This is a genomic window from Peribacillus sp. R9-11 (assembly GCF_031345095.1).
Classification (GTDB): domain Bacteria; phylum Bacillota; class Bacilli; order Bacillales; family DSM-1321; genus Peribacillus; species Peribacillus butanolivorans.
In genome coordinates this window covers 551,029-1,473,774 of record NZ_CP133763.1, presented here as the reverse complement: position 1 = coordinate 1,473,774, position 922,746 = coordinate 551,029, and the positions used below count along the sequence as shown (strand labels likewise).

Sequence of the window (922,746 nt, the reverse complement as noted above, 5' to 3'; positions counted from 1 at the left end):
ACTCTTTTGACTCATTTCAAACCTCTCCGCTTGATATTCGAATTCATCTATTACTTTCATATGATTTGCAAAAACATTTTCACATTACTATATAAACCGTATTTAACATTCAATATTTCTCAAATCTATTAAGGCGCACAAAAAAAACGCCCAAGGCCAAAAATCGGCTGAGGCGTTTTTTTACATTAATTACTTGGATACTTCTTTAAGAATAGATAAGTCAACCATACCCTTAATATCACTGCTAGGAACATATCCCGCTTCTTTGCTTATATCAGCCATTTCCTGAATAACTTGTTCATTAACTTCCGTCGTTACTTCTAAGCGTGAAAACGCAGAGGTAACTTCTTCTTTGCTTAATTCTTTTCCAGTTAGTTTCTTTAAATGCTTAATAACTAATTCTTGGCTTTCTTCAGGATTGTTTTGGATAAAATCCACTGCTTTTTTGTGAGCTTTCAAATAAGATGCGGCGAGCCCCTTTTTATCCAAGAACTTCTGACTTGCAGCCACTACCGTGTTTGGTGAATCTTTTCCCCATGCAAACTGATCCCAGTCAAGCACTAACTTTCCCTTTGCCTGGTTTTCCAATACGTATCCCCATGGTTCCTGGGTAGCTGCAGCATCGACTGATTTTTGGACAAAAAGTGCTGTTGTGTCAGCGGGTGCTGCCGCATATAACTCAACTGTTCCTCCGTTAGTAGTCGGTTTTAAGTCAACGTCTTGAAGCGCTTTTCTAAGCATGACATCCTGTGTGCTCCCTATAACAGGAATCGCTACTTTTTTACCGTCTAAATCTTTTAAATCCGTTACCTTGCTGCCCTCACTAGCCACAAGAACGGCCCCGCCATTAACAGCTCCAGAAATCAGGTGGTATTCCGGGTTTTTAACGTAAAAGTTAAGTAATGGACCAGGCCCAACTGTTCCGACATCAATAGCGTTTGTAGCCATTGCTTCCATAAATAGCCCACCATTGGCCACTGTTTTGGTTTCAATCTTAACATCTTCACCGAACTCTTCTTCAAAAAAGCCTTTTTCAAGTGCAATAATCGTTGCACTGTGAGTTAAGTTAGGAAAATATCCAATTTTCACAGTTTGTTTCCCAGTGCCTTTTCCCTCTTCTTTACTTGTGGATTGTGTGCATCCGCTTACTATTCCGATTAACAATACAGACATAATAAGGGCAAAAAATGATTTTTTCAGCATATTTCCCTCTCCTTTTAAAATATAATCTTATTAAACTACCGTTGATTTACTCCCCATTTCAGTTGAACATTTCGTTCTAGACGTGAGAAGACAACATTATCCACGATTGTTCCGATAATTGCGATAATGATCATTACGGAGATGACCAAATCCATTTGTCCGAGCGATCTACCCATTTCTAGCAATTGTCCAAGACCGCCGCCACCGCCAAGTAATTCACCTGCCATCAATGCACGCCAAGAAAATGCCCATGCAATTCGCAGCCCGGATATTATTTGTGGAACAGATGCTGGTAAAATCACGGTACGTAGAAAATGAAACCCGGTCGATCCATATGTTTTGGCAACCCGTTGATACAGCTGGGGCACATTCCGGAATCCACTGGTTGCATTAACTGTCATCGTCCAAGTTGCGCCGATAGTGACGATAAAGAGAATCGAAAAATCATTCAATCCAAACCAAATTATTGCTAAAGGGAACCAAACGATACTCGGTATGGACTGTAAAGCCGTCACGACGAATCCAAGCGTATCTTCAACCAGTTTAAAGCGCCAAATGAAATATCCTAATATCAGACCTATTATAATGGCAATCGTGAAGCCGATCAGGATACGGCCAAGGCTTTTTCCGATAGCATCGGTTATTTGTCCGCTAACTAGTCCATTAAACAGAGTTTCCAACACTTGAGTCAGGCTCGGAAACATGAAATCTGGAAGACTGGAAAGTCTAGATGTGACTTCCCATATCCCCGCTATCATCGCGATGAATATGATTCGTCTTAAAGCTGTAATCATTCCCCATTTCCTCCTTCAACACTTTTTCAATTTCCTCCTGCAAGATCGATAGAACCCTTTGTTCAGTGTTCAAAGTTACACTATCTGGCATAACTCCATCTTTCATGGATGGGACGGAAATCGTCTCTTTAATTTTCCCGGGACGGGTTGCAAAGACGATAATTTTTTCAGAAAGCTGAACAGCCTCACGAATATTATGGGTAACAAAAAAGATTGTCACTTTTGTTTTTCTCCAGATTTCGAGCAGCTCTTTATGCAAGACCATCCTCGTTTGCTCATCAAGCGCAGAAAATGGCTCATCCATCAACAGAATATCCGGTTCCATAACCAGCGCTCTTGCAATGGCTACCCTCTGTTTCATGCCCCCTGAGAGCTGATGTGGATAGGAATCCACATAGCGGCTGAGGTGAACCATTTTTAAAATGTCTAATGCCTTCGATTTCGCCTCTTCTTTGGGCATTTTCTTTAACTTCAATCCGTATGTAACATTTTCAAGTACCGTTAACCAAGGAAATAACCCTGCCTCTTGAAACACTACGACTCGTTCCGGTCCTGGCTTCATCACCTTTTTTCCAGCTACACGGATCTCCCCTTTATCAGCCTTATCCAGACCAGCAATTAGATACAGGAGTGTCGATTTACCGCAGCCTGATGGCCCAACAATCGAAACGAAGCTTCCTTTCTCCACCTCTATGTTAATCTCATCGAGCACCTTTATGCTTTCTTTCTTTTCATTCAAAAAACTTTTTTCAATTCCATCTATTGTTAAATACATAAAGTCACCCCACTTTTAAATCGCATTGATTTACTAAACATTATTTCTTAATAATGATTAATCCAATGGTTTTTGTCAACTATAAAAATGCAAAAATTCTAATTTATCGGTATTTTTCAATCAACTCTTTTTATTGTATAAATAAAACAATACTACTTAATTTCGTAAGAAACATTATTCTAGTTCCAACCCATAAATAGACAAATAGCCTGAGACCCTTAATAAAACAAAGATCCAGACTATTCTGCAATGATTATTTTTGTAAACGCGCAAACCTTTCACATTTAAGAAAAGTAGTTGGACCAATTTCTAGCGCAAACATACTTGACAGACTTCAAAGACTACCCTACCTATTTGACGAACTGGAGACATACATATATTCTCGTTTCTATTTTAAAAAATTCTGCTTCCATATAATTTATCCTTCATTTTTTGCGTTCTAGCATGCAATGGTTTCTTCAGAACGATACCTAAGATGAGAGTGATTATTAAAAAGAGAAATAAGACAAAAATATCCTTGCCAGCGACACTCCAGGTTATTCCCCCAACCGATTCACGAAGTAAACCAACTGCATAGGTGAATGGCAAGAAGGGATTGATATGTTGAAAAAATGGTGGTGTCACTTGAATAGGGAAGGTCCCGCCTGAACTTGATATTTGGAGGACCATTAAGACAACACTTATTCCCTTTCCCACATTTCCAAGAACTGAAACAAAGGTGTAGACAATGAGTGTAAATACTGTACTAATCAAGACAGAAAACACGATGTACTCAAATTTATCAGCTACATATACATCAATTAGGATAATATTGCCTATAGAAACACTGAGTGCCTGCATTAACCCAATGATGAAGAATATTAGGTACCGCCCAATATATATTTGATACGGGCTGTAAACTTTATGAGAAACATCCACGCTTAGCATGGAAATTAATATTGTGCCACCCACCCAAAGTGAAAGTGCGGTGAAGAATGGGGACATGGCTGATCCATAGTTTGGAATCGGAAATAAACTGTGTTTATTGAGTAGCACTGGTTCTGAAAAGAAGTCGCTTTCTTGCTCGATGTCATTTTTTAAGAAAGCAATCACTTCTTCCATGTTATAAGACTTATCGATTTCTCTCATTTTAGCCGCTAGAGCCTTTATTTTCGTTTCGATTTCTGGAAACTTATTCTGTAACTTATCGATTTCTCCTGTGCGAGTTTCCAACGTTCGATTGGTCTCATTTAACAGTGTCCTTACTTCGGGAAGAACCTGGCTACCCTCTTCCATTGTGAGCTGAACTTTTTTCAATATGGAATCCGTTTCATTCCAAATTTCATTGAATTTTGGTCCTGTTTCCTTTGAATAGTTATCCTGGAAGCTTGCCAAGACTTTATCATTGTTCTCACCAAGATCTATAAGTGAGCCAAAGGAACGGTTATTCAGCGCTTGAAGTTGATTCGAAGCATTATCCCGCAGATTATCCATTAGCTTTATTTCTGGTTGAAGCCAGTTATTCTCACTAAATTGATTGACTCTCACCAATAAATTATACATACTGTCCAACAGGTACAACTCTTTTTTTATCCTCGTTATCCCTTGTTCAACTATCTGATCCACTTCATCGCTAGGCAACTCCTGATTCGTTAACCGGTTTGCTAGCACTAAAATAGATTCATTATCGCTTCTTACATTTGCAAGATCATTTTCTAATAGTGGATTGATCCCCTCGAATGCCTGCCTTGTTGAATCTACATAACTAGAAACGTCTGACACTAATTTGTCTTTTTGTGACGTTATTCCTTCAATTGAATCCAGACCATCATTAACCATCTTAATGATGTCTTCAGCCCTTTTTACATGTGTTTGGACCGTTTTGATATTTTGCTCAAGCTCAGGCAGTTTCTCCTCTAATAAATACACCATATTCTTCATTTTTTGAATGGTCGGTAACTCATTTTGCAACGTGATTCCCAGTTCATTAAAGATTGAAAGGATACTCCCGCTAGCTGTTTTAATAAAGCTTTTGCTCACATTGTCCACAATACTATTAGCCCCTGCAGCAGTCATTTTAGGAGCAATGGAATTGATTTTTTCATTAACATAGTAATCAATCTCCGCTTTAATGGGGTCATCTGTCATGATGGTCGCAATATGTTCTGAAAAATCAGCTGGAATGATGATAGATGCGTAATAATCTCCCTTTTTCACCTTTGCAATGGCATCTTTTTCTGTTGTGAATCTCCAGCCTAAATCTGAATTCCCCTTTAGCCCCTCTATAACTTCATTGCCTAAGTTCACGGCTTTACCATTTAACTCTGTACCTTTATCATTATTGGAAACACCGACAAGGATTCCTTCCGTATTTGCATAAGGGTCCCAAGAAGCAACAATGTTAAACCAAGCATAAATAGACGGGATAAACATTAGAAAAACAACAACGATACAGACAAACAAATTCCTATAAATACTTTTTAAATCGTCAATGAAAATTTCTCGAATATTTTTCAAACCTTACCCCCGCGCAAATAGTTTTTTGTTACTATTATTCGAAAAATAGTCTCGATCAATACTAAGTAAACATATCCATAGTCTTTCCCCATATTGAAAAGAAGCCGGTGTCGATAACGACACCCGCTTCTTAGAGTTTTGACTTATTTCTTTTTTTTGACTTATTTCTTTTAATAAAGAATTGCTAGTTGGTACGAATACTTTTTATCCTCTTCTGATTTTTACCTTACCTTCAAACATCTCAATAACACTTCCCAACCAGTGCCCAAGGCCCTTGTTTACTGTATCCTGAATTTTACTGTATAGTCGGTTACAATTTTGAGACCATAATTACTAACATTTCGGGTTCGTTCTTTATTATATTTTCTAAAAATTAATCAGAAATTCATTGATAAAAAAGTGATTTCTCCATGAGGAAAAACCACTTTTTTTTGTCATATTATGTTTTAACGTTTTTCAATTACTTTTATCAATTCTCTTAAATAATCTGGAAGATCTGGAGGACGTCTGCTGGATACAAGATGTCCGTCTACTACAACAGCCTTATCTATCCATGTTGCCCCGGCATTCTCCATATCATCTCTAATACCAGGTGTACTCGTAACATTCTTCCCCTGCAAAATTTTAGCAGAGATTAAGACCCATCCTGCATGACAGATTTGTCCGATTGGCTTTTTACTTTCTTCCATGTTCTGGATAAGTGTAATCACTTCAGGAAAACGACGAATTTTATCAGGGGCCCAACCTCCTGGGACAAGGATGGCATCATATTCATCCGCTTTAATACTACTATATGCAAAATCTGATACAGCAGGCACACCATATTTTCCAATATATGTTTCATTTGCCTTTTCTCCAGCGAGGTGAACAATCGCTCCCTCTTCTTTTAAACGCAAGATTGGATACCAGAGCTCTAAATCTTCGAAATCATGGTGCACAAGACTGATAATTTTCTTTCCTACTAATCGCATGTAATCTCTCCTTCTTTATTAAAATACATGGTTCCCCTTCACTTTACTATCCTTCCACATATATTGCCCTTTCCTGCTACCAGCTAACCTTTTAATATAACAATGAAAGTATCTATTTTTGCTACTCTATTCCCACAGTTATTTTACCATTTAATTACCTTTTTAATATTTTCCTTGCAATTGAATTTTTAGTCTTTCATGATTTTTTCTCCGAAACTAGCATTTCCTCCTACAGAAATTTACATTTTCAAATATCTATTATCGACACTGTTCCATTCTATTCTATTGACATAGAAAACCCCCGAACAAGATATTCGAGGGTAAGGTTTATACGTAACGATCTTCTTTGTATAGTAAAATGATAAAATAAAAAACGGCAAAAACATTGCTTAACAATGCTTCCGCCGTTCGGATGACCTGTGAGGGATTCGAACCCACGACCCCTTCCCTGTCAAGGAAGTGCTCTCCCACTGAGCTAACAAGTCGTATGTATTATTTAGCTTGTTCTACTACTTAAGTACATAATTTATTATAAGTTTTTTTAATAAAAAGTCAACGAATTATTTCAAAAAAATTTTATGTTTATCTTTAAAGGAATTTCTCTACCAAAAATACGAACTAGCGTTCTTTTTTATTTGCATAAAAAACATACGTTCGCATATAATAAAAGTAAGCTAAGGAGTGATAAAAAATGAAATATATTCTTCGTAAACATATGGAGGGAAATATTCCCTTAGAGATTATTTATCTTTCCGAACAAGGGAAGATTACCCAGCGGAAAATTCAGGTGCTTGAAATAAATCCAGGACATATTCGTGCCTATTGTTTTCTAAGGCAGACAAAACGAACATTTAAAATGGACAATATTCTTTCTGCCCGCCTTATTAAACCTAGGTATGATAGATCCGGATGAAAAATATGGTATTATTTCGTAAAAATTTAACCGATTAATTCTTCCTCTTCCTGAATGTTCTTTTCTTTCTCAGTTAATGATTCTTCTTCATCTCTTAGACGATGTGCTAATCTTGAAGCGGCACTCGCAGCAATACTTGCAACGATATCATCCAGGAATGTATGAACGACTCCTTCTTGCTTCTTATCCAGTTCGTGAATGACACCTATTTTATTTTTATCTAAATGTCCAAAGGTTGTTACAGCAATGCTTCCGTAGCCTAGAACTGCACCAAAGGCAATGGTTTCATCCACTCCGAACAAGCCTTCATCCGATTCAACAATTGATTGCAGCGGTTCTGATAACTTCTTTTGCTCAGCAAGTTTATCAAGCTCCACACCGACTAAAATAGCATGTTGAATTTCCCTTTTTAAAAGAACGCGCTCTACGCTGCGAATGCATTCCTCCAATTTCAAATCAGCTTTGTAAGGGAACTGCAATTCATATACAATTTCTGCAATGGCTTCCACACTGACACCACGTTCTATTAATGTTTGCTTGGCCGCTCTTGTTACTTCCCTGCTGTGTACGTGTACATCTGTCATTTCTCTGCCACCTCTTTTTTTGTAATATTTTTCTATATCCTTTCATTATAGCATCTTATATTTCAAATTTTCAGAAAATAAAATGAAATTTTTCTATTTGAAATTCTTGTCACGAGAAAAAGATGCGAAGCTGTGATAAAATAGCCAAGTAAGTGGTTTTTCATTATTAATTATAGAGGTGCGGAAGAATGAGTTTACGTAAAGGCACGATAAAAGAGTACATGTTTAAAAGTGAAGCTTTAGCAGAAGAATTGGAGCTACTTGTTTACTTGCCTGCTAATTTTTCTCCACTATATAAATATTCGCTTGTCATTGCTCAGGATGGCCGTGATTACTTTCAGATGGGACGGATTGGTCGCGTAGCCGATGAACTATTAGGGAACGATGAAATTGAGAATATCATCGTCGTCGGTATTCCTTATAAAGATCGATTTGACCGCAGACGTAAATATCATCCAGATGGGGAACAGCACGTTGAATACATACGTTTTCTCGCCCATGAACTTGTTCCGTTTTTAGATGATGAATTTCCAACCTATCAAATGGGGCATGGTCGTGCTTTAATCGGTGACTCTCTTGGTGGCACTGTTTCTTTATTGGCTGCTCTTCAATATCCTCATACATTTGGGAAGTGCATCATGCAATCTCCTCTTGCAAATGAAGCAGTATTGGATGCCGTCCGTAATTTTGAGAATCCGCATCTCCTAGAACTTTATCATGTAATTGGGACCGAGGAAACCGATGTTCCCACGACAGATGGAAATCGGGCTAACTTTATAGAACCTAACCGGGAATTGCATAAATTATTAAACCAAAAAGGATTTCCTTGCTTCTATGAAGAATTTGAAGGTAATCATACCTGGAAGTATTGGCAGGCAGATTTAAAAAGAGCACTATTGGAAATGTTCTAACAAAACTAGAAACCCTTCTTTTAAGAAAGGTTTCTATAAAACATATCCAAATACAATATTACAACTATTAAAAATTTCAGGAGGTTTCAATTATGAAATATGGTGTTGCAATTTTCCCTTCAAAAAAACTTCAAGATTTAGCTAACTCCTATCGAAAACGTTATGATACGAAGTACGCTTTCATTCCACCACATATTACACTTAAACAAACGTTTGAAGCTACGGATATGGAAATTTCTACAGTTGCAGATCGATTAAAAGACATTGCAAAAAAATTCCAGCCTTTTAAGTTAAATGTAACGAAAGCGAAGTCTTTCCAACCCGTGAGCAATACAATTTATTTTAAAGTCGAATTATCCGAGGAACTTCAAGAGCTGCATGTAGCACTTCACGATGAGAAATTTTGTAAAAGTGAAAGTGAACATGCCTTTGTTCCGCATATTACGATTGCTCAGGATTTATCCGATAATGAGCACTCTGATGTTTTAGGCCAACTTAGTATGCTAGATGTTAGCCAGGAAGAAGAAGTAAAGCGAATCCACTTATTGTACCAGCTTGAAGATGGGGCATGGACTGTATATGAAACATTTAGATTAGGAGCTGAATAATTTCGTGTTTGTAAAAATTGCCGAGAACACCCAAGAGCGTGAGTATGCTTATATGATTAGAAAAAAAGTATTCGTCGATGAACAAAATGTCCCAATTGAAGAAGAGATTGATCAATACGAAGAAGACTCCACTCACTTCGTTTTATATAATGAACAAGAACAGCCGGTTGGGGCCGGGCGATTCAGGGTCATTGACGGCGTTGGTAAGGTCCAGCGCATATGTGTACTTTCAACAGAACGAAAAAATGGAGCTGGTGCTATGATTATGAGTGCTATTGGGGAATTTGCCGAACAAAATAAAATTCCTCAATTAAAGCTTGATGCTCAGCTACACGCGATTCCTTTTTATTCGAAACTAGGTTATCAGATTGTTTCCGATGAATTTATGGACGCTGGCATACCCCATAAAACGATGAAGAAAAACATTTAATAATACAAAACGCTGTCCATCCATTTTTCTGGATGGGCAGCGTTTTTTTTTGTTTTCACGAGTTAATTTTTAAATCTTTTAAAAAAACCGTTTCCGTTCAATGGCAATCTTCGCAAATATACATAGTCTATATATAGAAAGCAAGAAGGAGGGAAAATTTTATGAGTAACAATGAATTTAACCTGGAGGAGTCTCAAAAAAGACTAATGGAACTGCTGGTTTCACGGACTTTGAGAAAAAATGGTTTCAAAAAAGAGAAAGTTGATTTGTCTGAAAAAGAGAGAAACAACTTAAAAGAAACCATCCGCTATTTACAGGAACAATCACAAATTCTCATAAACCAAGAAAAGAAAATCACGGAAAATGATGTTAACCCAGTAACAAATTCTTATCAAACCAAATATAGGGATTCGAAAGATAAATAACTTCACCATTATTTATCTAAAGAAACCTTACTTGCTGGAGAATTAAGTAAAACTAGACCTAGCAACACTTACATTTCATTCCTAAAGTTCCAGCTTCGTTATAATTTCATCCCCGTCTCACTAATAATTTTCTTAAGTATTAAAAAATAGACGAATGAATTGATTTATTCGTCCAACCAGATTAACCATCCAAGCATATTTTAATAGGGAATAAAACCTAAGGAGGAAAAAACGACATGAACCAAAATGTATTTCGTAGCAACTGTAACACTCATGAAGACTCTGACAGATCATGGTCGGCTCTAGATTCCGCTTCACGCCATCCCTTAACAGGATTCTGCAACGAAGAAAACCAGATTGAACAAGAGGCAAGACAGGAGAATTCTCAACTTCAACTTTCTGAAGAACTAATTTACATTAAAGATTCTTGTAATGTAAATGTTACTTCTACAGATGTTAAAGCGGCACTTTCATTACAAGCGGCTCTACAAGCAGCAATTGCGGTCATCGTAAGTATTTCCATTGCAGATTCTGAAAATGCTGATCGAATTACCCAAGAGTTAATTCAATCTTCTAATGTAAGACAAATTACACGCCAAAAAACGATTGTTGAAAACAGCCGTGATATCGATATTACAACAACTGATGCAGATATCGCTATTAACATCCAACTTTTACTGCAATTGTTGTTAGCTTTAATTGTAGAAATAGACATTCTTTAAGAAAGAACAAAAAGGACACTTACGTGTCCTCTTTTGTTTTTATTAAAGATTTACACTACTTCGTTAAAATCCCCCCTATTCCTGTTATTTCAGCCGTTAGTACTTCTTTCTTCCTCATCCCGATTTGAATCTTATAAGTTCCTGTTTCATTTGTTATTTCCTGGTTTTGGTAATAAATTTGGTATTTTTTTCAAAATGATCCGTTGCGTCTTCCATAACTTGATTATAACGGATAGGTTGAATGGGTGCTGTTTCTTTCACATTTCTTACATTCTCTGCAGCCTTGACTATCCGGTTGGCGTATTGAATATAATCAAATTGTGTTACAGGTGCTATGTATCCCATCGTTATCCCTTTCCATTATAAATAGAAATAATGTTATTTAATTTACTTACCCATCTGGGATGATATTGAAACATCATTTTCACATTCTTATTTTACTAATCTTCTGGTATGATGAATATTGCCGATATTTTTAATAGATTAGAGGTATCCATTTATATGAATCAAGCAAAATCTGGCAATGAAATCGTACATTTACATACTGTTTCAGCTGGTGAGCTGCAGACACTTTTTGAAAAAGGAAAACGTGACCAGCTTTCTTGTATCATTTGTCATAAACCATTAAAATTATTTATCGGGATCCATGAGACACCCTATTTTTATCATAGTGACCCTTCACGGTCAGACTGTGAAGTGCCAAATTTGGAACCAATAAATGAGGATAAACCATTAGAATATATGGAACAGAATGGGTTTAAGATTCCTAAATCACGGACCATTACTGAAACGAAAACAATTACTGAACCTTACCTAAAAAGCCGAACGATTACAGGTAACCCGCCTTTTACAGATAAACCTTCTATCCTAGAACAACTAGAAGTCCCTTACTTTCAAGAATTATCCGCACGAGGAGTAGTACTCGATTCGGAGCAATTAAAAGCAGTAATGACGATTGATGGACCACTTCTTGTCCTATCAGGAGCCGGCAGCGGAAAAACTCGGGTATTAACTGTTCGGACTGCTTATATGCTAACGGTAAAAAAGATCAATCCAAAAAGTATCATGCTTGTAACCTTTACGGCGAAATCCGCCAAGGAAATGCAACAGCGCCTGCTAAGCTACCCTTATATGACTCCTTCCCTTGTTTCTCAAATCGTTAGTGGTACCTTCCATAGTATCTTTTATAAAATACTGATTTTCCATGAGCCAACCAAATGGCAACGGGATTTACTATTAAAGTGGGATTGGGAGAAAGAAAAAATATTGAAACAGGCTGGTCGAGAATTGGAACTCGATGATAAGGAATTTGCATATGATCAAGCTCTTCAGCAAATTGGTCTTTGGAAAAACTCATTGGTTTTTCCAGACGATATCAAACCGAATGACGAATGGGAAAAATCCTGTCTATTTTTATATAAGAATTATGAAGAATATAAAGAGCAAACAGGAAAATACGATTTTGATGATATGCTTGTCGGCTGTTATACATTTTTTAAAAATCACCCAGAATTTTTAAAAAAGTATCAGCAAAGGTTTCACTATTTTTTAGTTGATGAGTTTCAGGATATAAATAAAGTTCAATATGAACTGATAAAACTTCTTTCGGCTGAATCAAAAAATGTTTGCGCCGTCGGAGATGACGATCAAGCCATCTATTCATTCCGTGGGAGTGATCCGAAATATATTCTAAATTTCAATTACGATTTCCCCGGTTCTCAAGTTGTAAAACTAACCGAAAATTACCGGTCTTCACATGAAATTGTCGCTACAGCCAACCGGATGATTAAGCGCAATCAGCACAGAATGGAAAAAAAGATGCGTGCACAGCATAATCATGGCAATCCTCCTGTGTTATTTTATCCTCATGATGAGGAATTAGAGGCCACGATGATTGTATCCGATATCCAGGAAAAAATCGCCAAAGGAGCAAACCCTGGTGACTTTGCAGTTTTGTACAGAACACATACAATGTCGCGGGCCATTTTTGAAAGACTAGCAGCTTCAAATCTGCCCTTTGTAATTGAAAAAGATGCGGATTCGTTTTATCAGCGCCGAGTGATTCGAGGTATGCTTGCCTTCATGCGTTTGAGTCTATTTCCTCAGGATAGCAAGGCAGCATCGGATGTCCTTTCTTCATTATTTTTAAAGCAAAGTATACTACAGGAATTAAAGGCACAGACGATACTTCAGGATTGTGATTTTATTGATGCATTTGCTTTTGTTAAAACGGGACATGCTTTTCAGGAACGGAAATTAAAGACGATTCCGACACAAATCCGTGCTATAAAAAGTATGTCACCGCTCGTAGCTTTAGAAATCATCGAGAAAGATTTAGGGTATCAAGAATATGTAAAAAAACGCGGAAATGAAGCCAATCTCGAAAAAGGTTCTGATGATATCCGCGACCTAAAAGTGGCTGCAAACCGTTTTCCAACCGTCGCCTCCTTCCTAGACCATGTCGACCATATGACAGCCATGGTCCAGGAGGTTAAACAGCTGTCAAAACATTTTAAAGATGCCATACAACTAACGACCATACACCGTTCCAAAGGGCTTGAATATCAATCTGTTTACGTTCTTGCTGCTGTCGATGGCAGCATTCCGCATGACTTTGCGCTTGAATCATACCGGAAAGGGGAACTTGCACCTCTTGAAGAGGAAAGACGCTTGCTCTACGTAGCAGCAACCCGGGCGAAGAAGGATCTTTACCTTTCCGTCCTGCAAACTAGACGCGGACGAACCGCCCACCCTTCACGATTCTTAAAGTTTTGACCCAAGGTTAACCTGTAACTAGATATTAAAACAGGGGGCTGCATCTACCGCAGGCCCCTGTTTTTGATTATTTTTTATTTATCATATTAGAAATCGTCCCGAAATCCAGTTTATTCCCTTCAGCTACGATGGAGTGAACAATTTTATCCTCCATTTCCTTAGTAACAGGTTTATTAGCTATTTTCGAAACACGTTTAATAACGCTCCTTACAGTAGATTCATCTTTAAAATTGGCACCCTGTAGAGAGTTTGCCAACTCTAATACATCTTTCATATTTACGCCCGTTTTACCTTCTATGTTTTTAAAAAAGTTATTATCCATGCCTAAGCCCCTCCTTTTCTGTACCTATCCTATGGAAGTATCAGAAAAATGGTGCAAGGATTATGTAAATATAAATAAAAAGAAATGGAATAGGCTTCTTCTGCCTATTCCATTTCTTTTAGCAGAAGGAAGCCCCTACAATGATCAATAGGATAAACAAAACAACAATTACAACGAACGTAGATCCACCGCTGAAACCGCCGCCATATCCATAACCGCCACCGCCACAACATCCGCCGTAGCCGCCGCCGTAGCCACCGAAACCAAACATACTCATTCACCTCGCTCTCGCTTAGCTTACTGATAACATATGTAGGTCAGGACAAATATGTATAGGCCATGTCCTAGTCCAGGCTGCCTATTCTACTGAAACTTTATCCTTTAGGTCTAAAGACTAAGGCACCGATAAATCCAAAGATGATGGCTGCCGAGATACCGGAACTCGTGATTTCAAACATACCGGTAAGTACGCCAACGAGTCCATGTTTATCCGCTTCTAGCATGGCACCGCCTACAAGCGAATTCCCAAACGATACGATTGGTATGGTAGCTCCTGCCCCGGCAAAATCAACAAGCGGTTCATATAATTCAAACCCTCCAAGTACAGCTCCAATTACAACGAACAGGCTTAAGGTATGTGCTGGTGTCAGCTTAGCCACATCGAAAAGAAGCTGGCCGACTACACAAATCAAGCCCCCGATGACAAAGGCCCAAAAAAACATTGCTAACATCCAAATCTCTCCTTTTTCACGAATTCATCCCATACTCAATGGCCACCGCATGGGCAATACATGGAATTGAATTTTTTTGTTGAACAGATAGCGGTGATAATAATGCTCCTGTTGCAACAAGCAGGATTTTTTTATATTTACCTTGAATCATTTCATTAAGTATATGGCCATATAAAACCACTGCTGAACATCCCGCGCCACTACCGCCTGCCATAACAGGCTGGTCCTTTTTAAATATCATCAAACCGCAATCTTTGAATTTTTCCTGATTGATCTTGCAGCCTTTCTGCTTTAATAGATCCATTGCCGTTTCTCTGCCTATTTGTCCTAAATCACCTGTAATGATCAAATCATAATCATCTGGGGTCAGACCCGTATCGTTGAAATGTGCTAAAATCGTATCGACAGCCGCTGGGGCCATTGCTCCTCCCATATTGAAAGGATCTTTCAATCCCATGTCAATGACCTTACCGATAGTGGCTGAAACAATATGGGGAAATACTCCCTGCTTGCTACCGTTTGGAGCAACCAGCGCTACCCCTGCCCCTGTTATCGTCCACTGAGCTGTGGGTGGTTTTTGCCCGCCATACTCAGTCGGATAACGGAATTGCTTTTCAACAGCTGCATTATGGCTTGAAGCCCCCGTTAACACATAGTTCGCTCCTCCATAATTGGTTATGAAGGCCGATAGTGCAAGCCCCTCCATTGAAGTAGAGCAGGCACCAAACAGACCGAAATATGGAATACCATTTGTTCTAGCCGCAAAACTTGTGGGTGTAATCTGATTGATTAAATCACCCGCCAAGAAAAATTGTACCTTTTCCTTGTCTATCTTACCTTTCTCCAATGCAAGCTCCACCGCTTTCTCCATCAAATGACGATGAGCCTTCTCATACGAATCCTGCTCCATCCATAAATCACTGTACAGGATATCGAAATCTCCGGCGATTTCTCCATTTGCCTCAAAAGGCCCACCGGTTACCCCTGTTTCCAAAATGACCGGTTTATTGGCGAACGTCCATGTTTGTTTTCCCTTTAACACCGCTTAGCCCCCAATCATTTGATAAATCGTTTTAATCAACGCCACGACAAAGGCTGAAAATACACCAAATAGAATCACCGATCCGGCCAATTTAAACATATTGGAACCAACACCAAGAACAAATCCTTCCGTCCGGTGTTCGATTGCTGCTGAAATAACTGCGTTACCGAATCCCGTTACTGGGACAGCACTCCCTGCTCCCCCAAACTGTCCGATGCGGTCGTAAAATCCGAAGCCAGTCATTAAAAGTGCGAGAAACACCATGGTCGCAGTCGTTGGGCTTCCGGCTGTCTGTTCCGTAAAGTTGAAAAAATAAATATAAAAGTAAGAAATAGCTTGTCCTACTAAACAGAAAATACCGCCTACTAAAAAGGCTTTTATACAATTCTTCAGGATTGGCCTTTTTATTTCATGCTTCTCTTGAAGCTCTTTATACGCATCCTGCTGGGGGGTTGTGTTCTCCTTGCTGCTCATATTGAGAAACCTCTCTTTCTATATTAATTCTTTTTGAAGTTCTTCAATTTCCTTGAACTTCTTTATTGCCTTTTTCTCAGGAACCTCTTTTTCCTTAAGAAACTCATTCAATCTTAAAGATTCCAAAAAGATTTTATAATCGCTCGAAACGATAAAATCATACTTTGGAAACTTTTCTTCCAACTTGCCAGTCACGTTCTTTTCAATTTTTTTCATATGAAAACGTTTCAAGTGCTTAACTTTATAGGCGACGATAATCTTTTTTCCATTTTTCACCACGATTACATCATAGATGGTGTCTTCGTTGGCTACTGTCTCCTTGACCTTTGAAATGAGTCCTTTTTCATCCTTTTCATCCATTCCATTAATGATATCCATCGGTTCAGGATTCGTGCGCTTAATTAACGCTAAGTTTTCTGTTTTTCCGTCTCCTTTACTGCTACAGGCTGTTAGCAAACACACAACTACTGCAAAAACCATCCAGATAACATATAAATAACTTCCTCGTCTGAACATAGAATCACATCCTAATTTATTGTTCTATTTTTATTTTCTTGTTTAACTGTTTTTTTATGAATGGTAGGATTAGGAAATAAAAAAACCTTCCCAATTCTGAAAGGTTTCAAACTGTAGACAAACTCGATGAAAATCGAGTTTGTCTACAGTTTTTTTGAGGGGGTGTAAAAATTCGAACGTTGATTTCCACTCCAGGCACTCGCTTTCCGCGGGCGGTCAGGGAGCCTCCTCGGCGCCTTTGCGCCTGTGGGGTCTCCCTTGGACACGCTTTTCCCGCAGGAGTCTCGCACCTTCCGTTCCAATCAACTTTGTTTTAACAATTAGAAATAAACACTTTTTCCTACAGTCTTTTTTGTTTTAATATAGGAGTATTAAAACTTGTGGTGATGACGATGCTTTCGAAACATAATTCTATTCAGCGAGATCAACTTGAAATGATTACTTTGGATCAGCTGGTGCCAGCGAACCATTTGGTTCGTAAAATTGAGGGGGCCATTGACTTCACTTTCATTTATGACTTGGTGAAAGAGATGTATTCAGAGATAGGCCGCCCAAGTATTGATCCAGTTATTTTAGTTAAATTGACATTCATTCAATATACCTTCGGTATTCGTTCGATGCGTAAAACGATTGAAGAAGTTGAAACGAATATGGCTTACCGTTGGTTTTTAGGTTACGGTTTCCATGATAAAGTACCTCACTTCTCAACGTTCGGGAAAAATTATGAGCTTCGCTTTAAAGATACAGACCTGTTTGAACAGATTTTTTATCGTATCTTAATGACAGCCTCAGAAAGAAAGTTAATTAGTGCAGAGCACGTATTCGTTGATTCAACACATGTGAAAGCCAGTGCGAATAAGCGGAAATTCGAAAAGAAAATCGTTCGTAAGGAAACACGAGCATATCAAGGACGCCTTCAAGAAGAAATAAATCAAGATCGTGAAAACAATGGAAAGAAGCCTTTTCCACCGGATAAATTTGATAAAGAAGAAACCAAAGAAATTAAAGAAAGTTCAACTGACCCTGAGAGTGGCTACTATGTAAAAGATGAACGAACAAAACAGTTTGCCTATTCATTTCATGCGGCTGCAGACCGCAACGGTTTTGTGCTGGGGACGATTGTAACACCAGGAAATACGCATGATAGTCATATCTTAGAGCCTCTTGTTGAACAAGTGATTGAGAAAGTTGGAAAACCTGAAGCTGTTGCCGCAGATGCAGCTTACAAAACACCAGCCATTACAAGCTACCTTTTTGGGAAAGAAATCACACCAGCTTTACCCTATACACGTCCACGAACAAAAGAAGGGTTCTTTCGCAAGCATGACTATGTTTACGATGAACATTTTAATTGTTATCTCTGCCCATCGGGCGAGATTTTAAAGTACTCAACAACAAATAAAGAGGGCTATCGCGAGTACAAATCACCCAAACACACTTGACATGCTCATTTTTATCACAGTGTACAGTAAGCAAAGACCATCAAAAAGTGGTGACACGCCATATCTGGCAAAATTATATGGAAGAAGCAGATCATCTGCGTCACCACAAGGATGTAAAACCTATATATGCGAAACGCAAAGAAACAATAGAGCGTGTATTCGCAGATGCAAAAGAAAAGCATGGTATGCGTTGGACTACTTTAAGGGGACTTAAAAAATTGTCGATGCAGGCGATGCTTACATTCGCTGCCATGAATTTAAAGAAGATTGCCAATTGGACATGGCAAGGTCCAATAATGGCTTAATAAAGTGGGCGTGGGCTCGTAGAGGCCCAATCTCTTAATCTTGATCAAAATTCAAAGGGAATTTCAAAAGGGGTCCAGAATTAAAACATTCTGGACCCCTTTTGTCTACAAACTGAAACCTTCCCAATTCGGAAAGGTTTTTTTTTCATTCAATAGCCCTTATTTTTATTATTATTATTGCAGCCACAGTCTTTTTTTATTTTGACCGGTTGTTCCTTTTTCACCGGTTTTGCATACGTCCATGGACTTTGCTTGTTATTCAATTGTGACTCCCCCTTTTCCCTCTATACCATACTATATGATTGAAGAGACAAGTTGTTTCCAATCAAATGTCCAAAATTCTGCTGATTATAACCTCTAAGATTGACCCTACTGCGGCAACTGCGAGGATTAAAATCAGCACTTCCCCTATAAATAACTGTTGTAGATAAAGCAAAACCAGAAATAGACTGACCCAGATACCCACACACCAAAAACAGCTTAGCAATTGTCCAAACCAGCCAAGCAAACCCTTTTCCTTAGGAATTAAATAAATCTCCACATCACCCTTTTCATTCTTTTCTTCTATCTCTTTAAAAAAAGGACGGCGCAAAGGTTCCATAATTTTATCGAAAACAATTAAGCGTGTCAGCCTAAATGAAGCTAAACCTAATAGAAGTATTAAGGTGAACTCATGCTGTGAGAGAAACATTCAATTCTGCTCCTTCACTTGGATTCTTCAATAATTTTGGCATCAATAATATTCGGGAGACCGACGAAGCGAATATGATTTCCTCTTTTAATTTTCACTGATTCCCCCCTCATTCCCAATACCTGAAACTTAAGCGTTTCTCCGTTAATAACCGCCTCACATACCGGCTTTGGATAACCTTGATGCTTGGATAGACGAGTTATGATTTCACTTGAGGATTCCTTTTTCTCCACCTTATCCTCCACCTTTTTCTCCACCTTTTTCTTTTTCTTCTTTACAACCTTTTCCTTTTCTTCTTGTACAGGAAGTTCAGTTTGCTCAACTGATGGCTGCTCTGGAACATATTGATCAGTAATTTTTTTAATAGCCGTAATTTCTGATTCAATTTCTTTCATAGCATCAAATACTCCAAATTCCCGCTTGATTTTTTCTATTTTCTCTTCTCCCTGCTCCGTTTCCACAGATTCATGCTCTACCGTTTCCTGATGTGTACCTTTTTTCGTTCGGTAATCACTTTGCATATTCCCTCGTTGATCCGATATCTTAGCCTGATTGACATATAAAAGGGGTTTGGAGTCCTTATCGCTTTTATTCTCTGACATGCAAATCCTCCTTAATATTTCAGAATATCCACAGACTGCAGCTGCTCTATATGGTATTGAACAACCTTTTTACCAAATTTATGCCTAATAAAAAGACTGGATTCTTTTTTATGTTCCAACTTACCAAACATTGTACGACCATTGATGATGAACTTACAAACTGGTTTAGGTGCAAAGGCTGGAAGTCGGGACAATAACTCCACCATTTCTTCGGTACTAAACGAAGTGGTGAAGTTTTCTCTATTCAAATTTATTTGGCTCTTCGGAGTATTGTGTACTGTTTGCTTACCAACAGTACAAGGCAGACGATCCTTTTTCACGTCCATGATGTCCTCCTCCTTTTCTCATCGACCCAATAAGGTAGAAAACAGGATTCTGCTGATTTTCCCCAAACAATGAATATCTGCTCTATGTATCAACTATATGAAATTCACCCTTTTTTATGCTGGTGTTGTGCCCTTCTCCTAAAAAAGGGACACTCATTAAAACTTGGATAAGCTGGGGGTTAATGGAGTAACCTAAAAAAATAATGGTTATTAAAGGAGTATATTATAGATGGTTAAAAATGGTAAAATTTCAATCGTACAACTATCTTTAATCGTAATGACTGCGATCGGACTGAAAAACCATGTAACGATTCTTCCTCATTTGTTACCGGCTGCCAAAAGGGATGCCTGGATTTCTGTTCTATTTGCTTTTGGCCTGATATTGATTTGGTGTCTGCTCTTATTCTATATCCATAAAGCCACAGGTCAGGCAAATATATTTGTATGGGTGGAAAAAAATATCGGGAAGGTACCAGGCAGGATTTTATCCATTACTGTGAGTCTCTTTTTCACTTCATTAGCTGCGGTTTCATTGAAAGAGATGGTTGTTTGGACAAAGGTATCCTACTTGCCCGTAACTCCACCGATTTTTGAAATAATCCTATTTACAGGTTTATGCCTTTTCCTTGCCTCAACAAACATACAAACGATTGCTATTGTCAATACGTTCGTATTATCGGCGGTAATCTTGTTTGGTTTTTTTGTAGCAATCACAAATATTCAATTTAAAAATTATTCACTTTTGCAACCAATTCTTGAACATGGCTGGTCTCCTGTTTTTGCAGGTATTATTTATCCTTTGTCTGGGCTTATTGAATTGATCGTGTTTCTCTGTTTGCAACAAAAAGTTCATGGGAAAATAAAATTTAAAGTATTTGTTATAAATACCTTTATCCTTACCTGGCTTATCCTTGGGCCCCTTATTGGCTCCATTACTGAATTCGGTCCAATCGAAGCTTCAAGACAAAAGTACCCTGCCTTTGAGCAATGGGGATTAGTCACCTTGGGAAGATTCATTGAGCATCTTGACTTCTTGTCGATTTACCAATGGTTAACTGGAGCCTTCATAAGGGTATCCTTTTTCCTGTTTTTATCACTTGAAGTGCTATCTATAAAAAACAAGCGAAACAAAACGAAATTGCTCATTATCTATTCAGCTATTCTTATCGTTTCCAATTCATTTAGCTTCAGTGATGTCATTTTATATGACATTATTAAAACATTTATTATGCCGATTACATTCTGGTTCTTTTTAGCGGTTTCCATACTTTTAAGTATTTTTGTTTTCTTCAGTAATCGTAGAAAAAGGAGGTCCTCATCCGGTGTTCAAAAAAATGAAAAAGCAACCATCCAAACCGAATAGTAAAATTGAAAAATCAGAGAAGCTCGTAATAAAAGACGAATACGATTTAAAAGAAATTTTTCATAGTTCAGGAGATGTATTTTTCCAAAGCAGTTTATATCGTGATGAGTCTCCGATAAAAGTCACATTAATTGGATGTGAAGGGCTTGTCGATACTGAATTGTTAAATAATCTTGTATTTGAAAGGCTAACTTTATTTTTCCGCAAACATCCAAAAGGAACATTAACTATTAATGACATAAAGGACTCTCTTTATCTTCCTCAACTTGCTGATATAAACACAAAGGAAGAGTTGTTCGCAGATATCTATTCTGGGAAATTATTGATTTACTTTGAAGGATACGACTATTTGGTTTCTGTAAACATTGCAAATCGACCCCAGCGTAGTCCTGAGGAAACAACTACAGAAGTAACGATAAAAGGGCCGAGAGATAATTTCATTGAAGATTTATCCATTAATGTCGCTTTAATTCGAAAGCGAATGCGAACAAATTCCTTAAGTGTAAAATACTTCGAAGTGGGCAGGCGAACATTGACTAAAGTTGCCCTGTTATATATGGATGATATCTCTGACTCTGAAATGGTTCAAACTGTAGCTAAAAGGATTGAAGCAATTGATATAGATGGGATATATGGGGGCAATCAATTTATGGAGTTAATTGAAGAGCAGCCCTCTTTTCTCTTTCCAAGGCATGACTATTCTGGTAAGCCTGATTTTGCAGTGCAATGCCTTTTAAAAGGCCGACTATTAATTCTAATTGATGGCGTTGCCTACACAATGATCACACCCATCAACCTATTTATTGTGTTAAAAACATCGGAAGATCATGAATACACGTCTATCTATGCTTCCTTTGAAAGAGCTCTTCGATTATTTGGCATTTTTGTCGCTGCGCTTTTGCCAGGATTTTGGGTTGCTTTAACCACCTTTCATCAAGACCAAATTCCACTGATTCTGCTTGCTACTGTAGTCGAATCAAGAAGGGGATTGCCACTTCCCACTTCATTGGAAGCGATTACCATGGTCATCGTGTTTGAAATATTCAAAGAAGCAGGCATGCGATTACCTACTTCAGTCGGGCCAACATTAAGTGTATTGGGTGCTTTAATCATTGGAGATGCAGCAATTCGTTCCGGTTTGACAAGTCCCGCCATGCTCGTAGTCATTGCTGGTTCAGCGGTCGCTACTTACACATTGGTCAATCAATCCATCAATGGCGTCATCAGCTTAATAAGGCTCCTAGCTATTATTTCTGCTTCTTTTTTAGGACTTTTTGCATTTATGCTGGTAGCTCTATTTCTATGTGTGTATGTATGTAATATCCGAATATTAGGTGTTCCTTACATGGAAGTGACCGCCAACTTAAGCTTGTCCAATATTGTAAAAACTCTTTTTCAGATACCTCCCTCTTTGGATAAAAAACGCCCATCTATCTTTTCTTCAAAAGATCCTACGAGGAAAGGCGATGATGGACAAAAATGAAAAAAATGAAAAATACACTCCTCCTACTGTTGTGCGTTTCTATACTTTCAGGCTGCTGGGATTCAAATGAACCTGAACGTCTCGTTTATGCAAACGGTTTAGGAATCGATTACAAAGACGGGAAGGTCATTGTTTACCTTCAAATTATCAACGTGAAAGGGTTAGCAAGATCGGAAGCAAGAGGAGACCTCAGTTCACTTAGCCAAGCAGATGTTGGGCGCGCTACCGGAAACACATTGGACGAAGCCATATTTAATTTGTATCATACGACCGATCGCCGTATTTATTGGGGTCATCTCTCTTTTGTAATTTTTTCGGAAGAAGCCATGAAAGTAGGCGGCCTCAAGTATATTGCTGATTTTTTGGACCGCTACCGCGAAACACGCTACCGGATTTACTTTTTTATGGCTAAAGACCCACTTAAAGATGCAATGCTCATTTCTCCTATCGAAAATGTTTCCATGGCCTTTTCAAAATTAAGCGATCCAGATGGTAACTATAAGCAAAGCTCTTTTATCCCACCTATTAATTTAAGAGAACTCATTATTGAACTTGATGAACCTGCTCATCAAGTGGCGATTCCACAACTAAAAATCACAGAGCAATGGACCGGTCAGAATGAAAAGAAGCAGGATTTATTAATAGAAAGGGTAGCTATCATTTCAGAAAATAAAATAAAAACAATTCTACCTAAGAAGGTGATGAATGGAGGAAGATGGTTCAATAAAGATTTCGTTCGGGACAACTTAACCATTTTCCCAGAAACTAAAAATGACGCATTTGTTGTTATTTACGATAAAAAGACTAAAATAATTCCTGTTGTAGAGAAAAATGGAACAGTTCGTTTTGATGTAAAAATGAAACTTAAAGCTAGTGTTGAAATGATGATAATGGATATAACACGTAAACAATATGAAAAAGAAATAATGCGCTCTATCAAAAAGGAAATAAATAAAACGTATCAATATACACAAAAAAGGGAGATCGACCTCCTCAGGCTTTCTGAAACACTCTACCGCAAGGATAATAAAGCTTGGAAGAAAATTGAAATCAAAGGGAGAATTCCATTAGAAGAAGACACACTCAGGTCTATCCAGATTGATGTAGAAATTCAAGATACCGGAAAACAAAGATTAACACCAATCTTTGATGGACAGAAGGATAAAGGAATTGAAAATCAATAAAAAGGGGACCTTGATTGGTCCCCTTCTATCATCCGATTATATGGTAACCGGAATCCACATGAATATTTTCACCAGTAATCCCGCGGGACATGTCACTGAGTAAAAACACAGCCGTATCTCCCACTTCTTCAGGTGTCGTCGTACGACGGAGCGGTGCTTCTTCTTCAATCTTCTTCAAGATTGTATTAAAATCACGTACTCCTTTTGCAGATAATGTACGTATTGGACCAGCAGAAATTGCATTCACACGAATGTTATCCTTACCAAGGTCACTCGACAAGTAACGTACATTGGCTTCAAGTGACGCCTTAGCCACTCCCATTACATTATAGTTTGGCATAACTCGTTCACCGCCAAGGTACGTCATTGTGACAATACTGCCGCCTTCTGTCATAATTTCTTTCGCTGCTTTAGCTACAGCTGTTAAAGAGAACGAACTAATATTATGAGCAAGCAAGAAACCCTCACGGCTCGTGTTAACAAAATCACCGTCCAGCTCTTCCTTATTTGCAAATGCGATACTGTGTGCTACACCATGAATGATACCTGCTTCTTCCTTGATCGTCGCAAAACATTTTTCAATGCTTTCGTCCTTTGTTACATCACATTGCAATATGATTGCAGGCTCACCTTCCAAAGTGGAAGATAGCTCCCTGACGCTCTTTTCTGTACGTTCTTTCCCATAAGTAAATATCAACTTGGCACCTGCTTTGTGTAAGGAACGGGCCACTCCCCAAGCAATACTTCTTTTATTGGCAACACCCATTATGACAAACGTTTTTCCCTCTAATGAAAAAGTCATCGTATGTGACCTCCTATTTTGATACAAGTTATTAGTACCTGCTACTAATGACAGTATAACAAATTTATGGTGAGAAAAACACCGTTTTCTAATCTACTGCTTGCATTAAACATTTTGAAATCCTGTTAGCGAGTGGTTAACCTTTTCGCTTACAGTAAATACCCCATGAATAATGTTGCCAATCCGAAGTAAATCAGTATACTAATAAGGTCGTTGATGGTTGTAATGAAAGGACCGGAAGCTACCGCTGGATCAATCTTCATTTTATGCATGAGGAGCGGGACAAGTGAACCTGCAAGTGTGGCAACGATTAGAGTAATGAAAATCGAAATACCGACTAATAATCCAAGCATAAAATCATCTTGCCAAAAAAAGACGATAAAAATGATGGCAATTCCGCATGTTAGACCAATAATAAGGCCAGTTCCAGCCTCTCGAAGGACCAGTTTCCACTTGCTTTCCTGTTCTAATTCCCCTGTTGCAATTCCTCTAACCGCTACTGCCAGTGCTTGTGTTCCTGTATTTCCAGCCATGCCACCAATCAATGGAATAAAAACAGCAAGAATGGCTTTTTGGCTTAGTGTCTCTTCAAATCGACCAATCAGACTCGCAGTCAACAAACCTAAAAACAAGAGAATGACCAGCCATGGCAGCCGTTTTTTTGCAGCTGAAAATGGACTCTTATCGACGTGGTCAAGATCTGATATACCCGCTAATTTAGAATAATCATCGGATGCTTCTTCGTCCATGACATCGATGATATCATCAACTGTAATGATCCCTAACAAATGGTTTTGAAAATCTACGACCGGTACAGCGAGGAAATTATAATCCCTTATTTTACGGGCCACCTCTTCTTGATCTTCTGTTACAGGAACGGATACTACCCTGTCATCCATTAAATCACTAATTAAAGCCTCTTCATCAGCGATAATCAAGGTCCGGAGCGATAACACACCAAGCAGTTTCTTATCTTGGTCTGTAACAAATACATAATAAATCGTTTCTGCTTGCGGTGCTTCCCGTTTCAAAATCTGCATCGCTGAGCGAGCCGTTTCGTTCGCCTCAATAGCAATGAACTCTGTCGTCATTATGCTTCCTGCTGTAGATTCCTCATAGTTTAGAAGCTCCTGGATTTCACTAGCTGCTTCATCATCCATGATCGTCAAGTAGCTAACGGCCTGCTCATCATTTATCTCATTCAACACGTCTGCAGCATCATCCGCATACATATGGGATAGCATATCAGCTACGTAAGAAGGATTCATTTCAGCGAGGAGGCTTTCGTAATCGTCTTCATCTATTTCAATGTTTTCAAATAGACCAGCCATTTCTTCCGGAGATAAATATTTGTACACAACTGACCTAAATTCATCCGACAAGCTTGTATAAAATTGAGCCTGATCGTATGGATGCATTTCTAGGAACTCCGTGCGGAACTGATCTAGGTTTTCTGTTTTAAGTGCGTCAAGCAATAGTTCATTATTCATTTGATTTCTTTCCAGTTCCCTCAACTCTTCCATAACTAAACACCTCCAATAAACTTATTTTTTAATTTCCTCGTTTATATTTTATTTTTTTAAATAATACTATACTAATACCATAAACATATACAAAACAAACAAAGGGTGTGACAAATGAACATTGATATCATTGGGGACATCCATGGATGTTTCACCGAATTTAGGCAGCTGACAGAAAAAATGGGATATACCTGGGAAAGCGGCATACCTGTCCATCCCTCGGGAAGAATTCTTGGCTTTGTAGGGGATTTAACCGATCGCGGCCCAAATTCTCTCCGTGTAATTGAAGTGGTCTATGAATTAGTCATTAACCAAAATATTGCGCTATATGCTCCAGGTAATCATTGCAATAAACTGTATCGTTATTTTTCAGGCAATAAAGTGCAAGTATCTCATGGTTTAGAGACTACAGTAGCTGAATATCAATCCTTAAACGTTCGGGAGCAGAAGAAAATCCGAAAAAAATTCATCGATTTGTATGAACGATCCCCACTCTATCAACTCATCGATGAGGGCCGTTTAATTATTGCGCATGCTGGTATTCGGGCCGATTATATCGGTCAATATGGAAGTAAAGTAAAAACTTTTGTCCTTTACGGAGATATCAATGGCACCAAGCATCCAGACGGCTCGCCGGTCAGAAAGGACTGGGCCCAGTACTACAAAGAGAAAGCCTGGATTGTGTATGGGCATACACCGGTTCCGGAGGCAAGACAAGTCAATCATACATACAACATTGATACCGGCTGTGTCTTCGGTGGAAAACTAACTGCTGTCCGTTATCCTGAAATGGATCTTCAAGATGTGCCTTCAACAATGCCTTATATAGCAGAGAAGTTCAGGACTTCTTTTGATTAACCAAAAAAAACTCGCCATTTTGGTGAGTTCTTTTGTGACGACAGATTTAAATTATATTCTTATTTTTGACGTTTTACCTTCATTACAAATGCAATGACCTCTCAACCATTAATTCCCATCAAGCAAATGTATCATATCCTGCGGTAATTTTTCTTGAAACAACATCACCTTCTTGGTAAAAGGATGAAGAAATTTTAATTCGAAACAATGCAGGGCCTGACGGGCGATCATTTCCCTGTGTCCTCCATATAAATCATCCCCAGCAAGCGGGTGTCCAATATGAGCCATATGCACCCTGATTTGGTGTGTCCTCCCAGTTAGGAGCTCCAAATTAAGAAATGTATAGGTTTCAGTTTGGGCTAATACCTCAAAAAGAGTACAGGCATAGCGACCATCCTCCCGAACTTCCCTTTCAATAATGCTGGTCGATTTCCGTCCGATTGGCGCCTCTATCATTCCTTTTGGTCCGTTAACAAGTCCTTCAGCAATTGCTTGGTATCGCCGTTTAACTTGTCCAGATTTTTGTTGCTCACTTAAAAGATGATGGATATGTCGATGTTTGGCAATTAAAACCAAACCCGATGTATCACGGTCAAGTCTTGTAACAATATGAATCGTTGCATGGATTCCCATCTTCTTATAATACCCTGCCAACCCATTCGCAAGACTGCCATTGGGATGCTCACGAGATGGAATGGTGTTCATAGAAGGAGGCTTGACAACTACCAATACAAATTCATCTTCGTACCTGACAAGAAGTGGGATGGGTTCCGGCAGAAGGCCCTCACTTGCCTGTTCCGGAGGAAATATGACTGTGACGCTGTCACCAGTATTAATCCGCTCCCTCACTGTCACTTCTAAGCCGTTCACCTTGATTAAACCACCTTTAAACTTAATATCCGTTAATGCTCGTTTTGAGATATCGTATTTGCTGAGAAATTCCCGCAGTAAAGAGCCAGAATCCTCTTCAGAAACCGACCAAGTTAAAGAAAAGTTTTGATTTGACATGTAGTGATCTGAGCTCCTTAGTTAGCAATAAATGAATCATGAACTCTTTTCCAGAATGGAAATGGGCGGAATCTAGCGAAACGAATCTTTTCATCAGCAACACGGCATTGAATCGATTTTACATCTTCCTGAAGCAGGGTTAAATGATCAATCGTGATTTGAAAATTGACGGCATTGACGGGCCGGAACATACATGTATGATGAGCCGGCAGCAGAAGTGGTGATCCGACCGTCCTAAACACCCGGTTATTAATGGATGCCAATTCGGTAATCTGGATTGCATCAATCGAAGGATGGACAATCGCTCCCCCAAGCGCTTTATTATAAGCTGTGCTTCCTGACGGTGTCGCAATACATAAACCATCACCACGGAACGTCTCAAAGTGCTGGCCACGTATTTCCACATCCATGACAAGGGTTCCTTCAACACTTTTGACTGTAGATTCATTTAATGCCAAAAATCTTGCTTCACGTCCTCCATGCTGATATCGGACAATCGTTTCAAGTAGCGGATATTCAACAATTTGAAATGGTGTTTTTGCTAATGCTATCACCAATTTTTCAATTTCATCCGGGGTCCAATCTGCATAAAACCCAAGATGACCTGTATGTACTCCAACGAAGGCTGTCTTATCTAAGCGGTTCTTATAACGATGAAAAGCATATAACAATGTACCATCACCACCGACCGAAATTACAATATCCGGCTGATCTTCGTCATATTCCAAATGAAAGTCCTGAAGATACGTTCTCATCCTTTGCATTAAAGTATTAGATTTCGCATCTCCTTTTGACGTAATCGCAAATTTCATATAATCCCACCTTACTATTTTAGATTTCTTCTTATTTCACTATTATCGTTTTTAAGAATCTTTTTTTCTTGAAAAAAGACGCTGTGCTTCTTGAATTTCCGTACGTATTTGCGACATTTCTGCATCCAGCAGAAATGCTGCTTCTGCTGCTCGTTTCAACCGTATTTGAATAGCTTCGGGAAAAATACCTTTATATTTATAATTTAACGAGTGTTCAATCGTCGCCCAAAAATTCATCGCTAAAGTTCTAATCTGAATCTCAGCAAGAATATTTTTCTCGCCATGAATTGTCTGAACCGGATAGCGTATGACAACATGATAAGAACGGTAGCCGCTTGCTTTTTTATGAGAAATATAATTCCTCTCTTCGACTATTTCGAAGTCATTGCGACCGCGTAAAAGCTCTACAACCTGTTCGATATCATCCACGAACTGACACATCATCCGAAGGCCTGCGATATCTTGTATTTCAGTGCCTAATTTATCAATAGGAATATCCTTCTGACTCGCCTTATCCAAAATGCTGACAATCGGCTTTACTCTGCCTGTTACAAATTCGATAGGCGAGTGAATATTCTCTCTTTCAAACTGTTTCCTTAATCCCTTTAACTTAACCTTCAATTCTTCAACAGCCTGTTTATAAGGCGCCAAGAAATCGTCCCAACTCTCCATTGCCACACCACCTATATCTATCGAAAAAGCGCCTGTTCAACTCTGGTATGGGCAGGACGCTTCGATTCTTCTCTCTAATCCGGCAGCTCTATAGCTAACTGCCTTTACACATGGATCTTTTAAAATCGTCCAGAAATAATAATATGTATAATTTCTCTATATACTGTAATCCACTTCATCATGCTTAACGTTTATATTTTATCATATCCGGCAATTGATTCCTAAATATTCAAGTACAATAACTAAAAATTATTGTATTCAATTTGACAGCAGGAATGGTTCTTATATGATTAATCTAAGATAACAGGCAGAAAGGAAGGAAACACATGAGCCAGCATATTGAAATTGAATTTAAAAACCTTTTAAATGAAAAGGAGTTTAGTCAACTAATTGATTATTTTCAAATCTGCACCTCGAACTTTAAATCTCAGCAAAATCATTATTTTGATACTTTGAAATTCAATTTAAAAAATCAAAACTCTGCACTTCGAATCAGGGAAAAAAATGAACGATACGAGCTAACTTTAAAACAACCGGCAACAGAAGGACTATTAGAAACGAATCAAGATATAACTAAGGAAACCGCTTATTTATTTCTAAACCATAATACTTTTCCTGAAGGGCCAATCAAGCATCTAATTCTCGAAAGCGGGCTCAATCCTAATGAGTTTACTTGCTTTGGGACCCTACAGACAGACCGTTTTGAATTTCCATACCAAGGAGGGATTCTTGTTTTAGACCACAGTTCGTATGTAAATCAGGAAGACTTTGAGCTTGAATACGAAGTAACAGATGCTGAAACTGGAAAAAAAATTTTCCTTACTCTCCTAGAAACCCTTCAAATTCCGGTAAGAAAAACCGAAAATAAAGTTAAGAGGTTTTATATGGCCAAATTCCAGGACTAATCCTAACAAAACCCAAATTCGGAGGTGGAGCGTTTGAAAATCCAAGATTTCAAGACATTTATTGAACTGCTGTCCATCCAGAAATTCACAACTGGCGACATCACAAATACTAATTCATCTCAATCCATTTTCCAGGACATGCTGTCGGAACTGGTTTCGAGTGATACTTTAAAAGGTACATCGCAGTCATTAGGATCCTTGCTGTCTAATGTGGAAACTGAAGCAAAATCCATTCTTCAATCCACCAACCTGACATCTATAAATCCGTTAAAAACCGCCAATACTAGCCATAAAGCTAGCGAAACTGTTACAAATTATGATGACATTATCAGCCAGGCGGCCACTTTATATAATCTCCCAGAAAAACTAATTAAATCAGTTATTAAACAAGAATCGAACTTTAATCCTAAAGCTACTAGCTATGCAGGTGCTGCAGGCCTTATGCAGTTAATGCCCGCAACTGCCCGTAGCCTAGGTGTGGATGATATCACAGATCCAGAACAAAACATTATGGGTGGGAGTAAATATTTGAGCCAAATGCTAACTCGTTATAACGGAGATATCCAAGTTGCCCTTGCTGCTTATAATGCCGGACCAGGTAATGTCGATAAATATAACGGCATTCCACCTTTTAAAGAAACACAAAACTATGTTCAAAAAGTTTTCACCACATTCTCCAGCTAAAAAAAGCTGGCCCTTAATTTAAATTGGGTCAGCTTTTTTTAGTGGAAAGATATAGCTATATTTACACCTCACACAGATTTAAAAACCGCCAAAAAAGCGGTTTTTTTTATTTATTTTCCCTTGTCATAATACAGATGTAAAACTTTCTTCAAGCTATATAATTGTTTTATGAGTACGTCATTGTTAAAATATGAATAAATATCAACCATCTTTCTTTTAAAAGGAGTAATCAGCATGATGCAAGGGAACCCTACACCATATGAATTAATTGGAGAAGGGCAATTACACAAGTTAATTGATGTGTTTTACTCCAACGTTAGTCAACACCCGGATTTGCAGCCGATTTTCCCTGACGACTTAACAGAAACGGTCCGTAAACAAAAACAATTTATGACTCAATATTTAGGTGGACCCTCTTTATATACTGAAGAACACGGTCATCCTATGTTGCGGGCTCGACATATACCTTTTGAAATAACACCAGAACGTGCGAAAGCATGGCTTTCCTGCATGTATCAAGCTATGGACGAAGTAGGCCTTGAGGGTGAAATACGGGAGTTTTTCTATCACCGCCTCTATTTGACGGCACAACATATGATCAATACATCCGGTATGGACGGGAAAGGAGAAGACAGTTGAGCGCACATAAACCAGTTTTCAATATTTCCGATTGGATAAAGACACAGCATTGTTATGATATAGGAAAAAAGCCAATTGAAATTTATGTTTTTGTTGATCCACTTTGTCCCGAGTGCTGGGGCTTAGAACCAATTATAAGAAAATTACAGATAGAATATGGCCAATTATTCAGCTTACGCCATGTTTTAAGCGGTAAAATCGATTCTCTTAATATGGGGAAAAATAAAAATTACGAAAACCTTGCTCAAGTTTGGGAAAAGACTGCCAGCCGCTCGGGAATGTCCTGTGACGGAAGCCTTTGGTTAGAAAACCCAATCTCTTCTCCATATTCAGCTTCCATTGCCATTAAAGCAGCCGAATTACAGGGCAGAAAACTAGCGATTCGCTTTTTAAGACAGCTTCAAGAGCATGTATTCATTGGAAAAAGGGATATCTCTAATATAGAAGTCCTGACCGATTGCGCCAAAACCGTAGGATTAGATGTTGAGGAATTTCTACATGATATCAATTCTTCCAGTGCAGCAAAGGGCTTTCAATGTGACTTAAAAATCACAAGTGAAATGGAAGTAACAGAAATACCCTCCCTTGTCTTTTTTAATCAAAATATTGAAGAAGAAGGAATAAAAGTTTCGGGTGTCTATTCTTACGAGGTATATGTTCAAATTTTGGAAGACATGCTGAATGGTCTTCCTGCCCCTGCTGAACCGCCATCGCTCGAAGAATTTTTAAGTTGTTTTAAATTAGTTGCTACTAAAGAAATCGAAACGGTTTACAATATGAATAAAAATAACGTCGAGTTAGAAATGAAGAAACTTGTTTTAAAACAAGTTGCTGAAAAAATCCCAGCTAAATACGGTACATTTTGGAGATATACAGAGAAGCAGTCATTAGAATGACTGCTTCTTTTTTAATTATAAAAAGGGAAAAACCATGCAAATCATTCTTTGCATGGTTTTTTTATAAGAAATAAGGGGATGGGAGAAACTTTTCACGATCAAACAAAGGGGTATAAGTTTGTTTGTGATTCACTTCACAATAAATAATATAACAGATAACTCACCTATATTTCAACTACATTGTGTAACATTTCACAATTTGTACATAAAATATTTTTTCTGTATTTGCAGTTCCTTATTAATATAATCAATAACCCCTTGATTTGGAGCCTTTTTCAAAATAAGGGTTAAAAATTCATTTTATAATTAAAGATGGTGTGAATATATTGTGAAAAATTTCACATTATATTCACACCACCCTTCTTCTTATTTTTTATTTATTTGTATATTTTTTTATTAATAAAACATAATATTTTTTGCAAACGTATTCACAGAGCTCAAAACCAATTTACAGAAGTGAATTCCCTTAAGTACCTGCATTTTTCACTATATTTATCACTGAAAGTATGAATTGTATATTTTCTAATGAAAAAACCCCGGCAAATCTCGAAAATTGCCGGAGTTTTCATCTATTTATACGAACAAAGGGGATGGGAGAAATTTCACGACGATCAAACAAAGGGGTATATGTTTGGATGTGATAACTTCTATATCTGTACTATATCAGATAATACTTATCTAACGCAAGCACTTTGTGCGTCATTTCACATTATTGTCATATTCTTAGAATACTGCCTATTCTAAAACATAAAATCTTATAAGGAGGCTTCAGATTTTCTACTTCTATCAGGTTGGAGGTGGCCAAATTGAAAGGCACTATTTTACTAATTCTCTTAATAGGGTCGCTGTTCGTCCAGCTACTCGGTATCATGAATCTCATTCCTCTGTATTTCACCTCCCCTATTTTATTTTTTGTTTTTTTCATTATTCTTCACAGTTTAAATCAAAGAAATCGTTTTAGAGGATTATAACGTAAGCTGAAAAGGACCCGCATCTTTGCGGGTCCTTTTTCCGATTCTTATTTAGCCAAAAGTTCTTCCAACTCATTTAATTTTTCTTCAAATACATTCATGGCTTCTTGCACTGGCTCTGCTTTTGTCATATCGACGCCAGCCTTTTTGAGAACCTCAATTGGATAATCGGAGCTTCCTGATTTTAAGAACTCCAAATACCTTTTGACAGCTGGTTCTCCTTCTTCTAGAATTTGCTTGCTTAAGGCTGTAGCTGCACTTATACCAGTCGCATATTGATAAACGTAGTAATTATAGTAGAAATGTGGAATTCTAGCCCATTCCAGACCGATTTCCTCATCAATGGCTACATTCTCTCCAAAGTATTTCTTGTTTAGTTCATAATATTCCTTCGTCAGCATATCTGCTGTTAATGCCTCTCCATTTTGAGCTTTCAAATGAATTGTATGTTCAAACTCAGCAAACATCGTTTGACGGAACAGCGTACCACGGAAGCCTTCTAAATAATGATTTAATAAATAGATGCGTTTCTTTTCATCCTCGATTGTATTTAATAAATAATCATTCAATAGATTTTCGTTACATGTCGATGCAACTTCTGCTACAAAAATAGAGTAATTTCCGTATGGGTATGGCTGATATTTACGTGTATAAAAGCTATGGACCGAATGCCCAAACTCATGAACGAGAGTGAATAAGTTATTCACGTTATTCTGCCAGTTCATTAAAATATAAGGATTCGTCCCGTATGTACCAGAGGAATAGGCACCGCTTCGTTTCCCTTTGTTCTCATGCACATCAACCCAACGATTTTCAAATCCTTCTTTTAAAACATTTAAATAGTCTTCCCCAAGTGGAGCAAGGCCTTTAAGGACATAATCTTTCGCTTCCTCATATGTCACTTCCATTTTCACTTCTTTTACAAGCGGAGTGAATAAATCATACATATGAAGTTCATCTAATTCTAATACTTTTTTACGTAATTCAAGATAACGGTGCAGTAACGGCAAATTGTCATTGACCGTTTTAACGAGATTATCGTATACGGTCTCCGGAATGTTATTGTTACTTAAAGCCGCATGGCGTGCCGAATCATATTTTCGAACTGTCGCATTGAAATTATGATTCTTCACTTCACCTGACAGGGTTGAAGCAAATGTATTGCGAAACTCTCCATACTTACTATATACCCCTTTAAATGCATCCTCACGTACACGACGATCTTCACTTTCAAGGAAACGAATGTACCTTCCGTGAGTTATTTCCACTTCATTCCCCTCTTCATCCTTGATGGTCGGGAATTTCAAATCTGCATTGTTAAGCATGCCGAAAGTATTACCTGATGCATCGAGTACTTCTGATGCTTGTGCCAATAAAGCTTCCTGCTCAGCAGACAAGATATGAGGCCTCTGAAGACTAATTTCCTCCAATGAATGTTTATATAAATTCAATTCTTCTTTTTCTTCTAAAAATCTAGCCACTTTGCTTTCGTCAATACTCAATAGTTCAGGAACCATATAAGAAAATGCCGCTGCTGCCTGGGCGTATAAAGCTTTTGCACGGTCTTCCATTCCTTGATAAAAAGGATTGGTTGTATCTTGATCATTGCGCATATGTGAATAAGAATAAACTTTCCCTAGCTTCTCAAATACTTCATCTTGGAATTGCAGGGCTCTAAATAACTTTTCAGCGCTTTCACCTAATGTTCCTTTGTGCGCATCCGCTTTCTTAAGGTCTTCTTTTACAGCTTTGAAGGCAGCTTCCCAGTCTTCTTCAGTCGCGAAGATATCTTCCAACCTCCAAGTATCTTCAGCTGCAATTTCACTTCTTGAGGGCAATGTATTTACTTTTGTTTCTTGTGTCATAATAATTTCCTCTCCATTCTATAGAAAACTTTCCAGTTAGCAACCCTTTCCTTAAACCGGATTGAACGTTGTATTTACTATATACAACAATCACGCTTTCTTAAAGTATAAAAATCCTTCTTCTTACTATTTCTCCATTAACAAAAATAATCCTGCCCTTTCATCTGAATTCAAGGTAAATCGCGCTGGTATCACTCATTATTATGGATATTCCCCTTTTCTATCATCAACTTATGCTCATTATAAAAAATTCTTTCCATCACTTGACTTTCATCACTAGTCGAAGGAAGGGAGAAATGATTTACAATTTTAAAAACCCCTTCTTCCAACTCTGATATTAAACCCATTTGCTCTAAAAGCTGAATATATTGCCTAACAGGATACTCTATGTCTATTTCCTTAAGCAAGGGCAATGATCTGAACTTTATTCCCCCGTTTTTTGCCCGCTTCTTAAAAAAATAGATAACATCATTCATAATAATCTTTTCCCCAGGCCTTTTCTTTTGAAACACATCCATGTAAAGCCAAGCTTGCCATTCAATCGGCGGTGTTTCGATCAAAAGCATTCCTCTAACCGGCACCCCTATTTCAATAGGAATTGTCGCAGGCGAAATATGATGTGAATAGAGTCCCTGGAAAAATGAATCACTTCTCCGTGCAGTTTTCACACGGTGAAGGCACCAGTTTTTTCGTTTACTTCTCCAAGCAGGTAGAAAAGGAAAGCTGAAGCAGTTTCGAGGCGATATCTGACTAGGTAGGAGTATCACTAATGAAGCAGTAGTTAATTCGGCAAACACGTTTCTAGGGGAAAAAGGGGTGAGGTTTTTTAAAGCTGATAATTGGTTAGTTTCTGGACAATACATCCAAAGAAAAGGGTGATGGTAGCTGCCAGTAACAAACAACCAATGAAAGCCTGATAAACTGAATTCATGCAGATTCCTTCTTTTCAAGTGTTTAGCTGCTAGGATCCAAATTGGTTTGATACCGACACTTTGATAGGCGTTTGTTCGTTCTATGAATTCAGTCTCGGAAATAACGGAACATTGGAATTCTACTGCATAGCGTATACCTCCTATCGTTACTAAGATATCTGCCCTTTTCCTTATTTCAGGAAGATAGGCTTCTAAATCAGCTTGATAGTGGTGTGATAAAAACCAATGAAACAATTTTCTTTTCCCCATTAAATGATAAGCGGATTCCGGTTCCGACGAAGCACGGCACGAAGAATTATTTTTGTGGGCAAAATGGGGGATTTTAATCATTCCAGCCTTGATTGTCATCTCTGCTTTGCAGCACGGACAGTAATAATCTGTTGACATTCTCAATTCAGCAAGCAAGTTTGCTGTCATTTTTTCAGGAAGGGTAATCCAAGTCCCATCCTTTTTTATCGCAGTTATCATACGTCACCTCTTTAATTTATATCCATTCGCTATTATCACATAGGATTCCTTTTAAATTTAAGCAAAAAAAAAATGCCTGATTGGCATTAAAAGGTGCAAGCACTTAAAGAAGTGGTGAAAGTAATCTGCAAGTGGACTCCAGTATTTTTAACCCCATATTCCGTTTGGTGAATTCATCTAGATTCACTTCTTGTGAAACCTTTATATCTTCCAAAAAGTCATTCACCAGGTGTTGTGTACTTTCCGTCCGGTAGAGAAAGGCATTGACCTCAAAATTCAAGTGAAAACTCCTCATATCCATATTGGTTGTCCCAATTGAAGCCAGTTGATGATCAACGATGACAATTTTACTATGCATGAACCCTTCATTATATTGAAAAATCCGGACTCCAGCCGCAAGCATTTCTGGAAAGTACGTTCTGGAAGCATGGAATACAATACGCTTATCAGGATTCTTCGGAACGAGCAGCCTGACATCCAAACCACTCAAAGCAGCAACCTTTAATGCCTGAAAAATATCGTCATCAGGAACGAAGTAAGGAGATGCAATCCATACAGACTTTTCTGCAGATGTAATCATCTTAAAAAAAATGCTCTTAATGATTGTCCACTCACTATCCGGACCACCTGCAATCATTTGTACACCACCATGTTCATGATGAAGCGGCAGGCTGGTTTGGAGATATTCATCAGATAAAAAGCTATGGTCGGTACTGTAATACCAGTCCTGTAAAAAAATGAGCTGTAACGACCTTACTGCTTCTCCCTTCACCATAAGATGCGTATCACGCCAAAATCCAAAATTCGGATTACGTCCCAAATATTCATCACCTATATTGAGTCCCCCCATAAAACCAACAGACCCATCTATCACAATTATTTTACGATGGTTACGAAAGTTGAATTTATTATTTAATAGAGGGAGACGCAGCGGGCCAAAGGCAACAATTTCGACCCCTACATTCCTCAGCTCATAAATATAGGATCTGGCTAACTTCCAAGAGCCAACCGCATCATATATAAAACGAACCTTTACCCCTTCTCTTACTTTTTGTATCAATACATCCTTTAGAACACCACCAATATGGTCATCCCTAACAATATAATATTCTAAATGGATATGATGTTTGGCTTTTTTTAATTCCTGGATGATATTAGAAAATGTTTCCTCTCCATTTGTTAAAATTCGAGTTTCAGTTGTAAATGAGATGGGACTATTCCCAAGCCTTTGTGCAAGAGAAAATAACTTCTGGGGGTGCTCCCCCATCTCCTTAAATTTCCGATAATTAAGTTCTGCTTCGCTGTCTACTTTTACGAAACTTTGCTTATCTAAAAAATATTTCTTACGAAATATCCGTTCTTTCCGGAAATTACGTCCAAACAAAAAATAAAACATGAAACCGATAATTGGGAAAGCACCAAATACAACAAGCCACGCTATGGTATGGGCGGGATCCCGATTTTCGAGGAAGATGATAAATCCAATAATCACCAAGAAAAGAGTCAATATCAGACTGAAATAACCGAAGAGCCCTCCATTGATCTCCTTTAATAGAAAATACCACGTGCTACCCAACAAGAGAATAAGCAGACTAATGCCGACTTTATTCTTCACCTAGACTACCTCCAATTAACAAACACAGGCACACTCTAATAAGACCTTCCTGTCTAAGATAAAAACATTCATTCTAGGGCGAAAAAAACCGATTTCTACTGAAATCGGCTCCACAGTTATTAGTTATACGAAATATTTATCAACCGTTGCGAATACATCATTTTCTATCACTATTTTACCGTATTCGTCTAGCATGTGTACGGTTATCGGTGACTCCTGACTGTATTCCAATAAAAGACTTAAAATATTATCAATTTCTTCCTCGTCAATTTCGGCCTCGGAAAATTCGATATAGAGGTAATATTTATTTTGATAAACATAAAGTTTCGTTGTCCAGCTATCCAAGCCATGACGCTTGCTTAAAGAAATAACATCTTCGAAATCCTCGAATATTGTGATGAATTCAATCATTCCATCTTCAAAGGTAATACCGCTTTCTTCATCCTTATCATGAAAATGTTGGTCAAGAAGTGTATCCATCTTCTCTGATACATTCAAATCCTTTAATTTATCTTCTGAAAGAGGCAGCTCGAGTTTCTGACCATCTTTGGCAAGTTGGGCTTTTGTGACCAAAACTTCCAAGCCTTTTTCAAGAGCTTGAACTTGAATCCATAAAGGTCCTTCAATCATGAATTCCTCTTCTTGATGCACTTCATCCATCATTTCCCAAAAAAGCTCCTCACTTCTTTCACGACTGTACCAAATCTCTTCGCGATCAAAGCCTCTTTCCTCAATATCTATATAGGAAATATAAAATTTAACTGTATCGTCATTAATGCGTTCGATTTCCATGATTCCCCTCTCCCTTCCTTTCTCATTTTGAAGGGATAATAACCCCCAAGCGAAAATTGCTCTTAAAAGCTCTTTACCCGTAAGTGAATACTGTAAATCATGTTAGTCATTAAAACAGACTATTTTACATCATTTTATGACAAAACCTTTAAGAAGGGAAATAAAAAACATTACTTTTCTAAAAAACAATTGTTTGCCTAATATTCCATACATTCTATAAAAAAATTCATCCGCATGCAACTATATCGGAACTTCCTTTAATTTTAGTTAATGCTCTATTATATACATAACATCGTGAGTTACATTCACCTTTTATCTTTAAAGGTGACCAAGTGTAGCCAAATCGAATGCTAATATCAAAAAGGTGCATTTTCCTAAAATCCAGATTAAAAGGTGAAATTTAAGTGGGAATTCAGTTATGTATAAAGAAAAAGCTCTGCACAATTCTCGGCAGAGCTTGAAAACCTTATTAATTGACCATACGTTGTGCTTCTCGTAACTGGAACGTACGAACTTTACGTGGTAAAAAGCGTCTAATCTCATCTTCGTTATATCCAACTTGAAGCCTTTTCTCATCAAGGATAATTGGACGTCTTAACAGTCCTGGATTTTCCTTAATCAATTTATATAATTCTTGAAGAGGCAGGCTCTCCAAATTTACGTTTAATTTTTGGAAAGTTTTTGATCTTGTTGAGATGATTTCATCCGTACCATCTTCAGTCATACGCAGAATCTCTTTAATCTCATCAATCGTAAGCGGTTCTGAAAAAATGTTTCTCTCTTTATATCCAATTTCGTGTTCCTCTAACCATGCTTTTGCTTTTCTGCATGAAGTACAACTAGGCGATGTATATAATGTTACCATGTTTACTCACACTCCCTAAATATAGAATCGGTGATCTATGAGGGGAAATCTACTATTAGTATTCATAAGTACCACTCTAATTTGAAATAATTTTAAATAAGTATTTCATAATGTTAATTATACACTAATTTATTTAAAATGAATACCCTTTTTCAAAATTGAAAAAATCCTTTAAAACTTCTTGTTTAGCCTGTACTATAGCTAATTCATTTTTTTATGTAATACATTTTAATCCACTTTTTCTAATTGAAAATACCTAGCTACCATTCTCATTTAACTCTCATTTTAACCCTCATATTTTTTTAATTAGTTCGTTACTTTTATTTACCCCCATTCCTTGTCAATAAACAAGTTCATTTTAATATATTTTCTTTAATGAAGAACAAAATCCTCCTTTCTTTCAAAAAACCATTCTTTTAGCACATATAACCATAAACATAAAAAAAAGGTAAATCAAAAGAATCAGAATGGGGTGAGATTTGCAAATATTCAAGAAGTTAATTCTTATTCGGTAGCCCAGCAAAAAATACATAAGAAAAGAGCCGGTAATTTTACCGGCTCTCAGTTTGTAGACAAAAGGAGTTCTATCTAAATGTTAAAACAAAGTTGATTGGAACGGAAGGTACGAGACTGCTGCGGGAAAAGCGCGTCCAAGGGAGACCCCGCAGGCGCAATGGCGCGTAGGAGGCTCCCAGACCGCCCGCGGAAAGCGAGTGCCTGGAGTGGAAATCAACGGTCAAAATTTTAAAACAAAAAAAGACTGTAGAGCCGGTAATATACCGGCTCTAGTTATTCATGCTTATCTCTTCAAATATATCCGTTTCATGCCCCATACTTATACTCAGTACATCCTCTACATTTTGATAAGACTTTCCATAAAGGTGATTGTCCTTATAGGTATGAATTTCAGAGTAAATCTCTTTCATGAAATTAAATACCTCTTCGTCTTCTATAGATGAATCAGATGGCCAATATAAGATTTCCATCGGTGTATTCTCCTTGGTAGCAAGCGATTTCCTGCTATATGATATAGAAGAAGCATGCTTGAACCCTTCCCTTTTATAAAACCGTAGTCGTTTTAATGTATCATCATCATGTTCTTGCACAGGCTCAACTTCAAGTAATATTGTTTTTTGCCTTTTTTGCAACTTTTGAATCAGTTTTCTTCCTAACCCCTGCCCCCTTGATTTCTTGGAAACAAACAGGTAATCAATGAAAATAAACTCATCCCCTTCCACATATAATAAAACATGGTCAGGACCTTCATCTTTTTTGTAAATTTCCTGCTTATCCGTTAAAAGAATTTCTATATGCTCTTTTGACTTCATTTCTTCAATTGGAAAATACTGATTTAACTTTTCATACCAATTCATAATTTAATCTCCTCTTTTACTACTTTTTACTTTCCACAATTTTTCTTATCCACTACAATAGAACTTAAATAACTTGAAAATATTAGGAGGGTTAGGATGATTAGTTATTTTACAGACCTGATTTTGGTCGCGGTTTGCGTAATTGGCATTACAGCCGTGAATGGCGTAGTGACGAATGGGATCGGCGAAAAATGGTTTGGCGGTAAACGTCACTCTCATATTTTCGATCAATCAAAGCGAATTCAGTCAGGATGGAATCAAGTTGGTGGAAATAAGAAACGGTAATTCCTACAGAAATTGGATGACCGAAAGCCATTCCCTAACGGTCATCCATTTTTCACGGCGTATAATCTACCCCTTTGGTATACCGATTCGCTGCATTCCATAATAAATATTCATCAATTCCATTATCATTTAAAGCTTTAATTTGGGCTTCCACTTCTTCCTTACCATACTTTTGATAATTCCCCGCCCCTAAATAAGAAGCTGTAAAATCTTGAAGCCAAGGTCTAGAAGTCGGTGGTGCTTCCAGTTCTTTCAGCTTCCTATTCTCCAATTTTGCATATTCCTTAACGAGGTCATAAGGCTCCAAATCAGGTTTCTCGATACCGAAATAAGAAGTCCAATGACTTGGATATATCATCGAGGAAATAACATCAACATTTTCAGATATTTTGGTGAAATTTTGGCCAATTCCTGGAGCTTCCGGTAACGTAGCGGCATAGCCAAAAATATCCACTGATACATCCACTCCGTATGGTTTTAGTTGTTTCTTCGCATAACTGACGAAATCCGTTACTGCCTGTACCCTTTTTGCAGTATGACTAATTTTTGCTTCATCATAGTCACCCATATTATATTTCAATTCGTCTTCTTTTTTTTCAAACCCTTCCGGAAAACGGACATAGTCGAACTGAATTTCTTTGAATCCCATCTTTGCCGCTTCAATAGCTATTCCAACATTATAATCCCATACCTCTTTCATGAATGGGTTAACGAAAGATTCTCCACGACCATTTTCCCATACCTTTTTTTCATCTAAAAATGACCATTCCGGCTTCTCTTTTGCGAGAAGGGTATCTTTGAACACAACTACCCTGGCAATCGGATAAATCTGTTTATCCTCCATTTTCCTCAGCATTTCCTTAGGATCTTTTATATGGTCTTTACCAATCCCAGCATAAGGAGAATCAGGATCTTCTGACTTATACGTAACGTTTCCCCAGTCATCCTTAATATCAATGACCATCGCATTCAAATCGGTTTCATCTACATATTTAATAAGTTCGTTGAATTTGTTGCCGCCCGCTGCAGGTCCAGTCACATAAATTCCGCGCACAGCATCCGGATAGTCAAACTTCAAACCCGAATTAAATACAAAACGCGGGGCCCTCTCAGGTAGTTCTTTACTTTCAAGTGCTACATATCTAGTCTCGTTCATACTTTCTGCATGAACAGGCTGCTGAATCAGGAACATACACATCCCTGTCATCAACCATTTAGTCATTGGTTTCATTTCTCCACCTCATTCGCCATCAGTCTTCAATTTTATTTTACAATTACAACAGACCCCTTTCTTTAATACCACAACGATTGAACTTTACTCCTATATCTAGTTAATAAATAAAAGAACTTTGGGTTTTAGTCTCAAAAAAGGTAATAAAATCTATGTGTACCTTTGAATTACGTTGTCATACACGATAATTTTGTTAGAAACGTATTACCTTGTATCCTTCCCCAAAATCGTCTACACATTGAAAAATAAAAAACAATCTCACATTCTTGAAATCGTCTTATATAATTCAGAATGGTTATAGAAGGAAATAAAATTTCCTTTCATGGGCTCGATAATAGTCTTTATGCTGTTTCGATTATACATTTAATATGAATAAATGCTAAAATACATTTATAGTGGACAATTCGTATTTCTGGGATGACGTCGATACACGAAGTGATCACTTCAAAACGTCCCCTCCACGAGATATAAATGAGCGCTTTCCTATCTTAATAAGGCGCCAGTTACTTTCAAAAAAAGTGGCTTCATTTTCTATTTATCCTTTACAATAATGAAGAGCGAATATCCATTTACTTAATAAACGTATTTAGAGGAGTGACTAGCAGTTGAAAAGGATTTTCTCCGGCATTCAGCCATCCGGTTCCGTTACTTTAGGGAATTATATCGGAGCAATGAAACAATTTGTTAACTTACAAAATGAATATGATTGTTTCTTTTGTATCGTTGACCAGCATGCAATTACAGTTCCACAAGATCGTCTTAAATTAAGAAAAAACATTAAAACATTAGCCGCTTTATATTTGGCTATTGGCCTCGATCCGGAAAAGAATACAATCTTTATTCAATCAGAGGTACCTGCGCATGCTCAAGCAGGCTGGATATTACAAAGTATCTCTTATATTGGCGAACTTGAGCGTATGACTCAATTTAAAGACAAATCAGCCGGTAAAGAAGGGGTTTCTTCAGCACTGCTGACCTATCCTCCGCTGATGGCTGCCGATATTCTTCTTTATAGTACAGATGTTGTTCCTGTCGGCGAAGATCAAAGACAGCATCTTGAATTAACACGTGATTTAGCTGAACGATTCAATAATAAGTACAACGAGATTTTCAAGATTCCGGAAATCAGCCTTCCGACGGCAGGGGCGCGTATAATGTCGCTTCAAGAACCATCTAAGAAAATGAGTAAATCAGATTCTAACAAAAAGGCCACGATTGCCCTATTGGATGATCCAAAGCAAATCGAAAAAAACATCAAGAGCGCGGTTACCGATTCCGAGGGTATTGTCCGTTATGATAAGGAAAACAAAGCTGGGGTTTCCAACTTAATGTCCATTTACTCCATCTTTAGCGGGAAAACCTACCCCGAAATTGAAGAATTATACGTAGGAAAGGGTTACGGAGACTTTAAGAGTGATTTAGCTGAAGTAGTACTTGGAGAAATCTTACCAATCCAAGAGCGCTATTACAAATTAATTGATTCTCCTGAATTGGATGAATTTCTTGACCGTGGTGCAGAAAAAGCGAACATTGAAGCGAATAAAATGATCAGAAAAATGTATAACGGTATGGGGCTTGGCAGAAAAAGATAAAAGAAAAAGACGATCCTAATCGGATCGTCTTTTCAGTTTGTAGACAAAAGGGGTCCAGAATGTTTTAATTCTGGACCCCTTTTGAAATTCCCTTTGAATTTTGATCAAGATTAAGAGATTGGGCCTCTACGAGCCCACTTTATTAAGCCATTATTGGACCTTGCCATGTCCAATTGGCAATCTTCTTTAAATTCATGGCAGCGAATGTAAGCATCGCCTGCATCGACAATTTTTTAAGTCCCCTTAAAGTAGTCCAACGCATACCATGCTTTTCTTTTGCATCTGCGAATACACGCTCTATTGTTTCTTTGCGTTTCGCATATATAGGTTTTACATCCTTGTGGTGACGCAGATGATCTGCTTCTTCCATATAATTTTGCCAGATATGGCGTGTCACCACTTTTTGATGGTCTTTGCTTACTGTACACTGTGATAAAAATGAGCATGTCGCACAAGTGTGTTTGGGTGATTTGTACTCGCGATAGCCCTCTTTATTTGTTGTTGAGTACTTTAAAATCTCGCCCGATGGGCAGAGATAACAATCAAAATGTTCATCGTAAACATAGTCATGCTTGCGAAAGAACCCTTCTTTTGTTCGTGGACGTGTATAGGGTAAAGCTGGTGTGATTTCTTTCCCAAAAAGGTAGCTTGTAATGGCTGGTGTTTTGTAAGCTGCATCTGCGGCAACAGCTTCAGGTTTTCCAACTTTCTCAATCACTTGTTCAACAAGAGGCTCTAAGATATGACTATCATGCGTATTTCCTGGTGTTACAATCGTCCCCAGCACAAAACCGTTGCGGTCTGCAGCCGCATGAAATGAATAGGCAAACTGTTTTGTTCGTTCATCTTTTACATAGTAGCCACTCTCAGGGTCAGTTGAACTTTCTTTAATTTCTTTGGTTTCTTCTTTATCAAATTTATCCGGTGGAAAAGGCTTCTTTCCATTGTTTTCACGATCTTGATTTATTTCTTCTTGAAGGCGTCCTTGATATGCTCGTGTTTCCTTACGAACGATTTTCTTTTCGAATTTCCGCTTATTCGCACTGGCTTTCACATGTGTTGAATCAACGAATACGTGCTCTGCACTAATTAACTTTCTTTCTGAGGCTGTCATTAAGATACGATAAAAAATCTGTTCAAACAGGTCTGTATCTTTAAAGCGACGCTCATAATTTTTCCCGAACGTTGAGAAGTGAGGTACTTTATCATGGAAACCGTAACCTAAAAACCAACGGTAAGCCATATTCGTTTCAACTTCTTCAATCGTTTTACGCATCGAACGAATACCGAAGGTATATTGAATGAATGTCAATTTAACTAAAATAACTGGATCAATACTTGGGCGGCCTATCTCTGAATACATCTCTTTCACCAAGTCATAAATGAAAGTGAAGTCAATGGCCCCCTCAATTTTACGAACCAAATGGTTCGCTGGCACCAGTTGATCCAAAGTAATCATTTCAAGTTGATCTCGCTGAATAGAATTATGTTTCGAAAGCATCGTCATCACCTCAAGTTTTAATACTCCTATATTAAAACAAAAAAGACTGTAGGAAAAAGTGTTTATTTCTAATTGTTAAAACAAAGTTGATTGGAACGGAAGGTGCGAGACTCCTGCGGGAAAAGCGTGTCCAAGGGAGACCCCACAGGCGCAAAGGCGCCGAGGAGGCTCCCTGACCGCCCGCGGAAAGCGAGTGCCTGCAGTGGAAATCAACTTTCGAATTTTTACAACCCCTCAAAAAAACTGTAGACAAACTCGATTTTCATCGAGTTTGTCTACAGTCTGAAAAGACGATCCTAATCGGATCGTCTTTTCTTTTTAAGAATGTTAAATGCTCCTATAATATTGATGGACTATCTCCTGTCTCTACTTGCCAAAGCTTTTCAAAAAATGGCTGCCCCTTTACTAAGTTTTCGCATAGTTGTAGGTGTTTCTCTGACCAGCCTTCCTTCATTTCCTCATATAACTCAAGCCAAGCTATTTGAAAATCCATTTCTTGAATGCTCTCATATTTTTCTGGAGCCCATTCTGTATACCAATAACGGATTTCAGCAGTGTTTTTCGCTGTAAATAATTGATCCATGGCCATGAATAGAAGCTGCTTTAGCTGTCTTTCTTTTCTTGTCAATCCATTCATAAATAAGGGTGACGGCGATAAAATATGATATTCTTTCTCAGATGTAGGTTTTTCAGTAAAAGTGTAATCCATCTCATCATGGTTTTCTATCATGTCATAAACAATTTGTTCCTGCCGAGGAATTATTCTGCTTTTCCGAATCGGAATATGATAACCTATTGTATCTACAGCTAGAATTCCATTTCCATCGGTAACGATAAAACAATAGTCAAGCTGAATTCGTTCATGGTTTTTCCTTGCATACGCTTTTTGATAGACATCGCTAAGCAATGGCTTAGGTAATTCTGATAAGTCATTTTCTATGTAGTGGAAGAGTGTTGCTGAGACTTTCAACAGAGGAACTTGATCTAATAGCTCGATCCCATCATCCTTCCTCCATTCATGAAAATGACAAATATTATAGCCGTTTTCTTCTCCTTCAAACCAATTAACCCATACATCATGAAGATATAACATCATTCATCCCTCACTTAAACAAATTTCTGTTTGTCAATCAGTATAGGCAGGAACCAGACATTTTATTCCTATTCTAGAAAACAGATTAAGAAAAATAGAACGTATAAATTAGTTCTTTTCTGTTAAGAATTCTTCAGATTGGATAATGAATGATTTTTTTACAGAGAGTTTTTCAGCATTCTTCGCCAGATAGTATCCTGTACAGTATCCTAGCATATACGGATACCCCTTCTTCCCCAGCAGAAGAACATCATGAAGTGGGTCTGTACGCTTTATGGTATGCTTTTCTTTTAAGTGCTTACTCCAAAATCCCCGGAGTTTGTCTTCCTGATATAACTTTGTCCATTTCGCTAAATATTTCGTTCCTAAATATTTACAAACAGTTCTTTCAGCGAGCCCTTCCATAATCATCGTATCGAGAAGTGTATAATCTTTCTGTTCTTTTTTCAATTGGTGTAATCGACAAACATGATGATATTCATGAATCAAAAGGGCCTCCATTTCCCTTTCCGCTATACCATTGTCATAAAAAAGAAACAATTTATCTTCAAAGGCCAATCCTGATTTCGTTTCAATAGATTGCTTCCACATACCTGAAGACATAAGAGGAAAGATATAAATGGGAACGTCTGGCCCTTCCCATAACTTCTTATAAGAAGTAAAAAGGCTTTGTGTCTTTTCCCAAACATTATTTTCTGTTAAGTTTCCCCATGTATTTTTCGTTTTTTGATTTGGAGAATACATGCCGTGCTTTTGTAAGTGGCGATAAATCATATCTCCATTAATATTGTTGTTGAATTTATCTTTCAGTCTGTCCATCATCTGAACCGGGCGGTCGAAATCCTTCTTCAACCATTCATTTGTTGAAATAACACCCATCCCATACACCCCCGCCTCTTTTAACTATCGTATGATTTTATAATTGCGGGTGACACATATTATTTCCCTATACATGTTTAAGAATGAAACAAAGCTTTCTATCAATGAAGGTAACCGCTTCGATCCATGGACCATCACAAACAAAAAAAGAGCAAATCTCTAAAGATTTGCTCTTAACATTAATTATTGATATTTTTTGAAAAGAATAGTTGCGTTATGTCCGCCAAACCCAAGTGAATTGCTGATGGCCGCATTAATTTCACTTTTCCTTGCTTGATTTGGCACATAGTCCAAATCACACTCAGAATCCGGTGTTTCAATATTAATAGTCGGTGGCAAAATGCTGTCTCTGATTGCCTGAATGGTGAAAATTGCTTCGACTCCACCTGCCGCCCCTAACATATGTCCAGTCATTGACTTTGTAGAGCTTAATGCAAGTTTATATGCATGGTCACCAAAGACTTCTTTGACTGCCATCGTTTCATATTTATCATTGTAAGGCGTACTTGTTCCATGGGCGTTTACATATTGGATGTCTTCCGGTTTCAAACCTGCATCATCAATCGCAATCTTCATCGCTCTTGCTCCGCCTTCTCCACCAGGCGCTGGAGCCGTAATGTGGAAAGCATCTCCAGTCGATCCATATCCAGCTATTTCAGCATAAATCTTGGCTCCACGGTTTAATGCATGTTCTAAATCTTCAAGAATAATTACCCCAGCTCCTTCTCCGATTACAAACCCATCACGGTTTGCATCAAAAGGACGGCTTGCCGTTTTTGGATCAGGATTTGTCGATAAAGCCGTGTTCGCACAGAAGCCTGCAACCGACATTTTCGTGATCGGCGCTTCGGCACCACCTGTGATCATTACATCGGCATCGCCACGTTGAATTGCTTTAAACGCGTCACCAATTGAATTTGTTCCAGTTGCGCAAGCTGTTACCGTACAAGAATTGATTCCCTTAGCTCCTAGTAAGATAGAAACCTGGCCAGCAGCCATATCCGGAATCATCATTGGCACGAAAAATGGACTTACACGCTTATAGCCTCTATTTAAAAAGTTTTCATGTTGTGTTTCAAGCGTCTCTAGTCCACCAATACCTGAACCGATCCAAACACCAACACGTGTGGCATTTTCATCTGTTATTTCTAGCTTACTATCATTTAATGCCATAACTGATGCAGCAATGGCATAATGCGTAAAACGGTCCATCTTACGCGCTTCTTTACGATTGATATATGTCTCAATATCGAAGTCTTTTATTTCAGCAGCCACTTTTACAGGGAAATCATCAGCATTCAAGCGTGTTAATGGCCCTATCCCTGAGTTCCCCTCAATTATATTCTTCCATCCAGTTTCTGCATCATTACCAACTGGAGAGATTGCTCCAATACCTGTTACAACAACACGGCGATTAGTCATTAGAAATGGCTCCTTCCTGTTATAAAACTCGTACGATTTTTTTGTTTTCTATTTTTATTTCCCCCACCTTAGAGCAATTGCTCCCCAAGTGAGTCCTCCTCCAAAACCGACCATGACGATTAGGTCATTTTCCTTAATCCTGCCCGCTTCCATTTCTTCTACAAGAGCAATCGGAATCGATGCTGAAGAGGTATTTCCATATTTATGAACGGTTTTTGTCATTTTTTCAACTGGCAGTCCCAAACGTTCCCTCGAAGCTTCCATAATTCGAATATTGGCTTGATGAGGGACAAGTAAATCCACATCTTCTTTTGTCAATCCCGCTTTATCAAGTACATTCAGGCTAGATTCTCCCATCTGACGGACAGCAAACTTAAACACTTCACGTCCGTTCATGGAAATATAATCTCCTTCCTGTAATAAATGCTTACCACCAGTTCCATCTGCACCTAATTCGAAGGAAAGAATCCCTTTTCCTTCTGCAACAGGCCCAAGGACAGCAGCACCCGCTCCATCCCCAAATAGGACAGCAGTATTGCGGTCTTCCCAATTGGTTATTTTTGAAAGCTTTTCAACACCAACAATTAACACATGCTTATAAGCACCTGACTGAATAAATTGCTGTGCTGAAATCATCGCATACATAAAGCCAGCACATGCAGCACTAACATCCATAGCAGCCGCCTTATTTGCTCCTAATTTCTCCTGAATCATACAAGCAATAGAAGGAAACGACTGATCAGGTGTCACGGTAGCTACAAGAATTAAATCTATCTCGTCCGCTGAGATGTCTGCATTTATCAATGCAGCGTTTGCCGCTCCATAAGCCATATCAGAAGTATTTGTATTATCATCGGCTATTCTTCTTTGCTCGATACCTGTTCTAGTCCGAATCCACTCGTCAGAAGTGTCCATGATTTTCTCTAAATCCGCATTTGTAACGATTTTTTCGGGTAAGTAGCGTCCAAGCCCTAATATTCCAGCGTTCATTTTGCCATCCCCTTATTTATTTTAATAAATAATTATCATCATCTATTATTACCTGGTACTAATTTTATATAAAAAAACTCTTCCTTGCAAGAGCTAACAGTTTGAAAGTATAAAAGAATCTGTTTCTTGAATCGGACAAGGGCCTACGCCAAGGTGTTTTATAGACATACATTATAGAAAAAAGGAGGAATTTATTATGGACATTTTCACTCGCAACAATCGAAGTACACAAGATGATCATTTTTCGGATTTGATGTTTGGTAGAAAAGCGGAGCCTGAACTCCAAAAGGAGGAATCAAAAGTTGACTACATGCAATTGATGGTGAGCGTAGAAACATTAATGGGATTATATGACCAATACAAACCAACCATTCAGAAAATGAACCCATTGATTACCAAGTTCTTAAACAAAGATTAACTGAAAAAAATGATGGCTGTCCGCATGACTGGACAGCCTAAGCTTAATTAACGCTGAGCATCTTGTTTTCCAAGCTCATAAGCTTCTTGCATAACTTTTTTAAACAGGTCCATGAACGGCTCTGCCATATCCATTGAAAAAGGAATTCCATTTGCCTCCAGCTTTGCTTTAGCCTCCGGGAAGTATTTCATAGCGATTCCCATAAATTCAAGTGTTTTATCTGAACTCATTTTTAGTTGCCTCCTTATCTACTTGATAATTTACCAGATAATCATTTTTTCACTTAAAGAATATCTCATTATTATCATAATTCCCCGTAGCCCTTTCGTAAAGGCACAGACATTAAAAAATGAATTTCCTGATAGTTTTATTCCATTCATTAAAGTATGAGGCATATAAGATACAGGCCAAATTAACAGGTTTTGGATTTTTCCTAGAATTAATGTCTATTGATACTGTACCTTCCTTGTCATATACATTTACCTAAAATAGGATTTGATATTCATGTTTTTAGTTTCTTGAATTACTCGCACCCTTTTTAACAGTGCTTCTAGAGTTTAACCAAAGGCTCTCTTTAATCACGCATTCTCCACTTTTTAAGTAAGTTTAATCGTTTATTATGTTTCCTTTGTAAGGAAACACCTTCTTCTGGACCCGTTTTACTTTGCACCTCAAAGACGGTCCCTTTTATTATCTTAGTTGCTGGTTGAATAAATAAGTAATCAATACTTTCTCCAAAAATAAACTTGGCACATTTATTCCAGTGATCATCTATACTGCTGCACAGCTGGATGTTTCTATCTGATAAGGTAGCAACTCTTTCTAAAGCGTTCACAAAATCAGTAATAAAGAGCGCATCCTCGGTATATTCACGAGCAAGCGTAGCTTTGATAGCTGATTGTTCAAGTTGGTTGATTCCGGCTTCAAAGCACATGCTTTCTGGTTGCCAGGGGCCATAAATCGTCGGTAAAAATATGATTTTAACAGAAGCAATTCCTTCAATTGAGGTTATTATTGACTGAAAATCCTCCACATCGTCTTCAACAGGCATGAGAATCACAATATTTGGCGTTTTATCTAAGCCATTTTTTTTGCATTTCTCAAGAAAGAAAACGATATCGTCTATAAGACAATTGATTCTACCTATTTTACCTTTTCTAATATCGTAACAAGATATAAAAACAGTGTCCTGCTGGGAAATATCTAATAATCTAAGTTTATTTATCGGAAAATATATATAATTAGCACTTCGACCAATTTCAAGTTCCTTTTCTTCTATAATACACTGACTTGCTTGGGAATCTGTCCAATCAATTCCGATTACCTCTTCGCCCTGATTCAATAAATATTGGGTCACATAGAAACCTACAAATTGATAAGAGCCAATGACAATGAATGTTTGCATAAATACAGCCTCCTCGTATGCCATCAAGCTCGCTTCATCCGGCACGTCAAGTTTTTTTAGATGCTGTATCGTATGCAAACTATTGTGAAAATATATCCACTCTTATAAAGACTCTTCATTCTCATTAAAAAACTTCTGAATTTGATAAGGTATTTTATAGCGTTTTTCAGGTAATAAATAAGTTAGCTGCAAGTCAGCCTTTCTAGCCAGTTGGATTTGCCGATAAAAGGAGGCTTGTTCTTTACGCAAGCTTCCAAAAACCTGAATTACTTTTACAGGGATATTCTCCGCAATTAACGGATCTTCAGAATCCAGAATATGCTGTTCACATTCGGCTGGGTTCATCTCATAAGCAGCCGAAACCTCAGTCAACCACTTTTTATAAAAAAACTTATTTTCCTTTTCTTTTTCCAGTTGTGCTTTCAATGAAAAAACCGGATCAATAAGAACGACAGAACGTATTTTACTTCCTAGTTCATTCATTAGCCTTAATGCGAGAAGTGCGCCTGTCCCCTCTGCCAACACATGAAACCTTTGATTGACTATTTCCTTTTTCATGAAGAGAATATATAGTTTAAGGGAAAGATCAAGAGCTTTTGGACTACCCCAGCTGGCTCCGTGGAAATTGGATGAAAATAGTGTGTATCCGCATTCTTTTAAATACTCCAATATTCGTAACCTGCCAGGATGCTGGAGCCAAAAGCTGCTGTCTTTTTCGACAAAATGACTACGGTCTCCGATTACCATTACGGAAAAACCACTGGGCTGCTCCGGATAATAGACGATACTCCATTGGTCATCAATTTGAAAAGTTCGCTGTTCCAGTTCCATCTTTTAAACTCCTTTAAGGAATATTCCTACAAATACTACTACTACTTAATTTATGTTGAAATATTGAAAAGGTCAGGGGAGACGCCTATTTTCTTTTCATAAATTAATCAAGGTGGAATAATTTCGTGAAGATCTCGAAATATTATCGTTTTTCTTTTCAATCCCAACCCATCTGTCAGAAAAGATTACCTTTGTTATACTGTATTTAATTATTTAATGGTTATTATGAAAAAGCCGTTTTAACTGTATATTAATTATGGTAAGATAAAAATGAATGTAGTGGAATGAGGTGAAATTCGATGCGTTATGCTTGGACAATTTTTTGGACATTCTTATTAGTGCATATGACTGTATATGTTGTTTCTTCCATGATCGGAGTTTCATACGATGCTGCACAGGGAACAATTTTAGGAATCGCTGCGGCTATTCTAATATGTATTATCCCTGCTGTTATGCCTGCTGGGCCAACAAAAGACTCTCATCAACATTAAGAAGCAAAAGAGGACATCCTTTGGGGATGTCCTTTTTGTTATACCGTTCTTTGCTTTTGATTAAACTACATTTCATAAACTTTAGATTAGTACTAATTCGTTATGAACATAATCAATCGTGATTCCTTCTTCGTTTTCAACTGTCCCCGCTATAATTCGGCGAGCGATTTTTGTTTCCAAATGCTTTTGAATAAATCGCTTAAGCGGTCTTGCCCCATATACCGGATCATACCCTTGTTCGGCAATGAATTCCTTAGCCGCTTCGGTGACGTGGAGATTTATATTTTGTTCAGTTAACCGCACTTGTAATTGCTGAACCATTTTCTCTACAATTCCAACGATTTCATGTTGAGTAAGCGGTTTGAATAACACAATGTCATCTACTCGATTCAAAAATTCAGGGCGGAAATGTCCTCTTAATTCTTTGAACACTTGATCCTTTATTTCTTCTTCAATGGCTCCATCGCTACGGTTGGACTGCAACAAGAAATGGGAGCCAATATTGGATGTCATGATAATAACCGTATTTTTACAGTTAATAGTTCTACCTTGGGAGTCTGTTATACGTCCGTCATCCAACATTTGCAGCAAAATATTGAAGACCTCCGGATGTGCCTTTTCAATTTCGTCCAGTAGCACGACGGAGTATGGGTTTCTTCTAATAGCTTCGGTTAGTTGTCCGCCCTCCTCAAAACCAACATATCCAGGAGGCGCACCGACTAGTCGGGAAACGGAATGTTTCTCCATGTATTCCGACATATCGATTCGAATCATATGTTCATCACTATCGAATAACGTTTCTGCCAACGCTTTGACCAGTTCAGTTTTACCCACTCCGGTCGGTCCCAAGAAAATAAACGAACCAATCGGTCTGTTTGGATCCTTAATTCCTGCCCTAGCCCGTAAAACAGCATCAGATACAAGTTCCACCGCTTCTCCTTGGCCTATTACGCGTTCGTGAAGAATTTCCGAAAGACGAAGCAGCTTCTCTCTTTCACTTTCCACCAGCTTGCTTACCGGAATACCCGTCCACCTCGCAACAATCGATGCGATTTCCTCTTCCGTCACTTCTTGGCGAAGCAATCGTGATTCCTGCTTTTCCTTTTCCAATTCATCTTCCATAGCGTCCAATTCTTTTTGAAGCTGTGGAATCCTTCCGTGCCGTAGTTCAGCAGCCCTGTTGAGGTCATAGTCATTCTCTGCCTGTTCCAGTTCATGACGAAGCTTCTCGAGCTCTTCACGTTGGTCCTGTACTTTTTGAAGCGCAGATTTCTCCATTTGCCACTTTGCTTTCATGCTATTCGCTTGATCCTTAAGTTCTGAAAGTTCTTTTTGGAGTACACCTAGCCTTGCTTTACTTTGAGGATCCTCTTCATTCTTCAAGGCGGCTTCTTCAATTTCGAGCTGCATAACCTTTCTTGTAATTTCATCTAGCTCTGAAGGCATTGAATCAATTTCCATTCTGATCATCGCACAAGCTTCATCCACTAGGTCAATCGCTTTATCTGGTAAAAATCGCTCCGTTATATAACGGTTGGAAAGGACAGAGGCAGCAACAATCGCCCGATCATGTATCCTGACGCCATGGTGAATTTCAAACCGTTCCTTTAATCCGCGCAATATTGAAATAGTATCTTCCACATCTGGCTCGGGAACGAGAACTTGCTGGAAACGGCGTTCTAGAGCGGGATCCTTTTCAATATACTGGCGATATTCATCCAGGGTTGTTGCACCGATACAGTGCAGCTCACCACGCGCAAGCATCGGCTTTAACATATTCCCTGCATCAAGTGCGCCATCCGTTCTGCCTGCTCCTACAATTGTATGCAATTCGTCAATGAATAAAAGAATTTTACCATCACTCTTTTTAATTTCATTCAGTACAGCTTTTAAACGTTCCTCAAATTCACCACGGAATTTGGCCCCGGCAACAAGAGCACTCATATCAAGTGAAAAAACTGTTTTGTCTTTTAGTCCTTCCGGGACATCCTTCCTGACAATCCTTTGCGCCAATCCTTCGACAATCGCTGTTTTACCTACCCCAGGTTCCCCAATCAATACTGGATTATTTTTCGTCTTTCGTGATAGAATCCGGATGACATTGCGAATTTCCGTATCACGCCCGATGACAGGATCAACCTTCCCCGATTTAACTTCAGCAACGAGATCTCTGCCATATTTTTTTAGGACTTCATATGTGCTTTCTGGATTTTGACTAGTCACTCGTTGATTCCCCCTTATATCGTGTATAACTTGTTTTGCTTTATCGTAATCTATTCCACAAGTTGAAAACAGCCTGTTTATATTCGGTTTTTTTTCCTTTAACAACGCCAACAGGATGTGTTCGACGGATAAATATTCGTCCTCCCACACTTGCATTTCTTTTTCTGCAACCGTCAATAACTGTTGTAGGGAAGCTGACATATATACCTGAGCAACACTGCCGCTCACTTCCGGCAATTTATTAAGTTCCTTATTTAGCTCTATTTCAAAACGACTGACCGTTTTATCGGAATCAGATAAAATTCTAATTAATAAACTCTCGTCCTGTTCCATTAAGGTTTTTAATAAATGAAGCTCCGTCAGTTCCGGATTTCCCCTATCCTTGGCTAGTTCCTGCCCGCCAATAAACGCCTGTTGGGTTCTCTCTGTCATTTTATTAATATCCATCTTAAAACCTCCCATTCATCAATTCCATGAACGAACTCTTACAACATTTGACCATTTTTGACCTTTATGGTTTCATTATACTTTTTATTTTTCCCTTGTAAAGAAATGTTATAAAAAATACAAAGGTTATTAAGGGATAAACAGTAAAAGCCTCTCTTCATAAGGAAGAAAGGCAAAAATCTAATATTGATTTAAAAAATATGCTAACCACAACTTTTGGATGAATGAAGCAAATGCAGGTTATTATGCTTTTACAAACGCTTTGTTGTAACCGTGGAAATCATCAACAAATTTAAAATCCTTATCCGTGCGATTTAATAGAATCGTATCACGAAGCAGTATCCCCGCATCGGTAGTATTGTGGATAATTTCTCCCCACATTCTTGCACTTGTTTGAACGTTCGCTGTACGTGGAATGCGTTCTTCTTGATATTCCAAAAATGCCTGCTCCACATTATTCCCATTCTTATGAAGCATATCAGTCAAATAAGCCGCATCTTCTAAAGCTTGGCAAGCTCCTTGTGCCAAGTATTGAAGCATTGGATGTGCAGCATCTCCCGTAAGTGTGATCCTGCCTTTTGTCCAGTTATTAATTGGCAAACGGTCGTACATCGGCCAGCGACGTTGACGCTGAATGAATGAAATCGCATTTTGAACAAGCTCACAAGTTCCTGCAAAGACACGGTCCATTTCTTCCGGGGTACCCCATTGATCTGTTTTTTCATTTTCTTCGGTGTATTGAGAACTTTTGAAAACAACTACCTGATTGTAAAGCTCTCCTCTTCTAACCGGATATTGAACAAGATGAAGATTCGGTCCAATCCACATATATACATCATCTAAATCTCCGTGACTCGTTACCTCTTCCATTGGAAGCGCACCTCTGTAGGCAACATATTGAGAGCATACCGGTTGATCTTCCACGAATAATTTACGGGCATTAGACCATAAACCATCCGCACCAATAACAGCCTTTCCTAAATGTTGATCTCCATTTGCAGAAGTAACAGTAACTTGACCTTCATTTTCTACCGTTTCAATAATGGTTTGGTTCGTTACAAGTTCGATATATGGGCTACTTTCACATGCTTCAGCTAACACTCGATGCAAATCAGAGCGATGTAACACAACATAAGGTGCTCCATATCTTTCTTTATATACGTCACCTAAATCTAAAGCGGAAAGCTCTTTGCCCGAAAAAGCATCCATCAAAACTAATCTTTTTGGAAAAACTGCAATTTCGTTGATTTTATCCATAACGCCTAAACGTTGTAAAACATTGGTTGCATTCGCAGCAAGCTGAATTCCAGCTCCAATTTCACCAAATTCAGGAGCTTGCTCCAAGACTTTTACATACTGTTTTGTTTCCGCAATTCCTAGAGCCGTTGCCAACCCGCCTATTCCTCCACCGATGACAATGAATGGTTTTTTTTCTGTGTTCATTATTCAATTCCCCCTAAAATAAGTTGTCATAAGTCCAAAGTTGTAGACCACTAACACAGTAAGCGTTTTCATTCGACCAGCATTATCGTAATATTTATGACAATCAGGCTGGAAGTACCAACCTGATTTTTCTTATACTAAAACAGCCTTAAATTCACTTTCAACTTTTTGGAAACCATTGTTTGTATCAAGTGACTGTTGTTGTTCTAAATCAAATCGCTCCATTATTGGAAGATCGTTTACCGAGAATAAGTAAGAATCTACTTCTGCAACGTGCTCATGCCAAGCCCAGTTTGGAACTACAAAGTAGTCACCCTTAGACCATTCAAACCGTACTCCATTAATAACCGTATAGCCGGAACCCTCGTGTACTTGATAGATTGTTGAATGAGTATGGCGATGTGCTTTAGAATGGAAACCTTTTGGAAGTTTCTGCATCCAAGCTCCCATCGTTGGATTAGCCGTTTGTCCATTAGATGGGTTGATATATTCAACGGCAAAGCCTTCATATGGATCTGGTTCAAAGTTCATTAACCCTTCAATCGCTGCTTTCGTGCCTTTCCACTTGTAGTTTGCAAGCGGAGCTACTTGTGAATAACGATCGGATACCGGACGAACCATTCCACCTTGATAACGAAGTTCCGAAAAATTATCCGGACGTTTCGGCGTTTCAATACGGTCTGGATACGGTTCAAAGAAAGTACCGCCAATAGAATAGATAGTAGGGATATCAAGAGCGTCCATCCAAATCATCGGTTTATCTCCAACATGACCATGTCCATGCCAAAGATTTTTAGGTGTGATTAAGAAATCTCCTTCTTCCATGAAGATTCTTTCTCCTTGAACAATTGTGTAGGCACCTTCACCATTCGTAATAAATCGAAGAGCGCTTTGAGAGTGACGATGAGAAGGAGCTACTTCACCTGGCAACAATAGTTGAACCGCTGCATAAAGCGTTTGGGTTGTTGAAGCCCAGCCCCAAGGCTGGCGATAAGTTAGGCCAGGGTTTTGAAAATAAATGGCTCTGCGCTCACCGCCGCGATCAGGTGTGAAGATTTCAGCTGCTTCCATCAACTTTTTTGTCAGAAGCTCTTCTTTCCACAAATAAGCATGGGCATGTGGTTTAGGTTCATGATCCATTAGAGCGGGAATAGCTTCCCATAGGGGTCCAAGATTGTACTGCTGAATATCCCTTGTAAAATCTTTTACAATTGCACTGTTCATGTAATCTGATTTTTCAGCCACATTACTCCCTACTTTCTTTTTTCATTTTTTATCACTTAATTTTAGAAAGATTTCGCTTAATTTGGTCATAGTGCCCTGAAACATGGTCATCGATGAAATGATCTACGATATAAGAAACAGGTTTGTTACCGAATTTGGCAAAGTTCCGGTGCGGTGATTCTTTAGATAGTGTTTCTTCATCTAATTTCCCGAGGCCGCTCTCAACTTTATATTTCAGTTCATCCACTTGTTTTAAAACTTCATCAACTGATAGTTTTTCCGTATCAGTAACCGCTGCTAGTCGAGCTGGATCTTGCAATCCACGTCCCCATTTTGAGCCCGGAGTGGCTACTACCGTTTCCACTTCACCTAGCCAGTAAGGAATGGCTTCCGCTATATGAGAAAGGATTTGCATGATTGACCACTCTTCCTCTGTCGGGTTGAAACGGATTGTTTTCTCTGAAAGGTTAGCTGTTGTCTCAAGAATGTGATCGATTGATTGTTGAAAAGATTGGATCGATGTACCGATTGACTGATAAGCCATTCTTATTTTCCCTCCCAAGCACGTTTCACACGGTTTTCGAGATAACCGATTTTGTCGATTTCGATTTTGACAACGTCACCATCTTTTAAGAACACTTGTGGATCGCGGGCTACTCCTACTCCACCCGGCGTTCCAGTTAGGACGATGTCACCTGGTTCAAGAGTCATTAAGTTCGATAAAAATTCAACTAAATATTTCACATCGAATACGAAGTTAGATGTATTCGTTTTTTGGCGTTCTTCACCATTTACAGTTAAGCGGACATTTAATCCAGAAGGATCAGATAACTCATCTGATGTAACTAGCCAAGGTCCCATTGGTGCACTGCCTTCGACTGTTTTCCCTTGAAGCCATTCAAGTGTACGGCGTTGAATATCACGATAAGTGACATCATTCGCAATTGTATAACCTGCTACATAATCAAGTGCATCATCTTGAGAAACATTGCGTGCCCGTTGGCCCACTACAAAAGCAAATTCTGCTTCATAATCTAGTTGTTCTGAAATGGGGAAAAACGGAATATCATCTTGAGGTCCAATTACTGTATTAGCGAATTTGGCAAACACGACCGGGAATGGAGGCAGTTCGCGACCCATTTCTGCAATGTGTTCACGGTAGTTATGTCCTACACAAATAATTTTCCCTGGCTTTTGGACAGGTGCCTCAAGCTTTACGTTTTCAACAGCATGTACCAGAGTACGTTTGAATGAATCGCGATTATTCAATGCATAATCCGCAGCTTTTCTTGCGATGGAAAGGCTTTCATTCCCACCCTGTAGAAATGCTTCCATAGTTGAAGGTACATAAGCTTCAGCGATTTGTTCACTGCGAAGTTTCCCTTCACTTTCAAGAAGTGCTTGATAAGCATAGTTTAGGTCTACAATCTCTTTATTTGGATAAATTGCGCCAATACGTGTAAATCCTTCACGGCTAAAAGTTACTAATTTCATTTTTCATTCTCCTTTATTTATCATTATTTTTTAAAAGCTGTCTTTTAGTTGTTTTATCGATGCACCTGTCTTTGTCTGAAATAAGGCATTGTTTATAAAAAGAATGTCCTTTCACAAACTAGAGGACAAATCGTAACTAAACCTCGCATCAATTTTTAATTTTTCACTTATAGATAACTTAGTTCACTATTTATATACATGATAACTTAATTTTCGGAAAATTGTCAAGAAAGTATGGCAAAAATTTTTATGAAAATGATATTATCAACATCATTATGAGGCTTTCAGTAGCAAATTTAACAAATACAAATATGACTAGACTTATCGAAAACTAGAAGTATAGTAAACAGATGTGTTTATGCGGACGTTATGGAGCATACTTTTTATTTATTTTCATTTAAACTTTACATACTCTGATATACTAGACCTAAATTAAAACAGATTAGGGAGATTGTCATATGGAAATCGTAAAATCTGGTTCAACGATTCAATCCTTGCAAATCGGGATGAGCATTATTGATTTACTCGCTTCACAAAGAAACCCTTTAAGATTCTCTGATATTCAAGAATCTACAGAAATAACTAAAAGTAACCTTTATAAGTATTTAAATACTTTGACCCAACTCGAGTTACTATATCGCGATAAGACAACTGGTATGTATTCCCTCGGGAGCAAACTGATTCAATATGGTATGGCAGCCATTGGGAATGAGGACGTCACAAGCCGAATTACTCCTTATTTACAAGAAATCAGCCATCATACCTCCTGCACGGTGTTATTTTCCGTTTGGACATACGATGGACCAATCACAGCAAAAATATGGAATTCCAATCAAAACTTAAATATTGGGGCCCAGCTAGGCACGCGCCTTCCCCCATCTTCTTCTTCCGGCAAAGTATTCACTGTATTCCAGGATTCTTCCATAACGGCAGACTGGATAGAAAAAGATAATAATGTAGGAACTAAGGAATATCAAGCGATACAGAAATACAAAATTGCTTTTGCAAAAGAGCCTTTAGTACCTTCTGTTTCTTCCATGTCCATTCCGATTTTTAACTATAATGCAGAATTATTGGGAGCGATTACTGCTGTTGGCTTCACTGAAAGTATACCGGATCATTATGAAGATCCCTTAAGCCAATATTTAAGAAAGAGTTTTTTAGAAATCTCGAATATTTTCGGTTATTCTGAAGAATAGGATAGGTTATTTCCCATAAAAAAAGCAGGAAAAGGAAGTGAATTGTCCCTTTTCCTGCTTTTTATTTTATTATGGCTTTCGCTGATAGGTCCATATCCTGTTATGATTTGAAGTTTCAGGAAAAGTATCTCCTGCTTCTAGCTTTACCTTTTTCGGATTTAATACCGTGCTACCCGTTTCACCGATTTCTACGTAAGCCCCATTATTAGGTGCCTTCTGACCTGGTTTAAATTGACGATTTTGCCCCATAGATTTCACCCCTTTACATGCTTTCCATTTTATTATTACCGGGTTCACTTCTTTCATGTCTGAAAAATTCAGGGCAAAAAGGAAATTAGTCCATGGGAAATAAATCGTATTGGTATAAAAAAAGCGTCTGCTCATAGAGTAGACGCTTTTTTTTAAGACATTAAATCCACAAGAACCGCCTTTTGAGCATGAAGACGATTTCCAGCTTGGTGGAAAACGACGGAATTCGGTCCATCGATGACTTCAGCGGTTACCTCTTCTTCTCTGTGTGCAGGCAAGCAATGCATAAATATATAATTATCCTTTGCATGCTTTACAAGTTCACTATTGATTTGATAATCCTTAAACGCCTCTAAACGGATACTATTTTCGATTTCCTGCCCCATAGAGGTCCATACATCAGAATAGACGATATCTGCATCCTTAATAGCTTCAACTGCTGAACTCGTCACAACAATTTCACATCCATTTTCCTTTGCCACTTTTTGAGCATAGGCGACAACATTTACATCAGGTTTATAGTTATCCGGGCATCCAATAGAAAAATCCATGCCCATTTTTGCGCAGCCAACCATCAATGATTGTGCCACATTGTTACCATCACCGATGTAGCTCATTTTCAAGCCTTTTAATTGTCCTTTTAACTCTATAATTGTCAAGAAATCCGCCATCACCTGGCAAGGATGGGCAAGATCTGTTAGCCCATTGATGACTGGAATAGAAGCATTTTCAGACAATTCTATAATTTTTTCATGCTCGAAGGTACGAATCATGATGCCATCAATATATTCGGAAAGGACTTTGGCCGTATCGGAAATAGATTCTCCACGTCCGATTTGCAAATCATTACCGCTTAAGAACAAAGCGTGCCCGCCAAGCTGCATCATGCCCACTTCAAAAGACACGCGGGTACGGGTGGAGGATTTTTCAAAAATCATCCCCAGCGTTTTCCCTTTTAAAGGCGTATATTCCTCGCCCGCTTGTAATTTGGCTTTAATGGTCTGCGCTAGCTTTAACAGATCTGCAATGGCCGTGGGTGTAGACTCCTTCATGGTCAAAAAATCTTTCCCGTTTAAAATCTTCGTTTGTGTCGGTGCCGTTAGTGAACTCATACGTGTGACACTCCTTTCGAATATGTTACAAGCCATTCCTGCAGCGCGGTAACGCCTGGATCAGCATTTTCTAACGATTGAAGATAGGCTTTAAAAGTCTCTTCTTCTGTAAATGCTAGAAGTCGATATTTCGCAGCCAATAATCTTAGCTTCTTATCTTCTTCTGTAGTTCCATAAGCTAAAACAACAGCTGCATTTCCTTCATTAAGCCATTTGTCAAAATCGGAATCCATCAATGTCAACCCAGCTTCATTGATTAGTACAAGCAATTCTTCACTTAATTGGACTGATTCGGATTGATACACACCTGAGGTATGTTTAGCCTTTTGAGCATGAAATACTTTTGTTAATGCTTCTGTCATCGTTTTTCCGATAGCGATGCCTTCACCAGTTGATTTCATTTCCGGTCCTACTTTTGAATCAAGCCCGCTTAGTGCAAACGTTGAGAATACTGGATATTTGACGACTGAATACGGAATTTCTTCCATTAACCCTGTTTTTTCGAACACATTCGACAACGAGTATTTCCCAAGCAATATTTTTGTCGCAATCTGTACTAAAGAAACATTAGTGATTTTACTGATGATTGGAATCGTCCGGCTAGCACGCGGGTTTACTTCCAAAACATATACGTCATTGCCTTCAATCACAAATTGGATGTTCATAAGACCTTTATAACCAAGCTCTACTACTAACTTTTGTGCAAAAATAGTCATTTTATTTTTGATATCCTCTGATAAGGATTGAGCTGGTAGTAATGCCATGCTATCTCCCGAATGGACGCCTGCTTTTTCTACATGTTCAGCAATAATTGGAATATAAATCTCTTTGCCATCCGCAATCAAATCGATTTCCGCTTCTTTACCTGGAATATAAGAATCGATTAACACAGGAAATACAAGTGCCGTTCCATTTTCAATTCTATTCAGTAAGCTTTTCTTCGAGCGGATAATTTCCATCCCCTGACCACCAATTACATAGGATGGGCGTAATAGAACTGGGAAGCCAATCGCCTCAGCACACTCAATTAATTGCTCTGCACTATTGGCCATCGAACCCGGCACATGTGGAATCTCCAGCTTTTGCAGAAGCTGATAAAAGCGATCACGATCTTCTAGTTGGTCAAGCGTATCAAATGAGGTACCCAACAAATTAATTCCGTAATCTTCCAGTCCCTTTGCCAGATTTATGGCTGTCTGTCCCCCAAATTGGACAATTACATCCTCAATACCTTCCGCTTCTATAACATTCAGTACATATTCCAAGGTTAATGGCTCGAAATAAAGACGGTCTGCTGTTGCGAAATCCGTACTTACCGTTTCTGGGTTATTATTAATCATGATCGTTTCAACATTTTCATCCTGAAGTGCATAAACACCATGAACGGAACAGTAATCGAATTCAATTCCCTGTCCGATTCGGATTGGGCCACTGCCAATCATCAATACTTTCTTTTTATCTGTTTTTTTCTGTTCGTTCTCTCCAAAATATGTTGAATAATGATAATTCGTATGTGATTCAAATTCAGCTGCACATGTATCAACCGTTTTGTAAACGGCGGTAATGCCTAGTGATTTACGGTGTGCTCTCACTTCGATTTCACTTACTTTCCATACGGAGGCAAGATAACGGTCAGAGAAGCCCTTTTCCTTGTACAGCTGCAGTTCTTCTTTGGTGACCAAATCGATTGTCTTAGCAGTGATTTCATTTTCTTTCTCGATCAGCGAAGCAAAAGATTGAAGGAAGAAATAATCAATGATGGTTGCTTTATGGATTTCTTCAACTGTCACACCTTTACGAAGCATTTCAAAAATGACAAAAATGCGTTCGTCAGATTTTTCAGCGAGCTTTTCCCAAAGTTCTGGAACAGTTTTATCTTTTAATGATAAAAGTTGCAGTCCATTCGTTTTTAATTCTAATGAATCGATAGCTTTTTGGACTCCACCTTCAAAGCTACGGTGTAATGCCATAACTTCGCCTGTCGCCTTCATCTGAGTTCCTAATTTGCGGTGGGCAGTCGTGAATTTATCGAATGGCCACCGTGGGAATTTTACTGCTACATAATCAAGAGCAGGTTCGAAGCTTGAATAAGTACTCTTCGTTACAGGATTGATAAGTTCAGATAAATGATAGCCGATAGCAAGTTTTGCAGCGATGCGTGCAATCGGATAACCGGTTGCTTTGGATGCTAGTGCCGATGAACGGCTAACACGTGGATTTACTTCTATTAAATAGTACTGTTTGCTATTCGGATCAAGTGCAAATTGAATGTTACAGCCACCAATGATACCTAAAGCAGAGATAATTTTAATAGAGGCAGCACGTAACATTTGAAACTCATCATCAGATAAGGTCTGGGATGGAGCTACAACAATGGAATCACCTGTATGAATACCGACAGGATCGATATTTTCCATATTACAGATGGTAATGCATGTATTGTTTCCATCGCGCATAACCTCATATTCGACTTCTTTATACCCTGCTATGCTTCTTTCAATCAAGCACTGTGTAATCGGGCTTTCTTGAAGTCCGCCTCGTACAAGTTCCTTGAATGTCTCCATGGTCTCAGCAATCCCTCCGCCAGTACCTCCAAGTGTATAGGCAGGACGAACGATTATGGGGAAACCAATTTTGTCGGCGAAAGCTTGCGCCTCTGCTAAAGTATGGACAATTGTACTGTCAGGAACAGGTTCATCAATTTCAAACATTAGTTCACGAAACAGTTCACGATCTTCTCCTTTTTTGATGGAGTCTATTGGTGTTCCTAATAGTTTGACATTATATTTTTCAAGCACTCCTGCATCATCCAATTGATAAGCAAGATTCAATCCTGTTTGCCCCCCTAATGTAGCAAGCAGGCCATCCGGCTTTTCTTTAGCAATGATTTTTTCCAGTACATCTACTGTTAAAGGTTCGAAATAGACAGCATCCGCGTTCATATCATCCGTCATAATCGTTGCCGGATTGTTGTTAACTAGGATGACTTTATATCCTTCCTCTTTTAAAGCGAGGCAGGCCTGTGTACCTGCATAATCGAATTCAGCAGCCTGCCCTATTACAATCGGCCCTGAACCAATTACTAAAATAGTCTGTATCGTGTTGTCCTTAGGCATATGCTTTTTCTCTCCCGCTATATTCATTTATCATTTGTAAAAAGTCGTTAAACAATAGTGAGCTTTCTATCGGTCCTGGATTCGCTTCAGGGTGGTATTGAGTCGTAAATATCGGTAAATCTTTATGCATAAGTCCCTCAACGGTACTATCATTCACATTCCGGAAGCGAACTTGAAGCGATGTTCCTTGTAAGCTTGGCTCATCCACTTCATAGCTATGATTTTGAGAACTCATATACACCTTTTTCGTTTTCAAATCGACCACGGGCTGATTCGCACCGCGATGTCCAAACAGCATTTTTTTTGTATTTCCCCCAAAAGCAAGGGCCGTTAATTGATGACCTAGGCAGATGCCCATTGTAGGAAAATTCGTAATGATTTTCTTAATATTTTCCAATAGATATTCAAGCTGTTTTGGATCCCCAGGCCCATTTGAAAGCAAAATACCATCCGGATTCAAGTCCTTGATATGTTCGAATTTAGTATCAAAGGGAACGACTGAAACTCGGCATCCCTGTTCAATCAATGAATTTAATATGGATTTTTTATAACCAAAATCCATCATTACAACGTGATTAGAACCTTTCCCGAAGCTTTCAATCTCTTTAGTAGAAACCGCGGCTACGTGCGCTTCTAGTTCATTCAAACTGGATTCGAATGTGAATGCAGTTTCTGCTGTGATGGCTGCCTGCATGGAGCCTTCTTGTCGTATATTTTTAACTACCGCTCGCGTATCCACATGACTCAAAAGAGGGATGTTCCATTTGTCTAAATATTCACCAATGGAATATTTAGCTTGATAATGAGAATGGCTCATATTTCCTTCATATACAATAACACCGGCAACATGCGGCTTCTTACTTTCGAAATCAATTTCATTAATTCCATAATTTCCGATTAAAGGATATGTGAAAATGACAATTTGGTCCTTATATGAAGGATCTGTCAATACTTCTTGATATCCGGTCATTCCTGTAAAAAAGACAATCTCTCCAGTGATTGCTTTTTTAATTGATTTAGTCAACAGTTCCCCTTCAAAGACGGAACCATTCTCTAAATGTAGATAGTTTTTCATGTTCTTCACCTCTGTAGATGACGTATATTTATATATAGAATAGCATAATTATTCATTTTATTCTATAAAAATTCATTAAATTTAGATTGTTTGTTTTATTGCTAATACTTTTTTTATTTTCTTAATTGCAGTATCGATCTCTGATTTAGTCGCTGTCAGAGGTGGAAGTAAACGAAGAACATTAGGTCCTGCACTTAATACGAGTAGGCCATCTTCTTGAAGCTCCATTAAAAACGACTGAACATCTTGTTTGCATTCGATCCCGACCATCATCCCAAGTCCACGAATTTCTTTGACTTCTTCTGAATCCTTTAATGCCTTTGTCAATTCACATTCAAGGTATTCAGCTTTTTCCACGACTTCTTTTAAGAATCCCGATTGGAAAATTTCTTTTAAAACAGCTTCTGCTGCTGCAACACTTACCGGATTACCGCCAAAAGTGGATCCATGGCTTCCAGCACTAAAGAATTCCGACAACATTTCTTTGCCAATCATCGCCCCGATAGGTAAACCATTTCCTAGCCCCTTGGCCGAAGTAATGATATCTGGTTGGATATTAAAATGCTGAAATGCAAATGGTTTGCCTGTACGGCCAATTCCCGTTTGTATTTCATCGATAATAAGAAGTGATCCGTATTTTTTACATTGAGCTTGAATTGCGTCCAAATACGATTGCTGAACAACATGAATGCCGCCCTCTCCTTGAACTACTTCGATCATTACCGCTGCCGTATCCTCATCTACTGCAGTTTCTAAAGCATCGTTGTCATTGAATGGCACATATTCAAACGAAGCTAGCATCGGCCCGAAACCAATCTTGATTTTTTCCTGTCCCGTTGCTGCCATCGTTGCAAATGTACGGCCGTGGAATGACTGCAGACATGTGACAATTTTACTTTTCCCTGTAGCTTTACGAGCAAGTTTGATAGCTGCCTCATTTGCTTCAGCGCCGCTGTTGGCAAAGAACACTTGACCTAATCCTGAGGCATCTGCTAGCATTTTTGCTGTCCGTTCCTGTAAAGAACTTTGAAACATATTCGATACATGCCAGTATTTATTAAGTTGCTCCGTAACAGCCTTTTTCACCTTTTCATGACTATGGCCAAGGTTTAAAACTCCGATTCCCGATGTAAAATCAAGATACTCCTTACCTGTTGTACTGATAAGTTTCATTCCATTCGCTGTTTCTGGTTCAATGTTCCACCTTGCATATGTAGGAAATAAAGAACTCATTAAAATACCCCTTCTTCCTGTAGAAATTTCGTTCCGATAAATTGCCCGTTTTCATAGAAGTGTTCCTTGCCGCTTACAATCATCACTTTCTCAACTCCTTTATTCAACACCGACAATGCTGTGTTAACTTTCGGAATCATACCGCCATAGATACTGCCATCTGTAATTAAAGCCTGTGTCTCCGTTTCAGTCAGTTTTTCGATAATCTGCTGATTCTTTAAGACCCCTTTAACGTCTGTGACAAATAAGCACATTTCAGCCGAGAGTGCCTTCGCTACAGAACCTGCAGCCATATCCGCATTCACATTTAACTTATTTCCATCTTCTGTAGTCGAAATCGGTGTCAATACCGGGCAATAGCCTTTTTCAAATAGAAGTCCAAGTAATTCTGTATCGACTTGATGAATCTCACCAACAGCCCCTAACTTCTTTTCATCAATATACTCACCAGTCAGGATTCCGCCGTCCGACCCATTTAGACCGACAGCCTTAATACCATGTGCCTCCAATTTATGGACGAGACATCGATTAGATTTGCCTGCCAACATCAGTTCTACAACTTCCAATACTTCAGTGGTCGTTTTTCTTAAACCATTTTCAAAGACCGGTTCAATTTCATATTTTTCAAGCATCGAATTGATATCAGGGCCGCCTCCATGAACAAAGACAATCTGGTAACCGCGGCTTTGTAACTCTTTAACACTTGTAAAAAACGACTCTGATAACTCGTTAATAATACTACCGCCGCACTTTATGACTAAAATGTTCACTCTTTTCAACACCCCTTATGATCGATAACTTCCGTTTATTTTTACATAATCATAGGTTAAATCACAGCCCCATGCCGTTCCTGATTCCTTACCATCTTTCAAGTAAACATTAATGATAATACTTTCATTTTCCAAGTATGCCTTTGCATCTTCCTCAGAAAACTGTATAGGCTCGCCATCTTTCAGTACAATGATTTCACCAAATGAAATCGTTGTTTGTTCCGGTTGGAACCCTACTCCGCTTCGACCCATTGCAGCAATAATACGTCCCCAGTTTGCATCCGCTCCAAAAGCTGCCGTTTTCACTAAATTTGAACCAACAATCGTTTTCGCCATCATTTGTGAATCTTGTTTGGAATTCATGCCATGGACATTCACTTCAATTAATTTTGTCGCGCCTTCTCCGTCTTTCGCAATTTGTTTAGCTAAATTTTCAGAAGTCTGTTTTAATAATTCCAAAAATACAGACCATTCTGGGTGCGTGTTTGTCAAAGGTTCATTTCTTGCTGCTCCATTTGCTAGGACCAGCACCATGTCATTCGTCGAACAATCACCGTCAACAGTTATTTGATTAAATGTATCATTCGTTATAGAAGATAATGCTTCCTGTAAATCATTCGGTTCAATGACAGCATCCGTTGTAATGAAACCGAGCATTGTAGCCATGTTCGGATGAATCATCCCTGACCCTTTCGCCGCTCCGCCCATTTTCACGCGTTTACCATCAATGACTGTTTCATAACCGCAACTTTTAGTTACTATATCCGTTGTTAAAATAGCAGTACCAAAGTCTTCAGCAGCTTCAGCTGTATCTGTTGGCTCCAATAAATCTATGCCGTTTTTAATTTTATCCATTTCCATAAATTCGCCAATAACTCCAGTCGAAGCAACTGCAAATGAATGATCTTCCAAGCCGAACTTTTGGGCAGCAAGCTTTCTCATTTCAATAGCATCCTTTAACCCTTGCTCTCCAGTACAAGCATTCGCACATGCACTATTAACTACTATGCCATGAAGCTTTCCAGTAACTGCTATGCTATCCTTCGTTACATTGATTGGAGCCGCTTGAACTACATTTTGTGTATAAACAGCAGCGGATGATGCTGCAGTTTCTGTATAAATAATGCCGATGTCTTTTTTTGAGTAGCGCAACCCTGCATGAGCGCCTGAGGCTTTGAACCCTTTAGGCATTAAGATGTTTCCTTCTTTAATTTGTTTGATTTCTTCAACTGGCTGTAGTGTATTCATTATTTACCTCCAATAATTTTACGGATATAGTGGGCTGCTCCATAGTCCTGCTGTTTCCTCTAGCCCCATTAATATATTTGCATTTTGAATGGCCTGGCCTGCAGCACCCTTTACTAAATTATCAATAACTGAAACAATCGTTACCTTACCTGTTCTTTCATCATATGCGACGCCTATATCACAAAAGTTTGAACCATACACTTGTTTCGTAGACGGGAAGCGATCAAGCGGCTGTACCCGTACAAATGGATGATCCTCATAAACAGTTTCATACAAATCTCTTAGTTCAGCTGTTGAAGTCTGCCTGTTTACCTTAATATACATCGTAGCCATGATACCCCTAGTCATAGGAACAAGATGGGTATTAAATGTTATAGGTTGTAAATCTGATGACCACCTTCCAAGCTGTTGTTCGATTTCCGGTATGTGTTGATGCTGATTCACTTTATATATTTTAAAGTTTTCATTCATTTCACTGTAATGTGTATCGGATGAAAGTGATTTCCCTGCCCCGGACACTCCGGATTTAGCATCAATAATGACATCTGTGGCTGTAGCCCATCCTTCAGTGAATAAAGGAGCAAGACCAAGTAATGAAGCAGTTGGGTAACATCCTGGATTCGCAATAATAGTGGATTGTCTAATTTCTTCTGCATTCCATTCAGCCAATCCGTATACAGCTTTTTCAATAATATGCTGAGGCGCGGCTGTTTTTTTATACCAGTGTTCATATTCACCTGGAGTTTGAAGCCTAAGATCCCCTGACAAATCGATTACTTTAATATTAAGGTCGGAAAATTCCGAAATTAACTGTGAGGAAACACCCGAAGGAGTAGCAAGAAAAACAATATCAGATTTTTTTGCAATTGCTTCCGGGTCAATTTCTTCTAATTTATCTTTCATATGCATTAAATGTGCATTTTCTTCATATAAACTTCGACCAAATTGGGATGACGTATGCAGTGATTTTATTTTCAAATGAGGATGATTATTCAGGAATCTTATCAATTCCACTCCTCCATACCCTGTTGCGCCTACTATTGATACGTTCACAAAAACCAACTCCTAGATTTTAAGTCCCTGCAATTCTTTGATTCTATTATTATAAGACTGAATAAAAATAAAATCAAATGTATTTTTATAAAATTCTAAACTTAAATTTCAAAAACAAGTTCCACCGCGCAAACTTCTAGTTTTATCCAAAGTTGTTGACTACTAGTGTTTTTTCCGTTTAAATCAAATAAGGTAGTAACTGAGTTATAACGGTATCTGAAAGGCGGTTGTAATAAATGAACGAATTTACGTTATCTAATCGAATGCATGCATTTTTTGATAATAGACATCATGTTAAACGTATAGAAAAAGGGTGCTTCCTTTTTCAGGAGAACACCCTTGCTAGTGATTTGTATTACATTTTAAAAGGCAAAGTTGAAGTGAGTAAGGTTGTTCCAGACGGTCGAGAATTGACAATGCGCATTTGTTCAGAGAATGACCTAGTTGGAGAAACTGTCCTTTTTTCTCAGAACCCTAAATATATGATGAATGCAAAAATGTTAGAAGATGGTGTTGTAGCGGTTATTTCTAAAGAATTATTAGAAGAGAAAATCGCGTCGGATAGTCATCTTGCAGTTGAAATGATGACATGGTTATCCGCTCAAAATCGTAAAAATCAGGCTAAATTCCGCGATATGCTCCTGCACGGTAAGAAAGGCGCATTTTACTCCACTCTCATTCGCTTATCAAATAGCTATGGTACTGAAGTTGAAGACGGTATAGTCATCACTCTTCCCTTTACAAACCAAGAGCTTGCTAATTTTTGCGGCACATCCCGTGAAGTAGTCAATCGAATGCTCTCTCAATTAAGAAAAAACAATGTAGTTTCTATTAAAAAAGGACGCATTAAGATACTTAACCTTGAGTATTTAAAGCAGGAAATTGACTGTGAAAATTGCCCAATAGAAATCTGTACTATCGAATAACCCCCCGCCCTCCATAATTAGCAGAGAATACTTCATATACTGACCAGTCCTTAAATATATATGTAATGGATTAGATTCATTTTAAAGTCCTTGCATCTCTTTCTTTACTGGGTCATTTGATTTATTTTTACTTTAATAAAAATGGATAGTTATTATGATATAGCATTATAAAAATGTATAAATTTAGTATAAAAATACATTTGAGATAAATTAATCCAAATCAGGACAGACATTCATGGCCTTACCAACTATACATAAGAAAATACGGGATGGCATAGTTGCCATCCCGTATTTTCTTATCTAGAGACTCTTCAATCACAATAATTTCACATAGTTAAATAAATCATTGTTCTTCTGAGCTCATTGAAAGTTAGCCGCCAATAAATGACATTTCTATTTTTTCCTGTTTCTTTCTCGTTCCGGCAGCCCGCTCATCTGAATAGCGGTCGTCTCTATGGTTCCAAAGTGAAATGATAAAGTCAGTCAATTCTTCATCTGACATCTCTGAACGAAGCAATGACTTCAAGTCATGTCCTTTTCCATTAAATAGGCATGTATATAAACTGCCATTAGCAGAAAGACGAGCACGGGTGCAGCTTGAACAAAAAGACTCAGAGACGGATGTTATGAAACCTACTTCGGTAGTCGTCCCCTTATAGCGGAAGCGCTTCGCGACTTCTCCAAAATAATCTTCTTCCACCGGTTCCAGCTCGAATTCAGCCTGCAGCATCTCGAGCAATTCTTTTTTCGTTATGACGTTTTTCAACTGCCAGCCATTTGTATGCCCAACATCCATGAATTCTATATAACGTAATTGAATACCCTCTTCTTTGCAAAAACGGGCCATCGGCAGGATTTGAGATTCATTGGTTTCTTTTTTAACAACCATATTTACCTTAACACCAAGCCCTGCTTCTTTTGCAGCAGCTATTCCCTCCATAACCGGCTTTGTCCCGATATTTCTTCCGTTCATCTGCTTAAAAAGCTCATCATCGAGGCAGTCTAAACTGATATTTACCCGCTGTAATCCAGCTACCTTTAAATCTGCCGCGTGTTTTTTCAAAAACACACCATTCGTAGTCAATCCAATATCTTCTATTCCTTCAATTGAAACAAGTTCGGAAATGAGCGTAGAAAGATTTTTTCGCAGCAACGGTTCCCCGCCTGTCAATCTTAGTTTTTTAACCCCTAAGCTTGCAAATATTTTAGAAATCCTTACGATTTCTTCATAAGATAAAAGCTCACTTTTAGGAAGGAACTGAAAATTTTCATGGAAAATTTCAGCCGGCATACAATACTGACAGCGGAAGTTGCAACGATCAATGACAGAAATTCTTAAATCCCTTAACGGCCTGTCTAATGAATCCTTTATATGACGGTTCAATTTCCCACCCCTAACCGGACGTATTAGAAAAAGCCAGACCAATAAAAAGTAGCTCCATAACAATGGTTCACTGTTTTTTGGACTGGCTTAATATTCTATTACCTGTTAATTATTTAATTCCTAACGCGATTTTGGCATATCTGGACATGCGATCCCTAGACCATGGCGGACTCCACACAATCTTCACGTCTGTTTCTTTAACTTCTGGAATATCTTCCAGCACTAGTTTCACTTGATCGACAATCGTTCCAGCTAGCGGACAGCCCATGGCAGTCAATGTCATCGTTACTGTCGTTAGTCCTGCATCATCCATATCCACATCATACACCAAGCCTAAATTCACGATATCTATTCCAAGCTCCGGGTCAATGACCTGCTCTAAAGCTCCAAAAATAATGTCTTTTGTATCTTGATCCACTTCAATCACTCCTTTTATGAATAATACTCCCCGATTTGTAATAATCGGTTTATAGTCGGTTGCGGCAATAAATGTCCGATTCAGACTTTACACAATGTCCTTAATAGAATCATACCAGATTTAGCATGTGTGCTTAAGCTTTTTGCACAGCTGGTCGTAAATGTTTCTCGAACCATTCCGCAGTCCGAAGCACACCTTCTCTACTTACCTTATGCCCAGCCTTCTGATCGAGGATAAAATCAATTTTTTCATGTGCTTCATTATAACCCGCTTTTACTCCTTCATAAAAGCGATATGCATGTTGATATGGTACAACAGGATCTTTAGCACCATGCCAAAACAGAAGCGGTCTGTTTGAAAGCTTGTCTTGATTGAGGCTTAAGTCAAATGGTTTGAGCTGTTCAATCACTTTATTTACTTCCTCATCCGTGATTGGGAAATTCACTTTCCTTTTCTTAATCTCCTCTATTTGAAGCTCCGCATACGCTACATAGGATGGATTCCCCATTAAGCTAACTCCAACTGTAATCCAATCATAGGCCGCCAGAGCTCCGTTGGTCACAATACCTCCCATTGAGGTACCCGCTACACCAATTTTTTTAGAGTCAATTAATTTTCTGGCTAATAAATCATCCTTAATCAAAGCTAAATCCTTGATGGTCTGTAATACCATTTCCCAAAAACGGGGCATCAATTGCGAATCACTATATCCAACTTCCCTCTCCCCATGATAAATTACATCAGGAAGAAGCACACGAAAACCCTTTTCAGCCATTAAATAAGCATAATGAAGATTGTGTTCTTTTGCACTTTGAAAACCATGTATAAAAATAATAAGCGGCAGTTCTTGATTGAAAGCCGACTGCTCACTTAAGTGTAAAACAGGAATATGTCCAATCTTTTCTTTTTCAATTATTATCAAGATAATCCCTCCGAATATTTAAATACTGTCGGTTTTTTCATTAAAGAAGCTTCAGAAGCTTTCTCAACAAATCTTTCGTTGTCCCTTTGCTGATTCCTAGTCATGTACTATGCTTTAAATATTATAATCCTTCATATAGTAATATCATACAGGAATGCATAAAGAATGAAAAAGATTTACAATTACTTTAAAATAGTCTTAACAATATTTGCATATAATGAAATCAAAAAGAACAGAAGGTGTGTACATGAATGAGAAGCATTTAATCGTATTGGATCTTGATGGTACTTTACTTACTGCTAATAAAACAATTTCTCCTAGGACTAAACAAACACTACTAAAACTAAAAGAAAATGGGCACGAAGTTATGATCGCTACCGGGCGTCCGTTTCGCTCAAGTGAACTTTATTACCGTGAATTGGGATTGACTACACCAATCGTTAATTTCAATGGTGCTTTCGTGCATCACCCATTACAGACAAGCTGGGGGGTATACCATTCACCACTGGATATAAGTGTTGCGAAAGATATTGTAGAAGCTTGTGATCAATTTGAATATCACAACATAATTGCTGAAGTTCGTGATGATGTATATGTCCATTATCATGATGAAAAATTGATGGACATGTTCAATGTAGGAAATCCGATAATGAAGACGGGTGACTTACGTAATTTCCTTGAGGATTCACCCACATCGATGCTCATTCATACAGATAGTCAGCATGTCGGCCAGATCCGCCAGCATTTATCTGATGTTCATGCCGAATTAGTTGATCATCGCCGCTGGGCAGAACCATTTCATATCATCGAAATTATTAAGAGCGGATTAAGTAAAGCGGTTGGTCTGCAACGTGTTTCCAACTATCTAGACATCCCAAAAGATAGAATTATCGCTTTCGGTGATGAAGATAATGACTTGGAAATGCTTGATTACGCTGGAACTGGTGTCGCAATGGGAAATGCTATTTCCCCTGTAAAAACGGTCGCAAATACGATGACTTTGACGAATGAAGAAGATGGCATAGCAGTATTTCTTGAGGAAAAATTCAACTTAAAATCCAAATCCTAATCCGCCATTTTTTACCTTTATAAAATCTCTTTTTGAAGCCAAACTAATAGGGACAACAGCTTCCTGTTATGTTGTCAAACGCTCAGAATCGGAGGAGATAAGCATGGGTAAAAGCAGACGATTTGTACAGCAAGGCAAAGAAAGTGTTGCCAAGCATGCCGAAAGAATCCCTTATCACACTACGTTTGCAGAAGCTGAAAAAGACAGATTGAGAATTATGTCAGAACAAAGCTATGGTGGCTTCTAATGGGAAACAAATTATTCCAGAAAGCTAGAGAATTTGTTGAAGAAGCTCTCCACTCTGAGCATGATGGTGACCAGCAAAAAACTGAGGAAATCGCTAAAAATGCTCTTTCATCGGCTTTTGCCAATACGAATGATGCTGAAAAAGAGCAATTACGCGAACTTCAAGAGGAACTGGAAAACCACCCAAAATAAGTAAAAGCCTCCAGGATTCTGGAGGCTTTTACTTATTTTATTAGTAGTTGTTTCGTGCTTTTCCACCTTTTTCACCGATTTCTTTATAAAAATCTTTTCCATGAGAATCGGAAGTGGCCTCTCCTCCCTTTTGTCCAATCTCTTGATAAAATTCTTTATCATGGTTGTCCGATGTAGCTTCGCCGCCTTTTTGTCCAATCTCCTGGTAAAAATCTCTATCGTGATTTTTCGAGGTGGCTTCGCCGCCTTTACGTCCTGCTTCTTCTCTACTCATTTTTTCGTTGTTAGCCATTATTATCACTCCTCATTAAGATTTAATATTGGCGCTACATTATTAAAATTAGCCGATTTGTACTGGCAATAAACGTAAAACACCGCAATAATTCTATTTGTCATAGAAGTGTAATGGCCTTAACTTTTTGTTAATATTCTTATTCCCTTCGGAAAGTACCAACAATTCCAGAAGTTTCGATGATATTGGTAAAAGCATGTGGATCAACTTCTTTAATGATCCGTTCCAGATCATACAGTTCATACCTTGTAATGACTATCAAAAGCATTTCCTTACTTTCGTTTGTAAATGCTCCTTTTGCCGGTACCCTTGTAATACCGCGAACTAACTTAGCATGAATTGCCTGTTTAAGTTCTTCGCTTTTCTTTGTAATAATCATAGCTGTAAGCTTTTCATGACGTGTATGTATCGCGTCCACCACACGGGTTGATGTGTAAAGCGTAACAAGTGTATATAATGCTTTTTCCGGTCCATAAACAGCGCCTGCCGTTACAATAATCACGCCATTTAACAGAAATAAATAAGTACCTACAGGCTTATCTTTCTTCCGTGAAAGAAGCATCGCGATAATATCCATCCCGCCTGTTGATGCCCCGAATTTCAAGGTAATCCCAACTCCTACTGCAGCTATAACTCCGCCAAACACCGCGTTCAATAAAATGTCCGGTGACCAGCGGGTAATTGGAATGATTTCCATGAAAAGAGACATTAAGATAACACTGAGAAAGCTATAAAAGGTAAAGGACTTTCCAACTTTTCTCCAAGCAAGGATGGTTACTGGGATATTTAATAAAAGCAATAGAATCCCGGTCGATATATTAAAAGGTGCAAAAGATCCTATAATCCTTGATAGGAGCTGTGCCACCCCAGTAAAGCCGCTCGCATATACGTTAGCCGGGATTAAAAAAAAGTTCATCGCGATGGCATTCAATAATGCACCAACTATTACTATGAGAATTTTCCTTATTTCACTTCTATACATCCTAAAAACCTCCATTTCACCCTAATTCTATTATCTTTTTACCCTTAATTATTTATTCTATTTATGAAGAGATTGAAATTTTGCCGTTACGTGCTACACTAAAAAGAGTAAAACCCATTTACTAAAAATTGTAAAAAGAAAGCAGGTGTATTATGGCTATCACAATTCTTGCAGATAGTGCATGTGATTTGCCATTGTCTTTCTATAAGGAAAACAATGTATCATTAATCCCTTTACAAGTTCATCTTGATGGGGAGAATTATGAAGACCTACTTACCATTAATTCTCATGAAGTCTATCAAGCGATGATTGACGGAAAAGCTCCAAAAACATCGCAAGCTTCTCCGGAATACTTTATAGAACTTTTCACACAGTTTGCTAAGGAGAAAAGACAAGGTATCTATATTGCATTTTCCTCTGAGTTATCAGGAACTTATCAAACAGCTGTAATGATTCATAATCAGGTAAAAGATGAATACCCTGACCTGGACATTGAAATCGTCAATACGAAATGTGCTTCAATGGGAGTCGGGTTAATCGTAAAAAGGGCAGCCGAACTAGCAGCAAGCGGCGCCTCTAAAGAAGAGATTTTAGCTGACATCGAATTCCGCACTCATCATATGGAGCATCTATTCACAGTAGATAATCTTGAATACTTAGCTCGTGGCGGACGTATATCCAAAACATCTGCCCTTGTTGGCGGATTATTAAACATTAAACCGTTATTGCATGTTGAAGAAGGAAAGCTGGTTCCACTCGAAAAGATACGCGGTAAAAAGAAATTGATTAAACGAGTTATCGAATTAATGCATGAACGAGGCAAAAATTTGACAACCCAAACGATCGCTATCAGTCATGGTGACGATGCAGAAACCGCATTGGAGTGGAAGGACGCCATACAACATGAATTTGGGACAACTGAGTTCATGATTCATTCAATTGGTTCCGTAATTGGTGCTCATGCCGGTCCTGGAACAATTGCTCTCTTCTTCTTAAACGATACCCCTGCGAAATCATAAACATACATACTCTCTTTCATAATTGTGAACAATATATATTGATCATGATTATGAAAGGGAGTTTTATTATGTCAAAAACAACTGATAACAATAAAAAACCAAAAGATAACCAAGCTATAAATACTGAAAGAAATATCTCTTATCAGGAAAACCTCGAAGCAGGTAAGCACTCTTATTCGAAGAAAACAGACCATAAATGAGGCGGGGGGCTGTCCCCTGCTTTTTTATATGTAGTTGTCGATATATACATATACAGCCTATATGGTTGTCTTCCTATCCTACTTTCTCTATAATAAAGGAAATAAACCCTGCTGGAGGTAAGTGATGGCAAAGGAAAATTCATTTGATATTGTATCCAAAGTAGACTTTTCAGAAGTAACAAATGCAGTTACTATGGCTATGAAAGAAATTCAGACCCGTTATGATTTTAAAGGAAGCTTAAGTAGCATTACCATTGATAAAGAAGACTTAGTTTTAGTATCTGACGATGAGTATAAACTCGATCAATTAAAGGATGTTCTAATTAGTAAGCTCATTAAACGTGACGTACCTATTAAGAACCTGGATTACGGAAAATTAGAAGGCGCTTCTGGTGGTACTGTTCGCCAACGGGCTAAACTCATTCAAGGCATCGATAAGGAACAAGCGAAAAAAATCAATACCATCATTAAAAACAGCGGACTTAAAGTGAAAAGTCAAATACAAGATGACCAAATCCGTGTAACTGGAAAAAACAGGGATGATCTACAAGGTATTATCTCTGCTATCCGAGGCGCTGACCTATCCATTGACGTACAATTTTTAAATTACCGCTAATATTAGAGGCTCACCCACTATGGGTGGGTCTCTTTTTATGTTCTAGGACGCTCTCAGTCCTTTTTCCGAATGAATCACCATAATGGAATATGGAAATGCTATTCATGTTCCCTTATATCCGAAGAATCTCATATACTTTTTACTTAGACATTATGCCCTTCTTCTAGGCTTTCTACAGGTCTTATTAAAAAATGATTTAATCTATTGTTTTAAGTTAAAGTAATGGGGATTTTACTCCAGATTTATTTTATTGGTTATTTTTACCGTGTTTTCATATTCCAAAAGCAAGGAATAGGAATAGTGTAGATAATTAAACAGGAGGGGTTTTAATGACTAGTCAAAATCAAAACCAAAATAAACAAGGATTTCCACCGCAACATCAACAGCATCAGCCTGGTGTGGAAACAAAAATGAATCCGAACCCCAAGTCGGTTAAACCTGAATATAAAGGAAGCGGCAAATTAAAAGGGAAAACCGCAATCATAACTGGCGGAGATAGCGGAATAGGTAAATCCGTCGCTATCTATTACGCAAAAGAAGGAGCTAATGTTGCAATTGCATACTTAGATGAACATCAGGATGCTAAAACAACAAAAGAATTGGTCGAAAAAGAGGGACAGAAATGTTTACTCATTTCCGGAGATATTGGCGATGAAGCCTTTTGTCAGGATGTCGTCAAAAAAACTGTCGATGAGTTCGGCGGTTTGGATATTCTAGTCAACAACGCAGGTGAACAACACGTTCAGACAAGCATCCTTGATATTTCAGCTGAACAATTAGAAAAAACGTTCCGAACTAATATCTTCTCGATGTTCCACTTAACAAAAGCTGCGTTGAAACATCTCAAAAAAGGAAGCAGCATCATTAATACAACCTCTATCACAGCCTATCAAGGTAATCCAAAATTAATCGATTACTCATCAACTAAAGGCGCAATTTTAGCATTCACAAGAGCACTTTCGAATTCTATTTCAAAAGATGGAATCAGAGTTAATGGTGTTGCTCCAGGTCCAATCTGGACACCACTTATTCCTGCCTCATTCGGGGAAGAAGATGTTGCCAAATTCGGTCAAAATACACCTATGGGCCGCGCTGGCCAGCCAGAAGAATTAGCACCTGCCTATGTATATCTGGCAAGCGATGATTCATCCTATGTCAGCGGACAAGTTATTCATGTTAACGGTGGTTCCGTTGTAAACGGATAATGAAATAAACTTCAAAAGCAGTGGTTTTCGTAAATGAAATCCACTGTTTTTTTTCATTATTTACGAAGGATTTTGACTGAACATATAGAAATCTAAGTCTAAGTGAGGAGTGATTTTCTTTGACGTACATTGTGGATCCATGGTTTACCGTTCAAGAATTAGACTCGAAAACGTTTGCGATCAGTGAATATGGTCATTGGGAGAAGGTACATTCCTTTTTACTGTTGGGAGAGAACCAGGCTGCGTTAATTGATACTGGGTTAGGCATAGATACGATTAAACGGATAACAGACCAGTTAACAGATCTTCCTATTATCGTCCTGACGACACATGTGCATGCAGATCATATTGGGAGTCACGGTGATTTTGATACTATTTATGTTCATAATGATGATGCCGACTGGCTGATTAACGGAATTAAAGGATTGTCGTTGAAACAAATTAGAAAAGATATGTCTCGCGATATCACCATACCCGTCCCAGAATTATTTGATCCTTTTACATACAAGCCATACCAAGGGAATCCTGATAAGCTCCTTTCAGATGGGGATACTATTGATATAGGAAACCGGATCTTAGGTATATTTCACACACCGGGGCATTCCCCGGGACACATCTCAATTTTAGATTATAAAACAGGATATTTATTTACCGGTGATTTACTTTATGCCGAGACTCCAATTTACGCCTTTTATCCCTCAACAAACCCAGTAGACCTTGTTAATTCATTGAAAAAAATTGCTAAGATCAAAGGAGTTTCCAAAATCTATGGAGGACATAACCAACTCGGTCTCGAACCAAAGATTTTTGATGAAGTCCTGGAAGCCGTTCAGTACCTTAAAGAGAACAAACTAGCCAAACACGGAACCGGTGTCCATACATTCAAAAGCTTCAGTGTACAATTTTAATAAAAGAGCATTGCTTTTACACAATACTCTTTTTGTTTAATAAGTCATAGCCATCGCTTCTTGCTTTATTGGTCTGCAAGAATGTCTTTCCACAAAATGATGGGGAATAATGGACCCTGCCGGAGTATCACCATTCTGTAATTTTTGAATGATGCTTTTAGCGGCCTGATGTCCTAAATCGAAAATGTTAATATCTATAGAAGTTAGGGCAGGTAGTGATAGCTCAGAGAAAAGAACATTATTAAAGCTGACAATTGACATTTCCTCAGGAGTCCGTACTCCCATCGCTCGAAGAGAATGTACGACTCCTAGTGCCATAAGATCATCACTGACGACAAGAGCGGTTGGTGGCTCGTCAATCGATAGTAATCTTTTCGCTGCTGCTAGTCCACCTTCATGTAAAAAGTCCTCATGTATAGTATATTCCCTTATTGGAACGATACCAGCCCTTTTCAATGCACGTTCATATCCTAATAATCGATCGAGGGTCATCACAAAAGTTACATCTCCTCCAATGAATCCAATCCTTTCATGGCCTAATTGAATGAGATAGTCAGTTGCCTGTTCGGCAGCCAAGACATTATCGTTATCAACATACGTTATCTCCTCAATAAAATCATAGGGTTTCCCAATGACAACAAACGGAAAAGCCCTTGCTTGTAAATAGGTTAGAATGTGATCATTCATCCTTGAATACATAAGGATAATTCCATCCACCATTCCCCCTTGAACCATATTCACGACTCCTTCGTAGACTTCCTCCTCTGTTTTCCCCGTGCTTAGTAACAGAGAGTAATGCTCTTCCTGAGCCCCTTCACTAAGACCCTGGAGGATAGCCGGGAAAAATGGATTTTGATAAAAAACGTTTGACGAACTTGGTAACACCAATCCAATGATCCTAGTTGATTGATTAGCAAGACTACGAGCAATGAAGTTTGGATGATATCCTAACTTTTCCATTGCCTTACGAACTCGTACCTTTGTTTTTTCACTTATCCGAGGATTATTAGCAATCACTCGAGAAACTGTTGAAGGAGCAACATTCGCCAGTTGTGCCACATCTTTTATCGTGACGGCCATGCGTTTCCCCTCTCCCCTCTTTAGCCTTTATTGACTTCATTCAAAAAAAGGTGAAAACCAATAAACACTTTTCTAATTTATTTTATAATTATACATTTGTATGTATCTATAATACACTCACTTCAATAGTTATATCCATACTTTTTTAACTGTTTTCAACAATTTTCAGAAAATACTTACTTTTTTGTTTTTTACTTCTCTTTTAAAAATCAAAAAGAAGCTGATTTAAGATCAGCTCCTAAAAAACAGCATGTGTCTTTGGGCGAGGACAGAAGTCAGACGACTAACAATACTGGATTTAAAGCTTATTTCCATTTATAATCCAGAAAGGTATTACAGGTTAATAACGATAAATCCTTGTTTCATATGGTCGCAAATTAACCATTGTTTCTTCCGGACAATCATCATAATTCGCTAGTAAAAGTTCCATTTTCCCCCAATGAGACAGGTCAATTTGATGATAATTTGTGCTAAAGTTGCATACAACCTTAGCTGAATCACCATTCATATTCCTTGTATAAATATAAAGTTCAGGATGATCTTCCCATAATAATTCATATTCTCCGTAAACAAAAACCTGGTGTTTTTTTCGAAGTTCGATCATCTTTTTGTAAAAATGATAAATAGAAGATGGATTATTCTTCTGCTGTTCTACGTTAATTGCCCGATAATTGGAGTTGACCTTCATCCACGGTGTGCCATCCGTAAACCCACCATTTTTCTTATCGTTCCATTGCATTGGTGTTCGAGAATTATCACGGCCGCTATGCCATATGATGTGCATGATTTCATCATGTGAACGACCTTTGGAGGTCTCAATCCGGTAAAAATTTTTCATTCCGACATCATCATAATCATCTATCGAATCAAATTGGACATTCGTCATACCTATTTCCTGACCTTGATAAATAAACGGAGTCCCCTGCATGAAAAAGTATAGGGCCCCAATCATTTTCGCACTTTCCAACCAATATTGATGATCATTTCCCCATGTCGATACACTTCTAGGTTGGTCATGATTTTCAAAAAATAAAGCATTCCATCCTTTGTTTTGCAGCCCTTTTTGCCATTTAGTCATGGTACGTTTTAGACCATTAACGTCAACATTCTGATTCTGTCCACGATTCCAAAGTCCAAGGTGCTCGAATTGAAAAATCATATTGAACTTTCCATTCACTTCTCCGACCCAATCTTCAGCTTGCTCAATCCTGACACCATTGGCCTCACCGACCGTCATGATATCATACTTAGAAAAAGTCTCATCTTTTAATTCCTGTAGATAATCCAGAATCCCTTCCTGATTGGTATGCATTTCAAAGGCAGGTACATACTGATGCCAATACGGATTAGGCATATCCGGTAGGCCTTCACGCTTATGAATATGTGTGATAGCATCTATTCGAAAGCCATCAATGCCTTTATCGAGCCACCAATTAACCATTTTATACAGAGCCTGCCTTACATCTTTGTTTTTCCAGTTTAAGTCTGGCTGCTTTTCTGCAAATAGGTGTAAATAGAATTGATTGGTCAATTCATCGAATTTCCAAGCACTTCCGGAAAAAATACTTTCCCAATTATTCGGTTCCCGGCCATCTTGGCCATCTCTCCAAACATACCAATCTCGTTTCGGATTATCTCGGGAGGAACGCGACTCAACGAACCATGGATGTTCGTCACTTGTATGGTTCAAAACAAGATCAAGTATCACTCTCATGCCACGTTGGTGAACCTCTTTCAACAGAAGTTCAATGTCTTCAATCGAACCAAACTCTTCAGAAACTGCCTGATAATTACTAATATCATAGCCGTTATCTGCATTGGGTGACTTATAAAATGGACAAATCCAAATAACATCGATTCCAAGTTCCTGCAGATAATCCAGCTTTGAAATTAACCCCCTTAAATCTCCCACTCCATCACCATTACTATCCATAAAGCTACGGGGATAGACTTGATAACAAACCGCTTCTTTCCACCAGGTCTTATTCATGCTGTAACCTCCCGATTCTGTTTTCCACAAAGCCAAGGGGACAATGTTTTGCAGCTACCAAAAATCGAGAGGTATATGATTATTTTGGCTGGTTTCGTTTTGAACGTTTAATAACCAAAGCAATAAATATACCAAATATAACAAGAACCAATCCTATAACAAACAGGTAAGGAATATTTATAATCGACTTAGGTGATAGAGTGTAGACTTCTGTCGTCTCCCTGTCGATTACGATTGAGTAGCTGTTGTCCTTACTACGGACCAGATCCCCATTCAGCATACCTCTCAACTCTTTATTCTTTTCAAGTTCCTTATCAGTGAGGATTATCGATTGAGTTTCAGTCGTATTATTCATGGCGACAACTATTGTTTCATCACCATAGACGCGCTTGAATACCGATGTTCCTCCCTTTTCATATAAAAGCTCCATATCCCCTTTTGTCAAAGCAGGATACATGTCTCTAAGTTCAGAAAGCTTCGTTATATAATCCACTAATTCCTGTTCCGTCTTGAAATCCATTAATTTATGATTATCAGGGGCCTTATCGCCGTTTAAGGCAATTTCCGATCCATAAAATACGATTGGTACTCCTGGCATCGTATAAAGATATGATAACGCCATTTTCCACCGTGTACCGGGGTTTTCATTATGATCGGCTGCAGCCTTTGTAAAACGAGGCATGTTCTGAGTATCCATAAACAATGCCTGCGAACCTTTGCTCTCGCTTACATCTTCACTTTTCATAAATGCATCAAACACCGGATTCAAATCTTTATCGGGCGCAGCAAATGTCTCCTTTAACTCAACATTTTGCGGATAAGCCATAAAAGCATCGATACCCGTTTTCTTATAGCTGGAAATCAAGTCGGCATCACCTTGAACATCGCCAATTGTATAGAAATTTGATTTTTCAGACTTGACTGTTTCGACAAAATCCTTCCAGAAATCCTTTGCTACGTATTGGACTTTATTCAGACGGTACCCATCAATATCCGTTTCCGTAATCCACCATTTGGCAGCATCAAGCAAATAATCTCGCGTTTCCTTGTTATCCTGATTCAAATCCGGAAGGCCATCGATCCAGGCTGTTTCCAAATCTTCCTGATTACTGTCATTAGAAATCTCTTTTTCTTCATGGAACCAGTCTTGTTTATTAGGATCAGTTAACCAAGAATGATTAGGTCCCACATTATTGGCCTGAAAGTCAATAATTACTTTCATATCACGGTTATGAGCCTCATTCACAAGTTTTTTAAATTCTTTAATCGTACCGTAGTGCTCATCTGTTTTATAAAAATCGTTAACCCAATCCCCATGATAGCCATTTTCTTCATTAGCGAAAATCGGCGATAGGATGATAGCGGTATATCCCATATCTTTTAAATAATTTAGTTTCTTTGTAATACCTTCAAAATCTCCACCATTAAAAGCAGAAGGATTATTTACATCCGCATCTCCATTATTTTGTGTATTACCATCGAAAAATCGGTCAATCATTAATGAATATACGATTTCGTCCTTCCATGTTCGTTGTTCTTTTTCAGCTGCTCCTACTGGAATGGCGTAAAAAAGAAGCAACGGAATTAAAGCGAGTGATAACACTCTTTTTCTCATATCCGCTCTCCTCCTAGCTATCTCTTTACGCCTTTAAGATTAGCCTTTTGCCCCCATAACGTCAAATCCAAATTATAAAATTCTTTACACTAAAGGGACAAAATGGAGATTCAAATGAACGTTGTCGAATTGGAAAAAGTAATTCGCAATTAATATTCTTTTTTTATCCTCTTTACTGCTTCATCTAAAGTCCTTTTCGGCTTTGATTTTCCAGAAGCTATCTCTTTCATGGCAGATTTCATCGGCTTCCATACTTCATTCATTTCCGGTATATTCGGCACAGGTTCAGCATATTGTAATTGTATGCTTAAGGCTTGTGCTCTTTCATTTTCATTGATTGCTTCATTGTTCATGATAGATTTTACAGGAGGTATTTCTCCTGTTTTTTCATAGCGGAGCATTGCATATTTATCTTTTGTCAAAAATTCTACTAACTTTGTAGACCAGTAAGGATATTTTGTGAAGGCTGTTACATGCCAGCCATTGATATCCATGAACGTTTTCATCGGCTGGCCATTTGGCAATACAGGCAATGGCGCCACCCCTGTATTCTTCCTCTCAGAAAGTGTACTACCTTTACTCATGAAGGAAGCCAATTTCCCTTCTATAAACAACTTCTCTATCGCTGCTTCGTCCCCTTTTGGCATCACATCTGCTTTATACCATTTTTGAATATACTTAGCACCCTTTACAGCACTTTTATTATTTAATCCGATGTTCGTAGGATCTAGATTCCCATCTTTTTCTTTAAATACATAACCGCCCATCCCGGCCATTATTCCATACGCATCATATAAGTCATTCCATTCAGCATAGAAACCATATACTTTTCCTTTTCTCAATTCCTTCGCCTTTTTATATAAATCATCCATCGTTTCAGGAACGTTAGCCATTAATTTTTTGTTGTAAATTAAAACAGAGGTTACAGCGGACTTTGGAAGTCCAAAAACCTTTCCTTGATACATTTCGGCTCGGATTGAGGATTCAATAAAGGTATTTAGTACGTCTTCATTCACCTTCAGTTCCTGAATCAGGCCTTCTTTCACAATCCGCCCGACCTTTTCATGCGAAAAAGTCACTACATCTGGAGCTTTCCCGATTGGCCCATTGCGACGAAGTTGGTCATACATCTCATTAGCCATTTCTATCTCTTCATACTCAACCTTGATTCCGTATTTCTTTTCAAATGCTTCAATCGCTGGCTTTAGACCATTTGCTTTACCTTTTTCCTCCCAAACGATCAATTTTTCTGGTTTCGCTTCATTCGTGTCTTCTTTTTCGATTTTTTTATTTTCTTTTACTATTTTACTTTCCAATTCTGAACTGGATTCACAAGCACTTCCAATAACAATCAAGAACATGGACATGAATAAATGAAAAATCAACTTCTTCACTTTCATTCTCCTTTTTAAAATGTTTATTCTATCATGTCCAAAAGCACCAGATTGTTTACACTTCAGTTTGCAGCCCATCTAATCGAATAAAGTTTTTTAATAATGAAAGCGGCACCAAATCCTTCTGTTATCATTATATGAAAGGCTTCGATTTTTACAACATTTTCCTTTATCTATTTATTTTCTTGTAGTGATGAGTACTTTTTGTTATTTTTTAATTAATAGGTGCTTTTTTCTATTAATTGGGTATATAACCATATTGGAAAAATAGCATTTAATACTACTTAAAAATGGCTAATTTTAACTACATATAGAAAACCTCATAACAGCCTAAAATTCCCTGTTTTCAATATTAATTTCCTCAAATACTCTTTTAAGAATTGGAGTGGTTTTCTATGGAACGTTCATCCATCCATCATAGAGCTAATGACAATTACGCTTATACCACCAACGCTGAAACTCTTCATATCCGACTTCGTACAAAAAAACAGGATATCTCATACGCCGGACTTATTTTTGGAGACCCATATATTTCGGATAAAGGACAATGGCAGCATGAAGAAAAAGCAATGAGCCTCTCCGGCAGCGATAACCATTATGATTATTGGCATATTTATGTGAAGCCTCCCTACAGAAGGATTCGGTATGGATTTAAAGTTCTCTCTGGAGATGAAGAGGTCATTTACACGGAAAAGGGATTCTTTAATGAACCTCCGAATGACCCCGGGAGCTATTTCGCCATCCCCTATCTTCATCAAAATGAAGTATTTGGGGCACCAGAATGGGTCAAAGATACTATTTGGTATCAAATATTCCCTGAACGCTTTGCGAACGGAAACCCTAACAACGATCCTGAAGGTGCAAAACCTTGGGGTAGTGAAGACCCGACCGTAGATAATTTTTTTGGTGGAGACTTCGAAGGAATCATTGAACACCTTGATTATTTAGAGGAGCTTGGCATTAACGGAATCTATTTTACGCCGATCTTCCTAGCATACTCTAACCATAAATACGATACGATTGATTATCGGGAAATTGATCCGCAATTCGGAACAAAGGAGACTTTGAAAACACTAATCGAGGAATGCCATAAACGGAATATCCGTGTCATGCTGGATGCCGTTTTTAACCATAGTGGATACTACTTTCCTCCTTTCCAGGATCTCCTTGAAAAAGGCGAGAACTCAGAATATAAGGATTGGTTTCATCCTCACGGCTTTCCTCTAAAAGGAGGGGAAAGACCTAATTATGAAACATTCGGTTTTTTTGAATCGATGCCAAAATTGAATACTGCGAATCCGGATGTAAAAAAATATCTGCTCGAAGTCTCAACTTATTGGATTGAGGAATTCAATATAGACGGCTGGAGACTTGATGTGGCCAATGAAGTAGATCAACCATTCTGGCGTGAATTCCGAAAAACGGTGAAAGATATCAAACCTGATCTTTATATTCTCGGTGAAATTTGGCACGACTCCATGCCGTGGCTACGCGGCGATCAGTTTGATGCCGTCATGAATTACCCATTTACTAACCATGTTTTCCGCCTGGTCGCTTCGCAAACCATCCATGCGCGCCAGTTTATTGAGGAAATGACAGCTGTCTATCAAAGTTATCCCACCAATGTTTTTGACGTGATGTTCAATCTTCTCGGTAGCCATGATACACCTAGGATTTTCACGGATTGTGGGGAAGACGTAGCTCGCGCTAAGCTCATCCACGCTATCTTGCTGACATTCAATGGCAGTCCCTGTATATATTATGGAGATGAAATTGGCTTAACCGGAGGCCAAGATCCAGGTTGCCGAAAATGTATGGTTTGGGAAGAAGAAAAACAGAATAGCGAGCTTCTTAATGAAATTAAAGCTTTAATTTTGTTAAGAAAAGAGGAACGATTGCTTGCAAATGATGGAAAGTTTAAATTCCTTGATACAACCGGAAACGAAAATATAGTTGCCTACCAAAAGTACAACGATGCTCGTTCTGTCGTGATACTAATTAATCCGACGGATGTCCAGCAATCATTTACGCTTCCTTTTGATTTAGAAGGCCGTTCACTTACAGATTTAAGGACAAAAGAAACAACGAAGGATAGTCAATTTGAAATAGATGGCTATCAATATAAAATTCTTGCATTTAATCATTGAGAAAAGAGAAACGGGGCAAAGAATATCATCCAGCCCCGTTTTTTCATTCAATAATCTGAATATCATATTCCTTGAACCACACATGAGTTTGCGCCAAATGGGCTAGTAACTGAGGGCCAGACATCAATTGCCCGAACCATGGTACCTTAAAGGCAGTACCTTTAGAATCTACAATATCGGTTAGCTTCTGTTTATCGAAAAACTCATGCAGGACCGAACTTTTGTCCGTTAGTAAGTCTTTCAGCCACCCTTGAACACGGTCCGTATATATCGGGTTATGGGTTTTAGGGTATGGACTTTTTTTACGGTACAAAACCTCATCCGGTAACAATCCTTCCAATGCTTTTCGCAGTATCCCCTTTTCACGGTTTCCAGCCATTTTCATTTCCCAAGGAATGTTCCATGCATATTCCACAAGGCGATGATCGGCAAACGGCACGCGAACCTCCAGGCTGGCTCCCATACTCATTCGATCCTTCCGATCAAGAAGTGTCGTCATAAACCATAATAAATTCACGTAGAAAAGCTCCCTGCGCTTTGCCGCTTCACCACTTTCTCCTTCCAATCTAGGTGTTTCAGCAACAGTTGTTAAATAGGCTTCTTGCGCATATTCTTCCAACTTTAATTTCTCACGCCATCCCGCTTTCAATAAAGATACCCGCTCTCCAGTCGATCTCATCCATGGAAACCCAGCACGACTCAAATCGTCTTCACGATGAAACCATGGATAACCTCCGAAGATTTCATCCGCGCACTCTCCAGATAGACCCACGACAAAATCCTGCTTAATTTCCTTACAAAACCAAAGCAAAGAAGAATCGACATCCGCCATGCCGGGGAGGTCACGGACATGAACCGCTTCGGTTAGATAATCTGTTAGCTGTTCTTGAGTAATTATCGATGAATGGTGCACCGTATTAAAGGTATCCGACATCTTTTTAATCCAGTGCCCATCAGAGTTAGGCTGGAAATCATTAGCCTTAAAATATCGTTCATTATCTTCATAATCAATAGAATACGTATGAAGCGGGCCTTTACCTTCTTTTTGATAGGCATTTGCTGCAATAGCCGTAATAGCGCTTGAGTCCAGTCCTCCTGACAAGAAGGTACATAGTGGAACATCAGATACGAGTTGTCGCGTCACTGCATCTTTAACAAGGAAGCGGACCTTCTCGGCCGTCTCATCGAGGGTATCTCGATGTTCTTCACTTTTCACATTCCAATACCTCCAAATTCGGAGCCCTTTCCTTGATAAGGTAAGCGCATGGGCAGGTCTTAACTCCTGGATATTATGAAATACACCTGATCCTGGCTTTCGGGAAGGACCAACGCCAAACACTTCAGATAAGCCTTCGCGGTCGATCTCCGTTTTGACGTCAGGATGGGCAAGGATTGCCTTTAATTCCGAACCAAAAATGAGCCCACCGTCTCTTTCCGCATAAAAGAATGGCTTTACTCCCATCCGATCTCTTCCGATGAATAATTTCTGTTCTTTTTCATCCCAAATCGCAAACGCAAAAATCCCATTAAACAAGTCGACACATTTTTCTTTCCATTCTATATAAGAAGTTAGTAAAACTTCTGTATCAGAATGACCTTTAAAGGAATATCCTTTTAATAATAGCTGTTTTCGAATGTCTTCGGTGTTATATAGCTCTCCATTATAACAAAGCGTATATCTGCCGTATTCGTGTTCTTTCGTCATCGGCTGTTTTCCGCCTTCTGCATCGACAACCGTCAACCTTTTATGACCAAAAGCAACATGGGCTTCGCTCCAAACATTTTCCTCATCCGGGCCCCGCTTTGCCAACGTTTTTGTCATATTTTCAAGTGTTTTTGTTTCTGTCCGTAAATCCTTTTGAAAATGCACCCAGCCTGTAATCCCACACATCACACTTCATCCTTTCTATCCGGTCTATCAAAAAAATATTGCTCCTGTCAAAAAGAAATTTACCGTCCCTATATTTCTGAATTTGAGCGCCAATTGCAAAGAAATCTTAAGTATTTATTAGCATGATTCCGTGGGACTCCCCTACCCTCAACGTTCATGTAGATAATGAATTGTTGAGCAAAGCATCCACTGTTTAAACATAGCCTATGCAAAGACGGAAAGTTGGTTATTTGTCCATAATATTTTAAAATATACAGTTATATTTTCATTGGATTTTGACTAAAAAGTAGGTGAGGATTCCACTATTGGAGGTATATGTATGAGTCAGCAACAACGAGCTAAGTTAATGAACAGACAAACGAGAGCTTTTACCGAAGGCACAGTGGAAAATATCAATCAACAATGGATTTTTTTTGATGATGAAACTGATGAGGCTTGTTCCATTGAAGACCACATTGACAGTATCATCGAAGTGTACAGGGGGGGCCGTTGGCAGCAAGGAGTGGTAGAAGAAGAGGGGAAAATCCTCCTTCATCGAGAAATAACCTTCTTAAGAGAAAATGAACCCATCCGGATTCGCAAAAAACTGCTTTACTCTTTTGAAAGATTATTGGAAGAATTGAACGACGACTCTTTTTTTCAATTTGTAACGACCTTAAATTCACTTGATTTTTCTATTTATGATTGTATATATAGCTATAATCAGCTCACTTTTTTAAGGGCACTCTCTAACCAGTCCGGGGTAAACTTCTTCACCTTTGATAATGAAGCCCAAATTTGCCTCGTTCAGCACCATTTTTCATATGGTAAAAAGGATCACGATCGCTTTGAGTTCACCCTGAACACAGGAAAACGGATCATCATAGAAAAAGTGAATTCACAATAAAAAAATATAACTACAATTCCCACCAGTTTCGAGTATAAAAAAAACGGGCGAATGAGATATCCTCATTCACCCGTTTTCATTATGTCTTAAAAAAAGTCCATTCCTTGTGGTAGGGAGAGCCCTAAATAAAGGACGAAAATAAATGCAACGATGAACAATATCCACATTGCACTCGTGCCTTTTCCTTTTTTCGTACGGACCAACACCATTTCCATCGCGGCAATAACGATGATTCCGACAATCATTTTCACTGCGTAAACACCAAAATCTGTAATCAGCATTCCGCCAGTAAGGAAAATCAATAGATAGAATAAACGTGTTATCATATGTACCATTTTTGCTTTCGGATTTCCACTTTTAAGCATCGAATATGTGACAAAGAAAAGAATGATTCCGATAACCCAAGCTGTAATGTGTATATGAGTCATTTTTTTGCCCCCTCGTTCAGTTTCTATTTCATCATATCATAGGCTTTTACAAAAAAACAAAACTAAGGTTTCGCCTAAATAGTTAAAACCAACAATTTAATGAACATCATTTACATTTCTTCTCCACTAGTCCTCTCCGACTCATAATTGGTTTTTTACCATATGTAACAAAACGCCATACATATTCAACCGGTCCGTATCTATACATTTTCATCCACAATAGGCTGAGTAGAATTTGAACGAAAAACACACCAAGAAGTAAGATGAACCCTGTTGTGTAAGAGACTGTGCCATATAAGCCTAGGCCATACGAGTAAAAAATGGACGTACAAACAATCGATTGAAATAAGTAATTACTCATCGACATCCTACCGACATACGAAAGCGCTTGGAACAGGCGAGAAGCTCTGGTTTTTTCAGCCAGCAGAGTAATCCCAGTGATATAAAACATCGTCAGTAGCGGTCCACCAAAATAATCCTGCACAAATATCGTGCCAAAATGGTATACGGTCACATATGGCAGAACCTTAATCGACAATCCTAATATCAAGCTTACGATCGATATCGCCTTCAATTGTCGTTTATACCGAACTGGATTATGTAGCCAGCCTTGCTTTGCTACGCCAGCACCAATTAAAAAGAACGGAAAAATGGATAAAAAGAGGATAATAGCATTAAATGGGTTATTCACCATATACCAATCTAGTGCCCTTTGACTTATTATTTCCGTAAATGTACCAGATTGATAAATTTGAAGAGACTGTTTCATCATCGTCAAATCAGTCGTAATCTCCATCTCTTCCCTATCAAAAACTCCTATAATAAGAAAAAGCGAGCCCAATATCGCAAAAGGGATGACATAAAAAAACGAGCCCAGCAAAATCAAATTCTTTCCCCGCACCTTATAAAAAAGTAAAAATGCAAATCCAAATATCGCATAATTAATAAGTATGTCCCCATGCCAGATGGCAAAGGCATGAATGCACCCAAGCATTAGTAGAAAAAAGAGTCTTTTCATATATAGGAAAGGAAATGAAACACCCTTTTCCTCACATCGTACCGCTAGTATGATTGCCCCGAAACCGAATAGAAACGCAAATAGCGGATAGAAACTGGCTTGCGCAACAATATCACTGAATCTGTACAAAATCCGGTCCCAACCTTCAGTCCATCGTTCAACACCATCTATATACAAGAGCGGAGAATGAAAAGAAGGCATATTCACTAAAAAGATCCCCAAAATGGCTAATCCCCGTAAAATATCAATGCTGACAATCCGTTTACTTTCCTGCAATGGAACCATCGTGTCCTTCACAGTTTCACCCTCTTTCATTCAGATTTAGCTCCAGTCCTTGTTGCAAAAAGGTACAAGAATAAGAAATGGAGCGTACACGAATATTTTATAGCCTCATTGCATCATCTTTAACCAATAAATCCGATTTTTGTTTTTTTATTAGTATGACAAACAAGCTACCCAATACGCAAAAGATTCCTGCAAGAAAGAATGCCCATGTATAGGAGCTGAATATTTTAAATATAAGTCCCCCGCCATACGCCGCCACTGCTGCACCTGCCTGATGGGACGCGAATATCCAACCGTATACAATTCCACTTTTCTCTATCCCAAAGACTTGTCTTAAGATACTAATGGTTGGAGGTACAGTCGCTATCCAATCCAATCCGTAAAACACAGAGAAGATAATCAGTAGGATGATTGAGCCTTCTTGTAGCGCAAAAGGTAGTAATACGAGAGAAGCCCCCCTTAGACCGTAATACCAAAACAACAACCAACGGTTATCAAAACGATCTGATAACCAGCCAGATACAGTCGTACCAATTAGGTCAAAGATTCCCATAAAAGAAAGCAGAGACGCAGCCGTAACAACAGGTAATCCAAAACTAATACAGTAAGAAATGAAATGAGTCCCTATCAATCCGCTCGTTGAAAGTCCACATATAAAAAAGCTTCCTGCTAATAACCAGAATTCCTTTACTCTCACTGCTTCAATTAAAGACTGGAAAGCCATAACAATGGGATTCTTCTTTTGAACTAAAATAGCCTCTTGGCTTTCCTCTTCTAGTCCATATGGAAGAATGCCTACTTCCTGCGGGGTGTTTTTCATAAATAATAGGATGGTTGCTAGCATGATTAAGCTAAGGACCATAATTAAGCCAATCGCCCATCTCCAAGAATAATTCTCTATAATAATGGCTAAAACAGGCAGTAAAACCAGTTGACCTGTAGCCGTACTTGCTGTTAATATCCCTACTGCTAGACCCCTTCTCTTCTCGAACCAACGATTCGCCACATATGGACTTAATACCGTTAAAAATAGTCCGGACCCTAATCCAATAATAATCCCCCAAATTAGAATTAGTTGCCACTCATGCTCCATGAAAAATGTGAGAATAACCCCTGCCAATAAAGTTGACATGGCAAACACCATCATTTTCTTTAATCCAAGTACTTCAATTAAAGCGGCCATAAATGGACCTGATAATCCATATAGAAAAAGACTTATCGCAAAGGCTAAAGAAATGACGGAACGACCCCATCCGAACTCATTTTCAAATGGTACGATGAATACCCCTGATGATGACCTAACTATTCCCGCTACGATAATGGAGAAGAATGTAATGATTAAAATAATCCAGCTATAATGAAAACGATTCATGCTCACACCCACATTCTCAATAATTTGAAATATTAATAATATTAACACTATATAGTTCAACAGGAGCTTTTTTATTGAACAAATTCAAGGATAATATCTGATAAAATAAAGAATATTAGAAAAATGAGCTTAGAGGAATGGTTTACAAATATACTTTGGAAAATTGCCAATAGGTTAAAATTACCTTTACTTTACTAATTGAATATGAGCTTTCTGATATAAAGATTGTTTTTACATGCAGGGAAATGTTGGGCCGCTAAAGTGGTCATATGTGCCAATCAATCCTACTGTACATTATAAAAGGGATTTTGATATTCGAAAGAGAGCATGTATATTTTTTTGTGAGGCACCTTCTCTAACGATTTAGAATAGGAAACAAATAATCAAGCTGGGAACACAATTAAAATAAGTGCAGATCCTCCCAATTTTATTTCATTTTCCAACTTCCACATCTCTGGATCTATAATACAATTTAGCAGTGTTAGTCGTCGAACATGAAAAAACGCTGCCCATCACTGAGCAGCGTTTACGAGCATTAATTAACGAATCTACCTGATTTTCCTTTAGCCTCCCAATAATCATTACGAAGATGGATTTTTTGTATTTTTCCGGATGCCGTTTTTGGCAGTTCCTTAACGAAAGTTACACTGGTGACTGACTTGAAGTGAGCTAATTTTTCTCGTGTATAGGTCTTGATATCCGCTTCGGTTAACTCCACCCCCGATTTTAGCACAATAAAGGCATGTGGCGTCTCTCCCCATTTTTCATGAGGAACGGCTATGACTGCCGCTTCAAGAATATACGGGTGTTCATATAGTATTCCTTCGACTTCAATGGAAGAGATGTTTTCTCCTCCGCTTATAATTATATCCTTCTTACGGTCGACAATATCGACATTCCCATCCTTATCAATTGTCGCCATATCTCCTGTATGCAACCAGCCATTTTTCAGTGCCTTCATGGTCGCTTCTTCATTTTTCCAATAACCTAACATTACCCCGTGACTGCGGATAATGAGCTCCCCGATATCCACGCCATCATGAGCTACTTCCTCACCGCTGTCATGTATAACCTTTACTTCACTGCCTATGATAGGATAACCGGCTTTCGCTTTCATTTTGTATTTTTCTTTTTCAGAAAGGTCGTCGAATTCAGAACGTATCAATGAAATCAAACTAATCGGGGTTGATTCAGTCATTCCGTATATTTGGATAAATTCCCACCCTAGCTCTTTTTCTACCCTTGTGACAAATGCAGGCGGCGGAGCGGAACCCGCAACAACTATACGGATATCCTGCTCTATTGTGGGCACATTCTGTTCATAATATTGAAACAATGAATTAAGAACAGTTGGTGCCATATGCATAATGGAAACCTTATGCTTTTCAAGCGCATTAAATATCAATTCAGGGGTAGTTTTTCTTAAACAAACTTGAGTGGCACCATTGGCCGTATAATAAAATGGAGCTCCCCAGCCATTCACGTGGAACATTGGCAGAACGTGCAAATATGTATCGCGATCATTGACTCTGATATGATGCATCGCACCTAGTGCATGCAAATAGTTATTGCGGTGAGTCAGCATGACCCCTTTAGGGTTACCGGTCGTTCCGCTTGTATAAAGGAGACTCGAAACATCATTTTCATCAACTTGCTCCCGATCGAAGCTCTCTTTATCAAAATGCTCCAACCATTTGTTGTAATCGGTTTCATTTATTTCTTCCTCTTTATAGTGCACAATGATATGTTCCACTGATTCAAGTTGGTCCTTAACAGATGAAATAAGATGGTACAAATCCTGGTCTACGAAAAGCACCTTGGACTCACTATGATTCAAAATGAATACATAATCAGCAGGAGTTAACCGGATATTCAAAGGAACAATTACGGCTCCAAGTTGAAATACCCCATAAAAGCCTTCAAGCATTTCAATCGAATTCGGTGCCAAATAAGCCACTTTATCTCCCTTTTTAATTCCAATATCCCTTAACCCATTAGAAAGCTGGTTGACACGGCCATTTAACTCCAAGTACGTTAAGAGCTTATCATCTCCAATAATAGCTTTCTTATCGCCATATAGTAAGGCTGCTCGATCCAAAAAATGCGATAATACCAAAGGTACGTTCATCTCATCACCTCTTATTTTATTTGAAAATTGCGAATTTATCATTATATTACCATATCTGTATCTTATTATCCAATGACATTTATCGCTGTTCTATAACAATATGAAATAGACAGATGAATCACATCAATAAGGAAACAACATACAATACATTGAAACTTCCAATAACAAGGTAGGCTTACTGCCTATTCACTCGGGAAAAAACAGAATAAAAAAAGGGTGATTTTTCATGCCGGCTATCGTAGGAGTTGTTCAAGTTATTAACGTCGGTAGCAGTGGAGTTGTCCATATTGGCGACGTCTTTAAGATAAGTCCATATTCCACTTCAAAAACATTTGCAGGTGCTGGCTCTTTTAATACAGGGGAATCCGTTTCACTATATAATGCCTACAGTACCACTAATACGTATGATTCTGATGGTATTGATCAGCCATTGGTATTAAATCTCTAGCCGTATTATTTTAGAAAGGAGGTCGCCATGATCTTCAATATCCACCAAACGATTCAAATCAATATGATTAAAATTGAAAGCATAGCCAATTCATCCGTTTTTCAAATAGGCAGCGCCGGAGTGATTAAACCATACTCCGAGTTAGCCAATACCGGGGGATACACTACAGCCGCTCCTCAGATTGAGGCTGATGTAGTTCCAGAGACCACTTTCGTCCCATTTAGACCTCCAAATTCTTAGGCATTCACCTACATCCATCAATTTCATATACTGTCATATATGAAACTTATATCAGGTAAAGTTGAGGTGTTGAATCGTGAATCATGATTTATATTCATATTCCATACAAATGCAGCGTTTTCTTGAAGCCCAGGATAAGCGGATTATGAAACTTGAACACGAACTCAAACGCCTGACAGATGAACTTGCCGAATTGAAAAAAAAACCGCCAATCCACGTTGATAAAATTGAATATAAATTTGATCAATTAAAGGTCGAATCTTTAGATGGAACGCTGAATATCGGTTTAAACCCTAATGATTTAAGTAACATTGATGAATTTGCTGTAAATAACCAAACGGTCCCACCTGCACCTTATCTATTTCCTGGCCGGGAGATTGTCGCACAGGAAATCTACAACGAGATTCTTTCAGACTTAGAAAATATGATCAGTGATACGGAAGGACAATTGAAAATATCTCTTGAACCTGCCTATCACGACTTCATGAGACAGGATGTGGAGCGCCAGCTACATCAACGCATCAACATGTATTTTGATAATCTTACGTTTCCAGAACGCGCACCGCAGCAGCGGGATAACGTTAAAGAAAAAATCAGAGAAAAAGTAAAGTCTGATATTCAGGCAGCTTTGATTCAATTCATTACCAACTCACAAGCCGAGACAGGAGGAAATTCAAATGGAGTTTAATGTAACCAATCACCAACTATGTGTTGGCGATATTCAAATTACCGGGGTAGCAAGCTCTGCTTTATTTCTCATTGGGGACGTCCAAACCGTCCAACTATCTTCCGCATTCGATACGCCCCCAGAATCTTTTATCGTCGGACCATTTGTTCCGCTAGGTCCAAAAGCATAAAAGACATGTTTTCAAGAATCTCAAAAGTAAAGTCCCTTTCTTCCAAGACGTTAATTTTAAGTTCCACCATGCAAATCGGAGACTGTTCTTATATTGACGGAAATTCACAAGCATTGGCAATTCAGAAGAAAAGCGATAATTTCCAGCCACAAGAATTTCAATTCAGCGATTTCAGCATCTTTAAGAGGCCCCTCTATATTCCGAGGATTGATGAACCTTTTCTTCCACAATTTTCAAACCCTAACCCCTTTATCCGTGTTGGCAATGTCCGGATTATTGGGATATCATCTTCATCCGTTGTCAGTGTTGGTAATGTCGGCCATATACGCATGGAATCCAGAGTGCATCACATTCGACAGGTTCAAAAAAAAAATGAAGAGACACAAACAGAGGATGGATCGAATGAAACTTAAAATGAAAAAGGAGGAATTCATATGCCAGCCATTGTCGGCCCAGTTCAAGTATTCAATGTAGCGGATGGAAATCTATTATTCGGTGATGCAGCCGTCATTTCGCCGAAATCTTCCAACAAAACTGTCACTGGATCCGGCTCAGCAAACACAGGTGGAATCGTCTTTACGGCCAGTGGTCTGAACGGAAACAATATCCTTGATATCAATGGAGTCGATCAACCCATTTCAGGGAATAATTAGCCAAACAAAAGCCTCCTATTTCCAGGAGGCTTTTCCCATTACATTTATTTATCAAGCATTTTAAATACTTGCTCTACATCTTTATCACCACGTCCTGATAAATTAACAATTAATATGTCATCCTTTGTTAACTCTTTTGCCAAATTCAGCGCGTGCGCTACAGCATGAGAGCTTTCGAGAGCCGGAATTATCCCTTCTGTTTTGGACAAAATTTGAAAGGCCTCAAGAGCTTCTTCACCTTTTATTGTTACATACTCCGCTCGACCACTATCTTTCAAGAAGCTATGTTCCGGACCCACGCTTGGATAATCCAAACCTGCAGCAATTGAAAAAGTTGGCTGCGGGTCTCCCTTTTCATCCAATAACGTCAAACTTTTAAATCCATGCAATACTGCCGGTACACCTTGTGAAATACTTGGGGCTTCAGCCGGTTCGACACCAACTAAACGGACATTTTCTTCATCGATATAGTGAGTAAAAGCACCGATGGCATTACTTCCACCTCCAGCACAGGCAATAATGGCAGTAGGCAGCTTGCCCTCTTTTTCAAGAATCTGGCGTTTTGATTCTTCACTTATGATTGCCTGAAAATGCTTAACGATAGATGGATAAGGATGTGGCCCTACAGCTGAACCAAGCAAATAAAAAGTATTTTCGTAGTTTTGGACCAAGTCATTTAACGCCTCATCAACAGCATCCTTTAATCGTCCCTGTCCTTTTTCAACTGCAACAACCTTGGCACCCAACAATTCCATCCGAAAGACATTCAGCGCCTGTCTCTCTGTATCTAGCTTGCCCATATAGATAACACACTCTAAACCAAACATCGCACAAGCTGTCGCAGTCGCTACACCGTGCTGCCCTGCTCCTGTTTCTGCAATGATGCGTTTAGCACCCATCCGTTTAGCCAGCAGGATTTGGCCAATCGCATTATTGATTTTGTGAGCACCCGTATGATTTAGGTCTTCACGCTTTAAATAAATTTTGGCTCCACCAATTTTTTTCGTTAAATTTTGTGCATAGGTTAAAGGATTTTCACGTCCCACATATTCTTTTAGATAGTATTGAAACTCCTCTTTAAATTCCGGATCATCCTTATATTTCAAGAATTCTGCTTCTAAAATATCCATTACTTGCTGAAGTTCTTCCGGTACAAAGCTTCCCCCGAACTCACCAAAGTATCCTCTGCTCTCCATCTTACTCGTCATACTCAGCTCTTCTCCTTTAGAAAGGTATTTTATACATTAGTATATAGCAACCTTGCAATATTTTTCAAACAATTCTGTTTATTTTTTAAGTAAAAAGAGTGCCTTAGTATTATCACCTACTGTCTACCTATGTGGGGATTTTTATATGGCAAAACGGTCTTTCCCCGATTGAATATCGAGAAAAGACCATAGCTTAATCTATTCTTTTTTTCATTGTCTATTTGCCAGGGTTTTACGCACTTCTCTTTATACTTCCAATAAATGCGCTCCATCGAAGAAAAATAAATAACGGCTCGTTACTTTTTTATTTAATATTCCTTCGACAGCCCTTGTGTAAAGCTGTAGCTGCATCCGGTATCGATCGGCAAGAATCTCTTTTGCCCCTTCATACCCACTAGCAAAACGACCAGTTATTGTATCCGTTTTATAATCAAGCAACACAAGCCCTTGTTCATCCTCAAAAATACAATCAATAACACCCTGAATCAGAATTTCCTCTTCTCCAGTTGCCCAATCACTGTAAGCCTCTTTAGCCGGCAATGACATTGTAAATGGCACTTCACGGCGAATACTTTGAGCCTTCTGCATTCTTTGACCGATATCACTGTCAAAGAAATCAACAATCGTATCCGGATTCACAGCTTCTTTCTGTTCGTCGGTTAACAACTCGCGTTGAATCAGTTCAACCATCAATTGCTGAATCGATTGAATGGTAATCTCGTTTGATAAGTCGATATGCTGCATGACTAAATGGGTAATCGTTCCTCTTTCAGCAGGAGTTAGTGACTTTTCTTGCATAAAAGTCGGACGCTTCGTGATTGGCCGCTTAAATTTTCTCAACAACTCTGTGGAACTTTGCTCATCCTTCAGTTCATATTGACGTTTTAGTTCAGAAACGGACTGCTTGGAACGATGCACGGAAGCCTCATGTTCTGGGTACTCCCATTTAAGCTGTTCCTTGATATCCTGAGAAAACTCGGAAACCATTTCGACCTTCTCTGACTTCTGAACATGCTCTAGAAATTGCTCTTGTGCGAGTGCCTCTTCATCATCCAGAACTGCCAGCTCTTCACTAGGAATGACAGAGATGGACCAATTTGATGGATGTGACTCCATTTCCCAGCCAAGACCAGCTGCCCCCTGAAAGTCTCGATGACGGACAAGGGATGGACCGATCCAATCAAGATAGCTTTTTGCACCAGCTCGTACATAGTCCTTTAATAACCAATCACCGTGTGTCGCATTACTTGCCCAATTATGCTGCATTTTTTCTGCATCACTGATACTGGAAATTAAATACAGCTTTTCCTTAGCCCTTGTAAGCGCAACATAGAGGACACGCATCTCCTCTGCAATTAATTCAAGCTGCTTCTTCTTCTTAAAAGCCAACTGTGGAAGAGATGGATACGTTATCCGTAATTCAGAATTCACATACTTAGCCGCAAAACCATAATCCTTATCCAGTAAATAAGGCTTTCGTAAATCCATCATATTAAATTGTTTAGAAAGTCCGGCAATAAACACAATCGGAAACTCCAGACCCTTTGAGGAGTGAATCGTCATCAGGCGGACTACATCTTCCTGTTCACCTAAAGCCCGAGCTGCCCCTAAATCATCTCCACGTTCCTGCATTCTATCAATGAAACGCAGAAAACGAAACAGACCACGGAATGAACTCGCTTCATATTGCCTTGCCCTGTCGTACAATGCCCTTAAATTGGCCTGACGCTGTTTGCCACCCGGCATTCCTCCTGCAAAATCATAGAACTGAGTTTCACGATACAGCAACCAGATTAAGTCGGACAACGCCTCCTGCCTGGCAAGCTTTCGCCATTTTACTAGCTTTTTATAAAATGATGAAGCTTTTTCATAAAGCCCAGGATGCTCATCTGAGTCACTCTTTCTGTAAAAATCAGCTAATGCTTCATAATAGCTACCTGTATGGAATAAACGGACCTGCGACATTTCTTCTTCATCCATCCCGACGATAGGTGAACGCAGAACGGAAGCCAAAGGAATATCCTGCTGGGGATTATCAATCACTTTTAATAAGGAAATCATGATTGCTACTTCTGTCGCCTCAAAATACCCTGATGACAAGTTAGCATAAACAGGAATCCCCTGCTTCTTAAATTCTTCCATAATTTGCGGTGCCCATGGCATAGAACGAAGGAGAATGACCATATCACGATAAGTCGCAGAACGGTATTGTTGGGTTTTCATATCATATATCTGATGCTTTTCGTTTATAGTCTTTTTAATGAGCTTGGCCATCAATCTTGCTTCGAGTTGCGCCTTTTCAAGTTCCTCGGCCTCGAATCCGATTTCCGACTCTTCTGTTTCTGAATGGGATTCTGCTCCATCAATTAAATGGAGTTCAATAGGGTTTGGTTTGTCTTCGGGATACGGCGCTCCTTTTTTCAACTGGGCGTCCTCATCATATTTAATCTCACCGACTGTAATCCCCATCAGCTGTTGAAATAAGAAGTTCGTTCCATCGAGAACTTCCTTTCGGCTCCGGAAATTCCGGTTTAAATCGATCCTCAGACCTGATTCGTTCCCATCATGGGTAAAGCGTGTGTACTTTCCAAGGAAAAGATTCGGTTCCGCAAGCCTGAAACGGTATATCGACTGTTTGACATCGCCCACCATAAACAGATTCCCACTATATTCTCCATCTGCCGTCACCAGTTTTAAAATTGATTCCTGAACTAGATTGGTATCCTGATATTCATCGACAAGTACCTCTTTAAACTGTTTCCGATATTCAATAGCGGCTGCTGATGGCTTTCGTTCACCATCTACGGTTTCCTCTGTCAAGATTTGAAGACAGTAATGCTCCAAATCAGCGAAATCGACCAAGTTTTTTTCCGCTTTTGCGGCGAAGAATCTTTCGTCAAACTGTTTAACGAGCATAACCAGGGTATCGACATATCCCTTCAGTTCTCTTATATCACGTAGATAACTTTCGGGTTTACGAGAAAATAACTCTTCCTGCAACGATTTTATAATTTTCTTTGCCTTATCACGATATTTGGTAGCCTCATCCGCAATATCTTTGATAAAGTCTGCTCCCGTGCATCGTTTTGCCGTACCAAACTTCACGTTTTGAATTTCTTCATAAAGAGCGTTCCAAGAGTGATCTTTAACTCCCGACAATTTGGCAACAAGAGCAAGGTCAGCTAAATAATTCTCTGCCCTTGGTGCTGGCCCCCCCGGTACCTTTGTCAGTTCGAGGGAGCGCTCCAATAAATCCTTGGCTGTATCCAACTGCAAACCAATATCGAATTTCAAGGACTCGATAAATGTAAGATCGTCTATTCCTGCATCATCAGCCAGATCATACATGGCAGCGGCACTATTTAGCCATTGATTTGGATCTGGATTCGATCGCGAAAAATCATAGAGAGATCGGACTATATTCTGAAGTGCATCGTCGTTTCGATCACTTGTAAAAGCATCAACCAAATTAAAGAACTCTTCATTATCACTCTGACCATACTGCTCTTCGAAAAGCACTTCCATTACTTCATCACGTAGTAACTGTGCCTCTGTAGAGTCCGCAATTCGAAAGCCTGGGTCGATTTCCGTCAGATAATAATACTTCCTAATCACCTCTAAACAAAAGGAGTGAAGCGTGGAGATCGAAGCTCGATTAATCAAGCTCAACTGCTTACGCAGATGCTGTGAATGCGGATTTTCATTAATCGCTTTTTCTAATGCCTCGCTGACCCTGTGACGCATCTCGGCAGCCGAAGCATTCGTGAATGTCACAACAAGGAGTTCATCAACATCAATCGGATCATCTTCTGAAACAACCTTTTGAATAATCCGATTGACTAGCACCGCAGTTTTCCCTGAACCTGCCGCCGCTGCAACCAGAATGTCCTGATTTTTTGCCCAAATCGCTTTCCATTGATCTTCCGTCCAAGTAACGTCACCCGGAAGCGCAGGAATTATTGTTTTACTCATCTTTCACCCTCCCCTCTTAATAAATCCAAAACATCATTTTGTTTCTTCTGTGCTAAATTCCTAAATTGATTCTCCTCCAAAGACTGATCGAATTGACACACTGATTTAAACGAACAGAAGGTACATGGGGTTTTTTCCTTTAATTTATATGGTGTGATATCTACGTCACCATCGACCATTCGATCACCAGCCTCCTGATAGACCCGGCGTACGTGATGATTCAAAAGTGAAAACTCTTCCCTACTCGCAACTTTGGAAGCTGCTAAAAGCGATCCATCCTTTTTAAATCCAGCTGGAATGATGTCAGATTTACTGGAAGTCTCTATATCAAGCGATGTATCCATCATCTGAATAACATTTGTATGATCCAATACAAGTCCATTCATTTTAAAGCTCTTATAGATTTCTTCATCAATTTTATCCAAACTGAGCATACCCTTTGATTTAACAACCGGATTATGAACATGAAAATACAAAACACCGGCTGGAATCGCTTCTTTGCCGATAAGTGAATGGGAGTGGGTAACGACGATATCAAGATATGTCAGCATTTGCAGAGCAAGTCCATAGTACACTTCACTCATGTTTAGCTCCTTTTCACTCGATTTATAATCGAGCACACGCAAATAGACACCCTCACCTTCTTCCGCTTTATCAACGCGATCAATCCGTCCAATTAATTCCATTTCCGTCCCGTTTTTCAGTGTGAACGAAAGCGGCGGCAGCTCTCCATTTTTCCCGAAGCCAAGTTCCAATCCTATTGGAGCAAATCCGCTCACCTTGGCATGTTCACTTAAGACGATTGATGCCCGCCCAATTACATGTTCCAATTTCCTTCGCAAATAATGATGTCGGTTCGTACTTAACAAAATCTGATTTTGAAGCTTTGGAGCAAGCCTTTCCACTGCGTTTCTAGCCAATTCCAAGCATTGCTCTTTTGTCAATGAAGACCAAGGAATATCATTTTCCTTTAAATAATCCGAAATCATTTTTAGCGCTCCATGGAACATTTCACCAATATCCGGTGCATCCAGACGGAAAATCTGCCTTTCCCTTAATTTCAAACCATGAGCAGCGTAATGGGAAAACGGGCAGCTATTAAACATTTCCATCCGCGATACACTTGTAAGAATGCTTTCACCATATAATTGCTTGCTTGTTTCTTCAGATAATTTCTTCGTTTTATTTTGGTAAAAAAGACTCGATAATACCTTAGCTGCTGCGGGACCAACCATTTCATCTTCAATAATGGTATTGTATACATCCCACCAGAGTGAATGGATGGGGTAGTTTCGTTTTTTCAACTGCAATTGGGCAGCCAGATAAGACAGGGCCACATCATAATTCGCGGCATACTTCACCTGCTCCTCAGCAGACAGGTCCGATGGGTCGTTCATATAAAAAGAATCGGTAACGTGCGGCAGGACGTCCCTTACCCTCTTTAAATAAGAAGAGGGTAAGAGAGCTTTTCCTTCCTCATCGGCAAGCGGATACGATAAATAGAGCGCTTCAGCCGGTGTAGTAAATGCTTTATACGCTGTAAACTCCTCATCCAAGAGGCGAACCTTCGAGCTTGGGGCAACGTCAAGTCCACTTGCCAAAAGCGTTTCGCGATCACTATCGGAAAATACTCCATCAGATACAGCTTTTCCTGGCAAGACCCCTTCATTTAGACCAATGACAAAAGCTGTCTTAACATCATCAAGACGTGATAGATCGAGATTAGCGACAAGGACTTGGTCAATTGCCGGCGGTACTAAAGAAAATTCAAGGGATTCCAGACCTGCTTCAATGATTACCGCAAACTGTTTCATAGAAAGCTCTTCTTCGCTTAACAGCTCGACGAATTGATCTAGCAGGTCGACGACTGCGTTCCACGATTGTTCATGCTCTCTAGCTGAAACCAAATCTCCTGCTTCTTCGGCCTCCAGCTTTAGCTTTTCCAATTTTTCCGGTACATGTAATTCTTCAAGATATAGATAAAGGGCTTCGCATATTTCTCTACCATTTTGAGACTTTTTCACTCGTTTTGAGAGCTTCAAAATGGGCTCAGTAAATAATTGCTTCAGCTCATTCAGTTCCTGCTCTAGCTTCATTTCCTTATCCGTTTGGGCTCGGTCTTCGAGCTCTAGTCCACGGAAGCGGCGGTAGGTCCATCGATCTTTAGAAGTCCACTTACCTCCTTTAATCCCACGAGCAAGCACATAATTTTCAAGCTTATCTACCTGCTCACGCATTCGGTCGTGGCTTTTTTGAAGCGGGAATAGTAGCTCCGTTTTGATTGCCCGAAATACAGGTTCATAACGCCAATAGCCATTTATGATCTCCAATGTCGATCGAATCAGTTCAATCAGGGGATGATTGAGCATAGTTCGTTTTGAATCCACGAACAGTGGAATTTGATAATCCCGAAAAACTGTTTGTAAAATATCTTCGTATGCTTCTCCATTGCGAACTAAAATCGCAATATCCCGAAAGCGGTGCTGTTTTTGTCTGACAAGTGTCAAGATGTTCCGGGCGACCCCTTCAATTTCAGCCCTGCGGTTAACTGCCTGAGCAATCGTTACTTCAGAGGGGTTCTCAAAAGTTCGCGCAGGACGTTGGGCAAAATAGGTTTCCAGATGATTCAGCCCCGGACTCCCACCAAACCTTGCTGTACCGTTTAGGATGCGATCTTCTGCTATTGGAATTCCAGCCCTTAATCCCGATTGATAAAGCTGATGATACAGATTCCCTGTTTGCCTGAAAAGCTGCAGATCATCAGGCGCATATTGTCTGTAGGGCTGATCTAATGTCAACGCAATTGTTACACTCTTGCACAGCTTCATCATTTCTTCTACAATCAATAATTCCTGTGGTGTCAAGCTGTAAAAACCATCGATGTATATATCCGCGTCTCTTATATATGAAGACTCTGACATTTTTTCTATAAGTAAAGTAAAATAGTCTTCAGAATCTAAATATTTTCCAATCATTTCATCCTCAAAAGCCTGATAAACCAGTTCAAGGTCATGTAGTTTATCCTGAATTCCATTGCCTCCCGGTGATGTTTCGGTCAAATAGTTTTGAATGTCATCCGGTTGGATGCAATATTGCTTGAATTCAGCCAGTATTTGTTCCATTTGAGCAATGAATCCCTGCTTATCAGCAGATCGGCGAAACATTTTCAAATCTTCTTTTTTATCATCCATAATCTTTCGTATCAACATATTAACGCCAACACTGTCCAAATGAAGACGGCTCATTCCGCCAGTTTCCTGCAGAACGCGCCAAGCTAGCCTACTAAAACTGAATACCTGTGTCCGTATCATTCCAGCGAGGCCTGGCGTTTTAATTAATTTATATTCCGATAGAAACGTCATCTGATCAGGAACGAGGTAAATTATTGGATTGCCTTCGGGGTCCTTATCCAATCTGGAGCGAATTTCGTCCAAAACATTCGAAGTTTTCCCTGCACCCGATCTTCCTAGTAAAAAACGTAGTGACATCTTTTTCCCCCTTATACAACATAATATCTAGATCTATCATACCAGAAATACTGCCGTCTTTTTGACGTGGTTTCTGTTTCCAGTTACGATTTGTTTCCTATTATTTTACCGTTTCCTTAATAAAAATACCAATCGTACGTTCGTGTTTTAATCAAAAGAAAAAGCCCTCAATAATTTCGGGCTTCCGCAATCATTCACCTTTAAACTGCAAATTAAATTCTTTGATTGGCCAATATCGCACATCAACTTTACCAACTACATTTTCAACTGGTATGTAACCAAAGTGGCGGCTGTCCGCACTTTCAAGACGATTATCCCCCATGACAAACAGCTTGCCATCTGGGACAGTGGTCGTATCAGTGATTTCTTTTAATGTAAAATCACCCGTAAAGTTCTGCCCCGGGAACCCCTCCTTAAACTTCTCAAGATAAGGCTCATTCACTTTCTCACCATTTACATAAAGCCAATCATCCTTGTAACGAATACGGTCACCTGCAATCCCTATAACTCGTTTAACATAATCTTCGTGTGAATTCGCATGAAAAACAATTATGTCAAATCGGCTGATATCCCTGATTTGATAATTAATTTTATTCACAACAAGTTTGTTACCTTCTTCAAGTGTCGGCTGCATCGACTCCCCTTCAACATCATAGCTTGAAAAGAAAAATGTACGGATTAAGATGTAAATAACAAAAGCAATCATGGCTGCTTTTACCCAGTCGGATAAAGAATTTCTGTTTGTTTTTTCCATCTATTTCAACCCCTACTGCTGCATTTATATTCTAATACTTATTTCCCTTCTTCTCTCTTCATGCTTTTATTTAGCCGGACTTCCAGTCTTTTTCCTACATACCATAAGATAAAAATGACAATACCTATGATGATTGTACGCACAGGCTTATGAATAAGGGATACAAGATCATAACCTACGAAGCTAATCGTAAAGATCATCACCGCTTTCCCTCCTATGGCAGCTAGTCCATATTGCAACGGGCTGACCTTTGAAAGCCCCGCCACTATGTTCACAATAGCCGATGGTGTAAAAGGGAAGCAGAGCAGTATAAACAGCGGTCCGAATCCATGATTTTCTACCCAAACCATTAGCTTTTGCACCTGTTTATGTTTCTGCAAAAGTCGAAAAAGCCTCATTTGACCATATCTTCTAATAACTAAAAAGATCAGAAAAGCTCCCGCTACCGCCCCAATCCAAGAAAATAAAAAACCCCACCAGAGACCAAAAGCCGTTGCGTTAGCGAGTACAAACACAACTAAGGGTAAAAAGGGCAAAAAAGCTTCCAGCATCGGTAGCAAAATTCCCGGGATTGGACCGAATGAGCGATATTGCTGAATAAGTGCCGATATATTATCAAGTGTAAACCACTCACGTATAGTATCCAAGTCCATAATTATCTCCCTCGACATGCCGACTATTAAAGCAGCATAAACTTATTAAAAAGCTGTTCTATTTTAGATATATCACTTTCCTCTGAAAAATTGCAAGAATTATTATCCATATATAATCATACTTTCCCTATCTCAGGAAAACATAATCTTATTAACAGAAATTTCATCATTCCAACAAACCGCTTGCATATCAACTGATAATCCATTAAGATGGATTAAAGAACATATGTTCTTATTTATATGAAGCATACATATTAATATGAAAACCTGCTTTTTTAGAAAGGAGCGGTCATGATGACCCGCATTCCAGAGGATGACCGAAATATGATTGAAAAAGCCATCTACCTTCCTATGGTGATTACAGTCTTAAACCGGGATCTCAAGGTCATCGAAATAAGTCCGTTTAAATTAAAAAGGCCCTATTCAGAACTAGTGGAACTTGTTTTAAAAGCCGTTCAGGAAGAGCTTGCCGAGGTGCGGCGCTATTTGCGCAAGGAGAATATTAAGGTAAGTGAAATTAAACGCGATGAATCCTTTACGATGTATTGTTTTTTATATAAAGGATACGAGGAACATCATAATTATTTCAATCCTCGCCTTCGCAACAAAACCGAAGACTTATTGTGTAATTACTTTTTCGAAAGAAGTCAACGATCCAAGGAAGTTTAGGGGATGTATTTGTTTAAAACCGCCTATTGAAAGTTATAATAATTTAAATGATGGGCTACTTGGTTTTATTATTCATTTCAGAAACTTCATGCACTTACTAGGGGTTGTTTATTCCTATATATGAATGTGAATATTTACATTCAAACAAATTCGTAGAGAGATATATAAGGGGTTAATGGAACGCTGTTGGCTATATTTTTCTTGGAAAAATAGTGTTATAGGCTCAAACTCTTCAGAAGAAGTAACTGTATATCACTCACTCCAATTGCTTCATAACTTTTAGTCAATATAAACACCTTAATTATGGTTAAAAAGGTTCTCCATGATAATAACAATATTGTTAAAGAAAATGACTCCAGAAGATTTAAAGGATTAACACCTTTATTCCATAACTATGTAAATCCATCTGGTGCGTTATAAAGAAGCATTTCTGACTGGATTTTTTCAAAAAGGGCATGTTTTAATCGTATGGTGGGTCTCTTAAAAAAAAGATTGGTCATCTTCTGTCTACGATGTCTCACAAGTCCCCTATTGTTAACAACTAACAACATAAGTATAAGAGATATTAAAATGGCAGATAAACGAAGTATATACGTATTGTTTGGAAAGGGATGTCCCTCTCTTTATACCCCTTACCAAATATTCATTTTAAATGGGGGCATATAAATATCCCCCATTTAAAATGAATATCAGATTCAAACAGCATCTTGGTGTATGAAAGGACTCGTCATGCAATCGTGAATTTCGCAAGGTAGTTTTACAACGACCATTTCGAACAAATCCTCTTAAAAAATAAAAGAGTACTAAATTATAAGTATAACAAAATCATTTTCTTTAATATCATGAAACAATTGACATCCATTATACTGATGCCTATACCACTAATAAGTATAATTCGTTTAATATTTTTTAATTTTTTGAAAAAAAGCATTCCACTCAAAACGCTTATGCCATCTGAACCAATACCAGTCCAGATGGCATAAGCCTATCCTACAGGAAGAGTTTGTATGGCCACAGATAATAAATAAAAGCTAATTCCGGCGAAAAAAGACAAGAAATCGTTGGTTGAATTTTGTAAAGCTATCTGTAAGTTTCAATGAAATCACACCGCTAATTTATGCTAATATTGCCATTATTAACATGACCCATGCCGTTTTTATCATTTCTTCTTTACTTATAAAATGCCAATCTCTAACATTCCTCTAATAAAAAATAGAACCTAGCTATATTATCACCTCTTGTTTGTCATTCTATTCCAATGACGTTTTTCACTTTATTTTCAATTGTTATTACGATGATGTCATCTTTAAACCAATGACCCCTATTAAAATAAGACCAAGTGATATAAATTGAGAAAAAACAAATCGTTCTTTAAACCATAATATACCGACTAAAGTGATTCCTACACTACCAATACCAGTCCATACTCCATAAGCAACTCCAGCAGAAAGTACTTGCATAGCTTTAGAAAGACAGTAAAATGAGAGTAAAAAGCCGATCGTCATCACGTATATAGGCCATTTTTTTCTTGTACCATCCATGTATTTCATTGCAATCGTAGCAATGACTTCCTCAAGACCAGCTATTAATAATAATCCCCAAGCCATTAATGCTCACCTCTTGTTTTCTCATTATCTTTTTTAGTGAATGTCTTCATTCCGATAATTCCTGATAAAAGAATCATTAGAAAGAAAATTTGTCCAAAAGAGTAAGATTCACCTAAAAATACCCCCGCGATATATGTGCCTACAGTTCCAATTCCTACGAATACAGTATAAGCCGCGGCTACAGGAATCGTTTTATAAGAACGAATGAGTAAAATGAAACTTACTGCAATTAAAAGAAAGGTGATTACCCAATCTAAAAAGGAATCTGCATACTTAAGTCCGGATGCCCAAACTACTTCTAAAATACCAGCAACAAGCACTAATAACCAACTCATATTAATCACCTCTCTTACTGAATGAATGTCAGTCATTTTTAATGTAATAAAAAGTATTGGAAAAGATCCAATAACTTATTTATGTTCTAAATAACGCTCTTTTTAAAAAGTTAAATATCTCACCCTTAAATACTTCGAGGGTATCATCTTGCTCATGACTTATAAAAAATCGTTCCGCTGAATTTTCAATAAGGTTTATAATCATTCTAGCCGTCCATTTAACATTAATGTCACTGATTATCTGGTTATTTTTAATGGCATTATCTATTATATCCTCAAGCCAAGAATAATAAGGCTGATATATCGATTCCCATTTCTCCATTGAATAATCTATAGCAAGCCCGGAATAACAAAGGACAATAACATCTTTATGTGCATCTGTTACGTTAAAGGTTTCATCAATCACAACTTCCAAGACGTCCCAAAAGTTTTCTTCCGTTTGAATCTTTCCCTTAATTCCTTCTAAAGTAATGGTAAGAAGGTTATCTGCAATAGCTGGTATTAAAGCCTTTTTTGAAGAGAAATATAAATAAAAAGTTCCTTGTGCCACTCCAGCCTTTTTTACGATATCTGAAATGGAAGTCTTATCAAGGCCTTTTTCAGGGATGACATCAATGGCGGCCTTTAAAATTTTTTCATATTTTCCATCAGGACTGCTTGCCATATTATGAACCTCCTTCGCGAATGAATGACTGTCATTCATTATATATTAATACTAATGAAATGTCAAAAAGGTTATGATGTTTTCCACAATCGAATGCATATAAAAGGATGCTCAATTCCTGATTCAGCGAAAAGGTTGATGGGTTTTTCATATCATTGTAAAATATATCTTTCCATTGATTTCATTATAGGAGATATACTTATTACGGCACATCTATCTAAATGACGCCTGTCTTACAGTTTTGTAAGGCAGGTTTTTAATTTAGGGCAGTTTATATACCTGCTTAAATTAGAATAGGCGAACCTCCTCTTAGGAAGTTCGCTTTTTGAGGTTTTAATATTGATTGATACAAATCAACACTTCTTGCAAATGCTTTGCTTAACATAATTAGCTAGCGTGGATTATACTTTGACATCATCTCTGAAGCTTTTCCCCCATTTGCATCGGTGAACAAATAGAAAGACTTCCTTTTTGTTTCCTCAATCCTTTGAATTAGTTTAGTTTTTAAAAAAGATGTCCGATGCAGCTGGTTTTCAAAAGAACTGCATGATACTTCTATATCGATGGTTTGTTTATTTCGGAATGTAACCTTTGTATGTTTTGAATCTACGCGATCATAGGATACCACATGCTCATGAGATAACCAGATGCATTGAGGACGTAAGGGAGATGTAGTCGGAAAGAAGAAAATTGAACTAGTTGGGTCAATCGCGATCGGTGCTTTATGAGTGATATTTATAAGCTGTTTCGTTCCATCCTTTCGTCCCTCATAACTCGATCCAAAGTACTCACAGCTTTTCTTGACAATTTCCAAAGGTTTGAAAGGGGAAATGAACTCGTCCTCCAATTCAACGATTTGGGCGTATATTTTACTTCCATAATTGATTGGCATTACCATTAAAGTATAAGGAGTGATTTCATATTCTTCGATAATTCCCTGACAACTTTCCTTCAACTTACAACCACCTCTTCCTCACTGCATTAAAAAGTGTAACTTTCAGCATTTGGTTATTATTTTCCCTCTACTGAGAAAACAGCTAAGATTTCGATCAAACCTTTTACCCTGTCCCCCTCCCTAATACCTCATATGGCTATAGAATATAGGACAGTTAGTTAATATGTGTTAAATTCCTCACTATAATAGCACAATTAGAATAGGTTATAAGCAAGTTCACAAAAAATTAAAAATTCTTTTTAAACGTGGTCATTTCGTCATCTAAACGACACATTTCCAAATATTTTAAATTTTCTGTTGATTTTATCCACTTAAATCCATATACTAATAAAAAGGGTCAGGGGTGGTTACTTTGAAAAATGAAAAATCTTATTCAGAGTCAGTGAAGTCCTTATCAATGAGCGAAATGAAAAACGATGCTGTAGTTCAGGAAATGTTAATTGATATGATTATTCTAGAATCCGTCCTTAATACCAAAAAGAATATCCTTGCGAAACAAATTGATGAAGCGTTAGATACTAAAGACAAACCTTTATTCCTAAAACTAAGTTCTGAAATGAACATTTTGCTAAAACAGTTTGGAAATTAAAAATGTTTGATTAAAAATAGCTAAATAATCAAAAAGCCTCCCCAAATGTCGGGAGGCTTTTCTATTTCTTTATCATTCTTTATGAAACATCCCCATGACCTCGGCTGTTTCAGTAATATTTACAAAAGCATTCGGATCCACTTCTTTTATCATAGCTTTTACATCGGTTAATTGATAACGAGTAATGACGGTCATCATTACTTTACTCTTTTCTCCGGAGTATGCACCTTCACCATCCATGACAGTAATTCCCCGATATAAGTTGGTAAGAAGCTTCTCTTTCAATTCGTCACTCTGTTTCGTAACAATCATTAATGTTAATTTAATGTGATTAGAATGAATTGTATCGATCACTTTTCCTGCTGCATATATTGAAATCAATGTATATAATGCGGCATCCCAACCAAAGATGAACCCTGAGATAACAACCACAACTGCATTCATCACCGATAGTAATGAACCAAGTGGAAAGTCGCTTTTCTTAGCCAAAAGCATTGCAATGATATCAAATCCGCCGGAAGATCCTGAAGCACGGAAGATGATACCGATACCAACCCCCGAAATGATTCCTCCAAATAAAGAAGACAGAATTGGTTCAGTGGACACTCCATGAATCGGAATGATATACAAACTGACAGATATTACGACAACTGATAATATCGTATATGTGATAAAACGTCTTCCTAATTTTATATATCCCAGAATCAACAGTGGCAGATTTAACAGGAAATTCAATATCCCTGTGTTAACTGGGGTAATGATTCCTAACATAATCGCAAGCCCACTAAGTCCGCTGCTCAAAATTAAATGAGGAATCAAAAATAGATTGTAGGCTAATGCAACAAGCACTGAGCCTATAATGATGAAAAGTACATTATACATAACTGATCTCCTTATAAACCAACTGGGAATTTAATTTATTATAGTAGAGAACCTAAGATTTATAAATTAAAAGTTTTTTCTGAAAACAAACTACAAACTTCCACTTTCCCCGAAATAAGGCAAGTAAAAAAGCCAGCTGATTTTCAGCTGGCTTTCAATAATCCTTTGTATCATCATTTTCAACAGTAGAAATCCGCTCAAGCATCGTTGGATGGGAATAACGCAGCCATTTAACTAGTAATGGGGGATTCACCTGACTCAACCCCGCCCTCGTGAGTTCCTGGAACGTTGTGATTGCCGATTCTTTATCACCAGTCATTTCAATAGCATAACGGTCAGCCCTTGTTTCTTGATATCTGGAAACATAATTGGACAGCGGACTGGAGGCAAACAGTAATACACCCGTAATTAAGAGAAATAATGGAAGTGAAGAGATGCTATCAACCGAATGTATTTTTAACATGTGGCCCCAACGTCTAATAAAGTAATTCATGATTTTCGATGTCAGCCACAAACCAACTAAAGTCATTCCTAAATAACCTGCTATACCAATATATATATGCTTTTCAACATAATGAGCCATTTCATGTGCCATGATAAAAAGTATTTCATCTTCTTCTAGTTTGTTCAAGATCGTATCCCAAAGAACAATTCTTGAGTTCGAACCTATACCAGTTACATATGCATTCAAGGCATTTGTCTTTTCTGCCATATTTACTTCATATACATGTTCCGCCGGAATTTCGGCCTGTGCGGCAAGTGCCAATATTTCCGTTTCTAATTCTTTATTTTTCAGTGGATAAAATTCATTATACAGCGGATCAATCAATACAGGCTGTAAAAACATCAGGAACAATGAAAATGGAATCGACAACAACCAAGCGTAGAGCCACCACTTCTTCACACTTTTCTTCATTAACCAATATAAAACTGAAACGATGATGAACATCATCCCAAAGTTCACCCAGAAATCGATGACTTCATCCTTCATCCACGAAGAGAAACTCTGGGTACTGATATGGTAACTTTTACTCATCCTGTAACCAATGAAACTGATTGGAAACAGCGCTAGATAAGAAACCACCGAAAGCCAAAATAAATAAATACCTGTTTGGATCACTTTCCATTTAGAGGTCCCCAAAGCCGATTTTTCAAATGCTTTTGAAAACCCAAATAATAAAACAAAAAAATACATTAGCCATTCATATGGAGTCGAAACGAAAAAAAGAAAATTCCGCAACCCTGAATACTCTTCGCTAAGCTTTAGTTCCCTTGCATTCAGAAATGTTGCAGGATCTGCTGCAGTACCACGTAATGCTTGGGGAATAGAGGTATCTGCCCCATAGAAAATATACCAATACATCACTGCTACAAAAAGTATATATAAAAGAACCGCTCTTCCTGCCCATTTCCTAACCATTACGACCCTCCTTTAAATCTAACCTACCTCTTATAGTTTAATCCAAAATGGACAGGTTAGAACCGTATTTCCGTCTCCATATCATATAATGACAATAAATGTTCAAATAATCTTCATCATTTCGCCCGTTTTCATTCCTTCGTTTAGAATTCAGTCCTGTATAGTGAAGATAGATAATTATAAAGACTTGGGGTGACAAACAAAGGTGAAAAAAATTTATATTATTTTTACAATTTTATTAGTGATGGGCATTGGATCAGGTATCTTTTATTTTACAGAATACCGTCAGTCAAAAATGTATTTTCCAGATGATATAGTGATGAAAAAACAAGAGGGTGAAACATTCAGCTTCTCTGAATTAGAACCTAAAGTCCGGCTATTGGAGTTTATGTATATTGATTGTCCAGATTTATGTCCAAATACCACATTTCAAATGCAAAATATTCGAGATCAATTAGTTAAGAAAAATATTTTTGGAAGTAAAGTGGAGTTTTTAACTATCACTTTTAATCCGGAAAAGGATTCAGCTGAAAAAATAGATGCGTATGCAAATACATTTGAAGTAAATAAAACGGATGGCTGGGAGATATTACGAGGTTCACCTGAAGATACCAAAAAGCTAACTGACCAATTTGATTTTCTTTTTCGAGATTCAGGAACCGGCGAATTTGTCCATACTACCGCAACCTATTTGCTCGATGTTGAAAATCGTGTCGTCAAAGTTTTTGGAATGGGTGAATTTGATTTCGATAAAGAGGCAGTGTATAAAGCTATTTTGAAAGAAGTCGATTAATTGCGAAAAAAACACCCTCTTGAGTAGTAACCCTTTCATACTTCATATAGAACTCCTGTTTTTAATCACAAAAAAAGCTATCACCGTATATTTTCAGGATGATAGCCTTTTTCTTTGTTCCTCATCAATGAGTTTGTCTAGTTGGATTATGCTTTCCTTTGCACGCTGGAAATCAATTTTGCGATAATGGTGTTTTCCACCTTCTTCTTCATCTTTTTCGTCGGCCCATTTGACGACTTGCTGAAGCGGTGTTCGAATAATATCATTTGAAGGTAAAAATGAATCGGTGTGAAATAAAATGGCGAGGGAAATAGTCTTGGCTTTAACCGGATTTTCTCCAAGCCGGATTAACAGTTTATGCGCTCTTTCTGCACCTTTAATAGGATGGATATCATTTTGTTTGTACAAGTCATAATCCCATTTCCCATTGCGATACCAGGTGAAATGACCCATATCATGCAAAAGACCAGCTTTGGCAGCAATATCAGGATCTACGTTATATTCGTTTGCTAGGTGAAACGCATGATAGGCAACGGCAATCGCGTGTGCAAGGCCTGATCTGTTCAAGTATTTTTGAGCAATAGGATGTGTAAAAATATCTAAAAGCTCTACATCTCTCATCTTACCCCTCCTTACATGTAGTGAAATTTTTAATGACAATCATAACTCTTTTTGAAATAAGAATCAAGACTTTAAGCTCCCCACTATATACTTTATGCATGGCGATACACTTTGCTTGTACAAAAAGGAGACTATTGCATGTGATAGGCAATAATCTCCTTAGATACAAATCATATTTAGTTTTGAGTTACATGAGTTTTCAAGGAACGACGTAAAATTTTTCCTGTCGTATTTTTTGGAAGTTCATCTAAGAACTCAATTTTTGTTGGGACCTTATATTTAGCTAAATGTTCTAAACAATAAGCAAGTAATTCTTCCTCGGTCAATGCATTATTTTTTTTCACCACGAAGCATTGAACGACTTCACCTTGATTAGGATCCGGCACGCCTATCGCTGCGGCTTCAACCACTTCAGGATGGGCGTATAGAACCTCTTCGACTTCACGCGGATAGACATTATAACCACCAACAATGATTAATTCCTTTTTACGATCTACAATAAAAAAGTAGCCTTCTTCATCCATCCGGGCTAGGTCACCAGTATATAGCCAGCCGTTTTTTAAAACAGCAGCCGACTCTTCCGGCATTTTGTAATACCCTTTCATTACATTCGGACCTCTGACAATCAATTCGCCCACTCCATTGACAGGCACTTCTTCATCAAGCTCATTTACGACTTTGTTTTCAACATGAAGGATTGATGTTCCGATTGATCCGGCCTTCCTTGGACGATCCAAAGGGTTAAAGCATGTGACAGGTGATGCTTCAGACAAGCCGTAACCTTCTGAAACAATAATATTAAATTTCTGTTCAAAGGATTCCAGCAGCGAAACCGGCATGGCAGACCCACCTGAAATACATATTCGTAACGAATTCAAATCTTCTTCTTTACCATCTGGATATTGGAAAAGGAAATTATACATTGTTGGTACGCCAGCAAAAACAGTCGCATTAAATTTTTTGATTAGCCTGAATATTTCCTTTGGACTAAATTGCGGGACAATTAACAGTGTACCTCCGCTCAACAATGGAGCATTCACAACGACTGTTAAACTGAAAACATGAAACATTGGCAGTGTCGTAACAACACGGTCATTTTCCGTGATTTTTAAATATTCGCCGACATCATGTGCATTGGAGTAAATATTTGTATGTGAGAGCATGGCCCCTTTTGGTTTTCCAGTGGTCCCAGAAGTATATAGAATGATTGCCGTATCTTCAGGATCCAGTCTCGGTCCTAAAAAGTGGACATCCCCCTTTTTCAGCATCTCTGTAAACGATTTCATTTTAGGGTAAATATTCAGTTTACTTATATCCCCATTAGCCGGTTGCGTTTCACAAATTACATATTGTTCAACACTTGAAAGAATGGGGTTCATATTCTCTAATAAGGGTAAAAGCTTATCTAAAGCTACAACGACCTTTACATCGCCATTATTCAGGATGTACCCAATTTCATCAGGTGTGTAAATTGGATTTACTGGTATTACGGTCGCCCCTGCTCGTAAAGCCCCATACAACGAAATAATAAAATGTGGAGAATTGCCTAAAACCAACGCAACATTATCACCAGTTGAAATACCAAGCTTATGTAGTTCGTCTGCAAACTTTGTTACGGCTTCATCCAATTCTCCATATGAAGTGGATTGATCCATAAAATAATAAGCTGGCTTATCAGCCTTTCTTAAAGACGTTTGATGAAGCTGTTCAGATAAATTCATCGTTCTCCCTCCCCTGTAAAAAGCATGAATGAATAATCATTCATTTTTAGCTCAAACTAAATACAGTTTTATTATATTAAAAGTAAATGATTACAGCAACATTTTTATCCAAATTCAAGCAATTAATGTCATTATTAGACACAAAAGCCGTCCTTATAGGCTCGGACGGCTTTTCAAAATTAATATATTAAAGCTACTATCTCATCTTTTGTTACATTGCCAAAATAATGTCGAACATCTATTTCAACTAATACCGAGCTGATAGATTCTTTTTCATAACGAGTTCCAGTAAGCTTTTGTTCTATGTCAATAACTTCGCCAACTCCAAAGAAGTCACCGTAAATTTTACAGTTCTCAATGATTCCCCTATTCACTTCAAGACGGATATCAACAGACCCAGCCGGGAACCTATGTGAGTTTTGCAAGTTGAATTTAGGTGATTTTCCGTAGTTCCACTCCCAGTTTTGATACCTTTCCTCTGAGATTTTATGAATCTTATCCCAATCTTCTTCTGTTAAAACATACTCCGTAACTTCTCCACTATCTTTAAAAATATTTTTCAGAAGGAAAGAACGGAATTCCTCAACAGTCATCGGTTTTTTTAGAAAATCAGCGATATTACCGACACGGCTTCTAATTGATTTAATCCCTTTTGACTCAATTTTATCTTTTTTCACTTTTAAAGCGGAAACAATATGGTCCATTTCTGATTGAAACAACAATGTCCCATGACTGAACATCCTGCCCTTCGTTGAAAACATCGCGTTGCCAGAGATTTTCTTTCCTTCAGCAAGAATATCATTACGTCCACTTAATTCAGCATGAATTCCTAGTTTTTCAAGCGTTTCTACCACAGGTTGAGTGAATTTCTTAAAATTATGGAAGCTGTCCCCATCATCTTTCGTGATGAAACTGAAATTGAGATTTCCTAAATCATGATAAACCGCTCCACCCCCGGAAAGACGTCTGACAACAGTAATACCGTTATCTTCAACATAATCGGCATTAATTTCTTCAATCGTATTTTGATTTCTCCCTATGATGATTGAAGGACGATTAATATAGAATAAAAGATAGGTTTCATCTATATTTAAGTGTTTGAGTGCATACTCTTCAATAGCCAGATTAATCTGTGGATCTGTGATTCCTTTGTTATCAATAAAAAGCACCGTTGTTCCCCCTTGTCGACTTCATTCATACCCCTGATGATTCATTTATAGTTGAAATTCGAGATTGCTTTTCGCTACTGCAATTTCCCGTTTGAATACCTCTGATGCTTCTTTTTTCAGTTGATTCAGATCACCATAATGTGGAAGATGAGTTAAGAGTAAAAGCTGGACGTCTGCCTTATCAGCAAGTATGCCCGCTTCCCTAGCTGTCATATGACCGGCCTTTGAGCCGTCCATATTACTGTAAAAGTTGCTTTCACATAATAAAACATTTGCATCCTTGGCGAAATCAGCCAACTCATCCATATAAGAGCTGTCCCCTGTGTATACAATCGAATGATTTTCAGCCTCTATTCTCATTGCAAAGCATGGAACTGGATGTTTTGTTTTCATAAAAGTAAATTTGCATGGACCGATGGTTAAAGGCTCATCAGCAGAGTAGGCAATCCCCTTTGTTATATCTTTATAGGTTAACTTTTCAAATTCGGTTGCATCTAAATCATGACCATAAATAGGAATAGTCCTTTTTTCGCTGCCCAGTATTTGCTGAATTAGCGCAGCGTGTTGCAGGACACCTACATCCGCTACGTGATCTGGATGATAGTGGGATAATACTACCGCACTGAGTTCCTCCGGCTTCATATGATTTTGTAGCTGTGATAGAACACCGCTACCGCAATCAAGCAGAATGCGAAAATCTTCATATTCAAGCAAATAGCCAGAACTTGCCTCATTTTTAGCTGGATATCCGCCCCAACAACCAATTACGGTGATTTTCATGCTTAGGCACTCCTTTTTTCTCACAATGACTTCCCCATTAATATAAACTATTCTTCCCCTATTTTCATCTTTTTTACCCATGTTATAAAACATACATTGACACAGTGATTCTGTTATAATACAATGAATACTATAGAAAAGAAATTAATAAAAAATTCAGGAGATGATGTTCATGATTCAAAGTAGCGTTGAGTTCTTTAAAAACCTGCCTCCTAAACAATGCACGGAATGCGGAAAAAAGATTGAAGAACAGCACGAATGTTATGGAAACCACTGTGATCATTGCCTTTCTGTAAAGTAATAGTTTACGTGTTTCACCATCAGCTTCCCAATTAGCAGGATGATCCCATATAAAGTTCCAGTTTCGCAGCTGGACCTATCCCCAAATATAAAAAGACGATCCAATTAATTGGATCGTCTTTTTATATTTCCTTCAATTTGAATGTGCTGTTTCAGGTCATATAAGCAAAAAAATAGAATTATCAAGTAACAGATAATCCTTTAAATAAATATATTTTGAATAGCTCAGCAATTTCTTCTTTTCCTAATGGTTCATGATTCCTCTCCCAATCGAAAATAAGGGCAAGGTACATTTTTAACATGAGGAAAGCTGTTATTTCTGGATCACAAGGCTGAATATAGCCTTTATCAATCGCTGATTTAAGTTTTTCTTTAATATAGGAAACAATAGCTTCTTCCATTTCATTAACCATTTCCTGAACAGCCGGTGTGCCAATTTCCCGTTCTTCCTGAAGAAGTTTTAAAGATAATTGATGTTCCTGTCTAAACTCCAAAATACGATAAACAGCTCGATGAAGATTTTCAAAAAAGGAGAATTGATCATCCAGGGATTGTTCAGCCTCATATTTCATTTCCTCTATCATCCGCTGAACAATTTCTTTAAAAAGCTCTTCTTTATTTTTATAAAAGGTATAGATTGTTCCTTTTCCGACATTGGCAATTTTAGCCACTTGATCCATTGTCGTTGCCTTGTATCCAAAAAGGGAAAAAGACTTGGTCGCGGCTTCTAAAATTAATTTTTTACGATCAACAGACATTTTCCACCTCAATTCCGACCAAACGAACAGAATAGTCAATAAGTTCAATAATATCTTACCAAAATCTTTCTGTTTTTTCAATTAATTTTTTGCGAACTTACAGAACATACACAGTATTCATCTTAAACGTATATAGAAACAGTGGCTATCCTCGTTACTGGACAGCCACCTTATTAGAATTGAAGATGTTATTTTGTTTGATGAACTCAACGACTTTATCGACTACGGCCTCAGATTGATCAATGCAGTCCGGCAAACTGAACCCGTCATATATATACTACCTGCAAGGAATACTCAGCTGCAGACCAGTTATTCCTCCTCCGATTATGGCAATCGTTTTCATTGTATGATTCACCATTCATCGCCCTATTTTGAAAATTATTTCTCCTGTAATTTGTTTATAATAATTGTAGACAAAGCGTCGATAAATGCTGGTTTTACATTTGGCATATCAGGTCGGTAGTAACCGGCTCCAATTTCACCTGTAACAACTTTACATTCATAATCATTATCATAAAGAACTTCAAGATGCTCGGATACAAAACCAACAGGAATATAAATGAAGGCCTTATAACCTTTTTCTTTATAGAGATCTCTAGTCAAATCCTGCACATCCGGTCCTAACCACGGTTCAGGCGTTTGTCCGGCACTTTGCCAGCCTACTGCATAATTGGAAACCCCTGCGCCTTCAGCGATTAGATTCGCCGTTTCTTCAAGTTGCTTTGGATATGGATCTCCTAATTGTAAAATCTTTTCCGGAAGGCTATGTGCAGAAACAACCAAAGCATAATTATCGCGTTCTTCCGAAGTCATTTTTCCAATTGTCTCTTTTAGTTGGTCCACCCAATATTGAATGAATTTTGGCTCATCATACCAGCTTTCAACAGAAGTAATGGTCAGACCACCCAATTTAGCTGCTTCATCCTGCGCACGCCCATTGTAAGACTTCACACTGAAAGTTGAAAAATGCGGTGCCAATACAATACTGACCGCTTCCGAGATACCATCATCATGCATTTGTTTAACAGCGTCTTCAACAAATGGTTCGATATGTTTAAGCCCTAAGTATGCCTTAAATTCAATTTCTTCCTGAATTGAATTTAATTGTTTTTCAAGCGCTTCTGCTTGTCCTGCTGTGATTTTTGCAAGGGGAGACAATCCACCAATCGCTTCATATCTGCCTTTAAGATCGGCAATCAATTCTTCACTAGGTCTTCTTCCATGACGAATATGTGTATAATATCTTTCAATATCCTCTTCTGTGTATGGAGTACCATAAGCCATGACTAAAAGGCCCATTTTTTTTCTTGACATGAATTTACACCTCTTTTAAAAATTCCGTTCTTTTATTGTGCATCCACATAAGGTTTTTTAGCAAACAGTTCGATCAGGTTTACTTCTTATTTGATGAGTAATCATGAATGAAAGCGGTCAATTTCTTCAAAGTTTCCGGATTCACGGAAGGGAACACCCCATGTCCAAGATTGAAGATGTAGCCATCCTGCTGCATACCTTGGTCAAGGATTTGTTTCGTCCGCTCTTCTATAACATCCCAAGATGATAAAAGGAGGGCCGGATCAAGGTTACCTTGAACTGTTTTCTGTATACCCATCTTTCTTGCTTCCGAGATAGGAAGTCTCCAATCCAATCCCACCACATCAATCGGCAGATCATTCCACTCCAATGCCAAGTGACTTGCACCAACACCAAACATAATTAAAGGTACATTTTCTTCACGTAAGGAGGCAAAAATGCGATTCATGATCGGCTTGATGAACACCCGATAATCTTCTACATTTAACGCCCCAACCCATGAATCAAAGATTTGAATGGCTTTAACACCCGCTTTAATTTGTGCCTTTACATAGATGATAATCATATCTGCTAACTTGTCCATCAAAGCAAACCAAGCTACCGGCTCAGAATACATAAAAGCTTTCGTCTTATTGTAGTTTTTGGAAGGACCGCCCTCTATCATATAAGAAGCAATCGTAAATGGAGCACCTGAAAAACCAATCAAAGGTACAGTCAATTGCTCTGAAGTTAATAATTTGATAGTGTCCAACACGTATGGTATGTCTTCCTCAGGATTTAATTCTCCTAATTTTTCAACATCTTTCACCGATTGAATTGGATTAGATATGACTGGACCGATTCCTGACTTAATTTCTACATCCACTCCAATGGCTGGTAGCGGTGTCATAATATCTTTATATAAAATCGCCGCATCTACATCATATTGCTCCACAGGCAATCTTGTCACATAGGCGCATAATTCCGGCTGGTGAGTAATTTCAAAAAGGGAGTACTTTTCTTTCAATTTACGGTATTCTGGCTGTGAACGGCCAGCTTGACGCATATACCAAACAGGCACATGATCCGTTTTCTCACCTCTCGCAGCTTTTAAAAATGTATCATTCGTAATTTCCTTAGACATTAATATCCACCTTTCAAGCAGTCACGTTCTATTTTTTTATTCATACTTACATAGAATATCAGATGGAAGTTGAATTTCAAATTGAATCTCCTTAAACTATAGCTTTTTCTATAATAGAAGTATAGCCAAGCTAATTATTTGTCAGAAAATCGACGTTTTTAGGATTTTCTCAGACTAATTTCCAAAGCTATTTGAATTGGACATGAAGATTTATATTTGATTAGAAATGGTAAAAACACTATTGATTGGGTAAAATGGGTATACACCTACTATTAGTGTTTGGAGGGGATCTATATGAATGTATTCATTACATCAGGCACATACGATTTTTTAAAAATCAAAAAAGATAAGCACCCGAATGAAAAAATATTACTTATGCAAAATTCTGAAACTGCAGTACTTTTGCATGAAACACCAGGGAAAACAATCTTTAGCTCACCACGTAAATTTGAAGTAGTGGATGGAAAGGGTGACCTTCAAAATCATGGATATGTGGTAATGAACAATATCCCTGTCAGTGAAGAAGGACGTCCGGTATTTGAACACCGTTTTAAAAACAGAGCAGGCTTCATTGAAAAAGAACCTGGATTTGTCGCCCTCCGTGTCCTGCGACCAACCAATTCAGAAACTTATGTCATCTTGACTATATGGGAAAAGCAAGCGGACTTTTTGAATTGGAAAAAATCTAGTTCTTTTCAAAAAGCACATAATGGCGATTCTAAGCCTCCTGTAACGAATTCCAGCCAGAAGATGTTCTCAGGGGAAGCGTATGTGACGCAATATACTTTGATGAAGGATTCTGAAGAATAAAATATTCTTGTCGCAACCCCGCATCAATAACAAAAGGCCCATCCTTAAGAGGATGGGCCTTTTTATCTTTCAAATCCGAATTGTTTGATTTAGATTAGCTGCTTGCGGCCTTCCAAAATGATACTGACATACGGCTTTGAGTGTATTAATTCCTATGAAATACGACAAATTTCTTCTTTATTTCCGGGGAAATGATTTTGTTAGTTACAAATATCGCACCTGTAAATCAATGTTTCATATTACTCTCCGTTCCAGCCACTGATACAAACACAGACACGTTAAACTATATCCAACACCAAGCACAAAACCAGCCAGGACATCCGTGGGAAAATGTACTTTCAGGGCAATCCTGCTGATTCCTATGACGAGTACTAGAAGAGTGAAACTAATTCCTACTCCCCATTTTACCGATTTCGATTTGACTTCTTTTATTATAAAGTAAGCAATCATACTGAAAAAAATAAGGCCCACCATGGAGTGGCCACTTGGAAAACTGAAGCCAGCTGCATTGACCAAATGATTTTCCGGTCTTTCTCTTTGAATAAGGTTTTTTATCCCTCTCTTCAACAAGTCCCCTCCAGCAACTCCAATCGAGAAAACGGCTATAGCCAAATAATCCTTCTTTTTCATCCATAAATAAAGGATAAAAAGTAAACTTCCAAAGCCAATAAATATCGAACTGCCGAAATATGTAATCGATTTAAAAAATGTAAACAAATATGTATTCTCCACCACGGTTAAATGATCCAAAATAAACTCATCAAACGCTAGAACCTTCCCATTTTGAACTTCATTCATCAAAAAAATGAATATGATCATGCAAAGCAAAATTACGGTAATCCTTGCATATTTAATCATGATATAACTCTCCTCGGAGTGGTATTATAATACTTTTGATTATTCAGATTATGATATACTATTTACAATTAACAATCATTTAGGAGGTGCATAATGATACACCAATTACACGCTCTTTTAGAAGGGTCTTATGAAGAAATGGTTTCCATTAGGCGATATCTTCATCAACATCCAGAGCTTTCTTTTCAAGAAACCAAAACTGCAGCCTTTATCTCTGATTATTATCAAAATCTAGGTATCGACTGTCAATCAAATGTGGGAGGTAATGGCGTAGTTGCAAAGATTACCGGCAGTAAACCTGGTAAAACAGTGGCATTGCGCGCTGATTTCGATGCCTTACCTATTCAAGATGAAAAAGAAGTATCCTATAGGTCTACTGTCCCAGGGGTCATGCATGCATGCGGTCACGATGGCCATACGGCGACTCTTCTAGTCCTTGCAAAAAACCTTCATGAACTGAAAGATGAGCTCGAAGGTCAGTATATTTTTATTCATCAGCATGCGGAAGAATATGCTCCAGGGGGCGCTAAACCAATGATTGATGCTGGCTGCCTTGATGGCGTGGATGTAATTTTCGGCACCCATTTATGGGCTACGGCTCCTACAGGAACGGTTCAATACACTTTAGGGCCAATAATGGCTGCTGCTGATCGATTTGAAATCCTGATTCAGGGGCAAGGAGGACACGGAGCCCAACCACACAAAACCCGTGATGCGATTGTTGTAGGTTCACAGCTAGTGGTCGCATTACAACAAATCGTAAGTCGGCGTCTTAACCCATTAGATTCTGCAGTTATCACTATTGGTTCCTTCGTGGCCGATAATGCCTTTAACGTCATTGCAGATAAAGCTAAAATTGTGGGGACCGTCCGCACTTTCAAGGAAGACCTCCGCTCATTTATAAGCGAAGAAATAGAGCGGGTTGTCAAAGGAACTTGTCTAGCTGCCGATTGCACCTATGACTATCAATATTTTCAAGGTTATCCAGCTGTTATCCCCCATAATGAGGAAACAAAATTTCTTATCGAATGCACCAAATCAGTCAAAGAAGTTCTAGTTACAGAGGAAATTGACCCAGATATGACAGGAGAAGATTTTTCTTATTATTTACAAAAAGTGAAAGGTACATTCTTCTTTACAGGAGCCAAACCCAAAAATGATGTCCATACCTATCCTCATCACCATCCTTTGTTTGACATCGATGAAAAGGCGATGCTCATTGCCGCCAAGACATTAGGCACTGCAGCGGTTACATATCATAATAAATAAAGATAAAGGGCGGGATATCCCCGTCCCTTTATTTAGTTAGAAGTCTAACTCGGTAACAATTAACTGCTGTCTCGCCAAGGTGTTCAAGCAAATGATGATTAGCATATGCACCAACTGCAGCCCCAAATCCTGGTACCAGCTGAAACATTTTGATTACATCTATGTGATCGCGATATTCCTGTTGAAATTCCTGCCAGTTGATTTCGTGCACATTCTCTGAATCCCATTCTTCTATAAACTGTAATGTTTCCATCTTTTTTTCCTCGCTTGAAAAAGCCAGCTGAAAAATATGAAGAATAAAAAGGCGTTCCTCATACTTGTTTGGGTCAAAACCATACAAACGTGATATTTCAAATAATAACTTCATCTTAATGCTTAAAAGGAGAGGAAAATCAGCCAACCCTATTAAAAGACCGGCTGCTCCTGTTCCTACACCTTCAATAACAGCTGTTTTTCGATAGGCCGCTATAGTTTCCGCAACCCATTCTTCTTTTTGTTGTAAAGATAGCAGCATCACATTTTTTTCTTTTGACATATATTTAGACCCTGATAATACGGCATCTACCATACTTTTAATGCTATCAGCAATTACTTTATGCACTCGGTTTGGAATATAACTGTTCACTTTTATTTGAGCCTTTTTGGACATGCGCTCAAGCATGCCCGATTTCTTAGCAATTTTCTTTTTCCATGAAACAAGTTCAGAAAGTGCCATTTGTTCGTATGCATTCATTTCCCCACCCCCACTATTCATGTATATACTCCTGATATGGCTTTTAGTTTCAATTTTCTTTCTTAAAGGCTCAGTTAAACAAACATGTTGATTTTTTGAAAAATTAAAAGGGCCGTTACCGGTCCTTTTGGAAGTACCTTGATGAACTAAAGCACCCGTTCAGAGTAATTTTATGTTGTAATTCAACATTTCTTCCACGATTGTGAAAGAAAAACTTACTATCGTTTAACAGAGCCTTTTTAAAAGATGAAGCTGATTTTTCTTTTGAAAAATCAGCTTCATCTTTAAAAGTTTTTTATTTTCTTTATTGCATAATTTTTAAAGCCCAACAGGAAAACAAGCCCCATCGCCAAAGCAGCTAAAGCAGACATCCATTCCCCTTTTATAAGCAGGACTATACTGAAGACAAGGTCCACAAATAATAGGAAATAAGAAATAAGCTTTATTACTGCGACTTCTCTCATTTTTGCTGGCAAAGGATACAGTGACACCCATACTTTCCATTCATGTGCCTTCCAAACCGGCAGAAGTTGGAGAGCTGTCATAAATAGGAAAATAAAGGTGACAATCAAATGTGCCCATATGTTTGTAAAAACAGCTAAAACAACTGAGCCAATTACCGTTAATCGCAGGCAAAGTCCAACATAATCATTGGAACGCAGTAATGTTCGGGCATAAAGATAATTATACGTTGATTTCTTACCATACGGTATGAAGTCTAACAGCCAGTCCATCCATTTCCTTCTTGCAACCTTCCCTCTCAAATGAGGAACATCAGTAAACATATTCGCGATCTTGTAAAAGGAAGTCATTCTTTTGTTTTCAAGATCAACAAGCCGCTCCCACTTCAATACAAAGCCCCTAGTTGCACTACGGTAATACCTATACAGTCCTACCAATAATATGAAGGTTATAAGTACAAATAGAATATTGGCTTTTGTGCAAACAAAATAGAGCAGCACACCATTAAGTAAAAAACGGATGTAGGAGTCCCAATGACTCACTGATGCATCCTGATATTTCAACACGTGCCAACGCATAATTAAATTTAAATATTTAATTATCAACAAAACAACAAGAATGACCCCAAAGTCTGCACCGCTTGCACCCGTAACCTTCGCATACATCGGTATAAATGCAGTTAAGACAATCAACAGGATAAAGCCTTGCATAACCCAACTTAATAAAAGAGAATTTTTGAAATAGCTCTTCAATTTAGTTTCAAGCGGAAGCAAAAACACTGTATCTGGTTCTTTTAAAAATGTATTTATTGGGCTTCTGGTTACAATGATTGCTAAAACAAAGGCCATAATCAATTCAGCCGGGAAGTTACTGTCTAATGTTCTAACCCAGTCACTGTAATAATAAGCCAAACCACCAAATGCCAATACCATTACGAAGACAAGATGGCCGTTAAAAATATAGCGCAAATATTTTTGCATTTCCTTGATGTAGCCTAAATATCTTTCCGTCCAGAGATTTTGACTATTCATGACCAATTTCTTCTTTCGTTAATTGGATATACAAATCGTCAAGTGTTGCCCCCGGCATGTAGAATTGTTCGCGAAGTTGCTCTAGATTACCTTTTGCCCTAATTTCTCCATTGTGCAGAATGATGAAAGAATCACAATACCTCTCGGCCGTTGCCAGAATATGAGTGGACATTAAGATCCCGGCTCCACTCTCTTTCATTTTCCTCATTAAATCAAGCAACGATTGAATGCCTAGCGGATCGAGACCTACAAAAGGTTCGTCAACAATATATAAAGATGGCTGTATTAAAAAGGCACACATGATCATGACCTTTTGTTTCATCCCTTTTGAAAAGTGGGCCGGAAACCATTTCAGTCTCTTTTCCATATGGAATTCCTTTAAAAGGACATTCATCCTTTCTTTATATGTCGCTTCTTCCAAATCATGCGCCATGGCCGTCAACTTTAAATGCTCCTCAAGTGTCAGCTCATCATACAAGATAGGAGTTTCTGGTACGTAAGAGAATTGTTTTCGATATGTATCCGGATCCTGCGCAAGTGTTTTTCCATGAATCGAGACACTTCCGCCTTTCGGTTCCATGAGTCCGATAATATGTTTAATTGTTGTACTTTTCCCAGCCCCGTTAAGCCCGATTAATCCAACTAGCTCATTGGGTTGAATGTCAAAACTTATTCCTTTTAAAACGGGCGTTTTCGTGTATCCCCCGACTAGTTGCTTAATTTCCAATAAGGACATATAAACGATCCTTTCTATATAGAGGTTCTTATTTCCATTTTATCAAATTCTTCTGCTTTTATATAGTCGAGTGTCCCCAGAAATAAATTTCCACAAATAACCAATTATATTTTTTCTACTTAATGGCCATCATAATTAAGGAAGAAGGGGTTAGTCATTACGTGTGATTCACATCATATTGTAAATGAGGTGTCAGTTAAAGACGTATTACACTGAAATGCCCAAACGTTTTATTACAAATGATTCACATCATATTGTAAATGAGGTGTCAGTTAAAGACGTATAAACTGAATTAAACCAGAAGCTTCATAAAAAATCGTATCGAGCAAGGAGATGGTTCGCTTGCACGTAAAAGCAGAAAAATCATTCAATAATTATCATTTATGCTTTGAAAGTTGATGAAACTTTAAAGATATAGGAGATGGTTGCTTTGAATGGAAAATCTCTAATCAGATAACCGTATTTTACTTTACTTTACTGTAGATGAGGTGTTTGTCGCAGAGAATTTATGCTAATGCGAATTGAAGCAAAACCCCCTTTTTCAAACAGACAGGGTGCAACTTTCCGTTGCATCCTGTTTTTATGGTTTTTTCTTTTCTCAGGGAATCAAGCTATGGTACGATTAACCAAATACATTAATTTTTTTAAAGGGGCGTTTTTAATGAGTGATTGCATTTTCTGCAAAATAATCGATGGTGAAATTCCAAGTACGAAAGTTTTTGAAAATGAACATGTGCTAGCTTTTCTTGATATCAGTCAAGTAACAAAAGGCCATACTTTGGTGATTCCTAAAGTACATAAGGAAAACCTTTACGAGTTAACACCGGAAATCGCCAAAAATCTATTTGAAGTCGTGCCTGAAATTGCCCGTGCCATGAAACAAGAATTCCAACCTGTCGGCCTTAATCTTTTAAATAATAACGGGGAAGCAGCCGGACAGTCCGTTTTCCATTTTCATATGCACTTAATTCCACGACACGGAGAAAATGACGGCTTTGGGGCAGTTTGGAAAACACATACACGTGACTATACACCCGATGACCTGAAACAAATAGCCGACTCTATTGCACAGCATATTAAGTGAAACTCCCGCTATCAGTAAAGGGTTATTGTCTATCTCCCAAAATGTTTAGAAGATTACAACTTACGTTCAATACTATTCAGTTGTACCGTGACAATTAAATACCCTAAATAGGTCCTCACTCACAGTGAAGGACCTATTTATTTCCTCCTCTTCTACTCCTTCCTAAATCAAAATGATTATCCATCTAAAATTCTAAATTTTCCTCCTATTGAATTTAGTTTTCTGGTAGGATATAAATAGACTAAAATACTTTAACACATAGCCGTATAGGAGGAAGAAAATTGAAACGTGCACGCAATTTTAACGCTGGGCCAGCCGCCCTTCCCTTAGAAGTTTTACAAAGAGCTCAAAACGAATGGTTGAATATTGAGGATTCTGGTATGTCTGTCATGGAATTAAGCCATCGAAGTGCTGAATTTGAAAAAATTCATAACCATGCCATTCAATCCTTAAAAGATCTTTTGGAAATTCCTGAAAATTATGAGGTTCTTTTTCTGCAAGGGGGAGCCAGTCTTCAATTCTCTATGATTCCTATGAACATTTTGAATGAGGGACAACGCGCAGATTTTGTACTAACAGGTTCTTGGTCGGAAAAAGCTTTAAAGGAAGCCGAAAAAGTTGGTAATACAGCAGTCGTTGCTTCATCTAAGGATGAAAAATATACGTTCATTCCTAAACTTGAGGATATCAAATTGAATGAAGATGCGGCATATCTTCATATTACAAGTAATAATACAATTTACGGAACACAATGGAAACATTTCCCAGAAACAGGTAACGTTCCACTAGTAGCTGATATGTCAAGTGATATCCTTAGCAAAAAAATTGATGTTAGTAAATTCGGAATCATTTATGCTGGTGCACAAAAAAATCTAGGACCTTCTGGAATTACCGTCGTTATCATCCGTAAAGATTTAATAACTGATAATGAAAAAATCCCATCCATGTTGAATTATTCTATTCATTCAAAAAATAACTCATTATATAACACACCGCCGACATTAGCGATTTACTTATTGTCACTTGTGTTGGATTGGGCCAAAGAACAGGGCGGTGTAGAGAAGATTGCCGAAGTAAATGGAGAAAAGGCAAAAGTCATTTACGATGCTATCGACAACAGCAATGGTTTTTACAAAGGCCATGCCCTTCCAGACAGCCGTTCACATATGAATGTAACGTTCACACTTCCGACTGAAGAAGCTGAAAAACAATTCCTGAAAGAAGTTAAGCAAGCTGGATTTGTGGGACTAAACGGTCACCGATCTATTGGAGGCTGCAGAGCATCCATTTATAATGCGGTACCGCTTTCACATTGCCAAGATCTTGCTGACTTCATGAAAAAGTTTCAAGAATCCTATAAAGCAACTGAAGCACAAGCCCTCTAGTTTCTATGCAAATTTAAGACTTCTAAAAAAATAGGTCTTATGATATACTATTTTAAACTTCTTGCAACAAGCAGTAGTGCATTGTTGAAGAAAAGATTTTAGTTGAGATGAGAATAGGAGAGATGAGTAAATGAAAACGAAAACTCTTGTGTCAATATCCCTTTTAATCGGGATTGGGGCTGCTTTGCATTTTATTGTTCCAGGATTCTTCCTAGGAATGAAACCGGACATGATGCTGTTGATGATGTTTTTGGCGATTGCACTGTTTCCCGAGAAAAAGAATGTATTCATTGTAGCCTTGGCTGCTGGAGCTATCTCTGCCATGACAACAACATTCCCCGGAGGACAAATTCCAAATATCATAGACAAGTTGGTAACAGCTTTTCTGTTTTATCTTTTATTTATCAGTCTTAAGAAGTTTTCAACATCCGTTGTCACCGTAAGTATATTGACTGCCGTAGGAACAATTATTTCCGGCGCTGCCTTCCTTGGTTCGGCTTATTATATCGTCTCCCTACCAGGGCCTTTCGTTGCACTATTCGGAGCTGTTGTCCTTCCTGCCGTACTGCTAAATACAGTTGCGATGGTTATCATTTATCCAATTGTGAACGGCATTGTAAAAAAATCAAATATACCCGCTCATGCTTAAACAGCAGGAATATCATACTTAAAAAAGCACCGGAATGACCGGTGCTTTTTTTTCTCCTTATGAATCTGGGATTTAGTCAGCATCTAGACTTATCTCTGACATTAAAACAAATCCTCTGAGGCTTAATGAATCAATACCCACATAAACCAAATAAAAAGCAGAAAGACCCCAGGTAGGCCCAAAGCGAACGCTCTAGTTTGATGCACCCTCTTAGGAGGATAGATACCAGGATTTTTTGCTTTCCTTAGAAAATACCCCATTCCACACAGGCATATTAGGCCTAATAAAAATATAAATTTCATTATTACCCACCAATGCCATCAATGATCCGACAGCTAGTTTTTTACTATCTATATGCCGTTCTTTTCTTTATATGAAGCATTTATAGATTAATTTTCAAGTTATTTTTAAATATTATATATTTAATATCTAAGTTTAAAAAAATATTTTTGTGATATAAAGATAAAATGGTAGAGACTCTTCCCTAAGGATGAAAATTATGGTATTTTGTTATCAATAGTATTTATATCCCTATATAACTTAATTTCCAATTGATGTTTTTCCAGCAGGGATTTAGACCATGTAAAGCGAAATCAATATTATAAAATGAGGTGATCCTAATGAAAGCAAAATCATTACTAATTGGCTTTTTAACTGGAACAGTTGTAGCGGGAGCAGCAACCTTACTTTCTGCACCAAGTTCTGGTAAAGACTTACGGACTCGCATCAAAACAAACACGGAAGAAATTAAGGCAGTCATTGATGAGTTAAAGGCAAAATTGTTAAATATTAAAGATGACACAATGGAAGCTACACAAATCAGCAAAGAAACGGTGAAAACCTTCATTTCAGATGTTCAGGTGGTCATTGAGAACTGGCAGCAGGAAATTGAACCAAATAAAACGGAATTATTGAAGAATGTTCAAGAAATTGAAGATTCTCTGAAAGAATTAGAAACAGCATTACCTTCTCCTAAAAACTAAAAGTTAACACCATCATACAAGGCTGATTCTCCATTTTTCCCAATAATTTGCATAGTTTATTAGAGAAAAATGGAGAATCTATTAAAAAACCTTAAATTTTCTAAAAATTTTGCAAATATTATCTTTATTAATTTTTATTTTATTGTCATAATAAATATACAGAATCTGATAAGTAGGTGAGCCCATAAAATGCAGAATAAAAATTATTCTATGAAAGAAGCAATGATTTTTAGTCAACGAATTGCACAATTAAGCAAAGCATTATGGAAATCGATTGAAAAAGATTGGCAGCAATGGATTAAGCCCTATGATTTAAACATCAATGAGCACCATATTCTTTGGATTGCTTATCATCTTAATGGCTCTTCCATTTCAGACGTTGCAAAATTTGGGGTCATGCATGTTTCAACAGCATTTAACTTTTCAAAAAAATTAGAGGAACGTGGATTTTTAACATTCTCCAAGAAAGAGAATGACAAAAGAAATACGTATATTGAGATAACTCCAGAAGGTGAAAGAGTTCTACTTGAGTTAATGGAGTCATATGACCCAAGTAAAAACTCAGCTTTCTCAGGTGCACTTCCACTTCGTGAACTTTATGGTAAGTTTCCGGATATGATTGAAATGATGGCTGTCATTCGTAACATATACGGGGAAGATTTCATGCAAATCTTTGAACGGTCATTCGATAACATTGATCAGGAGTTTACTGACGTTGAAGGCAAAATCACAAAAAAAAAGATAGAGAAAGAAACTGAGCCAGTTTAATTTAATCTCACACTCTATTCATTTCCTTCATGAATGATACATATAAACCTTGTGAGAGGCATGCGTTAATACATTCTTTTATGGTTATTTTAGGATTCAACCTTTTTTCAAATTGAATAAAAAGCGGTCGAAAGTTCATGTACCCTTCCGCTTTTTCTATTTCATAGCGTTTGCTCAATATATCACATGTCTCCAACAACTCTTCCGCTTCCTTCTTCGTGAAATTTTTTTCCACAAAAAGAAAGTCTAACTTTGCCTCCGGATTACGTATAAGGTTTAATAATAGTTGCTGATGAAAACGGAGTATTTCTATTTCTTCATTTATATTTCCCATACATTATTAATCCCCAATCAATCATTATTTAGCATAAAGACTCCAAACCATTATTCCGCCCAAAATCCACCTTATTCTTCATTTAGAACTCGATTTTATCTTATTGTAGCCTTCTTCATTCTGCACTGTTTTTTATCTTCAAACTAAATCCAAAAATTCTATTGCTTTTTCAACTCATTCATCGTAATGTATGTAAGTAAATTCAACGGTCTATGGAGGGCTGATTTCAAAATGAATTCGTGGAAAACAATAGACGTAACAAAACAATATGGGAGTTGCCGTTTAATTATTTTTTCAGTTTTTACTATATTGATGTCTTTTGTTATGATCTATACATTATTAAGTGTCTTTTCAACTCATGTCGTTTTGTATGACGATCAAACAATGGTATTTTTTAGCCTATTGCTCTTATTATATCCTGTTCACAAACTATTACACTATTTACCTCTACGATTACTATGTAAAAAAGTAAAAACATCCTGGTCTTTGAAGTGGAGACTCGTGCTCACATGCAAAATAAATGTGCATTACCCCATTCGAAAGCACCTATATCTCTTGACGCTAGTGCTACCCTTTTTAATTATGTCTGTCATATTAATTGGGTGTGCCCTTAGTTATCCACATTACATCCATTATTTCACTATTTTATTTTCCCTGCACACCGGATTATGTGTATCGGATTTCATTTATATAAAAAATCTAGTTGGTTCGCCAGGGCATTCCTTTATTGAAGAACATGGAGAAGGATACGACATCCTCATCCAAAAGTAATTGATTGTCTTTTTATTCAAAAAGATGACTGACAGATTTTTAGGTATCTTTTTTCATTATAATTTGGTATCGTATTTATACATGATGTTTTGTAAGGAGGGATTTTAGGTTTTGATCTCGTTCTGGTTTATTATTTTTGCTATACTGATTCTTTATAATATTAATAGAATGACAAATTCTTTATGTATTCAAAAGGAAATTGCTGAAGACCGGCAGCCTAAAGTATTCAGGACCATTAATGTATTAATTACTATTATGTTATTATCCTCCTATATTGAAATTTTGTATACGTAGAGATGAGCAACAAATGTTGATTATCATTTGTTACATACATTGATGATACCCGGGGCATTATCCACATAAAGAAAAGGGCGAAGCGAGCAGCTTCGCCTTTTTGTTTATGAGTTTATAACCAAGAAGCTCCAATTATGACTAACAGGATGAAAAGAACGACAATTAGAGCAAAGCCTCCACCTATTCCTCCAGACATTGATCTTCCTCCTTTCCATTCTTAAGTAATAGCAATTTCATGCACACTCTTATATCCGCTAAAAGGAATCATTCCTTTCATTAGCTTGATAAGCATTTTATTCATTTCTTGTTGAGCGGCTACCCTATCCTATTCAACTCCATTGCAAAAGGAGTGGGCTCTTTCCATTATTAATTTTGAGTATAATTAGCAAAAGGCTGCCCCTACAATTATTAATAAAATGAATAACACTACTAACAAAGCGAAACCTCCGTTAAATCCATTACCCATTTTCCTACCTCCTTTGTTGTCCTCGATTTATCATATGTTAAGGTTTATTATCCGGTTAGGTATTTACCCAATTTTCGTAAAATTCTTATTCATACATCAATATATTATTTTTTGTAAAGTAACCAGAATATGTTATAGTTAATTTTGTGGAAATACTAAGAAGAGCAAACAAGAAACTTAAAACTAGGAGTTGTTTTTTAATGAAGAAATGGGCATTATCGATTGCTGTTACAGCAGGATTGATCGGACTTACAGCATGCAACAGCGACAAGGAAGCAGTCGTAGAAACTAAAGCAGGAGATATATCTAAAGAAGAGTTTTACAATGTCATGAAGGACCGTTATGGTGATACAGTTCTTCAAGAACTTGTTTATGAAAAAGTTCTTTCTGAAAAATATACCGTAACGGATAAAGAAGTTAAAGCTAAAACGGACGAGCTTAAAGAGCAAATGGGTGAGAATTTCGAAACAGCTCTAGCCTCTTCCGGATATAAGAGCGAAGATGATCTTAAACGTGCACTAAAAATCGGCATGCTTCAAGAGAAAGCAGCCATCGCGGATATTACCGTGAAAGAAGCTGAAGTAAAAAAAGCTTATGAAGACTATAAACCACAAATCAAAGCTAGGCATATCCTTGTAAAAGACAAAAAAACAGCAGACGAAGTTAAAGCAAAATTGGATAAAGGCGAAGACTTTGCTAAACTTGCTAAAGAGTATTCTACTGACACAGGCACAAAAGATAAAGGTGGAGAGCTAGGCTGGTTCGGTAAAGGTGAAATGGTTCCTGCATTTGAAGAAGCAGCCTACAAAATGAAGAAAGACGAAATCAGCGCACCGATTAAATCTGATTACGGCTACCACATTATCCAACTGCTTGATACAAAAGAAAAGAAACCATACAAAGATATGAAAAAAGATCTTGAATATGATTTGAAGGTCGCTCAAATTGACCAAACTAAAGTTCAAGATATTCTGGATGCAGAGGTTAAAAAAGCAGACGTGAAGATTAATGATAAAGATTTAAAAGATGCTATTACATCTGGTGGCACAACTAAAGAAGAAAAGTAATTTTGAATAGTAAAAGCGACTGGACTATGTCCTGTCGCTTTTTTTATTTCAGGCTAGGCTCCCTGGTTTATATCCTTTTTACGCCTCTCTCTTTCCTCTTCCATCCTTTCAATATACTTCTGACCTTCCTTCTCAATCCAAGCATCATCTATAAGGCGTTCTTGCCTAGCTGTCCATATTGACATGACTGCACTAACGATGATTCCAATAAACACAAACCAGATCCATATTGGCATGTCCTTTTCCCTCCCAAATAAGTCTCCTAGTCATTTACTAGAGAATATGCAGAAACAAAAAAAATATGCTTCTTTCTCGATTGAGAAAGAAACATATTTCATTAAAATGTTGGTTTATAGAATGAACGATTATCGAGTGCAAAGACTCTTTCCGTAAATTCACCCGGTTTTACTTTTTCCAATGCCCGGTCCATCATATTTATTTTGGCATCCATGTTATCTATATAATGAAGTACTTCTGCTTCCCTTACCATTGGTGGTTTAGGACTGCCCCATTCAGCTTTACCATGGTGACTTAATATTAAGTGCTTGAGGATCATGATTTCTTCTGCATCGATCCCTAATTCCTCTGCAGCTTTACCGACTTCATTTACCATGATGGTGATATGGCCTAGAAGGTTACCTTCAACCGTATATACAGTCGACACAGGTCCAGATAGTTCATGTACCTTTCCAAGGTCATGTAGAATGACCCCTGCATAAAGAAGATCCTTATCGAGCGAAGGATATAGGCTTGAAATGGCTTTAGCTAATCCCAGCATCGACACAACGTGATATGCGAGTCCTGACATATACTCATGGTGGTTCTTAGTAGCAGCAGGAAACGTCAAGAATTCATTCTGATATTTTTTGATAAGGTGTCTGGTCACCCTTTGGATATTTGGGTTCCTCATTTCGAAAATGAATTGAGTAATCGTTTCCATCATTTCATCCTGACTTAAAGGTGCCGTTTGAATCAAATCCGCTTTTGTGATGCCATCAGCATCCGCAGTAAGTCTAATATTACGGATCTTCAATTGGCTTCGTCCTCGATAATTCTGGACTTCCCCCTGAACTTTCACCGTAGCTTCTGCACTGTATGTTTTCTCATCAGTCTCGGAGACATCCCATAACTTAGCCTCAATCTCCCCAGTTTTATCAGACAAAATCAGTGTCAAAAACGGCTTTCCATTACTCGCAACCGCCTTTGTACTCGTTTTAATATACATATATATATCTACTACTTCACCAATTCCATAGTGAATAATCCCATTTCCCATGCGACTGCCTCCGTTCAATTAAATATCAACATTATAACATATCAACCCGATTAGTGCGTTTAGTTTCTATAATAAGTGATAGACAACCCGAAAGAAAAAGACTGGACAGATGAAACTTTTCATCCCATAAGAAAACCAGGCTCGAAGTCAAAGCCTGGTTTTCTTATGATTATCTATTCAACAGTTCTTATTCGGACAGTATGAGCATTTTTCCTGACCGTCAATCTGGTAATATAAACAGCATGTCACTCGTTTATAAGGATTCATGGACTCAGGAATGGTTTTTTCTCCAATGAATCGTTTAAATGGTGAATGCCTTTCTATATTCATCCAAATCTCATCTTCAAGCAGCCTTTCAATGTCCGTTTCAACTCGTGTTTTTATATCTGGCTGTTTCAGTAACTCGGCATACATCCATACCGTATAGCCCCAAATGTTCTCCCAGAGTACAAGTTTTGATATTTTAGTAGCTTTAGAAAGTGGAAGAATAGCTTCCGCACCAAACCTGCTTAATATGGATTTGAGTGCTAAAGGGCTATCCTTTTCCGAAACATCTCTCCAACTGTTATTTTTCAGCCAAAAGTTTGGCAGCCAATTTTTATCTTCGGGATTATCCAAGACACCCATGTCCTGAAGTGTACCATTCCAAGTAAGCCGATGCTTGCTGATCATGTACAATTGTGCCGTAACAAAAAAGGCATAACGTCTGAACCACATTGAGGCTGCAACTCTTGTCGTTTCCGCTCCAGTCCGGGCTTGTGCATACTGAAGCAGCCCATCAATATGATCAAACGACTTGGAAACTTGAGCTTCATCTTTGAGGGAAATCCGATACGTTTGCAGCTCTTTTTCTATAGAAGAAGAAAGTTTATGCATTTGCCAGCGCTTTTACCTGACTTTGGGCATAACGCCCCTTTCCAAACGGGATACACATTGGGCTGCCAAAAATCGGATCAAACGAAATTTTACACTTCATTCCGAATACTTGATGAACCATTTCAGGAGTGATTATATCCTCTGGCCGTCCCTGATCATATATCGCTCCATCTTTAAGAGCCACCAGATTATCCGCATAGCGGCAAGCCAGATTCAAATCATGAAGCACCATCACAATTGTTCGATTCTCAGATTCATTCAAATCGAATAATAAGTCCAAAATGTCGATTTGATGTGCCATATCAAGATATGTAGTCGGTTCATCCAATAAAATGATGTCCGTATCCTGCGCTAGGGTCATCGCTATCCAGGCCCTTTGCTTCTGACCTCCTGATAATTCATCGACCGCCTGATCCTTCAATTCTGTTAGGTTCGTTGCTTCAATTGCCTTTTGAACTTTTTCCTCATCCAAAGAGCTCCACTGCTTCAACCAGCTTTGATATGGATATCTTCCTTGTTTAACAAGTTGATAGACCGTAAGTCCTTCAGGGGCAATAGGCGATTGTGGAAGAATCGCCATCTTCCTTGCTACATCCTTCGATGACATGGAAGAAATAGCTTTTCCCTCAAGTAAAACTGAACCGGATTGAGGCTTTAACAAGCGGGCAACCGAACGAAGAAGCGTTGATTTCCCACATCCATTTGCACCAATGAATACGGTGATCTCCCCATGAGGTATTTCTATATTCATTTCATTTATAATTAATTTTTCACCATAACCGAGCGATAAAGACTGTGTGTTAATAGCTGGTCGCATTAAAATACTCCCCTTATTAGTCTAATAATATCAGTTTAATGAAAATGATTATCAATGTCAATTTTAAAAAAGATAAAAACAAAAAAACATAGTTTCTGTTCTTCTTTATGAATACAAAAATAATTATCCTTTAATAAAGTTATCCTTCGATTAAATATATGAAGAATCCTTAGTTAACATTAATATCATCCAATCAAAAATGAAAAAACTGAGTCCATTATTCAGACAAAGGTAATTTGCTGAAATAACACACAAGCTACATCGTTTAATTTAAGGCATTGCCATATCGGTTAAATAGTCCACCATCAACTTCTTGTTACATGGCACAGCTACCTGTATCAGCTCTACTAGGCGGGAACTTAGTATGCAAGCATGTTAATTCTGCCACCACTTGAAATAAATGCGGGCTTTTCAGTAAGGATAGATGACCCTTCTTCATTTATAGGTAAAATCAAGAAAAAACAAAAAACCTCTCCTATATTGGGAGAGGGTTTTTTTCAACCAACAAGCAGGCGGTTTGTGCAATAAACCAATGATTCATTTCTAATTAGGAAGAACAAATCCTGATCGATAAAAGGAATTAGTTCCTCGGCAATATTCCATGCATTGACTTCTATTTGATAAAGGATATCTGGATTTTTCGTACAGGATAACTCCTCACTCAGCATAGCAAGATTCGGATCTAACGCGTGACCTAGCTCATGTGTGAAGATAATCCAGGTATACTCCTCAAGTCTTTCAAGCGAGCCTAGGACACCTTCGCACTGAATTTCGATATCTCTATTATATAAAGTGATTGTATGTTCTTCTGCAGAATACTTCCCCCCAACACACCGTTTATCAGGAAACTCCTTTTCGATGATTAACTGTAGAGAAGAATCATGATGGCTAACAAACTCATTCATATTCAATGCCTTCACTCTCTTTATTAGTAATTTAAATTTCATTATATTTCAGAAGTAATTATATCCTTCTCATTTTGATGCAAAACTTGCTTAGATAGCCGAATTACTTGATTTTCTGTGAAATGTTCCAATACATGTTGGTGACATGTAAAAAAGAAAATTTGCCGCTTTTCCGACACCTTCTTCAATAATTCAAGCATCCGTTTTGTTCTTACCCCGTCAAAATTGACAAAACTATCATCAATGATGAGTGGGAATGAATCATCCTCAAAAGTATGATCAGCAAGCGCGAGCCTTAAGGAAACATAAATTTGCTCTGCTGTTCCACGGCTGACCTCCTCAGCACTGAAACTCAAGCCATCACTGCGCTCTACCCAAAGTCCATCACCTAACTGATCAAGGTTTATCTTCCTATAGCGCCCATTTGTTAAAAAGGCAAAATGTTGTTCTGCTTCAGCGATGACCTTCGGGAGACGTTCTCGTTTATATCGGTCTAAGGTTTTATTTAATAAGCTTTTGGCTATGGCAAATTTTGCCCATTCCTTCGCTTCCTCGTTAAAAGCCGCTTTTTCTTCATAAAAATGATGAAGTAAATCGTCATAAATACCTGAAGCCTCAAGCTGTTTGATTCTTTGCTTCGTATCGGACCGCTTCTCCAATAAAAGTGATTTTTCCTTTACTAAATCCTTACGCTTTTGTTCCAATTTTTCAAGAGTATATGTGCTGATTCCCTGTTTATAGAGAGTTTGAATCAGTTCAGACTGCATTCGGGATTGCCCTATTTGAATGTTTAGCAAATCATATTGTTTTTGCAACATGACTTTCTCCTCAGACAAGACCGCGTTTTGACGAAACTCTTCCTCACCCTTAACATGCGCTATGGCAAAAAGCTGTTCCTTTTCCACATCAAGATAGTCTTTTTCTATCGACAGCCGCTCTATTTCATTCGTTAAACGGCTCAGTTCCTGCATCCATTGTGTAAGTTGAACGTTTTTTTCCATCGTATTGTTTATTTCTCGTTTCAAAAGGCTGATTGCGTCCCTCCAAGTGGAGGGCTCCAGACCACTCCCTAGAGCAAATTGAAATAAAGCCTCCGATTTACCTTCAAACTCTGAATCTAAAAATTGATATTGTCTGATTTTTTCATGTTTCCTTTCAACGGCTTCCTTCCACTTCTCAAGCAATTCAAATACGGATTCAAGATTGATTTCCACTCCGGAATAAGGCATCCCCCAGCCATTAATGATGGTGCTCACCTCTTTATTTAGTCGGTCCCTGCTTGCTTCCCAGGCGGCGTATTCCTGGATAGTCGTTTCGAAGGCTTCCTCTCGCTCTTCATATTTAAACCGTTCATTTTCGAGCTGCCTTTGAAGACGGTAATCTTGTTCCAGCAGTTGCCCCATCGACTCTCCTTCAATCTCTCTGTTAGTTTTTGCCTCACTCTCAAATACAGCCCTTTTCCTTTTCGCTTCATCAAGTTGACGGGTAAACCCGGACAATATATCATCTCCCTTGAATAAAGACCTAGAAACTGCAAACAAAACGGCCGCTGTCAGAAGTATACTTCCTACTAATATCTGGTCACTGAAAAAACTTCCTATTGCACCCAAACAAAAAAGTCCTATTAAACTGCCATTTATGAGCAGCGAACGTTTGCGATTATTCTCCTCCTTCTTCTTCTGTAATTTTAATTGTTTTTCAAGCTCCAAAATTTGCTCATCAAGAAGCAGGATTTTAGCTTCTTCAGAACCGGTACTATTCTGCTTGTTATATAAAGACTCCAGCTTGTTTCTTTTTTCTTCTGTCAATAGCTGTTGCTTTATCTCCTTCAAGCGTGCTTCCGTCGTTTCTAGATTCCCTTTTTGCAATCCATATTTTTCATCGAGCTGTCTTTTATCATTTTGCAGACGATGCTTCTCCCTCTCTGCTTTTTTTACCTTTTCCTTATTGAATGTACTGATATCGAGTTTCCTGATTTCTTCATCAGAAACATCCCAGAATAATTCCTGCTTTACCTTTTCAATATTCTTTTCTTCCATCAGCCTTTCATGTTCCGCTTTGCGCATGTCCAACTCAAGCTTATCCAGCAATGACCCTTGGTCGATTGCATGTTCGATCCGTTCTTTATGATCCCTGATAAACGGGTTGATCTCGATTTGTACTAGATTTTGTTCAAGTTGCTCTACCTTCTCAGTCAAGGCGGCTAGTTGGGCATTAATTGGCATCCCAACTGCTTGTAACTGTTCAAACCTTTTTAAACCATCAACAGGAAAACTGACATCCTTAATCTTACTGTGTCTTGATTCAATTTCTTCCCGTTCCTCAAGCAACGGTTTAATTCGTAAAAAAGTACTCGAGTTAACATGGCTTACCTCTATCTCTTGGATCTGGTCCGTGATTTCAGAAAGTTCACCTGTAAGTTTTGTTTCTTCCAGCAGTAAAGCCGTATATGACTTTTGTTCATCTTCTGCCGCTTTCACCTTTTTTTGAACTTCTCTGAGTTCTTTTAATCTGACATTTAGTAGAGGTTTATGACCTGATGGCTTGAACCTGAGATCCAATTCTTTTTGCAGCTTCGTTTCTGCCTCGAGAAGATTATCGTTCCCAATCAGCCCGGCTGAAAGCAAATATTTACTCATGGTTCCTTCACTGAGTGTATGTAATCCCTGCAGACCCTGAAGGTCGAAAGAAAAAATGGCTTGGTAATAGTTTTTATCAACTCCATGGAGAATATCATTCAGTTCTTGCTCGCCTCCAACCCTCCCGTTTTCGAAAGTCACTTTCACATCACCGGTGGCTTTTCCCTTCACCCGTTCAATAAAGATTTCCCCGTCCTTTTTTGTGATGAGAGTGAGTCTCCCGCCATATTTGGCATGCATTTTAGGCTCGTAACGCGGTTCATTTTGAACTTTTGTTGGAAACCCAAAAAGAATACTATGAATGAAAGACATAATTGTGGATTTGCCCGATTCATTTTCTCCAAAGAAGATTTGCAGCTGTTTCATTTCTGGAAAACGTTGATTTTCCAGTTTGCCATAACCATAAACATGGAGGTCTTTAATTATCAAACCATTTTCCTCCTTTTTATAAATATCCTTTTGATTCAAAAACCTGCAAAAGCCATCTTTCTGCTTCATCCATAAGCTCCTGCTGCTCTTCTGCCTCTAAGGAATCAAGGAATCTTCTTGCTCCTGGCTGCTTATAAAGCGGTGACAGGGCAGTCTCAATATCCTCAAATTCAGAAGCAAGCATTGATATTTCAGCCACAAACGGCGTTATTTTTTCTCTCGAACTTACCACGGATATAGGCTGAATGATTTTGATTCTATACAGCCAAACAAACGACTCACCTTGCTCCTCATCCTGTAAAATCCTGGTCAATTCTTCAAGAATTTCACCATAATAGTTTACTGAACCTACAATGTCCAACTTTATCTCTAAAAGATAGCATCTACCATCAAAGCGCTTTTTCTCAAGAATATCCTTGCATACCTTATACAGAGCATCAAAATTTGAATCTGCAGAAATTTTTATTGTTTCACTTTCCCATATCACCCCGGAGGTTTCGATAAAGGAATGTCGCTTAGTGTCACCGTCCAGTTCGACTAGTAGGCAGCCTTTTACGCCAGACTCCTTACGATTTCTACCTTGAATATTCCCTGGGTAAATTACAAGCGGATTTTCTGATACAACCTGATGCTTATGAATATGGCCTAATGCCCAGTAATCAAAATCTTTGGCACAAAGTTCCTTTAGCGAAAAAGGGGCATATGGGCTATGCTCAGAATTTCCTTCTAAATTGCCATGAAGTAGACCGATATGGTAATCTGCCCCTTCAGCTTTTATGTATGTTTCGATCATTCGCTCTGTTACATGACGCCGTGGATAACTAAATCCATAAAGGTGGACAGACGTTCCATCGCTTTTTTGAAATAATTTCACTTCGGTTTGCCCCGAAAAAACGTGAACATTTCCCGGAAGCTCAACCGTGACCCATGATCCGCTGAGATGATCATGATTTCCATGAATGATAAAGGCTGGAATCTGGTGTTGCTGAAGTTTTTCCATTTCGCTTCGAAAGCGGACCTGTGTCCGAAGACTTCGATTTTCCCCATCAAATAAATCACCCGATAACACAATAAAGTCAACCTGATGGAAAATTGCCTCATTAATCATTTTTTGAAAGGCCTTAAAAGGACTTTCTCTTATTTCCTTTAATAAAGATGGCGGCATATCCTTCAATCCGGAAAAAGGACTATCCAAATGTAGATCGGCCGCATGAATGAACTTCACACTGCTCACTGAAATCACCTCGGTTCCTAACATCAATTTACTTTTATTTTAACATAAATAGAACATACTTTCTCATCCGAATTACAGTACTGCCGTTATAGTAATGGATCGGGATAACCAGTATCGGCAATTTCAGGAGAAAAAAGACCGAATGGCAGACACTTTGTTTCGTGCACAGCATTCGGTCTCTACTATTTATTTAAAAATATCCATACTTAAGTAACGTTCACCATTATCCGGTGCAATGCAAAGGACACGTTTTCCAGTTCCAAGACGACGAGCTTCCTGAAGGGCAGCCCAGACAGAGGCACCGCTTGAAGGCCCGATTAATATACCTTCCTTCGCAGCCATATCCTTCATCGTCGAAATCGCATCTTCATCTGCTGCTTGCACAATTTCATCAAGTACTTCGGTATTTAAAATGCTTGGTACAAAACCAGGGCTTGTACCTACCAGCTTATGGGGACCTGGCTTCCCTCCTGAAAGAACAGGAGAACCTTTAGGCTCGACAACGACGACTCTTAAATCAGGAAGTTGTTCTTTTAACGCTTCACCCGTTCCTGTAATCGTTCCACCTGTTCCAGCAGTTGCGACAAACACGTCCAACTTGCGGTCCATCTGCTCTAAGATCTCGACCGCTGTCGTTACTCGATGTATATCAGGATTGGCTTTGTTTTCAAATTGCTGAGGAATAAAGCTATTAGGAATCTCTGCAGCAAGTTCTTCGGCTTTACGAATTGCTCCTGGCATCCTTTCTGACGCAGGAGTGAGGACAACCTCCGCTCCGTATGCTTTTAATATGTTAATTCTTTCTTTTGACATATTATCCGGCATGACCATAATAGCCCGATAGCCTTTTGCTGCAGCATTCATTGCAAGTCCGATACCTGTATTTCCAGAGGTGGGTTCAATGATTGTTGCTCCAGATTGAATAATTCCATCCAGTTCAGCCTGCCTAATTAAGTTAAAGGCAGCCCGATCTTTTACGCTGCGACTCGGATTAAAATATTCAAGTTTCACATATACTTCCGCGTCACCCTCCGCTGTTAAATGATTAATTCTAACAACTGGTGTATCTCCTATCAATTCCGTAATATTATTTACGATTTTTACTGTCATTCAAAAAAGTCTCCTTTCGGCTTATGCACTTTCTACTACATTATTATATCATTTATGATTTTTTGTTTTAAGGAAAGAATTCCGCTTAAATAAATAGGTTTAATTTTCATTCTGTCCAAATCAGTGTCCAAAAATAAAAAGCATACTCATAGAGCCCTGTAGGCTATAGAGTAGCCTTTCTCATTATTTACCAGCTTTTATTTCTTTTAAATCTTGTTCGATATATTTCTTTTCAATCACTAAGGATGTATCCCGTTTCTTATATATTCCCCACTTAATATTGAAAGTCTGCTTGTTTCTGATGCGGCTATGCACAGTCAGGCGTCGCTTCTGATAAAATGAAGTCGGATTTTTCAAAAGCGGCCTGAATGAAAACGGAATCTATTGATATTCTATAAATTAATAATGTTTACTAAATATATTTTCCTTACATAGTAATAGTCAAAATTGACAGAAAATGATAAAATTTTCAATAACCGTTTAAATATTACGAAAAAAACAGTCTATTATTTGAAAAGGGAGTTTTGAAAATGAGCAGAATATACAAATTAACCGTATTTGAACCGTCAGGGGAAAAACTCTTGGATGAATCATTTACGGCTGAGAATGATGAACATGCAAAAGAATTAGGTCAAAATTTATTAAATGAAAAAAACTATCAAGATCAAACACATCGCTGTACATCACCCGCAGGCGCGTTATTACTTTTTCATCGTTGATTGGAAAAATGGAAGCGTGATCATTTAGATGTCGACTAAGTTTTATACATCTTCTTTCTGATTATATAAAAAGGCAGTCACAATATCGTGACTGCCTTTTCCGTTTCATTTTCCGATAAAATTTGGTCTTCTTTTTTCAACGAAAGCCTTTATTCCTTCTTGGTGATCCGCTGTTTGGCGCATTTTAAATTGGGCAGCCTTTTCAATTTCAAGCATCTTTATTAATAATGGACGATTTTTTTCACTTAGAATCTTTTTCGTCTTGATCATCGCTTGAACAGGACTTTTCAGCCATCCTTGTACTTTTCTCTCTACCGCCTGCTCCAAAGTTCCATCTGCTATTTCGTGAATGAGGCCTTTTTCTTTAGCCTCCAGCGCTGTTAGCACTCTACCTTCCCAGATTAATTCTTTCGCCCCCACTTCACCAAGACGTCGCTCAAGGAAGAAATGTCCACCCCCATCAGGAATTAATCCAATGCCGATAAAGTTCATGGCAACCTTACTTTCTGAGTCAGCAATAAGATGGTCAGTTGCAAGCGCAATACTCAAACCAAGACCTGCTGCTGCACCGTGAATGGCACTGATTGTCAATTTAGGCATGAAATATAAGGTTGTTACTAATTCACTAATTCCATCCATCAGGTCATTAAAACCATCTTCTTTATCAGGTGCGAGCATCATTTTAATATCTCCGCCTGCTGAAAAAGCTTTCCCATTGCCTTTTAAAATGACGACGTCCACGTCCTCATTCTCACTTACTTCTTTAAGAGCAAAAATAAAATCATTTAGCATTTGCGGATTTAATGCATTCATAGCCTCTGGACGATTCATTGCAACAGTTGCTGTTCGTTCCGAATATGTGACTAAAACCGTACCTGAATTTAATGATGTTTCATTACTCAATCTATTTCCTCCTCTTTCATTCTATAAATTTATTATATATGCTCACTCTACTATCGTAATAGAAAAAAGTTATATTTATTCAATTTTACCTTTTATTTCTTAATATATTTATCCTGAAGCTGATCACGCAACGCCCTTTTCAAGAACTTCCCTACACCCGTTTTTGGAATATCATCCAAAAAGACTACTTCATCCGGTAACCACCACTTAGCAAACTGCGGTTTTAAAAACTCTATTATGTCTTCTTGTGATACCTGCTCTTTATATGCATCCTTCAAGACAACACAAGCAATTGGGCGTTCCTGCCATTTTTCATGAGGCACTGCAATGACTGCCGCCTCAAAGATACCCTCATGAGCCATTAATGTATTCTCTATATCTACAGAGGAAATCCACTCTCCACCGCTTTTGATTAAGTCCTTCGTCCGATCGACAATTTTCACAAAGCCTTCCTCATCTATCGTGACAACATCTCCGGTATAAAGCCAGCCATCTATAAACGTCCCCTCGGATCGCTCATCTTTAAAATACTCATCCGCTATCCATGGACCCCTTATAAGTAATTCTCCCATTTCTTTTCCATCCGCTTTCACTTCACCATCCTGCCCGACAACTTTAATTTCGATCATCGGCGAGACAAGCCCCTGCTTGGCCTTCAACTCATAAAGTTCATCCTCAGGTAAGTCTTCCTGATAGCTTTTTGGTTTGGAAACAAATACGAGCGGGCTTGTTTCCGTCATACCATAAGCATGCAGGAATGGAATACTGTACTTTTGCTCAAAAGTTTTAATCATGCTTTTTGGAGCCGCCGACCCTCCGCATAAAACAGCGCGAATACTGCTCGTATCATGGCTACCTTCTTCAAGCTCCTTCAACAACCCAAGCCAAATCGTCGGAACTCCTGCAGCGATTGTGACCTTTTCCGTTTCTATAAGCTCTGCCAAAATTTTCGGGGTAAAGTTCGGTCCCGGTAAAACCATCTTTGTGCCAAACCAAACACTCGCAAATGGCATTCCCCATGCATTAACGTGAAACATTGGTACGACTGGCAAAGCCACATCCCGTTCGCTTATTGCTGTAGAATCAGCAAGTCCCAGCGCAATCGCATGCAACAAAATTCCGCGATGTGAATAAACCACACCCTTTGGATTTCCTGTCGTGGCGGATGTATAACACATGCCGGCAGGTGCATTTTCATTTAAATCCTGAATGAATGTCTGCTTAGGATTCCCTTCAGCCAATAACTTTTCATAATGGTAAACAGGTGATAGTGTCGTTTCAGGCAGTTCATCATTATCAGTCATAATGATGTAGCCTTCTACCGTTGTTAACTCATCTTTAATCGTTTCCAACATTGGGATGACATCAGGATCTATTAGCAATAATCGATCCTCCGCACTATTGACGATATAAGAAACATGCTGAGGAGACAGACGCATATTAATTGTATGTAGGACAGCCCCATGACAAGGAATCGCAAAATATGCTTCCAAGTGCCGATGATGATTCCATGCAAGTGTTCCGATCCGGTCACCTGTCTTGATACCGAATTTTTCAAGGTTACTCGCTAGCCTTCTTGTACGCTCAGCAATTTTTGCATATGTAAAAGTGTGAATTCCACCGTCCGTACGCGAAACTACCTCTTTTTTTGGAAAATATTTTTCAGCTCTCTCAATGATTTGCGTCATAATCAATGGAGTATCCATCATAACAATCTCCCCCTTCTCTAGAAAACGCTTTCACATATATATTCGACCAGAAAAAAAATAATCCTTTTTCCCTAGGTTCGGTTTTACATTTTATTTTAAGACTCTGGTCTACATTATTGGTTAAACAAAAAAAGGACCTTAAACTTGATCCTTTGTCTGTCTTATTCAGTTCTTACAACCCATAACTCTAGAGGGACCTAAAAAAGAAAATCGCCGTCAAAAATTGGGAATTCCCTAATATCCATCGTCTTAAAAATGGATATTCAGTACTATGAGATGGCCTTAGAACCGTCAGGAAGAGAATCTCAGATAATGCCTTAAAAGAAAAACTACAATATTTATTTATTTATTTAAGGTTAAAAAGTCAATTAACTATTCTTTCCCTTATTGACTTCTACCTTAAAGCTTTAATACCGCTAGGTACATGAATTAAGATGCTATATAGAAGCCTTGGTCAGCTCCTTTAAATAAATCAAGGATTCTTCTGCATAGGTATAAATTAGGTTCATTGCTGGATATCCTTTACCTGCTTGGAAAGGATCAACCCCTGGAGCCATACATTCCACAACAATATGACCATTAAAACCAGATTTATTTATACCGGATGCAAATTGTCCAAAATCAATATGTCCCCTGCCAAGAGCTCGCCTGTTGCTATCCGCTACATGGATAATTTCTAGGTGTTCTTTTGTTTTCAGAAATGGTGTTTCCATATCTTCTTCTTCAATATTCATATGGTATGTATCCAATAGCATTTTCACTTTCGGATTACTTACCTCTTGAACAAAGAGCAATGCGTCATCTCCGCTGTTTACTATACAGCTTTCATACCTATTTAATGGTTCAATCACAAGTGTAATATCTAATTCACCTGCTTTTTCTACTAATTTCTGGACGGAATCAATGGCCCATTTCCAATCCTCTCCATTTAATCCCATCGGCGAAGTTTTTCCGACAGCAGAAGGACATACAACGAGGTATTTTCCTTCTACCTCCTTTACAGCCTCTATCTGTCTTTTAAAATACTCTATAGCTTTTTGACGATTTTCCGAGTGAGCATTGGCAAGGTCTTGTTCTTCATTTGGCCAGCCTGAATCTCCTGTCAAACCTCCAATTTCCAAAGACAATTCTTTGGAAAGATGTAAAAGGTCTTTCCACTTATAGTCATTCACAGCTGCTCGAATTTCTATTGCATCATATCCTGTTTGTGACACAAATTGCATAACCTTTTCTATAGGTATATCGCCGAAAATCCAGCTACATATTGAAAATTTCATTACATTACTCCCTTATTGTTAGTAAGATCACTTCCAAAAAAGTTTTTCGTAAAACTTTTCTCTCTGACACTAACTGGCTTTCCAATTGCTGCACCTCGGACTGTTAATACTATTAACCTCGGGTGTTACCTATCAGTCAAAAAGCCTGCGCACTTTTAGTAACGTAGAAGTATTTTCTTAAATTTCCCGGCAAAATTTTCGCATCCGGCTCTAGAAGCCATTTCTATTTCAGCTGGTTCATATTATTCTTTCTTCCGTTTAATTAATATGTAGCAATTTGGTCAGTCTGCTTCAACTGAACCGGAATTCCCGTTTCTAGTGATTGTTTTGCAGCTTTAGCAATACGCTCAGCTTGTATGCCATCAAAGCCACTACAACTCACTTCAAGGTTTTCAAGACATGCCGATGCAAACTCAGTTACTTCACCTATATATGCTTGAGTGTAGCGTTCAAGGAAAAAGTAAAGCGGCTTTTCTTTCTTTACATGATCATTTGTTGAAACCTCAACAGTTGTTGCCCTGTTGTTATCCACTTGTGCAGTACCCTTATCCCCAAAAATCTCAAGACGTTGATCATATCCATAGACGGCACGGCGGCTATTATCGATAACCCCTAGTGCACCATTTGCAAATTTCAAAGTTATGATGGCTGTGTCAATATCGCCTGCTTCCTCAATAGCGGGGTCCACTAACACAGCTCCATTTGCGAACACCTCCACAACTTCACTGCCCATAACGTAGCGAGCCATGTCGAAGTCATGGATCGTCATATCCATGAACAATCCGCCTGAAGATTTAATATAATCAGCACTTGGCGGTTGAGGATCACGTGAAGTGATTCGCAAAATATGAGGTATCCCGATTTCACCTTCTTGAACGAGGTTTCGAATCTTACGAAAATTCGGATCAAAGCGACGGTTAAAACCAACTTGAAGCTTTACACCTGCACTTTTCACCGCAGTAAGTGCTTCTTCTGTTTCTTCCACTGAGAAGCTAATTGGCTTTTCACAGAAAATATGTTTTCCAGCTTTAGCCGCTTCTTTAATAATATTTGCATGTGTATTTGTTGGTGAGCATATAAACACTGCTTGGATTTCAGGATCACTAAGCAATTCAAGGTAATCCGTTGTCAATACTTCAATTCGTTTCTCTATCGCCCACTCTTCAAGATGTTCAATTGCAACATCCGAAACACTTTTAATTCGGATTTGCTGAATCACCTTCAAATTATCTACATGTAATCTTCCAATACGACCTGCTCCAATAATTCCAACAGTCAGTGTCATTGACCTAATCCCCCTAATTAAGCGCTTAACCTAATAAATAAAACACCGGGTTGTAACCGGTTGACTCATTAAGCTTAACTTTTTATTTCTTTTAAGTCTCTTACTGAATTACGTTCTATAAGTACTGGTGCAAGCATGATCCTATGCCCAGATTTATTCGGCTTTTCAATTGACAGCAACAGTTGATTAATGGCATAACTTGCCAATTCATCTATAGGTTGAGCGATTGTCGTTAAGCCTGGGTATGCTATTTCTGCATGTATGGTGTTATCAAAACCAATCACCGATATTTCATTAGGAATAGCTACATTTTCCTTTCGTGCTTCATTCATAAAAATGGCAGCAATTAAATCGGTTGACGCAAATACCGCAGTGGGCCTATTCTCTAATTTTAAAATTTCCTTGGCAGCTATTCTTGCGTCTTCAATTTTTGATTTAGAATGAATCACTTGTTCTTCATTCAACTTAATCCCCTCATCAATCAGTGATTGTTTAAAGCCCTCTAATCGAAGGTTTCCACTTGCACGGTTTAATTCGGCAATCACTGCAATATGCCTATGTCCTTTATCCAACAAATAACGCCCTGCAAGATATCCACCCCGTATATCATCTGTCGTAACAACATTAGTTGTAACAAAAGAGGGGTGATCGACTGAGAACATCAAGAGTGGGAAATTCCTGCTTTGAAGCTTCTTAAAAACCTCCCGATCATTCGGTTCAGTTGCGATGATAATTCCATCCACCTGTTTTTTTATAAGGAGCTCTAAATAGTCGTGTTCCCTTTCCCGTTGATAATCTGTGCTGCATAAAATAATGGCATAGCCAATTTCACGAGCATTATTTTCCAGGGCTCTCGCAACCTCAGCAAAAAAAGGGTTTGAAATATCAGGAACAAGCACTCCTATTGTGAATGTCTTCTTCCCTGTCAACGCAGCTGCAACAGTGCTTGGCTGATATTCAAGTTCTTGCATGATTTCCGTTACTCTATTTCTCGTTTTATCGCTAATTCGTCCTGTTTTATTTATCACCTTTGATACCGTGGCAATTGAGACGCCTGCCTTTTCTGCTACATCATAAATTGTAGGCTGCTTCATATGTTTTCAAAACTCCTCCAAAATATCCTTTACTTTATTTTAGCATGAAGGAATTTTGCGGGTACTATAGATTTCCTTATTTTGAAATACTTTTTAAGAAGTCTAATTTTTCTTCTGCATTTTTTACTGTTATGATGTCAATCCCGCTATCTAATCGCTCATCAATCTTGTCCCCATTTATTGCTTTCAAGGCATTTTCAACACCTTGATACCCCATGTTATATGGGCTCTGGGCTATGGTGCCAGCCAGCTTGCCTTCCAAAATGGATTCAACTGCTTCTTCCGTTCCATCAGTACCAATAACTTTAATATCCAGTGCTTTTGCTTCAACAGCACGCAATACACCTAATGCCATATCATCATTTGCTGCGAAAACACCTTTAACATCTCCATTTTTTTGCAAAATATTTTCCATTACTGACATCGCTTTTGTTTTATCACTATCTCCAGGTTGTTCTGCAACAACTTCCAGACCCGCTTCTTCAAGCGCTTCTTTCGCCCCTTTAATCCTCGCATCAGTAGCCGGATTGCCGAGTGCTCCTGAAATTAAAACCACTTTATCTCCTTTCTGAAGCATAGAAGCCAACAATTTCCCACCTTCCAAACCTGCAGTCCGGTTTTCTGTTCCGATAAAGGTTGTTTTTCCTTCAAAATCAGCATCTGAATCTATAAGTAATACAGGTACATTCTGAGCTGCGGTTTCTAACACCGGTACAACCGTTTCAGGTTGTGAAGGAGCGACTACGATTGCGCCAGGTGACTGATTTATTTGATCTTCAAGCATATTAACTTGCTGGATCACTTCCGACTCTGCAGATGGACCCACCACTGTTACAGTTACCCCAAGGTCCTTACCAGCAGCTTTTGCTCCCGCCTCTACATATTTCCAGTAAGGACTTGATAAAGTTTTTAAAACGACTGCTACACTTTCATCTTCACCGCCGCTCGCTTTTTTATCTGCGTCGCCGCAACCAGTCACTAATGCCATACACGTTACCATTAATGCCGCTCCAAACCATTTTAGTTTCCTATTCATTCTTCTACCTCCAAATTATAGTGATATACTTGAAATGAATTTATGATTGATTATCTTTTTTTACTTTTGCGTTGACGGAGTACGTCAACAAAAACGGCTGCGATAATTACAAAACCGATTACTGCCATTTGGAAATCAGCAGGCACGTTCAGAAGGTTTAAACCATTTCTGAGCACAGCAATGATCATTGCCCCAATTAATGTACCCCAGACAGTACCGACACCTCCCATGAAGCTAGCGCCACCAATAATGACTGCCGCTATTGCATCAAGTTCATATGATTGACCTGCAAGAGGGAATGCGGAATTTACTCGTCCAACCATTACAAGTCCTGCAAGACCTGCCATTAAACCACTAATTGTGTATACTATGATCAATACACGATCAACATTGATACCCGAGAGACGAGCGGCTTCTTTGTTACCACCGATTGCGTATATATATCGCCCTGTCTGTGTCCTTGTCAAGAAAATATGAAAGATGATATATACAGCGATTACTAGAAGGAAGCTAACAGGTATGGGACCTACAAATTCCCGTCCTAAAAATTGAATTAAATATGGAAAACCAGCAATTGGAGCCGCTGCCGTAATGATTAGTGCAATTCCACGTGCAATATTCATCGTACCAAGTGTAGAAATAAACGGGTGGGGCAAACGTAATTTCGTTAATAGCAATCCATTAATTAAACCGAATCCAGCGCCTACGAACAGACAGGCAAGAAGACCCAAGATTGGACTTAATCCCATCGTGACTGAAACAATTCCCATAACCATGATAGAGACTGCAAGAATGGAACCAACAGATAAATCAATACCGGCTGTTAAAATCGGAAGAAGCATGCCTATTGCAAGTATGGCGTTAATAGAAGACTGACGAGCAATATTCATGATATTGTTCAATGTCATAAACTTGTCCGATAGAAATGTCAGGACTGTCGTTAAAAGGATAAGACCGATTAATGGCCCAAATTTACTTACGTAAGTCTTAATGGTTCTACTCTGTTTTGGTGAATCATTCTCTGGTTTTTGTATGACTGCTCCATTCATAATTTCATCCTCCTGTTGCCGCCTTCATTATTCGCTCTTGAGAGGCTTCTCCAATTTCTAGGTCAGCGGTTATTTTCCCTTCACTCATCACTAAGACCCGATCACATATACCAAGAATTTCAGGAAGATCAGAAGATATCATCAGCACAATGGCACCGCTTTCAACTAACTGATTCATTAAGCGATAGACTTCAACTTTTGCACCAACATCAATCCCTCTTGTAGGTTCATCAAAGATATAAACCTTTGCTTTTGTGCATAACCATTTGGCAATAACGACTTTTTGCTGATTTCCCCCACTTAGATTTCTAGCATGAAGATCTATGTTATTTGGGCGAACTTTCAATTCCTTTATATAATTTATTGCTTCTTCACGTAGACCTTTTAAATCAACGAGTCTTAATTTATTCGTAAATTTATTCATATTAGCCATGGCAATATTAAAATCGAGCGGCTGATCCAGTAAGAGACCTTCACTTTTCCTATCCTCCGTTATAAAAGCAATGCCCGCATCAATTGCATCCCTAGGTGATTTGATTCGAACTTCCTTTCCATTTATGAAGACCTTTCCATTCCCCCGGTCATCTGCACTGAAAATAGCTCTTGCTAATTCTGTACGTCCAGCCCCAACTAGTCCGGAGATGCCGACTATCTCACCGTGTCGGATTGAAAAGCTTACTGGTTCTTTTGACCCGGCCACTTCCATGTTTTCAACCTTGAACCCTTCACCGCCAAGCGTAAATGATTGCTTAGGATATTTCTCATCCAGCGCCCGTCCAACCATCAACTCAATCCAATAATCAGTTTCTGTTGTCTTGACCGGTAGCGTTTCTATTTTAAATCCGTCGCGAAGGATGGTAAGCCTATCGCCCATTTCTCTGATTTCATCTAACCGATGGGAAATGAATACAATCGCAATGCCCTTTTGCGTAAGTTGTTCTACACATCGATATAACTGCTCCACTTCTGTTCCACTAAGACTGGAAGTCGGCTCATCCATAATGATTAATTTAACATCGAGAGTAAGCGCTTTCGCAATCTCCACAAGTTGTTGCTGCCCGATTCCCAGCTCCCCCAATTGCTTATCTGCAAGTTCAGGGCTCTGGCCAAGCATCTCCAAACAGCGTTTTGCTTCCTTACGCATTTCATTTTGATTAAGTAATGAAAATTTTCCGCCACGTTTCAATTCCCTTCCAAGGAATATATTTTCATATACCTTTAATTCAGGAATGACATTCAATTCTTGATAGATCGTAGCAATTCCTAGATTCATAGCATCAAGGGGTGTATCAAGTTGGACAGAATTACCTTCCCAAAAAATTTCTCCGGAATCCTTTTCATATGCTCCTGTTAAAATTTTAATAAGTGTGGACTTACCTGCACCATTTTCCCCTAGTAATACATGAACTTCACCTGCCATTACATCTAAATCAATTCCTTTTAAAACATGGTTTTGACCAAAACTTTTTTTAATCCCTTTCATTTCGAGGAGATATCCTGAATGATTAACCATGTGCAAACCTCTTTTCGTCATTTACCTTTTCTTTTTAAAGAAAGCGCTTTCCTAACTAAAGTATAATTTTATTATATTTATTTTTCAATACATTTTTTTGAATATTTAGTATTTTCAGATTAAAACTCGTGAACAAAATGGATTCTTTATCCTTCTATATACTAAAGTTCGACTTTTTTTCCATTTTGATAAGATTCCCGTGCAGCAAAAGCGATTTCGAGTGCCTTTACGCCATCGTCTACTGTGACACTTGGTGTTCTTTTTTCAGCCACTACCTGGAAAAAGCTTGAAAGCTCCAAATTGTAGGCATCCGTAAAACGAGTTGGAAAATCCGGTAATATATCATGCAGGTTACCCTCTTTCGTTAAAATCTGAATATCATGATTTCGAAGATTCCCTATAAAGATCGAGCCTTCTGTCCCAATGACCTCTGCACGAATATCGTAGCCATAATGGGCATTACGACTTGCCTCTGCATCTCCTGCAGCCCCAGATGAAAACTCTAAATACGTAAGAGATTGATCAACATCTCCGTATTTTTCCATGAACGGGTATTTCAAGATTCGTCCATGAGCATGAACTGAAGTCACTTCGGAATTCATCAAATAACGAGCAATATCAAAATCATGGATGGAAACATCGACAAACATACCACCGCTATTCTGGATAAACGCTTCATGGGGTGCATGAGGATCACGGGAAATACCACGGAAGTATATCGGATCGCCAATATCACCAGCATTAATTCGCTTTTTCGCTTCAACGTAAGCCGGATCGAATCTACGCATAAAACCAACCTGGCATATGGTATTGTTATTTTCTATTATTCTCTTAATATCATTTGCTTCACTTAAATCTATCGTAAGTGGTTTTTCAACAAAAATAGCTTTACCTGATTCAGACGCTTTTTTCAATAAATCAAAATGTGTGCTTGTTGGAGAGGCAATAATCATTACTTCGATTGTATCGTCTTGAAGAATATCATCCGGATTGGTAGTGAAAAATGGCACTTCTAACTCTGTTGCAACACGCTTGGCTGTCTCCATGTTCACATCACATATTGCCGTAAGTTCTGCATTTCTAATTCTTGTAGCGACATTTACTGCGTGCCAATATCCAAGTCTTCCAAGTCCAAGTACAGCTGCTCGAATTTTTTTTGTCATATTATTTTCTCCTTTTTAGTTAACATTCGTCACCACAGACTTACTGTGCAATGATTGATAACTTATTTCAAGATAACGGGCCATCTTAAGCGAATGATCCACGTTGTAGTCAGGATTTCCCCCTTCTAGAATACAATCATGAAAATGTTCAATCTGGTTTAAATATTGATCGTCTTTAAACTTCTCAAAAAGAATCACGCTGCCATTGTAATCTTTAACAGTTATTTTGCCGTGTTTATCATCCGATACGTCAGGACGAAAAGCGCAATCAACAGTAATGGACCCCCTTGGACCAAAGATTTCATAACGATTAATAAACGAGAGTTCCAATGAAGCTGTTACTTCAGCAGTTCGTTTCTGATCATCAATCAATACGCAAGTCGATGTTATATCCACTCCGTTGTCTTGATCCATTTTACCGCTCATTGAGATTTGGACAGGTTTAAAGCCAACAATTTGTGTCACCGCATGCAAGCCGTAACATCCGACATCTCGCATAGCACCTCCTCCTAGTTCAGGTTTCAAACGAATATCACCTGAGTCTTCAAGCATCCAGGAAAAATGAGCTTTAACATGGAGATAATTCCCGATAATACCCGATTCCAGTAATTCCCTCACTCGTTTGTGCTGACAATGAAATTGGTACATGAAAGCTTCCATAAAAACTACATTATTTTCTTGGGCTGCTGTTTTCACATCGTACATATCGGCTTCTGTTAACGCTGCTGGTTTTTCAAGAAGAACATGTTTTCCCTTTTGCATTGCCCTCACCGCCCATTTTGCATGAAGAGAGTTTGGCAAAGGGATATAGATTGCGTCAATCGATGAATCTTCAATTAGTTGTTCATACTTTCCATATATGTGCGGGGAATTGAATCGTTTGGCCTTTTCTAAGCTTTTCGATGCTACAGCTACTAATGCTGCACGGTCTGAACGGATTAATGCCGGTAAAAATTCATCATATGCTATATTGGCAGCACTAATAATTCCCCAACGGATATTTCCCATTACTCACACTCCTTCTATTAATTTTAATGTTTGGTTTGCAACGAACCTTAAAGATATTTAATATTAAGAAAATTTAGGGAAAGCGCTTTCCTTTTTGCTATTGTAACTCACTATTTTTTATTATTCAATTACATTTACAAAAATGTAAAATTTTATTTTTCAGAATTATTAATTTTCAAATTACATACAAACGGACTTTAAAAATAGATTGTAAAACTTTTAACAAAAGTAACTGCTTTATGTATATTTTTAAGATTTGTCTGTATGAAGAAAGCTTCCAAGTAAAAATCAACAATGATTAATACAAAAGACTATATTAAAAAATGACTTTTTTTTATGTTTCTTTCCAGAAAAAAGAGGTAATAGTAAAGATACAATGATATTTAGAGGGAGCTCATCTATGGTAAACAAGATAAACGAAGAACTAGAGGCTTACTGCGCGAGCGAATATTCAAAGCTTTTACGGGTAATTGTATGTGAACCAAAATATATGGAGATTCGTGAGATCATCAACGAAACACAAAAAGAGTTTAAAGATGAGAACATTGATCGTGTACTTGCTATGGAGCAGCATACCAATTTTGTAAAGTCGCTTGAACATGAAGGAATTGAAGTCATAAATCTACCACCCCAATCTGCATATCCAGAACAAGTCTTTACGAGAGATATTGGATTCACTCTTGGCAATACCGTGTACGTCGCCGAGATGGCTACAGATATCCGGCAAGGTGAAGAACTTATTTTGAAAACCTGGCTCGAAAAAAATGATGTCCCATTCTTCAACTTATGTAGGAATAGAATAGAGGGCGGGGATGTCATAATTGATGGAAAGACCATTTATATCGGGGTCAGTGATAGAACAGATAAAAAATCAATCAAGAATCTTCAAACCTTATTATCAGAATACGATATCATCCCAATTCCTTTCATTGAAAAATTCCTTCACTTGGACTGTGTATTCAATGTTATCTCACCAACGGAGGCCCTTATCTTCCCAGAAGCCCTTACAAAAAAAGAGTTAGCCTTATTAGAATCACGTTATGACATAATTGAAGTGACTAAAGAGGAGCAATTCACATTAGGAACAAACGTGCTCTCTATTGGAAAAAGAAAAGTGTTTAGTCTTCCATGCAATAAAAAAGTAAATCACAAGCTTCGTGAACGCGGATATAGCGTCATTGAAGTCGATATAAGCGAGATCATCAAGTCCGGAGGCTCTTTCCGTTGCTGCACCATGCCTCTGTTGCGAACAACGAATAAGAAAACTGAACTTGCTTAGAGAAAGAAAACTGCTCATAATCAAGATAGATTTAAACCGAACTTGCTATAATGAAGTTCGGTTTATTTTACTTTCAGAAATGAGCGCACCCTAAAGAAAGCGATCGTGCCCAGAAGGACAACTAGGAAAATAGGCAATTCTAAAATACCAAGCCCAACTTCCCTACCTACAGAAACTTGAACAGATTTCCAGCTGGTATAAAGTAAAAAAACAATAATTTCCGCCTTCAAAATCACACTCATCACCTGAGCATTTTTGTATAGACGCTCCGCATTTTGTCCCGTTACTTTTACCGAGAAATTAAAGATATACGGCACTCTCTCTAAAGTCGTCAATATTGACCATAAAAAAATACTTACGATCGGAAGAAACCAAATTACAACTCTCCCTCCCCAACCATCTGCTTCTCCTTTAGCATTAAAATGAATCGGAACCTGATCAGGTAAAGTACTCCACTCATTAATCAAATAAATCAGGTTGAGCACTATTATAATAAGTGAAAAAATATCAATTAGTTTTTCATAAATCGTTTTTGGTATCTTTAATACCGGTTGATTATTTTTCATACTTCCCCCCTAATCTTACCAAAAAAGATCTTATTCCATCTGTTCTTTTATTGTATCAAGTTTAATACAATTTCAGAATCCGCTTTATTTAATTGTACATACTTGCTATGTTTACCTTTCGTCAATTTCAATATATTTTCACCAGAAATAACCCAAACATAGTAAACGACTATTTTATCCTCATTCTTTTCATCATTAAAATAAAAGATATAATCCGCTTTAGGACGATCTTTCTCCATTTTGGAATTTTCCCAGTTAATATTTTTTAATATTTCTTTTGTTTTTATAGTCTTTTCAATTTCTATACTTTCTTTATAAGCTTCAAATTTGTAGATTTTACCCTCACGCTTTTGAATCGAAATATGTTCTTGTTTATTTGAACATCCTACAGTTAACGCTAAAGATACTATGAAAAGTGCAAGTAAAAATAGTCTCCATTTCATTAATTGTCATCCCCCTTACATGAATAGACTAATAGCCAATATTTTCATTATACTAGTCTACCAGAAGAGTAATAGGAATGTGTATTTAATGGCGACAAAAGAGTGCAGAACCATCTTTTCTTAAAGCAAAGAACTCCCAAGCTTTTACCTAGAGAGTTTCTGACTCTAATATCCCATGTAAATAATAGACGTTGTTCACCCAAACCAAACCGTAAATAACTCATCATTTACGCCCAGGTTGTACATATAATAGATCCCGAATACCACGCTGACCACACCTGTCAACTGAATGAGTGAGTGGTTCACTTTTATAGAAGAAGTACTTGTGTCAAAGGGGATGCTTAAAATCGTTGTAAATAGAAGCATGCCCACACATGTACCAACTCCAAATATAATAATGTAAATGGCACCCTGCCATACTGAATCTATTGTACTCATCGTAAGAAGAACCATGGCTGCACTTCCGGCAAGTCCGTGGACAATCCCAACAAACATCGATTTCAAATAGGTAGCTCTGCCTGAATGATCATGTTGATGCATTTTCTCCCAAGAAAAAATCGTCGTTATACCTAGATATACCAACATGATTCCTACAAGAAATTCTAATGACATTGCCCAGGCTTCCGAGATTTCATTTTTCAAAAGGATCAGGATGACACCAAACACCAATAGCGTAAGTGTATGACCGAGAAAGTCTTTGTTATTAATACATCATTAATTTAAACTAATTACTTAACTTTTCTTTGGTGGCATAAATTATCTTGAAAATGGTACGATAAAAACGTTGATATCTAAATAGGAAATGACTTAAAGATGGGAAAAAACGAAGATATTTTGAATTGGATAATTATGTTTCAAAAAAAAATCTTAAAAATCCTTGACCTCAACTTAGGTTTAGGTTGTATCCTTGGTAAAAAGATAAAAAATCATATGAACTATAAAATTGGACAAGTCGCAAAAATGAATCATCTAACAATGTTTCTCAATTACGGTACTATGATAATCGAGGACTGTTACCCTTTCTCAAAAGAACTGAGAAGGGAGATTGAGTTTTTGACGAAGAAGCACTGAAATATTTAGAAATGATCTTATGCTTAAAGAATACTGGGATGCCAATTAAAAAAGTTAAACAATTTATTGATTGGTCAATGAGTGGCGATGATACCATCTCCCAGAAATTAGAAATTAGGAGTGGAGTAGATGAAACGTATTTCGATTTTAATAGCTGATGATGAGGAGGAGATTGCTGATCTGATTGCCATCCATTTAGAAAAAGAAGGATACCATGTCATTAAAGTATCTGATGGACTAGAAGCCATTCATGCTATCCAGACTCAATCGATTGATTTGCTAATTTTAGATATTATGATGCCAAAAATGGATGGATACGAAGTAACCCATCACATTCGAGGACAACATAATTTACCTATCATTTTCTTGAGTGCCAAAACTTCTGATTTCGATAAGGTACATGGACTAGTGATTGGAGCAGATGACTATATGACTAAACCATTCACCCCCATTGAATTGGTTGCTCGTGTAAATGCTCAGTTGCGGCGCTTTATGAAATTGAATCAACCCAAAACAGATAATAAATTGATCTTGGAAATTGGTGGATTAGTTATTTCTCCTGATCAACGCACAGTTATTCTATATGATGAGACCATTGAGCTGACGCCTAAAGAGTTTGAGATTTTGTATTTACTAGCCAGTCATCCAAAGAAAGTTTATAGTGTGGAAAATATTTTTCAGCATGTGTGGGGCGAAGCCTATTTTGAGGGTGGTAATACCGTTATGGTCCATATTCGTACTTTACGGAAAAAACTTAAAGAAGATAAACGGAAAAATAAATGGATTAAAACTGTATGGGGTGTCGGGTATACATTCAATGGTTAAAATCATTAGAAGTTTTCGCTCAAAAATGATAGTGTTATTCGGATTAAGTATGTTTTTTTCTGGCATCATAACTTATCTAATCTTTAAAGGACTTCAATTTTATTATCACACGATGGTTCGTTATGAGGATCCATTGGCTCGTTTTCGCTTATTTATAAACAATATTGGAGACATTAATTTCTTTTTACTACTATTTATCCCACTTTCAATCTTTTTTTTCTTTGTCCTTACTAAGCCTTACTCTACCTATTTCAAAGAGATTTCAGAAGGAATTCATTATCTCGCTCGTGGTGACTTTAAACATCGAGTTCAAATCATATCAAATGATGAATTTAGAAATATTGCGCAAGATATTAATCTGGCAAGTGAAAAATTGGAACAAGCCATAGAAAGAGGAGATTTTTCGGAAAGCAGTAAAGATCAGTTAGTAGTAAATTTAGCTCATGATTTGCGTACTCCGCTCACCTCTGTTTTAGGTTACATTGATTTAATCCTTAAGGATGAGAATCTGACTAAAGAACAAGTCAGACATTTTTTAACAATTGCCTTCACTAAATCTCAGCGTTTAGAAAGACTTATTGATGAATTATTCGAAATAACTAGAATGAACTATGGCATGCTGCCAGTTGAAAAAAAGCAAATTAATTTAAATGACCTACTGATTCAATTAAAGGAAGAATTGTATCCTATCTTCGAGAAAAATGATTTGATAGCTCGAATGAATAGTACTCCCTATTTACCTATTATTGGTGACGGAGAGTTGTTAGCACGTGTGTTTGAAAATCTTCTGACCAATGCCAATCGTTATGGATACGATGGCCAGTTTGTAGATATTAACGGCTTTATTGATTCAGGAGAAGTGGTTGTTCAGATTGTGAATTATGGAAATAGTATTCCACCGAATGAACTACCGCATCTTTTTGATATGTTTTATACCGGTGACAAAGCACGAACTCAACAAGAAGATAGCACAGGTCTTGGATTGTTCATTGCGAAGAATATTGTGGAGCAACATAATGGAACGATTACTGCAGAAAGTAGTTTAATACGTACGATATTTGAGGTTCGTTTACCACAGGACAGTGTACCAAATAATCAAATTTAATACCCAAGTAAATGATTTAAGAAAAATTTAATATTTACCCTACTCTTTTTTTTAATAGTTTCTCCTATTATATAAGCAAGTAAGATCAAGGAGGAAACTGAAAATGAAGAAGTGGGGATTTTTATTGTTTTTAATATTGTGTTTGGGATTTGCTATCGCTAATATAACACCGTTGTTTCAAGATAAAGTAGAGTTTCAAAAAATTGTTCAAAATCATCAAGATAATATAAATTATCTAGGAAGTTCTGAACGTATCCAAAACAAGGAGATTGCAAAAGATCAGATCTATCAAGGAAATCTACTCTTGGTCAACAAGGATTATCCTGTTCACCAAGAGAGTATAAAATCAGATGTCGTAAATTTATTTACGCATAAAGAATTGAAAAAGGGATACGAGTTACTTGATAGTGATATTAGATTGTCAGAGGATGTCGCACGTAAATTTTCAGAGATGACAACTGCTGCTGAAAAAGAAGGAGTTCGTCATTTTTCAATTAGTAGTGGCTTTCGAGAATTTGATGAGCAAAGTGTACTTTACCAAGAAATGGGCTCTGACTATTCCTTGCCAGCAGGCTATAGCGAACACAATTTGGGTTTATCGCTTGATGTAGGATCTACTCAAATGAAGATGAGTGAAGCACCAGAAGGAAAGTGGATAGAAGAAAATGCTTGGAAATACGGCTTTATTTTACGCTATCCAAAGGATAAAACTGATGTCACAGGAATTCAATATGAACCGTGGCATATCCGCTATGTTGGCTTGCCTCACAGCGCGATTATGAAGGATAAGAATTTAGCTTTGGAAGAATATTTGGATTATCTAAAAGAAGAAAAGAACATTTCTGCTAGTGTTAATGAGAAAAAATATACTGTTTCTTATTACTCCATTTCTCATAGCAGTCCAATTAAAGTACCAAATAATCTCTATTATGAGATTTCAGGCAACAATATGGATGGAGTAATTGTGACCGTGTACGAATGATAAATGGATAAAAAAAAGGAACTAAAAAAATTCTGATGACCTAATACTATCATTTCAATAAATCATTACTTCTTGATTTAGAAAGATATGATTATTTGGTTGCTCATTTCTCTAATCCTATTGCCGACACATATTTAAACTTCAAGAAAGTAATTTTTGAACAAAGTGATTATTATCCTGTTTTGTTTATAAAATTCCATCTATGTTATTCCATTAAAGGGTGCAATTGTTGAACAACATAGGTAGAAAATGATCAAACTTTTTTATAAAAATCAAACTTAAATTTGCTGGAGAAGAATCCATTTTGATCAATCTTTTTTCAAAATGAATTCTTTTTATTTATCGTAAAATACGGGTTTACGAGGTATCTTTGATCAAACTTTATTTCAAAGCTTCAGTGATAGCTCAAAAACTGACAAGGGCTTCTATATAAGCATAACTGAACCTCTCTCAAATAAACATGTCCTTTTCCACCCATCTGGCCAATTGATGTAGGCACTATCGCCTAAATATCGTCATCAATCGTCTGAAACACAATCATATTCTTTTCATCCACATAAAGGATGTCTCCATCCATTAATTCTTTGTATTCCTTAAGACGAATCCCAATTTCTTTCCCATGATCCGTTTTCGCTCATAGAATTTGTTTTCTTAATGCATCACTTTCTAAACCCTTTTCATATGTTTCGTGTTTTTTTCAAAAAACTCTATATTTCCTAATACCTTTTCCAGAATCATGGTATCATCTCAGAATAAAAAGTATCGTTGTGCCATCGGCAGGACTTCTGCCGGCTCACACGTAATTAAATCACCGTCCACCGTCACTTCATACGTTTGCGGATCAACCTCTATGACGGGGGTTTCCCCATTTAACTTCATATCTTTTTTTGTAAGATTACGAATATTCGAGACAGTCTTCATTATTTTTTTCAGACCCAGGTCTTTGTGAATTCCTGCTTCATAGGACGCCTTTGATAGGAACGTAATGGACGTACTCGCTACAGCCTGGCCATAACTCGCAAACATCGGACGGTATAACACAGGTTGAGGCGTTGGAATCGAGGCATTGGGGTCACCCATAATACTGTGGGCAATCATGCCGCCTTTTAATACCATATCTGGTTTCACTCCAAAAAAGGCTGGATCCCAGAGCACCAAGTCGGCGAATTTCCCTTCTTCTACCGAACCAACCACATCAGAGATTCCATGGGTAATGGCAGGGTTTATCGTATACTTGGCGACATAACGCTTCACGCGTAAATTGTCTCCTTCCCCTGTTTCTTCTTTCATTTTCCCCCGTTGCTTTTTCATCTTATCTGCTGTCTGCCATGTCCGTAATATGACTTCGCCTACACGTCCCATTGCTTGAGAATCCGAGCTAATCATACTAAAAACGCCCAGGTCATGCAGAATGTCTTCAGCGGCTATCGTCTCTTTCCTTATTCGGGAATCAGCAAAAGCGATATCTTCTGGTACGGATGGATCCAAATGATGGCAGACCATAAGCATGTCCAAATGCTCTTCTAGAGTATTGATTGTGTAAGGCCGGGTAGGATTAGTCGAGGATGGAAGAATGTTGGAGTAGCTTGCCGCCTTGATGATATCAGGAGCATGCCCGCCACCTGCACCTTCAGTATGATATGTATGAATCACACGGCCCCCGATCGCTTTAATCGTATCCTCAACAAAACCTCCTTCATTAAGCGTGTCAGAATGAATCGCTACCTGAACATCGTATTCATCCGCCACCGTTAAACTTGTATCGATTGCAGCGGCCGTCGTTCCCCAATCTTCATGCAATTTCAGCCCAATCGCACCAGCTTCTATTTGTTCAGCTAGAGGTTCTTTGGCCGAGGAATTACCTTTCCCTAAAAACCCAAGATTCATAGGGAAATGATCTGCTGCCTCAAGCATTTTATGTATATTCCAGGCTCCTGGCGTACATGTCGTGGCGTTCGATCCCGTTGCCGGTCCGGTTCCGCCGCCAATCATCGTGGTAATTCCGCTTGATAGTGCAGTCTCAATTTGCTGCGGCGCAATGAAGTGGATGTGAGCATCAATGCCTCCGGCTGTTATTATCTTTCCTTCAGCTGCAATTATTTCAGTTGCAGCCCCAATCACCATAGTCACTCCATCCATCAATAGCGGGTTGCCAGCCTTGCCGATAGCTGCAATATTTCCATCCTTCACGCCGATATCTGCTTTATAAATTCCGGTATAATCGACGATGATTGAATTGGTGAAAACGAGATCCATGACCTCGTCTCTTGAAGCAGTAGGATGTTGACCCATACCATCACGAATCACCTTACCTCCGCCGAATTTCACTTCATCTCCGTATTTTGTAAAATCCTTTTCTATTTCTATGAAAAGCACTGTATCTGCCAATCTAATTAAATCGCCAGTTGTCGGACCAAACATGTCTGCATATTGCTTACGTGACATTTCATGACTCATATTTCCCAATTCCCATCGAGCGGACCATTAGTTTGATTGCTTAATCCATAAACTTCCCTCTTGCCGCTAAATGGCACCAGTTCTATTTCTTTGGCATCTCCCGGCTCAAAACGGACCGCTGTGCCGGCAGGAATGTTTAGCCTTTTCCCAAAAGCATCTTCCCTAGAAAATTCCAACCCAAGATTCACTTCGTAAAAGTGAAAATGTGAGCCAATTTGAATCGGCCGGTCTCCCCTATTGGTCACGGAGATGACTGTCAAAGGCTTCCCTACATTACATACAATCGGTCCTTTTTTCAAAATATATTCTCCAGGTATCATGGCTTAAAACTCCTTACTGAATCGGATTATGAACCGTCACAAGCTTTGTACCATCAGGAAAAGTCGCTTCCACTTGAATATCGTGAATAATCTCCGGGATTCCTTCCATCACATCTTCACTTGAAAGAATTGTCTTTCCAAACTGCATCAGTTCTGCGACAGACTTACCATCGCGTGCCCCTTCCACAATTTCATATGTGATCAAGGCAATCGATTCCGGATAGTTCAATTTCAAGCCGCGATTTTTTCGTCTTCTTGCCAAATCTGCTGCCACTACGACCATTAATTTTTCTTGCTCCCTAGCTGTTAAGCGCATGCCCTCTCTCCTTCTGCCAATCAAAACCATAAAGCACCTTATAATAAGAGTCTATTAAAGATACAACACACAATATTAGTCATTACCTAACGCACTTACGTTATATAACATAACATATATCTAATTATATTAAATTTTCTGATAATTTCAAGTGTAAAAATGAAATTATTTGTAAATTAATATACACCTCTCGTTTTGAAAGTGCTTACCTAAAATTTGATAATACCCAAACAACCTTGATATAATTTCATGAGGAACTATTTTGCTAAAAAAGTAGTGAGAGGGGAACAAAAAAATGAGTTATGTGAAAAATCAACTTAAAGTTATGCGCGAAAATTTACTAAAAGAAATCGAGGGATTAAGTCCAGAGCTTATGGATGTGCAGCCGAAAGGGTTCAATAATACAATCCATTGGCATCTTGGACATGTCCTATCCGCAGCGGAAAAATTTTTATTGGACTCCCCAAATAACAGCAACTTGCCTGCTAATTACGGACAACTATTTGGATACGGTTCAAAACCAGCTGACTGGACAGGCGATATCCCTTCTGTTGAAGTTTTAAAGCAGCAGTTACAAGAACAACTTGGCCGGCTTCTTGAAATTCCGGAAGAAAGCTTGAACGAAAAAGTAGCACAACCTTTCAGAGAAATGGAAACAGTAGGAGAGTTTATTAACTTCGTAGTCCTACACGAGGCAAGTCACATTGGACAAATTCATGCGATGAAACTTCTCATCCAATCCTAACTAATAAACCACAAGCTGCCATTCCGATATTTCGATAAAAACCGGAGTGGCAGAAATTTCTTGTTAAATAAATCTCGATTTACTTAACAAGGAACAACCTTGATATAATTCGAAGGACGTTTTTATATAATTACATATCATTCACAGGAGCTAAAAAAGGGGGATCTAGCATGAATCCATTACAGAAACGATTCTCACTAATTAGAGGGAAATTTTTCGAACGAGCTATTGATTGTGTTACTCCTGAACTGGCAAGCATTCAGCCAATAGGATTCAACAACAACATTCACTGGCATCTTGGCCATACGTTGTTCGTAACAGAAAAATTCTTGCTCGATCATCCGCGAGCAGGGAACTTGCCAGACAATTATGTTAATTTCTTTGCACAAGGTACAAGTCCGGCTGACTGGACAGACGATGTTCCATCAGTTAACGTTTTAATTCAGCAATTTAAAGAACAGCTTAATCGCCTTCTGGCCATTCCTGAAGAACGCTTAAATGAAAAACTGGAGAAACCATTCAAAGGTTTTATAACTTATAGCGAAATGGTCAATCTTGCACTTTTCCACGAAACGTACCACATGGGACAAATTCACGTGATGTTACGAGTGATTAATGCAGCCCAAAAATAAAAGCCCCCGCTTTTCAAAGCGTGAGGCTTTTTTCATTAATACTCATTAAAATATGATAATCAAAGACCCCCACTTCAACTTTACATCATCTGGTTGTCCATATAATCGTTATAGGCTTTTTCAGCAGCGGCTTCTGAAGAAAATAAAGCATCATCATCTTCAATTGTATGAAATGTATCGTTCAGAAACAAAGCAACTGCATTAGGATCTTTTGGATGAGGGACAATTTCTGCTGCCCTCACATTCGAAACAGTAGGAACATGGGGATTATTATAAATTACAAATACCTCGTCACCTACTTGTACTTCTTTCGCATTGATAATACCCATTGAATTCTTCCTTTCCTTTACAGATTTTCTTTAGTTTATGGAAAGGTGCTTAGAATTATTATATAAAATCACATTGCCAGCGACATAACTAAATAGGACTCCTTCGTGATCGAAGGAGTCTCCTTATTCATTTAAGCATATTCATCTTCTGCAAAAACTCAATCGGATGTTGTTTACGGAAAAATTCTCTTAACATATAGGCAACACCGTGTTCATCATTAGAGCGGGTCACCCATTTCGCGACTTTCTTAACTTCCTGATCTGCGTTGCCCATGGCAACACCCAGACCAGATCCAGCTATCATCTCCATATCATCTAACCCGTCTCCAATCGAGACAATTTCACTTCTTTTTACCTTTAAATGATCTGCTAAATACAATACACCACTCCACTTGGATACACCCTTTGGAACAACCGTCAGCTTGTATCCTGGATGTAGGATAACATCAACCTCCGGGAACATATCCTTTATCAGTTTTAGCATATCAGTTTGGTCACTTTGTTCCGAAAAAATGATATCTATTTTTGTCGGAGCCATTGGCTTATCAATTAACTCTTCACTGATATCATCCACATAATTTTGAGCATATATATTTTGATCATTCAAATACATAACTGATTTACCGAGCAAATTCTCTGGAAGGTTGACTCGATTGCCAAGCGAGTATTTTTCATGAATGAGTAGAATTTGGCAGGTAGTTTTTTCAAGCATTTGAACTAGTTCCACAGTCAATTCTTCTGAAATTCTTTTCACCAATATAGGCTTCTCAATTGATGCTCCAACAAAAGCTCCCTGCTGAGCAACGATCATCGGATTTATTTTTAGGGCTTTGGCCGCTTTTTTTGCAGAGTGATAGTTTCTTGACGTCACAAGCGCAACATGGACACCTTTTTGGTGCACATAATCAATTGCTTCTTTAGTTGATTTATTTAAACGGCCATTCGACTGGAGCAATGTTCCGTCAATATTAATCGCAAGTAGACGATATACCATGTTGATCTCCCCCATCTATAGTATCCTCTTTCAAATTTATGACTAAAATTTGAAGAGTAGAACAAATAGAAGTTCAGAGCACCTTACACTCGATTTGGCACTAACTTTTCCGACAAAAAAACTCCCTACCATAAAGGCAGGGAGTTCTCAACAGCTTACTACTGTTGTTCAGGCAGACCATATAAATCTTCAAGCGGCTTCATGATAATTTTATTAAGGTCAGCAATGACCATGCTCATCCTTTGTTCCGCTTCCATCAATTTTGAGATGGTTGGGTTTTGTTGAACAAGCTGTACTGTTTTTTGTGCTTGCTCCACCTCTTCCGGAGCAATTTCCTGCCCCATCATTTGCTTTTGTTGCAAAGACATCTGTAAATTTCGAAAGTTTTCAAACATTCCTTTTGTTGCTTCATCCGAATTGACGATTTCATATAAGCGTTGCAAGTCGGCATATTCATTACTTGCTCGAATTGCCTTTTCCATTTCATATGCTGCATCATATACGTTACTCATGGTTTTCCCCTCCCAGTAATCATTGTATTCCTACACCTTTACCACTATAACAAATCCCTTTGCTAATTACACGTCATCCTAATAAAACAGTTACAAAACCTTGGAATAAACCGATGATTCCTCCAAGCAATGCTCCAAGGTATGTGATCATTGACAATTCCTTCTTAGTGATGGAAACGACCATTTCCTCAAGTCGCGAAACGGAAAATGAGGCCACCTGTTCTTCCACAATATCATCCAAATGAAGATTTTGGAAAAGCGGCTGAAAGTGATTAATTAAATAGTCGGCACCTTTTTCCACAAGAATTGGGACCCCTTTTTCAACAATCTTATCAGAGAAATTGGCAGTCAACTCACGAACTGGTTTTTCCATGATAGTAGCGACTGGTATCATTTCTGTCGTTTTTTCGGTAATAAACTGTCTTATCGTTTCTTTCCCAATCAAGCTTTCTACTTTCTTAACATCCCATTTCTCGAGGTTTCCCCACTCTTTTACCATCATCACTGACAATATATCAATAGTTCGTGATTGTTCAAAAAATTTAATGATTTCCGGCTGAATTTTATCAATTAACTTTTCATTCCCGATAAACATCTGAATTAAATTGATCAATTTACCCCGTTCCTTGAAAAAATCATCCAACATGTCTTCAAGGCGCCCCTTACCTTCTTCACTGTTAAAATATTCTTTTCCTTTTGTTACGATGAATCGAGAAATATCCGGGATCGACTCCACTGCTTTTTGCTGAATGTGCAATGGGACGATGTCCTGTAAGCTCTTGCCGCTATTTTCGTCCAACCATGTTTCGTATTTACCAAGAACGAAAGTCTGTAATTGCTGTTCTAACGAGAAGGAAGAATTCTTCATTCCCAATTGATCAAGCAATTGAGCTGTACTTTTTTCCGTGGACAACGCTTTCTTTACTTCTGCCTGAACGAAAATTTTCATATTCTGTATAGAGGCATCATTGATAACCTTACTTTGAATGCTTTCAGGTGTGATTAAATGTTCAACGACCAATTTACCTAACTGACTGGCTAACTCATCTTGCCGCTTAGGAATTAAACCTGGTGTCAACGGCAGCTGTTTCCCGAAAATATAGATTGGTTTATAAGGTCTAAACAGCATCCGGATAGCCAATAAATTAGTGAACCCTCCAATTACAGCACCAACAACAACCATAAACAGTATTTTTACCCAAAACTCATCCATGAGGATTTCTCCTTTTGTTGCTTGAAATAAAGGCTTAATGACACGTTCTAATTGGAAAAACATAGAATGTGTTATCCACTTTTGCCCATCATTTAATTATAAAAGGATATCAAACTTAGTGCAAACGGGGAATTATAATGAATCTTAAATTTCAAAAAATTTTCATTACGGTAAATCCTGCAATCACTAGAAAGAAGGCACTACTGTTCATCGAAGAAAAATTATTCGAGGCGTGGGATCTTCAATATGGGGAACCCCTTACGCTTATGGCGGGATGCCGTTCCGTTCCTGTACTCGTCCAACCATTCCCTTCATCCCAGCCAACAATAAAACTTTCATTTGACACAAACCAAATTTTATCCCTGCCTGCTTTTTCAGACCCAATTTCCGTGACCTTCCATGCGGAGGATAGATCAATAAATATAGGGCCCTTCTTTGCTGCACTCATCAACCAACTTCCCTTGAAAGATGGGACATTTGGGGAGATGGAAAAATTTTATCAGGAGATGAAATCCTACTGTCATCAACAAGGCTTTTCCTTCTTTTTAGTAGGAATACAGTCTCTAAAAGAAGGCGTAGTGGAAGGATATTGGCCAGGACAAAATGGGTGGCAAACCCTTACTCTACCTATCCCTAATGTGTTTTATAATCGGATTCATTCGCGCAGAATGGAAGAATCGCCAACCTTCGATCTGTTTACAAATGAACTAAAATCATATTCAATCCCGATGTTTAATGGAGGGTTTCTTTCTAAGTTCGATGTACATGAGCTTCTTCTCTTAGAATATGAACTGCTTTCAAATCTGCCTGATACCATACTTTTTAACGAGAAGGAAGCCTTCTTTACATTTTTAGAGAACCATTCTGTTATCTATTTAAAGCCTACTTCCGGCAGTCAAGGAAGGAATATTTGCAGGTTAACACAAGTAGATGGAAAATGGAAAATCGAGCAAACCGGACATATACAAAATGTGCATATTGCGGATACGAATGAAAAGTTGTATAACGCCTTGAAAAAATTCTGCAGAAAACAAACATACATCCTTCAAAAGGGGATTTCCTTGTTTGAAATCGATCAGAGAAAAGTTGATTTCCGAATCCTTCTTCATCAAAACGAGCAGTTTCAATGGAAAGTTACCTCCATGGTTGCCCGGATAGGAGATCCAGGTAATATCGTTTCCAATCTTGCACAGGGCGGTATGATGAAAAACGGCTCAGACTTTTTAAAGGAAGTATTTGATCCTCAGGAAGCCGGACGTTTGCACCAAAAGCTTATAAGACTCGCTAAAAAAACTGCCCATACTTTGGCAGAAAATCATGATGATTTATTCGGGGAGCTCGGAATCGATTTAGCACTTGATGTTGACACACACCCTTGGATTATTGAAGTGAACTCGAAACCTTCAAAAAAATTTCAGGGCAACTATGAAACCTTTCGTCCATCAGTAAAGTCCATTGTTGAATTTATGCTTACTCTTGACCGAGAAAACCATCCATAAAAGGAGTTGCTGGCACGTGTTAATAGGATTAATGGCAACGTCAGATACACATGAAAATCATTATTTTACTGAAATAGCAAAAGCAGCTAAATCATTTAATATGAATGTATGTAAATTCACACCCGAGAATATTGATATCGATGTGAAGAAAGTTCGAGGAGAACGTTTTGATGCCGAAAAGGAAACATGGCGCTCTGAATCATTTGATCTCCCTGATTTTGTATATGACCGCTGTTTCCATGGCTTATCTCGTGTTTCGACGGAAATGCGCGATAAAATCAATTGGTTAAAAGTTAACTCAAGTTTCCTTGGCCTTGGCCTTCCAGGAAAGTGGGAAGTTTATCAAATTTTAAAAAAACATCCCCTGCTAGAGGCATTTTTTCCAGAAACCGTTCAAGTTACCACACCTGAAGAAATCAGCGGGCATTTGGAACGTCTGGATAAAATTATTATCAAACCAGAGTTTGGAGCAGGTGGTACGGGAATCTATCTTCTCACAAAAACCGAAGGCGGCACATTGGTGTCCATGACAAAAAAGGGCACCAAATACGACCGTAAATTTGACTCTAAATCTCAACTGAACAAATGGCTGCAGCATTTATTAAATCGATATAGTTACCTTTGTCAGCCTTATTTAGAACTTTGCAACCAGAAAAAGGAACCGTTCGATTTACGAATTTTACTTCAAAAAAACGAAAAAAATCAGTGGATGGAACGCGGCAGAGGCATTCGCCTTGGACAACAAGATGGAATCACCTCCAATTTAGCCACTGGTGGGGAAGCTATTTCGCTCGAGGCTTTCATCAAAAAAAATCCTGAATCTATTCCAATTGCTGCCGAACAAAAAATCCAGCATATCCTCCGTACCTTACCTGTCGAAACCGAAGCCGTTTTTGAAAGGCTATTTGAGCTAGGAATCGACCTAGGCATTGATAAAAAAGGGCAAATATGGATAATGGATATTAACTCAAAACCAGGTAGGAAAATCATCCAAACACTTCAACCTGAATCGATGAAGGATATCCATCGCGCACCGTTCCAATATAGCCAATTTTTAGCCGATCATCTTCAGAAAGCAGGTGAATAGAGAGTGAGAAAGACTTATCCTGCCGAGATTGCCGATACTCCCGGCAACGTTCTCTTCTATCCATCAGAGCTTGGAGATTTGGCAGAGATTGAATTAATATATTTTGGCCAGCATTCATGTCCTGCCATTGTTAAACAAAATCCTGCAATCAAGCAAACAATCGTCCTGTCAGAAAGTCTCGCGGAATCTTTAATATTTACTCAGGTCGATATGCCTCTTCATCTATTTATATACGGTAAGAGCATTCATATTGGGCCAGTCGTCGGGATATTTTCATCAGGTTTTACCGGCATTTCAAACAAACCGCTCGGGGAACGTTCAGATTTTTTTTCAAAACTCCTTTCTCTGAGCCAAACAACAGGCTGTATCCCTTTTGTTTTCGGTGAAAATGTAATCAATTGGGAAAAAGAAACAATCAAGGGCTATGTCTATGAGAACGATGACTGGAATATTAACGAATTTCCTTTTCCAAATGTCATCTATGACCGGCTCCCTAACCGTTTGACGGAAAACCGGGATGGCCCTAAGGAAGTGAAACAGAAATTCCAAAAAGAGTATACAATTCCTTGGTACAATCCAGGTTTTTTTAATAAATGGGATATAAATGAACGGTTATGTGCGGATGAGCGGGCACTTCCTTTTTTACCGGAAACGTATCCTTTTCAATCTCTGTCCGTCGTAGAAACCCTGCTTTCTCATTACCGCCAAGTTTATATAAAGCCTATTCATGGCAGCCTTGGGCTTGGAATTCACCAAATTCTTTATGATAAACATGAAAATGTCTACTATTGTCGTTATAAAAATGATGCTCAGGAAAATAAATTGCAAAAGTTTTCTACTTTAGAATCCATTGTTAAACACATCTTTCATAATCGACCGCTTGAAAATCTCATTGTGCAGCAGGGCATACCATTAATTCGTTCTTCTAAACGACCTGTAGATTTCCGAGTGCATACGAACAAGGACAGCAAGGGAATTTGGCAGGTAACTGCAATCGCCGCAAAAATAGCCGGCGCTGGAAGCGTTACTACCCACATTAAAAGCGGAGGTGTCATCAAAACGATTGCCGAGCTATATGGTGATGATGATGAGGCGAAAGAAGTCGAACGAAAGCTTTCGGAAGCCGCCCTAATATTAAGTGAAAGTATTGAAGAGCACTTAGATGGCATCATTGCAGAAATCGGTTTTGATTTTGGATTAGATAAAAAAGGGCAAGTTTGGATGTTTGAAGCTAATTCTAAACCAGGACGTTCAATCTTTTCCCATCCAAAACTCAAAGAGTTCGAGCTGCTAACAAGAAAGCTCAGCCTTGATTATGCTATTTATCTTACGGAACAAACCATTACAAATGCTGTCGGTGTGCAGAGATGAATATTTTTTACGATATTCCAACTGAAAGCTGGTACCACGACCAAGAAAACATGCAACTATTCGCCGGCGCGGAAAAAGAGGAAATACACTATAAACAGAATCAAAATAATCAAACACTTATTCCTATTTCTATTTTTCCAGGTAGCCGGATGCTCGTCGTCGGAATTTTAACTTCTTCAAATCCCAAAAAGGAATCAGGAATAGGGGGAAACTTGACCCTTTTTCAGGATTTATCACTATATTTGCTGGAACATGGGATTTTAGTGTTTGTATTTACGGTTGAGACCTTTCATTCTATCCCTGTAAAAGGCTTCCTTTTTTCCTCCATTTCAAACAAATGGATCGAGGTTAAGATGCCGCTTCCCGATATAGTTTATAACCGAATTCCCTCAAGGGGCTTCGAGGCATCAGAGGATTTTCAACGGCTTATCAACTACTTTCAAGATCATGGTATGAACCTTTTCAATCCTTGTTTTTTAGATAAATATATGATGTATGAAGCATTGATGGAAGATGGCTCCCTCACCAACCATCTTCCATCAACAATTATCCTAGGTGATTGCGATGGACTGAGGGCTTTTTTAAAATCCCACAGACATATTTACTTAAAACCATCTAAAGGAAGCCAAGGGAAAGGTATTTACACACTAATAGAGAATCCTGATGAAACTCTTCAGTTTAATAGCCTAAAACATAGTGAATCCTTCCCAAATTTCTCCTCTTTTTGGGAGCATAAAAAAATGCTACTGATGAGAAGAGCCTATCTCGCCCAACGCGCGGTTATACCAAAGAAACTGAATGGACATCGTTATGATTACCGAGTTCTCGTTCATTATGAAAATGGGTTCTATAAAATTACTGGTAAGGCTGTACGGATGTCACAAACTCAGGAAATCACAACTCATACTCCAAGAGGCGGGAAACTTTTCCCTTACAAAAACTTGCAATCGAGGAATTTAAACCGGAAGTTGGCGTACATTGCTCAAAAGTGCGGTCTGATTCTTTCGAAGAAATTCGGCTTTCTCGGGGAATTCTCTATTGATATTGGCGAAGATTCAACAGGATCACTCTTCATTTACGAAGTAAACTCTAAACCCATGCAATTTGATGAAGAAGAAATTGAAGCAAGCCGACTCTTGCATTTGAAAAACCTGTTTATTGAATTAACTTTATTAAATCAAACGAGAAAATAACCTCCATCTGCCGTTTTCCATTATAATGAAATGAGAGACAGCTTATATGGAGGTTATACATATGATTACTCATTTTCAATGGGCACCATTACATAAAAATTTACCAGGTTGGAAAATTTCCTTTTACTTTAACAAGCAGGCCGTCCAAGCCTTATACCATAAAGACGGGTCCATAGAATGGACTGCCAATCCCCCTTCAGAAACAGACGAAGCTAAGCTCAAAAGCATCATACATGACTTAATGGTCTATCATGTATATGAATAACTTAGTGCTAAACTCCTCATTTCATTCATGAGGACTTACTCAGAATAAAAAGCCCTCTTTTGCCTACACTATAAAAAAAGGTTAGGAGGGATTTCTTTTGGATAAAGAAGAATTCACATTTTTGAAGGATACCGAATATGAAGGCAAGAACTCTGCTTTCTTAGACATCGACCGTTACATCAATGAAGGGCTGGCCGGCGGGAATGTTTATGCAGCTGCTGACCTTCAGAACATTGAAGAAGCCCATGATTTTTATGATGAAACCGAGCCAAACAAGAATAAATAATTAGTGTCCGGAGCCTCCTTTAGGTGGCTCCTTTTTATAAAACTGTCAACTCCTCCTTTTGACCGAACATTTCCTTATTAATTATTCCATAAGCCTTTTCAAGAAAAAGTAAATACTCTACTTTTTCTTTTGAATTTTTTGCCTTCACATTAATTTCCTTGTTCAACCTTGTATGATTTTCGCTTAAAGAAATCATTTCTTCCCCAGAAAAATTATACATAATCTTAGCTTTTAAAAAATCCGTAAAGTATCTAACTGTTCCAAACATGCATTATCCCCCCTTAAATTTTGTTCATAAAGAAAACTTTTCTCCTGTTCCATAGAGAGACGAGAGTTTCCTTATGATTTTGTTAAAAAATCGACTATTATAATTGATTACATCTAAAAAAATAAAAAAAACAACTTCCCGATTAGAAGTTGTTAGAGTGCAAAAGAAAACATAACAAAAAACAAACATGAATTTTCCATTTTTCAAAAAATGAAAAACATGCTCTTGTCAATTCTCGCACTTAACACCTCCTATCCTCGTAGGTTTATGATGCTGTGCTAAAAATAGGCAGGTATCCTGGCTCATGATCATCGCTTTTCGAACCTTCCCATCCCCTTTTGCAGGAGACAGTGGCATTACTCGAATCGCTCTCATATACAGTTGCGGGACAGCGCCGGATTCTAACCGGACTTCCCTTTTAAGCAGATAATCTTCAATATATTATCTGCACCTTTTTCTAGACGTATTTAATTTTCAGTTTAAATTATAAAATTATCCCTTAAACTACAATGCGTGCTTCTGTGTTCAAAAGGAAATTGATTAACAGCTCTTCCATTACACAAAATCACTAATTAGTATTTCGCTCCATTATCCTTATTAATCAATATCTTTTCTTTTAATATCGATGTGATAATATGCTCCGAATCCCATTCGTGGCCAGATATCTCGATAAGCGGATATTGATTCGGCAAAACAATTTGCTGGATTTCATGTACTGCCAAGCCTTGATTATGTAATCGTAAAATTTCACCACGCAGGTTTTCCAAATAGTCGAGCTTTCTTTGAAACATTTCCTTCCCATTAGGGACATGACCGGCATGACAACAAAAAACCTCTCCAAAATCATATTGAAGTAATCTATTTATAGAATCGATGATAACAGGGACAGATTCTTCCCGTAAAACAAGCTTCGTTTTCGGTGTAACGAATAGGTCACCTGAAAACAGCATGCCATTACTGTGATTCAAATACACCATATGGTCCATAGCATGACCTGGGGTAAAGATTGGCTCCCACGTTTGGGTACGGGAATGAACAGCCCTCCCCAGCGGCTCAGCTTTGAAGCCATCTCTCCTTCCCCAAAAAGTTTTGCGATAATCAGGATATTCAGCATCCTTCGCACATACATCAATCGACACCGGATGAATATAAATTGGAACTTTTCTATGTTCCTGTATCCAGGAAGCACCGCCAGTATGGTCCTCATGATAATGCGTTAGCGCCACTAAATCGAAGTTGGCTGATTCATAGAAAGGGATAAGTTCTTCCAATAAAATTTGGGCTCCCGTATCAATCAATAGGCCGTCTGTTAAAAAAACATATACACTCATCCCCGACTTTATTCCTTCAGGGGTCCCTTGTACACAAACCACATCATTTATCGTCTTAATCTCTAGCATGGCTTCCCTCCTCATCAATTGTATAAAAATACCCCTTGTTCATTACAATAAATGTAATATCCCTCCATACTTTTGACAAGCAAATAGTATTTTCCTAGCAAAGACCCGTAGTATATTTTCCGGTAGAATCAAGGCACTTTTTGAAACCATTGTCATTGATTTAAGGTATTCTATTATGCAACTAAGAAAAGAAACAGCAAAAATCTGGCTTCGGTTAAAAGGAAGTTGTTAAGAAAGGGTACTCCGTATTTAAGTTTGGGCGATAAAAAAATTCACGGCTAATCATTAACGCTGAGTAACTATCAATATTACCGTGGTTGATAAAAAAGCTAAAGCATTCATGATACAGACTTTGAAACAATACTTTCCTGACAAAAAATTCACGTAATTATTAAAAAAAATCGACAAGCTGCTAAAAAGAACGAAGCTTATCTTACAAAAATCATGAAAAAGTATGGCTTTACGACCATTAACGATCAATGGTGACAATACCCCGATTCCAAAAGGTATGATTATCCAATTCTAGATTTACCATAAAAAAATTAATTAAATCACCAGAAAGTTATTCTAAAATTACAGAAACGATTGACAATATGTGAATTTACAAATAATATAGATTATATTAGAAAACTTGTAATATTCCAAAATAATAATTTACTTATCAAGAGTGACTGAGGGAACAGGCCCTGTGATGTCCGGCAACCGCCCCAATCGGGAACGGTGCTACTTCCTGCAGAATGATTACATTCTGAAAGATAAGACGAAATAATTTCGCTGCCTCTTTCTGAATGATAGAGGCAGTTTTTTATGTTTAAGGGGGAAGGCTCATGATTGAAATCCGATCAGTCCGAAAGGAATACATATCGAAAAATACCCGAGTTGTCGGAGTGGATAACGTATCTTTGACAATTCAGACTGGTGAAGTTTATGGGATTGTTGGCTACAGCGGAGCCGGAAAAAGCTCATTAATACGCTGCTTAAATTTGCTTGAACGTCCGACAAAAGGAAAAATCATTATTGACGGGATTGACTTAACGTCTTTATCAGGCAAAGAGCTTCGAAAACAACGACAAAAAATCGGTATGATATTTCAGCACTTTTCCTTAGTCAGTTCCAAAACCGTTTTTGAAAATGTTGCTTTCGCCTTGAAAGCCGCACACAAATCAAAGGGCGTCATCAAAAGTCGCGTTCTAGAACTGCTGGACATAGTTGGGCTTAGTGATAAAAAGGATGTCTATCCGGCCCAGCTCAGCGGAGGTCAAAAGCAACGGGTCGGCATAGCGCGAGCCTTAGCCAATAACCCTACTGTACTATTATGTGATGAAGCGACTTCTGCCCTTGATCCAACAACAACAAAAGCGATTTTACAGTTATTAAAAAAGATTAGTCGGGAACTTGGTATCACTATAGTATTGATTACCCATGAAATGGAAGTAGTCAAAGAACTATGCCATCGAGTCGCTGTCATGCAGGATGGCAGGATTATCGAAGAAGGATCTGTTTATGAGATATTTTCACAACCAAAGCAGCAGTTGACGAAGCAATTCATCAGCAGTGTATTGGATTTTGAGCTTCCCTCACACTTAATTGAGGAAAGCAAAGGAACGATTATTCAAATTCAATTTGAAGGGCCCACCGCCGGTGAATCGATTCTTTCCGATGCTCTACAAAAGTATTCAGTAAAGGGAAATATCTTGCACGGCAAAATTGAATATATTCAGGATGTTCCATTAGGAATCTTAATCATTGAATTAATTGGTGAGGCTGCTGAAGTTCAATCGGCACTGGAATATATAACAAATCGGACCAGTTCTGTGGAGGTGTTGAAACATGTCACTGTTTGATTCCGTCGTCAATATTTTACCTGACCTTAATAAAGCCTTTCTCGAAACAATCTATATGGTTGGAATCTCCCTTGCGGTAGCCCTTCTAATTGGTTTGCCACTTGGAGTATTGCTGTTTACAACGACCAAGAATTTAATCTTTGAAAATAACGTCGTGAATCGATCTCTCGGTTTCGCTGTCAATATTGTCCGTTCAATCCCGTTTATCATTCTCTTAGTCGCCCTCCTTCCTTTAACGGATTTGCTTACTGGATCAACGATAGGGCCAAGAGCGGCTTCTGTTTCCTTATCTGTATCCGCGATACCTTTTTTTGCAAGAATCGTTGAATCGGCATTACGCGAAATAGATAAAGGTGTGATTGAAGCTGCAATTGCTGTAGGTGCCACTCCATGGATGATCATTAAGGATGTACTTCTTCCTGAGGCAAAACCGGGAATCATTCAAGGGTTGACGTTAACGACCATTTCACTTATCGGTTACTCAGCGATGGCTGGGACAATCGGTGGGGGAGGAATTGGTGACCTGGCCATTCGGTACGGCTATTACCGTTATGACAACACAGTCATGATCACGACAATCGTCGTGTTAATCTGCCTTGTACAAATCATTCAAATGGTTGGTGACAAGGCCTCATACTTAGTAAATAAACGATAGAATCAGTCATTTTAACAATGATTTAATACAACATATTACAGGAGGAATTTCCAATGAAAAAAATAGCTTCTTTATTATCTGTTTGCGCACTAGCCCTTGGCTTGGCAGCTTGCGGAAGCGATAATGCTTCCCCAAAAACTGAAGACAAAAAAGAATTGAAAATCGGAGCAACTACCGGTCCTTACGCGGATATGGTAAAAGAGGCCATCAAGCCAGGCCTTGAAGATCTTGGCTACAAAATAGAAATCGTTGAATTCACTGACTATATCCAGCCAAATAAATCACTTGGTAACAATTCAATCGACGCCAATCTTTTCCAGCACAAAGTGTATATGGATAACTTCGCTAAAGAAAATGATTTAGAGCTTTCTGACCTTGTTATTGTACCGACAGCACCAATGGGTATATACTCGAACAAATATAAATCGTTGAAAGACATTAAAGATGGTACATCACTAGCCCTACCGAACGATCCAGTTAACCTTGCACGTGCACTTAAAGTCCTAGTAGATGAAGATTTAATTGAAGTCAAGCCAGATGTCGATCCCTTAAAAGTATCTGAAAAAGATGTAACAAAGAACCCAAAAAACATTCAATTCAAACCATTAGAATCGGCTCAATTGCCGCGTGCAACAGACAGCGTTGACCTATCAGCGGTCCCAGGTAACTTCGCTCTTGCAGCAAAAATGGATCTTCAAGATGCCCTTGTTTTAGAAAACATGCCGGATATGTATCGTAATGTTGTTGCTGTGAATACAAAAGATGCAGATGCACAATTTGCTAAGGATATTAAATCAGTAGTTGAATCAGACAAGTTTGAAGAAGTAATCGATAGCAAGTTTGCAGGCTTCGGAAAACCAGATTGGATGAAATAAGAAACCAAACCATAAAATTCAAGGCCTGCTCCCTTTTTGGGAACAGGCCTTGAATTTTTTCCGTCATACTTTGCGAAGATATCAATCAATGCAATTAATAAGCATTTGTAGTAGGGTTTTACATATATTTTATCATAGATGGATGCTCTCTGAAGGTTCGCATGTTTCTCGGGGAAAACACAATATAATGATATAGTTGTCAATAAAAGCGATAATCAATTATTACTAATTTCATTTTCTCGTTGTTCACACAGTGTCTCCTTGTTTAAGCCTAGCTACATATTGTTCAATTTTTTCGAGAAGTTCAACTGGATCGTTTGCGACAATGTTTACACCATTTACAACTGCAAACGGCTGCATTAAACATTGTCCGCAATACAACAAGCATCTATCCTCAATAACCTCTAGACCGCTACACTCCATTAATTTATCTTTAATAGTTTCCAACTCATCTTCAAAGTTACTAGGGCAGAACTTTACACTAATTTTCATATCTAATTCCCCTTTTATTTAGTTGCTAACATTTTAAGTAGATATACAAAAAATGTGCAAGAGTACACCTAAACGCAAATATGTTTTATCGCGTTAAAATGTTGCTACCATGATGGTCAACCGCGGTAAAACACATATTTGCGTGGTAAATTTTTATGTATTATGATGTGAACTATCACAGGCGGAAAATTAAGAAAATTCAGCTTTTTTTATGTAAAAAAAACGATTAAGGAGCGGTAAATATGACTAAAAAAACAGTTGGATCTTCTAAAGCAAAGAAAGAGGAATTGTTTCCGGTTAAGAGTGTCCATTACGTAGAAATCTATACTGGGAACGCAAAGCAGGCTGCTTATTATTACGCAAACGCTTTCGGATTCAAGCTTATAGCATATAAAGGACTAGAAACAGGCTCCCGTGACCGTGTATCTTACGTTATGGCACAGGGCACCATCCGATTGATTTTAACAGGTACTCTATCAGACAGCACAGATGTGGCTGAGTTTATTAAAACTCATGGCGAAGGAGTAAAAGATATCTCCCTTCTCGTAAAAGACCTAGAAAAAACATATGCGGGTGCTATTGAACGCGGTGGCATCGCTCTTCGAGAACCATGGGTGGAAGAAGATGAAAATGGCAAAGTAAGAAAAGCAATCTTAGGCACATATGGGGATACGATTCACACGCTTGTTGAGCCAATCGATTATAAAGGTGGATTTCTGCCAGGTTTTAAAGCTCGTGAGGACAACTTTGGAGCTCAACCTTCAGGCTTAATCGGTATTGACCACCTTGTTGGTAATGTGGAAGTAATGGATGAATGGACAAATTATTATGAAAAAGTATTCGGTTTTACTGTTCTGAAACATTTTGATGATGAAAACATTTCGACCGAGTACTCAGCCCTAATGTCAAAAGTTATGATGAATGGGACAGGACGGATTAAGTTCCCGATCAATGAACCGGCTGTAGGAAAACGCAAATCTCAAATTCAAGAATTCCTAGATTACTATAATGGTCAAGGTGTTCAGCATCTTGCCCTTTTAACAAACGATATCATCACCACAGTGGCCACACTAAAAGAAAATGGTGTTGAGTTTTTAAAGACTCCTGACACTTATTACGCAGACCTCGCCAATCGTGTAGGAGATATTGATGAAGATGTGAAACGACTTCAAGAACTTAATATCCTTGTCGACCGTGATGATGAAGGGTACTTGCTCCAAATTTTCACAAAACCATTAGTTGACCGTCCAACTATGTTTATCGAAGTCATTCAGCGTAAAGGTGCACTTGGTTTTGGCGATGGAAACTTTAAAGCATTGTTTGAATCGATTGAACGCGAACAGGAACTTCGTGGAAATATTTAATATGAACCGGCCATCTGGCGTAATACCCAGTATGGCCTCCTATTATAGGAGGTGTGAGGTTGTTGTTAACAAAAGTAAATGGAATGTGGAAAGAGGAAGCGCTCAGTCATTTTATGACCGAACTTATTGATTATGCAGGCCTGTTTCCACCAAGTGCACTTCCGCTTCCAGAAGCAATTTCAAATTATCATGCATATATACATGATTCAGACAGCTGGATGCTTGGTCCATTTGTTATTCCCGCTTCACGACTGAGTGAACTCGAACCATATAAAGATCAATTTAATGATCAATATCCACTTCGATTATCTGTTATTTTAACGAAACCCCTAGAAATTGAAACGGCTATGGGAGATATTCACCTTTTTTTAGAAACATATAAAACAGCTGGTACCATTGAGGCGATCGAAGTTCCGCTTCCAGAAAAAGTTGATTCTTCTTTCTTAGAGAAACTCGAAAAACAAACAGCCAGTTATCCGATTTATTGTGAAATAGCAGGAACGATTGATCAACTTCCATACACATTGGATACTATTCGCTTGATCAATCAAAAATCTTTGAAAAGTATTGGTATTAAAATGCGCATGGGCGGCATTACTTCGGATTTATTTCCTTCTGCCGAACAAGTAGCGATTGTTATTCATGAATCCCGAAAAAGAAATCTAACTTTAAAGTTCACAGCGGGTCTGCATCATCCGATCCGCCAGTATCGAAATGAAGTGGAAACAAAAATGCATGGCTTTGTTAACGTATTTACAGCAGCCCTACTTTCCTACTGCCATTCAATAGACAGCAAAATCATTGAAACCATATTGTTGGATGAGGATCCAACACACTTTTCGTTTACACCAGACACGCTTTCTTGGCGCAGTATATCTGTCAGTTCTTCTCAAATCAACAAAGCACGCACAGTCTTCGCTGCTTCTTACGGAAGCTGTAGCTTTGATGAGCCGCGTAAAGAACTTGGTGAACTGACTATTTTTAATGGGGAGGCACCACGATGAAATATTCTTTTATCGAAACAACACCGGAATCACATTTTCCGATTCAAAATTTGCCATATGGCATCTTTCAATTCAAAGACAAAGGCCCGCGTGCCGGTACAGCCATTGGTGAATATGTTCTTGATTTATCTGTAATTGACGATGCAGGGCTGTTAAAGGGGACCGGTGCAGAAGAAAAGAATGTCTTTTCCGCTTCTTCACTCAATCTATTTATGGAACTCGGCCGTCCCGCCTGGACTTCTGTACGTAAGAAATTACAATACCTTTTGGATGCGAACACGCCTGATTTACGTGATGATGAAGAAATTCGTTTAAAAGCGTTCCACCCATTGAAAGATGTAGAGATGCTACTTCCTGCAAAGATAGGAGACTATACAGACTTCTATGCCTCAAGAGAGCACGCGACCAATGTGGGGACTATGTTCAGAGGAAAAGATAATGCACTCATGCCAAACTGGACACACTTGCCGATCGGATATCATGGACGGTCCAGTTCTATCGTTCCAAGTGGTACAAAGGTGCGGCGCCCTTCGGGACAGCGCAAACCAAAAGATGCAGATCCAGTATTTGGTCCATCTATTCAGCTTGATTTCGAACTTGAAATGGGTTGGTTTATTGGACCTGGCAACCGCCCTGGAGAACCAATTCCAGTTAATCAGGCTGAAGATCATGTTTTCGGGCTAGTTCTCGTGAATGACTGGAGTGCACGTGATATTCAAGCATGGGAGTACCAGCCTCTTGGGCCATTTAATTCTAAGAATTTCGCTACATCAATCTCTCCTTGGGTTGTGCCGCTAGAAGCATTAGATCCTTTTCGCACACCTGGGCCGCAGCAGGAACCGGAGCCGTTTCCATACTTACAGCAAACAAAAGATGGCGCATTCAATATTAACCTTGAAGCTCATTTGACACCAGAAAACACAGAACAATCAACCAAAATTACGAATACAAATTTTAGCTATCTGTATTGGTCGATTGCTCAACAGGTGGCTCACCATACCATTACTGGATGTAATCTACGCCCTGGTGACATGCATGCATCTGGTACTATCAGCGGTCCTAACCGTGAAGAACGTGGCAGTCTGCTTGAACTTTCATGGCGTGGCACAGAGCCACTTAAACTTAACAGCGGCGGTAAACGAAGCTGGATTGAAGATGGAGACAAGTTGACTATCAGTGGCTGGTGCCAAGGAGATGGATATCGAATTGGTTTTGGTGAAGTAAGCGGTCAAGTTTTGCCGGCCCTTTCAGAGGCAAAGATTTTAGGTACGCAAAACGTGAAGAAGTAGCACCTATATATAAAAGATGACAGCTACGGAAAAGGAGTTTAGTCAATGACACATTATGTTAAAATGGGCCGCATTCCACATAAACGTCATACTCAGTTTCGTAAGGACGATGGAAGCCTATATTATGAGCAATTGATGGGCACGAAAGGTTTCTCTAGTATTCAGTCACTCATTTATCATATCAATCAGCCTACACAAGTTAAGAAAGCAGCAAAAATTCGTGATGTTCATTATGAACTTGAAGAAAAAGATGCGTTAATACATCGTCATTTCCGGACTTGGAATACAAGTGTAGGCGGTGATTTTCTAGAAGCCCGCAAAATTTTCCTGGCTAACGATGATGTAGCTCTCGGCGTTGCACGCCCTAATAAGCAGATGGATTATTTTTATCGGAACGGTGAAGGTGATGAATTGTTGTTTGTTCATGAAGGCACGGGCAAGATTGAAAGTATTTTCGGCGATTTAAGTTTCGGACCTGGTGACTATCTTGTCATTCCAATAGGCACAACATATCGTGTAGTTTTAGAGTCAAAGGAAGCTAGATTTTTCATTGTTGAATCAAATTCCTCTATTGTTCCTCCAAAGCGCTATCGCAATGAATTTGGCCAACTCCTTGAGCATTCACCTTATTGCGAGCGTGATTTCCGGACACCAGAAAAACTGGAGCCGAAAGATGAAAAAGGAGAATTTGAAATACGAGTGCGAGCACAGGGTATGATTACATCCTATACGTATGATTTTCATCCGCTTGATGCGGTAGGATGGGATGGTTACCTCTTTCCTTATGCGTTCAGCATTCATGATTTTGAACCGATAACAGGGCGCGTTCATCAGCCACCGCCAGTACATCAGACGTTCGAAGCGCATAATTATGTTGTCTGTTCATTTGTGCCGCGTATGTATGATTACCATCCAGATGCCATTCCTGCTCCTTATGTCCACAGCAATGTGGACAGTGATGAGGTTCTATACTATGTTCATGGTAACTTCATGAGCCGTCGAGGTATTGAAAAAGGCTCACTTACCCTTCATCCAAGCGGTTTGCCACATGGGCCGCATCCAGGCAAAATTGAGGCAAGTATCGGTAAAAAAGAAACACAGGAACTAGCCGTCATGGTCGATACATTCCGTCCCTTGTATATCGTAAAGGACGCACACGATATAGAAGATGAAGAATATATGAGCAGCTGGCTGGCAAAATAATTGCTGATAATATCTTAATACCTTACTGAATCTATCATGCACATGATTGAGCATCTCCCCAAATAGATCGATTCTCCCATTATTCTTAATATATTGCCGGAGTAAGATTTCCCCTTGCCCCGGCATTTTGTTTGTAACCTACTTTGTCATTACAAGTGGGGATTACAAAAATGACCCCGATTCAAAATCGAGGTCACAGCATCAATAGTATAGGCTCTTTATGCTTGAATGATAGGGTATATTCAAATCGTTACTTTCTATTTACTCATATTTAATGCGCTTACATTTTTAGCTGATTTATAAATATCTTTCTTGTTAAATAAGTATGGCTTAAATTTCCATTCGGCGAACATAACTAGTTGGTCATCATAGTGGTCACTTATCGTTCCATCTTTTTTTACAAATCCAATTTGACCAGGCGGTGTGATGTTAAAGCCACTCGGCCCTTTCGGAGTCATTTCAATATAATGATTTTCACTTCCACGATTCATTTCAATAATTGGAGTCATTGAGCCATACCCGTGGGGAATACCAATCAATGATTTTTCACCAAAAGTCATCGTTTTTATAGGCATACGCCATTTTTCTGCTTTTAACCCTTTTTCTGATTGCAATTTAGCAAGTACTTCGTTTGTGCTTTCCATTATTATTTTTTCCTGATCTACGTTCACCCATTTATAGTTTGTAGATTCCTTGCTTAATATTTTATATGCTAATGAAGCCCCATAGCGATGATCGGTAATTTCTTTCGTTATTCCATAGAAGTCTCCCAATTCATCCCTAAAGAGTTTATCATGGAGATTATTCCACCATTCATCAAAGAATGCCGCAATCCCTGCATCATAATATCCATCTTTATTTTCGTCTTCTTTTAGATTATTCCATTCCTCCAGTTTTTCAATTAAATAGGTGTAGTTCCAGTTGGTTGATTTATTCTTGTCCAACACATCAATCAATAACGGTTTAAAGAGGTTTGCTCGTAGCTGTGCAAAGCTTGCCGTATAATTAATTTCATTAATATCTTCTAATGTAACTTTCCCTCTCGCTTCCATCCCATTGATATATTGTTGGACTCGATTATCCTCGCCCCAATAAAAACTATATTCACCATTTACCCACTCTTTAGAAGGCTTATTGTTCCAATTAACTACATAGCCATTCTTCGGATTGATTACATGAGGGTTCTCTTTAAAAGGAATAAAACCTTTCCACTCATATTCTCCTGTTCCAGGTGTAGGGATTCTTTCATCAATTTTGCTGTTTCTTACTGGATATCTTCCTACATGATAATACGCTATATCACCTTTCTTATCCGCATAATACCAATTCAAAGACATCGTATATTCACTAGCTGCATTCTCAAATTCTTTTAAGTTTTTTGCCCAATTCGCTTTCATGTAAGCCGACATGCTTTGGGCCTCAGTTCCACGGAAAGACCACGACTTACTGTAAGCAACTTTATTTGTTTCATCTCTACTAATTACAGGACCATGTACTGTCCGATAATAAATCTTTTCTACTGTTTTCTTTTCTCCATTGTCTCTTTTGACTGTGAAAGATTCCTTCCTCTTTTCCATGTCTCTCCACTTCCCTTTGTATAAATACTGGGAAGAGTTGTTCGCATTCAATTTTTCCTCAAAGATATCGGTTACATTTCCGTACCCAGCTGTCGCACTTAGAGCAAAGTGATTGTTGGCTCCGAACATGATGAAAGGATAGCCTATGAATCCTGAACCTTCCATATCAAAACCTGGCGCATGCAAACCTACCTCGTACAAAAATCCAGGAGCAACAAAACCTACTTGTGGTCCACTGAATAATAAAGCATTTCCTGTTGCAGATTTCTCGGAACCGACTATGGCGGCATTACTGCCTATCTTCAACGGTAATCCAAGTTCTTCAGATGATTGGACAAAATTCTCCCTTTCCTTTCCGACTTTTTCAGAAGCTTTGATTACAGCTGAAGACAGTATTTGAAGGGATTGAGAAGACGAGTCCCTTTTTGGTTTCCCCTCGCTTACAATGCTTGTAGGAGCGCTAGGATCATTTTTCCACACTAAATCATCAAACATTTTCCGGGAAACTTCTGTCCCATACTCATGTTCTAGCTTTGCAAGTATCTCTGCGTTTTTTAACTCCTGGTGATTATCCATAAAATAGGTCATGGATACCATATAAACACGGACAACATCTGTTGAAGTCCATTTTTGCGGTAAAAACTGATATTCATGAAACTCCTTCGAAAGTTTATCATCTGGATCTTTTAAAGCTTCATTTACATAACGTGAAATACCTTCAGCAAATTTTGCTATTAATTCTTTTGGCTGACGATCCAGACCGTCAATCATTTTTTTAATTTCTTTATCACTATATCCATCTCTTCTGGATTGCTCATCTTTTGAAAGATAATCCTCTCCAAAAATTTCTGAAACGGTCCCCTCATTTCCGCGACGGAACATTTCCAACTGAAATAGTCGATCCTTTGCCATAACATATCCATACGCTTCATATAAATCTTTTTTATTTTTAGCGTATAAATGGGGTACTCCAAAATTATCACGTACTACTTTGATCCCTTCATTCTTATCCTTCCCAGCAAAAACTAGATTTTGAGGAAAAATGAAAACAAATAGGATTATGACTGATATTAGCCACTTCGTCTTCATAATTACATTTCCACCTCCACTTTTTTATAACACTTATATCACGAATCATAACCTTTCTGTTATACTGATTCAAGATAATATTTAAATATTTAGAACTTTCAGGAATATATTATAAGTTTTTATCTTACACTATCCAACTTTTGTTCTAAATCCCTTAGACATGTGAGTATTCCATTAATTCCAGCAAATCATTTATTATATTAAAATATCAAATTATCCTTATTATGAAATCAGAGAGGTATGAGAAAATAGCTCATAATATTAAAGAAGGAACGACTTCTTCCTTCGTCTTTGACTGCATAGGTCAAAGTAATTTTGCCGGTAACTTGATCGCTTCTGATTTGAATATGACATTTATAAGGAATCATGTTTGCAAGGTTGCAAGAAAATCATACGTTGAAAAACAGTGTCTTTCACAAATTACATAATAAAAGCAATACGACCATTTCCTCCGTCCATTTGGGTTTATTGGTGTAATTTTAGGTATAGAATCATTACTTCGAAAAAAACTATTAAAATAGCTTGAAAATCAATGTCCTTGTCCTATTGTTTTTCTAATAACTTGTAATACCATTGTTTCTTTTCCACTTTATTCTTTTTCGCTATAATGAGATAGATAGTGAGAAAGAAGGTGAACTCGATGCTTGAAAAGCTTAAACAAAAATTCCCAAACGCTCTTTCCAATATACAAGATACGAAGAACATTACTTCTTATATTTGGTTTGAAGACTCTATTGGGAGCACAATCGGTATTCCCCGTTCAGAAATTTCGGCCGAGGAAATCCGTTTGTTGGAACTACTCTTTACTACTTTATTTTTCCAAAATAAAATTAACACGTTTCCTCACACACCATGGAATACTTTTTTATTCGAACCGAATGCATCCTTGCCTTTAACAAGCTGGGAGAATGTCCGGTTTATCCACTTTAATCTGACTCATGCTGATTTTTCGCACTCCCATTTCGAGGATGCCTTCCTCGCATTTGTCCCATCTGATTCAGTCTTGATCTGGGAAAATGAAAAGGCGGGTATTTTAATTGAAACAGACACAGATGAGTCGTTATCAAAAAATGAACTGCTTGCTATTTCAACCACGCTTGAGAGTGATTTTTATGTTAAGACTCGAATGTTTACCGGTCGCTTTCACTCTGTAAACCAAGAACTCCCTTATCACAGAAATCAGGAGAATAAGTGTTTTGACCTGGCACAATTGCATTTGCCAGATTTAAAAGTGACTGATTTGGCCGACATCATTCCTCACTCACTGATAAGTGACCAATCTGCAACGAGTAAAACTTGGTATATCAATGAAATACTCGGTAAAACCATGAATGATACTGAACTAATGAAGACGATAAAAACGTATATTGAGTGCAATTCCAATGCAACCTATGCCGCAAAGCAACTTTATATACATCGAAACAGCCTACAATACCGAATAGATAAATTTACTGAAAAAACTGGACTCGATATTAGAAACTTTCCGCATGCCTTGGCTGCTTACTTAATTCTTTTGCTGAATGATTAACTACTATTTGCAAAGTTAACAAAGGAATTATTATCCTTTTTTGTGCAGTGTGCCTATACTTTTTTCCAATTTGATAGATTAGACTATAGTTATTGGTACAAGTAATTAGGAGTTTAAAAGGAGGAATTTTCATGGCAGAGTTAGTATTAGATCATATATTTAAGGTTTATGATAAAAAAGAAACAGCTGTTAAAGATTTTAACCTTCGTGTGGCCGATAAAGAATTCATTGTTTTCGTGGGACCGTCCGGTTGCGGAAAATCGACGACTTTACGGATGATTGCGGGACTTGAAGACATTTCCCAAGGAGATTTATATATTGACGGCAAGCGGGTCAATGATGTCCCACCGAAAGATCGTGATATTGCGATGGTTTTCCAGAACTACGCCTTATATCCTCATATGTCCGTCTATGACAATATGGCATTTGGATTAAAACTCCGTAAAACGCCAAAAATGGAAATCAAGCAGCGGGTCAATGACGCAGCAAAAATCCTCGGTCTAGAAGACCTTTTAAATAGGAAACCGAAAGCACTTTCAGGTGGACAACGCCAGCGTGTGGCACTCGGTCGTGCAATTGTACGAGACGCAAAAGTTTTTTTAATGGATGAGCCATTATCAAATCTTGACGCCAAACTCAGGGTTCAAATGCGTGCTGAAATCGCAAAACTACATAAACGACTGGACACTACAACAATTTATGTCACTCATGATCAAACAGAAGCAATGACCATGGCCACACGACTTGTTGTTATGAAGGACGGTATCATCCAGCAGGTCGGCGCACCAAAAGACGTGTACGAGAAACCAGTGAATGTCTTCGTGGGTGGCTTTATCGGATCACCAGCTATGAACTTCTTTACCGGAACATTAAAAGAAGGCATCATTAAAATTGGGGAGCAAACGCTTGAAGTACCCGAATTGAAAATGAATACGCTGCGTGATCAAGGCTATATCGGAAAAGAAATTATCCTTGGCATCCGTCCTGAGGATTTCCATAATGAAGGGGCTTACATCAAGGAGTCTCCAAACACTACATTCACGGCTCAAGTCGATGTAGCTGAACTCATGGGTGCCGAAATTATGCTCTACTCGACATTCGCTGGCCAGGACTTCGTCGCGCGCATCGATGCAAAAAACATCATCCAAGCAGGCGATAATATTGAACTTGCTCTCGACATGAATAAAGCCCACTTTTTTGATAAAGGGTCCGAGCAGCGCATTTTTGCTGAAGGAGAATCACAAATGGAGTATGGCTTGAAGTTACTTTCTAATTAAATTTCATATCAAAACAAAGACCCGTTCATATGAATGGGTCTTTGTGCGTATATTTCAGCTAAGGTCTTGAACTCTACTATATCTATAAAATCTATTCCTGCACAAGTACCACTTCATCATGTCCACATTTAGAGCAGTTCATGATGTGTGGACATTGACCTTTTTGGAGCGATTGCGGGTATCCATCGTTTTGCTTAAGCGTATCTATATCCATGTATGCACTGTATGAATCAGCATAATCCATGAATTTCCCTTTATCATCAAGATCACTGCCACATTCCGGGCAATTCACATGAATTTTTCTGAGGCCGTTGCAAAGCGGGCATAAAGCCATTGTATTCCCTCCTGTTCTAGAAACTTATATACTCAATATTTGTTTATTCTATTATTTTAACACCTTAAAACACCCTCCCTAAAAACAGCGGGAGGGTGATCATAGGCAATTATTTATTAACCATGTTAGCAGGATCTACCCATGCTTTAAATTCATCATCAGTCAAGAATTCCAATTTCAACGCTGCTTCTTTTAATGTAGAGTTGTCTTTGAATGCAGTTTTGGCAATTTTAGCTGCTTTTTCATAACCGATATGTGGGTTCAATGCTGTTACTAGCATAAGAGAACGGTCAACATTTTCTTTGATTTTATCTTCATTCGCTGTGATGCCTACTGCACAATTATTGTTGAAAGAGTGAATGCCTTCTGTCAATAATTTAACAGTTTGTAGGAAGTTATAAATGATAACTGGTTTGAATACGTTCAATTCGAAGTTACCTTGGCTTGCTGCAAAGCCGATTGTTGCATCGTTACCAACAATTTGTGTCGCAATCATTGTCAACGCTTCACTTTGTGTAGGATTTACTTTACCTGGCATGATAGAGCTGCCTGGCTCGTTTTCAGGAATAGCGATTTCACCGATTCCGCTTCTTGGGCCGCTTGCCAGCCATCTAACATCGTTCGCAATTTTCATTAAGTCCGCTGCTAATGCTTTTAATGCGCCATGAGCGTAAACAATTTCGTTATGACTTGTTAATGCATGGAACTTATTATCCGATGTTACGAAAGAATGTCCTGTATCCGCCGCTATTTGTTTTGCAGAAAGTCCTGGAAACTCTTTTTTCGTATTGATCCCAGTACCTACAGCTGTACCGCCTAGTGCTAGATTCAATAGTTTTTGACTGCTTTCTTCAATCATCACTAAGTCTTTATCAAGCATCGCTTTCCAACCAGAGATTTCTTGGCCTAAAGTTAGTGGTGTTGCATCTTGAAGATGTGTACGTCCAATTTTCACAAGATCCCAGAATTCTTTTTCTTTTGCTGCAAAAGTATCACGAAGTACTTTAATAGCCGGTACTAATTTTTCAGCAACTTCCATATAGGCTGCAATATGCATAGCCGTTGGGAATGTGTCATTAGAGCTTTGCGCCTTGTTGACATCATCATTTGGGTGAAGGGTTTCGGACTCACCGTTTTCTTTTAACCATTCATTCCCTTTGTTAGCGACCACTTCATTCACATTCATATTACTTTGCGTGCCACTGCCTGTTTGCCAGACCACAAGAGGGAAATGTTCATCAAGTGTACCTTCTAGAATTTCGCCACAAATTTTAACGATGGCATTCTTTTTCACTTCAGAAAGATCACCAAGGTCATAGTTCACTTTAGCTGCCGCTTGCTTTACATATGCAAACGCACGGACTAATTCAATCGGCATTTTTTCATTACCAATTTTGAAGTTGTTACGGCTTCTCTCGGTTTGTGCTCCCCAATACTTATCAGCAGGAACTTTCACTTCACCCATCGTATCTCGTTCGATTCTGTATTCCATGTGTTCTCCTCCTATGTTTGCACTATCCACCGAAAACCTTATGTATATGAAATGAATAATGACATATTATTAATTCTTCTCTCTATACATTGTACAAACTTTATTATTTTAAAGCAAAGAAACAGAACAAAACCTTCCCTATATTTCAGAAAATCCATTTAATTAAACAAAGTCTCTTAAAGTATCTCAACACCTTATACCATCGCGTTTTTCACAATATTTAGGGGTTTTTCATTGGACCAATCATGTTTTGACAACGCTAGTCCTAATTAACCAATAAAGAATTATCGAGCAATATTTTCCCAGAATGTTCTTGACAGCACTTTATATATATAGTAAATTCAAAAGAAATTGAATAATCTAAACTCTTATCGAGAGAGGTATAGGGAATGGCCCGATGACACCTCAGCAACCTTCATTTGTTTCAAACCAATGAAAAGGTGCTAATTCCACAAGTTTGTGAACTTGGAAGATAAGAAGAATGACTCGTCCATACTTAACCAAGTCTTCTTCTTAAAGAAGACTTTTTTTTATTTTATAAAACACAAAGGAGCAGTGAAAACTATGTATAAAACAGAAACATATCTTGCTCAACTAGGTAATCGCAGTGAAACGGCGACAGGAACAGTCAATCCGCCGGTTTACTTTTCGACAGCTTTCCGCCACGAAGGAATTGGCCAATCAACTGGATTCGATTACACAAGGACAGGTAATCCAACACGTCAACTTTTGGAACAATCCATCGCCAACCTTGAAAGAGGTGACCAAGGATATGCTTGCAGTTCAGGAATGGCGGCCATTTCTACCATACTAGCCTTATTTAAATCAGGTGATGCATGGATAGTCAGCGAAGATCTATATGGTGGTACATATCGTTTGCTAGAACAAGGTTTTAAAAAATGGGGCTTACAGTGTGACTATGTAAACACTTGTTGTTTAGAGGATATCGAAAAAGCTATTACTCCTCAAACAAAAGCCATCTTTATCGAAACTCCCACTAACCCTCTTATGCAGCAAACAGATATTAGCGCTGTTGCCGCACTTGCCAAACAATTTAATTTACTGTTGATTGTTGACAACACTTTTTATACGCCGCTTCTGCAGCAGCCTATCCTGCTTGGAGCCGATATTGTAATCCATAGCGCAACGAAGTATCTCGGTGGTCATAATGATGTTCTTGCTGGACTAATCGTGGCTAAAGGTGCAGAATTATGTGATTCGATTGCCTTCCATCATAATGGAACAGGAGCGGTGTTGAGTCCATTTGATTCATGGCTGTTAATGCGCGGAATGAAAACCCTGGCACTGCGGATGGAACGTCATGAAAAGAACGCCAAAATCCTTGTAGATTATTTATCAGAACATGAATGTGTAACGGACGTCCTGTATCCCGGCAGAGGTGGTATGATTTCTTTCCGGATAATTGACGAAGCAGCGGTCAATCCATTTTTACAATCACTTTCATTAATTTCATTTGCAGAAAGTCTTGGAGGCGTTGAAAGCTTCATCACCTATCCTGCTACACAAACACATGCCGATATCCCTCTTGAAGTTAGAACTGCTAATGGGGTTTGTAATCGACTTCTACGCTTCTCGGTTGGCATCGAGGACAGCGACGATTTAATTCAAGACCTGCAACAAGCATTTGCACATGTAAAAAGGGAGGCACTACGATGACTAATCATGATTTCAGTTTTGAAACCAAATTACTTCATAACCAGCATAAATTCGATCCGACAACAGGCGGTGTGAGCGTCCCTATTCAGCACGCTTCCACTTTCCATCAAACTGATATCGATACATTCGGCAAGTACGATTACAGCAGGAGCGGAAATCCAACACGGGAAGCACTTGAAGATATCATTGCCGAGCTTGAAGATGGTACTCGCGGCTTTGCCTTTTCTTCAGGTATGGCGGCCATTTCAACAGCATTCCTTCTGCTTTCTGCTGGCGACCATATCGTCATCTCAGAAGATGTGTATGGCGGTACGTTCCGGATGGTTACAAGCGTGTTGACCCGCTTCAACATCGAGCATACTTTCGTTGATATGACGGACCTCGAAAGCGTTAAAGCGGCCGTTCAACCTAATACGAGAGCGATATACATTGAAACACCTTCAAATCCATTGCTTAAGGTGACTGATATTAAAGCCGTTTGTGATATCGCAAAAAAAGTCGGGGCATTGAGTTTTGTCGACAATACATTCTTGACACCAGCTCTGCAAAAACCGCTGAACTTAGGGGCGGATGTTGTCCTTCATAGTGCGACGAAGTTTTTATCCGGACACAGTGATGTCGTAGCTGGGCTTGCTGTCGTAAAAGATCCTGAATTGGCTGAAAGACTCGGGTCCCTTCAAAACTCCTTTGGTGCGGTACTTGGTGTCCAGGATGCCTGGCTTGTTATGAGAGGTCTGAAAACCTTGTCTGTACGAATGGAACACTCTCAAAAAGGAGCAGAAAAAATTGCAGACTACTTAAAACAGCAGCCATTAGTGAAAAAGGTGTATTACCCTGGGCTTACTGATCATCCACAGCATGCAATCCAGGAAGGACAGGCCCTTGGTGCAGGTGCAGTTTTATCATTTGAACTAGAAAGCGAGGGAATTTTCCGCTCATTTGTGAATACTGTCGAACTTCCTGTTTTTGCGGTTAGTCTTGGAGCAGTGGAATCGATATTATCCTACCCGGCAAAAATGTCCCATGCTGCCATGCCTGCTGATGAAAGGGAAAAACGAGGCATCACCAACAGCCTGCTTCGCCTCTCTGTCGGCCTTGAGAATCCAGATGATTTAATTAAAGACTTTGACGCTGCTCTTGTAAAAAGTGCAAAAGCGCATGCTATTCCAGTTAAATAAAATATATAGAAAAAAAGGGTGCCTAGAGCAACCCTTTTTTCTATTATTAGGATTTTAAATGAGGCATTCACTACGTTATTACTAAAAAAATTATAAACCTTAATTTACCCACGAGTTCTTTCATCTCCCAAAATAAAAATAAAGGCCATCGATTTCTCGATAGCCTTAACATCATTTCTTCATATTATATTTTTCTAGGAAGCGATCCACACGTCCGCCTTTTTCAGCAAATTTCTGCTTGCCGGTATAAAAAGGATGCGTATCTGAACTAATCTCTATTTTTAATAAAGGATAAGTTTGACCGTCTTCCCACTTAATTGTTTCGTTAGATTTTTTCGTAGAGCCTGTAATAAATTTATAACCACTGTTAGTATCCATAAATACTACTTGCTGATAATCAGGATGAATTCCTTGTTTCATTATTATCACCTCTTCGTAAGTATCCCTCATTTTCTGAAAAATTATTCTTAATTTCTCCCTTCATTATTCCACTAGGTTTTATCCAGCCATTCCCTTATGCGACCCAGCCTGCAGTTCATACATTTGATAGTACTTTCCTTTCAACTCCATTAATTCTTCATGTGTCCCCTGCTCAGAAATCTGTCCTTTATCCAGTACAAGAATTTGATCGGCATTTTTAATCGTGGAAAGCCTATGTGCAATGATAAAGGTCGTTCTTCCTTTCTTTAGTACTTCCATTCCTTCCTGGATAATGGCCTCTGTTTCTGTATCGATGCTTGCAGTGGCTTCATCCAAAATCAAAATCGCCGGATTAAATGCGAGCGCGCGTGCAAAAGAGATTAGCTGCCGCTGTCCTGAAGACAATGTCCCGCCTTTTTCAATAACCGGCTCATCTAGCCCTAGAGGCAGATGCTTCAGCACTTTGTCCCCGCCTACATCTTTTAATGACTTTTCAACCATTTCCCTTGTGATATCTTTATGATTAAGGCTGATATTGGAAGCTATGGTTCCAGTAAATAAATATGGATCCTGAAGGACAATTCCCATATGCTCTCTAAGTGTTTGATGAGGAATATCTAAAATATCCCTTCCATCAATCTTGATTTGTCCTTCACTACTATCATAGAAACGGAACAACAAATTCATTATTGAACTCTTTCCCGAACCAGTATGACCAACTAAAGCTACTGTCTCACCTTGTTGCGCAGAAAATGAAATGTTTTTTAACACATATTCATTTTCTTTATAGCCGAATGAGACATTTTCGAATTGCACGTTTCCTTTATATCGGGAAATGTTTTCATCACTGACTTCTAATCCCTGCTCATCCAATAAACTGAATGCCCTCTCCCCTGCAACAAGAGCTTGTTCTAGGTTAGCAAACTGATTGACAATCCCGTGAAGCGGATGAAGCAGACGACTGATCAAATCAACAATTGCATACATTAACCCTAAAGAAATAGCTGAACTTGCTGTAAGCGACATCCCGCCGAAATACCAGACAAATGCTATTAGCGCCATAACCTTAATGACACCAATCAAGTTTCCTCCCGTTAATGAATTTAAATTGAGCATTTTATTTTGATACGAGTAATGCTCCCGGTTCAATTTTTCGAAAGAATGTTTTGTCTCCTTTTCACGTCCGAATGCCTGAATGATGTTCATTCCTTGAATGGATTCATTGATCATCCCGTTAATATCACTGACTCGTTCCCGAATAATGTGATTATATTTCGAGGCGAATTTGCGATATACCTTCGTCCAGATAACGATAATGGGAATAAGTAAAAGGCCCATGAGCCCTGCACGCGCATCCAAAATATACAAAGCAATGAGAACGCCGATAATATTAATCGTGCTTGAAAAGAAGTTGGCGAGCACCGTCACATATAACTCTCGAATCGCCTCAGTGTCATTAGTAACCCTAGCAACAACTTTCCCAGCGGGCATATTATCGAAATAACGAATGGGCAATCGGGAAATATGAGTAAAAATATCATTTCTCATCTTCTGAATAATTCGATTCGCAGCTTTCTGTAAATAAAAACTCTGCCCATATTGAAAAACAGAAGAAATGATAACAAGACCAAAGTAAAAAGCTACAAGCTTTATAATTCGCGGAATTTCTGGTTGGTAAAACTCCATTAATTCCTGACTTGTTAATTTCTCTACTGATACTATTTGCTCTTTTCCGTTTTTCTCAATTATTAATGTTTGGTTTTCTAAGGTTCTATCGCCATCGATGGCAACAGCTTTATTGACGAAGACGAATTGATTGTTAACCTGCAATACATGGACTTCTTTTCCTTTCTTCTCATCTTCAGTAAAATAGTCTGCCCGTTTATACCAATTATCACCGTACTCGACAGCATCTTTCCCTTTTTCCGTTTCATACCAAGAAGATTCGATACCAAGTATGTGAGAATCAATGATTTTTTTAGCGATGAATGGACCCGTTAAGTCAGCGGCAACGGAAAGCGCTAGCATGATTAGGGCACCAATAATCAATTTTTTATAAAGAGCAGCGTATTGATAGAGTTTCTTTACGACCTTCATGCTCTCACCTCCGTTTCTGCGTCAACTTGTTGTCGCTCATATTGCTCCCTATACCAGCCATTTTGCTTCAGTAAATCTTCGTGAGTTCCTTCTTGGATAATCTCTCCGCTGTCCAACACGATAATTCGATCGGCATGCTGAACGGCTGATAAGCGATGTGTTGTGATGATGGTCGTTTTCCCCGACCGTTCATTTTGGATATTTTCAATGATTGTCGTTTCTGTCTTTGCATCGACGGCTGATAAGGAATCATCCAATATAAGGATTTCCGGATTTTTAATCAGGGCCCTTGCAATCGAAATCCGTTGCTTCTGCCCACCTGAAAGAGCGACCCCCTTTTCACCGACAAGTGTCTCAAGACGCTTAGGCAGCATCGTTAAATCCTTCTCAAAATCCGCAAGCCGGATAGCTTCAGCCAGTTCATCTTCCGTTGCATCCAATTTACCGAATAAGATATTGTCTCTCACAGACTTTGAGAATAAAAAATGATCCTGCGGAACGTACCCGATCCATTTACGAATATCTTCAAGCTCCAGTCTCTCTAACGGCATATCTGAAAAAGCAATCTCCCCGTTTCCTAATGGATATTCCCGTAGTAACTGCTTCACGAATGTCGTTTTTCCACTTCCTGTTTTTCCTACGATTCCCAGGGTCTGCCCACGCTCAAGTTGAACGGAAATATTGGAGAGATTAACAACTGTTGAAGATGGATACGTAAAAGAAACTTGATCAAACTTAATATCTTCCGGATTAGAAATCCTCTCCGGCTTCAATGAATTTTTCACATCCGCTTCATAAGAAAGAGTATCTTGAACACGGTCAAGCGAAGCATTTCCCCTTTGCATGACGTTAATTAGTTCACCAACCGCAATCATCGGCCAGATTAACATTCCAAGATACACATTGAATGAAACAAGACCTCCAAGTGTAATGGTTTGTTGAAAAACAAGATAGGCACCGTAACCCAAACTGATTAAATAACTGATACCGATGATAATGCTAATCGTCGGGTCAAAGAGTGCATCAATTTTCGCTACCTCGAGGTTTTTACGATATACATCCTCAGTCATTTCATCAAATCGCTTTTCATCCTCCCGTTCCTGAACATAGGCCCGGATGACCCGTACACCAGAAATGGATTCCAGCACTTTGTCATTTAAGTTACCAAAGGCTGCCTGTGCATCCGTAAAACGTTTATAAATTTTTTTCACGTAAATTTGCATCATTAGGGCCATGATTGGAAGTGGCAACACCGCCGCAATCGTCAATTGCCAGCTGATAGTTGCACCCATCATAATCACAACCGTGATAGTAAATAGAACTGAGTCAACGAGCGTTAATATCCCAAACCCAGCAGTGAGCGAGATTGCCTTTAAATCATTGGTGGCCCTTGCCATTAAATCTCCTGTCCGGTTTTTTTCATAAAAAGCCGGCGTCATTTTCAACAAGTGCCCCATAAACCCGGATCTAAGTTTTCGTTCGACCAAGTTTCCGCCGCCGAATAAAAGATAACTCCATAAGTACCCAAATAGATAGCTGACACACAGGACAATGAGCAAATAGATAACGTATTTCATGATTCCTTCTTGCGTCATGTTGCCGTTGTTCATGTCATCAATGGCATTCCCGACAAGCTTTGGTGGAATAACCTCCATAATATTCACTAGGCATAAAAATAAAATGGCCCAGGTATAACGCTGCCATTGCTCTTTAAAGTACCAGGACAGCTTTTTAAATATCGCAAACATGAATTCCCCTCCCTTATGTTCTCACCATTAATTTACTAGCCGCTTTCTGGATCTCCTGGTTGGAGTAGAACCACCATTGTTATTTGTCTCATTAATAATTCCTCCTATCTTTTATATTGAAAGGATGCTATTGCATCGGATTCCCTAAATAACAAAAAGCCCCCGTTAATTAAGCGGAAGCTTTTTTAGATGCGTAAGAAACACATATAAAAGGCGCAGGCCGCGAAACTTCCACAACCTGCGCTTAAAAATAATTAATGAGCACGTTCGACCCTTTGTCTATAAAGACAAAGTTTCAAGGCAGGCGGATGTATGAAAATATACGATTATCACATCAATGTGCTTATCTAATTTAGTCATGACGTTCGCCTCCATTTATTATAAATTATTGGATATTTTTACCTTGTGATTAAAGATTACTATGGGTGTATATTTTTGTCAATTGTGACTTTTCTAGATTATTAATGAATAATCCTTTATTCTTATAAGAACGACTCAACCTTAAGGAGGTTCAGCATATGCATTGGAGAAAATATATACTCCTAGCGGTACCCTTTTTATTTTCATCCATATTCATCTTATTTGCCGTTCCGGTCCAGTATAGACCGCTATCATTCATTCCCGTGTTACTTTTCTGGATAGTTTATTATATTTTATTGAACCGGGAAAAGAAGAAGAAAAGTAATCGATGACGATAAAATTTCTTCATCAGTCAACAATTTGAGGGCGATGCAAAGGCAAAGCCCTTTCTTGGTGCGCTGCATATAATAATTAAAAAACATTCGTGGTGATTGTATGTTCTCGCAATATGTGCAGAAGTTGTTAGGCAAACCACCTGTCAAAACTAATCCGATTATTGATGCAGAAAGGTTTGGCACTCTAAAATCCCAATTACAAAAAGAGCTTTTTCACCCTTTAGATGAATCCAAAGCATTTTTGCCTGAGGAAACGGCTCTAGTAAAGAGCGTACGTACAGAGACAGCTGCCATGAACCGGAATAATGTAACAAGGACTCAAGCCTATCTTTCCTATTACAGGCGGAATCCCGAGGTTCATTGGTCTTTTTTAGCTCATATGGTTTCCAGAAACGGTGGATACCATATGACTGATTTAAAGAGTTCATCCATGACCCATCTCTTCAGCAAAGAGGATCGGCAAAAATTTTTCCTTTTCCTCGAACGCGCAAATTCAGCAGTCTTTGCAGATTCCTTTCCACAGCTCCTTTTATATGAACATTCCAAACGAAGAAAGTTTTCTTTAAGAAAGTTTCTACAAATCTTTCATATTTCAAGATTCATGGCACCGATATGGGAATCGTTTTTAACTGAACCTCATTCACCTCTATTAACATCCGCTCTTATCATCAATGAACAAAGAATGCTTCAGGAAAGGGTAATTAACCGTACCCGACATGGTGAAATCCTAAGAAGGCTCGATTTTCAGCTGCAGGAACTTTTAGGGTTTACGACGGTTATCTTTCCTTATGCAAAAAAGCAAGACAGACTCTATTCCTTAACTGGACTAACCGTTGGGCGCTTTGCTGATCCGAAGCAGCGTATTGAAACTGGAAAAATCTTATATCAACTTCTCTTTCAGAATCCAACTGTTTTTCAAGGTGTGGGGCAATTTGCAAAAGCAGTTCACCATACCGGTTCTCGGGAGGATTATTGGAAGTCCATTTTCACCTCTGAAACACCTTCTGCAATAGAATGTAAAGTTTACAGTCCCACTCTACTTGATGCCTGGAACGACCACACCTTCTTTCCTTTACCTTCAATCGATTGGTTTACAATAGAAAGCTTCATCGAAGATTTACAAACCTTCCCAATTATAAAAAAGGTGGACTTGACCAACAAGGTGCTCGAAAATATCCAGCAACTCAAAAACATCAATAAATTGAAGTCAATTATCTAGTTTCACGCCTCTTACTTTGAATACCCCATCCTCCATTTGGCAAGAATGGTTAGCAAAAAGAATGGGTGAAGCGAAATGAGAGGCATTGTACTAATGAATCCAAACTACATGATCGGTGATTTACATACGAATGAAAGCTTTGCAATCCAAAAGATTGTGACTGACAAATATATAGAAGAAAAAAATATTTCCCCGGTCATACTAAATCCTTATCAGCTCTATCCTTATTACACCATCCCACATGTGCTTCTCTCTAATTTACAAAATAAAAAGGCAGATACGATTGATTGCCTTGTGCTACATTCTATTGAAACGATGGAACGGTTTATCTATATCTACCCTGAAAAGTGGCTCGATCTTTGCGGATATTTCAAAGAGATAATCTGTGTAGTAGACCAAACTCCTGTAAGGAAAAATGAAGTAAATTAGGTATCGCCATATTTATAAGTCACAAAAATCAACGTACTTAAGGCGGTGTGAATCAGCAACAAATAAAATGATTTTCTATCACGAGTTCCATATTCTATGAATTCACTTGATTCAAAAGAACGAACATCACGATGGTGGTAAGCTCTGAAAGCACGGTCAACATCCTGGTTGTTCATAGTCTATTTACAGCAGCAATCTACCAGGTTTAAATACCCTGATGAACAAACCGGTTCCAGAGACAGTATATATTTTCTCCTCTTCTTTATCTTTTTTTCTCCGCCTCCCATTTGAACTTCCGTATTACATGAAAAACCATACTTTTTCTATAGAGCATACGTCTTTTTCCAATCTTTCTCTTCACCGCATAAATGGTTTAAATCTGCATCCTGCAGATTTTTTAGGCTGTTCGCCCGACAGCCTTTCTACTACCCTTTATACCTATTATTAATAGATCATTTAATATATTTAAACGTTTCTAATTGTTAGAATACAAGGAATTTTTAATATCTTTAACAATATTTTGGTAATATAGATAATTTTACGGATAAAGCATAGAAAAAATAGTTAATTTTATATATCATTAGAGATAGGAATTTTCTTTTATTTTACTTTTACTAGAAAGGAATGATTAAAATGGCTAAAGAAAAAAAGAAAAAAACCCCAATTCCTTTCCGCCTGAACTTTATGTTCTTTTTAATATTCATTTTATTTTCAAGCTTAATAATAAGACTTGGGATCGTCCAAATTGTGTATGGAGATGATTATCTCCGTGAAGTTGATCGAACGGAAAATGATGTGGCTAATACCCCCGTTCCCCGTGGCAAGATGTATGACCGCAACTTGAATCCAGTTGTTGATAATGATCCTCTCAATGCTATTACTTACACGAAATACCCGAATACAAAAACAGCTGATATGGTGAAGACAGCTGAGATTCTTGCTACATTGATAAAAATGGATACGAAAAAAGTTAGAGACCCAGATATAAAAGATTTTTGGATTTTAAAAAATCCAGAAAAAGCGGAAGCATTGATTACCAAGGCCGAAAGGAAGAAAGTAGTCGAAAAGAAATTAGAACAAAAAGATCTATACAAACTTCAATTAGAGCGAGTCACTGAAGATAATCTCAAGGAATTTACCAAGGATGAATTGGAAGTTATAGCCATCTTCCGTGAATTCAATAGCGGTTATGCCCTTACCCCATCCATTGTTAAGAATAAAGGGGTTTCCACAAATGAATTTGCCCGGGTAAGTGAACATTTGGATGAATTGCCCGGCGTGGATGTGACAACCGATTGGGAAAGAACCTACAAGTATGACGAAACTTTACGTTCGGTACTAGGCAAAGTTTCTTCTTCTGAAGAAGGTCTTCCAAGTGAAAATATTGATTATTATCTAGCCCGTGACTATACCAGGAATGACCGTGTTGGAAAAAGTTATATCGAAAAACAATATGAAGATGTCCTGCGCGGTCAAAAAACTCGGGTTGAAAATGTCCTGAGTAAAGGGGAAGTCATCAAAACGGAAACTCTCACGGAAGGTCAAAGTGGAAAAGACTTAGTACTGTCAATTGATATGGAGCTGCAGCAAACGGTTGAAGATATCATTGAAAGAGAATTACGCCGAACGAAAGCTAGAGGAAATACCTACCTATTAGACCGTGCCTTCGTTGTTTTAATGGACCCGAACACAGGCGAAGTACTTACGATGGCCGGTAAACAATACGGACGTAATAGTAAAACCGGTTTAATTGAAATGAACGATTTTGCCCTTGGAAACATTACGACCTCCTATACGATGGGATCATCTGTTAAAGGGGCTACGGTCTACACAGGTTTTCAAACGGGAGCCATTTCACCGGGGTCAGCTTTTTTTGACCGAAAACTACAGTTAGCAAGGGCTAAACCAAAAGGGTCTTATAGCGATTTGGGTTATGTAACGGATGTCACCGCGTTAAAAAAATCGTCGAATGTATTTATGTTCATGACAGCAATCAAAATTGCCGGCGGGCATTATATTCCCAATCGACCGCTCGGAATCAACCGGGAAGCTTATGCGATCATGCGCAACCATTATGCCCAATTTGGATTGGGTGTCCGTACCGGCATCGATCTGCCGAATGAATCGGTCGGGTTTAAAGGCGTTGACATGTCAAAAGATGGGTTGCTCCTGGATTTATCGATCGGGCAGTATGATACATATACACCGATGCAGTTGGCACAATACGCATCAACGATTGCAAATGGCGGAAAAAGGCTGGAGCCGCGGATGGTCAAGGAAATCCGGAACCCTTCCGAAGAACACAATCAATTGGGCAGCGTCTTTAAATCGATGAGCCCCAAAGTGCTGAACGAATTAGGCGGTAAGGATGTTTGGATTCAGCGTGTCCAGGAAGGTTTCAGGCAGGTTGCCCAGGAGCCAGGCGGGACGGCATATAAATATTTCGGCGGTAAATCCTACCGTGCGGCTGCCAAAACGGGTACTGCTCAAGCCTTTTATGATGGACCGCGAAGAAATCAATATAGTAAACCAGTCGATACTATCAATCTAACACTTGCAGGGTATGCACCTCACAATAATCCAGAAGTGGCATTCTCTGTCGTCGTGCCATGGGTATATCAAGGCAAACCTTCTGACGATATTAACAAACGAATCGGCCGAGACGTAATGGACGCCTATTTTAAGTTAAAGGAAAAAAGATTAAAAGGTGAATCTGATAAAGACAAGGAAATTGAGAATACTCCGTGATATTTTCCTTATTTATTAATTAGAGATACAGTACACAAAGAGGCCTGCTCCATTTAGAGCAGGCCTCTACTATATGCATCAATCTATTACTCTAAATTTTGAACGAATTCCTTATAAAGAGCCCGCAGTGCATCTCCTCTACTGATAATGCCGATAACCTTATTATTTTCGTCTACAACGGGTATTTTCTTGAAATGATGCTTAGAAAGGACCTTTATTAATTCATCCAACGGATCTTTTGGGGATAGCTTTGTGATTTTCTTATTTTTAATGATCTGCGATACTTTGTCATTCATCTTAGATGTGACCTTTTCATCCAGTTTTTCACCTGGAAGAATCGTAATGTACGTAAAATATCCCATTATCGCATCCTCTGCAGGTGCCAAATAACGTAAGATATCCCCATCTGTTACCATCCCTAAAAGCTTATCCTGTTCATCAACAACCGGGACCCCGCCAACTTTATTTTCTATTAAAATTCGCAAAATTTCCTTTAATGTAAAATCCGGACGGGCCACATATACTTCTCTGATCATGAAATCTTGAACTATCACAAAACCACCCCTTTTCATAGGTTTGACTTTCTATATCTTATCTCTATCTATTAATACCCTTATATATTCTATTTAAAAACCCTTGCGGCCTGAACTGCCTTTTTCCAGCCATTATATAAATCCTTTCGTACCGCTTCTTCCATGTCAGGCTCAAATGTTTTATCGACGGCCCATTGCTTAGAAATCTCCTCTTGACTGCCCCAATAACCGACTGCGAGTCCAGCTAAGTACGCTGCCCCTAACGCTGTTGTCTCACTAATGACCGGTCTTTCGACAGGTACATTTAAGAGTCCGCTTTGAAATCCCATCAAGAAGTCGTTTTTGACAACACCGCCATCAACCCTCAATGCCTTTAAGTTAATCCCTGAATCGACCTCCATGGCGCTAAGGACATCTTTTGTCTGGTAGGCTAATGCTTCCAATGTTGCCCGGACGAAATGCTCCTTCGAAGTCCCCCTTGTTAACCCGAAAACCGCTCCTCGGACATCACTATCCCAATAAGGAGTACCAAGTCCAACAAACGCAGGGACTACATAGACCCCATCCGCTGAGGTAACCCGCTTTGCATACATTTCACTATCTTTCGATTCTTGCAAGATCTCCAATCCGTCCCTAAGCCACTGTATTGCTGAACCTGCGACAAAAATACTGCCTTCTAATGCATACTCGACTTTCCCGTTAAGGCCCCATGCAATCGTAGTCAACAGACCATGTTCAGATTTCACTGCCTGTTCTCCTGTATTCATCAGCATAAAGCACCCGGTGCCGTATGTATTCTTAGCCATTCCTTTTTCAAAGCATTCTTGGCCGAACAATGCGGCCTGCTGATCTCCTGCTGCTCCAGCAATCGGAATTTCATGTCCAAAGAAATGATGTGTGACAGTTTTCGCATAGACCTCTGAAGAAGGCCGAACTTCCGGCAGCATTGAATGAGGCACCTGTAAAATTTCGAGAATCTCTTCGTCCCACTTCAAATCATGAATGTTATACATCAGCGTTCTCGAAGCATTCGAATAATCGGTTACATGGGCTTTGCCACCTGAAAGCTTCCATATCAGCCACGTATCAATCGTGCCAAACAATAAGTCCCCGGCTTCTGCCTTTTCCCGAGCACCGTCTACATGATCGAGAATCCATTTCACCTTTGTCCCGGAAAAATAAGCATCAATCAACAAACCCGTTTTCTGTAAAAATAAATCACTGTGACCATCCTTCTTCAATTGCTCACAGATTTCGTTGGTCTGTCGGGATTGCCAAACGATTGCATGATAAACAGGCTGTCCTGTTTCCTTATCCCAAACCACCGTCGTTTCCCGTTGATTCGTTATACCGATTCCCGCAATCTGTTCCGGCTTTACATTCATTTCCGATAGACAGGAAGCGATGACTGATAAAATAGAACCCCAAATTTCATTGGCATTATGCTCTACCCATCCAGGATTCGGGAAATATTGGGTGAATTCCTTTTGGGCAATATGCAAAACTTCACCTTTTTTATTAAATAAAATGGCCCGAGAGCTTGTTGTTCCTTGGTCCAATGATAATATATACGTCTCCATCGTTGTCTCCTCCTACACAAAAAGATCTATTTCATCTTCAGTGTCATGCTGTTTTAATATTTTCATTTTACTCGATATATCCCTGAAAATAAAAGATATAGAAAAGTCCCAGCTATAGATTGAAAAATATTGGCAGATTTATAGAATATCTTTTACAATAAAAATAGTTAAGATTGGAGGAATAGTAAATGAACAATCATGAAATAGACTTCAAATTACATGGTGATGATATGCAGTTTGTAGAAGTGGAATTAGATCCTCAAGAAACAGTAATCGCCGAAGCAGGAAGTTTGATGATGATGGAAGATCAAATCAAGATGGAAACTATCTTTGGTGATGGGTCATCAAGTAGTGATAGCGGAATGATGGGGAAGCTTTTTGGTGCTGGTAAAAGACTTCTTACCGGAGAAAGTCTTTTCATGACCGCTTTTACAAACGAAGGGTATGATAAAAAACGCGTTTCCTTTGCTTCACCGTATCCAGGTAAAATCATTCCCATGGATTTGAGTGAGCTCGGCGGAAAAATCATTTGTCAAAAGGATGCTTTCTTAGCAGCAGCCAAAGGTGTATCTGTCGGAATTGAGTTTCAAAGAAAAATAGGAACAGGCTTTTTTGGCGGTGAAGGCTTCATCATGCAAAAACTTGAAGGCGACGGAATGACCTTCGTTCATGCTGGTGGCACGATCCATAAAAAGGAATTGGCTGCAGGTGAGGTTTTACGTGTTGATACAGGCTGTTTAGTGGCTATGACTAGCGGCGTGGATTATAATATCGAGTTCGTAAAAGGAGTAAAAACGGCTTTATTTGGAGGCGAAGGTTTATTTTTCGCAACTCTAAAAGGACCAGGGACCGTCTGGGTACAATCATTGCCGTTCAGCCGTCTTGCCAGCCGTGTATTTGCTGCTATGCCGCAAAATGGCGGATCTTCTGACGAAGGCAGTATAGCGAAAGGTTTATTCAATTTATTCAACGATAAATAAGAACTGGACCTATGGCTGCCACTTTGACAGTCATAGGTCGGTCTTTGAAAAGGATGGATAGCTAGATGTAACTTGTTAAGTGGGTCTACATGAGACGCTATAATATCAAAGCGATTTTCGATTAATTTCCGAACTCTCCTGTTATTTTCCGAAAAATAAGAGATTACTATTTTCTTTATACCATTCAATGGACAGCTGCAGATTACCTTATTGGCACTAAAGAGCTTGAAGAAATGAAACAGCTTCTCAACCGGGAGCTCGGAACTGAACTGCAATATCTCTATCGAAGAAAATAGGGTTATTCCTCGTATATCATTTTTCTTGTCATCCCGCCATCGACAATAAGGTTAACACCGGTAACGAAATCATTTTCTGATGCTGTCAAATAGAGACAGGCCCTTCCAATATCTTCTGGTTTGCCAACACGATTGGAAAAATGCTGTTTATGATCCTTATCACTTAGCGCTTCATAATCCCCCGTTTCAATCCACCCCGGTGAAATCGAATTAACCGTAATATTCTCTTTGCTGAACGAAGCGGCGAGTGCATGAGTCAGAGCAACGATTCCACCTTTTGTTGCGGCATAGGATTCCGAATCCGGCTCTGACATAATTGCTCTTGTTGATGCCAAATTGATGATTGCCCCTCCCATTTCATTATCTCGCATATATGTTGCTGCCGCCCGGGAACAAAGAAAAGCGCTTCGCAAATTCGTATTCATCATATCGTCCCATTCCTCAATCGTCAGATCATATAGAGATTTGAATAAAACTTTCCCTGCATTATTAATTAATATATCAACTGTCTCGTATGTTTTTCGAGTAACGTCCATCAAATGAAGGATGTCAGCCTCCTTCCGAACATCCGTTTTTACGAATAACGCTTCATACCCTTTCTTTTTGAGTTCCTCTACAAACCGTACACCCTCCTGCTCGTCCAAATCTGCCAGAACGACCGAAGCACCATTTTCTGCGTATTCTTTTGCGACGCCTTTCCCTATTCCATTAGAAGCACCTGTTATAATCACTGTTTTTTTGGTAAAACTCATTATATTTCCCTCTCTTTCGCTACAAACTTTTTTCCTATCATAATATCCAAACAGCTTCTCTTCAAACACATCGCTAAAATATTTGTCATATTTTTTACTTTATTATCAACAATCAACAATCAATAAGACCCATTATATTTTAGTAGTAGTCCTTAATGATGTATGATAATAGAAACATCATGGTTTAACTAGGGTGAAGAGCACCCACTATTATCTTTCTTACAGTGTAAAAAATCTTATATTGGAGGAATGTAAAAATGGACTTATTAAAAAATGTGTTTTCCTTAGGCTTAGGTGCTGCCGCTGCTACAAAAGAACAAATTGAAAAAGCAGTTGACTCTCTTGTGAAAAAAGGGGATATCAGTAAAGAAGACTCTAAAGTTCTTATTAAACAATGGGTTGAAAAAGGTGAACTAGCCCAAAAACAACTGGATGAGTCCGTCAAAGCTAAGGTCAATCAAGCACTTAATGGTTTGAATCTGGCAACCAAAGAAGAAGTTCGGGAATTAGAACGTCGGATAGTAATTTTAGAGCAAAAAAACCAAAACATACAACCGTGATCTGGAGGAACTTGAATGTTTGGCAAGCGACTGAAACACGCACAACGTTACCAGGAGATCATTAATGCCTTTTTGAAAAATGGCTTTGGTTATTTCATATACCGTTTGGGATTATCTGAAAGCAAATCCGCTTCGAAACTACAACCCGATGAAAACCTGAACCTTCGTTCAATCGGGGAGCGGTTGCATACGATTTTACAAAGCTTGGGTCCTACATTCATAAAGCTTGGTCAGATTGCAAGTACAAGGCGTGATTTCGTTCCGGAAGAAATTGTCCGTGAACTTGAAAAATTGCAGGACCAAGTCACACCTTTTCCATTTGATAAGGTAAGAAAGATTGTTGAAGATGAATTGGGTGATTCTTTAGAGAACCTTTTTCTCGAATTTCATGAACTCCCTCTTGCAACTGCTTCGATTGGGCAGGTTCATGTTGCACGGCTGCCATCACAGGAAGTGGTAGCAATCAAAGTTCAGCGGCCTGATATTCTGCCGACAGTGGAAACGGATTTGGAAATTCTCGATGATTTAGCAAGACTGATGGAAGCACGCATTTCTTGGGGGAGACGATACCAAATCAGAAAAATGATTGATGAATTCGCTAAATCACTGCGGGCAGAACTCGATTATAACTCCGAGGGGCGAAACGGGGAAAAAATAGCCAAACAATTCATGAATAATCAAGGGATTAAGATACCAAGGATTCATTGGGAATTTTCAACAAAAAGAGTCTTAACCATGGACTTTATTCAAGGCATTAAGATCAATCATTATAAGCAGCTTGATGATGAAGGCTATGATCGTCGAAAAATAGCGGAAAGATTAGCGAATTCCATGCTTCAACAAATTTTAATTGATGGTTTTTATCACGGCGATCCTCATCCTGGCAATATCGTCATATTGCCGGGGAATATCGTCGCACTCATGGATTTCGGTATGGTAGGGCGTTTGGAGGATGAGATGAAATTTCAGTTCGCATCACTTGTCATCAATCTAAAACGGGGAAGTACCAATGGACTGATTAAGACACTCTCCGATATGGGCCTTCTTACAGACGAAACCGATATGATTGCGTTAAGATATGATATTGATGAATTGCGAATTAAATATTATGACATCCCATTGAGTCAGATTAGCTTAGGCGGAGCGGTCAATGACCTTTTTACAGTTGCTAATCAGCACCATGTCCAAATCCCTCCCGAATTTACGATGCTAGGTAAGGCTCTGCTTACTATGGAAGCCATTATCGAGGAATTAGATCCTCATTTCAGTATTATGAAGGCTGCTGAACCTTTTGGAGAAAGGTTGTTAAAAGAACGCTATAATCCAAAGAACATCGCTAAGAACACTTGGAATCAATTTGTCGAGACTGCAGAAGCCATGGCCGAACTTCCGAAGGATATTAGAGAAGTAACCGGTATTATTAAAAAAGGAAAATTGCGATTAGATATCAATATCCCCGAGCTTCAGGTATTTTTACATAAACTTGATCAAATCTCGAACCGGTTGTCTTTCAGTATTATCTTGCTTGCCTTTAGCATAATCATGGTCGGCCTCATTATCGGCTCAGCAATAGGAGGGGAAACTCTTCTTCTTTGGAAAATACCAGTTATTGAAATCGGATTTGTCGTTGCAACCCTGATGTTCTTACTAATGCTTTATACTATTTTTAGATCAGGGAAAATGTAGACTCACGAAAAAAAGAGAAAATCCCATTAGTAAGGATTTTCTCTTTTTCATGAATTCATTCATTGGTTATGTGTGCGACGATCATATGAAACGGCATATACTCTATGGCGAAAATGTAAGATCGGATCTTCCGAGCACTCAATTCCAGCGGTGATATTAGTTGGATCAAACAGTAAATTATCTGCAAAAGAATCCAATTTTTTTGTAATGGATAAATGCCCGACCGTGATTACCTGTTTATCTTCCGACCAAACCACGGTTGGATCATCAGTTGGATCATTTTCTCCTCCTAATTGGATGTTCAATTTAAAGCCTATTGGACCTTGTTGGAGCCTCTCTTTCATATCTTCATTCAAATAATCTGACGAAAGCATGGCTACTTCCTCTTTTGCCAGCATACTCAGACCGGCATCTGGTTCCCACTGATACTTGATGGCCTGACGTCTTCCATCCGCGTTAATGAAATAGAATGCATGAATAGAATAGTACTGACACGTTGAAAAACTGGCAGGTGACCGCATTTCTTTTAGCATTTGAAGACTCGCTTTGCATTCTGGGTATTTTATAAATATTGTTGCAAGCTCTTTTAGGTTTGGAAAACCATCTTTTGCAGATTTGAAAAAGTCGACAATATCAACAAACGCTTCCGGTGTTTTTGCAAAAAATAGCGGAATGGTCACAGTGATAAGATCTGTCACCTCTCCGTCCGGCAATTGAAACTTGACAGCCATTCCCTTTACAGGTGAAAGTGCATCAGGATGACTGGGGATTGGGGAGCTGTTTGAAAAACGAATAGTTACCGGCACTGCTTCATTCTGAAGGTGCGCTGCCACCGTTATTGGAGCCGCTTTTCCGTTAGGGGTAAAAACCCCCTCATAGCCATTCCCCTTTGCATGCGCGCGCCGATACCCAGGAAATGTTCCTGCTACATTTTCAATAACATCTACTGCCCTACTGCCTAGCTCGGATTTCAGTTTTTTATTTTCCTCCATAACGACACCCCATCTTTTGTAATACAAATAATTGTTCATTTGTATTACCTCTACCCATTATTCTATTTGCTTATACTATTTAAACTGGCTATAGCACATTCCGCTTAAATCATTCTTTCACTACACAGCTATTTAATGAACAATAAAACGCCTGGAATAAAATCCAAGCGTAAAATATTATATTCAATTTACAGTTATAGAAGTTTCTCAATATCATTGATAATAAGGTCCCTCACCTTTAAATTGCCCTAAAGAAACTTCCTAACCATTAATACGCTCTTGCTGAAAAATCATAAATGCTCACTTTTAACTAAATATATATAAATCAAAATGGATTTCTGCTTGAATTAAACTAGCAAAATCTATAATGTTTTTCTGTAAATACATTGCGGGTTTTTCGTTATTTTCCACTCGTATTACAATCATAAAAAGAAACGCTAAACCATATTTCTCTTTGAGTTGGTCTTCTTCTTGAACCAACGCCACTCGTTAGCTTAATAAGCTAGATAAAAAAATTAAAGCATAAACGCTACCCAAAAGTTTTCTTTTGGACAACATCATCTAGATATAATTCGTTAATTTAATGTTAACTGACTTTCTCAATACCCATACCCATGCCGGGAAACCAAATCTTCAAAATCCCATGCCGGGGCCAAATCCCGTTCCAGGGCCGAATCCCATTCCAGGGCCGAATCCCATGCCGGGGCCCATTCCCGTTCCAGGGCCAAATCCCGTTCCAGGGCCGAATCCCATTCCAGGGCCGAATCCCATGCCGGGGCCCATTCCCATTCCAGGGCCAAATCCCATCCCAGGGCCAAATCCCATTCCAGGGCCCATTCCCATTCCAGGGCCCATTCCCATTCCAGGGCCCATTCCCATTCCCATTCCCATTCCCATGCCGGGGCCAAATCCCATTCCCATTCCCATTCCCATTCCGGGGCCAAATCCTCCAAATATAATTCTTTCATCATTTTCTATTTGTTGAGGTTGATTCCATTGGTATTGTAATTCAGTGTACAACATAATTCCTCCTCTATTTTATAAACACAATAATAAATAATATGTTAGGCTTCGTGTGAATTCTTGGGTATTTAACTAGATCCAGAAATAAACTCCGCAACGGCAATAAAACCACGCTGAAACAGCTTTGATAATGCCGGATCAACTTCTCTCCTGCCATGTTAGTGGAACAAGGGCGTTTTTGAGGATATTATTGAAAGTATGATTTTAGATATTATCGTACATTTAAACCCTTGATTTCATTGAATTTTTTCATTTTTTCTCATTATACGTAAAGTCGTCTCCTACATTGTACGTGGATTGAGTGCGATGGTATGTGATGGTCAATATCTTTGTGGAGATAGGTGCACTGATTGGAGTATGTGACCATATCATATCTTAACCCTTGTCCATACCTCCTATGATAAGTAGTCTTGCTGTATGCCGTATGCCGTTACGCGTAGTGCAGTTGTGCAGGCCCTAGGGTGGGTCATATGAAGGTGCGAGTATTAGGAGGTACGGAAAAAGGGTATTTTATTTACGTCCTATATATGGTCCTTCTATCTTGCCCTATAGCCCATAAAGAAAAGAACTAAAAAAGACCCTATAAAAGGGTATTCTTCTTGTTTTCCCGTCTAATTAAATAGGTATATCATTACTCCGTAAAAAGTTAGGATACCAATTACCTTTATTGACGTTACCACCATAGCACAAGCAATAGCTAAGCACATTTGCAATAAAACCACTTCGATAAAAAAAACCTAAGTTTTGTCTTTCAAGAAAAAGTGACTCACAGTTTATATGCCGTGCGGCTTACATTCAATAAGAGGTACCCCCAACATTTTATCCAATAAACTTGTGTCATTTTCCTGATTAGAGCATAAGGTGATATAACCCATTTAATTAATTTCCTCCTTAAAAACAAATAAGGAGATGTCTGTATGTCAGGTTGTGAATCAAGATGTGACGACGGTTTTGGATTTGGTGGAGGTTTCGCCTTTATAGTCGTTTTGTTTATACTTTTAATCATTGTTGGAGCTAGCTTTGTTGGTGGATACGGCGGCGGTGGCTATGGTTACGGGGGCGGTTACGGAGGTTGCTGCTAAAATAGTATGAAAAAAGCCGACCTTTATTGGTCGGTTTCTTCAATTAATCTGCCCTGATAGTTGCATAAAGAAAAGCTGCCTTAAAGACAGCTCTGATCTTCAGCTAACGCAACTGTTAGTTGATTAAGATTCTATGTTATAAATTTGTTTATTAACATTCACCCTGAAAAGTGTAAGGTGACGAGGATTTTAGTAATCTTTCTACTCCTTCTCTATGGTATGGCATTAAGTTATTAGCAGTATTTATGTCCACCCATTTAATCTCAGCAATTTCATTCTTGTCTTCAATTGTAATTTCTCCGTCAATAACTTTTGTTCCAAATGTAATCATTAAACCGTGATGTCCCTGTTTTGAAAAAAATACCTCATTAACCGCAATAATACTTCCTACTTCAATTACTAAACCTGTTTCTTCTCTTGTTTCCCGAATAACAGCTTGTTCTAAGGTTTCTCCTATTTCAACTGCCCCACCCGGTAGTGACCAAGTTGAATGCTGATTATTAACCATTAATACTTTTTATGTTATTTCGTCATAAATTAACGCATATACAACATCTACTCTCTTCACACCATACCACCTCTTAATTTTCTAATATATATTTTAACACTTTGCTTCAATACACTGCTTTATTGAACAAACCTGCCCCGATAGTTGCATAAAGAAAAAGCTGCCTTTTAAAGACAGCTCCGATCCTAAGCTAAAGCACCCGTTAGCTGAATAAAAAATACTTTATTTAACTAAACTCAAGTTCATTATTTTTGATATTTTGTATTTTGCATTGCCCACAAAACCCAAAAAAACATAATTAAATTAATAAAAAATAAATTCAATGTAATTCTTTCATGAAAAACAATTGAAATAACATCATTAACAATTAAACTAACTAAAGTTAATAAAACACCTAGTAACAATGCATGAACAGATAGTTTTAATATCTTCACTTCTGAAAAGTTTGGTAAATTTAATATTTTATCTCACTCCTTAAACAGCATCGTAAGCATATATAATTACCAATAGCACCGATTTTCAGCTAAAGCACCCGTAAGTTCAACAAGAAGACATCCTTTATTTGAATATCTCGTCTATTTCATTTCTGTCGTAATCTAATATCCAATCGTTGTATTTGTCATAAACCTCTCTTATTGTTTCAGACGTGGTTGCCAATAAATCACAACCCCTGTCATCATAAACGTGAAATATAGTTTTCCTGTTGATGTTTATAAAATAGACGCTATTATAAATACTTGGTCTTATACCCATATCCTGATTGCAGATTGCTTTTAACATTGGAATGTATTTGAAGTCAGAAGTTTTACATTTTAAAGTAAATCTATGAGTTTTATATTTTCCTTCTTCATCATCGTCAGGAAAAATATAAGGAATTGTTTTTTGGTTTAACCCATATAGGACCGATTTCTCTTTAATATAACGCGAAAAAGTTTTTGATTTATGTTTAAAACCATCTGCATAATCGTTTACGTCAACTACGATATAAATATCATCGTTATGAGAATGCAAGAACTTAAATAAAGTGATAGCCCTTTTATATACTCGATGTAGATATGGGCTATTTTCATAAGCATATTCACTATCATAGTCCACACCTAACTCAAAACGGATACCGATTTTCCAACTATAAAACAAGGGTGGTCTAAGTTCTAAGTTTGGGAAATTCTCATTCACAAAGTCGTTTAAAAGCATTTTTGCACCTCGTTAATTTCCTTCATTATACCATTCCTTAATGAATTATCCTGCCCCGTTAGTGCCATAAGAAAAAGGCTGCCTCAGCAACCTTCCTTATTGAAATAAAGCACCTGTTAGTTCTATAAGAAAAGCGAACCTTATTCAAGAATCGCGCCCGATTGTTGAAGTAGTGACAATTACTATCGAGTATTACCTATATTGTATTTTATCTTTGGAATGTGCAATATTATTAATTCCCATTCAAATGATAGATTAGTTGCACAACGCCAGAGGAGAACGTTCTTGTATTAACCATTTTTAAATTCAACCTCTGTTTTATATCAATAAACAACGGTTTTCCTTCTCCCAAAATAACAGGGTGAACAGATAATCTAAATTCATCAACAAGCCCTAAATTGATAAAAGTTGTAATAAGACTTGCTCCACCATATAACCAGATGTCTTTACCAGGCTTATTCTTTAATTTATTTACTTCTTTAAGAATATTATCATTTATGAATATTGCTTTATTATCAGTCCCTTTTTGCGTTCTGGAAAACACATATTTTTCCTTACTATGAACTAATTCCCAAATTTCTTTTTCAGTATCAATATCTTCAATTTCTGGAGTAAATTGTCCCCATAAATCGTAGCTTTTTCTTCCATATAAAATAGTATCAATTTGATTTAAGAAATTAATAAACCCCATCTCAGAGTCCATGATGCACCAATCAACTTCCCCATTTTCCCCTTCAATAAAACCATCTAAAGTAATTGCTAAATCTAAAATTATTCTTCTTGGTCTTACGTTATTGGACATAGTTTCTTCCTCCCTTTAATCATTTAGATATTGTTTCTCCCGCCAAGTTTTTTTATATTTTCATTATTTACAGCATTTATTTCTGAATAAAGTTACTGATGTTATTAAACTGCCTTAACTTAATAACAATCATCTCAAATTGCCATTATTTCCACAATTAGTTATTCAAGAATATGGACCAATTGTTGAACAAATCAATATGCACTCTTGAACTATCCTGCCCCGTTTGTTCAATAAGAAAAGCGATCCTTATTAAAGAATCGCTCTTCGTTAGTTTAATTGAACTTATTCACAATATTACATATCTATTGGAGAATTACAACAATGTCATTTATCATTAAACCTTAAACATGTATAACCCCGTCCTAAAATTAGGACAGGGTTAACATAAAGTTGTTTAATTATTGATAAAAACACTTCACCCAACTTAAAACATAACAATAAAGCCGTTTAGAACTAGGTTACATCTATTTCTACATAAAGTTACTTCTGTAATATCTGAATAAGGTTGCCGCATGTATCGTCGAAGACAGCTATTGTGACTTCGCCCATTTTTGTCGGCTCCATAGTAAACTTCACGCCGTTTTCCAATAATCGTTTGTACTCTTTATGAATATCTGCAACGCCAAACATTGTTGCTGGGATGCCTTCGGCAAATATCTTCTTTTGATACTCCTTTGCGGCAGGATGCTCATCCGGTTCGAGTAAAAGCTCGGTACCGTCATGATCATCGGGAGAAACAAGCGTAATCCACCTGAATTTCCCCATGGGAACGTCATGCTTTTTTACAAATCCCAGCTTTTCTGAATAAAATTCCAGTGCCCTGTCTTGGTCTTGTACGAATATACTGGTAACAATGATTTTCATAATGTTTTGCCTCCTTTGATATTTACCACGTTAGTGCTCTGCAAACAATGGCTCCAAGCAGAAAAACCCCTACATTCGTCAGAAGTTTTTAAAATAACTTACTCTATCCATCCTTTTAGCAAATTTTTAAGTGGTTCGTTGTTAAATATAACTACTCGATATTTTCCCTCTCTTTTTGATTTTACGAGCCCTGCATCTTCCAGTACAGAAAGATGTTTAGCTATCGCCTGTCGCGTAATGGAAAGGTCGTGCTTCGTAATAAGACGTACCGTAAGTTCATACAACGTCTGCTCGTTACGTTCAGAAAGTTCGTCTAATATTAGCCGTCGAGTCGAGTCTCCAAGTGCTTTGAATATAGAGTCTTTGTCCCAATTCATATATCGAGTATAAGCAACTGTATGGTTGCATGATAGTAGTTTGAACCATTATAGAAAAATAAATTATTAACACTTTTCTTCTTCAACTAACCTGACCCGTTTGTTCCATAAGAAAAGGAGCTGCTTTTCAGCTCCTGGTATTGAAGTAAAGCACCTGTTAGATGAATAAGGAAAAAGAGATTTACCTAGAATTGAAGTACAGTGTCTAATCAAATTATTTTTCTAATGCCATATTAACAGATTCAATAGCATGTATTTCTGTTGTATCAAATAATGGCACTTCTGAATCCTCAGGTTTTACTAATAATCCAATTTCTGTGCAACCTAATATTATTCCTTCAGCTCCATCATCAACTAAACTCTTGATAACCTTTTTGTAATAATCCCTTGATGATTGTTGAATTTTCCCTAAACATAACTCTTCATAAATTACTTTATTTATAACTTTTCTATCCTCATCATTTGGTATCAAAACCTTAATACCATTAAACTCTATTCGTGTTTTATAAAAGTCTTGCTCCATCGTATATTTAGTACCAAGTAAACCAACCGTACTTATTTCGGACTTTTGAATTTGATTTGCTGTTGAATCAGCAATGTGTAAAATAGGTATGCTAACTTTTTCTTCAATATATCTAATCACTTTATGCATCGTATTTGTACAAATTACAATAATTTCTGCACCAGCCTTTTCCAAAGACTGAGCAACATCCCCTAATAGTTTACCAGAATTTTCCCAATCGCCTTCAGCTTGATAGCGTTCGATCTCTTCAAAATCTACGCTATATAAAATGCACTTGGCTGAATGCAATCCTCCCAATTTGGTTTTCACTTCTTCGTTAATAATACGATAATATTCTAACGATGACTCCCAACTCATTCCACCAATAAGACCAATAGTTTTCATAAATATTCCCCTTCCATTTGAAATATACTAAAAATTTTATATAAATTTAATAGACATAGTAAAATATCTTTCTTATTAATTAAACCTGCCCCGTTAGTTCCGTAAGAAAAAGGTTGCCGCAGCAACCTCCCTTATTGAAGTAAAGCACCTGTTAGCTTAACAAGGTATGTATAGATTATTTTTCAACTTTAATGTATGTTCATTCGAATATAGGACGCATAAAGCTTCTCTCATAACTTAAAATACATTTAGTCTCTTCTGCAAAATTATATGCTTCTTGACATTCTGCATCCAATGCCATTTTTACTCGGTACTCTTCATATGCTGCTAAACTTGGGAAAGTGAATAATGCATAAGCAATATTATTAGCACCCTCATGTGGAAGAAAATAACCCTGATGTGTACCGCCAAATTTATTAACTAATCGAATCCACATCTTACCGTATTCCTCGAACTCATTTAATTTATATGGGTCAATAACATATTTCAAATAGCATGTAACCATTTTAACCCCCCTAAAAAAAGCCATTTTTTCCATCATAACATATAATTCGACTAACCTGCCCCTATAGTTGCATAAGAAACTCCTATGGCGGCGCTCCTCGCCGCCACCATCTACTACGAAAATCTATACTCAAAATAGAGTCTAACCCTTTAACTCCTTGACGATAATGGATGATAACAATACAACCAGGCTGAACTTTTTTTGGTGGATCTTAAGGAAGATACCCTGTATAAGAAACTGGTTGTGACAGTATTGAAGAACCATTTAGTGTATTACAAGTACGTATACAAAAATTTTTGTAACAAATCTCCTGTCATATGTATTGTTAATCTTTTATTGAGGTGATTCTCCTATGGAAGCAATGATTGAACGGTGTGCTGGCCTAGATGTACACCAAGAAACAGTAGTAGCCTGTGTATTATTTGGTCCATTAGATAAAAAGCCAAAGACCTCTATTGAAACGTTTTCAACTACAACAACGGGACTCTTGGCTTTAAGTGATTGGTTAACTACCCTTCAGGTATCCGATGTTGTGATGGAAAGTACCGGAGTCTACTGGAAACCAATATGGAATATTCTCGAAGATTCTTTTCACCTTGTTCTTGCCAATGCCAGGCATGTCAAAAATGTTCCAGGGCGTAAAACTGATGTGAAAGATGCCGAATGGCTTGCCAAGCTTCTAAGATGCGGACTTATTGAAAGCAATTTTGTTCCACCGGAGGATATTCGTGATTTACGGGATCTTACTCGTTATCGAAAAAAATTGATTCATCATCGTACATCCGAGCAGAATCGCATTCACAAAATTCTTCAAGATGCTAATATCAAGCTAACATCCGTACTATCAGACATTTTTGGTGTATCGGGACGCCGTATCCTTGAAGCGATTCTAAACGGTGAAAAAATAGAGACCGATGGTCTTCGAAAAATGGTGGATTGGCGAACAAAAGCTAGTATTACGGACATTGCCAGTGCAATTAATGGACGTATTCGCCGTCATCATCGTGATATGTTGCGTTACCATTGGGAGCATATGAGTTATTTAGAAAAAGCCATAGAAGAATTGGAAAAACAAATCGATCAACTCCTGTCCCCCTATCGTAAGGAAGTAGAATTATTGGATGGAATACCTGGTGTGAACAAAGCTGCCGCAGCTACTTTTATTGCAGAGATGGGCGTGGATATGTCCGTATTTAAGTCAGCTAAACATCTTGCCTCTTGGGCTGGTGTGAGTCCTGGAAATTACGAAAGTGCTGGTAAAAAAAAAACGAGTAAAACCACACAAGGTAACAAAGCTTTGAAAACGATGGCTGTAGAATGTGTACTAGCGACATCAAGACAAAATAATCGAATTGCTTCACATCGAAAAAGGATTACCAAACGGCAGGGAAAAATGAAGGGACGAATCGCTTCTGCTCATTTACTACTAACGATTGCTTACAACATCTTAAAAACAGGGGAACCCTATCAAGAACTAGGCTCAAATTATCTTGAAGAAAAACAAAATAACAAAGAATTAAAAATGATCGAATACCTAAAAAAGAAAGGCTATACAATCGATCCATCTGAACAACAAACTGCATAACCAGTTAAAATAACGACATAGTACATTTACGTCCTTCAAAAAAATTAGAATATGGTGGGCTTATTTAAGTATGGCCTTTCACTAAAGTGTTTTCATACAAAAAGGAGCTGCTGATCAGCTCCTGATAATGAAGTAAAGCACCCTTTAGTTGAAGATGATTATTATCGGTAATTATTGTGAACAGGTTTAAACAATTCTTCATTAGTATTTCTAACAAGTGAAAAATTGTCTACATTATAGTGACCGTGAAGGGTTTCATTATGATGAAGGATTATTTGTTTTGCAGATAAGTTTTTGGAATCAGAAGTAGAATGTCCATCACCAACTAATGTTACATCAAAATGATTGATTGTTGCTGTTCTGACAGCTGTATCAATACAATGTTCCGTCTTACATCCCATTATTACAATATGGTCTACATTGTTTTTACTTAAATGTTCGTGTAATGGAGTGCCATAAAACGAATTTGTGGCAGCTTTATCAAATATAATAGCAGTTGATGGTACTCTAATATCCCTGTGTATCTGGAATCCAGGTCCTTCTCCATTTGAAACATCTAAATCTCTTATAAAAACAACGGAGATACTTTCATTTATCGCTTTTTCAATTACAGTATTAATGTTATTAACGATTTTTTCTTTCTCAAAGACTCCTTGTTCTTCTTTATTACCTTCTATTAATTCCTGTTGAGCATCGATTATCAGTAATGTTTGTTTCAATATTTTTCCCCCTAAAGTTATTAGCAGTTAGTTTTTTCCTGTTTTTTATTAAATATCAGATAGTATTTAAGCACTTCTTACTAAGCTCTTTATATTTTCGTCAAAAGATTTACTAATACCTTCTTGAACTATCCTGCCCTGTTCGTATTATAAAGGTCAGCCAGTTATTTCTGGTTGAACAATTTTTATATCGATATATGATAACGGTAGCCGGGGTAGAACGTTCCTGCCCGTGGGGCTTGGACCCCGTCAACTAAACAGTTCGCCCCCTACTTGCTTAAACATGATTTGGCTGGTTGGGACCAAGATCTCGTATAACAAGCGAAGCTATGATACTGCAAGAAGGATTAGGGGTTACCGGCAATATTATGTTTTTGGAGGAGATAAAAAATGAATCCAGTGGTTGGTCTGGATGTAGCTAAAGGTGAAAGTCAGGTTCAAGCGTTCTTGGATAAAAAGAAGCCTTATAAAAGAAGTTTTAAAGTAGCACATACCATTGAAGGACTAGAGAGCTTACACCAATATCTTAGAGAGATAGAAAACGTAACAGGAATTCGACCTCCGGTCGTTTTAGAGTCTACTGGGCATTATCATACGCCCGTTGTACAGTATTTTGAGGAGAGAGGTTACTTATTAATTATCGTTAACCCACTCATTTCTTATCGTGCGAAGAGCTCTAGTTTACGGAAAGTAAAGACAGATTTAATCGATGCACGTCACCTCTGCGAGCTGTACTATAAAGAGGATTTAGAGCCTTATAAAAAACGAGGGATACAACTCTTAAATCTTCGTAATCTTTCAAGACAACATGCAAATATAACAGGTATCTATGTACAAACAAAACTACAGTTTCAGGCTGTTCTTGATCAAGTATTTCCTGAATATAGAGGGGTTTTTGGAGATTTGTATTCGGTTGTTTCTTTGCTTACTCTATTAGAATTCCCTACTTCTGAAGACATATCAGCAGTCGATGAAGAAACTGTAGCAAATAGGATTAATGAACTTTGTCCAAGTCGTTCTAGAAAGTGGGCGAATACACAGGCAGAGAAACTTATGGCTGCCTCAGCTCGAAATCCTTTTCAGAGAACTTTATATCAGAGTCACATTTTAAGCCTAGAGATGTATATAAAAATGCTTCTAGAATACCAAAAGCACTTATCCAAATTTGAAGAAGAGATAAATGCTTTGGCAAAAGAAATTGAAGAATATAAGATTATCCAATCCATCCCTGGTATCGGTGAAAAAATCGCTACAACGATTATTTCTGAAATTGGAGAGATTGATCGGTTTAATCACCCTAAAAAACTAGTGGCATTTGCCGGAATTGATCCAAGTATCTTTGAATCAGGTAAATTTAAAGGCTCAGTAAATCGGATTACCAAAAGAGGTTCTGGTAGACTACGACATGCCTTATATATGGCAGTTCGTTGTGCCATTCGTGATTGTCGCAAGAAGAAAACGACAGATGAAATCATCCCTCGGAACAAGAGATTACGAGAGTTCTATGATAAGAAACGTGAAGAAGGAAAGCCCTTTAAAGTAGCTGTGATAGCATGTGCCAATAAGCTTCTACAATGGATTTATGCACTATTACAAAATAACTCGACTTTCCAAGATCTAACCTAGTTTAAAAGTATAACTAAATAGCACAAAACTTTCCAAATATAGTTCATTGGAAGGTTATTTAGCATGCACAAATTTAGTATAGCATGAAATATTTTAAGTTTTCATTGAAAAATGTTGACTAACTATTAGCTGGTTTAGTTGCATAAAGAAAAAGCTGCCTTAAGACAGCTCCGATCTTCAGCTAACGCACCCGTTAGTTCAACAAAAGCCTGCCCTTAAATCCACTCTTTTCCATGCTCTCGAATGAATTTAATATCGTTTTGATAATGTTCAAGATGCCCTTCATCTATCATCTTTTGAAAAGCAATGTCACCTTCACTGGCTTTTCTTGTAATTGTTTTACATAACCCTTCTAATCGTAGCAATACCATTTCCAAATAATCTTCTTCTATTCCCTCACCGTAAGATTCAAAAAACATTCTAACTCTTTGTTTTATACGGTTAGCATGCTGTAATAAATTATAATAAACTTTCTCACCTGTTTCAGAAAGATAAAATCTACTTAAGGGGACGCAATTATAAAGAGTATAAGCTATGTCCCAAAGTCTTGGACCAGGTCCAGCAACATCAAAATCAATAATACCTATTGGTCTTTTATGATTAAAAATAATGTTGTATATTGCAAAATCATTATGGCATAGTACCTCAAATTGTTGGGGGGTGTTATCTATCGATTGCCAGCTATCATCAAATGAAAAATCACTGACAGAATCATGATAAAGACGGAGCATTTTCGCTATTTCTATTAATACATCCTCAGACCACATGTATTCTTTTAAAGGATAATTACCAGCTTCTCCTTCAATATATGATAATATCTCTCTTCCTTTTTCATCAATACCTAACAACTTTGGTGCATAACTGAAACCTTTGTTCTCCAAATGCTTTAATAGCTTATGAATTTTGGGACTATCTGTCTTTAATTCTCGTCGCACAGTATTTCCCGAACGATAAACATTAGAAACATTCCCTCCTGTTAGCATTTCTTCGTTTTCATGGTTTGACATCTATATATTCCTCCCTGATATGACTTTCTATAACCCGTAAAACAATTCCTGTTTATTCAATTAACCTGCCCCTTTAGTTGCATAAAGAAAAAGCTGCCTTAAAGACAGCTCCCGATCTTCAGCTAACGCACCTGTTAGTTCAACAAATAAATTTAAAATGAAAGTTAGTTTTTAAGTTTATTCAAGTCAAATCTTGCTATTTCTTGATTTCCTATTGTTACAACTAAAAAAGCATTAAATGCACACTCTTTAAGTTCATCTAATTTTTCTTTTGAAGGTACAAGTAGTGGAACCTGGGAATTTTCTTCGCTTACACCTAAATCGTAGTTAAAAGTATACTTACCCTTTTCGTCAGACTTAAGAACTGATAGAAAAGATTGACCGAACCCTACACCACTCTCGTTATAATCTTCAGGATTATAAATATTGAAGCCTATTACATCTTCTGACACCGATTTTAATTTGTCTTTGGGCTCAATCTTAAGTTCAATTCCTTTATCAGCTTCTCCAATACTACCTACTGTTTTATTACCTGTATTTTTAATGGTAAATTCATAAAATAAAGCTGTCGGTATCAGCTCATCCCCCTTTCTTTCTCCTTCAGTTATCCCAATTGAACCAACTAAACTTTTATCTTTAACAATATCAACATTCGCATCTACTAGTTCCAGAGAAGGATTTGATGAACAAGCTGATAAAAAGAATAAAACAAAAAATAGGCTAATAAAAAGAAACCATTTCCTCAAGTAATCACCTCCAACCTCACACCACATTCAATGATTAAATTCTCATTTGATTTTTTAACTTTATTCCCCAACAAAATAATTCCCCCTTTTATTCTTACATCATCATACTTTTTTTGTAATTTTTAACTTTACCATCCTGTTTTTTTGCAACAAAAAGCCACCAAATTAGTGGCTTTCTTATAGAGTTGACCAAACTACGACATAAAAGGGAAAATATCAAAAAACTGTCTGATAATAACAGATAATTCATGGCCTCTGAAGATTAGTATTCAGCTCTAATTTTACAATTCTCCTAAGTTGTGAAAACAAAACACTTAGGCGTTCCCTGCAACAACCACTATTAGTCTGGTCTTGTCTCTAATAGGTGATCAGACTCCTAAAAGATTTTATTTGAATTATGTTTGTTATCGGCCCGAACCCAAGCGGTAAAGGCTTCAATGCCATGCACGACTGCTTCGGTACGTATGGAGTGATACAAATCAAAATTGTGCTCAGCACCAGGAAGTTCGACATAAACAACCGGATTAGATGAGGAATCACGCAGGTGCTCCGCGAAGCGTCGGGCATTTTCCACGGGCACTAACCTGTCCTGATCACCATGCGCCACGAAGAATGGCGGTGCTTCTTTTCCACTGTAAGCCATAGGAGATGAGAATAATCCAGGTTTTGTATCGATATAACCGTAATAGCCGTATAGACAAATGGCGGCAATTACCGACGTGTCCACACACTCAAAACCCGGCTGGAATGTAGGGGAATTTGGAGTTAGTGCAGCCATAGCAGTCAAATGAGCCCCAGCCGAATTGCCAGCTAAAAATATCGTCGTAGGGTCAGCTCCGTACTCGGACCCGTGCTCGCGTACCCAAGCAATCACTTTCTTAATGTCAATCAAGTGGTCGGGAAATTTTACGTCAGGACTTAAGCGGTAGTTCGCACTGATGCACACCCACCCCTTGCTCGCGAGCTGGTAAATAAGAGGGAGAGATTGGCTGTTCTTTTTACCGCCTACAAATCCTCCACCGTGCAAATGCACCAACGTGGGGCAGTCCGTCGGATGAGAACGATGGCGATAAACATCTAGTTTATTTCTCATACCTGCATTACCGTAGTTGATGTTTGCAATCCTCTCTATATCGTATCGTCTTTTAAAGAATGGACCGAGTAAAGCTGTGGAACTAAATTTCTTGTGTAATCGGCGCTCAATCTTAGGATTAATAGTAGTACGCCACTTTTTCTCCAGACTATCATCCATGGCTTGACTGACTACAGGAGAAGTTTGTAATCCCCGATGGATAATCACTAAGAGTGCTCCCACTGCCAAAATTGTTATTCCAAAAGCCATCCACCCAACCGGAGAATGAACGTCGCCTTCAATAAAGGCTAACGAAGTTGAACCAGTCAACCAGAAAAGTGCAAAGAATGGTAGCTCATTTATTACGCCACAGTAAGAACCTAAAGAATTAAAAATTCGAGAAAAGTTGGGCGGTGCCACTACGAAATACGTGCACCAAGCGACAAAAAGCACAGAAATAAGGTAACCGAGTGGTATGCTCGATATGGTCATCACGCCCTTTAGGAGATATACAATAGCATTAATTTGTTTTCTCTAGGAATTTGATGTTAACTTTTAATGTCCTCTAAAATTCCAGTATCACCTGATGGTTCAATTCAACATCATAAATATTTTCTTAGGGATATCTTATAAACGTTGCACTTTATGCAATGCCACATTTTACTATATGTAAGATCCTTATATTAATTCTTCAGTATCACCTTTAAATGCTTTTTCTAATATTTGTTCGTGAGCAAGTGGAAATCCTTCTTCGAATAAAGAAAAAGCTGCCTTAAAGACAGCTCCGATCTTCAGCTAACGCACCCGTTAGTTTAAGTGTAATTATTCACAAACTATTAGCAGGTTTAGTTAAAAATGTTTTTTATATAAAATTAAAGAACTGAGCGAAAAATAACGCTCAGTTCTTTTGCAAACATCCAGTTTCATAAATGTGCGATTATATTATTTTCGTACAGCTTCAAATGTAATGAGTTGGCTATCTTTTGATGGTTGCTTTTTGTAAGTATAATCAGCAGAACAAGTAATATCAGAAAAACCAACGCTTTCTAATATAAGTTTGAATTCTTCGATTCCGTACCATCTCATTGCAAACTTCTGTAATTCTGTGTCTACCAGCTTACCTTTTCTCCATTTCTCGTATTTTAAATAAGATAAAGTATATTGGTCAACCCAGTTGATTTCAATTGACTTGCTTTCTAATGAAATGCCTTCTTCGTTAGAAAGAGGAAAGGTTGCAGTAGTAATTTCTCCTGTACGCCAATTGCTTGGTAATTCCAAATCAACTATTACACGTCCTCCTGGCATTAGATGATTATAAAAGCATTTCAGAGCATCTTTTGCATCCATTAAATTTTCAATCAAGCAAAAGGAGCCTGTAGGTATAACGACAGCTTCATATTTTGATTCCAAAGAAAAACTACATAAGTTACCTTCATATAGCTTCGGATTTAAGTCTCTTTCTCTGCATCGTTTTCGACAAGAATCTAACATTTCAGTTGAATAGTCAATGCCATCAACAATAAATCCATTTTCAAGTAAGGGAATTAAGAATCGGCCTGATCCGACAGCAGCTTCAAGTATCTTCCCTTTAGTCCCTTTTAATCTTTCAAGATAATATTCAATATCACCGTCGATTGAATACCCCACTGGTTTGGTAAAATCATACACTTCCGTACTTAATGCACCATAATAACTAAACATTTCATTTCCTCCGATATTATATGCGGAAGAATTTTAATTGAAGTATTAAAACTTCCGCACCTCAAGTTTATTAGATGTAGGTAAAGAGCTGACTATCATATTAAATCACTCACTTTCTATACAATATTGTTACATTATATACTTTCTTTAAACTTAATACAGTTATTTCAATTTGTTTTAAGTCCATAAATATCTTATTCAACTAACCTGCCCCGATAGTTCAATAATAAGAAAAGGAGCTGTTCATCAGCTCTTGGGTTAAGTAAAAACACGTTAACTTAATAATGCTACTATCCCTTTCATTCTAACTACTTTTCCATCTAATTCGGATTTCAGCACATTTAATCCATTTTTATGATAAAACGATACTGCTTGAAGATTATTTGGTGAAACACGAAGATGATACTCAGTTACTCCCTTGTTTTGAAAAAACTTTAAAGCATACTCATGTAAATTCCTACCTAAACTAGCCCCACGTTTTTCAGGAATTAGGTAATATAGATTTACATAACCAATCTCCTTCCCTTCGTACTGCCGTATTGTAAGCTCCAGTTGACCAATTGGTATGCCGTTTTCTACTACTATTACAAAACCTTCTGAATATTTTGCAATTTGATTTTCGAGCCAGGTAAGGTAATCCTCCTCGGTTCCGAAGTCTTTATCTGTTCCAAAACTAACAATAAAGGAATCTCTGCGAAAAGGAATGACATATTTACGATGCTTTTCTACTTCAATCGGTAAAAATTCCATGTAAAACTCTCCTTATCATTTAGATACTTAAATACATTATTATATATCGAAACAGTTAATACCTTCTTCAGCTAACCTGCCCTTTTAGCCCCATAAGAAAAAGAGCTGCCAAAGCAACTCCCTTATTGAAGTAAAGCACCCGTTAGTAACAACCACAATCCGACTCCTCATAATTTATTATCAATGAGTTGAATATGTTATTGAAAGCTAGCTTATAAATAAACTATACAACCTTTTTCTTCTACTTTTTCTAACCATTTCGGTATTTTCAAGTTAGGATTCCATCTTAAATCTAAACGTTCTAATCCCTCAATTTCCATTAAAGAATCCGGCAATTCAATCAATTGATTACCCCTTAAATCTAATTCTAATAAATTTACTAGCTTTCCGATTCCATAGGGTAACGTTGTCAATTGATTATTTCTCAAATTCAATCGTCTTAACTTTTCACATTGATTGAGTGAATTCGGGACTTGTTTTAATTGATTTTCTTCCAAATCCAAAACCCGTAATAACGTCAAATTTTCAAATATTTCTGGGAGAGTAGTGAGTTGATTATTTTTAAAATGCAGCTCTCTAATATTGTTTAACATGCTAAAGCTCTTAGGTATCTTATTAAGTTTGTTATTCATTAAGCGTAACTCTATCAGGTTGGTTAATTCACCAATTTCTCTTGGTAATTCACTCAATTTATTATCGCTTAGATTTAAATATTTTAATTTTTTAAGGCTTTTAATTTCGGGGGGGACTGTTTGGAGTTTATTATTGTGAAGATATAAATAATCCTCCAAATTCACAAGGTATTCTATATCTGATGGAATTATTTCAATCTGATTATGTCCTAAGTCCATCATTCTAAGTTCTTTCAAATTTTTTATATTAGCAGAGATTTTTTCAAGCTCATTAGCAGAGATATTTAACACTTTTAAATTGTTCATTATATATATTTCTTCTGGAATCCCTCTAAAATTATTATCGAAAAGGTTGATTTCCGTAATTTCATTCAGAGATAAGTTTATATTCGGCAAAGAATTTAATTTAGCATGGGGAAAGCTAATTTCCAATTAATCTCCTCCTATTAATTATTCATCAAGAAATTTACCATACGAATAAATGTATTCTATTTTTCATTTTCTGTATAGCAAAAGTTATTCTTCTTTATCTTGTCCTTCTTGAGCTAACCTGCCCCGATAGTTCAATAAGAAAAAGTTGCCTTAAACCTACAAAATAGAGTTCATAATGTCCATATGACTTGTATCAGAATGCTTATCGTTGTAAATACGCATTTTCCTGATGCTACCCCCTATTAGGGGTACCGCCAACATTTCGGAAATTTTGTACGCTAAGAAATTTTCAAAGTGGAAAATAGGTGATTTACGTACGTTAAGATAGTTTCATAAAGGGTGTAACTGATACTTTGATTTTGGAACACCTTTTGGTACTAATATTTAGCCTGGATTGAGTTTAAATGCATCAGTACCATAAACGAACGTTAATGGAACACCCCTTTTATATCAACATTTATATCCTTAAAGTACAATTTTGCCAAAATGCTGTCTGGACCCCTATTATTGCTATCACTAGCCCTAAGTCAATCTTTTTCCAGTTCGGGTGGCGGTAGAATAAAAAATCCCCCTACGAAAGTGGGAGGATTACAAATTTGGTGGTGCAGGGAAATCCTTGCCCCACCTGCCTCGGCGAATGCCGAGAGGCTATTCTACTAAAGAGCGACCCTATTGGTGGTTTTCTACTTATACTGTCATTGGTGAGTGCAATTCTCGTTGCACCGTCGGCCCGGCACCGGATTCAGACCAGTTCCATCTTGACGATTTCCAACGAAACCGCCGCTCCGCCTTGCGAGAAAGTGCCTGTTCCCGTCTCAACAAAGCCCAATTTGCGATAGAAATCCCGTGCCGTGGTTGTGGCTTCTAAGTAGATCCGTGTCTTCCCATTCTTTCGAATGTGCCCGATGACCTTCACCATCAAGGCTTTACCGACTCCTGAACCCGCTGCCGCTCCGGAGACAAAGAGTTTGGTTACCTCGTTACCCTCCACTTCGACGAAACCAAGGATTGTCCTGTCCGACACTGCGACCCAAAGCTCCCCGCGTTCTATCGCAGGGAGGTACATGTCCGGGTCCCTCCCATCCAGCCACATGTTGATCTGCTCTTCCGTGTATTGCTCTGAGCAGAGGTTGCGGACTGAATGACGGTGAACATTGAAAATCTCTTTGCGGTTCTCGGGGGTGGCAAGGCGTATAGCGAAATCCGTCATGAAATCTCCTCCAACTTACGACTGTAATTTTTGAAAATAAACTTATATTCTTATTCCTAATTATAGGATTAAACCATTTATAAATAAAATGAAAGTTTCTTAAATTTAATTAAAAATAATTCATATGTAAGATGATATTACAGAAAGGATAGCGTTTTTTTCTCTTTTGGGGTAATGATTTGCCCTTAGCTTGATGGGCATGTGGCAGACCCCTTAGAGTAATAAAAAACGCCAAGCCGGTAATCGTTGGAGGCTTAGCGTATATTTTCGTTAAAATGTTGGCGGGACCCCTTATAGAACTAACGCACCTGTTAGTTTAAGTGAAAATCTTCACAAACTTTTTTTTTATCTTAGGCTTTGTTAAATAGTATTGTTGTTTTTCAGGTATAAAATATGGGAACGTCCGATTTGGACGTTCCCGTTCTTATTCCATTAAAGCCCCCATAATGGAATAACTGTAAAGCTAATGAGGCTTTTTTAAAAGCTGCGTTTCGCTGCCCAAGCACCTTGCATTTTACTAAGGAATACAATTTGCCCAATATGATATGCGTCGTGCATTGCTAAACTCTTCAGTTCAAGCACTAATGAATTATCTCCTGGAATCTGTCTATACAAATCTTCATGTTCTGATTTTGCTAGTATTTTTCCAAGTTCACGATGAACATAAAAGTATTCTTGTTTTGTTTCCTTCCAATTTTCTAACGTCTCAGTTGGTAATCGAAATGTAGAGTCATTATTTTCTGCCTGTGGTTCATTCGCTGTTTCACCAAGAAATCGCATCAGATATCTCTTTTCAAAGAAAAGTAAATGACAAACTAATTCCCAAATGGAATTCATTGCCCCATCAGCTGGTTTCCAAATTGCCTGTTCAAAAGTGATGTCCTCTAGCACTTTTTCAAGTGGTGGAAACCAGTCTTCTTCATCTAAGCAGCTTGCCCATTGTTGTAACAAAAGTGTCTTTACATCCATTTTCTATTCCCTCCAATTTAACCTAGATTGAATTTATTATTGCTTACCTTACAATAGATTCGCATCAGTTAAAGAGTATTCCTCTAGACAGAATTTCTTTTATATTAATTATTGTTCAACTATTCAGCCCCTTTAGTTCAATAAGAAAAAGGCTGCCGAAGCAACCTTCCTTATTGAAGTAAAGCACCCGTTACTTTAAGTACAACTCTTCACAAACTTCCAATTAAAAATCTATTAAGATAATTCCCCTAACCACCTCTCAAACCATTCGATGGGAAGTTTTACTTTAGAAAAATCCATATGTTGTAGTTCTTTTAGTGAGTAAGTGTTTGTTAAATATAAATCCCACTGTGCAGAAATATCCTCTAATACGTCGTATAACTTTTCGTCATCTAGTTCAGTCTCATCTGTATAATGTTTATCACACCAATTACAAATTTGTTGATGAGTAAATTGACCTGTTCGATTTACGACACTCTTTAACAGTTTAACTAAGTTTTCCTTACTTAACATCCAATCAATTTCAATAAAATTTGATTCTATCCAACTGCCTTCATATTTGTTCCTGCCCACCAGTTACACCTCGGTATGTTAATATGATTGGTATTTAATTCAACGAAACTTAATTGGATTCCTTCTTAAACTATCCTGCCCCTATAGTTCCATAATAAAAAGCTGCCTTAAAGACAGCTCCGATCTTTCATTTCAACTATTACTCCTACAGAAAAATACTCTCTTATCGTTTTACCCACAACCTCAAATCGCCATCGTCTTTTTTCAAATCATAGGCAATGGATGAAAGCGATTCCTGTCGCTTAAGAACTCGTTGTACAGCTTGTAATTTTTCTTTATTAAATAATTTCACCATTAAAAAAGCACCTCCAAAAGTTAGACTGTGTCTAACATTTGGGGTACAGTTCAAAAGGATAGGGGATTTATTTACCCAATTATAATTTTCATTAGTCTTATCATGTTAATTTGATATTATTTCCTTAACTACCTTAATGGTTTTTACCGAATCCCAATTAGCGTTTAACACCTCTAATGTCTTTTTAATCATATCATTGTCAATTTCAAATATTTCTTGATTGTCGAAAGTGTGTACTAAATAGACTATCAACTCCTCTTCATCGGGATCTTCTGTATCTACATTTAGGCCAACTATATCCCAAAACCATAACTGAAATTCTTCTAAGCTTATTTGTTGTTTTAAATATTTGCTTAGAATATTTATTACATACTCTTTCTTAACTTGAATGATATTATCATCTGGGTCATCGAATAATTTTGATAGTATATAATAAAATTGTCCGTCCTTATCCACTTTATAAATATCTAATGTTTCGCTTGCTATTCCCATCAATTTATCACTAGTTATATTTCCTTTTACATACTCAAATAATGCTGATATCAATTTTTTATTCATTATCTACCCACCGGTTTATGTTTTCTATGTTTAAAAGAACCATCTGAATTATAACTGTCCTTATACATACGCTTGGACTTTCCATTTTCCATTTTCCATCCATTTACTATATACTGCTCTGGATTGACCTTTGTATTGACCAGAAACTTTTTAAGATGCTCTAGACCATCCATTTTTAAGTTAAAGATTGTTATTAAATCAGTGTAAAAATATGGATCGCTTATGTAACTATCTGAGTAAGACCCTGTTAGGATTATTCCAGTAAATAAAATAAACTGGATTCCAAAATATTTAATAAGATTCAAATAGCATAAGCTCCTTCTCAGTTTCTCAGTGTGTTTCACCACTATTGTAGCTGTAAGAAACAACTTTGGGAAACAGTAAATATTGAGAAAGCTTCTTCAACTATCCTGCCCCTTCGTATTATAAGGTCAGCCAGAAAATATTTCTGGTTGACCATTTTTTATATCGATATATGATAACGGTAGCCGAGGTAGAACGTACCTGCCCGTGGGGCTTAAGATCCCGTCAACTAAACAGTTCGCCCCCTACTTGCTTAAACATGATTTGGCTGGTTGGGACCAAGATCTCGTATAACAAGCGAAGCTATGATACTGCAAGAAGGATTAGGGGTTACCGGCAAATATTATGTTTTTGGAGGAGATAAAAAATGAATCCAGTAGTTGGTCTGGATGTAGCTAAAGGTGAAAGTCAGGTTCAAGCATTCTTGGATAAGAAGAAGCCTTATAAAAGAAGTTTTAAAGTAGCACATACCATTGAAGGGCTAGAGAGCTTACACCAATATCTTAGAGAGATAGAAAACTTAGCAGGAATTCGACCTCCGGTCGTTTTAGAGTCTACTGGGCATTATCATACTCCAGTTGTTCAGTATTTCGAGGAAAGAGGTTATTTACTAATTATCATTAACCCACTTGTCTCCTATCGAGCAAAGAGCTCATCTCTACGAAAAGTAAAGACAGATGTGATTGATGCTTACCATCTCTGCGAGCTGTATTATAAAGAAGATTTGGAACCAAATAAAAAACGAGGAATTCAACTCTTAAACCTTCGTAATCTTACAAGACAACACGAAAATGTAACGGGTATATATGTACAAACGAAACTTCAATTTCAAGCAGTTCTTGATCAGGTTTTCCCTGAGTATCATGGGGTTTTTGGGGACTTATATTCAGTTGTCTCTTTACTAACCTTATTAGAATTTCCTACATCTAAAGATGTTTTGGTAGTCGATGAAGAAGCATTAGGTAATAAAATCGATGAATTATGTACAAGTCGTTCAAGAAAGTGGGCAAATACAAAGGCAAAGAAACTTATAGCTGCAGCAGCTAAAAATCCCTTTCAGACAACACTGTATCAAAGTCACATAATGAGCTTAGAAATGTATATCAAAATGCTTATGGAATACCAAAAGCACCTATCAAAGTTGGATGAAGAGATAGGTGCTTTGGCTAAAGAAATTGAAGAATATAAGATAATCCAATCAATCCCTGGTATCGGTGAAAAAATCGCGGCAACGATTATTTCTGAAATTGGTGAGATTGATCGGTTTAATCACCCTAAAAAACTCGTAGCATTTGCAGGAATTGATCCTAGTATCTTTGAATCTGGTAGATTCAAGGGATCCGTAAACAAAATAACCAAAAGAGGTTCGAGTAGATTACGGCATGCCCTATATATGGCTGTTCGATGTGCCATTCGTGATTGTCGCAAAAAGAAAACGACTGATGAAGTCATCCCTCGTAATAAGAGATTACGTGAGTTCTATGATAAGAAACGGAAAGAAGGAAAGCCCTATAAAGTAGCTGTTATAGCATGTGCTAATAAGCTTCTACAATGGATTTATGCACTATTACAAAACAACTCGACTTTCCAAGATCTAGACTAGTTTGAAAGTGCAACTAAATATCACAAAACTTTCCAAACGCTGTTCGTAGGGGGGCTATTTGGTATGTATATTTTTAGTATAGCATGAAATATTTTTAGTTTTTATTGATAAATGTTGACAAACTATTAGCTGGTTTAGTTAATTAAGGGTACTTTTTCGCTTGAATTTGAACGTATGATAATGTAAATTATCATACGTTCAAATTCTTTAAGAGGGAATGTTTACATTAAATTTCACAATAAATTTTTACTTTCATAAAATGACTATGGTTAAATGACTACTTTATAAAGGAGACAAACAATAAATGATGCCATATTCTAACATGGCTTATCCAATGTATTCGGGACAGCAGATGATGTCTTACTCTGGCATGCCTTCTCCAATGTATTCGGGACAGCAGATGATGCCTTATTCTGGCATGCCTTCTCCAATGTATTCGGGACAGCAGATGATGCCATATACTAGCATGCCTTCTCCAATGTATTCGGAACAGCAAATGATGCCATATACTAGCATGCCTTCTCCAATGTATTCGGAACAGCAAATGATGCCATATACTAGCATGCCTTCTCCAATGTATTCGGAACAGCAAATGATGCCTAGAGACATGCAAATGATGCCTAGAGACATGCAAATGATGGGTGACCCTCAAATGGTACCTCATCCTATTCTTCTTGTTGCACGACAAATCGCTCCTAATCAAATTGAAATAGTTTATGACCAGCCCACTGATTTGGAATCTGCTACAAATGTTAAGAATTACTGGATTAGAAATAATTTAGATAGACCCTCAGACATTGCTACTGTTGCAAGAGATGACATGATGCTCCTTCCAACGAATAGCCTTACATCAAATATGGCAAAGATTACGCCTGTTGATAATTCAAGAAAAAGGTTCATCATTACTTTTAACATAAATGCTACAACTGGAGTTCAATACACTGTGTTGCCTTGCTTTGTTAATTTACAAGGTAAAACAGGTTTTGGGGGAGAAAATTGGGGTCCAAAAAGCAGGAACACTTTTACATCTCAATAAACAGAGGACAAATAAGACCTTTGTCGGGTTCAACCGAGATACACGTAATTTTAGGTCTTAGCTTGTAAAAAAATAGTATAAGAAAATCCGACCTTAATTGGTCGGACTTTTTTATTTAATCTAAGTATAATCAATATTTTTATAGAGCTATTCTGCCCCTATAGTTGCATAAAGAAAAAGCTGCCTTAAAGACAGCTCCGATCTTCAGCCTGTTAGTTCTATAAGAAAAGCAAACCTTATTCAAGAATCGCGTCCGATTACTGAAGAACGAATATAAAACCTTGGTACCAAATGGCCTTGTCATTTATTATGATACGGTTCATCGCACCTATTCAAGCAGTGATTTTTTAAAAACTGTCAGCCTTTTAATTTTACATTTCTACTTTAAATCGACGCTGCTGAGGATGCAGCTGCTTGATCAGCCTTCACACAATCAATTGCAACAACGAGTGCAATAATAATGGTTTCCATCTCTTCATCTATTATTTGAACCTTGTAGCTATCGCCCCAAGTGAACCACTCCTTGCCCACTTTACCTACGATTTTACCATGCTGTAAAACTTGAAAATCCATATCCCACCAATTACCATGTACTTCAATGCCTGCCGCATCAATTGTATATCGTGCTTTTAAGAAGGAAAATTCCTTCTTTATTGTTAATACCTCTCGACCATTCACCTCAACCAAAAACTTTGGTAAAAAGCTGAACACCTTTTTCGTAATGAGTGCTACTTCATCTCTTGCTTTGTTCATAATGGAGAAAGTCTTTGGAACTTGCATAAAACTTCCCTCCACGTAATATATATCCTTCTCCTGCTGATCCTTTACTGTAAATTTCCCACTAAGACTGAATACCTTCTGCTTTATATAAAGCTGCCTCATACTTATGCCTCCCAACCTTAAGTCTTTTACATTACTTACGTTTGAAATGGGCATTGGTTCCAATCTTATGCATTAAATTCCAAATAATAGCTCCACTCAAAAGCGCCTTCTTTTCGGTTCACCACTATTTATCCTTAACTAATTTACCTTTTGTAAAGTCAGCAATTCTTCCTTCGCAATCTGGCCCAATTGTTGAACAACTCCTTATGTACTCTTGAACTATCCTGCCCCGATAGTTGCATAAGAAAAACCGTATAATGCTTCAAATTAATTGGCTTGATTATTGTTATGTGTCTCTCACTTAAACTGTGGTACGGACTCACTCCACTCTCTTAGCCATAACATTTATACTTATATGTCGTTTAAGTGAATGAATTCGTTAACGATAAAAATATTCTTATTACTGAGTCCGCTCTACCTCGGAAAGAATCACATGTGTCACTGTTGTAGCATAAGGGATTATCTGATTGATGAACTCTTCCACTTTTGGGAGACTTTCACTATGTATTTTCAACATATAACAAGTCTGTCCGGCAATTCGAAAACAAAAATCAACATTCGGAAGCTTGGCAATATAGCTCTTGAATCGGTCATACTCCCCATTTTTCACTGTTGCTTCTACGATACATTCAATCGGAAAACCAATCTTTTTATGATCAATCTCGGCAACATACCCTTTTATTATTCCGTAAGACTCCATCTGCCGAACCCGTTCTGTAACAGTGGGGGCAGATAAATTCACTTTCTTTGCCAGTTCCCTCATAGAAACCCGACTATTTATCGTTAATTCATCAAGAATGCTACGGTCTTTTTTATCAATTTTCATATAATTAGTATTCCCTTTCTTTTTCTTTCATCTATATATTATTACTCTTAAATACTTTACAAATGCAATTAATTTACCTAGATGTTTATTATATGATTATCTCAAAGGGGAGATGCTCATGACAAGAATTAAACATTCAGCTATTGGGTCCAGTCCGTTTCAACGACTATTTCATTCGGAGGATATTTCACTTAAATGGTCGGACCTTTCAGAGTGTATATCTACAGACGGGAAACTTTCAAAGGAATTAAAGGAAAATGTCAGAAGGGTTCTTGCATATGGTAACGGATGTGCATACTGTCAAGCAAAAGGTCGTCCATTGAAACCAGACGATATTAAAGAAAGCTATGCAGTAGCTTTTGCAGAGGTATTTCTCCTAAAACGCGAAAATACGGAGCAAACATTCATTGATGTGTTAAAGGAAACATTTAGCGATGAAGAGATATCGGAACTATTAGCTTTCATTTGTTTTACAACTGCACAGCAATATTTCGGGGCTTTGATGGATTTAAAATAATGTTAAAAAGGAACAGGCATTTGCCTTGTTCCTTTCTGTAAAAGATTCATACTAAGCAGTTGAATTCCAAAACGTTATTGTTCTCAACCATCAGTATGTTCAACTGTTCAACTGACCATTTAATATAGTAATGTTTGACTTGAAATAGTTTTAGTATCTAATAGCTTTGAAGATTAAATTCAATCTAGAATTTTGCACCTTGATCTTCTAACTGATTAATCTTTGGAAGAATGGAGCGAGAAGGTACTGGGGATGTTAAAACTATAGAAGTATTTAAATGTCCATAGGGTATTAATCGATCTATAAGAATTCTCATGCTGTCCATATCAGCTAAAGCGGCTTTTAAAAAATATCCTACTGTTCCTGTTACGCGATGACACTCAATAATGTCTAAATCACCTTTGACTAATTGCTCAAAATCAGGAACAGAAACTTTAAGTTCACTTACTTGAATAAACACAAGTACTCCTCTTCCTATTGCCGGTGGTGAAACTCTGGCACTAAACCCTTCTATAATCCCCTTTTCTTGTAAGCGATACATACGTTCAGAAATACTAGGTCGACTAAGAGCCAATTTCTTTGATAATTCACTAATCGTGATACGTCCATTTAATTGTAAAAGTTCTAGTAAACTGACATCTATTTCATCCATGAAGCAACCGCCTTTCATAATGAAGGAATATAAGCTTATATTTCTTTAAAATGGTGTATGGAAAGCAGAAAATACATTCTTTTTTGTATGTAAATTTAACAGTTATTATTCTATCATTAAAACCATTAATAGAAAAAGAAAATTCAGAATTTATCAAAGGGAGGAACTTGCATTGACTTTCACAAAAATTCTTGTTCGAAAAAACATTGAAAACCTAAGCGCATATGTTTCCGGTAAACCAATTGAAGAAGTACAACGCGAACTAGGACTTGAAAGTATCGTTAAATTGGCATCCAATGAGAATCCATATGGTTGCTCACCTCTAGCAAAAGAGTCCATGCTTATCGAAATGGAGAAAACCTCATTTTATCCTGAAGGAATGGCACCGTCATTAGCTGAAAAGTTAGCAAGGAAATTAAATATCAAACAAGATAATATTATCTTAGGTAATGGATCTGATGAAGTTATACGTTTGTTAACACGAACCTACATTCAACATAATGATGAAGTCATTATGGCTGACGTTACATTTCCACGATATGAAACGAATGTATTGATTGACGGTGGCACACCTGTAAAGATACCTCTTATTAATGGCGTACATGACCTACAGGGTATGTATGAGGCCATTACTGAAAAAACAAGAATGATTTTTGTTTGTAATCCCAATAATCCAACAGGAACGATCGTTCAAAAAGAAAAGTTAAGATCTTTTATCGAGAAGGTGCCGAAACATATTATACTAATCGTTGATGAAGCATACTATGAATATGTTGAGGATGAAGACTTTTTAGAAACCTTGCCACTTCTAAATACCCATTCAAATCTAGTCATTTTACGTACTTTTTCAAAGATATATGGATTGGCTGCATTAAGGATCGGATACGGTTTAATGGACGTTTCCATCGTACAAGAGCTAATTAAAGTGAAAGAACCATTTAATACCAATCGCTTAGCACAGGCAGCAGCCTTCGCTTCTCTGGACGACCCTGCATTTGTAGCACAATGTACTCGTAAGAATGAGGAAGGAAGAAGATATTTAGAAAACGAACTAAGCGAGATGGGATTAACATTCTTTCCTTCTCATGCCAACTTTATAATGGTCAAACTAAATCATCCTGGCAGGTACGTCTTTGAGGAGCTATTAAAACAAGGGGTCATCATCCGATCTGGTCATTTACTTGGCTATGAAAATACTATCCGTGTGACCATCGGTACTCCACTTGAAAATGAGAGGTTCATAAAATCCTTACAAAATGTAATCAATAAAACGCTTAGTACATGACAGATCGAAATATAGTTGCAAAATAATCAAGGATTGATAAGCATAAAAGATACGACATAGACGCCCTTTGCCCATGTCGTATCTTTTACGTGGATTTATTTAACCATTCTCTTTTCCTTTATAATTGTTTCCTGTTCATCCACACTTTTAAATTTAACGATTGAAATCGCGATTAATCCTACCAATACAATAAGACAAGCAATGATACTGACCCGATTCTGTTCACTAAACACAAACATGACACAAATGATGCTTAATGTAATTACTGTAAACAATGTTACGTACGGGAAGCCCCACAATTTAAAGCTCGGAGCTTTAGGATATGAATTGCGAAGTTTTAGCTGCGCTAAACAAATACTGATCCATACAAGTGATACCACAAAACCCGGAAACGCCATTAATAAGGTAAATGCTTTGTCCTGTGCAACGTAGGTAATCATGGAGCCCGCGATTAAAACAACGGCACTTAGTAGTAAACTATATAATGGAACACCATTTTTCGATACATAAGAGAAAGACTTTGGAGCTTCCCCCTCTGCAGCTAAAGAATGCAACATCCGTGTACAACCATATATTCCAGAGTTAGCTGCAGATAAGACAGCTGTAATTAAAATAAAGTTCATTATGTGGGCAGATCCCTGAAAGCCTGACATTGACAATACCTGTACAAACGGACTTGACTGGTCGCTAATTTCGTTCCAAGGAATTAAACCGCATATTACAAGTATCGGTAAGGTGAAAAATAATATAACTCTCCAAATATAGCTTTTTATAACCTTAGGTAAAATACGTTCTGCATCCTTTGCTTCTGTTACTGTTACTCCTATTAATTCTGAACCGCCGTAAGAAAACATAACAATTAGCAAAGCTGAAAATATTGACATCCAGCCATTAGGAAAAAAACCACCGTGCTCTGTAAAGTTTTGTAGATAATTAGTTCCGCCGCTTGGGATAATTCCAAATAAAATACTAGCTCCTAAGAGAATAAATACTATAATCATTGTAATTTTAATTCCAGCAAACCAAAATTCAAATTCTCCATAATTTTTAACATTCATCATGTTAATTCCAATGATTAGGGCAGCACAGCCTAAACTTAATATCCAAAGTGGAATAGATGGAAGCCAGTATTGCAAGAAACTCCCTGCCACTACTACCTCAATAACACATACGGACAGCCACATGAAACAATACATCCAGCCTATAATGAAGGAACTACGTTTACCAAACGCTTTCTGAACAAAACCCTTCATATTTGTATTTGGATAGACGATTGCCATTTCTGCTATAGCTCCCATGACCACAAGAAGTAATAATCCTGCAAAAATATAAGTAAGGATAACTCCTGGTCCTGCTAACGATATGGTTTCAGAACTTCCTTTAAAAATCCCAGTACCTATTGCTCCTCCCATTGCCATCATGCTAATATGTCGCGGCAACAACTTCTTTTGTAGAGACCCATTATTTGATTCCATTACTTATTCCTCCTTTATTCTGTTAATTTTCTGAATAAAAAATTAATCACTCTGTTTCATCTATTGAATGGCGACTTGATAAGTTTAATACTTATCAACCGTTATGACAAAGGAGTGGAAACATGAAAAGACGGCAAGCTAAAGTTTACCGTAAATATTACAAGAAGGATAGCTTCAGGCTGATAATTTTCACTTGGATAAATGCTGTATTTCAGTTTGATTATGGAAATAGGGTCATTGAACTAATAACTTAATACGGATCTAGATTTACTTTTAACGTTAAGATGGGCTCATTAAACCCACTCTATCTCTATCTCTATCTCTATCTCTATCTTTTATCTATTAACTAGAACACTATTAATTAGGGATTACATTGTTATAAGTAACCCCTAATAAATTAATTTCCTCCATTTATCCTTACTTATTTACAATGTGGATTGCATGCCCCAAAACTGCTTCCGCCGCTTCCATCCAACCTTCAGTCAAAGTTGGATGTGGATGCATGCTCAGAGCTATATCTTCTACACGAGCTGACAATTCAAGGGCCAGTACTCCTTCACCTATAAGGTTAGATGCATCAGCGCCAACCATATGCATTCCAAGTAAAATGTGGCTTTTAGCATCCACGATCACTTCTGCAAATCCCTCTGTTTCATTCGTTGCAAGCGCCCGTCCGTTGGCACTGAATGGGAATTTTCCAGCTTTAACGCTATATCCCTGTTGTTCCGCTTCTTCACGGCTGAAGCCCACCCCTGCAATTTGTGGATCTGAGAAGATTACATAGGGAACAAAAGTGGAATCAATGGCACTTGGCAAACCTCCTATTACTTCTGCTGCCACTATTCCCTGTTTAGACGCTCGGTGAGCAAGAGCTGGACCAGGTGTGATGTCACCAATAGCAAAGATATGTGGAACATTAGTACGACATTCCGTGTCTACTGCTATATAGTCTTTTTCATCTACCGCAATGCCAGCCTGATTTAGGCCAATCTCTTGAGTGTTAGGAATCCTGCCAATTGTTACTAGGGTCTTCTCGCTCACAATCACTTCTGTCCCATGCTTTTCCGAAAAAACATGAAGGTGAACTTGTCCATCTTCCACAATGGCTTTTTCTACCCTTGTAGATGTTTTAAGATTTATCCCAAGCTTCTTAGCATTACGGATTACTTCCTTGACCAAGTTGTCAGCAACCTGAGGGAGAATACGATTAGCCATCTCAATAATTGTTACTTGAGTACCTAACTTTGCAAAAGCCATACCCATTTCGATACCGATATAGCCTCCGCCGATAATCGACAAGCTAGGTGGAACTTCTTTTAGCTGTAACGATGCTGTCGAATCCAAAATATATCTTCCATCTACATTAAGGAACGAAGGAATAAACGGTCTAGACCCTGTCGCAATAATTGCATGTTCAAACTTATAGGTTTCAAAATCACCATCGGTTTCTACTCCGATGCGGTCATCAGATAAAAAGGTTGCTCGACCTTTCACCATCGTTACTCCATTTTCTTTACATAAATGGGATATACCTTGGTTCAACTGAGAAATGATGCCCTTTTTCCAATCCTGCCATACATTTAAGTCAACTGCTGTTTTCTCTTGAGGTAGTTGAATTCCCATTTTTTCATAATCGTTAAGCCTATGAAATTGATCAGCTGTATGTATTAGAGCCTTCGAAGGTATGCATCCCCGATTGAGGCAAACACCACCCAGCTTATCCTTTTCAATTAGAACAACTGATTTCCCTAACTGTCCGAGACGAATAGCTGCAGCATATCCTCCCGGACCTCCTCCTATAATGATAACATCTGTTTCTATAGCAACTTCCCCTACTACCATTTATCTCATCTCCACAACTAAAAGAATTGGGTTTTCCAGTAGTTCCTTAATCCGATTTGTAAAACGTACCGCTGTTACGCCATCAATTAAACGATGATCGAAAGATAACGACATATTCATCATCAAGCGGATAACACCTTCCAAATCGCGAACAACCATGCGAGGTTCCATTTTATGCAACGCTAAAATTGCCGCTTCGGGATAGTTAATGATTGGAGTCGCATGCAACCCACCGATTGGTCCAACATTGCTAATGGTAAATGTACTACCAGTAATCTGCTCTAAGCTCAACTTCCCTTCTCGAGCTTGGATTGCCATTTGTCTAATTTCATCAGCTAGCTGGAAAATTGTTTTCTGATCTGCATTTTTAATAACAGGAACAATGAGACCATCGTTCGTATTCGTGGCAATCCCAATATGATAATAATTTTTCAATACCATTTCATTTGTCTTTTCATCAATTGAAGCATTTAATGTTTTAAACTCCTTTAGTGCGATAACAATAGCCTTAACGAAGAATGGTAAAAAAGTCAATTTAATATCCTTGTTGTCTGAATACGTCTTTAATTGATCTTTTAATTCCTTTATTCTATCCATTTCTAATTCATCTACATGGGTTACATGTGGAATAGTCGAAACTGACTTTACCATATGTTCAGCGATTTTTTTTCGAATACCCTTAAGCAGAATCCGCTCTTCTAACCCTTTTTCCATTACTTTTTCCTGAACAGTTTCAATAGGAGCTGCATCTTGAAGTATATTATTATCGTTGTTATTATTGTCATTGGCCTGTTTAAATTGATTATTTTCTATAAACTGTTGCAAATCACTTTCTATTATTCGTCCAGCAGGCCCAGAACCTTTAACCTGCTGGATATCAACCTTCATTTCCCTAGCCATTTGACGTACATATGGAGTAGCCAACACACGAGCTGCCTCAAGATGTGGTTTACTTGTTATATCCTCTGAATTTACTTTTACATCAGCAGGTTGCATAACCGGGGGCTCTTTTTCAATAACAAATGTTTCCGGAACAGAAATATCGTTCTCTTCTTGAATAGTAAATATAGTGGTTCCTACTTCTACAATATCCCCTTCAGTAAAGAGTATTTTCTTGACCACGCCCGTTGCTGGGGCAGTCAATTCCGCATTGACCTTATCCGTTTGTACTTCTACTATCGGTTGGTCCTGCGTTACTGATTCTCCTTCTTTAATGAGCCACTTGATAATTTCTCCTTCATGCATCCCTTCACCTACATCAGGAAGTTTAAATTCTACCATGCTTGTTCCTCCTTCTCCCTTATTCATTAATTAAAATGAAATCGTTTCCATTATTCCTTGTTTTACACGTTCAACAGTAGGTAGATAATGATCTTCTACTGAAAACTGCGGAACTGGAACATCAAATCCTGTCACACGCTTAATAGGGGCTTTAAGGTAAATAAGGGCTTCATCATTAATAATAGAGATAATCTCCGCACCTAATCCGGATGACTTATGAGCTTCATGAACGACTAATCCGCGACCTGTTTTTTTTATGGATTTTACGATCGTATCCCGATCTAACGGGTATAGTGTTCGAAGATCGACTACTTCACACTTCCAACCTTTTTCATTTTCAATCTTTTTAGCGGCATTCAATGCTTCTCTTAACATAGCTCCCCATGCAAAAATGGTTAAGTCGCTTCCCTCCTGAACCACTTTTGCTTGACCAATTGGTATTCGATACATCTCTTTAGGAACTTCTTCCTTAAAAGCTCGATACAATTTAGTCGGCTCCAAAAAGATTACCGGATCAGGATCTTCGATGGCAGAAATGAGTAGTCCTTTTGCGTCATAAGGATTACTAGGTGCAACCACCTTTAAACCCGGAGTGTGGGCAAAGAAGGTTTCGACACTTTCGGAGTGAAGCTCAGGACCTCTGATTCCAGCACCATATGGTGTACGGATAACAAGGGGCACCCCAAATTGTCCCCGAGTACGGTATCTCATACGGGCAGCATGGGAAACAATCTGCTCGAATCCTGGATAAATAAATGCAAGAAATTGAATTTCTACCACGGGAACCATTCCATTAAGAGCTAAACCAATTGCAGAGCCAATGATTCCAGCCTCAGCTAATGGTGTATCTACAACTCGATCCTTTCCGTACTTCTCAAATAGGCCTTCCGTTGAACGGAAAACTCCACCGTTTACTCCAATATCCTGACCTAAGATCATCACGCGATCATCCTGACCAAGCTTTTGGTCCATTGCTTCTGTAATAGCCTGAATCATAGTTAAATGTTGGCTCATTACTTCTTCACATCCCTCTTTAAGACTTGTTTCAATTCTTGCTGCTGTTCATTTATGTGCCATGACTCTTCAGCATAAACATGGTTAAACATATCGAGCGGATCGGCTTTAGGGTACTCTTCTGCTTTTTGGAGGTGAGTGTCAATCTGTTCGCTAATTTGTTTTAACACCATTTCCTCCTGCTCCTCATTCCAGAATCCCTTTTTTATCAACAACTTTTTAAGACGTGTAATCGGATCGCGATTTTCCCTCCAGAATGTTGAAATATCCTCCTGATTACGATATATGTTTGGATTGTCTGCAGTAGTATGGGCACCATATCGAAAGGTAATAGCTTCAATCAAAGTAGGACCTTCACCTTTAAGCGCTCTTTCGACTGCTTCCTTTACAGTCAGCCAAACTGCAAAGATATCATTTCCATCTACACGAACACCATGGATATCATACGCATCAGCACGCTGAGATATAGTCTTAGAAGCAGATTGCTTTTCAAAAGGCACACTGATAGCGTAGCCATTATTTTGGCAGAAAAAGATTGTTGGGGTTTTATATACACCGGCAAAATTCAGTGCCTCATGAAAATCCCCTTCAGAAGTAGCACCATCACCAAAATAAGCAATGCTTACATTCTCTTCTCCTTTAAGCTTACTTGCCCAAGCCGTACCTACCGCGTGAACCATTTGAGTCGCAATAGGAACACAAGGAGGCATAGTTCGTTTTCCTTCCGGACAGATTGAACCCTCTACGTGCCCCATCCAGTATAGAAAAACACGATACATCTCCTGTCCATGAATAATTGCCGCTGCATGATCACGGTAAGTGGGAAACATCCAATCCCCTGCCGATAATGCTAAAGCGCTGCCAATTTGGGATGCCTCCTGCCCCTCGAAGGGTGCATAAGTCCCCATTCTTCCTTGGCGCTGAAGATTAACTGATTTACGGTCAAACATCCTAAGCAATAGCATACTTTCATACATCTTAAGCATGAGTGATTTATCAATTTTTCCATCAATTGATTCAATTATCTCTCCATTTGGAGCTAATACCTGATACATTTCCGGTAAATTCTCTTTTGAATACGCTTTCAAAATTGGGTTTTCCGTCTTTTCCATTTCATTTCTCCCCTTAAGATAGATTTGATTAGCAAACTTACCAAGGATTTGAACAGTCATGAAATAACAGCCCAAAAATTTTCTTTGGTCTTTTATGTTTTTAAATAAATGCTTCTTCATAAACTATATTTGCTTATATAAAAGGATAATACATCAAGGGTTTTAATAATATGTTAAATAGAATGAATTTTTTGTATATTACCTTTATTTAGAATGTGTTATCGTATACTTCACCTTCATTTTGAAAATTCGTAACATTAATGGAAAAATCCAAATCAAACTACTATAATTTCTTCAACTTGATGAAATTAATTTCGATTGTTTCGGGGGCGCGTACCCTATAAATTGTATCCATACCGGGTGCACAAAAAAAAAGAATGGAACAAGTACAACTTGTTCCATTCTTTACTTAACCGCTTTCCTACCTTTTGCGAGCATCTAATTTGAGAATCCGGCCAATCAATACTGTAAGTTTTAGGGAAGGAGAATCTGAACTCGAAGCAACAAATGATTTCAATAATGAAGAAATTTACCGTGTTAGAATTGCGGGACTTTGGAGGTATTTTTTATATCTTTAGTTGTATAAAACTATTTTCAACTTGATTGATCGAAGAGATTGATAAATCAGTTCAGCCACACCGCCAAAGGCAACTTTAAGATAAGGAGGGATAACAAAGTAAGAATTAACATCATTTAGTGAAGTATCGAGTGGCCCAGTTTGCTAAAGACCGTGGATGAACATATCAACCGTAAATCAAAGTTCATTATGTTAAGGAGCCCTACCTTAACATTTCTAACAGAACAGAAAGAAAGTTTTATTTCCTTTTCCGCTTCGAGGATACGGGAGTGATCCCTATTTTTCAAATGTACCTTTCACGACCGCTATTCCCTCTTTTACCATAATTTGTCCCCTTGCGATTACTGTATCAATTTCAAATGTTTCTTTTTTAACTATAACTAAGTCGGCGTCTCTAGCTACCTCGATCCGCCCTTTATTACCGAGCTTTAAAATATTTGCCGGATTTTCAGTCACAACACGGATTGCATCGGCTATTGTGACTCCGTCCTCGAGAATCGCATCGACTACTGCATCATATAAGGACATACACGTACCAATGTTCAAACCGCGCAGATTTCCGCTGCTATCAAAGTCAGGCAGGCTCGCTTGTCCATCTGAAGTGAGGGTGATCTGCCGAATATCAACGCCTTCATCGAGTGCTCGTTTTATTGCTGTACTTGCCTTTACTTCTCCTTCTTCTAGGAACTTCTTGATGGTACTTGTCGTAAAATCAATATAGCCGCCTTTTTTTGCAAATTCTATCCCCGCATTGAATAAATGCTGATTGCGGTTAATATGCGTCGGGTAAAACTGTGTGATCGGTATTTCAGTTGTCTCCACGACTTCTTCGATTACCCGTACATGATTCTTGCTGTCACCTACATGAATGTTGACGATACCGCTTTTCCCGGACAAAAGTCCTCCATTACGGGCCTGTGATGCTAGTTTCGCCAATTCCGCTGCAGTCGGCTGCGAGGAACGATGATCGGCAATAGCGATTTCGCCTACCCCGATAATTTTATCCACTAAAATTAAATCATCTTCAATTTTCCCTGTAAGAGTCTTGACTGGTACTTGATACGAACCAGTCTGAACATAACAGCTAATTCCTTCTTCTTCAAGAGCTCTCGCTTTAGCAAGCAACCCTGGCATCGTTCTTGTCGTTCCATCAGTTCCGATGACTCCAATTAATGTCGTTATACCAGCTAATGTTGCATCGGTTAACTGAATTTCAGGAGTCCTTGTTTTAAAGCCACCTTCTCCTCCTCCACCGATGATATGGACATGTGCATCAATAAAACCTGGAACAATAATTTTACCAGCCGCATCAATCACTTCCATTTCAACAAAATCAACAGGTACATCAATCTGATCCTCCATGTAACCAATTTGCTTTCCAACCAATAGGATATCTTTTTGACCCATAAAATCCGGTCCATAAATCTCTCCATTTTTGATAAGTTTAAGCATTGTTCCTTCTCCCTTTCATAAGTTGAAATTTTCTAATAGGTTTTAAATTCATTGACACGGGTAAATATACAGCATAACCCGCTAACAATTACATAAAAGGACAAAGATAGTTGTTCTTTTTTAAAAAAATTGTAGCTAAACTGACATTTTGATTATGCTTGCTAAAAGTATAAAAACACAAAAGGAGTAGACAACATGAATAAAGTAATTTCCTCGGACATTAAAACAAATAAACGATTATCCATGCGTCAAATTATGAACTTATATCAAGTTACAAAAGAATTTAAAGGTAATATCTATTTTATCTGCAACCATAAATTAGTCGAAGCCAAGAAACTCTCTACATTTGTCTCTTTTGTACTCATTCTTCAGGAGTGTGCAACTATGAAAGTCATACTTGAAGGCGAGAATGTACAAGCTATGCTCGAAAAAGTACAGACTATATGCAAAAAGAATGATTCAAATAAACTCGGTTTTCAATCGAACCAAACAGTTAACATTTAATAAATTCTAACTACGTATAGAAGAGGGTGTATATAATGAGAACCATTTTAATGGTAATCGGCGCAATTGTCGTTATAGGCTTTATAGCTAATCTTATTTTTTAAAGAATGATGAAAGGCTGTCAAACATCTGACAGTCTTTTATTGTGACTGAATGAACGAGAAAAGAGCATGTAATCCATGCTCCCTTTGGACTTTCACCATGGGACCTTCCAGTCTTTCCATTTATTCAATCCTTCCCGAATCTGATTACCTTTGTCAATCCAATATTGCTTTCTTTGCACCTCTTCTTTTTTTGCTTGTTGTTCCGCTATAAGTGCCTGTTGTTCCGCTATAAGCGGCCCGATGTCTTGTGTATTAAAAGATTGTGACGCCTGATTTCGTAAAGCCTGCGACATTATTTTTTGAAAAATAATCGCACTCCCCTCACTACTATGTGTCGTCAGATAATGTTTTTCATCAGTCTTATCATACCCGGCCCAGACAGCACCTACTAACGAAGGTGTATAACCGATAAACCATTGATCTTTAACCCCTGATATTCCTTCGATTGGAACTTGTGTGGATCCTGTTTTACCTGCAACTTCATAACCGGAAACAGCTGCATTTTTTGCTGTGCCATATTCTACTGTACCAAGCAGCATTGTATTCATTTTGTCAACGACGCCCTTAGAGGTTACATTGATGGCTTTTTCTTCCCAAGCCCCTACCTCTTTTCCCTCGATATTTTCTATTTTTATAATGGCATGCGACTCCAATCGTTTTCCATCGTTGGCGAAAGTGGAAAAGGCTCCTGCCATTTGCAGCGGGGAGACCCCTTTGTCCATGCCCCCTAAAGCAATTGTTAGATTTCGGTCACCTTTTTTATATGGAATCCCAAACCGCTTAAGTGAATCCAATCCCTTATCGATACCAATCTCATTTAATAGCCATACAGTAGGTACGTTTAATGAATTCATCATCGCTTCGTACATCGGTACTTCTCCTTTATAAATGCCACTTAGATTTGTTGGCTCATATTCCCCAAAACTCATTTTTTCATCCTTTAAAGGAGTGGTGATATCATAACCCTCCTCAACTGCTGGCGTGTAAACAACAAGCGGTTTAATGGCCGAGCCAGGAGATCTCGTCAATTGGGTTGCCCGGTTATATCCCATGAATTGATGTTTACCTCTGCCGCCGACTAAAGCCTTGATCCCTCCTGTTTTCGGATCAAGGAGGATTGCCCCGCTTTGAACCAATTCATCTGTACTAGTCCCAACTGGAAAATTGGCATCGTTGGCATAAACGGTTTCTGTGGCCTGCTGCATGGATTGATCTAGTGTTGTGTATATTTTGTAGCCCTTTGTAAGCAACTCCTCGAGCTCTATTCCATACCTACTGGATGCCTCCGACAGAACATGGTCGACAAAATAAGGATACTTTCCTTTTAATGGATCAGTCATTTGCTCACCCTGAAGAAGAGTCACTTCATCTTTTTTCGCCGCAGCCTCTTCATCATCCGTCAAATACCCATGTTCGGCCATTCTTGAAAGAACTAAATCACGTCGTTTCATTGCACCGTCTAAATTTTTGTATGGATCAAGTTTGGATGGAAGGTTAATGACACCCGCAAGCAATGCCCCCTCGGCAACGGTCAATTCAGAGACCTCCTTGGAAAAGTAAATATTCGCGGCCTTTTTGATTCCCCATGCCCCATGCCCGAAATAGACTTGATTCAAATACATTTCTAGAATTTCATCTTTTGTATACTTATCTTCGACTTCCTGAGCAAGAAAAAACTCTTCTACCTTCCGTTTCAGAGTTCGTTCCGATTCCAGCATCGTAATCTTCACAAGCTGCTGGGTAAGCGTACTCCCTCCTTCGACAATACTTCCTGCCTTCGCATTTTTAACTAAGGCACGCAAAATTCCTTGATAATCAATGCCATGATGTTCATAAAAACGATGATCCTCAATGGATACAACCGCTTGTTTCATATGATCTGGTATTTCCTCTATTGCAACACCTTCAGATTTATTGCCCGTAATAGTACTGGCAAGATTTCCGTCGAGATCATAGATCTCTGTCGGTTGCTGAAGATGATTTTGTAGAAGACTTATATCTGCACCTTGCTTGAAATAAAATAGTAAACCGGCACCAAAAACTACCATTGCCAATATAATAATCAGACCTATTTTCACTAACCCTCTCATTTGAACCCCCATTTTCCCATCTAAGACATGCTTCATTAAAAATATTTTACCCTTTTTATAAAAGAAAACTCGTCGTTTGACTAAAAGGCAGAGACATAATGGTCTCTTCTCTTTTTTCTTATAACGGGTTACTCCTGAAATTCACTTCCTTACTCCTTTTATTTATAAAGTGATAAAAAACAGACTACTCAACTGAAAGGGCCTGGAGATTCACCCTAGCCTGTACGCGTATGCTTACTAACTCTTCTTTACATGTGTTTGTGATCAATATACACAATCAATAGGCGTGAAGCCATTTAAAAGTGGGTATAACACTTTTAAATACATTAAAAATGGGGAGAGATGATATTAATGAAAGATTTGAAACATATTGTCGTCGCTTTTAATGGAAATGAAGACAGTAAACGGGCAGTAGAATATGGTGCAACATTGAAAAAGGCCTTTCCTGAAGCTAAGCTGACCGTTGTTCATGTCCTAAATGAAAAAGTTGAACAGCGTATCATAGGAAACGCATCCGCCCCGGGATTTGTGCCAGCTGCAGGATTTTATGTAGACCCTGTCCAAACACATCCCGTTGTGGAGGTTGAACAAACGGATCATCAAGAGACAAATGATACCCATTCTGTTGTCCAAAATAGTGTTCAAAACGCAGAAAGTAATACACTTAGATTGCTAAGTGAATGTCGAGTTGAGGGAAAATTCGAAATATTGGAAGGACATGCGCCTGATAGCGTATGTGACTATGCAGCAAGAACTGCGGCTGACCTCATCGTTGTCGGTAATAGCGCAAAAAGCGGGCTGGAAAAATTCTTTCTTGGCAGTACAAGTAGTTCCATCGCCAAAAACGCCCCCTGTTCGGTATTTATTGCAAAGTAAAAAGGAGCCGGCTCATTCTTGTGCCGGCTTTGTTTGGATATTCGTCAAAAAAAGCCGGATTCGATATAGAATCCGGCTTTTTTTCAATAATACCTTCGAAGCTGCCGAATAAAGCATCAGCGCGACAACTACCGATAAAATAAAACTAATTGCATATAAGTCCCAGTATAAATGGCACTGGCTGTTTGTCGCAGTGGAACCGAAAAACGTCCGAACTCTACAGGTTCACTCTCAGCCTTTTTGGCTCCCCTTCTGGAAGTATTTAATTTTTAATCCTCGGTTAAAATATACTACTAGTTTCTATCTAATGAGCAGACAAGAAAATGCAAATACTATTATAACTTTCCATCCCTAACAATGGCTATATTCTTTCTTTAAACCAACTTCTTTACATTTGTTCAATACATCTGCTATTAACCAAGTTAGATGGATTAATACGACAATTTTTCTATAGACTCACTAAGGTTTGTTTTGATATCTTTATTAAGGCTAATTTACACTGGGGAGAGAATAGACATGGATAAACATTCAATTTCAGCTGAAAAAGGCGCCTATATCAGTATTGCCGCTTACATATTCTTGTCTGCTCTTAAATTGTCATTTGGTTATTTTGGAGACTCTAAGGGACTATGGGCAGATGGTTTAAATAACACAACCGACATCATCGCTTCCATAGCCGTATTGATTGGATTAAAAATATCTAAGCGACCACCTGATGATAATCATTCATATGGTCATTTGCGAGCGGAAACTGTAGCCTCGTTAGTAGCTGCCTTCATTATGATTACAGTTGGCCTGCAGGTTATTTTTAGTGCTGTAAAATCTTTCTTCTATCAAGATTCAACGACGGTTCCCAATATGCTGACTGCTTATGTTGCTATATTCTCCGCAATTTTTATGTACGGGATTTATCGTTACAACTTAGCATTAAGCAAAAAAATTAACAGCGCCTCCATTTATGCAGTTGCACAGGATAATCGGTCTGATGCTCTGGTCAGTATTGGTGCTTCTATAGGAATTTTAGGTACTAAGATAGGGATTTTCTGGCTAGATGCAATAGCTGCATTAGTAGTTGGAATCATCATCTGTAAAACAGCTTGGGATATTTTCCGTGATGCTTCTATCTCTTTAACCGATGGTTTTGACGAGCAGCTACTACAACAAATCGGACAAACCATTTTATTAACAGAAGGTGTTAAAAACATGAGTGAAATTAAAGCTCGTATGCATGGTAGTGAAATTCTACTCGAAGCTACCGTTCATGTAAACCCACTTTTGACCGTCATCCAAAGCCACGATATTACGGTGAAAATCGAGGAAAACCTTTTAAAAGAATATAATATTCAACATGTGATTGTTCATATCGAACCATATACATTCCCCAAAAAAAGGTAACCGTCATTAATTTTACGGATGCCTTTTTTATCTTTATAATCCACTACTCACAGTAATAAAACTGTGTCAAAAAAAGGGATTTCCTACTTAATTGCCGAATATTTATCCAATTGATGCATGTTTAAAGAACGGTAATCTGTTATCATAAAAGCACAATGTAATTATTTTGATATTTTGTAATTTTATTCTAAACCATAAATCTTAAGCTCAAAGAAAATTCATTTTCCTACAGTATGGAGGGCAAAATGGTATCTAATCGAGAAATGACCATTCACTTTTTATCTTCTCAAAAAGGCAGTATCATTTCCAAATGGAATGATGAGCTGTTGCATTTACCGGATGGATATATAGGGTATTTTAAAGGAGAAGTAGAAAATATTTTTAACCTGCTAATTGATCAGATTGGAAAATCAGATACTGACATAGGAGATGTACTGAAGGTCGTAGGAGAAAAAATTGCATCTGATCGAGTTAAGAAGCAGCTAAATATGGAAATTTTCTGTGCCACTGCGGCTATCGGTAGATCCATCATCATTGATCACGTTCTAAATTCTGAGGCAACTAAAGAAGAAGTATCCGATCTAATTCATCAAATTAACGCTTACTTCGATAAACTCATTCAATATGCATTATCCTATTTTACCGAATTGAAAACGAAGGAGCTTGAAGCACGTTATCAGTTTATAAGCCCTAACCATAAGGACCGTTTAACACTCCTAGGCCAAATGACCTCAAGCTTTGTTCACGAATTCAGAAATCCACTTACTTCCATCATGGGATTTATTCAATTATTACAAGCAGAACAGCCTGAGATAAAATACCTAGATATTATTTCAAAAGAATTAGATCAGCTCAATTATCGGATTACTCAGTTTCTTAATATCTCTAAGAAAGAAACTTTTGAATCACAACCGGATCTATTTTCTATTGCCCAGCTAGTAAATGAAGTGATTGAATTTTTATATCCTAGCATTTTGGAAGTAAATGCTTCCATAACTTGTAATATCGCTGATGATACCGTGATTTCTGGTTCTAAAGAGGAATTTCGTCAGGTTTTACTAAATATCATTTTAAATGCTCTTGATGTGGTTGCGGGAATGCCTTCACCATCCATATACATTTCCGGTTCAGAATCACCATCCGGTATTTTATCCTTAAATATTTCAAACAATGGCCCTAAGATACCTGAAGAGGTTCAACCAAATATTTTCGAACCGTTTATTACAACTAAAAAAAGGGGTACAGGATTAGGACTATTCGTTTGTAAAGAGATTGTTTTAAAACATCAAGGAACCTTAACATGCCATTCAACAGATTTCTTAACGACTTTCTCAATACAAATAAAAACAAAATAAAGTATAATATCCGTTATATCCATGGATCCATTAGTGTAAAAATTTTGACTGATTCGAGTATAGTTACTTATACTAATAGTTAGGTTCCACTACTAATCGAGGTGAATGACCCTATAGATTGAAAATAAAAAACATCATAAATTTTCATACTAGACAAAACGATATTTATTTTTCATCTAACATTTGATAAGATAACAACATTTCATTCATTATTGGTTTTGGGAGGTGACTGGGAAAATTAAATCGTTCGACATAACAAACGATTCAATTAAGTCCCACACTATTTGGACATTTTAGGTTTTATAATAGTAATTATCTTAATCGCTGTAACTGCTTTTTTTGTGGCTTCAGAATTTTCAATTATCAGGGTGCGAAGCTCAAGAATTGATCAATTGATAGAAGAAGGCAACAGAAAAGCCATTGCGGCCAAAAAGGTTACATCTGATCTTGATGAATACCTATCAGCCACACAGCTTGGAATTACCGTGACTGCTCTAGGGTTAGGGTGGCTTGGACAGGACACCATCCTTAAATTGATAGGACCTTTATTCGGGGCCTTGAATTTCCCAGGCGAAGTCACAAGCATTCTAGCTTTTGTCATTTCCTTTTCACTGATAACATTTTTGAATGTCGTTGTGGGTGAATTGGCTCCAAAGACCGTTGCCATCCAAAAGGCTGAGCAAGTGACTTTGGCTATCGCCAAACCATTGATTCTTTTCCATAAGATTGCCTTTCCTTTCATCTGGGTATTAAATCATTCTTCTCGTTTTGTTGTCGGATTGCTTGGCTTCAAGCCTGCTTCTGAAAGTGAAATTGCCCATACAGAGGAAGAATTGCGTTTCATCCTCTCTGATAGCTATAAAAGTGGAGAGATTAACCAATCAGAATTTAAATATGTAAGTAACATTTTTGATTTCGATGACCGTGTTGCCAAAGAAATCATGGTCCCAAGGACGGAGATTCTTACCATCTCAAAAGATGAAACGGTACAAGAATTCGTCGATGTGGCTAAACTAGAAAAATACACCAGGTACCCTGTTGTCGAAGGTGATAAAGACCATGTTATCGGCTTAGTCAACTTAAAGGAAGTTTTTTCAGATCTTATTAAGAATCGAGAAATCCATTCAAAAGCAATTGAAAATTATACTCGCCCAATTATTCGGGTCATGGAAAATATTCCGATTCATGATTTACTGCTGAAAATGCAAAAAGAACGCATTCATATGGCTATCTTGATGGATGAATACGGCGGTACTTCCGGTCTTGTCACGGTTGAAGATATCCTTGAGGAAATCGTTGGTGAAATTCGCGATGAATTCGACATTGATGAAGTCGCATCCATCCGAAAAATTAAGGATGGGCACTATATTTTAGACTCTAAACTTCTTGTAAAGGAAGTGAACGATTTACTCGGCATTCACTTAGAGGAAGATGATGTTGATACAATCGGTGGATGGGTTTTAACGGAGAATTATGATGTAAATGTTGGCGACATCATGGAAAAAGACGGATTTTGCTTTAAGGTGATTGAAATGGAAGATCACGCCATTCGTTATATTGAAGTGACAAAAAAGGTCGAACAGCTACCTCTTGAAGAAGACCTTCCTCAAGGATAACGAATAAAAAACAGCCTCGTAAAAGTAAATTTTACGAGGCTGTTTTTTATAGTGATCACTTTTCAGAAAACCGGCCCATTTTCTTGACCGTTACGATTGGAGGTGTACTCTTTTTTTTCCAAATAATATAAAGAATGATAAGAACAAAGGAAAAACCAGCTACAGGAATTAAATAGGGAGAAGTAATCTCACTAATCTGCTGCCAATTCTCCCCGAGAATCCTTCCTAAGGTTAGAAATAAAATGGTCCAAGGTATTACAGCAGCAACCGTATAAAAGATGAACTTCCAAACAGACATTCTCGCAATTCCTGCAGGGATAGAAATAGCATGGCGGACGACCGGGATGAAACGAGCCGTAAAAACCACTCCAACCCCATAACGATGGAACCACTCTTCAGCCATTACAATATGTTTTTCTTTTATTAAAATATATTTCCCATACTTTAAAAGAAATGGCCGTCCTCCGAAATAACCCGCCCAATAGAGAAATAATTGCGCTATCGTCCCTCCTACTACACCTGCAAGGACAGCCCCCCAAAAGTTCATTTTACCCTGACCAACTAAATAGCCTCCGTATCCGAGAACGAGCTCACTCGGGATGATTTCGACCATCAAACCTAATAAAACACCTATATACCCCATTCCTGCAAACCAATTTAATATCGTCATAATAAGCTGTGACATCATGCAATCGGACTCCCCTTAAGGCTAATTTCAAAATGTTTGTCCTTCTATCCTATTGCAGCACATAACGTTCTATTCGATTTTTTGCATGGAGTATTCTCTTCTTCATTAAGGAATTCATTCCCGAAAGCACAAAAAAAAGACCAGTTGGAATTATCTCCGGTCTCATTGCATTAATATTCTTTTAGATCCCGTTTTTGTTGAAATTGAGAAAAAACAGCTGTGGTGAGTAAGGATGAGTCATTTTGATAAACATTAGTGAAAATCTCCTGACGAGATTTCGTTTTTTCAATATGAATCCCGAGATTTTTATACTTCTTGATTATTTCGTTAGTCATACTTACTCTCCCTTTCTGCTGTATCTTTATCCTTTAACTTCCCAAATAACGAATATATAAAACCTATTTAAAGAATTGAATTGAAAAACCATACAGTGTCATGTTAACACTTGTCAATTAACTTGAATTGTTTGCAATCGATGTTCGTGTACTTCGTCTTTTTCAACATGAACCTGAACTTTATAGGTGCCGGGTTCAACAAAAGATACTTTATTTTGGTAATTCCCTTTTTCCTCTTCTTTAGCTTTGGTGAAATGGCTTTCTTCGCTACCTTCTTTCCACACCTCAAAATTCACATCTGCATTTGTCAAAGGCTTTCCATTCAATTCTACAGTTGTTTCAAAGTTCGAACTGCTTCCTGCCTTCACAGGGTTACTTTGAAAATCAATTGAAACATCCGTACTTGGATGAGCAGATGCGCCTTCACTTTCATGATCCGTAACGACAACTTCTTTTTCCGGCATCACATGCAGCCCTTTGGCTGTTACATGGGCAACCACATAAAATTTCCCTTGTTCATTAAACGTATGCATCACTTGATATGTACCACTTCCTGTATTCTTCGCCTCCAGCATTTCCCGTTTGTCCTGTCCCGACTTTCTTACTTCAAACAGAACCTCACCAGCTTCATTTACCAAATTACTTCCTTGTTTTACTGTTGTTTCAAGGATTACTTCTTTGCCAGGAACCAATTTCCCTTTAATGACGATTGATGCTTCCATTGATTCTGGAATAACAGTATTCACTTCTTTATCCTCGGGCATTTCAGACTCTTGACAGCCGGCTAACATAAATAACAACGCAGTACACACATAGAGTTTTTTCATTATAACGTTCCTTTACTATTTATTAGACCCAAAATCTGTCCTTTTCATATTGCCCATCCTTCCCTAATTTCAGATTTTTATACAATTTTTCATCATGCAGTCCGCATTACGGTCACTGAAGTCAGCAGAGCTACAGCAATAATCGTTAAAAATGAATAAATAAAGATAGAAATGTCGACCACACTTAGTCCGAAAAGAAGAACACATCCATCAATAAAGAAAATTAACAATCCAACATTTAGCCCGCTCTTTCTTGAAAGGATTTGAGCCAACATATCCGTTCCACCTGTTGATGTTCCATACCGAAGCATGAGTCCAATCCCAAGCCCAATCAATCCTCCTCCAATTATTGCACTAACATAAACAGGAAGATTCCATTCAATGACTGCCTCGGAAAAAATATCGATACATAAGGAGGAAAAAAGTAAGCCATGCAAGCTGTTAACAAATAGTTTTTTTTCAAAATACCATGCATATATATATAATGGAATACTACTCAAAATCACACCCAGCCCTGTTGGAAGCCCTATATAATAATGAAAAATCAGCCCAATTCCTATCATGCCACCATCTAATAAATGATAAGGTATCAGAAAAAAATTGATTCCCACCCCTACTAGCATGCTTCCAGCAATAATCGCTGTCATTTTTTCTATGATCTTCATGACCCCCACCTCCTTTTAAAATGCATAAACCTGTCCAGTTTCTATAGAATATGTTTATACAATCTAAAAAATAATGAAACTAACCAATTTTTGTGAGAACAGCCCTTTTGTTTTCTGAATATTCTATCATAAATGCGATAAAGCAGAGGAAATAGTCAAAAATCGCTAATTAGTAGATCAAAGTGATCCTTTACAAGGAATATACCGGATTTAAGGAGTCGTAAGCTGTTTGACTGAATGACTAACTCTTTCTATAATGAAAGTATTTAAATTTATTAAACTGAGGTGATTGGATGGGATATTAAAGAATGTTCGTTTTGACGGACGGACGCTGCTTTGCCTGACGAACAAGGGCATACTTTTGAAAAGCTTGTGCACTTCTTCAAGCAGAAATTCTTCTTTTTCCCGTCTGCGCATCGCTAATCACATACACTAGTATTCTCTTCATCATTTAAAAACGGGAATTCGAGCTGATACACATATAGCTTTTCTTAAAACTTGCAGCTCGTTAAGTGACTCCCGACAGTATTTAGCAAGCAAAAAAAAATATACTTGTATATTTTAAAAATGTAGGAGGTGGACTCCTTATTCGTCTCAGAGGCGAGTTAAGGGAGACTATTTGGACATAATAAACTTGGTTCTTATTGCCATTTTAATTGCTTTAACAGCATTTTTTGTAGCTACGGAGTTTGCAATTGTTAAAGTGAGAAGCACGAGGATCGATCAACTAATTGAAGAAGGCAAGCCAAATGCTGTTTCTGCAAGGCAGGTCACATCCAACCTCGATGAATATTTATCAACATGCCAGCTCGGAATTACTATAACTGCTTTAGGGCTTGGGGTACTTGGAGAACCGACAGTTGAACACATTTTGCGGCCACTTTTAAATCAATTAAACCTTCCTGAATCAGCTTCACATGCACTCTCAGTTGCGATTGCCTTTTCTTTTATTACCTTCATACATGTAGTTATTGGAGAACTGGCACCGAAAACATTGGCGATTCAAAAAGCAGAGCAGGTAACTTTATTTGTTGCTAAACCTTTAATTGCATTCAATAAAGTCATGTATCCTTTCATCTGGGTACTAAATGGCTCTGCAAGGACGCTAACAAAAATGCTCGGATTAAAAGCAGTTTCTGAACATGATTTGGCTCATACAGAGGAAGAGCTTCGTATCATTGTTTCCGAAAGCTACAAAAGTGGCGAAATTAACCAATCAGAGTTTAAATATGTGAATAAAATTTTTGAATTCGATGATCGAATTGCAAAAGAAATCATGGTTCCACGTACAGAAATCGCTACGATATCTAAAGATGATACGATTCAACAATTTTTCACCATAATGACTGAAGAGAACTTTACTCGCTATCCTGTCATCGACGGCGATAAAGATCATGTTATTGGAATGGTGAATATCAAAGAACTATTCACTGAAATGATAGATAAAAGTAATCAGGCATCGACAACGATAAATAGATATGTTCGCCCTATTATCCGTGTCATTGACAGTATTCCGATTCATGATTTACTTTTAAAGATGCAAAAAGAACGTATTCACATGGCTATCCTCATGGATGAATACGGCGGCACATCAGGTTTGGTAACCGTTGAAGATATTCTTGAGGAAATTGTTGGTGATATTCGAGATGAATTCGATTTGGATGAAGTACCGGATGTTCGCAAATTAAAAGAAGATCATTATATTATCGATGCAAAGGTATTAGTAAGTGAAGTGAATGATTTACTGGGACTGGATATCAACGATGAAGATATTGATACCATGGGCGGATGGATTCTTACTGAGAATTACGAAGCCAAACAAGGTGATATCCTGACTTATGGTCCCTATCACTTTAAAATAAAAGAAATGGAAGACCACCATATCTGCTATATTGAAATATATAAACCAGCAAAAGTCGTGGGCGAAGTAAAAGAATTTCCGATAATATCGCAAACTGAAATTGTTTCATGATAAAATGCCCCCCCCGCTCTAAATGAGCGGGGGGTATTTTAATCCCTCAACACTTTATCCTCTAGATTTAGGTACATCAAACAAATATCTCACATATTATATAAGAAAACCCAGCTTATTATTTTGATTGACAACATTAAGTATAGTTCAACCTTTATTGTTTCATACTGTTAGAGAAGCTATATTTTATGAAGGAGTGAGGACTTATGAAACTCATAACCATTTGCCAGCACTGCAAAGGGAAAGGGAAAACCCGCTATCTACAATTTTTTTCACGGAACTGCAATCAATGTAACGGACAAGGAAAAGCGGTAAAAGATATGTCTAATTTAAGAAATCATGCAAAAAACCTCTAACAATCTTTCAAATTTTAAAGTTAGGCTTGATAACACCTGATTTTTTTAAGGTGTTATAAACGATAAGGACTGCCGGCCCTAGGAAAAGCCCAATAAAACCAAGCATCTTAAACCCTAAATAAAGACTGATTAACGAGGCCAATGGAGTTAATCCCATATTCGCTGAATAGACCTTAGGTTCAATCGTTCTTCTTATGATAGTTATGACCAAGAATAAGATAATTAGGCCGATTCCAAGATGATGGTTTCCTTGTGCCCATACAATAATGGCCCAAGGAACAAGTACAGATCCTGTCCCCAGTATAGGAAGAATGTCCACTACAACTATTAGTAGTGCCAATAACATCGTATATTTCACATTTAACAACCATAGTCCCGTATAAGCCATGATAAACGTGAATAAACTTAACAAGATTTGAGCCTTAATGAAGCCTATTGCTGCCATACTTAAATCTTGATAAACTAGTGATATTTTTTGATATGTGGACGTCTTTAAATAAAGGAAAGCCTTTTTTCTTAGCTTTGGTAATTCTAGGCTGATCAAAAACAAAGCGATTAAATAAATCAAAAAATCAATGAAAAATCCAGGAACAAGTGTAACAAATTGGACCATATCCTGAACAAAATCCTTTGTAAACCCTTCAAGCGCTTTGACCCCTTTTTCCATCGTATTTTCAATCGACTGAATGAGGTTTGGCGGCAATGTTTGAGAATATTGCTCCCATTGCCTAATAACCGGCAGAATAGCCGTCAGATACATCTCACGAATAAAACCAGGAAATTTCTCCGAATAGACAATGACTCTCTTGATTAAAACTGAAAGCAAAAAATATGTGATGCTCATGAGCCCGCCTACATACAAAATAAAAGAAATTAAAACGGCCCAAAGGCGATGTAGTTTTAATGTTTTACTAATTAGGCGAACTAATCCATCCAAAAGAATAGCTGTTAGTAACGCCAAAATTAATGCCCATGAGTAGGGAATTAAAAATAGTATAACTAATAAGAGAACACCCCTCCAAAACCAGCGAAAAAACAAAGCAACATTCACTAAATAAACCCTCCTAGCACTTTCTTGTTTCTCCTTATATTTATGAGACAATATCCCATATATTTCGCTTATACGTTTTATTTTCTCAATAAGGGGAAAAAGAGAAACAAAGAAAAGGAGGGATTGACATTGGATAACAAAGATAAAGAAAAGTTTCTTGAAGAGCGTAACAATAAATCTAAGGCATTCAAAGAGAATCAAGAAAAGCAGCTAGAGCGTGACCAAGTTGTCATGCCCATTGAAGATTTACCAATTGATGAAATTAAATATGAACGAGAAGAAGAACGAAATAAAAAGGAAACTAAACAACGTTCCACCAGCGAAAGATTTTAAAGAAAAAACCAGCCAATCTAAGGCTGGTTTTTTCTTTAAGAAATCATGTTGTAAGTCACCCCAATTGGCAGCTATCTTTTCTGGCGGCAAGATGTAGATATCATGTTTTTTCATTTCATTTCACAATTCTCATTTTTTATTACCCGAATTTTATTTTTGTCTTGATAATAAGTATATTGTCCATCTAAATTCAATCTAAAAATAACGGTATACATTTACATGGAAAAATAAAAAAAGCCATTCTTTATAAGGATTCGTCTGTCAGTTTTTATTTGCTTCTTGATTGATTTAAAATGATTTAGGGAGGCTTTACTATTATACTTCTCTTCCCTCCCCTCGCTTCCAAAAAAAAACATTGACTGAAATGAATGATTCTTTACAATAGACTTTTAAGAATTAAAGAATATAATGGATTGGTCAACCATTATAAAGGAGAATCATATGACGAACCCTACTCAATTATTTCATCAATATTTACAAGTATCCAGATCATTAGTTAGTAAAATGAATGAACAAATTACAACCCTTGAAATTTATCATAATCAGTGGACAATCTTGAATTATTTAAAGAACTGTGGATATTCCACCATCCCCGATATTTGCAATTACTTGGATGTAGATAGTGTTATCATCACACGTTCGGTCAACAGCATGGAACAGAATAATATGATTAAGCAGGTCCCTGGAAAAGATGAACAGGAAAAGCGAATCGAACTGACTCCCAAGGGCAAAGAAGTACATACAAAATGCCTTAAGATTGCAGAAAAGATTGAAGGAAAAGCCCTGGATGGCATTACTGAAGAAGAGCAGGACTTATTTTTCCAGACGGTCCTTAAAATCCTCAATAATATAAGGAACTGAATTGGTGCCTTATATTATTGTGAAAGAAGTGATAGTCATGGCCTTTTCCATTGACCTCTTTTGAGTAAGCAACGAGCTAAAGCCATGCCTTTTTTAAAAGTCGGATTCCTTCTTCGATTTCCCTTTCGGTTAAACCACCATACCCAATTAAAATAGTCGGCTCTTTTACCTTCTTTGAATGATAAACCGAAGTTGGATGGACTTTCACCCCGACACTAGCAGCCGTTTGAATGAGCTCTGACTCAGTGCTGCTGTTTTTCACTTTTAACAGAACGTGTAACCCTGACTTTTCACCAATTACAGTTACACGATCATTAAAATTCTCTTCAATTGCATTCAGTAACACCTTATTTTTTTTACGATAAATCGTACGCATTTTATTCAGATGGCGTTCCCAATGTCCATTTTTCATAAAAAGACAGAGCGTTTCTTGAATCATTCTAGAAACGCTCTGTTTGTAACCTTTTAACTTTTCATGATAAATAATAGCTAACTCCTTTGGTAACACCATATAGCCCACTCTAATCGTTGGAATCAACGATTTTGAAAACGTACCTAAGTAGATAACCCTTCCATTTATGTCCAATCCTTGTAAGGAAGGAATTGGTTTGCCTGCATGACGGAATTCCCCGTCATAATCATCTTCAATAATATAGCCGTTGTTTTTCTCCGCCCAATTCAATAATTCCACCCTTCTAGTTATCGGCATGATCATGCCGAAAGGAAATTGATGGGAAGGTGTGACATAGGCAACATTCGCAGCACTCTCTTTCAAAGTGTCAACACTCATTCCACTTTCATCTAACGGAATGAATGTCATATGGGCTCCCTCCAACCTCAATACCTCCCTAACCCGATGAAAGCAAGGGTCTTCCACCCCAAAGATCCGCTCATTTCCAAGAAGTAACCGTAGTAGATGGATTAAATACTGTGTACCTGCACCGATTATGATTTGATCAGGAACACAGCGAACTCCTCTTGATTGAAAAAGATAGGCAGCAATCTCAGTTCGGAGACCAACTTCCCCTTGAGAATCACCACTTATAAACAATTCTCTTTCCTGATGATACAACGTATTATTTAAACATTTTTTCCACACGGAATGCGGGAAAGAGTCTATGTCCACCCGTCCATGGTTAAAATCTATCTTGCTCGTTTCACGTTGAGGGTATATCATTCCCTGTGAAACAGGCAACTGTTCCAATATCCTTCTGCTATTAACTGCTGATAAGCTGCATCCACTGTATTCAAGCCTATTCCTAAATGAACGGCAAGCTTTCGTTTAGAAGGTAATTTAATTCCAGCATTTATTTGTCCATTCTGAATTTCCACTTTAATATATTCATACAACTGAAGATATAACGGCTCTTTTTTTGTTTTTTCTAGAGTTAGAGTGATTTCAAACATCTGGACCTCCCTTAAAACTGGTTCTATAAATTATATCAGTTTTGGTTCTTATTACAGGACCAGAATATTTTTATAATTGAGATATCAACCAATAGGAGGAAAAATATGGATTACATTGAGCTAATCGGGAAACATGTGACCCTCACCCCAATGATGGAAAATCATATCGAACCGCTTTATGCTGCTTCCCTGCCATCTGAAATTTGGGAATGGAGCGCCACAAAGATTTTGTCATATGAAGAGGCTGTGTCCTATGTAAAGGAAGGGATTCGAACAAGGGAAAAAGGACTGCATTATCCATTTGTTGTTATCGATCACGCTAATGATTCGATTATCGGCAGCACTAGCCTAAGAAATATTCAATTTGACAATCAGACGCTAGAAATCGGTTCAACTTGGTATCACCCCACCAAATGGCGGACAGCCGTTAACACAGAATGTAAGTACCTCCTTTTACAGCATGCCTTTGAAAAGTTGCGAATGAATCGAGTTGAATTTAGGACTGACGAATTGAACATAAATTCACGAGCGGCCATAATTAGGCTTGGCGCAGTTGAAGAAGGCTTATTACGTATGGAGAAAAAACTGAAAGATGGACGGGTGAGAAATACCATGATTTACAGCATTCTCAAGCACGAATGGCCTATTGTGAAGCAAAAGTTGGAAGCATTTTTGGAAAGATGAGAATAGATAAAAAGAGTGCCTTTTGTTATGGACACTCTTTTTATCCTGCTACTATTTTTCAGATGACTCTTTATGATTTCCCTCGATTTTCGTTAACGAATCCTTTTGCTTTTTCGTTGATCGAATGAATATGAACACGACAATTGCAAATAAAAGCGGCATTAATAAAGCAAAAAGAAGATAAATCATATCTCCAAAGAACACGTTCCTTCCCCCTAAGCAAGTGCAGTCTTTCACCCGATGAAATGGAGGCCAGCCAATCATTCCGACTAGTTTTCCAACCATCTGAATCCCTGCGTCAACCCGCACTGTTGTCTGTAAAGTTTTTCAGTCCAATTTGATGATCGTTAGAAAGTCTCCGGGTTCCTTCAAATACTTTGTGATAAACGAATCATATCCAGGCATTGAATTCCATTTTCATAAATAGCCTCTGGATAGTTCATAATAAAAAAATCACGATCGACCCCAGTGATTCTAAAACCACATTTTTGATAAAGGGCAAGCTGCCCTATCCCTGAATTCCCAGTACCAATCTCAATAGTTTTGTAACCTTGTGACTTAGCATAGTGAACAGCATGCATGACTAGTTGTTTTCCAATCCCTCTTCCGTGAAGTTGTTCTACCACTGCGATGTTGACTATCTCTATTAGTTCAGGTCTTATTTCTAACAAAACATACACTCCGATTATCTGCTCATCTATTTCAGCTACAAAGCACATCCCTTTTTCCAAGTATGCATCGACCAAATCCCTTGAAGGGTCGGCTAATAGCAACAAGTGCATGGGAGGTAACTCATCTGGATATAATTTTCTTATCTCCATTAGTGCTCTCCTTTTAGTTCTTCAACAAGCAGTGATATCAATTCAGATGCTGGAAGTTCCCTACTCAGTTTATATCCCTGTCCTGCCCATAAAGCCATCAATTCAGGATTGTTTTTTTGTCCTGCTGCTTTTCGCATTTGCTTGGTCATATGATGAACATAAGGATAGGCCGCCGGTGCATCATTATCATACTCAGTTAAAAAATGATTCACCAAACCGCGTGCCCGGCGTCCGCTGAAGGCTCGAGTAACCGCCGTTTGAGTAAAACGCGCATCATTAAGAGCTACCTTATGAACGGGACTTGCACCACTCTCGGGACAGCGAAGAAAAGCAGTACCCAACTGTGCCGATGTTGCCCCTGCTGCAAGGACGGCAGCGATATCCATTCCGTGCATCAGCCCGCCTGCCGCAATAATCGGTAATTCCAGTTCATTTTTAATCATTCGTATTAACACTAAAAGACCATAATCTTCTTCTATCCGGTTTTCAAAACTAGCTCGATGCCCCCCTGCTTCAATACCTTGTACACATAGAACATCGGCACCTGCCCCAGCAGCCGTTTTTGCTTCATGAAGGTTGGTTACTGTTACGACAATAATGGAGCCTACGCTTTGGAGCTCCCTAATTACATCTGTCTTAGGGCATCCAAACGTAAAACTAACAACAGCAGCACGCAACTCTTTTAATACGGCTAATTTATTTACCCAATCATCATCATCATCGCTGATTCCTTCCCCAATCAAAACCCCTACACTCTCCGCCTCTTTTTCTATTTTTTCACGATAGGCAGATAGTATCTCTTCGTCAACAACCTCTTGATTTGGCACAAAGACATTCACCCCAAATGGGTGATCCGTCAATTGGCGGGTCTCCTCTATTTCTTTTTTCATGGCTTCCGCCGTCTTATAGCCAGCCGCGAGAAAGCCTAATCCCCCTGCATTAGATACCGCAGCCGCAAGCTTTGGAGTGGAAGCGCCTCCTGCCATCGGTGCTTGAATGATAGGATATCCCACTAAATCTTTGAACATTCGATACAACTCCTTTTCATTTTTCTTCATGCTCTTATCATTTTTACGTTTTCTTGGTATAATGATTGTCTGTAAGAGAAAAGTGTCTTAATGATCACCCTTTATATCTTGCAAATATAAAACATAGGTGGTAAATCAAAAATGGAAACAAAACCCTATAGAGTTTTACTGTACTATTTATATGTACCAATCGAGAACCACGAGGAATTCGCAGCCGAGCATCTTGCGGCCTGTAAAGAGCTTGAATTAAAAGGCCGAATCCTAGTGGCATCAGAAGGAATCAACGGAACTGTTTCAGGTACGATTGAACAAACAAACCAATATATGGACATGATGAGAAGCGATTCCCACTTTGCTGATATCGTGTTTAAAATAGATGAAGCAGATGGCCATGCCTTCAAAAAAATGCATGTTCGTCCTAAAAACGAACTTGTCACGCTTCGATTGGAAGATGACATCAATCCTAATCAGACAACAGGCAACTACTTGAGCCCGAAGGAATTTTTCGAGCAAATGCAAGATGAAAATACAGTCGTCCTTGATGCCAGAAATGACTACGAATATGAAATAGGTCATTTCAGAGGCGCAGTCAAGCCAGATATCACAAATTTCCGTGACCTTCCGGATTGGGTACGAGAAAACAAGCAGATGTTTGAAGGTAAAAAAATCCTTACGTATTGCACAGGTGGAATCCGCTGCGAGAAATTCTCCGGCTGGCTTGTCAAAGAAGGCTATGAGGATGTTAGTCAGCTTCACGGCGGCATCGCAACCTACGGGAAAGACCCGGAAGTTCAAGGCGACCTTTGGGATGGTCAAATGTATGTATTCGATGAAAGAATTGCTGTTCCGATCAATCAAAAAGAACATGTCATTGTCGGTCGCGATATTTTCTCTGGCGAACCATGTGAACGCTATGTCAATTGCGCTAACCCTGAGTGCAACAAAAAAATCCTTTGCAGTGAAGAAAACGAACACAAACATATGCGCAGCTGTACTCACGAATGCCGGGTGCATCCGCGTAACCGCTATATAGTTGAGCATAACTTATCTAAAGAAGAAGTAGCAGAAAGACTACAGCAAATTGAAGAAGCCGTTACGGCTGAATAATCAAGCAGACCCGAATCAGTGGATGATTGTCCCTATTCGGGTTTTTTTATCCTCCTATTTAATCTTCAGAAATTTTTTTCAAGATGTAAATCTACATCTTGAAATTCCCCCTACTGCTTTGGCATTCAATAAACTTCTAAACTAACTATCCGAAAATGCAATCACTTCTTGTACTTCTATATCTAATCTTACTTCTATATCTAAATAGAAAAAACCTTTTTAAAAATCAAAAATAATAATTTAAATCAAGAAGAGCAAAAAAGACTTTTTTGTTATAGTACAATTTTCTTCTTTTCATAAACTTTTAATATTGTTTAGGACTTTTCAATCTAGAGGAATCAAGGACTATCCTAGAACTATAGAAAGAATTATCATAATTTTATAACCAATTAATGTTAACCCTGTAAATATAGTGAAAACCAAAAAGGAGGAATTTTTCATGGTAGCAAGTCAACAGCAACCCGGATTACATACTAACTTGTCTGATACTCAACTTCAAAAATTCAACCAAATGCTCGTATTTGTTTCTCAAAATAATGAGTTTTATAGAGAAAAGCTAGATAATATATCTTTTCGAGCTATTTTACATTTTGAATATTCTTAAAATTTACTTCATACTGAATCACCTTGCAATAGAATTTGATAGAATTCATTCCCTTGATGACTCATATTTGGATTTAATGGATGATTCTTGTTTCAGGAAGACTTGTAGAATCCAGTGGGAAACGTAAACTACGTGTATGTTATATTTTAACAAAAGGATTAAAATGGAGGATAACCCAATGTACCAATTTCAACATGAATTTCAACGAAAAGAAAGGATATTTAAGGCCTACATCTTTTTATTTATCATAACAGCGTTAGTCAATGTCTTTCTATTTTTGGTGGATAATAATTCAAGTTACCCGATTCTTCGTGGAAGTATCAGTCTATTACTTTTCTGTACCACTCTATACTTTGGCTTGCGAAGGAACCTTTGGGCTGTGCTTATCATTAAATCTTTTGTCTGGGTGCATCTATTCTTACTAATTATCATCTCTCTTAGTTTTATCTTCATGTAAAAAGCGATTCCTCCTTAGAAGAATCGCTCATACTAATTACTTATTTCCCCTCTTCACTTACAACAATTCCACAAGCTTGTCTGTCACCTGCATCACCTGTTTTCAAGGTATCTTCATCTGGTCCCTTTTCTCCATTAGCTCCATATCGGTCAGGGATATTAGCAAAATTGTCCGGGTTTGCATGAACGATGACAGCCAACTCTTCTTTCTTGAGTTGGTCTACCGTTATGCTATCTAATGTTGCCGTATATTTTGCAGTCCCATCTGCTTTTACATAAAGAGGGGGCATATCCCCTGCATGACTGGAGTGTGTTTCTTCAGTTGGATTGAAGTGGCCTCCTGCTGTAGTAAAAGGGCCTTCCTTTGCATCCGCGTCACATGCTGCGTTTTCGTGAACATGGAACCCATGATAGCCTGGCTCTAAGCCTTCCAAAGCAGTCTCAATCACTACAGAATTCTCATCAGCGGAAAAGTTGACAGTACCTAATGTTTTCCCCTCTACATCTTTGACTTCTGCCTTTACCTGCGGATCTACCTCCGTTGGCGAATCTTGACTCACTGTTTTTGCATCTTCAGCATTTTTGTCGGCACCATTTGAATTATCCTCTGAATTACATCCATACAGTAAAAGGGCAGCACACATAGGCAGCATCAGTTTTTGTTTATAATTCATCCTACATTCCCTCTCTCTTTTATGTATATTCTTCTTACATACTTTCCACTATTATGGAAGAATAAACAGAGATTAGGATAAATAGGTAAATAGATTACACTAGTGAGAGGAAACACCTTACTAATTTCACAGTCAAAGATTTTTTATTGTAGCTTAATAGACTCACATTTTACAATGAGATAACGCCGAAAGTAATGGCTGCTATCGTCATGACGATTGTTGTCCCAAACGCCCATTTAAAAAGAAATTTTTGATGGTCTCCAAAATCCACACCGACAAGGCCAATCAAAATGAATGTCGCAGGTACCAATGGGGATAAGGGAAATCCTATTGTTGAATGACCTAACAAAGCTGCCCTGCCTATTTCTACAGGAGTAATTCCAAAGTTCGATGCTGTTTCACTTATAATAGGAAGAATTCCAAAGTAGTAGGCATCAGGTGAAAAAATGAAGCCCATCGGAATGCTCGTAAGTGCTACCACTAAAGGTAAATGTGCACCAAGCCAATCTGGAATAACCGTTACGATAGAAGCTGCCATCGAATCCATCATTTTTGTTTCCGTGAATACACCCGTAAAAATTCCGGCCGCGAAAATTAATGTACAAATCATGACAAAACTATTGGCATGACTTAGAATTCTTTCCTGCTGTTCTTGTGGATTTGGAAAGTTAACAAATAAAGCTATCGCAAAAGCAGCAGCAAATAAGATTTGGATTGGCAGCACTTCCATCACCAACAACACCATAAGTAAAATTGTTAAGAACCAATTAAACCAAAATAACTTGGATGTTCCATAAGAAGCTTCAACAGCCGCAGCTTGCTCGCTCATTCCAGGAGGCATAGCAGTCTCCATCGGACTAACACCTAATCTCTCTCTCTCCCTTTTGCCAAGTATATAAGCCGCAAACAGTGTCCATAACAGACCGCAAATCATAACAGGTATAAGTGGGATGAATAAATCTGATACTTCCACTTGAAGACTGGCGGCCGCTCTTACTAACGGACCTCCCCAAGGAATAATATTCATGACACCTGCAGCTAAACCAACGACACTGGCCAATACAAGCCTGTTCATCCCTAACTTCATATAAAGCGGTAGCATTGCTGAAACGGTGATCATAAATGTGGAAGAACCGTCTCCATCTAAACCTACTAACATCGTTATAATGGCAGTAGCCATGACAATTTTTAGCGGGTCGCCTTTTACAAAACTCAGTATTTTTGCGATCATAGGTTCAAATAAACCAACGTCAATCATCAAACCAAAATATAAAATAGCAAAAACAATCATGACTGCTGTTGGTGTTACCTTTAAAATACCTGCCACCATCATTTCTCCCATTTCGGAAGCAAACCCACCAATCAAGCCAAAAGCTATAGCAGTGAAGATGAAAGCGACAACTACGGATAGACGCTTTGTGATGACTAAGACAAGAAACGTTAAAATCATGCAAAACCCTAGAATTGATAACATGTGAAAATCTCCTTTAATTTGAAAAGTAAACGTACTTCTTTTTAATGCAATCTACAGACTCCTTTCATTTTTCTTATTTTTCTGAAAAATCAATATTTTCTCATTATATCATTGGTGCATTCATTAAAAAACAAGTTTTTCAAACTCGTACAACCATGTATCCCAAAAACTCATTCAAAATCAAATTCGTTTAATAAATTAGTATAATTCTGTATACTATTATTTAGGAACCCGAAGTTTATTTCGGAGGAAAGAAGTGTTGCTTGTAAATGAATGATCATAAATTAGCTAAACGGAATTTATTCATTATGTGGTTCGCCAACTTCTTCATTGGTGGAAGCATGACAATGGTTCTTCCATTCATATCTTTATACATTGGTACATTCGGCAATTATTCTACTCAATATATCCAGCATTGGTCCGGATGGACATTTGGAATTACTTTTGTGACTGCCTTTTTATTTTCACCTATTTGGGGGCGGATTGGAGACAGGTACGGGAGAAAGAAAATCTTGATTGCCTGTGCTTTTGGAATGGGGTTGTCTATTTTCTTAATGGGCTTTGTTCAAAATGTATGGCAGTTATTCCTCTTAAGAATGTTCATGGGAATATTCACTGGCTTCATTTCTATGTCGCAGGCCTTCATTTCTACCCAGACACCGAAGGAAATAGCCGGACGCGTTTTAGGAACATTGCAAACAGGGAATATAACTGGCTCACTCTTCGGGCCATTGATTGGCGGCATACTTGCTGACACTCTCGGCTATTCAACAGCCTTTAAATTCACCTCTATTACGATTTTCATATCTGGACTTCTCGTTTTTGCGACCAGAGAATACCAAGTGGAACGACAAAAAGGAACAAAGACGAGCTATACAAGCAGGGAGGTTCTCTCGCATATCTTACGGAATCCCATCCTAGTGAATGTCATGCTCATTTCGACACTTGTTCAAGTTGCCCACTTTAGCATCCAGCCTATTCTTTCTTTATACGTTGGCGAATTGCATGGAACTTCCAATCTTGGATTTTATTCAGGTATCGCCTTTTCTGCAGCAGGCCTTGGGAATTTATTGATGGCACGGCACTGGGGCAAGATAGGTGATCGGCATGGACATGTGAAGATTCTTGTGCTGCTCCTTTTTCTGACTGCACTTGTCTACTTGCCTGGTGCCTTTATTAATCATTTTTGGCAGCTTGTTTTTGTACGTTTCATACTAGGCATGGCCATAGGTGGCATCATCCCTGTAAGAATTGCCTACATTCGCCAAGAAGCGCCCGTTTCAATGCAGGGGGAAGTACTTGGTTACAATACGAGTCTACGCTTTTTAGGCAATATCATCGGACCTGCTATGGGCGGAATGGTCGCTGGCTTCTATGGATTCTCAGCTGTTTTCATCACGACCAGCACCTTGCTTCTCATCGCCGGACTTGTCCTTTATGCCGCGATGCACCGCAATCCAGAGTTAGCCAGATCACATTAATCACATTTCCGCAAAACAGCCTGCTTCCAATTTGGAGCAGGCTGTTTTATTCTACTAGCAGAAAACACCTTTTAAATGATAGATAAATGATTAAAACGTGTCTTCATATAATATGAATAATTCAATTGAATATTTTTAGAGCATGTTTTGATAATGAAGGATTTTTTCTTATTAAACTAACCGTACCAGATTAGCATAATAACAATTAAAGGAAATTAAACTATTTTATAGAATTAATCAGGAAGTTTGTTTTCATGGAGGGATGTCTCAATGGCAAAATTGATTTATCATGTTGCAACTACACTTGACAACTTTATTGCAGATTTAAATGTGGTAGCTGACGATTCAATCTTTTTATCCGAAGGAGAGCACGTTACAGATTTCATATCCGATATACAGCAATATGATGCGGTCTTAATGGGCGGAAAAACGTACGAATACGGCTTTCAATTTGGTCTTAAGCCAGGCGAACCTAGTGCTTATAAGGGATTGAAGCATTATATTTTCTCAAACACCATACAGTTTGAATCCAACAATGAAGTGGAACTAATAAAAAGCAACGCAGTAGATTATATACATAATCTCAAAATTACTGAATCCGGTAAGTTGTGGCTATGTGGGGGTGGCCAACTAGGTGGTACGTTAATCAAGCATAAACTCATTGATCAATTAGTGTTAAAGGTCAATCCAGTAATGATTGGTGAAGGTATTCCTCTATTCGGCAGTGTTAAACCTCGTTTGACCTTGGAATTAGTTGATATGAAACAATATACGAACGGAGTAGTAAAACCAACTTATAATATTATTTTTTCTTAGAAAATGTTGAATTTCTGAGAAATTTAGCTAACGGGTGCTTTACCTCAATAATGGAGGTTGCTTCGGCAGCTGTTTTTCTTATGGAACTATCCAGGTAAGCTTGTTGAAGTAACGGACCAGTATAACGAAATTAAGGAATTGTAGGGCTATTTATTAAAATAATTAATAATAACCATTTACTTCAAGGGGGCTTTAGAATGAATCTAAAAGCTGTATTATTAGAACAAATGGGTGCTTGTTATGAACAAAAGAACTGGTTTGTACCTCTTAACATCGCAATAGATGGACTCTCAGCAGAACAAGCTTCTTGGAAATCAAGGGACAGCAATTCCATCTGGCAGATAGTTAACCATTTAATTTTTTGGAATGAACGGTATCTGAACCGATTCTAAGGTCTTCCACTTTCCCAAGAAGAAGTCAACAATAACGCTACGTTTGATAATACGAATCCGAATGAAACAAATGAAGAATGGCAATCCGTAGTATTGCAGTTACTTAGAGTAATGTCTGATTGGGCTGATGCTATTAAAGACTGCGATGAAGAAAAATTTCATAGTGCTGCATATAAGGAATCTGATGCACCTTGGTCGTCAGTTTTTGCTAATATAAATATTCATAATGCATATCATATCGGACAAATCGTGGAAATAAGAAAAGCACAAGGGGTATGGGATTCTAAAAATGGAGTTAATTAACTCCTTTCTTACTTAACTTATGGGTAGTATGTTAGTTCTATAAGAAGTATTGAAAATGAGCAAAGCTTTAACCGATTGGTCTCCTCAATACCTAAAAGTAAACCGAATTCATCATTTGCAATTCGGTTATAACTGCATCAAATATTTGATACGTTCATAGAAAAAAGCACTGGATTTTTGAAGAATCCAGTGCTTTTCTTTATTCAATCAGAATATTATTGCCAATCTCTATAAAAGATATAATTGCTTTATCTACACAATTTCAAATCGTCTGGTACGGTTATTGGATTAACAAACTAGGATATACTTCTCTATTAATTTTCAAGAAAAATATAAATCCCTATATAAATATCGTTCCAAATTGTGTAGTAGTTTTAACGTATTTAACATTTCTCCTCTAGACTGATCGTCCTGCTAATTCCTTAATGCGTTCGATGCGCTCCGGATCCTTTGTTGCAAGAAAGTTATCGAGTATTAAGCGGTCATAGCAAAAAGAAAAGTATTGTCGTGCTTCCTCGCTTCTTTTAAGCAAAAGAAGACACTCCGCGACCTCCTCATAAACATATCCATCGGGTTCGCTGTTTTGTTCGGTTTCAGCAAGTAATTCCATCTGTATTGCAAAAGACTCGTCAACTTGTCCCATTAACCGAAGTACCTTTGCTACGCTCCATTTTGCAATAAACACCGAATTTGGGGTGCCTTGCAACTTGCGGAATTCCAACGCTCGCTTGAACAATTCAAGTGCTTCCTCAAGTTTTCCATTCTCAACTTGTGCCCAACCGATATTATTATATAACGAACCTAACCAACGGCTGGCTTTAGGACTCTTTTCGGCATAGTCTAGCGCCTTCAAATTCCATTCCATACGTTTCTCCGGAGTCGATTCAGCAATTCCCAACATATGCGCTGCATCAACAGCGTAATAATCCTCACTGGACTGGATTCCTAATTCCCATGCATTGAGAAATAGCGGAATAGCGTCCATTGATCGAGATGAGGAATTAAAAACTCTGCCTCGTTCCAGAAAATATCTAATTCGCGCCACAACTAAATCCTCTTTCAATAATCTCTCTGCGCGATCCAGCGTCTCATGCGCTATTCTGCATTTTGCCTGCAATCCCTGAGAACGTGCAATTTGAGTCAAAAGTTCAGCTAAGTATCCAATGTTTCCGGAGCCCTCTGCTTGCATTAGCAAACTGATAAATTTCTGCTCGGTTTCTTCAGGTTGATTGTAATCCCACAGCGCATCGAAGTCTAACATAATTCACTCTCCAAATAGTATAATTTATTTCTGATTAGGATAATGTGATATGGTTATTATTACCACAATTACCATACCATCCGTTTTTGCTTTTGAAAACAAATTTATATTACATTTGATGCAATTTTTTATCATAAATATCATACTGTAAATCTGCTACATTATTTATGAATGCTTGATCATGGGATACAAATACAATCTTTCCTTCATATGAGGTTTTATTTAAAACTTAAGAAGCTTTAAAATTGAAAGTTTTTAAATATCCTTTAAGAAGAAAAATCGAATTTTAATCAACGTTTTTATAAAAGTGAAAGTCCTATTTAAACAAAAAGAATCCAATTTGATCAAACTTTTTCAAAATGGATTCTTTATATTTTCTGTAAAATGTATATTTACACAATGTTCATACAAAACCCCTTATATAGCCGTATTGGTAGATACCTCAGAAACCGGACTCTTTTTTTGACGTATTCCGATACAGGCCGTGACTCCAAAAACGAATAAGAGCCCTGCACAGGTGAAAAAGGAATATTGAAATCCAGTCGTCGCTGACACAGAATTTTCCACAAAAAGTCCTGTAATATAAGGACCCACAATCCCACCTAATGAGGCAATCGCCATAAACCATCCTTGGATTTTACCCTGATGCCTTTTGGAGATAAGGTTTACTAACAACGTCGGTCCAAGAATAAGAGTTATACAACCAAAGGTTAATCCTAAAGAAAGCAACCCAACTGCCAGGATATCAGAAGAAACCATGGTCCCCAGGATATAGCATACAGATCCTAATATCATGACAGGACCGAGTACAAAAACTCTGGAACGGATGATACTATTCGTCTTACTGTATAACCGATCAGACAAGAAAGAGAAGAATAATTGTGAAAGAGTAATTAAGATCCATGGAACTGTAACGGCAAAGCTTAATTGGGTCTCACTGATTTGCCGGACATTAGCCAAATAATTAGGCAACCAATTAAGGCCAAATGTATAAGACCAGTATGTTGCAAATCCACAAAGTGCAATTAAAAGGAAGTTTTTCGAAAATAGGGAAGTTGTGAATTTTGTTTCCTTTTCTCTTTCCTCCATGTCCATTTCTATCGGTGTGGATATAGTTGAAGTCTTTTCTTCTGGTTGTTCTTTGCTGAATTTCAACCAAATGAGAACCCAAATTACACCTACAACAGCTGTTGCTATAAAACCGCTTCGCCATCCAAAGCTCTGCATAATATACATCAAGATAGGAGCAGAAATGGCTACACCTAAAGGTCCTCCTATCGAAACAAGCGTCAATCCAAAACTAAGCTTTTGTTTAGGTAGCCATTTAGAAGCAGAAGTCATGGCCAACGAATAGGCAGGCCCTTCTCCAGCACCTAAAATAAGTCTTGTTGCCAATAATAATGGAAAACTATAAACAAAAAAAGTAGAAAACTGAACCACAGCCCATATGATGGCAATGATGGTAATGACCCGTTTGGTCCCAATTTTATCGGATAAAGCCCCCATTAAAATAGCTGATAAAGAATATAACCAAAAGAACACACTGCCCACTAATCCCCATTGCGTGGGTGTGATGTTTAGCTCATCCATAATTTGGACGGAAGCAAATCCAATGATGGCTTTGTCCACGTTACTAATGACAGTCAAGAAAAACAAAAGGATAATCATAATCCAACCTTGCTTTGAAATGACACCTTGCTTTTGAATAGAATTCATACCCATGATCGACCTCTTCCAACTTTTATCTACTTAACACTTCTTTCTTATTTACTACATCATCACACGTCATTAGTTCCCTTATTTCCTCTGGAATCGGCTGAGCCGCTATCCCATTTTCTCCTTTTAAAACCCATCCACGAAGTTCATACCCATAACTGACCCTCTCGCCATTCAAAAATATTTCATGTATGAATTGAATGGTTTTTGTACTCATTTTCCCAACTGTGGTCTTAATGACTATCCATTGATCCTCATGAAGCGGCTTTTCGAACGTACAGCGCACATCAATCAAAGGCAAAATAATATTCTTTTCTTTTAATTGCGCTAAGGGCAAATTCATGGACCGAAAAAAGTGATGTGTTGCATTATCAAACCACTTCAAATAATTAGGAAAATAAACAATACCCGCTCCATCTGTCTCCCCGAATTCAATCATAAACTTGTGCTCATTCTCCCTCATTTTTCCTCCCCCTTCCTTATTACCGCAATTCTCCTTTGAGCTCTGATTCTATTCGCTTTGTTAGTTCTCGTTTCAATATTTTCCCTGATGATGTCATAGGGAGTTCATCCATAAAGACAAATCTGTTTGGAACTTTATATGACACGAGTCTTTGTTCGGCAAATTTTTTAAGTTCCTGCTCGGAAGCTTGCTTTCCTGGCCTCAAACGGATTACAGCACAAGTGATTTCTCCGAGTACCGTATCCGGTAAGCCAATGATAGCTGCTTCCATTACGCTCGGGTGTTGATAATAGACATCCTCTACCTCACGAGGATAGATATTGTACCCCCCGCGGATGATCAATTCCTTTTTACGGCCGACAATCCGGATATATCCTGCTTCATCCATCGTGGCCAGATCTCCAGAATAAAACCACCCATGTTCATCCGTAGCCTTTTTTGTTTCTTCTTCCATCTGGAAATACCCCTTCATCAGGCCTGCACTTTTGCAGGCAAGTTCTCCGACTACACCTGGCGGAACTGCTTCCCGGCTATCATCCACAATTTTCACTTCTGCGCCCGGCATCGCTCTGCCTACCGTTTCAGCCCTTAGATGGTCATCATCCTCGAAATTCGTCATCGATAAACTTGCAGATGTTTCCGTCATACCATAGGCCACTAGGATATTGCATTTCATCTCATTCTTAATCCGACGAAGAATTTCAATCGGACAAGGTGCTGCAGCCATTTCCCCGGTTCGTAAGCTCGATAGATCATATGTAGAAAAGTTAGGGTGATTCAATTCTAGGATAAACATGGTCGGCACTCCCGGATGAATGGTCACCTTTTCATGCTGAATTAATTCCAATGCCTTTTCCGCTTTGAATTTTTCCATTAAAACGAGTCTTCCCTGACAGGAAATGGAGCGCAACATGAACATCAAGCCCATGATATGAAATAAAGGAACAGGGATTAAAAATACATCGTTAGGACTACAATCCATTTTATAAGCTGCTGTTCTTGATATACTCACCACGTTCTCGTTGGCGAGCATGACTCCCTTTGGATTGCCTGTCGTCCCAGAAGTATAGAGGATCACACAGATATCATCATTTTCCACTTTAGGTGTCTTTAATATTTTGTGATTTCTTCCTAATTGAATTAAACGATCATAATTGTTAATGGAATCATGTTGAAAACGGACGGAGATGAGATGTATTAATGTGGAAATGCTTTTTTGGGCTTCCATCAATTGTGGGAATTGATCGACTTTACCAAAAGTGTTTGAGAAAAAAACAGCTTTAGCACCCGAATTTTCTAAAATATAAATGATTTCATTTTTGCGGAAATCTATATTTAAAGGAATAAGTATCGCACCTACTTTAGATAGCGCCATAAAAATAACCATAAATTCATTCCAATTTGGTAAACAGACCGCGACCCGATCGCCTTTTTCAATACCTAGCTGAACTAATCCAGAGGCTAATAAATCAGCCTCTACATCAATTTCACCATAGGTAAGACGATTTTCCCCATCAAATATTGCTTCTTTTTCCGGTGTTGTTAAAACCGCATGTTTAAAGACCTGTGATACTGTATAAGAATTCGTCCCAGTATGATTGGCTATCAAATACCTTACCTCCTTTACTAACTAAAACGATTCATTAAATTGCTTCCCAAATTGCAGCAATCCCTTGACCTCCACCGATACAAAGCGAAGATACGCCATACTTTTTCCCGCGTCTTTGCAATTCATAAATTAAGGAAAGTGAAATACGTGCACCACTTGCGCCTAACGGATGGCCTAAAGCCACTGCGCCTCCGTTGACATTTCCAATTTCAGGATCAAAATCAAGCAGTTTTTGGCACCCAAGATATTGAGCAGCAAATGCTTCATTTATTTCAACAAGATCGAGATCCTTAATATCCATCCCTGCCCTTGAAAGCGCTTGCTGAATAGCCGTAACTGGACCTAATCCCATTAATTTTGGATCAACGCCGGAGATTCCATAGGAAACGAGACGGGCTAACGGTTTAATGTTATTTTTTTCAGCATAATCTGAAGATGTTAGAATGACCGCTGCCGCTCCATCATTGATACCACTTGCATTGGCTGCTGTAACGACCCCATTATCTTTAAACCGTGCTTTTAACTTGGAGATTTTCTCATACGTTGAAGCACGAGGATGTTCGTCCCGATCAATATTCACTTCGCCTTTTCTTGTTTTAATAGCTACCGGGGTAATTTCTTTGCCAAAGTAACCTTTTTCAATGGCGGCAAGTGCCCGCTCATTACTTCTTACTGCGAACTCATCGCAGCTTTCTCGGGTGATACCATACTCTGCGGCAATATTTTCTGCCGTGATGGACATCGTGCAATCTCCATATGGATCATATAGGGATTCCCATAGAAAATCGGCCATTGGTGCTTGCCCAAGAGGAATTCCAAAACGTGCTCCACGAATAACATGAGGGATTTGGCTCATATTTTCCGCTCCACCAGCAAGGGCTACTTGTGATTCACCAAGTCTGATGGATTGGGCTGCCGATACAATGGCCTGCAATCCAGAACCGCATAAACGATTGACGGTAAGCCCTGGTGCTGACTGCGGGATACCAGATTTCAATCCAATATGCCTACCTAGAAACACAGCGTCGCCGCTTGATTGAATAACATTCCCCATCACTACTTGATCTACTTCTTCTGGTTTTATCCCTGAACGGGTCATTGCTTCCTTAGAAGCTATTACGCCGAGGTCAATAGCTGAAACATCTTTGAAAGATCCCCCGAATTCAGTAAATGCCGTTCTTGCTCCCTCTATTAAAACAATATCGTTTCCCGCCATGTTTTGTATCCTCCCTTTTATAAGGGGACGCTGGCGCCCCCATTTTGTTATTTAAAAATAGCTTTTCTTTTTTCTACGAAGGCCTGCATGCCTTCCTTACGGTCAGAAGAGGCAAACGTGTTACCAAAACAAGCCATTTCAATATCCAGTGCCGTATCTAAGTCTGTATTGGCGCCCGCATTAACTGCCTTTTTCATCATCTTCATTGCCATCGAAGATTTACCTGCCAATTTTACTGCCCATTCTTTCGCTTCAGTCAACAGTTGATCTGCAGGAACGACTTTATTAACAACACCAAGTTCATAGGCTCTTTCACCTGAGAACATTTCTCCAAAATACAGAATTTCCTTAGCCGCTTTTTGGCCAACTAAACGCTGAAAACGCTGAGTTCCTCCGCCTCCTGGAATAATCCCCAGATTAATTTCCGGAAATCCGAATTTCGTGCGTTCAGAACAAATAATCAAATCACAAGCAAGGGCAAGCTCCGCACCGCCGCCTAAAGCAAGACCATTTACAGCTGCAATTATAGGTTTTGACAGCCGTTCCATTTTTTCAAAAGCTCCTCGGGAAATTTCATTATTCTGCAGAATCTCCATTTCCGTCAGGTTCATCATCTCTTTTATGTCTGCGCCGGCTGCAAATGATCGATCGCCACTGCCCGTAATGATCACTGCTCTTACCCTGCTGTCACGGTCCAATTGATCCATAAGCATAGAAAGTTCTTTAAAAGACTGCCAGTTTAATGGATTGTGAGGGGGTCTATTCAAATAAACAGTTGCTACCCCTTGCTCAATTTCATATTTCAACACTTCTAATTCCACTTTTATTGCCCCCTCATTTTTTGTCGTGGTCATAAAATCCTGCACCTGCCTTTTTACCTGTACGTCCTGCATTTACGATTTGGCGGATAAGTTGAGGAGCTGCAAAACGACCGTCTTTAAATTCATCATAAAAATAATCCATGACGTGCAAACCAATATCGACACCTGCAAAGTCCTGCAATTCAAAAGGACCCATTGGATAATTCAATCCCAATTTAACGGCTTTATCAATATCTTCATAAGAAGCTACCCCTTCTTCAGCCAATCTGATGGCTTCAATGAATTGCGGAATCATGATTCTGTTCACGATAAATCCAGGCGAGTCTTTTTTGACTTCGATTGGTTCTTTGCCAAATGCCCTTGAAAGCTCCATTAATTTTGATACGGTATCATCGCTTGTATTATAACCACGGACCACTTCCACTAATTTCATGATTTGCGCCGGGTTAAAGAAATGCATACCCGCTACCTTCTCAGGCCGCTTGGTCGCTCCTGCAATGACTGTGATCGACATCGATGAAGTATTGGTAGCAATTATCGCTTCTTCGCCAAGAACGTTATCTAACTGGGAAAATATCGCTTTCTTCGCTTCCAAGTTCTCGATGATTGCTTCGATAACAAAGTTGGCTTCCTTTAAATCTTCCAAATTAGTCGTTGTTGTGATTCTTCCCAGCACCTCAGGCTTTTGCTCTTCCTTCATCTTGCCTCTTGCTACGCTTTTATCCATGAACGTTTCCATTCTATTAATCGCATTATCTAAAAATCGATCTTCTACATCACATAAAATTACTTTGAAACCGGATAACGCTGCTTGATGAGCGATTCCTCCCCCCATTGTTCCTGATCCTACGACCCCGATAATTGTCTCTGCCATTTTCATTTCCTCCTTTTTAGTTAACTCAATATCTCTTTTGCAATGACGACACGTTGTATTTGATTTGTACCTTCGTAAATTTGCATGATTTTAGCATCACGGAAATACTTCTCAACTGGATATTCCCGAATGAATCCGTAACCTCCGTGAATTTGCACCGCATCTTCGGCTACTTTCATTGCGGTATCAGCAGCGAAACATTTAGCGAAAGAAGCATGCTTCGCTGAAGGCGTACCCTGTTCCAAGAGAAAGACAGACTTATGAACCAATAACCTTGATGCTTCAATGGTCATCGCCATATCAGCCAGCATGAATTGGATGGATTGGAAATTAGCGATTGGCTTTTTAAATTGTTTTCTTTCCTTCGCATAATTTAAAGCGCTTTCATATGCTCCCTGTGCAATTCCTACCGCCTGTGCTCCAACCATCGGCCTCGCAAAAGAAAGTGCTTTCATAAAAATCTTAAAACCTTTTCCTTCTTCTCCAATTCGATTTTCAAGGGGTACAAAGACATCATCGAAGATAACCGAAGCTGTGTTAGAAGCTCTAAGCCCCATTTTCTTTTCCTTTTCACCAACCGTAATACCTTCAGAATCTCTTTCGACAACTAAAGCCGTAAAAGAATTTTCCCCATTTTCAAGCGTCTGTTTGGCGAGTACTACATAGAAATGAGCATAACTTGCGTTGGTGATAAAACACTTTTCCCCATTTAATATGTAACCGCCATCTTTTCTTACAATAGTTGATGACATGCCAGATACATCACTGCCCGCGCCCGGTTCTGTTAAGGCAAAAGAAGCATATTGCCCTTCTTCGGTTAAACGTTTCAAATATTTTTGCTTAAGTGATTCATCCCCACCAACTAAAATTGGATAAGATGAAAGTGAATTAGCTTCCAATGAAGTTGCTATGCCAGCACAGCCTCTTGCTATTTCTTCCACGATTAAGGCATGTGATAATTTATCAATTCCAGGACCTCCGTATTCCTCAGGAATAGATAGATTGAATAGTCCACATTCCCTCAACTTGTCCATGATTTCTACCGGGAAAGCCTCTCTTTCGTCGAACTCTCTTGCTAGTGGAATGATTTCAGCATTCACTACATCCCTTGCCATCGAAACAATCGCTTGCTGATCATCTGTTAAGTTGAAATCCATAGGTGCCCTCCTAATTGACTGAATTTTTATTTTATTATCTAATAATTGTCATTATATCTCCATATATTAACCAGTTATAGGTACATAGCGTACTAAACGGATCCCTTTAATTCGTACATTTTGTACCAATCGAGATCCAGAGTGTAAACCAACTGTGTATCATATCCTCAGTTTGAATAACCCTCATTTTATATTTGAGCAGCCGCTTTCCCATTTATCCAATGATCATAATTCAGCCTGACTAATACCTTGTACTAGGAAATACTAACTCTTATTTAGAGAACCATTACCTGATAAAATTAATATATATCTATCTTTTCCTAATTAGCAGTTACATCTTGGAATAAAACCCCTTCGAGAAGAACCACACCAAAGGAAAGTTCGCTTATCACTTGTTCTTTCCCTCATTAGTTCTTCCCATTTAATAGATAAGTATTTTTTCTGCACTTCCAAAACGAGTTAATTTTTATGTTAAGATTATTTTAGGCAAATTTTATGAAAGTAAAAGACGCAAAGCCACGGGCCTAAACCAACAATTTAGTTGTCATGGCAGCCGGGTTGCCAAGATATATCTTGATTAGATTAATTAATTATTTATTTCTTGCCCCCTTTTTAATTTGCCTAAAATTAGATAAAAGAGGGTTTTATATGTTTTTTCCTACTATTTATTCAGCTAATACAGATGAGAGACACATAGTTAAAGACAAATATACTTGTGCATGCGGCGCAAGATATAATGTATTTACTATGTTAACCAGAAGGGATCTTAGAAAGATTAGCTTCAAGCATTATAAAGAAGTAACATGTCCCGAATGTAAATCAAGCATTATTTATAAAGAATAGTTTCTGGTCTTACTTTTGAGTAGACTTGCTTGCTCTTTCTTGGATCATAGACCTAAATTCTATTCACCCTATCATTTCGATACAGAAGCGCTCACACGTAGCTTTTTCCTCTGCACTGGCTTTCTTTCCTTCTTTCTTCTAAAGCTTGCTTGATCCCACCATATATCATGTAAGATGAAGAGAGAAAGCTTGTGCAAGTACACAAAAGGCTACTTGAATCTTATAAACTCTTCTATTACTAATGAATCTCAGATAAAATTTTTCACAAAAAAAAGCCCCCTTCAAGGCCTTTTATCATTGATTATGTTGAGGAGGACACATTTTGTCAGTCTATAACTGGCTGGATTGATATAAATCATGAAGTTTATAAGCAATCATCAGATTTAATCGCGTTTCTGCGTCTTCTAGATCCATGTCTAGAATGTCACGAATTCTTTCCAACCTGTAGCGCAGAGTACTGCGGTGTATGAAAAGTACATCCATGGTATTTTTCAGATTTCCGTTATTAAATAAATAGGCTCTTAGTGTATTCATAAGATCTGCTCCACTTCCCTTTGCATATTCCATCAACGGAGCTAAATACTTTTTCAGAAATAAATCGGCAAGTGCAGGGTCTTTCAGGTTATTTAAAAGAGAATACGAACCCAATTCATCAAATATAGCTAGACCATTTTTCGGGAAGCCATTTCGGCTAACATTATAAGCATGCATGGCCTGTTTGTAGGCATAATAATAATCCTCCAGCTTATCTGTCGCCCCTCCCACTCCCATATAAATCGTCAAGGAAAGCTTTTTGAAAATCGGTTGCTCTCTAAGATATTGATATAACTCTCCCCAATAAGAGGAAGCCAGGTCTTTTTCTCTTTCTACTGGAATCATGAGAATCATCATATCATCTCTTTTAGTCACGATGATTTCTTTGTATTTAAGATACAGCTGTTCTTTCATATGATCCCATTCCGAGGCTTTTTCTGCTTCTCTCTCGATCAGGTTCGAATGGGAAAGTAAAGATTCCTCTTCCAGTTTTAATGCAGCAATCCGGTGTGGCCGATATAAATCTATGTTCATTAGCGTCGCGTATTCCACTATTTTAGCCTTATCCTCTATCTTCTCTTCAAACAGTTTAGTTATATAACTGTCCTTCACCTGCTCTTTAGTTTCTATGATCAGTTTTTGTTTGATGAACTGAATGGCATATACATTTAGCGCATGTCCAATTGTTAAATTCGTAACCTCATCCACAGCATTCTTATTTGTGATGATCGCTAAATAGCCTAATAATTCCCCACTTCCTATTACAGGCCAAAAACCAATAGCAGTAGAATCCTTTTTAAAATCTCCGAGCCATATTCCCCGTTTTTCCTTACCAATTTTCGCTTTCTCTTTCTCAATAAGACTATATATATCGGGAAGTGAATATTCATCCTCGTTTTCTAGATGAATAGAGATGTACCTGAAGAATCTATCAAAAAGAATGATTGAACAGGACAACAACCCGCTGAGGGTATCCGTGATGACATCAAAATCTTCCCCGTACAATGTCTCTTTGACCAGTTCCTGTTGATAGCCCATAATCTTTTGTAACCGCTGCTTTAAATGAATTTCATTTAAATATAATCTAGCGTTTTCAAATAATGCGGCCACATGGTTTGATAAAAATTTTAGAAGCTCAAGGTCCCCCACTGTGAATGCGCCCATTGTCTTATTGGCTAAATGAATCATTCCCACAGTCTTAAGATTTACCACCAACGGAACCGACAACTGAAAGCCACCCGATTTTTCAAAAAATGGAAAGTATGTACTTAATTCATTCTCTCCTATAACCCTAATATTTTCTTCCAGTTTAGGAGAGCCTATCAAAGGGCTTTGCAAATAAAAACAGTTTTCCGATTCATCGAACAAATAGATGGAGGCGTCCTCTGCCATCGTACCTTGGCATGATAGCTCTAGCACCTTTTGCACTAACTCTTCCATCGATGAACCCGGGGTCACATTTTCATTGACCCATCTTATGCTGCTTAACTTTCGTTTCTCAAATTCCTTCTCCTTTGCAAGCTGCATAGCAACTGCGACATCTTTTCCAAATTCAACAAAAATTTGCTCAACTTCAGAAATTAAAGGAACGAAATTATGAAAACCAATAATACAGAACCCATAGCTGATTCCATCATCTTTTAAAGGTACAGTAAACCAGGTTGAAATTCTTTCATTTTTCATTAACTTATAAAATTTGCAATTGAGGCTGCTTTCTTCTTTCCTAATATCCCATCCTTCTTCGAGAATCTCCGGAGAGCATTCACTTAGATGAATTGGAAAGGAATCTGCAAAATGCGGCGAACCTCCTTTCCAGACTTTTGGATATAAGATATCATCTTCTCTTAAAACGATTGCCACGAAATCCCATGAAAACTCCAGTTGAAATGATTCTACCGTAAAATCTAATGTTTCTTGAATTGTATCGAATTTCACTAAATTTCTTGCAGTCAATCTTAAATGCGTTTCAATTTTTTCTACTAATTTCGTTCTCTTCTCACTTTTATTCATAGGAGCATCCCCTGTTCTTATCCATTGTTGAAGAATAACCCACAGTAAATACAGAAAAATCAGTATATTAATAGTAACATATCGCAAAAGGTAAACAGAAGTCTTTGGAAATTCAAACATTTAAACCCAATGATTCATACCTCACCAAAGTCGAAAAAATGCCCTAGATCCCCTATCAAGCATGTGACAGCTATACCCCTTATCAATACATTTCACTTAAAGTATTTCTTCCCCTTCTGTGAGACATCCAGACTTTTTGTCTCAAAAGTAAAAAGCTAATCAATGAATAGCCCATATTTAGTGGTTTCTATTATCCATAGATAGAATGAATAAGCCATGCTATAATTTATTGCGTTAATAAAGCAAATTAAAACACATATATAATGAAAAAAGGAGTGTTTCTTTGAATACATCTATATTAAAACAGGAGTGGTTCGGCAACGTTCGCGGAGATGTTCTTTCCGGTATTGTCGTGGCACTGGCACTGATTCCTGAAGCAATTGCCTTTTCCATTATTGCCGGGGTCGACCCAATGGTAGGGTTATATGCCTCTTTCTGTATCGCCATCGTCATCTCTTTTGTCGGCGGAAGACCAGGTATGATTTCAGCCGCTACTGGGGCAATGGCGCTAGTCATGGTTGATCTTGTAAAAGATCATGGCTTGAACTATTTACTTGCAGCAACAATTTTAACTGGTATACTGCAAGTTTTACTAGGGGTCTTCAAAATTGGAAAGTTAATGAAGTTTATCCCAAAGCCTGTTATGACTGGTTTTGTGAATTCTCTAGCCATTTTGATTTTCACTGCCCAACTTACTCATTTCGTGGGTGAAACGTGGATTATGTATGTCATGACGGCAGTTTCACTTGCAATCATCTATCTTTTTCCACGCATCACCAAAATCATTCCTTCACCACTGGTCGCTATCATATTCATGACTATTGTAGCAGTTACAACAGGGGCCACTATGCGTACTGTTGGGGATATGGGGCAATTGACCGAGGCACTTCCAATGTTCATGCTTCCAGATATTCCTTTTACATTTGAAACATTGGCTATCATTTTTCCTTATTCCATAGCACTTGCATTTGTCGGGTTGCTTGAATCATTATTGACGGCTCAAATTGTCGATGAGATGACCGATACAGATAGCAACAAAAATAGGGAAGCCAAAGGCCAGGGCATTGCAAATATTATCGCCGGGTGTTTCGGCGGTATGGCAGGATGCGCAATGATTGGTCAATCTGGAATTAACATTAAGTCTGGCGGCAGAGGTCGGCTTTCAACATTTGTTGCCGGGGCTTTTTTGATGGTTTTAATCGTGATACTGAATGACGTCCTTATTAAAATTCCAATGGCAGCCCTTGTTGCAGTCATGATTATGGTTTCAATAGGAACATTCGACTGGTCTTCCTTGAAGAGGCTCAGACTAGCTCCTAAGACGGATGCAGCTGTGATGATTGTAACTGTCATCATTGTTCTTTATACGCATGATTTATCAAAAGGCGTATTTGCCGGCGTTCTCTTGAGCATGATTTTCTTCTCGGCTAAAATTTCTAAAGTGTCGGTTGAAAAAGCAGAGGACATTCAGGCTAAGAAAATTATTTATCGTATAACCGGACAATTATTTTTCGCCTCGGTTCAGGACTTTGTTTCCAAGTTCGATGTAAATGAAAAGGCTGATTCTATCACCATTGATTTTTCCCATTCAAAAATATGGGATGCTTCTGCAGTCGGCGCAGTTGATAAGGTTGTCCTTAAATATCGGCTACATGGTAAATCTGTTCAGGTGCTTGGTCTCGATCATGAAAGTTCCCAATTGCTTGAAAAGCTCGCCACTTATGATAGTAAAATATCTTAAGTTTAAATTTTGCTGAATAGAAACTTTTTAAACCGACAAAATAGATAACATGAAATATATCTAGATGGAAGGAGCAAAAAGTATGATATCCGAGCAGGATTATACGGCAGCAAACCTGTCACAAGATTTACTGAATGAACTAAGAAGCTTTGAAAGCAAGCTAGGCCAAGACGCAAATAAAGAACTAATTATTATCGCCTATGAAAAAGAGAAGGAAGCTTTGAATTAAAAAAAAGACTCAAACGTCATTTAAATGGCTTGTTTGAGTCCTTTTTTATAGACATGATTGAAATTTGTTGACCCTCACAATATTACATAAAAAGGGTGCTCGAAGTATTCAGAGCACCCTTTTCACATCTTTATTTACTGAATATGTCCGTTAAAACCGGCACGATTTGTTTTTTACGTGATACAACGCCTTCTAAGACGGCAATGTTGTTGCTCAATGTAACGTTATAAGCTTTTTCAACTGCTTCCGTTGATTTCCCAAGAGCCAAGGCAACAGAATCATTTGTTAAAATATCCGTTACAACGAATAAGAATAAATCTAATTCTTTCGTAGCAATAACAGCTTCAATAGCTGCTTCTAATTCAGCTTGTTTGGCAAGAACTTCGTTCGGATCCACAGCATTGACTTGAGCAATCTCCACTTTCGCAGTTCCCATAGAGAATTCTTTTGCATCAAGAGTAATTAGCTGGGCAATTGTTTTGTCGCTCAGGTCAGCGCCTGCTTTTAACATTTCTAAGCCATATGTTTCAGCATTTACTCCGGCAATCTCCGCTAATTCCATTGCTGCTGCAACATCTTGCTCTGTGCAGGTTGGAGATTTGAACAATAAAGAATCGGAAATGATGGCAGATAGCATTAGACCTGCGATTGCTTTAGGCACTTCAATACCGTTTTCTTTATAGATTTTATTTAAAATAGTTGCCGTGCAGCCAACTGGTTCTGCGCGGTAATATAAAGGATCACTTGTTTCAAAGTTAGCGATACGGTGGTGGTCGATAACTTCTAAAACACGGACTTGGTCAATGTCTTCTGCACTTTGCTGGCGTTCGTTGTGATCAACTAAAATCACACCATCCGCTTCCCCTGCCACTTTTTCTACAAGACGAGGAGCTTCGAATTTGAATTGGTCTAATGCATATTGAGTTTCACCATTCACTTCACCAAGACGAACAGGTTCAGCATTGATACCTAGTTGTTTTTTCAGATCCGCATAAGCGATAGCTGAACAAATTGTGTCTGTATCTGGGTTTTTATGTCCAAAAACTAATACTTTTTCCAAGATTATTTCTCCTTTTTAATAAATATTTTTCCGGGAACCCCCATCTTTACAATAAGGGAGAGCCACCTTTACTATACACTTTATTTTAACATAAAATCTCTTACATTCAGCGTTTGAATTTCCCATTTCCCTATTAATTCTTTCACTCTTTTTCCCTCTCCCCTCACTTTGTCAATAGATAAGGATTGGTTTTTATCAAATATATTAGTTGAATTATCGTCTCATATGGATTACGATAATATAAGCAGAAATACTAGATATTGATATTAAAAACAACACACATAACTATATATAGAATTATTTGTAATCCAAGGTGCCAGTGATGGCTGAAAAGGGAATCCGGTGTAAACCCGGAACTGTCCCCGCAACTGTAAATGTGACGAAATGAGAAAACCACTGTATATCTCTTTATACGGGAAGAACTCAAAGTAGGATGATCATGAGTCAGGAGACCTGCCTGGATTTTTCACGTTTCTTATTCTTCGGGGATTGAGATGATGAAACGATAGTATAACGGCTATTTTTTCATGGCTCTTTTATTCTATCGTTTGATCCGCTCAATTTATTGGGCGGATTTTTTTATTTAATGGAAGTTTACAAGGAGGATTATTCATGACTCAAACATATAACTCTACTATAGTGAAAAATGACACAGAAACAAGTTCTATCCAGCTTGAGATGTTATCCAAGGAATTCGAAGGCCGGCTAGATATGGAAAAGTTCAAAAAGCGTTTTACAAAATGGCTAGATCGTAAAAGTGACTCAACAGAAGAACAAACTTCAAAAAAACTGATCCAGCTTGCTCTCGAAAGTGTAGACATAGATGCTCCAGATTGGACGTTTGTTGCTGCGGCAGAACTTTTGAATACGATGTACAGGGATGCACAAGCGAATCGCGGTTATGAGGGCGTGAGCTACGGACCGTTCTATGAATTAATCGCAGGACTCTCTCAACAGCAAGAGGGGGAACGCTACCCGATTTATAAACCCGAACTACTCGACTCTTACTCCAAAGAAGAAATTGAAGAATTAGGCTTAGTGATCGATCCGGAAAAAGATAAACTATTTTCTTATATCGGTATCTACTTATTAAACGACCGCTACCTAGCCCGTCCGAAAAAAGACAAGGTCTACGAACTGCCTCAGGAGCGCTTCATGATCATCGCTATGGAAATTATGAGAATGGAAAAAACAGAACACCGCCTGCAACTTGTCAAAGAGGCATACTGGGCGATGTCCAATCTGTATATGACCGTCGCGACACCTACCCTATCAAACGCAGGAAAAACTCACGGTCAGTTAAGTTCATGCTTTATTGACGCGATTGAAGATTCTATTGATGGCATTTATCTATCCAACTACGATGCCGCTAAAGTATCTAAATTCGGCGGTGGTGTAGGACTTTATGTCGGTAAAATCCGCTCACTTGGTTCTGATATCCGTGGTTTTTCTGGAAACAGTTCAGGCACGACCCCTTGGATCCGTTTGTTTAACCAGACTGCTGTCAGCGTCGATCAATTGGGCCAGCGTAAAGGGGCAATCGCGATTTATTTGGATGCCTGGCATAAAGATATCATGAGTTTCCTTGACTTAAAGACACAAAACGGTGATGACCGGTTGAAAGCTCATGATATTTTTACAGGTGTATGTATTCCTGATCTGTTCATGGAAGCCGTACGCGATCGGAAAGAATGGTATCTTTTCGACCCACATACCGTAAAGCAAACCCTTGGATTCTCACTCGAAGATTTTTATGACGAGAAAAAAGGCGAAGGAAGCTTCAGAAATCATTACGCTCACGCTGTGGAGGCTGCGGAAAATGGCACACTTCCTAGCTATAGCTTTGAAAAAATCAACGCGATGGACATTATGAAGAGCATTATGATTTCTCAGCTAGAAGAAGGCGTACCGTATATGTTCTACCGTGATGAAGTGAACCGTAAGAATCCTAATAAACATAAAGGAATGATTTATTGTTCCAACCTTTGCACAGAGATTGCTCAAAACTTAAGCCCTTCAACGATCACGGATGAATACGAAACTGAAGATGGCGATGTAGTTGTAGTTCGTAAAAGCGGCGATTTCGTTGTATGTAACCTTTCTTCCATTAACCTGCCTCGCGCGGTAAGTAGCGATGTATTAGAAAGATTGATTCCGATTCAGATCCGCATGCTCGATAACGTCATTGATGTGAACAGTCTTCCGGTCAAGCAAGCATCCATCTCAAACAAGCGTTACCGGGCAATTGGCTTAGGAACATTTGGATGGCATCATTTACTTGCCACCCAGAATATATATTGGGAATCAGATGAGGCCGTTCAATATGCTGATACTTTATACGAAAAAATTGCTTACTTAACAATCAAAGCGTCTAATGAATTGGCTAAGGAAAAAGGAACGTACCCATATTTTGAAGGATCTGATTGGCATACAGGCCAATATTTCGAACTTCGTGACTATACCGATGAAAAATGGATAGATTTAAAAGAAAATGTGCAGCTACACGGTACCCGTAATGGATATTTAATGGCCATTGCACCTAATTCATCAACGGCTAAAATCGGTAACTCCACTGATGGAATCGATCCCTTATATGAAATTGAATTTTATGAAGAAAAGAAAAACTTCAAATTCAAAGTGACAGCACCCGGATTGACGCCTAATACGTATGAGTATTATAAAAAAACACGATTTAACTTGGACCAACTGGAAAGCATCAGACAAAATGCAGCCCGTCAGCGTCATATTGACCAAGCTATCAGCTTTAACCTGTATGTCCACAACACAATCAAGGCTAAAGTTCTATTGGATATCCATTTAACAGCATGGGAAAGCGGATTGAAATCAACATATTATGTTCGTTCCACTTCATCTGAATATGATAATGCCTGCGAAAGTTGCTCAAGTTAACGATCAAATCAGTAATCTATTTTTAAAGGAGTTTTACGAATGACCAATCATATCAAAAAAATCCGGATGCTCGAACCTACGCATCCAACTAAAGCAACGGGCGTATTCAAAGGGGAAGCTTCAGGCTTTCTCCTTTGGAACGATATTCAGTATGAAAAATTCTATGATACGTATACACAACTCATAAATAACTTTTGGAAGCCTTCGAGCGTGAACATGATTCAGGATAAAAAGCAGTGGGGCGAATTAGATGAAGATATCCAGGATGCTTTCCTTGATATCCTTACAATGATTGCAGGAATGGACAGCCTTCAAACGCCGACTTTAGTGGAAATCCTTCGTTACATCAAAGACCCGGCAGCAAAAGCGATCCTGGCCAACATGGCCCAGCAGGAATCTATTCATAATGAATCTTATTCCTATATCCTTGCTTCCTTGATTCCGGTAGGCAAGCAAAAACAACTTTTCGACCGCATTAAAGAACACCCGGAAGTGATAAAGCGAAATCAACCGATTGTGGATGCCTATCAAACGTTTGTGGACGATCCTAGTCCTCAACACTTATTTGAAGCACTCATCCATTCCACGAACCTCGAAGGTATTTATTTCTACCTGGCATTCGCCTTCTATTACAACTTAGGGCGTCAAAACCTAATGACTGGTTCGGCTACAATGATTTCCTATATACATCGCGATGAAATGGTTCACTTCGATTTCATCGGAATGCTCGTACAAATCTTGATGTATGAATACCCGGAGTTAAATAATGAAGAAAACACGAAGTTCATCTATACAACGATTGAAAGAGCAGTTGAACTTGAAAAAGAATGGTCTGAGTATATGCTTGAGGATATACAAACCAAAGCAGATCTCGACTTGGAAGAATTCAACGAGTACATCGAGTACATCGCCAACAAACGACTGCGTATGCTAGGACTTGAAAACTTGTATCAAGAGTATAGTGAGAACCCGATGCCATGGATTAAAACATTCGACGACGAATCTATTGGCCTCACCAAAACTGATTTCTTTGAACAAAAATCAAGAACATACAGTCAAGTAAATGCTAGCAATGGGTTCGATGAGCTATAAAATTGCAATTGTCTATCATTCGGCGGGCGGCAATACAAAAGCACTAGCTGAAGCCCTTGCTTCCCTTTTGCCAGAAGCAGAACTTTTTCGAACTAGCGAATTTGATACCGGTATATTGCCAGAATATGATGCATTGATCATCGGTACCTATACATGGGGTAATGGAGAGCTTCCTGCCAAAACAGCTGCCTTTTATGCGGAACTAGAGCAATTACCGATTTCTCATCTAAAGACAGGCGTCTTCGGGACAGGAGAAACCAATTACAATCATTTTTGCGGAGCGGTCGATCATTTTCGGGACATGCTATTTGCAAAGAGCCAGTTATTGGTGACTTTAAAAATCGAACAAATGTATCAAGAATCAGACTTGCCAAGACTTCAAAAGTTCACCTCTTTATTTAGGAACTGAATGAAAGGGATATGCGATTATGCATATCCCTTTCATTCGTTAATTAGTAAAAAACAGAATCCTGATTATGAAAATCATTTAATCCCTGCATCATACTAAGGATAATAATGGTATATAATGAAGAAAAAAGGAGAAACCCTATGGCTGATACTATCGCTCAGTTACTCCCCATACTTTTTATGCTATTGTTTGCAGTAATCTTAATATTTTTAGTAATTAACCTGTCCCAGCATTTTAATCGTTCTAAACGGATCGAAGAAAAATTGGATAAATTACTTAAGGAAATAGCCAACAGAAAAGGGGATTAAAAATTTTTTCTTTTCAGAGGAAAAATAAAAAGACTCCAGAATCGGAGTCTTTTTTTATAAGCGTTCAATTATTTTTGAACGTTAGCTGCTTGTGGTCCACGAGCGCCTTGCTCGATTTCGAAAGAAACTTCTTGGCCTTCTTCAAGAGTTTTGAAGCCTTCGCCTTGGATAGCTGAGAAATGTACGAATACATCGTCTTGGCCTTCAACTTCGATGAAACCGAAACCTTTTTCTGCGTTAAACCATTTTACTTTACCTTGTACCATGATAGTTCCTCCTGTGTTTGGAAAAATCCATTTTATTACTATTTTTGGTTCTGGATAATGTTTCAAGAGGAATCCTATAACGGTAAATCCATCTATCAAACTTATTCCGAACAAAAATAATTACTTATATTATATCATGTAAAATCAAAAAAAAACAAGATTATCGCTGTAATTCCAACGACAAATTATCCTAAAATTCTACATTTTTCTCTTCTTGCTTTGGCGGAAACCTTCGTCCAGTAAATAGCGCTCTGCCTCAATCGGGCTCTCGAAACACTCCTCCAAATTCGATCCAGAGTATACGTTCCAGAGTTGATCTTCTCTTACAAGCGAAAGCTCCTGCTTTTCAAGTCCAATCCATGTTCCTTCCAACCTAGCGAACTCGTTTACTTCTTCTTCTTCGATTTCAATCGGAGGTTCGGATAGATAAGCTATGCTTTTTTGAATCAAATCTTTTAATTCCTCTTCAGTATAGTCACGTATATTGATAAATCCTTTACGGTCAGTTTCTTTCTTTCTCATATGCCCTGCGTATACGAATCCATTTCCATTTGGATGCAGGTGCTGAACGACGATCTTTTTCTCTTGGACACTTTCTAGATAGTGGAAATTCACACGGCCCAGTGAAACATCTTTCCTCTGTAATTCAGGAAAAGTTTCAATAATGCTCAATTTTTCTTCAAATGTTAACAAATTTCTTCCTCATTTCATTAGTTCATATTGTTTGTCGATTATAACATAGACTGATTAGAAACAATAATCTTCCTCGTCATCATCTATTATAATGTAACTAAAGGATGTGATTATTTGATAAAAAAAATTCAAGTTCTAGACTCTAATTATGGACAACAGCTTTTTATGCTTCAGAAAAAAGCCTATCAGATAGAAGCAGATATTATTGAATTTACCGATATTCCCCCATTATTAGAAACTTATGACCAATTTTTAAATTGTAATGAAACGTTTATCGGCTTTTTCAAGGCCGATACATTAGCTGGAGCAATATCCTATACAAAAGAAATTATGCATATGGAGATTTGCCGAATTGTCGTCCATCCAGATTATTTTCGACAAGGAATAGCAGAAACACTGCTGAATCATCTTCAATTTACTTGTAAATGGGAAAAACTATCCGTTTCTACCGGTAAAATGAACCTGCCTGCAAGAAAACTGTACGAAAAAAACGGCTTCACGCATACAAAAGATGTAGAAGCCGCACCTCATTTTTTTATTAGCCTATATGAAAAAAATCATTCATTTAATGAACGTCACGACAAAGAGCATGATGAATGAAATAGCAATGATTACACCGACCCATAGCCAGGCTAATGTCATATTTCCGGAGTCCATGGCGATATAAATAGCGGTAGGAATTGTCTGTGTCTGTCCGGGAATATTTCCGGCAAACATAAGCGTCGCCCCGAATTCACCCAAAGCCCGTGCAGAACTCAATATGGCACCTGTGACGATTGATTTAACCGCCAATGGAAGGGATACTAGCAGAAACAACTTCCACTCGCCTGCCCCATCAACTCTTGCTGCATTCTCGATTTCTTCATCTATACCTTCAAAACCTGTTTTAGCGGATTGGTACATAAGTGGAAAAGCGACAACGGTAGATGCAATAACCGCTGCCCACCATGTGAACATTAAGGGCTGATTAAAAACCCTTTCAATGAATTCACCCAGCTTTCCGTTTTTCCCAAAAATCACAATCAATAAAAAGCCGACGACAGAAGGAGGCAAAACAAGTGGTAATAAAAATGCGGTTTCCAATAGGATTTTTCCTCTGAATTGCTTTTTAGCCATTATTCGTGCAAGGAAAATTCCTAAAATAAAAACAATGATACCTGCGAGTCCCGCTACCTGGATCGATAGTCTGACTGGTGACCAAAAATCTGCTGTCATGATACTATCCACACATCCTTAGAAAAAACGAGCGTATCTTGGACTGTGTTCGTTACTTGCATTGAATCGAACGATTCCATCACATATTGCCCGGCTTTAACAATTTTTGGTGTGTTGCTCGTAGCTGTCTTCTCTGCTTTCGACTTATTATCTTCATCCTTATGTAATGCCATTATGGTTTTATTGCCTATAAAATCAATGCAGTCGTTAATGATCCAATCATTCACTATGCAATTAAATGGAGATTCATCCGCTGAATTAAACAAATTAACCGGTGTAACATTGAAAATTTGCTGCTGTTGCCGCACTAAAGAATCAAAATTATATGGCAGCGTACTATCATTGTTTTCTTTATTAAAGGCAGATTGCATTTCATTTTCTCCCTTTCTTTTCAAAATAACTTTTAAGTTTATTTTTCTTGACATATTGCTGACACAAAGAAACGTTAAAGTAAGAGTATCACAAAAACAAAAATAATTTCATTCCATAAACTTTTAACACTTTGAAGGAGTCGATTTTAAATGGTAACAATTTATACTACTCCAAGCAGTTTAGCCTGTCGTAAAGCAAAAGCTTGGCTTAAGAAAAACGAAATTTCCTACAATGAACGTAATTTATATTCACAACCTCTTTCTATAGAAGAAATTAAAGAGATTTTACGTAAAACAGAAGGCGGTACAGATGAAATCATCTCAACCCGTTCTAAAAAATTCAATAGCTTAAATATCGATATAAATAATACACCACTTAATGATCTTTGTAAGCTTATTCAAGATAACCCGGATTTACTTCGCCGACCAATCATTTTCGACCATAAGAACTTGCATGCCGGTTATAACGAAGAAGAAATGGGGCGCTTCCTTCCTAGAAAAGTACGTCATATTCAATTATGGCGTGCAATCAGCCAATTGGCTTAATCAACCATCCTACATTCAGTTGCATAATAAGAGGGTTGTCCATTAAAGCGGACAACCCTTTTTTCTATATCTAATTTGATTTCTCTACAATAATTGTAAACGTCGTCCCTTGTTCATTACTTTCTTTCAGCACAAGATCTCCCTTTTGCGCTTTGGCAAGCATCTTGCTGAATGGCAGCCCTAAACCTAAACCACGTATCTTCAGCTTTTTGTTTTCACCTCGATAAAATGGTTCGAACACATACTGTTGTTCATGTACAGGAATTAAAATAACTTTTAAGTTTATTTTCTTGACATATTGCTGACACAAAGAAACGTTAAAGTAAGAGTATAACAAATACAAAAATAATTCATTCCATAAACTTTAACACTTTGAAGGAGTCGATTTTAAATGGTAACAATTTATACTACTCCAAGCAGTTTAGCCTGTCGTAAAGCAAAAGCTTGGCTTAAGAAAAACGAAATTCCCTACAATGAACGTAATTTATATTCACAACCGCTTTCTATAGAAGAAATTAAAGAGGTTTTACGTAAAACAGAAGGCGGTACAGATGAAATCATCTCAGCCCGTTCTAAAAAATTCAGTAGCTTAAATATCGATATAAATAATACACCATTAAATGATCTTTGTAAGCTTATTCAAGATAACCCGGATTTACTTCGCCGACCAATTATTTTTGACCATAAGAATTTACATGCCGGTTATAACGAAGAAGAAATGGGACGCTTCCTTCCTAGAAATGTACGTCATGTTCAATTATGGCGCGCAATCAGCCAACTGGATTATCAACCATCCCACATCGGTGCTTAATTAGAGGGTTGTCCATTAAAGCGGACAACCCTTTTTTATATCTGATTTGCTTTCTCTACAATAATTGTAAACGTCGTCCCTTGTTCATTACTTTCTTTCAGCACAAGATCTCCCTTTTGCGCTTTGGCAAGCATCTTGCTGAATGGCAGTCCTAATCCTAAACCACGTATCTTCAGCTTTTTGTCTTCACCTCGATAAAACGGTTCGAATACATACTGTTGTTCATGTACAGGAATTCCTCGGCCACTGTCCTGCACATCAATACATATCCTATTGTCTTCCTTCTCATAAAGATTAATCTCTAGTTTCCCTATGCCATCAAGTGAATGCCTGGCATTATTTAAAAGGTTAATGACAATTTGCTGCATCCGCAAGGAATCAATTTGGCCAAAAATAGGTTCTTCAGGAACCTTTATGTCCAGATTAAACTCTTGATCATCCTGGGTGACTTGCCAACGATAGGCGATTTCCTGGATGAATGTATTAATATTTTCTTTTTGCACTCGAATTTTAAAGGCACCTGCCGAAATAGCATTATAATTAAGCAAATCCTCTATCATTCCTTGCAAGCGTTGTGTTTCCTTTAAGGAAATATCCAAGAATTCCTTACTTTGCTCTCCGGTAACAACATCATCCTTAACTGCTTGGATTAGTCCGCTAATGGAAGTAACCGGCGTTTTCAAATCATGGGTGACACCGGCAAGCAATTCCGCCCTTAATTTTTCCATGACCTTTAAACGATTGGTCATTTCCTTAAATGACTCTATTAGTTCATAAATTTCTTCTTCCCTTATTTCCTCTTCCTCTTTGAAATGGATGTCATAGTTGCCCTCACGAACCTGAACAGCAGCGTTAGCGACGTCTTGGATTGGCCTCGAAATCTGTCTCGAAAGTAGATAAATGACTCCTGTGCCCAGCACGAGGAGGCCTCCAATCATGATTGCCAACAAGCCATGGTCCTGGTTGATTTCTTTTAATGCCCCTTCTTCCTGGGCAATGACTACCCACCCCTTAGTCTCATCATTAAAGGTAATAGGAGATTTGACGACATATACTTTGTTGTCCGAAATTTTGACCTTCTGAATTAATTCAGCATTTTTCATAATAACGTTAGGAAGCTTATTTTCATCTGCATCGATATATAATTGAGGCATCGTATAAATGATGCTGCCATCGGGATCGACGATATAGATAATTGGCTGCTGGTTCAAGTGAAGGATTTTTTCCCTTTCCTCAACGATTTCCGAAAGGATAGGCCCAACGACAATCTGGCCATTTGCCTTTATCGCACGGTCAGATGTTTCATCAGCTAAGTACTTAAGGAGGCTTAACCTATATTCTAATGCGGTTTTTTCCATCCACCACAATGAAAAAATAGATAATAATACCAATCCCGAAATCAGGGTCAATACGTATCTCTTCGTCCAATAGCGCTGCAAAGTGGTTCTTTTTCTAGTTTTCATAGACACTAAATTGATACCCCAATCCACGCAATGTTTTAATTTCCCCTTCACAAGAAGGCCATGAATCGATTGCCTTTCTTATTCGTTTGATCGCCAGGTCCACGGCGCGGTCACTTCCATCATAATCCATGCCCCATACTTGATCGAGTAGCTGCTCTCTAGTAAAAATCTGATTCGGATGCTTAGCGAAAAAAATGAGCAGCGACAAATCACGAGGCGTCAAGTTTATCTCTTCCCCTTTTAATTTCACCATATAGGATTGATCATCAATGGATAAACTACCAAACTGATGTATATGATTTTCTTCACCAACAATCGTCGAGGATCTTCTTAAAACGGCATGTACCCTGGCCACGACTTCATCGGCAACAAAAGGTTTAGAGATATAATCATCTGCGCCTGACTTAAATCCAGATAATCGGTAATCAACATCGTTCAGCGCAGTCAACATAATAACCGGGCACATATCGTTCTCCCGAATTTCCTTCAAGATGTCCCAACCTTCCTTACCAGGTAGCATTACATCAAGTAGCACAAGGTCTGGGTTCGTTTCTTCAAAAATAGGAACAGCCTTTAGCCCATCATATACTTGGACTACATCAAAACCCTCACGCTCTAAATATGCTTTCAATACCATAGAAATGGCAATTTCATCTTCAACGACAAGAATTTTCTTCATTAAGGGATTCCTCCTTCCTGAATTATAGTGGAATCATTTTGCATTCGCCAACCATTCAAGTCAGCAAGGCATTTTTTCTCCATCATACCCTTTTAATGTGTCAGGATTATGTTCGCAGTAAAATTCGCGGATGCTTTTTCTACATAGTATTTCTATTACCTCTGCTCCTCTTCCTTTTTTTTAAACGTTCTCTCTAGTCTAACACTGAGAAATAAAATTGTTGCTTGTGCTTTCTGAGGATTTCCCTTTTACTAACACCTTAAAGAGGTTGGCTCTGACACTTGAGCCAACCTCTTTTCAATTACATGTCTCGTGGGGATTTGGACAGCCCACTTCCTGTCTTTCCACTTGAATTGTACTGTGTTCAATACCAAATTGATCATGAAGAAGCTTTTGCGCTTCTGCTAAAACTGTATCGTGATTGCCGTTTTCATCAATAACAGCATGACAGCTCATCGTCAAAAACCCAGATGTAATCGTCCAGATATGGAGATCATGGACATCGGACACATTCGGCAATTCTTTCAATGAAGTTTTCACTTCTTCCATATCTACTTGATCGGGTGTCCCCTCCATCAAGATATGGAAAGAATCCCTCACTACTCTAAAGCCGCTGATAATAATTAAAATCGCTACAACAACACTTGCAATCGGGTCTGCGATTCCCCAATCGAAGAAATAAATCAAGAGTGCTGCCGCAATTGCACCCACTGAACCAAGCATATCGCCAATTACATGTAAAAAGGCACTCCGTACATTCAAGTTATCGTCTTTATCTCCGCTCATTAAAATCCATGCTGCAATGATATTCACCAGTAAGCCAATGATTGAAATCATTAACATTCCTAGACTTTGCACCTCAGGAGGATTCACAAACCTTCTAATCGCCTCGATGAAAATAAATACTGATATAACAATCAAGGTCAAACCATTCAAACATGCAGCAATGATTTCAAATCGCTTATATCCATAAGATTTAGTCTGTGTTGCTTTTTTTTCACCCAATCTTATCGCTGTATAGCTTAGGCCTAGTGCAGCCGCATCACTTAGCATATGACCTGCATCTGACAATAAAGCCAGACTATTTGTCATAAATCCTCCTATTACTTCGACGACCATAAATGTGGAAATCAGTAAAAAAGATGCCAACAAAGCTTTTTTATTTTCAGAATGATGATGGTGATGTCCATGATCATGAGAGTGACCATGCTGATGTCCCATGCTATCCCTCCTCTCGGATTTAAAGCTTATATATAGTATGGGATAAATTCAGAATGGTTTCAAATGATTCACTTTCTCATTTTCTGCTGTACAATTATGGAGATAGTGCATGAAAAAATCCGAGAGATTATTTGATTTCGAAATGCAGTTGGTCTTCGCCATTTTAAAGCTAAATAAACGTTGCAAACTAAATTCCTTCAGCGTGTTCCGCCCCGTCATCCTTCCTCTTGCATTGTATCATCTACAATGGCTAGAAGGTCCTTATTAAACAGTTCATTATTACAGACAAGACTGTGTTGTTCTATCTCTTCTTGTCCCTGAAGATTTATATCTCGTACTTTTTCTTTCATAGCCTTACCTCCAAAAGAATCATGTTTTGCCTATTATCGTATCCCCATGCATGTACCTTTATGCTGAATATCCTCCCATTTTTTATAATTTATTAACGTCCTAAACTCTCTGATTCCCATGGAAAGCACGTATAATGAATTCGTGTTCAGGAACTTGTAAGTTCTTATACGATAATAAAAACAATGAGTTATCATATGTGACTTTTTCAAGATTCACCTGAATACCGCTGTCTTCAATCGAAACAATGGCATAAGGTGCAACTGGTTCACTATTACATCCGAGTGAACCTGGGTTTAAGTATATAGTTTGGTCATTTCTAAAATGATGTATGGGATGATGATGTCCAAATCCAATTAAATGGTGAAACTGATTCTTAAATAGTCTTTCTAAGTTATTTAGATTCGGTTCAACGATTTTACTAAATGGATTTTGACTTATGTGTTCATCTAGTTTCTTCGGGTCCATATGATAATGAGTGAAGAAAAAGGAGTAATTGTTAATCATATGTTGTATGGTGCGAGGCAATTTTTCCAGTTTGGATATAAAAGTTTGATTCATTCTTTCCGCTATCCATTCATGATGCTCTTTGACATGAATGTGACCATCTGGATGCGGTTCCCCTTTAATGATGGCCAGGACTGCTTCATCATGATTTCCGGTTATCATTGATAAATCATTTCTTGAAAATAAAAGATCCAGGACTTCATTTGTATCAGGACCTATCCCAACCATATCTCCTAAACAATAGATATGATCAATCTCATCCCTTTCATCAATAACCCTAAGAACGGCTTTTAACGCTGAAGCATTACCATGTACATCCGTTATAATGGCAACTTTCATGACTAAGTTCAGCTCCCTTCTCTTAAAATCTACATGGTATATTATAACATTTCAAACGCCATCAAAAAAATATTCGGGCTTATTCCTTTCATACGCCAACGCCTATTTTCAATGAATAAGCAAACACTTCGGCCTAGAATACATAGTATGAAGTATTCCCAGTAAAGATGTTTTACTAGGTATGTAATTCATAATATGTATGAGGAGGAACAATTAAATGGGTGGACACAGAAATGAATGTTGTGACGATGGTGGCGGTTTCGATAACGGATTTGCATTACTGATTGTGTTATTTATCCTGTTAATCATCATTGGCTGCAGTTGGGGATTCGGTGGATTCTGATAATAAATAATAATAAAAAGGCGCCTGCTTACGGCGCCTTTTTTGTTATTGATTTACTTTTTGTTTCCATGTCTTCATAATGAACCAGTTGACAATCAGTGCAATTCCGCCTTGATTTTCCCCTGTGATATCAATACGTCGTTTATAGGAATCTTCTCCCCTTTACTTCTAGTTACTCGAGACATCAACCACTAGCAATGATGGTATCCATCCGCTAGATTTCTATGGCTTTACATTTGAGTAAAGGTCATGGAAAGACTATTCAACTTGTCCTCCATTTGTTTTTTCGCATCATTCATCATCCCATCAAGTAATTCCTTAACCGTGGGAATATCATCAATCAATCCTGCCACCTGTCCGCTGTTCATAAAACCATTTTTAACATCTCCGTGTATTGCACCATTAATATGATGTTCCTCTGATGTCATTTCACGATAATCCACAGGTGACAGACCTTTTTTCTCCAAATCTAAAACTTTCACTGTGTATGGGTCCTTCAATACTCTTCTAACCTGACCAACGGATCGTCCCAATATGCACGTGTCATTATCAATTGCTTTGAGTAGTTTCTGTTTATATGATGGATGAAACGGTGCTTCCTTTGTAGCAATCAATCTGGTTCCTAACTGGACGCCTGAAGCTCCAAGCATTAATGCAGCAGCTAACCCCTGTCCATTGCCAATTCCTCCTGCAGCAAAAACCGGTACCGTAACATTCTTGCTAATTTGCGGGATAAGTGTAAATGTTGTTAATTCTAGATTAGAGTTAATTCCGGCAGCTTCAAACCCCTCCGCAACTAATACATCTGCCCCTGCGGCTTGCGCTTTTTGAGCATGTTTGACCGACGCAACAATAGCAATCACTTTTATATTCTTTTTATGTAAAAGTGGTATGAAAGGAGCAGGATTTCCTGCTGATAAAGATACTATAGGTATATCATGCTTAAAAACAAGATTGATTAACTCATCTGTATATGGACTAACATTTATCGGGATGTTCAACGCAAAAGTGTTATTAGTTTTTTCTTTTGTTTCAAGAATAATAGTTTCTACCTGTTCAGGATTCATTGTACCGCACCCTATTGTGCCTAGACCCCCAGCATTAGAAACAGCAGCCGCAAGACTTGCGTTGCTAATATTCCCCATACCGCCTTGTATTATTGGATATTTTATAGAAAAAAACTCACAAATATGTTTCACTTTTAACCCTCCCTATCTATTTAATGTTATACTATATTTAATAGAAAAACAATTCTGACTTTTCACAAGGAGCGATAATATGATTATTCCATACAACAATAAAAAGCCTTCATTTGACGAAACTGTTTTTGTAGCGCCTAGTGCTCATTTAATTGGTGATATTACGATTGGGAAAGAATCTACTATTTGGTTTAACTCTGTACTGCGTGGCGATGAAGATTCAATTACCATAGGAGAAAAGTGCAGTATTCAAGATAACTCCACCATTCATTTATTTGAAGGTTGTCCTGTTGTTATTGAAGACGAAGTAACAGTCGGTCATAACGTTATTTTACATGGCTGTAAAGTGGGTAGACGTTCTATTATCGGTATGGGATCTACAATTTTGGATAATGTCGAAATTGGCGAAGAATGTATTATTGGGGCAAATACATTGATTGCCGCTGGTAAAAGTATACCTCCACGTTCGCTTGTTATCGGTTCTCCAGGGAAAGTGGTTCGCAAATTGAATGATAAAGATCTAGAATTAATTCAACTTTCCATTGATACATATGTACAAAAAGGAAAGGATTTTAAAGAAATTCTTGATTAATTGTATGCGCTGCCACATTCTCTGAGATTTCTCCATTTACTTTAAAGACTATATTACAAAAAAGAGCTGCAGTAAGTTGTCATTAGTGACTTTTGAACTGCACCCCAATTGTTAGACAACATCTAACAATTGGAGGTGCAGTTTTTTTGACTAAATATACGATAGACGAAAAATTACATGCAGTTTTAGAGTACTTGGAAGGGAAAAAATCCTATAAATCCATCGCACAAGAAAGAAATGTAGGTCTATCCCCTCTGAAGAGATGGGTCGCTCGCTATCTAGAACATGGGATGGAAGGAATTGCTTCATCCTATACAAATTACACTCTGCCCTTTAAACTAGAGGTACTTAATTATATGAACGAATATGGGGCATCGATCAGCGAGACCGCTGTACACTATAATCTTCCTTCCGATTCTACACTTTTGAAATGGTCAAATCAGTTGAAGGAAGGAGGTATAGACGCCCTTAAACCAAAGAAAAAGGGGCGTCTATCCATGAAAAAAGAAACCAAAAAAACATCACCAGCTAAAGGCTCTCAAGAAGCACTTCTTGCCGAATTAGAATACTTACGTGCAGAGAATGCCTATCTAAAAAAGTTGAATGCCTTAGTTCAAGAAAAGGAAGCCCTACAAAGAAAGACAAAGCGAAAGTAGTCCATGAACTAAGGAAACAATTTGATTTAAATCTGCTTCTATCCATTTCTAACATGGCACGGAGTACATACTATTATTGGGTAAACGCCTTCGGGCGTGAGGATAAATACACAGAAATGAAATCCCTTATCGAAGAGATTTTCCATACGCATAAAGGGCGCTATGGGTATCGGCGTATCACCCTAGAATTACGTAACAGAGGTGCTCGCATCAATCATAAAACAGTTCTCCGATTGATGAATGAACTAGGATTGAAGTCTTTAGTTCGCATGAAGAAATACCGTTCGTACAAAGGGAAAATCGGCAAGATTGCACCCAACATTCTAGCACGTGATTTCAAGGCAACAAACTCAAATGAAAAATGGGTGACAGACGTCACAGAATTCCATCTAGCTGGGGAGAAACTATACTTATCGGCCATTCTTGATCTGTTTAATGGAGAAATCATCGCCTATAATGTCGAATCTCGGCCTGTTTATCCCCTCGTTTCCAAAATGCTGGAGAAAGCCTTTGACCGCTTGGAATCGAAAGATTCACCCATTCTTCATTCAGATCAGGGCTGGCATTACCAGATGAAACAATATTCGCATGATTTGAAAAGACATAACATTACACAAAGCATGTCCCGTAAAGGAAATTGTCTCGATAATGCGGTCATAGAAAACTTCTTTGGCCTATTAAAATCAGAGTTACTTTATCTTCAAGAATTTGAAAGCATGGAGCATTTCAAACAAGAATTAGAAGAATATATCCATTACTACAATCATCAACGAATCAAGGTAAAATTAAAAGGCATGAGCCCGGTAGAATTCCGGGTTCATGCCCTCAAGGCTGCCTAATTAAATAAAGTGTCTAACTTTTTGGGTTCACTTCACTTTCTGCAGCTCTTTTTCACTTAATAATAAGAGGATGATCCTTTGCATCATAGGTTTCATCTTTCCTACATAAATCATTGTTTTCCTGAAATACGCTTTCAAAGAAACGGCTTGCTGGTTCAGCCAAGACTTGATAGTACTGACTAAATAATAATGCTGCATGATTACCGTTCCACTTTGAAGGCAAAAGTTCTTTAGGAAGACCCGGATCGATAAATAAAAACTTACGATACTCATGAACTAAATTTGTTCGTTCTACAAAGCAATCCGCATCTGACATTTCTCCTCTGCTAATGATGCTTTGATGAACGATGAATTGTTTACTGTATTTCTCAATGAAATCTTCATATTTACTTTCAATCTCAGCTAATGGCCAGCTTTTCTCGACAAGCGACTGATTTTCCTGTGGACCCTTATATTCTGAAATGAAAAAATCCACATATTCACTGATGTCATATTTCTCGATTAAAAGATTTATTTCTTTCTCCAAATTATTAGGTGAAATCCAGCAACCGTTAGAAAAACTGCCAAATCCGCTCCATAATAATTCCTTACGAAGATCATCGCGTAATTGCCGTTTATCTTCAGGTATCGTATACATTAAAATACGCCATTTACCGTCCCATTCATTTGGTTTCATCTTATAAATACGATTTGCCGCTTCTTCCATTCGCTTCACGCCGCGATCAGTCAAAAAGTAATAGCTTTTATTTCCTTGCTTTTCGGACTGAATCCAACCTTGCTTTACCATTCGCGAAACGGCTACACGTACACCCTGCTCATTATGACCGAATTCCTTTAATAAACGTATTAAACTACCTATCCAGATTTTACTTCCATAATTACGGATATAGTCTCCATATATCGTAAAAATCATGGATTGTGTATTTGTACCTATATTTCTCACCTCATCCATTAAGCATTGTTACCAATTTCACACGGAACACATAATTATTATTATATCTTTTTAAAATGAAACCGCAATATCATTTACCTGTAAATTGTGTTTTTCTCCGTTCGCTAAATGCTTGGAGAGCTTCCAATCTGTCTTCAGTTGGAATCGTTAATTCATATGCTTTTCCCTCGATGGCCATCCCTGTTTGTAAGTCTGTATTCATCCCTTGAGTGATAGCATACTTTGCTTGTTTGACTGCGACCGGCCCGTTCTTCATAATATCTGCTGCAAATTCTTCACAAACAGATATCAGGAGGTTACGCGGCACCACTTTCAAAAGAATCCCTAATTCATAAGCCTCTTCTGCTGTCAATTTTTTAGCAGTGAAAATTAATTCCTTCGCTTTCATTTCACCAATTAATCTCGGCAAACGCTGTGTACCACCTGCTCCAGGGATAATTGCCCAACTTGTTTCAGTAAGTCCCAACGATACACCTTCGGATGCAATGGCAAAGTCACACGACAGCAACCATTCAAACCCTCCCCCCAATGCATATCCATTTACGGCAGCTATAGTTGGCTGAGGAAGACCTGCGATACTATTAAATACATCGCGAATTGCTTTAACGTTTCTTCGTACTTCCGCTTCATTTAAAGTCTTTCTTTCTTTTAGATCCGCTCCTGCACTGAATGCTTTTTCTCCTGCACCTGTGAAAATAACGACGCGGATATCCCCGTCTGTATATACCTTATTTATGACTTCCTGCAACTCAATAAGGGTCACATAGTCAAAACAATTCAATACGTCTGGACGATTCACTGTAATATAGCCGATATGATTTTCCACTTTATAAATAACATTAGACATACGTTCTCTCCCCCTTTATTTTAAAATTATCCCTTATGTAGACTAGCTAATAAGGGCTTTCTATTAATCATTCTCAATATTTTCTATAATAGCGGATATCCCCTGGCCTACACCGACACACATCGTAGCAAGCCCGAATCGGACCTTTCGCTTTTTCATCTCGTGTACCAGTGTTGTTAATATACGTGCGCCGCTCGCTCCAAGTGGATGACCAAACGCTATCGCTCCTCCGTTTACATTCACTTTTTCCTGATCCAATTTTAATTGGCGAATACATTCAACAGATTGAGAAGCGAAGGCTTCGTTTAATTCAACTAGCCCGATGTCTTCAATAGATAAATTTGCTCTATCCAACGCTTTTTTTGTTGCATAAATAGGACCAAGGCCCATAACCGACGGCTCTAAGCCCGCTACTGCACCTACAACATATTTCGCCAGAGGTTTTAACCCAAGTTCCCTAGCCTTTTCTGCACTCATTAATAGTAATGCTGAAGCTCCATCATTTACACCTGAAGCATTACCAGCCGTTACAGTACCATCTTTAAAAATTGGATTGAGTTTTTCTAGCTTTTCAATTGTCGTGTCTGGACGCGGATGTTCATCTTTATCGATGATGACCTCATTCCCTTTCCGATCCGTATATCGAACAGGTACAATTTCATTAACAAAACGCTCATTTTCCACTGCCTTTTTCGCTCTTTGCTGACTTTGAAACGCGAATTGATCTTGATCCTTCCTTGAAACCTTAAAGCGTTGGGCTACATTTTCTGCTGTTTGCGGCATGGAATCTGCGCCATACATTTCCTCAAGCTTTTTATTCGTAAAACGCCAGCCGATCGTTGTATCTTGAAGCTCCATCGACCCACGCGGGAAATCACTCTCAGGTTTGGCCATGACATACGGCGCCCTAGTCATGCTCTCAGTCCCACCTGCGACGTAAATATCCCCTTCCCCGACTGCTATCGAGCGTGCAGCATACATAACGGCATCAAGTCCGGAGCCACACAAACGATTAATGGTTGTTCCTGCTACGTTCACTGGAAGACCTGCTAAAAGTGCAGACATTCTCGCCACATCACGGTTGTCCTCTCCTGCCTGATTTGCATTTCCGAAAATGACATCTTCAATTTGTTCCGGCGGCAGACCAGGATTCCGCTCTGTTAGCGCCTTTATTACAATTGCACCAAGATCATCCGGACGTACGCTTTTTAAGGCCCCTTTATATCTACCAATAGGCGTTCTCACAGCATCTATAATCACAACTTCTCTCATTTTTCCACCGCCTCTTCATTTTTAGTATAGTCGTATACACCTTTACCAGACTTGCGACCGAGCCGGCCTGCTTTTACATACTGTTCAAGGAGCGGTGCCGGACGATATTTCTCACCAAGTTTACTATGTAAATATCTTAAATTATTTAAACGGGCATCCAGTCCCACTAAATCCCCAAGTTCAAATGGTCCCATTGGATAATTCAGTCCAAGTTTTATTGCCTTATCGATTTCTTCAGGTGTACCTAATCCTTCTTGAAGCATATAGAACGCTTCATTTCCAACCAGGCAGCTAATTCTGCTTGTTACAAAACCAGGGAATTCGTTAATGACTACTGTCTCTTTCCCCATTTTCTCAGCAACCTCTTTTATTACCGCTGCCGTTTCATCACTGGTTTCAAGTCCACGAACAATTTCTACTAATGGCATTTTTTGTACAGGATTGAAAAAATGCATCGCTATCGTTTTTTCAGGACGCTTTCCATAAGAACCAATTTCAGTCGGGCTCATAGTGGAAGTATTAGTAGCAAAATAGCAGTTTTCTTGTGCATGTTCTTCGATTGTTTCAAAAACGGATTTCTTAATTTCTGTCTGTTCTGGAACTGCCTCTATAATTAGATCAGCTTTTGCAGCCGCTTCTTCTAAATTGGAAGAATATAAAAATCTGTTTTTTGCTGCAGCCGCTTCTTCTTGGGTAATTTTCTTGTAGCGCACACCTTTTTCGAAAATCGTTTCAATCTCTTTCTTTGCACTTTCCAATGCATTTGGATTCACATCTACCAATATTACGTCAAAGCCTCCCGTTGCCCCTACATAGGCTATACCTCTGCCCATAACTCCAGAACCTACAACCACTATATTTCTAATCATTCGATCATTCTCCTTTAAAATAGATAAAGCTGGCTGCAATGAATCAGATCAGCATTCAACTATACCTGAATTACTTTTCTGACAGATTATTCAGCCAGCTTCCTATTCAATGTTTTTATTTAATACCAAAAGGATTTAATGGACGGCTTCCATGATAGGAAATGATACTTTTTGTTTCTGTATAAAGATCCAATGTCTCAATACAAAGTTCTCGGCCGAATCCTGATTGTTTATAGCCGCCGAAAGGTGTTCCTGGAAAAGCTGAGAATGGACAGTTGACCATGACAATCCCTGCTTCGATTTGATTTGCCACACGAGTTGCGCGGCCGCCATCCTTTGTCCAAAGGGCAGAGCCCAAACCAAATTCCGTATCATTCGCTAGTCTAATGGCTTCTTTTTCATCTTTGAACTTCATGATAACGACAACTGGACCAAATATTTCTTCTTTAACGACATCCATGTCATGATTAACATTCGCAATGACTGTCGGCTCATACCAATAACCACTTTCAAAGCCTTCAATAACAGCTTGTTTTCCACCCGCTAGGATTTCTGCTCCATCAGCAATAGCAGATTGAACATATTTTTCGATAACATCCAATTGTCCCTGATCAATGACTGCACCTACATGCGTTTCTTTATCTAATGGATTGCCTAATTTCAGTTTTTTCGTTTTTTCTACGAATCTAGTGACAAACTCATCGTAAATATCTTCATGTACGTATAAACGTGATCTCGCCTCACAAGATTGACCTGTATTGTAGAAAATACCATATAGGGATCCATCAATAGCTGCTTCAATGTCCGCGTCTTCAAAGACAATATTAGGAGATTTTCCGCCAAGCTCCAATGTTACCCTTTTTAATGTCTGCGAGGCTTTGCCCATAAGGTCTCTTCCGATTGGCGTAGATCCTGTGAAAGCTACTTTATTCACTTTCGGATGTTCAACAAGATAATTCCCTACATCAGATCCAGGACCAGGAATGATATTGACTACCCCAGAAGGAACGCCTGCTTCCATACAAATTTCACCTAATACAATGGCAGTAAGTGGAGTTAAAGATGCTGGCTTAACAATGACAGAACAGCCCACTGCAATGGCCGGTGCAATTTTCCAAGCTGCCATCATCATTGGATAGTTCCAAGGAATGATTTGCGCACATACTCCCACAGGTTCTTTTTCCGTATAGTTATGGAATTGTCCTGGAACATTATTGACTGATCCACGATGTCCAACTAAAGCTCCCGCATAAAACTCGAAGTCTTCTATCGCCTGCATAACTTGACCTTGCGCTGCAGAAATGGATTTTCCACTGTTCAAAACCTCTAATTCTACTAATTCATTGAAGCGTGAACGCATAATAGCCGCAATTTTGTTTAATACACGAGACCGCTTATTGATCGGTGTTTTTTTCCATTTGCCATTATCAAATGCTTCACGTGCAGCTTGTACTGCCTTTTCTGCATCTTCCTTAGTAGCCTTTGCAACCTTGGCAATGATTTCACCAGTCGCAGGATTAATGGCATCAATAGTAGCTCCGTTAGAACTTTCCACTCTTTCGCCGTTAATAATTAGGTGGTAATAATCACGCTTCGTTTCTGCTTTTTCAAATACTGTTTCTTGAACTTTAACCATGTAATCCCACTCCCCTTTTTATTATTTCCCAATAAATTGAGCTTTTCTTTTCTCTGCAAAGGCTGTTACACCTTCAGAATAATCTATCGTTAAGCCAGCAATTCGCTGACCTTCTGCTTCTTCTTTTAAATACTCTTCTAATGAAAGGTGATAAGATGCCTCTAAGTATCTTTTGATTAATCCAATTGCTTTCGTAGGTTTGCTTGCGATGTTTTCTGCAAAGGCTTTCACTTGCTCGTTCCATTCTTCCACACTGATTACTTTTGTAGCTAGACCCATGTTTTCCGCCTCAGCTGCAGGTACCTTTTCTCCAAATACGGATAATTCCAATGCTTTTGCATGACCAACAATTCGCGAAAGGTAATATAGATTTCCTGAATCAGGAATCAAACCAATGTTGACAAAAGCATTTAAAAAACTGGCTTTCTCGGAAACAAGACGGAAATCACATGCCAGTGCCAGACTGAAGCCAGCCCCTGCAGCCACTCCATTTACGGCTGCAATAATTGGTTTTTCACAGCTTGCTAGTTGCTGCATCATCGGGCTGTAATCTTCCCGGAGCATTTGCCCTAAATTTACACCTTCATCCACTTCAGATAAATCTTGTCCTGAACAAAAGGCTCTGCCTTCACCAGTAATGATAATGGCACGTACTTCATCAGAGCTCGCCGATGTTTTGATCGCTTTTTGTATCTCCCTATTCATTTGGGACGTAAAGGCATTTAGTTTATCAGGACGGTTTAAAGTAAGCCATGCCACTCCGTTTTCAACCCTATATGTGATTGTTTCGTACATAGAGCACTCCTTATTCGCCTGTAAAATTAGGCTTTCTTTTTTCAACAAATGCTTTCATTCCTTCTTTTTGGTCCTCTGATGCAAAAAGAATATAGAAGTTCTTCCGTTCATATTGCATTCCCTCATATAAGGAATAATCAACGGCTTTATTTACGGATTCTTTAATCATCCTAACTGCTAGCGGGGGTTGTTTGGCTATCTTTCTAGCAAAATCAACCGTTTCCTCCATCAACAATTCTGGTGCAACAATTTTATTAATAAAGCCGTATTGTAATGCTGTTTTTGCATTGATCCTTTCGGCAGTCAATATCCATTCAAGTGCCTTCGTTTTGCCTACCAATTTCGTTAGTCTTTGTGTTCCGCCTGCACCAGGCATGACTCCAAGAGTAACTTCAGGAAAGGAAAACTGTGTGTCACTAGCGGCGATCAAAAAGTCACAGGATAAAGCAAGTTCAAAACCGCCGCCGAATACAAAACTTTTTACCGCACCAATCACGGGCTTTTTAACTAGACCCATTCGGTCCCAATCAGCAAATTGATTAGTTAACTCCATACTGATTGGATTGTCATTCACCATCTCATCAATGTCTGCTCCAGCAGAGAATGCTTTTCCATTGCCCGTCAGCAAAATCACCTTCACTTGGGAATCGCGGTCAAATGCTTCCATAGAAGAAACAATTTCGCTGACCATTTGTCGATTCAATGCATTCAATTGCTTCGGGCGATTTAAAAAGATATAGCCAATTCCGTCCTCAATTGACGTTTCAATAAATTGAAGCGCATTCATTTTACTTCTTCACCAATCATCATCGTTACAAGTTTCCCTGCAAAGCCCATTAAGTCTTTTCCTGATGCTTTTCCTTCAGGAGAACGCATTCCTTGTTGAAGTGCTTCATGGTCTTCATAATACATTTCACATAGAATGTGATATTCAGAGTCTTTGCCCATTGGAGTTCCGACTATTTTAGTGACTTCCATTTTTTGAAGACCAGGGATTTTTTCCGTGATTGGACCGTGTACATTGAAATAGTGCTCATCAAACGCTTCCTTATTTTCAGGCTGTTTGTATAGGGCTATTAACTTTACCATTTGAATACCTCCATATTTAGATAGTTTTTATCATAGGTTTCATCGCTTCGAACGGATTTTTACATGCTTTGCAATATAAAATGCTACGGCAAGCTGTTGGGCCGAATATGTTTTCCATCGTGACATAGGTAGATTCACAATACGGGCAATCTACATGCCATGATCCATCTTTTTTCATTTGTCGAGGAGGAGGGGAGATCCCAAAAACCTTTAATCCCGCTTTCCCCTTTTCCGTAATCCGGTCAGATGTCCAGGAAGGGGAACGTAGAAATTCCACACTTACATTTCCAACGGCAGTCAGCTGTTTAATGGCTGTCTCCACATTTTTCTGAATGATGGACAGTGCGGGACATCCTAGAAAAGTTGGAAGCATTTTCACTGAAACGTCCGGTCCCGAAACCGTCACATTCTCAACCATCCCTAAATCCAGAATACTGACTGTATCAATTTCGGGATCTTTAACGTCTTCCAGGAGTTTATATATTTCTTCTGTGTTTAACAATACGGTCGACATAGTACCCCTCCCCTTTTTCTAATATTTCACCAAGATGCTGTTTTATCGCTTGCGTATACTTCGCTTAACGTTTCTAGCGCTTTTTCTAAATCTTCTGTATGCTGACCAGTGCGTCCATCGCCTTTGACCATTCCGACTTCAATAGAGCACACCACCCCTACACTTTCAAAAACAGGTGTGACTTCCTGAATCCACTTATTCAATAAAACCGCTTCATCTTCTATCAAACCCTGCTTCACCATTTCAACTCGATAATGACCAAGTGAAAATACTCCTTGAAAATCCTGTAACGTTTTCTCAATAGCTGCTTTCATTCGTGAAACTGCTTCTTCGTGACCTGAACCCAGCAATTGGATGAACCATGTTTTCCAGTGCATCAAATGATAATAAAGTTCCATCTGTACCTTTTGGGCTACTTCAGCCAGCGGCTCATATGAACTTGAATGAAGGGATTGAATCTTAATCGCTTTAGCTTGGGTATATAAATAATTTCGTACTACCGCAAAAGCCCAATCATAATCCGGGTCTTCCATATAGTTTCCAGGACCATTGACCACTTCCAAAATTATCGCATTACGACGTTCTTTCGCGGGACGATCGTGGGCTAGCTGATCTGCATCCCCTTCACCAAGTTCTTCCAATAATTTGTAGAATATAGCTGCATGACCCATCGTATCTTGGGCTATCGAGGAAGATGCTACATCTTCCTCGATATGTGGAGCGAGTCCTAGCCACTCTGATCCACGATATGAATGGATAAAGTCATCGTCCGCCAATTGAAGCAACAATTCCTTAATTGCGGTGTTTTCCAATGATGAATTATTCTCCATTTTTCACGCCTCCTGCCCAAGACATTATCTCTTTTTCATCGAGCATTTCCTGCTCGTACTTCCGCCATTTTTTCTTTAGGTACCCATAACCTTTTGTTGTCCTGTAATCTTTATTATCTATACGTTGAAGTGTTTTCTTTTCTTCAACCGTCATTTTCCGTATATTCTGTCTTTTTACAACCCAGATATCATCAACCGCTTCACGTCTCATGAAATTTTCTTGTGCCATCATGATCGCGATATCCTCATTAGGGGCCAGCAGGCTAAAATGATATTGGACTGGTGAAGTCTGAGTTTTACGGCTAAATACTTCAAATTCTTCAAAGTACGTTTTTTGTCTAGTTTCCATATCGTTCTTCCCCCTCCCTTAGATGACCTTTGGGGCTAACGCTTCGCGCACCCATTTATTATTTTCATAAGAAATCCTTCTAAGATTTAAGCGCTGCTGTGAACGGGGACCTTCATTCCTTGCTATTATCTTCAATTTCCCCCAATCGGGTTGTTGATAAATCCACGTTTCAGTATCTTTATCAAATCGAAGTGTTTCATCAGGAATGGTATAGCCAAGTGAAAGGATCCGCTTCACATATTTAGAAAAAAAGGCTTGGCGAAGCTCTTCATTCGTGCTTGTTCTGATTCTGTACTTAATCGTTACATCTTGTTTGGAAGAGCCAACTTCATTCTTACTAGGAGGTCCAAAGAAAAGTAACAGCGATTCCCACCAATAATCGATGGAGTCTTGAACCATTTTTCTTTGTTCTTCCGTGCCTTCTGCTAAAGCCATGATTATTGCTTCACCATGCTGGGCATGAAAAACTTCTTCCGCGCAAATCCTGTGCAAAGCACGAGCATAAGGACCGTATGAAGCACCAAGCATGTTCGTTTGGGAAATAATAGCTGCTCCATCCACCAACCAGCCGATCAACCCTGCATCTCCCCAAGATTTAGATTCCATATGGAAGACATTATGAAACTTTAAATCTCCTGTAAACAAATCTTGCATCAAGTCATCCCTTTTTTTGTTGTACGGCTTTAACAAATCCTCGGCTACGCGAAGCAATAATTGTCCATGTCCCATTTCATCCTGCACTTTTGCCATGATTCCAAGTTTTCTATTCAAGGTAGGGGCTTTAGGTACCCATTCTTTTTCTGGAAGTGCCCCCATAATTTCACTGATTCCATGCATTGAAATTAATTTAATGAGTGTGCCCCTGTAATCTTCCGGCATCCAATCATCCGCTTCTATCTTTTCTCCTGCTTTGATCCTGGCAATAAATTGATCTAACTTTTCATGTTCTGCCATATCATTTAAAAGAACGTTCATCTAAACACCTCTTATCCAATATATAACGTTAATATAACGTTATTATATTTTATTGTTATATTAAAAGCAAGACTAATGCGTCATTTTTTCTAAATAATAGGAAATTGGTGGGATTGAACCATTCTTTTATTCAACCAAAACCTTACATGGCGACGACTCCACTTTGATAGAATCTGTTGGGCAGCCTTCCATTGCATCATCCAGATCATCATATAAATCTTCCGCAACTTCTGCAGTTCCTTCATTTTCATCCAGAAGAACAAATGCAATTCCTTCATCATTGTAATCAAAAATTTCTGGTGCTGCTGCACCACATGCACCGCATGCAATGCATGTATCTTGATCCACAATTGTATATTTAGCCATGATGCCTTCCCCCTTATTCTTATTTCGTAATTGGTTCTTTCTTCTCTTCCATTAAACTTGTACTATGAAGTGGCTGAACTTTTGAAGATGGATCAATGTATACTTTCGCATTGCTGATTGCAGTAGGAGCTTCACCAAAACCACTAGCTATTAGCTTTACTTTTCCATCGTATGTACAAATATCACCCGCGGCATAAATGCCCGGGATATTCGTTTCCATTCTTGAATTAACGACAATCGAATTTTTTTCAATTTCAAGCCCCCAGTCTTTTATCGGTCCAAGGGATGAGATAAATCCATAGTTAACCACGACTGCATCTACCTTTTGTATAGATTCTTGACCATTATTCACATTCTCAAGTACCACATATTCAATCTCTTCAGAACCACGCAATTCAACAGGGACATAAGGAGTCATAACATTAACGGTAGAGTTCGTTAAATTTTCAACGCTATGCTCATGTGCACGGAATTTTTCACGTCGGTGCGCAATGGTTACGTTATTAGCGATAGGCTCCAGCATTAAGGCCCAATCAACTGCTGAATCACCACCACCAAACACAACAACATCCTTTTCCGTAAACGAATTTAGGTTATCCACAAAATAATGAAGGTTTTTCCCCTCAAATTTTTCTTCTGTACTAATTTTTAGTTTCCTCGGCTGAAATGCACCATTACCCGCTGTAATAATGATTGTTCTTGAAAAATGAACTTCTTTATTTGTTGTTAACTTAAAAATACCATCTTCCTGCTTTTCAATTGTTTCAACCGCTTGTTCTAAGCAGACCTCTTGTTTAAACGCTTTCATTTGTTCTTTTAAATTATTAACTAATTCCTGTGCCCGCACTTTTGGAAATCCTGCAACATCATAAATATACTTTTCTGGATATAATGCAGATAACTGACCTCCTAGCTGTGGCAAACTTTCTATGATCTTGACAGACATTTGTCTCATGCCACCATAAAATGCTGTAAAAAGCCCAACTGGTCCGCCGCCAATAATCGTGACATCGACTACATTACTTTGCTGGTTCATCTGATTTCTTCCTTTCCATCAAGTTATGCATTAATCACAGCATCTTTCCGCTTGTCAACAACACGAATGGCTTTTCCCTCTGAACGCGGAATGCTTTTTGGGATGTTAACAACAATATCCATTGTTACAAGACATGTGGATTTCATATGGTGCTGAATCGCCTTCTTTAATTTTTGTACATTTTCATGTGTTAAGTCTCCATCTATACCTTTATAGAAACCGCTTTCAATTTCAATATGCAGTTCAACACTATCCATGTTACCTTTCTTAATAAGATGAATCTGATAATGAGGAACAATCCCCTCCATTTGGAACAGCACACGCTCAATTTCAGATGGGAATACATTCACGCCTCTTACTATGATCATATCGTCCGTCCTGCCTTTAACACGGGACATTCTTGTTGTCGTACGTCCGCATCTACACTGCTCATGAGTAATGGAAGCAATATCACCTGTACGATATCGAATAATTGGTAGCGCTTCCTTTGTTAAACTAGTAAAAACAAGTTCTCCATCTTCTCCGTCCTCTACGGGTTCAAGCGTATCCGGGTTGATTACTTCAACAAGGAAATGATCTTCTGCGATATGAAGTCCATCCTGTGCTTCATGACATTCAATAGCAACACCCGGTCCCATGATCTCACTTAGACCGTAAATATCGACCGCTTTCAAGTTCAGTTTCTTTTCAAGAGTAGCTCTCATTTCCTCTGACCATGGCTCAGCTCCGAAAATTCCATACTCAAGCCCATTATCAGCTGGGTCGATCCCCATCTCTTCCATCTTTTCAGCAATATTCAAAATATAAGAGGGAGTACCACAAATGCCTCGCGGTTTAAAATCATTAATAATGGTAATTTGACGATCTGTGTTTCCACCTGAAATAGGAACCGTTGCAACGCCTAACTGCTCTGCACCATAGTGAAGACCCAGTCCGCCTGTAAACAGACCATATCCGTATGCATTATGAAAAATATCCGATTTCCGCCCTCCCGCAGCGACAATTCCTCGCGCGACGATAGTTGCCCAGTTCTCCAAATCATTTTTCGTATATCCGACAATTGTCGGCTTCCCGCTTGTTCCGGATGATCCATGTATACGTGTTACATCTTCCATAGGAACCGCGAATAAACCGAAAGGATATTGATCGCGCAGAACCTGTTTTTTTGTAAATGGAAGCTTTGTAATATCGCTTAACTGTTGAATATCTTCTGGGTTAAGACCCAGTTCTTCAAATTTCTCTCTGTAATAAGGTACATTTTCATATACATGGCTTATCGTTTTTTTAAGGCGTGTCACTTGTAATCTTTCCATTTCAGCACGCGTAGCTGTTTCAACTTCTGGATTGTACATTGTTTCAGTCCCCCTTATTTGCTCGTTCTTCATCCGACCCCTTTTTCATAACGATATAAAAACGGAATATTAATTATTGTTATGTTTCATTTTTAAGATTAATACGCCATTTATACGTTGTCAATAATGTTTTCTTTGAAATTAACAAAATTAGCAAAATTAACAAAAAATTTAATTTTAAATTTACATAACTTTCTGACTATGATACTTTTACATTGATATATATCAAATTTAGATACACTCGTTTAAAAATCGTATTATAATTTCAAGGGGGATATTATTATGGAATCGCCAGTAAAAACAGATCATTTAATCAAAGGCAATGACAGAGAGATTCAGTATCGTAAATTAATTGAAACAGAAGATTTCAAAGATTTACTTCAAAAGAAAAAAGCATTCATTGTACCAGTCACTCTATTCTTTCTTACATTTTATTTTGTCCTGCCTGTTTTAGCTGCCTATACAGATGTATTAAAGGGCGAAGCTTTTCTCAATATTACATGGGCATGGGTGTACGCACTTCTCCAATTTGCTGTCGTATGGATCGGAGGAATTGTCTATATTAAGAAATCAGCGAAGTACGACAAGATGGCAAAGAATATTTTAACTAAATATCGGGAGGAGCTTGGCGAATGAGCACTTTATCTCTTACGCTTTTTTTAGGCATCATTTTGTTAACGCTTACAATAACATATTATTCTTCTAAAAAGACGAAAAACGCAAGTGATTTTTATACAGCAGGTGGCGGATTGACTGCCTGGCAAAATGGATTAGCCGTGGCCGGTGACTTTATGTCAGCTGCTTCTTTCCTAGGAATTACAGGAGCTATCGCACTAATCGGTTTCGATGGCTTTTATATGAGCATCGGGAACCTTGTTGCATTTCTCGTCTTATTGTATCTTGTTTCAGAACCACTGCGTAACTTGGGAAATATACGCTGGCAGACATGATTTCAGCGCGTTTCAAATCAAAAAAAGTACGTGGGATAGCTGCCGCGAACACACTTGTCATTTCAATCTTTTACATGATTGCACAACTAGTTGGTGCTGGTGGATTAATTAAACTGTTGCTCGGCATCGATTACGGGCTATCCGTTCTTCTCGTCGGTGTATTGATGACAATTTACGTAATTTTCGGCGGGATGAGAGCGACAAGCTGGGTGCAAATCACCAAAGCGGTTCTTTTACTGTGCGGTTCCGCTGTGTTGACCTTTATTGTTTTTTCCCGCTTTAATTTTAACATCTCTGAAATGTTCCACCATGTTCAAACAGCAACACCTCTTGGAAACAATTTTTTAAATCCAGGCAATAAATACACTGATGGACTTGACATGATTTCATTTAATATGTCACTTGTCCTGGGCGCAGCTGGCCTTCCCCATCTGCTCGTCCGCTTCTTTACAGTAAAGGACGCGGCTACTGCAAGAAAATCGGTAGTATATTCCACATGGTTTATAGGCTTATTTTTTATCATGACTATTTTCCTAGGATTCGGAGCTGCTTCTTTCGTAGGATTTGACCGCATCGTTGAAGCAAACTCTGCTGGAAACATGGCAGCGCCACTCCTCGCATTAACCGTGGGCGGTGAATTTTTGTTCGCTTTCGTTTCAGCCGTCGCATTTGCCACTATTTTAGCGGTTGTATCCGGTCTTGTTTTAACGTCTGCGTCCGCTTTCGCACATGACATTTATGGTGAAATTATTAAAGACGGAAAAATAACTGAAAAGCAGCAAATTCTTGTAGCCCGTGTTGCATCAGTTAGTGTAGCTGTTATATCAATCGTGCTTGCCTTGTTTGCACAATCGTTGAACGTCGCTTTCCTTTCTGTACTTGCATTAGGAATCGCTGCAAGTGCCAACTTGCCGATTATCCTTTGTACAATTTATTGGAAACGATTTAATGCAACTGGAGCGATCACCGGCATGTTATTCGGGTTACTCAGTTCTCTTATATTAGTTATGCTCAGCCCGAATGTATGGAATCCGGAACCTGGAATTGGTATTTTCACAGGGAATCCTCTCTTCACAATGAGCAACCCGACCATTTTCACCGTGCCACTTGGTTTTATTGGTGCATATTTAGGGACAGTGTTGTCTAAAGCAAAAGAAGAGGAAAATAAATTTCCGGAAGTACTTTTCAAATCTAACACCGGATTTGGGATAAGCTCAGCGAAAGACCATTAGAAGAAAGGAGGATTTCCATGACAATTCAATTAGATGATCAGGATATTCATGAATTACATTATGATCAAATTAAGCAAGTGCTTAAAGACGAACCATTTGCATCTTTTCTCGGTATGAAACTGACAAAACTTGGGCCTGGCACAGCGGAAGCTGAATTAATCCCTGACGACCGCATGCTCAATTCACACGGAACGGTTCACGGGGCAATTATCTTTTCACTTGCGGATTACGTATTCGCAGCTGCGAGCAATTCATACGGCAAAATAGCAGTGGGCGTCACAACCAATGTTAACTTTATATCCGCTGGCAAACGTGGTGAGACTTTAACTGCAAATGCAAAAGAAATAAAGAAAAATCACAAACTCGCATGGTACAAAATCGAAGTCCTAAATGAAAAGGAACTAATCGCAACCATGGAAGCGATGGTATATCGGAAGAATCATTATTTTGTTCAACAAGATGAATAAAGCATTATTAAAACCGGACAAGTCAGTCGACCTGTCCGGTTTGCTATTTCTCCTTGATAGATAGGCCTTTAACAAGACATATATAGGAGGGTAATAGAATAACTGTATTCAAAAAATAATACTTAAAATGACTATCGCTACAGTTGTACGGATTTCAAAAGTTTTCCGACTAGTTATTAACTACAATTCCGGAGTCCATCACTTTTAACCATTTCCCCCGCTCTTTCTTACTTATTTCACCAGTCTCATAAACCCGCTTTCCCTTATTAAAGGTGGCGGTTATTTGACAAGGAAAGCCATGCCCCATATATACACTTTGCTTATTCTTCGCGAAAAAATTCGTTTCCAAAACTTTGTGTGTCTCATTCAGGGAGAAATGTACTAACCTTTCGCCTCATACTCTACATTAGCTTTACTATCTAACTGATTCCCAACCTTAACAATCACCCCATTATGTACCGCAATATCAGCTTTCTTAACTTCATCAGGTAAAACCACGTAACCATTGCGGATAATAAGGTCGTATGTTGACATTAACATCACTCCTTCATAATAAAAAAATCAAATAGAACTCCTACCTACACCCACTTTCTCTGTCTTCCCTACATATACATCAAGTGCAGCCTGTAAAGCTTCTCCTCGATTCACTTCGAAACCTTGGCGTAAAAGAACGGCTTCTAAGGAAGCTAGCACAAAGAGAATGTTTTCTTTCCGACAGCTAAATCCCATGGTGCCGATTCTCCAGATCTTTCCGTGAAGTGGACCAAACGAGGAGGCGATCTCGATACTGAATTCATTCAACAGCATACCTCGTACCGCTTCCCCGTCGATACCTTCTGGAATTCTGATACAAGTTACACATGGAAGTTTGTTTTTCTTATCCCCAAATAACGTTAATCCCATTGCCTTGACCCCTGCAATGAGGGCAGATTCATGGATTTTATGACGAGCGAAGCGTTTTTCCAATCCTTCTTCAATTACAAGGCGCAACCCTTCACGTAACGCATAAATCATTGAAGTTGCCTCTGTATGGTGATTCAAGCGGCGCGGGCCCCAATAATCCTGCAGCATACTTAAATCGAAATAATTGCTGGTGATGGGATGGTGGATCAAGACCTTTTGGCGGTCCTCTTCTGTCGCAATCCCACGTTCCACTTTTTTACGGGACTGAATGATTTTTTCAATTCTCTCATTATACGTAATCGGCGCCATCCCTGAAGGAACAGACAAGCATTTTTGCGTCCCGCCTATTAATCCATCAATACACCATTCATCTACCTTTACGTCTGTTCCGCCGATGGAAGCAACAGCATCGACCACAAGCAAGACATCCAATTCACGGCAGGCCACCCCGATTTCCTTCAACGGCTGCATACACCCCGTAGAAGTTTCTCCATGAACAATCGCGGTTATTTTTGGGGACACTTTCTTGATTTCCTTAATGACCACTTGCGGATCAAACACTTCTCCCCATGAACATTCAATCGTATGAACTTCCGCTCCATATCGTTCACAAATTTCAACTAACAAATGACCAAATCTTCCGAAAATAGGAACCAGAACTTTATCTCCCGGTTCAATGATGCTGCAAAGGATCGCTTCATTGCCGGATCTTGATGTACCATCAATTGGAAAAGCCCACTTATTTTTCGTTTGAAAAACCAACCGAAGCATTTCCATCACTTCATTCATGATTGTAGTAAATGCGGGGTCAAATTGACCTAATATAGGTGTGCTCATCGCTCTTAGCACACGCGGATCCACCTCGACCGGACCTGGAGTCATGATTGTCCTCATCGGTGTATGTAATTCTGAAAATGCCATTTTTCCTCATCTCCCTTTAATAGGCTAATCTATATAGTATTTCGCTTAAAACATCGATTCCCCTTTCCAAATCTGGAACACTAGTAAACTCCTTAGGTGAGTGGCTGATTCCCCCCTGACTCGGAACAAACAACAAGCAAGTTGGGCACATTGTTCCAAATACCTGTGCATCATGCCCCGCTCCTAACCGCAGAAAATACAAAAATGGGAAACTACGAAATCGTCTTTCATATTGGCGATTACTTCCGAAACAAAACTATCCAGCTCCCGGAACCACCGTTTTTGGTATAGATTTTTAGACAAATTTGCTTAGCATATGTTTTCCGCGTTTTGCTGGTATAACACCCTATAGAGACTGCATCTAATCTCGTTTACTGATGAAATCCTTGTAAGCCACAATTTTATATTCAAGCATCTCATCTACAGCTTTTAACGTTCTGATTTGTTTCTTAATAGAGTCTTTATGTTCTTCTAAAAGGCTTAATCGCTCTAGTGTGGTATGTTCTCCTTCTAAAACTAATGAAGCATACTTCTTTATTTTCGCGATAGGCATTTGTGTTTCTCTTAACTTGATAACAAATTGCAGCCATTTAATATGTGTATCGTTATATCGCCTGTCTCCGCTGGCATCACGAACAGGAATTATAATTTTTTCTTTTTCGTAATACCGCAATGTATGTGTACTTATCCCTAAAATTTTAGCCACTTCACCAATGCTGTGCATAAGAAACCTCCACATTAATTTTTTCTTGACTTAGAGTTTACTCTAATCATTATAATCAACTCATAGTTCGCTCACAATAAAATCAATTGGATAAAATTCAGGAGGGATTTATATGAAATATACAGTTATTACGGGTGCCAGTTCAGGAATTGGGTATGAAACGGCCCTTGCTTTTGCGGCTCGTGGGAAAAACTTAATCATAGCAGCTCGCAGAACGGAGGAATTGGAAAAGCTAAAATCAAAAGTGGCTGACATTAAAGCAGACCTGGATGTTGTCATTCGAATTGTTGACTTATCTGTTACTGCAAATGTTTATGAATTCTACGAAAGTCTTCAGGATTATCAGATCGAGACTTGGATCAACAATGCTGGTTTTGGAAACTTTGCTTCCGTTGGGGAACAAAATTTAAATAAAATTGAGACGATGCTTCACTTGAATATTGAAGCCTTAACCGTTCTGTCCTCTCTTTATGTACGTGACTATGGAGATGTTGATGGAACGCAAATCATTAATATTTCTTCAGGAGGAGGATACCGAATTGTTGCCGATGCTGTGACCTACTGCGCGACAAAGTTCTATGTAAGTGCCTTTACAGAAGGTCTAGCACAAGAATTGAAAGGAAAAGGAGCAGCCATGCAAGCAAAAGTCTTGGCTCCTGCTGCAACAGAGACCGAATTTGCGAAACGCTCCTATAATGTTGATAATTTTGAATATGATGGTTTTGTTCCTAAGTTCCATACAGCTGAACAAATGGCCGGTTTCTTACTAGATTTATATGACAGTGAGAGGGTGGTAGGAATTGTGAATGGAGAAACGTATGACTTCGAATTAAGAGATCCGATTTATCCGTATGTGACGCAGAAAAGAAACTAGTCTTTTAAAATCCAAACATAACAAAAAGTCGACGGTTTGCAACTTCTTATTTTAGCTATTGTATTATGGAATACGGTATATATATCACGTGCGGTAGATGCTTTGCGTGCAAAAGGCGTGGACATTCCAGAGGAATATTTACAACATATATCCCCACTTGGTTGGGAACACATTACATTGACAGGTGATTATGTGTGGAACCTAAATCAAAAAACAAATTTCAATAATTTAAGACCCTTTTTGGACCAAGTTCCCGTCCGTTTTGGACTTTCCTCCCCCGCCTCTCACTATCATGTGCCCTTACTCGTTTCCCCATGGGGTTATCAGGTATATCGGGGGAGTTAATTAAAATGCCGGAGAAGATTACATCCTTCTCCGGCATTTTAAATAGATTAATCACTTTTTAGCATTTTGAAAAAAGGGAAGCATTCCTGTTATGAACGAAAATAAGATTTGAGTCCAAAAAGACCTCTTGATTGGATAACATTTTCTAATTCAACTAACAGGTGGTTTACTTCATTTAGCGAGGATTGCTTTTTTCTTATAGAGCTAAAGGGACAGTTTAGCGAAAAAGAGGATATCCACTTTGTTTTGAAGAAAAAGACAGGGAAAAGCTTTATTAAAATCTATAGACTTGTTATTAGTGATAGATATTTAAATTTTGGGGGAATTCACTTGAAAATCATAGATACCATACCGTTTTTTGTAAATAACTATCTACCTTCTTTAAGATTTTTAAGGCACTATTACAATGAATATCCCGATGTATTTAAAGAATACTTTTTATATCATTGCAAAGACAATGAAGAAAGGCATAAACAATCAATATCAAAATATCCTCAAATTTTTTCAACCATAAAGCAAACTCACGAGAACATTGTACCTATCATAAATGAAATAGAGGAAGAATATTTTAGTATATATCAAGTATCCTTTCCAATTGAAGTAAATTTAATAGTTGGGGGCTTCGGTTCTAATGCCTATACATATCGTCAAATCATACCTAATATAACTTTTGCTTTAGAAAAATTATCACCAGAACCTAATCATTTAAAAACCATTGTTGCACACGAGTTTGGTCACGTTACACATAACATTATTTCAAATGACAAAGGAATTGACTGGACAAAAATTCAGTGGAACAGCCCTCTTACTTGGCTTTATCAGGAAGGAGCAGCTACACATTTTTCTAGGAGAACAGTACCTGATTTGCACCCTTCTATTTATTTTTCTTTTAACGATGGGGGTTATGAGTGGTTGTCATTTGCAGAATCGAATAAACAAGATGTTAAACTGGGGTTTGCAAAAGATCTTGCTACTTGTACTCCCCAAGATATTTATCGTGAGTGGTTTTCTATAAATGGAGGGGAAAAATTTGGACATAGTCGACTGGGATACTTTTTAGGAGATATGTTATTCCAACATCAAATATCACAGTTAGGAGAAATGAGCGCAATTGTTGCTTGGAAGGAGCACGATTTTGAAGAGAAAATTAATAGCTGGTTATGTTATTAAAACGATTTATGAGGAATCATTCAATTGAATATATTAAGAGCATGTTTTGATCAAACTTTTTTTCAAAACATGCTCTTTCAATTTGTTCATTTATCAAGGTTCCTTGTATTAATTTGACCAATCTTTGTTTCAAAGCTACATGCTGTTCTCAACATACCGTTTATTACATTAAGAACCGACTGCCGCATCAAAAGCACTCCCTCCCGAGAATTTTATTCCCTGCCATCGATGCTAGATAATGAGGGCTTACCACCAAACTTTTCGTTCCAATTATGGATTTAGTCATGTAAGTCCCCTCTTTTTATTTATTTGAATTTTCAAAAAACAAACCGTAATTGTATATAAATTGTTTCTTCTTCATACGTAATTTAAATTCGCCTTTTCTAGACAAAAAGATGATATTTTTTCGTTTATATTGTCTATTATCTTAATAAATACAAAAAAATCATTCATTTCGTAATTATTATTAAAATTATATGTACATTTTGAAACTAGTTTTGTTATTATAAATACATAATCATGGAAATTAATTCTTAATTTCAATACAAAAACAGGAGGAATCTTTGTGAAAAATCCATATACGGAATTAACTGTTGGGATGATGCGAACGGGGATTTTAGGATTCGGCGGGGGACCATCTGTAATTCCTCTCATCCGTCACGAAGCAGTTTCCCGTTATCATTGGCTCGACGATGATGAATTCGGGGACACCTTGGCGATCGCCAATACACTCCCAGGACCGATTGCCACTAAAATGGCAGCGTATCTTGGTTATAAATTAAAAGGCTGGCCGGGAGCCCTCGTTAGTGTGGCAGCTCATATATTACCTTCTTGCTTTGCGATGGTTTTCTTGATTGCGTTCATTAATGTTTTAAGTAATTCAGCCATAATCAGCAATATGATCGCTGCTGTAATGCCAGTTGTTGCCGTCATGCTTGGTCAAATGGCTTATGAGTTTGGCGAAAAGGCGGTAAAAGGTTTAGGAAAAGTACTCGGAATCACCTTTTTTGCGATTTCCTTTTTCCTTCTGCAGATCATATCCTTGCATCCGGGTATTGTCATTATGATTTTCCTTTTATATGGGGCGTTTCATTTTAAATTAAAAGATAGATTGAAAAATAAAAAGGTTGATAGGAAGGAGGAATCCGCGTAATGGGTCTTATTATCATCCCTATTGGTGTCGCTGTTTTTCTAGCGTTTTTCATAGCCAATATTCTTGGCTACGGCGGAGGTCCAGCCTCGATTCCGCTTATGTATGATCAAATTGTCACCCGTTACGGCTGGCTTGATAATACCGAGTTCTCACAAATGCTTGCATTAGGAAATTCACTCCCAGGACCGATCGCCACCAAAATAGCCGCCTATGTAGGATATGATGTATATGGCTGGCCAGGATTTTTAGCTGCATTGGCAGGCACCATCATCCCTTCAGCAGTGGCTTTGATCTATTTATTAAAAATCCTGCGAAAATACAAGCAATCACCCATCGTAAAAGGCATGTCCCTACTTGTGCAGCCCGTGATTGCGATCATGATGTTATTGCTCACATGGAATATGGCCGCTGATGCCGTCGGGTCCATCGGTTACATCCATTCCTTTATCATCGCAGGATTGGCCTTCTTAGCTTTAGGCAAGTTCAAAATTCACCCAGCATTCGTGATCATTCTTGCCTTTGCATACGGCGGTTTTATCATCCCTCTCACATAAATAATAAAATCCACCAAATGGTGGATTTTTTTTTTATTAAAGTTTCATTCCCATCCGGCTCTTATAACGTTTAATGAGAATTTGGCAATCAACGCTCACAACCCCCTTGACCGCATACAACTTTTCATTAAGAAAGCGTTCCATCTCTTGATTATCAGTAAAGATCCCATGCATATGAAGCTTGCTTGGACCAGTCATATGATACAAACTCGTCACTGCTGGTTCATTCTCTAGTTGATTGGCCACCGATTCCAAATATTTAGGCTCGACCTCAACATTAAAAAACGCAGAAACCTGAATACCGACCTTAGCTGGATTAATGACCGCAGTAAACCTTTCAATCACACCGTTTTCAACAAGATGATTAATTCTCATTTGAACCGCTACTCTAGAAAGTTCCACTTTCTTTGCTAAGTCCGTATATGAAATTCGTGCATCTTCATGTAAAATCGAAATGATTTTTTTATCGATCTCATCAACTTTTAAGCTGGGAATCTTAAAGTCCTCTGCCATCCTTTGTAACTCCTTTTCGATTCATTTATTCTATTATCGCAGAGAAAACCACCGGATCACAACAAAACTTGCCTTTTCCTCATCAATTTAAAACACCGATTACCGATTCACAAAAAAACTGCCGATTCCTCGGCAGTTTTCTTAATAAATGATTAATAGCCTAATATCCCCATAAGGGTAATAAATAACGTTTGCACGATTAGAATAATTCCAACTTTAATGATGCAACACAAGCAACTCCTTCAAACTATTTCTTAAGAATAATAGTTTTCATACAATCAATCTACAGCAAAAAGGCTCCCAATTTTGGCGGACCCTTTTCAATAAGTATGTAATTAACATCAATGTGTGAACAAATGTGGATTTTTACAGACAGTCCCCCGCCTTATTCGAAATTTAAAGGTGGGGGTTTTACAACCTGCTCAACGTGGAATAAAAACTTATGAATACCCAATGCTCAATCCTTCGTTTGAAAAGTTTTCGCGATATTTTTGTATTCCTCTTCATTGAGAATACCCATTTTTTTAAATAAAGCGGAATAAACCATTATTTTTCTTTGCGTACGGTTTGTACAACACATTTTAAATCAGCTCCTTTTTTTACATTCTATTCAATCACAATAAAATGTTTCCTTTATGCAAAACATTTTGTATAGACTAAAATATTATTTCCCGATTTCCTCGGAGTTTTATTTTCCAACCCTTTCTTGTATGGAAAGCTTATGGTCCCCCTTGCAACAATTTACACTTCAGATTATCGTTATTTAAGTAACTATGTCTCAGCGAATGTTAATTTCTACTTTATTAAACTTTGTAACGGGATAAGGTATATAAAAATCTGCATACTTTCTTCATACTTTTACGATACACTGTTCTCAATAAATAAGAAGGTGAATACACGTGAAAATCTCTTTTAAATTAGGTTTATGGATGTTTGTATGCATTTTCTTAATAGAAACTGTTTCCATGATTTATTTACACAATAAAGTAGTTCATTCTCGTATCAATCAAGAATTAGAATCACTAAAGTCACGTGGCAATAGTCATCGTGACGTGTTAGAAATCTCTTATGACAATTCAACTCTTCATCACATCGGCCTGATGGAATCACATACCGATACAGATGTTGTGATTACGAATACAAAAGGCGATATCCTATTATCGTCTGAAAAGGTCAATAGCGGAATGAAGAAAATCTTAAAAAAGGAACTCTCCCAAGTACCAAGAAAAGGTCTAATCATCCAATCAAGTTGGAAGGAAGAAAGATATATAGCCACCGTTACACCATTTAACAGCGATAAAGTAAATGAAGGCTATGTCTATATGTTCAAAAATACCGGAGATGTTGAAGATTTAATCTCTCAATTGAACAAACATTTTCTCTTTGCTACTTTATTGCTCCTTTTCTTTATGCTTATAACCATTTATTTTCTATCAAAAGCGTTGACTAGACCTCTTATTACGATGAAAGAAGCAACGACCAAATTAAGCAAAGGGAATTTTTCTGTATCTGTACCTGTACGTTCAAAAGATGAATTAGGGGAACTTGCACAGTCCATTCAAAGCTTAGCTAATGAGTTAAACTATTTAAAAAAGGAACGTAATGAATTTTTGGCAAGTATCTCTCATGAACTCCGCACACCACTAACGTATATTAAGGGCTATGCTGATATTGCACGGCGAAAAGATTTAGATATACCAGAAAGAACACAATACTTAGAGATCATCCATGAAGAATCAAAACGACTAAACAGTTTATTAGATGAACTATTCAATATAGCAAGAATGGATGTTAATACATTTACGATTTCAAAAGAAACCGTCCCTCTCTCTTCATTCCTGCAATCCGTTTATGAAAAAGTGTTACCTGCTTTTACGAATAAAAATATACAATTAAACCTGGAGTGTAAGGATAATTTATTTATGGATATTGATCCTTCCCGTTTTGAACAAGTTCTTCTTAACCTACTGGACAATGCGCTAAAATACTCGAATGAATATACGGTCACTACTATCAAAGCCATTGAATCAATTGGCAGTATTTCCATCTCTATAATAGATCAAGGAGTAGGAATTCCGAAAGCAGACATCCCCCATGTTTTTGATCGTTTATACCGTGTTGAGAAATCACGCGCGAGAGCTACTGGCGGATTTGGTTTGGGGCTCTCTATTGTTAAGCAATTAGTGGAAGTTCAAGGAGGAACCATTTCAGTTAAAAGTAGTATAGAGCAAGGTACGTGCTTCATTATTATATTTAAGGAGAAAAAAAATGAAGACAGTAGTTCTAGTTGATGATGAAAAGAGAATGCTTGATCTTATAGAATTATATCTTTCACCTCACGGCTATACATGCATGAAGAAGAACTCTGGACATGAAGCGCTTTTGTTCTTAAGGGAAAATCAGGCTGACTTGGTCATTCTAGATGTGATGATGCCTGAAATGGATGGATGGGAAACGTGTGAAAAAATCCGAGCGTTTTCTGATGTTCCCATTATCATGCTCACCGCTCGTGATGCGGCAGAAGAAATGGTAAAAGGATTAAAAAAAGGAGCCGACGATTATGTAACTAAACCTTTTAATGAAGAAGTTTTACTTGCTAGAATCGAAGCTGTGACGCGACGGGTACGCAATCATCCAGCGGGATATGTAAAATTTAACGGAATAACTTTAAATGAATCTGCTTATGAAGCGCATTATCAATTTAAGGCCATCCCGTTAACACCAAAAGAGTTCTCTATGTTAGGGTTACTTCTAAAATACCCTAACAAAGTGTACTCTAGAGATCATCTGCTATCGACCATATGGGGATTCAAAACGGATACAGAAGATCGGACCATCGATTCTCATATCCGAAATATTCGAGAGAAATTGCGCCATGTCGATTTTCCAGTAGACCAACATTTGAAAACAGTTTGGGGTATCGGTTATAAATGGAGTTCTGTTTGATTGATATGGAGATCATTTCTGCAGCATTATTATCAAGTGGCCCATTTTCTATTGCCGTAAGTGTATTATTAAACATTTTAATTAGTGTACTTGGGTTTATTCCAAGTGTGTTTATCACTGCCGCCAATATCACTGTGTTTGGTTTTGAAAAGGGATTAATTCTATCTTACATTGGAGAAATTGCAGGAGCAGTAATTAGCTTTTGGTTATATCGAAAAGGCCTTCAATCTTTCAAACCGAAATTCTTGAAGAACCGATGGTTAAAACAACTACAAAACTCACAAGGATGGCGTGCATTTTGGATGATCCTAATGCTTAGACTCCTTCCTTTTATACCTTCCGGCGTAATTAATCTTACAGCAGCAATAAGTAAGACGAGTGTCATAATCTTCTTCATCGCTACATCTATTGGTAAACTGCCCGCCCTCCTTATCGAGGCCTATTCAGTGACACAAGTGTTGCAGACATCGGAGGATATAAGGAATATTTTAATATTATTGATTTTGATCATCGTAGTCTTGTCTTACTTTAAAAGAGGTAAGAATAAAGAAATGTAATGAAGGGGACCATGTAAACGAAAAAAACCTGATATTTCCATTAAAAGTCAAGGTTATGATGAAATGTTTTGATAACAAAGAAGTAATAAATAATGTCACATTTTAAAAGGTAAAATAGAAGGATAGTTGAACTCCCACTTATCGACCTTACGGTCTGATTGAAGTGGGGGATTCCTAAGAACATTAGCCTATCGGCCAATTTTTAATTAGGCTACTCCCGTAGTTCCTACGGTTAGAAGCCTTATGGCTTCATTCATTAGATTGAGCCCTGCGTTAATATCTCGATCGTGGTGAGTAGAACAAAAAGGACAATCCCATTCACGAAGATTCAGATCTTTAACGTCTTTATTTTGGTAACCGCAGCTAGAACACAATTGGCTAGAAGCAAACGTTTTAGATACGGTCACGATTTGTTTACCATACCATTTTGCTTTGTATTCCAACATTTTTTTGAATTGGTACCAAGATACTTCACAAATAGCTTTAGCTAGTTTGTGATTTTTCATCATATTCGACACTTGCAAGTCTTCCATTCCAATAACATCATGGTTTTTGATGATTTCGGTAGAAACTTTATGTAAGTAATCCATTCGGGCATTTGAAATTTTTTCGTGTAGGATAGCCACTTTTCGTTTTTGTTTTTGATAGTTTTTAGCTTCAGCCAATGGTTTATTTTGATTCAAGGCTATTTCTTGTCGCCTTGAAAGAATCCGTTGTGCTTTGGCCAATTTCTTTTCGACCGTCCGGAAGAATTTTGGGTTTTGATAGACCGTACCATCTGAAAGAATAGCAAAGTTCTTCAAACCAACATCTACACCGCACGAACGATTATTTTTAGGAAGTACTTGTACATTGGTTTCCGCTAAAACGGAAATGAAATATTTACCCGAAGGGTTCCGCCTGATTGTGGCATTGATGATTCGCCCTTCGACTTCGCGGCTTTTAGCAAAACGAACTAGACCGAGTTTTGGCAATTTGATTTTGTTTCCAATCATTCCGATATTTCCATTCGTATGTTTAGTCGTGTAGGACTGGATAGGATTCTTTTTCGATTTGAATCGTGGTGACTTGTTTTGCTTTTTATAATATCGACTATAGGAATCTGCTAAATTTTCCACCGATTTCTGTAAGGCAATACTGTCTACTTCTTTCAGGAAAGAATACTCTTCCTTTAAAGCTGGAAGTTCTTTGATTGTTGCGTATTTATTCAGAAAAGAACCTTTCCATTCATTAGAGGGTAATTGGCCGTTCTGCTTCATTTCTTCACAAATACACCAGTAGGCATCTTTCTCCTTTTGTTTGCCTAAAAAGAAGTTATAGACAAAACGGGATCAGCCGATCGTTTTATTGATTAGAACTAGTTGTTCTTTGGTTGGATAGATTCGAAATTTATAAGCTTTGTTTACGACCATTGGTTTCACCCCCTTATAGTTATTATTAACCACCGAACGTATGTTTGTCAAAAGATTACTTTGGCTTATGCCAAACCGCCATTCATCTCCCCCTTATCGTTGGGCTCTCGCCCTTCACATGCTTGAAGAGGGAGTCTTCCGGCGGGAAATGATAAAAACAGAACTTAATCAGCTTTATCTATCCTTTTTTGTAGTATTACAAGATTTTGATTTGACAAAGATAAATTAATAATTTCGTTATTCTAGATAAGCGCCCGATTGTCTAGTAATTTTCAGCTTGATAAATATAAATTATAGAATTACTCCTTTGTTTAACGAACAATCAATTGGCAGAAGTTGTTTAATGGGACAATTCTGTCCAAAATCAAGTAAATGCAATTAACTCTTTAAAACCGCTTTACCTTTTAATTTTCTTGTTGTTTTCTAGAGGCACAGGATCAATACTCTGATCATTAGCTGTCAAGTCAATGCCATAGTCCTTCGCGAATACCATATGCGTTTCTACTAGAACCTCAGCTGTATTTTCATCTAGATTAAATACTCTGGCGCCCCGTAGTCTGTTCCTTTCAGCTCCCGGCAGACCATAAGCACCGAACCCGGTACTGCCCGCATACCCAAGCAGGATTCCGTAATAATTACCTACGTAAGTGTTTATATGATCATGACCGCAAAAAACGCCCTTGACATCGCCTCTCTCCAGCATCGCTGAGAACAGTCCCCCGTTGATTGGTCCCATACACTCTTCTTCATTTCTTTCTCCTACTATATTATGCTTTTTAACGGCAATCTCATGATTAGAGTCAGTTCTTTGGTCTACGCTCGCATACCACATAAACCTGTGTTCCCAAAGAGGAATATGGATGAAAGCGAGTGAAGGAATTTTTTTTCGCCATTTTCTCTCTAACTTCTTAGACGTCTCATAATACCAATTTACCTGATTAAAACGAAGCCAGTCCCACGTAGGATATCCTTGGAAATCTTGACCCGCTATGGTTTTTGGTGCATATCTTCCACTATCAAGAAGCCAGAGGTTGAAAGCTGCCTTTTTTCCTTTTGAATCCTTTATAAGTAAATTCATATTACCTGTCCCAGTAATACCTTCGACAGTAGGCTTGTTCATATTGTATTTATAAGAAAGATAGATTTTGAGCATGTCTTCCTCATCAAGACCGCCCTTCGGGGTAGAATCTTCATCATGATTTCCAAAGGTAATAGCCCACTTGATTCCTCTTTGTTCCATAGGATGTGCAACATTGTTAATGGCTTGCTTCATCTCCATAGGTGTATCGCATCCACCCGTAATAATGTCTCCATTAAGCACAACAAAATCAGGTTTTTCTGTATCAAGCACTTTCTCCATAAGCTGTAATGTTCTACGATCAATACGTTCATCATCTTGTGTATCATTAAATTGAACGATTTTTAATTTTCCATTACGATTAAATTGTAGAGAAATGTCATCTTTTTCTTCAGCGAGTGCTGTGGTGCTAAATAAATCATCTGAAAGTCCAGAGAATCCAAGTGTTAAGGCAAGTGTACTCATTCCTCCTATCTTAATAAAATTCCGTCTATCCAACCCTTCATGTGGTTCTTGATTCTTCATAAAAAATCTCCCATTCTCTTCTAGTAACTGTTTTATAGGGATAAAGCTATCGATTTCAATGGTGAGCATATAAGGATTACAAAAAATACGTGAAGAAAAACTATGTAGTTCCAATTCAAAAAACCATTACTATAAACAAAGTCTCCCTGTTTTTCATCGCAAAAACTGGATTGGATATTTATAGTATTACAAACTTACATTTTATTGAAGATCACCCTATAAAGTTCAGTTCTTACTTCATAATAAGGTGAAACTATTAGTAGAGTATTAACCTTATATGAAAGGTAAGTAAAGAAAACAATAGAAGAAGGAATGTCTGAGAAAGGAATGTCTGAGATATCAAAAGATCCTTTCTAAATCTCTACTTATTCATCGATGAATACGTTAATAGATGGTGGATTTGAAGTTCATGCTTTCTAACCATTTTCACATTTTCCGTCTATTTTATTAAAGTTTGTACCAATACTAGTGGCATAGTCTTTATTCTTCATTAGTTGCTGGATTTTTATAAGAAAGAAGTTAGAGGCAACTTTGGTATCAAGCATAACTGGTATTTCTATTTCTTAAGTATAGATTCGCTACTCTTTTATAGAGCCATTAAATAAAAAAAACTGCCGATTTCTCAGCAGCCCCCTTCCGATTAATACCTTTTCTGTTACATACAATCCCAGGTATTTCTATATGTATCTTGTTATACAATCAGATCATTGCTCTTAAAATAGTCTAAGAAAGTCTCCGCTATGGATGGATCGAAATGCTTTCCCTTTTGTTCGTGTATGTAAGATAACGCTCGCTCCACTGGCCATGAATCTTTATAAGGTCTTCTGCTGATCAATGCATCGAACACATCCACAATGGCTACAATTCTAGCTTCTAATGGAATATCTTCCCCTTTCAAACGATAGGGATATCCCGTTCCATCCCATTTTTCATGATGGTAGGTGATGATGTTTTCAGCCACTTCCAGACTGCTGATCATCTCATGGTTTATTTCCCTTGAAATCTTATTCAAAATATCAGCTCCCATTAATGGGTGCATCTCAATGATTTTCCGTTCGTATGGAGATAAGGGACCTGGTTTATATAAAATCCCTTCAGGAATCTCCGCTTTCCCGATGTCATGTAAAATACTTGCATGAGCAATATGGTTAATATAGCTTTTAGATAGTTCTAAATGGTTTCTTCGATTATGTGCCAAAACCAGATTCTCGGTTAAGATTTGTACTCTCAATAAATGCTCTTCGATGCCAGGATCTCGGATTTCGCATGAAATAGCAAGGACCTTTAACAATTCTCTCTGGTTCTCGACTCTTTTGTTTTCCGAAAGATAAACCCCTTCTTTCAATTGCTCCAATTCGCGAAAAACCCCAACAAAATACAGATGATTCTCTATATGAATCGGAGTGATTGTAATCGAGGAATGCCAAATATCTCCTGATTTCTTTCGATTGGTGAAGACCCCTGACCAAGGATTCCCCTTCCTTAATTCTCTTTTAAGGGACGTGTAGGTACACGGAGGTGTTAACCCTGACTTTAAAAATCCAGCCTTGAATCCAATGATGTTGTCTCTTGAATACCCAGTGGTTTGCTCATAATACGCATTAATATCAACAATGCGATGATGGTGATCCGTAATGATGACGGCATCCGCCAGCTTTAAATACCCCACCAATTCAAGTGGTACACTTGATTTAACTTTCAATGTCTATACCTCCATCAAATTACTTCATTTCTTGTGTAATCATGGTAAGGCTATCGGCAGATAAAGTTACTTCTTCAAATGCTTGACTTAATTCATTCACCACATTCACAAAGGAAACTAATTCATTTTCAATCTTGTCATTTTGGAATTTCGTTTCACCCATCGTTCTTAGTATTTGTTCAAAATGATTTTCCGTTTCTTTCATGCTTTCATTACCGTCTTTTACAGCCTCCCTAATGTTTTCGAGAGAGTGTGTTAATTTTCCAGCTTGAGCGTTCGTCTCTATGATTAAAGTGGATACGTTTGTTACTGACTTTTTAGTTTCTTCGGAAAGCTTACGAACTTCTCCAGCTACAACAGCAAAACCTTTTCCAGCGTCACCCGCTCGTGCTGCTTCAATTGCCGCATTTAGAGCTAATAAATTTGTTTGTTCGGCAATGCTTGTTACTATATTCACAATGACCTGCATCCTATTCGAAATTTCGAGCAATACCTCTACATCACCTGATATATCATTGACCGATTGATGGATATTCACCATCGTGTCATTTTGTTTGCTTAGCTGATTTTTCCCTTTTCCAGCTCGTTTTTCTGCTAGCACTGATAAGGCAGTCCCTTTGTTTGCAAGTGTAACAATTTCATGGGACTGAACCCTTAATTGTTGGAAGGATGCATTAGTCTCTTCGGAAATCGCCGCGAGGTTTTCTGAAGAATTTGCCACACGTTCCTTCATCCATTTTTTTTGCTCTTCGTCTTGTTCTCTCAATCTTTCCGTTTCAGAATCATACGCTTCCAGCACTAATTGTTGTTCCAGATTTAATAGTCTAGTTACAGCCTTTACAGCTAGAAAAGCTTCCACTCGATCTTCTATGTGTTCTTCAATGATAGTGGTAAGAGAAAGGAGAAGATCCTGAAAGGCACACATATACCATTTTGTTTTAAGTCCGATTTTGACATGAATCTGGGCAATCTGTATCCTTTTTTCGAAGTAGGTCTGATCAATAACACCATCAAACATCTCGGAAATATGTTTTTTAAGGGTTTTTCTTAATCGATCAATCGAGCTCTTATCATGGATGATGGTTAATAAGGAAGGTTCATTTTCTAAATTTTTATAAAATTCACTTACGATATCATCAATTTTCTCAATGACAATGGGTTGTAAACGGTTCATGATTCGAAGATCCTCTTTAGTTAGACCAATCATTTGCACTTGATTTTCAATCTCCGTCCCCCTAGGTATATCCAATTTAGCATTCCCTGCTATGTTAACTATATTTTCTTTTTGTGAATTGAATCTCTTAAAAAACAATGAACTTCCTCCTGAACTACAATCTAATTACCAGGTATATAATACCATAAATAACTTAGATACAGTAGTTACTTATATCCATATATATGACAATTCAAGGAATTTTCACAAAGTTTTCTGTTCTATCAAATAATAATTCTGAAATAGCTAATTAAAACGTTTCATTATTAAGTAGGATATGAAACTTTTTATCGGCTACTTAAATACAACCCCAGGCGTTTCTATATGTATCTTGTTATACAATCAGATCTTTGCTCTTAAAATAGTCTATGAAAGTCTCTGCTATGGATGGATCGAAATACTTTCCCCTTTTGTTCGTGTATGTTTGCCTTACTATCTCTTTTCAGCTTATTGAATCTATGAAGGGTAAATTGATTCAGTTTCCTAGAAAGTTGCACCTTTTATATGAGGTAATGCCTAAACTATCTTCCTGTTTTCTGGAAAAAAGAATGATTATATTGTGTTTTAAAGGGAAATTCATTTATAATTCGCATTAGATGATTTTTTAGTTTCGAAGACGAGAGGAGAACGGATATGAAGAAACTATTGTACCCTATCGTTATTGGATTATTGGCAGTTGTTTTAACAGCTTGTGGTTCGAACGATGAAGCTGATAAAAAAAATGACGAGAAAGAAACGGCTAAAACAACTGAGGATCAGCAAAAACAGATGGAAGAATTGCAGAAGAAACTAGAAAAGCAAAAGGTAGATGAAAAGAAAACAGTGGCCATCGTCAATGACGAGAAAATTTCAGGTGCGGAATATAATAACATGCTGTCTACGACACAAATGCAGATGCAACAATTGGGACAAGATCCAACCTCGAAGAAAGTAGCCGAACAAATTAAAGAGCAAACGATCAATTCTTTAGTGGGGCAAAGACTGCTGCTTCAAGCTGCTGAAAAAAAGGGCTACACAGCCTCCAAGGATGAAATCGAAAAACAACTTGCAGAAATGAAAGGCCGATACGAGAATGATGAGAAATTTAATGAAGCGATGAAACAAGCAGGGTTGAATTTGGAAAAGTTGAAAACTCAGATCGCTAAAGATATTCCGTATACGAAGTACGTTGATAAAGAGATTAAAGTAGAAGAAGCAACTGATGAAGAAATTGAAAAGTATTACGACCAGGTTAAGGAGCAAGCGAAGGCAAGTGGGCAAGAGGCACAGAAACTTGAAGAAATGAAGCCGCAAATCAAGAAGCTACTAGAGCAACAAAAGAAACAAGAAAAGCTTGTGAAACATGTGGAAGAGCTTCAAAAAGATGCTAAGGTTAAGATTAAAATTTAATTAAGAAGACAGCTGCCGAATTGAAGTGAACCAAAAAAGTTAGACAGTTTATTTAATTAGGCAGCCTCAAAGGCATGAACCCGGTAATCTACCGGGCTCATGCCTTTTAATTTTCCCTTGATTCGTTGATGATTGTAGTAATGGATAAAAGAATAAACAGCTGAAGCCACCCTTGTTAATTCAGGATCAATACTTGGCCCGCAAACACCGGTTGAACAACACATTGACGGATCAAAGTTTTCAACTTTCATCACTAGCTCATCTCCCCTCAATATATAATCATTTACTCATGCTATGGATAAAACGAAAGCCGAGAGATCACTCGCGGCTTTTCAATGTTATTTATACGCCTGTTTTAGAGAAACGTTCAATTCTTGCTCCAATTTCATCACGAACACGTTGGAAAGTAGCCCATTTTTCTTCATCTGTTCCTTCCGCTTTTGCTGGGTCATCAAAGCCCCAGTGTTCCCGTTTAACATGCGGTGGCGTCATTGGACATTTGTCTGCTGCATCACCACATAAAGTCACAACAAAATCTGCATTATTTAAAATGTCAGTGTCGATGATATCTGATGACTGATTGGAAATATCCACTCCAACTTCATTCATTGCCTTTACGGCATTTGGATTTAACCCATGGGCTTCAATTCCTGCACTAAGCACTTCCCATTCGTTTCCTAAATATTTCTTGCCCCATGCCTCTGCCATTTGGCTTCTGCAAGAGTTACCTGTACATAAAAAGTAAAGGGTTCTTTTAGCCATATTGTATCTCTCCTTTTAAAGTAAAGTAAGTGTTTAATGAATAATGAGCAACCATATATATAAGCCAACTAATGTGATGAACAATGTTGGAATGGTTAAGATGATTCCCGTTTTAAAGTAGGTTCCCCATGAGATTTTCACGCCTTTTAATGAAAGGACATGTAGCCACAATAATGTAGCCAAAGAACCAATCGGTGTAATTTTCGGGCCCAAGTCCGAACCTATGACATTTGCATAAATAAGGGCCTCCCTAATCACGACTGTTGTATTGGTGTCGGAAATGGCAAGGGCATCAATCATCACAGTTGGCATGTTATTCATAAGCGATGAGAGAATGGCGGCAATGAAGCCCATCCCAATCGTTGCTGAAAATAGCCCTTGATCGGCGGTAACTTGGATTAAATCCGTTAATACATTTGTTAATCCAACATTTCGTAGGCTGTAAACCACTACATACATGCCAATTGAGAAAAACACGATTGCCCATGGCGCGCCTTTAATAACGGTTTTCGTGTTGACCACTGGGCTCCTTCTAGCCATCATTAGAAAGAAAATAGCAACAATACCTGCAATAATGGATACAGGTACCCTAATAAATTCACTTGAAAAATAACCAATAAGTAAAATTCCTAGTACTATCCAAGACAACCGAAACATTCTTTGGTCTTGAATGGCTTCCACTGGTTTTTTAAGTTGTGATACATCATAATTTTTCGGAATGCTTTTACGGAAAAATAGATATAAAACCAAGATACTTGCTACAAGTGCAAAAAGATCTGGTACAATCATTCTTGATGCAAACTCGGCAAAACTGATATTGAAGAAATCTGCGGACACAATGTTTACAAGATTACTTACCACTAAAGGTAGTGAGGTTGTATCGGCAATAAAACCACTAGCTATGATAAATGGAAAAATCATTTTATCACTAAACTTTAAGGCACGAACCATTGCTAATACAATCGGTGTAAGAATAAGAGCTGCTCCGTCATTTGCAAAAAAAGCAGCCACAAGAGCACCCAGGACACTTACATAGACAAACATCCTTACTCCATTTCCCTTGGCCGCTCTAGCCATATGTAAAGCCGCCCATTCAAAAAAGCCTATCTCATCTAAAATAAGGGAGATAATAATAATGGCGATGAAGGCGAGCGTTGCGTTCCAGACAATTGATGTCACGTCTATGACATCTGTAAAATCCACCACACCCACAAGTAAAGCTAATACCGCTCCGCCACAAGCTGACCATCCAATCGACAATCCCTTTGGCTGCCAGATGACAAGTACGAGCGTTAATAAAAAGATGATAATTGCCAAAATAACTGAACCCACTGAAGTAGTACCTCCTAGTTAGTCACAACAAATTCGTTTTCCTTGTGCTGTTAATTCTTCTACTTTAAATGCTTGACTTGGCAAGTCCTTGATAACGGTTTGAATAAATGAGTAATACGAAGATGTTTGGTTTAACGAGTAAAATATCCATTGTCCTCTTCTCGCTTCATTCACAATTCCGCTATCTTTCAACTTACGTAAATGTTGGCTGATAGCTGGCTGGCTCATATCGAACAAGTCCACAAATTCACAGACACAACATTCATGCTCAGACATGATTTTAACCATGGTCAAACGTGTTTTATCACCTAGAAGTTTAAGAATGCTCGCAGCAATTTCTATATCCGCAGCTTCATTCGTTTGCATTTTACCCCTCCTCAACTAATTGTTAAATAATTATATACTTATATCTTAAAAACGATAAACTTCTACCGTCTCATTTCCTGATCATTATATAAGCATATTCTTATATATTCAAGTGAAAACTATATATCTTAAAATTTTTTACTTTAATCTTCTTGAAAGACCAGCCTGGTTTCAGATTGGTCTTCTGCTTTTATTCGCTACAAGAATTTTTTTAATTTCCAATTTCGCTAGAACAGGACTGCCACAGCACTCACAACTATTTCATCGATATCACCGATCGTGAATTCTTCTTCGTTTAGTTTTCTCACAAAAGTTATTTTATCGTTTGTTGGTTAAACTCCGTTAATATGAAATGGAGTTAGAATATTTATTCGCCCAGATTCCAATAATTGCTGAATTCTAATACCTAATAGAGTTGTATGGTGGGTTAGAAAACGACTGCTTGCCGGCTCGTGGAGCCCTTAAGCTTCAAATTCGGTAATTTGTCCTTTTTCTGTCATTCGAGATGATATTTAACCACTTCTAACGTGAGCCAAAACACCGCAAGTCAGTTCCTTTAAAATACATCATTTTTCATTCGATATTTAGTAAGAAATTCTTAAGTATGCAAAGCCCTTTCTCTAATTCATCAGAATCCTTGGCCGATGTCAGCGAAATACGAATAAACTGATCGGATTTATCATTTTTGACCAAAAAACGATGGGAATGATAAACATGAATACCATGTTCCAAAGCGTTCTGTTCAAACTGTTTCAGCTGATACTTTTGGCGCAACGGAAGCCAACGAAAGAAACTCAACGGGTTTTCGTTAGAATTTTCTTTTTGAAAATATTTTTGATAGAGAAGATTACGTTCTTTTGCAATTTCTTTCTTTTGCGAAATAATCTTCTCTGCACTGCCAGTATTGATCAACTCAGTTATAACTTCTGCATTTAATGAGGAGGTTTTTATATTGATATTGAAAATTCCGTGCGTGATTTTTTCGGCAAACTGATTAGCGTAGGCCAAAAATCCAACTCGCATTCCGGAGCTTAGTGATTTAGAGATACTTAAACTATAAACAAACCGTTCCGGTACAAAATGTGAAATCGGTAAATAGCCTTGCGGTGCGAGGAAAGAAAATATGTCATCTTCCATTAGTATAAGGTTGTGTTTATTTATGACCTTTGCTATATCTTTTCTTCGATTCATATCCATAATGATAGCAGTCGGATTATTACAGGAAGGAATTAAATAGATCCCCTGCAAATGATTAGCCCTGCATATGGCGTCTAACCGTTCTGGTAACATTCCAAAGGTATCTCCTTCTACTGGAACTAAATGAATATTAAGCATATTCGCCAATTCTATAAAATTAGGATAAGTATACGTATCCACCGCAATTTTATCCCCGGGATTGAACAGGGACATTAAAATCAGTGTAAGGGAATTTTGCCCCCCTGAAGTTATCGCGATATTTTCAACAGATATATCCATGTTAAAACGCTCCATCCACTTTTTGGCTGCCATTCTATGATAAGGCATGCCTAATGGGTGTCTGTAATCCAATAATTTTTCCAAATAATTTTTAGTGACAATTCTTTTAATCGTTTCTGCTACTAATGCATTTGAGCAATCAAGTGGTTCTATAATACCCATCTCTATGAAACTCTTATTCTCTTCGCTATCTGCCATGAAAATAGCATTTCCCACATTAGGAGCGACAAAGGTTCCACTTCCGGTAACAGCGTAAATTAATCCTTTAACTTCACATATTTTAAAAGCTCTGGTTACTGTACTAAGATTAATATCAAGATAATCTGCTAGTTCTCTTTGAGGCGGAAGTTTGGTATTAGGTGATAGGTAGCCATTGAGAATATCATATTCTAATAAGCTTGCAATGGATCTATATATTGGAGAAGCAAGCTGTTTCTTATCTGGTTTCCACGTCATGGGGTAATTTTCAAATGAATTTACAGGCATATTGAGCCTCCAGATAATTGTATTGCATACAATAATATCATTGAAAGCATACAATTACGATGATAAAGTAATTTTGTAAATATGAGTTTTAGATAAAGACAAGGAGGTTATTAGAATGAAATATTACGTGGTAGACGCGTTTGCTGAAAAAGTGTTTGAAGGAAATCCTGCTGGTGTCTGCATCATGGAAGAATGGTTGTCGGATGATACTATGCAGAAAATCGCTACTGAAAACAACCTTTCTGAAACAGCATTTGCTGTGAAAGAGGGTGAAAGCTACAGATTAAGATGGTTTACGCCGGCAGACGAAATTGAACTCTGTGGCCACGCTACTTTGGCAACGGCTTATGTAATTGCCAACTATTACGAAAATAATGTGGAGGAAATCAAGTTTCAAACAATGAGTGGTGAACTTGTTGTATTAAAAAAAGATGAACTTTACGAAATGGATTTTCCAAGCAGGATGCCAGAAGAATTTCCTCTAACAGATCAAATAGTCGAAGCTCTTGGTGTTAAGCCTATAGAAACCTATCTGGGCAGAGATTTGATGTTAGTATTGGAAAAGGAAGAGGATGTTCAAAATGCCTCCCCTGACTTTTCTAAGCTAGAAAAATTGCCGGATGGTTTGGGCGTTTCAATCACGGCGAAAAGTAATAAATACGATTTTGTTTCTAGATCCTTTTTCCCAAATCTCAAGGTGAATGAAGACCCTGTTTGTGGTTCTGCACATTGTAATTTCATTCCTTACTGGGCAAAACGTCTTGGTAAGAATGAAATGGTAGCAAGACAGCTTTCCAAACGCGGAGGAACATTATACTGCAAATCTTCGGGAGATAGAGTGAAAATCAGTGGGTCCGCAGTTTTATACGCTATTGCTGATCTACAGATACGTTGAGAAATGAGGTTAACTTTTTAATAGAAATGGAACGAAAAATCGAAGAATCCGATAGCTGGGCTATTTTAACTGTTTTACTTTGGGGATTATTCGTTTTTGACCAGTTATTTAGTTTGCTAGGTTTCATAATGTCAATTTCCATATTTTACCTCCAACACTAAGCCGACCACTATAACAAATATTGTGGTTGGTAATCCTCTTAGTAGATTTCATTAGTTCAGTTATTCCTTTACATAGAATGGTTAGTTGATTATTAAATTTTGTAGTGCTAGCTGGAACAATCATTTTTCTCAATTAGCTACTGTAAAAGCCTATATCCCTTTTACTTTATCTCTTCTGAGTGAATTACCCCTCTTTTTCCAATGTCTCATTGCAGAAGTATTTACTTCAGCAAGCTAATTTTCTCTTTTTTGGTGTGAAAAAACAGTAAATGAAATCTAAGGTTAGCGCATTGGACATTGTTGTCCAGCAACCATTTCCCACAGCTCGATCATGTCATAAAAAACGCAGCTTACACCCCCCATCGACTTCCTGTGTCCGTAGAACTCATCATATATTCTAGCGAGGGTTCGACTAATAAGCGATCGAGGAGTGTTTTTATCGGACTAAAACCCCATATCTAGTTTCTCTTAACCAATTTCTCTATTAACCGACCAACAGGTATTGAAAAGAAGTCCAATGCTCTGTAAAAAAGACCACGAACGCATATGATTACGAAACCGATTAGCCCTGCTATCAGAGTAACGGTTATTAATTCGATTAAGTTGCCCGATGATTCTTGAAACATTTTCAACATCCATTCTTTCATCCCAAAGTCCCCCTATTTTACTTTCGATTCACAAATGAATAGCGAACTGTAAGGAAGCATTAACAGATTGCTTTTAAACACCGTTGCAATAATAGTCAACGTTAGTTTTATTCTTTTCGAATAACTTAGTTAAACGGGTAATATCATCCCACTTGGCACGCACATATACATCTTTTGTTATCCATAAGTGTATGTATCTCCTCTAGCTTTCCATCCAGTATTAATGAATATCGGGCGGGCTACTCTCGACATAGCATTGCGCCAATATCCGTACATATAGCAAGGAAGCCCCCGCACTTGCATTTGCTGTTGTATAGCGATTCTCTAAACGTTTTAATCAATCATTCATATGATTTTTGAAAACGTCTGGGAACTACTTTTACGAGCTGCTAACGTTAATCAGCCCCATAGTTTATATATTTCGTTGCTGTATTGTAGAGTATGTTCTGATTATTCTTTAGATTAAAATCTTTACATCAGTGTTTCAAAATCAGGCTTACATTGTTGATGATTTCACCGTCTAATATTGTTCCAAATGGAATATTTACATGGATTAATATGAAATTTAGTTGTGACCTCGAGCTCACTTATGAAATCATCGTCCTCGAAGGATATACTCTGTTTTGTTGCAATTAACATTGGAGAAATAAACAAAGTTACCACATCTAGTCCATCTTATCACTTCAAGCTCATTGATTTTATGGTAAATGTTGTTAATTTTTCCGAAACACTATTTTATATAAAAAGAAAAACACGGAAGAGTTATTCGCCCGTGAATTCCGTCCCCCCCATGTTTGGTTGTATGAATAGCCGTTGAAGTAAATTTCCAAATCGTGAAACATTCGGTAATAATTACAACTCCACTCGTAATGTTGTTTACCGTCCTTTGTGAAACGCCTTCTTTGTTACTATTTATTCAACAATAAAGAAGATCTATTCTTAACTATCACCAGGGGTTAACATAGTAATTTGTTCTTCACACATTAAAGAGCCTTGATGGTTTCTGCTAAAGGGGGTACCATGTTGTTCATATTTCGTAGAGATCATCTGGGGGAATAGTACATTCATTAGTTGTGGCAGCCTTTTTCTTATGCCACAAACAGGGCAGGTTAATTAAACAAAAATACCAGAAATTATGTTAAAATTCAGAAGATATAAATGTCTCAATATTCAATTTATTAGGAGGACAAGAAATGAGTGGGATTGCAAAAACTCTTCAACCACCGTATTATGCAGTGATCTTTTCTTCACAGCGAACGGAAGGTGACAATGGTTATGGAAAAATGTCAGACAAAATGGAAGAGTTAGCTTCTCAACAGCAGGGTTTCTTAGGCGTGGAAAGTGCTCGAGATGAGGGGCTAGGAATCACTGTGTCATACTGGGAATCTCTAGATGCAATAAAGAATTGGAAGGAACATTCAGCACATAAAGTTGCACAAGACAAAGGTAAAACAGAATGGTATAAAAATTTCGCAGTTAGAGTTTGTAAAGTGGAGCGAGATAACCTTTTCGAAATGTAATGATAAATAAATATTGTACATCTTCAGTTAACGGGGACTTTACCTCAATTAAGGAGGTTGCTGCGGCAACCTTTTCTTATTCAACAAAAAAGGAAGAATCGCCTTACAAATAACGTCTTTTTTTGCTTTGAATCATTAAGAAAAAAATCAGCAGGATAATTAAGTAACTTGGACACAGAGAAATCAAGTCACTTCATCAGTGTGGAAAGTATTGAATTTTGAAACTAAACCAAAAAAACTGCCGATTACTCAGCAGTTCATTCTTCCTTATAAATACTTCCGATGAATACTTTTTCCATCATAGGAAAACAGGACTTCTTTTCCTTCCATGACCGATTCCATATGCACGGAACGTCCCCAGAGCTGATGGATATACGGCATGACTTTTTCAAGATATTTCAGGTCCAATTCAATACCCTCGTACCAATGTTTTAAGTAAAGTTCACCATTCCGCATGTAGTCGCCGTCATTTACTGTGATATATGGGAATCCTCCGTTCACTCTCATACTGACGAGCTGATCGCGAACTTGCTCCCACGCTTTGTCGACAATTTTATAATCCTTGCCCTGCTTCTGGAATAAATACATATCCTCCCGCATAACCAGGTCTTTCGTCAAATAATTGCGCAGAAAGGATATATCCGATTCAATTTCCCTGACTTCGAACATCTTTTCCCTACCGGATCCAGGCTTAACGCCAAGTCTTATCATTTCTTCGGTTGGATTATCATAGCGTTCTTCAATATCTTCAAGCACCTTCAGCCCAAGGTAATAAGGGTTAATGCTGGTTCGTGATGGTTGAACAACACCTGCATTCAATTTGGCAAATTCAATTGCTTCACCTGAAGATAAATCCAATTCACGGATAATGCGCTGATGCCAGTAGGATGCCCAGCCTTCGTTCATGATTTTCGTTTCGAGCTGTGGCCAGAAATACAGCATCTCTTCCCTAATCATTGTCATGATATCCCGCTGCCAATCTGCTAAATCCCTACTGTACTGCTCAATGAAAAGCATAATATCCTTCTCAGGCCTCGGAGGAAATTTTTTCCGACCTTTCACGTTAGATTTCTTTGGCTTATCCTTATTATCAAGGTTCCATAAATCATCGTATTGAGTCGCTGCAGGCTTTATTTCCTCTTCTTCTTCCTCATCCTCCATCGTCCAGGCAAGCTTTGGTCTCATAAGTGACGGATCGATATGTTCTTCGATAGCCAAAAGAGCATCGAGGAATGTTTCTACTTCCTTTTTGCCATGCAGAATTTCATATTCTCGAATTCTTTCTGCCGTGGCCGACATACTTTCTACCATATCTCTCTTTGTGTTATTGAAACGAACATTATTTTTAAAGAAATCACAATGCGCCAAAACGTGGGCAACAATCAATTTATTTTGCACAAGTGAATTGGAGTCAAGAAGAAAAGCATAACAAGGATTAGAGTTAATAACCAGTTCATAAATCTTACTTAATCCAAAATCATACTGTAGCTTCATTTTATGAAACTGCTTTCCAAAACTCCAATGAGAATAACGAGTTGGCATCCCATATGCACCAAATGTATAAATAATTTCTGAAGGACAAATTTCATAACGCATCGGGTAAAAATCCAACCCGAACCCAGTTGCTATTTCTGTAATCTCACTAATGGCATATTCCAGAGCCTTTTGCTCCGCTTCATTCATCCGATATCCCCCTTGTCTTCCGCCTTTATCCTAATGTATGAAAAAAAGGCGGAAAAATGCCGTAATCACGTTTAAAGGTTCATCGTTAATAGAAAAAAACATCTCCATAAAGCGAAGATGTTAGGAATATATTTAGAAATAAACTCTTTTTTCATTATCAATGTTATTTAATTCAGGGAACGATATTGTAATCAGTTAAATCCCCTTCACTTTTAATACTTCACGAAGTCTGCATTTACTGCTCTTTTTTTCGATTTTGAGCGAACCCAAGAAACAATAAGCGCTGCTATAATTACAAAACCTAAATATCCTGTAACTGGGTATACGGTTCCAACCAATTTAATGAATCCTACGAAACTAGCAAGGAAAGCCAGTATCCCTACAACAATTACTGAAATTTTGAAGATTTTTGTTTCGGATGGAACAAATCTAGCAGTAAAAGCATAAAGCATTCCAACTGAAGTGTTGTAAATCATCCCCAAAAGTACAATTGATAGTATATAACCCAACCATGGAGAAATTTGATTGGCTAATATTAGAGTGGGCATTCCTGCACCTTCAATGCCTTTTAAATCAGATATCATTCCCATATTGATCAAGAATAATAATATTCCTAAACCGATTCCACCTAAAATACCGCCCATACCTGCCTCTTTCTTATTCTTAAACGTACCACCCATTACGGCTAACATTGCAATTCCAGCAGCCATATTATAGGAAACATACAGTAATGAACCCATAATCCAATTTCCAGTTGCTGCTGTTTCTTTACTAGAGGAAGAAATGATCTCATTAAAACTAAGATCAGATGTAAAGAATGAGTAACCCGAAATAATAATCATGATGATAAATAAAAACGGTGTGACTGCACTAATGATAGACATAATTTTATTAACATTAAGTAAGAGAGTTCCAATGGTAAGTACTGTCATCACTACAGCTCCTACTACACTTGGAATGCCAAATTGTTCTTCAAAAATAGTGCCAGAACCTGCAATCATAATGACAGTTACACCAAATAAGAAAAACGTGATCATAACATCAACCACTCTACCTAAATAACGACCACAAATATGATCGATTATACTTTTATGAGAGCGTGTTTGAAGGGCACAGCCCAACTGTGTAACCTGCATACCTAGAAAAGCAAATAATACAGTTGCTACTATAATTCCCAATACACTGTAGATTCCAAAGCTCGTAAAGAATTGCAATACTTCTTGTCCTGAAGCAAATCCTGCTCCGATGATAATTCCAATATATGCACCTGCAAGATTTACACTGTTTTTCATATGAATTCCACCTTAATTAAATGATTATTCTGACAATTTAGTGTACACGAAACATTTCCCCATTCAATTCTACCCGTTTTTTTCATTAATAACTTTCCAGCTTCAGCGTTTTTACGATAAGGTTATTCACATCGCTCGCGAAGCTGGAATACTAAAACTGCTTAATTACTCATTTGGTATATCTTTTACTATAAGAAGTAAATTCATCGACAGTTGCGTAATCGACTTTAAAGCCAATACCAGCCGTCTTTGGAACAATAATGACTCCATCTTCCACTGTAACCTCGGGTTGAATGATGTCTTTATGCCAATAATTTGCCGATGCTGCCGTATCACCAGGCATTGTGAAATTATCAAGTGTTGTTAATGCGATATTATGGGCACGTCCGATACCTGATTCCAACATGCCTCCACACCAAACCGGTACATTTCGTTCTTTACATAAATCATGAATTTTCTTTGCTTCCGTTAAGCCGCCTACTCTTCCGATTTTAATATTGATGATTTTGCAACTTCCCAACTCAAGAGCTTTTCGTGCATCTTCTACGGAGTGTATGCTTTCATCCAAGCAAATCGGTGTTTTGATTTGCGCTTGTAATGTCGCATGATCCACAATATCATCAGATGACAAAGGCTGCTCGATCATCATTAAATCAAATTGATCGAGTTGTTTCAGTAACTCGATATCTTTCAAACGATAGGCAGAGTTTGCATCTGCCATAATCGGTACATTAGGATATTGCTTGCGTACTTCCCTGATTACATCTACATCCCAACCTGGTTGAATTTTGATTTTGATTCTTTTATAACCATCTTTCAAGCCGTTTTCAATTTTCTTAAGTAAATCAGCTACTGTTTCTTGTATTCCTATACTTATGCCTACATCAATTTTATCCAGTTCTCCGCCTAAAGCTGTACTTAATGGGATATTCTTTTCTTTTGCGTATAAATCCCAGATAGCTCCCTCGATTGCCGATTTTGCCATATTATTTTTACGAATATGTGAGAACATTTCCGATACCTCACTCGGATGTTCTAATTCTTTATCCAACACAAGCGGGATCAGGAAATCTTCCAGCATAATCCAATTAGTTTTAATTGTTTCTTCGTTATACCAAGGAGCTCCAAACGCGACTGATTCACCCCATCCTGAAAGTCCCTCTTCATTTTTCACTTCCACTAGGATAAACTCTTTATCTACAAATGTTCCAAAACTAGTTGTAAATGGAGCAGTCAAATCCATATTCAAATGACGTAAACGCACTTCTTTTATTTTCATCTCTATTCTCCTCTTATTCTGTTTTTTTTAATAAGTAGTTTTGGATGTTTTCACCTTGTTTTCGTTCAATTCCTACTACAACATACCCTTTGGAAAAAAGCGTTTGGAATAGTTCACTTGTTTTTACACGCCAATCAATTGCAAGGGAAAGATTTTCTTTTTTTATTTTTTGAATTTCCGTTGGAATGGGTATAGCCACGATTTCCGCAGTTGTTTCCAAACTATAATCTTCGATGAACGGAAAGCCTTGCTTATTCATTTCCGTCGTTACGATATGCGTCGCTTTATCAGTAAGTTGATCATCGCTCCCAGTTTCTTGCTCTAAATTCCATTCCACCATGAAACGATCAGTGGACAGTCCTTCATTAAGTTCGCCTTTAAGCTCCCCATAACAATCTTCCATATATGTACGGCAAACCGCTTTTAGTTTACCGATATTCAAGTTAGCATTCACACTTTCCAATGGATCATATGTCCAGGTAATTAAATGATAGCCTTTTTTAAGTGCTTCTTCTTTTTGTGCCAATTTAAGTAATCTACCGTATCCCTTCTTTTGATGTTCGGGATGGATAGCTAGCAAATGTGAGCAAAGAAAAACCTTTCCATCCTTAAATCCAGGGAAACTGTATTGAAAACCTACTAATTGATTATCGATGTAACCACCTAAAATAATGCCACCGTTTTTGACTGCTGTAAGCGTTTGATGGGTAGGGACACAATCCATGCCCCATACGAGAATTTCAAGTTGCTGCACTTCTTGTAAATCTTCTAGAGTAGATAAAGATTTAATGATTAATTCATTTGTCATATCGTCGTTCCCCCTCACCATATTTTTCAAAAGTAAGAATGATCGCTTTCGTTAGAATTTCAATTCCGGATAGCAAAGCTTCTTTATTGAATGTCATATTCGGATGATGTAGACCTGGTGTCAAATCACAGCCTAACCCAAGCATCGTCGCTTTGATTTCTGGTTTTTTTAATGTATAAAAATGAAAATCTTCTCCTCCAGTTGTAATAACTGGAGCTACTAAATTTTCTTTCCCTAGAGTATCTGCAATAGCTTCAGCCATTATTTCTTGAGCTTGGTTGTTCACAATTGCAGCAGCTACATTAGCTCCCGACTCCAGATTAATTTCAACTCCATTTGCGACGGCCAAAGCTTCTGCAACTTTTTCCACTCTTTTGGTAAGGTCTTTCATTACTTCATTATCCTGAGCTCTTAAATCCAATGAAAATGTAGCTTTCCCTGGAATGATATTGGAACTTTCGCCACCTGCAAAAAACTGTGTCATTTTTGCTGAAAAAGGTATGGATGGATTGAGATGGATATTGTTTAACAATGTAACGAATGATGCTCCTATTTCAATAGCATTTTGCCCCTGGTGCGGTCTAGCTCCATGTGCATCTGTCCCTACTATTTCTCCTTTAATAAACTGTGCAGCTCCATGAACAATTGCTGGTGCCGCCTGTCCATCTTTCACTTCCTCCGCTGGTCTTAAGTGCACACCATAAAGAAAATCAACATCATCCACTACTTTTTCGTCAATCATCTTTAATGCACCCGTACCTTTTTCTTCAGCAGGTTGAAAAATGAATTTCAGTTTTCCTTTGGGTTGAAAGTTCATTTCCTTCAATACCAGGAAAACTCCAAGAGCCAAAGTCATATGCCCATCGTGTCCACAGGAATGATTGGCCTGAAACGACCCATGCACTTCTTGCCAAAGTGCATCAATATCTGATCGTAATCCGACAGTGAAACTTCCATTCCCGATTTCTCCAATTACGCCCGTACAATCTTTAAATTTTTTCACAGAGCACTGATTTTCTTTTAAAACATTCGAAATGAATGCTGTAGTATTCACTTCATTCCAACTTGTTTCAGGATGAGAGTGTAAATGGTCAAATATTTCGATAATACGAGGTCTTAATTTTTCAATTGATTGTGTTATATCCATTTCTTTCTCCCCTTTTTTCTGTTAAAAGAAAAAATCGTCATCTTGATTGAACGCATCATACATAGCCTTTCTTTCTTTAAATCCCTGCGCGTCTTTAATCGATACACCTGCTACTAAACTATTTAATAATGAGAATAGAACAGGTGCAGTATCGATAGTGGAAGTTCTAGGTGCTGAAATGGGCAATAAAACGTCCGTAAACTCCGCAATTGGAGCCAATTCAGAATCGGTAACTCCGATTACAAATGCACCCGCTTGTTTTGCCATTTCCGTAATTTTCACAGTTTCTTTCACATAACGATGAAATGAGATTGCTACAAAAACAGAATTTTCAGTTATTTTGTTTAGTTGTAAAAAAATATCATCTGTATCCGGTCTATATAAATGGACTTCTTCCCTTACAAGTCTAAGCGTAAAAGTTAACCAATGCGCCGCTGAAAATGATAAACGATGTCCGGAAATTAATACTTGGTCGGCTGCCGCCAATTTATCGACTGATTTTGTAAAATCATCATTTGATAGATTTTTTATTGTTTTTTCGATACTGACGATATCTTTCTGCATTACTTGTGCCATGAAGTTTGGCTGATTCGCAACTTCTAGTTTAGAAGAATGATATTCATTCAGGCTACTCTCGAATATTAATTGATTACGAATAAGTTTTTGAAGTTCCGCAAATCCACTTAACCCTAAAGAATAACAAAAGCGAATGATCGTTGTTTCACTCACCCCTATATCCTTCCCTAACTTTTGAGCTGAGCTGACTGCAAATGTATGTGAATGAACTAACAAGTAATTTGCGACCTTTTTTTGGCCAGTAGATAATCCAGGGAATACCTCTTTAACTTTTTGCTGCAAATCCATAAAACCTTCCCCTTACAGACAAAATATGAATCCAAAACTTTTTTTATTACTATATGAAGTTTTCACTTCATTTATAATAGAGAATATTTTATCATGGGCATTTTAATAAAACAACAATATTCAGAATTTTTAATAAAAAAACCTAAATAAATATAAAACATTAGTCAAAAAAAAAACCACGAAGATTCTCCGTGGTTTTCATTACCTCTTATTTTTTATGACGCTTTGCATAGCCACATCGTTTGCATAGTTCTTCTACTGCACATCTTCTCGAAAAACCATCAAACATATTTTTAGCCCGTTCACCATTTATAATTTCTTCAAGAGATGATTCAAATATATTCCCCAGTGGAATTTTCCCTTCACTATCCAAACAGCAAGGAACAACTGTACCGTCCACTAAGATACCTAGCTGGTCTCTTAGAGCATAACAGAAAATATTCTCATCGATAATGTCGCGGTCCAATTCTGGCCATTCAAATTTTTCAGCCATATTTATATAAACACGGTCCTTCAGTTTAATATTATTCTTATCCTGAAGAGCTTCACTTAATCGAATATCCAACGAAAGCTTCTCCTCCAACATACTGAGAATATCATCGTTTAGACCATTACTCGCCTTAAGCTCATCCGTATCCATATTCCATAATCGAATTGCGCAGATCATTTCACTTGTTTCGTTTGCCTCATTAATAAAGTCAGCAATATTACTCACATATGAGTCTAGACTATTACTCGTATCATTCGCTTCAAAGCTATGAAGTGAAATATTCACCTGACGAAGTGCTTTTTTGGAAAGCAGCTTTTCTTTAACCTTTTGAATCAAAGTACCATTCGTTGTTATATTCACTTTCAGATCATGTTCGGCACTAATATCCAAGAAAGTTCCTAAATCTTTATTTAAAAATGGTTCACCCATCAGGTGAAAATAAATATGATCGGTGTGTGGTTTGATTTTCTCAATAACATGAGTAAAACCATCCGGATCCATAAACTTCAGTGTCCTCTGCAAGCTAGAACTAGGACAAAAATTACATTTCAAGTTACATATATTCGTAATTTCTACATAAACTTTCTTAAACTTTCTCATTATAAAATACCCCTAAAGTCATGCTATATTGTCAATCTGATTCTAACTATACGTGTTAGCGGCTCATAAATGCAATGAAAAGTTAATTGTAGCGGTACAAAGGGTGAAATTAAAATCACAATTATGTAAACTTATTATATATTTGATTTCATTTACCAATTACCCTTTCATTCAAGGTTCCAAAAATCCCCTGATTGAGTCAATCATGGCTTAATTTCCTCATTTCACTTCCTCATCACCTATAGATCTTTTGTATTTTTTATAAAATCAACGGATAGATCTGATTTCATTTTCAGGCCATGATTCCACTAAGGTCATTTTCCAGATCCTTATGCTCTGCACTTTTATCCGATATTCCCTAGTCTTCTTTTCCTAATGTGGGAAGGCGGAAAAGTTCCGTGATTAATTGTTCAACGTTAATAGAAAAAACATCCTCAAAAACCGAAGATGTTAGGTAATACTAAAATATATTGGAGTAAATTTACTTTTCCTTCTGTTCTGTGACCTTTAAACTAAGTAATTTTTCATTGGTAAGATCATGTTGGACTGCCACAGTGACTTTGAATTTATTGCCTTTCTCCACGACTAAGAAACTAAAATCGTCTTCCACCTGATTTTCCCCTATTGTTTTTCTTCCCTTATATTCATAATCAGTAATCTCAACTTCAGGGTAATCGGCCTGTACGACGGCGATTGCAATCTTTCCGTATTTTTCGTAATCTGGTTTTTGGGCATGTGTTGATATGGAACCAAATTGTAAAATTACAAGAAGTCCTAAAATCATCATGATGACTTTTTTCAAAACCATTTCCTCCTCATACATCCTGTTAGTTTTATTATGTTAAATTGTTCATTTGTTATGCAGCTTGTTCGCTTCTTTTACAAGCATAATCCCAACTAACCGGTTCCGTTTCCATTCCTCAGGAAATACAGAAAATGGGGGATTGGTTTCATCCACCAAATAACTAAGTTCAATTGTCATTCCCGGGCGCTTGAACTCGGTTATGAACCAATCCGTAAATCCGCTGCCTACAGCCTCCTTTTCCGGAAAGGTCAGTTCATAACCTGTTAATTCTGCTGTTTTTTTCGCAATGCCATAATCCCTCGCCATATTCTCTCTCTTATTTTTATAATGCCAGAAAATTTCCCGGCCGGATGTATGATAGGACACCGCAATTGTGGGATCAACTTTCTTCGTAAAATCCGCAAGCGCTTTAACCTCTGTAGCTTCTAGCGGTTGTTCCCCTTTATAAAATTGATAAGTAGGTTTTTTTGCATCACTCATTACTTCTTCCCACCCAATCGGATATTGCCTGTTTAAATCAATCCCTTTTGCGTTGGCCTTCCACCGCGACCAATTCGTACTATATCGATTCATTCTCCAGACCCCTGCTTTTTCAAGGAAATTCAAATTTGATAAATCTCCTTGTTGAATGCTGACTCCATCAGGATTCAGCATCGGGATAAACCAGATGCTCACTTCATCCAATAAACCTGAAGGAAACCCGCCTATTGGTTTGCCCGCTTGATAGGCTGCTGCATAATCTTTTAGCATAGTCATCAACAGGATAGAGCTTAGCCATTCTCGCCCATGATGTGAGCCTACTAGTAAGATGGATTTTTTCCCTTTCCCTAACTTGACTGCTTTTATATATTTTCCTTTTTCCGTTTTTCCAATTTTTTGGACTTCGAATTTATACTGATTCTGAATTTCTTGTAGGTCCTTTTCCATTTGTCCAGGTGAATACACCTGTTCTGCGCGTGGTGCTTCAGGAAAAAAAAGAAGACCAATCAATACTATTAAGATTATCTTTCTCATGTTCTCACCTTTTAATTTTATTCAGGTAAAAAGCAACAACCGCGGCCCGTATACATCGCCACTTATTGTAAGTAAATGTTCTACCCAATCTGAACAAAATACAAATAGCTCCTAAGGAGGAGAACTACATGAAAATTGCGGATTATGATCAGGCTTTGTTTCACACACACCGCTCTGATTGGGACAGCCTGTTAGTATTAATGGTTCGTACGAAAGATCACTTTCTTTCGAAAAAAATAGAACATTTTTTACACGCCTATCGGTTTGAGCATGATTATCAAATTATTCAATCTCAACTGTATGCACTGCTTCGTTATTTGGATCATGCGGCAGAAAAGACAAGTGATTATTTAAGTGAACTCCCAAGCTAAAATCAACAATAGTTTTTGCAAAACGGGAAAATATATACAAGAAGATTAATTTCATGGGGATTTAACTGTGGCGGGTGAAAACCTAAAAAAAAGGGTCAGGTATTTTTATACCTGACCCTCATCCATTATTTTTTCATTGTTGCATAAGCAGTTGCATACATTTTAAGTTCTTCAATTAAGGCCTCGACAAGTAACGCAGGCTCTTCAGTTAAACCGTCATTCTCATAATCGAAGCAATGCGGATCAAGCACTAATTGTTTTGAAATCACATTTGCATATAGGCTTCGGCCCACTGTTCTCATAGAATTTAAAGCATTAATCCCACCTTTACCACCGCCTGATACAGCTAGTAAAGCAACTGGTTTGTGTGTAAATTGATCACTGCTTAGAAAATCCAATGCATTTTTCAAAGCGCCACTCATCGAACCATGATATTCAGGAGATGTCAAAATCACTCCATCCGCTTCTTCAATACTTTTACGAAAATCTTGAATTACATTCAATTGATATTGCTCGCCTTCACCTGAATATAAAGGAATCTCACTGTTACTTAAATCGATTAGTTCTGCTCCATATTGCTTGGAAATGAAGCGAGAGGCAATCCCTGTACGCCCTTGTTTACGTGGTGATCCATTAATGATGACTAATTTCATGTATAATACTCCTCCATTGTTTCTATTTGAATATTTCACCCATGTTACTCTCTTTTTCAGTATATCAAAACCAGCTAAAAATTTCCTTGAATTAGAGACATTTATTACACTAAACGTATTCCAACTTCATCTAAAAAACAACTTTTACGCAAAAAAACGAAGGACCTGAAGCCCTTCGTCTACATTTATCTGTTTATCACTTTAGACTAATGCTTCAATTTTACCCATAAAGTCTGCTATAACAGCTGATAATTTAGCTTCTGATTCCGCCATCGTCTTGCCTTGGACACCGAAATAAAATTTAATTTTCGGTTCTGTACCTGAAGGACGAAGGCATACCCATGTCCCATCTTTAAGGAAGTATTTCAATACGTTTGATTTCGGAAGCTCAATTAGCTCTTCACTATTTGAAGTTAGTGAATGCTTTTTGCTGCTCTGATAGTCTTCCTCGACGACTACTTGGATGCCTGCGATTTGCGTTGGCGGGTTCTGACGGAATTGATCCAATATTCCTTGAATCTGTTTCGCTCCTTCAATTCCTTTTAACGTTAATGAACGCAACCCTTCCAGATAGAAGCCATATTTTTCAAAGACGTTTAATAAACCTTCATAAAGAGTCAATCCCTGCTTTTTGTAATAAGCACAGACTTCGACAGCAAGCACTGCTGCTTGAATAGCATCTTTATCACGAGCAAAATCCTTAATTAAATATCCGTAGCTTTCTTCATACCCAAACAAAAAGCTGTGTTCGCCACTTTTATTATATTGATTTATTTTCTCAGCAATGAATTTAAATCCGGTAAGTACATCCATCGTCTTTAAGCCATAGGACTCTGCAATTGTCCGCCCGATTTCTGAAGTCACAATGGTTTTTAAGACAATTCCATTTTCAGGTATCGTACCTTTTTCTTTTTTCTGAGCTAGTAAATAATCTAGAAAAAGCGCACCTGTTTGATTTCCAGTCAGAACGACATATTTGCCCGATTTGTTCTTCACGGCAATACCAAGTCGGTCGGCATCTGGGTCTGTCGCAATCAATAGGTCCGCTTCGACTTTATTTCCAAGCTCGATGGCCAATTCAAATGCTGCAGGTTCCTCCGGATTTGGAGATTTGACCGTTGAAAAGTCTGGATCCGGTAATTCCTGTTCCTTAACGATATGGACGTTTTGATACCCTAAGCTCTGCAGGGCACGTCGGACTGATTTATTTGCCGTTCCATGAAGTGGAGTAAAGACTAGTGATACATCTATTTCCTCAGCAAGCTGTGGATTTTCAGGAACTGTGAGCAACTCTTTATTATAAGCTGCATCCAGTTCTTCCCCGATTATTTCAATAAGCCCTTGCTCTTTAAGATCTTTAGCTTCTTTAATTTGTATATCAAGTTCACTTTCAATGGCATTCACGTAGCTAATCACTTGGTCAGCAGCTTCCGGAGGTAACTGTGCTCCATCTGATCCATAAACCTTGTAACCATTATATTCAGGTGGATTATGACTCGCTGTGATGACAATCCCAGCAAATGCATTTAGCTTGCGAACAGCAAATGACAATTCTGGAGTTGGGCGTAATTCATCGAATAAATAAGCCTTTACGCCAAATGTAGCCAAGGTTTTAGCTGCTTCGAGTGCAAATTCCGGAGACTTATGTCTTGAATCATAAGCAATGACAGCACCTCTCCCTTTTGCCTCTTCCCCGAACGTTGAAATATATTGAGCCAATCCAGCCGTAGCCTTTCTTACAGTGTAAATATTCATTCGGTTGGTTCCTGCTCCAATTTCTCCACGCATACCGCCTGTTCCAAATTCTAAATTCTTATAAAAGGCATCTTCGAGTTTAGCTTCATCCTGTTGCATTTCCTCAAGCAAGACACGTAATTCCCCATTTAAATTCTGATACCCTGCCCAAGTGGTGTATACTGATTTCCAGTCCATCTCTGACATCCCCTCTCAACGACCTTTTTTTAAAAACTTTTATGTATCTGTTTCTATAACAAAATTATCACATTTTTCCCAATAAATGAAGTAAAGGCTCGTAATAAAAAAAGCCACATCGAGCATGGCTTTTTCATCACGAGCTAGTTTAAATCTTTATTTTTCACCTTTTTGATAATGTAGTTTGTAAATATCATGGCGTCTATCTTTTAATTGTCTTACGGTACCCGATTGTCGCTCACGTCTTAATATCTCTAAATCAACATCGCCAATCAGAACCATCTCAAGATTCGGGCTCGTTTCCCCAACAATCCCGTCACGTGCAAATTCAAAATCCGACGGGGCGAAAATCCCTGATTGTGCATATTGGATATCCATATTTTCCGTTTGCGGCAGATTCCCGACAGTCCCAGAAATAACCGTATAAATTTGGTTTTCCACTGCACGGGCCTGAGCACAATAGCGAACACGCAGATAACCTTGTCGGTCTTCCGTACAAAATGGCGTAAAAATAATCTTAGCTCCCATATCAGTCGCAATCCGAGCAAGTTCCGGGAACTCAATATCATAACAAATTTGAATGGCGATCTTTCCACAGTCTGTATCAAAGACGCGTACACGGTCACCAGCATTGATGCCCCACCATTTTCTTTCATTCGGTGTAATATGAATTTTATATTGCTTTTCAATTGTCCCATCACGGCGGAATAAATAGGCTATATTATAGATATTATCGTCGTCTTCTTTAACGAAATGAGAACCGCCAATTATATTGACGTTATACCTTACAGCTAAAGTGGTAAACAATTCAATATACTGTTCCGTGAAATCTGACAGTTTCCGTACTGCCAAGCTTGGTGATCTTTCATTTAAGAAAGACATCAGCTGGGTCGTGAACAATTCCGGGAATACGGCGAAATCCGCATTAGCATCCGAAGCAACGTCGGTGAAATACTCGACTTGGTTAGCGAAGTCTTCGAATGAATCGATTTTACGCAGCATGTATTGCACGACGCAGATACGTACCGGTTCAGATGTTTTATAATAACGTTTTGTTTTCGGCTGATAATCAACGTTATTCCACTCCATGAGTGTAGCATATTTATTGGATTGCAAATCATCAGGCAAATAATTAGGATTTATCCTCATGAGCGTGAAGCCATTTAAAAGCTGGAACGATAGAACCGGATCATATATTTTATGTAATTGCACTTCTTTCACATATTCTCTTGGTAGCAATTCCTCCGCATGTTTATGGTAATTAGGAATCCTGCCGCCAATAATGATGCTTTTTAAGTTCAAATGGGCAACAAGTTCTTTTCTTGAATCATATAGTCTTTGACCAATTTTCATCCTGCGGAATTTAGGATGGACCATGACCTCGATTCCATATAAATTATAACCGTCCGGATTATGATTCGTGATGTATCCATTATCGGTTACATCATCCCATGTATGGCGATCATCATATTCGTCAAAATTAATAATGAGGCTAGAACATGATCCAATCACTTTTCCATCATATTCAGCTACAAATTGTCCTTCTGGAAAAATTTCCAGATGACTTTCAAGCTGATCGCGCTTCCATGGATCCATTCCAGGAAAGCAACTAGATTGTAAAGCAATTATTTCATCAATGTCCCCTAGCCTCATGTTACGTATTTCCATTATTTTTTCATATTTATGCAGGTCCAAATTAGGCATTTTCCTCAAACTCCTTTAATCTCTTCCATAAGAATTATACCCCTTATTCAAAAATTAAAACAACTGAACCTTCTCCAGCCTATTCAATACTTCCTAGATAAAACATTACTTTTCTTCCTTTCGGAGGCATATAGATAACATCTCTATTTTTTATTACCTTTCTTACTGCCAATTCGCCTACTGGGTAGCCTTATCGTACCATCATTACTTCTGTTAAATCGGGTTTAATTACCTATTATCTGTTAAGCTAACTGCCACTCTTTTAAAGTTTTCAATTCTTCCCGCGTCCAAATCTATTCTGTACCCCCATAAAAAGAATATATATTTTACAGACCGCATCCATACATACTATAATTTTCATAAGAGAAAAAAGAGATGGGGAAGAGGATCGATGAACAATACAAAACGCAGCGGGGAGAATATATTATTTGTAGCCTGGGCTGCTTCCATCATTGCTATGCTTGGAAGTTTATATTTTTCTGAGATTAAGCAATATGAACCATGTATGCTTTGTTGGTATCAGCGGATTATCATGTATCCTTTTACAATCATTTTAGGAATTGCAATCATTCGAAAAGATTATTGGATCAGCTTCTATACCATGATATTATCTGCAATTGGTGCATTTATTTCAACTTATCATTATTTAATACAAAAGGTTTCATTTTTTTCCGAACATACCCTAGCATGCGGAAGGGTTCCCTGTACAGGACAATATATTAACGTTTTTGGTTTTATTACCATCCCGTTCCTAGCTTTAACTGCATTTGTCATTATTTTCATATGCAGTTACATCGTATGGACAAGATCCAAGGAGGTTGCAGCTTAATGAAGAAAATGGTTATATTTTTAGTGATAATCGTCGCGCTTTTTGTCATACTAGGCGTTTTGACAAACTATAAAAAAGAAGAAAAATCAAAAGGAAATCCGTATGGCAAAGAGCATCTTAAATCCGCCACCGTCGATCAATTGGATGACCCAAATTATCAAAATCTGATCCTTCCCGAAGAATTAGAGAATGACCTTCAAGATAAAGAAGAAATGACTGTTTATTTTTATAGTCCTACGTGCCCTCACTGTCAAAAAACTACACCTATCGTAGCTCCGTTGGCTGAAGAGATGGGTATCGATCTCGTTCAATACAATTTATTGGAGTTTGAACAAGGCTGGAGCGATTATGGCATCAAAAGCACGCCGACAATTGTTCACTTTAAAAATGGAAAAGAACAAGAACGTATAGTTGGCTATAACGAAGAACAAACCTTCAAAAAATGGTTTGAGGACAATGATATTAATTAAGGATAGAAAAAAATGAGTCGGCTATAACGGGAAAAGTATTTCCGTTATAGCCGGCTCATTTTTAATGTTTTATACTAAATATTGATTCGCCACCTGAATATCCATCATTTGCATATCTTTACTTGCTTCATGGTTTATACGTGTAAAATGGTCATAATAAAAAGGGAAAAAGATTCCGCATTCATTCAATAGAGTAATGTTATGTTGAAACAATTCTTCAAATTTAGAATCAATTATAAAAGAATCCTCTATCTTCTTTTTGTCTAGAATGGACAAGAGGACTTGAAGGCATGCCATTACTTGAAATGCGTCTCTTAGTGTTGCAAAGTAGGTAAATGTACTTTTATTCGGCTGCAAAACGCCTATCTCCCGAAAATGAATAATTTCATTTTCTGTGAAGTATTTAGGAAATACAGATTTGTAGAAACGTGCAACGAGACTCGCAATTTCTTGCTCTTGTTCTTCGGTTGAAGAAAAGACCGTCTTCACTAAAAAAACCACCTTTTTTAGATCCATTAGACCTATCTAATAGTATGTATATTCTAGGACAAGCGATTTCTTTCCCTCTAGAATAACATAAATATTGTAAAAAAGACGTGGTAATTTTCGCCACTGAATTCTAAACAATAGGTCTAATGTTACTAATTTTACTTTTATTTGTAATCATTATATATTTTTTTCAATTAATTACAATCACATAAGTCGAAAGTAGGAATTATATTGGGACATTTTAATATAACAAACCAAATATTATCAATTGAAGTTCTTCAAAGTTGGAATGGATTAACATTAGATAAGCTTTTTAAGGACCACTGGAAGGCGCCAAAGAAATTGGTGCATGAGTGGAGAATGAGTAAAGAAGTAAAATTGAACGGAAATACTGTTTCATGGACAACTACTCTTTCCGAAGGCGATACGATTAGCATTCCTTTAATGAATGCTGAAAATGAAACCGTTAAAGCTGTAGATTTAGGGATTTCTATCTTATATGAAGATGACCTATTATTGATTGCCAATAAACCGGCAGGAATGGATACCCACCCTTCTCAACCCGGCGATACACATACGCTTATCAATGGTGTAGGGTACCACCTTCAGAACACCGGCCAAACCTGTATGATTAAGCATATTCATAGGCTTGATAAAGATACCACTGGAGCCGTTCTTTTTGCCAAAGATCGCCTCACTGGGTCTATGTTGGATAGAATGCTGGAAGAAAGAAAAATCAAACGAACATATGTCGCTTTAGTTGAAGGAATCATCCAAAAGAATGAAGGTAAAATCAACGAAAAAATTGGTAGAGACCGCCATCATGCTACTAGACGAAGGGTTTCACCTACTGGCCAGGTGGCTATTACCCATTTCCAAGTGCTTAAGCGGGATTCGAAGAAAAACTTAACGCTTGTCAGTTGCACTTTGGAAAGCGGCCGCACCCACCAAATCAGGGTGCACTTTAGCCACTTAAATCACCCCTTGGCTGGTGATACCTTGTACGGCGGAAAAAATACCTTTCCACGGCAAGCCCTTCATGCTCGAAAAATTGAATTTATCCATCCAATTTCCGAAGAAAAAATGATAATAGAAGCACCTTTCTTAGATAAGTCCGGGATATTTGAGACTCTCTAATATACAAAAAAAGCTGACTCCAAATAAGTAGGAGTCAGTTTTCTTAAAATTCTATCATTATAAGCAGCCGTTTCTAAAGCTGCATAGTAAGGATTATGAATCAAAAAAATAAGCTGGCCACTTGGGCCAGCTTTTATTGTGATATTTAAGAAGCTTTTCTCATGCCTTTTAAGATCAAGCTTAATATGAAGACAAATACAATTGCTCCAATTAATGCAGGAATAATAGCGAAATCTGCTACTGAAGGTCCCCAGTTCCCAAGAATTAATGAACCTAACCATGCACCAACAAAACCAGCGATGATGTTACCAATGATACCAAATGGTACGTCACGTCCTACTATCATACCTGCTAACCAACCGATAATACCTCCGATAATTAATGACCATAAAAATCCCATAATATATTTCCTCCTTAAGTAGTTGTATTTTTATACCAGACAATATATTTTCCTGTTCTACAGCAGACTTCAAGAAATCTCATCACTTCCAAATATTCATGTCCTGTTCAATTCATTAACCTTTTCACTCAAATGGTATGATGCCGATTATGCACAATATCTAATGAATGTGAATGCTTTAGTTAGTGGGAAAGTTAGCTAGCTATTGACCCTGAGGAACTGATTGGACACTCCTCAATGTTAGTGTGTTTTTCTTTTTGTTTGCTGCTGTACTCATTATTTTCCCCGTTAAAATAATCTAAAACCTCATTTTTTAAAAAAATATTTGGTAAAGAAAAAATGATTATTAGACTTATGAAAAGGGTATACACTATGCTACATTTTTGTCACATTCATAGTATAAGCAGTATCTAGCTCAAATATGTTTATAAAGATATAACGAAAAAAGGATGCCCCGAAATTACTGGGACACCCTCATATCATTTTTAGTTCTCTTTAAAGTCTATATCATCAATCATTAAAACAAAAGTTCATCCGGATTGCTTCCAAATCGTTCATTTTTGTTTAAGGCATCAATTTGATTCATTTCGTTAAGACTCAATGAAAAGTCAAACACTTGTGCATTTTCCTCGATACGGGACGGCGTAATCGATTTAGGGATAACGACAATTTCATGTTGGAGATGCCATCTAATTAATACTTGAGCAGAGCTTTTTCCATGCTTCTTTGCAATATGATTGATAGTCGGTTCTTCTATTAAGCTCCCCCTACCTAGCGGGCTCCATGCTTCTACCTTGATATCATGCTTTTCGCAGTAATCACGAATTTCAACTTGAGTCAAAAGTGGATGTAATTCTATTTGGTTTACGACAGGTTTTATTTCACTGTTCGCTAATAATTTTTCTAAATGGTGGACATGGAAATTACTTACACCGATTGATTTCACTTTTCCTTCATTGTAAAGCTTCTCTAATGCCTTCCACGTTTCCAGGTATTTGTCTTTTCCTGGCCAGTGAATTAAGTATAAATCTAAATATTCCAAACCAAGGCGTTTCAAACTATCATCAAATGCCTGAAGGGTCGTTTCATAACCTTGATCAGTATTCCACACTTTAGATGTGATGAACAATTCTTCACGCGGTATTCCGCTTTCTCTAATAGCCTGTCCTACACCCTCTTCATTTTCATAAACGGCAGCCGTATCAATTGAACGGTATCCTACTTCGATTGCTTTCTTGACGGACTCAACCGTTTCACTGCCATTTTTCACTTTAAATACACCGAAACCTAACTGCGGCATTTTTACTCCATTATGTAAAGTAATCGTTTCCCCTATACTTGATATCATTTGCCAATCCCCCTTACCTTTTATTTACCAATTATATCATCGTCCTACCTTTTATTTCTAACCATAAGCCTCGGAATTTAAAGGTTTATTAAATGACTCAACAAACATTTTATCCAAAATTTTCTATTTAAAGTGAAAATTTATCATTTAATCCTTCATTAAGTTAAATATTTTGTAAAAAAATGACGAAATATCTATGCTTATAGATAAGAAATTAGTTACAATTGAATAGTCCGTCCGTAACCAAGAAAAAGAAGAAGGTGCCATCTTTAAAGAATAATCAAACGTAAAACTTCCATTCTAATAATGTGGAGTTGCAAAGTTGTCCAACGCCCATTCATTGGTCACTATCTAAATTTTCTCATTACATACTTGAATATTAAGGGAGTCTTCCATGTATGAATACTATATTCATCTTAACCGCGCTAATTATTATCTTTGCTTTAATCTTTGACTTTATCAATGGATTTCATGATACAGCCAATGCTATTGCAACAGCCGTGTCAACTAAGGCGCTTAAACCACGTCATGCGATCATTTTGGCTGCGGTCATGAATTTATTAGGAGCGCTGACATTCACTGGTGTAGCACATACCATTACGAAGGATATTGTTGATCCTTTCACATTAAACAATGGCTCATATGTAATCCTCGCTGCTCTACTTTCCGCAATAACATGGAATTTAATCACTTGGTATTTTGGTATTCCAAGCAGTTCTTCCCATGCTATTATTGGTTCTATAGCGGGAGCTGCCATTGTGGCTGGAGGTTTCGATACGATTAAATGGAGTGGATTCACCAAAATCGTCCAAGCATTAATTTTATCTCCGATTCTTGCCTTTACACTTGGATTTATTGTGTACAACATCTTTAAGGTAATTTTCAAAAATAATAATTTAGGTAAGACTAACAAGCGATTTAGGAGAATACAAATTCTCACAGCGGCAATTCAGTCTTATACACACGGAACAAATGATGCTCAAAAATCCATGGGTATTATCACTATGGCTTTAATGGCTAACGGATATGCCTCTAGCTCTGATGTCCCCTTTTGGGTGCAATTATCGTGCGCAATCGCAATGGCGCTTGGTACCTCAATCGGTGGTTGGAAGATCATTAAAACGGTGGGCGGTAAGATCATGAAAATACGTCCAGTAAATGGGGTCGCTGCCGATATGACCGGTGCAGCGATAATTTTCGGTGCTACATTCCTGCATATGCCGGTCAGTACGACACATGTCATCTCTTCATCCATACTTGGGGTAGGTTCTGCACACCGTATCAAAGGTGTAAAATGGGGAACAGCTAAAAGTATGTTAATCACTTGGTTCATAACCTTGCCGATTTCAGCTTCTTTAGCCGGATTGATTTATTATCTAATTGCTTTATTTTTATAAAACCTTAAACCTTTCCATATTGGGAAGGTTTTTTTATGATTTCGCCCTTTTAAGTGTAACTGATTCCCATTTTTTACTTATCCTTGTTTTCGATTGTAAAGTTTTATTAAGATTTTGTAAATTTTCGTCGAAAAACCTTTCCTCATACTACATGAATTCGTTACAATCAACTTGTTAATACTAAGCGTATAATAATTTTATGTAAAAATTGCATGACTAATTGGGAGGCTTAACATGGCTTTTAAATCTAAAAAAGACAAATTCGCAGTAATGCTTTTTAACATCGCTCAAAACCTTAAAGAAGGTGCTGACTATTTCGCGGATTATAAACTGAAGAATATCTCCGATCTAAAAGTATTTTCAGATACTATGAAAGATTATGAGCATAAAGGCGATTCAATGGTTCATAACGTAATTAAAGAACTAAACAATGCCTTCATCACTCCTATCGAACGTGAGGATATCCTAGAATTAACCATGAGAATGGATGATGTCATAGACGGTTTGGAACACTGCGCCGCATTATTCGAAATGTACTCCATCGTCAATGCTGATGAGTATATGCTTAAATTTGTGGATGCAATTAAAGAGTGTACGTATGAGATTGAAATAGCTGTCGATACACTTTCTACAAAAAAATTACCAATGATTCGTGAAAATGCAATTAAAATTAAAGACCTTGAATCTGTTTGTGACGGAATCCAACGTCAATCGATCAAAAACTTGTTTACGGTTGAAAAGGATCCAATCAGAATCATTCAATATAAAGAAATATACGAAAGCCTTGAAGAGATCGCTGATCACTGTCAAGCTGTGGCCAATACACTTGAAACAATCATAATGAAAAACGCCTAAGGAGTACCCCCATAAATGGATACTTTATTAATTTTAACTATATTAATCGTTTTCTTTGCTTTAGCATTTGACTTCATCAATGGTTTCCATGATACAGCAAATGCAATTGCTACAGCTGTTTCAACAAAGGCCATGAAACCTCGGCATGCCATTGTCATGGCAGCCATCATGAACTTCGTCGGAGCTATGACGTTTACAGGCGTAGCGAAGACCATAACTAAGGATATTGTGGATCCGTTCACGCTTCCAAATGGTTCATATGTAATCTTGGCAGCTTTGCTTGCCGCTATTATATGGAACCTCCTTACATGGTATTACGGGATACCAAGCAGTTCATCCCACGCATTGATTGGTTCGATTGCAGGTGCCGCCATTGCAGCAGCTGGTTTCGCCGGCATTAAATGGGAAGGATTTTTGAAAATTCTTCAAGCTTTGATTTTCTCCCCTATAATTGCTTTTGTAATTGGATTTATCGTATACAGCATCTTTAAAGTTATATTTAAAAATAATAACCTGACAAAAACAAACCAGAAATTCCGTACTATTCAGATTGCAACTGCAGCACTTCAATCGTATACCCACGGAACGAATGACGCCCAAAAAGCCATGGGGATCATCACGATGGCCCTTATTGCAAATGGCTATGCAACAAGTACTGACATCCCCTTCTGGGTTCAATTTTCCTGTGCGTTAGCAATGGGACTTGGAACTTCTGTTGGCGGATGGAAAATCATTAAAACAGTTGGCGGCAAGATTATGAAGATCCGCCCTGTCAATGGTGTTGCAGCGGATTTAACCGGGGCCTTCATCATTTTTGGCGCGACCGTGATACACATGCCAGTTAGTACAACACATGTTATTTCTTCTTCGATTCTTGGAGTTGGTTCAGCCCACCGTGTTAAGGGCGTAAAATGGGGAACGGCAAGAAGAATGATTGTTACCTGGTTCATTACCATTCCTATCTCAGCAACATTAGCAGGTTTGCTTTATCTTTTGATTAATTTCCTTTTCTAAAATAAAAATCCCTTCCGGTTTCCATCGGTAGGGATTTTCTGTTTCTCCCGTAAAAAACATGGATATAATCCTATGCTAAAACACTGTTAATCGTTTAAAATTTAAAGAAAAAGGAATCTTTTAAGCGAGGGGCAAAATAATAATGAAGGAATTCACAAATAGAGATATTTTTAAAGACCTTTATGGAGATATGATGGAGTTTGCGGATAGAATCAGTTCCGTCTTAGGCTGTCCCATTACAATTGAGGATGGTAACCATCGCCTGCTTGCTTATAGTACGCATGATGATACAACCGACCAAGCCCGCATCATGACTATTATCGGAAGGCGCGTTCCTGAAAAAGTCATCAACAGCTTATGGAAAGATGGGTTTATCCCGGCTTTATTGAAAGAAGACGCTCCTATTAAAATTGGGGCTATCAATGATGTCGGTCTCGGTAATCGAGCGGCAGTCTCTATTAGGAAAAATAATGAAGTCCTTGGCTTCATTTGGGCCTTGGAAGTGAATCAACCTTTCTCCGAAGAAGATATGGACTTTCTTCAATTTGCTGCAAAAGAAGCGAAAAACCAGTTGCAGCAATTACAATTAAAAAAGAAAAGGAAAGAAGCAGGTCATCAGGAGTTTCTTTGGCGTATGTTAACTGGTCATTATCAAGAAGAATCAGAAATAATAGAAAATTTCACGAAGTTTTCTATCCAAGTTCCTGTTGTTTTTTCCATATTAGTATTTGAATTCCCTAAAGAGATCAATCGCGAAGTAGAACGCTACATTTCCTATATGTTAACGACTACTCAAAAGATAAACAGGTTCTTATTTGCCATTGACCATAACAAGCTCATTCTTTTTGCGGGATCGGACCAAGAAAATAGCCCTTCTTTTACCACATCCATTTATGATTTCATTCCTTTCTTCATATTAGAAATGAAACGGCGTTTTGGTGTTGAACATATCCTTGGTACTTCAGGTAATATGTATAAAAACTTAATGGACGTAAAATCAAGCTATGAAGAAGCTCAATATACCTTAAAAATGAAAAATATTTTTCCTGATGATATGAAGCTTATTTTACATTATGAAGAGCTAGGCATGTTTCAAATGATTGAAACTCTTGCAAACAACAAACAACGTCACGCTCATCCTTCTATTTTGAAGCTAAGAGCTTATGACTTGAAAAACCAGACAGAATTACTGCAAACACTTACTGTCTATTTAGAGAAAGACTGCAATCCAAATGAAGCTTCAAGAAATCTTCATATCCATGTGAATACCTTAAATTACCGTTTAAAACGGATTACAGAAGTAGGAAATATTCGTTTAAAAGATCCGATTCAAAAAATGTCTCTATTTCTAGATATTAAACTTTATGAATTTGACAAATTTCACAAGAAAAATTGAAATATTCCATCAACATATGGAAAAAATAAATAAATGGAAAGGTTGGTTAAATGAATCTAGAATCGAATGAAGAACTTGAGAAAGAATTAAAAATCATTGAAAAATGGGAAAAAGACCAGAATGGGTTATGGTTTTGGGAACGAATTGGACGTCTCCCCTTCAAACTTTTAGACAAGCTAACACCGGACTTCATACAGAAAAAGCTTGGTGTCATGCTCGATGAAATCGGTAGCTATATTCAAACCGGAGGACAATATTTAACAAAGGAATCCAATATTCTAAATCAGCTGCAGGCCAAGAATCCTGAACTGAATGTTTCCTCCATAGAAGATGTTTCAAAACTTCCCCTTCATATTATGGACAGTGTTAGTCAAGAGATTAAAAATTCCGGAAGTAAATTGGCCACAGTTCAGGGTGCTACTACTGGCATAGGTGGAATCTTCACCCTAGCCATTGACATCCCCTTGCTTCTTGGTATGTCAATCAAGACACTTCAGGAAATCGCTCTCTCTTACGGCTACAATCCACGAGACCGTCAGGAGCGTATTTTCATCGTCAAATGCCTACAATTTACTACATCAGATGTTGTCGGAAAAAAGGCACTGTTAAAGGAATTGTCGAATATGCACCTTCCCGAATCTGAATCCAAAAGAGAACTTGCTTCTGAATTGCAAGGATGGCGGGAAGTTGTTTATACATATCGTGATCAGTTTGGTTGGAAAAAGCTTCTGCAAATGGTACCTGTTGCTGGAATAATCTTTGGTGCCATTACCAATCGCTCTATGATCGCTGATATGGCCGATACGGGAATAATGCTATATAAGAAAAGAAGGATTTTGGAGCGAATGCATGAACCGGTTGCAAAACATTAAGATTTCAGCGTAATGTTTTCTCACGTTAACTATCTAAACTAAGCTCTTAACCCTGGCAAGTCCATAATTATTGATACTGCGTTTGTGGAATTCCACAAATACACCTTTTTCCTTTTTCTGATTTCCACATACTAACTGTTTCTTTTTCCCATTATACTTGTGATACAAATAGTAAAACAAATTATTGGAGGGATTAAGATGAGAATAGGAATTCCGAAAGAGATTAAAAACAATGAAAACCGTGTAGCTATCACTCCAGCTGGGGTTGTAGCATTAGTCAATGCGGGACATGAAGTATTAATCGAAATGAACGCAGGATTAGGAAGCAGTTTTACAAATGAATCATATCAAGAAGCTGGAGCTGTTATAGTCGAGGACGCTGCTAGCGTTTGGTCAAGCACAGAAATGATCATGAAAGTAAAAGAACCTATCTCATCTGAATATAAATATTTCCGTAAAGATTTAATTCTTTTCACATATCTGCATCTTGCAGCTGAACCAGCTCTTGCACAGGCTCTAAAAGAAAGCGGTGTCTTGGCCATTGCTTATGAAACGGTTGCAATAAACCGTACACTTCCTTTATTGACACCAATGAGTGAAGTGGCTGGACGTATGGCAGCGCAAATCGGTGCTCAGTTCCTTGAAAAAAATAACGGTGGTAAAGGAATTCTTTTAAGCGGAGTTCCTGGAGTTAAACGTGGTAAAGTCGCTGTCGTCGGCGGCGGTATGGTTGGAACAAATGCAGCTAAAATCGCTATTGGATTAGGCGCAGATGTTACCATTCTTGACTTAAGTCCTGATCGCCTTCGCCAATTGGATGATATTTTCGGAAATGAACTAACTACACTCATTTCAAATCCTTATAATATAGCTGAAGCAGTCAAAGAAGCTGATTTAGTGATCGGTGCAGTTCTGATTCCAGGTGCAAAAGCTCCTAAGCTCGTTACTGAAGAAATGGTTAAATCAATGTCTCCAGGTTCAGTCATTGTCGATGTTGCTATCGACCAAGGCGGTATCTTTGAAACGGTTGACCACATAACAACACATGATAACCCTACTTATGTTAAACATGGAGTAGTTCATTACGCGGTGGCAAATATGCCAGGAGCAGTGCCTCAAACATCTACAGTTGCCTTAACGAACGTAACTGTACCTTTCGCACTGCAAATTGCCAACAAAGGCGCCATCAAAGCAATCCTTGAAAACGATGCCCTTGCAAAAGGCGTCAATGTAGCCAATGGAGAAATCACGTTCGAAGCAGTTGCATCAGACCTAGGCTACAACTATGTTAGTGTTGAAAATGCTTTAAACCCAAATAATATCAACGCATAATAATAAGGAGACTCCAAAGACGTTCATCGCGTCTGGAGTCTTTTTTTATTGCACTTAATCGGGATTCTTCCCGCTACAGTTACTTATGACTTTAGTAAAAACTTAATAACTCGGCTACTGGCTTTTTCTGCTGATTCTAGATTATATTTAGGAGAAAACGGGTCACTAAAACCGTGAAAACCATTAAATGTATGTATCTCGATATTCTCTTTATCTAGATGTAAAACTAACTCGTCTACATCAACCGATCGTTCTTCTTGAGGAAAGATCAGCAATGTAGGGCATTTTGGTTCTTTTTCTAAATAATCCCTTATGCGGGAGCCATAATATCCTACTATTCCATCAACAAATACCTCCTCACTACATAACCAAGCAATTGTCGCCCCTATACTAAATCCAATGATGAATATTTTTGAGTATTCCTCATTAGCTTTCAATATTATCTTTTTTATTTTGTTCGATGCCTTAGTAAAACCTACATTATCCATAAAATTAAGATATGCTTCTTTTTCTTGCACATAAGCAAATGGTTCTTCCCGTTGCAAAAAGTTTGGACAAATGACATCAAAGTTCTGTTCTGATAATAACTCACAAAAATCCTTCATATGTTGATTAACCCCGTAAATTTCATGCAGTACAATGATTACTTTATTAGTATTTTTTGTTTGTATCTTGAACATCTTGTACCCCTGTTAAGATTTTTCTCTTCATCATACAGTTCCCCTCTTTTGTCGTTTCAGAAAGAGGGTGCCTAAAGCCCCCTCTTTCATGTTTCATCTATCAATCTACAAAAATCTTCCCTGGATTCATTATTCCATTCGGGTCCAAGGCCTGCTTGATCGTTTTCATCACCTCATACGCCGCTCCATGCTCTCTCCGCTGATATTTGGATTTTCCAAGCCCAACCCCATGTTCACCCGTACATGTACCGCCTTTCGCTAAGGCATATTCAACTATTTCTTCATTTAACCGCTTCGCTTCTTTCACTTCCTCTGGATTACTTAGATCAATCATAAATAACACATGATAATTTCCATCACCCACATGGCCCACAATCGCTCCTTCTACTTTGGATTGTTCGACTTTTTTCCTAGTTTCTAATATGGCATTCGACAATTCATGGAGGGGCACACTTACGTCCGTGACCATCAGCTTCTTACCCGGAGCACTGTGAATAAAAGCATATGCAAGATTATGGCGAGCTTCCCATAATGCATTTCGCGCTTTTGAATCCGTTTCAAACTGGATATCCTCACAGCCAAAATCACTTACGATTTCCTTAGCAAAATTGACATCCTGTTCTAGTCCGGCAAAATTCCCGTGAAACTCCAAGAATAATGTTGGTTTAACTTCATAAAGTTTGTCCATAAATTGATTTACTTTTTTAATAGACTCGGCATCGACCAATTCAATACGCGCAATTGGAATCCCAGCAAGCATGATTCCATTGACGGCAGATACTGCTTGTTCAACGGTTGGAAATGAAGCTCTCCCTGCCATTGTTACTTCAGGAATGCCGTACACCTTTAGAGTCAGTTCAGTAAATACACCTAGCGTGCCTTCCGAACCGACAAATAAGCCATTTAAATGTATCCCAGATGATGATTTTGTAGCTAAGCTACCGGTATGGATAATTTCACCGTTTGCTAGAACCACTTCCAAATCCCGAACCTGATCGCGCATTATGCCATATTTGACCGAAGTTGTGCCACTTGCATTCGTAGCTGCCATCCCTCCCAATGTCGCATCGGCTCCGGGGTCGACAGAAAAGAACAATCCGTATTTTTTCAATTCTTTATTCAACTGCGTCCGTGTCACACCTGGTTGGACCTTCACCAAAAAATCACTTTCCCTGATTTCCAACACCTGATTCATCAAGGATAAATCGAGCGAAATTCCCCCTTTAATTGGAACCACATGTCCTTCTAAACTCGAACCTAGACCAAAAGGAATGACTGGTATTTCATGTTCATTCGCATAACGCATGACTGCGCTCACTTCTACAGCACTTCTTGGATAAACGACCATATCCGGTAAGTGCGGAGTATGATACGATTCATCATGACTGTGCTGCTCTAATATAGTTTCATTCACCGTGACTTGTTCTTCCGTTAGTATCTTTCTTAAATCCTCTATATAATATATATTCATTCTGCTTCCCCCTCTTTTTTAACTAAACATTCTGATAATATTATGTAAAAAAGTAGATTGCCTGAGAATAGGCAATCTATAATTCTTACTGTCCGAGCCCCTTCGTTCTATCTGTACAGGCTTTCATCGCTTGTAAAATACTAGCTCTGAACTGATTCTCCTCTAAAGAAGCAACCGCAGATATTGTTGCCCCCCCCGGAGTGCATACATCGTCCTTTAAAGCGCCAGGATGCTTTTCTGTTTCAAGCACCATTTTAGCAGCACCCATTACAGATTGTGCGGCCATTCGATATGCTTGTTTTCGTGGAATACCGTCACGAACCGCTCCATCCGCAAGCGCCTCGATAAACATGTATACATAAGCCGGTGAGGATCCACTGATTGCTGGCACTGCGTCCATCAAATCTTCATGTATAAGCTCTGTTTTTCCAAAAGAATTCAACAGTGTAGTAACATCAGTAATATCAGCTGCTGTGATTTCACGATTAATGCTGATTGCCGTCATGCCTTCACCGACAAGGGAAGGAGTGTTTGGCATCGTTCGGACAACCTTCACTGGTTTTCCCAAACCTTCCTCAATTTGTGATGTAGTTATTCCCGCTGCCATTGTAATGATCACAGCTCCTTCTTTCACATGAATCTTAACTTCGTCGAGCACTTGCTTATGCATGGCGGGTTGAATCCCTAAAAAGAGCAAATCGGCAAAACCGGCTACCTCTTTATTATCTAAACAGCCTTCAATCTTATATTTCGAGGTGATCTTCGTCAAAGTCTCAACACTTGCTGTGCTGACCATTATATTTTCAGGTGAGATGACTTCCGAGCGCAACATGCCTTCAAGCATTGCCGCTCCCATTTTACCGCATCCAATAAACCCGATTTTTTTATTCATATCTTACACTTCCAATCATAAGTTCATCTATACTCTCTCTTATTATATCGGATATGGCAAATGGAAACACGTCGCAGATATTTAGATTAGGAAGGAATTGCATATTTCTAGTCGAATTACTAAGATGAAATAGACGAATAAACGACTTATGCAACTGATTTTTTTAGCGAAAAAAAAGGATTGACTTATAAGTCATTTTCACTATATAATTTTGACCTATTAGTCATTGAAAAAAGGAAAACAGTTTAAGGAAATGGAGAAATGAAATGCAAATCGAGAAAAGAGCAGTCAATACCAAGCTTGTCTTAACAGGATTGATCATTGGAATGTTTTTCAGTTCATTGGAACAGACAATCGTCGGGACAGCAATGCCAACGATTATTGGGGAATTGAATGGTTTCACTATCTTTGCATGGGTGACGACTGCCTATTTAATTGCCTCTACGACCGTTGTACCGATTGTTGGGAAGCTTTCAGATTTATATGGCAGACGTTCCCTTTATTTGATTGGTACAGTTATTTTTACGATTGGCTCTTTTTTATGCGCCACTGCCACTTCGATGGAGCAGCTGATTATCTATCGGGGGCTGCAAGGAATCGGGGGCGGGATGATCATGCCCTTATCCCAAACGATTATCGGCGATATTTTCACTGCTGAACAAAGAGCCAAATGGCAGGGTGTATTCGGAGCCCTTTTTGGCTTAAGTTCTGTAATTGGTCCTTTTCTGGGTGGACTGATTGTCGACCATATCAGCTGGCATTGGATCTTCCTCATTAATGTACCGACGGGATTATTATCAGCGATTTTGATTTATGTCGGGTTGAAGAACGAAGCGATTCAAAAAACAGAGAAAGTGAATATCGATTTCCTTGGTATTTTCACCTTAATTCCAGGTATTGTCCTGCTTTTATTGGGCTTAACATTCGGGGGTGATAAATTCGAATGGATATCACTTGAATCTCTCTTGATTTTCGGCAGCACCCTTGTCTTTATTGTCCTATTTATCATTTTTGAAAGAAAAGCAGTTGAACCAATTCTTGATTTATCTCTCTTTAAAAATAGAGTTTTTGCCACCACGAATATCTTAGGATTTTTGCTAGGCCTGGGTATGTTCGGGGCTATCATGTTTGTCCCACTGTTCATGCAAGGAGTTTTAGGAGTGTCACCAACAAAAGCCGGATCGACCATGACTCCGATGATGATCGGGTTGATTCTTTCTAGTGTCGTTGGCGGGCGGCTGTTGTTAAAATTTCGTTTTCGTACCGTGCTTACCTTTGGAATGGCCATTGCGACTCTCGGCTTTTTCCTAATGAGTACGATGGATGGTGAAACTACAATTCTGACCGCTTATTCCTTCATGGCTGTCTTAGGTGTGGGAATGGGTCTTGTTATGCCGACCCTGATGATTGCCGTTCAAAATGAATTTCCAAAATCACAGTTAGGATCGGTCACTGCAGCCTCGACCTTCTTTCGATCAATAGGCGGAACGATGGGTATTACGATTTTGAATGCAGTCATGAATCACAATCTACAGCAAAATATGGATGACGCGGTTGTTAGTGAAAAAAATACCCTAATACAAGAAGCATTGAAGGCACTTGCCGATAAAACAGATAATTTGTTCAATATCATGCTCTATCCTGAGAATCTGAAGATGCCGGCTGAAGTCAGCAATATCATTATAAAAACCATTGAAAATGCCTGGATTGATGCATTTTCAAGTGTATTTGTCACTGGTATCTTTTTTGTCTCTGTCGGAATATTAGTTGCTCTTTCAGTTGGTTCCGGAAAAATCAAAAGAGATCAAGAAGCGGAAAAAGATTTAGGTTAATAAATGATTAACATAGAGACCGGCGCCTTTCCAGCCGGTCTTTTTACTATCCTTCATCCCTAGGTTTCTTTTTCTACAATAAGGGAATTTTATCTATAAGAGACTATATGGAGTGATACTATGCTTAAGGATACAAATTTCCATTCAATATTACCACCGGAGTTTTATCAGCAGCCAACGCTCGTGCTGGCAAAATCCCTTCTCGGCTGCCTGCTGGTAAAAGAAACATCAGAAGGAATCGCTTCTGGATTTATTGTTGAAACCGAAGCCTATATGGGACCGGAAGATAGGGCTGCACATAGTTTTGGAAATAGAAGGACGAAGCGGACTGAAGTGATGTTCGGAAAGTCCGGAATGATCTATACATACGTCATGCACACCCATACGCTTGTCAATGTCGTAAGCGGTGGGCTGGATAAGCCGGAAGCCATCTTAATCCGGGCTGTGGAACCCTATTCAGGGCTTGAGTTAATGCATGAAAGACGTGGGCTTGCTGATTTTCGAAAGTTGACGAACGGACCTGGAAAGTTATCCAAAGCACTAGGCATTACTATGGCCGATTATGGTCAACCTTTCACAAAACCGCCGCTTTATCTTGCTTCTGGAAAAAAGCCTGAGCACATATCCAGCGGACCCCGAATCGGCATTGGCAACTCCGGAGAAGCGAAGGACTATCCATGGCGTTTTTGGGTAACCGACAATCCTTTTATATCTCGCTAATAATTTATTATTTTCCTATGCTTAAAAGGAGTGACCGCAAAACACGGTCACTCTTTTCTTTTAGGTTTCAGAACAAAAGTTAGAATGGGCAACCGAAAAATTACAAAAAGCACTGCTCAACCACGATTATATAGGAGCGACTCGTGCAGTAGTCCCTTTCTAGCCAAAGCTTTTCTAAGTGTAAAGTTCTAAATCAAAATATTTTTTCATTATTAAGTAATCTTCAGGTGTATCAACATCCATTCCCCACATCTGGTTATCAAAGGAAATGATTTTTGTTAATTGTGTATATTTTTTTATAATTTCTTTGCCTCCTTGATCTCCATCTATTGAATCGAATTCATTAAATAATTCAGCATCAAACAGAACTGGATGACCTAAATCTTCCTTATATTTTGACCGGACAATACGAATCCCTTCATGCTTATGAGCTTTATAGTGGTCAATTAGTAATTGTACAATTGATTTGGAAACTAAGGGTTGATCCGCTAAGAAAACCATGACAGCATCCACATCTTTTTTTACCGCCTGAATACCGAGTTTCAGAGAAGAAGCCATACCATTTGCATAATTTTGATTATAAATAATTTCTATATCTTCTAAATCATGAGTATAATGTCGAATTTCTTCTATATAATGACCTGCGATTAAAACGATTGGCTGTAATGAAACATCGACCGTTGCTTTAAGAGCATATTTAAAAAGAGGTTGACCATTTAAAGGTAATAATAGTTTAGGTTTTCCCATACGTGTTGACATTCCAGCTGCAAGAATTACAGCTCCTACCTTAACCATGGATTTTCGTCTTTCCATGGAGTGGAACCGGATTTCTACCATTTTTGACTGTCATTAGTTCAGTAACAATACTTATGGCTACTTCCTCCATCGTTTCGGCTCCTAGATCCAAACCAATTGGTGAATGTATCGGCCCATCGGAAAAAGTTTGTCCAATATTTATAAGCATTTCTTTTGTTCTAGCCATAGGACCAAGAACACCGATGTACCGTGGATTACTTTTCAAAGCAAGTTGTAATGCCTTTTCATCAATCTCTTGGTAATGATTCATGATGATCCACCATGAATCGGTGACATTATTTGAATTAATCTCTTCAGGATTTTCGATTAAATGTATAACAGAGGGGAAAAGTCGAGGGTTGTTAAATTCCACACGTGAATCTAATACAGTAACTGAAAAACCAGCTTTAGCAGCCAAATCAGCCACAGGTACTGCATCCCTTCCGGCTCCAGCAACAATTAATTTTTCCCCAGGTTTAACTGCATCAATTAGAAATCTGCTTCCGTCACAGCTCATTATTTCTGCACGAGTTTGCGTGTCCATACTATTTCTTGCTTTTTCAACAACCTCGCAGGGGAGATTATCCAAATCCCCAATTATATTACCTTCTTTTTCAATCAATAACCTCCTCCCAGTAGGTATTTCCAGTACACAAGAGAAAGCTTGACCCTTCTGGATAATATCTTCTGTTTTTTTCCAGAATACATCATTTTGATCTATAGGTAGAATGAGCATTTCAAGAATCCCTTTGCATCCTATTCCTAAACCCCACACTTCATTTTCACTTAAATCGTATTTATGTGTTAAAGGCGTTTTCATTTCCATTGCCTTTTCTGCCCACCCAAAAAGATCGCTTTCCAAACATCCTCCGCTTATCGTACCGAACATTTGCCCATCAGAAGCCATCATCATTTTAGTACCTGGCAGTCTGTAGGCAGAACCTTTAACACTAATTTGCATGGCAATCGCCGCTTGTTCGTTACGTTCCCATGCTAATTTAATATTTTTAAATACATCTTTAAACTCTTGTAACCGTGACATATCCGTTTCTCCTCCTGCCTGCTAAGAGTTAATTATTGACCTTTATGAAGAAAGTGAAAGATAAAAAGGAAAAATCCCTTTTATTATCCATTTTTTCACAAAAAAATTTCTCTCTATACTATCTATTTAGTATTCTTTCTTACTAAAACTATGCTAAGAAACAGTGAAAGAGCAACAAAACATAAAATAGCAATAAACCGCCTTTATAGGAAACGCTCACCTAGATTAAAATGCAAAAGAATCAGTCCTAATGCTGCGATTAGATACGAAACACAGCCTAATATTCCTTACTGTACAACTCGTTGTGAAAAGAGTTAAAAGCATAAATAAAATTATCGTCGCACCTGCTCCACAAAAAAACTGCACGCATTATAAATTTATTAGAATAAAAGCCTACCATCATTTGAACAAAAGGCTGCTAAAGCAAAGCTGACCAAAAAGATCCTGGTCACAAATGATTCACTTTCAAATCAAAATATCTGAAAATTCTTGATTTTACCCTTGTTTTTGATTTATATTTGAATCACTAGAACAATAGATAAGGAGAAAATAATGAGTGATAACAATGTGAAAAGAGTATTGGACACCATCATCAGCACATCCAATAACAATATTACCGTGACCGATGAAAAGGGTTTTATTTTATTTACGAATCCTAACCACTGGTGGATTTATGGAATTGAGCCCGACCATTATCTTGGAAAATCGGTTTACCAGCTGGAAACTGAAGGAATACTTTCTCCATCGATCACCGCTATGGTTTTGAAAGAACGGACACCTATTCAAATCATGCAACATACGAAGACGGGAAAAATCGTCATGTCGACTGCATATCCCATCTTTAATGATGATGGTGAATTGGTTCGCGTCGTTAGTTATGCCCAGGACCAAACAGAAATCAGAAACCTACAGGATCAATACGGACAATTGAAGAAAAAGGTTCAAGACTACCAAACAGAGGTCGAGGAACTTCGGGAACAGGAAGAACTTATCTATCGAAGCAAGGAAATGCGGCAAATCGCCAAAACGATACTCCGTGTTTCAAAAACGGATGCTACTGTCATGCTTCTCGGGGAATCCGGGGTTGGAAAGAGCGTCTTTGCCCGAAGGCTCCATAATCAGAGCTATCGCAGTAAAGAACCATTCATCGAAGTCAACTGCAGTACCATTCCAGAAAGTCTTTTTGAATCTGAAATGTTTGGATACGAGGCAGGATCCTTCACAGGGGCGCAAAAGCATGGGAAACAAGGATTAATTGAACTGGCACATAACGGAACCTTATTTCTAGATGAAATCGGAGAACTTCCCCTGGATATGCAGGTGAAATTATTAAATGTTCTGCAGGAGAAAAACTTTAAAAGAGTGGGTGGAAAAAAAGAGCATAAGATAGACTTTCGGCTCGTAACAGCAACAAATCAAAACCTCGAAGAAATGGTAGAAAAAGGATTATTCAGACTCGATTTGTATTACCGCTTAAACGTGATTCCTGTCCATATCCCACCTTTACGAGAAAGAAAAGAGGATATTGCCATCTTAATCAATCATAATCTCGAGATCATTAACAAGAAATACAAGACCGACAAGAAATTGCACCCATCCACATACGAAATCCTCATCCAGCATAAATGGTCCGGGAACGTACGTGAATTAGAAAACTTAATTGAACGGCTCATTTTGACTTCCGAAGACTCCATTATTTTCCCAGGCTTCCTCCCCTCCTACTTTCATAGTCAAGAATCTTTGGAGAAAAAGGATGATACCCTAATGATCGATCAAATGATGGTTGAGGACAGCGATCTCAAGACAGCTCTTGAACAAGTGGAAAAATGGATGATGATGAAAGCACATAAACAATGTAAATCCACATATGAAATGGCTAAATTTTTAGGCATTAGCCAGCCTTCTGTCGTTCGAAAAATGAAGAAATATCAAAGTCAACGCTCCTGAGTAATGTAGCTTTGAAATAAAATTTAATCAAATTAATGCTATTGAGATTTCCTTAGTCATTTTTGTGTTCCTTAATCAACTAACGCACCTGTAGTTGAACAAGTACTTTCTCTCTAGAATTCGAACACACTTCGATCCACATATCAAAAGAAAAATACTTTCGGCTGAAACAGAAGTTCAATTCTACATGACCAATTACAACAGCAAGCAGACGCTTAAGCAACCAATGATATCATTGCCGGTAAGGAAGAATTAACTTAATTAGCTAACTTCAAATTACAAATATACAAGCAGCCTCTGATGTGTAATATCGGGAAGTGTTACCAACTTAAACAACTACATAAGACCTCTACAACCTCTCCTATTTGGAGGGGTTTATATTATGAAATCAACTTGTACACTTTTCCTAATCCTTTTTTTCTTTTTATGTTTTATCTTCTAGTTTTTGGAGACCTTAAAAATAACCACAATTAGGAGGGGTAAAGTGAAAACAGAAGATGAAAAAACCTCAGAAGGCTTAAATGAGATTTTTGAAATTATTAATGCTAAAGGTGACATAGAAGAATTAAAAGAAATCGTCCAAAAATCTGATGAACAATTAGATAAAGACAAATAAATGAGAGGATTTAATATCCTCTTTTTTAGCTGATTTACATTCTTCTTAATGAATAGTTTGAGTCAATTACGACACCAAAGATCAACTATCCTGCCCCTTTATCTGCATAAGGAAAGGCGATCCTTCTTAATGAAGAATCGCACCTATTAGTGGAGCAAGGATAGTAATCTTTTGTCTATCAAAAAACTCTCTTTTCTAAACTTTGAATACTGAATATCGGTATCCATATTCTTGAAAATTCTAACAGAGATATTACGTTTCAGTAAAAAACTCTCCTTTGTTCTTGTTATTCTATCTTGCAGCTGTCGCTGGGCTGCCACAGGTTGTTCAAATGCTTTGGACTTCAATGATAGGCAGCAAGAAAGTAATAGGTGGAATAACACCCGGAAGAACTGAGGATCTGATCTTTCTCAAAGAGCTTATTGAGGCGGGAAAGATAAAATCTGTCATAGATAGGCACTCTCCGTTGGAACAAATTGCCGAGGCTCATAGCTATGTAGAAAAAGGACACAAAAAGGGTAATGTAGTAATAACTTTGGAACATAATAACAAAACCTAATAAAGCGGATGCACCGGACCGCTCATGGTAAAAAAACAAGAAATCACGGTAGATGCATGATGTTTTTTTCTTAGCAGGTCTTTTTACATAAAAATAAGAGGCCTTCATATAGAAAGCCTCCTTCTTACTATAATTATTATTTGTTTGACACACCTGCCGACTCAAATGTTGCCATTTCCTTTATGACCAATGTCGCCGACTTAAGAATAGGAAAAGCAACTGCGGCTCCTGTTCCTTCTCCTATTCTCATTCCCAGTTGAAGAATTGGCTCTTTACCAAGCAATTCAATGGCCGTTCTATGTCCCGGCTCTGCGGATTGATGTCCGACAAACATATAATCAGATGCACGACCCGAAATCAGGTTTGCAATTACAGCAGCCGTCGTTGTAATAAAACCATCAACAAGAATGGGAATTCGGTTATTGGCTGCTGCTAGCATGGCTCCTGCCATCCCGGCAATTTCGAATCCGCCAATTTTCATCAGAATATCGATTGGATCATCAGGAATAGGTTTTCTTAATAAGATTGCTTCTTCAATAACTCTTTGTTTATGTAAAATACCTTCACTTTTTAGTCCTGTTCCCTGGCCTACAAGCGATTCTACGCTCTTCCCGCTAATAACGGAGATGATTGCAGAACTAGCTGTCGTATTTCCGATTCCCATTTCACCGAGGATTAGACATTTCGCTCCCTGTTCAATCATTTTCTGCGCGCGCTCATACCCGATTTCAAGCGCTTGGTTTACTTCTTCCCGTGTCATCGCATCTTCTTTATAGAAGTTTCTTGTTCCACGGCGGACTTTCCTTGAAGTTAATTCCGGTGCTTCAATATCAGCGTCAATCCCGATATCAACTATGTCAAAAAAAGCATGAATCGCACGGCTGAATACATTGATGGCGGCTCCGTTATTCAGGAAATTGAGAGCCATTTGTTCTGTCACTTCTTTTGGATAAGCGGAAACCCCCTCATCCGTAATCCCATGATCGGCTGCAAACACAATCACGCCCGGTCTCGATACTTCAGGAAAGGCTTCACCTGTCATCTTTGCTAATTCAATTATCAATTCTTCCAGCCGTCCCAAACTTCCCTGCGGAACTGTCAGAGAATCCACATACCTTTTTACCTGCTGTCCCATTTCTTCATCCAGCATTGGGATGGAGAGAGTGGCTAATTCATTCTTCATTATGAAAAAACCTCCAAAATTCAAAATAAAAAACCTTAACCATTGGAAAAGGTTCTTAATCTATCATCTGCTATAAATACAACTTAGTCCATATTATTACGCTATAAAATTTCTCTTCAAGTAATATGGATAATTAACACACGCGTATTCCAAGTTTATAATTTTTACTGTGGCATCCCTAGTTCGCTTAATGGATAGAAACGAAATTCCACTTTACCCACAAGTGATTCCTCGGATATAAAACCAAATCTTCTGCCATCCCAGCTATCCCTACGATTATCTCCCATGACAAATAAATAACCATTGGGTACTTTGGATTTCCCTAATAGATTTTGCAGGGTAAAATTCTCCGTCAGATTTTCTTCAGGTGGAATTTCCTCTTTATTTGTTTTCAAATATGGTTCTGTATACTTTTTCCCATTGATATATAGTACGTCTTTTTTCACTTCCACACTGTCACCTGGAAGGCCGATCACCCTTTTGATATACTTCTTATCTGCATCAGGAGCATGAAATACGACCATATCGAAATGTTCGATCTTACCGATTTTTGTAACTACAATCCTGTTATTGTTTTCATAAGTTGGCTCCATTGATTTACCTTTAACAATCACTGGGGTAAATAAAAACTGGTTGCAAATAAACACGATTATTAAAGCAAATAGGATAGATTTCACCCATGAAAATACTTCACTTTTTATATCTTTCTGCATAGATACTCCCCTCTCCTCTATTTTGAACGGCTAACATTTCTAAAATAAAAATCTCTTCATATTAATATTTTACTTAAATGGATTTATTATGTATATAGTAGAAGTCGTTAAGTCAAAAGTTCATTCTTTTAAAATACGTATTATTGAAAATGGTAAACTTACTTATGAAGAATTTCACGTAGGAAATGGATGGATGAATGAATGATGCTGAAGACTATTAATAAACAAATGGATAAAGCTATGCCGCTTATTACACCAATAAGCGTTGTTATTGGCGTCTTATTAGCCGAACATTTAACTGACTACACATTTCTAGTTCCATGGATATTTGCTTTCATCACATTTGCAGGAAGTTTAGGCTCAAACTTTAAATCACTGCAACGGGTAGTCACACACCCTTTACCTGTTTTCATCGTTTTGATCATCCTGCACGTACTTATGCCAATATGGGCCTGGGCCCTTGGCCATTTAGTTTTTCGTGGGGATGCCTTCACGATTACGGGTTTAGTTTTATCAGTAGTCATTCCAACGGGTGTCACCAGTATGATTTGGGTATCCATTTATAAAGGAAATGCCGTACTTGCTCTAACCATTATCCTCATCGACACCCTGCTCTCTCCATTCATCGTTCCTTACAGTGTTGCCCTTTTCGGAGGCGGCTCAATCGAAATGGATATGTGGTCAATGGTGAAAGGGTTAATCGGAATGGTCGTTCTTCCGTCCATGCTGGCAATGTTCTTGAATCAGACTACGAAAGGCAAGGTAAAAACAAGTCTATCCCCCCGCTTAGCCCCTTTTTCCAAACTAAGCGTAGGAATTGTCGTAATATTGAACAGTTCAAAAATTGCACCCTATTTAACTCATTTCGACAAAAAATTAATAATCACGACCTTCTTAGTTTTATTTATAGCCGCTTCAGGCTATGCTCTTTCTTGGATAATTGGTAAATTATTAAAATGGGAAAAGGAAGACGTCATTACCTTAACTTTTACCGGCGGGATGCGGAACATCAGTGCTGGAGCTGTTCTTGCGACCACCTATTTCCCGGCTGCCGTTGCGGTTCCTGTAGTACTTGGAATGCTGTTTCAACAGATGCTCGCTTCCTTTTTCGGATATTCATTAGATAAGTATTACCATCGACGTTTTTCAAAGATTAAATCGGATGGTTTTTTTAAAACTTGAAATAATTCATGCTTACTTCGTTAGGAATAAGGTGTGATTTCAGGCACCTTAGAATTGAGGGCCCAATTGCCGATATCCCGAATTTTATATTCAATCGGATCATGCAATGTATGGGTTCTTATATTCCTCCAAAATCGATCATACTGATACCTAGCCGAGGTAGCTCTTGCACCCATTACATCAAACATACGATTCGTTACCTCTAATGCCGTTTTCGCTACAGAAACCTTCGCTGTTGCAATTGTGATCCCGCACTCTCCCCGTTCCTGCTCAGTTAGTGTCCACTCTTTTCCCCATACAAACTGCAGGGCATCTGCAGCATTTTGAGCCAGTGCAGCTGAAGCTTTTAATTGAACGAATAATTCTCCATAATGGCGAATGGTATAGGGATCGCTGGTTGCATCTTCTACATTAGACGTCAACCAAGGACGGGTCACATTCTTTGTATAGTTTTTTGCTTCTTCAAAGGCTCCTTCCGCAACTCCTAGCATCACATGAACCAAAATTGTTTGGGCAATATGTGTCCTTAATGTAGGAAACAAACCTTGGAGGTCTTGTTCATAATAATCAAGCACCTCTTCATTTTTCAGTAACACTTCATTAAAAATAACAGTCCCGCTGTCTGTTTGCCGCTGTCCAAAACTATCCCAATCATCCTGTATAATAATTCCTTTTCGATTAGTTGGAATAACAGCAATAACAGGGCGATCAAAACCTGTGCTCTTAGCAGAAATCAATAAGCGGGCAGAATCCATTGCCCCTGAACAAAAGCTTTTTTTCCCACTCAATATCCATTGTGAGTTTTCTTTCTTCAATAGCAAATTTTCATCCCGCGGATTAAAGGCATTTCCCCAGAACAAATTTTTTTCGGCCGTTTCCTTATATAACTTTTCTTTCTGAAATGGAGATCCGAATAAGTGGACAGATGTCAAACATAAGAAATGATATCCGAATAAATGTGCGATCGATCCATCCACTTTTGCCAGTTCACGTGTTAATTGTAAAACTGTTTTCCAATCTTCCCCTTTCCCTCCTAGGGATTTTGGAATCATAAGCGAAAGCAAACCACTTTCACGAAGTAAGTCACGCTCAAATTTTGCCGTTCCTCCTCTTTTATCTCGCTCAATTGCTGTTTTAGCAAATTCCTTCGCGAGATTGTTAGCTATCTCAAGATAATTAGCCTTATTTTCTTTCGCTATTTTCATTAATTGAGTCCTCCTTAATTCGTCTTGATTTTTCAAAAATAATAAAGAGACTCCCCTCTCAAGATATAATCCACCTTGAATTGGGAGCCTCTAGTGACCTAGTCGGCTATTTAATTATCAGAATCTTCGTTTTAATATTAAATCTTATTAAACACATTAGTCAAGTAATGTTTAAGAATGGTTTTTTATAAAGGGTACAAATCCGCCTCTCAATACTCACTTGACAGGTAGGCTTAATGTATATTAAACTTTCTCACAAAGGTGTACGTACTTAAAAAAACAAAAAATGCTGACTGGTTTACCAGAGGCTCTTGTCGAACTCTTCTTTTTTGAAGGCTGACAAGAGCCTTTCTTTATGAAAAATTGCTTTTTAGATAAGAGTATTCCCGAAAAACAGGAGGTAATTTTAATGAGTTTACAATTTGCATATTGGGCACCAAATGTAAGTGGAGGTCTGGTTATTTCGGATATTCCCCAAAGAACAGGTTGGACGTATGACGCGAATAAACGATATGCACAAATGGCCGAAAATCTTGGATTTGATTATGTTTTACTACAAACTAGATTCTTTGCAAGCTATGGGGCTGAGAATCAATTAGAAGCTGCTACGCTTGCTTCTGCATTGGCAAGTGTGACTAATAAAATTAATATCATTACAGCCGTTCTTCCTGGACTATGGCACCCAGGTGTCGTAGCCAAAATTATCTCAACAATCGATCATATCAGCAATGGACGTGCTTCCATAAATATCGTTAGTGGATGGTTTAAAGGCGAGTTTACTGGTTATGGAGAACCATGGTTAGATCATGATGAACGTTATCGGCGTTCTGAAGAGTTTATACAAGTTCTACGGAATTTATGGACAAAGGAAGCGACTACTTTTAAGGGTGATTTTTACCGAACAAATGAAGCACCCCTAAAACCCAAACCGATTAACCCTCCCAAAATATTTCAAGGTGGCAACTCTATTGCCGCAAGAGAAATGGCAGGACGAGTGTCTGATGTTTATTTTATAAACGGAAACACACTAGAGAAATTAAAAGAACAAATAGACCATGTACGATCACTGGCTCGCTCGAATGGAAGAGAAATTCAGATTGGTGTCAATGGTTTTGTGATTGTCCGTGATACAGAAGAAAAAGCAAAACAAGTTTTAACAGATATTGTTTTACATGCAGATCAAAAGGCTGTCGAAGGATTTAAAAGCCAAGTGAAATTTGCAGGTCAAGCTTCTTCACAAGGTGAAGGAATGTGGCAAAACTCAACATTCGAGGATCTCGTTCAATACAACGACGGATTTAAAACCGGGTTAATTGGGTCTGCCGAGCAAGTTGCGGACCGCATCATTAAATTGAAAAAAATCGGAGTGGATATCATCCTAACAGGATTCCTGCACTACGAAGAAGATTTACAAGTCTTCGGGGAGAAGATAATTCCTCTCGTAAGGCAAAAGGAAGCAAAGGTAAAAGAAGATACTGCTACTATATCGCTAATAGCAAAGAATGCAACACTGATTTAAAGTGGTCACAATACTCCGAAGTAGTACAAGTATTTGAGTTTTCATAAGCATCCTTTTTCCCTTTCAATAAAATAACAATTATAATATCAAAGTGGAACAAATTAACACGAATGGAAAATACAAATAAATACTCGGAGGTAATGAAGATGAAAGTTGTTGCAATTGTAGGGAGTATTCGTAAAGAATCTTATAACCTAAAGCTTGCTAAATTTATTCAAACTCAATATCAAGAACGGTTTGAACTTGAAATCTTAAACGTTCGGGATTTGCCTTTTTATGACCAAGATATCGAAAACGACCCTCCTGTAGTGGTAAAAGAATTTAAAAGCAAAGTGGCCAATGCAGATGCAGTCTTGTGGGTAACTCCTGAATACAATGGAACGATTCCAGGCGTATTAGGCAATGTTATCGATTGGTTATCACGTGTAGATAAAGTCATGATTGGTAAACCATCATGGATCATGGGTGCGTCCATGGGACATTTAGGAACGGTTAAAGCCCAATTACATTTGCGTGAAATTCTATTTGCTCTAGGTATCTCCTCTCCTTTGCTTCCTGGAAATGAAGTTTATGTTGGAGCAGTTCATGAAAAAATCGATAAAGAAGGTACTCTTACTCATGAACCGACTGTTCAGTTTTTAGATACGGTCGTTGATAACTTCATTACCTGGTTTAATCATCATAATCGTTAATTTAGTAAAAATCCCAGTAGGAATGATCCTACTGGGATTTTTTGTGCATCAAACCTATTCATTAAGCTACCTACGCCTAGTATAAGTTGTGAGACAGATTCACTCTTTTTTAGCTGAACTTGCATCTTCCCTTTTTAAAAAGTCTTAAAAAGATTGAAGAACGAGCCAACCCGGTAAAAGGCCGCTCTTTCAGTTTTATTTCATAAGAACTATGTTGAGAAAAGCCCTTATTATGTATAGAAAAGGGCTCGCCTATTATACCAGAAGTAAATTTTCATCCATTAATATTAAGATGAGTTTGTTCAAGAGATGCCTTCATCCTCTTCCCGCTTGAAATGAAGGGTATTTCGTCATGCCTCCATCAGCAAATAGGGTGATGCCCGTAACATAACTAGACTCTGAAGATGCCAGCCATACGGCAACCGCAGCGATTTCTTCAGGCTTTCCAATGTACCCCATCGGAATCATAGTTTCAAGATCCTTTTTCTTTTCAGGATCTTCAAGCTTGTCGGCATTTATTGGTGTGGCTATTGCACCAGGACCAATGCTATTTACACGAATACCTTTTGGCGCATATTCTAACGCCAAAGTTTCCGTAAGCAACTTCACACCACCCTTGCTTGCCGCGTAGTGAACAAATAAAGGCCAAGGAATTTTCTCATGTACACTGGACATGTTTATCACATTTCCTTTAATGTTGTTTTCTACAAAATACTTGATGGCTTCACGGCAACCTAAAAAATTACCGGTTAAATTGGTATCAATTACCCGGTTCCAGTCGCTTAAGGGCATCTCATGTGAAGGAACTGGATTTTCTATTCCTGCATTATTAATGAAAATGTCTAGTTTTCCAAATTCCTTTATGGCTGATTGCACAAGATTAATTACGTCTTCTTCAACGGTGACATCACCTTTTACTGCAATAGCCACCCCATCAGTTTTTTTGATTTCTTCTAACACACTATCTGCTTCCTCTAATTTAGTACGGTAATTAACCACGACCTTTGCCTTTTCCTGAGCAAAGCGAATTGCCATTGCTTTTCCTAAACCAGTAGATGAACCAGTTATCACAACGACCTTGCCTTCTAAATCTGTATACATTCTATCATCCTCCAATTAGCTTTTTGCGAGGCCGAGCATAACCCCAGCTATAATAATCAAGATAATTCCAATAACGATTCCAATTAATTGGCGCTTTGTTTTCTTCTCACGTAAAATGATGATCCCGCCGAGAGTTGAGATGACTATGCCCATTTGAGATAGGGAAAAACTCGTAGCGACTCCCACACGAGGCTGTGATATAAATAAAAACATGTTTCCTGCTGCCCATATTAATCCAGGAATGATATTGCGAATTGCATACTTATTAAACGGCTTATGTTTAAACGTTAATAATAAGCCACCTACCACCATCCCGATTGCTTGAGGAAACAATGCTGACCAGCCATTAACATCAAAGAGACGTGCAACAACCACATAAACTAAATAACCAAATGTTGAGATGAGTAGAATAACGATTCCCTTTTTCAAGTTTCCCGATTTACTCTCTTTTGATTCTTTATCTTCCAGTGAGGTCAACACGATTCCAATGATAATAAATACTAAAGCCAGTACGCCTAAAATAACTGCTTTCAGTGTAGACCATTCGTGAAAAACTATGACTCCAAATAAAGTAGTAGAAATCAGCTGTAATCCCGTTGAAATCGGCATTGTTTTAGAAACACCCATTAAATCAATGCTTTTGAGCTGATTAGCTTGTCCAACAGCCCAAAAAAGTCCTGAAACAAACCCCACACCAAAAACTAGAGGTGACAACTTGATATCCGCGAAAAAATAAACCCCAATAGAAAAAATCAAAGCCCCAATCGTTGTACCGAGCGTTTGACTATAGGGACCACCACCAAGTTTCACATTAAATAAAACGATACTTCCCCAGAATAGTGCCGGTAAGAGAGCTAATAATATATCCATCTTCAACCCCCACATATGTATGTTCAAAACATTAAATCAGGAAATTTTATTTTGTCTTTTTTTAATATGTTCTCATTAAGGAAATTGAGCCATGGTAATTTTATCAATGAAAACTTCTTAGATTTTGATCATCTAATAACCAATTAATCTAATGAATGATAATGATAAATTCAAAAGGATAGACAAATTCAGCTTCAGAAATATTGTCCAACATAAAAAGGATTGCCAGCGGCAACCCTCTTTTCTCAATATAGAGCGTAAATTGAAGAAAGAGCAAACCCAGTTAAGGTTTGCTCTAAGACTGACTGTAGGCAAAAGTGTTTATTTCTAATTGTTAAAACAAAGTTCATTGGAGCGGAAGGTGCAAGACTCCTGCGGGAAAAGCGTGTCCAAGGGAGACCCCACAGGCGCAAAGGCGCCGAGGAGGCTCCCTGACCGCCCGCGGAAAGCTTAGTGCCCTACGTTCCAATCAACGTTCGAATTTTTACAACCCCTCAAAAAAACTGTAGACAAACCCTGTTAAGGTTTGCTCTTTCGGTAGAGAATACAGCAAAGTAAGGCTGTCTGTGGAATCACTTGTTATATATTTTTATTTCTTCAAATGATAAGGTACTGTCGTAATAACTACATTTCTTCTATAAAGTAAGTAGGCACGGATCAGTAAACTAGATTGGTTATGAAGAATATTGTGCCAGCCTTTCTTCGGAATAAATTGTGGAATGATTACAGTAACCTTATAGTTAGATTCCCTCGCTTTATGTTCAACTGTATCTACAAATTTAGTTAATGGCTGAATGATACTTCTGTAATAAGAGTTCAGTGTGACGAGTCTAACATCTGGTTGCCACTTCTTCCATTTTTCTTCGAATTTTTTTTCATCTTCTCTTTCAAAAGCAACATAAACGGCAATAACCTGATGTGCTGAAAGAGATTTAGCATAATTTAAGGAGTTCTCAACCACATGCGTTATACCAGCCACAGGTACAATAATAATATTCCCTTCTATTGGTAATATAGGCTCACAAGTTGTAATCCTAAGTTGGTCACCAACTGCTTCATAATGCTTTCTAATTCGATGAAAAATAACAATGATGATAGGTAAAAAAATCAAAACAGGCCAAACCTGAGTAAATTTGGTTAAAAAGAATATCATCGTGACGATAAAGCTAATAATGGCACCAATTGAATTAATGGTTAATTTCATCATCCATCCTTTTGGCTTTTCGCGAATCCATTTAACAATCATCCCGGACTGAGACAACGTAAATGGAATAAATACCCCTACCGCATAAAGTGGAATAAGATTTTCTGTATGTCCTCCAAATGCGATTATTAAGATGATTGATGCAAGTCCTAGTATGATAATTCCATTGGAATATCCTAATCGGTCTCCTCTAATTGTAAACGCCCTTGGTATGAATTTATCCTTTGCAAGATTTACCGCAAGCAAAGGGAAAGCAGAATAGCCAGTGTTGGCAGCAAGAATTAATATTAATGCTGTCGTTCCTTGGATAAAGAAATACATAAAGTTGCGTCCAAATATCTCTTCAGCAATTTGTGAAACAACAGTTACCTCTGCGCTAGGAACAATGCTTAAATAATAGGCTAAGAATACAATACCCGTAAATAACACAGCAAGTAAGGAACCCATTGCTATTAATGTTTTTGCAGCATTATTAGGCGCTGGATTTTTAAAGTTTGGAATCGCATTGGAAATCGCTTCAACTCCTGTTAATGCAGAGCTACCTGATGCAAAAGCTCTTAGAAGTATAAATAAACTGATCCCTGCTACTGGTGTTCCGATTGATGCATGTAAGTCAGGGGAAACTTCACCAGTCAAAATTTTGTATACACCTACACCAATCAGAATGAATAACGCTAAAACGAAAAGATACACTGGATAGGCTAATACGGAAGCCGACTCTGTTACCCCTCTTAGGTTAAGGATGGTAAGAAGAATTACAAAAATTATAGCAATAACGACATTATATGAATGTAGGCTGGGAAAAGCAGATGTGATGGCATCTGTACCCGCAGAAACACTTACAGCCACAGTTAGGATATAGTCGACTAACAAAGATCCTCCAGCTATCAGCCCAGGATTTACACCCAAATTATTTTTTGAAACCACGTATGCTCCCCCGCCATGAGGATAAGCAAAGATAATTTGTCTATAGGACAAGATTAAAGCCATTAACAGAATCAATACACCAATGGCGATAGGAATGGAATACCAAAATGCTGCGGCACCCACTGTAATTAAAACAATTAAAATTTGTTCCGGGCCATATGCAACGGAAGACAAAGCATCAGAAGATAATATGGCCAAAGCTTTTGTTTTGTTAAGCTTTTGGTCACCTAATGCAGTAGATTTTAGAGGCCGACCTATTAAGAACCTCTTTATAGAAGATAACACTAGAAATCACCGCCATTTTTCAAATTAAGTTTATTTTGCCCAGTTATATGAAAAAAACTTTACGAAAAAAACAAGAATAAAATAGAAAAATGCCCACAAGTCATAGTTAAATAGACCTGCAGACATCATTTTTTTGTCTCACAAGCTCCACCTTCCTTCTCATATAACGCTTACGAGGTTAGCTGTCGGATTCGGACCTTTGAGTAGCCCTACCTAGAAAGGATTCACCCCTTGGATTGTAAAACAATCCTAATAACGGTTCCCCCGTACCATAAGGTTTCAGCGATTTAGAAATATGAAACTGTTGATATCATACTCCCGTGATTCGGAAAAGTAAATGAAAAATTTGCAAACAAAAAGAATAATTTTTTCTTAGAGAGGTTATGTTGTTAACGAATACTTCATTAGTGATTAAGACGCATGGTACCAAGAAAGGATAGAAGAGAATTACATGCCCAAAAAAAATGATAACCCAATAATATCTGATGAATTTTTAGATCAAGTGGTTAAAGAAATTAACGAACAATATGGTGGTCCTACAATGGAAAAAAATGATCAGCACCAAAATAGAGATAGGGAAGAACGAAGCTGAATACATCTCTTATTTATTAACAAAAGGAAATTCCTTTCTGATTATCCCCCAAAAAAAACTCTGGATTCCTCTCACCCAGAGTTTTTTTACACTAGACACCTTTAATTCCTCACCTGTTTATTACCAGTAAATTAGGAACTACCATTTGTACTTCTCTCCTCTTTGTGGTTTCTTATCATCTCAAAATACGCTCTCACGATTTGTAATTTTTTTATACTCAACTTATAGAGAAAACTTTATTTTTAGTTGAGTACGAATGGAAATCTAGTAATCTCCCCTCACCCTTTAGGACTCGTATATTCATTATGATTAACTAATTAAAAATTATGTGCTCTTTCTTTTAACAACTTGTCCAAACCAATATAGCTTATTCTCATAGAATGATTACAAGAAATTATTATTACCGAAAGGAGAGAAACAACATTGAGTGAAAATGATGAAGTTTTATATGATACTCCAATGGTCCCAAATGGAAAACTAATTTCTGGCCATACAAAGGAGTTTCAAAAAGATGTACTTGGCTTTCTTACCCGTTTATCAAAAGAATATGGAGACGTTGCAAAATTTCGTTTTGGACCTTTCCAAAATGTTTACCTCATTTCAAATCCGGATTTAATAAAGCAGATACTTGTAACGAAACAAAAATCCTTCGTCAAATCAAAGGACAGCAATGCTATAAAACCACTCGTTGGTGATGGACTTCTTACTAGCGAAAAAGACGTTCACATGCGCCAGAGAAGGCTTATTCAACCCTCTTTCAAAAAGTCCCATATTAGCAATTATGCCCAGGATATGATTGATATAACAATGGACTATATTTCAACTTGGGAAAATGAGAAAGAACGGATTATTACGAAAGATATGATGAATATCGCCCTTGGGATAATAAGCAGGACCATGTTCAGCATGGATTTCAAAGATGGGTATGATGTGGTCGGAGAACCGATGGAAGCAGCCTTGAAAATTTCCGTCAAAAGGATGAGAACACTTCTTCAATTACCCTTATGGGTTCCAACTAAAAGCAACCGTGAATATAAAAATGCGATACAAAGACTTGATAAAGTGATTTATAGCATTATCGAAAAACGTAGGGAAGATGCAGAAAGACATGAAGATATGCTTGGAATTTTAATGGAGGCTCGAGATGATGAGGACGGCTTAGGTATGTCAAACCAGCAAGTACGCGATGAACTAATGACCATCTTCATTGCCGGTCACGAAACGACGGCAAATACGCTTTCCTGGGCCATATACTTTCTTTCACAGAATCCAGAAGTGGAAACTAAACTTTTCAATGAAATAGATAGAGTAATAGGCAACCGTACTCCTACGCCTGACGATTTCATGAAATTAACATACACACAAAATATTATCAGGGAATCACTTCGCATATACCCGCCAGTCTATATCATTTCACGGGAAGTGGAGGAGGATGTGAAAATAGGGGGGTATCATTTTAAAAAAGGCGATATGTTTTTGCTAAGTCCATATGTGGTGCAGCACAAGCCGGAGTATTTTGATAATCCAGATTCTTTTATTCCTGAGAGATTTGAAAACAACTATTTGAAAACTTTACCTACGTATGCTTACTTTCCGTTTAGCGGGGGACCAAGAGTTTGTATTGGTAATTATTTTTCATTGATGGAAGCTGTGCTTGTCCTAGCGTGTATTGCTCAACGATATAGAATTAGGCTAGCACCGGACCATCATGAAGTAAAACCAATTACAACACTTACACTCAGACCAAAGCGTGGATTGCGCATGATAGTAGAAGAAAGAAATGAAGAAGGGTTCCACCCTGGAGCTTCTGAAATTTAAATGAATATAAAATGGATTACATGAACAAAACTTTCGTTTTTAAGAGCCGGACCTATTTTGGTGGACATCTGAATTACAAAAGGAGGGATGAAAATGTATATGCTTCATTCACACAAGATGGGTACCATCCACACCGAAATGCACTATCTAGGGATGGCTTCACAGGTATTTGCCGGTTATTTAGAATTTCTACAGGATAGTGAACAGGTGCAGGACACCGATTACCTACATCCACTTTCTTTCTCCACGTTATGTGAGAGTGAATAGAATAGCCTCACAGTTCTTTTTAATAATTATAGAAGAAACCGACCCTATTAAGGTCGGCTTTTTTTATTTTTTTAGCAGTAGCCGCCATATCCTTGAACCGGGGCATATCCACCGTCGTATCCACCACCGTATCCACCACCACAAAAGCTAGCTCCAACAATTATTAACAATATAAACAAAACAACTATAAAGGCGAAACCTCCACCAAATCCAAATCCGCCGTCACAACTTGACTCACAACCTGACATATAGAAACATCTCCTTATTTGTTTTTATAGAAGAACTTAAATGGGTTAGTTCATCTTATGCACTAGTCAGGAAAATGACAGCAATAATACAATTTAACTTTTTTTGGTCTTATAATTGGTTATTTCATGATCTTCACTGAATATTGAATAGGATGAAAATTATTTTGTATCAGCTTTATATATATTTTAAAGTCTCACTTATATAGTGTATATTTTCAGATGATTAACCGCACTTTAAGAAAAGATTGAAGGTGATAGCATGGCCAAAATGCTTCCAGTTTTATTAATTTTTTTAGGTACGTATTTACTTATTATGGTCATTGACAACTTACAGGGTTTGAATATGTTCCAATCTCTCTATAACATTAAACAATATTTTACAGTCGCTCGTGGAGAAGATTACTTTCTCCTCTTTTCATTCATTTTTTTCTTTCTATTTTTGAGTATCTTCACAGCCAAAAAAAAAACCAACAGCCTCCCTCTTCATGAAACTGTTGGTTTTATTTTTTGCTTTATATATGCTGTAATCAATAATAGAATGGGGACTCCTATAAACAAAGGTAGATGCAGCAAGTAGGGAACAATTTTGAGTCCTTCATCTATATGAGCCTGATAGCTAGGGGCAATCAAAGGAGATAAGAAGAATTCCATTATCGAAATTATAAAGAGCAATGAACCCGAATTCCTCATATTTGGATTTGGGTTCTTTGTTTACAAAGATGAACTTATATGAACGGGAATCTAGATATAAGTATTTTCAGTAGTTCCTCACAACATTTATTTCCTAAAAAATAACCTCCTTAAAAGTGAGTATTCTAATACAAAAATAAATTAACTTTAACAAATGACATTTTAATAAGAATAAGTATCAAAATATGTTTAAATAATATCCACAATTCATTCTCTGCTGTTAAAGATATAGTTTTTCTGATCACTACATAAATTGACATTATTCTGAATTATGATATATTAATATAGTTACTTTAGCGCGCAAAAGCGTTTAATCATAGAAGAGTTAATTGATTTTTATTAAAATAATATTTTATTAAAATAACGAAAGAAAGGCATGAATAACATGGAAAAGACTCATCATGATTTACAAAGGGGCTTATTGCCAAGACATGTCCAGTTTATTGCGTTAGCAGGAATGATAGGAACAGGGATCTTTAAGGGGAGCTCAGATACATTAAATATGGCTGGTCCAAGTGTTGTGATAGCCTATTTAATAGGGGGCCTATTGTTATTTATTGTAATGGCAGCTTTAGGAGAAATGGCAACCGTTTTTCCCAATTTGAACGTACAACATCTTATAAATAAAGCTTTTGGGTTTCAATTATCCTTTATTGTAGGATGGCTCTATTGGTTTAACTGGATTATCGTGATCATTGTAGAAATAGTGGCAGCCGGAAGCTTTTTACAATACTGGTTTCCTTCTGTACCATTATGGCTACTAAGTATACTATGTGCGTCAGTAGTAATAGGAATAAATTTGTTTCAAGTAAAATACTATGGAGAACTCGAGTTTTGGTTTGCAGGTATTAAAATAATAACTTTAATTGCTTTTATTATTTTAGGAGCTTTGATTCTGATAGGAATTTTCCCTAGTTCCGCTTCATTTTCTAATTATACGGAACATGGTGGCTTTTTCCCCCAAGGAATTGGAGGCATGTTAAGTGCACTTTTAGTTGTAATGTTTTCATATGGGGGTGCTGAATTAATTGGTGTGGCTGTCACAGAAACCAAAGACAGTCAGCGAGTTATACCAAAAATCATTAAAGGAACAGTATGGCGGGTAATCCTTTTTTACGTCTTGCCAATTCTTATTATTTGCGGAGTAATACCTTGGAACCAAGTAAGTACTGAAGAGAGTCCTTTCGTTCAGGTTTTCAGCTTAACAGGACTTCCAGGAGCTGCTGATATTATGAATTTCGTTCTTTTAACTGCTGTCTTATCAGCTGCAAATTCAGGTATATACGCTACATCAAGAACATTGTTTACTCTTTCTCAGAACAGAGAAGCCCCTAAGGTATTTATAAAAACAACCAAAAAAGGTATCCCACTTAATGGAATATTTTTAACTACATTATGTATATTATTTGGTGTGTTTTTATCCTATTTGACTCCCGATCTGATATTAAGCTATCTAATGGCTATCCCTGGCTTTACAGTTTTATTATTATGGATCAGTATATGTTCTGCCCAATTGAAGCTCCGTAAACAATACACTGACGAACCAGGTTTCCGGGTAAAATGGTACCCATATACAACTATATTTGCGATCATAGCTTTAAGCTTTATTTTTATTGCTTTTATCTTTAATAAACAAAATATAATTGGTACCACTGTATGTCTTGTAACTGTAGCAGTATTTATCCTGCTCTCTTTTTTAGTCAAACAAAAAAAATCAGCTAAGAAATAGACATACTTCTTTTGAATTACAATTAAGTCTGGGAATTTAATTCCCAGACTTTTTTATAATTCCTTATTTGTTTTAACATAAAGTACCTTATAAGAAATGAAGCCCTGAAATTTTTGATTTCAGGGCTTTTTTCTCCAATATTAAAGACTTTCTGTACAATTGAGAAAGTTCTTTTGCAATAATCCAGACTGTATTATTCGAGCCTTTTCATTTACCGGCATACGAAATTTAGCCCAGTAATGGGGGACAAGAGAAAAAACACCCCATGTCTCGTATAAGTTATGAACATTAAATAGGAAATGTTTTTTCTTATAGGAAATTGAGTCCATTATACAGCCAAGGTGGAAAATTGGATGGGGAAGGAAGTTTTGAATACCCGTACTTTAACATTATTCTTGTTTATATTTCAACATACATATGTTAAAATAACCAATGAACCAATCATCCTACAAATTTGAGGTGTATATATTGACCATATCTAAAACAAATCGTTTATCACTTGTAGAACAAGTTGTTTCCCAAATTGAATCGTTAATCGAATCTGGCGAATGGAAGATTGGAAATCAGATTCCTCCTGAAATGGATTTGATAAAACAGTTCGATGTGAGTAGAAATACATTAAGAGAAGCTGTACGATCACTTGTTTATGCAGGTCTTTTAGTAACAAAACAAGGAAAGGGAACGTTCGTCAAGTCATCAAGTGCCCTGGGAGTTGCATTTCAAAGAAGGATCCAGCAGTCAAGTTTATTAGAGACGTTAGAGGTTCGTCATGCACTTGAAAGAGAAGGAGCACAATTAGCTGCACTAAGACGTGACCAAGAAGATATAGAACAGATGAGAATTCATATAGAAGCATGTCGTAAGGCTGCTGAAGCAAAGGATAGTAAGGCTTACGAAGAAGCTGATATTCAGTTACATAAATCAATTATGGGTTCATCACATAATGATTTATTGATTGATTTGTACGAACATATGGAAGATTCTTTGCATGCTTCCATCCATCAGATAGCTGAGATGAGTTCAGGTGCGAACTTTCATTTGAACATTCATTGTAACCTTGTAGATGCCATCATCGAACAAGATGTAAATCGGGCAATTGAAACAGTGAATGAATACATTACACAATTCAAAAAATCTTTAGTCTAAGTACGGAGGACAAATTATGGGTATTCATCAAGCGGCAAATCAACTAGAACAAACAAAAATAGATCTTAAACCTAGAATTGGACTACTTATTATCGGGATCATTCTGATTGGGGCCAACCTAAGAGCTCCTTTAACTTCTGTAGGACCTCTGGTAACTTCGATTCGGGATAATTTGGGAATATCCAATACACTATCAGGTTCATTAACAACATTGCCTTTACTTGCTTTTGCACTCTTATCTCCATTTGCACCTAAGTTAGCTCGACGTTTTGGAATGGAGCTTACCCTATTCATTTCCTTAATCTTATTAACGATTGGGATTGGGATACGATCTATTGGCGGAGTGACGACATTGTTTTTAGGAACCATTTTAATTGGGTTAGCCATCGCTATTGGCAATGTATTGTTACCCAGTCTTATTAAACATAACTTTGCACGGAATATCGGTTTGATGACAGGGGTTTATGCAGTTTCCATGAATTTATGTGGTGCAATAGGATCCGGTATCAGTATTCCCATTTCCTCTTTATCAGGGTTAGGATGGGCTGGTGCACTTGGATGTTGGGGAATCTTATCTCTTATTACCGTTTTCTTTTGGATGCCACAATTAAAAAAGCCATTCAAGTCCGATAAGGATGAACAAACGGCTCAAAAGGTAAAAAACATTAACTTATGGCGTTCGGGTTTAGCATGGCAGATCACTTTATTCATGGGACTGCAATCGTTTATCTTTTATACAGTAATTACCTGGATGCCAGAAATTCTGGAGCAAAAAGGACTAAATGCTGATGAAGCTGGCTGGATGCTATCCATCATGCAGCTTGCCGTCATTCCTATAACATTCATTGTGCCAATTTTAGCTGGACGCATACAAAGTCAGCGTTTGTTAGTAGTCCCTCCTGTTATTTTTCTTATTGTAGGGATATTCGGTATTTTGTACGGAAGCACGCTGCTTATCCCAGTATGCATGATTTTGATTGGGGTTGGAGTCGGAACTATATTTAGTTTATCCATGATGTTCTTTAGTCTTCGTACACAAAGTACCCATGAGGCGACGGAACTATCCGGAATGGCTCAATCATTTGGTTATCTTTTAGCTGCTGTTGGACCAGTATTATTTGGAGGGCTACATGACATTACACACAGTTGGACGATTCCCTTATTAATGTTAATCGTAGTATCAGCTCTAATTTTCATAGTTGGAATGCGTGCAGGAAAAAACGAATATGTAACAACTCATTAATCGCTTTAATAAATGTTTCTGTGCACAAATATCGTGCTTTTTTAAGCGTCTAGAGGCAACCTTATTAAAACTTATTACACCTATGCTTCACCAAGGGATGATTATTGTTGGTTTACCGGGGAATATTCCTGAAAATACGCTTTATGGTGGATCGTATTATGGTGTAGGGATTTCATGTCCAGTTGAAAGTGATGTGCTTATAACTGATCATGATAAAGAACTTGGGAAAGCGTTAGGACAACGTGTCGTTGAAGTAACGAAACGAATGATATAAGTATAGTAGATGTAAAAGTAGCCGTTGCTCCTGTTGAGCAACGGCTACTTTTATATGCAATTCCACTTTATGAATCGTAAGTAATTTCATATCGCTGTGATGTTGCAATGACCAGCCAAACTTCTTACTTTTTCAAATTAGTAGGTCAGCTCATTTGAATCTGACTTCCATACTATTAAAAACCATACATGAAATCGAGGATATTCTCCCCTATCCCTTTCTATTTCCTCTTAGTTTATGCAAACTCTCCCTCTTTAGATTAGCTGTATCTTATCTCCCTCACCTGTATAAAAAACAAAAATTTAAAAAAAGACGTACTATGTGAACCGCACGTCTTTTACCTACTATTATATTGATTTAAATATCGCTATATATAATTGAATTAAACTATTTAGATCAACAGGTTTCCTTTTTTATGCATACTTCTTACTTTCTTCGTCTTTAAAAAAGCTCTTCATCGCGTGGAAAACGTCAGCTTTTTGCTTAAGAATATAATACCGGAATTTTTCATTGTCGATATTCTTATAAGCTGTCATCAATGTCGAATGGCGATTGTATTGATTGACTTCCCCATAGCCAAACATATTGGAAACCTTCATGAGTTCTTCCACAAGCTTTACGCATCGAACGTTATCAGACGTGAGATTGTCACCATCGGAAAAATGAAATGGATAAATGTTAAACTTCACAGGGTCATATTTATGATCAATAAGTTCTAATGCTTTTCGATATACGGAAGAACAAATTGTACCGCCGCTTTCCCCTTTCGAAAAGAAATCTTCTTCCGGTACCACTTTCGCTTCTGTATGGTGGGCAATAAACTCGATTTCAACTGTTTCATATTTTGTCCGCAAGAATCGGTTCATCCAAAAGAAGAAGCTTCGGGCCATGTACTTTTCCCATAGACCCATACTTCCGGAAGTATCCATCATTGCCAATACGACTGCTTTGGAGTCCGGTTTTTGTATTTCATTCCACGTTTTGAATTTAAAATCTTCCTTATAAATTGGATGAAAACCTGGGTCGCCGCTTAAGGCATTTCGTTTGAAAGCGGATATCATGGTTTTCTTTTTATCAATATTCCCCATTAAGCCTGTCTTGCGAATATCGTTGAATTCAATATGCTCAAGCGTATGCTCCGCTTGTTCTTTTTTCTGAAGATTAGGCAGTTCTAACTGGCTGAACAGTGCTTCTTCTAGTTCCATCATTGACACTTCGGCTTCATAATAATCCTCGCCTGCCTTGTCACCTGCACCCTGCCCTTTGCCTCCTCCGGCATCGGATGGTGAGCCATCTCTTGCGACCACATCCCCTACTTTACTATCGCCATCGCCTTGACCTACATGTTTGTTTTTATCATAGTTATAACGAATTTTATATTCATCCAAGGAGCGAATAGGGATCTTAATAACATCCCGTCCATTAGACATTACAATGCTTTCTTCTGAAATTAAATCAGGTAGATTATTCTTAATTGCTTCCTGCACCTTTTCCTGATGGCGTTGTTGATCATCATAGCCTTTTCGATGGAGGGACCAATTTTCCTGTGAAATCACATATTGTTGATTATTCTCTTCCGCCATTCTCTTCCCCCCTTATAAATGTTTGCACGCTTTTCATCATTCCTTCATATAATAAGTTAGTGTGAGAAAGCCCACATCATTCCGGTTTTTCACATAAATAAAATACAGTCCGGAAACAACGGACTAAAAGAAAAGTATTACTCTATCTTATGCAGCGATAAAGGATAATTTACAAAAAAATTCGATAATGGACGATTGCCTATAAAATTAGACAAGCATTGCATAATATAGGAGATCTTGTACGGTTTTTTCAAGGGTCAAACTTAAAAATTTCTGTTTTTCACTAAACAACAAAAGGGTGCCCCAGTAACTTTCTGGACACCCTTTTTACACAGATAGATTTATTCTAGTTGAGGACTTTTTCAATCTTTTTCTTCCTCTATTTCATGTTGGACTGTACCTGGGCGTTTATCCCACTCTTTCAATTCTTCATTCGTCCTTTGATTTTCCATCTGTTTGCCAAGTTCTTTCATCTCCTCATAATCCTTAGCCATAGAGCTATTTTCAGGAACATGATCTCGTTTCAATTCTTCTTTACTCATTTTCCATCACCTCTACTTATTGATACCCAATATTTCCAAATCCAAAACGTTACATAGGTATCGGAAAGATAGGGTATAGATAAGACATATGAACAAATCTCTTGGAGGTGAAAGGAGTATGCAAACAACCACACTCTATGTAAAGGAAGCAACATCTGAAGGACCAATAATAAATCTAGAGTCCATTCTATTGTCTACAGACGGGGTAGAGCGTGCGATCATCGATGTTGATGACGGGGAAATCAAAATTGATTATAGTGAAGACAAACTTTCACCCGGACAACTTGTGACACTTATTGAACAGTATGGGTTGAATGTCACCAAATAAAGAAAACTAATTGATTGGCGATCCTGTAAGGGCGATGACTAAGGCGTTGCTACACTTATACAACTTATACTGGCTTCTTACTTTGCAGTCGTTACTTCCTAGCTACCGTAAGAAATAAATTCTGATCATAAAAATACCGAACTCTTCTACTGCTGGAAGAGTTCGGTATTTTTTAATTATAACATTTTACAAATTCCTGCAGTTTCAGAGCAAGGCTGATGTTTCCATCTACCTTTAAGCCACCTGTCATGAAGGCAATAGCAGTATTTAATTCATCCTTTAATAACTTTGATAAATTTCCCTCTGATAATTTCAATGTCACTTCTGGATCATGTGATGTACCTTTGACCACTTCAACTTGTCCATCTTTGATCAACAGTTGAACGGGACCAATTTCATCAATATTGAATTGATACACACGATTTTTTTCGTTTTGAATATGCTCTGGGTTATCATTGATTTTCTCAGCTAATTTATTCAACTCAGTGATTACACCTATATGTAATCCCTCCATCAATCTGTTTCAGATGATTGCATTTACAAAAAAAACTCCTAAATCACTGTTATAAGACGTGGTTTTCCTTCATGAAGTTGTCTCATTCCACTTCAGCTAAAAGATAACATTAGCTAGTATGAATGACATAAATTTTCATTTTTTATAATTAAAACCCCCACCCTTTTAGAGGTAGGGGCAAAATTTATGATTTACCGATTTAACAAGCTTCCCACATAGCGCAGCAAATCATTGGCAGAAGTGGTATTATAACCATGCTCATCAACAAGTCTCGTGATGACTTCGTTCACTTTCTTCAGCTGTCTTTCGTCTGGTGTCTTAGTTGAAGTAGTGATTTTGACAACATCCTTCAGGTCGGCAAACAGCTTCTTCTGGATGGCTTCACGTAAACGGTCGTGTGAATTGTAATCGAATCGCTTCCCTTTACGTGCATAGGCAGAAATACGGATTAGAATTTCTTCGCGGAATGCTTTCTTTGCATTTTCAGAAATTCCGATTTGCTCTTCAATCGACCGCATCAATTTTTCATCCGGGTTAATTTCTTCCCCCGTCAATGGATCACGCAGCCTTGATTTATTGCAGTATGCTTCGACATTATCCAGGTAATTATCCATCAGGATTTTCGCCGACTCTTCATATGAATACACAAATGCCTTTTGCACTTCATTTTTGGCAATGGAGTCGTATTCTTTACGTGCCAGTGAAATGAAATTTAAATACCGCTCTCGAAGTTCATTCGTAATCGACGGATGCTGGTCAAGACCGGCTTTTAACGACATCAGTACATCCAGTGCGTTAATCGATGGATTTTCCTTTCTAATAATCGTTGACGAAATTCGGTTAATCACATAACGCGGATCAATTCCACTCATGCCTTCATCCTGATATTCTTTTTTCAATTCATTGATGTCTGCAGAATTAAAGCCTTCCACATTTTCTCCATCATATAACCTCATCTTTTTCACTAAATCGATATCACCTTTTTTCGGGTCCTTTAGACGCGTCATGATACTGAAAATTGCCGCAACCCTTAATGTATGCGGTGCAATATGAACATCAGAAACATCACTTTCATGAATCATTTTTTCATAAATCTTTTCTTCCTCGGTCACCTTCAGATTATATGGAATCGGCATGACAATGATTCGGGAATGTAGTGCTTCATTTTTCTTGTTGGAAATAAAAGCTTTATACTCCGTTTCATTCGTATGAGCCACGATAAGTTCATCGGCACTGATCAATGCAAACCGTCCTGCTTTAAAATTCCCTTCCTGAGTCAATGAAAGCAAATGCCATAAAAACTTCTCATCACATTTCAGCATCTCCTGGAACTCCATCATCCCACGGTTGGCTTTGTTCAGCTCACCATCAAAACGGTAGGCACGAGGATCCGATTCGGACCCATATTCGGCAATTGTTGAAAAATCGATACTGCCTGTCAAATCAGCAATATCCTGTGACTTAGGATCAGATGGACTGAATGTTCCAATACCAACACGCTTATCCTCTGAAAGGAAAATACGCTCGACCATCACATCTTCAATTCTGCTTCCGTACTCCTGTTCTAACCTCATAACATTCAGCGGCGATAGGTTACCTTCAATTCGAATGCCATATTCCTCATAAAAATCTTGCCGTAAGTACTGCGGGATGAGATGCAGTGGATCTTCATGCATCGGGCATCCCTTTATTGCATAAATTGCTCCAGTATCTTTTAACGAATAATTTTCAAGTCCCCGCTTCAGTAAAGAAACTAGCGTAGACTTACCACCTGAGACTGGACCCATCAAGAGCAAGATCCGTTTACGTACATCAAGTCGCTTAGCCGCCGGATGAAAATATTCCTCGATAAGTCTTTCCAGTGAATCCTCTAGACCAAACAGCTGGCCGCTGAAAAAATTGTATTTCTTTGATCCATTTACTTCCTCTATCCCTGCATCTTTAATCATGTTGTATACACGTGAATGAGCAGATTGTGCAACCAATGGTGTTTCTTTCAAGATGTCTAAGTACTCTGCGAAGGTACCTTCCCACTTCAGCTTCTGTTCATCTTCTCTAAATTTTTCGATTTTCTTTAAAATATCCATTTCAGGAACCTCCCCCTGTCACTTTCAGAGAATACTTAAATCTATGCGCCAAGTCTGACAAACATGTCAGACTTTAAAAAGAGGTTGTGCAATTGTCTTGGATACCTCTAGACTTTCTCTGTTTAAGAAAGGCTTTAAACTTGAACAATTAATGACAAATCACCCGACAAGAAAAATTGCGTGCACTCCTGCTAAAAATTAGGGTATACTAAGCCTATACTTAAGTGGGACAATATGGGTAAAGGGAGGTCACAACATGGGCACAGTTATTATCATTGCAGTTGCTATTGCATTTTTAGCCGCTATCTTCACTGCTGGGTATGACGATAAACCAGGTGTGAAATAAAAGGAATAATAAATCCTTTCTTATAATTCCCAAAAAAGGGGACAGCAAATTAAATTTGCCGTCCCCTTTTTTGCGCCCCCTCATCAATATAAGCAAATAAAAGTACTTTCGAAGTTCTACTATATATATGAGAATGGCAGTGACTACACATACTATTTGGCCAAAAAAACAAAATTGAAAAAGCGATTTAATTTTTTAGCTTGCTTCGTTAATTTCAATTAGCCATTTTTATACATTTGGTATCATTAACGAATTGGCTCTGGCAAGAATAATTGTATTTACTGTACAGCGTTAAACACGAGACCGCAAATAATCCACCCATCCACCGCTTCTTTAAGCCTTTTTCCAAATAATAAGATGGATCACCTCGCAAGCCGTTTTTATCTTTTTTTTTTATAAAATATAAAAAAACACCTCCATTGATTCCATACATATTGGAGTATGCCAACCAAGGAAGTGTTTTTCATATTTTATACAGCGTTCTTTTTTTCCGATTGAGATGCCATGTTGTTCTCCTCTATTGATCTCAAGTCATCGTTTACTTTCTGTCCTTGTTCCAAATATTCTGTTTGGAATCCACTCTTTATTGCCCAACTATAAAACACAAGTGATATACATGTAATTAAAACCATATCCCAACCAAATGGAATTACGTTTAGTCCACCAAACTTTTCACTTCCTAAGAATGAAATCGTCATCATACATAGTAAGTAAACAACCATCCACAGCCCTGCTGAAAAGTTTTGACGGAACCCCTTCCATTTTATTTTTGCTTGATAATAGAAATAAACGGGAAGGCCCATCATAATGATAAATAATACTTGTCCTGTCAGTGGCCATCTTGCCCAATATAGAACTAAAGAAGCAAAAACAAAGCCAAGTGGTGCAATAATACTTAATCCTTTTAGACGTAATGGTCTGTACAAGTTCATACCTGTGCGTCTTAATGTCATAACAGTTACTGGACCTGTAATATAAGAGACTAAAGTCGCAACCGAAATAACCTCTGCTAGTACTCCCCAGCCTCTAAACATGAATAAAAATAAGAAAGATACACCTAGATTTAAAAACATAGCTTGACGCGGAATGCCATAGAGAGGATGTAATTTCCCAAACACGCTTGGTAAATATTTATTCTTTTCCATTCCATAAAGCATTCGTGACGTTGTCGCCGTATATGTTATCCCTGTCCCAGAAGGAGAAATAAAAGCATCGGCGTATAGTAAAATAACTAACCAGTTTAGGCCTAAAACAATTGCTAAGTCAGCAAACGGTGAATTGAAATTCAAATGTTGCCACCCGTTCACAATCATAGACGGATCAACGGCTCCAATAAACGCAATCTGTAATAAAACGTAGATAACTGTTGCAATTAAAATTGAACCGATTACTGCAATTGGGATCGAACGTCCAGGATTCTTTGCCTCACCAGCCATATTAATGGGACTTTGAAAACCGTTAAATGCGAAGATAATACCAGAAGTTGCTACAGCAGTAAGTACACTTGCCCAACCATTAGGTGCTATACTGCCTGCAGACGTAAAATTGGATCCATGAAAACCAGCAAATAAAAGTGCCCCAATCGTAAGTCCTGGTATAATAACTTTAAAGATAGTAATAAATGAGTTAGCTTTTGAAAACAAACTAACGGTCCAGTAATTTAATAAAAAGTAGACGATTAGTAATACAGAGGCAATTGCTAAGCCTCCCCCAGTAAGACTTCCATTTACTACTAAACCATGTGTCCACTCCGCCCATTTCCAAGGCCATGAGCTCATATATTGAACAGAAGCAATCGCTTCAACAGGAATTACAGAAACGATTGCAATCCAGTTTGCCCAAGCTGCAAGAAACCCTATAAACGAACCATGAGAGTACTGCGTATATTTTACCATTCCCCCAGCTTCAGGAAACATAGCCCCTAATTCACTGTAAGAAAGTGCGATAAATAAAATAACAACCATCCCAATAATCCAAGAGATAATGGCAGCTGGTCCAGCGATTTGTGCCGCTCTCCATGCTCCGAATAACCAACCTGAGCCAATAATTGACCCGAGTCCTACCATCGTTAACGAAAATGTTCCCATCTTTCTCTGCAAATTATTCATATGTTTATCACCATGCTTTCCAAAATTCATTCCTTTATATTAACTTTTTAAAGTAACTGGATTAATGATTAGTGCTAGTGTACGTTCAATAAATAATCACAATGGGGATTCCTGTAATGTTACCTGACCCCACACTAGAAGCCATATTAATACAAAACGGTTGAAAACGGTGAAACCTCATTTTTGGAACTAGTTTTATCTTTCTTAAAAACACGAACCATTTCTTTTAACAATCGAAATTGTATAATTTTCGATTTAATAAGAAGTACAAACCGAAAGAAGCAAGCATAATAATTAATAAGTTTGACCAAAAAAACATTTGATACGTCAATTTACATCTTAAAGTAATTGTTGGGTACATCACTTCTGGTTGTTTAGTAGATTGATAGGGAAATCTTAAGGATGTCCCCTTTATCGCCCTTTTATTATTAGCACCAGAACCCCTTTAACCATTAGGCTTTTTAGAAAATACTTAGATCCCATTCTTGTGCCATTTGTTTCAATAACATCCCACCTGTTACGCTATTCCCATATTCATCAATAGCTGGTCCATATATACCAATACCACATCCATCTTGAAAAGGCATTTCTCTTCTAGCACTTGGAGGAACTAGTGCCATAATCCCGCCAGATACTCCACTTTTAGCTGGCACCCCAACAAAAGCCGCAAATTTCCCCGAAGCATTGTACATTCCACAAGTTAGCATTAACGCTTTGGCTAGTTTAGCTACTTCTTTAGGAAGGACTTGTTCTTGACGAATAGGATGGTACCCATCTTGTGCGAGAATTAGTCCAATCAGGGCTATGTCTTCTGTTGTTACTACTATGGAACATTGCTTCAGGTAAACCTCTAAAGCTTCCTCTACATCCGATTCTAAATAATTCGTCTCTTTTAAATAGTGAGCTAGAGCTCTATTTCGATGAGAAGTTAGCCACTCAGATTGAAACACTTCCTTATTGATTGTCGGGCGTTTCCCTAACAAACTTTCGATTAATTCATAGAGAAATTCTAATTTTTTTTGTGAAGACTCGCCTGGGAGAAGCGAAGCTATAGTAATTGCTCCAGCATTTATCATAGGATTAAACGGTTTTCCTGGCTTATGCATTTCCAAACGAATGATTGAATTAAAAGCATCCCCAGTTGGTTCCACATCGACCCGATCTAACACATAAGAAATACCACGACCCAAGCATGCGGCTATAAAGCTGAGTACTTTTGATATACTTTGCAACGTGAAAGGGACTTCCCAATCCCCTGACGTTATCATTGTTCCACCTGGCTCTAGTATGCAAATACCTAATTGCGATAAGTGTGTATTTCTCAATGCAGGTATATAATTGGCGGTTTGTCCTTTAGTAGCATAGGATCTGTAATGTGCTACCCATTCATCTAAGCAGGCTTTCTTTTGACTACTTGCGTGAATGTTATACTCTTCCGCTAATTTTTCAACCATATTTCCCCACCTCTTTAGTTGTTGTATCATTATTTTTTCTTTATAAGCGTTTTTACCGAATCCCATTAAGCCTACTTACAATAGATTCGTTGAAAACATAATTAAGCTTATAAATATTGTTAAGCGCTTTCAAAATTTCTCTAGAGGGAACCTATTTTTAATTTTAAAGAGGGAACTACATAATCATACGAAAACCTACAAAATCAAAAAAATAAAATCTTCAAAAAAAAAAAGCATGATTGTCTCACAGGTTCCAGTACCAATTTTTGTGAATAGATAAACCAGATTGTTTTTGCCATACTTGGTACAAATCCGTTTTAGATTCGTTTTTAAGAACCAAAGTAAGCGTTGTATTGAAACCGATGAAACTGTATACTAATTTTCTAACAAATTGGGAGGTGATCGACTTGAACCTCGGTACATTAATGAAAAAAGAGGTCTATATCCTTGTTCTGATGTCGTTAACAGTGCCATTAGCAGGTGAATTGAGTTTTTATCCTTTAAATGAAACGTTTCGAATAAGTTTTGGTCCGCCGGTACTTTTCTTCTTTTTACTATTATTACAGAAAACACCTGCCATTTTATCGGGCATCTTGACAGGAACAATGGTTGTTGTATTTCGTATTCTAATAGACTTTTTCATGCAGGATAATTTTCACTGGACGTCCACTTTTCAAGAACATTATCCTAGTTTTTTCTTTTATTTTACCTATTCCTTTCTTTTTTATTTAGCGAAAATCAACCGCTTTCAAAACCGATCATTGATTATTGGATTTATTGGTCTCATTATCGAAATATTGTCCGACTCTGTAGAATTAATCTTTCAATATTTTGTATTAGATACAACAATTACGATAGGTGCATTAAATGAGATGATTATAATCGCATTCGGTCACAGTTTTATCGTTTTAAGCTTTTTTAATATGATGAAACTTTATGAAGCACAATCAAGAGAAAGGCAAATCAGAAAACAAAATGAACACATGCTGATGCTCATTTCCAATTTATATGAGGAAACGATTCATTTAAAAAAAACATTAAAAAATGCAGAGAATATTACAAAGGAATCGTATGATTTGTATCGTGATTTAAATGAACGGGAAAAGCGGGAAAAACAGCCTCATGTTCTCACACAGCAATTAAGTCAAAAAGCATTACGCATCGCAGGCGAAATGCATGAAGTTAAAAAAGATAATCAACGAATTTTTGCCGGTCTCTCTAAATTGATTTCTAATGAGAGTTTTAAAGATTATATGGATGCTGCTGAACTTTTCCAATTAATTATCCGAATTAATGAAAAATATGCCTTATCACTAGAAAAAGATATTCAATTTGAATACTCATTAGATCGAAACAACGATTCACATTATCATGTATATACCGTATTATCTCTAATCAATAATTTAGTAGCTAATGCAGTGGAAGCAATTATTGATAAGGGAATCGTTAGATTAAGTTTGTGTGAACTTTCCGACAATGTAGAATTAAAAGTTGCTGATAATGGAACTGGAATCCCTCAAAAATATCAGAAGGTGATTTTTAAACCTGGATTCACTTCGAAATATGATCATTTGGGGACACCTTCAACAGGGATTGGACTCTCATATGTAAAAGAAGTGGTGAAAGAACTTGGGGGAGATATCCTGTTTGAGAATAAGCCTAACGGCGTCGTTTTTTCAATAAAGTTACCAATTCATAAGTTGATTCAGAAAGGGTGATTTCATGCGTTTTTTTATAACAGATGATGATTGCGCTATACGTTCAATCCTAAGCCAAATTATAGAGAACGAAGATTTAGGAGAAGTGGTGGAGGAAGCGGAAGATGGCAGTCTATTAGAAGGACACATTTTGAATTTAAAACAAATTGATATATTATTTATTGATTTATTAATGCCTATCCGCGATGGCATTGAGACACTTCGTCATATAAAAGATACATTTAATGGGAAAATCATAATGATTTCGCAAGTTGAATCAAAAGAACTTATTGGTGAGGCATACTCTCTCGGAATCGATTATTATATTACTAAACCAATTAACCGTATTGAAATATTAACAGTTATTCGAAAAGTAATGGAACGTATTTATTTAGAGAGATCGATCACTAATATCCAAACCTCATTAAATAGTGTATTGCATTTTGAACAGCCAAAAGTGGATAAATCAAATATTTTAAATGAAAAAAGTATAATAGAAGTGGGCGAATTTCTTTTATCGGAATTAGGGATTGTGGGAGAAAATGGATCTAAAGATTTCATTGAAATGCTTCAATATTTATTCATGTATGAACGTACTTATACTTTTGAACAGCATTTCCCAACTCTTAAAGATATTTTTGTAGAAATTACAAAAAAAAAGCTCGGACCATCAGCTGTACAGGCTGATATTAATCGGGAAATAAAAGCTACCGAACAGCGAATACGCAGGGCAATTAATCATTCGTTAATTCATTTTTCTTCGCTAGGTTTAACGGATTTTTCAAATCCAAAGTTTGAAAATTATGCTTCTAAATTTTTTGATTTCACTGTCGTTCGCCAAAAAATGAAAGAATTGCAAAATGATTCAACAATAGTTCTTACTCCTACCCGAGTAAATACAAAAAAGTTTATTCAAGTATTCTTTTTCGAAGCGAAGCGCTTGAATTCAGAGGAGATTATTAGATATAGATAATCATAAATAAAAACAAGATTGCTACGGAAATTTGTTAAATTCCACAAAGCAAAAAAACCCCTGAAATAAATATTTCAAGGGATTCTTTCAACAATCATGAGTCTGTACACATATTCTTATTTTTTTAATAACAAATACATAAAATAAGGTCCACCAATTAAAGCGACCATAATACCCGCTGGAATACCCTCGGGTTCAACTATATTACGACCGATTGTATCGGCAAGCAATAGTAGCCATCCACCAATTAATATGGCAACCGGAATAAATAATTGATTTCGAGGTCCCACTAAAGATTTTGCTATATGTGGGGCCATAAGTCCAATAAATGCAATTCCACCTGTAACTGAAACGGCAGCAGCGGCTAGGGCAACAGCTGTTATAAGTAAGACAATCCGTTCCTTTTCAATCGATACACCCACACCGATTGCAACAGGTTCGCTTAGCCCAAGAAGATTCAATCGGTTTGCTTTATATAAAGTAAATGGAATGAGTATAACCAGCCACGGAAGTATTGCCCATATGAAAGGCCAATCCGTACCCCAAATATTCCCCGCTAACCATTTCGAGATAAAATCAACTTTTGATCTTTCGGCTGATGAAATGAGTACAATCATCATACCGGAAAGTGCCATTGAAAACCCCACACCAATTAACACTAACCGTACAGGTTCAAGACCGCCCCTTCTTTTATAAGAGAGTACATATATTAAGCACGCTGTCAGTAACGCGCCGATAAAAGCGACAAGTGGAATCATATAAACAAATGAACCTGTGTCTATTGGGAAAAACAAAAAGAAAACCGCAATCGCAACACCAGCTCCAGAGTTAATACCGATAATCCCTGGATCAGCTAAGTCATTACGTGTTATTCCTTGTAAAATCGCACCAGATAGTGCAAGGGCCATTCCTGCTAAAAGAGTAATGATGATTCGTGGTAATCGGACGGAAAATAAAATGAATTCCTCTTTAAACGTCCCTTGCCCGAAAAGCGTTGGAATCAGTCGGTCATAAGATAAATTAGAGTACCCCAAACTGGTCCCAATAATGATTGTAATGATAATAAGTGCGAATAATGCACCTAGTATCCATCGCTGTTTTTTGATTAAAGCTGACTGGATCATGAAAATGCTTTACCTCCTTTTCGAACGATTAGGAGGAAGAAAGGTAAACCTATCATCGCAACAACCGCTACCACAGGTGTTTCATATGGAGAATTAATTGTACGGCCAATTGTATCGGCAAGAAGCATGAAAGTGGCTCCTAAAATTGCGGACATAGGTAGGATGAAACGATAATCCGTACCAACAATGGCTCGAACCATATGGGGAACCATTAAACCGATGAACACCATATTCCCTACAAGCGCTACGGAAGCCCCAGCAAGGAGAATGATGACAACGAAGAGAATCGCTTTTATTTGTGTTGTCTTTTGACCTAATCCAACAGCTACTTCTTCGCTTAAGCTAAGTATAGTGAGCTGTCTAGAAAAGATAAAGGAGATCAAGATACCTATTAAAATAAACGGAACGATTACTTGAAGTTGACTCCATGATGTTCCGATATTTCCCCCTGCCGTCCACATCGATACATCTTTTGATACTTTGAAATAAATACCGACCCCTTGTGAAACGGCAAATAGGAATGCAGAAACTGCAGCACCTGCTAAAACAATCCTTAATGGAGAAAATCCTCCCTTTTTCATTGCACCGATACCGAAGACCATAATTGCCCCGACAGCAGAACCAATAAAACACGCGATCATAATGCCTAAGTTATTAGCCGAAGGAATGAAGGCTAGGGTAATGGCAAGAGCTGCATTGGCACCTGCCGTCAATCCAAGCAACCCAGGATCAGCAAGAGGATTCCTCGTCATTCCCTGCATGATGGCACCAGAAACTGCAAGTGCTGAACCTACAAAGATGGCACCAACTTCACGAGGGAACCGGATTTCCCGAATGATGGAAATCTTATCACCTGTAGCATTGGACGTCAGTGCTTGCCATACATCCTTGATGGTAGCATCGGCTGCACCAAACACCATAGATATGATGAACATGCCGATAAAGGCAACGATCGCTATGATCAGTTTATATATAAATGGGATGAAACGTTGATTTTCATTAGTCATCTGTCTCTCTCATCTCTTTTTTATAGAATAAAAGGAGAGGAATCAGACTCCCTCTCCCTCGCTGTATCATTTTCCAAGAAAACTTTTTGAAAAGAAGTCTAATTGGTAATCTAATGTTATTGGATCATTGAAGTAGAATTTTTTTGCATCAGCTTCAAATAGTTGATTGTTTTTAACGGCAGGTATGTTTTTAAACGTATCTGTTTGTTGGAATGAATTGTCCTGATCTTTGTTATTGCTCAAAATGACATAATCACCGGCATAGTCTTTCAGGACTTCTAATGATAAGGCAAAGTAACCATCTTTCAATGCCACTTCTTTTACCTTTTCAGGCATGCCCAATTTCATTTCTTGATAAAGGATTTCCGTTCCACGGCCCCAATTATCGCCGTATACATAGAATTGTTTGTCAAACTTTTCTAATACGGAAACGGTAGCATCTTCACCAATTTTAGCTTTAATGTCATCACCAGTGGATTTTGCCCGTTTTTTGAAATCATCCACCCATGCTTGAGCTTCTTTTTCTTTATTCAAGAGTTTACCAATTTCTACATGTTGTGTTAAATAGTCCACTTTTCCGTATGTATACGTTACGGTTGGAGCAATTTCTTTTAGTTTATCGACATTTTTAATCGTTGATAAACCAATGATTAAATCCGGATTTAACTCGATGATTTTTTCCAAGTTTTCGTCAGTTACTTCCTCGACATCTTTTAATTTTTTAAAATTCGGGTTCATTTTAGACCAGGAATCAGCTCCTACAAGGTTAACATCCAAAGCCATGACATTACCTGCGAAAGAAGATAGTACTACAACACGCTTAGGATTCGCAGGCACTTCGACAGGCCCATTTTCAGATTGGTACGTGATGGTACCCGATTTTTCCTTTTTCGAATTCGAGCTCTCATCCTTTTCGGTTGACTCGTTACCGCAAGCACTAATAATTAACACTAACAGCAGAATAAATGGGATCATTATCTTTTTCATTTGTTGTCAGTTCTCCTTTTAATAAATTGTATGTACTACACATTGGTTTGTTTGTTCGTTGATCTCTTCCGATTACCGCATCAATATGGAATACTTCCTTAAGTACTTCATGAGTGATGACTTCTTCACAATCTCCCGCTTTCACTATTTCTCCTTCTTTTAAGGCAATAATATAGTCAGCAAAACGAGCAGCTTGATTTAAATCATGTAGGACCATGACAATCGTACGTTCCTGTTCTACATTCAGCTTCTGTAAGAGTTCTAAAACCTCTAGTTGATGTGCCATGTCCAAATAGGTGGTCGGCTCATCAAGGAAGATGATTTCTGTTTCTTGTGCAAGGGCCATTGCAATCCAAACGCGCTGGCGTTGACCTCCTGATAGTGCATCTACAGGCCGGAACTTAAAGTCTTTTGTTCCTGTTACTTCAAGTGCCCAGTCGATCACTTCATAATCTTTTTTTGTCAAGCGTCCGAAGCCTTTTTGATAAGGAAAGCGACCATAAGATACGAGTTCACCGACTGTTAATCCACTTGCACTTTCTGGTGTTTGCGGAAGAATCGCCATCTTTCTAGCGAGTATCTTTGTGCTTTCTTTTGAGATATTTACTCCATCTAAAACGACTGACCCAGATTGATTGGGAATAATGCGAGTGATTGCTTTCAACAGTGTAGATTTCCCACAACCATTGGATCCGATAATTGTTGTAATTTTTTTATCTGGAATTTCCACACTGAGATCTTTTACAATTAAACGTTCACCATAGCCAATATTTAAATTCTCTGTATATAGGCGAACCATTATTTAACCTCCATTTACTGAAAAATAAGTAAGTAAAAACTCAAATGAAAATGATTATCATTATCCATTACTTAATTACTATAATTCTATATAAATATATTGTCAATAGTTATTTATATGGCTATAAAAGGATAATTTCATGTTGGATATATGGGGAACAATGCTAATACTATTTATCTAGAAAGGGCTACCTGTTTATTCCAATATGAAATAAAAACAGAATGACCTCGGGACAATACCCGAGGTCATCTAATGGCTGATTAATGCTAGTCGACTATTAAAAATAATTCATTTATGGATAAAAATTCAGATATCCCTATAAAGCGTATTTTATCTTTTAATGCTTTTTAAATCCTTGCTTTTCCACATAATCTTTCATATACATCCGGCTTTTCTTTCCAAGCATACCAGCCATTTGCTGTGTCCAGGTATCTTTTCGTTTGCCTTTTGTACGGCTTTCATAATAACTAGAAATTGTTTCATTATACTCTTTCAGTTGACCGATAAACTCCTGCTTATCCGCCTGATAGCCATTTTCATGGTATATATTAGATTGTGGCAGACGTGGCTTTTTATCGGAACGATTTTTAGGATAGCCGACTACAAGGGCGAATAACGGAATAACACGATGTGGAATATTCAAAATCTCTGACACTTCCGGAAGATTGTTACGGATTCCACCGATATAGCAAATGCCAAGATCCATTGATTCTGCAGCCAATGCCGCATTTTGAGCTGCAAGAGCTGCGTCTATGCAAGCAACCATGAATTTTTCCGTACTTTCAATCGATTCGGAAAGGTCTGTATCTTCTATCTCAGCTATCCGATCATGTCGATATAAATCAGCGCAGAAAACGAATAGGTGCCCATTGTTCTCTACATAAGATTGTGGTCCGGCAAGCTCCGCTAGCTTGGCTTTCTTTTCTGGATCGGTTACCCCAATGATTGAATACGCTTGAATATAACTTGAAGTTGATGCAGCCTGAGCACATTCAACAATCGTTTGAATTTGCTCTTCCGACAATAGCTTGTCCTCGAAAGAACGAATGGAACGGTGATCTAAAATCTTCTCAATAATATTATTCAAAGCTTCCACCCCTAAAAAAGTATGTAGGTAAAACATCTACCAGGGGGGCTATATCCCCCACTGATAGTATGGTAACAAAAGCATTAATCCATCAACCTTTTGTTTTCAAATCCAAATCACGATAATTTTGCTGCCTTAAGGCCTCATAAATTAAGATCGCTGCTGTATTTGACAGGTTTAGAGAACGAACTTTATCCGTCATCGGGATTCGCAGACAACGGTCTAAATTTTCATGAATCAGGTCTTTCGGAAGGCCCGTCGTTTCACGACCGAACATGAAATAAATCTCACTGTCCTGATCACTATAATCGAAGGTTGTATGCGGCTGCTCTCCAAATTTCGTTAAGTAATAAAATTCACCGCCGGCATTCTTCTCATAAAACTCTTCCAATGAATCATAATAATGAATTTTAACATTCTCCCAATAATCGAGACCGGCCCTCTTAAGCTGTTTGTCATCTGTTGAAAAACCGAGCGGACGAATAAGGTGCAGGGACGTGTCTGTTCCTGCACACGTTCTTGCGATATTACCTGTATTTGCTGGAATCTGTGGTTGATATAAAACTACATGTATTGCCACTTCATTTTCACCTCTAGTTTAAACTTCATCTAATTATAGCATTAAACAAACAGACTAAAAACCAATCACACTCCATCCAAAATCGAGAAAAATTTATAAACGATATTCGGTGTATATCTGCTCGAATCCTCGTACGTCCAGTATCGATGGCGACTGTTCATCGTATGGGCATTCACAAGCGGCATTCCGTTCTGATCCTTCGCCGTTACAATCAAGTTATGATCAAAGCGTCCGTTTCCTTCGAAGTCAATACACATGATATCGCCTATATCCATCTCCTCAGCTGTTTCTAAACGTTTTGTCTGGATTCCCTTTCCGCCAGCGAGCAGATTATATAAGGAGTGTGCAGTCGTCCAGGTATAGCTCCAGCTTTTCCCTCTTATCCACCAGCCCTTATTTTTGTTTGGCGCCCCCCACATTGGGATTCCTCCTGCATGCAGACATTGTGAAATGTAATTCGTGCAATCATCAGTGAACTTGTGGTACGCAGGATTAAATTCATTCCACCACCGCTCGGCATACTGAACGGCCTTCATCCTGTCATACTTATAAGATAGCCGCTCCGAACCTTCTTCCCATTTTGGAGGCACCTCTTCTGGTTCAAAGCTTGGTACAAGGTCACGTTCATCTATTAAATATCCATCTCTAAACCTCGCCTCCCTTTCTTCCATTTCCTCTTCTATATAAAAAGAATCTTCCTGCTTCAATAAATATTGTAGATGTACTTTATAGGTCAATACCGTATCCTTTTCTTCCTTTCTCTTCGAGTGAACCTTGCCTGCAGCATTTACCCGCACAATTTCCGTAGAGCGGTTCCGCATTAACTCCTTTTTCAGATGCAATTTTCTTTCATCGCGTTCTTGAGTATCGGAAGTATAACACTCCACTCTTTCTTGCAAAAGCTGTTTCAATTGTTCCCTCAAAATTATGCCCCCCTTCATACCATCTATGCTAATGTGTATGTATGAGGGCATGGACAAAAACACAACTTCATTAAAGAAGAATATATTAATGGCCTGTTTTTGTTCATTTCCTCGAAATAAACTCTTATTAACAAAAGAAACTAGCAGAAACGCTTCGAACATCACGAGCCAAGGTATCCACTTGATTAAATAATATATCTGAAAAATAAAAGGTATTATTAGCCTATCATCACAGCAGAATACAAAATCTACTCCCCTGTATTCCGGTTGAAAGGTTTTGAGCTTCTCCCGCCCTATATAAAAAATTAGCCGGCAATCAGAAAGTTGTCCAAGCATATCGAGGACTCTTTTTTACCTACATATTAAACCCTCATCCTCACATTTCTACAAAAAATAAAAAAAGCCGTCCCGTTAAATTTCTTACGAGGCGGCTATATCTGATATATTTAATATTATTGATGCTCCAAGGTAAACTGCAGTCCTTTTTCAATTTCTGCACGAACCTCTTCATCGGTTTCGTTCATTAAAGCTTCCTCTAAAATAGAAACTACTTGTTTCCGTCCAATTTTCCCAATCGCCCAGGCCGCGGTTCCCCGTAATACAGGACGTGGATCTTCCTTCATGATCTGAATCAATTCGGGTAGTGACGTTTCATCTTTAAAGTGGGCTAATGCTAAAATGGCATTTCGCTGGATTGGCTTTTTGCCTCGCCACGAACCAGATACATAGCCGTATGTTTCTTTGAAATCCCGATTTGAGATCGTAAGCAGAGGCTTCAACAACGGCTTCGCAACCTCAGGGTCAGGCTCCATCTCTTCATGAAAGTGAAAATCCATTCCTTTGTTTTTCGGACAAACAGTCTGGCACGTATCACATCCGTACAAACGATTGCCTATTTTCGTCCTGAATTCATCAGGGAGAAATCCTTTTGTCTGCGTTAAAAAAGCAATACAGCGCTTAGAATTCAGCTGGCCACCCTGCACAAGTGCACCTGTTGGACAAACATCCACACATTTATTGCAAGTCCCGCATTGATCTTCCATCGGTTGATCCGGTATAAATGGCAAGTTTGTAATCATGTCACCTAAATATACATAAGACCCAAACTCAGGAGTAATGATCATACTATTTTTAGCACTCCAGCCTATTCCTGCACGCTCAGCAACAGCACGATCCGATAATTCACCAGTATCTACCATAGACTTTACCATTGCTCCTGGCACTTTATCTTTAATAAAATCCTCAAGTAACTGCAATTTATTGCGAAGAACCGTATGATAATCCGTTCCCCAAGAGGCCCGGCAAAAAATCCCACGTCGCTCACTTTTTGTGCTTTGCGGTGCATTCTTCAATTTAGAAGGATAGGCCAGTGCAATCGAAATAATGGATTGCGGTTTATCAAAAATCATTTCAGGCCTGACCCTTTTTTCAATATCCGGTTCTTCAAATCCTGACTGATAATCTAGTTCCTGCTGACGGATCAGCCGACTTTTCAATTCCGTGAAATTAGAGGCTGATGTAAACCCAATTTTATCAATGCCAATCTCTTTACTATATATAATCACTTCTTGCTTAAGTGTATTCATATCCATATTTATCACCTTCGTTCATTCATTATTCCCATCGAAGCTTGTATTCATTTCAAACCATTGCTATCTATGATAAACTAATTGCAATCATTTTTGGAGGTGTAACGCTTGGAAATTAACATTTCCGCTAATCTTAGCAGTAAAATCCCTGATTTCAAAGTTGGGATCATTACATATGAAAACATCGAAGTTGGCCCCTCCCCGCAAATGGTCAAAGGAAGACTACAGTTATTTCAAGAAGCTCTTTTCTTCGATCTAGATGAAAAAGAATTAACCGATTTCCCGGGTATCAAAGAGTGGCGAAAGATTTTCAAAACGACCGGAACGAATCCGTCACGCTACCGTCCTTCCGTGGAAGCTCTATACCGTCGTGTTAAAAAACAAAATTACTTAACATCTATTCATTCCGCTATCGACCTGAATAACTTCTTCTCCCTTTTATATGAAGTGCCTATTGGCATATATGATGCTGATAAATTAACAGGAGATATCTCGATTAAAATTGGCGAGAGTACAGATGAGTATAACGGCTTGAATGGCCGCTTGAATTCAATGGAAAACATGATTACTTCTGCCGATCGTGATGGAGCATTTGGAAGCCCCTACGTTGATTCAGAACGAACAAAGGTCACGGAAGAAACGAAAAAGGCAATCCAAATCATCTATTTACAACCAAAGACTCCAATCAAAGAAGCCCATCAGCTAACAGAGTCCTTAATGAAAATGTTCCTCGAAATCCACGGTGGAGAAGGAACTTATTCCATTTTAGAAGTATAATAACAATCGAGCAGAACTAAACCCCTTTCAAAATCGGAAGGGGTCTTTTTATAGGATAGGATATCAACCTGTGAATGTTTTTTCTTCTATTACAAACACATTCCCCAGTTTTGGATTCACTTGATACGCTTCCTGACAACATATCAACTAGTTTCTTAGTCACCCAGGATCAGCCTCATCTCATACTACTTCCTTAAATTATAGGTACATACAAATCTAGACAATAAAAAAAACCCTACTGTAAACAGTAGAATTCTCATTATAAAATATTTAAACGCAAAGCTTCGTTCTCCAGGTAACGAAACCCTGCGTTATGAGTATGTATTGGAGCGGGTGAAGGGAATCGAACCCTCATCATCAGCTTGGAAGGCTGAGGTTTTACCACTAAACTACACCCGCGTATTCTTGTAGAAATTTGTCGAATCGCTATCAACAAAATTAATTATATAGTTTATATTAAATAAATGCAATAGTTATTTTTAAAAAAATAATAAAAATTTAATGAATGTTACAATAGTATATTCATCACTCTATTAAAGATGTTAAAAAGTTCTCTAATAACAGAGAACTTTCCCTACATCTCCACTGTTAAGACCAGATGACTTCCATTAACGACGGGTATACCTGCTCCGCTGTTTCAAGTAACATGATTAACTTCCTGAAAGCTAGATCTGGTAAAAATTCTCCCTCAAGGGAATAAGAATAACGAATTGAAATAGTCCCTTTTTCTTCATACAACTTTGAATATCTAAAATTAGCATTATATTCATTTAACAGTGTATGTACATCCCGCCTTTTATCAGGATTCTTCAACTCGGCAACATTAAAGCAAAATAAATCCGCCACATTTTCATTTTGGTTGAAAGCAAAAACTAAAAGAATCTTCCAGCCATCCTTTAACTTTTGCTCTGCTCTAAAAAAGGTGGTGTCATCTTCTTTCAACTCATTCATATAGATTTTCTCGCGCGTTAAAAAATCTCGAAATTTTGCAACGTTTGACATGATCCATCACCTTTCTGTATGTATTTACATTTTATACTGAAAATTGGCATTTTTACAGACTTTTTGAATAAACCCTCTATTTTCAGCTAGTGCATTCATTCAGTTGAATTGAGGGAGCCAATAATAAGAACTCCCTTAAACAAAACTCTAAGGTTAGCTTGAAACTTCTCCCCTAAACTGAAGAGCTTCTTGGAGGTCCAAAATCTCGTGACGAATTTTTGAAAACCCTTCAATTTCTGGTACGGTTTTATTTGTTGAAGATTGATCTTTATCTGCAGCTATTGCCATGGTTTCAAAAACATAAAGCAATTGAGCGAGATCCTTCTCTGAAAGAACAGGACGTTCAGAGTATTTCAAGCTGGCATTTAGATAATACCCCAATTGTTCTATTGAGAATATTACGGGCCATAGAGACTCTAATCTGGCCTTGTTTTTGAATATCTCACCTAGAGACGTATTGTATACCGTTAATAGATTGACCATATTGGTTTGCATTTTGCTTCGTTCACTGCTCTCATCAAATGTAAGGGTCCTATTATTTTCAGAGAACGCCATTAATAAAAATTGACCCTGACTTCGAATCGTTTTCGCGATAAAATGACTCAGAAGACTGGACGCTGATCGACTTCCGACTAACAATGACCCAGCAAGGCCTATAATACTCCCTACAACGATATCAGTTATCCTTACTGTTGCAAAGAAACTGAAGTCGTAACTTTGAGTTGAATATTCTGCCATGATTAAAGCTGAAGGTGTAAAGAACATCGCAGCTAACCCATAATTCCGAACGATAAAAAGCTCTGTAATGAAAGTCAAACACAAGATGATTAGCACAATAATAAACTCGTTATGAACAGATGCAAGAATCAAACTTGCTAATAGGAGCCCAATGATTGTCCCGAAAGTCCTTTGAACAGCACGATGAAATGTGGCGATAATGGTAGCACCGGACATTACTGCAGCACAGGATAAGGGCACCCAATACGAACGATTAAAACCGGCTGAATAAGCGATGATAGCGGCGATAGTAAGGATTGTTCCATATCGTACAGAAGTGAGAAAGACTATGGAGTTTTTATCAAATGCCCCCAGAAATATGGTTTTTAGAGAAGGCTTTGAGATTAAGACTTCTTGATGAATTTTTTGAACCGGTTCATTCATGATGGCATCTGCATTATAGATTTTTATGAATAAATCTTCTACTTCTTTATCAACCTGCTCTGGCTGAAGAATCTTTGATTTATTTTTCGTTTTAGATCCAATAGAGTCAGCTAATGCCTGAACGGATTTCCCTAATTCAGGTGGAAGTACGATCTTATTGTTCAAAGAAATTTCAAGAACTCTCAAGAATATCGCGTTTGCATGTTCATTTAAAAGAAACAACCGCTTAAATATATCTGTACTTCTCTTGGCTGAATACCCGGCTAAAAGCGTATTTTCTGCTTGCTTCATTGCTAGTACCGTTCTGTGTCTTGCTGTATTAAACTTCTCTGTCCCTATTGAATCAAAGAATACCGCCAACTCTCTATACACTTTTTCCACTGCATTAGTTTCAGGTCCATGGGGATTGTAAAACCAGCCTAACATACAGATTATCCAAGATAATGCCCCACCTAATAAAACAAGCCCTCCACGTAACGGCGCAAGTGATTGATCAATAGGCATACCTGTAGCAAGCGCAAAACTCAAAACGAAAAATATTGCCGAAGGACCAGTGATATTTAAAGCACCAAAAATGAAAAATACACATGCCCCAATAATCCCCATCACTATAGCTGTCCCTAGCTGATATGGGGCCAAAAGGGTTCCTAAGACAACAGATAAAGAAAGGCCCCACATTACAAAGAAAATCTTTTTAGCTCTTTGCTCATACGGTTGGTTAAACACGTATAAATAAGAGAATCCACCAATTCCTGCCAGTAAACCGTACTCAAAATTCCCAAATAATAATCCTATGAATACAGGTAATGCAGCAGCAATTCCTGCACTCAATGCCTTTATCCACGGAAATGGATTCTTTTTTATTTCAAAAGCCTGTTTAAATGTCGTATGTATCGCTTCTAATTTCGGAGACTTTGAAGATACTCTTTGTTTATTTTTGCCCATTTCACTTTTCCTTTCATTAAATAATTCGCTCCCTATCTTCTCTTTTGACGCTATTCAACCGTTATCTTGATGGCTTAATCTAGAGCTTCTTTTAATATCCTTCATTAACAACAAAAGATACCTTAAAGGAAGAGGAATATACGTTAATCTTTCTCGTATCTAGGAAAAGGGAAACGGCCTTCCCCCGATTGAATATCGAAAAAAGGCCGCTTATTATATACCCTTAATTATTTACTCTTTTTTCAATACTGTTTTAAAGACTATGTCACACCAATGTTACCCTCTACTAGGTTCCCATGCTTAGAGCGTAGCGTATTTAGGTTCTGCAACTTTTACAAGTTGTTTACCCAGATTCGTTCCTTTAAATAAACCTAGAAATGCATCAGGGGTATTTTCAAACCCTTCAATAATGGTTTCTTCATACTTCAATTTTCCTTGCTGTAGCCATTCCCCTAAATCTGTCGCACCTTCTTGGAATCTTTCGGCATAATTACCAACTGTGAAACCTTTCATAAGTGCACTCGTTTTGATCATCGCCGATTGCAGACGCGGCCCTAAATCTTTTCCTTCTGCATTATAAGAGGAAATCGCTCCGCATAATGGAATACGAGCATTTGTATTTAAAAGTGTGAAAACAGCATCCGTTACCTCACCGCCAACATTATCGAAATAAACATCGACTCCGTTAGGAACAGCGTTTTTTAAATCTGTCGCAAAGCTATCTTTTTTATAATTAACAGCTCCATCGAAGCCAAGCTCTTTTGTTAAATACTCAAGTTTTTCATCTGAGCCAGCAATGCCTACTACCTTAGCACCTTTGATTTTAGCAATTTGTCCAACTACTGAACCAACAGCCCCAGCTGCTCCAGAAACCACGACTGTTTCACCTTCTTGAGGTTTTCCGATATCGAGCAAACCAAAGTAAGCTGTTAAACCAGTCATCCCGAGAATCCCTAAATGAGTTGTGACAGGGGCAACTTTAGGATCAATCACTCGGATTTCTTTTTCATTGACCACCGTATACTCTGCCCAGTCGATATTCCCAACAACAACATCTCCTTGTTTGAAGGAATTCGAATTGGATTCTACCACTTCGGCTACAACGCCTCCAGTGATGACCTTATTCAATTCAAATGGAGCTATATATGATTTAGTATCTTGCATTCTTCCACGCATGTATGGATCGACAGATAAATAAAGCGTCCGTAATAATATTTGATCTTCTTTTGGTGTGGGAACATCACTCTCCACAAAGTTAAAATCTTCTTTCGAAGGCATTCCTTTTGGTCGGTTTGCCAGGGTGATTTTTTGTTGTTTGGATTGTGTCATTTTGTGTTCCTCCTTGATTTTGAATACGTAATATCTAAAAGTAAGCGTATCACTGTTAAAGATCCTTGGTCAAAAATTATGCCCTCTTGATAATTCCATACTTTTCTATATGTAACCCTTACTAAAATATCTAAATCCTATGATATCTATTATGTCCTATCTATTTCATTCATATAAAGGTCATCTGGATTAGGGCAAACTCCTGTATATTTTATACAAAAGGCTTTGGTAAACATTAAAGTTGATTTATGATTTGTTCAACGGCTTCATCTAATATGAAGTATCACTTATTTAACAAATCATTCATGCACGGATTTTAGCTACGGCATCCCTATGTTTGCTTTTTTGGTAGATTAACTAGCAAAACAAAGTCATGTTACCAGTTATTTCGAAAAAACCACTAAATAGAATAATTAACTTAGAAGTTCATATTCAATTCATAACTTCTTTGTATACTTCCTCTTGTAAAAAGGATTAAGAAAGGATGTAAATAAATATGTCAGAAGTAAAAAAGCAAAAAGGATGGCGCCAGTTTATTCGATTAGTTCAACAAACAAAGCCTTCTAAACTAATGATAGGGATTGCTTTAGTATTAAGCTTAAGTACAACAGGTGTAGGATTATTAGTCCCGTTATTCACAAAGAATCTTATTAATGATTTTTCAATTAGCTCACTAAGCACTGAACGGATCACACTTCTCGTTCTTGCAATTATTGTTCAAGCATTGGCTAGTGGATTTTCCATCTATTTATTAAATCGGATCGGGCAATCTGTAGTAGCGGGTATTCGAGATCAACTATGGAGAAAATTACTTGTATTACCCGTGAATTATTTTGATGAACATCAATCAGGAGAAACAGTTAGTCGAATGACAAATGATACAACTGTAGTGAAAGGATTAATTTCGGAACACCTATCTAATTTCGTTACAGGAATCATTTCCATTGTAGGCTCCATGATTGTGTTATTTGTACTGGATTGGAAAATGACATTGTTGATGCTCATTGCAATCCCACTCTCTGTTTTAATATTAATGCCGCTTGGCAAAAAAATGCATCAAATATCAAAGGGGATGCAGGATGAGACAGCAAGTTTCACCTCAATTCTCCAACAGGTGCTAACCGAAATCCGTCTAGTTAAAGCATCCAATGCAGAAACATTTGAATATCAAAATGGAAATAAAGGGATTACCAAATTATTTCAATTCGGATTAAAAGAAGCAAAAATACAAGCTTTAATTGGCCCACTAATGAGTTTAGTCATGATGGCATTACTTGTCCTAATTTTAGGTTATGGGGGAATGCGTGTTTCTTCAGGAGCTCTGTCAGCTGGAGCTTTAGTTGCATTCATTATGTACCTTTTCCAAATTATCATGCCAATGGCTCAATTAGCAGGTTTCTTTACACAATTCCAAAAAGCTACGGGTGCAACAGAGCGTATAATTTCCATTTTGGATTCAGAAGAGGAAGAAGACGCGAATCAGCAAGTTCAAAATATCAATCAATCAATCACCGTGGATCATCTAAACTATAGTTATAATAATGGAGAACAGGTACTTAAAGATATAAGCTTTACCGTTGAAGCAGGTAAAGTCACTGCAATTGTCGGCCCAAGTGGCAGCGGAAAAACGACTCTTTTCTCATTATTTGAGCGTTTCTATAAACCACAGCAAGGCTCTATCTCCATAGGTGGGAAATCCATAAATGATTTCACACTCCTTTCATGGAGAAGCCAGATTGGTTATGTTTCGCAAGAAAGTCCTATTGTATCAGGTACAATTAGAGATAATATTTGTTATGGAATAGATCGGGATATAACAGATGAAGAATTAAATCAAGTAGCTAAAATGGCGTATGCCGATCAGTTTATTTCTGAACTTCCAAACGGATATGATACTGAGGTTGGTGAACGAGGTATGAAATTATCAGGCGGTCAAAGACAAAGAATTGCGATTGCTCGTGCATTTTTAAGAAACCCAAAAATATTAATGCTTGATGAAGCTACCTCAAGCCTAGACAGCAAATCGGAACATGTTGTTCAACAGGCGTTAAATGATTTAATGAAAGGCAGAACAACAATAGTAATTGCTCACCGCCTATCGACTGTCATTAATTCAGATCAAATCATCTTCCTAGAAAAAGGGAAAATAACAGGCAGCGGAACACATAAAGAACTATATAATACGCACTCATTATATCGCGAATTTGCTGAACAGCAGTTAAACAAACTTGAACTAGCCTAATTCATCGAAAGGAAAGAAGAAGGATGACAAAAATATTAATTGTCGATGATGATGCCCATATTCGCGAACTTATACAACTCTTGTTAAGAAAAGAAGGGTTTGATCTATATGAAGCCTCAGATGGGCTACAAGCATTGAACTTAATGGAGAAGGTAAAAATCGATTTAGCAGTTATTGATATAATGATGCCTAACATGGATGGATGGCAATTATGCAAAGAGATACGGGAATTTAGTGATATCCCCATTTTAATGCTGACGGCAAAAGGAGAAACAACACAGAAAGTAAAGGGATTTGGTCTTGGGGCAGATGATTATCTTGTAAAACCATTTGAGCCAATCGAATTAGTCCTTAGAATAAAAGCATTATTAAAACGGTATAAAATCACTATTTCTCAAACATTAAAGATAGTTGAATTAAAGATGAATCGCAACACACATGAAATGTCATTTAAAGACCTGGAATATACGATTCCTTTAAAAGAGTTTGAAGTGTTATTTAAACTAGCAAGTTATCCTGGAAAAACTTTCTCTAGGGAAGAACTTATTGAAGATATTTGGGGCTATGATTATGAAGGTGATGAACGAACTGTCGATGTTCATATTAAAAGAGTGAGAGAACGGTTTCCAGAATTGGAATTCCCATTTCGGATTCGAACGATTTGGGGATTAGGTTACCGTTTGGAGATAACAAGTTGACGGCCAATCGATTTTTCAAACCAATACTTGGCGGACTGTTTTTTCTGGCGTTTATGTCGTTTTGTTTTTCGGCTGGTTACTATATCATTCAGCTATTGCCTTTAAGACTATCCGATTTTGTTCAATATCTAGCAACAATCATGACTAGCATCGCCATTATGATATTCATTGGTTATCTTATGCATGCTATAAATCACAATAAACGCGTAAATTTTTACCTGGAGATCATTGATGCCTTAAGGAAAATTGCCAATGGCGATTATAATGTCCATTTGGATTTTAAAATGGATAAGAGAAACGGCGAAATAACCGAAATCATTAACCACTTCAATCACATGGCCAAACAATTGAAACAAATGGAAGAAATGCGGCAGGAATTCATCTCTAATGTCTCACATGAAATACAGTCGCCTCTTACTTCCATTGTAGGATTTGCCCAAGCGCTTCAATTTAATAAGCTGACAATAGAAGAACGAAATCATTACCTCCATATTATTGAGACAGAGAGCCGGAGATTATCTAAATTAAGTGATAATCTTCTGAAGCTTACATCCCTTGAATCCAAGCATCATCCGTTTGAAAAAAAAAGCTATCGACTAGATCAACAAATTCGAACAATTATTTTGGCTTGCGAACCGAATTGGATGCAAAAAGAATTAGTAATGGATGTATCATTAGAAAAGATTTCGGTCTTTATAGATGAGGATTTAATGAGCCAAGTATGGACAAATTTAATACACAATAGTATCAAATTCACCCACTATCATGGAACAATTACTATTCGATTACAACAGATTGATGATCAAGCAGTCATAAAGATTTCTGATACTGGAATTGGCATTTCAGATAAAGACCAGCTTCACATATTCGAACGATTCTATAAAGCAGACCAGGCAAGGGAACGCTCAAAAAGTGGGAGTGGTTTAGGTTTATCGATTGTGAAAAAGATTATTGATATGCATGATGGGACTATATCTGTTAAAGGTGAACTCGGAAAGGGAACGACTTTTACAATACGAGTACCAATATCATGAAGAAATTTTTCATGAGCGATTTTCTTATTTTGGGTATAATTCATGCTAGGTCTCCTGGTTTTGATAAAAGTGTCCTGAGGCTGGCCAGCCTCAGGACACTTTTACCATACCAAGGGTCTTTTTACGCTCAAATCTCATTTTTATTCATTGGAGTGCTGCCGCCTTAGCTCCATAAGAAAAAACCTGCCTAAGCATCTCCCTTATTGAAGTAAAGCACCTGTTACTTTAAGTACAATATTTCACAACCTTCTATCTATTAAGCAACCTAACTTCAGCCCAATAATTGAAAAAAATATTCAATATTATACATAATAATTACACCTAATATTAGAAAAATAAGGGTGGTGACATATTATTTTGAGTTCTTCAGGTACTTCCACTCAAGAATAGACTGAAAGCATATAATAAAAATAAATAAAGTATCAAAAGCCAATTCATATCATTTGTACTTACCGACGGAAAAGTGCATAAAAAGATGACTAAGATAACGCCTCTTCCCCATCGGTCAACAATTTTATCAGAAGTTTCCGAAATCTTTTTCTTTTCTACACCAAGTAAAAAATAGCCCAAAACTTCACAGAACCTTTGAAAATTATTTGGTATGCACAAATTAAGCATCGCATGAAATATGTTAAGTGTTTATTGGAAAATATTAACAAACTATTGGCTGGTTTAGTTGAATAAGAGTTATTGTATGTACTTGACAAAAAAACCGTTTGGACGATATTATTTAAAAAAAACCGTCTGGACGGTTTTAAAAAGGATTGATACTATTTGGAATCGAAAGCTAAAATGAAACGTAATCTTATCTTGAAATCTGCAAAAGAATTCATTATTCAAAATGATTTTAATGATTTGACTTTAGATGCTGTGGCAAAACAAGCTGGAATAAGTAAAGGTGGCTTATTATATCACTACCCAAATAAAGAAGCATTATTGCTAGGGTTAACACAATATATTTTTGAAGAATTCACTATGTTATTTGAAGAACATGCTAAGAAAGACCCATTAGAAAAAGGGAAATGGTGTCGTGCTTTAATTGAAACAACCAAAGAGGACTTGGACCACAATGCCGAGTTAAATATAGGAATAATTGCTGCTTCTATGTTGAATCCTAGTTTATCAGAAAGTATGTCCAAAAGTTATCAGTATATGCAAAACAAAGTCGAACAGGATAATATAAATCCTATAACAGCAACTATTATTCGGTTAGCAATAGATGGCCTTTATTACTCAGAACTGTTTAATATAGCACCGTTAGATGACAAAATGAATAAGGAAGTAATCCAGCAATTAATAAATATGACAAAATAGGAGGAGTTCACCTTGAATCCATATGTAATTTTGGGAATAGCCATCATTAGTGAAGTATTTGGTAGTTCAATGTTAAAAGTATCAAACGGATTTAAAAAGTTGTTCCCTTCCATTGGAGTAATAATTGGAATGGGTATAGCCTTTTATTGCTTGTCTTTATCTCTTAAAACAATTCCACTTGGTACGGCTTATGCTATTTGGTCAGGTATAGGCACAGCTTTAACCGCATTAGTGGGTGTTATCGTTTATAAAGAAAGTTTTAATCTGAAAAAATTTCTTGGTTTAGTCCTAATCATTGGTGGAGTTGTTGTTTTGAAACTCTCAAGTGGTGGCGCTCATTAACCTTTAGAGAATCGGAGGTAATTGTATGAAAGGTTATATCGCTTTAGGAATATCAATTATCAGCGAAATATTCGGCACGACAATGCTTAAATTGTCGGAAGGATTCACAAATTTATTCCCTTCAATTGGAGTTATTCTTGGTTTTGGTTTAGCATTTTATTGCTTATCATTATGTCTTAAAACAATTCCGTTAAGTTTAGCTTATGCTATTTGGTCAGGAATAGGAACAGCTATAACAGCGTTAATTGGTGTACTGTTATGGCGAGAACCATTTAGCATCATTACATTAGGTGGCTTAGTATTAATAATTGGAGGGGTAGTTTTATTAAATGCTTCTAATACTTCCGAACAAGTAAAAAAATCATCAAACTAAAGGTTTGATGATTCAGACTGTAGACAAACTCGATGAAAATCGAGTTTGTCTACAGTTTTTTTGAGGGGTTGTAAAAATTCGAAAGTTGATTTCCACTGCAGGCACTCGCTTTCCGCGGGCGGTCAGGGAGCCTCCTCGGCGCCTTTGCGCCTGTGGGGTCTCCCTTGGACACGCTTTTCCCGCAGGAGTCTCGCACCTTCCGTTCCAATCAACTTTGTTTTAACAATTAGAAATAAACACTTTTTCCTACAGTCTTTTTTGTTTTAATATAGGAGTATTAAAACTTGAGGTGATGACGATGCTTTCGAAACATAATTCTATTCAGCGAGATCAACTTGAAATGATTACTTTGGATCAACTGGTGCCAGCGAACCATTTGGTTCGTAAAATTGAGGGGGCCATTGACTTCACTTTCATTTATGACTTGGTGAAAGAGATGTATTCAGAGATAGGCCGCCCAAGTATTGATCCAGTTATTTTAGTTAAATTGACATTCATTCAATATACCTTCGGTATTCGTTCGATGCGTAAAACGATTGAAGAAGTTGAAACGAATATGGCTTACCGTTGGTTTTTAGGTTACGGTTTCCATGATAAAGTACCTCACTTCTCAACGTTCGGGAAAAATTATGAGCGTCGCTTTAAAGATACAGACCTGTTTGAACAGATTTTTTATCGTATCTTAATGACAGCCTCAGAAAGAAAGTTAATTAGTGCAGAGCACGTATTCGTTGATTCAACACATGTGAAAGCCAGTGCGAATAAGCGGAAATTCGAAAAGAAAATCGTTCGTAAGGAAACACGAGCATATCAAGGACGCCTTCAAGAAGAAATAAATCAAGATCGTGAAAACAATGGAAAGAAGCCTTTTCCACCGGATAAATTTGATAAAGAAGAAACCAAAGAAATTAAAGAAAGTACAACTGACCCTGAGAGTGGCTACTATGTAAAAGATGAACGAACAAAACAGTTTGCCTATTCATTTCATGCGGCTGCGGACCGCAACGGTTTTGTGCTGGGGACGATTGTAACACCGGGAAATACGCATGATAGTCATATCTTAGAGCCTCTTGTTGAACAAGTGATTGAGAAAGTTGGAAAACCTGAAGCTGTTGCCGCAGATGCAGCTTACAAAACACCAGCCATTACAAGCTACCTTTTTGGGAAAGAAATCACACCAGCTTTACCCTATACACGTCCACGAACAAAAGAAGGGTTCTTTCGCAAGCATGACTATGTTTACGATGAACATTTTGATTGTTATCTCTGCCCATCGGGCGAGATTTTAAAGTACTCAACAACAAATAAAGAGGGCTATCGCGAGTACAAATCACCCAAACACACTTGTGCGACATGCTCATTTTTATCACAGTGTACAGTAAGCAAAGACCATCAAAAAGTGGTGACACGCCATATCTGGCAAAATTATATGGAAGAAGCAGATCATCTGCGTCACCACAAGGATGTAAAACCTATATATGCGAAACGCAAAGAAACAATAGAGCGTGTATTCGCAGATGCAAAAGAAAAGCATGGTATGCGTTGGACTACTTTAAGGGGACTTAAAAAATTGTCGATGCAGGCGATGCTTACATTCGCTGCCATGAATTTAAAGAAGATTGCCAATTGGACATGGCAAGGTCCAATAATGGCTTAATAAAGTGGGCTCGTAGAGGCCCAATCTCTTAATCTTGATCAAAATTCAAAGGGAATTTCAAAAGGGGTCCAGAATTAAAACATTCTGGACCCCTTTTGTCTACAAACTGAATCATCAAACTAAAGGTTTGATGATTTTTTTTTTCTTAAAATGATTCTTGCTAGTTAGTCTCATTCACGCTTATTGAAAGTACTTTGTCTTATCTATTCAATATAGTTGACGTTATTATCTTGACACCATTTTTTAGCAATTTGTTTAAAACGCTCGTCACGATATGAATACCATTGATCTTCGATTTCAAAATCTATTATTTTGTCCTTGAATTTTCTAAAGGCACCCTTTCCCTTAATTTCTAATAATAAAGAATTTTGCTTTCGTAGATCACTAACAGTTAGGCAGAAGTCTTCCATCATTTCATATTCATGGACATCATATTTAGTTGGTAACTCTATATAATTCTCAAAGTTTTCAACAACATCATTAGCAACCCTTAAATTTTCTTGTTGCCAATCAGGTAAATGATCGAATGGTTCATCATCTTCAGCAGCTCTCAAATCATTAGAAGTTACAAAAAAAATTTCACCCGTATTAATATTTAGAAATGATTGAGACTCTTCAAACTGTATTTCCATTTCTTCAATAATATCTTTAAGCTTTACTTGTACAGTCATGATATAGGATCTCCTTCTATATTTTTTTACAGTCGCACCTGTTAGTTCCACAAGAATTATTTAACTAATGGATTAATGATGCTCTCAAATTACTAATACCATTTTCCAAATAACCCTTTAAACAAGTTAACATATATACCCAACCCTCTTTTTGTCCTATCATTTTGTTTATTATCTCGGGGTCATCTTCTTTAAAACCCAATTCGTTTACTTCAATAATTGTACTCGTATTATCCAACTCTTTTAGTGTAATTGTAACAACCGTTTCTTGACCATATCCTCCCCACGAGAAAACAATTTTTTTATCTTCCTCGACTTCCAATACATTGATAACCCCTTCAGCATTGTATTCATCATATCTCCAAGTAATCGTCTTGCCTTGTTCCACTCTTCCAGTTCCCGATGAAAACCAATAATTAGACATTTTTTCAGGGTCTACTATGGCTTCAAATACCTCATTAACTGGTTTGAGTATTTTAAATTTCGTAGTTACTTGAGTATCCATACAAAATCAACTCACTTTCGGAATATTTGATAATTGTTCCATTATATCTATATCATCATTAAATAAACAAATTATACTTTCTTAACTTCAAAAAAACCCCTTTTATTTATATAGTTCTTCTTCAAATAATCTGCCCCGTTACCAAACCAACTCCCTTATTGAAGTAAAGCACCAGTTATTTCATTATTTGCTACCACAACTAAAAGTTTACAGTTTAGCGGAAGAATAATTTTTATTATAAGGAAAATTATTGAAATTAAATGTTAAAATGTAGTTGTATCAACTGGAAGAAGACTAATCCGACTTGTTAAGGAATGAGTGACTGAATCAAACAATAAATTTGATCGCACTGTATTAGGCTTTATTCGAGTTATAAAGTACTGGAACACTAACTTCTAAAAAAATATCTTCTGTTCCTATTATCTATAGGCTGGAAAGGGGCTCTTATGAAAAGACTGTTTTCGATTATGTGTATCATTGTAAGTGCTTTAGTATTATTGCTAGGGTGCAGTACTAAGGAGGTAGAACAGGTGGAAAAGAATTCGTTGAAAGCTATTGAAGGTACGTGGGAAGGAGAAATAATGATTCCAAATCAGCCTCTCCCGATTATTGTTCATTTCACGAAGAAAGATGGAACGATAAGTATTCCTGTACAAGGATTGAACAAATTCCCCTTAACAAATGTAAAGTTAAATAAATCAGACTTGTTTTTTGATATGAAAATTCAAAATCAGCAAATAACGTTTGATGGGAAAGTAGATCAGGAGAAGATTTCAGGAACATTTGTTCAGCAAGGGCAAGAGTTTCCTTTTGAATTGCTCAAGAAATCTGATGAAAAAGTTGAGGAAAAAAGATCAGGTGAAGTTGTGAAGGCCGACTTGGAGAAAGGAACCATGTATGGACTTTTAGAAACACCAAAAGATGAAGGTCCTTTTCCTGTGATGATTATAATTGCGGGTTCGGGTCCAACTGATAAAGATGGGAACTCCATTGCACTTCCTGGGAAAAATAATAGTTTGAAAATGTTAGCAGAAAGTCTTGCAGAAAAAGGTATCGCAAGTATTAGGTATGATAAGCGCGGAGTCGGGGAAAATATGAATTTGGCAGGAAAAGAAGAGGAACTGAGATTCGAACAATATATTGAAGATGCAGCTGCATGGGTTCAATTTGCTAAAAAGGATAGCCGTTTTTCTAAAGTTGGCATCATCGGTCATAGTGAAGGTTCATTAATTGGAATGGCAGCTGCAAAGAAAACAGAGACAGACACATTCATTTCATTAGCTGGAGCAGGCGAACCTATTGACCAAGTACTTCTTAAACAGCTTGAAGAGCAGCTGACACCGAAGTTATTAACAGAGTCTAAAGATATATTAACAAAACTAAAACAAGGTAAACAAGTTAAGACTGTAAGTGCAGACTTGCAAAGTGTATTCCGTCCTTCTGTTCAACCTTACATGATTTCTTGGATTCAATATAATCCGATAGAATTAGTAAAAGAGCTAACTATCCCTGTTCTAATTGTAAACGGTAATAGAGATATTCAAGTGGCGTCCACTAATGCAGAAGCGCTACACAAGGCAAAAGGAGATTCTGAATTACTTATACTCGAGAAGATGAATCATGTATTGAAAGAAGCACCTGTAGATCGAGAGAGAAATCTAGCAACCTATACAAATCCTGAACTACCATTATCATCTGGGTTGGTAGATGGAATTATTGAATTTTTAAACGAATATGAAATATCCAGTAATTAAAATCAAAAAAAATAATTAATAACTGGGGGTCTCCTCGGGATGTGTAGCTTTGAAATAAAGATTGATCAAAAGTTCCTCGTGCCCCCTAAGCTTCAATTATTTTTTAGTAATGATAATCACAGCAAAATGAAATTCACCTGCTGTAGCCATTTAAGCAGCCAAAGAGCCTCTTCTATATTATGCAATGTAATAGCAAAGCAAAATAATAAATTGAAAGAAATCCATACGCTACCTACTTTCCTAAATGAGTTTCTACGGCCCTTTAGGTAAATAAAAATATTCTTTCGCACTTCATTCTACATTTATATATTCCAAATAAAAACAGCTAGCTAGATTTCCAAAATCTAACAAGCTGTTTTTATCAAACTTCAATATAAGTTATCAATCTTTTTTTCCGCAAATACAAATAGAAAGAGCACGTTTTGAAAAAAGATTGGTCAAATCACATATTCAATTGAATGAATAATTTTGTGCATTTTCCATACTTCTTAACTTTAAAAGTCCATCATTCTTTACCTCTAAGGGACCAAATGACAACTGGAATAAGCAGTAGTGAAAGGATAGCTCCGGCAAATGAGAGTGTTGCATAGCTGTAATGAGCTACAACCATGCCAGATAGTGCACCGCCCGCTGCTCCTGACAAAGCAATCAAAACATCGACAGATCCTTGCGTCTTTGCGCGAGTGGAAGGGTGAGTTGAATCAACTATCAGCGCTGTACCACTAATCAAACCGAAGTTCCAGCCAAGCCCAAGTAAAACAAGTGAGGTGTTGAGCACTAGCATGGAATCAGCTGGTCCACTGGAAGCAAGTATACAAGCAGCGAGCAGAGTGGCACCAGAAGCGATAACCACTGCAGTTCGTCCAATTTTATCTACTAAGAATCCAGTTACTAAAGAAGGCAGAAACATCGCTGCTATGTGAAAACCAATTACTACCCCTACCTCTTTCAAATCATGTCCATGATGTCCCATATGTATAGGTGTCATTGTCATAATTGCAATCATTAAAAAATTAGTTAAGGTCATTACTGTAGCTCCAGCAACAATTCCTCGCTTGTTTATCGTCGGTGCATTTGAATCCTTGTTTGAAAGTACGGCATTGTGTGTTTTCTGAACATCTGCCATTGCTTTTGCCACAATGAAAGGGTCTGGACGAAGTAAAGCTAATAACACCAAGCCAGCAAGGATGTAAGCTACAGCCGCAAGAATAAATGGACCAGCCAAAGAAGGAACACCGATTGACCAAGCCAATTCGCCCATTATATTTACCAAATTGGGGCCTGCAACAGCACCTAATGTGGTTGATACCATAGCAATACTGATAGCTGTTGCCCGCTGTTTAGAACTTGCCAAGTCTGTACCGGCATAGCGTGCTTGTAAGTTTGTAGCCGATCCAGCACCATAGATTAGCAGTGAAACAAATAAAAGTGGAATGCTGTTAATTAATGCGGAAATTACTACCCCGACCGCGCCAAGACCACCAGCCAAGAAACCGGTTGCGAGTCCAGAACGGCGTCCAAAACGTTGGGAGAGTTGCCCTACAATCAGCGCTGCTCCTGCAGAACCTAATGTGAACAATGCAGTCGGAACCCCTACCATACTCTCTGTACCCAGCATGTCTTGTGCAAGAAGTGCTCCGACGGTTACACCAGCTGCAAGACCTGCCCCCCCGAATATTTGTGATATAACAACAATCAGCAACGTACGTCGATATAACTGTTGTTGTTTTTCTGGAGAATCAATATATGTTTGTATCCAATCTGGTTGATTTTCTATACTTTTTAATGCTTCAGACATTATTCTGTCTTCCTTTCCGAAGAACTTTTTTTCTTCCTAATTAAATTGTTATTTCAATTATTTTTCAAGAGGTAAAAAAAAGATAATTTACGGAATGCTATTACTTCTATCGCAGCGATTTACCTTTCATTACTGACGGACCTTATTTTATGTAATACCATGCGTAATCTACATTAGCTCTTTTCTCCATTGTTTTGCCTTGATAATTTTGCCCATTTCCGTTTAGCGATTAGTAATTAGTATAATACCTACTAATATGACCATCAATAATTTTCAAAAAATTATGTCTAATAACTTTCCTTTTGATTAACTAACCTCCCTCAATAGTTGAATAAAAAAAAGCTGCCTTAAAGACAGCTCCGGATTTTCAGCTAAGGCATCTGTTAAATTTGTTCATTGTTAAAAAACAGGACAAACTTCCTCTTTCGTAGGGAAGTCTGTCCAGAAATCATTATTAAGTAATTGGGGCCGGGTTAAATAAGACCAAATCATTGTGCAATCGTATATAAGGAGACGATACTTTGTCAAAGTATCGCCTCTTAGATTAATAATATTTTTTAATTAGATATATTATCAGTAACATCAATAACAAAAAATCACTTGGATTATTTACATAAGTCACTAACACATTTAGGAAGGGTAAAAGCTACACTGTTCAATTCCAATTAAGAACAGAAGTCTTTACCGGTTCAATCTTATTTTATTTAAAATTGGTTCGATTTAAGATTTTTGCTTTTTGATAATGGAATACTGATTTAGATAATTCAAAGATGGTTCCGTTAGATAAGCATACTGTATTTTCAATAATCAATGCTGGATCTAGCGGATTAACTTGCAGCACTATCGCACTTGCTTCATCGATTTTTTCGCAGTTAATTACTTTGTCAGCAAAACCAATGTTTAATTTTAAGTCCTCTATAAGGTAACTGTAAATAGAACTCGCTGCAATATCTTCATTTAAATATGGCACAATATCTTTTTTAAAGTAACTTATTTCAATTGAAAAAGGTTCTTTATCTACAATTCGTAGCCGCTTGATATAATAAAGTTTTGTTCCTACTTCACATCGCATTTGTTTTGCGTTTACTTCATCAGCTTCTAGCACATGTAAAGCCAGAATTTTCGTCTCAATTGTTTTTGAAGTCAAATCTTTTGTTAATCCTCTGAGACTGCCTAAATTAATATAATCTGTTACAGATTCTTCCCGTAAAAACATGCCGCTGCCTTGCACCTGATAGATATAGCCACGATTGACCAGCTGATTAATTGCTTTTCGAATCGTATTTCGGCTCACTTCAAATTTTTTTATCAGTTCTTCTTCTGTCGGCAACTTTTTTGTTTTATCAAACTTACCTTCCTGTATTTCACATTCTAATCGATCAGCAATTTCTTTATATTTTACAGCCATATTATCTCCCTATTAATCGTCCTCAATCATTTACTGCTTCTATTATACACAAAACCTCTTGATTAAAATCAAGAGGTTTTCTTTTTACTTACAGCTCTTCTCCTCTCGTCTCAATAATATGCTTATACCAATGAAACGACAGCTTTTTCTTTCGGTTTAAATGATCATGATGATCCACGTAAATAAATCCGTATTGCTTTTTATACCCATTTAACCAGCTTAATAGATCAATGACAGACCATGCGTAATACCCTTTTAAATGAATGCCTTCTTTGATTGCACGCTTTATCACTTTTAAATGTTCCTCAATATATTTAATACGAGGAACATCTACTATTTCGCCTTCAATAATCGGATCCTCATCACCAAGTCCGTTTTCTGTTACATACATTTTAATATCACCATAACGCTCTTTTAACATATGCAGCCCGTCTAAAAACCCTTGAGGTGAGATTTCCCACCCCCATTTTGTATATGTTTTATCTTCCATCTTTACGGTCCGATAAAAGCCATCGAAAGACGGGTTGCCTGGAGCTAGAGTAGATGTTTCTCTTGAATGTGCCATGGATGAGTCAGCCTCGTGATTTTTTTCTACTCGAATGGGCTGATAATAATTAAGTCCAATAAAATCATTTTTTCCAGCATTTCTTTTTAACGTATCTAATTCTTCTTCTGTCCAACTTGGCGTCCAGCCTTTCTCCTTTAATTGCTCAACCACATAAGACGGATATTCACCTTTTAAAATTGGGTCATAATACCAAAAAGTTTCATATTCATTAGCATGTCTAGCAGCTAATACATTCTCATGTTTATCATCTACGCTGTAAGCTGGTAAGAAAACATGGGTAATACCAACCTCGCCGTAAGATTTTAGTTCTTTATAGACTTCTACAGCTTTTGCATGTGCATAAAACACGTAATGTGTCGCTTGAAAGTATTTATACTCATCGTTTTGGATACCAGGCGGGTGAGCTCCTTTTAAATAGCCTAATCCGCAGAACATAACCGTTTCATTAAACGTAATCCAATGTTTGACGCGGTCTCCAAATGCCCGAAAACAAATTCCTGCATACTTGACGAAGGCCTCAGCTGTTCTCTTATTCGTCCATCCTCCATCTTCTTCAAGCGTCAGAGGCAAATCCCAATGATACAGCGTAACAAATGGAACAATACCATATTTTAAACATTCATTAATAACATTATTATAAAATTCCAAGCCTTTTTCATTGACTTCTCCGTCTCCTGTTGGCAAAATACGTGCCCATGAAATGGAAAAACGGTACGATTCAAGTCCCATCTCTGCCATTAATTTTATATCTTCTTTGTATCGATGATAATGGTCTATGGCTACATCACCGTTAGTACCCCCATACGTTTTCCCTGGAATCTTTGAAAAGACATCCCAATTCGTTATACCTTTACCATCTTCATTCCATGCTCCTTCTATTTGATAAGAAGCAGAAGCTGCTCCAAATAAAAAATCATGTGGAAACTTCATTATAAACCCTCCGTTTTTATACCATCCTATTAAATTTATTATTATGTATAATATTTATAGGTACAAATATTAATGTGATTATATACTTTTTATCATTATTTGACTACATAAAATTCGTAAAACATTAAAACATAAGTATAAAAGATAGTATCTACTGTAATGAAATAATTAAATCCAAGTACCATTAATAAAACAAAAATAAAAGACGTTAATTCTACCGAATCAACGCCCTGTTTTTAGTTGAAGATGAAAATAAACTTACTTACCTTTTCGAATTTAAATTAATAGTAATAATAATGCCATTAACCCTAGTAGTACAATCAGCTTAAATCATTCTTTATAGTTTGATCATTTCTGTTTTCTTTTTTCATTAAAGCGCCCTTTAATGAAGTAACTGGATGGCGTTTCTAAACAAGTCTTTCTTTATATTTAAACGTCGTTCTTGTCAATTAACAATTACCATATTAAAATCCTCCTTTTTAATGTTATTCCTGTATAATAGACCTAGTTGTTAATTTTTCAGGAGAATCCAATGAATTTTATTTATATTAATCAAAACATATTAGATAATCTCTTTTATATCTTAGTAAGTATTTTGATTTATTCCATTTTATTAGATCATGGCAAAAGGTTAAGTCAGTATAGCAAGACCCTCATTACTACATGCATGAGCATTCCTATTATATTATGTATGAAGTTTCCTATTTATATAGATGAATATTGTGTCCATGATTTCAGGCAAATCCCTTTTATTATAGGGACACTTTATGGTGGTTGGCCTGTAGGGGCTGCTCTGTTAGTCATAATATTAACTTTTAGATTTGCTTTTTATGGTTTCAATTTACTTACGTTAATTGTATATATCGTTATATTTATTATAACGGCTCTATTTTCTTCCAAATTCAAAAATTTTAATAGAAAAAATAAGCTAAATAGCTCCATACTATTAATTTTGTTTCTAGGAATACTAACCAGCTTTATTTCACTCGTTATGTCTGATTATTTTCGAATAACGGAGGCGTATGTATTTTACTTTATCATCCTCCCTCCTTTTATTATCGTTTTGGCTGTATATATCATGGAAATTTTAAAAGATGCAATTTTAATCCGAACACAAATGGTGAGACTTGAAAAGATGGAGATAGTTAGTCAACTTGCAGCTAGTATTTCACATGAAATTAGAAATCCTTTAACAGTTGTGAAAGGGTTTGTTCAACTGCTAAAGGCTTCTGATCTCTCTCAAGAAGTAAAAGAACAATATATAGAACATGTTGTTAGAGAACTTAATAGTGCAGAATCAATTATTAGTGAATACTTAGCATTTGCAAAACCTGCAATCGAAAAAGTGGATAATATCTTAATAAACCGTGAAATAGGATATGTAATTGAAATGATAAAACCATTAGCTAACATGAATTTAGTTAATATATCAGAACAGTTAACTCCAGGCATTACGCGTGGGAATATTCAACATTTCAAGCAATGCTTCATAAACCTGATTAAAAATGGTATAGAGGCTATGCCAAACGGCGGGGAACTTAGTATTGTTTCCTATAAAAATAATTTCGACATAATTATCGAAATAAGTGACAATGGAATAGGAATGAACAAAGAACAAATAAACCGTTTTGGTGAACCTTATTACAGTTGCAAAGAAAAAGGTACAGGGTTAGGATCAATGTTAGCTGTTAAGACAATCCAAACGATGAATGGTACACTTAATATAAATAGTGTTTCGAATAAGGGAACAACTATTACAGTAACACTTCCCGCTTATCATGAAGATTATTCTAAAAAATAAGTAATGAATCTATTTTTTAAGTAATATCGATTTTTATTATTCCATTTACTGTAGTGTTTTCTTGAATAGTATAAAAGGAATTATTATTAAGATAAAAGAACCCACCACGCCTCTTAACTAATGCGGACCAAGGTGGGTCATTTTTTATTCAAGAAGAAATGCTAAAGTGGATCCTGAAAAAAACGAAGTTGCATTATCAAAATAGAATTTTTATCAAACTTTTTTACAAATTATCAATCTTTATTAAAAATTATCGAACTTTATTTAGTACCTATAATTTTGGTAAAATTGATAAAGGAAGTTCTATGGTTAAGGATTTTTGGAACGTTTTGTTTAGCTTTGAAATAGAGTTTTGTCAGAAATATGTGCGTGCCTTCATTTTACGTTTAATAAAAAGAAACCATTTTGAAAAAAGACTTCTCAGAATGGTTTCTTTACATATTAATTGGTAAAGAAATTTCATTAAAAAGTTTGATTATATTCATAGGTGTTATTGAACTAACGAACCTTTAATCCCAATAAGAGGTACCTTCAACATTTTATCCAATGAACTTGTGTCATTTCCCTGATTAGAGCATAAGGTGATATTACCCATTTAATTAATTTCCTCCTTAAAAACTAATAAGGAGATGTCTATATGTCAGGTTGTGAATCAAGGTGTGACGACGGTTTTGGATTTGGTGGAGGTTTCGCCTTTATAGTCGTTTTGTTTATACTCTTAATCATTGTTGGAGCTAGCTTTGTTGGTGGATACGGCGGCGGTTACGGCGGCGGTTACGGATATGGCGCCTGTTGTTAAAAATAGAATGAAAAAAGCCGACCTTTAATGGTCGGCTTCTTCATCTAATCTGCCCTAGTTGAAGAAGAAAAATCACAGGCATGGTTTAACACAGCCTATTTTAAAGAAGTAACAATCAAAAAAATTTCGTAAAAGTATACTTTTACGAACAGGTGAATGAATATCCAGAAAAATTTTATTGATATATAATCACTCAACGGATAATATGTCCTATATTTCTCGCATAGGAATTCCTCACTTAGCTTGGTGAGCATAGAATGGTTACCCCAATTTACATAATAAAAAACGAACTCCTTATAAACAGAAGTTCGTTTTTATTTAAGACGTTTTCCTCATTTCAATGACGTTATCTGATTGCTGTTTGAGTTTTTTCCGGTAGACGATTTTTGACAATGTCACACTAAACTCGTATAAAATTAAAAGAGGCACGGTAACTAATATATCTGACATGAAATCTGGTGGTGTAATTAAAATGGCTACAACGACAAGCAAAAAGTAAGCTATCTTTCGCGCTTTTGAAAGAATCATAGGATTAACGACACCAAGAGAGGTGAGGAACATGACAACCAGCGGAATTTCGAATAAAAATCCAAACGGCAGTGTCAAGTTAATCATAAATTTAAAATATTTTTCAGACGTAAACATCGTTTCAAATTGACCTTCAGACAAAGATAGTAAAAAACCCAGAACGGTTGGATACACGACAAAATATCCGAATGATAAACCGGCAATAAAAAGGATAAACAGTCCAGGAATGTACGCTAGTGTCGTTTTTCGTTCATTTTCAGAAAGTGCCGGTTTTACAAATAGCCATGTTTGATAGGCGGCAATTGGAATCGTAAGAGCAATCGCAATCACGCCAGAAATCATAAAATATACCCAGAGGATTTCACTTGGCCCCAATACAGCTAACTTATGGCCGAGATCACGAATAAGCCATGTGTAAATGTCGTTCACAAAAATGAATGATCCAATTAAAAAAACCAGAAAAGCAATCAAAGTATTGATGATCCGTTTCCTGAGTTCCTCAAGGTGCTCAACCATAAGCATTTCTTGATTAGTCATACAGCCCCTCCTTTCTTAAATGCAAGAGGAAGATGTAAGCTTATTGCTTACATCTTCTTAAAAATTACTTAGATTGCGTCTTTTCTTCTTTCTCGTCTGATGAAATTAAATCCTTAGTAGAGTTTTTAAATTCTCTCAATGTGCTACCGAAAGCACGTCCAATTTCGGGCAACTTAGATGGACCAAATATGATGAGAGCAATGACCAAAATCAAAACCAATCCAGGTATCCCAATATTTTGCAACATCGTGTTTCCTCCTTAAAATTTAAATCCTGTAATAGCCACGACTGCCGGACGAGGCATCTTTTCACCTTTACGATGCGGCCATGTACTTGTAGGATTATTGATATCTTCCGTTTCTTCACCAGGGTGCTGAACAGACAAGAATAGTGTCTTTTCATTTGGAGTGAAACAAGGTCCGGTTAATTCAGCCTCCATTGGAGCGGCTGCAAACTGCCAGGCAATCCCTTTATCTCGACCAACGGTAGGAATGACAAACATTCCGTTATTGCCAAAGCTTGTCCATGCACCTTGATTTAAGCTACTCGATGAAATATCCGTTACGGTCCATAAATTCGCGTTGCTGTCAAAAGTTAAGTTGTCTGGTGCGCTGAATCCGCTTTGACGTCCGCCAGCTGCGAAAATTTCATATTCAAACTCAGTTGCTCCATGGTCACCTTTTTTTTCGATAAAACGTGTAATGTGTCCATGTAAGTTTCCGTGCTTATCATTATTCGTATGTGCAATAAAGATCGAGCTATCAAATGGTGAAATTTCCACATCCTCCGGTCGGTCAGTCGGTGTTCCGCCAAGAAGGAGGGCTGCTTCGTGACAGTTAGTAACAACATCACCTTGCGTTTGGAACTTTTCCAATAGTTCCGGTTTGCCAGCCGCCGCCTTTTGTACGGCCTCAATTGTCAGAGCTATCCATCTTCCTTTTTTAAAGTCCGCTACATATAAATTCCCTTCCTCAAGAAGACGGGAATTTGCCTTTCCTAATGCAGGTACATATTTATCCTTACTTACAAATTTATAGACACAAGCATCTTTTTTATCGTCTCCCATATAAACGACGACACGTTGGTCTTTGGCAAGTCCCATTGAAGCATTTTCATGGTTGAAACGTCCAAGAGCGGTATGTTTGCGAACCGCAAAATTTGGATTGAACGGGTCAACTTCGATTACCCAGCCGTAATGTGTTTGGTTTAATCCGGCATTATTAGCGGTTTCTTCGAAGTTCTCTTCACAGGATAAAACCGTATTCCATAATGTTTTTCCACCAGAACAGTTAGCGAATGTTCCCTGAACACTTGTTGCGCCGTTTACCACTTTTGTTCCTTTGGCCGGCCCAGTAAGTGCAAAAGATGTTAATCCCGTTACTCGTCGGGCATAAGTGGAAGCAGCATCCATTTTCCATTTATTCACTTTCTTGTCATAGTACACTTCAATAATGGAACCGCCCTGGTTATAAAGAAGCTTTTCAATTTGTGTAGGAGCATACTTGCCATTTACTTTTTCTCCTTCCACGTAAAGAGGGTTTGTATATTCGTGGTTTACCCATAATAATCCTCTTTCATTGGAATTTTGAATAGGAAAGTAAAGGGTGAAATCATTATTAAAACCAAATGTGTCACCTTTACCATTGATTACATCGCCATAAGCGGCTACAACGTCATATTTAAATCCTTTTGGAAGAACGAGTTCGTCCTTATTTGTAGTTTCAATCGGAGTAAACTTAAAGCCCTTTTTCTTCGGTTTTACATGTAAAAGGCTGTCGGTTTCCGCATTAACTGTCTCGCTTAAAATACCTAAACCAGAAGTGGCCACTGCAAGAGCAGTAGCTCCTGTTCCAATACGTGTTAAAAAGGTGCGTCTATTTAACGGTATGTTTTCCATAATGTCCTCCTTTATTTTCCTTGAAGACTTAGTCCTCTATTTTTTAAGAATTTCTCACTCATCAGCTTCATTCTGAACTAAGTCCCATCACTTATTTTGAAGCCAAACTCACCTTCTCTGCAAAATCGAAATAGACTATGTATGTACTTCTCGATTAACTTGTTAAATAGTGCCTATCCAAGCCACAAATCAAATTTAGCAAATTAAAGTAAAGATGGTATTAATTTTTTTAAAATAATTTATTAAAAATTGTAAAGGATTAGATTCTATGGATGTTCTTTTCATGAGAAAACATAAGTTCACCAAAAACGGACAAACTGTATTTGAAATAAGAAAGGAGATGTGAGATATGACAAAAAAATTTAATAAAGGCAGCCGTAATCAAAATTCACCGCAATTACACGGACAAGTTCCTGTTAGTGGGGACAACAGTAAAGGAAATAAAAGAAATAAAGATCAGAGCGCTAAAACAGAGTAATCTAAATGTAACAAACCGGTCATATTCAGACCGGTTTATTTCCTTGTTAGATAATCTTCTTACTTATTTCAGCAGTAAGCGATCTAAAAGAACTGAAATTACCTTCTCTCATTGATGATCAATTTCTCAATGTGCCCTTTTATCTTAATCAAAAATGGAGCTTCGTTGAATAACCAAGCACTGGATCAACTTTGAATTTTTGACAATAAAAAAAGTACATTTCTTTGTCGGTCTACATAATAAAAAATGCCCTCCAGATCGTTTAACTGGAGGGCATTCGTATTTACATAATCTTTTTAGAAGTGAATTACTCTTGGATTAGTTACTATACATGTTGTGTTATCTGTTAGATTCTTTTTGTATTAGAACCTTGTGCTCTACTGTTGTTGTCTCTAAAACATCATTATCCTTATGAGTATTAGTAATGTTTTTTGTCATCACACTGACACCCACTAAAACTACGATATTAACAAATAGGGCGATAATTCCTACATTCAAGTCTTTAATTGCTTGAGGAAGATAAGGAAACAGTTGACCAATTTTTATGTTCCCTAGTTCCATAATAGAAACTAGCACGCCTCCTGTTATAATCCCGGCGAATGCTCCATGTTTGGTTACAAAATTCTTTCTCATCAAACTTGCGAAAAAGGCAGGAGCAAGTTGTGTGATAAAATTATAGGCGATTAAAGCGAGACTAAAGAGGGAATTTCCACCTTTAAAGGTTAAGTAAATCCCTACGAGAGAAATAAGGGGAACCAAGAATTTTACCAGTTTTGCAATCTGATTTTCCGTTGCTGATGGAGTGAATACGCTATATACATTTTTTGCCAGAGATGTTGATATTGACATCAACAACATCGAACTTGGTACTAAAGCGGCTAACACGCCCGTGCCACCAATTAAGCCCACAAACCATGGATCAAAATCCTGTTTAGAAAGTTGCAGCAAGATAAGATCGGCTTCCGCGCCTTTTAATCCAGGCGTCTGTAAGATAGCTGCAAATCCGACAAAAAAGGCAAACAACAAAATCAATTGGTACATTGGCATTAGGATTGCATTTTTTCGTAAAGCTTTTTCGCTAGAGGCAGCATAAATAGGAGAAAACCCGTGCGGCCACATATAAAATCCAATAGAGCTTAATATAACGGTCGATATATACCACGAAACGCTCATTCCTTGATCCGGAAGTATGGTATAGTTCGGCTTTGCATTTTCAATGGCCTCATACATAGGTTGAAGACCGCCATAATAATGAAGAGGGAAATAAACTCCCAAAAATATGACAATGCCTAGAATCAGAATATCCTTCAAGATAGCTGTCCTAGCAGAACCGTGAATACCTGAAACCATTACAAAAATGGTTACACCAATTGCTCCAACCCAAATGGCAGCTGTAGATGAAATGGCCCCATAGGATGTTGCAGAAACGATATATCCTAACCCCTTCAATTGCAGGACTAAGTAGCAAGTACAAGCTATAACACCTATTACAGCAACAAGCACACCAAGATAAGGACTTTGATATTTTTTTACAAAAAAATCTGATTGGGAAACTAATTGGTGTTTCTTTGCATACCTCCAGATAGCAGGAAATGTCCAGTAGGAGATGACTGTAGCCAGACAGCCGTATGATACGATACTAAAGATGGAGCCTCCTTCCCCATAAGCCGATCCACTTGCACCTAAAAATGTAAAGGTCGTATACATTTCACCTGCGGACAAGAGGAAAATCAATAGGGTTCCCATTCCACGTCCCCCAACTGACCATTGTTCTAAGTTCATTTCTTTCCCTTTTTTAGCCTGGATACCAATCAAAACAGAAATGACGAAAAAAAACAGGATGAAAAACACGGCAATATTCATCTTGAATCTCCCTTCTGATTAGCAGGATCTAGTAGATATATAATCCCCATAATACCTGTGGTTAGCACAGACCAGAGTACAATCCAAAAGTGAAAAAATGGCATTCCTAGAACATAGGGAGTCACTTTATTAGTAAACAAAGCGCCTACAATAAAGCCAAGAAACGGGATAATTCCGAGCCAATATATTTTTTTCATACTCTTAACCCCCTAGTATGTTAGATTTAACATTTTAAAAGTCCCGTGAACAAATAACTTCACCCCATATTGTAAAGCCTGTTCATCGAAAGTAAATTTGGGATGATGGTGAGGATATATAATCCCTTTTTCTTCATTACGAGCTCCTATTACAATATAAGATCCCGGAACTACTTTTTGAAAAGCAGAGAAGTCTTCACTTCCCATAATTGGCTTTGAAATCTCTCGACTTTCTTCACCAAATACTTCACAGACCGTTTCGTCCATCAATCGGGTAACTTCTTCATCATTAATGGTCGGAGCATAACCGAACTGATAATCGAATTCATAAGTAGCCCCATGTGCCTCAGTAATTCCTTTTACAATGCGTTCGATAAAGGTTGGAATCTTTTCCCTCAGTTCCGGATTAAAGCTTCGAACGGAACCTCCAATGCTTACACTACTTGGAATAACATTAATCGCACTTCCCGCATGGAACTGAGTCACTGAAATCACTAGAGCTTCCTGAGCATCATGATACCTCGAAACAATGTGCTGGAGATTTGATACAACCTGAGTTCCAATTGCAATGGGATCAACCGTAAGTTCAGGCTGTGAGGCGTGCCCCCCTTTACCCACCACGGTAATTGCAAAAGTATCAGCTCCAGCCATAATCGGACCGTAACCCAAACCAATTTTTCCTAAAGGTAGAGTCGACAAGAGATGGGTGCCAATGACCATATCTACTCCTTCAAGCACACCTGCTTTCACCATCTCTTGTGCTCCACCGGGCGGCAGTTCCTCAGCATGTTGAAATAAAAAGCGAACCTCCCCTTTAATTTGATTCTTTAACTGGGTAAGAATCTTTGCCGTGCCAAGCAGCATCGCCGTATGCCCGTCATGTCCGCAAGCATGCATCACGCCTGAATTCTGTGATACAAAGTCAAAATCATTCTCTTCTTCAATTGGAAGCGCATCCATATCTGCCCGCAGTGCAATAACCTTCCCAGGCTGTTGGCCAATTAAACGAGCCATTATACTCGTTTTTGTCGGACGTGAAATTTCCAAATTACCAAAAGTTTGTAGCGTTTCATAAACAAATTGTGCTGTTTTTTCTTCCTGAAAAGATAGCTCCGGATACTTATGTAAATATCTTCGCCACCCAATCACTTCATCTTTAACAGCCTCGATTAAATCATGAATCATTATCGTTTGAGACATCCACTACAACTCCTTTTTCATTCAATTTACATAACAATATCTATTTTCGGATAGTTTAAGGAAGAAATTCCTTAAATGGAGTATAATATTTCATAAGCTTTATTTCAATATTTTTTTGAAAATTCTAAACTATTTTTTCTGACTGAATCCAATAGTTAATTTTTCCCTTTCAACGCTTTAATATGCTAAATTGAGGTACAAAAAAAATAAGCACCCAAATTATGGGTGCTTACAATTTATAATAATCGATAAATTTTACTCGGCCTTCCACGGGTGGCGTTAGCCTCTTCACCAACGCATTGTGCCAAGTCAACCTCGCACATATCCGCAACAATACGCCGAACATTGCGCTCTGTCATCTCAAGATATGTCGCTAAGTCCTTAGTAGTAAAATCACTCCAGCCCATTCTTTGAACGAGAGCCGATATCTTCTTATACGTTTTAACACTTATATTACCCTTTTTTAACTTTTCTATAAGGAGTTTATTGTGGGTACGGGTATCATATTGTAGTTCTTTCTTTTTGCCTGGTGATTCAATAATTTTGCCATCATCTTGAATAATCACAATTTCACGCTTCTTCATATCCTTTGAATGTTGAATAGCACGAAAAGCATTGATTTCCGCCGAATAGGCAGTCTCGCCAAAGCCAATTCCAACAGCAACTGTTGTATCTGCTTCAAAAGCCAATTTTTGAATGGTATCTTCGAGCATAATAATTTCTCGTTCAATTGCTCCGCGCGAACTAAAAATCATGTATCTTCCATTCCCTTTCTCTGAAAAGGAACCATTTATTTTTTCACCAAGTTGAATTAGCATTTCTTTTAGCCGGAGCTCCAAGTACTGTAAATGATAAGGAGTTTTCATTTCCTCTGCCACTCTGTTAAAATATTCAACTTCAATGATTTCAACTCCGATTTGTGTGTCTTTAAAGTAGGAAGCCTTTACTTTTTCAGAAAGAATCCGAAGCGTTTGTCGCACTTCCATCTTACTCATCGTCATCCGATAGGCTGGAATTCCGTATTCCCTTAAAGCTTCACACACAGACGGAAAACAAGAAAAAGCGCCTTCTGTCCTTCCCTTATTCCATAAATTTAAGTGAAAATGTACCAATTCATTCGTATCAACATCTAACTCAAACACTTTCGTATAAATCTTTTGGGTTTTTATATTCAACTGTGACAAAGCTTCTTCGCTAATATTATTTGAGGACATAGTATCAATACTTAGATGCTCAATAATTTTCCCCTGTTCGTAGATCATCTCTAAAAAAGATTTATAAAAACCTGATTCCGTAGCAGGAACATGGACCATTATTTTATCTGTACCTAGTGTTTTTGTCGCAATTTCATAGGGAAGTGGACCAGAAAAAAGCCATGCATGTACGTGAGAATTATGTTCTTTTACAATTCCCTCTACCTCTTCGGTATTTACATAGGGAAAAGAGATGAATTCCAACTCATGTTTATATTCTTCTGCCAAGTCTAATATCCGTTCTATAGAAGTTTTTAGACCGACTAGTCCGATTTTATACATCCTGTATTCGACTTCCTTTATCATCTGTAATATATTCATTGTTCTTTATAGAATATCCTAGTTTAACATAATTCACATTATCGTAAGTTCTAATTCTTCTGTTGTTTTTCCGTAATTCATTCATTTTATCTAACTTTTATTTAATTTGTATTAGAGTTCTGTTAGTTTGGTTTGTTACTCTTGATCGTATAAATGAACCAAGAGAAATGAAAAATAACAGTAGCAAAAAGAAAAGAATGGTAGAAATGGTATTTATAGCTGTAAAAACATACCTAACCACACCAACATTTCCCTTTTACACCATTTTATCATGCGATATGAAAGAAAAATACCTTGTATACGTTATTCATGTGAGGTTTACAAAACATCTTCGTTTATACACCATTGATAAATCAACGTTTACGCCTCTCAAGCGCACCTAAATGGCTGCGTAAGGGGATATTTATGCAGATCTTATTCAATAAAATGGTTCAATTGTTGAACAAAGATCAAACAGCACTCTTTAACTATCCTCCCTCAATATTGAAAGAAACTTTTCACTCAATTTTGTCTTCTTAGAATACTTTAAATACTTATGATTTTCTTAGTACAGATAACATTAAAATGTGCGCGCTACCTCTTGTACGAAAAAACGATCATCATTTGTTCCTCACGTTCGTAATAAACTGATGATAGCTACACTGTTAAAATACCTTTAAAAATCCTTACTAGAAGTTTAAAAGATTGATTTCTCATAAATAGATTGAAGAATTTGATCACCTGTTGGTTATTACGATAACCTATTTGGCCTAAAAAAGAAGAACATTCAAGTTAATGGGAGGAAGAAGGATGCATCACAACGATCGGAAAAGGAAATGGAACGGATTTTCCAAGACGTTTCCGTACTCTCTTTTAGATGTAAAAGATGAATTAAAGAAAAAAGGTAAAAAACAGACTTCTGTTAAAACGGGGGAGTTAACGGGAGAAGAGACAATGTTAATACATGAAATAAAAGAACGAACAAGACAACACAACAATAATAATGTGACTCGAACGCATGCCTATTTTCAGTTTTACCTCCGTTACCCAGAAATACACTGGGCACTACTTGGACATATGGTATCGCGTAATGGCGGTTGGAATATGACGGATTTAAAAGGGGATTTATATACAAGACTATTGTCGGAAAAAGATCAACTTATCTTCTTTTCTTTTTTGGAACGAGGGAACTGGTTAATCTTCCAAGATGTGTACCCACAATTTTTGTTGTATGAACAAAGTGTCAAAAGATCAAAAAGACTGTTTCATCTTCTACCTTTTTTCAATGTATCAACGTTTATGGAAACATTATGGAACCATTTTTGGAGAACAGGCGACCAGTATATGTTAGCCATTGCCACTGTTATTAATGAACAAAGCTATTTAGAAAAAAGGGTCATTCAAAATGCCCATTTTAAAAAGACAGTACTAAATAGTATTGGATTCAAACTTTATGATTTTTTTCGCTTTAATCACATTCTTTTTCCATTCTATAAAGATGAGACCAAACAAGAAACATTACTAGTCGGGAATACAATGAAGCATTTCACCTCCCTTCATGAGCGAATATTGCTGGGCAAGCGATTATACTCACTGCTGTTTAGCCGTGAGAACATCTTATCAGGAGTAGTAGATTGGGCTCATGATCATCCACATACCGGTTCGCGAAAAGACTACTGGCCGCATTTGTTTAATGATGTAAACGAATCATTCTCCCGTGCATTTTATAAACGTCGAACAAAAAAGTGCCAATTAAGAAAGGGTGCGGATCGCTTATACAGTCCTCGATTAATATACACATGGAAAGATCTTAATCATGAAGAGGAGGAAAGCAAAGACTGGTTTGAAGACTGGCACATCATGGAGTACTTAATCGATAAGGGAGAAAATATAGATGGGGAGATTTATGATGAATACTGCACAACGCTTGAAAAAATTGAACTTGCCATTCTGGCAAAAAAAAACGTCCTACTCCGAGAAGAAGCAGAAGATGAGTAACCATCGGGCTTTTGTAGCCACAATAATTTTCTCTAGTTTCATCGGAACGTATTTAGACTTACTGTTTGTAGGTAAACAAATGTATTCCTTTCCGGCAAGACCATTCCCAGATACATTTACAATCAATGTCGCTTTTACATTATTGATATTGCCAATCTTTACTACGCTCTTTTTATGGATCGCAAAAGCGTTGACTGCATATTCAAGAATACTGTTTATCGTTTTGATTGGACTTTGTATAAGTATTTCCGAATCTTTTTCGGAGAATTTAGGATTGTTTACTCATAGCGAAGCATGGCATCATTCTTATTCCCTTTTCGGATACATGATCTTCATGCTCATTATTTGGAAATTTTATCGATGGTTTCAATAACAATCGACTGTGTTATAGGAATCTAAAAAACAAACTTGCTAAATACAAAAAAGTACATGCCAATTTCGTGTTATGGATAAAAAAACAAAGGGGGTCACAAAAATTAAAATAAAATTTTTGTGACCCCCTTTGAAATATGCTAGGAGGGTTTCCCTTCTGGATTTGATGATTAAAGACTAAAATAGCTCACTACTTTTATAGATTTACTTATGGAAAAACCTTTTAAAAACATTCCCTAAAATCTAGTTCTCAACTATTTTCGGCACTCATAGCCAAGATATAAAGTACATGATATATATGCATCTAAATATAATGGTTGTGAGACGTAATTAGATCCTTTTGAGCTTTTTATTATTTGGGCTATCTCAATTCCTCTCTTTTCTAGCACATTTTAAGGAGTGAATGTATGAAAGAAATTGGCATCAAATCATATTTGTCTGTTGGAACTGTCAGTAACCCTGTTTATGATCCAAATTGTAATAAGTTAATCTTTATTGCTGATTATTCTGGTTTACCTCAGGTTTGGGCAAAGGATTTCGATATAAGTGAACCTACCCGAATTTCTTTTACTAATGAACGAATTACTTTTGTTAAATATTTAAACAGTTCATCACAACGCGGCCTTCTCATCGGCATGGATGTCTGCGGTAATGAGAAGCAACAACTGTTTTTACTCAAAAGTGATGGTCTACTGATTCCGCTTACCAACTCTCCTGACCATAAACATGAATATGGGGGTCACTCACCTGATGGAAAATGGATAGCCTGGTCAAGCAATCGTCGACATCCTGGCTTTTTCGATATCTATATTCAAAATATCGAAACATTAGAAATACAAATGGTTTTGTCAAAGGATGGACTCTATTCCTCCATCATGTGGTCTCCTGATTGTAATTCGTTATTGATTCGGAAAACAAATTCCCAGTTGGATAACGATTTAGGTTTACTGAATCTTGACACAGGAGAAATGAATTGGTTAACAGATCATCAGGGTGAAGCAAGCTATAAAAACCCTCATTTCAGTAAGGATGGAGATCATCTCTATTTATTAACAAATCAAGATAGAGAATTTTTTGGGCTCTCGATCATTGATCTTTCAACAAAACATATCACTTGGCTGGAGGTAGGACAGTGGGACTTTGAAGGCCTCGCTATGAGTAAAGATCATTCAAAGTTAGCTTTTTCAATTAATGAAGGAGGTATTTCAAGAGGCATTCTTTTAGATCTAAAATCAAGTGCCCTTTATACATGGATGACACCAATGGGGATGATAACTAGCTTAACATTTTCACCCGACAATCAAAAATTAGCCTATGTATTCAATGGGCCGACCTATCCGTCTGATATATGGCAGGTTGACCTAAAGAAAATGAAGACAGAACGGCTTACTCAATCTCTTCAGACAAAGTTTTTGGAAAATAAATTAATTGAGCCCATTCTTATTTCCTTTAAATCTTTTGACAATCTCCAAATACCTGCCTTTTACTTCAAGCCAAATACCCAATCAGAAAAAATTCCTGTTATTCTATATGTTCATGGGGGTCCTGAAAGCCAAATCCGTGCTGTTTTCAATCCAGTTCTGCAGTATTTCCTAAGCCTTGGCTATGCAGTAATTACTCCTAACGTACGCGGGAGTACAGGATATGGAAAAACATATACTCATCTGGATGATGTTCGCAAACGAATGGACTCCGTAAGAGATCTTGTTTCTTTAGTAGATTGGTTAAAGAAAGAAGGAAGCGCTGATCCTAATAGAGTTGCCATTATGGGAGGGAGCTACGGAGGATTTATGGTTCTTGCAGCCATCTCTCACTATCCGGAATTATGGTCTGCTGCAATTGATCTCGTTGGGATTTCAAGTTTCAGAACTTTTCTTAAAAAAACCAGTCCGTGGCGACGCAAACTTCGCGAAGTTGAATATGGAACTATTGAAAAGGACGGAAACTTTTATGATCTGATTGATCCATTGAAACTTACTGACCGGATTACCAGTCCGCTGATGGTACTTCATGGGTCTAATGACCCACGCGTCCCAATTGAAGAATCTGAACAAATCGTAAATAAATTAATGGCAAGAAATCACCCTGTAAAGTTTATCTGTTTTGAAAATGAAGGTCATTCCATCGTAAAACTAAATAATAAAATAACTGCCTATACGGCAATAGCACATTTCCTCAATCAATATATTGGTAAATAATTTCCCAATGCGTCTTTTATATTTTGAAGGGTGATTAAAAGGAATTAGCGTACCGACTATAAGGAAATGTGCTTCTTAGTTTCTTTAAGAAAACAAAAGTCTCTTTTGATATGAGTAATAAAATTTTCCCTATTTTATCATAATTTTTTAAATAACTAACCTGCTCCATTTGTTGCATAAGAAAAAGAGCTGATCATCATCACAGCTCTTTAAAGAACGATTGCACCTGTTAGTTGATTAACGAATAAAAATATATTTATCTATTCGTGTGTTTGAAGAGCTAACTTTATTCCCAAACCAATGTAGACTATACCTACGACTTTCCCAAACCAATTTGAACTGCTGTTAGATTTAACTAATAACTTGTTGCCAATTGTACTTGTTAGGAAAACTAAGAGAGTGGTATACATTATGCTCATCAGTACAAATGTTAACCCAAGCATTAAAAGCTGAATTGTCACTGGGGAACCATCACTTTTTACAAACTGTGGTAAGAAAGCTAAGAAAAATAATGAAGTCTTAGGGTTTAGTAATTCAATTAACAAAGCCTGACGAAATGATAGATTATTATTCACTTTCTTAATAATAGGTTTTTCAATTTTCTTTGATTTTTCAAGCAAAGCTCTTATTCCTAAATAAACTAAGTATGCTGAACCTAAATATTTAACAACTCCAAAAGCAAGTGTAGATGTCATTAATATCGCGGAAAGTCCAACAACTGCCGCAAGAGTATGAATTAAGTCACCAACAGCAATACCCAAGCCTGTGATAATTCCATTCTTTTTTCCACCTTTAATAGTTTGAGATATTGTCAAAAAAACAGCGGGACCTGGGATTAAAAATAACATCAGAACAACTAAAATGAAAGTCAACATTATATATTATTCCTTTCTTTTAGAGATTATACAGCCGATTTAACCAACCACTACATAGTTTATTTTAACACTTTTAACATAATAAAATAGCTCTTTAATCAACAATCCTGCCCCGTTCGTTGCATAAGAAAAAAGCTGATCGTCACAGCCTTTAAAGCCGTTAGCTAAACACGTTTACTTATTATTTTTAAGTAATGAATAGACATATGTATCGTGTGCTATACCATTCTGATACATATATTTCTTCAAAACCCCCTCTTTTTGAAAACCAATATTGGTCAGTAACTTATTAGATGCTTCATTGTTTAAAAATACAACAGCACCTATACGAGTTAAATTCATAACATCAAAACCATATGTAAGAACTCTAGATACTGCTTCTGAAGCATATCCTTTTCCCCACTGCTCTGGATGGATTTCGTAACCTATTTCTGCTCTTTTATGTTTAGGTAACCAAGCATTAAAACCAATTGTTCCAATTATACCTTTGGTCTCTTTTTTTTCAATCCCCCAGCGTATGCCTCTTTTTTCATTGTAGTTATTTGAAAAGAAATCAACGAATTTCTCTGCTTCTTCTATACTCTCTAATGTTTCTTGTCCATAATAACGTGTTACATTTTCGTTAGAAAAACAAGCAAAAATTCCTTCTGCATCCTCTTTTGTTATTTCTCTTAATATTAGTCTTTCTGTCTCTAATATTGGAAACATTTCATCTCTCCCTCTGTTTATTACTATAATTAATTATTCTTTTTAAATGGTGAAAATTCCTTTATAAATTGAATTCTTTATTGCACTATCCTGACCCTTTAGTTGAACAAGGGTATTTTCTCTAATTTGAATGTAACGAACGTACATTCAAAAGTTCATATAATGAATCTTATATGCTGCTGTTTAGAATTGGAGGATTCTTTTATATGCTTATTGAGGTACACCACATGCCCATCAAGCTAAGAAAATAGGACAACCCCCAAAACGATAAAATGAGCTTCTTTGTTACAAGAAAGCCCAAAATTTTGTTCTGAGGGTATTATAAATTGTTAACTTGATGGCAATGTGACGCTAACTTAGGGAGAGTTAATTAAGAGAAATCCTCAAAACTTTCCTCGGAAATTAAATTGTATATCAAAAATGTCGAGGTGTTACTTCTTTAACATATAAATTTTACGAGGTCTTCCCCGAGGCGATTGAAGTTCTTCTCCTTTGTACTCCACTAAACCGCTTTCACTTAAACTACTCATAATTCTCTGGGCATTTCGAACGGTCATAGATAAATGAGAAGCTAAGTCTGAGGAAGTGAAGCCGTCCCAGCCCATACGATCAATCAATGCTTCAATCTTTTTATACGTTTTTACACTAATGTTAGCCTGATTTAATTTATCTAGCAGTTCTTTATCATTAGAACGGGAGGTATATGCCAATTGTTCTTCTTGACCTACAGATTCGATCATTAAACCATCTTCCTGGATAACAACAATGCCGGAACTTTCTTGCTTCTTCGAATGACGGATCGCCTTACGAGCATTGATTTCAGCCGATGCAGCCGTCTCACCAAAACCAATTCCAACTGCAACAGAGACATCCATCTCAAGTGACAGTTGTTGAACAGTACTTTGCAAGCTACCAATTTCTCGTTCAATTGCCTTGCGTGAACTAAATATTTGATAGCGGCCGTTTCCATTTTCGATGAGGGATCCATCTAATTTTTCGCAAAATGAAAGCAATGTTTGTTTAATTTTCAGCTCCAAATGCTGCAGATGGTAACGAATATTAACCTCGTCTACAAATTGATCAAACTGATCAATTTCAATAATCTCTACACCTATCTGACTATCCTTGAAATAAGTACTTTTTGCTTTTTCAATTAAAATCTTGACCGCTTGTCTAATTTCCATCTTTGTCATATTTATTTTGTAGACAGGAACATTTTCTTTCTTCAATGCTTCATATACAGATTGTAAAACGGTAAGGACACCTTGTACCTCCCCTTCCCTCCACAACTGAAGATGAAATTGAACAATGTCTTGAAAATTATATTGTTCATCAAATGTTTTTACATAAATATGTTCAGTGGAAATTCCTAGTTCTTGTAGCGACTCTTGCAAAAAAAAGTCTTCTAATCGAATCATATCGATGGATATCTTATCGAAAAAATACTTTTGATCCGCAGACATTTGTAAAAAACATCTATATAAACTAGATCCAACAGGAGGACAATACGTAAAATTGGCCTCTGAATCTAACATTTCTTTTGCAATTCTATAAGGAACTGGTCCAGAGAAAAACCAACCATTTACTGCGTTTTGGTGATTTTTTATAATGTCCGTTACCTCTCGTGCATCTTCATATGGAAAATCAATGAAATCTATTTCATGCTCAAATTCATTAGTAACATCCCGAATTTTCTTTAAAGATGAAAGTGGACCTACAACACCAATTTTATACAAGTTTACTTCACCCCTACATCATACTATTAGATTTATTATATCAAAATAACCAATTAACCCCAACAGGGAATAATAATGAGATCCAAATATTAATAACATGTAAAGCGCCGTTTGACATAAATAAACGGTGCTACTTAATATGGTTTACTTCTCTATCGTGAGGTCAAGAGTGGTAGAACTTATACATGCAAAAGATTCAAAACCTTTTGTTTGTTTAGAAAGTATTACTAAAGCTAGAAAAAAAAAGATTCCTTTTTTTCTGAAAATTTTATTGAAATAGATTATTCTTAATTATATAATACATTTAACGAAAATAACGTTAAGTATTCGTTAAATGAAAAACAAGTAATTTGAAAGGTATGTATGAAGTACACGAAGGATGAAAGACCATTTTGGGTAATTTTAGCTTAAGGAAGGTTTAGAGAAAAAGTTTATAAATTAAATGGTACAAAAAAAGCACAAACTACAAATGGAAGAAGGTTTAGGAGGAGAATGTAATGGAACAAAAAGTAATGAAAGATACAACTAATCTGCAAAATCATAAAAAAGGTGGATTTTTCAATCAAGTAGAGCGAATAGGAAACAAAATCCCCCATCCATTTATTTTATTTATTTATATGATCGCCTTTTTATTTGTTGTAACCGCTCTCTTATCTGTTTTCCATGTTTCGGCATCGGATCCCATTAGTGGAGAGAAAGTAGAAGTTCAAAATCTCTTAAGCCGTGAAGGCATTCAATGGATACTGCCGAATATGATTAAAAACTTTTCCGGCTTTTTACCACTAGGTTCTATTTTAGCCCTAATGCTAGGCGTAGGACTTGCTGAAAAAGTCGGTTTGTTAGAAGTTTTGATTCGAAAAATGTCGTTAAAGGTCTCAGGGAAATACGCGAGTTATTTAGTTGTATTCGTTGCATTTTTTAGCCATGTCTCTTCTGATGCTGCGCTTGTTATTATGCCTCCTCTTGGAGCTTTAATTTTCCTTGCTGTGGGACGGCACCCTGTTGCTGGGTTGCTCGCTGCTATTGCTGGGGTTGGTTCAGGTTTCACTGCCAATTTATTAATCGTCACAACAGATGTCTTGCTATCAGGAATTAGTTCGGAAGTAGCGAATGGTATGAAAGCAAATTTGACAGTTAATGTTACCGATAACTGGTTCTTTATGGCTACTTCAGTTCTCGTACTTACTGTTGTCATTGCCTTGATTACAGATAAATTTGTTGAGCCGCGCTTAGGAAAATATGAAGGTAGCGGTAAGCATAAAAAATTGGAACAATTAACGAAGCAACAAAACAAAGCACTCCTGGCTACAGGTATTTCAGCATTGATTTTTATAGCTGTTATGGTCGTTCTAGTCGTTCCAGAAGGAGCCCTATTACGAAATCCAGAAACTGGAGCTATTCTTCCCTCTCCATTTATGTCTGGTATTGTCGCGATCATCTTACTTTTCTTTTTTACAGTCTCTATTACTTATGGAGTTAAGGTGGGAGCAATTAAGAAACAAAATGATATACCAGAATTATTAGTAGACCCGATTAAAGGAATGGCCGGATTTATTATTATGGTTTTTCCACTTTCCCAATTTGTCGCTTGCTTTAACTGGAGTAATATGGGTAAATTTTTGGCATTATCCATCACAGATCTCTTAGAACAGCTAAACATAGATGGTGCACCCGTCCTTATTGGGTTAATGTTCTTATCTGGACTTCTTTCCATGTTTATTGCTAGCGGATCCGCGATTTGGTCTATATTAGCTCCGGTTTTTGTTCCAATGTTTATGGTATTAGGCTATCATCCTGCCTTCGCCCAAATGCTTTTTAGGGTAGCAGATTCATCTGTTCTACCATTAGCACCTGTATCTCCATTTGTCCCACTATTCTTAAGTTTCCTACAAGAGTATAGAAAAGATGCAAAACTAGGAACTTATTATTCTCTTATATTGCCATATCCGATTATCATCTTTATCATTTGGACGCTATTGGTAGTGGTTTGGTATTTCCTTGGCCTCCCAATTGGTCCTGGCGTATACCCGAAATTACCGTAATTTGAAAAATCGCAAGCGCCTTGAATAGCCCCTTCAGCGACTCGAGGGGCTAGGCTGCTTGGGCTAGACGCCAAAACTCGTCGAAAATTATTAAATTTTCATCAAATAACTTTAGGAGTGAAAGAATTGGATATTATTTCTTTAAGACGTGATCTTCATCAACACCCAGAAGTTGGCTTTACCGAATTTCGAACTGCTTCAAAAGTAGTAGAAGTACTAACTTCTTTGAAATATAACGTGATATTTGGAAAAGATGCTTTAGATGGGGATTCTCGCCGTGGAGTTCCACCTACAGAAGTATTACAAGAAACATTTAATAGAGCATTACAAGACGGTGCAAATCCAGAAATTCTCCAAGAAATGGAGGGTGGATATACTGCTGTTATCGGTATATTAAAAGGAAAAACAGATGGCCCAACTGTAGCTTTCCGGTTTGATATGGATGCATTACCTGTAACGGAAAGTACTGATTCTGACCACTTCCCACAAACTAACGGTTTTCGTTCCAAATATGAAGGGAATATGCATGCCTGTGCACACGATGGCCATACAGTAATTGGATTAGGGCTTGCTGAAAAATTAGCGGACCAGAACTTTGCAGGAACGGTTAAGCTTATTTTTCAACCAGCTGAAGAGGGAGTACGCGGTGCCTATTCAATTGTACAAAAAGGAATTTTAGATGATGTGGATCATTTATATTGTCTGCACCTTGGCACAGATGTCCCTCTAGGAGAATTTCATGGTGGGTCTTCTGGCTTTTTAGCAAGTACGAAAATGGCAGCTCATTTTCACGGGGTATCTTCTCATGCAGGTGCTTCTCCTGAAAAAGGAAAAAATGCATTGTTAGGAGCAGCCACTGCATTATTAAATATTCATGCTATTCCAAGATTTAGTTCAGGTTCTACCCGCATAAATGTAGGTATTCTTAATGGTGGTACAGCCGCTAATATTATTCCAGCGCATGCAAAAATGATAATTGAAACCCGTTCCGTAACCGAAGAAACAAATGCAGAAATGGAGAAACGTGTTCGAAATATCGTGGCTCATAGTGCAGGTATGCATGAGCTTGAATATGAAATTGAAATTATAGGACAAGCAATTACGATTCATTGTGATCAAGAACTTGTCGATCTAGCTATGGAAGAAGCCCGAAATGTAGATGGTTTTTCAACAATCAAAGCATGTAGGGAATCCGGTTCTGCTGGAAGCGAGGATGCAAGTTTTATGATTCGAAGAGTACAGGATAATGGTGGTAAAGGGACATATATGATTATTGGGACCGATATTCCTGCACCACACCACCATCCTAAATTTGATATTCAAGAAGAAGTGTTACCAAGAAGTGTAGAACTTTTGAATCTTATTGCAAGACGACTTTTAAAATAATATTTCATATTAAATCGAATATACATTCATATTAAATTGATTATATATAGGAAGGAATGCGTGTAAAATGACACATGTAAATAGACTATCAGAAATCATTGAACAAAAAAAAGAAAAATTCATTGAAGTTAGTGACTGTATATGGAATTTTGCAGAAACACGTTTTGAAGAATATCAATCTGCTGAATTGCTTTGCAGCACGTTAGAAAACGAAGGCTTTTCTGTTGAAAAAGGTGTTGGAAACATAGAGACAGCATTTATTGGTAGCTTTGGAACTGGTAAACCTGTTGTGGCAATCATGGGAGAATTTGATGCGTTGTCAGGTATGAGTCAAAAAACAGCTACAGCTAAACAAGAGCCAATTGTACAAGGTGAAAATGGCCATGGATGTGGTCACAATTTACTTGGTACTGGATCGTTAGCTGCTGCTGTTGCAGTGAAGAATTATATGGAAGAGAATCATATAAATGGGACAGTTCGTTATTATGGATGTCCTGGAGAAGAAGGCGGATCAGGCAAAACCTTCATGGTCAGAGAAGGTTTATTCGATGACGTTGATTTTGCATTTTGTTGGCATCCACTAGATGTTAACGGAATTATGTCGATGGATTCACTTTCCAATTTCCAAGTGTATTATAAGTTTAAAGGAAAAAGCTCTCATGCAGCAGCATCACCACATTTGGGACGTAGTGCTTTAGATGCCGTAGAACTTATGAATGTTGGCGTGAACTATTTAAGAGAACATATTATCCAAGACGCCAGAGTTCATTATGCGATAACGAATTCTGGTGGATTATCGCCTAATGTTGTCCAACAAGATGCAGAAGTTCTTTATTTATTACGAGCTCCAGAAGTTTCACAAGTTCAAGATATTTACTTAAGAGTTTGTAATATTGCTAGGGGAGCAGCCCTTATGACAGGAACTGAAGTAGAAATCGTTTTCGATAAAGCCTGTTCTAATGTTATCCAAAACACAGTGTTAGATTCCGTTATGTATAAGAATTTTCAAGAATTAGGTATTCCACAACACGATGATAAAGAAAAACAGCTTGCAAAAGAGATCCGTGCTACCTTAACCGAACAAGAAAGGAATAGTACAATCAATCCGTTTAATGATAGTCAAGATGATGCTATGGCAAGTTGGTTGGAACCCATTGAGGGCTGTCAATCGCCATTAACAGGTTCCTCGGATGTGGGGGATGTTAGTTGGATTGTTCCTACTGCTCAATGCACAACAGCTTGTTTTGTTCTTGGATCCCCTCTGCATAGCTGGCAGTGGGTTACACTCGGATCAACATCTATTGCCCATAAAGGTATGCTTCATGCTGGCAAGGTTATTGCGGCAACTGCAGTAGAAGTACTCCAAAATCCAGAATTAATTGACAAGGCAAAAGCAGAGCTAAAAGAACGATTAAAAGGGAAAAGCTATGTCTCCCCTATTCCGCAAGATGTAAAGCCCTTAGTTAAAAGATAATGATTAGAAAGATTGTTGTAATCGTACGTATGGAAAATTCCCTGACTTTATTGAAATGATGACCAATGTTCATAGCATATATGGTGATGAATTTATGGGTTTTTTTGAATACTCTTTCGATAATAAGGTAGAAAAAATCGCTCAAGAGGACGGAATGATCCAATAATGACTGGGTGACTTTAAGTGAAATAGCAGTATAAAAAGGGATCTTCGATTGGAAGATCCCTTTTTCATTGAGAACTTTTATCTTTGATTCCATTCTTTATTTAACAGCCTATAAACTATATGGTCAACATAATGTCATATAACCCTTCTACTTGCAATAATAAACAGCTGCTACAAAAACCTATATCATTCTATAGCACCCGATAGTTGAAAATAACTTATTTTTTTCCTTAAGTTAAAATAAATTATAGATTAAACGTATTATCATTCTTGGAATAAAAAATAAGATTCTCCAAGCTACTTCAAACAAGACTGAATCTCGAATTTCAACGAGTATACCTTTTAGAAATACTTTCTTTTTTCTTTTTTCTTTATTCTTTATTCTTTATTCTTTATTCTTTATTCTTTATTCACCCTATTATCTCCTAAACACAATAATGAAGAAACGCGCCTGTTAGTTTAGTATGTTTTTTCTTTCATAAACATGAAAATAGTAAATATATGGATTTTCATCATCAGTAATCCCTTTTTCTACAGATACTTCTTCCCATTCATTAAAATTAATTTCCGGAAAAAATGTATCCCCTTCGAATTCATGATGAATTTTTGTAATATACAGCCTTTCTACATAAGGTAAGAACATTTTATAAATTTGTTCCCCTCCAAAAATGAAAATCTCTTCTTCATTTTCACATAACTTAAAAACATTTTTGATTGAATGAGCAATTTCACAACCATCAAAATTAAAAGCCTTATCTCTTGTCAAAATAATATTCCTTCTGTCGGGTAAGACACTTCCAATTGACTCAAAGTTCTTTCTACCTAATATGATTGGATGTCCCTTTGTAGTATTCTTTACATACTGCCAATCCTTTGGAATTCTCCACGGAATGGCATTCTCTTTACCAATTACTCTATTCTTGTCCATTGCAACAATTAAAAAAAATTTCATGTCTAATAACAGCCCTTTTTAAACTATATTACCATGTGATCTTGTATTTCTATTGAGATTTCTTCTTCATTTATCCTGCCCCTTTAGTGGAAAAAAAGCCGCCGAAGCAGCAGGCAACCTTATACTATTGCACCCGTTAATCGATAACAAGAAAACGTATTAAAGAAACAACTCCATCTCACTATCCTTCGTCGTAAAGCACATTTTTTTGTATAGATGTTTTCCATTTAGAGGCGTGCAACCAAATCCGTTTAACACCACTATTTCTGCTTTCGTCTATACATTTTTTTAGCATTCGTTTTGCCAAACCTTTTCCACGATACTCAGGGATAGTGTACATATTAAGAATGTAGGCTTCAACCCCATGAAGATTTTCCAAATATGGTGGTCTTTGAAATTAAACCATTCCACTAATACTAATGGCTTCCCCATTCGATTCCGCAATATAGGATATAAATTCATTTTTTGAAAGTGCTTTATGTAAATACTCTCTTGTTGATGTCTCCATAAGATGTTCCTCCTGAAGAGATTTTAACTAACCTAGTTCTTTTAAAAGTGCTAACCGCAAACTAACTATCTTATCAATGTCTTCAATAGAAGCCTTGATGAAATCAAACTTATTAATACGACTCAACCAATATCACTTCCTTCCTTTTGAGGATTTGCTCAAAATATGTATATTCTTTTTAATATATTAAATTTCCTTCTTCAATTAAACTGCCCCGTTAGTTGCATAAAGAAAAAGCTGCCTTAAAGACAGCTCCGATCTAAACTAACGCACCTGTTAGTTTTATAAGCCCTAAATATAATTTTATTAAAGTCCTCCATCTTAACCGGCACTTTTATGAAATACCCCTTCTTAATCGATTTCTTCTCTTCCATAAAAAATAAATGAATATTGAAAGGACCAATAAACTCGTAATTAAATAAATACAGTATTTTGACATATATAGTTCAACATTGGTCCAATTTTCCCCTAATATTCTTCCTAGTGTGATAAAAGTAAAACTCCATATTAATGCACCAGTATAGGCGTAAACAACAAATATTCTAAAAGGGAAGCGATTGACAGCTGCTATATACGCTGTAAGGTGCCGTACCCCAGGAATAAAATAACCAAATAATAAAAGAAAGGGTCCGAATTTCTTGAATAATTTCTTTGTTCTATTAATTTTTTGTTCCGTAATGTGAATTTTTGGTCCAAACTTTTCTAATAAAGGCAACCCAAATTTATAACCAATGAAGTAGCTAAGCGAAATCCCCCCCGTTGCTCCTACAAAGGCACTTACTATTGAAATTAAGTAAGATAATTTACCCTGAAACACATTGTAACCAATATATGTAAGAATAACCTCGTCGGGTATAGGAAGTCCAACAATACCTCCGATTAAAGCAAATATAATTCCGAAGTACCCATAATGTTCTAGAAGGTAAGCAATATGATTTTCCACTTTTTCACTCCACCTTTTAGGTAATGTCTAACAATCATTTCTGATTATTTATTATCAGCAGTATTTAAATAATAATAAAAGAAAATTTACTCTTCATTGGAGATCTCCTTTTCATTTAACAATATTAAAGGTTATTATCCCCAATTTTTGATTTTCTTATTGCACTAAACTGCCCCTATAGTTGCATAAAAAAAAAGCTGCCTTAAAGACAGCTCCGATAGTTTGGGATTCCGTTCAATTTAAGAATCTATCAAACAAATATGCTATAATTCACCAATATAGAAAGATTGGAGAGAGAAACAATGGACTGGGTAGACTTTATGGCACTTTCTGGTATACTATTTTATTTAATTCCAATAGCATTTATTGTTTGGTTTTTAATCAGCTTCCTCAAAACTCAAAAGGAAAGAAACATTTTACTTAGAGACATTTCATTAAGGTTAGACAAGTATAAAATAGACAGAAAGGAAGAGTAATATGATACTCTTTCTTTTTCATTTTTATTTCACAGTTTGTGTCTTATACGACACAAAAGACATCCTTACTTATGGAAGTAAAGCACCCGTTTAGTTCATTAAGAAAGCCTGTATGGAAGCAAAGAAAATAAATAAAGAGATAGCAATATTCATATACCCCCAAAATCCTTTTCTGTCTTTTTGAAGTTCGGCTAATCCTGTCACCAACGTAAGTGCCCCAAGGAACAACATATAATACGGCATTAACTCATAGGTTTGAGTTATTAGACTATAACCTGATAGAACAATAACCACTATTGTTAAGATAATTCTAACCATTTTCAAGAATATATTTCCCCCTACAAATTAAGTTCTGTACAATTTCTTTTTCAATCATACCATTGGACACCTTTTCATTTGTGTGAAAAATGGAAATTCCTTCTTTTACTAACCTGCCCCTTAGTTCCATAAGAAAAAGAGCTGCTGATCAGCTCCTGATAATTGATGTTCCATTTGTAGTTTCATGTTACACAAACTCAATGATACTATGGATTTTTCGCTTTCTTCTTTATTAGCTTGTCTCGGTATTCGTTTTGCTTTTTATCAATAGAATTATCTAATACACCGAACCATGTGGTCATCTATACCACACCTTACAAACAATTCTAATCTTTTTCCTAATCTAACTCATAATAACCGCAAACTACATATCCTACTGCTTTTGCTGCCACGAGAAGGGCATCTTCATCGATATCAAATTTAGGATTATGATTAAAATAAGGTTTTTCTACTCCTTTAGGTGTACAAGCAATGTAAAAGAAGCAGGAAGGGAATTTTTCAGCATAGTAAGCAAAGTCTTCAGATGGTGGCATTGCTGGAAATTCCTTTACTTCTTTAATATCTTTATCATTTGCATTCTTGAGAAACTCAGCAACCTTTTCTGTTATTTCAGGATCATTATATAAAGGTGGATAATCATTCGTATATGTTAGATCACATGTTACACCAAATTCTTCTTCAAGTCCTTTTACAAGACGTTTAACTTCTTTTTCAATTGTTCCTTTTGTTTCAACAGTCATATAACGGATATCGCCTTCAAGCTCTACGCTGTCTTTAATTACATTGAATGTTCCTTTTCCATCAAAAGAACCAATCGTTATCACACCAATATCAAAAGGACTTAATCGACGGCTAATAATCGTTTGAGCGGCTGTAACAAAATGAGCACCAGCCACAATGGCATCATTCGCTAGATGTGGTGAGGAACCATGTCCACCTCTACCTTGAATTTTTAATTTCATATAAGCCCTGCCGTTAAAAGAATATCCAGCGTGATAACCAACAACTCCTGCTGGGCCCATTGGCAGCAGATGAATTCCAAATACATTATCTAAATCGTCAAGCATGCCGGATTCTACAATACTCTTTGCCCCGCCTGGCGGAACTTCTTCCGCATGTTGATGAATAATTTTTATTGTACCTGGAATTTCATCTTTTAATTGAATTAGGCAATCCGCTAAGACTAACAAGTAGGCTGTATGGCCATCATGACCACACGCGTGCATAACGCCTTCATTTTTTGATGTAAATGGTACATCCGTTTCTTCGACGATTGGGAGCGCATCAAAATCAGCGCGCAGACCAATGTTTTTTCCAGGCTTTCCACCTTTAATTGTCACGATAATTCCGTATCCATTACCTACATTAGATTGAACTTCTACGTCCTTTCCTTTATAAAAATCAATAATATATTGAGCTGTTTTTTCTTCTTTAAAAGAAAGCTCAGGATTTTGGTGTAGATGTCTGCGAATTTCAATAATTTCATCCTTACGAGATTCTAACATTTCTATTAATTCACTTCTCATAAACTCTTCCTCCTTTTATTATTTTCGAAAACGCCACTAAATGTGGCGTTTTACATTTCCAACTACTAATTATTCTACAACAGGGCTTCAAACTGGTAATTTTTCAGGAGCATTAGATGTTTTACCGGCATCTTTTGGCACCAAAAAGATAGTAGAGAATATTGAAAGTACACCGAATATAACGTTTACGATACTACCTACTGTAGCCGCTGGTTCAAGATTTCCATTTGCTGCAATTGCACCGTAAACAGCTGCAGAAATCGCGACGCCTATTGCACTGCCAAGTGAGCTTGCCATTTTATAAACTCCTGCTGCTTCACCGACTTTGTCAGCAGGAGCATTAGATACAGATATATCTGTTGATGGGGTCGCATAAAGTCCAAATCCAAATAGCGCAATCCAATGAAGACGACAATTGTATAAGTAAGGTCCGGTAAGGCCTCCACCCCTTGGATAGGCATGACGAAGAAATGAGAGGGCATATTTTATGACCCGTTGATATGGGAGGGAAAGCCTCCAAGGGCGGCGTGGAGAAAATGTGCATTACATGGTAGAATATTGAGTTTTATTATATCTCCTTTATTTCACTTTGCCTTCACAAAGCCAAAATGATCTGAACTCATATCATTAAACCGTTATTACGCTATCACAAAAAGAGGGATAGCTATAATCCTCCTCACATTTACTAATGTTTGGAATGATTTTTATCGTAAAGTTTTTAATGCACCGCTCCAGGCGATAACTTGGTCAAGCATAGCATTTACATTTTTAGGGTGGTGTTCAGCTGGTTTAAAAACACTTCCATTTTCAAAATCTGTAAATAATGACAATGTTGGATGTACACGAACATCTGCAACTAGTAATTCTCCTAAAATTCCACGTAAATGTTCAGCTGCACGAGCACCACCAGTTGAACCATAGCTTACAATACCAGCAGCTTTATTATTCCATTCGTCACGAGCTGAATCTAATGCATTCTTTAATGCACCTGTGATGCTATGATTATATTCTGCCACAATGAATACAAACCCATCTAAATTAGTAAGCTTTTCTGACCAAGCTTTTAATCCTGGTTCTTCACCATTAGTTGTAAATACAAAAGGTAAATTGAAGTCTGCAATATCTACGATTTCATAATTCGCATCGCCACGTTTGTCAGCAATTCCTTTTACCCATTCTCCTACTTGTGGACTTACACGTCCTTGGCGTGTACTTCCTAAGATAATTCCGATATTTAATTTTGTCATTGTTTTTTCCTCCTCAGTAGCTGATCTACCAAATAGTTTGTCTTAACTCCAATAAGGACTATTATTAAGATAAATTTTTCTTTATTTTGCTGATTGTTCATATATTTTTATACCGTTTAATGGGACGATACCATTTTCAATTAATACTGCCTTCGATCCAGATCCATTTGAGAATATTCCACCCTTGACCGTCATTGTATTTATTTCACCTTGTACGTGAAGACTTCGAACATTTTGCCCATTTGTAACGATTCTGCCGCCAATTTCGACCTTATCAATTTTACCGCCTTCTTTGACACTTAATCCGTCGGCAGATAGTTGCGTGATGACTCCCTTTACTAAGGATTCCCCTTCACCTCCAAATGTTTCAATATCTTCATGCACGACTAATGTTCCTAGAGGTCGACTGACTTGAATACCAACAGCAGCATTTGCATGAGTAACAATCCGTTTAAATTCTGCATATTTTAAGCTTCCATCATACAAATTAAACCCCCGAGCACCGATCCCGTACGTTTCGATATCACTGAGGATACGCAGCGTCCCGATTTCGCTAAAGTTTACAAAACCAATACCACTTGGCCCATGAGAAGTAATTCGCTTTTCTGCCATCCATTCGTTCACCATTCCCCAATTATCTAACACCATATCATTCACACCATACGTCGTTACAGAACCATGATTCACAACCTTTTTAACATGCGCACCATAAACGACAAAAACGCCACCTGAAATGACATCTGGCGTGCCTTGTTTAATTCCACCATTTGAGTGTATCTCACCTGTTTCTAACATATCCACTTCGATTCGACCGCCTACATCGCCAGCCCCACTAACAAATATGCCACTTCCTTGTACAGGTTTTTCATTACTTCCTGCCCTCAGACCAGTAAGATGAGCTGTAATTGTCACGTTCGAATCGGTTTGTTGATTCCATAATGTAAAGGCTCCCTGCAAGACGTATACACCAAATCCTTTAGGTCGATCCTGTAGTTCCCTCGTATCCGCTTCGATTACTTCCACATTTTGTGCAATTACATGCCCCGAACGTACAGAACCAGTAGCTAATAGTTGAATTTGTCCGATTGTTTTTACATTCTTTAAGCTTAATGTTCCGAGTGAATCTACATCTGGTCTGTTTAAAATTGCTCGACAGCTAGGTTCAACTATAAATGTTAATCCTTCAATCTTATTGTCCCGACTTACCTCAATACCATCAATACCTCTCTTAAATTTGATCATTGAATCACCTTCACCCAGTAATTGTTGCCCTGGTGACAAGTTTAACGAAGGACTTTCAATTATTTTTCCTTTCACACGAATTACTTCAATCGCTTGATTGCCAACTGCGTTTACAAGTTCATCTACTGTTGAAATTGTAACCACTTTCATTTATTTCATCCTTTCAGGGGAATTTTATTTTCACCTTACAAAACTTCATAAAAGAATCCTCTCTGAATTATCCCCATATATATAGAAAAAATTACTTTAATTAATCTTGAAACCATTTCAAAAAAAATTCGCTTTTTGTGTTTTTTATCGATTATGCATTGTTTTATTCGATTAAATGGCTCGATTCCGGAATAACATGATGAACATTTTTTCAATGGCTTTATTATTTCTTTTTACAACGTATTGGGGTTGGTTTAATTTCTTGGATACACTTGCTTTTGATACAGATGAACGTAGTATTCGCAAGTTTGCGATGGAAAGTTGCTTACACCCAATAAACGAAACAAAAGCAACGATTCCATTAAGAAAAATGATAGCATAACATTGCTTTCGCAAATATTTGTAGAGTAATAGCTATAATGAAATAAATAAGCTGTCTTAGTTAAGAAAAGAGAAGGTGTTTTTGAAAGTTGACTATTTTTAAGATTGTATATTTAGCATTTAATTTAATCTTTTTATCAGGAGGAATTGTTTTATGGATTTTTTATAAGCGTTATAAAGATAAAGAAGTTTATGTTCTTACATTGCAACGTATCATTACAATTATTATAATTTTTATTATTTTGGATATGTTGTTAGGGCTAATTAATGAGTTTTTGGATTTTTCGAGGGGCAATTATTAATTATTCGCTGCCCAAAAAAAGAAGCGTATTCGATTTATATTTCGAATTCGCTTTTTTATTTGAATGAAATCAGCAATCAAGTTAAACATAGCTTTCAAATAAAAAGACTGACCAACAACCTACTTAATACAAGCACCTATTAGTTTAAGACTATTTCTAATCTCTAATTTCTTTAATACTTTTCCCAGCTAAAAATGAATGTCCATTTTTCAATTTATCAACTGTTTGAAATCCATACTTTTGATATACTTTTTCTACTGATTCATTTATCGGAAAAACCCAAAGCTTCTTTATTCCTCTATTCATTACTTCTTTTTGTATAAAATGTATAACTTCACCTATTAAGCCTTTTCCTCTGAACTCTTCAATTGTAGCTACACTTTCCATTCGAGCTTGATTCCCATCTACAAAGATACATGCAGTGGAACAGGCTATTCCATCGTACCGAAGAAGATAATGTGTGAAAGAGCTATGATTGAATTGCTCTTCATAGACCTTCTCAATTGTTTCCTTTCCTCCAAACTCTTTAATGCTACTCTCTATATCTAAAGCTTCTTGGTAATTTTCTTCTGTTACTTTTTCAATAGTAACTCTGTTGTTATTAACGATTTCAATCACTCGGTTATTCCATAATTGAACAGGACTAATTAATTCTTCATAACTAAAATTCTTTGATTTTAATTCAGTAATTAGGTTTTGTTGGATTTCTAAGTTGTAGATATAGAATCTTGGTATGATTTTTCTAGATTTATAATAGCTGATTACTTCATCTATTACTAACTGTGGATTATGACACGTGTCACTTATATGTGCGTGATTTGCGTCATAATAATTTGGTTGGCTTTCATTACAAAATATTGAACCCCACGTGGTTTCAATTCGCTTAGTAAAGGTTTTAAGGTATGCAAAATCCAACTTTAAAGCATCTTGTGTAATACTCATCTTGCCCCTCCGAAAATTCTGAATTTACCAGCAATTATAACATACTTACACTTTTGTCTTTAGAATTCCCCTGATTACTCCTTCTTTCAAATATCCTGCCCCTTTAGCTCTCCCTTATTGAAGTTAGACTTCTCCGTCATCAACTTTTATTACCTCATATATTCCGTCACCGAATTGATCTAAAAGAAGTTCAAAAAAAAAGAGCGTTAATCCTTATTGGATCAACACTCCTGTTAGTGCAGTAACATTCAACGTTATTTTTTTAGGTTTCCTTTCATTAATAATGAAATCAGTTGCTCATCTGTATTTGAAATTTGTTCCAGTTGATTAACAATTGACTCTTGTCTCTGCAATGGATGGTTTTGACTTAACTTTGCTTTCCCTTCTATTTTGTTAATTTTTATTTTGAATCCTTGAACTCCCTTGTTCATACCAGCGAGAAACTCAGCATCAACATCTTGCAAACTGTATGAACTGTCAGGAGCTTCGTACTTCGATACCATATCATGTAGGGAGCTCATTAACTCATGTTCATCCTCTTGCAGTTCGACTTCTCCGTAAACATGAACGGTCACATAATTCCATGTTGGTACTGCTTTATTCGTCTCATACCAAGATGGGGAGATATAACAATGCGGACCATGAAAAATAGCTAAGACGGTTTGATTTTTGATGTCTTTCCACTGAGGATTAGGACGAGCAAAATGTCCATATAAGTATGAATTATCCTTGTTCAAAATTAACGGTAAATGAGTCGCAAAAGGCATTCCATTATGTTGAGAAAAAAGAGTCGCAAAACTATGTTCCTTTATAATGTCGAAGGCAAGCGTTTCGTCTTTAATTTTAAAATGTGTAGGAATATACATGTTTTTTCTCCTCTCAGAATCTTTTCTTATCATTAATTTTATAATTTCTCTATAGGATAACGGTTTGTTAACCACAATCCTCTATATTCATGACAACTTCTTCATCTAATACAATTCGGTCGTTCTATAAGCTATATGCCATACGTTACCTATCTCAATTGAACATGCAGTTAGTTTTTCTCTGATACAGCTCCGTTTTTTGATACGTGAGCATTTTTGCCTAAAATAACAGAAAAGACAACAATCACTGCTATTACAAGAGTGAAAAATGTGATGGATTCATCTAGAAATACTGTTGCAAATAGAATCATCAAAAATGGTTGTAAGTATTGAATCTGACTAACTCTTGCTATTCCGCCCATAGCCATTCCGCTATACCAAGCAACATATGCCAGAAACTGACTAACCACTGCGAGATAAATAAAACTAACCCAAGCTTGTAAAGGGGCATGGAGCATTTCAGTTGTAAGGTTTAGCCCAACTGGAATAATAAAAAATGGAGCACCGATCATAATTGCCCAAGCAATTACTTGCCAGCTACCTAATTCTTTCGCTAATTTCCCCCCTTCTGCGTAACTAAGTCCCAGTATAATCACTGCTGCTAGTAAAGCTAAATCGGCAAATTGCAATTGACCGAATCCAAGATGAAGTGCATACATAATGACAGCTAAAGAGCCGATTATACTTGAAATCCAGAATTTGAGAGAAGGGATTTCACCTGCTCTAAACATAGCAAATCCGGCTGTTGCTAACGGTAACAGGGCTAATTCCACAGCTCCATGAGAAACAGGTAAGGATTCCATTGCCCAAGAAGTGAGGAGAGGAAATCCTAAAACTGCACCAACAGCAACAATAAGTAGACTTTTGAATTGGCCTGGAGAAGGTAGTTTTTCTTTTCGAACGATCAATACCACAACTACTAAAATAGCAGCAACGACTGTTCTTCCTAAACCGACTATCGTAGTCCCAAAATACTCTACTGCAATACTTGTAGCAGGGAGTGTTAAGCTAAAACAAATGACACCTACTAATCCTAACAATAATCCAAGTTTCTCTCTGGTTTCTCTCTGCATCTTATCCTACCCCCATTTTTATAGTTTGTATCACCTCTGTACCATTTTCTACTTTTCTTAAAAATAGTTCTGATATAATTAAAATAATAATAGGTACACACAATGAAAATAAACCATTTTTTTACCTATCTGTCCTGGTACAGTTAAAGGAGGATCAATATATGAACTCAAAATATATTAAGATAATGGAAGAAATTAAGCTTCGACTAGCAGATGGATCGCTCATTGCAGGTAGTAAACTCCCTTCTGTTCGTCAGTTATCTGAGTACTTTTCATGTAGCAAAAATACAGTTATTAAAGCGTACATCGAACTAGAAAAAGAGCATTTAATTTATTCTGTTCCTAAAAGTGGCTACTATGTTGTGAATGAATTTCAAGATGCGACGAATGAAAATGAGGTGATTGATTTCTTATCTGCTGGTCCAGATAAAAACATTATGCCTTATGTTGAGTTTCAACATTGTATGAATCAAGCAATTGAACTATATAAAGAAGAGCTTTTTACATACTCTGATCAACAAGGGATTTACTCATTACGAGTACAGTTAGTGAAGTATATGCAGAATTTACAGGTGTTCACTCAACCTGAAAGAGTAGTCGTTGTATCTGGCTCGCAGCAAGCCCTTAATTTATTAGTTTCTATGCCATTTCCAAATGGAAAAAACAATATTCTAATTGAACAGCCTACTTATTTCGGATTCATTGAGTCCATCAATCTGCATCAAGCTACTACTTTTGGAATTGAATTATCAATGGAAGGGATTGATCTTGATCGTCTGGAATACATTTTTCGAAATAATGATATAAAATTTTTCTATATTATCCCGAGATTTCACAATCCACTTGGACATTGTTACACGAATAGCGAAAAGAAAAAAATCGTTGAGTTAGCTGAAAAATACGATGTATATATAGTGGAGGATGATATTTTAGGAGACCTTGATCCAAATCCAAAATCAGATCCTTTATTTTCTTTTGATCCTTCTGGGAGAGTGATTTATATTAAAAGCTTTTCGAAAATTTTTCTCCCAGGGTTAAGGATTGGTACTGTCGTTCTTCCTACATTAATGATTAACAATTTTTTACGTTATAAATTTAGTTCAGATTTTAATAGTTCAGCACTTTCTCAAGGTGCGCTAGAAATCTATTTAAAAAGTGGTATGTTTAATAGCCATCTCAAAAAAGTAAAAGAGGTATACCGTACTAAAATGCAAATTCTTCAAGAAGCATGTGAATTATTGCTACCGGCTAATACTCATTTTTCTAAACCGACTTCAGGATTCTATCTATCCATCAGTTTGCCCGAGAATGTGACAGCAAAACAGGTAGTTCATATGCTAAACGAGCAGCATATTTATGTTGATGATGCCTCTAGAATGTTTTTACCCGAATATAAAAAGGAAAATCTCGTTCGATTAAGCATCTCTCAAGTGAACGAGAGTCAAATTAAACTAGGGGTAGAGCGATTGGCTCACTGTATTGCTTTAATTGACAGTAGAAAAAATCATAATACTCCAAATAACTTTTTACTCATTTAGTAAGGGGAAATTTATATAGAGGTAGCTTCACAAGATTATGCGGATTTCCAACCCTAAGAAAATATATCAAAACGGTTGTTTATGAGACTTAGAATTTGAGCATTCGTTTGAGACATATTTACTCTCCAACTCTACAAACTTTTAGATAAAGTAAAACCCTCTCAAAACGATGATTTTTGGAGGGTTCTTTATTAACTTGCCTCCGAAGTATTGAAAACTGCTGCGTTAGTACTTTCTTGAACTCCCTCAGCTTATACGATTTTCTCACAAATACTCGCTTAATCGCAGGATTTCATTACCCTTGAATTTAAGTTCACGGTGAAATGGAGTGATTTCAGGACATGAAGATTTCGTGAAGTTTCAACTCCTCCTCCCCAGCCATTCTACCATATTAAACCATATATAAAGAATTCCTTATTCAACTAACGCACCCGTAAGTTGCATAACTAAACCTTGGATACTTCCCATAAACCAATAGAAACAAAAGGACCATAAGAAGGCACACTATAATATATATCGCCTTTCTTACCTTAAATGGTAGTAAAGTTACAAAAGATAAACAAAATTACCGAAGATTCCTGCTCCACTTACTACTTCACTCTGATCTTTATCTTGCTCTTTAGTATATCTAATGGACAATATTAATCCTGTTGGCGGTAACCCTTCTAGAAAAAGAACCCCACTCTTGAACATAGGGATACTTAGCGTATGTTTTCCACGTTTTGTTGGTAGGACCCCACAAAGAGAGGTTCTAAATAAATAGAACCTCTCTCGAATAATATTTTCACTTCAATTCTTCTGCAAGTTTAAGAGCTTCTTCATTCGTTTGATTTGTAACTAACGCCATGTAAATGCCGTCCTTTTCAAACTTTACAACATTCATTTTTTCATCTGCAGCATTTTTAAAATTGCCTATTTCGTATGCAACATCATCTACCACAACTTTAGAAAAGTCCTCGTCATCTACATTATTAACACTGATAGGAGTATCATTTTGTTGGGTTAGAATGATAGTATCTTTTTTTGCATTATCGAAGTGACTGACAACGACATCCTTGCCTAATGGTTCAACTTGTCCGTCAAAATCGTCTCCTATAGCCTCAGATAAGCTCTCTGTCTTTTCTGTAAATTCAGTCGGGATATCTTCGTCAGAATAAGTTTCAAAACTTGCTGCCTCATCCAAATAAGCAAGAGATGATGCGCTGCCGCCAACGTCTAAAACAACGTTTGCTTCGTTATTACAATTGATTGATGGAGTTGCCCAGCCTGATTTTGTTGTTATATCGTAGTGAGCATTTTTGTTTTTTGGACCTAAAGCCATCGTACGATTCCACGTATATTTGAATGTGCCGCTTTTTAGTTCAACACCAGAGTATTTATGATCTAGCTTGTTATTTCCTGTCCCCTCGTAGTTTCCTGTCAACGCAACACCGCCAGTCATTCTGCCCTTAAGATTGGACAGTGTAAAAGAGGAAGTATTCCACCTGAAGTTCTTCGTATCCCATTTTCCGAAATTAACAATGTGTTCGAGGTCGTATGTCACCTTGCCACATGCTGTGAAATAAAGACCAGACCTAATTTTTTGTAATTTAGAGAAAGTACCTGATGAACCGCTTTTACCAAGCTTATAAACATAATTATTTTTCTGTCCTCCCGCATACGCTTCCGTACTTAGTAGCGAAGAAAACAACATCACTGCTAAACACGAGAATAGTAGCCTTTTCAAGGCTTTCATTCCTTACATCCCCAATCAATTGTTTTTGTTATTATCAATTTCGATAATCACAAAACAACATTAACACAAAACGACAAATAAATGTTAAATTATTGTAAAAAATTAAAATATTTACATTTTATTATCTTTATCCACTCGTTTTTCTACAGCGCCCCAAGAAAAATAAATCAACAGAGTTGTTGCCAAAATTATGAACCCAGCTTGTGATAGATACATGAAGTCCCATTCTTTAATTTCTTTCTCTTTCTGACCATTATAATTTTGTATTACATAGTTTGATGTTTCATAGTCCATAAAAACGTAACAAATAATTCCCCCTATTATTACTCCACCTAATAATGATAATAAGAACTTTTTCAAAGTTGTGTCCTCCTGCCCTTTAAGATGTAAACCGTCCTATAAGTGCTCTCTATCAATTCTTTTATGAATTCCAATTCTGCTTGTTTAATTGACTCACCCATTCGTTTTCTTAGCTCTTCTTCGAAATCTTGAAATTCTTTCATTTCTGTGAACAAAAATATATAGTCCTTGTGCTCTTCTATCATTATTTCAAATTCTTTTTCCCATTGTTCATCTAAGGATTTCTGAAGCTTCCCAGATTTGTCACTTGTTCAATTTTCGGATCGCTGTTCATTTGCGCGTACTTAATGTGCGTAATTTTATCTTTCTTTTCCAGTTCCTTAACTCACCCCCAAAGTATGCTTGAACTCTGTACTTTTCCGCATTATATAGAGTTCTATCAAAAGGGTTTGAATACCTTCAAGCCTATATAAATACTCAATAACAGCACCAGCCTCTACATTTAGACAAGTCCGCTATGCTCGGACTTGTTACGATTTCTGTAGCATTCCATTGATGTAAACGTTAAGTGATTTATCGCCTACGATGAATGTTCCGAATGTGACGTCGTATCGGCTGCTGCTGATTAACGGATCTCCTGCTAAGACTTGTTTATCTTCAGCAAAGTGGCCGTAAATTGAGCCCTCTATGATACAAGTCTTATGAGACATTACGAAGTCTTAATTTAATGCTGATTTGATTATGTACCAATTAGCTTACTCTATTGAGATTATAAAGTTTTCTAAGAAGAGGTAGCTGCGGTATCGTTAGTTGACTCATTTGTTGCTACAAGATTCTCACTCGAATTTATGATTCGTAAGATAATTATTAATAAAATGAAAAAATATCTTGCCATTCTATCGTTAGTTACAGTCCTGATCAGGGCTGCAAAAATCAAAGTTTCTGTAGATTGCCACTAAACCCAAGATAAGCATTTGCATTTGCTTTTTCTTGCTCAAATGGCTTTCCATTTTCCTATTGTCGAGAAATTGAAACCACACTAAATAAAGTTGTAAATACTTCGTAGAAACACCATTAAAACGACTTATCCATTTCTTTAAACGGTAATGGTAATTATTAATATTATTGAGGTGGTAGATGCCTTTCTTTACATAATATTTCTTACTGCCGTTTATGATGACGTGCCCCACTTCGTTATTAGATTTAACATAGCCAATAAGAAAAAGAGCTGCTTCCATTTAGCAACCAGGGACTGTACATTTATTTTCAGTTGAACTAGACAACTCATTTACCCCCTATAAAAGAATAGCTCTTACTACTTTACAAATCTGCACGTTGTATTTTTCTGTACTACATTTCTTTTCCTTTTTGTTGTGCTACTGGATTCCAAATAAGGGACTGTAAAATAACCATGCCCTTCGTGATCTCTTGCGCTCTCAACACTGATAAATCCAGGTTACCTTCCAAATTCTATCACCTTATCTGCCATGCTTGCAGATCCTTTTGAAACGTGGTCTGTTCTTTGAGAAGTAAATATTTCTATATTATAGGTGTTCATCATGTTCCCCCTTGGAATTGTTATTATTCATTGAAAACGATAGACACTACAACTATAATCGAAATGTGGAATGCAGAAAGGATGGTAAAAGTGAATATAAATCCAAATGTGGCTGAAGTTGCCTTTCTCCTTGGAGAAACGTCGCGGGCAACAATTCTAACGAGTTTAATGGACGGACGTTTTCATACAGCCAGTGAATTAGCTTTTATGGCTGCGATAACACCTCAAACAGCCAGCTTTCACCTTTCTAAATTGATAGAAGGTAACCTTGTTAACGTTGAAAAACACGGACGTCATCGCTATTTCCAACTAGCAAATGGAGAAGTTGCGCGCATTTTAGAATCGTTCCTTGCGATTTCCCCACCTCCTGAAGTGCGTTCTTTAAAACAATCTAGTCAGGTAAAATTGCTTCGGGAAGCAAGAACTTGCTATGACCATTTAGCAGGAAAATTAGGAGTCGATTTAACCGAATCGATGTTGAATGCTGGTTATTTGGATAAAGAAGAAAGAGAATTTGTAGTTACACCTAAAGGAGAACAGTTTTTTACTGATTTCGGCCTTGATTTATGTATCTTAAAAAGAAAACGCCGCTCATTTTCTCACGCGTGTCTAGACTGGAGTGAGCGTCATCATCATCTTGCTGGCTCTTTAGGGCATGGACTTATGACACACTTTTTTGAATTAGGTTGGATAATACAAGTTCCATCAATTCGCGCTGTTAAAGTCACAGATAAAGGAAAAGTAGGGTTTAAACAAGCTTTTAATATAAATGTGTAATTTAACGCTGAGAAAAACCCCTCCTTAGTTCACAGATAAGGGTAACTTATTTTTTTCTGAACACTATGAGGGGTTACATTTGCGATTGAAAGCTTAGAGCAAACGATTTATTTATAAAGCTCTTTTAACTTGGTTATTTTTCTGCTGGAAATTTCTATTTACAAGATAGACACCAATTATAATAAACAAGCCACCAACTATGATTGAAGGGTATAACGTCTCCCCTAATAGTAACCAGCCAGATAATACACCAAAGAAAGGTGCCAAAAATAAAAAGGCACTCGTTTTTCCTGGATCACCCTTTTGTAAAAGATAATACCAGACGGCAAATTGAACAATAGAAGACATAATACTTAACCATAATAAAATGAACAATGAATTACCGTTCAAAATGAAGACTGGTTTTTCAAGAATAAAGCTGCTAAGTAAAAGTAGTAATCCACCAAAAAACATCTGATAAGCAGATAGAACCCACGTATCGAAAAACAATCCCCACTTTTTAACTAATAATGTTGAAATTGCCCAAAAAACAGCAGAAAGAATGCCAAAAAGAATACCAATCTTAAATTCAATTTGCGTTCCCATTGTAATGCTTACTCCTACTAATCCTAAAAGAACACCAATCCATTGATAAAGTTTATAGCGCGTTTGTAAAAATACGGTACCAAATAGAACAACAAGTAAAGGGTTAGTGAATGTTAGAATTGAGGATTCACTAGCTGTAATGGTTCGTAAACTTAAGAAAATACACCCCATAACACCAGCTGTTTGGAAAGTACCAATAATAAGCATCTTTATCCAGTTTCTTTTAGATTCTGGGTGCGGTCTTTTTAAAGCGATAACGATTACTACCATTAAGAGTCCGGCAAGTGTGAAGCGTAATGCTGCTAATAACAACGGGGATGAATAAGACAAACCTATTTTACCTACAGCAAAAGAAGAACCCATTAAAAATGTTGTTAAGAGTATTAACAGTGTAAATTTGAAAGTATTCATTTTTTATCTCCCTACATATTATAATGACCAACCTGTGCCTATTATAACTTCTGAATATTTCAGCTGTGATCGAAATATGGAATGCAATGGAGATAAAATAAAACTGGTTAAATCTAAGTTGTTCGAATTGGCTTCCCTGCTTAGGGAACCTTTACATGCTCAATACTAACTAATTTAATGAATGGGCTTTTCCTTACAGCTAGTGAATTTTGTTAAGCACAAAACGACAAAGGCGCTTCATAATCTTTTTGTTTCTATCCAGAGGGATGACAAGTGGTTGACCCTTATTCCTCTAAAATTTTATATGTTTTCTTGTTCAACTACCCTGCCTTAGCTCAAAATCAACAACATCCTTTAACAGAGCCAAACAAACAATAAAAAAGCCAGACAGAGAAACTCCATTCCCTGCTGGCTTCTTTATGTTATTACGTTAAGAGATCTTCCTTATTTATCGCGAGCTGTTTTAATAAAGAACGACACAATCAAACCGACGATTGCAAGGACTAGACCGAAAACAAAGGCATCCTGAACACCTGCAGTCAATGAACCGCTAATGGTTGATGGGTCAAATGGGTCTTCTACACTAGCCATATAGTTCTTTTGAGATGCTGACATGATGGTAATAGCAACCGTCGTACCAATGGCTCCCGATACTTGTTGTAATGTATTCATAAGAGCCGTTCCATCTGGATAAAGATTTTTCGGCAGTTGATTCAGCCCATTTGTCTGAGCAGGCATCATGACCATCGAAACACCAATCATAAGGAAAGTATGCATGACGATTACCATAATGATAGAGGTTTCAGTCGTTACGTTCGTCAAAGTCCATAACATAGCAATCATGATAATAAAGCCTGGAATCACTAGCCCTCTTGGTCCAAATTTATCAAAAATGCGCCCCGTAATTGGAGACATGAAACCATTCAGTACGCCACCTGGTAAAAGTACAAGACCTGCTGAAAACGCAGCTAACGCTAGCCCAGTTTGCAAGTATAATGGTAATAGGATCATAGATGACATGATAATCATGAAGGTAATGAAGACGGTTATTAACCCTAGCGTGAACATAGGATATTTAAAAACACGCAAGTCAATCATCGGTTTATCCATGTTGAATTGTCTTACAGCAAACAGGAATAGCGCTACAAGGCCTACAATGATCGAGGATAGAACGATCGCATTTCTCCATCCTTGATCTCCTACAATACTAAAGCCATAAACTATTCCCCCAAAACCAATGGTCGATAAAATAATGGATGGTACATCGATTTTAGGCTTGGTGATCGTTGAAACGTTTTGCATATACTTGAGACCAAATAGTAAAGCGATCACAAAGAACGGCAAAGACACCCAGAAAATAAAATGCCAAGTCAGATTTTCGATGATCAAACCTGAAACTGTCGGTCCGATGGCTGGTGCAAACATGATCACGAGCCCCATCAACCCCATGGTTGCTCCCCTTTTATGAATTGGGAAAATTACCAAAATGGTATTAAACATAAGAGGAAGTAAAAGTCCCGTTCCGACTGCCTGGATGACACGAGCTAGCATTAATAGGCCGAAACCAGGTGCTATTGCAGCAATGAGCGTTCCGATAATAGAGAACACCATTGATGCAATGAATAATTGACGAGTATTAAACCACTGAATCAAGAGCCCCGAAACTGGAACCAATATCCCCAATGTTAATAGATACCCCGTTGTCAGCCATTGCACAGTAGAAGGACTAACATTAAATTCCTGTATTAAATCGCCAAGTGCCATATTTAAAGCTGTCTCACTAAATAACCCAATGAACCCTGCAATTAAAAAAGAGATTAATATAGGGGTCGTTCTAATGACTGGGTTTTGTTGCTGTGTTGCATCTGTAGACATAAAAAAATTCCTCCAATTACTAACTGCATCGACCTAAGCTTATAATAATTTTTCCGTATGACTTATTTATTTATCAACAATAATGGTATCTGCTCCGCAATAGCGTGGAGAGGTTCCCCACTTTTCGCCGTTAAAGATAAAAGAATACCACCTTCTATTAAAGCGTTAATGACGATACTCAAATCCTTAGACCGCTTCTCACTGTATCCTGCCTCATGTAATTTTTTCACATAAATAGATTGCCAATCCGTTACAGCTTCTTGACAGGCCATTCTTATAGGCTCACTTGTCGTATATGTTTCAGCCGCTATTGTTCCGATTGGCAAGCCTAAAAGATTACCATTTTCGCCAAAAACCTCGGATAATTGATAAATATGAGCCTGAATTGCTTTAATAGGGTCTTCAATTTCATCAAATTCTCGCTGAATTTCACCTACAACCATTTCTTTTGTATGATTAATCGCCTCAATAGCCAATTCTTCTTTTCCTTTAGGAAAATAATGATACAGCGAGCCTTTAGGAATACCACTTTCCTCAATAATGTCCTTAAGCCCTACACCATAATATCCACGTATTCGAAAAAGTCGAGAAGCAGCTTCAATCAGAACTTCTTTTGAGCTTCTTTTGTCTGCCATAGCTGAATCACTCCTTAAAATTATATCAACCGGTCTATTAGAACTATACTGACACATCATTTTTTTGTCAATGTAGATAGCAACAATGATAGGATTTACTTTGATTCAGTTATACCTATCAACAACAAAAAGAACACCTCATTGGGTGTTCTCTGCAAGTAAAAAGAATCGGAAGACCTTTACCATCCTTAGGACACTGGCCTTTTTAATAAAAACATTTCCATCAATAGAATAACGGACTATCGTTTAAAAACATATATCGGTATCTTCAAGGATTCTTGTCATGATTTTTAAAATCAAGAATAGCAATTACAAACATGCCAAAGCTTAGCATTAGGGAAAGAACTTCAAAAGTACCCACTCATACATCGCCTCCTTACATCAAGCATTTCCTGATCAGAGATTGTCCTATACAGGAAAACATGAAGTACTGACATTTCAATGGCAATAGTGCATTAATAATAAAAAAAGAGCACACCCAGTAAGAGTGTGCTCTCGTAATAATCATGTTCCTTGAAAAATCGAAAGTTCATATTAATAGGAAGTTGACTTCAATCTAAACTCTGACTAGAAGCTCTTGATTTCCGCTTCTGCTATCGAGTTATTTTGAGCCTCTTCATTTAATACTCATACATCCTGCTCCAGTTATTATTTTGGTACAAAGTTTAAGTCATTACTTACCTTTTAATAAGACCGACCAGCGTTTCCATCCTTTTTCTTCTTTCTGCTCGAGTTTGGATGGCCTGGTCAATAGTAACTGTGATGAAGTGACATTTCGATAAAGGTCTAGATTGAGAAATTAAATCTAAATCTTGGCTTATGACGGTTCCTATTGTAACAAAACCCCCTCCTGTCATTGCATCATTATGTAAAACAATCAGTTCTTCCTCATTTGTAAACATAATAGATCCTATAGGATACGCAAAATCAACAACATTCGAAAAACTAGTTCCTGCACCGAATGGTGGATATTGCTCAGTGAATGACACTCTTGGGCCAGTATATCGGTAAGCAACCCGGTTGGATTCATGCGAAACGATCCATTCCGAATTGAGGAAAGTTTTTAACCCTTGATCGCTCAATAAGTAACCCGATAACCCCATCGTGACACGTAATTCTTGAAAATCATTAAAGGTTGGGACGAATTCTAGTGGAGCAGATTTACCAACCTGTTTTAAAGCCCCTGGCAATGGTTCATTAATCTGTATTCTATCGCCTACAGCTAACTTTCTGCCATCAAAGCCCCCAATCTGGCTTAGTTCGTAGGTTGATTTACTACCTAAAACATCTTGAACCTTTATGCCACCAGAGATACTTAAATAACTTTTCACCCCTTGTTGGCAAGCTTTTATCGTTAAAATGTCTCCTTCTTTTACTTGGTGGGTTTCCCAGAAAGATAATCGTTGGTGATTTAAGTATGCTTCCATTGGAGCACCTGTAAGGGCAATAATTAAATTTCTATGAAATTCAAACTCTCCCCCTAATAATGTCATCTCAAGTGATGCAAACTCAGCAGGATTTCCTACAAGTAGGTTCCCAATAATAAATGAATATTTATCAGCTGCTCCTGATGGCGGTACGCCCAGATGATACTTCCCGACGCGTCCCAAGTCCTGTACCGTTGTCCATAACCCAGGCTCCTTAATTTCTATCATTTAAAAATCCTCCATGAGCTCATCGATATACTTTTTTCCTTTTTGTACATATTCAAGTGGAGAAAGATCAATTTCTTTTACTTTATTATGATACGTTCCAGCACGTACGCTGCTTTCGATCTCATTATATTCGGATTCCTTAACAGGACGATACTTCCATATATCTCCTGGTCTTGCCAAAAAAGAAGTCTCTTCTAATGGGTTTGTTTTATCTACTAAAGGGATAGCTGATCGTCCTATTAGTTGATAGCTACCTGGTCCATTGACTGGATAAATCACATTGAATGCACCACCTATACCAATGCCTCTTTCCGGCGTTTCTGTACGGGGACTATTATATTTTGGTGCTTGAATGATCTCATTTGGCTGCAATCCAAGCGGAAAATGCCAACCCGTTCCTGGCAGAAATCCAACCATTGTAATTAAATAGGGTGTGTCTGAATGAGATTTTATAAATGATTCTTTGTCTGTAAACCCATTTACTTTCATCACATATTCAAAGTCTGTTAAGTCAGGGGCAGGGTGTCTGCTCTTAAAACGCATGGAATATTCTCTTGACACTGGATCGTCGTACCATGCTGGAATTTCTACTATTCGTACTGATAAATTTAACTTTTCAGGATTGCTTTTCGTCAAATCTATTTCTTTTAAATAGTCCAGCAAATCTCTTGCTGAGACGATGTCCGGGTTATAACGAACTAAATAGGAGGCATTGGATGAAACAATATCAATAACGCCTGGAATCTCTCTTTTTCTCAGCTCCTCCGTCACCGCAATTGCTTTAAAGTTACTCTCAATCCTCATATCACGAGAAATTTCAGCATATATGTATTCGTCTCCACCGAAATTAAAATGAGTTTCAGGCAAATTAAACAATAATTGTCGCCCCCTTTATTATTTCAACTTTTTCATCCGCCTGCTTATTGTCGCAGGACTAACACCTAGTACTTTAGATAATTTATCGGCAGTGCCGTATTTTTGCATCCCTCTTTGAATAAGTTGAGTTTCTAATTCTTCTACCGCTTCTTTAAGTGGCATTATTTCTAAAACCATTAGTTGTGTTTTCTTTTTTTGAACTTCCCCGTACAGAAATTTCAATGCATGTTCTCGTTTTATCCATTCTCCCTCGCCTAATAACGTTAATCGCTCCACTATATTTTGAAGTTCTCTTACATTTCCCGGCCATGCATATGTCTCTAAAACTTCAATAGCTTCTGGGGTGAAGCTTTTCTTGATATCATACATTTTTTTAAATTGTTCCAGAAAATAAATGGCCAAGGGAAAGATATCTTCTTTTCGCTCACGTAATGGCGGAATACTAAATGGAATAACATATAATCGGTAGTATAAATCCTCCCTGAATTTACCTTGGTTCACCAACTCTCGTAAATCCTTATTCGTTGCCGTTATAATTCGAACATTTACAGGTTTCGGCTGGGTCCCGCCAATTCTAGTCACTTCTCGTTCCTGCAACACACGTAATAGCTTCACTTGCATATTTAAAGGGAGTTCACCAATTTCATCGAGAAAAAGCGTGCTGTTATCAGCAATCTCAAACAAGCCTGCTTTCCCATTTTTATCTGCACCAGTAAATGCCCCTTTCTCATAACCGAACAATTCACTTTCTATGAGATTCTCTGGAATTGCACCGCAGTTAATCCTAACTAGCTGCTTGTTACTCCTTGGACTGGCTGAATGGATATGGTGAACAAATACTTCTTTCCCAACACCGGATTCACCTTCGAGTAAAATTGTCGAATTAAATTGGGCTACTCTCTTTATCTCTACTACTAAGCGCTCAATTGTTTTCGAACGATAAACAAGTTGTTTTTCGTTAATGTTTAAATCATCATGATCTTGTAGCGGTTGAAAACCTTCGTCCGATTGATCTAAAATTGAGGATCTTTCTTGTGTAATGTCCCTTGAAAGTACAACTACTTTTTCTAATTTCCCTTCGTGGTATACCGGGGTTGCGACCGACCAGACTCTACTTTTCCCCATGGAATCCTGAATCGATGTAACCTTTTTCATTTGTTTCTTGCATAGTTCAAAAACATTAGGCTGAAAAATGTTTTTTCTAGTAAACTCACTTATATGCTTACCAATTATGTTTTCTGGATTATCCACTTTCCAAAAATCGTGAAGAAACATACCCGCTACTCGAATGATTTTGCCGCTTTCGTCAATGACGAGTATTTGTTCCTGGGAAGAAGCATAAACCGTTTGTAAATCAGAGTTCAGATTTCGAACAAAATCTAATTCTTTAACAGAATCCTCGAAAACTTCACGCGAGAAAAAAATATGTATGAGTCCTTTTATTTTATCTTCCATTCTTAAGGGGTAAAAATTCCCTACTGTATGTTTAAAGTTAATAGAGGCGTTCACATTTATAAGAGTTTCCCCAGTCATGACTCTATCAAGATTTTTATCGATAGTTAAAAGCATTTTATAGTCTCGAAACTGTAAAAATGAACGGTGAAGACCTAAAATACTTTCTGCTGTTTCATTAATGTATTCTATTTGATAATCGATATTTGTTCGGACAATTCCTACTCCAGCTCCATGTAAAAGGAGATTTAAATCCTTCAAATTCAACTCACTGATTTTATTCCGTGCTTGTTCAATTGTAGTGTAGCCGACAATTTCTCCATTAGCATCTTCCCCTATAATCAGAGAAACGTTATGGAAAAATTCAACAGGCGTGAACTGTGGGACTTTTAAAATATCATTTTTATAGCTAATCGGCTGTGATAAGTCTTCCTTTTGAGCAATTTGGTGCATTAGAATCTCCATTGTGCTATAGCCCACTAAAGACCCCTTATCCTTTACAAACACAATATTCGCTTTATGATCTGATAATTTTTGAATGACAGATCCAATAGTGCTCTGAATATTAACATATACTGAAATCGGTTTAAGAATATCGTTCCAAATAATCAACTTACTCACCCCTCCCGATAACTAAATCTTTATTTTATTATACTTTTTATAGATAAGGATATGAATTCAGAAGTATTTTAATATATATATAATTTTGATTATTAGGTCAATTATATCTTTTATTAAGTATCTGAAATTCCAACGACAAGTGAAAGAGCTAGGGCTTAGTTTGAGAAGTTTACAAATTAATTGAAGAGTGTCTAGAGGAATACAATTACAATACAATTCGTTATATTGGGGGCTAAACAGAATGACTCCGGCATTCAATACCGGAGTCATCTACTAGTCGACTAATCTATAAATCCTTTTTAAAGAGCATAGTTCAATATTTAGAGGCCAACTACTATACCAATATACATTTTAGGACCAGTACCTTACTAGATAATCTTTTTAATAGGTACAATCTCGACGCCGCCCTCTTTTAAAGCTTCTACAACCTTTTTAGCCAGAGTCGGCGCTCCTGGTGTATCTCCATGAATACAAATGGTCTCTGCTTTAATGGAAACATCTTTTCCATCGTGTGTGATGACTCTTCCTTCTTTGACCATACGAACAACTCGCTGCGCCATTTCTTCATAATCATTGATTTGTGCGCCTGTTCTCGTTAACAAAATGGACCCGCTTTCAGTATGCTCCCGGTCAGCATAAGCTTCTTTTGCAACAGGGACACCCATTTTTATCGCTTCTTCCATCACTTCAGATTGGCTAAGTGCAAATATGACCATATTTGGATCGATAGCATGAATTGCTTCTAATATTGCTCGTGCTATAGTCTTATCTTCCATTGCTTTCATAAATAAAGCTCCGTGTGGTTTACAATGCTGGATTTTGACATCTGCTGCAGCACTGAATTCTCTTAAAGCACCTACTTGATACATCACATAGTCTTTAATTTCTAAGGGTGTACAGGTCATGAAGCGACGACCGAAGCCCAATAAATCAGGAAACCCTGGATGCGCACCAATCCCAACATCATATTTCTTTGCTAGTTCCACTGTTTTTCTCATAACATGGGGATCTCCGGCATGAAAACCACATGCAATATTAGCCGAGGTAATGGACTGCATTAATTCTTCATCATTACCTAATTCATAAAGACCGAAGCTTTCACCCATATCACAGTTCAAATCTACCTTAAACATTGTTTTCACCCCTCAAGCACTTGAATTTTATTTTCTGCTAAAAATTGAGTCGTATAATTACCACGTATAAACTGGTTATTTTTCATGATTTGTTTTAAAAGCATGAGGTTTGTTTTAACTCCCTGTACGTCAATCTCATCAAGGACTCGCTGCATTTTTTCGATTGCTTGATCACGTGTGATGCCGTGTACAATAATTTTACCGATCATCGGATCATAAAAAGGGGTCACCGCACTGCCTTCAATGATGCCAAAATCGAACCTTACATCGTTTTCAGGTAATTTCAACCTAGAAATTACTCCAGGACTAGGAAAGAAAGTATTAGGATCCTCTGCATAAAGTCTGCATTCAATCGCGTGTCCTGTTTTGTTTATCTCTTCCTGTGTGATTGTCAGTTTTTCCTTTGCAGCAATTTTTAACTGTAGTTCAACTAAATCCAGTCCCGTTATTTCTTCAGTTACTGGGTGTTCTACTTGCAGACGAGTATTCATTTCAAGAAAATAGAAGTTTTGATTTTCATCAAAAATGAATTCCATTGTGCCTACATTTGTATAGTCTATTTGTTTTACACCTCGAATGGCTGCATCTAACAATTCTTTTCTAAGGGTATCATTTAGAAATGGTGAAGGGCTTTCTTCTATCACCTTTTGATTTCGGCGCTGGACTGAACATTCCCGTTCAAATAAATGTAAGACATTTCCGTATGTATCAGCGACAATTTGCACTTCAATATGGCGGGGTTTTGAAATCCATTTTTCTAAAAAGACAGTTCCATCCTTAAAAAATGAAGTAGCTTGTTGCTTCGTCGCATCAAACACTTTTATTAGCTCGGCATCATTTTGAACAAGCTGCATCCCAATACCACCACCACCGGCGCTAGCTTTTAACATGAGCGGGTAACCAAGATCGTTCGCAATCAGCAATGCTTCGTCAACTGACTCAATGCTTTTATCCGTACCTGGCACAACCCTTACGCCCGCCTTTTGCATTTGGGTACGAGCTTCAAGCTTACTGCCCATAATATGTATTGTTTCCGCAGAGGGACCGATAAAGACAATGTTTTCTTCCTCACATCTGCGTACAAATTCCGGATTTTCAGATAAGAATCCATACCCAGGATGAATAGCATCGGCATGTGTTTCTTTTGCTACCTGAATCACTTTTTCAATATCAAGATAACTCTTTTTCGCTTGAGCCGGACCTATGCATACAGCTTCAGTCGCTTCACTGACATAAGGAGCCTCTGCATCGGCTTCGGAATAGACAGCGACTGTTTGAATGCCTTCCTTATTACATGTACGAATAATTCTCCTAGCAATTTCCCCTCTGTTTGCAATCAGCACCTTTTTAAAATAGCCCATTTACTTTTCCTCCTTCCTTCCACAAAAATGATTACTGTTCAATGATTACCGCTATTTCCTGTCCAGCGTCTAGAAGGTCCTCGTCCTCAACAAAGAATTGCGCAAGAACCCCATCTGTTTCTGCTTTAATTTCATAGAAGTTTTTCATAACTTCCACCATAGCAAGAACATCGCCTGTCTTAACTGTATTTCCTTCTTTTACGTACACGTCTTTATCAGGAGCTGGTTTGCGATAAAATACTCCTGGGATTGGTGATAGAACTGTTTTTTGTTCAGCCATGATTGATTCCCCCTATTTGTCCTAATACTTGTTTTTTCATTTGATTGATTTTATCTTTGTATAATTTTCTCGCCTCAAGGGCTTCATTAATATCAACAGCAACAAACCGAACCTTCTCATTTGTTTTAATTTGAGCCATTTTGTCTAAATCCGTACTAATAATTGTACAAATCGTCGCATAGCCTCCACCTGTCACAGCATCGTTTAACAAAGCAATCGGTTCGACACCATCTGGTACTTGAATGGATCCGATTGGATACCCTAGATCAACCACATTTGAAGGGTTGCTACCGGCACCAAATGGTTGTTCACGCTCTACGAAATTCAAACGCTCCCCTTTAAAACGGTAGCCAACACGGTTTGCTTCCGTTGTAACCGTCCAATCGATGGAGAAAAAGCGTTTTTTACTTTCTTCAGTCAGGCGATAACTGCACAATCCTACAACAACACGAATCTCATTCGTTTTTGAGAAGACCGGAATCAATTCATCACTTATCCGTGTTCCAATCGCAATCTTTGATTGGTTAGCATTACCGATTTTCAAATGGTCCCCACCTTGGAGTGGCCTTCCTTCGAAACCTCCAATTCCGCACAAAGTATATGTGGACCGTGATTCCATAATAAGCGGCACTTCAATTCCGCCAGCTACCGCTAAATACACCCGGGCTCCTTGTTTAACAAAATCAAATGACAGCACATCTCCAGCCTTAACTTCTAAAGTTTCCCACATTGGAACATACTGATCATTAATCTTTGGCGGTATTTCCCCTCCTGCAATAGCAACGGTTACATCTTGTTGAAATTCTAAGACTGGCCCCATATAAGTAATCTCGAGAACAGCTGCATTTTCATCATTCCCAACAAGTAAGTTGCTTGCTCTGTATGAGTATTTATCCATTGCTCCCGATGGTGGCATCCCCACTTCATAAAAGCCAATTCTTCCATAATCTTGAATAGTCGTTTGAAGTCCAGGATTAATAACTTTAATCATGCATATAACCTCCTTATCACAGATTCTGAAAACGCATTTGGATTTTCGAGAACATCTTTCGGTTTAAAGGTGATATCCTTCGTCAAATATCGGAATTCCCCATTTTCAACTTGTTTTCGAATATCTTCGTATTCCTCCATCGAAATGCTTCGATATCTAAAAACATCCCCTTGTCTAGGGAAGGTCATTGACTCTTTAAAATCATGTAAACGCTGCTCTTTCTCAAAAATCGGTGCTGCAGCAGTTCCAAACAATTGATAACCACCTGCACCTTGAACCGGATAAATAACAGCAAATGCACCGCCGAATCCGAATGCTCTCTCTGGCGTATATGTTCGAGGACGGACATATTTAGGTGCTTCGATTTGCTTCTCGTTTGGAACCATTTGATAGCACCATGGCAACCCCGGTACAAAACCAATCATCGACACAAGATAAGGGGCATCCGTAATTGATTTAATTAAATCTTCTTTTGATTGAAAGCCATTTGTATGTGCCACATATTCAATATCTGTTGATGTTGGATCCTGATGTCGATCTCTAAAACGCATTAATGCCTCATGTGTCCAAGGGTCTTCAAATAAAATGGGTACATCAACTGCACGTGCAGTTATTTCAAAGTTCTCCAACGTAACATCTTGTTCAAGTTCTTTCAATTTTGAAATTAAATCATCTGGATGAATGAGATCTGGATTAAACCGAATCATATAAGAAGCATTGGAAGGACAAATATCCAGTATTCCTGATACCTTTTTTTCTCGTAACGCCTTAGTAATTGCCATTGCTTTAAAATTCGTTTCAAGACTCATTGCCTCAGCTAATTCAACAAAAATAAACTCATCGCCGCCATATTCGTAACGGGTCAATGGACTTCACCTCATTTATTGGATTTATACTAGAACGTTGCAATATTCATGCCAAAACTGATAATTATATTATTTATCGATTTTTCAGACTATTAGACTAATAAAACGTCTAAACACCTTTAGTAATATTTCAATATTGAAATATTATCTTTCATAAATGCAATATATTAATAAATTACTAGATCATAAGGTCTAAAATATAAAAAAGACCACAAAGCGTTCTAGGCTTTTGCAGTCTCTCACATTTATGACTCTTGTTTCACATGTAAAATTTGAATTTTTCATATCCTCAAAATAATATCTATAAGGTATTTTTTTTCAACGAGCCCATTACTACTAATAACCCAGTTGTTTATGAACGACGTTTATCAGTGGCTTCCCCTCAGAAAAAAGCTTTAAATTTTGCAAAAATAACTCCATCACACGATCTATATGTTTTGAAGAGTTGTATGCGTTATGTGGAGAAACTATTACATTTTCAAGCTGCCAAAAAGGATGATCTTTAGGTAAAGGCTCTACTTCAAACACATCAAGTGCTGCACCAGCTATGTGCCCATTGCTCAAACATTCAATTAAATCTCCATCGACAATGGTATTTCCGCGACCAACATTAACTAAGTAACTACCTTTTTTCATTTTATTTAACCGTTCTTTATTAAAAAAATAAGAGGTCTCTTTGGTAAATGGGAGAGCTAATACAATAAAATCTGATAGTGAAAGTACTTCATCGACTTGATCCATGCCCATAATCAAATCAGCAGGTTCATATTCTTTGTTCCTTTTGTCGGGGTTCCGACGACATCCTATCACTTTCATTCCAAGTACTTTACATCTTTTTGCAATTTCAAAGCCAATGTCACCATACCCGATTATGCCCACTGTTGCATTTTCAAGGTCCGTCACAGGAATTTCAACCCAATTTTTATTTATTTGATTTCGGATTATTGTATGCACACCTCTCGCTAACGAAGATAACATGGCAATTGTATGCTCGGCAATCGGAACAGACGTGCAGCCTTTTACATTGGTGATGATGATATCGCTGTTTTGAATGTCTTCATTCAGCATGGCCTCCATTCCCGCACTATCTGAATGGATCCATTTAATCTTTGGAGCCTTTTTAAGTATGTTAAGATTATCGTGAAGTCCCGACGTATAGAGGATATCGAACTTTGATAAATCTACAGTTGCCTGTGGTTCAGGTTCGCCGAATTCCCATGGTTCGACAACAACTTCAGAACAAATCTCTTTAAACTTGTTTATGTATTTTTCCGGTATATCAACCCTTACATAAAGTGAAGGAGCTGCTTTCTTAGAACTGGGCATTATTAAACCTCCTCAAGAACCTATTGATTCCTTTTTTATTCATTGCAGGGGCGGCAATCTGTGAATTTGAATTCTTCTTCTAATTCATTCCATCTTCATTACAATAGGTGAAGCCCAACCAAGGACTTCACCGTTAGATTCTTTTTATCTTCTTTCTGGAATTACTTTTTATGTTCACTTCAAGAAATCTGGTTGCTCTTTTCTAATTCTATCCCAAAGAGGTTGAAAACTCAGCCATCCCTCATATTCAGTTCCCGTTTGTTCTGCTGTTAATTTGGCATACTCCTCTTCTATAAAAATGGGCTTACCTACAGATTCAGCCATAATCTGTGCTTGACATGAACGTTCCATGGTTATGAACCACCAAGCAGCTGAGTCTACAGATTGGCCCACTGTTAACAGCCCATGGTTGCGGAGAATGACAGCTTTGTATTGACCTAGAGCCCTAGCGATGCGTTTCCCTTCTTCAGATGCATACACCACACCAGTAAAATCATCAAATAATGCATGGTCATTATAGAATTGGCAGGCGTCTTGCGTAATCGGATCTAGTAATCTCCCTAAAGAAGACCATGTCTTTCCATAGACCGAATGAGCATGTGCCGCTGCAATGGCATCCGGTCGAGCTTTATGAATTTCTGAATGAATGGCAAAGGCAGCACCATTCACTGAATGTTCACCCTCTACAATATCACCTTTATGATTAACCAATATAAGATCTGAAACGGAAATTTGACTAAAATGCATCCCAAACGGATTGACCCAGAAATGGTCTGTATATTTAGGATCACGAACCGTAATATGTCCAGCTATCCCCTCGTCGAAACCAAATTTTGAAAAAAGACGGAATGAAGCTGCCAATCTTTCTTTCCGATGATTACGTTCTTCTACCAATGTATTGAATGTTGCTGGTTCCAAGGAAATTGTCTTTGTCATTTTTCTTTCCCCCTTAAATCATTTTTTGCTCGTTTGGGTGTATCATCAATTAGCTATGGTATCCACGTCGTCATTACCTTTTACACCTTGATTTATTTCATTCTTGGAACTCATTAAAGTAAGTATTGTAATAACCACAAAACTAGTAGCGAGCCCGTACAGAATTGGTTGAGTGGAGGACGGCCCATTAATCACCAATCCCACAATAATAACGATCATACTAGCTAGAATGGAGTAAAATGCAGCTGTAGCCGTGACTCTCTTCCAAAAGAATCCAAGAATGATCGGAAAGAACACAGCACCGGATAAAATTGCGTAAGCTACATCTAATGCAACTAAAATGTCTTGAATCCATATCGAAACGATTATGGTCAATACACCAATCGTTAAAGTTGTAATCCGAGATGTTTTTAAAAATTGACGTTCACTCATTCCTGGACCGATATATTTTTTAATGATGTCATTAACAACTAAAGTAGATGAAGCAAGCAGTGTTCCTGAAGCAGTGGACATAAGAGCGGAGACTACACTTGCAATGACAACACCTAATAGACCCGCAGGTAAAGTTTCCATTGCTATACTAGTAAAAGCATTTTGTGGATCGCCTAAATTAGGAAGGATAATAAAAGCGCACATTCCAATGATACTGATTGCAATCGCGTAAAAAACACTATATATTCCTGCTCCAACCGTTCCGCCACGAGAAATCGCTTTGGTTCGTGCGGTAAAAAGACGCTGCCAAATATCTTGACCCACAACTACCCCTAAGGTAAATAGTAAAAAATATTGAAAAATTGTCTCTCCGCCAATGTTGCCTAACTCGAAATGTGATGCAGGGAGATTCTCTTTAAGTGAGCCCCACCCTCCTGCCTTAGAGATGCTCATTGGAAGCATGATAAAGAAAATACCGATCGTCATAATGACGAATTGCACTACATCAGTCATAGTGACTGACCACATTCCTCCTAATATTGTATAAAATAAAACGATTCCACCCCCGACTATCATGGAAATTGTTAAATTCCAACCAGCCAAAACATGTAAAATCGTCCCCATTCCAATCACTTGCGTTACAGTCAACATAAATGTATAGATAACCGAGACTAAGGCACTGATCAATCGTGTTTGTGAATTGTAACGCTTCTCCAACATTTCACTAATCGTCAAAACTTTTAAATCAAATATCTTATTTGTTAAAAATAACCCTATTGCGATAATGCCTAGCCCGATCATTACCACTAGCCAAATACCGGATATTCCAAACTGATAACCTAACTTTGCTGTTCCTAAAGTAGAAGCGCCCCCTAATATTACAGCAGCTAAACATGATAAATACATAAAATGCCCTAGATTACGCCCAGCTACAATGAAATCATCTGCTGTTTTTGCCCGTTTAGATCCAATTACTCCTACAATGATTAAAACAGAAAAATATAGAATCATGATCGTTATATCCAAAATATGCATTTACACATCTCCTTTTGCGGTTGTTTGGTTTAATATATCGCTGTGTTTTAAAGATGGAAGGAATGGCATTTCCACTGATTCCTTCCATCCATTTGAAAAGGAAATCATTTGTTAAGCTGTGTTTCCAAATCTTCCACTCTCTCTTCTTTCTCCAGTTTTTCTTTTTTTGCAAGAGCAATAAGTGTGATGAACTCATAGACAATATTAGCGGCGGCGGCAGCGGTGATTTGTCCGTGATCGTATGCAGGTAAAACCTCAACAAGGTCAAATCCTACAAAATCTATATTCGTCAATCCTCTTACAAAGGTTAAAGCATCATCAATGTTGGCCCCTGAAACTTCCGGTGTCCCCGTTCCAGGTGCATAAACAGGATCTAGAAAATCAATATCAAAGGATAAAAAGACAGGGCCATTTGCTACTCGCTCATGAATGACCTCTAGCATTTTCTCAACACCCATTCGTTTATAATCGTTCGTCGTATAAACGCCTAAGCCTAAATCCCGAGCATCCTGAAGATCCTCCGGTCCGTACAGACCGCCCCTCATTCCAATTTGAAGAGATCTAGATACATCTATGAGACCTTCTTCTATTGCGCGGCGAAAAACGGTTCCATGATTATATTTTTGATCAAAATAGCTATCCCATGTATCGGAGTGGGCATCGAATTGAAGCAGGGCAACTGGCCCATGTTTTTTTACGATTGCGCGTAACTCTCCTAGAGTAATAGAATGATCGCCTCCTAATGAAATAGGAATGATCCCTTTTTCAATGACAGGAGTAAGTTCTTCTTCAATCTTTTTATATGTTTCAGAAATATAGCCCGGAATGATTGGAATATCCCCATAATCAATCCCTGAAATATAATCAAAAATGTTAATATCCTGTTCAGGGTTATAAGGACGCAAAAGAATCGAAAAATCGCGAATAGCTTCTGGGCCAAATCTTGCCCCCGTTCTAAATGATTGCCCTGAATCAAATGGAATACCCGTAATGACAAAATCCATATGTTCATCTAGCTGTTCAACAAATGGAAGCCGCATAAATGTGCGCACTCCACAAAAACGGGGTGATTTGAATGAGTCCTTCGGTTGATACTTCATCATGTAATATCCTCCTAAATTCCTACTATATTTGTATAATTACAAATTCCATTCCTGCCACAACCTTGGCATATATTCTAATGTGATTTTTAAAATATACTTTACGGTTAGCTAGGAAGGAACACTCTCAGATTGTCATAGTAAATCTATCGATTAAAAGTATTACCATGTGCTCAAGCACCTGTTTTTTCTATTGCAACTATTTTTGTAGACTTAATTAGAACGCCGTATTTGAGACCCTCACGTGTGAAAACTATTGTAGACGCACTGGCAATATGTACTGGATATTTGCTACAGCATAGTAAACACCCCCATGTTTTTCATAATTTTCATCTTACCTATTACTTAAGCAAGATTCGCGCCAACTTTTTTCAGATAATTACGACGATTTTAGCTATTTTTTTATAAGCATTTGATTTAAAATTAAATCAAATCCTAATTCCCTAATTTAATTTTTGATTATTCGCTCTTTTCGATTAATATTTTAATCAACACCTATAAAAATAAAAGGAGGCGAACGTATTGGATGATAGAATGCTTGAGCAGGAGTTAAAAAAAATTATCGAAACATCGAATAATAACATTACAATTACAGACGAAAAAGGTATCATTTTATACTCCAATCCAAAACTCTGGGAGATTTATGGTATGGAACCTGCCTCATACATCGGTACATCTGTATATCAATTAGAAAAAGAGGGACTTCTCACACCATCTATCAATGCACTCGTTTTAAAAGAAAAAAAAGCGATGCGTATTATGCAGCATACACAAACAGGGCATGTTGTCATGTCAACAGGCTATCCCATTTTTAATAAAGAAGGCCTTCTCGTTAGGGTAATTAGCTATGGCCAGGATCAAACCGAGATATTGCAATTGCAGGAACAATACGAGCAATTACAACGAATAGTAAAAGGCTATCAAACAGAAGTCGAGGATTTAAGGGAAAAAGAACTAGATTACCACGATATGATTGCTAGAAGTAATGCAACCAAGCAGATTTTAAAAACGATCCACAATGTTGCTAAAACAGATGCCACGATTCTTTTATTAGGACCATCAGGGGTAGGGAAAAGTACATTTGCACGCTCTGTTCATAATCAAAGCAATCGAAGGAAAGAACCCTTTATTGAGGTGAATTGCAGCACAATACCGGAAAGTTTGTTTGAATCAGAGATATTTGGCTATGAACCAGGTTCTTTTACAGGAGCAAACAAACAAGGAATGCAGGGGCTGATTGAACAAGCTGACAGTGGTACTCTTTTTTTAGATGAAATCGGGGAACTTCCACTTGCCATGCAGGCTAAATTATTGAAAGTGTTACAAGAAAAAAAAATAAAGCGCATCGGTGGAAAAAAAGAAAGCCTTATTAACTTCCGGCTAATCGCAGCAACAAATCAGGACTTGAAGGGGATGGTAAGTGAGGGAAAGTTTAGATTAGACTTGTTTTATCGTTTGAATGTGATACCTATCCAAATTCCTGCATTACATGAACGTAAAGAAGATATACCGCTCTTAATTCAACATTACTTACAGAAAACAAATGATAAATACCAGAAATTAAAAAAATTCCATCCAACGACTTATGAAGTATTGACTCATTATCAATGGCCAGGAAATATACGCGAATTAGAAAATTTAATTGAACAGTTAATTCTGATCATTGAGGAACCCATTATATTTCCCAAACACCTTCCCCAAGCCATCACAGGACAAATAGAACAAACAGAAAATTCCTCTTCCCAAACAATCGAACAGGAATCAGACGAGAATCACGATCTAAAGAAGACTTTAGAAAAGGTTGAATTACAACTGATTACTAAAGCATACAAACAATGTAAAACCACTTACGAAATGGCAGAATATTTGGGAGTTAGCCAGCCTACAGTCATCTATAAATTAAAGAAATATAAGAAGTACTTTTGAATGATATCTTGTTACAAATCTTCTTAATTCAGCCCTATAAAAATTAATTTTTTCAAGCAACTACTCCCTGTCTCCGAGCTTGCGTGTGTGGTAATTCGGATTAGAATAAGAGTGACCATGAACTTGTTATCATTCTGATATGACACATAAAGAATGAATAGCAAAGAAGAATACTGAATGTAAATTGATATAAAAAATTTACATTCACATACATATTTTGAGTAAAAGAAAAGCCTTGCAGGCGGGTAACCAATCCAGAACTTCTGCAAGGCTTTTTTCTTTTTGGGTAGTGCTGAAAAAAGGGCATGGTCTGCTATTTTGTTTTAAATCTAGTCCAGTTGACTCAAAAACTTCCGACTAATTATTTTTGAATACATTGAAATATAATCTTATTCAAGGGAGTATATTTCTTAACAGTAGAGCAAGATCATTAGTTTCAAGATTTAGGATTTAAAATCCTATTCATATAATGCTAAGGAGGAAACAAATGAATGACATCTACTTTTACGGGGATGAATTCCAATCAAAGGGATTTTTATCTTGAAGCCATTGATAATACCTTAGAAAAAGGTCTAGCTGCTAAAGAAGTTGTCTGTTCCATTACCACAGGATTTCGAGATATTCCATCCATCCGGACTGCACCAGGGCTTAATCCTTACCACGCTTCAGTAGCTGATATTGGCTACGGATTTGATGCAGTACGTGGAACAATCATGAGGATACATCAAGGAGAATCCATTTCTCTTGCAAAGGATATGCTTGTGTTTGAACTGGATACACTACGTATTAGCGAAAAACAATTAAACCCTAATTTTGAACTAGCAGTAAAAGGTGCGAAGCCGGACACTTTTTATTTGATTGAACAAAGTAGATATTTAAACCGCCAAATCGCAGAATCAATCAAAGAAGCGATACGTCTCGGCAAAGCCTTTCTTGGACCTGAATGGAAGATCAGTCGTGCAAGAATCCAGAATATTCAAGCAATCCCACGTCTATAGGAAGGAGAGAAGAGCATATTGCCTAATTCACAACCCATGGAAATAAGTATGGAAGATCACCAACATTTGATGGAATGGTGGAAAACAACGGAGTCAGCTAAAATAGTGGTTCAACATTTAATTTCGTTGATAAGTGAACTTCGGTTGCACCCAGAATCCAGTCACGCGGATGGAATGGTTCTTTTTTATCGGGCCGCTTCCGAGATTTCATACGGTTACGCCGGGACACGAGGATGCATCCGAAGGGCTTTTACAAGTGAATATTCTTATGCACTTCGGAAAAATATGGTGATGTGTCACAGCTTCGCACAAAAATATTCAGTTGATACGAAAGTTCTCCTTGAGCGTGTAGCAAAGCAAGTCACAGGACCAAACGCCCTACAATTGATAGACCGTATAAGGGGGGAATTAATTGAAAATGACGTGATGTTAAATGAAATGGCTAAAAGAGCTCAAGCTTTCTTTGGAAAAGAACCCTTCCAGTCCATTCAAATGGAAGTGAAGCAATCTAATACCTTGCCAAGAGAATAGCCTGACGCTACGCAACCCTATCTAAAAAAATAGGAGCCGATGATTCTTAAACTTAAGGAAATCGGCTTATATATAAATCGACACAGGAATTCCTATTTGAACTACCCACCACTTATCGACCTTACGGTTGATTGAAGTGGGGGATTCCTAAGAACATTAGCCTATCGGCCAATTTTTAATTAGGCTACTCCCGTAGTTCCTACGGTTAGAAGCCTTATGGCTTCATTCATTAGATTGAGTCCTGCGTTAATATCTCGATCGTGGTGAGTAGAACAAAAAGGACAATCCCATTCACGAAGATTCAGATGTTTAACGTCTTTATTTTGGTAACCGCAGCTAGAACACAATTGGCTAGAAGCAAACGTTTTAGATACGGTCACGATTTGTTTACCATACCAGTTTGCTTTGTATTCCAACATTTTTTTGAATTGGTACCAAGATACTTCACTAATAGCTTTAGCTAGTTTGTGATTTTTCATCATATTCGACACTTGCAAGTCTTCCATTCCAATAACATCGTGGTTTTTGATGATTTCGGTAGAAACTTTTTGTAAGTAATCCATTCGGGCATTTGAAATTTTTTCGTGTAGGATAGCCACTTTTCGTTTTTGTTTTTGATAGTTTTTGGCTTCAGCCAATGGTTTATTTTGATTCAAGGCTATTTCTTGTCGCCTTGAAAGAATCCGTTGTGCATTGGCCAATTTCTTTTCGACCGTCCGGAAGAATTTTGGGTTTTGATAGACCGTACCATCTGAAAGAATAGCAAAGTTTTTCAAACCAACATCTACACCGCACGAACGATTCGTTTTAGGAAGTACTTGTACATTGGTTTCGGCTAAAACGGAAATGAAATATTTACCCGAAGGGTTCCGCCTGATTGTGGCATTGATGATTCGCCATTCGACTTCGCGGCTTTTAGCAAAACGAACTAGACCGAGTTTTGGCAATTTGATTTTGTTTCCAACAATTCCAATATTCCCATTCGTATGTTTAGTCGTATAGGACTGGATAGGATTCTTTTTCGATTTGAAGCGTGGTGACTTATTTTGCTTTTTATAATATCGACTATAGGAATCTGCTAAATTTTCCACCGATTTCTGTAAGGCAATACTGTCTACTTCTTTCAGGAAAGAATACTCTTTCTTTAAAGCTGGAAGTTCTTTGATTGTTGCGTATTTATCCAGAAAAGAACCTTCCCATTCATTAGAGGGTAATTGGCCGTTCTGCTTCATTTCTTCACAAATATACCAGTAGGCATCTTTCTCCTTTTGTTTGCCTAAAAAGAAGTTAAAGACAAAACGGGAGCAGCCGATCGTTTTATTGATTAGAGTTAGTTGTTCTTTAGTTGGATAGATTCGAAATTTATAAGCTTTGTTTACGACCATTGGTTTCACCCCCTTATAGTTATTATTAACCACCGAACGTACGTTTGTAAAAAGATTACTTTGGCTTATGCCAACCTCCATTCATCTCCCCCTTACCGTTGTGCTCTCGCCCTTCACACGCTTGAAGAGGGAGTCTTCTGGCGGGAAATGATAAAAAGCTAACACACCCATACTTGTTTTAGTCATTTCTTATCTTGCTTATAATTAGAAAAACAGGTAATCAATCTTTCCTGTTATACTCCCAAAAATCTAACATTCTACTGTCAGAATAAACTCTTCCAATCAACTCTTTTTAAAAGGTTCACTTAAAATCTCTCCACTACTTTACTTTCTACAACCTGCATAATATCTATCAGCTTCCAGATTTCATATGTTGGCTTAATTCCTAGATTATTTTCCTTTCGGTGCGGATTGAACCAACAGGTGTCAATCCCGTAATCTATTCCTCCTTGAATATCGGAGGTCAAAGAGTCGCCCACAATTAAAACTTTAGCTTTGTCTGTAATCTGTAACTTAGAGAACGCGTAATCGAAAATACCCTTTGCAGGTTTCTGGAATCCCGCCTCTTGAGAAATTATAATATGCTCAAAAGTATTGCTAAGAGGAGAACCGCCAATTCTTGATGTCTGCACATCGGTGAATCCATTAGTAATAATAGCTAGACTACAATCTGCTAGATTCTCGCAAACTTCCACAGCTCCCTGTATAAGATGGATTTCCTTACTCAAATAGTTAAGATACACACGGCTGAACATCTCTGCCTCGATGTCAAGCTCATGCTTGAGGAACAACCTCTTAAATCTCTCCACTCCTAGATCTGATAGATTAGTAAGTCCCTGTTCCAATTCTCTCCATAATACCCTACTAATCTCTTGATAACAGGCTTCATAATCCTTGACTCCTGTAGGTAAACCGAACTCAAGGAAGGCTCCATTTAGTGCCCTTTTTTCCGATATACTAAAGTCTAATAATGTATCATCAACATCGAACAATATAACCTCGTATTTCATTAGTACCTCCATTATTCATTACCGACATGTTTGAACAACTATCTCAATCACTTTTCATAAAAATAACATGAATTAGCTACCTTTTTTATTAATTCCATCCATTGAACAAAATTAGGGAAAATGACCAAGAAACAAATTTCAAATGGTAACTTATAAACAGAAAATATTCTAGTGGCTATTTCATCTCCTAGTGATTTTAGCTGCTAGGAAAAATAATGACAAAGTAGCTCCTGTTTTTTGGAGCTACTTTTTTCTCTATATATTGTAAATACAATATTTAGTGTACAATAGTTCCATCTAAATTTTCACATATTCCGTTAGATTGTGGTAAACAACTTATATTCATTGATTTAGGTTAAGTGGGGAACTATGTGCTTAGTAATTATGTATATAAAGCACATGATAGGATATATGATTGTCGCACTACCTTTTTTTAATAGATAGATTAATTTTTATTAAAAAACACAAAAACAAATAAAAGTTTAAAATGAGGTAGTTTTAACAATTTTCGTCTTATATATTGTTGGTTTAACCTCACAAACAGTCATTCCTAGATGGGATATGGGGATTATTAGTAATACAGGTGAACTCTATTTTGATTTATCAAGTGATATTTCAAAAAAGAATTTAATACCTTTTCACACTCTCTATCAATATTTTTTTGAATTAAATGCGAATGTAGACGATTGGGGCAGTATATCACTTTTGAATATTTCTGCAAATATGCTTTTATTTTCACCAAAGGGTTTTTTCGTGCCGTTAATCTGGGAAAGATGGGTTTCTTTTAAAAAAATATTTTTGTTAGGTCTAAGTGTCACTTGTATAGCTGAAGTTTTTCAATTTTTTGTAGCACAGATATTGACGATGTAATTTTAAATACAGTGGGTGTGATAATAGGCTATTGGGGTATTTTATTTCTTAAAAAACTTAAAGTAAGGGATAAGAAAAAAAGACTAGCTGGACATGGTAATATCCAACGAAAAGTAAATACTTAAAGGATTCATATAGTAACCTGGTGGATTCTTTGTCGAAATTATGGATGAGAATAAAGGAATTCTTGTTGAACCATAAAAAAATCCCTATCCTTTCTATAACTTTATAGAAAGAATAGGGTTTTTCTATTTTCTATTATAAGAACATATTGATGATGAGTACACCAGCCAGTCCTACTAGGGAAATAATGGTGACCATAACGGACCAGGTTTTAATGGTTTTACCTATTGAAAGGTTAAAGTATTCCTTGTAAATCCAAAAACCTGCATCATTCACATGAGAGAAAGTTATACTTCCTGCACCAGCAGCTAAAACCATAAGTTCTGGACTCACACCTGTGGCCCCGACAAGCGGTGCTGCAATCCCAGCCGCAGTCATACCAGCTACGGTGGCAGACCCAATTGCTACCCTTAGGATAGCAGCTATTAGCCAAGTAAGGATTAATGGAGAAAGCGTTGATTCAGCCATGATACCTGCGATATATTGATCAATATGACTGTCTATCAGTACTTGTTTGAACGCACCGCCACCAGCTATGATTAATAGAATCATAGCTATTCCGCTGACCGAGTCTGTAAGGGATTTCATGATTTCATTCATTTTTTTACCTCGATTAAGACCAAAGGTAAAAATGGCAAGAATAACAGAGATTAAAAGAGCCACAGCCGGATTACCTATAAAATCAACAACTGGCATAATCGATGATTTAGGCATAAAGATTTCTACAAACACTTTAATTGCTATCAGAATCACCGGCATGAGGGATGTAAGAAGACTGGTTACAAACCCTGGCATTTCTTCCTCTTTAAATTCTTTAGGATTAAATAGCTCTTTTGGAATATCCGCTTCCAAATCTTCTTTCTTAAACAATTTCGTAAATAACGGCCCACCAATAATAATGGCAGGGATCGCAATGATGATCCCGTATATTAAGGTCTTACCCAAATTTGCCTCAAATACACTGGCTACCGCTGTTGGTCCTGGATGTGGAGGAACAAATCCATGCATCGTGATAAGAGCAGCTATAACAGGCATACCGATATACAATACAGGTACTCCTGCTGCAATAGCAATCGTAAATACTAATGGAATTAAAACGACGACTCCTGTTTCAAAGAAAAGGGCGATCCCAACAACAGAAGCTGTAAGAACAGCAGCTAGTTGAACTCTCTTTTTCCCAAATGCTTTGATGAGTGTCATCGCTATTCGTTGGGCCCCACCAGAATCGGTCATCAACTTACCGAGTATCGCCCCAAAGACGATGATTATAGTGAGATTACCCAGCGTTCCACCCAAACCACTTTGGATGGATGCCATTGCAGCATTCGGTGTCATTCCTTCCATGATCCCCACTACTAAGGAAACAATAAGCAAGGATATGAAAGCGTTTAATTTAAAAGCAAGCATTAATACTAGCAATAGGGCAACCCCTATACAGATAGATAATATCGGCATTTTTTATCCCCCTTGTCTTTTAAGTGAGAGTTGGCTGCTGCTGCTCCAGCATCAACCAACTCTTTCACTTCTCTTCTATATCACGTCTTAATTTTGAAGCAAACGAACAAATTTCGTCATGACCGGTTCCATCGCTTCTTGCATACCCGCCATAATAGCCGATAGATGAGCCGCCTTCTGTTCCTGTTCAAAAGCCTGATTTAAATACGAGGTGGCCGCCAACGATACCTCTGTATTTACATTTACTTTGCATATCCCTCTTGCAACAGCCTGCTTGATAATCTCATCTGGTGTACCAGATCCTCCATGAAGAACGAGAGGGATACCAACTAGCTGGCGAATCTCCTCTAATAGATCTAGGTCAATATTCGGTTTTCCCGTGTACATCCCGTGTACTGTTCCGATTGAGGCAGCCAGAAAATCGACGTCTGTTTCCTCGACAAACTCTTTAGCAGACTTTGGATCTGTCAATGTGCCGTCTCCTTCTTCTTCATCTGAAAAAGCGCCGCGGGCAACCGATCCAATTTCAGCTTCTACACTGACACCCGCCATATGTGCAATCTCCGTGATTTCTTTTGTAAGGCGGATATTTTCCGTAAGCTCATATTTTGAACCATCATACATGACCGATGTAAAACCGCACCTGATTGCCCGAATAATCGATTCCTTTTCATACGTATGATCAAGGTGAAGAGAAACTGGAACGGAAGATTTCCCTGCGAGTGTTTTTACTAATGCTGCAAAGCCTTCCACATCGACCGTATCAAAATATCGCTCTCCTAGAGCAATGATAACCGGATGATTTTCTTTTTCTGCAACAGTAATCGCTGCCTGTACGGTTTCGAGATTATATACATTAAACGCAGCAACACCATATTTCCCATTTTGTGCTGCAGAAAGAATTTCTTTCGTATTGACAAGCATGCCTATGCCGCCTTTCTATTTGTATTCGCTTACAATCACCCTTGTAAGCGGCAAATGCCGCTCAACTTACTGATGCAGCAGTTCTGCCACTTCTTTTAAGGTTGTTCTTGACCCAACATTTCCAGGAAAAATCACATAAGCTATCCCAGGAAATTTGCTTTCGCTCCCAATCAACCAGACCGGAATACCAGGCTTTATTTGACCAGCTACCGTTGCTCGCTTAACGCTAAGGCCATTCGTCCCTATATCACTTGAAGTAATGCCGCCTTTGGCAATAATAAAACTTGGACGTACTTCAAGATGCTTGACGATGCTTGTCACAGCATCGGAAATCTTCACTGACAGCTTCAATTCTTCTTCTTTTTTGTTTTCACCAAGATCAAGACGCTCCCGCTTCGTATATACTGCAACCGTTTGGCCTTTACGAATAAGTTGCTCGCTCGTCTCTATAATCCGTTGAATTTCCGCTTCAAACTTATCCGGATACAGCACGAGGTGGACATCGAATTCGATGAACTCAATGAAATTACATGTTTGAAGAGCTTCAAATTGCTCCGTTGTTTTTTTCACATGTGAGCCAATCATAATCAGACCGCCATGATCAGAATGGTCTTTCATAAGTTCTTCTTTCGTTAAAAGTGCTTTGTCACTCACGCCTCCGATGATTTTTGTTAAAGCCGCTGCACTCCGGAACATGAAATGCTTGCCTGCTTTTAGGGCTCGGATTAATGCAATCACCACGACTTTTGCATCAACATATTCAACCGCATTAACAATGATCTTATTAAAATCTTTAACTGCCATCAGTTGACTAACTAATCCATCAATATCAAGATCCCGAATGCTTTCTAGCGACAGATACACAGCATCTTCCGCTTTAAATGCTCCGTTTGACTTTTCTTCTGCCCATTCACCGAGATGCGACGATTTGTAACCAAAAGTCCTGTCTTTCGCAAATTCAGTTTCACCAGCCGGCACTAAGTCATGTTCATCCTGCACGTAATGAATGTTATTAATCGTAAAGCGACTGCCTTCTTTAAAGAAGGGCATGATGACTTCTCCATCAAACTGCATATCTGATTGTGCTTCGACCGTCTCTTTCAACACCTCTGTTTCAAGAGGATAATGACCACGCAGCGTTGAGTCCCCACGACTGATAATGATGAATTCTTTGTTTTGCTTTTCAGCTGTGTGCTGGATGACACTTGCGATTTCCTTATGTGCTTGTTCAGTTTCAGCAGCTGTAAAGCCTCTCGAATTTGTCAAAATGAAAAACATTGAATTCTCTTCAGCGAATCCCGCTTCGATACTTTCAGCCGACCAATCTGTATAAACGGAAATACCGTGAACGGTTTGAACTCCCGTTGGATCATCATCAAGAACGATGATTTTTTTATTGAAATCTTGCAGTTCCTTTGCGAGTAGTTCATTTACAACCATTTCATCCGGAACTGTCGGCAGATTGGCAAATGTATTCTTTACGTTTAAATTGTTTGAATAAGTCACTGTCAATTTACACCCTCCTTACTTCCACGTTTGCCAGTTTTTCATAATACTGCACGATACCGCCATGGTCATCGCCCGCTTTGCCGTCTACTTTAAGCGCATGAAAAATTTCTAGAAGCTGGCTTGATAGTGGAAGTGGAACTCCGATTTCATGAGCTGTTTCCATTACGTTTGTGATGTCTTTTAAATTAATATCAATTCGTCCTCCGGCTACGAAGTTCCTGTCAAGAATAAGAGGTACCTTTGCATCGAGTACAGCGCTTCCAGCAAGACCGCCGCGAATTGCATGGTACATTTTTTCCACATCAATACCCGCTTTTGCTGCAAGAACAAGTGCTTCGGACATAGCCGCGATGTTTAGGTTAACGATAATTTGATTCGCCAATTTTGCTGTGACACCGCTGCCATTCTTGCCAACTAATGTAACATCCGTCCCTACAGAGTGGAGAACATCTTTAACAGATTCGAATACGCTTTCTTTTCCACCAACCATAATCGCCAGCGTCCCGTCGACCGCTTTCGGTTCACCGCCGCTTACCGGAGCATCCATCATTTCAACACCCTGTTTAGCTGCTTCATTTGCAATTTCAACCGATACGACCGGTGAAATAGAGCTCATATCAATGATTACCGTTCCTTCTGTAGCCGTTTCCAAAATACCATTTTCACCAAGCACGACTTGTTTCACATGATGAGAAGCAGGCAGCATCGTAATAATGACATCACATGTCTCACCCATTTCAGTTGGTGTACCTGCTTTTGCCCCTGCTTCTACAAGCGCCTCCACAGTTTGCGTATTAATATCGTAAACAGTTAATTCGTAACCTGCTTTAAGTAAATTAAATGACATTGGTTTTCCCATGATACCCAATCCAATAAATCCAATTTTTTTAGTCAATTCCAATTCCCCCTTCTTCTAATAACACTTTTAATGTGTTTTTTAGACAAAACTGCTTAAGTGCAGCTACTTTTATATGAGAGGACCTTTTCCCAATTCTCAGTCCAAAACTTGATTTATAAAGCGTTTTCAAAACCCTATAATCGATTGTACACATTTTTTATAATTTTGTATACATTTTTTAAAAAAATGTATACAAAAAAATATACTTTTAAATAACCCTACTTAAACTTATACTTTAAGGTAAGAACAAATCATGATTCGGGAGACGATTATATTGGTAAAAAAAGATAACGTTCATGCCTATGTACAGGCTTATGAATATATAAGAGATCGGATATTGAACGGAGAATTAGAACGTGGAACGAAGCTGGTCGAGGAAAGGCTAGCAGAAGAAATTGGTATTAGCCGGACGCCAGTGCGTGAATCCATTCGTAAACTCGAACAGGAAGGGCTTATTAAACAAAAACGCGTTGTGAACCCAAGCGATATGGATCTTCGTCATATTTTTCAGGTGCGAATATTACTGGAAGGATTTGCAGCACGCCATTGTGCTAGTTTCATGACGGAAGAAGCGCTTGTAAAGCTCAAAGAGTGCGTGGAAATTGGCAGCACAGGTAATACGGAAGAAGTAATGTCAGCGAATAATGAATTTCATGATATTATTGTAGGCGCAACTAACAATCCTATGATGATCGATATAATTGACCGAATGCAGTCCATTATTTATTTGTTCCGGAAAACAGTTGTCTATCATAAACGGCCGTTTTTGATTGAGGAACATCATGATATTTACAAGGCCATCCTTCTTCATAACGGAGACGAAGCGGAGCGATTAATGAAAGAACACCTGCAGAATGATTTAGAATTTTGTTTAAACCGAATGGAGACACAGCATTGAACTACCCCCCACTTATCGACCTTACGTCTGATTGAAGTGGGGGATTCCTAAGAACATTAGCCTATCGGCCAATTTTTAATTAGGCTACTCACGTAGTTCCTACGGTTAGAAGCCTTATGGCTTCATTCATTAGATTGAGTCCTGCGTTAATATCTCGATCGTGATGAGTAGAACAAAAAGGACAATCCCATTCACGAAGATTCAGATGTTTAACGTCTTTATTTTGGTAACCGCAGCTAGAACACAATTGGCTAGAAGCAAACGTTTTAGATACGGTCACGATTTGTTTACCATACCATTTTGCTTTGTATTCCAACATTTTTTTGAATTGGTACCAAGATACTTCACTAATAGCTTTAGCTAGTTTGTGATTTTTCATCATATTCGACACTTGCAAGTCTTCCATTCCAATAACATCGTGGTTTTTGATGATTTTGGTAGAAACTTTATGTAAGTAATCCATTCGGGCATTTGAAATTTTTTCGTGTAGGATAGCCACTTTTCGTTTTTGTTTTTGATAGTTTTTGGCTTCAGCCAATGGTTTATTTTGATTCAAGGCTATTTCTTGTCGCCTTGAAAGAATCCGTTGTGCTTGGGTCAATTTCTTTTCGACCGTCCGGAAGAATTTTGGGTTTTGATAGACCGTACCATCTGAAAGAATAGCAAAGTTCTTCAAACCAACATCTACACCGCACGAACGATTCGTTTTAGGAAGTACTTGTACATTGGTTTCGGCTAAAACGGAAATGAAATATTTACCCGAAGGGTTCCGCCTGATTGTGGCATTGATGATTCGCCCTTCGACTTCGCGGCTTTTAGCAAAACGAACTAGACCGAGTTTCGGCAATTTGATTTTGTTTCCAACAATTCCAATATTTCCATTCGTTTGTTTAGTCGTATAGGACTGGATAGGATTCTTTTTCGATTTGAAGCGTGGTGACTTGTTTTGCTTTTTATAATATCGATTATAGGAATCTGCTAAATTTTCCACCGATTTCTGTAAGGCAATACTGTCTACTTCTTTCAGGAAAGAATACTCTTTCTTTAAAGCTGGAAGTTCTTTGATTGTTGCGTATTTATTCAGAAAAGAACCTTTCCATTCATTAGAGGGTAATTGGCCGTTCTGCTTCATTTCTTCACAGATATACCAGTAGGCATCATTCTCCTTTTGTTTGCCTAAAAAGAAGTTATAGACAAAACGGGAGCAGCCGATCGTTTTATTGATTAGAACTAGTTGTTCTTTAGTTGGATAGATTCGAAATTTATAAGCTTGTTTACGACCATTGGTTTCACCCCCTTATAGTTATTATTAACCATCGAACATATGTTTGTCAAAAGATTACTTTGGCTTATGCCAACCTCCATTCATCTCCCCCTTACCTTTGGGCTCTCGCCCTTCACACGCTTGAAGAGGGAGTCTTCTGGCGGGAAATGATAAAAAACATTTTCCTACCTCATTTAAAAATGTTTTTCCCTTGTAAAACTAAAAATAATAACTAAGCAGAATTTTTATTATTTATCAGTAAGCCATTCATCTTTTAATAAACCGAATACAGTTCTATCAAGGTATTCATTATTCACTTTATCCCTTCATTCTGAATTTTATTGGGATAGCCATACTTTCAAATTAGTGGTCGCAACATTTTCCGACTTAATTCAGTTGTAAATCATTAAATCCGGAAACTTCTAAATCAAAAAGCATCTGCTTAAACAGATGCTTTCAGTTTGTAGACAAAAGGGGTTCGGAATGTTTTAATTCCGGACCCCTTTTGAAATTCCCTTTGAATTTTGCTCATGATTAAGAGATTGGGCCTCTACGAGCCCACTTTATTAAGCCATTCTTGGACCTTGCCATGTCCAATTGGCTATCTTCTTTAAATTCATGGCAGCGAAAGTAAGCATCGCCTGCATCGACAATTTTTTAAGTCCCCTTAAAGTAGTCCAACGCATACCATGCTTTTCTTTTGCATCTGCGAATACACGCTCTATTGTTTCTTTACGTTTCGCATATATAGGTTTTACATCCTTGTGATGACGCAGATGATCTGCTTCTTCCATATAATTTTGCCAGATATGGCGTGTCACCACTTTTTGATGGTCTTTGCTTACTGTACACTGTGATAAAAATGAGCATGTCGCACAAGTGTGTTTGGGTGATTTGTACTCGCGATAGCCCTCTTTATTTGTTGTTGAGTACTTTAAAATCTCGCCCGATGGGCAGAGATAACAATCAAAATGTTCATCGTAAACATAGTCATGCTTGCGAAAGAACCCTTCTTTTGTTCGTGGACGTGTATAGGGTAAAGCTGGTGTGATTTCTTTCCCAAAAAGGTAGCTTGTAATGGCTGGTGTTTTGTAAGCTGCATCTGCGGCAACAGCTTCAGGTTTTCCAACTTTCTCAATCACTTGTTCAACAAGAGGCTCTAAGATATGACTATCATGCGTATTTCCCGGTGTTACAATCGTCCCCAGCACAAAACCGTTGCGGTCCGCAGCCGCATGAAATGAATAGGCAAACTGTTTTGTTCGTTCATCTTTTACATAGTAGCCACTCTCAGGGTCAGTTGTACTTTCTTTAATTTCTTTGGTTTCTTCTTTATCAAATTTATCCGGTGGAAAAGGCTTCTTTCCATTGTTTTCACGATCTTGATTTATTTCTTCTTGAAGGCGTCCTTGATATGCTCGTGTTTCCTTACGAACGATTTTCTTTTCGAATTTTCGCTTATTCGCACTGGCTTTCACATGTGTTGAATCAACGAATACGTGCTCTGCACTTATTAACTTTCTTTCTGAAGCTGTCATTAAGATACGATAAAAAATCCGTTCAAACAGGTCTGTATCTTTAAAGCGACGCTCATAATTTTTCCCGAACGTTGAGAAGTGAGGTACTTTATCATGGAAACCGTAACCTAAAAACCAACGGTAAGCCATATTCGTTTCAACTTCTTCAATCGTTTTACGCATCGAACGAATACCGAAGGTATATTGAATGAATGTCAATTTAACTAAAATAACTGGATCAATACTTGGGCGCCCTATCTCTGAATACATATCTTTCACCAAGTCATAAATGAAAGTGAAGTCAATGGCTCCCTCAATTTTACGAACCAAATGGTTCGCTGGCACCAGTTGATCCAAAGTAATCATTTCAAGTTGATCTCGCTGAATAGAATTATGTTTCGAAAGCATCGTCATCACCTCAAGTTTTAATACTTCTATATTAAAACAAAAAGGACTGTAGGCAAAAGTGGTTATATCTAATTGTTAAAACAAAGTTGATTGGAACGGAAGGTGCGAGACTCCTGCGGGAAATGCGTGTCCAAGGGAGACCCCACAGGCGCAAAGGCGCCGAGGAGGCTCCCTGACCGCCCGCGGAAAGCGAGTGCCTGGAGTGGAAATCAACGTCGAATTTTTACAACCCCTCAAAAAAACTGTAGACAAACTCGATTTTCATCGAGTTTGTCTACAGTCTGAAAGCATCTGCTTAAACAGATGCTTTTTTTGCTAGTTTCTTCTATTATATTTAGAAAATATTTCATATAAAAAATCCCCGTTCGAAAAAGGCTGCTTTTTCGAACGGGGCATTACTTTAATTAATTACTAGGAAAAGAAAAATCCGTTTTATTTTCGATTTCTTTAGATTCAGGCCATCTTTCTGAAACGGTTTTGGTTTTTGTGAAAAAGCGGACGGTGTCTGGGCCAAACATGTGGCCTTCTCCAAATTTTGAACGTTTCCATCCACCAAAGTTGTGATATCCTACTGGGATTGGAATAGGTACGTTTACTCCTACCATCCCTACTTCAATTTGTTCAGAAAATTTTCTAGCAGCAGCACCGCTTTCTGTAAAGATCGTGACACCATTCCCAAATTCGTGATTATTAACTAATGCAATAGCTTCATCTAAGTTATTAACACGTACTACAATACGAGCTGGGCCAAACACTTCATCACGATAAATTTTCATTTCAGGAGTAACATGATCCAACAGTGTTGCTCCTAAATAAAAACCTTTGTTTGTTTCGCAAATTTCTGGATTTCGACCATCCACGCATAATTCTGCGCCTTCTTCAAGACTTTCATCTATATACTTGATGATTGTATTTTTCGATTCTTGAGTAATAACGGCTCCGAAGTCTGCATTCTCGTCGTTATATGCCCCCACTTTTAATTCTTCAACACGAGTTTTTAATTTTGCCACGAATGCTTCAGCTGTTTTTTCGCCAATTGGCATTGCTGCTGAAATTGCCATACAACGTTGGGAAGCCGATCCATACGCAGCACCTAGGAAGGCATTAACCGCTTGATCTAAATCAGCATCAGGCATAATGATCATATGATTCTTTCCGCCACCAAAAGCAGCGACTCGTTTATTATTTCGGCATCCCTCGTGATAAATATATTCAGCTACCCTGGTGGAACCTACAAAAGAGATAGCATGTACTTTTTGATTTTTAAGTATGGCATCAACTGCTTCTTTATCACCATTAATAATGCTCCAAATCCCATCTGGCAAACCAGCTTTTTTCCATAATTCTGAGATGAATAAAGCTGCATTCGGAACACGTTCAGATGGTTTCAAAATCACTGCATTACCACATGCAACCGCCATCGTCGTCATCGCAAGCGGCACCATTGCCGGGAAATTAAATGGAGAGATCGCTGCAACCACACCTAAAGGTTGTTTCATGGAGAAAGCATTGATATTTCCCCCAACATTGACCGAATATTCACCTTTTAACATATGCGGAGCGTTAATAGCGAAATCAACAGATTCAATCCCTCTACTAATTTCCCCTTTTGCATCATCGATCGTTTTCCCATTTTCCAAACCTATTATATTGGCAAGTCTTTCTGTTTCTTCTACTAAAAGACTTCTGAAACGGTGGATGACCTCCACTCTTTTTCCGACAGAGGTATTTTTCCATGCTGTAAATGCCGCATGTGCCACATCAACTGTCTCATTCACATCTTCTACAGAAGCATATGGACACAAATTAATTACTTCACCCGTTGAAGGACTATACACATTACCAAAGCGTTCACTTTTGCCCGCTTTCATTTCTCCGCCAATAAAATGTGTTAATTTCTTTGTATCATTTTTAATTGTAGCCATTTTTATTCCTCCTAATTTTTATTAGATACTAAACCATCATTTTTACTTGCTATTATTTCTTTGACCATTAGATATACAGATGCCATATCCTGCTCGCCATATCCTTTTTCCACAGCCTCGGAATATAAATCAATTAACTTATCCCCAATTGGCAATGGAGTCTGGTTTTCGTCTGCCATTTGTTTTGCCAGCTTTAAATCTTTTAATAAGAGATTTGTTGAAAAACCTGGATTAAAGTTGTTTTGTGCAATATGCCCTTTATAGTTTCTTTCATATATTCTGCTTTGACCGAAACTAACACTTAAAACATCATAAATCGTATCTGCTTTCACGCCCATTTGTTCTCCAAGGGCAACAGCCTCTGCGACAGCTTGTGTATAAAAACCAATCATTAAGTTATTTAATAGTTTAATAACGGTCCCCACACCCACACTTTCACCTAAATGAAATGGATTGTCACCCAATACTCTCAGTAATGGCAGAGCTTGTTCATAAACCTTTTTGTCTCCACCCACCATGATCGTTAGGGTGCCATTTACTGCCCCAGAAACGCTTCCACTTACTGGTGCTCCAAGATAGTCGATTCCTTTTTCCTTGGTAATGGCATATATCTTTTCATTTAATTGAGGAGAAATGGTACTAAAATCAATAATAGTTAGAGCAGAATCTGCGTTTTCAACGATTCCACCATCTCCTAAGTAGACTTTCTCAACAATTTGTGGAGTAGGAAGACTTGTCATGACAATGTCTACTTGCTTAGCCAAAAGCTCAGTAGGGACACCTATTTTTCCACCATCTTGTGAAAACTTCTTTTCTGCATCAGAATTTGTATCCACACCGTAAACGGTATATCCAGCTTTCACAAGATTAGTAGCCATGGGCAGTCCCATATTTCCTAAACCAATAAAAGCTATTGTTTGAAATTCCTTCATATAGTTCCCTCCATATTTATTAATTGTTTTCATGTTAATAAAAAATTGTATATAACAAGACCGCTAAAACCAATGCGATCATTGGAACAACAACACTCAGAATAAAAATTGGCTTATAAGCCCGTTTATGTGTCTCATTACTTACTACTCTAATGGTTGTGACCACATAACCGTTATGCGGAAGCGAATCAAGTCCACCAGAAGCAAGTGACGAAATACGGTGCATTGCCCCTGGATCTAACCCTTGTGCATTATAAAGAGGAGCCAAAATTGGAAGTGCGATTCCCAATCCACCTGATGCTGAGCCTGTAACACCAGCAATAATCGTCACAGCAGCCGCTAATCCTGCGTATGCCATTCCAGGCATACCAACAAGCGAATCTACTATATATGTAAATGCTTGTGACTCTTTTGCAACTGCACCGAAACCAACAACTCCACAGATATTCGCAGTTGCAATGATAGCGTTTTCACTTCCTTTACCAAAAATCATGCCATATTTCCGGGTATATTTATTCATCAGTACAAGCCCAACGATGACCCCTAAAAATAAAGCCACTAACGCTGCACCAGTTGGAGAAAGAAACTTTGACATGATATTCAAAACAATGACTACTACAACCAAGGGTAAAATGGCAATCAGAATATTCGGTAATTTTTCATCCTTTTTCATTTCTACCGTAGCTGCTGTTTCTGCTAATGCTGCTCCATCCGTTTCCGAATTCGGCAAATTGAAAAACTCTCCATCTTTCACTGCTTTAGAGACCATGCTCTTAAGCCAAAAACCACCTAGAATCATGATAAATACAGCAATGATAACACCAATCAAACCACCTGCTGTTGGCTGAGTATTAAAGAATTCCATAGGTATCAAATTCTGAACTTCTGGTGATCCTGGTGAAGTCATTGAGAATGAGATAGATCCAAATACAATAGCACCTGGAATAAATCGATGAGGCAGATTTGCTGCTTTAAATAAAGAGACTGCAATTGGATATACCGAAAATGCGACGATGGCAATACTTACTCCACCATAGGTCATCAAAGCACAAGCTGTAACAACAGCAAACACCGCTCGGTTAGCGCCTACTTTGATTTTTATCCATTCTGCAATTGCGTCTGCAGCTTTCGTTTCTTCCATCACCTTTCCAAACACAGCTCCAAGTAAATATACTAGAAACCATGAAGCAAAATATCCGGTGAACCCATCCATGTAATTAACTGTAAGCGCTTTCTCTAAAGGCAACCGGCTTGTTAATGCTAGGATTGCTGAAGATACTAATGCAGCAATGATGATATTGACTCCTCGCATAGTAAAAATAATTAATAAAATTAAGGCGGCAAAAAATCCTATAAAGCTAATGACCATTTAGCACCTCCACCATTATTTAGTTTTTTTGATTCGACTCTTACCTATAAACAATGCAATAACTGTGCCACATTTGATTTATGTGAAAACACACAATTATTTTAAATTCCTAATAAAAAACTGTATAACTTATTATACAGTTGTAAAATATTTTGTTCAGTTGTCTAATCAAGTAGACAATTCTATGTTATATTCCTTCAATTTATTGTATAAAGTAGCTCTTGAGATCCCTAATTTTTTTGCTGCACGTGTTTTATTTCCCTTTTCTTCTTTAATAATTAGAAGTAATAATTCTTTTTCCTTATTTAATCCTGCATTTTTAAGGCTTTCAAATGAGTTAAAACTTTCAAGTTTCGTTTTTTCCATTGTTGTGAATTCTGGAATCTGCTTTTTTTGTTCTAAAAAATAGCGCTGAAAATCATCAAAATAAATATCATGGCCTTCTACCAATGTAACTAGCCTTTCTATTACATTCACCAGCTCCCTGATATTTCCTGGCCATTCATACTCCATCATAGCTGCTACCGTTTCTCTACTAATCTCTTTAGATGGTATCTTATATTTTTTACAAATTAATTTAATAAAGTGACCAATAAGAAGTGGAATATCATTTTTCCTTTCCCTTAAAGGTGGAATATAGATGGGAATGACATTCAAACGATAATAAAGATCTTCTCGGAATTTATTTTCTTTTATCATATCCTCGATTGGACGGTTGGTCGCAGCAATAAGTCGGAAATCGACAGAAATAGGCTTTGATCCACCAACTGGTTCTACTTCTCTTTCTTGCAGGACACGTAATATCTTTGATTGCATATGTAAAGGCATATCACCAATCTCATCGAGAAAAAGGGTCCCTTTGTGCGCTAAAAGAAACTTCCCTGGTTTCCCTTTTTTCTTTGAACCAGTAAAAGCCCCTTCTTCGTAACCAAATAGCTCCGATTCTAATAATTGTTCAGGTATAGAAGCACAGTTAACACTGATAAAAGGACCTCCGCTGTAATTACTAAGGGAGTGGATTGCCTGGGTAAATATCTCTTTTCCTACTCCACTTTCACCCGTTATCAATATGGATGCAGGTGACTTTGCTGCACGACGAGCAATGTTTTTTGCATGTGCAAAGCTTTCACTCTCACCAATGACTTGAGCAAAGGTTATTGGATCCTCTTTTGGAGGCTGTTGTTCAATATTAATGTTAGAAAGTGAAGGATTTTTTGTGACTTGTAAGTCCTGGATTCTATCAAATATCCTATATAATTCAGATACCCCTTGAAAAACGAGTATCCCTATCCCACCGATTATTTCATTATTCCTCCAAATAGGAATACGATGAGCAACCACTTCCTGTCCTTGCAAAAATTGAACTTGATTCCGTTCTGGAATTCCGGTTTGAAGAACAATATGTAAGCGGGTTCCTTCAATTACACTTACTACATGTTGACCAATAGCTGCGCCTTGTTCCACCCCAAGATAACTACTATATGCTTTATTAATCATTTTGACGAAACCATTTTTATCAACTACAATAATACCTTCATAAATATTATCAAAACAAACATTGAACCATTCTACCTTAGTTTCTAGCAAGTTCATTTTGTGATAGGTTTGGGCAAGAACTTCTAAAATTTCATGCTGAGTCAACACACCTATCAAAATATTTTGATTATTAACAACAGGAACACTAGCTTTAGTCAGTGGCGAAATGCCTGATAATATTTCTTGAAAGGAAAGCGGTTTAATCCTCCGGTCATAATGTATTTCGATTGACTCATCTAGGGAAGTGTCTTTTAACAAGGATTGCATAATCATAGATAAAGATAATACACCAAGAAAATGTTGATGTTCATCAACAACCGGTACCTCATTCAATTGATTCTTTATAAGAAGCTCCGCTGCATCTTTTAACGTAGTGGTATTACGCAAAAAAACAAAATCCGTTTTCATCCAGCGCGCAACTTCTAATTCGTCTCGCTGAAAATGCTCTTTATGTTCTACTAAATTATGTCTCATTGTTTCCCCTCCCCCAAAAATATAATATTTGGTAGATACATTCTATCATTTTGTAAAATAATCACATATATCCAAATTATATCATCCCTTCTTGCCCAAGTGAGTTTTAACTCTAGACGTATTTTGATAGTCGAAGCATAAGCATATATGTACTAAAAATGAGGGGTCTAGGTTAATCTAGATCTGATCCATGAGGATGAAAAATCGGCTCCATCATTGGATTAGACATTACATAAGGAGAAAGTAAGACAAGCTTAAAGGAAGCCTTAGGAAAATCACTATTGATTACTTACGCTTGAAGAGATTTCAACAGGTAACATTATCAGGGGCCAGTCGTTCAGTTCTTAGAGGAGATAGACTACAGTATCCGTTTTACTGTTAACATCGAATGTATGAAAAAGCTCATTCGTTGTATTAACATAGAGTAATAATTTCGCTCCATACGCTAAGCTTTTAGCGCTTCTTGTTCAACCTTTTGCATAAATTCCGGTACTACCTTATTGTTGCTTTTCTCGCTACCTAGTTTCAACATTGCTCTACCTACAAAATTAACTCCTTTATTTTGCCCCTCATAAATAAATTTCATGTGTGTATCATCGATCTTAAGCAACGTAAACGTTAGAGTAATTTCAAAGGCCTTTCCTAAAACAAAACTAATTTGCTTCTGCTTTTTATCCTCAAGGTCTTCATACTTTAATGTTTCAACGATATAGGTTTCCAATCGCTTTCCTTCACGATAACTTTGCCTATGCTTTGCGCCCACTTCCTCTTCCTTCTTTTCAATTAGTATGCTCCTCCACTTTATCCATAATTTTCTTAATATTTTTATCAAAAAATAAACTCCACACATTTTCAATATTACTCTCGATTATCCTTTCTTCTTTCCATTGGATCATTCATTTTCCTCCTTCGCTGATGCAAGAAACTCATCAATCTCACCCGCCTGAAGCCATAGGTCTTTTATTTGGATTTGTATTTTCTTTCTTTTTTTTATCAACAATTGTTCTAAATTTGCAAATGACTCATCCTCCATTACAGTAATCATTTCCTGAATCGTAAAACGTTATTGAGAACGATATTTTGCGACCTGCTAACCTGTTATTTCTAGGAAGAATCACCATTCCCTTTCAATGCCAAAAAAAATTAAAAAATAAAACGGCAACAATCTGAAATATTAGCCTGAATTGATTCCCTTACTATTTCGTTTGCTTTTTCTTTTACGTATAACAGCTATCACCAATAAAGACAGCGGAATAATGGTTTGTATTAATACTGCATAAATAGGAAAAGTTTCGAGGTTAAAACGCTCCAAGTCCATTGAGTTAGGCATTGACCAAAAGCCGAAAACTATCATTAAGATTCCTAACGGCCATATAATGGGCCGATAATCCGAAAGATTTAACCACTGTGCGGTACCTAAAACAGTGGCATAATAAAACACAGAAATTTTCACAAAAGCCCCTACTACCCAAATGGCCATGACGATGGACTCCATATGTTCAAAAAATTCGCCAAAACTGATGTAACGAGCTACGTTCATCAGAGGATAAACCTTAGTGTGTGTCGTTGTTCCGAGTACAAAAAGAACGACAAGATTTACCACAACTAACGTGATCATCACAGCAAAGACCGTCAACATTCCGTACTTCATTCCTTTTTTCTTATCCGCTAAAAAAGGCAGGAAAAAAGTCATAAGAAAAAACTCCGTGAACCATCCACCCGGAACAATTGAACCCTTTAGTGGAGGCATAATCCCATACCCTAATATAGGGAATATATTCTTAAATTCAAAATCGGGGAACACCAAAATAATTGCGATAAGCAGTGGAAATATAAAAAGAGGGACAAATAATTGGGCAGCCCTCCCTATTCCTTCTAAACCACCTTGTACGACGAAGGCACAGAGGACTGTCATTGTTCCCATGATCACGATTATTGGTGTATTAATTAGAAAGGAGTCCACTACAAATTCTGCATACTCTTTGATAATGATTCCCGTGATCTGGATATAAAAAAACAAGAATATAAAACCGATGATTTTCCCCGCTAATCGGCCAATGATATGTTCACTGAATTGGATAACTGATTGTTCCGGATAAAGTTTGTGCAGTTTATAAGCGATATACACCGTCACATACCCCATGAGGGACGCAAAAATAGGGGACAGCCAAAAATCCGTTTTGGCAAATTTCGCTGTGACGCTTGGAATCCCAAGAATAGCGGTAGCCACGATAGTAGGATACAACATGACTGCCATTTGTAGTGATGAAATTTTGCCTTTCTCCATCATCTTTCTCCTTTCTGTGATTGTATGGAAAATCGAAATCACGCAGCCCAAAGATCGATTCACTTTGCATAAACTCTCTTAACGGTTTTATAAGTGCTCCCTCCCATATAACGCGCCCCACCAATATCAAGAAAAAATCTAATTCAGCCGGTTTTTGTTCCCTTATTTCGCTTCCTTACAAAAGCAATCACCAACAAAAGCAGAGGAATAATCGTTTGCATCAAAATTCCATGAAAAGGGAAGGCGATGATATCATAACGACTAACTTCCATAGAGCTAGGAAACGACCAAAAGCTGAATTCTACAATTAATATCCCTATCGGCCATACAACAGGCCGATAGTCGGAAAGATTCAGCCACTGGGCGGTACTTAAAGCAGCCGCATAATAAAACACAGAAATTTTGACAAACGCTCCTACTACCCAAATGGCCATAACGGCGGATTCCAAATGTTCAAAAAAGGCGCCGAAACTTATATACCGAGCTACGTTCATCAGAGGATAAACCTTAGAGGATGTCGATGGTCCGAGTACAAAAAGAACGATTAGGTTTACCACAACTAACGTCATCATCACGGCAAAAACAGTCATCATCCCGTATTTCATTCCTTTTTTCATATCCGCTAAAAAAGGGAGGAGAAAAATAATCAGAAAAAACTCGCTGAACCATCCACCCGGTATAATAGCACCCTTTAGTGGAGGCATAATCCCTTCCCCCAATATCGGGAATATATTCTTAAAATCAAGATCTGCACTCAGTAGGATGATTAAGATACAGATCGGAAAGATAAAAATAGGTAAAAACAATTCGGCAGCTCTCCCCAACACCTCTATACCTCCGCGTACGATAAGTGCACAAAGGATTACCATCGATGCCATGATCACGATAATCGGGGTATTGACCATAAAAGAGTCGACAATAAAGTCTCCGTAACCTCTTAGGATTTCCCCCGTGATAGGGATATAAAAAAACAAGTATAAAAAACCGAGAATTTTCCCCGGAATCCGACCAATAATTTGTTCACTGAATTGGATAACCGTTTGTTTCGGATAAAGTTTGTGCAGTTTATAAGCGATATACACCGTCGCGTACCCGATGAGGGCAGCTAAAATGGGGGACAGCCATAAATCATTTAGAGCATATTTTGCTGTGATGCTTGGAGCCCCGAGTATAGCTGTAGCCACAATCGTAGGATACAACATGATCGCCATCTGCAGGGATGAAATCTTACCTTTCTCCATCATCCTCCTCCTTTCCTCTGTATGAGGTAAATGATATCCGCCTCAATCATGGGCCTTTACTTTTCCATAAACTCTCCAAACGGCTTAAAAAAAGTTACAATCCATGCAGTGGGTCCTGACATTTGTTGAATATTGAACATGGACAGAACCAAACCCATGAGGAGCAATGAGAAAAAAGCCATTTTGTCTTTTTTAGGATTTTGTTTCATTTTCGGCCACTCATACAAAATGATTAGAGCTACAATTACTGTTGTACACAAAAATGTCCCCCATCTCACTTGTCCTTCACCTCTTTCTCAGGCAGCCCCGCCGGTTTGTCTATATAGCCCTGTCTGCGAATATGGGCCACAACATCAGTTTCCACTTCAATCTCCTCAAATATCTCATTCCAGTGGTTTTCGATTTTATTAAACTGCTTAGGATATTTCCGATAGAAGTCTCTACCTAACCCTATAATGTCAGCTTTCTTATTCTGAGTACGCAGAAAAGCCATCTCGATACGCTTTTCTATCTCTTTTTGATAAGATCTTTCTGCATCCTTTAGTGCTTTTGGACTTGAAAGAATCATATTCGTTCCATTCTGAATAACAGATCCTTCTGTATTAACCTTCACTAGCAATTTCCATTTCTTATTTTGAATTTGTGGAACCAGCTTGACTTGTGCCGACACAGGATTTAAAGATATCTCCCCTTTTTCACCTTTGGGTTTTAGGGTCACTGTGTAGGATTCTATTTCATCTCTTAACCACAATATCCCTCTTGTTTCTTTTTCCGTCATCGTGCCAATCATTTTATCTTTATTAAACACGGCTGCTCCGACAATGTAAGGAATCCCCTGTAATTTCTTTTCACCTTTCCCAGGCGGTAAAATACCAATTAACGGAAGTGCAGCAGCGTGAGATTTACCCGTTAACATTTCATCTAAATTCTGTAATGTGACCCGCATCCCTATATGTAAATCAGTTAGTTCCCTCATCACCTCCCCTGAATAGGTTTCTAGAGGCGGCAATGATTCAAGGATAGGCTTAGCTTTTCCTTTGCTGACATACACATATGCTCTCTCCCTTGGCTGCGGATGGCGCAGCAAGAAATCCAGATGCTCTTGTATTCCTTCCTTTGCTACCTTTTCGCCGAATACAAATACTTTACATTGTCCCCAAAAAATTTTGCGTGGAACCTTGCTTTGAAGCTTAGACAATGCATCTGAAATATTGGATCCTTTTTCGGATCTCACCAATGTTGTAGGTACTCCACCTCCTCCACCTGGCCCTCCTTGACCGCCTCCGCTGCTTAATGACTTAGGGATAAATATTTGGATGGATAGCTCGATTTGATTATCTTCCTTTTTTTCGATGGCTGCTGCTGTGACAATCGCCAAATCATTGATTTCCACTCGATCCCAACACCCGCTTACTAAAGGGATTGTTCCACAAATGCCCAGAAAAAGCAGGACGCTTTTCCTGAAGTAACGCCTCTTTACCTTCTCCAATATCTTTGATCGCCTCCAACCAGTATTCACTCCGTTTCACTTCCCCTTTTGGGTTTTGGCCCCTGTTCTGGAGACTGACGGTATACGTTAGATTTCCCTGTAAAGCTCGGGCGTGTATCCATCATCCACATAGGAGATCTCCATAGTACATCTTTCAGTTCTTTACCTTTTAAAGGTGCAAGTGGTGCTAAATAGGGAACACCGAAGGAGCGCAAGTTGCACAAATGAATGACTATAGCAATAACTCCCATTATTATGCCAAGCAGTCCTAAGGTACCGGCAAGCAGCATTATTGGAAAACGCAGCATCCTTATCGCAATTCCAGCAATATAACGAGGCATCATAAAAGAAGAAATCCCCGTAATCGCAACTACAATCACCATTGGTGCTGAAACCAACCCTGCTTGTACGGAAGCTTGACCAATCACTAGCGCTCCAACAATGCTGACAGCAGAGCCTATCTGCTTTGGCAATCGAACCCCTGCCTCTCTTAGTGCTTCAAACGTAATTTCCATGATCAATGCCTCAATAATAGCAGGGAAAGGGACCGCCTCCCTGGATGCAGCCATGCTTAGCAGCAGTGCAGTTGGGACCGCTTCATGATGGAACGTCAAAATAGCAATATAAAAGGAAGGAAGCAATAGAGATAACACCATAAAAATATAACGTAACCAACGGATGAGAGTTCCTATCATAAAACGTTGATAATAATCCTCTTGTGATTGAATCAAAGAAAAGAAAGATACTGGAGCAATTAAAGTAAAAGGGGTTCCTTCTACAAGAATGACTGCCCGTCCCTCCAGCAAGCACGAACAGGCTACATCCGGCCGTTCTGTTGACAAGATCTGAGGGAAAGGTGAATACGGATTGTCCTCAATCATTTCCTCGATATATCCACTTTCTAAAATACCGTCCATCTCAATTCGTTCCAGCCGAATCGTAATCTCTTCAATCAGTGCTTTATCCACAAGTCCATCAATATATGCAATCGCAACAGTCGTCTGAGTATATTTCCCAATTTTCATCGATTGCATTTTAAGAGCAGGACTTTTAATAATACGTCTCAATTGAGATGTATTTACCTCTAGAGATTCATTAAATCCCTCTCGCGATCCCCTTATTCCTCCCTCAGCAACAGGTTCTTCAATTGCTCGCTTTTCCCATTTAGACAATCCTAAAGAAAATCCATCACGCTCCCCTTCATATAGAAGGATCGGATTTCCAATGGAGATAGATTCAATGCAATCCGCTATCATTTTCACTCTTTTCACTTTTGAAATGGGCATTTTATGTACTAGAAAGTCATTTAATGGTTGTGGCACATTTGCTGATTCCTGCATGAGTGGAGAAAGCACATATTCTTCTATCCCCTCGATGTCTGAAAGACCCTCAATGTAAATAAGCATTGCTCTCGTTTTACCGAAAAGTAAGAACGAACGGAACATGACATCTGAACAATTATCATAAATCAAGCGAAGCGTTTCTACATTTTGACTAAACTCTCCATTAAGAGGGTCCTCCGGTTTAGAATCCTGGTAATTATTTTGTATTTGAGGTTTTTTTTCTTTCGTCTTTCTTAACAATTTACTCACATTACGAATCAAGCTGGTTACCCCCATTTTTTTGCAGGTCGCTCTAACTCCATTTTTCTATGTTTCTTCATCCAGGATATTTTATACAGAAAATCCTGAAACTCACATAACATAATTTAAAGAGACACTTGGAGGAAATGATTATAAATGCTAAGGAACTGGGGATAAATCAGGTCATAATGGAACGTAGTTTTGAAAATGAGGTGAGGGAATTACAGCCAAAAAGAGTTATTTTTGACGAGTTTCTTCTATAGTTTTAAGTTTGCTGGCTATCATTTTAATCCCCTGCCGCTAACAAGTATATTAATTTTACTACCATTCATTTTTTTAACTCATCTTTCAATAACATTCGTAAATATATAAATAAAGTTCGTAAAAGTATAACTTTTACGAACTAGGTAGATAGAATATTTTAATGCTTCATATGCTAAGCCTAAAAATAATGACCTTTGATGTTACATTAAAAGTTGGATACAAGATTTATACTTAGAAAAAAATGATAATGAATAATGTGTCTGTTCTTCATCCTCACAGTTTGAATGATACATTAAGATGTTAGTTTTATAGATTCTTCATTGATAGTTATTTCTATGCTACTGTTATCAGCTGATCCTCTTTTATCCATTTAATGAGCGATATTGATGCCATCGCCATTATTAATCATCGAGCTGGCTCTTGGAACCATGATTAAGCTTTACTTTGGTGGAAATACTCTGTGGACGGTACACGAGGAACAGTGGAAGAGCCGGTTATGATTGTTAAAGAAGTACTTCTCCTAAAAATACCACCGCAGCCGATGCAATGCATCGTTGCGTGATTTTCAAGTCTGTAGGGTTACTGATATCTTAGATTGTCATGCTGCCAAATCCACCGTCCACTCGAATTAGTGTACCTGTGACAAAGCTTGATGCTCTTTCAGAGGCAAGCCACACAGCAGCGCCTTGCAATTCCTCCGGTGTACCAAATCGATTCATTGGCGTATGATTCATAATGGACTCGATTCGTTCAGCGCTTAAGATTTTGCTATTTTGTTCAGCTGGGAAAAAACCTGGAATTATAGCATTGACACGAATGCCGTTCGGAGCGAATTCACGTGCCAAAAACTGTGTCACGCTGTTAAGCCCTGCTTTTGAAACAGAATATGTAAACACCTTGGATAATGGCGTGGTCGATGAAACAGAAGAAATATTAATTATACTGCCTGTTCTTTCCTGTTCAATCATCTTCTTCGCAAAGATCTGGCAGGTTAACACGATGCCTTTTAAATTGACATCCATAATGTCATCCCATTCATCCATTCCGAGTTCAAAGAACATTGTTGAACTATTTTTTCCCGGTGCATTCAGAAGAATGTCCCAACCGCCGGACCATTGTTCAATTTCATCTGCCGCTTTCAATAAAGAATCACGTGAGCATACATCAGCCTGAAAAGCCTTTGCACTTCCACCGCTGCTTTCAATTTCCTTAACGACTTCTTCCGCTTTCTCAAGGTTTCTTCCGACAATCGCTACATTAGCGCCTTGTGCGGCAAATCCTTTGGAGATGGAAGAACCTAATACGCTGTTTCCGCCAATTGCAACGGCTGTTTTTCCAGTTAAATCAAATAAATTTGTCATTCTAATATTCCTCCTATTCAGCCAATGCTGTCCTCTGTAACTCCAAGTTGTCCTTCTCCCGTAGCTTCCAATACTCGGAACTATGAACGGCTTTTTCTTGTTAAGATTCAACAGTCATTCGAGTCCGTTCCACAAGGCGGTCAAGCCCGCTCCATTACGTCTTTTTATTTGTTGGTCAATAACGTTTGTGTAAACCCTTTAAAATCACTTTAAAAAAAGCCTTTATTAATTTGTTTACCAGACAAATTAATAAAGTGAATAATATCATTATCGTTCTTCCGTAAATCCATTTGGAGCATTACTTCCTATCAATTTATGTTTACATATTGAAGAACAGCTCCCAAAACAAAGCTTATGAAAGAGAAAGAATAATAGAGCATGATAGCATAAATAGTGAATGATGTACGTTTTCTTAACTATTGTTATCGCTTTCATCGATGTTGACTCAAAATTATCCATTAGTTGATAATAAAGGCAACAACACAACAGGAGGCGATAAAATGAAAAATCTCATTCTTTCCTTAATTAACAAGTTGGAAGAGTATGGTGAATTTATACCGTTTGATCTTTCTGAACCAGTCCGACACAATTCACAAAAATAAATCGTGAATTGTTTTTTTGTCTTCCGATATCTTCTTTGCTTGATGCCAATTAAAATAACCTCTCAACAAAACCCCAGTTGCTGTTTAGGTTCCTTAATTCTGCTTTTTCCAATTTATTATTTTATTATTAGAACCAATCAGAATACCCTAGTTTTCGTAAGTGATCCGCAGAAGTTTTGAGGCAATCAAATGGATCACGGCCATATAGTTCATCTTGCTCAATGAGGAAGTACTGTGAGCCACTTTTTATACCGGCTTCAATAATAGCTTTGAGATCAAGGCTTCCTTCACCAAGCTCTGCGAATTGAATCACATTGTTAAATGCTTGAAAAAACTTACCTTGGTCAAATTCATTTTCAAAACCGCTCATATCAATTTGTCCAATACGATAATCTTTTAAATGGATCAATGAGATGCGGCCTTCAAATTTATTGATTACCTCAACAGGATCTAATCCGCCTCTCTGAATCCAGTGTACATCCAATTCAAATCCAATCTTGGCAGTGTTATTCTTGATAATATCTAATAAATATTCACCATCATATTTTTGGAATTCAATATGGTGATTATGGTAGTACAATTCAATGCCGTGCTCTGCTAATTTCTCTGCCGCTTCGTCTGCTTTTTTTACAAAACTCATGATTTTATCTTTATCCCCGATTGTCGTAAAGGGCAGCATGCCGATTCGTAAAAAATTGCAATCCAATGTTTTGCAATCGTTTATAATCTTTTCAAAATCATTCGTTAATGTCTCCCCTCCCATTCCTGGCAGCATGGGTTCTAAAGCTGCAGATAGAGCGGCGATTTTTATATTGAAATCTTGGCTGGCTCTCTTTAACTCTGCAACATTTTCTGCAGTCATCGGAATTTGTGAAACCTCAACAGCATGAAAACCAAGCTCCTCAATTTTTCTCATTGTTTCATAGACACCTAATTCTTCTACTTTCCCTTTAAGCATCATCATTTGAACACCAATTTTAGCTTTTCCCATTATTTTATCCCTCCATGAATATTGCTTGTTTCGTTTCTGATGATTTTCGAATAGCTTCAATCATTTTTATCGATTGAACGGCTTCTCTAGCATGAATATAATCTTGAGTGTCAGATAGAATACTTTCATAGAATATATCAATTAATTTGGCATGGCTGGCACCATAATAGAATTTTGAGCCGGGCATCTTCGCATCTTCTGCTAATCTTTTTACCTTTCCCTCTTCATTTACGCTAAATAGAATACTGTCTTTAATCGTAAATTTCCCCTTCTCCAAAAGTACTTGTAACTCCACGCTGTCGTTTTCTGCATTGGCAATTGTAGCAAAAAACAGCCCCTGTGCTCCGTTTTCAAACGTAATATGTGCAGTTGCTGTATCCTCCACTTCAATTTCATAATCCAGCAGCTGAGCAACTTCCCCTTTTATCGAAGCCATTTCTCCACCGATCAGCTGCATTAAATCCAATGTGTGAAGAGCTTGATTGATCATTACCCCACCGCCGGCACATGCCATTTTGCCGCGCCATGGCTTCACTTCATAATAGGATGACGGTCTATTCCACGATACTAACCCCTTTACACCAAGTACCTTGCCATATTCTCTGCTTTCTATAATCCGTTGAAGCTTTTCAAAAGATTCATTGAAACGATTCTGTAAACACACACACAACCTTATATTCTTGTTTTCTTCCTCTAGTTTTACTAGTGCTAGTCCCTCTTCCGTGTTCAAGCCCAAAGGTTTTTCCTGAAATACATGTATCCTTTGTTCCATACAATATTTCGTTACAGGATAGTGCAGGTCGTGAGGCAGACAAATATGGACACAATCGACTGCCTCTTTTTCAATCATGATTTGATAATCATTGTAAAATTTAACACCAGGTACAGAATCTTTTAATGTTTCATCGATATCACAGACAGCACTCAACTCAACATTCGGGTTAGCTTGTATTGCAAGAATGTGTATGTAAGAAATATCTCCAAGCCCGATAACTGCTGTTTTCAACATAAGCTAATCTCCTTCTCTAACAAACTCTTGGCCAGTAAGACTGAGAATTTGTCTGTTTCTATTATTAATTCACATTAAGATGTAACAAGAGTATTTTTTTCTTCATCGATCCTTTTATTCAATTCTTCTAAGTAAAGTTCTTCATCAAATGGGATTTCGACTTCTTTATCCAACCAGCTTGATAGATGGATCGCATTCGCTAAGGTAACTCCATATATCCCGTCGCTGCCAGGTGCTAGTAGAGGAGTCCCTTCCACAATAGCTGCAGCAAAGTTTTCCAATACGGCTGTGTGCTGTGCACCCCAGACACTTTCGAATTCCAGTACTTCTTCACTGTATATATCAGATTGATTGCCGCCCATGAAAATTTTCATAACATCCTGCATGCTCATGCTGTCGCTCAATTCCGATTCAGGTTTCGAGAGTCTTTTGATAGTCACTTTTTTGCTGTCATCGACAACGATTTTGCCTTTGTCACCTAAAATTTCAAACCGATCTGTACCGATAATATCATGTGTGCATGTAATAAAAACCCCAGTGGCTCCATTCCCATAGTCAAGTACAGCGGTTACTTCATCTTCCACTGCAATATTTCGCTGATAACCGTATTTCACATTAGAATATACCTTTTTAGGCATACCACATATCCATTGAAGCAAGTCGAGCTGGTGCGGGGCCTGATTCACAAGGACACCGCCGCCCTCTTCCCCCCACGTTGCTCTCCATGCGCTTGAATCGTAGTATCCCTGCGGTCTCCACCAGGTTGTGATCATCCAGTTTGTTCGACGAATTTGACCAATTTCACCATTGTCGATGAGTTCTTTCACTTTTTGATAGAGTGGATTTGTCCGTTGGTTGAACATAATACCGAATGTCAACTCTGGTTTCTTGGCTGCATATTCATTCAGCTCCTTTACCTGCTTTGTATAAACGCCCGCAGGCTTTTCAACTAAAGCATGAATCTCTCTCTTTAATGTTTCCATTCCTATTTCGGGATGCAGATAATGTGGTACACAGGTAACAACAGCATCTACATTTCCGCTTTCAAGCATGTCAATATAATTATCGTAAAAAGGGATGTCCGGATATTTGTCTGCGGCCAATTCTTTTTTAGCAGAATCGATGTCGCAAATGGCTCCTATCACCATATTTTTCACTTTTCCCTCCGCCAGAAATCCTGCATATAATCCGCCTTGTGCTCCCAGACCAATAATTCCCAATCTCACTGCTTTCATGATCATCTCTCCTCATTATCAATTTTTTCAAGAATCTTTAGGAGTGCCTCGTATTGAAGTTTGTATCCGCTTTTTCCATCAAGTCCTTTATTATTCTCGATAACCATTGCAGCATCTTCCAGCTCTAGATCCTTTAATGAATCAAACTGAACCAGATGCGGCTCAAGCGTTAAGAATCCTTTGTAACCGCTTTCTATCAATTGAGAAAGAATTTCAGGTATTCTGCCTTCTCCTGTTCCGCACAAAACATTTTGATTACTAGTTGTTATAGCATCCTTGATATGAATATAGATCACTTCATCTTTCAACAAGTTGTAACAATCCTGGGTGTTTTCACCACACTGTACAAAGTTGGCAAAATCAAAAATCGCTTTAAAATACGGTGAAGCAACTTTCCTCAAAATTTCTGTACATCTTCTGCCAACGTCACCATAGATATCCTTTTCGTTTTCGTGCAATAAAATAACATCGTATTTTTCCGCTATCGCAGCAAATTCCGTTAACTTCCTGATCACATCTTCTCCGAATTGGTCCGGATCTTCGTCCTTAGGAATATAAAAACTGAATATTCTGATATATCCACAGTCAAGCAGTCTGCTTATTTGGCAGAGGACTTCCAGCATACGTTTTTGTTTTACAAAACCTGCTTCATCATTTATGAAAACCTTCCCGATTGGGGAACCGATAGAAGAAACACCGATTCCTGCGTTTTGAAGTTTTGGAAGTACGGTCTCTTTTATCTCTTCCACTGTGAAATCCCCAATACTCTTCCCATCAATGCCTCGCAAAGAAATAAACTTCATTCCAAGCTGTGAGACAGTGTCAAGTTGGATATCAAAATCCGATGAAATTTCATCAGAAAAACCTGAAATCATTAGATTTGGATTCATTTAAACTTGTTCCTCCTTCCTTCCCGTGATGTCCATTTTCAGTCTGCTTTTACGGTACTGAGATGGGGTGATGCCAGCTTTTTCTTTAAAAAACCGGCTGAAGTGGGCGATACTCTCAAAACCTGTTGCACGAGATATATTCCCCAGCGTTTGATCAGGTTCCATTTCCAGCAGATACTTCACCTGGTTAAACCGGCAGCCCATCACATATTCCATGACAGTAAATCCTGTTACTTCTTTAAAAACGTGAGAAGCATAATACTTACTCAGTTTCATATCATTGGCCAGTCGATCCAAAGTTACTTTTTCCGTATAGTGGTTATTAATCCATGAAGCAATACCTTCAGCATGATGTTCCTTTTCTGTCCTTTTGTTAGAGTGCTGGGCTAATTCTTTTTGGCTCATTTTATAGATTCCCACCAGCAATTGAACAAGCTCAAGCCTTATTTCTGCTTCAATGGTTTCGTTTTTTTTGCCTTTTTGCTGTAGCTCTGCCTCTAGATGCGCCATCAAACTGGTTATCCTTTTCATTCCTTCATCCACAAAAATCCCCGATTCATTATACCCTGTCCGAAACAAGCAATTGTTAAGCTTTTGAAATGGGTCTAGTAAATTTGGGATGCCTAGGATAATCAACAACTCTTGCAGCCATATTGGTGAAAAGTGGATCATACTTCTAATGTAAGTACTGCCTGGCTGTGGATTGGGCTTATGTAATGTCATACCATCCAAAAGAATGATATCGCCCGGTTGTAAATCATAGATTCGATTGTTGATTAAATACCTGCAATCTCCTGAATGAAAGAAATAGATCTCATACTCTTGATGTGAGTGAAAATTAAATAGATGCGACTCAACGCCCCGCACTCGGTAAAAAGAGGTAATCCATTCATCCATAGGCTGCTTTGGATACGAAAATATTTTATGCTCATTCATTACTCTCACACCTCATCAAGTAAGCGCTATCAATATGTTGATTCTATTGATATACTTCTATTTTATCGGAGCCAGAAACAAAAAGCATTCTCCTAAAAAGCTGAATTGTTCCATATTTTTGACTGATATTGCTTTTTGCACAATACTATCAGATAAACAATGTAATTAAAACAAGAGACAAAACCAGCTTTTTCCTGTGTGCTGATTTTGTCTCCTACTGAAGTTTAAATGATAATTGGTTGCTAGGTTAGTAAGTTCACTTCTTGCCCCATCCAGTTCTTAAAGAAGATCTCTTCTTTATCTACTCATTGTTGCGAATGAGCCCCACTGTCATGCATATAAGTAGACAAACACTTATGCTGTAATGATCGGCAGTTGCACCCTAAAACCATATTGCATTTGGCTTGTCCATTTATCTACACCTTTCAACCTTCTGTATCCAGGATAACAACCTTAGAGGATTCCTTGTTTCATCGTCTTTTTTTGTAAAGATATCGGAAAGTGATTTCAATAAAGCAACTGTTCAATTCCGCTTTATCCATACACCTAAAACTTCGTACTGTTCTTCCTTTCTACATTACTTTAAATGATTCTAATCATTTCTTTTTTTATTAATAACACATTTATTTCTTGTAGAAGTAATCAGGAATTTCCGTCCATCGTCTTCGTAACTCATGGGCAGAATGTTTCGGTTTTCGCTCACGGGTAAAGATGCCTTTTTTATTTCCTTGGACCCGCATAACTCCTTGGCTAGTAGCAAAGTCTGCGAAATTCCATACTTGTTCGCCGACAAAGTTATCAAATTCATCAAATACCTCATGATTGGCTTTTAAATATTCCACTTGGTATTCTTCGGTGAACATGACTGGATCAACATCATGGAGGCCTGCAACTGTATCAGCTCCATACTCAGTCATGATGATTGGCTTTCCTGGACAACGTTCATTCCAGCCGGTAAATTCCTCACGTAGTTTTGCTTTTGCGGAATCAAGGTCACCACCGTCAATATACCAGCCATAGTAGCGATTTAGAGCAAGGACATCAATCAGTTCTGCAACTTTATCGGTTTTATGTGTCGCACCTAAATGTGTAACAATTGTAACCGGCCTTTTTTGCGGGTCTAGCTCCTTCGTCAGGTCCACTAACGGTTTAAAATATTCATAGGCACCCTCTTCCTCTGAAGCAGGTTCGTTCGCAATGCTCCACATCACAACTGAAGGATGGTTTTTATCACGGGCAATCAGTTCTCTCATGACCTCTTGATGATGCTCAAACGTTTTCACTTCTTGCCATGTGGTTTTTTTTGTTGTCTGTCCATTTAAAACTGACATAAAGTTTAAATGAACACCGACAGCAGTTGATTCATCAATGACAACAAGGCCTTCACGATCTGCAAGACGCATCATTTCTTCAGAATAAGGATAATGAGAAGTGCGAAATGAATTGGCACCCATCCATTTCATAAGTTTGAAATCCATTACATTGCCTGCTTCATTAAAGCCTCTTCCATGAATTGGTGTATCTTCATGTTTACCAAAGCCTTTAAAATAAAAAGGCTTATTGTTTATGAGGAATTTACCATCTTGTACATCTACGGTTCTGATACCAAAGGGCTGTTCGTATTGATCAACCGTTTCTCCATTTTCTGAAAGTTCTATATTCAGCGTATATAAATATGCATTTAATGGCTCCCAAAGCTTCGCACCATTGACCATGATTGTACCGGAGACTCCATTAGCTGTGGCAACTATTTTACCTGACTCATCTACTACACTGGCATGAACCTCTGATTTCCCTACTGTCTCTACGGTGTAGCTTACCTTTCCATTCAATTCTGTCACTATCGTTACATCTTTAATGTAAGTACGGGGTGTTGTATAGATTTTTACCGGACGCTGTAATCCAGCGTAGTTGAAAAAATCAAAGTTCGGAATGTTGCGAATTACTTCTCCAATACCAGCTACCTCTTTTTCCACATAGGTTCCAACTGGCAGTGTTGAATGATCGACAACATTGTTTACTGCTACCGTCAACCGATTTTTTCCTGCTTTTAAAAAGGAATTAATTTCTGCTTCAAATGGGAGGAATCCGCCTCTATGTTCAACTGCAAGCTCTCCATTCACATATACTTTTGCAGCATGTGTTGCAGAACCGAATCTTAATACAACACGTTCTGAAGCAAGAATGGCCGGCACTGTAAATTCACGTTCATACCAGACCCAGCCAACATGATTGCGGATTTCACCCGTAACTCCTACATCATTGAAAGAGGATGGGACCGCCATTGTCATAGTGCCAGCCAATTTTTCGTCTTTCCAATTTTCATGAAACCCTTCACCTGCATCCAGTTTAAAGTTCCAAATTCCATTCAAGTCTATAAGGTTTCGAGTTTCAGTTACGATGGGATATAACATGTCCAACACTCCTTAAAAAAATAAAATGATTTATTCCTTTTAACTCCATTAACATTTAAATAATCAAGCAAAAAAAGACAACAATTATTTTTTATCGTTTCGCAAAATATTTTTCAGCATTGTAATAGCCAATATTCCTAACCATTTGCTCACGTAGCTCTTTATCATTAGGCATTAATCCTTGTTCAGTCCAATCGCCTAGGATGTTGCAAAGAATCCTACGGAAATAATCATGGCGAGCATACGAAAGGAAGCTTCGGGAATCTGTCAGCATACCAACAAAGTGGCTCAGAAGTCCGACATTCGCAAGTTCCTTCATTTGTTTTTCCATTCCATCAATAGAGTCATTAAACCACCAGCCTGAACCAAATTGAACTTTTCCCGGGATCCCTTCTTCAAAGAAATTCCCGATCATTCCTGCAAGAATCGCATTATCTTTTGGATTTAAATTGAATAATACAGTTCTGGGTAAGGATCCATCTTGATCAAGCGCATCAAGAAAACTAGATAATCCTTCTGCTAAATTGGTCTCTCCAATAGAATCGAACCCAATATCTGTACCAATTAGTTCTTTCATCTTAGTGTTGTTATTTCGCATAGCTCCCATATGCAGCTGCATAACCCACTGCTTTTCTGCATACATTTTCCCCAATTCCTTCAATAAGAATGATCGGTAAGCAGTCAATTCTTCAGTTGATAGCTGTTCGTCATTCATCCGTTTCATGAAGATGATATCCGCTTCTTCTATAGTGGTGTCTACATATACCATTTTCTGAATATCATGATCCGAACCCCTACCACCGTTTTCATGAAAGTAATTGACACGTTGTTTAAGGGCCTTTATTAGGCTTTCAATTGAATCCACTTTAATTTTTGATACTTTTTCTAATTTTTGAAGCCAGCTTTTAAAATCAGGACGTTCGACGAATAAGGCGCCATCGGGACGGAAAGTCGGAGCAATGGTTATTTGAAAGGATTCATCCTGCTTCAGTAACTGATGGAATTCGAGCTCAGAAATAGGATCATCCGTCGTTCCAATAAATTTAACGTTTGATTTTTCAATAAATGATCTTGGTTTGAATTCGTGCCTGGAAAGCTTTTCGTTGCACTCATCGTAAATTTCTTGCGCAGTTTCAGGGCTCAGGATTTTTTCAATACCAAAAAACAATTTCAGCTCCATGTGTGCCCAATGATATAGAGGGTTTCCAATTAAGTGAGGCATCGTTTCCGCCCATGCAGCAAACTTATCCCAATCCTCTGCATCACCTGTTATATATCGCTCGCCAATTCCGTGCATACGCATGGCTCTCCATTTATAATGGTCGCCTCCAAGCCACAATTGTGTAATATTTTCATAGGGTTTGTTTTCCCATACCTCTTGTGGGGATAAGTGGCAATGAAAATCAAAAATCGGCAGGTTTCCACCAACATTTTCGTATAATTCGATTGCTGTGTCCGTGTTTAACAAAAAATGATCATCCAAAAAGACTTTCATAAATTTCCCTCCTGATAAAAGTTTATATGGGTACCAGCATCTGTTCCACTGTAAGCCCTTTCATTTTTAATTAGCCAATCCTATTAATTCGTTTACTAAACTAATTAATTATATAAATAATTTATCATTTTTTCACTTTTCCGTCAATTAACTCTATCTGAATACACTATAATCTAATAGTATTTGACATACGAGAAACTGTTATAATAAAAATATATCTAAAAGTTGTTGCCAAAATGGGAGGATATTAATGATTACCGGTGATGCAGCATATATCAAAAAAATTAATCGTGGGTTAATTATTAAAGAAATAATAAAAGAAGGCATGATTTCAAGGGCAGATTTGTCCAAAGCTACGGATTTAACAAGAGCAACTATCTCAGCGCAGGTTGCAGATTTATTGGACGAAGATCTAATAGTAGAAACACAACTAGAGCATAACAGTGTCGGTAGGAAGCCTATCATGCTCTCCTTAAACGGCCAAGCAGGATATGCGCTCGGGATTGACATTGATTACGGACGGATTTCCTTCACTCTAAGCAATCTTCTCGGCTGTAGTGTCACCTCCTCTATCAAAGAAATAAATACTACAGACTACTCGGAGATTCTCAAACTGCTGAATAAAACGATCAAAAAGTACAAAGCCAAATACGCTGACAGTCGCTATGGAATTGTTGGTATAGTCATTGCTATCCATGGTCTGGTAGGAAAAGACGAACTCATTCACTTTGTACCACGATTTAAATGGAAAGATATCAATTTTAAAAACGACATAGAAAAGGAATTTGAAATTGATGTTCATCTTGAAAACAATGCTAATCTAAGTGCTTTTGCTGAGCGCATATTTGTGCATCATGAAGCAGATAACCTTTTAAGCGCAACCTTTCATTCTGGGATAGGCCTTGGAATGATGATGAAGAATGAGTTTTTTCGGGGACATGATGGATTTGCAGGAGAAATTGGCCATATGATTGTTGTTCCGGACGGAAAGCAGTGTAATTGTGGTAATAAAGGCTGCTGGGAGAAATACGCTTCAGAATCGAGTATTTTTGAATTTCTTTCAGAAGAAAAACAAATCCCAAATTTGACATATGAGAATATTCAACGGTGGATTGATGAAGGTGATGAAGCGGTACATAAGATTATGGAACGATTTATTTACTACTTATCCATTGGCCTAAACAATATGATTAACATGTATAATCCGGACGTACTGGTATTAGACAGTGAATTGCTTCGTATATATCCTGATTCCATTAACAAAATCAGGAATAATCTGACCTCCTCCATTAGTCATTACCGTGAACTTACTCTATCGGCAATTGGAAAAAAATCATGTGTAATGGGAGCATGTGCCCTTGCAATCAAAAATTTCCTTGATGTTCCTATTCTGAATCTTTCTTATGAAAATAGCTATCCCAAGAAATAACGAAAAACTCCCCTTTCTGTGTTTCAGGGGAGTTTTTTCACTAATCCTTAATATTTCTTCTCTCAGCCAAGTCTTCAGCCAGTTGAATGGTCCTTTTCTTATTTAATGGATAAAGGAAGGCCAAAATTAAGAAAACAACTATATAGATGACTGCGGGTACTAAGGTTGCCAGTGCATGAATTCCATCAAGCGCTTGTTGTGTTTGTGCTTCTCGTGTTGCATCGTATCCAACCATTGCAATCGCAAAACCGCCGATTCCTCCTGCAATTGCTTGTCCTACTTTACGAGCAAATGAATAGATTGAATACACAGTTCCATCTTCACGAAGGCCAGTTAAATATTCGTGATAATCTATTACATCTGTTACAAATGCCCACACCACAATATTAAAGAATCCAAATCCAAACATCCCTATTGCTGAAATGATGATGAATTGTATCGCAGATAGGTTCGGCATGAAGTACAGTAGCCCATATACTCCCCCCGCAAGCAGCATCCCTATTGACGCCGTTTCTTTTTTACCAAATTTAGCAACGCATGGTTTTGCTATTGGCATAGCAACGAAAACTGCGGCAGTTTGTACCAATCCTATTAAACTTAGGGCTGACGCATTGCTGAAATAATCCTTAAACAAATACACATTAATTGCTCCTATCAGCATCGTACACATCATGAAAATTAAGGATGCTGCAAGGATAGACAATAAAGGCTTGTTTTTGACAATTCCTTTTACAGACTTTTTTAAAGAAGATTTTTGATTTTCATTTATAGGGGCAATAATTCGTTCGGTCGATAATTTATAACATGCTATATAACAAGAGATAGAAAGAAGTCCAAAAATGATAGCTCCTACCAGAAAATGGTTTGGATCTGCCTTATTATCCACAAATAGAATTAATGGACCCACTACGTTAATAATTAAACTAGCCAACATAGCTCCCATTGTCCTGAATGTGGATAGTGATGTACGTTCGACAGGATCGCTTGTTATAACTGAAGCCATCGAGCCGTATGGAATATTTACTGTGCTGTACAAAGTTCCCCAAACAATGTAAGTGACAAAGGCCCAGGCCATATAAAAGCCATCAGACATACCTGGAATCTTCACAAACATTAATATACCTGACAGTACCAATGGAAAGGACATCCTGAAAATCCAAGGTTTAAATTTTCCATGTTTGCCTGGCTTTCTTGTATCAATGAAACGTCCCCAAGTAACATCCGCAACAGCATCCCATAAACGCGCAATTAAAAAAAGTATTCCAACTGTAGCTGCACTGATATGAAAAATATCCGTATAGTAAACCATTAAGAAAGAACTTACTAAAATAAAGAAAAAGTCGTTCCCAAAATCCCCAAATAAGTAACCTAGTTTATCTCTAATACCAAATTTTCTGACTTTAACGTATACAACAGCTTCTTCAACGGATTCCAACCTTTCTAATTGACTCATTTTCATCCCTCCATAGCATTAGAAATCCACTGATTCATCAGGTTTTTATCCTAGAAGAAATAACGCTGTATGGTTTTAACCAGATAAATCTCATTGCATTCTTGCTCACCTGTGTTGAAAGCCCTTACAAAATGATACAAACAATAATTACTTACATTTAATACCTAAATATTTTTAATTAGTTTAGTAAACTAACCAAATATTTCTATAAATAGAATATCACCTGCCCTTTCTTTCGTCAATAATTTTTGTAAGCGTTATCATATAAATAATTATGAATATTGAAAATATATTTTTTTTACTCCGCTCGAGTGCTTTCCAACAGAAACCCGATCTTCTGGTGTTGGACTGGCAACAGCAATAAGTAGATTAGGATCAGCAATCGGTACGTTCCTACTTTCAATTGGTATTACAAGCATTAGAATTCAATTTACATTGCTTTGTCTCACAATTGTACTTATTATTTGGGCAATTGTATCAATAGCTTGGGCACCTTTAAGCTAAATCACTTACACTTAGTGAAACAAGTAATAGCGGAAAGATGAATAAAAGGAATGTAAATAATTTAAGGTTTTTTTACACAACTCCCAGAAAAGTTTTATACGGTTGGATCAGCAAACGCCAAACAGGCACCAGCTGTTCTTTTAGCTGGTGCCTGTTTCTTATTTATCCCTTAAGCTTTTGCACCTTTCCTGTATCCTCCCAGTTTGGATGATACATCAAGATGTTAGTTTTGTAGGTTCTTCATTGATAGTTTTTTCTATGCTACTGCTTTCTGCCTGATCCTCTTTTATCCATTTAATGAGCGATATTGATGCCATCGCCATTATTAATATGAGTGGAACGGAGGTAATGACTACTACTGATTGAAGAGCATGTAGTCCTCCACCGAACATCATGGAAAACGCTACAAGCTCTATGACCAAAGCCCAAAATATCTTATGCCATCGAGCTGGCTCTTGATCTAATGACAACTTTTTTGAAGCTGCACTTGCTAATGTGAATGACGAAGAGTCTAATGTAGCAGAAAGAAAAATAAGGGTGATAATGATAATGACAAACAAGGCAATACTGCCGCCGGGAAGGCCCTGGTAAATGGCAGCAATCGCTGCTTCTCCACCTTTCTTCTCTAAAATGTCAATGACAGGAACAAGTTTATTAAGTTCAAAGTAAAGACCTGTATTACCCATTATAGAAAACGCTGCCCAACATCCTACCGTTCCTCCAATGCATTCAGCAAAAATGACTTGTCTTATCGTTCTTCCTTTTGAGATTTTCGCTACAAATATGCCCATATAAGGAGCACAAGCAAACCACCAGGCCCAGTAGAATATCGTCCAGGCTTCCGGAAAGCCAGAATTGGCAACGGAGTCGGTATAGAAACTCATACGAAAGAAATTCTGTAACAAAACCCCAACGCTATCCGTAAATCTGGATATAATAAACAAAGTTGGACCAGCTAAAAGAACGAATGCAGAAAGTGCTAAAAAGAGATACGTATTGATGTTAGCTAATCTTTTCAGGCCCTTTTTCAGACCAAAATACGTGCTAACACAGAAGATTAATGTCAAGATTACTATAAGCGCCATATCTAACATAAAGCTTCGTGGTATATTAAATAATTCAGAAATACCTTCAGAAATCATCGGAAGTCCCAAGCCTAGAGCAGCCCCTATACCTCCAACTAGTCCAACCATGAAAAAAACGTCAATCGCTTTTCCTACCCAGCTATTTGCTCCCTTTTTGAGAACACCTTCACACGCTGAACTCAATTTCACACTCGGATTTTTCCTCACATATAAGTTATAGGCAATCGGCAAAGCAGGTAGACAATATAGTACCCATGCGCTAAATCCCCAATGAAATAATCCATACGTAGACGCCCAATCTGCCGCCGCCGTAGTTTTTGGTTCGGCCCCAAAAGGAGGAGCTGTGTAATAATACGCCCATTCAATGGCACTCCAGTATGTGATACTTGCACCAATTCCGGCCGTAAATAACATAGCTAACCAGCTAAATGTTGAAAATTCCGGCTTGGTATCAGGCGCACCAAATTTTATCTTTCCATATTTACTAAATGCCAGCCAAATCAAGAAACCTAAAGCCGCTACCACAGCCCATAAATATAATGAACTCAAACTCTCGGCAATTAAATGATGAAGATCTCCGAGGATAGCAGTCCCTTGTTTAGGATTTAATAGTACAGGAATTGATAAAGCAGCAAGAATAGCTAGAGCCGGCCAAAAGATTGCTTTATCTACATTTGATTGTTTCATAAAATAAAAAACCCTCTTTCATTGCTTTTTGATAGTATGCAAACTACACTTTCAGCTCTAGCTTTTATATAATTCACTAACAAATGAACAACACATATAAAACGCTTTCATTTTTAATAAACTATAGACCATTTATAGATTACAGACTAGCTTTGCATCGCCTTTGTGACTAATTGATGAAAATGTTTCAAACCGTGCTCGGTCGGAGAATATACTCCTCTTCCACAAGCCTTAGAATGTAATCCACTTTGTAATAACTCAACTAGTTCGAAGTCTTCTTCTCGCACTTGATCGACAAATTTAATTAAATCTTCCTCGTCTTCAGTTAACTTTTCATCAGCAAAATAATAACGATAAATAGCCAATGAACTTTTTTCATCAACCGGGATAATATGGCTCGTTGTCATATTTCCAGTACCTGGGTAAATACTAATCATGGTATTCGGCCATACCCAGTAAAAACGTGCACCAGAACCTTCTTCTTCATCGCTTGCTGTTGTACACTGATAGGAAAAATTATCACAAGGAGTAATACTATATTTAGTTAAATCGAATGCCTTCGAGAAGCTAGGATGTGCAATTTGACAATGATCACATTCCAAATAATTGTCAATGATTGATTTCCAGTTAGCAAGAACAATTCGCCGGTTTTCCCTGACCTTTTTTAAGGAACTAAGAAAAGTATATTCTTTTATGTTATTTAAAAAAGATTGATAATCTGTTTCGAAAGAAGAGGCATCCTGATCTAGATTTACAAATATCATCGATTGATGTACTTCTAATCGAATTGAAGTCATGCAGCTAGGCTTTTCTATATCATTTGTTTTGAAATTTGGAGTCCTGTTCACCTTACCATCTAAATGGAATGTCCATCCATGATACATACACTGGAGAATTTTTTTATTGCCCTGTTCAGTACGCTCGACCATCGCACCGCGGTGAGGGCAAATATTATAAAAAGCCCGTAACTCTTCATCCTTTCCCCGTGTTACAATAATCGGCTCCCCAACCAAATCAAATGTAAAGAAGTCTCCAACCTTCTCTACCTGGCTTGTATGCCCAACCATAATCCAGTTTTTATAGAAAATATTTTCCCTTTCCCCCTTCATGACTTCAGGATCCACATACTGATTATAAGGTAGTGTGTATTCCAACTTTTTCATATCTTCTTTTGTAGACATAATGGCAGTTCCTCCTTTTAATTATGCATAAGATTAAAGACTTGCTCTGAATAAGGATACAGGTATTACTTTTAAATCTCCTCTACCTATTGGCATCATATTTCCTTATATCTGTAGCATGCTTTACTTAACTCTTATGCAAGGATAATGCCAATTCGAAAGCTCTCTATTATTACCGATATTTTACTATTTCCCCCTTCTTTAATGTATAAATATGATTTATAATTGACTCAATTTAACCATAATAGACTCATTTTAGTTATTACAGACTCATTTGACATCTTAAAAGGAGATGAAGGGAGCTAACTCATGCAAAACTTAATGAATAATGAAGAAAAAATTGAAATGAGTACTGAGATATTGAAAAAAATTTTAGATCATTCACCTAATGAGATTTATGTTCTTAACAAAGATGCCTGCATTATTTACGCAAATAAAGCTTATGAAAGGCATTATGGAAAGCAGTTAAGCGAAATAGTTGGAAAACATAATAATGAAATATTCTCCAAAGGATATTGGAAACCTAGTATTTTACCCTTTGTTCTGAAGGACAAGAAATCGGTTACAATAAAGCAAGTTTCATATATTGGAAAGGAAATGATTACAACAGCTATTCCTTTACTCAACGATGAACAGGAAATTGAACTTATTATTACAACAGCACAAGAACCAAACTATAAAGGGTTATACATTTCAGAGGAAAAGGAACCAGAAGAAATAAGTGAAAAGAATTCTTATAAAGAAAACGTAATTACGAACAATGAACAGATGAACAATGTAATGGAAATATGCGATAAGATTTCTATGGTTGATGCAACCATTTTGATTCAAGGGGAGTCTGGTACAGGGAAAGGAGTGTTGGCTAAATACATTCATAATAGAGGACTTCGAAAGAACTCGCCTTTCTTATCAATTAACTGTGCTACCATACCGGAACAATTAATAGAATCAGAACTTTTCGGATACACGGAGGGGTCTTTTACCGGGGCAACCAAAGGCGGAAAAAAAGGACTACTTGAAATGGCAAACGGTGGTACCGTGTTTTTAGATGAAATAGGAGAAATCCCGTTTAATATTCAAGCTAAGCTTTTACAGGTTATTCAAGACCTTGAATTTCTTCCTGTTGGGGGCAGAGAACTAAAGAAAGTGGATATTCGAATTATTTCCGCTACCAATCGAGACTTATTTGAGATGGTGCAGAAAAAACGATTTAGGGAAGATTTATATTATCGACTTAATGTGGTTAATTTACAAATACCGCCATTAAGGGAAAGAAAAGAAGATATCATCCCGCTATCTTACTATTTTCTTTCAGTATTCAATAAAAAGTATCAAGTTAATCGTATTATATCGAAGGAAGTCCTCGATATTTTTTATGACTATCCATGGTCCGGAAATATACGTCAATTAGAGAATTTGGTTGAAAGCTTAGTTGTAACGAGTGATGCTATCATTCAGGTATCTGATTTACCGATCATACTACAACAAAAAAATGCTCGAGTAACCCCAAGTCAAGAGACACCACTTAGTCGAAACAGCACACCCCAAGACCTATCGAGTCAGATGCTCCAAGATTATTCATTAGATAAAGCGTTAGAAGAACTTGAAAGAAACCTGATCGTTAACTCCTATACAAAATTCAGGAATACAAGAAAAGTCGCTAATCAATTATCCATTAGCCAATCAAAAGCGTCACGGTTAGTGCGGAAATACTGCAAAGATTTAGACTTTTATAAGTGATTTCATTAAAGAAATGAATCATAAATATTAGGGAGCTTAATCATTTGTTTTTTACGGTTTATTGCACGTTCTACGCGGCACTTACTGAATGTAAAAACAGTTTTTATTCCCTTACTTACATTTCCGCAGTGCTGCCTCAGATCTTTTTGAACGGAATAAGATGGCCATGAATCTTCTAGTATCCAGATCATGGTACAGCACACAGATTTAGTAGCCGATAAATACATCAAAGATATTTATTTCATACATTATTATTAAACAGGCTTTGTTAAACATTAATAAAAGAGACCACTTATTGTGGTCTCCTTTATTGCATCCTATTAAACTAACGCACCTGTTGTTCTATAAGAAATCAGATAATTATTAGACAATAAATTTAGTAAACCACGCAATATATCCTGCCCCTGGAATAAAAAATACTTGAGCTAGTAAGGTTCCTAATAAACGAGAAGTAACCATCATAAGAGATAAGCCCTTGAGATTAAGGTAACTTCCCTTTTGATTTATTACGTCATCCGCAAGAATAGATTCTTTGGTATTGTCTTTTTTCGAAGTTACAGAAATTTATTTTCATAGTAGTTCAAGAAGGATTAAACCAATTTATACATAAGAATGTCATCTACATATAAGTCCTCGCTAAACTTTACTTCTTTAATTTTACGTCCTTCCTCTACAAATCCCACACTTTTGTATAAGGCTATTGCCCTCTGATTTGTTGATAAAACTCCTAAACTTACTTTCTCAATTAAAGGGTTTTGTTCTGCCCAGTTTAAAAGTTCTTTAATAAGGAGTTTACCAATACCCATATCTCGATAATCTTTCTTTATCATAGTCGTAAAATAACCAGTATGAGCAAGCCTTTTGGTATTTTTTGACCGAAATACAATCAAACCAATAACTTTTCCTTTAATTTCAGCCACAATTATTGTTTCTCTTTCATTTTCTAAAATTTTCTGTATCCAACTTCTTTGTTGCTCCGTTGTCTCTTCAAATTCTTCTAAAACGGAAATCATAAATTCGTTTTCTGAAACAACTTCCCTTTGAATTTCTAACAAGGCTTCTGCATCATCTAAATTTCCTGTTCTTAGGGAAACTTGGAAATTATTTTTTGTCATCATTATTAGCCCCTTTACCTTACATATTTCAATAATAATTCCACAAATATGGTAGATACGCTCTTTCACTAACCTGCCCCTTTAATTCTATAAGAAAAAGGCTGCCATATCTGACAGCCCACACTCAATGATCTCACCTTTGTTAGTCCATGATAAATCAATTATTCTTGTGCAGTGCTTTCTGGGCTTTTTGTTCATCTTCTTTTTTAACAAAAACATCATATTGAGTAGAATCCATACGATTTGGGAGATTTTCGGAACCTATATTTATTGGAGTTTTAGTTTTGTATGTTATTCCTTCGCTTTTCAGTTTGGAAACCACCTTAAAATAATTCTCATATCCAAATGTAGTATAGATACATTTCCAATACCTATTTGAAATTAGTTGGGTAGTTGCAATAAACACAATCACAAAAACTAGAAATGCAATTATTATATACACCTTTTTAGCTCCTTTTCTTTTCGGATTCTCTTAAAAAAATGCAAATAAATGATATATATTACATTATATTCTTTCCCGTGTGTACTATTTCCTTTTAGAACCATAAGAAAAAGGCTGCCGCAGCAACCCCTATTATTGAAGTAAAGCACCCGTAAGTTCATTAAGAATTAGGAATTTACTATTTCCTTTTTCATATTTTGAAAGGAATAGATATCATTTGCCACTTTAAATAGTTTCCCGTTCTTGGAGAAAATTGCACTTCCATTTGGTATTGCATATACCTTTCGTTCATTTGATAGGGGAATTAATTCTCCATCTATATTATCCTCGTAATGGACCTCAACGCTAAACCCAACTAATCCTAAGCCCTTGATCACTATCGTTTCTGGATAGTCTTTATCTTTTGTTATTATGCAATCATTGCAGAAAGCTAATGAACCCGCACTATATCCAATGATTAAACCTTGAAAGTCTTTGATAATTGGGGTAAGTCCTTTTTCTTCTATTACATGGATTAACCTTTCTGGCTTTCCACCAATAAAATAAAGAACATCATGTTCTATTATAGACTTTTTCATTTCTTTTTCTGAAAGGTCTTCGTTTAATAATTCAACACTCACATTCTCCATTATTGAAAAGGCTTGTTTGATACTTTCCATCCAGCTTTCATACCTGGAGTTGTCGGTTGCAAAAGGGATTATTAAAATCTTAGCATCAGGTTTAATCATTTTTGAAAGTTCCAGGAACACTTCACCTAATTCGTTATTCAAGTGATTTCCGCCACCTATAAAACAAATTTCCATATGTCTACCCCCATTTATTTACAAGCTATTCTTAAAATATTCTACGTAAAAAAGGACAATACCTTTATATGTCACTGCTCTTCAGCTACCTGCCCCGTTAGTTCATTAAGAAAAAGGTTGCCGCAGCAACCTCCCTTTTTGAAGTAAAGCACCCGTTAGTTGAAGATGAAAAAAGCAATTTATCACAGATTATTAAATTCAGGAGTCTTCATTAATCTTTGGAAAAATTCGTTTTTGGCTTCCCTGTATTCATCCATATTTTTGCCTTCATACTTCCTCTTTAGCTCATCATATTCCATCCTGTAAGCATCACTTCGTAATAAAACATCTCGGAACTTCCAAAAATAATCATATTCAGAATCAATGACACTTAATTGTACTCCTAAAGGAGGAATTTTTGTATCGTCTTTAAATGACCTGAAGAATGAAGTTTTTACACTGCCATCATTAAGTTCATATAATTGTGAAAGTGCTTGTACGGCTTTAGAGAAGTGTTCAGGAATAACACGCACTTGTATATCTAAATCACCCTTTGTAAGGCAATTAGGTATAGCTGTACTTCCTATGTGCTGGATATCAGCTTCTTCCAGAAGTTCTTTAATTATTTTTTTATGCACTAAGAAAGCTTTCTCCACATTTTCATAAGACTGACTATTATCTAAGAAATTTACTTGTTCCATATGTCTCTCTCTCTCCCTTAATAAATTCTTTATAGTTAACTTTACCATTCTTCAGCTAAACTGCCCTGTTAGTTCAACAAGGAAGTATCTATACGAAAATTGTAAAAGGGAAAAATATATAATAGTCATCTACATTATGAACTAAAAGATACCAAATGACATATGAAACAACACAGATTACAATGGAAATACCTATTAAAATGAATATATTCATTTCTTTTCTAAGAAGTTTAAAAGATATCACCAACCCAAATAGTAAAAGTAAAATTGCTCCAAATAATACATATAACCCAACTGAAAAGGAAGAAATAAAACTTAAAAAATAAACAAACACAGCTCCCAAATAGAACCAAAAAGAAAGCTTCATTTCTTTTCAACCTCCCTTCTGAATTACACAAATTATACATCTTGTTTTACCATAAATTACAAACCTTTTTTAAATTAACCTGCCCCAATAGTTGCATAAAGAAAGAGCTGCCTTAAAGACAGCTCTGATCCTAAGCTAAAGCACCTGTTAGTTCATTAAGAAAAGCGATTCTGGAATATTGAAAAAAAGAGGCCATCCTTTTTGGACAGCCCCCTTTCCGCTAATTATAAAATTTCTAGTAGAGCTCGATATCATTATTTTGGTCACTTCAGAATGTTACCATCTATACTTCAGAGAAGGTATCTCCAAAATGAATTGGCTTTCAATCTTTGAAAACTATGAGAATACTGCAATTTTACGTGCGATAGATTCTGTTAAACGAGATGCTACTTTTGGAACAGCCCATTTAATAATTGGTGTTAACACCGCACCAGATAATCCGCCTGCATGGATTTCCACCTTACAAGTCATTATTGTTTTACCATTAACATCTTCTGCAGTAAAGTGACCGCTTCCTGTAAAATTATCTGATAAACCTTTTAGTTCAAACTTAATATTTGAAGGTTCATTCCATTCGGTAATATCTACCTGCGCTTGTATTGTTTTTTTAATACCTTTCACACTACCTTCAAATGTCCAAATAGATTGCTTGTCATTTATGATTTCATGTTCTTTATAGGCTGGTACTGTCGTTGCCCATTTTTCGAGATCACTGACATAATCCCAAACTGCTTGTACATCTACTGGAACTTCTACAGTATGCGTTCCCGTTGCCATTATGATCCCCACCTTCACTATGTATGAATTGTAACTTTACATTTCTACAAAATAATTATTACATAAAAAGCATAAACTTACATCACTAATTATACATAGCTTTCCTTCTTCCAATCCCCCAATTATTTGTAGAATCAAAATTCTCCAATCCTCCACAATCCGGCCCTTTAATGGAATAACAGGACTGACGTTTTTAAACGACTTTAATGTCACTTAACAGTATCCCTTATGGAACTATCCTGCCCCTTTCGTATTATAAAGGTCAGCCAGTTATTTCTGGTTGAACAATTTTTATATCGATATATGATAACGGTAGCCGGGGTAGAACGTTCCTGCCCGTGGGGCTTGGACCCCGTCAACTAAACAGTTCGCCCCCTACTTGCTTAAACATGATTTGGCTGGTTGGGACCAAGATCTCGTATAACAAGCGAAGCTATGATACTGCAAGAAGGATTAGGGGTTACCGGCAATATTATGTTTTTGGAGGAGATAAAAAATGAATCCAGTGGTTGGTCTGGATGTAGCTAAAGGTGAAAGTCAGGTTCAAGCGTTCTTGGATAAAAAGAAGCCTTATAAAAGAAGTTTTAAAGTAGCACATACCATTGAAGGACTAGAGAGCTTACACCAATATCTTAGAGAGATAGAAAACGTAACAGGAATTCGACCTCCGGTCGTTTTAGAGTCTACTGGGCATTATCATACGCCCGTTGTACAGTATTTTGAGGAGAGAGGTTACTTATTAATTATCGTTAACCCACTCATTTCTTATCGTGCGAAGAGCTCTAGTTTACGGAAAGTAAAGACAGATTTAATCGATGCACGTCACCTCTGCGAGCTGTACTATAAAGAGGATTTAGAGCCTTATAAAAAACGAGGGATACAACTCTTAAATCTTCGTAATCTTTCAAGACAACATGCAAATATAACAGGTATCTATGTACAAACAAAACTACAGTTTCAGGCTGTTCTTGATCAAGTATTTCCTGAATATAGAGGGGTTTTTGGAGATTTGTATTCGGTTGTTTCTTTGCTTACTCTATTAGAATTCCCTACTTCTGAAGACATATCAGCAGTCGATGAAGAAACTGTAGCAAATAGGATTAATGAACTTTGTCCAAGTCGTTCTAGAAAGTGGGCGAATACACAGGCAGAGAAACTTATGGCTGCCTCAGCTCGAAATCCTTTTCAGAGAACTTTATATCAGAGTCACATTTTAAGCCTAGAGATGTATATAAAAATGCTTCTAGAATACCAAAAGCACTTATCCAAATTTGAAGAAGAGATAAATGCTTTGGCAAAAGAAATTGAAGAATATAAGATTATCCAATCCATCCCTGGTATCGGTGAAAAAATCGCTACAACGATTATTTCTGAAATTGGAGAGATTGATCGGTTTAATCACCCTAAAAAACTAGTGGCATTTGCCGGAATTGATCCAAGTATCTTTGAATCAGGTAAATTTAAAGGCTCAGTAAATCGGATTACCAAAAGAGGTTCTGGTAGACTACGACATGCCTTATATATGGCAGTTCGTTGTGCCATTCGTGATTGTCGCAAGAAGAAAACGACAGATGAAATCATCCCTCGGAACAAGAGATTACGAGAGTTCTATGATAAGAAACGTGAAGAAGGAAAGCCCTTTAAAGTAGCTGTGATAGCATGTGCCAATAAGCTTCTACAATGGATTTATGCACTATTACAAAATAACTCGACTTTCCAAGATCTAACCTAGTTTAAAAGTATAACTAAATAGCACAAAACTTTCCAAATATAGTTCATTGGAAGGTTATTTAGCATGCACAAATTTAGTATAGCATGAAATATTTTAAGTTTTCATTGAAAAATGTTGACTAACTATTAGCTGGTTTAGTTCCATAAGAAAAAGCTGCCTTAAAGACAGCTCCGATCTTAAGCTAACGCACCCTTTAGCTGAAGTAGTTTTTTTCATAAAGTCAGTTATATTTTAACATATTTTCCTATTCCAGTTTAAAGATTCATAAAAGACGAATCTTTTAGTAGGATTCGCCTTGATTACGGAAGAAACTTTTAGATAGACACCTTCCGTTAGATGAAATTTAGCTTGCTAGATATTCAACAATAATTTCTATCATTCCTCATCAAAATTTACATCAAATAGATAATCAGACAATTCAGTACCTTCGAAGCTTTCTTGTGTGATATTTCCTTGATCATCTCTTTCTTCTGCCGTTTTCTTCATTGCAAATGTTGAAATATAATAACCTTCAACTGGTAACTGCTCATCATCTAATAATTGTATTTCTCCATTTGATACGACATGAGTTCGATTTTCTACTGCATAATTGATAAGTTCCCCTGTACTTTGTATAACATAGGAAGAAAAGTCACCCTTAGCATGAGTAATATCTTTAATATCAAGCACATTAAGATTTTCAAAAAAATGTTCAGCATCAATTAATCGATTGTATTGGAGCCATGTTTCAAGCTGACTATTCATAACTTGATACCTATTCTTATCAATATCATATCGAATTTGATAGAGATTATAGCTATTGCCATTTTGACCAAGTAGTTGCCAGCTTAAGTCTGTAATTCTTCCATCTTCAGTATAGTCTACTTCAAAATCCTCAAGCCTCAAACTGTTGTTCTCTAGATTTAAATCTTGCTTAACCAGTTCATATTCTTCTTGAAAGTTCATCGTATATACTGAACCAAGTTCATGCTCAATGAATATTGGGCGACTTTCCCATTCATCCATTGCATATGGTATGGTCCAATGGACGAATATAAATGCAAGAAAACCAAAGACCGCAGCTATTCGTTTAACCTGTACATTTAACTTAGGTCGAAAAAATATCAGATACACTACAAACCCAAGTGGAAGTGAAATTTGATTGAAATTAAAGGCAAATGAACCTAATATAAAATATCCAATTATTTTTAACGGAAAATAAGATTCTTTATCGTCATTTTTCCACACTAAAAATAAAAAACTAACAATTAATATCACTGTGTAAACAATAGATGCCATTTTTAAGTCCCCCTATCTGGTAGGAAATCGCCTTGATTGTATATCCAGAATCACCCAATAAATATGGGTATTTTACCTTTATTATAGTTAATCGAAAAGACATTAAGACTATTACTTAATAACTAGACAAATTCCAAAAAAGAATGGCTTTATCATAACCAGGATTATCCTTATTAAATTAACCTGCCCCTTTAGTTCCGTAAGAAAAAGGTTGCCGCAGCAACCTCCCATATTGAAGTAAAGCACCCGTTAGCTATATAACATCTGTGATTAATTCGTAAAATAAGCCATTAAGATTAAGTCATAGTATGTTTCATTATCAATCTTTATAGCTTTCAATTTACGGCCTTCCTCAACAAACCCAAAATTTTCGTATAAACAAATTGCATTCGTATTATCAGCAAATACTTCAAGGCAAGCTTTTTCAATTAAAGGGTTGTCTTTTGCCCAATCCAACAATACAGTTAGCAATGCTTTACCAACTCCTTGATTTCTATATTCGTTGGCAACACTCATTCCAAAGGCACCTTGATGTAGAATTCGCTTTTTATGACCATTATGAAAATCTAAAAAACCTATTATTTCTTCTTGATATTCAGCTATAATTGCTAACTTCCCATTGTCATCAACTATATGTTTTAAAAATTGTTTTTCTTGATCATAAGATACTTTGAATTCAGTCTCGGTAGTAAGTAAATAAGGGGCTTCACTAATAATAGCCTTATTAAATCTTAGCACCTTCTCCGCGTCTTCGGGTAAAGCTGTTCTCAATAAAAATGATTCACCGTTCTTTTTTATGAAATGCTTTGGTTGAAACTGTCCCATAGAAACCACCTTCATATTTATTTCTTATATAATTTCTACAATTTACAGGTAATACCTCTTAAACTAAACTGCCCCTTAAGTTCTACAAGAGAAATGCACAAAAAAAGAACCCCTTTGCAATAAAGAAGTCCTTTTTCATTCAATTTCAGTTGCAAATTGAACCAATTCAGGGTGATCTGCCATAGCTCGCATCGCTTTTTCTCTATCCTTTCGCTACAATAAAGTCAATGAAATATCGACTTGTAATCGGTAAAATACTTTTCTCTTTATAAGCTATACTAATAGTCCGCATTACTTGTGGTTCAATCGATTTTGTCACAATATTATATTGTAAACGTTCTAATATTAATGAAGGCAAAATTGAAAGACCTAGTCCCTGCTCAATCATTGACATAATGGCATAATCATCTTGTACACGATATTCGATTTTCGGTTCAAATTGGTGTCGATGAAATACATTAAGAGGTTCACTAACAGCTCCTTCATCTAATAAGATATAAGGCTCCTCTAATAATTCCTGTAATAGTACTTTATCACGCATTTCCAAATGATGATTTGGTGGTAAACACGCAAGCATTTCATCTTGTTGAATAGGAATCATTTCGAGTTGTGTCACTGCATCTGGATTCACAAAGCCAAAATCTACTACCCCTTCTTTAATTAAATTTTCAATATCCGTATAATCACCTAAATGAATTTCAAATCGGACATTAGGATACAGTATTTTAAATTCCTTCATCCATTGTGGTAACCAGTGACATGCCACACTCGAAAATGTTCCAATTCGAATAGTCCCTCGTTCTAACCCTTGCATTTCCTTTTTCTTTTCATGTAATTCTCTAATTGCATTACAAATACTTCTAATAAACGGTAAATATTGCTCTCCATCTGGTGTCAGTGTTACTCCTGTCCGTGAACGAATGATAAGCTGCGTTTCCAAGTCAGCTTCTACTGTATGAACAAGCTGACTGACAGCTGATTGCGTATAACCAAGTTGTTTTGCTGCACTTGTAAAACTACCCGTTTCAAGTACCGCAAGAAGTGCGAAATATGCATTCATGTTAATCACCTCTATATTAGTAAATCTAATAGTTTTATTAAAAACATTCGTTTCCCTAATAACAAAAGGGATGCTACGATTATATCACTTATATAGAGAGGGAGATTAACATGACACAAAAACAAGCTAATATTCTATTAGTCTTCGTTACAATGGGATGGGGCTCATCTTATATATTTACGAAGTTCAGTATAGGTGAAGTGCAGCCATTTATGCTTGTTGCATTTCGATTTATTATTGCATTCATTGTAATGGCTCTATTGTTTTTTCAAAAAATACGTCACGTGCATCGGCAAACGATCCAAGCGAGTGCGATTTTAGGTACTATATTATGTGGTGTGTTTGCTACATTCGGCTTTGCAATGCAAACTACCAGTGCCTCAACAGCTGGCTTTTTAATTACGACAACTGTTATTTTTGTTCCTTTGATTATGGTTGTAATTAAAAGGAAATTACCAGTACGCAAAGTTATGTTGGGCACTCTAATTACGTTCACAGGACTCACTTTGCTTTCATTGAAAGATTCATTCACTTTTGAAATCGGGATAATTTATTGTTTATTAACAGCCCTATTATATGCCATCCATATTGTAGCAAATAATTATTTTGCACGAACTGTTGATGCCTTTCAGCTTGGAATTTTTCAGCTTGGGTTTACGGGGATACTGGGGCTAATTGCATCATTACTTTTTGAGCCATTTTCATGGCCAATAGGTGCTGTTAGTTGGGCAGCCATTGTCAGTTTAGCAATCATTTGCTCTGCTTTTGGATTTGTCGTTCAATCAATAGCGCAAAACTACACAACACCTGAAAATACTGGCTTTATCTTTTCCTTAGAACCAATTACCGCTGCAATTTTTGCCTTTCTATTCCTTGGTGAAAAGATGGTCATGCAAGAATATATTGGTGCAACGATAATTTTAATCGGTATTTTTGTTGCCAATCATACTCCGAAGAAAAGGATAGAATATGGTATGAATTGAACGTCGTAAATATATAAAAGATAGTTGAATACGGTTAGTAAACTTATTCTGTGCTAAAAATAAAGTAACCTTCAATCAGATTTTTTAGAATGAAGAATCGCACCTGTTAGTTGAACAAGAACCTTGCTATCCATTATTCAGGAGCTTAAGTTCAAACAGACTATCTTCCTTTTAAATGCAAAAAATAATCAATAAGTTACTCCTTATTATTTAACGAAAAGTTTTCAACCTTTCCATTCCACGTCACTTCTATATCGATAACATCAGTTTTTGACGTAGAAAATTCACCCGTTTCAGTTTTATGTGTTTTGTATACACCAGTACTATTCAATTCAATTTCGCCCATACCCCAAGCATAATTAGGAGTATTAATCTTAAATTCAAGGTTTTCAACAGATTTATAATCTTTTCCTTTGAACTGTAATTCAAACTTTTTAGTTTCTTTATCGTTATCAGTTTTTACTACATTAAGTTTTGCCGACCAATTTTCACTATCTCCCTTAAAATTCAAATTTTCTGATGATTGTTGGCAAGCCACTAATAATAGCAATAATATTAAATTAAGGGCATAAAGGCTTTTCTTTTTAATAGTAATCCCCACTTTTAATTTTTCTTTATTGTACCAAAGATAGAAAAATTAACATCTTAAATTGACTACTCAAGTCTTATACTACAGTCCTGCTACTTTAGCATAAGAAAAGAGCTGATTATCACAGCTCTTTAAAGAACGAACGCACCTGTTAATTGCATAACAAACTGCAGCTGCAAATTGGAACATGAAAATAATAATCAATATTGATGCTACCGTTTATTGAACTATTCCCGTATAAATTTTCTACTGTCCAATTGATTATCCCCTCATTGCTAAAAAGAAGGGATAGTAGAACTTAATCCAGTAGTTGAATTTTAATCCTTTTTTTCATGGGACCTTTATTTTGAATTTTCATAATGGAGAAGTCTTTAATTTCAGTTGTGTTGTTGACGTGGGTTCCGCCACATGCTTGCGCATCAATATCATTTATTTGAACAATTCGAATTTCGTTAAGAGAAGCTGGAAGTAAATTAATTACCGTCTTAATAGTCCCTTCTTTTTGCTCGGCTTCATCTCTACTTAATATTTTCGTGTAAACATTATGGGGTTGTGCCAGTAACTTCTTTATTGATTGTTCTAATTGATCAAATGGTATTTCTTGTATTATTCCAGGAGAAAAAGACAGCTCTAATCTCGCATGTTCTTTTTCAATTTAACTACTTGTAGCTAAAGCATTGTAATGTTGATATAAATAACCTGAAATGACATGCAATAATGTGTGGTACTGCATATTCTGAAACCGCCAAGACCAGTCAATCTGCATCTCTACTGTTTGATTAATGTGCTGTAATGGACGTTCAAGTTCATGAATAATTTCTCCATCTATTTTTTTTACTGTTAAAATATTATAGGTTTTATCACCTTGTTTAATAATCCCTCGGTCACAAGGCTGTCCACCGCCACCTGGATAAAAAATCGTTTGATTAAACACAACAAATTGTTCTTTTATTGAAACAATATTCGCCGTACATTCTTTTAAATAACTATTCTCTGCGTATAACTCTATCGTTGCCATTTTTTATCCTTTAGTCGCCTTAATATCTTCTACTAGCATTTCAACATGTTCTTTTTTCGTAGACCAACTAGTACAAAATCTCATAGCACTGTGTGTGGCATCGACTTTTTCCCAGAAGGAAAATGAATACTTTTTGCCTAATTCCAAAATTACATCATCCGGCAAAATGGGAAACTGCTGATTTGATGTAGAATCATATCGTAATGAAAATCCATTTTCAACAAATGCATCTCGAATCATGATTGCCATTTCCACGGCATGATTAGAAATTTCATAGTATAATCCATCTTCGAATAAGGTTTCAAACTGGATCCCCAAAAGTCTTCCCTTTGCCAATAATCCTCCCTTTTGCTTGATAATATATCGGAAATCCTTTTTCAGGGCATCATTTATGATGACTACTGCTTCACCAAACATCGCACCAACTTTAGTTCCGCCAATATAGAATACATCACATAGACTTGCAATATCTGCCAAGGTTAAATCGCTATCCATTGAAGCCAAACCATATCCTAATCTAGCGCCATCCATTACCAATGGCAAACGACATTCCCGGCAAACTTTACTTAATGCTTCCAATTCGACTTTACTATAAGTCGTTCCATTTTCTGTAGGATTAGAAATGTAAACCAAGCCTGGCTGTACCATATGCTCATGAGTGACATCATTCCAATGAGCATCATATAAATTTTTCACCTGTGCTGCTTGGATTTTCCCATCATCACTCGGTAAAGTAAGTATTTTATGTCCCGTTGCTTCAATTGCGCCAGATTCATGTGCTGCTATATGACCAGTAATTGCTGAAACTGCACCTTGATGCGGGCGCAAAATGGAAGCGATAATAGTGGTATTCGTTTGTGTTCCTCCTACTAAAAAGTGTATATCTGCATTCGGAGCATCACACTCTTTTCTAATGTAAGCCCTCGCTTTTTCACAGTGTTCATCCACTCCATATCCGGGTGTTTGTTCTTCATTGGTTTCTATTAATCGTTTTAGAATTTGCTTATGAGCACCTTCTGTATAATCATTTTCAAAACGTATCATCCTATATTCTCCCCAAACTATCCAGTTTCTTCTGAATGAACATCATAGAAGCATGGATTTCTTTTATTTCATTTTGTGATAATCCTTGGAATAACCTCACTAATTGTTCATCGGATCTTTCATTAAGCTGGTTAAAAAGAGTCATCCCTTTAGGAGTCAACCGAATCAGACTAGTTCTGTTATCCAAAGTCGAGTTTTCCTTAATAACCAGTCCATCTTTACTTAACTTGTTAATTATTCTACTCATATAACTGCGATCAATTTCCAGTTTATCAACTAAATTGTTTGCTATACACTGCTCCATCATACCGATTTCTAAAACGACTCGTGCCTCAGTTAAAGAATATCCTGTATCAAATATATGCTTATCTAATACACCAAGTATATTCGTATAAAATCTATTGAATTGCCGTATATCAGCAATGGTATTATTATTAATTTTCATTGTAGCCTTCCTTTTTAGTGGACTTCATCCACTAATACTTTAGTATTATTAGTGGACTTTGTCAACTTTTTTTAAATCAATGAAGGATGAAGGATAAAACGTAATCCCAAATACGCTTTCCAATTGTTTTGATACCACTAGTTTGGCCAATTTCAAAAATAAAAAATAACCCCGAAAGATCGAGGTTATTTTTTTCAATATTGAACAAAAACACCATTCTTAATAATTATTTTTTATGCAACTAACCTGCCCCGATAGTTGCATAAAGAAAAAGCTGCCTTAAAGACAGCTCTGATTCTTCAGCTAACGCACCCGTTAGTTAAAAAAGAAGGAAAAATCCACTCACTTCATTATCCAGCTATTTTGCAAACAATAATAGCGTTAACCCTTTTGGTTAACGCTCTAAAATCGATTTAAAATACATTAATAACGAATACATGGAACCTATTCGACTATGCCAAGCATAAATTTCAATATCAATCTTCATTCTCTACTTCTTCTTCATATAAATCATGTTCACCAATATAAATAGGGCTGTTTGCATGATCAATTCTGATTGGCCATTCATAAGGAACAGATAAACGGCTGGATACACCTCTCCAAAATTTACTCGAATCGGTTTCAAAATCTTGAAACTCTTTTAATAGTTCTTTATAAGATGCACCGTCAAACTGTATATTCATTTCCTGCAACCTCATGAAAGCCATATGTCTAATTTCAAGCTCTGCTGCCTTTTCCATTTCTTCTTCCGTTGCCTCTCCGATAATGGTTCCTGGAGGGGGTAAGATAGCGTAGATATTATCTACTTCTTCTCCCGTTACTTGTGTGGGAATCAATTTATTCTTGATCCGATTAAGCATAAAGTCAACTCCTAATGGTTTTCATCTATTATATCGAGCTGCGTAAACTAAATACTCTTCATGTTCAACTAAAGCACCCTTTAGTTTGAGTATAATATCTCACAATCTTGCTTTCTTGGATAAATTACTAATACTTAATGTTTGATATATATAAAAAGGGAACACCTGCTAACCAGGAAGTTCCCTTTTTATTTCGTGAGATAAAAGTACATCAAAACAACGATTGAAAAAATAGGCTTCGGTTAGGGTCTCAAGCGTTTTTTTCAACCGACAACTGTTACATTACCTACAGGAGTTGCATTGAATGAATATGGTTGGCTACCAACACCTAAAAATTTTGTATTCGTAGCACCAAAAAGGCAAAATTACAATAAAATTCAAGAATTAATAATAGCTCCTAGACAACCTAACCGGTATAAACACTTTCACATGTTCCAGGTTTTGGTTCATAATAACAATGATTTTTATATTGTCCAGCAAAGGGTTGATCGTACCATGTAGGCGGGCATGGAGCATATGGATTAAAATACCAAAGGGCATATTTCCCTGGGTGTTGTCTCCAGTATTCCAAATTCTGTTTTGCTAATCGTTTTTCAGCAGTCCTCGCTCTTTGATAAAATACATTACCTTTTTGAACAGCTTCAAAAGAATAATTTCCTCCTTGTACGTGATAAATGACTTGTGGAATTGTTCTTAAATCTATAAAGTCTAAACAATCAGCTTTAAGACGATTAACAATTACATTTCCAACATATAACATTCCTTGTAACCCTTCACCTTCGGCTTCAGCTCTCATCATCCTTGCCATTAAGTCAACGTCTGAACTTTTGTAATTTACTCTTGGCATTTTTTCACCCCAGAAATATAGTATGAAAAAAAGCCTACATTGATGTCATTGTTTATAAAATAAGAATGCTTAGTTTTTAAAGCTTACAGTTTTTAAGTAAGATGAAAACTATGGCATTCTTTTTTATACCTTTATTCAACTAAACTGTCCCGATAGCTCCATAAGAAACCTCTATATAAGAAACTGGTTGTGACAGTATTGAAGAACCATTTAGTGTACTACAAGTACGTATACAAAAATTTTTGTAACAAATCTCCTGTCATATGTATTGTTAATTTTTTTTGAGGTGATTCTCCTATGGAAGCAATGATTGAACGGTGTGCTGGCCTAGATGTACACCAAGAAACAGTAGTAGCCTGTGTATTATTTAGTCCATTAGATAAAAAGCCAAAAACCTCTATTAAAACGTTTCCAACTACAACAACGGGACTCTTGGCTTTAAGTGATTGGCTAGCTCCCCTTCAGGTATCCGATATTGTGATGGAAAGTACCGGAGTCTATTGGAAACCAATATGGAATATACTTGAAGGTTCTTTTCACCTTGTTCTTGCCAATGCCAGACATGTCAAAAATGTTCCAGGGCGTTAAACTGATGTGAAAGATGCCGAATGGCTTGCCAAGCTTCTAAGATGTGGACTTATTGAAAGCAATTTTGTCCCACCGGAGGATATTCGTGATTTACGAGATCTTACTCGTTATCGAAAAAAATTGATTCATCATCGCACTTCAGAGCAGAATCGCATTCACAAAATTCTTCAAGATGCTAATATCAAGCTAACATATTCTTTTATTGATTCAAACTGCAACTTCAGCTATGAATCATATCTTTAAAATTGCAAAGGACCGATTTTTGCTTCTACATGCTTTACAATTTCTGCTGAATGAACCAGTTCCGCAGCTGTACGCATGTCTTTGTATAAAATTCTGTCCTGCTCAAGGCGAGGCACATATTTTCTAAACAAATCGCAGGCTGCAGTCGTTCCTGTTCCAGGCTGTAACGGCTGATGGAATTCAATCCCCTGGCAGCTGCACATCCATTCGATCCCAATCACTTTTTCAGTATTGGCGATTACTTTCAGTGCCTTTAAAGCTGCAGATGTCCCCATGCTTACATGATCTTCCTGTCCCCCTGTTGTCGGAATGGAATCCACAGACGACGGATGTGAATAAACCTTATTGTTAGAAACCAATGACGCCGCGACATATTGCGGAATCATATAGCCCGAGTTAAGCCCACTTTGCTCGATCAAATACGGGGGCAGCTCGCTATACTGAGGCGAGACGAGTCTAAAAATCCTTCGTTCAGAAATATTGGCCAATTCAGATAGAGAGATTGCCAGAAAGTCCATGGCTAAGGCTATCGCTTCTCCATGACAATTGGAAGAGGATATCGCTCTTGCACCCTCTTGATCATCAAACACCAACGGATTATCTGAGGCTGAATTCATTTCTCTCTCCACAATCGTCCTAACGTAATCAACAGCGTCCTTACATGCTCCATGCACTTGTGGAATGGACCTAATACTAAGAGCATCTTGTGTGCGGTAATCTTTAAATTTTTCCGTGATCTCACTGTTTTCTATCAGCTTATGAATATTATCAGTTGTCTTTTTTTGTCCAGGATGACGTTTTACTTTACTAATTTTGGGATCAAAGGCATAGTATGTTCCTTTCAGCGCCTCAAAACTGATTATCGAAACAATGTCTGCCGCCTTAAGAACATTAATGGCATCATAAACGGCCAGAGCGCCAATAGCAGTCATATCTACCGTGCCATTAATCAAAGAAAGCCCTTCCTTTTCATGCAGTTCGATTGGCTTGATTCCGGCCTTCTTCAAAGCCGTCTCGCCATCTGTTAGTACGCCCTGATTATAGGCCTCACCCATCCCCAAAAGGACCAAACTGATATGTGCCTGATGATTTAAGTAACCTAGGGAACCTTCTCGAGGGACGAATGGTATGACATCTTTATTCACCATCTCTGCTAATCTCTCTACCGTTTCAAGTCTTACTCCAGAATAACCAAGGGATAAATTTTTGATCATCATCACCATAATTGCCCTTACTATTTCCTTCTCCAACGGATCGCCCATACCGCAAGCATGACTCATAATTATATTTTTTTGCAATTCTCTCGAATCAGAGGCTGAAATTTTTATTTTTGAATTCTCTCCTACTCCGGTCGTAATTCCGTATATGACTCGCTCCTCCTCGACAAAACGCTCGACTATATCCCTTCCTTGGCTAATCCTTTTCTTTACACTCATAGACAGCTCCAAAGGGGCATGATGCCTTGCTACTGAAATCAAATCCCCGATACTAAAATCATCTTCAGTTATCATTACTTTTTCTTCTGTTTTCATAATAAACTCATCTCCTATATTGTGCAGTTTGACAAAACATTAACTTTTATGATGTTTAAGCCATTGAATTAGTAAAATTTCGCAACGAGACCTCTCTTTCGATAAATGGAAAGGTCTCCTTTTTTCATGTCAATTAATCTTCTTATGGTTCAAGGGGTTTAAGTTTGAATTTGAATTACTTGCTTCATTAAAAGGATTACTTGCCTCGCTTAAAGAGAGTGACTTTGTCTCCGGTGCCCAGGCAATCGAAATGATAGTACCAATTAACAGAATAGCCGTCATTCCAATCATCGAGGCATCCAACCCTATAGTGTTCATACTAAGGGGCAGGAGGAATGTCCCGATAGCAGAACCAATTCGGCTGAACGCTGTCACAAAACCAACCCCAGATGCGCGAATTTCGGTAGGGAAAAGTTCGGCCGGATATGTTAGCGTAAGATTTGAATTTGCTGATAATATAAAAGTAAAAGCCAGAAAAATCGGAATTACTAAAAGTTTAGGTTCGTGAAAAATGCTAAGCATAAGCAAGCAGACGGTCAGGATTGCAAACGTACTAATAGTGAAACCTCTGCGAGAAAATTTCTCCATAAGCCAAAGACCAGCAATCGAACCCAAGATTAGGAATATGTTTAACCACAAGTCTACAGTGAAGTTTTCTGCTAAACCCATACTATTTAAGATAGACGGTAGGAATGTGTAGATGGCAAAGTACGGAATGACAATACAGACATAAAATAGACTTCCAAAAGCTGTTCGCTTCCGGAATTTTTTGTTAAAAAGAGCACGAAAGCCATTTTTATATTGAGTCTCAATAACAGTTTCGTCGATTTCCGCATTAGGCCCGATATACTTCTTTACGATATGGCGTGCTTCATCAATACGTCCCATGCTGATGAGCCATTGTGGGGATTCAGGTGTTCCGATTCGCAGTATCAGCACAATGAATGCAGGGATTGCGGCACTAGCAAGCATCCAACGCCATGATTCCGGACCAGCTTGACCTAAATAATATCCGACAATGGTTGCAGAGACGTAACCTACCGTCCAGAGCACATTTAGAGAAGCCAGTAAGAATCCCCTATACTTTCTAGGCGCGAACTCGGCAAGTAAAGTCGATCCGACTGCATAATCGCCTCCGAGAGCAAAACCTATCAGTAAACGCAAAATTAACAACTCTACGGGCCCATCCACAAATAGTTGCAGCAACGAAGCTATAGTGACCAATAAGAAGTTAAGCAGGTATATTTTCTGTCTGCCTATGCGGTCAGATAACCCTCCAAGTACTAGACTACCGAAAAAGAGCCCGACCAAAGCAGAACTTCCAATTAGTCCTACCCACATCGAATTGAGTTCCATTTGTGGGCTAAGGAGTGTAAGAGCCACTCCAATAATCCCAAGAGCATACCCATCAGAGAAATTAGAGCCAAAAGTAAGCGCTGTAATTTTCATATGGAACTTGTTAAGTGGAGCGTCATCCATCTTAAATTTTTGTTCGGTCATAAGCGTCTTTCCCCTTTTCAATATTTAATTTTTGGGACACTTCCTACATCTCTAGTTTAGAGAAGGAAAGCGATTGAAAACAGACGTCTATTTTTTGAATTTTTCTAATTTTTTTCGAATTTAAAGTGTAATGTAAAACGCTTACATTTGAAAACTATAATTATTTTAGATTTCTATACTTTTTTACGATTTCTAAATGAACGAGGGGTTGTACCGGTTTTTTCCTTGAAAATTTTGCTAAAGTAATTTGCATTTATAAATCCTGTTTTATCTGCTACATCTTGAATCGAGAGTTTTGTATCTATCAATAGACGCTGTGCTTCGTTTATCCGTGTCTTTGTTAATAGCTGTCGGAACGAGCTTCCTTGTTTTTTTGTTAAGAGCGAGCTAAAATACGCTGCGCTTCTGTTTACTTGGTTCGCAACGTCCTCAAGCCTTAGCTTAGGGTTAGTAAAATTCTCCTCAATGTACCGGATGGCCTGCTCAATCACATTTGTACGAGCGTTTTCTTGATTGTTATTTGCCCGATCAAGAACTTCATATAAGAACAGCAATAACTCCTGGACGATCCGATATAGAATCGGATTGTATAGGATGGATTCAAATACTTGATGATAACGTCTCTCAAGCATCCCTTCATCAAGGTAAAATGACTTCATGAAGCGTCGGACTTGGGCTAATAAGCTTGTTAACCGGGTTCGCAATAAACCTGGCTCGGGATAGGGGTCTTCCTTATTCAAAAATTCTTTATACATCCACTGCTTAATTTTGTCCCTGTCACCTTCGTTCAGCATGTCAATCCATTCGCGCTGTTCAGACGGGGTTAAAAACGGATCGATCATAACCCAGTTCACCTTATCCTCAATGACCGAAAGCTGCCGATACCCTTTGAAAAAACGAATTTCTAGCGCTTGCTTCGCATGAAGATATTTTTCATTTAACGAAAGCAACGGGTCATTAGTATCATATAAAACTAGTGACATGGGCTCCGAAAACTGCTCTTCCCATTCGGTTAGAATCCGATTGCCTATGTGCTTTAATTGTTTGAGTGGCTGTGGCTGCTGGTTATCGAATGAAAAAACAGAAACGATCATGTCGCTTAGCGGCAATACAACCGGCCGATTCTTAAATGGATATTCTTGTAAAAAAGATAGCAATATAGGTTGTTTCTTCGAATTTTCCAACTGCATCAGCATTAATCGGAAATTGGCGCCTAACGTTTCTTGATGCACGAATAGAGAACTGTAAGATACGGCAGGCACCTCAATTTGGGCCGATGGCTCTTGTTTCTCCTCAGTTTGGGAAACGGCCTTGCAGCACTGGGTTAATACTCGTTTGATATGGTCAGGCGACTGAGGTTTTACCCATAGATCATAGGCATGAAGCTCGATGCCTTGAAGCGCACGTTCAAATGTGGCTTCAGCCGTCATGACGATGACCTTTTGTATGTACCGTTTGGTCAGCTCCTTAAAGCTGTCCCACGTATCCTTTGGAATCATATCGAGTTCAATGCAAACAACATCTGGTACTTCGGCCTCTATTAGATGAAATACATCAGATACTGAGCCTGCTAATAGAATGTGATCAAATGGAATCGAAAACGAAGAAACTAGCCAGCCAATCCCTGTTCGTTCATTTTGATCGCGATCAGCAATTAACAATTTGACCATACAGGTACTCCCTTATGATAGATTTTTTCTTATTAATTATCTCCGAACCAAGCTTATTTTCATCACTACAGTGACTATCAGATTAAGGGTTCTAGTGTAAAAACTGATTATGATGCAATTCCAAACAACTTATGTATGAATTTTACATCTTTTTTGACAGATTTCACATGTTGGTGAAGTTGTCCTTTTTTCATCGCATGCATCGCTTTAATACCACTCAATATAGAAGTGGGTGTTCCATACGACTTGAATCCCAACATTAACGCACACGCTTCTTAATGAAACGATGTTCTAGTTCCACTATATTGTTAATGTACCGTAATCGTCTGATTTTGACGCTATCATCTTGTCCTCTTTTAACTATTCAACTAAACATACTAATAGGACGTCAATATCTTTCTCTAAAATTTTTATTTCTGATATATATTTTTGGCCATGCCAAATAACCCTCCAAAACCCTATTGATATCGGGGGCAGTTCATGAATCGTCTTCATATTCTTTTCAAATTCCTTTGAATAGCTAAACCCAGATAATCCAGGCGCAAGCAAAACAAGTTTTGAAACCCTTTCAGGATAATTCAGAGCGAATTCAGTAGCAATTTGACCACCCATTGAGTGACCGATGAGTGTCGCCTGATTGATTTCTAGATGATCAAGCAGCGACAGCAAATCTTTCATGGTTGACATCTTCTAAAGGAGACGGTGATTTCCCGGTCCCAAGTCCGTCATGACACCAATAAAGTAGAAACCCTTGAGATTCAAAGTCTTATAGTATAGGAATTTTGAAGAAGTAATGTACGTCATGCATAATGAAAAAAACAAGAATCTCCTTTTTTTTAAAAAGGAGATTCTTCTCGTGCCGTGATCAACCAAAGAATAGATCCAGCAGATTACTGCCTGCTGATGATTGCCTATTATAAAACTCCGAATATCCGCACTTCTTGCAATACACAACCGTAAATTGATTACTTTGGACATCAAACATTTTCGACAATCCTGTTCCAGTCATTGCCACGTCTTTCTTAGCAGCATCATTGCTTCCACATTTCATACATCCTTTTTCACTCATTATTCTTCATCCCCCAATTTATGTAGGTTTAATTAAAATAGCTTATCTATTAAATCCTATAGTTTCATCTTGGCAGGACTAACAGATACTGAACAAAGCCAATTATTTCAGTGTGTTCTATGTTAAGTGAAAATAAAATTATGTAATTTTATTACCTTAAAGCGTAAGCGTTATCCATTATCAGTCAGTCTAATTTTTCCTAGAAAAATTAATATATCTTGTTCCTTGAAAAGTTAAAGTGCCGATATCTCCTTCTGCAAGAATACCAAATTCCTTGCCTGAAATACGAAATTCTGATCGATCGCCACTCTCAAATTCAAATGTAGTAAAATAAGTCGTAGATGAGCCATGCGAGTGGACATTGTTATTATGTTCGTGAAGATGACTATTCCTTGTGACATTCGTTCGTTTAATTTTTACAATTGCAGGAACAGATAAGCAAGGAGATTCCTCATTTTTCTTCCATTGGCTAAGACCACTGAATAAATTAACTATTATTACTATAAAAATGATAACGAAAATAATTCCTATAAATATCGGAGCAACTGTGAAAAGCCAATCTCCGCTTCCACCAACATCGTACATTAGATATTCCTCCTTGTTATGATAATAAAATATACGGATAAAATGAAATAAAGTTTCAGACTGCCTTCAAAAAAATGGCATATACATTTTGGACTTATCCTACTCTTTTCTCTTCGAATGGCTCCCCTTCATAATGAAGAGTAGCACTTGTTAGTTGAAGAAGACTTTTTACTTTACGAAGGTAGAGTGATAGATTTTCAATGGAAGGGATGCTGGTGAAAATAGGACATGTATTAGTTGTTGGCGGTACGGGAATGTAAGCGGATGTTTCTAAATGGCATGCAAAACGTTATCATAAGGTATCGATAATCGCTCGGGATAAATTGAAGATGCAAAAATAGAAAGGGAGAGTTCTTTTTATTCCCCCTTTTTAAAACCAAGGTATGTGTCTATAAAAACATTTATGAACGTTCGTCGATTTTGAATTGACTTTTGCGAATGTTTTTTAATAGAAAGGAAGAAAAAAGGAGTCGCTGCAGCAACTCACCCTCTTGAACTCAAGCCCCCGTTAGTTGAAGATGACTCATTCACTAAGAGAAACTTTCTACTCCATCAAATGTGATGGACCAAATAGAATCAAAGAACAGCCAACCCTTGTGATCCTAAATATGGAAAGTTGGTCCAAGCAGCAACCTGCAATCTAACCAGACTTCCATCATCTTGAATAGTAAATACGGAGACTGTGCCCTGATTTCCGTTAAGAGTGTAAAAATGCCGTCCATCTTTACTCACTCCAACATCCATGGGCAGTCCTGGAGCTGTACCTGGCGGTGTACTGGTAATATGCCTTACAACTGAAAGTGCTCCATTGCGATCGATTCGGTAGGTGGAGATGGTGCCGCTTAAGGTATTGGTAATATATGCAAAACGTTCATTCCTAGTTGTTACAACCCAGCATGCGGTTTTATATCCAGTTGGTACAGAGCCACTGATCACATGAAGGATCCCGTCGGTACTCATTGAATAGGATGACAGGGCATTTGAATCTGCTTCAGTAACTAAGAGGATTCCAGAGGATAGAAAATAAGCACCCAATGGTCCTTGACCATAAGAATCATTAACGATTGGTTCTGTAACCGTACCATTTTGATTTACATGGAATACACTGAGATGGTTTGAAGTAAGCTCGGATACAAGGATTTTACTACCATCACGAGTGAAGAGAACCTGAGCGGGCTGAGCATTGAAAGTACTGAGAGAATGGGTGGATCCAGGAATAGGAGTAAGGCGTCCGTTATTATCTATGCGAAAACCAGTGATATTGGAGGCGAAATTGTTAGCCACATTCCCTACATTGGCAACATAGACAAGATTACCAAACACATCTACGGTATTGGGCTGAGTACCTCCTGATGGCTTCACATCTACGAGAACGGGTGCACCGCTGTCAGTAATGATAAAACTGCTGATACTATGGCTGCCTGCGTTCACTGCAAGAAGGAAACGTCCATCACGGGACAAAGTTAGGGCTCCTTGTGACGTAAGCGGATCGACACCATCGTTTGCCGTTGCAGTGGAGACTTCCTTTGTACCAGTACCTCTACCATAAGTTGGGTAGGAATCCACAAAAGTAAGCATTCCATTCATGTCCCTGTAAAAGGAAATGATTTGATTCATTACTTCATTATTGGTCATAATGTAAACCATACTCGCATTCGCACGGAAATATTCGTTCATTATCTGCATTTTATACCTTCCTCCTTTCATTGTTTTATATGGTGCTTTTCCCATTTAAATTCCCCAAATTGATGCAAATTGGTTAAAAGGATTATCATCCACTTATCCCACAGCCTATCTTTAGTTATAACAACAAATGAAAAAGGACTGCCGAAGCAGTCCATTTATTGTTAAACTAAACTGCCCCGTTAGTGCCATAAGAAAAAGGCTGCCTCAGCAACCTTCCTTATTGAAGTAAAGCACCTGTTTGTTGAACAGGCGCAGCCTTCTATTCTTCACCTTTTTCTTCAATATATCTACGTTCACCGTTTTTGCGATTAACATAGACTCTTATTAAAACCTTTGAAATTGGGTCAATAAACACTTCTTGCGTGGGCTCAAAATCTTTTGAAAGGTTATCATTATTTGCTTTATAACGCCTATCTTTACGTTTGGAAAAAATCCAAAAGAGAAGTATTAGACAAATTTGAAATAGAAAATAACACCAAATCCATTTCATATTTACTCAACCTTTTCAATTACAACTGCTGTTCCGTATGCTACAATTTCACTCATGTTTTGTCCAATTTCACCTGAATCAAATCGAAACATGACTATTGCATTAGCCCCCATTGCATGAGCGTTCTGTGTTAATCGGTCTATTGCTTGTTTTCTTGCATCCTCAAGCATTTCTGTATATTCATGAATTTCTCCGCCTACAAGAGACCTTAACGCCGCAGTAACTTGACCAGCAAAACCACGACTTCTTACAACCAGGCCAAAACAAGCCCCTTTTATTTCTTTAATTTTATACCCCTCAATCTGTTCCTTCGTTACAATTAGCATAAATACTCCCCCTTGTATATATTAAGATAAATATGTTCTTTTGTGCCAATCATTTACTAATGAAATAAGTGTACTATTCAATGGTTTATCCAGGTTCTTCATATATATTTTTTTCAAATTAAGAAACGATACATCTTCTTCTTGGTTCTAAGCAACCCTGCTATTGAAGTAAAGCACCTGTTAGTTCAGTAAGAATTAAAGTTCTTTATAAACAAATTCTCTGTACTTTATAAAATTTTGCTTTTTATAGAAGTTCTATGCAACAATGTTCTCAATCCAATAATCTAATTCTATTAAATCTATTCCTCGATCGTTCGCAATTTCATATATACATTCCATAAGACTTGAACCATACCCCTTATTCCTCTTTGTTCCTACTATGCTAATCTGGTGTATATATTCTCTATCTCTATCCAAGCATAGCCAAGAGCTTCTTCGTTATCTTCTAACAAAAGGAAAATGAAACTTTCGTTAATAACCAGACTTTTGAAAACTTCCTTCACATTTTCCCTTAAAGTATTTAGGATATAAATTTGAATGTAAATCGTGCACATATTTATTTAATTTAGCGACCAAATTGAAATTCCTGATTTGACTAATTTTCATAACAAATCCCTCATCTATCTTTCACTAATTTTAGGGAATTTTTCAATATTCCCCTTATTGAACTATCCTGCCCCGATAGTTCAATAAGAAAAAGGCTGCCGAAGCCCCCCCTTGTTATAGAACTAACGCACCCGATAGTTGAACAAGACTTCTCTTTTTTATTTTTGAACTGTTCACTTCCCAATTCCATTATTCTCTACCCGAGGTACAAAAAATCCCCAATTATACTTAGGTAAATTTTTTTATTAGGAGATTTCCTTATCATCATCGAAAACAATTTCTATTATGGCAAGTAGCAATGCAATAATAATCTCTGTTTTCAAGGAAAGTGTAATACTTTTCATAAACTCATCCACTGCGAACAGGACTAGCCAGTTCGATGTGCCTTCAAAACTGATTCGGATAAAAAACACCTTTATTTTCCCTGTTATATTTCGGACAGACAGCTTGAAAATTGCTTTGGAAAACAATTCGACAATGATGCCTAAAATAAAGAAACTGACAACAAAAACAATCAATGACCAGATAGATTCATATTGAACGCCGAACAGTTCAAAGAAATAAAGCCCCAATACAAAGCCCACTACCAGGATAATGAGAAATGCTAATCCGGTAACTGTTGCCATCTTTTCTTTTAAATTCATATCACGAAATGAATCATTTTTATTTTCTGGCATATGTCTGTTTCTCCTCTGTTAGATCTCTTTACTTCTGAAACTCTAACTTATTTTACCGATAACTAATCTTTTTAGAAATATCTCGTACCGTTCGACTACACCACGCTTATTGAACTAACCTGCCCCGTTAGTTTAAGTACATTTTTTCACAAATCTACACCATGATAAGTTAAAGTACCCGCTACCCCTATTGACCGCATAACCCCCGAGGAATCGCTACTCTTTTTTCAGTTCAAAACCCCCATCATCATTCATATTTGTATGGTTAACCCATGTTATAATATGGAAAAGTGAGTGGCTAAAATGAGTGAGAAAATAGAAACTATATACGACGAATATATTGCTGAGGAAAAATTAAAGCAGGGTACAAAATACGAAAAAATTGCGGCAGTAGTGTTTAAAACATTAAACACAAATGATGTTGTTATTCATGATTTAACTCTTCGTGGAGATGGAAAGAAAACAGCACATCAAATAGATGTCACAATTGAAAGTTCAAACGTATCTAGAAGAGTTTTAATTGAATGTAAAGACTATGATTCAAAAGTTGGTATAAGTATAGTAAGAGATTTCTTTGGTGCCGTCTCACAAATTAAACCTGATGAAGCTTTCGTGGTTACTACTGAAGGATATACAAGAGGCGCTAGAACTTTTGCCGAGGACGAGGGAATAAAATTAGCTATACTTAGAGAATTTAAAGACGAGGACTGGGAAGGTACAATACAAAAAATACATATAAAAGGGACAGTGACCTTTATAAACCAACCAAGCTTAGCTTGGGTAGCAGCTAATGAACAGGAAAGAGAAAATTTTTATGCTAAGGCTAATACTGAAGAAGTTAATTCAACTCAAGAAATAGAAACAGCAACAACATTCTTTTATGATCAAGAAGGAAATCCACAAGAAAACCTGCAAACTGTTTTAAAACCAATATTAAATAAGCTTCCAAGAAATCCGGTTTCTCCAACTACTGGCCGTTATGAATTTGGTGCAATTAAATATGTTAAAATGGCAGGTGTACTGTTAGGAATTAAAGGGTTTGACTATGAATTCACAAGTGGCCAGAATGTATTTGATACTATTGTTGACCAAGGAGAGAAAATAGCATTATTAGTATTTAAAGTTATTGATGGTACATTTGATAAAGTTATTTTTGATCAAGACATAGATAAATGGACTTTTAATGATACTGGTGAAGTTACTTTAAAGTGAATAAATTTTGATAAAGGGGTCTTTTTCATCAGCTGAAACTTTATAATCATAGAAAATCATAGTACATTCAAAAGGCTACCCAATTGGTGGTCTTCTTTTCGTCCAGGACGTTCGTAAAAGTCGATGGAATTTTAGGAACGTTCGTAAAGTATTTTTATGATTTAACGAACGTAAATGCCGGCTGTTTTGAGAAGAAATTCCACCGTTCGAGAAAGTCTACTTTTACGAACGGTAGCAACAGTGCTATACCGCCCATTCCAGATTTTTGGAAAGCTCGAACGAAACCCGATTACGGATAAAACAATAAAATTAATTCCCAAAGGAACAAGATAACCTGTTGGTTTCAAGAAAAGAATGAAATAGTCTGTAAGATGCGATGATAAGTACCAAGTCCATTACACCTAACAGAATTAATACCCATTTAGTTTTCGTCATCGTAGATTCCCCATTTTAGTTACTTCAATTATTTCAAATAGTTAATACAGTCCTTCTACCACAATCTGGCCCTTTAATGGAATAACTTTATTATTACTCAACAGGTTCTTAATCTACAAGAAAAACTGAAATCCTTTTCAAAAACGGCTAAACTTTTTTCAAAACGGTGCGACTTTTATAAACAGTTCAACTTTATTTAAGCCACTCTAAGAATCTACATTTAAGATAGAATTAGAGAACAAAATTGTTTAATCAAAAAAAATGAGAAAAATTGAAACGTTATTCATTCCTAGTTTGTCTAACAGTTAGAGGAAGGGAGGGGCACTACATTGCAAGATATAAAGAAGGTTCAGCGTGCGAAAAAGGGAAATAACAAAGCTTTTCAAGAGCTAATAGAGGATGAAAAAATCAAACTTTATAAAATAGCCTATATTTATATGAAAAATGAAGACGATGCGCTGGAGGTTTTCCAAGAAACCATATATAAAGCTTTTATTTCAATTAAAAATCTTAAAGATGAACGGTACTTTTCAACTTGGTTGTCACGTATCCTTATCAACACAGCGATTGATCTCATAAACAAAAAGAAAAGAATTATTCCAATGGAGATAAAAAGCATAGAAGAAAAGCTGGCTCCATACCAAACAAACAAAAAAGATCCTGATTTACTTCAAGCTGTTATGGAATTAGATGAAAAATATAAAACGGTTTTAATTCTACGGTTTTATAAGGATTACACGGTTAAGCAAATTGCTGACGTTTTAGATTATCCAGAAGGTACGGTGAAAACTAACATTCATCGTGGGATTAATCTATTAAAAGAAAAGTTGAAGGAGGATTGTGTTAATGAGTAGTAATCAATGGCCAGATTTGAAAAAAGAAATGGATAAAGTATCTGTCCCAATGGATAAGCTTGATTCGATTATTGCAAATACAATCAATGAAAATCGAACAAAAACGTCAAAGAAAAAAGTGGTTTTCTATTCACTAAGTGCCGCAGTTTTAGGCTTAGGCGTTTTTATTGGGTCAGCAAGTGTTTCTCCTGCAATGGCGAAGATTGCCTCTAATATTCCGATTATCGGAACCTTTTTCAACGACTCTTGGGATGAGGGACTAAGAATTGCAGGAGAAAAAGGCTTAACTCAGGTGGTTGACCAATCTTCAAAGGACAATGGGATTACGTTAACAATGAATGAATTTTTCTATGACGGTACTCGTTTAACATTCGGATATACTCAAGAATCTCTGTTCGCAATTGGTCAGATCGAACATCCAACGATTGAAGTAAATGGGAAGGAAATCAATTTCATTTCCGGTTATTCAGGAGAATTTGTCACACCACAGAAATATAAAGGGACGATGGATATTACGCCGACTGAGGAACTTCCGGAAGAATTTGATATAAAATTGAGAATTGATGCGGTTGGTCTGATTCCAGGCAAGTGGGAATTTAATTTTCCCGTGAAACAATCAAATGAAGTAACAGTGATTCGACCGCAGGAAGTGAAAACCATCGAAGGGGCAGAAGTAGAAATAAGTTCTTTAAAAGTTGGCCCAGCTGGAACAGATCTTAATGTGAAAGTGGTAAAGGATGAAGGGAATAATAAGCTTGATCCATATTCATTAAACTTTTACGTGATCGATGATAATGGGAATGTGTTAGATACGGTAACAGCAAGTGGTATTGGAGATACCAAAAATGGAAAAGAAATAGCAAAGCTTAATTTTCTGTATGCACCTTTAAAAGAAGGCAGCAAAAAAGTAAGAGTTGTTCCTTACACCATTCCTGTGTCGGAAAAAGGCTGGGAAGAAGTATTCATACCATTGGATGAACAAACTCTGCCTTTCACCGTCGATCAAGGTGAATTTGGGAAAGTTCTTGTAACAAAGATCATTCATCAACAAGATAAGACCGTTATGTACTTTGATCTTCAAAGTGATGCAATTGTAGGCAATAAACTTTCAAGAAATTCATTATGGCTAGAAGATGCTAATGGGAAAAGCCTATTGCTAGAGGATAATCCATTAGCGGAGCGAATTGAGGGTAATACATTTAAGCAAGAATTTGCAGCCAGCAAGAATAAAGGCTTGCAGATTAAAACTTATAAGTTTCCAAAACCTATTATGTATGAAGAATTTAAGATTGATATTCCCAATTAAATATGAGCCAATCCAGCCTTAGAAAGAGGCTCATATAAAGGGAGGGAAAGAAAATGAAAGTGGGAAAGCCATTTTTAATCGTTTTAAATCTAGTCTTTTCTGCAATTATTATTTATTGTACAGCTATGGTTGGGAAGTTGTTTAAAGGTAGATTTTTATTCGAGAATGGATTATTTGACCCTAAATATATTTTCCTAGCATTAGCTATTGCAATCCCTGTTATTCTATATACCTTGATTGCAAATGGCAGGTATAAAAAGAATATTTTTGAGGTCATCTCCTTTTCTAATATCTTAATTTTGGTATTATGTGCACCTGTATATGTTACTTTAGTTTTTGAAGGATCCCTCAAAGACCCTATGAAATTCGTTATCACATTCCTAGTTACATCAGTCGTTTTAGTTGGCACGTCACATTTTGCAGTAAATTATCACAAATATCAAAAAGGTAATAACTTTAGGCGTTTTAATTAGGAATCTAATTTATTTTAAGCACCGTTCGGAAATTTGAACGGTGTAATTTTTAGTTAACAGCCCGTATTGTCACTAACAATAACTTTTAGTAGAGGAAGAAGATTTGCCCAAAGAATTAAATTTCCTTTATTTTTGTGTTCCTTAATCAACTAACGCACCCGTTAGTTTAAGAATAATTATTCACATACTCCAACCTTGATCTATATGTGTTAACTGTATTATATCTAATTGGATGCTTTTTTTCTTTTTGCTTCACCGCACTCATGGGAGATTAATCCTTTTTCTGGTTGTTGTTCTACAATACGGATCTATCTGTTAAAAGACGAGACGCATTCCTATTATAGAAATGCGTCTTATTATGGATTTATAAGTTAGTGACTTTTTTCAATTCTGCTTCGATTCCACTCATAATCTCATAAGCTCCCTCCGACTTGTTGGAGCAGACCACAACTTTTGCAGATGTTTCAGGATAATAAGCAGAATGAAAGCTGACTCCTGGGTCGTAACCCATTACATGATATTTAAGTACACTATTATCAGTTTTCTTAATCCATGTACCATAACCATAGAAGTCACTTTCATTGACTTGAATATGAGCCTTTATTATTTTGTGGGTGTACTCTTCACTTAAAAGTTGAAAATTAAAAAGCGCATCCCACAGCTTAGCCATGTCTACCACTGTTACAAATGCCCCGCCATCGGCACCACCTTTTACAGGTAACGAATAAATATTTGTCTTCCAAGTACCATCAGGGCGATCTATATATCCTAATGCTGTATTTGGAGGTAGAGAGTCAAATGTAAAATATCCAGAGTCCATCATATTAGCTTTTTTAAAAATACATTCTTGAACATAGTCAGAGAATTCAAGTTTTGTTGCCTGTTCAACAATAAGACCCAACAAAATATAGCCAGCATTGTTGTAGTGAAAGGATTGTCCTACTTGCAATTTCATACGCTCGTCTTGAAATAATGGAAGGAAATCTTTTAACTTCTTTATTTGATACATAGGATTTTTAATCCAAAGTTCTTCGAAGTCTGTCATGACTTCCTCATCAAAATAATCAGGTATTCCTGAAGTATGTGTCAGTAAATGATGGACAGTTACCTCTTTGTCAAAATGCTGAAAATCAATATCAAGACAATCGCTTAATTTTGAATCAAAAGAAACTTTACCCTCTTCCACGAGCTGACAAATTGCAATAGCAGTAAAGAGTTTGCATCCAGATGCTATTCCAAAGCGAGTTGTTGAATTATTTTTTCGTTGTTCAGAACGGTTAGCGTAACCAAAGTTTAAATCTAACACCATTTCATCATCTTTAACAAATACTGTACCTGAGAAATCATTCTTACTCTGAATATTTGAAATTAAATCAGTTAAGTTAATATTCATAACTATTCCCCCAAATTTATACATTTTATTTTCTAGTTAAAAAGATAGGAATCGATTGAACATAAAAGTTTGTTTCAAACCCTGAATTCCTATTTTACATATAATTCCACTATATAGAAGTATCAGAATATTGACAATTACTTATTTGCTATTAAATATCCTGCTCCGTTAATATTAGTAAAATCCTTTACATAAATTTCTTTATTCCACAATCTGGCCCGATTGTGAAAAAACGCATTTCTTATTATCGAAATGCGCCGGATTGTGGAAGATTATTATGTTGTCTTATTGAAGTAAAGCACCCGTTAGTTCATTATTAAAGTGGTGGATTTTCCACCCCTAAATGAATCCAATCTTCTTTCGGTGGTCCATATACCCCAAACGGTTTTAATCCTGCTTGACGCATCAAAACGGTAATTTGACCACGATGATGAACAATGTGCTTGATTAGTCCCATTAGTATTTGAGCATTTGATTCCTGTCTTCCAAATGCTTCTTGTATTTGTTCTAGGGATTTGTCTGTCCATTGTTGTTCAATGATTTGGGATGCGTGAGAATTTACCACTTTAAAGGTTTCAGTAATTTCTTTTGCTGAAGTTGGGACACTTTTTGCAATTTCTACTCCATCAATGTTCAACCCAAAATGAGATAAATAATCCGGAATACTTGTTGTTAGATGCCACGCAATCCTTCCCAAAGTACGACCTTCTGGATAAACTTGTTGTTTTAAAGATTCATCTGTTAAACCTTCCAAAACGTTTTGAGTTAACAAAGCTTCCCTATTCCATTCTTTAATAAAGTCTGAAACCGTTACATACATATATAATTCCTCCAAAATTTATTGATAGAAATACATTATAATTCTTACATTTCCATTTTGCTTCTAAACTAACCTGCCTCGATAGTTGCATAAAGAAAAAGCTGCCTTAAAGAAAGCTCCGATTTTCAGCTAACGCACCTGTTAGTGGAACATAGACACATATCATAAACTAGTATTGAACAAGGCTACCCCGAATACATCTATCTCACAAATGTAATAAAGTCAATATTAGCTGGTTCAAAACCATCTGATCGCAGTCGTGAGTTAATCTGTCCTCGATGATACTGACCATGCAATGCTACATGAGTTAAAATATCCCGTACAGAATTCTTAAACTCTTTTCCTTTACTATTTGTGTAGGATATTAATTTATCTAGGTCAGTATTTGATGAATTAGTAAGAAACGTTGTTAAGCTCTCTTTATTGTGCATAACAAGCTCTGCACAGACTTCTATATCGACCTCTGACCAGATCGGCAGTCGTGAACTGTCCAATCCTCGTAATCTAGTTATCCATACTTTTTCTGCAAGTAGGATATGGGAAAACAAACGGCTCACCTCTTGATTTTTATCTTCAATACTTTGCAATGTTTCAAGAATAAGTTGATTAGCCCAATTTAAATGCTCATACATCTTTTGGATAGTTTTCAATGAGAATAACACCACCAATGATTGAATTTTTCAATAGGATTTTCCGTTTTAAAAATCAATTTCCCTTCATTTTTATATTACCATATAATTACATTAATTCGAGTGAAATAAATGGATTCTTATTCAACTAACCTGCCCCTTTAGTTGCATAACAAAAAGGTTGCTTCAGCAACCTCCCTTAATGAACTAAAGCACCCGTTAGTTCTTTAAGGATATTTTATTTTTTAACTGTTTATTTAAAAATACAAGAAATACTCTTTGAGATTTTTTCCTTTTTATAATTCTTTTTACACGCATTGTACTTTGTAAATACTGCCTAACATTTCTATTAACAAAAAACAATCGATGATATTTTTCATCTTCGTATATATCTTTAAACCAAGTATGATTCTTCAGCATTTCTATATTTCGATCAATTTTTCGAGTATCCAAAGAATTATCACCGAATCCTGCGGAAAGAATGCCTAAAAGAAAATCTAACATAGCTTAATTATCCCCCTGTTATTGAAGTAAAGCACCCGTTAGTTCTATTAGGTTAAGGAACTTTATTTCATTTTAGGCTTTATTCTCTGTTCAAATTCATCTTTGGCTATATCCCAAACTTCATATTCTTCACCAAACTTATCTCGAACATCTTGAGCCATTAAATCAGTAATTATTTCATAATCATCTACTATATCTTCGTTAAGGATTCCCTTAACTGTACTCCACTTAATAAATTTATCATCACTTGGGCTGATAATATAAAAATATCTGATTTCAAACTTGTTTATCATTGGTTCCTCCAGGATGAATTTTGGGTTTAAATCTTAATTCCAGTTTACAATACGAGTTATGTCCTCTTAAACTATCCTGCCCCTTTCGTATTATAAAGGTCAGCCAGTTATTTCTGGTTGAACAATTTTTATATCGATATATGATAACGGTAGCCGGGGTAGAACGTTCCTGCCCGTGGGGCTTGGACCCCGTCAACTAAACAGTTCGCCCCCTACTTGCTTAAACATGATTTGGCTGGTTGGGACCAAGATCTCGTATAACAAGCGAAGCTATGATACTGCAAGAAGGATTAGGGGTTACCGGCAATATTATGTTTTTGGAGGAGATAAAAAATGAATCCAGTGGTTGGTCTGGATGTAGCTAAAGGTGAAAGTCAGGTTCAAGCGTTCTTGGATAAAAAGAAGCCTTATAAAAGAAGTTTTAAAGTAGCACATACCATTGAAGGACTAGAGAGCTTACACCAATATCTTAGAGAGATAGAAAACGTAACAGGAATTCGACCTCCGGTCGTTTTAGAGTCTACTGGGCATTATCATACGCCCGTTGTACAGTATTTTGAGGAGAGAGGTTACTTATTAATTATCGTTAACCCACTCATTTCTTATCGTGCGAAGAGCTCTAGTTTACGGAAAGTAAAGACAGATTTAATCGATGCACGTCACCTCTGCGAGCTGTACTATAAAGAGGATTTAGAGCCTTATAAAAAACGAGGGATACAACTCTTAAATCTTCGTAATCTTTCAAGACAACATGCAAATATAACAGGTATCTATGTACAAACAAAACTACAGTTTCAGGCTGTTCTTGATCAAGTATTTCCTGAATATAGAGGGGTTTTTGGAGATTTGTATTCGGTTGTTTCTTTGCTTACTCTATTAGAATTCCCTACTTCTGAAGACATATCAGCAGTCGATGAAGAAACTGTAGCAAATAGGATTAATGAACTTTGTCCAAGTCGTTCTAGAAAGTGGGCGAATACACAGGCAGAGAAACTTATGGCTGCCTCAGCTCGAAATCCTTTTCAGAGAACTTTATATCAGAGTCACATTTTAAGCCTAGAGATGTATATAAAAATGCTTCTAGAATACCAAAAGCACTTATCCAAATTTGAAGAAGAGATAAATGCTTTGGCAAAAGAAATTGAAGAATATAAGATTATCCAATCCATCCCTGGTATCGGTGAAAAAATCGCTACAACGATTATTTCTGAAATTGGAGAGATTGATCGGTTTAATCACCCTAAAAAACTAGTGGCATTTGCCGGAATTGATCCAAGTATCTTTGAATCAGGTAAATTTAAAGGCTCAGTAAATCGGATTACCAAAAGAGGTTCTGGTAGACTACGACATGCCTTATATATGGCAGTTCGTTGTGCCATTCGTGATTGTCGCAAGAAGAAAACGACAGATGAAATCATCCCTCGGAACAAGAGATTACGAGAGTTCTATGATAAGAAACGTGAAGAAGGAAAGCCCTTTAAAGTAGCTGTGATAGCATGTGCCAATAAGCTTCTACAATGGATTTATGCACTATTACAAAATAACTCGACTTTCCAAGATCTAACCTAGTTTAAAAGTATAACTAAATAGCACAAAACTTTCCAAATATAGTTCATTGGAAGGTTATTTAGCATGCACAAATTTAGTATAGCATGAAATATTTTAAGTTTTCATTGAAAAATGTTGACTAACTATTAGCTGGTTTAGTGCCATAAGAAAAAGGCTGCCGAAGCAACCCAAGTTAATGAACTAACGCTCCTGTTAGTTGAAGAAGAAAAATCAAAAGAATAGTTTAACAGAGTCTATTTTAAGAAGTAACAATCAAAAAAAGTTCGTAAAAGTGTACTTTTACAAACGGGGGAAATAAGCATTCAAATGAAACTAACCTTTTTTCTAAATTCCTTTTTCATACCAATCCCCTAAACTTCTCCCTAAAAAAAGAACGCACAATTCCGATGCTCTCACAAAGGAATCATATGTTTTTCAATTATGCCCTCTTTTTTTCTCACTATAAAAAACACAATAAATCATAGTCAGTATAAGAAGTATATAACAAGTAATCATCTTTGCTAATTTTGGAATGAAGTCTAGAATATCCGTAAGAGAGAATACCATTAAACATACCACTGGTGTGAGGGTAATTAACCATATATACATTTTATTTCTAATAATCTTAACCATAGTTAGGATTATTAATACTACACCAATCACTATATTAGACAATTAATTCACCTATCACTTTCTTTTTAATACCCTGCCTACGTTAAGGATTCGACTTTTTTTACTTCTTCTTAATGAACTAACGCACCCGTTAGTTCATTAAGAAGTGAGTTAATAAATATATCTAAAAGTCTCATATTTTCCATACTTGATAACAGTTTTAAATTCTTCTCCACCATTTTTATCCTTTAACAAAGCATCCATCTTATCATCTTTAATATTGTAATGTTTCTTATTCAGAAAGCCTACACTTCGGATTGTTGGATGGTCTAAAATTGGTGATAAGTCACCATCTAACACATTAGTATCAACAAATCTAAAGTCAATTAGGTTAGGAAATTGATTTAAAAAATTCAAATTCTCAAGATTACCGCAAGAATTAAGGCACAGAACCCGAAGATTTTTCAGAGAGAATAATTCTTCATTTGGTACAAATTTCTTAGATTGATTAATATGTAAATGTTCTAGCGTATTGGCTAATCCAGACAAACCAAAATCATTTTGTAATTTAGTACAATAATGTAATTCTAAACGCTTTAATTTATTCATTTTTTCTATCCCAAGGAAATCTTGTATATTGGACCAATTTAATTCTAGATAGAGGAGATTTTCAGGAATACCAACAAAGTTGCCCAGCTTATTCTTTTTATGATGCCAAAGAGTTAAATACTCAATGTTCTCAAGCTCCATCTCATTAAACTTATCTTCTTTTAAGTTTAAGTAAGACTGAAGATTATTTGGTATTTGTTCAAACCAAATCGTATTATTTCTCCAGTTATCCATTATGAATCGCTCCTATATTCGCCATCATTTCTTTTATCTTATCATTTGAACTTATAGAACTAAACTGCCCCTATAGTTCCATAAGGAGCTGCCCACGCTTCTATTATTCAAGTAAAGCTTCTGTTTAGCTTAATAAGAGTCTATCTTTTCTATTGCGAGATTAGATATTTTTCTTTGAATATTGGACTTAATTCACTCCACACATCAAATTTATTACCATCTAAATCATAAAAAACAAAGTTTCTCCCCGCATGACCTCTGTCTTCAACTTCTCCAACTTTTATTTCTTTTTCGATAAAATCTTTATGAACTGCTTCTAAAGCGTTTAAGCCATTAACTTCAAAGGTCATAGAAAAATGTTCTTCACCGTAAATATCATAAAAATTAGAGCTTTGGTTTTCTTTAGATTTAACAAGAAAAATACTTTGGTTTGCAAAATTAAGAATTGCTTTGTCTTCATCTTTATAGCTTAACTCTGCATCCAATTTACTTACATACCATTCCGAAGTAAGTTCTACATTAGTAACTGGTATATAAGTTGTACCTACCCTTAATAATTTTTCATTCATCAAATTAACCTCCTTTTATTTGATAAATAAACATATTCTCTACTTATGTATCTCTGTCCTTTGAAACTCTAAATTTACCCTATTTACTCAATTATCCTGCCCCGTAAATGTCATAAGAAAAGTAGCTGATGATCAGCTCCTTTTAATGAAGTAAAGCACCCGTTAGTTCATTAAGACTTATCGCAGAGTTGACACAAACTGTGAGGAAAGAAAAATACCCTCAAAATGGGGTACTTTTCTTTATTTTAGGCTCTGTTTAACTTGATTGTTGTTTTTCATCAATAAATAAGCGTATTCGATTTTAAAATCGAATACGCTTATTATTTCGTAGGGCGAATACTTTAAAATAGCCCCCATATTCAAAATACTATTTAAATGTAACGGTCTTATTTTAAATTGATTGATTCAGTAAATTTTTTTCCAGAGGCATTTGTCCATATAATTTCCACAAAGTAAGATGCATGTTTATCTGGTGCATCACCCATATAAATATCTGGATATGAAAATGGATTTAATGTATAAACCGTTCCATCAATATCTTTTTCATCCATAAAATTCGTTTCTTCTGATAATCTTTCATGATTTTTATAAAAACTAATTTTTTTTACATCTAATTTATCTTCTGTTAATTGTTCTACTGAAACAATTCCACCATGTCCAATATTATTGTTGTTTACTGCTGTATATTCAACCTTCCAAATTTCATTTTTCGACTTTCCTTCAATTTTTTCAGGCATAAATATATAAATGCATATGGAAGCAATAACTACAATACTCAAAATACCTAATACTATTTTTTTATTCATATTCATCTCCTTCTGCACTTTTATTAACTAATGCAACTTGTTTTTCTTTCATTACCAAAAGATAAAAAAATGTTTAAGTCTTCCAATCTAATTTCCTCCAATTTTGATTTTCCTTTGTATGTATATTTTACCATATATTCCTGTGTTTTCTTGAACTAACCTGCCCCGATAGTTGCATAAGAAAAGCGATCCTTCTTAATGAAGAATCGCTCCTGATAGTTCTATACGTTTTTCATGATATTTTCAAGTTGCCTATGCACCTTTTTATTGCATACTCCTCCGTGGTAGCAAATTACAGATTCAATATCGTATTTTAAAAATTTATCTAAAGAAGAAATCGCAGTGTCCATATCGAGTGTTGTTTGCTCAACGGGTCCTCTTAGATTCCCCTCTATACAAATCATTGCATCAGCAGCAACAAGAATTCTACTTTTTTTCAAATAAAGGCTTATATGTCCAGCTGTATGTCCAGGTGTAAATAGAACTTTTATCCCTCCGAAATAGGGTAGTTCTTGACCATCCGATAAAGTAGTATCAATTTTAGCTTTTGGAGGATTTTCACAAAGCTCAAGCATTATTCTTGATTGGTCTTCTGGAAGAGAGTCTAAAATCTTAGCCATACTTTTAGGGTTCGTTTTAATAAGAGGAATTTCCCCTTCTATGTATGGTTTATCAAGTTCGTGAGCGAATATCTCAATACTTCCTCTAGTTGCCTTTATGATTTCTGGCACATTTCCAATATGGTCAATATCTTGATGTGTTAATATAATTGCTTTTAATTTATCTAATGATAAACCTACTCTGTTTATTGCTGAGATTATTTGCTCATATTGTCCTGGCATTCCTGTATCTATCAAAATAGCTTCTTTATCATCCCAGAGAAGCGTCGGGTGTATGACTGCTTTCCCTCCAAACGCTTCAGCTTCTAACTCAAGCATTTCAACTCCATTAGCTATTCTCATTAAATTCCCCTCCAAATTATTAATTAATCATATCTAAATAACTGTTTAGTTTAATTTACCAATTAACCAAGAGGGTTTCAATAACAAATATTTAATCATAACATATAAAATAATTTTTGTCAATTATTTTTTGTTGCACTATAGAACTATACTGCCACGTTAGTTCAACAAGAAAAGGAACGACGTAGCATTCATATATTGGCTATTGACCCTTGTTCACTCTCTGTTTCAAAAAGCTTTAATTGCTGACCACCCGTTATACTTCCCTTTATATTTTCTTGAATATAGAGACATAAGTTCCGTTTGGTAATCCACAAGTGCTAGAGCTGCCTTTTTGGTTGCCCTAAGAATAATGGAGTCACTAAGCTTCTGTTCAAAATTAATTTCAAAACCTGTTTGTGTCATCTCACTTAAACATTCTTCTGCAAATACTTTCGGAATTTCGAGTTCATGGGTGATGTAGCATGTGTTAACTTGATATAGATTAATTCCTGTTTCCTTCACCTTCTTTTCGTTTAATTCAAGTCTTTTTTCCATATCTTCTGGTGATTCATAAATATTGAACAGGCCTTGTTCAAACATACGGTCAAATCGGATACGGTCATAGTCTAAAATCCACTTTCTGAATTTATAGTATAAAGGCAGTAACTTTTCTTTTTCTAAACCATAAACATCACATCCTCGATCATCATACATATGAAACAACGTCTCTTTCGTCAAATTTAATAAATAAAAAGATCCGTTAACCCTTGGTTTCATTCCGAATTCTTTAAAGCCTATTGATTGAATAAGATAGCCTAAACGAATATCATGTTTCTTAACTTTTAAACTGTATTGTTTTGTTTCCATTTCTGTATCTTCTTCATCAAATTCAAAAGCTATAGTTTTACATTTCAAATCGTAGATCAGCTTTTTGTTTTTAATAAAACGCTTTATATTAGGACTATCAATTTTTTTGTAATCAATAGGGTTACTAATACAAACAACGATCAAAATGTCATCATTTTTATCGAATATAGAATTGAGTATAGTCGTTGCTCGATGATGCATTTCATCGAAATATTCCTTACCCTTTAATTGGATAAGTCCCAATTCAAAACGAATCGAATAATTTGAGTTCTTCTTTAATTGATCCAATAATCTCATCTTTATCTCCTTATGGTTTAAGGTCTGTTATTTTCTTCGATTGATATACAACCAACAATAGCCCCATAAAATCACTCATTGCTATTCTAACATTTCCTTGTTGAACTAAACTGCCCCTTTAGTTCCATAAGAAAAGGGCTGCCATAGCAACCCTATTCCCTAATTTTTGCATATAACGTGGAACGTGGAACTCCTGTAGTTTTTACTATGTCATTTACACTCATTCCGTTTGTTTCACGTTCATTATATAGCTTGATAGCCCGTTTTAAAGTCTTTTCATCTTGCCCTGGTCTTCCCATATGTTTCCCTTGCCTTTTTGCTCTCTCCCGGCCTTCTGTTGTTCTTTCTACAATCAGATCACGTTCAAATTGTGCGAATGAACCTAATATATTAAAAAGCAGTGTTTGTAAGCTGTTTCCTTCGTTTGAACCATCAAACTTCATATCTTCTTTTACAAATCTTACATTAACCCCTTTTTCAGCTAATTCATGAACGATCTTATTTAAGTCCATAATAGAACGAGCTAAACTATCTATTTTAGTTACTACTAATGTATCTCCTTCTCGTGCAAATTCAATAGCTTCATAAAGTTGGGCTCTTTGTTTTGTACTTGTTCCGGTTACTTTTTCAACAAAAAGCTTTTTACACCCTTCATTTTCCAAAATTTCCTTTTGTGTTTCTAAATCTTGGCCAGTAGTTGAAACCCTCGCATAACCAATTAACAATATGTATCATCCTCTGTCTATAAGTCTTAAATCTTTTATACACTAAATTATAGACTAACTTTTAGACAGAAAACAAGAATAAATAACCAAAAAAAAATTCTATTTTTAAGAGTGTCTTAAAGTTTTGAGTTTTGGAACAAATTCTATTAAAAATAAAATTTTATTTATGGAATACAATAAAAGATAGCAAGTGTGTGTTTTTATTAATTTTGTTCAGCAATCGGGCCTTTTCTTGAATTAGAGAAGGGATTATTCGTAAGTAAATCGAAGTTAAATCAGAAGATGTTATATAGTTTATGGTAACTAGAAATGTAGATGGTCTACAGGTTTAGTTTACATAAAGGTTTTTTGTAAATGAAGAGAATTATATTATTAGGAGGAGATTGAATTGAAGTTATTACAAATCAGACTGTTGGTTAAGGATTTTAAAAAAAGCTCCAATTTTTACAAAGATATATTAGGACTTTCAATAAGTTGGTACGAGGAAGAAATGGAATATGCACTTTTCAATAATGGAGAAACGAAAATCGAGCTTTTATCCCGAAAAGCCATGGCAGAAGTGGTCGGAGAGGAAAATAAATTTTTAGAAGGGGAATCTCAATCAAAATTTTTACTTCAATTTGAAGTAGAAGATGTTGATAAGACTTATAACCGTTTAAGAGAAAATGGGATTGAATTTATTACTAAACCACACGATCGTAAAGAATGGAGATCACGTATTGCACATTTTCGAGACCCAGATAGGAACCTTATTGAAATATATAAAATGCTGTAATTGATTAGGATTTTTTCAACACAAATAACTCCGCTTCAATTTATTCGAACGGAGTTATTTGTGTTAACTGAAAATGCACCGTATTCAAAACGAATTACTAGAATAATTTTATACAAAAAAAGGAGGAATTAACGTGAAAATAAAAATTGAAGAATTTGAACTTCCTCATATAGATTCAGGTCCTTATGGAATTACTAGGGGAAAAGATGGTGCCCTATGGTTTACACAACATAAAGCGAATCAAATAGGTCGAATGACTGTTGATGGTAAAGTGACTCATATTGATCTTCCTACTTTCAATGCAGGTGTGCTATCTATCACTTCTACAGATCAGGGTGATATATGGTTTACTGAAAATAGGACAAATAAAATTGGTAAACTAACAGTAACAGGTGAAATTACTGAATATACGCTACCAAACAGCGATTCAGGACCTTTTGGAATCACGCAAGGACATAATGGAGACATTTGGTTTACAGAAATGAACGGAAATAGAATAGGAAGAATCTTATCATCAGGTGAAATTATTGAGTATAGTTTGCCTGTTCCTGATTCTTATCCCTCTTTTATTGTAGCTGGATCTGATTATGCTCTATGGTTTACTCAGAATCAGAGTAATCAAATAGGTCGGATTACGATAGACGGGGAAGTGACTACATATAAGTTACCCACAAAACAGGCTGGTCCTGTGGGAATTACAAATGGACCGGATGGTGCACTTTGGTTTGTAGAAATTAACGGAAATAAAATTGGAAGAATTACTACTTCTGGAATAATAAGTGAGTTTACCATTCCTACTCCGAATGCTCGTCCACACGCAATTGTAACCGGCCCTGATCGTGCTTTATGGTTCACTGAATGGGGAAGTAATCAAATAGGTCGGATTACAATAAACGGTGAAATTACGGAATATCCTATTCCTACGAAAAATGCGGAGCCACATGGTATGGTAGTAGGACCTGACAAGGCCTTGTGGTTCGCTGAGGAATGCAATAAGTTAGGCCGGTTAAGCTTTGGATAAAAACTTTGAAAGGTAGTGACTACCTATGGAATCAAATAAGCAGCATGGACCGAATCCTACAGATAAATATCCGATTAAAGGAAATAATATTTTACAATTTATTAAAAATACAATTACTAGACCAAATATTATTGCAGGTGAATATTCTTATTACGATGCAAAAAATGGAGAATCCTTTGAAGATCAAGTGTTGTATCATTACGAATTTTTTGGTGATCGACTTGTTATAGGGAAATTTTGTGCCATAGCACCCGGTGTAACGTTTATTATGAATGGAGCTAATCATAGGATGGATGGCTTCTCCACTTATCCGTTCAATATTTTTGGACAAGGTTGGGAGAAATACACACCAGCGCTAGATCAATTGCCGTTTAAAGGGGACACGATAATTGGAAATGACGTCTGGATTGGGATGGATACGGTCATTATGCCTGGAATCAACATAGGTGATGGTGCTATTATAGCAGCAAAATCAGTTATTACTAAAGATGTAGAACCATATACAATTGTTGGAGGAAATCCTGCAAAGAAAATTAAAACCCGTTTCTCAGCAGAAATCATTAGCAAATTGCTAGAAATAAAATGGTGGGATTTAGATATTGAAGTTATTTCTGATCATATTGGTTTGATAGTAAATGGAGATATAGATAATCTAGAAAACCTGAAAAATAAAATATGACAAATTAACAACTGCCTATAGCACTCGTTATGGTAACAAAAAAGGTTAGGTACTTTTTTAGATATCCAACCTTTTTTGCCGATAAGACACTTTATGAAAGTTCTGCAATAAACACCAGTTGAATTAAATTAATCGATCTAGGAGGATTATCATGGTCTATGTCGCACTGCTTAGGGGAATCAATGTTGGTGGGAAAAATAAAATTGACATGAAGTTGCTTAAAAAAATTTTTGAACGAGTAGGTATGAGCTCTGTAGTTACATATATCAATTCAGGTAATATTATTTTCACAGTGAATGGCCAATCAAAAACAACAATATCCCATATTTTAGAAGAGGCTATACATACAAACTTCGGATTACAAATCAAAGTTTTAGTCCGTAGTTTTGATGATTTAAAAAAAGTCATACACTCCCTTCCAGAGTCATGGACGAACGACCAACAAATGAGAAGCGATGTGCTGTTTTTATGGGACGAAATTAATGATGAGTCAGTGCTTAATAAGCTGGTCATCAAACCAGAAATTGATACGGTAAAATACGTTCCTGGAGCCATTCTATGGTCGGTTGAAAAAAAGAATATTAGCAAATCCGGTATGACTATACTCGTTGGTTCAAAGCCATATCAACAAATAACAATTAGGAATGTAAATACAACTCGCAAAATATACGAACTTATGCAAGCAGCAGAGGCGTGAATTACATGATACTAGCAAGAACTATTTTCCGGAAATCGGAAAATATCTGACAGATTAGAGCCAGAACCCTGTCACTGGGCCTACTAGGCGAATCCGAGTAGTTCTATAAATGATTGGATGTACATACTTAAGAAACCCAGCTAATCTTCTCATGTGAAGGTAGCTGGGTTTTATAGTTGGATGTGCAAATTAACACTTAAAATATACGTAAATATCGATCAACTTGACATCCTTAACGTAGGAAACTTCGGCTTTCTTTATGTCGAAATTTGCTTAGCGTATGTTTTCCGCGTTTTGTTGGTGGGACCCCCGTAAGAAAAAAGGTTGCCGCAGCAACCTTCCTTATTGAAATAAAGCACCTGTTAGTTCAAAACATATTCCATTCTATTTTGGGCAAAGTAACTGTGGTGAATTACCAACCAAACAAACATCGAAACAATGGTCAGTTCAAGTAGCCGAAGCTGAACAAGGTAAGGGATTAGGAAAGCCCGAAAAGGGAAAATTTCATACTTACTCTTTAGAGGTTGATAACATTGGTAAGAATGTATTGTCTGCGGAAATTTATATGTTTAGCAATGAACCTAATTCTACGACGAAGTTTGCACTTTTTGGTTGTCCTGGTGAAGAGGATTGCAATAAAGACCACTTTGAAGAAGCGATTTCTTTAGCAAAACAAATGAATGATGGATATCCTTATAAATTTAGCAATTTCATTTTGGCTGAAAAAGCAACGGAATTGGAAGTGGAAATCGTTTGGACTCAAAAGGGTAGCGAAGGCAGACCTTTAAAAGAAACATTTACATTCACTGCTGAATAACAAGAAAACAAAAAGGCCGAAATAATCGGTCTTTTTGTTGAACTAACGCACCCGTTAGTTCTATAAGAAAAGCGAACCTTATTAAAGAATCGCGCCCGATTGCGGAAGATCAACAATATTATTAAAGGCTTAAGAGCCTTCTTACGCTTAGCTACCAGGCAGAAAACTGTTCGGGTTTTGTATTGTTACTGAATAATAAAAAGTCATTTGTTGATAGTTACACACAAGCAAAGAAATTATCAGTTTTTTAAGACTGGTTGAAACTCGTCTCTAAAATATCGCATATCAATAATCTTTCAGTTCAATCCCGTTGGCAGCTTTCGCTATCATTTTCGAAATCATCTTAAACGATACAACCATAAGGATGGGTACGCGAAACATTAAATTGCGTAGAAAGATTTTGAAGTTTGATCTTTCAATCATACTCCCGGCAGCCATTAGTCCTATTTTTTGATTTTTCTCAACAAACTTTCTCATTTTTTGTTCGTAGGCAACAAAGGCACGGGTGAAATCGCAATCTGCAGCTTTGAGTTCACCAGCTAATACAAAAGCTCCGACAAGCGCCAGGCTAGACCCTTGACCCGATAGGGGTGATGGGCCATACGCCGCATCGCCTAACAATGTAACCCGACCTTTTGACCATGTCGGCATGTGAATCTGGCAAATCTCGTCAAAATAAAAGTCTGTCGCATCTTTCATGGTTTTGAGTAGATTCGAGGTTTCCCAGCCCGTATGGCCTACGAAGGCATTTTCTACAAGATTCTTTTGAGCTTCTGTATCATAGCGGTCGTATTTCAATGCCTCTGATTGGAACAAGAACATACCCCTTGCTTCGGTATTGTTACGGGCGCTATACATACCTACAGTTTTGCCTGGTATCGTATAAAACAGCTGGCGGTGGTCGAGGTTGAGGTAATTCTCAAGGGTGAAAATTGAGATATAACAGCCAAGCGTACGTTTAAACTGTGCTTCGTCGCCAAAAGTCAAGGTGCGCACATTAGAATGGAGACCGTCCGCTCCGATTACCAGATCGAAAGTCTGCGGCTTGCAATACATAAATTGAACTTCTGCACCAGCTTCAGTCTCATGTATTGCGGTAATCGAATCTCCCCAAATGTATTCGACCGTATCCTTAGTTGAATCGTACAAAATGTGACAAAGATCGTCACGCATGATTTCGATGTCCAGACCTTGATGGTTCCCCATACTCGCTTCGCTTATTTGACCTTCGATCTTGCCTTTGCTATTCACGAAGTAAACACCAGTCATGTTCGTGTCAGCTGCACGAACTTGATCGAGTATACCCATCCCCTCAAGTACCGTAATGGCTGCACCACGGATATCAACCCCGTACCCACCCGTGCGCAATGCTGGTGCACGTTCTATTACAGTCACTTCGAATCCGTAGCGGTGAAGCCAGTAAGCAAGTGCCGGACCGGCAATGCTCGCACCAGAAATAAGAACGCGCATCGTTTCTTTCATAATTGCTTATTCACTCCTATCCTAATTAAAGTCTTAACATATCCACAGTATATTCACGGCCTATATAACTTATTTACCACAGTAAAATATTAGGACTTTAATTATTCAACAAAATGGCCCAATTGTTGAATAAAGATCAAACAGCATTCTTCAACTAACCTGCCCTGTTCGTATTATAAAGGTCAGCCAGTTATTTCTGGTTGAACAATTTTTTTATCGATATATGATAACGGTAGCCGGGGTAGAACGTTCCTGCCCGTGGGGCTTGGACCCCGTCAACTAAACAGTTCGCCCCCTACTTGTAGAAACATGATTTGGCTGGTTGGGACTAGATCTCGTATAACAAGCGAAGCTATGATACTACAAGAAGGATTTAGGGGTACCGGCAATATTCTTTAGGAGGAGATAATAAATGAATCCAGTAGTTGGTCTGGATGTAGCGAAAGGTGAAAGTCAGGTTCAAGCATTCTTGGAGAAGAAGAAGCCTTATAAAAGAAGTTTTAAAGTAGCACATACCATTGAAGGACTAGAGAGCTTACACCAATATCTTAGAGAGATAGAAAACGTAACAGGAATTCGACCTCCGGTCGTTTTAGAGTCTACTGGGCATTATCATACGCCCGTTGTACAGTATTTTGAGGAGAGAGGTTACTTATTAATTATCGTTAACCCACTCATTTCTTATCGTGCGAAGAGCTCTAGTTTACGGAAAGTAAAGACAGATTTAATCGATGCACGTCACCTCTGCGAGCTGTACTATAAAGAGGATTTAGAGCCTTATAAAAAACGAGGGATACAACTCTTAAATCTTCGTAATCTTTCAAGACAACATGCAAATATAACAGGTATCTATGTACAAACAAAACTACAGTTTCAGGCTGTTCTTGATCAAGTATTTCCTGAATATAGAGGGGTTTTTGGAGATTTGTATTCGGTTGTTTCTTTGCTTACTCTATTAGAATTCCCTACTTCTGAAGACATATCAGCAGTCGATGAAGAAACTGTAGCAAATAGGATTAATGAACTTTGTCCAAGTCGTTCTAGAAAGTGGGCGAATACACAGGCAGAGAAACTTATGGCTGCCTCAGCTCGAAATCCTTTTCAGAGAACTTTATATCAGAGTCACATTTTAAGCCTAGAGATGTATATAAAAATGCTTCTAGAATACCAAAAGCACCTATCCAAATTGGAAGAAGAGATAAATGCTTTGGCAAAAGAAATTGAAGAATATAAGATTATCCAATCCATCCCTGGTATCGGTGAAAAAATCGCTACAACGATTATTTCTGAAATTGGAGAGATTGATCGGTTTAATCACCCTAAAAAACTAGTGGCATTTGCCGGAATTGATCCAAGTATCTTTGAATCAGGTAAATTTAAAGGCTCAGTAAATCGGATTACCAAAAGAGGTTCTGGTAGACTACGCCATGCCTTATATATGGCAGTTCGTTGTGCCATTCGTGATTGTCGCAAGAAGAAAACGACAGATGAAATCATCCCTCGGAACAAAAGATTACGAGAGTTCTATGATAAGAAACGTGAAGAAGGAAAGCCCTTTAAAGTAGCTGTGATAGCATGTGCCAATAAGCTTCTACAATGGATTTATGCACTATTACAAAATAACTCGACTTTCCAAGATCTAACCTAGTTTAAAAGTATAACTAAATAGCACAAAACTTTCCAAATATAGTTCATTGGAAGGTTATTTAGCATGCACAAATTTAGTATAGCATGAAATATTTTAAGTTTTCATTGAAAAATGTTGACTAACTATTAGCTGGTTTAGTTGCATAAGACTTATTTTTGAGTTGACACATACTGTGACATAAAAAAAAGACGGTTTTTACCGTCTAATAAATTGCACTAGTTTTCTTAGTAAAAACAAACCTAATATTACGAAAAGAGAAAATTGAATTAATCCTGGAATACTAAGCCACCTTAGTCAAACATATATGCTCTTTTTCGATAGCTTATTGAAAAAATTAATCCCATTGCTAACATATTCCCCATTAATGAGCTGCCTCCGTAGCTTATAAAAGGTAAAGGTATCCCTGTTATCGGCAATAAACCTATATTCATTCCAATATTTTCGAAAATATGGAAAAAAATCATAGAAACCGCACCTGCACATAGGTAAGATTCAAAACTATTTTTGACATCTATGGCTAACTTCACCATGCTCGAAATAAGGAGAAAATAAATTGTTATTAAAATACTAGATCCTAAGAAACCAAATTTAGAAGCAATAACGCTAAAAATAAAATCTGTATGTGCTTCAGGAACGTATACACCGTCTCCTCTATAACCATAAAATGCACCTGATCCTATGGCAAGTAAGGCTTTGGTTAGGTTATAGCCTTCTCCTGATTGATAAGACTCTGGGTCAATCCAAGCATAAATCCTTCCTAATTGAAATGTTTTTATTCCCATTAATTGAAGAAGTTCAGGGTTAAGAAAAACTAAGTAAAAAATTCCACTGGCAATTAATACGCAAATAATAAAAATAACACCAATTATTCTCCATGATATTCCTGAAACAAATAATATCCCTATAAAAATACACATTAATACTAAAGATGTTCCTAAATCTGGTTGTTTCATAATTAAAAGTATAGGAAGAAGTGTTGCGGCCCCCATCTTAATTAATAGAATAAAATCCGTTTTCAAAGTTTTGTCTACATATTTATTATGATGTTTTTGTATTAAGTAACTTAAACAAATTATTAAAGATATTTTAGTAAATTCAGCTGGCTGTATAGACCCAATCCCAGGAATTTGAAACCAACTTTTGGCACCATTTATTTCTCGTGCTATTGACTCAGGTGACAAAATTAATGCAATTAATAGTAATAAACTAAGCGAGTAAATAAACCAATTCAAGCGAAATATTTGTTCAGAATCTAAATACATAACTCCTAAAATCATACCGAAACCTATAAAATACCAAGATACTTGTCTAAATAAAAAATTCCCTTCGTATTGACCAAATTCTTGAGCAGTATATATGGCTATACAACTAGTTATAAATAGCAAAAGTAAAAGTGTAATTAGGTTGTAATCCAACTTTGAATTTTTCATTTTTTCCCCTTGTAAATATTTTCTTATGTTATAATTTTACTTCATTATACTAAAAATGTAATTTTTTTTAAATAGATGCACTTTTATTATTCATACATTCTAGGTATACAATTGAATAAAAATATGTATGGAGGATAACCAATTAAAAAAAGGCTTAAAATGAAATCATTTTTTTGTTATACGCTTTTATTTTTTCTTTTTATTTGTTCAGTGATTAAATTTTGGTAGTAACATAGCCTCATTTAAATATTATTTCACAAAAAGTATTTTAAGGTATACCATTAATACCAGTAACAGATATAAACTAATAACAATCCTTTAGACTTTTTCAAATTCCCCCAAGCGTTGAGCATATCCCCCGATATAAAAATCAGTAGCCTTTAAGGCTACCAAATTCGTCTGTAAGAAGTTACCTATCCATTTCCCATACATGTTGACGACTTTTTGTATTATTCTTGCCCCTTATTTTCTGCTGCTGGCGATTTTGTTCCCTTTGCATTTCTTTCCTGCCTGTTCAATGCCATTTATTACTACTTCAAGTATGCAGATCCCTTTTTCTTCGGCTTGAATCTGATCTATAATTTGAGGAGTTCGCGGAGTCTTTATGGCTTGAATCCCAATCTTCATATTAGGATCTGTAGTTTTGTACAATTGGTAATTAACCAACATTTATTTTTATTGTTGTTTGTTAACTTTAAACCCCATGTACTTCCACCTTTTTTTAGAGTAACAGTTGAATTGGTTCCAATTGAACCAACTGCTGTGGAAACTAATTATTCATTTATTTTTCTTCTATTTTAATTTTTAGTAAAAATACAATTTTATCATCACTTATCATTTTCTTCACTTCATTTTCGTCTTGTAAATTGTATGTCCTTATGGAGTTTCCATTGGATTCCCTGTATGCACCTAATAAATACGTTTCTCCTAATTTTAATTCCACTTTATCTTCCCCTATGGCATAATCCCATCTACTAAACACACCAACAGAATGTATTTTGTCTATTTTTTGTGGGGTTGCAGTTACATTGGGTGCATAAAGAAAACCTAAACGAGTATCATTAGTATTTATTATTCCAAATCCTAAATTTCCTTCCTCCACTTTGTTAGGGCTTTTCCCATAAGATAGTTCAGCTAACGGTTGAGGTTCTTGTTTTCCATCTTTGTAACTTTCTATCCAAACATTTACCCAAGTTATATCTGCATTATTTAATTTGAAATCAAAATCATACAGTTCCCCTAAATTTAATTTTTTAAAAGTATTCGTATGTTCAGAATCGGAATTAACTGAAATTGTAGCTATGCTGTCTTTATTAGTGCAACCAGAAATTATTATCAAGGATAAAATTGATATTAAGCTAAAAATGAAATAGTTTTTTTTCAAAAGATTTCCCCCAGTATTATATTGATTTTACTAAATCTATATTAATTTTACCAAATTACCCCAACCACTTGTTGAACTATCCTGCCCCGATAGTTCCATAACAAAAAGAGTTGCCAAAGCAACTCTCTTATTGAAGTAAAGCACCCTTTAGTTGAAGAAGGATAGATATCTACCAAAAATTGGTATTCTAATAGATGTTACGTTTCAGAAAATAACTCTCCTTTGTGCTCGTCCCGATATATCTGAAATTCATTATCGGAATTGATGATTATTTTATTGTTATTTATTAATGTAATCTCAAGAGGAAATATGGCAGATGTTTTATCAGAAAATATCCATCTTCTCCCTGGTTGGGCTAATATAATAAATATTCCATTCCTTCTTTCACCCATGAAATTAAGGGATTTTCTACTTATTGTATTATTGTCACGCTCGGTCACACCAATTTCATTTAATTTTCCGCTTACACTTATAGTGTTTTCTACAATTAAACCTATTTCACTAATGTTTAAAATACTTTTAACCGAAAAAGGCTCAATACTATCTTTAGCAATTTCATATCTTGAAATAAATTCTACTAAATTACCAGAAGGGTCATAGAAATAAAGAGCATGGGCAGGTAAATGAGCAAAATTAGCTTCATCTACCCCATCTTCAATAAGTAAACTTACTCTTTCTTTTGCCCATGATTTTGCTTCAAAAAATTTGTTAGCTGGTATGTTAAAAGCAAAGTGGTAATAGGGGTTATCTACCACGTCTTTTGTTGTAAACTCAAATTCACCTGTACCCACAGCAATTCGAAAGCGATTCTTATCCTCATTAATTAGAGAAAAACCTAACGTATCAATATAGAATTTTTTCATTTGCTTTAAACTTTTAGTCTGTAAAACAATCGATTTAATTTCCAATGATAATAACACCTTCCTTGTATATCTAATAATGTAAGTAAGTCTATGTATAAATCGTATCCACATCCTTTTTGTACCATAATTATCCATTAAGGTAAAATTCATCTATTTTTATATATATATTAATTCATCTTATTGTTGCAGTTGTAACCTCGCCTATTAATTGTTTGTAACTATCCTGCTCCGGTTGTTGCATAAAGAAAAAGCTGCCTTAAAGACAGCTCCGATCTTCAGCTAACGCCCCTGTTACTACCCATTTATGAATTTCCCTAATGAATAAACCAATAAAATTAATAATTGATAAAGAGTAAAGGGGACTAATGTAATGAGTGGGATGTACTTTATCTTATTTTTTTCTTTCCTTTTTACAGCTATAATCGTACAAACAATAGAAACACCATACAGGGTCAAACTACTAATTAGTAATATATCACTTAACTTGTAATCAATTATTTCAATTGCAGCAAATAAAAGGAATGGAGCCATAACTCCAACTATGGCTGACGTAAAACTAAACATATTTTTCTTCATTTCAATTTCCAACCTAAATTCATTTGATAATGGTGGTGGCAGCCCCACATCTTGAACTATAGCACAAGTTAGCTTAATAAAATTATCTCTGTTAATCACTCTTTTTTTCAATAATAGATTTGTTTAATCCTACTTGTCTTATTTCAACTAATCTGCCCCGTTACTTCAATAAGAAAAGAGCCAGTAATGGCAGCCTTTATCTTTGCCTACTTATAGATCTTTTTGATTAACATTTAGTTCAATCAAATTACCATCTGGGTCGGCACAAAAAATTTGTGCAAATCCACTTTTCCCGTATGGTTTTTCAAGTATTTCAACTTTATTCTGTTTTAACCATTTAAGAGTGTCATAGTGGTTCTCGACTCTAAGGGCAAAGTGACCTTCTCTGCTGGATAAGCTTTTATCCTTACGAATTGTCTGTGAAGAGGGATCGACTATCAAGTGAAGTTGATGTCCCTCTATTTCATACCAGGCACCTGGAAAATCAAAATCAGGACGCTGTATTTCTTTTAAACATAAAGTTTTACCATAGAATTCTTTTGCTCTTTCCAAATCTGTCACAGTAAGACTTACATGATGGAGGCATTTATATTTAATCAAAACCTTCACTTCTTTCATTTCAACTATTTTTTTTACCTTAGTCATTTTGTGGCTAAGATGACCCCTTACACCGTATCTGGAGCTGGATCGGTTAATTTAAACTATTCGGCAGCTAGAATCCATAATCCTTCTTCAACTAAACTGCGCTCGATAGATGAATAAAGAAAAAGCTAACTTAAAGTCAGCTTAGATCTTCGCACCCGTTAGTTAAATAGACTATATAACAATCCTATTTCTGGTGATATTATTCTTGAATCTCTTTAATGCTTCTTCCACAGAAATAGTCGTGTCCCATTTTTAGTTTTTCTACTGTTGTAAATAAGTATTTTTTTGATGCATTTTTTCTATTCTTTCATTATAAAAGACTTTGATTTTTACATAATTAGTCACTTGGATTAATAAAAAATTTATTTCAAAAATTCTTACTTTAATGTACAATAACATGTAGTTTATATTTTTGCAGAATAGTTTTAATAATAAGAAAGGGGATATGTATGGTTCTAATTGGTGTTCTTTTAATCATGATTGGCTTCGTACTTAGATTCAATTCAGCAGTTGTGGTAACTATTTCAGCACTCGTTACGGGGATGATTGCAGGTATTCCCATTACCAGTATTATTACGCAATTTGGCGAAGCATTTACAACTAACAGGTACATGTCTATTCTCATAGTCACGCTTCCCGTTATTGGGCTGCTTGAAAAAAATGGTCTCCAGCAGCAAGCTTCAAAGGTTGTATCAAAAATTAAAGCCATCACTGTTGGCCGGGTATTGACCATGTATTTATTGATCAGGGAAGTCGGAGCTGCTCTTGGTTTAAACAGCCTTGGTGGTCATCCGCAGACTGTACGTCCGCTGATTGCCCCAATGGCAGAAGGGGCTGCTCTAACAAAATATGGTAAGCTACCTGAGAAAGAGCAACAGGAAATCCGTGCACACGCAGCCGCTACCGATAATATTGGCTTGTTTTTCGGAGAAGATATTTTCGTGGCGGTTGGTGCAATTCTATTGATGAACGGATTTTTTGAACAGAACAATATCCCTGCTGACCCAATATCAATGGCGTTATGGGGAATTCCTACTGCCATCTTTGCTTTTATTGTACACGCCATTCGCCTCCGTATGTTTGATAAAAAGCTGGATAAACGTTTGGGCAGTCGTGGCCAATAATGATAAACACTCCAAAGAGAAAGTGAGCATCTATTATGATATTCTCAGTTGAAATGATTTACGTATTGATGGGCATCATTGTTCTAGGCTGCTCCCTATATATTTTCACTGATCGGACGAACAGCCGCCGGTTGACTACGGGAAGCTTTTACTTGATTTATTCAATTACATTAATGTTCGGCCAAATTATTCCGCCATTTTACATTGGACTTATGGTTATTATTATGGTTTTAATCATTGCAGGTGGCGGGTTAAAGAAAAGCGAACATGTTGAAGAAAGCATTACTGTAAAGGAAGAGCGAAGAAAACGGCTTGGCGGCCGTCTTTTCCTACCCGCCATCTTGATTCCTATTTTAACCTTAGCTGGTTCTAAGCTGCTAGACGGTGTTAAAATTGGCGGAAAGGCTTTGCTGGATCCATCTAATGTAACGATGGTTGCTTTAGGTCTGGCGTGTTTGACTGCCATTATTTTTGCGATGGTGATGACACGCGGAACACCTACAGGAGCTGTGAAAGAATCACGTCGCCTGCTAGAATCTATTGGTTGGGCTGTATTGCTGCCACAGCTACTTGCAACATTGGGAACTATTTACACAAATGCAGGGGTTGGTACAGTCGTTTCCAAAGCTGTGACAGCAATCATTCCCGAAGGTTCGCTATTTTGGGTTGTGGTCATTTTCTGTCTCGGCATGGCTATATTCACTATGATCATGGGGAACGCCTTTGCTGCCTTCCCGGTTATGGCTGCAGGTATCGCCATTCCTTTTCTGATTAACCAATTTGACGCTAATCCAAATCATATAGCTGCCATATCTATGTTTGCGGGTTATTGTGGAACATTAATGACGCCAATGGCTGCCAACTTTAATATTGTGCCGGCAGCCTTGCTGGACTTGAAAGATAAAAACCATGTCATAAAAGTTCAAGTTCCAACAGCTTTGGCAGTATTAGCTTTCAATATCGTACTTATGTACTTACTTGTTTCATTAGGAGTATAGGAGGGATCTTCATGAAGCAAAAAGTGTTATTAACCGGGTTTGAGCCCTTTGGCGGAGAAAGAGTAAACCCTTCCTGGGAAGCAGTAAAACAGTTACATGGAGAAGTTATTGATGATGTGACTCTAGTTGCTGAACAAATCCCAACTGTATTCGGGAAATCAGTTGCAGTAATGGAGCAGCTTATCCAGCAGCATAATCCTGACATCGTTATCTGTGTAGGACAAGCTGGGGGTCGGCTTCACATCACACCTGAACGGGTGGCAATCAATATGGATGATGCTAGAATCCCAGACAATCAGGGAAACCAGCCTATTGATGAGCCTATTGCAGACAAAGGGCCAGTAGCCTATTGGTCTACGATCCCCATCAAAAGAATTGTCGAAAACATGAAGGAAAGCAACATTCCTGCATCGGTATCCCATACCGCCGGAACATTTGTATGCAACCATATCTTCTATGGATTAATGGACTATATCACCCGAACCTCATCAAGCATCCGGGGTGGATTTATCCATATTCCTTTCATTCCGGAGCAAACTATTAATAAAGAAGCGCCTAGTTTAAGCCTTGAGACAATTGTTAAGGGCATAAAAATAGCTGCTGTCACAGCTGCTAAATATGAATCGGATATTCATACAGTAGGCGGGACGACCCATTAATTGTACCGTTTTTTTAAAATTCGACCGATTTACTTGTTTTGGTTATAATTCATGATTGGCCTCATGTTTATGATGAAAGTGTCCTTTTCGCTTGCGAGCTTGGGACACTTTCATCATATCAAGAGGTCTTTTTGATTCATTACAATAATCCCCATAACAAAAGGAGCTGCTGATCAGCTCCTGATAATGAAGTAAAGCACCTGTTAGCCAACCATGCAGCGCACGACCAGCGCTGCACCACAGTTACTGTTTTTTCCATACCCCACCTGAACAGGGAGTAAAGCCACAAGTTTCATAAAATAATACTTATGACCATTTTTCATCATCATCAATCCACTGATTACTCTTTAAATTAAATGATTCGTCCTCATCGTGAAAAACAAAGTATGAAGGCAAGTGTAATGCTTGTCCACCTGCTTTTTCCCAACATTCCCTAAACCCCTTCTATTCTTTTTTTATGTGTTTACGATTCTTTACTAAAAAGGAATTACTTAGAATTCTGTGTCTTTATTTTCTTGATATGCGCTCTTCTGCGAAAAGTGTGTCTATGATTATCTCAGTGACACTACCTACCATTTCTCAATGGCCACTGGACAAAACATAGAAAGGTTGCCGGTTATTTTTTCTCCTACACTAAGGAATAAGCCACTAGCTTCTCCACCAATTAAGAAAGACCCTACAAGCATTTTTCCAGTATATTCTCCGTCCCAAGTATTTACCGTTTTAGTTGGCATCTCAACATATTGTTGATATACCTTTTGCCATTCTGCGTAATAATCTTCTTCATCTTTCTCTACTAACTTAGAAAAGTTGTCAAAAATCTCAACACTTCCGCCTTCGCGTCCGTAAATTGGCTTTGCTACATATGCTTTATTCTCAAAAGGAAAACCACTTTTTAAATAAGTAGGTAAGAAGTATCGACGGATGCTCTCTCGTTCTTCAAAGCTGAAGATCCCGCTGTCATCTCGTAGCGTCCATATAAGAGCCAAAACCGCTTTAGACTGCATAAGAAAGGATCCGGGCGGATTTATTAATTTTACTTTACCATCAGCAATATGTTGCAAAAAAGAAAGGCCAATTTCATTTCCGGTAAAATCTTTATCATCAACTAAATATTCAAGCGGATAAAGTCGATATAAGAGGTTAATCTTATCTCCTTCTTGATCGAACAGCCCCTCATCCGATACGATAATATCTTCAATAGCTATAAATTTAGTTTTATGTAGACAACTCTTATTTAAATTGAATAAAACAGTTTCACGATCTTCATCGTGCCAACCGTAGGAAGTAAAATGAACGGTGTCATTATCTGTTATATTATATTCTTTGCTAATCATTGCCCAAGTTCTTTTGATATTTTCTTCAAGTTTATTTGGAGATACAAATTCATATTCTTCACAAATGATTTGATTAACAATAGATGATTCTATATATCCTGTAGGTGTATCACAATTCACTTCAATTAGCTTGATTTCATCTCCTTTAACAATGAAATCCATTCTAGTAAAGTAGCTAAATAAATCACTAGGAACATTGGCAGCATCCCAGGTTTGAACAGGCAATCCTAGTTCAGACTTCCATACGTTACTTTCTTGAGAACCGTCCAACAGTTTGTGATACATCTTGTTGTATACGTTCCCTATTTTTTTGGTAGCAATATTAATGCTATCTATTTCTCTTTGAGAATATGTATGTATACCATAAGACATATATTGGTGCCAATCTTCATCTTCTTCTAAACTTCCCCAGGTAAAGCCTTTCTCGACCATTTTGTCGTTTAATTCAATCCACTTTAAAAGATATTGTGCTTCATTCTTATTATCCATATTAGTCTCTCCTTAGATGCTTTTTGAAATTTCGATTTAACTACTTGCCCCGCCTTTTCCGCTTCCAATACCAGTGGAACCTTTATTAGTAGAAGCTTTGCTAGAACCACTGACGACACCATTTTTAGTTGTTTTAGAACCGGTTACCGGAGGAACAACTGTATGACTGTTGGAATTTGTATTGGTATTAGAGCTAGAACCTGAACCTGAACTAGAATCATTTTGTTCTTCGTCTTCTTTGTACGTTTCATCACTTTTATTAACAGACGGAGTAGATCCGCAACCTACTAAAACAGAGCTTGTTAACCCTAAAGAGGCTATTAAAGAAGCTAATTTTCTCTTATTCATTTTCATTAAATAATTCACCTTATTTTCATTTGTATTTTTTATAAAAAATTTTAATTCTTTCTTAAACTAATTTATATTACATATTTTTTTTATTATTTTCCGAGAATCAGAGAGAAAGCGAATTAAGTATTTAAATGCTGATAAAATGATCGTTTTGATTTTTTATTATGGCTCTGTTAAACATTGTTTTTTGAACAAAAAAAAGACAACTCTGTGGTCTTGTACGACTTAATGAACTAACACACCTTTAGTTTTATAAGATTCAAAATGAATTTTAGTTAAGGTTAAATAAAAAAAATAGTTACAAAGAGCACTAATACTGTCCATATAAATGATGATTTAATCTTTTTCGCATTTGAAATTGTATTCTTTTTTATTAAGGTTAAAACTAAAATATTTATTAAAAATAGAAAATAATAGATGGTTATGAATAAAATCCACCTACTACTCTGAATTACTTCACTGAGGGGACTTATAAAAAACGCACTAATAAATACAACTATTGATATAACCAATAGGAAAGATACTATTATGTGCATTTTTTTCCAAATAGGATGCAATAAAAAAGTATTACTTTTCTTAGATTGAAAAAACATAAGTAAGCTAAATAAACCAATAACAGCAATAATAAATAATAGTGTCATTAACATCTGTACTGTATTTACAGTGTTTGATAGATTTGACGTTGCCATATCTTTCTTAAAATAATCAGTTATAAATGCGAGAATTCCTAAAATTATTACTATAATCCCTTGGAGAAACGTCCACCGTGAAAACATCAATACATGCACACCCTCTCTCTATATTCTACGGATAGAAAGTCCCAATAGTTTCATAATTTTCCCTTATTGAACTAACCTGCCCCTATAGTTCCATAAGAAAAAAGTTGCTTCAGCAACCTCCCTTATTGAAGTATTTAATCCATCAATCTATAAAACAAAAAAAAATAGCTCATAACTAATCTTTTTTGTTCTTAATAATAAATTCTCCTAATTTTCCTAATAAATGTAATGTGTAAATAATCATTAAGGCTCTGGCTACTACAAAACCATCTATAGCTAAGTCATATCCGCCTCGTAATAAGGCTGAATCCGAAAACCAAAAATAAATTGATATTGCCAGAGGTATTAATAGAAAAATCAAAGCTAGTTGAGTTTTTTCATCCATAAGATCCCGCCTTATTATATGTATTTTACAAATAATAGCATTATTCCTGGAAATAAAAAACTAAAAAGTGGAAATTATTTACTACTTAGATGGCTCTGTAAGGCATTTTAGTAAGAGGTAATATAAATACGTCAGAGGGTATAATTCCGCCCACCAATGCACATCGTTTTTGGCATTTTACGATAGGTCTTATAATAGCACTCCTTATGGAAAGTTCCGTAAGGAAAAGCTGCCTTAAGACAGCTCCGATCTTCAACTAACGCATGCGTTAGTTGCATAAGTAAGAGGTTTGAAAAAATAGCCTGTATATATTTGAACGATGAATAACTTACCTATTTTCTTGTGTTTGTTTGCACCATATACAGAAAATTGGGAAAAACGTAATCAAAAACGTAACTAAGTTTATAAATTCATCAAAAAATACGTTAGAAACATTGATATATCAACAATTTAATAGATTTCAGTTTATTTAATTGAGGTATATTTTTTCAATTATTTTAAATTATTCTATATTAGTTCTTACGATGAATACAATGTTTCTTAACTATCGCAATTGACTAGAATTGATTTACAACCATTTAGAAACGTAACCAAAACCGTAACCATTTTTATAAAAAACTCGTCAAGCGTAAAATTGAAAGTATGAATTAAAGCAGCCGTTTCTATATTGGAATGCGTTGCTTTATTTTTTATTGGAGCATATCAGAAATGTTTAGCTGTGGTAAGAAAACTACTAGCAATAAAAGCTATTAAGCTAAACGCTGGTAGCTTGCTACATTCCATCTATGCTTATTAATCAGCTTTGTGTGTTCAGAAAACCATTCTAAGCGATTTTCAAACTTTCTAATGATGATTGATAAGCTAATTTTGTCTAAGGCTAACTCTAACTCATCATCTATCTATTTTTTTATATAAAGAATTCCATAATTGCGTAAACCTGTAAACCTTTTAACCTATAAACGTTGATATAGTAGGTTTTTTATAGGTTTACTCATTGGTTTACCTTTAAGTTATTAGAAGTAAATTCAGCGCATTGGTATTCCCTGACTTTCTTTGAGTGTGGGGTGTTGAGAAAGTATCTTGCTGAAAAGATCGAGACTTATCTTTTTATTCAGCTACCTAAGCCAAGTGAGTATCCAAATGTTTTAAAAATTTCTGCTGGAGATTACTGGTGTATCCAAAATAACGGCTGGTCTATTGATTCTGCTACTGAAATTTTTAGTGAGGAATGGATATCTGATGACGAGTTTTTTGTCACCGAATCTGAAATTTATGGGAATAATAAACTCAATCGTCAATTGAAAAAAGAACTTCGAATAAGAAAAACATAGGGAGATTTTAGTCTTCCTATGTTTTCATTCATATTATTTATCTGTTTGTTTTTGCTTCTTTTTCAAATACTCCGCACGTATTTTTTCAAGTTGCTGCTTTTTATCAAATTTGGCAGGCGTCTGTTTTTCATGAAACTTTGTCACAGCTACCTGACCTTTGTAATCCAATTGGTATTTTCCCACTTTGTTCACCTACTTTTCATGTCTTTAAAGAGAATCTATTCAACAAATATAATATACCTTATTTTACTGAAGTAAACCTTATTACTTTATTAGTGTACTGCTAACTTTGCATATATCAGTAAAAACATTAAAAACTTAGTAAAAAAATTCATCGCCAAATGGTATTCATTTCATTGCTATAATCAAAATAAAATGCCTTGACACTCTGCATAAGCCTCAATAATTCTATTTCTTGTTTGTTCAGCTCTCTTCTAAAGGTCCAATTGTTCGGTAAATAAGGTTTAAAATATTAAAACAATCTAAGTCTACTCCATCTTTTAAATGGTTCTTAATGCTAATAACCATTACGTTCTCGATGATTTCAAATTTAGGTTTCTGAGGGGAAATATTGTTTTTTTTGCAAAGTCTTTTTACTACTTGTTTAAAAAAATCTACATCCCCAATATTTTTCTCCAAAAAATCACCCCTTGTTATTAACTTTTCTACTTATATCTATCTTAATCCAAATATTACCTTATTCAACTAACCTGCCCCTAAGTTGCATAACAAAAAGGTTGCTGCAGCAACCTCCCTTATTGAAGTAAAGCACCCGTTAGTTCATTAAGATAAGCGATTCTTATTAAAGAATCGCGCCCTTTTCTTGAATAAGCACATAACTTTGTATTAGCTGGTATTCCCCCCCTTAAAGCAAGTTACTTTGTCACAGGGCTTCAACCTTAGGATTTCTCCACCAGTTGCCTGTCAGCTACCGAGCGTCTTGGCACTTACTCGGGTTGGACTTTCGCCAACTAACAATTAATGGCTTGCTGGGCACGCAGGAAGTAAAGAGACGGTTCTTGTGCTTCACCAGCAAGTGAATGAAGCAGTAGAACCGTCCCCGTGCATCCTATCCTTAATTTAATTTTCGTAGATAACCTTATCGTTCACAATTGTCTTAAGTACTTTGATTTCTTTAATTTTTATAGGGTCAATTGTTAACGGATTTTCTTCCAGAACAACAAAGTCCGCAAATTTCCCTTTTTCGATTGAGCCTTTTTCATTTTCCTCGAAGTTTTGCCATGCTGCATCACTTGTTACTGCGCGAAGTGCCTCTAATGGTGTGATTCTTTGCTCCGGACCAATCACCTTGCCGCTTCTTGAAATCCGGTTAACAGCAGACCATACTGCCTGCAGCGGGTCCATTGGGGTAATGTGAGAATCAAGATGAATGCTAAATTTAATACCACGATCAATGGACGATTTAAGAGGGCTCATCATAGCGGCACGTTCAGGCCCCATGAATATATCCCTGTGCTGATCGCCCCAAAAGAAGGTATGGGAAACAAAATATGATGGTGTAACACCCATTTTCTTCATTTCATCCAATTGATCTAATCTAGCCATTTGAGCATGCTCAATACGATGACGGGCATCCTTATGCGGATACTTCTCCTGGGCAGTACGGAAGGCGTAAAGAATATCATCAATTGCTGCGTCTCCGTTACCATGAATCGCAATTTGGTATCCAGCCTTATGCAATTCCACTACTCGCTTCGTTAATTCCTCACGACTTGTCGCCGGATATCCCCGATAATTTGGATCATCTCCCGGCGGCACGTGGTACGGTTTACTTAAATAGCCGGTGTACCCTTGAATGGATCCATCATGAGACAGCTTCACAGGGCCAAGCTTCAACATATCACTACCGAAACCTGTTACAAAACCGCCTAATTCACCAGGGGTTATAACGCCACCAAACCCGGCACCCATGGCTGTAACCCTTAACGGCAGCAAACCTTGCTTCTGATATCTTTGTAAATCAATAAGACCCTGTTTATTTGCCCCAGCTATAATCGAGGTCGTTACACCTTTTGAGATATAATCCTGGACAGCCTTTTTAAACGCTGCAAGATTTTCCTCTTCTGTAACAACAGGAATATGCTTGCTTACAAGACCTTTAGCAGATTCCTCTAATACCCCAGTCGGTTCTCCTGTCTTAGAGTCTCTTACGATTACCCCACCAGGTGGATCAGGAGTATCTTTTGTAATTCCTGCCAATTTAAGTGCAACACTATTAGCTACTGCTAAATGTCCGGAAGTATGTCCGATATAGATTGGATGCTCCGTTGATACCTTATCCAGATCTTCACGTGTCGGGTGACGTCCTTCCGCTAAAAGTGTCTGATCGTACCCTCGCCCGAGTATCCATTCACCTTCGTGGGTTTCCATAGCTCGATCTTTTAAGGCAATGATCAGATCATCAATATTTTTAATAGGACCTACCGGTGGACTATTTAAATTAACTTGAACAGTCCCATCCATTCCGGAGCTCGGAAAATGACTGTGGGCATCATAGAATCCCGGCAATAACACTTTATTCTTTAAATCAACGACTTTCGTGTGCTGTCCCTTTAACTTGCTAATTTCCTTATTTGAACCAACAGCAATGATTTTTCCGTCCTTGACTGCTACGGCTTCGGCAATAGTAGTATCTTTGTCCATGGTGATAACTTTTCCGTTAAAGTAAACAGTGTCAGGTGCAAGAGGGTCAAGATGGTCTGGAAGTGTACCTGAAGAAAAGCCTACTAATGCAAGCACAAAAACAAGGGAGAAGATAAACAAATTTCTTTTACTTAAAAAATTTCTTTTCAAGAAAAAACCCCTTTTCTGATTTAAGATCCTATCCATAACACCTCTTGATTTATGCCATATACACCGATGATGTTCTAAGAAATATTTCATTTAAACAACTAGAAAGAGCCCCCCCTACTAAATGCTGTTGAAAAAGCTTCATAAACATCATGATGTCCGTACCAAATATAAATATATTATACGAAACATTCTGAATTTTACATAGGGGTATATTTATTTTTCTCCAAAAATCATTAGGATGGCCCAATTGTTGAACAAAGATCAAACAGCACTGTTGAACTAACCTGACTTTAGCTCCATAAGAAACTCCTATGGCGGCGCTCCCCGCCGCCACCATCTACTACGAAAATCTAAACTCAAAATAGAGTCTAACCCTTTAACTCCTTGACGATAATGGATGATAACAATACAACCAGGCTGAACCTTTTTTGGTGGATCTTAAGGAAGATACCCTGTATAAGAAACTGGTTGTGACAGTATTGAAGAACCATTTAGTGTACTGCTAGTACGTATACAAAAATTTTTGTAACAAATCTCCTGTCATATGTATTGTTAATCTTTTATTGAGGTGATTCTCCTATGGAAGCAATGATTGAACGGTGTGCTGGCCTAGATGTACACCAAGAAACAGTAGTAGCCTGTGTATTATTTGGTCCATTAGATAAAAAGCCAAATACCTCTATTGAAACTTTTTCAACTACAACAACAGGACTCTTGGCTTTAAGTGATTGGTTAACTACCCTTCAGGTATCCGATGTTGTGATGGAAAGTACTGGAGTCTACTGGAAACCAATATGGAATATACTCGAAGATTCTTTTCACCTTGTTCTTGCCAATGCCAGACATGTCAAAAATGTTCCAGGGCGTAAAACTGATGTGAAAGATGCCGAATGGCTTGCCAAGCTTCTAAGATGCGGACTTATTGAAAGTAATTTTGTTCCACCGGAGGATATTCGTGATTTACGAGATCTTACTCGTTATCGAAAAAAATTGATTCATCATCGCACCTCAGAGCAGAATCGCATTCATAAAATTCTTCAAGATGCTAATATCAAGCTAACATCCGTTCTATCAGACATTTTTGGTGTATCGGGACGCCGTATCCTTGAAGCGATTCTAAACGGTGAAAAAATAGAGACCGATGGTCTTCGAAAAATGGTGGATAGGCGAACAAAAGCTAGTATTACGGACATTTCCAGTGCAATTAATGGTCGTATTCGCCGTCATCATCGTGATATGTTGAGTTTCCATTGGGAGCATATGAGTTATTTAGAAAAAGCCATAGAAGAATTGGAAAAACAAATCGATCAACTCCTCTCCCCATATCGTAAGGAAGTAGAATTATTGGATGGTATACCTGGTGTGAACAAAGCAGCCGCAGCAACTTTTATCGCAGAGATGGGCGTTAATATGACCGTATTTAAGTCGGCTAAACATCTTGCCTCATGGGCTGGCGTGAGTCCCGGAAATTATGAAAGTGCTGGTAAAAAAAAACAAGTAAAACCACAGAAGGAAACAAAGCATTAAAAACGATGGCCGTAGAGTGTGTACTGGCAACCTCAAGACAAAATAATCGAATAGCTTCACATCGAAAAAGGATTACCAAACGACAGGGGAAAATGAAGGGACGAATTGCTTCTGCTCATTTACTATTGACGATTGCTTACAATATCTTAAAAACAGGAGAACCCTATCATGAACTAGGCTCAAATTACCTTGAAGAAAAACAAATGAACAAAGAATTAAAAATGATTGAATACCTAAAAAAGAAAGGCTATACAATCGATTCATCAGAACAAAAAACTGCATAACCAGTTAAAATAACGACATAGTACATTTACGTCCTTCAAAAAAATTAGAATATGGTGGGGCTTATTTAAGTATGGCCTTTCACTAAAGTGTTTTCATACAAAAAAGAGCTGCCGAAGCAACTCCCTTATTGAAGTAAAACACAGGATAGTTCGTTCAGAAAAGCCATTCTTGAATAAAAAATCGCTACGCTGAAAAATGATTATTTTGGTTATTGCTCTCATAAATTCTTGAACTACTTCTCCAAGGATGGTATCCGTCACCTATATAAGTGAATCCATATTTTTCATAGTATCCAATGTGGTCAGTACAAAGGAAAACTTTATTGAATCCTGCTTTTTCGGCATCTGCTTTAGCACGTAAAAATAGCTCTTTATCTAAAGACCTACCACACGATAGCTAAATACATGATTTCCACCCGGTTACGATATCTTGAGGCTGTAAGGAACATAATTCAGCTGGGGTAGGAAAGAGGCGTAGGGCCCGTGTCCTAGTAGGAATTGCTCGTAATGGCTCTGCCTATAAACCGGAAATGGTCTTCCCTCTTGAACAACTAGCAGCGTAAATTAAAATTCACATTGTTTTTTACGAAAGTTAGCTTATTCGTAGAATTTCAAAGAAAGCACGAAGTACTGGATATATAGAACAAAAGGGCATTGATCCGTTCCGTTAGCAAAACCGGCCTCCCCCCTTGGATAGGCATGACGAAGGAATGAAAGGGCATATGATTATGACCCGTTGAGACATGGGAGGGAAGCCTCCAGGGGCAGCGTGGAGAATGTGCGCATTATATTTAATAATATTGGATTTTCAATAGATCCTCTATTTCAATCTGCCCTCATCTTATCAAAACGTTCCTATCTCTTTCGTTCATCTAAAGCAACCTATACCATGTGGTTTGAAATCCTGCGAATAAGCGAGTATTCGTGAGCATTATCTATTATACTGAGGTAGTACTATAAAACTTATAGTAAAGTTGACACAAACTGTGCAATAAGTTAAAAAGATGAAAGAAAAAAGACCTTATTCAGTTTATATGGAGGCCACTCACCTAATCAGTAGCCTCTATATTTATTTTGAAAAGATGATTTACTTTCCTTGTACTTTTAATATTTCATCTTATTTAGAAACATAAGCTACTTCTTTATATTTTCTAATGCTCTATAAGCATTTGCTTCTCCTGAACCAAATAAAGCATCTTGTCCATTCTTTCCATAGTCAAGAGCTGTTTGCTTAATACGTGCTGTTACTTGGGCAGGTTTATACTCCGGATGAGCTGCCTTAATAACTCCTGCAATTCCAGCTACTTGAGGAGTGGCCATAGAAGTACCAGCATTAAACTCATATGAAGTACCTAAATAGGTAGGCCAAGTACTTAGGATTAAGTTACTTGGATCAGCCGCCGCAGGATCATTGGTTTCTGCATATTTAGACCCATAATCTCCTCCAGGAGCTGCCACGTCAATAGCACTGTTTCCATAATTAGAGTAGAAAGCAAGCTGTTGAGTTGACCATTTTGTGGAGGCAGACACATTAATAACTCCTGGCATTTGTGCTGGTACTACAGTTGCAGGCCCTTTCACGCTCATTCCATATGGTTCATACATTTTATTTAAAAATTCGTTTACTTCCTTCTTGTCATCTAAATTTAAACTTTCATTACCACTACCGGCTACTACAGTTACTCCATTCTTTACTGCATATTGAATTGCTCTCTTCCAAAGTAACGTTTCAGCGACTGATTTATAACTTTCTCCCTCAATTGTCATTTTGGTATTATTATAGAAGCGAAGAGACATATTAATAACATCTACCTTGTCATTTGTTGCTGCAATAATTCCATCTATAATCCAAGCTGGTAATCCAAGGGCTTGCTCTGAGTATAATACGCGATAGGATCGGATTCCTAAATCTGGTCCTACACCGTTTACTTTACCATTTGCTCCAATGATCCCGGCAACGTGAGTACCGTGCCCATTGCGATCTTTTATATCAGTAGGATCACCTGTTTCAGATTCATCCATTCCAGCAGGAACAAGATTACGTCCACCTATTATATTATTCTTTAAGTCAGGATGAGACTCATCAATTCCAGTATCAATCACTCCCACCACTGCTTTATGAGTAATACTACCATCTTTATTTTTATATCCGCCTGTTTCTAAATCATATGATTTCCCGCCGTTGGTCACCCTTTGAATATCCCATTGGGAGTCCCAATAACTCTCTGAATTTTGCTGGCTGATGATACTAGACTCATAGTTATAAGGGCTGACTGCTGTTTTGTCTAAGGTTAGGGGAATTTCTCTGTTAGCAGCTTCTATTGAAGAATTACTTTTTAGGTTTTTAAGAAAAGAAGGCTCGTCAGATTGAGCTTCTAATCCTCCAACTTCGGGAAGAACTTTAGTTACTTTACCACCAGCTTTCCGTATTACCTCTTGATAATTCTCTGGTAATCCACTTTTAAAAGCTATTGCGTATGTGTCATTCATCTCCTGATTTTGACTCTTAGCTTGGGTAGGAACACCACCAACGGACAGTATCCCTGCTCCTACTGCAATCGAAAGTACCGTATGTAAAATTTTCTTTTTCATATGTCTCCTCCTATATATGGAAAATATTCATCATATACTATCTTAATATACAACAACTTAAATTCCAAGTTTTCCTAATAAATCTCATATTATTGAAATAAAGAATAAATATTTTTTAATAAATAAAAGAGCAGCGTCCCGTGATAAAGCTCGGAATACTCCTCTCATTATTATTGTGATGAACGCAGTATTATTTAGATAATATTAAATAAGCTCTGTAGTCGAGATTTTATGGTCTCAACAGTATCCTCTACTTTTTCTACGTAATCAAGCCATTCTTTGAGATAAGGTTTTGAACTAATGATCAAATTGAAAAACTCTTCAGCGTCACCCACATTGAATAACCTCAAAGATACTTCGTCATCGATTTTATGTATTAACAAAAATTCTCCTCCTCTGTGTTGATCAATTATCTGGCCCTATAATGGAAATAAGCGCTGTTCCTTGTTACAGAAAAGCGCCTGATTGTGGAAGAAGAACATTATATGTAACATTTTTCTACATTAAAACACAGGTGGGGTAACTGAAAATAATACAACTGCATTTTGACTAAAATTATTTTCCCATTTATGTTTTAAATTTGCTGGTATTTTCACACTATCACCAGCTTCTAATAGATATTCTTCTTCACCTAAATACACCTTAATATTCCCTTCCAAAATAAATGCTACTTCCTCTCCTCTATGTTCTAGAAGATTTTCTGACGAAGAAGTATTCGAAGGAACTTTCATAATCGCTGTTGCTAAATTACCCGTAAAATTAGGTGACAATAACTCATAAGACAAATTATCAATGATCATTTTCTTACGATTACTAGACCTAACGATTAAATCCTCCGTAATTGTTTCTTCAAGTAAAAAACTAAAAGTTGGAACATTCAGGGTTTTAGCTAAGACCTTTAGGGTTTGAATAGAAGGATTCGCCAAACCTCGTTCAATTTGGCTTAACATTGAAGGTGTAATTTCAGCTAATTTTGCTAACTCTCTACTACTCAATCCTTTAGCTTTTCTATATTTTTCAACTTTCTTACCAATATCTATATTTTCCATAATCGATACTCCTTAACAAAATGTTAAATTTAATTTAAATGAATTAAATTTAAATTAACATAAAGATAATTGTGTGTTAAACTGTATTAAAATTTATTTAATTATAATTTATAATACAACTCGTTACAAGAAAATTAGGAGGTTTAAACAAATGAAAGAGATTGAAAGCAAAGAAATACAAACATGGAAAGACCAATATCCTTTACTAAACAATCTCATTTCGATGGATGAAGTATTTTGGCTCAATCCAAATGTCGAAAAATTTCAAACGGGCATTAAAAAATCCCCCCTTACTCAAGAAGATGTAAGAGATGCAGATGAAAGGTTGAAACGTTTTGCTCCATATATCGCCAAGGTTTTCCCTGAAACAAAAGGAACGAATGGTATCATAGAATCTCCTTTAGTGAGAATTCCTGCCATGAAACAATCCTTAGAACAGGATTATCAACAACCTATATTAGGAGAATTATTACTAAAATGTGATAGTCACCTTCCTATATCAGGATCTATTAAAGCAAGAGGCGGGATTTATGAAATTCTCAAACATGCAGAAGAATTAGCTTTTCAACATCAATTGTTAACGATTCAAGATGATTATTCGATTATTGATAGTGATAGGTTTCGAACCTTTTTCTCACAATATTCAATCGCAGTAGGCTCGACTGGAAATTTAGGACTTAGTATTGGCATCATCAGTGCAAAGTTAGGTTTTAATGTTTCTGTTCATATGTCAGCTGATGCAAAACAGTGGAAAAAGGACTTGCTTAGAAGCAAAAATGTCAAAGTTATTGAATATAAAGCTGATTATAGTAAAGCTGTAGAGGAAGGTCGAATCCAAGCAAATAGTGACCCATCATGTTATTTTGTGGATGATGAAAATTCTCACGACCTATTTTTAGGATATGCAGTGGCTGCATCTCGATTGAAGAAACAATTAGAAGAGCTAGAGATAATAATAGATGAAAATCATCCTTTGTTTGTTTACCTTCCATGTGGAGTAGGTGGAGGTCCTGGAGGCGTAGCTTTTGGTTTGAAATTATTGTATCAAGACTATGTTCACTGTTTCTTTGCAGAACCTACCCACTCACCGTGTATGTTACTCGGTTTAATGACTGGACTTCATGATAAAGTTTCTGTACTTGATGTTGGTATCGATAATGTAACAGACGCGGATGGACTTGCTGTAGGAAAACCATCTGGGTTTGTGGGTAAAACTATGGAACCTTTTTTAAGTGGTAATTATACGGTTAGCGATGAACAGTTGTATAAGTTGCTAAAAGAGCTAGTCGATACAGAGGGGATCCATTTAGAACCCTCTGCACTAGCAGGCATGATAGGACCAAGTAAATTATGTAAAGAGGGCATCGATTATTTACAGAAGCATAGTTTAACGGAAAAGATGAGTAAGGGTACACATATTATTTGGGGGACTGGTGGAAGCATGGTTCCTGAAGAGATGAAGACACAATATTATCAAAAAGGGTTGAAATTATCGTTAGAGAAACAGAAGTAATTTAACAAGGGGTAGTTTAACCCTGTGTTTTTATATTTAAAATTTCAGTTCTTGTTAAACTAACCTCCCGATAGTATAAGTACAAACCCTCACAAAATCTTCTAAACTTTGATTTAGATATCAAATTTTCTATGAAGGTGTTGTTCCACAATCTGGCCCGATTGTGGAACAACACAATCCTGCATATCGATACTTTTTAAATCTACAGTAGGCTTTTTTTATTTTTCTTGCTTATTAGCTAACTGTTTTTATATAACTTTGAATATAATTGTTTATTTTTGTGTTTGTTCATGAACTAACGCACTCGTTAGTTGAATAAGGAACCTCATTCTCCTGTTAAAATCCCTATAATAATAATGGTAATAACAAATGCTAACAAAGAAAGTAAAACCCTATTAAATAAATGAATAGGCATTAGACGTTTTTCAGCTTAAAATTTCCATTTAGCACGACGATTAGTATAGCAAAATAAATAATTATTGCTATTAAATCAGTGTAAGTAAATGGCTTGCTTATGAAACTATCTGAGTAAACCCCTGTTAGGATTATTACAGTAAATAGAATAAACTGGATTCCAAAATATTTAATAAGATTCAAAAAGTATAAGCTCCTTCTCAGTTTCCCATTGTGTTTCACCATTATTGTAGCTGTAAGAAACAACTTTGGGAAACAGTAAATATCGAGAAAGCTTCTTCAACTAACCTGCCCCGTTTGTGCCATAAGAAAAAGGCTGCCTCAGCAACCCCTGTTATTGAACTAAAGCACCCGTTAGTTCATTAACGAGATACAATTAGTGCATGCAGTTTTCCATGAAAACAAGTTAATCACCAACAGCTGGATCTCCTTCATTTTCTCTTTCCCCCAAGGTTTGGACGAACCTTAATAAATATCCGTCTGGGTCCATGATTAAAAATTCCTTCTGACCTACTAATTTAGTATCTGCTCTATACCAATTCTCCTGAATTTCTATCTTAATCGGATACTGATACATTCTTAGACTTTTATATATTTCGTTAATATCACTTACCGTTATTTGAAAGTTAATTCCCCTCCCAAAAGGATATGATAACTCCCCAGTCTGCCAATACCCATTTATCTCTTCAATCATAATTTGACAGTCATTTAGTGATAACATAGCGAACTTATCTTCTGGACGTTGATACTCTAACTTAAACGAGAGAATGTTTAAATAAAAATTAAGACTTTTATTTATATCTGAAACTGATAACTCTGGTACTAATGAATTTAGTCTAAACATCATATCTATCTCCATTTCCAATGTTGTTAGCACCCTTTATTCTATATCATTCCTTATTGAACTATCCTGCCCCCTTCGTATTATAAAGGTCAGCCAGTTATTTCTGGTTGAACAATTTTTATATCGATATATGATAACGGTAGCCGGGGTAGAACGTTCCTGCCCGTGGGGCTTGGACCCCGTCAACTAAACAGTTCGCCCCCTACTTGCTTAAACATGATTTGGCTGGTTGGGACCAAGATCTCGTATAACAAGCGAAGCTATGATACTGCAAGAAGGATTAGGGGTTACCGGCAATATTATGTTTTTGGAGGAGATAAAAAATGAATCCAGTGGTTGGTCTGGATGTAGCTAAAGGTGAAAGTCAGGTTCAAGCGTTCTTGGATAAAAAGAAGCCTTATAAAAGAAGTTTTAAAGTAGCACATACCATTGAAGGACTAGAGAGCTTACACCAATATCTTAGAGAGATAGAAAACGTAACAGGAATTCGACCTCCGGTCGTTTTAGAGTCTACTGGGCATTATCATACGCCCGTTGTACAGTATTTTGAGGAGAGAGGTTACTTATTAATTATCGTTAACCCACTCATTTCTTATCGTGCGAAGAGCTCTAGTTTACGGAAAGTAAAGACAGATTTAATCGATGCACGTCACCTCTGCGAGCTGTACTATAAAGAGGATTTAGAGCCTTATAAAAAACGAGGGATACAACTCTTAAATCTTCGTAATCTTTCAAGACAACATGCAAATATAACAGGTATCTATGTACAAACAAAACTACAGTTTCAGGCTGTTCTTGATCAAGTATTTCCTGAATATAGAGGGGTTTTTGGAGATTTGTATTCGGTTGTTTCTTTGCTTACTCTATTAGAATTCCCTACTTCTGAAGACATATCAGCAGTCGATGAAGAAACTGTAGCAAATAGGATTAATGAACTTTGTCCAAGTCGTTCTAGAAAGTGGGCGAATACACAGGCAGAGAAACTTATGGCTGCCTCAGCTCGAAATCCTTTTCAGAGAACTTTATATCAGAGTCACATTTTAAGCCTAGAGATGTATATAAAAATGCTTCTAGAATACCAAAAGCACTTATCCAAATTTGAAGAAGAGATAAATGCTTTGGCAAAAGAAATTGAAGAATATAAGATTATCCAATCCATCCCTGGTATCGGTGAAAAAATCGCTACAACGATTATTTCTGAAATTGGAGAGATTGATCGGTTTAATCACCCTAAAAAACTAGTGGCATTTGCCGGAATTGATCCAAGTATCTTTGAATCAGGTAAATTTAAAGGCTCAGTAAATCGGATTACCAAAAGAGGTTCTGGTAGACTACGACATGCCTTATATATGGCAGTTCGTTGTGCCATTCGTGATTGTCGCAAGAAGAAAACGACAGATGAAATCATCCCTCGGAACAAGAGATTACGAGAGTTCTATGATAAGAAACGTGAAGAAGGAAAGCCCTTTAAAGTAGCTGTGATAGCATGTGCCAATAAGCTTCTACAATGGATTTATGCACTATTACAAAATAACTCGACTTTCCAAGATCTAACCTAGTTTAAAAGTATAACTAAATAGCACAAAACTTTCCAAATATAGTTCATTGGAAGGTTATTTAGCATGCACAAATTTAGTATAGCATGAAATATTTTAAGTTTTCATTGAAAAATGTTGACTAACTATTAGCTGGTTTAGTTGCATAAGAACAGCTTAAGCACGATATAGTAGAAAGTGTTTAAAGATTGAAGAAAAGCACCTGTTAGTTTAATTTTCAAAAGTATTCTACGTATTAAATGACCTTAAAGTAATGTAACCAAGCAAAGATAAATGGAATGGAGAGATAATAAATGTTTATTAAGCATCCCAAAATCATTACATACTTTATGACTCTTTTCTTAATAAGAATTGACAAAAATAGTCCAATAACCGGTAATAGAATAACTGCTATTTGTATCGTTATATTAACAAAATTGTGCATCCCCCAAGGACTAACATTCATCGCCCCCTTATTATGAATGAACAAAAATATTCCTGATAATAACCAAATTAAACTAGTAATAAATATATAAAATACATTTCTCATCTTTATCTCCCTTTAAATTCGAGTCCCAAATCTTCTTAGTGAAACTTTAACACATAATTCCATATATTGGGTTGCATATTAAAAATTACTTTTGAAATATCCTGCCCCGATAGTTGCATAAAGAAAAAGCTGCCTTAAAGACAGCTCCGATCCTCAGCTAACGCACCCGTTAGCTTAACAAGAGAGGTTTTAATTATCGTCTATCACAAGAGTTATCATATGAAGGTTTGGAATATAAATTTCAAAGCCATCCATAGTGTTTGAAGCTAAAAATTCATTGGGAAGTTCCAGCCATTTAGATGCAATATTATTTAGCATAGGTTTTACATTAGATTCAGATGATTCATCTATATCAAGAAAAACCTTGTACATACCTTTAATTTTCCAATACTCCCCAATTTCAGAAACAGACATGAAAACTTTATAATTAACAGCAAATTTCTTAAAATCATCTAAGTGTTTGTTAGTTTCTTCTGAATTACTTGCCTCAAGAAATAATGTAAATTTCATAAGCAAAACTCCTTAAATATAGCAAAAGTTCGTCTTATTAAAGTAAAATCCTTCTTCAACAATACTGCCCCGTTAGTGAAAAAATGAAATTACCTTTTCTTCTAATCAAATTGATTAAATAGTACATCTGTGAAATCAAAAATGAAAGAAGAATGACAATTTGTATGTTCCCTAAGAATGAAGTTGTTTCCTGATAAAATAGAAATTTTTTGAAAGGTACACACTAAAACACCAATCTACTCTCAATATGATTTTTCATACTAATAAGAGACTTGGAACTTCCATATTCGGTAAGAGAATCTTGAAAATCTGCTAGCGCTTCAATAGATATCGTTTGAACTTTAATTAAATAATTGAAATCCCCACTAATTCTATGTAACTCAGAAACTTCTTTAGAATCTTTACAGAATTCAATGAAAGATTGGCATTTCTCAGTTTTGAATAAAATAAATGCTGTTACTCCTTTGTCCAACTTATCTGGATTAAGTACAGTGTTGTAGCTTAAAATTATTTTTTGTTCCTCTAATTTAGAAATGCGTTCTTTCACAGAAGGTTGTGACATAGCAACCTTTTGGCTAATTTTCGAAATAGGAATGCGCGCATTTTTTTGTAAAATCTCCATTATTTTATAGTCAACCGCATCTAAATCACTGTAATTTTTCACACTTACAACTCCTTAGGTATTTATTTAAAAATACCATTATTTATAAGGTTTTATATCAAATTTAGCTTATTAATCATATGTATTCATCACATAGAATAAAGTACACTAAAAAAGGGAGGCGTTTTTATGTCTAATATTAAAGGAATTGCACATATTGCAATCCAAGCAAAGGATTTCGATGAAGTCATTAGATTTTATACTAATGCATTGAATTTTAAAATTGCACATACTTGGGCACTACCTGAGTTTAATTTAGAGAAAGCTGCTATGCTCGTTTCATCCGATGGTAATACATTTATAGAAGTCTTTGATTACGAGGCACAAATAGCTGCTCAAGGAAGAAAGGCTTTGGAGCATGAAGAAATAAAACATGGTGCATTATTACACTTTGCCTTAACAGTAGAGAATGCAAGTGAAGCTTATAAAACAGCTATTCACTTTGGGGCAAAAAACTGTGTTCCACCAGCTACAATGGAATTAGGATATCCAGTAATTAAAGTTAATAATGCACTTGTATACAGCCCAAATGGGGAAGTCATTGAGTTTATTGAAAAGGTAAATTTCCAACAATTCAATTGATAATATTTACTGTTACTCATCCCTAAGAGGTGTTTCAATGAAATTTTTTTACAAACCGTTTAACTTTGTTTTAAACGGTTTAGCTTTATTTTATATTTAAACTCTGATCTTCAGCTAATACACCCGTTAGTTATATAAACATCTATTAATTTTCGAACGGTTTTCAGTAAAAAATGTAGTTGAAAAGGTAAAAATCTTCCCCTACTAAAAAAGGGAAAGATGATGAAAATTATTTTTTTATATAATGAAGCATAGCAAGTTGACCTAATTTTTCTACTTTGGTTAACGTGTATTTTAGAGTAATATCATCTCCGTTATAAAGGGAGATTCCTTTCCCTAAAATAATATGTGCAATGGCTAGGTGAAATTCATCAATTAAATTTTCTTTAAAAAATTCACGAGCTAAGTTTCCTCCACCAATTAACCATATATCTTTACCAGGCCTTTGTTTTATATTTTTAATGAAATTTTTGACATCTTCATCAATAAATGAAGCATATTCATCTGATCCACTAACAGATTTAGAAAATACATAATTTTTATAATCACTATACGGATAATTCATATCAAATCCACGAATGACATCATAAGTTCCTTTTCCCATAACAACAGTGTCAATTCTATCCAGGAGTGAATTGTAGCCAGAATCTCCTTCTACTTCTGTTGATTCTAACCACTCTAATGTACCATCATCCTTTGCAATATAGCCATCAATTGAAGTACCAATGTATAAAATAATGTTACGCTGTTTTTTCATGTAAATCTCCATTCCTTTGTTTCAGATGATAAAATTAGTATACCTATTAAACTATATAAATTCTTCTGTTTCTTAACTTTCAACTATTGAACTATTCTGCCCCGATAGTTCAATAAGAAAAGGAAAGTAGTTCGTATATTAGCCGCCAAATTGGCGGCCTTCTTATGGCGCTAAAGCACCCGTTAGTTCATTAAGAAAAGCGAATCTTATTCAAGAATCGCGTCCGTTAATTAAACAAGTTACACGCTTGTAAATCTTTATTACACTTACTCAATACATAATTCTGAGATATCCTTCCAGCCATAAGCAATATCCTCTACTATGGTTCCTCCAAACGTACTGGTCCTATGAATGTATTCTTTTCCTCCCATACGTTCATAAAATCCAAGTCCAGAATTATTCTGTTTCATTACCCAAACCATCATAGAATAAATACCTTTTTCTTTAAAATGTTTAGCAATAGCTGAAATAAGCTGCCTACCAACACCAAATCCTCTACATTCCTGTAAGAGATAAAGCGAATATAGTTCTCCATCGTAATTCTTCTCATCTATACTTTTACCGGATGCAAAACCTATAATTTTCCCTGTTTCATTAATTGCAACATATATAAAAGGTTCATTTTCGTTATATAAAAAATCATTCCATCTTTTTTCAGCATCTTCATACGATAATTCGTCCAGATAATCGTCAGGTACTAGATCACGATAAGTAGTCCTCCAACTATCAACATAAACTCTTGATATGCCTTTTATATCTTCTTTCCTTGCTTTTCTAATTTCCAAGTTAAGTACCTCCAATGCAAAACAGTAAAATAATAAAATTTATTATAACATTCTTTCTTCAACCCTCAGTTAGCTCAATAAGTGTTATTCCATAAAATGAACCAATTGTTGAACAAATCAATATGCACTCTTGAACTATCCTGCCCCGATCGTATTATAAAGGTCAGCCAGTTATTTCTGGTTGAACAATTTTTTTATCGATATATGATAACGGTAGCCGGGGTAGAACGTTCCTGCCCGTGGGGCTTGGACCCCGTCAACTAAACAGTTCGCCCCCTACTTGTAGAAACATGATTAGGCTGGTTGGGACTAGATCTCGTATAACAAGCGAAGCTATGATACTACAAGAAGGATTTAGGGGTACCGGCAATATTCTTTAGGAGGAGATAATAAATGAATCCAGTAGTTGGTCTGGATGTAGCGAAAGGTGAAAGTCAGGTTCAAGCATTCTTGGAGAAGAAGAAGCCTTATAAAAGAAGTTTTAAAGTAGCACATACCATTGAAGGACTAGAGAGCTTACACCAATATCTTAGAGAGATAGAAAACGTAACAGGAATTCGACCTCCGGTCGTTTTAGAGTCTACTGGGCATTATCATACGCCCGTTGTACAGTATTTTGAGGAGAGAGGTTACTTATTAATTATCGTTAACCCACTCATTTCTTATCGTGCGAAGAGCTCTAGTTTACGGAAAGTAAAGACAGATTTAATCGATGCACGTCACCTCTGCGAGCTGTACTATAAAGAGGATTTAGAGCCTTATAAAAAACGAGGGATACAACTCTTAAATCTTCGTAATCTTTCAAGACAACATGCAAATATAACAGGTATCTATGTACAAACAAAACTACAGTTTCAGGCTGTTCTTGATCAAGTATTTCCTGAATATAGAGGGGTTTTTGGAGATTTGTATTCGGTTGTTTCTTTGCTTACTCTATTAGAATTCCCTACTTCTGAAGACATATCAGCAGTCGATGAAGAAACTGTAGCAAATAGGATTAATGAACTTTGTCCAAGTCGTTCTAGAAAGTGGGCGAATACACAGGCAGAGAAACTTATGGCTGCCTCAGCTCGAAATCCTTTTCAGAGAACTTTATATCAGAGTCACATTTTAAGCCTAGAGATGTATATAAAAATGCTTCTAGAATACCAAAAGCACCTATCCAAATTGGAAGAAGAGATAAATGCTTTGGCAAAAGAAATTGAAGAATATAAGATTATCCAATCCATCCCTGGTATCGGTGAAAAAATCGCTACAACGATTATTTCTGAAATTGGAGAGATTGATCGGTTTAATCACCCTAAAAAACTAGTGGCATTTGCCGGAATTGATCCAAGTATCTTTGAATCAGGTAAATTTAAAGGCTCAGTAAATCGGATTACCAAAAGAGGTTCTGGTAGACTACGCCATGCCTTATATATGGCAGTTCGTTGTGCCATTCGTGATTGTCGCAAGAAGAAAACGACAGATGAAATCATCCCTCGGAACAAAAGATTACGAGAGTTCTATGATAAGAAACGTGAAGAAGGAAAGCCCTTTAAAGTAGCTGTGATAGCATGTGCCAATAAGCTTCTACAATGGATTTATGCACTATTACAAAATAACTCGACTTTCCAAGATCTAACCTAGTTTAAAAGTATAACTAAATAGCACAAAACTTTCCAAATATAGTTCATTGGAAGGTTATTTAGCATGCACAAATTTAGTATAGCATGAAATATTTTAAGTTTTCATTGAAAAATGTTGACTAACTATTAGCTGGTTTAGTTCTATAAGAATAGGCTGCCATTATCAATACAGCTGCTGATAATATCGTTAAAGACTATGAGGAAAACATTCAGTTTGCAAAAACAAATGAAAGTTATTGGAAAGGAACAGCGTTAGGGACTCGAATCAATCTTGGGAATATTAAATTATCTAAAGAAAATGAACAATATCGAGTGGGAATTCCAGTAGAATTTCATAATAAACAAAAAAGATACAATGGATTTAATGACAGTGAACCAATAGTAGAAACATTTGAGGAATATTGGTTAGCTTTAACTTATAATGAAAAATTCAAACGCTGGATTATAGTTGATGTAAAAGATTACTATGCATTGAATAAAGAATTTATCGAAGGAAATGACGTGGTGAAAAGTGAATTTTAATAATAAAAAAGCCTACGATCCTTGCTATTCAAGGAAGTTGGGCGGTTGTTAAACATTCGACTCCCGAAATATTTGTTGAAATCAAGCATCAGTAAAAGTGTACAGTGCGTTATACTGATGCTGTAAAGTTACAATAAACTTATTTAATTCTGAGGCCTTAAACACGCAATTTGGACGCTCTCTATAACAAAGGCGCCTGATTGTGGAGATCATTTATGCTGTCTAATTGAATAAAAGCATACAACGAACGAGTGCAAAATATCCTATTTTAATAAATCATTGACCTTGATTCTCCAAACCATATGATCATACCCTTCATCCCAATAATCCTTTAACAAATAATCAGGATCTCCAAATTTCTTTTTCCAGATTTTTTGTGCACGAATATATCCACTATCTAAACAAAATTCTTCTATGCCCCTATGCTGCAAAGTATGATACATTGTCTTCAATAGTAAATTACCTACCCCATTCCTCTGGTAGTCAGGATGAACAAATACTGTACCTACCTCAATTAGCTTATTTAAAGCATTTTTTGTACAATTGCATATCAGCTCGCTTGATGGACCGTATTCGATTGAACCAATAATTTTATCATCATCTAAAGCAATCAAGAAATATCGTTTTTCCCCATTGCTTTCAAGATCACTTTCTAAGTATTTTTTCTTAGCTTCGATTTCATCTTCTATATCATCCAACTTCTCTCCGATACCTTCTTTAGTAAACGTGTCTGTAATCACTACCCTAAAAAAATGATTTAACTCTTTAATGTTCTCAGTTCTTGGCCTTCTAATCTCAACATTAAGCACTCCGAACCCCCTCCCTCTCAGCTCTTAAATTCTATAAAGTTTTCAATAATCCTTTTTGAAGTATCTGCTTCTTTAGTTTAAGTGAAAACCTACAAAATTTTCATATCATATTTCTGTAGCTTTGAACAAAGTTTTATCAAATTAATACAAGAAACCTATATATGAATAAATAGAAAGGGCATGTTTTGAAAAAAGATTAATCAAAACATGCCCTTATACTATTTAATTTGATTATTCTTTTATAAAAAAGATTGATCATTTTTGTGTTCCTTAATGAACTAACGCACCGTTAGTTCATTAAGGAATAATTCAATACTCAACTATATTTAGCCATTGACCATCAGGTTTATCATTTATCTCAAATAAATTGACACCAAGCTCTTTTAATACTGCCGTTTCTCTAGCAGTACCACATGCGAATGCAAGTACAAAGAAACTCTTCTTTCTTTTTATTGCGATGTCCCCTGTAACATTTTAAAAAGTCGGCTCATCTATTTATGAACATTTTCATATTTAGCATTAAGAATACTGGCAAATCCTACTGAACCTCATTACATAACCGACCGATATTCTCGACTTCAACAACGACCTCATCCCCTGACTTGATCGGGCAGCTGCCAGATGGTGAACCCGTGGCCAAAATGTCACCTGGCTCAAGTGTCATTACCTGCGAAAGCCAGCTGATTAGATACGGAATGCTTAAAGACATTTCATTGGTATTCCCGTCCTGGACAACGCGGCCATTTAAAGTGGTCACAATCCGTAAATTTGTAGGATCTACCCCGGTAACGATGCACGGCCCCAAAGGTCCGAACGTATCAAATCCTTTGCCCCGCGTAAACTGTGGATCTTTTTTTGTAAGATCTCTTGCTGTGACGTCATTAAATATTGTGCAACCAAACACATAATCAAGCGCATCTTCTTCTTTAATGTTTTTTCCGCGCTTTCCAATCACCAAGGCTACTTCCCCTTCAAGTTCTACTTGGTTGGATAGATCGTTTGGAGGAAGGATAATTTTCTCCTTGTCTGGAATAAGCGCAGATAATGGCTTTAAAAATAGAAATGGTTCTACAAGGTTTGCCTCTCCCCCTGTTTCCTTCGCATGACCTGCATAGGTCCAGCCGAAATTAACCACTTTAGAAGGTTTTACAGGTTCCAAAATTTTAACGTCACTATATTTCAGCTCTACCCCGTCATACTTTATTTCCTTGTTGACAAGTTCAGCAAAACTGCTAGACAGTTGTAATATCATCTCATCCTCAACAATACCGTAATGTATTTTGCCCTGTTGATTCTGATAGCGAACTATTTTTTGTGTTTTTTGTAGCACATTCATGATGAATAAACTCCTTTGATAAGTAAGGTATACTACCTCAGATAATATAAAATTCGGGTCTCCACATAATCGCAAACGAAGACTTCCAACTTCATTATAACCGAAAAGCCCAATGAAAATGAAGTTAGTGGTAATATCGAAGTCGCTCTAGACATAATAGTAGGGAAATGGAAGCCTGTAAGTAACACCTCAATGACACTTGGAACATAATTAAACGCTTCTTCGGGAGACATTCCTTTAGTAATTGATTCGAACGAATTACAGGATAATCTCCTACTTCGTAAGTTTTAGGAATTAATATTTTAATGCTTTAACTACTTCTTTTTTATCCCTTATTGATATTTCTACTAACTCATTTAACTCTGGGCATTCTTTGAGTGCATACACTCCAACTGAATCTAAAGTAAATAGAGATATAATCAAAATCAGTACAATAAGTTTTTTTATATAAAAACACACATCTTTTCTAATCTTTCCTAATTAGAAAAAAGTTATCAATCCTTCTTCAACTATTCTGCCCCGATAGAGGCATAAAGAAAAAGCTGCCTTAAAGACAGCTCTGATCTTCAGCTAACGCACCCGTTCATTAAGACTTATTGTAGAATGGACACAAACTGCGAAATTATGAAATCTAATTTAATCTGCAACATATTTAGTTAGCTCATTCAATTCTTTGTCATTAATATACCGATGTTTGTATGAAATCACACTATATTTAGTATATTTTTTTCCTGGTATACGAATAGTCATTTGAATTAACTTAAAAGGCGGGTTGATGGGTCCCTCATATCCAATTACATGTAATGACACTTCATATGTATCATTTTGAATATCTCTTGAAATTTTTTCAATTCTATTAAATGTGAATAATTGACTATCACCGTGTTTTTCCATAACTTCAAGAATGGTTCCACCAAGATATCTTAGAAAAGCTAATTCCATAATGGAAGGTGGCTTGTTTTGAGGAATTGTTTCAATTGTGTTTTTTGCTTCAGTAGCACTACTAGACGAAATGAAAAAGATAAGAAAGAGTATGGCTATTTTTTTCATTATTAAGTCTCCTTGTAGATTATTATCTTATTTTTTACAAGAAGTTAGGTTTTATCCATAAAATTCTTTATTGCACAGTTCAAATACACTACTGTTGGCTTAAAATAAAGTTCGATTAAAAAGTTGCTGAAAACATTCATTTCATCATAAAAAGAATCCCCTACGTTTTGAACAAAGATTGATCAAAATGTAAGGGATTTAGCTCTCGAAAATGTTATAAAAAAGATTGATAATTTTGGTAAGCGAATAAGTTATAATAACCACCATTTCTTTATAAACTCACAAATTCACTTTCCATATTATTTTGTTCGAAACGAATGGTAGTAGGTCGCCATTAATGTCATTAACATTGGAATAGTAATGACAAGTGATAATAAAAAAAGTTTTGAAAATATTGTACTTAATAATCCTGAACTTACTGAAAAAACTATATAGCTTACAATGAGCATAGCCATACTGATGGCAACTGCTAATATAACTGGTTTTCTAAGGTTTTTTATCTTTTCCTGTTTTGTTTCCTTATCTGTATAAATTGGCTTTGTATCAGGTCTCGCTTTAAATAGGTGCATATTATAACTTGAACAAATATACTCCCACCCTGCCAATTCAAACATTTCAATATATTCTTCTAGTTCATTTTCTGCTAATTCTCTTACATCAAGACTAAAAATAACATCTTCAGCAACACCCTTTTCTAATTCATATCCCATTTTTTTAAAGCGTTTCACAATCCATCCTTTTGCAGCATACTTTCTTAGCATTTTTAAATCTTTTTTTTCTGAAAAAGCAATCCCGTTTGAAACTATAAATTTTGTTTCCCCCACTTTAGTTCTCCCCTTTTAATCCATTTTCAGCGAAATCAAGCATCGTTTTACGTCTCAAAATATCTTGTTCCAACACATATCTACCTTTATTTGTCAATTTATATACTTTTCTACGTGAATCTGAATCATCAAATAGCTCAATATAGGATTCGGTTATTAACTTTTTAATAATTGTGTATAGCGATGCAGGTCCAATTACTACTTGCCCATTCGTTAATTCTTCAATCAAACTCATCACCGCATAGCCATGTCTTGGTTTTGTAAATCCTGCCATAATATAAAATACAGAATCGGTTAACTGTTCTAATGATTTCATTTTCACCCTACCTTTTTATATCACTTTATGATACATCTAAAAATAATATATCATAAAGCGATATAGTTAACAATAAATATATGGAATAAATATTCAATTTTATTCCATATTTAAAGGGAGTTCTTATCAAATCATAAAAAAAATAATCAATCTTTTTTAGAAACAATCAAACTTTATTATAAATCTACAACTACGCTTATCGTAACCTGCCCCGATAGTTCCATAAAAAAAAGAGCTGCCAAAGCAACTCTCTTATTGAAGTAAAGCACCTGTCAATATGGACTATTCTTAGGAGACATTAAATACGCTTTACCTTTGACGTAACATGTGTCAGATATACCAAAAAACTGTATAAGATATTCGTATTTTCTTTGTGGGGATAGCTCTAGGAAAAGGCTAAATATTAGGAAATGAGGGGGCCTTTCAGACAATTTATCAGGTAGCGATTGATCCACCATTTACGAAAAGTATTTGTCCTGATATGTAAGAAGAATCATCAGAAGGCAGGAGCCAATAAACAAAGAGCTGCTAAAAAAGCAACTCAATCAGGTAAAAACATTATTACTGAAACTACTTATCTCTCTTACCTTAAAAAATTACTGTCCATCCTCTCTCAATTCCCTCTCTTATCTAACCCATCATTCAAAATTTTCACTTGGTAGCGGAAATAGAGATAGAAAATAATCCAGATGATCGCATAGAATGGTAGGAAAATACCAATTCCTGTTACTAACCCTTTTAAACTAAATGGAATCCATCCAACAAAGAAAGAAAGAAGAAAGTATAGTATACTAACAGTCAAAAAATGTAGAATAGTCTGAGATAATAAACTCCATTTCTCTATTTCAAATAATATAGTTGCTGTGCTGAAAAACCAGCCACATAATAGGCAGCCTATCGCATTTTTCACGAAAATCCCACTGTCTAATGAGGTCACATCACCAAAACCTATTACTCCAAAACACGTCAATACCATCACGAGTGCTCCAAAACAAATCCCTACAAAACTACGAAACAAAAGTGTTTTCATCATAATCCCTTCCTTCTCCATTGAAATGCTTTCTTAATTCCTTGAACATAGTGTCGAGAAACATATTCTTTTTCCCCTGACTTAAAATAAACGCATAAAGTTCCATTGAAAGATGCCTCAAATCTGCTTAACTCATTTAGATTTGCGATCACCGATTTGGATAATCGAACGAACTGATTACCTGGAAGGTCCTTTTCCAGTTCATATAATCTTTCTTTCATTTCAAAAGTCCCTTGTTTCGTCCGCACCATTATGGAATCTTGCTCTGTAAACAAACAGATTATTTCTTCTGCCCTGAAAACATGCTGCATATCTTCTTTCCTGCCAACAAAATATGGTCGTTTTCTCTCCTTCAAGCGCTCCATTAATTCTTGCACTTCCTCATTCCATTCATGATTTCGGATAAGTACCTCTATCGCTTGGACCTCCTCATCTATCTCTACCTGTATTTTCATCTTTGCGACCTCCCTTTGCTTATATTTTAAGTATATTGATAAACTGAAATTTCGCTTGTGATTTCCAGCCACATGTAACTAAATAGCTCTAACTTGCAAAAAATGCGCTGTCAGTTACATCGGTATTTTGGTACAAAAAGCGCATCCGCCTTGGAATCACCCACTTGGATGGACTTTCTCCATCAAGCTAAGGTGAATATGTATGTTAAAACATTCTGCCCTGCACTGTCTTTCATTCTTTGATTTTGAAGATACTTGCTAGGTGCACTAAATAACCGTCCAAAATGCTTGGACGGTCACATACTCTTTTTCTTATAAAGCTTTTATTAGGCCTTACTTCTTCTCAACTGAAGGATCCGTTGCATTGATTACTTATGACTCATCATGCTAGGGATTGTTCTTTGCTTTTAAAAGTGCTTGGCATCACCACTGCTACAACTTCTCCACGAGCACAAAGTGTTTCATTTGCAAATACTTCTGTATCAATTTTCCACTTCTTAGGATGAATCTCTTGTATCCTCCCAACCGCTATTAATGGAACATCATTTGGAGTTGGCCTTACAAATTCCACTTTTAATGAAGCTGTTACAAACCGAGGAGGCTCTATTCCATCCCCAACTTCATGCCCATTTTTTCGATGCAATGCCAATGCAGCCGAACCTGTTCCATGACAATCAATTAACGATGCAATTAAGCCGCCATAAACGAAGCCTGGAATTGCAATATGTTCTGAGCGTGGTGTATAAATTGTCCTAGTTTGTTCTCCTTTCCAACCCGTTCGAAAATGATGACCATCTTTATTTAACCGACCACATCCATAACACCATGCAAATGCATCTGGATAATCATCTTGAATCGCTTTTAGCACTTTCTCCTCCATCATTTCTCCCCCTGCATTTTTCAGAATATTATAATATCAAGGATACTGTAGAAGCTTCACTAATTCAATATTGTGATGATCGCTCTTAATTTAGTAATACAAGTTTTGAGAATTAATTGACATTTTCTGTTGTATTCACCAATAGAATTTCTGCTAGAATGGTTTCCACATTTTTTCACGTTCAATAGATCTTGGAGTATAATTAAAAGTGTTAATATATGTAAAAGTTCGGAGCGGTAAGAAATGCAATCTAATATTTTGCTAGTGGAAGATGATTTATCGATTCAAGAAATGGTAGAAAGCTATTTAACAAAATAAAAGGTACGATTATCGCAAACATAATCATGACACCTATACTGTGTTTCGTTATGTATTTAGAACAGCAGGAAAGAGATTCAATGATTACAATGTATCAAGAAGCCTTTGTAATGATCGGCGCAATGGTGAGAGCTACATTTATTGTGTTTGCCGCAGTATTGATTGCGAAAATAGTCATTGAGGAATATAAAAACAAAACCATTTTGATTATGTTCTCATATCCCATTAATCGAAAGAAAATGATTGCTAGCAAACTGTTATTTATAGCTGCGCTGACGTTTATCACCATGTTGGTGACTAATATCATTGTTGCGGGATCATTTACTATCATAAATAGCTATTTTCCCATTGTTCCATTTTCAATAACTGCAAATCAGTATTTTGGAGAGGCCTTAAAAATGATTCCATATTCCATTGCCACAGCAGGAATCAGCTTAATTCCATTGTATTTTGGGATGCGTAAACATTCTGTTCCGGCCACAATAAGTTCATCCCTTATAGTAGTGATGATTGCTTGTGCTTCTAATCCAGCATTCTCAATGGTGACTTTCATTCCTCTTCAATTAGCGCTCGCGGCAGTCGGAGTAACAATTGCTTACTCGGCGATTCGAAATATTGAGAAAGAGGATGCGATTTAACTTGAAGAACGGGCAAGCAAAGAGGGTATGTCAACACTAAATTTAACGACTTTTATAAGTACCATCGCTGAAATTCCACTGGTGTCAAATAATAAAGTGTTCCATGAATGTCAATGTTGTTAAACCAATATACAATTATCTAGTTCAGGAGCCAGCTGTTCAAGCGAAGCGACATGTGCCCCGTTTGCGAATTCATTTCTAAACGCGTTGTACATCGCTTCGGCCACGGTGTTACCATACGGACATACTTTTGCACACTAAGTAATAGTTGATTTCCAAATGTCTCTAGTGCATCTGAAATCAACTTATTATCTTTGTCACGATCTATAAAACAGTTGAATATGATGTAAAATCCTTTTTATACTGAAATAAAGTTTGATTAAATTAACGTCATCTTAAAATGGACAACATACATAAAAAGTTTCAAGATGGTCAATTATCATAATCATTTCCCCTGCTCCTTTTCTCGATATAAATGACAAAAGCCCCTGTACGCTAGGTAGCGTTCAGGGGCTTTTAGTTCTCCTCACTTACTTTATAGAAGTAGCCCAATACACCTGCAGTTCGTGAATTTATCCAGTATATTCCAGCTGAATTACCTTTTTAATCATGAAAAAAAGGAATGAATTGCATGAGTTATATGTATTTTACGAATAAAGAAAACTGCGTTATAGTTATTTCTGTCAAATACAAATGATTTTTTAGGAGGAAAATAACATGGAAAAAACTCGTTACCAACAAGGTGTAGATATTATAAAGGAGTATACTTTAACAGATAAAAAGGAAATTGGAACACACATGAATATTGTAGACGAATTTAAAGAACTTGCACCTGATTTAGAGAGTTATATTGTTGAATTTGCTTTTGGAGATATTTAGTCACGAGAGGGCTTAACTAATCATCAACGTACGATTGCCACAATCTCTTCTCTTGTAACTCTAGGTACGGAGCCGCAATTGGAATTGCATATCAACACAGGACTTACAATTGGATTAACTCCAAATGAAATTGTTGGAACTGTCATGCACTTGATTCCCTATACAGGCTTCCCCCGTGTCTTGAATGCTCTAAAGGTGGTAAAAAAAGTTTTTGCTCAAAGAAATGTAAAAATTAAGGATTTAGAAATGCAGCCAAATTAATAAAACCGCTAACACGCCTTAAACGACCACATGCTAAAGCAGGTGGATTTGGACATATATGTCGACGACTAAAGTCATCCCAAAGTCCTTAAGCATAATAAATTTTTTCGACATATTCAGTCTTCAATCCTGAATATGCCGTTCTTTTCTTCAGTGACTTGATTAGCTATATGATTTCTAATTGTTTCTTCTGTCATCGTTCCTACTGTGGCTCAGAAATAGCCTCTTACCCATAAATGTTGTCCCCCAATACTTCTTTTTCAGCTCAGGGAATTGATCCTGCAGAATTCTTGAGGATCTTCCTTTTAGGTACTGCATGATTTTACTGGGTGCTAAACTTGACGAACAAGATAATAATAAGTGTATATGATCCTTACCTACACCTACCAAATATGGATGTAACGAATAAAGAAGAAATAGATCAAGTCTTCCCTTTTTACCGGTACCTTCCATATGCAAGGTACCGGTAAAAAGGGAAGCAAACAAAAAGCAGCCCCGAAAACACAATTTTCATCGTGTATTTAGGGCTACTTGACGTTTACATTGGAAAGGAGTCTTGAGTCTGATTTTGACTTTAATCTCTCAGGGGACATATAGCTTTCTGAAATATCAGCACCAAGGAAGCTGCTATTGTTTCACAATTTAATGATTTTCTATTTTGAGTCTTTTCCATTGCATTGTCTACTTAGTCAGCTTCAAAAAAACCTTCCCCTTCTTAAAAGTTAAGCCTTTTTCTTAAATCCCAATATTTAAATGTTATCTTACCCATTTTCGACTTCGAAAGTGAATCGTATTTACGTCCAAGTGCTAGGTTTTGTTTTTCTAGCTTAGTAATTTGTTTAAGTTGAACCGCGTTCAGTTTTTTTAATTTCTTTACTTCTTTAACAAATTCTTTGTTTTTCACTCTCACATCATTGTTTTTATTTTCTATAATTATCCGTTCTTTTTTTGAAATTTCCATGTCTTTTGGTTTTAATTTTGGAGTGCTATTGGTTTCAAATCCTATAGTTTTTAGATATGGCAAATTATTTTGAAAGTTTTCCTCAAAGCCGCTATAACTTTTATGAATTTGAAGGAAGGTAAAACATCCTGCTTTTTCCGCTTGAATGATTTGACCAAACCGAGACAGCTTAACAAGTTTTTCTACTTTTTTTAATTCTTCTGGAATGCTTTTGAAAATATAGGTGAAAACTTCTTCAACATTTATATCTGCAGGCAATTTTTTTACCTGATGGGATGGTACATGCTTATTTAGTTCATCAAAGTCATCTTCATCAATATAATATGCATTTCCACTTTTATATAAATAATCAGTAATACGTCTACTCCATAATAGCCCTTGCAGTTTTTTTAATGCTTCCGAAAACAAAAACTGCCTGCTAACTTGATACATTCGTTTGGCTGCAAACTCATAAATATCCTTATTACATAAAGCTAATTTGACTGTGTCACGGAAATCCTTCTCTGTAACAGCATATAACGGGTAATCTTCCCCAAAAAGCTTTAAATGCATTTTGGTTGGATTCATTATTACAGCCTTCCTTAAAATTCCGTATTCCAATAACTTCGTAGACAGTTCCAGACTGCTGTCCATTTCCTCACTTCTCCAGGTTATCCCAATGTCACTGTTCACTATTAATTGTTGAGCATTCTCCCTCGTCACTGCCCCGTACCATGTAAGCCCTTCTGTATGTTCCAGGAGATATGTTGCTTCTTCCTTAAACTGAGAATCGCCTTTAACCCATTTGAATTTATCCCCTGCTATATCAAGTGAAAGATTCGGAATCTCACGCTTTAATTCTTTAAAAGCAGTAATGATAGGAATCGTCTTCCAATCAGGGTCAAATTTCCCGGTATATACAAGTTTGTGTTTTAACCGATCTTCCCCTCCTGCTGATTCAACGTTTGGTATCATCGGGGTAAGCAGGGAAACTTTGTTTTTTTCTTTATTCAAATTAAGAATCTCAATTACAAATTCGCACATCTCTTCTGTTTGACATAAGAAATAAGCACATTGATTGTATATATTTTTGATGCTCTCAAATTTTTCTTCATTAACATCCTGACCTATGTGAGTTAAGCCTGTAGCATAAACCAATGTATTCTTTATGATATGCTTATGCCTTGCTATTTTTTCAACAGTCTCAATGCTTCTTACAAATAGCCAATCATATTCCTTTTGACTCCAATAATGAGAAATGAGCATTTCAGCAATATCAAAATTAATGACACCTTTTTTTACCCATTCTTCATCGGTGGCATTAAAAAAAGGATCAACAAAAGGATTAAGAATCGTTATATTGTCAAATTTCTCAAGTGGCTGAATTAATATATCGCGTTTGACTGGGCTAGCTAAAAGTAAATCTACCTCGATGTTAGAATCTAACGCAATAGTCGAAGCTAGGGAAGATAAAAATACTGCAGATCCATCCATTGAATTCATGTCAATAAAGCCAAATAGAAGTACCTTCATTTTTCTGTTACGCACTAATTCATGTGAACTCAAAGTTTTCACTCCAATGACTGAAATGTGATATGAATTTCTATTTTTTTATTTGTTCTTTCATAGATGATTTGAGTGCAAGGTATTTCAACGTGAATTTCCCTATATATGTAACGTTGAATTTGTGTTCTAATAACTTAAGTCTACGTATCTCTTTGTTTAGCTTAATGTTTTCTTGTTGGGCTAACTTACTTTTTTCTAATTCTTCTCGCAACCTATTATTTTCTTTTGTAACGTTCTCAATAATGTTTTGTTTTTCAGTGCTATCGTTCTCTATGAGCTCTAATGTCATGGACATCATGTCTTTCATTTGTAATTCTAGTTCCTCATACATAGTTTTCCAATATTCGTTTCGTTCGTCCATATTGAAAAAACTCCCCTCCATTAACCTTGGATAATCTCTAATTCTCTTTTAATAACAACATCTACGGCGCATTTATCTCGAATAGACTGCGATGCTTGTTTTGACACTCTTAAGAATACGTCCGAATTGTAATATAAGCGTTCTATTGCATCCGCAATTTCGATAGGAGACTCAGGTTTTGTAAGAAGGCCAGAAACGTCGTGTTTAACGAATTCGGGGATTGCCGTGATATCTGTTGAAATCGGCACTAGCCCACTAGACATGGCCTCACACATTGAAACCCCTTGAGAGTCCAAACGGGTTGGACAAAGAAAAATTCCATACTCCTTATGCAATGCAGCGATTTGCTCTTGAGATATAAAGCCTTTATGAATAGTTACATTCTCAAAATTACGGATTGGCTCAACTGTTTGATCGAACAACTTTCCATCACCATAAAAAGCAAATTCTAATTTATTGAAATATGGTCTCTTTGAAAGCTCTAGCACTGCTTTCACCGATAAATCATTGGCATATTTCCGAGAAGCGTACGGCCTGATTGAAAGGACTTTTGTCCGCATATCTACTGGCTTTTCTATAAAAGTAAACAGATTGTCATCTATTACATTGGGAATGATTACTGAATTTTTCGATTCTGCTCTCGCGTCACATTCCGCTATATGTTCTTTGAACCATTTGGAAATATGAACAAAAGTTGTATCCAATTCATTCGTTTGATAAAACCAATTCATAAAAGAAAGCTGTGCTACATAATAGTCGTCCGCCATTTCAAGAATCTTCCGTAAGCTTTCAGGGCTTTCAAGAAAATTAAACCATCTTCTATGCCAAGCCTCCGTTTCAAAACCATGTATCCACGTAATAATTGGTAAATCTGTGCTTGTTTCTTTTATCGCTTGTACCATTTTTGAATTAACAAAATGAATGAGCGCTTTTTTATGTACTTTATGATTTAAGAACATGCGTAGATGCTGTTCAGTTCCTCGATAAACAGGCACATCTTCATACGAATACTTTTCTGCTTTTTTATAGGCAGGATGTAAAACAAAGACATCGACCTTCAAACCCTCTGCCAAATAAGCCTTGACTCTTCGGTGGATAAACCCATTACGATATAATTGCTTTTCGTGTGGATAAGCATTCGTAATGATTACATATCTATCTTTATCGTTAAATGTAAGTTCATTTAGATTTATAGATTGCTCCATTTTTGTTCACTCCTACTTTTCAGTCATCTTCAATCAGCCTGCTTACTCATCTGTAAATGAAAGATTTTTAGAAGACCCTTATCCCAAGTCAATTCTACTTTTAAAACTGTGAATCGATTATAACAAACATGTATTACTGAATATTGACATCAATACGAGAAGTATGTAAATAAAAGTAAAGTTTTCATGAATTTTTATATATTTTAGTAAAGGGAATAGGAATTCTAGAACATATTTTTAAAATTATTACAGAAATAGGGTGATTACCAGTATTCACATGAAGAGTTGATGACAATGTTAACTAGCAAAAATAAAGAGAGAACGATTCATTTACCAGAATCGTCCTCTTACATTGAAACTATTGTATTTTTTGTGTACTGGAAAATTAAGGCGAAATATCAAAACTGTTAAGTGAAATAGTCAAACGATGATGAAGATCCTTTAATACTATGGTACAGTGAGCATCCTTTTCTCCTGATTATAATCAGATGACTCCCATTACCTTTTTGCCGTTTGGTACTGATCGATTAATCGACTTAATCGTCGCAATTGAAGGCTATATTCTACGATGGAAGAAGCAATAATCATTGTGCGTAATTTCTGTTCTTTATTTTGACTGTATATTTCGAGAGCACGCTCGAAAAATATTTGGCTTTTTTCCGCCATATCATTTTCAATATGATAATCTTCCCCTTTTATTTTCCCCTCGTATTTTAGCAACAAGTATTCATGACCTTTGATTAACTCTTCAAGATGATGGTCGAAGAGATGGTTTTCCTCCTCATTCGTCTTACTCTGGAAATAATGTTCATCAATGTTTTCTACTACTTGTTCTGCCTGCTTGAGGGTCTTCAGCATTTGTTTAAATACTACGATTTCCCTAACATCCAGCTGGTTTAGTTTTACAAGGTTCCCTCTTTCTTCATCAAAAATCTTATATTGTTCTTCTAGTTTTGGAATGTCTTTAATTAATTTTGCATAGTGTTCTTGAAAAGATTTTGCCTTCATTTCCTTGGAAAATGCCGTACGTAATAATAAAGAAAGATTGTTAAAAATCAATTGAACTTTATCAAGGTAATTTCGTTTATATTTTGGTGGGAAGATGGCAATATTTACGATCATTGCACACACAATGCCAACTAAAATGATTAAACAACGATTTAATATAAAGTGTAGACTTTCATTACCTGGAGCACTCATGATGGCTAATACCGTAACGAGTGTAAGCGGTATTGTGCTTTCCATTTTCAATTTCAAACATAGCGAAATTACCAATATCATGACAAGTCCAATCATAATTGGACTATCCCCCAAGAAATGAATAGAAAAAAGCGCAGTCAGTGCACCAATTACATTGGTAATGATTTGGTCAAACAAATGCCTCCATGTACGATAAATAGAAGGCTGTATCGTGAAAACAGCTGCCACCCCTGCAAACACTGCAGGCTGCAAATTTAAGATCGAGCAAATTAACAATGCCAATGTAACAGCAATTCCTGTTTTAAGGACACGCGGGCCTAGAGTCATGGATTTGTATCTCCCATTCTGTAATCTTTATTAATAATCAACATAACAATTGAACTACCCACCACTTATCGACCTTACGGTCTGATTGAAGTGGGGGATTCCTAAGAACATTAGCCTATCGGCCAATTTTTAATTAGGCTACTCCCGTAGTTCCTACGGTTAGAAGCCTTATGGCTTCATTCATTAGATTGAGTCCTGCGTTAATATCTCGATCGTGGTGAGTAGTACAAAAAGGACAATCCCATTCACGAAGATTCAGATGTTTAACGTCTTTATTTTGGTAACCGCAGCTAGAACACAATTGGCTAGAAGCAAACGTTTTAGATACGGTCACGATTTGTTTACCATACCATTTTGCTTTGTATTCCAACATTTTTTTGAATTGGTACCAAGATACTTCACTAATAGCTTTAGCTAGTTTTTGATTTTTCATCATATTCGACACTTGCAAGTCTTCCATTCCAATCACATCGTGGTTTTTGATGATTTTGGTAGAAACTTTATGTAAGTAATCCATTCGGGCATTTGAAATTTTTTCGTGTAGGATAGCCACTTTTCGTTTTTGTTTTTGATAGTTTTTAGCTTCAGCCAATGGTTTATTTTGATTCAAGGCTATTTCTTGTCGCCTTGAAAGAATCCGTTGTGCTTTGGCCAATTTCTTTTCGACCGTCCGGAAGAATTTTGGGTTTTGATAGACCGTACCATCTGAAAGAATAGCAAAATTCTTCAAACCAACATCTACACCGCACGAACGATTCGTTTTAGGAAGTTCTTGTACATGGGTTTCCGCTAAAACGGAAATGAAATATTTACCCGAAGGGTTCCGCCTGATTGTGGCATTGATGATTCGCCCTTCGACTTCGCGGCTTTTAGCAAAACGAACTAGACCGAGTTTTGGCAATTTGATTTTTTTTCCAACAATTCCAATATTCCCATTCGTATGTTTAGTCGTATAGGACTGGATAGGATTCTTTTTCGATTTGAAGCGTGGTGACTTGTTTTGCTTTTTATAATATCGACTATAGGAATCTGCTAAATTTTCCACCGATTTCTGTAAGGCAATACTGTCTACTTCTTTCAGGAAAGAATACTCTTTCTTTAAAGCTGGAAGTTCTTTGATTGTTGCGTATTTATTCAGAAAAGAACCTTTCCTTTCATTAGAGGGTAATTGGCCGTTCTGCTTCATTTCTTCACAGATATACCAGTAGGCATCTTTCTCCTTTTGTTTGCCTAAAAAGAAGTTATAGACAAAACGGGAACAGCCGATCGTTTTATTGATTAGAACTAGTTGTTCTTTAGTTGGATAGATTCGAAATTTATAAGCTTTGTTTACGACCATTGGTTTCACCCCCTTATAGTTATTATTAACCACCGAACGTATGTTTGTCAAAAGATTACTTTGGCTTATGCCAAACCGCCATTCATCTCCCCCTTATCGTTGGGCTCTCGCCCTTCACATGCTTGAAGAGGGAGTCTTCCGGCGGGAAATGATAAAAAAGGTTAACCAGTAAGAACTGGCTAACCTTTGATTTGAACGTAAAAATTTGTTGTTTCAACATTATTCAGCCGATGTTAATTCACTTTCTGTTACCCATTTATGGTTTTTAACTTCTTCTCCACCATTAGTCGGAGTGAAATCAACCATATACACAGTCGTTTCTTCAGCAAAATCAATTTCAGCGGTTGCACCATCCATCCCCTCCATATGGGATGCATCTACTGTAACTTCTGCTCCAGGTTCTAACGTTTTCTCGCCAGCATCTTTAAGCTCTTCTTGAATAACCCATTTATGATTTTCCACTTTGTCTCCACCATTTGAAGGAGTATACGAAATAGCATAAGCGGTAGTATCATAGGCACCAACAATTGTTGCTTTCGCACCCTTCATACTTTCCATGTGATCTGATTCTATAATCGCTTGACTTCCGACTTCATAGGTTGGACTTTCAGCTACTTTTAAACCTTTAGGAACATCACCTGAACTAGAATGGTTCATGTCCATATTACTATGATCCTTGTCTTCCTTATTTTCTTTACTTTCATCATTAGTGTTGGAGCATGCACCCAATACTAAGAAAAGGGCTGCACATAATGATAAAATGATGGGCATTTTTATTCTTTTTTTCAGCATGTAATAAATCCTCCTTTAACATTTGAATACATCGTACCAATTAAATATGCAGAAATTGTGGAGTACGCTCAGGACAAAAAAATAGTGCCTTTCATACTGTTTTTTCATTTAGTGGGTTTATTCCGGTTTATCTCCTGACCTATAAACAAATAAAAAGACGACTTTTCCTACTCTAGGTGGAAAAATCGTCTTTTATTGTTATCCTAACCTGCTACAATTGAAGACTTAATTGGATAATTTCTTCTACTCATTACATAAAGAACTTACCTTTACTCAGCCTTCTGTTATATCTTCCCCTAAATGCTTTTTACTCAATCTTCAGGCAATGTGATTGTCATGTCATGAAGTAAGGGTAAACCCCCCCCTTTTTTACAATAAAGAAACTATTCGGAGGCTTTTGATTCTTCAATTTTCTTTATTATATGTGTAAGGTTCATAGAAGAATGTTCTTCAAAATCTCTACCAATAGACCTAAATAATCCTCTTGCTATACACCTTAAAATACTTTCGGCATGCTCGTCCACCATAAAAGACTTTTCAGGAAGACTTGATTCCACGTGAGCACCACCACTCTTTTGAGCAGACTCCTTAATAAAATCTAAGATTGTAATTTCCTGGAGAATGCCCCCTAAACTACTTTTATAGATTACTTGATTTCGCCAAATATTTAAATCAATCCTCGGCTTAGTGTAATCGAAAAGTTCTTCGGGTATTTCTGTATTGCCTTCTTTGCTTATTTCAATGAAATCTTTAACGGGATACAATTTCGGGTTAGGATTGATTTTCTTTATTAAGGAGTTATCAATGGTGACTTTTTCCCTCTTTATTCGTGTATATTTGTTCTCACATAGAATTAGTCTTAACTGCCCGGCAATAACATTATTAAATTCTTTTAAGTCGAAGAGTTCAACAAGCATTACGCTATATTCCAGAATTGTAATAGCCTCATCGAATTTCCGTTTAGTACCAGCGTTTGATCTAGTAAAAACTAATCGATTTTTCTTCTCCATTTTGAATCCCTCCTTTTCACCTATTCAATTAAAACTATAACAAATGATAAAAAAAAACACCCGTATTGGGTGCTTTATTTATTAGGCCTAAACTTAATTTGCTCTAATTTACGTTTATCTTGGTCTCCTGCAAATTCGATACTAATTACATTAGCTAAGTTGATATGCTTCCCACCTGCTTGTAACCATGTCGCATTTTGAATTAACTGCAGATTCAGAATACTATTGGCTTCATCAGTATAGGGTTCATTCGTCTCTAACTCCTCTGTTTCCCCATTCACATAATAAAATTTGTATTTTGCATTACTCATTTTCATCAGCCTCTTCTCTTGTACTTAGTTCGACAAGGAAGGGTGATTGTCCTGCATTTAATAAGGATAACAAAATCAGATTGTCTCCTTCCTTCAAGGTCGTACAGTAATGGTTCCCGTATGCACCCTAACAAATTCAATGTCTAGGTTAAGGAACATAAAAAAGGCTGTCAAAGGTTTCTCGACAGCCTGAGGGAGGGCAACTTTCTTTCGTTATCTCTTATCTATCAAAATACTGTTTCATTATCTCTTTGAATCGTGTGCTATCTATTTCTTCTTTTGTCACTTTCCCGTCGTCCCACTGCGTAAAGGATGTATCGGTTAAAGTGATGTTCCCGCTATTTGTAAGTCGAGTGATTAAAGGATGTTTGTTAAAAGGTGATTTTGGGTTTTCCCTGATGATAGTTTGAATCTCATTCAGTTCCACAACATTTTCTACGGTCTTTGAAGAATCGAAAGCATACCCAATTTTCCAATCGGGATCTTTATGTTTCAGCTTTAATTCAAAAATATAATCTCCATGTTCGTTACATTCCTTTTTAATTCGAAATTCACCATTTTGAGAAATAACGGTTTCTCCGTTAAACGGTACTGGTTTTAAAGGTAAATTCCCTCCAAATCCCGTATCGACTAAATAAGTTTGACCTTCATGATTTAATAGAATGGCGACATGGGTTCTACCTATGGTCATCCACCCTTGATTGTAAATTACGCCGCGAACTAAGAAAACGTCAAAGTCATTTTCCACTAGGAAAAAATAAAGCGCCGTATTCAATTCATAACAAAGTCCCCCCTCGTTTCTCACAAGAACTTTGTTCATGATATTTTCTTTGTTGATGTCACTAAGATGAGATGCCATGATGGATAAGTTTTCAAAGGGAATTGTTTTCGCTGTCTTTTCAAGAATTTCATCTAATTTTTCAAAAGTCACTTTTTCATGTTCCAGCAGCCCTATTCTTTTTCGGAATAATGCGTTCAGTTCATTCATTACGATTTCCCCCCTTAAGTTAGACACTGCAAAAAGGTATCTTAACTCTTTACATATTTCATTATACTTTGTCCATATTTTAGTCTTCAACTATTCTGGAGTGCCTTGCGGTCTATGGATGCTCTATACAAATGAGCTGTATGTGGCGATGCAACAGAATATCCTTATGTATATGTATTAGTGCATCTACACGTGATCTAACAGGCTATTCATTCACAATAACTCCATCGTTTTTGATTAATCATTTCTTGTTTAGTTCATACTAATTTTTGATGAAAGATTATTATGGATGGAGTTGAATGGGATATGGAATTTGAAGCAAAAAACACTACAGAAATTACTCTTCACGATTATAAAGCTGGTATTGGTATTTTTACGGATAAAATGCCTGAGCTCGCTGAGAAATTCAATTCCTTTACGGAAGAATGCTTTAAAGAAGGTCTATTATCTAAGAAAGAGAAACAGCTTATCGCTTTAGGCATAAGCTTATATTCTCAAGATGAATACTGTATTATCTACCATACTAAAGGATGCCTTGATCAAGGGTGTTCAGAACAAGAAATCCTGGAAGCAATCGGAGTGACGGCAGCATTTGGTGGAGGAGCAACTATGAGCCAGGCTGTAACTCTTGTCCAAAATTGTGTTCAGGAAATAAATCAGATGAAACAATAATAAGGAAACAACACTGGTTAATATTATTGAAGGGATAGGACTTACGGTGCTTAGTCCTATCCCTTAATAAATTGCTATAGTTATCTAACTGGTCGGAATAAATTTGCTAGTTTTTTTAGATTTTGTTTGTTTTTTAATTAATGGCTTACGTTGTTATTTCCTTGTGCGGGTGAATATGAATTCAACATTTGTTGCATATCCTGCTGTGCAAGCTGTGGAACTTGGTAGTAATGATGTTTGTTTTGATATATCGAAATCTCATATGCCATTTCAATGCAGTTCGGAACAGAAGCTGCAAATACGCGACGCACAACTGGGTTTGTAATTTCAAGTGCAGACATTGCTTTTAAAGAAGCAGCAGACTTCACTGCCCCAAGCATCAAGCCTGAAATGCATTCATCCGTAATTTCCGATACGGATTGCAAAGGTTTCTTTGGCTGAGTTGGTGTCAATCCATATATAAAATCGTTACCTTGATTCATGTTGTAACTCTGTGTTCGTTTGGATGGGTCCTGGCCAGATTGAAAGCACTCTAATGAAAGGTTATATTCATCTTGGATGAACTGATATTGACGATCCAGAATGTCCAGCAATTCCTGATCCTGTACATGCTGACGCAAAAGCATATAAGTGTTTAAAGTACCAATCGTTCCCGACAACACTTCATGTACATCGAATACTTCGTGACCACCGTGATTCATTTGTGGGGGTATAGCACCTGTTTGCATATTCTCGTGTGTTTGACCTTGTTGATTTTGCATCATGTAAATTCCCTCCTTGTTTTATGATGTGGACAAGCTTAGTATGTTAAAACAAAACAAGAATATCCGTGCAAAACCCTTCCATGAAAACCTAATAAAGCCACGTTCCTTTATACACTGGTTTTTATGACTAACATGATCCGAAGAAATGAGGGACATATAGGAATAAAGAAAAATACCTGGGGTAACTTATACTTATAAAAGAGAAAGGTAATGCCGAGGGTATCTATGGAGCTTTCTCAAAGTCTGATTCGGTGCTTATGAAAAATAAGGAAAAAGGATGGTTAGTCCTTTTTCTCCTTAATACTTATAAAACTGAATAATCCCAAGGAGCATTAAAGTCTTATTGATTTGCAATTTTTCTACTTACTAGAATACCAAGAATCCAAAGTTATTTAATCGAGAAATCCCTACCATTGCAGACTCTCAATTAAGTGGCACTTTGTGCATTCTTGTAAATAATCATTTTTTACAAATTCATGATTACAATTTTCCCGAAAAATACTCAGCTCTTTTTTAAGCTGATCCAGCTGATTTTCCAACTGTTTTATTTCAACTTTAATCTGGATTACTCGATTCATCGAATTCTCCTTTTCGTCCATATTATTGATAGATTTTTCCGTCTGTGTTTCTAAATTCATTCGCTTTTTCTTTCAAGCCTTCATCAATTACAGACTCAAAACCAAGCCCTTTTTCTTTAGCTAAATCACGAATATCTTGTGAGATTCTCATGCTGCAGAATTTAGGACCGCACATTGAACAAAAGTGAGCTGTTTTGGCACCCTCAGCAGGCAGAGTTTCATCGTGATATTCAACGGCTCTTTCAGGATCGAGCGATAGATTAAACTGATCTCTCCAACGAAATTCGAATCTTGCTTTTGAAAGGGCATCATCTCGTTTTTGAGCATTTGGATGGCCTTTTGCTAGGTCAGCGGCATGGGCTGCAATTTTATACGTAATAACCCCTATTCGAACATCCTCTTTATTTGGAAGACCAAGGTGCTCTTTCGGTGTCACATAACAAAGCATCGCAGTTCCAAACCAGCCAATCATGGCAGCCCCAATCGCAGAAGTAATATGATCGTAGCCAGGAGCTATATCAGTTGTTAGGGGTCCCAATGTATAGAATGGGGCTTCTTGACAAACTTCCAGTTGCTTATCCATATTTTCTTTAATTAAATGCATTGGAACGTGACCGGGCCCCTCAACCATAACTTGTACATCATGTTTCCAAGCAATCTTTGTTAGTTCACCCAATGTTTCCAATTCCGCAAATTGCGCCTCGTCGTTTGCATCTGCAATAGATCCAGGACGAAGTCCATCTCCTAATGAGAAAGATACATCATATGCTTTCATGATTTCACAGATTTCTTCAAAATGAGTATAGAGGAAGCTTTCTTCATGATGAGCCAGACACCATTGAGCCATAATAGAACCCCCACGGGAAACAATTCCCGTCATCCGCTTTGCTGTTAATGGGATATATCGCAGAAGCACACCAGCATGTATGGTAAAGTAATCAACACCTTGCTCAGCCTGCTCAATTAAAGTATCCCGAAAAACCTCCCATGTTAAATTTTCAGCGACTCCATCTACTTTTTCAAGCGCTTGATAAATCGGTACTGTTCCAACAGGTACAGGCGAATTTCTAATAATCCATTCACGGGTTGTGTGTATATTTTTTCCGGTAGAGAGATCCATGATGTTATCGGCTCCCCAGCGAGTGGCCCAAGTCATTTTTTCTACTTCATTTTCGATGGATGAACTAACCGCTGAATTCCCAATATTCGCATTTATTTTCACATGAAAATTACGTCCGATAATCATCGGCTCACTTTCAGGATGGTTAATATTAGCCGGTATAATGGCCCGCCCGCTAGCTACTTCATCTCGTACAAACTCAGCGGAAACACTTTCTCTAATCGAAATAAACTCCATTTCTGGGGTAATGATACCTTTACGAGCATAATGGAGTTGGGTTATGTTTCTCCCCTTCTTTGCACGCAAAGGATTTCGTATCAATCCCGGAAAAACTTCTGCTTTGGAATGAGACTCAACTTTTTTATACCCATTATCTTCTGGTTTTATTTCACGCCCCACATACTCTTCAACGTCTTCCCGTTCAAGAACCCAGTTGCGTCTAATAGGGTCAAGACCTTTACGAATATCAATAGAATACTCAGAATCCGTATAGAAACCGCTAGTATCATATACGCGTAGAGGTAAATTTTCCTCTTCACCAAATGCTCCTGTTGTGGGACTTAGTTTAATTTCACGCATAGGAACTTTTATATCAGGTCTAGACCCCTCTACATAAACTTTTTTACTTCCTGCAAAATTGGACATAATTGAAACGTTCATGTCATTTACTGAATTACTCATGATTTCATTTCTCCTTTTTAAGTTAGATTAAAAAGGACAAAATCCAATCCATTTTCGCACGAAAAAGCCAGGTCTCATATTTAAGACCCGGCTAAAGTTAGTATGACTACAGAAATGACCAAATTATATGTCATTGAATAGTAGATTCTAACTTCCCCACGCTGGTATGAACCAGATCAGGTCCTGAGGGTTAAGAAGCTTTAACGCGCTTCTCTCTCAGCCCAACTTTTATTGGACACCCCTAGTCTGAATAATATTAATTATTACATGGTAACTATATACCATCCATTTTGGTTTGTAAATAAATTCAAAGACCTATTATTTTAATGCCATGTTTTGAATTAAATAAAATCCCCTCCAAGTTAAGTTTTTTTGAACTTACTACTTGAAGGGGATATATCCGTTATTTATTTAGACTCTCAAGGATAGGAAAAAGCTCCTCTAAATGCGTGATTTCATAATTAGGGATGACTTCATTCCGTTCCTTATCATGACGGTTTATCCAAACCGATTTAATGCCTGCACGTGATGCACCAAGGATATCCGTCATTAAATTGTCGCCGACCATTAATACTTCATGCTTATCAAGCTCCATGATTTCTAATGCATGCTCGAAAATAGAAGCATCCGGTTTCCCACGTCCAAACGCGCCGGAAATAACGATTTGATCGAAATAAGGAACTAACTCAGGCGTGATTTCAAGCTTCGTATTTTGAAGCTCAGGCGAACCATTCGTCAGCAATAACAATTTGTACTTCCCTTTTAACTCATCTAACACCTGGAATGTTTCTTCATAAATAAATGGTTTTTTCCGTCTCTCAGCAGGGAAACGTTCTGCTAGCTCAAGACCAAATGCCGGGTCATCTATCCCTAATGCCTTCAAGCCTCTTGTCCATGCCTCTTTCCGATAAGCTGGTACAATCTCGGCCATCTTACGGAATTCATCATGATCATCTTGAAAATTACCCCAAAGTCCTTCAAACGGGTTGATACCGATCATTTGCGTAAATTCATATGTATCATAAGAAGAATAAAGCTCACGTGCTTCTTTCCGTACCGCTTCCTCAAACTCGTCAACATTCAAATCATATTTCGCCTTTGCCAATTCGCATGTCGCTATAAAAGCCTCTTTCACACTCTTCTGATCCCAAAGTAACGTATCATCTAAATCAAAAAAAACTGCCTTTACCAAAATGCTCACCCTCTTTTCCCTACCATTGAATTCGAAAAAATTACACTATTACAATAATAAACCACAACCATTAGAAAAAGAATAACTATCGGTAAAATGCCTTCATCTTTCTTTGAAATATCAAAAGGCTTACCCTATTTGCTCATGAAAACTTAAAAAAGTTCACATGCGAGTTTTTCCTTATTTTCTTTCGAACACATACAACTTTCCATTACTAGCAATCTTAAACTTTGGACCTGCGAATCCCCGTCGGATCAGCTCTTTCCTCATATATACCATGAGAGCAGCATGACTCACAATCAAAACATCCTGCTCTCCTTTTGCGAGAAGCTCGTCCAATACTTTATTGATCCGTTTCTCAGCAATCTTAATCTCCGCTCTCGTCTGCTTGTTAACTACCGAGCAACAGCGAATCCAAATGGCCCAAAGTATGAATGGCAGCTTCACCTTCCCGTTAAGAGGTGGAGATGGTATTTCCCGAAGTTCCTCCATCTGATTAACCTCACCAGGATAGATATGCTCAGCCGTCTTCACTGCTCTCGACATATCGCTGCAATAACATCTCTTCCATTCCACATCGTCCAATAAAATTGTCCCATAAATAATATCTGCTGCATCATAATCCTTAAACCATTGATTCATATCATCCGCCGTCACATATTTTCCAGTTGGGAATTCATGTGCCACCTTAAAGTGTCGTACTAAACCAATTTTCATTTTTTTCTCCTCTTTAACTTTTGAAATAAAAAATTCTCTTTCTAATTGATCCACCTACTTATATAATAGATAATGTAAAAATTATACAAAGGTGGTAATTGAATGCTATTCAAGAATTTCACTAAGATTGTCCTTGCTGTCGCATTAACTTTTACATGCATCTCTTTTTTACTGATAAAAATCGACTCAGTCTCAGCAGCCACTACAGAAAATGCCACGGTAAATACGAAGGGTTCCCCTTTAACTGTTAGAAGTGGCCCCAGCACCAGCTATAAAAAAGTAGGATCGTTGGAGAAAGGGAAAGCCGTAACCGTTTATTCGAAAACAAAATCCGGCTGGTCGGAAATTCGGTACAATGGAAAAAAAGCCTATGTATCTACAAAATATTTAAAATTCAGCAATGTGAAGATAACCAAGAAAAAATATAAAAATATCAGTGACTTGTCGTATCCGCAAGTATCAGGACTAAAAAGTAAAGCAGCGCAGGATAAAATTAATCAGGTGTTAACTAAGCATGCCAAGGACGCCTATTCCTCTTATCTGCAAGCCAAAAAGGATAGGGAAAAAGATAAAAATGAGGAATGGTGCAAAGAATCCCCATACTCTTGTCAGTATAGTTACAGTATTTCGTATAAAGTGAAATTCAACCAAGATGGAAAGCTAAGCATTCTTATTGACGATTACTACTATAGCGGTGGAGCTCATGGAATGGGATACACAACATCCTATAATTTCAAAGAATCTTCCGGTAAACAGGTGAAAATCAGTGAAATCCTCACATCCAAAGTGAAATATACGAAGGTGCAGAAATATGCTTATGACTACATGAGGAAAAGAGATAGTTTTTATGTGAAAAAACAGAGCGATGTTCCCGTCAATAAGGATTCACAGTTCTATTATACAAACGGGGGGATCTATCTCGTATTCCAAGAATATGAAGTGGCTCCTTATGCCGCTGGCCATCCTGCCGTAAAAATCCCAAGTAAGGTTTATAAATAATTTCGTTGCACAGGGGCTAACTCCTGTGCTTTTTTAGTACCCTTTAATTCAATATATCTAACAAATGATGAAAAATATAGAACCATATTTCACAATCCGATGCGATTTCATGCATACTTACCATCGCATTCAAAAAAGTGGATTTTTTAATAATAGATATTTGATGGGAATATGTTTTTAACCAATGCCGAACTTACTTTTGTCTGATTTAAACATAATTCGAAGAAGCTCTTAGTTAAAGGACGAGAATAAGGAGTGAATAGGGTTAGATGAGGCCGAATACGAAGAAAAGCTAACCAGAACAGATTTAAAATGATCCAAGAATAATAATGAAAATAGAGAAGGCTTTTACCTTCTCTATTTTTTTCACTTCAAAAATTGGAGTTCCGTAATCGTACATATTTTTCTAAATTTATATTTACCGCTCATATCACTAAATTGGTAATTATTCAGTACCTTTTCCAGCTGTCCTTTTAGCTTTTCTTCCGCGATAAATGAATCGACAGTCACTTTCCAATTTTCTTTTCCGATTAGATCATCTAACGGAATAATGTCTAGAACTTCATCATAAATTTGGATGCTCTGATCAATTCCAAAGCTTCCGTATATGCTGCCATTTTCATCAGCAAAAATATGCTCCGATTCCAGATCCTCCACCAACACCTCTAAAAACCCCTTTGACTCAACAGGCTTGATGGCAATCTCTGCTTCAGCCTTTACAGGCCCTAATCTCTTATCAACAATCTCAATCGTTAACTGAACTTGAATAGGCTGATATACTGCCTCAAACCCTTCACAAAGTTCAGCCGCCGAATTATATACCATCAGACCTACCTCCCTTTATCAATATTATTATATAATAAATTGTATCATTTTCTTATCAAACACTCTTATTCAAGATCATTTATCGGCCTTTCTTTTTTTAAAACACATATTATACTTCTCTATATCATAATACTATGAAGATCTGACGCGCAAATTGCCGTCGATGTCACACGTACGATAATATCATCCTTCTTCTGAAGTTTCGGATTAGGTTTAAATTCTAAAAAACGAGATACAAAAAAAAGCCCCGAAGAATCGAAGCTTGCTTATGGATACCTTTATTTAGTTGATGATTCCTAATAAGCTTATATAGATCTTCTCAATCTATTCTTCATTTACTCATAATCTGATTGTGTTTTTCTTTTTTATACTCTTTTATTACCTCATTAAATACATCAGGGTAATTTGTAAACAATCCCGTTGCTCCCCATTCTAAAGCTTTTTTCATATCAGCTCTTTCATTTACTGTATACGGATGAAATTGAAGACCATGATTTCTGACCATTTTCACGTATTGTCCATCTATCTTAGTGAAGTTCGGACCAACTCCAATGGCATATTCCTTAATAGATTCCAATTCTTTATCAGAAATAGTTGTCTGATTCTTATAAGAGAAAAGTTGAACCAGTGGCAACTTTGGATTCATGTCATGAACCTTCAACAGACTTTCTTTGCTGAACGATTGTATAAGTACATTTTTGGTACGTCCCTTTGAATCTACCATCTTATAATCTTTCAGAACCTCTAGAAGTTCTTTTTCCATTCCTGGATATACCTCTGGAGACTTAGTCTCAATATAATAATTTGCCTGTCTGCCAAATTTTTTAAAGACCTCTTCAAGAGTTGGAACCACTAACCCTTTATATTTCGTTTTTGCAAATTGCGGATATTTTTCATTGAACCAAGAGCCGGCATCCAGTTTTTTTATTTCTGCTAGTGTTAAATCTTTCACCAGACCTGTACCATTTGTTGTGCGATCCACCTTTTCATCATGCATCGCTATTAATCTTCCGTCCTTAGTCATCTGGAGATCGATTTCTATGTAGTCACCCTTCATTTGTTCTCCCAATTGATAAGCGGGAATGGTATGTTCAGGAGCATAACCAGAAGCACCGCGATGCGCGATATTCACAATTTTCTTCTCATAAATTGATGAGTTTGAGTGATTTTCTTTTGCTGAAGCAGCTGAAGCATCCAACGATGTAGCCTGTAATATAAATCCTACGCTCATAATACATAGACCTAATTTCTTTATACTAGTTTTCAATTTCCCTCTCTCCCTTCTATTATTACTTTCATTTTAGAAGGGAAATGTAAAGCTACAACTAATATAGTGTAAAGAAACTACACCTCTATAAAAATAAGGAAAGAAACCCATAAAACAGCATACTGATATAAATCACTTAGTTCGTTTCACCTATATTGAATGCACTATCCAGTTCCTTTAGACTTATTTTACTTAATTTGCTTCCCAATTTAAAGCTTTGTAAAATGAGATATCAAAATCTATGTTTTTTTGATTTACAAAAAACTAGTAAAAGATTACTATTAAAAAAAACAGAATATTAAAATCAAGGGGAATTATGTTAAAAAACTATCAGTATTATCAAAACAAACACCGATTTATACTTAAGGCATTTATGGCAATGATATCCTTTTTACTATTAGTTGGCATTTCTGTATCTCCAATAAGTTGGAAAGCTAATCCTTACGATATGTCTTTACAGGTCATTTTGATATCTGGAATCATTCTTTCTTTGTTATTTTTCGTAAAAAAAGAAACTAATTTATATAAAACCCTGTTCATTTTCTTAATTACTGTTTATTTATATATTAAATTTTGGGTATTCCCAGATACTGCAATTATGTTGTCTTTATTCGCAATAGCACCCTTAATCCCCATTTTTCTCTTTGATAAAATAGGGTTTTATATTGTCGCTTCTTTAAATATCATACTTGGACCTACTTTTATCTTAGTTATTTCGCATACAAATCTTCAGTATACGTACGAGTATGTCGCATTAGATAGTTTTGGTAATACATTGAATTTTATAGCTATACAAATAATATTAGTATTTGTATTTATAGGAACAAACAATAGAATGCAATCCACAAATGCATTTCATAAAGAAATTCAACAAGCTAAACAATTAAATTCAGTCGGTCAGCTAGCCGCTACCATTGCGCATGAAATAAGGAACCCCATTACAGTCGTAAAAGGATTTGCCCAATTATTAGATCAAGAAAAAGAACTGAACGAAACAGAAAAATTTTATGTACAAACCATGCTTACAGAACTTGAATATACACAGGTAATAATTAATGACTATTTATCATTAGCAAAACCACAATCAGGAAATATCCAGGTTATTCATTTGAATCATGAAATTCAGAAAATCTCTGATCTATTAACTAGTTTTGCTAATAATTGTAATGTAGGCTTTCTACTTAAATTTAGCGGAGAACTATACATCAAAATGAATCCGATTGAACTTAAACAAGTATTAGTAAATATTATTAAAAACGGGATTGAATCAATGAACAATCCCGGATTTATCACTGTAGAAACAGAACAAGAACGAAATATGGCAAAAATAAAAATCACGGATACAGGTATAGGACTTTCTAAGGAACAGCTTGAAATACTAGGCACGCCGTTTTATTCACTTAAAGAAAGAGGTACCGGTATCGGCTTAACTGTTTGCTATAATATCGCCCAAAAATACAAGGGAGAAATTATAGTTAAAAGCCAATTGAATAAAGGAACATCCTTCACTATTTTTTTACCTTTATATAAAGAAAAAGAATAAAAAACAACACCTTCCAGTAACTCCAACAAAACAAAAAAAGGATGACCTCCCATCACGGGCGGTCATCCTTTTCAATTAAGCTTTAAAGCTATCTTGCCATTTCAGTAAATGATTTTCCAAAAAGCGGACAAAAGAGTCTGAGATTTTACCAGCGAGAGCAAAAATGATGATACCTACGAATACGACGTCAGTTTGCATAAATGAACGGGCATCTTGGATCATGAAGCCTACCCCTTTATCTGCCCCTAATAATTCAGCGACGACCAAGCACATCCATGCGGAACTTAATGCTAAACGGATACCGAGTAATATGTTTGGTAAAGCTGCAGGAATCATGAGCTTCGTTATTTGTTCCAGACGGCTATATTCTAAGATTTGAGCAACATCATATAGTTTTTTATCCACATTCCGAAGTCCTAAAAAGGTTTGTAAATATAAAGGAAAAAAAGCACCTAACGCAATAAGCAGTACTTTAGATAATTCACCAAATCCGAACCACATAATGAATAAAGGTGTAATGGCAAGTAAAGGAACTGTTCGTAACATTTGAATGCTTGGGTTTAAATACTCCTCGGATTTTTTTTGCATACCAACAATGACTCCGATCAATAAACCTAAAAAACCACCTAATGCAAAGCCAAGAAGCGCCCGCGTTAAACTAATTTGTAAATGTATGGCCATTTCACCTGACTGAACGAGATCAATAAAAGTAGTAACGATCAATAAAGGTGATGAGAATAATTGGGCAGGCAGGATTCCAACTGAACCTAATGATTGCCATGCAATCAACACTACAACAGGAAGGAATAATCCTCGAAATGCTGATTTGGCCATTTTGGATTGTTTTGTCGTTTTCCTAATGACAATCGTCTTGTTTTGAGCAACGGTCTGTGTAGACATTTTCTTCATCCTTTCTTTCTTTTTAAAAATTTTATTAGATGCTCCAATCTTCCTTTTCTTCAGGATGATGATCTAGTTGATTTAAAATAACGGACCTAAATTCTTGGAACGCTTTGCTTGTTCGAGTTCTTGGATAAGGTAAATCAATTGGAACGATACCTTTAATCCGTCCAGGCTTTGCATCCATGACGACCACTTTCTTCGATAAATAGATCGATTCATCAATATCATGGGTGACAAGCACCATCGTTGTCTTATTCCTCTCCCATATTTCCAATAATGCTTCTTGAAGATGTGTTCGCGTGAAAGCATCCAATGCACCAAATGGTTCATCTAACAATAAAACTTCAGGGTTACGTAATAAGGCTCTGGCAATCGCGACCCGCTGAGACATTCCACCGGATAATTGGCGTGGATATGCCTTTTCAAATCCTTTAAGTTTAACAAGTGAAATCAAATCATCCACCCTTTTTCGTATTTCTGGCTTTTTTAATGGAAGGTTACCTGAAATATTCTTCTCCACGTTTAACCATGGAAATAAACGGTGCTCTTGAAAAATGAAACCACGGTCTTTGGAAGGGCCACTAACCTCCTGATTGCCTACAATAATCGCGCCTTCAAAGTCTAAATCAAGTCCTGCGATCAACTTTAATAAAGTGCTTTTCCCGCAACCACTCGGACCAATGATGGTAACGAATTCACCATTGTTTACGGATAGATCCAAGTTATCCAAAACATGGACTCTTTCATTATCATTCTTAAATGTCTTGCTTACGTGATTAATTTCTAACGTCGATACCAATACTCATCACCCTTTCTCAAATAAAAAAAATAGAGATCCAGCAAGAAGACACATAATGTCCCTTTGCTGAATCTCTAGTTAACTAGTCGATTCAATATTTCATTTTATATTAACTTATCGATTATTTAATATCAACACCTAATACCAATTTATTTTATCGGATTAATTATAAAAAATAATTGACAGATTATTCTAACAGCTGTTAAGATGCATTCATACACCAATCCGCTTCACAAAGGAGCCAATTCAATAAAAGTCATGTGAATCAACTGGACTACCGGAGATTCAATGAAGAGTAACCCCGGCATACTCTTCGTTGAATCTCTTTTTTGTCATTAATCTGACTATCCAGATGTGGTAAGTGTAATAAAAAAGGGAGGGAATTCATGAAGAAATATCGTAGCCAGTTAACCGCAGTACTACTTGCCATCATCAGTATCGCAGTATTAGCAGGCTGTAATTCCGATGCCGGCAAAGCTTCCGGAAAAAGTGATCCACTAAAAGTGCATATTGCCCTAAATGGCAAGATGGGGCCATTAGTCATTGCAAAGGAAAAGGGATTGTTCGACGAAGAGTTTTCTAAACTGGATGCCCAAATCGAGTGGAGTGAATTCCCGAGTGGTCCCCCGCTGTTGGAATCCCTTGCTTCCAACAGGGTTGACCTATCTTTTTTAGGGGATGGTGCACTAATTGCCGGAATTGATAAGAATCTACCATTCGAAGTGATTGCACAAACAGGTCAGGGTGAGTCTTCTGTCCGGATCCTAGCTCAAGCAGATAGTAGCATAAAGCAGATTGAAGACTTAAAGGGAAAAACGGTTGGTGTTGCCTCGGGGACAACGGGCCATGTGTATTTAATTAAGGCATTGAAAGCTCATGGTTTAACGACTGATGATATTAAACTCATCAATTTACAACCGGATGATGCCCAGGCCGCCTTTGAAACCAAACAATTGGACGCTTGGGCCATATGGAACCCTTATTATCTTAATAATATTGAAAAAGGAAATGCAGTCGCACTTAAAGTAAAAGGAAAAATATTAGCTCCTGGTGCAATCATTGCACGTAAGGGTTTTGCCGAAGAACATCCTGAAATTGTAGAGGCCTATTTAAAGGTTTATAAAAAAGCAGCCGATTGGCAAATTGAAAATCCAGATGAAGCATCTGAAATTTATTCTAAAGAAACTAAATTGCCTGTGGACACAGTCAAGAAAATAATAACGGCTGAAGAGCCAAATATCTTCTTTACTGAAGAGGCCATCAAAGCACAACAAGAATCAATCGATACTTTAGCTGGTGTGGGTTATATCAAGAAATCGTTTAATTTTAAAAACCGGATCCACAATGAATACATTGATGAAGCCTTTAAAAAATAAAAAAACATACCATTCAGGAGGAGATTGATTATGACGGAAACTAAAACACAACAATTAAAAGTGGTACCAGTAGCAGGAAGAATTGGAGCGGAAATTCAAGGAGTCCAATTAAGCGGAGACTTGGATTTAGCTATTTTCAGTGAAATCAAACAAGCGCTAAACGATTATAAAGTCGTATTCTTCAAAGGTCAAAATCATTTGGACGATGCTAGTCAAGAAGCATTTGCCAAACTACTAGGTGAGCCTTATGCACATCCTACAGTACCGGTCAAAGACAATACAAACTATATCTTCGAACTTGATTCTGAACAAGGTGCTAAAGCAAACCATTGGCACACTGATGTTACTTTCGTTCCAGAAGTTCCTAAATACTCTGTTTTAAGAGGCGTAACCATTCCTAAAGTGGGTGGAGATACAGTTTGGGCAAATACGAATAAAGCATATGAAGATCTTCCAGAAGGATTGAAAAAATTAGCAGACGAACTATGGGCCATCCATACAAATGAATACGATTACGCTCAATTCAAACCAACCGAAAATATCAATGATGAGATTAAAAAGAAATATCGTGATGTATTTGAATCGACAATTTATAAAACGAGACATCCAGTCGTTCATGTGCACTCAGAAACTGGGAAAAAGCATTTGTTATTAGGTGGCTTTGCGGGAAGAGTTGAAGGATATACAACAAGTGAATCTGAACGATTATTGAGTATCTTCGATTCATACGTTACCCGCTTAGAAAATACCGTACGTTGGCAATGGAGCGAAGGGGATGTTGTTATTTGGGATAACTTAGCCACGCAGCATTATGCTATTGCAGACTATGAGAGCCAACATCGCGTTGTTCGCCGTGTCACAGTAGGAAAAGATGTTCCTGTAAATAAAGACAACGAATCCAGTAGACTACTTATTAAGAAATAAAACTTTCTGTCTGAAATGAAAAGGGACACTCATAAAAAGTGTCCCTTATTCTGGTATTTATATGTCATCTTAAGGCAAGTCCGTTTATAATGAAAGGATTTATTGTACCTAGGGAACTAGATGTGATACTCACTAACTTTGCCTTGTTTATTCAAACTTGTTTTTTTGATAATCGATTGGTGATGGTATCTTCTTGTGGTGAAGTTCGCCGTATGTAAAAGGCCAGTATGAACGCAACTATGGTTAACCATGTAGCTATCATAAATGCATCATCTACCCCCATTACACTTCCTTGTTTAATGGCCATTGCCATTTGGGTTTTATTTTCTGGTGAGATATGATTTTGTGTTAAAATTCCCTGTACATGTTTCGTTCCCTGATTTGTCATAACTGACACAAAGAATGCCATGCCGACAGCACCTGCAACCATTCTCAACGTATTAACCATTGCTGTTCCGTATTTATTTAAGCTAAGTGCCAATTCATTTAATCCAGCTGTAAAGATAGGCATCATCAGTATCGACATACCAAACATTCTAATAGTATATACCCATACCACATAAGAATAAGACGTATCTGTTTCAAGCCGTGTTAAAAGATAGGTTGTAATAATAGTAATAGCAAGTCCGCTTACCGCTAGCCATCTCGCCCCAAACCGATCAAACAGCTTACCTGTGATAGGAGACATAATCCCCATTACAATACCTCCAGGCAATAGCATGAGGCCAGATTCCAAGGGAGTAAAGCCACGGATATTCTGCATATAGATTGGCATTAATATCATTCCAGAGAACATACCCATAGTCGCGATGACGTTGATAATCGTAGTTAATGTGAACATCCGATAACGAAAAATTCGAAATTCCAAAATAGGATGCCTTACGGTAAATTGTCTCCAGACAAATAATACTATACTGATTCCGCCAACAAGGAACATTATAAGGACTTCTAAACTGCCCCACCCCTTAGTACCGCCTGTAGCAAATCCGTATAGAACTCCTCCAAATCCGATAGTGGATAGAATTACACCCATTTTATCGAGTTTGGGTCGGCTAGTTTCCCCTACATTTTTAATGATAAAAATTGCAAAAAGAAAGTCAAGAAGTGCAAATGGGAAAATGATAAAAAACAGAACTCTCCAGGAATAGTTTTGTACAATCCATCCTGATAACGTTGGTCCTACGGCTGGGGCGAAATTCATCGCAATTCCAAATATCCCCATCGCAAAACCACGTCTATTAGGAGGAAATAAAGTGAAAATCACATTTGTAATCAAAGGGAATAAAATCCCTGCACCTGCAGCTTGAACCACACGTCCGATCAATAAGACGGAGAAGCTAGGTGCAATTCCACATAAAAAAGTTCCTAAAGCAAAGAGTCCCATCGAAGTTAGATATAATTGTCTTGTGTTAAACCTTTCCATCAAGAAAGCTGTGATCGGGATGACAATCCCATTGACCAACAAAAAGATAGTTGTCAGCCAATTAGCTGTTGCAGCCGATATTTCAAAATGATTCATCAATTGAGGCAATGCGATATTGATTAGAGTCTGATTCAAGAAAGCGACGAGAGCACCAGCCAACATCACCGCAAACATGGGACCTGTACGAATTTTAGTGATTGCTGTTTTATCGAGATTCATTCTTACGGCACTTCCTTTGATTGAGTTATTACATATCGTTACTTCCTACTATATTTTTCAAGTCTTAATATCCTAATTCGACTTTACTAAGTTAATATGCCTCCCTATCATAAAGGAAATCAACCTATCTTATCCAATAATACAGTCAGCTAAATTCGTTTAACCTCAATTTACGACTTTTAGATGGTGTTTTTCTCAACTCATATTGGCACTATATTAAAGATATTTCTTTGTTGTTCCCATCTTAATAACCATACAACCAGACCTTAATTCGTATAATTGTATTTTGTTTACCACTATGAATGTAATCACATCAGTGAATAGATAAAAAAAGAGAAACAGCCGATAAATTTATATCGATTGTTTCTCTTCATTCCATATTTCAGCTTATTTTTGTCTGCAACCTCATCCATTACTGATGTCATTTTTTAATTAGGTCTTTTTACAAAACTCTCCACTTAATGGGAGAAAGTTCAAAATTCAAGTAGCCTTTTTATGAATTAATTCCCCTGAACGATTATCTCATCAATAATACCGTATTCCTTCGCCTCATTTGCGCTTAAAAAATAATCACGATCAGTATCCTTAGCCACCTTTTCGATAGGCTGCCCAGTCCTTTCCGAGATGATCTGATTGATATGATCCTTCAGTTTCAAAATCCTTCGGGCAGAAATTTCAATTTCCGTAGCTTGCCCCCTTGCCCCTCCAAGAGGTTGATGAAGCATAATTTCACTATTCGGCAAAGCGCACCTTTTTCCTTTCGTACCCGCCAATAAAAGCATTGCCCCGAATGATGCAGCCATACCCGTACATACAGTCCGGATATCAGGTTTAATATATTGCATCGTATCATAAATAGCAAAACCGGCACTAGTCGATCCCCCAGGACTATTTATGAAGATGGTAATTTCTTTATCAGGGGCATCTGCTGCCAAGAATAACAATTGAGCAACCACACTATTGGCTAAATGATCGGTGATTTCTTCCCCAATCATGATGATTCTGTCTTTTAGAAGTCTGGAATATATATCGTATGAGCGCTCACCCTTGCTGGATTGCTCAATTACATATGGAATGGTAGTCATATCTCTTCTTCCTCCTAACAAAATGATTGGCTATGCAGCCATTGAGAGAGTGTTTGAAGGAGTGAAGCATGCTTTGGAGTGCATCGAACGATTCATCAGTTTAGGAATCATTGATTCACTGTTCAGGGATTTGAAAGATGGAATACTTCTAATGAGGATATCAGGATTTCGGACCTTCAAAGCCTGCGTCATCAGAGACATCAGCCTCTGTTCCTCATCATCTTGCCAATCTTCCGCACAGGACAACTTACGCTCATCAATGCCATCTTTGTCAAAACGCTTTTTCACACGATTCAAGATGGCCTTTACAGCCGTTTCCGTCGTGTTCAAATAATCTGAGATTTCTTTAGATCGATAGAGGAACCCTTCCTTTAATATGAACACCACAGCTTGTTTTGGGGTAAGGGATTTTATAATATATTCAACCGTTTCAAAGGCATTTTCCCCAATTGCCCCCTGCTGTTCGGTGTCCTTCAGATCCTCTACGGATTCTTTTTTTCTTTTACGTATCGTATCAATCCAGGAATGACGGGCTATCGTCTTCAATAAAGCCGTTGTTACCTCCGTTTTATTCCCATAGCCCTGCATTACCTTCAGTATCGTATCCTGTGCTAAATCATCGCCATCCCAATTATTTTGGGTAAGGAATCGGCAAAACCGAAGCAATTCAGGATAGACTTCACGCAAAATCATGTCGTTATCTTTTCCTTCAGAAATATCTTCTTTCAACTTATTTATCATTTTTCTCACTCCTTCAACACCCTCTATCCTATAAACGTTTTAGAAAGAGAAAAAGATATGGGGGTGAAAATTTTTTCCTTTATTTTATTCTATTCCATTTTTTCCTGTGGATTTCCTTTCATACTAAAAACCTGTTTGGTTATGACCCAAACAAGCTAATCTCAGTGTTCTGTATGCAGCAAATAGACTATACTAGGGCTTCCCCTTTGTGCACCGGATTCGTCACCAATAATTTAATCAAGGCACACCCAATGTAAACAAATAGTTAAAAGTTTACTTTCAAAACGGTAATTTTTTTGACTTCTTGCCTGTTCAAGTGTTATTCTTTAACTATCAGATAAAAGTATACATTCAAATCATTGATTCTACTAGCAGGATGAAAGAGCTGATGCAAAATGGCGAAAGAACATTTAATTGACGTTCAACCAATCAGATCATTGGAAAAATTAGATGATATGAAATGGTCATTGAAAAGACATTGCAGCGAAAGAGATTACATATTGTTCCTTTTAGGAATAAATACTGGCTTACGTGTGTCTGATCTATTATCGTTGAAGGTAAAGGATATTAAAGGCCAGATGAAAATTATCATTAAGGAAGGCAAGACAAAGAAGCCTAGAACAATACAACTTAACAATGTATTTAATGAGTTAGCAACTTATATAGATACCATTGATAGCGAATGGCTATTCCCTTCACGCAAAGGTGATAAGCCGATAAGCAAGATACAAGCATACAGACAGCTTAATAAAGCCGCAGATATGGTAGACATTGAAAGTGTAGGAACTCATACCATGCGGAAAACATTCGGATACTGGTACTATAAACAGAGTAAAGACGTGGCTAAATTACAATTGATTCTTAACCATTCACACCCTGAAATAACTTTGAAGTACATAGGAATTGCTGATGAAGAAATAGAGGACAGCTTAAATGGCTTTGTACTATAGGAGGACGGATTAAATGACACTAACTGAATACAATGCAAAGTACGAATATATCATTCGCAGTAATATTTCTGACAGACAAAAGGCACTGAAATTAGCTGATTTAATGACCGATATGGAAGGACATCTAAATGAGGCGGGGGAACATCAGAATAAAGAGGCAAATGCTTTGTATAGAAAAGTATCCCTTCTATCCAACTTGTTATAATCGAGCTTAAGACCTTGCCTTATGTGCAGAGGTCCTTTTTTGTGCTTTGAAAGTAACGATTACAATTGCAGCTTGAAGTAAATGCTTTGTTTCTGTAAGGCTTTGGAGTGAACCACATTTACTAATGCCACTGCACTAATTGCACCTGGCAGGCCTTTTCCTCTTGTAAGGCCATACATGTCATCAGGTTCATTTTGATAAATACGGACAACCTTGTTTACATATTAAACATACTTAAGGAATACTTTTTCGCCATCATTTCCAAGATCTTTATCCCGGCAACACTGTTCCCCTTCTCATCAAGCGCAGCGCCATAAATTCCAATCCCACATTTTCCGGGGACGGCCCCCATGATTCCCCCTGACACACCGCTTTTAGCCGGAATTCCAACATTAATGGCAAATTCACCTGATGCGTTATACATGCCGCAGGTAACCATGAATGTCTTGCAAATACGGGCAATGTCCCCGGGGATGATTTGCTTTCCCGTCAACAGATCTTTCCCATTCATGGCCAGCACACAGCCGATCCTCGCCAAATCCTGACTGTCCATTTCAATGGCACACTGCTTCGAATACAATTCGATTAGGTCCTCCACATCCTCATTTATTACATTATGCTGCTTTAAAAAATAGCTTAGCGACCTATTTAAGTCTGCTGTATTGTATTCTGAACGTGCAACATCTTCATTAAAACCGATAGTAGGATTTTGCGTCAATTCCCGGATGAAATGTAAAATACGATTGAATCGCTCATTTACACTGTCACCTGCAACCATGTGGGTCACAGTCAATGCACCTGCATTGATCATCGGGTTTAACGGCTTGGATGCCTTGTTTGTCTCTAACTTGGCAATCGAATTAAAAGGATCACCGGTGGGTTCTTTTCCTACATAGGAAAAGACATATTCTTCACCTTTTTCCATTAATACCAGAGCAAGTGTCAAAACTTTTGATATGCTTTGCAGAGTCACTTTACCACTTACATCCCCCGCACAATACCCTTTACCGTCAGGATAGTAAATAGCCACAGATAAGCCCTCAGGATTCGCCTTTTCAAGAGCCGGTATATAGTCCGCCACTTTTCCCTTATTTGTATATTTTTTTGCCTGATCAACCAGTTGCTGTAATTCTTCATTGGACCTACATTGACATCCCATATTGTTCACAATTTTCCGCCCCTTTGAAAATTTGTCTTGTGAAGTGTTGTTATTATTTATTACCATATTTCATAGTTATTATTTGCAAAACTAGGAAGCAGATAATAAAAGAAGTAAAGTTACAGGAGCTACTATCTTCATTGTGGGAGGAGGCTATTCACTCTCTTTGCATTGCTTCTGATATAGAGGAACGGTTACATAGTTCTGATTGACTTATAATGACAAAGGAGAGGACCGTATAGAGAGCTATGTAATCTCAAAAACCCCATTTTTCATTTTCTATTTATTTATTAGTCAAGCTTTCTCAGACAACTCCTCTTTCTCTTGGTCTTGTCTTATTGGATATCAGTTTAATTTCTCACTCAAAAAAGCTAGCTCCAGAGCGAATCTCCAAAGAGTATTCTACCAGTTGCCCCTCCAAGGAGGCTTCCTTATAAGTGTTCCTGTTCCATTACTACCTTACTAGGTTGCCTTGAAAATGGGAAATCCAGAGTGAACAAGGGAGGAAAAGCTCTTTTAACTCTTCACGTTTGCTGGAACTAATATTACATACTTAAAAATGATGTGGCTTTCAGTTTAAAGTCGGGTCTCAATTTAATTACATTAATTTATTAGCATTTTATCTAACTCACGGACTTTATCATATGACTCCAATAGTTGTTCAGGTATTAATGTTCTCCCATAATCCCAAGCATTAGTTTCTATTTCAGATTTCAGCTTTTCTTTTTCCTCTTCGTGACCATACATCATAATCCTTAAATCATGTTTGTTTTTCTTAAAATCTAAATAATAACCAATAATACGATAAAGAATAATTTTAACAAAGTCTTCCTCTGTCTCTTTAATTCTAACTTTTCCTTTATAACCGTTAACTTGAAGATAATTAAACTTTATAGTATTGGTCGATACGTTATAACTCATAGGTGCACTTAGATTATTGTCAAATTCACAAATAATATCCAAATTGTGCTCATTTAATGTGTTATTAATTATTTTTTCGATATCGCTTATATAAAGCATTTAACTATCACTTCCCTTTTAAAGACTTATTTCATTATAGTATTAGCTTAAGTTATTCTTCCTTTATCAATATAATAAACTGTTTAGATATTAAAATCATACAGTTAAAAAACAAAGGAAATATTTACTATGTAATAATGAAGTGGTGTGTACGTCCTACGAGAAGATTGTTAATAATCCCCTACTAGACCCCCTAAAAGGGAAGAGATTGCTTTTAATTACTCTTCCATACTTTCCTCCTTCTATTTATTTCAATTTAAAACTTTCTATCATTGTTTGTATTTCTTCTTGATATTGTTCCACCATCATTTCAAGTGAAAGCATTGTAATCGTTTCTTTCCTTTGGCAAAGGCGTCTATCGACATTTTCTAGTTACTCAATTTGAGTACAGATGTACATTCATCTGGTAAGTAAAAGTGCTCAACAGATAAAGATTGACAACATTTTTATGGTGACTCATACTTGTAGTGATTAATATAACAGAATATTAAGAATATTGGAGGGGTAATTATGAATAAGATTTTCGTTCCTAACGCAATCGCTACTTTAACAAGACTTTTCTACAGTTCAACTACACTGAATGAGTATTTAGCGATGCGAACCGCTCAATTCTACATTGAAGACCTGAAGTTACTACAAGACGTGGAAGCTGTTGCCTTGGCAATTGAAGATCAAAATGCTTTCGCTTTAATGTCTAAATTTAAATTATTTGATTATAAGGCTGCTGAAGAAATTGAAATAGCACTATCCGCTTCTGGCTATACGGAAGCAGAACTCAATGCTATGAATATAGAAATCTGAAATCATCGGGCCACTACCATTAACTGATTCTAATATCAATAATGATTTTTAGGGTACGAATAGTTTTCGTAACCTATTGTTCCGCTAGTTCACTGAGCCTCTCAAATTGACGGCTATAATGTAGCGGTGTAAATCTGAAAGAAGTAATTGTTCATGAAGGTCAAGAAGGCATATATACAATGTATAAAGTGGGTAAAAAGCTGATGTGCGTAATATACACCTCAGGCCCTAACGTCAAAATGCTAGTAGCTCTAACAAAGTTACCCGCGTTGAAATAGCCTGTAATTATTGCAATGATATGTAGGTGCCTCGATAGCCACGAGGTACCTGCATATTTAATATGCACGTAAAATCCCCAAGAATATTTAAAATAATGTTGAAATGGAGGTGAATACACCGTCATGACCGAATATTATATTATGGAGAAGGTCGACCCAAAGAAGTTTGTACTCAAAGAAGTTTTAAACTTCCACCGAATGTATAGAACTGCATCTCAAAGCAAGCATCACCCTTACAAATTTACCGATTTAACCCCAATGTTAATAGCATAAGAAATGAAGGTGAATGCTTTCACACGGATGCACACTTGATGGAAAGTAGGAGAAGCCATGGAGAAATCGAAGAGTTTACAAGAAATCTATAATGCCAACCGACCAGAAAATAATGAGCTTTTCCGAGCAATACAACAACATCTTCAAATGAAGCATCCAGACAAGCGAATGACAGCTATGAGAACCTTGCAAATAATTGTTGCCGATAGTGTTTCATCTGGAGAGCTGCGTAACGTGGAAAGTCGGCTTTTATACAGTTGAGTTGATACGAAAAAGTTTCTTATCAACTCATCCAGTCTTGTGAGTTATGCAGTTCTGAAATTACCGAACACAGAAAGGAATAACCCCACCATTGAAAAAATTTCTAAACAAAATCAAAATAGCTGGCTCCATTTTGACCATCATACTCATGATATTCACTTTCAGAATTATACTTTTCAACAAAGCTTTCACAGAGCCAGAAGTAGATATGAAGTATTACAAGACGGGGCATGTCGAACACAGGCCAAATATTTGGGAGGGCATGAGTAAAGAAGAATACCAAAAAATAAAATATTTAGAGGAACAGAAAACATTCAATTATGATCTCTACGAACCAGAGCTGCTTGACGCAGAAGGAAATCCGATTATTGAAGAAAATGTTGAATACTAAAAAAAATGTGCCCGATTTGGACACATCTTTTTTGTTTACTTATAAATGCAATGCTCCGAAATTAGGCTTCGTTTTCTCAGTGGTAGAAATCCATTCTCCTAATTCATCGAAATATTTTTGAACTTCTTCTTTAGTTTTGGTTTCTGAAGCATCCCAAATATCTGATAAGAAATATCCTAAATCGTTTGGATATGAAATTGATTCTCTGTCAAATGCTTTTTCAATAGCAGGACTGCCGTGTTTATCGCCTTCGTCACCATGAATTTTCATAGTAATAACAGTCCATCCATTTTCTTTTTTTATAAGAGTGTAATTGTCATAATGGCCCCAACGATTGCTATGAACACGTAATTTAAAATCTTCACCGATATTATTCAAATTTTCCCCTCTCTTCCCATAATACTACAACTGTATTTTACCACCAGAACGCGGTAAATGACGAACTTCACGGTATTTAATATCAGCAATTTAATATCCTTTTCTGTCATTGTTACCAATGGTCGTTTAAAAGCAATGGGAGAGTCGCTAGACTCTTATCGAATAAACTACACCGCGAAGTTGCCACGGGAGATCAATCGGCAGCTTCGTTCCGCTAACAGGTAACGTTAGTTCAAACAACCGGCCTTTCAATGGGCGTTTTTTTTGGTCGAGAATCAAAACATTCTGATTTAACATAGCCTAAATCATAACGCACGACTAAAAATCCGTGAAAACACGAAAAAACGGCTTTCCAATTAAGGAAAACCGCTTTATATCGTCGTTCTAAGATACCGGTGGCCGGGGTCGAACCGGCACTCCAGAGGAACACGATTTTGAGTCGTGCGCGTCTGCCAATTCCGCCACACCGGCATTTTTGTTGGAGGCGGCAACCGGAATCGAACCGGTGGTAAAGGTTTTGCAGACCTCTGCCTTACCGCTTGGCTATGCCGCCAACGTTTTTGGAGCGAAAGACGGGATTCGAACCCGCGACCCCAACCTTGGCAAGGTTGTATTCTACCACTGAACTACTTTCGCGAATGGCTGGGCTAGAAGGGATCGAACCTTCGCATGACGGAATCAAAATCCGTTGCCTTACCGCTTGGCTATAGCCCATTAACGTTATACTTATTATACCATCATTTATTAAAAAATGGGGCGACTGATGGGAATCGAACCCACGAATGCCTGAACCACAATCAGGTGCGTTAACCACTTCGCCACAATCGCCATTATAAAATTAAAATTGGCAGGGGTAGTAGGACTCGAACCCACACTGGAGGTTTTGGAGACCTCTGTTCTACCTTTAAACTATACCCCTATAAATAAAATGGTGGAGGGGGGCAGATTCGAACTGCCGAACCCGAAGGAGCGGATTTACAGTCCGCCGCGTTTAGCCACTTCGCTACCCCTCCGCATATGGATGTTACTGGTGCCGGCAAGAGGACTTGAACCCCCAACCTACTGATTACAAGTCAGTTGCTCTACCAGTTGAGCTACACCGGCACTACAATGGTGGCTCAGGACGGAATCGAACCGCCGACACAAGGATTTTCAGTCCTTTGCTCTACCGACTGAGCTACTGAGCCAAACAATAAAAATGGCGGTCCCGACGGGAATCGAACCCGCGATCTCCTGCGTGACAGGCAGGCATGTTAACCGCTACACCACGGGACCATAGATTGCGGGGACAGGATTTGAACCTGCGACCTTCGGGTTATGAGCCCGACGAGCTACCGGACTGCTCCACCCCGCGACGTTAATAATGCTGCTATTGCATCAAGTTTTCGTGTTAACAGTTTCATTATATCTGATATATAGAAACAACTTGTTGCTTTTAAAAAAATGGTGGAGGATGACGGGATCGAACCGCCGACCCTCTGCTTGTAAGGCAGATGCTCTCCCAGCTGAGCTAATCCTCCATATGTTTTCGAAATGGTGACCCGTACGGGATTCGAACCCGTGTTACCGCCGTGAAAGGGCGGTGTCTTAACCGCTTGACCAACGGGCCAGTTGTAAATGGCGGAGAGCAAGGGATTTGAACCCTTGAGACAGGGTTACCCGTCTACACGATTTCCAATCGTGCTCCTTCGGCCACTCGGACAGCTCTCCAATAATGGCTCCGCAGGTAGGACTCGAACCTACGACCGTTCGGTTAACAGCCGAATGCTCTACCACTGAGCTACTGCGGAACGATATAAGCTTGGCGACGTCCTACTCTCACAGGGGGAAACCCCCAACTACCATCGGCGCTGAAGAGCTTAACTGCCGTGTTCGGAATGGGAACGGGTGTGACCTCTTCGCTATCGTCACCAAACATTATTAACATTTTTTCAAGACATATATTATTATAACGTCTTTTTGAGAAAATGCAAGAAGAAATTTTCATTCCTTCAAAACTAGATAATAAGAAGGTATTTCATTTTTTAAAGCGTGGTTAAGTCCTCGATCTATTAGTATCAGTCAGCTCCACATGTCGCCACGCTTCCACCTCTGACCTATCAACCTGATCATCTTTCAGGGATCTTACTAGCTTGCGCTATGGGAAATCTCATCTCGAGGGGGGCTTCATGCTTAGATGCTTTCAGCACTTATCCCGTCCGCACGTAGCTACCCAGCTATGCCTTTGGCAAGACAACTGGTACACCAGCGGTGCGTCCATCCCGGTCCTCTCGTACTAAGGACAGCTCCTCTCAAATTTCCTGCGCCCGCGACGGATAGGGACCGAACTGTCTCACGACGTTCTGAACCCAGCTCGCGTACCGCTTTAATGGGCGAACAGCCCAACCCTTGGGACCGACTACAGCCCCAGGATGCGATGAGCCGACATCGAGGTGCCAAACCTCCCCGTCGATGTGGACTCTTGGGGGAGATAAGCCTGTTATCCCCGGGGTAGCTTTTATCCGTTGAGCGATGGCCCTTCCATGCGGAACCACCGGATCACTAAGCCCGACTTTCGTCCCTGCTCGACTTGTAGGTCTCGCAGTCAAGCTCCCTTGTGCCTTTACACTCTACGAATGATTTCCAACCATTCTGAGGGAACCTTTGGGCGCCTCCGTTACTCTTTAGGAGGCGACCGCCCCAGTCAAACTGCCCACCTGACACTGTCTCCCACCCCGATAAGGGGCGCGGGTTAGAATTTCAATACAGCCAGGGTAGTATCCCACCAACGCCTCCACCGAAGCTAGCGCTCCGGCTTCTCAGGCTCCTACCTATCCTGTACAAGCTGTACCAAAATTCAATATCAGGCTGCAGTAAAGCTCCACGGGGTCTTTCCGTCCTGTCGCGGGTAACCTGCATCTTCACAGGTACTATAATTTCACCGAGTCTCTCGTTGAGACAGTGCCCAGATCGTTACACCTTTCGTGCGGGTCGGAACTTACCCGACAAGGAATTTCGCTACCTTAGGACCGTTATAGTTACGGCCGCCGTTTACTGGGGCTTCGGTTCAAAGCTTCGCTTGCGCTAACCTCTCCCCTTAACCTTCCAGCACCGGGCAGGTGTCAGCCCCTATACTTCGCCTTGCGGCTTCGCAGAGACCTGTGTTTTTGCTAAACAGTCGCCTGGGCCTATTCACTGCGGCTTTTCCGGGCTATTCACCCTAAAAAGCACCCCTTCTCCCGAAGTTACGGGGTCATTTTGCCGAGTTCCTTAACGAGAGTTCTCTCGCACACCTTAGGATTCTCTCCTCGCCTACCTGTGTCGGTTTGCGGTACGGGCACCTTACATCTCACTAGAGGCTTTTCTTGGCAGCGTGGAATCAGGAACTTCGGTACTATATTTCCCTCGCCATCACAGCTCCGCCTTAATGGAAACGGGATTTGCCTCGTTTCCGGCCTAACTGCTTGGACGCGCATATCCAACAGCGCGCTTACCCTATCCTTCTGCGTCCCCCCATCGTTCAAACGATGTATAGGTGGTACAGGAATATCAACCTGTTGTCCATCGCCTACGCCTTTCGGCCTCGGCTTAGGTCCCGACTAACCCTGAGCGGACGAGCCTTCCTCAGGAAACCTTAGGCATTCGGTGGAAGGGATTCTCACCCTTCTTTCGCTACTCATACCGGCATTCTCACTTCTAAGCGCTCCACCAGTCCTTCCGGTCTGACTTCAACGCCCTTAGAACGCTCTCCTACCATCGACACCATACGGTGTCAATCCACAGCTTCGGTGATACGTTTAGCCCCGGTACATTTTCGGCGCGGAGTCACTCGACCAGTGAGCTATTACGCACTCTTTAAATGATGGCTGCTTCTGAGCCAACATCCTGGTTGTCTAAGCAACTCCACATCCTTTTCCACTTAACGTATACTTTGGGACCTTAGCTGGTGGTCTGGGCTGTTTCCCTTTCGACTACGGATCTTATCACTCGCAGTCTGACTCCCAAGAATAAGTATTTGGCATTCGGAGTTTGACTGAATTCGGTAACCCGTTGGGGGCCCCTAGTCCAATCAGTGCTCTACCTCCAATACTCTCATCTTGAGGCTAGCCCTAAAGCTATTTCGGAGAGAACCAGCTATCTCCAGGTTCGATTGGAATTTCTCCGCTACCCACACCTCATCCCCGCACTTTTCAACGTGCGTGGGTTCGGGCCTCCATTCAGTGTTACCTGAACTTCACCCTGGACATGGGTAGATCACCTGGTTTCGGGTCTACGACCTCATACTCATTCGCCCTATTCAGACTCGCTTTCGCTGCGGCTCCGTCTTATCAACTTAACCTCGCATGAAATCGTAACTCGCCGGTTCATTCTACAAAAGGCACGCCATTACCCATTAACGGGCTTTGACTACTTGTAGGCACACGGTTTCAGGATCTATTTCACTCCCCTTCCGGGGTGCTTTTCACCTTTCCCTCACGGTACTGGTTCACTATCGGTCACTAGGTAGTATTTAGCCTTGGGAGATGGTCCTCCCTGCTTCCGACGGGATTTCTCGTGTCCCGCCGTACTCAGGATCCACTCAGGAGGGAACGAAGTTTCAACTACAGGGTTTTTACCTTCTTTGACGGACCTTTCCAGATCACTTCATTTACCCCGTTCCTTTGTAACTCCATGTTGAGTGTCCTACAACCCCAAGAGGCAAGCCTCTTGGTTTGGGCTAATTCCGTTTCGCTCGCCGCTACTCAGGAAATCGCATTTGCTTTCTCTTCCTCCGGGTACTTAGATGTTTCAGTTCCCCGGGTCTGCCTTCAGTACCCTATGTATTCAGGTAAAGATACTGTTCCATTACGAACAGTGGGTTTCCCCATTCGGAAATCTCCGGATCAAAGCTTACTTACAGCTCCCCGAAGCATATCGGTGTTAGTCCCGTCCTTCATCGGCTCCTAGTGCCAAGGCATCCACCGTGCGCCCTTTCTAACTTAACCGTTAAAAAAGATCTTACTGATGCTTTGAAAAAATTAATTGCCTTCTATCTATTATCTAGTTTTCAAGGAACAAAGAAGAAAGAATTCCATCACTACGTGATGAGATCTTTCGAATCTGAATGAATTACTCATTCAAAACTGAACAAAACAAAAGCGCTCTCGTATTTATCCTTAGAAAGGAGGTGATCCAGCCGCACCTTCCGATACGGCTACCTTGTTACGACTTCACCCCAATCATCTGTCCCACCTTAGGCGGCTGGCTCCATAAAGGTTACCTCACCGACTTCGGGTGTTACAAACTCTCGTGGTGTGACGGGCGGTGTGTACAAGGCCCGGGAACGTATTCACCGCGGCATGCTGATCCGCGATTACTAGCGATTCCGGCTTCATGTAGGCGAGTTGCAGCCTACAATCCGAACTGAGAATGGCTTTATGGGATTCGCTTACCTTCGCAGGTTTGCAGCCCTTTGTACCATCCATTGTAGCACGTGTGTAGCCCAGGTCATAAGGGGCATGATGATTTGACGTCATCCCCACCTTCCTCCGGTTTGTCACCGGCAGTCACCTTAGAGTGCCCAACTGAATGCTGGCAACTAAGATCAAGGGTTGCGCTCGTTGCGGGACTTAACCCAACATCTCACGACACGAGCTGACGACAACCATGCACCACCTGTCACTCTGTCCCCCGAAGGGGAACGCCCTATCTCTAGGGTTGTCAGAGGATGTCAAGACCTGGTAAGGTTCTTCGCGTTGCTTCGAATTAAACCACATGCTCCACCGCTTGTGCGGGCCCCCGTCAATTCCTTTGAGTTTCAGCCTTGCGGCCGTACTCCCCAGGCGGAGTGCTTAATGCGTTAGCTGCAGCACTAAAGGGCGGAAACCCTCTAACACTTAGCACTCATCGTTTACGGCGTGGACTACCAGGGTATCTAATCCTGTTTGCTCCCCACGCTTTCGCGCCTCAGTGTCAGTTACAGACCAGAAAGTCGCCTTCGCCACTGGTGTTCCTCCAAATCTCTACGCATTTCACCGCTACACTTGGAATTCCACTTTCCTCTTCTGCACTCAAGTTCCCCAGTTTCCAATGACCCTCCACGGTTGAGCCGTGGGCTTTCACATCAGACTTAAGGAACCACCTGCGCGCGCTTTACGCCCAATAATTCCGGACAACGCTTGCCACCTACGTATTACCGCGGCTGCTGGCACGTAGTTAGCCGTGGCTTTCTGGTTAGGTACCGTCAAGGTACCAGCAGTTACTCTGGTACTTGTTCTTCCCTAACAACAGAACTTTACGACCCGAAGGCCTTCTTCGTTCACGCGGCGTTGCTCCGTCAGACTTTCGTCCATTGCGGAAGATTCCCTACTGCTGCCTCCCGTAGGAGTCTGGGCCGTGTCTCAGTCCCAGTGTGGCCGATCACCCTCTCAGGTCGGCTACGCATCGTCGCCTTGGTGAGCCATTACCTCACCAACTAGCTAATGCGCCGCGGGCCCATCTATAAGTGACAGCAGAACCGTCTTTCCATCTTCTCTCATGCGAGAAAAGAACATATCCGGTATTAGCTCCGGTTTCCCGAAGTTATCCCAGTCTTATAGGCAGGTTGCCCACGTGTTACTCACCCGTCCGCCGCTAATCTCAGGGAGCAAGCTCCCATTGATTCGCTCGACTTGCATGTATTAGGCACGCCGCCAGCGTTCGTCCTGAGCCAGGATCAAACTCTCCGAAGAAATGTTTGACTTGCTCATTTTGCTTTTTGATAGTGTGTGCTCACTTAAAAAATTAACGTTGGCGCTTTGTTTTGTTCAGTTTTCAAAGAGCAATTTCGTTGTCGTTTACTTCGTAAGCGACTTTTACATCTTATCATGTTGTAGACCATTTTGTCAACATGTTTTTTGATGTTTTTTGTTTTGTTGAAGCTGCGAAAGCTGATGTCCCGCAGCGACATGTATTAATATAACACCTAGATTATTATTGGTCAACACTAAAAATGATTTTTTTGAAATATTTTTTTATACTCTATAAAATCGATGATAAACGTCTTGTCCTTTTGTTTCCACTTTGATGACATCAATTACTTTCTTCTCTATTAAGTATTCTAACAGAACACCTAGATCTACTGAATAATAATTAAGTTCCGGATGATCCATTAACTCTGCAATTGTCCAAGGATCTTCTTTTGTACTCATTATTTCAACTAAATGCTGTGAACCCGTATTCGTCCTAGAGTAAATAAGAAATTCACTCGCAAGGAAAAGAAGCTCCAATCTTTTTTCAAGCGTTTCCTCACTACTAATCAATTCTTTATACAACTTATAGATTTCAGGTTCCATATGTTTCACTTGGTTCCAGACTGTAACTTCTGGATAAAAACCTTGTTCTATTACTTCCAAACGAGCTAAGTGATGCAGGGAATGAACAATATGGTTATATGCATCAAGATAATGACCTTTTTCAAAGAAGCCTTTTCCATCCATATATCTGCGAATTAACTTCGCAAACTCCATCCCTATCTTCAACTTTCTTCCATAAAAAGGGAACTCTCGAATTTCGGTTTTCAAATGATCCAAATATTCATTTCGGTCAAAGAGGACCTTTCCGTTATAAATCCAGTCAACTACTTTTCGGTTTGTACCTAATAGAAGCCATTCTTTTAGTTGTTCTTCCTTTACGATATGTAAAGCTGCCTTTTTGTCCTGATATGTGTAGTGTTTTAAAAACACTGCCTCTTCTGCTTCATCTACAATAACAAAAAGAATGTAGTCAAATGTATCGGTAATCGGGCTATTATTTTCTCTTTTTTCTATTAACAAGATTCCAAGTGTAGATTTTAAACTTGCTCGCTCTTGATAAATCGGGCGAAGGATATCTTCCATTATAAATTCCTCCAAAACCTTTTTTTTTTTACATTCGACAAAACTCTTCAAAATCCTGTATTTCACCTAGATGATATTTACAAAAACAACATATTCAAAAGTAATATGTATCCTTTATTTCTTTTTTGTTCCATCCGTAGTTTATGTTATAGTTAAAGTTATATTTTAGGAGGGACAATCCATGGCTAAATATTCTAGCAAAATCAATAAAATCCGTACATTTGCTTTAAGTTTGATTTTCATCGGCTTTATTGTGATGTATCTTGGACTTTTCTTTAAAACACACCCTATTGTTATGACACTTTTTATGGGTCTAGGTCTTTTATTCATAATTGCAAGTACCGGCGTTTATTTTTGGATTGGAATGCTTTCTACAAAATCGATCCAGGTTGTATGTCCTAACTGTAGTAAACCTACAAAAATATTAGGGCGTGTGGATATTTGCATGCATTGTGAAGAACCATTGACCCTTGATAAAAAGTTAGAAGGCGAAGAATTTAACGAAAAATATAATCGCAAAAGCCTGCAAGACTAAATAACCCCTTAAGAGAGCTTATTTATCCCAGGCAGATGGTCCAAGATTAATTGTATCATTTTTTTGCAACAAAAAAAAAGTTCCAACCAAGTGGCGGAACTTTTTTTAATGTGCTTCTTTTTTTGAGCACTCTGTACAGTCTCCATAGATTTCCATCCGATGGTGACTAACATTGAAACCGGTGACCTGTGCTGCAAAATGTTCGACTTCGTCCAATGCCGGATAATCAAAATCTACAATTTTTCCGCAGGTTTGGCAGATTACATGATAATGATTCGTCGTTACAAAATCAAATCTTGCTGAAGAATCACCATAGGTAAGTTCTTTAACCAATCCTACTTCTCGGAACACACGCAAGTTGTTATAAACCGTAGCCACACTCATATTGGGAAACTTACCTTCTAGCGCTTTATATATATCATCTGCGGTAGGGTGGGACATAGAGCTTATCAAATATTCAAGTATCGCATGGCGTTGAGGAGTTATTCTTACACCGGTATCTTTAAGGGAATCCAACGCTTCTTTTAACTGAACTTCAGACACCGCCATCCACCTCTTTTTTCTCATTAAGTATGAATTATTAAATTATAATATTTATAAATAGTGTACCTTTTATACGTTGATTTTGTCAATATTTCATCTGTTTATCGATTCATTTTTAGTTTATTCATTACCCCTTTAATTCTTTCCTATTTTTCTAATTGTGCCTAGTATCCTTTTGATTGATCAATGACGTTGATAAAGTCTTTTCCATCTATTCAGGAATTCATGCATGTTTTTTTCGAAAATTGAAAAGGTTCTAGGTAAATATTCACTGCTTTTACTCGAAAGATGCGGTGTGACCGTTACATTTTCCATACGCTAAAACGGATGCTCCTTATCTAAAGGTTCTGGATCGAATAAATCTAAAATGGCATGAGCAATTTCCCTGTTTTGTAAAACCTCTATCAACACTTCCTCTTTAACCAGATCACCTCGTCCAATATTCACGAAGACAGCAGAACCTTTCATAGCTTTAAAGTGTTCTTTTTGCTACAGATTTTGTCTTTCAATCGTACTTGGCAGAACAGATACGATGTAACTTACTCAGAGAGCCCATAAAGACGATCAAGTGCTGCACAGGATTTCCGCTACGATTGACCCCAATTGTGGTCATCCTAAAGGCTTTCCCAAGACGCGCTACCTCTCCGCCAATTGCACCAGCACCAAGAATGAGTATCGATTTCCCATTCAATTCTCATACTTCTATCTTTCTATCCCACAGCTCGACGTCTGCTTCATTCATGATAAGCTGTTTCAATTTCTTTTCGTACTGTAAAAGCATCCCAATCGTGTACTACCAAAATCCCGCGCTTCTCAATGACTTTAAAAGGCATTAATTCCATACCTGCACTCATAACCATAACCCACTTTAAATTCGGTGCTTTCTCAATTGTCTCATCTGTTAAATCTTCGCCGTATGGAATTAAGATTTTTGCTTCACGAAGTGGTTCATCCTCTCAATCCCCTTGATAAATGAAATTCAAAGCAGGAAAGGTATCCTCCATCTGCTTTTGGATGTCTTCTTTTGGAATAATTATTGAAAGTACTAACATGTTTATCTCACCTTTTAATTAACATAAAAAAAACACGGGCTCTGTATGTCCCGTGCAACTTTCTCTGAGGAGGTATTCCCTTAATAAAGCATATTCAGGTGTCCTCTTTTTGAGTTGGACAAAAGCCTTACCCCTGTTAAAAAAGGCTTTATTTTAATAAATTTGGATTTAAAGCACTTAGTTCCGGCAACATAAAAATGCCATCCCTTCGGATCAGAATGTCATCAAAGTAGATATCACCACCGCCATATTCAGGACGCTGGATCAAAACCATATCCCAATGTGTAGAAGAACGGTTACCATTATCAGCCTCTTGATAGGCTTGGCCAGGAGTTAGATGCAGACTGCCACATATTTTCTCATCAAACAAAATATCGTCCATTGGCTCCAAAATGTAAGGATTGATTCCAAGCGCGAATTCCCCAATAAAACGGGACCCTTCATCTACATCGAGAATCTCATTCATTTTAGAATTTTGATTAGAAACTGCTTTCGTGATTTTCCCCTTTTGTATGGTTAAAACTATGTCACGAAAGGTGATTCCTTGATATGTTGAAGGTGTGTTGAAGGCTACCCTACCATGAACACTCTCTTTTACGGGTGCCGTGAACACTTCCCCGTCAGGGAGATTATTTTTCCCAGCGCATATGACAGCCGGCATTCCTTTAATGGAAAAGGTGAGATTTGTCCCAGGTGAAACAATCCGGACTTTTTCAGTACGCTCCATCAATTGCTTAAGCGGTTTCAGTGCCACTTCCATTTTCCCGTAATCCATTGTGCACACGTTTAATAGAAAGTCTTCGTACTTTCTAAAACTCATACCGGCTTTTTGTGCTAATCTGACAGTCGGGTAATTAAGTAAAACCCAACGCCGGTTGTTTACATAGAAAAGAGTCGACGACTTCATCGCTTCCCCATGAAGACGATGCCTCTCTGCAGGAACTTCTGCCAATTCAGCATCGTTTTCTTCACTGGAGATGATTATTATCGCATCAATATCAGTATATTTCCTCAAAGTCCATTGTGATAAGGTATCAAGTTGTTCCTTCACATTCCCTTTTAACAAGTGTCGGCTTATTTCATCGTCTTCCAGTTCGACATATGGATATGCACCGATTCTGTATGTTTCATCAATCAGCTCTTTCAATAGCGGTTTCATGTTGATATGACCCCGTATCAAGATTCTCTCTTTTGGCTGTAATTGTACGGAATGATGAATCAGCCTTTCAGCAAGCTTGGTTATTCGCTTATCCTTCATCTGGCTGTACCTTATTTTTCTAGATCACGAAGAGTTTCAAGCGCTTCTTCGACATGGCCTTTGACTTTTACCTTACGCCATTCTTTAACTATCGTTCCTTCCTTATCAATCAGAAAAGTTGAACGTTCAATGCCCATATATTCCTTGCCGAAGTTCTTTTTTAATTTCCATACATCATATAATTCAGCAGCTTCTTGATTTTCGTCAGCTAGTAGCAGAAAAGGTAACCCATATTTTTCAATAAATTTTTCATGACGCGCCGCCGGATCTGGACTGATCCCTATGATGACAGCATTCAATTCCTCAAACTGCTCATTGTGGTCACGGAAATCACAGGCCTCCGTTGTGCAACCAGGCGTCATGTCTTTCGGATAAAAATATAAAACAACGTGTTTGCCCTTAAAATCCGATAGGGAAACTTTTTCACCGTTGTTTGCAGGAAGTTGAAAATCCGGTGCTTTTTCTCCAATTTTAACAGTCATTCTTACCCCTCCATTTCTTTCATTATGGTAAGCGTACCCAATAATTGAAAGAAACACAACTTTCATTTATTCTTCCTTTCCTTCTGTTCTAAGTCAATCACTGTCCGGATCACAAACGCAGCCGGGAGAGTGTATCCAATGAACGCCTGGATTGTCGCAATCATCCTGCCCATGCCTATCGGGGCTATATCTCCATACCCTACTGAAAACATTGTCATTGCACTAAAATAAAAAGAAGTCTTCAGTTGCTCGTAAAAACTGCCGTCTAAACGATTGCCCTTATCAAGAATCACCGAATGATTCTGAAGCTCGTATAATAAATAAATCAGTGCAAAACCTACTAATATCGTCGCATATAAATTGCCGAGCCATAGCATATCCTCTAGAGAAAACTTTTTTCCTCCCGACTCAACAAGAAATAACGTTCGAATGCTCATCACCATGCAAAAAATAATCCCTGCAATCAAGATGTAAAAAGTCATCCCCCACGCCTCATTTCAAAACAACCCACTCCCCCTATACATACTCCCCGTCCAAACAATATATTCTTTATTTAGGGGTCAGACCCCATTTCCCAACATTCACATCCTTAAACAAACCTAGGTGCACCAATAGTTTTGTCGATATAGGGCGGGGTCAGGCCCCATTTCCCGAGACTTTTTTCCTTGTTGACCATTTTAGTCGGGATATGATAAGCTTGTCTAAATTTTTATAATAGTTTTTATTTTATAAATATTTGTTGCCTGCAGTTTAATTTACAGCGGGTTTGTGAAATTTCATATGTGGAAATAGGTTCCTATTTTTTTTAGGATTAAAAGGGAAGTCCGGTGTAATTCCGGCACGGTCCCGCCACTGTAATAGGAATGTTAGCGCTATGCAATATGCCACTGATTTTCGGATTGGGAAGGCCTGCCGCTAATAAGATTCCTAAAGTCAGGAGACCTGCCTGTTTCGACAACACTGTTTTAACCTACGGAGAATAGGGAAGTGTTAGGGACCTTATAATTTTAAGGGGTTTTTGTATACCCCTTTATTTTAAGCATTTCTAACTTTCTCTTTTGACGGTTAGGGGTGCTTTTTTTGTTGTTATTTTATTAAAAGAAAAAAGAATGTAGGAGGATGGGAATATTGAAAAGTAGTAGTTTAGGGTACCCGCGAATTGGGGAAGATCGTGAATGGAAACGCACATTAGAAGCTTACTGGTCCGGAAAAATCGATGAATCGGAGTTTACGGCACAGCTAGAAGCCATCCGTTTAGGCAACTTACAAAAGCAAAAGGACCAAGGTATAGATATTATTCCTGTCAATGACTTTACTTTATATGATCAAATGCTCGATATGTCTGTAATGTTCGGTCTTGTTCCTGAGCGTTATTCAGCCTATAAAGGCGGCACTGTTCCCCTTTCTGTATATTACTCTATGGCTCGCGGAAACAAGGATGAAGTTGCTTCTGAAATGACGAAATGGTTCAATACAAACTATCACTATATCGTTCCCGAATTAAAACCGTCGAAGCTGACTTTGACAGAAAATAAACCACTTGCTGCTTATCGCGAAGCCAAAGAAAAACTAGGAATTGAAGCTAAGCCCGTTTTAGTCGGACCTTATACTTTTATTACTCTGTCTAAAGGCTACAATAAGCAAGATGTACCTGGAATCATCCTTAGTCTCCTGCCTTTATACACACAAATTCTGCAAGAGTTAGAACAAGAAGGCGTGAAGTGGGTGCAAATGGATGAACCCTCCCTTGTTTCATCCATTTCTAAAGATGATATGCAAACTGTTACTTACTTATATGAAAAATTGAATGAAGCAGCTCCAAACTTGAACATCATGCTACAAACATACTTTGATGCGGTAGAGCACTACCAAGAAGTTATTGAATTACACGTTCAAGGGATCGGTCTTGATTTTGTCCATGATAAAGGGAAAAACCTTAGTAATCTTCAAGAATTCGGCTTCCCGAAAGACAAAGTGCTCGGTGCAGGTGTGATTGATGGGAAAAACATATGGCTTTCCGATTTATCGAAAAAGAATCAGTTGATCAATACCCTCACAAAAAACGTAGCCGAAGACCAAATTTGGCTTCAACCCTCTTGCTCCCTGCTTCATGTACCAGTAACGGTTCGTAATGAGACGGCTCTTACTAAAGAAGTGCAACAGGCCCTTGCTTTTGCTGATGAGAAGCTTGAAGAAATCACTCTACTAGTAAAAGGTAGTAATCAAGGTGCCGAAGCAATTGCTGAAAAAGTAGCCGCTAACAAATTAGCACTTCAAACGTTAGCAAATTCAAACGCGCGAAACCATAAAGACGTCCAAACTGGTGTCGAACAGGCGAAGAGTCAAACAGCCGGCCGTCAGCTGCCATTTAAAGAGCGTTATCACAAACAACAGGAATTTTTCAAACTGCCTTTCCTTCCATCAACAACAATCGGAAGCTTTCCGCAGACAGCTGAAGTAAAACAAGCTCGCGGGAAATTCAAACGAGGAGAATGGACGGCTGCTCAATATGAAACATTTGTTAACGAGGAAATCAGCAAATGGATCGATATCCAGGAAGAAATCGGCTTGGATGTTCTTGTACATGGAGAATTTGAACGAACAGATATGGTTGAATTTTTCGGCCATAAACTGGGCGGATTCGTTTTCCTCGAAAAAGGCTGGGTACAATCTTACGGTTCTCGCTGCGTAAAACCGCCTGTTATCTACGGCGATGTTCATTTCATCGAGCCGATGACGGTCCGGGAAAGTGTGTACGCGCAATCCCTGACGAAGAAAACGGTAAAAGGAATGCTGACAGGTCCTGTAACAATTCTGAACTGGTCATTTGTACGTGATGATATTTCAAGGGAGAATGTTTGCTACCAGTTAGCTCTTGCCTTGGAAAAAGAAGTGAGAGCGTTAGAAACTTCCGGAATCAAAATGATTCAGGTGGATGAGCCTGCCCTTAGAGAAGGTCTGCCATTGAAAAAAAGCGACCGCGATGAATATTTAAAATGGGCTGTGAACTCCTTCCTGATTTCCACTTCAAGTGTGGAAGATACAACTCAAATTCACACGCATATGTGTTATTGCGATTTCAACAGCTTCATGGATGTCATCTCTTCCCTGGATGCCGATGTAATTTCCATAGAAACATCTCGCAGCCACGGTGAACTAGCTACCGCATTTGAGGAAAAAACGTATGAAAAGGGTATTGGTCTAGGCGTATATGATATTCACAGTCCACGGGTTCCTGCAGTCGAGGAAATGGTCGATATGATTGAACGAGGCATCAAAGTATTGGATAAAGATCAATTTTGGATTAACCCGGACTGCGGTCTGAAAACAAGGGGCGTTCCTGAAACCGTTGCTTCTTTGAAAAATATGGTGGAAGCCGCAACAATCGTTCGCAAAAACCTACTGGTCAATCAACAGTCAAATGACTGAAAAAGGTATTGATCTTACAAATGCTAATCCTATCCGGCAGTCACGGACTTTTTTAACAGATCTTGTTTTCCCACCAGATACGAATCATCACAACACCATCTTTGGCGGTAAGGTGATGGCCTATGTAGATAAAATCGCCTGCATTTCAGCAATGCGCCATTGCCGAAAACCGGTTGTGACCGTATCAAGTGACTCCTTTGACTTTTTGGCACCCATCAAGACAGGGGATGCGATTAACCTTGAGGCCTATGTCACCTGTGCCCATCGGACGTCGATGGAGGTATTTGTGAAAGTAGAGCGAGAGAACTTATTAACCGGCGAAAAGCAGCTTACAGCCCGTGCTTTTTTAACGATGCTAGCAATAGACGAAGATGGAAAGCCCACCCCCGTTCCTCAGGTATTTCCGGAAACGGAAGAGGAAAAGCAGCAATTTGTTCAAGCACAAGCTAGATATATTGAAAGAAAGAATAAGCGTAAATAAGAAAAATCCCTTCAACAGTGTTAATGTTGAAGGGATTTTTTTAGTTTCCGGCCCCTCGGTACCTTTTCACTCCCTGATTCCAAATGAAAACAGATACAGTGAAAAAGACAATCCCGATAACCGGTGTTGCAAATGCATAAACATACCACTCTTCTTTTCTAAGAAAATAAGAGGCTGGATACACGCCGACAAACGCAAATGGCAGCACCCATGTAAGTACAAACCGAATGACCTTGTTATAAATATCAACAGGATAGCGGCCGTAGTTCCCGATATTGTACATCATTGGCATGATTGACGTTTTCGCATCCGACCAGAACCCAATACTTGCAATTGCTACAAAGATGGACGCATAAGCAAGTGCCCCACCGATTGAAAAAATCACAAAGAGAATAGGGTCATACCAGACAAGCTCGAGATTCAACGAAGCACCCGAATAGAAAATAATGATCAGGCCGGTCACAACACCAAATAATGATTCAAGCTCAATTCTTTCCAAAATGACTTGAAACAGACTGTGGATTGGCCTAGTTAATATTCGGTCCATCTCACCTTTAACGATATAGCGATCGTTAAAATCCCAGATATTAAAAAATGAAGAAAAAAGAGCAAATGGTATAAGGAAGAATCCGTATATGAAAATAATTTCTTCACGGCTCCAACCGCTTAAAAATTGCGTATGTCCGAAAACAACTAAGATAAATACCAGATTCACAACCTGATTCAATAGGTCAGAAAGAATTTCCATGAAAAAATCGGCACGGTACTGCAATCTCGTTTTCATATATTGGCTTACATATTGAAAAAACATCGATACATAGAACATCTCATCAACCTCCTTGAATAATCAGCTGTTTTTTTGCGACTATCCATAAAAGCTGAATTGGTATTATGAGAATGATGACCCAAATAAATTGCTGTAATAAGGCCATGCCGATATCGCCTGAGCTATAACCATTTGTGAAAATCATACTTGGTACATAGCTGATCCCTTGAAAGGGCAAATACTTCATTACTTCTTGCGCCCATATTGGGTAAAAACTGATTGGTAGTAACAGCCCGGAAAATAAATCAATGATGACTCTTTTTGCCCGGATCAACCCTGCGTTGTTATATAAGAAAAATGTAGTGATTCCCGTCAATAAGTTAATTTGTGTATTAATGATGAAACTGAACAGCAAGGAAATGCCGAATATTCCCCACGTTGCCGGTTCATGTGGCAATTCGATAGGAAAAATAAAAGCTACCAGCAGCATACCTGGAATGGAAAAGAAGAAGAAACGGAATATTCCCTCTCCCAGTCCTTGCATCGTCTTCATGCCTAAGTAGTTATAAGGTCGAATCATTTCGATGGCAACTTTGCCGTCTTTTATTTCATTAGCAATTTCACGGTCAATATTATTAAAATAAAAAGCACGCGCCATCCAGGCAACCGCTACATAGGTTGTCATCTGCATACTTGAAAGTCCTTCGATGGAGCTTTTATCCCCATATATCGCATTCCATAAGAAATAATAAGCACCAATATTGATGCTATAAATTAAAATACCGGTATAATAATCCGTTCGATACGCAAGCATCATCAAAAAACGCATGCGAATCATAGCAAGATATTTCCCCATGGTCCTCTCCCTTCTTGTCAGACACGTTGTTTCTTAATGGTACGAGAGTCAGACCGTGCCTTCTTCATAAATATTACGAACAATCTCTTCGATAGAGGTTTCATGAATTTTGACGTCCTTAATTTTAAAATGTGATACGACCGCAGAAACAAGCTGTGAAATATGATCGCTTTCCTCTTTCATCATAGCCATGTAAGTTTGATGTTTTTCATCGTATACCCAGTTCGCGGTAAACGGCAGCGGTAAGGATTGCAATTCGTGTAACTCAACTGGCTCAATAAATTGAAAGTGAACCTGTTTTTCCTCCGCCCAATTATCTTTCAAACTCTGCAGTTCCCCATCATAAATAATCTGGCCTTCATCAAGCATGATTACGCGCTCACACAAAGCCTCTATGTCTCCTAAGTCATGGGTAGTCAAAAGGATTGTCGTGTTATATTTTTTATTGATTTCTTTCAAAAACTCGCGAATTTTCATTTTCACGAGCACATCAAGGCCAATCGTCGGCTCATCTAAGAACAGCAGCGGTGGATTGTGAATCAGTGCTGCAGCAAGCTCACAGCGCATCCGCTGACCAAGTGAAAGTTTACGCACCGGTTTGTCGAGCAAAGGGCCGATATCGAGCGTCTTGATCACATGTTCCATATGGTCGTTATATTGTTCATCTGATACTTTGTAGACTTTTTTCAGCAACCGGAAGGATTCTTGGACTGCGATATCCCACCACAGCTGGGAGCGCTGACCAAATACAACCCCGATTGTCTGCGTGAACTTTTCCCGTTCTTTATGTGGATTCATGCCATTTACCGTAATTTCACCCGCTGTTGGCTCTAAAATACCTGTCAGCATTTTAATCGTTGTCGATTTCCCTGCACCATTTTCCCCGATATAAGCTACCATCTCACCCTTTTTTACAGTAAAATTAATATCGTTAACAGCAGGAACAATTTTATAATTTCTTGTAAGTAAATCGCGAAAGGCCCCTTTTAAACCAGATCGGCTTGATACCGACTTAAATTCCTTCCGCAGCTGTTTCACTTGAATTGCATCACTCATTCTATTATTTCCTCCGTAATCTCTTGTCCTAATGAATTAGTTTATCCAACCTCAGCTTTTTAGACAATAAAAATGCCTAGATGCAAAGGACTATTTTCAGGGCAAATTTTGGCGTTGCATGAGATACATATATAAAGGAGACAAGTATGCTATGAATATTAAACAATTATTACTATCCCAAATCGAAAAGGTCGTTATCGATCTTCGATATGATTTCCTTTACGAAGATGAATACGATGAAATATTATGCCAAGTTGTTCAAAGGGATTCCTCCGGATCGATTGAAAACACCCCCTTAAGCTTCCACTTGCATATTAATGAAGAAAAAGGAACCGGCCACCTTATCTTCTACCAAGCCCAAGGTGAAATCAAACGCCAAAGCTTTGACATCGAAAACCCTATCACCATCCTGAACATCCTATCCTTTATAACTGAAGTTTTGGGGTCAGACCCTATTTCCCAAACAAAATAAAATGCGAAGAAGCCTGCTGTTTCTAGGGTTTCAGCGTTTTTATTAGGGGCCAGACCCTATTTCCCAACCTTTCACCCCAGATTTCTGGCCAGAAAAGTGCTATGATTAAGGGGATTATGATTGTATTTTTAGGAGGTTTTTAGATTGGATTTTAGTAATTCAGAGCTTTTACATAAAGAAGCATTGGAGCATATTGTCGGCGGGGTCAACAGCCCTTCTCGTTCTTATAAAGCCGTAGGCGGCGGTTCACCGGTAGCCATGGATCATGCCAAGGGAGCTTACTTCTGGGACGTCGATGGCAACAAGTATATCGATTATCTAGCGGCATACGGGCCGATCATCACTGGCCACGCCCACCCCCATATAACAGAGGCGATTACAAAAGCAGCTGAAACAGGTGTTTTATACGGTACGCCCACCAAACACGAAGTCAAGTTCGCCAAAATGCTGAAAGAAGCGATTCCATCCCTAGATAAAGTCCGCTTCACCAATTCAGGTACTGAATCTGTTATGTCCACCATCCGTGTGGCCCGCGCTTATACTGGACGCGACAAAATCATCAAGTTTGCCGGCTGTTATCATGGTCACTCCGACCTTGTTCTCGTAGCTGCAGGTTCAGGTCCGTCTACGCTTGGAACACCGGACTCTGCTGGTGTGCCGAAAAGTATTGCACAAGAAGTCATCACGGTGCCTTTCAACGATATCGAGCCATTTAAAGAAGCGCTTAACAAATGGGGCAATGAGATTGCAGGTGTCCTAGTCGAGCCGATTGTCGGCAACTTTGGAATCGTCGAGCCAAACCCAGGCTTCTTAGAAGAAGTCATCTCTCTATCTCATGAAGCCGGTTCACTCGTTATTTTTGATGAAGTTATCACCGCTTTCCGTTTTATGTACGGTGGAGCACAGGACCTTTTGGGAATTCAGCCTGACCTGACTGCCCTTGGAAAAATAATCGGTGGAGGCCTTCCAATCGGCGCTTATGGCGGTAAAAAAGAAATCATGGAAACTGTAGCACCGCTCGGACCTGCCTACCAAGCAGGAACGATGGCAGGTAATCCAGCTTCCATGCTTTCTGGGATTGCATGCTTAGAAGTTCTAAAAGAAGAAGGTCTATACGATGATCTTGATCGCTTAGGAAAAATCCTCGAAGAAGGTATCCTAAAAGCAGCTCGCCAATATAATGTCCCTATCACTACTAATCGCCTTAAAGGGGCTTTAACCATCTACTTCACAACAGAAAAAATTGAAAATTATGAGCAGGCAGAAAACACGGATGGCGAAATGTTCGGTAAGTTTTTCAAGCTTATGCTTCACCAAGGCATCAATTTGGCACCGTCAAAATATGAAGCTTGGTTCTTGACAATAGCTCACACAGATGATGATATCGCTTATACTCTAAAAGCGGTTGAACATGCATTCAAAAACCTAATATAAGAAATAAAAAAGCATAATTATGCAATTTTTATACACCTCCAAGATGCACATCATTCTTGGAGGTTTCTTATTTCCTTTAAATAAATCATTGAAATTGGCCTTTAAAGCATTTTTTCATAAAATTGACACTAATCCTCTCATCCAATCTATTGTATAAAAAATTGATTTCTGAATATTTAAATGATATGATATCAATACATTTATATACAATTTCTTTCAATCAATTAATAACTTAAACGTTTGTTTAAGTTTACTAATATTATCCTCGTTAAATCAAATGCTACAGGAGGTGAAAGGCAGAAAATAAGGGAAAACCTTATTCACGCCAAACATATGACTCAACAATGGACACCTGCTTCATTCAAAGAATTTTACAGAGAAGAACATGATGCCTGCGGAATTGTTTCCTGCATTGAAAAAAAGAAAATCCCAACCAACGAAAATATCTTTGCCTGTATCGACGCTTTGGTTAAAATGAACCATCGCTGCGGCTTTATTAATGGTGAAGGAGATGGCGCCGGTATTCATATTGATATTCCTAGGGCTCTCTGGAAAAAGAAGCTTGAAGCGGAAAATATCGATTCCAGCATCGTCGATCAAGATGCCTTCATAGTCGGCCACTTATTTTTAAGCAATAAAACAGAAGCAAATGATTTGAAAATCGAAGTCAAAGAGAAACTCCTTCAACACGGGCTTTCCTTGATCTTCGAAACAGATAAAGCATACCGTTCTGAAGCATTAGGGCCGATTGCCATTCAAGAAGACCCAATGTTCTGGCAATTTGCCTGTTCATCCACAATCGAAAACCACCAGGAGCTTTCCAATGCTCTTTTTGAACTAACTTCCGACATCGAAAAAAGTGATTTTATCCATGTTGCTTCTCTAAGCCAGTATCATGCGGTCTACAAAGTAATGGGGGCCGGAGATACGCTTCCTGCCTATTACCATGATCTTGCTGACCCTTTAGCCGCTTCCACTATGACCCTAGGACACAATCGTTTTTCAACTAATACTCTATCAAGCTTTTTCAGGGTCCAGCCCTTCAGTGTGCTTGGACATAACGGCGAAATCAATACTATTGCCAAATTGCGTGATGAAGCAAAAATGATTGGGGTTCCAATCGCAAAAGACGGGAGTGACTCCCAGGATTTAAACAAAACAATTGAAACATTTATCTGTCGTCATGGCTACTCTTTGTTTGAGGCAATCGATCTTGTTTTCCCTCCAATTATTAATGAAATCAAGGAATATCCTGAACACTTACAAAACTTATATACGTATTTACGAGAAGCATGGGGACATTTTGCACAGGGTCCTGCTGGAATTATCTCCCGTTTTGGCGACGAAGCAGTTTTCTCTGTCGACTCTTTAGGCTTGCGTCCACTTTGGAATATTGAAACGGAAACATCCTATATGTTCACTTCTGAACCAGGTATCATTTCTTCTAATGAATATACAGGAGATCCAAAACCATTGGGTCCAGGGGAAAAAGTCGGCTTGAAATGGAACGGTGATTCTATTGAATTGTACAACTACAAAGATTTCCAGGATAAGGTGTTTGAGCTTTTCAATAATCGTTTTGTTCTTTACAATGATCTAGTTCGCTTACAGCCACAGTTTTTTGAAAAAGTGGTCTCCATGACAAACACACAAGCCATTCATAACGGCCAATATAAAGCCTTTGGCTGGGAAAGAGAGCATGTTCAATTAGTCGAACAGATGGCCGAAAAAGGAGCTGAACCTATTCGTTCACTAGGTCACGATGCACCACTGGCCGCCCTCAATCCTCAGCGGACAAATATTGCAGATTTCATTAAGGAAAGTGTCGCCGTCGTAACCAACCCAGCGATCGACCGGGATCGGGAAACCGAGCACTTCTCAACAAGAACCATCATTGGGAAACGACCTTCTTTATTTGAAGCAAAAAAGGCGGGGAAAGTTACGGAGCTTCTAACTCCTTTACTAATTGAAGGATTAACAGGTTATGAATGCTCTTCTATTGTTTCGCAGCCTAGCTACGATCAATTCGTTAAATATAATCAAGATCAAAAACTAGTACATTTTATTTCAAGCACTTTTACAGAGGATGAAAGTATTCCGGATGCATTAACCAGAATTACCGATGAAGCAGTTAACGCAATCGATGAAGGTAAAACTCTGCTCGTTTTGGATGATGCCCTCGCCCATCAAAACGGAAATCTTTGGCTTGATCCACACCTTGTCACTTCAGCAGTCGATCAAGCATTAGTCAATACAGGTAAACGTAGGGATTGTTCCATTCTTTTACGTTCTGCATCACTAAGATCCCTGCATGATATCATTGTTTCTTATGGACTTGGAGCCAACTTAATCAGTCCGTATTTCATGTTCCTATCCTTATCTTCTGATGATCTTAAGGGTGTTACCAATCTATATAACTCATTGACAAAAGGACTCGAGAAAGTTATCTCCACCATCGGCATTCATGAACTACGCGGCTATGGACGACTTTTCTCAAGCATCGGCTTGCATGAGGAAATTGCCAATTATTTAAATATCGCTAACTTCTTTGGTTCAAATGATTTAGACTATAACTTTGACAAAATAAAAGCCGACGCCATACAGCGTGCGGTAGATTACAATAATGAAAAAGAACGGATGGGTAAAACCTTTCATTTATTCCCGAGGATTTGGAAATCGATTGGAGAAGTTGCTTCAACCGGGGACTATGACGCTTATCGCGAAAAAATTACTGAACAAGAAGAGTCCAATCCGACAACGATTCGTCATTTAACATCCTTAAAAGCTTCCGATTCATCTGTCCCTTCCGAAGAAGTCAGTCTTTCTATCGGCGAACAGGAGCTGCCATTTGTCATTGCCTCTATGTCCTTTGGATCTCAAAATGAGATAGCTTTCCGGGCGTACGCAGAGGCTGCCGAACGGTTAGGTATGATTAGTATGAATGGTGAAGGTGGAGAAATTAAGGATATGCTGGGCAAGTACCCGAAATCCCGCGGACAGCAGATTGCTTCCGGCCGTTTCGGTGTCAACGCAGAGCTCTTAAACTCTTCTAATCTATTAGAAATTAAAATTGGGCAGGGGGCAAAACCTGGTGAGGGCGGACATCTTCCCGGCTCGAAGGTTACCGCGAAAATTGCGGAAGCCCGGAATGCAACCATTGGTTCTGACTTAATCTCCCCTTCCAATAACCATGATATTTACTCTATTGAAGATTTGGCGCAAATGATCCATGAGTTAAAAACGGCAAACGACAAAGCCAAAGTCGCCGTTAAGGTACCAGTTGTTCCAAACATTGGTACGATTGCAGTCGGTGTCGCCAAAGCTGGCGCCGATATCATCACGCTTTCTGGTTTTGATGGCGGAACAGGTGCAGCTCGGATTCATGCCCTCGAACATGTTGGTCTTCCAGTTGAGATAGGTGTGAAGGCGGCCCATAACGCGCTCCTTGAATCCGGGATTCGTCAAAACATTGAAATTTGGGCTGATGGCGGGTTAAAAAGCTCGATGGATATATTAAAATTGATGTTGCTTGGGGCAAACCGTGTCGGCTTTGGAACCCTTTCGATGATTGCAGTTGGCTGTACAACGTGCCGTGGCTGTCACCTTGATACATGCCATGTTGGAATCGCCACTCAAATCGAATCGGAAGCCCAAGCAAAAGAACATGGGCTACGCCGCTTTGTTCCTCGAAAATTTGATTTAGCGGTTCAAGGATTAACGAATATGTTCACTGCGTTTGCCAAAGAACTTAAAGCACTGACCGGATCTCTTGGTGTGAAGAATCTTCAAGATATTGTTGGTCGCTCTGATTTGCTTCAGCAAGTTAAAGGTCAACAAACACTGGATTTAACATATTTATTAAAAAACCTGGATATAACGCCATTCTCTAATAAAGAAAAAGCGACTTATTTGAACGAGGGTTCCATGCAGGTTGCTGTAGGTGCAGAATACCTGGATTCACATGTGGAAGAACTGCAGCAATCCCGCAGCTATAGCTCGATCACATCCGAGCAGCGTGTACTCGGTAGCCGGGTATCCTGCCACCGGGTCCGAGGCAGACTCGATGGATCATACAAAAAACTTCCTCCTGTTCACCTATCCTATCAGGATGGCTCGATTCCAGGTAATGGACTTGGGGCATACAATACCGAAGGAATCTCGATTAGCGTAAATGGCGGCGCCCAGGATGGAATTGGTAAAACATCGATTGGTGGAAATATCGCCATTTTTAAATCTCCCGGGAAAGATGGAAAGTTTTATAATGGATCAGTCGGTAAAGGCTTCGGATATGGCGCACAGCACGGTCTCCTTATTGCCCAAGGCGATGCCGATGCCAGGGCAGGAATCCGGCTTTCCGGAGCAGATATGATTATTGGCGGACTGCTGAAGCAACCCATTCCAGCAAAGGAAACTGGAAATATTGCGGTAACTTCCAATATTAAGGGATTTGCTTTTGAATATATGACAAATGGAAGAGGATTGGTTCTAGGTGATCCGGGTCCATGGATCTGTGCAGGGATGACCGGCGGTGTGGTTTATTTACGTCAACAACCTGAAGCTGGATTAACGAAAGAAGTTATTCAAAAGCGGGTTGCAAAAGGAGCGAAAATTTCAATTGAGGCGCTTTCTAAAAAAGGTCTTCAAGACGTGACTGAACTTCTTGGAAAATACGTGTCTCTGTTAAAAGATCAAGGCCAAACAGAAGAAGCAACTTCTCTAGAGACTTTGCTTCAACACCCTAGTAAACATTTCCTTCAAGTTGTTCCTGTTAAAGAACAAGCGGATCCAGCTGTATCCACTGAGTAATAAAAAGTTCTCACTTGAAAGATACTTGGCAGCTTAAGTCTTAATATTATCGAAAAAGCTGATGCTCTTTATTTTGAGCATCAGCTTTTTCCAATAGTATTCTTCTATTTACACTGCCTGAAGAGAAAGACATATGAGGTAATTACACGTATGATAAATTGCCTCTATTTTCTTTATACATTAGACTTAAAATTACCCATTGTAACTTTTAGGGAATTCCTGTATATTACTTTTTGTTTACTTCCTCTTATTTTAGTGTAAAGTACTAACAAATAAGTTAGAATACAACTTTAAGCAATAGTCTATATATAACTAGAGCCTTTGTTATAAAAACCTATTACATTACAAAGAAAGGATTAACCTATATATGAAGTTTGGTGCCCGCATTCTCAAAACAGGAATAGCGATTGTTTTAGCTCTTTATCTTTCGGAACTACTTAATCTTCCTGCTCCTGTTCTTTCTGGGATTGCTGCAATTTTTGCAATACAGCCGACCATTTATCGTTCTTATCAAACGGTATTGGAACAAGTACAAGGAAATATAATCGGGGCGTTGGTAGCTGTTTCCTTCGTATTGATATTCGGAAATGACATTTTTATAATCGGCCTAGCCGTGATGGTCGTCATAACCATCAATTTAAAATTAAAAATGGATAAAACAATTGTACTTTCTATCGTGACGGTTATTGCCATTATGGAAAGTCAGCAAGGTGAATTTCTAAACTTTGCCTTTATTCGTCTCTCATCTGTTTTACTGGGGATTGTCTCATCTTTTATCGTCAATCTTGTTTTTCTCCCACCTAAGTATGAAGCAAAGCTTTATACACGCATAACAGATGTGACGGAAGATATTTTAAAATGGATTCGAATTAGCACAAGACATGCTACTGAACACACATTATTGAAAAAAGACATCAGCAGATTAAAAGAAGAGTTACTTGATCTAGAACATATCTATTCCATGTACAAAGAGGAACGTGAATATTTCAAAAAGAACAGTGTTGCTAAAGCCAGGAAGCTAGTTGTATATCGACAAATGATTATCACCACAAAAAAGGCGTTTGAAACTTTGAAGAGAATTCATAAATTCGAGAATGAACTTTATCAAATGCCTGAAGATTTCCAACGGAGTATCTTGCAGCAGCTTGATTCCCTAATTCGTAAGCATGAACAGCTGATATTACTGCATATCGAAAAAATTAAAGCGATTGAGGAAATTGAAGATTGGGATCAGGATTGCTTAAGTCGTAAAGAGCTTCTTGCCCACTTTTTTGAACAGCAAAATCAAGTGGACGAAATGCATGATAACTTGGGCCATCTTTCTGCCCGCCTTGTACCGTTGATTTCAGCCGTCATAGAGTATGACGAACAATTGGAGCATCTTGAAAAGCTAATTGTCAGCTTCCAGTCCTTCCATAAGGATGACAATGAAATCTCTGTCCAATATGAAGAAGATTAATTAAAAAGACGGTTCCTCGGAACCGTCTTTTTTCGTTTTTCTATTTATTGTACTTCTATTCAATCTTCCAAAAGGTGTTGATCTGCTGCCTTTTCAAGCCTATCCAATTTCATTAATAAATCCTGCATCTCATCCTCTGAGAATGTGTTAAAGTTCTTACCCATTAATCGGTTATGCTCCGCAAGGACTTTACCCAAAATTTCTTCCCCGCCCTTTTTTAATTCAAGGTTAATGACTCTGCGGTCCTTTTCTGAAGGCTGCCGTTTCACATAATCCATTTCGACCAATTTATCTACAAAAACAGTAATCGCACTCGGCTTCACCGTCAAAAAGTCAGCCAGTTGAGTTGATTTAATTGACCCTTCTCGCTTTAATATCATCAATATGAAAAATTGAGGCGAAGTCAATCCATAAGGCTGAAGATTTTTGACAACGATATTCCGAAGTTTCTTCCTGATTCGAAAAATCTGCATTTCTACACTATTGGTTACTTCCCATTTAAAATCCAGCCTTCTCACTCCTTATATAGGACAATCCTACCTTAAATTTAAATAAATGATAAAGTATTGTCAAATCTACTCATCTTTTATCCTTAAAGCCGCAGTTCTTCCCCTCAATTTTCCCATTAGGGTTTATTTACCATCAGTAACTCCGAATATATTACATGACAAAAATTAAGTAAACTGGTAAACTTTTTATTTAATAATATTAATACTTATAAAAATTAATATTTATTAAACTTAACTAATATGCTATAAACATAGAAGGCAGGTGTTAATTAGGTCACGTCAGTTTTTTATAGAAGGACCTGCAACAAATCGTGTGACAATTTTTTAGAGCAATTCAATTGAATCATTATCAAAAATTCTTGGAGGCGAAAAACACGTGAATAAAGGACGTTTAATTTTAATCAATGTCATTGGATTAGTGGTTATTTTGGCAGTTGTAGGCGGAGGGGCTTATTACTATTATGAAAGCACGAATTTCATCAAAACAGATGAAGCAAAAGTTACAGGAGATTTATATACGATCGTAGCTCCTGCTTCTGGAAAACTAACAGATTGGGACCTAAAAGAAGGCGACATTGTCAGTAAAGACAAAAAAGTGGCTAAAGTAGCAACGGTAGAAGGTGACCAAACTGTAAAAACTTCAGCTCCAGGTACAGTTGTTAAAACACAGGTATTAGAGGATCAACTTGTCCAAGCAGGTCAAACTCTTGCACAGACCATAAATATGGAAGAACTATCGATAACAGCTAATATTGAAGAAAATAAACTGAAAAACATTGAAAAGGGTGATAGCGTCGATATTATCATCGATGGAGATCCCGATACGGTTTTCGAGGGTACATTAGAACAAATCGGTTACGCAACCACATCAGTCTTTTCAGTGATGGGTAACCAAAATAGTAGCGGAAACTATACAAAAGTCACTCAAAAGGTTCCAGTTACAATTTCCATTAAGGCTCCTTCTGATAAAGTATTACCAGGCATGAACGCCGAAGTGAAGATATCAACAAAATAATCTTGCCAACTCAGGTTTACAGAAAGGAGGTTGGCTTAAATGGCTCCTCAAACAATCTCAGTAAATGAAAACAAAGGAATGAAACAATATGCTCCCATGTTAATCATCTTAATGCTTGGCTTGTTCATGGTCATCTTGAATCAAACCTTGCTAAGTGTCGCGATGCCGAGAATGATGGCTGAATTTAATGTCGCAGCAACTACGATTCAATGGTTATCCACTGGTTTCATGCTCGTCAATGGGGCATTGATTCCTTTGTCCGCTTTTTTAATTGAGCGTTTTGGCACGCGCGTCTTATTCCTCGCTGCCATGTTTTTATTCACAGTCGGAACTCTTATCTGTGGTATTGCACCAAATTTCCCTGTTATTCTTACCGGCCGGTTAATTCAGGCAGCTGGTGGCGGGATATTACAGCCATTAGTCATGACGATCATCCTTTTTATCTTCCCTCCAGAAATGCGTGGGAAAGGAATGGGAATCTTTGGGCTCGCTATCATGTTTGCCCCTGCCATCGGTCCAACTTTATCTGGTTGGGTCATACAGGAATATAGCTGGAGAGTCATGTTCTATGCAATGGTGCCATTTGGCATAATCATCATGACACTAGCCTTTTTAAATATGCGCAATGTGGCAGAACCCAAGAAAATCAAATTGGATATATTAGGTGCATCCTTATCTCTGATAGGTGTAGCATCCCTACTATACGGTGTAAGTGAAGCAGGTTCAAAAGGCTGGTTAGACGCTATCGTTCTAGGAACCATCATCGTTGGGCTTCTCCTTCTTACCCTATTTGTAGTTCAGCAGCTACAATCGGATACACCGATGCTCGATTTCCGTGTGTTTAAGTACGATATGTTCGTTTTATCAAATATTATTTCAGCTATCGTGACGGTGGCGATGTTTACCGGTATTTTCTTGTTGCCGATTTATTTACAAACGCTAAGGGGATTCACACCTGTTCAATCTGGTTTATTGATGTTACCGGGAGCACTTGTGATGATGGTGATGTCTCCTATTTCGGGAGCTTTATTTGACAAAGTCGGACCTCGTCCATTAGCACTTGTTGGTTTGATTATTACAGCAATCACAACCTTTGAATTCGCAAACCTGACTACAGAGACGACCTATTCGACTTTGGTTATCTTCTATGCCATTCGTTCTCTTGGAATGTCTTTACTGATGATGACAATTATGACAGCTGGGATGAATCAGCTTCCAAAGCATCTGAATACACATGGTACTGCGATGAGCAATACGGTGAAACAAGTAACCGGGGCCATCGGAACAAGCTTTGTTACGACCATTTATACAACTCGTGCTTCTTTTCATGGCATCACTTTAGGAACGGATATGAGTGGTAGTGACCCTGGTTTTGTGCAAAATTTCCAATCAATGGTTCAATCCATCATGAGTTCCATGAATCAAACTAGCGAACAGGCACAGGAAACCGCAATGTCACTGATTTCCACCCAAATCCAGGGTCAAGCAAACGTAATGGGAATCAATGATGCTTTCTTTTGGGCAACAGGCTTTGCAGTTGTCGGCATTGTTCTCTCACTGTTTTTGCGTGACGTTCGGAAGGACAAAACATTTAAACAAACTAAACAAAAGAAAATGGATGTACCTTTATTGCCTTCACCAGTAAAAAAATCAGTTTAACCAAATAGGGGGATAAGAATGAAGATCTATGTTATATACGACAGTGAAGGCAACCACACGAAGGCACTTGCCGAAGCAATCGCTCATGGAGCCGCTATGGTTCCTGGAGCTGAAGTTCTAATTGATCATGTAAACGAGGCGGATGTTTATAAGCTTCCAGAAATGGACGCCATCATTTGGGGCTGTCCCGGACATTTCGGAACCATCAGTTCGAGTCTGAAAACCTGGATTGATAAACTAGGCTATCTATGGGCGGAAGGTACACTGATCAATAAAGTCGGGGCTGTATTCTGTACTACGGCTACCTTACATGGCGGGCTGGAGGCTACGATGCTGAACTTGATTACTCCGATGCTTCATCAGGGGATGATCATTGTCGGTTTACCTGGTACTGTTCCTGAAAACGCATTATACGGGTCTTATTATGGTGTGGGAATCAGCTGCCCACCCGGCGTGGATGACAGCATCACCACAAAGGACTTCCAGCTTGGAGAAGCATTAGGAAAACGGGTTGCCCATGTCACCCGATCATTCATAAACGAGCTCTAGGAGGCTTGATTCAATGGGCATAATTCTAATTATTATCGTTGCCATTTTAGCGGTTACGGGTTTAATTACTTTTAATATCAAAGCGTTATCCCCTGATGAGAAGCCGGTCGTTGAGGAAGAGCACTCTTTAGAAGAGTCCGCTTTTTCCCCAGAAATTGACCTTAGTACCGAAATCATTGTCCAAAAGGACAGGGATGAACTGAAAATGAAGGATGATGATTATCGTTTGGTGCTTTCTAATCTTCACAGTCAACTGAACTCAAACGATGATTCATCTGAAGAAAACAATCCAACCGTTCGCAAAATGAAGGATGAAGAATATCGCGGCACGTTAGAGGATATTCAGCAAAATGGCAAATAATATAAGATCCTCACATTGGCGTTAGACCATGTGGGGATCTTATTTTATAATTCAGAGTATAAGGGAATCTAAAGGGCTGTTGTCGCCTTAAGCTTACCCATCGACGAGTTTACTTTACTTTTTTTTCTGGTTGACAATTATTCACAGAGACTTTAAGCTAAGGTAATGCAACACCATCATTTTTAAACTCAGCTTTTGTTGAGAGACGGAATTTTAAAAGGATTTCCTTTTTTCGTTCGTCACTTGCCCTTTAGGCAGGTGGCGATTTTTATTTTTATAGGGGTGAAAAATTATGCAACTATTGAAGTATTCCATAATGGTTTTAATCGGCTCTATCTCATACGGTACATTATCCACTATGATTAAGTTTGGATTCATGGACGGCCATTCTTCCGGAGAATTAGTCGGAAGTCAATACCTGGTCGGCTGGCTGATTGTCTCTGTTTTATTTCTTTTTTCGTTTAAATATAAAGTTTCATGGAAAAGTGCCGGATTACTTTTATTCACAGGGATGATGTCCACTTTTGTCGGGAAGGCATATGCCGTCTCAGTATCAGAGCTTCCAGCTTCGATAGCCGTGGTATTTTTATTTCAGTTTACCTGGATCGGCGTCCTAATCGAAAGCTTTCTAAATAAAAGACGTCCGGATAAAAATAAACTCATTGCCATTTTCGTTCTATTTATCGGTACGTTATTAGCTGGAGCAATTTTTGGCCAGCCTCTCTCTGCACTTAGTTTTAAAGGAGTATTGTTTGGCCTTTTATCGGCGTTACTTTTTGCTCTTTATATGTATTGTAACTCTCAGTTCGCCGTTGGAGAATCTTCCATGAAGCGGTTGTTTTTCATTGCAACAGGGGCGATGCTGACTGCTGTATTCACTACTAACCCTATCACACTTGTAACAAATCTGGTTCAAACAAACCTATGGTATTATGGTCTACTGCTTGGCACGTTGGGTGTCCTTGTTCCTTTCTTTTTCTTTGCTGTCAGTATGCCGAAAGTTGGTGTCGGGCTTGGCACGATTCTTTGTGCGGCAGAATTGCCCTCCGCGATGGTCGTTTCGGTTATCTTCCTAGATGAACAAGTTACATCCCTGCAGTGGTTCGGAATGTTCTTGATTATTATCGGAATTGCATTACCTGAGGGGATAAAGCATCTCACTAGATTTCTTCCTAATAGTAAAAGGACTTCGCACGAAAAAAGAGTATCCTAATGAATATAGCAGGTTCTTTTAACTGGAAGTATTGCAGGCTAAATTACTTTTTTGTTTTACTTTTCACATTTAAAACAGCTGAAAATTCAACAATAAAGAGCATCGATTACCGATGCTCTTTTAGTATGCAAATTACATCATGAACGACTTTAACAATTTGGGAGCTTTACACTTATTGTGATAGTTTTTAAATAAAAAAGAGACCATTGCACTACTGCGAAATGATCTGCTCTTTTATTTAAAATTCCTTCTGTAGTGAATCCGTAATATATACAAGGATTTCCTATATGCTATTTTTCTTAAGCATCCAATTGTTGAACTTGAAATAGGTTATAGTAATGCGCTTGTTTTTTCATTAGTTCCTCATGTGTTCCGATTTCGGTAATTTCCCCATTATCAATATGAACAATCCGATCGGCATGGGTAATGGTTGATAAGCGGTGTGCTACAATGATCGTGGTCCGTTTTTTCGCTAATATATCAAGCGCTTCTTGGATGTAATGTTCACTCTCTAAATCCAAGGCGGATGTTGCTTCATCCAGAACAAGGATAGGCGGGTTTTTCAAAAATACCCTCGCAATGGCAACCCGTTGCTTTTGCCCCCCGGATAATTTCACGCCCCGCTCACCCACTTTAGTTTCGTAACCGTCTTTTAAAGACGTAATGAAGTCATGAGCATTTGCTGCTTTTGCTGCTGCAAATACTTCTTCATCACTTGCCTCAGGCCGTCCCATTAGGATATTTGCCTTAACTGATTCACTAAATAAGATATTATCCTGAAGCACCATTCCGATTTTATCTCTTAGGCTGCGGACTTGATATTTCCGGATATCCGTTCCATCTAGTAATACGCTTCCCTCTGTTACATCATAGAAACGTGAAATTAAACTAACGATTGAGGATTTCCCTCCGCCACTCATTCCAACAAGTGCAATGGTTTCACCCGGTTTCACATCCAGGTTGATATGTTTTAAAACAGGTGCCTCTTTCTCATCATAAGCAAATGACACATCCTGAAACGTAATTCGGCCTTCTACCTGCTTCAGCTCTTTTGAACCCGGTTCATCATCTATATCATATTTCTCATCCACAAATTCAAAAACCCGGTCCATAGACGCCAATGTTTGTGTCATTGTCGTCGAAGAGTTAACTAATCGTCTGAGAGGATTATAAAGCCTGTCTATGAAACCGACGAAGGCTACCATAGTACCTAGCGTCAACTGCTCATTGATGACTTGATAACCCGCAAAGCCAATCACTAGTAAGGGTGCAATATCTGTAATTGTATTGACGACAGCAAATGACTTAGCATTCCAACTCGTATGTTTCAGTGCCTTATCCAGGAAATTTTTATTCTGCTTCGCAAACAGTTCCTGCTCACGATCTTCAATCGCAAAGCTTTTAATAACCGACATGCCTGAAACACGTTCATGAAGATGACTCTGCACATCCGCCAACGCTTGAGACCTAACCCTTGTATAGGTTCTGAGCTTTCCAAAAAAGTGTTTGATTGAAAAAGCATAAAATGGCAACATAATGATGGATACAATGGTTAGCTTTACGTCCATCGTGAACATAACCACTATCACAATAATAATTGTAGCGATATCTAGCCAGAGATTCATCAAACCGGTGATAACAAAGTTCTTAGTTTGTTCCACATCCGTGATCATCCTTGAGATGACCTCGCCCACTCTTGTGTTGGAATAATATTTAAAGCTTAGTTTTTGTACATGGGTAAATAAATCATTACGGATATCATATAAGATTTTTGTTCCTGTCCATTGAGCAAAATACTGCCGGTAATACTCGATGGGCGGTCTTACCGCTACAAAGATAAAAAGCATGATTCCCATAGCCCATAAAAGGCGTTCGGATTTCATATCAGTAGACAGATCACTATTGATGATGTCATCCACAATATATTTACTAAGCAAGGGAATCAACAGTGGAATCGCGAATTTTAACAGCCCAATCAATACCGTCCCGATAATCTGCCATTTATACGGCTTAACAAATTGTAAATATCTCTTAATGCTCTCCACGGGATTCCTCCATTTCTCCAAATAATTTTGAAGAAGATTTAAGATAGTAATGCTCTAGTATTAGTTTATACTGTATAATATCGAGTAAAAGATTCCAGAAGATACACTTTCAGTTTTATTTTCCTTTTAGAAAATTAAGCTATCATTAGTCTTTCACATATTCACGTTCTCTTCCAAATATTTTATGAATAGTTCCAAAATATTCTTTTCAACAACATATTATTCAGAGGCTTTCTATAAACGGGAATCATTTCAGCATCTCGTAAGTTTAACTTTAAAACCGCAACAGTTAAAGGAATAGGGCTTACTTCTAGAAAAATAAGATGAATAACATGTATAATCTGTCGCATTGATTTGTTAGAGTACTGGGGAATACACAATAGAAAAAAAGCCTGCTAGATAAGCAGCAGGCCTTTTTACTATTATCGATAAGTTAAAAAGCGTTCATACCAACTATCAATAAATTCTGCGGAGAATGGTCCTTTTCGCTGGCGTATCATATAAATTAAATAATCTACGTTCTGTTTTAATATTTGATCGATAGCATCAGGATAATTCATCTCTTTCCGATGCCTTTCATATTCATCCTCATCCAGCAAATTAAACGTCATATCTGGGAATACTTTGATGTCCAGGTCATAATCAATGTATTTCAATGCTCCTGGGTCGCATGTGAACGGAGAACTGATGTTGCAATAGTAATAAACCCCGTCCTCTCTCAACATACCAATAACATTAAACCAATACTTTGAATGAAAATAGCAAATCGCCGGCTCTCTTGTAATCCATGTCCTTCCATCTGATTCCGTCACCATAGTACGGTCATTTGCCGCTATCACCAGATTTTGGGTTCCTTTTAAAACGGTTGTCTCTTCCCAGATACGATGGATATGTCCATTATGTTTATAGCTATGAATTTGGATTTTTCCTCCTTCGGCAGGAACAATCCCCATTTATCTCTCCCTACTTTCTATAGACACCCTTTCAGCGTACTGTGCCCTATTCCGTTTGCAGTTGTTGTGTGTATTTAATATATATACTTTTTTCCATTTACCCTATATTCCTATATTATAGCGATTTATTCATAAATTTAAAACAAAAGTGGCTAATCCCCCAGTAAAAATGTGAAAAAAAGCCAAAAAAATCTGACCTTCCACTCATTTCTACTTAGAAATTAGCCAATTATTTATTGTACTGCAGCCTGTCCTTGCTGAAAATAACGAATGACCTCTTCTGTTTGCCTCTCGAACATATCATGGATACATTTCAATTCTTGCTTCTTAAGTTGAATCTCTTCCTGAATGGTAACTGCTTCACTCTCCTCTTGCAGATCAAGGAGTTGCTTCTCTATATCTTGGCATCTTTCGATTTCAGATTGTAAAAGTAAAAGCTTTTCCATCGTTTTCAACTGATTGTTTATAAGCTGATTAAATTGCTCCATGATTGCACCATCCTAATCTGTATTTTTTCTATAGTATGTATATTCTATTTTTATCTGATATCTCCTTTGACATAAAATGTAAACGTAAAGAAACATTTGTCGAATACAAAAGAAGGGAAAAAAATAAAAAGACACCCTTCAAAAGAAGGATGCCTTTTCGTATCAGCAATTAGCCTTGGCTTTTATTGCTTTGAGATTTTTGGTTTTGTTTTTTCACTTCTTGAACATTTGTCTCACTTGCAAACTCAGTTCCGTATTGACCTTGACCTTGACCTTGGCCTTTATTTTGCTGAGATTGCATGTTTTGTTGTTTCACTTGTTGAACGTTTGTTTCACTTGCAAACTCAGTACCGTATTGGCCTTGACCTTGACCTTGCTGAGATTGCGCATTTTGTTGTCTCACTTGTTGGGCGTTAGTACCTGCTTTTGATTTATTGTTGTTAGCCATTAATATCACCTCCACAAATAATAAGATAACCAATATTATGGAGTGTTATCCGGCTAAAAACATTTAAATTTTACCAGTTATATTAAACAAGCAAAGAGATGCCTCCATCAACAATTAAGGTTTGTCCGCGAATCATACTTGCTCCATCGGAAATTAAGAATAGGATGGTGCTCACCATATCTTCTATCTCAACCATCCGTCCAGCCGGAGTCTGTTCAGCTGCTTCAGCAAGCATTTCATCCCGATTCGGGAAAGATTTTAGCGCATCCGTATCAATCACACCGCCTGAAACGGCATTGACACAAATATTCATTGAAGCCAGTTCAACAGCTAAATATCTTGTCAGTGCTTCAAGCGCCGCTTTCGATACTCCGACAGCTGTGTAATTTTTCAAATAGCGGATGGAACCAAGTGAACTGATACTTACAATTTTACCTCCACCATTTCTTTCCATCAATTTCGCCGCTTCCTGGGCACAGAAAAGGAGGGCTTTTGTATTGATATCCATTGTCCAGTTCCAATGGGTTTCTTCAAGCTCCATTAACGGGCGCTGCACACCTGATGCAGCATTATTGATGAAGATATCCAAACGTCCATAATACGCATCGATTTCCTCAAACATGCTTTTCACTTTCGCAACGTCACCGACATTCGCTTTTACTACAAGGGCTTTACGACCCAATGCTTCAATTTCAGCAGCTACCTCTAATGCTTTTGACTTGCTCCGGGCATAATTAATAACGAGGTCGTATCCTTCCTCTGCAAGTCTTAATGCTGTGCTTCTTCCTAGACCTTTACTGCTTCCTGTAACGAGCGCTACTTTTTGTTCCATTTGTTTATTCATCCTTTCTGAGTAAACACCCATCACTTTAAAAAAGGAGTGTTACTTTTTATGTATGTTGGACGTGATATGACAGAGTTGTCGATGATGAAAAAATCGGATTGGGAAAATAGTGAACTTGCCTATTTTCATCACTCCCTTCAACAAATGGTACCTTATTTAAACCAAGAAGGACAGAGTATCCATACCGAAATCGTCAAAGAAATTGAAAATAGAGGCGGAATTAACAGACAAGAAGCCAATTACACCCATGGAACAGAAACAAGCTACGATTAATTTAACTTTATACAATTGAAAATTGAGCGAAAAAGAAGAGGGTATCTTAGCGGATATCCTCTTTTTGAGTATAAACTATTGAGAGGAACCATTGCTGGCTTTTCATATTTATTGAGCTATCTCTCCGTAAAGATTTTTTTATAGGAAAATATAATAATTCCGCAAATCAGAGCTACACCTACAAGTGATAACAAGTAAACAGAAGGGGAAATAACTTTACCAAAGACTACTTCATTTTGAAGTGTCTCCGCTTGACCCCATGCGTTTTCAATTCCTGGTTTATATTGGCTTGTTTTTATAGATCCGACTATCATCGTACTAACAAAATAAAACACATGAAGAATTATTGAACCAATAAATGCTTGAAAAACTACCTTCATTTATATGCCCCCTCCATATCCTTATATTACCATAAAAACAATGTACTATCTTATCCGGAACGCACTGCTTGTTCTATTTAAATTGGTTGTATGGAGGGTATAAAAAAAACGATAACTTAATTGATACCCTCTTTATCGTTATAAGCCTTCATCATTTTTTGGTGTGAAACCGGAAACGCGAACTCCTCCATCTCCGTTTTACTCACCCACTTCAGCTGATTCTCTAATAACGTCGCTTCACTAATTTTTTCTTTGACCGTTCCAGTATACGTATCCACTTTCCAGACAAGGTGTGAAAAAACATGTTCAATTTTCACAAGCGGATCTGTAATCTCCGGTTTTACACCGTACATTTCTTGAAATCGACTTTCAAAGAATTCCCGTTTATGCTGAAGGGATGTATGGTTTTCGAAGTTTGGATATTCCCAAAGGTTTGCTAGCAATCCTTCAGATGCTCGCTTGTGAATTAAAAATTCACCTTTTTCATTCGTTAATAGCACAGCCACAATTGGTACATCACGCGTTTTTTTCTTTTGGATTTTCACCGGCAGTTCTGACTGAACCCCTGCCTCAAAGGCAAGACAGTGACTTTGAACTGGGCACAGCAGACAGGCAGGCTTACCAGGTGTGCATATTAAAGCCCCCAGTTCCATTAAGGCCTGATTGAAAGCAGATGTATGGTTGTGATCAATCAGCTTACGAACAGCAGCTTCAAATGTCTTTCGCGTCTTTGGCTTTGCAATATCTTCATAAATCATTAATATCCTTGATAGTACACGCATGACGTTCCCATCCACAGCAGGCTCCGGCTTGCCATAGGCTATGCTCAGAATCGCTCCAGCTGTATAAGGACCAACACCTTTTAACTTAGAAATTTCCTCGGGACTGTCTGGTACAACACCATTATATGACGCCTTTACCTCTTGAACAGCACTATGCAGGTTCCTGACCCGCGAATAGTAACCGAGTCCTTCCCATGCTTTTAATATTTTTTCTTCATCGGCATTGGCAAAATCCTCAAGTGTCGGAAACCAGTCTATAAACCGGTTAAAATAAGGAATGACCGTATCCACTCGCGTTTGCTGAAGCATAATTTCTGAAACCCAAACACGGTACGGATCCTTGCTTTCCCTCCATGGCAATTCTCTTTGTTCTTCGAGAAACCAGGAAACTAAATCTTTTTGAAACGCCTCGATATTTATTTTTTCTATTGTTGGGATATTTATTTCTTTCATTTCAGTTCCTCCAAAGATGTTACACTTTTATTAAAAATGGGAATACATAATAGTAGGCATTCTTTTTTTTTTATCATGTTCATATTTATTTTATTGTAATAGGTCACAAAAATAAGTCAAAAATATATTCATTTGATGGATAATATATAAATACGGTATGATTAAGGAAGATCTTTTTTTCAAATTGTGGCAGGGAGGTTAGACTTTTGGATACAGGTACTCACTTTGTCATGGGAATTGCTCTTGGAGGACTTGCCACATTAGATCCTGTTATTGCGCAAAGTCCAGTTACTGCAAGTGCAGTCATTGCAGGTACGATATTAGGATCACAAGCTCCTGACATTGACACCGTTTTAAAATTACGAAATAACGCTGTATATATACGAAATCACCGTGGAATTACACATTCGATTCCCGCTGTATTACTTTGGCCCTTGATTATCAGCGGTGCACTTTTCGCCTTCATACCTGAAGCAAATTACCTTCATCTTTGGCTTTGGACCTTTTTAGCCGTATTTCTTCATGTTTTTGTCGATATCTTTAATGCCTATGGAACACAGGCGCTAAGGCCTATTTCTTCCAATTGGGTAGCTCTAGGGGTCATCAATACATTTGACCCGTTCATTTTTGGAATCCATGTTGCCGGCTTGATATTGTGGGGGTATGGATTTCCTCCCGGCTATTTATTTCTCTCTATTTACGGGATGCTCGTGATCTATTATATCTCTAGGTTCAGGGAACAGGCTTTCATTAAAAGAGCTGTTAAGCAGCAAATTCCGGGAGCAAGAAAAATTATTTTATCACCAACCATGCGTTTTCATCGCTGGAAAATAGCCGTGATTACCGAAAAGCATTATTATGTAGCGAGAGCTGATAATGGTTATGTGACGATTCTTGATACATTTGATCGAATTCCATTGCCTGAAAGCAAAATTCTCGAAGCCGCCAAGCTTGATATCAATTTGGCTGCCTTTCTGTCTTTTTCCCCTGTTTACCGCTTTGAAATTGAACAAATTAAGGACTATTACGAAGTCCGTTTTATTGATTTAAGATACCGAAGCAATGGGTATTACCCCTTTGTAGCAGTCGTCCATTTAGACAGCGACCTAAATATCTTGAATTCGTATACCGGTTGGATCTTTAGTGAAGCGAAACTGCAGAAGAAATTGAATATTATTTTGTAGGTCTAGGCAGATTTAAAAAAGGCTGATTCCAGGGGAAACCCGCTGGAATCAGCTTTTTTAATGCAGTCGATTCTGTTGATTTAATAAATGCTTATATTTAGGATTTTTCGCAATGAATTCGTGGAATTGTTCACCGTAATTATCAATCCAGGTCTGGACAACACGTGACGTCATTTCTTCGCCAGCATACTCATGCCCAGCTTTTGCATAGGTCGCTTCGAAATCTTCCCATAATAATTCCACCCAAGTTAAAGCTTGCTCATACGTGATGTGATCATTTTTCTCAAGCAGGATCTTGGTTAATCTTTCATGGTAATCATTCATTAGAACCACCTCATTGCCAATATTTTTACAGACTGAACTATACTGTTCTTTACCCATACTAGTAGTAAGCGGAAACGCTGTTTTCTTAATTCTGATGTTTGGAGGAGAAAAACTTGCGAAATAAACAAAAAGGATTCCCCAACCAAAACAATAATAAATTTCAAGGTGAGCCTCGTGCAAAAGCGAGATATGCTTCAAAGCGTGCGGATGGCAGCATTAACACACACCCTCAAGAACGTATGAAAGCATCAAACGAGCGATCGAATTAGAAACAATATTCAGAAGGAATCGGGTCCTCCCGGTTCCTTCAATCTTATTATCTCAACATCGAAATCGGCAGTGCTTCTTCCTTCCCGCTTCCACCCAAACGGTATCCCCAGGCGAATACACCATTCATATAATCAATTTTGAAATAGACTCCCGGATCGCCTTCAATTTGATAAATTTCACCTTTTTTAAAATCATCCGGATTTAACAGATAGGCTTTGGCCATAGTTACTTTGCGTTCCAACACAGAGAATTCGTTAACCATCCCTAATTGCTCAGCTTTTCTCGCTTTTTCGGTTAACGCTGCAATTTCCTGTTGTAGTTCATAGGCCGACAACTTGCTGTATCTTACGTCGCTCATATATATGGCTCCTTAAATTAAATATTAATTTACTTCTATATTAAACAAAATTTTGCGATTTGGCTATCGATGTACTTATTCCATATCTGAATTGGAAAGATATCGGTCAATTAATTCTATTGGAAAACCTTTTCGGTATAATGCCTGCTTCATCTTTTGTTCATATTCGAAGCCTTCATAGTTTTTATAGCGGCGCTGCGTCTTTTCTGCATGATGACATAGCGAATCCCATTGTTCATCTTCATCCTTTTCTACCGTCACATCCTCAAGTGCCTCGAGAATGACATCTCTTGGAAAACCTTTTCGTGTCAATGTCTGTTCAAGCTTCTGCCTTAAAGCTCGTTCCGAGATATTTTTTTCTTTTTTCACCGATTTTCCCGCAAGCTTTTTCGCATGCTCAATTTGAATATCATAGGGGTATTCCTTCAAAGCCTCCACAACTAGCTTTTCTTGTATTCCTTTTTCCTTCAGTTCCATCTTAAGGGTAGTAGGCCCTTTATTGCCTCCGTTTACATGGGTCCGCACGTAAGCCTTGGAAAATTCAAGATCATCTAAATAGTTAAAGCTGTATAGCTTATGTATCGCTTCCTTTATAATCGGTTCTTCTATTTCCTTCTTTCTTAAATAAAGGCGAATTTCCGATTCTGAACGCATGCGGTATGATAAATAATTAAGAGCATCCGTAAATGCCTTTTGAATTTCATCATGGAATTGTATTTCAGCAAGAAGCAGATCATCAAGTGCAGTACCCTTTTTCAAGTGAAATTTCAATAAAACTTCTTCGTCCACACTAAACGCATATTTTTCATCAACAAATATGTTATAACGATCTTTACGTTTTTTTTGGGTTGTTATTTTTGTTATGTTTGGCATAAAATCCACCCCCATCCCTACTTTACCCCTTTACGAGTACCTTTTCTATATATAGCATGTCTAAAAATGAAAAAAGAACAAGGGCATGTTAAAGTGAATAAAAGACAGGAAAAAGGAAGTGGTTTTCATGAAAATAGCCATTGCTGGTGGAAGCGGTTTTGTCGGCACAGCCCTTATCGATGAATTATTAAAAGAAAATCATGATTTATATATATTGACACGTCATCCTGACAAATATAAAAGACGGGAAAATCTCCAATATATCGGCTGGCTGACCCCAGACTCAAGCCCTGAACAAAATTTAGAAGGCCTTGATGTGTTCGTTAACCTTGCCGGTGAGTCTTTAAACAGTGGGCGTTGGACCCCGGAACGAAAACGCCGGATTGTCGAAAGCAGAGTTGAAGCTTCCAAAGAAATGAACCGGATTCTTTCTAAGCTTCCCGATAAAGTTTCTGTCATTATCAATGCAAGTGCAGTGGGTTTTTATGGTATCTCTGATCATGAGACCTTTACCGAAACCTCTGATTCCATCGGTGATGATTTCTTGGCCCGTACAGTTAAGCTATGGGAAAAAGAAGCAACCAAATCCCGCTCATACAGTAAGCGAGTTGTCCTTACAAGGTTTGGTGTGATTCTAGGGGAAAAAGAAGGTGCACTGCCAATGATGGTTCTTCCTTATAAACTTTTCGGCGGAGGAAAAATGGGCAAAGGAAGTCAGTGGCTTTCCTGGATTCATATTCACGACGTCGCCCGTGCAATTGTTTTTTGTATGAACAATCAACACATTCAAGGTCCAGTCAATTTCACAGCACCTAACCCGGTTCAAATGGATAAATTCGGAAAAGAAATTGGTACTATCATGCACCGGCCTCATTGGTTACCTGTTCCTCCCTTCATGCTAAAAACCATGCTCGGTGAAATGAGCATACTTGTGCTAGAAGGCCAAAAAGTCCTTCCTAATAAACTTGCAGAGGAAGAATTCACGTTCACTTTTCCAACCCTTAATACGGCTTTACACAATATCTTAAAAGAAAATTCTCATGTATGAATGAAACTTTTTAGGAAAAAATAGGGATATCAAGTGAAATGGAGATGATCTAATTGCCCAAAAAACAGGAAAAAGAAAAAAGTACCTTAACGAGCACGCAAGCAATTCTTTATTCTCGAGAATTTAAAAATGCAGACCGAGCAGGTGGATTTAACGAGAAGAAATCTCGCCGTTAAGTTTGGAGTATTTTCCCGTACATTTTGATCTACCATTCAGCATAAAATAAGCTAGCGATGATTAAGGAAATCATCGCTAGCTTATTTATTTCTTTACTCTAAGGGGGCGCTGATATGGGACGCAATAATAATCGAGACAATAACGTTCAAAAACTTCCACAAGTTCCTAAAAACCTAAAAAGTGACGGACTTGATGTCGAATATTCTTCAGAACTGGCTGACCAACAAGATATTGAAGCACAAGCGCGATCCAATGCGGCTAATCGCCGTGCCCATAACCGCAAATTATAACTTTTACACCTTAGGGGGCTGTTAGTCAGCCCCTTAAATTAGCTTACTGACACCGTCTTATCCACACCCCTGTGTATATTGTGGATATTTTCTGAAAATACTGACAAATAATAGGTGTTTGCCTCGCGGTATCAACATGTAAATAATGTAATTTCTGGATAACTATGTGGATAGTGTGGATAACCCTAAGATCTCATTGATTCAACTGCATTTCATTTGTGGATAACTTTTCTTTTTCTTACATAAAAAAGCATTATCCTAAAATGATTTGACTGGATTATTTATTTTCATTTTACTAACTCAACTAAAAAAGCCATTCTGCTTAAAACAAAGGAGGTTTCCCCACCTTTTGGTATTCAGCCACAGTTTCTTCCAACTGTTTACGGAGCATGAATTTTTGAATTTTCCCACTTGCGTTTCGAGGTAACTCTTTACAGAAGATATATCTTCTTGGACGTTTATAGTTAGCAAGTGTATCGCTGTTCTTACACCAGTCTTCTAGATCATTTTCCGTCAACAACGGATCTTTAGCCACTACAAAGGCCGTTACCGTTTCTCCCCATTTATCATCAGGCTGACCAATTACTGCACAGTCGAGTACTCCTTGATGCTCATAAAGTGTGTCTTCCACTTCACGTGGATACACATTTTCGCCACCAGAGATAATCATGTCATCCACACGATCCTTGACCCACAAATATCCATCTTCATCAAGGAAACCTATATCCCCGGAATGGTACCAGCCTCTGTAAAGTGCTCTCTCTGTCTCTCCATCTCTTTGAAAGTACCCTTTCATGATGCAAGGGCCTTTTACAAGAATTTCCCCGATTTCTCCGGGTTCGAGTGCATCATCGGGATCCGATGGGCCTTCGTCATTTGGACGGGCAATGACGATTTCATGATCGCGGCACGCTTGGCCGGCAGAGCCAGCTTTACTTATTTGATCATCCTCTAATAGTAGAGTGATGGCCGGACCCATTTCCGTCATTCCATATGCTTGGATAAATTGAATGCCCAGTTTTTCCTGACAAGCAAGTACAAGCGTAGGCGCCATTGGAGCGGCTCCATATAGTCCCAGCTTCAAACTTTGAAATTTATAATCATTCAGATTTTCCTGAATAAGCATATTCCACATCGTTGGGGCCGCAAACAGTTTGGTAATCCCTTCGGATTCAAACAGTTCTAGTACCTTTTTAGGATTGAACTGATGAAGAACTACATTCGTTGCACCAACCTGCACGCGCGGTAAAAATGAACAGTGCAATTCCGCACAATGAAACATTGGCGCGGTAATCAAACCGATATCACTGCTTTCATACTTCATCGCCTCTGATAAAATCATAGCCTGCTCGACTATATCTTTATGAAGGTGAATTACTCCTTTTGGCCGTCCTGTCGTCCCGCTTGTATACATAATGGCATAGACATCATTCTCGTGAATGTCTACATCAACAGGCTTAGAAGATGTACTGACCATTTTTTGGCGGTATCCTTCGGCAAAGCGAGGCACATTCTCATCAATATACCAGAATGCTATTTCAGGGAAGCGTTTTTCAACAGCTGCCACAGTCGATTCCAATTCACCTTCAAATAAAACGACCTTTGGCGCCGCATCACTTAAGATGAATGCAAGCTCTTCTGCCATTAAGCGAAAGTTGATTGGATTAAAGACCGCACCGATTTTTGCACAGGCAAAGAATGCGGTGGCAAGTTCTTCATTATTATAAAGATAGGTAGAGACCCGGTCCCCTTTTTGGACACCTTCTGCTTGGAGAGCCGCCGCCAACCTATTCACCTGCTCATTCCATTGAATGTAGGTATAGCGGATATTTCTTCTCACGTCGTAGATAGCTTCTTTAATGGGGAATTTTTGAACCGTCTGATCAAAGATATTTTTAATCGTTACTGACATATCATTTCCTCCTCAAGTAAACCCACTATCAGCAGGATGATTTCACGTCATGCTCCTGATGGTCGGCTTTATCACTTTTTCAGCCTTTACTTTCGTGTGAATTTCTAATGTTATTCACGAGAAAATACCGTCTCAATCTATTCTTTCAATAATGGTAGCATTCGCCATTCCGTGACCTTCACACATTGTTTGTAATCCATATCGGCCGCCTCTTCTTTCTAATTCATGGATCATCGAAACCATTAAACGGGCACCACTGCCGCCAAGAGGGTGTCCTAAGGCAATCGCTCCTCCATTTGGATTTAGCTTCTTAGGGTCGGCCCCTGTTTCTTTTAACCAGGCAAGCGGTACAGGAGCAAAGGCTTCATTAACTTCAAAGACATCGATATCATCAATGGAAAGACCTGCTTTTTCCAATGCTTTTTGAGTGGCAGGAATTGGACCTGTCAACATTAAGGTAGGATCTGATCCGACAACAACCCGTGTATGTACTTTAAAGCGTGGTTTCAATCCAAGCTCTTCTGCTTTACTACGCTCCATTAATAGTAAAGCTGCAGCACCGTCACTTATTTGGCTTGAGTTCCCGGCATGTATTAATCCTTCTTCTTTAAAAACTGCCTTCAACCCTGAAAGGACTTCTACCGTAGTTCCCCCCCTTGGTCCTTCGTCTTCGGTAACTTCAATATGATTTCCTAATTTATCTGTACCTGTAACTGTGATTATTTCACGGTCGAAATAGCCTTCCTTTTGAGCACGTATTGCCCTCTCATGGCTTTCAACAGAAAACTGATCACATTCCTCACGGGTGATTCCCCACTTTTCTGCGATTCTTTCAGCCGATATACCTTGGTTGATTACCTCGTAGCTGTCTAAATACTTTTGACTTGTTTCAGCTCCTTGATAATTTGAACCCATTGGGACACGAGACATGTTTTCTACTCCTCCTGCTACGACCACATCCATATCTCCTGACAAAATGGCTTGGGAAGCGAAATGGACAGCCTGCTGACTCGATCCGCATTGTCGGTCAATTGTCGTACCTGGCACTTCAATCGGATAGCCGGCAATCAGAGCAGCAATCCGAGCAATATCTCCGGCTTGCTCCCCAGCCTGCGAAACACAGCCTAAAATGACATCATCGATGATGGCATGATCAATGCCTGCTATTTCAACCAGCCTCTTTAATACTTCACCTGCTAAATCATCTGGGCGAACATCCTTTAGGACACCGTTTCTTCTGCCAACCGGAGTACGAATTCCCTCAACAATTACCACTTCCCGCATGTAATCTCTCCCCTTCTCATTTTGTTTTTTAAAGTCCAAGGCTCTTTGCTATGATTTTCTTCATGATTTCATTTGTACCCGCATAGATGCTTGCTACCGGCACATCACGGTACCTTCTAGCAATCTTGTATTCTTCCATATAACCATAGCCCCCATGAAGCTGCATGCATTCATTGGATATTTTCCGGGCAGTCTCTGTCAAACGCCATTTAGCCATCGATACTTCTGTGACCACCTGTTCACCCGCCATATGATTAGCAATCAATTGATCCAGGAAAACTCGGCCCATTTTAATTTCAGTGGCCATTTCTGCGATTTTAAATTGAGTGTTCTGGAACTGACTCACTGATTTCCCGAACGCTTCCCTGCTTTTGACGTACTCAATCGTATCCGCTAGCATATCCTCGGATGCGGTTTGGGCACAAATTGCTACGACAAGACGTTCCTGCTGCAATTTCTCCATTAAATACTTAAACCCTTTGCCTTCTTCACCTAGCAAGTTTTCCTTTGGTACACGACAATCTTCAAAGATAAGTTCTGCTGTATCCTGACAATGCAAACCAAGCTTCTTCAGTTTTCGTCCCCTGGTGAATCCCGGAGTATCTCTTTCGACCACGACTAAACTGACGCCTTTATGCTTCGGAACAGCATTTGGATCTGTTTTACAAGCCACGATGACCAGGTCCGAATGAATCCCATTTGTGATGAATGTTTTTTGGCCGTTTAGTATGTAATGATCTCCATCCAAAATCGCAGTCGTTTTAATATTGGCCAAATCCGAACCTGTTCCCGGCTCTGTCATGGCGATGGCTGTAATGATTTCCCCTGTCGTGCATTTAGGGAGCCAGCGCTGTTTCTGCTCCTCAATTCCGTATGCGGAAATATACGGAACCGTAATATCGCTATGGAGCCCGAAGCCTATGAAACCTGAACCCACTCTTTCTAGTTCTTCATTAATTATGACCGCAAAGCCCCAATCTACTTCAGAACCCCCATACTCTTCTCCAAGATCCGGACATAAAAAGCCTTGCTCCCCCATTTTCCCCCAAAACGAACGAGGAATAATACGGTCTTCTTCCCATTGTTCATAATAGGGAACCGCTTCTTTCTCTAAAAACTTGCGTAATGATTTACGGAAAATCTCGTGATCTTCACTTAAGTATGGATGTTCCATCTGCATTATCTCCTCTATCATTAGCTTTTTCGTATCAACCTTTTCCTTTTTATAAAAAATACACTTTAGTTTTCTAATCAATTATTTAAAATTCCCCGGAAGGGTTTGAACCTATCTTATCTAGGTGACATTCGAATGGCCCCGTCCAACCGAATCGTTTCTCCATTCAGCATAGGATTCGTAATAATGCTTTCCGTAAGTTTAGCGTACTCTTCCGGATATCCGAGCCTTGATGGAAATGGCACGGTTTTCCCTAATGACGCCCTCGCTTCTTCAGGTAATGAATCAAACATCGGTGTATGAAATAACCCCGGTGCAATCGATACGACACGTATCCCTTTGGAAGCAAGCTCCCTTGCAATCGGAAGAGTCATACCGACAATCCCACTCTTTGAGGCACTATATGCCGCTTGTCCGATTTGTCCTTCAAATGCAGCTACCGACGCTGTGTTGATAATGACACCACGCTCCCCCTCTTCGTTTGCTTGGTTATTGACCATTTTTTCAGCCGCAAGACGAATTACATTAAATGTACCGACCAAGTTAACCGTCACTACTTTTGAGAACGCTTTCAATTCATGCGTACCTTTTCTTCCAATGACCTTTTCAGCAATCGCAATGCCAGCACAATTGACAATTGTGTTAATTGATCCAAATTTTTCAATTCCCTGATCCAACGCTTCTAGTACACTTTCTTCACTTGTCACATCTGTTTTAATAAATATGACTGAATCTCCTAATTCCTCGACCATTTTGACGCCATTTTCTTCTGAGAGGTCAAAGATAACGGCTTTTCCACCTTTTTTAATGATGTTTCTTACAGTGGCCGCTCCCAGACCTGAAGCCCCACCTGTCACTACTGCAATAGTTTCTTGAATATCCAAATCTTCACCTCATTTGTTTTCGTCTAGAATATATATTCATCTTTACCTATCGTCAAAACTCATTTCAATAATACTTTGAAGTATTTTTATTCTGATGGTTTTGCTGCTTGGAATGCCTGACTCACTGTTTACTTTTTAAGCTATGAAGTGTTTCGGTAAAACCTTTAATCACCTGTTCAAAATCCTGCTTCAATTCATCAAGCTCTTTAATACGTTCATTTATTTCATTTAATTTCTGTCCAGCTGTATCAATTGTTTTCTCCAATTGCTTAATACCCGTCCTGTCCTTATCAAATAGCAGAACAATATCCTTTATTTCAACTAAAGAAAAGCCATACTTCTTGCCACGCATAATGATTTTAAGTTGAGCATGTTCTTTCTTTCCATATACTCTTTTTCCGGTTTCGGTCCGCTTTGGCCTTAGCATACCTAGTTCCTCATAATATCGTAGTGTTCTTGTTGTCAAATCAAATTCTTTTGCTAACTCAGAAATGGTGTACATGTTAAAACCACACTTTGCAAAGGGATTATTTACCTTATCTTAACATTGACGTTAACGTAAACTTCAATAAATATTCACAAAATTTTAAATATATAAAACTGAATGAAAGTTATAAACTGATATACTATGGGTATATTCTTTTTAAATGAAGGGACGGATTAATTATGCTCTGCTCAAGAATATTAGTTGCTTATGATGAATCTGAATTGGCACGTAAATCTTTAGAAAAAGCGATTGAATTAGCGAAGCTGGATCCTGCTATTGAAATTCAGGTACTTCACGCTGTTACACTTCCAATCCATCCAAATATATATGGCAATGCTTTTCAAGAAATTGAAGAAGTCATGCTTAAGTATGGCAACGAAGTTATCGAAAAAGCGGATGCACTGTTATCCGAAATTCCTAATGCATCTCAGTCTTTTGTCGTAGAAGGTTCAGCTATCACTACTTTGTTGGAACATGCGAAATCTCAAAATTGCGACCTTATCATAATGGGCAGCAGAGGCTTAAGTGGATTCAAGGAATTCCTAGGAAGCGTCAGCCACTATATCGTCCAGAATTCTCCGGTACCTGTCTTATTAGTTAAATAAACAATTTGCGACAACCCTATGACTAACCAATTAGAAGAAGCTGGGCTCTTATTTGGAGCCCAGCTTTTTTATACGCTCACGAAACAAAGAGGAAATCTTACCAACAAAGCTTTTCATGTTTTACAAACCCTTCTGTTAACAGGTAAAATGAAAGAAATTTAAAAGAGGATAAGCAGGTGAAGTGATGGATATTAAGCATTTACAATACTTTATAGAGGTTACCAATTTCAACAGCTTTACTCGGGCAGCGGATCATTTATTCATTACTCAGCCGACCATCAGTAAGATGATCAAAAACTTGGAGACTGAGCTCGGTGTTGAACTTTTTGATCGTTCCCGTAAACAACTGATTCTGACTGATGCCGGAAGGGTTGTATTAGAGCAGGCAAAATTAATTGATAAAGCATTTCATAATTTAGAAACAGAAATGGACAATTTATTAGGCTTGAAAAAGGGACATATACGAATCGGATTACCGCCGATTATTGACGCCTCCTTCTTCCCCCGAATTCTTAGCCGTTTTCATGAGGATTATCCTAATATTACCTTTCAATTAGTAGAGGATGGCTCAAAGAAAATTGAAGAATCTGTTCAAAATGACTTACTCGACATTGGCGTAATAGTCCTGCCAACTAACACCGTACTTTTTCATCATTTTGCCTTTTTAGAAGAAGACATTAACTTGATTGTGCCCCCCTCCCACCCACTTGCTTGTCGGGAAGAGATTGATTTGGCCGACCTTGAAGACGAGTCTTTTATCTTATTTAATAAAGATTATGTCTTGCGTGATCTCATAATTTCGTCCTGTAAAGAAGCTGGTTATTCTCCACACATTGTCACAGAAAGCTCACGTTGGGATTTTATAGAGGAAATGGTTTACTGTAATCTTGGAATCGCTCTTTTACCGGAAAGTTTATGCCGCCATGATAAACGCATCAAGTCCATTAAGGTCAAAAACCCTTCCATTAGTTGGAACTTAGGATTCATTTGGAGTAAGGATCAATACCTTTCATATGCGGCAAAAGAATGGCTAAAATATACAAGAGAAGCGTTAACTCATAAAGATTAACTACCTCGATAGTAAAGCATTAGACATGTAAGCACTATCATAGATTTAAGTTATGCTCATGATAACATCTAACCATTTTACAATACTTAACCGCGGAGTTAGACTTGGTATGAGTAAAAAGCACTGTAATTACTGATGGAATCTATATTTTCAGAAAGGAGATATTTATGATCACTTTATCTAGTGTCGATGAGTTACAAGCAACCGAAGAAGCTTTGGAGAAAATTAAATATTCATACCCCGAATTATTTAATAAACTACTCCATGTCGTTGCCTTAACACGAGCTTTTCAATTTAAATATCAATTTATGGGCACACTAATCATGGATGAAAACCATAACGAATACACCCCTGAATTCGTTATGCCCTCCGTTATCCACTTATATATAGAGGAAGTTCAAAAGTTAAAGGATGATCCTAATATCCAGGTTTTACAACAAACCTTCTCCCAAAATGAAAATATTGGATATGCTAAAATCAGTATGCTAGTGCTCGGTAAAAGCCCTGAATCACTTTTAGGCTCATCATACATTAAATAACACCCCCTGATATGTTCCCAAAAAAAACCTCCGATTTACGGAAGGTTTTTTTTCTTATTCTAATATTAGAGCACTTTGCTCAAAAAGGCTTTAGTTCTTTCCTGCTGCGGATTATCAAAGATCTCACTTGGAATATTTTCTTCGATAATAAAGCCCTCGTCCATGAAAATCACACGATCACCAACTTCTTTAGCAAACCCCATCTCATGGGTCACTACCACCATTGTCATACCTTCTTTAGCCAATTGCTTCATAACCTCAAGCACTTCACCGACCATTTCCGGGTCTAGAGCAGAAGTCGGTTCATCAAACAACATGATTTTGGGTTCCATTGCCAATGCCCTTGCGATTGCCACACGTTGCTTTTGTCCACCCGATAATGAATCCGGATAGGCGTTCGCTTTCTCAGCAAGTCCTACTTTCTTAAGTAGTTCCATGCCTCTTTGAGATGCCTGTTCTTTGGAAACTTTACGAACCTTTAGCGGCGCAAGCATAATGTTATCAATAACTGTTTTATGCGGAAATAAGTTAAAATGCTGAAATACCATGCCAACCTCAGTGCGTACTTTATTGATATTGACCTTCTTATCTGTCGTATCAAGCCCCTCTATGAAAATATGTCCTCCCGTTATCGTTTCAAGTTGATTAATACACCTGAGAAAAGTAGATTTACCAGACCCTGAAGGCCCAATCACCACAACTACCTCCTGTGGGGCAACGATTGCATTGATATTCTTTAATACCTCGTTATCTCCAAATGACTTTTTTAAATTCTCGACCTTAATCATTCTGTTTTCAACCTGCTTTCGAGTCTATTTAATACGAAACTTAAAATAAGGGTCAGGAATAGATAGATAAAGGCACAAGCCAAATACGGCTCCCAAACTTTAAAGTACTGCCCCCCCATCGCTTTTCCCCAATACATTAATTCGGGGGCTGCAATGACACAAAGGAGGGAGGAATCTTTTAATAATACGATGAATTCATTTCCTAACGGAGGGATCATACGTTTGAATGCTTGAGGTAAGACAACATGAATCATTGTTTGAGTATGGGTCATTCCCAAAGAACGAGCCCCTTCCATTTGTCCTTTATCAATGGATTGAATTCCTGCACGGAATATTTCCGCAATATAAGCCGCTGCATTTAAAGACAAAGCAATGACTCCCGCTGTGATTGCGTTCGTCTTCCCAGTAAAAAGGGGCACAATACCAAAATGGATTAAAAAAATCTGAACTAATAGCGGAGTTCCACGAAAAACCGTGACATAACAGTAAAATGGAAATGCGAGCACCTTGTTTCTCATTATTTTCCCTAAACCTATCAGTAACCCTAAAAAAGTTCCGATGAGAATAGAGGAAACCGATAGCCCAATTGTGAGTATCGTTCCCTTTAATAAGAAAGGAGCATATTCAAAAATAATGTCCCAGCGAAAATTCATTCTGTTCCCCCCCTAAAGACCAAAAAAACTGCGTAACTTCACACGTAAAGTTACGCAATTTTTTATTATTAATTTGTTTTATTGCTGTGCTTTTAACGTTTCAACATCTGGTTCTGTGCCGAACCATTCTTTATAGATTTCTGCGTACTTTCCATTCTCATAAATAGCATTGACGGCTTTATCAAAATCAGCTTTCAACTCGCTACCTTTTGGGAACATAAGACCATAAAATTCCTGATCAAAACTGCTGCTATCTTCAACAACTTTCAGCTTTTGGTCAGGGTTATTTTTCACATATTCTTCAACAACGGTATTGTCCGCTACTACCGCTTCAGCTCCGCCTTGTAATAATTCCTGAATGGCCAGGTTATTATTTTCGAATTTTTTGATGTCTTTATGATTTTTCCCAAGAAGTGACTCGACTGCTTCCTGTCCAGTTGTAGCTGTTTGAACAGCAATAACCTTTCCTTTCAATTCTTTCCCTGATTTTATATCACTTTTCTCAGGAACTAAGATTTTGTTTGTGGATAAGAAATAAGGCACCGAAAAATCATACGATTGTTTTCTCTCATCATTTACTGTAATTGCAGATATCCCTACATCCGCTCTTTTAGACTCGATTTCCACAAAAATCGGATCCCAGCCAACATGCTCAACTTTCACTTTATAACCGGCTTCTTTTGCAACAGCATTGATAAAATCAACATCGAATCCAACAACTTTATCGCCTTCTAGATATTCAAATGGAGCATATGCTGCATCCGTCACGATCCTAAGTGTTTTCCCATTTGCTTCTTCTTTTTCGCTAGTTGTCGTTACTTCCTTTTCTTTCCCGCATCCAGTCATAATCAGTAACAAAGAAACTACCATGGCAAACATTAAAAACGAAACTTTTTTCAAAATAATCCCCTCTTCTCTCTTGTAAACTCTCTTTTAAAGAACGCAAACAAATCAAATTAGAAAGAATATTCAGTATTTTCACTTAAAAATATTATACGTTTATTTGTTTTTTTATGCAATAAAAAGTCCGTAAATAACTTTAGTAAAATAAAATTTTATCCAATTAACTCAAAAAACCAAGAAGTTAAATAGGCTTTAATTATAAAGACGGCAGACATTTCCTCATTTATTAAGTAATTATTGAAATTATATTGAAAACAGATATTAGAACTATTAGCCAGATTTTAAATAGGAAACAAAAATAAGCAGCAACCTCATTAGCTTGGTCGCTGCTTACTTAAATTTTATTTAGGGCACTTCTTTAATCCCCTCTTCAATATCTAACATATCTAATAGGAAGATAAAGATCGGAATCCCAATGATCAAACCCCATATCCCAAGAAAATGCTCGGAAAACAGAAGAATGATGAAGGTGAAGAACGTTGGCAGATTTGTTTTTGCCGACATGAATTTTGGATTTAAAATATAGCTTTCAAGTGCATGTATAATCCCAATCATAACAAATACAGCAATAACCTTTGGCATACCGCCGATACTGTAGGCAATCATGCTAAGTGGAATTAGGGAGATAATAACTCCTGCAACTGGAATCAACCCTAGGAAGAAAATCATAATTCCAAGACCGATCAACTGTGGAAACCCAAGAATCCATAAGAAAGTTACTGAAAGGACTGCATTCGTAATGGCAATTAAGAACTGGACCTCAATTACCTTTCCAAATGAATTGATAAATTTTACTCCAAAGTGACCAAGGTTTATAAAGAAGGATTTGAATTTACCTCGCTTAAATTTAGAAGTAAAGCGAATAATTTTATCTCTTTCCAATAAGAAAAACAGACTAAGCAGTATGGAAAGGAAAATCTGTAATGCCAGTTTACCGAAATCAGATACATAAAGATAGAGCGTATTCATCTGTTTTTGAAGATCGAGCGGCGATTCAGTCTCGTTCATTAAACTAATGGCGTATTGAATGACCCGACTATCGGGTGGATGTTGAAAGAAAAAAACAATCTGTGTTACTAATTCTGTAAATTGCAACGTAATGACCGGCAAATATTTATAAAGAACGATGGCTAAACAAGAAATGACGACTATATATAAAAAGCTTATGACAACTTTAGAGTTAATACGCATCACTTTATTTAGTCGAATCATGATAAATTGTTCCAGCCTTCCCATTAGGAAAGTGAAAACAAATGTGAATAATACAATATTAACCATACTTCCAATGCTTATTAGAAACAGGACTAACACTATTAATGTAATTAACCTTGAAAAACCTTCACTTTGTAAATACTCTTTTACCACTTACCTATCTCCTAACTACCATTCTGCCGTGATAATTCCTTCTACATGTATTTTACACGGAATTGAGGGATTCTACTACAATTACCTTCCATTGAAGACAAAATTATTTGAATGATCAGTAAGTCTTATTAGGAGGTTAGATTATTATTCTAGACTCACTTTTTTAGAACATCCACTGACTTCAACGACGATTTAGATCTATATTTTTAAAAAACATCTGCCAATAAGGCAGATGCTAATCTTCATCTTTCACATCGATATCTTCTGGGATGGGTTCACTATAATAGTCCGCTAATTGCTTCTTATATTTTTCCATCTGTTCCAGATGCGTATTAAACTGCTCTTTAAAAATTAAATACTGCTCACCATCATAGACGGTGCGAATTTTATTTTGAACAATCATGCTTTCTATATAAGATTCCGGCATTGATAAATATTCCGCAGTCTCTTTTACTGTCAAGTACATGCCTTCACCCCTTTTCCTCTTAACTATACTAGATAAGAGTCTTCATTTGAAGTGCCTAATCCATACAAATACATGGGCCTTCTCAATTTGAGAGGCCATTAACTTATTACAAAGTGACTTTTACCGTTTTTGCATTTCCAGTTTTATCGATTGCACCGACAGATAGCTTAGAGTTTTCTTTTGTTTTTAACGCCACTTTATCCGTTTCTTTTTTATATCCTCGGTCGCTTTTTAAAGTACTTTGTACCCTGCTTTAACCCTCATTTTTACCTTTGCCTCGATTTTACCTAAAACGAATTGGCAAGAACTCGTTTTTACGAAGGTTGGGGTTTCTATGGCGGTTAGATCTTTTACGGTTGCTGTTATTGGAGTAATTTGATATTTTTTATCTCCATCCAACCATGTGGTCCAATCCGATACTTTTGTTCCAGTCTTTTGTTTATCGATTTATTAACCCTTACTTGAATTTGGGTCAGTTTCCCTGCTTCACGCAAGTATGTAAAGGGGTGAAAGGACGATGTCTAAACCTCAGTCTCAGAAAAATTCAACCTATGAATAAATGGCTATCTCAAAAACAAATCACAGTAATAACTTACAAACCCTTCCAATAACATGTAAGATAATACTAAGTGATAGATCTATAGATTAAGAGGAGTTGACCAAATGACCTTATTTTATGTAATACTTGCGGCAATTTTCGCTGTCCTTCTAGTCATTGTTGTGAAACGGCGAAGTGAGCCAGCTAGAATAGAGCGGTATCAAAATGAATTTGGTAAATTATATACGGACACTTTGGACGTGGAAGTAACCGAAATTGTACCAGAAGCATTAATCGTACAGCTTAACAAAGCACTGGATTACGATTATATGGAAAAGGTCAATACAGAATTCCGGCTGAAGTATCCCCGAAACTCACAGGAAAGGGTTAATGAGCTGTGGCGCGAATTTAAACGCTACTTGATTATGGCTGCTGTGTTTGGCAAAGTTGAAATGTTTAATGGGGTCATCGATGAGCTATGGCATATCATGCTGAATTACAAACAGGAATATGATGATTTTTGCCAGACATTCATTGGCCAACCCATTCAGCATAATCCCCACTCACAGCCTGTTTTTAAACCTGAAGAACGCACGCTGTTTGATTTTTACTATGTACAACTGTTTACGGTTGATTCAAGTTCGATTCAAAAATGGGGGAAATTTTTCAAGTATGATAAAGGAAAAGGATTGCTCCATGAATTCGAAACGCTGGAGTTGGAACAGTTAAAGGAGAAATATATGCGCACTCCTACAAGTATAGAAGCGGAACAGACCTTTGAATGTTTCACCTCCCTTTTTAAAGAGAATCGTCCGAAAATAGTATTGGATTGGCGAGAAAGATACGATCAAACAGACTATGCTGCTCCTGCCTACTTCATCTATGCCAGTTCCGATAATCATGATACAGACTTTAATGATATTTTCGGGGTGAAAGCAGCCACTACCTCCTCTGACTCAATCAATGTTAATCATGGTGGAGATCATAGCAGCACCTATGACGGTGGTTCGAGTTCTAGTTCTGGTTCTGATTCTTCTTCTAGCTGTTCTTCGTGCAGCTCGTGCTCGTCATGAAATTTTTGTTATATAGTTCCGATATGTAGAGAAAAATTAAGCACTTGGACAGATATCCAAGTGTTTTTACAAGTTGAATTAGCAGTATATAAGGCCTCAATCGAAGGCACTTTTTATCATTTCCCGCCAGAAGACTCCCTCTTCAAGCGTGTGAAGGGCGAGAGCCAAACGGTAAGGGGGAGATGAATGGTCGGTTGGCATAAGCCAAAGTAATCTTTTTACAAACGTATGTTCCTTGGTTAATAATAACTATAAGAGGGGGGGAAACCAATGGTCGTAAACAAAGCTTATAAATTTCGAATCTATCCAACTAAGGAACAGCTAGTTCTAATCAATAAAACGATTGGCTGCTCCCGTTTTGTCTATAACTTCTTTTTAGGCACACAAAAGGAGAAAGATGCCTACTGGTATATTTGTGAAGAAATGAAGCAGAACGGCCAATTATCCTCTAATGAATGGAAAGGTTCTTTTTTGAATAAATACGCAACAATCAAAGAACTTCCAGATTTAAAGAAAGAGTATTCTTTCCTGAAAGAAGTAGACAGTATCGCCTTACAGAAATCGGTGGAAAATTTAGCAGATTCATATAGTCGATATTATAAAAAGCAAAACAAGGCACCACGCTTCAAATCGAAAAAGAATCCTATACAGTCCTATACAACTAAACATACGAATGGGAATATTGGATTGTTGGAAACAAAATCAAATTGCCAAAACTCGGTCTATCGTTTTGCTAAAAGCCGCGAAGTCGAAGAGCGAATCATCAATGCCACAATCAGGCGGAACCCTTCGGGTAAATATTTCATTTCCGTTTTAGCGGAAACCAATGTACAAGTACTTTCTAAAACGAATCGTTCGTGCGGTGTAGATGTTGGTTTGAAGAATTTTGCTATTCTTTCAGATGGTACGGTCTATCAAAACCCAAAATTCTTCCGGACGGTTGAAAAGAAATTGTCCAAAGCACAACGGATTCTTTCAAGGCGACAAGAAATAGCCTTGAATCAAAATAAGCCATTGACTGAAGCCAAAAACTATCAAAAACAAAAACGAAAAGTGGCTATCCTACACGAAAAAATTTCAAATGCCCGAATGGATTACTTACATAAAGTTTCTACCGAAATCATCAAAAACCACGATGTTATTGGAATGGAAAACTTTCAAGTGTCGAATATGATGAAAAGTCACAAACTAGCTAAAGCTATTAGTGAAGTATCTTGGTACCAATTCAAAAAAATGTTGGAATACAAAGCAAAATGGTATGGTAAACAAATCGTGACCGTATCTAAAACGTTTGCTTCTAGCCAATTGTGTTCTAGCTGCGGTTACCAAAATAAAGACGTTAAACATCTGAATCTTCGTGAATGGGATTGTCCTTTTTGTTCTACTCACCACGATCGAGATATTAACGCAGGACTCAATCTAATGAATGAAGCCATAAGGCTTCTAACCGTAGGAACTACGGGAGTAGCCGAATTAAAAATTGGCCGATAGGCTAATGTTCTTAGGAATCCCCCACTTCAATCAGACCATAAGGTCGATAAGTGGTGGGTAGTTCAATGTACAAGAACCCTTTTGTGAAGTGAAAAGAAATTTATAGTTTGCTGTATTAGAGATTAGAAGAAATGAGCCTCCTAAAAAATTGAGGTCTATTATTTTCTAGTCACCCGAAATATGAATTTCATCAATAATAGATGCACCAATGTTAAAGTGCCCCCTTTACTAAAGGAGGCACTTTAACTGAATCATACTGAAAATTTCATTTCTTACTCCTTCAAGTAAAAGCCTTTGGCTACTGCCTTAGTTTAGTTAAGCTCTATTAATTCCATCGATTGAACCAATTTTTAATTCTTTGTTTATTTTTCTCAAGAACTTCCTTCGATGTCCTATTATCTTTTTGTTTTTTCCATTCAAAAAAGGAAGCAATTCCGATAAGCACCCCTCCGCCGATGATTAAATACAGCCACCATGGCATCTCACTCCACATCGAATTCGTATTCATATAAATATTGAATAAAATTGTCCCGGTCCCTACTATGAAATACGATTTGTATTTCATCATGAATCCGAAGAGCAATGCTGATAATGAAATCGTTCCGATAATAAGCGCATCATTTAAGGTATTGCTCGCCATTGCATCGCCTATCAAGACTAAAAACAAGAGAAAGACAATTCCAATCTCGATATATTGCGTAGTTTTGCCTTTAACAAAGATTTTCCTCAATAATATAGTACTGACAATAAACAGTGGCAGAATCTCGGTCTCTACCTCGAGGACAGCAGGAATCGAAAATTGATTGATGATGACCCAATACGGATACAAACTAAGCAATATGGCGGCAGCCAAATAGATTTTTCTTTCCATTCGATCAGTCGTCGTGCTTCTTATCAAGATGAAATAGGCCGGAATCAGAAGTGCTACGAAAACTTCTAGAATGAAATGTACTGATCCACTCATCAGAACCTCTATATTCATTGCAAAAAGAAACAGCAACCCATATACCCGGTAAAAATCCATACTAAGGCCAATTTCGCTTTTCGTTAGTATCCCTTTAAAATATCTCTTGCTTAGTATCACCATTATGATCGTACATCCGAAAAGGACCGTGATGCCAATCGGAAGAGCTAACGTGTCTGCATACTTAATGATGATCCAATACGGATACAAACTTAGAATTCCAGCAAGCCATACATAGATATCTCTTTCCTTCACATTACTTGTAAAGCTTTTCATCAGGATGAAGTAGCCCGTTATCAAGAGTGATACAAAGACTTGCAGTAACTGATATGTCGTTTCATTCACTAGTACTTCTCTATTCATGGCCAGCAAAAATAAAAGACCATAAATCCGGAAAGCATCAATCGTTGCGCCTGTTTCTTCTTTCTTAATCAATACTTTGAAATAGCGACGGCTTAGCATTACCATTCCTAACATACAGATGAAAAGAACAATCAATCCTAATACAATCGAAAGGGTGTGAACATAGTTCATAATGCTTAAGAAAGGATACAGACTGACGATTGCGGCAATATTGGAGTAGATTTTCCGTTCATTTAGTTCGCCTGTAAAGCTTCTCAGTAATATGAAGTAGCCCGTTATCAAGAGCGATACTAAGACTTGAAGCACCTGGTATTTTGTTTCATTCGTAAACACTTCCACATTCATATCAATCAAAAATAACAAACCGTAAATCCTAAAAGGATCAATTGTGGTGCCTGATCCGTTCTTCTTGATTAGTCCTTTGGAATAGCGTCTGCTTAGCAACAACATCCCTATCATACAGACGAAAAGAACAGCCATACTCGTAAAAATCGGGAGTCTGTGCGCGTAATCTTGGATGTTCATAAACGGATATAGGCTGACGACAGTCGCTATATCTGAATAGATGTTTCTTTCCTTCGCTTGAATTGAAAAGCTTCTCATCAGGATAAAGTAGCTCGGCAACAATAGTGAAACGAAAATTCCTAGGATTTCATAACCTGTTTCGGTCATTAAAAATTTCACATTCATATAAATCAAAAATAACAAGCCGTATACCCTATAATAATCAATGAACCTCGTTTTACCTTCTTGTTTAATTAGCACTTTAAAATAGCGACGGCTAGCAAATACCATCACAGCTGCACATGCAAACAGTACAACTATCCCCATAACCAGAGGTAAACTATTTACAAACATCGCATAGAAAATGAAAGCGAGGCTAAGAGGAACCACAACAAAGTTCTGCCAATTCCTTCTTATGAGCAGATACCAGGAAAACACAATCTGTACAGTCACAAACCCCACCCAAATGATCTCCCGATTTAGTGGGACATCACGGATTGCCGTTTCAAATATCGAAACACTGACCGCCAAATGAATGAATGGAATGAGGTAATATTCCATGATATCTTTCCAGTTCTTATTAGATACTGCCCATAGAATGGTAATGATTCCTGCTGTAATCATCAAGCAAATCGAAGTAACAAATTTTATTTGTTCCACGTTGGCTAAAAACAGAAGCACCTGTAAGAAAAGCACTGAAAACCCAAGGTACGTAAAGACGTATTTTTCCCATTTCACTTTCGTACGCAAGGCACTTAAGATATATATCAATAGCTGCGTAACATATAGAAACGGCGAGCTATTCGTATGGACAATGAGTAAACATCCAACAGGTATCGCCACTAAATTTGCAAGATGGCTGGAGTAAAGAAAGTATAGTCTCCCATTTTTTGAATATTTCCCAAGCCATTCTCCTACAATGAAAAAGATAAAAGGACCAAACAACGCGAAACCAATCTTAAATATCACCTGGTTAAAATCAAAAACATCGTAAAGCGAACCATATAGGCTGGCACTTGTAATAATAACGGGCAGCCAGAATATATGTTTCCGATGTACATGAACAGACCATACGTTTATTGCAGTCGCCATAGTAATTAAACCTGTTACACCCATTGGATTCAACTCACTGTATGGAATCAGTATAAAAGCAAGGAAGGAAAGAATCTGTCCACTATAGGTAAAGACAGGAAAGAATATTGGAAATCTACTCTTTAAAGCGTAGGCCGCTCCGATTGAAATCAGTGCTGTCCCCATTAAATAAAGGCTGACAGTGATATTTGAACTGACCCAAACGCTACCTTCCAACAAATATGGATAGAAGGCAACCAACGCTAATACGAAAGAAATCGGAAATCCATATACGGCTGTTTCCATCATAGATTTTGTATCATCTTTTACATAGGTAATAAAGAAAAGTCCAGAAATCAGGACGAGAGCTGCACTAACAGCAAGCCAATCCATTTCAATCAATTTACTAGTTAATACCCCCACCATTATCATTGGAGAGATAATTAAGACACTTTGCTTAAATAGACTGTAGCTTGGGTGGCGATTATATAAATACAGCCCAATATACTTGAAAACCTGAAGCACGAATATTAGATTTAAAACAGTAGTAAACGAGAATTGAAAAGCAAAGCAAAGATATACAAATGCTAAATTAAAAACAACAACAGCTGGATACGTGAAGCACGTATTTTTCGATTGAAGTGAAACATAGACAAACTGAGCAGATAGTATCATAAGCGCAACAAAAATTTGCGCATAGTTTTCCTGATAAACCATCGCGTTTATATATAAAAAAACGATTCCACTCTCAATCAAACTGGTAAACATAAAGTTCTTAGATAACTTAGGCTCCTTTGCTTTAGCCATATAAGTCGAAAGCGCCATAAAAATGATTGGCACAAGTGCAAAAGCAATGACCATGAATTCATTGAAAAATGAATTATAAACAAAATGGATATATCCGTAAGTGAAGATAGCACTAAAAGCAATTTCATAATATTTCTTTTGAAATTTGACTGCAAAAATTAAAAACAAAACAGAAATGACAATCAATGTTATCGAATAAACCAGGTTACTTGAAAATAATGTCAAAATAACAAAGGTTTCCACAATGATTTTAAAAAGGATGAATTGAAAAATGAACGGTTTGAATAACACTAATTTATTCCTATTTTTCAACTGTTCAACATTCCATAAAAGCAATAGATTAAGGACACTAACCGTCAAAAACATCCACTCAATCGTTGGAGTCGCAAAAGCAAAACCGAAGTAACAGGTAACAGCAAACGTTAATATGGATATGATAATGAATATTTTTGACTTAAAGTAATCAGCAATCTTGAAATATATGCCAAAGCAAAGTAATCCTCCAAGAAAACCAAGTAGAGCCCGCCCTTCACCATTAAGCGATAAGTACTCTCCAAATATCTGATAATATGAAGCTGATAAAATCGTAATTGGAATAAATAATCCTGCAAGCGTCAGGAAAGCAAAAGCCGTCTGCTTAATTTTCAGCTTCCAGGCGATAAAGGCCATTCCCGCGAAAACGACGGATACCATTCCTATGAAAAACACCTTCAGAACCGCATTCAAATTCCCCCATGATGAGGTTGCCAAAATTAAACCTCCAAATAGAAGTAAAATTACCCCCGTGAGCAGGACGACAGAGATATTCCGTTCCCGGATTTGCTCGGGTGTTCTCTTTGGCTTTATTGGTTGAACAGGCTTCTCCTGCTTGATTACCCGCTGTTGATTAACAGGTTTCCTTTCAGGGATGCTCGCGATGACCAGTTCAGGTCTTTCTACTATAACTGGTTCGTTAGGGACATCCGAAACCTTCTTATCATTCATTATTGATTCGTCAAATATAGGTATCCCTTGTACTCCTTCTTGATGTGATTCTTCATCTATAACGAGGTTATCCTGAACCTTCTTCTCAGCTGCCTCACTTTTCAATATTGTCTCTGCTTTGAGACTAGCTTGCTTTTTTTCATTATCTAATCGTTTTTGTTTATAAAGGGCTCTTTGAAAATGCCGATCATACGCCCTGCTAATCCGTATATATTCTGTTTTTGGGATGAGCCGCCTTTCCCATAAAACTTCAAGCTCTTCTTGGAAAATCTGCTTCCTTCTTTCTAATGTCATTTCTTCATTTGAAGAATCATCCATCCAAAGATTCCCCTTCCTTCACTTAGACCTTATATTATCGTATGTATAATCTCTTTTAGATAATAACAAAGTTTTTCCATTTTTTATATATTTAGTATCCAAGTCGGATAACCCCTTAAATCTACCAAAAACCATTTCCATTCAATCGGACAAATTTTGCTACAAAAAAAAGATAACCCCTCAATGGAGTCATCCAAAATTTCTATACTATTTTTAACTTACCCTCACTTCTAACAATCCAAAAATAAACTATAATCGAGATGAAAATCGAGACAGCTGCTGTGACATAGATACTCCGATAGCCGAAAAGGTAGCCAATCTGTCCGAAAACAATAGCTCCTATACCAACTCCAAGGTCGAAAAATGAGAAATAAGTGGCATTTGCCATCGCTTTACGATTGGGTGCTGTTTTTTCAATCGACCATGCCTGCAAGGCCGGCTGAACTGAACCGAATCCGAATCCATATAGCACCGCAGCTATATATAGTACCGCTTCACTTGGCATCCAAGCTAACAGGAGCATACCTGTCATGATTAGCACTGTTGATGGCACAAAGATTGCCCGGTGGCCTCTTCTGTCATATAATCGGCCAGAGAATAATCTCGTGACCATGAGAGCCATTGCATAAAGCAAGAAGTACCACTGAATTCCACTCACACCTTTTTCTGCTGTATAAAGTGGCAGGAAAGTTGCGATTCCGCCAAATGTAACGGAAATAAAGAAAATAAGTAGAGATGGCTGCAGGGCACTTTTCTCATAAATATCAAACCTCTTTGCAGCCACAGCAGTTAACGGATTTATTTCCACTTTTTGATATCGAATCATCGATCCCATTATTACAGCAAACAATCCTAACAAAGAACAAATCAGAAACAGCTCTTGAAATGGAAGGACTGTAACTAGAAAAAGCCCCAGTGATGGACCGAATGCGAGTGCTAGATTGCCCGATAATCCGTAATACCCCATCCCTTCGCCACGGCGTTTGGCCGGAATTATATCAGAGGCGATGGTGCCTGAAGCTGTTGAAGAAAAACCCCAGCCGACTCCCTGTACAATGCGCATTAAAAATAACAATCCGATGCTCCCCATAAAACCGAAGGAACCCACGGATATAGCGAAAATGGCTAACCCGATAAGAAAAACAATACGTCTTCCTTTCGTTTCCAATAATTTTCCGGCAATTGGCCGAACAAGCAGAGCGGAAAATGTAAAAATCCCTAGGACAGCCCCTACTAGGCGATCGTCCCCTCCAAGCTGCTCAACAAACAGCGGGATGGTTGGCATCGTCATTTGGAAACCCATGAAAATACACAGATTTGCCAAACAAATCATGATAAAGTCACGTGTCCATATTTTATCAGAACCTCTTACCCTCTCATCCACTAAGGTTTCCCTCATTTTCCTTCACCTTCTAATCCAAATAGTTATTGCCAGTTTACTAAAAATAGATACAATAAGCGAATGATTTATTTCGTGTTCCTAAATAAAATTCAAAATGATAAGCCCAGCTTGAAACTGGACCAAGTTTTCTAATCTTCATGAACATAAAAGAATGATATGTACATACACAAAAATCTCATGATTTAGGAGTAATGTATGTTTTTACATTAGCGTTTATTCTATCCCCTAAGAAGCATATGGTATGTTACCCATCTGTATGCGCACTTACTATTTCTTTACTGGCTGCACCTGCCTTTCCAATTGTTAAGGTTCCCATAATATCTGCATTCACTAAATTCATTTTAGGCATCGTTTTCTTTGTCTCCATTTTTTTTTTTTAAGACATGCTACTTTTTCCTTTTAAAAGTTTATATAGACTGTGAAAGAAAAATAGCCTTTGACTTGTGAAAAAAAGGAGCCGAAAACAATGATTTATGAAGAAACCTACCGATATTTAATACGCCATGTATCCTCCAAGGAGTTCGACACATGTTTATATTCCCTCCTTCATATGGATTGGGATGGTGTGATTCAGAGTCCCCTCCACAAAATGGCTAAAGGGATTGGAACGACTGAAAAATATCTGAAAAAGATCATCAAGAAATTTTCATCCCCACAAGTTGGCTGCGGCCGAAAAATCTTCCTTCCCATTCAACAGGAGATAACAAAATATAAATTCAATCTCGGGCCGACAGGCAGTCTCAGCTTCAACAGTAAAAAGGACCGATACTGTAAAAAATACCGTTTCTTCTATAGTAATGCCTTCCGAAGCCTATCCCTGCCCTCCAAGAGACTCATGCTCATGGCAGCATTCAATATGTCTGTCAATAAATCTGAAGAAGTCTCGCTGCACTACGATGAAATTGTCCATTCAGAATGTTCCCTTTTCAAAAGACAGGATGTACTTGATGCCATGGAAACAGTTAACCAAACATTAGGCGACATGGTAACCTTCACTATTGCCAGCTCCGTTTTCACACGGAAAGAAATCATTTTAGCTTCTTTCAAAGAAGGAATGTTGAAGGATTATCTTGAAAATCGTACGGAGAGGATGTTGGTACGGAAAACAATTTATGAAGCAGGATTCCTTGAATATATAGAAGATAAAGTCTGTATGGAGCTAGAACGGGTCGGAAAATATATCTACCGTTCGTTTCTTAAAGCTGCACATGGACCTATAAAAGATGATTTGTTAAAACTGGCTCGATTTGTGTATAGCACTTCACTTAAAAAGTTAGGTAAAGTCCTGTCAAACAAAAAGCATCTATTAGCCGATCCAAAACAGGCTTCCGCTTATTTTAGTACAATCGTTTATAATGAAGTACTGGAACAATTGGCCACGTATGCACACCAGGCTGCCTGCATTAAAAACTTAATGGAGCGCGAACACTTGCACCGCGGAATTTCGGAGGGATCTTTAGCGAGAAATGTGGATTATATAGAAGTGAATGAGCATATTGATATGATCCGTGTGAAGCATGACAAGGCGTTTAAGATTCATAGAACACTAAGCATATGGTGTGAAGATTGGGTGATCTCACGCGTGAATTCTGTCATAGTAGGTACAGAAGATACTGATCAAAAGTCTATACGCGGAAAACAGCGAATTCTAAAAAAGGATCAGTCTATTTCCGATTATCTCAACACACTTAAAAAGCATACATACGAACAACTTGAGAAACATAGTACGATGTACCAAAATGTAAATAATAACGAATCCGTCCTAGATGTATTGAAACAGAAAAAAGAAGCTATACGATCCTATTTTGCTATCCAAAAAGATCATATGAAAAATTAGGATAAAATATGGCTAACAGAAACACTGGCTTTTGGGCGAGTGTTTTTTGTCATGCATAAAAATTCCTTTCTCCATTCCACTCCAATACCTATTCCCTTATGTAGCTGCCTCCCTCCCTTTTTCTGATTTTGAGGACTGATAATTTTGAAGTTGTTCTGTGAATTAGCTTTTCCCTGACTGTAGACACCCTTCATCCAGGTGTGCATTGAACTCTTTATACTGTGAATAGTGCCTTACATGCTGTGGATAACTAAATGATGCTCTTCTTTCCCCTGATAGATTCTATTCGAATCAGTCATACCAAGGCTTTCGGCAAAAAAGTTATTAAAGGGTCTAAAGAAAGGATCTAAATCACTTTACTAACAAAGGAACTAAGAATGGTTATGATTAAGGGGATGAATGTAGGCCCCCCTTTTCCTCATAAAGAAGATCATCTTTTCAAAGTAAAGTTTATGATTTCTACTTTCATAAAAAAAGGAAAATAATGAAGATACTCAAGAAACAAGAAGCTATTCCATGGTTTCACGAATTACAAAAGCATATGGAATGCCTGACCGTATTGAAGAAACGAAAAAAATAAAGCTCCTGCTTAAAATGTATATCCATTCCAAGGATACAAAGGTTTTCGACTCCAATGGATTTATTATCCATAATAAACAAAAAACTGTGGCAATTTTATTCCACAATATCAAAACCGCACCATAGCAAATTACCCCCGCTATGATAATATGAAAAACGAAAAGACTATCAGCACCTTCTATTATTATTAAAAACTTCGTTTTTTCTTCTCCACCTGATCTACAGATGATAGTGTGAAACTTCCTTTGCTGGGACTTTCACAGGGATTTTACATACATGATAGTACGAAGCAGCTTGCCTTTATCATCATACGTATTTGGCTAGGAGTGAAATTGTTGTTACAGAAGTTAAATCATTTTCTTGAAAAGGCTATGCCTTTTATCACGCCAACTGGTGTAGTGGTCGGCGTATTGCTTGCCAGTTATTTAGATTCCTATATATTCCTCGTCCCTTGGATTTTTGCATTTATTACATTTTCCGGAAGTTCAGGGTCGGATTTCAGTTCATTGAAGCGTATCGCTTCCAATCCCTTACCGATAATTGTGGTCCTTTGTATCCTCCATATTGTCATGCCAATTTGGGCTTGGCTACTTGGACACCTGGTGTTTCCTGGAGACAATCTGACCATAACTGGTTTAGTTCTAGGTGTTGTGATTCCAACTGGTGTTACCAGTTTGCTTTGGGTATCCATTTACAAAGGGAACACCCTGCTCACTTTGACGATTGTCTTAATCGATACGCTCTTGTCACCGATTATTGTGCCGTATAGCGTTGCTTTCTTCAGCGGAACATCGGTTGAAATGGATACCATGGCAATCATGAAAGGGTTAATCGTAATGGTTGTCATTCCTTCACTGATTGGGATGGTACTGAATCAGATTACCAAGGGAAAAATAAAACCGATGCTTGGACCGCGTTTAGCTCCCTTTTCTAAAATAGCACTTGGTATATGTGTGACCTTAAACAGCGCGAAAGTTGCTCCATATTTAAGTCATATCGATGCAAAATTAATCAAAATGGCTATTATGGTCTTCTTTATTGCCTTTTCTGGTTATCTATTATCCTGGATGGTCGGAAAATTCCTGAAGTGGGAAAAAGAAGAGATTATTACCGTCACCTATACAGGAGGTATGAGAAATATCGCTGCAGGAGCTGCTCTTGCCGTTGCTTATTTCCCTGCCGCCGTTGCTGTTCCTGTCATTCTCGGTACTCTTTTCCAACAAATACTCGCTTCCGTTTATGGTTCATTCTTAAACAGGTATTATCATAAGCCTAAGCCAGTTCAAGAAAATAAAATGGCTGCTTAACTGAAAAAAGCCGATTCCAACGGAATCGGCTTTTTTCTCGCTTTGTTGCTATTTTATTATCTCAATTTTCCCATTATTCGTTTCTAATTTAACCATGTTTTCACCTTTACCAATGACAACATTCCCCTCATATTTATTGAGAATATCGATTTTCCCATTATCAACATGAACATCAAAGGTTGTATTGGTCGGCTCCTTATCTGTTTTAATCATAATTTTGCCATTGTCACTTTCCAATTGAATATTCCGATCTAAGTCTTTTGTGACAAGGGAGATTTTGCCGTTATTCGAGGAACCTACCAGATTTCCCTCTACATTATTAAGATCTACTCTTCCGTTAGCAGATTTCACCTCTACTTTTTCGGTTACTATATCATTTAATTCAACTCGGCCATTTTGTGATTCCACGTTCAGATTCTTTATCTCCAGTTCAGCCATTTGCACTTTTCCATTATCACTTTTAACGACAAAGGACTTATAAGCCTTCTCGGGCACATACACTTTTAAATGTAATGATTGAATTTGAAACCCAAAGCTAAAGGAACGTTTATCTTTTAATTTTATCGCAAGCTTCTTTCCTTCCACATCTGCAGAAAAATTCAGCTTAGAAACATCCACACCTTTTGATACTAACTCTACACTAGTCTCAGTACCTGTCGTTGGGATAATTTCAACAGCTGCATTGTCAGAAATAACCTGAATGTCCGTTACCTCATCTGTAATCGATTTTTTCTCTGTAGTGGATTCCTTATCCGTCACTTGCGAAAATGTAAACAAACTGCCTACTACACCAACCAATAACAGAACAAGTGCAATAATCGATAATTTTTTAATATTAACCATGTTTCAAACCACCTTTCACAAGGGAAACGTTAAATTTCAAATAGCGAATAAATCCTTTAATTAAAGCACTTGTAGCGACAAACATCCCCATCGCTATGAATATTCCAATCCCGCAAAGTCCCAATGCAAAGAACAAATCAAATAATTGAAAGCTCCCTAAAATCAGATTAAGAAGTACGCCAAACGGAGCAAGAATGAATCCTATCGCTGATGCCCACCCTGCAATAACAACCCCTAGCAATGCAATAAAAGGTCCTAATACAATCACAATATTAAAAAATCCTAAACCAATAACTGCCCAAACAGCTCGCATGACATTTCCAGCGGAAGTCGTTTCCTCGACTTGACCAAGATGGTAGGATGCCAATAGTTCCTTGGAAATTTGTTTCGGGTTTCCAAGAGCTTCTGAAATTTCTTGCTCTGTTTTTCCTTTTTCCAACCCAATTTCGAAATACTCTTCATAATCTTGCAGGATATCCTGCCGTTCCTCTAGAGAAAGCCTTTTTAATGAGGCATCCAATTGTTTTAAGAATTCTTCTTTATTCATTGGCCCACACCTTCCTTGATTAATTGATTGACCCCATTAGAAAATTCGGTCCATTCTGTCAGCAATTCGTGAAGGTACTCCCGGCCTTTGTCAGTTAACTTATAATACTTACGCGGTGGCCCTTCAGTTGATTCTTGCAAATATGTCGTAAAATACTCTTCCTTCGTTAATCGTCGTAAAAGTGGATAAACCGAACCTTCCGATATTTCGATTTGATCTGAAATCTTCTGAACAAGTTCATAGCCATAACGGTCTTGCTTATCCAACAGCACAAGGACACACAGTTCCAAAACACCTTTTTTAAATTGTACATTCAATGTACCATCACTCCCTTCTAGTATGTTTCTAGTACTATTCATTAAACAGTACCAAACGACGAACAATACATCTTATGCAAATAATTTACCACATGGTACTATTTATTGCAAGGTACTGTAAAAAAATATTTAAAAGCTTACCCTCTTCCTTGTAATTATCCTATTTTTTTATGATTTGAGCTGACCGCCTAACTAATCAGAATTGTATATATCGTAATTTCCGTTAAGTGTAATCAAAAGAGGGTAAGAGAAAATTAACATATATTAATAGCTAACGGAGAATAAGTTATATAATAGAAATATATGGAAGGAGGAATTACTTTGGCAAAAAAAGAAATAACGAAAAAGCAGTTTGATTTTCTTGAACACGAACTTAAGTATCTTGAAACAGGAGGAGTTATCTCTGAGCAAGAAAAAGAAAAGATGCTAGATTCCTATGATGTGAAGGAGAATTTAAGTTTCATTACTATTTTATTGTCCATCGGGGCGCTTCTTTTAGGTCTTGGGGTATTAACCTTCGTTGCCAGTAACTGGATATATTTAAATAAGGGAGTAAAATTCCTAATAATAATTGCGTGTCTAATTGGAGTAAACTTCGCTGGTGTTAAGTGGCAGAAACGCTTTCCCAAAACAGCCCGGAGTTTACATTATGTTGGAATTTTGATATTCGGAGCAGGCATATTTCTAGTTGAGCAGATGTTTAACATTAGCATCAATTTCAACAGTTCCTTTTTATTATGGGCCATTGGAACAGTATTCATTGGTTACTATTTAAAAGACGTCTTCATCCTTCTTTTTACTTCCTTTCTGCTTTTCATTTATATTAACGGAAGTATATTCCTTGATGAAACGTCTTACCCGCTTGCTATTCTTGTATTTATACCGTTTTTATATGTTCTATTAAAAAAATTCGATTATCCTAAGGCCTTGGGCTTTTTTATTAACGCATTAGCCATCAATACAATCGCCTTATTTCTAATGGAATTTGTACCGAAGTTAGATTTTAAACAGTCGAATACGATCGTCCTTTCCATTCTGTTTGTATTGGGAATTATACTGGCGTATCTTCCATTTCCATCTAAATTACAAAGCACCACCCACATACAAGGGCATATCTTACATGGAATCACCGCACTCTTCCTTACCTTTGAATTTTCGATATGGTTCCCTATAGCTTATTTTATTTTCCTGCTTTACCTCATTCTAAAGGGCAGTTTAACCAGCATTGTGATAATATGTGCACTGATTTTCAGATACTATATTGATTCCTTTGACTTCCTGCCAAAATCGCTTACATTCATAATCGGCGGCATCATGCTTATTGGTTTTGGCTTCTTCTTTGAAAACCAACGGAAAAAAGGAGGCGATTTCAATGAAGAATAATCTATTCTTCCGACCGCTCATCGTATTTTCCATTCCAATCTTGATTCTTTTAGTCTTGGCGATTCCTCCCGTCTGGACTACCATGACCGGAGAGGAAATCAAAATCAAAACCGCCCCAGTCGACCCGACGGACCTGTTCCGGGGCAGCTATGTGGCTCTGAATTACGAAATAGAGACCGTTAAGCCTTCACAACTTGATGACTCTGTTATTTCTGAGTTTAAAACAAGAAATATGGGTGATTATAAAAAGGTATATGTACGACTAAAACAAAGCAGTGATGGTCTATATAAAGTCGATTTAGTAACGAAAGAAAAACCCAGCAAAGGTGTTTATCTAAAAGGAGAATTAGAAATTCCTTATGACTTAAAAAGAGCTACAACTGTTCAGATTAGATACGGCCTAGACAATTATTATGCATCCGAAGAAAAGGCTAAGGAAATGGAAACAGACGCTTTGGCTAAACCTTCAGTTGCTATAGTAAAGGTTAGAAATGGTAATGTTGTATTAACAGATATTATCATTGAGTAAGTGTTTTTCAACTATCCGAGACTAGCAAAAAGAGCATCAGATTTTCGATGCTCTTTTTGCTAGTCATATTATAAAGTATCCGTTATGAATATCAGAGCTTTTACTTAATGACCCGTTTAGCCCCAATATATCGATCTTTCCAATACTTGTCGCTCATTTTAACTACCTTTACACCTTTTGTTGTGGTTCCCACAAAAGTACCTTTTCCATTATAGATGCCCACAAATGAGACTTTTCCTTTCATGCCAGTTGCATAGAACACTAAGTCGCCTGTTTTTAAGTCTGTTTGCTTCACGGCTTTACCGGTTTTATACTGTTCTGCACTTGTTCTCGGAATTTTCATTTCTGTCGCTGCATTTTTATAGACATACTGAGTAAGCCCGCTTGCATCGAATCCTTTTGGTGTCGTTCCTCCATATTTATATGGGCTCCCCACCTGCTTCTCCGCTAAGGCGGCAACTTCATCGCCATAGTTGATTGATGCTGATGCATTAGCTGGACCGAAAATAAATGCTGCAACCAATGCTACAAGTGAAACAATTGCTACAAGCCATTTTGAAACTGGTAAACTAAGACTCATTCTTTTTCCTCCCCAATCTGTAAATGAAACACAATTTTAAATATATGATGAAGTTTTGATTTGATTCCTAAAATCATTTTTTATTTCTACCATCTTCGTTTATTCACCATAAATTCTCTAAATAAAAACAAAAAAACCACATGTTCCGTTACATAAAATAAACGGTGACATCTGGTTTCTTCTACATTTTTAGTAGAAAAAGGTTCGTCCAATTACTTAGGTTCCTCATATTTTCGAGCCTCATCACTGTCGCTTAGACCTTTAGTAGTATGATCAACCACACCGCCGACCCCAAAGAATGTAAGCGCAATAAAGTTAATAATCCCCATCGCCCCATTCAGTGCATTATCGGTAATGGTAAAACCAATCGGGTGGATAAAGTTATTAATGAACGCTGCAACCATTTGCGTTAATATTAAAAGCCCAGGGAGAAGAACTGTAAAAATAAACGTCGGATTTTTAAAACGCACTTTCCAGTTAATCATTGCTATGCCCCTTATTTATATTAAGCCCACTTCAGTTCATAAAATAGTACGGACTTGCTATATTTTATGTAGCTTGTCCTTCTAGTGTTCGGGAATCCTATGAAAATAATATATCGCTTTATACTTTGATTTCCTTACTTATAATTTAAAGAAAAAGCATGTTTTGAAAAAGGACTGTTCAAAACATGCTCTTAACTTATTTAATCAAATGATACTTTTATTAATACCTTTTCCATACTTCTTAATGAACGTACGCACCCGACTGTACTTTAAATAAATATTACGAAATAGAAAACTAAAAGTAAAACTTCTTTTTTTCCTTTTCTCAAAGAACAATCCCACTATTTTTTCAAAAAACGATCTTATTATTAAAAACTGCCTGATTTATAGTTGAAGAAGAAAAATTAGTAGCTAACTGGATAAAAAAATCTTCCCTCTATTACTCATAGGGGATTCTGTTACACGAATAGCTTCCTGTACTTCCTGTAAGTCATAGTGAGAGTCTGGCATCATAAACCTCAACCTTTTATCGTTTATAAAATTTATCAAAAGGTTAAAAGTTTCTTGCCAAGTTTGTACTGATACCTGTTGATTCCAATGCCGAAGATGAAACATTTTAACATTCACTTTTGTCCTATTTGAAATTTCCGCCCAATTTACAGGCTTTCCTGATAAAAGCCCGATGGTTAATAACATTCCATTTGGTTGAACACAAAAAGCTAACTCTGAACCATCTGTTCCACCCACAGAATCAATAGCAGCGTTTGCTCCACGCCCATTCGTTAATTCCATCACGGTATTATGTAATGATCTATCCGAAGTATTGATTACATAAGAAGCTCCAAGTTTAAGTAGTTCTTCCGTATATTTATTGTTTCTTGTTACAGCAATCAACTGAAAACCAAGAATTTTGGATAACTGAGTAAAGATACGACCAATAGAAGATCCGCAAGCATTCACGATTAATACATCATCCGGTTTCAATGCTAATACTTCTGTACAAGTAAGCCAAGCTGTTATCGGATTTATATATAATTGTGCTGCAATATAATCCTCAATGGAACGAGGTATAGGAACTGCCAACTCCGCAGATGTTCTAACATATTCTTGCCAAGTTCCTTCACCACGCAGAGGCAGAACACGCTTACCTATTAGTTCTTGAGAAACTGAAGGACCCACCTCTTCTACAATACCGACCCCTTCGTAGCCAGGAATGGAAGGTAAAGGGATTCGATGAGAATATACCCCACGAATTGGTAGCAAGTCAGATGGGTTAATAGGGCGAACTTTCATACGCACAAGGATTTCTCCATTAGCAGGTCGTTGAATGTTTTTACTTTCAACTTTCAATACGCTTTGCGGGCTTCCGAATTCATAGAACTTAATACATTTTGCTTCCAAAATAATAAGTCTCCTTTACTAAAAAATCTCATCTATATTTATAATATCACCTTTCACTAACCTGCCCTGTTCGTGACATAAGAAAAAGAGCTGCCGAAGCAACTCTCTTATTGAAGTAAAGCACCAGTTAGTTGAAACTTATTCATAAATTTTAAAATGTTATTATTTCTTAAATATCCTTAGATTTTTTTCCCTTCGATTTAGTTAAAGGAGATATAACCAATTGTTCGCATTTCTCATAAACCCCTAATAATTTCAGAGTCAAGCGTAACTTAGGAACAATAAGGTAAACAATTGAGCCTGAAATGATGCTTATAATAGCTCCTGCTAGAACATCTGCTGGATAGTGGACACCGACCCAAATACGAGAATAACCAACAAGGAAAGCCGGTATGACCCATAAAAACCACCATCCTCTTTTGAACATCCAAAAGGATACACAAAATGAGAAAAACAATATTGTATGGTCGCTTGGAAAAGAATTATCAACTGCTTTTTCAATTAATTTATTAACATTTGTCAACTCAGCAAATGGTTGATTATTGGAATGAAATTTTCCTGCTATCTTCCCGATTATTTCAGCAAATATAAAAGTAATGGTTGCACAAAGGACCATCATTCTACTCTTTTTATTTTGAGTAAACCAAATTACAATAACACCAAAAGCTAAGAAAAACACCATATACTCAGCAATGAAAATCATAGCAGGATTTAAGTATGTGTATTGTTTCCCTAAATCATTAATCATTCTAAATAAATTAATATTCAGTTCTAAAAAACTCATTTCATACCACCTTTTTTCCTCTTTTTCTTAAATCTTAAAAGAGGAAGAGATAAATCGCCATCGATTAACCTAACAGTTTAAGGTTCACATCTTACAATTTTGTCATATTTTTGTAAGGTGGTTTAGTATTCGCATTATAGCGTTATTCTTCGGGATTGAGTGGTTAAATAACAATAATATTAGCTAGCTTCGAAATTGGGATCATCTGATGGTAATTTCAATAGAGAACTCCAATAAATTGCTGTTTACTGAGACTAACTTCAACAATTGGATCAATAGCATTTTTGAATAACCGAAGAGTCTTACTGAATCCTCAGATTTACTTCCGATTGTAGAAGGAGGTTCATTATATATTCTTAATACATTTTTAATATAATTGATAATGTAAATCATTTTCGATGATGTTGTTATATTCCTTAGTACTTATTATTTTGAAATACTGGAGGAAAACATGATGATTGATGCTCTAAGACAAAACAAAAACATTTCTATACTCTTAGCTGTATTACGTGTATATATCGGATATACGTGGATTATGGCTGGTTGGGGGAAGATAGCAAGTGGACAGTTTGATGCTTCTGGCTTTTTACAGGGTGCTCTAGCTAACTCAACAGGAGAACACCCGGCTGTTCAAGAATGGTGGGTGGTATTTCTAAAAAATATAGCGATTCCTAATATAGAGGTATTTAACCTCTTAGTACCTTGGGGAGAACTATTTGTAGGTGTAGGTTTATTAATCGGTTGTTTTACAAAAACAGCAGTGTTTTTTGGAATAGCGATGAACTTTTCTTATATGTTTAGTGGTACTACAAGTACAAACCCACAACTTGTTTTATTGTCAATGTTTATCCTAGTTTCTGCTATTAATGCGGGAAGGTATGGGGTAGATGGTTTGATTATGCCAACTCTTAAAGAAAAACTATTTGCTAAAAAAACAAGAGAGATAAAAAATGCTGCTTAGTTTTTTAATACGTAAATTCGAAAGATCGCCAGTATAGGCGGTCTTTTTTGCATTCTTCTTGTTGAACTCCCTCAGTTAATTAAGTATTTCTTACGAATGCTTGCTTATTCGCAGGATTTCATCCCACTAGATAGAGTAAGAATAAGTGAATAAAATATCATAAGGAAAGGGAATTCGTACAAAGCTTTTACAGAAGCTAATTCAAGAATTACAAGGGTTATCGCAAGTTATTGCCGATGTTGAAATAGGAAACTAAGTCGGAGAAAATTACTATAAAGCTAAAGGATTTAAACGTTTCGAAGAGTTTGATGAGGACTTTATAGACACAAGCTAAGAACCAAACGAATGGCTTTAGAAATCTAATAAAAATGCACCATTTCACATTTTCCAGAAAAGTGTAAAATCAAACGAAACTTTTGTACGCTATACTCGTAATTAAATGAGGAGGTGTAAAATGAAAAAGTATCTAATTTTCACTATTAGTTTCTTATTGTTATTTACCTTATTGCAAATTTCATCTGGTCTATTTCTAACTGCTACATATACCCCTGATTTTTCAGAGTCATTGAGCATGAATAATACACTTTCCCAAGAAGTGATTTTTGTTCAAAGTTCACAAATACCTACATTAATAATTGCTGTTTTATCTGCTATATCAGCCTATTTCATTTTGAATAAAGTCGCAAAAAAGAATTGATTGAGAAGGACCTGCAAAAAAAGAGTGCGGCTTACCTCCGCACTCTTTTCGTTTACTTTTCATATTCAATCCTGAACCACTTTTTGATATTCTTCCAGAAACAATTGAATCTTTTCTGCAGCTTCTGTCAATCTCTCAGCCGGTTGGACCAAGGCCATTCGAACATACCCTTCGCCTTGTTTTCCAAAAGCATCCCCAGGGACGACCGTAACCCCTGCTTTTTCAATCAATTCATAAGCAAAATCGCGTGACTTCCAACCAGCAGGAATTTGAGCCCAAATAAACATGGTAGCTGAGGATTTAGGTACATGCCATCCTCCTTTTGCAAGACCTGTTATCAAGGCATCCCGACGGGCCTCGTATTCCTTAACCTGATCGGACAGCAGCGAAAGGTTGGATGTAAGCGCCATTTCTGCAGCTTTTTGAATCGGATAAAAAACTCCATAATCGATGTGTGATTTCAATGTACCTAAGATATGTAACGCATCATGATTGCCGACCACATATCCAATACGACAGCCTGCCATATTGAACGTTTTCGATAGCGAATTAAATTCAATCCCAACCTCCTTAGCACCCGGAATAGACATAAAGCTAATCGGAGGATGATCATCAAAAATTAACTCAGAGTAAGCAAAATCGTGAACAACCAGAATCTCATTCTTTTTAGCAAACGAAATAACCTCTGAAAAAAAAGCTTCATCAGCAAGTGCAGTGACTGGATTTCCAGGGTAACTGATGATCATCATTTTCGTTTTGTTCAATATTTCCACTGGGATTTGATTGAGCTGTGGCAGAAATTTATTCTCGGCAGTAAGTGGCATCGGATAAATGTTACCTCCCGCGAGTTTTACACTTGCTTCGTAAATTGGATATCCCGGATCTGGTACTAACACATAATCGCCCGGATTAATCATCGCTGTTGCCAAGTGTGCAAGCCCATCTTGTGAGCCCATCAGTTGAAGAACCTCTTTATCTGAATCAAGCTCTACCCCGTAACGCTGCCGATAAAAATAGAAAACAGCCTCATGGAATTCAGTTGTACCTTTTAGCGTATAACCGTATGAGTTTGTATCCTGTGCATATTTGACCAGCGTATCCACTACAAATGCAGGCGGTGGCAAATCAGGACTACCAACGCTCAAATCGATAACATCTATCCCGCGCTTCATCGCTTCCTGCTTACGAGTCGCCAACTCCGAAAAAATTCCTGTTGTGAATCTTCCGACTTTTTCAGATGGAGTAAAATTCATAATACGGATTCCCCTTCTTCAATAATCTTTTTATCTATTATTATAGCAAATCACTCTCTAGTGTTTTATACCGTTATTTAGAACTCTTGAGTATTTGTTGAAGGGCTGCATCGAGTTTATCAAATTTAAACTCGTAACCCTCCCTTACCAATCTTTCAGGAATAACCCAGCGACTCTTTAAGATCAATTCAGTTTCGGTTCTCATAAAGAAAGCTCCCATTTCAAGCATGGGTCTCGGGCATGGCAATCCTATCTTTCTATTCATGGCTTTTCTCAGGTAAGCCATGAACTCGCGATTTGTAACTGGGTGAGGCGAAGAACAATTGAATACTCCGCTCAACTCCTCGTTCTTTCTAAGAAAAAGGACAATGTTAAATAAATCATCTATATGTATCCAACTGAACCTTTGATTTCCCGATCCTTGATGACCACCTAGACCAAATTTAACTAAATTTTTATAAGGAGTCATTACCCCACCATCATCGCCCAACACAATCGCAATTCTTAAAGCAATTTGTCTTGTCTCAGGTAATTGAAATTCAAAAAATGAACGCTCCCACTCTTTGGCCACATGAACCGAGAAACCTGAGCCAATGATACCGTCATCCTCTGTCATTGGATTATCTTCAGCATGCCTATAAATAGTCGCCGTACTTGAGTTTATCCATAATGAAGGAGGATTTTCACATTGTTTAATCGCATTTCCGAGTATTTTAGTAGTTTCAGTTCGTGACTGTAAGATTTCTTCCTTATTCTTAGCATTGTAGCGACAGTTAACTGTTTTCCCTGCCAAGTTGATTAGCATATCAGAATTCTCAATTGATTCTCTTATTCCTTCGTTATTGCTCCAACTTATATGTGGAGATTGTCTTGAGATGATTCTTACCTCATATCCTAAACTCATGAAATGATTTTCAAAGTATTTACCGACAAAACCAGTCCCGCCAGCCAAAACTACTTTCTTCTTCATATAACCAACTCGCTTTCTTTCAAGAGTTAAAAGCTAATGCTTTAACTAGATATTTCTATTTTTGTGAATTTATTCACAAAAATTATATCACCCAATTACATTAAATGGTAGGAGTATACTCTTTTTAATTTAACGTGATGGATAAAAGAATGAAGATAAATATAAAGGCTGTCGAAGGTTTCGCGACAACTTGAGGCTCTGCTAAAGAGCTTTCCCCTTTTTTCGTCAATAAACACAGGGGTTTTTCTATAGGTTCTCGAATAGAAATCCACAAAGATTATTCCAGAAATTCCCCCTCTTCATTTACAAAAACCATACTCTCCCCAAATAGCTACTTAATACTTTTACAATAAAATTGGCTTGTTCAATATTATTTCAATATTTCGGAGGTATCAGAAAGATGTTAAATAAGTTCAAATCATTCACGGTATTGGCTCTCAGCTTAGCCATCTTTTCTCAAAGTCTGCCGGTCGCTGCAAAAGATGCAGAAGAAAACAACCAGACAAATTCTGGAGGCAGATGGATGAAAGGGGAATATCATGCCCATACCACTCAGTCCGACGATGCAGAGGGGTCTCAGACCCTTGAAAACGTGCTCAACAACTCATTTGACAAGTATGGTATGGATTGGATGGGTATTTCCGACCATTTGAGAATGTCTTCACGGGATGATGAAGGACAATTGGTTCCAGGCGGTCCGATTCCGCTGTCTCAGGGAATCATTCAATATCAAGCTCCGAAAATGAAACAACTGCAGAAAAAGGGCAAATATAAAAATAAAATTATCTTTTCGGGGTTCGAATGGGACATGCCTACATACGAGCATGTCGGCATAGGAATTTTGGGAGATCAGGCAGGTTCATCGAAAAGTTTAAAAGTGGCAATCAATTCGAGTATTTGTTTACCAACCAGGATGAAAAGATGTTCAATTCAACGGATGTAGCCATCTGGAAAGCACAGGATCAAAGAGCCAATAAGACACCCCAGGATGCTCGAACAGCCTTGGCATGGCTTGAGAAGAATTATAAGAATACAAGTTATGCCATCTTGAATCACCCTTCGAGAAAAAAGGTGTACACCATATCTGATTTCCGCGACTTCAACAATATCGCACCGGATGTCTTGTTCGGATTTGAAGGCATGCCCGGAAACCAGATGGAGCCTGACAGAGGCGGCTTAAACCTGACAACGCCTGAAAACAGAACTTACGGCGGTTCCGATTACATGCTTGCTAAGGTAGGCGGTGCATGGGATGCGCTTCTTGGAGAAGGACGTCAGTTCTGGAACTTTTCCAATTCGGACTCCCATTTCGAAATCAGTGAAAACCGACTTTACTCAAGCGGATACTGGCCTGGCGAATATTCCAAAAATTACACTTGGGTGAATGGTTCCACAATGCAATCCGTCTTGGACGGCATGCGGTCGGGGAAATCATTCTCTGTTTTTGGTGACTTGATTAACGCACTTGATTTCCAAGCTAAAGGCGGCAGCAGCAAGGTAGATATGGGCGGGGACCTTAAAGTGAAGGAAGGACAAATGGTCAAAATTACAATCCGATTTAAGAGCCCTAAAAAGAACAACAACGGCGATTCGGTTAAAGTGGATCACGTGGATTTAATTTCCGGTGATGTAACTGGGAAAGCTGTGCCTGGAACACCTGCTTACAGTAAAGACACCAATGATACGACAAAAGTAGTTAAACGCTTTACAAGCAAAGACTGGAAAACTGATGGCGACGGTTACCATATTATCACTTACAAAGTCAAAGCGAGTAAGGACCAATATTTCCGTTTGAGAGGTACGAATCTGGGAGAAAATGTCTCTGGAGAAACGAGCAACGGTGAGCCGCTGATCGATTCAAAGACTGATATTGAGGATAACGAATCACGTTTTGCCGAGATCAACAACCGTAACTATAAAGACCTTTGGTTCTATTCGAACCCTATCTTCGTAAGCGTAGAGGAAAGAACACATGACAATCACTAAGCCAATAATAAAGATGCTGCAATAGTTTCGGGCGGTTCAAATCCAGAAATAACACTCCCATCCCCTGCTTAGTTCTAAAGGTGGATGGGAGTCTTTATGTTCTGGAAAGTTCTAAATCCATCGTTTCTAATCTCCTTAGTCTCCTCCAGACAAAAAAACCTTGAAACTCACGTGCGAGTTCGGTATCAGAACAGATGCCATATAATGTAGAAAGGATAGGTAGACCCCTCCAATTATCTTGAGAATAATTAGGACAAACGTTCTCAAGGATAAAAAGAAAATCTATGTAGGCATCATTTTTACGAAATGGTTGATATTAGAAATGAAAAGTTGTAGAAAAGAACAAGCTCTTCGTTATGAGTACTAATTCACTTCAATCCCTTAAAATCTGTATAATTCGCAAAGAAACATTAACACTAATGATATAAGTTGTTTCTATTGACTTTTTGCCCTTTCTAATTTAGTATCACAGAGTATCAATCCCTATCAGATTACTAGGAGGTTTATCAAATGAAAAAATCGATTGCTCTTTTATCGCTATTGTTAGCTTTCACAATTGTACTTACGGCTTGTGGTTCAAATACAAAAAATGAGGCAAATAATACCGACAATAAATCTTCTTCACAAGAAAGTCTATATGATAAAGTCAAAAAAGATGGCGTGTTAACAGTTGGAACAGAAGGTACATACCCTCCTTTCACATTCCACGATGATTCAGACAAACTAACTGGGTTTGATGTTGAAATTTCTAAGGAAGTAGCAAAGCGGCTTGGTGTGAAAGCAGAGTTTAAAGAAACACAATGGGACGGTATGTTTGCAGGATTAGATGCCAAACGTTTTGATATGATCGCAAACCAAGTTGGAATTGATGAAGACCGTCAAAAGAAATACGATTTCTCTGACCCATATATTCAATCAGGAGCAGTATTACTTGTTCACAAAGACAATTCAGATATTAAATCATTCGATGACTTAAAAGGGAAGAAATCTGCACAATCTTTAACAAGTAACTACAATGATATAGCAAAATCCCATGGTGCTGAAGTTACCGGTATTGAAGGATTTTCTCAAGCTGTACAGCTTATTGGTTCTAAACGTGTAGATGCAACGATAAATGATAAATTATCTTACCTTGATTATAAAAAACAACACCCCGATGCACCTATCAAAGTGGCTGATGAGGAAGAAAACGGTGTAGCTAGTGGGTTAATGTTTAGAAAAGACAGCGGCAAGTTAGTGGAAGAAGTAAACAAAGCACTAAAAGATATGAATGACGATGGTACGTACGCAAAAATCTCCGAAAAATGGTTTGGTGAAGATGTTTCTCCTAAGTAATATTTTCTCTGACCCAGAGCGTATGAACCAACTTGTTTCTATCGCTCAAACCTCCCTCTATCCTATGGTAGAGGGAGCTATTAAAAATACAATTCCACTAACATTAATTTCATTTGTTCTTGGCCTTATTCTCGCTGTACTAACAGCCTTAGCTCGATTATCTTCTATAAAAATTTTACAAATAATTGCGCGTGTATATGTGTCAATCATCCGCGGGACACCATTACTTGTGCAATTATTTATTATTTTCTACGGGCTGCCAAACTTAGGTATAACGATTAATCCTTTCATATCGGCTATTATAGGATTTTCTCTAAGCGTCGGAGCTTATGCATCAGAAATTATAAGGGCTGCTATTCTATCAATACCAAAAGGACAATGGGAAGCAGGTTATTCAATTGGTATGACATATACCCAAGCATTAAAGCGAATTGTTTTACCGCAAGCAGCTCGAGTATCCATTCCCCCATTATCAAACACTTTTATTAGCCTTTTAAAGGATACATCGCTTGCATCACTAATTCTTGTAGCAGAGATGTTCCGTAAAGCTCAAGAAATTGCTGCAAAAAACTATGAATTTCTATTACTTTACATCGAAGCAGCTGCTTTATATTGGATTTTGTGCACTATTTTATCTTTCATTCAAGGAAATATCGAGGACAGACTTAATCGTTATGTAGCAAAATAAGAGCTGCAGTATTAAAAGGAGATTTTAAAATGATTAACATTAAGAATCTTCATAAATCATTTGGTGACCTTGAAGTATTAAAAGGTATTGATTTGGAAGTGGAGCAAGGAAAAGTCATTGTATTAATCGGTCCTTCAGGTTCAGGTAAAACAACCTTTCTTCGGTGTTTAAATCTCCTTGAGGTGCCTACAGACGGGACGATTGAAATTGATCAGAAATTAATGGAGTTTAAAAAGCCTGTTAGTAAAAGATCCATTACTTCTTTTCGCAGTTTGACAGGAATGGTATTTCAAAACTATAACCTCTTCCCACACAAAACAGCAGTAGAAAACGTAATGGAAGGTCCCATTATCGTAAAGAACATTCCAAAACAAAAAGCGAAAGAAACAGCCAAGGCATTGCTTACAAAAGTGGGGTTAGGTGACAAAGTTGATTTTTATCCGTTCCAGTTGTCCGGTGGCCAGCAACAGCGCGTGGGAATTGCAAGGGCACTGGCCATGGAGCCAAAAGTAATGCTGTTTGACGAGCCAACCTCTGCTCTTGATCCTGAACTGGTTGGTGACGTCTTACAAGTAATGAAAGACCTAGCGAAAGAAGAAAGAATGACAATGGTTGTTGTGACACATGAAATGCGTTTCGCTCGTGATGTAGCAGACGAAGTTATCTTTATGGATGAAGGAAAAATTATGGAACGAGGGACCCCCGAACAAATTTTCACAAACCCTAAAGAAGAGCGTACACGCCGTTTTTTGAATATGATTCAATAAAAAGGCGCTTATATTAAGTAGAATAGAAAAACCCTATTTGCAAAATAGGGTTTTTTTGCTCATTTACATTAAATGTATAATCTCAATTTCGACTGTACGAACTTATTGAAAAAACCTGTAGATTTGCCCGACTTTGGACGTTATCTACAGGCTTGTTTAGGGTTGCACATACATCAAACAAATGCTTTAACTTGTTTCGTCTGTGCATGATAAATCTGATAAAGAACCAATGCAAAAACTGAAAGCATAGCTCCTGAAATAAATGGCAAATCTATCGAAATGGAAAATAACCATCCACCTATTGGAGGCCCAGCAATTCTACCGAATGAGTCAAATGAAGAAAGTAAGCCAGTAACACTGCCATGTCCAGTTGTAGAATTTTTGGTCAACAGTGCCGAAATGGCCGGCCGGATGAAACCATTCCCTAATCCGAAAATGGTTAAGAAAACTGCAGATGTCCAGAAATTATTAGAGAACAGTATTAGAATAAATCCAATGGCCGATACGATAATCCCGATTCGGATGACCGCTCCTTCCCCATATTTCTTGGTCATCCTTCCCACTAATCCACCTTGAACAATCGCACTGCCAAATCCCATGATCATAAAGATATAGCCTAATTGTACAAGGCTTATATTAGCCTTTTGAGCTGCGAAATAGGCGAAAGTCGTTTCGAGTCCAGCCATCGAAAGTGTGATAATCAATTGTAGAATAAACATAATACTCAGAGGTCCATTAAAGGCTTTCCACATTGATTCTTTATTTTTCGAATGCTGAGATCTTTTTTCTACTGTAAGTGATTCTTTCAGTATTATAAACACTAAAATTAGAGTAATTAAAGATGAAATTCCAGCAATATAAAAAGGTAAATTCAAACTTGATTTTGAGAAGATACCTCCAATTGCCGGACCAAAGATGAAGCCAAGTCCTGTAGCAGCACCAATGATCCCCATCCCTTTCCCCCGGTCCTCTGGCGTCGTAATATCAGCTACATACGCCATTGCAGTTGGCATGTTAGCAGAGGATAAAACCCCACCAACAATTCTAGCTACGAATAAAACCCATAAAGAATCTGCTGTCGCCATGATGAAAAAAGAAAGCGCTAATCCTGCGATTCCAATCATCATAACAGGCTTACGACCTATTCGGTCTGAGATACGTCCCCACATTGGGGCAAATAATAATTGCATTAACGAATAGACAGCCATTAAAAGACCAAGCTCTGTCGGACTGCCACCCACCTTTTCAGCTAGGAACGGCATTACGGGAATAATAATCCCAAAGCCGACCATCACTAAAAACATGACTAAAAAAAGAACAGGCAACACCTTTTTTGTTTCCATTATTTTTTTCTCCTTTTATTCTTTCACATTTGCTGCATACTTTTTCTAATGATCTTTGATAGAAAATGATTTTGGTCTAGAAAGAATATTATCGAAGACCTAGACTTAATTGCATAGTAAAACATAATAGCTATATCATTATCTACCTACCAATACTTTAAACAGTTTATCATACAACCTTTACCAAATCAGTATTTAGTACTATCTATATCCACCTCAAATAAATAAGCCTACAACCATAAACTACCTCATTTAAAACCAAGCCATGATCAGGCCTCTACGTTTTATGGCAACAAGGTCCTGATCCTTTCATCGAAAGTACATTTTCTTTTTTAATGGAACCTATGTGCTTTTCTCTACTTTGTTTCGCAGCCTATCTTCGCTATTAAATATAATCTTTAATGAAAAATTATGAAACGGATGCCTAAGACGCCGCTTATTCCAGAAATATCTCTCCCTTCCCCTTATTTTTTGCTACAGGGTACTCTATACTGTAGGTTAAGATTGATGTTTGGGAGGTAGAAGAATGGCTAATGATCAGTGGATTTTAATTATTGACGATGAGGAAGATTTGGCGCGTCTCATGGAGACAGTTTTACATAAAGAAGGTATTACAAATATTGTAACGACGGGAACCGTTGCGGCTGGTTGGGCAAAGTTTCAGGAGTTTAATCCTGCACTTGTATTGCTAGATATTATGCTGCCTGATGGCGAAGGCTATGATTTATGCAAGCAAATTCGTGAAGTGTCAAATGTGCCAATTTTATTTATGTCGGCTAAGGATGAGGAAATTGATAAACTTTTAGGGCTGGCGATAGGTGGGGATGATTATATTACCAAACCATTTAGTCCGAAAGAAGTTGCTTATCGGGTGAAGGCACAGTTGAGACGGGCTGGATTTTCAGAGGAAAAAGCAGCTCCGAAAAGTTTGCAAGTTGGTCCTTTTGAGCTTAGTGCCAATGAAACAGAAGTGAAAAAGGATGGAAAAACGATTGAGCTCACAGCTAAAGAAATCGGACTGATGAGTTGTTTTATGCATCATTCGAATCAGATTTTGAGCAAGGAAACTTTGTTTGAACATGTTTGGGGCGATGAATTCTTTGGCTCCGATAATACGGTGATGGTACATATTCGCCGTTTACGCGAAAAAATTGAGATAGATCCTTCAAAGCCTTCGTTTTTATTAACTGTTAAAGGACTTGGTTATAAATTACATACCAAGGGGTGAGACAAATGAAGTGGAAATTGACACGGCGCTTTTTAGGATCCGTTGTGACAATTGTTGTAATCGTAGGGATTGTAAATACAATTTTACTCCTCTGCTTAATCTTTTTTCCTAATTTGGGGACAGAAGAAGTATCTGCGGAAAACTTTAGCCGAACATTTTCACAATATGTAGAACTGCAAGATAACAAACCGATGGTAAATGAAGAAGGGCTAGAAAAACTCCAAGACAAAAAGGCCTGGATACAATTTTTGAATAATAAGGGTGAGCAAGTAGCAGCCTTTTATACACCTCAAAATTTGCAAACCATGTATTCTCCTGTTGAAATCGTACAAATGTATAAGTATAAAGAAATTGATGCAGAGACGACTGTTTTTGTCGGCGAAGCCCATAATTTCAGCTATTTTGTAGGTGTTAAGGAACAGAAAATAGGTCGCTATGTAATAACCTATGATTATGGAAAAAGTTTTAAAAACTTTAACATCTTACTTTTATTATTTTTAATCGTCGATATTATTATTGCATTAGTCATTGGATTTTTATTTGGTAAAAGATTAACGAGTCCACTTAACTTATTAATAGAAGGAATTCAGCAGCTTCGGGAGAGACGCTTTAAGAAGATGAGCATACCAAAAGGCGTTTATGAAGATGTGTTTCGCAATATGAATGAACTTTCGGTGAAATTAGATCAGTATGAGAAAGAACGTGATCAAATCGACCAAATGCGTGAGGAATGGATTAGCAATGTTTCGCATGATATGAAGACACCACTTGCTTCTATCCATGGGTATGCAGAATTGATGAAAGATAGCTCCACAGATTTAACACCACAAGAATTGCATGAGTATACATCTATTATAAATAGACAGTCTATTTATATGAAAGATTTGTTAGACGACCTCAATTTAACGATGCGTTTGCGCAATCAACAACTCCCGTTACAATTTGAAGATGTAAATATTGTTGGGCTTATTCGTGAAATGACGATTGAGCTTTTAAATGATTCATCATTTGGGGATCGACAGGTTGAATTTGAGGCAAATGTGGACAAAGCCATGCATAAAGTGGATAAAAAATTACTGAAAAGGGCGATTTTTAATTTTATCTACAACGCACTTGTGCATAACGATGAAAATGTCGTTGTGAATATTCGAATTGATAATATTTATCTACTGGGTGGACAAGAGCAAAAGTCAAGCAACATATCCACAGCTTCAATCTTTCATACCCAAATTACCATTGCCGATAATGGCCGTGGTATCCCCTCTAAAGATTTAGAACAGGTTTTTGAACGCTACTACCGAGGCACGAATACTACCAGTACACATGGAACTGGTTTAGGTATGGCGATTGCAAGGGATATTATTCTAGCCCATAATGGGAAAATCGATTTGACTAGCGTTGAAAATAAGGGCACCACCATTACTATTCTTTTATAATGCTAATTATATTTTTCTTAACAGGCAGAGAAAAGGGCTGTACTCCACTTACTTATTTGGAGACAGCCCTTCTTTCATATTTTATTTTTTTTGTGCCTTTTCCGGAATTTCCTCAAATTTCACTTCATCATATGACGATACTTCATCACCATTTTTTACGTACATCTTCAAGTAGGCATCTTTCCGAAGATTTTTTTGTGCAGTGAATTCTAGTGGAATTGTTTCACCATCAGCATTAGTAGCGTCCAGTTTATAAGAGTAGGAGGTCATCACTGTACCATCATCCAGTTTGGTTTCATGCTCTTCCCCATCCTCTGTAATTTGTAAATAATAATTGCTGGCATTCATACGGTTGAAGTCAATATTAGTAAGCGCGAAGACTCCTACTACTCCTAGCAAAAACAAAATGCCCACTACCATTAGAAATTTTTTCATCTCGATCATCCTTCTGTTTTATTATTTTGTGTGATAATACGATTGTAAGAAGCTACCGTTAAGATATAATACAGACCGTAGATAACTGTATAAGCAATCATCCAGATCATCACAGGTTTTGCAAGGTCCATCATCAGTAAGCTAGAGAAGGCTTTTAAAGCAACAACACTGTGTAATAACCCTACTGTTAGTGGTACGAAGAAGATTACGAATACTTGTGATGCAATGGATTTCCGCATTTCTTTTGCGCTAACGCCCATTTTATGAAGCATATTGTATTGTGATTTATCTTCCTCTGCTTCAGTTAATACTTTAAAATAAATGATACTACCTGTTGCAGCTAAAAATACCAGACCCAGGAAGCTTCCGATAAAGAGCAGTGATCCCACGCCTTCAATGCTTCTCTGAAAATCTTGAGGGGCACTAGAAAATAGCGCTTCTTCAGGTATTTGTTTTGCAATTTTTTTAGATAAATCCGTAGAAGCATTGTCCACACCAATGACACGATATTTTAGTGCTTCTCCTTCTTTTTGTAATACTTTAAATTGATCATTTGATACCACAACTGCAATACCTGCTGTGCCGGCATTTAAAACTGTTTGCGTTTTAAAGCTCTGGAATGTGATTGCAGAGTTGTTTTCTGTCGTGATGGTCTTTCCTTTGTATTTAGGTGAGAATCTTTTGTCATATCCAATATCTAAAATAACCGCATTGTCAGCATTCACATGTAGTTCTTCCTTGTTTTGTACTGCTGCTAATTTGTTATATGTTTTTTCGTTGATAACCGTATAAATTCTTTTATCTGAGCTATCGAAAACTGATGCCGCGTTTAATTCTTTTGTATTAAATGTGACTGATAGTGCTTCGATATTTTCATCGTACTTTGTATCTGACAATACATTGCTAACTTGTTGATCGCTTTTTGCATCTGTTTGCTGATACATAAAGGTATTCGGATCAGCGGTCATAACTTGGTCATTTGTGTTGTAATAAAGACCATACACTGCACCGCCTGCTGTTACAGTTGTAGCACTTAACACCGCAATTACAGTCAATGTACGTGCATTACCTCGAATACGATATAGCAGTTGTGAGATCGTCATTATATGAAGACCTTTCCATAGCCATTTTTCATTTTTCTTAATCACAGCTAACACAAAGCCTGTCACACTGTGGAACAATAAAAACGTACCGACAATTACTGTTGATAAAATAATGAGTGCTGTCATTAAAAAGCCGACTTTTTGCCACACTTTAGAAGTAAAAAGATCTTGCATCGCCAACCAATAACCGATGGCAATTAGTAATACTCCAAGAATGGCTACAATCATAGATGGCTTCGGAGCAGCTTCCCCTTTTTTCGATGCATGGAATAAATCAATTAGTTTAAATTGATAAATTAAACGATAGCCTTGGAATGATGTCACTAAGAAAATAATAAGAAATACAATAGCTGTATTCAAAGCTGCTGATCCCGAAAATGTAAATGGTGCTATGACATCATAGCCCATTAAATGAATCAAAATCGTCATAAATCCTTTTGAACAAAGGAATCCAAGAACAACCCCCATTACTAATGAAACCAAACCTAATAATAAGTTTTCAAAAAAGAGCATAAAGCCAATTTGACGATTACGTACGCCTAGTAATGCATACAATGCCACTTCTTTTTTACGTTTTTTCATAAAGAATGAATTCGAATATGCGATAAATATGGCAACGAAGAATATTAGAATGACTGCCGCACCACTCATTAGTGAATCTAATTTTTGTGATGACGCTGTTTTTTCTGCAATCGTATCACTATATTTTAATGTCACAAATGTGAAGTAGATGACAATACTAAAAACCATAGATGCGATGTATAAAAAATATTGGGAGAAGTTACGTGCAATATTTTTTCTCGCTAGACTAAATAACGTCATCTACCTCACCCCCAATTGTTGCAAGGACATCCAAAATCTGTTGGAAGAATGCTTTACGTGTTTGGTCACGACGATAAATTTCTGTTGATAGCGTACCATCCTTGATGAAAATAATACGTCGGCAGAAGCTTGCGGCATATGCATCATGTGTCACCATCATGATGGTAGAATTATTATTTTCATTTAAATTGCTTAAGCTTTCAAGTAGATTTGTCGCTGATTTTGAGTCAAGTGCACCTGTTGGTTCATCCGCTAGAATCAGTGCAGGTTCTGTCACAAGAGCTCTGGCTGCAGCTGTTCTTTGCTTTTGTCCACCGGAAATTTGGTAAGGATATTTTGCTAGTAAATCTTCAATACCAAATACTTTAGCAATACGATTCACTAAGATATTAATTTCTTTAGCTGGGGTTTTCGCAATCGCCAGTGGTAATAATATATTTTCCTTCACAGTCAATGAGTCGAGCAAATTGTAATCCTGGAAGATGAAACCAAGATTGTCACGTCTGAAATCTGCTAAAGCAGCTTCCTTCAAATCGTGAATACTCGTATCATTCATATAGATTTTCCCTTCAGTTGGTGAATCAATTGTTGCTAACATATTAAGCAAAGTCGATTTCCCTGCTCCAGAAGGCCCCATGATGCCCACAAACTCTCCTTCATGAATGTCAAAAGATACATTTTCTAACGCAGTATAAGCAGCGCTTAATTTACCATATGTTTTTTTAATATTTTCTACTTTTAATAATGGCTCCATGTGTTTCACCTCGTCATTTTTGCTGATACTTATACTATAAATGCCCATCCTTACAGCATCTTTGTGCCAACCTTACAGCAACCTTAAATCTATAAAAAAAATCGTCTTCTATTGTATAGAAGACGATTTATTACCTTATTTTTTTCTAGTTGTATACAAATCAGATGCTTCATCGAAGTAGAAACGGCGTTTTTCTTTACCAAATACGACTAACATAACGTGAATGAATAACACGATTGTTAAAGTAACAAAGATGACCCAAGTACCCAGTGTTAAAAATACGGATGACTTATAATAAGGAGAGTCCATTGGTACTTCCATATTATTCAAAGTGCTCGCAATCACTGTTATAAAATACATGGCATAAATTGCACCAAAGCGTTTAAACAATCGCTTGTTTGTTTCTGCCCTACATACTTTACTGTCATAGCGAAAGCGCATAATCTTCGTACCAACTGTATGTCCACTCCAATGCATTGGAATGAAAAAAAACATTACAAATAATGCAATTGTACTTACAACAAATTCACTAACCTCATTAACATTGGACATGTTCAAAACAATTCGGATTACAATTTTACATATGAATAAATCAATAATTATTGCTAGCAATACAGACATCTTTTTTACTTCATCATGGGCTAATAGTTTATCTGCTTTCTCCTTAACTTTCTGCTTCGACGGAAATAACGCTAGTACAGCTGGGGCAATGAAGAAGCCGAGTACGCCACCTGAAGTATTCAACATTAAATCATCTACATCAAAAATTCGATAAGCACAATTATAAATGCCATAAATGCCAGTTACCTGTGTTATTTCGTAGAATAGAGTTAATACGAATGTGAAGCCAAGAGCTTTCTTCCAATATTTTTTCTCTTGGAAGAAATAGCGTAAATAAACGCCAAAGGGCAATAATAATAGGAAATTGAAAAACGCTTGATAAAATGAAGGTTGTTTAAATAACTGCATATATGTACCTGGTTGTGTTAATACAATACCACTGTTCTCAAAGGTATTCGCCACGAATTGAAATGGCACCAGTGAAAAATGCTGTGTATCAGATTTTTGTAACGAACAAGTATCGCGTATTTCTGGCAATGGCAGTAATACTAAAAACAACGCTGATAGAAAATAAAAGATAAATGAAAATGTGATAAATGTAGTAGAAAGTGGCAAGTGATTATATTTTCTATATGTATAAATGAGCCATGGAATAAATAACATAAACACCAATATGGCAAAAAAGATGGCTGCCACATAGATTGGTTGTGTATAGGCTGTCAATTTCTCTCCCTCTTTTCATGAAAATAATTTATGCTCTTCATCCTAACATGCGCTTTTCTCTCAATTATATTTTTTTATAAAATATATAACTCCTCTAAGCGGCTCTAATATTTCATCCTCATCCATCATTAAGTTCCAAAGATGTTCATCTAAGATATCTATTTGTTCTTTTAGATAGTCAAATATATTTTGCACTTAAATATCCCTTTCTAACTGTTTCTTGACAATTTTTCCACTTCCTTCTCTGCCCACATCATCTCACCAAATTAACATATGGTTATTATGAGGTTATAGAAGGACCAACTATTAAGTTAGCTACGGACAAAATGAACGAGATGAAAGCATAAGAGAATCTCAAGAAGTGAAAAAACAACTTGCAGCCAATTAACAAAAATGTGGTGGCAATTTTGGAAATAACAAAAAGAGTAGCTATGCATTCAAGCTACTCTATCACGTAATTTTTTAATACAATATGCCATTAAAAAGTCATTTGTTTTGATATAAATTGAATATTTCTTTATTATTTAGCTTTGCTTCAATAGTTTTCGATCAATAACAAAATTCCCAAACGGGATAAAAGAAAAGATGAAGATCATCGCCATTTTTATAAATGACCATTTTGATTTAATGCTCACATAAAGTAGTAAAAGTCCGAACACGACAAATAGGAAACCATGAATGCTGCCTAAAATGAGTGTTGCTTCTCCAATATCCAATATGTACTTAAAGGGCATACCAATAGCCAGCAATAGAACATATGAGATTCCCTCAATTATTGTAATAAACCTAAACCATCCAAGAGCTGTAGAAAACACTTGTTCATCCCCCTACTTTTTTACAAGTACAAATTGATAGGAACGGTTCACATGAAAGGTTTCTATCTACTTGCTACTTTAATTTTCCAGTCTATTTCTCTATCATATTATATTGCTAGCCGCTCCACTAATAAATAGTATCCATGATTTCTTAGGTCTAGAATAAACAAACAAAGCCCAGTCCAAAGACTGAGCCTAAGTGTTTTCTAACAGCTTCAAAAGAGACTTCGGAATCGGACTAGTTTAAATGAAAAACCCGATCCTCCACCTCTAGTGTTTGTACCACAAAATACTCCCAATTAACAATTTAAAATTTTTCTGTTTTATTTTTTAACCAAGAAGGCTCAATAGTTCTCTCTGGATCACCTTCTTTACTTTTTCGAGTATATTCTGAGATTTCTCTGAGGCGCTTTTGCTCATAAGCTAACTTTTTCTCTGCCTTGGCAAATACATCTTCAATAGTTTCCTTTGAAACAACAACTACACCATCTTCATCACCAATGATTAAATCACCGGGGTGAACAGTTACACCACCACACGAGATAGTTGTATTAAATTCCCCAGGTCCATCTTTAAATGGTCCGCTAGGCGTGAATCCCTTTGCAAAAACTGGAAATCCCAATTTACAAAGAGCCTCTTTATCACGAACTAATCCATCAATTACAATACCCTCAAGTCCGACTGCATTTGCAGCTCCAGCCATTAACTCCCCTAAATAGGCATTTGCTTTGTGGTCTTTTCCATCTACGACTAATACAAAGCCTTCTCTTCCAGAATAGATGGTTTGATGAAGAATTAAATTATCTCCCGCTCTCATATTAACAGTCATAGCTGTCGCTGCCACTTTCATTCCAGATGCCACAGGCTTTATCTTATAATCCATTACACCGGTACAATCCATCGCATCTGCTATAAGGGTCGTACTTAATGCTTTAGCCCTCTCTATGATTGATACAGGTAAAAGAGCAGGAACTGAGTCCAATCTAGTCATATGTTTACACCCCATTTCGTTATTTACTCGAATGAAAATGATAGTTTCTTTCAAATCGACAACTGATTACATAACTAAATTGATAATGCACCAAAAAAGATAGCTGTAATAATCATAACCAGAGCTGTTCCAACAGCGTATTTAAATGAAAATTTAATATGCTCTCTAAACTCAATACCAACAAGCCCGATTAATACGTAAACGGAACCGACCAAAGGACTTAATAAATGTAAAGGCTGCCCTAATAACGATGCTTGGGCAATCTCAAGTTTATCAATACCGAATCCCGCAGCTGTCTCAGCAATAATTGGAATTATACCAAAATAATAAGGATCATTCGCCATTACAAAAGTGAATGGCATACTTGTTAGTCCTACGATAACTGGCAATTGTGGACCTAAAAAGTCAGGAATTACTTTGACCAAAGATGATGCCATTGCATCAACCATTTCCGTTCCCTCCAAAATACCTGCGAAAATACCTGCAGCAAAAATCAAGGAAGTAACAGTTAGAATATTTCCTGCATGTGCTTCAATTCTTTTCTGTTGATCTTTTAAATTAGGGTAGTTCACGACTATGACAATGACAAAGCCAATCATAAATAGGGCTGGGAGTGGCAAAATGGCTTTAACTAATGCAAAAATTAATAGTAGTGTAAGCATTATGTTGAACCAATACAATTTTGGTTTTTTTAATGATTGAACAGCCTCGTCCTCGATTGATGCGGCTATTTCCACTTCGGCTTCCGTTTTATTGCCATATACACCTAATCTTTTACGTTCTCTTAAGCCAAAAAATACACCAAGCCCAATTACATATAATGCCCCAGCAATGATAGATGGAATAATTGGTCCAAGTAGTTCCATTGCATCGTAACCAAATATAGACATAACCCTTGCAGTTGGCCCACCCCAAGGAAGGACATTCATAATTCCCATTGACATTGCGGGGAGACAAGCAAGTATTAGCTTATTCATCCCTAATCTCTCGTATAATGGCAATAATGCCGTAACAACAATTAGGTATGTGATCGTTCCATCTCCGTCTAATCCTACCAACAAAGACAAAACTGCAGTAGTAACTGAAATTTTTAACGGATCCCCTTTTGATATTTTCACCATTCTGTTCACCAAAGGATCAAACATACCTGCATCTATTAGTATCCCAAAATATAAAATGGCAAATGTAACCATAATTGCTGTTGGTGCAATAGTTCCAATTCCATCCATCATCATAGGTCCTAGGTCAGTGAATCCACCAATTAGTGCAAAAATGACTGGAATGATAATCAGGGCATTAAGAGCACTTAAACGCTTACTCATAATTAAATACATAAAAACAACAATCATCATAAATCCTAAAATTGATAACATAAATACCTCCCCTTTATTTGAATGCGTTTTCATTTCATGTTTGGCAATAGAATAGCGCTTTCTAATTCATACTTATTCAGATTAATTGGAACAATTTTCGATTCTAAATATTACCCTTTGAAGTTTTTTAAGGGATTCGCATGAATCCCTTTTCGTTCTCATCCCAGTTTTATTTGATTTTTAGGTTTAGCGTGCAGCCTACTATTTGGACCTGCCTTAAGAATAAAGCTTCCACCATCATGCCCAATTGTATTTTTGATATCCCTAGCAACATCGAGTAATGAGTCAAGATTAATTCCTGTCTGAATTCCCATCTCATGAAAAGCATGAGTGAGATCCTCAGTGGGTATATTTCCAGCAGCGTTAGGAGCATAAGGGCATCCACCCAATCCCGTGGTAGAACTATCAAAGTCTGTAACTCCTTGCTCCAACGCTGCAACTGCATTAGCTAATGCCATCCCTCTTGTATTGTGTAAGTGCAAAGTGAACTTGAAACTAGGGAATAATTTTCTTAAAATACTTAACATTTCAGAAACCTGCTTTGGATTTCCCATTCCAACCGTATCTGCTAATGAAACCTCAGTAACCCCCATATTTTTATAACCTTCAAGAATTGATAAGATCTTTTCCAAAGGTACCTTTCCTTCATAAGGACAACCAAAAGCTACCGCAATTGAACCTCCAACTTCTACACCATATTTTCTAGCAAGTTCTACAATAGGCAAATGATCCTTTTGTGCTTCACTAACTAAACAGTTAGAATTGGATAGGCTATGCGAGTCTGTAGCCGATAATAATATTTTTATTTTTTTCATTCCTGAATTAATAGCACGTTCTGCACCGCGCAGGTTAGGAACTAGCGCCCGAAACTTTACTCCATCTAAATCCTGAACCTGTTTTACAACCTCTTCAGCATCTCTTAATTGGGGTATTGCTCGCGGATGTACAAATGATGTAACTTCAATGTGTTTAATTCCTGTACTTGCCAGACCACGAATAATACGAACCTTTTCCTCTGTAGGTATCCATTTTTCTTCCATTTGAAAACCATCTCGTGGCAGGACTTCCCATATATTCACTTGTTCGGGTACAACCTTTTTTTTATTTTGCATGTTAAATTATCCCCTTTTCCTTCAAACTTGTTAATTCCTCTTCAGATATACCAAGTTGTCCACTATATACCTGCTTGTTATGCTCTCCCAGTTCCGGTGCACGATGACGGATACGCCCAGGTGTTTCTGAAAACTTTGGCACGATGCCGGGAACTTTAACTTTGCCTAACCGAGGATGATCAACTTCCAAAATATTTTCCCTCGCTTGATAATGAGGATCTTCGAAGATATCTTTTATGCTTAATATAGGAGAAATGGGAACACCAAACTCATCCATTGTCTTCAAAAGTTCTTGTTTATTTAGAGATTTCATAAAAGTCATAACAAGTTCTTGAAGGATGTCATTGTTATTCATTCGTGCTTGGTTTGTTAAATAATCAGGATTTCCTATCAAATCCGTCCGATCCATAGCTTGAGCCAAACGTTCCCATGTTTTTTGTGTACTGCATACCATGACAACCCAATGTCCGTCTTTTGTTTGGTAAGTACCCGAAGGGCTTGAATGACCGTGAAGCATAGGTGCTCTCTCGCGTACTTTTCCGAGCTGATCATGTTCAGCAATTAAGAAATCCATCATCCTGAACATCCCTTCGTATAGTCCCATCTCAACGATTTGACCTTTTTCTTTACTCGATGTTTCACGATGAAGGAGAGCGCTTACAGTTCCAAAAGCAATATATATGCCAGATATATAATCGAGTAATGAAAATGAAGGGCTTACTGGGTGTCGGTCCTCAAATCCCTGTAGGTAGGTATATCCCGAAAATGCAGTACTAGGCGTTCCGAATCCTGCCTTTTCTGCATATGGCCCTGTCTGCCCATAACCAGATTGCCTAGTCATAATGAGACGGGGATTCACTTCCCTCAGCACATCATATCCTAGTCCCCATTTTTCCATGGTTCCAGGCCTGAAATTTTCTATTAATACATCTGCGGTTCTAATTAATTTTTTAAATATCTCCTTGCCCTCTTTAGTGCGAATGTCTAATGTTACAGACTGTTTATTACGTGCAAGCCCTGGCCACCTTAACGGTTCAGATTCTTTCCAAGGTCCCAGTCCACGCAAAGGATCCCCTTTATCTGGAAGTTCAATTTTTATAACTTCTGCTCCCAGGTCTGCTAGTAAAGTGGCTGCAAAAGGAGCTGCAATCACAGTAGATGCATCAATAACACGAATTCCTGTCAAAGGTCCATTTGTAGGATTATCCATAGTAATTACTTCCTCCTTGATGTTTTATTTCAGTATTACTGTTGCTAGACGCAATGGAAATATGAAATGTTCCTATCATCGATTACTATTAAATTGATTTGAGTTTCATTAGATGGAACGAATAATTCCATCTAACAGAACTTTATGTGTTGATTATAACAAAGCACTTTTTAGATGTCACTATAAAAATTATAAAATTCTGTTTTTTTAAGAGGTTAAAAATAAAAGACAGCGCCAGTGAGGCGCTGCCTAGTAATAGGATGGGTGTATCTTTTCTAAAATGAATGATTTTCTTTTGGATTACTAAAACATTCGGAAATTTTCAAGGCAATTGTCTTCACTTCATTTTTTATAGCATTCATACTTTCTTCCGTAAATCGTGTACTCGGGCCCGATACGCATAGACAAAAATTCACTTCTCGATCTAATCCAAAGATAGGTGATGCAACTGAATTAACCCCTGCTCCCCTCTCATCTAAACTTATTGAAATAGATTCTTTTTGAATGATCGGCAATTCATTTGTAAGACTTATGCGTAAACTTTCTGAATCTAAATCATTTAATGTGGATTCAATAAACGATGGAGACTGAAAAGCTAATAACACCTTTCCCCCTGAACCAATCTCCAACGAAAGTATCTCCCCAATACTTACAACATGACGGATTGATTGATTGCTCCCGTATCGCGCAATACACCTTCGTTTTTTATTCTCCAGCATATATAAACTTACTGATTCTCCAATTTCATTTCTTAACTTCTTCATGAATGGTTTTGCAATTTCTGTTATATCAAATGAGATGGTATTTTCTGCAATACGACCAAATTGATACATTTTGTAGCCAAACTGGTATTTTGAATTTGAGAATTTTTTTTGAAGAAGACCGTTATGTACCAAAGTATCTATTAACCTGGAAGTTGTTGATTTTGCCAAATTAATTTTATTCGAGATCTCTGTCAGAGTTAATTCAGATTCTTCCATAGTAAAGCAGTTCATTATGTTAATTGAGCGTTGAACTGTTCGTGATCCTTTCGAGCTTTCATTTTCATCCATTATAAATGCCCCCAATTACGAGTATTTAATTCCAAATCCTTTGCAATTCTGTTTAAAAATGATTACTGTTCCTTTAACGATACGTAAATAATTTTCAAGATTACATAAGCCTTACTTACCGTTTAAAATCAAATCCTGTCTCTACAGCAATCACTGTTTTTGTCCATTTAATTCTCTAATCATAAAAATTCCCAGTTTTCAGCTTTGTCACAACAAATCAAGCTATATTATCTGAATTTCCAAAGGGAGCGATCAATTCCGAAACCAATTTGCCCCCTCATCCATATGTACAAATGGAATATCCGTATCAATTACACCTCTAATTCGGTCTAACTCAACATCTTCTCCTTCGAGCCATTTCGCAAAATCTATTGAAGTAGGTTCCTGGTTCCCTCCCAAGGCCATCCAAGCTATCATGTCCTTAGGTAAATAAGCGGATGTATGAATCGTTCCTGCCCAGCTGCTATATAAATCTGAGAAGACACCTTGGTTGGTATCATTAAACAATCTATAAGCATCGTAGGCAGATGAAAGTTTCCCTTCATGATCTTGTATAATTTCAAATCGGCGTTTCGAATCTATAAGATGGTTACGATTTTCATTTTTCATGATTTCAAAGTGATTGGTACAGGCATTTGACCTGCGCACCTCTACATTTCTCGGAGAGGTTTCCACAATATAGGTATCACCACTTTTATCGTAGACAACGTAAGTGAATGAATGCCGATGTGGGATTTCCTTCAACATCGCGACCGCTTCCTGAACGTTCGCACAAGATTCTACAATCAATCTACCAATCATACAACAAATGAATCCATCTCCTGGATTCTTTCGATTCATAAAGTTATATCCAACCACTAGCCCATTTTCATTCATGCCATCCATCCGTCCAGTCCCACGTTGACTTGGACCAATGCTAGCATAGCCCTGATCGGTTGGTTGAAATAGGACGAAGCGTCCCTCATATGTCTTTGGGTGGTAATCATAATTACGAATGAAATAATTCTCACCTGTCATAATGGAACATCCCGAACGAACATAATCCAATCGGTACCCTCCAAACTCCTGCAACACACGTTCAATTGGCCATTTCAGCGCTTCTTGCAAGCCAAGTAATTCTTCCCACACACCAGGGGCAAATTGTGTAATCGCTTTCTTGACCTCTTCTTCTTCAACCGTAAACCGTGGCTGCCTAATCTTCCACTGATCTTCACGATTTTTTACCGTTAGTGAATCTTTTAACTCCTCACCTTGCATGTATCCAAACTCATAATGTGTACCCCGAAATTGTATAATATTACTATATATTTGTTTCACGACTTATCCCTCATTTACAGTAATGGCCATTCAAATTAAGGATACTTGATGTATTGTTGAAAATAAAGAAGATAAGCCTTTAAATTAATGAAACAACTTACTTGGGCCTGTTCTTTTTGTGTTCAAGTTTGTAAAAATATTTTTTGTTATACTTCTTTATTGGTATGTTGTACGGTACCAGAAAAGTTCCCCGGTGGATTTGTAAAAAGGTTACTATGGAATATATTGATTTCAGCAAACGCAGATAAGAGGGAAAAACAAATGATGTATTTTGCACAGAGAATAATAATTTTTAGCATCACGCTAGCACTAATCATTTTCATGTTACTTGCTTTGAAGGGCAAAAATCTTATAAAATATGAAAGGTCGTTGTATTTTACTGGGTTAATTACAATTATTTGTATAGCTATATCTCCAACACTTATAGTAATTTATCCAGCATTATATACATTGTTAGTTTTACTAGTTTGTATTTCTTTAATAAGAAAAGAAGTAAAAAAATCAACAAAGTATATAAATATTCTTTCTGCTATAAATATACTGAGTATAATCATTGTACAATTTATCCTTTTCTAATTTTCAAATAAGTATCAAGCCAATAATACTTTAAATAACAAAAAAGCCCTTCACATTTGAACTATCCACCGGATAACGGACACACATAAAAAAGTGTCCCTTATCCGGGGTTTTTTATGTTTCAATAGGTGTAATGAGTATAAAGAAGCCAATAAATGGCAAAATAAATTTTCAGATCGCACTTTTGGTTGGGGTGCTGTTGCTGCTGTTGCTGGATCAATTGGTGCTCCAGTAGCTTCAGTAGCTGCGGTTATTACTATATATAAAGAATTAAGACAAGTTCATTTCTATTTCTTTTAATAGTTATAGGAGTTATTTCAAAAATAGCAGGTAAAAATAGTATGTATTTTTTAGGAATATTACCTTTTGTTGTAGTATTTTTTATAATTAGCCAAACAAATGATTTACCAAAAGTTATTTTTTATCTTAGCGGCAATTCTATGTTTTGTTTCGATTTTCAAAAAGATTAAAAACGTATGAAGTGTTAAGTAATACAACTAATATTTTTTTTGCGAATAAAATTTAATTTATTAAAATAAGATTCTAAAGGTAAAATAGATTCTATTACCTTATTAAATTTACATGGTAGAATGAAAAACTGTATGAGCAAAATCATACAGTTTTTTTATTTTCTAAGAAGCCCGAAACAGATTCTTCCAAGCGAAGTTATTAATATTCAATATTACTCACTTTTAATATGTCCAGAAAGTGTACTTTATGCACATCTATCCTTTTATCGGTGATATGGATTAGCTTTGTATTTGCATCCATTTTCGTAACAATACCTCTAAGGGGTTGCTCTATACGATATAGTCCTTTAATGCCCCACCTTTTTCCGCCTCATTAATAGCATATGCTAATTCCTCAATTTCAAATTCATCTCGTTCCAAGTGTTGCAGATACTCTCTCGACTTTTAGCTGTTCTTCCTTCTTACTTTCAGATTTCTTGGCTAGTTTAGGTACAGGGGGAAATGCTGCATTCATATTCACTACACCTCATATCATTGTATTTGTACCATTTTTTCATACGAACAATTGTTCTTTTTTAAGTTATTCAGAACATTCGTTCCTATATAATAATGATAAAGGAGATGTGAGTATGAATAAAGACAGGGGTAATATCAAATGGCAATCTTCATTTATACTACCAGAACAAGTTAAATTCCAAACCAAGCCAATATTAGATGAGCAAGAGTTAGATCTGATTAGTACTATTGCAATGGATTCTTTACATAACATATTCGTCGTAAAAATTGTCTATTGGAAAGACGGATTGTTCACATACAAAAAAGGGATTGTGGAAAGTGTACATATGATTAATAGGGTGATAAGTGTCGAATTATTAAACGGAAAAATAACAATTCCTATTGATTGTATAACCTCTATTGAGAGGGATTAATATGACAAGGATACCTACTCATGAAAGGGATATAATCGAACGAGAGATATATTTACCCATGCTAATGAAAATTCTGGAATGGGACCGACTAATTATTGAAAATGCGCCATTTAAATTTAATAGTCCATATCTAGAATTAGTTGAACAAGCACTCAAATCAGTTCAAAAAGACCTAAAAGTAACTAGGGAGCATTTAAGAAAAAGCCAGACAAAAGTTAGTGAAATTAAACGGATAGTGATTTTACAATGTATTTTTTTATCTACAATGGTTACGAAGAATTACATAATTATTTTAATCCAAGATTGAGGAATAGACGAGGAGTTGGTATAGTTTCATGGGCATATTTTTCCTTACAATGATTTTGAAGAGGATGTGTTCTTCTTGGAACGAAAGAATACAGATAAAAAATATAATAATGTAGTCAAGAAAACTATTGAATATCGAACTAGGAATACATCTTAAGATTTAACTTTTTGTGTCCAAAAAAATGAATCAATCCAATATACTGTCTAGTGCATTTGTTAAGTACAAGATATATAGAGTACCTTCTATCAGGAATGTACGTTATATTTACCATTAATCTTATCTCTTAATTATGGGTTATATGGAATTAATAGTGATTTTGAAAAGAATTCAAAAGTCAACTTTTTACGAAAAAGATAATAATTCATACTTATGAAATACATAGAAGGAGAGATTTTGTGTTCAAGTTTGTAAAAATATTTTTTGTTGTACTTCTTTATTGGTATGTTGTACGGTACCAGAAAAGTTCCCCGGCGGATTTTTTATTTTATTTGTCCAGTATCTTATTTTTTTTATCAATTATTTTTAGTTTATTTCATAAAAATAAGCATAGGGTGAACATTTTCTTAATCATTGCACTATCAAATATTTCAATGATTTTTGCACTATACGCTCATTTTTTAAGTGGGATTCTAACATTTTTCACTTTTTCTTTAATTCTATTTTTTTACTGTTTTATATTTATTACCTATAAAAAAGGTTTGATGAAAACACAATAATAATACACACAAAAGTTTTTAATGAAGACAACCATGAACTTATACAAGACTTTTCAACAACTCTTACTAACGATAAAATAGTAGATCAAGATGTAATTCTTTTAGAAGACATACCAGAATCTGAAACACAGGATGAAGCGAGTGGTTTTTATCCAATGGCCTCTACAAGTGGTAACAAATCATTGGTTAAAGTATTGAACATTAGTTACACTAAGAATTTTACTACTGGTATAGGTACTGCTCGTTATTTAAAGGAACCAAATAGAACTGCTAAATTAGCGAGTTCTAAACCTTTTAACACATATGCAAGTAATGTGGATTCTCTTAGAGGGGTTGAGAGTGGAACCATGGCTGGTTGGTTAATTTCTGGATTTAGTGGTGGTTCATTAATAGCAGGGAAAGTAATTTCTTGGGCAACAGCGAAAAAAATATTGACAAATATTGCAGGACCAGTGGCTGTCGTTAGTAATACTTGGGCATTATCTCAATGGTTCTATTATTATAATAAACTTGAAAAAAGTTGGTCGAGTTTAAAAAAATAAAAAAACCGACTGTTGTTTGTAAACTGTATGATTAAAAGTAGACAGATTAATTCAAGATTCAAGGCTGCTATAAGATGACTTCGGTATTGTGATCCGGGGTCATCTTTTTTTAAGCTCCGATTTAATTAGTGCCTCATAATAATCCTTAATCACCTTAGCATCATGTCATTGTATCTAAGAGTAAGGGCTTCTAGCGTGATGGTGATTGAGAGCTTATAGACACCTGAAGATTATTTTGTATTCATTTTACACGCAACTTTTTACCATTCTGAATTGTATAGTTGCTATCAAGTTTATTCCAGTCCTTTACTTGTATAATCGTGCTCCCATATTTTTTAGCAAGAGCAGATACTGTGTCGCCTTTCACAACTGTGTGATAAGTAGCTTTTAATCCACTTACAACAAGCTTGTAGCCAATTTGAAGAGAACTAGGATCCACTTTAGGATTTAATGATTTCAGATTGTCCACAGTTGTTCCATACCTTTTAGCAATCGAGTAAAAGGTATCACCGTTCACATGACTTTTTGCCAAGTTTTCTATAAAAACACTTGTTTTTAATTTTTGCTGTATCCACGGCATTATCAATAAATCCACATTCAGTTAAAACCGCAGGCATGGTGCTAGTTCGAAGCACTTGAAAGTTGGCTAATTTTTTACCCCGATCTTTTATATCAATTAGCTTCGTGATTTCTGCGTGGATAGTGGAATGACATTCTTTTTCCTTAGATATTTTTTCTATTTCAACTAAACATTAACAATCCCAGGACAGCCCCTGTTGCCGTACACAATAATGAATGACAAAATGTTCTGCCAAGCATTCATGTTGCTGCTTCTTGAACTCGATATTTTCATCATAAGTGAAAATAATGAAGATAAGCCCTTAAATTCATGAAACAACTCACCACCCCGATCTCCCCTCATAATCTGTAACTAGGCACATTTATGAGGAGGACGGATCATGGAGATGGAATTGACGGCACTCCATTGGATTTATGTTGTATTTATTGCATTGATAATCGGGTTTATGGTAAAACGTCGTGATACTACCCTCATTTGCATAATTGGAATTTTCCTTTTGGCTTTAGTTGCTACTGGCAGTTTAGCCTCATCCATAAGCGGGATATTTAACAGCTTCATTTTCGCAATCACAGAATTAATGTCCACGATTTTAATTATTTCAATCATAGTTGCCATGAGCACGGTTTTAACAAAGTCTGGAATTAATGATGTCATGATCGCACCATTTGCTAAATTCATTAAAAATCCTACCCTTGCCTTTTGGATAATCGGAATCGTCATGATGATCATATCCTGGTTTTTCTGGCCCTCACCGGCTGTTGCCTTACTTGGGGCGGTTATGCTCCCCGTTGCATTACGGGCTGGTTTACCTGCTCTCGGTGTGGCGATGGCGATGAACCTTTTTGGTCATGGAATAGCATTGTCAGGGGATTTCATCATTCAAGCTGCACCTAAACTGACGGCGGATGCCGCTTCGATACCAGTCGGTGATGTTATCGCTGCGAGCATTCCCCTTGTCATCACAATGGGCGTCGTCACCACCCTCTCCGCCTTTATCCTCTTGAAGCGGGATATGAAACTTGGAAGAATCAAGGCGGAGGATAATGAAGGTATCCTCCAAGATCAAACATTTAGTGAAGATCTGCTCACACTGGCACAAAAGAAGTTTTTTGCAGTCTTCATTCCGATCGCATTTCTGTTGGATGTTGTGGCATTATCGATTTTGAAGTTACAAGGGGGAGATGCAACCGCATTGGTTGGCGGTACTGCCGTTTTCATTTTGCTCATTTTATCCCTTGTCGCACATAAACAACAAGGACTTGAAAAATCAACGGCCTATTTAATTCAGGGATTTCAATTTGGATTCAAAGTATTCGGACCCGTCATTCCAATCGCTGCATTCTTCTATTTAGGTGATTCTGGCTTCAACCAAATCATCGGTGACTATTTACCAAAAACGTCTCTCGGCATCGTCAATGATCTCGGTGCCGCATTAGCGGCCTCAGTTCCTTTAACGAAAGAAATAGCCGCCGTTACATTAACGGGCATCGGTGCCATCACTGGCCTCGATGGGTCGGGGTTTTCAGGAATCTCTTTAGCAGGATCGGTTGCCAAACTATTTGGAACGGCCATTGGAAGCGGAACCGCCACCTTGACTGCACTTGGGCAAATAACTGCAATTTGGGTAGGCGGCGGAACCTTGATTCCTTGGGCACTCATCCCAGCCGCTGCAATATGTAATGTCAGTCCCTTCGAACTTGCACGCCGGAATCTGCTACCGGTAACCATTGGATTAGTAGTCACAACAATAGTTGCGATGTTTCTCATATAACTTTTTATACAGCCAATGTGCCTGGGTATTAAAAAACGAGAACAATACTTGATGATCTAGATTTGAATGTGTGAAGTAATTTCCACTTCCATATGAAAAAGGACTGAAAAAAAGATCAGTCCTTTTTACATTTTAGATAAAAATCAAATTTTATCCTAATCCAGTAATCCAAGAAGATAATGCCCTGTAGATTCTAAACTACATTATTTTTTCATTACTACTATCAACATTTATTGTTGACTCTACTTTCTTAGCCAGTTTAAATTTATAGAATAATATACAGGCGATTAAAAATCCTATCCCATAAAATAATCCGACTCGTTGAGTAGAATCAAAAGCTAGAAATACTAGAATCAAAAAGCAAAATCCTAAACAAAACAATGGGACAAATGGATAAAATGGTACTTTGTATTGTAATTCTTCCGTTTTCCCACCCGCTTTTAAAAACTTCCTACGAAACATATATTGCGATAAAGCAATTCCCATCCATGAAATCGTGACGGAAATACCTGCGATTGACATAAGTAATACGAACACAGTATCAGCAGCAATAAAGCTGGTCAATAACGATAAGAGTGAAAAAGACATTGTAAAAAGAAGGGCATTCAACGGTACTTTTCTCTTAGACAAAATACCAAATATCTTAGGTGCCATTCCATCATGTGCCATCGACCAAAGTAAACGTGAAGATGCATAAAGACATGAATTTCCAACAGAAAGAATAGCTGTCAAAATAATAAAATTCATGATACCTGCTGCATAAGGGACCCCTGCAATCTTCATTAAAGTTACAAAAGGACTTTCTAATAGACCTAATTCAGAAGAAGGGAATATGGCAGAAAGAATAATAATGGAGGCAATGTAGAATACAATGATTCTAAAAATTACATTTCGAATAGCTCTAGGTATGTTCTCTTCAGGATTTTCACTTTCCCCTGCTGCAATCCCTATTAGTTCTGAGCCTTGATAAGAAAATATTACATTCATCATTGTCACAAAGACAATAGCAATACCACCTGCTGGGAAAAGTCCAGAAGGAGCTAGATTCTCAAAGAATGGGGTTGGACGATCAGATAAGGAGACAAAGCCAAAGATGCCGGCGATTCCAATTAAGATAAACAAGATTACCGCAACGATTTTTATTCCAGCGAACCAATATTCCGCCTCTGCAAAACCTCTTGTCGTTAACGCATTCAATGTAAATAAAAGTACAATGAATACAGCACACCAAATCCAGATAGGAACATGAGGGAACCAGTGTTTCATCAATATTCCCGCTGCTGTAAACTCAACTCCTGCAGTTGCGGCTGAACCGACGAAATACATCCATCCGAGCGAAAAACCAGCGGAAGGTCCAATATATGTAGCAGCATATTTTTGGAATGAACCTGTAACCGGCATATGAACAGCTAGCTCGCCTAGACAGACCATTACCATATACAAAATAAGACCACCTGCTAAATAACCCACCAGAGCCCCTCCAGCCCCTGCTTGATTAATTGTATAGCCTGCATTTAAAAATAGGCCTGTCCCAATAACGCCACCAAGCGATAGCATAAATAAATGACGTCTTTTCATTGAGCGTTGCAGTTGTTCATTGTTTTCCAAACCATTCCCCATATTATCACGTCCTTTTCTTTGCTATTAATCCACCTTCTTCCTAACTAACTTAGAATCTTAATGAGAGACAACTAAGACCGCCATCTTGTTTTTGGAATTCTGACATCTCCACTTCAATCACAGTGTATCCAATATCTTCAATCTTTTTCTTTGTTCCCTCAAATCCTTTCGGGACAATAATGTAGTCGTTCATTCGGACGCAGTTACCCGAATATTCTTCGTCCTCTGTTACAACAATTTGATTATAGCTAGAAAAAGCTTCATGATTGATAAATTCTCCGGCCACTAATAAATTATTGTCTCCTAGATAATTCACACCCGTTTTTAAATGAAAGAATTTCTTAAGAGGAATGATGGTCGTATCATAGCCATACTTACCCATAATATCTTTGAACTGCCGAGCACCTGCTTCATTTGTTCTTGAAGAAAGTCCAACATAGAAGCGATCTTCTGCCTGCATGACATCTCCGCCATCTAACATACCTGGAGATTGAATATACTCAATTGTGTCATAAAAGTCTTTTAAAACTTCTTTCATTTCAATAATCTCACCATTTCGGCTTTCTGCACCAGGATTCGTTACAAGGGCACATTTTGGCGTCAACACGGCGGTATCTTCTACAAACGTAGAATCAGAGTATGTTTCATCCGATTCGAGAACAGTCACTTTCACACCACAGCGTTTTAATGCTTCTATATAAGCCTCGTGTTGTACAAGCGCTTTTTCATAATCCGGGTTTCCTAAATCCGATGTTGTTAAGCCATTTACATAACTTTTACCAATCTTTCGTACAATCGCATGTTTAAACATATTTATTCCTCCTAATATAGTTAACTTAATTTTTTTAAATAGGGACAGTTAAACCATCTGAACCTTCCGGACCTATTGCACTTGTGCTCCAAACTGTACAAGCAGTTTTTTAGTTATTGGATTTTCGGCACCACTAACCTTGTAGAAACGATAGGACCCCTCTTTCACTTCTCAACCAAACTCTTAAACATACTCTTTATTAGTCTCTCCAGCATAACGGGCGTATGAACAAAGGCACTATCGATGTGAAGGCGCTCAGTACGCTGGTGTGCATCCTTGCCGAACGGACCCACATTGAGCACGGGTGCTTGAAGTTGAAGCATATCAGCGAAAGGAATGCTATAAGTATCGCCCCAGACTGGCGTATTCTTTTCAAAAGCAGTCCAGCCATCAGCCTCATCACTATATTGAACATAGCTTAAATCGCAAAGACCATTAAAATAATGAATTTGGCTGACTTCTTTATTAAACCTGGCTGCAGTTTCCTTTATTAATTGCACAGAATCGATGATAAACGGGTCATTGGACGTATTAACAGCTGGATAATAGGGCGGCGCAAACAGCAATACAATAGCCGGCGCAAGCTCCTGACATTGAATCATCAGTTTATCAGCGATTCGCAGTGATTTTTCCCGCTCATCCCATTCCATGTTTCCTTGGACTTCACTCTTTATTTCCGCAACAAAATTTGCACCAAATTTCCCCTCGGCATAAGAAAGTAAATTTTCGTAGCGCAATACTTTTACTTCACCTACACCTTCAATCTGTTCACGCCGGCAAACAGCTTTATATGATTCATTGCACATTATCGCTGCTTCCTGTGCAACCTGCTCGAATATATCCATAATTTCAGCAGCGCTTCTTTTCATAATGAAAACATTATAAAGGGCGGCTGCACGATAAGGAGTCTGTGTTGAATATTGTAATTTCAAATCTTTTTGCTGAAGCGAAACGGGTAAAGGTGTATCCTCTCCGAGATCACTTTCCTGAAACAGAGTGTTCCACTCCATGAGTTGAGTAAGGAACGAGGCAATATAGTTAGCTGTAATTCCCTTTAAAGGCTCACCAACGTGAGTTTCTTTTCCATAAAAAAGAGCAGCCGGCATGATTTTCCCCAACGTTCCAGAATAGATATAATGTCTATCATCTCCCGGTTTCTGTGAAAAAGATGGTTCACTGTTAAAAAACATTTTATAAGAAAGGTCATATTTATCACGCAAAGTCACAAGTTCTTTAACTGCAGCTCTCATTCCCGCTGAATTCACTTCCTCATCTGGGACGGTTAATAGCAGAAGATTGATAGACCATTGTTCGATACTTGCTTTTTCGATGAGAGCCATATGAAGGGCAAGTCCCATTTTCATATCCATTGTTCCTCTTCCAAACAAGTATCTTCCCGATTCAAGATCAATGCGAGCTTCTTCCGGTAAATTATCTTTTCGTTCATGAAGTTTTTTTGTGAGCTCCTCTGGTTGAAAAGCAAGAGTCTCAAGATCGCCGTATTCTTCAGTCTGGACCGTATCAAAATGGCTAATTAATACGACTGTCTCCTTGGCTTCAGGATGTTTGTAAAAGGCATTGACAAAGTTTCTCCCTAGATCAACTTCGTGAAGTGATAAGTGCTCTGGATTCCTTTTAAAATAATCAAGCTTGCTTAATTTCTCTTGAACTTTATAAGGAAACATGCATTCCCCTTCAGTAAGAGTACGGCTTTCCCAGCTAACAAGTTCACATAATAAAGCACGAAGAGTTTCAGGTGTACCCCATAGTGATCGACTCATCGAAATCCCCCTTCCGGTTTTTAATAAATGTAAGAATATAGGGAAAACCAACCTTCTTTTATCTAAATTTTCTGTTTTTTAAAAGCGTAGTGACAAACAGCTCAATCCACCGTCCTGCTTTTGGAACTCAGACATTTCCAGTTCAATCGTTTTAAAACCAACTTCATTCATTTTACGTTTCGACTCTTCATATCCCTTTGGAATAATCACATAATCATTTACAAGGATACAGTTTGCTGAGTATTCGTCTTCAGTTGAAACCGTTATTTTCTTGTATGGTGAAAAATTATGATGATTGATAAATTCACCTGCAGCTACAATCAAGTTTTCCCCAAGGTAGGAGATTCCTGTTTTCAGACAGCGGTATCTTCAACGAATGTTGAATCTGGAAATTCCTCACTTGCTGGCAAGTGTGTAACTGAAACCCCGCATTTTTTTAATGCTTCCACATAAGCAGCATGCTTCTCTAATAATCTTTCATAATCTGGCTTGCCTAGGTCGGAGGTTGTTAAACCATTTACATAACTTTCTCCCAGTGTTTTTACAATTACATGTTTATACTTAATTTCCCCCTCAATATTTGATATTCGTACGTACAACTGGACAGGTTAAACAAGTTGGTCCTCCAGTGCCTTTATAACTGATTTCAGTTCCCTTGTATTCATATACTGTGGCTCCAGCATCAAGAAGCTGTTGTTTTGTGTAAGCGTTACCAGAAGACATTACACAAACACGCGGAGCTAATGCAAGCACATTGCAGCCTAAGTTCATGTACTCATCATCCGGCACTTCAATAAGCTGAATACCGCGATCAATAAGCAGTTTTCTGAAAAATACTGGCATAAGACGAGAATGGACTACTGCTAAATCATGGTCTACCATGCTGATAAAGGACATAAGATGGAGGCACTCTGCCTCGCCTTGATCATGTGTAAGCTGGACTACGATGAATTCATCGACAAGATGAGCGGTCATTTCTTTTAATTGCCGAATAGCTTCAGCGTTTGTACGATAACCATGTCCGACAACAAGTGTCCGATCATCAAGCCAAACGATATCACCGCCATCTGCGACAGCATCACCAGTTAAAACACCAATAATCGGTATGTTCTTCTCCTTACAAAACTCCTTGTATACATTTGCTTCAGGCTGTCTCAATTCTTTCCCAGACTTTAAAATAATGGCTCCTTCACTCGTGAATTTTACAGGATCATGCGCATATAAGGAATCCATTCCGACTTCCGAAGATGCGGGCAAATAATCGATGTTTGGAACATATTTCTCCAAAATAGAAATAAAGTCACCATACTCTGTTAGGGCTTCTTTGAAATCTGGCTCTTCTACATAGTTGAAATTCTGCCATTCTTGGCTTATATGCTCTTGACTAATAAAAGCGTCGTTCGGATGTTTTACAATGACACGTTCTAATGGTTGGTACATAGACGAACAATATGTCATTACCTTTCCTCCTTTTTCCGCATATCGGAAAACGTTTCCGACAATAGGAAATTTTCTTAAATTATAAAATTAAATATGGTATAATGTCAATATGTTTTAAATCTTCAGTTTTTTTTGTAACTCGTAATGAAAGATAGGTGGTAAGTTTATGCAATCAATTGACCGGGCCATGAACGTTATTAAGGTGCTAGTTTCCGATTCATCGGAAAACTGGCTGTCTATTACGGAACTATCTCAAGAATGTGAACTTCCGGTTAGTTCCATGCACCGTTTGTTAAAAGCAATGTCCAAGCATGGCCTAATTCAACAAGACGAACAATCCAAACAATATGGTTTAGGAAATATTTGGCTCGAATATGGTTTGCGTATGTATGACAAAATGGATTACATAAGTCAAATAAGGCCTGAACTAGAAAGGCTTATGAACAAAGTGGAGGAAAGCGTCTATCTCAGCCAGCCAGTAGGAATTGAGTCACTCATTATCGAACGAATCGACAGTGAAAAAAGCCAAATCCGTGTTTATGACCAGCTTGGCTCACGAGTCCCTATGCATATTGGAGCTGCTAATAAGGTAATGCTCGCCTATATGCCATATAATCAAGCGAAAAAAATCGTAGATGCTCTTTTGCCAGTTCAAGAAAGAGCATCTTTTTGGGATATATTGAAAGAAACTAAAATGAAGGGACATGGAATCAGTCACAGTGAAAGAACAGAAGGAACATCTTCTGTAGCTGTTCCGGTCTTAAACCATTTTGGAGAAGTGCATGGGGCAGTGAGTATTGGTTTTGTCAGCTTTAACTTGACAGAAGACAGACTTGATTTTCTCATTAAAAATGTGATTGAAACCGGCAATCGAGTTTCTTCAAAATTGGGGTATAGAGGACCATGAATATGAGACCAGTGGATGAACGGTATTCACGAAACGATTCATCCATTAATATCTTGTTGTTTTATAATAAACCCTGAAAATTTTAATAAGTCGTCACTTCTTTTCCGAATTAATCTTTTCGTTAAAATTTCAGTCTTTCCCTTGCGATTAACGCAAATAATCAAAGCGGTCAATATGGTAGATTGTTATTCCACCAAACCAATTATAAGGATAGTAGGCCTCAGATCCTAAGCAGATAAAAACGGGTGTCACGTTACTTCAAAACCTTGTCTCTGAAACCGATGGCATAATAAAAAAGGACCCAAAAGTGTCTGAAATCACCACAACTTTAAAATATAGATTTCATCTAATATTCTAAAGTTGTGGTTCGAACACTTTTGGGTCTTATTCTTTTTTCTCACAATTTTTCCTAATCGAAGGTTTTAACTTGATACGACTGTACTTAAATCAGAATTTTCACAATGACTACTGAGTAAATAATCTTGAATAATTTTTAATACGATATCTTGATTTTGCTTTAAGTAAAAATGATCTCCCTTTAAAATATGCAATTCGTTAATATGTTCAATGTATTGATTCCAGCTTTCAATACTTTCCTTCGTCACAGAATCCTCAGAACCTAATAACAAAACAGCCTTATTATTCAACTTTTTTTGACGTCTATTTTCACCATGATAGTTTGCTAATATATTTAAATCTGATTGGATAATCGGAAGGAATATATTCATGAAATCTTCTGTTTCTAATAGCTCCTTGTTTGTTCCCCCGATTTTTTTTAGTGATTGTTTTAAATTGTTTGAATTAGAACAATCGATTTGATCTACCTTATAATCTGGAGACGATTTGCTAGATATAAATAATTGTTCTACCTTATTTCCGTATCTCTCTTCTAATTTTGCCGCAATTTCATATGCTACTATCGCACCCATACTATGTCCAAAAAAGGAGATATTTTTTAGTGAATTTATTTGATATTTTGTTTGCATTTCTTCCATTAAGATATCCGTCAGAGCAGACATACGATCACACAATGGTTCACAGTATTTACTTCCATGTCCAGGGTATTCTAGCGGGATTACCTCAATCTCATTGCTATCAAATTTCCACTCTCTATAAAAAGATGCACTTCCCCCAGCATAAGGAAAACAAAAAAGTTTTTTATTCAGTCCTTTCATCCCCTTACTCCTCCACCTAAATAAGAATTAATTCAACATAAACTTCATAAAGTTATCAACATATCTCGAATCAATTTCTGGCATTCTCATTGACAGCAGATCTAATTCCTTTTTGGTTTTGGATTGTAGAATTTCTGATTCTTTTAATTTTGTTGATTCGTCAATTAATTGGGACAAAGCACTTAATGAATGAATCTCATTAGATTGTGTCTTTTCTTTTAAAGATTGCAGCCATTCATCTAAGTCCATATTCGAGTAAGATATATCATTCTTTTCAAAGAAAGAGGTTACGAATTCACTTGAAACTTTCTGATCATTGAACATATGGTAGATTCCGAGTTTATTGTTCTCATCTAATCTTGATATTTTGTAAATAAACTCACTTACAAAATCGACTGGCATTAATTCAAAATGAATTTCTTCTTTAAATGGTAATATCTTTTGATCAATAAATGATTCAAAAACTTTGTACAACATATCCTTCTCGTTCCAGACCCCATTTGATGAATTAGATGAAATCCTACCTAATCGGAAAATATCGACTGTTAGTCCATAATCTCTTGCTTGGAGAAGTAGTTTCTCTGCAACCCATTTTGACTGGCTATACCCGATCATTAAATCGGATGAATAAACTAATTCGTCTTCTTCGTCCCATTTTCTTTCTCCAGTTAATACAGAAAGCGTTGATGCGTAATAAATATTTTTCCGAGTGTTGGAAGAAGCAAACTTAACAATCTCTACTACACCATCTACATTCGAAATTTTTGATTTACTATACGGTTCGAAGAAGTTCGTTTCTGCACCTACATGATACACCTGAGAAACATCATTGCTTAATTTCTCATATGTCATATCATCTAAACCAAATTGATGTTTACTAAAATCCCCTTCAATTACCACTATTCTGCTTTCGAACTCATCCTGCCAAAGACCATATTTTATTAATGTATCTTTTAATCTATTTTTCGAAGGAAATCTAACCAAACAATAGATTTTGACATGATCTATTTCCACTAACAATTTGTTTAATAGATGTGCTCCTAAAAACCCTGTTCCTCCTGTAATCAACATGTTTTTTTCAAATTGAACTGGTTGAGCACATATTTCTCTTATTTTCTCCTTCAAAGAGTGATCGAGCGTAGAATCGTTTTCCATCACGACTTCTATACTGCCAGATGAATCCATTTCAAGTGCATCAACAAATTTATTTACTGTATTATTTGCTAATAATATTTGTAAAGTGGCTTCTGGTAATACAGTTTCTTTCATTACATAGATCAGTTTGGTAGCTAAAATGGAATGCCCTCCATTTTCAAAGAAGTTATCGTCTAATCCTAAACTTTGATTTCCTAATACCTTTTTCCAAATCTCTAATACTTCTTTTTTCTTTCCATCTTCTTGAATAGCTACGGAAGTTTTATTTTGCATTATATCCATTTCTAACAATTTCTCTTTATCCACTTTACCGTTGGCATTAAGAGGAAAATTATCAACTCTAACAAAGAAGTGTGGAATCATATAATTCGGCACTTCATTACTCAAATAATCTTTTATATCATTCTCGACGTTTTCCGTGTTCTCATCCTTATGTGTGTAATAAGCGGTAACGTAATTCTCATTATTGATGTTTTTAACAGCTACTACTGAACTTTCAACCTTTGGATATTTATCAAGTTTTTCTTGAATTTCATTTAACTCAATTCTAAAACCGCGTATTTTTACTTGGCTATCTTTTCGTCCTTTATACAGAATCTCACCATTATTTAAACGGATGCCATGATCACCTGTTTTATACCACTTCGTCTGATTTAAATCATCTATAATCAAAGCTTGTTCTGTTAATTCTGGTTGATTTAAATAACCTCTCATAACTCCTTGACCGCCAATGTAGATCTCTCCTATTTCTCCATCGCCAACCTCAACTTGTTCTTCAGATAGAATTTTTATTTCAACATTACTCAACGGCTTTCCAATAGGAATAACATCTACATCTTTGTCTTCAACTTCATGACAAATAGCAAAGGTTGTGCATTCGGTTGGCCCATACCCATTAATTAAAGAAACATGACCGATCGTTTGTTTCAATCTATTTACATGAGAAATGGAGATTTTATCTCCACCAACCACGATTTTCTTTAATCCTTCAAAAATAAATGGATCCTCATCTACCATTGCATTGAAAAGACCAGTTGTAAAAAACGCTACATCTACCTTTCCAACTGATATTGTTTCTTTCCAATCATCAAAAGAAGTAAATTCATTTGACATCAAGAATAATGTAGCTCCATTTAGTAACGCTCCCCATATCTCAAAAGTTGCGGCATCAAAGCAGGGGTTAGAAAATTGAGCCACTCTATTATTTTCGTTTATTTCAAGCATTTTAGAGTTCAATACTAAATTAACTACACTACTTTGTTCTATCATTACGCCTTTTGGCTTTCCAGTTGTTCCAGAAGTATAAATTACATACGCTAGACCATTTTCTGATGAACGGTTGACAGAAGTGTGTCCTTCCTTGCTTAGCTCATTAAGCTCAAATAGAATTGGTTGAATACCTAATTCACTAAACTTCCCTTGAGGGCCATTAGATAAGAAGAACTTCATATTCGTATCTGCAAGCATATATTCTAATCTTATTAATGGATACTTTTCGTCTATTGGAACATAGCAACAACCTGACTTTAAAATTGCAAGCATCCCTATGACCAGTTCAATGGATCTTTGACTTGGAATCCCTATCATTGTTTCCTGTTGAATTCCTAAATCAACGATTTTTTTGGCAAGATTATCTGAGAGAATATCTAATTCTTTATAGGTAATTTGCCGTTCATTTTCACAAAGTGCAACTTTTGATTGATTATCCTCTACTATTTTTCTAAAAGCTTCAGTTATTGACATCAATTTATTCGTCGCCATCAATTTACTTATCATAGTGCCCCAACTTTCAAGTTATTTATTAATTTACCAATAGATAACGTTTCATCTTCTGTTAGATTTAAGAATATCCTTTGCATCGAATCCATAAAACGTAAGATCTCATTTTCATCATACATACTGTCTTTATAAATAATTTTATAATGGAGCTTTGACTGCACTAAAGCGGCAGAAAACGTAAGATCGAAATTAGTCGATTCATTTCCAACAGAATTTTCAATCATTATTCGCGAATCCTCTGCTAGTTCTGTGCTCGGGTAATTTTCGAACACAAATATATGTTGAAATAAATCTTTATCCCATGGAATTTCAGCATATCGCTTAATATCCGTTAGTGAACTAAACTCATACTCTCTCATTTGTAATTGCTTATTTTGAATAGCGGTGAAATAAGATTGTAAATCATCTTCCCAATCGATTTTCAAAGAAAATGGAAGTGTGTTGATTAATAAACCTACAGCTGATTCGATATGTGGAATGCTAAGGTTCCTTCCTGAGCTTGTCACACCATAGCATACTGACTTGCTTTCGCTAAGGTAGGATAGGACGATGCCCCAAACTCCTTGAACCACTGTATTAATTGTTTTCCTGTGTCGCTTGGATATATCTATTAATTTTTCAGTAAGATCCTCAGATAAGCTATATTCAATAACCTTATCGGATGAAAAAGATTGTTTATTTTTTTTCATACTTGCTAGTGCTTTTACTTGTCCGAAATCCTCCAACTCTTTATTCCAGAAAGCTGCTTCATCTTTTTTATTAACATTCTGAACATGATTCATGACTTGTTTATAAGCAAGCTTATGCTCTTCACCGTCTTTTGACATACTGGATGCATTTAGATAATTATCCATGAAATGATTAATAACAATTTGCAGACTCCAGCCATCTATTAGGGCATGATGATGTGTCCAAATGAATTTATAGCGATGACTCGATAGTTGAATTAATGTTATATTCATGAGTGGACCATTCTCTAACTCAATTTGTCTACCCCTGCATTGCACTAACAGATTATCTATTTTCTCTTCTAACTCGTCGCCATTAAACATCGTTAGATTCACATGATTAAACACATAATAAATGTCATTGAGTATAATTTGATAGCGGTCTCCCATTTGATTTCGCCTAAAAACTGACCTTAGAACGTCATATTTTCTACAGGTATCATTCCAAGCTTCTTCTAATTTATCCAGGTCAAGATTCCCTTTTAAATCAATAGATAGCTGTGAAATATATTCAGAACTTTGATTCACTTCACTATGGAATAACATCCCTTCTTGAAGTGATGTCACTGGGTAAATCTCTTCAATATTATTAAACTTATTAATAAAATGGGTGATCGTACTTCCATCAATTATTTTCTCGGATTCGAAATCCGTTTCAACAATGGAATCATTTAAATCTACACTTCCGCTTAAAACTTTGTTTATTTGCGATTCAACTTCTTTACATATTATTTGGAAATTCTCATTTTTTCTATCCCCAATAATATTCAGAATGAGTCTATTGTTTACGATGCTTGCGACAAAATTCAGTTTATATGGAAACTTGTAGTTTAAATCAATATTGCTACTATTGGTTTGTTCCATATCACCTGTGTTGTTAAACTGACCTAGATAGTTATAACTCACAAGGCTATCTGGATAGCTATAATTCTTATTAGAAATATACTTTAGGATACCAAAGTCAAACCCTTTGTTTGGCACACTTCTTAATGTGTTTTTTGTATTTCTCAACGTTGACCCCAAAGACGATTTTCCTTCAATCCTTACTGGATAGATAGAGGTGAACCATCCTACCGTCCTTGATAGATCAATACCATCCTCAATATCCTCTCTTCCATGGCCTTCTAAATCGAGCCAAAATTCATGGATTCCTATTCGATTGGAAAACACATGAGCGATAACAGATAATAAAACTTCATCAATCGACGTTTTATATTTTCTTAATGTATTTTTAATGAGGTTTTGTGTTTTGGCCTCATCCACTTCTATTTTATACATGCCTTCAAAATCACACGTTTCTCCTAAACTTTTCGTCTGCGGAGAAACGGTCTTATTCATTTCCTTCTCCCAATATTGGACGGCTTCTTCTGATCGTTCAGTATTCTGATATTCGTTAAGTTTCTCGGACCATTGTTTATAAGAAGTCGTTTTTAAAGGCAGTGATAGTTCTTGTTCATTCTTTATCTGTTGACAACATCTTTCGAAATTTTCAAGAAGTATCCTCCACGAAACACCATCAACTAAGAGGTGATGGATTACCCAAAAAATTCTTACTTCTCTTTGATCCTTAAAAAGAAGAAACTTCATCATAGGTCCATTGTGAATGTTTAAACTTTGTTGGGCACTTTCTTCTAGTTCTTTAATTTCCTTCAAACTATTTTCATCTTTAAAACTTGAAACATGATACTCATAAAAACCACATGCTGTATCTACATTCCGAATATTGCCTATATATGAATCACCTTGTTTTTCAAATAATGTCCTTAAAACATCGTGATGATCAATTAATTTCATAATGATTTTTTTATATTGTTCAGTTGACATTGTATTATCCTTCATTAAAACGACAGACTGATTCCAATGATGAATATTCTCATGATTTTCATTAAAAAACCAAGATTGAATAGGCGTTAACGGGACATAACCTGATATTGTTTCTTGAACCACTTGGCTTTGCTCCTGCTCATTTACAATACTCGCTAACTCTCGTACCGTTTGATATTCAAATAAATCTTTAGGTGTTATAAATAAATGTTTCTCATTTGCAGCAGAACATATTTGAATACTGATGATTGAATCACCACCACATTCAAAAAAGTTATCATCTGGACCTATTAATGGATCGTTTAAAACATTTCTCCAAATTGTCAAAAGCTCTGTTTCAGTTTTAGACAATCCTTTCACATCTAGCATGTTTTCCTTACGTTCATCCATTTGTTCCGTCCATTTAGGAAGTGCTTTTTGATCTACTTTTCCATTCGGCGTCAAAGGAAACGTATCTAGTTTCATAAAATGAGAGGGAATCATGAAAGTAGGCAGAGTCTCTCTTAATTTTTTTCTGATTATTTCTACCGAAACTTCATTATTCACCGTATAGTAAGCAATTAGCCTTTTATTCTCAAATCTATCTTCCATTACCGTTACAAAACTATCTTTTATTTCTTCTATTTTTCGTAATGAAACATTAACCTCTGATAGTTCAACACGATATCCTCTTATTTTCACTTGATCGTCTGCTCTACCTATATAAACTAATTCTCCAGCTTTATTAAACTTAACTAAATCCCCAGTTCTATATAATTTTTCTGTAGGGTTGAATGGATTGGGTACAAACTTTTCATTGGTCAGACTCTCATTGTTCAAATATCCTCGTGCTAACCCAAGTCCCCCCACGTAAAGTTCACCCACAGATCCTACCGGTACTATTTTTTTATGTTTATCTAATACAAGTACAACAGTGTTAGTCAGAGGCTTTCCAATTGAAACAACGAATTCATTTGTTACATCTTCATTCGGAGGAAATATTTTATAACTTGTACACACCGAATATTCTGTAGGCCCATAACCATTAAAAAACGATATATGTTTAAACTTTGAAACGAGTTCAACTGGACATTCAGAACCTGCAGACCCTAACACTTTAATACTACTCAATTCAGTGATTGGGAGTTCCTTCAACGCAGCAGGTGGTAAAATAATATGCGAAATCTCTTCGTCCTTTATTTGTTCAACAAGTTTATTCATGTCAAATTGGTTTTCTTTATCTACACTTATATGTAGTTCAGCACCAAATAAAAGTGAACTAAAAATCTCAATAACGGATGCATCAAAATTAAACGTAGCGAATTGCAACACTTTAGCTGAAGTATCTAAACACATCATTTTATTTTGATTAAAAACTAAGTTAATAATTCCTCTATGTTCTATCATTACTCCCTTTGGTCTACCTGTTGTTCCGGAAGTATAAATGACATATGCTAGATCTTTATGATCAGCAATGTGAAGATTTTCTTCTATTAACGTATTCGATTCTTTCTCAATATCTTCAAAGTATATTGTTTTAGATTGATCGATTAATCCGTTCTCTTCAAGTTCTTTGTGAGTCAAACAATATGAAATGGACGAATCATGAACCATGTAGCTTAATCTATCGTTTGGATAATGAGGATCCAATGGAACATAAGCAGCTCCAGCTTTAATTACTGCCAACATCCCGACTACCATATCAATCGATCGATTCACATATATTCCAATCTTCTCTTCTTTAGAAATTCCTTTGCTTAGTAAATAGTGTGAAAGTCGATTACTCTTTTGATTTAATTCCCGATATGTAATGGTTCTCGAACCATCAACAATGGCCATTTTATCAGGAAATTGTTCAACAATTTTATAGAAAGCTTCTGGAATGGAATCATTGATCCCCTCAAAACAAATAGTTTCTCCTTGCCAATCCTCTAACAATATCTTCTCTTGTTTCTTACTCACAACAGATACTAGATCAATTGATTGTTCAGGCTGATTTGTAATTGTTTTGATCCACTCTAAAAAATTTTCACCTAATAATCGAATGGTTTGTTCATTGAAAATCTCTGAATTATACTCAAAAGCGAATAATAGTTTATCTTCAAATTCTTCCACAGCTAAACTTAAATCAAATTTTGCTACCTTTGATTTTATAACTTCAGGCGTTATGTTTATGTATTCACTTTGAAATGCTGCTTTAGCATTGTTTTGTAAAATAAAGACCGTTTGAAATAATGAGGTGTTCGCCAAATTTCTTTCAGGATTAATAACTTCAACAATTTTTTCTAATGTCATTTGTTGATGATCATAGATGTCAACGATATGATCCGTATTTCTATGTAGAATCTCTTCAAATGTTTCCTCAGATTCTATCTTTAATCTAAAGGGTAGTGTATTGACAAAATAGCCTATTGATTTCTCTGTTCCAGAAATCATTCTATTCGCTAAAGAACTTCCAACAATTACATCATTTTGTCCTGTATATTTTGCTAGAAAAGACTGATACATAGTTAGTAGAGTCATATATAGTGTTGAATTTTTTTCAAGTGACATCCGCTTTAGGCTTTGGAGCTCTTCCCTTGTTAGCTCCACTATGAAACTACTGCCATTATTGCGATTTTCTTTTTTTCGAATCGTATCTAAAGGAAGCTCTAATTTAGGTAAATCGCCTGATAAATTTCTTTTCCAAAATAGCATTTCTTCTTTAAAATTACGTTCCAACCAGCTTTTTTGTTCTACGGCAAAATCCTTATATTGTATAAAATCGTTTCCAAGGATAAGTTCTTTTTTATTCACTTCACTGTCATAAAACGATAACCATTCATCTAAAAATATACTCACTGACCATCCATCAAAAACAAAATGATGAAGATTAACAAATAGTACAAACTCTTTTTCACTCAATTTAACAAGTTTTATCGTCAAGAGAGGACCTTTTTCTATTCCAAAAATTTCCGATTGTATGTCGTCTTCTATTTGCAAAACATGAGTTGTTTGCTGTTCTGCTTTTAACTCAGTGAGGTCTATTTCACCTATTTTAACGTACAAATCTTCTCTTATTTCTTGATAGCCTATACCATCTTTTTCACGAACGATAGTTCTTAAAATTTCATGTCTATTAATGACATGATTAACGGCTTTTTCTAGAAGTGTAATGTCCACTTTCCCAGTAATTTTATATTTCTGAGGTATATTATAATTAGTCGTTTTACCATTTAGTTTTTCGTTAAACCACAAAGCTTCTTGGTTACTAGATAGAACATAATTTTGTGGTTGCGTTTCTTTGTGTTCACTTGCAGTATCTGAAATTTTATTAATGATGAAGTCAGACAACGATTGGACCGTTGAATTTTGAAAAATATTTTTTAAAGTTAGAATTTGATTAAATTCTTTGTTTAATTTTGTTAATAACTTCATGGCTAATATCGAATGGCCGCCTATTTCAAAAAAATCGGCGTTTTTATCGATTTGACTTGTTGATAAAACTTCCAAAAAAGTCTTTTCTACAAATGATATAACTATTTCTTCAAATTGAGTTTCATCTTTAGTGGATATCATTATTTCTGGAAACATCTTATGACTTAGCAATTTCAAGGTAGGATTTTCAAACAAATCCTTTAATTTTATATTGGTATCAAGTTTTTTATTTATTTTTGACACCAATTTCATAGCTGTTATCGAATGCCCACCTAGCTGGAAGAAATCAGAATCCTCATTAATCTCTCTGTTCAAGAAAAACTCTTGCCAGATTTCTTTAAGATCTTCATTAACAGTTGAGGTAGAGACAGAACGGTTTCGTATAGCTTTAAAGTCATTACTGACATTATTTTTTGTTTTTGGAAAATCAACTTCCACAGAAATTTCATTGATGTTTTGAGCCTTTGTAATTTGATTAGCAATTTGCATAAAGGCTTCTTGAATATCATGTACAAGTGAAATTTCTAAAAAGCTTCGATTAAAATACAATTTACATTTTATTGTTTCTTTATTATCCTGGGCTTGTAATGATAAAGGAAAGCTGTGTGATTCTGTTCCACCTTGTACTTCCCAATTAATACTCGATCCTTCATCTTTAGCTTCTGGATAATTTTCATAAACAAATAAAGTCTCAAATAAAGGATCTTCCTTCTTTAATTTCGTATGATTTTTGATATCTACTAAAGAAATTTGGGAGAAATCTAACATGTTGTTTAATGTTTCTTGAAATTGTTTCAATAAATCAGCAATGCTATCTGTATCTTCTATTTTTGCTATCATAGGAATCGTATTAATGAGCAGTCCAACAATTTCTTCTGATTTGAATAAATTATTCGACCTACCAGAGCTCACAATCCCAAAAACTATTCGATTCTGATGAGACATTTCCTTTAGCACCATCGACCAAATTAATTGCAATAATACATTAATCGTTACATGGTTTTTAGCTGAAAAGTCTCTTAATAGTTTACTTTGTTCTTTATCTAACTCCCAAAAGAGACTATCTCCCTTCTGGTTTTCCTTCGCTTGTTTTATAACAGGAAATGTGATCGTTGGTTGTTCAATATCCTTTGCTAGCACTTTCCAAAAACGGTTTAACTCTTCCGTATTGGTTCTATTCATAAACCGAATAAAGTCGCCATATTGTTTTGGTTTTTCAATAAGCCCTTTTGTGTCTTTTCCTACTATTTGGCTGTAAATTTCAAAGAGTTCATTGAGGACAATACTTGTGCTCCAGCCATCTAAAATAATATGGTGATGAGTCCAAATCATTATAAATTGATTTTCTTCGATTTTTATCAACTGGAATTTCATCAAATTCGAGTTATTTACGTCCATATCACGGGATTCATTGGATATCCTCTGTATTTCCTTTAATTGTTCCTGTTCATTTAGCAATGTCATGTCGAATATTTCTGGTTGATAATCGATTGAATTGAATACAACCTGAACATTGTTTTCTATATTTTTAGAGATGACCTTCATTCTTAATGCTTCATGACGATCTACAACCTGATTCCATGCCTGGAATAATGCGTTTACATCTAGAGTGCCTGTTATTCTGATTTGCATTTGAGAAATGTACAGATTTTCTGTTTGTTTATTCATTTCAAGTTCATAGAGAATTCCTTCTTGAAGAGGAGTTAATGAGTAGATATTTTGTATTGATTTCTCCAATTTTGCGCCTCCCGATCCCATTATCATTGTGTTCCATCCATATCTACTTACTTCTTTCCTTCTAGGAAACTAGTAATCATCTCATTTATTAGAATTTAATATATGAAACAAGTCTTCCTCAGTAATCATGGCATCTGGAAAATCACTTTCTATTAACGAACTTTGTTTAGATTCAGTGCCCACGATTTCCATTACCACTTTATCAATAGCTTCTATTAATAGATCTATCTTATTCTTAGCTAATTTTGATATTATCTTTATGGTTAGTTTTCCGTCTTGAATCAAGGCCAGGAAATGTAGTTTCGGTTTATTTTCAAATTCACCAAAATCCTTGCTATTAGATGATTCAAATTGAGAGTCCAATTTTCCTAAATAATTAAAAGTAACATGGATATCTGGCTCCTGGATGACTCCGGGTCTTAAATACTTGATCACACCATAATCAAAACCTTTATTTGGAATTTCCCTTATTGCATTCTTTGTGTTTTTTAACGTATTATTAAATGTCGCATCTGAATGTAATAATATTGGATACATCGCAGTAAACCAGCCAACTGTTCGTGTAACATCTATTGTTTCGTCTACTATTTCCCTGCCATGGCCTTCCACTTCTATCCAAAAATTCTCTACTTCAAAAGATTTGTTCACACTCTTTGCGATTAATGACAACAAAACTTCTTCTACAGTTGCTTTAGATTGACTTGTTAATTCATGGATCAAAAACTCAGTTTCTTCTTCACTAAATGACTTCTCTATTGTTCTTTCTTCTTTTGCTATAAAGTCTTCTATTATCTTAAAATCAGCTATTTTATTTTTTATTTTTTGCACCCAATAACGGATTGTTTTAGAATCCATTAACGTTTCATTGTATTTCTTTAAGAAGTTTGACCAATCTTTAAATGATGAAGTTTTAGTTGCCAGCTTTCCTGTTTGATTGTTTAATACTTGATCATGGAGATAATTAAAGTCTTCAAGTAAAATTCTCCAAGAAACAGCATCAACTAATAAATGATGGATTACCCAAAGGAAGCGATACTTGTTCGATTGTTCTTTCAAAACTAGCATTTTCATTATCGGCCCATTTCTTATGTCCAATGAACCTTGTATCGTCATTTCCCATTCATCTCTTGTTCTTATTCGTGTTTCCTCATCTAAATGATGAATATCCTTATAGACTAACTCCCATGTTTTATGATCAGAGTCTATATTCCCTAAATATTTATTGTTATGGTTTTCAAATAGGGTTAACAATCCATCATGATGTTCTACTATCTGAGATAGAATTTTTTCAATGTCCTCTAATTGAGCACAAATATTTTTACTAAACACAATAGACTGATTCCAATGACTGATAGAAGTCGTGTGTTCTGCAAAGAACCATTCTTGGATTGGGGTCAGTTCCACATTCCCTCTGGTATCAATAGGTTGAACCATGACTTTATTTTCAGTTCTCGCAATCGCAGCTAACTCAGCTACCGTTTGATTTTCAAAAATTGATTTCGGACTAATGATAATGCCTTCTTGTCTTGCTAGAGAGCATATTTGAATACTCTGAATAGAATCCCCACCAAGTTCAAAAAAGTTATCTCGGATACTTAAGACATCTATTCCTAAGACACTTTTGAAAATTTGAAGAAGAACTTTCTCATTATTCGTCTTAGGTACTTCTAAATCGGTACTACTTCTAGTGTCCGGAACCGGAAGAATAGCTGAATCAATTTTCCCATTTGCGTTTAACGGAAATTTGTCCACTTGTATAAAGAATGACGGGATCATGTAATTTGGTAATCTCTCTTTTAAAAATGCTTTTAACTGATTGGAATCGACTTGTTGTTTTGATGTGAAATAGGCAATTATTTGTTTATTTAAGTTTGGGTGATCTTGAATTTTAATGAATGAATCAATTACTTGCGGATACGTGTTGAGAGTGATCGAAATCTCATCAACTTCAACTCGAAATCCTCTTATTTTCACTTGATTATCCTTGCGCCCTAGAAAAATTAACTCACCATTGCTCGTGAATTTTGCAAGGTCACCGCTACGATATAAACGCTTTCCAACTTTAAAAGGGTGTTCAATAAACTTCTCTATTGTTAAATCATCATTATTAACATATCCAACTGCTAACCCTTCACCACCAATGTATATTTCACCAGTAGCACCTATTGGGACAAGCTTTTGCTCAGGACTTAATAAATAAATGTTAGTATTCAGTATTGGTTTACCTATCGATACTTTATTATTTTGAATCCTATTGTTTTCAAATGCCTTAAACATTTCGAATGTAGTCCATACAGAGTATTCTGTCGGGCCATACGCATTATAAAAGTTTATCTTTTGATATCGATTTAGCAAGTCTATTGGGCATTCTGACCCCGCTGAACCAACGAACGTCACATCAGAATCCTCTATATTTAGCTCTTGTAATACCGCCGGCGGTAATACAAGGTGCGTTATCTTTTCACTTATGATTTGATTTTCAAGTGCGAATAAATCAAACATTTCCTCTTTATTATTTCCGATATGCAACTCTGCACCATTTAATAAGCTTCCAAATATCTCGTATATAGAAGCATCAAAATTAAAGGTAGCAAATTGTAATACCTTTGATGTCTCATTAAGTTGTAAGTATTTGTTTTGACTTATTACTAAATTCACTACACCTCTATGAGATAACATGACCCCTTTCGGTTTTCCTGTAGTTCCAGAAGTATAAATAATGTAAGCTAAATCTGAAGGTGCAAGCAATTTAGAAAAGCTTTCTGTATCTATGTAATTTACGGATTCAATTTTTATCACATTTGCTATCTTTTTAATCTCAGGTTCTTCTTCTTGATTCGTAATACATATATCTATTTTCGAATCATTAATGATATATTCTAATCTTTCAGTTGGCAGCATAGGATCAAGCGGTACGTATGCACATCCAGCTTTAATGATCCCCAACATACTGATTACCATATCAATAGATCTGTATACATGCAGACCTACCTTATTTGAACCATTTTTCATATGGTTTCTAACCAAGTTTGCAATCACATTTGATCTTTCATCTAATTCTAGATAGGTTATACTTTCTCCATTATCAGTAACGGCTAATTTGTTCGAATGGTACTCTACGATCCTTTCAAAAATGGAGATGATTGTCTCATTTTGATATGTATCCGAAACTTCACCTTGCCACTCAGATAATAATTGATTCATTTGACTGTCATCTAAATAATCTAAATGACAAATAGGAATATTTGTATTTTGACAAATTTGGAATAACCATTTTTCGAAACTCTTCATGAGTCTTTCGATTGTTTCCCGGTGAAAAAGTTCATCAGAATACTCGAATTCAAGTACTAGCTTTTGAGAACCCTTTACTTTTATAGTAAGATCATAATTTGAAAAAGGAATGTCGAATTTATCTTTTTCAAGAGTGAAAAATGAATTGCTAAAGTTTCCATCGAAGCTTTCTTCCATTGCCAAAGCTGTTTGGAACAATGGAGAATAACTCAAGTCTCTGTCTGGATTAATGATCTCAACAATTTTTTCAAATGGAAAAGCTTGATGTTCTAATACATTCAAAATCAACTTACGATTTCTGGTTAAGATTGTGTGAAATGATTCTGTATCATCTACTGTTAACTTAAAAGGTAATGTATTAACAAAGCAGCCCACTGTACGAGCAAATTCTTCTTGGCCTCGGTTTGCGACGGTACTCCCGACAATGATTTGATTCTTCCGGGTATACTGACTTAAAAACACTTGATAGGCGGTCATCATAAAAGTATATAAAGTTATACCATTCTTCTTTAAAATCGTGTCTATCAATAAACGAAGTTCATCCGTTATATCCATTTCTAATCTGTCACCTGAATAAGAAGGTGATTTTGGGCGTTGAAAGTCAAATGGAAGTTCTAATACTTCTTCCTCTTGATTCAAATAACTTCCCCAAAACTTTCTTTGACTGGGCGTGCTCTCTTTGACCCACTCCTTATGCCAGGCAGCATAATCTAAATATTGCATTTCAATAGGGGGAATATCCTCAATCCGTCCCGTTTGAATCAATTCATAAATCCCCATTAACTCCTCGAAAAATGTCAAAAACGATACTCCATCAAAAATAATATGGTGAAAATTACATACTAAATAATATTTTTTTTCATCAATTCGAAATAACTTCATATTAAATAACGGATCATTTTCTAGATTAAAACATCTTTTCATTTCTTCATTAAGATGGGAGGCAACCCTTAAGTTAATCACTTCGGGGTCTACTTTTCGATAGTCTTCATATGCTATTACACTACGACAATCTTTCATAACGAACTGAAGAATTTGATGTTCTTCACCTTTAAAATTCGTCCGCAAAGTTTCATGGCGTTCAATCATAATATCTAGTGCCTGTTGTAAGGCGTCGATATCTACTACGCCATTTAAAATAAATTTAAATGGCATATTATAAAGCATTTTCTTTTCCTCGAGTCTATCAAACAGATACATTCGATCTTGATTATGCGAAAGTACTCCTTCACTTTCTCCTCGTTTGAAAGGTTTGTTTTCCTCGTCTTCTCTCATACTGAGAAGCATATCTATGAAACTCGCTAACTTTTCAATATTCGATTGACTTGAAATAATCTCAGGTGTTAACTGAATACCAAACTCTCTTTTTATTGAAGACAAAAACTCATGATGTTTTTCATTTGTTATTAACAATTCATTTATGTTTTCTAACAGTGTTATTTTAAGAGGATCGATAACATTTGAAATCATGTTTACTAGCTTCTCTTCTGTTCCACTAATTTTCCTGTTCATAGGAAATCACCTCAATTCTTTTCCATTCAACTTAACTTATTAATATCATCTAGTTGTTTGATGAGTACTGAAAGTTCCTTAATAGTCGATTGTTCGAACATCACTTTGATTGGTAATTTTACTCCCATGTTATTCTTCACCATTTGAATAAACTGCATTGCTAAAAGAGAGTTTCCTCCTAAATCAAAGAAGCTAGAATCTGTACTAAGGGTTTCTTGATCTAAAATTTCTTTCCAAAATCCAATAAGCTTTTCCTCAATTAACCTTTCCTTAACGACTATGGTAGTTTCCATATATCTTCGCCTCACTTAACTTTTATTTTTTCTAACATTTCATTGAGTAGTTGATTAAATACCGAAATGACTGATGACCTTAACTTCGGATTGACTACTGTCTCATTAAACTTAATTTGAACACTTGAACCAGGAGTAATGATAATGACGATTGGATAATGCGTTGTTTCCCTTCCTTCTTTCAAACTCACCTTGATTTCACTAGTACTAGGTAGTGTCATTGGGTAATTTTCGAAAGCATACAAAGAATCAAACAAGTGATCTTTAGCGTTCGCCCACTCATAAATATCTGATAATGGTGTATTTTCATAGGCACTTAATTCTAAAAACTCTTTTTGAACTTCTTTTAGTAGTTCCTTGTAAGACTTCTCTTGGGTGATTTTCTTAATAAACGGGACAGTATTGATAAATGGACCAACCATAATCTCAATATTTTCAACGGGGATATTTCTACCCGATGTCACTACTCCGCAACACACATTATCTGTTCCTTTTACTTCCTTTAATGTAGCAAGCCAAATAGTTAGAAAGAGAGTATTAATGGTAATCTTATTTTCCTGACAGAATCGTTGAATGGAAGTACTCAATTCCTCATCTAATACTTTCAAGTAGCAATTCTCAATATATTCCTCGCTTACTAATGCTCCTGTTAAACTAGGTCCTGGAATTTGAACATCTTGCAGTTTCTCCGCCCAATACTCTTGTAGTTCTTTATGCTTTGTATAATCTTTCATATATTCAACATACTTTTTAAATGAGGTACTCACGGATGAAGAAGGTGTTTTTGAATGATAAGTATTAAAAATGTCATTAATCACCATCGAGTAGCTCCAACCGTCCATAATAATATGGTGGAATGTCCATATTAATTGGTACTCATTCTCCGCTAGCTTAACGATCATGAAGCTATTTAACCTATTGTTCTCGATATCTATGCTCTTGTATTGATCTGCTAACAACTTTTCCAGCATCACATGATGATCATTCATTTCTTCATATTGAACTTCGATATCTAGAGAACTCATTAATAGTTGATAAAATATTCCTTTTCTACTTGAATATAATTTGGTTTTTAAAATATCATGTTTCCCTACTATTGTTTTAATGGCATTCTTTAATTTTCGGACATCCAAACAACCTTTGATATCAAAAATGAGTTGTACTTTATACTGGCTGCTCTCACTATCAAGCAAACTATGATATAACATCCCTTTTTGTAGAGAAGTCAGATCATAAATATCAACAATTCGTGATTCGCTGATTAGGAGTTGGTTAAGTTCCTCTTCAGGCATTTTTACTAATGGAAAGTCTTCCGACAAATACGTTGATTCTTTCAATTTTGTCTCTGCTTCTAATGTTCGTAGCAATTCCAGCAAGTTTTTTTCTATATAATTCTCAAAATCTTCTCTTGCAAAATGTCTGTTGTAATTTATTTTTATAGTTTGCTCATCATTTACTACAAGTAATTCAATATCTACTTCATGTTCAGTATAGGAGTTATGTTGAATATCTTGTTCACTAAAAAAGATAACTTCCTTCGCAACTAATTGATTGCTTTGATGAAACCTACCTAAATTATTAAAACTAATAATTGGCTTATTTTGTTTCACATGTGTTTCACCACATAGTTCTGTTATAATTCCATATTCAATCCCTTTATTAGGCAAAGCTCTTAACTTTTGCTTTGTAACTTGAATCGTTTTTGACAATGATTCTGTATTTTCTAGATAAACCGGGCACATCGTCGTAAACCATCCTACTGTTCTAGACAAATCGACATCGTCGAATAATTCTTCGCGACCATGTCCCTCCAAAGTAAAATGAATATCTTTTTTATTGAAATAATTCCCGATTATCCTAGCAAACAGAGATAAATAGAGTTCATCAATAGATGCTTTATAAGCTCTTGTCATTTGATTATAGATTTTGCTTGTGATCTCTTTATTTAGCTTCATTTCAAATGATCTTCCATCGTATACATTCTCTGTTTTAACTAATGGGCTTTCATACACTTCACTTTTTTCGTTTAGCCAGTACTCTTTAATACCTACAGGAATACTCTTTTTATATTCTTTTAGTTTGTTTGCCCATTCTTTAAATGATGTTGTTTTGTTATCCAGTTTTAGTTCTTGATTGTTGATATCTTGAATATATAATCGATCAAAGTCTTCGATTAAGATTCTCCAAGAAACCCCATCAACAATTAAATGATGAATAATCCAAATGATTGTATGCTCATCTTCGTCTGTTTTTATACAAACAATTTTCATCAGTGGCCCGTTTGAAATATTTATACCCTGCTGTGCAACGTTCTCGAGTTTAGAAATTTCTTGTTCTTGTAAGTCCTTATTCATGTTTGATAGATCTACGTATTTTGTACTCCACATTTCGTTGTGGTTCACATTCTTTTCAACTTTTGAAAATGCTTCTATACTATCAAACCTTGATCTCAGCCCATCGTGATGTTTAACGATATGTGTCATGATCTTTTGAAGCTTTTTCTCACTCATTAGCGGGTAGCCTTTTAACGTTACAGATTGATTCCAATGATTATAATTATCAATTTGTTGAGAGAAAAACCAACTTTGAATGGGTGTAAATGATGCCTTTCCAAAAACATCAGACTGGTTTATTGTTAAATCGCCCTTCAATTCCACAACCTTTGCCAGTTCTTCAATGCTTTGTTTTTCAAAGATGTCTTTTGAAGTAATAAAAAGATTTTCTTTCTTTGCAAGTGAACAAATTTGAATACTTAGGATGGAGTCTCCTCCACATTCAAAGAAGTTATCAAAGATAGTTATTTCCTGATTATTCAGCACTTCTTTCCATATATTTAACAATTTTTGTTCCGTGCCATTAATGACACTTTTTTTGTTAGTCTCTTCCTGATTAGTTCTTGGATCTGGCAAGCTCTTTATATCCACTTTTCCATTAACTGTTAGGGGAAAAGAATTCATTTTAATAAAGTAAGCAGGAATCATATAATGAGGAAGATGATTTTTCATATATACACGGATATGATCTTCTTCCAAGTCATTGTCTGAAATATAATACGCAATAATAAATTTCTTCAATTTAGATTCATCTTTTACTGTGATAAAACAATCCTTTATACCTGTACATTTTTTAAGAACAGCATTGATTTCACCTAGTTCTATTCGATATCCCCGTATTTTCACTTGGTCATCCACTCTACCTACAAATAGTAAATTCCCATCTTCTGTATACTTAACTAAATCCCCAGTTTTATATAGTTTCTTAGAGTGATTAAACGGATTTGGAATAAAACTTTCAAGGTTCTTCTCTGTATTATTTATATATCCTCTTGCAATACCTTTACCGCCAATATACAGTTCACCTATTTGCCCTTTAGGAGTAAGCTTCATTCCAGAATTAAATACGAATGCCTCTACATTTAAGATAGGCTTTCCAATGGGAATCACTGTATCGTCAATTGGAAGTATCTTATATGATGTTGAAACAACAGTACCTTCTGTTGGCCCATAATTATTATATAAATCAAAGCTCAAGCGATTAGGTATCGTTTTTAAACGATCTCCACCTGTCAAAACAGCTCTTATTGATTTTGGAAATTTCATTTCGTTAATAAATAATTGCTCAAGCAGCCCCGTTGAAAAAAATGCGAGTGAGACACTCTCTTTTTCTAACTTCTCTGAAAGGATTTCTACATCAAGTAAATCATAGTAATCTAGTATCACGAGTTTATTCCCATTTGTTAAATACGGGAATATCTCCCAAACAGAAGCATCAAAAGAAGTATTTGAAACAAGTGTTGCTGCGTCTTTTTCATAAACAGAATAATGATTAATATGCCAGTCACAGAGGTTTGCTAATCCACCATGCTCAATCATGACCCCTTTAGGTTTTCCTGTTGTTCCTGAAGTGTAGATGATATAGGCTAAATTATTTTTCGAAATTCGTATAGAATGGAACTCTTCTACTTCACTTTTTTGTTGCTTTAGTATTTCTTCGACCAATATTAGCTTACTTTCTTCGCCAGGATATTTTGAAATTCCCTCATCGTTACTCAAACAATACATGATTTGAGAATCCTCAATCATGTGTTTTAGTCGCGACTCTGGTTGTGATGGGTCCAAAGGTACATATCCCGCTCCAACCTTCATAATGGCTAAAATAGCCGTAACCATATTAATTGATCGATCCATAAAAATACCAATTTTATCTTCTATACCAACATGGTTTCGGAATAAGTGATGTGCAATCTGATTTGCACGAGCATTTAGCTCGCCAAATGTTATTTCGTCATCGCCATGAACAATGGCAATATCTTCGAAATTTGTTTTTACTTTATTCTCAAACCTAGTAATTACATCTTCAAAGTGATGATCATCCATTATTTCCAGATTTACTTTACTTGTACTCATTTCAATTATTGTTCGAAACTGTGCGGGCTCTAAATAAGACAAATCCCTTAGCTGCTTGTCATCCTGCGTTGTAATTTCTTGCAGCCAATGTTGAAAATTGTTAGCCATTCTTTGAATCGTAGTTTTATTAAATAATGATTTGTTAAATTCAAAAGAAATGACTAATGCATCATCAAATTCTTCTACTTGTACAACCAAATCAAATTTTGCTTTAAATGCATTAATTTTTTTAGGTTTTAATTTTAAAGTTTTATATGTTAACTTTTCTTTTTGGTTATTTTGTAGTACAAAAACAGTATCGAACAAAGGCGTTGAATCTATGGTCCTATCTAATGATAAATGTTTCAAAATTTTCTCTGTCGGTAAATTTTGGTGGTCAAAAACAGCTGTTATATTTTTTATATTTTTTCTCAAAATCTCTTCAAATGAATCTTCCAGAAAAACATTAATTTTAAAGGGCAAGGTGTTAACGAAATAACCTATTAATTGTTCCGTATCGACATTGTTTCTCTTCGCCAATGGGCTTCCTACAACAACTTCTTCTTCATCAAAATATACAGATAAAAAGGTTTGATATGCGGTTAGTAAACTCATAAACAAGGTTGATTTTGTTCTTTTGTGAAGATCTTCAAGATTTTTTTGAATATCTTTTGGTAATAAAAAGCTGATAATATCGGAAGTATTTTTACTATCATCTGTTTTTTGATAATCATATTGTAATAGGGACTTTTGACGCATTGTAGCTATTTCATTACTCCAGAACTCGTTGTCCTTGCTACTTATATAATTTGGTGAGGTTTTTTGCCATAAAGCATAATCTCCATATTGAATAGATCTGTTATCTAAATCATTCTTTTTTCCATTCTCGATTTCCTCATAAATAGCAAACCAGTCGTTGATCATTAATGGAATCGACCAACCATCAAAAATAATATGATGGATATTACATATCAATTGATATTCACATTCGTTTGTCTTCACTAATGTAACCGACAAGAGAGGACCATTTTCTATATCAAATTGTCGTTCCGTTTCTTCTTTCACCCATTGATTTATTTTTTCTTCCTTTTTGTCTAAAGGAATATTCGAAATATCAAAGTAGTTAATAAAATGATAAGTCGACTCATCAAAAGCTAAGATACCTTTTCCAGATTGTTCTTGAATCACACTTTTTAAAATATGATGTTTCCTGCTCATCTTATCTAACGATATTTCCAGATTTCCTTTATTCACTCCTCCTGATATTTCATAAGAAAAAACTATGTTATATAAGGATTTGTCTACATTTGTTTGGTGAATAAACCACAAGTTTTCTTGCTCATATGATAAAGGGTATGTTCTCGTATCATTTATTTTTATAGGTATATACTCTTGCTTTTCCTCTTCATTTTTCCGAGTTTCTATAACTTTGGATAATTTTGTAATCGTGTCGTTTTCCAACATCTCTGATGGAGCAAACTCGATATTAAATAGATTTTTTATATTGACAATTAATCTCATTATCGATAATGAGTTCATTCCACTTTCAAGTAGTGACTGATTGTTTCTTATAGCCTCATTACCTATAATACTTACAACCATTTCTCTTACTTTCTCACTTATTTTTTCATCTACTACCAGACTCTCAGTAGTAGAGGTAGTTTCACAATCTTTTTTACTATCTACTTTGGGTAATAATAATTTATCTAGTTTCCCATTTACAGTTAAAGGAATTTTTTCTATCTTGATAAAAAAACTTGGGATCATATAAGCTGGCAACGAGCTTCTTACACTTTCCCTCAAATAGTCAGCAGCTAATTCTTCATCCGCAACATAGTATAAAAATAAATGCATATCATCGTTAAATGCTGTATCCGATGTAACAACAGCATTTTTGATGTGTTTCACATTGTTGTACGCGCTCTCTATCTCTCCTAATTCAATTCTAAAACCTCTTAACTGGACCTGCTCATCATTCCTGGAAACATATTGAAGTTCATCATCATTTAAAACTTTCACTACATCCCCGGACTTATAGTAACGAACGTTATCAATATATGTAAATTTCTTCTCATTCATTATGATATTTTTATAGTAACCTAACGAAACACCTTTTCCTGAAATATACAACTCGCCTTCTTCATCTGAAGTTACTTCTTCTCCAAGTTGATTTATTACTTTAAACCCAAGGTGTGGCAAGACTTTTCCGATATTTGTAATCCCTTTTTCAACATCACTTTTTTCAATCTCTTTGTATGTTACATGAACGGTAGTTTCAGTTATTCCATACATATTTATTAGTTTTGGTAACTTACTATTTTCTAGTGAAAACCAATGGGTCAACTTTTTGAAGTTTAATGCTTCTCCACCAAAAATTATGTATTTTAAATTCAATTCATTTTGACGATTTATGATTTCTTCACTCACCTCGAAGAAAGCGCTTGGAGTACAATTAAAAATTGTCGTTTGTGTACGTACCATTAAATCAACAAATGATATTGGATTTCGGCTTTCTTCAAATGAAACCACTACAACTTCTCCGCCATAAATCCAAGCACCCCACATCTCCCATACAGAAAAATCAAATGCGTACGAATGGAAAAATGTCCATTTATCTTTATTATTAAGGTCGAACAAATCCTCGCATCCTAAAAACAAGTTCATAACATTTTCATGTGACACACATACTCCTTTAGGATCACCTGTAGAGCCAGAGGTAAAAATAATATAGGCTGGATCCTTAGGGTCAACTAATGTGTTTGAATTATCACCTGTCATATCTTTTGATTTCTCTATCACTTCATCAATTGTTAAATAATCACAATCATTGTCGTTTATCTTACCTATGTCCCCTATTAATAACTTTAATTCTGAATTTTTTATAATATGTTTTACTCTTTTATTCGGACTTTTAGGGTCAATTGGTACATAGGTTACACCCAATTTAAGTAATGCTACTATTAAAAATAAAACATACTCGGATTTTTCAATATAAATCCCAACATTGTCTCCTTTTTTTATCCCTTTATTCTTTAAGTACATTGCCATTTTATTTGCTAAGATATTCGTTTCTTTATATGTAAAGTGCTTATCCTTATTTCTTATCGCAATATTATCCTCATGTCTTCTTACACTTTCTTCAAACAAATATACTAAAGAATTCATATTCACTGTTTTCCCCCATTATTTTAAATATGTGCCTGATGCGACCGTCAACATATGAAAAACTAAAGAAATTAAGGCTATGATAATCGTTATGATTAATGCATTTTTCCTTTTAATAAGTGCTAATTTTTCTAAGCTATAACTAAATACAATTAAACTAATAATATAAAACAGTTCAAACTCTGCCATGAATGTGTGAAGTAAAGAATTTTCATCATGCACTAGTAAAGCTAAACTAGTAAATGTTGTTTCTTTGCTCTTCACTAAGAGAGCGATGATTGCATTAACACCAGATCCAACTACAATGAATATCCCTGCATTTATAACAGCTTGACATATCCCTTTTATGTTTACAGGTCTTACCTTTAGAACTAAAAATAATAGACATACAATTAATATTTGAATAATAAATGTGACCAATAATCCTAAAGACCCCATTACAATTGTATTAATGACAAACTTCATAGCCCCTATCTCAGAAATGGACATGCCATTTAAAACACTCATCCCTTTTTGATCTGCAGAATATAATAAAAGTGTTGTTTCGATACCAGCAATTAAACTAAGCATTAATAGAGATATTATTAATTTGTAAAATTTTCCCTCTTTTTTAAAAAGAAATTGTGCTAGTTTGTTATTACTTTTACCTTGCGCATTTGATTCCATTTTTAATTCCATTGATATTTCCCCTATTAATTTATTTTTTTAGAATTTACTGGAAATGTAACGCTTCTTATTTCATCTTTCACGAGCTCAACAGTTGATTTGTATTGAGTAAAGTTTTCATAAAAAAGTGAAATACTATTATTTTTAATATCAAACTTCGAAATTTCATAGATTTGAAGTGGAGATGTTAATCCTGTTTTTAGTATTTTTGATAAACTTTCTTTTGCACTAAAGAAAATTTCTTTACTTAAAACACCATTGCTTTCCTTAATCAGCTTTTTCTCACATTCCGTTAGATATGTCTCTAAAAATTCAGAATCAGTTTTCGTTTTAGTTTCAATATCAATTCCCATTGGATGTAATTGATCAAAAATTAATATTCCGAAAGTTTTATCTGTATGTGTGATGGAAATCCCTAAATTAATTGACGGTAATAGGTTATTAACAATAACCGGCTGTCCAAAGACACCTTTCAACAGGGATATATTCTTTATTTCACTCAAACCGATATCTAGAAATTCCATAATTGCTAATTTTCCACAGTATAAACTTTTCTTTGCTTCTATGATTCTTTTGATTCCCTTTTGCAAATTTAAATATTTCCATTCTTGTTCGTTGAATATTTCATCAGCATATTCCAAATTAACTGAAGTTGATTCATAAAACTTGATGAAAGATTTGTAAATATTGCTTCTATTCATAAAATATTCAATCAATTACTATATTCCTCCTCTTCAACTGTTAGAATCACTGAAAAAGTCCTCACTTTTCATCCACTTTCTTACATAAAGGTTATACTTTTTATACAATAAATGGTTTTTATGGATGAATTGTTACCTATTATCATTATCGATAACACTTTATCACAACAATTTTACAGAGTCTATTAAAAATTTGTAAATTTTCTACAATAAATAGCAACTTTACCAATTTTTCGAACTTTTTTTCTCTAAAAGAGTATTTTCATAACATTTTTTGTGCGAATTTTGTGATTAAAAATTTCTTTTTCATAAGTTCGTTTAATAATTTATGGATAGTCAACAGATCAAAAAACATCAAAAATCAAATTGATTGCTTTCTTACTAAACAACAAAAAACCATATTTTATTTTTTTCCACTTTAATTTTGTGAAAAAAATAAAATATGGTTTTTCGTAATGTCGTATATATTCAATATCCGATCCTTTATGGTTAAGAATCATTTTGGTTGTTTCGTAAAAATATACATTGCCTTTTTTAAAATCTCGTTCTCTTCTTTTAGATCTTTGATTATTTTGTCCTTTTCTTCTGTCAATCTAAGCTCCGAAGAAACATTATTTGCGTCTTCAAAGCCCTGTTCGTTATTTTCTTTATAGGTATTGACCCAATTTCGTAAAGTTGGTACAGAAATATCAAGCTCATCAGCCAATTCTCTAGGCTTCCTGCCTTCTTCCAATACTAATCGAGCAGCGTAAATTTTAAAATCTTTATCATGGTGCTTCCCCATAAATAGACACTCCTTTTTTAAATTTATTTAGTGCTGCCAATTTTCTATATCTCCCTTTAACATAGTAAGAATATTTTTCTAATATAAAGATTTTTATAAAGCCACTTTCAACCTATTTATCAAAATAGAAATTGTTATTATTACGATCATTAATATTATCAGAGCTGCTAAGAGAGGTTGGACACTGAACCAAATCAAGCAAAAATGAATGGCTGCAATAATGATTAAAATTGGCAATCCATATAATAGACTTATTAATACATTTGGGTTTGATTTAATTGCCTCAGATGGATTCTCCCATTCTATACTTGGGTTTTTCATATCAAATATTGGTGTTAGAAGATTGTAGCAAACTACTAAACAAGAAATAATTATTAACATGACTACATTTTCTAATTTCCAATGACCAAACAGTGCAAAGAACAAAAAGCTAACTACTACGGCTATAATACTCATTATTGATGAAAATATTACTTTAGAAAAATACACATATCCTTTATTAAACGGTGCACTCTTCAATAAATAATGGTATTTCCCTTCTCTTGAATAAGGGGTTCCACTTATATTATTTATACAACACAAGAAAAGGACCGAATATGAAAAGTATTTATCAAAAACTCCTTCTTTTGTTATGTTTAAATAATTCGGAAGCACTTCATTCTGTATTAACAATAGCATTACAATTGAAAATATTGGCGGTAATAAAAGACCTAAAGCTACTTGCATTTTAAAATAAGCTTCAGACTTAATAATCCATATCTCTCTTTGTAAATAGTTATTCCATTGATTTTTAGTGATATGAACCCTTGAGTTTTTCAAGCTCGTTTTGTTATTTTCTAATAACCCATTTTTAAAATAATTCACAGAAATATTTTCTATAATAAAAGAAAATAATAAGAGACTAAGTATTACTATAGAAATATAAATTATAAAAAATTGAACAGTTATTTGATTTGAAGCAAAAGCATTGATGATCCACTTTATCACTGGAATCATGTTTGCGGTTTCATAAATGTGTTTTAGTATAAATTCTATCGAGTTTTTTAGCCCTTCAATAGAAGTTATATCAATTTCCGAAAAAACCTTTGACATTTTAATTGTTGATTTGCTAGCAAAATAAATAATTGAAATAATCGAAAGCAGTATAATGACAGCAATGTTCACCATTAAATATGCTACTTTATTTTTAAATTTATAATAATATCTATTTATACAAGATAGAATAAATAAAAGGAGCAATGCTATTAATCCATTGACAACTGGTATAAATAACAACAATTTAATCGCTTCCACAAACTTTAGATCGATTATCAAGAACCCTAAGGTCGGTACTTGGACTGCCATTGATAAGACGATAGGCACCCATAAGCTACTGATCACTTTTGCTGTTGAAATCTTCTTATATGAGAGTGGGAGAGGTGCTAGTACGTTAAATTCATAATAAGCAAAAACTTGTGAAGTAGATAAATAGCAAACCAATGCAAAGACGAGAACACTAGAAATTGTTAGATTGTAAAACATAAAAACTTGAGTGTTTCCAAGAAAATAAACAAAGGCGTTTACAACAGTTAATTGTAAAAACATATAAAAAACGGCTATTATTAATACAACCTGTAGCATTGTCTGCTTGGGCTTTTTATAGAAGGAGGAAACAATAAATCTAGTTAATTGAAGTTTTTCCTTCATATACTTGCGCCTCCATAAAGATAGATTCTAATGAACTTTCACCTATAATATTTTTTATCTCATCATGCAAGATGATTTTTCCCTCTTTTAAAATAGCCACTGTATTACAAACTTTCTCTGCTACATCTAACAAATGTGTTGAGAAAAATACTGTACCACCCTTTTCAACGTATTGTTTGATTAAACCCTTATAAACTAACACTGCGTTTGGATCTAATCCATTTAATGGTTCATCCATAATGATGATCGGTGGATTTATTGTAAAAGCTGCTATCAATGATACTTTATGCATCATTCCATAGGAATAGCTTCCCATTGGCTTATTAATGGACTCTTGCATACCAAACCGACTGATATATTCATCCAAACTTTCGTTGTCCTCATTATCATATAGGTTCATCAAAAAACGAATCCAGTCCAACCCCGAAACGTTTTTAAATACATTAATAGTATCAGGGATGAAGAAAAATTGTTTTTTATATTCTATGCCGTCTTCTTTGGTCAGCCCATTTATTTCAACCATTCCATTTTCATAATCTAATATGCCCGTAATAATATTTAATGTCGTTGTTTTCCCTGCACCATTTGCTCCTATAAAACCTAAAATTTCCCCTTTTTTTATTTGTAAATTTACACCGTTTAAAATTTTCTTGGTTGAGTAACTTTTTTCTAAATCTGTGATGCTTAACAATGTTATCATCCCCCCATCACTTCATGATTAACACATTTCTGCCTTCTACTTATTCATTATTAAATTTCTTTTTAGAAATCCATATGTTTGTTACTAAGATTGTTAGTGCTGACAATACAATTGTCGATATTACACTCCAGATTACATCTGTATTGACTGTTCCTAAAATAAGTACTTCCATAGCATGTTTACTCATACTTGCCGGGTTCACATTGTCTATAACAGGACTTAAACCCACTACGATTCTACAGCCCAGTAAAAATACTATTGATATTAATGCAATAATACCCTGACTATTAAAAATAGTACTGATCATTGTCGTGAATGAAACTATAAATAGAATCCACATCAGATAGAACAACAAAGCTACTAATAAGTCCACAAAATCAACTCTCGTAAACAATAAAATAACATACAGATATGAGACCAAGTATCCTAGCACTACACTGCAAGCAACAAACAAATAATTGGAAATAACTTTTCCACTTATATAAGAAACAACCGTAACAGGTCTTGTAAGAATAAAGGCTAACATACCATTTGCTTTATCAGACTGTACGACCCCCATCATGGAAACGATTATAATCATGACCCCTAATTGATCAAATTGAGACCCTAATGTACTAGCAAGTACTTCGCCGCCTTTTTGAGCAGCCATACTTGGATCAATAGTGATCCCTTGGCCTCCACCTAGTGCCTTTAATATTGAAGGTAAGTAATAACTAACAACTGGTTGAGTTAATCCTAAAAATATAAATACAAGAGGCAGCCAAATAACTTTGAATTCACGTACCATCTGCACAAATTCCTTTTTCGCTAAAACGGTAAAATTATTCATTTTCCCACCACCAATTTTAAGAATATCTCTTCCAATGTATCGTTATCTATTTCAAACCGTACAAGATCAACATTGTGTTCCAGAGCACTCGCCAGTAATAAATTCTTATTTAATTCTATATTTTCCACTTCTATTTTTAATTTATTTCCAATTACCTCTACACCTTTTACAAAGTTTAAGCTTTTAACGATTTCAATCCATTCTTGATTTTTAACTGTTAAATCAACATTAATTTTATTTTCACTATTCCTGTTTAATAATTCTGTCATTGTAGTATCTTCAATTTTTTCACCATTCTTTATAATGACAAATCTCTCACATATTTCTTCTGCATCACTTAATATATGTGTTGATAATAAAATGGTCGTCTCTTTCTTTATTTCTTCTATTATATTTAGAACTTCTCTTCGACCAATTGGATCTAATGCCGAAACCGGTTCATCCATTACAATCAAAGATGGTTTATGTAACAATGCTTGTGCAATTCCAAGTCTCTGTTTCATTCCACCTGAAAAGGTTCTTACCTTTGAATTCTCTTCCCCACTTAACCCTACTTTCGACATTATTTCTGGAATACTCCGTGTTAATTCTTCCTTCTTTATTCCTGATAGCTGTCCCATAAAAGTAAGGGTTTCTTTGGCAGTCATCCATTGAAAAAAGTTTGGGTATTGTGGTAAGTAGCCTATTTCCCTTTTCATTTTAGAAATTTTCTTACCACCAAGTAAGACTTCTCCCATGCTTGGATCTATAATATCTGCAATAACTTTTATTAGTGTCGATTTACCTGCCCCATTAGGCCCTATCAATCCAACACATTCCCCTGATTGTAGTTCCATTGAAAAATTATTAACCGCTGTTTTTTCTTTAAATTTTTTAGTAACATTTTTGATTTCTAATTTCATATTCTGTCACTGTCCTTTCTACCAATAACAAAGTACAGTATTGGACCAAGAGTGTTTACAAAAATAATAATGAGTGTCCACAATAAAATATTTTTCCTCGTTTTTCGATGTCTGTATAAATCAATTAAAGCTATAAGGACTAAAATAAATCCAATAGCAATTACCGGTAAAATAATCGGCAGAAAAGACATGAAATCAATATTCTTAAATTCGTCCCATCCGTAATGCAATTGCATAACTACCACTCCTATAATTTAATAACTCAAAATAAAATGTTATCATTATTGATAATGATAACATGATAATTGGAATATTGCACCTATTTATTTTCTTTTAAAAATATTGTTTTAGTTTTTATTGTTATTTATAATGATAATATTATCATTATAAATAACAACAAAAATATAGTGGGATTTATGTAAGCTAAAAGCTAGGATTTTTTAATCCTATTGTATGAACTCATTTCATCTTTTTAAAAAATAATTACATATATTTTTAAAAAAATGCATATTACTTTCTTCAAAATACATTACGATAAAAATTTTCTAATTTGATTAAATGTATTCTTCTACTATTATCTTACTTAAATGAAAATGATTTAACCATACACTATATGACAAAATGAAGTTATTATTCGTGATCTATATGATAAGAAAAGAACAATATTGGGATTATCGAATTGATTATCATTATGTAGTATCAAATTTCTAATGTAAGGAGAATAAAATGGTTAATAAAGCTGAAATTTTAATGCACCCCGTAAGAATAAAGATCTCCCAAGCTTTAATGAGAAACAGAGAAAATGGATTAACACCACTAGAAATGTTAAAAATCATTAAAGATGTACCTCAGGCAACATTGTATCGACATATACAAGTTTTGTTAGATTCTGGAGTTATTCGCATTGTGAAAGAGAAAAAAGTGAGATCAGTTTCCGAAAAATACTACGTTTTAAATGAAGAAGAGGCACGGCTTAGTGGAGAAGAGTGGAAAAAATCTTCTAATGAGAAAAAGTTGAACTATTATTCGTATTATCAATTATCACTTATGACTCAATATCAAAATTACCTTACTAAATTAGAAGAACGAGATTGCTCAGAAGATGGTTCAACCTTTTCACTTTTAGAACTAAAGCTTGATGATGAAAGTTTTATTAACTTTCAAAATGAATTAAACGATCTAATGTTAAAATACTACAAAGCCACGAACCAAAGTGCTAAACAGGATTCTCCAATTCGAACCATTGGCGTTACCATTATTCCAGAATCATAAACAAATGAAAAAAGGCTGCCCCAAAACAAGGCGCCATGAACCATATCCTTAACATATAGAAAAAAACACTACAAATAACAAAACGAGTGTAAAACAGCTTACGTTTTACACTCGTTTTTTTTTGAGTTACACCCACGCTTCTCTTCTTATCGGAGAGGCTTTCAGTAAGGTAGTCGGGTTTATAGAACAATAAAATATCCGCGTTTTAAACGAGGAAGTAATTCAGATTTTATATCTTTACTAAGGCTTCTTTTATACTGCTGTATACTTCGTTCCAAAGCTGTTTATCTTCAGAAAAAGCTTTAGTCATTTTTTTAAATACTTCTTTTTGCTCAGCCTCGAAGCTTTCGTCATCCTTAGCTGGCAGAACTGATCGCAACTCCATTACTTTCTCTTGTACCTTTGGTGCACGAGGCCCCCAAACCGCTTTTTCTTCACCATTCTTATCAATAAATATAAAAATAGGAATTGAACGCGCTGTTCCATTTGTTAAGTATTGATCTATCAACTCAAGGTTTTGATCACGTAAAACCATGTGAGTTTCAATATTTGCGGCTTCTGCAATGTTTAAAAGAATAGGTATATTCATCATCGCGTCTCCGCACCAGTCTTCAGTAATGATAATAACTCGAAGGTCTTTCGCTTTTAAATCATTAAAAAAATCTTGGTCTACCTCCGAAACAGAAAACCGATCATAAATCGATTGTAAGCTTTCTTTATGAACATTCATCGAAGCAACAAAGTCTTTAGCAGGAATCCCCTTTTCAAACCATTCATTCAAAGTCGTCATCATAATTCTCCTATCTTTATTTATTTAAAAGTACCATAAACAACTTATGATTTCATTGTTTCCACTCTAATAATCAACAAGATTTTCCGAGTTGTGGATCACTAACAGCAGCCTGATAAGTAAAAACATGTTTTCTGTTTAACAAACCTTGTTTTTCGTCTTGCGAAAATCGTGAGCGTCCCATACACACATTTATTATATAAGAATAAGATGTTGTACAAGCTCAAGACATAAACAATGGACTTTTAATCCCGGAAAGGATGATATACATTGGCTAAAAAAATATTAATAACTTTACTATCCTTTTTTTTACTAGGATGTCTTATTCCATTTAGCATTAGTTATGCATTAAAGCCAGCTAGTCCCACTCTGATTCATGGAATCGATGTCAGTGAATGGCAAGGGGAGATTGACTTTGAAAAAGTAAAATCTTCTGGAATTGAAGTTGTTTATATACGTTCAAGTGAAGGAAATAACTATGTCGACCCTTATTTTCATAAAAACTATGAGAAAGCCATGAAAGCCGGACTACGAATAGGCTTCTATCATTACGTGACAGCTAGAAGTGTATCCCAAGCGGAATATCAGGCACACTTTTTTGTATCATTAATAAGTAATAAAGAATTTAACGGTAAAATTGCGATGGATTTTGAAGACTTGGCAGGATTGACAAACATTGAAATTAACATGATCTCAAAAGCTTTTATAAAAAGGGTAGAAGAACTAAGCGGTAAGGAGGCAGTAATTTATAGTAATGCCTATAACGCAACCTATGTACTAGATAAATCATTGACCAAATACCCGCTCTGGATTGCTGATTATGGTGTTGGACAACCTTCCAATCAAGTAAAATGGTCAACATGGTCTGGATGGCAATACTCTGATAATGGAAGGATTCCTGGAATATCCGGTACTGTCGACTTAGATTATTTTAACAAAGGAATGTTCCTGAAAGACTCATCTAAAATAAAGAAACCCACAACAAAACCTACCTCCAAATCAACCACTATTATCTATCGCGTGAAATCCGGTGATACTTTGTCAAAAATAGCAAAGCTGTATCACACAACCGTTGATGCGATTGTTGCAGAAAACCACATCAAAAACCCTAATCTCCTTAATAAAAATGAAAAACTTCATATTACTATTCATGATAAACATCAAACACGCCATCCACATGCATTTGTTTATGTAGTGAAACAAGGAGATACATTACATGAATTGGCATTGCGATATCATACAACAGTAAAGGAACTTGTTAAATGGAATGATATTCAAAACCCTAATCGTATTTATGCAGGTGAAAAATTGAGAATTCGAAGTAAATAAATATAGAATTATAACAAATAAAGTCATGCTTGTTTCATGTTTTTCTTGCCTTATTTGAACTAATAAATTCTCTTTATTCCCATACCGCACAGCGCATACACATTTTTATTTAACATCGTATTTCTCCATCTAAAAACAATTAAAAGTTATACACAATTTTTGCTACGAGGCTTGAAGGATAAGAATTACTCCATATCCTCTTTGCATTGTCCACAAGTTATACGCTAAATTTCGCTACATTCTTTATTTTCGCTACTACTAGTTTATCTATTCGTTACACACCCAACTTCATTTAAGTGAAAATTTCCATATATCCGTTTTGTATGTTTCAATGATTCAAATTCAGGATCATCGTGTTTACATTTTTATATTTTTTCTCCTTATAAAAAAGAAAAGAAAGGTCATCCTAAAGGAGTAATTCAAAATAGGAAATAAGGAGAGAAAATAAATGCCTCAACAACAAATCGATGTCAATCAATTAAATCAAGCAAAAGCAAATGTTACTCTTACACAAACTTTACTTAGTCAAGCAATTGAAAAATCCTCATCGGACCCAACATTGGCACAAGAAGCAATTAAACAAGCTGCTTCGGAAATCGCACAAGCCCAATCATATGTAAGTCAAGTTTACAGTGTAATGCAAACTCAAAAAACGGAGTAAATTAAGAATATAATGTCACAAAAGCTAGATGATAAGAGGCCTATACCCATAAGTGGATTAGGCCTTTTTAGTTATTCACATAGTTTAGCAAACCTTATAAAAAGGGAGCGCCCCTGTTTTTCTTAAAACCACTATTATAAGGTGGAATGCTTTGAGGAAATTTAAACGTATTAAATGGATCATATGCAGTTTTTACTTCTCGAAGCCGTTTAAAATTTTCTCCATAATACGCTGTTGGCCAATCTTTGATTTGCCTATCAGGCCAATTCACATAGTCACCAGTCGTATACGGTGATAAGGCACTCCTTAATTCTTTGATCCAACGTATGTTTTCCCTTTCTTCTTCAGGATTGTTCCAAGTAGCTAGGTATTCCTGTGCAATAATGGCGTCCCGGTAATAGAAAGCCGTTTTCTTTGGTTCGACCTTGCCTGCTGCTCCTCCAAGAGATTGGTGCCAAATGCCTGAGTTTTCATTTGGTGCTTTTTCTAAAAATTGTTTCATCGTCAATATCGCTTTCTTTGGAAAAGGTTTATTAAGAAAAGATCCTGATCTCTTTCGATGGGCTGATTGGTTTCCACTCGGGTCGTCAAAGAACCGTACAGCTTCAATATATGGAACTTCCTTTATCAATACACTAGTTGGTGAACCGGTTGTCGTTAAAGGCTGAAGAAGTTGCTTTAACCTAGATGACGTACCTACAAATTCACCTTGAGCGATAATTTGATTTACTTCCTTTGACTTAAACTCTATTTCTGATGTTAGTCGGTCATCCGTGTGAGGTGCCCAATTTTGCCATGCATTAAATACTGCTTCGAAATCTTCCCATCCCCATGTAATGGAGAAGACTGAAACCCTAGAAATCGGGTGCACCTTGAATGTAAAGGACGTGACAATGCCAAAGTTTCCTCCTCCCCCGCCGCAGCAAGCCCAAAATAAATCACTATTATGATTCTTGTTTGCTTTAATGAGTTCGGCCCCTTTACTCCCACTTGCTCTTACCATTTCTATTTCAATTAGATTGTCACAAGTAAGTCCAAACAACCGCGTTAACATGCCAATTCCCCCGCCGAGCGTAAGGCCTACAAGGCCTACACTGCTTTCGGTACCTGCAGGGATAGTCGTTCCGTATTCCCATAATTTATTATATACCTTCCCTAAATTAGCTCCGGCTTCTATTTTTGCAATCATTTTTTCACGATTGACCTTGATTCTATCCATTTCGCTGACATCAATAATAAGACCGCCATTTACTAATGAAAAGTTCTCATAGCTATGTCGGCCGCTCCTCACCCGAAAAGGTATATGATTCTCCCTCGCCCACTTCAATGCATTTTGTACATCCTTTGTATTCTGACAAAATACAATTATCTTTGGGAATTTTGGGAAGCTTAAATTATTATTTATTCTTGCCTGCTCATACTCAGAATCACCAGGTGTAACGACCCGCCCGGTAAGCTTTGTCTTTTCCAAAATATAGCCCCCTTTCTCAGATGATGTAGAGAGGATGCTATATACTATGAAAATCTTTAGGAGAAGACACATTCTATAGGCAGGAAAGGATTTCATTTAATCTAATTCATACTTTTTACTCAACATCCGTACCTTAAAAAAGTAGGATATATAGTTTTCTATATGATTGAGCACACTTAACTCGTAAATTTTCATGTTTTACTCGTGAATTTTGCAGTTTTACTCGTGAATGCCACCAATTTAATCGTAACAATTTCAATAAACTTAACAAGTGATGACTGTATGCACTCTACTCGCCCCCCTTCTTTGTTGATTCACGCAGCTAAAGTCCGTACGATAGAAATAAACGGAACAAAAGGGAGATGGATTGATGTTGAAAGAAAAGATCATTGCTTGCTTTAGTGGTGGCAAAGATTCCACGTATATGCTTCATAAGCTGTTAAAAGAAAACAAATATGAAGTCGTATCATTGCTTACAACCGTAACAACTGATGATGAAACATCCGGACACATGGTTGATTTTAAATTGATTCAAGCTCAAGGAGAATCCATTGGAATTCCATTATACAAAATTCAATATCCTTTATATGATGGAAAAGGTTTTGAAAAAGGCCTTATTGACGCCATGAATTTTTTTGGCAATCAAGGTATCTCAAAAATTGCATTTGGAGATCTTTTTCTGGAGGATTGTATCGAATACAAAAAGAACTTAGTTGAGTCTAATGGTTATGAACTAATCCTTCCTTTAGCGGGAATCAACACGAAACAGTTAGTCCAGGAGTTTATTGATTTAGGGTATAAAGCGAAAATTGTCAGCATTCGTTTAGATAAGCTCGATCCTTCTTTTTTAGGAAGAGATTTGGACCAAAAATTTATTGAAGATTTACCAGGTGATGTAGATCCATGTGGTGAGTTTGGTGAATATCACTCATTCGTATATAACGGAGACATTTTCTCTAATCCGATACAACTAGACTTGGAAGATGAAATGTTTGTACTTCCTGCTAATCAATTTTTCAGCGAGGTTGGCTATAAACGTGTGGTAAAAGTGTAAATTCTTCATTACTATTGTCAGGTATCTTAAGGGACAAAAACCCAAAAGGATGCCTGACACCTTTTTTTATGATCTCAATTCAGCTTTTACATTAATTGCGGATTTAATCTTATCAAGATACAAACTGAGTAAATCTCCATTTTCCATTATAATTACGATGAAGATTTTGTATAGCTCACTATTAACTGATTATGGATTGATTTTATATCTGGCAAAATACGCTATTTTTTTAACTATAAAATTTCCCATGCCTATTAATGGGAATACCCTTCCAATCGCCAGCACACAAAAAAAACATGGTCATAAAGTAACCATGTTTTCATTCTACTCATATAGCGATGTCTACACTAAAAGTTATTTATTGAAAAATTCTTTGTTAATTTTTTCAGCCTCAGCCATGTATTCTGTTTTAATCCCGCTTTTAACTCCCCAACAATAAAAGCCAAGTGCAAGACATGCGATGACCACCATATCCCAGCCAAATGTAAGAATATTTTTTCCGCCGAACTTCTCACTTCCAATATAAGAAATCAATATCATACAACCTAAGTAAAGAAGCATCCAAACACCTGATAAAAATTGTTTTTTGAATCCATTCCATTTATTTTTCGCTTGATAATAAAAGTAAATAGGAAGTCCAATGGCAATGATGAAAACCACTTCTCCTGTTAATGGCCAACGCGCCCAATATAAAGTAAGCGATGCAAAAACAAATCCACATGGTGCAATAATAGAAGCACCTTTTAAGTAAAATGGACGATTAAAATGAGAAGCTGTACGTCTTAATGTTGCCAATGCAACTGGCCCCATGATATACGAAATAAGTGTAGCAACTGAAATCACTTCAGCAAGTACGCCCCATCCGCGGAATAAAAATAAAAAGATAAAACATACTCCTAAGTTTAATAACATCGCTGGACGAGGAACACCATAAAGTGGATGTAATGTACCAAAGATATTCGGTAAGTACCCATTTTTCTGCATTCCATAAAGCATACGCGAAGTTGTCGCTGTATAAGTAGCACCTGTACCAGACGGTGATACAAATGCATCTACATACAATACAATCGCTAACCAGTTAAGACTAAGAGCAATTGCCAAATCAGCAAAAGGTGAATTGAAATTCAGATGACTCCATCCGTTCACGATCATAGACGGATCAACTGCACCGATAAACACAACTTGTAATATAACGTATATAAAACCTGCAATTAGAATAGACCAAATAACAGCAATAGGTATAGACTTATTCGGAGACTTAGCTTCTCCTGCCATATTAACGGGACTTTGAAATCCATTAAACGCAAACACGATACCAGAAGTAGCTACTGCTGTTAAAACGCTTGCCCAACCATATGGTGCGATCCCTTGAGAACTTGTAAAGTTTTCACCATGAAATCCAGCAAAAAATAACGATCCTGCCATTACACCTGGAACAATTAATTTAAAAATAGTAATAAATGAATTTGCCTTAGCAAAAAGGTTAACTGTCCAATAGTTGACGAAGAAATAGAACAATAGTAGTAAAGAAGCTATGAATAATCCTTTGATCGTTAAGATATTGTTATCAACTAAAGAATGAGTCCATCTGGCCCATTCCCAAGGCCACGTACTCATATATTGTACTGAAGCAATGGCCTCAACGGTAATAGTCGAAGCGATAGATATCCAGTTTGCCCACGCAGCTAAAAATCCAATAAAAGAGCCATGCGAGTATTGAGGATACTTAACCATTCCTCCAGCTTCAGGAAACATTGCCCCAAGCTCTGCGTAAGATAATGCGATAAATAAAATTACAACCATACCGATAATCCAAGAAAAAATAGCTGCTGGTCCTGCAATCTGGGCAGCTTTCCACGCTCCGAACAACCAACCTGAGCCGATAATAGAACCAATACCTGTCATAGTTAAAGCAAAAGTCCCCATCTTTCTATGCATATTACTCATCCCTACCTACACCTCTTCCTAGGAAAATAAAAAACACTTGATCTAAAAAAATCAAGTGTTTGCCCAGGCGCGCGGCTTATACTCTATATGCTCCCCCATGGTACTCCATGTTGCGCCAGTTACATATAGAAAAATAGTTTTTTTTTAGTATATAGGATTATATTTAATTTCACAATACTTGAAAAACATTTATATTTTATAAATAATCCCATTGTTTTTTCGGAATTCACTATTAATATTCTTTTTAATTTGAAAAAATTAGGTGGATTAAGCTCAAAAAACAAACATTCGATTTCTAGAACTATATGCTTCAACAATATAATCATTTCCCTTTAACATTATACTTAAAAATCTTTAATAGCTTATATGTGCAAAATAAACCGTTCCAAATTAATGGGTTTCCCGATTTTCTTTATTCCTTTTAAGGTTCGGGTTTATTGCAATAATATCAAAGCAACTTTGTTCGAAATAACCGATTTGCTAGAATCAACCATAACGGTGGGGAGGTTCCATGACCACAATGGGATATAAATCCCCCATATTTCTAAAATACCTTATCGGTTTTCAATTTCACTGGATTATTCCCCCTTTACTCCCAGTGTTCTTTTCTTCCGCAAAAAAAGTCATGCACAAGTTGGGGAAAAAGCCTGAGGGATGAAGACCTCTCTTTGCTTTGTCCACAATTTATGCACAACTTTAATTAGTATCTATTATATTTAAACTAACAGTGAAACACACTCAGCATAGCTAGAATGATGAACGTAGATTAATAGTATTTTAATGTTTCCTTGAACAAGATGATGTCCCTAAATCCTTACTTGCTTCTTAGCTGGAAATATCATCATCGGTCTTAGCCTCTAATGGTACTCGCTTCTCCATTTTTAAAATGTAATAACTTGCTACGACTATAGCTAGGAAAACGACCCCAACAATCAGGGAAATACGAGTACTAGGGTTAATCCACATACCAACCAGCACCATCAGTAAAAATGCAATTGTTGCATAGTTGCTGTAAGGGGCAAAAGGCATTTTGAACGGGTGGTTTTCCATTTCCGCAGCTCTTACCTTTCTGAATTTAAGCTCACTAATAAGTAAGACAAACCATGGAATCATTCCAGGTAGAACACTAGCACTGTAAACATAAAGGAATAGTTGTGGCGGTGCAAGGTAGTTCAAGACAACACCAATTGCTAAACCTAAAAGGACAGCAATCGTACAATAAGCTGGCACTCCATTTTTAGATACTTTCGCAAAGATTTTAGGAGCTTGACCGTTCATTGCTAGAGTGTAAAGCATACGACCTGCACTGAAAATCCCACTATTACATCCAGACATCGCCGCTGTGATTACGACAAAGTTAATAATACCTGCTGCTGCAGTAATACCTATTTTAGCAAAGGTTGAAACAAACGGACTACCGATGTCATCTAGTTGGTTCCAAGGAAAGACTGTCACGATGACAAAAATAGCGCCAATATAGAATATTAAAATACGCCAAATGATGCTTTGGATAGCTTTTGTTACAGTCTTCGTTGGATTTTTCGCTTCACCCGCAGTGATACCGATAAGTTCAACGCCCTGATAGGATGCTACAACAAGGGAAAGCGCAAAGAAGAACCCTGTCCAGCCCCCGGTGAAGAAGCCGCCATTTGCCCAAAGATTTGATAATCCAATTGCATCACCGCCATTTCCAAACCCGAAAAAGATAAGACCTAGTCCAGCAATAATCATCAGTACAATCGTTATAATTTTAATAAGCGCAAACCAAAATTCAAATTCCCCGAAAGATTTTACAGAAATGAGGTTTGCAGCCCCTAGGATAACCATGGCAATCACACCTGGTATCCATGCGGGTAAATCTGGGAACCAATACTTCATATACATTCCAACGGCAATTATCTCGGACATTCCGACGATTACCCACTGAAACCAATTACTCCATGCAGTCATATAACCTGCTAAAGGATGAATATAGTTACTCGCAAATGTTGCAAACGAACCCGTAGTAGGCTCTAAATAAAGCATTTCTCCCATAGAACGCATGATGAAAAATATAAAAAGACCAGCGATAGCATAAGCTAGCATTACAGATGGTCCAGTCCATTTAATCGTACTTGCTGATCCCATAAATAACCCAACACCAATGGTACCGCCCAAAGCGATCATCTGAATATGACGTGCCTCTAGCCCTCTCTTTAATTCTTTGTTTGACATGATTAATTCCTCCAGATGTAATATTAGCGACTATACTTCGTACAAGGTTATTAAAGTTTTTTTCTAGCCCCTAATTAACTCTCAATTTAGATCAAAACAACTGTTGATTCATTTTCCATACTTAGATTAGATTTAAAAAGTTCCAATTCTTTTTCATATCGCATAATTTATAATCTTATCTTATAATAATAAATATCCTGTAAAAAAACAAATGTATTTCTAGAGGAAACACTAACCAGTATAAAAAAATTCAATCACTAAAAGTGATATTAGATATATTAGTATTTTAAGAAATCAATAAAATAACATGACCCTAATAAGATAAAGTAGGGAATTTAACACAACCAAAGGAAACCCAGTCTTTAAAGACTGAGCTCAGTTCAAATGGCCTTGTTCTAGAGCAAGGTGAGGGAGTTATCATAGAAAAAAGTCAAACTTTAGTTGAAATTATATTGACTTTCGAGAAATTCAATTCGTTCATATAACTCTTTGTTTACAAGTGTAGGCACTCCGTATTTCTCACCTAATTTTAATACCGTACCTGCAAATAACTCAACCTCACTGTAACGTCGAGCTTCGATATCTTGAGCCATGGATGGCTTTCCTTCTGGGCTTAATGTATCCAATACACTTAACCAATAATCCAGATCTCTTTCCGTTAAATGAATTCCTTCTTTCTCTGACAGAACGATAACCTCTCTCATGGCAGAAATCATCATTTCTCTTGCATGACCCTTTCGTTGAATTTCACCATAATTACTTTTATAGACAGCAACAGTTTGATTAACACCAACATTCAGCATAAATTTCCCCCATTGCCGCTTATACATATCCGTATCTATCTCATATGGGACCTTCATTTTTTCAAAAAAATCTGCCACCTGCTGAACCTTTTCTGAAACCAATCCAGGTTCCCGTTCACCAAGGCAGAGTATGCCCATATGGTCGTATGTCAACTTATTTTCTTCTTTAACAGCATCCATACCTTGCGCAACACAATATAAGACTTTATCCTTTCCATACGCCTCACCAATAATCGCTTCACTTGTGATCCCATTCAAAGCAGAAATAATAATCGTCTGTTTTCCAATTTGATTCTTCACCGCTTCAATAGCATCTTCCAATCCACTAAATTTAACAGTAAAAATCATCAAATCTGCAGGCTCGCATATTTCTTCAGGCGTTACATAATGAAAGTCACAAAGCTCACCATTGCAATAAACCCCATCCTGGACATATCTCTTTATTCTAGCTGTATCCGCAATAATCCTCACATTCTTCTTCGGCATTTCCTTTGATAAATGATGTCCATATAAAATGCCCAGTGCTCCTAATCCAACAATTGATACTGTCTTTATCGCCATAGCATCTCTAATTCCCTTCACCTTTTTACCTAAATATTATCACACTATTCGGAAAACGATCGCGATTAAAATGCCAGTTTTATGGTATGAATTGTTTAGAAAAAAACCACCTAGAAAAGCTACAATATTGTGAAATACCAATAATGACACGAGGGGTTTGTAACATCCCTTACAGCTTCCTTTTGGTTCATATATATCACCAAAAGGAAAATTAAGGCTTAAACGAAGTCTACTTTTCTGAGGAACGATATCCACAAAATTTGTTGTTGTTTTTTGTATTGATTTTAAAGTGGACCCGTTAACTAACAGCTCCAGTCACTATGGCTTTTCCAATCACTACTTTTATAGAATGTTGATATACAGCAACTACATTACCGCTAACTTTCCAATTTCCATATTGACCTATAGAATAAACAATGATAGAATTCCAATATTATATTGACGTTATTTAAGTATAATGACAAATGACCGAAGGAAGATTCAATTCTTCTACAAACGGACATTTATTACAACCGCATACTAGCAAGCGTTGAATGCTATGGATCACACTATAGCAGGAGCAGCTTCTGGAGAGACTGTACATAGTACAGCGCCGAAGGATTCACAATCTCAGGCAAAAGGACAGAAGAGTAACGAATGATGAATTGTTATTCTTAAACCTGACGAGATTGGTAGTATCCAATCTCTTTTTTTATTGTCCAAAATCCAAGATATTGCCATTCAATATCATAAGCGAGGTGAAAACAACGAGCTACACGGAATGTGGAATCACGCTCCACACGACTAAGATCATAAACAACGGGAGATGCTCAAATTGGCTAAACAGGAATTGAAAAGAGATTTAAAAAATCGCCATGTACAATTAATTGCAATAGGAGGAACAATTGGTACCGGTTTATTTCTTGGATCCGGTAAAGCCATCCAATTGGCAGGCCCCTCCATTATCTTTTCCTATCTTATTATAGGGATTGCCTTATTTTTTGTTATGAGGGCTTTAGGGGAATTACTTTTATCCAACGCCGGTTATACGTCATTCACCGAATTCGCTACCGAATATATCGGGCCGTGGGCTGGATTCGTGACCGGATGGACCTATTGGTTCTGTTGGATCATGACAGCCATGGCCGATATCATCGCGGTTGGTGTCTATATGCAATATTGGTTCAATATCCCTCAATGGATACCAGCTCTTGCATGCCTGGTCATTCTGTTAGGATTGAATCTATTGACGGTTAAATTGTTTGGAGAACTTGAATTCTGGTTCGCGCTCATTAAAGTCATCACGATTGTTGCCTTAATTATTGTAGGCATCATCCTGTTAGTCATTGGCTTCAAAACCAATACTGGCACCGTTTCACTCACCAACCTTTGGAGCCACGGAGGCATGTTTCCGAACGGCGTATCCGGCTTCCTGCTATCTTTACAATTGGTTGTCTTCTCCTTTGTAGGGGTCGAATTAATTGGTGTTTCTGCAGCAGAAACAGCTAACCCGAAAAAAAATATACCATCAGCCATCAATAAAATCCCGGTCCGAATTTTACTTTTCTATGTAGGTGCCATACTCGTCATTCTATGCGTCAATCCTTGGACACGGCTGGATGCATCAAGCAGTCCATTCGTAGAAGTCTTTACACTAATCGGCATTCCAATCGCTGCAGGGATTATCAATTTTGTTGTCCTGACATCCGCTGCATCTGCCGGCAACAGCGGTTTATTTTCAACAAGCCGTATGCTTTATACATTAAGCAATAATAACGATGCTCCTGCAAAATTAGCAAAATTAAATAAACATGCTGTTCCAAGTAATGCCTTGGTTACATCGGCAATCGTCGTCTCCCTAGGGGCATTGCTAAGCAAAATGATACCTGAACAGGCCTTTACAATAGTAACTACAATCAGTGCCATCTGTTTTATTTGGGTTTGGAGCATCATCTTGATTTCACATATCAAATATACGAAAAAACGTCCGGACTTGAGAGCCCATTCTACATTCAAAGCTCCTTTTACACCCTTTATCAATTACGTTATTTTAGGATTATTTCTGTTCATCCTAATCGTTATGCTATTCGCTGAAGCTACACGACTTTCACTGTTAATGACGCCAATCTGGTTCATTCTTCTACTCGTACTCTATAACTATCAGAAAAAAAAGTAGCTATTTTTCATGGTCGCAGGAATTAAAAGGAAGGGACACTCCCTTCCTTTTTTTCAATTTATTTTGCTAACACAGAGAAGTGCTACTAAAATATATACTGCAGCCACAGTAAATTTTATATTAAAATAGTGTAAGGTACTGTAAGTCGATATGAATGACTTTTCACTTAGAATGGAGGGGTTTGATTAATGAAGATTATATATATACTTACTCTAGTTCCTTTTATAGGCATATTAGGATTTCTTCCGTTTGTTAACAGAATAGAACCTTATGTATTAGGGATGCCTTTTAATATGTTTTGGATGGCTATGTGGGTGGTCCTTACATCCGTTATTTTGGGCATCATGTATAAGTTGGACCCCAGAAATCGGGAAGGTGACCAGGAATGAATATTTCCCTCTTAATTATTTTAGGATTTTTACTTTTATCAATCTTTTTAGGTATTCGATCTTCAAAAGGAAAAGACATGAATTTGGAACAATGGACGGTTGGAGGCCGTGGTTTTGGTGCTATATTCGTCTTTCTATTGATGGCTGGAGAAATTTATACGACGTTTTCCTTCCTTGGCGGCAGCGGCTGGGCTTATGGTAAGGGTGCACCCGCTTTATACGTCCTTATTTACATTACTTTGTCTTATGTATTGTCATATTGGCTTCTTCCGGAAATATGGAAATATGCCAAAGAAAATAGTCTAATGTCTCAATCTGATTTCTTTGTAAGCAAGTATAAGAGCCCAAGCTTAGGAATTCTGGCAGCACTTGTCGGTGTGGTATCTATGATTCCAGTGATTGTCGTGCAACTTAAAGGATTAGGGATTATTGTTTCAGAAGCATCTTATGGAGCAATTTCAATGTCTACCGCGGTCTGGATGGGAGCAATCAGCCTTACCATTTATGTTATGATTTCTGGAATACACGGCTCAGTTTGGACAGCAGTCATTAAAGATATCATGATGATCGTGATTATAGGATTCTTAGGAATTTATCTTCCTATTCATTACTTTGGTGGTTTTCAACCGATGTTTGAGGCCGTAAATGCAGCCAAGCCTGGTTTTCTAAAGCTTCCTGAACAGGGGCTTAGTGTTTCATGGTTTATCTCCACGGTAATATTGCTTGTATTTGGTTTTTACATGTGGCCCCAAGTTTTCAGCGCTGTCTATTCGGCGCGTAGCGGGAAAGTATTTCGTAAAAATGCTATAATCAGTCCGTTATATACGCTCATGTTGTTATTTGTCTTTTTTGTAGGATTTACTGCTATATTGAAAGTGCCTGGACTCGTTGGGGCAGATGCAGACCTCTCATTGCTGCGCCTTTCTATCGAGACCTTTGATCCATGGTTTATAGGCATAATCGGCGGAGCTGGAATGCTGACCGCATTAGTACCAGGATCCATGCTTTTAATGAGTGTGGCTACACTGCTCGCGAAAAACGTCTATAAGGAATTTGCACCTACAGTACCCGATCGGAACGTTGTAAGATTAGCAAAGTTCCTCGTTCCTGTTATTGCATTAATAGCAGTCTACTTTACCTTAAACGGCGGCGAAACGATGTCAGCATTAATTCTCATGGGATACAGTCTTATCACACAATTATTTCCGTCTCTTCTCTTTAGCCTGAAAAAAACTAATCCTATCAACAAATTTGGAGCAATCGCCGGGATCATCTGCGGATTGGCCATCGTAACCTACATTACGCTTAGTCATTCAACCATAGGTACCATGTTTCCATCCTTACCACAGGCAGCGAAAGATTTGAATGTTGGAATCATTGCCTTGGCGGTCAATTTCTTTGTTATGATTACTGTAAGTCTCGCTTTTAGAAAGCTCTCGGTTCAGTTAGATCCCGCAAAATAATCTAAATCTCTTAAAGATATATGAAGTACTTCTTTGACTGTGGTTTTTGGGGATTAAAAGTGCACCGTAAATTATATAATCGAAAGGCTCAGTCAAAAGACTGAGCCTTTATCATGTTATGTATCCCATACCCCATAAAGGATACACACTTCTTTTTCTCCCTCTAAAACAAAAAAATTCGCACGAAAAATTCCATTGATTTTTCTCTTAATACATGAGTAATGAAAGACAGCAAGAGCCTTGGCAATCAGCAGATAAAATGTTTTTCAAAAGATCATACTGATGAAAGGTACAAGATGTAATTTACGGGTCAGTCAGCTGTACACTTCTTTCAGATTCAAGAAATCAAAATCCCTGAAAAATAAAACTCCAGGAATTCGTGTAAGTATACGTTGAACTACCCACCACTTATCGACCTTACGGTCTGATTGAAGTGGGGGATTCCTAAGAACATTAGCCTATCGGCCAATTTTTAATTAGGCTACTCCCGTAGTTCCTACGGTTAGAAGCCTTATGGCTTCATTCATTAGATTGAGTCCTGCGTTAATATCTCGATCGTGGTGAGTAGAACAAAAAGGACAATCCCATTCACGAAGATTCAGATGTTTAACGTCTTTATTTTGGTAACCGCAGCTAGAACACAATTGGCTAGAAGCAAACGTTTTAGATACGGTCACGATTTGTTTAGCATACCATTTTGCTTTGTATTCCAACATTTTTTTGAATTGGTACCAAGATACTTCACTAATAGCTTTAGCTAGTTTGTGATTTTTCATCATACTCGACACTTGCAAGTCTTCCATTCCAATAACATCGTGGTTTTTGATGATTTCGGTAGAAACTTTATGTAAGTAATCCATTCGGGCATTTGAAATTTTTTCGTGTAGAATAGCCACTTTTCGTTTTTGTTTTTGATAGTTTTTTGCTTCAGCCAATGGTTTATTTTGATTCAAGGCTATTTCTTGTCGCCTTGAAAGAATCCGTTGTGCTTTGGCCAATTTCTTTTCGACCGTCCGGAAGAATTTTGGGTTTTGATAGATCGTACCATCTGAAAGAATAGCAAAATTCTTCAAACCAACATCTACACCGCACGAACGATTCGTTTTAGGAAGTACTTGTACATTGGTTTCCGCTAAAACGGAAATGAAATATTTACCCGAAGGGTTCCGCCTGATTGTGGCATTGATGATTCGCCCTTCGACTTCGCGGCTTTTAGCAAAACGAACTAGACCGAGTTTTGGTAATTTGATTTTGTTTCCAATTATTCCGATATTTCCATTCGTATGTTTAGTCGTGTAGGACTGGATAGGATTCTTTTTCGATTTGAAGCGTGGTGACTTGTTTTGCTTTTTATAATATCGACTATAGGAATCTGCTAAATTTTCCACCGATTTCTGTAAGGCAATACTGTCTACTTCTTTCAGGAAAGAATACTCTTTCTTTAAAGCTGGAAGTTCTTTGATTGTTGCGTATTTATTCAGAAAAGAACCTTTCCATTCATTAGAGGGTAATTGGCCGTTCTGCTTCATTTCTTCACAGATATACCAGTAGGCATCTTTCTCCTTTTGTTTGCCTAAAAAGAAGTTATAGACAAAACGGGAGCAGCCGATCGTTTTATTGATTAGAACTAGTTGTTCTTTAGTTGGATAGATTCGAAATTTATAAGCTTTGTTTACGACCATTGGTTTCACCCCCTTATAGTTATTATTAATCATCGAACGTATGTTTGTCAAAAGATTACTTTGGCTTATGCCAACCGGCCATTCATCTCCCCTTTATCGTAGGGCTCTCGCCCTTCACACGCTTGAAGAGGGAGTCTTCTGGCGGGAAATGATAAAAAGATTCTTTTATTCATGCCTATGTTTAACGATACTGATAATAATTCATCAAATGCTAACAACTCTTTTGTACCATATTTCTAAATTCATAGAGATCATAATTATATTTCTAATTGACTTGCCTGATCTGGACTGTAGAGCATCTGAACACGAGCACAGTCTATTGGTTTATTTATAGGTATCTCTATGAAATATTTCAGCTGCCATATCTGAGTCTTTTGTGCCTGACGGCTAGTAGGCTTGTCCCAAGGTGGGTAAACGCGTATTGCTCGTTTACCACCTTTACCTTTATTAGATATTATATTCTGATCACATAAAACAGCTTTTGGAAATACAAACTGACCAAAGTTATTACCTTTGCGAGTACTAATAACAAACAAATCAGCTGGATCTGATATGTCATATGGTTGAATCGCTCCATCCCCAATTCTCTCCCACAAAGTCACAAATTGTCCAACCTTTGTAGGTGTGATTTTAGCCACACGAAATCTAATGGAAAGGGTATTCAACTTGAATATATAGGCTCCATATTCAGCGTTTTGTGCTTCTATTAGTGGTTTTGAGAACTCAAACCTGCATGGACTAAAGACAAGTTCCTTAGTTGCAAGAAGGTCACTATGAATTGTTTCAGAGGAAGCCCAGGAATTTTGACCGCTGAGATCAGCTTCTAATATGTCTCGATTTTTCTCATCCATCTGTTCTAATCCTCCATTTTAAAGCTTTCTAGTCATTTTACTTTATTCTCTTACAAAGCCATTCGATACACCTCACTCTCGTTCTTTTCTTTTATTTTAGAACATTTGTTCTACATATTCAATTATCAACAGCATTATTTATCAGATCCCTAGCCCTGTAAATAGTTAGATGACATTTAAATAAAATGGAATGAACCTAAAAAAACCCAGGCAACTTCCTCCCGGGTCTTTAATCATTATGCTGACTTTTCCACTTGTTCTGCTTACGGGACTTTCCAAAGCTGCAACCTCAATATTCTACTAAAGCTTTCCTTCTATCATTCAAATCCTTAACAATTTCCTTATATTCCTGCACCTGTTGTTCTAGTTTTTGTTTTCTATTCACAATCATCCTCGAAACTTCTTTCGGGCTAGGCCCACCTTGAATGCTTCTAATCTCCACAAAATATTCGGGAGAGATGATTTTTTTCCATTCGTCTTCTCCTATATTCACTGAAACGAATTCATTAATAATCTTGTTAATGTCTTGTGTGTCCCAGTCATATAACTCTTTCCCTTCACTTATCGACCGTTTTGCAATATGACTAGCTATGGAATGAGCTTTCCTAAATGATATCTCGTAATCTCTTGATAGAGTATCTGCTAATTCAGTAACCGTGATACTAGATTTTGCGGCCATTTTTTTTGTATGTTCTTCATTTACTTTCAAGGTTGATATGACTGCATACATTAGTTTCATGACACGGCCTGCATTCGAAAATGCTCGATATAAATGCGGCTGTAAATCATCTTCCGTATCGACGATATCACCAAATGGAGTATTGTGGATCATATTCATTGCAGCAAGCGCATCACCATACGCACTGCTGGCAATTGATCGGGAATGTTCAATTGATACTGGATTTCTTTTTTGCGGCATGATACTGCTTACTTGAACATAAGGATCTGCCACATAAAATGTACCAAACTCCCTTGTCACATGCTGCAAAAAATCTTGAATCCATCTTCCAGTATTGACCATGCACGTCATAATTGCAGTTGCAGTTTCTAATAAATAATCGGCCCCGCCAATCGAGTCATAGGAATTTTCAACAACCGCCTCAAAGCCAAGCAATTCAGCGGTACGATTCCGGCTGATTGGAAAACCAGTTGTGGTTAATGCGGCCGCTCCCAGAGGGGATAGGTTCACCGTTTCATAGGCTGCCCATAACCGTCCAATATCTCTTTGAAGAACATCATAAATGGCTAGAAAGTAGTGGCCCAATGTAGTCGGCTGAGCTGGCTGAGTATGCGTGTAACCCGTAATATAGGTTTCTATATGCTTTTCAGCTTGCACCAAGAATGACTCACTCAATTGGTCTGCATAGCCAATTAATTGAAGAAGATGGCCCCTCAAAACAAGCCGATACATTGCAACTCCCATATCATTACGACTGCGACCGATATGAATCTTTCCTGCAAGCTCATGACCGATTTCTTCGCCAATCTTTGCCTCCATCATGAAAAATAAGTCTTCGAATTGAGGTTGATAGGTCAGGAGGGTGAGATCTGTTTGAGCCACTTTCCGAATCCCATCCAGCATAATTTTTGCTTCTTCTTCTTTAATAATCTTTTGTTCTGAAAGCATGATCACATGTGCTCGATGAATATCGAACATCACATGAAATAAGTAATCTCTTTGATCATTAAAAACTGGCATTAGAAGCTCTTCTACATATGTTTTTCCTGGAAAAACACTACCTTCATTTTTGATAAATTCATCCAGCTTACTCATCTTTTTACCCCCGATTTATAAGGCTTTTTCTGCTTTGATTCCAAAAAACTTATTCGAAATAAAAAGAACAATAACAATCAGCGTGATTTGAATCATCCCATAAGCAGCTGCCTGCCCCATATTGAACATCCGAAGCTGATTCATAATTTCAATAGATATAGGTCTGTTAGAAATCGTATACAATAGGACTGAGGTTGGGAATTCTCCTACAGACTCGATAAAGGCTAATAATGTCCCTGATAAAACGCCAGGCATAATAATCGGTAAAATGACCTTTCTGAAGGTATAAAACCACTTTGCCCCCAAGTTTCTTGCTGCTTCCTCAATCGAGTCATCAAGCTGCTCTAGAACGGCGTTAGTTGAGCGGACAACAAGCGGAATATGTCTAACGAAATAGGCAAGGGGCAGAATCCAAAATGTTCCTACTAATATCTGACCGAAAGAAAAAACGCTAGGTTCATTAAATGCAAATATCAAGTTCATCCCAATAACCGTTGCAGGCAAGGCCCATGGAATCATGACTAGAATATCAATAAAGCTTTTCCCAATGAATTTCCGTTTGACAAGAACATAGGACGCTATGACCCCAAACACCAAATTTGCTAGTGTGGCAATAACAGCCATTAGTAAACTATTTCGTAACGGTTTAAAAATATTAGGGTCTTCAAACAAAAGCCGGTAATTTTCCACATTAAATACTGTTGGATACGTTTGAAACGTCCAGGTTCCATCCGGTACAAGTGAAAGCAATAGAATCGTAAAGTGCGGTAAAAGCAGAATAAGTACGCCGATGATACCCGTTACCACCATCACCCACTTCATAAGCGGATTTTTCACTTCACTCCTGTGTGCCCCGATTCCTTTTGAAGCCATGCGGTAATCTTTCCTATTCTGATACCAACGCATGAATAATAGAAATGAAATCGAAACAATGGAAAGAATTACAGATTGAGTAGCAGCAATTTCCATATCACCATTAATTTTCGAAAAATATATTTGCAAGCTCAACACTCGGTACCCACCAGCTAATAAAAACGGGGCACTGAATGAAGCCATTGAAATCATGAATACAAGTAAAGAAGCGGCAACGATGGCAGGTGTTAATAATGGAAATGTCACCTTCCAAAATACCTTGAATTTATTCGCTCCTAAGTTATAAGCAGCTTCTTCTAGAGACGGATCAATTTTATTGATCGCAGCGGATACGGTCATATAAAAATATACATACATCGTATAGGCATGCACGATCAGGATTCCCGAAACCCCGCCAATTTTAAAAGGAACTTTATCAAGACCAAACAAATCCTTAATAGCATTTGGAATTAATCCTGATTCTCCATATAAAAACATAAAGGCCATAACCCCTACTAATGATGGAAGAACAATCGGCAAAATCGCTGCAGTTGAAAAGAAGCTTCTGCCTGGAAAATCGTAACGGTTAAAAATAATGGCAAGCGGAATACCAATCAAGGCACTAGCCAATACACTTAAAATTGATATATAAACAGAGTTCCATAGAGCCTCTAAGTTCGTTTTCGATTCCTGCACGAAAAAATCCTGATAATTTCCGAAAGTTATCGATCCGTCTTTTTGCAAACTTTCAAAAAAGGTTCTCAATGATGGATAGAGAACATACGCTACGAGCACTAATACAACTGGTATAAGAAGCCAAATCGTCAACCTTGTATCACGATTTTTAATCATGGAGCATCACCGCTTATGACCGGGATGAGGCGCAGCTGTTTCTCCGGAAGTTGTACATACACTTCCTTCCCTTGATAAAAGTATCCGAATTCATGCGTGTTTAACACGTCCACCCTCAGTAACACGTTATGAACACCCACCATTACATTCACAACAGATCCAAAGAATTGGACAGATTCTATTTTTCCTTTTAAGATATTTGTTCCTTCTTTGACCTTATCAAGAATACGGATTGCTTCAGGACGAATCGAAACTGCAAGGTTCTTTTCATTCTGTTGAATTAACTCTCCTTCATTAGTGTGATTATGTACAAGTAATTTTACCGGTTCTTCACCGTTTTCTAGGGTAACCACTATATTCTCTTGTTGAACGTTCTTCACTTGAACGGACAATAGATTAATCTCACCAATAAAACTCGCCACGAAATCATTAGCGGGCTGATTATAAATTTCTGCTGGAGTCCCGACCTGGTGACATACCCCAAAATTGAACACGGCGATCCGATCACTCATCGATAATGCCTCTGCCTGATCATGTGTGACATAAATGGTGGTAATCTTATAATCACGCTGCAGTCTTAAGATTTCTGCTCTCATTTCATCACGAAGCTTGGCATCCAAATTGCTTAATGGTTCATCCAACAGTAATATTTCCGGTTCAATAACAAGTGCTCTCGCAAGGGCTACACGCTGCTGCTGTCCTCCGCTTAACTGGCTCACTTGACGATCCGAGTAGTTCTCCAGCCTGACTTTGCGAAGTGCATCCAGCACTTTCCCCTTTAAATCGCTTGAAGAAACTTTTCTCACGCGCAATCCAAAGGCTACATTTTCAAAAACCGTCATGTGAGGAAAAAGGGCATAGTTTTGAAAAACCATGCCAGTATTTCTTTTCTCCGGAGGTACTCGCGTCATATCTTTGTCGCCAAATCGGACGACACCCTTTGTTGGATAATAAAACCCAGCAATCATCCGAAGGGTTGTCGTTTTACCGCAGCCACTTGGACCTAAAAAGGTAAAAAACTCACCGTCTTTGATTTCCAGATTTAAATGATCGATAGCTATCGTTTTTCCGAAGGCTTTTTGGACATTCTCTATTTTTATTGACGCCATCCCAACGACACTTCCTTATTCTTTAATTTCTTTATCTCCACTTTTAATATTTTCGTCCCAATATTTCATCCACTCGTCACCTTTTTCTTGGAAAACATCCCAATCAATATCCATCGTTTTAATATCTGTTTCCGTGATCCATTCAGGTAAATCTGTCACATCACTTCTTGTCGGAATCCGGTAAAATTCTTCAGCTAAAATTTTCGCAGCTTCTGGTGAGTTCACAAACTCATAAAACGCTTCAGCTGCTTTTGGATGCTTGGCACCTTCAACAATGGCAATTCCTTCTGTCAACACCGGTGTTCCGCTTTCTGGAATAACAAACTCAAACGGATAGTTTTTATTTTCTTTCAGCATGACAACGTCCGGCATTGCCCAAACAGATAGTGAACCCTCTCCTTTGGCTACTTTGTTATACATCATTTCCGGGTTGGCTGAATATTCTTTTGTATTTTGGTCGAGCTTCGTTAACCAATCATAGCCCTCTTGAGGATCATTTGTATCCTTATACGTGCGATAAATCATCGAAGAAAAAATCGTCCTCATCGTTCCAGATGCTAGCGGATAGCGAATGATAATTTCATCTTTCCATTTCGGGTCAAGCAGCTCATCCCAATCTTTTGGGACTTCGTCTTTTGATAGTTCCTTGCTGTTATACATGATGACTTCTGGAGTCTGGCTCGTTCCCGTCCAATACCATTCTGGATCGTGGAACCCTTCATCAAGACTATCAGAATAGGTAGGTTGGTAAGCAGCTAGCAGTCCATCATCCTTTGCTTGGTTAAAGTTCGTGGAAGGTGCTCCCCACCAAACATCTGCCTGCGGATTAGTTTTCTCTGATCGAACACGATCAAGGATTTCCTGGGACCCCATGTCAAGCCACTCAACATCAATGCTATATTTTTCTTCAAACTGAGTCTCGAATTTTGATAAAATATCTTTTCCATGCGGCGAATAAACAACAATCTTATCTTCTAATTCACTTTTTTCTTCTTTGGCACCGCCTGCATTCGAATTCGTTTTTGTATCTGTACTGCTACATCCAGAAATCAATAAAGCTGCCGATAAAGTTAGCACTGAAACAAACGACTTTTTCTTATTTTTCATTAATAATCCCCCTCATTATGAAAATTCAAAATGCTATCATGTTCTCTTAAAAATAGGGAAACCGCTCCCAAAACTCCTGCGTTTTCTCCCAGTTGTGAAGTATTCATTTCTACTAAACTTGGAAGATATCGATCAACAATCTCCCGAATTCTAGGTAAAATGTATTCAGATGAATTTAATACACCACCTCCTAAAATAATGACCTCTGGATTTAGCAAGCTAGCTGCATTGACAATTCCGTAGGCTAAATGTTCGATGGCGTCATTAATGACAGCTATAGCTGTCGAATCTCCTTTTTTTGCGAACAAAAAAGCATCTTCACCTGATAGTTCAGAAGACTGGGCCCGTTCAAAAAAAGAATGATGAGGATCCTTGAGAACTGCTCTAGTAAAATGAGCACCAATGGACTTTCCTCCTGCAACACTTTCTAAATAGCCATATCTGTGGAAAATCGGCTTAAATTCACGCTTCATATCCTCTTTATTAGTTACCATATATCCCATCTCTCCAGCTGCACTCGATGCCCCTCTGTATAACTGGTTATTCAAGATAATGCCGCTTCCTATCCCTGTGCCAACTGCAATAAACAGTACATTTCGCTTATTCTGTGCGTTCCCTAGCCACTGTTCACCTAGAGCAGCAGCATTCACATCATTGTCGACAAAGATAGGGAAATCGAAATACCGTTTCGCTTCGGCTATAAATGGATACTGAATCCACCCTAAACTCGGTGCCTCAATTACTAGTCCACTTGCTGTTTGCGTAATACCAGGAATCCCAACTCCCATCCCTAAAATCCTATCTTTCGCGATCTGATTCTTTGCAATTAACCGATCTGTTTCAATAGCCATTTGTTTAAGAAGACCTGATTGTAGATAAATATTTGTTGAAAAACTAGTATCAGCAAGGATGTTGCCACTTAAATCACATAAAACGATTTTCACTTTTGTTCCGCCAATATCGGTTCCTATGATATATGCCGCTCGCTCATTGAAAAAGAGCTGGATTGGCCGCCTCCCTCCTTGAGAAGAGGACTCTCCTATTCCTTTCTCAAATACCCATTTCTCCTGTATAAGTTCATCTACAACAAGAGAAACTGTCGGTTTACTAAGCTGAAGCTTAACAGCGATTTCAGCCCTTGAAATAGATGAACATTCTTGGATGCATTGAATGATTCTTTTTTTATTTACGTATTTTTGATGATTGGGTGTTCGCTTAAAACTCATCACATCACGGCCTTACATTATTTAGTTAGTAAATCTTACTAATTAAGTAAAAATATAACTTAAATCAAGAAAGTGCACAAGTTATTTTTTGATTATTTCAAATACTCTGTTTTTAATAGTTATTTCGGTTCATTTACAATTATAACCTATTATGTTATTTATTAGATAAGCTTTTTCATCAAGTTAGTTAGGTAATATTACTAACATACTTTTCATAGTCTTCAAAAAAGCTTAGGATTTTTATTAAATTTGAAAGGGGTTAAAGGAAGGCATGAAAAAAATTTTGGTACCTTTGCTTTCACTTTTGTTAGTTTTTTCACTATTGCCGCTCGCAGGTAACGCAGCAAAAAAGGAAAAACCTAATGTTGAGTTATGGAATGCGGTCAAGCCACTCGAGACAACCGTTACATTCTTAAACAGCGGTGCCCATCCAGATGATGAGCGCAGCGACTTTCTCGCCTATTTATCGAGAGGGTTAGGTGTGAAGACCTCCAGCCTAATTGCGAACCGTGGTGAAGGCGGACAAAATGAAATTGGGGATGAACTGGACAATGCTCTTGGAATTATCCGTTCAAGAGAAATGATAGAAGCTGCAAAAATTACCGGGGTTAAAGCCTATCATCTCAGTGAAACAACCTCTGATCCTATCTATGATTTTGGCTTCTCGAAAACACCAGAAGAAACATTAGAAAAATGGGGCGAGGAACTCACGTATGAACGGCTTATCCGGTTTATCCGAACATATCAGCCTGATATATTGATGCCATCCTTCCAAAATGATGATACCCAGCATGGACATCATCGTACAATGACAATCTTAAGTGAACGTGCTTTTAAGGATGCGGCTGATCCATCTGTTTTTCCACAACAATTGAAACAAGGTCTATCAGTATGGCAAGTGAAAAAATTATATTTACCTGTTTCCTCCGCAGATAAAGCCACCACATCCATTGAAATCGGTACCTATGATCCAATATACGGTATGACTTATCCACAGCTTGGAGAACAATCCCGCTATCTGCATAAAAGCCAAGGAATGGGCTCTGATATCCCTGCAGCGCCTCGCCTGGTTCATCTAGATTTGAAACAAAGCGCCGTTGATACGAAAGGCCAGTCAGACCTTTTTGCAGGAGTACCTTATAATTTTACCGAATGGGCTGATAAACTCCCAGTTTCAGCTTCAAAGTTAAAATCTGATTTTAAAAATGTACAACGGGATTTGAACACAGTTGTTGCGGCCTATCCGAATGATCAACGTGTTTTCACAACATCCCAAACAGCTCTTTCTCATGTACGTTCACTTACTTCGCAAATTAAAAAGGCAAAGCTAAACTCTGAGTTGAAGAACGACTTGCTTCATAAGCTCTCATTAAAAGAAGAGCAATTACAAAACGTTAGTTATGTCTCTTCAGGACTATATGTTCAAGCAAAATCAGCCTCTCCGATCCTTACAAAAGGTCAAAATACGAACGTAACCGTAACAGTGAAGAATACCGGAAAACAAACATTGAAAAAATTCTCTGCCAAATTGAACGTGCCTAAAGGATGGAAAGCTAAAACAAAATCTAAAGCAATCAATCTAGCACCAAATAAATCAGAGACCATCACCTACCAGGTTAACGTTCCAAAAGATGCTTCCTATTACCATGCTTATGACAAATCAGCCATTACAACCAACATTTCATATGAATCCGGTAAAACCAAGACTACCATCACAGAAGAATTGGAAGGAACAATCGCTGTCCTACCTGATGTGGGTCTTACCCTTTCACCTGAAGACATCGTGGTAAACACAGCAGATGTACAGGAAGAAATACCAGTAACCGTAACTGTAAAAAATTATACAGAAGGAAAAACATCAGCAAACGTCGCTTTAAAAATACCTAAAAATTGGAAAGTGTTACCTACAAAAGCAACCGTATCATTTAATGAAAAATCAGAAGAAAAACAAGTAAAATTCACCCTTATACCACCGAAGACGATTCAAAATGGTGAATATCAGCTAAAAGCAGAAGCTACTGTCAATGGAAAAACCTTTGATTCTACTATTCAAGAAATTACCTATGACCATATCGGAACATTCTATTACCAGTACCCAGCAGCAATCAACACCGTTGCATTTGAGCTTTTAATGCCAGCTTCACTAAAAGTAGGTTACATTGAGAGTGGATTTGACAAAGTAGCCGATTACTTAAGCAACGCAGGTCTTAATATTACAAAGCTAACAGCTGATGATTTAGCATTAGGTGATTTGAGCCAATACGACACGATTGTTACAGGTATACGCGCTTATCTATCTCGAGAAGATCTAAAGACAAATAACGCGCGCTTACTTCAATACGTAGAAAACGGCGGTCACCTTGTCGTTCAATACCACAAACCTGGTGATGGATGGGATGCCCTGACGACTGCTCCATATCCACTTACAATCGGAAATCCCTCCATTCGCTGGAGAGTAACCGATGAAAAAGCCACAGTAAACGTATTGAAACCAGAATCAGCGCTTTTCAACTATCCAAACAAAATAACAACGGACGATTGGAACAATTGGGTTCAAGAAAGAGGATTGTACTTCCCAATGAAATGGGACGAACGATTTGAAACTTTCATTTCCATGGCTGATCCAAATGAAGAACCATTTGATGGTGGAATCCTAATGGCCAATTACGGTAAAGGAACCTATCTCTACACCAACCTTGTCCTCTACCGGCAAATTCAAAGCCAGGTACCAGGAGGATATCGAATCATGACGAACTTGATTAGTTACGGGGCCCAGTAACTAGAGAAGTAACCTGTGCAGGTGTTGAATGCATAGGTTACTTTTTTGTATGAATGTTTAGCCTGATTGAAGCTTGGTGCGGAACACGATTAACCTTTACCTCTAAAACAAAAAAAGTTATGCACAAGGATAGGAGATAGGCTTGAGGGATTAGGATTTCTCCTTTTTCTCTCTTTCCTTTGTCCACACGTTATGCACAACTTTAATTTATTTTAACTTCTACGTCGGTGAGTTTTATAAGCCTCTTAAGTGATAAGCATTCACTCTTTTAGCCATTCATTCCCACACTCTACCTTCCTAAAGCACCTTACTTAAGAAGGCTTTGGTTCGAACATGCTGAGGGTTACCGAATAATTCATTCGGTTCATTTTCTTCTACAATATACCCTCCGTCCATGAATATGACACGATCTCCAACTTCCCGGGCAAAGCCCATTTCATGGGTAACAACGACCATTGTCATACCTTCTTTAGCAAGTTGTTTCATTACCTCTAAAACATCTCCGACCATTTCAGGGTCAAGTGCAGAAGTCGGCTCGTCAAATAGCATAATCTTCGGATTCATGGCCAATGCCCTTGCGATGGCAACCCGTTGTTTTTGTCCTCCGGATAGTTCTCCTGGATAGCTATTTGCTTTTTCCCTTAACCCAACCTTATCCAGTAACTCAAGCGCTAATCTTCCCGCTTCAGCTTTATCGGTGGCACGAATTTTAATAGGCCCCAACGTTATGTTTTCCAACACGGTTTTATGAGGGAATAGATTGAAATGTTGAAAAACCATTCCAACCTCTTGTCTAACTTTGTTGATATTGATTTTCGCTTTAGGGTCAGTAATATCATGTCCGTTAATGACCACCTCACCGCCCGTAACTTCCTCAAGAAGATTCAGGCAGCGCAGAAATGTACTCTTTCCAGATCCAGAAGGTCCTATTACACAAATTACTTCCTTTTCTTTTATTTCTGCATTAATATCTTTTAAAACTTCGACAGTTCCAAATGATTTTCTCAGGTTTTTTACAGTAATGATGCTCATCGAACTTGTACCCTCCTTTCTATGAAGTTAGCAATAAGGGTTAACAAATAGATGATGATAAAGTAAATTACACCAACAACAAGCCAAATCTTGAACGCTTCAAAGGTTGCCGAAGCCTGAATCTGCCCTTGCTGTGTTAAATCCGCTATACCGATAACGGATAATAGAGATGTATCTTTTAGACTAATGATCGATTGGTTCGTAATGGTAGGAAGCATCCTTCTAAAGGCTTGTGGCAGTACTACATATCGCATTGTTTGAGTACCAGTGAATCCGATTGATCTTGCCGCTTCTGTTTGTCCTTTATCGATGGATTGAATTCCCGCTCTTATTATCTCAGCAAAATAGGCCCCTGCATTGATGGCAACGGTAATTATTCCAGCTGTAGTACTGTTTAAAGAAATCAAATTTAGTGAATTCACACCGAAATATATAAAAAACAATTGCACAATAAACGGCGTTCCTCGTATCGCATCTACATAAACCTTTGCAATCCAGTTCAAGATCTTGATAGGAGCAAGTCGCAGCAAGGCCACCACTAAACCAATCAAAAAACCTAGGATAATGGCAATTACAAAGATATAAAGTGTCACCTGAAGTCCTTTTAATAAAATAGGCAATGCCGCAACAATTATATCCATTCTATTCACCCCTTAGAAAAAGAAAGCGCGCTTTAAGCGCGCCTAATAAGCATAAATCTATTCACCAAGATAAGTTTTTAATATTTCATCGTATGTTCCATCTTTTTTAAGATTAGCAAGACCGTCATTTATTTTTTTCAATAAATCCTGGTTTTGCCCTTTCAATACAGCAATTCCATACTGATCTCCATTCAAACGATCACCTACGATTTTTAACCCAAGGTCTTTTTGAGCAATTGCATAGGAGATAACAGGATAATCTTCTATAAGTGCTTCGGCATTACCGTTTGCTACTTCCTGGAACATAGCTGGACTATCATTAAATTGAACAACTTTAATTCCTAGTTTCTTGGAATTATCCTGTGCATATTTAGCACCGGTTGTCCCTTTTTTCACTGCTATGGTCTTTCCTTTAAGGTCATCGACTGATTTAGTACTTGTATTATCTTTTTTAACAACCACTGTTAATCCTGCATCAAAATACGGCGTTGAGAAATCTACTACCTTTTTTCTTTCCTCTGTAATGCTCATTCCTGCAATAGCGACATCAAGCTGATTGGCTTGCATCGCTGGAATAATTCCACCGAAATCCATTGGAGAAAATTTGATTTTAAAATCCTGGTCTTTTGCTATTGCATTGATTAATTCAATATCAATACCTTTATAGTCGTTTCCCTCTTTAAATTCAAAGGGAGGATATGTCGTATCCACACCAACTTTATATACCTTTTGACTTTTCTCTTTCTCACCTGCATTTTTTTCATCATTGCTTCCACAAGCTGAGATAATGATAGTAAGAATCAAAAACATACTAAATAAACCAAGTTTCTTCATTCAAATCACTCCAATTCTTAAATTATACGTGATAATTAATAATTCTCCCTATAATATAGCATAAGTATAAAGTATTATAATATGAATTTTTTGAATATATATTATTTTCTTTAAATAATATTAATGGATGTTTTTCCTAATCTTGTCTATCTGATGGTAATTAGAAACTGGTATTGAAACGTATACTAAAAAAAGTTTCAATAGAATGGGCTTTTTACAATGAAACACCCTCATTGCTGTACTTCATTTTTCTCCATAATATATAAGGTCGTTCTTTCTCCCCTCTAAAAAAAGTTATGCACAAGGATAGGAGAAAGGCTTGAGGGATTGGGATTTCTCCTTCTTCTCTCCTTCCTTTGTCCACACTTTATGCACAACTTTAATTAGTGTCTACTATTTTATTTTAAAACTAATTTTGTTACTACTTCAACATGTGTAGAGCGTATGTGGCGGAACATTGGATTTTGGTGAAGTTTGCAAAAAATCCTAATTTTCTCAGGGTCATAAATGAGAAATTAGGATTCTTTTATTTCTTATTAACGGTTAAGTAACTTTCCAAAAAAATTGAGCATTGGTATGAGCATCTCATTCATATAGTAGTTTTAGTTCAACTACTTTACTGCTCCCTTATCCCCTATATTTATAAGCTAACCCTTTTAAGAAATTCCTGGCGAATTTATCCCCGCACTCTTTATAATTTCTATGACCAACTTTTCTTAAGATGGCGCTTAATTCTCCTTTAGTTATCATGACTCCTGCTTCATCCAGGATATCAATCATATCCTCGCTTGTTAATGTCAGCGCAATTTTCAATTTCTTTAGCAGAATATTATTCATGCTTTCCTTATTCTTTGCAGTAGGTGCCGGGTTTTCTGGCTGGCCGGGTTTTGGTTCTTGTTTCCCTCTTTTAAAAATGATCAAGCCATTTAAAAAAGATTCCAACATCGTATTGTTACATTTTATACCTTCATCATCCATATCATCGTCGTCGTATTCATCATAGAAACCGTCTTTTGGTTTTGTGAGCATCTGCATGACTTCTTCTCTTGTTACTTCAATATCCCCAAGTTTAAATATCTCTACCATATCTTTATTTTTTATATCCAGCGCATATCTTAATCGAATTAAAATATCATGATTATGCATCCATAAACCTCCTGTATATTTCTTATTTTTTACAGTACCTTCATTATTTCACAAATGGATTGAAATAAACGCAGATGAAAATCCGAGAACCTTTTACAGATTCTCGGAACCTTCTGCTTATTCTTTCCTTTTCAACTTCGTCACAACTTCAACATGACTCGTCTGCGGGAACATGTCCACAGGCTGCATGGATTCTACGTTATATAAAGCGCTCAATTCTTGTAGATCTTTTGCCAATGTGGATGGGTTACATGATACATACACAATGGTTTTTGGTTTGACCTTTAGGATAGTTTGCAGTAAGGATTGGTCCAGGCCAGTTCTTGGTGGGTCGGCGACTAATACGTCCGGTTTCCATCCTTCTTTGGTCCAGCGCGGCAGGATGTTTTCGGCTTTTCCTGTTTCGTAGTGCATGTTGGTACGTTTGTGTTTTATGGCGTTTTTCTTGGCGTCTTCAATGGATTCTTTGATGACGTCCATTCCGCGAACCTCTTTTGCATCTTCCGATAACCAAAGTCCGATGGTTCCTACGCCGCAATACGCGTCAACGACTTTTTCGGTACCGGTTAGGGCTGCCGCTTTTTTCACTTCGTCATACATGCGGACTGTTTGAACTGGATTAAGTTGGAAAAAAGTACGGGCCGATAGTTCGTACGATAGATCACCCAATGTTTCGTTGATGACTTTTTCGCCAGCCAGATGGATCGTCTTTTCGCCAAAAATAAGTGATGTGTTTTGGTTATTAATATTTTGAACGACCGATTTCACTTCCGGCAGTTGGTCACGAATTTGCTTAAGCAATTGATCTTTTTGTGGAATTTCTTCCGCTCCTGTAACTAAGACCACCTGTACTTCGCCTGTTTCAAAGCCAACTCTTGTAATGACTGTTCGGATCACACCTTTTCTCTTTCTTTCATTATAGATCGAGATATTCAGGTTCTTTAGTATCTTCTTCACCGTACGGGTTACTTTATTAGTAGCCTTGTGTTGGACAAGACAGTTGGGAATATCGATCAAGTTATGGGAGTTCAAACCGTAAAGACCGGCAATCAATTTGCCATCTTTCTGACCGACTTGGTACTGACTTTTGTTGCGATAGTTCCAAGGATCTTCCATGCCGATTGTTTCTTGTATATTTAATGAAGAAATCGGGAATTTCGTATGACGTTCCATCGCTTGAATGACGATATCGCGTTTTTCAATAAGCTGTTGACTATAGCTTAAATGCTGTAGTTGGCAGCCACCGCATTCTGCGTAGATTGGGCATGGTGCGGCAATGCGGTGTGGCGATTCTTTCCGGATGGTTTTTATTTTTGCTTCAGAAAAGTTTGGCTGCACTTTTGTAATTAAAGCTACAATTTCTTCACCTGGTAATGCTCCTGGGACGAAGACGACTTTCTTTTTAAAGTAGCCGACTCCCTCTCCGTTTATGCCAAGCCGTTTAATGGTTAATGGAAGGGTTTGATTTACTTCTAGTGTTGTATCTTGCATGTTTGTCATTTCTTTTCACTCCGTTTTTCGATGCTTCTCCACAAATAGAGGGAAGCGTAGCTTAGATATGGAGCCCATTTTTCACTGTAGGTTTCCATTTCTTCTTGGGTTGGCTTCTGCGGTAAGCCGTATAAAAGTTTTATGGCGTTTTGAATGCCAATATCGGCTTTTGGAAAAAGGTTCGGCCTTCCGAGTCCAAAAAGCAGGAAGTTTTCAGCCGTCCATCTACCGATTCCGCGTATTTTTATTAGTATATCCATAACCTCTTGATCGGATAGCTCTGCCAACAGATCAAGATTAAGATGGCCATGAGTGATTTGCTGGGATAGTCCGATGACGTATTCAGCTTTTCGGCCACTGAATTGAATGGCTCTTAACTGTTCCACCTGAAGTTGTGAGGTCGTTTCCGGTGTTGGATAAAACCACACACCATCTATCTGGTTGCCAAATGTTTTCACGAACCGTTCCGTGAGTATATGCGCAAAAGACAAGTTTAATTGCTGATGTATAATGCATTTGACGAGGCAACTGTAATAATCGAAGTCCAAGACTATGGCTGTACCGCGGTGCTCTTCAAAGATTCCCCTCAAATCAGATTCTCGGAAATGCTGGGAAACGCCTTCTAATGGCTGATGCCAATGAAAAACCTTTTTTAACCGTTCGATTGCTTTAGACTTGTATTCCTCTGATTGACCTTTAATGATAAAGGTCGGTTCTTCGATGTTTCCTATTGCCTGAACATGCAAAACGACTGGTTCTTTTTCTATATAAAGCGGAACTTTTACCGTTCTGTTAGTAAAATCAACTACTTGAAGTGGGTCTAACGATAATCGTTCGAGAACAAGGTCGAAATTATATGGTCCCTGGACCTGTAATTTTTCCGTCCACACAAGCGATCCATCCTTTAGCAGTTTTCCACGTATTATAGCATGTTTCCTGAAATATTACTTAAAAATGAGGAGAATGGAAAAAAGCGGGACCTGTAATCTCACTTCAGGTTCCGCTTTTTATTTTAATAAAGCATTCGATTTGGCAGGTGTTTTTCAATCATTAATTCATCAAGACTGCTGAATTTGTATCCTTGTTTTTCAAGATCAGTCAAAATCGAGTCAAGCGCCTCTGCATTATCTTTTGAAACAGTATGCAGTAATAAAATCGCCCCTGGATGAATCTGTTTAAGCACTTCATCATGAGCGTAAGCTGCACCCTTTTGTTGGTCAACGACCCAGTCTTTATAAGCAAGCGACCAGAAAATGTGGTAATATCCTTCTTTTTGTGCGACTTTCATTGTTCTCTCATTGAATACACCACGCGGCGGCCTTAGGTAGTTCATCCCCTGTTGGCCCGTTAATTTTTCAGTTGCTTTTTTAACCCGTTGCAGTTCCGTGCGAATGACTTCATCCGTCACACTGGTCATATCAGGGTGATTCCAGGAATGGTTTCCGACGATATGACCTTCATTCGCCATACGGACAACAAGCTCCGGTGCGGTTTTTAAATAATGACCAGTGACGAAAAAAGTTCCTGGGGCCTTATGTTTTTTTAACACATCTAAGATCTGTGCCGTATATCCATTTTCATAACCATTATCAAACGTTAAATATATGTTTTTTTTCGTTGTGTCACCTTTATAAATTGCTTCATATTTAGGCAGCATTTCATTGAAGTTTTTTCCTGCATCGGCAGGAGTTCCGTTTTTCCCTTTATTGAAGCCCCAATTATAGGACTCCGCAAAAGCCGGACTTGCTAAAGAGCAGATTAAGCATATAAAAACGGATAGAATCGCCATTTTTTTCATTGGATTATCCCCCATGTTCTTTTTTTCTTAGTGTTTGGAACATGAAGATTTATATGCATGATATTGTCGTAGGTCGAATTTTTCGTGGTGACGGTCGAATTTTTGTTCTGTAGGTCGAATTTTTGCGGTGACGGACGAATTATCTTTCTGTAGGTCGAATTTTTGCCGATGACGGTCGAATTTTTGTTCTGTAGGATGAATTTCCCCTGGTGACAGGCGAATTTTTGTTCTGTAGGACGGATTATTGCCAGTTACGGACGAATTATCTTTCTGTAGGTCGAATTATTGTTCTGTAGGTCGAATTATTGCCGATGACGGCCGAATTATTGTTCTATAGGCCAAATTATCCCCGGTTACGGACGAATTCCACAACGAACGAATTCCACGCAAAAAAGGCCTATCCTCCTAAAAGGATTGGCCCCCTATCTATTTACCCTTTAAATAACGCCTGTACCGCCTTCCAAATGATGACGATGGCAAAAACGATAACGGTTACAATTCCAATTACGTCTAAAGTTGGTTCAAGTCCGGAGAAAATCGTGCCTGCCACAGGAAGATGGATGAAAGCAAAACCTGTTAACATTGCGACAAAGAACAATAAGATGCTATTTTGCATTTTACTCCCCCCTTTCTCTTCTAATGTATGAGCAAAGGTGCAAAAAGATTGTACTTTTTTAAGGCAATAATAGCCTTTTTTTTCATATACATTAGCAAGGGGGCGTATACAATGCTGGAATGGGTGATTACGTTAGGCTTTATTGGTTGTCTGGGATTAGGTGCGGGGCTGTTTGTTTATTTTGTGAAAAGTGGATTGAATTTAGGGGATTCAAAAAGGATTGATCCATTGCCGAAAATAGAAGAGTAAGGTAAAAAGACGCTCAACCGAATTGGTGAGCGTCTTTTGCATACATCTTATTTAAATACAGGTTCTTTGAATTGTGACAGTTTTTCTAATGAAGATTGCTGTACGTCTTTATGCAGGCTGTTTCCATGTGAATCCATGGTAACAACTGCGGTAAATCCCTCAACTTTCAGGTGCCACATTGCTTCAGGAATACCAAATTCAGTGAAGTTCACACCTTCGACTGATTTAATGCAGTCTGCATAATATTGAGCTGCGCCACCGATCGCGTTTAAATAAACACCACCGTGTTCGCTTAGTGCTTCTAGTGTTTTTGGACCCATTCCGCCTTTACCGATAACAGCGCGAATGCCAAATCTTTTCATGATATCGCCTTGGTATGGTTCTTCACGAATACTAGTTGTCGGACCTGCAGCTTTCACGTGCCATTTACCTTCTTCGTCCTTAAGCATAACCGGCCCACAATGATAGATAATCTGTCCATCAAGGTCAATTGGTGCAGGGTTTTCAGACAAGTGCTTGTGTATCGCGTCACGGCCAGTATACATTCTTCCGTTAATCCGGACTACGTCACCAACTTTCAGCTCACGGATTTGTTCTTCCGTAATTGGTGCCTGAAGGATGATTTCACGCGGTGCTTCAACTTCAGCTTCTATTGCTGCGGCTACTTCTTCTTTCGCTGCTTTTTCTGCTTCTAGAGCAAAGTCAATTTTCTCACCATCTTGATATAGCCATTCATTGATTTCTCCTGTTTCTGGGCTCACTTTCACACCTAAGCGACGGAAAGCCCAACAGTTATAAGCAACCGATACGAAAAAGCTTGCCGGAATACGGTGCATGACACCAATTTTACAGCCAAGCAGTGTTGTTTCGCCGCCAAAGCCCATTGTGCCAATTCCCAATTCATTTGCCGTCTCCATGATATACTCTTCTAGTTTACGAAGATCCTCATTCGGATTCACATCTTCGTTACTGCGGAAAAGTTGAGCCTTAGCCAAATCATATCCGGATGAACGGTCTCCCCCGATACCAACGCCGATGAACCCTGCGCTACAGCCTTGTCCTTGCGCTTGGTATACGGAATGAAGAACACATTTACGGATTCCGTCTAAATCACGGCCGGCTTTACCTAATCCTTCAATCTCCATCGGAAGACTGTATTGAATATTTTTATTTTCACAGCCACCGCCTTTTAATATAAGACGCACATCAATGTAATCTTTTTCCCATTGATCGAATTTCATGACAGGAAGACCTTCCCCAAGGTTATCCCCACTGTTTTCACCTGACAAAGAGTCAACTGCGTTTGGACGAAGCTTTCCGCCTTTTGTTGCTAAAATGATTGCATTTCGAATTGCTTCTTTTATTTCAAGTTGGTTCACACCAACTGGAGTTTTAATTTTAAATGTCGGCAGACCTGTATCCTGACAAATCGGTGATACATTGTCGTCAGCCATTGTAATATTATTCGTGATTGTTGTTAGGCTCAACGCTGAACGCGTACCTGCATTTTCACGTTGTTTCGCACTTTTGACCGCACGACGAACATCCTTTGGAAGATTCGTTGAAGTTTCAACGATAAGACTGTACATACTTTCTTGGAATTTTTGAATATCCAAATTTCTCTTCCCCCTCTTATTTCCCCTAGATTTAATCATTCACCGCTTCTCTATTAAGAGCGAATGATACAACACCCGTTTTATTATACATCTAACATAATCTTTCGAAAACAAGTAATTAATTTTCTTAATGGAAATCGGTGTAAAGAGAAATAATCAGGGGCGCTAAGATTAGCATAAAGCAAAAAAAACATTCCCAATCATTACCTAATACTGAATAACCATTTTTCTTCATTACATATATAAAGGGATGACGAGTAAATAGCGTCATCCCTTTACGAATATTAATTATAAAAAAATCATACTATCGTACAGATATTATCCTTCTTTGCGCGTTTTAAATTGTTCTACTTTAACTTCCAAATCATCAAGCATGCCGATTAAGCGATCAATATCTTCTAATTCTGTATTTTCTGGTTCAATATGGTCAAGAACCTCCATGAACATCGTGAGGCGTTCTTTTAAGTATGTTAATTGTTCGTTTTTACCTGTAATGGTTTTTCCCATGAGGCACTCTCCTTCCGTTCTTCTTCCATCGTAACGAAATCCTCTTGAAAGTGCAATGGCAAGCTAAAATGAAGCTCTCCGCCATTTGACAATTTTTGTGCCCATTGTTCATAATGGGTTAGTGCATTATTACGTAAGGAGTTTTAAACATGTCTATGATCAAGCAAGATCTTTTAACACCAATCACACCCAAGTATGATCCTTGGGAAGCATATATGGACGTTGAACAATACGGAAAGCTCAGTCTTACCAATGTCGAATTCACAACCACTACCCTTTGCAATATGCGTTGCGAACATTGTGCTGTCGGTTACACACTTCAGCCAAAAGACCCGGATGCTCTTCCTTTAGAATTAATAATTCAGCGCCTCGATGAGATACCATTGCTTCGCTCGCTAAGTATAACTGGCGGTGAACCAATGCTTTCTAAAAAACAAGTGAAAAATTATGTTTTACCTTTATTAAAATATGCTCGTAACCGTGGAGTTCGTACCCAAATCAATTCTAACTTGACCCTTGACTTGGAACGGTATGAGGAAATCATACCCTATTTGGATGTTCTTCATATTTCCCATAACTGGGGAACGATCGATGAATTCATCGATATCGGTTTTGCCATGATGGACCGCAAACCTTCGCGCGAGCAACGAAAAAAATTATTTGATAAAATGATTGAAAATTCCCGTGCCCTGACAAAAGCAGGTGTACTAGTTTCTGCAGAAACGATGCTTAATAAACGCACCTTGCCGCATCTTGAGCATATCCACAGACAGATTGTCGATGAAATGGGATGTCAGCGCCATGAAATACATCCGATGTACCCAAGTGATTTCGCCTCAGCACTTGAAACGTTATCATTGGAGAACATGCGCGAGGCGATTCATCATCTACTTGATATTCGGGATGAAAATGTATGGATGCTTTTCGGAACGCTCCCATTCTATCCATGTAACAACAACAAAGAAGAATTAAAGCTGCTTCAGCGGCTTTACAGTGCTAAAAAAGTGACAGTTCGGAATGACCCTGATGGACGCTCTCGTTTGAATGTCAATATTTTTACCGGAGAAGTCATTGTTACCGATTTTGGGGATGCACCCACTTTGGGAAATATCATTGATCAGCCGTTAGCCGAATCCTATGAAACATGGATGAATTCGAAGCTGGCCAATGAATTAAACTGCCACTGTTCGTCGGTTAAATGTCTCGGTCCGAATGTTCTTGTCAAAAATGCATATTACCCTAAAGAAGACTTCAGCGTAAGAAAGTCTAATATATGAGAAAAAAACTCGCCAATCAGGCGAGTTTTTTTACTTCACCTTCATTACCGTGGCTGTTGCGAAACAGTAAAGCTGAAGGAAACATGGTCCTGAACTGGTATCCAAGCTCCTATGCCTTGCGAGGTAATATTTTTAATCGTAATCGAGCGTTTATTTCCTTTAAGGTTCAAATATACTTCTCCATAGGTGACCTTACCTTTTTCATTGACGGCAGAAGCATAGCTAGATAAATAACCAATCCGATTTGAAGCAACATTGTATACTTCATCTTTTTTCGTACCAGCTCCAACAATCGTTTCAAAAGCGAGTGGCAAATGGGTCTTTTCCGTAGCTTTTAATAGCATCATCTTTTTAACATCCTCGGCCTTAGGAATTTTCGCTGTTAGTCCACCACTCACTGCCTTTTGGTTTTCTTGGACATAACGGATTCTGTATGGAACATCACCGCCGCGATTATCATAGTAATTCATATTGATCTTTTGATATTCCCAATTGGGGGCCGTCTCGGAAGACTCGTAATTCAACGCCCAATGGCCAAGGTAAATGGTCGCCCTGTAACCAAAAGCAAGCGGTGCTTTTGCAATTGCTGATTCATTCAACATATGAATGAGTTCTGGATTTTCAATCTTAATATCCGATGAATCAATCAACTGTTTAGCAAACTCACTCGGCTGCAGCATTGGAAGATCCTGAGTCGAGTTCGGATACGTATTCTCCTTCGCAATATTTAATACGGAAGGTGGGATATTCACCTTGTTCGGAGTTGTTTTATCTCCGGCTGATATAGGGGCTGCAAAACTTACATTCGCCTGAATAAAGGCAGTTAGGGCAAACACTGTAATAAGAATAAGTCGTCTCATGCTGTAGCACTCCTTTAAAAGGTTCAATCATTTTGTTTATAGATTTTGTTTTTCCTCAACATTCTATACATTTCAATAACATGTTGATTTTGTAATAAATTTGTAAAGTTCAGAATATTTACTTTTTTATATAAATCGGTTATACTTAACTTACATTATAAAAAGGAGGCGAAATCGTTCATACCTAATAAACGTTCAGGAGGTATGCTTATCGATCTAAGACACCCTTTTCAAGGATGACAGAAAAACGAATTCGCCACTTACTTAAATTTGATGTAAAAGGATGGTGTAACACTCTAGAATTATTTCTCAACTTTAACAGAAGCATGATGAAAAATTTTGGATTAATTTATGAATGGTAATTTACTAATATAGAAATGACTCTGCTAAATAACCTGGGCAGAGTCATTTTTATGTATCCGCATTTCTCATAAAGAAAGACCTCCCGATTTGGAAGGCCTGACACTCTTATAATAAGTAAAATCCAATCCCCATAATAAAGTAAGCAGCCAACAGGGTAAGCCCTTCAAACCAGTTCGTTTCCCCGTCATTCGAAATCATAATCATCAGAAAGACAGCCGTAACCATAGAAATCAACTCAGGCAATGTGAAAACAAGCGGCATATGTGTTGGATACATTAATGATATCAACACTAGGACAGGAGCAACGAACATCGCTACTTGCAGCGTAGAACCGACTGCAATCTCAACAGCGACATCCATTTTATTTTTATATGCCATAATAACGGCTGATGCATGTTCAGCCGCGTTACCTACGATGGCAACGATAATGACTCCGATAAATAACTCTGTCCACCCGAACGTCTCCCCGACTTCACTGAAAGTATGAACAAGTTTTTCCGATACGTAAGCAACAGCCAATGTAGCAACTGCAAGAATTGTAATGGCCTTTTTCTTGCTCCATTCCGGTATTTCCTCTTCATGTTCCTCATGGGCTTCTCTTTTTTCCGCATGCTGATAAACCCCGCGATGAGTAACTAATTTAAAGAATAATGCCGCTAAGTATAATAAGATTAAAATAATGGAAATTCCGACACTTAACGACATTGTACTTGATTCGCTCATGTTTTGAGTGAACACTTCCGGTATCACGAAAGCAACAATAACGGCGAAGATTAGCAGACCAGCGTTATGCCTTGCATCGAACACATTAAATTTCTGCCGTTTGTACCTCGTCCCCCCAATAAAAAAGGAAAGTCCTGCCACCAACAATAAGTTTCCTAATACCGATCCAGTTAAGGAGGCTAATACGACACCCACTAGCCCTGCCTTTAATGAAAAAATGGAAATAATCAGTTCCACTGCATTACCAAAGGTTGCGTTCAACAGTCCACCAATCCTTGGGCCCATCACAATCGCTAGACTTTCCGTTGCCCGGCCCATAAAACCTGCGAGCGCTATAATTGTTAAACAATACACGATAAACATGATTACACTCGGCCAATGCATCAAAGAACCTATAACTGATAAAGGGACACCTAAGAGAACGAGCCCCAAAAATATTTTATCCACGATATTTCTCCTCACAATCCTATATGCAATTTAATATGTAACAAAAATTATCATACATAATTTTCCCGAAATGAAAAAGGGATTTATTAACGATATTCTCTTCTTGTCAACATTTACCCAAATTTCTATTGCTTAACCCTCTCCCCTGGATGTAACATCAACAAGGTATACATATCTTAGGAGACGAAAACTTATGAATCAAAAGCTGCTTATTAGTGTTCTAATTTGTATGGTCGGCATATCTGGATTTTCTCAAGGAATGCTTCTGCCAATTATCGCAATTATTTTCGAAAATGACGGAATTAGCTCTTCCTTAAATGGATTTCATGCTGCGTCACTTTATATTGGGATTCTTTTAATTTCTCCTTTTATGGAAGCACCTCTCCGCAAATATGGCTATAAGCCATTAATATTGTTTGGCGGAATAACTGTAATTCTTTCACTTGCCTTATTTCCGGTCTGGAAATCATTCTGGTTTTGGTTTGCTCTGCGTTTTTTCATCGGAATCGGTGATCATACCCTTCACTTTGCTACCCAGACATGGATTACCGCTATTTCCCCTTCAGCAAAGCGCGGAAGGAATATCGCTATTTATGGACTATTTTTCAGTCTTGGTTTCATGGTTGGTCCGCTAATGACGAAGCTTCTGGAGATTAATCAGTCTTTGCCATTCATCATTACATCCATACTAAGCCTGCTTACGTGGATGACTGTATTCCTGATTAAAAACGAGCTTCCTGAACAAGATGAATCAGAAAGCACATCATTCTTCGGTACACTTAAACGGTTTACGAAAGTGAGTCGCATCGCATGGGTCGCCTTTTTACTTCCATTCACCTTTGGTGTACTTGAATCCTCATTGAATAGTAACTTTCCAGTATTCGCATTGCGCTCTGGAATTGATTTAACCGCAGTATCGCTTATCATTCCAGCATTTTCAGGTGGTACTTTGCTTTCACAGATTCCGCTTGGAATGCTCAGTGACCGATTTGGCCGACGAAAAATCTTGCTGATCATTCTTTTTTCAGGCTTTACCGTATTTACTCTAGCTGGAATTGTTTCATATTCCGTAATCGGTCTGTTCATTTGCTTCCTGCTTGGCGGGATGATGGTGGGTTCGACTTTCTCTTTAGGAATCAGTTATATGGCAGACCTTTTGCCTCGCAACCTATTACCTGCAGGAAATCTGTTATGCAGCATCTTCTACAGTCTCGGCAGCATTGGTGGTCCGTTTTTCGGTGGTTTAGTCATCGAATACTTACAAGGAGGTAATTTTTTCTATCTAATTAGTATAATGCTTCTTCTTGTCTTTATTTCACTGGTGCTATTTAAGGAAAAAATGCCTGCTCCAAGCTTGTAGTATAGTTTATTATCTGAACTACTCCATTTATTATTCAATTTGTATTGTTTTTATCATATAGTGGTCAAATGATATAATTTATGGTTCTTTATATTTTTTCCTACATTAGAATCATTCTTCTTTATTTTTGAATAGGATATGTGTTAATATAATATTAATAAAAAGAACATCACGTTAATAAACCTTTGAAATCGTTGCTGTCATCGCAATTTTGGTGACAGCTTTCATATTTTACTCAGAGAAATGACGTTGATTATCTTTCTCAATTAGATATTATACAAATGATAATCTATATCATTTACACAAAAATAGAAAAGAATATGGGAGGGAATCTTATGACCACTGATACTAAACAATTAACACAACCGACTGCATGCGAAACCTCTTGGTTGGAAAAAGTAAAACCCCATCTAGAACTTATTGCCGCATTGTTTAGCGGTGTATTAATATTATTAGGCTGGGTGCTTTCTAAGAATGGACTTGAAACTCCTTCTATCGTTATATATTTAGCTTCCTTCCTAATCGGCGGTTATGCTAAAGCAAAAGAGGGAATTGAAGATACGTTTGCCGATAAGGAATTGAATGTTGAGATGCTAATGATTTTCGCGGCCATCGGTTCTGCGATTATCGGATACTGGACGGAAGGCGCGATTTTAATTTTCATCTTTGCTTTGAGCGGGGCGCTTGAAACATACACAATGAATAAAAGTCATAAAGAAATTTCAGCACTTATGGATTTACAGCCGGAAGAAGCGCTGCGAATCACAAATGGATATGAAGAAACCGTATCCGTTTCCCTGCTACAAGTCGGGGACCTAATTTTGGTAAAACCAGGTGAAAGAATACCCTCTGATGGAAAAATCACGGACGGACGTACCAATATTGATGAAGCGGCGATCACTGGCGAATCTATTCCAGTTAGTAAGTCATTGGATGATGAAGTATTTGCGGGAACAGTGAATCTGCGTGGAACGATTACCGTAGAAATTACAAAACCAGCAAACGAAACGTTATTTCAAAAAATAATTACTCTCGTTCAATCTGCACAAAGTGAAAAGTCTCCTTCTCAGCTGTTCATTGAACGTTTTGAAGGAACCTATGTAAAAATTGTATTAACCGTTGTCGCTTTGATGTTGTTCGTACCGCATTTTGTATTAGGGTGGAGTTGGACCGAAACATTTTACCGGGCAATGATTTTGCTTGTTGTTGCTTCACCTTGTGCCCTCGTAGCTTCTATTATGCCAGCTACGCTATCTGCCATCTCTAATGGTGCTCGTCATGGAATTCTATTTAAAGGCGGTATCCATCTTGAGAATCTTGGCAACTTGAGAGCAATTGCCTTAGATAAAACCGGAACATTAACAAAAGGAAAACCAGAGGTAACGGATGTAATTATCCGTGAAGATTTAAACGAAGAAGATTTCCTATTCCATATTGCATCTGTTGAAAATTATTCGAACCATCCTTTGGCAACATCAATTGTGCGCTACGCTAAAACTAAATTAGTTAAAGACATCATTAAACCGGATAATATGGAAGATATCTCAGGTAATGGGGTTCAAGCATATTTCAACGGAGTGCTTTGGCAAGTAGGAAAAGCTGATTTCGTCGGAAGAAGTGAAGCCGAACAATTTCAAAACGGTATTGCACTAACACTAGCTGAACAAGGAAAGACGATAGTTTATGCAAGAGACAATCAAGGTATTGCCGGCATTCTTACATTGAAAGACGTGGTGCGTGAAGAAACGATTACTGCTATCGAAGCATTGAAAAATGAAGGCATTCATACCGTTATGCTGACAGGCGATGGTGAAAAGACCGCTAAAGCGATTGCATCTGAGAGCCATATCGATGCATATATTGCTGAATGCTTACCTGAAACTAAGGTTACTGAAGTGAAAAAGTTGAAAGAACAATACGGTACTGTAGCAATGGTTGGAGATGGAATTAATGATGCACCTGCACTTGCAACTGCTTCTGTCGGGATTGCAATGGGCGAAGGCACAGATGTTGCGTTGGAAACAGCGGATGTTGTCCTAATGAAGAATGACCTACCGCGTATTGCCGAAGCAGTAAGGTTATCTAAGAAAATGAACCGAATCATTAAACAAAACGTCGTTTTCTCGATTTCTGTCATTATGGTTCTGATTGCATCCAACTTCCTTCAATTCCTCGACCTTCCATATGGCGTAATTGGCCATGAAGGAAGCACCATTCTAGTTATTCTGAACAGTTTAAGATTATTGAAAAACTAAACAAAAAAGGGAGCCTATAAGGCCCCTTTTTTTGTGTTCATTCTACTTAGTGATAGCCGTTTTTCCCATTAGCAGAACCTGACGTTTTATGGTTCGAACCTTTTTTTCCTTTTTGCTTTTTGTTGCTTTTACCCATGAAAGAATTCCTCCCTACTACTAAGTCGTCATTTCTTGATTAGCATTAGCTGCAGGACTTATAGCTATTACGGGAACTTTAGGAAGCTCATTCACATTTTGGCTGTTCTTTATTACTTATGAGTGCATTAATTTCCCCGCCTAGAATTATGATTAGCCCTGATAAGTAAAACCAGACCATTAACACGATTATCCCACCAAGGCTCCCATAAGTTGCAGAATAATTTGCGAAGTACGCTACATAAAAAGAAAATAAAAAGGAAACGAGACTCCAGCCAGCCGTGGCAAAAATAGCACCCGGAAGCACTGTCAGGCATTTCAACTTTTTGTTGGGCGCTATCAAATAGAGGATCGTAAACACGATAAATAATACAATTGTGCTAATCACCCAGCGCATATGATTCCAAATCGACAAAAATTCGTCAGATAGCCCAAATTCGGCAAATAAAAATATACCTATCTGCTTTCCGAATACAGGAAGCAACAAAGCGACAATAAAAACAAAAATCATCGCTAATGTGAGAATAATCGACATTCCCCGGGAAATAAAGTAAGTTCGACTTTCTTTTACACCATATGCGTGATTAAAGGCTTTAATAATTGCATTCATTCCATTAGATGCTGACCATATTGTTCCGATGACACCAAACGACAATAAGGTACTATTCCCTTCCATAACTTCTGCTAGATTTCCCTCAATGATTGCCATAGAACCATCTGGTGCATATGAACGGACTATACGTAAAATATCTTCCTGTGAAAATGGCAGGTAGGCCAATAAAGTAAATAGGAAAATAAGTAACGGAAACAGGGAAAGTAAAAAGAAATAGGACAGCTGGGCGGCAAGTCCCGACACATCATCCACTTGTAACCGTTTTATGAAAGTTTTGAAGAATGACCATTTCAACCATTCTTTTTTATCGGCCATACCTCCACCTCATTATCTAATTTAAGGGAATACGCTCTTCTAAATCATGGTTTGAAGACGATTCTTGCTGTCCTTCCGCAGAGAAGACCTCTTTCGTCTCCATCACAACATGCGCAACTTGCGATGGAATATCTTTCATCTCCTCTACTCTTTGGGAAATGAAGGATACATCATCGGAAATTTTTTCAACTGTGGCACGAACTTTTGAAGATGTTTCACGTACTTGAGTTAGGATTCCATTGGGGTTTTTCACTAGTTCTTTCATATTATTCATGCAACTTTTGCTGTTTGCCAATACGGAACTTCGCGTGTTTTTATCAAAAAGACTAACAGCAGCCCCAGCTAGAGCCCCTATAAAAACCGCTTGCATAAATTTACTTTTCTTTGCACACTTATATTCTTCACGAATGTTGCTCATATATTCTCCTCCTCGTCATATATTAGTTGATGGGTAATGGTGGTTATCTCCATTATACAGTGTTTAAAAAAGTTTTTTCCTATCTTTTCCCAAACATGCTCACATTAAAACGCGAGACAATCAAGTAAATCGGAGATAATGCGTCGTTTTCCTACTGAATATTCATTGACTTATAGGGGTAATCATGCAAAGATGAAAATAATTTAGAAACGTGTGAAAGGATGAGGGAAATGGATTTAACACAAAATACAGCCGAAAGTGTCGAGTTTATGGTAGAAGCAATCAAGGATAAACTAAAAGTAATGAACTTCGGAGCAATCAAATCCACCCATTTCGATATCGAAATGTATGAAGAACTTCATGATATTTATAAAATGGTGATGAAAAAAACAAACTTTAGTGTCCGTGAAATGGAAGCAATCGCTGAAGAACTTGGAAGACTCCGTAATAAATAACATCCAAATCCTCCCATAATGGTGAGGGTTTTTTATTTATTAAAGAATTCTGCTAAATTTGTTATAGTGAATATTATTGGACAATCAGACAGGAGTTGTAGGTATGGTAGAAAGAAGAACGCCCATTAGTCTCGCAGATGCAGTAGAAAAAGTGATGAAACATAAATTAGAAGGACAGGTGGAAATAGTTGCTCTTGAGGAAAGTCATTATCGTTTTTTAGCTCAAGATATTATAGCCACAAATGATGTTCCACATTTCAACCGTTCACCGTATGATGGTTTTGCCCTCAGGTCTGAAGATACGGCTGAAGGTTCCCTTAATAATCCGCTCGAATTCGAAGTGATAGAAGAGTTGGCTGCAGGGATGGTTTCTACTCTTCCTGTGCAACAAAGCCAGGTAGCAAGAATCATGACTGGAGCCCAGATGCCAGATGAATGTGATGCAGTTATTATGCTCGAGCTCACCAAGGAATTTGAAAAGGACGGGAAGAAATACATATCCTTTAAACGCTCTCTTAACGCAGGCGAAAATGTGTCTTTCAAAGGAGAGGATGCAAAAAAAGGTGATATTCTTGTCAAAAAAGGCACAATGATTAATCCAGGCATCATCGGCTTGCTTGCTACATTCGGTTACGCTGAAGTTCCAGTTGCCAAAAAGCCTGTCGTCGGCTTATTTGCTACAGGGTCAGAACTTCTAGATGTCAGTGAACCATTGCAACCGGGAAAAATTCGCAATAGCAACTCTCATGCCATCTCCGCCCAAATTCAGAGAGCAGGAGGAGAAGTTCGTTTTTATGGAAAACTTAAGGATGAATTTGACTTAAGCTATGAGGCGATTTCCTCAGCCTTGGAGGAAGTCGACCTTCTCATTACAACGGGGGGCGTCTCCGTCGGTGATTTCGACCTTCTCCCTGACATTTACCAGAAAATAGGAGCTAATGTTTTATTCAATAAAGTAGCCATGCGCCCTGGCAGTGTAACAACAGTTGCTGTATTTAATAATAAATTTCTATTCGGCTTATCTGGTAATCCATCTGCCAGTTATGTCGGCTTTGAGTTATTTGCAAGACCGATTATTCGAACCATGCTGTTTTCTGAGCAGCCTCATTTACGAAAAGAAAAAGCGCAATTGGCTGAGGATTTCTTAAAGCCCAATCCCTTCTCACGGCTTTTGCGAACTCGTTTATTTTTCGAATCTGGCCAACTGAAGGTTATCCCTAGTGGTGTAGATAAATCCAATATAACAACAAGCCTTGCAGGAGCAAATTCACTAACCGTATTACCTGGAGGCACTCGTGGATTCAAAACTGGCGATATCGTGGACGTCCTTCTTCTTGATGACCAAGAAGGATGCGTATGGCCTTGGTGAAACCATTTATATTTCAAGTGGTCGGCTACCAAAATAGAGGAAAAACGACTTTCATTACGAATATAATTGAGAAGCTTCGCGCAGTAAACTTGGAAACAGCCGTATTAAAGCATCATGGGCATGGCGGAAAACCCGATCATACAAGTATAAAGGATTCGACCAAACACTTTCAGGCTGGGGCAGCTGCATCACTTGTTGAAGGAGACGGGACGATTGAATTACTTGGCAACTTTAGAAATGGAACCTCTATAGCAGAGCTGATTCAATTGCTGGCTCTTTTTCATCCCGACGTGATTTTGATCGAAGGATACAAACAGGAAGACTTTCCTAAGGTAATTCTAATCAAAGAGGAAAATGACCTTCTATTACTAAAACAGCTTAATAATATCAAAGCAATTATTGCTTGGCCTGACTGTTTGGAGCAATCAATGAGCAATGCTTCAGTACCCGTCTTCCCTTTAAATTCGGATCATTTCATTTCATGGTTTCTAGAACAGATATGAAGGAGTTTTTTTATGTTTATTCAATTTCCCTTAGAAAAGCGACGCGCGATGATTGAACGCATTCAAGAGTATGTCTACCAGGAGAATGGTGAAAAAATTGGCGAAATTGCTGCTGAAAACCACTTACAATTCATTCTCGACAACATCGCTCCCTTTATATATAACGAGGGCATTAAAGATGCTAAAACAGTAATTGAGGACCGAATTGGGAACATCGAAGAAGATTTATATTCATTGGAACGACCAATTAAATGAAATGAAAAAAACAGCATCAATTTTCGATGCTGTTTTTTTCGCTTTTTAGGAGATAAGATAACCAAATCATTATTGTTCCGTTAAAATAAGTGGTCCGTTCTTTGTGATGGCAATCGTATGCTCATATTGAGCCGAGTATTTCCCGTCTGCAGTAGAGGCGGTCCAACCATTCGCATCCCTGCTGGCTTTATATGTACCTACGTTCACCATCGGTTCAATTGTGAATACCATGCCCTCTTTTAGGCGCGGCCCTTTATTTGGCAATCCATAATGCGGAACTTGAGGCTCTTCATGAATAACATTTCCAATCCCGTGGCCGATAAAATCACGGACGACAGAGAAGCCTTCCGCTTCTACATATGATTGAATAGCATGACCAATGTCGCCAATACGATTGCCTTCTACAGATACTTCAATCGCCTTATATAAAGATTCCTTTGTCACATGCAGTAAGTGTTCCGTTTCCTTTGAAACCTTACCGACCGGGTACGTCCAGGCAGAGTCTGAAAGCGCGCCGTTATAATTAACAACCATATCAATTGTTACGATATCGCCATTTTTCAAAGGTGTCTTTCGAGGAAAACCATGACAGATTTCTTCATTGATGCTTGCGCATGTCGCATATTCATACCCTTTGTAACCCTTTTGTTCTGGCTTCGCCCCATGTTTCTTTAAAAACCCTTCAACAAATTCTTCAATTTCCCATGTTGTCACACCGGGTACAATTAATTTTGCAATTTCCCTATGACAAGCTGCCAAAATTTTACCTGAGTCATGCATCGCTTGAATCTCACGTGCAGATTTTAATACGATCAATCGTTACACTTCCTTTTTTTTCGTCTCTCCTTTTATTTTACTGCAAAGATGGAAGTATATGAATCCTTAAAACCATATTAAAGAAAAAATCCCGACGGCGTCGGGATTTCAGTTTGTAGACAAAAGGGGTTCGGAATGTTTTAATTCCGGACCCCTTTTGAAATTCCCTTTGAATTTTGCTCAAGATTAAGAGATTGGGCCTCTACGAGCCCACTTTATTAAGCCATTCTTGGACCTTGCCATGTCCAATTGGCTATCTTCTTTAAATTCATGGCAGCGAAAGTAAGCATCGCCTGCATCGACAATTTTTTAAGTCCCCTTAAAGTAGTCCAACGCATACCATGCTTTTCTTTTGCATCTGCGAATACACGCTCTATTGTTTCTTTACGTTTCGCATATATAGGTTTTACATCCTTGTGATGACGCAGATGATCTGCTTCTTCCATATAATTTTGCCAGATATGGCGTGTCACCACTTTTTGATGGTCTTTGCTTACTGTACACTGTGATAAAAATGAGCATGTCGCACAAGTGTGTTTGGGTGATTTGTACTCGCGATAGCCCTCTTTATTTGTTGTTGAGTACTTTAAAATCTCGCCCGATGGGCAGAGATAACAATCAAAATGTTCATCGTAAACATAGTCATGCTTGCGAAAGAACCCTTCTTTTGTTCGTGGACGTGTATAGGGTAAAGCTGGTGTGATTTCTTTCCCAAAAAGGTAGCTTGTAATGGCTGGTGTTTTGTAAGCTGCATCTGCGGCAACAGCTTCAGGTTTTCCAACTTTCTCAATCACTTGTTCAACAAGAGGCTCTAAGATATGACTATCATGCGTATTTCCCGGTGTTACAATCGTCCCCAGCACAAAACCGTTGCGGTCCGCAGCCGCATGAAATGAATAGGCAAACTGTTTTGTTCGTTCATCTTTTACATAGTAGCCACTCTCAGGGTCAGTTGTACTTTCTTTAATTTCTTTGGTTTCTTCTTTATCAAATTTATCCGGTGGAAAAGGCTTCTTTCCATTGTTTTCACGATCTTGATTTATTTCTTCTTGAAGGCGTCCTTGATATGCTCGTGTTTCCTTACGAACGATTTTCTTTTCGAATTTTCGCTTATTCGCACTGGCTTTCACATGTGTTGAATCAACGAATACGTGCTCTGCACTTATTAACTTTCTTTCTGAAGCTGTCATTAAGATACGATAAAAAATCCGTTCAAACAGGTCTGTATCTTTAAAGCGACGCTCATAATTTTTCCCGAACGTTGAGAAGTGAGGTACTTTATCATGGAAACCGTAACCTAAAAACCAACGGTAAGCCATATTCGTTTCAACTTCTTCAATCGTTTTACGCATCGAACGAATACCGAAGGTATATTGAATGAATGTCAATTTAACTAATATAACTGGATCAATACTTGGGCGCCCTATCTCTGAATACATCTCTTTCACCAAGTCATAAATGAAAGTGAAGTCAATGGCCCCCTCAATTTTACGAACCAAATGGTTCGCTGGCACCAGTTGATCCAAAGTAATCATTTCAAGTTGATCTCGCTGAATAGAATTATGTTTCGAAAGCATCGTCATCACCTCAAGTTTTAATACTTCTATATTAAAACAAAAAGGACTGTAGGCAAAAGTGGTTATATCTAATTGTTAAAACAAAGTTGATTGGAACGGAAGGTGCGAGACTCCTGCGGGAAATGCGTGTCCAAGGGAGACCCCACAGGCGCAAAGGCGCCGAGGAGGCTCCCTGACCGCCCGCGGAAAGCGAGTGCCCTACGTTCCAATCAACGTTCGAATTTTTACAACCCCTCAAAAAAACTGTAGACAAAATCGATTTTCATCGAGTTTGTCTACAGTCTGAAATCCCGACGGCGTCGGGATTTTTTTATTTCAATAATCTAAGTGACTCTCGATTAAAGGCTGGGATATCTTCTGGTGTCCTGCTGGTGACAAGTTGATCGCCGCAAACAACGACTTCTTTGTCTAAATATGTAGCACCTGCATACTCCATATCTACCTTAATAGATTTATACCCTGTTGCATGACGTCCTTCAAGTGTTTTGGCAGTAATCAGCAACTGTGGTCCATGACAGATTGCAAATACAGGTTTTTTTTCATCCATGAACGATTTTGCGAACGTTACGAAGCGTGCATCTGCACGTAGCTGGTCTGGGGAAAAACCTCCAGGAATGAACAAAGCATCAAACTCCTCTGGTTTTACTGAATCGATGCTTTCATCTATTGTGACTTCGACTTCACCTTGTTTGCCTTTAACAGTTTTCCCTTGTTCCATTTCAATCGTAGTTACCGTATGGCCGGCTTCCTCAAATGCTTTTGCCGGTTCACTGTACTCCGAGTCTTCAAACATATTCGTTACTACACATGCGATTTTTTTACTCATAAAAAATTCATCTCCTCCATTTTTAGATCGAATGAACTTACTCCATTTATGTTCCCTCATGTAGAATAAATAAACACTTGAACTACCCACCACTTATCGACCTTACGGTCCGATTGAAGTGGGGGATTCCTAAGAACATTAGCCTATCGGCCAATTTTTAATTAGGCTACTCCCGTAGTTCCTACGGTTAGAAGCCTTAAGGCTTCATTCATTAGATTGAGTCCTGCGTTAATATCTCGATCGTGGCGAGTAGAACAAAAAGGACAATCCCATTCACGAAGATTCAGATGTTTAACGTCTTTATTTTGGTAACCGCAGCTAGAACACAATTGGCTAGAAGCAAACGTTTTAGATACGGTCACGATTTGTTTACCATACCGTTTTGCTTTGTATTCCAACATTTTTTTGAATTGGTACCAAGATACTTCACTAATAGCTTTAGCTAGTTTTTGATTTTTCATCATATTCGACACTTGCAAGTCTTCCATTCCAATAACATCGTGGTTTTTGATGATTTCGGTAGAAACTTTATGTAAGTAATCCATTCGGGCATTTGAAATTTTTTCGTGTAGGATAGCCACTTTTCGTTTTTGTTTTTGATAGTTTTTGGCTTCAGCCAATGGTTTATTTTGATTCAAGGCTATTTCTTGTCGCCTTGAAAGAATCCGTTGTGCTTGGGACAATTTCTTTTCGACCGTCCGGAAGAATTTTGGGTTTTGATAGACCGTACCATCTGAAAGAATAGCAAAGTTCTTCAAACCAACATCTACACCGCACGAACGATTCGTTTTAGGAAGTACTTGTACATGGGTTTCGGCTAAAACGGAAATGAAATATTTACCCGAAGGGTTCCGCCTAATTGTGGCATTGATGATTCGCCCTTCGACTTCGCGGCTTTTAGCAAAACGAACTAGACCGAGTTTTGGCAATTTGATTTTGTTTCCAACAATTCCAATATTCCCATTCGTATGTTTAGTCGTATAGGACTGGATAGGATTCTTTTTCGATTTGAAGCGTGGTGACTTGTTTTGCTTTTTATAATATCGACTATAGGAATCTGCTAAATTTTCCACCGATTTCTGTAAGGCAATACTGTCTACTTCTTTCAGGAAAGAGTACTCTTTCTTTAAAGCTGGAAGTTCTTTGATTGTTTCGTATTTATTCAGAAAAGAACCTTTCCGTTCATTAGAGGGTAATTGGCCGTTCTGCTTCATTTCTTCACAAATATACCAGTAGGCATCTTTCTCCTTTTGTTTGCCTAAAAAGAAGTTATAGACAAAACGGGAGCAGCCGATCGTTTTATTGATTAGAACTAGTTGTTCTTTAGTTGGATAGATTCGAAATTTATAAGCTTTGTTTACGACCATTGGTTTCACCCCCTTATAGTTATTATTAACCATCGAACGTATGTTTGCAAAAAGATTACTTTGGCTTATGCCAACCGCCATTCATCTCCCCCTTACCGTTGTGCTCTCGCCCTTCACACGCTTTAAGAGGGAGTCTTCTGGTGGGAAATGATAAAAAATAATAATGTCCTCCATATATATACCAATAACTCTCGTATAAGGTTATTAAATTTATAGATGATTTTTGATCCAAGACTCTGAGCTCCTGTCATGTTCTATTCTGATTATGTTTGGGGAATTTACCTACCACATGTATGGCACTAATAAGTCTTTTGTTAATCCACTTTCGGTTTTCATCTGTATTCAAGTTTTCAAATATCCGCTTCCGCCCTTCTTCCGTTGTTACATAATAATTGGGCAGGGCATTCAAAGATAATGTGATAATGTCATTCTTACATTTGTTGCACGAGCAAAACGTTTGATATTCCATTCCAGCCATTAAAATCTGCACCCAAGTCACAACAATCTCTTCCATAACATTTGTATATTCTCTTTCCATACATACTCCTTTAAAAAAGAAAAACCCGTCCATACCAGACAGGTTTTCACTCATTTATTGCCGTCCGCGGAACAATCAGTATTTCAACACGCCGGTTTTTCGCTCTTCCATTTTTTGTTTTATTAGAAGCAACTGGCTTAAATTCCCCATGACCTTTTGCGCTGAACATTTCGGGATCCAAGTCTTTATTTCCGAGGAGAAGTTTCATGAAATTAACCGCACGCATAACGCTTAAATCCCAGTTCGAATCATACCTGTAAGTCTGAATCGGTATATTATCGGTATGTCCGCTTATTATAATGTTTCTGGGTAAGTCCATAACTAGAAGATTTGAAATTTCCTTAGCCATTTTTCGATCTTCACTTCTAACCTCTGCCACGCCTGATTCGAACAGCACATTATCCCTAATTGATATCAGCATGCCTTCATCCGTGAGGTTCGTACCCAATTTATCTGTTAAACCGTTCTTTTTAATATATGCATTTACACGTTCCTGAACCTCTGTAAGCTGTTTCTTTTCGCTTTTACCTAACCTCTTAAGTTCTTCTGCCCCTGTACTTTGTTCCGGTGATGTTGGTTTATTGCTGGGAGAATCGCTGGGGAAATCCATAAATCCCGTCCCGCTCGTAAACACTTGATTAAACACATTAGATAATTGTTGGAATCGAACTCCATCAACCGAACTCGAAGCGAAAAGGACGATAAAAAGTGCAAGAAGCAAAGTTAAGATATCGGCATAAGGTACTAACCATGACTCATCAATATGCTCTTCATGCCGCTGTTTTTTTTTCCGCCTAGCCATCTTCTCTCACATCGCCTTCTAACCACTTTTTACGATCTTCAGCAGGCAAATAGGATGTTAGTTTTTGTTCTATCGTTCTTGGCGCTTCCCCTTCGATGATCGATAAAATTCCTTCTATCATCATTTCTTTTATCCGGACTTCTTGTTGCGATTTCCGCTTAAGCTTATTCGCAAATGGATGCCATAACACATACCCTGTGTAAATTCCCATCAAGGTTGCTACGAACGCTGCAGAAATGGCATGTCCTAATGCCTCGGTATCAGCCATGTTACCTAATGCAGCGATCAGCCCGATTACCGCACCCAATACTCCAAGTGTCGGTGCATATGTGCCAGCCTGACTAAAAATTGCAGCCCCGCTTAGATGACGTTCTTCCATTGCGTCTATTTCTTCTGCTAAAATATCACGAATATAATCAGCACTCTGACCCTCGACCGCAAGATTCAACCCATTTTTCAAAAAGGTATTGTCGACTTGATCCGAAATAATTTCTAAAGCCAATAAGCCTTCTTTTCTGGCAATGACCGCCCATTCAGAAAAGGTTTTAATTAGTTCTTCAGGCTTTGTTAATTGTTGTTCTAAGAATAAAACTTTTAATATTTTTGGCAATCTTTTTAATTCTGAAAAAGGGAAAGCCGTTACAACAGAAGCTATTGTCCCTACAATAATGATCAAGATAGCTGCCGGGTTAATCAGCGCTGTAATGCTTACGCCTTTCAATACCATTCCCACTAAAATAGCCACAATCCCTAGAACTACTCCCAAAACCGATGTTATATCCATAATACTCACCCATTCATTAAAAGTCTTATCTGCCCTTTATATCGGATGAAGTTTGAAAAAAATGAGTATTATTTTACTATTCCATTGGATAGAATTTAAAATTTCATTCTATTATCACAAAATCTACCTGCTTTACTCCTTATTAAGGACAGATTCCATAGCATATTTCAGTTCAGACAAAGTTTCCGTCAAAAGGGAATTTCAAGCCGCCCTGTTTTTATATATTAATTTTTTCCATAAAAACCTTGTTTAAAAAGGAATTTTACGATATCTTCTCTATTGTTCCAATGTGCCCTCCGCTCTATCTCATTCACCCTTTTCTTATTAATCTATTAAAATGAAAAATATTTAGACAAAAAAAAGACGAAGCATGTCAGCCTCGTTCTTTTTTCTGGTACCATATATTTCTACCATCCAGCCATTTGATGATGGGTGAGAGTAAAAATAAAATGAATAAAATTCTGAATAAGTGGAAACTAGTGACCACAGATAAATCCACATGAACAGACATAGCTGTTACTGCCATTTCTGCCACACCGCCTGGTGCCATACTTAAAAACAATTCGTTAGCCGGTATAGATAGGATGGGAGCAAACTGAATCGAAAGATAATAACAAAATCCAATTAACAGGACATTACTAACGAATACTGCTCCGAACATCTTTCTGAAAAGTCGAGGATTGTCGACCTTCAATGTATACCCTAAATGCGTGCCAATCAGCAATTGTGAAAAGTTCAACCAAAAATCAGGAATTTGCGGTGCCCCAGGTCCTGCCAAATTAAATAGGGCTGCCGCCATGAGAGGCCCAAGTAAAAATGGCAGCGGGAAGTTTACCCTTTTGGTGATGAAAATGAATAATAGAAAGGTTACAATCATCAGAATGGCTAATTTCCAATCATAATCAAACATGAAAAAGGGCCGATCCGAAACACTTACTACCGCAACCGAATCAACTGTCATAACGTGAGTCACAAGCCAGGGAACAATGGATATAACAAGGATGACTCGAAGCGTCTGCATGAAGCCAACAATTGTTTCATCACTATCCTTCATTTCCTCACTTAGGACCACCATCTGAGACAGACCACCAGGAAAACTGCCAAGCATGGACGTACTCAAAGATAAATTCATTCGCTTTCCAACAAACCAACCAGTTAATACCGTAAATAAAATGATAGCAACCGTCGTAAAAAGCATGATGGGCAAATATTCAATCATTTCATTTAACGATTGTTTCGTGAATGAACTTCCTAGTTGTAAACCAAGAATAACCAATCCAGTGCTTCTAAAGGGTTTAGACCATAACATGTACTTTCCTAATTTGATTTTAGCAATCATCACCACAAATAATGGTCCGAGCATCCACGGTAAATATATTCCAAGACGATTAAACACGAACCCACCTATGAAAGCTAGAAAAGCGGTGAAAATAACTCTAAAAATCTTACTCTCAACTAAATATGTTTTCATATTATTACCCTTCTTTATCTACCATAATTTCATCTTTCATCTTAACATAAAATAACCTGTTTCAAGTCTACTACCCTCTCTTGTTTTCGCCTGGGGTTTTTTGCCGTTTTGGCCAATTTATTTGGCGGTTATTGTGCAGATCGATTTGGGAGAAAACGCATGATGGTTATTTCAACATTCGGGCAGGGCTTCGCCTACATCTTCTTTGCTTGGTCCAGCTCTCCTTGGCTTGATTCTCCGATTATAGGATTTGTTAGTTTCACCGCGGTAAGTATATTCAGCGCCTTTTATAATCCAGCGAGCCAGGCGATGGTCGCCGACGTGATTCCAGAAAAAGATCGCAGCAAAGTTTTTGCTGTTTTTTATACCTCCATCAACATTGCAGTGGTCATAGGTCCAATTTTAGGAGGCATTTTTTATGCTAAACACCGATTCGAGCTGTTAGGGATTGCCGCCATCATTAATATCCTTCTTGGTTTCATTCTGCAAAGATGGGTAACCGAAACAGCTTTTCTAACAAAAACCCCCGAAAAAGAGCAAAATGGCTTTTCTTTTTTACTGAACCAGATACGGGACTATCAGGTGATTATCCGCGATAAGGTCTTTCTGCTCTTTATCATCGCTGGTGTATTGATCTATCAGACATTCATGCAGCTTGATTTATTGTTTCCCGTATATATTATAGAAATGGTCGACCTGCAATCTGTATTTTCGTTCAACTTAAAAGCAGAGCAGACTTTTGGACTCTTGCTTGCAGAAAATGGATTATTCGTTGCGCTCTTAACCATTTCTGTCACAAAGTGGACGTCCGTCTATAAAGAAAGAAACGTATTCATTGCCTCTTCAATTACCTACTGCTTCTCGATAATTTTATTTGGATCGACACAATGGATTTGGGGGTTATTTATCGCAATTGCTTTGTTTTCATTAGCTGAGCTTTTGACAGAGGGCATTCAGCAGGGATTTGTATCCAAGCTCGCTCCGGCACATATGCGGGGGCAATATTTTGCTGCAGCAAGCTTGCGTTTCACAATTGGTAGAATGTTAGCACCATTGGCCATTCCCATGACAGGATGGATTGGTTACAATTGGACATTTGGCATTCTTAGTGCGCTGGCAATCGCAAGCGCCGTTTTATATTTCATCATGTTTTCCATTTATGAAAAAGAACAGCGCAGCAATTCCACTATTTACTAGATTTCCCACCCCCACAAACTCACAGTTCAAGGTAGAATGATTATATAGGGGTCAAACTCTTATGGAGGGGTGACTAAATGTTATCAAATACAGAAATAGGCATTGACTTAGGAACTGCAAATACGCTAGTTTACAGTAAAAATAAAGGAATCGTATTTAATGAGCCATCTGTTGTGGCCATTGATATAGAGACTAATAAAGTATTAGCAGTCGGTGTGGATGCAAAAAACATGATTGGAAAAACACCTGGAAATATCGTTGCGATCCGGCCACTAAAGGACGGGGTCATTGCGGATTTTGATGTAACCGCACAAATGCTACGGGAAATCATGAAAAAAGCAAGCAAGGCTTTAGGCTTATCAATTCGAAAGCCAAGTGTAGTAGTCTGTACACCATCAGGCTCAACATCTGTGGAAAGAAGAGCCATTCAGGATGCAGTCAAAAGCTGTGGAGCCAAGCAGGTCCACCTTATTGAGGAACCAGTAGCAGCAGCAATCGGGGCAGGTCTGCCTGTAGAAGAGCCAGTTGCTAATGTCATCGTTGATATCGGCGGTGGTACAACTGAGGTGGCAATTATTTCTTACGGCGGCGTAGTTTCTTGTAATTCCATCAGAATTGGCGGAGATCAATTGGATGAAGATATCTCCCAATTCGTAAGAAAAAAACATAATGTGTTAATCGGGGAACGGACAGCTGAACAAATAAAAATGGAAATCGGCTACGCCCTCGTTGAACATTCCGTTGTGACCATGGAAGTCAGAGGTCGCGACCTTGTAACTGGTCTTCCAAAACCGATTACGATATCATCCACTGACGTCCAGGAAGCAATCCAGGAATCGCTTCTTCATATTTTAGAAGCAATCAGAGCCACTTTGGAAGACTGTCCTCCTGAATTAAGTGGTGATATTGTTGATCAAGGTGTCATCTTATCTGGTGGAGGTGCACTCCTTAATGGAATACAAGATTGGCTAACGAATGAAATTGTAGTACCAGTCCAACTTGCTGATAACCCGCTTGAATCAGTTGCCATAGGAACTGGCCTTTCACTTGAGGTCATTCATAAATTACAAAAAGCAGTCTATTAAAAAAGAGAGGGAATTCCAACTTAGGGATTCCCTCTTTTTTTATGTTTTATGCTGCCAAACTACATTTTTTTTAGAAATGCCTTACATCCCCTCATTTTAGTAAGATATAACACACTAAACTGATATATTTTTTCTTGTTTAGGTAGAGAATAAGTAAAAGAAGGTTTACTTTTGGACACCACTTTTTTATTTCCATATGAGTTGCTTTTTTTGGGGGAATCTTTCTTATAGGACTTAATACATGCAATGTAACATAATTTGTGATATAATATAATTATGTTACATTGGTAAGAGGAGAAGATCTATGGAATATGTGGAAGCCTTTAAGGATATCAATCAAATCAGCAAAATAAAAACGTATTTACGAGCTCACTCCAGTCGGGATTATTTATTATTTGTACTCGGAATCAATACGGGTATGAAGATAAATGAAATGCTGGAAATCACTGTTTCCAACGTTCTCGATGAAACAGGAAAAATCAAAGAGTTTTATGAGCAACGAATGGAGAATGAAGAAGTCACTCAAATTTATTTGAACTTGAAAGTTCGTACCGCCTTACAAGAATACCTAAAAGGCTCGAAGGTTATCGAAGGTCAATTTTTATTTCTATCCCCTAAAACAAAAAAGCCGATTACGCGCCAACAGGCTCACCGAATCATTCATGATGCTGTGGAAGGTGCAGGTCTGACAGGTAAATTCGGAGCGAGTTCGATGCGCAAAACATTTGGCTATCATGCCTATAAACAAGGAGTGTCTCTTTCTTTGATACAAAAGCATTACCATCATTCAAGTCCATCAGAGACACTAAAATACATTGGCATTTCTAAGGAGAAGAAATTCAAAACGATTATTGATGTTAATTTATAAACATATTTCTATCTTCTAAAACTCTAACCAACTATCTTAAGGAGGAATTCCAGTGAAAATTAGAGAAAGCGAACTTCCTGGTATTGGCCAAAAATTTGAAATCATAACGAGAAATGATGAAAAATTAGTGATTGTCATTCACGATGATGGTCGTCGGGAATTGTACCATTTTGATAATGAACATGAAGAAGTTATATCGAGCATCACCCTTAACGATCAGGAATCGCGACAAATGGCTTCCATCATAGGCGGTATGGTTTACAAACCACAAGCGCTTGAAACGATTGAGATGTCATTAGGCGACTTGGTTATTGAATGGTTCAAGGTGGAACCAGGTTCAAGAGCAATCAATCAAACAATAGGTTCGATTGATATTCGGAGCAATTACAACGTAACCGTTATTGCCCATTCGAAAAAAGGAAAAAAACAACTAAACAATCCTGGTCCAGACTCTATCATCGAAACAGGCGATACGCTAGTAATATCTGGTGAAAGAAAAGATATCCGTAACCTGACAAGAGAACTTTTGACCGACGAAAGGAGTGACTAAGCACATATGGACCATTTAGTCTTTGAAGTAGGAACTGCCCTGCTTCTAGTAGCATTAGCTGCTCTCGTTGCAGGTAAATTTAAAATATCAAATGTTCCATTATTAATTATCATTGGCATGCTCGTTGGCCCCCATGCTCCAAACTTCGGATTGATTGATCTGCGCTTCATCGAAAGTGATGAAATCATAGCGTTCCTCGGAAGAATCGGGATATTGTTCCTTTTATTTTACTTAGGTCTTGAGTTTTCCGTTAAAAAGCTAATGAAGTCAGGGAAAAATATAGTAACAGGCGGAACGTATTACATTTTAATCAACGCTGGAATGGCCTTACTATATGGTTTCCTACTCGGACTACCTTTAAGAGAAGTTCTAATATTAACAGGGATTATCAGCTTTTCATCAAGTGCCATTGTAGCAAAAGTCCTTGTCGATCTTAAAAGAACAGGTAATAACGAAACAGAGCTCATTCTTGGTATCATCATGTTTGAAGATATCTTCCTTGCTGTTTATTTATCAGTCGTATCTGGATTGGTATTAAGCGATTCTGGTTCCATTTGGGGAACGCTACTTTCTACCTTCATCGCCATCGGATATATGCTGATATTTTTCGTAATAGCTCGGAAAGCCTCTGGTTTACTCAACAAATTATTTAATATATCCTCTGATGAGATATTTATTATTGTTGTGTTTGCCTTGCTATTCTTTGTCGCAGGTTTCTCAGAAACAATTCACGTTGCAGAGGCCATCGGTGCATTACTGCTTGGTCTAGTCTTTTCTGAAACGGAACACAGCGACAGGATAGAAAAACTTGTCATTCCCTTTAGAGACTTCTTTGGCGCCATATTCTTCTTCAGCTTTGGCTTGAGCATTGATCCAACTACCCTTGGTGGAGCTGTCTGGATGGTCCTTGGAGCCGTTATCATCACTATAATCGGTAACTTTGTCGCTGGTATGATAGCCGGACGAAAATCTGGTTTATCTCACAAAGCCTCAGCCAATATCGGTTTAACTATTGTTTCACGTGGTGAATTCTCCATTATTCTCGCCAATCTAGGTATTGCAGGTGGTTTAATGCCAATACTAACCCCGTTTGCGGCACTATATGTTTTGACCTTAGCGATTCTTGGACCGATCCTTACAAAAGAATCCAAACATATCTATAATATCCTCAATAAAATCTTCAAATGGACGCCGCCAAAGGTCCAAAAGGAACAACAAAAAGAAGAAGTGTAATAGAGGAAGGTCGGACAAAATGTTCGGCCTTTCTTTACACTTCTTCTTTAAAGCTCTGCAAATGTTAACCGCCGAAACTTTTTCCTTATTTTCCCGTATAATAGTAAAAAGACGGGGGGGGAAACATTTTATGAGCCATTCTTGGAAAAGAACAATTAGTTATTTATCCTACTTAATTCTATTATTAAGTGTATTATTATATGGTTTAAAGTACCAACATCATCTAGAATTAATTAGTCGCGAAACATATGAGATTAAGGGATATTTTTTGTTTCAATCTTTCTTTCCAATTTTCATCGGGGGCATATTCGCGATACCTAGTATCGTGAAAAACTTTTTAACAAAAGGTCACTGGAAAATGAATTGGCTAAGGTTACTCATCCTTGGATTACCGTTCATTTACATGTCCATTATTCCAATTTTGTATTTCACTGAAATAATTGAATTCGAATTACCTTTCTCCACATTGGTTTGGGGAGGATACTTCGGAGCAGATGGATCAACCACATTTAATTCAATTACAGGAATAATTGCGGGTTATATTGTTCTTACAAGTATAAGAAAACCAACAGATATACAATGAAAGACAACCTGAAGGGTTATCAAGACCTTTTTTAAAAAAGTACCTTCCATTTTCTTTTCTTTTCTTTAGATAGGAGGATTAACTTACCTGAACTGTGGGAAAAGAAGCAGATAACCTTAGTAACTATTCAGGAGTGATGCCCGGATGAATAAGTCGATAAAATTCAGCAAGCAGCTTATCAAAGAAATAAAAGAAGATCGTGTAACAGGGTTGGCAGCAGAACAGGCCTATTATTATTTACTCGCACTATTCCCTTTGCTCATTTTACTACTTTCGATTTTACCTTATTTGAATATCGACATTCAGACAGCCATGGATACTATAAAAACATTCATGCCAACGGAAACGGTGGAAGTCATCGAGGAAAATATTATCAACATATTAAGTGAGCGGAACGGCGGCTTACTTACTTTCGGTTTCCTAGGCACCATATGGTCAGCCTCAAACGGTATGAATGCGTTTATTCATTCAATGAACATCGCTTATGATGTGAAAGAAACAAGGAACTTCATTAAAGCCCGCTTTATTTCTATTATCTTAACCTTAGGCTTGGTTGTAGCTTTTATCGTTATGTTAGGTCTGCCCGTTTTTGGGAAAGTGATCATCGATTTATTACAACAAGTCATCTCGCTTCCTGAAGAAATGCAAAGTCTATTCAGCTTATTACGGTGGATCATTGCAGTTGTCGTTATCTCACTAGTATTGACCTTTTTATATCGCTTTGCACCGAATAAGAGTTTTCCAATTAAACACGTTATCCCTGGGGCCGTGACCGCAACCGTACTGTGGCTCGGAATATCACTTGGATTCTCATTCTATGTCAGCAACTTTGCTAACTATTCGTCCACTTACGGCAGTTTAGGGGGCGTTATCATCTTAATGTTATGGTTGTATTTGAGTGGTCTGATCTTTGTAATCGGTGGCGAAATCAACGCAATTCTTCATCGCCAAAATTCTATACCAAAAAAACAATCCCGTACCATCGTACATCCTGTCCCACTTAAAAGGTGAAATAGCTTAAACAGGCTCAAAAGGCATCCCTTTTGAGCCTGATTTTTATGAAAGTTCAGTCCAATCCTACGTAAATGAGTAGGATCAACAACTTTTATCAACGAATCTTTCTTTTTATCTACGAAATTTCAGTTTAATCTACGGAAAGTCTCCATTTATCTTCGTTTCCTTCGATTTATGGATGATTCTACACAAAGTGTCAGGTTTCCGTCTTAGAGACACAACAAAAAGCGACTGCCCACATTCGGACAGCCGTTTTCCTATTCACCCTCTATTGACAAACTCTTCGTATCTTTCATCATGGGCCAGCCACGCAGCGTATTTCCGCTTTATATATTTATCCGCTTCCCCAAATGTATCAAATGTTTTTTTCTGTTGTTTTCCGTTGATCTCCACAATCCATTCTTCTTCTTCATCTTCATAGATGAAAATATCTTGTTTTTCTCTCGTTGAATACAGGCAACCCTCTGGGGATTCCTTGATATTCAATTGGTTTTTATGAGCATCGCGTTTAATAGGCTCGGCAAAGAAGGTCTTTTCTACGTATTGACTGTATGCCTTTTCGGACATTGTGCAACCTGCGGCTTTTTGATGACCGCCCCCATCGTATTTACCTGCAACCTCAGAAACGTCTATGTCATCATGGATTGTCCGAAAGCTGATTCTTTTACTTCCGACCATTAGAATTGCAATATAATCCAGATGGGAAAACTCTTTGGACAGTTCGTTTCCCAATTCCGAATGATAGGACTCAGCATGGACCACACCTGCTGTATGGGGACCAACCGTAGCCTGATAGACTTCTCTTTTTTTCCTGTTTATGTACCGATCAACCCGGCTTTCCTCAACATCCAAAAGCGTTTGCTCAACTTCGTCAAAAGTAAAGCTTTCAGCCGTTGATAATTTATGGGCGATTTTCATCTCAAATTCCTCAATCGGAATCATAAAGAACAAATCATTTAACCGTTTTGCCGTTAAATTTTTGTTTACTTCCCATTCCCAAGTATCGTATTGACGAACTAATTCAACAAATTCAGCAACAATCCGCGAAGGTTCCAACAATTTTTTTTCAACTGCATACTGATAGAATAATGAAGTCGCTGCTGTTTGTTTACCGTCTTCCTGCTCGACTGTTACAGATGCCCATTCATGTTCGTTCAAATGCAGCGCTGATTTATGATGATCAATCAGAAGCGCTTTGCCTCCATCTTCAACAAACTGTGAAATCGCTTTTTCATTATCTTCATCAACTGAAAGATCAGTAACCAGCAACGTATCCTCAATTTTGGCCTGCTCAAGAAATGCTGCTACATTCTGATTAAGTCTCCCGATTGAATTATAACTAACCACTACTTCTTCCCCGAATGCCAGCTTCGCTACAATACCGCATCCGACTCCATCTAAATCATTATGTGTAAAGAGATGGTACACACAAACCCCTCCTAAATACTAATATAATTACTTTTCCCTAAGATATGAATTTCAATTGCAATCTTTACAATTGTAGCATAATCACATCCGCATATTTTAACATGCTTCATTTACGAACAGCTTTTGTAATAAAATATTTTCATATCATACCTATAAAATTCTTTATTTCCCAGTATTTATACCGATTTATAAAGGTAAGATATTACTTTGGAATCGAGATATTTTCATGTATTCTAAGTGAATCCAGCACGCCACTGTCGAGAAAATGAAGTCCTTTACTACGGAAAGTGGAACGAGGACTAGTATAGAAGCAAGGAAATGGTCACCCTTGCTAAGAACATCATACCCTTGGTGAAAAGGCTAAACAGAAGGAGTACTAATGGATGAATGGATCAGCAAAATAAAGACATTCAAGCGGTTTTAGTAAAGATTGAAGACATATAAAACAAACGAATTTATTTTCTCTGAATGCCTCAATTGAAGCTGCTAGAGCAGGTGAACACGCTTCTTCATTGAAGAAGTGGCGGCAAGCTTCAAAGATCAGGATACTCTCATCAATAAAATAGCAAGAAATTTCTCGAACTTTGAGGAACTGCTTAATGGGTTGAAAAAGCTAGCCAAATCTGACAGGTAATTTTACATTCGCTACATTAAAAAGCCGCAGAAAAGAATTTTCTTCTCTGCGGCTTTTTTAATGTGTACCATTTACTGTTCAATCAATTTTCCAAGGTTCGCCATTTCAATAGCACTAACGGCTGCTTCATAGCCTTTGTTACCTGATTTTGTTCCTGCACGTTCAATAGCCTGCTCGATATTTTCAGTAGTCAACAAACCGAAGATAACAGGTACGCCTGTGTCCAGAGAAACTGCTGCCATGCCTTTAGCTGCTTCATTACACACATAATCATAATGAGAAGTGGCCCCCCTAATTACTGTTCCAAGGCCGATAACTGCATCATATTTGCCTGTGTTCACTAGTTTTTTCGCAATTAGCGGAAGTTCAAAAGCCCCTGGTACCCACGCTATGTCAACATCATTCTCATCAACACCATGACGCTTAAGGCCATCCAATGCACCTCCTAAAAGCTTGCTTGTAATAAACTCATTAAATCTTCCTACCACGATGCCTACTTTCAACCCTGATCCGATTAATTGTGCTTCAATAATTTTCCCCATGTCCATATCCTCCTAATTTAAAAACAAATGTCAATTTTTTCTTATTTTTATTTTTCAACCACTTATATCCTTCAAGCATTCGGAATATTTAATTCAAGTCCCTGTTTCTCATATATTTTTCTTTGTTGGAGATAACGAGTTAGCTCGGCAATCGTAATGAATTTAAGATCGAATTTTTCGGCGATAACTTCTAGATCAGTTATTCGTGCCATTGACCCGTCTTCATTCATGATTTCACAAATAACGCCTGCAGGAGCAGCCCCGCATAACTTTGCCAAATCTACGGATGCCTCCGTATGCCCTGCCCGTATTAACACGCCACCTTCTTTAGCGACAATCGGAAAAGTGTGACCAGGCCGTTGGAAGTCCCCAGCAACTGAATCTTCTTTAAGAAGCTCCAGAATGGTCAAGGATCTTTCAAATGCACTTATTCCTGTAGAAGTACTTTTATGATCGACACTAACTGTAAAAGCAGTTCCATGATGATCGGTATTTTCACCGACCATAGGATGCAAATTCAATTTTGCCGCCAGTTCTTCGGTAATGGTTGTACAAATCAAACCGCGTCCATGGGTCGCCATAAAATTAATCGCTTCAGGCGTTGCCTTTTCTGCCAATACAACAAAGTCACCTTCATTTTCACGGTCTTCATCATCGGATACGATTACTACTTTACCAGCTTTTAAGTCTTCGATCGCTTCTTCTATTGTATGGAACATCTTTTACACCGCCCTTTAATTAAAATCCGTGTTCTGCCAAAAACTCTAAATTCAGTCCTGGTTTTGAATCACTTTTTTTTATTTGATGTATAATATATTTCCCTATCATGTCATTTTCGATGTTAACGATATCGCCAGCTGCTTTCCGCCCCAATATTGTGTCTTGATGAGTCAGGGGAATCAGAGATACAGTAAGCAGGTTTCCCTCTATCCCGAAAATTGTCAAGCTCGTACCATCAATGGCAACTGACCCTTTTGGGATGCAAAATTTACTAAGTCCTTCTTCCAAATTGATCACATAATACACAGCATTTTCTTTTCGCTCTTTTTTTATTATCGTTCCCGTACCATCAATATGGCCTGAAACAAAATGACCGCCAAACCTGCCCTGTGCACTCATGGCACGTTCCAGATTCACAGGTGATCCTAGTTTTAACGTCCGGATTGAAGAAGCTTTGACCGTCTCTGGCATCACGTCGACAGTAAACAGACTTTGCGTGAAGGACGTTACGGTTAAGCAAACTCCGTTGACAGAAATACTGTCCCCCAGATGAACATCTTCGAGGATTTTCTCAGAACGAATCGCCAACTCCATGCTGCTTTTTCCTTTTTTCAAGGAATGGACGGTACCGATATCCTCAATGATTCCCGTAAACATGTTTTTCCCCCTTTTATAGAATATAAAAAACCCCTTAGATTGACCTAAGGAGTTAGCAGGAGAAATGAGTGAAAAATTGTATACCTAAAAAGCCTAAAATTTTCATTTTTGAAAAATTAGGCGCACGTATACACTTGGGTTCCACACGTCCTTCTCCCATCCAGACTATACTGTCGGCTTTGGAATCTCACCAAATCCTGCCTTTATCAGGCTCGCGGGCTTAGAATTTCTTCATCACCGCCGGTTGGGATTTTCACCCGACCCCGAAGGACTAAATTATTATGAATCTCTGAATATTTTATCACCTTAAAGTAAAGATGTAAAATTTCTAACCTTAAATGAACCATTAGTAACAAGAACTTACTATGTATAAGGAAGAATGTACATATTTTTCTTCAAGACCTCCTATGTGCTCAAAATGGTTAAATAAGTAAAATTAGTGTTCATTATTATTGCGCTTTTGATTAACTTGATTGTCATTTATACAAACATTAAAAAAGTGGAGCATGCCTCTTTCGACCTATTCCCTTTTCCATTTATTTAGGTTGGGTAAGCGTCGCAGCCGTCGCTGACATTTCTTACTATCTCACCTATATTAGCTGGAAAGAATTTGAGATATCTAATGTAACCTGTGATTGTCATGATGATTGCAGCAACAATCCTGGCCTTTGTCTTCGCAGTTAAAAACCGGGATTGGTGCTATCCGCTTGTCTTCGTCTGGGCGTTCATCGGCATTGGTGTACGGAACAGCACTCTCTACCCGACAATCACCACTTTATCCTACATCCTGGCTGTTCTAATCCTTATCTTATCCTTCACCATTTTCATCAAAAAAACCAGGAAATAGGGTCTGACTCCATCTAAAAGGCTTGCTGAAGATCGTGCCAGATGTCCTGCCAAGCTTCGAGGCCTACTGAAAGGCGGATAAGCTGGTCGCTGATACCCATTTGATGTCTGGATTCTTCAGGAACTGCCGAGTGAGTCATGGTAGCTGGATGCTGAATCAATGTTTCGGCATCTCCTAGGCTGACAGCTATTTTGATAAGTCTCAAGTTATTCAGGAATTTCTGGGCATCCTGCTTCGTACCTTGCAATTCAAAGGAGATAAGGCCTCCACCATGTTTCATCTGTTTTTCCATTATATAATGGCCCGGGGAACTAGTATCCCCTGGATAATATACATTCTTCACCTGGGGGTGCTGTTTCAGCTCCCGAAAGATTTCCCACGCATTGGAAGAGTGCCGGTCCATCCTAACTGGTAAAGTCTTTAACCCCCGCAGTAGTAGCCACGCATCAAACGGCGAAATAATTCCTCCGATATCTTTCTGAGTCGTTACCGCTACCTGATTGATAAACTCTTTCTTTCCAACTACAAGACCTGCAACGACGTCTCCATGTCCACAAAGATATTTCGTCGCACTATGAAGAACGACATCACAGCCATAGTCAAGAGGCTTCTGTAAATAAGGTGTCGAAAAAGTATTATCGACTACAACCGGTACATTGCATTCTTTCGCGACTTTCATGACCATTTGTAAATCAATCATTTTCATTGTCGGATTAATAGGGGTTTCCACATAGATGCAGGCTGTTTCTGGGCGGATCATCTTCCTTAACTGTTCCTCTGTATCCATATCACAAAAATCATGATTAATACGATATTTACTTTTCATCAACTGAAGGAGGCCAAACGTACAACCATATAATCCTTGTGAACACAAGATGTGGTCATCTGTTTTAGTTAATGCAAAAAGCACAGCCGATACCGCAGCCATCCCTGAGCTGAAAGCAAGCCCTGCTTCCCCGCCCTCCAATGCCGCAATCTTGTCTTCAAGCACCTGTACCGTTGGATTTCCAAGACGCGAATAAATATATCCATCTTCTAAACCGGCAAAACGTCTTTCTCCTTGCTCGGCCGTTTCGAAAGTAAATGTTGAGGTTTGAAACAGTGGTGTTGTTAAGCTTCCTAAATGCTCCTTCGAGTCATATCCTTCATGAATTACTGCCGTTTCAATATGCTTATATTTCTCTGCCATACCGTCTCCTCCTCACCAATGTCTATTTCTATCATATGTCAATATCCCATATAAAGGAAGCGTTTTCATTTGTGTTTTCCACTCATTATTAAACTCCTATCTTCAGCAATATGCTATAATTTTACAATCATTCAATACTAATTTTAACTATTCATAGATAAGGATTTTTGGAGGGGAAACGATGAACAAAGTCATTTTTGGTTTACTTGTCATTTTAACGACTGCTTTAATGGGTTCGTCATTCGCTATCGGAAAAATAGGATTAGCTTATACTTCTCCCATGTTGCTTGCAGCCATAAGATTTATCCTTGCAGGTTTGATCATGGCCATAATTGTTAAACTCATCAAACGACCTCATCCAAGCAAGACCATAGACTGGGCTAAATTGGCTATCATCGGTTTATTCCAGACAGCTGGTGTCATGGGCTGCATCTTTGTAGGCCTTAGGACCATTTCAGCAGGGGAACTTTCGATTTTGACGTTTATGAATCCTTTATTAGTTATCATTTTTGGAACGCTCTTTTGTAAAACAAGATACGCCCCACAGCAATGGGCAGGGGTTTTCCTAGGATTTATCGGTGTCTTTATCACAATGGGGGCACATCTTGATTTAAAAACAGGAACCCTTCTCGGATTGATGTCAGCCATTTCCTGGTCCCTCGCCACCCTGTTGATGAAAAACTGGGGACACGCAATCGACACTTGGGTCATGTCAGCCTATCAAATGCTTTGCGGAGGGTTACTGCTGCTAATTGGCTCTTATCTTTTTGAACAGCCCTTTTTCATAATCACAACGGCATCCATGCTCATTTTATTATGGCTAGCCATTATGGCTTCTATCGTACAATTTTCAATTTGGTTTTTCCTACTACAAAAAGGAGGTTCCGCCAAAACGAGTGCCTTTCTATTTCTAGCTCCCTTTTTTGGCGTCTTATCTGGTTTCATCTTGCTAGATGAACCGATCCACTGGTACGTTGCGTTAGGTGGTTCACTCATCTTCGTAGGGATCTTTCTGGTTAACTGGACATCCCATCAAGTTGCGACAATAGAAAAGTCCATGTAGAGTGTTCTTCAAAATATACTCTAACTGTAGGAGGGAACAAGAAAATGAGTGGAGATGATACTCTATTGTTTATACACTTGTTCGTTATCCCATCAATAAGCGTTATGTGTTTTCGTAATATGGTTTCACTTTTGAAAAATCTAAAAGCAGGTAAAAGTATTCATAACCAAACGATTTTGGGAGCTGTTCTTTGTTATATTTTATTCATGACGTTAATGATTGGTTTAGAGGGTATGTATTAATACATCTGCCTAGTCTTGATAAAAAAAGTAGAGACAGCCTAAATGGCCATCTCTACATTCAAAAATTATTCTTCGACTACGATGTTTCCACCATAGAATGTTACTTTCGTTAACGGAATCTCAAGTTCACGTGCCATTTTTTTCAATTCTCGCTCTTCTCTTTCCGTTACAATTGAGATAACCGTGCCATTTGCACCCGCACGCCCTGTTCTCCCGGATCGATGAATATATTGGTCAATGTTTTCAGCCATATCAATATGAACGACGGCTGTCAGTCCTTTAATATCAAGTCCGCGAGCCGCCACATCTGTTGCCATCAACATCGGAGATTTACCTGAACGAAGCTTGCGCAGCGCTTTCTCACGGTCTACTTTATTAGATTCACCGTGAAGGACACCCATTTCAACGCCTTTATAACTCAACTTTTCATGTAAGACGCTCAGCTCTGCGATATCGTTTAAAAAGGCAAGAGCTTTCACATCTTTCAGCCTCGTGATTTTCTCAAGAATCTTGGACTTTTCCCGTCTCTCAACAACAAAGTAAAGATGGTCTACTTTTGACTCCATTTTTTCATGCTTATCGACCTTGATCATTTCTGGTTCGTTCATGAATCCACGAGCCACTTTTTCCGTTTCCTCTGGTAGAGTTGCAGAAAACACCATGATTTGGCGGTCTTTAAGCGTAGTTTTGATAATATTATTAATCGTTCCCATATGCTCGGGAATAATTAATTGGTCACCTTCATCGAGGACAATTGTTTTTACTTCGTGCATCTTCAATTTCTTTTGGGCAATCAATTCATAAATCCGTCCTGGTGTTCCAGCAATGACCTGTGGATGCTTCTTCAGTTTGTCCAACTGACGTTTTACATTAGCTCCACCGATGAATGCTGCACCTGAAATACCGCTTCCTTCTGACCAAATCCGAATTTCTTCATTAATCTGCATGACCAATTCACGTGATGACGCCAAAATTAAAGCTTGGGGAGATTTTTTATCAGGATCTATTTTTTCAAGCAATGGCAGTAAATAAGCAAGTGTCTTTCCTGTTCCCGTGGGTGATTCAGCCATGATGTCTTTTCCTTGTACAATTACAGGAATCGCTTTCGTTTGAATCGGAGTAAGTTGGCCGAAGCCAGATTTTTTCCAGGCCTCCTGGATAAATGGCTTTCTATCGTTCACTAATGCTGGTAATTCGCTCATATCGTTCTCCTTTAATAAAAAAACTTTTCATATACTCTATAGTACCATTTGTTAAAGCGTAGTAGCCAACGGAATCCGAATTGTAACCGTGGTTCCCTTATTTTTCTCACTTTCAAAATGCATCTCTCCGTCGAGGCGGTGAATAATCTTCTGGCAGATTGCAAGTCCGATTCCTGTGCCCCTTTCCTTCGTCGAATAAAAAGGTTCACCGATTCGTTTCAAGCGTTCAGGCACCATACCTACTCCATTATCACTCACACTGATTACAGCATGATCATCAATGACATCCAAGGATATGTCTATATTCCCATTATCACTAACCGCTTCAATGCTATTCTTGACAATATTAATGACCATCTGTTTAAGTTCGATGGAATCAGCCATAATATAAACCGGCTCGGCTTTTTTTACCTGATACCCCATCTCAATATTATTCAAATTCGTCTCTGCTTTCATTAACGTATATACTTGTTGTAAACAGTCACCAAGATCAATTTTACATAAAGCAACGTCCTGTTTTTTCCCGAGAACCAGCAGCTCACTCGAAATAATATTAATTCGATCAATTTCCTTTAACATGATATCAGAATGCATCGGGTTGACTTCTTTCGTCATATCCATTAACTGCACGAACCCTTTTAGCGATGTTAGCGGATTCCTTATCTCATGTGCGACGGCAGCAGCCAGATGTCCGATTACAGATAACTTTTCAGACATGATCATCAATTCCTCTTCTCGCCGCAATTCGGTAATATCCCTGACGATTGCATATACTCCAAGCATTTCCGTTTGAACAATAATTGGCAAAAAAGTTACACGAATTATCCGCTTTTCATCACTCATATTCTGGATGGTCGTTTCGAATTTAACAGCCTCTCCTTGAAGGGATTGTGTAAAGAAAACAGATACTTTTTCACTTTCATTCCAGTTGATGAGATGATTGGCATTCTTACCCTTCAAGTTGTCACTTTGGTGACCTAACAGCTTTTCAGCCTCCGGGTTAATTGAAACGACATTTCCTTCGAGGTTCAATTCAAGGACACAATCCGGATTATGCTTGAACAGCGACTGATATTGCTCATCCTTAAGATTAAATTCCTGTTGGGAGCGCAACATTTTCCCAGTCCAATATCGGATTATAATATATAAAAAAATCCCGGTAATGAAAATGAACATCCACCCTTTGGAATGCTGAAACATCGCATATGTCTGGACATCTTCTTTTGCCTGGGTCATCGAGAAGGAATCTGTAATGATAATCCATAAGACCCCAATGATTATATATATAATAGCTACTTTAATTGCAATTTTATGAGACTGGTTCATTTTATATCCTTTGTAGTTGTTTTTGGTTTATTATACCCAAACCACTCAAAAAAAGTCCTCATGTTTTACACATAAGGACTTTACGGATATTGTACCATATATTTTGGTTATTTATCATATAAAAAACGCCGCCCATTTGATTGAGCAGCGTCAATAATCAAGAGAGATTTTTTACAGCTTGATTGAAATCCTCTTCTATCTCTTTAGAAGGTTTGGCTGATAACAGGCTAAAAAACACGACTGCTATTGTACCAGCAATAAATCCAGGGATGATTTCATAGACTTCAGCAAATTTATCAATCATTTCCCACACGATCACGGTTGCGGTACCCACAATCATTCCTGCTAGCGCGCCCCATTTCGTCATCCGTTTCCAGTAAAGACTTAACAGAATGACCGGTCCAAATGCTGCTCCAAACCCAGCCCAGGCATAACCGACCAATTTAAGAATCGTACCACTAGGGTTGAAAGCTAAAATAAGGGCAATAGCAGATATCGCTAATACACCAAATCGTCCAACCAGCACTAATTCCTTATCCGATGCATTCGGGCGAATAAACTGCTTATAGAAATCATCAGTCAGCGCACTTGCCGATACTAACAGTTGAGATGCAATCGTACTCATGACCGCGGCTAAAATCGCTGCTAATAAGAAGCCTGTAATTAAAGAAGGAAATAGTTCTTTAGCCAGAATGATGAAGACAGACTCGGCATTTTTTTCCCCTAGAGGTCCGCTTGTCAGATTAAAATAAGCGATTCCGACCAAGCCCGTAAACATCGCTCCTACGATAGCGAAAATCATCCAGCCCATACCGATTCGTCGTGCGCTTTTCAATTCTTTCACAGATGAAATCGCCATGAATCGTACGATGATATGAGGCTGACCAAAATAACCAAGACCCCATGCTAGCAACGATATAATACCAATAGTTGAAGTTCCTTCAAAAGCATGTAATAAATTCGGATTAATCGATTTTATTTCATTAATAGTAGGATCCCAGCCGCCAATATTTACAATCGTGACAACAGGGACTAAAATTAAGGCAATGAACATGATCGTACCTTGTACAAAATCCGTCCAGCTAACCGCAAGGAAACCGCCAAATAATGTATAAAGAATAACAACACTCGCTGTCAGCCAGATGCCCCAGCGGTAATCCATATTAAAAGCAGTTCGGAAAAGCTCCCCACCTGCTACCATACCTGAAGAGGTGTAAAAGGTGAAAAAGATTAAGATGACTAAGGCTGATACCACTTTTAATATTCGAGAACTATCTTTAAACCGATTTCCCAAAAAGTCCGGTATCGTAATCGAATTGTCGGCCACTTCCGTATATGTCCGAAGTCGTGGCGCTACAAATAACCAATTTAAATAAGACCCTGCACACAGGCCGACAACAATCCACCCGGCACTTAAGCCGCTTATGTACATCGCACCAGGAAGACCCATTAACAGCCATCCGCTCATATCGGAAGCCCCTGCACTTAATGCGGTTACAGCCGGGCCCAAGTTGCGGCCTCCAAGCATATAATCGGTTAAGTTGGCAGTTCTTCGATAAGCTAAATAACCAATTAATAGCATACCTGCCATATATATTCCAATAGATATTATTACTCCATAATCCAAAAATATATCCTCCTATTACTTATTCATTTTGTGATAAAAAAGGTTCATTTTTATCTTGTAAGCTTATCAGAAAAAAAATCATATGTTAAGAAGTTCTTGCAACTATCTACTATTTCACATTCAATAATAATTAAGATATAAATAGATTATCGATGCAAGATATAAGATTAGATAATAAGGAGGAATAACGCCATGCAACCCTATATCAATCAACCAGATGGAGTCTTTCCCTCAGTTTGCTCTCTTGATTGTCCTGATCAATGCGGCTTACTTTTGCACAAAAAAGATGGGAAAATCATTAAGGTGCAAGGAGACCCTAACCATCCTGTTACTAAAGGAAATATTTGCAACAAAGTCCGAAACATGACAGCTCGCATATATGACCCCAAACGTCTTCAGCAGCCATTAAAGCGGATCGGCTCAAAAGGAGAAGGGAATTTTGTTCCAATCAGCTGGGAGGAAGCCATTGACACAATCACTTCAACATGGAAAAACTTAATTGAACAGCATGGCCCAGAAAGCATCCTTCCTTACAGCTTTTATGGAAACATGGGAAACCTCAGTGCAGAAGGAATGGATCGTCGGTTCTTTCATAAGCTCGGGGCAAGCAGACTTGAACGTTCCATTTGTAACGCGGCCGGTTCTGTTGGATATAACTATACGATGGGTGGTTCGTTCGGCATCGACCCGGAAGAAACGATTCAAACAAAGCTTTTTATCCTGTGGGGCATTAACGCTGTGAGCACAAATATGCACCAAGTAACAATTGCCCAGCAGGCCCGAAAAAACGGGGCAAAAGTTGTGGTCATTGACGTACATAAAAACCAAACTGGAAAGTGGGCCGATTGGTTCATTCCTATTCTGCCCGGAACAGATAGTGCTCTCGCTCTCGGTTTAATGCATATTTTATATGCCGAAAATCTAGTCGACCAACCTTTCTTAGATGAATACACTGTGGGCTCAGCTGAATTGTGCGAGCATGTCCGCCAATATGACCCTGCCACCGTCTCAGCGATTACTGGTGTTCCGATTGATGATCTATATGAGTTAGCACGAATGTACGGTAGCACGACTCCTTCATTCATTCGAATAGGCAACGGTCTGCAGCACCATGATAATGGCGGCATGGCCGTACGGACCATCGCCTGCCTTCCTGCACTTACCGGTCAATGGCTTTCGAAGGGCGGTGGCGCGATAAAGGGGAATTCAGGATACCTGGCTTTTAATACAAACGCCCTAAGACGTCCTGACCTTTTGAAGGATAAAACAACACGTATCATTAATATGAACCAAATCGGTCAAGCCCTTTTAGAAAAAGAAAACCCGATTCTTTCCTTATTTATATACAGTTCCAATCCAGCCCTTGTCGCTCCGAATGCGAATAAAGTGCAGGAAGGTCTGATGAGAGAAAATCTATTTACTGTGGTCCATGATTTATTCTTAACCGAAACGGCAATGTATGCTGACATCGTCCTGCCTGCTGCTTCATCTTATGAAACGGAGGATTTTTATAATTCATACTGGCATAATTACGTCCAAATACAAAAACCTGTAGTGGAAAAGTATGGAGAGTCGAAATCAAATGTCGAATTATTCAAACTGTTAGCCCGGGGTATGGGCTTTGAAGAACCAGCTTTTAGAGATTCAGAGGATGATATGATACGCCAGGCACTCAATTTTCCAGATAACCCGTATTTAGAAGGAATCACTTATGAATCCCTTTCAGAAAGTCAATTTGTCAAAGCCAAGATGAGTCCGCTGTTCCCGGGTAAACTGCAGACACCGAGCGGCAAAATCGAACTCTATTCTGAACAGATGAAGAAGCATGGATACGAACCGCTACCAACGTATATGCCAATCGTCAAAGACAGTGACCTGCCATTTTTATTCATACCAGCACCTAATCACAATTTCTTGAATTCAACTTTTTCCAATAACGAAAAACATATCTCTATGGAAAAAGAACCGAAACTACACATGAATACGGCAGATGCCCTAAAATTAGGAATAGATACAGGAGATATGGTCCGTATCTGGAACGAGCGCGGTGAATGTGTGCTAACTGCTGCTCCCGGGGAAAATGTGTTAGCCGGTGTTCTTGTCAGCCAAGGCTTATGGCAGAACACACCTGAAACAAAGCAACATATCAATGCCCTTACTCCAGACAGGGTGGCAGATATGGGAAATGGCGCCGTTTTCTTTTCAGGCCGGGTTGATCTTTTAAAACTGTGAAATTATAGTCGTATCGGATTTGATTGATTATCATGATTTATACTCATTACTGAAAAGTGTCTATTATTCATTTTATTTTGAGTGCATTTTTTAAAATATGTTCGATTTCTGGAGTTTATCTACGATTCTGGAGTTATATTTACGTTTCTAGAATTTCATTTCCACAAAAAGGCTGTTCCTTAAGGAACAGCCTTTTCATCTAGCTATTTTTACTCTTCATCAAACCATCCTGTTGGTTGAATATCCAAGTTGTTATTAATTTGCTTCACTTCTGTGTAAGCCTCGTATCCGAAAGTACCTAGCTCACGGCCATTTCCGCTTTGTTTGAAGCCGCCCCAAGGAGCTTCGTTATATGTTGGGTGATAAGAATTTATCCACGTGATACCAGCACGTACTTTTTTGATTACACGGTACGCCTTAGCGATATCATTCGTAAACACCGCTCCAGCTAAACCATATTTCGTGTCATTGGCCAGTCGAAGAGCTTCTGCCTCGTCCTTGAACTTTTGAACAACAAGTACTGGTCCAAAAATTTCTTCCTGCACGATACGCATTTCAGGTGTTGTATCAACAAAAATCGTTGGTTCAACAAAGTACCCATTTTCCAAGCCCTCTCCTTTAATCCGGTTCCCACCAACGATTAATTTGGCTCCTTCTTCTTTTCCAATTTCGATATACGATAAAATTTTGTTCATATGGGCTTCAGAAACGACTGGTCCCATATGAGTTTTTTCATCAGAACCTGCCCCCACCTTAATTTGTTTCGCTTTCGCGGTAAGACTTGCAATAAATTGATCATAAATGGACTCTTCCAAAAGTAATCGAGAGCCCGCTGAACATACTTGTCCTTGGTTACAGAAGATCCCGAATAAAGCGTAATCAACAGCAGTCTCAAAGTCAGAGTCTGCAAATACGATATTAGGGGATTTCCCACCAAGCTCCAAAGTCACTTTTTTCAAATTCCCTAACGATGCTTCCATGATTTTACGGCCTGTTGCTGTTCCGCCTGTAAAGGCCACTTTATCGATTTCCTCATGTTCAGCAATGGCCTGTCCGACAACTGGTCCTGCCCCTAATACTAGGTTTGCGACACCTTTGGGTACTCCGACCTCTTCCAAGATTTCGAATAGTTTAACAGCCGTTACTGGTGTTACTTCTGATGGTTTGAAAACGACGGAATTTCCTGCAGCTAGCGCCGGAGCCAATTTCCAGGCTGACATCAATAAAGGGAAGTTCCAAGGAATGATTTGCCCGCAAACACCGATTGGTTCCCGGACGACCATTGCTTGCTGACCGTCAGGCACCTCATACGTCTGTCCTGTCGGTTTAGTAGCTAATCCTGCATAATATCTAAAACAGGCTGCTGCATCATCTATATCAAAACGAGCTTCGCGCAATGGTTTTCCATTATCCAACGTTTCCAAAGCAGCTAGTTCTTCAGCTTTTTCTTCTAATTTATCGGCAATTTTGAATAAAAGTCTGGCTCTCTCCACTGCCGGAGTTCCCCACCAGCCTCCTTCATAGAAAGCATATTTAGCTGCCTCAACCGCTGCATCGACATCCTTCTGTGTTCCTTCTGCAGCTGTAGCAATAACTTCTCCCGTAGCCGGATTCAATACATCCCTTTTTTCACCCGAAGTCGAACTCACCCATTCCCCATTGATAAACATCTTTAAGTCTAGTGCTTCCGTTCCTTCTTTTTGTGTGTTATTTTGTAAAGTTTCCTGCATTTTAATTCCTCCTCGGTTTTAAGTTATCTACCTATATACAAGATATAAGCAAGATTCATGCCAGTTTGGAATATTAGGTAAATCGCATTTTCTTTCTCTTCCCTGTCCCATATAAATTCAATCGTGAATTATCTATTCATTTTTGCATAATAACTTTAGTCAATCTTCTCTTCTTTCGCCACAATCTCTTTATTTCTATTAAAAGAATCATAAAAAATATATGTAGAAGAAATATATTTTCTCAAAAATAAAGAGATGAGCAGCTGCTCATCTCCATACTTTTTCATTATTAATTCCGATTAAAAATGACCAGCTTCATTTCCGTCATTTCTTCAATCGCATACTTTAACCCTTCACGGCCCATCCCGCTTTTTTTGACACCGCCATATGGCATGTTGTCGACGCGATATGTTGGGATATCATTTATGATAACGCCACCGACTTCCAGTTTTTCAGCTGCAGTAAGGGCCAAATTGATATTGTCTGTATAAACCCCTGCCTGCAAGCCAAATTCGGAATCATTGACCAAATCAATTGCTTCTTCAACCGACGACACCTTATTGATCAAAACAATAGGAGCAAAGACTTCCTGACAGGATACCTTAAGCTTCGCATCCACTTCCAGTAAGACAGTAGGATGCAGGATATTCCCTTCAGATTTACCTCCTGCTGCAACAACGGCACCGTACTGTTTTGCTTCACTGATCCAGTCCAGACTGCGTTCTACATCACCAGCGCTTATTAACGCTGAGACATCCACTGCCGGGTCCAAAGAATCGCCGAGTATTAGTCCCTTCGTTGCCTCAGAGAATTTTTCTACAAACTCGTCATACACCTCTTCATGAACATATGCTCGTTGTAAGGAAATACAGACTTGCCCTTGAAAAGCAAATGCTGCCGTTACACAGCGTGGGATAATCTTATCAATATCAATCCCTTTATCCACAATAACCGCTGCATTGGAACCAAGTTCAAGACTCACTTTCTTCAAGCCCGCCTTGTTACGGATACCGATTCCTACAGCAGGGCTTCCGGTGAATGAAATGCTCTTCACCCGTGAATCAGTCACTAATTTATCACCAATTACCGAACCGCTTCCCGTAATCAGATTAAACGCTCCATCAGGAAGATCTGTTTCTGCTAATAGCTCAGCTAGCAATAGCGATGATAGTGGCGTTTGGCTCGCAGGTTTCAAGACAATCGGGTTTCCAGCAGCAATGGCCGGTCCGACTTTATGAGCTACCAGGTTCATCGGGAAATTAAAAGGAGTAATTGCACCCACTACGCCAATTGGCTCGCGTACGGTGTAACCAATTCTACCTTCCCCGTCAGCTGTCGCATCCATCGTTAATGTTTCTCCATGAATCCTCTTTGCTTCTTCTGCTGCAAATTTATATGTGGCAATCGTCCGAGAGACTTCTCCTATCGCTGTTTTAATCGGCTTCGCTGCCTCTTTAGCAATAATTTCAGCTGCCTCATCTTTACGGCTTTCCAAAAGAGTTGCAAGCTTTTCAAGAATGGCAGCCCGTTTATGACTTGGCAGAGCAGCCATTGCTTTTCTAGCTTGATAAGCTGAGTCTATCGCCAACTCAACCTCTTCAGGGGTAGCAGCCGGAATCTCCGCTAAAACCTCCCCGCTATAGGGAGACTTTAGTGTCGTGAACTTTTGGGCTTCTTGCCATTTTCCATTAATAAATAGTTTCTTTTTCAGAGTTTCCGTCATTACCATCCTTATCACCTCTTATAAAATTTCTTTTTCGACAGCTGTAAATGTTTCATCCAGGATTTCAATTATTCTTTCGACTTCTGATTTAGTTATGATTAAAGGTGGTGCAAACACGAGTGTATCTTGATCAAACGTAACAGACCGGCAAATTAAACCATTCTTCGCAGCTTCAGCCACAAGTCTTGGTGCTAGCTGTGTTTCAAAGCCTTCCCCGGTTTGTTTATCTTTGACAATAGAAATGCCTCCAATAAGACCAAGTGCTCTAACATCCCCAATAATCGGGTGTTTGCTTTGTAGCTTTTTAAAGCCCTCAAGCAATTCTACGCCACGCTGTTTCGAGTTTTCTATTAAGTTTTCGCGTTCAATAATTTCAATATTTTTCAAGGCGACAGCACAAGCCATTGGGTGCCCACTGTATGTGTATCCATGTAAAAGCGTGCCTTTAGACAGGGCTATAAAATCCTGATGCATCTTATCATTAAGGACCACGCCACCTAACTGGGCATATCCGCTCGACACACCTTTTGCAAAGCACATCATGTCTGGCACAACACCGAAGTGCTCAATTCCAAAATACGTACCTGTTCTTCCGAAGCCTGTAATGACTTCATCTGTTACCATTAAAATGCCGTATTCATTACAAATCTCTCTTACTTCCTTAAAATAGCCTTCAGGAGGTAGATTCACGCCGCCAGCTCCTTGAATCGGTTCCGCGATAAATGCAGCAATCGTTTCTGGCCCTTCTTGTTCAATGACCTTACGCAACTCTTCAATGGAAGAACCATCTACATAACAAAAATCCGGAGCAATGGAATTCGTGAAGTCACGGAATGGTTTCAAGCCAGTTGCACTTGTCGCTCCCATAGCCACCCCATGATAAGATTTCGAGCGGGAAATAATCTTTTGACGATTAGGCTGGCCTTTTAAAATCCAGTAGTGACGAGCAAGTTTAATTGCCGTATCATTTGATTCCGATCCACCTGAAGTGAAGAAAACTGCATTCAAATCCCCAGGCGCAATAGAAGCAATTTTAGCCGCTAAACGAATAGCCGGCTCATTGCTGAAGGTAGCAAAACTTGAAGTAAAAGCCAACTTTGCCATCTGTTCTTTCGCCACTTCAGCCAACTCTTCTTGTCCATGCCCAATATTCACATTCCAAAGTGAGGCCATGCCATCAATGACAGTTCTACCCGTGATGTCCGTAAGATATATTCCTTTACCTTCTGTAAAAATGAAACTTGGACCATCCGCCTGCTGTTGTGCAATTGCTGTAGTCGGATGAATAAAATGCTTTTTATCCAAATCGATTAATTCCTGAATCCCCGTCTTCTCTTTAATCATCTAAAAAACACCCTTCTCACTTAATAGATTTTTTTATCATTTGCTATACGTATTTATATAGCAAGATGCATGCCAAAGTATATGAGCTTTATATAATAGTATTCAAAGAGAAAATGATTCATAAATAAATCAAAAATAGCGCATATTGATTCGAATATAAATCAATCGATTCATATTCAAATCAAACATATTTAAATTTCCATTTATCAACAAAAATTAATACTTTTTTACTAATATTGTCGTTTTTTGTATTTAATTTCTTAATGATGTTACATAACCTGACATAAATTATTGAATTTTCTAAAAATTTGTATTATTATCATGGTAATAACATTTGCATTTCCCTTTTGAGCCCTCGGTTAATCTAAAATGAAAGAAGTTGATATAAATGCAGGTAGGCTTTGAACTGTATCAAAAGCAAACTTTGAAGTTAGCTTTGACCCCTGAATTACAGCAATCGATCAATATTCTACAATATTCTGCACATGAACTTATAGATTTTTTACACCAACAGGCTAACGAAAATCCTGTTCTCGAAATAACCGAAACATTTAAAGACCCTCTCGCCTCTCTCTCTGAATCCAGTATACGTACAAATAAAGTAAACACTCAGGCAGGAGGATCTTCGGCTATAAGTAAAGGATTCAATGGAGACAGTGATTATAACCCGATCAATAATTATTCAGTAAAAACAGAAACACTAGAAAATCATTTACTAGAACAAGTGAGTATGCTGAAATTCTTGAAACCTCTTGAAAGAAAGATCCTCGCATTTTTAATTGGAAACTTAAGCGAATATGGATTTCTTGAAGTGGATGCAGTTTGGGCAGCCTCTCTTTTTTCCGTGTCTATAGAAGAAATTGAAGACATGATTCAAGTTCTGCAATCCCTTGACCCCATCGGAGTGGGTGCCAGAGATTTGACTGATTGTTTACTCATTCAGCTGCGTGAGCATGAGCATTATAATGAATTGGCGTACACTATTATAGATAAGCACTTAACAGATTTAGCTGAAAAGCGCTACAAGAAAATAGCCAACCTTTACAAAGTAACTATTCAGGAAGTCCAAGAGGCATCAGATTTTATCCGCACGTTAAATCCCCGTCCCGTCAGTCATTTTTCTAACGATATGACTCATTACATCGTTCCGGACGTATTCGTAGAAAAAGAAAAGGATGGCTATCTGATTACGGTTAACGATAGTTTCGCACCTAAACTATCAATCAATCATTACTATACGAATATATTAGCGACTAAGCCGGGCGATCCAGCTAAAGATTACGTCAAAAATCACTTAAATGATGCTCAATTACTGATTAAAGGTCTTGAACAAAGGCAAATGACCCTTTACAAAGTGACAGCAACAATTGTAGAGGAACAACAGGATTTTTTCTTGAAAGGGATTGCTGGATTAAAACCTATGACACTGAAAGATATATCCGAAAAACTCCAGCTTCATGAATCAACAATCAGCAGGGCCACGAGCAATAAATATATCCAAACGCCGCAAGGCCTCTTCAAATTAAGGAACTTCTTTACTAGAGGCTTAAACCGAGTGAACAGCCAAGAAACCGAATCCACTATTACCATCAAAGAAAAAATAAAAGTCTTGATCGCCGATGAAGATAAAATAAAGCCTTTTTCTGACCAAAAGATTTGTCAAATATTTGAAAATGAAGGGACCAAAATATCCCGTCGGACCATCGCAAAATACCGTGAAGACCTCGGTATACCTGGATCTTCTAAACGCCGGAGATTTTGAAACAAAAAAACTAGCTGTGTAAAAGTACAGCTAGTTTTTTTCTCTTTATAGTTAAACTTTAACATCGGGAAACGGCATCACTAGTTTGAACGACTTCCCATTTATCGTCTTCTCCTCTGACTTTACCCTGACCGATACAATCAAAAGCAACTGAAGAACGAGCCCGATGATACCCTATCACACCAAACCTCTCCACATGCCTACACTCAATATGCGTAGTGGATTGTAATTCGAGAGAGGATAAGATTGGAGTCAAATTTGTTCACTGTTTTTCCTGTTTTTATTATTAAAAGTATAAAGCTGCATCACCAAATTTTCTCCTCACTAGCATGAATGAAGGTACAAAGAGTTTTATTTTTTACCCCACTTATCTTCAAAAATAAGATCATCCTTAGACCGTCTCTTTTCCCAGTTAGCTAATTCAAGAATAGGTTTATCCGGGTATTGATCAGTATAGCCAACCGACATTAGTGCGATAGGCTCGACGTGCGGCGGTATATCCAAAATATCACGGATATCATTTTTCTTGTAAAAGCTGACCCACCCCATTGCTAATCCCTCGGCACAGGCAGCTAGCCACATATTCTGAATCGCACAGGCAGTGGATAGAATATCGGTTTCTGGAATCGAGTTCCTCCCCAACACATGGGAACCTCCCCGTGTCGGATCACAGGTTACACAGATGGTATATGGTGCTTCTTTTAACCCTTCAACTTTCAAACTAAGAAATTTATTTTCTTTTCCGCCTTCATAATGAATTGCGAGCGCTCTTCTCTCTTTATCGGCTGCCCAGGCCAAGCGGTTTTTGATTTCCTGAGATGAAACAACAATAAAACTCCAAGGTTGCATAAATCCTACAGATGGGGCATGGTGTGCCGCATCCAAAATTCTTTGCAGTATTTCCTTTGAAATGGGATCGGGTAAAAAACTCCTGATATCCCTTCGGTTATAAATAGCTTTATATACGGCTGCTTGTTCGTCATTAGTAAACATAGTTCTCCCCCAATGTTTCCGGCTTCTCAGAAATTTATCTAAAAATTCAATATAAATGTTACAGGTAAACCATTACAATTAAAAGTAACTTCGACACAGAAAAGGAATGATGGGAATAAAGCTGAAAAAGAATGTCCTTCTTATCGTTGTCGATATCCAAAAGGCATTCGATGATCCTAATTAAGGCAGGCACAATAATCCTCAGGCAGAATTTAATATTACCCGGTCCATTCAAGCATGGCGGGAGTCTAATCGGCAGGTAATTTATATACTGTACTTATCTGAATCAAAGGATTCCCTCTTTTATCCCGAGAATGAAACAAGCCGGTTTAAAGCGTTCAGTCAATCAAAGTCAACTGAATGGATTCTCACAAAATATGTGAATAGTGCGTTTATCGCTACCAATCTTGAGAAGATTTTAAGAGAAGAGGCTTGTCCCCAGGTTGTCATTACTGGATTAACGACCAATCATTGCGTAGAGACCACCACCCGGATGTCCGGTAACCTCGGATTCATTCCTATCTATCTTAGGATAAGATGCGACCACTACATTTGAGCGGATAGGCCCTGATGGAATGTGCTATAGCGCAGAATTGATTACCAGATTTCCTTGGCAAATCTGCATAATGAAATTCACTGAAATTATGCAGACATAGAGCCTTATTCATAGTCTATGATGATTGGAGATGAGAAGTACCTGTGAAACATGTACAATGGAGAACAGCACAGGCACTCGCCTATATTCTTGAGTCCATGAATATACCTTTTGCGATGAGCGTACTGAAAAACAAATTACATCTGCCCCAATTGCAATGGGGCATTAGTGAAAGGCAGGACAAAGAGTCTGAATTCATCTGGTTCCGTCCACCACAAGATTCACTCTTTCTTGCGGCCTATGTGTGTCAACATAGAGATCTTCATACACCATCCAGTTATCCTCCCACATCGGACGCGCTTCTTCACCATCACGCTCAAGTCCCCGTTCCAAACGCTGATTTCGGGGACATTCTACCCAGATTGTGAAATCATAAAGTTCAGCTAGTTCCTTACGAGTGGAATACGTTCCTTCAATAATAACAAGGCCTTCAGCAGGAATAGTATGCCATTCGCCCATTGCGTCCGTTTCCCAATCATACCGTTGATATTTCGCTTCACCCCTCCAGTTAAGCGGTTGGAGAACCTGACCAAAAACCCGTTGCCAATCATAGTCCGCACCAATTTGCTTTTTGGAGGGAGGCAGTTGGATTCTCTGTGATGACGGCAAATAAAAATCATCCATATGAACAACCGTGCTACCCGGACATTCTGATTGAATACGGGCCGCGAGCGTACTTTTTCCGGATCCTCCGCGACCATCTATGGCGATTAAATATGGAGATTGTTTTTTGGATAACGTATGAATGTTAGCTATAAGACTCTGAATCGTATAAGGTCCTTGAAGTGTTGGAAAGTTCATAAAACATTCCTCCTATACTACTTATTTCTATCCTCCCTCCCTTATATTCCTTCCTTGAGAGGATAAAAAATCTAAGAAGAAGGTGCAACTATTGAATAAAATCCAATTTGCCGCCATTTTCGATATGGACGGCACCTTGTTTCAAACAAATAAGATATTAGGTCCTTCACTTGAACGAACGTTTGAAATCCTTCGATCAGAAGGGAGCTGGACAGGAGATACCCCGCTTGCCACGTACCAAAGGATTATGGGCGTCCCATTAACTGTCGTTTGGGAAACCTTATTGCCAAAGCATCCCGAGCATATTCGCCGTCAGGCGGACCAACTTTTTTTAGAATGTTTGAATCAAGAAATCAAAGAAGGAAAAGGTCAGCTTTTTCCTCACGTTTTGGAGACCTTGTCAACGATCAAACAGCTTGGAATTTCCATTTTCATTGCTAGCAACGGTCTTGAAAAATACTTGGAAGAAATCTGTTCATATTTTGGGCTAAATGAATATGTTACGGACATATACAGTGTGGAAAGGTCTTCGAAAGGCTCGAAGACCGACTTAGTGCGAATGCTATTGAAAGACTATCAAATCGAGAAAGCCATCCTGATTGGTGACCGAAAATCCGACATCGAAGCAGCAAAGGAAAATGGCTTAGTGGCTGTAGGCTGTCAATTCGGATTTGCCGCTGAAAATGAATTGAAAGATGCAGATATACTCATCGCTGATTTTCTAGAACTACAAACTTACATTTCTAAGGGATACTAAAGACCACTTTCTAACAAGTTTTCCTGATCTGCCAGCATCACGGCTATCTTATCCTGTATGGCCGTGATGCCTTTTTCTTCTACAAAGTTATTCAAGAGAATGGAAAAGATGATTTTTTCCCCTCTTTTGGTCGTCACATAACCAGATAAGGAGCTCGTCCCTGAAATTGTCCCTGTTTTTGCGCGAACGTTCCCAGTTGCATTAGTCTTTTTCATCCTCTTTCTTAGCGTTCCGCCAACCATTCGTTCTTCAACCCCTGCAACTGGCAATGCATTTAAGTATGCAGGAAACCATGTTTTTTCCTGAACGGCATATAGCAAACTCGTGATTTCATTTGCAGGGATCATATTGACTTGGGAAATGCCGGATCCATCACGCATCTTAATCGTATGCATATCGAGGCCCAATAACGTCAACTGGTTTTTTGCCACTTTCAATCCATCTTCCCAGCTTCCATCTCCATTTGCCGCTTTACCCATTTCTTTTACCAAAACCTCGGCATGGCTGTTATTGCTCAACTTCATGAAAGGAATAAGAAGTTGTGAAAGCGGCATTGATTCATGAGTGGCAATCATCCTTGCATCTACTGGCGTTTTACCTTGCTTCTTTTCACCGACCACTTTGATTCCTTGTTTCTTCATTGATTTTTCAAATAGGTTTAGTGCATACTCTGTAGGATCTGTCACCGAAAACCACTCTTTCATCTGCCCAGCATGTTCCGGAATGGTCCCAGTTACCGTTATAACATTTTTGCCATGAAACCTTTCGACATCGATTTTCTTCTTTCCATCCGCTGCTACGGTTTTTGTTTTGTTTATGATTTCCACATACTCCGTTTCCGGTTTCATCTTCACTGTTGCCTTTTTACCAGCTTTCTTACCTGGAGATACCTCCACGAGAATTGTCCCGGTATCATAGTCTTCATTCGGGGAAGCGGTTAATGCTGAAACAGCAGCTCCGTAGTATTCGTACTCATCACTCCAAACTAAGTCCTTGGAATAACGAACATCATCATACCAGGTGTCATCCCCAATGAGATTTCCATGGACGATTTGGATTTGATTTTGCTTCAGTGAAGCTGCCAACTCATCAAAGTCCTTTTCTAATAAAGTAGGATCTCCTTTTCCTTTCAGATACACATCCCCCTGCAAAACATGGTCGACCTGCAATCCTTTTATGTACAGTTCTGTTTGAAAAACATAATCATCACCTAATGTTTCAAGTGCTGCCGCAGCAGTCAAAAGCTTTAGATTCGAGGCAGGCCGCAGTCTCGTTTGCGAACCGCGTTCATAAATCAATTCTCCCGTTTCTGCTGAACGAATGGAAATTCCCACTAAGGCACCTGCCAATGCTGGAGACTCATTCAAAATCCGCTGAATTTGCTGACCTAGAATTCCCTCTTCATTCGACGCCTGCATCGATTCTCCATTAAAAAAGCAAATCAAAAACAGGAAGAATATAAAACTCAACTTCCTTTTATATGACAAACATACCACTCCTACTCTGAAAAAAACTCATCCCTACTATCTTGTCCATTTTATGGTCAGATAAATAGTGAAGATTCACTTGAAAGTTTCCCTAAAACATACACAAGAAATCCTCAATTATTCAAGCGGTGTTTCAGCTAACAAATCTAGACTTTTATCAATAAACGGCCCCCATACCTTGAACTATACCCCGGATAACGGACACACATAAAAAAGTGTCCCTTATCCGGGTTTTTTTATGTTTCAATAGATGTAATGAGTATGGACGGAGGGTTTCTATGAGTAAGAATATATATACTGAATTTCAGATTAAAGAACTTGAAAAGAATCCAAATATCATTAGTGCTTCCGAGCGATCTATTTCCTATAGTCCTGAATTTAAGACAAAAGCTGTTAAGGAATATAAAAAGGGGAAAGCCCCCTCTCAAATTTTCATTGACCAGGGAATTAATCTCGAAATAATTGGAAAGAAACAACCCAAACGTTGTCTACAGCGCTGGCGTAGTACCTTTGAAAGGTTTGGTGAGGAAGGCTTCCTTACGGAACGCCGTGGAAAAGGAAGTACAGGACGCCCCACTTCCAAGCCACAGTCTGTAGAGGATCAACTTAGGAAGGCCGAGGCGAGAATCAAATTCCTTGAAGCAGAAAATGACTTCCTAAAAAAGCTGGAAGAGCTAGAAAGGCAGGCTCTGAAAAAGAAATGATTCTAACTGCTGCTGAGAAGTTCTATCTGATTGAAAGGACGATCAGAATACACCAATTAAAGAAGGCTGTTTCTTATCTATGCAAATTGGCTGGTGTAAGTCGAAGTGGCTACTATGATTGGTTAAAGGCAGCTCCTTACCGTGAGCTTCGTGAAGAACAGGATGAATTGGACATAAAATTGATCAGAAATATCTTCATCAGTAAAAAGGAAAAAGTAGGCGCCCTCCAAATCAAAATGATTATGGAGAATGACTACTCGGCCGTAATGAATCATAAGAAAATCAGACGGTTGATGACAAAATATAATCTCCTAGCGAAAATCAGAAGGGCCAACCCGTATCGGAAGATGGCCAAGGCAACCAAGGAGCACCTTACTTGTCCAAACCTCCTTAATCGTGAATTCAATCAGGAGGTGCCAGGGAAGGTCCTGCTTACTGACATTACCTATCTTTATTATGGGAAAGGCCAAAAAGCGTATTTATCCTGCGTAAAAGATGCCGCCACAAAAGAAATCGTTACGTACCATTTATCTACTTCATTAGAAATGGATATCGCTTACGAGACTTTAAATAAGCTAAAGCAGGCTGTGTGTCACGAGTTCCACCCGAGTGCAATCCTTCATTCTGACCAGGGGTTCCATTACACCCATCCGCTATTTCAACGCAAAGTGAAGGAACTTGGGATAACCCAATCCATGTCCCGCAAGGGAAACTGTTGGGATAATGCGCCAATGGAAAGTTTCTTTGGCCACTTTAAGGATTTGGCAGAATATAAAACATGTACTAATTTAACGGATGTGAAGGAAGAAATTGATCGAGTTATTGAAGAATATAATGAACATCGTTATCAATGGGGGCTAAAGAAAATGGCCCCGGTACAATACCGGGACCACTTATTAGCCGCTTAGGCACTTTTTTATACTGTCCGTAAAATGGGGCACAGTTCAACCTAATAGGGCTCTTTTTCATCCCTTTAGATGATATTTAGGGAACTTTTCTGAAAGTTTATTCGTATTAGTATTAAGACACAGTAAGGAGTGAACATATGTATTCAATGATTCAACCGCCCACGAAGAAAATTTCCAAAGAATCCGTTAAAGTTTGGCGGATGACTGAAACCATTACCAATCTTGTAATCCTCGCCGTCCTTAGCATTCTATTGTATGTCGATAATTATTTTGCTTGGAAAGAATGGATTGGATGGACTATAACCGGCCTTATCGTATTACTATTTTTTCATGCAATATGGTCCATCTTTATTGAACCAATCCTTTTGCAAAAGTATTGGCGTTACGACGTGAGCGAAGAATTCATTCAAACAAAACAAGGAGCATGGAAGGAAACTCACGAACTCATTCCGATGACGAAAGTACAATCAGTCAAGTTGAACCAAGGTCCACTTTTGCGGAAATATAATCTTTATTCGATAAGTATCGGGACAATGGGTGCTTCCCATGACATACCTGCCATTTCAGAGAAAGAAGCGTATGAACTACGAGATAAAATTGCCCATTTCGCAAAAATTAAGGAAGTGGATTAACAATGGAAGAACATGCAAAACGGTTACACCCGTTCAAAATCCCTTTCGAATTAGGGAAAGTAATGAAAGGGAACTTGTTTTTTATTATCATGCTTTATGTACTAAACTTCGGTACTGAAAAGACATATATGAAGGTGCTCCAAATCGGGTTTCTAGTTTACTTGGTATGGCGAGTTATTTCAGTTATCCTTCAATGGTATACATATAAATACCAAATTAAAGAAGGAACCGTTCATATTACATCAGGGCTTATCTCCAAGTCGTTTCGAACAGTTCCGTTTCTTAAAGTACAAAACGTACAGCGACGTACAACTCTATTCCACAAACTTTTCAACTTAACTTCATTAACATTTGAAACCGGGATGACTGATGATCAAGGTTCTGTACCATTTGAGGTTATTTCTCAAAAAGAGGCCCAACGACTTGAACAGGAATTATCGTTAATACAAGAACTTTCTGTTATCGAAGTCGCTGGTACTGAAGAGGATATCCAGGAAATTGTTGAATCGGTTTCTGAAAAGACGATTCATTTTACACCTACCAAACAGGATGTGCTGAAAGCCTCCTTTACATCACTCAGCTTCCTGGCGCTTATTCCGATTGTCGCTACTATTTATAATACACTCGATGATTTTTTCAATATGGAAAATGCCGAAGGGTTGCTTGCAACGTTATTAGATACATGGTGGATTGTAACCATAGCTCTCATCGGCATTATTTGTATAGCCGTTGCATTCGGAATTATTTCCACGTTCGTTAAATATGGGAAGTATGAAATATCATCAGACCATGAACGCGTGTATATTAAGAAAGGTGTACTTGACGAATCTGCTTTTTCGATTCAGAAAGAAAAAGTACAAGCAGTCGAGATCACCCAATCACTCATTAAAAGAATGCTTGGTTTAGCGGAAGTAAAACTGATAAGCGCAGGAAGTACAGGCGATAAAGAACTAGAAACAAATACTCTCTATCCGTTTTTATCGGTTGACCGTGCGTATGCGATGATAGAAGAGATTTTACCTACTTACAAAGTGGAACGTTCGATGGAACGCTTATCGAAACAAGCGTTCAAAGTACGAATGTTGCGGCCCAGCTTTTTCTGGATCATTACGACCGTGGCAATCTATTATTTTAAACCGGCCATATGGTATGTATCAGTGATTTTACTCGTCCTTATTTACACATTGCGAATATTAGATTACAAAAATAGTCGTTATTTGTTAAATAACGAGATTATTCAGTTCAAATCAGGAAGCTTAGAAACGTCACTGTTTATTACAAAAAGAAGCAAAGTCATTCAAATTGAAGTAGAACGCTCGAAATTACAAAAACTCTTCGGGCTTGCCTCAATTGAAACTGTTAACCGCTCCAAACCAGTGCATCATACAAAGCTTCAAGACGTATCAGTTGAATATGCTGACGAGTTTTACACATGGTATACTTGCCGAACGCAAAATATTCAAGTCGAATAAGGTTAAAAAACGGAAGAGTTGACTATGACAGTCAGCTCTTTTTTATTTCATCTATATTCCCCCCTCTCTTCCATCTGTAATCTGCTCTGATAAAGATACCTAACAACATTATTAATAGTTACAAGAATATTCCAGCTAAAAGCTTCAAAAAAGTAAAAACATGCCGAAATATCTATTGAAACCATTTTAAAAATTTGAAGTACTTAAGGAGCATCTCCCACATGAAAAGACTAACAGAATGGTATTTTAATTCTCTAAAAAAACAAATTTTAATTCCTTTTTTAGCTTTGATCATGATTAGTGGATTGGTCATTTCTTATAATAGCTATAATAATAGTGTTGATTTGAGGACCCAGGAACTAACGGTATCGACGAAAGAGCAAGTAAAATCAATAAATAATTCTTTCGAGATTTTCTTTCAAAAAACGGAAGATCATTTAGATAGAATAAGCAAGTATCCCATCATGAATTCTTTTAATAAGGACCCTGAATCTATAATGGCTGAGTTTTCTACGACACATTCCAGCAATGAGGAAATAAATGGATTGTATATAGCCACCGAGAAGGAAGGAAAAACCTTAATATTCCCTAAAACTGTTTTACCAGTTAACTTTGATCCAAGACAAAGAGATTGGTATCAAGCTGCATTGAAAGAAAAAAATAAAATTATTTGGACGGAACCATATACCGATAAAGCAACGAACACACTTGTCATTACCGCAGCCAAAGCCGTTTATGATGGAGATAAATTGATTGGTGTGCTCGGTGTCGACATTTCGATTGATACTTTAATCACGATGGTTAATCAAACGGAATTGGGTGAAACTGGTTATACCGTTTTATTAGACAAGAAAGGATCATTCGTTACGCATCCAGATAAAAAGAAAATCCAACAGGATATTTCAGAAGAAAATATTTTCAAAAAAATGAATAGCGAATCTGGAACAATGATTGAGGAATATGAAGGACAAAGCCGAATCATCAGTTATGTATCCAACCCTAAAACGGGATGGAAAATTGCAGGTGTAATAGATGAAAATGAAGTGAAATTACGTGCCAATTCGATGATAATCGACAATATCATCACACTGATAATCGTCTTTACCATCACTGCCGTTTCTGCAATCTTCATCACTCGATCTTTAACAAAACCTATAAATAGGCTGCAAGAATCCATTCGAAAAATGACTGATGGTGATTTCACTTCCACTAATTCCATTTGGAGGAAAGATGAGATTGGGCAGCTTACAGTATACACAAACATAATGACCCGGAATATGAGTCACATGCTGGAAAAAGTTAATAACCTCTCCCATAAAGTAGCTGACTCCTCTATGACGCTCGTCGCCAGTGTAGATGAGAATTCTGCTTCGGCAAACGAAGTAGCTTTGACGATGGAGCAAATTGCGGCGGGGGCCATAGACCAAATTGAAATCGGTCAGAATAATGAAAATGCTGTAAAGCTTTTGGCTGATAAAATCCATGACCTTGAGACACGTACGAGCAAAATGTCCATGGAATCCGATAATATGTTCAAGGCTTCGGAAGATGGAATCGTTCAAGTCCAAAACCTAAAACAGCAATTTAATGAAACGACCCTGATTTCCAATAATATGAGCGAGGCGGTTAAATCATTGGATGTACGTTCCCGTGATATTAGCGATATTGTAAAGACCATTAGCGGAATTGCGGGGCAAACTAATTTACTCGCTTTGAATGCAGCTATAGAGGCAGCAAGAGCTGGTGAGCATGGAAAGGGTTTTGCAGTGGTTGCTGATGAAGTTAAGAAATTGGCCGAGCAAACGGAGCAATCTCTTAAGGAAATCTCGAAAATCATTCATGCCATGCAAACTGATACAACGAATACGGTTAATTTAATTGACCAAGTCAATCAAAAAATCCATCACCAGGATACTTTTGTAACCGATACAGAAAACGCCTTTAGTCACATAGCAAAGATAATTGCGAACACATTCAGCAATTTTGACGAAATTAAAATGATGATGAACGAGATGGTTGCTCAGGTCTCACAGATGTCTAGTAATGCAGAGCATTTAAACTCAATCAGTCAGGAAACGGCTGCCGGTACTGAAGAAGTAACTGCTTCTGTCGAAGAAACGAATGCCTCAATGGAGCAATTAAATGCCCTTGCTAATGAATTAGATACCCTATCCCAGGAAATGCACAACGAAATAAAAAAATTCACATTCTAACAAAAAAGGGACGGACCCTAAGGATCCGTCCCTTTTTATCCAAATCTATTAAAGCGGTCTACTTTTAGTAAGCGTTTCATCCGTTTCTGTAATACCTGAGTAGGAAGAATGGGCTTTTCTCGCATCTGCATCAACTAACACAAGTAGCTTGCCATTCTTCACATCTGTTTCATATCGATTTGCCTCTTCTTCAGGTATACCTAGACCAATTAATGTGCCGGCCAGGCCGCCTGTACCAGCTCCCACGGCTGCACCAGCCAATGTAGCAGCGAGTGGCCCAGCCGCTAATACAGGTCCAATTCCAGGAATCGCTAACGCCCCTACTCCTGCTAATAAACCAGCTGCACCGCCCAAGATGCCTCCGGTCGCTGCACCAGCAGCAAGTCCTTCTTCAACTTTTGTACCCGTTTCTTCATTCACTGTCCTTAATTCTTCTTTATCTTTCGCTACGACTGAAATATCTTCACGATTATATCCTTGAGCTTGCAAAGCCTCAACTGCCTTAATGGCCTCTTCTCCAGTTTCATATACACCAATTATACGTTTATCCATATCTATCATCCTCCTTAAAGAATGTAAATTGTCGCTCCCCCTTTACATACCCTGAGAAATGAAAAGAATAAACGTTTTTTAATAGGAAAATATTTTTGATTTAACCCTTTCTTAATAAGGGTATATATAATTATAGTATGCATATTTTTAGGAGGTTTTCTATTTGCTCATCGAGTTACTTAAAGATTTAGTATCTATTGACAGTTCATCAAAAGAAGGAGCCAACGAAGCAGTTGAATACTGTGCGGAATGGCTTAACAAGCAAGGACTTACCGTGAATGTAATAGTAAATAACGGGTACAAAATGCTTGTAAGCGAAATTGGCAGTGGAGAAAAAACCGTGATTTGGAATGGCCATGTCGATGTTGTCAGCGGGACGCCGGATCAATTTTTCCCTGAGATTCATGAAGGGAAATTATATGGACGTGGGGCAGCTGATATGAAAGCGGGGATTGCAGGCATGATGTGTGCATTTTCAGAACTAAAAGATAGAGACTTAGGTCTAAAAATCCAGCTCCAAATCGTATCAGATGAAGAAATTGGCGGTTTGAACTGCTCTGGATATTTAGCGAAGCATGGTTATAGAGGGGACTTTGTAATCTGTGCAGAGCCGACGCAGTTAGGGATCGGCCTGCAGGCCAAGGGAGCCCTTCGTCTGGATATTGAAGTTTCAGGTAAATCCGCACATGGAAGCCGGCCATGGGAAGGAGTGAATGCTATTGAAAAGGCGTATGATCTCTATCAAAAAATTAAAGAACTTCCCTTCACTCGGGAAAATTCTCCACTTTACACATCCCCCTCACTTAATTTGGCTAAAATAAAAGGTGGAGATGTCTATAATAAGGTACCGGATGCCTGCTTACTCAGTCTTGATATCCGTTATCTCCCTACCCAAACCATGGAAGAGATTATTGCACAGATTGAAAGCGTGACAGGAAATAATATCCATCTGAGCATGTACAGCAAGCCTGTAAAAACCGAAGAGAATGACCCATTCATCACTCTTCTTCGTCCAATTATTGAAAAGAACACCAATCAGGAAGCTATCATTTTTGGGCAGCATGGCTCCGCTGATACTGTCTTTTTTGCGGCATATGATATCCCGGCTATTGAGTTTGGCCCAAAAGGTGAGAACTGGCATGGCGACAGGGAATGTGTAAGTCTCGAATCTGTTGCTGTTTATCAACAAATGCTCGTCGATTTTGCTTCTGAATTCGTTTTATCTTAATTTATTACAAGTTACAAGCCGACATTCCATATAGCTGTCGGCTTTTTCATGCGTCTATTATTACAATAATAAACTTCTTTTTACTAGATGAAGAGATGCTAGTGAAATCATTGAAAATCCCGCAAATAATAGAAAACCTCAAGAACTACGAACTTCATTTCACAAGTGAATAAGAATTGATAACGCTATCCACTAAAAAAATAGAAAAATTCAACTCTTTATGTGTTTCTTTTTTACAAAAAATACAGGCCTTTAAACCTAAACAAAACACAACCATATATTATTCTTTTAAACAAATTATGCCATTAAATCAAGGGTATTAAACAAAAAACCTATTATATTGACAAAATACATAATATTGGAACATTTAAATAATTAGTTCTTTTTACCTGGTTTATATTACAATTGTTTATCAGCAGAAACGCTTTTGTAACACAATTACTATTCCAGCGAAACATTATTGTCATATATAACTGTTATTCTAAGTCTACGATTTAAAACAAAGGAGACTATTCATTTGAAAAAAATACTACTTCCAATTTTCACTGCTTTCTTCCTGGTATTTAGTTTTTCCGGAGTTTCATCGGCTGCTACTACTACATACAAAGTTAAAAGCGGCGACTCACTATGGAGTATCGCCAATAAACATAATATAACAGTCAATCAACTCAAAAGTTGGAACAACCTAAAAAAAGATAACATCCATCCAAAACAAGTTTTAAAGGTCAAGAAGACTTCGACCTCTGCTAAACCTAAAGCTAAAACGTCATCATCCAAGAAATATAAAACGATCACCGTGAAGGCTACAGCTTACACTGCGAACTGCAAAGGTTGCAGCGGTATTACAGCATCGGGTCTTAACTTAAAGAAAAACCCTAACGCAAAAGCGATCTCAGTCGACCCTAAGGTCATTCCACTAGGAACAAAAGTTCATGTAGAAGGATACGGGGATGCCATTGCGGCAGATAAAGGCGGCGCAATCAAAGGGAATAAAATTGACGTCTTCTACTCTTCTCACTCAAAAGCTATCAATTGGGGCAGAAAAACCGTTAAAGTAAAAATCTATAATTAACAAAAAAACAGCCTGATAGATTTCAGGCTGTTTTTTTGTTTTTTCATGCTCTACTAACTACTAAACTATAGGTTTCTTTATATTTGCTGAATAATATTGGTAATGCCTAAGGAGACCAAAAAAGGCGCCTACGTATGAGGCACCTTCTTGTAATGTTCTCATTTTCTTCTTGCGAAATCGACGAATCGAAATTTATCAGGACGATGACGAGATTCGGTGAATTGAAATAAACTAGCATTATCAAGGTAAACGTGACTTTTGACAACGACTATGCTGTGAAAACCTTCAAGGTCGAGTAGTTTCCGATCTTCCTTTGTTGGCTCCTCAATCGTGATTTCTTTTTTGGCAAAGCCAATTGAAAGACCCAAATCTTCTTCCAAATATTCATAAATGGATTTCCGACAAATGTCTATGGTCAGAAGAGGGACATACTTCTCTGCAAGGAAATCTTTATCAAGGATAATTCGTTCTCCATCAATTTCACGAACACGGATGACTTTCCATACTAGTTCATCTTCTGTTTGCTTTAATACTTCCTGCAAGGCAGGGCTCGGATTAATCTTCTCGAAGGTTTCAACATATGTTTTCGCCCTCCCGCCCATTTTTTGGGTTAACTCCTTGAAGCTAACAAGTCCGGAAACGGGGAAGTCAAGTCGCTTCATTTCCAGAACAATTGATCCTTTACCCTGGACTTTGTGAATGTACCCATCTTCCGACAGCATCTTCAGCGCCTTCCTAATCGTTTCCCTTGACGCAGAATGACTTTCAGCCAATTCATTTTCAGACGGCAGCATATCCCCCGCGATTAGACGTCCATCAAGTATTTGTTTTGAAATATTTTCATATATCTTCATAAATTTATTTTTCATTAATTATCACCCAAAGTATTTTACCATTTCTTTTTCAAATGATAAACGACGGATTCATAAGGTCGAATTTCCATTTTGTGACATAGAGGCAATGACTGAGAATAATTTCCGATGAGTATAGTCTCAGATTCATTATTCAGAAGTTCCGCAGGCAGAATTAATTTTGTATCTTTTGCATAAAAATTATTAACCACAAGAAGCTGTTCGTCTTGGTAGCTACGGACATAGATAAATAACTCAGGATGTTCTGACTGAATTATTTTATAATCACCGCTCGTTATTATTTCATATTCTTTGCGAAGCTGGATTAGTTTCTGGTAATGATAGAAAATTGAATCCTGATCATTCAATGCTTGTGCTGCATTAACATCCCGATAGTTTTCTGCCACTGGAATCCATGGGGTCCCTTTCGTAAAACCCGCCTCCTTCAATTCATTCCACTGTACAGGCGTTCTCGAGTTGTCTCGTGACTTATGCTGTAATATACAATAAATCTCCTGCTCTGACATCCCCTGCTTCTTCATAATTCGAAAATAATTCAATGTTTCTACATCCCGGTACTGCTCGATTCTGTCAAAATTCGGATTTGTCATCCCAAACTCTTCGCCTTGATAAATGAATGGTGTCCCCTGCATCATATGAATCGTTGTTGCCAACATTTTCGCCGATTCTTGATGATATAACGCATCATCTCCATAGCGTGAGACAATTCGGGGTTGATCATGATTGGACCAAAATAGTGCGTTCCACCCCCCACCCTGATGCATCTCCATCTGCCACTTTGAAAGAATCTGCTTAAGAGATAGAAAATCAAATTCTCCAACCGCCCATTTTTCTCCGTTTGGGTAATCCACTTTTAAGTGATGGAAGTTAAACGTCATACTCAGTTCATTCCGCTCAGGAGAAGAATAAGAGATACAATCCTCAATCGTCGTCGAAGACATCTCCCCGACCGTCATGCTGTCATAATTGGAAAGTACACTTTGGTTCATCTCATGCAAAAATTCATGTACGCGCGGCCCATCCGTATAAAATTTTCTGCCGTCTCCAGGTGCAAGTGTACCGTCGTCATTGGGGAATTGCTGATTCTTAGAAATGAGATTGATTACATCAAGCCGAAAGCCATCAATCCCTTTTTCAAACCAATAATGCATCAGTTTATAAATTTCCTGCCTAACCTGAGGGTTTTCCCAATTTAAATCAGCCTGAGTTTCATCAAAAAGGTGCAAATAATACTTACCGGATTTTTCATCCAGCTTCCAGGCTGATCCGCCAAACTTAGAAAGCCAATTGTTCGGTTCATGACCGTCTATCGGATCTCTCCAAATATAAAAATCGCGGAATCGAGAATCATCACTTTCTAATGCTCGTTTAAACCATTCATGCTCAGTCGAGGTGTGATTTACGACAAGATCCATGATGATTCTAATTCCGTGTTCATGAGCTGCAGCTACCAGGT

Annotated in this window: 853 protein-coding genes, 17 tRNA genes, 3 rRNA genes, 27 pseudogenes and 11 riboswitches (2 of these 911 cut by a window edge); of the genes and pseudogenes, 303 read left to right on the top strand and 597 right to left on the bottom strand. The window is 37.5% G+C overall.

Features of this window, described 5'->3' with window-relative positions:
• The 7 genes from RE409_RS07110 to RE409_RS07080 form a co-directional block, all read right to left on the bottom strand.
• Positions 1–15, bottom strand: the 5' portion of a protein-coding gene (locus RE409_RS07110) for a hypothetical protein (RefSeq protein ID WP_274606908.1). The gene continues 114 nt to the left of window position 1, outside the view; 15 of the gene's 129 nt are visible here — the first part of the coding sequence; its start codon is at positions 13–15; its stop codon lies beyond the left edge, outside the window.
• 174 nt (positions 16–189) lie between these two features.
• The gene (locus RE409_RS07105) at positions 190–1,203 is read right to left on the bottom strand and encodes an aliphatic sulfonate ABC transporter substrate-binding protein (RefSeq protein WP_201181781.1); all 1,014 of its coding nucleotides are present in this window, start codon (positions 1,201–1,203) and stop codon (positions 190–192) included.
• Between the two features lie 35 nt (positions 1,204–1,238).
• Positions 1,239–1,997, bottom strand: a complete 759-nt coding sequence (locus RE409_RS07100; protein ID WP_053345034.1) for an ABC transporter permease — start codon at positions 1,995–1,997, stop codon at positions 1,239–1,241.
• Positions 1,930–2,772: an ABC transporter ATP-binding protein gene (locus RE409_RS07095; protein WP_053345033.1), complete on the bottom strand. Its 843-nt coding sequence runs from the start codon at positions 2,770–2,772 to the stop codon at positions 1,930–1,932. Before RE409_RS07095 ends, RE409_RS07100 begins: the two co-directional genes overlap by 68 nt.
• 393 nt (positions 2,773–3,165) lie before the next feature.
• A complete protein-coding gene (locus RE409_RS07090; protein ID WP_201181785.1) occupies positions 3,166–5,268 on the bottom strand; it encodes a YhgE/Pip domain-containing protein in 2,103 nt (700 codons plus the stop codon).
• A 446-nt stretch (positions 5,269–5,714) separates the two neighbouring features.
• Positions 5,715–6,239, bottom strand: a complete 525-nt coding sequence (locus RE409_RS07085; protein WP_201221643.1) for a type 1 glutamine amidotransferase domain-containing protein — start codon at positions 6,237–6,239, stop codon at positions 5,715–5,717.
• Between the two features lie 413 nt (positions 6,240–6,652).
• Positions 6,653–6,724, bottom strand: a tRNA-Val gene (locus RE409_RS07080).
• Between the two features lie 206 nt (positions 6,725–6,930).
• Here RE409_RS07080 and RE409_RS07075 point away from each other — a divergent pair.
• Positions 6,931–7,152 carry a hypothetical protein gene (locus RE409_RS07075; protein ID WP_201221645.1) on the top strand — a complete coding sequence of 74 codons (222 nt, stop codon included), beginning with the start codon at positions 6,931–6,933 and terminating at the stop codon, positions 7,150–7,152.
• Positions 7,153–7,178: 26 nt separating this feature from the next.
• On the opposite strand, the gene RE409_RS07070 is transcribed toward RE409_RS07075, so the two are convergent.
• A complete protein-coding gene (locus tag RE409_RS07070; protein ID WP_201221647.1) occupies positions 7,179–7,736 on the bottom strand; it encodes a phosphatidylglycerophosphatase A family protein in 558 nt (185 codons plus the stop codon).
• Positions 7,737–7,924: 188 nt separating this feature from the next.
• Here RE409_RS07070 and RE409_RS07065 point away from each other — a divergent pair, with 188 nt between their 5' ends.
• The 5 genes from RE409_RS07065 (at position 7,925) to RE409_RS07045 (ending at position 10,832) form a co-directional block, all read left to right on the top strand.
• Positions 7,925–8,647 (top strand): alpha/beta hydrolase, encoded by a 723-nt coding sequence (locus RE409_RS07065; RefSeq protein ID WP_053345028.1) that lies wholly within the window; start codon positions 7,925–7,927, stop codon positions 8,645–8,647.
• Between the two features lie 92 nt (positions 8,648–8,739).
• Positions 8,740–9,255 carry a YjcG family protein gene (locus RE409_RS07060; RefSeq protein ID WP_201221649.1) on the top strand — a complete coding sequence of 172 codons (516 nt, stop codon included), beginning with the start codon at positions 8,740–8,742 and terminating at the stop codon, positions 9,253–9,255.
• A 4-nt stretch (positions 9,256–9,259) separates the two neighbouring features.
• The gene (locus RE409_RS07055) at positions 9,260–9,685 is read left to right on the top strand and encodes a GNAT family N-acetyltransferase (RefSeq protein WP_201221651.1); all 426 of its coding nucleotides are present in this window, start codon (positions 9,260–9,262) and stop codon (positions 9,683–9,685) included.
• Positions 9,686–9,846: 161 nt separating this feature from the next.
• Positions 9,847–10,110, top strand: coding sequence for a hypothetical protein (locus RE409_RS07050; RefSeq protein WP_056528256.1), 264 nt, complete (start codon positions 9,847–9,849; stop codon positions 10,108–10,110).
• A 236-nt stretch (positions 10,111–10,346) separates the two neighbouring features.
• Positions 10,347–10,832 (top strand): spore coat protein, encoded by a 486-nt coding sequence (locus RE409_RS07045; protein WP_201181794.1) that lies wholly within the window; start codon positions 10,347–10,349, stop codon positions 10,830–10,832.
• A 153-nt stretch (positions 10,833–10,985) separates the two neighbouring features.
• Here the strand turns inward: RE409_RS07045 and RE409_RS07040 are convergent, their stop codons facing one another.
• Complete coding sequence (locus RE409_RS07040; RefSeq protein ID WP_201221653.1) at positions 10,986–11,177, bottom strand: hypothetical protein; 192 nt, start codon at positions 11,175–11,177, stop codon at positions 10,986–10,988.
• A gap of 156 nt (positions 11,178–11,333) precedes the next feature.
• Here RE409_RS07040 and RE409_RS07035 point away from each other — a divergent pair, with 156 nt between their 5' ends.
• Complete coding sequence (locus tag RE409_RS07035; RefSeq protein WP_201225000.1) at positions 11,334–13,607, top strand: ATP-dependent helicase; 2,274 nt, start codon at positions 11,334–11,336, stop codon at positions 13,605–13,607.
• A gap of 67 nt (positions 13,608–13,674) precedes the next feature.
• Here the strand turns inward: RE409_RS07035 and RE409_RS07030 are convergent, their stop codons facing one another.
• From RE409_RS07030 to RE409_RS07005, 6 genes are all read right to left on the bottom strand, one after another.
• Positions 13,675–13,929: a sporulation-specific transcription regulator SpoVIF gene (locus RE409_RS07030; protein WP_053345022.1), complete on the bottom strand. Its 255-nt coding sequence runs from the start codon at positions 13,927–13,929 to the stop codon at positions 13,675–13,677.
• 118 nt (positions 13,930–14,047) lie between these two features.
• Positions 14,048–14,200, bottom strand: coding sequence for a YjcZ family sporulation protein (locus tag RE409_RS07025; RefSeq protein WP_201221655.1), 153 nt, complete (start codon positions 14,198–14,200; stop codon positions 14,048–14,050).
• Between the two features lie 103 nt (positions 14,201–14,303).
• Positions 14,304–14,660 carry a stage V sporulation protein AE gene (gene spoVAE / locus RE409_RS07020; protein ID WP_053345021.1) on the bottom strand — a complete coding sequence of 119 codons (357 nt, stop codon included), beginning with the start codon at positions 14,658–14,660 and terminating at the stop codon, positions 14,304–14,306.
• Positions 14,661–14,676: 16 nt separating this feature from the next.
• Positions 14,677–15,702: a stage V sporulation protein AD gene (gene spoVAD, locus RE409_RS07015; protein ID WP_057217808.1), complete on the bottom strand. Its 1,026-nt coding sequence runs from the start codon at positions 15,700–15,702 to the stop codon at positions 14,677–14,679.
• 3 nt (positions 15,703–15,705) lie between these two features.
• Positions 15,706–16,176: a stage V sporulation protein AC gene (spoVAC, locus tag RE409_RS07010; protein ID WP_053345019.1), complete on the bottom strand. Its 471-nt coding sequence runs from the start codon at positions 16,174–16,176 to the stop codon at positions 15,706–15,708.
• Positions 16,177–16,194: 18 nt separating this feature from the next.
• Complete coding sequence (locus RE409_RS07005; RefSeq protein WP_098174851.1) at positions 16,195–16,692, bottom strand: YhcN/YlaJ family sporulation lipoprotein; 498 nt, start codon at positions 16,690–16,692, stop codon at positions 16,195–16,197.
• A 392-nt stretch (positions 16,693–17,084) separates the two neighbouring features.
• On the opposite strand from RE409_RS07005, the pseudogene RE409_RS07000 reads away from it, so the two are divergent.
• Positions 17,085–18,439: pseudogene (locus tag RE409_RS07000) on the top strand (IS1182 family transposase).
• Positions 18,440–18,764: 325 nt separating this feature from the next.
• Here the strand turns inward: RE409_RS07000 and RE409_RS06995 are convergent.
• From RE409_RS06995 to RE409_RS06985, 3 genes are read right to left on the bottom strand one after another with little or no spacing between them, the layout of a single operon-like run.
• Positions 18,765–19,130, bottom strand: a complete 366-nt coding sequence (locus RE409_RS06995; RefSeq protein ID WP_053345017.1) for a DUF1360 domain-containing protein — start codon at positions 19,128–19,130, stop codon at positions 18,765–18,767.
• A gap of 14 nt (positions 19,131–19,144) precedes the next feature.
• Positions 19,145–19,732, bottom strand: coding sequence for a hypothetical protein (locus RE409_RS06990; protein WP_201249879.1), 588 nt, complete (start codon positions 19,730–19,732; stop codon positions 19,145–19,147).
• 11 nt (positions 19,733–19,743) lie between these two features.
• Positions 19,744–20,058 carry a hypothetical protein gene (locus RE409_RS06985; protein ID WP_053345015.1) on the bottom strand — a complete coding sequence of 105 codons (315 nt, stop codon included), beginning with the start codon at positions 20,056–20,058 and terminating at the stop codon, positions 19,744–19,746.
• Between the two features lie 229 nt (positions 20,059–20,287).
• On the opposite strand from RE409_RS06985, the gene RE409_RS06980 reads away from it, so the two are divergent.
• From RE409_RS06980 to RE409_RS06970, 3 genes are read left to right on the top strand one after another with little or no spacing between them, the layout of a single operon-like run.
• Positions 20,288–21,421, top strand: coding sequence for a GerAB/ArcD/ProY family transporter (locus RE409_RS06980; protein WP_201249880.1), 1,134 nt, complete (start codon positions 20,288–20,290; stop codon positions 21,419–21,421).
• Positions 21,381–22,904: a spore germination protein gene (locus RE409_RS06975; protein ID WP_309558768.1), complete on the top strand. Its 1,524-nt coding sequence runs from the start codon at positions 21,381–21,383 to the stop codon at positions 22,902–22,904. The genes RE409_RS06980 and RE409_RS06975 overlap by 41 nt, the downstream gene beginning before the upstream one ends.
• Positions 22,901–24,088 carry a Ger(x)C family spore germination protein gene (locus RE409_RS06970; protein WP_201221660.1) on the top strand — a complete coding sequence of 396 codons (1,188 nt, stop codon included), beginning with the start codon at positions 22,901–22,903 and terminating at the stop codon, positions 24,086–24,088. Before RE409_RS06975 ends, RE409_RS06970 begins: the two co-directional genes overlap by 4 nt.
• Before the next feature lie 28 nt (positions 24,089–24,116).
• Here the strand turns inward: RE409_RS06970 and fabI are convergent, their stop codons facing one another.
• Both fabI and mgtE read right to left on the bottom strand, forming a co-directional pair.
• Positions 24,117–24,890: an enoyl-ACP reductase FabI gene (fabI, locus tag RE409_RS06965; RefSeq protein ID WP_056528230.1), complete on the bottom strand. Its 774-nt coding sequence runs from the start codon at positions 24,888–24,890 to the stop codon at positions 24,117–24,119.
• 149 nt (positions 24,891–25,039) lie between these two features.
• Positions 25,040–26,413 (bottom strand): magnesium transporter, encoded by a 1,374-nt coding sequence (gene mgtE, locus RE409_RS06960; RefSeq protein ID WP_201181808.1) that lies wholly within the window; start codon positions 26,411–26,413, stop codon positions 25,040–25,042.
• A 114-nt stretch (positions 26,414–26,527) separates the two neighbouring features.
• Between mgtE and prpE the strand changes: the two genes are divergently transcribed.
• Positions 26,528–27,271, top strand: a complete 744-nt coding sequence (prpE, locus tag RE409_RS06955; protein WP_201181809.1) for a bis(5'-nucleosyl)-tetraphosphatase PrpE — start codon at positions 26,528–26,530, stop codon at positions 27,269–27,271.
• Positions 27,272–27,379: 108 nt separating this feature from the next.
• Here prpE and RE409_RS06950 read toward each other — a convergent pair whose 3' ends face one another.
• The 3 genes from RE409_RS06950 to RE409_RS06940 are packed head-to-tail and all read right to left on the bottom strand — an operon-like array spanning position 27,380 to position 29,763.
• Positions 27,380–28,279: an RluA family pseudouridine synthase gene (locus RE409_RS06950; RefSeq protein WP_201221661.1), complete on the bottom strand. Its 900-nt coding sequence runs from the start codon at positions 28,277–28,279 to the stop codon at positions 27,380–27,382.
• 17 nt (positions 28,280–28,296) lie between these two features.
• Positions 28,297–29,091 carry an NAD kinase gene (locus RE409_RS06945; protein WP_053345008.1) on the bottom strand — a complete coding sequence of 265 codons (795 nt, stop codon included), beginning with the start codon at positions 29,089–29,091 and terminating at the stop codon, positions 28,297–28,299.
• A 51-nt stretch (positions 29,092–29,142) separates the two neighbouring features.
• Positions 29,143–29,763 (bottom strand): GTP diphosphokinase, encoded by a 621-nt coding sequence (locus RE409_RS06940; RefSeq protein WP_309558766.1) that lies wholly within the window; start codon positions 29,761–29,763, stop codon positions 29,143–29,145.
• A gap of 326 nt (positions 29,764–30,089) precedes the next feature.
• On the opposite strand from RE409_RS06940, the gene RE409_RS06935 reads away from it, so the two are divergent.
• The 4 genes from RE409_RS06935 (at position 30,090) to RE409_RS06920 (ending at position 32,887) form a co-directional block, all read left to right on the top strand.
• The gene (locus RE409_RS06935) at positions 30,090–30,668 is read left to right on the top strand and encodes a CYTH domain-containing protein (protein WP_201181814.1); all 579 of its coding nucleotides are present in this window, start codon (positions 30,090–30,092) and stop codon (positions 30,666–30,668) included.
• A 24-nt stretch (positions 30,669–30,692) separates the two neighbouring features.
• Positions 30,693–31,352: a lytic transglycosylase domain-containing protein gene (locus tag RE409_RS06930; RefSeq protein WP_342214681.1), complete on the top strand. Its 660-nt coding sequence runs from the start codon at positions 30,693–30,695 to the stop codon at positions 31,350–31,352.
• Between the two features lie 234 nt (positions 31,353–31,586).
• Entirely contained in the window at positions 31,587–31,991 is a 405-nt protein-coding gene (locus tag RE409_RS06925; RefSeq protein ID WP_053345004.1) for a globin domain-containing protein, read from the top strand.
• On the top strand, positions 31,988–32,887 hold the full coding sequence (locus RE409_RS06920; protein ID WP_082527662.1) for a ClpXP adapter SpxH family protein: 900 nt from the start codon (positions 31,988–31,990) through the stop codon (positions 32,885–32,887). The genes RE409_RS06925 and RE409_RS06920 overlap by 4 nt, the downstream gene beginning before the upstream one ends.
• Before the next feature lie 1,018 nt (positions 32,888–33,905).
• On the opposite strand, the gene pepF is transcribed toward RE409_RS06920, so the two are convergent.
• From pepF to RE409_RS06890, 6 genes are all read right to left on the bottom strand, one after another.
• Positions 33,906–35,723, bottom strand: a complete 1,818-nt coding sequence (gene pepF, locus RE409_RS06915) for an oligoendopeptidase F (protein WP_309558764.1) — start codon at positions 35,721–35,723, stop codon at positions 33,906–33,908.
• Positions 35,724–35,914: 191 nt separating this feature from the next.
• The gene (locus RE409_RS06910; protein WP_309558762.1) at positions 35,915–37,123 is read right to left on the bottom strand and encodes a competence protein CoiA; all 1,209 of its coding nucleotides are present in this window, start codon (positions 37,121–37,123) and stop codon (positions 35,915–35,917) included.
• Between the two features lie 103 nt (positions 37,124–37,226).
• On the bottom strand, positions 37,227–38,738 hold the full coding sequence (gene cls / locus RE409_RS06905) for a cardiolipin synthase (RefSeq protein ID WP_201221663.1): 1,512 nt from the start codon (positions 38,736–38,738) through the stop codon (positions 37,227–37,229).
• Positions 38,739–38,861: 123 nt separating this feature from the next.
• Positions 38,862–39,530 (bottom strand): adaptor protein MecA, encoded by a 669-nt coding sequence (gene mecA / locus RE409_RS06900; protein WP_053345000.1) that lies wholly within the window; start codon positions 39,528–39,530, stop codon positions 38,862–38,864.
• 469 nt (positions 39,531–39,999) lie between these two features.
• The gene (gene spxA, locus RE409_RS06895; protein WP_034314502.1) at positions 40,000–40,395 is read right to left on the bottom strand and encodes a transcriptional regulator SpxA; all 396 of its coding nucleotides are present in this window, start codon (positions 40,393–40,395) and stop codon (positions 40,000–40,002) included.
• Between the two features lie 785 nt (positions 40,396–41,180).
• Positions 41,181–41,768: a GNAT family N-acetyltransferase gene (locus RE409_RS06890; RefSeq protein WP_201221664.1), complete on the bottom strand. Its 588-nt coding sequence runs from the start codon at positions 41,766–41,768 to the stop codon at positions 41,181–41,183.
• 96 nt (positions 41,769–41,864) lie between these two features.
• Between RE409_RS06890 and RE409_RS06885 the strand changes: the two genes are divergently transcribed.
• Positions 41,865–42,053 carry a hypothetical protein gene (locus RE409_RS06885; RefSeq protein WP_053344998.1) on the top strand — a complete coding sequence of 63 codons (189 nt, stop codon included), beginning with the start codon at positions 41,865–41,867 and terminating at the stop codon, positions 42,051–42,053.
• 52 nt (positions 42,054–42,105) lie between these two features.
• On the opposite strand, the gene RE409_RS06880 is transcribed toward RE409_RS06885, so the two are convergent.
• A complete protein-coding gene (locus RE409_RS06880) occupies positions 42,106–43,245 on the bottom strand; it encodes a putative glycoside hydrolase (RefSeq protein ID WP_242485454.1) in 1,140 nt (379 codons plus the stop codon).
• A gap of 644 nt (positions 43,246–43,889) precedes the next feature.
• Here RE409_RS06880 and trpS point away from each other — a divergent pair.
• On the top strand, positions 43,890–44,876 hold the full coding sequence (gene trpS, locus RE409_RS06875) for a tryptophan--tRNA ligase (protein WP_201254361.1): 987 nt from the start codon (positions 43,890–43,892) through the stop codon (positions 44,874–44,876).
• Positions 44,877–45,018: 142 nt separating this feature from the next.
• Here trpS and RE409_RS06870 read toward each other — a convergent pair whose 3' ends face one another.
• The 5 genes from RE409_RS06870 to RE409_RS06850 all read right to left on the bottom strand — a co-directional run bounded on the left by RE409_RS06870 (position 45,019) and on the right by RE409_RS06850 (position 50,761).
• On the bottom strand, positions 45,019–46,377 hold the full coding sequence (locus RE409_RS06870; RefSeq protein WP_309558760.1) for an IS1182 family transposase: 1,359 nt from the start codon (positions 46,375–46,377) through the stop codon (positions 45,019–45,021).
• A 337-nt stretch (positions 46,378–46,714) separates the two neighbouring features.
• A complete protein-coding gene (locus RE409_RS06865) occupies positions 46,715–47,470 on the bottom strand; it encodes a YjbA family protein (RefSeq protein ID WP_053344996.1) in 756 nt (251 codons plus the stop codon).
• A gap of 108 nt (positions 47,471–47,578) precedes the next feature.
• Positions 47,579–48,349, bottom strand: a complete 771-nt coding sequence (locus RE409_RS06860; protein WP_201249886.1) for a DUF2268 domain-containing putative Zn-dependent protease — start codon at positions 48,347–48,349, stop codon at positions 47,579–47,581.
• A gap of 183 nt (positions 48,350–48,532) precedes the next feature.
• Positions 48,533–49,771 carry a beta-ketoacyl-ACP synthase II gene (fabF, locus tag RE409_RS06855; protein WP_201181836.1) on the bottom strand — a complete coding sequence of 413 codons (1,239 nt, stop codon included), beginning with the start codon at positions 49,769–49,771 and terminating at the stop codon, positions 48,533–48,535.
• Positions 49,772–49,825: 54 nt separating this feature from the next.
• Positions 49,826–50,761, bottom strand: coding sequence for a beta-ketoacyl-ACP synthase III (locus RE409_RS06850; protein WP_201221667.1), 936 nt, complete (start codon positions 50,759–50,761; stop codon positions 49,826–49,828).
• Between the two features lie 196 nt (positions 50,762–50,957).
• Between RE409_RS06850 and RE409_RS06845 the strand changes: the two genes are divergently transcribed.
• The gene (locus tag RE409_RS06845) at positions 50,958–51,179 is read left to right on the top strand and encodes a hypothetical protein (protein WP_053344992.1); all 222 of its coding nucleotides are present in this window, start codon (positions 50,958–50,960) and stop codon (positions 51,177–51,179) included.
• Between the two features lie 47 nt (positions 51,180–51,226).
• On the opposite strand, the gene RE409_RS06840 is transcribed toward RE409_RS06845, so the two are convergent.
• From RE409_RS06840 to RE409_RS06830, 3 genes are all read right to left on the bottom strand, one after another.
• Positions 51,227–51,409 (bottom strand): ComZ family protein, encoded by a 183-nt coding sequence (locus RE409_RS06840; RefSeq protein WP_053344991.1) that lies wholly within the window; start codon positions 51,407–51,409, stop codon positions 51,227–51,229.
• A gap of 344 nt (positions 51,410–51,753) precedes the next feature.
• Complete coding sequence (locus RE409_RS06835) at positions 51,754–52,584, bottom strand: Rossmann-fold NAD(P)-binding domain-containing protein (RefSeq protein ID WP_201181840.1); 831 nt, start codon at positions 52,582–52,584, stop codon at positions 51,754–51,756.
• Positions 52,585–52,686: 102 nt separating this feature from the next.
• On the bottom strand, positions 52,687–53,415 hold the full coding sequence (locus tag RE409_RS06830; protein ID WP_201181842.1) for an alpha/beta hydrolase: 729 nt from the start codon (positions 53,413–53,415) through the stop codon (positions 52,687–52,689).
• Positions 53,416–53,714: 299 nt separating this feature from the next.
• Here RE409_RS06830 and RE409_RS06825 point away from each other — a divergent pair, with 299 nt between their 5' ends.
• On the top strand, positions 53,715–53,906 hold the full coding sequence (locus RE409_RS06825) for a YjzD family protein (RefSeq protein WP_053344988.1): 192 nt from the start codon (positions 53,715–53,717) through the stop codon (positions 53,904–53,906).
• An 81-nt stretch (positions 53,907–53,987) separates the two neighbouring features.
• Here RE409_RS06825 and clpB read toward each other — a convergent pair whose 3' ends face one another.
• The 5 genes from clpB to RE409_RS06800 all read right to left on the bottom strand — a co-directional run bounded on the left by clpB (position 53,988) and on the right by RE409_RS06800 (position 60,737).
• A complete protein-coding gene (gene clpB / locus RE409_RS06820; RefSeq protein WP_201181844.1) occupies positions 53,988–56,576 on the bottom strand; it encodes an ATP-dependent chaperone ClpB in 2,589 nt (862 codons plus the stop codon).
• Positions 56,577–56,819: 243 nt separating this feature from the next.
• Positions 56,820–58,019, bottom strand: coding sequence for an FAD-dependent monooxygenase (locus tag RE409_RS06815; protein WP_309558759.1), 1,200 nt, complete (start codon positions 58,017–58,019; stop codon positions 56,820–56,822).
• A gap of 132 nt (positions 58,020–58,151) precedes the next feature.
• Positions 58,152–59,264, bottom strand: a complete 1,113-nt coding sequence (locus RE409_RS06810) for a cupin domain-containing protein (protein ID WP_201181849.1) — start codon at positions 59,262–59,264, stop codon at positions 58,152–58,154.
• Between the two features lie 31 nt (positions 59,265–59,295).
• Positions 59,296–59,787: a DinB family protein gene (locus RE409_RS06805; protein ID WP_201181851.1), complete on the bottom strand. Its 492-nt coding sequence runs from the start codon at positions 59,785–59,787 to the stop codon at positions 59,296–59,298.
• A gap of 2 nt (positions 59,788–59,789) precedes the next feature.
• Complete coding sequence (locus RE409_RS06800) at positions 59,790–60,737, bottom strand: fumarylacetoacetate hydrolase family protein (protein WP_309558757.1); 948 nt, start codon at positions 60,735–60,737, stop codon at positions 59,790–59,792.
• 458 nt (positions 60,738–61,195) lie between these two features.
• Between RE409_RS06800 and RE409_RS06795 the strand changes: the two genes are divergently transcribed.
• Positions 61,196–61,936 (top strand): IclR family transcriptional regulator, encoded by a 741-nt coding sequence (locus tag RE409_RS06795; protein ID WP_201181853.1) that lies wholly within the window; start codon positions 61,196–61,198, stop codon positions 61,934–61,936.
• A 69-nt stretch (positions 61,937–62,005) separates the two neighbouring features.
• On the opposite strand, the gene RE409_RS06790 is transcribed toward RE409_RS06795, so the two are convergent.
• From RE409_RS06790 to argC, 8 genes are all read right to left on the bottom strand, one after another.
• Positions 62,006–62,185, bottom strand: coding sequence for a YjzC family protein (locus RE409_RS06790; RefSeq protein ID WP_053344981.1), 180 nt, complete (start codon positions 62,183–62,185; stop codon positions 62,006–62,008).
• 152 nt (positions 62,186–62,337) lie between these two features.
• Positions 62,338–63,297, bottom strand: coding sequence for an ornithine carbamoyltransferase (gene argF, locus RE409_RS06785; protein WP_309558756.1), 960 nt, complete (start codon positions 63,295–63,297; stop codon positions 62,338–62,340).
• Complete coding sequence (locus RE409_RS06780; RefSeq protein WP_201181857.1) at positions 63,294–66,413, bottom strand: carbamoyl-phosphate synthase (glutamine-hydrolyzing) large subunit; 3,120 nt, start codon at positions 66,411–66,413, stop codon at positions 63,294–63,296. The genes argF and RE409_RS06780 overlap by 4 nt, the downstream gene beginning before the upstream one ends.
• Positions 66,406–67,488, bottom strand: a complete 1,083-nt coding sequence (locus tag RE409_RS06775; RefSeq protein ID WP_309558754.1) for a carbamoyl phosphate synthase small subunit — start codon at positions 67,486–67,488, stop codon at positions 66,406–66,408. The genes RE409_RS06780 and RE409_RS06775 overlap by 8 nt, the downstream gene beginning before the upstream one ends.
• Positions 67,489–67,569: 81 nt before the next feature.
• Positions 67,570–68,721 carry an acetylornithine transaminase gene (locus RE409_RS06770; protein ID WP_201181861.1) on the bottom strand — a complete coding sequence of 384 codons (1,152 nt, stop codon included), beginning with the start codon at positions 68,719–68,721 and terminating at the stop codon, positions 67,570–67,572.
• Entirely contained in the window at positions 68,721–69,491 is a 771-nt protein-coding gene (argB, locus tag RE409_RS06765; protein ID WP_201181863.1) for an acetylglutamate kinase, read from the bottom strand. The genes RE409_RS06770 and argB overlap by 1 nt, the downstream gene beginning before the upstream one ends.
• 15 nt (positions 69,492–69,506) lie before the next feature.
• Complete coding sequence (gene argJ / locus RE409_RS06760) at positions 69,507–70,739, bottom strand: bifunctional ornithine acetyltransferase/N-acetylglutamate synthase (protein WP_201181865.1); 1,233 nt, start codon at positions 70,737–70,739, stop codon at positions 69,507–69,509.
• A gap of 18 nt (positions 70,740–70,757) precedes the next feature.
• Complete coding sequence (gene argC / locus RE409_RS06755; protein WP_201249890.1) at positions 70,758–71,792, bottom strand: N-acetyl-gamma-glutamyl-phosphate reductase; 1,035 nt, start codon at positions 71,790–71,792, stop codon at positions 70,758–70,760.
• 236 nt (positions 71,793–72,028) lie between these two features.
• Between argC and RE409_RS06750 the strand changes: the two genes are divergently transcribed.
• A complete protein-coding gene (locus tag RE409_RS06750; protein ID WP_201181869.1) occupies positions 72,029–72,718 on the top strand; it encodes a Crp/Fnr family transcriptional regulator in 690 nt (229 codons plus the stop codon).
• A gap of 370 nt (positions 72,719–73,088) precedes the next feature.
• Here the strand turns inward: RE409_RS06750 and moaA are convergent, their stop codons facing one another.
• From moaA to RE409_RS06735, 3 genes are all read right to left on the bottom strand, one after another.
• On the bottom strand, positions 73,089–74,102 hold the full coding sequence (gene moaA, locus RE409_RS06745; RefSeq protein WP_201181871.1) for a GTP 3',8-cyclase MoaA: 1,014 nt from the start codon (positions 74,100–74,102) through the stop codon (positions 73,089–73,091).
• A gap of 109 nt (positions 74,103–74,211) precedes the next feature.
• A complete protein-coding gene (locus RE409_RS06740; protein WP_053344973.1) occupies positions 74,212–74,520 on the bottom strand; it encodes a metal-sulfur cluster assembly factor in 309 nt (102 codons plus the stop codon).
• A 133-nt stretch (positions 74,521–74,653) separates the two neighbouring features.
• The gene (locus tag RE409_RS06735) at positions 74,654–75,442 is read right to left on the bottom strand and encodes a prolyl oligopeptidase family serine peptidase (protein ID WP_201221674.1); all 789 of its coding nucleotides are present in this window, start codon (positions 75,440–75,442) and stop codon (positions 74,654–74,656) included.
• A gap of 247 nt (positions 75,443–75,689) precedes the next feature.
• On the opposite strand from RE409_RS06735, the gene RE409_RS06730 reads away from it, so the two are divergent.
• The 3 genes from RE409_RS06730 (at position 75,690) to RE409_RS06720 (ending at position 76,949) form a co-directional block, all read left to right on the top strand.
• Entirely contained in the window at positions 75,690–76,511 is an 822-nt protein-coding gene (locus tag RE409_RS06730; RefSeq protein WP_201225003.1) for a Cof-type HAD-IIB family hydrolase, read from the top strand.
• Positions 76,512–76,614: 103 nt separating this feature from the next.
• Positions 76,615–76,758 (top strand): hypothetical protein, encoded by a 144-nt coding sequence (locus RE409_RS06725; RefSeq protein WP_201181875.1) that lies wholly within the window; start codon positions 76,615–76,617, stop codon positions 76,756–76,758.
• Positions 76,758–76,949, top strand: a complete 192-nt coding sequence (locus tag RE409_RS06720; protein ID WP_201181877.1) for a DUF3813 domain-containing protein — start codon at positions 76,758–76,760, stop codon at positions 76,947–76,949. Before RE409_RS06725 ends, RE409_RS06720 begins: the two co-directional genes overlap by 1 nt.
• A gap of 46 nt (positions 76,950–76,995) precedes the next feature.
• Here RE409_RS06720 and RE409_RS06715 read toward each other — a convergent pair.
• Both RE409_RS06715 and RE409_RS06710 read right to left on the bottom strand, forming a co-directional pair.
• Positions 76,996–77,241: pseudogene (locus RE409_RS06715) on the bottom strand (KGG domain-containing protein); the annotation flags it as partial.
• Between the two features lie 139 nt (positions 77,242–77,380).
• Positions 77,381–78,223 (bottom strand): YitT family protein, encoded by an 843-nt coding sequence (locus RE409_RS06710; protein WP_201181881.1) that lies wholly within the window; start codon positions 78,221–78,223, stop codon positions 77,381–77,383.
• A 152-nt stretch (positions 78,224–78,375) separates the two neighbouring features.
• Here RE409_RS06710 and RE409_RS06705 point away from each other — a divergent pair, with 152 nt between their 5' ends.
• The 5 genes from RE409_RS06705 to RE409_RS06685 all read left to right on the top strand — a co-directional run bounded on the left by RE409_RS06705 (position 78,376) and on the right by RE409_RS06685 (position 82,171).
• A complete protein-coding gene (locus RE409_RS06705) occupies positions 78,376–79,242 on the top strand; it encodes a DegV family protein (RefSeq protein ID WP_201181883.1) in 867 nt (288 codons plus the stop codon).
• Positions 79,243–79,310: 68 nt separating this feature from the next.
• Positions 79,311–79,442, top strand: a complete 132-nt coding sequence (locus RE409_RS06700; RefSeq protein ID WP_201221675.1) for a DUF3941 domain-containing protein — start codon at positions 79,311–79,313, stop codon at positions 79,440–79,442.
• A gap of 124 nt (positions 79,443–79,566) precedes the next feature.
• Positions 79,567–80,058 carry a YajQ family cyclic di-GMP-binding protein gene (locus RE409_RS06695; RefSeq protein WP_053344966.1) on the top strand — a complete coding sequence of 164 codons (492 nt, stop codon included), beginning with the start codon at positions 79,567–79,569 and terminating at the stop codon, positions 80,056–80,058.
• A 329-nt stretch (positions 80,059–80,387) separates the two neighbouring features.
• The gene (locus RE409_RS06690) at positions 80,388–81,263 is read left to right on the top strand and encodes an SDR family oxidoreductase (RefSeq protein WP_201181887.1); all 876 of its coding nucleotides are present in this window, start codon (positions 80,388–80,390) and stop codon (positions 81,261–81,263) included.
• Between the two features lie 119 nt (positions 81,264–81,382).
• On the top strand, positions 81,383–82,171 hold the full coding sequence (locus RE409_RS06685) for an MBL fold metallo-hydrolase (protein WP_207196282.1): 789 nt from the start codon (positions 81,383–81,385) through the stop codon (positions 82,169–82,171).
• Positions 82,172–82,207: 36 nt separating this feature from the next.
• On the opposite strand, the gene RE409_RS06680 is transcribed toward RE409_RS06685, so the two are convergent.
• The 4 genes from RE409_RS06680 to RE409_RS06665 form a co-directional block, all read right to left on the bottom strand.
• Complete coding sequence (locus tag RE409_RS06680) at positions 82,208–83,251, bottom strand: LacI family DNA-binding transcriptional regulator (protein ID WP_201221677.1); 1,044 nt, start codon at positions 83,249–83,251, stop codon at positions 82,208–82,210.
• A 340-nt stretch (positions 83,252–83,591) separates the two neighbouring features.
• The gene (locus RE409_RS06675) at positions 83,592–85,241 is read right to left on the bottom strand and encodes a glycoside hydrolase family 13 protein (RefSeq protein ID WP_309558749.1); all 1,650 of its coding nucleotides are present in this window, start codon (positions 85,239–85,241) and stop codon (positions 83,592–83,594) included.
• A 79-nt stretch (positions 85,242–85,320) separates the two neighbouring features.
• Positions 85,321–86,856, bottom strand: a complete 1,536-nt coding sequence (locus tag RE409_RS06670) for an alpha-amylase family glycosyl hydrolase (protein ID WP_201221679.1) — start codon at positions 86,854–86,856, stop codon at positions 85,321–85,323.
• A gap of 149 nt (positions 86,857–87,005) precedes the next feature.
• Positions 87,006–88,250, bottom strand: coding sequence for an extracellular solute-binding protein (locus tag RE409_RS06665; RefSeq protein WP_201249891.1), 1,245 nt, complete (start codon positions 88,248–88,250; stop codon positions 87,006–87,008).
• 395 nt (positions 88,251–88,645) lie between these two features.
• On the opposite strand from RE409_RS06665, the gene RE409_RS06660 reads away from it, so the two are divergent.
• Entirely contained in the window at positions 88,646–90,397 is a 1,752-nt protein-coding gene (locus RE409_RS06660; protein ID WP_201181899.1) for a glycoside hydrolase family 13 protein, read from the top strand.
• A 43-nt stretch (positions 90,398–90,440) separates the two neighbouring features.
• Here RE409_RS06660 and asnB read toward each other — a convergent pair whose 3' ends face one another.
• Positions 90,441–92,288: an asparagine synthase (glutamine-hydrolyzing) gene (asnB, locus tag RE409_RS06655; RefSeq protein WP_201221683.1), complete on the bottom strand. Its 1,848-nt coding sequence runs from the start codon at positions 92,286–92,288 to the stop codon at positions 90,441–90,443.
• A 319-nt stretch (positions 92,289–92,607) separates the two neighbouring features.
• On the opposite strand from asnB, the gene RE409_RS06650 reads away from it, so the two are divergent.
• Complete coding sequence (locus RE409_RS06650; RefSeq protein WP_201221685.1) at positions 92,608–93,174, top strand: DUF2777 domain-containing protein; 567 nt, start codon at positions 92,608–92,610, stop codon at positions 93,172–93,174.
• An 86-nt stretch (positions 93,175–93,260) separates the two neighbouring features.
• On the opposite strand, the gene RE409_RS06645 is transcribed toward RE409_RS06650, so the two are convergent.
• From RE409_RS06645 to RE409_RS06630, 4 genes are all read right to left on the bottom strand, one after another.
• Positions 93,261–93,602, bottom strand: coding sequence for a YisL family protein (locus RE409_RS06645; RefSeq protein WP_053344957.1), 342 nt, complete (start codon positions 93,600–93,602; stop codon positions 93,261–93,263).
• A gap of 106 nt (positions 93,603–93,708) precedes the next feature.
• The gene (locus RE409_RS06640; RefSeq protein ID WP_201221687.1) at positions 93,709–94,935 is read right to left on the bottom strand and encodes a DUF418 domain-containing protein; all 1,227 of its coding nucleotides are present in this window, start codon (positions 94,933–94,935) and stop codon (positions 93,709–93,711) included.
• Between the two features lie 67 nt (positions 94,936–95,002).
• Complete coding sequence (locus tag RE409_RS06635; protein ID WP_309558747.1) at positions 95,003–96,277, bottom strand: MFS transporter; 1,275 nt, start codon at positions 96,275–96,277, stop codon at positions 95,003–95,005.
• A 535-nt stretch (positions 96,278–96,812) separates the two neighbouring features.
• Positions 96,813–98,405, bottom strand: coding sequence for a long-chain-fatty-acid--CoA ligase (locus tag RE409_RS06630; protein WP_201221690.1), 1,593 nt, complete (start codon positions 98,403–98,405; stop codon positions 96,813–96,815).
• Between the two features lie 226 nt (positions 98,406–98,631).
• Between RE409_RS06630 and RE409_RS06625 the strand changes: the two genes are divergently transcribed.
• The 6 genes from RE409_RS06625 to RE409_RS06600 all read left to right on the top strand — a co-directional run bounded on the left by RE409_RS06625 (position 98,632) and on the right by RE409_RS06600 (position 100,603).
• Positions 98,632–98,853 carry a spore germination protein gene (locus RE409_RS06625; RefSeq protein ID WP_201181909.1) on the top strand — a complete coding sequence of 74 codons (222 nt, stop codon included), beginning with the start codon at positions 98,632–98,634 and terminating at the stop codon, positions 98,851–98,853.
• Positions 98,854–98,880: 27 nt separating this feature from the next.
• A complete protein-coding gene (locus RE409_RS06620) occupies positions 98,881–99,093 on the top strand; it encodes a spore germination protein GerPB (RefSeq protein WP_201181912.1) in 213 nt (70 codons plus the stop codon).
• 76 nt (positions 99,094–99,169) lie between these two features.
• A complete protein-coding gene (gene gerPC, locus RE409_RS06615; RefSeq protein WP_201181914.1) occupies positions 99,170–99,781 on the top strand; it encodes a spore germination protein GerPC in 612 nt (203 codons plus the stop codon).
• Entirely contained in the window at positions 99,771–99,950 is a 180-nt protein-coding gene (locus tag RE409_RS06610; protein ID WP_201181916.1) for a spore gernimation protein GerPD, read from the top strand. The genes gerPC and RE409_RS06610 overlap by 11 nt, the downstream gene beginning before the upstream one ends.
• 5 nt (positions 99,951–99,955) lie before the next feature.
• Positions 99,956–100,363 (top strand): spore germination protein GerPE, encoded by a 408-nt coding sequence (locus tag RE409_RS06605; RefSeq protein ID WP_201181918.1) that lies wholly within the window; start codon positions 99,956–99,958, stop codon positions 100,361–100,363.
• Positions 100,364–100,384: 21 nt separating this feature from the next.
• Positions 100,385–100,603: a spore germination protein gene (locus tag RE409_RS06600; protein ID WP_201181920.1), complete on the top strand. Its 219-nt coding sequence runs from the start codon at positions 100,385–100,387 to the stop codon at positions 100,601–100,603.
• A 44-nt stretch (positions 100,604–100,647) separates the two neighbouring features.
• Here RE409_RS06600 and trpB read toward each other — a convergent pair whose 3' ends face one another.
• The 5 genes from trpB to RE409_RS06575 all read right to left on the bottom strand — a co-directional run bounded on the left by trpB (position 100,648) and on the right by RE409_RS06575 (position 110,678).
• Positions 100,648–101,811: a tryptophan synthase subunit beta gene (gene trpB / locus RE409_RS06595; protein ID WP_309558746.1), complete on the bottom strand. Its 1,164-nt coding sequence runs from the start codon at positions 101,809–101,811 to the stop codon at positions 100,648–100,650.
• 246 nt (positions 101,812–102,057) lie between these two features.
• Complete coding sequence (gene addA, locus RE409_RS06590) at positions 102,058–105,783, bottom strand: helicase-exonuclease AddAB subunit AddA (RefSeq protein WP_309558745.1); 3,726 nt, start codon at positions 105,781–105,783, stop codon at positions 102,058–102,060.
• Positions 105,780–109,271 (bottom strand): helicase-exonuclease AddAB subunit AddB, encoded by a 3,492-nt coding sequence (gene addB, locus RE409_RS06585; protein ID WP_201249895.1) that lies wholly within the window; start codon positions 109,269–109,271, stop codon positions 105,780–105,782. The genes addA and addB overlap by 4 nt, the downstream gene beginning before the upstream one ends.
• A gap of 190 nt (positions 109,272–109,461) precedes the next feature.
• Positions 109,462–110,025: a signal peptidase I gene (gene lepB, locus RE409_RS06580; protein ID WP_201181928.1), complete on the bottom strand. Its 564-nt coding sequence runs from the start codon at positions 110,023–110,025 to the stop codon at positions 109,462–109,464.
• 38 nt (positions 110,026–110,063) lie between these two features.
• The gene (locus RE409_RS06575; RefSeq protein WP_309558744.1) at positions 110,064–110,678 is read right to left on the bottom strand and encodes a TVP38/TMEM64 family protein; all 615 of its coding nucleotides are present in this window, start codon (positions 110,676–110,678) and stop codon (positions 110,064–110,066) included.
• A gap of 294 nt (positions 110,679–110,972) precedes the next feature.
• Here RE409_RS06575 and RE409_RS06570 point away from each other — a divergent pair, with 294 nt between their 5' ends.
• Positions 110,973–111,347 carry a YhjD family protein gene (locus RE409_RS06570; protein WP_201249897.1) on the top strand — a complete coding sequence of 125 codons (375 nt, stop codon included), beginning with the start codon at positions 110,973–110,975 and terminating at the stop codon, positions 111,345–111,347.
• Positions 111,348–112,155: 808 nt separating this feature from the next.
• Here RE409_RS06570 and RE409_RS06565 read toward each other — a convergent pair.
• The 5 genes from RE409_RS06565 to RE409_RS06545 all read right to left on the bottom strand — a co-directional run bounded on the left by RE409_RS06565 (position 112,156) and on the right by RE409_RS06545 (position 114,908).
• Entirely contained in the window at positions 112,156–112,287 is a 132-nt protein-coding gene (locus RE409_RS06565; RefSeq protein WP_309558743.1) for a hypothetical protein, read from the bottom strand.
• Between the two features lie 349 nt (positions 112,288–112,636).
• A complete protein-coding gene (locus RE409_RS06560; protein ID WP_056528086.1) occupies positions 112,637–112,954 on the bottom strand; it encodes a DMT family transporter in 318 nt (105 codons plus the stop codon).
• On the bottom strand, positions 112,954–113,289 hold the full coding sequence (locus RE409_RS06555; protein WP_056528084.1) for a DMT family transporter: 336 nt from the start codon (positions 113,287–113,289) through the stop codon (positions 112,954–112,956). Before RE409_RS06555 ends, RE409_RS06560 begins: the two co-directional genes overlap by 1 nt.
• A gap of 79 nt (positions 113,290–113,368) precedes the next feature.
• Entirely contained in the window at positions 113,369–113,953 is a 585-nt protein-coding gene (locus tag RE409_RS06550; protein WP_309558742.1) for a TetR/AcrR family transcriptional regulator, read from the bottom strand.
• 391 nt (positions 113,954–114,344) lie between these two features.
• On the bottom strand, positions 114,345–114,908 hold the full coding sequence (locus RE409_RS06545) for a competence protein ComK (protein ID WP_201181936.1): 564 nt from the start codon (positions 114,906–114,908) through the stop codon (positions 114,345–114,347).
• A gap of 352 nt (positions 114,909–115,260) precedes the next feature.
• On the opposite strand from RE409_RS06545, the gene RE409_RS06540 reads away from it, so the two are divergent.
• The gene (locus RE409_RS06540) at positions 115,261–115,497 is read left to right on the top strand and encodes an IDEAL domain-containing protein (protein ID WP_056528078.1); all 237 of its coding nucleotides are present in this window, start codon (positions 115,261–115,263) and stop codon (positions 115,495–115,497) included.
• Between the two features lie 72 nt (positions 115,498–115,569).
• On the opposite strand, the gene RE409_RS06535 is transcribed toward RE409_RS06540, so the two are convergent.
• Together RE409_RS06535 and RE409_RS06530 are read right to left on the bottom strand one after the other, a co-directional pair.
• On the bottom strand, positions 115,570–116,379 hold the full coding sequence (locus RE409_RS06535; RefSeq protein WP_053344938.1) for a YitT family protein: 810 nt from the start codon (positions 116,377–116,379) through the stop codon (positions 115,570–115,572).
• 154 nt (positions 116,380–116,533) lie between these two features.
• Positions 116,534–117,799 (bottom strand): M48 family metallopeptidase, encoded by a 1,266-nt coding sequence (locus RE409_RS06530; protein ID WP_309558740.1) that lies wholly within the window; start codon positions 117,797–117,799, stop codon positions 116,534–116,536.
• Positions 117,800–118,004: 205 nt separating this feature from the next.
• Between RE409_RS06530 and RE409_RS06525 the strand changes: the two genes are divergently transcribed.
• Positions 118,005–118,592, top strand: a complete 588-nt coding sequence (locus tag RE409_RS06525; protein ID WP_309558739.1) for an SCO family protein — start codon at positions 118,005–118,007, stop codon at positions 118,590–118,592.
• Positions 118,593–118,685: 93 nt separating this feature from the next.
• Here the strand turns inward: RE409_RS06525 and RE409_RS06520 are convergent, their stop codons facing one another.
• From RE409_RS06520 to RE409_RS06505, 4 genes are all read right to left on the bottom strand, one after another.
• Positions 118,686–119,213 (bottom strand): HD domain-containing protein, encoded by a 528-nt coding sequence (locus RE409_RS06520; RefSeq protein WP_053344935.1) that lies wholly within the window; start codon positions 119,211–119,213, stop codon positions 118,686–118,688.
• A gap of 176 nt (positions 119,214–119,389) precedes the next feature.
• The gene (locus tag RE409_RS06515) at positions 119,390–120,934 is read right to left on the bottom strand and encodes a fatty acid--CoA ligase family protein (protein ID WP_201221701.1); all 1,545 of its coding nucleotides are present in this window, start codon (positions 120,932–120,934) and stop codon (positions 119,390–119,392) included.
• A 179-nt stretch (positions 120,935–121,113) separates the two neighbouring features.
• Complete coding sequence (locus tag RE409_RS06510) at positions 121,114–122,103, bottom strand: lipoate--protein ligase (RefSeq protein ID WP_201221704.1); 990 nt, start codon at positions 122,101–122,103, stop codon at positions 121,114–121,116.
• 45 nt (positions 122,104–122,148) lie between these two features.
• The gene (locus RE409_RS06505) at positions 122,149–122,883 is read right to left on the bottom strand and encodes an MBL fold metallo-hydrolase (protein WP_309558738.1); all 735 of its coding nucleotides are present in this window, start codon (positions 122,881–122,883) and stop codon (positions 122,149–122,151) included.
• 172 nt (positions 122,884–123,055) lie between these two features.
• Between RE409_RS06505 and yhfH the strand changes: the two genes are divergently transcribed.
• Positions 123,056–123,184: a protein YhfH gene (gene yhfH, locus RE409_RS06500; protein WP_082527657.1), complete on the top strand. Its 129-nt coding sequence runs from the start codon at positions 123,056–123,058 to the stop codon at positions 123,182–123,184.
• Between the two features lie 181 nt (positions 123,185–123,365).
• Here yhfH and RE409_RS06495 read toward each other — a convergent pair whose 3' ends face one another.
• The 3 genes from RE409_RS06495 to hemE all read right to left on the bottom strand — a co-directional run bounded on the left by RE409_RS06495 (position 123,366) and on the right by hemE (position 126,378).
• Complete coding sequence (locus tag RE409_RS06495) at positions 123,366–123,941, bottom strand: TetR/AcrR family transcriptional regulator (RefSeq protein WP_056528061.1); 576 nt, start codon at positions 123,939–123,941, stop codon at positions 123,366–123,368.
• A 378-nt stretch (positions 123,942–124,319) separates the two neighbouring features.
• Entirely contained in the window at positions 124,320–125,255 is a 936-nt protein-coding gene (hemH, locus tag RE409_RS06490) for a ferrochelatase (protein WP_309558737.1), read from the bottom strand.
• Between the two features lie 79 nt (positions 125,256–125,334).
• Entirely contained in the window at positions 125,335–126,378 is a 1,044-nt protein-coding gene (gene hemE, locus RE409_RS06485) for a uroporphyrinogen decarboxylase (protein ID WP_201221710.1), read from the bottom strand.
• Between the two features lie 294 nt (positions 126,379–126,672).
• On the opposite strand from hemE, the gene RE409_RS06480 reads away from it, so the two are divergent.
• Positions 126,673–127,188 (top strand): antibiotic biosynthesis monooxygenase family protein, encoded by a 516-nt coding sequence (locus RE409_RS06480; RefSeq protein WP_056528055.1) that lies wholly within the window; start codon positions 126,673–126,675, stop codon positions 127,186–127,188.
• Positions 127,189–127,422: 234 nt separating this feature from the next.
• Here the strand turns inward: RE409_RS06480 and RE409_RS06475 are convergent, their stop codons facing one another.
• On the bottom strand, positions 127,423–128,046 hold the full coding sequence (locus RE409_RS06475) for a phosphatase PAP2 family protein (protein WP_201181951.1): 624 nt from the start codon (positions 128,044–128,046) through the stop codon (positions 127,423–127,425).
• Positions 128,047–128,139: 93 nt separating this feature from the next.
• On the opposite strand from RE409_RS06475, the gene RE409_RS06470 reads away from it, so the two are divergent.
• The gene (locus tag RE409_RS06470; protein WP_201181953.1) at positions 128,140–129,315 is read left to right on the top strand and encodes a M20 family metallopeptidase; all 1,176 of its coding nucleotides are present in this window, start codon (positions 128,140–128,142) and stop codon (positions 129,313–129,315) included.
• Positions 129,316–129,343: 28 nt separating this feature from the next.
• Here the strand turns inward: RE409_RS06470 and RE409_RS06465 are convergent, their stop codons facing one another.
• The 3 genes from RE409_RS06465 to RE409_RS06455 form a co-directional block, all read right to left on the bottom strand.
• Positions 129,344–130,048: an EcsC family protein gene (locus tag RE409_RS06465; protein ID WP_201183422.1), complete on the bottom strand. Its 705-nt coding sequence runs from the start codon at positions 130,046–130,048 to the stop codon at positions 129,344–129,346.
• Between the two features lie 284 nt (positions 130,049–130,332).
• Positions 130,333–131,541, bottom strand: coding sequence for an ABC transporter permease (locus RE409_RS06460; protein WP_309558736.1), 1,209 nt, complete (start codon positions 131,539–131,541; stop codon positions 130,333–130,335).
• Complete coding sequence (locus tag RE409_RS06455; protein ID WP_309558734.1) at positions 131,534–132,277, bottom strand: ABC transporter ATP-binding protein; 744 nt, start codon at positions 132,275–132,277, stop codon at positions 131,534–131,536. The genes RE409_RS06460 and RE409_RS06455 overlap by 8 nt, the downstream gene beginning before the upstream one ends.
• Positions 132,278–132,938: 661 nt before the next feature.
• Here RE409_RS06455 and RE409_RS06450 point away from each other — a divergent pair.
• The 5 genes from RE409_RS06450 to RE409_RS06430 all read left to right on the top strand — a co-directional run bounded on the left by RE409_RS06450 (position 132,939) and on the right by RE409_RS06430 (position 137,146).
• Complete coding sequence (locus RE409_RS06450; protein WP_053344922.1) at positions 132,939–133,361, top strand: HIT family protein; 423 nt, start codon at positions 132,939–132,941, stop codon at positions 133,359–133,361.
• A gap of 281 nt (positions 133,362–133,642) precedes the next feature.
• Positions 133,643–134,746, top strand: coding sequence for a 3-phosphoserine/phosphohydroxythreonine transaminase (gene serC / locus RE409_RS06445; protein ID WP_201181956.1), 1,104 nt, complete (start codon positions 133,643–133,645; stop codon positions 134,744–134,746).
• A 130-nt stretch (positions 134,747–134,876) separates the two neighbouring features.
• A complete protein-coding gene (locus tag RE409_RS06440; protein WP_098174919.1) occupies positions 134,877–135,395 on the top strand; it encodes a tryptophan transporter in 519 nt (172 codons plus the stop codon).
• Between the two features lie 620 nt (positions 135,396–136,015).
• A complete protein-coding gene (locus tag RE409_RS06435) occupies positions 136,016–136,378 on the top strand; it encodes a YtxH domain-containing protein (protein ID WP_309558732.1) in 363 nt (120 codons plus the stop codon).
• 189 nt (positions 136,379–136,567) lie between these two features.
• Entirely contained in the window at positions 136,568–137,146 is a 579-nt protein-coding gene (locus tag RE409_RS06430) for an HTH-type transcriptional regulator Hpr (RefSeq protein WP_053344917.1), read from the top strand.
• 7 nt (positions 137,147–137,153) lie between these two features.
• On the opposite strand, the gene RE409_RS06425 is transcribed toward RE409_RS06430, so the two are convergent.
• Entirely contained in the window at positions 137,154–137,480 is a 327-nt protein-coding gene (locus tag RE409_RS06425; protein ID WP_201181962.1) for a DUF1878 family protein, read from the bottom strand.
• A 186-nt stretch (positions 137,481–137,666) separates the two neighbouring features.
• Between RE409_RS06425 and RE409_RS30635 the strand changes: the two genes are divergently transcribed.
• Together RE409_RS30635 and RE409_RS06420 are read left to right on the top strand one after the other, a co-directional pair.
• Positions 137,667–138,251: a DUF3267 domain-containing protein gene (locus RE409_RS30635; RefSeq protein WP_082527656.1), complete on the top strand. Its 585-nt coding sequence runs from the start codon at positions 137,667–137,669 to the stop codon at positions 138,249–138,251.
• A gap of 111 nt (positions 138,252–138,362) precedes the next feature.
• Complete coding sequence (locus tag RE409_RS06420) at positions 138,363–138,545, top strand: hypothetical protein (protein ID WP_034314696.1); 183 nt, start codon at positions 138,363–138,365, stop codon at positions 138,543–138,545.
• 112 nt (positions 138,546–138,657) lie between these two features.
• Here RE409_RS06420 and RE409_RS06415 read toward each other — a convergent pair whose 3' ends face one another.
• Positions 138,658–138,741, bottom strand: a complete 84-nt coding sequence (locus RE409_RS06415; RefSeq protein ID WP_034314699.1) for a YjcZ family sporulation protein — start codon at positions 138,739–138,741, stop codon at positions 138,658–138,660.
• 186 nt (positions 138,742–138,927) lie between these two features.
• Positions 138,928–139,011, bottom strand: a complete 84-nt coding sequence (locus RE409_RS06410; protein WP_083450669.1) for a YjcZ family sporulation protein — start codon at positions 139,009–139,011, stop codon at positions 138,928–138,930.
• A 200-nt stretch (positions 139,012–139,211) separates the two neighbouring features.
• Between RE409_RS06410 and RE409_RS06405 the strand changes: the two genes are divergently transcribed.
• Positions 139,212–140,078 (top strand): peptidylprolyl isomerase, encoded by an 867-nt coding sequence (locus tag RE409_RS06405; protein WP_201221719.1) that lies wholly within the window; start codon positions 139,212–139,214, stop codon positions 140,076–140,078.
• Positions 140,079–140,131: 53 nt separating this feature from the next.
• Here the strand turns inward: RE409_RS06405 and RE409_RS06400 are convergent, their stop codons facing one another.
• The 9 genes from RE409_RS06400 to RE409_RS06360 all read right to left on the bottom strand — a co-directional run bounded on the left by RE409_RS06400 (position 140,132) and on the right by RE409_RS06360 (position 149,721).
• A complete protein-coding gene (locus RE409_RS06400) occupies positions 140,132–140,314 on the bottom strand; it encodes a sporulation YhaL family protein (protein ID WP_053344914.1) in 183 nt (60 codons plus the stop codon).
• A gap of 101 nt (positions 140,315–140,415) precedes the next feature.
• Entirely contained in the window at positions 140,416–141,354 is a 939-nt protein-coding gene (gene yhaM / locus RE409_RS06395) for a 3'-5' exoribonuclease YhaM (protein WP_201181969.1), read from the bottom strand.
• 177 nt (positions 141,355–141,531) lie between these two features.
• The gene (locus RE409_RS06390) at positions 141,532–142,230 is read right to left on the bottom strand and encodes a (2Fe-2S)-binding protein (RefSeq protein ID WP_053344912.1); all 699 of its coding nucleotides are present in this window, start codon (positions 142,228–142,230) and stop codon (positions 141,532–141,534) included.
• Positions 142,223–143,047: an ABC transporter ATP-binding protein gene (locus RE409_RS06385; protein WP_201221721.1), complete on the bottom strand. Its 825-nt coding sequence runs from the start codon at positions 143,045–143,047 to the stop codon at positions 142,223–142,225. Before RE409_RS06385 ends, RE409_RS06390 begins: the two co-directional genes overlap by 8 nt.
• 497 nt (positions 143,048–143,544) lie before the next feature.
• Positions 143,545–143,994 carry a hypothetical protein gene (locus RE409_RS06380; RefSeq protein ID WP_242486111.1) on the bottom strand — a complete coding sequence of 150 codons (450 nt, stop codon included), beginning with the start codon at positions 143,992–143,994 and terminating at the stop codon, positions 143,545–143,547.
• Positions 143,994–147,089, bottom strand: coding sequence for an ATP-binding protein (locus RE409_RS06375; protein ID WP_309558728.1), 3,096 nt, complete (start codon positions 147,087–147,089; stop codon positions 143,994–143,996). The genes RE409_RS06380 and RE409_RS06375 overlap by 1 nt, the downstream gene beginning before the upstream one ends.
• Entirely contained in the window at positions 147,037–148,254 is a 1,218-nt protein-coding gene (locus RE409_RS06370) for a metallophosphoesterase family protein (RefSeq protein ID WP_201221725.1), read from the bottom strand. Before RE409_RS06370 ends, RE409_RS06375 begins: the two co-directional genes overlap by 53 nt.
• Before the next feature lie 186 nt (positions 148,255–148,440).
• The gene (gene cysK / locus RE409_RS06365) at positions 148,441–149,364 is read right to left on the bottom strand and encodes a cysteine synthase A (RefSeq protein ID WP_053344908.1); all 924 of its coding nucleotides are present in this window, start codon (positions 149,362–149,364) and stop codon (positions 148,441–148,443) included.
• A 183-nt stretch (positions 149,365–149,547) separates the two neighbouring features.
• Complete coding sequence (locus tag RE409_RS06360; RefSeq protein WP_201181978.1) at positions 149,548–149,721, bottom strand: hypothetical protein; 174 nt, start codon at positions 149,719–149,721, stop codon at positions 149,548–149,550.
• A 173-nt stretch (positions 149,722–149,894) separates the two neighbouring features.
• Here RE409_RS06360 and RE409_RS06355 point away from each other — a divergent pair, with 173 nt between their 5' ends.
• Positions 149,895–150,083: a YhzD family protein gene (locus RE409_RS06355; protein ID WP_056528009.1), complete on the top strand. Its 189-nt coding sequence runs from the start codon at positions 149,895–149,897 to the stop codon at positions 150,081–150,083.
• A gap of 105 nt (positions 150,084–150,188) precedes the next feature.
• Here the strand turns inward: RE409_RS06355 and RE409_RS06350 are convergent, their stop codons facing one another.
• The 10 genes from RE409_RS06350 to RE409_RS06305 form a co-directional block, all read right to left on the bottom strand.
• Complete coding sequence (locus tag RE409_RS06350; RefSeq protein WP_201181981.1) at positions 150,189–150,986, bottom strand: enoyl-CoA hydratase; 798 nt, start codon at positions 150,984–150,986, stop codon at positions 150,189–150,191.
• Positions 150,987–151,078: 92 nt separating this feature from the next.
• Positions 151,079–152,695 (bottom strand): long-chain fatty acid--CoA ligase, encoded by a 1,617-nt coding sequence (locus RE409_RS06345; RefSeq protein WP_201181984.1) that lies wholly within the window; start codon positions 152,693–152,695, stop codon positions 151,079–151,081.
• Positions 152,696–153,132: 437 nt separating this feature from the next.
• Positions 153,133–153,972, bottom strand: coding sequence for a sugar phosphate isomerase/epimerase family protein (locus RE409_RS06340; RefSeq protein ID WP_201181987.1), 840 nt, complete (start codon positions 153,970–153,972; stop codon positions 153,133–153,135).
• A 262-nt stretch (positions 153,973–154,234) separates the two neighbouring features.
• The gene (gene iolG / locus RE409_RS06335) at positions 154,235–155,257 is read right to left on the bottom strand and encodes an inositol 2-dehydrogenase (protein ID WP_309558726.1); all 1,023 of its coding nucleotides are present in this window, start codon (positions 155,255–155,257) and stop codon (positions 154,235–154,237) included.
• A 74-nt stretch (positions 155,258–155,331) separates the two neighbouring features.
• The gene (locus RE409_RS06330) at positions 155,332–156,351 is read right to left on the bottom strand and encodes a LacI family DNA-binding transcriptional regulator (protein ID WP_056527995.1); all 1,020 of its coding nucleotides are present in this window, start codon (positions 156,349–156,351) and stop codon (positions 155,332–155,334) included.
• A 76-nt stretch (positions 156,352–156,427) separates the two neighbouring features.
• The gene (locus RE409_RS06325; protein ID WP_201181992.1) at positions 156,428–157,387 is read right to left on the bottom strand and encodes a sugar ABC transporter substrate-binding protein; all 960 of its coding nucleotides are present in this window, start codon (positions 157,385–157,387) and stop codon (positions 156,428–156,430) included.
• A 50-nt stretch (positions 157,388–157,437) separates the two neighbouring features.
• Positions 157,438–158,436, bottom strand: a complete 999-nt coding sequence (locus RE409_RS06320) for an ABC transporter permease (RefSeq protein WP_309558725.1) — start codon at positions 158,434–158,436, stop codon at positions 157,438–157,440.
• 4 nt (positions 158,437–158,440) lie between these two features.
• Positions 158,441–159,949 carry a sugar ABC transporter ATP-binding protein gene (locus tag RE409_RS06315; RefSeq protein ID WP_056527985.1) on the bottom strand — a complete coding sequence of 503 codons (1,509 nt, stop codon included), beginning with the start codon at positions 159,947–159,949 and terminating at the stop codon, positions 158,441–158,443.
• A gap of 161 nt (positions 159,950–160,110) precedes the next feature.
• A complete protein-coding gene (gene iolG, locus RE409_RS06310) occupies positions 160,111–161,112 on the bottom strand; it encodes an inositol 2-dehydrogenase (RefSeq protein ID WP_201221731.1) in 1,002 nt (333 codons plus the stop codon).
• 15 nt (positions 161,113–161,127) lie between these two features.
• Positions 161,128–162,120: a Gfo/Idh/MocA family protein gene (locus RE409_RS06305; protein ID WP_309558724.1), complete on the bottom strand. Its 993-nt coding sequence runs from the start codon at positions 162,118–162,120 to the stop codon at positions 161,128–161,130.
• A gap of 400 nt (positions 162,121–162,520) precedes the next feature.
• Here RE409_RS06305 and RE409_RS06300 point away from each other — a divergent pair, with 400 nt between their 5' ends.
• The gene (locus RE409_RS06300; protein WP_180319920.1) at positions 162,521–163,399 is read left to right on the top strand and encodes a dimethylarginine dimethylaminohydrolase family protein; all 879 of its coding nucleotides are present in this window, start codon (positions 162,521–162,523) and stop codon (positions 163,397–163,399) included.
• A 62-nt stretch (positions 163,400–163,461) separates the two neighbouring features.
• Here the strand turns inward: RE409_RS06300 and RE409_RS06295 are convergent, their stop codons facing one another.
• The 3 genes and pseudogenes from RE409_RS06295 to RE409_RS06285 all read right to left on the bottom strand — a co-directional run.
• Positions 163,462–163,965, bottom strand: a complete 504-nt coding sequence (locus RE409_RS06295; RefSeq protein WP_201181999.1) for a DUF1648 domain-containing protein — start codon at positions 163,963–163,965, stop codon at positions 163,462–163,464.
• 47 nt (positions 163,966–164,012) lie between these two features.
• Complete coding sequence (locus tag RE409_RS06290; RefSeq protein ID WP_056527973.1) at positions 164,013–164,408, bottom strand: hypothetical protein; 396 nt, start codon at positions 164,406–164,408, stop codon at positions 164,013–164,015.
• A 195-nt stretch (positions 164,409–164,603) separates the two neighbouring features.
• A pseudogene (locus RE409_RS06285) lies at positions 164,604–165,098 on the bottom strand (sulfite exporter TauE/SafE family protein); the annotation flags it as partial.
• Between the two features lie 240 nt (positions 165,099–165,338).
• On the opposite strand from RE409_RS06285, the pseudogene RE409_RS06280 reads away from it, so the two are divergent.
• The 4 genes and pseudogenes from RE409_RS06280 to vanY form a co-directional block, all read left to right on the top strand.
• A pseudogene (locus RE409_RS06280) lies at positions 165,339–165,595 on the top strand (MerR family transcriptional regulator); the annotation flags it as partial.
• Between the two features lie 13 nt (positions 165,596–165,608).
• Entirely contained in the window at positions 165,609–166,304 is a 696-nt protein-coding gene (gene vanR / locus RE409_RS06275; protein WP_309558722.1) for a vancomycin resistance response regulator transcription factor, VanR-F/VanR-M family, read from the top strand.
• Positions 166,297–167,409: a sensor histidine kinase gene (locus RE409_RS06270; RefSeq protein ID WP_309558721.1), complete on the top strand. Its 1,113-nt coding sequence runs from the start codon at positions 166,297–166,299 to the stop codon at positions 167,407–167,409. The genes vanR and RE409_RS06270 overlap by 8 nt, the downstream gene beginning before the upstream one ends.
• Before the next feature lie 103 nt (positions 167,410–167,512).
• Positions 167,513–168,391 carry a VanY-A/VanY-F/VanY-M family D-Ala-D-Ala carboxypeptidase gene (vanY, locus tag RE409_RS06265; RefSeq protein WP_309558719.1) on the top strand — a complete coding sequence of 293 codons (879 nt, stop codon included), beginning with the start codon at positions 167,513–167,515 and terminating at the stop codon, positions 168,389–168,391.
• 505 nt (positions 168,392–168,896) lie between these two features.
• Here vanY and ureE read toward each other — a convergent pair.
• From ureE to RE409_RS06250, 4 genes and pseudogenes are all read right to left on the bottom strand, one after another.
• Positions 168,897–169,010 (bottom strand): annotated as a pseudogene (gene ureE / locus RE409_RS30630) (urease accessory protein UreE); the annotation flags it as partial.
• Positions 169,011–169,138: 128 nt separating this feature from the next.
• Positions 169,139–170,848, bottom strand: a complete 1,710-nt coding sequence (gene ureC, locus RE409_RS06260; RefSeq protein ID WP_201182007.1) for an urease subunit alpha — start codon at positions 170,846–170,848, stop codon at positions 169,139–169,141.
• Positions 170,845–171,168, bottom strand: a complete 324-nt coding sequence (locus tag RE409_RS06255; protein WP_057219534.1) for an urease subunit beta — start codon at positions 171,166–171,168, stop codon at positions 170,845–170,847. The genes ureC and RE409_RS06255 overlap by 4 nt, the downstream gene beginning before the upstream one ends.
• A gap of 13 nt (positions 171,169–171,181) precedes the next feature.
• Positions 171,182–171,484: an urease subunit gamma gene (locus RE409_RS06250; RefSeq protein ID WP_201182009.1), complete on the bottom strand. Its 303-nt coding sequence runs from the start codon at positions 171,482–171,484 to the stop codon at positions 171,182–171,184.
• A gap of 295 nt (positions 171,485–171,779) precedes the next feature.
• On the opposite strand from RE409_RS06250, the gene RE409_RS06245 reads away from it, so the two are divergent.
• Entirely contained in the window at positions 171,780–172,229 is a 450-nt protein-coding gene (locus RE409_RS06245; protein WP_056527958.1) for a DinB family protein, read from the top strand.
• 170 nt (positions 172,230–172,399) lie between these two features.
• Positions 172,400–172,861: a DinB family protein gene (locus RE409_RS06240; protein WP_309558716.1), complete on the top strand. Its 462-nt coding sequence runs from the start codon at positions 172,400–172,402 to the stop codon at positions 172,859–172,861.
• Between the two features lie 80 nt (positions 172,862–172,941).
• Here the strand turns inward: RE409_RS06240 and RE409_RS06235 are convergent, their stop codons facing one another.
• The 4 genes from RE409_RS06235 to RE409_RS06220 all read right to left on the bottom strand — a co-directional run bounded on the left by RE409_RS06235 (position 172,942) and on the right by RE409_RS06220 (position 175,909).
• Entirely contained in the window at positions 172,942–173,190 is a 249-nt protein-coding gene (locus RE409_RS06235; RefSeq protein WP_053344899.1) for a transcriptional regulator SplA domain-containing protein, read from the bottom strand.
• Between the two features lie 127 nt (positions 173,191–173,317).
• Positions 173,318–174,184, bottom strand: a complete 867-nt coding sequence (locus RE409_RS06230) for a Cof-type HAD-IIB family hydrolase (protein ID WP_201182013.1) — start codon at positions 174,182–174,184, stop codon at positions 173,318–173,320.
• Positions 174,185–174,342: 158 nt separating this feature from the next.
• A complete protein-coding gene (locus tag RE409_RS06225) occupies positions 174,343–174,696 on the bottom strand; it encodes a YlbF/YmcA family competence regulator (protein ID WP_053344898.1) in 354 nt (117 codons plus the stop codon).
• A 73-nt stretch (positions 174,697–174,769) separates the two neighbouring features.
• Positions 174,770–175,909 carry a DUF445 domain-containing protein gene (locus RE409_RS06220; protein WP_309558714.1) on the bottom strand — a complete coding sequence of 380 codons (1,140 nt, stop codon included), beginning with the start codon at positions 175,907–175,909 and terminating at the stop codon, positions 174,770–174,772.
• Positions 175,910–176,046: 137 nt separating this feature from the next.
• Here RE409_RS06220 and RE409_RS06215 point away from each other — a divergent pair, with 137 nt between their 5' ends.
• The 6 genes from RE409_RS06215 to RE409_RS06190 all read left to right on the top strand — a co-directional run bounded on the left by RE409_RS06215 (position 176,047) and on the right by RE409_RS06190 (position 181,610).
• Positions 176,047–177,408: a YheC/YheD family endospore coat-associated protein gene (locus RE409_RS06215; protein ID WP_309558713.1), complete on the top strand. Its 1,362-nt coding sequence runs from the start codon at positions 176,047–176,049 to the stop codon at positions 177,406–177,408.
• A 16-nt stretch (positions 177,409–177,424) separates the two neighbouring features.
• Positions 177,425–178,495 (top strand): YheC/YheD family endospore coat-associated protein, encoded by a 1,071-nt coding sequence (locus RE409_RS06210; RefSeq protein ID WP_201182019.1) that lies wholly within the window; start codon positions 177,425–177,427, stop codon positions 178,493–178,495.
• 3 nt (positions 178,496–178,498) lie between these two features.
• On the top strand, positions 178,499–179,866 hold the full coding sequence (locus tag RE409_RS06205) for a YheC/YheD family endospore coat-associated protein (protein ID WP_053344894.1): 1,368 nt from the start codon (positions 178,499–178,501) through the stop codon (positions 179,864–179,866).
• A complete protein-coding gene (locus RE409_RS06200) occupies positions 179,863–181,059 on the top strand; it encodes a YheC/YheD family endospore coat-associated protein (RefSeq protein ID WP_309558712.1) in 1,197 nt (398 codons plus the stop codon). The genes RE409_RS06205 and RE409_RS06200 overlap by 4 nt, the downstream gene beginning before the upstream one ends.
• A gap of 61 nt (positions 181,060–181,120) precedes the next feature.
• Complete coding sequence (locus RE409_RS06195) at positions 181,121–181,324, top strand: YheE family protein (RefSeq protein ID WP_116821669.1); 204 nt, start codon at positions 181,121–181,123, stop codon at positions 181,322–181,324.
• Between the two features lie 97 nt (positions 181,325–181,421).
• The gene (locus RE409_RS06190) at positions 181,422–181,610 is read left to right on the top strand and encodes a hypothetical protein (RefSeq protein WP_053344891.1); all 189 of its coding nucleotides are present in this window, start codon (positions 181,422–181,424) and stop codon (positions 181,608–181,610) included.
• A 34-nt stretch (positions 181,611–181,644) separates the two neighbouring features.
• Here the strand turns inward: RE409_RS06190 and RE409_RS06185 are convergent, their stop codons facing one another.
• Together RE409_RS06185 and RE409_RS06180 are read right to left on the bottom strand one after the other, a co-directional pair.
• Complete coding sequence (locus RE409_RS06185; protein WP_309558711.1) at positions 181,645–181,878, bottom strand: hypothetical protein; 234 nt, start codon at positions 181,876–181,878, stop codon at positions 181,645–181,647.
• A gap of 269 nt (positions 181,879–182,147) precedes the next feature.
• Positions 182,148–182,348, bottom strand: a riboswitch (cobalamin riboswitch).
• Between the two features lie 102 nt (positions 182,349–182,450).
• Entirely contained in the window at positions 182,451–183,278 is an 828-nt protein-coding gene (locus RE409_RS06180) for an MBL fold metallo-hydrolase (protein WP_201182033.1), read from the bottom strand.
• Positions 183,279–183,933: 655 nt separating this feature from the next.
• A riboswitch (SAM riboswitch) is annotated at positions 183,934–184,040 on the top strand.
• Positions 184,041–184,105: 65 nt separating this feature from the next.
• Between RE409_RS06180 and RE409_RS06175 the strand changes: the two genes are divergently transcribed.
• The 3 genes from RE409_RS06175 to RE409_RS06165 are packed head-to-tail and all read left to right on the top strand — an operon-like array spanning position 184,106 to position 186,652.
• Positions 184,106–185,122: a methionine ABC transporter ATP-binding protein gene (locus RE409_RS06175; protein WP_201182035.1), complete on the top strand. Its 1,017-nt coding sequence runs from the start codon at positions 184,106–184,108 to the stop codon at positions 185,120–185,122.
• Entirely contained in the window at positions 185,109–185,777 is a 669-nt protein-coding gene (locus tag RE409_RS06170; protein ID WP_053344881.1) for a methionine ABC transporter permease, read from the top strand. The genes RE409_RS06175 and RE409_RS06170 overlap by 14 nt, the downstream gene beginning before the upstream one ends.
• 53 nt (positions 185,778–185,830) lie before the next feature.
• Positions 185,831–186,652 carry a MetQ/NlpA family ABC transporter substrate-binding protein gene (locus tag RE409_RS06165; RefSeq protein WP_309558710.1) on the top strand — a complete coding sequence of 274 codons (822 nt, stop codon included), beginning with the start codon at positions 185,831–185,833 and terminating at the stop codon, positions 186,650–186,652.
• A 246-nt stretch (positions 186,653–186,898) separates the two neighbouring features.
• Here RE409_RS06165 and RE409_RS06160 read toward each other — a convergent pair whose 3' ends face one another.
• Positions 186,899–187,144 (bottom strand): DUF1450 domain-containing protein, encoded by a 246-nt coding sequence (locus RE409_RS06160; protein WP_201182037.1) that lies wholly within the window; start codon positions 187,142–187,144, stop codon positions 186,899–186,901.
• Positions 187,145–187,386: 242 nt separating this feature from the next.
• Here RE409_RS06160 and hppD point away from each other — a divergent pair, with 242 nt between their 5' ends.
• Genes hppD through RE409_RS06140 form a run of 4 tightly spaced genes read left to right on the top strand, consistent with a single transcriptional unit; the run spans position 187,387 to position 192,004 of the window.
• Positions 187,387–188,508 carry a 4-hydroxyphenylpyruvate dioxygenase gene (gene hppD, locus RE409_RS06155; protein ID WP_201221759.1) on the top strand — a complete coding sequence of 374 codons (1,122 nt, stop codon included), beginning with the start codon at positions 187,387–187,389 and terminating at the stop codon, positions 188,506–188,508.
• Positions 188,509–188,567: 59 nt separating this feature from the next.
• Entirely contained in the window at positions 188,568–189,512 is a 945-nt protein-coding gene (locus tag RE409_RS06150; protein WP_201249919.1) for a hypothetical protein, read from the top strand.
• Positions 189,509–190,801 carry a fumarylacetoacetase gene (gene fahA, locus RE409_RS06145; RefSeq protein ID WP_309558709.1) on the top strand — a complete coding sequence of 431 codons (1,293 nt, stop codon included), beginning with the start codon at positions 189,509–189,511 and terminating at the stop codon, positions 190,799–190,801. The genes RE409_RS06150 and fahA overlap by 4 nt, the downstream gene beginning before the upstream one ends.
• A gap of 45 nt (positions 190,802–190,846) precedes the next feature.
• The gene (locus RE409_RS06140) at positions 190,847–192,004 is read left to right on the top strand and encodes a homogentisate 1,2-dioxygenase (protein WP_309558708.1); all 1,158 of its coding nucleotides are present in this window, start codon (positions 190,847–190,849) and stop codon (positions 192,002–192,004) included.
• Positions 192,005–192,261: 257 nt separating this feature from the next.
• Here RE409_RS06140 and RE409_RS06135 read toward each other — a convergent pair whose 3' ends face one another.
• Entirely contained in the window at positions 192,262–194,670 is a 2,409-nt protein-coding gene (locus RE409_RS06135; protein WP_309558707.1) for a penicillin acylase family protein, read from the bottom strand.
• Positions 194,671–194,894: 224 nt separating this feature from the next.
• Here RE409_RS06135 and RE409_RS06130 point away from each other — a divergent pair, with 224 nt between their 5' ends.
• The 3 genes from RE409_RS06130 to RE409_RS06120 all read left to right on the top strand — a co-directional run bounded on the left by RE409_RS06130 (position 194,895) and on the right by RE409_RS06120 (position 197,475).
• The gene (locus RE409_RS06130; protein WP_309558706.1) at positions 194,895–195,098 is read left to right on the top strand and encodes a hypothetical protein; all 204 of its coding nucleotides are present in this window, start codon (positions 194,895–194,897) and stop codon (positions 195,096–195,098) included.
• Positions 195,099–195,310: 212 nt separating this feature from the next.
• The gene (locus RE409_RS06125) at positions 195,311–196,198 is read left to right on the top strand and encodes a PucR family transcriptional regulator (protein WP_309558705.1); all 888 of its coding nucleotides are present in this window, start codon (positions 195,311–195,313) and stop codon (positions 196,196–196,198) included.
• A gap of 131 nt (positions 196,199–196,329) precedes the next feature.
• Positions 196,330–197,475: an ABC transporter ATP-binding protein gene (locus RE409_RS06120; RefSeq protein ID WP_053344872.1), complete on the top strand. Its 1,146-nt coding sequence runs from the start codon at positions 196,330–196,332 to the stop codon at positions 197,473–197,475.
• Between the two features lie 91 nt (positions 197,476–197,566).
• Here the strand turns inward: RE409_RS06120 and RE409_RS06115 are convergent, their stop codons facing one another.
• Complete coding sequence (locus RE409_RS06115) at positions 197,567–197,809, bottom strand: hypothetical protein (protein ID WP_053344871.1); 243 nt, start codon at positions 197,807–197,809, stop codon at positions 197,567–197,569.
• Between the two features lie 109 nt (positions 197,810–197,918).
• Positions 197,919–199,301, bottom strand: a complete 1,383-nt coding sequence (gene fumC, locus RE409_RS06110) for a class II fumarate hydratase (RefSeq protein WP_053344870.1) — start codon at positions 199,299–199,301, stop codon at positions 197,919–197,921.
• Between the two features lie 365 nt (positions 199,302–199,666).
• Positions 199,667–199,780, top strand: a riboswitch (SAM riboswitch).
• Between the two features lie 85 nt (positions 199,781–199,865).
• Between fumC and RE409_RS06105 the strand changes: the two genes are divergently transcribed.
• Together RE409_RS06105 and metC are read left to right on the top strand one after the other, a co-directional pair.
• Positions 199,866–200,978: a methionine biosynthesis PLP-dependent protein gene (locus RE409_RS06105; protein ID WP_053344869.1), complete on the top strand. Its 1,113-nt coding sequence runs from the start codon at positions 199,866–199,868 to the stop codon at positions 200,976–200,978.
• On the top strand, positions 200,975–202,156 hold the full coding sequence (metC, locus tag RE409_RS06100; RefSeq protein ID WP_309558704.1) for a cystathionine beta-lyase: 1,182 nt from the start codon (positions 200,975–200,977) through the stop codon (positions 202,154–202,156). The genes RE409_RS06105 and metC overlap by 4 nt, the downstream gene beginning before the upstream one ends.
• Before the next feature lie 171 nt (positions 202,157–202,327).
• Here metC and RE409_RS06095 read toward each other — a convergent pair whose 3' ends face one another.
• From RE409_RS06095 to RE409_RS06085, 3 genes are all read right to left on the bottom strand, one after another.
• A complete protein-coding gene (locus RE409_RS06095) occupies positions 202,328–202,576 on the bottom strand; it encodes a type B 50S ribosomal protein L31 (RefSeq protein ID WP_309558703.1) in 249 nt (82 codons plus the stop codon).
• Between the two features lie 78 nt (positions 202,577–202,654).
• Positions 202,655–204,673 (bottom strand): ABC transporter ATP-binding protein, encoded by a 2,019-nt coding sequence (locus tag RE409_RS06090; RefSeq protein WP_309558702.1) that lies wholly within the window; start codon positions 204,671–204,673, stop codon positions 202,655–202,657.
• Positions 204,670–206,421 carry an ABC transporter ATP-binding protein gene (locus tag RE409_RS06085; RefSeq protein ID WP_309558701.1) on the bottom strand — a complete coding sequence of 584 codons (1,752 nt, stop codon included), beginning with the start codon at positions 206,419–206,421 and terminating at the stop codon, positions 204,670–204,672. The genes RE409_RS06090 and RE409_RS06085 overlap by 4 nt, the downstream gene beginning before the upstream one ends.
• 810 nt (positions 206,422–207,231) lie before the next feature.
• Between RE409_RS06085 and RE409_RS06080 the strand changes: the two genes are divergently transcribed.
• The 3 genes from RE409_RS06080 (at position 207,232) to RE409_RS06070 (ending at position 211,512) form a co-directional block, all read left to right on the top strand.
• A complete protein-coding gene (locus tag RE409_RS06080; protein ID WP_309558700.1) occupies positions 207,232–208,335 on the top strand; it encodes a DUF2515 family protein in 1,104 nt (367 codons plus the stop codon).
• Between the two features lie 93 nt (positions 208,336–208,428).
• Entirely contained in the window at positions 208,429–208,764 is a 336-nt protein-coding gene (locus RE409_RS06075) for a hypothetical protein (RefSeq protein ID WP_309558699.1), read from the top strand.
• A 633-nt stretch (positions 208,765–209,397) separates the two neighbouring features.
• Positions 209,398–211,512 carry a peptidoglycan D,D-transpeptidase FtsI family protein gene (locus tag RE409_RS06070; RefSeq protein ID WP_201182066.1) on the top strand — a complete coding sequence of 705 codons (2,115 nt, stop codon included), beginning with the start codon at positions 209,398–209,400 and terminating at the stop codon, positions 211,510–211,512.
• 86 nt (positions 211,513–211,598) lie between these two features.
• Here RE409_RS06070 and RE409_RS06065 read toward each other — a convergent pair whose 3' ends face one another.
• Positions 211,599–212,066 carry a CBS domain-containing protein gene (locus RE409_RS06065; RefSeq protein ID WP_201182067.1) on the bottom strand — a complete coding sequence of 156 codons (468 nt, stop codon included), beginning with the start codon at positions 212,064–212,066 and terminating at the stop codon, positions 211,599–211,601.
• A 68-nt stretch (positions 212,067–212,134) separates the two neighbouring features.
• Positions 212,135–213,625, bottom strand: a complete 1,491-nt coding sequence (gene glpK, locus RE409_RS06060; protein WP_201221777.1) for a glycerol kinase GlpK — start codon at positions 213,623–213,625, stop codon at positions 212,135–212,137.
• A gap of 188 nt (positions 213,626–213,813) precedes the next feature.
• On the opposite strand from glpK, the gene RE409_RS06055 reads away from it, so the two are divergent.
• Positions 213,814–214,605 carry a TIGR00266 family protein gene (locus tag RE409_RS06055; RefSeq protein ID WP_053344859.1) on the top strand — a complete coding sequence of 264 codons (792 nt, stop codon included), beginning with the start codon at positions 213,814–213,816 and terminating at the stop codon, positions 214,603–214,605.
• Between the two features lie 298 nt (positions 214,606–214,903).
• Here the strand turns inward: RE409_RS06055 and RE409_RS06050 are convergent, their stop codons facing one another.
• Complete coding sequence (locus tag RE409_RS06050; RefSeq protein ID WP_309558698.1) at positions 214,904–215,653, bottom strand: glucose 1-dehydrogenase; 750 nt, start codon at positions 215,651–215,653, stop codon at positions 214,904–214,906.
• Positions 215,654–215,910: 257 nt separating this feature from the next.
• Here RE409_RS06050 and RE409_RS06045 point away from each other — a divergent pair, with 257 nt between their 5' ends.
• Complete coding sequence (locus RE409_RS06045) at positions 215,911–216,213, top strand: phasin family protein (RefSeq protein ID WP_201221781.1); 303 nt, start codon at positions 215,911–215,913, stop codon at positions 216,211–216,213.
• Positions 216,214–216,228: 15 nt separating this feature from the next.
• On the top strand, positions 216,229–217,899 hold the full coding sequence (locus RE409_RS06040) for an ABC1 kinase family protein (RefSeq protein ID WP_053344855.1): 1,671 nt from the start codon (positions 216,229–216,231) through the stop codon (positions 217,897–217,899).
• A 59-nt stretch (positions 217,900–217,958) separates the two neighbouring features.
• Here the strand turns inward: RE409_RS06040 and RE409_RS06035 are convergent, their stop codons facing one another.
• The 3 genes and pseudogenes from RE409_RS06035 to RE409_RS06025 all read right to left on the bottom strand — a co-directional run bounded on the left by RE409_RS06035 (position 217,959) and on the right by RE409_RS06025 (position 219,911).
• A complete protein-coding gene (locus RE409_RS06035; protein ID WP_201221783.1) occupies positions 217,959–218,891 on the bottom strand; it encodes a catalase family peroxidase in 933 nt (310 codons plus the stop codon).
• Positions 218,892–219,197: 306 nt separating this feature from the next.
• Positions 219,198–219,350: pseudogene (locus RE409_RS06030) on the bottom strand (DUF4279 domain-containing protein); the annotation flags it as partial.
• A gap of 174 nt (positions 219,351–219,524) precedes the next feature.
• Positions 219,525–219,911, bottom strand: a complete 387-nt coding sequence (locus RE409_RS06025; protein ID WP_309558696.1) for a hypothetical protein — start codon at positions 219,909–219,911, stop codon at positions 219,525–219,527.
• Positions 219,912–220,831: 920 nt separating this feature from the next.
• Between RE409_RS06025 and RE409_RS06020 the strand changes: the two are divergent.
• A pseudogene (locus RE409_RS06020) lies at positions 220,832–220,948 on the top strand (YjcZ family sporulation protein); the annotation flags it as partial.
• A 199-nt stretch (positions 220,949–221,147) separates the two neighbouring features.
• Here the strand turns inward: RE409_RS06020 and RE409_RS06015 are convergent.
• The 7 genes from RE409_RS06015 to RE409_RS05985 all read right to left on the bottom strand — a co-directional run bounded on the left by RE409_RS06015 (position 221,148) and on the right by RE409_RS05985 (position 226,156).
• Positions 221,148–221,504, bottom strand: a complete 357-nt coding sequence (locus RE409_RS06015; protein WP_201221787.1) for an NUDIX hydrolase — start codon at positions 221,502–221,504, stop codon at positions 221,148–221,150.
• A 558-nt stretch (positions 221,505–222,062) separates the two neighbouring features.
• A complete protein-coding gene (locus RE409_RS06010) occupies positions 222,063–222,698 on the bottom strand; it encodes a DUF3885 domain-containing protein (protein WP_201221789.1) in 636 nt (211 codons plus the stop codon).
• A 232-nt stretch (positions 222,699–222,930) separates the two neighbouring features.
• A complete protein-coding gene (locus RE409_RS06005) occupies positions 222,931–223,500 on the bottom strand; it encodes a dihydrofolate reductase family protein (RefSeq protein ID WP_201221791.1) in 570 nt (189 codons plus the stop codon).
• A 483-nt stretch (positions 223,501–223,983) separates the two neighbouring features.
• Entirely contained in the window at positions 223,984–224,367 is a 384-nt protein-coding gene (locus RE409_RS06000) for a VOC family protein (RefSeq protein ID WP_201221793.1), read from the bottom strand.
• A 98-nt stretch (positions 224,368–224,465) separates the two neighbouring features.
• Positions 224,466–224,744, bottom strand: a complete 279-nt coding sequence (locus RE409_RS05995; RefSeq protein ID WP_201221795.1) for an ArsR/SmtB family transcription factor — start codon at positions 224,742–224,744, stop codon at positions 224,466–224,468.
• 214 nt (positions 224,745–224,958) lie between these two features.
• A complete protein-coding gene (locus tag RE409_RS05990; RefSeq protein ID WP_201221797.1) occupies positions 224,959–225,651 on the bottom strand; it encodes an aspartate/glutamate racemase family protein in 693 nt (230 codons plus the stop codon).
• 199 nt (positions 225,652–225,850) lie between these two features.
• Positions 225,851–226,156, bottom strand: a complete 306-nt coding sequence (locus tag RE409_RS05985; RefSeq protein ID WP_201182090.1) for an NIPSNAP family protein — start codon at positions 226,154–226,156, stop codon at positions 225,851–225,853.
• Between the two features lie 352 nt (positions 226,157–226,508).
• Between RE409_RS05985 and RE409_RS05980 the strand changes: the two genes are divergently transcribed.
• Positions 226,509–227,741, top strand: coding sequence for an IS110 family RNA-guided transposase (locus RE409_RS05980; RefSeq protein WP_309558694.1), 1,233 nt, complete (start codon positions 226,509–226,511; stop codon positions 227,739–227,741).
• Positions 227,742–227,902: 161 nt separating this feature from the next.
• Here RE409_RS05980 and RE409_RS05975 read toward each other — a convergent pair whose 3' ends face one another.
• Positions 227,903–228,460 (bottom strand): cysteine hydrolase family protein, encoded by a 558-nt coding sequence (locus RE409_RS05975; RefSeq protein ID WP_201182092.1) that lies wholly within the window; start codon positions 228,458–228,460, stop codon positions 227,903–227,905.
• A 390-nt stretch (positions 228,461–228,850) separates the two neighbouring features.
• On the opposite strand from RE409_RS05975, the gene RE409_RS05970 reads away from it, so the two are divergent.
• Positions 228,851–230,086 carry an IS110 family RNA-guided transposase gene (locus RE409_RS05970; RefSeq protein ID WP_116821653.1) on the top strand — a complete coding sequence of 412 codons (1,236 nt, stop codon included), beginning with the start codon at positions 228,851–228,853 and terminating at the stop codon, positions 230,084–230,086.
• Positions 230,087–230,301: 215 nt separating this feature from the next.
• Here RE409_RS05970 and RE409_RS05965 read toward each other — a convergent pair whose 3' ends face one another.
• The 12 genes from RE409_RS05965 to RE409_RS05910 all read right to left on the bottom strand — a co-directional run bounded on the left by RE409_RS05965 (position 230,302) and on the right by RE409_RS05910 (position 240,336).
• The gene (locus RE409_RS05965; RefSeq protein WP_201182093.1) at positions 230,302–231,093 is read right to left on the bottom strand and encodes a phosphotransferase; all 792 of its coding nucleotides are present in this window, start codon (positions 231,091–231,093) and stop codon (positions 230,302–230,304) included.
• Positions 231,094–231,257: 164 nt separating this feature from the next.
• Positions 231,258–231,839 (bottom strand): putative periplasmic lipoprotein, encoded by a 582-nt coding sequence (locus tag RE409_RS05960; RefSeq protein WP_201182096.1) that lies wholly within the window; start codon positions 231,837–231,839, stop codon positions 231,258–231,260.
• A gap of 376 nt (positions 231,840–232,215) precedes the next feature.
• Complete coding sequence (locus tag RE409_RS05955) at positions 232,216–233,241, bottom strand: alpha/beta hydrolase (protein WP_207198774.1); 1,026 nt, start codon at positions 233,239–233,241, stop codon at positions 232,216–232,218.
• A gap of 612 nt (positions 233,242–233,853) precedes the next feature.
• A complete protein-coding gene (locus tag RE409_RS05950) occupies positions 233,854–234,612 on the bottom strand; it encodes a class I SAM-dependent methyltransferase (RefSeq protein ID WP_201221801.1) in 759 nt (252 codons plus the stop codon).
• 273 nt (positions 234,613–234,885) lie between these two features.
• A complete protein-coding gene (locus tag RE409_RS05945) occupies positions 234,886–235,362 on the bottom strand; it encodes a GNAT family N-acetyltransferase (protein ID WP_201182103.1) in 477 nt (158 codons plus the stop codon).
• Positions 235,363–235,574: 212 nt separating this feature from the next.
• Positions 235,575–236,426 (bottom strand): leucine-rich repeat domain-containing protein, encoded by an 852-nt coding sequence (locus RE409_RS05940; protein WP_309558692.1) that lies wholly within the window; start codon positions 236,424–236,426, stop codon positions 235,575–235,577.
• A 742-nt stretch (positions 236,427–237,168) separates the two neighbouring features.
• The gene (locus RE409_RS05935) at positions 237,169–237,636 is read right to left on the bottom strand and encodes a GNAT family N-acetyltransferase (RefSeq protein ID WP_201182107.1); all 468 of its coding nucleotides are present in this window, start codon (positions 237,634–237,636) and stop codon (positions 237,169–237,171) included.
• 477 nt (positions 237,637–238,113) lie between these two features.
• The gene (locus RE409_RS05930) at positions 238,114–238,605 is read right to left on the bottom strand and encodes a DinB family protein (RefSeq protein WP_098372726.1); all 492 of its coding nucleotides are present in this window, start codon (positions 238,603–238,605) and stop codon (positions 238,114–238,116) included.
• Between the two features lie 234 nt (positions 238,606–238,839).
• Positions 238,840–239,178, bottom strand: coding sequence for a hypothetical protein (locus RE409_RS05925; RefSeq protein ID WP_207196277.1), 339 nt, complete (start codon positions 239,176–239,178; stop codon positions 238,840–238,842).
• 163 nt (positions 239,179–239,341) lie between these two features.
• Positions 239,342–239,473 carry a hypothetical protein gene (locus RE409_RS05920; protein ID WP_274608343.1) on the bottom strand — a complete coding sequence of 44 codons (132 nt, stop codon included), beginning with the start codon at positions 239,471–239,473 and terminating at the stop codon, positions 239,342–239,344.
• Between the two features lie 105 nt (positions 239,474–239,578).
• Positions 239,579–240,031, bottom strand: a complete 453-nt coding sequence (locus tag RE409_RS05915; protein ID WP_201221803.1) for a hypothetical protein — start codon at positions 240,029–240,031, stop codon at positions 239,579–239,581.
• Entirely contained in the window at positions 240,031–240,336 is a 306-nt protein-coding gene (locus tag RE409_RS05910) for a hypothetical protein (RefSeq protein WP_201221805.1), read from the bottom strand. The genes RE409_RS05915 and RE409_RS05910 overlap by 1 nt, the downstream gene beginning before the upstream one ends.
• A 365-nt stretch (positions 240,337–240,701) precedes the next feature.
• Between RE409_RS05910 and RE409_RS05905 the strand changes: the two genes are divergently transcribed.
• Together RE409_RS05905 and RE409_RS05900 are read left to right on the top strand one after the other, a co-directional pair.
• The gene (locus tag RE409_RS05905) at positions 240,702–241,937 is read left to right on the top strand and encodes an IS110 family RNA-guided transposase (RefSeq protein WP_309557836.1); all 1,236 of its coding nucleotides are present in this window, start codon (positions 240,702–240,704) and stop codon (positions 241,935–241,937) included.
• Between the two features lie 304 nt (positions 241,938–242,241).
• Positions 242,242–242,973, top strand: coding sequence for a polyadenylate binding domain-containing protein (locus tag RE409_RS05900; protein ID WP_242489024.1), 732 nt, complete (start codon positions 242,242–242,244; stop codon positions 242,971–242,973).
• 384 nt (positions 242,974–243,357) lie between these two features.
• Here the strand turns inward: RE409_RS05900 and RE409_RS05895 are convergent, their stop codons facing one another.
• Positions 243,358–243,855 carry an LURP-one-related/scramblase family protein gene (locus RE409_RS05895; RefSeq protein ID WP_201182109.1) on the bottom strand — a complete coding sequence of 166 codons (498 nt, stop codon included), beginning with the start codon at positions 243,853–243,855 and terminating at the stop codon, positions 243,358–243,360.
• A gap of 400 nt (positions 243,856–244,255) precedes the next feature.
• Positions 244,256–244,681: an Lrp/AsnC family transcriptional regulator gene (locus tag RE409_RS05890; RefSeq protein WP_309558689.1), complete on the bottom strand. Its 426-nt coding sequence runs from the start codon at positions 244,679–244,681 to the stop codon at positions 244,256–244,258.
• A 118-nt stretch (positions 244,682–244,799) separates the two neighbouring features.
• Here RE409_RS05890 and RE409_RS05885 point away from each other — a divergent pair, with 118 nt between their 5' ends.
• Positions 244,800–245,198: a carboxymuconolactone decarboxylase family protein gene (locus RE409_RS05885; RefSeq protein WP_309558688.1), complete on the top strand. Its 399-nt coding sequence runs from the start codon at positions 244,800–244,802 to the stop codon at positions 245,196–245,198.
• Positions 245,199–245,382: 184 nt separating this feature from the next.
• On the opposite strand, the gene RE409_RS05880 is transcribed toward RE409_RS05885, so the two are convergent.
• Positions 245,383–245,850 (bottom strand): Lrp/AsnC family transcriptional regulator, encoded by a 468-nt coding sequence (locus RE409_RS05880; protein ID WP_201182119.1) that lies wholly within the window; start codon positions 245,848–245,850, stop codon positions 245,383–245,385.
• Positions 245,851–246,022: 172 nt separating this feature from the next.
• On the opposite strand from RE409_RS05880, the gene hisC reads away from it, so the two are divergent.
• A complete protein-coding gene (hisC, locus tag RE409_RS05875; protein ID WP_309558686.1) occupies positions 246,023–247,135 on the top strand; it encodes a histidinol-phosphate transaminase in 1,113 nt (370 codons plus the stop codon).
• Positions 247,136–247,230: 95 nt separating this feature from the next.
• Here hisC and RE409_RS05870 read toward each other — a convergent pair whose 3' ends face one another.
• From RE409_RS05870 to iadA, 6 genes are all read right to left on the bottom strand, one after another.
• Complete coding sequence (locus RE409_RS05870; RefSeq protein ID WP_309558685.1) at positions 247,231–248,610, bottom strand: amino acid permease; 1,380 nt, start codon at positions 248,608–248,610, stop codon at positions 247,231–247,233.
• Between the two features lie 417 nt (positions 248,611–249,027).
• Positions 249,028–250,452: a dihydrolipoyl dehydrogenase gene (gene lpdA, locus RE409_RS05865; protein ID WP_309558684.1), complete on the bottom strand. Its 1,425-nt coding sequence runs from the start codon at positions 250,450–250,452 to the stop codon at positions 249,028–249,030.
• Positions 250,453–251,733: a dihydrolipoamide acetyltransferase family protein gene (locus tag RE409_RS05860; RefSeq protein WP_201221814.1), complete on the bottom strand. Its 1,281-nt coding sequence runs from the start codon at positions 251,731–251,733 to the stop codon at positions 250,453–250,455.
• Between the two features lie 30 nt (positions 251,734–251,763).
• On the bottom strand, positions 251,764–252,747 hold the full coding sequence (locus RE409_RS05855; RefSeq protein ID WP_056520441.1) for an alpha-ketoacid dehydrogenase subunit beta: 984 nt from the start codon (positions 252,745–252,747) through the stop codon (positions 251,764–251,766).
• Positions 252,747–253,859 carry a pyruvate dehydrogenase (acetyl-transferring) E1 component subunit alpha gene (pdhA, locus tag RE409_RS05850; protein ID WP_201221816.1) on the bottom strand — a complete coding sequence of 371 codons (1,113 nt, stop codon included), beginning with the start codon at positions 253,857–253,859 and terminating at the stop codon, positions 252,747–252,749. Before pdhA ends, RE409_RS05855 begins: the two co-directional genes overlap by 1 nt.
• Before the next feature lie 853 nt (positions 253,860–254,712).
• Positions 254,713–255,888 (bottom strand): beta-aspartyl-peptidase, encoded by a 1,176-nt coding sequence (gene iadA / locus RE409_RS05845; protein WP_201182137.1) that lies wholly within the window; start codon positions 255,886–255,888, stop codon positions 254,713–254,715.
• 195 nt (positions 255,889–256,083) lie between these two features.
• Between iadA and RE409_RS05840 the strand changes: the two genes are divergently transcribed.
• Positions 256,084–256,392 carry a hypothetical protein gene (locus tag RE409_RS05840; RefSeq protein ID WP_056520436.1) on the top strand — a complete coding sequence of 103 codons (309 nt, stop codon included), beginning with the start codon at positions 256,084–256,086 and terminating at the stop codon, positions 256,390–256,392.
• A gap of 196 nt (positions 256,393–256,588) precedes the next feature.
• Here RE409_RS05840 and RE409_RS05835 read toward each other — a convergent pair whose 3' ends face one another.
• On the bottom strand, positions 256,589–258,622 hold the full coding sequence (locus RE409_RS05835) for a transglycosylase domain-containing protein (RefSeq protein WP_201221818.1): 2,034 nt from the start codon (positions 258,620–258,622) through the stop codon (positions 256,589–256,591).
• A 315-nt stretch (positions 258,623–258,937) separates the two neighbouring features.
• Between RE409_RS05835 and RE409_RS05830 the strand changes: the two genes are divergently transcribed.
• The 4 genes from RE409_RS05830 (at position 258,938) to RE409_RS05815 (ending at position 263,828) form a co-directional block, all read left to right on the top strand.
• Positions 258,938–259,462: a universal stress protein gene (locus RE409_RS05830; RefSeq protein ID WP_201221820.1), complete on the top strand. Its 525-nt coding sequence runs from the start codon at positions 258,938–258,940 to the stop codon at positions 259,460–259,462.
• Positions 259,463–259,978: 516 nt separating this feature from the next.
• On the top strand, positions 259,979–260,857 hold the full coding sequence (locus RE409_RS05825) for a cation diffusion facilitator family transporter (protein ID WP_201182143.1): 879 nt from the start codon (positions 259,979–259,981) through the stop codon (positions 260,855–260,857).
• A gap of 245 nt (positions 260,858–261,102) precedes the next feature.
• Positions 261,103–262,212 (top strand): histidine kinase N-terminal domain-containing protein, encoded by a 1,110-nt coding sequence (locus RE409_RS05820; protein ID WP_201249933.1) that lies wholly within the window; start codon positions 261,103–261,105, stop codon positions 262,210–262,212.
• 284 nt (positions 262,213–262,496) lie between these two features.
• The gene (locus RE409_RS05815; protein WP_201182147.1) at positions 262,497–263,828 is read left to right on the top strand and encodes a hemolysin family protein; all 1,332 of its coding nucleotides are present in this window, start codon (positions 262,497–262,499) and stop codon (positions 263,826–263,828) included.
• Between the two features lie 55 nt (positions 263,829–263,883).
• Here RE409_RS05815 and RE409_RS05810 read toward each other — a convergent pair whose 3' ends face one another.
• The 4 genes from RE409_RS05810 to RE409_RS05795 all read right to left on the bottom strand — a co-directional run bounded on the left by RE409_RS05810 (position 263,884) and on the right by RE409_RS05795 (position 266,343).
• Positions 263,884–264,513, bottom strand: coding sequence for an undecaprenyl phosphate transporter UptA (locus RE409_RS05810; RefSeq protein ID WP_053347977.1), 630 nt, complete (start codon positions 264,511–264,513; stop codon positions 263,884–263,886).
• Positions 264,514–264,686: 173 nt separating this feature from the next.
• Positions 264,687–264,851 carry an Lmo0850 family protein gene (locus RE409_RS05805; protein ID WP_157443799.1) on the bottom strand — a complete coding sequence of 55 codons (165 nt, stop codon included), beginning with the start codon at positions 264,849–264,851 and terminating at the stop codon, positions 264,687–264,689.
• 113 nt (positions 264,852–264,964) lie between these two features.
• On the bottom strand, positions 264,965–265,678 hold the full coding sequence (locus tag RE409_RS05800) for a FixH family protein (protein WP_201221824.1): 714 nt from the start codon (positions 265,676–265,678) through the stop codon (positions 264,965–264,967).
• 92 nt (positions 265,679–265,770) lie between these two features.
• The gene (locus RE409_RS05795; RefSeq protein ID WP_207196268.1) at positions 265,771–266,343 is read right to left on the bottom strand and encodes a YitT family protein; all 573 of its coding nucleotides are present in this window, start codon (positions 266,341–266,343) and stop codon (positions 265,771–265,773) included.
• A 619-nt stretch (positions 266,344–266,962) separates the two neighbouring features.
• Here RE409_RS05795 and RE409_RS05790 point away from each other — a divergent pair.
• Positions 266,963–268,315, top strand: coding sequence for a hemolysin family protein (locus RE409_RS05790; protein ID WP_201182151.1), 1,353 nt, complete (start codon positions 266,963–266,965; stop codon positions 268,313–268,315).
• A 363-nt stretch (positions 268,316–268,678) separates the two neighbouring features.
• On the opposite strand, the gene ytvI is transcribed toward RE409_RS05790, so the two are convergent.
• A complete protein-coding gene (ytvI, locus tag RE409_RS05785) occupies positions 268,679–269,722 on the bottom strand; it encodes a sporulation integral membrane protein YtvI (RefSeq protein ID WP_309558681.1) in 1,044 nt (347 codons plus the stop codon).
• Positions 269,723–269,851: 129 nt separating this feature from the next.
• Here ytvI and RE409_RS05780 point away from each other — a divergent pair, with 129 nt between their 5' ends.
• Positions 269,852–270,055 carry a hypothetical protein gene (locus RE409_RS05780; RefSeq protein WP_053344821.1) on the top strand — a complete coding sequence of 68 codons (204 nt, stop codon included), beginning with the start codon at positions 269,852–269,854 and terminating at the stop codon, positions 270,053–270,055.
• A gap of 441 nt (positions 270,056–270,496) precedes the next feature.
• Complete coding sequence (locus tag RE409_RS05775; RefSeq protein ID WP_201182153.1) at positions 270,497–270,916, top strand: MarR family winged helix-turn-helix transcriptional regulator; 420 nt, start codon at positions 270,497–270,499, stop codon at positions 270,914–270,916.
• A gap of 76 nt (positions 270,917–270,992) precedes the next feature.
• Here the strand turns inward: RE409_RS05775 and RE409_RS05770 are convergent.
• A pseudogene (locus RE409_RS05770) lies at positions 270,993–272,323 on the bottom strand (PLP-dependent aminotransferase family protein).
• A gap of 105 nt (positions 272,324–272,428) precedes the next feature.
• Here RE409_RS05770 and RE409_RS05765 point away from each other — a divergent pair.
• Positions 272,429–273,007, top strand: a complete 579-nt coding sequence (locus tag RE409_RS05765) for a GNAT family N-acetyltransferase (protein ID WP_201221828.1) — start codon at positions 272,429–272,431, stop codon at positions 273,005–273,007.
• Positions 273,008–273,058: 51 nt separating this feature from the next.
• Here RE409_RS05765 and RE409_RS05760 read toward each other — a convergent pair whose 3' ends face one another.
• The 3 genes from RE409_RS05760 to RE409_RS05750 form a co-directional block, all read right to left on the bottom strand.
• Entirely contained in the window at positions 273,059–273,211 is a 153-nt protein-coding gene (locus tag RE409_RS05760; RefSeq protein WP_162258201.1) for a hypothetical protein, read from the bottom strand.
• Between the two features lie 164 nt (positions 273,212–273,375).
• The gene (locus RE409_RS05755; RefSeq protein WP_053344817.1) at positions 273,376–273,828 is read right to left on the bottom strand and encodes a GNAT family N-acetyltransferase; all 453 of its coding nucleotides are present in this window, start codon (positions 273,826–273,828) and stop codon (positions 273,376–273,378) included.
• Positions 273,828–274,856 carry a nitronate monooxygenase gene (locus tag RE409_RS05750; protein WP_309558680.1) on the bottom strand — a complete coding sequence of 343 codons (1,029 nt, stop codon included), beginning with the start codon at positions 274,854–274,856 and terminating at the stop codon, positions 273,828–273,830. The genes RE409_RS05755 and RE409_RS05750 overlap by 1 nt, the downstream gene beginning before the upstream one ends.
• 141 nt (positions 274,857–274,997) lie before the next feature.
• Here RE409_RS05750 and RE409_RS05745 point away from each other — a divergent pair, with 141 nt between their 5' ends.
• Together RE409_RS05745 and RE409_RS05740 are read left to right on the top strand one after the other, a co-directional pair.
• On the top strand, positions 274,998–275,963 hold the full coding sequence (locus RE409_RS05745; RefSeq protein ID WP_309558679.1) for an oxygen-dependent tRNA uridine(34) hydroxylase TrhO: 966 nt from the start codon (positions 274,998–275,000) through the stop codon (positions 275,961–275,963).
• Positions 275,964–276,402: 439 nt separating this feature from the next.
• Positions 276,403–276,567 (top strand): hypothetical protein, encoded by a 165-nt coding sequence (locus RE409_RS05740; protein ID WP_201221834.1) that lies wholly within the window; start codon positions 276,403–276,405, stop codon positions 276,565–276,567.
• 497 nt (positions 276,568–277,064) lie between these two features.
• Here RE409_RS05740 and RE409_RS05735 read toward each other — a convergent pair whose 3' ends face one another.
• Both RE409_RS05735 and RE409_RS05730 read right to left on the bottom strand, forming a co-directional pair.
• Complete coding sequence (locus RE409_RS05735; protein ID WP_201221838.1) at positions 277,065–277,697, bottom strand: superoxide dismutase family protein; 633 nt, start codon at positions 277,695–277,697, stop codon at positions 277,065–277,067.
• A gap of 169 nt (positions 277,698–277,866) precedes the next feature.
• The gene (locus RE409_RS05730; RefSeq protein WP_201221840.1) at positions 277,867–279,171 is read right to left on the bottom strand and encodes a CitMHS family transporter; all 1,305 of its coding nucleotides are present in this window, start codon (positions 279,169–279,171) and stop codon (positions 277,867–277,869) included.
• A gap of 269 nt (positions 279,172–279,440) precedes the next feature.
• Between RE409_RS05730 and RE409_RS05725 the strand changes: the two genes are divergently transcribed.
• The 4 genes from RE409_RS05725 to RE409_RS05710 all read left to right on the top strand — a co-directional run bounded on the left by RE409_RS05725 (position 279,441) and on the right by RE409_RS05710 (position 282,163).
• Positions 279,441–280,652, top strand: a complete 1,212-nt coding sequence (locus tag RE409_RS05725) for an MFS transporter (protein ID WP_201221842.1) — start codon at positions 279,441–279,443, stop codon at positions 280,650–280,652.
• Positions 280,653–280,922: 270 nt separating this feature from the next.
• The gene (locus RE409_RS05720) at positions 280,923–281,468 is read left to right on the top strand and encodes a dihydrofolate reductase family protein (RefSeq protein WP_309558677.1); all 546 of its coding nucleotides are present in this window, start codon (positions 280,923–280,925) and stop codon (positions 281,466–281,468) included.
• Positions 281,469–281,665: 197 nt separating this feature from the next.
• Complete coding sequence (locus tag RE409_RS05715) at positions 281,666–281,860, top strand: DinB family protein (RefSeq protein ID WP_309558675.1); 195 nt, start codon at positions 281,666–281,668, stop codon at positions 281,858–281,860.
• 111 nt (positions 281,861–281,971) lie between these two features.
• Positions 281,972–282,163: a hypothetical protein gene (locus tag RE409_RS05710; RefSeq protein ID WP_309558674.1), complete on the top strand. Its 192-nt coding sequence runs from the start codon at positions 281,972–281,974 to the stop codon at positions 282,161–282,163.
• A gap of 397 nt (positions 282,164–282,560) precedes the next feature.
• On the opposite strand, the gene RE409_RS05705 is transcribed toward RE409_RS05710, so the two are convergent.
• The 9 genes from RE409_RS05705 to RE409_RS05665 all read right to left on the bottom strand — a co-directional run bounded on the left by RE409_RS05705 (position 282,561) and on the right by RE409_RS05665 (position 294,667).
• Complete coding sequence (locus RE409_RS05705) at positions 282,561–283,424, bottom strand: tetratricopeptide repeat protein (RefSeq protein ID WP_201221847.1); 864 nt, start codon at positions 283,422–283,424, stop codon at positions 282,561–282,563.
• A 417-nt stretch (positions 283,425–283,841) separates the two neighbouring features.
• On the bottom strand, positions 283,842–285,146 hold the full coding sequence (locus RE409_RS05700; protein WP_309558672.1) for an MFS transporter: 1,305 nt from the start codon (positions 285,144–285,146) through the stop codon (positions 283,842–283,844).
• Positions 285,147–285,165: 19 nt separating this feature from the next.
• Positions 285,166–285,603 carry an acyl-CoA thioesterase gene (locus RE409_RS05695; protein ID WP_056531189.1) on the bottom strand — a complete coding sequence of 146 codons (438 nt, stop codon included), beginning with the start codon at positions 285,601–285,603 and terminating at the stop codon, positions 285,166–285,168.
• Positions 285,604–285,622: 19 nt separating this feature from the next.
• Positions 285,623–287,212, bottom strand: a complete 1,590-nt coding sequence (locus RE409_RS05690) for a class I adenylate-forming enzyme family protein (RefSeq protein ID WP_309558671.1) — start codon at positions 287,210–287,212, stop codon at positions 285,623–285,625.
• A 34-nt stretch (positions 287,213–287,246) separates the two neighbouring features.
• The gene (locus RE409_RS05685; RefSeq protein WP_201182176.1) at positions 287,247–288,428 is read right to left on the bottom strand and encodes an acetyl-CoA C-acetyltransferase; all 1,182 of its coding nucleotides are present in this window, start codon (positions 288,426–288,428) and stop codon (positions 287,247–287,249) included.
• A 47-nt stretch (positions 288,429–288,475) separates the two neighbouring features.
• Positions 288,476–289,249: an enoyl-CoA hydratase/isomerase family protein gene (locus tag RE409_RS05680; protein WP_379159096.1), complete on the bottom strand. Its 774-nt coding sequence runs from the start codon at positions 289,247–289,249 to the stop codon at positions 288,476–288,478.
• 13 nt (positions 289,250–289,262) lie between these two features.
• Entirely contained in the window at positions 289,263–290,123 is an 861-nt protein-coding gene (locus RE409_RS05675) for a 3-hydroxyacyl-CoA dehydrogenase family protein (protein WP_201221852.1), read from the bottom strand.
• A 20-nt stretch (positions 290,124–290,143) separates the two neighbouring features.
• Positions 290,144–291,280, bottom strand: coding sequence for an acyl-CoA dehydrogenase family protein (locus RE409_RS05670; protein WP_053344797.1), 1,137 nt, complete (start codon positions 291,278–291,280; stop codon positions 290,144–290,146).
• A 475-nt stretch (positions 291,281–291,755) separates the two neighbouring features.
• Positions 291,756–291,846: riboswitch (cyclic di-GMP riboswitch) on the top strand.
• A 607-nt stretch (positions 291,847–292,453) separates the two neighbouring features.
• Positions 292,454–294,667, bottom strand: a complete 2,214-nt coding sequence (locus tag RE409_RS05665) for a helix-turn-helix domain-containing protein (protein ID WP_309558670.1) — start codon at positions 294,665–294,667, stop codon at positions 292,454–292,456.
• A 403-nt stretch (positions 294,668–295,070) separates the two neighbouring features.
• Between RE409_RS05665 and RE409_RS05660 the strand changes: the two genes are divergently transcribed.
• Both RE409_RS05660 and RE409_RS05655 read left to right on the top strand, forming a co-directional pair.
• Positions 295,071–296,528 carry a SulP family inorganic anion transporter gene (locus RE409_RS05660; RefSeq protein ID WP_309558669.1) on the top strand — a complete coding sequence of 486 codons (1,458 nt, stop codon included), beginning with the start codon at positions 295,071–295,073 and terminating at the stop codon, positions 296,526–296,528.
• An 82-nt stretch (positions 296,529–296,610) separates the two neighbouring features.
• Positions 296,611–296,757 carry a hypothetical protein gene (locus tag RE409_RS05655; protein ID WP_201182188.1) on the top strand — a complete coding sequence of 49 codons (147 nt, stop codon included), beginning with the start codon at positions 296,611–296,613 and terminating at the stop codon, positions 296,755–296,757.
• Between the two features lie 130 nt (positions 296,758–296,887).
• Here the strand turns inward: RE409_RS05655 and RE409_RS05650 are convergent, their stop codons facing one another.
• Positions 296,888–297,817 (bottom strand): manganese-dependent inorganic pyrophosphatase, encoded by a 930-nt coding sequence (locus tag RE409_RS05650; protein ID WP_201182190.1) that lies wholly within the window; start codon positions 297,815–297,817, stop codon positions 296,888–296,890.
• 294 nt (positions 297,818–298,111) lie between these two features.
• A riboswitch (cobalamin riboswitch) is annotated at positions 298,112–298,293 on the top strand.
• Positions 298,294–298,429: 136 nt separating this feature from the next.
• Here RE409_RS05650 and RE409_RS05645 point away from each other — a divergent pair.
• The 4 genes from RE409_RS05645 (at position 298,430) to RE409_RS05630 (ending at position 302,536) form a co-directional block, all read left to right on the top strand.
• Positions 298,430–300,727: a ribonucleoside-diphosphate reductase subunit alpha gene (locus tag RE409_RS05645; RefSeq protein WP_201249941.1), complete on the top strand. Its 2,298-nt coding sequence runs from the start codon at positions 298,430–298,432 to the stop codon at positions 300,725–300,727.
• 39 nt (positions 300,728–300,766) lie between these two features.
• On the top strand, positions 300,767–301,819 hold the full coding sequence (locus RE409_RS05640; RefSeq protein ID WP_056531167.1) for a ribonucleotide-diphosphate reductase subunit beta: 1,053 nt from the start codon (positions 300,767–300,769) through the stop codon (positions 301,817–301,819).
• Positions 301,809–302,228 carry a flavodoxin domain-containing protein gene (locus RE409_RS05635; protein ID WP_201183441.1) on the top strand — a complete coding sequence of 140 codons (420 nt, stop codon included), beginning with the start codon at positions 301,809–301,811 and terminating at the stop codon, positions 302,226–302,228. The genes RE409_RS05640 and RE409_RS05635 overlap by 11 nt, the downstream gene beginning before the upstream one ends.
• A gap of 140 nt (positions 302,229–302,368) precedes the next feature.
• A complete protein-coding gene (locus RE409_RS05630) occupies positions 302,369–302,536 on the top strand; it encodes a hypothetical protein (RefSeq protein ID WP_201182196.1) in 168 nt (55 codons plus the stop codon).
• A 68-nt stretch (positions 302,537–302,604) separates the two neighbouring features.
• Here the strand turns inward: RE409_RS05630 and RE409_RS05625 are convergent, their stop codons facing one another.
• Positions 302,605–302,802 (bottom strand): cold-shock protein, encoded by a 198-nt coding sequence (locus tag RE409_RS05625; RefSeq protein ID WP_028393295.1) that lies wholly within the window; start codon positions 302,800–302,802, stop codon positions 302,605–302,607.
• 198 nt (positions 302,803–303,000) lie between these two features.
• The gene (locus RE409_RS05620) at positions 303,001–303,495 is read right to left on the bottom strand and encodes a hypothetical protein (RefSeq protein ID WP_201182198.1); all 495 of its coding nucleotides are present in this window, start codon (positions 303,493–303,495) and stop codon (positions 303,001–303,003) included.
• Between the two features lie 114 nt (positions 303,496–303,609).
• On the opposite strand from RE409_RS05620, the gene RE409_RS05615 reads away from it, so the two are divergent.
• Positions 303,610–304,095, top strand: a complete 486-nt coding sequence (locus RE409_RS05615; RefSeq protein ID WP_201249944.1) for a GNAT family N-acetyltransferase — start codon at positions 303,610–303,612, stop codon at positions 304,093–304,095.
• On the opposite strand, the gene modB is transcribed toward RE409_RS05615, so the two are convergent.
• Together modB and RE409_RS05605 are read right to left on the bottom strand one after the other, a co-directional pair.
• Complete coding sequence (modB, locus tag RE409_RS05610; protein WP_201221864.1) at positions 304,057–304,710, bottom strand: molybdate ABC transporter permease subunit; 654 nt, start codon at positions 304,708–304,710, stop codon at positions 304,057–304,059. The two genes, RE409_RS05615 and modB, sit on opposite strands and share 39 nt — an antisense overlap.
• Positions 304,707–305,081 (bottom strand): type 2 periplasmic-binding domain-containing protein, encoded by a 375-nt coding sequence (locus RE409_RS05605; RefSeq protein ID WP_201221866.1) that lies wholly within the window; start codon positions 305,079–305,081, stop codon positions 304,707–304,709. The genes modB and RE409_RS05605 overlap by 4 nt, the downstream gene beginning before the upstream one ends.
• 150 nt (positions 305,082–305,231) lie before the next feature.
• Here RE409_RS05605 and spx (RE409_RS05600) point away from each other — a divergent pair, with 150 nt between their 5' ends.
• Positions 305,232–305,627, top strand: coding sequence for a transcriptional regulator Spx (spx, locus tag RE409_RS05600; protein ID WP_201182212.1), 396 nt, complete (start codon positions 305,232–305,234; stop codon positions 305,625–305,627).
• A 70-nt stretch (positions 305,628–305,697) separates the two neighbouring features.
• On the opposite strand, the gene RE409_RS05595 is transcribed toward spx (RE409_RS05600), so the two are convergent.
• Positions 305,698–305,964: an ATP-binding protein gene (locus tag RE409_RS05595; RefSeq protein ID WP_309558666.1), complete on the bottom strand. Its 267-nt coding sequence runs from the start codon at positions 305,962–305,964 to the stop codon at positions 305,698–305,700.
• A 54-nt stretch (positions 305,965–306,018) separates the two neighbouring features.
• Here RE409_RS05595 and spx (RE409_RS05590) point away from each other — a divergent pair, with 54 nt between their 5' ends.
• Positions 306,019–306,438, top strand: coding sequence for a transcriptional regulator Spx (spx, locus tag RE409_RS05590; RefSeq protein WP_309558665.1), 420 nt, complete (start codon positions 306,019–306,021; stop codon positions 306,436–306,438).
• 35 nt (positions 306,439–306,473) lie between these two features.
• Here spx (RE409_RS05590) and RE409_RS05585 read toward each other — a convergent pair whose 3' ends face one another.
• The 5 genes from RE409_RS05585 to RE409_RS05565 all read right to left on the bottom strand — a co-directional run bounded on the left by RE409_RS05585 (position 306,474) and on the right by RE409_RS05565 (position 310,995).
• Positions 306,474–307,901 (bottom strand): HAMP domain-containing sensor histidine kinase, encoded by a 1,428-nt coding sequence (locus tag RE409_RS05585; RefSeq protein WP_207198776.1) that lies wholly within the window; start codon positions 307,899–307,901, stop codon positions 306,474–306,476.
• Positions 307,891–308,580 carry a response regulator transcription factor gene (locus tag RE409_RS05580; protein WP_201182220.1) on the bottom strand — a complete coding sequence of 230 codons (690 nt, stop codon included), beginning with the start codon at positions 308,578–308,580 and terminating at the stop codon, positions 307,891–307,893. Before RE409_RS05580 ends, RE409_RS05585 begins: the two co-directional genes overlap by 11 nt.
• Before the next feature lie 297 nt (positions 308,581–308,877).
• Complete coding sequence (locus RE409_RS05575; RefSeq protein WP_201221870.1) at positions 308,878–309,801, bottom strand: cation diffusion facilitator family transporter; 924 nt, start codon at positions 309,799–309,801, stop codon at positions 308,878–308,880.
• A gap of 215 nt (positions 309,802–310,016) precedes the next feature.
• On the bottom strand, positions 310,017–310,151 hold the full coding sequence (locus RE409_RS05570) for a hypothetical protein (RefSeq protein WP_274606912.1): 135 nt from the start codon (positions 310,149–310,151) through the stop codon (positions 310,017–310,019).
• A gap of 100 nt (positions 310,152–310,251) precedes the next feature.
• The gene (locus RE409_RS05565; protein ID WP_201221872.1) at positions 310,252–310,995 is read right to left on the bottom strand and encodes a metallophosphoesterase family protein; all 744 of its coding nucleotides are present in this window, start codon (positions 310,993–310,995) and stop codon (positions 310,252–310,254) included.
• Positions 310,996–311,212: 217 nt separating this feature from the next.
• Here RE409_RS05565 and RE409_RS05560 point away from each other — a divergent pair, with 217 nt between their 5' ends.
• A complete protein-coding gene (locus RE409_RS05560) occupies positions 311,213–311,338 on the top strand; it encodes a YjcZ family sporulation protein (protein ID WP_201182224.1) in 126 nt (41 codons plus the stop codon).
• A gap of 230 nt (positions 311,339–311,568) precedes the next feature.
• Here RE409_RS05560 and RE409_RS05555 read toward each other — a convergent pair whose 3' ends face one another.
• Positions 311,569–312,537 carry an NAD(P)H-dependent flavin oxidoreductase gene (locus tag RE409_RS05555; protein ID WP_201182226.1) on the bottom strand — a complete coding sequence of 323 codons (969 nt, stop codon included), beginning with the start codon at positions 312,535–312,537 and terminating at the stop codon, positions 311,569–311,571.
• A 79-nt stretch (positions 312,538–312,616) separates the two neighbouring features.
• Between RE409_RS05555 and RE409_RS05550 the strand changes: the two genes are divergently transcribed.
• Positions 312,617–313,129 (top strand): gamma carbonic anhydrase family protein, encoded by a 513-nt coding sequence (locus RE409_RS05550; protein WP_201182228.1) that lies wholly within the window; start codon positions 312,617–312,619, stop codon positions 313,127–313,129.
• A 146-nt stretch (positions 313,130–313,275) separates the two neighbouring features.
• A protein-coding gene (locus RE409_RS05545; RefSeq protein WP_201182105.1) for an IS3 family transposase occupies positions 313,276–314,624 on the top strand; the annotation gives its coding sequence in 2 pieces (ribosomal slippage) (positions 313,276–313,720 and positions 313,720–314,624; 1,350 coding nt in all).
• A 52-nt stretch (positions 314,625–314,676) separates the two neighbouring features.
• Here the strand turns inward: RE409_RS05545 and paaX are convergent.
• The 15 genes from paaX to paaK form a co-directional block, all read right to left on the bottom strand.
• On the bottom strand, positions 314,677–315,576 hold the full coding sequence (paaX, locus tag RE409_RS05540; protein ID WP_056531144.1) for a phenylacetic acid degradation operon negative regulatory protein PaaX: 900 nt from the start codon (positions 315,574–315,576) through the stop codon (positions 314,677–314,679).
• Positions 315,577–315,646: 70 nt separating this feature from the next.
• Positions 315,647–316,423 (bottom strand): enoyl-CoA hydratase-related protein, encoded by a 777-nt coding sequence (locus RE409_RS05535; RefSeq protein ID WP_201254304.1) that lies wholly within the window; start codon positions 316,421–316,423, stop codon positions 315,647–315,649.
• Positions 316,424–316,486: 63 nt separating this feature from the next.
• On the bottom strand, positions 316,487–317,695 hold the full coding sequence (locus tag RE409_RS05530) for an acetyl-CoA C-acyltransferase (protein ID WP_201182232.1): 1,209 nt from the start codon (positions 317,693–317,695) through the stop codon (positions 316,487–316,489).
• Positions 317,692–318,564 (bottom strand): 3-hydroxyacyl-CoA dehydrogenase, encoded by an 873-nt coding sequence (locus tag RE409_RS05525; protein WP_201182234.1) that lies wholly within the window; start codon positions 318,562–318,564, stop codon positions 317,692–317,694. Before RE409_RS05525 ends, RE409_RS05530 begins: the two co-directional genes overlap by 4 nt.
• 115 nt (positions 318,565–318,679) lie before the next feature.
• Positions 318,680–320,200, bottom strand: a complete 1,521-nt coding sequence (locus RE409_RS05520) for an aldehyde dehydrogenase family protein (RefSeq protein ID WP_201182236.1) — start codon at positions 320,198–320,200, stop codon at positions 318,680–318,682.
• 21 nt (positions 320,201–320,221) lie between these two features.
• Positions 320,222–320,995, bottom strand: coding sequence for an enoyl-CoA hydratase-related protein (locus tag RE409_RS05515; protein ID WP_309558664.1), 774 nt, complete (start codon positions 320,993–320,995; stop codon positions 320,222–320,224).
• A 10-nt stretch (positions 320,996–321,005) separates the two neighbouring features.
• Positions 321,006–321,782: an enoyl-CoA hydratase/isomerase family protein gene (locus RE409_RS05510; protein ID WP_098176530.1), complete on the bottom strand. Its 777-nt coding sequence runs from the start codon at positions 321,780–321,782 to the stop codon at positions 321,006–321,008.
• Complete coding sequence (locus RE409_RS05505) at positions 321,779–322,084, bottom strand: EthD family reductase (protein ID WP_053344772.1); 306 nt, start codon at positions 322,082–322,084, stop codon at positions 321,779–321,781. Before RE409_RS05505 ends, RE409_RS05510 begins: the two co-directional genes overlap by 4 nt.
• A gap of 16 nt (positions 322,085–322,100) precedes the next feature.
• Complete coding sequence (paaD, locus tag RE409_RS05500) at positions 322,101–322,598, bottom strand: 1,2-phenylacetyl-CoA epoxidase subunit PaaD (protein WP_201182238.1); 498 nt, start codon at positions 322,596–322,598, stop codon at positions 322,101–322,103.
• A 26-nt stretch (positions 322,599–322,624) separates the two neighbouring features.
• Positions 322,625–323,428, bottom strand: a complete 804-nt coding sequence (gene paaC, locus RE409_RS05495) for a 1,2-phenylacetyl-CoA epoxidase subunit PaaC (protein WP_201182240.1) — start codon at positions 323,426–323,428, stop codon at positions 322,625–322,627.
• Positions 323,418–323,777 carry a 1,2-phenylacetyl-CoA epoxidase subunit PaaB gene (paaB, locus tag RE409_RS05490; protein WP_201182242.1) on the bottom strand — a complete coding sequence of 120 codons (360 nt, stop codon included), beginning with the start codon at positions 323,775–323,777 and terminating at the stop codon, positions 323,418–323,420. Before paaB ends, paaC begins: the two co-directional genes overlap by 11 nt.
• Positions 323,778–323,795: 18 nt before the next feature.
• A complete protein-coding gene (paaA, locus tag RE409_RS05485; protein WP_053344768.1) occupies positions 323,796–324,752 on the bottom strand; it encodes a 1,2-phenylacetyl-CoA epoxidase subunit PaaA in 957 nt (318 codons plus the stop codon).
• 126 nt (positions 324,753–324,878) lie between these two features.
• Positions 324,879–325,118, bottom strand: coding sequence for a ferredoxin (locus tag RE409_RS05480; protein ID WP_053344767.1), 240 nt, complete (start codon positions 325,116–325,118; stop codon positions 324,879–324,881).
• Positions 325,119–325,137: 19 nt separating this feature from the next.
• Complete coding sequence (locus RE409_RS05475) at positions 325,138–326,154, bottom strand: NAD(P)/FAD-dependent oxidoreductase (RefSeq protein WP_201182244.1); 1,017 nt, start codon at positions 326,152–326,154, stop codon at positions 325,138–325,140.
• Between the two features lie 23 nt (positions 326,155–326,177).
• Complete coding sequence (paaK, locus tag RE409_RS05470; RefSeq protein ID WP_201182246.1) at positions 326,178–327,506, bottom strand: phenylacetate--CoA ligase PaaK; 1,329 nt, start codon at positions 327,504–327,506, stop codon at positions 326,178–326,180.
• A 282-nt stretch (positions 327,507–327,788) separates the two neighbouring features.
• Here paaK and RE409_RS05465 point away from each other — a divergent pair, with 282 nt between their 5' ends.
• From RE409_RS05465 to RE409_RS05455, 3 genes and pseudogenes are all read left to right on the top strand, one after another.
• Complete coding sequence (locus tag RE409_RS05465; protein ID WP_056531113.1) at positions 327,789–328,142, top strand: DUF485 domain-containing protein; 354 nt, start codon at positions 327,789–327,791, stop codon at positions 328,140–328,142.
• A pseudogene (locus RE409_RS05460) lies at positions 328,139–329,688 on the top strand (cation acetate symporter). Before RE409_RS05465 ends, RE409_RS05460 begins: the two are co-directional and overlap by 4 nt.
• A gap of 17 nt (positions 329,689–329,705) precedes the next feature.
• Positions 329,706–330,155 (top strand): PaaI family thioesterase, encoded by a 450-nt coding sequence (locus tag RE409_RS05455; protein ID WP_201182250.1) that lies wholly within the window; start codon positions 329,706–329,708, stop codon positions 330,153–330,155.
• A gap of 381 nt (positions 330,156–330,536) precedes the next feature.
• On the opposite strand, the gene RE409_RS05450 is transcribed toward RE409_RS05455, so the two are convergent.
• The 4 genes and pseudogenes from RE409_RS05450 to RE409_RS05435 form a co-directional block, all read right to left on the bottom strand.
• Positions 330,537–330,689 carry a hypothetical protein gene (locus tag RE409_RS05450; RefSeq protein WP_201221876.1) on the bottom strand — a complete coding sequence of 51 codons (153 nt, stop codon included), beginning with the start codon at positions 330,687–330,689 and terminating at the stop codon, positions 330,537–330,539.
• 27 nt (positions 330,690–330,716) lie between these two features.
• Positions 330,717–331,979 carry a pyridoxal-phosphate-dependent aminotransferase family protein gene (locus RE409_RS05445; RefSeq protein ID WP_201254301.1) on the bottom strand — a complete coding sequence of 421 codons (1,263 nt, stop codon included), beginning with the start codon at positions 331,977–331,979 and terminating at the stop codon, positions 330,717–330,719.
• Between the two features lie 16 nt (positions 331,980–331,995).
• A pseudogene (locus tag RE409_RS05440) lies at positions 331,996–332,163 on the bottom strand (M20/M25/M40 family metallo-hydrolase); the annotation flags it as partial.
• 177 nt (positions 332,164–332,340) lie between these two features.
• Positions 332,341–332,703: a MerR family transcriptional regulator gene (locus RE409_RS05435; protein WP_201182256.1), complete on the bottom strand. Its 363-nt coding sequence runs from the start codon at positions 332,701–332,703 to the stop codon at positions 332,341–332,343.
• A gap of 112 nt (positions 332,704–332,815) precedes the next feature.
• Between RE409_RS05435 and RE409_RS05430 the strand changes: the two genes are divergently transcribed.
• The 3 genes and pseudogenes from RE409_RS05430 (at position 332,816) to RE409_RS05420 (ending at position 335,092) form a co-directional block, all read left to right on the top strand.
• Entirely contained in the window at positions 332,816–333,577 is a 762-nt protein-coding gene (locus RE409_RS05430) for an SDR family NAD(P)-dependent oxidoreductase (protein WP_309558663.1), read from the top strand.
• A 24-nt stretch (positions 333,578–333,601) separates the two neighbouring features.
• Positions 333,602–333,922: pseudogene (locus RE409_RS05425) on the top strand (Tn3 family transposase); the annotation flags it as partial.
• A gap of 246 nt (positions 333,923–334,168) precedes the next feature.
• The gene (locus RE409_RS05420; RefSeq protein WP_309558662.1) at positions 334,169–335,092 is read left to right on the top strand and encodes a DUF2268 domain-containing putative Zn-dependent protease; all 924 of its coding nucleotides are present in this window, start codon (positions 334,169–334,171) and stop codon (positions 335,090–335,092) included.
• A gap of 177 nt (positions 335,093–335,269) precedes the next feature.
• Here the strand turns inward: RE409_RS05420 and RE409_RS05415 are convergent.
• A pseudogene (locus RE409_RS05415) lies at positions 335,270–335,378 on the bottom strand (hypothetical protein); the annotation flags it as partial.
• 279 nt (positions 335,379–335,657) lie between these two features.
• On the opposite strand from RE409_RS05415, the gene RE409_RS05410 reads away from it, so the two are divergent.
• On the top strand, positions 335,658–336,245 hold the full coding sequence (locus RE409_RS05410) for a chromate efflux transporter ChrB (protein ID WP_201182260.1): 588 nt from the start codon (positions 335,658–335,660) through the stop codon (positions 336,243–336,245).
• Positions 336,245–336,799, top strand: a complete 555-nt coding sequence (locus tag RE409_RS05405) for a chromate efflux transporter ChrA (RefSeq protein ID WP_201182262.1) — start codon at positions 336,245–336,247, stop codon at positions 336,797–336,799. The genes RE409_RS05410 and RE409_RS05405 overlap by 1 nt, the downstream gene beginning before the upstream one ends.
• Before the next feature lie 36 nt (positions 336,800–336,835).
• Here RE409_RS05405 and RE409_RS05400 read toward each other — a convergent pair whose 3' ends face one another.
• Positions 336,836–337,312 (bottom strand): chromate efflux transcriptional regulator ChrS, encoded by a 477-nt coding sequence (locus RE409_RS05400; protein WP_053344757.1) that lies wholly within the window; start codon positions 337,310–337,312, stop codon positions 336,836–336,838.
• Between the two features lie 965 nt (positions 337,313–338,277).
• On the opposite strand from RE409_RS05400, the gene RE409_RS05395 reads away from it, so the two are divergent.
• From RE409_RS05395 to RE409_RS05385, 3 genes are read left to right on the top strand one after another with little or no spacing between them, the layout of a single operon-like run.
• Positions 338,278–339,603, top strand: a complete 1,326-nt coding sequence (locus RE409_RS05395; protein ID WP_309558661.1) for a HAMP domain-containing sensor histidine kinase — start codon at positions 338,278–338,280, stop codon at positions 339,601–339,603.
• Positions 339,581–340,258, top strand: a complete 678-nt coding sequence (locus RE409_RS05390; protein WP_098176539.1) for a response regulator transcription factor — start codon at positions 339,581–339,583, stop codon at positions 340,256–340,258. Before RE409_RS05395 ends, RE409_RS05390 begins: the two co-directional genes overlap by 23 nt.
• A 5-nt stretch (positions 340,259–340,263) precedes the next feature.
• A complete protein-coding gene (locus RE409_RS05385; protein WP_309559245.1) occupies positions 340,264–340,815 on the top strand; it encodes a TVP38/TMEM64 family protein in 552 nt (183 codons plus the stop codon).
• A gap of 206 nt (positions 340,816–341,021) precedes the next feature.
• Here the strand turns inward: RE409_RS05385 and tnpB (RE409_RS05380) are convergent.
• From tnpB (RE409_RS05380) to RE409_RS05365, 4 genes and pseudogenes are all read right to left on the bottom strand, one after another.
• Positions 341,022–342,227: pseudogene (tnpB, locus tag RE409_RS05380) on the bottom strand (IS200/IS605 family element RNA-guided endonuclease TnpB).
• A gap of 397 nt (positions 342,228–342,624) precedes the next feature.
• Positions 342,625–343,830 carry a metallophosphoesterase family protein gene (locus RE409_RS05375; RefSeq protein ID WP_201182268.1) on the bottom strand — a complete coding sequence of 402 codons (1,206 nt, stop codon included), beginning with the start codon at positions 343,828–343,830 and terminating at the stop codon, positions 342,625–342,627.
• A gap of 691 nt (positions 343,831–344,521) precedes the next feature.
• Positions 344,522–345,532 (bottom strand): HD domain-containing phosphohydrolase, encoded by a 1,011-nt coding sequence (locus tag RE409_RS05370; RefSeq protein WP_201182270.1) that lies wholly within the window; start codon positions 345,530–345,532, stop codon positions 344,522–344,524.
• A gap of 19 nt (positions 345,533–345,551) precedes the next feature.
• Complete coding sequence (locus RE409_RS05365) at positions 345,552–346,844, bottom strand: protoglobin domain-containing protein (RefSeq protein WP_309558660.1); 1,293 nt, start codon at positions 346,842–346,844, stop codon at positions 345,552–345,554.
• A 534-nt stretch (positions 346,845–347,378) separates the two neighbouring features.
• On the opposite strand from RE409_RS05365, the gene RE409_RS05360 reads away from it, so the two are divergent.
• On the top strand, positions 347,379–348,134 hold the full coding sequence (locus tag RE409_RS05360; protein ID WP_309558659.1) for a SurA N-terminal domain-containing protein: 756 nt from the start codon (positions 347,379–347,381) through the stop codon (positions 348,132–348,134).
• A gap of 56 nt (positions 348,135–348,190) precedes the next feature.
• Here RE409_RS05360 and RE409_RS05355 read toward each other — a convergent pair whose 3' ends face one another.
• The 5 genes from RE409_RS05355 to RE409_RS05335 all read right to left on the bottom strand — a co-directional run bounded on the left by RE409_RS05355 (position 348,191) and on the right by RE409_RS05335 (position 352,556).
• Positions 348,191–348,385 (bottom strand): arsenic metallochaperone ArsD family protein, encoded by a 195-nt coding sequence (locus tag RE409_RS05355; protein WP_207196517.1) that lies wholly within the window; start codon positions 348,383–348,385, stop codon positions 348,191–348,193.
• A 91-nt stretch (positions 348,386–348,476) separates the two neighbouring features.
• Positions 348,477–348,896 carry an arsenate reductase (thioredoxin) gene (gene arsC / locus RE409_RS05350; protein WP_201221890.1) on the bottom strand — a complete coding sequence of 140 codons (420 nt, stop codon included), beginning with the start codon at positions 348,894–348,896 and terminating at the stop codon, positions 348,477–348,479.
• A gap of 33 nt (positions 348,897–348,929) precedes the next feature.
• A complete protein-coding gene (locus tag RE409_RS05345; RefSeq protein ID WP_201221892.1) occupies positions 348,930–350,228 on the bottom strand; it encodes an arsenic transporter in 1,299 nt (432 codons plus the stop codon).
• 18 nt (positions 350,229–350,246) lie between these two features.
• Entirely contained in the window at positions 350,247–350,594 is a 348-nt protein-coding gene (locus RE409_RS05340) for an ArsR/SmtB family transcription factor (protein ID WP_201182281.1), read from the bottom strand.
• A gap of 573 nt (positions 350,595–351,167) precedes the next feature.
• Positions 351,168–352,556, bottom strand: a complete 1,389-nt coding sequence (locus RE409_RS05335) for an aminotransferase-like domain-containing protein (protein WP_201254299.1) — start codon at positions 352,554–352,556, stop codon at positions 351,168–351,170.
• A gap of 115 nt (positions 352,557–352,671) precedes the next feature.
• Here RE409_RS05335 and RE409_RS05330 point away from each other — a divergent pair, with 115 nt between their 5' ends.
• Entirely contained in the window at positions 352,672–353,451 is a 780-nt protein-coding gene (locus RE409_RS05330) for a PhzF family phenazine biosynthesis protein (RefSeq protein ID WP_201182284.1), read from the top strand.
• A gap of 619 nt (positions 353,452–354,070) precedes the next feature.
• On the opposite strand, the gene RE409_RS05325 is transcribed toward RE409_RS05330, so the two are convergent.
• Entirely contained in the window at positions 354,071–354,259 is a 189-nt protein-coding gene (locus RE409_RS05325; RefSeq protein WP_201182286.1) for a hypothetical protein, read from the bottom strand.
• A gap of 1,193 nt (positions 354,260–355,452) precedes the next feature.
• On the opposite strand from RE409_RS05325, the gene RE409_RS05320 reads away from it, so the two are divergent.
• On the top strand, positions 355,453–355,779 hold the full coding sequence (locus tag RE409_RS05320; RefSeq protein WP_057219446.1) for an antibiotic biosynthesis monooxygenase family protein: 327 nt from the start codon (positions 355,453–355,455) through the stop codon (positions 355,777–355,779).
• A 267-nt stretch (positions 355,780–356,046) separates the two neighbouring features.
• Here the strand turns inward: RE409_RS05320 and RE409_RS05315 are convergent, their stop codons facing one another.
• From RE409_RS05315 to RE409_RS05275, 9 genes are all read right to left on the bottom strand, one after another.
• Positions 356,047–357,462 (bottom strand): SpoVR family protein, encoded by a 1,416-nt coding sequence (locus RE409_RS05315; RefSeq protein ID WP_201182288.1) that lies wholly within the window; start codon positions 357,460–357,462, stop codon positions 356,047–356,049.
• A 212-nt stretch (positions 357,463–357,674) separates the two neighbouring features.
• Positions 357,675–358,754, bottom strand: a complete 1,080-nt coding sequence (locus tag RE409_RS05310; RefSeq protein WP_201221900.1) for a YkvI family membrane protein — start codon at positions 358,752–358,754, stop codon at positions 357,675–357,677.
• A 169-nt stretch (positions 358,755–358,923) separates the two neighbouring features.
• Positions 358,924–360,033, bottom strand: coding sequence for an o-succinylbenzoate synthase (gene menC / locus RE409_RS05305; protein ID WP_201221902.1), 1,110 nt, complete (start codon positions 360,031–360,033; stop codon positions 358,924–358,926).
• A gap of 13 nt (positions 360,034–360,046) precedes the next feature.
• Positions 360,047–360,841: a GNAT family N-acetyltransferase gene (locus tag RE409_RS05300; RefSeq protein WP_201221904.1), complete on the bottom strand. Its 795-nt coding sequence runs from the start codon at positions 360,839–360,841 to the stop codon at positions 360,047–360,049.
• On the bottom strand, positions 360,831–361,988 hold the full coding sequence (locus tag RE409_RS05295) for a M20 peptidase aminoacylase family protein (protein WP_180320452.1): 1,158 nt from the start codon (positions 361,986–361,988) through the stop codon (positions 360,831–360,833). Before RE409_RS05295 ends, RE409_RS05300 begins: the two co-directional genes overlap by 11 nt.
• Positions 361,989–362,009: 21 nt before the next feature.
• Positions 362,010–362,852 carry a MurR/RpiR family transcriptional regulator gene (locus RE409_RS05290; RefSeq protein ID WP_201249953.1) on the bottom strand — a complete coding sequence of 281 codons (843 nt, stop codon included), beginning with the start codon at positions 362,850–362,852 and terminating at the stop codon, positions 362,010–362,012.
• A gap of 208 nt (positions 362,853–363,060) precedes the next feature.
• Complete coding sequence (locus RE409_RS05285; protein ID WP_053344729.1) at positions 363,061–363,942, bottom strand: radical SAM/SPASM domain-containing protein; 882 nt, start codon at positions 363,940–363,942, stop codon at positions 363,061–363,063.
• Between the two features lie 481 nt (positions 363,943–364,423).
• On the bottom strand, positions 364,424–364,744 hold the full coding sequence (locus RE409_RS05280; RefSeq protein ID WP_201182296.1) for a DUF3889 domain-containing protein: 321 nt from the start codon (positions 364,742–364,744) through the stop codon (positions 364,424–364,426).
• Between the two features lie 48 nt (positions 364,745–364,792).
• Positions 364,793–365,761: a M14 family zinc carboxypeptidase gene (locus RE409_RS05275; RefSeq protein WP_201254298.1), complete on the bottom strand. Its 969-nt coding sequence runs from the start codon at positions 365,759–365,761 to the stop codon at positions 364,793–364,795.
• Positions 365,762–365,889: 128 nt separating this feature from the next.
• Between RE409_RS05275 and RE409_RS05270 the strand changes: the two genes are divergently transcribed.
• Positions 365,890–366,132 (top strand): YhdB family protein, encoded by a 243-nt coding sequence (locus RE409_RS05270; protein ID WP_053344726.1) that lies wholly within the window; start codon positions 365,890–365,892, stop codon positions 366,130–366,132.
• A gap of 125 nt (positions 366,133–366,257) precedes the next feature.
• On the opposite strand, the gene RE409_RS05265 is transcribed toward RE409_RS05270, so the two are convergent.
• From RE409_RS05265 to RE409_RS05255, 3 genes are all read right to left on the bottom strand, one after another.
• Positions 366,258–366,785: an NADPH-dependent FMN reductase gene (locus tag RE409_RS05265; RefSeq protein WP_053344725.1), complete on the bottom strand. Its 528-nt coding sequence runs from the start codon at positions 366,783–366,785 to the stop codon at positions 366,258–366,260.
• A 201-nt stretch (positions 366,786–366,986) separates the two neighbouring features.
• Positions 366,987–368,717: a phospho-sugar mutase gene (locus RE409_RS05260; RefSeq protein ID WP_309558658.1), complete on the bottom strand. Its 1,731-nt coding sequence runs from the start codon at positions 368,715–368,717 to the stop codon at positions 366,987–366,989.
• A gap of 156 nt (positions 368,718–368,873) precedes the next feature.
• Positions 368,874–370,421: a bifunctional GNAT family N-acetyltransferase/carbon-nitrogen hydrolase family protein gene (locus RE409_RS05255; RefSeq protein WP_053344722.1), complete on the bottom strand. Its 1,548-nt coding sequence runs from the start codon at positions 370,419–370,421 to the stop codon at positions 368,874–368,876.
• A gap of 391 nt (positions 370,422–370,812) precedes the next feature.
• On the opposite strand from RE409_RS05255, the gene RE409_RS05250 reads away from it, so the two are divergent.
• Positions 370,813–371,250, top strand: a complete 438-nt coding sequence (locus tag RE409_RS05250) for a disulfide oxidoreductase (RefSeq protein ID WP_056530998.1) — start codon at positions 370,813–370,815, stop codon at positions 371,248–371,250.
• A complete protein-coding gene (locus RE409_RS05245) occupies positions 371,250–371,720 on the top strand; it encodes a thioredoxin family protein (protein WP_201182302.1) in 471 nt (156 codons plus the stop codon). The genes RE409_RS05250 and RE409_RS05245 overlap by 1 nt, the downstream gene beginning before the upstream one ends.
• 69 nt (positions 371,721–371,789) lie before the next feature.
• Here RE409_RS05245 and RE409_RS05240 read toward each other — a convergent pair whose 3' ends face one another.
• Complete coding sequence (locus RE409_RS05240) at positions 371,790–372,209, bottom strand: DUF5365 family protein (protein ID WP_201182304.1); 420 nt, start codon at positions 372,207–372,209, stop codon at positions 371,790–371,792.
• A 231-nt stretch (positions 372,210–372,440) separates the two neighbouring features.
• On the opposite strand from RE409_RS05240, the gene RE409_RS05235 reads away from it, so the two are divergent.
• Positions 372,441–373,346, top strand: a complete 906-nt coding sequence (locus tag RE409_RS05235; RefSeq protein ID WP_207205093.1) for an RluA family pseudouridine synthase — start codon at positions 372,441–372,443, stop codon at positions 373,344–373,346.
• 145 nt (positions 373,347–373,491) lie between these two features.
• On the opposite strand, the gene RE409_RS05230 is transcribed toward RE409_RS05235, so the two are convergent.
• Both RE409_RS05230 and RE409_RS05225 read right to left on the bottom strand, forming a co-directional pair.
• The gene (locus tag RE409_RS05230; protein ID WP_170946860.1) at positions 373,492–373,746 is read right to left on the bottom strand and encodes a GlsB/YeaQ/YmgE family stress response membrane protein; all 255 of its coding nucleotides are present in this window, start codon (positions 373,744–373,746) and stop codon (positions 373,492–373,494) included.
• Positions 373,747–374,263: 517 nt separating this feature from the next.
• The gene (locus tag RE409_RS05225; RefSeq protein WP_201182306.1) at positions 374,264–375,094 is read right to left on the bottom strand and encodes an aldo/keto reductase; all 831 of its coding nucleotides are present in this window, start codon (positions 375,092–375,094) and stop codon (positions 374,264–374,266) included.
• A gap of 398 nt (positions 375,095–375,492) precedes the next feature.
• Between RE409_RS05225 and RE409_RS05220 the strand changes: the two genes are divergently transcribed.
• The 6 genes from RE409_RS05220 to ald all read left to right on the top strand — a co-directional run bounded on the left by RE409_RS05220 (position 375,493) and on the right by ald (position 381,960).
• Positions 375,493–376,491, top strand: coding sequence for an inorganic phosphate transporter (locus RE409_RS05220; RefSeq protein ID WP_056530991.1), 999 nt, complete (start codon positions 375,493–375,495; stop codon positions 376,489–376,491).
• A 234-nt stretch (positions 376,492–376,725) separates the two neighbouring features.
• A complete protein-coding gene (locus RE409_RS05215; RefSeq protein WP_053344716.1) occupies positions 376,726–377,346 on the top strand; it encodes a DUF47 domain-containing protein in 621 nt (206 codons plus the stop codon).
• Positions 377,347–377,361: 15 nt separating this feature from the next.
• The gene (locus RE409_RS05210) at positions 377,362–378,360 is read left to right on the top strand and encodes an inorganic phosphate transporter (protein WP_201182308.1); all 999 of its coding nucleotides are present in this window, start codon (positions 377,362–377,364) and stop codon (positions 378,358–378,360) included.
• Positions 378,361–378,502: 142 nt separating this feature from the next.
• Positions 378,503–379,756, top strand: a complete 1,254-nt coding sequence (locus tag RE409_RS05205; protein ID WP_309558657.1) for a PucR family transcriptional regulator — start codon at positions 378,503–378,505, stop codon at positions 379,754–379,756.
• A 50-nt stretch (positions 379,757–379,806) separates the two neighbouring features.
• Positions 379,807–380,628, top strand: a complete 822-nt coding sequence (locus tag RE409_RS05200; protein WP_309558656.1) for an EcsC family protein — start codon at positions 379,807–379,809, stop codon at positions 380,626–380,628.
• Positions 380,629–380,826: 198 nt separating this feature from the next.
• Positions 380,827–381,960 (top strand): alanine dehydrogenase, encoded by a 1,134-nt coding sequence (gene ald, locus RE409_RS05195; RefSeq protein WP_201182314.1) that lies wholly within the window; start codon positions 380,827–380,829, stop codon positions 381,958–381,960.
• An 83-nt stretch (positions 381,961–382,043) separates the two neighbouring features.
• Here ald and RE409_RS05190 read toward each other — a convergent pair whose 3' ends face one another.
• From RE409_RS05190 to proC, 3 genes are all read right to left on the bottom strand, one after another.
• Positions 382,044–382,640: a dienelactone hydrolase family protein gene (locus RE409_RS05190; RefSeq protein ID WP_309558655.1), complete on the bottom strand. Its 597-nt coding sequence runs from the start codon at positions 382,638–382,640 to the stop codon at positions 382,044–382,046.
• Between the two features lie 100 nt (positions 382,641–382,740).
• On the bottom strand, positions 382,741–384,111 hold the full coding sequence (locus tag RE409_RS05185; RefSeq protein WP_201182318.1) for an FAD-binding oxidoreductase: 1,371 nt from the start codon (positions 384,109–384,111) through the stop codon (positions 382,741–382,743).
• A gap of 85 nt (positions 384,112–384,196) precedes the next feature.
• Positions 384,197–385,003: a pyrroline-5-carboxylate reductase gene (gene proC, locus RE409_RS05180; RefSeq protein WP_053344709.1), complete on the bottom strand. Its 807-nt coding sequence runs from the start codon at positions 385,001–385,003 to the stop codon at positions 384,197–384,199.
• 266 nt (positions 385,004–385,269) lie between these two features.
• On the opposite strand from proC, the gene RE409_RS05175 reads away from it, so the two are divergent.
• Both RE409_RS05175 and RE409_RS05170 read left to right on the top strand, forming a co-directional pair.
• On the top strand, positions 385,270–386,835 hold the full coding sequence (locus RE409_RS05175; protein ID WP_201221914.1) for an MDR family MFS transporter: 1,566 nt from the start codon (positions 385,270–385,272) through the stop codon (positions 386,833–386,835).
• A 120-nt stretch (positions 386,836–386,955) separates the two neighbouring features.
• Positions 386,956–387,555 (top strand): DNA-3-methyladenine glycosylase, encoded by a 600-nt coding sequence (locus RE409_RS05170; protein ID WP_201221916.1) that lies wholly within the window; start codon positions 386,956–386,958, stop codon positions 387,553–387,555.
• A gap of 174 nt (positions 387,556–387,729) precedes the next feature.
• On the opposite strand, the gene RE409_RS05165 is transcribed toward RE409_RS05170, so the two are convergent.
• A complete protein-coding gene (locus RE409_RS05165; protein ID WP_201249954.1) occupies positions 387,730–388,350 on the bottom strand; it encodes a nucleotidyltransferase family protein in 621 nt (206 codons plus the stop codon).
• On the bottom strand, positions 388,343–389,392 hold the full coding sequence (locus tag RE409_RS05160; RefSeq protein ID WP_201182324.1) for an XdhC family protein: 1,050 nt from the start codon (positions 389,390–389,392) through the stop codon (positions 388,343–388,345). Before RE409_RS05160 ends, RE409_RS05165 begins: the two co-directional genes overlap by 8 nt.
• 552 nt (positions 389,393–389,944) lie before the next feature.
• Here RE409_RS05160 and RE409_RS05155 point away from each other — a divergent pair.
• The 3 genes from RE409_RS05155 to RE409_RS05145 all read left to right on the top strand — a co-directional run bounded on the left by RE409_RS05155 (position 389,945) and on the right by RE409_RS05145 (position 392,514).
• Positions 389,945–391,339 (top strand): sigma-54 interaction domain-containing protein, encoded by a 1,395-nt coding sequence (locus RE409_RS05155; RefSeq protein WP_201182326.1) that lies wholly within the window; start codon positions 389,945–389,947, stop codon positions 391,337–391,339.
• A gap of 484 nt (positions 391,340–391,823) precedes the next feature.
• A complete protein-coding gene (locus RE409_RS05150) occupies positions 391,824–391,955 on the top strand; it encodes a hypothetical protein (RefSeq protein ID WP_269083720.1) in 132 nt (43 codons plus the stop codon).
• 331 nt (positions 391,956–392,286) lie between these two features.
• Positions 392,287–392,514, top strand: coding sequence for a zinc-binding dehydrogenase (locus RE409_RS05145; RefSeq protein ID WP_397444155.1), 228 nt, complete (start codon positions 392,287–392,289; stop codon positions 392,512–392,514).
• A gap of 136 nt (positions 392,515–392,650) precedes the next feature.
• Here the strand turns inward: RE409_RS05145 and cobT are convergent, their stop codons facing one another.
• Complete coding sequence (gene cobT / locus RE409_RS05140) at positions 392,651–393,697, bottom strand: nicotinate-nucleotide--dimethylbenzimidazole phosphoribosyltransferase (RefSeq protein ID WP_201182328.1); 1,047 nt, start codon at positions 393,695–393,697, stop codon at positions 392,651–392,653.
• Between the two features lie 164 nt (positions 393,698–393,861).
• Positions 393,862–394,410, bottom strand: a complete 549-nt coding sequence (lepB, locus tag RE409_RS05135; RefSeq protein WP_201221925.1) for a signal peptidase I — start codon at positions 394,408–394,410, stop codon at positions 393,862–393,864.
• A 201-nt stretch (positions 394,411–394,611) separates the two neighbouring features.
• Here lepB (RE409_RS05135) and RE409_RS05130 point away from each other — a divergent pair, with 201 nt between their 5' ends.
• Entirely contained in the window at positions 394,612–395,592 is a 981-nt protein-coding gene (locus tag RE409_RS05130; RefSeq protein WP_309558654.1) for a bile acid:sodium symporter family protein, read from the top strand.
• Between the two features lie 20 nt (positions 395,593–395,612).
• Here RE409_RS05130 and RE409_RS05125 read toward each other — a convergent pair whose 3' ends face one another.
• Positions 395,613–396,797, bottom strand: a complete 1,185-nt coding sequence (locus RE409_RS05125) for an acyl-CoA dehydrogenase family protein (RefSeq protein ID WP_201254291.1) — start codon at positions 396,795–396,797, stop codon at positions 395,613–395,615.
• Between the two features lie 409 nt (positions 396,798–397,206).
• On the opposite strand from RE409_RS05125, the gene sfnG reads away from it, so the two are divergent.
• Both sfnG and RE409_RS05115 read left to right on the top strand, forming a co-directional pair.
• Complete coding sequence (gene sfnG / locus RE409_RS05120) at positions 397,207–398,316, top strand: dimethylsulfone monooxygenase SfnG (RefSeq protein ID WP_201182335.1); 1,110 nt, start codon at positions 397,207–397,209, stop codon at positions 398,314–398,316.
• Positions 398,317–398,462: 146 nt separating this feature from the next.
• A complete protein-coding gene (locus RE409_RS05115; protein ID WP_201182337.1) occupies positions 398,463–399,008 on the top strand; it encodes an NADPH-dependent FMN reductase in 546 nt (181 codons plus the stop codon).
• 315 nt (positions 399,009–399,323) lie between these two features.
• Here RE409_RS05115 and RE409_RS05110 read toward each other — a convergent pair whose 3' ends face one another.
• From RE409_RS05110 to RE409_RS05100, 3 genes are all read right to left on the bottom strand, one after another.
• Complete coding sequence (locus RE409_RS05110) at positions 399,324–400,109, bottom strand: glucose 1-dehydrogenase (RefSeq protein WP_309558653.1); 786 nt, start codon at positions 400,107–400,109, stop codon at positions 399,324–399,326.
• Between the two features lie 15 nt (positions 400,110–400,124).
• Complete coding sequence (locus RE409_RS05105) at positions 400,125–400,979, bottom strand: RhaT/GlcU family sugar-proton symporter (RefSeq protein WP_190270240.1); 855 nt, start codon at positions 400,977–400,979, stop codon at positions 400,125–400,127.
• Between the two features lie 589 nt (positions 400,980–401,568).
• Positions 401,569–403,395, bottom strand: coding sequence for an APC family permease (locus tag RE409_RS05100; RefSeq protein ID WP_201182343.1), 1,827 nt, complete (start codon positions 403,393–403,395; stop codon positions 401,569–401,571).
• Between the two features lie 151 nt (positions 403,396–403,546).
• A riboswitch (cyclic di-AMP (ydaO/yuaA leader) is annotated at positions 403,547–403,690 on the bottom strand.
• A 156-nt stretch (positions 403,691–403,846) separates the two neighbouring features.
• Here RE409_RS05100 and RE409_RS05095 point away from each other — a divergent pair.
• From RE409_RS05095 to RE409_RS05085, 3 genes are all read left to right on the top strand, one after another.
• Positions 403,847–403,987, top strand: a complete 141-nt coding sequence (locus RE409_RS05095; protein WP_201182345.1) for a hypothetical protein — start codon at positions 403,847–403,849, stop codon at positions 403,985–403,987.
• A gap of 423 nt (positions 403,988–404,410) precedes the next feature.
• Positions 404,411–405,805, top strand: a complete 1,395-nt coding sequence (locus tag RE409_RS05090; RefSeq protein WP_309558652.1) for a cytochrome P450 — start codon at positions 404,411–404,413, stop codon at positions 405,803–405,805.
• A 99-nt stretch (positions 405,806–405,904) separates the two neighbouring features.
• A complete protein-coding gene (locus RE409_RS05085) occupies positions 405,905–406,072 on the top strand; it encodes a hypothetical protein (protein ID WP_309558651.1) in 168 nt (55 codons plus the stop codon).
• A 134-nt stretch (positions 406,073–406,206) separates the two neighbouring features.
• On the opposite strand, the pseudogene RE409_RS30625 reads toward RE409_RS05085, so the two are convergent.
• Positions 406,207–406,320, bottom strand: a pseudogene (locus tag RE409_RS30625) (YjcZ family sporulation protein); the annotation flags it as partial.
• 1,075 nt (positions 406,321–407,395) lie between these two features.
• Between RE409_RS30625 and RE409_RS05075 the strand changes: the two are divergent.
• The 4 genes and pseudogenes from RE409_RS05075 to RE409_RS05060 all read left to right on the top strand — a co-directional run.
• The gene (locus tag RE409_RS05075) at positions 407,396–408,739 is read left to right on the top strand and encodes an amino acid permease (protein WP_201250905.1); all 1,344 of its coding nucleotides are present in this window, start codon (positions 407,396–407,398) and stop codon (positions 408,737–408,739) included.
• A 468-nt stretch (positions 408,740–409,207) separates the two neighbouring features.
• The gene (locus RE409_RS05070; RefSeq protein WP_201182349.1) at positions 409,208–409,885 is read left to right on the top strand and encodes a FadR/GntR family transcriptional regulator; all 678 of its coding nucleotides are present in this window, start codon (positions 409,208–409,210) and stop codon (positions 409,883–409,885) included.
• A gap of 16 nt (positions 409,886–409,901) precedes the next feature.
• Entirely contained in the window at positions 409,902–411,128 is a 1,227-nt protein-coding gene (locus RE409_RS05065) for a CynX/NimT family MFS transporter (protein ID WP_201221935.1), read from the top strand.
• 49 nt (positions 411,129–411,177) lie between these two features.
• Positions 411,178–411,402: pseudogene (locus RE409_RS05060) on the top strand (flavodoxin family protein); the annotation flags it as partial.
• A gap of 413 nt (positions 411,403–411,815) precedes the next feature.
• Here RE409_RS05060 and yhbH read toward each other — a convergent pair.
• Both yhbH and RE409_RS05050 read right to left on the bottom strand, forming a co-directional pair.
• Entirely contained in the window at positions 411,816–412,985 is a 1,170-nt protein-coding gene (yhbH, locus tag RE409_RS05055) for a sporulation protein YhbH (RefSeq protein ID WP_309558650.1), read from the bottom strand.
• A gap of 362 nt (positions 412,986–413,347) precedes the next feature.
• Entirely contained in the window at positions 413,348–413,527 is a 180-nt protein-coding gene (locus RE409_RS05050) for a hypothetical protein (RefSeq protein ID WP_056530917.1), read from the bottom strand.
• A 118-nt stretch (positions 413,528–413,645) separates the two neighbouring features.
• Here RE409_RS05050 and RE409_RS05045 point away from each other — a divergent pair, with 118 nt between their 5' ends.
• Positions 413,646–413,855: a heavy-metal-associated domain-containing protein gene (locus RE409_RS05045; RefSeq protein WP_053344681.1), complete on the top strand. Its 210-nt coding sequence runs from the start codon at positions 413,646–413,648 to the stop codon at positions 413,853–413,855.
• Between the two features lie 172 nt (positions 413,856–414,027).
• Here RE409_RS05045 and RE409_RS05040 read toward each other — a convergent pair whose 3' ends face one another.
• The 6 genes and pseudogenes from RE409_RS05040 to RE409_RS05015 all read right to left on the bottom strand — a co-directional run bounded on the left by RE409_RS05040 (position 414,028) and on the right by RE409_RS05015 (position 420,364).
• Positions 414,028–414,369 (bottom strand): SCP2 sterol-binding domain-containing protein, encoded by a 342-nt coding sequence (locus RE409_RS05040; RefSeq protein ID WP_207198777.1) that lies wholly within the window; start codon positions 414,367–414,369, stop codon positions 414,028–414,030.
• Positions 414,370–414,560: 191 nt separating this feature from the next.
• Positions 414,561–416,456 carry a PrkA family serine protein kinase gene (locus tag RE409_RS05035; protein ID WP_201182355.1) on the bottom strand — a complete coding sequence of 632 codons (1,896 nt, stop codon included), beginning with the start codon at positions 416,454–416,456 and terminating at the stop codon, positions 414,561–414,563.
• A gap of 643 nt (positions 416,457–417,099) precedes the next feature.
• Positions 417,100–417,196: pseudogene (locus tag RE409_RS30620) on the bottom strand (alanine:cation symporter family protein); the annotation flags it as partial.
• 76 nt (positions 417,197–417,272) lie between these two features.
• The gene (locus tag RE409_RS05025; RefSeq protein WP_201182359.1) at positions 417,273–418,910 is read right to left on the bottom strand and encodes a glutamate/serine transporter AimA; all 1,638 of its coding nucleotides are present in this window, start codon (positions 418,908–418,910) and stop codon (positions 417,273–417,275) included.
• 94 nt (positions 418,911–419,004) lie between these two features.
• A pseudogene (locus RE409_RS05020) lies at positions 419,005–419,229 on the bottom strand (alanine:cation symporter family protein); the annotation flags it as partial.
• Positions 419,230–419,371: 142 nt separating this feature from the next.
• Positions 419,372–420,364, bottom strand: a complete 993-nt coding sequence (locus RE409_RS05015) for a glutaminase (protein WP_309558648.1) — start codon at positions 420,362–420,364, stop codon at positions 419,372–419,374.
• 398 nt (positions 420,365–420,762) lie between these two features.
• Here RE409_RS05015 and RE409_RS05010 point away from each other — a divergent pair, with 398 nt between their 5' ends.
• Together RE409_RS05010 and RE409_RS05005 are read left to right on the top strand one after the other, a co-directional pair.
• Complete coding sequence (locus tag RE409_RS05010; RefSeq protein WP_309559243.1) at positions 420,763–422,082, top strand: sensor histidine kinase; 1,320 nt, start codon at positions 420,763–420,765, stop codon at positions 422,080–422,082.
• A 4-nt stretch (positions 422,083–422,086) separates the two neighbouring features.
• Complete coding sequence (locus RE409_RS05005; RefSeq protein WP_201182362.1) at positions 422,087–423,034, top strand: response regulator; 948 nt, start codon at positions 422,087–422,089, stop codon at positions 423,032–423,034.
• 116 nt (positions 423,035–423,150) lie between these two features.
• On the opposite strand, the gene RE409_RS05000 is transcribed toward RE409_RS05005, so the two are convergent.
• The 8 genes from RE409_RS05000 to queG all read right to left on the bottom strand — a co-directional run bounded on the left by RE409_RS05000 (position 423,151) and on the right by queG (position 431,133).
• Positions 423,151–424,158 carry a FecCD family ABC transporter permease gene (locus tag RE409_RS05000; RefSeq protein WP_201182364.1) on the bottom strand — a complete coding sequence of 336 codons (1,008 nt, stop codon included), beginning with the start codon at positions 424,156–424,158 and terminating at the stop codon, positions 423,151–423,153.
• Entirely contained in the window at positions 424,155–425,165 is a 1,011-nt protein-coding gene (locus RE409_RS04995; RefSeq protein WP_309558647.1) for a FecCD family ABC transporter permease, read from the bottom strand. The genes RE409_RS05000 and RE409_RS04995 overlap by 4 nt, the downstream gene beginning before the upstream one ends.
• A gap of 66 nt (positions 425,166–425,231) precedes the next feature.
• Positions 425,232–426,152 carry an iron-hydroxamate ABC transporter substrate-binding protein gene (locus RE409_RS04990; protein ID WP_201182368.1) on the bottom strand — a complete coding sequence of 307 codons (921 nt, stop codon included), beginning with the start codon at positions 426,150–426,152 and terminating at the stop codon, positions 425,232–425,234.
• A complete protein-coding gene (locus tag RE409_RS04985) occupies positions 426,103–426,951 on the bottom strand; it encodes an ABC transporter ATP-binding protein (protein WP_309558646.1) in 849 nt (282 codons plus the stop codon). Before RE409_RS04985 ends, RE409_RS04990 begins: the two co-directional genes overlap by 50 nt.
• 337 nt (positions 426,952–427,288) lie before the next feature.
• Positions 427,289–428,038, bottom strand: coding sequence for an oxygen-insensitive NADPH nitroreductase (nfsA, locus tag RE409_RS04980; RefSeq protein WP_309558645.1), 750 nt, complete (start codon positions 428,036–428,038; stop codon positions 427,289–427,291).
• A 91-nt stretch (positions 428,039–428,129) separates the two neighbouring features.
• Complete coding sequence (trmL, locus tag RE409_RS04975) at positions 428,130–428,618, bottom strand: tRNA (uridine(34)/cytosine(34)/5-carboxymethylaminomethyluridine(34)-2'-O)-methyltransferase TrmL (protein ID WP_053344672.1); 489 nt, start codon at positions 428,616–428,618, stop codon at positions 428,130–428,132.
• 65 nt (positions 428,619–428,683) lie between these two features.
• The gene (locus RE409_RS04970; protein WP_309558644.1) at positions 428,684–429,541 is read right to left on the bottom strand and encodes an amidase domain-containing protein; all 858 of its coding nucleotides are present in this window, start codon (positions 429,539–429,541) and stop codon (positions 428,684–428,686) included.
• Positions 429,542–429,993: 452 nt separating this feature from the next.
• Complete coding sequence (gene queG / locus RE409_RS04965) at positions 429,994–431,133, bottom strand: tRNA epoxyqueuosine(34) reductase QueG (RefSeq protein ID WP_201182372.1); 1,140 nt, start codon at positions 431,131–431,133, stop codon at positions 429,994–429,996.
• A 105-nt stretch (positions 431,134–431,238) separates the two neighbouring features.
• Here queG and RE409_RS04960 point away from each other — a divergent pair, with 105 nt between their 5' ends.
• Complete coding sequence (locus RE409_RS04960; protein WP_053344669.1) at positions 431,239–431,907, top strand: B3/B4 domain-containing protein; 669 nt, start codon at positions 431,239–431,241, stop codon at positions 431,905–431,907.
• A gap of 325 nt (positions 431,908–432,232) precedes the next feature.
• Here the strand turns inward: RE409_RS04960 and RE409_RS04955 are convergent.
• The 4 genes from RE409_RS04955 to RE409_RS04940 all read right to left on the bottom strand — a co-directional run bounded on the left by RE409_RS04955 (position 432,233) and on the right by RE409_RS04940 (position 436,344).
• Positions 432,233–432,306: transfer RNA gene (locus tag RE409_RS04955), tRNA-Gly, on the bottom strand.
• Positions 432,307–432,495: 189 nt separating this feature from the next.
• Positions 432,496–432,909, bottom strand: coding sequence for a YbjN domain-containing protein (locus RE409_RS04950; RefSeq protein WP_309558643.1), 414 nt, complete (start codon positions 432,907–432,909; stop codon positions 432,496–432,498).
• Positions 432,910–433,062: 153 nt separating this feature from the next.
• On the bottom strand, positions 433,063–435,015 hold the full coding sequence (locus RE409_RS04945; RefSeq protein ID WP_201182374.1) for an FUSC family protein: 1,953 nt from the start codon (positions 435,013–435,015) through the stop codon (positions 433,063–433,065).
• Positions 435,016–435,315: 300 nt separating this feature from the next.
• Complete coding sequence (locus RE409_RS04940) at positions 435,316–436,344, bottom strand: NADP-dependent oxidoreductase (protein WP_201182376.1); 1,029 nt, start codon at positions 436,342–436,344, stop codon at positions 435,316–435,318.
• Positions 436,345–436,834: 490 nt separating this feature from the next.
• On the opposite strand from RE409_RS04940, the gene RE409_RS04935 reads away from it, so the two are divergent.
• From RE409_RS04935 to RE409_RS04905, 7 genes are all read left to right on the top strand, one after another.
• A complete protein-coding gene (locus tag RE409_RS04935) occupies positions 436,835–438,586 on the top strand; it encodes an ABC transporter ATP-binding protein (RefSeq protein WP_397443447.1) in 1,752 nt (583 codons plus the stop codon).
• 23 nt (positions 438,587–438,609) lie between these two features.
• A complete protein-coding gene (locus RE409_RS04930) occupies positions 438,610–439,284 on the top strand; it encodes a response regulator transcription factor (RefSeq protein WP_309558642.1) in 675 nt (224 codons plus the stop codon).
• Complete coding sequence (locus tag RE409_RS04925; RefSeq protein WP_242485326.1) at positions 439,281–440,318, top strand: HAMP domain-containing sensor histidine kinase; 1,038 nt, start codon at positions 439,281–439,283, stop codon at positions 440,316–440,318. Before RE409_RS04930 ends, RE409_RS04925 begins: the two co-directional genes overlap by 4 nt.
• Positions 440,319–441,092: 774 nt before the next feature.
• Positions 441,093–441,632, top strand: coding sequence for a TetR/AcrR family transcriptional regulator (locus tag RE409_RS04920; protein ID WP_201182381.1), 540 nt, complete (start codon positions 441,093–441,095; stop codon positions 441,630–441,632).
• A gap of 69 nt (positions 441,633–441,701) precedes the next feature.
• A complete protein-coding gene (locus RE409_RS04915) occupies positions 441,702–441,974 on the top strand; it encodes a DMT family transporter (RefSeq protein WP_235569608.1) in 273 nt (90 codons plus the stop codon).
• Positions 441,975–441,999: 25 nt separating this feature from the next.
• Entirely contained in the window at positions 442,000–442,347 is a 348-nt protein-coding gene (locus tag RE409_RS04910; RefSeq protein ID WP_053344663.1) for a DMT family transporter, read from the top strand.
• Positions 442,348–442,645: 298 nt separating this feature from the next.
• On the top strand, positions 442,646–444,004 hold the full coding sequence (locus RE409_RS04905; RefSeq protein WP_309557820.1) for an IS1182 family transposase: 1,359 nt from the start codon (positions 442,646–442,648) through the stop codon (positions 444,002–444,004).
• Positions 444,005–444,207: 203 nt separating this feature from the next.
• Here RE409_RS04905 and RE409_RS04900 read toward each other — a convergent pair whose 3' ends face one another.
• Complete coding sequence (locus RE409_RS04900) at positions 444,208–444,675, bottom strand: UPF0158 family protein (RefSeq protein WP_201182385.1); 468 nt, start codon at positions 444,673–444,675, stop codon at positions 444,208–444,210.
• 64 nt (positions 444,676–444,739) lie between these two features.
• Positions 444,740–445,180, bottom strand: coding sequence for an SRPBCC family protein (locus RE409_RS04895; RefSeq protein WP_201221943.1), 441 nt, complete (start codon positions 445,178–445,180; stop codon positions 444,740–444,742).
• 530 nt (positions 445,181–445,710) lie between these two features.
• On the opposite strand from RE409_RS04895, the gene RE409_RS04890 reads away from it, so the two are divergent.
• A complete protein-coding gene (locus tag RE409_RS04890; protein ID WP_309558640.1) occupies positions 445,711–446,934 on the top strand; it encodes an alpha/beta hydrolase family protein in 1,224 nt (407 codons plus the stop codon).
• Between the two features lie 105 nt (positions 446,935–447,039).
• Here the strand turns inward: RE409_RS04890 and RE409_RS30615 are convergent.
• The 4 genes and pseudogenes from RE409_RS30615 to RE409_RS04875 form a co-directional block, all read right to left on the bottom strand.
• Positions 447,040–447,155, bottom strand: a pseudogene (locus RE409_RS30615) (HXXEE domain-containing protein); the annotation flags it as partial.
• Between the two features lie 284 nt (positions 447,156–447,439).
• Positions 447,440–448,732, bottom strand: coding sequence for an MFS transporter (locus RE409_RS04885; RefSeq protein ID WP_201182391.1), 1,293 nt, complete (start codon positions 448,730–448,732; stop codon positions 447,440–447,442).
• A 700-nt stretch (positions 448,733–449,432) separates the two neighbouring features.
• Positions 449,433–450,140 (bottom strand): GntR family transcriptional regulator, encoded by a 708-nt coding sequence (locus RE409_RS04880; RefSeq protein ID WP_201182393.1) that lies wholly within the window; start codon positions 450,138–450,140, stop codon positions 449,433–449,435.
• An 88-nt stretch (positions 450,141–450,228) separates the two neighbouring features.
• A complete protein-coding gene (locus RE409_RS04875; protein WP_201249956.1) occupies positions 450,229–451,638 on the bottom strand; it encodes a GH1 family beta-glucosidase in 1,410 nt (469 codons plus the stop codon).
• Between the two features lie 532 nt (positions 451,639–452,170).
• Between RE409_RS04875 and RE409_RS04870 the strand changes: the two genes are divergently transcribed.
• Positions 452,171–453,439: an ATP-binding protein gene (locus tag RE409_RS04870; RefSeq protein ID WP_201254284.1), complete on the top strand. Its 1,269-nt coding sequence runs from the start codon at positions 452,171–452,173 to the stop codon at positions 453,437–453,439.
• Between the two features lie 637 nt (positions 453,440–454,076).
• A pseudogene (locus tag RE409_RS04865) lies at positions 454,077–454,193 on the top strand (YjcZ family sporulation protein); the annotation flags it as partial.
• Between the two features lie 363 nt (positions 454,194–454,556).
• Here the strand turns inward: RE409_RS04865 and tatC are convergent.
• The 3 genes from tatC to RE409_RS04850 form a co-directional block, all read right to left on the bottom strand.
• Positions 454,557–455,303: a twin-arginine translocase subunit TatC gene (gene tatC, locus RE409_RS04860; RefSeq protein ID WP_201221946.1), complete on the bottom strand. Its 747-nt coding sequence runs from the start codon at positions 455,301–455,303 to the stop codon at positions 454,557–454,559.
• A 64-nt stretch (positions 455,304–455,367) separates the two neighbouring features.
• The gene (locus RE409_RS04855) at positions 455,368–455,550 is read right to left on the bottom strand and encodes a twin-arginine translocase TatA/TatE family subunit (protein WP_053344654.1); all 183 of its coding nucleotides are present in this window, start codon (positions 455,548–455,550) and stop codon (positions 455,368–455,370) included.
• Positions 455,551–455,562: 12 nt separating this feature from the next.
• On the bottom strand, positions 455,563–457,200 hold the full coding sequence (locus RE409_RS04850) for a PhoX family protein (protein ID WP_201221947.1): 1,638 nt from the start codon (positions 457,198–457,200) through the stop codon (positions 455,563–455,565).
• Between the two features lie 349 nt (positions 457,201–457,549).
• On the opposite strand from RE409_RS04850, the gene RE409_RS04845 reads away from it, so the two are divergent.
• Positions 457,550–457,678: a hypothetical protein gene (locus RE409_RS04845; protein ID WP_255264060.1), complete on the top strand. Its 129-nt coding sequence runs from the start codon at positions 457,550–457,552 to the stop codon at positions 457,676–457,678.
• A 339-nt stretch (positions 457,679–458,017) separates the two neighbouring features.
• Here RE409_RS04845 and RE409_RS04840 read toward each other — a convergent pair whose 3' ends face one another.
• From RE409_RS04840 to RE409_RS04825, 4 genes are all read right to left on the bottom strand, one after another.
• Entirely contained in the window at positions 458,018–459,541 is a 1,524-nt protein-coding gene (locus RE409_RS04840; RefSeq protein ID WP_201221948.1) for a sodium:solute symporter family protein, read from the bottom strand.
• Positions 459,538–459,738 carry a DUF3311 domain-containing protein gene (locus RE409_RS04835; RefSeq protein ID WP_053344651.1) on the bottom strand — a complete coding sequence of 67 codons (201 nt, stop codon included), beginning with the start codon at positions 459,736–459,738 and terminating at the stop codon, positions 459,538–459,540. Before RE409_RS04835 ends, RE409_RS04840 begins: the two co-directional genes overlap by 4 nt.
• A gap of 12 nt (positions 459,739–459,750) precedes the next feature.
• Positions 459,751–460,938 (bottom strand): M20 family metallopeptidase, encoded by a 1,188-nt coding sequence (locus RE409_RS04830; RefSeq protein WP_201182407.1) that lies wholly within the window; start codon positions 460,936–460,938, stop codon positions 459,751–459,753.
• A gap of 236 nt (positions 460,939–461,174) precedes the next feature.
• On the bottom strand, positions 461,175–462,473 hold the full coding sequence (locus tag RE409_RS04825) for a hypothetical protein (protein ID WP_201182409.1): 1,299 nt from the start codon (positions 462,471–462,473) through the stop codon (positions 461,175–461,177).
• Positions 462,474–463,301: 828 nt separating this feature from the next.
• On the opposite strand from RE409_RS04825, the gene RE409_RS04820 reads away from it, so the two are divergent.
• The 3 genes from RE409_RS04820 to RE409_RS04810 all read left to right on the top strand — a co-directional run bounded on the left by RE409_RS04820 (position 463,302) and on the right by RE409_RS04810 (position 467,059).
• Positions 463,302–464,489 (top strand): DUF2515 domain-containing protein, encoded by a 1,188-nt coding sequence (locus RE409_RS04820; RefSeq protein ID WP_201182411.1) that lies wholly within the window; start codon positions 463,302–463,304, stop codon positions 464,487–464,489.
• Positions 464,482–464,862, top strand: coding sequence for a CBO0543 family protein (locus RE409_RS04815; RefSeq protein ID WP_201182413.1), 381 nt, complete (start codon positions 464,482–464,484; stop codon positions 464,860–464,862). Before RE409_RS04820 ends, RE409_RS04815 begins: the two co-directional genes overlap by 8 nt.
• A gap of 406 nt (positions 464,863–465,268) precedes the next feature.
• Positions 465,269–467,059 (top strand): S9 family peptidase, encoded by a 1,791-nt coding sequence (locus RE409_RS04810; protein WP_309558637.1) that lies wholly within the window; start codon positions 465,269–465,271, stop codon positions 467,057–467,059.
• A 260-nt stretch (positions 467,060–467,319) separates the two neighbouring features.
• Here the strand turns inward: RE409_RS04810 and RE409_RS04805 are convergent, their stop codons facing one another.
• The 3 genes from RE409_RS04805 to RE409_RS04795 all read right to left on the bottom strand — a co-directional run bounded on the left by RE409_RS04805 (position 467,320) and on the right by RE409_RS04795 (position 470,378).
• A complete protein-coding gene (locus RE409_RS04805; protein WP_201182417.1) occupies positions 467,320–467,934 on the bottom strand; it encodes a LysE family translocator in 615 nt (204 codons plus the stop codon).
• Positions 467,935–468,108: 174 nt separating this feature from the next.
• Positions 468,109–468,642, bottom strand: coding sequence for a GNAT family N-acetyltransferase (locus RE409_RS04800; RefSeq protein WP_201182419.1), 534 nt, complete (start codon positions 468,640–468,642; stop codon positions 468,109–468,111).
• Between the two features lie 431 nt (positions 468,643–469,073).
• Positions 469,074–470,378 (bottom strand): helix-turn-helix domain-containing protein, encoded by a 1,305-nt coding sequence (locus RE409_RS04795; RefSeq protein ID WP_201182421.1) that lies wholly within the window; start codon positions 470,376–470,378, stop codon positions 469,074–469,076.
• Positions 470,379–470,890: 512 nt separating this feature from the next.
• Here RE409_RS04795 and RE409_RS04790 point away from each other — a divergent pair.
• The 3 genes from RE409_RS04790 to RE409_RS04780 all read left to right on the top strand — a co-directional run bounded on the left by RE409_RS04790 (position 470,891) and on the right by RE409_RS04780 (position 475,280).
• Positions 470,891–472,420 (top strand): AbgT family transporter, encoded by a 1,530-nt coding sequence (locus RE409_RS04790; RefSeq protein ID WP_053347958.1) that lies wholly within the window; start codon positions 470,891–470,893, stop codon positions 472,418–472,420.
• A gap of 126 nt (positions 472,421–472,546) precedes the next feature.
• Complete coding sequence (locus tag RE409_RS04785) at positions 472,547–473,806, top strand: amidohydrolase (RefSeq protein ID WP_201182425.1); 1,260 nt, start codon at positions 472,547–472,549, stop codon at positions 473,804–473,806.
• 67 nt (positions 473,807–473,873) lie between these two features.
• Positions 473,874–475,280 carry a M20 family metallopeptidase gene (locus RE409_RS04780; RefSeq protein WP_201182426.1) on the top strand — a complete coding sequence of 469 codons (1,407 nt, stop codon included), beginning with the start codon at positions 473,874–473,876 and terminating at the stop codon, positions 475,278–475,280.
• A 619-nt stretch (positions 475,281–475,899) separates the two neighbouring features.
• On the opposite strand, the gene dfr is transcribed toward RE409_RS04780, so the two are convergent.
• The 8 genes and pseudogenes from dfr to RE409_RS04740 form a co-directional block, all read right to left on the bottom strand.
• Positions 475,900–476,397, bottom strand: coding sequence for a DfrD/DfrG/DfrK family trimethoprim-resistant dihydrofolate reductase (gene dfr, locus RE409_RS04775; RefSeq protein WP_309558634.1), 498 nt, complete (start codon positions 476,395–476,397; stop codon positions 475,900–475,902).
• A gap of 181 nt (positions 476,398–476,578) precedes the next feature.
• Entirely contained in the window at positions 476,579–476,737 is a 159-nt protein-coding gene (locus tag RE409_RS04770) for a GNAT family N-acetyltransferase (protein ID WP_242486171.1), read from the bottom strand.
• A gap of 502 nt (positions 476,738–477,239) precedes the next feature.
• Positions 477,240–477,848: a DedA family protein gene (locus tag RE409_RS04765; protein WP_201221953.1), complete on the bottom strand. Its 609-nt coding sequence runs from the start codon at positions 477,846–477,848 to the stop codon at positions 477,240–477,242.
• Between the two features lie 566 nt (positions 477,849–478,414).
• The gene (locus RE409_RS04760) at positions 478,415–478,642 is read right to left on the bottom strand and encodes a DUF3953 domain-containing protein (protein WP_201250906.1); all 228 of its coding nucleotides are present in this window, start codon (positions 478,640–478,642) and stop codon (positions 478,415–478,417) included.
• A 338-nt stretch (positions 478,643–478,980) separates the two neighbouring features.
• Positions 478,981–480,168 (bottom strand): amidohydrolase, encoded by a 1,188-nt coding sequence (locus tag RE409_RS04755; RefSeq protein ID WP_201221957.1) that lies wholly within the window; start codon positions 480,166–480,168, stop codon positions 478,981–478,983.
• 87 nt (positions 480,169–480,255) lie between these two features.
• Positions 480,256–480,611, bottom strand: a pseudogene (locus RE409_RS04750) (MFS transporter); the annotation flags it as partial.
• A gap of 261 nt (positions 480,612–480,872) precedes the next feature.
• Complete coding sequence (locus RE409_RS04745; RefSeq protein ID WP_201221959.1) at positions 480,873–481,415, bottom strand: NADPH-dependent FMN reductase; 543 nt, start codon at positions 481,413–481,415, stop codon at positions 480,873–480,875.
• An 81-nt stretch (positions 481,416–481,496) separates the two neighbouring features.
• Complete coding sequence (locus RE409_RS04740; RefSeq protein ID WP_309558633.1) at positions 481,497–482,807, bottom strand: hypothetical protein; 1,311 nt, start codon at positions 482,805–482,807, stop codon at positions 481,497–481,499.
• A gap of 175 nt (positions 482,808–482,982) precedes the next feature.
• Here RE409_RS04740 and RE409_RS04735 point away from each other — a divergent pair, with 175 nt between their 5' ends.
• Positions 482,983–483,189 (top strand): hypothetical protein, encoded by a 207-nt coding sequence (locus RE409_RS04735; protein ID WP_309558632.1) that lies wholly within the window; start codon positions 482,983–482,985, stop codon positions 483,187–483,189.
• Positions 483,190–483,646: 457 nt separating this feature from the next.
• On the opposite strand, the gene RE409_RS04730 is transcribed toward RE409_RS04735, so the two are convergent.
• The 3 genes from RE409_RS04730 to RE409_RS04720 all read right to left on the bottom strand — a co-directional run bounded on the left by RE409_RS04730 (position 483,647) and on the right by RE409_RS04720 (position 486,371).
• Positions 483,647–484,432, bottom strand: coding sequence for a GNAT family N-acetyltransferase (locus RE409_RS04730; protein WP_309558631.1), 786 nt, complete (start codon positions 484,430–484,432; stop codon positions 483,647–483,649).
• 254 nt (positions 484,433–484,686) lie between these two features.
• Positions 484,687–485,298, bottom strand: a complete 612-nt coding sequence (locus tag RE409_RS04725) for an FMN-binding negative transcriptional regulator (protein ID WP_201221965.1) — start codon at positions 485,296–485,298, stop codon at positions 484,687–484,689.
• A gap of 170 nt (positions 485,299–485,468) precedes the next feature.
• A complete protein-coding gene (locus tag RE409_RS04720; protein WP_201221967.1) occupies positions 485,469–486,371 on the bottom strand; it encodes a DMT family transporter in 903 nt (300 codons plus the stop codon).
• Between the two features lie 161 nt (positions 486,372–486,532).
• Between RE409_RS04720 and RE409_RS04715 the strand changes: the two genes are divergently transcribed.
• A complete protein-coding gene (locus tag RE409_RS04715) occupies positions 486,533–487,909 on the top strand; it encodes an aminotransferase-like domain-containing protein (RefSeq protein ID WP_201182460.1) in 1,377 nt (458 codons plus the stop codon).
• 784 nt (positions 487,910–488,693) lie between these two features.
• Here the strand turns inward: RE409_RS04715 and RE409_RS04710 are convergent.
• The 4 genes and pseudogenes from RE409_RS04710 to RE409_RS04695 all read right to left on the bottom strand — a co-directional run.
• Positions 488,694–489,635 carry a hypothetical protein gene (locus RE409_RS04710; protein ID WP_201221971.1) on the bottom strand — a complete coding sequence of 314 codons (942 nt, stop codon included), beginning with the start codon at positions 489,633–489,635 and terminating at the stop codon, positions 488,694–488,696.
• 120 nt (positions 489,636–489,755) lie between these two features.
• On the bottom strand, positions 489,756–490,004 hold the full coding sequence (locus RE409_RS04705; RefSeq protein WP_201182465.1) for a hypothetical protein: 249 nt from the start codon (positions 490,002–490,004) through the stop codon (positions 489,756–489,758).
• Positions 490,005–490,474: 470 nt separating this feature from the next.
• The gene (locus RE409_RS04700; protein WP_201182467.1) at positions 490,475–490,654 is read right to left on the bottom strand and encodes a hypothetical protein; all 180 of its coding nucleotides are present in this window, start codon (positions 490,652–490,654) and stop codon (positions 490,475–490,477) included.
• 192 nt (positions 490,655–490,846) lie between these two features.
• Positions 490,847–491,092, bottom strand: a pseudogene (locus RE409_RS04695) (hypothetical protein); the annotation flags it as partial.
• Positions 491,093–491,592: 500 nt separating this feature from the next.
• Between RE409_RS04695 and RE409_RS04690 the strand changes: the two are divergent.
• Positions 491,593–492,279 (top strand): ArsR/SmtB family transcription factor, encoded by a 687-nt coding sequence (locus RE409_RS04690; protein WP_201182469.1) that lies wholly within the window; start codon positions 491,593–491,595, stop codon positions 492,277–492,279.
• A 111-nt stretch (positions 492,280–492,390) separates the two neighbouring features.
• Here RE409_RS04690 and RE409_RS04685 read toward each other — a convergent pair whose 3' ends face one another.
• From RE409_RS04685 to speB, 16 genes are all read right to left on the bottom strand, one after another.
• Positions 492,391–493,275, bottom strand: a complete 885-nt coding sequence (locus RE409_RS04685; RefSeq protein ID WP_201182471.1) for a DMT family transporter — start codon at positions 493,273–493,275, stop codon at positions 492,391–492,393.
• A gap of 444 nt (positions 493,276–493,719) precedes the next feature.
• Positions 493,720–495,150, bottom strand: coding sequence for an MDR family MFS transporter (locus RE409_RS04680; RefSeq protein WP_116821497.1), 1,431 nt, complete (start codon positions 495,148–495,150; stop codon positions 493,720–493,722).
• Between the two features lie 62 nt (positions 495,151–495,212).
• On the bottom strand, positions 495,213–495,785 hold the full coding sequence (locus RE409_RS04675; protein WP_053344623.1) for a TetR/AcrR family transcriptional regulator: 573 nt from the start codon (positions 495,783–495,785) through the stop codon (positions 495,213–495,215).
• Between the two features lie 268 nt (positions 495,786–496,053).
• Entirely contained in the window at positions 496,054–496,146 is a 93-nt protein-coding gene (locus RE409_RS30610) for a putative holin-like toxin (protein ID WP_223305372.1), read from the bottom strand.
• 316 nt (positions 496,147–496,462) lie between these two features.
• On the bottom strand, positions 496,463–497,440 hold the full coding sequence (locus RE409_RS04670) for a 5-oxoprolinase subunit C family protein (RefSeq protein ID WP_309558627.1): 978 nt from the start codon (positions 497,438–497,440) through the stop codon (positions 496,463–496,465).
• Positions 497,441–498,316, bottom strand: coding sequence for a 5-oxoprolinase subunit B family protein (locus tag RE409_RS04665; protein WP_201182478.1), 876 nt, complete (start codon positions 498,314–498,316; stop codon positions 497,441–497,443).
• Between the two features lie 18 nt (positions 498,317–498,334).
• Positions 498,335–500,380, bottom strand: coding sequence for a sigma-54 interaction domain-containing protein (locus RE409_RS04660; protein ID WP_309558624.1), 2,046 nt, complete (start codon positions 500,378–500,380; stop codon positions 498,335–498,337).
• Positions 500,381–500,757: 377 nt separating this feature from the next.
• A complete protein-coding gene (locus tag RE409_RS04655; protein WP_201182482.1) occupies positions 500,758–501,522 on the bottom strand; it encodes a LamB/YcsF family protein in 765 nt (254 codons plus the stop codon).
• Between the two features lie 5 nt (positions 501,523–501,527).
• A complete protein-coding gene (locus RE409_RS04650) occupies positions 501,528–502,883 on the bottom strand; it encodes an acetyl-CoA carboxylase biotin carboxylase subunit (RefSeq protein WP_201221977.1) in 1,356 nt (451 codons plus the stop codon).
• 31 nt (positions 502,884–502,914) lie between these two features.
• Positions 502,915–503,163 (bottom strand): acetyl-CoA carboxylase, encoded by a 249-nt coding sequence (locus RE409_RS04645; RefSeq protein WP_053344618.1) that lies wholly within the window; start codon positions 503,161–503,163, stop codon positions 502,915–502,917.
• Positions 503,156–504,154, bottom strand: coding sequence for a 5-oxoprolinase subunit C family protein (locus RE409_RS04640; protein ID WP_201182486.1), 999 nt, complete (start codon positions 504,152–504,154; stop codon positions 503,156–503,158). The genes RE409_RS04645 and RE409_RS04640 overlap by 8 nt, the downstream gene beginning before the upstream one ends.
• The gene (locus RE409_RS04635; protein WP_309558622.1) at positions 504,151–505,020 is read right to left on the bottom strand and encodes a 5-oxoprolinase subunit B family protein; all 870 of its coding nucleotides are present in this window, start codon (positions 505,018–505,020) and stop codon (positions 504,151–504,153) included. Before RE409_RS04635 ends, RE409_RS04640 begins: the two co-directional genes overlap by 4 nt.
• A gap of 336 nt (positions 505,021–505,356) precedes the next feature.
• Positions 505,357–506,346: a D-2-hydroxyacid dehydrogenase gene (locus RE409_RS04630; RefSeq protein ID WP_309558621.1), complete on the bottom strand. Its 990-nt coding sequence runs from the start codon at positions 506,344–506,346 to the stop codon at positions 505,357–505,359.
• Between the two features lie 174 nt (positions 506,347–506,520).
• Complete coding sequence (locus RE409_RS04625) at positions 506,521–507,282, bottom strand: class II aldolase/adducin family protein (protein ID WP_201182492.1); 762 nt, start codon at positions 507,280–507,282, stop codon at positions 506,521–506,523.
• A gap of 45 nt (positions 507,283–507,327) precedes the next feature.
• Positions 507,328–508,749: a sodium:solute symporter family protein gene (locus RE409_RS04620; RefSeq protein ID WP_309558620.1), complete on the bottom strand. Its 1,422-nt coding sequence runs from the start codon at positions 508,747–508,749 to the stop codon at positions 507,328–507,330.
• A 104-nt stretch (positions 508,750–508,853) separates the two neighbouring features.
• Positions 508,854–509,852 (bottom strand): agmatinase, encoded by a 999-nt coding sequence (speB, locus tag RE409_RS04615; protein ID WP_309558619.1) that lies wholly within the window; start codon positions 509,850–509,852, stop codon positions 508,854–508,856.
• Positions 509,853–510,383: 531 nt separating this feature from the next.
• On the opposite strand from speB, the gene RE409_RS04610 reads away from it, so the two are divergent.
• The 3 genes from RE409_RS04610 to RE409_RS04600 all read left to right on the top strand — a co-directional run bounded on the left by RE409_RS04610 (position 510,384) and on the right by RE409_RS04600 (position 513,304).
• Positions 510,384–511,775 carry a sigma-54 interaction domain-containing protein gene (locus RE409_RS04610; RefSeq protein ID WP_201225017.1) on the top strand — a complete coding sequence of 464 codons (1,392 nt, stop codon included), beginning with the start codon at positions 510,384–510,386 and terminating at the stop codon, positions 511,773–511,775.
• Between the two features lie 491 nt (positions 511,776–512,266).
• Positions 512,267–512,773, top strand: coding sequence for a hypothetical protein (locus RE409_RS04605; protein ID WP_201182494.1), 507 nt, complete (start codon positions 512,267–512,269; stop codon positions 512,771–512,773).
• An 18-nt stretch (positions 512,774–512,791) separates the two neighbouring features.
• A complete protein-coding gene (locus RE409_RS04600; protein WP_242485327.1) occupies positions 512,792–513,304 on the top strand; it encodes a hypothetical protein in 513 nt (170 codons plus the stop codon).
• 179 nt (positions 513,305–513,483) lie between these two features.
• Here the strand turns inward: RE409_RS04600 and tnpB (RE409_RS04595) are convergent, their stop codons facing one another.
• Positions 513,484–514,689 carry an IS200/IS605 family element RNA-guided endonuclease TnpB gene (tnpB, locus tag RE409_RS04595; RefSeq protein WP_309558616.1) on the bottom strand — a complete coding sequence of 402 codons (1,206 nt, stop codon included), beginning with the start codon at positions 514,687–514,689 and terminating at the stop codon, positions 513,484–513,486.
• Between the two features lie 305 nt (positions 514,690–514,994).
• Positions 514,995–515,699, bottom strand: a complete 705-nt coding sequence (locus RE409_RS04590) for a YjjG family noncanonical pyrimidine nucleotidase (RefSeq protein WP_309558614.1) — start codon at positions 515,697–515,699, stop codon at positions 514,995–514,997.
• 504 nt (positions 515,700–516,203) lie between these two features.
• Here RE409_RS04590 and RE409_RS30605 point away from each other — a divergent pair.
• Positions 516,204–516,569 (top strand): VanZ family protein, encoded by a 366-nt coding sequence (locus RE409_RS30605; protein WP_201250908.1) that lies wholly within the window; start codon positions 516,204–516,206, stop codon positions 516,567–516,569.
• Positions 516,570–516,827: 258 nt separating this feature from the next.
• On the opposite strand, the gene RE409_RS04585 is transcribed toward RE409_RS30605, so the two are convergent.
• The 4 genes from RE409_RS04585 to garR form a co-directional block, all read right to left on the bottom strand.
• The gene (locus tag RE409_RS04585; RefSeq protein ID WP_201182512.1) at positions 516,828–518,147 is read right to left on the bottom strand and encodes a gluconate:H+ symporter; all 1,320 of its coding nucleotides are present in this window, start codon (positions 518,145–518,147) and stop codon (positions 516,828–516,830) included.
• 87 nt (positions 518,148–518,234) lie between these two features.
• Positions 518,235–519,071, bottom strand: coding sequence for a class II fructose-bisphosphate aldolase (locus RE409_RS04580; protein ID WP_201249970.1), 837 nt, complete (start codon positions 519,069–519,071; stop codon positions 518,235–518,237).
• Positions 519,072–519,137: 66 nt separating this feature from the next.
• Positions 519,138–520,511 carry a four-carbon acid sugar kinase family protein gene (locus RE409_RS04575; RefSeq protein ID WP_309559241.1) on the bottom strand — a complete coding sequence of 458 codons (1,374 nt, stop codon included), beginning with the start codon at positions 520,509–520,511 and terminating at the stop codon, positions 519,138–519,140.
• Positions 520,512–520,584: 73 nt separating this feature from the next.
• On the bottom strand, positions 520,585–521,475 hold the full coding sequence (garR, locus tag RE409_RS04570; RefSeq protein WP_201182517.1) for a 2-hydroxy-3-oxopropionate reductase: 891 nt from the start codon (positions 521,473–521,475) through the stop codon (positions 520,585–520,587).
• Between the two features lie 256 nt (positions 521,476–521,731).
• Between garR and RE409_RS04565 the strand changes: the two genes are divergently transcribed.
• On the top strand, positions 521,732–522,376 hold the full coding sequence (locus RE409_RS04565) for a GntR family transcriptional regulator (protein ID WP_201221991.1): 645 nt from the start codon (positions 521,732–521,734) through the stop codon (positions 522,374–522,376).
• Positions 522,377–522,464: 88 nt separating this feature from the next.
• Here RE409_RS04565 and tnpB (RE409_RS04560) read toward each other — a convergent pair whose 3' ends face one another.
• The 22 genes from tnpB (RE409_RS04560) to uxaC all read right to left on the bottom strand — a co-directional run bounded on the left by tnpB (RE409_RS04560) (position 522,465) and on the right by uxaC (position 549,598).
• Positions 522,465–523,631, bottom strand: coding sequence for an IS200/IS605 family element RNA-guided endonuclease TnpB (tnpB, locus tag RE409_RS04560; RefSeq protein WP_397444175.1), 1,167 nt, complete (start codon positions 523,629–523,631; stop codon positions 522,465–522,467).
• 575 nt (positions 523,632–524,206) lie between these two features.
• Positions 524,207–525,565 carry an IS1182 family transposase gene (locus RE409_RS04555; RefSeq protein WP_201180978.1) on the bottom strand — a complete coding sequence of 453 codons (1,359 nt, stop codon included), beginning with the start codon at positions 525,563–525,565 and terminating at the stop codon, positions 524,207–524,209.
• A gap of 404 nt (positions 525,566–525,969) precedes the next feature.
• Positions 525,970–527,490 carry a CoA-acylating methylmalonate-semialdehyde dehydrogenase gene (locus RE409_RS04550; protein WP_309558610.1) on the bottom strand — a complete coding sequence of 507 codons (1,521 nt, stop codon included), beginning with the start codon at positions 527,488–527,490 and terminating at the stop codon, positions 525,970–525,972.
• An 11-nt stretch (positions 527,491–527,501) separates the two neighbouring features.
• Complete coding sequence (locus tag RE409_RS04545) at positions 527,502–528,422, bottom strand: NAD(P)-dependent oxidoreductase (protein ID WP_201182523.1); 921 nt, start codon at positions 528,420–528,422, stop codon at positions 527,502–527,504.
• A gap of 34 nt (positions 528,423–528,456) precedes the next feature.
• Entirely contained in the window at positions 528,457–529,791 is a 1,335-nt protein-coding gene (locus RE409_RS04540) for a GntP family permease (RefSeq protein WP_201221999.1), read from the bottom strand.
• A 168-nt stretch (positions 529,792–529,959) separates the two neighbouring features.
• Entirely contained in the window at positions 529,960–531,801 is a 1,842-nt protein-coding gene (locus RE409_RS04535; RefSeq protein WP_309558608.1) for a sigma 54-interacting transcriptional regulator, read from the bottom strand.
• Positions 531,802–532,246: 445 nt separating this feature from the next.
• Positions 532,247–532,633 (bottom strand): SRPBCC family protein, encoded by a 387-nt coding sequence (locus tag RE409_RS04530; protein ID WP_309558607.1) that lies wholly within the window; start codon positions 532,631–532,633, stop codon positions 532,247–532,249.
• A 60-nt stretch (positions 532,634–532,693) separates the two neighbouring features.
• Positions 532,694–532,834, bottom strand: coding sequence for a hypothetical protein (locus tag RE409_RS04525; protein ID WP_201249976.1), 141 nt, complete (start codon positions 532,832–532,834; stop codon positions 532,694–532,696).
• A gap of 141 nt (positions 532,835–532,975) precedes the next feature.
• Positions 532,976–534,088, bottom strand: coding sequence for a GerAB/ArcD/ProY family transporter (locus RE409_RS04520; RefSeq protein ID WP_309558606.1), 1,113 nt, complete (start codon positions 534,086–534,088; stop codon positions 532,976–532,978).
• Between the two features lie 143 nt (positions 534,089–534,231).
• The gene (locus RE409_RS04515; RefSeq protein ID WP_201222005.1) at positions 534,232–535,329 is read right to left on the bottom strand and encodes a GerAB/ArcD/ProY family transporter; all 1,098 of its coding nucleotides are present in this window, start codon (positions 535,327–535,329) and stop codon (positions 534,232–534,234) included.
• A gap of 56 nt (positions 535,330–535,385) precedes the next feature.
• On the bottom strand, positions 535,386–535,589 hold the full coding sequence (locus RE409_RS04510; protein WP_207196258.1) for a hypothetical protein: 204 nt from the start codon (positions 535,587–535,589) through the stop codon (positions 535,386–535,388).
• A 14-nt stretch (positions 535,590–535,603) separates the two neighbouring features.
• Positions 535,604–536,722, bottom strand: coding sequence for a Ger(x)C family spore germination protein (locus RE409_RS04505; RefSeq protein ID WP_309558605.1), 1,119 nt, complete (start codon positions 536,720–536,722; stop codon positions 535,604–535,606).
• A complete protein-coding gene (locus RE409_RS04500) occupies positions 536,709–536,858 on the bottom strand; it encodes a hypothetical protein (protein WP_201225216.1) in 150 nt (49 codons plus the stop codon). Before RE409_RS04500 ends, RE409_RS04505 begins: the two co-directional genes overlap by 14 nt.
• On the bottom strand, positions 536,845–538,437 hold the full coding sequence (locus tag RE409_RS04495; protein ID WP_397444153.1) for a spore germination protein: 1,593 nt from the start codon (positions 538,435–538,437) through the stop codon (positions 536,845–536,847). The genes RE409_RS04500 and RE409_RS04495 overlap by 14 nt, the downstream gene beginning before the upstream one ends.
• A gap of 818 nt (positions 538,438–539,255) precedes the next feature.
• Positions 539,256–540,026 (bottom strand): SDR family oxidoreductase, encoded by a 771-nt coding sequence (locus RE409_RS04490; RefSeq protein WP_056523305.1) that lies wholly within the window; start codon positions 540,024–540,026, stop codon positions 539,256–539,258.
• Between the two features lie 729 nt (positions 540,027–540,755).
• Complete coding sequence (locus RE409_RS04485) at positions 540,756–541,619, bottom strand: sugar phosphate isomerase/epimerase family protein (protein ID WP_201182534.1); 864 nt, start codon at positions 541,617–541,619, stop codon at positions 540,756–540,758.
• A 4-nt stretch (positions 541,620–541,623) separates the two neighbouring features.
• The gene (locus tag RE409_RS04480) at positions 541,624–542,628 is read right to left on the bottom strand and encodes a Gfo/Idh/MocA family protein (RefSeq protein ID WP_201182536.1); all 1,005 of its coding nucleotides are present in this window, start codon (positions 542,626–542,628) and stop codon (positions 541,624–541,626) included.
• A 74-nt stretch (positions 542,629–542,702) separates the two neighbouring features.
• Positions 542,703–543,863 carry a Gfo/Idh/MocA family protein gene (locus RE409_RS04475; RefSeq protein ID WP_309558603.1) on the bottom strand — a complete coding sequence of 387 codons (1,161 nt, stop codon included), beginning with the start codon at positions 543,861–543,863 and terminating at the stop codon, positions 542,703–542,705.
• Between the two features lie 2 nt (positions 543,864–543,865).
• Positions 543,866–544,753, bottom strand: a complete 888-nt coding sequence (locus tag RE409_RS04470; protein ID WP_201254262.1) for a sugar phosphate isomerase/epimerase family protein — start codon at positions 544,751–544,753, stop codon at positions 543,866–543,868.
• Positions 544,754–545,689 (bottom strand): AraC family transcriptional regulator, encoded by a 936-nt coding sequence (locus tag RE409_RS04465; protein WP_201182542.1) that lies wholly within the window; start codon positions 545,687–545,689, stop codon positions 544,754–544,756. It abuts the gene before it with no gap.
• A gap of 623 nt (positions 545,690–546,312) precedes the next feature.
• Entirely contained in the window at positions 546,313–548,103 is a 1,791-nt protein-coding gene (gene uidA, locus RE409_RS04460) for a beta-glucuronidase (protein WP_309558600.1), read from the bottom strand.
• A 91-nt stretch (positions 548,104–548,194) separates the two neighbouring features.
• The gene (gene uxaC / locus RE409_RS04455) at positions 548,195–549,598 is read right to left on the bottom strand and encodes a glucuronate isomerase (protein ID WP_201222020.1); all 1,404 of its coding nucleotides are present in this window, start codon (positions 549,596–549,598) and stop codon (positions 548,195–548,197) included.
• 250 nt (positions 549,599–549,848) lie between these two features.
• Here uxaC and RE409_RS04450 point away from each other — a divergent pair, with 250 nt between their 5' ends.
• Positions 549,849–551,027 (top strand): ROK family transcriptional regulator, encoded by a 1,179-nt coding sequence (locus tag RE409_RS04450; protein WP_309558598.1) that lies wholly within the window; start codon positions 549,849–549,851, stop codon positions 551,025–551,027.
• A 40-nt stretch (positions 551,028–551,067) separates the two neighbouring features.
• Here the strand turns inward: RE409_RS04450 and RE409_RS04445 are convergent, their stop codons facing one another.
• The 4 genes from RE409_RS04445 to RE409_RS04430 all read right to left on the bottom strand — a co-directional run bounded on the left by RE409_RS04445 (position 551,068) and on the right by RE409_RS04430 (position 555,937).
• Complete coding sequence (locus tag RE409_RS04445; protein WP_201182554.1) at positions 551,068–552,480, bottom strand: MFS transporter; 1,413 nt, start codon at positions 552,478–552,480, stop codon at positions 551,068–551,070.
• Between the two features lie 272 nt (positions 552,481–552,752).
• On the bottom strand, positions 552,753–552,899 hold the full coding sequence (locus RE409_RS04440) for a hypothetical protein (RefSeq protein WP_309558596.1): 147 nt from the start codon (positions 552,897–552,899) through the stop codon (positions 552,753–552,755).
• Between the two features lie 300 nt (positions 552,900–553,199).
• Positions 553,200–554,756: a BCCT family transporter gene (locus RE409_RS04435; protein ID WP_201222024.1), complete on the bottom strand. Its 1,557-nt coding sequence runs from the start codon at positions 554,754–554,756 to the stop codon at positions 553,200–553,202.
• 146 nt (positions 554,757–554,902) lie between these two features.
• On the bottom strand, positions 554,903–555,937 hold the full coding sequence (locus RE409_RS04430) for an aromatic ring-hydroxylating oxygenase subunit alpha (protein WP_201254259.1): 1,035 nt from the start codon (positions 555,935–555,937) through the stop codon (positions 554,903–554,905).
• A 309-nt stretch (positions 555,938–556,246) separates the two neighbouring features.
• Between RE409_RS04430 and RE409_RS04425 the strand changes: the two genes are divergently transcribed.
• On the top strand, positions 556,247–557,677 hold the full coding sequence (locus tag RE409_RS04425; RefSeq protein WP_309558593.1) for a sigma-54 interaction domain-containing protein: 1,431 nt from the start codon (positions 556,247–556,249) through the stop codon (positions 557,675–557,677).
• Positions 557,678–558,040: 363 nt separating this feature from the next.
• Here the strand turns inward: RE409_RS04425 and RE409_RS04420 are convergent.
• From RE409_RS04420 to RE409_RS04395, 6 genes and pseudogenes are all read right to left on the bottom strand, one after another.
• Positions 558,041–558,211, bottom strand: a pseudogene (locus tag RE409_RS04420) (lipid II flippase family protein); the annotation flags it as partial.
• A gap of 56 nt (positions 558,212–558,267) precedes the next feature.
• Positions 558,268–558,795 carry a GNAT family N-acetyltransferase gene (locus tag RE409_RS04415; RefSeq protein WP_397444174.1) on the bottom strand — a complete coding sequence of 176 codons (528 nt, stop codon included), beginning with the start codon at positions 558,793–558,795 and terminating at the stop codon, positions 558,268–558,270.
• A 154-nt stretch (positions 558,796–558,949) separates the two neighbouring features.
• Positions 558,950–559,234 (bottom strand): hypothetical protein, encoded by a 285-nt coding sequence (locus RE409_RS04410; RefSeq protein ID WP_201182570.1) that lies wholly within the window; start codon positions 559,232–559,234, stop codon positions 558,950–558,952.
• 167 nt (positions 559,235–559,401) lie between these two features.
• A complete protein-coding gene (locus tag RE409_RS04405; protein WP_309558591.1) occupies positions 559,402–560,037 on the bottom strand; it encodes a Type 1 glutamine amidotransferase-like domain-containing protein in 636 nt (211 codons plus the stop codon).
• A 182-nt stretch (positions 560,038–560,219) separates the two neighbouring features.
• On the bottom strand, positions 560,220–560,717 hold the full coding sequence (locus RE409_RS04400; protein WP_201182586.1) for a GrpB family protein: 498 nt from the start codon (positions 560,715–560,717) through the stop codon (positions 560,220–560,222).
• Positions 560,718–561,420: 703 nt separating this feature from the next.
• On the bottom strand, positions 561,421–561,861 hold the full coding sequence (locus tag RE409_RS04395) for an SRPBCC family protein (RefSeq protein ID WP_201182588.1): 441 nt from the start codon (positions 561,859–561,861) through the stop codon (positions 561,421–561,423).
• A gap of 496 nt (positions 561,862–562,357) precedes the next feature.
• Between RE409_RS04395 and RE409_RS04390 the strand changes: the two genes are divergently transcribed.
• A complete protein-coding gene (locus RE409_RS04390; protein ID WP_116821653.1) occupies positions 562,358–563,593 on the top strand; it encodes an IS110 family RNA-guided transposase in 1,236 nt (411 codons plus the stop codon).
• Between the two features lie 375 nt (positions 563,594–563,968).
• Here the strand turns inward: RE409_RS04390 and RE409_RS04385 are convergent, their stop codons facing one another.
• From RE409_RS04385 to RE409_RS04375, 3 genes are all read right to left on the bottom strand, one after another.
• On the bottom strand, positions 563,969–564,871 hold the full coding sequence (locus RE409_RS04385; protein WP_201254257.1) for a hypothetical protein: 903 nt from the start codon (positions 564,869–564,871) through the stop codon (positions 563,969–563,971).
• Positions 564,872–565,141: 270 nt separating this feature from the next.
• Positions 565,142–565,696 (bottom strand): GNAT family N-acetyltransferase, encoded by a 555-nt coding sequence (locus tag RE409_RS04380; RefSeq protein WP_309558589.1) that lies wholly within the window; start codon positions 565,694–565,696, stop codon positions 565,142–565,144.
• 202 nt (positions 565,697–565,898) lie between these two features.
• Positions 565,899–566,756, bottom strand: coding sequence for a LysR family transcriptional regulator (locus RE409_RS04375; RefSeq protein ID WP_201182594.1), 858 nt, complete (start codon positions 566,754–566,756; stop codon positions 565,899–565,901).
• 110 nt (positions 566,757–566,866) lie between these two features.
• Here RE409_RS04375 and RE409_RS04370 point away from each other — a divergent pair, with 110 nt between their 5' ends.
• Positions 566,867–567,739 carry a DMT family transporter gene (locus RE409_RS04370; protein ID WP_201182596.1) on the top strand — a complete coding sequence of 291 codons (873 nt, stop codon included), beginning with the start codon at positions 566,867–566,869 and terminating at the stop codon, positions 567,737–567,739.
• 196 nt (positions 567,740–567,935) lie between these two features.
• On the opposite strand, the gene RE409_RS04365 is transcribed toward RE409_RS04370, so the two are convergent.
• From RE409_RS04365 to RE409_RS04340, 7 genes are all read right to left on the bottom strand, one after another.
• A complete protein-coding gene (locus tag RE409_RS04365) occupies positions 567,936–568,340 on the bottom strand; it encodes a hypothetical protein (protein ID WP_201249990.1) in 405 nt (134 codons plus the stop codon).
• A gap of 286 nt (positions 568,341–568,626) precedes the next feature.
• Complete coding sequence (locus RE409_RS30600; RefSeq protein ID WP_397444173.1) at positions 568,627–568,770, bottom strand: hypothetical protein; 144 nt, start codon at positions 568,768–568,770, stop codon at positions 568,627–568,629.
• 213 nt (positions 568,771–568,983) lie between these two features.
• Entirely contained in the window at positions 568,984–569,346 is a 363-nt protein-coding gene (locus RE409_RS04360; RefSeq protein ID WP_201182600.1) for an alanine--tRNA ligase-related protein, read from the bottom strand.
• Positions 569,347–569,349: 3 nt separating this feature from the next.
• Positions 569,350–570,390 (bottom strand): threonine aldolase family protein, encoded by a 1,041-nt coding sequence (locus RE409_RS04355; RefSeq protein WP_057217744.1) that lies wholly within the window; start codon positions 570,388–570,390, stop codon positions 569,350–569,352.
• Position 570,391: 1 nt separating this feature from the next.
• Entirely contained in the window at positions 570,392–570,835 is a 444-nt protein-coding gene (locus tag RE409_RS04350; RefSeq protein ID WP_201182604.1) for a MarR family winged helix-turn-helix transcriptional regulator, read from the bottom strand.
• 476 nt (positions 570,836–571,311) lie between these two features.
• Positions 571,312–571,695, bottom strand: coding sequence for a hypothetical protein (locus tag RE409_RS04345; protein WP_056523357.1), 384 nt, complete (start codon positions 571,693–571,695; stop codon positions 571,312–571,314).
• A gap of 406 nt (positions 571,696–572,101) precedes the next feature.
• Positions 572,102–572,542, bottom strand: coding sequence for a cell wall hydrolase (locus RE409_RS04340; RefSeq protein WP_056523359.1), 441 nt, complete (start codon positions 572,540–572,542; stop codon positions 572,102–572,104).
• A gap of 297 nt (positions 572,543–572,839) precedes the next feature.
• Between RE409_RS04340 and RE409_RS04335 the strand changes: the two are divergent.
• Positions 572,840–573,373: pseudogene (locus RE409_RS04335) on the top strand (transposase).
• Here the strand turns inward: RE409_RS04335 and hutH are convergent.
• The 12 genes and pseudogenes from hutH to RE409_RS04275 form a co-directional block, all read right to left on the bottom strand.
• Positions 573,370–574,905 (bottom strand): histidine ammonia-lyase, encoded by a 1,536-nt coding sequence (gene hutH, locus RE409_RS04330; RefSeq protein WP_201182606.1) that lies wholly within the window; start codon positions 574,903–574,905, stop codon positions 573,370–573,372. The pseudogene RE409_RS04335 and the gene hutH overlap by 4 nt on opposite strands.
• Before the next feature lie 129 nt (positions 574,906–575,034).
• Positions 575,035–576,405: an MFS transporter gene (locus tag RE409_RS04325; protein ID WP_201182608.1), complete on the bottom strand. Its 1,371-nt coding sequence runs from the start codon at positions 576,403–576,405 to the stop codon at positions 575,035–575,037.
• Between the two features lie 173 nt (positions 576,406–576,578).
• Positions 576,579–578,075, bottom strand: a complete 1,497-nt coding sequence (locus RE409_RS04320) for a helix-turn-helix domain-containing protein (protein ID WP_201182611.1) — start codon at positions 578,073–578,075, stop codon at positions 576,579–576,581.
• A 107-nt stretch (positions 578,076–578,182) separates the two neighbouring features.
• Positions 578,183–578,406, bottom strand: a pseudogene (locus RE409_RS04315) (DDE-type integrase/transposase/recombinase); the annotation flags it as partial.
• Between the two features lie 29 nt (positions 578,407–578,435).
• Positions 578,436–578,762: an alpha/beta fold hydrolase gene (locus tag RE409_RS04310; protein ID WP_242486098.1), complete on the bottom strand. Its 327-nt coding sequence runs from the start codon at positions 578,760–578,762 to the stop codon at positions 578,436–578,438.
• Positions 578,763–578,940: 178 nt separating this feature from the next.
• Positions 578,941–579,144 (bottom strand): zinc ribbon domain-containing protein, encoded by a 204-nt coding sequence (locus tag RE409_RS04305; RefSeq protein WP_201182613.1) that lies wholly within the window; start codon positions 579,142–579,144, stop codon positions 578,941–578,943.
• A gap of 189 nt (positions 579,145–579,333) precedes the next feature.
• A complete protein-coding gene (locus RE409_RS04300) occupies positions 579,334–579,729 on the bottom strand; it encodes a DUF2500 domain-containing protein (RefSeq protein ID WP_201182615.1) in 396 nt (131 codons plus the stop codon).
• Positions 579,730–580,305: 576 nt separating this feature from the next.
• Positions 580,306–581,415 carry a lactonase family protein gene (locus RE409_RS04295; RefSeq protein ID WP_201182617.1) on the bottom strand — a complete coding sequence of 370 codons (1,110 nt, stop codon included), beginning with the start codon at positions 581,413–581,415 and terminating at the stop codon, positions 580,306–580,308.
• 259 nt (positions 581,416–581,674) lie between these two features.
• On the bottom strand, positions 581,675–581,905 hold the full coding sequence (locus RE409_RS04290; protein ID WP_201182619.1) for a hypothetical protein: 231 nt from the start codon (positions 581,903–581,905) through the stop codon (positions 581,675–581,677).
• A 2-nt stretch (positions 581,906–581,907) separates the two neighbouring features.
• Positions 581,908–582,231, bottom strand: coding sequence for a heavy metal-binding domain-containing protein (locus tag RE409_RS04285; RefSeq protein WP_201182621.1), 324 nt, complete (start codon positions 582,229–582,231; stop codon positions 581,908–581,910).
• Positions 582,232–582,486: 255 nt separating this feature from the next.
• Positions 582,487–582,648 carry a GNAT family N-acetyltransferase gene (locus RE409_RS04280; protein WP_242486097.1) on the bottom strand — a complete coding sequence of 54 codons (162 nt, stop codon included), beginning with the start codon at positions 582,646–582,648 and terminating at the stop codon, positions 582,487–582,489.
• A gap of 434 nt (positions 582,649–583,082) precedes the next feature.
• Complete coding sequence (locus RE409_RS04275) at positions 583,083–583,514, bottom strand: YrvL family regulatory protein (protein ID WP_309558581.1); 432 nt, start codon at positions 583,512–583,514, stop codon at positions 583,083–583,085.
• 303 nt (positions 583,515–583,817) lie between these two features.
• On the opposite strand from RE409_RS04275, the gene RE409_RS04270 reads away from it, so the two are divergent.
• The 4 genes from RE409_RS04270 to RE409_RS04255 all read left to right on the top strand — a co-directional run bounded on the left by RE409_RS04270 (position 583,818) and on the right by RE409_RS04255 (position 587,794).
• Positions 583,818–584,726, top strand: a complete 909-nt coding sequence (locus tag RE409_RS04270) for a restriction endonuclease (protein ID WP_201249997.1) — start codon at positions 583,818–583,820, stop codon at positions 584,724–584,726.
• 764 nt (positions 584,727–585,490) lie between these two features.
• Positions 585,491–586,015, top strand: coding sequence for a sigma-70 family RNA polymerase sigma factor (locus RE409_RS04265; RefSeq protein ID WP_201249998.1), 525 nt, complete (start codon positions 585,491–585,493; stop codon positions 586,013–586,015).
• Positions 586,008–587,321: a DUF4179 domain-containing protein gene (locus tag RE409_RS04260; RefSeq protein WP_201249999.1), complete on the top strand. Its 1,314-nt coding sequence runs from the start codon at positions 586,008–586,010 to the stop codon at positions 587,319–587,321. Before RE409_RS04265 ends, RE409_RS04260 begins: the two co-directional genes overlap by 8 nt.
• A gap of 53 nt (positions 587,322–587,374) precedes the next feature.
• Positions 587,375–587,794, top strand: coding sequence for a hypothetical protein (locus tag RE409_RS04255; RefSeq protein ID WP_201250000.1), 420 nt, complete (start codon positions 587,375–587,377; stop codon positions 587,792–587,794).
• 364 nt (positions 587,795–588,158) lie between these two features.
• On the opposite strand, the gene RE409_RS04250 is transcribed toward RE409_RS04255, so the two are convergent.
• The 5 genes from RE409_RS04250 to RE409_RS04230 form a co-directional block, all read right to left on the bottom strand.
• A complete protein-coding gene (locus RE409_RS04250; protein ID WP_201250001.1) occupies positions 588,159–589,187 on the bottom strand; it encodes a serine hydrolase domain-containing protein in 1,029 nt (342 codons plus the stop codon).
• A gap of 316 nt (positions 589,188–589,503) precedes the next feature.
• Positions 589,504–590,007, bottom strand: coding sequence for a DinB family protein (locus RE409_RS04245; protein WP_201250002.1), 504 nt, complete (start codon positions 590,005–590,007; stop codon positions 589,504–589,506).
• A 200-nt stretch (positions 590,008–590,207) separates the two neighbouring features.
• Positions 590,208–590,657 carry a DinB family protein gene (locus RE409_RS04240; protein ID WP_201250003.1) on the bottom strand — a complete coding sequence of 150 codons (450 nt, stop codon included), beginning with the start codon at positions 590,655–590,657 and terminating at the stop codon, positions 590,208–590,210.
• Between the two features lie 198 nt (positions 590,658–590,855).
• Complete coding sequence (locus tag RE409_RS04235) at positions 590,856–591,140, bottom strand: hypothetical protein (protein WP_201250004.1); 285 nt, start codon at positions 591,138–591,140, stop codon at positions 590,856–590,858.
• A gap of 62 nt (positions 591,141–591,202) precedes the next feature.
• Positions 591,203–591,433: a hypothetical protein gene (locus RE409_RS04230; RefSeq protein WP_201250005.1), complete on the bottom strand. Its 231-nt coding sequence runs from the start codon at positions 591,431–591,433 to the stop codon at positions 591,203–591,205.
• A gap of 333 nt (positions 591,434–591,766) precedes the next feature.
• Here RE409_RS04230 and RE409_RS04225 point away from each other — a divergent pair, with 333 nt between their 5' ends.
• Positions 591,767–593,002, top strand: a complete 1,236-nt coding sequence (locus tag RE409_RS04225; RefSeq protein WP_116821653.1) for an IS110 family RNA-guided transposase — start codon at positions 591,767–591,769, stop codon at positions 593,000–593,002.
• 762 nt (positions 593,003–593,764) lie between these two features.
• Here RE409_RS04225 and RE409_RS04220 read toward each other — a convergent pair.
• The 6 genes from RE409_RS04220 to RE409_RS04195 all read right to left on the bottom strand — a co-directional run bounded on the left by RE409_RS04220 (position 593,765) and on the right by RE409_RS04195 (position 598,647).
• Complete coding sequence (locus RE409_RS04220; protein WP_201254249.1) at positions 593,765–594,436, bottom strand: hypothetical protein; 672 nt, start codon at positions 594,434–594,436, stop codon at positions 593,765–593,767.
• 149 nt (positions 594,437–594,585) lie between these two features.
• On the bottom strand, positions 594,586–595,005 hold the full coding sequence (locus RE409_RS04215; RefSeq protein ID WP_201250008.1) for a VOC family protein: 420 nt from the start codon (positions 595,003–595,005) through the stop codon (positions 594,586–594,588).
• 386 nt (positions 595,006–595,391) lie between these two features.
• Positions 595,392–595,811, bottom strand: a complete 420-nt coding sequence (locus RE409_RS04210) for a hypothetical protein (protein WP_201250009.1) — start codon at positions 595,809–595,811, stop codon at positions 595,392–595,394.
• A 221-nt stretch (positions 595,812–596,032) separates the two neighbouring features.
• A complete protein-coding gene (locus tag RE409_RS04205; protein ID WP_201250010.1) occupies positions 596,033–596,773 on the bottom strand; it encodes an MBL fold metallo-hydrolase in 741 nt (246 codons plus the stop codon).
• A gap of 228 nt (positions 596,774–597,001) precedes the next feature.
• Positions 597,002–597,919, bottom strand: a complete 918-nt coding sequence (locus RE409_RS04200) for a DUF3885 domain-containing protein (protein ID WP_201250011.1) — start codon at positions 597,917–597,919, stop codon at positions 597,002–597,004.
• 152 nt (positions 597,920–598,071) lie between these two features.
• Entirely contained in the window at positions 598,072–598,647 is a 576-nt protein-coding gene (locus RE409_RS04195) for a recombinase family protein (protein WP_309559237.1), read from the bottom strand.
• Between the two features lie 385 nt (positions 598,648–599,032).
• Here RE409_RS04195 and RE409_RS04190 point away from each other — a divergent pair, with 385 nt between their 5' ends.
• The 5 genes from RE409_RS04190 (at position 599,033) to RE409_RS04170 (ending at position 602,633) form a co-directional block, all read left to right on the top strand.
• Complete coding sequence (locus RE409_RS04190; RefSeq protein WP_201182643.1) at positions 599,033–599,419, top strand: VOC family protein; 387 nt, start codon at positions 599,033–599,035, stop codon at positions 599,417–599,419.
• A 133-nt stretch (positions 599,420–599,552) separates the two neighbouring features.
• The gene (locus RE409_RS04185; RefSeq protein WP_201222054.1) at positions 599,553–600,440 is read left to right on the top strand and encodes a Vgb family protein; all 888 of its coding nucleotides are present in this window, start codon (positions 599,553–599,555) and stop codon (positions 600,438–600,440) included.
• 25 nt (positions 600,441–600,465) lie between these two features.
• Positions 600,466–601,119, top strand: coding sequence for a Vat family streptogramin A O-acetyltransferase (locus RE409_RS04180; protein ID WP_201182645.1), 654 nt, complete (start codon positions 600,466–600,468; stop codon positions 601,117–601,119).
• Positions 601,120–601,270: 151 nt separating this feature from the next.
• The gene (locus RE409_RS04175) at positions 601,271–601,816 is read left to right on the top strand and encodes a DUF1697 domain-containing protein (RefSeq protein ID WP_309558576.1); all 546 of its coding nucleotides are present in this window, start codon (positions 601,271–601,273) and stop codon (positions 601,814–601,816) included.
• A gap of 565 nt (positions 601,817–602,381) precedes the next feature.
• The gene (locus RE409_RS04170; RefSeq protein WP_201182649.1) at positions 602,382–602,633 is read left to right on the top strand and encodes a hypothetical protein; all 252 of its coding nucleotides are present in this window, start codon (positions 602,382–602,384) and stop codon (positions 602,631–602,633) included.
• A gap of 285 nt (positions 602,634–602,918) precedes the next feature.
• On the opposite strand, the gene RE409_RS04165 is transcribed toward RE409_RS04170, so the two are convergent.
• Positions 602,919–604,115 carry an FAD-dependent monooxygenase gene (locus RE409_RS04165; RefSeq protein WP_309558575.1) on the bottom strand — a complete coding sequence of 399 codons (1,197 nt, stop codon included), beginning with the start codon at positions 604,113–604,115 and terminating at the stop codon, positions 602,919–602,921.
• A gap of 412 nt (positions 604,116–604,527) precedes the next feature.
• On the opposite strand from RE409_RS04165, the gene RE409_RS04160 reads away from it, so the two are divergent.
• On the top strand, positions 604,528–605,763 hold the full coding sequence (locus tag RE409_RS04160) for an IS110 family RNA-guided transposase (RefSeq protein ID WP_309557757.1): 1,236 nt from the start codon (positions 604,528–604,530) through the stop codon (positions 605,761–605,763).
• A gap of 290 nt (positions 605,764–606,053) precedes the next feature.
• Here the strand turns inward: RE409_RS04160 and RE409_RS04155 are convergent, their stop codons facing one another.
• The 6 genes from RE409_RS04155 to RE409_RS04130 all read right to left on the bottom strand — a co-directional run bounded on the left by RE409_RS04155 (position 606,054) and on the right by RE409_RS04130 (position 610,616).
• The gene (locus tag RE409_RS04155; RefSeq protein ID WP_309558573.1) at positions 606,054–607,193 is read right to left on the bottom strand and encodes an FtsW/RodA/SpoVE family cell cycle protein; all 1,140 of its coding nucleotides are present in this window, start codon (positions 607,191–607,193) and stop codon (positions 606,054–606,056) included.
• Positions 607,194–607,655: 462 nt separating this feature from the next.
• On the bottom strand, positions 607,656–607,844 hold the full coding sequence (locus RE409_RS04150) for a hypothetical protein (RefSeq protein ID WP_201222062.1): 189 nt from the start codon (positions 607,842–607,844) through the stop codon (positions 607,656–607,658).
• A gap of 130 nt (positions 607,845–607,974) precedes the next feature.
• Entirely contained in the window at positions 607,975–608,577 is a 603-nt protein-coding gene (locus RE409_RS04145) for a hypothetical protein (protein ID WP_201182660.1), read from the bottom strand.
• A gap of 197 nt (positions 608,578–608,774) precedes the next feature.
• On the bottom strand, positions 608,775–609,485 hold the full coding sequence (locus tag RE409_RS04140; RefSeq protein ID WP_201182663.1) for a VOC family protein: 711 nt from the start codon (positions 609,483–609,485) through the stop codon (positions 608,775–608,777).
• A gap of 249 nt (positions 609,486–609,734) precedes the next feature.
• Positions 609,735–610,115, bottom strand: coding sequence for a hypothetical protein (locus RE409_RS04135; protein WP_309558572.1), 381 nt, complete (start codon positions 610,113–610,115; stop codon positions 609,735–609,737).
• 111 nt (positions 610,116–610,226) lie between these two features.
• The gene (locus RE409_RS04130) at positions 610,227–610,616 is read right to left on the bottom strand and encodes a VOC family protein (RefSeq protein WP_201183486.1); all 390 of its coding nucleotides are present in this window, start codon (positions 610,614–610,616) and stop codon (positions 610,227–610,229) included.
• Positions 610,617–611,110: 494 nt separating this feature from the next.
• Here RE409_RS04130 and RE409_RS04125 point away from each other — a divergent pair, with 494 nt between their 5' ends.
• From RE409_RS04125 to pcp, 3 genes are read left to right on the top strand one after another with little or no spacing between them, the layout of a single operon-like run.
• The gene (locus tag RE409_RS04125; RefSeq protein ID WP_098178254.1) at positions 611,111–611,785 is read left to right on the top strand and encodes a DUF969 domain-containing protein; all 675 of its coding nucleotides are present in this window, start codon (positions 611,111–611,113) and stop codon (positions 611,783–611,785) included.
• 35 nt (positions 611,786–611,820) lie between these two features.
• Positions 611,821–612,783, top strand: a complete 963-nt coding sequence (locus RE409_RS04120; RefSeq protein ID WP_141995143.1) for a DUF979 domain-containing protein — start codon at positions 611,821–611,823, stop codon at positions 612,781–612,783.
• 11 nt (positions 612,784–612,794) lie between these two features.
• Positions 612,795–613,442, top strand: coding sequence for a pyroglutamyl-peptidase I (gene pcp / locus RE409_RS04115; RefSeq protein WP_056523388.1), 648 nt, complete (start codon positions 612,795–612,797; stop codon positions 613,440–613,442).
• Positions 613,443–613,645: 203 nt separating this feature from the next.
• Here the strand turns inward: pcp and RE409_RS04110 are convergent, their stop codons facing one another.
• From RE409_RS04110 to RE409_RS04095, 4 genes are all read right to left on the bottom strand, one after another.
• Entirely contained in the window at positions 613,646–613,771 is a 126-nt protein-coding gene (locus RE409_RS04110; protein ID WP_309558571.1) for a hypothetical protein, read from the bottom strand.
• Between the two features lie 240 nt (positions 613,772–614,011).
• Positions 614,012–615,268 carry a glutathionylspermidine synthase family protein gene (locus RE409_RS04105; RefSeq protein WP_309558570.1) on the bottom strand — a complete coding sequence of 419 codons (1,257 nt, stop codon included), beginning with the start codon at positions 615,266–615,268 and terminating at the stop codon, positions 614,012–614,014.
• 36 nt (positions 615,269–615,304) lie between these two features.
• On the bottom strand, positions 615,305–615,622 hold the full coding sequence (locus tag RE409_RS04100; protein ID WP_201250016.1) for a hypothetical protein: 318 nt from the start codon (positions 615,620–615,622) through the stop codon (positions 615,305–615,307).
• A 951-nt stretch (positions 615,623–616,573) separates the two neighbouring features.
• Positions 616,574–616,783 (bottom strand): hypothetical protein, encoded by a 210-nt coding sequence (locus tag RE409_RS04095; RefSeq protein WP_201222070.1) that lies wholly within the window; start codon positions 616,781–616,783, stop codon positions 616,574–616,576.
• A 1,067-nt stretch (positions 616,784–617,850) separates the two neighbouring features.
• Here RE409_RS04095 and RE409_RS04090 point away from each other — a divergent pair.
• Positions 617,851–618,114 carry a hypothetical protein gene (locus RE409_RS04090; protein WP_201222072.1) on the top strand — a complete coding sequence of 88 codons (264 nt, stop codon included), beginning with the start codon at positions 617,851–617,853 and terminating at the stop codon, positions 618,112–618,114.
• Between the two features lie 33 nt (positions 618,115–618,147).
• On the opposite strand, the gene RE409_RS04085 is transcribed toward RE409_RS04090, so the two are convergent.
• The 3 genes from RE409_RS04085 to RE409_RS04075 all read right to left on the bottom strand — a co-directional run bounded on the left by RE409_RS04085 (position 618,148) and on the right by RE409_RS04075 (position 620,928).
• Positions 618,148–618,297, bottom strand: coding sequence for a hypothetical protein (locus tag RE409_RS04085; protein ID WP_056529733.1), 150 nt, complete (start codon positions 618,295–618,297; stop codon positions 618,148–618,150).
• A 240-nt stretch (positions 618,298–618,537) separates the two neighbouring features.
• Entirely contained in the window at positions 618,538–618,753 is a 216-nt protein-coding gene (locus RE409_RS04080; protein ID WP_053348812.1) for a hypothetical protein, read from the bottom strand.
• Between the two features lie 441 nt (positions 618,754–619,194).
• Positions 619,195–620,928, bottom strand: coding sequence for an amidohydrolase (locus RE409_RS04075; protein WP_309558569.1), 1,734 nt, complete (start codon positions 620,926–620,928; stop codon positions 619,195–619,197).
• 579 nt (positions 620,929–621,507) lie between these two features.
• Between RE409_RS04075 and RE409_RS04070 the strand changes: the two genes are divergently transcribed.
• A complete protein-coding gene (locus RE409_RS04070) occupies positions 621,508–622,455 on the top strand; it encodes an IS110 family RNA-guided transposase (RefSeq protein WP_309557744.1) in 948 nt (315 codons plus the stop codon).
• A 5-nt stretch (positions 622,456–622,460) separates the two neighbouring features.
• Positions 622,461–622,739 (top strand): hypothetical protein, encoded by a 279-nt coding sequence (locus RE409_RS04065; protein ID WP_309557745.1) that lies wholly within the window; start codon positions 622,461–622,463, stop codon positions 622,737–622,739.
• A gap of 1,134 nt (positions 622,740–623,873) precedes the next feature.
• Here the strand turns inward: RE409_RS04065 and RE409_RS04060 are convergent.
• The 3 genes from RE409_RS04060 to RE409_RS04050 form a co-directional block, all read right to left on the bottom strand.
• Positions 623,874–625,331, bottom strand: a complete 1,458-nt coding sequence (locus RE409_RS04060; protein ID WP_201182699.1) for a S8 family serine peptidase — start codon at positions 625,329–625,331, stop codon at positions 623,874–623,876.
• Positions 625,332–625,525: 194 nt separating this feature from the next.
• Complete coding sequence (locus RE409_RS04055; RefSeq protein ID WP_201222076.1) at positions 625,526–625,714, bottom strand: hypothetical protein; 189 nt, start codon at positions 625,712–625,714, stop codon at positions 625,526–625,528.
• Positions 625,715–625,834: 120 nt separating this feature from the next.
• Positions 625,835–626,380: a helix-turn-helix domain-containing protein gene (locus tag RE409_RS04050; RefSeq protein ID WP_201222078.1), complete on the bottom strand. Its 546-nt coding sequence runs from the start codon at positions 626,378–626,380 to the stop codon at positions 625,835–625,837.
• Positions 626,381–626,531: 151 nt separating this feature from the next.
• On the opposite strand from RE409_RS04050, the gene RE409_RS04045 reads away from it, so the two are divergent.
• Positions 626,532–627,893, top strand: coding sequence for a D-serine ammonia-lyase (locus RE409_RS04045; RefSeq protein WP_201222080.1), 1,362 nt, complete (start codon positions 626,532–626,534; stop codon positions 627,891–627,893).
• Between the two features lie 820 nt (positions 627,894–628,713).
• On the opposite strand, the gene RE409_RS04040 is transcribed toward RE409_RS04045, so the two are convergent.
• Positions 628,714–629,151: a bleomycin resistance protein gene (locus RE409_RS04040; RefSeq protein WP_201182705.1), complete on the bottom strand. Its 438-nt coding sequence runs from the start codon at positions 629,149–629,151 to the stop codon at positions 628,714–628,716.
• A gap of 323 nt (positions 629,152–629,474) precedes the next feature.
• On the opposite strand from RE409_RS04040, the gene RE409_RS04035 reads away from it, so the two are divergent.
• Complete coding sequence (locus tag RE409_RS04035) at positions 629,475–630,710, top strand: IS110 family RNA-guided transposase (RefSeq protein ID WP_116821653.1); 1,236 nt, start codon at positions 629,475–629,477, stop codon at positions 630,708–630,710.
• A 715-nt stretch (positions 630,711–631,425) separates the two neighbouring features.
• Here the strand turns inward: RE409_RS04035 and RE409_RS04030 are convergent.
• Positions 631,426–631,746, bottom strand: a complete 321-nt coding sequence (locus tag RE409_RS04030; RefSeq protein ID WP_201222082.1) for a hypothetical protein — start codon at positions 631,744–631,746, stop codon at positions 631,426–631,428.
• Positions 631,747–631,969: 223 nt separating this feature from the next.
• On the bottom strand, positions 631,970–632,410 hold the full coding sequence (locus RE409_RS04025) for an Lrp/AsnC family transcriptional regulator (protein ID WP_201182709.1): 441 nt from the start codon (positions 632,408–632,410) through the stop codon (positions 631,970–631,972).
• 126 nt (positions 632,411–632,536) lie between these two features.
• On the opposite strand from RE409_RS04025, the gene RE409_RS04020 reads away from it, so the two are divergent.
• Complete coding sequence (locus tag RE409_RS04020) at positions 632,537–632,989, top strand: VOC family protein (protein WP_201254244.1); 453 nt, start codon at positions 632,537–632,539, stop codon at positions 632,987–632,989.
• A gap of 229 nt (positions 632,990–633,218) precedes the next feature.
• On the opposite strand, the gene RE409_RS04015 is transcribed toward RE409_RS04020, so the two are convergent.
• On the bottom strand, positions 633,219–633,746 hold the full coding sequence (locus RE409_RS04015) for a dihydrofolate reductase family protein (RefSeq protein ID WP_309558567.1): 528 nt from the start codon (positions 633,744–633,746) through the stop codon (positions 633,219–633,221).
• Positions 633,747–634,012: 266 nt separating this feature from the next.
• Positions 634,013–634,531, bottom strand: a complete 519-nt coding sequence (locus RE409_RS04010) for a GNAT family N-acetyltransferase (RefSeq protein ID WP_201222090.1) — start codon at positions 634,529–634,531, stop codon at positions 634,013–634,015.
• Positions 634,532–634,924: 393 nt separating this feature from the next.
• On the opposite strand from RE409_RS04010, the gene RE409_RS04005 reads away from it, so the two are divergent.
• Positions 634,925–636,160: an IS110 family RNA-guided transposase gene (locus tag RE409_RS04005; RefSeq protein WP_309557757.1), complete on the top strand. Its 1,236-nt coding sequence runs from the start codon at positions 634,925–634,927 to the stop codon at positions 636,158–636,160.
• A gap of 311 nt (positions 636,161–636,471) precedes the next feature.
• The gene (locus RE409_RS04000; protein WP_201222092.1) at positions 636,472–636,681 is read left to right on the top strand and encodes a hypothetical protein; all 210 of its coding nucleotides are present in this window, start codon (positions 636,472–636,474) and stop codon (positions 636,679–636,681) included.
• Between the two features lie 263 nt (positions 636,682–636,944).
• On the opposite strand, the gene RE409_RS03995 is transcribed toward RE409_RS04000, so the two are convergent.
• The 8 genes from RE409_RS03995 to RE409_RS03960 form a co-directional block, all read right to left on the bottom strand.
• The gene (locus RE409_RS03995; protein ID WP_201222094.1) at positions 636,945–637,490 is read right to left on the bottom strand and encodes a GNAT family N-acetyltransferase; all 546 of its coding nucleotides are present in this window, start codon (positions 637,488–637,490) and stop codon (positions 636,945–636,947) included.
• A 538-nt stretch (positions 637,491–638,028) separates the two neighbouring features.
• Positions 638,029–638,826, bottom strand: coding sequence for a fumarylacetoacetate hydrolase family protein (locus tag RE409_RS03990; protein ID WP_053344548.1), 798 nt, complete (start codon positions 638,824–638,826; stop codon positions 638,029–638,031).
• Between the two features lie 636 nt (positions 638,827–639,462).
• The gene (locus tag RE409_RS03985; protein ID WP_201182721.1) at positions 639,463–639,876 is read right to left on the bottom strand and encodes a hypothetical protein; all 414 of its coding nucleotides are present in this window, start codon (positions 639,874–639,876) and stop codon (positions 639,463–639,465) included.
• A gap of 299 nt (positions 639,877–640,175) precedes the next feature.
• Positions 640,176–640,700, bottom strand: a complete 525-nt coding sequence (locus RE409_RS03980; protein ID WP_201182723.1) for a DUF2812 domain-containing protein — start codon at positions 640,698–640,700, stop codon at positions 640,176–640,178.
• Between the two features lies 1 nt (position 640,701).
• Positions 640,702–641,016: a PadR family transcriptional regulator gene (locus RE409_RS03975; protein WP_201182725.1), complete on the bottom strand. Its 315-nt coding sequence runs from the start codon at positions 641,014–641,016 to the stop codon at positions 640,702–640,704.
• A gap of 613 nt (positions 641,017–641,629) precedes the next feature.
• Positions 641,630–642,049 carry a DUF3021 domain-containing protein gene (locus RE409_RS03970; RefSeq protein WP_236694850.1) on the bottom strand — a complete coding sequence of 140 codons (420 nt, stop codon included), beginning with the start codon at positions 642,047–642,049 and terminating at the stop codon, positions 641,630–641,632.
• Positions 642,046–642,501: a LytTR family DNA-binding domain-containing protein gene (locus RE409_RS03965; RefSeq protein WP_098176513.1), complete on the bottom strand. Its 456-nt coding sequence runs from the start codon at positions 642,499–642,501 to the stop codon at positions 642,046–642,048. The genes RE409_RS03970 and RE409_RS03965 overlap by 4 nt, the downstream gene beginning before the upstream one ends.
• 382 nt (positions 642,502–642,883) lie before the next feature.
• Positions 642,884–643,381, bottom strand: coding sequence for a PaaI family thioesterase (locus RE409_RS03960; protein ID WP_201254243.1), 498 nt, complete (start codon positions 643,379–643,381; stop codon positions 642,884–642,886).
• Between the two features lie 344 nt (positions 643,382–643,725).
• Between RE409_RS03960 and RE409_RS03955 the strand changes: the two genes are divergently transcribed.
• Positions 643,726–644,337 (top strand): ABC transporter permease, encoded by a 612-nt coding sequence (locus tag RE409_RS03955; RefSeq protein WP_242485333.1) that lies wholly within the window; start codon positions 643,726–643,728, stop codon positions 644,335–644,337.
• Between the two features lie 717 nt (positions 644,338–645,054).
• Positions 645,055–645,477: pseudogene (locus RE409_RS03950) on the top strand (carboxymuconolactone decarboxylase family protein).
• Between the two features lie 177 nt (positions 645,478–645,654).
• On the opposite strand, the gene RE409_RS30595 reads toward RE409_RS03950, so the two are convergent.
• The 10 genes from RE409_RS30595 to RE409_RS03905 all read right to left on the bottom strand — a co-directional run bounded on the left by RE409_RS30595 (position 645,655) and on the right by RE409_RS03905 (position 655,516).
• Positions 645,655–645,930 (bottom strand): transposase, encoded by a 276-nt coding sequence (locus RE409_RS30595; RefSeq protein WP_207198782.1) that lies wholly within the window; start codon positions 645,928–645,930, stop codon positions 645,655–645,657.
• Between the two features lie 262 nt (positions 645,931–646,192).
• Entirely contained in the window at positions 646,193–647,983 is a 1,791-nt protein-coding gene (locus RE409_RS03945) for a glycosyltransferase family protein (RefSeq protein ID WP_309558563.1), read from the bottom strand.
• Positions 647,984–648,020: 37 nt separating this feature from the next.
• On the bottom strand, positions 648,021–648,344 hold the full coding sequence (locus RE409_RS03940; RefSeq protein ID WP_201182733.1) for a hypothetical protein: 324 nt from the start codon (positions 648,342–648,344) through the stop codon (positions 648,021–648,023).
• Between the two features lie 20 nt (positions 648,345–648,364).
• On the bottom strand, positions 648,365–649,549 hold the full coding sequence (locus RE409_RS03935; protein ID WP_057217183.1) for a glycosyltransferase family 4 protein: 1,185 nt from the start codon (positions 649,547–649,549) through the stop codon (positions 648,365–648,367).
• 498 nt (positions 649,550–650,047) lie between these two features.
• A complete protein-coding gene (locus tag RE409_RS03930; RefSeq protein WP_056528993.1) occupies positions 650,048–651,076 on the bottom strand; it encodes an FUSC family protein in 1,029 nt (342 codons plus the stop codon).
• A 133-nt stretch (positions 651,077–651,209) separates the two neighbouring features.
• Positions 651,210–652,415, bottom strand: a complete 1,206-nt coding sequence (gene tnpB, locus RE409_RS03925) for an IS200/IS605 family element RNA-guided endonuclease TnpB (RefSeq protein WP_309558561.1) — start codon at positions 652,413–652,415, stop codon at positions 651,210–651,212.
• Positions 652,416–652,634: 219 nt separating this feature from the next.
• Positions 652,635–653,207: a YdhK family protein gene (locus RE409_RS03920; RefSeq protein WP_201222106.1), complete on the bottom strand. Its 573-nt coding sequence runs from the start codon at positions 653,205–653,207 to the stop codon at positions 652,635–652,637.
• Between the two features lie 383 nt (positions 653,208–653,590).
• Positions 653,591–654,217, bottom strand: coding sequence for a hypothetical protein (locus RE409_RS03915; protein WP_201182739.1), 627 nt, complete (start codon positions 654,215–654,217; stop codon positions 653,591–653,593).
• Between the two features lie 74 nt (positions 654,218–654,291).
• Positions 654,292–654,528 carry a hypothetical protein gene (locus RE409_RS03910; RefSeq protein WP_053344532.1) on the bottom strand — a complete coding sequence of 79 codons (237 nt, stop codon included), beginning with the start codon at positions 654,526–654,528 and terminating at the stop codon, positions 654,292–654,294.
• A 220-nt stretch (positions 654,529–654,748) separates the two neighbouring features.
• Complete coding sequence (locus RE409_RS03905; RefSeq protein ID WP_201222108.1) at positions 654,749–655,516, bottom strand: arylamine N-acetyltransferase family protein; 768 nt, start codon at positions 655,514–655,516, stop codon at positions 654,749–654,751.
• A 306-nt stretch (positions 655,517–655,822) separates the two neighbouring features.
• On the opposite strand from RE409_RS03905, the gene RE409_RS03900 reads away from it, so the two are divergent.
• Complete coding sequence (locus RE409_RS03900; protein ID WP_201225029.1) at positions 655,823–656,188, top strand: carboxymuconolactone decarboxylase family protein; 366 nt, start codon at positions 655,823–655,825, stop codon at positions 656,186–656,188.
• Between the two features lie 137 nt (positions 656,189–656,325).
• On the opposite strand, the gene RE409_RS03895 is transcribed toward RE409_RS03900, so the two are convergent.
• The 5 genes from RE409_RS03895 to RE409_RS03875 all read right to left on the bottom strand — a co-directional run bounded on the left by RE409_RS03895 (position 656,326) and on the right by RE409_RS03875 (position 661,240).
• Positions 656,326–656,949 carry a spore coat protein gene (locus tag RE409_RS03895; RefSeq protein WP_201225030.1) on the bottom strand — a complete coding sequence of 208 codons (624 nt, stop codon included), beginning with the start codon at positions 656,947–656,949 and terminating at the stop codon, positions 656,326–656,328.
• Positions 656,950–657,359: 410 nt separating this feature from the next.
• A complete protein-coding gene (locus RE409_RS03890) occupies positions 657,360–657,530 on the bottom strand; it encodes a hypothetical protein (protein ID WP_162878748.1) in 171 nt (56 codons plus the stop codon).
• A gap of 22 nt (positions 657,531–657,552) precedes the next feature.
• Positions 657,553–659,334 carry a phosphomethylpyrimidine synthase ThiC gene (gene thiC / locus RE409_RS03885; protein ID WP_056527356.1) on the bottom strand — a complete coding sequence of 594 codons (1,782 nt, stop codon included), beginning with the start codon at positions 659,332–659,334 and terminating at the stop codon, positions 657,553–657,555.
• A gap of 133 nt (positions 659,335–659,467) precedes the next feature.
• A riboswitch (TPP riboswitch) is annotated at positions 659,468–659,584 on the bottom strand.
• A 150-nt stretch (positions 659,585–659,734) separates the two neighbouring features.
• A complete protein-coding gene (locus RE409_RS03880; protein WP_201182747.1) occupies positions 659,735–660,523 on the bottom strand; it encodes an HAD family hydrolase in 789 nt (262 codons plus the stop codon).
• 180 nt (positions 660,524–660,703) lie between these two features.
• The gene (locus tag RE409_RS03875; RefSeq protein WP_309558560.1) at positions 660,704–661,240 is read right to left on the bottom strand and encodes a histidine phosphatase family protein; all 537 of its coding nucleotides are present in this window, start codon (positions 661,238–661,240) and stop codon (positions 660,704–660,706) included.
• Between the two features lie 102 nt (positions 661,241–661,342).
• Here RE409_RS03875 and RE409_RS03870 point away from each other — a divergent pair, with 102 nt between their 5' ends.
• Positions 661,343–662,239 carry a PdaC/SigV domain-containing protein gene (locus RE409_RS03870; protein ID WP_201182751.1) on the top strand — a complete coding sequence of 299 codons (897 nt, stop codon included), beginning with the start codon at positions 661,343–661,345 and terminating at the stop codon, positions 662,237–662,239.
• Between the two features lie 366 nt (positions 662,240–662,605).
• Here RE409_RS03870 and RE409_RS03865 read toward each other — a convergent pair whose 3' ends face one another.
• Together RE409_RS03865 and RE409_RS03860 are read right to left on the bottom strand one after the other, a co-directional pair.
• A complete protein-coding gene (locus tag RE409_RS03865) occupies positions 662,606–663,064 on the bottom strand; it encodes a hypothetical protein (protein WP_201182754.1) in 459 nt (152 codons plus the stop codon).
• A gap of 331 nt (positions 663,065–663,395) precedes the next feature.
• Positions 663,396–664,295 carry a glycerophosphodiester phosphodiesterase gene (locus RE409_RS03860; protein WP_397444172.1) on the bottom strand — a complete coding sequence of 300 codons (900 nt, stop codon included), beginning with the start codon at positions 664,293–664,295 and terminating at the stop codon, positions 663,396–663,398.
• Between the two features lie 352 nt (positions 664,296–664,647).
• Here RE409_RS03860 and RE409_RS03855 point away from each other — a divergent pair, with 352 nt between their 5' ends.
• Positions 664,648–665,874: a sensor histidine kinase gene (locus RE409_RS03855; protein ID WP_201182756.1), complete on the top strand. Its 1,227-nt coding sequence runs from the start codon at positions 664,648–664,650 to the stop codon at positions 665,872–665,874.
• A 75-nt stretch (positions 665,875–665,949) separates the two neighbouring features.
• Here the strand turns inward: RE409_RS03855 and RE409_RS03850 are convergent, their stop codons facing one another.
• Together RE409_RS03850 and RE409_RS03845 are read right to left on the bottom strand one after the other, a co-directional pair.
• Complete coding sequence (locus tag RE409_RS03850) at positions 665,950–666,783, bottom strand: ABC transporter permease (protein ID WP_379161119.1); 834 nt, start codon at positions 666,781–666,783, stop codon at positions 665,950–665,952.
• Positions 666,784–666,808: 25 nt separating this feature from the next.
• Positions 666,809–667,576, bottom strand: coding sequence for an ABC transporter ATP-binding protein (locus tag RE409_RS03845; protein ID WP_309558559.1), 768 nt, complete (start codon positions 667,574–667,576; stop codon positions 666,809–666,811).
• 386 nt (positions 667,577–667,962) lie between these two features.
• Here RE409_RS03845 and RE409_RS03840 point away from each other — a divergent pair, with 386 nt between their 5' ends.
• Together RE409_RS03840 and RE409_RS03835 are read left to right on the top strand one after the other, a co-directional pair.
• A complete protein-coding gene (locus RE409_RS03840) occupies positions 667,963–668,952 on the top strand; it encodes an ABC transporter substrate-binding protein (RefSeq protein ID WP_309558558.1) in 990 nt (329 codons plus the stop codon).
• A gap of 30 nt (positions 668,953–668,982) precedes the next feature.
• Positions 668,983–669,876 carry a TauD/TfdA dioxygenase family protein gene (locus RE409_RS03835; RefSeq protein WP_201182763.1) on the top strand — a complete coding sequence of 298 codons (894 nt, stop codon included), beginning with the start codon at positions 668,983–668,985 and terminating at the stop codon, positions 669,874–669,876.
• 151 nt (positions 669,877–670,027) lie between these two features.
• On the opposite strand, the gene RE409_RS03830 is transcribed toward RE409_RS03835, so the two are convergent.
• From RE409_RS03830 to RE409_RS03820, 3 genes are all read right to left on the bottom strand, one after another.
• Positions 670,028–671,518, bottom strand: coding sequence for a DHA2 family efflux MFS transporter permease subunit (locus tag RE409_RS03830; RefSeq protein WP_201182765.1), 1,491 nt, complete (start codon positions 671,516–671,518; stop codon positions 670,028–670,030).
• A 500-nt stretch (positions 671,519–672,018) separates the two neighbouring features.
• Positions 672,019–672,603 carry an ATP-dependent Clp endopeptidase proteolytic subunit ClpP gene (gene clpP, locus RE409_RS03825; protein WP_053344522.1) on the bottom strand — a complete coding sequence of 195 codons (585 nt, stop codon included), beginning with the start codon at positions 672,601–672,603 and terminating at the stop codon, positions 672,019–672,021.
• Between the two features lie 30 nt (positions 672,604–672,633).
• Entirely contained in the window at positions 672,634–673,344 is a 711-nt protein-coding gene (locus tag RE409_RS03820; RefSeq protein ID WP_201182769.1) for a sigma-70 family RNA polymerase sigma factor, read from the bottom strand.
• A 395-nt stretch (positions 673,345–673,739) separates the two neighbouring features.
• On the opposite strand from RE409_RS03820, the gene RE409_RS03815 reads away from it, so the two are divergent.
• Both RE409_RS03815 and RE409_RS03810 read left to right on the top strand, forming a co-directional pair.
• Positions 673,740–674,294 carry a site-specific integrase gene (locus RE409_RS03815; protein ID WP_242485334.1) on the top strand — a complete coding sequence of 185 codons (555 nt, stop codon included), beginning with the start codon at positions 673,740–673,742 and terminating at the stop codon, positions 674,292–674,294.
• 13 nt (positions 674,295–674,307) lie between these two features.
• Positions 674,308–674,499: a hypothetical protein gene (locus tag RE409_RS03810; protein WP_053344519.1), complete on the top strand. Its 192-nt coding sequence runs from the start codon at positions 674,308–674,310 to the stop codon at positions 674,497–674,499.
• A 217-nt stretch (positions 674,500–674,716) separates the two neighbouring features.
• Here the strand turns inward: RE409_RS03810 and glsA are convergent, their stop codons facing one another.
• A complete protein-coding gene (gene glsA, locus RE409_RS03805; RefSeq protein ID WP_201183498.1) occupies positions 674,717–675,658 on the bottom strand; it encodes a glutaminase A in 942 nt (313 codons plus the stop codon).
• A gap of 603 nt (positions 675,659–676,261) precedes the next feature.
• The gene (locus RE409_RS03800; protein ID WP_201182771.1) at positions 676,262–676,678 is read right to left on the bottom strand and encodes a hypothetical protein; all 417 of its coding nucleotides are present in this window, start codon (positions 676,676–676,678) and stop codon (positions 676,262–676,264) included.
• Positions 676,679–677,188: 510 nt separating this feature from the next.
• On the opposite strand from RE409_RS03800, the gene RE409_RS03795 reads away from it, so the two are divergent.
• The 3 genes from RE409_RS03795 to RE409_RS03785 all read left to right on the top strand — a co-directional run bounded on the left by RE409_RS03795 (position 677,189) and on the right by RE409_RS03785 (position 678,682).
• Positions 677,189–677,479: a hypothetical protein gene (locus tag RE409_RS03795; RefSeq protein WP_201182773.1), complete on the top strand. Its 291-nt coding sequence runs from the start codon at positions 677,189–677,191 to the stop codon at positions 677,477–677,479.
• Between the two features lie 608 nt (positions 677,480–678,087).
• Positions 678,088–678,291: a hypothetical protein gene (locus RE409_RS03790; protein ID WP_056527384.1), complete on the top strand. Its 204-nt coding sequence runs from the start codon at positions 678,088–678,090 to the stop codon at positions 678,289–678,291.
• Between the two features lie 91 nt (positions 678,292–678,382).
• A complete protein-coding gene (locus RE409_RS03785) occupies positions 678,383–678,682 on the top strand; it encodes a hypothetical protein (RefSeq protein ID WP_309558557.1) in 300 nt (99 codons plus the stop codon).
• A gap of 39 nt (positions 678,683–678,721) precedes the next feature.
• On the opposite strand, the gene RE409_RS03780 is transcribed toward RE409_RS03785, so the two are convergent.
• The 20 genes from RE409_RS03780 to RE409_RS03685 form a co-directional block, all read right to left on the bottom strand.
• Positions 678,722–679,060, bottom strand: coding sequence for a hypothetical protein (locus tag RE409_RS03780; RefSeq protein WP_201222114.1), 339 nt, complete (start codon positions 679,058–679,060; stop codon positions 678,722–678,724).
• A gap of 390 nt (positions 679,061–679,450) precedes the next feature.
• Positions 679,451–679,531 (bottom strand) — tRNA-Leu (locus tag RE409_RS03775).
• A gap of 8 nt (positions 679,532–679,539) precedes the next feature.
• Positions 679,540–679,613, bottom strand: a tRNA-Cys gene (locus RE409_RS03770).
• An 8-nt stretch (positions 679,614–679,621) separates the two neighbouring features.
• Positions 679,622–679,696 (bottom strand) — tRNA-Gly (locus RE409_RS03765).
• A gap of 3 nt (positions 679,697–679,699) precedes the next feature.
• Positions 679,700–679,774, bottom strand: a tRNA-Gln gene (locus tag RE409_RS03760).
• Between the two features lie 38 nt (positions 679,775–679,812).
• Positions 679,813–679,888 (bottom strand) — tRNA-His (locus RE409_RS03755).
• A 17-nt stretch (positions 679,889–679,905) separates the two neighbouring features.
• Positions 679,906–679,979 (bottom strand) — tRNA-Trp (locus tag RE409_RS03750).
• 10 nt (positions 679,980–679,989) lie between these two features.
• A tRNA-Tyr gene (locus tag RE409_RS03745) sits at positions 679,990–680,073 on the bottom strand.
• Between the two features lie 15 nt (positions 680,074–680,088).
• Positions 680,089–680,164, bottom strand: a tRNA-Thr gene (locus RE409_RS03740).
• A gap of 7 nt (positions 680,165–680,171) precedes the next feature.
• Positions 680,172–680,247: transfer RNA gene (locus RE409_RS03735), tRNA-Phe, on the bottom strand.
• Positions 680,248–680,259: 12 nt separating this feature from the next.
• Positions 680,260–680,335, bottom strand: a tRNA-Asp gene (locus tag RE409_RS03730).
• Positions 680,336–680,340: 5 nt separating this feature from the next.
• Positions 680,341–680,414: transfer RNA gene (locus RE409_RS03725), tRNA-Met, on the bottom strand.
• Between the two features lie 90 nt (positions 680,415–680,504).
• Positions 680,505–680,580 (bottom strand) — tRNA-Val (locus RE409_RS03720).
• Between the two features lie 14 nt (positions 680,581–680,594).
• Positions 680,595–680,669: transfer RNA gene (locus tag RE409_RS03715), tRNA-Glu, on the bottom strand.
• 9 nt (positions 680,670–680,678) lie between these two features.
• Positions 680,679–680,770: transfer RNA gene (locus tag RE409_RS03710), tRNA-Ser, on the bottom strand.
• A gap of 5 nt (positions 680,771–680,775) precedes the next feature.
• Positions 680,776–680,850, bottom strand: a tRNA-Asn gene (locus tag RE409_RS03705).
• 9 nt (positions 680,851–680,859) lie between these two features.
• A 5S ribosomal RNA gene (gene rrf / locus RE409_RS03700) occupies positions 680,860–680,975 on the bottom strand.
• A gap of 116 nt (positions 680,976–681,091) precedes the next feature.
• Positions 681,092–684,024 (bottom strand): 23S ribosomal RNA (locus RE409_RS03695).
• Between the two features lie 175 nt (positions 684,025–684,199).
• Positions 684,200–685,749: ribosomal RNA gene (locus RE409_RS03690) — 16S ribosomal RNA — on the bottom strand.
• The 16S, 23S and 5S rRNA genes sit together here with 15 tRNA genes alongside, the layout of an rRNA operon.
• 282 nt (positions 685,750–686,031) lie before the next feature.
• Positions 686,032–686,895, bottom strand: coding sequence for a nucleotidyltransferase-like protein (locus RE409_RS03685; RefSeq protein ID WP_201182779.1), 864 nt, complete (start codon positions 686,893–686,895; stop codon positions 686,032–686,034).
• A 181-nt stretch (positions 686,896–687,076) separates the two neighbouring features.
• Between RE409_RS03685 and RE409_RS03680 the strand changes: the two genes are divergently transcribed.
• Positions 687,077–687,430 carry a YgzB family protein gene (locus RE409_RS03680; protein ID WP_053344507.1) on the top strand — a complete coding sequence of 118 codons (354 nt, stop codon included), beginning with the start codon at positions 687,077–687,079 and terminating at the stop codon, positions 687,428–687,430.
• Positions 687,431–687,535: 105 nt separating this feature from the next.
• On the opposite strand, the gene perR is transcribed toward RE409_RS03680, so the two are convergent.
• The 7 genes from perR to RE409_RS03645 all read right to left on the bottom strand — a co-directional run bounded on the left by perR (position 687,536) and on the right by RE409_RS03645 (position 691,247).
• Positions 687,536–687,979, bottom strand: coding sequence for a peroxide-responsive transcriptional repressor PerR (perR, locus tag RE409_RS03675; RefSeq protein ID WP_053344506.1), 444 nt, complete (start codon positions 687,977–687,979; stop codon positions 687,536–687,538).
• Between the two features lie 312 nt (positions 687,980–688,291).
• Positions 688,292–688,420 (bottom strand): NAD(P)-dependent oxidoreductase, encoded by a 129-nt coding sequence (locus RE409_RS03670; protein ID WP_309558556.1) that lies wholly within the window; start codon positions 688,418–688,420, stop codon positions 688,292–688,294.
• Positions 688,421–688,478: 58 nt separating this feature from the next.
• On the bottom strand, positions 688,479–688,664 hold the full coding sequence (locus RE409_RS03665; protein ID WP_277950978.1) for an NAD(P)-dependent oxidoreductase: 186 nt from the start codon (positions 688,662–688,664) through the stop codon (positions 688,479–688,481).
• A 43-nt stretch (positions 688,665–688,707) separates the two neighbouring features.
• Positions 688,708–688,863, bottom strand: coding sequence for a hypothetical protein (locus tag RE409_RS03660; RefSeq protein WP_397443444.1), 156 nt, complete (start codon positions 688,861–688,863; stop codon positions 688,708–688,710).
• 310 nt (positions 688,864–689,173) lie between these two features.
• Entirely contained in the window at positions 689,174–690,283 is a 1,110-nt protein-coding gene (locus tag RE409_RS03655; protein WP_201182781.1) for an aminopeptidase, read from the bottom strand.
• 11 nt (positions 690,284–690,294) lie between these two features.
• On the bottom strand, positions 690,295–690,765 hold the full coding sequence (gene bcp, locus RE409_RS03650; RefSeq protein ID WP_053347943.1) for a thioredoxin-dependent thiol peroxidase: 471 nt from the start codon (positions 690,763–690,765) through the stop codon (positions 690,295–690,297).
• Positions 690,766–690,827: 62 nt separating this feature from the next.
• Complete coding sequence (locus tag RE409_RS03645; protein ID WP_309558555.1) at positions 690,828–691,247, bottom strand: potassium channel family protein; 420 nt, start codon at positions 691,245–691,247, stop codon at positions 690,828–690,830.
• A 291-nt stretch (positions 691,248–691,538) separates the two neighbouring features.
• A riboswitch (cobalamin riboswitch) is annotated at positions 691,539–691,730 on the top strand.
• A 154-nt stretch (positions 691,731–691,884) separates the two neighbouring features.
• Here RE409_RS03645 and metE point away from each other — a divergent pair.
• Together metE and RE409_RS03635 are read left to right on the top strand one after the other, a co-directional pair.
• A complete protein-coding gene (gene metE / locus RE409_RS03640) occupies positions 691,885–694,194 on the top strand; it encodes a 5-methyltetrahydropteroyltriglutamate--homocysteine S-methyltransferase (protein ID WP_309558554.1) in 2,310 nt (769 codons plus the stop codon).
• Complete coding sequence (locus RE409_RS03635) at positions 694,187–694,675, top strand: acyl-CoA thioesterase (protein ID WP_201182787.1); 489 nt, start codon at positions 694,187–694,189, stop codon at positions 694,673–694,675. The genes metE and RE409_RS03635 overlap by 8 nt, the downstream gene beginning before the upstream one ends.
• A gap of 40 nt (positions 694,676–694,715) precedes the next feature.
• On the opposite strand, the gene RE409_RS03630 is transcribed toward RE409_RS03635, so the two are convergent.
• The 3 genes from RE409_RS03630 to RE409_RS03620 are packed head-to-tail and all read right to left on the bottom strand — an operon-like array spanning position 694,716 to position 697,353.
• Positions 694,716–695,501: an ABC transporter permease gene (locus tag RE409_RS03630; RefSeq protein ID WP_201182789.1), complete on the bottom strand. Its 786-nt coding sequence runs from the start codon at positions 695,499–695,501 to the stop codon at positions 694,716–694,718.
• A 4-nt stretch (positions 695,502–695,505) separates the two neighbouring features.
• A complete protein-coding gene (locus RE409_RS03625; protein WP_056522169.1) occupies positions 695,506–696,297 on the bottom strand; it encodes an ABC transporter permease in 792 nt (263 codons plus the stop codon).
• Positions 696,298–696,345: 48 nt separating this feature from the next.
• Positions 696,346–697,353 (bottom strand): ABC transporter ATP-binding protein, encoded by a 1,008-nt coding sequence (locus RE409_RS03620; RefSeq protein WP_053344498.1) that lies wholly within the window; start codon positions 697,351–697,353, stop codon positions 696,346–696,348.
• A gap of 151 nt (positions 697,354–697,504) precedes the next feature.
• Here RE409_RS03620 and RE409_RS03615 point away from each other — a divergent pair, with 151 nt between their 5' ends.
• From RE409_RS03615 to RE409_RS03600, 4 genes are all read left to right on the top strand, one after another.
• Entirely contained in the window at positions 697,505–697,825 is a 321-nt protein-coding gene (locus RE409_RS03615; protein ID WP_201182791.1) for a hypothetical protein, read from the top strand.
• Between the two features lie 144 nt (positions 697,826–697,969).
• Positions 697,970–699,259: a glutamate-1-semialdehyde 2,1-aminomutase gene (locus RE409_RS03610; RefSeq protein ID WP_309558553.1), complete on the top strand. Its 1,290-nt coding sequence runs from the start codon at positions 697,970–697,972 to the stop codon at positions 699,257–699,259.
• A 333-nt stretch (positions 699,260–699,592) separates the two neighbouring features.
• The gene (locus tag RE409_RS03605) at positions 699,593–704,065 is read left to right on the top strand and encodes a glutamate synthase-related protein (protein WP_309559233.1); all 4,473 of its coding nucleotides are present in this window, start codon (positions 699,593–699,595) and stop codon (positions 704,063–704,065) included.
• Positions 704,066–704,432: 367 nt separating this feature from the next.
• Positions 704,433–705,524 carry an FUSC family protein gene (locus RE409_RS03600; protein ID WP_053344494.1) on the top strand — a complete coding sequence of 364 codons (1,092 nt, stop codon included), beginning with the start codon at positions 704,433–704,435 and terminating at the stop codon, positions 705,522–705,524.
• 59 nt (positions 705,525–705,583) lie between these two features.
• On the opposite strand, the gene RE409_RS03595 is transcribed toward RE409_RS03600, so the two are convergent.
• Positions 705,584–706,042: a MarR family winged helix-turn-helix transcriptional regulator gene (locus RE409_RS03595; protein WP_309558552.1), complete on the bottom strand. Its 459-nt coding sequence runs from the start codon at positions 706,040–706,042 to the stop codon at positions 705,584–705,586.
• A 367-nt stretch (positions 706,043–706,409) separates the two neighbouring features.
• Between RE409_RS03595 and RE409_RS03590 the strand changes: the two genes are divergently transcribed.
• The 5 genes from RE409_RS03590 (at position 706,410) to RE409_RS03570 (ending at position 710,830) form a co-directional block, all read left to right on the top strand.
• A complete protein-coding gene (locus RE409_RS03590; RefSeq protein WP_201254230.1) occupies positions 706,410–707,048 on the top strand; it encodes an HlyD family efflux transporter periplasmic adaptor subunit in 639 nt (212 codons plus the stop codon).
• A gap of 54 nt (positions 707,049–707,102) precedes the next feature.
• A complete protein-coding gene (locus tag RE409_RS03585) occupies positions 707,103–708,707 on the top strand; it encodes a DHA2 family efflux MFS transporter permease subunit (protein WP_397443443.1) in 1,605 nt (534 codons plus the stop codon).
• Positions 708,708–708,725: 18 nt separating this feature from the next.
• Positions 708,726–709,256, top strand: a complete 531-nt coding sequence (locus RE409_RS03580; protein WP_201182804.1) for an NAD(P)H-dependent oxidoreductase — start codon at positions 708,726–708,728, stop codon at positions 709,254–709,256.
• Between the two features lie 13 nt (positions 709,257–709,269).
• Positions 709,270–709,617, top strand: coding sequence for a hypothetical protein (locus tag RE409_RS03575; RefSeq protein ID WP_201182806.1), 348 nt, complete (start codon positions 709,270–709,272; stop codon positions 709,615–709,617).
• Between the two features lie 292 nt (positions 709,618–709,909).
• Positions 709,910–710,830 (top strand): EamA family transporter, encoded by a 921-nt coding sequence (locus tag RE409_RS03570; protein ID WP_201222126.1) that lies wholly within the window; start codon positions 709,910–709,912, stop codon positions 710,828–710,830.
• Between the two features lie 299 nt (positions 710,831–711,129).
• Here RE409_RS03570 and RE409_RS03565 read toward each other — a convergent pair whose 3' ends face one another.
• From RE409_RS03565 to fabL, 5 genes are all read right to left on the bottom strand, one after another.
• Entirely contained in the window at positions 711,130–712,875 is a 1,746-nt protein-coding gene (locus RE409_RS03565; RefSeq protein WP_201222128.1) for an ABC transporter ATP-binding protein, read from the bottom strand.
• Positions 712,876–713,297: 422 nt separating this feature from the next.
• The gene (locus RE409_RS03560; protein ID WP_201182812.1) at positions 713,298–713,828 is read right to left on the bottom strand and encodes a nucleoside tri-diphosphate phosphatase; all 531 of its coding nucleotides are present in this window, start codon (positions 713,826–713,828) and stop codon (positions 713,298–713,300) included.
• Between the two features lie 233 nt (positions 713,829–714,061).
• Positions 714,062–714,316 carry a YgaB family protein gene (locus tag RE409_RS03555; protein WP_053344485.1) on the bottom strand — a complete coding sequence of 85 codons (255 nt, stop codon included), beginning with the start codon at positions 714,314–714,316 and terminating at the stop codon, positions 714,062–714,064.
• A 169-nt stretch (positions 714,317–714,485) separates the two neighbouring features.
• The gene (locus RE409_RS03550) at positions 714,486–714,764 is read right to left on the bottom strand and encodes a gamma-type small acid-soluble spore protein (RefSeq protein ID WP_201182816.1); all 279 of its coding nucleotides are present in this window, start codon (positions 714,762–714,764) and stop codon (positions 714,486–714,488) included.
• 82 nt (positions 714,765–714,846) lie between these two features.
• Entirely contained in the window at positions 714,847–715,596 is a 750-nt protein-coding gene (gene fabL / locus RE409_RS03545) for an enoyl-[acyl-carrier-protein] reductase FabL (RefSeq protein ID WP_309558550.1), read from the bottom strand.
• A gap of 60 nt (positions 715,597–715,656) precedes the next feature.
• Here fabL and RE409_RS03540 point away from each other — a divergent pair, with 60 nt between their 5' ends.
• A complete protein-coding gene (locus RE409_RS03540) occupies positions 715,657–715,881 on the top strand; it encodes a hypothetical protein (RefSeq protein WP_053344482.1) in 225 nt (74 codons plus the stop codon).
• 116 nt (positions 715,882–715,997) lie between these two features.
• Here the strand turns inward: RE409_RS03540 and RE409_RS03535 are convergent, their stop codons facing one another.
• Together RE409_RS03535 and mutY are read right to left on the bottom strand one after the other, a co-directional pair.
• Positions 715,998–716,261 (bottom strand): hypothetical protein, encoded by a 264-nt coding sequence (locus RE409_RS03535; protein ID WP_201182820.1) that lies wholly within the window; start codon positions 716,259–716,261, stop codon positions 715,998–716,000.
• Between the two features lie 116 nt (positions 716,262–716,377).
• The gene (gene mutY / locus RE409_RS03530; RefSeq protein WP_201222130.1) at positions 716,378–717,496 is read right to left on the bottom strand and encodes an A/G-specific adenine glycosylase; all 1,119 of its coding nucleotides are present in this window, start codon (positions 717,494–717,496) and stop codon (positions 716,378–716,380) included.
• A gap of 206 nt (positions 717,497–717,702) precedes the next feature.
• Between mutY and RE409_RS03525 the strand changes: the two genes are divergently transcribed.
• Positions 717,703–718,680 carry a metal-dependent hydrolase gene (locus RE409_RS03525; protein ID WP_309558549.1) on the top strand — a complete coding sequence of 326 codons (978 nt, stop codon included), beginning with the start codon at positions 717,703–717,705 and terminating at the stop codon, positions 718,678–718,680.
• 57 nt (positions 718,681–718,737) lie between these two features.
• On the opposite strand, the gene RE409_RS03520 is transcribed toward RE409_RS03525, so the two are convergent.
• Positions 718,738–719,004 (bottom strand): YfhJ family protein, encoded by a 267-nt coding sequence (locus tag RE409_RS03520; protein WP_053344478.1) that lies wholly within the window; start codon positions 719,002–719,004, stop codon positions 718,738–718,740.
• A gap of 113 nt (positions 719,005–719,117) precedes the next feature.
• On the opposite strand from RE409_RS03520, the gene RE409_RS03515 reads away from it, so the two are divergent.
• Positions 719,118–719,273 carry a small, acid-soluble spore protein K gene (locus RE409_RS03515; protein WP_034305387.1) on the top strand — a complete coding sequence of 52 codons (156 nt, stop codon included), beginning with the start codon at positions 719,118–719,120 and terminating at the stop codon, positions 719,271–719,273.
• Positions 719,274–719,320: 47 nt separating this feature from the next.
• Here RE409_RS03515 and RE409_RS03510 read toward each other — a convergent pair whose 3' ends face one another.
• Complete coding sequence (locus tag RE409_RS03510; protein WP_053344476.1) at positions 719,321–719,632, bottom strand: YfhH family protein; 312 nt, start codon at positions 719,630–719,632, stop codon at positions 719,321–719,323.
• A 75-nt stretch (positions 719,633–719,707) separates the two neighbouring features.
• Complete coding sequence (gene recX, locus RE409_RS03505) at positions 719,708–720,505, bottom strand: recombination regulator RecX (RefSeq protein ID WP_201222133.1); 798 nt, start codon at positions 720,503–720,505, stop codon at positions 719,708–719,710.
• A gap of 127 nt (positions 720,506–720,632) precedes the next feature.
• Between recX and RE409_RS03500 the strand changes: the two genes are divergently transcribed.
• The 3 genes from RE409_RS03500 (at position 720,633) to RE409_RS03490 (ending at position 722,020) form a co-directional block, all read left to right on the top strand.
• Positions 720,633–721,553 carry a TIGR01777 family oxidoreductase gene (locus tag RE409_RS03500; RefSeq protein WP_057217250.1) on the top strand — a complete coding sequence of 307 codons (921 nt, stop codon included), beginning with the start codon at positions 720,633–720,635 and terminating at the stop codon, positions 721,551–721,553.
• A gap of 53 nt (positions 721,554–721,606) precedes the next feature.
• Positions 721,607–721,729 carry a YfhE family protein gene (locus tag RE409_RS03495; RefSeq protein ID WP_082527457.1) on the top strand — a complete coding sequence of 41 codons (123 nt, stop codon included), beginning with the start codon at positions 721,607–721,609 and terminating at the stop codon, positions 721,727–721,729.
• Positions 721,730–721,843: 114 nt separating this feature from the next.
• Positions 721,844–722,020: a YfhD family protein gene (locus tag RE409_RS03490; RefSeq protein ID WP_201182828.1), complete on the top strand. Its 177-nt coding sequence runs from the start codon at positions 721,844–721,846 to the stop codon at positions 722,018–722,020.
• A gap of 322 nt (positions 722,021–722,342) precedes the next feature.
• Here RE409_RS03490 and RE409_RS03485 read toward each other — a convergent pair whose 3' ends face one another.
• The 5 genes from RE409_RS03485 to RE409_RS03465 form a co-directional block, all read right to left on the bottom strand.
• On the bottom strand, positions 722,343–723,932 hold the full coding sequence (locus RE409_RS03485) for a fatty acid--CoA ligase (RefSeq protein ID WP_309558547.1): 1,590 nt from the start codon (positions 723,930–723,932) through the stop codon (positions 722,343–722,345).
• A gap of 132 nt (positions 723,933–724,064) precedes the next feature.
• Positions 724,065–725,216 carry a thiolase family protein gene (locus RE409_RS03480; RefSeq protein WP_201182832.1) on the bottom strand — a complete coding sequence of 384 codons (1,152 nt, stop codon included), beginning with the start codon at positions 725,214–725,216 and terminating at the stop codon, positions 724,065–724,067.
• Positions 725,217–725,244: 28 nt separating this feature from the next.
• Entirely contained in the window at positions 725,245–726,390 is a 1,146-nt protein-coding gene (locus RE409_RS03475) for an acyl-CoA dehydrogenase family protein (RefSeq protein ID WP_309558546.1), read from the bottom strand.
• A 116-nt stretch (positions 726,391–726,506) separates the two neighbouring features.
• A complete protein-coding gene (locus RE409_RS03470; protein WP_201182834.1) occupies positions 726,507–727,274 on the bottom strand; it encodes a 3-hydroxyacyl-CoA dehydrogenase in 768 nt (255 codons plus the stop codon).
• A gap of 121 nt (positions 727,275–727,395) precedes the next feature.
• On the bottom strand, positions 727,396–727,776 hold the full coding sequence (locus RE409_RS03465; protein ID WP_053344470.1) for a MerR family transcriptional regulator: 381 nt from the start codon (positions 727,774–727,776) through the stop codon (positions 727,396–727,398).
• 164 nt (positions 727,777–727,940) lie between these two features.
• Between RE409_RS03465 and RE409_RS03460 the strand changes: the two genes are divergently transcribed.
• The 4 genes from RE409_RS03460 (at position 727,941) to RE409_RS03445 (ending at position 729,974) form a co-directional block, all read left to right on the top strand.
• The gene (locus RE409_RS03460) at positions 727,941–728,366 is read left to right on the top strand and encodes a universal stress protein (protein ID WP_309558545.1); all 426 of its coding nucleotides are present in this window, start codon (positions 727,941–727,943) and stop codon (positions 728,364–728,366) included.
• Positions 728,367–728,384: 18 nt separating this feature from the next.
• On the top strand, positions 728,385–728,528 hold the full coding sequence (locus RE409_RS03455) for a hypothetical protein (RefSeq protein ID WP_309558544.1): 144 nt from the start codon (positions 728,385–728,387) through the stop codon (positions 728,526–728,528).
• Positions 728,529–728,550: 22 nt separating this feature from the next.
• On the top strand, positions 728,551–729,435 hold the full coding sequence (cidR, locus tag RE409_RS03450) for a cidABC operon transcriptional activator CidR (RefSeq protein ID WP_201182836.1): 885 nt from the start codon (positions 728,551–728,553) through the stop codon (positions 729,433–729,435).
• A 167-nt stretch (positions 729,436–729,602) separates the two neighbouring features.
• Entirely contained in the window at positions 729,603–729,974 is a 372-nt protein-coding gene (locus RE409_RS03445; RefSeq protein WP_201182838.1) for a hypothetical protein, read from the top strand.
• A 65-nt stretch (positions 729,975–730,039) separates the two neighbouring features.
• On the opposite strand, the gene RE409_RS03440 is transcribed toward RE409_RS03445, so the two are convergent.
• The 6 genes from RE409_RS03440 to RE409_RS03415 form a co-directional block, all read right to left on the bottom strand.
• A complete protein-coding gene (locus tag RE409_RS03440) occupies positions 730,040–730,762 on the bottom strand; it encodes an amino acid ABC transporter ATP-binding protein (protein WP_056522225.1) in 723 nt (240 codons plus the stop codon).
• Positions 730,759–731,415 carry an amino acid ABC transporter permease gene (locus RE409_RS03435; protein ID WP_201182840.1) on the bottom strand — a complete coding sequence of 219 codons (657 nt, stop codon included), beginning with the start codon at positions 731,413–731,415 and terminating at the stop codon, positions 730,759–730,761. The genes RE409_RS03440 and RE409_RS03435 overlap by 4 nt, the downstream gene beginning before the upstream one ends.
• Before the next feature lie 78 nt (positions 731,416–731,493).
• A complete protein-coding gene (locus RE409_RS03430; protein ID WP_053344464.1) occupies positions 731,494–732,315 on the bottom strand; it encodes a basic amino acid ABC transporter substrate-binding protein in 822 nt (273 codons plus the stop codon).
• 348 nt (positions 732,316–732,663) lie between these two features.
• On the bottom strand, positions 732,664–733,683 hold the full coding sequence (locus RE409_RS03425) for an AI-2E family transporter (RefSeq protein ID WP_309558543.1): 1,020 nt from the start codon (positions 733,681–733,683) through the stop codon (positions 732,664–732,666).
• A 235-nt stretch (positions 733,684–733,918) separates the two neighbouring features.
• Entirely contained in the window at positions 733,919–734,149 is a 231-nt protein-coding gene (locus tag RE409_RS03420) for an excisionase family DNA-binding protein (RefSeq protein ID WP_098174491.1), read from the bottom strand.
• A gap of 231 nt (positions 734,150–734,380) precedes the next feature.
• The gene (locus RE409_RS03415; RefSeq protein WP_309558541.1) at positions 734,381–734,548 is read right to left on the bottom strand and encodes a hypothetical protein; all 168 of its coding nucleotides are present in this window, start codon (positions 734,546–734,548) and stop codon (positions 734,381–734,383) included.
• Between the two features lie 264 nt (positions 734,549–734,812).
• On the opposite strand from RE409_RS03415, the gene RE409_RS03410 reads away from it, so the two are divergent.
• Complete coding sequence (locus RE409_RS03410) at positions 734,813–735,760, top strand: glycine-rich domain-containing protein (protein WP_309558539.1); 948 nt, start codon at positions 734,813–734,815, stop codon at positions 735,758–735,760.
• A 270-nt stretch (positions 735,761–736,030) separates the two neighbouring features.
• The gene (tnpB, locus tag RE409_RS03405) at positions 736,031–737,251 is read left to right on the top strand and encodes an IS200/IS605 family element RNA-guided endonuclease TnpB (protein WP_309558537.1); all 1,221 of its coding nucleotides are present in this window, start codon (positions 736,031–736,033) and stop codon (positions 737,249–737,251) included.
• Positions 737,252–737,576: 325 nt separating this feature from the next.
• Here the strand turns inward: tnpB (RE409_RS03405) and RE409_RS03400 are convergent, their stop codons facing one another.
• The 3 genes from RE409_RS03400 to RE409_RS03390 form a co-directional block, all read right to left on the bottom strand.
• Entirely contained in the window at positions 737,577–742,262 is a 4,686-nt protein-coding gene (locus RE409_RS03400; protein WP_309558536.1) for a hypothetical protein, read from the bottom strand.
• A 202-nt stretch (positions 742,263–742,464) separates the two neighbouring features.
• Positions 742,465–743,661 carry an MFS transporter gene (locus RE409_RS03395; RefSeq protein ID WP_201182850.1) on the bottom strand — a complete coding sequence of 399 codons (1,197 nt, stop codon included), beginning with the start codon at positions 743,659–743,661 and terminating at the stop codon, positions 742,465–742,467.
• Positions 743,662–743,908: 247 nt separating this feature from the next.
• Positions 743,909–744,031 carry a hypothetical protein gene (locus RE409_RS03390; RefSeq protein WP_309558534.1) on the bottom strand — a complete coding sequence of 41 codons (123 nt, stop codon included), beginning with the start codon at positions 744,029–744,031 and terminating at the stop codon, positions 743,909–743,911.
• A gap of 99 nt (positions 744,032–744,130) precedes the next feature.
• Here RE409_RS03390 and RE409_RS03385 point away from each other — a divergent pair, with 99 nt between their 5' ends.
• From RE409_RS03385 to RE409_RS03375, 3 genes are all read left to right on the top strand, one after another.
• Complete coding sequence (locus RE409_RS03385; RefSeq protein WP_309558533.1) at positions 744,131–745,501, top strand: hypothetical protein; 1,371 nt, start codon at positions 744,131–744,133, stop codon at positions 745,499–745,501.
• A gap of 516 nt (positions 745,502–746,017) precedes the next feature.
• Positions 746,018–746,206 carry a hypothetical protein gene (locus RE409_RS03380; protein ID WP_309558532.1) on the top strand — a complete coding sequence of 63 codons (189 nt, stop codon included), beginning with the start codon at positions 746,018–746,020 and terminating at the stop codon, positions 746,204–746,206.
• Positions 746,207–746,415: 209 nt separating this feature from the next.
• Positions 746,416–747,387, top strand: a complete 972-nt coding sequence (locus RE409_RS03375) for a bile acid:sodium symporter family protein (protein ID WP_201222150.1) — start codon at positions 746,416–746,418, stop codon at positions 747,385–747,387.
• 48 nt (positions 747,388–747,435) lie between these two features.
• Here RE409_RS03375 and RE409_RS03370 read toward each other — a convergent pair whose 3' ends face one another.
• The 3 genes from RE409_RS03370 to RE409_RS03360 are packed head-to-tail and all read right to left on the bottom strand — an operon-like array spanning position 747,436 to position 749,094.
• Positions 747,436–748,230 (bottom strand): DUF4097 family beta strand repeat-containing protein, encoded by a 795-nt coding sequence (locus RE409_RS03370; RefSeq protein WP_309558531.1) that lies wholly within the window; start codon positions 748,228–748,230, stop codon positions 747,436–747,438.
• Positions 748,223–748,777, bottom strand: a complete 555-nt coding sequence (locus RE409_RS03365; RefSeq protein ID WP_201182861.1) for a DUF1700 domain-containing protein — start codon at positions 748,775–748,777, stop codon at positions 748,223–748,225. Before RE409_RS03365 ends, RE409_RS03370 begins: the two co-directional genes overlap by 8 nt.
• Entirely contained in the window at positions 748,774–749,094 is a 321-nt protein-coding gene (locus RE409_RS03360; RefSeq protein WP_056522239.1) for a PadR family transcriptional regulator, read from the bottom strand. Before RE409_RS03360 ends, RE409_RS03365 begins: the two co-directional genes overlap by 4 nt.
• A 321-nt stretch (positions 749,095–749,415) precedes the next feature.
• Here RE409_RS03360 and RE409_RS03355 point away from each other — a divergent pair, with 321 nt between their 5' ends.
• The gene (locus RE409_RS03355; protein WP_201222154.1) at positions 749,416–750,477 is read left to right on the top strand and encodes a DUF2157 domain-containing protein; all 1,062 of its coding nucleotides are present in this window, start codon (positions 749,416–749,418) and stop codon (positions 750,475–750,477) included.
• Positions 750,467–751,006, top strand: a complete 540-nt coding sequence (locus tag RE409_RS03350) for a GDYXXLXY domain-containing protein (protein ID WP_201182865.1) — start codon at positions 750,467–750,469, stop codon at positions 751,004–751,006. The genes RE409_RS03355 and RE409_RS03350 overlap by 11 nt, the downstream gene beginning before the upstream one ends.
• Before the next feature lie 100 nt (positions 751,007–751,106).
• Here the strand turns inward: RE409_RS03350 and RE409_RS03345 are convergent, their stop codons facing one another.
• From RE409_RS03345 to RE409_RS03330, 4 genes are all read right to left on the bottom strand, one after another.
• Complete coding sequence (locus RE409_RS03345) at positions 751,107–751,586, bottom strand: C40 family peptidase (protein ID WP_309558530.1); 480 nt, start codon at positions 751,584–751,586, stop codon at positions 751,107–751,109.
• A 212-nt stretch (positions 751,587–751,798) separates the two neighbouring features.
• Complete coding sequence (locus RE409_RS03340) at positions 751,799–752,071, bottom strand: phage holin (protein WP_309558529.1); 273 nt, start codon at positions 752,069–752,071, stop codon at positions 751,799–751,801.
• Positions 752,072–752,482: 411 nt separating this feature from the next.
• Positions 752,483–753,472, bottom strand: a complete 990-nt coding sequence (locus RE409_RS03335) for a zinc-dependent alcohol dehydrogenase family protein (RefSeq protein ID WP_056522260.1) — start codon at positions 753,470–753,472, stop codon at positions 752,483–752,485.
• Positions 753,473–753,641: 169 nt separating this feature from the next.
• Positions 753,642–754,256, bottom strand: a complete 615-nt coding sequence (locus RE409_RS03330; protein WP_201182872.1) for an undecaprenyl-diphosphatase — start codon at positions 754,254–754,256, stop codon at positions 753,642–753,644.
• Positions 754,257–754,707: 451 nt separating this feature from the next.
• Here RE409_RS03330 and RE409_RS03325 point away from each other — a divergent pair, with 451 nt between their 5' ends.
• Positions 754,708–755,217 (top strand): DoxX family protein, encoded by a 510-nt coding sequence (locus tag RE409_RS03325; RefSeq protein ID WP_201254219.1) that lies wholly within the window; start codon positions 754,708–754,710, stop codon positions 755,215–755,217.
• 454 nt (positions 755,218–755,671) lie between these two features.
• Positions 755,672–755,914 (top strand): hypothetical protein, encoded by a 243-nt coding sequence (locus tag RE409_RS03320; protein WP_309558528.1) that lies wholly within the window; start codon positions 755,672–755,674, stop codon positions 755,912–755,914.
• A 65-nt stretch (positions 755,915–755,979) separates the two neighbouring features.
• Here RE409_RS03320 and RE409_RS03315 read toward each other — a convergent pair whose 3' ends face one another.
• Positions 755,980–757,167 (bottom strand): LL-diaminopimelate aminotransferase, encoded by a 1,188-nt coding sequence (locus tag RE409_RS03315; protein WP_309558527.1) that lies wholly within the window; start codon positions 757,165–757,167, stop codon positions 755,980–755,982.
• A 73-nt stretch (positions 757,168–757,240) separates the two neighbouring features.
• A complete protein-coding gene (locus RE409_RS03310) occupies positions 757,241–758,137 on the bottom strand; it encodes a TIGR01777 family oxidoreductase (protein ID WP_201254216.1) in 897 nt (298 codons plus the stop codon).
• A 400-nt stretch (positions 758,138–758,537) separates the two neighbouring features.
• Here RE409_RS03310 and RE409_RS03305 point away from each other — a divergent pair, with 400 nt between their 5' ends.
• The 5 genes from RE409_RS03305 (at position 758,538) to RE409_RS03285 (ending at position 762,913) form a co-directional block, all read left to right on the top strand.
• Positions 758,538–759,080, top strand: a complete 543-nt coding sequence (locus RE409_RS03305; protein WP_309558526.1) for a hypothetical protein — start codon at positions 758,538–758,540, stop codon at positions 759,078–759,080.
• Complete coding sequence (locus tag RE409_RS03300; RefSeq protein WP_309558525.1) at positions 759,059–760,123, top strand: hypothetical protein; 1,065 nt, start codon at positions 759,059–759,061, stop codon at positions 760,121–760,123. Before RE409_RS03305 ends, RE409_RS03300 begins: the two co-directional genes overlap by 22 nt.
• Positions 760,124–760,633: 510 nt before the next feature.
• Positions 760,634–761,458, top strand: coding sequence for an amino acid ABC transporter substrate-binding protein (locus RE409_RS03295; RefSeq protein ID WP_053344440.1), 825 nt, complete (start codon positions 760,634–760,636; stop codon positions 761,456–761,458).
• Complete coding sequence (locus RE409_RS03290) at positions 761,442–762,146, top strand: amino acid ABC transporter permease (protein ID WP_201183503.1); 705 nt, start codon at positions 761,442–761,444, stop codon at positions 762,144–762,146. Before RE409_RS03295 ends, RE409_RS03290 begins: the two co-directional genes overlap by 17 nt.
• 29 nt (positions 762,147–762,175) lie before the next feature.
• On the top strand, positions 762,176–762,913 hold the full coding sequence (locus RE409_RS03285; protein ID WP_201222172.1) for an amino acid ABC transporter ATP-binding protein: 738 nt from the start codon (positions 762,176–762,178) through the stop codon (positions 762,911–762,913).
• Between the two features lie 173 nt (positions 762,914–763,086).
• On the opposite strand, the gene RE409_RS03280 is transcribed toward RE409_RS03285, so the two are convergent.
• On the bottom strand, positions 763,087–764,256 hold the full coding sequence (locus tag RE409_RS03280) for an MFS transporter (RefSeq protein WP_116821407.1): 1,170 nt from the start codon (positions 764,254–764,256) through the stop codon (positions 763,087–763,089).
• A 526-nt stretch (positions 764,257–764,782) separates the two neighbouring features.
• On the opposite strand from RE409_RS03280, the gene RE409_RS03275 reads away from it, so the two are divergent.
• Together RE409_RS03275 and RE409_RS03270 are read left to right on the top strand one after the other, a co-directional pair.
• On the top strand, positions 764,783–765,484 hold the full coding sequence (locus RE409_RS03275; protein WP_201182888.1) for a response regulator transcription factor: 702 nt from the start codon (positions 764,783–764,785) through the stop codon (positions 765,482–765,484).
• A 5-nt stretch (positions 765,485–765,489) separates the two neighbouring features.
• Positions 765,490–766,920 (top strand): sensor histidine kinase, encoded by a 1,431-nt coding sequence (locus RE409_RS03270; RefSeq protein WP_309558524.1) that lies wholly within the window; start codon positions 765,490–765,492, stop codon positions 766,918–766,920.
• Between the two features lie 81 nt (positions 766,921–767,001).
• On the opposite strand, the gene RE409_RS03265 is transcribed toward RE409_RS03270, so the two are convergent.
• The 11 genes from RE409_RS03265 to RE409_RS03215 all read right to left on the bottom strand — a co-directional run bounded on the left by RE409_RS03265 (position 767,002) and on the right by RE409_RS03215 (position 779,188).
• A complete protein-coding gene (locus tag RE409_RS03265; protein WP_201182892.1) occupies positions 767,002–767,355 on the bottom strand; it encodes a YxeA family protein in 354 nt (117 codons plus the stop codon).
• 5 nt (positions 767,356–767,360) lie between these two features.
• Positions 767,361–769,280, bottom strand: coding sequence for an ABC transporter permease (locus RE409_RS03260; RefSeq protein WP_201222180.1), 1,920 nt, complete (start codon positions 769,278–769,280; stop codon positions 767,361–767,363).
• Positions 769,267–770,034, bottom strand: a complete 768-nt coding sequence (locus RE409_RS03255) for an ABC transporter ATP-binding protein (protein ID WP_053344432.1) — start codon at positions 770,032–770,034, stop codon at positions 769,267–769,269. The genes RE409_RS03260 and RE409_RS03255 overlap by 14 nt, the downstream gene beginning before the upstream one ends.
• A gap of 135 nt (positions 770,035–770,169) precedes the next feature.
• Positions 770,170–771,318: a VanZ family protein gene (locus RE409_RS03250; protein WP_201222182.1), complete on the bottom strand. Its 1,149-nt coding sequence runs from the start codon at positions 771,316–771,318 to the stop codon at positions 770,170–770,172.
• Positions 771,319–771,842: 524 nt separating this feature from the next.
• Positions 771,843–772,133, bottom strand: coding sequence for a DUF3817 domain-containing protein (locus RE409_RS03245; RefSeq protein WP_309558523.1), 291 nt, complete (start codon positions 772,131–772,133; stop codon positions 771,843–771,845).
• A 307-nt stretch (positions 772,134–772,440) separates the two neighbouring features.
• Positions 772,441–773,124 carry an RraA family protein gene (locus RE409_RS03240; protein ID WP_309558522.1) on the bottom strand — a complete coding sequence of 228 codons (684 nt, stop codon included), beginning with the start codon at positions 773,122–773,124 and terminating at the stop codon, positions 772,441–772,443.
• Between the two features lie 74 nt (positions 773,125–773,198).
• Positions 773,199–774,497 (bottom strand): CitMHS family transporter, encoded by a 1,299-nt coding sequence (locus tag RE409_RS03235; protein WP_201182900.1) that lies wholly within the window; start codon positions 774,495–774,497, stop codon positions 773,199–773,201.
• A gap of 158 nt (positions 774,498–774,655) precedes the next feature.
• Positions 774,656–775,609 (bottom strand): hydroxymethylglutaryl-CoA lyase, encoded by a 954-nt coding sequence (locus tag RE409_RS03230; protein WP_201222188.1) that lies wholly within the window; start codon positions 775,607–775,609, stop codon positions 774,656–774,658.
• 1 nt (position 775,610) lies between these two features.
• Positions 775,611–776,819, bottom strand: a complete 1,209-nt coding sequence (locus tag RE409_RS03225; protein WP_201222190.1) for a CaiB/BaiF CoA transferase family protein — start codon at positions 776,817–776,819, stop codon at positions 775,611–775,613.
• 275 nt (positions 776,820–777,094) lie between these two features.
• Positions 777,095–777,871: an IclR family transcriptional regulator gene (locus RE409_RS03220; RefSeq protein WP_201222192.1), complete on the bottom strand. Its 777-nt coding sequence runs from the start codon at positions 777,869–777,871 to the stop codon at positions 777,095–777,097.
• A gap of 252 nt (positions 777,872–778,123) precedes the next feature.
• Complete coding sequence (locus RE409_RS03215) at positions 778,124–779,188, bottom strand: C45 family peptidase (RefSeq protein ID WP_309558521.1); 1,065 nt, start codon at positions 779,186–779,188, stop codon at positions 778,124–778,126.
• A gap of 1,675 nt (positions 779,189–780,863) precedes the next feature.
• Between RE409_RS03215 and RE409_RS03210 the strand changes: the two genes are divergently transcribed.
• From RE409_RS03210 to RE409_RS03200, 3 genes are all read left to right on the top strand, one after another.
• Positions 780,864–781,163, top strand: a complete 300-nt coding sequence (locus RE409_RS03210) for a YolD-like family protein (RefSeq protein ID WP_201254212.1) — start codon at positions 780,864–780,866, stop codon at positions 781,161–781,163.
• Between the two features lies 1 nt (position 781,164).
• On the top strand, positions 781,165–781,470 hold the full coding sequence (locus RE409_RS03205; protein ID WP_309558520.1) for a YhjD family protein: 306 nt from the start codon (positions 781,165–781,167) through the stop codon (positions 781,468–781,470).
• A gap of 898 nt (positions 781,471–782,368) precedes the next feature.
• On the top strand, positions 782,369–782,728 hold the full coding sequence (locus RE409_RS03200; RefSeq protein ID WP_309558519.1) for a hypothetical protein: 360 nt from the start codon (positions 782,369–782,371) through the stop codon (positions 782,726–782,728).
• A gap of 241 nt (positions 782,729–782,969) precedes the next feature.
• Here the strand turns inward: RE409_RS03200 and RE409_RS03195 are convergent, their stop codons facing one another.
• Positions 782,970–783,323, bottom strand: a complete 354-nt coding sequence (locus RE409_RS03195; protein ID WP_309558518.1) for a LysM peptidoglycan-binding domain-containing protein — start codon at positions 783,321–783,323, stop codon at positions 782,970–782,972.
• A complete protein-coding gene (locus RE409_RS03190; protein WP_309559229.1) occupies positions 783,235–783,417 on the bottom strand; it encodes an N-acetylmuramoyl-L-alanine amidase in 183 nt (60 codons plus the stop codon). The genes RE409_RS03195 and RE409_RS03190 overlap by 89 nt, the downstream gene beginning before the upstream one ends.
• A gap of 270 nt (positions 783,418–783,687) precedes the next feature.
• Here RE409_RS03190 and RE409_RS03185 point away from each other — a divergent pair, with 270 nt between their 5' ends.
• Positions 783,688–785,079, top strand: coding sequence for a hypothetical protein (locus RE409_RS03185; RefSeq protein WP_309558517.1), 1,392 nt, complete (start codon positions 783,688–783,690; stop codon positions 785,077–785,079).
• Positions 785,080–785,277: 198 nt separating this feature from the next.
• On the opposite strand, the gene RE409_RS03180 is transcribed toward RE409_RS03185, so the two are convergent.
• From RE409_RS03180 to RE409_RS03160, 5 genes and pseudogenes are all read right to left on the bottom strand, one after another.
• The gene (locus RE409_RS03180) at positions 785,278–786,699 is read right to left on the bottom strand and encodes an amino acid permease (protein WP_098176109.1); all 1,422 of its coding nucleotides are present in this window, start codon (positions 786,697–786,699) and stop codon (positions 785,278–785,280) included.
• A gap of 49 nt (positions 786,700–786,748) precedes the next feature.
• Positions 786,749–787,510, bottom strand: coding sequence for a dimethylarginine dimethylaminohydrolase family protein (locus RE409_RS03175; RefSeq protein ID WP_201222201.1), 762 nt, complete (start codon positions 787,508–787,510; stop codon positions 786,749–786,751).
• A 164-nt stretch (positions 787,511–787,674) separates the two neighbouring features.
• Positions 787,675–789,291, bottom strand: coding sequence for a M20/M25/M40 family metallo-hydrolase (locus tag RE409_RS03170; RefSeq protein WP_309558516.1), 1,617 nt, complete (start codon positions 789,289–789,291; stop codon positions 787,675–787,677).
• Between the two features lie 78 nt (positions 789,292–789,369).
• Positions 789,370–789,857: pseudogene (locus RE409_RS03165) on the bottom strand (hypothetical protein).
• A 7-nt stretch (positions 789,858–789,864) separates the two neighbouring features.
• Positions 789,865–790,749 carry a dimethylarginine dimethylaminohydrolase family protein gene (locus RE409_RS03160; protein ID WP_201254208.1) on the bottom strand — a complete coding sequence of 295 codons (885 nt, stop codon included), beginning with the start codon at positions 790,747–790,749 and terminating at the stop codon, positions 789,865–789,867.
• 148 nt (positions 790,750–790,897) lie between these two features.
• On the opposite strand from RE409_RS03160, the gene RE409_RS03155 reads away from it, so the two are divergent.
• Positions 790,898–791,638, top strand: a complete 741-nt coding sequence (locus tag RE409_RS03155; RefSeq protein ID WP_309558515.1) for an IclR family transcriptional regulator — start codon at positions 790,898–790,900, stop codon at positions 791,636–791,638.
• Positions 791,639–792,060: 422 nt separating this feature from the next.
• On the opposite strand, the gene RE409_RS03150 is transcribed toward RE409_RS03155, so the two are convergent.
• The 14 genes from RE409_RS03150 to RE409_RS03085 all read right to left on the bottom strand — a co-directional run bounded on the left by RE409_RS03150 (position 792,061) and on the right by RE409_RS03085 (position 822,582).
• Positions 792,061–792,813 carry a thioesterase II family protein gene (locus RE409_RS03150; RefSeq protein ID WP_201222209.1) on the bottom strand — a complete coding sequence of 251 codons (753 nt, stop codon included), beginning with the start codon at positions 792,811–792,813 and terminating at the stop codon, positions 792,061–792,063.
• 27 nt (positions 792,814–792,840) lie between these two features.
• Positions 792,841–795,711: a non-ribosomal peptide synthetase gene (locus RE409_RS03145; protein ID WP_309558514.1), complete on the bottom strand. Its 2,871-nt coding sequence runs from the start codon at positions 795,709–795,711 to the stop codon at positions 792,841–792,843.
• A gap of 29 nt (positions 795,712–795,740) precedes the next feature.
• The gene (locus RE409_RS03140; protein WP_309559227.1) at positions 795,741–803,453 is read right to left on the bottom strand and encodes a non-ribosomal peptide synthetase; all 7,713 of its coding nucleotides are present in this window, start codon (positions 803,451–803,453) and stop codon (positions 795,741–795,743) included.
• A gap of 60 nt (positions 803,454–803,513) precedes the next feature.
• Positions 803,514–808,235 carry a non-ribosomal peptide synthetase gene (locus tag RE409_RS03135; protein ID WP_309558513.1) on the bottom strand — a complete coding sequence of 1,574 codons (4,722 nt, stop codon included), beginning with the start codon at positions 808,233–808,235 and terminating at the stop codon, positions 803,514–803,516.
• Positions 808,236–808,261: 26 nt separating this feature from the next.
• Positions 808,262–808,528: a phosphopantetheine-binding protein gene (locus RE409_RS03130; protein ID WP_190270362.1), complete on the bottom strand. Its 267-nt coding sequence runs from the start codon at positions 808,526–808,528 to the stop codon at positions 808,262–808,264.
• 11 nt (positions 808,529–808,539) lie between these two features.
• Positions 808,540–816,078: a non-ribosomal peptide synthetase gene (locus tag RE409_RS03125; protein WP_309558511.1), complete on the bottom strand. Its 7,539-nt coding sequence runs from the start codon at positions 816,076–816,078 to the stop codon at positions 808,540–808,542.
• 18 nt (positions 816,079–816,096) lie between these two features.
• Entirely contained in the window at positions 816,097–816,756 is a 660-nt protein-coding gene (locus RE409_RS03120) for a hypothetical protein (protein ID WP_309558510.1), read from the bottom strand.
• A gap of 14 nt (positions 816,757–816,770) precedes the next feature.
• The gene (locus tag RE409_RS03115; RefSeq protein ID WP_201182939.1) at positions 816,771–817,460 is read right to left on the bottom strand and encodes a 4'-phosphopantetheinyl transferase family protein; all 690 of its coding nucleotides are present in this window, start codon (positions 817,458–817,460) and stop codon (positions 816,771–816,773) included.
• 481 nt (positions 817,461–817,941) lie between these two features.
• Entirely contained in the window at positions 817,942–818,229 is a 288-nt protein-coding gene (locus tag RE409_RS03110; RefSeq protein ID WP_201222219.1) for a transposase, read from the bottom strand.
• Positions 818,230–818,322: 93 nt separating this feature from the next.
• Positions 818,323–819,915: a hypothetical protein gene (locus RE409_RS03105; RefSeq protein WP_201254202.1), complete on the bottom strand. Its 1,593-nt coding sequence runs from the start codon at positions 819,913–819,915 to the stop codon at positions 818,323–818,325.
• Positions 819,890–820,606: an ABC transporter ATP-binding protein gene (locus RE409_RS03100; RefSeq protein WP_201182945.1), complete on the bottom strand. Its 717-nt coding sequence runs from the start codon at positions 820,604–820,606 to the stop codon at positions 819,890–819,892. Before RE409_RS03100 ends, RE409_RS03105 begins: the two co-directional genes overlap by 26 nt.
• 49 nt (positions 820,607–820,655) lie before the next feature.
• Positions 820,656–821,444: an ABC transporter permease gene (locus RE409_RS03095; RefSeq protein ID WP_201182947.1), complete on the bottom strand. Its 789-nt coding sequence runs from the start codon at positions 821,442–821,444 to the stop codon at positions 820,656–820,658.
• Positions 821,441–822,346, bottom strand: coding sequence for an ABC transporter ATP-binding protein (locus tag RE409_RS03090; RefSeq protein WP_201182949.1), 906 nt, complete (start codon positions 822,344–822,346; stop codon positions 821,441–821,443). Before RE409_RS03090 ends, RE409_RS03095 begins: the two co-directional genes overlap by 4 nt.
• Positions 822,343–822,582 carry a PLD nuclease N-terminal domain-containing protein gene (locus tag RE409_RS03085; protein WP_201182951.1) on the bottom strand — a complete coding sequence of 80 codons (240 nt, stop codon included), beginning with the start codon at positions 822,580–822,582 and terminating at the stop codon, positions 822,343–822,345. Before RE409_RS03085 ends, RE409_RS03090 begins: the two co-directional genes overlap by 4 nt.
• Before the next feature lie 490 nt (positions 822,583–823,072).
• On the opposite strand from RE409_RS03085, the gene RE409_RS03080 reads away from it, so the two are divergent.
• Positions 823,073–823,618 carry a helix-turn-helix domain-containing protein gene (locus RE409_RS03080; protein ID WP_201182953.1) on the top strand — a complete coding sequence of 182 codons (546 nt, stop codon included), beginning with the start codon at positions 823,073–823,075 and terminating at the stop codon, positions 823,616–823,618.
• 229 nt (positions 823,619–823,847) lie between these two features.
• Here RE409_RS03080 and RE409_RS03075 read toward each other — a convergent pair whose 3' ends face one another.
• Positions 823,848–824,408, bottom strand: a complete 561-nt coding sequence (locus RE409_RS03075; RefSeq protein WP_201182955.1) for a thioredoxin family protein — start codon at positions 824,406–824,408, stop codon at positions 823,848–823,850.
• Between the two features lie 270 nt (positions 824,409–824,678).
• Between RE409_RS03075 and RE409_RS03070 the strand changes: the two genes are divergently transcribed.
• Together RE409_RS03070 and RE409_RS03065 are read left to right on the top strand one after the other, a co-directional pair.
• Positions 824,679–825,737: a GH25 family lysozyme gene (locus RE409_RS03070; RefSeq protein WP_201222223.1), complete on the top strand. Its 1,059-nt coding sequence runs from the start codon at positions 824,679–824,681 to the stop codon at positions 825,735–825,737.
• A 448-nt stretch (positions 825,738–826,185) separates the two neighbouring features.
• The gene (locus tag RE409_RS03065; RefSeq protein ID WP_053344397.1) at positions 826,186–826,398 is read left to right on the top strand and encodes a hypothetical protein; all 213 of its coding nucleotides are present in this window, start codon (positions 826,186–826,188) and stop codon (positions 826,396–826,398) included.
• Positions 826,399–826,492: 94 nt separating this feature from the next.
• Here the strand turns inward: RE409_RS03065 and RE409_RS03060 are convergent, their stop codons facing one another.
• Complete coding sequence (locus tag RE409_RS03060; protein WP_309558509.1) at positions 826,493–827,869, bottom strand: FAD-binding oxidoreductase; 1,377 nt, start codon at positions 827,867–827,869, stop codon at positions 826,493–826,495.
• A 370-nt stretch (positions 827,870–828,239) separates the two neighbouring features.
• On the opposite strand from RE409_RS03060, the gene RE409_RS03055 reads away from it, so the two are divergent.
• A complete protein-coding gene (locus RE409_RS03055) occupies positions 828,240–828,923 on the top strand; it encodes a Dph6-related ATP pyrophosphatase (RefSeq protein ID WP_201222227.1) in 684 nt (227 codons plus the stop codon).
• A gap of 354 nt (positions 828,924–829,277) precedes the next feature.
• On the opposite strand, the gene RE409_RS03050 is transcribed toward RE409_RS03055, so the two are convergent.
• From RE409_RS03050 to RE409_RS03040, 3 genes are all read right to left on the bottom strand, one after another.
• Positions 829,278–830,870: a glutamate/serine transporter AimA gene (locus tag RE409_RS03050; RefSeq protein ID WP_309558508.1), complete on the bottom strand. Its 1,593-nt coding sequence runs from the start codon at positions 830,868–830,870 to the stop codon at positions 829,278–829,280.
• A gap of 54 nt (positions 830,871–830,924) precedes the next feature.
• A riboswitch (ZMP/ZTP riboswitch) is annotated at positions 830,925–831,003 on the bottom strand.
• Between the two features lie 692 nt (positions 831,004–831,695).
• Positions 831,696–833,084: an amino acid permease gene (locus RE409_RS03045; protein ID WP_116821393.1), complete on the bottom strand. Its 1,389-nt coding sequence runs from the start codon at positions 833,082–833,084 to the stop codon at positions 831,696–831,698.
• A 437-nt stretch (positions 833,085–833,521) separates the two neighbouring features.
• Positions 833,522–834,448 (bottom strand): ketopantoate reductase family protein, encoded by a 927-nt coding sequence (locus tag RE409_RS03040; protein WP_201182990.1) that lies wholly within the window; start codon positions 834,446–834,448, stop codon positions 833,522–833,524.
• A 556-nt stretch (positions 834,449–835,004) separates the two neighbouring features.
• Positions 835,005–835,083: riboswitch (glycine riboswitch) on the top strand.
• A gap of 179 nt (positions 835,084–835,262) precedes the next feature.
• Here RE409_RS03040 and RE409_RS03035 point away from each other — a divergent pair.
• From RE409_RS03035 to RE409_RS03025, 3 genes are all read left to right on the top strand, one after another.
• Complete coding sequence (locus RE409_RS03035; protein ID WP_309558507.1) at positions 835,263–836,603, top strand: amino acid permease; 1,341 nt, start codon at positions 835,263–835,265, stop codon at positions 836,601–836,603.
• Between the two features lie 188 nt (positions 836,604–836,791).
• Positions 836,792–836,992 (top strand): DUF3311 domain-containing protein, encoded by a 201-nt coding sequence (locus RE409_RS03030; RefSeq protein WP_053344391.1) that lies wholly within the window; start codon positions 836,792–836,794, stop codon positions 836,990–836,992.
• Complete coding sequence (locus tag RE409_RS03025; protein WP_201222233.1) at positions 836,989–838,455, top strand: sodium:solute symporter family protein; 1,467 nt, start codon at positions 836,989–836,991, stop codon at positions 838,453–838,455. The genes RE409_RS03030 and RE409_RS03025 overlap by 4 nt, the downstream gene beginning before the upstream one ends.
• A gap of 476 nt (positions 838,456–838,931) precedes the next feature.
• Here RE409_RS03025 and tnpB (RE409_RS03020) read toward each other — a convergent pair whose 3' ends face one another.
• The 7 genes from tnpB (RE409_RS03020) to RE409_RS02990 all read right to left on the bottom strand — a co-directional run bounded on the left by tnpB (RE409_RS03020) (position 838,932) and on the right by RE409_RS02990 (position 847,908).
• Complete coding sequence (gene tnpB, locus RE409_RS03020; protein WP_201222235.1) at positions 838,932–840,137, bottom strand: IS200/IS605 family element RNA-guided endonuclease TnpB; 1,206 nt, start codon at positions 840,135–840,137, stop codon at positions 838,932–838,934.
• 257 nt (positions 840,138–840,394) lie between these two features.
• Positions 840,395–840,988 carry a MepB family protein gene (locus RE409_RS03015; RefSeq protein ID WP_309558506.1) on the bottom strand — a complete coding sequence of 198 codons (594 nt, stop codon included), beginning with the start codon at positions 840,986–840,988 and terminating at the stop codon, positions 840,395–840,397.
• A gap of 289 nt (positions 840,989–841,277) precedes the next feature.
• Positions 841,278–842,762 (bottom strand): argininosuccinate lyase, encoded by a 1,485-nt coding sequence (argH, locus tag RE409_RS03010; protein WP_309558505.1) that lies wholly within the window; start codon positions 842,760–842,762, stop codon positions 841,278–841,280.
• A 15-nt stretch (positions 842,763–842,777) separates the two neighbouring features.
• Positions 842,778–844,466 (bottom strand): ABC transporter permease, encoded by a 1,689-nt coding sequence (locus tag RE409_RS03005; RefSeq protein ID WP_309558504.1) that lies wholly within the window; start codon positions 844,464–844,466, stop codon positions 842,778–842,780.
• On the bottom strand, positions 844,463–845,575 hold the full coding sequence (locus RE409_RS03000) for an ABC transporter ATP-binding protein (protein ID WP_201183001.1): 1,113 nt from the start codon (positions 845,573–845,575) through the stop codon (positions 844,463–844,465). Before RE409_RS03000 ends, RE409_RS03005 begins: the two co-directional genes overlap by 4 nt.
• A 15-nt stretch (positions 845,576–845,590) precedes the next feature.
• Complete coding sequence (locus RE409_RS02995; RefSeq protein WP_056522461.1) at positions 845,591–846,682, bottom strand: extracellular solute-binding protein; 1,092 nt, start codon at positions 846,680–846,682, stop codon at positions 845,591–845,593.
• Positions 846,682–847,908, bottom strand: a complete 1,227-nt coding sequence (locus tag RE409_RS02990) for an ROK family transcriptional regulator (protein WP_201222243.1) — start codon at positions 847,906–847,908, stop codon at positions 846,682–846,684. Before RE409_RS02990 ends, RE409_RS02995 begins: the two co-directional genes overlap by 1 nt.
• A gap of 271 nt (positions 847,909–848,179) precedes the next feature.
• Between RE409_RS02990 and RE409_RS02985 the strand changes: the two genes are divergently transcribed.
• Positions 848,180–850,687 carry an NEW3 domain-containing protein gene (locus tag RE409_RS02985; protein ID WP_201222245.1) on the top strand — a complete coding sequence of 836 codons (2,508 nt, stop codon included), beginning with the start codon at positions 848,180–848,182 and terminating at the stop codon, positions 850,685–850,687.
• 297 nt (positions 850,688–850,984) lie between these two features.
• Here the strand turns inward: RE409_RS02985 and RE409_RS02980 are convergent, their stop codons facing one another.
• From RE409_RS02980 to RE409_RS02945, 8 genes are all read right to left on the bottom strand, one after another.
• Positions 850,985–851,719 carry an amino acid ABC transporter ATP-binding protein gene (locus RE409_RS02980; RefSeq protein ID WP_053344382.1) on the bottom strand — a complete coding sequence of 245 codons (735 nt, stop codon included), beginning with the start codon at positions 851,717–851,719 and terminating at the stop codon, positions 850,985–850,987.
• Positions 851,716–852,360 (bottom strand): amino acid ABC transporter permease, encoded by a 645-nt coding sequence (locus RE409_RS02975; protein WP_053344381.1) that lies wholly within the window; start codon positions 852,358–852,360, stop codon positions 851,716–851,718. The genes RE409_RS02980 and RE409_RS02975 overlap by 4 nt, the downstream gene beginning before the upstream one ends.
• Positions 852,361–852,417: 57 nt before the next feature.
• Positions 852,418–853,194: a transporter substrate-binding domain-containing protein gene (locus RE409_RS02970; RefSeq protein WP_053344380.1), complete on the bottom strand. Its 777-nt coding sequence runs from the start codon at positions 853,192–853,194 to the stop codon at positions 852,418–852,420.
• Positions 853,195–853,821: 627 nt separating this feature from the next.
• Complete coding sequence (locus RE409_RS02965; protein WP_053344379.1) at positions 853,822–854,340, bottom strand: YehS family protein; 519 nt, start codon at positions 854,338–854,340, stop codon at positions 853,822–853,824.
• Positions 854,341–854,457: 117 nt separating this feature from the next.
• Entirely contained in the window at positions 854,458–855,840 is a 1,383-nt protein-coding gene (gene rlmD, locus RE409_RS02960) for a 23S rRNA (uracil(1939)-C(5))-methyltransferase RlmD (RefSeq protein WP_053344378.1), read from the bottom strand.
• The gene (locus RE409_RS02955; protein ID WP_309558502.1) at positions 855,837–856,721 is read right to left on the bottom strand and encodes a DNA-3-methyladenine glycosylase family protein; all 885 of its coding nucleotides are present in this window, start codon (positions 856,719–856,721) and stop codon (positions 855,837–855,839) included. The genes rlmD and RE409_RS02955 overlap by 4 nt, the downstream gene beginning before the upstream one ends.
• Positions 856,722–856,843: 122 nt before the next feature.
• A complete protein-coding gene (gene pdaA, locus RE409_RS02950) occupies positions 856,844–857,629 on the bottom strand; it encodes a delta-lactam-biosynthetic de-N-acetylase (RefSeq protein WP_201250100.1) in 786 nt (261 codons plus the stop codon).
• A gap of 430 nt (positions 857,630–858,059) precedes the next feature.
• The gene (locus tag RE409_RS02945; RefSeq protein WP_201183013.1) at positions 858,060–858,245 is read right to left on the bottom strand and encodes a hypothetical protein; all 186 of its coding nucleotides are present in this window, start codon (positions 858,243–858,245) and stop codon (positions 858,060–858,062) included.
• A gap of 111 nt (positions 858,246–858,356) precedes the next feature.
• On the opposite strand from RE409_RS02945, the gene RE409_RS02940 reads away from it, so the two are divergent.
• Positions 858,357–858,494: a hypothetical protein gene (locus RE409_RS02940; protein WP_162878737.1), complete on the top strand. Its 138-nt coding sequence runs from the start codon at positions 858,357–858,359 to the stop codon at positions 858,492–858,494.
• A 47-nt stretch (positions 858,495–858,541) separates the two neighbouring features.
• Here the strand turns inward: RE409_RS02940 and RE409_RS02935 are convergent, their stop codons facing one another.
• Together RE409_RS02935 and RE409_RS02930 are read right to left on the bottom strand one after the other, a co-directional pair.
• The gene (locus tag RE409_RS02935) at positions 858,542–860,110 is read right to left on the bottom strand and encodes a fumarate hydratase (protein WP_274606919.1); all 1,569 of its coding nucleotides are present in this window, start codon (positions 860,108–860,110) and stop codon (positions 858,542–858,544) included.
• Positions 860,111–860,428: 318 nt separating this feature from the next.
• Positions 860,429–860,617, bottom strand: coding sequence for an SE1561 family protein (locus RE409_RS02930; RefSeq protein ID WP_053344373.1), 189 nt, complete (start codon positions 860,615–860,617; stop codon positions 860,429–860,431).
• A gap of 155 nt (positions 860,618–860,772) precedes the next feature.
• Here RE409_RS02930 and yfkAB point away from each other — a divergent pair, with 155 nt between their 5' ends.
• Positions 860,773–861,894, top strand: a complete 1,122-nt coding sequence (yfkAB, locus tag RE409_RS02925) for a radical SAM/CxCxxxxC motif protein YfkAB (RefSeq protein WP_309559225.1) — start codon at positions 860,773–860,775, stop codon at positions 861,892–861,894.
• A 44-nt stretch (positions 861,895–861,938) separates the two neighbouring features.
• Here yfkAB and RE409_RS02920 read toward each other — a convergent pair whose 3' ends face one another.
• Both RE409_RS02920 and cax read right to left on the bottom strand, forming a co-directional pair.
• Complete coding sequence (locus tag RE409_RS02920; RefSeq protein WP_053344371.1) at positions 861,939–862,754, bottom strand: YfkD famly protein; 816 nt, start codon at positions 862,752–862,754, stop codon at positions 861,939–861,941.
• Positions 862,755–863,222: 468 nt separating this feature from the next.
• A complete protein-coding gene (gene cax / locus RE409_RS02915) occupies positions 863,223–864,290 on the bottom strand; it encodes a calcium/proton exchanger (RefSeq protein WP_053347939.1) in 1,068 nt (355 codons plus the stop codon).
• A gap of 190 nt (positions 864,291–864,480) precedes the next feature.
• On the opposite strand from cax, the gene RE409_RS02910 reads away from it, so the two are divergent.
• Complete coding sequence (locus RE409_RS02910; RefSeq protein WP_056522482.1) at positions 864,481–865,647, top strand: MFS transporter; 1,167 nt, start codon at positions 864,481–864,483, stop codon at positions 865,645–865,647.
• Between the two features lie 335 nt (positions 865,648–865,982).
• A complete protein-coding gene (locus RE409_RS02905) occupies positions 865,983–867,902 on the top strand; it encodes a heavy metal translocating P-type ATPase (protein ID WP_201250102.1) in 1,920 nt (639 codons plus the stop codon).
• Positions 867,903–868,125: 223 nt separating this feature from the next.
• Here RE409_RS02905 and RE409_RS02900 read toward each other — a convergent pair whose 3' ends face one another.
• Both RE409_RS02900 and RE409_RS02895 read right to left on the bottom strand, forming a co-directional pair.
• Positions 868,126–868,965: a YihY/virulence factor BrkB family protein gene (locus RE409_RS02900; protein ID WP_201222252.1), complete on the bottom strand. Its 840-nt coding sequence runs from the start codon at positions 868,963–868,965 to the stop codon at positions 868,126–868,128.
• A gap of 16 nt (positions 868,966–868,981) precedes the next feature.
• Positions 868,982–869,383 (bottom strand): YtxH domain-containing protein, encoded by a 402-nt coding sequence (locus tag RE409_RS02895; protein ID WP_201222254.1) that lies wholly within the window; start codon positions 869,381–869,383, stop codon positions 868,982–868,984.
• 230 nt (positions 869,384–869,613) lie between these two features.
• Here RE409_RS02895 and RE409_RS02890 point away from each other — a divergent pair, with 230 nt between their 5' ends.
• The 4 genes from RE409_RS02890 (at position 869,614) to RE409_RS02875 (ending at position 871,965) form a co-directional block, all read left to right on the top strand.
• Positions 869,614–869,838: a DUF1128 domain-containing protein gene (locus RE409_RS02890; protein ID WP_053344366.1), complete on the top strand. Its 225-nt coding sequence runs from the start codon at positions 869,614–869,616 to the stop codon at positions 869,836–869,838.
• A gap of 103 nt (positions 869,839–869,941) precedes the next feature.
• Positions 869,942–871,207: a molybdopterin molybdotransferase MoeA gene (gene glp, locus RE409_RS02885; RefSeq protein WP_309558500.1), complete on the top strand. Its 1,266-nt coding sequence runs from the start codon at positions 869,942–869,944 to the stop codon at positions 871,205–871,207.
• The gene (gene mobB / locus RE409_RS02880; protein WP_201183024.1) at positions 871,195–871,710 is read left to right on the top strand and encodes a molybdopterin-guanine dinucleotide biosynthesis protein B; all 516 of its coding nucleotides are present in this window, start codon (positions 871,195–871,197) and stop codon (positions 871,708–871,710) included. Before glp ends, mobB begins: the two co-directional genes overlap by 13 nt.
• 12 nt (positions 871,711–871,722) lie before the next feature.
• Complete coding sequence (locus RE409_RS02875; RefSeq protein ID WP_201183026.1) at positions 871,723–871,965, top strand: DUF2164 domain-containing protein; 243 nt, start codon at positions 871,723–871,725, stop codon at positions 871,963–871,965.
• Between the two features lie 69 nt (positions 871,966–872,034).
• On the opposite strand, the gene map is transcribed toward RE409_RS02875, so the two are convergent.
• The 8 genes from map to RE409_RS02835 all read right to left on the bottom strand — a co-directional run bounded on the left by map (position 872,035) and on the right by RE409_RS02835 (position 880,146).
• A complete protein-coding gene (gene map / locus RE409_RS02870) occupies positions 872,035–872,781 on the bottom strand; it encodes a type I methionyl aminopeptidase (protein WP_201183028.1) in 747 nt (248 codons plus the stop codon).
• A gap of 218 nt (positions 872,782–872,999) precedes the next feature.
• The gene (locus tag RE409_RS02865) at positions 873,000–874,358 is read right to left on the bottom strand and encodes an IS1182 family transposase (protein WP_201181938.1); all 1,359 of its coding nucleotides are present in this window, start codon (positions 874,356–874,358) and stop codon (positions 873,000–873,002) included.
• Positions 874,359–874,668: 310 nt separating this feature from the next.
• A complete protein-coding gene (locus RE409_RS02860) occupies positions 874,669–875,184 on the bottom strand; it encodes a type 1 glutamine amidotransferase domain-containing protein (RefSeq protein ID WP_201183030.1) in 516 nt (171 codons plus the stop codon).
• A gap of 161 nt (positions 875,185–875,345) precedes the next feature.
• A complete protein-coding gene (gene tnpB, locus RE409_RS02855) occupies positions 875,346–876,551 on the bottom strand; it encodes an IS200/IS605 family element RNA-guided endonuclease TnpB (protein ID WP_201222258.1) in 1,206 nt (401 codons plus the stop codon).
• 247 nt (positions 876,552–876,798) lie between these two features.
• Entirely contained in the window at positions 876,799–877,143 is a 345-nt protein-coding gene (locus RE409_RS02850) for a late competence development ComFB family protein (RefSeq protein WP_242486811.1), read from the bottom strand.
• Positions 877,136–877,891, bottom strand: coding sequence for a flagellar motor protein MotB (gene motB / locus RE409_RS02845; protein ID WP_201183033.1), 756 nt, complete (start codon positions 877,889–877,891; stop codon positions 877,136–877,138). Before motB ends, RE409_RS02850 begins: the two co-directional genes overlap by 8 nt.
• Positions 877,884–878,675, bottom strand: a complete 792-nt coding sequence (gene motA / locus RE409_RS02840) for a flagellar motor stator protein MotA (protein ID WP_057218176.1) — start codon at positions 878,673–878,675, stop codon at positions 877,884–877,886. Before motA ends, motB begins: the two co-directional genes overlap by 8 nt.
• A gap of 373 nt (positions 878,676–879,048) precedes the next feature.
• Entirely contained in the window at positions 879,049–880,146 is a 1,098-nt protein-coding gene (locus tag RE409_RS02835; RefSeq protein WP_201183036.1) for an AbrB family transcriptional regulator, read from the bottom strand.
• Positions 880,147–880,197: 51 nt separating this feature from the next.
• Between RE409_RS02835 and RE409_RS02830 the strand changes: the two genes are divergently transcribed.
• The 7 genes from RE409_RS02830 (at position 880,198) to RE409_RS02800 (ending at position 886,673) form a co-directional block, all read left to right on the top strand.
• A complete protein-coding gene (locus tag RE409_RS02830) occupies positions 880,198–881,343 on the top strand; it encodes an MDR family MFS transporter (protein ID WP_201225033.1) in 1,146 nt (381 codons plus the stop codon).
• Between the two features lie 77 nt (positions 881,344–881,420).
• Positions 881,421–882,428 (top strand): rod-share determining protein MreBH, encoded by a 1,008-nt coding sequence (gene mreBH, locus RE409_RS02825; protein ID WP_201222260.1) that lies wholly within the window; start codon positions 881,421–881,423, stop codon positions 882,426–882,428.
• Positions 882,429–882,732: 304 nt separating this feature from the next.
• The gene (locus tag RE409_RS02820; RefSeq protein ID WP_053344356.1) at positions 882,733–883,296 is read left to right on the top strand and encodes a tyrosine-type recombinase/integrase; all 564 of its coding nucleotides are present in this window, start codon (positions 882,733–882,735) and stop codon (positions 883,294–883,296) included.
• A 52-nt stretch (positions 883,297–883,348) separates the two neighbouring features.
• Positions 883,349–883,846, top strand: coding sequence for a cation:proton antiporter regulatory subunit (locus RE409_RS02815; protein WP_053344355.1), 498 nt, complete (start codon positions 883,349–883,351; stop codon positions 883,844–883,846).
• Positions 883,847–883,852: 6 nt separating this feature from the next.
• Positions 883,853–885,079 (top strand): cation:proton antiporter, encoded by a 1,227-nt coding sequence (locus RE409_RS02810; protein ID WP_056522512.1) that lies wholly within the window; start codon positions 883,853–883,855, stop codon positions 885,077–885,079.
• A gap of 130 nt (positions 885,080–885,209) precedes the next feature.
• Positions 885,210–885,662, top strand: a complete 453-nt coding sequence (locus tag RE409_RS02805) for a hypothetical protein (RefSeq protein WP_201183040.1) — start codon at positions 885,210–885,212, stop codon at positions 885,660–885,662.
• 144 nt (positions 885,663–885,806) lie between these two features.
• On the top strand, positions 885,807–886,673 hold the full coding sequence (locus tag RE409_RS02800) for a YihY/virulence factor BrkB family protein (RefSeq protein ID WP_190270389.1): 867 nt from the start codon (positions 885,807–885,809) through the stop codon (positions 886,671–886,673).
• A 264-nt stretch (positions 886,674–886,937) separates the two neighbouring features.
• On the opposite strand, the gene RE409_RS02795 is transcribed toward RE409_RS02800, so the two are convergent.
• From RE409_RS02795 to megL, 5 genes and pseudogenes are all read right to left on the bottom strand, one after another.
• Complete coding sequence (locus RE409_RS02795) at positions 886,938–888,104, bottom strand: DHH family phosphoesterase (RefSeq protein ID WP_201183042.1); 1,167 nt, start codon at positions 888,102–888,104, stop codon at positions 886,938–886,940.
• A 705-nt stretch (positions 888,105–888,809) separates the two neighbouring features.
• Positions 888,810–889,280, bottom strand: coding sequence for a 6,7-dimethyl-8-ribityllumazine synthase (ribE, locus tag RE409_RS02790; protein WP_056522523.1), 471 nt, complete (start codon positions 889,278–889,280; stop codon positions 888,810–888,812).
• 80 nt (positions 889,281–889,360) lie between these two features.
• Positions 889,361–889,999 (bottom strand): annotated as a pseudogene (gene ribB, locus RE409_RS02785) (3,4-dihydroxy-2-butanone-4-phosphate synthase); the annotation flags it as partial.
• Positions 890,000–890,018: 19 nt separating this feature from the next.
• Positions 890,019–890,657, bottom strand: a complete 639-nt coding sequence (gene ribE, locus RE409_RS02780) for a riboflavin synthase (protein WP_201183046.1) — start codon at positions 890,655–890,657, stop codon at positions 890,019–890,021.
• Positions 890,658–890,801: 144 nt separating this feature from the next.
• A riboswitch (FMN riboswitch) is annotated at positions 890,802–890,932 on the bottom strand.
• A 585-nt stretch (positions 890,933–891,517) separates the two neighbouring features.
• Positions 891,518–892,693, bottom strand: coding sequence for a methionine gamma-lyase (gene megL / locus RE409_RS02775; protein ID WP_309558494.1), 1,176 nt, complete (start codon positions 892,691–892,693; stop codon positions 891,518–891,520).
• Positions 892,694–892,874: 181 nt separating this feature from the next.
• Here megL and RE409_RS02770 point away from each other — a divergent pair, with 181 nt between their 5' ends.
• Entirely contained in the window at positions 892,875–893,756 is an 882-nt protein-coding gene (locus RE409_RS02770; protein WP_309558492.1) for a DMT family transporter, read from the top strand.
• Between the two features lie 44 nt (positions 893,757–893,800).
• Positions 893,801–893,998 carry a hypothetical protein gene (locus RE409_RS02765; RefSeq protein ID WP_201183054.1) on the top strand — a complete coding sequence of 66 codons (198 nt, stop codon included), beginning with the start codon at positions 893,801–893,803 and terminating at the stop codon, positions 893,996–893,998.
• Between the two features lie 65 nt (positions 893,999–894,063).
• On the opposite strand, the gene RE409_RS02760 is transcribed toward RE409_RS02765, so the two are convergent.
• The 3 genes from RE409_RS02760 to putP all read right to left on the bottom strand — a co-directional run bounded on the left by RE409_RS02760 (position 894,064) and on the right by putP (position 898,153).
• Positions 894,064–895,200 (bottom strand): DEAD/DEAH box helicase, encoded by a 1,137-nt coding sequence (locus tag RE409_RS02760; RefSeq protein ID WP_201183056.1) that lies wholly within the window; start codon positions 895,198–895,200, stop codon positions 894,064–894,066.
• Between the two features lie 51 nt (positions 895,201–895,251).
• Complete coding sequence (locus RE409_RS02755) at positions 895,252–896,526, bottom strand: ATP-binding protein (protein WP_201183058.1); 1,275 nt, start codon at positions 896,524–896,526, stop codon at positions 895,252–895,254.
• 157 nt (positions 896,527–896,683) lie between these two features.
• Entirely contained in the window at positions 896,684–898,153 is a 1,470-nt protein-coding gene (gene putP / locus RE409_RS02750) for a sodium/proline symporter PutP (protein WP_201183060.1), read from the bottom strand.
• 192 nt (positions 898,154–898,345) lie between these two features.
• On the opposite strand from putP, the gene RE409_RS02745 reads away from it, so the two are divergent.
• Positions 898,346–900,385, top strand: coding sequence for a molybdopterin oxidoreductase family protein (locus RE409_RS02745; RefSeq protein WP_201183062.1), 2,040 nt, complete (start codon positions 898,346–898,348; stop codon positions 900,383–900,385).
• Positions 900,386–900,594: 209 nt separating this feature from the next.
• On the opposite strand, the gene RE409_RS02740 is transcribed toward RE409_RS02745, so the two are convergent.
• The 3 genes from RE409_RS02740 to RE409_RS02730 all read right to left on the bottom strand — a co-directional run bounded on the left by RE409_RS02740 (position 900,595) and on the right by RE409_RS02730 (position 905,182).
• Positions 900,595–902,115: an aldehyde dehydrogenase family protein gene (locus RE409_RS02740; protein WP_309558489.1), complete on the bottom strand. Its 1,521-nt coding sequence runs from the start codon at positions 902,113–902,115 to the stop codon at positions 900,595–900,597.
• Between the two features lie 289 nt (positions 902,116–902,404).
• Positions 902,405–903,838 carry an aldehyde dehydrogenase family protein gene (locus RE409_RS02735; protein ID WP_056522808.1) on the bottom strand — a complete coding sequence of 478 codons (1,434 nt, stop codon included), beginning with the start codon at positions 903,836–903,838 and terminating at the stop codon, positions 902,405–902,407.
• 18 nt (positions 903,839–903,856) lie between these two features.
• Positions 903,857–905,182: an aminotransferase family protein gene (locus RE409_RS02730; RefSeq protein WP_201183064.1), complete on the bottom strand. Its 1,326-nt coding sequence runs from the start codon at positions 905,180–905,182 to the stop codon at positions 903,857–903,859.
• Positions 905,183–905,570: 388 nt separating this feature from the next.
• On the opposite strand from RE409_RS02730, the gene rpoN reads away from it, so the two are divergent.
• Complete coding sequence (gene rpoN, locus RE409_RS02725; RefSeq protein WP_309558486.1) at positions 905,571–906,944, top strand: RNA polymerase factor sigma-54; 1,374 nt, start codon at positions 905,571–905,573, stop codon at positions 906,942–906,944.
• Positions 906,945–907,002: 58 nt separating this feature from the next.
• On the opposite strand, the gene RE409_RS02720 is transcribed toward rpoN, so the two are convergent.
• Entirely contained in the window at positions 907,003–907,140 is a 138-nt protein-coding gene (locus RE409_RS02720; protein WP_309558484.1) for a hypothetical protein, read from the bottom strand.
• Between the two features lie 155 nt (positions 907,141–907,295).
• Complete coding sequence (gene bluB, locus RE409_RS02715) at positions 907,296–907,937, bottom strand: 5,6-dimethylbenzimidazole synthase (protein ID WP_053344332.1); 642 nt, start codon at positions 907,935–907,937, stop codon at positions 907,296–907,298.
• A 217-nt stretch (positions 907,938–908,154) separates the two neighbouring features.
• On the opposite strand from bluB, the gene RE409_RS30590 reads away from it, so the two are divergent.
• A complete protein-coding gene (locus RE409_RS30590) occupies positions 908,155–908,493 on the top strand; it encodes an isochorismatase family protein (RefSeq protein WP_397444171.1) in 339 nt (112 codons plus the stop codon).
• A 294-nt stretch (positions 908,494–908,787) separates the two neighbouring features.
• Here RE409_RS30590 and RE409_RS02710 read toward each other — a convergent pair whose 3' ends face one another.
• Positions 908,788–909,393, bottom strand: a complete 606-nt coding sequence (locus RE409_RS02710) for a uridine kinase family protein (RefSeq protein ID WP_201183068.1) — start codon at positions 909,391–909,393, stop codon at positions 908,788–908,790.
• A 100-nt stretch (positions 909,394–909,493) separates the two neighbouring features.
• On the opposite strand from RE409_RS02710, the gene RE409_RS02705 reads away from it, so the two are divergent.
• Positions 909,494–910,150: an HAD hydrolase-like protein gene (locus RE409_RS02705; RefSeq protein WP_201183518.1), complete on the top strand. Its 657-nt coding sequence runs from the start codon at positions 909,494–909,496 to the stop codon at positions 910,148–910,150.
• Here RE409_RS02705 and dacB read toward each other — a convergent pair.
• On the bottom strand, positions 910,147–911,568 hold the full coding sequence (dacB, locus tag RE409_RS02700) for a D-alanyl-D-alanine carboxypeptidase/D-alanyl-D-alanine endopeptidase (RefSeq protein WP_201183520.1): 1,422 nt from the start codon (positions 911,566–911,568) through the stop codon (positions 910,147–910,149). The genes RE409_RS02705 and dacB overlap by 4 nt on opposite strands.
• Positions 911,569–911,915: 347 nt before the next feature.
• On the opposite strand from dacB, the gene RE409_RS02695 reads away from it, so the two are divergent.
• From RE409_RS02695 to RE409_RS02680, 4 genes are all read left to right on the top strand, one after another.
• Positions 911,916–913,249, top strand: a protein-coding gene (locus RE409_RS02695; protein WP_201221481.1) for an IS3 family transposase whose coding sequence is annotated in 2 segments (ribosomal slippage) — positions 911,916–912,288 and positions 912,288–913,249 — 1,335 coding nt in all. Because the reading frame shifts where the segments join, the coding sequence is not laid out codon by codon here.
• Positions 913,250–913,386: 137 nt separating this feature from the next.
• Positions 913,387–913,881 carry a PH domain-containing protein gene (locus RE409_RS02690; RefSeq protein ID WP_201183075.1) on the top strand — a complete coding sequence of 165 codons (495 nt, stop codon included), beginning with the start codon at positions 913,387–913,389 and terminating at the stop codon, positions 913,879–913,881.
• Positions 913,882–913,883: 2 nt separating this feature from the next.
• Positions 913,884–915,353: a PH domain-containing protein gene (locus RE409_RS02685; RefSeq protein ID WP_309558481.1), complete on the top strand. Its 1,470-nt coding sequence runs from the start codon at positions 913,884–913,886 to the stop codon at positions 915,351–915,353.
• A gap of 221 nt (positions 915,354–915,574) precedes the next feature.
• Complete coding sequence (locus tag RE409_RS02680; protein WP_309558479.1) at positions 915,575–917,566, top strand: methyl-accepting chemotaxis protein; 1,992 nt, start codon at positions 915,575–915,577, stop codon at positions 917,564–917,566.
• Between the two features lie 48 nt (positions 917,567–917,614).
• On the opposite strand, the gene RE409_RS02675 is transcribed toward RE409_RS02680, so the two are convergent.
• Positions 917,615–918,118, bottom strand: coding sequence for a general stress protein (locus RE409_RS02675; protein ID WP_098176950.1), 504 nt, complete (start codon positions 918,116–918,118; stop codon positions 917,615–917,617).
• A gap of 163 nt (positions 918,119–918,281) precedes the next feature.
• Between RE409_RS02675 and RE409_RS02670 the strand changes: the two genes are divergently transcribed.
• Positions 918,282–919,346, top strand: coding sequence for a M20 family metallopeptidase (locus RE409_RS02670; RefSeq protein WP_201250112.1), 1,065 nt, complete (start codon positions 918,282–918,284; stop codon positions 919,344–919,346).
• A 517-nt stretch (positions 919,347–919,863) separates the two neighbouring features.
• Positions 919,864–920,418: a 3D domain-containing protein gene (locus RE409_RS02665; RefSeq protein ID WP_201183090.1), complete on the top strand. Its 555-nt coding sequence runs from the start codon at positions 919,864–919,866 to the stop codon at positions 920,416–920,418.
• Positions 920,419–920,576: 158 nt separating this feature from the next.
• Here RE409_RS02665 and treR read toward each other — a convergent pair whose 3' ends face one another.
• Positions 920,577–921,287: a trehalose operon repressor gene (treR, locus tag RE409_RS02660; RefSeq protein ID WP_201222275.1), complete on the bottom strand. Its 711-nt coding sequence runs from the start codon at positions 921,285–921,287 to the stop codon at positions 920,577–920,579.
• 20 nt (positions 921,288–921,307) lie between these two features.
• On the bottom strand, positions 921,308–922,746 hold the 3' portion of the coding sequence (treC, locus tag RE409_RS02655) for an alpha,alpha-phosphotrehalase (protein ID WP_201222277.1). 247 nt of this gene lie beyond the right edge of the window; the window shows 1,439 of its 1,686 coding nt (coding positions 248–1,686); its start codon lies off the right edge, out of view; its stop codon occupies positions 921,308–921,310.

What these genes read in the sequence shown, in the direction of transcription:
- RE409_RS06620 (WP_201181912.1), top strand. Translation starts at nt 98,881, where the DNA reads ATGATCTTCAATATCCACCAAACGATTCAAATCAATATGATTAAAATT.
- RE409_RS04440 (WP_309558596.1), bottom strand. Translation starts at nt 552,899, where the DNA reads ATGCTTGTAATACCAATTGAAAGTAGGAACGTACCGATTGCTGATCCT.
- hppD (WP_201221759.1), top strand. Translation starts at nt 187,387, where the DNA reads ATGACTAAAAAAACAGTTGGATCTTCTAAAGCAAAGAAAGAGGAATTG.
- RE409_RS03895 (WP_201225030.1), bottom strand. Translation starts at nt 656,949, where the DNA reads ATGCAAAATCAACAAGGTCAAACACACGAGAATATGCAAACAGGTGCT.
- RE409_RS03620 (WP_053344498.1), bottom strand. Translation starts at nt 697,353, where the DNA reads ATGAGTGATGCAATTCAAGTGAAACAGCTGCGGAAGGAATTTAAGTCG.
- RE409_RS03905 (WP_201222108.1), bottom strand. Translation starts at nt 655,516, where the DNA reads ATGAATGAACTGAACGCATTATTCCGAAAAAGAATAGGGCTGCTGGAA.
- RE409_RS05285 (WP_053344729.1), bottom strand. Translation starts at nt 363,942, where the DNA reads ATGAGAAAGTTTAAGAAAGTTTATGTAGAAATTACGAATATATGTAAC.
- RE409_RS04760 (WP_201250906.1), bottom strand. Translation starts at nt 478,642, where the DNA reads ATGGTTAGAATTATCTTAACAATAGTGGTTATTGTTCTATCAGGTTAT.
- RE409_RS06000 (WP_201221793.1), bottom strand. Translation starts at nt 224,367, where the DNA reads ATGAAAATCATTGTTACCAGTATATTCGTACAAGACCAAGACAGGGCA.
- RE409_RS04680 (WP_116821497.1), bottom strand. Translation starts at nt 495,150, where the DNA reads ATGTCTACAGATGCAACACAGCAACAAAACCCAGTCATTAGAACGACC.
- RE409_RS05185 (WP_201182318.1), bottom strand. Translation starts at nt 384,111, where the DNA reads ATGAATATATATTATATAGAGGATTTAAGAAAGATACTAACGGAAGAA.
- RE409_RS05800 (WP_201221824.1), bottom strand. Translation starts at nt 265,678, where the DNA reads ATGAAAAAACTCTATGTGTGTACTGCGTTGTTATTTATGTTAGCCGGC.
- RE409_RS05395 (WP_309558661.1), top strand. Translation starts at nt 338,278, where the DNA reads ATGATTTATTTACACAATAAAGTAGTTCATTCTCGTATCAATCAAGAA.
- RE409_RS03420 (WP_098174491.1), bottom strand. Translation starts at nt 734,149, where the DNA reads ATGTACTTGACAGTAAAAGAGACTGCGGAATATTTATCAATGCCGGAA.
- RE409_RS02765 (WP_201183054.1), top strand. Translation starts at nt 893,801, where the DNA reads ATGAGTGGAGATGATACTCTATTGTTTATACACTTGTTCGTTATCCCA.
- RE409_RS04555 (WP_201180978.1), bottom strand. Translation starts at nt 525,565, where the DNA reads ATGCTTTCGAAACATAATTCTATTCAGCGAGATCAACTTGAAATGATT.
- RE409_RS06880 (WP_242485454.1), bottom strand. Translation starts at nt 43,245, where the DNA reads ATGTTCCTGATTCAGCAGCCTGTTCATGCAGAAAGTATGAACGAGACT.
- RE409_RS06795 (WP_201181853.1), top strand. Translation starts at nt 61,196, where the DNA reads ATGGAAATCGTAAAATCTGGTTCAACGATTCAATCCTTGCAAATCGGG.
- RE409_RS06200 (WP_309558712.1), top strand. Translation starts at nt 179,863, where the DNA reads ATGAATATTTTTTACGATATTCCAACTGAAAGCTGGTACCACGACCAA.
- RE409_RS05275 (WP_201254298.1), bottom strand. Translation starts at nt 365,761, where the DNA reads ATGAGAAAGATAATCTTAATAGTATTGATTGGTCTTCTTTTTTTTCCT.
- RE409_RS07060 (WP_201221649.1), top strand. Translation starts at nt 8,740, where the DNA reads ATGAAATATGGTGTTGCAATTTTCCCTTCAAAAAAACTTCAAGATTTA.
- RE409_RS04735 (WP_309558632.1), top strand. Translation starts at nt 482,983, where the DNA reads ATGGCTCGATTCCGGAATAACATGATGAACATTTTTTCAATGGCTTTA.
- RE409_RS04565 (WP_201221991.1), top strand. Translation starts at nt 521,732, where the DNA reads ATGATTCGGGAGACGATTATATTGGTAAAAAAAGATAACGTTCATGCC.
- clpB (WP_201181844.1), bottom strand. Translation starts at nt 56,576, where the DNA reads ATGGATATTAATAAAATGACAGAGAGAACCCAACAGGCGTTTATTGGC.
- spxA (WP_034314502.1), bottom strand. Translation starts at nt 40,395, where the DNA reads ATGGTAACATTATATACATCGCCTAGTTGTACTTCATGCAGAAAAGCA.
- RE409_RS05405 (WP_201182262.1), top strand. Translation starts at nt 336,245, where the DNA reads ATGGGTCTTATTATCATCCCTATTGGTGTCGCTGTTTTTCTAGCGTTT.
- RE409_RS05230 (WP_170946860.1), bottom strand. Translation starts at nt 373,746, where the DNA reads ATGGGATTTTTATGGTCATTAATTATCGGAGGTATTATCGGTTGGTTA.
- RE409_RS30595 (WP_207198782.1), bottom strand. Translation starts at nt 645,930, where the DNA reads ATGGAAGGTACCGGTAAAAAGGGAAGACTTGATCTATTTCTTCTTTAT.
- RE409_RS04230 (WP_201250005.1), bottom strand. Translation starts at nt 591,433, where the DNA reads ATGATAAACAAGTTTGAAATCAGATATTTTTATATTATCAGCCCAAGT.
- RE409_RS04435 (WP_201222024.1), bottom strand. Translation starts at nt 554,756, where the DNA reads ATGAAACAATCAAATGTAGATAAAGCAATCTTTTGGCCGGCTCTAGCT.
- RE409_RS03955 (WP_242485333.1), top strand. Translation starts at nt 643,726, where the DNA reads ATGACACCTATACTGTGTTTCGTTATGTATTTAGAACAGCAGGAAAGA.
- RE409_RS05570 (WP_274606912.1), bottom strand. Translation starts at nt 310,151, where the DNA reads ATGAAAGAAAAAGTACGAGATATAAATCTTCAGGGACAAGAAGAGATA.
- RE409_RS02995 (WP_056522461.1), bottom strand. Translation starts at nt 846,682, where the DNA reads ATGAAAAATAAGAAAAAGTCGTTTGTTTCAGTGCTAACTTTATCGGCA.
- paaA (WP_053344768.1), bottom strand. Translation starts at nt 324,752, where the DNA reads ATGAACGTTCTTTTAAATGATATGGCAGAACATGAAAAGTTAGATCAA.
- RE409_RS07070 (WP_201221647.1), bottom strand. Translation starts at nt 7,736, where the DNA reads ATGACAGATGTACACGTACACAGCAGGGAAGTAACAAGAGCGGCCAAG.
- RE409_RS02895 (WP_201222254.1), bottom strand. Translation starts at nt 869,383, where the DNA reads ATGAGCAACATTCGTGAAGAATATAAGTGTGCAAAGAAAAGTAAATTT.
- RE409_RS05945 (WP_201182103.1), bottom strand. Translation starts at nt 235,362, where the DNA reads ATGGAATTTTTACCGATTGAAGTAGAAAAGCATCGTAAATATGTCATT.
- cysK (WP_053344908.1), bottom strand. Translation starts at nt 149,364, where the DNA reads ATGACAGTAAAAATCGTAAATAATATTACGGAATTGATAGGAGATACA.
- RE409_RS02900 (WP_201222252.1), bottom strand. Translation starts at nt 868,965, where the DNA reads ATGGCCGATAAAAAAGAATGGTTGAAATGGTCATTCTTCAAAACTTTC.
- RE409_RS07095 (WP_053345033.1), bottom strand. Translation starts at nt 2,772, where the DNA reads ATGTATTTAACAATAGATGGAATTGAAAAAAGTTTTTTGAATGAAAAG.
- RE409_RS05040 (WP_207198777.1), bottom strand. Translation starts at nt 414,369, where the DNA reads ATGGAGGGATTACATATAGGTGTAATCACTGAGTTGAATAAATTAGCT.
- RE409_RS06035 (WP_201221783.1), bottom strand. Translation starts at nt 218,891, where the DNA reads ATGGAGGAAAATAAAAAACTGAAATCCGAGCTAGGCAGTAGGGCAGTA.
- RE409_RS30635 (WP_082527656.1), top strand. Translation starts at nt 137,667, where the DNA reads ATGTATGTAAGTAAATTCAACGGTCTATGGAGGGCTGATTTCAAAATG.
- RE409_RS06070 (WP_201182066.1), top strand. Translation starts at nt 209,398, where the DNA reads ATGGCTAAAGAAAAAAAGAAAAAAACCCCAATTCCTTTCCGCCTGAAC.
- RE409_RS06950 (WP_201221661.1), bottom strand. Translation starts at nt 28,279, where the DNA reads ATGTCAAATCAAAACTTTTCTTTAACTTGGTCGGTTTCTGAAGAGGAT.
- RE409_RS04755 (WP_201221957.1), bottom strand. Translation starts at nt 480,168, where the DNA reads ATGAGAAGTGAATTAATAGAAATGTTAGAATCTCGTAAGGATGAAATT.
- fumC (WP_053344870.1), bottom strand. Translation starts at nt 199,301, where the DNA reads ATGGAATACAGAATCGAACGAGATACGATGGGTGAAGTGAAAGTTCCT.
- RE409_RS02770 (WP_309558492.1), top strand. Translation starts at nt 892,875, where the DNA reads ATGAACAAAGTCATTTTTGGTTTACTTGTCATTTTAACGACTGCTTTA.
- RE409_RS06935 (WP_201181814.1), top strand. Translation starts at nt 30,090, where the DNA reads ATGAGCCAGCATATTGAAATTGAATTTAAAAACCTTTTAAATGAAAAG.
- RE409_RS07035 (WP_201225000.1), top strand. Translation starts at nt 11,334, where the DNA reads ATGAATCAAGCAAAATCTGGCAATGAAATCGTACATTTACATACTGTT.
- RE409_RS05325 (WP_201182286.1), bottom strand. Translation starts at nt 354,259, where the DNA reads ATGAAAGAATGGATGTTGAAAATGTTTCAAGAATCATCGGGCAACTTA.
- RE409_RS04715 (WP_201182460.1), top strand. Translation starts at nt 486,533, where the DNA reads ATGAACTCAAAATATATTAAGATAATGGAAGAAATTAAGCTTCGACTA.
- RE409_RS05290 (WP_201249953.1), bottom strand. Translation starts at nt 362,852, where the DNA reads ATGGATTTGCAGCAAAAAGTTAAAGAGGTATTCCCTGGATTATCTACT.
- RE409_RS06945 (WP_053345008.1), bottom strand. Translation starts at nt 29,091, where the DNA reads ATGAAATTTGCGATTACGTCAAAAGGAGATGCGAAATCTAATACTTTA.
- RE409_RS04430 (WP_201254259.1), bottom strand. Translation starts at nt 555,937, where the DNA reads ATGTCTACAAAAGAAGATATGAAAAAGTTGGAATACACACTACCTTAT.
- tnpB (WP_309558561.1), bottom strand. Translation starts at nt 652,415, where the DNA reads ATGGTCGTAAACAAAGCTTATAAATTTCGAATCTATCCAACTAAAGAA.
- RE409_RS03460 (WP_309558545.1), top strand. Translation starts at nt 727,941, where the DNA reads ATGCTCTGCTCAAGAATATTAGTTGCTTATGATGAATCTGAATTGGCA.
- RE409_RS03160 (WP_201254208.1), bottom strand. Translation starts at nt 790,749, where the DNA reads ATGACATATTGTTCGTCTATGTACCAACCATTAGAACGTGTCATTGTA.
- RE409_RS02890 (WP_053344366.1), top strand. Translation starts at nt 869,614, where the DNA reads ATGGATTTAACACAAAATACAGCCGAAAGTGTCGAGTTTATGGTAGAA.
- RE409_RS05200 (WP_309558656.1), top strand. Translation starts at nt 379,807, where the DNA reads ATGAATCTAGAATCGAATGAAGAACTTGAGAAAGAATTAAAAATCATT.
- RE409_RS04215 (WP_201250008.1), bottom strand. Translation starts at nt 595,005, where the DNA reads ATGAATGAAAAATTATTAAGGGTAGGTACAACTTATATACCAGTTACT.
- RE409_RS03025 (WP_201222233.1), top strand. Translation starts at nt 836,989, where the DNA reads ATGAATATTTCCCTCTTAATTATTTTAGGATTTTTACTTTTATCAATC.
- hemE (WP_201221710.1), bottom strand. Translation starts at nt 126,378, where the DNA reads ATGTCTAAGGAAATTACGAATGATACATTTTTAAAAGCTGCGAGAGGT.
- RE409_RS04535 (WP_309558608.1), bottom strand. Translation starts at nt 531,801, where the DNA reads ATGAGACATAATTTAGTAGAACATAAAGAGCATTTTCAGCGAGACGAA.
- RE409_RS06635 (WP_309558747.1), bottom strand. Translation starts at nt 96,277, where the DNA reads ATGAATCGTTTTCATTATAGCTGGATTATTTTAATCATTACATTCTTC.
- RE409_RS06040 (WP_053344855.1), top strand. Translation starts at nt 216,229, where the DNA reads ATGTTTGGCAAGCGACTGAAACACGCACAACGTTACCAGGAGATCATT.
- RE409_RS05085 (WP_309558651.1), top strand. Translation starts at nt 405,905, where the DNA reads ATGCTTCATTCACACAAGATGGGTACCATCCACACCGAAATGCACTAT.
- RE409_RS03175 (WP_201222201.1), bottom strand. Translation starts at nt 787,510, where the DNA reads ATGTTTAAACATGCGATTGTACGAAAGATTGGTAAAAGTTATGTAAAT.
- RE409_RS05965 (WP_201182093.1), bottom strand. Translation starts at nt 231,093, where the DNA reads ATGTCAAACCATGAAAACGAAGAAATGCTAACAGGAGGGAATGTTTCT.
- RE409_RS06865 (WP_053344996.1), bottom strand. Translation starts at nt 47,470, where the DNA reads ATGTTATATCTTCATGATGTATGGGTTAATTGGTTTGAAGGAGAAGAA.
- RE409_RS02760 (WP_201183056.1), bottom strand. Translation starts at nt 895,200, where the DNA reads ATGAGCGAATTACCAGCATTAGTGAACGATAGAAAGCCATTTATCCAG.
- RE409_RS05750 (WP_309558680.1), bottom strand. Translation starts at nt 274,856, where the DNA reads ATGTTCAAAGATTTAGTGGGATATCCTATCATTCAAGCACCGATGGCA.
- RE409_RS03910 (WP_053344532.1), bottom strand. Translation starts at nt 654,528, where the DNA reads ATGAGTAATGCAAAATACAAATTTTATTATGTGAATGGGGAAACAGAG.
- RE409_RS04320 (WP_201182611.1), bottom strand. Translation starts at nt 578,075, where the DNA reads ATGGTCAAATTGTTAATTGCTGATCGCGATCAAAATGAACGAACAGGG.
- RE409_RS03275 (WP_201182888.1), top strand. Translation starts at nt 764,783, where the DNA reads ATGGCTAATGATCAGTGGATTTTAATTATTGACGATGAGGAAGATTTG.
- RE409_RS06170 (WP_053344881.1), top strand. Translation starts at nt 185,109, where the DNA reads ATGTCACTGTTTGATTCCGTCGTCAATATTTTACCTGACCTTAATAAA.
- RE409_RS03865 (WP_201182754.1), bottom strand. Translation starts at nt 663,064, where the DNA reads ATGGTATATAATTCGGCGGCTGAACTTTGTGAAGGGTTTGAGGCAGTA.
- RE409_RS06710 (WP_201181881.1), bottom strand. Translation starts at nt 78,223, where the DNA reads ATGTATAGAAGTGAAATAAGGAAAATTCTCATAGTAATAGTTGGTGCA.
- perR (WP_053344506.1), bottom strand. Translation starts at nt 687,979, where the DNA reads ATGGCGGTGTCTGAAGTTCAGTTAAAAGAAGCGTTGGATTCCCTTAAA.
- RE409_RS03445 (WP_201182838.1), top strand. Translation starts at nt 729,603, where the DNA reads ATGATCACTTTATCTAGTGTCGATGAGTTACAAGCAACCGAAGAAGCT.
- RE409_RS07075 (WP_201221645.1), top strand. Translation starts at nt 6,931, where the DNA reads ATGAAATATATTCTTCGTAAACATATGGAGGGAAATATTCCCTTAGAG.
- RE409_RS05705 (WP_201221847.1), bottom strand. Translation starts at nt 283,424, where the DNA reads ATGTTAGACTTCGATGCGCTGTGGGATTACAATCAACCTGAAGAAACC.
- RE409_RS06245 (WP_056527958.1), top strand. Translation starts at nt 171,780, where the DNA reads ATGAGTTATGTGAAAAATCAACTTAAAGTTATGCGCGAAAATTTACTA.
- RE409_RS04940 (WP_201182376.1), bottom strand. Translation starts at nt 436,344, where the DNA reads ATGACACAATCCAAACAACAAAAAATCACCCTGGCAAACCGACCAAAA.
- RE409_RS04995 (WP_309558647.1), bottom strand. Translation starts at nt 425,165, where the DNA reads ATGACTAATGAAAATCAACGTTTCATCCCATTTATATATAAACTGATC.
- RE409_RS04235 (WP_201250004.1), bottom strand. Translation starts at nt 591,140, where the DNA reads ATGTTAGATTTTCTTTTAGGCATTCTTTCCGCAGGATTCGGTGATAAT.
- RE409_RS05740 (WP_201221834.1), top strand. Translation starts at nt 276,403, where the DNA reads ATGGTAGCAAGTCAACAGCAACCCGGATTACATACTAACTTGTCTGAT.
- RE409_RS05525 (WP_201182234.1), bottom strand. Translation starts at nt 318,564, where the DNA reads ATGATTAGAAATATAGTGGTTGTAGGTTCTGGAGTTATGGGCAGAGGT.
- RE409_RS02980 (WP_053344382.1), bottom strand. Translation starts at nt 851,719, where the DNA reads ATGAGCATCATTACTGTAAAAAACCTGAGAAAATCATTTGGAACTGTC.
- RE409_RS06005 (WP_201221791.1), bottom strand. Translation starts at nt 223,500, where the DNA reads ATGTCCAATAACGTAAGACCAAGAAGAATAATTTTAGATTTAGCAATT.
- RE409_RS03365 (WP_201182861.1), bottom strand. Translation starts at nt 748,777, where the DNA reads ATGAATAAAGAAGAATTCTTAAAACAATTGGATGCCTCATTAAAAAGG.
- RE409_RS03490 (WP_201182828.1), top strand. Translation starts at nt 721,844, where the DNA reads ATGGGACGCAATAATAATCGAGACAATAACGTTCAAAAACTTCCACAA.
- RE409_RS05400 (WP_053344757.1), bottom strand. Translation starts at nt 337,312, where the DNA reads ATGGCAGAGGACTTTAAGATTCCCAGCTTAAAAGTTGATGAGATCGAT.
- RE409_RS03225 (WP_201222190.1), bottom strand. Translation starts at nt 776,819, where the DNA reads ATGGATAATCCTACAAATGGACCTTTGACAGGAATTCGTGTTATTGAT.
- RE409_RS04790 (WP_053347958.1), top strand. Translation starts at nt 470,891, where the DNA reads ATGAAAGATACAACTAATCTGCAAAATCATAAAAAAGGTGGATTTTTC.
- RE409_RS05890 (WP_309558689.1), bottom strand. Translation starts at nt 244,681, where the DNA reads ATGAAAATTGATAAAAAAGACCGTAGCATTCTTGATGAATTAACGATA.
- ureC (WP_201182007.1), bottom strand. Translation starts at nt 170,848, where the DNA reads ATGAGTCATGAAATGTCACGTAAGCAATATGCAGACATGTTTGGTCCG.
- RE409_RS06725 (WP_201181875.1), top strand. Translation starts at nt 76,615, where the DNA reads ATGGGTAAAAGCAGACGATTTGTACAGCAAGGCAAAGAAAGTGTTGCC.
- RE409_RS06380 (WP_242486111.1), bottom strand. Translation starts at nt 143,994, where the DNA reads ATGAAATTTAAATTACTAATAAAGAGAGTGAAGGCATTGAATATGAAT.
- RE409_RS05700 (WP_309558672.1), bottom strand. Translation starts at nt 285,146, where the DNA reads ATGGGTATGAATTCTATTCAAAAGCAAGGTGTCATTTCAAAGCAAGGT.
- RE409_RS06300 (WP_180319920.1), top strand. Translation starts at nt 162,521, where the DNA reads ATGGTAAACAAGATAAACGAAGAACTAGAGGCTTACTGCGCGAGCGAA.
- RE409_RS03625 (WP_056522169.1), bottom strand. Translation starts at nt 696,297, where the DNA reads ATGGGGAAATATCTTGCTATGATTCGCATGCGTTTTTTGATGATGCTT.
- RE409_RS05445 (WP_201254301.1), bottom strand. Translation starts at nt 331,979, where the DNA reads ATGGCATTTTCAGAATTACATACACCGATGAGGACAATCATGACTCCA.
- RE409_RS02975 (WP_053344381.1), bottom strand. Translation starts at nt 852,360, where the DNA reads ATGGATATAATTGTTGCGGCATTGCCTATTTTATTAAAAGGACTTCAG.
- RE409_RS06675 (WP_309558749.1), bottom strand. Translation starts at nt 85,241, where the DNA reads ATGAATAAGACCTGGTGGAAAGAAGCGGTTTGTTATCAAGTCTATCCC.
- RE409_RS06050 (WP_309558698.1), bottom strand. Translation starts at nt 215,653, where the DNA reads ATGAGTTTTACCAAAAAAACAGTGATTATAACAGGTGCTTCTAATGGA.
- RE409_RS04060 (WP_201182699.1), bottom strand. Translation starts at nt 625,331, where the DNA reads ATGAAAAAGAAAATTTTACATACGGTACTTTCGATTGCAGTAGGAGCA.
- RE409_RS04545 (WP_201182523.1), bottom strand. Translation starts at nt 528,422, where the DNA reads ATGAAGGAATTTCAAACAATAGCTTTTATTGGTTTAGGAAATATGGGA.
- RE409_RS03300 (WP_309558525.1), top strand. Translation starts at nt 759,059, where the DNA reads ATGTTCAATTCAACGGATGTAGCCATCTGGAAAGCACAGGATCAAAGA.
- RE409_RS04880 (WP_201182393.1), bottom strand. Translation starts at nt 450,140, where the DNA reads ATGGCTGTAAAATATAAAGAAATTGCTGATCGATTAGAATGTGAAATA.
- dfr (WP_309558634.1), bottom strand. Translation starts at nt 476,397, where the DNA reads ATGAAATTTTTTTTAATTGTTGCAATGGACAAGAATAGAGTAATTGGT.
- RE409_RS03235 (WP_201182900.1), bottom strand. Translation starts at nt 774,497, where the DNA reads ATGTTATCAATTTTAGGATTTATGATGATTGTTGTTTTTATGTATTTA.
- RE409_RS03255 (WP_053344432.1), bottom strand. Translation starts at nt 770,034, where the DNA reads ATGGAGCCATTATTAAAAGTAGAAAATATTAAAAAAACATATGGTAAA.
- RE409_RS05825 (WP_201182143.1), top strand. Translation starts at nt 259,979, where the DNA reads ATGGATAAACATTCAATTTCAGCTGAAAAAGGCGCCTATATCAGTATT.
- RE409_RS03810 (WP_053344519.1), top strand. Translation starts at nt 674,308, where the DNA reads ATGACACTAACTGAATACAATGCAAAGTACGAATATATCATTCGCAGT.
- RE409_RS04285 (WP_201182621.1), bottom strand. Translation starts at nt 582,231, where the DNA reads ATGCTAATTGTAACGAAGGAACAGATTGAGGGGTATAAAATTAAAGAA.
- RE409_RS06750 (WP_201181869.1), top strand. Translation starts at nt 72,029, where the DNA reads ATGAACGAATTTACGTTATCTAATCGAATGCATGCATTTTTTGATAAT.
- RE409_RS05585 (WP_207198776.1), bottom strand. Translation starts at nt 307,901, where the DNA reads ATGAAAACTAGAAAAAGAACCACTTTGCAGCGCTATTGGACGAAGAGA.
- RE409_RS05630 (WP_201182196.1), top strand. Translation starts at nt 302,369, where the DNA reads ATGGCTGATACTATCGCTCAGTTACTCCCCATACTTTTTATGCTATTG.
- RE409_RS05895 (WP_201182109.1), bottom strand. Translation starts at nt 243,855, where the DNA reads ATGAGGCAGCTTTATATAAAGCAGAAGGTATTCAGTCTTAGTGGGAAA.
- RE409_RS06980 (WP_201249880.1), top strand. Translation starts at nt 20,288, where the DNA reads ATGGTTAAAAATGGTAAAATTTCAATCGTACAACTATCTTTAATCGTA.
- RE409_RS02920 (WP_053344371.1), bottom strand. Translation starts at nt 862,754, where the DNA reads ATGAGACGACTTATTCTTATTACAGTGTTTGCCCTAACTGCCTTTATT.
- RE409_RS04720 (WP_201221967.1), bottom strand. Translation starts at nt 486,371, where the DNA reads ATGCAGAGAGAAACCAGAGAGAAACTTGGATTATTGTTAGGATTAGTA.
- RE409_RS05255 (WP_053344722.1), bottom strand. Translation starts at nt 370,421, where the DNA reads ATGCCTAATTTGGACCTGCATAAATATGAAAAAATAATGGAAATACGT.
- RE409_RS05160 (WP_201182324.1), bottom strand. Translation starts at nt 389,392, where the DNA reads ATGTCACGGTTACAAGAGTTTAAAGATGTATTTAAAAATATTAAATTA.
- RE409_RS07030 (WP_053345022.1), bottom strand. Translation starts at nt 13,929, where the DNA reads ATGGATAATAACTTTTTTAAAAACATAGAAGGTAAAACGGGCGTAAAT.
- RE409_RS05265 (WP_053344725.1), bottom strand. Translation starts at nt 366,785, where the DNA reads ATGAAATTAGTCATCATTAATGGATCACCACGTAAACAAGGGCGTACA.
- RE409_RS03970 (WP_236694850.1), bottom strand. Translation starts at nt 642,049, where the DNA reads ATGATGAAAACACTTTTGTTTCGTAGTTTTGTAGGGATTTGTTTTGGA.
- RE409_RS06555 (WP_056528084.1), bottom strand. Translation starts at nt 113,289, where the DNA reads ATGAGTTGGTTATTAGTGCTTGTTGCTGGTATTTTAGAAGTAGTTTGG.
- RE409_RS06680 (WP_201221677.1), bottom strand. Translation starts at nt 83,251, where the DNA reads ATGGCCGTCACGATAAAAGATGTGGCACAACTGGCGAATGTTGCTCCT.
- RE409_RS03185 (WP_309558517.1), top strand. Translation starts at nt 783,688, where the DNA reads ATGGAGATGGAATTGACGGCACTCCATTGGATTTATGTTGTATTTATT.
- menC (WP_201221902.1), bottom strand. Translation starts at nt 360,033, where the DNA reads ATGAAAATAAAAGAAGTGCGTTTACGTCATTTGAATATGGATTTGACT.
- RE409_RS05530 (WP_201182232.1), bottom strand. Translation starts at nt 317,695, where the DNA reads ATGAGAGAAGTTGTGATTATAGATGCTGTGAGAACGCCTATTGGTAGA.
- RE409_RS05095 (WP_201182345.1), top strand. Translation starts at nt 403,847, where the DNA reads ATGCCCAAAAAAAATGATAACCCAATAATATCTGATGAATTTTTAGAT.
- RE409_RS04040 (WP_201182705.1), bottom strand. Translation starts at nt 629,151, where the DNA reads ATGTTTAGACTAAATTCATTAGTACCAGAGTTATCAGTTTCAGATATA.
- RE409_RS04525 (WP_201249976.1), bottom strand. Translation starts at nt 532,834, where the DNA reads ATGGAGGATGAGTCATTTGCAAATTTAGAACAATTGTTGATAAAAAAA.
- RE409_RS05930 (WP_098372726.1), bottom strand. Translation starts at nt 238,605, where the DNA reads ATGGATGTAAAGACACTTTTGTTACAACAATGGGCAAGCTGCTTAGAT.
- spx (WP_201182212.1), top strand. Translation starts at nt 305,232, where the DNA reads ATGGTAACAATTTATACTACTCCAAGCAGTTTAGCCTGTCGTAAAGCA.
- RE409_RS04780 (WP_201182426.1), top strand. Translation starts at nt 473,874, where the DNA reads ATGACACATGTAAATAGACTATCAGAAATCATTGAACAAAAAAAAGAA.
- RE409_RS05560 (WP_201182224.1), top strand. Translation starts at nt 311,213, where the DNA reads ATGGGTGGACACAGAAATGAATGTTGTGACGATGGTGGCGGTTTCGAT.
- RE409_RS04740 (WP_309558633.1), bottom strand. Translation starts at nt 482,807, where the DNA reads ATGAAAGTGGTTACAATTTCAACAGTAGATGAACTTGTAAACGCAGTT.
- addB (WP_201249895.1), bottom strand. Translation starts at nt 109,271, where the DNA reads ATGTCACTACGTTTTTTACTAGGAAGATCGGGTGCAGGGAAAACTTCG.
- spoVAC (WP_053345019.1), bottom strand. Translation starts at nt 16,176, where the DNA reads ATGAGCAGCAAGGAGAACACAACCCCCCAGCAGGATGCGTATAAAGAG.
- RE409_RS06290 (WP_056527973.1), bottom strand. Translation starts at nt 164,408, where the DNA reads ATGAAATGGAGACTATTTTTACTTGCACTTTTCATAGTATCTTTAGCG.
- metE (WP_309558554.1), top strand. Translation starts at nt 691,885, where the DNA reads ATGGGAATATTGAAAAGTAGTAGTTTAGGGTACCCGCGAATTGGGGAA.
- RE409_RS06600 (WP_201181920.1), top strand. Translation starts at nt 100,385, where the DNA reads ATGCCAGCCATTGTCGGCCCAGTTCAAGTATTCAATGTAGCGGATGGA.
- RE409_RS06730 (WP_201225003.1), top strand. Translation starts at nt 75,690, where the DNA reads ATGAATGAGAAGCATTTAATCGTATTGGATCTTGATGGTACTTTACTT.
- RE409_RS06215 (WP_309558713.1), top strand. Translation starts at nt 176,047, where the DNA reads ATGAATCTTAAATTTCAAAAAATTTTCATTACGGTAAATCCTGCAATC.
- tnpB (WP_309558616.1), bottom strand. Translation starts at nt 514,689, where the DNA reads ATGGTCGTAAACAAAGCTTATAAATTTCGAATCTATCCAACTAAAGAA.
- RE409_RS03055 (WP_201222227.1), top strand. Translation starts at nt 828,240, where the DNA reads ATGTTGAAAGAAAAGATCATTGCTTGCTTTAGTGGTGGCAAAGATTCC.
- RE409_RS03135 (WP_309558513.1), bottom strand. Translation starts at nt 808,235, where the DNA reads ATGAACAGGAAAATTAGTGGAACAGAAGAGAAGCTAGTAAACATGATT.
- RE409_RS04820 (WP_201182411.1), top strand. Translation starts at nt 463,302, where the DNA reads ATGCATCACAACGATCGGAAAAGGAAATGGAACGGATTTTCCAAGACG.
- rlmD (WP_053344378.1), bottom strand. Translation starts at nt 855,840, where the DNA reads ATGACAAACATGCAAGATACAACACTAGAAGTAAATCAAACCCTTCCA.
- RE409_RS02685 (WP_309558481.1), top strand. Translation starts at nt 913,884, where the DNA reads ATGGAAGAACATGCAAAACGGTTACACCCGTTCAAAATCCCTTTCGAA.
- RE409_RS03870 (WP_201182751.1), top strand. Translation starts at nt 661,343, where the DNA reads ATGCTATTCAAGAATTTCACTAAGATTGTCCTTGCTGTCGCATTAACT.
- RE409_RS04450 (WP_309558598.1), top strand. Translation starts at nt 549,849, where the DNA reads ATGATTACCGGTGATGCAGCATATATCAAAAAAATTAATCGTGGGTTA.
- RE409_RS06690 (WP_201181887.1), top strand. Translation starts at nt 80,388, where the DNA reads ATGACTAGTCAAAATCAAAACCAAAATAAACAAGGATTTCCACCGCAA.
- RE409_RS04900 (WP_201182385.1), bottom strand. Translation starts at nt 444,675, where the DNA reads ATGACTGTACAAGTAAAGCTTAAAGATATTATTGAAGAAATGGAAATA.
- RE409_RS05430 (WP_309558663.1), top strand. Translation starts at nt 332,816, where the DNA reads ATGAAATATACAGTTATTACGGGTGCCAGTTCAGGAATTGGGTATGAA.
- RE409_RS06375 (WP_309558728.1), bottom strand. Translation starts at nt 147,089, where the DNA reads ATGAAGCAGAAAGATGGCTTTTGCAGGTTTTTGAATCAAAAGGATATT.
- RE409_RS06520 (WP_053344935.1), bottom strand. Translation starts at nt 119,213, where the DNA reads ATGAGAGATGTAGAGCTTTTAGATATTTTTACACATCCTATTGCTCAA.
- RE409_RS04830 (WP_201182407.1), bottom strand. Translation starts at nt 460,938, where the DNA reads ATGTCTCAAACGATAATGATTCATGATTTAATCGAGGCTGTTAAAGAT.
- RE409_RS03850 (WP_379161119.1), bottom strand. Translation starts at nt 666,783, where the DNA reads ATGAAGAAAATGTCTACACAGACCGTTGCTCAAAACAAGACGATTGTC.
- RE409_RS02730 (WP_201183064.1), bottom strand. Translation starts at nt 905,182, where the DNA reads ATGATTAAAGAGAAGACGGGGATTCAGGAATTAATCGATTTGGATAAA.
- RE409_RS02945 (WP_201183013.1), bottom strand. Translation starts at nt 858,245, where the DNA reads ATGCAAAATAGCATCTTATTGTTCTTTGTCGCAATGTTAACAGGTTTT.
- RE409_RS04825 (WP_201182409.1), bottom strand. Translation starts at nt 462,473, where the DNA reads ATGTATAAAATCGGACTAGTCGGTCTAAAAACTTCTATAGAACGGATA.
- RE409_RS04360 (WP_201182600.1), bottom strand. Translation starts at nt 569,346, where the DNA reads ATGGCAACGATAGAGTTATACGCAGAGAATAGTTATTTAAAAGAATGT.
- RE409_RS03535 (WP_201182820.1), bottom strand. Translation starts at nt 716,261, where the DNA reads ATGAAGGTAGTTTTTCAAGCATTTATTGGTTCAATAATTCTTCATGTG.
- iolG (WP_309558726.1), bottom strand. Translation starts at nt 155,257, where the DNA reads ATGACACTGACTGTTGGAATTATTGGAGCAGGTCGTATTGGAAGATTA.
- RE409_RS03410 (WP_309558539.1), top strand. Translation starts at nt 734,813, where the DNA reads ATGACCTTATTTTATGTAATACTTGCGGCAATTTTCGCTGTCCTTCTA.
- RE409_RS03075 (WP_201182955.1), bottom strand. Translation starts at nt 824,408, where the DNA reads ATGACGACTTTGAATGAATGGTTTGAAAAGGGGATTCCTGCTAAAGAC.
- RE409_RS04415 (WP_397444174.1), bottom strand. Translation starts at nt 558,795, where the DNA reads ATGATGACAAAAAATAATTTCCAAGTTTCCCTAAGAACAGGAAATTTA.
- RE409_RS04800 (WP_201182419.1), bottom strand. Translation starts at nt 468,642, where the DNA reads ATGTTTCCAATATTAGAGACAGAAAGACTAATATTAAGAGAAATAACA.
- RE409_RS03210 (WP_201254212.1), top strand. Translation starts at nt 780,864, where the DNA reads ATGAATAAAGACAGGGGTAATATCAAATGGCAATCTTCATTTATACTA.
- RE409_RS03325 (WP_201254219.1), top strand. Translation starts at nt 754,708, where the DNA reads ATGATGATTGATGCTCTAAGACAAAACAAAAACATTTCTATACTCTTA.
- RE409_RS04045 (WP_201222080.1), top strand. Translation starts at nt 626,532, where the DNA reads ATGAAAGAGATTGAAAGCAAAGAAATACAAACATGGAAAGACCAATAT.
- RE409_RS03380 (WP_309558532.1), top strand. Translation starts at nt 746,018, where the DNA reads ATGGTTTCACGAATTACAAAAGCATATGGAATGCCTGACCGTATTGAA.
- pdhA (WP_201221816.1), bottom strand. Translation starts at nt 253,859, where the DNA reads ATGGAAAAGACGGAAAACCCAATTTTGAAAGCGTATTCAAAAGAGAAT.
- RE409_RS03285 (WP_201222172.1), top strand. Translation starts at nt 762,176, where the DNA reads ATGATTAACATTAAGAATCTTCATAAATCATTTGGTGACCTTGAAGTA.
- RE409_RS06560 (WP_056528086.1), bottom strand. Translation starts at nt 112,954, where the DNA reads ATGGCTTGGGGATTATTATTAATAGCTGGTCTTGAGGAAGTCATTGCT.
- queG (WP_201182372.1), bottom strand. Translation starts at nt 431,133, where the DNA reads ATGGATATGAATACACTTAAGCAAGAAGTGATTATATATAGTAAAGAG.
- RE409_RS05725 (WP_201221842.1), top strand. Translation starts at nt 279,441, where the DNA reads ATGAATGATCATAAATTAGCTAAACGGAATTTATTCATTATGTGGTTC.
- RE409_RS04155 (WP_309558573.1), bottom strand. Translation starts at nt 607,193, where the DNA reads ATGAAAAATTCAAAGTTGGATTACAACCTAATTACACTTTTACTTTTG.
- RE409_RS04275 (WP_309558581.1), bottom strand. Translation starts at nt 583,514, where the DNA reads ATGCCAGAAAATAAAAATGATTCATTTCGTGATATGAATTTAAAAGAA.
- RE409_RS03110 (WP_201222219.1), bottom strand. Translation starts at nt 818,229, where the DNA reads ATGGGGAAGCACCATGATAAAGATTTTAAAATTTACGCTGCTCGATTA.
- prpE (WP_201181809.1), top strand. Translation starts at nt 26,528, where the DNA reads ATGAACATTGATATCATTGGGGACATCCATGGATGTTTCACCGAATTT.
- RE409_RS06075 (WP_309558699.1), top strand. Translation starts at nt 208,429, where the DNA reads ATGAATCCAAACTACATGATCGGTGATTTACATACGAATGAAAGCTTT.
- RE409_RS04245 (WP_201250002.1), bottom strand. Translation starts at nt 590,007, where the DNA reads ATGTATGTAACGGTTTCAGACTTTATTAAAGAATGGAATAGGGAAGCT.
- RE409_RS03570 (WP_201222126.1), top strand. Translation starts at nt 709,910, where the DNA reads ATGCAACTATTGAAGTATTCCATAATGGTTTTAATCGGCTCTATCTCA.
- RE409_RS05035 (WP_201182355.1), bottom strand. Translation starts at nt 416,456, where the DNA reads ATGGATATTTTAAAGAAAATCGAAAAATTTAGAGAAGATGAACAGAAG.
- RE409_RS04810 (WP_309558637.1), top strand. Translation starts at nt 465,269, where the DNA reads ATGAAAGAAATTGGCATCAAATCATATTTGTCTGTTGGAACTGTCAGT.
- RE409_RS02755 (WP_201183058.1), bottom strand. Translation starts at nt 896,526, where the DNA reads ATGAACCAGTCTCATAAAATTGCAATTAAAGTAGCTATTATATATATA.
- RE409_RS05915 (WP_201221803.1), bottom strand. Translation starts at nt 240,031, where the DNA reads ATGAATAAAAAATTGATATCAGCATTATTTGAGTATGTAAAAGGAAAT.
- RE409_RS04005 (WP_309557757.1), top strand. Translation starts at nt 634,925, where the DNA reads ATGAATCCAGTAGTTGGTCTGGATGTAGCGAAAGGTGAAAGTCAGGTT.
- trpB (WP_309558746.1), bottom strand. Translation starts at nt 101,811, where the DNA reads ATGACGAGTAAGATGGAGAGCAGAGGATACTTTGGTGAGTTCGGGGGA.
- paaK (WP_201182246.1), bottom strand. Translation starts at nt 327,506, where the DNA reads ATGTACAATCCAGAAGTTGAAACAGCTACGCGTGCTGAAATGGAAAGA.
- RE409_RS03475 (WP_309558546.1), bottom strand. Translation starts at nt 726,390, where the DNA reads ATGGAACATCCATACTTAAGTGAAGATCACGAGATTTTCCGTAAATCA.
- arsC (WP_201221890.1), bottom strand. Translation starts at nt 348,896, where the DNA reads ATGGCTAAAAGAACCCTTTACTTTTTATGTACAGGTAACTCTTGCAGA.
- RE409_RS02990 (WP_201222243.1), bottom strand. Translation starts at nt 847,908, where the DNA reads ATGAGTTTTAAGCGAACACCCAATCATCAAAAATACGTAAATAAAAAA.
- RE409_RS06850 (WP_201221667.1), bottom strand. Translation starts at nt 50,761, where the DNA reads ATGAACGCTGGAATATTAGGGCTTGGACGCTACTTACCCGAAAAAATC.
- RE409_RS04225 (WP_116821653.1), top strand. Translation starts at nt 591,767, where the DNA reads ATGAATCCAGTGGTTGGTCTGGATGTAGCTAAAGGTGAAAGTCAGGTT.
- RE409_RS06255 (WP_057219534.1), bottom strand. Translation starts at nt 171,168, where the DNA reads ATGATACCTGGAGAATATATTTTGAAAAAAGGACCGATTGTATGTAAT.
- RE409_RS06695 (WP_053344966.1), top strand. Translation starts at nt 79,567, where the DNA reads ATGGCAAAGGAAAATTCATTTGATATTGTATCCAAAGTAGACTTTTCA.
- RE409_RS07025 (WP_201221655.1), bottom strand. Translation starts at nt 14,200, where the DNA reads ATGTTTGGTTTCGGTGGCTACGGCGGCGGCTACGGCGGATGTTGTGGC.
- RE409_RS04255 (WP_201250000.1), top strand. Translation starts at nt 587,375, where the DNA reads ATGAAAGTGGGAAAGCCATTTTTAATCGTTTTAAATCTAGTCTTTTCT.
- RE409_RS05125 (WP_201254291.1), bottom strand. Translation starts at nt 396,797, where the DNA reads ATGAAAATAGCGAAAGAAAATAAGGCTAATTATCTTGAGATAGCTAAC.
- RE409_RS03975 (WP_201182725.1), bottom strand. Translation starts at nt 641,016, where the DNA reads ATGAAATCATTAGAACAGTTAACCGATTCTGTATTTTATATTATGGCA.
- RE409_RS04355 (WP_057217744.1), bottom strand. Translation starts at nt 570,390, where the DNA reads ATGATACGTTTTGAAAATGATTATACAGAAGGTGCTCATAAGCAAATT.
- RE409_RS05245 (WP_201182302.1), top strand. Translation starts at nt 371,250, where the DNA reads ATGAAGAAAATGGTTATATTTTTAGTGATAATCGTCGCGCTTTTTGTC.
- RE409_RS03840 (WP_309558558.1), top strand. Translation starts at nt 667,963, where the DNA reads ATGAAGAAATATCGTAGCCAGTTAACCGCAGTACTACTTGCCATCATC.
- RE409_RS02835 (WP_201183036.1), bottom strand. Translation starts at nt 880,146, where the DNA reads ATGAAAACATATTTAGTTGAGAGTAAGATTTTTAGAGTTATTTTCACC.
- RE409_RS05710 (WP_309558674.1), top strand. Translation starts at nt 281,972, where the DNA reads ATGTCTGATTGGGCTGATGCTATTAAAGACTGCGATGAAGAAAAATTT.
- RE409_RS05065 (WP_201221935.1), top strand. Translation starts at nt 409,902, where the DNA reads ATGGGTATTCATCAAGCGGCAAATCAACTAGAACAAACAAAAATAGAT.
- RE409_RS06475 (WP_201181951.1), bottom strand. Translation starts at nt 128,046, where the DNA reads ATGATTAAATATGCAAGGATTACCGTAATTTTGCTTTGCATGATCATA.
- RE409_RS05330 (WP_201182284.1), top strand. Translation starts at nt 352,672, where the DNA reads ATGAAATATTACGTGGTAGACGCGTTTGCTGAAAAAGTGTTTGAAGGA.
- RE409_RS06640 (WP_201221687.1), bottom strand. Translation starts at nt 94,935, where the DNA reads ATGAAAGAGGGTGAAACTGTGAAGGACACGATGGTTCCATTGCAGGAA.
- RE409_RS03500 (WP_057217250.1), top strand. Translation starts at nt 720,633, where the DNA reads ATGAAAATAGCCATTGCTGGTGGAAGCGGTTTTGTCGGCACAGCCCTT.
- RE409_RS04120 (WP_141995143.1), top strand. Translation starts at nt 611,821, where the DNA reads ATGATATTCTCAGTTGAAATGATTTACGTATTGATGGGCATCATTGTT.
- RE409_RS05130 (WP_309558654.1), top strand. Translation starts at nt 394,612, where the DNA reads ATGATGCTGAAGACTATTAATAAACAAATGGATAAAGCTATGCCGCTT.
- RE409_RS04470 (WP_201254262.1), bottom strand. Translation starts at nt 544,753, where the DNA reads ATGAATCCAAATCTAATGATTTCAGGTTTTTCTGATGAAATTTCATCG.
- RE409_RS03575 (WP_201182806.1), top strand. Translation starts at nt 709,270, where the DNA reads ATGGGCATAATTCTAATTATTATCGTTGCCATTTTAGCGGTTACGGGT.
- RE409_RS06270 (WP_309558721.1), top strand. Translation starts at nt 166,297, where the DNA reads ATGGTTAAAATCATTAGAAGTTTTCGCTCAAAAATGATAGTGTTATTC.
- RE409_RS05465 (WP_056531113.1), top strand. Translation starts at nt 327,789, where the DNA reads ATGGAATCGCCAGTAAAAACAGATCATTTAATCAAAGGCAATGACAGA.
- RE409_RS04350 (WP_201182604.1), bottom strand. Translation starts at nt 570,835, where the DNA reads ATGAAAATTAATAATAATACCATTGCTGATATACGGCAATTCAATAGA.
- RE409_RS02905 (WP_201250102.1), top strand. Translation starts at nt 865,983, where the DNA reads ATGACCACTGATACTAAACAATTAACACAACCGACTGCATGCGAAACC.
- RE409_RS07065 (WP_053345028.1), top strand. Translation starts at nt 7,925, where the DNA reads ATGAGTTTACGTAAAGGCACGATAAAAGAGTACATGTTTAAAAGTGAA.
- RE409_RS06860 (WP_201249886.1), bottom strand. Translation starts at nt 48,349, where the DNA reads ATGGGTGTTATTTCAACAAATGAATGGTTGAAGAAGGATTTCGACCGC.
- RE409_RS05755 (WP_053344817.1), bottom strand. Translation starts at nt 273,828, where the DNA reads ATGGAGATAAGAAAATTATATCCAGATGAGTTACCTCCCATGCACTTG.
- RE409_RS05175 (WP_201221914.1), top strand. Translation starts at nt 385,270, where the DNA reads ATGCAAATCGAGAAAAGAGCAGTCAATACCAAGCTTGTCTTAACAGGA.
- RE409_RS02675 (WP_098176950.1), bottom strand. Translation starts at nt 918,118, where the DNA reads ATGGATAAACGTATAATTGGTGTATATGAAACTGGAGAAGAGGCCATT.
- RE409_RS05310 (WP_201221900.1), bottom strand. Translation starts at nt 358,754, where the DNA reads ATGAAAAACAGTGTAAATCTTGCAGGTGCATATATTGGAATTATCATC.
- spx (WP_309558665.1), top strand. Translation starts at nt 306,019, where the DNA reads ATGGTAACAATTTATACTACTCCAAGCAGTTTAGCCTGTCGTAAAGCA.
- RE409_RS04610 (WP_201225017.1), top strand. Translation starts at nt 510,384, where the DNA reads ATGCTTGAGCAGGAGTTAAAAAAAATTATCGAAACATCGAATAATAAC.
- RE409_RS03510 (WP_053344476.1), bottom strand. Translation starts at nt 719,632, where the DNA reads ATGAGCGACGTAAGATACAGCAAGTTGTCGGCCTATGAACTACAACAG.
- ald (WP_201182314.1), top strand. Translation starts at nt 380,827, where the DNA reads ATGAGAATAGGAATTCCGAAAGAGATTAAAAACAATGAAAACCGTGTA.
- RE409_RS05335 (WP_201254299.1), bottom strand. Translation starts at nt 352,556, where the DNA reads ATGCCTGTAAATTCATTTGAAAATTACCCCATGACGTGGAAACCAGAT.
- RE409_RS03150 (WP_201222209.1), bottom strand. Translation starts at nt 792,813, where the DNA reads ATGAAAGGACTGAATAAAAAACTTTTTTGTTTTCCTTATGCTGGGGGA.
- RE409_RS04835 (WP_053344651.1), bottom strand. Translation starts at nt 459,738, where the DNA reads ATGAAAAAAATATATTGGCTCGGAATTATCCCGTTTCTTGGCTTTATT.
- RE409_RS05835 (WP_201221818.1), bottom strand. Translation starts at nt 258,622, where the DNA reads ATGAAGCATGTCTTAGATGGGAAAATGGGGGTTCAAATGAGAGGGTTA.
- uxaC (WP_201222020.1), bottom strand. Translation starts at nt 549,598, where the DNA reads ATGAAAGTCTTTTTGGATGATCATTTTTTGTTAAACACGGACACAGCA.
- RE409_RS03630 (WP_201182789.1), bottom strand. Translation starts at nt 695,501, where the DNA reads ATGTTCTATGTATCGATGTTTTTTCAATATGTAAGCCAATATATGAAA.
- RE409_RS04850 (WP_201221947.1), bottom strand. Translation starts at nt 457,200, where the DNA reads ATGGAAAACATACCGTTAAATAGACGCACCTTTTTAACACGTATTGGA.
- ribE (WP_201183046.1), bottom strand. Translation starts at nt 890,657, where the DNA reads ATGTTTACGGGAATCATTGAGGATATCGGTACCGTCCATTCCTTGAAA.
- argH (WP_309558505.1), bottom strand. Translation starts at nt 842,762, where the DNA reads ATGAGTAAGCTGGATGAATTTATCAAAAATGAAGGTAGTGTTTTTCCA.
- RE409_RS04395 (WP_201182588.1), bottom strand. Translation starts at nt 561,861, where the DNA reads ATGGCAACGGGAACGCATACTGTAGAAGTTCCAGTAGATGTACAAGCA.
- RE409_RS04270 (WP_201249997.1), top strand. Translation starts at nt 583,818, where the DNA reads ATGAGTGAGAAAATAGAAACTATATACGACGAATATATTGCTGAGGAA.
- RE409_RS05300 (WP_201221904.1), bottom strand. Translation starts at nt 360,841, where the DNA reads ATGACAAATGAATTAATCATTAAATCTTTATCTACTCTAGAAGATTTA.
- RE409_RS05520 (WP_201182236.1), bottom strand. Translation starts at nt 320,200, where the DNA reads ATGGTTAAAGTTCAAGAAACAGTATTTGAAAAAGCAGAAACGAAGCGT.
- RE409_RS05720 (WP_309558677.1), top strand. Translation starts at nt 280,923, where the DNA reads ATGGCAAAATTGATTTATCATGTTGCAACTACACTTGACAACTTTATT.
- RE409_RS04640 (WP_201182486.1), bottom strand. Translation starts at nt 504,154, where the DNA reads ATGATTAAAGTTATTAATCCTGGACTTCAAACGACTATTCAAGATTAT.
- RE409_RS03240 (WP_309558522.1), bottom strand. Translation starts at nt 773,124, where the DNA reads ATGACTAGATTGGACTCAGTTCCTGCTCTTTTACCTGTATCAATCATA.
- RE409_RS03800 (WP_201182771.1), bottom strand. Translation starts at nt 676,678, where the DNA reads ATGCTTTATATAAGCGATATCGAAAAAATAATTAATAACACATTAAAT.
- RE409_RS05210 (WP_201182308.1), top strand. Translation starts at nt 377,362, where the DNA reads ATGGATACTTTATTAATTTTAACTATATTAATCGTTTTCTTTGCTTTA.
- RE409_RS05765 (WP_201221828.1), top strand. Translation starts at nt 272,429, where the DNA reads ATGGATTACATTGAGCTAATCGGGAAACATGTGACCCTCACCCCAATG.
- fabI (WP_056528230.1), bottom strand. Translation starts at nt 24,890, where the DNA reads ATGACTTTTTCATTAGAGGGAAAAACGTTTGTCATAATGGGTGTTGCC.
- RE409_RS03540 (WP_053344482.1), top strand. Translation starts at nt 715,657, where the DNA reads ATGTATGTTGGACGTGATATGACAGAGTTGTCGATGATGAAAAAATCG.
- RE409_RS05385 (WP_309559245.1), top strand. Translation starts at nt 340,264, where the DNA reads ATGGAGATCATTTCTGCAGCATTATTATCAAGTGGCCCATTTTCTATT.
- RE409_RS04180 (WP_201182645.1), top strand. Translation starts at nt 600,466, where the DNA reads ATGGAATCAAATAAGCAGCATGGACCGAATCCTACAGATAAATATCCG.
- RE409_RS02860 (WP_201183030.1), bottom strand. Translation starts at nt 875,184, where the DNA reads ATGAGTAAAAAAATCGCATGTGTAGTAACGAATATGTTTGAAGACTCG.
- RE409_RS04165 (WP_309558575.1), bottom strand. Translation starts at nt 604,115, where the DNA reads ATGAAAGAAACGATGCGCGTTCTTATTTCTGGTGCGAGCATTGCCGGT.
- RE409_RS03645 (WP_309558555.1), bottom strand. Translation starts at nt 691,247, where the DNA reads ATGACTTTTTACATCTTGATTGCAGGGATTATTTTTTGCATGGTGATG.
- RE409_RS05355 (WP_207196517.1), bottom strand. Translation starts at nt 348,385, where the DNA reads ATGAAAGTTGAAAACTTTGATCCGTCAATGTGTTGTTCAACCGGTGTT.
- tnpB (WP_309558537.1), top strand. Translation starts at nt 736,031, where the DNA reads ATGGTCGTAAACAAAGCTTATAAATTTCGAATCTATCCAACTAAGGAA.
- RE409_RS03520 (WP_053344478.1), bottom strand. Translation starts at nt 719,004, where the DNA reads ATGAATGATTACCATGAAAGATTAACCAAGATCCTGCTTGAGAAAAAT.
- fabF (WP_201181836.1), bottom strand. Translation starts at nt 49,771, where the DNA reads ATGACTAATCGCCGTGTTGTTGTAACAGGTATTGGAGCAATCTCTCCA.
- RE409_RS03280 (WP_116821407.1), bottom strand. Translation starts at nt 764,256, where the DNA reads ATGGAAACAAAAAAGGTGTTGCCTGTTCTTTTTTTAGTCATGTTTTTA.
- RE409_RS02965 (WP_053344379.1), bottom strand. Translation starts at nt 854,340, where the DNA reads ATGCATAATCATGATATTTTAATTCGATTAAGATATGCGCTGGATATA.
- RE409_RS04855 (WP_053344654.1), bottom strand. Translation starts at nt 455,550, where the DNA reads ATGTTGCAAAATATTGGGATACCTGGATTGGTTTTGATTTTGGTCATT.
- RE409_RS03400 (WP_309558536.1), bottom strand. Translation starts at nt 742,262, where the DNA reads ATGGATGATTCTTCAAATGAAGAAATGACATTAGAAAGAAGGAAGCAG.
- RE409_RS04905 (WP_309557820.1), top strand. Translation starts at nt 442,646, where the DNA reads ATGCTTTCGAAACATAATTCTATTCAGCGAGATCAACTTGAAATGATT.
- lepB (WP_201221925.1), bottom strand. Translation starts at nt 394,410, where the DNA reads ATGCAGAAAGATATAAAAAGTGAAGTATTTTCATGGGTGAAATCTATC.
- RE409_RS04590 (WP_309558614.1), bottom strand. Translation starts at nt 515,699, where the DNA reads ATGAAATACGAGGTTATATTGTTCGATGTTGATGATACATTATTAGAC.
- RE409_RS05625 (WP_028393295.1), bottom strand. Translation starts at nt 302,802, where the DNA reads ATGGTACAAGGTAAAGTAAAATGGTTTAACGCAGAAAAAGGTTTCGGT.
- RE409_RS04325 (WP_201182608.1), bottom strand. Translation starts at nt 576,405, where the DNA reads ATGACCGAACAAAAATTTAAGATGGATGACGCTCCACTTAACAAGTTC.
- RE409_RS06660 (WP_201181899.1), top strand. Translation starts at nt 88,646, where the DNA reads ATGGAACGTTCATCCATCCATCATAGAGCTAATGACAATTACGCTTAT.
- RE409_RS04370 (WP_201182596.1), top strand. Translation starts at nt 566,867, where the DNA reads ATGACACAAAAACAAGCTAATATTCTATTAGTCTTCGTTACAATGGGA.
- RE409_RS04250 (WP_201250001.1), bottom strand. Translation starts at nt 589,187, where the DNA reads ATGAATATTAACTTAACTGATTTAATTTCAAATATTCAGAGTAAGAAT.
- RE409_RS04990 (WP_201182368.1), bottom strand. Translation starts at nt 426,152, where the DNA reads ATGAAAAAGATAATGATCCCATTTATTCTGCTGTTAGTGTTAATTATT.
- RE409_RS06090 (WP_309558702.1), bottom strand. Translation starts at nt 204,673, where the DNA reads ATGAAGGTCGTAAAGAAACTCTATCAATACGCTGCTCTTTATAAAAAA.
- RE409_RS03040 (WP_201182990.1), bottom strand. Translation starts at nt 834,448, where the DNA reads ATGGCGATAAAGACAGTATCAATTGTTGGATTAGGAGCACTGGGCATT.
- RE409_RS04485 (WP_201182534.1), bottom strand. Translation starts at nt 541,619, where the DNA reads ATGGGAAAAGCTAAAATTGGTGTTCAAATGATGATGCTTAAAGGGAAA.
- RE409_RS06625 (WP_201181909.1), top strand. Translation starts at nt 98,632, where the DNA reads ATGCCGGCTATCGTAGGAGTTGTTCAAGTTATTAACGTCGGTAGCAGT.
- RE409_RS06870 (WP_309558760.1), bottom strand. Translation starts at nt 46,377, where the DNA reads ATGCTTTCGAAACATAATTCTATTCAGCGAGATCAACTTGAAATGATT.
- RE409_RS03080 (WP_201182953.1), top strand. Translation starts at nt 823,073, where the DNA reads ATGGTTAATAAAGCTGAAATTTTAATGCACCCCGTAAGAATAAAGATC.
- RE409_RS03795 (WP_201182773.1), top strand. Translation starts at nt 677,189, where the DNA reads ATGAATAAGATTTTCGTTCCTAACGCAATCGCTACTTTAACAAGACTT.
- RE409_RS07040 (WP_201221653.1), bottom strand. Translation starts at nt 11,177, where the DNA reads ATGGGATACATAGCACCTGTAACACAATTTGATTATATTCAATACGCC.
- RE409_RS04050 (WP_201222078.1), bottom strand. Translation starts at nt 626,380, where the DNA reads ATGGAAAATATAGATATTGGTAAGAAAGTTGAAAAATATAGAAAAGCT.
- RE409_RS05880 (WP_201182119.1), bottom strand. Translation starts at nt 245,850, where the DNA reads ATGGATGAAATAGATGTCAGTTTACTAGAACTTTTACAATTAAATGGA.
- RE409_RS04480 (WP_201182536.1), bottom strand. Translation starts at nt 542,628, where the DNA reads ATGTTGAAAACAGCAGTTATCGGGCTTGGAGATATTTCTTACATACAC.
- RE409_RS06465 (WP_201183422.1), bottom strand. Translation starts at nt 130,048, where the DNA reads ATGAATGCATACGAACAAATGGCACTTTCTGAACTTGTTTCATGGAAA.
- RE409_RS06410 (WP_083450669.1), bottom strand. Translation starts at nt 139,011, where the DNA reads ATGGGTAATGGATTTAACGGAGGTTTCGCTTTGTTAGTAGTGTTATTC.
- RE409_RS03000 (WP_201183001.1), bottom strand. Translation starts at nt 845,575, where the DNA reads ATGGCGTCAATAAAAATAGAGAATGTCCAAAAAGCCTTCGGAAAAACG.
- RE409_RS03965 (WP_098176513.1), bottom strand. Translation starts at nt 642,501, where the DNA reads ATGAAAATACAGGTAGAGATAGATGAGGAGGTCCAAGCGATAGAGGTA.
- RE409_RS03340 (WP_309558529.1), bottom strand. Translation starts at nt 752,071, where the DNA reads ATGATTAACTGGAAAGTGCGTTTTAAAAATCCGACGTTTATTTTTACA.
- RE409_RS02805 (WP_201183040.1), top strand. Translation starts at nt 885,210, where the DNA reads ATGAGCCATTCTTGGAAAAGAACAATTAGTTATTTATCCTACTTAATT.
- vanR (WP_309558722.1), top strand. Translation starts at nt 165,609, where the DNA reads ATGAAACGTATTTCGATTTTAATAGCTGATGATGAGGAGGAGATTGCT.
- RE409_RS03295 (WP_053344440.1), top strand. Translation starts at nt 760,634, where the DNA reads ATGAAAAAATCGATTGCTCTTTTATCGCTATTGTTAGCTTTCACAATT.
- dacB (WP_201183520.1), bottom strand. Translation starts at nt 911,568, where the DNA reads ATGCAGGCGTCGAATGAAGAGGGAATTCTAGGTCAGCAAATTCAGCGG.
- RE409_RS03635 (WP_201182787.1), top strand. Translation starts at nt 694,187, where the DNA reads ATGACTGAAAAAGGTATTGATCTTACAAATGCTAATCCTATCCGGCAG.
- spoVAE (WP_053345021.1), bottom strand. Translation starts at nt 14,660, where the DNA reads ATGTTAGCAATGTTTTTTTGGGCCTTTGTCATCGGGGGCTTGATTTGT.
- RE409_RS06885 (WP_053344998.1), top strand. Translation starts at nt 41,865, where the DNA reads ATGATTAGTTATTTTACAGACCTGATTTTGGTCGCGGTTTGCGTAATT.
- RE409_RS06530 (WP_309558740.1), bottom strand. Translation starts at nt 117,799, where the DNA reads ATGGTTAGGAAATGGGCAGGAAGAGCGGTTCTTTTATATATACTTTTT.
- RE409_RS05950 (WP_201221801.1), bottom strand. Translation starts at nt 234,612, where the DNA reads ATGTTTAGTTATTATGGTGCATTAAGTACGGAAGTGTATGATTTTACC.
- RE409_RS04945 (WP_201182374.1), bottom strand. Translation starts at nt 435,015, where the DNA reads ATGGGCAAAAATAAACAAAGAGTATCTTCAAAGTCTCCGAAATTAGAA.
- mreBH (WP_201222260.1), top strand. Translation starts at nt 881,421, where the DNA reads ATGTTATCAAATACAGAAATAGGCATTGACTTAGGAACTGCAAATACG.
- RE409_RS06425 (WP_201181962.1), bottom strand. Translation starts at nt 137,480, where the DNA reads ATGGGAAATATAAATGAAGAAATAGAAATACTCCGTTTTCATCAGCAA.
- RE409_RS04885 (WP_201182391.1), bottom strand. Translation starts at nt 448,732, where the DNA reads ATGTCTGAAGCATTAAAAAGTATAGAAAATCAACCAGATTGGATACAA.
- RE409_RS06535 (WP_053344938.1), bottom strand. Translation starts at nt 116,379, where the DNA reads ATGTATAATGTACTTTTCATCATTATAGGCTCAGTGCTTGTTGCATTA.
- iadA (WP_201182137.1), bottom strand. Translation starts at nt 255,888, where the DNA reads ATGCTTAAACTTATCAAAAATGGAGAGATTTATGGACCGGATTTTATG.
- RE409_RS06105 (WP_053344869.1), top strand. Translation starts at nt 199,866, where the DNA reads ATGTATAAAACAGAAACATATCTTGCTCAACTAGGTAATCGCAGTGAA.
- RE409_RS05655 (WP_201182188.1), top strand. Translation starts at nt 296,611, where the DNA reads ATGATATCCGAGCAGGATTATACGGCAGCAAACCTGTCACAAGATTTA.
- RE409_RS04815 (WP_201182413.1), top strand. Translation starts at nt 464,482, where the DNA reads ATGAGTAACCATCGGGCTTTTGTAGCCACAATAATTTTCTCTAGTTTC.
- RE409_RS06830 (WP_201181842.1), bottom strand. Translation starts at nt 53,415, where the DNA reads ATGGAACTGGAACAGCGAACTTTTCAAATTGATGACCAATGGAGTATC.
- RE409_RS05050 (WP_056530917.1), bottom strand. Translation starts at nt 413,527, where the DNA reads ATGAGTAAAGAAGAATTGAAACGAGATCATGTTCCTGAAAATAGCTCT.
- RE409_RS05715 (WP_309558675.1), top strand. Translation starts at nt 281,666, where the DNA reads ATGAATCTAAAAGCTGTATTATTAGAACAAATGGGTGCTTGTTATGAA.
- RE409_RS05250 (WP_056530998.1), top strand. Translation starts at nt 370,813, where the DNA reads ATGAACAATACAAAACGCAGCGGGGAGAATATATTATTTGTAGCCTGG.
- RE409_RS03140 (WP_309559227.1), bottom strand. Translation starts at nt 803,453, where the DNA reads ATGGGATCGGGAGGCGCAAAATTGGAGAAATCAATACAAAATATCTAC.
- RE409_RS02740 (WP_309558489.1), bottom strand. Translation starts at nt 902,115, where the DNA reads ATGCAGGAAACTTTACAAAATAACACACAAAAAGAAGGAACGGAAGCA.
- RE409_RS05075 (WP_201250905.1), top strand. Translation starts at nt 407,396, where the DNA reads ATGGAAAAGACTCATCATGATTTACAAAGGGGCTTATTGCCAAGACAT.
- RE409_RS03615 (WP_201182791.1), top strand. Translation starts at nt 697,505, where the DNA reads ATGAATATTAAACAATTATTACTATCCCAAATCGAAAAGGTCGTTATC.
- RE409_RS04065 (WP_309557745.1), top strand. Translation starts at nt 622,461, where the DNA reads ATGGCCGTAGAGTGTGTACTGGCAACCTCAAGACAAAATAATCGAATA.
- RE409_RS04290 (WP_201182619.1), bottom strand. Translation starts at nt 581,905, where the DNA reads ATGAAATGGATTTGGTGTTATTTTCTATTTCAAATTTGTCTAATACTT.
- RE409_RS06435 (WP_309558732.1), top strand. Translation starts at nt 136,016, where the DNA reads ATGAAAGCAAAATCATTACTAATTGGCTTTTTAACTGGAACAGTTGTA.
- RE409_RS03090 (WP_201182949.1), bottom strand. Translation starts at nt 822,346, where the DNA reads ATGAAATTAGAAATCAAAAATGTTACTAAAAAATTTAAAGAAAAAACA.
- tatC (WP_201221946.1), bottom strand. Translation starts at nt 455,303, where the DNA reads ATGACTAATCAAGAAATGCTTATGGTTGAGCACCTTGAGGAACTCAGG.
- RE409_RS03320 (WP_309558528.1), top strand. Translation starts at nt 755,672, where the DNA reads ATGAAAAAGTATCTAATTTTCACTATTAGTTTCTTATTGTTATTTACC.
- RE409_RS05110 (WP_309558653.1), bottom strand. Translation starts at nt 400,109, where the DNA reads ATGTATACAGATTTAGAAGGCAAGGTCGTTGTGATAACTGGTTCATCT.
- proC (WP_053344709.1), bottom strand. Translation starts at nt 385,003, where the DNA reads ATGAATAAAAAAATCGGGTTTATTGGATGCGGTAAAATGGGAGCGGCA.
- RE409_RS04515 (WP_201222005.1), bottom strand. Translation starts at nt 535,329, where the DNA reads ATGGAGAAAGGTAAGATTTCATCCCTGCAGATGGCGATCATGTTGTAT.
- RE409_RS04035 (WP_116821653.1), top strand. Translation starts at nt 629,475, where the DNA reads ATGAATCCAGTGGTTGGTCTGGATGTAGCTAAAGGTGAAAGTCAGGTT.
- RE409_RS03985 (WP_201182721.1), bottom strand. Translation starts at nt 639,876, where the DNA reads ATGAAAAAAATAGCCATACTCTTTCTTATCTTTTTCATTTCGTCTAGT.
- RE409_RS02940 (WP_162878737.1), top strand. Translation starts at nt 858,357, where the DNA reads ATGCTGGAATGGGTGATTACGTTAGGCTTTATTGGTTGTCTGGGATTA.
- RE409_RS03990 (WP_053344548.1), bottom strand. Translation starts at nt 638,826, where the DNA reads ATGAATGTGCTACAAAAAACACAAAAAATAGTTCGCTATCAGAATCAA.
- yhfH (WP_082527657.1), top strand. Translation starts at nt 123,056, where the DNA reads ATGATTCAAAGTAGCGTTGAGTTCTTTAAAAACCTGCCTCCTAAACAA.
- RE409_RS04260 (WP_201249999.1), top strand. Translation starts at nt 586,008, where the DNA reads ATGAGTAGTAATCAATGGCCAGATTTGAAAAAAGAAATGGATAAAGTA.
- RE409_RS05920 (WP_274608343.1), bottom strand. Translation starts at nt 239,473, where the DNA reads ATGGTGAAATTATTTAATAAAGAAAAATTACAAGCTGTACAACGAGTT.
- RE409_RS06220 (WP_309558714.1), bottom strand. Translation starts at nt 175,909, where the DNA reads ATGGATGAGTTTTGGGTAAAAATACTGTTTATGGTTGTTGTTGGTGCT.
- RE409_RS04620 (WP_309558620.1), bottom strand. Translation starts at nt 508,749, where the DNA reads ATGCATATTTTGGATATAACGATCATGATTCTATATTTTTCTGTTTTA.
- cidR (WP_201182836.1), top strand. Translation starts at nt 728,551, where the DNA reads ATGGATATTAAGCATTTACAATACTTTATAGAGGTTACCAATTTCAAC.
- RE409_RS06550 (WP_309558742.1), bottom strand. Translation starts at nt 113,953, where the DNA reads ATGGCAAGCAGTCCTGATGGAAAATATGAAAAAATTTTAAAGGCCGCC.
- RE409_RS05665 (WP_309558670.1), bottom strand. Translation starts at nt 294,667, where the DNA reads ATGAATAAAAGTGAGAAGAGAACGAAATTAGTAGAAAAAATTGAAACG.
- RE409_RS03655 (WP_201182781.1), bottom strand. Translation starts at nt 690,283, where the DNA reads ATGAAGGATAAGCGAATAACCAAGCTTGCTGAAAGGCTGATTCATCAT.
- RE409_RS02710 (WP_201183068.1), bottom strand. Translation starts at nt 909,393, where the DNA reads ATGAACTTTCCAACACTTCAAGGACCTTATACGATTCAGAGTCTTATA.
- RE409_RS04910 (WP_053344663.1), top strand. Translation starts at nt 442,000, where the DNA reads ATGAAAGGTTATATCGCTTTAGGAATATCAATTATCAGCGAAATATTC.
- RE409_RS05025 (WP_201182359.1), bottom strand. Translation starts at nt 418,910, where the DNA reads ATGAATAATTTGCAGAGAAAGATGGGAACATTTTCGTTAACGATGGTA.
- RE409_RS02985 (WP_201222245.1), top strand. Translation starts at nt 848,180, where the DNA reads ATGAAAAAAATTTTGGTACCTTTGCTTTCACTTTTGTTAGTTTTTTCA.
- RE409_RS07005 (WP_098174851.1), bottom strand. Translation starts at nt 16,692, where the DNA reads ATGTTCAGACGAGGAAGTTATTTATATGTTATCTGGATGGTTTTTGCA.
- RE409_RS06645 (WP_053344957.1), bottom strand. Translation starts at nt 93,602, where the DNA reads ATGACTCATATACACATTACAGCTTGGGTTATCGGAATCATTCTTTTC.
- RE409_RS06605 (WP_201181918.1), top strand. Translation starts at nt 99,956, where the DNA reads ATGTTTTCAAGAATCTCAAAAGTAAAGTCCCTTTCTTCCAAGACGTTA.
- RE409_RS05745 (WP_309558679.1), top strand. Translation starts at nt 274,998, where the DNA reads ATGGAAACAAAACCCTATAGAGTTTTACTGTACTATTTATATGTACCA.
- RE409_RS04875 (WP_201249956.1), bottom strand. Translation starts at nt 451,638, where the DNA reads ATGAAGTTTCCACATGATTTTTTATTTGGAGCAGCTTCTGCTTCTTAT.
- RE409_RS05155 (WP_201182326.1), top strand. Translation starts at nt 389,945, where the DNA reads ATGAGTGATAACAATGTGAAAAGAGTATTGGACACCATCATCAGCACA.
- RE409_RS05340 (WP_201182281.1), bottom strand. Translation starts at nt 350,594, where the DNA reads ATGCAAACGAATGAAGCTGCGGATATAGAAATTGCTGCGAGCATTCTT.
- RE409_RS04930 (WP_309558642.1), top strand. Translation starts at nt 438,610, where the DNA reads ATGACAAAAATATTAATTGTCGATGATGATGCCCATATTCGCGAACTT.
- tnpB (WP_201222258.1), bottom strand. Translation starts at nt 876,551, where the DNA reads ATGGTCGTAAACAAAGCTTATAAATTTCGAATCTATCCAACTAAAGAA.
- RE409_RS06345 (WP_201181984.1), bottom strand. Translation starts at nt 152,695, where the DNA reads ATGATGGATACTCCATTGATTATGACGCAAATCATTGAGAGAGCTGAA.
- yhaM (WP_201181969.1), bottom strand. Translation starts at nt 141,354, where the DNA reads ATGGGAAATGGGATTATTCACTATGGAATTGGTGAAGTAGTAGATATA.
- RE409_RS04030 (WP_201222082.1), bottom strand. Translation starts at nt 631,746, where the DNA reads ATGAAATTTACATTATTTCTTGAGGCAAGTAATTCAGAAGAAACTAAC.
- RE409_RS06970 (WP_201221660.1), top strand. Translation starts at nt 22,901, where the DNA reads ATGAAAAAAATGAAAAATACACTCCTCCTACTGTTGTGCGTTTCTATA.
- RE409_RS04745 (WP_201221959.1), bottom strand. Translation starts at nt 481,415, where the DNA reads ATGACAAAATTAAATATCGGAATTATCTTAGGAAGTACACGCCAAGGA.
- RE409_RS06800 (WP_309558757.1), bottom strand. Translation starts at nt 60,737, where the DNA reads ATGAAATTAGTAACTTTTAGCCGTGAAGGATTTACACGTATTGGCGCA.
- RE409_RS06195 (WP_116821669.1), top strand. Translation starts at nt 181,121, where the DNA reads ATGATTACTCATTTTCAATGGGCACCATTACATAAAAATTTACCAGGT.
- RE409_RS07045 (WP_201181794.1), top strand. Translation starts at nt 10,347, where the DNA reads ATGAACCAAAATGTATTTCGTAGCAACTGTAACACTCATGAAGACTCT.
- RE409_RS03395 (WP_201182850.1), bottom strand. Translation starts at nt 743,661, where the DNA reads ATGAGGGAAACCTTAGTGGATGAGAGGGTAAGAGGTTCTGATAAAATA.
- RE409_RS05990 (WP_201221797.1), bottom strand. Translation starts at nt 225,651, where the DNA reads ATGAAAACTATTGGTCTTATTGGTGGAATGAGTTGGGAGTCATCGTTA.
- RE409_RS04725 (WP_201221965.1), bottom strand. Translation starts at nt 485,298, where the DNA reads ATGTATATTCCTACACATTTTAAAATTAAAGACGAAACGCTTGCCTTC.
- RE409_RS06780 (WP_201181857.1), bottom strand. Translation starts at nt 66,413, where the DNA reads ATGCCTAAGGACAACACGATACAGACTATTTTAGTAATTGGTTCAGGG.
- RE409_RS04380 (WP_309558589.1), bottom strand. Translation starts at nt 565,696, where the DNA reads ATGGGACAGTTTCAACCAAAGCATTTCATAAAAAAGAACGGTGAATCA.
- RE409_RS04310 (WP_242486098.1), bottom strand. Translation starts at nt 578,762, where the DNA reads ATGTCAACCATGAAAGATTTGCTGTCGCTGCTTGATCATCTAGAAATC.
- RE409_RS04405 (WP_309558591.1), bottom strand. Translation starts at nt 560,037, where the DNA reads ATGGAAATTTGTTTTATAGGTGGCGGAAATCACTTGAATAACGAATTA.
- RE409_RS03170 (WP_309558516.1), bottom strand. Translation starts at nt 789,291, where the DNA reads ATGAGTCGATCACTATGGGGTACACCTGAAACTCTTCGTGCTTTATTA.
- RE409_RS06385 (WP_201221721.1), bottom strand. Translation starts at nt 143,047, where the DNA reads ATGCGACCAGCTATTAACACACAGTCTTTATCGCTCGGTTATGGTGAA.
- RE409_RS03205 (WP_309558520.1), top strand. Translation starts at nt 781,165, where the DNA reads ATGACAAGGATACCTACTCATGAAAGGGATATAATCGAACGAGAGATA.
- RE409_RS06570 (WP_201249897.1), top strand. Translation starts at nt 110,973, where the DNA reads ATGACCCGCATTCCAGAGGATGACCGAAATATGATTGAAAAAGCCATC.
- RE409_RS04845 (WP_255264060.1), top strand. Translation starts at nt 457,550, where the DNA reads ATGACAAAAAAATTTAATAAAGGCAGCCGTAATCAAAATTCACCGCAA.
- RE409_RS05970 (WP_116821653.1), top strand. Translation starts at nt 228,851, where the DNA reads ATGAATCCAGTGGTTGGTCTGGATGTAGCTAAAGGTGAAAGTCAGGTT.
- RE409_RS03465 (WP_053344470.1), bottom strand. Translation starts at nt 727,776, where the DNA reads ATGTACACCATTTCTGAGTTAGCAAAAGAATTTGATTTGACAACAAGA.
- RE409_RS03930 (WP_056528993.1), bottom strand. Translation starts at nt 651,076, where the DNA reads ATGACTCTAGGCCCGCGTGTCCTTAAAACAGGAATTGCTGTTACATTG.
- mecA (WP_053345000.1), bottom strand. Translation starts at nt 39,530, where the DNA reads ATGGAAATCGAACGCATTAATGACGATACAGTTAAATTTTATATTTCC.
- RE409_RS04175 (WP_309558576.1), top strand. Translation starts at nt 601,271, where the DNA reads ATGGTCTATGTCGCACTGCTTAGGGGAATCAATGTTGGTGGGAAAAAT.
- glpK (WP_201221777.1), bottom strand. Translation starts at nt 213,625, where the DNA reads ATGGAGACGTATATATTATCATTGGACCAAGGAACAACAAGCTCTCGG.
- RE409_RS04605 (WP_201182494.1), top strand. Translation starts at nt 512,267, where the DNA reads ATGACATCTACTTTTACGGGGATGAATTCCAATCAAAGGGATTTTTAT.
- megL (WP_309558494.1), bottom strand. Translation starts at nt 892,693, where the DNA reads ATGGCAGAGAAATATAAGCATATTGAAACGGCAGTAATTCATGAAGGA.
- RE409_RS03920 (WP_201222106.1), bottom strand. Translation starts at nt 653,207, where the DNA reads ATGCTGAAAAAAAGAATAAAAATGCCCATCATTTTATCATTATGTGCA.
- metC (WP_309558704.1), top strand. Translation starts at nt 200,975, where the DNA reads ATGACTAATCATGATTTCAGTTTTGAAACCAAATTACTTCATAACCAG.
- RE409_RS05640 (WP_056531167.1), top strand. Translation starts at nt 300,767, where the DNA reads ATGACCAATCATATCAAAAAAATCCGGATGCTCGAACCTACGCATCCA.
- RE409_RS05935 (WP_201182107.1), bottom strand. Translation starts at nt 237,636, where the DNA reads ATGACGGATTTCGCTATACGCCTTGCCACCCCCGAGAACCGCAAAGAG.
- RE409_RS05795 (WP_207196268.1), bottom strand. Translation starts at nt 266,343, where the DNA reads ATGAAGATCATAGAAAAAATGACAGCGATTATTGCTGGAAGCATGCTA.
- RE409_RS03125 (WP_309558511.1), bottom strand. Translation starts at nt 816,078, where the DNA reads ATGAATTCTTTAGTATATTTGTTTGAAGAAAGTGTAAGAAGACATGAG.
- bcp (WP_053347943.1), bottom strand. Translation starts at nt 690,765, where the DNA reads ATGACTGTTAAAATTGGAGAAAAAGCACCGGATTTTCAACTTCCTGCA.
- RE409_RS03440 (WP_056522225.1), bottom strand. Translation starts at nt 730,762, where the DNA reads ATGATTAAGGTCGAGAATTTAAAAAAGTCATTTGGAGATAACGAGGTA.
- RE409_RS05295 (WP_180320452.1), bottom strand. Translation starts at nt 361,988, where the DNA reads ATGGATATAACACAATCAATTGAAAAATTAAGACCTCGTATTATCGAA.
- lepB (WP_201181928.1), bottom strand. Translation starts at nt 110,025, where the DNA reads ATGGAAAAAACAAACAGAAATTCTTTATCCGACTGGGTAAAAGCAGCC.
- RE409_RS03005 (WP_309558504.1), bottom strand. Translation starts at nt 844,466, where the DNA reads ATGATTAAAAATCGTGATACAAGGTTGACGATTTGGCTTCTTATACCA.
- RE409_RS05480 (WP_053344767.1), bottom strand. Translation starts at nt 325,118, where the DNA reads ATGGCTAAATATACAATTGTGGATCAAGATACATGCATTGCATGCGGT.
- RE409_RS06790 (WP_053344981.1), bottom strand. Translation starts at nt 62,185, where the DNA reads ATGGGGCAAAATCGTCAATTTAAACCAGGTCAGAAGGCACCTAATAAT.
- RE409_RS06845 (WP_053344992.1), top strand. Translation starts at nt 50,958, where the DNA reads ATGGACATTTTCACTCGCAACAATCGAAGTACACAAGATGATCATTTT.
- RE409_RS04205 (WP_201250010.1), bottom strand. Translation starts at nt 596,773, where the DNA reads ATGAGAATAGCTAATGGAGTTGAAATGCTTGAGTTAGAAGCTGAAGCG.
- RE409_RS05115 (WP_201182337.1), top strand. Translation starts at nt 398,463, where the DNA reads ATGAAAGTTGTTGCAATTGTAGGGAGTATTCGTAAAGAATCTTATAAC.
- RE409_RS03045 (WP_116821393.1), bottom strand. Translation starts at nt 833,084, where the DNA reads ATGTCAAACAAAGAATTAAAGAGAGGGCTAGAGGCACGTCATATTCAG.
- RE409_RS06700 (WP_201221675.1), top strand. Translation starts at nt 79,311, where the DNA reads ATGTCAAAAACAACTGATAACAATAAAAAACCAAAAGATAACCAAGCT.
- RE409_RS02690 (WP_201183075.1), top strand. Translation starts at nt 913,387, where the DNA reads ATGTATTCAATGATTCAACCGCCCACGAAGAAAATTTCCAAAGAATCC.
- RE409_RS04170 (WP_201182649.1), top strand. Translation starts at nt 602,382, where the DNA reads ATGTTTAGCAATGAACCTAATTCTACGACGAAGTTTGCACTTTTTGGT.
- RE409_RS05000 (WP_201182364.1), bottom strand. Translation starts at nt 424,158, where the DNA reads ATGATCCAGTCAGCTTTAATCAAAAAACAGCGATGGATACTAGGTGCA.
- RE409_RS05735 (WP_201221838.1), bottom strand. Translation starts at nt 277,697, where the DNA reads ATGAATTATAAACAAAAACTGATGCTGCCTATGTGTGCTGCCCTTTTA.
- RE409_RS06840 (WP_053344991.1), bottom strand. Translation starts at nt 51,409, where the DNA reads ATGAGTTCAGATAAAACACTTGAATTTATGGGAATCGCTATGAAATAC.
- RE409_RS02865 (WP_201181938.1), bottom strand. Translation starts at nt 874,358, where the DNA reads ATGCTTTCGAAACATAATTCTATTCAGCGAGATCAACTTGAAATGATT.
- fabL (WP_309558550.1), bottom strand. Translation starts at nt 715,596, where the DNA reads ATGGAACAAAAAGTAGCGCTCGTTACAGGAAGCAGTAAAGGTCTAGGA.
- fahA (WP_309558709.1), top strand. Translation starts at nt 189,509, where the DNA reads ATGAAATATTCTTTTATCGAAACAACACCGGAATCACATTTTCCGATT.
- RE409_RS04805 (WP_201182417.1), bottom strand. Translation starts at nt 467,934, where the DNA reads ATGTTGACTTTCATTTTAGTTGTTCTGATGTTATTTTTAATCCCAGGT.
- RE409_RS02875 (WP_201183026.1), top strand. Translation starts at nt 871,723, where the DNA reads ATGTTTATTCAATTTCCCTTAGAAAAGCGACGCGCGATGATTGAACGC.
- motB (WP_201183033.1), bottom strand. Translation starts at nt 877,891, where the DNA reads ATGGCTAGGCGGAAAAAAAAACAGCGGCATGAAGAGCATATTGATGAG.
- RE409_RS05045 (WP_053344681.1), top strand. Translation starts at nt 413,646, where the DNA reads ATGCAAACAACCACACTCTATGTAAAGGAAGCAACATCTGAAGGACCA.
- mutY (WP_201222130.1), bottom strand. Translation starts at nt 717,496, where the DNA reads ATGAAAGAAATAAATATCCCAACAATAGAAAAAATAAATATCGAGGCG.
- mobB (WP_201183024.1), top strand. Translation starts at nt 871,195, where the DNA reads ATGGCCTTGGTGAAACCATTTATATTTCAAGTGGTCGGCTACCAAAAT.
- RE409_RS04985 (WP_309558646.1), bottom strand. Translation starts at nt 426,951, where the DNA reads ATGGTTCGCCTATATACAGAGAATTTAAATATTGGCTATGGTGAACGT.
- RE409_RS06985 (WP_053345015.1), bottom strand. Translation starts at nt 20,058, where the DNA reads ATGGACGTGAAAAAGGATCGTCTGCCTTGTACTGTTGGTAAGCAAACA.
- RE409_RS05635 (WP_201183441.1), top strand. Translation starts at nt 301,809, where the DNA reads ATGAGCTATAAAATTGCAATTGTCTATCATTCGGCGGGCGGCAATACA.
- RE409_RS05860 (WP_201221814.1), bottom strand. Translation starts at nt 251,733, where the DNA reads ATGGTAGAATTTAAACTTCCTGATGTAGGTGAAGGGATGCATGAAGGA.
- RE409_RS04490 (WP_056523305.1), bottom strand. Translation starts at nt 540,026, where the DNA reads ATGACAAATTTATTTGATTTAACTGGAAAAACAGCCGTTGCAATTGGC.
- RE409_RS06770 (WP_201181861.1), bottom strand. Translation starts at nt 68,721, where the DNA reads ATGAGTTCTTTATTTCCTACATATGCAAGGTGGAACATTGAACCAGAA.
- RE409_RS06055 (WP_053344859.1), top strand. Translation starts at nt 213,814, where the DNA reads ATGAACAATCATGAAATAGACTTCAAATTACATGGTGATGATATGCAG.
- RE409_RS06505 (WP_309558738.1), bottom strand. Translation starts at nt 122,883, where the DNA reads ATGAAAATCACCGTAATTGGTTGTTGGGGCGGATATCCAGCTAAAAAT.
- RE409_RS06045 (WP_201221781.1), top strand. Translation starts at nt 215,911, where the DNA reads ATGGACTTATTAAAAAATGTGTTTTCCTTAGGCTTAGGTGCTGCCGCT.
- RE409_RS06010 (WP_201221789.1), bottom strand. Translation starts at nt 222,698, where the DNA reads ATGCTTTTAAACGACTTTGTGAATGAGAATTTCCCAAACTTAGAACTT.
- RE409_RS03095 (WP_201182947.1), bottom strand. Translation starts at nt 821,444, where the DNA reads ATGAATAATTTTACCGTTTTAGCGAAAAAGGAATTTGTGCAGATGGTA.
- RE409_RS05510 (WP_098176530.1), bottom strand. Translation starts at nt 321,782, where the DNA reads ATGAATGCGCTTCAATTTATTGAAACGTCAATTGAGGACGGAATTGGC.
- RE409_RS05360 (WP_309558659.1), top strand. Translation starts at nt 347,379, where the DNA reads ATGAAGAAACTATTGTACCCTATCGTTATTGGATTATTGGCAGTTGTT.
- RE409_RS03085 (WP_201182951.1), bottom strand. Translation starts at nt 822,582, where the DNA reads ATGCAATTGCATTACGGATGGGACGAATTTAAGAATATTGATTTCATG.
- RE409_RS04655 (WP_201182482.1), bottom strand. Translation starts at nt 501,522, where the DNA reads ATGTTTAAGGTAGATTTGAACTGTGATATGGGTGAAAGCTTCGGTCTT.
- RE409_RS03385 (WP_309558533.1), top strand. Translation starts at nt 744,131, where the DNA reads ATGATTTATGAAGAAACCTACCGATATTTAATACGCCATGTATCCTCC.
- RE409_RS06910 (WP_309558762.1), bottom strand. Translation starts at nt 37,123, where the DNA reads ATGATAACTGCGATAAAAAAGGATGGGACTTGGATTACCCTTCCTGAA.
- RE409_RS04200 (WP_201250011.1), bottom strand. Translation starts at nt 597,919, where the DNA reads ATGAGATTATTGGATCAATTAAAGAAGAACTCAAATTATTCGATTCGT.
- RE409_RS04425 (WP_309558593.1), top strand. Translation starts at nt 556,247, where the DNA reads ATGCAAAACTTAATGAATAATGAAGAAAAAATTGAAATGAGTACTGAG.
- RE409_RS06180 (WP_201182033.1), bottom strand. Translation starts at nt 183,278, where the DNA reads ATGCTAGAGATTAAGACGATAAATGATGTGGTTTGTGTACAAGGGACC.
- asnB (WP_201221683.1), bottom strand. Translation starts at nt 92,288, where the DNA reads ATGTGTGGGATTACAGGCTGGGTGCATTTTCAAAAGGATTTACGGACA.
- RE409_RS03915 (WP_201182739.1), bottom strand. Translation starts at nt 654,217, where the DNA reads ATGGAGAAGAAAAATCGATTAGTTTTTACTAGATCAAACGCTGGTACT.
- RE409_RS05670 (WP_053344797.1), bottom strand. Translation starts at nt 291,280, where the DNA reads ATGGATTTCAACTTAACAGATGATCAGCAAGCGATTGTTTCGATGGCA.
- RE409_RS04445 (WP_201182554.1), bottom strand. Translation starts at nt 552,480, where the DNA reads ATGAGTCAATTAGAAAGGTTGGAATCCGTTGAAGAAGCTGTTGTATAC.
- RE409_RS04685 (WP_201182471.1), bottom strand. Translation starts at nt 493,275, where the DNA reads ATGAATACTTTCAAATTTACACTGTTAATACTCTTAACAACATTTTTA.
- RE409_RS06115 (WP_053344871.1), bottom strand. Translation starts at nt 197,809, where the DNA reads ATGGCTTTATGCCCGCTTTGCAACGGCCTCAGAAAAATTCATGTGAAT.
- RE409_RS07050 (WP_056528256.1), top strand. Translation starts at nt 9,847, where the DNA reads ATGAGTAACAATGAATTTAACCTGGAGGAGTCTCAAAAAAGACTAATG.
- RE409_RS06305 (WP_309558724.1), bottom strand. Translation starts at nt 162,120, where the DNA reads ATGGGAAATATCCGTTGGGGAATTATTAGTGCTGCCAATATAGCATAT.
- RE409_RS05165 (WP_201249954.1), bottom strand. Translation starts at nt 388,350, where the DNA reads ATGGTTAAGGTAGGAGCTGTAATTCTTGCAGCTGGAATGTCAACACGT.
- RE409_RS06135 (WP_309558707.1), bottom strand. Translation starts at nt 194,670, where the DNA reads ATGAAGACGAAGTGGCTAATATCAGTCATAATCCTATTTGTTTTCATT.
- RE409_RS05565 (WP_201221872.1), bottom strand. Translation starts at nt 310,995, where the DNA reads ATGAAAGTTGCCATTATAACGGATGTACATGGTAATGCTTCAGCGTTA.
- RE409_RS03265 (WP_201182892.1), bottom strand. Translation starts at nt 767,355, where the DNA reads ATGAAAAAATTTCTAATGGTAGTGGGCATTTTGTTTTTGCTAGGAGTA.
- RE409_RS04070 (WP_309557744.1), top strand. Translation starts at nt 621,508, where the DNA reads ATGGAAGCAATGATTGAACGGTGTGCTGGCCTAGATGTACACCAAGAA.
- RE409_RS04895 (WP_201221943.1), bottom strand. Translation starts at nt 445,180, where the DNA reads ATGGATACTCAAGTAACTACGAAATTTAAAATACTCAAACCAGTTAAT.
- RE409_RS02735 (WP_056522808.1), bottom strand. Translation starts at nt 903,838, where the DNA reads ATGACGGAAACTCTGAAAAAGAAACTATTTATTAATGGAAAATGGCAA.
- RE409_RS03050 (WP_309558508.1), bottom strand. Translation starts at nt 830,870, where the DNA reads ATGAGTAATATGCATAGAAAGATGGGGACTTTTGCTTTAACTATGACA.
- RE409_RS03260 (WP_201222180.1), bottom strand. Translation starts at nt 769,280, where the DNA reads ATGACGTTATTTAGTCTAGCGAGAAAAAATATTGCACGTAACTTCTCC.
- RE409_RS04585 (WP_201182512.1), bottom strand. Translation starts at nt 518,147, where the DNA reads ATGCCGATATTATCTATCTGTATAGGGGTTGCCCTATTGCTAGTATTA.
- RE409_RS03230 (WP_201222188.1), bottom strand. Translation starts at nt 775,609, where the DNA reads ATGCAAAATAAAAAAAAGGTTGTACCCGAACAAGTGAATATATGGGAA.
- RE409_RS05260 (WP_309558658.1), bottom strand. Translation starts at nt 368,717, where the DNA reads ATGGACTGGAAATCAGTATACACCACTTGGGCAGGGTATCAGAATTTA.
- RE409_RS03145 (WP_309558514.1), bottom strand. Translation starts at nt 795,711, where the DNA reads ATGTCAATAACTGAAGCTTTTAGAAAAATAGTAGAGGATAATCAATCA.
- RE409_RS05535 (WP_201254304.1), bottom strand. Translation starts at nt 316,423, where the DNA reads ATGTCTAATGTTATTTATAAAGTGGAAAATCATATCGGCTATATTACA.
- paaX (WP_056531144.1), bottom strand. Translation starts at nt 315,576, where the DNA reads ATGGATGAGGTGAGAAATATAGGTACAAATACACAATCCATGATTTTT.
- RE409_RS03130 (WP_190270362.1), bottom strand. Translation starts at nt 808,528, where the DNA reads ATGGAAACTACCATAGTCGTTAAGGAAAGGTTAATTGAGGAAAAGCTT.
- argJ (WP_201181865.1), bottom strand. Translation starts at nt 70,739, where the DNA reads ATGAATACACTACAGCCAGTTGAAGAAATCAAACAAATTAAAGAAGGA.
- RE409_RS05605 (WP_201221866.1), bottom strand. Translation starts at nt 305,081, where the DNA reads ATGCAATCTGCCTTTAATAAAGAAAACAATGATAGTACGCTGCCATAT.
- RE409_RS05805 (WP_157443799.1), bottom strand. Translation starts at nt 264,851, where the DNA reads ATGACTAACGAAATAATCAAGAAGTATAAAAATCTCGGGATTCATATT.
- vanY (WP_309558719.1), top strand. Translation starts at nt 167,513, where the DNA reads ATGAAGAAGTGGGGATTTTTATTGTTTTTAATATTGTGTTTGGGATTT.
- RE409_RS06650 (WP_201221685.1), top strand. Translation starts at nt 92,608, where the DNA reads ATGAGTCAGCAACAACGAGCTAAGTTAATGAACAGACAAACGAGAGCT.
- RE409_RS04295 (WP_201182617.1), bottom strand. Translation starts at nt 581,415, where the DNA reads ATGCAGATAATGAACGAATATTTCCGTGCGAATGCGAGTATGGTTTAC.
- RE409_RS04650 (WP_201221977.1), bottom strand. Translation starts at nt 502,883, where the DNA reads ATGGGCTATTTTAAAAAGGTGCTGATTGCAAACAGAGGGGAAATTGCT.
- RE409_RS04630 (WP_309558621.1), bottom strand. Translation starts at nt 506,346, where the DNA reads ATGCCCAGTTCTAAGAAAGCAGCTCCTTCACTTTATGTAAGGGTTGAT.
- RE409_RS02820 (WP_053344356.1), top strand. Translation starts at nt 882,733, where the DNA reads ATGGAATATGTGGAAGCCTTTAAGGATATCAATCAAATCAGCAAAATA.
- RE409_RS06460 (WP_309558736.1), bottom strand. Translation starts at nt 131,541, where the DNA reads ATGAATAGTCAAAATCTCTGGACGGAAAGATATTTAGGCTACATCAAG.
- RE409_RS04580 (WP_201249970.1), bottom strand. Translation starts at nt 519,071, where the DNA reads ATGCTTGTCAATACGAAAGAAATTCTTTCTGCAGCACAAAATGGGAAA.
- RE409_RS05730 (WP_201221840.1), bottom strand. Translation starts at nt 279,171, where the DNA reads ATGTTATCAATTCTAGGGTTTTGCATGATTTTAACGTTTCTTGTCTTA.
- RE409_RS04385 (WP_201254257.1), bottom strand. Translation starts at nt 564,871, where the DNA reads ATGGCATCTATTGTTTACACAGTGATATTAATTGTTAGTTTTTTATTT.
- RE409_RS04475 (WP_309558603.1), bottom strand. Translation starts at nt 543,863, where the DNA reads ATGAAAGCAGTGAGATTGGGAATTATTGGTCTGGGAGCACAAGGCGGA.
- hemH (WP_309558737.1), bottom strand. Translation starts at nt 125,255, where the DNA reads ATGTCAAGAAAAAAAATGGGCCTTTTAGTCATGGCTTATGGTACTCCA.
- RE409_RS06165 (WP_309558710.1), top strand. Translation starts at nt 185,831, where the DNA reads ATGAAAAAAATAGCTTCTTTATTATCTGTTTGCGCACTAGCCCTTGGC.
- RE409_RS05145 (WP_397444155.1), top strand. Translation starts at nt 392,287, where the DNA reads ATGCTTTGGACTTCAATGATAGGCAGCAAGAAAGTAATAGGTGGAATA.
- RE409_RS03485 (WP_309558547.1), bottom strand. Translation starts at nt 723,932, where the DNA reads ATGTCAGTAACGATTAAAAATATCTTTGATCAGACGGTTCAAAAATTC.
- RE409_RS06235 (WP_053344899.1), bottom strand. Translation starts at nt 173,190, where the DNA reads ATGGGTATTATCAATGCGAAAGAAGTACAAGTAGGTGACGAGGTATTT.
- RE409_RS05215 (WP_053344716.1), top strand. Translation starts at nt 376,726, where the DNA reads ATGGCTTTTAAATCTAAAAAAGACAAATTCGCAGTAATGCTTTTTAAC.
- hutH (WP_201182606.1), bottom strand. Translation starts at nt 574,905, where the DNA reads ATGAAAACAGAAGAAAAAGTAATGATAACTGAAGATGATTTTAGTATC.
- RE409_RS06355 (WP_056528009.1), top strand. Translation starts at nt 149,895, where the DNA reads ATGAGCAGAATATACAAATTAACCGTATTTGAACCGTCAGGGGAAAAA.
- RE409_RS06775 (WP_309558754.1), bottom strand. Translation starts at nt 67,488, where the DNA reads ATGAAAAACTATCTACATTTAGAGAATGGTTCCGTCTTTGAAGGGGAA.
- RE409_RS05375 (WP_201182268.1), bottom strand. Translation starts at nt 343,830, where the DNA reads ATGAAGAATCAAGAACCACATGAAGGGTTGGATAGACGGAATTTTATT.
- RE409_RS06440 (WP_098174919.1), top strand. Translation starts at nt 134,877, where the DNA reads ATGAAAACGAAAACTCTTGTGTCAATATCCCTTTTAATCGGGATTGGG.
- RE409_RS03900 (WP_201225029.1), top strand. Translation starts at nt 655,823, where the DNA reads ATGGAATTTGAAGCAAAAAACACTACAGAAATTACTCTTCACGATTAT.
- RE409_RS06990 (WP_201249879.1), bottom strand. Translation starts at nt 19,732, where the DNA reads ATGTCAGAGAATAAAAGCGATAAGGACTCCAAACCCCTTTTATATGTC.
- RE409_RS06130 (WP_309558706.1), top strand. Translation starts at nt 194,895, where the DNA reads ATGAAATCAGAGAGGTATGAGAAAATAGCTCATAATATTAAAGAAGGA.
- RE409_RS04125 (WP_098178254.1), top strand. Translation starts at nt 611,111, where the DNA reads ATGGTTCTAATTGGTGTTCTTTTAATCATGATTGGCTTCGTACTTAGA.
- RE409_RS03830 (WP_201182765.1), bottom strand. Translation starts at nt 671,518, where the DNA reads ATGAATCTCGATAAAACAGCAATCACTAAAATTCGTACAGGTCCCATG.
- RE409_RS06085 (WP_309558701.1), bottom strand. Translation starts at nt 206,421, where the DNA reads ATGTTTGCGATATTTAAAAAGCTGTCCTGGTACTTTAAAGAGCAATGG.
- RE409_RS06610 (WP_201181916.1), top strand. Translation starts at nt 99,771, where the DNA reads ATGGAGTTTAATGTAACCAATCACCAACTATGTGTTGGCGATATTCAA.
- RE409_RS06315 (WP_056527985.1), bottom strand. Translation starts at nt 159,949, where the DNA reads ATGGTTAATCATTCAGGATATCTCCTCGAAATGAAAGGGATTAAAAAA.
- RE409_RS04915 (WP_235569608.1), top strand. Translation starts at nt 441,702, where the DNA reads ATGTTAAAAGTATCAAACGGATTTAAAAAGTTGTTCCCTTCCATTGGA.
- RE409_RS07100 (WP_053345034.1), bottom strand. Translation starts at nt 1,997, where the DNA reads ATGATTACAGCTTTAAGACGAATCATATTCATCGCGATGATAGCGGGG.
- RE409_RS05205 (WP_309558657.1), top strand. Translation starts at nt 378,503, where the DNA reads ATGAAGGAATTCACAAATAGAGATATTTTTAAAGACCTTTATGGAGAT.
- RE409_RS04110 (WP_309558571.1), bottom strand. Translation starts at nt 613,771, where the DNA reads ATGATGATGAAAAATGGTCATAAGTATTATTTTATGAAACTTGTGGCT.
- RE409_RS05675 (WP_201221852.1), bottom strand. Translation starts at nt 290,123, where the DNA reads ATGGCAGAGACAATTATCGGGGTCGTAGGATCAGGAACAATGGGGGGA.
- pcp (WP_056523388.1), top strand. Translation starts at nt 612,795, where the DNA reads ATGAAGCAAAAAGTGTTATTAACCGGGTTTGAGCCCTTTGGCGGAGAA.
- RE409_RS06160 (WP_201182037.1), bottom strand. Translation starts at nt 187,144, where the DNA reads ATGAAAATTAGTGTAAAGTTCTGCCCTAGTAACTTTGAAGATGAGTTG.
- iolG (WP_201221731.1), bottom strand. Translation starts at nt 161,112, where the DNA reads ATGACAAAAAAAATTCGAGCAGCTGTACTTGGACTTGGAAGACTTGGA.
- RE409_RS06995 (WP_053345017.1), bottom strand. Translation starts at nt 19,130, where the DNA reads ATGTTTCTCTCACAGCATGAGTTCACCTTAATACTTCTATTAGGTTTA.
- RE409_RS06400 (WP_053344914.1), bottom strand. Translation starts at nt 140,314, where the DNA reads ATGCCAATATGGATCTGGTTTGTGTTTATTGGAATCATCGTTAGTGCA.
- RE409_RS03685 (WP_201182779.1), bottom strand. Translation starts at nt 686,895, where the DNA reads ATGGAAGATATCCTTCGCCCGATTTATCAAGAGCGAGCAAGTTTAAAA.
- RE409_RS03455 (WP_309558544.1), top strand. Translation starts at nt 728,385, where the DNA reads ATGACTAACCAATTAGAAGAAGCTGGGCTCTTATTTGGAGCCCAGCTT.
- RE409_RS06120 (WP_053344872.1), top strand. Translation starts at nt 196,330, where the DNA reads ATGGCAGAGTTAGTATTAGATCATATATTTAAGGTTTATGATAAAAAA.
- RE409_RS03105 (WP_201254202.1), bottom strand. Translation starts at nt 819,915, where the DNA reads ATGAAGGAAAAACTTCAATTAACTAGATTTATTGTTTCCTCCTTCTAT.
- pdaA (WP_201250100.1), bottom strand. Translation starts at nt 857,629, where the DNA reads ATGAAAAAAATGGCGATTCTATCCGTTTTTATATGCTTAATCTGCTCT.
- RE409_RS06320 (WP_309558725.1), bottom strand. Translation starts at nt 158,436, where the DNA reads ATGAATGGAGCAGTCATACAAAAACCAGAGAATGATTCACCAAAACAG.
- RE409_RS05515 (WP_309558664.1), bottom strand. Translation starts at nt 320,995, where the DNA reads ATGTACGAAACAATCACATATAGGGTTGAAAACGGAGTGGCATGGCTT.
- yfkAB (WP_309559225.1), top strand. Translation starts at nt 860,773, where the DNA reads ATGATCAAGCAAGATCTTTTAACACCAATCACACCCAAGTATGATCCT.
- RE409_RS04645 (WP_053344618.1), bottom strand. Translation starts at nt 503,163, where the DNA reads ATGGCTGAACAAAAAACAGTTCTATCACCAATCCCAGGAGTATTTTAT.
- RE409_RS06670 (WP_201221679.1), bottom strand. Translation starts at nt 86,856, where the DNA reads ATGAGAAAAAGAGTGTTATCACTCGCTTTAATTCCGTTGCTTCTTTTT.
- speB (WP_309558619.1), bottom strand. Translation starts at nt 509,852, where the DNA reads ATGATGAAGTATCAACCGAAGGACTCATTCAAATCACCCCGTTTTTGT.
- RE409_RS06825 (WP_053344988.1), top strand. Translation starts at nt 53,715, where the DNA reads ATGCGTTATGCTTGGACAATTTTTTGGACATTCTTATTAGTGCATATG.
- RE409_RS05225 (WP_201182306.1), bottom strand. Translation starts at nt 375,094, where the DNA reads ATGATATCAAGTATAGGGGAAACGATTACTTTACATAATGGAGTAAAA.
- RE409_RS06835 (WP_201181840.1), bottom strand. Translation starts at nt 52,584, where the DNA reads ATGCAAACATTCATTGTCATTGGCTCTTATCAATTTGTAGGTTTCTAT.
- RE409_RS05270 (WP_053344726.1), top strand. Translation starts at nt 365,890, where the DNA reads ATGAAAATTGCGGATTATGATCAGGCTTTGTTTCACACACACCGCTCT.
- RE409_RS06415 (WP_034314699.1), bottom strand. Translation starts at nt 138,741, where the DNA reads ATGTCTGGAGGAATAGGTGGAGGCTTTGCTCTAATTGTCGTTCTTTTC.
- RE409_RS04345 (WP_056523357.1), bottom strand. Translation starts at nt 571,695, where the DNA reads ATGCTTAATCGGATCAAGAATAAATTGATTCCCACACAAGTAACGGGA.
- RE409_RS03935 (WP_057217183.1), bottom strand. Translation starts at nt 649,549, where the DNA reads ATGGAGCAATCTATAAATCTAAATGAACTTACATTTAACGATAAAGAT.
- RE409_RS04950 (WP_309558643.1), bottom strand. Translation starts at nt 432,909, where the DNA reads ATGTCAAACGTTGCAAAATTTCGAGATTTTTTAACGCGCGAGAAAATC.
- RE409_RS04550 (WP_309558610.1), bottom strand. Translation starts at nt 527,490, where the DNA reads ATGGCTACAATTAAAAATGATACAAAGAAATTAACACATTTTATTGGC.
- rpoN (WP_309558486.1), top strand. Translation starts at nt 905,571, where the DNA reads ATGCAGGTAGGCTTTGAACTGTATCAAAAGCAAACTTTGAAGTTAGCT.
- RE409_RS06095 (WP_309558703.1), bottom strand. Translation starts at nt 202,576, where the DNA reads ATGAAACAAGGAATTCATCCTGATTATCAGCAAGTAGTATTTATGGAT.
- RE409_RS04220 (WP_201254249.1), bottom strand. Translation starts at nt 594,436, where the DNA reads ATGGATAACTGGAGAAATAATACGATTTGGTTTGAACAAATACCAAAT.
- RE409_RS02970 (WP_053344380.1), bottom strand. Translation starts at nt 853,194, where the DNA reads ATGAAGAAACTTGGTTTATTTAGTATGTTTTTGATTCTTACTATCATT.
- RE409_RS06185 (WP_309558711.1), bottom strand. Translation starts at nt 181,878, where the DNA reads ATGTTTGGAACAGTTAGATACTTTACGGATTTTTTAAAAGCTAAGATT.
- RE409_RS06330 (WP_056527995.1), bottom strand. Translation starts at nt 156,351, where the DNA reads ATGAAGCAGCCTACAATTTATGATGTAGCAGAAAAGGCAGGCGTCTCA.
- RE409_RS03180 (WP_098176109.1), bottom strand. Translation starts at nt 786,699, where the DNA reads ATGGGGAATGGTTTGGAAAACAATGAACAACTGCAACGCTCAATGAAA.
- RE409_RS04020 (WP_201254244.1), top strand. Translation starts at nt 632,537, where the DNA reads ATGTCTAATATTAAAGGAATTGCACATATTGCAATCCAAGCAAAGGAT.
- RE409_RS03315 (WP_309558527.1), bottom strand. Translation starts at nt 757,167, where the DNA reads ATGAATTTTACTCCATCTGAAAAAGTCGGAAGATTCACAACAGGAATT.
- RE409_RS06225 (WP_053344898.1), bottom strand. Translation starts at nt 174,696, where the DNA reads ATGAGTAACGTATATGATGCAGCATATGAAATGGAAAAGGCAATTCGA.
- RE409_RS04105 (WP_309558570.1), bottom strand. Translation starts at nt 615,268, where the DNA reads ATGGATAATAAGAATGAAGCACAATATCTTTTAAAGTGGATTGAATTA.
- RE409_RS04730 (WP_309558631.1), bottom strand. Translation starts at nt 484,432, where the DNA reads ATGAGTATTACACAAGATGCTTTAAAGTTGGATTTTGCATACCTTAAA.
- RE409_RS05455 (WP_201182250.1), top strand. Translation starts at nt 329,706, where the DNA reads ATGACAATTCAATTAGATGATCAGGATATTCATGAATTACATTATGAT.
- paaC (WP_201182240.1), bottom strand. Translation starts at nt 323,428, where the DNA reads ATGGAGAATAATTCATCATTGGAAAACACCGCAATTAAGGAATTGTTG.
- RE409_RS04520 (WP_309558606.1), bottom strand. Translation starts at nt 534,088, where the DNA reads ATGGAGAAAGGCAAAATTTCATCACTACAAATGGCAGTCATGTTGTAT.
- RE409_RS03290 (WP_201183503.1), top strand. Translation starts at nt 761,442, where the DNA reads ATGTTTCTCCTAAGTAATATTTTCTCTGACCCAGAGCGTATGAACCAA.
- RE409_RS06575 (WP_309558744.1), bottom strand. Translation starts at nt 110,678, where the DNA reads ATGGACTTGGATACTATACGTGAGTGGTTTACACTTGATAATATATCG.
- modB (WP_201221864.1), bottom strand. Translation starts at nt 304,710, where the DNA reads ATGACAGCAGATTTTTGGTCACCAGTCAGACTATCGATCCAGGTAGCG.
- RE409_RS03940 (WP_201182733.1), bottom strand. Translation starts at nt 648,344, where the DNA reads ATGGACGAACGAAACGAATATTGGAAAACTATGTATGAGGAACTAGAA.
- RE409_RS05315 (WP_201182288.1), bottom strand. Translation starts at nt 357,462, where the DNA reads ATGAATGAAGCGGAGCAAAAGGCTCTGGAATATGCCATTAGTGAGATT.
- RE409_RS06405 (WP_201221719.1), top strand. Translation starts at nt 139,212, where the DNA reads ATGAAGAAATGGGCATTATCGATTGCTGTTACAGCAGGATTGATCGGA.
- RE409_RS04495 (WP_397444153.1), bottom strand. Translation starts at nt 538,437, where the DNA reads ATGGGGGTAACCAGCTTGATTCGTAATGTGAGTAAATTGTTAAGAAAG.
- RE409_RS05695 (WP_056531189.1), bottom strand. Translation starts at nt 285,603, where the DNA reads ATGAGGGAGAATGAGCACAAGTTTATGATTGAATTCGGGGAGACAGAT.
- RE409_RS04340 (WP_056523359.1), bottom strand. Translation starts at nt 572,542, where the DNA reads ATGCCAAGAGTAAATTACAAAAGTTCAGACGTTGACTTAATGGCAAGG.
- clpP (WP_053344522.1), bottom strand. Translation starts at nt 672,603, where the DNA reads ATGACTACCATTCCATATGTAATTGAGCAATCCAGCAAGGGTGAGCGC.
- RE409_RS04625 (WP_201182492.1), bottom strand. Translation starts at nt 507,282, where the DNA reads ATGACAAAGACAATTTCCTTGGAACCAGCAACATTCAATACATTGGTA.
- RE409_RS03560 (WP_201182812.1), bottom strand. Translation starts at nt 713,828, where the DNA reads ATGGGGATTGTTCCTGCCGAAGGAGGAAAAATCCAAATTCATAGCTAT.
- RE409_RS05645 (WP_201249941.1), top strand. Translation starts at nt 298,430, where the DNA reads ATGACTCAAACATATAACTCTACTATAGTGAAAAATGACACAGAAACA.
- RE409_RS04575 (WP_309559241.1), bottom strand. Translation starts at nt 520,511, where the DNA reads ATGGTTGTAAATGAACTACTCGCAAAGGAACTGCAAGATTTCAATAAA.
- RE409_RS03390 (WP_309558534.1), bottom strand. Translation starts at nt 744,031, where the DNA reads ATGGAGACAAAGAAAACGATGCCTAAAATGAATTTAGTGAATGCAGAT.
- RE409_RS03015 (WP_309558506.1), bottom strand. Translation starts at nt 840,988, where the DNA reads ATGGATGAGAAAAATCGAGACATATTAGAAGCTGATCTCAGCGGTCAA.
- RE409_RS05580 (WP_201182220.1), bottom strand. Translation starts at nt 308,580, where the DNA reads ATGAAGAAAATTCTTGTCGTTGAAGATGAAATTGCCATTTCTATGGTA.
- RE409_RS06295 (WP_201181999.1), bottom strand. Translation starts at nt 163,965, where the DNA reads ATGAAAAATAATCAACCGGTATTAAAGATACCAAAAACGATTTATGAA.
- RE409_RS04675 (WP_053344623.1), bottom strand. Translation starts at nt 495,785, where the DNA reads ATGGCAGACAAAAGAAGCTCAAAAGAAGTTCTGATTGAAGCTGCTTCT.
- RE409_RS04670 (WP_309558627.1), bottom strand. Translation starts at nt 497,440, where the DNA reads ATGATAGAAATTAAGGAGCCTGGGTTATGGACAACGGTACAGGACTTG.
- lpdA (WP_309558684.1), bottom strand. Translation starts at nt 250,452, where the DNA reads ATGGTAGTAGGGGAAGTTGCTATAGAAACAGATGTTATCATTATAGGA.
- RE409_RS06480 (WP_056528055.1), top strand. Translation starts at nt 126,673, where the DNA reads ATGAATGTATTCATTACATCAGGCACATACGATTTTTTAAAAATCAAA.
- tnpB (WP_201222235.1), bottom strand. Translation starts at nt 840,137, where the DNA reads ATGGTCGTAAACAAAGCTTATAAATTTCGAATCTATCCAACTAAAGAA.
- RE409_RS06125 (WP_309558705.1), top strand. Translation starts at nt 195,311, where the DNA reads ATGCTTGAAAAGCTTAAACAAAAATTCCCAAACGCTCTTTCCAATATA.
- RE409_RS04465 (WP_201182542.1), bottom strand. Translation starts at nt 545,689, where the DNA reads ATGAATGAGCATAAAATATTTTCGTATCCAAAGCAGCCTATGGATGAA.
- RE409_RS06805 (WP_201181851.1), bottom strand. Translation starts at nt 59,787, where the DNA reads ATGGCTTATCAGTCAATCGGTACATCGATCCAATCTTTTCAACAATCA.
- RE409_RS03330 (WP_201182872.1), bottom strand. Translation starts at nt 754,256, where the DNA reads ATGAGTTTTTTAGAACTGAATATTAATTTATTTAGAATGATTAATGAT.
- RE409_RS05505 (WP_053344772.1), bottom strand. Translation starts at nt 322,084, where the DNA reads ATGGTAAAGTTAATAGCCCTATACAAACAGCCTGAAAATAAGGAAGCG.
- uidA (WP_309558600.1), bottom strand. Translation starts at nt 548,103, where the DNA reads ATGTTATATCCCATCGTAACTGAAACTCGAAACCTTATAGACTTGAAT.
- RE409_RS03030 (WP_053344391.1), top strand. Translation starts at nt 836,792, where the DNA reads ATGAAGATTATATATATACTTACTCTAGTTCCTTTTATAGGCATATTA.
- glsA (WP_201183498.1), bottom strand. Translation starts at nt 675,658, where the DNA reads ATGGGATGTCAATGTAGGTCCAATGAAGAATTACAGCAACTGGTTGAT.
- RE409_RS03790 (WP_056527384.1), top strand. Translation starts at nt 678,088, where the DNA reads ATGGAGAAATCGAAGAGTTTACAAGAAATCTATAATGCCAACCGACCA.
- RE409_RS04840 (WP_201221948.1), bottom strand. Translation starts at nt 459,541, where the DNA reads ATGAATATTGCCGTGTTTTTCATCCTGTTTTTTTTCGTCATTTCTGTT.
- RE409_RS05005 (WP_201182362.1), top strand. Translation starts at nt 422,087, where the DNA reads ATGCGTTTTTTTATAACAGATGATGATTGCGCTATACGTTCAATCCTA.
- RE409_RS06450 (WP_053344922.1), top strand. Translation starts at nt 132,939, where the DNA reads ATGAGTGATTGCATTTTCTGCAAAATAATCGATGGTGAAATTCCAAGT.
- RE409_RS05985 (WP_201182090.1), bottom strand. Translation starts at nt 226,156, where the DNA reads ATGGTTACATGCTATTTGAAATATGTTATTGACCCATATAAATTAAAT.
- RE409_RS04160 (WP_309557757.1), top strand. Translation starts at nt 604,528, where the DNA reads ATGAATCCAGTAGTTGGTCTGGATGTAGCGAAAGGTGAAAGTCAGGTT.
- RE409_RS04305 (WP_201182613.1), bottom strand. Translation starts at nt 579,144, where the DNA reads ATGAGTGAAAAAGGATGTATGAAATGTGGAAGCAATGATGCTGCTAAG.
- RE409_RS05900 (WP_242489024.1), top strand. Translation starts at nt 242,242, where the DNA reads ATGATGCCATATTCTAACATGGCTTATCCAATGTATTCGGGACAGCAG.
- RE409_RS06250 (WP_201182009.1), bottom strand. Translation starts at nt 171,484, where the DNA reads ATGCGCTTAACAGCTAGGGAGCAAGAAAAATTAATGGTCGTAGTGGCA.
- RE409_RS06325 (WP_201181992.1), bottom strand. Translation starts at nt 157,387, where the DNA reads ATGAATAGGAAACTAAAATGGTTTGGAGCGGCATTAATGGTAACGTGT.
- RE409_RS05475 (WP_201182244.1), bottom strand. Translation starts at nt 326,154, where the DNA reads ATGAACCAGCAAAGTAATGTAGTCGATGTCACGATTATTGGCGGCGGA.
- RE409_RS04870 (WP_201254284.1), top strand. Translation starts at nt 452,171, where the DNA reads ATGAATTTTATTTATATTAATCAAAACATATTAGATAATCTCTTTTAT.
- RE409_RS04700 (WP_201182467.1), bottom strand. Translation starts at nt 490,654, where the DNA reads ATGTCTCATAAGACTTGTATCATAGAGGGCTCAATTTACGGCCACTTT.
- RE409_RS03345 (WP_309558530.1), bottom strand. Translation starts at nt 751,586, where the DNA reads ATGAGTCTTAGTTTACCAGTTTCAAAATGGCTTGTAGCAATTGTTTCA.
- RE409_RS04540 (WP_201221999.1), bottom strand. Translation starts at nt 529,791, where the DNA reads ATGGTCATTAGCTTTATAGGATTTTTTGCCGCCTTAATTTTATTAATT.
- RE409_RS03815 (WP_242485334.1), top strand. Translation starts at nt 673,740, where the DNA reads ATGGCGAAAGAACATTTAATTGACGTTCAACCAATCAGATCATTGGAA.
- RE409_RS06230 (WP_201182013.1), bottom strand. Translation starts at nt 174,184, where the DNA reads ATGGTATATCGTCTACTTGCGATTAATATTGACGGAACATTGCTCCAG.
- RE409_RS03555 (WP_053344485.1), bottom strand. Translation starts at nt 714,316, where the DNA reads ATGGAGCAATTTAATCAGCTTATAAACAATCAGTTGAAAACGATGGAA.
- RE409_RS07085 (WP_201221643.1), bottom strand. Translation starts at nt 6,239, where the DNA reads ATGCGATTAGTAGGAAAGAAAATTATCAGTCTTGTGCACCATGATTTC.
- RE409_RS05105 (WP_190270240.1), bottom strand. Translation starts at nt 400,979, where the DNA reads ATGGATATATTATTAGCTCTCTTACCGGCACTATTCTGGGGAAGTATC.
- RE409_RS05435 (WP_201182256.1), bottom strand. Translation starts at nt 332,703, where the DNA reads ATGCACAGCATTGGTGAAGTGGCTAAAATTTTAGGGATAAGTACACAT.
- RE409_RS05885 (WP_309558688.1), top strand. Translation starts at nt 244,800, where the DNA reads ATGACAAGAATTAAACATTCAGCTATTGGGTCCAGTCCGTTTCAACGA.
- RE409_RS02930 (WP_053344373.1), bottom strand. Translation starts at nt 860,617, where the DNA reads ATGGGAAAAACCATTACAGGTAAAAACGAACAATTAACATACTTAAAA.
- RE409_RS05775 (WP_201182153.1), top strand. Translation starts at nt 270,497, where the DNA reads ATGACGAACCCTACTCAATTATTTCATCAATATTTACAAGTATCCAGA.
- RE409_RS04400 (WP_201182586.1), bottom strand. Translation starts at nt 560,717, where the DNA reads ATGGAACAAGTAAATTTCTTAGATAATAGTCAGTCTTATGAAAATGTG.
- RE409_RS06705 (WP_201181883.1), top strand. Translation starts at nt 78,376, where the DNA reads ATGGCTATCACAATTCTTGCAGATAGTGCATGTGATTTGCCATTGTCT.
- RE409_RS04375 (WP_201182594.1), bottom strand. Translation starts at nt 566,756, where the DNA reads ATGAATGCATATTTCGCACTTCTTGCGGTACTTGAAACGGGTAGTTTT.
- RE409_RS03875 (WP_309558560.1), bottom strand. Translation starts at nt 661,240, where the DNA reads ATGAAAATTGGTTTAGTACGACACTTTAAGGTGGCACATGAATTCCCA.
- RE409_RS05550 (WP_201182228.1), top strand. Translation starts at nt 312,617, where the DNA reads ATGATTATTCCATACAACAATAAAAAGCCTTCATTTGACGAAACTGTT.
- ribE (WP_056522523.1), bottom strand. Translation starts at nt 889,280, where the DNA reads ATGGGGAAAATTATTGAAGCACAATTAATCGGATCAGGGTTGAAAGTA.
- RE409_RS03435 (WP_201182840.1), bottom strand. Translation starts at nt 731,415, where the DNA reads ATGAATTTTCGCTGGGACATTATTTTTGAATATGCTCCTTTCTTATTA.
- RE409_RS05390 (WP_098176539.1), top strand. Translation starts at nt 339,581, where the DNA reads ATGAAGACAGTAGTTCTAGTTGATGATGAAAAGAGAATGCTTGATCTT.
- RE409_RS02745 (WP_201183062.1), top strand. Translation starts at nt 898,346, where the DNA reads ATGCAACCCTATATCAATCAACCAGATGGAGTCTTTCCCTCAGTTTGC.
- RE409_RS05220 (WP_056530991.1), top strand. Translation starts at nt 375,493, where the DNA reads ATGAATACTATATTCATCTTAACCGCGCTAATTATTATCTTTGCTTTA.
- RE409_RS05905 (WP_309557836.1), top strand. Translation starts at nt 240,702, where the DNA reads ATGAATCCAGTAGTTGGTCTGGATGTAGCTAAAGGTGAAAGTCAGGTT.
- sfnG (WP_201182335.1), top strand. Translation starts at nt 397,207, where the DNA reads ATGAGTTTACAATTTGCATATTGGGCACCAAATGTAAGTGGAGGTCTG.
- cobT (WP_201182328.1), bottom strand. Translation starts at nt 393,697, where the DNA reads ATGAAGAATGAATTAGCCACTCTCTCCATCCCAATGCTGGATGAAGAA.
- RE409_RS03350 (WP_201182865.1), top strand. Translation starts at nt 750,467, where the DNA reads ATGAAGAATAATCTATTCTTCCGACCGCTCATCGTATTTTCCATTCCA.
- RE409_RS05830 (WP_201221820.1), top strand. Translation starts at nt 258,938, where the DNA reads ATGAAAGATTTGAAACATATTGTCGTCGCTTTTAATGGAAATGAAGAC.
- RE409_RS06515 (WP_201221701.1), bottom strand. Translation starts at nt 120,934, where the DNA reads ATGAATTTATCTGAACAGCTTCATCAAACGTCTTTAAGAAAGGCTGAT.
- RE409_RS06175 (WP_201182035.1), top strand. Translation starts at nt 184,106, where the DNA reads ATGATTGAAATCCGATCAGTCCGAAAGGAATACATATCGAAAAATACC.
- RE409_RS03960 (WP_201254243.1), bottom strand. Translation starts at nt 643,381, where the DNA reads ATGGAGGAGAAAGTGCTAAAAGCGATTCAAGATGATTATCCAGATGCA.
- RE409_RS05190 (WP_309558655.1), bottom strand. Translation starts at nt 382,640, where the DNA reads ATGTTCAAGATACAAACAAAAAATACTAATAAAGTAATCATTGTACTG.
- RE409_RS04390 (WP_116821653.1), top strand. Translation starts at nt 562,358, where the DNA reads ATGAATCCAGTGGTTGGTCTGGATGTAGCTAAAGGTGAAAGTCAGGTT.
- motA (WP_057218176.1), bottom strand. Translation starts at nt 878,675, where the DNA reads ATGGATATAACATCGGTTTTGGGAGTAGTTCTAGGGATTGTGGCTATT.
- bluB (WP_053344332.1), bottom strand. Translation starts at nt 907,937, where the DNA reads ATGTTTACTAATGACGAACAAGCAGCCGTATATAAAGCTATTTATAAC.
- glp (WP_309558500.1), top strand. Translation starts at nt 869,942, where the DNA reads ATGGTAGAAAGAAGAACGCCCATTAGTCTCGCAGATGCAGTAGAAAAA.
- RE409_RS04770 (WP_242486171.1), bottom strand. Translation starts at nt 476,737, where the DNA reads ATGTACACTATCCCTGAGTATCGTGGAAAAGGTTTGGCAAAACGAATG.
- RE409_RS03855 (WP_201182756.1), top strand. Translation starts at nt 664,648, where the DNA reads ATGTTAAAAAACTATCAGTATTATCAAAACAAACACCGATTTATACTT.
- RE409_RS06140 (WP_309558708.1), top strand. Translation starts at nt 190,847, where the DNA reads ATGACACATTATGTTAAAATGGGCCGCATTCCACATAAACGTCATACT.
- RE409_RS06630 (WP_201221690.1), bottom strand. Translation starts at nt 98,405, where the DNA reads ATGAACGTACCTTTGGTATTATCGCATTTTTTGGATCGAGCAGCCTTA.
- RE409_RS04015 (WP_309558567.1), bottom strand. Translation starts at nt 633,746, where the DNA reads ATGAAAAAACAGCGTAACATTATTTTATACATTGGTACTTCAATTGAT.
- RE409_RS03860 (WP_397444172.1), bottom strand. Translation starts at nt 664,295, where the DNA reads ATGAGCGTAGGATTTATATTACAGGCTACATCGTTGGATGCTTCAGCT.
- RE409_RS03220 (WP_201222192.1), bottom strand. Translation starts at nt 777,871, where the DNA reads ATGGATGAAAATGAAAGCTCGAAAGGATCACGAACAGTTCAACGCTCA.
- RE409_RS04100 (WP_201250016.1), bottom strand. Translation starts at nt 615,622, where the DNA reads ATGAAAATGAATAAGAGAAAATTAGCTTCTTTAATAGCCTCTTTAGGG.
- RE409_RS06890 (WP_201221664.1), bottom strand. Translation starts at nt 41,768, where the DNA reads ATGAATTGGTATGAAAAGTTAAATCAGTATTTTCCAATTGAAGAAATG.
- RE409_RS05980 (WP_309558694.1), top strand. Translation starts at nt 226,509, where the DNA reads ATGGAAGCAATGATTGAACGGTGTGCTGGCCTAGATGTACACCAAGAA.
- RE409_RS05870 (WP_309558685.1), bottom strand. Translation starts at nt 248,610, where the DNA reads ATGGAATCAAATAATGGGTCTCTACAAAAGAAGTTGTTGCCGCGACAT.
- RE409_RS04210 (WP_201250009.1), bottom strand. Translation starts at nt 595,811, where the DNA reads ATGAATAAAAAAATAGTATTAGGTATTTTGAGTATTGTAGTTATTGCT.
- pepF (WP_309558764.1), bottom strand. Translation starts at nt 35,723, where the DNA reads ATGACACAAGAAACAAAAGTAAATACATTGCCCTCAAGAAGTGAAATT.
- RE409_RS06455 (WP_309558734.1), bottom strand. Translation starts at nt 132,277, where the DNA reads ATGTCCTTATTGGAAATTAAGCAACTAGTCGGGGGATACACGAAAACG.
- RE409_RS05995 (WP_201221795.1), bottom strand. Translation starts at nt 224,744, where the DNA reads ATGAATTGGGACAAAGACTCTATATTCAAAGCACTTGGAGACTCGACT.
- RE409_RS03310 (WP_201254216.1), bottom strand. Translation starts at nt 758,137, where the DNA reads ATGAAGAAGAAAGTAGTTTTGGCTGGCGGGACTGGTTTTGTCGGTAAA.
- RE409_RS06940 (WP_309558766.1), bottom strand. Translation starts at nt 29,763, where the DNA reads ATGGAGAGTTGGGACGATTTCTTGGCGCCTTATAAACAGGCTGTTGAA.
- RE409_RS06340 (WP_201181987.1), bottom strand. Translation starts at nt 153,972, where the DNA reads ATGAAATTTTCAATATGTAGCTGGATTTTCGGCGATATACCTATAGAA.
- recX (WP_201222133.1), bottom strand. Translation starts at nt 720,505, where the DNA reads ATGCCAAACATAACAAAAATAACAACCCAAAAAAAACGTAAAGATCGT.
- RE409_RS03820 (WP_201182769.1), bottom strand. Translation starts at nt 673,344, where the DNA reads ATGATAAATAAGTTGAAAGAAGATATTTCTGAAGGAAAAGATAACGAC.
- RE409_RS03835 (WP_201182763.1), top strand. Translation starts at nt 668,983, where the DNA reads ATGACGGAAACTAAAACACAACAATTAAAAGTGGTACCAGTAGCAGGA.
- argF (WP_309558756.1), bottom strand. Translation starts at nt 63,297, where the DNA reads ATGAGTTCACTAACGGCACCGACACAAACGAAGATTTTAAACGGGAAA.
- RE409_RS02810 (WP_056522512.1), top strand. Translation starts at nt 883,853, where the DNA reads ATGGACCATTTAGTCTTTGAAGTAGGAACTGCCCTGCTTCTAGTAGCA.
- RE409_RS03600 (WP_053344494.1), top strand. Translation starts at nt 704,433, where the DNA reads ATGAAGTTTGGTGCCCGCATTCTCAAAACAGGAATAGCGATTGTTTTA.
- addA (WP_309558745.1), bottom strand. Translation starts at nt 105,783, where the DNA reads ATGAGTAAAACAATAATTCCTGCGCTTCCGGGTGACGTTACTTGGACG.
- RE409_RS06430 (WP_053344917.1), top strand. Translation starts at nt 136,568, where the DNA reads ATGCAGAATAAAAATTATTCTATGAAAGAAGCAATGATTTTTAGTCAA.
- RE409_RS05840 (WP_056520436.1), top strand. Translation starts at nt 256,084, where the DNA reads ATGAATAAAGTAATTTCCTCGGACATTAAAACAAATAAACGATTATCC.
- RE409_RS05575 (WP_201221870.1), bottom strand. Translation starts at nt 309,801, where the DNA reads ATGGGACATCAGCATGGTCACTCTCATGATCATGGACATCACCATCAT.
- RE409_RS02910 (WP_056522482.1), top strand. Translation starts at nt 864,481, where the DNA reads ATGAATCAAAAGCTGCTTATTAGTGTTCTAATTTGTATGGTCGGCATA.
- RE409_RS06720 (WP_201181877.1), top strand. Translation starts at nt 76,758, where the DNA reads ATGGGAAACAAATTATTCCAGAAAGCTAGAGAATTTGTTGAAGAAGCT.
- RE409_RS03550 (WP_201182816.1), bottom strand. Translation starts at nt 714,764, where the DNA reads ATGGCTAACAACAATAAATCAAAAGCAGGTACTAACGCCCAACAAGTG.
- RE409_RS05810 (WP_053347977.1), bottom strand. Translation starts at nt 264,513, where the DNA reads ATGTCACAGCTTATTATGACGATATTAAATTGGTTTGCAGGAATGGGG.
- RE409_RS05450 (WP_201221876.1), bottom strand. Translation starts at nt 330,689, where the DNA reads ATGTCAACATACGACCTTATTATCCGCAATGGTTACGTGGTTTTACCT.
- RE409_RS03270 (WP_309558524.1), top strand. Translation starts at nt 765,490, where the DNA reads ATGAAGTGGAAATTGACACGGCGCTTTTTAGGATCCGTTGTGACAATT.
- RE409_RS06240 (WP_309558716.1), top strand. Translation starts at nt 172,400, where the DNA reads ATGAATCCATTACAGAAACGATTCTCACTAATTAGAGGGAAATTTTTC.
- RE409_RS02850 (WP_242486811.1), bottom strand. Translation starts at nt 877,143, where the DNA reads ATGAGTGAAAACCTGTCTGGTATGGACGGGTTTTTCTTTTTTAAAGGA.
- RE409_RS06470 (WP_201181953.1), top strand. Translation starts at nt 128,140, where the DNA reads ATGATACACCAATTACACGCTCTTTTAGAAGGGTCTTATGAAGAAATG.
- RE409_RS07105 (WP_201181781.1), bottom strand. Translation starts at nt 1,203, where the DNA reads ATGCTGAAAAAATCATTTTTTGCCCTTATTATGTCTGTATTGTTAATC.
- RE409_RS06495 (WP_056528061.1), bottom strand. Translation starts at nt 123,941, where the DNA reads ATGTCTGTTGATCGTAAAAAATTAATTTTAGAAGCCGCGACCAAGTCT.
- RE409_RS04300 (WP_201182615.1), bottom strand. Translation starts at nt 579,729, where the DNA reads ATGTACGATGTTGGTGGAAGCGGAGATTGGCTTTTCACAGTTGCTCCG.
- yhbH (WP_309558650.1), bottom strand. Translation starts at nt 412,985, where the DNA reads ATGGCGGAAGAGAATAATCAACAATATGTGATTTCACAGGAAAATTGG.
- RE409_RS02680 (WP_309558479.1), top strand. Translation starts at nt 915,575, where the DNA reads ATGAAAAGACTAACAGAATGGTATTTTAATTCTCTAAAAAAACAAATT.
- paaB (WP_201182242.1), bottom strand. Translation starts at nt 323,777, where the DNA reads ATGGAAACTAGACAAAAAACGTACTTTGAAGAATTTGAAGTATTTAGC.
- RE409_RS03305 (WP_309558526.1), top strand. Translation starts at nt 758,538, where the DNA reads ATGTTAAATAAGTTCAAATCATTCACGGTATTGGCTCTCAGCTTAGCC.
- RE409_RS03605 (WP_309559233.1), top strand. Translation starts at nt 699,593, where the DNA reads ATGACTCAACAATGGACACCTGCTTCATTCAAAGAATTTTACAGAGAA.
- RE409_RS06390 (WP_053344912.1), bottom strand. Translation starts at nt 142,230, where the DNA reads ATGCATAAACTTTCTTCTTCTATAGAAAAAGAGCTGCAAACGTATCGG.
- RE409_RS06815 (WP_309558759.1), bottom strand. Translation starts at nt 58,019, where the DNA reads ATGAACACAGAAAAAAAACCATTCATTGTCATCGGTGGAGGAATAGGC.
- RE409_RS03680 (WP_053344507.1), top strand. Translation starts at nt 687,077, where the DNA reads ATGGCTAAATATTCTAGCAAAATCAATAAAATCCGTACATTTGCTTTA.
- RE409_RS06015 (WP_201221787.1), bottom strand. Translation starts at nt 221,504, where the DNA reads ATGGTTAATAATCAGCATTCAACTTGGTCACTACCGGGTGGGGCAGTT.
- RE409_RS03065 (WP_053344397.1), top strand. Translation starts at nt 826,186, where the DNA reads ATGCCTCAACAACAAATCGATGTCAATCAATTAAATCAAGCAAAAGCA.
- RE409_RS03890 (WP_162878748.1), bottom strand. Translation starts at nt 657,530, where the DNA reads ATGAATCGAGTAATCCAGATTAAAGTTGAAATAAAACAGTTGGAAAAT.
- RE409_RS06925 (WP_053345004.1), top strand. Translation starts at nt 31,587, where the DNA reads ATGATGCAAGGGAACCCTACACCATATGAATTAATTGGAGAAGGGCAA.
- RE409_RS05820 (WP_201249933.1), top strand. Translation starts at nt 261,103, where the DNA reads ATGGTATCTAATCGAGAAATGACCATTCACTTTTTATCTTCTCAAAAA.
- treR (WP_201222275.1), bottom strand. Translation starts at nt 921,287, where the DNA reads ATGAAAAATAAATTTATGAAGATATATGAAAATATTTCAAAACAAATA.
- RE409_RS03480 (WP_201182832.1), bottom strand. Translation starts at nt 725,216, where the DNA reads ATGCGGGAAGTGGTAATTGTTGAGGGAATTCGTACTCCGGTTGGCAGA.
- RE409_RS03580 (WP_201182804.1), top strand. Translation starts at nt 708,726, where the DNA reads ATGAAGATCTATGTTATATACGACAGTGAAGGCAACCACACGAAGGCA.
- RE409_RS02800 (WP_190270389.1), top strand. Translation starts at nt 885,807, where the DNA reads ATGAATAAGTCGATAAAATTCAGCAAGCAGCTTATCAAAGAAATAAAA.
- RE409_RS05170 (WP_201221916.1), top strand. Translation starts at nt 386,956, where the DNA reads ATGCTTAAGGATACAAATTTCCATTCAATATTACCACCGGAGTTTTAT.
- mgtE (WP_201181808.1), bottom strand. Translation starts at nt 26,413, where the DNA reads ATGGAAGAGTTGAGGGAACTGGAAAGAAATCAAATGAATAATGAACTA.
- RE409_RS03120 (WP_309558510.1), bottom strand. Translation starts at nt 816,756, where the DNA reads ATGGAATTAAAAATGGAATCAAATGCGCAAGGTAAAAGTAATAACAAA.
- RE409_RS05855 (WP_056520441.1), bottom strand. Translation starts at nt 252,747, where the DNA reads ATGAGCCAACATTTAACTATGATTCAGGCTATTACAGAAGCAATGGAC.
- RE409_RS05685 (WP_201182176.1), bottom strand. Translation starts at nt 288,428, where the DNA reads ATGGCGGGAAACGATATTGTTTTAATAGAGGGAGCAAGAACGGCATTT.
- RE409_RS05320 (WP_057219446.1), top strand. Translation starts at nt 355,453, where the DNA reads ATGAGTGGGATTGCAAAAACTCTTCAACCACCGTATTATGCAGTGATC.
- RE409_RS03155 (WP_309558515.1), top strand. Translation starts at nt 790,898, where the DNA reads ATGCAATCAATTGACCGGGCCATGAACGTTATTAAGGTGCTAGTTTCC.
- RE409_RS04095 (WP_201222070.1), bottom strand. Translation starts at nt 616,783, where the DNA reads ATGGATGAAAAAACTCAACTAGCTTTGATTTTTCTATTAATACCTCTG.
- RE409_RS03370 (WP_309558531.1), bottom strand. Translation starts at nt 748,230, where the DNA reads ATGGTTAATATTAAAAAATTATCGATTATTGCACTTGTTCTGTTATTG.
- RE409_RS05015 (WP_309558648.1), bottom strand. Translation starts at nt 420,364, where the DNA reads ATGGTTGAAAAATTAGCGGAAGAGTATAACATTCACGCAAGTAGTCAA.
- paaD (WP_201182238.1), bottom strand. Translation starts at nt 322,598, where the DNA reads ATGTCGACCGTATTGTTAAACACAGAAGAAATATATAAACTCCTGGAA.